This window comes from Acinetobacter sp. XH1741 (assembly GCF_041021895.1).
Taxonomy (GTDB): Bacteria; Pseudomonadota; Gammaproteobacteria; order Pseudomonadales; family Moraxellaceae; genus Acinetobacter.
On sequence record NZ_CP157428.1, the window covers coordinates 3,053,204 to 3,827,219 of the forward strand.

Genomic DNA, 774,016 nt, shown 5'->3' on the forward strand with positions numbered 1-774,016 from the left:
AGGATCCTGAATTGTTGGGTTCACAATCGAAATCGGAACCTCATCAAAATAAGCACCCTTGTCAATTGCATCAAACTTGGCTGGGTTATATTGAAGTGCTGTGACTGAAAATTGATGACTTTCGTCTTGAGTAATAGAGATCACCCGAAACTTCATTGTTGCCAAGTCTTGAGCATCCATTACCCACACGTTTTGTGTAGCAATAGCATCAAACTCATGAGTAACAGTAACAACACGACCTGTGATTGATTGAACAATTCGTGTTTGAGCTTTGCCATCCTCGCCATTAATAATAAGTCGGTCACCAGCAACTGCCACAACATCATCACGATCTAGCGTTATACTTTTACGATCAGCTGAGATTTTAGAAACACGACCACCATTAGCTCGTCCTGCAAATAGAGGGTCCGCAATATCAATAACTCTTCCCGGCTGCGGAATATGACCATCCAGACCAACTTTGAAACTGACGGTTCGAGTTTCTAACTGCTCAGACTTTAAAGCCCACCAGCCAGCTCGCTGCGATTGTCCACGCGAAGTGCATCCCCAAGCATCAATTTCTAAAATTCGAACTTGGCCTGCTTCAGCAATCGCCTTTTCATCACGAACAAACTCATATTCAGTTTTATAGTGATTAGCCGGGTTATCCCACGCAACTTTTACAACATTGTGCCGATCACGTGCACGAGTACCTGCATACTCAAAATTGCCACCAATGACATTGGCACGTGTATAAGTGAAATATGTATCTTGGGGAATATCCGCATCACAAATAATGCTATTACCATCCCAAAATGTGATGGCACGGAATACACCAGCTAACTTAGTTAAAATCTCAAAGGCACCTTCTGCGCCCTGAAGATAAACATTACATGTAAAACGTGGTTCTAGACCGCCCAACCCATCCGGTACCATCTGATCACAGTATTGGGCTAAACGATATAAGGACCACTTATCAACCATTAGCGGGGTTAATCGGTCGCCCAAAGCATAACGGTCTACGGTGCATATATCGTAATAGATCCATGCCGGGTTATTAGAATATGCCTCTTTGAAAGTACCGTCCCACATCCCAACATATTGTCGTGTTGCTGGATTGTAGTTAGTAGGAACCTTTAGAATTCTTCCCTTTGTATCTGCAGCAACTTTAGCAACGTTTCCGAAAGTCTCAGCATCGTATTGAAGGCCCAATAATGCTGTATTTGGGTAACGTAATTTTGCATCAATGACTTCAGTCACTGCTTCAATATACATCTTGTCACTAATATACTCAGATGAAGAATTCGGAGAAAGACGACGTATGCGAATAAGCCAACCTGAGTCAGCTCGAGGTAAATCAATACGATGAGCACGCTCATAATTAGCAGAAGTTTTATCTGAAATCTTTGTTTTTAGTACTTCAGTCCAGATACCCCCATCTGTTTGAACATCTATGGCGTATTCGATTGTTATACCGGACACATCACCATTTGTGGCGTTTTGACTTCGTAATGGCCCCCATTTTAAGCGTAAACGTACAGCATCAAGGTCTAGATTACTAAATGCACGAACCCATGGTGTTTCCGACTTTAATTCAACATTGATGGCAGTTTCACTTTCGACTGCCGGAAAGCCCTCAATGTATTCCTGATCATTGGTGCCTTTCCTAAAATCAACTTTTACATTTTCAAAATTAAAACCTCCATCTGCGTTTTGCAGTGGGGTTTCTTCTAAAAACACTGATTGAAACCCATTTGCCAACCCTTCAATTTCACCTTCAGCTAATCCATAAAGAACTTTAATAAATGTCTTAGATTGAGCTGAATCTTGTGAAATAACTGGCTGTCTTGGTTGGTTGTTTCCTTTTTTTGCGCCCACTACTGCATTCATTAGAAATCTCACGCAATAAAAAAGGCGCCAAAAAGCGCCTGTTCAATAATTAAAATTTACATCTGATCTTCAGGATATTGACCTGCGCTGACAATGAAACCACCGATTTCACGTTGTCCATATAAAATGGGTACTGGGTTGCCCTGAGCAACTGTGGTAACCGCTCCGCCAAAGCCTTTATTGGCACGGTTACCGTCTTGGTTTTGGTCTTGAGTATTATCAATTTTTGGCATTAGCATTTGGGCAATACCCCCGACCATCATCCCAACACCTGCTCCAATCAAGCCTTGTGCAGCGACAGCGCCTGCTCCCGTCCAGCCTGCTACGACCCCCACAATTACCCCGACTACAACCATGACCGCACCGAGAATAGTCTGTAGACCTCCATTACCACCAGCCCCCACAACTCGTGGAACAATGTGTATAGTGTCAGCTTCAGTAGACATATCAAGCTGTTCTTCACCAATGTTATCGCCGGTAATGAGCCGCTTAGTTTCATGGTCATAAATTGCAGGCCGTTTCTTTCCTCGCTTTTTACTCAAATTCTTACCCTTTAAAAACACAGCAAAACGTAGGCCTTGCTCATGAGCATGCAACATAAATTGTTCAAAGCCAGCGATCTGGACGGATAATGCGCGCATAGCTTCGCGGGTATTTGCGACATCGAGCTTAAATTCACGACCAAATTTTTGCCCCAAGATGCCGTACAACTTAATTGTTTTTAACATCTCTATGCCTCAAGATTTTTACCGTTCTTGTTGACCATTGCTGTCCGAAGATTTCACGAATAGATTTACGGTCGTGAAGTTGATGCAAAATTAAGGTATTGCCAATACAAGGTTCAGTTTCTTCTGACTTTAAATTTGCATTATCTCCCAGCCAAATGATGCAATGATTTGGGTGTTCTGTTCGTGGTACTCGACAAATCAACATATCTCCATATTGCGGAGTGTCCACTTCATAGAAACCGGCTTTCGGATAGTTATCAATCAATATTGACGGATGATCTTTGTCCTCCCACCAAACATCTTTTCGTTCAAAGTCTGGCAATTTAATACCAAGTTCGCGGTCATAAAAATCACGAACCAATGCATAACAATCCTGAAAATGATGAATATAGTTTCTTCCGACCAAAGGGGCGCGATAACCACAAGGTTCATAAACTTGAAAATCCAGATCGGGATATGAACAAATTACCCATGGCTTTTTATGGAGTTCAATTTGGATACGATCTAAATCAGTAGCTCGGGTCGTGCCATCTGGATGCGAATGAACATAAGCTTGAATTTCACCCTGATTTTCTGCAGACACGAGATCTTCAGGGTCGATTTCAAAATTAGTTGTTTTATCCTGTTTAATGATGCCATTTTGATCATAAATTGTTGGGGCAATATTAGTGCATGGTAAATATTTACCACCGACAATTAACCCACAACATTCTTCCGGATAACATTTTTCAGCATGGGCCATGATCGCTTTTTTAATTTTTGCTGTCAGTTTCATAAGACCTCACAATAAGCTTGAAGCAGGGAACCCGCCGAAAGGCAATGGTTTATTTTCACCAAATCGCAAGCGGCAAGAACGCAAACGTCCACCACAACGATCAAGTGCCGGATTATCTGTTGGCTCATCTTTATCGGTGAACATTGCAATACCTGTGTAACCACATTCCTCACCGCGATACTTGCCAACCATGCACCAATGACAAAGTGAAGTAATTTGTCGAACTGGGATTTTCAAACCTTCAAAATCGATTGGATTAGAGAGCTCAAAAGTTACCTGTTGGGCGTTTTCAGATGTCTTTTGCTCGATGTACCAAATTTGCTCTTTTGATTCATTCGATGCCGTTGGGTTACCTGAAGTGAAGTTTTCAGCATCAATGTATTTAGCAAGTGTGGTAATGACTTTAAGTTTTGCGCCAGCAAAGTCTTTAAACTGCAAACAGTAAGCAGATACTGCATTCTGGATGCCGTTAATATTGTTCGCCATGTTCAAAGTTGGTGCTGAGGCTTTACCATCTGATCGCATTTCAAGCCCCGAAACCTCCAAAGCCATTGGCTCAAAAACTTGACCCTGCCAGACAATATTTCGGTTCCATACTTTTTGATCACCAGTATCGAATATCTTTCCAATGCTGCCTGTGTCGGCACCAATCAAGCCATCAGATCCTATTGAAGAGTAGATCTTCTCCCAGTCTTGAAAAGCTATATGCCCGTGGAAACGTAAAATGCCAGCTCCAAGTGAGCTGGCATCTAGTTCATACAAATGGATTAATCCATCAACATATAGCTTCTGAAAATCACTATTCAGACTCATGTGTTACCTCGTCATAAATCTGATTTCCGTCTTTATCAAGAACCAGCACATCGTCAAATACGGGTTTGCCTTCACCGTCAACAGCTTGAACCCACTCAAAAACTGGTTCACCATTTTCATTAATGATCGGTTGCTTTGTTAGTGTTGCCATTCCAGCAGAATCAGTAACAAGATAAGTTTCTTTTTTCTGGAATGGTTTTCCGTCCACCATTACAACTCTACCTTCATCATCAATGAGTTCAGTTAAACGGGTCATGAAAGTTGGTTGCATTGAATACTTGATTTGCTGGACCATACGTGGTTGTTTTTCTGTTCTCGGAACTTTTCTTACAATTGTCTTCTTAATGCTGTTTAAACGAATATCGATCCAACGCGGCTCGCCATTCGCATTTTTTGGTATCTCAATTTGTGCATCAAGATTTGCAACAATATCGCCTTCATCATTCATTTTTTTCTTGAATGTTTTAATTTCAAGATCACCGTTTTCTAAGGTTTTATATTCAACCGCACAAATCTTATTACCATGGGTGTCAGTTGGAATTTCAATCCACCATCCATCTTTAGCAAAACCGGATGATCCTTTAACAAGGTAATGACCAATGCCTAATTTCTCAAAAGAGAGGGGTTGTTCAGCAGCTTCATCGTTAGGTTCAATTTTATCTGCAAAAAGCTTAATTACTGGAGACGCTGCTTTAATAAATCCATTGCCATCGATCGTTGCATTTTTATTTAAAACGACAAAGGCCCCATGGGTAGACCATGGATCGCCATTGATAGATGAAGAGATATGAGGGACCGCATTCCCAAGCGCTGGAAAGAAAAGTCTGTGAACCCACCCGGTTTGATTTAAGACAAGCATTTCACCGTAACCATACGGAAAACCTTCTAAAGCATTTGCACCATAAAATCCATTATTTAATGTCTTCTGGCTCTCAATGGCGGGTGTACCAGCTTGATTTACACCCAGCCCACAGAACCCTACCTCCATTAAATTACCAGCATTACCACCAACGTAACGACTCGCTGCATGGGACGGGTTGGTAAAGTTTTCATTCATTTTTGCGCCAGTAGAGCGGAATGTATCACCGCCTGCGCCTGTTGGTGCTGTGCCAAGATTTACAGTTTGATATGTCATTTTCTTACTCGCATAAAAAAAGCCCCAGCGAGTGGGGCATAAAAATTAGGTGACGGGCACAACTCCGTCTTATGTGCATGTCGCAGTTTCTTGCATGAGGTCACGACATTAGGAGAAAATTGTATACCAATAGGCTTTTGTTTTTGATCGGGTCAGGAAGTAGTAGAGCCCCCACTTTTTAGCAAGATCTTGCTTGCTTTTACCAGTATATTTTACACATAGCTTAATGAATAAATCGTTTGAAAAATTCTTCATTTTGATTTCCTTTGGATGATAAAAAAGGACGCAAATGCGTCCTTCTGTTGAGAATGGATAATTTAAGCTAATTGATCACCAATAAATTTAGCTTTTACTTGAATAATTACACCTGGTATTGATTCAGTATTACCAACTAAATCATAGCCAGTATCAGTAGGTTTAACCTCTAAAATTAATTCGTAATCACTGATATCACCAAATACAGATACGACATTCCGATCATGTTGTTTTGCATTTAATTTGAGAAGATTGTTTTCAACCCTGCCACGGTATGTAAATCCATAATCTCCGCCATTGACCACTCCATCTTTTACCACCACCGTACCCTCGCCAAAATCTTTGATATTGCTTTTGAATTTCACAAAGTAAATTCCGTCTTTCATTTTAACCTCATGCATTAATCGCTGAAAATTCAGCCATTTGATAGTAGGGCATTGATGGTCAAAAGTTAAGAGTCCTCAGGGTAAAAGACTTGGGTGAAAGTCGTTGAGATTTGCCAAATATCACCACCAACTTGGCGCGGTTGGTATTCAGGACTAGTTTTTACACAGACTTCACCATCTAACGGAGAATCCCAAAGAAATGAATCCGCGCCTTTGTGTTGATCAAAGAAAGCTTTAATCTGCATAATTTCAGCTTTATAGGCCGTTCTTTGATATGTCCATTCACCAGATCGGTTATTAATACCTACCGCGATATTTTGTTCGTAGCCGTCACCAAATTTGCTGGATAACGTATTAAAGCGTTGAGTATTACTATTGCCATCTAAGTCACATTCGAAGGTGAATTTAAGATCACTCATTTAGAAAGTAAGCCTCCTTGTCGTTTATCTTTTAGAATTATTTTCTTTACGGCTTCACCAATTTGCATACCTAAAGTCATTTCTGATTTTTGGTGCTCTTTCAAAGTAAATCGACGTTTTTGCTTTCTAAGAGATTTCATTTCTAGACTCCAAATAAAAACCCACTCATTGAGTGGGTTACTTTGATAACAAACCGCCTTGTCTTTGCTCTTGCCTGATAATCGTTCTAACTGCATTACCGATCATTTGACCAAGCTGCTTCTGATCCTGAGTATTGGCACCATTAGTATTTACACCTGAATCAGTTACATACACTTGAATAGTGACAGGCTGTTCAGAAGATGAAACTGTTCTCTCCAAACTACCGCCTGAGTTAATCGCGTTCAATGTACCAACACCAACACGCTTAGTAGCAGCGGCATTCAATACATATTCTTGACCATGTACTACACCAGCAACATCACCTCGCCCCATATCACCTGTGTAGCCGCCTGATGAGAAGCCAGCAATAGTTTGAGCTGCAATTAAACCTACATTGGCATAACCCAAACCAGTAATCATTGCCGCATAACTTGTCTTTTGTGCCAAAGTCAAAGCCGATGGGTCAGCCATAACTTGCGCAGCAGCTAAATGTGTAGAAACAAGTGCAGAAGCAATTGACATTGCCTGCTGCATCAAAAACATTGTTTTGTAAGCAGCAGACTGTTCACCAGCACTATCTTTAATTAGCTGTGTAAACCCGCCCCAAACATTAGATGCTTGAGAAAGAAGATTGTTGTACATACCCAATTCAGCTTGGTATTGAGTATTTTGCAAGTCCCGATACTTTTCAGCATATTCCTCTCGAATCTTGTGCTTAGTCTCCTCATGAAGCCTAACAGCATCTTCAATCCGCATGTTGTATTGAAGCTCATCGATTTCCTTCTGCTTGAGCTTCATTTGAGCTTCTCTACCCTTATTAATAAGAGTAGTGTCATTCTCAGACAATGCGTTTCTTTCATCAAATTGCAATGATAGGCCTGCTCTTTGACCAAGAGGAGCTGCTAAAAGGTCTCTTTGCTGTTTAAGCTCTTGCAGGGCTTTTAAGTTTGACTGATCATAAGCCGCCTGTTGAGCCTGCTTGGTAAGCTTAATAAGCTCCAGTTCATGCTGATATTGCTCATCAAGACCTTGTTTTGCAATCTTTATTTGCTCATCAGATAGTTTGCCTTCTGCAATTAATCTTAAAGAATTAGTTTCTTTAGTGTACTCAAGCTTTTTTTCTTCAGTCCACTTAAAACCGTTTGTTTCAAAATCAAATTGCTTTTTAGCCAGTTCATCCTCAGCATCAAAACGCTGCTTAATTTTAGGAATTAGATCAGTCTGCCCCAAAATTGTAGCTTTGCTGATTTCCTCTTCCCTTTTTTTACCTCTTTCGATTGCTTCTGTGTCGTAGGTTGCTTGAAGTTGTTTAATTTCCTCTAGAGTTTTAGCCCGTGCCTTATAAGCTTCATCTTCGAATCTAGAAAGATCTCCGATTGCTTTAGAGGCTGCATCAGGACTAGAACCTAGAATTTTATTAAGTTGATTAAAGTAAGAGTCTTGTTTGGCTAAATGCTTTGAGGCCTTGTCTTTGCCAAGCTTTTTACCCTCATAATCCCAACCAATGAAGTTTTTCCCAATAATTTTCTCTAAACTGCGATAGTCTAAATCATCATTAAGAAGAGCACTTTTAGATTTACTATAGTTTTTATTGGTCATAACCTCTTGCAATAAAAACTTTGCTTGTGCATCTAGGGCATCTTGAGTTTGTTGAATCTGCCCTTTTTTATCTAAAACACCCTGCCCCTGTAAGGCCTGCATTAATTTGGTTGAGCGACCCTTTTGCCAAGAAATAAACCCAGTATTCGTATAGCCGTTATTTGCATCTTTATGGCTACCAAACATCGATTCACTTCTAAAATCATTCTCCCGTCCAACTTGCGCTGTTAATACACGTGCCTGCTTGTCTCCTACTCCAGCGTTCCGGAAAGCCTGATATACGCGAAGCATATTGCGAGTTTGCTCACTATTACCTGCCAATAATACTGCTTGTTTTGCTAACTCCTTAGTTTGCTTGCGTTCGGCATCATTTAAAGCATCTTTTTTGTCCTTAAGTAAGTCTAAAGTTTTTACAGCTTGAGCGACTACATCCATCTCCTCTTTAGTGACAATTGCAGTAGTACCAGGAGGAGCAACTGCTTGTTTTGCCTTTTGCAACTCATTAATCTTTTTAATAGTTTCTTCACTATATCCAAGATTCAACAAAGCAAGATCTTCATTGGACTTAAGAACTTCAGTACGAAGGCTATCAAAGTACCCTTTCTGTGCTTTGGTGGCCTTTTGTGCTGCACTCTCGTTACCAATTAAGGCTTTTGAGTTGTCATCAATACCCGCAACTGCTGTCTGAGCTTTTCGACCAGATAATTCAACTTCAATACCAAAAAGCTTCAAGGAATCTCGTGTCGTTTTTGCTTCCTTAGCATTCTTTTCAAACTCAGCAGTGTTTTCTTTGATTGCGTTATAAATATCCTTACTTATACGCAACTCATTAAAGCGCTTAACAGCATCATTCATGCTAATAGTGCCATCTCTAGCATCATTGACCACCTGAACAATATCTTTGTTGCCTTTGTATAGTTGAGCTATCGCATTTAATTGGATATTAATTTTCGTACTAGAATCAGAGAGCGCTTGATTCTGGCGCTCAAATGATGATGTCATATCATTAATAGCTGAATCTTTTTCTATACCTTTAAGTGCAAGCAACTCTTCCTTAGCTTTTTTCGCTACAGCTGCCTGTTCTTCTAGTCTTTTATTTGCCTTAGCTGCCCTCTCCTGAAAATACATATAGCCAGCAGCTAAAGCAGTAATTCCAAGTGTAATAGCGCCAATTGGCCCTCCAACTAAATCTAGAGCCCTACTGCCAATTGTTGTTGCTTTATTTAAACTATCTTGGGCCGCTTTATACGCTAGTGTAGCTGCAGTTGCCTCTTTGATTGCAACACTATGAGCAATCTCAGCAGAAGTCTTCCGTTGTATTGCTGATGCTCTTTGTTTAGAGGTAGTAGCAGCGTTATACTCAGCTCTAGCCAAACCTATTTCTGTTAAAGCTAATGCAGCTGCTTGCCTTGTTCTAGCTGCTTCAACGCCAAGTAACTGTGCTTGAGCTTGAGCCTCTGCAATGCTTGCAGCTCTTTGCTGTGCCGAGGCAATAATACTTGCTTGAACAGCAATAGTTTTCGTTACTATTGCTTTAGTTAATAATCCAATTCCCGCTACAATTGCTCCATCGATAATTAGATCTAAATTGTTGCCTAAAGTTCGAATAGACTCTGCCAATACCTGAGCTGCACCAGTACCTTTTCCTGCTTCACCTACAAACTTCGTAATTTCATTATTTAGAAGTGTTAGTGATTGGCCGATTGTAATATCGGTTTTCGCAAATAATTCATCAACATTAGATTGAACGTTTTTAAGAGCGCGAACCAACTCTTGTGAGGTGATTTTTCCTTCTGCTGCAACTGATCTTAGTTCACCTACAGTAATTCCCATACCTTGTGCAATGGCTTTAGCTAAAGCAGGGGTTTGCTCCATTACAGAATTTAGCTCTTCCCCGCGCAATGTTCCACTTGCTAGAGCCTGTCCGAACTGAACCAATGCGGCATCAGCTGCTGACGCACTTGCTCCACTAATTGCTACAGCTTTTGACACTGTTTCTGTTAATCGTGCAGTATCATCCATTGTTAGATTTAAAGTTTTAGCATTGTCACTAAAACGTTGGTAAACCTGTAATACAGAATCCCAAGCAGAATAGGTTTTTTGAGCAATTCGAAAGGTATCTTCAGTTGCCTTGTTAAGTTCTATTTGGTTATTGGTAACTAACTTGAGGCGGTTTTGAAGTCCTGTGTATGTATCCATTTTAGAAATGGCAGCACTTACAGTAACTAAACCAGCCATGTATCCTGCAAGTTGGCGCGTAGCGACAGACAAACTATCCATAGACTTAGTTGCAAAGTCACCTTTACGCTCAATGCTATCTAATTCATTGCCTAGATTACGCGCATTACGCTCTGCATTTTTAGCATCAATTACAATGACGAGACGTGATTCTTGTGCCATCTTACTTTCCTCTAGGCAATAAAAAACCCGACACTTGGTCGGGCTGTTGGTTTGGTTGAATCTATATTTCTTTAGCGCATTTAAGTGATGCTGCTTTTAGGTCACTATCTTTTTTGTAAACCATATCAATATTAAATGCAGATAATGTTGTTTTTGCTTCTAAAACTTCTTGGTTAAGGGCAATAACTTTTAAGACCATTCCATTTTGAGAATAAAGTTGACCATTTGAATACTTGATCTTATTCGAAGTTATGTTGCCACTTGTGTCTTCACAAAGAATCCCATTGCCATCTTCATTCAACTTAATCGTAGAAAGTCCCGGGCCAACAGAAGTTGTCCAAATGCCCGTAGCCTGCGGCTTTGTTGGTACAATATCACTAAATTTATTATTTATCATTTGAGTTACTGGAGTAACACAGCCACTTAATGAAATCGCAAGACCAATTAAAATTATCTTTTTCATAATAATGCCTTATTTAGAAATCATACCGAATACAACTAACAACAACCATCCAAAAGCTAATACCCGCTCTATGTTTGTATATTTTTTTTGTAGAGTGAACCAAGCGAAAAGAAATGGAAAAGCAAGGATTCCAATCCATAAAAGAATAGACCTTAATATGCTTCTTTGTCCTTTAGAAGCCTGTTCCTGACTTAATAGGTAGTTTGGCTCTTGATCAAACTTTTTCGATTTTTTGTAGGGACTGTGCGCTGTGTAGGAAAGACCTGTACCAGGTAGTCCTGCTGTAGTTCGCACACCTTTTTTTCCTACGCTGACTCTAGCACCATTTTTTCCAACAGAAACACTAGATACTCCTTTTTTACTTATATTTACACGAACTCCCGGAGCAATTTTTATACTTTTTCTAAAATTCAATCCCATCACATCACCTATCTAGAGCAGATCTTTTTAGAAGCACTGATGGAACCATCATTACAAACAAACTTACTACCATCGCAATGACTTACCCCACCTTTCTTACCAGAGCACGGTTGTCTGCCTCTACCTGCTTCCGCAACACTTAATGAGCTTAAAACTAATAAAAGACTCAAAATGACTTGTTTCATGATTTTCACCGTTTGTTATAAAGTTTACCTAATTTAACAATTGGCTATTTAGGAAGCAATAATAAACCGCTATCTCTAGCGGTTTTGTATCTGTTTTGCTGGAAAATATTTCAAGACCTCTAAGCAGCCTCCTCATCTTCCAATTCTTCATTATTTTCTTTTTTCTGGTTGGGTATTTTTTGAAGAAAAAGCACACTGGCCATTGCTACCATAATAGCTACACATGCACCAGCTCATAGCAAGTGACCAAGTAAGGCAAATAGGACAACTGCTGAAAGAATTAATATGGATATGATGAACGCAAAAATTTGCCCTCTAGACTTAATATCTATTTCTCGATTACGGGCAGCTCTTGTCGCCTCTTGTTCTCTAATATTTGCTTCATTAACCTTGACTGATTCATCGAAGCTCCTTTCATTAAGAGCCATCTCTGTCCGCTTAACTTCCATTTGGAACTTTTGATGCTCAATGATTACCCCAATTAACTCTTTACCAAGCCCAGGTTGTATTCTTTCATAACTTTCAAGATATTCAGGTGGTAAAAAAGATGTCTCAACTCTACTTTGAGACACCTTTAAAGAGTAATGTTCAGACTTTCCCATCTTCTCTGCTTTTGGATGTATTACATCCGCAATTTCTCCCGGTTCGTATTCAGCTTCTGGAACGACGGTGGAATTGTAATGGGGATCTACTGTCTCATCTTCATTAACATGTTGGTTCATATTTTATTTTAACTTGGTGCTGGTCAGCTTTATTAATTAGTTTTTTAAAAGTACTTTCTTGAACAGACGCAATCACCTCCCAACTTTTACTTAGATCTTTTTCAGCACTAAAGTTAAATATCTTAACTTCCTTGCGATCAATAAAATTTGGGTTGTGCTTTGTTTGTTCAGGCAACAAATCAAATGCTGAACGCATACCAATCAAGAACTTGGTTAATTCTGCATTCTTCATAAGTTTCTCCCTAGACGCGAAAACCCTCTTATCATTTGATAACAGGGTCTCTATACCGCCAAGCGTACTCACTAATGACAAAAGTGTCAATACAGAATCGTCTAGTCAATGTCAACCACTTGACCGTATTATGTAACATCAAGTGCGCTATATCACGTCGTGCGTTCGCATTTAAAGTCTGTTTATCGCACCTAAGTCTTCGTCGCTCGTTGCGTCGTCTTCTTATGCGCCTCATCCAAGAACAAGTTATCCAGCGTAAAGATGCAGTCGTTAAAGATGAATCGTTCAACTGGCAAGTCGTACTGCTCCACATAAGAATTGATCGCAGCTATATCGATTGCTAAAGGAACACCCTGCTCGTATCGTCTAGAACGAGCAATGGTATTATAGGCTGAGAGAATGGCGTTTGCAGTGTAAGAATATTCAGGAGCCTCAGGCAGTTTTACACCGAGCGCTTCTCTTTGCTTTTTTTCGTGGTCCGTGAGCCCCGCGAACTTGTTGGCGTAGTTGTAGAGGGTTGAGACTTTCCCACAACTTCATCCTTATATGCGTCAGCTTCTTTCTGCATCTTCTCAGATTCTTTGCGTATGAAGGACCAGATAGAAATACCTAAATCACCCATGTTAAGTAGCTTTGTCGCATTTTCAGCATTGTAAGGCGGTTCGGTTTTTACTTGCTCTTCATCAGCATTCATTTCAACGAATACCACGCCTTTCCAGTCTTCAATGAGATGGCATGCAGCGGCTTCCAGTAAAAGCTCATGGTAAAGTTTATCTTCTTTAGAAGCTAAGGCCACATCAAAACCTTTAGAAGTGATTTGATTATTTACCCGCTCTAATGCGACTTGGTAAGGCTTATAGCTAATTCCACGAATTTTGAACTCAGCTAATACATTTCCTTCTGCATCTTTATATTCACGCCACAAACTGACGTCTTTATTTCTTTGAATATTGACTTCAAGAGCCATTTTATTTCTCCAAAAATAAGGCAGCAATTAAGCTGCCAAATCAGAATTAAGGCGTTACAGGGGCAATCACACGGGTAATGATTGGTGAAACACGGATATGGTTGTAATTGATGTCGATTGTGATGGTATCTTCCCCACCACCATCTGGATGATTGGCTTCGGCCACTTCTAACTGAGGAAACTCAAACGCATAGCCATTGCCGTCTTTATCTTCGATCGAGAAGTTAATTGGCATTGTGTCACGGGTCTTAATGAAGTCGATATAGGCTGCTGATTGCCCTGAGAACATGTACTGAGTGTTGACGGTGATATCAACAATCTTTTCAAGATATAACGTTGCAGTGAGCTTTTTAGAGCCAATACAGCGAATTGCTTCCATGTTGTTGTTAATTGTCAGTTCAAGAGACTGCATACAAGCAGTGCCCACCACTGTTTCACCATTAACTTTAAGATCACCAACGTTAAGAGCTGAAACAAGGACTAATTCAGGGACTGGTAAAGGCGAAATAACAGGGTTTGTAGTAGTGCGCTCAAACAGAGTGCCCATCAAGCCAAATGTAGCTGTGATTTTGCCAGTAGTAGCAATAGACATCGTAGCTTCATTTATACGTACACCGCGGTAAATAAATACCTGGTTAATATCTTCAAACACTTTGACGAAGGTAAATGTCTTTCGCACATTACCGCCAAAGTTAAGAACATCACTGGCCCAGTTATTCATTGCAACTGCTGACCAGAAGTCATCAAACAAGCCAATAGATAATTCAACTTCTAAAGAACCTGTGATTTCTGCTTCGGTAGCCATGCCACCTTGACGGAATCGCGAATCGACCACACTGTTTGATGATTCAGTGGTGACGCTTTCAGTTAAGCCATCAGTAACTCGGCGTACGGTTTTCCAAACTGGTGTGGTAGGTAATACTTCGGGGGTTTGCTCTTCAGCATAGTAAAGTCGGATCTTTGCACCACTCGACATGGCTTTTACTCCTTATAGGCATAAAAAAACCACCTCGAAAGGTGGTAGATAAATTATTTAGGCATAAAAAACCTGCCGCTATGGACAGGTTCGTTTAAAACTTAATTAGGTCTGTTGTGCGATTACGGCTTGTAATCGAGGTCCACAGATGCGCCAGTGACAATGTTTTGCTTTGGCCCACCTAAAGAGTGAATGCTCGCAAGGCGAATATTCACATCAGAGATGCAAACTTTATTTTCTCTTTGCCATTTTTGAAGCTCACTACCCATCATGTCATGTAGATGGCGTTCAAGTTCTTGACGTTTAATTTCAATTTCTTCTAGTGTAAGCATGCAAGACATTCAATTCACTCCTTGTGCTTAAACATGGATTTAATAAACTTTGGAATAATCGCATTTGCAAATTCAATTAAGATTAATTTTACTTTTAATTTGGCTTCTTCTTGATTACATAGTTGGTGATAGCGAAGGGCCTTCCAATCATCCTCATCCATAAAGCCTTTAGCTTTGATTTGTTTTTTAATTAGTTTGATTTGTTGTTCATGATTCATATCAGTTCACCAAATATCCGACCCTTACATTGTACTGTACAAAGTTGCCATCATCACCTAAGTTCTGAACATCACCTTGTTTAATCTCCAACTGACCGGTTGTGAAGTATTCAAAATGAGCTAACCAAGCATCTGCAAGCTTTGTTATTGATACTTCATGGGTATTTAAACGAGCCATACAGTTGATTGAGATAATTCCCGTTCGTCTTGTGCAAGGCTTATCACCAATTGCGGCAATGATCGAACCACCCCATAACACGTTAATGTCACACCAAAGGCCATCAACGGGGACAGTAAAGTCTTTATTGGGATATTTAATTCGGCTCTGCTCAATACCAGTAAATGCCATTGCTCTGGTAATAATGGCTTGTCTTGCTTGATCTAAAGTCATTGCCATTCTAACCACCGTATTTCTGAGCAATATAGTTGAAGGTTGTGGAATAAACGCCTTGGGGTGCCTGTTGCGAAAAACCTCCCACGCTTTTAATCACGTATTTTTTGGCCTTTTTGTCGTATGAGCCTTTTTTGACTGGATTTGGATATTGTCCAAACTCAATAGCAGTGGCGTATGGAGCATTCGTTTGGATATAGACAATACTGAAAGGAACTAGACGGGATAAAGCGCTTGTACCTTTGCTAATGGTTGAGCCACCACCTTTGTCTTTCTCAGCTTCATTAAAAGATTGGTCAGTCTGGTTTATGCTGACTCTATGTGATGCTCTAAAAGCCCCTGTATCAACTGGGCTTTGAAGGACAACCCCTTGCAATGCATCAATGACAATATCTTTCTGTTTTTTGGTAAGGTCGGCTTCAATTGTTTTAGTGAAGGCACTCGGTTTGCTTGTCCAGCCCATGATGTTATACCTTTCTTAACTGACAGGTCCACACACTTGATGAGGGGTCCTGACCATAGCTAACAACCCGATAATTACCACCTTCAATCAACCAAATGTCATTAACATCTGGCTCAACTAAAGTGCCTGCCGCATCCTTCACTTCATTTTGCAGTAGCACGGCTTTAGAGTCTGTGACGCGGTAATCTATAGGCTTAATCAAATCTTTTAAATAAGAGCCAAATAGAACGCCTCTACCGCTATATACATATTCGGTGTAAGTATCTTCACCTGTAGCGGGATTAGATCCAGTTAGCTTCTTTCGAGTACAAGTGAAAGTGTCTACAGCGTCTGCAAGCTCATCCTCAGCATCAAAAGCACCACCAAGTTCTTGCTGAATCTCATCACGCATTCCCATGGCTTACTCCGTAATGACATAAGTGTTGATGTGATACTTCTCGCTAAAGAACGGTTCTAGAAGGTCAAGGATAAATTGCATATCACCACTGACTGACTCTTCTTTTCCAGCAACGTATGTCTTGCTTACCGATGTTCCAGATTGTGCAGAAACGGTCTTAGATGCAACCACACCTTCTTTAGTTGTATATAGTTGCCCAGCTGCTGCAAGTTTTGCGAGATACGCTCCAGCTGTAAGAATTGCATCTGGCACTTCACCCTCTGGATAATCTGGTAAATTCTTAGCATTAAGCCACGCGTTTGCCTGCATTACTGCAATGACAGGGTCACCATTACCCCACCAGTTAGGCCCTAGCTTTTGAGTCACACTTTCGACTGTCACATAGTTCATAGCTTAATCCTAAAAATCTAAGTAAGAAGGACGGCTCTTGGGCCGTCCTGCTTTAATTAACCGCCATTTGCTGGCGCTTCTGGCACAGGAACTGCTACTTCAGGATCCTTAATGCCATAGTCACCCGCTGTTTTGGCAGGGTCAAACATCGTACCCGCTGCTAATGTGTCTGCTGCATCATCAGCATATCGGCGGTCTGTTGGGTATTGGTATTTGTAGTCTGGTTGCTTCTCAGCCATGACTGCTCTCCTTAAAGATTGGTAATTAAGAAACGAATTGAAGTGTCTTCAACAGACGAAACAAGATTCCAGTTTTCAGCTTTCTGTAAATCTGCCCAAGAAGCACTTAAAGCCTCACGCTCAGTACCGCCAGTTAAACTGTCTTTAGGAGCAATGAAACTAAATCCTTGTGGATGTATCAGCATGTTGCGACGAGTCCATAAGCAACGATGACCAGCACCGTTACCAGTTGCAGCAGTACGTTCAATTTCTAAATCTTCTGGACCCGGCACAGAGTCGTATGCAAATGCTCGTGGACCTGCAAGAATAGAAATAAACTTCGCATTTGCACCCGTACCAATTTGCGTGTTTCGGTCTGTTTCAATGACCGCTCGGCCGTTGTAAACCTTAATAGGAGGCAAATTATCACTTGTGGTTACTTCTTCAAGTAATTGTTGTTTACGCATCTTCGCTGCAATACGTGAATGCACAAACATCACACCACGTCCACGCAAACTTGCATTCATTGTGCTTTCCGCATCAATGTACGCATCTACGGACCAACGCGATGCCTCTGTTGCTGTTGAAGCAGAGATATCAGTAGTGAATCGCTTGCCGTTTGCTTGGTCGTAGTTTCGTAAACCGATAACAGTAGCTAAAGCCCGATTTTCCGCGGCTTGTTGCCAATATTTATTTAGCATTCCGCCAATAAGCTCAAGTGAATTGACCTTAGATAAATACTGCCCAAGAACTGATTCAAGAAAGCCTTCATTCAAGAATGCAACACGACCCTGCATCTCACCTGCATCGATTTGTCGAGGCATTGCAATGTCAGTCAGAATGGTGTTGCCATAGTTCTGCTCAACATTACCATCCACACCATTAATGTATGGAACAACAAATGTTGAAGAACCACTTGTTAGTAATGGACGTAATGATTCATCAGAAACAAATGCACCAGATTGTACAAGTGGCGAAACTGCCACAGGGTTGGGACGCAGATACGATAAAACAACGTCACGGTTAAATACTTCTACTAAAGAAGGCATGGAGTTACTCCCAATAATTAATTATTAAATTCGCCATTCGCCATTGCTGTTTGGAATCCTTGAGGATCATTCTTTTGGAAATCCAAACGCTCTTGCGTGGTCATTTCACTTGGTTTCTTGGCAGCTCCACCACCTGAACCACCGCCAGAAGCCCCACTTCCTGACGCATTTGAAGCAACAATTAATGGCTTAAATGCCACATTGCTGCGGAACTCTTTTTTAAGATCATCAATGTTCATTGCACTAGGTTTGCCCTGCGAATCTAGTACCCGAACTTTGACCTCACCGTTTTCATCCGTTTCAACTTGAAGACGGTTAGTAATGTGTGGAAGCAATACTGCCTCCGAGCCTTTGATAGAAAGCTCACTTGCTAATGATTGTGCTGTTTGCCCGACAGTTAATTTGTAGACTTGGTCTTGCAATGCTTTGTTTGCTTCAGCATGTTTAGCTTCTGCTTGATCAAGCTTGGCTTTCCAAGATGCTTCGATTGCAGCAACGTCACCTTTTTTACGGGCCGCTTCTTCAGCTTCTTTTTGTGCCTTTTCTTCAGCTTCACGTTGTTTTTGTTGAGCTGTTTTCTTTTCACCAAGAAGCTCATCGACTTTCTTTTTAAGTCCATCAAGCTCTGAATTATCTTGCTGCGGCAGACCTTCAACTTTTAAATAAAATGCACCGTCTTTTTCTTCATAAAGTGCCTTCATTTCATCAGATAAGCCCTCTAGGCTATCGAGTTTGTATTTCATGTTTTGCTCCCTGAGCGGTTTTGCAGTCACAAACTGCGGGCAATAAAAAGCACCCGAAGGTGCTAAGGTTTGAATTTGATTTAAGTTTGAATATGTGCTTTTGGCTGTTTAAAGCCATAACCAAAAATTGCTATGTATCTTGGAATTATCTTTCGTACGAATGGCAATAGAATAAGGTTGGTGCTGAGGATGTATTGAGCCTCACTCATGGTTATTTGCTTCATAATCCCAACCTCTTAAACATTTCTTCATCAAGCTTTTTGAGCTCAGCAAGTGTGAATGGCTGACCTGTTAAAGGGTCAACAAACTTATCAAGAGAATATTTACCCTCTTTAAATAACTTGTATCGAGATGGACCAAGCCAAGACTTTTGGAAAGCTGCATCCTGTTTATCAAACCAACCTTTGAAGGTTGTGTTCGAATCAACTACGCCGATTTCACCTTCACCATTTAACTTGTTATTGAATGGTCGCTTGCCAATGGTTTTACCCTGTTCATCTGTGACAGGAATAAGAATAGATCGGCAGTTTGGGTGAAGTGGTGGTACTGGATGAGGTTCATCTTTTTTATAGACCTTATCTGAAAAGCCCATACAGATTTTAGAAGTACGACTATCTAGTGTCGCAATGAACTTCACATACTCAACACCAATAGCAGTGTATGTTTCATTCAAAGCCACATTAGATACATGGCTTCGCGCAGTACGGACCATGGTAGATATCTGTGATCGACTTTGATCTAGCAAACCATCCTGATAATTGAGGACCTTCTTACCCTTAATTCGCTGAATGATCTGTTGGTTAGTCTGATCTTTTGATAAGCCATCCCGAATGACTTGCTCAACTCTAAGGCGGGTGTCATCGGCAATTCGAGCAAAGATAGAATCAAGCAGCACACCACCACTTAACGGGGCTTTCTTTGCTTTATTAAGCAATGTATTGCCATTTGGCTCTATTCGCTTCTCAGCAAGAGTTTTAGCTTGATATGAAGCTTCATATACCGCCAATGCCGTTGCGCTTACAGAGAAGCTCTCAATAAGCGTTGACGCTACCGTACTTTGCCATGATTGGATAACTGTCCGAATCTCTTTTAAAGCAGGTGTTGTGTATTGTCCTGCCATCAAAGCCGATCTTTCAGCATCGCTTAACTCATCTAGCAAATCTCTAAGCTGTGACAGCATATCGCCCGATATTGAATCAAACTGAGAAACAAGCTTTGTGATTTCACTAGATGACAAGCGATAAAGATAAGCTTGATGAGAGACTAAAGCATCAAGTAGTGCTTGTTGTGACAACTGGCTGTTCATTTGTCACTCCTGCGATTTAAACCACCATAGGTCTATTGACTGACTCGCTTTCTATGCGTGTTTGCTCATCTTCATAGCTAATTTCTGGAACTTTCCCAGTAGTAAGCAATTCATGGAATGTTTCCATACTCATGCGACTAGCAAGAACCATTTCCCAATAGAACTTAAGCGTATCAAGGTCAATCTTGCCTTTAGCGAAATCTTGTTTAATTGTGAGTTTCGCTTTAGATCCACTTCCGTAGTATGCAGCACACCATTTAAGTGCATATTCCATCGCCTCATTGGTATTCGCCACACACAAAGAAAGGACACTATACTGAGCCAGCTTTTCATTATTTGATTGGGTAGCAGTCTTATTGACTTGTTCAGTCTCAAGAATCTTTGCTCCCATCGCCTGCATGTACTTTTCTTTAGCATCCATAGCCTGTTTTGCTAAGGTGCTTTCAGTGACTTGCTTGTAGTCAAATGATGAGCCTTTCGGAAGCATTAAAGGATTCTTAGAACCTAAGCGAACACCATTTTTCTGCAACCAGTCGCGCCAACCTTCATCAAGTTCATTAATAACTGGTTGGGCTTGACCACAAATGAAAACCATCTCTTCATAGCTTGCGCTGTTCTGATAGTGGGCCAAGTTCATAGTGACAATTGGTTCTAATGGGATCGGGTCAATATTCCAATCATTAGCCAAAGACCCCAAAGGAATAAAAGGAATTTCATTCCATCTTTGGCCTAATGAATTCGTTGGATAGAAGGCATCCCCGCCCTGTAGTTCTCCTGACTTATCTGTATAAACTTGAACGTTATATTCATTCTTTTCATCAAGGCGAAGTACGCGGTAGATATTGATTTCTTTCTTAGAGAATTCGTCTTCTGGATCTTTTTCTGTGGACTTCTCATGCAAGACAATGAGTTCAGGCTTATAGACCGAACCAACTCGCTTTAGACTCCAATTGATAATACTCAACGATTCATAAAAAACGATCGTTGGCCGAATCCCTAAGCTCTCTGCCTGCTGCACAGACACATTGCCGTCAGTAGTTGGATAATCAACAAATAAACCACCACGTGCATGTTTAAGCTGACCTTGCAAGGCAGATTGTGCAACTTGGTAAATTGACTTACCTGTACCATCTGCATCGTATTTAAGAAAATCCATTCCATCTGGTTCGAATGTTGGATCCTCTGCAAATACCACGCCCACCATCTTGTTTAATGTGTCTTTAGAAATCTCATAGAACACAGCACGGGTTAAATAAGCCAAATAATATTGATCATTCTGCGTTAAATCAGACGATACATTGGGTTTTGGTAAATAAAGTTCGCCACGCTTCTTAACCGTGGCAGAACCATCACAGACATCGTCGATAGTTTCCCAACGCTTTTTCATGTCTGCATAAGCTTGATGTTCAGTATTAACTGGCATTAGTAAACCATTCCTATATCTAGTGTTTTTGCAACTACCTTTTTACCCATAGCGACAGCAAACATACGGAACCCATCTGCACCATGAGAGTGAATGTCATGAAGTGGGTTGTCCTTCCAACATCCAAGTTTGTCATTCCACTCTTTTCGATAGTTCTCAAGATGAGTAATGCCCTCAGCACATTTGTATTCATCAAATTCGCATAAAGGCAGAATCTCACGGACCTGCTCGATACCATCCATTACGGTGATACTTGGCACCACTTCGAAATTGACTGAGTACTTCTCCCCGTCATCGAGCACATAGCCCTCTTTGGCAATGTCAAGACGAGACTTACCATCATTCATAAGAGAACGGTTTTTGATGTCGTGTGGAGCGTAATGCTTGCTGTACTTGTAGCCTTTGTCTTTAAGCACTTTGAAATAGTGCCGCATACCTTCGCCTGAGTTTTCGTAGTAATCAATTACCTGATAGCAAGTATCTGATAGCTTTCGAATAAACCAGATCACCATAGAATCTGAGACACCCAAGTCCCAGAACGTCATCACAGGCAAGTGATCATTAGCTGGCAATGCACCAATACGTTTATTGGCATACAAGAACTTAAATTGATTCTTGTAGTAAGCGCCTTCAACAGACTGAGCAAAAGCTTCACTAGGAATACTTGGATATTCCCGCTTCATATCCTCGCCAAGAGTTTTCTCTTTTGAGTGATACCAAGCCCTTTGCTTTGGCGTTGTTTTAATCTTGTGCTTAACTTCCAGTTCTTCAAAGTATTGAACTAGGCGCTGTGGGAGTTCTTCAGTTGGTTCAATTTCATAATCAGCATTCTTCCACCAAGAAAAGAAAAAGAACTTCCAATCAAGTGGGCTTAGTTTTTTGCTGAGTAGTAATAACTTTTCTGCCAATTGGCAGAATTCGTAGAAGTAACCGCTTTTACCCTCTGCTGTACTTTCGAGTGTGATACGACCTTTAAGGCTTACTGCTTCAAATGCACCAGTAACAATCTCACGTGCTTTATCTGGGAACTTCGCACAAATCTTACCGAACTCAGACACATGTAATCGGTCTAAAGTTCCACCACGAAATGAAGTTGAAACGGTAATTGAGCCACCTTTGCTAAAAACAAGCTCATCTTTAGTTTGAATCTCTAAAGGATTGGCTGCTTTGATAAGGTGTGGCAAGCGATCGTAAGCGTACTTAACCTTTTCACGGAACAGACGCTTAGCATCATGTAATGTATGGGCAATCAAAGCACACTTATCAGACATGAACAATGCAGCATCTAACTGAATCATGCACATCTCAGTGGTAAAACCTAACTGACGTGCCTTTAAGATGATGTTACGTGTCCATTCGTTTTCGAAGTATTCAAGCTGTTCAAGTGTCATCTTGAACTTAACTTGTTTGCCTTCCTTATTCGTAATGTAGTAAAGATTATTTAAGCGCCAGTGCTGATCAATAAGTTTTGCTCTATGCTCAGGTTTAAGCATACGCCCTCCTCATTAATCCTCTTTGCTTAATTCATCCATCAAGCTTGAAAGTGACTCAATTTCCAATTTGCCCGAATGCTCCACCTTGTCTTTAAATGCACCTACAGAGATGTGCTTACCCAATAACTCAAGATTCTTAACCTTATCAGGCCACTTGATCTTTTTAAGCCAACCTTCGCCATCATCCATACTGATTGTTTCGATGTTTGATATGTATTGACGCCAAATCTTAGGCCAATCGCGCAACGGCTTAACATTGCTATCATCGTCCATGATGTCTAATACATCCATCTGGTCAATTTCGACTAGGCGCTTTAAGACATAATCAGCATCAATCTGGACGCGCTCAGAACGCTCTTTTAGTGCGTCTTGGATAGCTTTTGCGATACTAGGTTTTGCTAGGTTTTCAGCACCAATCTCATTAGCAGTCTTTTCGCTATAACCTGCTCGAATTGCTGCTTGGGTTGCATTCAGGTCTATCAGATATTCTTCGACAAACCTTTGCTGTTTAGGCGTTAGGTTCGCCATGAATTATTCCTCAATCTCAATATATTTATAGAAAGGTTTTTTTAGTTCACCGGTAGCAATGTGCCTATATGCTGGAGTGTAATTTCTATTGAAAATACCAATAGTATTTATGAATATAATGTAAATACGTTCAAGCAAAATAAACAACCAGTTAAACCCATATCTGCCCACCCGATACGGACAACCAAACTCATCACGGCCATAAATCATGGGGCAAACAAAAAACCAACCGTAGTGCTTAAACTCTACTTTTATTTTGTTTTTCATACGCACCCCTTACTGTTCTCTCAAATACTTCAAATCATCTGGACAAGTCAGCTTCACACCGTCTTTCAAGCACCACACCTCAATATCAGTTAAGAATTCAGCCATCTGCTTTGTTGTGGCTTCTGTGATGCTCATTCGATTTGATACAAACTGTCTTAATGGTTCGTAGCCTGTGCTACCCGATTCTTTAAGCTCTCGCATTACTTTGAATGTTTCTGGATACTCACCAACATTGTCACGGTTATAAATAATCGAAAGGTATTTATATTTAAAGAATGCAGACGCTTCCTCTTTATCTAGTCCGCGCTGTTTGCCGTACTCAGTCATCCAAAGCCAATATAATCTTCGTTGTGCTGCTGAAAGGCTTTCTTGCTTACATGTGATAGTAACAACTAAAGGCTTCCCTTCGTTCGCAGCCTTTGCATGATTATTATTCAGATAGCCAATTACATAGTTGATGTCAGAATGGTTTTTGATGACGAATCGTGGTTCCATTTAAAACACCTCATCATCTTTAAGATTAAGCATCCGCTCTGTTTTTTCTAACCACTGATCGAATAGAGCTTCAGATTCTTGTCTCGTGCCTAATTGGTAGGTATCGAATAGGAAATGGCATTTGTAGCAGAGAGGCACTGTAAACTCATCTGAGGCTTTTATTCCTTTTCCCTTCCCATGCTTACCAGAATTAGAATGTGCGGCTTGGCTTGGTGCTGGTGCACCACATCTCATGCATGGCAGCTTGCGTACTTCGGCTAATCGTTTGGAGTCACGCACTCAACATAGACCGTAAATTATTAATCTTGTTTTTCAATCGCATTATGATGCGGTCTATAACAAGCATTTCTTCGCGGCTTAACCCAGTGCGAGACAAGTTCTGGTAGCGGCTTAATTCATCCGAATATTTGTTAAGATTTCTCTTAGCTTCGCTTGTATCCATGTTCACCCCAAAAAAGAAAGCCCCTCAACATCCAGAATGCGAGGGGCTTTGTTTGCCGTAATACGTTCGGCTAATTCGCGTAATTGTCTCGACGCTTTCCACACTTACGACACTCAACCTGAACGAAAATATCAGACTCATAATCGTAGTGATGAAAGCAGAATAGGCGCTTTAGGAACTGGAGCATGCGGATCTCCTGAATTTTGGTGGGCCCGATCAGATTCGAACTGATTATCTCCCCGTTATGAGCGGGACGCTTATACCACTTAAGCTTAAGACCCATTGGCACGCCATGTAGGACTCGAACCCACACCACCGATTTTGGAGACCGATGCTCTACCAGTTGAGCTAATGACGCATTAAAAAAGGGCATGGCGAATTGCCACACCCTTGCCTTAGATTACGATATTGACCAGCTCGGCAACTGATCTACCGCTACTCACAATCACACACACCTAACATGCACGGTCTGCTTTACTTGCTTTCAATCCTCTTTAGGTCGGGGCGCTACTCCCTAGTCTGAATTCCCGAAGGAGGTTTACTCGAAGGCATGTTCCACTGGTCAGCACTCCAGCAGGGTAATTGTCTTTTTATAGACAACAAAAAAGCCCACCGTTTGGCGAGCTTCTTTAAGATCAGTGACACTTACTTACACTTCGCACCACTCTAACATAAATATGCCATATAACTTGCGCAAGGTCAACCTGATTACTTGTCTCTATTCTTTAAGTCAAAACGAATGAATGGGTATCTACAATGCATAGCTGCTAAACCACAGCGAACATCTTCACGAGCATCGTGTTGGGTACGGAGAATGGTTGGGTTATCTACACGCCCTACTTTAATCACCATGTCTGACCATGAGTTACCATAAAGATAGCGATCAATCACAGCATCAAGCCACTCATCAAGGATTTCTGACTGTCCTTGCATATCCAGGATAAGACGCTGAACTGCACGCGCTTCATTGTCCGTAATTTCACATGTAATCCCCTTGCCTCGCACTTTGGGCATAGGCGTATCATCATCAGAACACAACCAATCTGCTATGATCTGCTCTTTGCCTTTCACTTCTTGCTTACGCTTCTTAGCAGCCTGATCCATAGCGACAGCAATCGGATTTATGCTCTTACCACAAGTTCCAGAGTTTGAGTACATCCAAGCCCCAAACTGATAAAGCCATTCTTCTAGACTGTATTTAGTCCAGTCTGTTGTTTGCATAATGTGATTCACTGTCGCATTCATACCCTTACCCCTACTTAAATACCGAACAACTGAATTGAGTGCCTCTTACCCAAAATACTTCTTGGTTCTTGCATACCGACTTAGCATTTAAGACAGTCCCACCTATCCCAATCACCAACAAAAGCACGCAAAATACAACCCAAAGTAGTTCATAGTTAATATTCTTTTTCATCACGCCACCTTCGCCCTTTCCATTGCTAGTTCAATCCACTTGAGCACTAGACCTTCTTTCACTTGATTTGTAGTGCCACGAATTACAGTCCAACCCATTGCAGCTGCTGTAGAGTATTTCTCGCAGTCATCTGTGTAGCCTTGACCACGCGTATGACGACCATTGCAAAATGCTCCACCCTCTACTTCGACTAGGATTTGATAACCCTCAATTCGAAAATCTGCCTTCCAACGTCTATCTGGGTTAAAACGAAACTCTTGCTCGTAACCAATCTTCATGATGTCTAGTTGGCTGCAAAGCATTTGCTCGCCTTTACTGACAGGTTTCTTAAACTTAGGTGGCACGCGAGAACGCGCCACCGGTTGTGAATTTCTTCTTTGATCCTCTTTGAATGTGGTCATTGGTCACCCCCAGACAAACCAACCAACAAGCAGACCTAGTGAAAACACTAGGCTTACTATGATGAAAAGCCATAAGTAAACTGCACCCATAATGTCAGGCATTTTCTTCCCCTTTGAGCGCTTGCTCTAACTCATCCCGTGCTTCTTTAGCTTTTCCTACCCACAACATTGACTCCAAGCCTGTTTCACCCATGTACTTCTGATCAAACCAGGCTAGAGCTTTTAATGATGCTGCTTCTAAAGAATCCACCCGCTTTTGCAGCTCGTCACGTTCAAGTCTCAAATCCGAAATCTTTGTGTATCCTTTGATTGTTTCTTCTCTTTGAGCTTCTAGATCTTGTTGCAGCTCCTCCACTTTCGCTTGCTGTGACTGTCTGCCTGCTTCAAAATAATATTCATAATCTGCTTGGTTCTGCTCTATATCCCATTCAGCTAAATCTACTTGTCTATTTTTACCAAGCTTGATTAATTCTTTAGCTAAGCTATCTTTATGGTGTTGTAGCGCTTCTTCAAACTTATCCATCTCAAACATCCCTCGATTGGCAGTTAGGCGAAATGTGGTTTTCTATGGGGAAGTCGTCGCCGAGGTCGTTTCGCTCAACTCGATCGCCATTGCATTCTGGACATACGAATGACTCAAGCATGTTTCCAACTTCGCCATGTCCATTACAGCATTTGCATGGGTTATCAATACGGTAACCAACTTTGCTTTCAGCCAAGGTTGCAGGCCGGATTGACCTGTAACTTACTCGTCTAGTCTTGCCCTTATCATTGAGCACATATTCATCATTAAAAATTCCAGCAATCGTTTGCCCTATAACTTCGTACACTCCACCAAAGAACTCTGGCAGTGAATGCCCACCTAAAAAGCAAACCTTATCCCCGACTTTAAACTCACTCATGGCTGGCTCCTTCTGGTCTCATTTCTAATGACTGCTCAAATGGACCCGCATCAATTGATTCGTTCCAAAAGGCATCACATGGAGATGATTTGCCGCTTACTGAATACCACTCACCACAGACATCGTTCTCATGTTCTTTGTACAGTTCAGCCTTATTCTCAAACCAATGAGCAAAGCCATTAAAGTCACGTGCAGCACATGTCGCCCAAGAAGGTGCATTATTCCAATCGTACTTATGCATTTTCACCGCCTCCGTATATTGATTCGTGGTCAGCAATTGCTTGAAGCAACTTGTATCCAGCCGATTCAGGCCTGTTTTTGCAATGAGACAAGTCATATAGCTTTACATCATCAATGCCGCCCCATGATTCGACCAAATCAACCGACTCCGCTAGACGTTTTAGTTCTGAAATGTCGACAATCTCCCCAGCATCATTAATCTTGTTGTAAGTAGATTGACATGCTTCTCTAAACCCACTTCTCCATGAGTAACGCCAATAATTTCCATCAGCCACTTTTAAGTAAGTTGGAATCTCTTCAATCCCACCCACTCTAAATAGTGCTGCGCCATTGGGGGCATCAGAGACCACTTCTCTCGCCTTCTCTACCCCGTACTCACGAATAAACTGTTCTGGTTTCATTGTTGTTCTCCGTCATGTTTAGTAATGGCTTCCTGCTTAAGCTGGTCTAGCATTTTCAGCTTTCTTAATTTCTCGTAGAGGTTCGCTGCTGCTCTTGTTTCTTCATTACGAGTACCGAGGTTGTATGCTCTACGCAGCTTCATCATTGAGTTGTAATCTGCAAATTCGATCATGCTTTCAGCTCCCCTTTAACATTCAGGATGTCTTTTGCGTATTGAGTTGCCTTGTAAGTTGCGTATGAGTCCTTTTCCAAATAGCCGCTTTTAATTAATTCCTGCACATAGCACTGAATCGTATTGTTGGGCGCATCTAGCACATAGTCATGCAAATCCTTCATCGTGAAAGGTTGTGTTGCATGTGTAGCGAATAACAAAATGTCAAAAATGTTTTGGAATGCTTTAACTCGTTTTATTGCTTTCACGCTGCTTCTCCAAAAACTTGTAGCAAACGTTCTCCAATCCACCGCATTACTGGAACTGCCATAGAGTTACCTAGCGCTGCGTAACGCGGGCTATCTTTAGCATTTGGAATGTTTGTATATTGGTCAGGAAATCCTTGTAGGCGCTCACACTCTACTGGTGTAAGTCTTCTCACCCCTTTAAATTGAATAGCGCAATTACCATTAGTGATTTGATCAGCATCAATTCCTCGATCACCAAATCCTCGAGTAAGCGTCGCAGCGGTTTTATTCACAGTGAAAACTGCATTCTCTTGACCTCTGTTTCTACCTAAACAATGAGCTGTTTCTTCATTCACTAGCGGGTCTTGAGTACCATGTATTACAAAGGTTGCTGTTTCTGCATCTAGGTTTTGTCCACCTGCGCCACGTCTTGTAAGGCACTTTGCAACAGCTTCGGTATTATTTTTTTTCGCTTCTCTGATCTCAGTAGTATTCCCAGACATGCCTGTTTGCTCAAAAAGTACTTTGGCAACACTTCCTTCTCTAGCACTTGCGACAACAAAGACTCTTTTGCGTCGTTGGGCAACTCCGAAATATTGAGCATCAAGGACTCTCCAAGCGACTTGTCGAGATGGTCCAAACACACAACCAGCGTTTGTCCACTTTTTCCCTGCCGGTTGTAATTCACACCCCGAACCTGACAATGCTCCCAAAAAGCAACCGAATGCATTGTCTTTTGTGTTGAGCACTCCTGGAACGTTTTCCCAAACAATGATGGCTGGCTTAAGTCCGCAAATAGTTCTTGCTGAATCAATTTCATCTGCTAGTCTCACAAACTCAAGTGTCAACTGACCTCGATCATCATTAAGTGAATTTTTCAAACCTGCTATTGAAAACGCCTGACATGGTGTACCACCAACCAAAACATCTGGTGCTTCAACTTCACCTGATTTCACTTTGTCGCGAATAAGCGTCATATCACCCAAATTTAGAATTTCTGGATAATGGTGCTGTAATACTTGGCTTGGAAATTTCTCAATCTCAGAAAACCATGAAGCACTTAACCCAAGGTCATGCCAAGCAACAGTTGCAGCTTCAATTCCTGAACAAACTGATCCGTATTTCACGCTGCACCTCTCTCTTCTTCCCAGACAAGAGAATTAAGCTTCTGAGATATCAACTCGTACAAAGCTTTGTCATATGCAAAAATATTGTTTCTATCCTGATGCTCTTTGACTTCTGCTCTAGTAATCGAGAAGAATTGTTCTTTAGCGATTCCTGCTGCACTTGCAGAATATGCATGCACTCCATCTGTGCTGTTTAAGTAATCTTGGGCATAACTAACCATTCGTTTTACTTTGGAACTAATTGCTTTTGGTGCTGTCCAGATGCCTTGCTGTTCTCCTTTTGCGACTAGTTCTTTAACCACTTCCACATAATTTTCTTTAAATGCGTCATATGCTAAAAATGCGGCTTTATCAGAGTTGTAAGCCCACTCAATTGCATTGAACATCTCATAACAACGGTCATATGCTTCTTTTTCAGCGTTTGTGATTGGTGCTGATTGATCTGCACGCCATCTAAGAATGTTTGCTAGTGCTGCGTTCTTACCCTTGTATGAGTCAATCGCTCTTTGTTGCTCAGATCCAAAGCCCTCAATCCCTAAGCACCATTTGCGAAACATTGCAGGATCTGGACAGTAGCCGTTATCACGGACCATTGATAAGCCTTTGTTCACTTGCTCATGAGTAAGGCCATCAAGACAGATTTTCATTGCATGATTGATTTGTTCTGTTTTAATTCCTTCAAACGTTTTCTCAAATGAACGTGGGGCAATTGCTTTGAAGATACCGACAACTTTTGCAGAGTTGATATGTTCTACAGCGTTTTGATTGCTAGAAACCATACTGTTCATAGCCAGCCTCCTCTTTTGCGATTAACTCTTGAATTTCATCCCAGCGAGATGGTTTGTTTTGTTGTCCATGGACTGTGCTCTGATTCTTGATCCACTCCGCCTTAAATCCTTTCCAAGAGTTCACAACACAGTGTTCAAGGACCTGATTTAAAGTGAGACCAGATTTTTGTTGTTCAGAGATAAGTGACTTGAATGCTGTTTCTGAATTAACGGCTTTCTTTGCTTTACGAACTTCCATGTATTCAGAGATAAGTTTTTGATCTGCCCCTTGAGAAACTAGAGCGTTTGCAAAGTTGAATTTCCCTTTATATATATTGGTAGATTCATTGGTAGATTCTATTGATAGATTCTGTGTACCGTTTTTGGTACTGGTCGCAGTACCAATTTTGGTACTGGTTGAAGTACCGTTTTTGGTACTAGTACCAATTTTGGTACTGGTTCCTTTTTTGGTACTGGTTAAGTCATCTTCGCGGCCACGTACACCAACCAATTGATAAACTTTCACCCCATTGCCACGCGTTTCTTCAGTAAAGCGAATAAGGTTTATCTCTTGCAGACGCTCCAAAACTTTCATAATGGTTTTGCGGTCGCATTTGGTATCAACCTCAAGGCGTTTGATGCTTGGCCATGCCTTATGATCCTCTCCTGCGCGGTCAGCCAGCGAAAGTAAGATGGTGCGCTGAGGGCAGCTTTCTACAGGTGCAGTCCACGCCCAGCGAGTTGCATCTAAGCTCATTGCACCACCCCTTCACTCACAAGCTGCTCAATTACCCACTGTTCGCCTTTATTGGTGAATTTGGATTGCGGGTAGCCTTGCTCTGTCTGTTTGACTTCGCCATAACCTTTGTCAATAAACCATTGGGCAAAGGTGCGTCCGGCAATACGACGGTCATATACGCCCATATCAGCAAGGTATTGATTGAGTTTTACCGCTGACATGCCGACCTTTTTACCTACCTGGGAGGCGTTTAAAAGGTTTTTGGTGTCGGCAACACGGTCGAAGTACTGGACTTTGGGTGCTGCGAGTTCTAATTGACGCGCCTGATCTGCTGCCAGCTGGAGGGCTTCAGCAAATGTTTGAGGGAGTTGTACAGCGTTTTGGTTTTCTAGTTCATACCAGCGTTTTACTAATGCTGCGGTGAATTCCGGGCAAAGTTGGGCGACTACAGTGATTGAGTTTAATTTGCCTTGTTCGCCAGTAAAGACATACACCTCAACATTGTAGGCGCGACTATTGGCTTCTTTTTGCACAACCTCAATTTGAGGACATGCTATTACCTGTTGATTAATGAGGTTTTCGATAAGGCGCTTAACATTATCGTGGCGTTTTTGACAAAGCTCTGAAATATCAAGGCTTGTCATGCTCTGTTGATTATGATTAAATTGTGTCATCATATTCATGTTTACTTTCCTGTCAGTTAGTGAACAACCGGAAAAGCCTGAGGTCGTAACTCAGGCTTTTTCTGTTTCTGGGTTATCAATACAAGCTTGGATTTGTTTATCCAGCTCAGCCAAAGCAACATGCATCTGGTGAATCACCTTTGACATGTCTTGCACTTCACCTTTCGTGATACGGCCATCCGCCATGATCTCGCGGAACAGGCTCATCACATCACCGCCATTCATACCAATGCACAGCACTTTGTCAGTCAGTGACATGTCTCGGCATTCAGGAATTTCAGGTAGATCAATTGCAACTTTTTCATGTTCAGCAGATAGAGCATGCAAAATGCGGAAATCACCAGTTAAAGCCATAAGCTTTGAGGCCTCGACCAGTGTTAAGTGGTGAGTTTCAGTATTTGGATTTACTTTGCTGTTAAGCACAGCCGGGCTTTTGATTCCCATACGTGCGGCTAGAGCTGAAGCGCCACCCGGGTAATCATGAACTGTGTTGTACGCTGCATCCGTTATGTTCATTTAAGGTTCCTTTGAACGTGGTTGTTTAAATTCAAATGCTTAATAATTGGTTTAAGCAATTAAGGCTTCTAGATTTGCCTTTAACTTGCCTTTACTTTGAATCTGAAGAATTGCTTGGGTTGAAGCTGGAATTCCATATGAGCGCCATTTACTAATAGCTCCGCGTGTCTTTTTTAAGATTCGCGCTAGGTCAGCATCAGTTTCAGCTCTGTAATGCTCCTTTACGTCATCGACAGTCATAATGTTTACCTTGATAAACTTTTAGTTTCCCTAAGTAAACCATAAGTTTCTCTTTATATCAATACATTTGTTTACTATTGGAAACATCTGAATAGGATTTTTTATATGAGCGAGATCAACGACCGCATAATTGAAAGAATGCGAGAGCTCAAATTGAGACAGGTAGACTTGATTGATGCTACAGGCGCTAAGAAAGGTACTGTTTCTAAGTGGATATCTGGTATTAACACGCCTAGTGTTGAATACATGCCAGCTCTCGCTCAGGTGCTTAAGACAACTGAAAGCTGGTTGTTAACAGGTAAAGAACCAAGCAGATTTAGTAATTTAAATGTTCAAGAGTTCATGGATAAGCATGGGCTTAATAAAAAAGAAGATGCATCATTTGATACCGACGACATCATGGAGGCCGATGTTGTTGAGTATGAAGTGGCTAACGGTTATGTATGGATTGATGTCGTGGAAGCTAGTTTTTCATGTGGTACCGGGGAATCTATTGAGTTCCATTTTGATGTAATTAATGGGAAATACCCTTTCCCGCCTTCATTCTTTCAACGCAAGATGATTGATCCTAAATGCCTAAAACTTATAAAAGCTAAAGGCGATAGCATGGAGGAGTATATTTATCATGATGATTTGGTAGGGATTGATATTTCCCAAACTGAAATCATTGATGGTGAAATCTATGCCGTTTACTTTGAGGGCGAAGGCATGATCAAGAAGATCTTCAAAGAAGAAGGAGGTACTTTAATTCTCCATAGCCTTAATGAAAAATACAGAGACCGTAAGGTGACTGAGCAAAACGGAATTAACTTTAAGGTAATTGGGCGCCAGGTATGGCGAGCTGGATAATAAATCAAATATTTCAATACCCGCTTAGGCGGGTTTTTTATTGCCTTTAAGAAACATTAGTTTCCAAAGAATAAAAATAAGTTTCCTAAAATAAACTTTTCTGTTGACAAAAAAGTTTCCTTAAGTAAACTATGAATCATACACAAACAAAAACCGCCATAGGGTTCGAAGACTAGGCGGTTTGCATCTAATGCGGAGATAAGTATGAATCAAAGAATTGAAAAGTACAAGTTTAGCCAAGCCTTTAGGGATGGCTCGAAAGCATTCATAGCTTTCTGGATTATCACCTTCATTGTATTTGCATTCCTAAAAGGCTGTGCCGACGAGCAATACGCCAACGAACTCAAAGCAAAACAGAACATGTATGTCCGCGTTCAGGTTGAGGGGGTGGAGTGATGAATAATTTCAGAGAAGTTATTGATAAAGCTGTAGAAGAAAGCCGTTTGCAAATTGCGCATTCTGCTGGTCACCTTGCGGTTGCTCATGAGTCTTTCGCAAATGACTACCTACTTAATGTAGCAAACCATGCACTTTATATGCTTGGAACAACCATTAGTGCAGAAGATTTTGAAAAGGAAATTGAGGGCTTAAAAGCACATTTAACTGAATCGTTGAAGAGCTTCAAGGGTGGCAATGACAAGGAGCCCTCTCATGGATAACTACAAAATCAAAGTTAAAGATGAAGCTGAGAGCAAAGAGGCTCAGGAGTTGTTTTTTGAGTTGGGTTATAGCTGGCAAGGTTGCGGAAAATACTATAACCGCATTGGAAACTATGCATTTATTACAGCCTACCCAGATGAAATGTTATTAAGAATGGGCTGGGGTGGAGATACTGATAAAGAACTCACCCTCCCTCAACTACGCGACCTTGTTGTTTTGAAGCGTAATGATGTGAAGGATGCGACTCATCGCGACAAGCAGCAAAATTCTATTTATTTAACTAGCGACAAGGTTATTTATTACTGGCAGGGTGAATGGTGTAAATCAGCTATTAATAAATCAAATGACTATGAAAACTATATTGCGAATAGCCTGACGCCAATTGCAAAACCCCAAGCCCCAGCCTTGATTAGCGGTGCGGATGCGTTGCGAGCATTAATTGATGGACATGAAGTTCAAGGGCGTTTAGAAAATCAAGTCCAATGGACTGATATTAATCCAAAAAGTGATGACACTCTTGTTAAGTCATTTTTAACTGAGAAAAACCGAATTGGAATTAGATGTTATTTCAGATTCAAACCCCAAACCATCAAGGTTGAACTTGAGCTGCCGAAGCCTTTTGAGCCGAAGGTGGGTGATATTTACTGGTTCCTCTCACCCTTCTATAGCACTGGATATGACCACTGCACTTTTGCAAATGATTCATCAGATAAACTGCATGTCCAATATGGCGCATATCGCTCAGAAGACGACGTTAAAAAGGCAGTTGAGCAACTCAGAAAGATGCGAGGTACTAACTCATGAATATGTTAGTTAACAAGCCTGAGTTGCTATGCCCTTCTTTCCCTTACTTAGATATGTCTACAGACATTCAAGTTGAAGGTGAAACGGTTTATTTCGACTTAACTTACGGCTGCAATGTTCTTAACTGCCAGATCAAAGCTGAAACGACTTATGACACTCGTGAAGTAACTGATCAGTCCAGTGGCTGTGCCCGTGACCAAGAATATGAAGTGCTTGTGGTAGACACAAAAACTCATGCTGTAGTGACTGATAAAGACGGCATTGAGTCACCAATTGGCTTACGTTTCAAGCTAACAGACGCACAAGTGAACAGCTTAAACGAGCAGCTTAAATACTACGCCGAAGAATTGGCAGATGAAGAAGCGGGAGTGGTGTGATGGAAGTTAAAAGCGTACATGCACACCACATTCCAGCAAACAACGGTGTAGATCCAATTGATGTATTTGTTGTGTGGTATGGCGAACAAGCATTTCAAGTAACTATCCGCTGTTGGGATTGTGCTTGGACTGCTTATCGCGGCAGTTGCGGGTTCAAGACAATTGAAGAGTACTTTTTGGAGCAATGGTACAACCAAGAATGTCATGAACATGTGGTTCAACTCTTCACTACCACATCAAGACATACAACCCAAAGAGAAGAAAAGTGGTTGTTTAAAATTGTCAGAAATATGTGCCAACACTTCAAAAAGATAGCAGAAAAGAATTAGGAGAAGATTATGAATGCGCCAGTACAACACTCAGGACAGAACCCTTTTGCAGTAGCTGCTCCTACTACTCAAGCAATGTCTACAGTTCAATCTGATAGTCAACGTGCAATTGCAGAGGTTCAAGCTGCTTTAGTTATTGCTAAGCAGTTCCCACGTAACCCAATTGAAGCTTATGACCGGATTATGAACGCTTGCCAGCGTCCCGGTTTAGCTCAATCGGCTGTTTATTCTTATGCTCGTGGTGGTACTTCAGTTACTGGTCCATCAATTCGACTTGCGGAAATGCTTGCTCAGAATTGGGGAAATATTCAGTACGGTATCCGCGAATTATCTTCTGAAAATGGCGAATCAACGGTTGAAGCATTTGCTTGGGATGTGGAGACAAACACCCGTCAAACAAAGGTTTTTCAGGTTCCACATATTCGTTATACACGCAATGGATCTAAAAAATTAACAGATCCACGCGATATTTATGAATTGGTTGCAAATAATGGCGCTCGTCGTCTACGTGCATGCATCTTAGGTGTAATACCGGGTGATGTGATTGATGATGCTGTTAATCAGTGCGAAAAGACAATCCATGCAAGTGCTGATACTTCACCAGAAGCTGTGCAAAAACTTGTTGTAGCCTTTGAGCAATTCAATGTCACGAAGAAAGACATTGAAGACTACATTCAGCGTCGTCTTGATGCTATCACGGCAGCCAATATCGTTGCGCTTCGCAAGATTTTCACTAGCTTACGTGATGGAATGAGCTCACCTAAAGACTGGTTTAAAAATGTCACCGTGAAGGAAGTTGGAGAAGTTCAGGAAGTTAAACCAACTGTACCAGACAACGAGTTCCCGGTTCTCTTAGAGCAGATCAAAGCTGATGCAGTTACTAAAGAGTATGTATTAGAAGGCTATGCACTTACTAATGCACAAATAGCTGAGGTAAATGCACTATGAAGCTATTCCGATGCTCAAGCCTACATAAGCTTGTAGGCGACTCTAAAACTAAAGGCTCAGTTCTTAGCGATACAGCTAAGACTGAGATCAGAACAATCGTTAAGGAGGACTTGACCACGTTCAAGTCTTTCAAAGGCAACCAGTACACGGCTAAAGGTAATGCGCTTGAAGAAATTGCAATTAGCCTGTCTGGCAAGGTTCGTTTTCGTCAGTATTTGAAACATGAAGGACGTTTGGAAAATGAGTTCATCACTGGTGAATGCGACATTCTTGATCTGAATAACAAGTTGATCATCGACACTAAATGCACTTGGGATATTGGCACTCACCCTTTCTTTAAAGATGAGGCAGAAGAAAAGGCAAAGAAGGCTGGTTACGACTGGCAGATGCAAGGCTACATGTGGCTTTACGACTGTGAGCAAGCAATGGTCGATTTCTGGCTACTACCTTGCCCTATCGAGCTTACAAATGATTGGGATGATAGAGAACAGCTTATTGATTTAGTTGAGCGTATCGACCTTAGAGAACGCTTAACAACTGTCACCTACAAACGTGACGAAGCAATGATCCAAAAGATCAAAGACAAAATTCCACATGCTCAAGAGTACTACGCAAAGTTATATCAAGAGCGCATTAAAGCGAAGGTGGCAGCATGAAACAAATCGAATTAAACACAATTAGCGGTACTTCTGACCAGATCGCAGAAGAGATTTTTAAGAAAATTATTGGGCCTATGGTTGATGAAATGAATAGCCAAGATAAAGACTCAGCAAAGGTTTTCACATTCTCAGTAATGTGGCTTGGTATGGCTTTATATGCTGCTCAATTTGAACCGCACAATGCCAAGAAAACAATTCAATTCAGTGTTGATCAGTTCATGGCAACGTTTGACAAATTCAGCAAAAGACCGAGCTAAGGAGCAGCAGCATGACAGATTTGAATAAAGAAGGCAAAGTCAATCTAAGCTTTGAGCAAGACAATGGTGCTGTTTGGGTATTTGCAGGTGATAGTCAATTTGGCACCGAAATCAGCCATTTAATGATGATGCATGCAGATGAATATAGCGAAGATGAATTACGTGTTATTTGTCACCATGCAGCATGTGAAATTGACAGACTTAGAGCAGAGCTAGAAAAAGCCAAAGCTCAGGCGGTGCCAGAATGGATCTCAGTTGAAGTTCAAATGCCTGAATCATTACGAAATGTGCTTGTTTTGTTAGATGCAAACCCAGCTAAAAACCAAAACCAAATGGTTGCTCATTTTATTCCTAAGTTCACTGAAGAGTATCACGGTGATAATGATTGGTATGACTATGACGAAGATCGCGGCTGCGGTTATGTCAAAGAAGGATGGTATGCAAATACAGCTTACATTGGTGATGAGTATTCTAGTTATTTTATTGAGGAAAAAGTAACTCATTGGAAGCCACTAAAAGAAGCAAGTGAATCTGGAGCTGAGGGATGAAATATCAAATACAACCAATCGAAGTGCCAGATGATTTAAATAGCTATTGGTTCCATCCAGATATAGAAATACACGACACTATTGGTGAAAACGCTGAATTTTATACTACGGAACAATGGGCACAGCTTCAACTTAATCTTGGTGTAGAAATTCTTGTTGAGCGTTTGGAATATTTGGATATTCCAGAAATTCCTGAAGACGACTGTGCAGATTGGTCAAACTGGAAACCACAACCACCTATAAAAGATGCCTTTCTTATTGCAGGTTTTGATACAGAAGATGGGCCTTGTTTGTGGTGGGCAAAGCCTAAAGCGGAAAGTAAGGAGGGGTGAAATGACAGCAATTGCGAATATAGGTAGTAACTTTGTTGTAGCGTTACCACCTTCGGACATCTGGCTTAATGACTCCCAAGCTGCTGAGTTCTTGGGATATCGAGATGTACATTTTAAGGCAGCAGTTTGCTGCCTGCCAACCTTCCCTAAACCGCGCTATGTTATTAAGTGCGGTCAAGGAAGACGCTGGAACTTGGCAGAGCTATCAAACTGGTTGAATGAACAATCGGATGATGAGCCAAAGAAAGGAAGACCACGTAAACGGGGCTAATCAAGCCTCGTTGCAATTTCGCTTGCAGTAGCATTGTAATAGACCATCAAGCTTCTTAAGTCTTTATGCCCAATCATACGGGCCAAGTCTAAAACTTCTAATTTTCTTGCAAGACGTGTACAAGCTTCATGGCGTGTGTCATGAAAGTGCAAGTCAGTGATTTGACATCTATCTCTCAATTTACGCCAAAGCGTATCAAAGCTTTGGGAATTACAAGTAAAGACCTGCTTTTTATCAAGACCTTTTAATAAAGTAAGCAACTCAACTGCACGCTTAGATAAAGGCACATTTCGCTTTGTGCCATTCTTTGTTTCGTTCAAAACAAGATATCGATCTTTTAAGTAAACTCGATCCCAAGTTAAGCCGACAATCTCTCCAGCACGCATTGCAGTCTCAATTGCAAAAAGGAAAGCAATAATAATTTGCTGAGTAGAATTTACCGGGACATTGTTATCCCAATTTGCTGCAAGACATAATCTATCAATTTCATCTTGGGTAATTCGTCTATCACGGTGCTTTGATGGTGGGGGTAAAGTCAAGTCGGCCATTGGGGACTCTTTAATCCACTTCCATTCTTTTCGGGCAACAGTAAATAAAGAAGCTAAAATATTTGCTTCACGTCTGACAGTAGCGCCCTGCACTTCTTTTAAACGAGAATCACGCCATTGCACTAAATCGTCAGTTGTGACTTTGGCTAATTGTTTTTGACATAGCTTTTTATACTCACGCTTAAAGAAAGCCATTCGCTTGACTTCATTCTCATGAGTTTTCTTTTTAATACTCACTTCACTTAAGTAGCGTTCAATAGCTTCTAGAAAAGAGTGATCTGGTAATTTGCCATGCGATTGTTCGCGTAACTGAGTCTCGCGTTTAGATGCCCAAGCCCTAGCTTGAGCTTTTGTATCAAAGGTTGAACTTTCGCGAATTCCGTTTACACTTATCTCGGCTCGCCATGTATTGTTGCGTTGTCTAAATGAAGCCATAATTTTGTGGCGTAATCTTGGCGTAATTGTGATAACCGAAATAATAGGAAAAAATAAGAAATAATAGAAGTACAGATTATTGGCTAGTTTGGCATTTGTTTGTTTTGTATGAAATAATAAGAAAAGATAGAAAAACCTAAGAAGTTGTTGTTTTTAAACAAGTGCCCGCCGAGCGCACCAAATTTTCGTTTCATATGGTTTCAATTCTTCCCAAAACCATTGATATAACTACTATAACAAACTCTAACTAGTTTCATAAAGTTTCAATTCGTTCCACCTGTTACCGCAATCTTTACGGTATTTTTTACAGTACCGTTTAATACCGCAATAATTCCTACCGTAAAAAACCATCCCTTTTGTTACTCAATAAGCTTTGTTTAATAAGTATTTAACTAAAATTATTGAACATTTTTAGTACAAACTTTTGTTCTAGAAGGATTTATGTTGATTAAAATATGTCCTGTTGGTTAAGAATATGTGTGCTAATTACGAACCAATATCAAAAGACCGCGTACACCTTTTAGATTTATTCGAACCTACTTTCGACTATAAAGCCGATATTTATCCGGGTTATGACTGCCCTCTTATTTTTTCTAAAGATGGCCATATAGAATGGCGAGAAGTTAAGTTCGGCATGATTCCACCTTGGAACCATGATTTAAAGTTTTCAAAGTACACATACAATGCCCGAACTGAAACTGTAGATAAAAAGCCGAGCTTTCGACATGCATGGGCTAAAAGCCAATTTGCTTTAATACCTGTAGAAAAGATTTATGAACCACGTTATGTGAATGGCAAAGCAGAACGCTGGGGAATTTATAGAGAAGATGGCCTACCTTTTACGGTAGCTGCTATTTATGATTCAACTGTTATTGATGGGGAGCAAATTAGATCCATGTCTATGCTGACTATCAATGCAGATAATCACCCTTTCATGAGTCAGTTCCATAAACCTGAAGATGAAAAAAGATCGATTATTGTTATCCCTGAAGAGTATCGAGAAGATTGGCTGAACTGCAAAAAAGAAGATGCAGATCAATTTTTCTTTGAAATGCCCTTAGGTGAATTTACTGCTAACTATTTCCCTAAACCTAAGAAAACTGCAAATTAGCGCCGTTGATTTTCCGACCAAATGCACCAATGTCGGCGACAAGTTACGACTAGTCATTATTTATCCACAACTTTTTAAATTTGAAAATTAACTAAGCTCTAGCATATCATCTTGAATATGTTACAAATTCAAGTTAGGGGATATTATATGAGCGAAATTGCACCATCCATCATCCAGATAAAACCATATCTACAAAGTAATATTGTTTTATCTGAGGCTTTAACATTTAAGCAAGTTGTACCGTCAACTCACATGCTTATCCCCTACGCACTCGAAAAGATTTCCGCTGGTTTCCCCAGCCCCGCACAAGATTACATAGATAAAGTGCTCGATATGAATGAGCATTTAATTAAGAATGAAACTTCAACGTTTATTGTAAAAGTTGCTTCGCTTTCGATGCTTAACGCTGGCATTGATATTGATGACGAATTGATTGTGGATCGTAGTCTTGATGCAAAGCACGGCGATATTGTTGTTGCGCTAATCGATAATGAATTTACCGTAAAGCGATTAATGATCGATGAAACAGGCCAATGGCTGAAAGCTGAAAATCCAGATTATAAAGATATTCACCTTCTTGATGGCCAAGAGTTACTTATCTGGGGTGTTGTCACTTGCATTATTAAAATGACAAGAAGAACTTCATGAAGCATGAGAACAAGGTCTTTTTTCTTATAGACGTTAATAATATGTACGTCTCATGTGAAAGAGTCTTTGATCCAAGTTTGAATGATAGACCCGTTATTGTACTCAGCAATAATGACGGATGCGCCGTTGCTCGCAGCAATGAATCAAAAGCTTTAGGCATTAAAATGGGCGTTCCATTATTTCAAATTAAAGATATAGTTCAAAAACATAATGTCCTCGTCCTTTCAAGCAACTATGCTCTATACGCCGAAATGTCGAGACGTTTTCATAAGATCCTTGCTTCGTATGTTACAGATGAAGAAGTTGAACCGTACTCGATTGATGAGTGCTTTGTTGATTTCTCAGCTTATGAGAAGAACTTTGATTTAGAAAAAGTCGGGCAACAAATGCGCCAGCAAATATGGAAGTGGCTAGGTTTGCCTGTCTGTGTGGGTATTGGTAGAAGCAAAACAGAAGCAAAGATTGCGAATCATATTGCAAAGAAAAACCCCGGCTTTAACAGCGTTTGTGATTTAGTGAATATGGATCCGTGCAATAAAGAATACTACTTTGCTCAAATAGATGTGAGTGAAGTCTGGGGTGTTGGACGTAAGCACTCAAAAAAGTTGCAAAGCATGGGTGTCAACACTGTTTTAGATCTCGCATGTGCTGAACCACGCGAGATGCAAAAACGCTTTTCAATCGTTATGGCACGCACGATCTACGAATTACAAGGCATATCATGCATAGAGATCGAGCATACTCCCCCATCCAAAAAGCAAATAGTTGCAAGCCGGTCTTTTGGTGGTCGCGTAACTGAATTAACGGATCTAAAAGAAGCTATCTCAATGTATGCTCAAGATGCTTGTAAAAGATTACGTGATGAAGAGCTTTTATGCGGCTGTATGATTGCTTTCGTACAGTCAAATCCTTTTGATCCAAATGTTCCTTTTTACAATAAATCAATTACTGGTTCATTTTCAGAGCCTACTGATTGTGCAATTGATTTTGTTAAAGCAGCAACTCGTATGGTCAGCGATATATATAAAGAAGGAATTAAATATAAGAAGTGCGGTGTTGTGCTGACAGCCTTAGAGCCGAAGTCTGGCCATACTTATGACTTATTAACTGACTTTGAACATATAGAGAAAAAGGAATGTTTGATGCAAGCAATGGATGGTATTCACAGCAAGTTTGGAAAGAAAAAATTAGGTGTCGGACCATGTTTTGTTCCTGGTCGAAACTGGTCAATGTCGCGAGATAGATTAAGTAGAAATCCATTTCGGTGGGAAGAGTTATTAACTATTAATAATTAATTAACTTTATTGAAAGCTATTTAGAATCTGCTAAACATTTATAATGTACTAAAGTTATATCACAAAGCTAAACCAAAAAAATACTTAGACATTTGTTTTTATTTAATAAATTCCTTAAAGGTGCATCAAAATATGTTTCCAATTCTTAATGCTATTCCTGGTATACATGCAACGATTGTAGGTGTTTTAGCGGCCTTTTTTTCTGCATTTTTAATTTTTGCATATCAAAAAGTTACTGAAGCTCAAAAGAAACTAGAAAAAGTCTTAAAAGTAGCTGATGCCGTTTCCACTCCATCCTCATTTGTTATTAATATATCTCAAACCTTGATCAAAGAGGATGGGGATTTAGATTGGGATGCAAAATGCCAGCCATTAATTCAAAAAGCTGCTTCAGTCTTTTATTATTTAAATGCAGTTAAACATGGAATCGATTTAAAACCCTTTGATGATGATATTAATCCTAAGGAAATAGTGAATATTGTAGATGAACTAATGTCCTTTTTTACTTTATTTTTTACATCTTATCCTATGAATGGGAAATCAATAGTTACGACTGATCAAACAAAATCTAGAGATTCAGATAACCAATTATTTGACTATAACCGTTATTTGGAAATTCAGGGAAGGATTAATTATTTAATATGGGTTTGGAGTTCAAGCCAAGAATCTTTGATTCATTTATTTAATGTTTATGACCAAATTAAAGAAAAAAAAATTAAAGAAGAAAAAAATGCTGAAATTTTGAGAGTTATTGGTGAAGCAGAAAAAAGATTTGAGGTTGATCAAGAAGTACGTCAAAGACTAACTTCAGATGTCGAACGGCATTTTCAGTCGAGATTAAGACAAAAGCACCTCCCCTTATTAATAGAATTTTTTCAAAAGATCCAAACTTATCAAACTCAAGTTATGCCATTTTTAGATGAATCAATCCTTGAATTTGAATCATATAACAATGAATTTAAATTAAAAAAATTAACGAAAATTGGCTTAGGATCAACTATATATATCATGGTTTCCGGAATTGTATTGCCATTATTAATTTTAGAAATAATGAAGTGTTCTGATGATTCTTATAAAAATTTAATTTCATTTTTGGAATACTCTCTTCTCATTGCAAGCTTTTCCCCATATTTTTATATTTGTTATTATTTTTGGAAAAAAATAGAAAATACTATATTTAAATAGGTCTAAGTTATTCTAACCATAAATCCTTTCTTAAACAGATATATAACACACATAAAAGGCCCTCATTTGAGGGCTTTTACAATTCCCAAATGACGGGCTTTACAATCATTATATTTAGCAACTGTATCCACAGACCAAAGCATCAATTCTTTGCCTGTTGTACCAGTTAGCTCATTTAAATTAGGACAAGACTGGATCAGGTTAGCTGGTATTACCGGCCTTGATAAGATCGTTGATTTGGTACACCCCAGCATCGTCAACACAGCTATACTTATAAATAGGACGCTCAATGATCTTTTGCACTTCACGTGTAACTGTTTCGACTTTTGTATTTTGCTCTGACCTGAGTTTTTCATAATCGGCACTCACCTGGTTAAACTGATTCTGCTTTTCAGTAAGCACCTTCAAGTTCTTTTTCTCAATTTCTTGGATTTGAGATAAGCACTTCTGATCTGCTTTTTTAAGCTCACCAATTTTGTAATTAAGAACAGCCATTGTTATGGCCAATAAAAAATCGAGAATCAGAATAGTTATGATCGCCAGTATTTAGCAGCAAATACAATCCACATCATTGAGCCCCTATACATTTTGTGTGTCGTTCAACCTGGCGCAACCACACGCCATAACAGCCATTAGAGCGTATGGAGCAATCACGCTTTGCAACAAATTTCCATTTAAGTAGTGCATCGCATGCTTGCCGTGGCTTGTTTTGGAGTAAGAGACGGCGCATTGAAGAGCCACCCCATGCGGATTGACCGAACTGATACATGAAATCCAGATAAACGTCATATTCAGTTTGCGTTAATTTCACATCTGGTAAAGACTTACGAAATGCAACTTCGTCTTTAGAAATATGGGCTTTAGAGATCTGAATCGCTCGTTCTTTTGTAATAGGTTTATCAGTCATTTTGACTGAAGTACCATTTTCATATTTAGTCGAGCCAATCCCAATGGTAGGCTCATTGCCACTATCTAAATAAGGCTTTGAGCTATACCCCTCATGCCCAATTAAAGACGTAAAAAAAGCAGCCGAAGCTGCTAAAATAGTTACCGCAAATTTAGTCTTGTTTGACATTACAGTTACCTTTGTTGTTTAGGCTTTCTAAGTAAGCCTTATGTGCGATTTCATCACGTTTATTTTTTTGTCTAGCGTAGTACCAGTTCATAACAAAACCACCAATAGCAATTATGATACTGACCCAAAATGCTAGATCGATTGAACCCACCCATGCTGAAACAGCACTCACTGCACTACCCCCGTATGTTGCAGCTTTACTTGTCGCCAAAGCTGTTGACGTATCTATAATTTGCTGATTATCTGACATACAGCGCCCCTTAATCGGACATAAAAAAGCACCCGATTAGGGTGCCATAGTGGATTTAATTAAAAGTTAACTGACAAATTGTATTGCTCAACTTGTAGTAACAGGCTTTAGAACTACTTGTAATCGCAAATCAATCCAGCGACCACTAGGGATATCAACTGGATTATCCAAATCGGCAACAATAGAAGCACTCTCGAAATCAAACTTTTTCTTAAAAGTTTTAATTTCAATATCATTATTTTCTAATTGCTGATATTGAACAGCAAAAAGAATATTGCCGTTTGCATCTTTAGGAGTTTCGATATACCAACCCTCTTTTGCAAACCCTGAGGATCCTTTCACCAAATAGCTTCCCAAGGAAACTTTCTCAAAAGTAATATTCTGTTCTGCAGCTTCATCATTTAGTGAAACATGATCTGCAAAAAGCTTTACAATCGGAGATGCAGCTTTAATAAAACCGTTGCCGTCAACTGTTGAATTTCCAGAATGCCAAAAAGCAAACCATGGATTAAACCCCTCTCCCCATCCAGCACGTCTCCAATAAATGTCATTACTATTAATCGAAGCGGCAATCTGATTACTATGATTGCTAGATAAATCTGTATTACCGAAGCTCATATTTATAACGTGACCAACAAAGTTTGGTTTTGGTGCATTAGAAAATGAGTCTGAAGCTGCAAAGCAGAATTTAATATCTTTATTGCGTAAGGTATTTAAGTCAGTATTAGCAACATCTGAGTATTTAAAAGCAAACTGTTTATTGGTTTTACTGGCGCTTCTTGAATCTGATTGCGGGAATCTATTATCAAGTACGATTTCTTGGCCTTTAGCCTTGAAACTAGTAACGTGAGCTCCTCTAAGATTAAAGCCCCAGTTAATGTCCTCAATTGATGAAATGTCCTTATAAAAAACCACATTATCAAAATCGGAAATAGAACCATCCGTTGAATACGGCCTAACACCTTTAATAGTGGTTTCATCGTTGTAATTCAGTACAATTTCACCGCCAGATATCTTAAAAACCGTATCTGGATTGGTTGCACATAAAACACCTTGCCGAGCTAGATCCTGATGAAAGTACTTATTATGCACATCAAACATATGGGGATTAATAATTGATAACCAGGAGTAATCAGCATGGATCAAATTATACGCATGGGTCTGTTCACAACCACAACTTACTAAGCTCAAATGAGAGTTCGATATTTTAAAAACCGCATCTGCAGGAGTTCCATCAGCACCAGTATAATCTGCACCGGAATTCAACATTGTGGAATAAGTTAGATTATGAATTTTCCAGGCATATGTTTTACCAATACGTGCCCAGCAATCAACAAAAGTATTGGATGTGCCTGTATCAAAATCGAATGGAATATCAGCCATTGATTCAACGCGAGTCCAATTAACCATCCAACCGTCAACTACTTTTACGCCAGTTTCACCACCGTAAAAATAAATACTACTAAAGCTTGATCTCATTAAAAATTTAAATAAAGCACAAGATCCCGACTCGACACCTAGAACTTTATCTTTCTTAAATGATATTGAATCAATATTTAGATTACCGATATAACCATCTCTATCACCTTCAACTAAAACACAGCAATCATATGTGCCTGTATTGGTTGTAATAGGTGTACCTGTTGTTTTTCTAACAGTGGTTTTATTAACCCCGGCACCGATCAACTTAATATTTGCAGGAATTACTAGAGGTTTACTTGTTAAATATTCCTTAGCAAGCATGCTAACAGGAAGATTACTATTCAACGTTTTCTGTATGCTTATAGCACCATCGGTATTGTCATATCCGAACATTTCTGGAGTAACTCTATCGTAGTTAATACGTACCCAGAAGATGTCCTGAACAGGACTTGCAATAATTGTCCCTCCATCATCAACTAAACCATTCTTTTTAGTAGCTACAAACTCACCTCCACCTTCCTGCTGCCCTTCATTTGCAGAAATCAAAGTAACTTTGTGACCTTTATAAAAAGGGGTGGTTAACCGTAGGGCATCGATTGAAGCAACACCGAGCAAACTAAGATTATTAATTAATTGTTGATTCTGTCCACTAGCATCAGCAACTAGAGTTGCCGTCCAACCATTAGCCCCAGCGCCAGCCGCCGCCGCTGCTTCAATAGCATCATTAAAAGCATTAGTTTTTTCATCAATCTTTTGTTCAAGAAAGTTAATGGTTTCTAATGCTTCATCAATAGTAATTTGGCCATCTTCAGCAATTTTATTCAGTTGAGCAATAACTTCATCAATAGTTGTTGAGTCAACCTTACCATCTAGCAATGGAAGGATTTTTTTCAAGATGGCTAAAATATCATTTGAGTTATTGATATTTGCTAAAACCGCATTCCAGTTTGTTGCCATATCACTTTCTCCACGCAACAAAAAACCGCTTTTAGACGGTTTGAGTTTCAATATCTTTATTTGGCTTTTATTGCAAAAATTACGGATGTATTTTTCATGCGGGTTTCGTCAGAACCAGTACTACCAGTCTTGCTATACTGTGTCATACGTACAGCAGAACCCTGAATATCACCTGCATTCGTTCCGCCATTTGAAAGCACAGCTGACTCACCTTTACCATCAGGATTTCGATCATGATTATGGCTTTTAAGGGTATCTACTTGATAAGACCCTAATGTTCGTCCAACATCTAATCCACGCCCTGAGTCAAGACCACGTAATACAACACCACGATAATCGGGAACTGCGAAAGTGGTAGTGCCATTGCCGCCATAAAAAGATCCAATCTTTGCAAATAGTTTTGGATAGTCGGCAATATTGTAAAGCGTCCCATCACACACAAGCCGATTTGCCGGAATGGCGCTAAAAGGATAAATTGCAACATTTCCGATTTCAGAATCTGACTTATCATTAATTGCATTGACTGCATCGATTAGTTCATTGATCTTTAAAGTGAACCAGTTAAATAACCAGTTCATCCATTGGCGGGCAGGCTTATCCTTTTTTATAAAACCTATAACAATATTTAGCCCTTCAGTATTTTTGACATCTTCATTACCATCTCTACAAAATACTTCTAACTTATCCATTAATTATCATCCGCAAAAATTAGCTCTACACCGCTAGGCAATGGAAATAGCAAGCGAACCAGCTCTTTATCAAAGGTTTGGAAATCTGCTAGAAACTCGAAAGTAACCGTCATATTTCGGTTGTCCTTTAATTTAAAAGGTACATCAGTTAGTAACTTGCAAATTTCAAATGCGTCATCAAGTGTGCAATCACAATTGTTAAGTAGAATTTTGGCTTTAATGACACTGGGTAGTTTTTGAGGTGAAATTGTTTCCCCCCTAAAGCTATTCATACCCGTTTCTCGAAAATAACCACCTACTTCAGGATCGTCAGTTTCACCAAAAGTTAAGGATTCTGGTTGATCTCTAAAGCCAAAAAAAGGAAGAGCAACAGAATCAGGTACCACAGTTGGAGCACCTACCCATTCAGCTATAATTCGAAGCTGGTCACCTGATGCTGTATCTAAATCAAATTTTTCATGAAGGGTCTTAAGTACTTCAATGCAATCAAGAATGGGTTCAATTGAGACTTGCACTGTATTTTTGAATTTTGGCTTAGTTCTATGCTGATTGATGATCAAATTTAGGTAATCTTCAGTCTGCATTAAGTACCTCCAACTACGCTAATATCAATATCATCAGAGTCACAATAGGCCACTTCATTAAAGGCTAATGTGTAATTACCATTTTTGGATGATCCATTAATAATTAATTGGATGCTTTCAATCTCGTAAGTACGCCCCTCTAAAGCACCATAAAGTCCACCTGGTACAAACAATTTATTAATACTAATTCGATCACCGATATCGAGCTGATTAATATAGTCAGCAATTGCACTTTTAACCTGTTCACCAATCTCAACTGTGTAATCTGTGGTTGTCTGTAGTTCAATTTTCAAACCTACCACTACCTGATTTGGACGCCAGTATTGAATCTCTACAGGATCACCATAAACAGTAGGACGGATAATTGTGGTATTTCCATAAAGGTCACAACCAGGGGCTTTTTTTACTCGAATCGTTTCGGCAACTTGTTGATCATCCCCACCTGCAACAACCACAGCTAAAGAATTAGGTGGCAAGCCATTAGTATCCTCGGTTGCTTTTTTATTTTCATAAACTTTACAGCGACTAACTCCATCTAAACTAAACAGAGCTCCTAAAATACCCTCTGTATAAGATCTGGATGGAATAGCAGTAGATAGAGCTTGTCGTTGGCGTAATTTAGTGTCGCTTTCAACTGGTGCCCCCAAGGTAGAGGCTTGAAGATTATTTACAGATTGCCAGCCACGTGTAGGCGTTGAGATAGTGATTACTGAATTTGGCAAAGCTAGAATTGCACCAGCCTTTTCCGCAGTAGCAGTTACAATTATTTCTCCTTCAGGGGGGATAACTATCTGAGCAGGTAAAAGCCAACGATTGCTATTCTTGTCACTGACAATTCCATTATTGATGATGGTTCCAGCAACACCAACTAATACAACCGAGACACTGGACTTGGTAGCAACTGCTCGGCGAATACCGTTTATTTTTACATTTCGTGATAGAGCATCTTTTTCAGAAGTACTTGGCGACATGGAGTTATAAGCATTAATAACTTCAGTATTACAGTCCGCGATTACACGGGCAATAACTCCTATCCACTGACCGTCTTGACTATCATTTTCTAAGTAAACATCTTGCCCATAAATACCTCGATACTTATCCTTGAGATACTCAACCACTTCGCTATAAGTTGCTGCTGTAGCACCATACTGATTAATTACTGGGGCTATGCTTGTTATTGCCATATTTAAATATCCCCTTGTAAATTGGCAGATCCGTAAATGGTGTTAATAGTCGATTGAATAGATAACTTCCGTGTATCTCCATCAAATTGGCTATCAAACGAATCAACACTAAGAACGCCTTGAGTACCAAGAATCCGCCGGCGAATCATGAGCTCAAATAAGTGGTCTGTGTACTTTCCTAATACATCAGTAGTCCACCCCGTACCGTCTGAAGTATCAGCAAACCATTCAGCTACCCAAAACTTAAGACGGGTCATAACTGCTTGCGCTACACCCTCAGGTGTATCTACATGGAAATTGTTTTGACCTTGGCCAAAGCTATAATCTCCATCCTCATCTAGTTTTCTATAGCGCATAAAAAAAGCCGCCTTTCAGCGACCCCTCATATATTTATGGTTTTGGTGGACCAGATTCACCACTACCAGGTTGTACTTTCGTATGTCCATGTCCAGAACCAACATCAACATCGTTATTTTTTAATGATCCCAATACACCTAAACCATCTTTCATTTGTACTGGACAATTAAAAGTTGCCTTGGTACCAAAAAACTCTAACTCACCCGCCGAATTAATTCGAAATTTAGCAGTTCCAGCATCATTTCTAAGCTCTACCGCATCAGTGGCAACATTCTTCAAACGTTTAGGCTGAGATTGAGGGGCAAAGCTTGCAAAGCCATCAGATAAGTCATGCTTTCGATTTTCAAATGGCGGCTGAATTCCACCGTTTTGCCACCATAAATCAATACAGCGTGATGAAAAATGTACTAGGCACTCATCACCCTTATTAATTGGAAAGGTTAAGGCAAATCCCCCAGCTTTGGGCCAACATACTGGCACATCCGGTATTAATGGTAAGTTAACTAAATCAATCGAGCCATCTTCACGCATTACAGGAACTTGAATAGCAGGATTAACTGAAACTGTTTGAGCATCATCATCGTAAGATTCAACGATACAAGGTAGATTGGTCCACAGTACTGCTAGTGCAGATTTAATCGCATCATTCATAGTATTCAATAAATGAGGTGATCTTTCATTGTTAGTTAATGCCATATCAATCTACCGCCATAATTGTGATACCTGATTTAGGTACTACCGCACCTTGACCCACTGAAACAGTACTTGTATACCAATCATCACCTCGTGTATCACCGTAATGCTCGACCGCTTTAATGATGTAAATACCATTAATGCCACCCGCTTTTTTAAGATCTTTCTGCGGCTGGTCAACTCCTTGGCTCTGATAATCAATATCAAAGGCCTGAGTTTGAATGCTTGTAGTATCAACATGGATGCGTCCACCACGGCGTAGTTGAGGATTAAGCAAACAATTAACCATAAGCCCCTCAGTAGTGAGCTGAGGCATTCCAATCATCCCCGAATTAGCATCCATTTCATAAACAGAATCTAATAAGTAGCTACTGATACCAACCATGTATAAATACTCATCGTCAATGAAGTATTCTGTGTTTGTATCTTTGCAAAACTGGCGGATCTGATCGTCTAATGACCCAAACATCACTTTGCCACGAACATATTTTTGGTCGCTAAGTTCAGGCAGTTCGCCAGTTTCCACGCCATTGGCTTGAAACTCTTTTGCAAGTTCATTTTTGACCTGGTCAACTGTAGTGCCAGCTGCAATAGTTTTATTGACCAACGCATAATTTTTAGCTTTATCACCCGACTGAGCCAAAATACATAAAAAAGTATCTGTTGGACTTTCACGGCCACGGCGATATTGAAAAGTTGAACCTTTAAAAATTGTGGCCAACTCTTCACCGTAACCAGCCTCGAAAGTGACTATTGCACCGACGTTGGAATTATCCTCGCCGGCAAGTCGATTCATTGTATCGACTGATAAGTTATAGATATAAAACTCTGCTGCTTTTGGCGTTTCAGCTGTAGGTTGACTGATACGAAATACAATCCGCATTTCTGATAAATCTAATGCCTCGGGCTCACCATATTTAAGCTGAACGGTTAGCCGGCAATTACGCTTCCATTGCTCACTCATTTAAGGATCCTGCCAATAAAGTTTTATGTTGGTACCTAAGTCATTAAATGATTGGCTCTCATCTTCATTAAGATTTTGAACATACATAGAACCGTTAATCACATGATTAAATGGGCTTAAAATATCGATTCCAGATACGAGAGGAATACCAAGTGCTATTGGCTCAGAATTTGTCTGATATATATCTAAGAACCATCGTTTGCGAAAAACCAATTTGAGCTGATAGTTCACTTTATTTAATTTGATAAAAAACTTTTGGTTCCGATTTAAAACAGGGATTTCAAATAAAGCCATTTTAGAGACCTACTGTATAAGCGCCACCAACCTGCCCCAAACCAGTAATTTGCGACAACATGGACTGTTCAACTTGTTTGGGTTGTTTGGTCCCTGAATCAATTACATCAGAAGTAATTTCAGGATTATTTTGATCGGCTATTGAAACAAGTGTTTCCTTTGTAGAGGTAATAACAACCTTCTTAAAGACAACATCGACCATTAAAGAGTTCTCAGAAGTTAAATCCGTCACCACTTTAAGGGACTTTATTAACATATCTGTATACAGCCGCTTGCCAGTTGAGATGATCAGTCTTTGTCCCTGCATTGCCTGTAAACCTTGATAAATCCCTAATAAGGATAAATCCGCGCCAATGAAGGAATTACCTATCAAGCTATTTAATTTTCCAGCACTTTCAGACCATCCTATTTTCATAGTGACTTCGGGAGGTACTTTGTAATAGTGATCTGAGATTGGAGAGCCCTTTTCTACTGGATGCTCAGTAATGACAAGCTCATCTGTATGGTTTTCTTCAATTACTACATCTGCAAATAAACCCATAATTGAACGATGGCCACCAAACAATAGTGAACCAACAGTTTCGGTGATAGCCATGCTTTTCTCCGGGAATTAAAAAACCCACTAAAAAGTGAGTTTGCACTATTGAAGGTAAGCTACTTCGCAAAACTTTAATTAAACCTATATAATTTTGATTAAACATAAATCACTTTAAAATAAAGGCTTAAAATTGTGAGTCAAACAACACGACCTAATTGCCCATACTGCAATAGTAAACAGACTCGATACAAATCAACTGAATCCGGTTTACTGACATCTACTTACACGTGTAAAAATTGCGGACAGAGTTTTTCAGTAAATAATCCTGTCTTTGAACAATCATCTAATAAGCCTAAAGGCGGTTGTCTCAAATGGATGTTTAAATTTATTCTATATTTAATCATTGGATTAATCATTTTTGCAGCTTACGTAGCTATAACTGATGACCATCCGAAAAAAGATAAAGCGAAAACCACTTTACAAGAAAATTCAAAGCCAAACTCACCTAAAGAGGAATTTAGTGAAGAAGCAGAAAAAGCTGCTCATGAATATATTCCTACTGAAGAAGACTATAAAAAACATGAAAGTATTGCTGATAGCAAAAATCAAAGCGATACTTTACATATCTCGACTACTATTCGGAATAAAGATTAATGAAGAAAATCATATTGTTTATTACTACATCTTTATTAAGTTTGGGCGCATTAGCAAACTGTGAAGTTTACTTTAATGATCCGGCAGATATTGCCAAATGTTATGAAGATGAATCATTTGCTAAAGTAACTGCCAATTTTAAAAAGTTAACCGAGCTTTCAAAAGGACAAATAAGTTACAACCCTAATGTTATAAAAGAACTTAGCAAGTCTCAAAAAGATTGGTTAACTTACCGAAATAGTTACTGTGATACATACAGTAACTATCATGGGGAAAAGAACAACCATTCAAATTGCATAGTTAAGTTAAACCAAGACCGAGCTCAACAATTGCAGACTGATATAAACGCTAATTAACCAATTAAACTTTTAGTGTTGTGGGCCATAAGAATCATTGTATTTTCATGTTGTTTTTTTACAGCATTAGCAGATTCAATTGGCTCTCTAACACCATTAAGAACCATATCGGTTTTATATGATTGATGTATAACTACTGATCTAGCAGACATATTGGATGAGTTGTTGATTTGTGCTTTATCTGGATTTCCACTTGGTGGGCCATAATTATTAATCTTTGTATTACCACTATTAATAATATTTTCACCAGCATTGGCTACATTATATTGTTTGCTAAACCTTCCCTTTTGAAACTTCACAAACTGACTTGGGGACATACCTTTTTTCATACCATTTTGACGCATAGCTTCAAGTGTCTTTGCTGATACTTTATTAGAACCTTTTAGAGCTGGTATAACACCAGGCCCTATATTATGGAGCATGTAAAGATTCTCCCCAGTTATAGGCAACCCATTTTTAGTGAGAATATCTGCATTTTGTTTAGCAAGAAGACCAGTGGCTAAAGTATTGATGTACTTATCAAATCTTGGATCATTTTTTGTACGAAACCTTTTACCAATTTTTGTCATTCCAATTTCCTTGCCTTCGGCGGTTTTTGCTAAACCATCCCAAGTAGATTGAATAAACTGACCTGTACCAATTGCACCAGTAGGTGACATTTTTCCAGTCCAACCATCCTCCATTTTGACGAATCCACGTAATACCTTCTCATCAAGACCATACTTTGTAGCAGCCTCATGGATATAGCGATCAACATCTTTACCAAAGCTAAAACCATAACTCTGGGTAACAGTTTTTTTAATGGTACTTACGGTTGATTTAGCCACACTCGCTACAACTGCTGCACCAGTTTTAGCAGCTTGTGTAGCTGCCTCTGCTGTTTGTTTTGCGGTGCCTGCTGGATCATCGATTGCCTTAGTCACAAACTCTACAGTTTTATCTTTTAGACTTTTGATTAAATCAGCTAATTGCTTGATACGTTTAATTGCCGTCTCTATTCCACTTTCCCACTTGGACCAATCAATAAGGCTCTCGCCACCATTTTTCCAAGTTTGGTAGTCACCCCACAAGGCAGCGATTGCAGCAGCCAACGCCAAAACAATACCAATTGGTGAAGCCAAGAATGCTAATCGCAAGGACTTAATTAAAAATAGTAGACCTTTGAGCATTGGCAGTACTGAGGCCAATTTAGCAATTGAACCTATAAAACCGCCGAAAATAACTGTGAGTAAAGCAAACTTTAGACCTGTGGCAAGAAGTGTTTTAAATCTTGGATCTAATTCAGAGAACCAAGCTATAGCACTTTGCAAAGTCTTATTGATCAACTTAAGCACTGGAATAAGAGCTTGACCTGCTGTCATTACTACTACTTCCGTAAAAGCTTTGGTCGTCATGGTGATGTCACGGAACTGGACCATGAATTCGGTACCAGATTTAGTGAGATCATCTGTTAAGCCAACATTCTTGCGTAGCTTCTGATACTTCTCCATGTTGCCAATGAACTTATCATCACGCATGGCCATAAGAGTATTTTCATCAATACCCAATGAGCTGGCATAAGCATTTGCTTGGTAGTAATCCATTCCTTTCATTGTTTTAGAAAGGTCTTTCATCACTTCCACACGGTCACGCAATTGGCCGTTTCCATCACGGGTAGCAACTCCCATGCCAGTAAGCATGCCTTCATAACCTGGTGAGTTACGCATCTTTTGCGCTACATTTTCAAGCGATTGTAATGCGTTTTGAGCATTACCCCCCATCTGTGAGATTGCATCACCATACGCACGAATATTTGAAGCTGATGCGCCAATACGTTGAGAAGAGTAATACAACTTATCTAATTCACTAGCTGTCTTAGCCACAGCAACAACGGCGCCAGTTGCAAGAAGCAATAATGTTTTATGCAATAGTGCTGCTTTTAGTTCGACCCCTTTAAGGGCATCGCCCATTTTTCTAGCGCCTTCGTTATCTGTAGAAAAACCAAGGGACACTAAGAAATCACGAATAACTGTATCACTCATGTTTATCTCAACTTTTTTTCTGTTCGCTATATTGTTCGAGTAAAAGCTGGTTATCTGCCTGCACATCCAATGCATCATTCATTAATGCAATATCTGCTAGATCTACTGTTCCATCTTTTAATGACTCATAACGACAAAGACCACGAATCACCGGCCGTAACAGCCAATCCTCGTGGTCTGGTAAATGCTTGAATTTTAAATGGGCTGTTTCTTGCTCAATGCCTTCGTAAGCAGCCCTTGAATAAAATTTCCCAAGTTAATGCGAATCACTGCAATTGTTAAAGGAAGAATATGTTCAACACCCAAGTTATCGAACATTAAAGTATCTTTAACTACTAATTTGGCACCATCACGAGTAACGACTGAAAGGCATTTTTTCATGATGTAGTTAGCATCTTCCTCCGACATCTCTGCAAATGCATCGATAAAAGGCTGAATCGCTTCACCAAAACTATTTAAGTCAAAATCTTCTAAAGCACTTAAATCTGGGTTATCTGGATCATCCCCAAACTTATCTAAGAGATCCATTACATTGCTTTTTAGAATCTCGGTCATGAAGGGAACAATTGTAGGAACAATAGGTGCAATTTTTCGTGATACGTGAAATTGATCAAAAGCATCTAAGCGACCAATTTCGTAATTATGATTACCAATTTGCATTAGTCATAAGCTCCTAACTTCTGGTCGATCTTGATTGCATCAAATGTCCAATCATTAAAGTTACCGACTTTTGCATAAACCATATCAGGATGCTTTTTGAATGCACACTTAGTTGCTGAGACGTTATCACCAGAACCTGTATGATTTAGGGTAATAGTATTTTTACCCCATTTTTTCGAACTTTTGGCCTGAAGTTGATACAAGTTAGAAAGCTTGGCATTTACTGGTGAAGTTTTTAAAACGCGGATTGTCACTGTACCCGACTTGTCTGCATGCAATGAATGCATCCCCTCACCATCTGCACCAATGGTCATGGTGTTCTTATCACCTCCCATTGAGAAGGTAATTCCTTCTTCTGCAATAGCAGCCCCATAACCAAGATCAAATACACCATCATCACTGGCAAGGGAGCACTGAGTATCCATAAAAGAATATGTAGACATATTTCTTATCCTTATTAACGGTTAACAGAAACAAGCACGTCAGAGAAATGAGTTGCACCTGTTAATTTGATGGCGATCTGGAAGACAGGAGATTTACGGTTTTCACGTTCAGATTGAGATTGATCATCCAAACTATTTGCATAAACGTAATAACCTTTTGAAAGGTAATCACCTGTATTTAATGCGCCGAAAGAATCACCATTCCATTGTCCAGGACCAATAAGACCATTTGAAACAGCTTGCTCTAATGCGCGCTCTAATACTGTAGATTGGCGATTTACACCGCCTTCAGTTTGCGGGACTTTAGTCGTTGTAGTGTAAAAAAGATTCCACAAAGCAGTTTCTAAATGGTTTTGTAACCAATCTAAACCATGGCACTCATCAATAAATGAGCCATCACACATAACACCTTCTTGCAGAATTGCGGTGTCATTGTTGTAACCTGCATATACATTACAGTTTTTACTCTTGAGTGCTTTAGCTTGAGAAACTTGTAAGTCTTCAGCTTGAATACCCGGAAGCTGCTTAAACTTCAAAGTAATGGTTGTATTGGTACCATTAAAATTGACACTAAAAGCACGACCAAATACAGAAGCAGCCGCATGTGGTGTATCACCTGAAAAGATAGCAAATACACGACCATTATTCATTTTACTTAGCTTATAAGCTAAATCAGTTGTACTGGTGCCATCTAAAGCAAGCGCATTAGTAATAGTTTGTCCATAAATACGAGATGGCGATGTGGCATTAATAAATGCAGCAACATCGAGTACTTCTTTATCAGAAATTGGCTCAGCAATATCTAATCCATACCATTTGAGAGACTTATCTGCTAAATGAGTAATCGCATCCATTAAAGTTTCTGCTGCATAACCATTGACTGGTACCGAAGCATGACCAACTGTTAAACCCATTAAAGAAGAAACATCTGTGCCGGTTGCATTAGCTATTGCGTATGAAATGGTTGAAGAGATACCAGTTGTTAATGATGTGATTTCAAAGCGGTTATATACATCATTCCACGTTACTGAGGCGGTACCAAGCTTGGTAGTCAATGCAGATGCAACGCCATTTAAGTTAGTTGCAGCTGATAAATCCAAAGCGGTAACAACCTTTTCAACATCATCAATCATAATCTTCATTGAGCCATCTGAAATAGATGTGAAGTTCGTAATATCCCGCTGAACCGAAGATAGAACCGCACCCTTTAAAACGGCTGAACTTGCAGATTTTACCCAACGTCCAATAAAACCGGTACGGGGCTTTGGTTTTTGACCAAAGTACTTCTCAGCAGCTTTGTATTCTGGAGAATCAAAACCAAAATCTAATGCTACTGCTGTTGGTTCTGAATATTCACGCAATCGTTCTTGAGGGTCAATTACTCCATCAGTAGCGCCGACAATCAGTAAATTGCCAAAACTACGAGGCCCTGCGGCTAATGCCGCCAAACTAATGGAGACATTAACAACATCTGAAGCAGGCAATGTCATGGATTACTCCTGATTAAATTTTATTGTTCCAGCATCTACAAACGACTTAACAGCAAACGTGCGTGATGTTTTACGCTTAAATACAGCGGTTAAGTCATATCGATGTACATACTGATTATTGAGAAAATCAGGCGCAGTGATGATCTCACCGGTACTGATAAATTTGATTTTCTGCGCGTTGAGTTGCGCGATATTTTGCGGAATGCCTAGACCATCTTTTAGGACGTTTGCGAGCGATTGGCCGTGGTCGCCATAAAACGATAAGAATAGCGTCAATTCTTCATGTCGAATTGAATCCATTGTTTCGTCTTTCTGGTCGAAGTAAGGCCCATCATCTGGCTTTATATTCTTTATAGCGAAGGCGCACCAATCCTCACCAATGGCGGGGAATGGCGGTGGATCTCGTTGAAAACGAGGCCGAACCATATCACCGGGTAAAGAAGTAATCCCGACAATGAAAGCTTGGAAAATGTCTTCAAGATCTTGGTCATAAGCAGATCCGCTGCTAGGGGTGATATATCCCCCTGAAGCAGAATCACCCATGATTTACCCCAGTGGCTTGAGCTCGCAAATTGCTTTTATGAAACCTTGGCCATAATGCAAGTTGTCCAAAACCTGAGAAACGATGTAGGTTTTACCTTTCCATGTAATCTCATCGGCTTTGTTTTTTGCATCGCCTGAAGTTAAAGCAAACTGTGTATGAATATTGATAGCACCTTTGATTAAGGTGCCATCTGGTCGGCGGTCCATGTTGAGGCCGTTATTTGTAGTAACGACACCATTAAAAGGTGTTGAAGTGGTCGTCTCTTGCGATCGGCCATTATTCCCCACGATGATTACTGTACGCTTGCAAATAATGCCGATCGACATAAAGTCGGGGTCTAAAAGAACGTCTGAGACATCAAGTTGAGGCACGTTTAACCTCCTGATCCTTTTTCATGATGATGTAAGTAACCGACTTTCTAAGCTCACCTGTATCAATCAACGGTCTAACTAGTCCAGACTCAGCGGGACCAGTTTCAAGCTGTTTAAGATACTTTTTAGCACCCTTACGTCCACGCCGTGCTCGAGCACGGATAGTGTCCAAAGATAAGGGAGCAAACTCACCATTTACGAAATAAGCACGAACCGAGTTCATAGCAATCATTCCAGCAGATTCCAGTAACTTCATCATTTTTTGACGGTTACCATCCATTGCGGCATCGACCGCTTGAATAAGTTTATCGCCGACCGGTTCTTGAACTTCTTCAACACCCGGTACAAGAAAAGGTCGCTCAGGAATGTTTTGAGAAGGTGAACCAGTTTCCTGAAGGTAACCAATTTGCGCATTAGTGAGACCATCACCATCGGTTCGAGCCTCACCATGAGGAATGCCAACCAACACATTCATTTGCGACAATTCAGTGAAAGCTTGAAAGATATCGGCTAGACCATTGCCACTCGCCTTAACACCGCTGCTCATAGCTGGATGCCTCCTGCGCCTGCCATCATCATTAACTGATAAAACTGAACGCCGAAGGTAGTTTGATTCCAGTGCCCAGCCTCAGCAATAAGGACACCTGAAACATCCATGGATTTAGAAACGCTATCCACTGCTTTAGAAGTCTCATTACCTACGATCTTCCCAGCATCGCCACCAATGCTTGCGGCATTCATGGTGCGTCTGTAAAGCGTAAGATAATGAGCAATGAATAAGGTCAATCCATAATCCAGCATATCCCCCCAACGTTCCTCACGAAGCAACTTCTTCCCAAGGTTTAAATAGAAATTAAACTGAAATGTCGGATATTGCGTTGTATCAGCAAAAGCCGGCATTTCTTCACGAAAAGAGGATTCGCTAATCATGTGTTAGGTTTCCTTTGGTGCGTCTTTAGCCTTAGCTGGTTCTTTTGCCTTTACTTCAGCAGCTTGCGTTTGAAGGGCCTTATCCAACTGGATTTTTAAGTTTGCGATTTCTGTGTCTCGCTCTTTTAAATCACCTTCAAGTTGCCCGATTTTCTTAGTAGCTTCATCTGATTGCGTTTGAAGGGCCTTTAAAGCTTCATTAGCTTCATCTAGTTGCTTCTGAAGCTCACCTGTCTGGATGTCATTAGATGAAATCTCTTGACAGTGAGCCTTTACGAACCAGTTATCTGCAATTTCAGGCTCAACATACTGCAAACCAGGTGATAACTTTACCGATATAGGTTGTCCATGTTCATCGGTACCAAGGTTCACTGTTAATGGCCGAGAGAGAAGAATTTGTACTTGTTTACTCATGTTTTAATTCCCCCTTATAGACCATCGGCATAAAACGCAGTTTCTGGGTAAACCCATTCAACCGCACCCAAGCGACCGTAATAGGTAGTCAATTGACGTAAATCACGGTATTCAACTGGTGTGCGTTGTAACGGCACCATTGGGAAGCGAACACGGTTTTCACTTTGTGTGTAGCACATCATGCGGTCAGTACCAGCGGTACCACGGCCAACGCACCACTTAGAAGGTTGAATATCTAAAGGCTTGCCGTTTTTAGCATAGGAAATACAGTTGATCTTGACGTATTCAAGAATAGAGATATTCCCTGCATCAGATACTTTACGGGTAACCATAGAGCCAAATTGCTCAGGAGGTAGTAGAAGCTTTGTTGGGCATACAGCGAAACCTGAAGCCACCCATGCGTTGTACAAGATCATGTTTACATCTGCCAAAATTTCATCAGCAGTTGCAAGCTTCCAGCTCTTATTAACGTTGGTAGCACCGACTTTGTCAGAGTTCAAAAGACCTTGAACCCCAATTACATCATCGCCGATATAGACTTGCTCATCGGTATCCATGTTGTGCTTAAGGATTAAGCCACTGTGTTTAAGAGCATCTACAGGACGACCTGCTTGACGTGCCGATTCTAGCTCAGGAATGGTCCAGCCAATCTGGTTAGCCCATAGTGTTAATGGCTGTGCTGTTTTACCAATATCTAACGCGATACCTTGGATTGCATCAGCGTTTTTACCTACCCAAGATTTACCTTGAGGGGATGCACCACCAGCCGCAGCAAATGAAGCGTTAGAAAAACTCGAAACTTCATCAGCAATAGATACGTCTGACCGTAGATCGATATCACGAGACCAAGTTACATCGACCAATGGCTCATGCATTGTTTGATCTAAACGTTCCAATTCACCAACTAGGAAAATACCTGTGCTATCTACAGTCTGGGCGTCAAACGTCATCATGTGGTCACGTGTACGCGCTCGTACAGGCGTTGCTGTCCCCATGGCCACAGCTTGTGCAATAGTGTTTGCAACTAATAGCTTGCTCATAATGTCTTTTCTCCAAGCACAAAAAAACCACCTAATCGGTGGCTGTGCTATTCAATAATTATTTAAATGTTGAAAGAAATTTCTACGTTGCCCTGAGCATCAGCATCATGCATAAAAAATGCATTTGGTAAGATAATGCTATTAGCTCCATCTGCTGCGGCTTCAATTCCACCCACAGGTTTTGCTTCAGTAGGAGCAGCAATACGCACATAAACGGCACCCGTTTTTTTAGCTGTACCCGCATTACATTTAACTGTCATATAGCCACGGCGTAAAACATCTTGTATGCCAGTTGATTGCGGTGTGGCTTTGCCAAGCTCGTTTTGAGCTGTTTGTGTTGGATAGGCACGAACAAATAAGCCGTAAATATCGGCTACAGTGTCAGCGGCTTCTAAAGGAACAAACTTTCCATTTACTTTGCTGATCTTGCCAAAAAGACCAAAAGTAGAGAATTGGCCACCGATTGGATGCGATTCAATAGTAGATTGACTTTTACGAGAGACATCACCAGGGATACCACTCGGCATGCGATATAAAAATGCATTAGACATAATTCTTATCCTTGCTTGTTCCAAAATTCACGGTTGCGTTGGTTGATTTCAGCAGGGGTTGGAGCAGCTCGACCGAAATCACGTGTAGTAATGCCAGAACGAACACCTTTAGCATTGTTCTGTTGTTTGATTAGCTCAGATGCTCCAGCGAATGCAGCATCGATCGTGTACGTTGGCAACTTGTCAAAATCAGGATTTGGACCAACGAAAGGAGCAATAGCCTTTTGACCGTCTTGTGTAGAGTATGCAGTTTTAAGAACAGCACGCTTTGTGTTTAAAACTGCTTTGCCGTTATTCGCACTATCAAATGTCGGCATGCGATAACCTGGTGAAAGAATTTCAGCACGTGAAAGGACTTCTTTTAAAGAGTCGCCTGTATATGTCTGAACACCAGCATCAGAAAGTTTTTCAGCACCGTCAGGCTCTGTCAGATCGCCATCATCCTTTGTTTTATCTTTCGGATCTTCTTCACCGTCATCATCTTCAGTTTTCTTTTCAGGCTCGTCTGAATCTTTGGTTTTTTTCTTTTCCAAACGAGACAATCGCGAATCCATGGTTTTGAGCATTTTAAGAATTTGACGATTTACAACGGCATCTTTAGTTTTGCTGTCGTCATCTTCATCATTATCTTGTGTTTTTTCACCGTCATCATCCGAATCCGCAGTTTTGTCTGCTTCTTCGAGAGCTTGGTCGACTGTGCGTTTTAATCCAAGTAAATTTTGATACCAAGGTTCTTTCTTTTGTGTCTTTTTGGCAGACATAAAACTATCTCCTATTGAGCAGCGGGAACCGCAACGCCCTTTTTCAACCAATGCAATATGGTTTACCCGAATATTGCTCTGTAACCCTTTGCCCTTGCTGGTCTCTGTATAGTCAGCATCGTAACCAAGAGAAATTTCTACTTTTCCATCCAAAACAGCTTGAATGGTTTTTTTATCCATAATTAATAAGTCAGCAATTAAATAATCTGACTCACTACCCACACCACGGCGAATATCCTTTGCTATACCCTTCGCTAAGATCGACCAGTTATCAGGTGTCACCCAATCTTCAGGATGATTATCTGTAATTGGCTTTCCTTCTGTACTAGCAATAGTTATAGGATCAAATAAAACATCCTCTCCACGATAAATAAGGATTAAACCTGTGTTATCTGGAGTAACTGGAATTCCTTCACCATCCGCATACATCAATGTCCCAATACGTGCGATTGGGACGTCTCGACAAAGTAAGTAACCTTCAGGAGTTGTTTCGCGCGTACGACCTAGCTGACCAGTGGTGTAGATCTCCGATCGATCAACTGTTTTATGATCTTTGGTCTTTTTGCTTTTAAACATGGTTCACCTTTTTTCAGGCATTAAAAAACCACCCGAAGGTGGTCTTGTTTTTTATAAACTGGATTGAAGTATTGCCGGAAAGCTCTTAGTGCTTCTTTGAAATCATACTCATCAAAAGCATACACATCTTTAAAAAAGACTCTTCCATATTTTTGAACAAACATTCTTCGTTTTTCATACTGAACGGTTTTTATCCGCTCTGGATAAAGTGGCTTTTCTGGGCGCCATTTAGCAGCTATTGGTGAATCTTCAATTAAATGAATGCAATCCATTGGTATACCAAGTGAAAACTTATACCCATCATGTGGACCACCAAAAATGGTAAAGAAAATTTGCATTTAAATATCCTCTGGAATTACTGGTTCGGCATAACAGCGACAGTTAGGCAAACACCCAGCATGACCTTTTAAATTATCCAAAGTTGGTGGATTATCCCAAGCAACGAATTTGCCATTCATAGCCTTATGGCTAGGCCGTACGTCACCATCTTCACTAGTGCGCCAGATATAACCCTCTGAACCAAGATTTTCGGCTCTTGCTTGAGTAAATACACATGAAGCACGGCTTACTTCCGTACGTGCAATTGTGTTTGCTCTTGACCTAGTCACATGGCCAGTAGCCATGATTAAGCCAGCAATTTCGCTAGACCGGTTTCCTTCAATTAGCGATCGTGTAGAAAGATCATGAATCCGCTGGGCGGCATCTAGCGGTAATGACTTAATTAGCCTTACTTGATTATTTAAAAGTTGCTGGTATACAGCACCTGTATCAGTATTACGGATTTGTTCACGTACACCGCGCGAAAGGTCCTTAGCGTAAATAAGCCAAGTTTTCTCATCACGCAATGCCACATCTGTAATGATTCGACCTGCTGCATTTTGTGCCCAATGCTGAAGTGTATTTGCATACTCATTGAGTGATGCCACCATGAGTGGGTAGGTCGCTGGATCGTTTACATCAAAGCCCTTAACGATAGTATCGACATAACCAGCAATCTTTCTAAGCTGCTGGCTGTAACGTATCTCGGTCTTTCTCGCTAGGTTCGGAGTTATCCGACTTATTTGGCTCTTCATCGTCTACCTTCTCACCTGGTGGTGGCGGATCTTCATCATCAGCTTCATTAATTTCTTCATCAGTGATGTGAGAGAAAACTCCCGTAACTTCGCTTGATTGACGCAATTCTTTTAACGCCGTTGAGCGCTTAATAAGTCCACCCTCTTCGGCAGAGATAACAGCTTCTGTTACGCCTTTGGCTACGTTAGCTTTCTTCTCATCATCTAATTGCCACAATGATGCGAATTTAAAGCTAAAAGAATCAGGTAAAGGTTTACCAAGTACTGACATGTGCAATACAGCATAGAGAATCTGCAAAGGAGTTCTTAGTCGACCTTCTTGCTGTTGGTTGATATTGTCGTAATAGTTAGATAGATCGGAATCACCCGTCGAATTTAAACCCGCAGGAGACTGACCAAATAAACGTACCAGTGGGATACCTGTTGCACCTGAAATCTGTTGCCCAAATTGCAGTAGGATATTATCTAAACCAGAAAAGTTATATTGATGAGCTTCATAAGTATCATCGGCATCCATCAAGGTTAAACCTTCGTTAGACTGCCACTGACGGATCATATTGATCTGCTTAACTAGTGCCTCATATATCTGACCACCAGCCGCAATAAGACTTCGCAACCCCTTGACCTTGTAGGTCCGTAGATGTGCCTTATAGACCAATTGACCAGCGCCTAGTGTTGCACTATCAAAAATAGTTAATCGGTCCTCCAAGCGCTCTATAACTGATTGCCCCCATAGGTTTTCAGCTATTGATTGGTTGTATGGAAGCTCTACACCATCCATACGGATGACGCGCGAATAGTGGACTTTTTGGTTACACAAGCCAACTGAATCGGTAATCACGTCGTAATAGCGTGGAGTACCATAATCTGGCCCTAACTCTGTGACCAGATCTTGCAAAGTGGGTTGAATCATCCATCGATCAAGAACAAGTAATCCCTTAAATTGATCTTTGGCGATAGTATTTGGATTTAACGGCGTGGATACGTTTTGACCATCGATCATCATGACCGCAATAGCGCCACCATATAGACGTGACCATTTGATTGTTTTATTAAGCCGCCCCCATACCTGAAGGCGATCCATCTCCTGATCTATTTTTTCCGATTCTTTTGGATCTGCAAGGCCACTTAATTTGACACCTTTACGTGTCATATCATCAGCCACAACATCAATCACTTGACCGACGACCCAAGAGGATCGATACATGGCTTCAAGTTTTAAGCGATTACGGCTTAAAAAGTTAAAACCATATTCAGATTGATCATGCTGATTTCCAGTACCTAAGCCAACACGAGCCGCAAAGTTCTGGAATGAATCTTTCGTAAATTTAATTAAGCCCATAACCTTCTCTTTTACAGCTTGCCCCAGACATTGAGTTCAGCAATTTGCGGGTTAAAACAGATCATGACGCTGTCCGCGCGGTTAGGCGAAGCAGTACCATCAGGCTGTTTATTGACTAGGATTTTCCCAACACCATTTTTTGTATATGTTGGTTGTGATAGTTCAGTAGTGAGCAATGCCAATTCTTTGGCATCGATGTCTTCAGTAGAGAGTGAAATGATCATGTCTGGATCATAATCACGCCCCTCAATGGCTCTAAAAGTTTCCTGAAAGCGCAAACGTAATGACCACCAAGACTGAGCTTTAAGATTTGCGAAAAAGTCTTTATTAAGACGCTTTTCAACCATTTCACCCTCAGGATCATGAACTGAACCAGAACCGCGGAATGATTCGACATTAACCTCAGACAAGCCCAACTCACGGCGCTTTTCATTAATCACTCTAGCATCACCACGACACCCAGCCCCAAGGCCATCGGCATCGTAGAACAAGGTGCCGATGTTCTTCTCTATGCAAATATCCATAGCTTTTTGAGTGGTTCCGAAAATGTCATCACCTTTACCAGACCACGTGGACAAGTAATTCATGACAACGCCGTGGCGTCCCGTAAATGAGTTTTTATCCTTACCTTCATCAGCAACGTCTAGGCCACCGATACGATCACCTGTTGGCTGGATGTTTAGCTTGATGTGAGCATCTAACGAAGCTTGAACCCAAGCTGAAGGAATCAAGACACCCTCAACTGAAGCGGCGTAGTTAATATCGACCTCTTGGGCTAAAACGACATCGTCCAATGTTGCAAGCTGCTTTTCATACCAAGGATGAATAACTTTGCCGTTATAAGTAACGGTCCAGTTCTTATCTGGATTAGCTCGCCAAGGCATAGTAAAGACAGAGTAACGTCCGCTAAATCGATCTTGGTGGAATCTGTCACCGATACCGTTCGGTGTGGATCCTTTAATATGAACGTTAGTGTTTTGCGAGATAGCAGCATCTACAGCTTCTTGCCGTTCTACGAATGCCCATTCATCAAGAAAGTACATTGTCGTACGTCCACCACGGCCAATATTGTCACCGGCTTCACCGGTAATAGTTGCGCCGTTATCCGGGTTAATGATGCGCATGTAGTTATCGTGGACTTTCTCAACAAAGCCTTTAGGTTTTAACCAGTCAGGCATTTTGCTGAACATGTCGCGGAATTTGTGAAATAGGGTTTTAGGATCGCCTTTCTTATCTACAAGTTCCTCTTTACGACTTCCGACACCACCCGCAAAACCTTCAACAAATAACCACCGATGCAAGAAAAATCCCAGCACAACGTAGCTCATACCCTCATCACGGGACTTTTCAATTAGCCCGTGTGTTTGAGTGTTTTCACGTTCCTCTAGCCACTCCACAAGCTCAACCTGCTTCGGGCGCAACACAAAAGGAATGTTTGCAGGCAATCCAAATGCCATACCACGTGGATCATATGTCCAGATCCAATTGTTAAACCAATGGACTGGATCTTTACGGCATTTGTATAACTCTGCCTGAATACTAAGTTCATTTTGCTCTATGGCTGCCTTGTAGTAATAACGCCGTGTCATCACAGCCATTATTTCAGGCAAACGTATCTTAATAGTCCACTCTTTAATTAAAGGGGCTATTTCTTCTAATGCGTAAGTCATAGCTTTCCATTAATCACTAAACGGGATAGCTCTTGAGGTGTGAGTTTTGAAAGTTCTTCAGGTGTTAATGGCGGTGGAGGTGGGGTGTGAGTATTTTCTGTTTTAACTGGTCCACCGCCTGCCCCTGTAATTTCCTTACGATTGGTATATAAGCCACCAACCTCTTTTGCTGCCTGCTCTAATAAGCTTGGCACAATGACAGGGTTTTCTTTGAATTGTTCGTGATCGATGAAACGTTGTAGACGCTTAAGGCGGTAAGCAATGTTTGCAATTGGAATTGAACTAAGGTTGTCGTTCATTTCCTTACGCACTCTATAGAACTCAGTTTTAAATTCTTCGCTTAAGTCCTGCCCTGTTTTTTTTGTTGGGTCGTATGCTTCACACTGCTGTTTAGTAACGTCAATTCCAAATACTTCTTGGACGCCCCTCATTGTTTCTGTGGGTGTCTCATACATGGCAAGCGACCGTACAATATAGAGTTTTACCCGTTTATTAAGCCTTGCCATTTTTCTCTATCGTCCAAGTACGTCCAAGTAGAGTGGCAAAAAAATTTAAACCACCTTTAAGTTACAAGTGCCACATGCGTAATGAACATCTGCACGTGTGAGCTGAGGTCTCTTATTAGCTGCTTCAACCATTCGTTTAACATCCTCAGTTGCTCCATATCGGCGAACTACACCCACAAACTCTTCAACATCGTGCCCTTGTATAGCTAACTTAGGCGCGCCAGTTTCTCTGTTAAATGCAGGAGTACCGTATTTATCTTTCTGCTGAGCGATGTGATAAAGCTCATGTTCTACCAATGCGCAAAAGTCCACGTCATTTGCTATCCGTGAATATGAAGCGTCAAAAGTTATGAGATATTCAGGAAGATATTCAAACCATTGAATGTACTGTTCTTCTTGTCGTTCCTTCTTCCAGCCACCAGCATTGATCATGACTTTTTCGGTCGTACCAATAACCTGACGACCTTGCTTTTTAAAGCCAGATCTAGCCCACATCACTGCAATGTCTGGATAACGAAAAGAGCGCAAATGAATATGATCAGGGTTATAAAGTTTTGATTTTGGATTTAGAAAAACTTCTTTTATCCAGTCCCACATTTCTGGTGCCGGCACAAAGTTAGGTGTACCCATTTCAAAAATATATTCGGGTGGAATTGGACGAACAGGAATGTGAAAGCCGATTTCATTTTTCATAAATTCAATCCAATAAAAAACCACCCGCAGGTGGCTTAATTTAAATTCTTACTTAGAAGAAGTACTTTTCAATCTTGATGATTACTTTATCTCTTGGCAATTCAGGATCGACTAAGAACAATCTTTTAGTTCCTGCAGATTGATGGACTTCTGCTTTGTAGTTAATAAACTCTTCTTTAACTGTATCTAATAGGCTGAAATTATTAATTGTCCAATCATCAATTGGTCGCCACTTAATTCGAGGCACTATTTCACCCACATGGACAGGGTGATCCCATGATTTGCCATCATATTCTCCACCAATGAAATAGACTTTGCCTTTCATAACTTCACCATTCATATAATGATTAAATTGTATCAAAAATATTCTGCTCTTAAAGGAACGTAATCTATCCATCCTTTAGAAATATAAAGCCCCGCTAAATATCGATTATTGGCGGGGCTCTTTTCGCCGTAATACGTCCGGCAAACGATAAAACTAGTTTTTAGGTGCTCTTAAGATATCTAATACTAATTTAGACATTTCATGTAGATCAGATCCTACGGGCAACCAGAATTGGTAAACGATATTGTCGCGGTTATAGATCTGTTTGTAGTACTCAGTCTCAAATGATGAGTCGAAGTCAGAAGCTTTTAACAACTTCCCTTCTTTTTCTATCACTTGCCCATCCAGCTCACCACCGACACAGATATTCATTTTACTAACCAGATTTTAATTAGACTGGACTATAGCACAAAAGAAAACCGCCATAAGAAAGGACCAAATCATTATTAATCAAAATGCTGATAAGTTTTAACCTCATGCTTTGATTGTCGATCAAACCAATCATTTAAATATGTTGTTAAATCTACTTTATTAGTTGATAAGCCAGTAATTTTATCTAAGAATTTTTCATGTACTACATCTTGCAAGGCGATGTTTTGCACAAAATCTTTTTGCTCAAGATCTCTCTTTAAAAATTTAGTATCGTTGCAGTCTAAACAGAAGATTTCGAATTGATCGTCATTAATAAAATGCATCTGGTAACCTGATTCGAGTTTGAACACCATGTTTCTACCATTTGTTTAATTTATCAATTATTGACTTTACCAATTGCAGGAAATTTTTTCAATATTTAAATAAATTTCAATAACTTATGTTTGCTATAGCGAATTTCAACTATCAGAAAAAACAAGAAAGCCCATCGTTAGATGAGCTTTAATACTAGTGAAATACTTACACTTCGAACACTATAACACGAATATGCCATACCCTGTATTTACAGTCAAGAAGATTGATTTTCCATTACTACTGTTTTAATAAACTTATCAAATTGAAAATGAGGATAACGAGATTTGATAAAAGCTAAACCGCATTTAATGTCCTGTTGGATTTGCGATCCATAAGTATCATTACTCTTTGCAATATCACGAATAGACTCACCCATTACATAGTGCCACCAGATTGCCCCAATCCATTCATGAACAATCTCATCCTCGATAGCTTTAAGATCAAGTAAAATTTTATGTATTGCTCGTGCTTCATTATCATTCAACTGACAGCATGTACCCTTACGGCGAGTGCATAAGCGATCTTTTAAATTTTCATCGCTCATATACATAGCTATTAATTTTTCACGTTGTTTTTGCGTGATGCGTTTTGTTGGCATCGTCTTAACAATTTTGACCATTGTTTCAGTATCGCCGTTAAGCCAAGCACCTAGCTGGCGGCACCATTCTTCAAAACTATATTTAGACCAATCGACTGCTTGTAAAATGTGTTGTACTGGCATATTCATATTCATCCCACCAATTGCTCAATTTGTTTAATCGCCACGCCTGACTTAACTTGTTCTGTGCTGAACCGTAAAACTGTAAAACCCATCATTGCTGCGGAGTTGTATTTCTCCATATCTCCTAAGTAACCTTTGCCTCTTGTGTGACGACCTCCACTCCAGATCCCGCCTTCTACCTCAATCAAAATCTTTGTACCCGTTATTAAAAAATCTGCTCTCCATTTACGTTCAGGATGGAACTTGTATTCCTGCTCAAAACTGATTTTGCATGCTCTTAAATGTGTTGCCAGTACCATTTCTCCCACACTTGGTTGTCTGGCAACATGCTTTGCTGAACGCCGCTTTTTATTTTTCTTCATAGGAAATAACTTACGGTATTCAGCAATGCTGACTGATGACATCAAGCACCGCCCTTTAGTAAATGATCCAATTGATTAGCAATGCCGTTATAAACACGTGATTTATCCATATCACCTAATCGTGATAATGCATGGGCATCGTTTTTGAATTTATCTCTTAACTTGGTTATGCCTTCTTTTAATTGGATAAGGGGGTCTCTTTCATCACCATAAATTGCTTCGTAATCCGCTATAGCTTCTTCAACTCTTTTCACATAAATTTCAAAAGGTTTATTTTCTATTTGAAATGAAATCATTAAGAACCCATTAAAATCAGCCATAAATACTTTACTTTTAGCTATCTCAATACCGCCTATTTGATCTATCAACTCCAAAGAAATAACTAATTTTTTAAGGTCTAAGATGTTTGGAGTCACAACACCACCAACTTCAGCAGATCCAATAACGAATCTAGCTTTTTCGATTCCATGTTCCTTCATAAACTCAACTGCATTCATTCCGTCACCCCTAAACCTTACTAATTACTTCTAATGCTTGATCTGTGCTCTCAATAACATAGATCTTGCCGCGCCATGATTCATGCCATTCGATTTGATCAGGAGTTAGCTTTCTTGCTGACTTAACTTTCTGACCATCTTTGATTTCCATTAAGTAATTTGTACCTCTGAACCCTACAAGCAGATCTGGGCAACCCTTACCTGTTGAAGCAAGCGACTGAACACTTGCCCCAACTTGACGTAGAGCCTTAACGATCTCTGTTTGATTCGCATCGACCTTTGCTGCTCTACGCATAATTGATTTGAGCCTCTTTGAATGTGGTCATTGGTCACCCCCAGACAAACCAACCAACAAGCAGACCTAGTGAAAACACTAGGCTTACTATGATGAAAAGCCATAAGTAAACTGCACCCATAATGTCAGGCATTTTCTTCCCCTTTGAGCGCTTGCTCTAACTCATCCCGTGCTTCTTTAGCTTTTCCTACCCACAACATTGACTCCAAGCCTGTTTCACCCATGTACTTCTGATCAAACCAGGCTAGAGCTTTTAATGATGCTGCTTCTAAAGAATCCACCCGCTTTTGCAGCTCGTCACGTTCAAGTCTCAAATCCGAAATCTTTGTGTATCCTTTGATTGTTTCTTCTCTTTGAGCTTCTAGATCTTGTTGCAGCTCCTCCACTTTCGCTTGCTGTGACTGTCTGCCTGCTTCAAAATAATATTCATAATCTGCTTGGTTCTGCTCTATATCCCATTCAGCTAAATCTACTTGTCTATTTTTACCAAGCTTGATTAATTCTTTAGCTAAGCTATCTTTATGGTGTTGTAGCGCTTCTTCAAACTTATCCATCTCAAACATCCTTAGCTTTGCAGTTATTAATGCGGTGGCCTGCTGCTATTTCTTCAGTCTCAGCACATCTGAATCTATTTTTCTCTACCCAGTGCTCACCGTCGTTTAAAACCAAGCCCCAATCATCAATAAATCCTGTAATCTTTTTAACGGCTAAGTATTTAGCTTCTAACCCTTCATCAGTACAAACCACTAAATCATTTACTTGAAATTCATTAAGCTCACTCATGGCTCCACCTCATCATGTTCTTCACGCACCAACCACCACAAAACAACCACACCGCTAATAGCAGCTGTAAGAAATGAAATGAGTATGGCCCAACCTAAAATTTCGAATTTGTTCATACTGCTGCTCCCTTGCCCTGTTGAAAACCAACTTGAATGAGGTAAGGCATCCATTTTTGCTGTTGCTCAGGATCTGCGAGTTTCACTGCGATACGTGCTGCAAGTTGTTCATAGCTTTCGTTACCTTCGGCATACTTACTTGCAAATTCAGGATGTACAGAAAGCTTTTGTGCAAAAGAGTAAATCTGCTTCGAACTTAGAGCGTTTGACTCCCCCTGCGGGACTCGAACTTGAGAACCTATTTTTTTTGATTGTTCACGAGATTGATATTTTGCACATGCGTTAATTAACCAATCTGCAAAGTGGTAATGCATGAGTTCATCACAAAGATTCTTAGCAGCGTTGTAAAGTTCAAAAGCCCGCAATTCACGATCAAACCAATTTGCATTTTTGATAAGCTCATAAGTTTCCTGATCAGATGCCAAAAGAATTTCTTGACCAAGTTTTTTCAAACTCAACCAAGTTTTATTATTTATAGATTCTTCTGATAGATTCTTTGATAGGTTCCGTGTCCCAACGTTGGGACTGTTTAACGGAATTGTTGGGACTCTTTCATGGAATTGTTGGAACTGTTCCGTTGTTGGAACTGTTCCACTGTTGGGACTGTTTAAATCATCATTACCCGCTTTAAAGTGTACCGTTGTTGGTGCTGTTTCTCTGCCCTTAACTCCGATCAAAAGATATACTTTTACCTGCTTAGTTCGTCCTTCTCTCTTACCTGTATCGATAATGAACCCATCCTCAATTAACTCATCAATAATTTTTAAAACCGTCTTGCGATCCATTTCTGTGTCCTCAACAAGACGCGCAATACTTGGATAACATTCATGTGTTTCACCAGCTCTATCAGCCAGTGAAAGTAGAACTAATTTTTTAAGTGGTTTTAGTGCTCCACCCTGCTTTTGTTTTTGACGGGTTTTCCAAGCCCAAATAGATGCATCTAAGCTCATGCGGCCCCCTTCATTTGTTTCGTAATAAATGGATTATTTGCTCTGGCAATTGCTGCCATTGGAAAAGGAGAAACAGAGTTCCCAACCATAAAAACCTGATCTTTTTTGGATAAAGGTTTCCCATCACTTCCATATTCAATAATGTAAGAATCAGGGAAGCCTTGCGCTCTATAAAGTTCACGTGGCTTTAACATGCGAATGCAGATATCAACAATTGCCCAAGGTTCCCCCTTGATCCAGACAGTAACGAGGGCTAAACGATCTTTGGTGGTGATTGTATCCATTGGCTCAGTGATACTTCTTGCATCGCCATTGCCGTAGTAATTAATTAAAAATGCAGCTACACGAAGGGCGCCCTTATAGTTATCTTTACTCAACTTGGCTGTAACTAATCCATGATGCCCACCTTTCACTTGTGCACATATGGTTGAAAGAGGCTCATCAATTGACCAGTTCCGCTGTTGAGATGCGTTAGCAAACTCTGTAATAAACGGAACAAGGATTGGACTTATTAAAGAACTATGTCCGCCATAACCTGCTGTAGTTGTTGCTAATGGTTCACGTATGTCATGACCAAAACTTGTGCGGAAATCACGGCCAATAAAAGGTGTGGCAGAATTAACAAAAAATGGCTCTTTAGTTTCAATAACATATTTTTGAATACCCTTAGCTATGCGTTTTAGAGTTGCATCAGCTAGAGGACCTTGCGGCCTATCAAAAATTGAATTTCCTAAATCTGAAAAATCAACACATTCAACTGTTGAGCGCCATTTTTTTAAATTGCCCTTAGGTTTCTTTGAGAAGTATTTTTCTGGCCATACTATTGGTTGCCCATCACAGCGAGCAACGAGAAATAATCGCTCACGTTTTGTTGGCGCTCCGAAGTCAGCAGCAATAATATTTTTTTGCCACTCAACTTCATAACCAAGTTGTTCAAGACTACGGACAAAGTGTTTCCAAGTTTTACCTTTCTTCTTGGGGTTTGGTACTAAGAATTGATTGTGGCGAGGAACTCGCTCACCAGGCTCTGCAATTCGATTTACCTTTTTGCCATTAATATTAATTTTATCGAGAGTAATGACTCTGCCTGTTGCTTTGTCTCGTTTTGCAATTAAAGGTCCCCATCCTAAGATCTGCTTAACATTTTCTAAGCTGATCACATCAGGTTTAACTTTGCCTGCAAACTTAAGAACTACCCAAGAAAGGTCACGTATTTCTTTTTTACGTGGTTGTCCGCCAGCAGCTTGCGAATGATGTGTACAGTCTGGGCTTGCATGAAACCAACCGACCTGAAAACCATCACAAATTTCAATTGGATCTATTGCGAATACATCTTGAACATAATGCTTTGCATGAGGATGATTAGCCTCATGCATAGAAATTGCTTTAGGGTTATGATTTACAGCAACATACACAGGTCTGTTTAAACCCATTTCTAAACCGGTGCTTGCACCACCACCGCCAGCGAAGAAATCAACAATGATTTTTTCAGAGAAATTTAAATCAAACTGTGTTTTGAAAGAACGTGTAGCATCAACAAATGTATTCATGCTTCACCACCTTCATTTAATTGAATAAAAGTGCTACCTAAATAACGGATCTTTTTAGCTCGATATAAACTTGATATGATTTGTCCAGCATGAAAAAGAGGCATTCTGTGTTGTTCAGAAAGAGCTTTCATGAACTCATCTCGAGTTACCGCTGCATTATTCTCATCACGCTTTTGACGTTTCAAATTTTGTTTACGAACATCAAGTAATACATTTAAAGTTTTTAGAGCCGGCTCAAACCAACTCTGGATTATTTGCTGTTGATTTGATAAATTAGTTTGCATATTCAGTTCCTCTAGCCAGTAATTGAATTAACTAAGCCTGATCCACGAAATCAGGCTTTTTTAATATCCAAGCTTTTCCTTTTGACCACTGATTTCGTCATGAAATAAGTCGTCAACTGTTTCAATACGGTTCATCCAGCTTTTAGACATGACTAAAAGTGCAGCAACCCGTTCTTTATCAATGCTTTGATAATCTTTAGGTACAACTTTCAAACCTAAGCAACTCAAGAGTTCGCAAAAGCTCTCAATTTCAGTCAAGCCATTATTTTTCTTGTCGTTTTTCATTCGCGACAATGTGCTTGCGTCTACATTTAAATGATCTGCAATTTCTACATTTTTATTTGTTGCAAGTGCCTGCAAAATTCGAGATACGTCATTTCTGGCACTTGCAGATAGATCGACTAATAATTTGCTCATGATGTTTCCTAAGCTGTTTTTGATGTACCTAAAAAGAAATCAAATAGGCTTTCGTGAGTTAATTTTTGATTGCTTGCGTCAACCATTTTTTGAATGGTTTCCATTCTTGGTTTTTTGCGAGCATGGATTAAATGAGTTTCCATGTATCCATATGAAACTTCTGCTTCTTTGCAGAACTTGAGACGGTCACTCTCACTTAATCCTCGCCAATAGCTATGAAGAGTAAGCATAAATACACCTCACTGGTAATTTTATTTAATAAATATACCCACAAGGTAAATAAAATACAACCTGTAAGGGTATTTATTTTTTCTACCCATTAGGTATTTTTGAGTTCAGCGCTAGAGGTGAATTGAAAAATGAGTGAATTAAAGACTATTCATGAAATTAGACTTGGTAATACAAGGAAATTAATGAAGGAATCAGGACTAACTCGTTCTGAATTCGCCGAAAAAATCGAAATGGCTTATGGGTTGTTGAGTCAATACATTGGTAAGAACCCAACTAAGAATATTGGTGATGAAACTGCTTTAAAAATTGAAGACGCTTTTAATAAGCCTCGTGGTTATTTAGACCAGTCTGATAATCAAAGTGAACTTTCAGAGCAATCAGGTTCTATTTCTGGTTTTAAGCAAATTGATATAGAAGCTTTTAAGAAAAAATATAATATTCCAGATAGTGAAGATGCAGTTCTTTTCTCTAGAACTGTAGAGAAACCATTTGTAATTTCAAAAAGATGGGTACCAGTAAAGGCTTACAGCAAAATGGGGATGGACGGTTATTTTACAGATATGGGATATGACGGTAATGCAGGAGATGGATATGTTCCAACTCATACTGCGGGAGATCGCTCATACGCAATTAAAGGAACTGGTGATTCTATGTACCCTGCTATTCGTAATGGCTGGTATGTTGTTTGTGATCCAGATGCGGAACTAACACCTACAGAATTTGTTCAAGTTTGTTTAAAAGATGGCAGATGTACTATTAAAGAGTTTATTGGAATACACAATAATGTTTTAAATTTACTGGCAGTTAATGGTGGTGAAAGACTTACTTTTGACATGGAGGAAGTAGAAAGCATAACTGCAATTACTGATATCGTTCCTCCAAGCCAGCATAGACAACATCATCCACAAGCCAATTAATGAATTAATTAACTAAGTTATAAGCCCACATTTTTGTGGGCTTTTTATTAACTTATATAAATTCCACCCCTGAAGTGAAAAATTATTAATTAAATTTCACCTCTCAGGTATTTACTTTATTTTACCTTGCAGGTATATTTTTCTCACAGACATCAAAAAAGCACATCGACTCTCTTACCTTCCGATGTGCTTTTCCAAACTGCGAGATAAGTATGAACGTAAAAGCAAACCCTTTCAACTCCTTTGCATTTGTCAGCATGGCTGCTCTTGCAATATCAGGTGGTTCTTTAGTCGCTTGCCAGCTTCAACCGGCTATGCAAGAACAAGAGCACGTTTCTTTCTTCACACCTAAAACACAGCCAAGCACTTACGGTGTTTTGACTGCAAAAATCACGGGTGATCATTCTGGTATTGCTGTAGTCAAAATTGATAGCTTCCGAGTAAACGTTAGCTTTGATTTTGAAGCACATGCTGATAGCTACGGCGTACCTGGTTCCGAATTTACCGCTGTTGATATTACTCAACTAACAGTAAATGAAATCACTGACATTAACGGTAAGTCATATAACGATTTCACCGAACATGAAGACATTCGCAATATCAATGCAATTCTAAAAGGCTTCATCGAACGTAATAAGTTGGTGGAGGCATAAAGATGTCTAATTTCAAAAAACATCCTGACGGCTACAAGTCATATTTAGGTCTTGATCGTACAACTAGCCTCTACTCTGTTCGAATTGGCTGGCAAGTATATGCATCCAATGCTAATGGCTCAGTTCTTTACAAAATCAAGGACTCAGTTAAGACACCTTTGGATGTCGGCAAGTTCAAATCTAACTATCCGAAAGTTTGGAATGAAATTTCTCAAGAAATTGATTTTCAACGCAGAAAGCAACTCGCAATAAAACTGCGTGAAACCAACATCCCTAGCCGTGACCGCAATAACTATAAGCGTTCACGCGGCTTCACTGGCTCAAGATAAGGATAAGAAAAATGGCTCTACCAATAATTACTGCTGACCAAACTTTATTGGTTCAAGCAATCATTGTGTACTTATATGCGGATCCGGGTTTAGGTAAATCATCAATGGGCTTTACCGCAGAAAAGGCAATTTCATTCGACTTTGACCGTGGTGCTCACCGTACGGGTGAATTACGGCGCGGTGCTGTCGTACAGGTTCAACAATGGAGTGACGTTGCAAACCTTACTCCTCAAGACTTAGCACCTTATAAAACCGTAATCATTGATACCGTGGGCGCAATGCTTGAATGTATTAAAACTCACTTATTGCTTACCGCTAATAATCGCCAAAAAGATGGTTCATTAAAGTTAAAGGCACAAGGTTTAGCGAATCAAACATTTAAGCAATACATCAATACTTTGATCAGTCTTGGCAAGGATGTTGTTTTTATTGCTCACGCTTCAGAAGATCAAAACGGAGATCAAATTATTTACCGACCAGATCTAGGCGGTAAAAACCGTAATGAGCTTTACCGTATTGCAGACATCATGGGTTATCTGACAACTGTTACTACAGGTGAAGGTAAAAATGCTCGAGTAATCAGTTTTAAGCCTTCTCCTACCCACCATGCCAAAAACTCAGGTGCTTTAGGTGGTGAAACTGGTGAAGTATGGGTACCAGATTTAAAAGCTAATCCAACTTTCTTAGCTGACCTTATCACCCAAGCTAAAAACCATATCAACACATTAACACCAGCACAACTTGCGGCAGCTAAAGCACAAGAAGAGTTGGAAAACTGGAAGCAAAGCTGTGAAGAAGCTGAGCATGCAGGTGATTTAAATCAATTAACTGAATCGCTTGATAAAGAGCACATGTATTACCAGAACATGCGCCAAGCGATGTTGATGCAGGCTAAAGCATTGAACTGCACATTCGATAAAGAGCGTAATTCTTGGATTAGTCCATCTGAATTTAATGGCATTACAGACGAACAAAGAGACGAACTTCAGAACTTCATTGCTGAACGCGGCCTTGATGTGAAAACAGTTTGTGAGCATTTCGGTATTGATGCCCTCATCCAAATTGAAGCGGCGAAACTACCAGCAGTTAAACAAGAAATCGAAACTTTGGCCAAGAACGAGATAACAACTGAAATTGATTGTTTTGAAAGCGAATCAGCAAAAGAAACTGTTAATCAAGCTGAAATCTTAGATGAAGGTTATCAAAAAACTCTTAACACCCTTCTTCAGCGCGTCAATGAATCAAAAACTACAGTCGAAGTTAATGCCGTATATCGCTATACACGTGGATGGTCTGCTGAGCAAATGGCTCCACTTCTAAATGCGATTACCACACGTTTAGCAATTTTGGAAAATGCAAACTCTGAAAATTTATTGGAGGGACAATCTTAATGACAAAACAGACTACTCCAGATTTTCTATTCGAACCTAAGCTGCTACCTCCGCAGCTTTTCGAAAAGTTCATAGTGTTCAACGTAAATGCCGGGTATCGCGGTAAAGGAACACCACACGGCGTAAACCTTATAAAAGGCAATAAAGCCACTCTCTCTTTAAACAATGAGGGTGTGATGAACAAAGCAGCTCAAGAGCGCTACAAGTTAATGCTTTTGAAGTATTTCAAAGAAGGTCGCTCAGCAATGGATGAGCTAGATCATGAAGTTAAACGTATTTATAGAATGGTGGCGTGAATGATTGAAGCTAAAAGTGGTGTGGAATTTGATGGGAATGACATCTGGTTAAATGGCGATCTAATTTCAAAATGTGATGTAGAAGATAAGTGGTTAGTTTTTGGAGATATTGATACCAAAAGTGGATTTGAATCACTTGAAGAAGCTATTAAATTCTGTTTGGAGCAAAAACAATGAGCAAGGTTATCGGTGAAGTAAATTTGAACCCTAGCCGTATTGAAGGCACACCGGATCAAGTAGCTGTACATATATTTCAAGAAATCATTTGCCCTAGTACGGAAGAACTTCTCAAGACTAATCCAGAGGCTGCAAAAGTATTTACATACCACATTTTTGGCTTAGCTCTGTCACAGCTTGCAGAGTTTCACTCAACTAAAAGCCTAGATAAAGCAGTAACCGTTACTCTTCACAACCTTTTACGTCAATTGAAGAAAGAACGAAATGAATTGAGGAACTGAGGGATGAGTGATAATTTTCAAGAACTAATAGATAAATCAGTTGAAGAAAGCCGTTTGCAAATTGCACATACAGCAGACCGTTTGGCAGCTGCCCACCAAACATTTGCTAATGACTATCTTCTTAATGTTGCAAACCAAACTTTATATATGCTTGGTAATTCACTCTCAATTGAAAATTTCGAAGTTGATTTTGAAGGACTTAGAGTTCACTTGATGGATGCTCTTAAAAAGGCTAAAGCTGAAAGTAAGGAGGGGGAATAAATGTTATTAACAGTTAATCAGACTATTCAAGTTACCAATTTATCAAAGACAACTATATATAGAATGTTTGATTCAGGTGAACTTAAAAAAGTTAAATTGGGCGGCTCAACTAGAGTTGAATTTTCCAAAGAACTTTATGAAAAGTACAAAGAAAAAATTCAGGCCTTATTTTAAGGCCTTTTTTTATATTACTTAATTCTTCTTTCCCTAGCTTCTTCACGTAACCTATCTAAATAGTCTGCCCATGCCTGCATCATCTCAGTACGTTCACTTAAATATTTTGTTCGGTTATATGCCCGACCATGCATATCTTTAACTTGGTGCGCGAGCTGCTGCTCAATTCGTTCAATTGGATAATGGAGCACTTCATCTAACAGTGTTCGCGCTGTTGCTCTCATTCCGTGGCCAGTAGTTTCACCATTAGCAAAACCAAATGTTTTTAGTCTTTTATTAATAGTTGATTCACTAATAACAGCATTGCCCTTTTTCATTGAAGCAAAGACATATTTTTGACTACCAGTTAATTTATATAGATTTCTTAAGTGCTCAACTACTTGTTTAGCTAAGGGAACAATATGTTCCAATTGAGTCTTGTTTTCTGTTTTTGGTGGCGTGTAAGCCCAAAGGCCTTTATCTAAATCAATATTATCCCACTCGGCCCAACGCAGCTCCCCAGGTCTAATAAATACATAAGGTAAAATTAAAGTTGCATAGTAAACAATAATTGATCCACTTACAGAGGGCTCGGATAAATCTAATAGTAGTTGCCCTAGTCTCTCCTCGTCTGTAATTGCTGCATAGTGCTTAACTTTGCCAGACTTTAAAATTCCAGAAATTTGATCTGCAACATTGAACTGACAAAGGCCGAGTACAATTGCGTATTTAAAAACTTGACTAGCTTTAGAACGCATCCTTTTTGCAGAATCATATTTACCTTGATTCTCATATAAACGACATGCATCTAGAATTTGAAGAGCCGTGATTTCTGAAATTGGAATTGAGCCAACACTTAAATAAAGCTTATCCCAAATCGACTCATTGCGTTGTTTAGTACTATCTGTAATTTCTTCAGTTAATCTAAACTCGTCTGCTACTGCTGCAAATGTAGAAACAAGATTTCTTTTTTTAATCTGTAAATCGCGTTTACGCTGTTCAACTGGATCAATATTCTGTGCTATTTGGCTTCTGAACTCTACACGTTTTTGTCTGGCTACAGCTAGTGAAATCTCAGGGTAAGAGCCTATAGTAATTGTGTTGCGCTTCTTAATAATTGGACGGGTATAATCGAATCTCCATGTGGTTGCCCCATTTTTATCAATTAATAGGTATAATCCACCACCGTCAGAAAGTTTTTGAGTTTTTTTCTCAATTTCTTTCTTATTTTTAGCGATTTCAGACTTTATTTTAGAGTCGGTTAAAGCAGGTACTATTTTAGGCATTTTTGAGTTTTACGGTAAGTTATACGGTATGATCGCACATAGTGAACGTTTTAATATATTAAAATCATTAACTTATGTTTCGTTTCGTGAGCGCGCCGAGCGCACCAATTTATTTTATATATAATAACTTCATAAATTTATCTCAATTTCATAAAATTCCGACTATTTTACTTGGTTTATTAATCATTATCGCTCAAAATATACCCCTCTTTCATAATGTGAGAATTTCATGACTGATGCTTTGGTATTAAAAGATTTGTCCAAAACATATCGTAATGGTTTTCAGGCGTTAAAAGGTATTAACCTCACTGTGCCTGAAGGTGAATTTTATGCGTTGTTAGGCCCAAATGGTGCTGGCAAATCAACAACTATCAGTATTATCAGCTCCCTCACAAAAAAAACCTCAGGAACAGTTGAGATTTTTGGACATAATCTAGATACCCATCCATCTTTGGCAAAACAGCAGCTTGGTGTCGTTCCTCAGGAATTTAACTTTGGGCAGTTTGAAAAAGCATTCGATATTTTAGTTACCCAAGCTGGCTATTACGGTATCCATAAAAAAGTTGCAGAAAAGCGCGCCGAACACTATTTAGAAAAACTGGGCCTGTGGGAAAAACGCAATATACAAGCACGCATGCTATCTGGTGGTATGAAGCGCCGCCTAATGATTGCTCGAGCCATGATGCATGAACCGAAATTGCTTATTTTAGATGAGCCTACAGCAGGTGTAGATATTGAATTACGCCGTTCCATGTGGGATTTCTTAACCGAAATGAATGGTCAAGGCACTTCTATTATTTTGACAACGCACTATTTAGAAGAAGCAGAAATGCTGTGTCGTCAAATTGCTATTATTGACCGTGGTGTTATCAAAGAAGATACCACCATGAAAAGTTTCTTAAACCAGTTGAGTGAAGAGTCTTTTATTTTTGATTTGGCAGAACCTATTGCACCACTCCAGTTAAACATTATTGGTGTGAAGTTCAACTTAATTGATAGCAGCACTTTAGAAGTGACAATGGATAAGGCACATACATTAAATGACTTATTCCAACTTTTAGAATCACAAGGTATTCGTGTTCGTAGTATGCGAAATAAGTCGAATCGTCTTGAAGAGCTATTTGTCAAAATGGTTGAGAAAAATCTTGAAGGAGAGGCAAAATGAACTTTAACCAACTGCAAATTGCCCTCTGGACCATAGTTCGTAAAGAAGTACGCCGATTCCTGCGTATTTGGCCACAAACCTTATTACCACCTGCGATTACCATGAGTTTGTACTTTGTCATTTTTGGTAATTTGGTGGGATCACGTATTGGCCAAATGGGTGGCGTGAGCTACATGCAGTTTATTGTACCGGGTCTGATCATGATGGCTGTTATTACAAACAGTTATGCGAACGTATCTTCCAGTTTTTTCAGTGTAAAATTCCAAAAAAGTATTGAAGAACTCATTATGAGTCCTGTGCCACTGCATATTATTTTGTGGGGCTATGTGATTGGTGGTATTTGTCGTGGCGTTCTAGTCGGCGCAATCGTAACGGCTATGAGTATGTTCTTTACTGACCTTTTTATACATAACTGGTTCGTAACTATATATACAGTCTTAATTACTTCGGTTCTTTTCTCTCTAGGCGGCTTTATTAATGCAGTCTATGCGAAATCGTTTGATGATATTTCAATTATTCCAACATTTGTACTTACTCCACTCACCTACTTAGGTGGTGTGTTTTATGCCATTAGTGCACTTGGTCCTTTTTGGCAAAAACTTTCTTTAATTAATCCTATTGTATATATGGTAAATGCTTTCCGTTTCGGCATTTTAGGTCACAGTGATGTGAACGTTACGTTCTCTTTAATCATTGTGACACTATGTTGTGTTGTACTTTACGGAATTGCTTACTATTTACTTGCTCGTGGTTCAGGAATGCGTGAATGAGTGTCGAACAGTCTTTATTGGGTAAAGAAACCCAATATCCAACTAGCTATCAACCCGATGTGTTATTTCCAATTGCACGTGCTCAATCTCGTGAAAACTATTCACATATTGAAGGCATTACTCAAGGTAAAGATTGGTGGCATGTTTTTGAAATATCTTGGTTAAACTCGCACGGTATTCCGCAGGTTGCTATTGGCAGAATTACATTGCCTGCTTCTTCACCAAATTTGATTGAATCAAAGTCATTAAAACTTTATTTCAATAGCCTTAACTTCACTCAGTTTGACTCTAAAGAGTTATTTATTGAAACGGTTGAAAAAGATCTATCGTCTGCAGCGGGTGCAAAAGTTGAGCTAACACTATTTCAAGTAGATGATTTAGAGATTTCTAAGCCTCAGGGTATTTGTATTGATGACCTTACACCTGAACGTTTAGAACAACATCCCGATGCGTCGCTTTTAAAACTGGATGAGTCTGGCGAAGAAGTCGAAATTGAGCTGTATTCTCATCTTTTGAGAAGTAACTGCCCAGTCACAGGACAGCCAGATTGGGGTACAGTTTTTATCCGTTTTAAGGGCAAAAAACCTTGTTATCGTAGTGTTTTAGCTTATATTATCTCGTACCGTCAGCATAACGGTTTCCACGAACAGTGTGTTGAGCAAATCTTTGCAGATGTTTGGCAAAATTTGCAGCCTGAAAAGCTGATGGTTTATGCAGCTTATACTCGCCGCGGTGGACTTGATATCAATCCTTGCCGAGTATCGGATCTATCATGGATGCCAAAACCGATTCGATTGGCACGACAATAAAACGAATAATTTGAGGATACACCATGCCGTTTTTTGGTTTTACCCCTTCTGAAGGCTTATTGAACGATATGCAGACTGGAATTGCGAATAAAAATTCTAGTGAACCGCTATATCCACTTCGAGACAAAATTGCTTTACAACTCAATGAAGAAATTATTGAAAATGTACTTACTCAGTTAGTACAACATTTCCCAGCGAGTGAAAAAAGAGATACTGCCGAAAAACTAGCTGGTTACGTCAAATCAACAGTTGCCGTACTTTTAAAGCAATTACTTAGCAAAGCGCCAAACGATGTTGTTAAACAGTCAGTTGAGTTTTCTGAGAAAAGCTTATTTAAAGATCCACAAGGTCAATATAGAGTAGGTGTTGCTTTAGATGCAGGCCTAGTAACCAACCTGAAGCACAATTTTACCGAGCTTCAAGCAGGCAATGACATTAATAAAGCAGCTTTAGCTGAACTATATAAACAGTTCGGAGATGCCATGATCAGACACTTTATGTCTGATTTTAATAAAACATTAGATTTAGGCATGATTAAACGTAAAGCTGCTGATATTGGAGCTGCTGCTGTTACTAAAGCAGTTCATATCGCGATTGATAAACTGATTCCAAGTCTAAATCGTATCGAACTAAAAGCGATGGCTGAATACCATGATGGCCTATTCTTTAATTAATAAAAAATAGTCTATCGGAAACCTGGCGAGAGCCAGGTTTTTTTATTGCAAAATATTGATATACATTGCCATTAATCAGGTTTATGTTAGCATGCGCCAAGCACTGATTGACCTAGTTAAAGCCGCATGTCTCCTAGTCCACAATATAAATTTTTACGCCAAGCTCCTCGAGATGGTCTTAGCACTGCCATGCAACCATCGCGTTGGCAGCAACTCCATATTGACCCGTGGTTATGCCTATTTTTATTTCTAAATGCCCTGTTAGGTTTAACGGTACTTTATAGTGCATCTGCGCAAGATGTAGGCCTTGTCAGCAAACAAGCTATGAGCTTTGGTATCGGCTTTCTGGTCATGATTAGTCTGGCTCAAATTCCTCCTAAGGTTTATCAAGCTTTTTCACCCTACTTTTATTTATTTGCACTATTTTCCTTAATTGGAGTTATGGTCTTTGGTGAAGTTCGTATGGGGGCTAAACGCTGGATCGATATTCCGGGTTTCGGAAGTGTTCAACCCAGTGAGTTTATGAAAATTGGCATGCCAATGATGATCTCATGGTTTTTAGCACGAAAACCACTTCCTCCTAGTTTTTCCCAAGTTGTTTTATCTTTAATGTTAATTGGCGTCCCATTTTTACTGATTGCAGAACAACCTGACTTAGGAACATCCTTATTAGTATTAGCGAGCGGTATTTTTGTACTATTTTTAAGTGGGTTATCTTGGCGTATGATCGGTGCAGCAGCAGCTTGTGCCGCTATTGTTATTCCTATTGCGTGGGAATTTCTTTTACATGATTATCAGCGTCAACGTGTTTTAACCCTCCTCGACCCCGAGGCAGATGCTTTAGGAACAGGCTGGAACATCATTCAGTCCAAAACGGCTATTGGATCTGGTGGTTTTTCAGGTAAAGGTTTCCTTGAGGGTACACAGTCGCATTTACACTTTTTACCTGAAGGTCATACTGACTTTATTATTGCCGCATACTCTGAAGAATTTGGCTTAATTGGCGTACTTATATTAGTTATTCTATATTCAGCAATTATTTTTAGAACATTTCAGATTGGTTTACAGAGCTTCCATAACTATGGACGTTTAGTTGCTGGCGCATTTGGTTTGTCTTTTTTTGTTTATGTATTTGTAAATGCAGGAATGGTCAGTGGTATTTTACCTGTAGTGGGTGTTCCTTTACCTTTTATGAGTTATGGCGGTACCGCTATTATTACTTTAATGGCCACTTTTGGCTTAGTTATGTCTATTCATACACATCGATAATTTGGAATTTAAAAAAGATATGTTGTCTCAATTTGTTAATAAAACTTTAAAAGTACTCGCCTTGTGTACTGGCCTCATCAGCACAAGTCATTTTGCTCAGGCCAACGATTTTGTAACGAATCCTAATTATTTAAATTTTAAACAAAAAGCAATGACTACTTATGGTTTAAGTAGTGAACAAGTTGATGCTGCTATGAGCGGTGCAAAAAATTTACCAAACATTATAAATATTATGACTCGCCCAGGGGAAAGTAAGCCTTGGTATGATTATCGCTCTATGTTTTTAGTCGAAGGTACTATTCAACGTGGTGTTCGCTTTAAAAACCAATATGCTGATGCTTTAAATCGTGCTGAACAGCAATATGGCGTCTCTCAAGCTGTCATTTTGGGTATTTTAGGGGTTGAAACTGGTTATGGGGCCAACAAGGGTTCTTTTGTTACTCGTGATGCACTTGCAACATTAGCTTTTGGTTATCCTCGCCGTGCTGATTATTTCAGTGATGAATTAGCCGCTTTGATCGCATGGACTTATAAAGAAGGCTATCCTACAAATAGCATTCTAGGTTCTTATGCTGGTGCAATTGGTTATCCACAATTTATGCCAAGTAATATTAGCAAGTATGGAGTCGACTTTGATGGTAACGGCCACATTGATTTACGAAACTCTGCAGAAGATGCAATTGGTTCAATTGCACATTACTTAGCAAAAGAAGGGTGGCAACGCGATCAACCTATCGGGTTTATGGCACGTTATACAGGCTCAAATCCAGAAAATATTATTGCTAAAGATCTTACTCAGCCCACTCCTTATGGCGTAATCAAAAACCAAGGGATTTCCCCATTAAATCCACTAGTGAAAATTGATGACTTAGATATGGTAAATGTTATTCAATTACAGGACTATAATGGTCCAATTTACTACTTAACCTATCCGAATTTTCAAGTGATTACGACTTATAATAAAAGCCGAATGTATGCGACTGCCGTATGGTTATTAGGTACAGAAGTAGCTAGCCGATAGGCTAGCTTTTTGATGAGTTTATGTAAAAGTCAATAAATATTTTTGTTAAATCGATCACAATTCAAACATTTTAAATAGCTTGTTACATTTTTGGTTATTTTTTAATCCAAAACTGTAAGTTTTTGCCCTTTTTGTAACTATTTCTCGTTAAAGACTAGACACTCTCCGTAAGCGATGAATATTATCCACCCCAATCAAGCAATTGCAAAAGTGAATAATTAGGCATGTTCACTTCAATTTTTAGCCTTAGGGTTAAAAGAAAAAGAGCATGTTCTCAGGAGTTTATATAAATGCAGTTATCGCTGAAATACATTCTTGCACTGACGGCTAGTTTAAGCATGGCCCCACTGCACGCTGAAATGATGCAATCATCATCATTAAACAGTGATGTAGATGGTAATGGTAATTTAGCAGCACGTGTGTTGAGTAAAGATACTCAAAACTTTAATTCTCGTTTTTCTAACATTAACAGTCTTTCAATCACTGAACGTTCTGGCGATCAAATTCGTCGTCAAGCTATCGCAGCAAAAATTGAAATCCCTGAAGATGAGCCTTCAGTGATTGAAAAACTTAACACAGTAGCTTCAAATACTGTTCGTAAGTTTAGCCAAACTGGTATGGCATCTTGGTATGGTCGTCAATTTCATGGCCGTAAAACTGCAAGTGGTGAAACATTCGATATGAATGCACTTACTGCTGCTCACCGTAGTCTGCCATTAAACTGTTATATCCGTGTCACAAACAAAGACAATGGTAAAAGCGTGGTAGTAAAAGTAAATGATCGTGGTCCATTCCATGCAAATCGTGTACTTGACTTATCATACGGTGCTGCAAAACGCCTCGGTATTACCAATGCAGGCACTGCTAAAGTAAGTATTGAGCGTGTAGACGGTCCTACTTCATAAGCGATTACTCCTAGAGTTCATGAAAAAGCCACAATCTAATTTGTGGCTTTTTAATTTTTAAGCAATCAGTACACAGAAAATCGCTGTTAAAAGTTAGTATCTTTACTGATCTTTTAATTACAAAATCGATTAATTTTTAACCCAAAAATACAGAGTATTTCTCCCCTTCTTTGTTTACGTATATTTTTCGATTACAGCCATTTTAAAAAAATTACGCTACCCTAGTACCACTTTAGTCTATAAAGAGCCGTTTATAGCGTTTTAAGACAAGTTGAGTTGAGCTTTTTTCTATTATTTTCCGACTTCTCATAAAAAAGTGGTTTTTTTGGAGTTTTTTTCACTTCAAAATCTAAAATAGATAGCCTGTGTTTTTTACCCTCATCTCACTCTTTTTTAGTTAGGTTTTTTTAATTTTTCTGGTTTGCTTATTCGGATGATCAGATCTTAAGTTTTAGAGCCATATAACCAAACCAACAGAAAGATATATGACTTTTCTTGTCTACCCACATCACGACAGGATAAAATATAGACAAAATAAAAATGACTCAAAATTAGACAAGGAGTGTAAGGTCCATGAAATCCATTAGTGAATGGTTTGATGAATATAGTGAGAGTCATCAAAACCCCACAAATAAAAAAATCCACTGGGTATGTGTTCCAGCTATTTTATTTTCTATTATCGGAATTATCGCCCACTTTAGTGCTCTTCTCACTGCTTTATTAGTTGTACTGACTCTAATTTTTTATGCTCGGCTTGATCTTGTACTTGCAGTAGCCATGTCTGCGCTTCTTGTTGTGATGGCATGGCTTATTTATGTTCTACCTGTAGGCGTTGGTTTTTATATTGCCTTCTTTGTGGTTGCTTGGATTGGTCAATTTTATGGTCATAAAGTGGAAGGAAAAAAACCATCGTTCTTTAAAGATTTGCAATTTTTACTCATTGGCCCAGTTTGGTGTATGGATGCCTATCTTGCAAAAATATTACCTAAATGGAAAAGTCGTCAGAACAAGTTGATTACTCAATAATTTTTAAGAAGCTGGATCTCTAAAGATTCAGCTTAAATTTACTGATTTATTAGAAAATTTATAAAATAGAAAAATGCTAGACTGAGTAGAACACTGGGCAAAACTTTTTTTAAATAGAAAGCAACCGTAATACAAAATACTGTTGCATATAAATATGGATTATCTAAAGCCCCTTTTAACTCATCACCTTCAAAAAATATGATAGGTATACAAATAGCACTCAATAAACAAGGTGCTGAATAATTCAACATTTTATTCATGAGTATAGGTAACTTTACTTTTACACTTGGTTCCAAAAAATAATAACGATTAAAAAATACAATAGCAGCCAAACCTAAAATCATAAGCCATGACATTTTATTTTCCTCTTATTCTATTTTCCACAAGCACCGCGATCAGCATCCCCAATAACCCGGAAACCAGAATGGTACCCTCCATGTGAAAAAATTTAAGTACAAAGCCACTGACACAAGTTGTTAAAACTCCTGCAATGACAGGCTTCCCGTTACACATAGGCACAATCATGGCCACAAAAATAGCAATAATCGAAAAATCTAAGTGATAAGACAATAAATTAGGAACCGCCGTAGCCAATAGAATCCCAGCCAGACTAAAAACCACCCAGAATAAATAAAAACATATCCCTGCCCCCAATAAATAATGAGGATGTCTTTTTTCACTCGGAGCACTTAAGGCAAATAATTCATCTGTTAATAAAAAACCTAAACTTAATCGTTTTGGTAAAGACAAAATAGAAATATCATTTCTTAAAGTTAATGCATAAATAAAATGTTGAGCCGTAAGAAAAAAAATCGTGATATAGATCGTTAATAATGACGCACCTTCCATCACCATACTCAAACTGACCAATTGTGCAGCACCAGCAAACACAATACCTGACATCGCAAGTGCTTTATAAAATGATAATCCAGCATGAATTGCCATTGAACCAGCCAGAATAGCCCACGGAATAACCGAAATAGACAATGGCAATATATCCACTGCCCCTCGTAAGAAAAGATAAGATGGCTGACTTTTAGAAAATCTAATAGATTGATTTAAACGAGTATTCATCCTTAGACATCTATAACTGTAACTATTTATAGATTTTCTTATATTTAGCTCAGCTTCTCTTGAACAAAATTGCTTCTAAAAATGAAAATAAAATTTAAAGATTCAGACTCGACACATACTGGGTTGGCGTAACACCCATCGCTTTTTTAAAGTGACGATTAAAGTGACTTTGATCGGAAAATCCGCATTGCTGTGCGACTATCACAATTTGAACGCCTTGTTTTAATAACTGTCGTGCTTTATGCAAACGTGCTTGCACTAACCACGCATGAGGTGGTAAACCCACGTGCTTTTTAAATTGTCTTAAGAAATGCCAAGCACTAAGCCCGACCATATCAGCGAGTTCCTGTAAAGAAAAATTCTTCTCAGGCATATCTGCCAACAAATCTTTAACTTTTAATACTTTCGAATAAGCTTCTGGTAACTCACAAAAAGTATGTCTCGATTTTCCATGCCGCACCATCAAACAAGCTATAGTAGATAAATACATGGTTTCTTTAAGCAGGAAATTATCTTTTTGTTCTAATAAATCAAATAATAAGCAGAGCTGCTGAGATAACCCTAGGTCTTGAATAACAGCTTGAGGAAACCAAGGTGCACCATGAAAATTTTCAAAGAAATCTTGGCTTACTTCAGCAAGCATTTCAGGGGTAGGATAAATTGCACGATAACGCCAGCCTGATTCTACGGCAGATGAACCAGTATGAATTTCATCTGCATTCACCAAAATAATGTCGCCTTTAGGAGCAACATGTAGCTGACCCGTCCTAAAAAAAGACTGGGCACCTTCTTCAATAACACCAATACAATATCCTTCATGTGTATGCTTTGAAAATTGTGTCTGGTGATAATGTGCTTTTAGTAATTCTAGACCGCCCAACTCTCGCAAATGCAAGTAGTCGGCCTGTTCCCGCTGCATACAAACAACTCATCTATTTATCTAGAAAAAACCATAACATGTTTTAAAAAGATGCATAGAACAAAATTGCTGTTAAGGAGCATTCATACAATTCTATTTTATTGATAAATACGGCCATCATGTTTAAGCCAACCATTTTCATGACGGTTTTGTGGATCATGATGCGTCCAATGCAATACGCCACCTTTTTCGTTATATTCATATTCACCATTAAATTCGACAATATCGCCTTTATGTAAATTGTCAATTTTTGGTGCTAAATCAATATTGTGGGCAACTAAAATTGAAAGGCCATTTTTTAATACCAGAATAAACTTCTGATGTCGTGTGCCATCATTATCTTCTCGTAAAATTGCTTTTACTCGACCACTTCCCTGCACTTGAACTTTACTTTGTCTATGTTCATAAGCGGCTTCTACGGTGTCTACCCCATCGTTTGAAAGTGTAGACTCAGTATTCTGAGTTACGGAGTTTGATGATGGCGATTGATTTTTCTTATGCCCAGATAAATCCAGACCAAAATATGCAGCAATCAATAAGACAATAATGCCGCCAATACTCAGATTTTTTTTATTTGTCATTCTATAACCTTAATTTAACTGAGATAAAAAAAGCCCCATTGGGGCTTTTTTTATTGTGATACGAATTACTTCGCAGCAGCTTGAGCAGCAGCAACTTCTTCAGCGAAGCTCATTTCTGCTTTTTTCTCGATACCTTCACCAACTTCGAAACGTACGAAGTTAGCAACAGTTGTACCAGTCGCTTTTAATACGTCAGCAACTTTTTTGTCGTTGTCGATAACGTACATTTGACGGTCAAGAGCAACTTCGTTTAAGTATTTCTCAACAGAACCAGTTACCATTTTCTCAACGATGTTCGCTGGCTTACCAGATTCTAACGCTTTCGCTTCAGCAATTTCTTTTTCTTTAGCGATAAGGTCAGCTGGAACAGCTTCAGCGCTTACTGCTACTGGGTTGAATGCAGCAACGTGCATTGCAATACCTTTACCAGTGTCAGCATCACCTGTGTAAGAAACTACAACACCGATTTTTAAACCGTGTTTGTAGATTGCCAAGTTTTCGCCTTCAACGATTTTCGCGCGACGAACTTGGATGTTTTCACCGATTTTTTGAACAAGCGCAATACGAGCTTCTTCAATTGATTGGCCATCAGCCAATTTTAATTCAGCGATTTTAGCAGCATCAGTTTCGCTAGCAGCTAAAGCAGCAGCAGCAACTGCGTGTGCAAAGTTAGAGAAGTTTTCGTCTTTAGCAACGAAGTCAGTTTGACAGTTTACTTCAACTAAGATCGCTTTTTTACCGTCTTGAACGATAGTGATTGCACCGTCAGCAGCAATGTTGCCAGCTTTTTTAGCAGCTTTAGCTTGACCAGATTTACGAAGGTTATCAATAGCAAGTTCGATGTCACCGTTCGCTTCTGTTAATGCTTTTTTGCATTCCATCATTGCAAGACCAGTACGGTCACGTAATTCTTTTACCATGCTTGCAGTAATTGCAGTCATGTTGATCTCCTAAAATCGGTAGAAAATAAATCTTTTCAACAAAAACGGCCCAAAGAAACTCTGGGCCGTTTGCACTCTCGACGCTTAATTTGCCACCATTACATGTCGCAAAAATGACAAGCCTGCGTCAAAACGCATTAAGCCTCAGAAGCGTCTTTCGCAGCGTCGTCGCCTTTTGCTTGAGCGTTCGCTTGAGATTGAGCGTATTCTTTACCAGCAAGAATTGCGTCAGCCATAGCTGAAGCATATAAAGTTACTGCACGGATCGCATCGTCGTTACCAGGAATAACGTAATCAACGTTGTCTGGGTTAGAGTTTGTATCAACGATACCGATAACAGGAATACCTAAGTTCTTAGCTTCTTTAATTGCAATCGCTTCGTGATCAACGTCGATTACAAATAATGCGTCAGGTAAACCACCCATGTTTTTAACGCCGCCTAAAGAACGCTCAAGTTTTTCCATCTCACGAGTACGTTCTAAAGCTTCACGTTTAGTAAGCTTAGCAAAAGTACCATCTTGAGATTGAGTTTGAAGATCTTTTAAACGGTTGATAGATTGGCGAAGTGTTTTCCAGTTCGTCAACATACCACCTAACCAACGGTGGTCTACATATGGTTGACCAGCGCGTTGAGCTTGTTCACGGATGATGTTAGAAGCAGCACGTTTTGTACCAACGAACAAAACTTTGTTCTTTTTGCTTGCTAATTGGTTAGCGAAGTTCAAAGCATCATTTAACGCAGGAACAGTGTGCTCAAGGTTGATGATGTGAATTTTGTTGCGCGCGCCAAAAATGTATTGACGCATTTTTGGGTTCCAGAAACGAGTTTGGTGACCAAAGTGCGCACCTGCTTGAAGAAGGTCGCGCATGCTTACGTTGTAATCTGCCATTTTCTTTACCTTAAAAGTTGGGTTAGGCCTCCATATATCCGCATTCTCCACCTTTTTACAGGCACCCAGAGTAATGTGACGATATATGTGCGGATTTTTTACTCCATCTATCAAAATTCTTCGTAAAAGATATTCACGAAAAGCATTTGATAAAATGGGCGGCTATTTATACCATAGACGCTTGTAAATTACCAAAAGTTTTTAGAGATCATGAACAGTACTTATACAGCTCCACGTCGATTAATTAAAACTCCAGATGAAATTGAAAAAATGCGCATTGCAGGACGACTGGCGGCTGAAGTTCTAGAGATGATCAAGCCGCATATTAAGGCTGGTGTAAGCACACTCGAGCTTGATACCATTTGCCGTAATCATATTGAAAATGTACAACATGCTATTCCAGCCTGTGTAGGGTACGGCGGTGCACCGGGACGCCCTGCATTTCAACACTCTATCTGCACTTCGGTTAACCATGTTGTATGTCATGGTATTCCGTCTGAAAATAAAATCTTAAAAAACGGCGATATCCTTAATATTGATGTAACTGTAATTAAAGACGGTTACCACGGCGATACCAACATGATGTATGTCGTGGGCGGTGAAACTTCTATTTTGGCAAACCGTTTATGTAAAGTTGCTCAAGAAGCAATGTACCGTGGAATGGCTACAGTTAAGGATGGTTCATATTTAGGTGATATTGGCCACGCAATCCAAAAATATGTCGAGTCAGAACGTTTTAGCGTAGTACGTGAATATTGTGGTCACGGTATTGGTACCGTTTTCCATGATGAACCTCAAGTGTTGCATTATGGTCAAGCTGGCACTGGCATGCGTTTAGAAGCAGGTATGACTTTTACGATTGAACCAATGGTAAATGCGGGTGTTTGGCAGACTAAATTGCTTGGTGATAAATGGACTGTTGTAACTAAAGACCATAAACTTTCTGCTCAATATGAACATACTATTTTAGTCACTCAAACAGGTATCGAAGTATTAACTGCTCGTCCTGAAGAAGACCTGTCTCGCTTCAATTAATAGTTTAATCAAATTTAATAAAAGGCTACTTTATGTAGCCTTTTATTTTTTATTTTGTACTTTTTATTAATAAATCTTTCCAAATATAAACAAATATTTCAAAAACATTACAATTATTAATTTTTATTACACAATCATTTTAATAAAACGCGCTATGGTGGGCTCAATAAAAATCAGTAAACAAATGTCCGGACATGGAGTCCTTTTATGATGAAAAAGTCATTATTTTGTATGACAGCTGCCCTTTTTGCTCTGCCAACAGTCACCTTCGCTGCTTCACCTTATTTTAGTTTAAAAGATGGTGATGGTTTCAAACGTTTTTCAGTCTCTGCTGGCTGGTTACATGCGATGCCACAAGGAAGCGCAAATCCAGTTAACATTAATACCAGTGTCGCAGAAGGAACTACCTCTAAAGTAGGATCTGTATCAAAACAATCCGTCTTAAATGCAGCTGATCGAAGTTCTAATCCCCTGCTGTATGATGCGATCAAGCTTTTACCTACAGATACATTACCCTCAATACTTACCGGAACAGCCACAGTAAATGGATTATCAAATTGGCAAAGTCAAGGTACGGGCTTAGAAGCTCAGAGTGTTGATACTGTTGGTATCATGGCAAATTATAATTTTACAGATAATTTATCTCTGGAAATTAAAGCCGGTGTTCCTCCAAAGGTAGATATAAAAGGTAAAGGAAATATTTATGCACCATTATCTGGCTCAGCCAATACCGCTCTGGGTCCAATAGGTCTAAAAGAAGATATTCATATCACTGACCTGACTCAAGGAGGTAAAGCAGCCACCGCACGTGCTTGGTTACCTGCCGTAGAATTGCACTATCAGTTTGGTAAGTCTGGAGTAAATAAATTCCGTCCATATGTAGGTGCAGGTGTTATGTATGCCTATTTCAATGACTTAAAAATGAATTCAGGGATTGAGTCAGATTTAATTAAAGCTGGGCATATGATTCAAAATATTCATGATGGCCAAGCTGGAGCAGCCCTTGATGGCAAGACATCATCAGCCAATCCTAAAGTAAAACTAGAAGCGACCGATACTTTTGCACCTATCGTAACTGTCGGTGCAACTTATGACTTCAACCCGAATTGGTTTGCGGTTGGTTCCGTTTCTTACTCAAAAATGAATAATGAAGCAAAAATTTATGTCACTGACCAAAACACGGGTAAAGAGCTTATTAAAGCGAATACCAAAATTGATATTGACCCTCTCATTACCTATGTAGGTGTGGGTTACCGCTTCTAATTTAAAAACATTAAAGCTATAAAGACTCCTTTAAGTTTTTATAGCTTTTTTATGGGTTAAATTAAATCTTGCTTCTTTTTAACTCAAAATGCTAAAAAAATGAGCATTTCTTATTAAATTATTAAGGAAATCTATTTCCATACTTCTATTACTTCCTTTTTTCTTCATTTTGTTTTCCTAATTCATTTTCCTTAAGATCAAACTAACTTAATAAAATTAAAAACTAAGATTTTCCTTTTAGTAAAAATCATTTTTTGGCATGGCCTTTGCTTTATCTAACCATGATGAATCAATGGCGATTCAATGGATAAACCAAGACGGCCAAAGATGTCCGCTCTGATCGGTATGCAAATAGACATTTCATTTTGTCATGCGCATTAAAATTTCGTTCAGTTCAGGGGGACGGCTTATGTCTTCAAATATCAATCTAGATGCAAAAAAAGCAACTGAGATTAAATTATTCAGTTTCTCAACTCCAGCCATGCGTGCTTTCCACCTGACTTGGCTGGCATTCTTCGTCTGCTTCTTCGCATGGTTTGCTTGTGCCCCTTTAATGCCCGTAATTAAAGGAGAGTTCGGCTTAACAAAAGATCAAATTGCCAATATTAATATCGCTGCTGTTGCAATTACCATTTTAGTACGACTTGCCGTTGGGCCTCTTTGTGATAAATATGGACCACGGATTACCTATACCACCCTTCTCTTGCTTGGCAGTATTCCTGTATTTGGTGTAGCTGCTGCCAACAGTTATGAATCCTTTTTATTCTTCCGTTTGCTGATTGGTGCAATTGGCGCAAGTTTTGTCATTACACAATATCATACAAGTGTTATGTTTGCCCCTAACGTCGTAGGTACAGCCAATGCAGCTGCGGCTGGTTGGGGCAATGCCGGTGGCGGTGCAACTCAAGCTTTAATGCCTTTGTTACTGGGCGCAATTGTCATGTTTGGTGTTGAACAAACTATGGGCTGGCGCATTGCGTTAATTGTACCGGGTGTAATGATGGTGATTGTTGGCATTCTTTACTGGAAATTAACCCAAGATTGTCCTCAAGGAAACTTTAAAGAAGTTCGTGCACAAGGCATTGAAGTTGGCAGTGGTAAAAAAGGCGGTATGGCAATTTTAATGCAGGCTGCCCGTAACTACCGTGTCTGGATTTTATTTATCGCTTATGGCGCATGCTTCGGTATCGAAATTTTTATCCATAACGTTGCTGCAATGTACTACGTTGATCAGTTCAAAATGGATTTAAAAACAGCAGGATTAACAGCCGGAATTTTTGGTTTACTTGCCTTATTTGCACGTGCACTAGGCGGCATTATTTCAGATAAAGTTGCACTCAAAAAAGGTTTGGATGGCCGTACAAAAGTACTGGTATTTATGATTTTAGGTGCAGGTTTATTCTTAATACTTTTCTCTCAAATGAATGCTGTTGCTTTCGCCATTATTTCGATGACTATTTTTGCACTATTTACGCATATGGCGTGCGGGGCGACATATGCATTGGTACCCTTTATTGACCGCAATGCATTAGGCGGTGTTGCCGGTATTATTGGTGCTGGTGGTAATGCCGGTGCAGTTGCAGCTGGTTTCTTACTCAAAGGTGTACTTGATGTGCAAACTTGCCTATTTATTTTAGGTGGTCTAGTTATAGTCGCAGGCTGTAGCGTAATTTTGATCCGCTTCACCACTGAACATAAAGAAAAAGAACAAGTTCTTTTTGAACAAGCTTTACTTGAACGTAATTCCGCAGCTTAATTTTTATAATGAGCAGAAATCAAAATGATTTCTGCTTATTTACTTTTATAGCGTCACATAGCTCTTTCGAACTTTTTAATTCTTCTTAAATATTTTTATAGATATATCGATATTATTCGATATATCTTCTACAATCATTTATCACACTCTTATAACTTTACACTCACAATGACTAAAACAAGCAATCAATTTTCTCAGTCACTCATTTATATGTTGATCGGTAGCGCCCTTATCTTGGCTCTTTCATTAGGCGTACGTCATGGTTTTGGACTTTATTTGGTTCCGATGAGTCATGAGTTCGGTTGGGGGCAGCACGTTTTTAGTCTCGCGATTGCTATGCAAAATCTAATTTGGGGAGCCGTACAACCTTTTACTGGTGCAATTGCAGACAAATATGGCAGCAAAATTGTGGTAGCTGTTGGCGGGCTTCTTTATACCCTCGGCTTATTATTAATGGCTTTTAGTTCAAATATCTTAATTTTAAATTTAAGCTTAGGTCTTATTATTGGTTTAGCTTTATCAGCAACTTCTTTTACTGTTTTACTCAGTGCAGTAGGTCGGGCAGCTCCTCCTGAAAAAAGAAGTATGGCAATGGGGATTGCCAGTGCAGCAGGTTCTTTTGGTCAATTTATTATGTTGCCCTCGACCCTTCTCTTGCTTAAAAGCGTGGGCTGGTCAGCAGCTTTAATGGTGAATGCGCTTTTAATCGCTCTTATTATCCCTCTAGCATGGATGTTAAAAGCCCCTATACATCAAACGCCAAAAGCAATTGCACAACCCCATCTTTCATTTAAACAAGTACTGAATATTGCCAGAAAACATAAACCCTTTTGGTGGTTAGCTTTAGGATTTTTAGTATGTGGGTTCCAAGTTGTTTTCTTAGGTGTACATTTGCCTGGCTATTTGATTGACCATGGCTTTGATGCAGCTACAGGTACTGTATTTCTCGCTTTAGTTGGCTTATTTAATATTGTGGGGACGTATGGTGCAGGCTGGTTAGGTGATCGTTTCTCAAAACCTAAGTTATTAATGGCACTTTATGGCAGCAGAGGGATCGCAATCATTGCCTTTCTACTATTACCGTTAAGCACTTATACAGTATATGCTTTTGGGGTAGTCATGGGACTTCTATGGCTCTCTACCGTTCCGCTTACGAATGGCATCGTGGCAAATATGTTTGGCGTTAAATATCTTTCAATGCTAAGCGGCATTGTCTTTTTCACCCATCAGGTTGGTTCTTTTTTTGGCGGCTGGCTTGGCGGTGTTAACCATGACTTAACAGGTAATTACAATGCAATTTGGCTATGTTCTATTGCATTGAGTATAGTAGGCGTAATCGTACATTTCTTTGTAAATGAGGAGGCCGTTATTCATGATGCATAATGCCTTACTTTTGAAAACAATTATGACATTCCTCATCGGAGTTCTTCTGGTTTTGTCCATCGTTTTATGGAAACAGACACCTGATTTATTTGAATATTTTAATCAAGCATTTTGTGCGCACTAAAGAGATAAGATGCTAAACCCATACAGAATATTGTCATAAAAATATAAAAATCGTATGGTCTAATGAAAATAAAAAAGCCCGCAAGTTTGCGGGCTTTTTTATGAAAAACTTATTTAAAATCAAAACAAGCGATTCATACCGTTAAGTGCAGCTACACGATATGCTTCAGCCATGGTTGGATAGTTAAACGTTGTTTCAACGAAATATTTCAAAGTATTATTTGGGCTGTGCATAACTGCTTGCCCAATGTGGATAATTTCAGCAGCGTTATTACCAAAACAGTGAATACCTAAAATTTCCATAGTGTCGCGGTGGAAAAGAATTTTTAACTCCCCCACTGTATCACCGGTAATTTGTGCACGAGCTAAATGACGGAAAGATGCCTGACCCACTTCATACGGAATTTTTTCTTCCGTTAATTCCTGTTCATTTTTACCAATAGATGAGATTTCCGGAATGGTATAGATACCTGTAGGAATATCTCGTACTGGTTTAGCATCTTCACCACTCATGTTTGCGCCAGCACAGCGCCCTTGGTCATAAGCAGCTGAAGCAAGTGATGGCCAGCCAATCACATCACCAGCAGCATAAATATTTTCAACTTCAGTTTGGTACTGATCATTTACTGAAAGTTGGCCGCGGTTGTTTGGAACCAATCCAACATTTTCAAGACCTAAACCTTCTGTATTTCCTGAACGACCGTTACACCAAAGAATCGCATCGGCTTTAATCTTTTTACCACTTTGTAAGTGTAAAACAACATGGTCATCAAACGTTTCAAGATGATCCATTTGTTCGTTGTGGCGAATCAATACACCTTGTTCACGTAAGTGATAAGACAAAGCATCTGCAATTTCATCATCTAAATAACTTAATAGTTTTTGCTGAGTATTGATCAAGTCAACTTTATGGTCTAAACCAATAAAGATTGAGGCATATTCACAGCCAATAACACCTGCGCCGTAAATAATGATTTTTTGAATTGAGTAATCAAGATCAAGAATCTTATCCGAATCGAATACACGAGGGTGATCAAAGTCAAGACCTTGTGGATGATAAGGACGACTACCTGTGGCAATCACGATTTGCTTACAGATAATGGTTTCTTTAATGCCTTCGTGGCTAAAAACTAAAACTGTATTTTTATCTTGGATGTATGCACGACCGTGAAATACACCAATTTTGTTGCGGTCATAAAAGCGTGTATGCGTATCAACCTGTTGTTGAATTACTTTATGTGCATTACGCAAAACCTGTTTCATGGTGAACTGTTTCCATTCACCTACTTTTTGAAACATTGGATCACGCTGGTAGCGGATAATACTAGAAACTGTTTGACGCAATGCTTTACTTGGAATGGTACCCACATGTGCACAGTTACCACCGAGCTGATCACGCACATCTACAATTGCAACACGCTTACCCGCTTTTGCAAGCTTCATTGCCGCGCCTTCACCTGCAGGTCCAGAACCGAGAACTACCGCATCGTATTTAACGAAATTCCCACTAACGACCTCTTTTTTACGTGGCATTGAAAGCTCCTTCCTCACTTGAATGACCATATTTTATAATAAATTATGGCTAATATGCGGTGATTTTATGTATTTCTCAACCCTATATTTCTGAATAGCCACATTTATTATATGAATAGTTATTTTCCGCTATTAACTGCAGAAGTTCGCTATAATACAATGTCAATGTCTCTATAAACGAGTGGAAAAGTTAAATATGTCAGAACACCGTAAACCTGAACAGGGTGTAAAACTTCGTGGCGCAGAAAAAGTCGCAAGAATTCCTGTAAAAGTTGTACCTACGGTTGAAGTGCCGCGTAAACCTGACTGGATTCGTGTCAAGATGACGGCACCAGAAGAAGTTCAGCGTATTAAAACGACTTTACGTGCTCAAAAACTCCATACCGTTTGTGAAGAAGCAGCTTGTCCTAACCTACCAGAATGTTTTGGTGGCGGTACAGCAACATTCATGATTATGGGCGATATTTGTACACGTCGTTGTCCTTTCTGTGATGTAGCACATGGTCGTCCAAATGCACTAGATGCTGATGAACCTCGTCACATGGCAGAGACAATTGCTAATCTTAAGCTCAAGTATGCAGTTATTACGTCGGTTGACCGCGATGACTTACTTGACGGCGGTGCACAACACTTTGTGGACTGTATTAAAGAAGCACGTGCACTTAGTCCAACTACATTGCTTGAGATTTTGGTTCCAGACTTCCGTGGACGCATGGATATTGCTTTACGCATTATGACCGAATGTCCACCAGACGTATTTAACCACAATATTGAGACTGTGCCTCGCCTATATAAAGCAATGCGTCCAGGTTCAGACTATCAACACTCTTTAAACTTATTGAAAATGTTTAAAGAATATTGCCCTGACATTCCAACAAAATGTGGTTTGATGGTGGGTATTGGTGAAACAGAAGAAGAAGTTATTGCTTTGCTTGATGACTTACGTGCGCACGATGTTGACTATGTCACTATCGGTCAATATTTACAGCCTTCTAAACAACACGCGCCAATTGACCGCTTTGTAACACCAGAAGAGTTTGAACGTTATGCTGAGCATGGACGTAAACTTGGCTTTAGAAATATCTGGTCTGCACCAATGGTTCGTTCAAGTTACTTTGCTGACCGCCAATATCACGGTGAGCCTGTACCAGAAGTACGCCGTAAGGTAGATCCTGCTAAAAAAATTACAGTGCAAACCATCGAAGCTTAAAGCTTAATCGATATTTAAAAGCCCTCAGCTCGTGAGGGCTTTTTTATTTATACAAGAAAATCAATAACATTTCTTGACAAATCGATAAAACAAGCCATTACACTTTCATTCAAAAATATTTTATACCTAAAAGTACGATATATCCCTGCTCTAGCACATACATCAATTGCGACATAAAAAATTAAATTTAAACAGCATTAAAAATTAGCTAGTTAAGCCTTAAATCTCTCCTCGCATTTTGTAACTTCTTTAACTTGAGGGCTTATCTAGCAAGGAGCAAGTATGATTTTCCTACTCTTTGTTTTAAGTATTGTCATTCAGCTTGTTGCAATATGGGCAATTTTCTTTTTTAACCTCAACAGAATCATTGGCAGTGTTATCACGATTGCTGTAGCTGTAGTGACTGCAATTTTTCTCACGCCATGGTCATTGCTGTTAGGAATTCCCCTTATCGCGCTTAGCATCATTATTTTGTTCAAACCTTTGCGGTTTAACTTAATAACCAAACCTGCATATAAAACTTTGGCAAACTCAATGCCAAGTATCAGTACGACTGAACAAGAAGCCTTAGAAGCAGGAACAAGCTGGTGGGAAAAAGAATTATTCATGGGTGCACCAGATTGGTCTCAATTTGAAAAATATCCCTATCCCACACTTTCACAAGAAGAACAAAGTTTTATTGATAATGAAGTCGAAGTGCTATGTAGCATGCTCAACGAATGGGAAATTCATCATCAATTAAAAGATCTTCCTCCTGAAGTTTGGCAATTTATTAAAGATAAAGGTTTTTTAGGACTCATTATTCCAAAATCATTTGGTGGTAAAGAGTTTAGTTCATTTGCCCAAAGTCGCATTATGAGCAAGATTGCTTCGCGTTCACTCACTACTGCGGTGAGTTGTATGGTTCCTAACTCATTAGGACCGGGTGAACTACTCATGCACTACGGTACCGATGCTCAAAAGCAGCAATATCTACCTGGCCTTGCCAAAGGTGAAGAGATTCCATGTTTTGGTCTCACTAGCCCAGAAGCAGGTTCAGATGCTGGTGCAATTCCAGATTCAGGCGTGGTTTGTTACGGTGAATATGAGGGTGCTCAAGTCCTTGGCTTACGCATGAATTTCTCTAAACGCTGGATTACGCTTGCGCCAATTGCCACCGTTGTCGGTCTAGCATTTAAACTTTATGACCCAGATGGTCTACTCGGAGATAAAAGTAAAACTGAGTACGGTATTACCTGCGCCTTAATTCCTGCAAGTCATGCAGGAGTAAAAATAGGAGCACGTCATTATCCCGGTTCTCCTTTCATGAACGGAACAGTAGAAGGCGAAGATGTTTTCATTCCAATTGACTGGATTATTGGTGGACAAAAAAATGCTGGTAAAGGCTGGCGCATGCTCATGGAATGTTTAGGTGTTGGTCGTGGTATTTCACTTCCAGCATTAGCTACAGCAGCAGGTGAAATGAGCTATTTAACCGTAGGTGCTTTTGCAAAAATTCGTCAACAGTTCAATATTTCTGTCGGTAAATTTGAAGGCGTACAAGAAGCAAGTAGTGAAATTGCAAGTGATGCCTATATGCTCGAAGCCTTTCGTTATTTAGTCACGTGCGGATTAAATCAAGGTGGGACCCCTGCCGTAATGACTGCAATGGCAAAATATTATGCTACGGAAACGATGCGTAAAGTCGTCAATCACGGAATGGATATTGCTGGTGGACGTGGTATTCAACTTGGGCCACGCAACTTTCTTGCACTCACCTATCAAGCGATTCCTATTGCAATTACAGTTGAAGGTGCAAATATTTTAACTCGCTCACTCATGATTTTTGGTCAAGGTTCGATGCGCTGTCACCCTTATCTTTTTGAAGAGCTGCAATTACTTCAATCAGACGACAAAGCCAATGCCGTTCAACAATTCGATGATTTGTTATTTAAACATTTAGCGTATACCTTTAACCGCGGAGCAAAAGCATTTGCTTATGGTTGGACAGGTGGTTCAGGCGATGCGCCTCAGTCAGCAGATCAATTTACGAGTCGTTACTATAAAACTATTAACCGTTTTAGTGCTAACTTCGCGCTTGTTTCGGATATGTCACTAGGTTTACTCGCCGGAGATCTAAAGCGCAAAGAAATGCTGTCAGGGCGTTTAGCTGATATACATGCAAACTTATTTATTTCTACTGCGATTTTAAAGTTTTATGAAGCTGGCCAAAAAACCGAAGCAGAACAACTACATGCAAAATTAGCAATACAAAAAGCTTTCTTGAATATTCAGGAAGCTTTTTGGGGATTATTTGAAAACTTCCCGGCCAAATTCCCAGCAGCATTTGTAAAATGGATATGTTTCCCGCTAGGTCGTGTAATTGCAAAACCCGACGATGAGTTAAAACAACAAGTGGCTGAACTTATGATGGAAGAGCATCCATTTAGAGAACAACTTAAACATCACGTGTACTATTCAACCGCACCTCATGATGTCACTGGTCGTCTAGAACATGCATTCCAAGTGTTAAGAACAATTGAGCCACTTTGGGATAAGTTTAAGAAAGCTGAATCCAAAGGAAAATTCACGGGACTTACTTTTGAAGAGAATATTGCACAAGCGATAAAAGAAGGGTTCATTTCTGAAAGTGAAGCTCAACAATTATTGCAATATAACGCAATCCGATTCGATAGCATGCTTACCGATGTCTTTGATGAAAAGTTAAATAAGGACCTACCTTTGTCAAATCCTCATCAACTTTAGTGACTGATGCCTCCACCAATTCACTATTGCAATCATTTTTGATTCGCATTAATTAATAAACAGCCATAAAAGCGTCACTCGACGCTTTTATTTTTAGGAGAAATTAATGTCTAAGCAAGATTACGAAAATGGATTAAAAGTACGCACAGAAGTGATGGGAGAAGCTTTTGTAAAACGTGCCCAAGAAAATACCGTCCCTTTTACCCAGCCCTTACAAGACTGGATTAATGAACATGCATGGGGATCGACTTGGCAACGTGAAGATGTGTTACCACGTAAATATCGTTCATTAATTACTTTGGCAATGTTAACCGCGCTCAAATCACCAACAGAACTTAAAGGCCATGTTCGCGGTGCGTTAAACAATGGCTGCACAGTTGAAGAAATCCAAGAAACACTATTGCACAGCCTACCCTATTGTGGCGCACCTGCTACACAAGAAGCTTTTCGTGCCGCTTTAGAAGTGATTCAAGAATACCAACAAAAATAATATTAATGTGAGCCAGAACTTTACTGGCTCAACTTAAGCTTAATTGAATTTAGTAGATTGAATATTTAAATTACGGTCACCAATCAAAATAGCCTGACGACAAACTCCATCTGCTTTACGCTGGTTTTCAAATACTGCTTTGGACATCGGGTCAAAACTATCAAAAAAACAAATTTCATTTGAGTCTATAGAATAAACAAGCGACTGATTGCCAACCCCATCTAAAGTGTCGTAGTACACGATTACCATTTTTTCATTTTGAATATTGGCTTGAATATCCTGATAACTCAGCGCTGGTCCAGTTGGTATTTTTACAACTTTTGCTTCTTTATAGCTCATTCGTTCACTTGCGCTAATATTAGGGTCTTCATCTGAATGAAATGACACCTCAAAACCAAACTTTTTTAAAGCAACCGCTAAAGCAATGGTATAGGTTCCACCTTCTTCATATCGGCAAACTTTAATCAACTCAGCAATATCAATTTGCAGCCCATAATGCTTTAGCACCATCCAAACCGCAAAAATACCACTATTTGCTTCGAGATTTGCCAATGATTCGGGAATATTTAAGCCCATAATTTAAATCTAAAGACGTAATTACGCAGATAATAAACAAAACTGGATTGGCACTAAAAGCTTTTCCAAGTACAATGTTTCCCTAGTCGAGGGATGCTGCGACAAATGATCGGCACTAAAGATCAATTTGCCAGGCTCGACGATCGGTTAAACGCTCGTTTTAACCAACAACGGCATCCGCGAACAGAATGATCAATACTATTTTTTCCTAGGAGATCCTGATGAACGCGGTTAATGCTTCATTTACAGATTACAAAGTTGCTGACATCTCTCTTGCTGACTACGGTCGTAAAGAAATCAAACTTGCTGAAGCAGAAATGCCAGCTTTGATTGGCTTACGTAAGCGCTATGCAGCATCTAAACCACTTGCTGGTGCAAAAATTCTTGGTTGTATTCACATGACCATTCAAACAGCGGTTCTTATTGAAACGCTTGTTGAATTAGGTGCTGAAGTACGCTGGACATCATGTAACATTTTCTCAACTCAAGACCATGCTGCTGCTGCAATTGCTGCTCGCGGTATTCCTGTTTTTGCTTGGAAAGGCGAAACCGAAGAAGAATATGTATGGTGCCTTGAACAACAGATCAATGTAAATGGCCAACCTTGGGATGCCAACATGATCTTGGACGATGGCGGTGACTTAACTGCTCTTGTTCATGACAAATACCCTGCTCTTTTAGAACGCATTCACGGTATTACAGAAGAAACAACAACAGGTGTTCAACGTCTTATCGAAATGTGGAAAGACGGTTCTTTGAAAGTTCCTGCAATTAACGTAAACGACTCTGTTACTAAGTCTAAAAACGACAACAAATATGGTTGCCGTCACTCATTAAATGATGCAATCAAACGTGCAACTGATATGCTTTTGTCTGGCCGCCGTGCACTTGTAGTGGGTTATGGTGACGTGGGTAAAGGTTCTGCTCAATCTTTACGTCAAGAAGGCATGATCGTTCGTGTAACAGAAGTTGACCCAATTTGTGCAATGCAAGCATGTATGGACGGCTATGAAGTTGTATCTCCATACAAAAACGGCGTACAAACAGGTAAAAAAGAAGATATTAACCAAGACTTACTAGGCAATACTGACCTTGTGGTAACTACAACTGGTAACTACCACGTATGTGATGCAGCAATGTTAGATAGCTTAAAAGCTGGTGCAGTTGTATGTAACATCGGTCACTTCGACACAGAAATCGACACTGCTTACTTACGCGGTTACAAGTGGGTTGAAGTTAAACCACAAGTTCACCAAGTTTATCGTTCTGAAGACGAAAACAACTACCTTATCCTTCTTTCTGAAGGTCGCCTTGTAAACTTAGGCAATGCAACTGGTCACCCATCACGCGTAATGGATGGTTCTTTTGCTAACCAAGTTTTAGGTCAAATTCACTTATTCCAAGAGAAATTTGCTGACCTTCCTGCAAATGAAAAAGCTGCAAAAATTCGTGTAGAAGTTCTTCCTAAGAAACTTGACGAAGAAGTTGCTGCCGCAATGGTTGCAGGTTTCGGTGGTGTACTTACTCAGTTAACTCAAGAGCAAGCCGACTATTTAGGCGTTGCTGTTGAGGGACCATTCAAGTCTGACGCTTACAAGTACTAAGGATTTAAGGGCAGACGATGAACGGACTGCCCTTTTTTCTAAAAATTGTTTCGCTGTTTACAAGGATTTGACATGACTAAACGTACACCTATTTCTTTTGAGTTTTTCCCACCAAAAACTGATGCCGGTGCTGAAAAACTCCGTATTGTTCACCAAGAATTACAACTGCTAAACCCTGAGTTTTTCTCGATTACTTATGGGGCTGGTGGTTCTACTCGCGAACGTACTCTTGCTGCTATTGAAGATTTCAATGGTAAAGGTACGCCAGTTGCACCTCACCTTTCTTGTATTGGTGATGATAAAGCGCGTATTGCTGAGTTATTGGACTTATACAAAGCTCAAGGGATTAACCGTATTGTTGCTTTACGCGGTGATTTGCCTTCTGGTCAAGTTGGACTTGGGGAGCTTCCTTACGCACAAGATCTAGTACGTTTTATTCGTGAGCACTCAGGTAATCATTTTCATATTGAAGTTGCAGCTTATCCAGAAATGCACCCTCAAGCTGAAAATCTTGATTCAGATATCCAACGTTTTATTGAAAAAGTACAAGCTGGTGCCAATGCAGGAATTACTCAATTCTTCTTCAATCCGGACTCATACTTTTATTTTATAGAGCGTTTAGAAAAAGCTGGAATTAACATTCCGGTGGCTCCTGGCATTATGCCAATTACCAATGCAAGCAACTTGATTCGCTTTGCAGACGGTACGGGTGCCGAAATTCCTCGCTGGATTCGTAAGCAATTACAAGCCTATGGCGATGACAGTGAAAGTATTAAAGCTTTTGGTCATGAAGTTGTGGTTAAGCTATGTGAGCGCCTGATTGCAGGTGGTGCACCAAGCTTACACTTCTACTCGATGAATCAAATCGAACCAACTCGTCAACTTGTTGTTGACCTTGGTTTAAATTAATTTTTGTAAGGCGTACCCAATGAATCGTTTTTTTATCGAAACTGAACTTACAGTTGGCTCAACAATTCAACTGACTGAATCAGTATTTCATCATTGGGTACGTGTTTTACGCGCACAGTTACAAGAGCAAGCGACCTTATTTAATGGTCAAGGTGGTGAATATGTCGCTACGCTCACAGAAATTAATAAAAAAAATGCATTTGTCACTATTGAGAATTTTAATTCTAATAACCGTAATGCCCCATTTAAAGCTGTACTTGGTCAGGTTATGAGTAAAGGCGACCGTATGGACTATGCCATTCAAAAAGCCACCGAACTTGGAGTAAGTAAGATTCAGCTTTTAACAAGTGAACGCTGTGAAATGCGTTTAAAATATGATCGAGATCAAAAAAAATTAGAGCATTGGCAAGCTGTTGCAATTGCAGCCTGTGAACAATGTGGACTGAACTTAGTCCCAGAAGTATTAGCACCTATTTCTCTGGGTGAATGGCTAAGCTCTTCTGAACTGCCAGCATCTAAATTTGTTTTAGCGCCTGAAAAAGAACAAACAGATGTGTTAGCAGGTATACAACCTGAACTTGCACTGTTAATTGGCCCAGAAGGTGGTTTAAGTGAAAATGAAATTACTCAAGCCAATCAAGCTGGATTTATCAATTGGTGTATTGGAGACCGTGTATTACGCACCGAAACCGCTCCTGTTGTGGCATTATCTATTTTAAATTATCGGTTTTTATCTGCATAAACTAATTGAACATTGATTAAATCAACAATTAAAGTTAACTTACTTTTAGTGTATGAGTATTAATTTAAATTTTTTTCCACTGATAAATCAGATTCTTTCTGTATAAATGTAAAAAAATAGGATAGAAAAATCTTATGTCTGGCCTTCAGGAAGAATATTTACAGCATCAAACAAAAATTGAACAGCTCCGGCTTTCAATTCAATATATACGCTGGTATTTACTTAGCCTAATATTACTTTGTCTGATTTCAGCCATTATTTTCTCTTGTTACTTTACTTCTTACATTACAAATTTTATTTGGTCAATTGGCTTTACTGTTTTAATTTTTACCTGCCTATTATTTGTTCCAAAACTTTTAACACAGTACCGTGATATTAATTTCATAAAAAAAACAGATTTAACACTGCAAGGGATTTGTTTGCTATCTGGAATTTTAATGGGAATCAATATAACTGTTCTTCATTTCTCGCTTCCAGCTACATTAATATCTGTCTCTGATGTTCATATCCTCATTGCATTATTTATTACTTCAGCACACATTATTGGCCTTACCTTTTTAACTCAACAACCCCGATATTTTTATTTGTTGTTTATTCCAAGTACCCTTCCACTCATTATTAGTCAATTTACCCATTCTCAAATCACGCAACTTCCTTTTTACTTTGCCTATAACTTAGCCTTTGTAGCCACTTTATTTTGTGCTTATGCAACCCAACGCAACTATCAAAAAATTTCTCAATTATTATTTAAAAATAAACAACTTGTACAAGTCGCAGAACAACATACGCAATGGGCTGAAGAGCTATGCGTACAACTTCAACAAGAAGTAAATAAATCTAAAGATATTGAAGCGCAGCTTCAGTTTAATAACCACTTGCTCGAGCAGAAAGTACGAGAAAGAACCTATGATCTAACGAAAATGAATGAGCGGCTAGAAAGTCATCATCATAATTTAGCATTTGCTCATGAAACCGCTGGTATTCGTCCGTGGGATTGGGATATTGAAAAACAAAAATTAGAAATTACGTTTTTTGACCAACAAAAACAGACTCAAAATACTTCTTTGCACCTCAACACAATTTTAGAGCGCATTCATCCGAATGACCGTAAATTATTTGATGAGCGCCTAACAGAACATATTGAAGGGAAATCTGATCATTTCAATGTCACCTTCCGTATTTTACGGCGTAACGGTTCTTGGCGTTGGATTCATGATGTAGGGCGTGTTATTAGCCGTGATCCTAAAACCAATAAAGCTTTACGCATGGTCGGGATGACCAGAGATATTCATCAAGAAAAAAAAGATCAAGAACATTTGAGACTGTGCGCTATTGTACTTGAGCAGGCAGCAGAAGGAATTTTCATTCTAAATGATAAATTTAATTATATTGATGTTAATCCCTATTATGAAAAGTTAACTGGCTTTTCCAAGTCTGAACTATTAGATCAACAGCTATTCGACATCACGATCAATCAAAAACTACAACAACAGCAATTTCATGACTCGATTACACAGCAACTGCTTAAAACTGGCGAATACATGGGCCAATTTGATGAAAAGTTTGTATCGGGTAAAAGTGTCTATTTATGGTTGCATATTAATGCTGTTAAAGATGAACACAATCAAGTCATTAATTATATTGGATTTGCACGCGATTTAACCGAACAAAAGCGACAAGAACAACATTTATCATATTTAAAAAATTATGATAGTCTGACACATCTTCCTAACCGTTTTTACTATTACAATCAACTACATCAGTATTTAGTTAATCCCTCATATAGTTTTAAAAATCTTGCCTTAATACGTATTAATATTGATCGCTTTAGAGCATTTAATGAATTTCTAAATAACGATAGTGGCGATGAACTGCTAAAACAATTTGCGCAGCGTCTGCGACTCACCAATATTAATGCCATTTTAGTGGCTTACTTAAATAGTGATGATTTTGCAATTATTTATGAAATCTCTCCTATTCATCCTAATATTGAGCAATATTGCCAAAACATATTACAAGCATTAAATGCACCGTTTTATATCGATGAACAGGAATATTTCATTACTGCCTCTATTGGGGTTGCTTGTTTCCCTGAGCATGGTCGACAAATTGACCATCTCAATAACCATGCAGAACAAGCTTTATCGGAAGCTAAACGTTTAGGCGGTAATACTATTTGCTACTATCGTAATAAAATAACCCATCCTTATAAAACCGCAGATTTAGAACAAGAGTTACGTAAGGCGATTCAAAATGATGAGTTTGTAGTGTATTACCAACCAAAAATTAATTTAAATGATCAATTGGTTCAAGGCTTTGAGGCATTAATTCGGTGGCAACATCCTGAAAAAGGTTTGGTTATGCCCAATATGTTTATTCCTTTTGCTGAACGTAGTAGCCTTATTTCCGATATTGGCAAGGTGGTTTTAGATAAGGTTGGAAAACAATTACAAGAATGGAAAAATGCAGGTTATTCAGATATCCAAGTTTCTGTAAATATTGTTGCCCAGCAAATTCATCGGGGGCTTTTACTCAGTGATTTAGTTGAAGTTTTAGAGAAATATCAACTTGATGGCTCAAATTTAGAACTAGAAATCACTGAATCCGCTTTATTAGACAATACTGATAACGTCAAAAAATTATTACATTCAATTAAAGAGCGGAATATTTCCATTGCTCTTGATGACTTTGGTACAGGCTATTCATCTTTAGCTTACCTAACAGAATATCCAATCGATGTCTTGAAAATTGATCGGGCCTTTATTTCAAAAATTGGCGATCAAAAACAAGAGGCCATTGTGAACGCTATGATTGCGATGGGTAAAAGTATGGGGCTAAAACTCGTTGCTGAAGGTGTGGAAACTGAGGAACAGGTTATTTATCTTCAAAAGCAGCAATGTGATTTTTTACAAGGCTATTTCTTTAGCCGTCCACTTCATCCAAACCAGATTATTCAATATCTACAATCAAATACGTATATTTCATAATTGTTTTAACTGTTTATTTTACATGTACTGGTTTTTCCAAAAATGAGCGTTTTTGACTGTGAGAAATAAAGAAGTAGTGTTATATTCTTTAGCATTTAGCTCACTACGGGGCTATTGGCAATTCGTCTACTATTCTCTTAATTGGTAAAAATTAAAGCGTAGTAAAAGAGCTGAGTTGCCACCCCCTAAATGAGTGATTTGACTAGTTTGCTTTTTTGTATCAAATAGAGACTCAGATGGACGATCAATCTTTAAAACAGGCCGCTTTAAATTACCACGAATATCCAAATCCAGGGAAAATCAGCGTCACGCCTAGTAAGCAACTCGTCAACCAACGAGATTTAGCTCTAGCTTATTCACCAGGGGTTGCTGCTCCATGTTTAGAGATTGAACGTGATCCTTCAGCTGCTGCAAAATATACTGCACGTGGTAACTTAGTTGCTGTTGTAAGTAACGGTACTGCTGTTCTTGGTTTAGGTAATATCGGTCCATTAGCTTCTAAACCAGTAATGGAAGGTAAAGGCGTTCTGTTCAAAAAGTTCGCTGGTGTTGATGTATTTGATATTGAAATTGCTGAAAACGATCCAGATAAAATCGTTGATATTGTTGCTTCATTAGAGCCAACTTTTGGCGGTATTAACCTTGAAGATATCAAAGCGCCAGAATGTTTCTATATCGAGAAAAAACTTCGTGAACGCATGAAAATTCCTGTGTTCCATGATGACCAACACGGTACAAGTATTATTGTAGGTTCAGCATTATTAAATGCTCTACAACTTGTGAACAAGAAAATTGACGAAATCAAAATCGTTGCTTCTGGTGCAGGTGCTGCTGCCCTTTCTTGTTTAGATTTACTTTGCGCTCTAGGCGTAAATAAACAAAATATTGTTGTTGCCGACTCTCGCGGTCTACTCACGACTTCACGTGAAGGCTTAGATGAATCTAAAAAACGTTATGTACAAGACATTAAAGCGACTCAGTTACATGAAGTAATGGCTGGTGCTGATATGTTCTTGGGTCTTTCAGCTGCTGGTATTCTCACCAAAGATATGGTGAAACAAATGGCTGAAAATCCAATTATCTTTGCATTAGCAAACCCAGACCCAGAAATCCTGCCTGAACACGCACATGAAGTACGCCCTGATGTCATCATGGCAACTGGTCGTTCAGACTATCCAAACCAAGTAAACAATGCTTTATGTTTCCCTTATATCTTCCGTGGTGCACTTGATGTAGGTGCAACTACAATTAACGAAGATATGAAAATTGCATGTGTACACGCAATTGCACGTATGGCTCATGTAGAAGCTGATGCCGCTACTTATGGCGAAAAATCTGCTTCATTTGGTCGTGATTACTTAATTCCACGCCCACTTGATCAACGTTTGATTTTAGAAATCGCGCCTGCTGTTGCTAAAGCTGCAATGGACTCAGGTGTTGCAACTCGTCCTATCGAAGATTTCTCTGCATACCGTCAAAAACTTTCTGAGTTTGTCTATAACTCAGCATTCTTGATGAAACCAATCTTTGCTCAAGCAAAAACAGATCCTAAACGTATTGCTTACGCTGAAGGTGAAGATGAACGCGTATTACGTGCTGTACAAATTGCAGTTGATGAAGATTTAGCAAAACCAATCTTAGTTGGTCGTACAGCAGTCATTGAAGCAAACATCAAAAAATTAGGTTTACGTTTACAACATGGCGTAAATATCGAGATCGTAGATCAAGAACAAAACCCGATGTATGAAGAGTTTTGGAAAGACTACTATCAAACAATGCAACGCAAAGGCATTACTGTTGAATATGCTCAACGTGAAGCTCGCCGTCGTTCAACGCTTATTGCTGCGCTTCTTGTTAAGTTTGGCAAAGCAGATGGTATGTTATGTGGTACTTATAGTAGCTATAACATTCACCTTGACTTTGTACGCAACGTGATTGGTCTTAAAGAAGGTATGAACAACTTCTTCACATTAAATGCATTAATGCTTGAAGATCGTAACTTGTTTATTGCCGATACCTATGTAAACACCAACCCTACTGCTGAACAACTTGCTGAAATGACAATTTTAGCAGCCGAAGAAGTACGTCGTTTTGGTATTACACCACGTGTTGCATTACTATCTCACTCAAGCTTCGGTAGCGACCAGACTGATTCAAGCGCTCAAAAAATGCGTGAAGTTTATCGTATTTTATCTGAACAAGCGCCAGAGCTTGAAGTTGAAGGTGAAATGCATGGTGATGCAGCATTAGACGAAAGCATTCGTCAATTTGCCTTCCCAGGTTCACGTTTCAAAGGTTCTGCAAACTTGCTTATTATGCCGAACCTCGATTCAGCAAATATCTCATTTAACCTGTTAAAAGCAACCTCTGGTAACAACGTTACTATTGGTCCAATTTTGCTAGGTGCTGCTAAACCAGTTCATATTTTGACACCTACAGCGACGACTCGCCGTCTGATCAATATGACTGCTTTAACTGTTGCTGAAATTCAACAACAAGAAAATTAATTTAGAAACTGCTTTTTACGAAAAGCGTTTCTAATGACTTGAGAAAACCTCTATTCTGTAGCATGATTGCTTGAAGAATAGAGGTTTTTTCATGCAAGTGTATTTAGTAGGCGGTGCCGTTCGAGATTATTTACTTGGGCATCCCTATCAAGAAAAAGACTATGTTGTGGTTGGCGCAACGCCAGAACACATGCTCGCCCAAGGTTTCCAACCTGTAGGCAAAGATTTTCCTGTGTTTCTTCATCCTAAAACCAAAGAAGAATATGCACTTGCACGTACCGAACGAAAGTCTGGTCAGGGATATCACGGTTTTCAATTCTTTACTGATACAACTGTAAGTTTAGAAGACGATTTAATTCGTCGTGACTTAACCATTAATGCAATCGCAATGGATCAAGACGGCAAAATATATGATCCATATGGCGGGCAAACTGACTTAGAAAATAAAGTTCTACGCCATGTTTCAGAAGCTTTTGCTGAAGACCCTTTACGGGTGTTACGCGTTGCTCGTTTTGCAGCTCGATATTTTCCTTACGGTTTTCATATCGCCCCTGAAACTTTGCAACTTATGCAAACCATGGCGGAGTCAGGTGAGCTAGATGCCCTTACCCCAGAACGCGTCTGGAAAGAAACCTCTCGCGCTTTAATGGAACATCATGCCGATATTTATTTCCAAACTCTACGTGATTGTGGTGCTTTAAAACATCTGTTCCCTGAGATTGATGCTTTGTTTGGCGTACCTCAACGTCCCGAATATCATCCGGAGGTGGATTGTGGCGTCCATACCCTTATGTCATTACAACAAGCATGTAAATCGAACTATTCACTTGATGTCCGTTTTGCAGTTTTAGTTCATGATCTGGGTAAAGCACTTACACCAGCCGATGAACTTCCTCGTCATATCATGCATGAAGAGCGCGGGATTAAACCCGTTACCCAACTATGTGAGCGTTTAAAAGTTCCAACTCAGACAAAACAATTGGCATTATCGGTGTGTAAAGAACATTTAAAATGTCACCAAATTATGTCATTGAAACCGGGCACTTTATGGCGTCTATTACAACGTTTAGACGTTTTACGCCGCCCCGAACGAGTGGAAGCATTTGTACAAGCATGCGAGTGTGATGCAAGAGGAAGATTAGGGTTAGAAGATCGCCCATATCCTCAAGCTCAATTTATGCGTGAAGCAATGCAAATTGTTCGCTCAATTAAAGTTCAAGATCTACCTGAAAATATTAAAGGCGCTGAAATTGGTGAAATGCTCATTCAATATCGAATCGAAGCTTTAGCCGAGTTTAAAAATCAACATCAAGATTTTAGTCACTCTTAATCAGTAGCCATAAAAAAAAGCCTCATCACGAGGCTTTTTTCATAAAGTTTTTTTAACGTTTAGGAAGCGGGATATACTGGGATTGGGTATTTTGTGCTTTTCGCTCCCCAACAGTCACAACGAAGTTTTGTTGTTTACCATCTCGTTCAACCAATACATTAATTTCGCTATTCGGCGCTTGCAAAGCAACATAATTAATCAAATGAGATGCCGAAGTAATCGGTTCATTATTCACCTGAACAATTTTATCGCCCACTTTAATGCCTGCTGAAGCTGCTGGGCCACTTTTTAGAACATCAGCAACCACAACACCCACTGGTGGTTTTGGTGCCAATACATCGTCTTGTGTAGGTGGAAGTAAACTAATACCTAACCAACCACGAACAACACGGCCATCTTTTAAAATTGAGTTTAATACTTGCTGACAAACCTTAGCAGGAATTGCAAAGCCAATACCTAATGAACCGCCAGATTGCGAGAAAATAGCCGTATTCACACCAATCAAGTTACCAGCGACATCAATTAATGCACCACCTGAGTTTCCAGGATTAATGGCAGCATCAGTTTGAATAAAGTCTTCATAGGTATTAATACCCAAATCTGAACGGCCTGTTGCAGAAACAATCCCCTGAGTAACCGTTTGGCCCACTCCAAATGGGTTACCAATTGCTAAAACAACATCACCCACTTCATTACCACTGAGTTTAAATGGCAATACTGGCAATTTATCTAAATCAATTTTAATAACTGCCAAATCTGTATCTGGGTCTGTACCGACAATTGTTGCTACGGCTCGGCGTCCATCATGCAATGCAACTACGATCTGGTCAGCTTGAGCAATCACATGGTTGTTGGTCAGGATATAACCATCAGCACGTACAATAACCCCAGAACCTAAACTATTTTCATTTTGTTGCTGTTGCTCTGGAACCTGATTTCCAAAAAATTCACGGAATACTGGATCACTTAATAAAGGATGATTTTGTTTAACTTTCTGGGTCGTAAAAATATTCACAACTGCTGGCGCTGCAACTTTTACCGCAGCACTATAAGAGACTACCCCGCCCGTTCGTGACGTATCAACTAGCGGTTCAACTTTCTCAGCAGGCATTGGCACCCCATCAACTGCAACAGTTGGTTTCGGCTGATGGTATTTTTGCCATGCAATAAAACTGGCAATTACAATAATAAGTAACACCCAAGGTAACCATGTAAAGGTGCGGCGCACGTTCATATCCTCTACGCAAAGAAGTTTTTAATTAAATTAATATATTGAACAAAAAGAGTTTTCAGTTAAGCATTTTAAATTAAATATGTCGATATACATAAAAAAGTCAAAAAAGATTTGTCTAGCTTTAGTTACACAACAAAATATGTTTCTATAGCTTTAGCAATTATTTACTACTCAATTCAGGAAATATCATGGCGAATTTGCATGAAATTATTCAGTGGTGCGACCAAACCTTAAAAGCAGCAGAATTTAAAGATTACGCACCAAATGGCCTGCAAATTGAAGGTTCAACTGAAGTAAAACGTATTCTCTGCGCTGTTACGGCCTCTGAAGATGCAATTGATGCAGCTATTGCTCACAATGCCGATCTATTACTCGTACATCATGGTTATTTTTGGAAAGGCGAACCTTATCCAATTACGGGAATGCGAGGTAACCGGATTAAAAAACTTATTCAAAATAATATTTCATTAGTCGCTTATCATCTACCTTTAGATGCACATCCAAGTTTGGGTAACAATGTAGCCATTGCAGAAAAACTTAACTTACAAAATTTAGAACCACTCGATTTAACTGAAAAACATCCTATTGGTAATATTGGCTATTTAGAGCAAGCAATTTCTGTAGATGAATTTAAAGCAAAATTACAAGATAGCTTTGATTTTAACGTGATTCACTTACCAGCTGAAAAACAAAGCATTCAAAAAGTAGGCTTCTGTACTGGTGGCGCTCAAGACTATATAGCTAAAGCTGCTTTGCAAAATTGCGATGCTTATATTTCAGGCGAAGTCAGTGAGCGAAATTTTTATGAAGCAAAAGAATTAGGTGTTCATTATTTTGCCTGTGGCCATCATGCAACCGAACGTTATGGCGTTCAACGTTTGGCACAAGCAATTTCAAAACAGTTCTCTGTTGAAAGTGAATATTTTGAATTGAATAATCCGATTTAATTAAGTCTTTTTTTCAATCTGTGTTATGCGTATTAATTAGATCTTTATTGTGTATAGTTCTTTAAAACGATGCCCTATTGTTAACAGAATCATTTACAATAGAGCCACTTAATTGTATAACCCAGCAAATGCAAGGAATAGGAACATGACAACCATTACTTTACCTGCACTTCCATATGGCTATGATGATTTAGCGCCACATATTAGTAAAGAAACTTTAGAATACCATCACGACAAACACCACAATACCTATGTTGTTAACTTAAACAACTTAATTAAAGGTACTGACCTTGAAGGTAAAACTTTAGAAGAAATCATTAAAGCAACTGCTGGTGATGCGTCTAAAGCTGGTATTTTCAATAACGCTGCTCAAGTTTGGAACCATACTTTCTACTGGAACAGCATGAAGCCAAACGGTGGTGGTAAACCTACTGGCGCAATCGCTGCTAAAATTGACGAAGCTTTTGGTAGCTACGAGAAATTTGCAGAAGAATTTGCTGCTGCTGCAACAACTCAATTCGGTTCAGGTTGGGCTTGGTTAGTTGCTGATGAAGTAAACGGTAAACTTTCTATTACTAAAACTTCAAATGCAGACACCCCACTTGCACACGGTCAAATTGCAGTATTAACAATTGACGTATGGGAACATGCTTACTACATCGATTTCCGTAACTTACGTCCTAAATACATCTCAACTTTCTTAGAAAGCCTTGTGAACTGGGACTACGCAAATGCAAAACTTGCAGGCCAACCTGCTGGTGTAGAGAAATAATTTTATTTCTTTATGAAAAACCACCCTTTTTAGGGTGGTTTTTTTATTTTTAGTACAACAAAAGCATATTAATCAAGCAAACGATTCATTTTCTTTAATATTCTTATTGACGCTTTTAGATTTCATCCATAAAATGCGCATCAGATTCTCCAATAGCTCAGTCGGTAGAGCGACGGACTGTTAATCCGCAGGTCCCTGGTTCGAGCCCAGGTTGGAGAGCCATCTACTAATCTCCCATAGCTCAGTCGGTAGAGCGACGGACTGTTAATCCGCAGGTCCCTGGTTCGAGCCCAGGTGGGAGAGCCAAGATTCTAAAAGCCCACTTCTTATAAGTGGGTTTTTTCTTTTCTGGTTATTCCATATTTTTCTATTATTTTGAATAAAATCAAGGTTTCGAGTATTTTTAAGCCAAACAGTTAGATATTCTCTTTAATTCTTTTATAAATGCTTGACCTATCCCCCTTTCCTGCCTAAAATCCTTTTCCAGATTCTCCCATAGCTCAGTCGGTAGAGCGACGGACTGTTAATCCGCAGGTCCCTGGTTCGAGCCCAGGTGGGAGAGCCAAGATTCTTAAAAACCCACTCATTACGAGTGGGTTTTTATTTGTATGATGTTGTCACATGTTCGAATCGAGTCACTTGTTTTTTATTATTTTAGGTTGCTTAAGCACCTGCATTTTTCTTGTTGTTTGTTTACGCCCCTATTTATTTCCAAAACAAAAATTCTTTGCTCGCCCTGTTATTACTAACTTTGAAACTCAAATGTTTATACGTTTAAAGCAGAGTTTCCCAAGTTACCATGTTTTGGCTCAAGTGGCTTTTAGCGCATTAATTACCAGCAATGATTATAAAATCCGTAGCCAATTCAACCGTAAAGTCACCGATTTTGTGTTACTCGATGACAAAATGGAAGTGATTGCAATTATTGAACTTGATGACCCTTCGCATCTTGAGAAAGCAGAAGAAGACCGTATTCGTGATCAAATGCTTACAGAAGCAGGTTATATCGTAAGACGTTATACAAACATCCCAAGTGTACGTCAGCTACAAAGAGATATTCACTAAAGGCGTTATTTATTGAACTTCACGCTTTGCAGCTTCTTTTTCCGCTATTCTTTTTTCCATTTCTAAACGTTGCTGCTCATATAGCTTTTTATTCTTAGCATCACTCTTTGCAGCAAAGAACACTATTCCAATAATCAAAAAGGGAATCAGTAAACCTAATCCCATTAATAACCAAGGAACAGATTTTTTTTCAACAGGTTGCTGACTCATAAGTGTTTTAAACTCAAACATTATTAATTTTAAGATATGTAACACTATAACAAAAAAGAGCCACTATAAAGAGGCTCTTTTCTTAAGATAACTTCTAGTTAGGTAAATAAAGCCTAGAATTTACCTGTACAGTGAGGACTTTGGCTAGCATCTTTCTGTGCATCAGTTAGTACAATACCTGTCCCTGCTGACATATTCGTTTGAATAAAATCTACAGCATTTGCATTTTGACATACGATTGCTTGCGTGTGAGTCGCATTCGGTACAATTGTTAGGTTATAACCCTTATCGTAGGCTGCTTGAGGGAAAAACTTCAAAGCATTCGCTTTCATATTTGCGAATAAGGCTTGCGTTACTACAGGCAATACTGCCTGATCTTTTTCACCTTGAATAATAAATACAGGGGCTTTAATAACTTTCTCAGCTGTAGCATTCGTTGCAGGCTGAGTCGCTGTTAAGAAGCTTTGAACGACTTGATCTGTCTTGAATTTATTAAGATCAATACCGTATTGTGCAATTTGATGTGTAGGATCTGCCAAAAACGCTAAAATTCCCGCTTTAAATTTCTCTTGTAAGCCATTTGCAGTATCAGGTGCTGGATAACTTAAGCATGCTCCATCATCTCCGGTACGGCCATAAGCCAATTCTGCAATGTCAGCCGCTCCTGCTGTAAAGATTGACTTCATATCATAGTTTGGTTGCTGTGCTTTGATCCCTGCACTTGCAAAGGCAGCGTATGCTAGCAATTCGGCATAACCATCCGCGATTTGATCAATCATTGCTTGCCCTTGAGCTGCCGTTATCAAATTATTGGCCACTGCATAACGTACTTGCAATAAGTTCTCATCGAGTTTATTGACTTGTTTAGGTTTTCCATTTGCATCAAGATTTAATTGTGGATCAATATAAATTTGAATGATTGTACCTAAGCTAGATGCCGGTGCCCCTGCTACAGCACCTTTATAACTTACATCCGAATTGGCAAATTCAGCAGTGCCCAATGATGCATGGCCACCTTGTGACTGGCCAATTGACATCCAATCACCTTTTAATTGGTTACCATAATGGTCCTTTGCTGCTTTGACTGCCGCTAGTGCAGATTTTGCTTCACTTGATAAGTTTAAGTACGGATGCACTCCTGGTGTACCTAAACCCTCATAATCTGGTGCCACAATCACATAACCTGCAGCTAACAAACTTTCAGCTAAAATTTTAAATCGTGGATTAATTGTATTTTTACTTGGTGCACAACCGTCACCCACGCCAACAGTTCCATGTTCCCACACAACCACCCGATAACCATCTTTAGGTTGTGTTGCTTTTGGAAACAATACCATAGCGGTAGCAGTGGCTGTTTTTCCTTGAACATTTGTCATATTATAAGTCATTACTTTAATCGATGAAGCATTATCAACTTGATCAATAGCGTAATTACTTTCAGACAAAAAGGTTTTATTTGAATCTATGCCAGTGTAATCGTCATTGTTATCATTACATGCTGTAAGAAATAATGCTGAAACTGATAATGTTATAGCTAAAGCAATTTTTGACCGTTTCATAAAATATCCTTTTTATGTGTTATTTATTCCGCATATTTTTTATGCACAAATATTAAGACATAAAAAAAGTGCTCTGCATAGAACACTTTTCAACCTCATGGTCATTTTTACTATATGAAATTTAAAAATATTCCTAGAAAAATGATTAATCCAACCCAACGATTGTGACGGAATGCCCAGAAACAAACCTGAGGGTTGCGGTCTTTGGTTTTAATTGTTTGATATATAAAATCGAATCCAACTACCACTAAAGCAATAATTGCCCATGGGAATAGAATATTTTCTAAATACAGTGCCGTTCCTATCAAAACAAGGCTGGTTGCCTGTAAAAGCGCAATAATTTGGATGTCATATCGACCAAAAAGAATAGCTGTAGATTTCACACCAATTTTTAAATCGAATTCGCGGTCTGTAATTGCATATTGGGTATCGTAAGCCACTGTCCAAGCCAAATTACCAAAATAGAGCAGCCAGCAAGTCATATCTAAGGGCTTACCCATTGCAGTAAATGACATGGGAATACCCCAAGAAAATGCCATACCTAAAACGACTTGCGGTAAATGCGTATATCTTTTCATGAAAGGATATACAAATGCTAAAACCAAACCACCTAGTGCACAGTAGAAAGTTGCAATAGGCAAAAAGAATAGCGTGCAGGCACTTGCAAACACTAAAGCTAAAAATACATACACCGCTTCTCTTGGGCGAATCACCCCAGTTGCTAAAGGCCGTGTTTTTGTCCGCTCTACATGACCATCAACTTTTCGATCCGCAAAGTCATTAATGGCGCAGCCAGCGGCACGCATAAAAATTGTACCTAGCACCATTGCCAAAAGGATATGTAAAGGTGGTATGCCCTCTGCTGCAACCCAAAGTGCCCACATGGTTGGCCAAAAGACTAATTCGGTTCCAACTGGCTTATCAAATCGGCATAAATAATAATAAGCCTCTAAACGCTGACGCCATGTTGTACCTGTTGCAGTCGTCATAGTAATTCCTTGTCGTGCTGCTGATTTAAAAAAGCTTCAAAAGCCGGTAAGAAGGTTTCTTGGACAATAAATTTACATCCATGCCAAGTATAGCAACTTTGTCGTGTCCAGCCTTCTGGCAAACGAATGACACGGCGGTCACAAAGCGGAGTAGTTCTTTGAAATAAAAAACGGCCTATGGGTTTAGAACCAATATGCTGAAATATACGGGCTTTTTTTTGTAAACTTTGAATTGGGAAAATACTTTTTGCTTTCACCCATGGCTCTGCTTCACAGCCATATAAATAGGTTTCCCTTACCCATGAGGTGTGAGTATGAGACATCTTCATCCACTGGCTATCTGCAAAAGTTAAACGCTGAAAGTGTTCTTTAAAGGGTTTGACACTAAACTGGCCACCGCCAAGTTCAGTCAATTGTTGGGTCAGAGAACCGGACGCATACAACCATGTTTTCAATGCAGGATTTAACACTTGTTCCTGTTTAAGTAATGGTTGCCGTTTACGCATAATCTGCTCACATGAAAACTCGCACCTAGTTTACCCCAATTTTTTGATAAAAAACGTAGAGAATTCAATCAAGATTTTGAACAATAAAAAAGCCTGCATAAGCAGGCTTTTTTACAAAATACGTATTACAAGCTGTAGTACATATCAAACTCAACTGGGTGAGTAGTCGTATTAAGACGACGTACATCTTCAGTTTTAAGTTCGATGTATGCATCAAGCATTTCTTTAGTGAACACGCCGCCTTTTAACAAGAATTCGTGATCTGCTTGAAGTGCTTCAAGAGCCATATCTAAGCTATGAGCAACTGTTGGGATTTTTGCTTCTTCTTCTGGAGGAAGATCATACAAGTTCTTGTCAGCAGCTTCGCCCGGATGGATCTTGTTTTGGATACCGTCGATACCAGCCATTAACAATGCAGCGAAACCTAAGTACGGGTTCATCATTGGGTCTGGGAAACGAGCTTCAATACGCTTACCTTTAGGGCTAGAAACGTATGGAATACGGATAGACGCAGAACGGTTACGTGCTGAGTAAGCAAGCATAATTGGTGCTTCGAAGTGAGGAACCAAACGCTTGTATGAGTTTGTAGATGGGTTTGTGATTGCATTCAATGCACGAGCGTGCTTGATGATACCACCGATGAAGTACAACGCCATTTCTGAAAGGCCTGCATATTCATCACCAGCAAACAAGTTCTTGCCATCTTTAGAGATAGACATGTGAACGTGCATACCAGAACCGTTATCACCTACCATTGGTTTAGGCATAAACGTAGCTGTTTTTGCATATTGATGCGCAACGTTCCAAACAGCATATTTGAACTGTTGAACTTCGTCAGCTTTACGTACAAGTGTATTGAAGCTCACACCAATTTCTAACTGGCAAGATGCAACTTCGTGGTGATGTACTTCTACACGACCTGGGCCCATGATGTCTTCGATTTTTGCACACATTTCTGCACGCATATCTTGTGAAGAATCAACCGGAGGAACTGGGAAGTAACCGCCTTTAACACGTGGACGGTGGCCTGAGTTACCAGACTCGTAACTGTTGCCAGTAGACCAAGCAGCTTCTTCAGCGATCAATGTATGACGAGCGCCAGACATGTCGATGTCCCATTTCACTTCGTCAAATACAAAGAATTCTGGTTCTGGACCAAAGAATGCAGTATCACCAATACCTGTAGATTTTAAGTATTCTTCTGCACGGCGAGCAATCGAACGTGGGTCACGCTCATAACCTTGACCAGTTGAAGGTTCAATAACGTCACAAGTCACAACTACAGTTGGTTCAGCAAAGAACGGGTCGAGGAAACCAGTTTCTGCATCTGGACGTAAAATCATGTCAGATGCTTCAATGCCTTTCCAACCAGCGATTGAAGAACCATCAAACATTTTACCGTCTTCAAAAGTATCTTCATCAATAGAATCAGCTGGGTAAGTTACGTGCTGTTCTTTACCCTTAGTATCAGTAAAGCGAAAATCGACCCATTTTGCGCCACTTTCTTGTATGAGTTGAAGGACCTTGTTCGCCATGCTCATTTTGCTCCAATGAAATTTTGTTGCACTTGTTGAGTGCGTGTTAGTTGCTGGTATTTATAAAGCAATTCTCATACCAACTTTATAAGACTTACCCAAAACATTGAATTACTTATAAGTATTCATGATTTAGGCCCCTTGTCTTGAACCCATTATACTGTTTGCATGTGCAAATGCACCATATTCACACATTTTCAAATTATGGCACATTTAAACCGCTCATTATCGCCCTAATTTGGTGCAAAAATGTTGCACTGATATAACTCGCTGCATCAATTTCTAACAGTCATTCATGATCATAATGCTTTCTTATATATAATGGTGAGATTCTTATCAGATTGCATGAAAATAATTATTATGCTTAAAAGCAGGAGTTCCACTCGCTTTCTTTGGATCACTTCAGCTATTTAAGCTAACTCTTAATACATGACATTATTGCTTTGTTTACAATCTACTAAATAGTTTTCATTTTTATGAATTCTTATAACTCATTCTGTTACGCCGTAATTCTTTAATCCCTAATGAAAGTCTCCTCCCAGTTACCCGTCTAACAATAAATTTCACTATTCATGTTCTTTTTCATTCACTTTTTTTATACAGGACAAACTTGCTTTTATTATTAAAAATAACTAATAAATGTATATATAAATTTTTGTTATAAATAAACAAACCAAAAGTTATGTTTATAAAAAGCATAAGATCATTCAAGGATTTGAATAATGAAACATGAACTTGAGCAGTCCGATAAAGCATTTTTCGGCCATCCAAAACCACTGAAAACTCTATTTTTTACAGAACTTTGGGAAAGATTTTCTTATTATGGAATTCGGCCCTTACTCGTTCTTTATATGGTTGCAATGGTCAATGACGGTGGTCTAGGTCTTGACCGCCCAACAGCAGCGGCAATTGTTGGATTATTTTCGGGCTCAATGTATTTAATGACTGTTTTAGGGGGATGGATTGCTGATAACTGGTTAGGTCAAGTACGTTCTGTCTGGTACGGTTCTATTATTATTGCACTAGGTCATTTATCTATTGCCCTCACTACCGTTTTTGATCAATTCTTTTTTTACTTCGGTCTAGTTCTTATTGTTCTTGGATCAGGTTTATTTAAAACTTGTATTTCAGTCATTGTAGGAACTTTATACAAAGCACAAGACAGCAGACGAGATGCCGGCTTCTCCATTTTTTATATGGGAATTAATATGGGCTCGTTTATTGCTCCGCTCATTACAGGTCTATTAGCTCGCGATTATGGCTGGCACTTAGGCTTTGGGATTGGTGGCATTGGGATGCTAATTGCTTTATTAATTTTCCGCTTTTTAGCTGTCCCACAGCTCCAAACTTTTAATGAATTGCGACAAGAAGCTAACAGTTGTAGCCAACCTGTCGTAGAAAATAAAAATGCGCCTAAAATTGTATTTAGCTTTTTATTCGCTGTTGCAGCGGTTATTGCATTAACTTTCTTTGGCGTAATCCATATTAATCCGGTCGAGGTAGCCACTTATCTAACAGTCGTAATTTGCATTGGGATTATTGCTTATTTTGCATATTTATTGCTTTTCCTGAATTTAGAGCAACATGAAAAATTTAAAATAATTATTTGCTTCGTTTTATTAGCTGCATCTGCCCTATTCTGGTCGGCTTTTGAACAAAAGCCCACAACCTTTACTTTATTTGCCCAAGATTATACGGACCGTATTGTTTTCGGATTTGAGATCCCAACAGTATGGTTTGAATCAATCAATGCTCTTTTTATTATTCTCTTTGCTCCGGTTGCAGCTTGGCTATGGGCGAAACTTGGTAAAGTAAATAAAGACCCAAGCTATATCAGCAAATTTATTATTGCGTTGTTATTCGCTGCAGGTGGCTTTTTGCTTATGTCTCTTGCCAGTCATTTTGCGATTAATGGCGGAGCAGTTTCACCATTTTGGTTAGTCGGTACTTTATTTCTTCTTACTGTAGGTGAGCTGTGTTTAAGCCCGATTGGCTTATCAACTATGACTAAACTTGCACCGGATATCATACGCAGTCAAATTATGGGTTTATGGTTTACAGGTACCGCTTTAGGCAACCTCATAGCAGGTTTAATTGGCGGACATGTATCGGCAGATGGTATTAATCATTTACCAAGCCTATTTATGCGCTGTGTATTGGCCTTGGTTATCGGCGCAATCGTGTTATTTTTATTAAAGAAACCTATCAATACATTAATGAACAAAAGTACCAGCAAAGTTCAACCTGACTTGGAAACGATATGAACGACTTAACTGTTCCAGAAAAACTTGAAAAACTGCGCGAACTTATGACCACTCAACACGTTGATGCTTTGGTTGTTATGAGTGCAGATCCACATATGTCAGAATATTTGCCAGACTATTGGAAAGCAAGGCAGTGGTTAAGTGGTTTTAGTGGCTCTGTTGGCACATTAGTAGTAACTCAAAACTTTGCAGGACTTTGGGCGGATGGCCGCTATTGGGTACAAGCCGAGCAACAGCTTGTTGGAACTGGCTTTCAATTACAAAAACTGACCAGCGATGAGTCTTCTACACATCTTGCGTGGATTGAGAAAAATTTATCAACTGGTTCAGTCATTTCAGTAAATGGGCAAACGCTTTCAATCCAGCAATTTAAAGCTTTGGAAAATACAGCAAAACAACGCGGCTTTAAACTTGAAACACAGCAAGATTTAATTGGCTCAATTTGGTCAAACCGCCCTGAACTTCCTTTAGAACAGATTCATTTAATGCCTGAAGGATTAAATGCCCTATCTCGTAAAGAGAAAATTCAAGCGATTCGTGAAACCTTAAAAAATAAGTCAATTGAAGGACATTTCGTTTCATCTTTAGATGATATCGCATGGGTCCTCAATGCACGCGGGGAAGATGTAGAATACAACCCTGTATTCCTGTCGCATTTGTATATCAGTCCTCAACAGGCTGTTTTATTTGTTGATAGCAACAAGGTTGATCTAACCATTCAAGAGGCGTTCAAAGCTGATGGTATTGAGATACATGACTATCAAGATACAGCTCTGTTTTTAGCGAAGATTTCTGATGCGTCTGTACTTTTAGATCCAGCCAAAGTATCGATTTATCACGAACAAGCCATCGCAAAAGATATTCAGGTTGTATACGACATCAACCCGAGTACGCTTTTTAAATCACGCAAGCATGAAAGTGAAATTGCTCATATCCGTCATGCCATGCTTAAAGATGGGATTGCTCTTTGTCATTTCTTTCATTGGCTAGACAAAGCGCTTCATCATGGTGAAAGCATTTCAGAACTGACCATTGATGAGAAAATTACAGCTTTCCGCGCTCAGCAAGATGGGTTCATAGGACCAAGTTTTTCAACGATTGCAGGCTTTAATGCCAATGGTGCACTACCCCACTACCGTGCAACGGAAGAACACTACTCATTTATTGAAGGTGATGGTTTATTGCTCATTGACTCTGGCGGCCAGTATGTAGATGGAACCACCGATATTACTCGTGTTGTTCCTGTCGGGACTCCAACAGAGCAACAAAAACGTGACTATACTCTGGTTTTAAAATGTCATATTGCTTTAGCAAAAACCATTTATCCCGAAGGTTTAGCTGCACCGCTACTCGATTCAATTTGTCGCCATACTTTATGGCAATATGGTTTAGATTATCGTCACGGAACAGGACACGGCGTAGGCTTTGCACTTAACGTTCATGAAGGTCCCCAGGTTCTTTCTTATTACGCACCGATACATGCCTATAGCAAATTGCGTGAAGGCATGATTCTTTCTAATGAACCGGGCTTATACCATGAGGGACAATACGGTATTCGTATTGAAAATCTGGTTGCAAACAAACTCCGCTCGGGTTTTGAAAAAACTTACGGTGAATTTTTAGAGTTTGAAACGCTGACCCTTTGCCCAATTCATTTAGATTGTATTGTGGTCGATCTGCTAACGAATGAAGAGAAAGACTGGTTAAATGGTTACCATCAAACTGTTCAAGAAAGACTGGCTGAACACTTGTCTGGCGATGTTTTAGATTGGCTGATTTATAACACACGTAAGATTTAATCTTCTTTTGGGACCAAGGCAGAATAATTTTCATTTTACATAGAAGCTTATTCTGCCTTATTTGTACTTATCTAGAATTTGAAAAGCCCCACTACTCATCTCTTTTTCTGCAAGTTTCTAACGAATGAAATAGTTAAACTGGTCACTGCATTTTTTGTTATATTAGCCGCTTAGAAAATGGCTTTTTATTTCAATTCTAAAAGCCTTTTCTGGAAACGGGTATCAATATGGGTAACTATTTTAGTCACTTATTAAATATATATTAACTATCATGAGGTTAAGTTCATCATGCTTCTAATGATCGACAATTACGACTCTTTTACCTACAACATCGTCCAGTATTTTGGCGAGTTGAATCAGGAAGTAAAAGTAGTTCGCAATGATCAAGTCACATTAGAGGATATTGAACGATGGCAACCAAAATATCTTGTGATTGGTCCTGGCCCTTGCTCTCCAAGTGAAGCAGGTATTTCAATTCCTGCAATTAATCATTTTGCCGGAAAAATTCCTTTGCTTGGCGTGTGTTTAGGGCATCAAAGTATTGGGCAAGCTTTTGGCGGAAATATTGTAAGAGCCAAAACAGTGATGCACGGACGTTTATCTGATATGTACCACAGCAATAAAGGTATTTTCAGTAATCTGCCTAGCCCATTTTCGGCAACTCGCTATCATTCATTAGTGATTGATCAAGAAACACTACCTGAATGCCTTGAAGTAACGTGCTGGACCAATGAAGCAGATGGCTCCATGGAAGAAATTATGGGTGTTAAGCATAAGACACTTCCTGTTGAAGGCGTGCAATTCCATCCTGAATCAATCTTGAGTCAACATGGCCATCAAATCTTTAAAAACTTTTTAGACATCTACGCATAAGGTAGCCGAATAAGTTGTTTTAAAATGATTTTATAAGTAACCCTAAATAAAAAAGCCAACTACGATCAGTTGGCTTTTTTCATGGCTGAATCAATTACAACTTTAACTGTTGCACAATTGCACCATCTTGTTTTGCTACCAAAGATTCGCAAAGTTGAATACGCTCTTTGGTCTGATTCAGTCCTCTTTCTACACCGACCAATTCTTTAGTTCGTGGTGCAAAAAAGTCATTTAACTGTACTGCCTGCTGCTGTGTACATGCTGCCCCACTAAACATTGCAGGAAAACGTCCAGCCGAAGATTTACCTAAACGATCAAACACGGCATCATGATTTACTTTAAACCAAGACCACAAGCCACCTTGCTCATCTCCGTATTTATTAATTGAGTTAACCACGGTACGAACTTCACCAACTTTAACACGTGGGTTCAAAATCAACTGACGTGCTTGTTGGCGTGTTGCTTCTTGATTTGCTGAACCTAGTGCTGTAAGAATCGCAAGACGCTGTGTCGGTTGAGTCACGCGTTGGAGCTCCCCAGATAAACGGTCAAAAGCAGGTTGGCCTTTTTCTTGTACACGTACAGCTAAAATGGTGGGTAATAATTCAGATGTTACTTGCGCAAAGTTAAGCTGCTTTTGAGCAAAAAGCGTATCTGACTGTTTTAACAGTTGTGCACGGACTTCTGGAACTTGAATATCTAAAGCAAGAAACTTAACCAACTCACTACGCCATAAACTATCTTCGGCTGATTCCCCTGTTTTGCTGACATAACCCAACTGGTTTAATTTTGGTAAATATAAATTGGCCAACACTTTTCTGAAATGTTCACGTTCAGGTTCTGTTTTCAATACATAACGATGAATGGCACTTAACTGAAAAAACAGCGCCGTACTAATTTGTCGGCTATTCGAATTGGCAAATTTCTTCGCAGCATCTACGACAGCCAATAAATTAATATCCCCATGATTAAATGCAGCTGAAATCGCATAGGCATAGGCCAACTGTTCACTGTTAGAAAGCTTTTCTGTAGCAGCAGTCAGACGAGCAAACTCTTTTTGAGGCAAACTAAATTGGTAATACCCTGCCGCATCTGCATTTGGAATATACCAACTGCTAAGGCTAGCACCTTTGAGTTCAATGTTGGCTTCTGCTTGGTCTACCAATTCACACTGAACTTTACTGCCTGCATTTGGAACTTCATAACGTACACATAACGGCACTCCCCACAAGCTTCTTGTATTTCCTTTTGAACCTACAGGTAAATAACGGCTTTGCTTCACATTTAAAAAGACTTTATTGCCTTCTTGCTGTAATGAGGTATTGAGTAAAGGTACACCCGGTTGGTCAAGGAAACTTTTCATCGCTTTAGTAAAGCGTTCACCTTGTTCAGACTGCTCTGCTAAAGCGCTAATTAAATCATTGGCTGTTGCATTACCATATTGGTGCTTATTAATATAATTGCGTACTCCTTGTTTGAATTTTTCTTCACCTAAATAGCTTTCAAACATATTTAAAACAGCTGCACCTTTTTGATAAGTGATGCCATCAAAAGCTGTTTGAATATCGGCATTGCTTAAAATAGGTTGACGAATACGACGCACACTTACCAAGCTATCACTTTTCATCGCATCGGCAGTATCCGCAATACGTTCTAGGTCAGCATTAAATTCGGGATGTAATTTTTGAGTAATTTTACTTTGCATCCATGTGGCAAAAGATTCATTGAGCCATAAATCATCCCACCACGGCATAGTGACGACATCACCGAACCATTGATGCGCCAGCTCATGTGCATTGACATTAAATGAATTCTGTACAAAAGAAACTGGCGAGTCCTTATCTAACAACATTAGATAGTCTCTAAAAGTAATTAGCCCCGGGTTTTCCATAGCTCCAGCGGCAAAGTCTGGTGCTGCAAGTAAATCTAGCTTGTCAAATGGATAACCGAAGGCAAAATAATCTTCTAAAGTTTTTAAAATGGCTGGCGTTTCAGATAAGGCTTGCTGCATTTTTTCAGCTTTAGCATCAGGCGCAATGCCACGTAACTGGATCGGCTGCTTACGCCATGAAGTTGCCCCAATATCAGGCCCTTTTTGTAATTGCCATGGACCGACAGCCAATGCAAGTAAATAAGTTGGCAGTGGTTTGGTTTGTGCAAAGCTTAGCGTTTTCCAACCCGATTTGTCTGTTTGCTCAGATGTTTGCTGGGTATTGGCGAAGCCTGAATATTTGCTTGGAATCGTCAAACGAATATTAAACGGCGTTTTAAAACGTGGCTCATCAAATGACGGAAATGACTGTCGTGCACTAATTGCTTCCATTTGAGTCATCACATAAGGTTTACCCTCAAACTCGATTTTATAAATACCGTCGAGCTGCTGGTCATACGCTGCATTAAAATCTAAAACGAGTTGATACTGGCCTGCTGGCAAGGTCTTGGCAAATTTAATTTTACTCACCCCATCAACCTCGGAGGCTTGCTCATATTTTGCCGTGGTTTTGACGCCCTCTGCCGATATGATATTCGCATCTTTCACCGTCAAAGATTTACCATGAATCCAGATGTAATCTGTGGCTTGAGCCAGCTTTAAATGAATAGTAGTTTTACCGGTATAGCCTTTTTGTGCGGGATCAATCTTAAAATCTAAATCATAAGATTCGGGTACGACCCACTCGGGTAATTTACCAATCGGGACTTGTTCACTATTATTAGATGCAAAAATCTGTGTTGCCGATAAAGATAATAATGTTGAAAGTAGTAATCTTTTTTTAAATGAAGGCTTGACCAACATAAGGGGTTTTATCCTCTGTAGTTTTAAATAAAAAGATGCAGCAAATGCTGTACCACTTCACTGCATCCACACATCATTCTTAGAATTTATAGTTAAACTCCAACCAACCTTGACGGCCGAATGGTGAATATGATCCTATCGGATAATACGGCCATCCGCCTGTGTCATCTCGTTTCACTTTGTCAAATAAGTTATTAATAATGATTGAAGCAGAAGCTTTTGGAGAAATTTGATAAGTACCACTCCAGTTCACTAAATACGTTGGACTTAAGTAAGCAGTCTGGTCGCCGTTTGGAATTTTGCCATAACGATTAACTAACACTGTTGATGCCCAATCTCCAAAGTTCCAGCTGAGACTGGTATTAAAACGGTCACGCCAATCCGGAATAGTTAAATCTTTTAAATAGTCATCTTTCTCACCATCCTTTGATTGTTGATATTCATGTTCTAGTACACGGCTATAATTTACCGTCCAGAGAAAGTTACCAAAGCTGTCTGTTTTCCAGCGCCATCTCGTAGTGAAATCAATCCCACGAGTATGGTCTGATGCAGCATTAATTGGCACAATATTAATATTATTAATGACATTTGGGTCGACAACTGCATTTGCAGGGTTACGTTCTACACGTGCCAAAGCATCAATACAGGCCGCAGAGTTAATATCTTGGTTGCCTAAACGACAATCTGCTTCTAAGCGTAGAATTTTGTCCGCACTTAAGTTGGTCACAAGATTATCAATTTTGATATCCCAGTAATCGACGCTAATATCAAATTTATTGGTTGGTGACCAAACAAAACCTGCACCATAAGATTTACCCTCTTCAGGTTTCAGCTCTTTGTTTCCAGTTAAAGTGTAGTTCGCCCCAGGTGAGTAATCTTTAAAGGTACATTTATCTAAAGGTTGTCCCGTTTGGCTACAACGTAAATAATCTGTTGTACTTGGGAAATAACCTTTTTGCTTATTTAAAAACAGATAGTTCATATCTGGTGCACGAAAGCTGGTCGCGTAGTTACCACGCACCAATAAAGTCGGATGTGGTCTAAACTCAAGGCCTGAACCGAAAGTTAGCTTATCAATACTGTTATCTGACAAAGCATAACGATCATAACGTCCAGACAACGTTAAATTTAACGGTTTTGCTAAAGGTAAGAATAATTCGGCACCGAGTGCTTGGCGTGTACGTGTACCCCCATATTCGCCACTAGAACTTGCATTATAATACTCACCATTTTCAAGTGCCTGATCTGGCTTAATCGAGAAGCCTTGACGTCCGATTTCAGCCACAGCCGCAAGTTTGGCCGTTCCTGCAGGTAACTTAAATACGTCACCATTCGCGCTTAAAGTTAAACTTTGCGCCCACGACTTATCTTTTTCTTTTGTTGCGCCCGAAATACTTTCAAATTCACTTGCTGTGAGTGGTCGACTTAAACGATCTAATCGAGGGGAATAAATAGGAATACCATCTGCATCTGTACCAAGTTGCTGACCTAAGAAATATTCATCGACATTAGAACGTAATAAACCTTGGCGCTTTAGCTGACTGGTATAAATGGAACCATTATAGGCTGCTTCATAACGCCAACTCGTCTCTCCAATATCGCCTCGAATTCCAAAATTTAAGTTCGAAGAAAGTTCTTTCCACTTTTTATTTACGCGCTCTACCCCTCCTAATTCTTCAGGTGCAAAACGGCGATTCCAAATTTCATAATTTCCCGAATCTTGATTTAGGAAATAACCGCTCGATGCACCTAAAGAAGTCCATGTCGGACCACGGGTATTATTTTCAATTTGGTTGGCGCCAATTAAAAAGTCGCCAAATAATTGGGTCTTATCATTCAATTCATAATCTAAACCGAGGTAACCATTTTGACTGCGGTTTTGAGTTTGAACCGTCCAATAAGTAGGTCGTGCTAAACCACTGGCACAATTGTCAGCACCTGCTTGTCCAATATTATTGACTGATCCTTTAAATAAACCGTTAAATTCCTGACACCCACCAATTGAAAGATATTTACCAGTATTGGCATTTTTACGGCCGACGACAGTATCGGGTTTCTCCCCCAAACGAGTTCGGCTCGACATAAAATCGCGATCGGCTGCCCATATTGGCTCACGGCCACTGAGTTCAACCCCATAAACGAGGCTAAGCTTGTCTAAAGTTTTACTGCCACTCAGTTGTAAACGTAAATTTTCACCGCCTTCTTTGGTTCCGCCAGCCTTAATATTAAATTGTGTGCCGTCTGTTTTCTTTTTTAGAATAATATTCACCACACCCGCAATTGCATCTGAACCATAAATTGCAGAAGCGCCACCGTTTAATATTTCAATACGATCAATAATGGCAGTTGGAATATTGGCTAAATTTACGAAGTTGACAGAGCCATCATAAGGTACAGGATAGTCTGCAACCCGATGTCCATTAATCAAAGTTAAAGTATGATTGGGTCCCAAACCTCGTAAGCTAATGGCATTCGCAGCAGGAGTAAAAGTATTTCCATAATCGGCACCTTGCACAAAACCCGTGTTCTGCGTCAGGTTATTGAGGGCATCAAATGCATTACTAAAACCTTGTTTTTCAATATCGGCTGCGTTAATGACGGTCACACTGGTCGGGCCATCTTTTTGTGCTTTTGAAATCCGAGATCCTGTTACGGCAACGCGTACCACTTTATCTGGTTTGGCTTGGTTTTGCGGTTGCTCTACAGCTTCCTCTGCATAACTTTCTAACGGATGAAACAGGGCAACAAATACAAAAATAAATGAGCGCTTATTTTTTAAAGCCCCTATATATTTCAAGTTATTTAAATACATATTTATTAGTAGACAAAATAAAGATCGCCCTACTATATCCACTTTTATTTGGTTGATTTATACACATTTTTTCTAGATATATGTATGTTTAAGATATACCAAATGGTTAATTATTTATCATAAAAACTCACAACAAACTAAAACCTTTTTCAATAAATAAATTTTGTTTATGAATAGATTCAAAATCTTCACTAAGCAAAATTTTTAAATCTCTTATCGAACAACAAAAATCTTTGGTTATTTTCTGCTAACATAGCTCCCCGTAGCTAGTGAAACATGGAACGCAATAGGCCGAACCTCCCACTCTTGATCAACTTCACCTAAAAATTTTAATCATTAATGCTGTAAATCATGACTATGAATATCCAACAGGCGCTCAACCACATTACCAAGAACATTCATTTGACTCAGCCTCAAATGGAAGAAATTATGCGCAGCATCATGCAAGGTGAGGCAACCGAAGCACAAATTGGTGCTTTAATGATGGGCCTACGCATGAAAGGTGAAAGTATTGACGAAATGACGGCGGCTGCACGAGTCATGCGTGAATTTGCGATTAAGATCGATGTGAGTGATATCAAGCATTTAGTTGATATTGTGGGTACTGGCGGCGATGGGCAAAATTTATTTAATGTGTCTACAGCGTCTAGCTTTGTAATTGCAGCAGCAGGCGCAACCATTGCAAAACATGGTAACCGCGGCGTTTCAAGTAAATCAGGTTCATCTGACCTACTTGAGCAAGCAGGTATTCACCTTGATTTAGATATGCAACAAACCGAACGCTGTATCCGTGAAATGGGTGTGGGTTTCTTGTTTGCACCAAACCATCATAAAGCGATGAAATACGCTGCTGGCCCACGTCGTGAGCTTGGTATTCGTAGTATTTTTAATTTACTCGGCCCACTGACCAATCCAGCTGGCGTAAAACGTTTCGTAATAGGCGTATTTTCAGATGAATTATGTCGTCCAATTGCTGAAGTGATGAAACAACTTGGTGCTGAACACGTGATGGTTGTTCACTCAAGAGATGGTCTTGATGAAATTAGCCTCGCTGCTCCTACTGCTGTGGCAGAATTGAAAGATGGGGAAGTTACTGAATGGACACTTAATCCTGAAGATGTCGGAATTGAGTCACAAACATTAAATGGTTTGGTAGTTGCCGATGCATCAGCAAGTTTAAAGCTCATTAAAGATGCTTTAAGCAAAAATAAAACTGATATTGGTGAAAAAGCTGCAAATATGATTGCGCTTAATGCTGGCGCAGGTATTTATGTAGCTGGTATTACCAAAACTTATGCTCAAGCTGTTTCATTCGCGCAAGATATTATTTATGGTGGGCAAGCACTTGAGAAAATGAGTGTTTTGGCTGAATTTACTAAAACATTAAAACAATGTCAGGCAGATTAAGGATTTCTCATGATTAATATTCAAAATACCATTTTAGGTAAAATTGTTGACCGTAAACATGAGGAACTTGCTGCGCGTTTAAAACAACGTAATTTGCAAGACGTTGAACAACTCGCAAAAGCTGCAACTCCAGTTCGAGGCTTTGCCAATGCTTTAAAACATAAGCGTCCGGGTGTGATTGCTGAAATTAAAAAAGCGTCTCCATCTAAAGGCATTATTCGCGCAGACTTTAATCCTGCCGAAATTGCCGAGCAATATGAACAAGCTGGCGCTGCATGTTTATCTGTTTTAACTGATGTTGATTTTTTTCAGGGTGCAGACGAAAATATTGCGATTGCTCGTAATCATTGTACCCTGCCTGCTTTACGTAAAGACTTTCTTGTCGATCCATACAATGTAGTCGAAGCTCGTGCTTTACATGCTGACTGTATTTTATTGATTGTTGCTTGTTTGTCTGACCAGCAACTCGAAGAAATGTCTAAAACTGCGTTTGAACATCAACTTGATGTATTAGTTGAAGTTCATGACGAAGAAGAACTGGAACGTGCTTTAAAACTATCTGAGCAATGTTTATTAGGTGTGAATAACCGTAATTTAAAAACGTTTGATGTGGATTTAAATACATCAATCCGTTTGAAAAAGTTACTTCCATCCTCACGTTTATTAATCACTGAAAGCGGTATTGCAACACCAACTGATGTACATATGATGCAAGAGCATGATATTCACAGCTTCTTGGTTGGCGAGAGTTTTATGAAACAACCACGCCCAGACCAAGCTTTTACCGCCCTTTTTGGACAACCTCAAACGGTTTAATGAAGATATATGAGTAATAAAGATTCATCGCTTTCTAAAGAGCAACAAAAGTTATTGAAGCAATTTAAAAAGCAAATCTCCAATCCTCATTCAAGCAAAATCGCAAATCAGCCTGAGACTAAAAAATCTCAGGCTGAGTCTGAAGAATTGGAAGATACACACCTGTTTCAACAGGCGGTTGCAGGTGTTAAACGCATCAACAATAGTAATGTTGCGGATGTAAAAACACCTCGTGCTAGAAAAGTCGATGCACAAACACTAGCAAAACGTGCAGCAGCCGAAGGTGGACGAGATACCGAACATGCCGAGTTGTCCGATACCCAAGCTGCATTAAATCCGGTCGCAAGCCAAGCAGCTTTAAGCTATCGCATAGCGACCCTTCAACATAAAGTTTTTGAAGACTTAAAAGCTGGTAAAATGCGCTGGTTTGAAGCAGTGGATTTACATGGCTGTACGATTGAACAAGCGCGTGAAGCTGTTTTACAAATTATTCAGATGGCAAAAGATGAAAATCAAAATGTCATCAAAATTGTTCATGGTAAAGGCCCTGAAGCTGTTTTAAAAACCTATGTAAACGGATGGCTACGTCAACATCGTGATGTTTTGGCATTTGTGAGTGCACCTGAAAATCAGGGTGGCACCGGCGCCGTTCTCGTTCTGCTTAAACGAGCAGAAAAAAATCCCAAGTTCAAACAATAATCGGCTTTTTCTACAGAATTCAGACTTTTTATAGTTTTCTGATAGAATGCCGTTTTGTTCAACCAGTGTAAGTGAACATTCTTATGTCTATGCAGCAATCGTACGCAAATATTCTGACTGCCGTCGGGGAAGATCTTGATCGTCCCGGCCTTAAAGATACGCCTATGCGTGCGGCTAAAGCTTTTTCATATTTAACTTCTGGCTATAGTAAAACTTTAGAAGAAGTCACCAATAAAGCTGTTTTCCCATCAGATAACCATGAAATGGTATTGGTGAAGAATATTGAATTTTATTCGCTCTGCGAACACCATCTTCTCCCGTTCTATGGCCGTGTTCATGTTGCCTATTTACCAGAAGGCAAAGTTCTTGGCTTATCTAAATTTGCACGTATTACCGAGATGTTTGCTCGCCGTTTGCAAATTCAAGAAAACCTAACCCAGCAAATCGCTGAAGCTGTCGCTGAAGTGACAGGTGCTCGCGGTGTTGCTGTAGTCATCGATTCAGCACATATGTGTATGATGATGCGTGGTGTAGGTAAACAGGAATCGACCACTCGTACAGTGTCATTTGTCGGAGATTTTAAAACCGATAAAGAAGCACGCCGTGAATTTTTAAGTGCTGTACCAGAAAGCTACTAATCTGGTTATGAATGTAAAAAAGCCCGACAATGTTGGGCTTTTTTTATAGGTTAATTTTATTAAGCTCAAATCCAACTCTATAAAAGATAACAATTAAATTAGATGATTTTTGTTATAAAAGTACACATCTTTCTTTTTAAATAATTTATGAGTTAGCTATGCGACTTAAAAAAATTTCTTGCTTACTTTTACCTTCTCTTTTTATTTTTAATACCTCAATTTATGCAGGCAATATTTCTAAAGACCAAGAAATTAAACAACTGGTAGATCAAAACTTTAAACCATTATTAGAAAAATATAATGTGCCCGGTATGGCGGTTGGTGTTATTCAAAATAATAAAAAATATGAAACGTATTATGGCTTGCAATCTATTCAAGATAAAAAAGCTGTAAATAGTAATACCATTTTTGAGCTAGGTTCCGTCAGTAAATTATTTACTGCAACCGCAGGTGCTTATGCCAAAAATAAAGGCAAAATCTCTTTTGAAGATACCCCAAGTAAATACTGGAAAGAGCTAAAAAATACACCGATTGATCAAGTCAACTTACTTCAACTTGCCACCTATACCAGTGGTAACCTTGCCTTGCAATTTCCAGATGAAGTACAAACAGACCAACAAGTTTTAACTTTTTTTAAAGATTGGAAGCCTAAAAATCCAGTTGGTGAATATAGACAATATTCAAACCCAAGTATTGGTTTATTTGGAAAAATTGTAGGCTTATCGATGAATCAGCCTTTTAGTCAGGTTTTAGAAAAAACAATTTTTCCAGTTCTTAGCTTAAAACATAGCTATGTCAACGTTCCTAAAACTCAAATGCAAAACTATGCATTTGGCTATAACCAACAAAATCAGCCGATTCGAGTTACCCCTGGCCCACTAGATGCTCCAGCATATGGCGTTAAATCAACACTACCAGATATGCTTAATTTTATTCATGCCAACCTCAACCCACAGAAATATCCAACTGATATTCAAAGTGCCATTAATGAAACTCATAAAGGTTTCTATCAAGTAGGCACGATGTATCAGGCACTTGGTTGGGAAGAGTTTGCATATCCAGCAACATTACAAGTTTTATTAGATAGTAATTCTGACCAAATTGTGATGAAACCGAATAAAGTGACTGCCATTTCAAAAGAACCTTCCATTAAGATGTACCATAAGACAGGTTCAACCAACGGTTTTGGCACTTATGTGGTCTTTATTCCTAAAGAAAATATTGGCTTAGTCATGTTAACCAATAAACGCATTCCAAACGAAGAACGCATTAAAGCTGCTTATGCTGTGTTGAATGCAATAAAAAAATAATTTTTTCTTAAAACAAAAGAGAGAAATAGACCTGATCTATTTCTCTCTTTTTTATAAATATACTATTTAAAAGAACCAGACATATCCCAAGCTTGATTTCATCCAGTCCAGATGATTTTGTTTTTCATAATCCCAATTTAGACGAATGGCATTATTGCTATTAATGACATACTGCCACTGTGTATTTAACCTTAAGTTCCATTGGTTTTGATCTTCCCAATACGGCAGCTCAACTTGTATCAATGAATTAAATTTTTCAAACCACTGGTTCATACAACCTACCGTTGGTCCCATGCCAATACGCCAGCCTTTATCTAAATTTGAACCCGCTTGAACATAAGCCTGAACTTGTCCATAGCACACATGTTTGCGGTCATAGTCAGCAACACTATATCCGACTTGGGTATTAAAACTTGCAACACCATGCTGTTTTTCATCACTATAAACGCCGTCATGAACTGCTTCTTGACGCCAACCCAAGTTAAATCCCCAAGTCAGAGGGGCCTTAAATGGTTGGATCGGGTTATAAGAATTCACTTCTAGAACATCAAGGTGCTCAAGTTTTAAATGGTCATTACGCCACTGCGCACTACCATTTAAGAAAAGCAATTGCGTACCAGCACGATAACCACCTTGAGGATCAATCAAGTCGTGATAAGCCTGTCTATGCCCAATCTCGACAAACTGATCACCTTGCACTTCACCCAGTTTTAGCAAAAGATTACGTGCATTATGACCTTGTGTTGGCTCGGTCAATGGGCGTTTCGGTTCTTGACGCTGTTTGTCTAAATCAATTTGGCTTCGTAAAGCCAAAAGCTGACGTAACTGTGGTTGAGCAACGCTTTCTTCAACTTTACGACTAATAAATTGCAGATATAAATCATCATAAGCCATCTCAAGAATTTTGGCCTGATCTGCCTGACTATATGACTTAAGTATTTCGGCAGACTGCTTAGTTGGCATCATTGCTACTTTATGAGCAACTTTTGCCAAAGACGCGCCATGCTGATGAGCTTGGGCCAATAGTTGAGTTTCTAAAGCAGGTCGATACACAGGCGCTTTGGTTAGCCCTTGTTGATGCATCGCTTTAATGGTTTCCATTGGAATAGAAGCGTAATTAAACTTTTCCTGCAAATGGGACTCAGGTTTAACTAAATCAACTAATCCCAATAACCGGTATGCACAGTTATCACTCACAAAGTAATAAGGAAAGCTCACATGCTGCATTTCCCAAATATGAGACACTAAAAACCGCGTTTCTTCTGGGTTTAGATTTAACTCATACTCCCATAAATCACGGCTTTCAAAATCACCATATTCTTTTACCTTACGGTAGTAAGGCATGAGTGAGTATTCACCCGGATACTGCCCTGTTAAACCTTTCCACGCATACGACCAATTGTCGTTACCTGCTACAGTAGCCGCATAGTTTACGGCGTAAGAAACCAGATTTAACTGTTTTTGGTCTTTAGGGTCTAGGCGCAATAAGGTATGCCCAAACATCGAACTTGGATTGCCCATAAAATCTGTCGCGTAAATTAAGGTCGCTTTGTAAGGCTTAATTTGGCCAATCCACTTTTCAAATTCTGAACAACTTACGGTGGGTAATTCATTTGGCTGAATACCTAACTGTTGTATTAGCCACTGGCTACGTGCCGGAAATTTACAACGAAAGGACTGATTATCTGGAGCAGATGTAAATAACTCAGCAATGTCAGCTTTTAATTCTTCTTTTAAATTATTTTTTCCGTTTGCTGCCACAAAATAACCGGAATAACTCACTTCACTGTTATGGTTTTTATTGGCATACATGAGCCGTTGCCATGTAATGTCTTGGTCTAATTTCTTTTGTTCTGCAACTGACCAATAGTTTTGAATAGATGGATTTATTTCTGCTGAATACGCAATATTAACTGCCAAAGAGGCAAAAACTAAAACAACTGACTTCATTAAGCTCATCAATTTTAATCATTAGATATAAGAAAAACCCTGCCAGATGACAGGGTTTTCAAGTTCAAACTTATACGTAAGCTTTTAAAACTTCATCTTTAGCCATTACATTTTGTAATGATGCTAATACTTGAAGTGTGTTTTGGTTGTTTGCTGAATAGATTTCACCAAAGTTTGCTTTTGAAATTTTGAAGAAACGATCTTTGTCTTGTGGTTTAATTTGCATTAACTCAGCAAGAACGTTCAGGCTTTCACCTTGGCCTACAGCCATATCACGCGCTAAAGATTCTGCATTTTCATTTGTGAATGTAACAACTTGAGCTGTTACTGTTCCACCTTGACGGCAACCTAAAGTACCAAAAGTAATACCTAATAATTGGTTAGTAAAAATACCATTTGTTGTTGCAGCAAGAATTTTAGGCACCACTCCTTTTTGGCCAGCCCATACTTGCGTACCCACACCACAACCTACATCACTATCAGCCATAGCAACACTTGAACCAGCTGCTAATAAAGCAGCTAAAGCTAATTTTTTTAACATAGATGTATATCTCCAAAAATCATTATTGAGCGTTTCTTATGTATTGTTATGTGTAATTCTTATTACACCCATTAAAGATAACGAGAAGAAGGTCAATTAGCAATTAAAAAATAAATAATATGATAAAAAGTGAAAAAAGAAATTTTACCTTAAATTCCAATTACCTTGATTATCTCGATGACCTAATATTTTAAGAACTAATACTAAACTTAGTAGTAATAATAAATACCACGAACCAAGTTTACCCCACCCCACCATGTGCCAAGCATTAATCTGACTTGGATAAACCCAGATTTTATAAAATGTACTAATATTTTCAGCAACCCAAATCACAAAAGCGAGTGTCAACAACACTGGTAGCATCGGGGTTTTAAATTTACGTTCGTTTATTTGAAAATAAAGTGTAGTTTTCCAGAAAATATAAGCACTAAAAGCAAATAAAACATAGCGAATATCAGGAATAAAAAATTTACTCATAAAATTAATATATGAGAAAAATGCGAGAAAAAGCATGCTTCCAAAACTTGGTAGTTTTTCAAAAGAAACCTGAAATAAACGGATTGAACGGGCAAAAAAACTACCGACAGCCGAGTACATAAAACCTGCAAATAAAGGCACAGTAATGATTTTAAAAACAGCAGGTTGTGGATATTGCCATGAAGCAATGCCGGGATGTGTTAAAAAGATTTCCATGACCATTGCCATGATATGAAATAAAGCAATGACCTTGGCTTCTTGCCATGACTCAAGCTTTAAATACAACAAGCAAATCTGAATAATTAGCGCATAGACGAGTAAATAATCATAACGATAAAAACCCATATATTCATGGCTTCCCATCGGCGCTGTTAGAGCAAAAGCAATTAAAAGCAAAATACCAAACAAGGCTGCCGAAACAGCCTTGCCAATAAATTGAAGAGCTAAAACTAGATGTTGCACAAAAAATTATCCTAAATACTTTGCACTATACTCATGTACTGTATCTACAAAGATTTTTGGCTGTGCGGGATCTACCCATTGGGTAATGCCATGACCCAAGTTTGCAACATAGCCAGTCTTTTCAGCATTTGCGTAAGCATCATCCAGCATTGCTTTGACTGCTTTTTCAATCGTAGCCGCTGAACCATATAAAACTGCTGGATCAAGGTTCCCTTGTAGGGCAACACGGCCTGCTACAGTAGTACGAGCTGTATTTAATGGTGTGGTCCAGTCTAGGCCTAATGCATCAGCACCGGTTGTAATCATTGGTTCTAACCACTGACCACCACCTTTAGTGAATACAATGATTGGGATACGGCGACCGTCTTTTTCACGTTGAAGACCCGCAATAATCTTCTTCATATAGTTAAGTGAAAAGTCTATATATTCACGGTGTGCTAAAGCCCCGCCCCAACTATCAAAAATTTGAATGGCTTGAGCGCCTGCATCAATTTGTGCATTTAGATAGTCAATGACTGAATCTGCTAAATGGTCAAGCAACGCATGCAATACTTCTGGCTGCGCATACATCATTTGTTTAGTAAAACGAAACTCTTTACTTGAACCACCTTCGATCATATAAGTCGCCAGTGTCCAAGGACTCCCCGAAAAACCAATCAGTGGAACTTGACCACCTAAAGCAGAGCGAATTGTGCTTACTGCATTCATGACATAATCAAGATCAGCTTTAGCATTTAACTTTGGTAAATTCGCTACATCTTGTTCGGTACGGATCGTTTTATGAAACTTAGGGCCTTCGCCTGTTTCAAAATAAAGGCCTAAACCTAATGCATCCGGAATTGTTAGAATATCTGAAAATAAAATTGCTGCGTCTAAATCGTAGCGACGCAAAGGCTGTAAAGTGACTTCACAAGCAAACTCTGTATTTTTGCATAAAGATAGAAAGTCGCCTGCTTTTGAGCGTGTTTCCCGATATTCAGGCAAATAACGTCCTGCTTGGCGCATCATCCATATTGGGGTGGTGTCTACAGGCTCACGTAATAAAGCACGTAAGAAACGATCATTTTTAAGTGTCGTCATTGCCGATCTCTATCTTTTTCATGTGGCAGCATCATATCAAAACGTGAATGTTTTTATCATTTCAATTTCATACAAAAAACTTGTCAATCTACTAAAAAATGCATATTTACACAAAAGTCTACTGCAAGAAGCTCGGTTTTCTGCAATACTTGCAACATGTTACATTGGGTTTGATGATCTTCCTTTAATTATTAAATTAGCCAATATTAAATGCGTTTATTGGTGATTTTATAAACTTGAGGATGAGTGTTATTACCCTATTGCTTATATGAAAATTCTTAAGGTTGAATTACATGTTTGTTCGCTCATTACTCGCTATGAGTTTAAGTTGTATTATTGCTAATGTTGCTTTGGCTGCGTCAACAACTGAGCAACCAATTACTCCTAAAAAAGTATCTGCTCCTGTAGAAGATCCGATTGATCCACTAGCTGTAGATGCTGCTTCAACTGCAAAAGCCCAAGCTCAGACACAGATTACTGCTCAAGAACAAAATGATTTAAATCGAGCATCTAGTACATTACAAAATTTACAAAAAGCTGAAGACCCAAATGCCAACTCAGGCATTGCTGCTTCAGAACCATCAGCGCCAGCTAAAACAACAACAGCATCGAAGACTTCTACTAATGCTCCAGCTGTTTCATGGACATTAGATGGCTTAAACAATGCTGAGTGGTATGAAAATATCGGTAAAGGTCAGCTTCCTGTTTACGCACGTGCTCACGTTATGTTGAACAATGCACATGCTTCACCGGGTGCGATCGATGGTATGAGTGGTAAAAACACGCTTAAAGCAATTGCATCATTCCAGCAAATGAATGGTTTATCACCTACAGGTGATTTAACGAAAGAAACATGGGATGCGCTTGTTGCAAAACAAACAAAACCTGCATTTATTGAATACACCATTACTGATGCAGACCTAAAAGGTCCTTATGCTGAGTCTATCCCTTCTGACTATGCATTACAGGCCAAAATGAAAGGTTTGTACTACACGCGTGTAACTGAAATGTTGGGTGAAAAGTTCCATATTGATGAAGGTTTCTTAAAGAAATTAAACCCGAAAGCAACCTTCAAAAAAGTTGGTGAGAAAGTTATTGTGCCAAACGTGCGCAATGACTTACCAGAAGACATTCATTTAATTATTGCGCATAAAGGTGCTAAGCAGTTGTATCTGTTTAACAGCCGTAATCAAATGGTGGGCTCCTTTCCTGCAACAATTGGCAGTACTGATACGCCATCTCCGACCGGTACTTATAAGGTAGTTGGTGTTGCGCGTAACCCTTGGTACAGCTACTCACCTTCGAACTTCGTACAAGGTAAAAACTTAAAACCACTTTCTTTACCACCGGGTCCTAATGCTCCTGTAGGTAATATCTGGATTGGTTTAAGTAAAAAATCATTCGGTATTCACGGTACACCAAACCCGTCTTTAATTTCTAAAACTGCATCACACGGTTGTATCCGTTTAACCAACTGGGATGCGAACGATTTAGGTAATAAAGTACGTGCAGGCGTGACTGTAAAATTCTTAGAATAATCCTTTAAAAAAGAAAGCCTGCTTTATGCGGGCTTTTTTTATATCCAAAATTTAAAACGAATATTTCTAGATCTCCCGATCATATTAAAAACGCAACAATATGTTGCATCTACTCTATTTTTAGCGCTTCCCTACGGGTTTAACATAGTCTTCAAGAGATAAATAATAATTTGAGGAGATTGAGTCATGAACGCTTTTTTACATCGTAGTGAAGATCGTGGTCATGTTAAAGCAGGTTGGTTAGAGTCTTATCATAGCTTTTCATTTGGTAACTGGTATAACCCTAAATATATGGGCGTTAGTGCATTACGTGTGATTAATGACGACAGAATTGATGCCCATAACGGTTTCGGCACTCACTCGCATGACAATATGGAAATTTTGACCTGTGTGCTTGATGGTGCAATTTCACACCGTGACACAATGGGAAATGAAGGCCAGATTAAAGCCGGTGAATGGCAACTCATGAGTGCTGGTACAGGCGTTGCTCATAGTGAAATTAACAACACTGATACGCCCGTTCATCTATTACAAATCTGGATTATTCCGGACGAAAAAGAAGCCGAGCCAAATTATCAGCAAATTAATTTAGATCCACGCAAACAACCAAACGAATGGCATTTGATTGCAGGTCCTGATGCGAATGCACCTATGAATATTCGTCAAAATGCAGAAGTAAAATCAGCTGTACTAGAAAAAGGTCTTGAACTGCCTGTAGATACATCAAAACGTGTAAATTACGTTCATGTAATTTCAGGTGTAATCACTATTGGTGATCAAGAAGTTAAAGCTGGTGATGCTTTGGTCTTTGAAGATAAAGCCGTAATTCATGCAGTTGAAGATAGTCAATTCATATGGTTTGATTTACCTTAAACTACTAAAAAGCCCTTTTAAATGAAAGGGCTTTTTAGTCACTGCCACCGCCGCTATCGCAGCTGCCCGAGTCCGAAGATGATGAACAATCATTTGAATAACTAGAGCTATGGTGATGGCTACTGTCATTAAGGTGATGGTTTGATGAAGATGAATAATCATGCTCACCAGATGATGAATAATTCTTTCGATAGTGAAGAGCTGCAATCAACAGAAATAATCCAACACTGGAAAAAATGGTAATAAATACAATAATAAATACCTTCAAATAATGACCTCCTAAATTAAGCTATATAGATGATTGCTGTATCACCTACTTCTTTATTTAAATGAGCCACATCTAATAAACAAGTTATTTTTTATAAAGAAGATAAAACTTTTAAAACAAAAAACTGGATGAGTAACCTTTCCAAATAACTCGAAGGTTACACACTACCACTCTCAACATAGCTAAATAAAACCACTCTCATTTTATAAATTATTAAAAATCGTTTTAAGTTTCCTTTACATATAAATAGGCACTTGCTCTTGATATACCCAAATGTTGGGCCACGATCTCGACAGCCTTTTTAATGTCTAATAACCCGTTATTTTTCAATTCGTGTATTAGCTCTTTTCTCTCATTGAGTTTTAACATACGCGGTGTGGTGGCATGTTTTGAGGCAAATTGATCAATATATTTACGAATTGCCTCTGCCCCATTGGGTTCTAAGTTTTCAATAATGTTATCAGTTTCAATTTTAGTAAAATGCTCTAAAGCGCTTTGCATGCCTCTAAAGAGTGTTAAATCAATATTCATACATAATGCGGCTACATATTGCCCTTCTTCATCTTTAATACCTATAGAAGTGCTTTTTGCGGGGCGGCCATCAGCAAACTGGTTTGCATAATTTGAAATGAGGTTTGGAAATTCTGGAGACATGATTCTGGCCAGTCCTAACTCGGTTGCTGGATCTCCTACTTTTCGACCAGATAAGTTATTGTGTATTGAAAGTATGGCATGCTCAGGATTTGTTAAGTCATGGACTACAACTTCACAAAATGGAGATAGCGTTTCACTCAACCCTTTTGCGATTGTATCGAGCTGGGTGAGTAAGTGTTTATCACGATTTCCCAATGTATTTCCTCCAAATGACTTACCGACTATTTCAAACCCTAGCGTAAAGTATGTAAACAGCAATTTAGACTTTTTATCTAATTTTAAACTTAATGTAAATCAAAATCTTATATCTCATTGTTATTAAATTAGAAAATAAAATTAGACATTTTATCTAAATATATATATTTTATCTAAACAAGGTCAATATATTGTGCATTACTTGAACAATACGAAATCTTGCATCCAAAACATTGAATAGAATTAGGTTTAATTATGAAAAATTTAACCCTTCCCACTTATGAAGATGTTGCAGCCGCTGCTGAACGTATAAAAGGTTTTGCAAATAAAACCCCTGTTTTAACTTCACGTACTGTGAATCATGAATTTGGAGCAGAAGTATTCTTTAAATGTGAGAATTTTCAGCGTGTTGGTGCTTTCAAGTTTCGTGGTGCAATGAATGCACTTTTGCAATTCAGTGAGGCTCAAAAAAAAGCGGGTGTGGTCGCTTTCTCTTCGGGAAATCATGCACAAGCAATTGCACTGTCATCAAAAATTCTTGGTATTCCTGCAACCATCATCATGCCTAAAGATGCACCTGCTGCAAAAATGGCAGCGACACGAGAATACGGCGGCAATATTGTTGAATTTGATCGTTATACAGAAAGTCGGGAACAAATCGGAAAAGAAATTGCCGAAAAAAATGGTCTGACACTCATTCCATCTTATGACCATCCGCATGTAATTGCAGGTCAAGGAACGGCTGCAAAAGAGTTATTTGAAGAAGTTGGTGAATTAGATTACCTATTTATAGGTTTAGGTGGTGGTGGTTTATTGGCAGGTTCTTCATTGTCTGCTCGCAAGCTTTCTCCGAACTGTAAAATATATGGTGTTGAACCAGCTTTAGGAAATGATGGACAAATGTCTTTTAGAAAAGGAGAAATTATTCATATTGATACGCCCCAAACCATTGCAGATGGTGCTCAAACTCAATATTTAGGCAATTTAACATTCCCTATTATTCAAAAGAATGTAGATGACATTTTGACAGTAGAAGATGAAGAACTCATTAGCTGTATGAAGTTTTTTGCTGAAAGAATGAAAATGGTGGTTGAGCCAACAGGATGTCTCGGGCTTGCTGCTGCCCGCAATTTAAAACATGAGTTAAAAGGCAAACGTATAGGCATCATTATTAGTGGTGGCAACGTCGATATTTCTAAATATGTTGAATTTTTATCTGCTTAATAAAAGTTAGTGTCTATCTATGAGTTCAGTTAATACGTCATAGATAGGCATTACATGCTACTCGTCTCTCGACTTGTTCACGTCATAATTTAAATAAACTTTTGGAGATGGTGATGAGATTTATTTCTGAGTCTGAATCTTCTGCTCTCATCAATCATGAACTGGCTTATGATGCCATTTACCAAGCTTTAATTGCTGCAACTCAACCAGACACGAAAAGTTTTCCTGTGGTTCATGGTCAAGGATCCAATAGTAAAAATACCTTTAGTGTTAAGTCATCGGCGACCGAGGACTTAGCTGGTCTTAAAATCGGTTCTTTTTGGGAAGATAACCCTAAAAATGGTTTGCCTCGCCATAACGCGCTCATTTTCTTATTTAATCAAACCAACGGAAAAATGGCAGCAGCCATCGAAGCAGGCAAAGTCAACGCATTCCGTACAGCGGCTTCTAATGCTGTTGCGACCAATGTACTAGCCAGAAAGGATTCAAAAGTTTTAGCGATATTTGGTACAGGAAATCAAGCCAAATATGAATGTGAGGCTTTAGCAAGAATTAGAAATTTCGATCAGATTTTGATAGTCGGACGCGACCAAAGTAAAGCTGAACAAATGGCAGAAGACCTCAAACCCTTAGGTATTCAGCTTAATATGACGAGTGCAAAAGAAGCTTGTGAGCTGGCTGATGTTATTGTGACTGCGACCTCATCACATACTCCTCTTTTTCAAGCAGAATGGGTCAAAGCTGGCACTCATATTTCATCTATGGGTTCAGATAAACAAGGCAAACAAGAGCTTCCGCCAGAGCTATTTTCACATAGTGGTTTATTTTGCGACCTTAATGTCCAGTCTAAACTCATTGGTGAATTTCAACATGCGCCTGAGACTGCAACCTTAATCAATATAGGTGATGTGCTTTTAGCAAATGCTCAAGGTAGGCAGTCACCAGAACAAATCACAATTTATGATAGTTCAGGTTTATCTATACAAGATTTATATATCGCTCAAAAAATTTTAGAAATTTCTTAATCTTTACATTTAACTGCATCGTTCAGGTTGATGCAGTTAAATTTAAAAGAGATATTTTCCATTTGCGTTAAACCAACCTTCGCAAAAAATACTTAAGCACCGTCTCACTTTCATCTGCCGCATCCGAACCTAAAAGCTGAATAATGGCGCTCTCAATCATATTTAAAAAGAGTCTGGCATCGGTAAAGGAAACATCGTTTTTGAGTAGTCGAATCTGGCTATAAATTTCATTGGTGAGCCATGTTCTGTACCTCACTGCAGTTTTATAAGCCTTTGAATAGGTATTTTTAGTCTCAAAAATAGCCCTAAATAATAAGTAATATGGCCCTTCTAAATCGGTATGTAAAAAATAAAGCTTTTTGAGTTTATCGATTGTGCTTGTGTCATGGTCGTATTCGACCATAGCAACCACTTGGTCTTGGAGGCGCTCTTTTTGCACTATTAGACAAATTTCAATAAAGCGTTCTTTAGAATGAAAATAGTTATAAAAGGTCATTTTTGTGACTTCGGTTTCTTTCACAATTTTGTCGACACCAACCATGTGAAATCCACCGTGGTGAAACAGATGAATCCCTCTTTTTACAACTTCAAAAGCACGTGTTGGGAGAGTTAAATTTGGCATAGTTTTACCGTTATAAAATAAATTTTTGTTGTATATAAATGAGATAAAAAAAGCCTGTGCCCTTTCTGGAAGAAAAAAAGGCACAGCAAAGCCCATAAAGACTGTGCTTGGCACATCTCAAGTTTTATTGTTGATGCAAGTTTTTTGAGCCGTAATGACTTAAAGCCTGAAAACCCTAGGGCGTTCAAGCTGTTTTAAATTTTTAAGTTGTGTCGTTATAGCTTTTGGCAAGGACTGCCAAGAAATAATGGATGTGCAAAGCCAACTCCTTTTTATTGGGAGTTCTGCCAGAGCATTAATTAAGAATTATGGTGGCAGAACGGAAGAAGGTTGACAGACTAGTAATAACTCAAACTAGCACACCCGAGGGTGTCCCTCTCCCGTCCTACCGCTACGGGAAAGAGACGAGTGGCACACCACACAAAACTAATCCTCAGAAGGAAAGGCTCTGATGCGGGAGTTATTATTCAGCCTGTCAAAGCCGGCTGGCAATGTGGCCAGCACGCAAAGAATAGTGCCCAACCCTGTTGCAGTCAAGCACACAAAATGACATTTGTTTTAAATTAGATCATTAAAAAGAAAGAATAAATAATGACTAAGTGATTGTTTAAGTGGGGTTTATAAAGGTGGGGCTATTTTAGAGATCACAGACTTTTTTCTAGAAAATAGACAGATCTGTATATTTTTCTTTGTTATTATTTGCCCAATTCATGAGAATAACAAGGAATAATAATTTGGCTACACCCTATATAACCATAGGTTGCCCTACCACGGGTGGCGGCAAAGTCATTTCAGGGAACAGCTTATTTCTAATTGATGGAAAAGCCGTAGCTTGCACAGGTGACACAGCTACATGCCCTACTCATAAAGTTGTAGCCACCATTGTATCGGGCGATCCGTGCATGAATATTTTTGGCAAAATGGCGGCGCGTGTGGGTGACTCTTTGTCCTGTGGCTGTAAGCTACTTCCGCAACAAAGTTTAGTTGTTCAGGATAATGGTGGTGGTTCTGCCCAAAGTTCCCGTACAAATCAAGCACAAGATAGCTTTGCACCTCAAACTGATGAACACGGACTTAAGTTCCAACTTAAAGATCAAGAGACAGGCAAACCACTTGCACAACAATACTTTAAATTAAAGAGTCCTGACGGAACTGAAATTGAAGGATTTACTGACAAAAGTGGTTATACAAAATTAATTAAAACAGGTACTGAGGCTAAACAAATTGATTTAACAACTTTTGATTTATCCAAACCTATGGCTGAGTGGAATTAATAATGTCAGATAAAAATTTAAGAAACCCTTATAGTCGTAATATACCTGATACCTCGCCCGCTTGGGATGCTTACCCAACCGAGCAAAAAGTTTGTGAAATTACTGAACCACTTTGCAACGATCATATTAAAGTTCGCAATTACACAATGGTTCGACCTTATAATTTTATGATGAACATTCAGCATTGGGCGGAAGTTGAAAACACCATTGAATTATTAATGGCAGTTCGGTTTGGTATGGAATGGGATGTCAATAAACTTCCTGAAAGCAATATGGCTGACCCTGCATTTCATACAAGAATGTATATAACGTTTCATAATTATGTACTCAAACATGCGATGAAAGAAGGTGCGCGAATTGTTGGAGAATTTCAACAAACAGCCTTTAAAGTACGCTTTTTGAGTACGTTTGCTGTTGATGAATTGCTTGAACTAAGAAATCTTAGTAAGTTTGATCAAGGCAAAGAAATTTATTCAAAAATTGAAGACTTGAAAGATACTTTTGCAAAGTTAAATGCTGCCAAGGCTAGTACAGATTTGGCACAGTTAAGAATGAATGATGGACCACTATTTATTAATCGTGAAATGTTTAAAAAGGTCTTTAATCAAGACTTTAACCCTAAAATGATTCAAATTATGAAACAAAATAGAGAGTATCTAGGAGACCCTGTTAATGTTCGTGAAAAAGGGCTCTACTAGCCCCTTAAAACTAATCTTAATTTCTATGTTTGCTCTAACTAGTTGTGGATGTACCAATACACAAGTTAAAAATTATAGAGAAGATGTTATTAATTCAACCCGTGGCGCAGTAAATATGCTGATTATGGATCAACCAGTCTATAAAAATGCTATAGCATCCGAAAAGAATAAAGTTACAAATGCTTTGCTGTATACCACTTTAAAGAAAGCAGGTGTTTTAAGCGAGCTTGAAAAAGAAATTGGAAATAACTTTGTAATTGAAGAAAGCCTTTCCTTGGCTCAACTAAATAAACTTTGTTGGACAACTAAGTTTCTTCAGCATTACAAAAAAGACTTATCCCCTCAGTCTCAAGTTGATTATCAGAAAGTTTATGCTTGGGTGGATGCCAAGCAATCAACATGGTTAAAAAAACTAAATGAGGGATATACTAAAGATGAACTCGGTGAAGATGATTGTCGAAAGTGAGTAATAAAAAAGCCCTAATAATTTAGGGCTTTTTTCTATTTCCGTTCCATCTATCTATGAAAATGTTTATTTGGCTGCTAAACATATGCGTTATATGTACTGAAAATTGATTGCTCATAAAAAATCAAATCTTTCAAATTAAGCCCCAAATAATATATGTATAAATAAAGCTTGAATGCTATATTCAGCTCATGAGTTAGCTCTATTTGCTTAAATGCTTAGGTGGGCTAACCTACCAAAGCCATTTTATAAATAGCTTAATGACCTGCTTCTTGTCGTGATCATTTTTACAACTTAATCTCAATGGGGGCAGGTCGCCATCTCACCCACTACCCCGCTTCAATCTTCGCTTTTAATTTTAATCGGTTTAATACAAAAACAGGCATAAAAAAAGGGCTTACATGTTATTAAAACAATGTAAACCCTTTATAAATCTTGGTAGGTATATCCAGACTCGAACTGGAGACCTCTACGATGTCAACGTAGCGCTCTAACCAACTGAGCTATACACCTAGAATGGAAAGCATCATATTCATTTTTCAAAAGCAAAACAAGTGATTTGCCATTGAAAAAAATACAAATGCGCAGACTTTGAGCAAACTATTTTTCATTTCCCAAAAAATAAAACGGTACATGGTTCAACCACATACCGTTTTATTTTAGCCAAATATCAAGCTCAACTTAACAAGGGCATTTCTTCAAAGTACCACCTGCCGATGGATAGCGCACATCAACACAATGTCGATAGAACGTCTTCGCATCCATAGGGGTTAAATCTGGATGATGAGCTTTCATATGCTCCAAATACGTTTGATAGTCTGGCACGCCGACCATGAGTCGAAAGCTCTGCTGTAAACGTTGCCATAAGGTTGCTATACGCGACCAGTTTTTTGGAGAAAGTAATAGCTCTTTTTGTGAGAGCACTGTCATTTTGATGATTTTCGCAATAATGACAGTTCCATTTTTTGCAAATTTAAAATTCATCTTTACTCTCCTCGAGTGGTAACCACTTCAGGATCGGCATATACCGCAGGTGCTTCATTTACAGTCGGTGTGCGACTCGCTAAAGCACGGCGAACAATACCAATTGAGGCAATAATCATGACAATCGATACAATCATAAAGAAGCCACAAAGTGCAGCATTAATCTGATTCGACATCACGATGGTTTGCATTTCGGCAATACTTTTAGCAGGTTTTAGCACTTCACCACGAGCAATTGCATCAGAGAACTTATGCGCTTGCGCCAAGAAACCAATTTTTGGATTTTCGTGGAAAATCTTTTGCCACCCTGCTGTCATACATGTAATGAACAAGAAAATTGTTGGGAAAATGGTCACCCAAACATACTTTTCTTTTTTCATTTTAAACAAAATGACAGTACCTAAAATCAATGCCATTGAAGCCAGCATTTGGTTACCTACACCAAACAGAGGCCATAATGAGTTAACACCGCCTAATGGGTCAATCACACCTTGATAGACGAAGAAGCCCCACCCACCTACGGCAACGGCTGTACCGACCAAATTACCAATAAATGAACTAGAAGTTTTAACCGCTGGAATAACAATACCGACTGTGTCTTGCACCATAAAGCGACAAGCACGAGTACCAGCATCAACAGCAGTTAAAATGAATAATGCTTCAAATAAAATGGCAAAGTGATACCAGAACGCCATCATTGCGCGGCTGTTAAAAATTTCAGAAATGATATGAGCCATACCAATAGCGAAGGTAGGTGCACCACCTGTACGCGAAAGAATCGAGCTTTCACCAACCTCTTGAGCCAACACGGTCAACATTTCTGGGGTAACGACAAAGCCTAAATTGCGTACAGCTTCTGCCGCAGTTTCTACGGTTGTTCCAAGCACTGCTGCTGGGGCATTAATTGCAAAATACACACCCGGGTCTAAGACAGTTGCACAGATCATCGCCATAATACCGACGAAAGACTCCATGAGCATACCGCCGTAGCCAATCATGCGCATGTCAGCTTCGTTATCGATAAGTTTTGGTGTCGTACCACTCGATACAAGCGCATGGAAACCAGAAATGGCACCACAGGCAATGGTAATAAACAGGAATGGGAATAAGCTACCTGAGAAAACCGGACCTGTACCATCAATGAAATGGGTTACAGCAGGCATTTTCAATTCAGGTAATGCAATGATAATACCCACTGCTAAACCAAGAATAACCCCGATTTTTAAGAAAGTAGATAAATAATCACGCGGTGCTAATAGCAGCCACACTGGCAATACCGATGCGATAAAACCATAAACGATGAGGCACCAAGTAAGTTGTGTACCAGTTAAAGTGAAGAACTCACCCCAGTAAGGGTCTGCTGCAACATGTCCACCATAGACAATAGCCAGCATCATTAAAACAAAGCCAATAATTGAAACTTCTGCAATACGTCCCGGACGAATAAAGCGCATGTACACGCCCATGAACAATGCAATTGGAATGGTTGCTGCAATACTAAAAACACCCCATGGACTATGTGCAAGTGCTTTAACAACCACTAACGCCAGTACCGCAAGGATAATAATCATTACCCCAAGTGCGCCTAGCATAACGACAACACCAGCAAAAGAACCAAGTTCTTGCTTTGCCATCTCACCCAGTGAGCGACCGTCACGGCGTGTTGAGATAAATAAAACTAAAAAATCTTGTACCGCACCCGCGAGTACTACACCGACCAATAACCAGATCGTGCCCGGTAAAAAGCCCATTTGTGCAGCCAAAATTGGCCCGACTAACGGCCCTGCTCCTGCAATTGCAGCAAAGTGGTGACCGAAAAGTACGTATTTATTGGTGGGTACGTAATCCAGACCATCGGCTAAACGATGTGCTGGGGTTAAACGTCTTGGGTTTAATTCAAATACTTTAGTTGCAATAAATAGACTATAAAATCGATATGCGATGCTATATACACATGCTGCAGCAAGTACAAGCCAAACCGCGTTAACATGTTCACCACGACTGAGTGCCAGCATCCCAAAAGAAATTGCACCTATAATTGCAACTAGGCTCCAGACCAGCTTGGAGGGAAGCGTAGATTTCGCTTGCATTGTGTCCATTCTTAACCTCTCAATAAATAACTACAGCATTTTTATATTGTTATGTACTGTTTCTCTTAATCCCTGTGACTCTACTCCTCCTTTTTCTTTTTTCCTCTTATACTTTCGCATAAAAAAAGGGATGATTTACATCATCCCTTCGATAATAGTGTATTTTTTAACTATTATGCACGCTCTAAATAATCGCCAGTACGAGTATCTACACGAACGCTTTCTTCTTGCTGAACAAATAACGGAACACGAACAACCGCACCTGTTTCAAGCTTAGCTGGTTTACCGCCACCGCCAGATGTATCACCACGTACGCCCGGATCAGTTTCAACGATTTTCAATACAACGAAGTTCGGTGGGCTTACTGTTAAAGGTACGCCGTTGAACAACATAATTGTACATTTTTCATTTGAATCGTCTTTTAACCATTTAGCAGCATCGCCCATTGCAATTTTGTCTGCAGCGATTTGCTCAAAAGATACAGGATCCATGAAATTCCACATTTCACCATCGTTGTATAGGTATTCCATTTCAACTTCAACGATGTCAGCTGCTTCTAAAGAGTCACCTGATTTGAAAGTTTTTTCTAATACTTTACCGGTTTTAAGGTTACGTAATTTTACACGGTTGAACGCTTGACCTTTACCTGGTTTTACATATTCGTTTTCCATGATAGAACATGGGTTACCATCAAGCATAACCTTAAGGCCAGCTTTGAAATCATTTGTAGAATAATAGGCCATGAAAGGCACACTCCAAACTTAACAAGTCAACTATGCGATATAATGCGTTGTTGCATTATCTTAATCGTGTCAAATGATAAACTATTTATACCAAGAGCAAAACTGGCAATCACAACTCAGTGACCTTATTACTGATCCTTCTGAACTGCTCAGCCTACTCGAGTTATCCTCAGATCAACTATTATCGGGTGCGATTCTAGCTTCTGAAAAGTTTAAATTACGTGTGCCTCGTGCGTTCGTCGGAAAAATGAACGCTAAAAACCCACTTGACCCGCTTTTGCTACAAGTATTGCCTCATCATTTAGAGCTTGAGGAACATCCCGAGTTTGTCACAGACCCTTTGGGTGAAGAAGCAGCGAACCAATTACCGGGTGTTTTACATAAATATAAATCACGTTTTTTACTGACTTTGACAGGTGCTTGCGCCGTACACTGCCGTTACTGTTTCCGCCGTCACTTTCCCTATCAGGAAAATTTGCCTAAAAATGACGATTGGATAAATATTAAAAACTATATTGAAGCCAATCCTGACATTAATGAAGTCATTTTAAGTGGTGGTGATCCGCTAACACTTTCTAACCGAAAATTGGCACTTTGGTTAGAACGTTTATCATCTCTCAAACAAGTAAAGATTTTGAGAATTCATTCACGAGTTCCAATTGTCATTCCAAACCGAATCGACGAAGAGCTGATTTCTTTATTAAAAAACAGTAGGCTGCGTATTATTCTGGTGGTACACTCAAACCATGCTTCTGAACTCGATGACTTTACTTGTTCAAAGTTAATGGAGTTATCTTCACACCACATTACTGTACTGAATCAGGCTGTATTGTTAAAAGGTGTCAATGATTCTGCTCAAACTTTAACTGACTTAAGTTATCGTCTATTTGAAGCTCGCGTTATGCCTTATTACTTACACGTATTAGATAAAGTAAAAGGCGCACAGCATTTTGATTTAATACCATCTGAAATAGATGCGATATATCAAGACGTGTTAGCGAGCCTACCTGGATATCTGGTTCCTAAACTCGTCAGGGAAATTGCGGGCGAAAAGAATAAAACACCGCTTTTTGGGGCTACAACTTTTTGAGTTATATAATAAGTGATGATGAATAATGCGCTTTCGGACATTTTTCACAATCAAACCGCACTTTCTCGTGAACGGTTAAGCTTTTGTGAAGCCAACATTAAAGATCTTAATGAATGGGTCACTACCCTTTCTATTATGCAATTGGGTGATACCTCAAAAGCGCTATTTACCGCAATTTTGGAGTTAAACGAATTAAATTGCAGCGAAACCTTACGCTTCGACTTAATTCAGACACTTCACCCAACTATTAATAATGTTTTGGCAAGTTTAGAAAAAAACTTTTTTAACCAAGGCGTGATTAGTACAGATCGTAATGAGCACATCATTGAGCTGGCAATGCTTTTGCGCTGTTATTTTGCCAGCATTTATTTAAATATCGCAAAGACAAGCCACGAGCAGCTACAAAAGCAAAAGTTTTCTTTGTTTTCTTTTAAGCAAAAGAAAAACTTACAAACTGCCCGTATTTTGGCGACATTCCATGCATTGCAGCAACTGACCAACCTTTTATACCAGCAACACATGCTTTACAGCGAACCTGTAAAAGGCCAATGGTTAATTGCGCACCAACTCTATGAAACAGCGGTTCAGCACAAATATCATTTAACCAATATTAATCATATTCAAGGTGTACAGCACCCATTAGCGAATATTACACAAGCTTATGCCCAGCTTATTTTATTAGATATTTTTAACACCAATCAGATTCGTCAATCAGAAATTCAAGCCTTGTTTCAATGTAGTTTTGACTGGGCACGTATGATTCAGATCTTGCCTAAAGACTCGGCCTTAACCAAGTATGTGGTCGATCCAACTAAAGATCACCCACCCGTCTATAACAAAAAACAAAGTTCGAATTTCAATCCAAGCATATTTATTAGCACCCAAGCTTTGCTTGAACATGTTACTGCCACCATGCACAAAAATGCTCAGTACATGTCTAAAAATGAAAAGATTTATCTAAGCCCAGCATTAAAATTTCACGTTCAAACCATTTTAGGAACGACAGCACAGCGCCGTCATGAACGTTATGAATATAATGCTGCACTGCAAATCTGTTTCGGGTTAAGTACCGCTCATTTTTATTTATCTAAAGCAAAAAACTTTGAAGAAACACTACAACTCAACAATAACTATAATCTACAAAGTGAATCAAAAGTTTTATCAAACTTAGAGAAAAAAGAGCAACAAACCTCCTCATACCAACGCCTAAGCCGCGAAACCAAAACCATTTATCAAACCACTGTGCTTGATATCAGTGTAAATGGCTACCGTATAAAATGGTCTGGTGAGGCACCCAAAAACTTAAGAACTGGCGAATATATTTTAGTGAAGGAAACACTCCATGGTCAGTGGCGTGGTGGTGTTATTCGCTGGATTAAGCAATCGACAGAAAAATCTCTGGAACTCGGTTTAGAAATTCTTTCACAAGCGATGTTCCCTTGCGCTGTACATATTCAGGCAGAGCGCCATACTCGCAATTACCACCCTGCACTATTACTACAAACTCAAAACTTAGAAGAAATACAAAACACGCTTATTTTACCGGGATCTCAAATTTTTAGAGAGCAACAAACAATTCATTTACGATTGGGGACAGAAGAAATCAAAGTGTATCTACTCAAAGCACAACTCATTACTCAGAGTTTTATTCAATTTCAGTTTGAGCTTTTGAATGAGCAGCAGCAACATCTGCTCGATCAGTTCATGTTGAAAAAGAATAATAACGTGAATAGCCAAGATTTATGGGAAGCATTAAAGTGAGAAACTCTTTACTATCTAAAAAGTTAAAACGTACTGAAATACGTTTACTCATTATTGATGATAACCAGTTACGTTATAACCAAATTTTAAATTTATTATCGGGGAATGAATATCAAGTTAATGCCTTATTACTTGATGATTTAAAAAGTTTTGAAAAGCAGCTCAATACATCTTGGGATGTGATTGTTTTTGGTCGCGCATATGATTTGAAAATTGAACAAACTCTCTCCCTTGTTCAAGCATCAGAACAGCCACAGCTTCCGATTTTACTTTTACAACCAGATGATTACCAACCGCAGCAATACCAAAGTTATATCCAAAAAGGTATTTATGATGTAGTTCGGTTAGAGCCACTAGATCATTTCTATATCACGCTTATTCGAACCTTGTCGTATAGCCGTCTTTTACAAACGGAACAACGTTTGTTAGCAGAGCTTGATACCATTCATACTCATACGCAGACTCTAGTCGACAACAGCCATAAAGCAGTCGCTATTTTCCAAGAAGGCATTCACATTAAGGCAAATACAGAATATTTAAATCTTTTTGGCTTTCAGCAAGAAGAAGATATTATTGGTTTACCGATCTTGGATGTCTTACAACCTAATGATTTAAATATTTTTAAACAGCGTTTTAAAAAAATTTCGTTAGGTCAATTTGATCAAGCACGCTTCGAAATTCAAAGTCAGCATCAGGCCATTTCTGGTAATAATGCTTTAAAACTAGAATTTATTCCAAGTCAGGAAGAAGACGCTGTCCAACTGACCATTGATTATCATGTTGATTTAAACACTCCGGCAAACACGTCTCCGTCCGAGAAAAATGTGGGGTTAAGCTCAGCTTGGCAACAGATTAATCGACACTTAAGCACTCACCCTGCCCAAACAAATGCAGTAGTTTTATTTAAACTCGCACAGTGCCCAGAGCGACTGTTTCAACAGAGTTGGCAGACGTTGGGGCAATATTTCAATCAGCTCCATGGTTTTTTAAAAGACCATGCTCAAATGCCGATTTTTCAAGTTGATTTGGGGACTTATGTCGGTCTATTACAGGCAGAAAATAGTTCAGTTTTAAACTCACAGTTAACGAGTTTACAAACTTTGCAAAAGGAACACCTGTTAGAAATTCATGAGCAAAATTTTTCGGTACAGCTAAAGCTCGGTTATGCTTTTCTGAACGATTCATTCAATGATGACTCTTTTACATCATTGCTAAATCAGGCTGAAAAGCAGAATTTACCTCAAGCTACACCTCAACTTGAAGTAATCCCAATTGTAGAAACAACAGTTACACCGAGCATTGAAAAGATTGCGCTTGATTTAACAATTGAACATTTTGAACCTAGTTCGAAGTCTTCTCTGCTACAGCAGTTAAGACAAAAATTAGCTCAAGGTGAGATCCATCTGAAATATCAGCAAATTTATGACAAGCAAGACCAAGAAACTCATAACTATGAGGTGACAAGTGGTTTTATTGCAGATGAGCGTTGGTATGAATTAAGTGATTTAGTTGACTTAAAAGAAGATGCTGAACTTTCTATTCAATTAGACCGCTGGATATTGGTAGAAGCATGTAAGCAACTACATAACTTTATTGCTCAATATCCTAAAGCGAAACTCATTATTAACCTCAATATTGATATTTTGCTCAAAGATAAGTCATTCCCTGAACTGATTTCAAAACTGCTTACTATCATTGGTAGCAAAATTGAAAGCCCGCTGATTTTACAGTTTTCGGAACAAGCCATTCAGTATCACCTTCCAACTGCTCAACAGATGATTGGTCGGTTACGTCAACATGGCGCAGAAGTTTCCATTAGAGACTTCGCTTCGTCTATTTATAGTGATTCGATATTGCAGCAACTTGATATTCAACTTGTAAAATTACAACCCAATAAAACTGAGCTATTAAGTTCAGATCAGGGATTGAATAACTTACAAGAGAAAGTATTGAACTATTTGACTGTAAAACCGATTGGAATTTTATTGGCTCACTTAAATGATATGAACCTATTTGCAAATGCATGGAATGTGGAAGCACGTTTCTTGCAAGGGGATTATTTTCAGAAAAAACTTGATCGTTTAACCGATGTACAAGACCAGTAATGGTCTTGTTCTTTAAAAATAAAAAACGGGCATAAGCCCGTTTTTTATTTCGTTCTGAAGTATTAACGCTTGATAGAGCGAGACATACCAGAGAAACGTTGTTTGAATTTGTCGATACGACCACCAGTATCTACATTCTTTTGTTTACCAGTGTAGAATGGGTGGCAAGCTGAACATACGTCAAGGTAAATAGTTTCTTTACCTAAAGCAGAACGAGTTTCGATTACGTTACCGCATGAGCAAGTTGCAACTAATTTTTCATATTTTGGGTGAATATCGGCGCGCATCGTCGATTACTCCTAATTGAAGAAAGGCTTAAGCTGTCATCGCAATTGATCACTCTCAATTAAATTGAGGCAGGCTTTTACAAGCAGATCAACACCACAACAGACCATTCTTTTGGCCCACCGAAACCTCTAGGGTTAGAGCTAAGCACAACAAGTGGACAGTATTATACGCCATATAAATCTTTTTTGCGAATTAATCTTGGGATTTGGCCCAGTAATTTGCGATTACTCCACACACCATTAACTGGATTTGGTGAAAGATCATAATTGGCAAAACAATCATGCCTAGAGGCTGGCCAATAAATAAAATTTGTGCCATTGGTACACCACTTGCCAAGGTCTTTTTTGAACCACAGAAGAAAACTGTAATCTGATCAGCTCGGCTAAAACCAAAAGCACGCGGTAAATACAGCGCAAGTAACATAATAATGGTGAGTAATACAGAGCAAGCAAGTGCCAAAAGAAGTAAGGTTTTCCAGTTCACTTGGTGCCAAAGTCCGGCAACCACTGCCCCACTAAATGCACCATAGACCACCATCAAAATTGAGCCTTGATCGAATGCTTTTACAATACTTGGGACTTTTGCCATATATGGAAAAATATAGGGACGAAGTAATTGTCCTAAAACAAACGGTACTAACAGCAACAACGTAATTTCTATAATAGACGATGTAGGATCAAACCCATGCTGACTTTGCCCTAAAATAAAGAAACTCACTAAAACCGGCGTAATGAACATTCCCACCAAGTTTGAGAAAGATGCACTACATACTGCCCCTGCCACATTCCCTTTTGCAACTGAAGTAAATGCAATAGAAGACTGAACAGTCGATGGCAAGAAGCACATAAACAAAAAGCCCCAATAGAGCTGCTGCCCTAATAAGGGTAAAAGAATAGGTTTAGCCAATAAACCAAGGGCAGGAAAAATAAAGAACGTAATTGCAAATACCAGTAAATGCATTTTCCAATGCAAGATACCTTCAATCACTGCCTCACGAGACAGTTTGGCACCATGCAAGAAGAATAAAATTGCAATTGCGACTGTAGTTAATGTATTGAAATACTGCGCAGCTTGACCACTGACTGGAAAAAAAGTTGCTAGTAGTACCATGCCAACCAACAAAATTGTAAATCGATCAAGTGCCAAGAACTTCAGCATGTTCACATCCTATGATTATTTTAGATAAAGAAAAGCCCAGTTGATAAATTGACCATTTGGTCAGCTCTTCATCATACTGGGCTATAAAAATAAAGCTAGACTTTTAAGACCTAAATCTTAAAGCACTTAAGTCATTTACTTAATTATTTCTAGCATTTGCATCTTGCTGAATGAGTTCGATTTTATAGCCATCTGGGTCTTCAACAAAGGCAATAACCGTAACGCCACCCTTCATTGGGCCAGCTTCACGCACAACTTTACCGCCACGCGCTTTAATGTCTTCACATGCTTTATAAGCATCATCAACACCAATTGCAATGTGACCATAGGCATTACCTAAGTCATAACTTGATGTATCCCAGTTATGCGTGAGTTCAAGCACGGTATTATTTTCTTCATCGCCATAACCAACAAATGCCAATGTAAAGCGACCTTCTTCATAATCACGCTTACGAAGTAACTTCATTCCTAATACTTCGGTATAGAACTTTAAAGATTGTTCTAAATTGCCTACTCGCAACATTGTATGAAGCATTCGCATGTTTATTCACCTGCCTTTTCTGTTTCATGTTTCTGATGATCTTTAAGTAGTTTTCCAACCCAAACCACTAAAATTAAGATTGGAATCCCGATCAATGTGGTCATCAAAAAGAAGTTTGGATACCCAATATTACTCACTATGGTACCTGAATATCCACCTAAAAGTTTTGGGGTAAGCGTCATAAGTGAGCTAAAGATCGCATATTGAACAGCAGTAAATGACACACTCGTTAAACTTGAAAGAAATGCAATGAATGCCGCGCCAGCTAAACCTGAAGCCAAATTATCAAGAACAATTGCGAAATAAAGCCATAATGAACTATAAGGTTTGATGACTTTACCACTCACTTCAACTTGTTGACCTGACTGAGTATCAATATACGGTAAAGGTTCAATATTCACATCTAGTTCAGATTTTTCTGGAGAATTTGAAGCAACTTCGTAGTGATGAGAAGCTGATGAAAGTTTTTTATTTCCTTCAACAATCGAAGCGGTAAGTTCTTTAGTTGGTGATGACAATAATTTTTTCATATCAATTGTGGTGCTAAATACACCCTTTTGATCTGTCATTTTTGCATCAAACTTTTGACCATCAAGACTCACTACAACCTTTTGAGTTGGTGTTAAAACTTCCCCAAAATATTGACCACGGACCACAACACTACCTTCAGACGATTTAGCAGGAATTTGATCACTTCCCATTAAAGGTAAAATTTGTAAAGGCCCATGCTCAGCATGAGTTGTTACCAATGGTTGAACGCGGACGATTGTATCGGCCTGTTGATTTGGTAAAGCATAACTCGCTTTAACATCAATTTGTTGTGTACCCGTAAAACTAGAACTAGGAACTTTCAGTTTCCAATAACCAACTTCATCTGGTTTAACTTTATAATGATTGTTGCCAACTTGGACTTCAACCATATCAAGTGGTTTACCTGATTTTACTAGACCAATAAAAATGAGGTTAGTAGAGCTCGCGAGCACTGCTCCAACAAACATGAGTTTCATAATATTCATGCGTTGGGCTAGCAAACCACCTAAGAAACCACCGACTAAGCTAAAAATAACACCATAAACTTTTACAGCTTCAGCAATTTGCTGTTTGCTAAAGTTTAAGTCTTGATAAAAGACATTTGAAATGACACCAGCAATAATGTCAGAAATACGGAAGAAACCAATCAAAAGTAGAAGTACTAATGCAAGTTTGACCCCATAACGTTTAAAGAAATCAAGAATTGGAGCAATCCAAGTTTCTTTTGCCATTTGCTGGTTAACTACGCCCATTTTAACCAGTATATAACCGACTAAAATAGCGGCCCCTGTGGCCGTTAAAAATCTTAAAGCTTCTAAGCCAAACAGACTTGCACTATCTTCAATATTGCCAGCTTTTGAAATTGCTTCGGTAATTTGTCCTGAATAAATATAAGTTAAGACAAATGAAATAACGGCAATAAAAAACACGAACACTAAGCGGTAATAATCGCTCGTTTTATAGTTTTTATATACGCGGTTAACTTTAGGCTCGCGAACAAGCAAGGTTGTAATAATACCTACCGACATGACTGCTGCCATAGTTAAGTAGGTCGTTTTCCAAGCCTCGTAAATATAGTTACCTTTTGCTGTTCCTAAATATGCAGCTAAGAATAAAGCGCCTGCCCCAGCGACAATCATACCAATACGATAACCAGCATTATATGTCGATGCTAATACCGTCTGCATTTCAGTTTCAGCCAACTCAATACGATAGGCATCAATTACAATATCTTGTGTTGCTGCTGAAAAGCCAAGTAGCACAGCACCTGCCGCCATTTGAACGAGATAGGCATGCCCTAAAGCCGGGTCTGAAAAAGCCATAGTACAAATTGCAAGGACAATTAAACACTGCGCGATCAGCAACCAAGCGCGTCTTCGACCTAAGGCCTTGGTCAAAAATGGGACTGGCAATTCATCAATTAAAGGTGCCCAAACAAACTTAAAGGAATATCCCAAAGCTGCCCAGCTAAAAAAAGTGACTGCACTTTTATCGATGCCCGCCTCACCTAGCCATAAAGAGAGGCTAGAGAAAATCAATAAAATGGGTATTCCGGCAGAAAAACCCAGAAATAGCATAATTAATGCACGGCGGTCTAAAAATGCTTTAAACGCCGAGACCCAACCAGAGGTTTGTGTGGTCATTCGTTTTTTATTTTCCATAAATTATAAATGCGCCTATTCAATCGCTTCTTACAATTGCTTGCAAGATTCTTTATGCAATCAAGTTTTGTTTTGGTGATAAAAACGGCAAGTTTGCTTGATATTTTATGCTAAACCTGTATACCTTTAACTCTCAACCTTCGTTTTCTTTTGCTGGATATCAACAGTGACACAAAAACTTGATCAAGTGACAACTTCATCTTTATCACTCGCTAAAACAAACACCACAAACGTCACAATAAATGCATTTCCTTCAGCTTTTGAGCAACCTGATATTAAAATGACTTTAGATAAAACAGCTTTAAAACCCGAACAACTTACACATATTCCAGATTTTGAAAAAATTCCAGCTTCAACAAAACGTATTAAACCGCTCAATAATTTTTTAGGTCAAGATCGAGCCAAAGCTTCGGTAGAAGCTGGCATTTCTTTACCTTACTCTGGTTATAACATTTTTGCAGTAGGAACGGCAGGGTTAGGTAAACGCACCATGATTAAGCGTTTACTACAACAACATGCGAAAACAATGCCTACCCCTGATGATTGGGTATATGTCTACAATTTTAAACAGGCTCGTCAACCTATTGCATTACGTTTCCCTGCTGGGCAAGGAACAAAGTTCCAACAATCCCTTCATCAAGCTTGGCAAATTATTTTAAAGCAGCTTGAACGCCGCTTTAGTGCTGAAACTTATCATAACCGTATCGAACGAATCCGTGAGGAAACCGGAGATGAACAGCAACAAGCACTTGTTGAGCTCACAAAAGAAGGCGAAGGGCTTGATCTAAAATTGATTTCTCGAAATGAGAAACATGGTTTTGTACCCGTCCAATTAAAAGATGATCAGGTACAAGAACTTACCCAAACAGAAATTGATGCGTTAAATACCAAGCAACGTGCTGAAATTGCAGCCAATGTCCGTTACATGGATAAAAAGCTTGAGCGCCTTGGTTTGCATTTAGGCGATTTAGAAGATGATGCACGTGACAAAGTGTCTGTGTTAAACCGAGATATCGCCACCCAAGTGGTTATGCCACGAATCGATTTGATTTTAAATAAATATGGCCAAGTAAAAGGTCTTGAAGATTATTTAAAACAGTATGCTCAAGATGTAATTGACAATGTCGAATTAATTTTAGAGCAAGAAGAAGATGACTTTGCTCCGGCTATGTTTAACCGTGTGCCAGCGCGTTATCAGGCAAATGTGATTGTCTCGAATAAACCAAATAGTGGTGCACCAGTTATTTTTGAAGATTTCCCAACGCACTACAACCTGCTTGGTCATGTTGAACAGCTTACTCATAACGGCACAATTACCACAGATTTCACGCTCATTCGTCCAGGTGCTCTTCACCAAGCGAATGGTGGTTTTTTAATGCTTGAAGCTGAGCAGTTACTTGAACAACCTTATGCATGGCAGGGTTTAAAGCGTGCTTTAAAGTCAGGTCAACTCAAGCTATCTTCTCTTGAACATATGTTGACTTTAACGGGAAGTATTTCGATAGAACCTGCTGCTATTCCACTTGATATTAAAGTGGTTCTTATGGCAGAACCTGAAATTTATTATGAAATTTTAGAAGTAGAACCAGAGCTTGGTAGCGTATTTAAAATTCGTGCGGATTTTACCGATACATTACAACGTAATGACGAAAATGAACAAGCCTACATGCAGTTGATTGCAGACTACGTACAAGCAGATAAATTACTTCCATTTGATCGAAGTGCTTTGGCAGCTTTATTGACTGATTCAAGCCGTCAGGCAGAAGATCAAAGTTCCTTGTCTTTACATGCTTCGACTTTAGGTGATTTGATTCGTGAAGCGCATCATCATGCGTTTAAAGGCAATGATAAGCTCGTAACTGACCAGCACATTAATCTTGCGCTACAACATAGACAATATCGCTTAGGCTATTTAAGAGAGCTTTACTGGCAAGATTTATCTCGTGGAACCCAGTTAATTGAAACTTCTGGACATCGTTTAGGTCAGATCAATGCCCTCTCCGTCATCCACTATGCAGATGTAGAGTTTGGTTTACCTTCACGTTTAACTGCCTCGGTCTATCAAGGCGGTGGTGATATTCTTGATATTGAGCGTAGCGTCGAGCTTGGCGGTTCATTACATGCTAAAGGCGTGTTACTCATGTCTAGCTTCTTAAAAGCTCATTTTGGTCGTGAACAGATTTTACATTTCTCTGCTGCTCTCGCATTTGAACAAAGCTACGGACAAGTAGACGGCGATAGCGCAACAGTTGCCGAACTTTCTGCATTAATTTCTGCAATTAGCCAAATACCAATTGATCAGTCATGGGCCATTACAGGCTCTATGAACCAGTTAGGTCAAGTTCAACCGATTGGTGGTGTAAATGCAAAAATTGAAGGCTTCTATGACGCATGTAAACTGCAAGGTTTGACAGGTAAACAAGGTGTTATTATTCCTCGTCAAAACATGCAGCATTTGATGTTACGCCAAGATGTGATTGATGCTGTACAAAGTGGCCAATTCCATATTCACGCGATTGATACGATTGATCAAGCGCTTGAGATCTTAATGGCTCGTCCTGTTGGTACACTCGACAAAAAAGGTAAATACAGCAAACATTCTATTTATGCTGCTGTAATGGAACAGCTTGAATATTGGCAAGCAATTGAAGATGGTGCAGAAATTGAAGAGGAGCCAAAGAAGAAAAAGAAAAATAAGAAAAAAATCAAAAAGCATGAAGAGCTCACAGCAGATGACCTTCCTCAAGAGACTCAGGAAGAAGCTGTAACACTAAAGCAAAAATAAACTGACATAAAAAAGGGCTTGTATTTACAAGCCCTTTTTTATTAATTCAATAAAATTAGCGAACAATCTGCATCGCTCTTCCGCCAGCCAACTGGCTAAAATACTGTTTAAGCGCTTCAACGCAACGTTGAATCTTCATTGGTTGTTGATCGTTTTTTGCAGTCTCTGCATATAAAGTGAAAGCCGGGAGTTTCCAATCAGGGAGGATTTCAATTAAAGAACCAGCCTTAAGTTCTTTTTGAGCATCTAAATATAAAATTCTGGCAATACCGTGTCCTTGTTGGCATAGTGCTTTAGCAACTTGCAAATTATTACTTTCCAAACGGCTTATCATTTCAATATTTAATTTTTCACCTGTTTTGGCATGCTGAAAATTAAAACTACGTGATTCGCTCATTGCATTAATAGAAAGCAACTCATGATTGTTTAAATCGTTTGGATGCAAAATCGGGCTTGATTGATTGAGATAGCTGGGAGAAGCTACCAAAATCTGATCGACAAAAGCCATTGGAACAACTGAGCTATCCTCTTCTACTGGTGTAGAACTCATACGTACAGCAATATCAATTCGTTCTTCGATTAAGTCAATATAACGATGACCTACTTCAAAATGAACAGATAAACCACGATGAGCAGACATCCAATGAGATAAAGCTGGGATAATGTGCTGAACCGCTAAATCCGGTGTAGTTGCAATGCGTAAATCCCCAATCAAATCGTCTCTTAATTCATTGATTCGGATCTTGCCTCGTTCTGCTGCTGCCAACATTTCTTGGCAACTTGAGAAAAAAGCCTGTCCAGCCTCTGTTAAACTAAGTTTTCGAGTAGAACGGTGTAATAAAATTACATCCATTTCATGCTCAAAAGAACGGATTTGCTGACTTACAGCACTTGTTGTAATACCTAATTCACGTGCCGCGCCACTAAATGAACTTTTTTCAACCACACAAGCAAAAACACCCATCGCACGAAGCTGATCTAACATAGGTTTCCTCAAATCTAATTCTAAATTTATAAAAAATGCTTATTGTTGTAATGAAAGCAACCAATTACATTATACGAGGAAACCTATATTTATTGCATTAGCTAATTTGGTAAAAGATTTGCCGGATTGATTGGTTTACCATCAAGGCGAATTTGGAATTCAAGCATCACTCGAGAAGCGCCTGAAGAACCCATTTCAGCAATCTTTTGCCCTGCTGTTACATTGTCTCCACTCTTCACTATCATCTTGCTATTGTGGGCATACGCACTGATATAACCATCAATATGCTTAATTAAGACTAAATTACCATATTCTTTTAGACCATCAGCCGCGTATACAACTTGACCATCAGCCGCTGCATAAATCGGGTCACCTTGGTTACCACCATAACGAATTCCTTTGACATTATTCGCCAAATTAAATCCTTGGATCACTGGACCATTATTCGGTTTCACCCAACGCAAGCTTGAGCTTGGAATAGAAGCGCCTACTGTTGTATTGGTTGATGATGCAACAGGTGGTGGTGGAGTCGTTGTTGGCGGTGCCGTTCTTGTTGGTGTTGTGGTTGGTAAAGCTATTGTTTGACGCTTAATTGGTTCTGGTTGTGCCATGACTTGTGTCGACACTGTTCTTGGTGAAGAAGACGAACTCTTTAAACGTAGCGATTGGTTTACATAAATACGATACGGCGGAGCAATACCATTCATCTCTGCAATACTGACATAATCCAGACCATAACGCATTGCAATACCACTTAAAGTATCACCTGAACGGACTGTGTAATAGTTAGGAGCCATTGCAAAGCGAGAACTATTATTAATTTGTGGTTTAGAAGCACATCCTGCCATTGCAACAGTAAAACCTACAGCTACAGACAACATCATAATTTTCATTATTTTGTCTCTTTGAATATGCAATCTGCTTTGTTGCCCAGTTAAATGCATCGAACTCCCTCACTAAATGCTACAAATCATTTCGGCTAAGAGTACCAAAAAAGTAAGAGGAAACATGTTCCTCTTTTTCTTTATTCACAAAGTTATAACATTTGATAGAGATTATTGACCCAAACTGGACTGCAAATCTTCTAAAACTGCATAGTTTGTTGCGTCCATCTGGATTGGAGTAACACTTACAAAACCATTTGCAACCGCAAAAAAATCAGATTGAATTTGACTCGCTATACGCTGCGGGTCAGTAACTGCTTCGCCAGCAAGACCAATCCAGTAAACTTGACGGCCTCGTGGGTCAACATGACTCGTGATTGGTTTAGACTGGGCACGGCGGCCTTGGTAAGTAATTTGGGTACCCTTCAGCTGTGGTACATCCGGAATATTAATATTAAAAATATGTCGCGGTGGCAACGCAGGTAATCCCTTGGCAATAAAGTCATGTACCCACTTCGCTGCTTGCGCATAATCATCTTTATGATTGTATGAACGCACATCAGACCCAGCCAAAGAAACTGCAATGGCTGGCTGCTTCATTAAACGCCCTTCAAATGCAGCACCCACTGTTCCCGAGTACAGCACATCGTCACCTAAGTTTGCGCCACTATTGATTCCACTAACGACTAAGTCAAATTCGAAATCAAATAATCCATTCATGGACAAATACACACAATCGGCTGGTGTTCCATTGACTGCCCATACATCTTCAGCAATTTGAATAGGACGTAAAGGACGATCTAGAGTTAACGCACTCGAAAAACCGCTTCTTTCACTTTCTGGAGCAACCACAACAACACGGCCTAGTGGTTTTAATGCTTCAGCTAAGGCTTGTATACCGGGTGCGAACACACCGTCATCATTGGCAATTAGAATATTCACAAAAAATCTATCTCGACAAATAAACCCGAAGGTTTTCTCAATTGAATTATTTGTTGAATTATATATATTTATGCCTCCATAGCATTATAAAATTGTGAAAAAATGAAAACTTTCGCTCCTTTTTTTCAGGTATTGGGGATCAGTATCACATTGTGTAGTCAAACGGTTTTTGCTGATGAGGGGATCTCAACACAAGAAGCTGATAGCTTAATTAAAGATGACATTGCATCTACTCAAGTTTTACAAGAAATTTGCCCTACTTTTGTAGGTGCAAATAAAAATCTTGAAACCAATACTAAAAAGATTATTGCGATGTACCTAGGTGGTTATTCCAATAAATCGATCACTTTCTCTGCGCTGCAAAATGACCCAGAATATAAAACATTGTTAAATGACGCTCGTCAGGCTGCCAAAGAAATGGATCATCATGAACAGCATGAACTCTGCGAAGAAGTGGTAAATTATAAAGATTAAGGTCTTTGCTTATTCAGCATAGTTTCCTTGGGGTTTTCTGTTTATATAAAGCAGAAAACCTACATAACAATACATTTTTTCCATTTTTTTAGCGTTTAAATTGTTTAAGCTATCGGCATATTTCAATTTTTTGTTTCAGGTTATCCATGTTTATGAAAAAAAGTTTAGTTCAATCACTTTCTGTTGTTTTACTCATGACAATGGCAACAGTAGGTTATGCTGCTGACAAGAAAAAAACAGCTGACAAGAAAACTGAAAATGAAAATGTTGTTGAAGTTACACCTACCAAAGGTACTACACCAGAAGAGTTAGCAGCAATTCAGGTACTTTCTGAAATTTGTCCAAGTTTAATTGGTAAAAAAGATGCAGAATTTGCTCAAGGTTATGAGCGTCTTGTAAAAGACTATTTACCAAATGAAGCAGATCCAGTCGCTGCTTTAGAAAAACGCACGAAAGATAAGAGTTTCAAAAAAGTATTAAAAGAAGCGCGTAATGATGCAAAAGCTGCAGGAAACGAGCAAAACAAGTTAGTTTGTCAAGACGTAAAAGCTTATCAATCGCAAAACTAAATTAGTTAAAAACTCTCTAGTTACAATACTGTTTGAAAAAGCCGACTTCCCCCATAGAAGTCGGCTTTGCTTTATCCTAAAATGCTAGGCTCTTCTGCTTCATACAAGATATTGGAATTACCTAGAATGACTCGAAAAAGCGCTATTGCTGCACTCCTCCTCTTACCAAGTTTTTCTTATGCAGCAACTGTCTTATCAGCTCCGCCAGAATTAAATAATAAGTCTTATGTATTAATGGATTATGAGACAGGACAAATTCTTGCTTCTAAAAATGAAAATGAAAAGCTTGCTCCAGCATCTATGACAAAAATGATGACGAGCTATATCATTGAACAAAAACTATTAAAAGGTCAGCTGACTGAAAATGAAAAGGTTCGTATGAACGAATCTGCATGGTGTAAAGGAAGCAGCGCTGAATCATGTATGTATGTTCCATTAAATGGTACAGCAACTGTTTTAGAAATGCTTCGAGGTATTATCATTCAGTCAGGTAACGATGCATCAAAAGCAATGGCTGAGCACATTGCTGGAAATGAAGGTACTTTTGCTCACCTCATGAATCAGGAAGCAAAACGTATTGGTATGACAAATACCCAGTTTATGAACTCAACAGGTTTACCTGCTGAAGGTCATTATTCAACTGCAAAAGATATGGCAGTTTTAGCTCAACATATTATTAAAGATAGCTCAAGATACTATCCGATTTACTCTGAGAAAGAGTTTACATTTAACGGTATCAAACAAGGTAACCGTAATGCTTTACTTTACACTGACCCAAGTGTGGATGGTTTAAAAACAGGCCATACAGACGAAGCAGGTTACTGCTTAACGACTTCAAGTAAACGTGGTCCAATGCGTTTAATCTCAGTTATTTTTGGTACCGACAGTGTTAATGAACGTGCTAATCAAACTCGCTCTTTGTTGTCTTGGGGCTTTGCGAACTTTGAAACTGCAAATGTTCAACCTGCTAACCAAGTTCTTGCAAAAGCGAAAGTATGGTTCGGTAAAGAAAATGAAGTTCAAATTGGTTTAGCAGAGAACTTCAGTGTCACCATGCCTAAAGGTAAAGCAGGCGGCATTAAGACTCAATTGGTGGTACAGCCAAACCTTAAAGCTCCTCTACAAAAAGGCCAAGTAGTTGGTAAACTTGTTGCGAGTTTAGATGGCAAAGTAATTGCCGAAAAACCTCTTGTTGCTTTAAAACCAGTTGAAGAAGCAAGTTTCTTCGCACGTATGATTGACCATATCAAACTATTTTTTAGCGGCTTATTCTAATTTTTAGAATAGTCAAATTAAGCACTCATGCTATTTAGTCTGAGTGCTTTTTTATTTTATAATTTTACTAAATTTTATTTTGATGCCTCTCATGACAAAAAATATTCGTCCTTATTTAGATCATCATCCACAAATTGACTCGAGTTGTTACATTGATGAAATGTCAGTGGTTGTAGGTGATGTTAAATTGGCCGAAAATGTTTCGGTATGGCCTTTTGCAGTTATACGGGGTGATGTAAATAGCATTCAAATTGGTAAAAACAGTAATGTACAAGACCATTGTATGTTGCATGTTAGCCATAAAAATGATGCCAAACCGAATGGTTCACCTCTTATTATTGGTGAAGACGTGACTGTGGGTCATCATGTGACTTTACATGGCTGTACCATTGGCAATCGTGTTTTAGTCGGTATCAATACTGTTATTTTAGATGATGTCGTTATTGAAGATGACGTAATGATTGGTGCGGGAAGTTTAGTTCCACCTCGTAAAGTCTTAAAAAGTGGTTATCTTTATGTGGGAAGTCCTGTACAACAAGTCCGTCCTCTAACTGAAAAAGAACTGGCATTTTTACCTTATTCAGCAAGACATTACGTAAAAGTGCAAAACAATCATAAAGAGACTCAAACAAATTAATTGAACTCTACATTTTTCAAATGATAAAGTTTTTATCATGCTTTATCGTTTGAAAGATCACCGTAGCCAAAAACCCCTAAATTTCGTATCATACGACTTTTAAATTCATGGTGCTTTTTTATGGCCGCATGGACTCCTCATGTTACTGTCGCTACAGTCGTAGAAAAAGATGGACGCTATCTTTTTGTCGAAGAACATAGCGAAGGTTTTGTACACACAGTGTTTAATCAACCTGCTGGTCATGTGGAATGTGGTGAAACGCTAATTGAAGCTGCTATTCGTGAAACACTTGAAGAAACGGGTCATCATATAGAAATAGATGCCTTACTCGGTATTTATACATATACCCCACCCATGTTTCCCGACCGTACCTATTATCGCTTCTGCTTTTTAGCGCACGTCACTCACGTCGAAAGCGACCCTAAACTTGATACAGGTATTGTTTCTGCTGTCTGGATGACCCTAGATGAGCTTCAAGAATCTGCCCGTGCTCGTAGTCCACTGGTAATTAAAGCCATTGAAGACGCCATGAAAGGTAAACATTATCCTTTGGCTCTTATTTATGAGCACCCTTTCTCTCCCTCATTAACTTCACATTTGGATGCCTAGTCCTATGCAACAACGTGTCATCGTCGGTATGTCTGGTGGCGTAGATTCATCTGTTTCTGCGGCACTTTTACTTCAACAGGGTTATCAAGTTGAAGGTCTTTTCATGAAAAACTGGGAGGAAGATGACGGCACGGAATACTGCACGGCAATGGAAGATTTAGCCGACGCCCAAGCAGTAGCAGATAAAATTGGTATTAAACTTCATACTGCAAACTTTGCCATGGAATATTGGGATCGTGTATTTGAGCACTTCTTAGCTGAATATGCGGCTGGTCGCACCCCAAATCCGGATATCTTATGTAATAAAGAAATTAAGTTTCGTGCATTTTTAGACCACGCTATGACTTTAGGTGCGGATTTTATTGCAACAGGTCACTATGCACGCCGTGCTGAAACAGCTTACAACTCTAAAGGTGAAGCGTATGCGCCTTTATTACGTGGTTTAGATAACAACAAAGACCAAACTTATTTCTTGCATGCAGTGCATGGTCGTGAAATTAATAAAACGCTCTTCCCTGTAGGCGAAATTGAAAAACCCGAAGTTCGTAGAATTGCTGAAGAATTAGATTTAGCAACGGCGAAGAAAAAAGATTCAACTGGTATCTGTTTTATTGGTGAACGTCGTTTTAATGACTTCCTTAAACAATATTTACCCGCTCAACCAGGTAAAATTGTACTAGATAACGGCAAAGAAGTTGGTGAACACCACGGTCTGATGTACTATACGCTCGGTCAGCGTGGCGGTATTGGTCTAGGTGGTCTGAAGGGTGAATCAGAAGGTGCGTGGTTTGTACTTCATAAAGACATTGCCAATAATCGTTTAGTCGTAGGCCAAGGACATGAACACCCACTCATGCAAAGCACACAGCTTTGGAGTGAGTCGATTGACTGGGTAGCGGGTGAACAAAATATTCCAGCCGAAGGATTACGTTGTACAGCTAAAACACGTTATCGCCAGCCTGATCAGGCTTGCACAGTGTTTATAGATGAAAATAGTGAGCACGGTATTCGTGTTGAGTTTGATGAACCTCAACGCGCAGTTACACCGGGCCAAAGCGTTGTATTTTATTCAGATGAAGTTTGTCTAGGCGGGGGTGTGATTCACCATACAAATGCCCCTACACCAAATTTTATTTAAGGGAATGAATGGCATGGTGGAGTTACCCTTTCAACAATCACAAGCTTTGAATGTTCGCCAAAACCGTGCCCTTGCTTTAGCTGGGGTGTTTCAAGCAACCCAGCTTACGCATATGACTGCTATGACAGGTCAGCAAAGTATTGGTGAAAGTGGTAACTTTTATTTTGAGTTATTAATAAAGGCGAGTTTAAATATTCGCCCTACAACAAATAATAATACTGTTCAAACTTTAGATTTTTTTAATCAACTGGCTGATATTTCGTTAGGTCTTAAGACACTCGAAAACTGTATTACCCAGCCTTTTACCAATGCGCCTAAATCTCGTTTGCCTAAAATGCGTAGTGCAAAGCTCCCTATGTCTTACGCAATGTCACTTTTGCAATTAGAAAAAAAGGTCTATAGCAATCCTGAATATGTCGCCATTATTGAAAAAGCGCAGCAGAAAATTTTAAAACAACTTTCTTTTTTTGATAATAATTATTTACATCCAAGTATTTTAGCCAATTTGGCTCAAACCTATGTTGATACTGCCGGGCAAATCAATCCACGCATTCTTGTTCGTGGTAATGCTGAGGCATTTAAAGATACCAACCATACCAACCGCATCCGTGCTTGTCTTTTTACAGGGCTACAAATGGCTCATTTATGGCGACAACTCGGCGGTAGTTCATGGAACATGATTTTTAGCAAACGTAAATTGCTACAGGATATTCAAGCACTTGCTCGTTTACAGTACCAAGTTGTCTAAGACTGTACCGAGATTATTTTTGTTTTATGTTTATTCCAACATTAAGGAATCGTTATGAACGCTTTAACCGCACTGTCACCATTAGATGGACGTTATGCCAGCAAATGTGATGCGCTACGCCCTTTTCTTTCTGAGTTTGGTTTAATTCATGCTCGTGTCACTGTAGAGGTGCGTTGGTTACAAGCGCTTTCTAACCATCCGGAAATTGTTGAAGTTGCTCCTTTCTCAAATGAAACAAATGCAGCTTTAGATGCGATCGTAAGCAACTTCTCAGAAGAAGATGCGAATCGCATTAAAGAAATTGAACGTACAACTAACCATGACGTAAAAGCAGTTGAATATTTCTTGAAAGAGAAAATTGCTGGTATTGCTGAATTACAAAATGCGGGTGAGTTCATCCACTTTGCGTGTACATCAGAAGACATCAACAACTTGTCTCATGCACTTATGCTTAAAAACGGCCGTGAAGTTTTAGTATCAAGCATGAAGCAAATTTTAAATGCGATCTCTGCTCTAGCAACAACGCATGCTGAACAACCGATGTTGTCTCGTACACATGGTCAAACTGCTAGCCCAACAACTTTGGGTAAAGAAATGGCAAACGTTGCATATCGTTTAGCTCGTCAAATCAAACAGTTTGAAAATGTTGAATTACTAGGCAAAATCAACGGTGCTGTAGGTAACTACAATGCTCACCTTTCTGCTTATCCAGATGTTGACTGGGCTGCACACGCACAAGCTTTTGTTGAATCTTTAGGTTTAGCTTTCAACCCGTATACAACACAAATCGAACCACATGACTATATGGCTGAGTTGTTTGATGCGTTACGTCGTTTCAATACCATTTTGATCGACTTTAACCGTGACGTATGGGGTTATATCTCTTTAGGTTACTTCAAACAAAAACTTAAAGAAGGTGAAGTTGGTTCATCAACTATGCCACACAAAGTAAACCCAATTGACTTTGAAAACTCTGAAGGTAACTTAGGTATTGCAAATGCGGTATTGGCTCACTTAGGTGAAAAATTACCAATTTCTCGCTGGCAACGTGACTTAACTGACTCAACTGTACTTCGTAACATGGGTGTTGGTTTTGCACAAAGCTTAATTGCTTTTGATGCTTGCTTAAAAGGTGTTGGTAAACTTGAGCTTAATGCTAACCGCTTAAATGAAGATCTTGACCAAGCTCAAGAAGTTCTTGCTGAACCAATTCAAACAGTTATGCGTCGTTATAACATTGAAAAACCATATGAGAAGTTAAAAGCATTAACTCGTGGTCAAGCAATGACTCGTGACATGATGGTTAATTTCGTAAATGGTGACGAACTTGCTCAAGTACCAAGCGAAGAGCGCGCTCGTTTAGCAGAGCTTACACCTGCGACTTACACAGGTAATGCAGCTGAACAAGCAAAACAAATTAATGACTTAATTAGCAAAATCTAATTTAAAAAGTTGATAAAAAGCGAGGCCTAGGCTTCGCTTTTTTATTACACTTATATTTATCAAAATAAAGTCTTTCAAAAAATGATCGAAAAAAAATTTAAACTTAAACATTATATTGCGCTTAGTCTGCTTTTCATTGCCATTCTCATTTCTGGTATTCGGCCTCTTGAGTTTGAAGCTTATTTATTGCATCAAGCTGGCACTGTTTTAATGCTGATTCTGCTTTTTATTATTTTTAAAAAAATTGGACTCGATTTTTTAAGCTTTTGCTTTTATTTACTGTTTTTACTCATACATGTTATTGGTGCTCATTATCTCTATTCCTACGTTCCATATAATGAATGGATTCAACACATATTCCATTTTAATTTAGATGAGTACATGGGTTGGTCTCGTAATATGTATGATCGACTTGTGCACTTTTCATATGGTGCGTTGCTCTACCCACTTATTTATCGCGTTTTTCAGGTTTGGTTGCCGACCGCACGCCCTTTTTCTCTATTTTTGCTTGTAGTCCAATTCGTTATGGCATCGAGTGTCTTTTATGAACTGATTGAATGGGTAATCGCAATTGGGTTATCGCCTGAACAAGCTGAAAACTATAATGGGCAACAAGGCGACATGTGGGATGCTCATAAAGACATGTTGCTCGCCACAATTGGATCGATTGTTTATGGAGTTATTACTCTTATAACAACACCGAAAATCAAAAATTAGACATAAATAAAAAGCGCTCATTGAGCGCTTTTTATGTTACATAGAGTCTTTTTAAACAACTGGATAGGTCTGTTCTAAAATATTTTGCAAAGGTGAAGAAGTCGTATTTGGTAAAAGATGATCAAGATTTGTTGTCTGGTCAACTGAAGTATTTATATCGGTTTGTTCAGGTGTCTGTGTAGGCTTTAATGCTGTCGATACTAAAAGCTTTGCCACTGGATCTGAGTCACTCGCAGAAGAACTTTTCAACAAATCATCTATAGGAACAGTTTTCTGCTGGGTATTGGTCTCGGGTGTTGTATTTTGTGCAACTTTTAAAGTACTCAGTCCAACACTATCTGCTAAAGCTGGTTCATGTGTACCCAACGTATCTACTGAGGCATCGGCCAGGCTTGCAGTTTTCGGTGCGACCACATAAAAGGTAAATGGAGAGCTTGCCTCGCTGGTCAACCCTGCTGCATCCGTTTGAGTTAAAGTAATTACATGCTTACCAAGTGTCAGATCTTTATCAAATGTAAATGTCCAAGATCTACCAGTTGTGACAGTTACCATACCAATAGCAATGCCATTATCATAAATAGTGAGGGTTGCATTTGCTTCGCCAGAACCTGTGAGTTTTGGTCTAGCATCATCCGTTTCTGAACCTGCTGCAATAGCACCCTTTACGTCACCAACATTATCCTCCACAGTGTTTAATATCGGCTTTATCGGAGGGATAGTGTCTTTTGTACCAATAATATCCAGACTATCAGATCTATTTCCTGCAGCATCAATAGCCGAAACAGCTGCATGGTTGTTATCAGTTAAAGCTGGAGAAATAGCAATCGTAAATTTACCGTCAGCATCGGCTGTTCCTGTACCAATGACTTTACCGGTTACATCTTTAATTTCAATTTTAGCGTTGGCTTCGGCCGTACCCGTTACAGAAGTTCCATCTGCATTAATTTGAGCCGTAGGTTTATCTGGTGCAATCGAGTCAAAGCCTGGCTTAATTTCTACAGGTTTAGATATATTACCAGCAGCATCTTCGGCAACTACCGTTCCTTTTTGTGAATCTTTTAAAGCGGGTGAAAGTGTAATCTGAAAGTCACCTTGAGCATCTGCTGTGCCACTTCCAATGACTTTACCATCTGCATCTTTAATTTGAACTTTGGCATTGGCTTCTGTTTTACCATGTATCACGGAGCCGTCTTTGCTTACTTCAACAAAAGGAGGAGCTGGTGGTATGGTATCTTTACCCGCAATAATTTTAACTTCCTCAGATTTATTACCAGCAGCATCTTCGGCAATCACTTTACCGCCCGCTTCACTGGTTAAAGGTGGGGTAAGTTTTAAAGCATAAATACCATCTTTATTTGCAAAAACTGTTCCCAATACTTTGCCAGTGGCATCATAAACGGTAATTTTTGCATTGGCTTCCGCCTTACCTGTAACCAATGTACCATCATCACTTAATTGAGCTTGTGGGACATCAGGGGGAATTGTATCTTTTGTTCCTGTTAAGACAGTAGCTTTAGAATTATTTCCAGCTGCATCTTGGGCAATAACATTCAATTTATCGCCATTTACGAGTGGCTTGTCTAATTTAATCGTGTAATTTCCGTTTGCATCTGTAACGCCTGAAGCAACTGTATTGCCTGCGGCATCCTTAATGTAGATTTTCGCATTTGCCTCAGTTTTACCTGTCACCGTCACGGTATCATCAGCAAGAGTTGCTGTTGGAGCAACGGGTGCAATTAAATCAGGAACAGTTGGTGAATCATTTTTATCATCTTTATTAAAAGCCCAAAGGTACAAACCCTCGGCAGCTAAAACTGCTAAACCAGCTTTAAGTATGTTACCCATCGAAAAACTTGGATCACTATCAACAGCCATTGTTGCAGCTGACGAACTAGTAGTGGCATAGCCTAAATCTGTGACATGATTTAAGCCTCTATAATCGATGAGCTTACCTTGAGTATCAAACCGTGCTTCGACAAACTTTCCACTTTCTGTTGGCAAAACAAGTGAATTCTCTGTTGTATTCGTTGCTTCACTAAAGAAATTTTCTAGAACAATGGTCTCTCCATTTTTTAAATGGACGATAAGACTCCCACCCTGCTTTTCCATTGATGCAATATCTTTTTGACTGACACCAATTTGAATAATAGTAGGTTGGTTTAAAACCACTTTATTGAGTTGACCATCTTGCAGAACGTCCAAACCCTCTTTGGATGCTACAATTATTCTTGTCATTATTTCCTATCCTGAATTTCAGTTATATTTTTAAATGTGTAACTTTTTAAATGAGGCATCTAAAAGCTATTTTATTGTTGCTTAAAATATCAAACTCACTTATTTATCACAATTCAATTAGTATATTTATCAATAATTTTTTTTGACTTTCTATTAAAAATACAATTTACAGCAGGATCACATAAAACTTATATATTACATATTTTTAGCATCTATTCATTTTTAAATGAATCACAGCTGTAATTTACATGGCTAAATAATAAAAGCTAAAAGCTCCAATGAGGCCTAAAACAAATAAGGCCATATATTGAGTTATTTTGCTATCTTCTAATGATATTTTAAGCATGCTCCACCCCTGAAAACGTTTTGCCAAAATACTATTTAAAATAAGCGTTGAAAGGTGAAGTAAAACTAAGGCTAAAAATAAATTTGCAAATAATGAATGTAAATTTCTTAAGGAATGTGAATAAAAATGCTCAGTCCCATACCCAAGGACGACCACGATAGGAATCACCAGAAAAATGCATAATATTGAAGTTTGAAAAAGTGTAATACTGATGAGCTGAATTGAATTTTTAGAAAAAATGCTTATTGAGTTGGTATGACTCAGTGCCTTTTTTATTGTAGTAAGCGCTATAGTCCCTCGTTTTTTAATCCCAAACGGTGTTGTATTTGAAACCCGTGGACTTAAAAAGTGCCAGATAACCCGTATGGTAATAGTTATTAGGAGGATATAACCAAACATCATATGAACTTGGTGTAAGTCCTCTTTATCCCCTGTAAAATAAGCACCAACAAACGCGAGCATGATAATGATGTGCAAGATTCTTATCAGAATATCAATATGCGGCCATACCTTTGACATCATAAAACTCAAAATTAAAATTAACGACCACTTTGACAATTGAAACTTAAACAAATATTAATCAGTTTTCTTTTTTAGTTATAAAAAAAGAGTACCGATAACGGTACTCTCACGTTCAAATATAAAATCTGAATTAAAACTTCGTATCGCGCATTTGAACTAAGGTTGAGTTCGCTTTTGCCAAACTATCTGCCACTTTATTCATTACAGCCGGAATCAAGCTATCAGCCATTTGAGCTGCTTGCAGACCCAATTTTTCACCTAAGGTTGCTTTCTTGCGTGTATTAATCACATACACATCATGTTGTGGTAACAAAGCTAACAGGTACTCATCAGAAGTTTCTAGCTTATCAACAAGATTTAAATCAAGCGCATCTCGTCCATACCAGTGTTCACCTGTAGCGACTTTATCTACATTAAGCTGTGGACGATATTTCTCTACAAAGTGTTTAAATAACTGATGCGTTTGCTGTAGCTCTTCTTCAAACTTTGCCTTACCTTCAGGCGTATTTTCACCAAACATGGTCACAGTACGCTTATATTGACCTGCTGTGTAAAGTTCAAAATCAACATTATGTTCTTTTAAAAGACGATTGAAATTTGGAACCTGAGCAACTACACCAATTGAACCTACTACAGCAAATGGTGCAGAAATAATTTCATTTGCAATACATGCCATCATATAACCACCACTTGCAGCGACTTTGTCGACACAAATCGTTAAATGAAAACCTGCATCACGCAAACGAACCAATTGAGCCGCTGCTAGTCCATAACCATGAACCATACCACCTGGGCTTTCAAGGCGTACCACTACACGATCACGGCCAGCTTTAGCCGTTGCTAAAATGAGTGTGATTTCTTCACGTAAGTTTTCAACCGCAGATGCCTGAATATCACCCTTAAAATCTAAAACAAAAATTTTCTGGTTGTTTTTACGGCGGATCTTCGCTTCTTTCGCAAGTTGTTGTGCTAATTGTAAAAGCTCTAAACGGCTTGATGTCGTTTGTGCAATTTTTTTTCGCTGTTCATTTACACGTGCATTCAAATGACTGACACGTATCTCTGCAGGGAGTTTAGGCAAATGGAATAACATAAAATTCTATGCTCATAAGTTTCTCTTTATAGCCTTAAGATGTGGTTCTTTTGATTAAAATTCAATAGTGTTTTTGCAAAATAGATTCATTTTCATTTATTAAATAAAAAAAAGAGCACTTGGCTCTTTTTTTAAATCGCTGGTAATTAACCAAAACGACCCGTGATATAGGCTTCAGTCAACTGATGATCAGGTTGAGTAAACACTTTTTCTGTCGAGTTTACTTCAATCAAATCACCTAAATGGAAGTATGCTGTACGGTCTGAAACACGTGCTGCCTGTTGCATCGAGTGCGTTACGATGACAATGGTATATTGATCAGAAAGTTCAGAAATCAACTCTTCCACTTTTGCTGTAGCAATTGGGTCAAGCGCAGAACAAGGTTCGTCCATCAAAATTACTTCAGGACTTACTGCAATAGTACGTGCAATACATAAACGTTGTTGCTGACCACCAGATAAACCTGTGCCCGGCTGATTCAAACGGTCTTTAACTTCTTCCCATAGACCTGCTTTACGCAAGCTATTTTCAACAATTTCTTCTAGGTCATATTTATCACGTGCTAAACCATGTAGTTTCGGTCCATACGCAACATTATCAAAAATAGACTTAGGGAATGGATTTGGCTTTTGAAACACCATACCCACCTGAGCACGCAGTAATACAACATCTAGATTTGGATCATAGATATTTTTATCATCTAATGTGATCTTACCTGTTACACGGCAACCATCAATCGTGTCATTCATACGGTTTAAAGTACGAAGGAAAGTCGATTTACCACAACCCGATGGTCCAATAAATGCGATAACTTCATTTTGATAGATATCTAAATCGATGCCTTTAATCGCTTCAAAGTCACCATAATAAACATGGGCGTCTTGAGCACTGATTTTGATTTCGGTTGAATTCGGCTTTTTTGAAGTATGAGGTTCAAAATGCGAAACATACGAAGTGCTATGATGCGATTGTGTATCTGTAAGTTTAGATTGTTCAGTATTCACTAACTTATCCTTTTCTAAGGAATTCGTAATATCAATAGTATTCATGATTTATCCTCTATTACCAACGCACTTCGAACTTTTTACGTAACCAAATTGCAAGGCTGTTTAAGCCAATCATTAATGCAAGAAGTACGATAATCGCAGCAGCAGTACGGCCTTCGAAGAAGTTACGCAACTCATTACCCTGCCATAAGTAAACTTGAACAGGTAAAGCAGTTGCTTGATCAAATGGAGTTGTTGGAATACTTGCAACGAATGCACTCATCCCGATTAAAAGTAACGGCGCAGTTTCACCTAAAGCATGTGCAACACCAATAATCGCACCCGTCATGATCCCCGGCATCGCCAACGGTAAAACATGATGAAAAACGGTTTGTACTTTAGATGCACCTAAACCAAGTGCAGCTTGACGAATTGATGGTGGCACAGCTTTTAAAGAAGCACGTGTGGTAATAATGACGGTTGGTAATGTCATTAAACTTAATACCAAACCACCGACCAACGGCGCTGACAATGGTAAGCGCATCCAGCCAATAAAAATCGCAGCACCGAGTAAACCAAACACGATTGAAGGAACAGCCGCAAGGTTATTAATGTTGACTTCAATAATGTCGGTAATGAAATTCTTTGGAGCAAATTCTTCTAAATAGATAGCACTTGCTACACCAATTGGAATCGAAATCAGGATGACGATCAGCATCATGAATAACGAGCCCATAAATGCACCAGCAAGACCACTAATAGCTGGTGAACTACGAGAGTCCGGATTTGTAAATAAATTGGTATTAAATGTATTTTCAAGAATACCTTTTGCTTTTAGATCATCAGCGAGCTTACGTATTTCCGGATCTAGCTGTTGCTGATCATCTGGTAATGAACGGTCAATATTACCTTTTAACCATACATCGACATTGGCATCCCCTAAGAAAGTAAGATTTTCTTTTTTACCAATAAGTGACGGGTTTGCAAATACCATATCACGTAAACGATATGCTTCTGAGCTTGCATAAAGACTACGTAACGAATCACGCTGTGACTCAAGTGAAGGATCCTTTGCAACCATTCCATTTACGATGAGGCTATCCCAATCCACCATACCCATTTTTGTTTGCCAATCGACATAACGTTCTTGGTAATGCGCTGGTGTTTCACCCTGTGTACGTACAGGTACAGGACCTGCATCAATCACTTTAGGGTCAAAGTAAACCGGTACATTCATACTGGTTTGCCAAAATGCCGGTAAACCTTTTGCCAAAATACTGCCAAACAGTAGTGCAACAAATGCAAGACCAATCACAACTGCCGAAAAACCAGCAAAACGAAAAGCTTTTTCTTTACGGTGACGTTTAGCCAATGATTTTTCAATCACTTTTTTACGGCGATCACGTGCCTGAGCAGCAGCTTGTGGATCAAATACGTTCTGATCCGTAGGAGACGATGTATTTGATGTACTCATTCGTATTGCTCACGGTATTTACGCACAATGTACAGTGCAACAATGTTTAATCCCAAAGTAATCACAAAGAGTGTTAAACCCAGTGCAAATGCTACCAAGGCCTGTGGACTTGCAAAATCGGTATCACCCGTTAACTGTTTTACAATGGTCACAGTGACTGTCGAAACAGCTTCAAATGGATTTGCATGTAGAAGTGGACTGTTCCCCGCTGCCAAAACCACAATCATGGTTTCCCCCACGGCACGGGATACAGCCAATAAGAATGCACCTGTAATACCCGGCAAAGCTGCTGGTAAAACCACTTGGCGAATTGTTTCTGACTTGGTTGCTCCAAGTCCTAGTGAACCATCACGTAGTGCACGAGGAACTTGAGTAATAATGTCATCAGACAAAGATGACACAAACGGAATAATCATAATTCCCATAACGAAACCGGCAGTTAAAGCACTGGTTGCGTTAATTTCGATACCGACATATGCACCGGCAGCTTTAAAAAATGGCCCAATAACCATCATGGCAAAAACACCATAAACGATTGTTGGAATACCCGCCAAAACTTCAATCGTTGGTTTTGCCCAAGAACGTAACCATGGAGAAGCATACTCAGCCAGATAAATGGCAATCATCAAGCCAACTGGCACAGCAACGAGTAGAGCAATACCACTGACCATGAGTGTTCCCCATAGCAATGGTAATAAACCATAACTTCCTTCAGCATTACCTGAAGTACTAAAGCCCGGGTTCCATTCTGTACCAAAGAAAAAGTCAATTGGACTCACAAAATGGAAGAAGTGCATCGCTTCACCAAACATCGACATCACAATGCCAATGGTGGTTAAAATTGCAACACCAGAACACAAGATTAAAGCAACGTTAATAGCACGTTCAACTTGGTTACGTGCACGATATTCTTGGTTGATTTTTTTCTTTGCCCAAGCTAAACCCAACAAGGCTGCACATACAACAACAGCAAATTTGGCAAAAGAGCCAATAGTTTGAAATTTTGCATATTGCTGAGCAGCAGCTAGCTCATAAGCAGCTGGATGATCACTTACCCCAAAACCTGAAGCAATCGCTTGAACTCGATCTACAAGAACACTTCTAGCAGCTTCATCGAGAGAAGCACTCACAGCAGCAGGAACATTATTAAAGATAATATGATTTAAAATACTTGGCTCAACCAAGTTCCAAATGATCAAAATTAAAAAAGCAGGGATACCGCACCAAAGCCCAACCAGTGCGCCATAATAACCAGGACGAGAATGTAGTGTCGCCGAGTTGCTTCCCTTACCTGCTAGGTTACGGCTCTTTCTCAGCCCAAGTTGATATGCGATTGCCACAAGGGCTAACAACACACCGATAAGTAGCAGATTCATGTATTCTCCACTGTTTTCTCAATTGTCATAATTTGGGAAAAACGTGTTAGACAAAAAGGCTGATGACCGCTTGGGATCACCAGCCCCTATTCAAAACAATTTATTTAACAGTTTTACCTGCTTTAAAGTCAGCTAAAACTTTAGCGCGTTCTGCATCAGACATTGCGATTAAACCATCACGCTCAGCTTTAGAACCTTTACCAGTCGCTTTTTTGCTTAGGAAATATTCTACGTACTGTGGTAAACCTTTAACTGATTTTAAGTGTTCGCCTTTCACGTAGAAGAATAATGGGCGAGATACAGGGTATGTACCATTCAACACAGTTTTTTCAGAAGGAAGGATGTTGTTTACTGATGCTACACGTAACTTGTCACGGTTCATGTCATAGAAGCTTAAACCAAATACACCAACTGCACTTGGAGAAGTTTTTAAGCGAGCTAATGTTTCTGTATAGTCGCCAGCAATTTCAATTACACGGCCATCTTTACGGAAAGTAGAACATGCTTTCTTCTGAGCTTCTTTCTCTAAGCTTTTGAAGTATTCGTATGATTCACAACCAGCATCAACCATTTTCTCTTGGAAAACTTCACGTGTACCGTGGTTAGATGCAGGAATAACAAGCGTAATCGGCTCATTAGGAAGTGACTTGTCAATTTGGTTCCAGTTTGTATAAGGGTTTGGAACCAATTTACCTTTAGAAGGTAACTGTGCAGCTAAAGCAGCAAACACGTGATAAGGTTTTAATTTATAAGCTGCTTTGTGTGAGCTAGACGCAAATACAATACCGTCATAACCAATTTTAATTTCTTGAATTTGTTTTACACCAGCTTTGTTACAAGCTTCAATTTCAGTGCTTTTAATTTTACGAGAAGCATTTGCTACGTCGATCGTGTTGTCGCCCACGCCTTGACAGAACTGTTTTAAACCAGCAGAAGAACCACCAGAACCCACAACAGGAGTTTTAAATTGAGGGAATGTATTACCGAATTCTTCAGCTACAACGCTGGCAAACGGTAATACAGTTGAAGAACCAGCAATTTGAATCGTATCACGAGCTGCATTTGCAGTCGTTGTTACAGCGGCCCCAGTTACTGCTAACGCAATTGCGATTTGACGTGAATTTAAGCGCATTCTGTTCTCTCTCATTAATGCAATAGGTTGTACGTCACTTTTTGTTGAGTGCTTGTACGCTCTTCGATAGCTGCATTGTGAATAGAAAATATGACAAATAAGTTACAGTATGATGACGCTTTCATGATTTTTATAATGTTCACTGTCATATTTCTAATTTTATTTGATATCAAACATTTACTTATAATTTATAAGGGTCTTAGCCCTTAAAAGCTTCAATAAATATGACAACGTAATAAACGCTACTACCATAATTTTTTAAAAATCGAAAAATTAAAGAATTTAATTTATTGATATTACAAGTTTATTTCATAAATGCTTTTTTAAATGTTTATACAGATTATTTATTTTTAAAAATTATTTCAATGTTACATGAAAATATTATGACAAAAGATAAACGGCTATCTGCTTTATGTCAGATAACCGCAATATCGTTGTAAATTTAGTTCATTAGTTCGATTGTACTTCTGGCATTGCGACCATTTTTTTACGGTATTTAAAGAAATACATAATAGCTAAAGCAGCTAACCAAATAGGACCTAAAATCACAGCCAGTCTCATGTCTGGTGTCATTGCCATAATAATAAGAATAAAGCATACAAAGCTAATGGTTAAATAATTACTCCACGGACTCAGAATACTTTGGAACTTAGTTTGGCGACGCTGTAGTTTCATTGCTTTGGTAAATTTCAAATGTGTGACTGAAATCATAAGCCAGTTAATAACAAGTGCTGCTACAACCAACATCATAAAGATCTGAAATGCTTGTCCCGGAATTAAATAGTTCACCACCACACATACTGCCGTGATTGATGCAGAAACAATGGCTGCCGGAACCGGAATACCACGGCTGTTTACTTTTTTCAAAATTGCCGGAGCATTACCTTGCTCTGCTAAACCATGCAGCATACGACTATTACAATAAATACAGCTGTTATAAACCGAAATGGCAGCAATCAAGACCACAAAATTCAGTACATTTGCCACGCCATTACTATTGAGCGACTGGAAAATCAAAACAAATGGGCTACCGCCTTCTGCCACCATATTCCATGGATACAGACATAAAAGAATACCAATTGCACCGATATAAAAAATCAGGATGCGATAAACAATCTGGTTCACTGCTTTTGGAATGGTTGTTTCAGGTTTCTTTGTTTCAGCTGCTGCAATACCAATAAGCTCTAAACCACCAAATGCGAACATAATGACAGCCAAAGCCATGATAAAGCCATGCAGACCATGCGGGAAGAAACCACCGTGTTGCCATAAATTCGCAACACCTGCTTGCGGACCTGCCGAACCTGAAAATAAGAGATAAGCCCCAAAACCAATCATGCTTAAAATAGCAACAATTTTAATGCAAGAAAATAAGAATTCGGATTCCCCAAAAAAGCGGACATTAACCAAGTTAATGCCGTTAATCAAAATAAAGAAAAATAAAGCAGTTAGCCATGTCGGAATTTCAGGCCACCAAAACTGTATAAAAGTACCAATTGCACTCAGTTCGGCCATACTTACCAGTACATACAACACCCAGTAGTTCCAGCCAGACATGAAACCAGCCATTTTGCCCCAGTACTTGTTTGCAAAATAACTAAAAGAACCACTCACCGGTTCTTCAACAACCATTTCGCCTAAATGACGCATAATTAAAAAGGCAATCACCCCTGCAATTGCATATCCTAATAAAATTGAAGGACCAGCCAATTTAATTGTTTGAGAAAGACCTAAGAATAACCCTGTTCCGATCGCCCCTCCGAGTGCGATGAGTTGAATATGTCGATTGGATAAGCCTTGTTTTAACTCGTGCTTATTGTTTGCATCCATAACATTATCTCCAATGTTGGTGTCACTTCCTGTACACCTTTATTCAGCACCATATCCGAAGATCAGAAACCGACCTTCGGATATAAGTTGCTTTAATATGAGTCCATTTAATTTTTGAGAAGACGTGTCCTATCTTCTATTTAAAACGAGCTTGCATCCTTACATTTAATCGGTTGGGAACGCTCCTTTAAAATTTCGTAGCCACGATCACCATAGTCAAAACGTGCAATCACGGAAGCAAATTTCTTCAAACTTACTGGCGCATCCATTGCAGGTAGTTTTAATTCAATAAAAGTTAACTGATCATTTTGCTGAACGTTATCTAAAACGCTCTTGAGCTGTCCAGCAGTTTCAACAACATACGTTGTATGGCCTTTTTTACCGTTAAATACCGCTGGGATTTCAGTGTATTTCCAGTTCTGTACATCGTTATAAGCAGCATTTTCGCCCATAATGAGTCGCTCAATGGTGTAACCGCCATTGTTCAACAAGAAAATGATTGGCTTTAAACCATGACGAATAATTGTAGAAAGCTCTTGTACCGTAAGCTGGAATGAACCATCGCCAATAAACAAAATTTGACGGCGTTCAGGGGCAGCCAACAAACTACCAAGCAAAGCCGGCAAGGTATAACCAATAGAACCCCAAAGCGGCTGAGCAATATATTTAGCAGTAGCCGGAAGCTTTATACCTGACAAAGCAGAGTTTGATGTCCCGACTTCACCAATAATCACATCATCTTCTTTTAAGAAACCTGAAATGTAGTTCCAAAGCACGTCTTGGCTTAGCTTTTGTTGAGCTGGAGCTTCAACTACTTTTTGAGTTTGTTTTTCAAGAAGAGGTGTTGTCGATTTACGTGGTGCAACTTTTTTATTTAGCTCAACAAGTAACTGTCCGATCTCGATACCCGGAAAATCCTGACCAAAAATACTCAAACCATAAGATTTAATTTCGATGTAATTCTTAGTCTCAATTTGATGAGTAAATACAGCTGAACCCACATCGGTAAAACGTGCACCAATACCAATCAAACAGTCAGATTGCTCAATGATATTTTTCACATGCGGTTGGCTTGCCCCACCCACATAAGTCCCGATATAACGAGGTGAGCCTTCATCCATAATATTTTTTGCAGTATTCATACCTGCAAATGGAATTGAGCATTTTTGAGATAAATCATTTAAAAGTGAAGTTACACCAAAAACCGAAGCTTCATTATCAATAAGAAGTGCTGGACTTTGAGCATTGGCAATAATGTCACAAAGTTTGCTTACCACACTTTGCAATAATTCTGGTTCAACAGCTGGATAGCTTAGGTCGAGCGGACGCTCAGACACTTCAATTTTAACGTGAGTAATATCGCCTGGTAATTGAATATGTACAGGACGACGCTCAAGGAAACACTGACGTAATACGCGATCAATTTCAAATGCTGCATTTGCTGGCGTTAAACGTGTTTGAGCAACTGTGAACTCTTTCATACAGTTCATAATGTTGTCGTAGTTACCATCGACCAGCGTATGGTGTATTAAAGTGCCCTTTTGAACTGCATGTAAAGGTGGAATACCTGAGATATGAATAAGCGGGACATTTTCTGCGTAAGCACCTGCAATACCATTAATTGCACTTAAGTCACCTACACCATAAGTAGTGGCCAAGGCAGAAAAACCGTTAATTCGTGCATAACCGTCTGCTGCATAGGCAGCATTTAATTCATTACAATTTCCAATAAATTCGAGCTGTGGGTCTGCTTCAACTTGTTCTAGATATGAGAGGTTAAAATCACCAGGTACACCGAAGAGATGTTGGATACCCATTTGTTTTAGACGAAGATTTAAAAATTCACCGATTTCTATGAACATTGCTCTATATCCTTTGAGACCAATTTTTATTCCATAGAAAAATAATATTTCATCTACCTTTTAGATTTCGTGCATAATAAAAACGCATTTTAATAAAAATACATGATTTGTGTATCATAAAAGGATTTTATGCAATGGATAAGTTCGACTGGCAAATCATTCAGGCACTACAAAAGAATGGACGGCTCACCAATCAGGAAATTGGAGATTTAATCGGTTTATCTGCTTCGCAATGTTCTAGACGACGTCAACTGCTTGAGCAAAAAGGCGTGATTCTAGGTTACACGGCGCGTATCCAGCAACAGGCACTAGGGCTGGAAGTTACCGCCATGATTCATATTAATTTAAGGACACACGAGGCAAAAGCACAGCAAGCTTTTCAAGAACTGATTGAAGCTGAAGATAACATTCAAGATGCATTTTCGATTAGTGGCGATGCTGATTTTATTTTAAAAGTCGTTGCTGAAAACTTGGAGCAGCTTTCTCAATTTGTAACGGAGAAATTACTTTCTTATAATTTTATTGGTCACATAAAGTCTTACATTGTTTTGAAAAAAATTAAAGAACAGAATCATTTCTTAATTAAACCTAAAAGCATGAGCTATCACCACTCCCAGTAAGCAAGCCAAACTTTTTCCTATATACATGAAAATAAAAAGGCGGATACTAGATCCGCCTTAAAATGAATATTTAGACTTTACTGATATGGACTGTTTGCCCAATCGTATTTTCAAGTAAACCTTCTAAACCAAATTCAGCACCTATACCTGACATTTTCCAGCCACCAAAAGGCGCATGAGGAAGAACTTCCGCATGGGTATTGATCCAAACAGTACCGCATTGAAGCTGAGTCGCATAAGTTTGAGCAGCTTTAATATCAGAAGACCAGATTGATCCACCTAAACCAAATTCACTGTCGTTTGCACGAGCAATTGCATCGTTAATATCGGTATATTTTAAGACAGGTAATACCGGGCCAAACTGTTCTTCTTGTACCACACGGCACGTATCAGAAACTTCAGTCAAAATGGTTGGTGCAATAAAATAACCTTGCTCTGGTAGCTGTTGTTGTCCAGAAAGTGCTTTCGCACCTTGTTGAATAGCTTCAGCAATAAGAGCTTTCACTTTGTTATATTGCATTTGGTTTTGTACTGGACCAAACGTTGTAGAAGATGCCATACCATCACCAACAACTTGAGCATTGGCAACGTCCGCTAACTTTTGAGATAACGCCTCATATTGGCTTTCATGCACATATAAACGTTTTAACGCCGCGCATGTTTGGCCAGCGTTTAAGAATGCCATATTAAAAATCTTAGCTGCAATTTCATCGATATTTGCATCTGGTAATACAATACCAGCGTCATTACCGCCAAGCTCTAAAGTTAAGTGTTTTAGCTGCTGAGCAGCACCAGCCATAATGTGCTGGCCTGTTCGAGTTGAACCCGTAAACACGACTTTTTGCACATCTGCATGAGAAGATAATGCTTCACCAATCTCGCCAGCACCAACCACAATCGAGATCACACCTGCTGGAACTTCTTGCTGAATGATTTCACATAAACGTAAAGTCGAGAGCGGTGTGTATTCAGAAGGTTTGCTAATGACAACGTTACCTGCACGTAATGCCGGCATGATATGCCAAACCGCAATCATAAGTGGCCAGTTCCAAGGTGTAATTGAAGCCACTACACCTAATGGTTGACGATGGCGCTCAATACGTTTGGTTTCACTGTCTTCAATAACTTCTACAGGTAAATCCATAGCAGCAGCGTAACGTGTCCAACCAATTGCGCCCTGCACTTCCATTTGTGCCAGTGCTAATGGCTTACCTTGCTCAAGTACAACCAGCTCTGCGAGCATTTCAGCATGCTTTTCAATGCCATCTGCAATCTTATTTAAGATTGATTTACGCTCTTCATGTGAAACCTGTTGCCAAGCTTTAGAGGCTTGTTTAGCTGCGCTCACTGCCTGATTTACCTGCGCAACCGATGCTTTTGCACAACGTGCAGCAGTTAACCCTGTAGCAGGATTAATAATTTCTAGTTCACCTTGTTCACCTGAACAAAGTTGACCGCCAATAATGAGTTTAAATTCATTGAGCATATTCGCTTGTTGCATTTCTTCTTCCTTGTCTTAATTGTAATTACAGCCACTTACCTATTTAGTTAAAGCGGGATTATTTAAAGTAAGTACGATATTGATATATCAATGCGACCCAAAAATATCGGGAACATACCAATACAATAAGAAATTTGCTCCCCATAAATCATGCATAATTATTTTTGTTTTTTGAAAATATGCATGTTTTGTGCATATATACCTATTTTCATACACATTTTAAATAAAAGTAATATGTAATAAAAAAGCCCGGCAATAAACCGAGCTTTTTTTGTTATCAATTCAATTAGTCGATTGGTGGTACATAATTACCAGAAGCAATCGCATCTTTAATGCGGTCAGCTTCAGCCAATACTTGACCTAAAAGATTTTTAACATTTTCGAAGGTCACAACTGGACTTAATGTAGTCATTTTCAAAGACTGTACATTACCCACTTTTGTTACACCGATATTTGCTTCACCACGTGCAAACAATTCGTCCGCTACGTTTTGGTTCAAGCTATCGATAAACTCGACTGGGTAGCCTTGTGGCACAACGCGGAACAATACCGAAGCAAATTGTGGTTCAACTAAAAGCTCTAAGCCTTCAGTTGCCTTGATGTAATCTGCAACTTCACGAGTAAGTTTTACACCATGGTCAATCATTGAACCATATAGGTCTTCACCAAGTGATTCAATTGTCATCCACAATTTTAATGCATCAAAACGACGAGTCGTTTGTAATGACTTAGATACAAGGTTAGGTACACCGTGTTCTTCGTCATAAGCAGAGTTCAAGTACTCAGCTTCATAATGCATAAAGCGATAGTTTGCTTCGTCTTTTAACAAGAACGCGCCACAGCTAATGCTTTGGAAATAATGCTTATGGAAGTCGAGGGTAATCGAGTCAGATAACTCAATACCATCAAGCATTGCACGATAGTCATTTGACAAGATCAGTGCACCGCCCCAAGCCGCATCAATGTGCATCCATGAACCATACTTCGTCGTAATTTCACGGATTTTCTTCAATGGGTCAATTGCCCCAGCATCAGTTGTACCTGCTGTTGCAACAACACAAGCAACAACTTTACCTTCAGCTTGAAGATGCGCCATTGTTTTTTCGAGAGCATCGACATCCATCTGTGCATTTTCATTCACAGGAACAGTCACAACTGACTGGAAGCCCATACCCATCATTGCCATGTTCTTTTGCACAGAGAAGTGTGCATTTTCAGAACAAATGATTTTGACGTTTTTCATTGCTTCGGCTGGAATACCATCACGCTGTACAGACCATGGATTACCATTTTCGTCTTTCCAGTTTTTCGAGATGCACCAGTCGCGCGCAAGCAATACACCCATCAAGTTAGATTGAGTACCGCCAGAGGTGAAAACACCCGCCTGACCAGAACCATAACCTACTTTTTGACGCAACCAATCAATAAGCTGAACTTCCATTAATGAACCTGCAGGGCTTTGATCCCATGAGTCCATAGATTGGTTAGTTGCATTGATTAACACTTCCGCAATCTGGCTCATCACCATAGTTGGGCAGTGTAAATGTGCTAATGAATGTGGATGATGTACTTTTAAGCTTTTATTTAAGAAAAGCTCAATCATACGTTGAAGTGAATGTTGTACACCCATACCCTCTTTTGAAGGTTGGAAAGAGATTGCTGAACGCAATTCTTTAATGCTACCGCCTGTGTACATTTTTTCATTTTGCAACCATGCTGAAACGGCTTTTACCGCTTCGCCCATTGCTGACTCATAGTCAGCAATGGATTGTGCATCATTGCAGAGTAACGCTTTACGATGTTCTGCAAAATCCACCATTCTTACGCGCCTCGTACTGCAACCAATGCTTCTGCAACTGCTTTCTTAAAGCGAGCAATAACTTCCACACACTCTTCTTGAGTAATGATAAGTGGGCAAAGTAAACGAATTACTGTACCGTTACGACCACCTTTTTCAAGCAATAACTTGTTGTTAAAGCAAGCAGTCTGGATCGCAGCCGCTAACTGAGAGTCAGCAGGATGAGAACCGATACGGTCAGCAGGTTTACGCTCGTCAACGATTTCAACACCAATCATTAAACCGCGGCCGCGTACGTTACCGATACATGGGAATTCACTCGCTAATTTTTTCAATTCAGCTTGTAAGAAGTCACCACGCTCTTGCGCATTTTGAGCAAGATTTTGTTCGCTAATCGTTTTTAATACAACAAGGCCTGTACCCATAGCAAGTTGGTTACCACGGAAAGTACCCGTGTGACCAGCAGGCTGCCAAGCATCAAATTTACGTTTAATACCTAATACTGCAAGTGGTAAACCACCACCTACTGCTTTAGACATTACAACAACATCAGGTTCAATACCCGCATGTTCGAATGCAAACATTTTGCCTGAACGTGCAAAGCCAGCTTGAACTTCATCTAAAATTAAAACGATGTTGTGCTTTTCAGTCACTTCACGGATTTTTTGCAACCATTTTACTGGAGCTGTAACCACACCGCCTTCACCTTGAATTGCTTCAAGAATAACAGCAGCAGGCTTAGTTACACCGCTTTCAACATCTTCGATAAAGTTTTCGAAATAATAAGTTAAAGCGTCAACACCAGCTTCACCACCTAAACCAAGTGGGCAGCGATATTCATGCGGATATGGCATGAATTGTACGCCTGGCATTAAACCGTTAACTGCATTTTTCGCACTTAGGTTACCAGTCATTGCAAGTGAGCCATGGGTCATACCATGATAGCCACCAGAAAAACTGATAACTGAACTACGACCAGTATAAGTCTTAGCAAGTTTAACCGCTGCTTCAGTCGCGTCTGCACCAGCAGGACCACAGAACTGTAAACAGTATTCTTCTTTACCGCCTGGTAAATATGCTAACAACGCTTCAGTAAACGCATCTTTTAAAGGTGTGGTTAAGTCTAAAGTATGCAATGGCAAACCACTTGCCAATGTATCTTGAATACTTTGAATCACCGCAGGATGATTATGACCTAAAGCCAATGTACCTGCCCCAGCTAAACAATCAAGGTACTGTGTACCTTCAACATCAGTAACCCAGCAGCCTTGTGCTTTCGCTATCGCTAACGGTAATTTACGTGGATAGCTACGAACATTCGATTCCATCTGACTTTGGCGAGTCAAATAATATTCGTTGGTAGCATTATTGGCAGGGTTGACAGAAGTAACGCTCATATCGGATTACCATCTCTGATAAGGGTAGAAAGAAATAAGTCTGGTGACTTTTGGTCCTTTGACTCGGTGCTTTATAGAACTAGCGAAGACACATATTTTATATCTTGTAACTAGGAGCGCGATGATACCTAATTTTGCAAGAAAAAAAACGTCTTTTGTGTACTTTACTCATCTAATCTTATTGAAAATATGTATTATCCCAATAGTTATGATGAATTATCATCATACTATGTGACAACCTAAAGAAAATATTCTTTTTTTATATTAGTTTGATTCTTTAAGTTACAGTGAAATACATTTTCATCAAGTTATTATTTTTATAAAGATTTATTTTTACCGCTCATTTAAAAAACTCTATTAAGATATTACAAATACCCCACAAAACATGCAAAAGTTATGCATAACTTATGATTAAGATTTCTAAATGAAAAAAATTAAATTTATATGAGTTTAAAGGATAAATTTATGCGTACTTTAGCAATCTCTACTCTTCTCCTTAGTACGGTACTTAGCCCTATGGTTTTTGCCCAAGATGACAAGGCGCTTAACTACAATATTGTCAATGTACAAGCTGAAGCTTCTCGTCAAGTTTCTAACGATGAAATGCATGCAACGTTATACATTGAGAAAAGTAACAAGCAGCCTGCTGAACTTTCAAATCAAATTAACCAATTAATGAATCAAGCACTTTCGACTTCACGCAAATACCCGCAAGTGAAAGTGGAAACAGGTGCTCAAAGCACATATCCAATTTATGACAATGACAGTAATAAATTAAAAGAATGGCGTGGCCGCGCAGAAATCCGTCTTGAAAGTAAAGATTTTAAAGCAGCAAGCCAATTAATTAATGAGCTTCAACAAAACTTCCAAACCCAGTCAATTAATTTTAGCGTTTCAGATGAACAACGTAAGAAAGTTGAAAATGAGTTGATGGTAGAAGCATCTAAAAACTTCCAGCAACGTGCGCAAATTTTGACCCAAGCTTGGAATAAGGGCCAATATACATTGGTTAATTTAAACTTAAATACCAATAACTATTTCCCACAACCACTGATGCGTGCAAGCATGGCTAAATTTGCTGCCGCAGAAGCTGCTCCAGCTCAAGATATGGCTGCTGGTGAGTCTAAAATTACCGTAAATGCTAATGGCTCAATTCAGTTTAAATAATTTATTTTTAAACTAAAAAACCGCATGAATAATGCGGTTTTTTTATAGTTAAATTTAAGACTCTGACATCAAGTTTTGCAAAGAATGCCACGCAGCTTTGGCTAAAATATCTTTATAAACTTTTGGATCTGAGCTTACTCGTTGTGATAACCATGCACGGCAGTAGCTCTCTGTAGAACCGATCACCAATGAAAGCAAAAGTTCATTTGGAATTAAACTTAAAGCTTTAAATTCCTCAAAGTTTGAAATCAGGTTAAATATTTTTTGATTTCTTAACTTATTTTTCTGAACAAGAGATTCTTGGTCTTCACCCTGCATTACACTAAAGCGTGCAGAAATTAAGAATTTTGCAAATTCAGGTTGTTCACTCACCCAGTCGACATAACTGTGAATTAAAGCATATACAACTTCTTGTAATGACTTGGCCTGACTTAAGTATTCATCTCTTAAAGCGGCTTGGTCATCTAAAGCTGAAAAGAATAGAGCTGCCACAACTCCTTCTTTATTTTTAAAATGATGATAAATCGCCCCTACGCTGCTTTGTGACTTAGCTCGAATCAGCTCAATACTGGTTGTTTCAATACCATGCTCTAAAAAACAAGCTAAAGCATCTAACAATATTTGACGTTTTAAAGCTGCTCTTCTTTCCGGATATAAGCGTTCTAATAAGTTTTGAGCAGATATCATTTTGTATTCTCTGACCAGTCATCGGAGATATTTTGAATGACTTGACGCCTATTTGTAAACAGAACTATATTCTTTAACAGAATAATATTCTGTATTTAAAATTATAGGAAGTTAAATCATGCCAACCACCTTAGAACTTTGGAAAAAAGTGTCTGCTTTTCCTAGAGGAAAATGGACTTTCTCTCGTATGCTGTGCTTAAAAGCCCCTTATTTCGGCAGTATCTCTCCTCTATTCATTGAGTTAAAGCCGAATCATTGCGAAATTTCTATCAAGAAGAAGCGCTCAGTGCTTAATCACATTGGAACAGTCCATGCGATTGCTATGTGTAACATGGCAGAACTTGCGGGTGGAACCATGACAGAAGTGACTGTCCCTTCTACCCATCGCTGGATTCCTAAAGGCATGACCGTTGAATATTTAAAAAAGGCAGAAACAGACCTCATCGCTATTGCAACGCCTGTAGAAGCTGATTATGACTGGGAAAAAGCAGGAGAATATTTAGTAAGTGTAGATGTTTATGACACTCATAAAGATAAAGTATTTCACGCCACAATTACGATGTGGATTTCTAAAAAGAAATAAAAAAAGCCCTGAAATTATCAGGGCTTTTCAATCTTATTTTTTAAATGGGAAAGCATATTTGGCAATACGCCCTACCACTTGGCCGAACTGTTTAACAAAGCTGGCATTGTTATAGTTCAAACCATATTTTTTACAAACTGCTTCAACTTTTGGAGCCATTTGGCGATAACGACGAGCAGGAATATCTGGGAATAAGTGATGTTCAATTTGATGACTTAAGTGACCAGATAAAATATGGAATGCTTCTGAACCTTTTAAGTTAGAAGAACCACGAATTTGGCGCATATACCAGTGTCCCCGGCTTTCGTCTTGTAAAACTGTTTTTGGAAATACTTCAGCATCTTTTGTGAAGTGACCACAGAAAATAATACTGAATGTCCAAATATTACGAAGACCATTTGCAACCAAGTTTCCTGTAAATACAGGTAATGCTGCAGGACCTGCAATTAATGGGAAGAACACATAGTCTTTAAAAAGTTGTTTACCAATCTTTTTATTAACTGGTTTTAACTCTTCTAAAAACTTAGCCTTGGTCTTACGCTTGTAAAGAACACGCCCGATTTCAAGATTCTGAATTGCTACGCCCCACTGGAACAATAAGCAAAACGGAATACTATAAACCGGTTGAAGTAAGAAACCTGGTTTCCAGCGTTGCTCTGGGAATAAACGAAGCAAGCCATAACCGATGTCATCATCAATACCTTTAATATTGGTATAAGTATGATGCTTATAGTTATGCGTTTGACGCCAGTTATCAGATGTACCTACAGTGTCCCATTCATAAGTTTGACCATTAAACTTCGGATCATTCATCCAGTCATATTGACCGTGCATCACATTATGACCGAGTTCCATGTTTTCCATAATTTTAGAGAAGCCTAATAGACCTGTACCTAAAACCCATGCTGGTGGAAACCATCCGGCAAATAGACATGCACGTCCTAAAAGGCCACTGTAACGAACTGCGGCATAGACACGGCGGATATATTTAGCGTCTTTTTCACCCAAATCATCCAATACTTCTTGTTTGATCTGATCAAGCTCTTTTGCAAATGCTTCAAGTTCCGCTGGAGTCAAATCGCGATTTTTAGGATTTTTAAAATATTCGACTTTCACTGGCATATTCATAAGAGGTCTCTCTTAAAGATCAATAACTAGATCGGATTGTGCAGAGTTCACACAAATCTTAAGCAACTGGCTTGGTTCTGTATTTTGACTACCGTTCAGTAAGTTACGTGTAGAACCTTGCGCTTTACTACAAACACATTTATTACAAATTCCCATACGGCAACCATGTGTCGGCTTTACGCCTTCATGTTCAAGACTCACCAAAATGGATTGGCCTTTAGGAATTGCAATCACTTTATTAGACTGGGTTAATGTGACATTTACATAACCGACGTCATCTGCCGAGCTTTCATTCGTTAAACTAAATGCTTCCGTAAGTACGGCTGGCGCTTTTTCAAAAAGCTCTTCGACAGTTGTAACAAAGCCAGATGGACCACATGCGTAGACTGTGCTGTTTTCAATATCATCAACTAATACAAGATGTTCGGCATTTAAACGCTCATCATTTGGCGTTTCTTGCGTGTAGAACACTTGATAGCTGAAGTTTGGATTTTGCTCTGCCACTTGCTCGAAAAATTCTGTAAAAGCAGCATCAGAACGCTGTTTTACCCAATATAAAAGCTGAACCTGTACTTTTTCCAACTGCTGGCTTTGCTTAATGGCAGTAATTAAGCTCAACATTGGTGTAATACCACTACCCGCAGCTAGCATAATTAATTTTGGCGTCTGGATATTTTGTTGCATGTCGCCATAAGGCTGACCTAATTCAAAAATATCGCCGATTTTACTTTCAGCAATAAACCAGTTACTTACCACACCATCGGCAACTTTTTTAACAGTTAAACGTAAGTGCTGCGCATCGATTTGCGTCAAGCTATATGTACGTTCATAACGGCGACCTGCGATTTCTACAATAACCGGATGGTGCTGACCTGCAGCTCCCATTTTGACCAAACGGTTGCATTTTAAAGTCAGGCTCACGGTGTCATGAGCTACGAATTCTTTTTTTACAATTTGAACAAGTCCGTGCTGCACAGACCATAAAGGATTTATTTTTTGTAGCCAGAAGTTCGCCATATCCTTATCAAATACGGCTTGTGTTAATGAATTGAATAGAGAATTTCTCTTTTCGATTACTTGCATAACTGAGGGCTCTTTCGCTCTTTTTTAATTATTATACACATGTATATATATTTGTATATACAGTCGTACTTTTAATTACAATTTCACAAGTTCCCTGTCTAACGCTATAATCCACACAGTTTAAGAATATATTGAAAAACATGACCCAAACTTCACTTTCTCAGAGCCAAAATGACACGACCTCCTCACAAGATGTCATTGAAATAAAAACAGCAACGCGTTCTGTTGGAAGAAAAGCGACCATTACTAAAGAAGAACTTTTCCAAGCTGCACTTAACTTGATTGGCCCACAAAAAAGTATTGCCTCATTAAGCCTACGTGAAGTTGCAAGAGAAGCTGGCATTGCACCAAATAGCTTCTATCGTCATTTTAAAGATATTGATGAGTTAGCGATTTCACTCATTGACCGTGCTGGTATCGTTTTACGTAAAATTATTCGTCAAGCTCGTTTACGTGCATCTTTTCAAGACAGTATTATTCGCACTTCTGTCGAAATTTTTCTTCAACAGCTCGATGCTGATGAAGGTAATTTAAGTTTGCTATTGCGCGAAGGCTTTACAGGCTCTGCATCTTATAAAGCTGCTGTAGATCGTCAGCTCAACTTTTTTCAGCAAGAACTACAAGAAGATTTAATCCGTCTGGAGCGCTTAAATAACAATCACCTATATCACCCTGAACTCGTTGCAAAAGCAATTACACAACTTGTATTTCACATGGGTGCCAAGGTGATTGATCTTCCAGTGCATCAGCGTGCGGAAGTCGCCGAACAAACAATGATCATGATAAGAATGATTTTAGAAGGTGCCCGTCATCTAGACGAAGCAAAAATACGATAAATTCCACATAAAATGGTTTGCATTTTGGCAAGCCATTTTTATACAAATATACCTATTTCTTGATAAAAAGATACTTCATAGATTGAAGCAACCAACATGCAAGAGTATAAGTAATTATTATTCTAGCAATACATACCATATTTCCCCACGATATTTAGGGATTCACATGCAAAGTTTGAGTAATCGTCAAAGCCTGATTGCAAGCTATATTCTGATGGGCATTTTTTTGCTTTCGGTTATCCCCTTGCATTTATTAGCAAGTTTTTTTGCAGGCTTTCTCATTTATGAAATTATTATTAGTTTAAGCTCTGTTGTTGAACGTTATATTGATGGTCAAAGAGCTCGTGTTTTTATTAGTATTTTACTAAGCATTATTACGGTTTCACTTATTGCCTTTTTCTTTACAAGTTTAATTAGCTTTGTAGTTTATGACTTAAAAGGTGTAGGTATCCATAATATCAACAATAAAGTCGACCAAACGCTATTACACTTGCAAACCGAAATTGGTAAATATCTTCCGGGCTATATTCCTGATAGCGTTACAGAACTAAAAGATGAAATTTTCGCGTTTATGAAAGATAACGTGACTACATTAAAAAATGCCAGTTCCGATGTCTTACATAACTTTGTAACCATGATTATGGGCCTTATTATTGGTATTTTGGTGGCAATCCATGGCTTTCATCGTCGTGCACCACAGCCTGTATTTAAGTCTTTACTCATTCAACGTATTCAAAAACTATCAATTTCTTTTAGAAATGTAGTATTTGCCCAAATTAAAATTTCAGCAATTAATACGCTGCTCTTTATATTATTTGCATTCGTACTCTTGCCAATTTGGGGCGTGCACCTGCCTTTCGCCAAAACCTTAACTATTCTTACTTTCTTGTTTGGTTTAATTCCAATTTTAGGAAATTTAATTTCAAATACGCTTACCTTTATTGCTGCACTTACGGTGTCGCTTGGTCTAGCAGGTGTCGCTCTGCTCTACCTCGTATTGGTACATAAGTTAGAATATTTTATTAATGCCAAAATTATTGGACATAAAATTAATGCCAATGCATGGGAAATTTTATTAGCCATGTTAATTTTTGAGTCAATTTTCGGTTTAGGCGGGCTTATTGCAGCGCCAATCTTTTATGCCTATTTAAAACTAGAATTAAAAGATGCCAGAATGATTTAATTAAAATTTACTCAATAAAAAAGCGCCTTAAGGCGCTTTTTTATGATTCAACGCTTATGGTTTGACTACCACAAGTACTTGAATTGCTTCTGGTGTTACAGTTAAGCCATCAAGCAAGCTCAAGCCTTCTTTTTGCAACTTCTGTAAGCGCTCGATTTCGTCTTGACGAATACTTGGGTTGAACTGTTTTAAATAAGTTAAACGATCAATCTCGTATTGCCATTTATTGCCATAATGCTCTTTTGCCTGCTGTTGAAGCTGAGGCAAGCCGACTTTAGCAATATCAAGCGCTTGTCTATAACGCTCTTCGATCACTTCACGGCGAGCTTTAACCACTTGGCGACAGCTATTACCATCTAAATGGTGCAAATATGGTTTTAAAATCGTTGGATCAATCTTTTCAGATAAGTCCTGACCATTTTCACTTAACAATACGCGAATAAGCTGTTTCGGTAAGCTTGATGGCAAGTTCAAAGATTTTGGTGCAACCACATCAACTTTAAACCAAACTTCAAGTAAAACTGAACCTTGCTTTAATGCATTAGACTTAAGAACAGCAACATTGGTACTACCGAACGCTTGTGTACGGATCATTTCCATGACACTTTCAATGAACGGATGTTCTAAAGTCAAATATTGAGCATCTTCACGTAATTGTGCTTGATCGCGATAGAACGTCGCAGTCATGCCTTCTTCGTCTAAAGACAAACCCTGTACTTGCATTTGATCTGTTGGGCGAATAATAACAGTACCGTTACTTTGCTCATCAAAATCAATATTGGTTGAAGACATAAAACGCTTCACAAACATCGGTAATGTTGTGTTGTCATCGTAGTCTTCTAACGCTTGTACAATTTCTTGTGCAACGATAGGACGACATGAGTTGTATTCAAGCAAACGGTCGCGACCAGCTTGTAACTCAGTTTCCAAAGCTTGACGTTGAACATTGACTTCTTCGAGTAAATCTTCAAATGTTTGACCTTGGTCTGCAAGTAAGCAGTCTTTTAACTCAACAATAAAGTTTTCTTGCAGCGTTTGAGCTGTTGGAGAAATATTACTGAAAATATTGAGTGCTTCATTGTACCAACGGAACATGCGCTCTTGAGCGGTGCCCATTAAGTAAGGTACATGAATCTGGATACGGTTTTCTTGACCAATACGGTCTAAACGACCGATACGTTGCTCTAAAACGTCTGGGTTTGCTGGCAAATCAAATAAAATTAAGTCACTGGCAAACTGGAAGTTACGACCTTCTGAACCAATTTCAGAACATAGTAAAATTTGAGCACCATAGCTTTCTTCTGCAAAGTAAGCAGCCGCTTGGTCACGCTCAAGTAAACTCATACCTTCATGGAACATTGCGGTACGAATACCAGCATGTAAACGAAGTACACTTTCTAAAGATTCAACAACAGGACCACTACGTGCAATTAAAAGAACTTTTTTATGCTTAAGTTCTTTACGCAAAACTTCCATTAACCATGGCACACGTGGGTCATTTTGCATCCATGAACCATCAATTTGTGCTTCTTCTGGCCACATTTGCTCACGCAATTTACCATCTTTTGACCAATCTTCTGGCGCTGGTAAAGGTGCAGGCTGGCAATCACGACCCGGGAAACCTTGAATCGCTTCACGTGTATTACGGAATAAAATACGACCTGTACCATGACGGTCTAACAACTCATGAATCGCTCTGAAACGTTGTTCAGGCTGATCTTCAATTGAATGGCCCAATAAACCTTCTAAAGCTGTTAAATGCTCTTGAGTTAAAGGTTCATCTGACATCAATACTTCTGCAACTTGAGCAGTTTGCTGATATTGAGCTTCTTCATCTAAGAAACGCTCTAAGCTGCTAAAACGCTGAGGGTCTAACAAACGTAAGCGTGCAAAGTGACTTTCTACACCAAGCTGTTCAGGTGTTGCTGTAAGCAACAATACACCAGCTGTGCTTTCAGCAAGCTCTTCAACCAAGTCGTAACGATCGTTGCCGCCTTCTTCTTCGCTCCACATCAAGTGATGCGCTTCATCGACTACAAGCAAATCGAAACCAGCTTCTAACGCTTGCTCACGCAAGTCGTCATGGTCAACCATCAAGTCTACGCTGGCAATAATGCATTGCTCAGTTAAGAACGGGTTGAGTTCTGGATCATGTTCTTTAATAGACGCAGTACGGGTTAAATCGAACAGAGAAAATTGCAAGTTGAAACGGCGACGCATTTCAATCATCCACTGATATTGCAGTGAATCAGGAACTAAAATGAGAATACGTTCAGAGCGGCCAGTTTTAAGCTGTTGGTGGATAATTAAACCAGCTTCAATTGTTTTACCTAAACCAACTTCATCGGCTAGTAAAACACGCGGTGCGAAACGCTTACCAACCTCATGTGCGATATAAAGCTGGTGTGGAATTAAACCTACACGTGCACCAACCATACCGCGTAACGGGCTAGTTTGCATTTGCGACTGCATGAGCATGGCTTCAATGCGTAGGTCATACCACTCTTTATAATCAATTTGACTCGCGAGCAAACGATCTAAAGGTTTTGATAACTGAATTTGGGCGCCAATACGTGTTTCATTGAGCGCTTTACGTTCTTGTTCGCCATTTTCTAAGGTACGAACCACGTTATAACGTAAAACACCATGACGGTCTTCAACCGACTCAACAATCCATTTCTGGCCTTCTTGGTCTTGAACTTCATCATTCGTATTGAAGATGATGCGAGATAGCGGTGCGTTATTACGTGCATACACACGCGTTTCATCGCTTTTGGGGAATAAAATGCTGACAGATCTTTCGTCTACATCAATAAGAACGCCTAAACCGAGCTCAGTCTCTGTATCTGATAGCCAACGTTGACCAATAGCATACTGCTGCAATTTTTCCACCTTTTTCTCAAGTTCGCACTACATATTGTACGATGCAAATTAGCTTATTTTTGCATCTTTTTATGTAGTCTTTAAAGCAAAATTTTGCAGCAAAAGCATTTAAATTGTTTTGCCACAAAAATTACTCATTGAAAGTTTTTACATTAAAACGGTACGGGACAGTTAAAAGTTAATGATTCCCCTGTCACAGGGTGATTAAAGCTTAACTGTTTAGCATGCAAGCACAGACGAGGAACAAGTAATTGTTCCGGTGTTGCATACAATGTATCACCTACAATTGGATGTCCCAGATATTGCATGTGTACACGGAGTTGATGAGAACGTCCGGTAATCGGTGTTAATTTGACACGTGTAACCGGTTGTCCCTGAATCTGGAAATGTTCTACCGCCTGCCAATGTGTTAAAGCAGGCTTGTTATGAGAAGCATCGACAACATGCAAAGGCGGTCGACTTGGGTCATAGACTACAGGGATATCAACTGTGCCCTCACCCTCTAGATGACCTGCGACTAACGCTTCATATATTTTCGAAGTTTGACGGTCTTGAAATTGGCGCGCAATCGCACTTTGTCCACGCTTGGATAACCCAAAAACCAAAATACCTGAGGTATCACGGTCAAGGCGGTGAATGAGCAAAGTTCGTGGTTCAATTGCCACCAGTCTTGTCAAAACGCTGTCATGTAAATCACCTTTCCCTGGCACACTCAAAATGTCCGAAGGTTTATGAATCACCATAAAATCATCATCACGATAGATCAGATGTTCACTTAGAAAATCACTCAAAGTTGTATTCCCAAGGCAAGATGAAAAACAAGCGGGCAATAATAAAAAGCTTACGTCCGAATTACAATGCCGTTCGGGTAAATTAACGACAGAATTTGCAAATAATATGAATCACTTTATGACTAAAGCCACTCAGCGCTTCAATAACTGCATAATATGTTGCATTGTAGGTGTTTGCATGAGCTCTTCAACGCTCAAGCTCGCACCATTCGCACGCCACAATTCCACCAGATAATTGACACCCGAAGCATCTAAACCATAGTTTCTTAAATCTATTTCGGGATGAAGTTCCATTGGATGCCGTCCAACTTGTTCAGCAACTGCCAATAAAATTCCTTTATCTGACAAGATTTGAGATGAAGGTGCACTTAAAGACCATAACCGCATTAAAGTCAGTGTGTTTATATGTTGAATGGAGTCAAAACTGATTTTTTCAATCCACTGTATATGCTGCTCTAAACTACCTGCCAAGATCGCATCATTGACTACAGCGACCTGATCTGTAATTGATAAGACAAGCTGCATAACTTGCTTAAATAGCGGTGATAAATTCCCCGCCATAAATACCTGTGCTTTCGTATTTGATGATAGCTGCTGCCCAAGCTGTAACATAGTTTGCTGAAGCTGAGATGAATGAATCATCATGACTGGAATTTCGAGCGCCTGTGCTCTTTTGCTTAGCATTTCTAAATGATCAGCCAACGGTTGATGCGCCCAGTCAGGTGCATTTTCAAGCTCATTTAGCCCAACAATAAGCAAAATACTGTGCGTAGATTCAATAGGCCAATTTGAAGTACTTGCCGCTAATTGGATTTTTCGAGGTAAGGGATAAAACATTGTTCTCTACATATATAAATAGCTCAAATTAAAAAGCCCGTTTTAAACGGGCTTTTTTGTGCTTACTTCATTTCGGCAAATGTTTCTTTAGCAGCTTGAATCGTATATTCAATATCTTCATCAGAATGTGCAGATGAAATAAAGCCAGCTTCAAATGCTGACGGTGCCAAGTTTACACCACGCTTTAACATGCCATGGAAGAACTTTTTGAAAGCTTCAATATCACACGCTAGCATAGAGTCAAAGCTTGTAATGTCTTCTTGGTCAGTAAAATACAAACCGAACATTGCACCGGCTTGCTGAGTTTTAAATGGAATACCCACTTCATCTGCTGCTGCTTGTAAACCTGCAAGTAACTTTTCAAGTTGCGCAGATAACTTGCTATAAAAGTCGGGTTGACGTAAATGTTTAAACATTTCGATACCCGCACGCATCGCAAGTGGATTACCAGATAAAGTACCTGCTTGATATACACCACCTAAAGGTGCGATGCATTCCATGATTTCACGCTTACCGCCAAATGCACCTACAGGTAAGCCTGCACCAATAATTTTACCTAAAGTTGTTAAATCAGGTTTAACGTTATAAACCGATTGCGCACCGCCTAAAGCAACACGGAAACCTGTCATTACTTCATCAATAATAAATACAGATTTGTATTCATCACAAATATCGCGAATCGCTTGTAAGAAACCATCAATTGGTTTCACCATATTCATGTTACCCGCGACCGGTTCAATAATGACGCCCGCAATTTCATGGCCAAATTTAGCAAAACATTCTTTTAATGCAGCAATATCGTTATACGGCAGCGTTAAAGTATGTTTAGCAAAATCGACTGGAACACCTTTTGAAGTTGGCTCACCTTCACCTAAAGTCAGCAAACCCGAACCCGCTTTTACTAAAAGTGAGTCAGAGTGGCCGTGGTAACAACCTTCAAACTTTACGATTTTGTCACGGCCAGTATAACCACGCGCTAAACGAATAGCCGTCATGGTCGCTTCTGTACCAGAGTTTGTCATGCGCACCAATTCAATTGATGGCATGATTTCACAGATAATATCTGCCAATGTTGTTTCATGAACAGTCGGCGCACCAAAGCTTAAACCATCTTCTGCTGCTGTTTGCACAGCCTTAATAATTTCAGGATGAGCATGACCTAAAATCATTGGTCCCCATGAACCAACATAGTCAACATAGCGCTTACCGTCTACATCCCACAAATAAGCACCTTTGGCTTTCTCGATGAAAACAGGTGTTCCTCCAACGCCATTAAAGGCACGTACCGGAGAGTTCACACCACCTGGAATGTGTTTGCTGGCTTGTTTAAATAACTGTTCTTGCTTTGGAGATAAACTCATGGAAATGCTCGTCTTAAATATCTAAAAAATAATTTTGAAAGCTTAAGAAAATAATTGTGCCCACGCCTGTACACGGGCAGGAATTTCAGCAGTTGATCGACCTAATATATCACTAATGACTGCACAGAGGTCAGCTCCGGCGTCAATCACGGGTTTTGAATTTTCAACAGTTAAACCACCAATTGCACAAATAGGTAAATCATATTGAGCGGCGGCTTGCTTAATCACTTCAATGCCGACATTGCCTGCTTCTGGTTTTGTGGCAGTCGCATAAACGGCACCAAATGCAATATAAGTCGCACCATCTGCAATTGCTTTTTGTGCAAGTTCTAATGAGTTTAGGCAAGTCCGACCAATAATGACACCTTCAGGAAGTTTCGATTTTGCATCTGTGATTTCACCGTCACTTTGTCCTAAATGCACACCTAAACCAAACTGTGCAGCCAGTTGTAAGTCATCATTAATGACAAAAGGAACCTGATATTTTTCACACAAGTGCTTGATCTGTTCAACTTCGGCGGGTTGGTCTGTTTTGTCTACTTTTTTACGGCGGTACTGTAAAATTGCGATTTGACGGGTTGCGAGTGCTGCGTCTAGTTTTTCTAATAATAATTGGATTGGGTCATCATTGGTAATGAGGTATAAACCGCGCATACTCTACTCTCGCTTTAAAAAACTTCGCTAGTATAACGGATTTATAGATCATCATAAGTACCGATTGATCTGGCTCGCCTAGTACCAATCGGTATATTCAAAAGAAATGAAAAATTAGCTCGGAATTTTATCGCGCTTACGATCAATCAAACTTAATCGACCAGTCGCCACATCTGAAAGCATTCGCCAGTCAGAAACAAAGCTATAAAGTGGCTGTTTAAAGCTCGCAGGCTTATTTTTTTCAAACATAAAATGCCCAACCCATGCACATGCATAGCCTGAAACTAAACCATAAAGTGCATATTTCGCCTGTTTTTTACGAATGGCTTTTGAAAAAAAGTATATGCCAATGCTACTGCCCACCACATGTAAGCGTCTGCTCATGATGTTACGGTGTTCGGTTAAATAAAAACGATAAAATTCCTGATAGTTTTTAATCGGTAATTCAAACTCTGGCTGAGCTTCATGATTGAAGTTTACTGGTGCATTCACGATCATCTTCCTGATTTTTATTTGATCAAAACATCACCTGATTGTACACCCAAAAGAAAGACGAGCGTGATATGTAGCTTTGTAACTTTCTCTATCAAAACCATGCTTTTTCGTACTAAGCTATTATACTTATTCAAGATAGTTTAAATACCTGATTCAGGGAGATCCATTATGGTTGAAGTTGAGCTTAAGTTTCAGTTACCTGAATCGAAGAAAAAAACTGTCCAGCAATACTTAAAAAAGCATAAAGCACAGCAAATTCACCTACAGGCAAAATACTACGACACGCTAGACCGCTTACTTGCAAAAAATGGTATGGCGCTGCGTTTACGTAAAGAAAATGATTTATGGGTGCAAACCTTTAAAGCTGCGGGTCAAAGCCATTTACACCGCGTTGAAGAAGAAGTCTTTTTAGGTCAATGCGACCAAGCACCTGATTTAAACCTTGAGCTCTATAAAGACAATAAAACAGTCACCGATTTACTGACTCAGGTGCTAGGCACAGAAGTTGAAAAGCTAAGCTTGCAGTTCGAGACTGATGTACACCGTACCTATCATGTATTTGAAGCAGATGACACCGCTATTGAAGTTTGTCTGGATGACGGCGTAGTAAAAACGCCAACCACACAAAGTAAAATTTGCGAAGTCGAATTTGAACTGAAACAAGGTGCTGTTAAAACCCTGATTCAGTTTGCGCATCAATGGATTGATCGTTACGAGCTATGGCTCGATGTAAGAAGTAAAGCCGAACGCGGCAACTTACTGGCATTAGGAAAAGCTGTTTCCCCTGCTGTACATGCAAAAAGCTTGAATTTAGACAAAGACATTTCAGCCGAACAGGCGCTTAAAAAGATTGTTGAAAACTGTTTAGGGCAGTTCCTACCCAATATGGCTGCTATTGCAGATGAAGTGGCCGAAGCTGAACATATTCATCAGGCACGTGTGAGTTTACGTCGATTACGTAGCGCACTTAAACATTTTTCTACATGGTCAAACGAGTTAAACCCAGCTTGGGAAGAGCAAATTGCCGAACTGTTCCGCCAGCTTGGCGACACGCGTGATGAAGATGCCGTTCGTACAGAAATTTTACCTATGATTGTGCAGCATGGCTCACCTGAGCTTTTGCTTCCTGTTTCTTCTGAGCAGTCTTTAAAAAACCTTGCCACTCGCTTTAAGTCAGCAGACACCATTAAACTTGTGCTCGCATTATTGGCATTTGCTTATTCAGATGAAAACAGCCAAAGCACGCATAGAAAATTGAAAAAACATATAGAAAAAAGCTTAGATAAATTACATCACCAAGTGGTAAGTCAGGCTAAGCATTTTACGGAGCTTGAAGTCACTGATCAGCACAAAATACGCAAAAAAGCCAAACAGCTACGTTACTGCATCGAATTTATATCGAGCTTATACCCGCGTAAAAATGTTCAACAGTTTTTAAAGCACTTACAACCCCTACAAAATACTTTAGGGTTTTATAACGACCTGTTTATTGCCGAAGATATATTTAACAAGGCAATTGAACATGACCCACATTTTTGGTTTGCGCTTGGGTGGATTAAAGCCAAACAGCCTTATTTACAAAATCAGTCTTCCGAAGCACTGCTTAGCTTTAAACAAGCCAAAACGTTTTGGTAAGGTTCTTAAAGTCGCGGCATATATGTCGCGACTTTTTATCGGTATTTACCAAATACTTTCCATACGCCATTATCTGCTAATGGGTCATTATAACTATCGCTACGCTGCTTTCTTGGCTTATCGCGGGCATCGACAAGTTTAAAATGTGGTTCAACCCCGAGCACAATACCATTGGTATAAAACCGTGAACGGGTATATTCACTTTGACCATGCTGGAACACATAAGTCCTTAAATCGATAAATTCACGGTGGGCAACCAGTGCGGCGGTATCGTCACTCTGCAACCATTCTTGCATGGTAAAAATCTGGTCTGTCTCAAACTGCCCGCATTTTTCTATGAGACTTGCCACACCACGGAAAGTTTTCGATTCTTTTGCACGTGTTTTATTAATACGAATTCGGTCTACATGAAAAAAGAATAAAGGTAGGTTTAAGTGGCTCGGCAAATGAATGGCATCAGGTAATTCATCTTCCATAAAAGGCTGAAAAAGCTCTTGTGCCCTTTCGATTAAATCTTTCCACTGCTGGTAATAGGCCAAAACTTCGTCTTGTAAACCATAATAAATTGGCAGCCCTTCTACATGTTCCAAATATTGGGGCGGAAAAATATGCTGGCGTAATAAAGCAATGTCTGTTTTTAGACTTTGAATAGCAATTGCATCTTGCATACTAACCCCCCATACTTAGGCTATTTACAGACTAAGGCAAAGGTTTTGTTTCCGCAAGGCTTTGCCTATAATAAGCAGCTCTATTTTTGCGGGAATAAGTCATGTCTCATAAGATTAATGCAACAGATATTACTGAAGAAGAAGCGTTAAATGCTGTTTTCTTTGAGCGTGCGGATGAATTCATTAAACAAGCGAATGATTTTTGTCGCCCGCCTAAAGGCCAAAAGCCTGACCCTGCCGAGCTTCGCGGCCAAGTGAGTGCAGCCATGTTATTTGCCACTGCCCGTTTTAATACATGGGTTGCTGCAAACAACTTTAAAGATGGCAATGAAATGCGCGATGCAAAAGAGCAAGTCATGTCTTATCTGCTTCAGCAATTTCAAATGATGCTTGAAGATAACTTTGATGAATATTGCGAGCAGTTCGAAAACTACTTACGTTTCCGTAAGAATGAAGATTTCCATGCTCACAAACATGATCATGATCATTAATCAGTTTTAAATACCCAAATAAAAAGCCACTTTACGTGGCTTTTTATTTATAAGGCTATTTTACTGCTTTTGAGGTTGACCATATTGGTCAGCCATCACTTCCACAAGATTTGAAAGTTTAATATATTTTTTAATGACAGCATTTACATCAGCCACAGTCAGCTTTGTTAAATCTTGATCATGCTTAACACGGTCAAGTAATGTTTTACCTGACTCAAGCTCAAGATTCAGCATACCGTGAATATTGCGCTCGTCTTCTAATGCAGTAACACGTTTTTTCATGAGATCTGCTTTCGCTGCTGCAAGCTCTTGCTCGGTAATTCCCTTGGTGATCAAGTCATTAAGTACCTTATGAACAGAGGCAGTAACTTGCGCTGAACGCCCAGCCGTATAGTTTGCACTAATACTTAATGCACCCACATTGGTATCTTGATCGAGTTGCAGACCTGTGCCAAAACCATATACCAATGCATTTTTCTCACGAAGCTCTTGAGCCAAACGTGATGAAATTTGAGAATCACCCAAAATGTAATTCATTAAAATTAAGGCAGATGCATCTGGATGGTTTTTACCAACTGGCAACGTGAGTACGCTTTGGTAACTACCAAATTCACGCTGTTCAGATAAAGCATGGACTTGCTGAGCAGGATAATCTACATGCTTAATCAAGATTTTTTCATACGGCTGTTTACTGTTCCAGCTTCCGAACTCTTGATTCAATAGCTTTTTCATTTTCTTGGCATCGAATGAACCTGTAATCGCAATTTGCGCATGGTTCATTGCAAAGAAATGCTCATACAGCTCTTTAACCTGTTCTTGAGTCACATTCTTTAATTGTTTTTTAGCCAGCTCAGGTTCAAAGTGATAACGCAAATCACCCGGTTGGTATTCTTCAAGTAAACGTGACAAGGTTAAACCAGCCACCACATCCGGTTCTGTATAAGGACGATCAAGGCTCGATAAGCTTTGAGACTTAATTAAATCGAATTGAGATTGTTCAAATTTAGGGTTTTTCATGACCTCTAAAACAAACTTGAAGAACTCATCAAATTTTTCAGTTTTAGATTGAATGTTAATGGTCATGCCATTGCCGTCAGCACTTGCATAAGCTGCACCGCCTGCATCAATCGACTTATCAGCAATATCTTGCAAGCTATATTTGTCAGAACCACGCAGTAACAAATACGACGTTAAATCAACAACCGTGCCTTTATCAAATAAAGATTTTTCCGTACCAAAATCCATCGTAATAGTGGCATAAGTACGATCATCACGGGTTTCTACAGGGAACAAAGCATACTTCATTCCATTTTTAAGTTTGCCGCGGCTAATCTTTTTCTCATTACTTTCAGCATATTGCTTAGAAGTTTTTAAGAACTCGGCAACTTCTTGTTGATAAACTTTCGGGTCTTTTAAAGGCTCTGGTTTAACATCGGTTTGATCTAAAGTTTTAGGCTTATCTTTTGGATCAAGTTGCAAAGCTTTCTTTTGATCTTCTGGTGTCGGCAAAATATCGCCATCAATACGATGCCCAGCAACAAGGAACTGTTTTAAGGTTTGATTGACTTCGTTGAGCTTCACTTTCTCAACTGCATCTAAATCTTTAAAATATTGATCCCATTTGCCGCCTGCGACGCTGTAATCACTTAAACGAGAACCCAAAGCAACGGCGTCTTTATTAATTAACTCGCCTTGTGTTTTCATTAAACTTTTTACACGATTTAGCTCGGTTTCCGTAAAAGGTTTACCCTTTTCGATTCCGCTGAGCAACGCACTTTCAACCTTGTTAGGGTCATTTTTTGGTGAATAGACAGCACCTAAAAACACCACATTAAAATCTTGATCTAACCAAGTTGACGCCTGAACATCTGTGCTAATACCTGTTTCAACCATGTTCTGGTACAAATGACCACTTGGCTGCATGGTATATAACATGGGTGCTAAAGCCAGTGTCGGCTGAATTTTGACGTTTTTTCCATTCATATAAATATGGAATTTGGCTAAATCACTGCCCTTTTTCACCACAAATTCGCGATCTTTCATTTTTGTGGAATCTAATACCGGCACTTGAACTGGCTTAGGCACAGCCCGTGCAGGAATCGGGCTAAAATATTGGTCAATTGTTTTTAAAATATCAGTTTTATCAAACTTACCAGAAACGACCATCACCGCATTATTCGGCGCATACCAACTGCGGTAAAACTGATTCAATTCCGGCATTTTAATAGATTTAAGTTCAGGTAAATCACCAATTGGTAATCGTCCTAAATACTTGTTCCCATAAGCCGATTTCCACATTTGATCCATCAGAACAGCAAATGGCTGATCCATACGGACTTCACGTTCGCGCTTAACAATTTCAATTTCAGAAGGAACGAATTTTTCTTGTAAAACCAATTTGTCCATACGCTCAGATTCGAGATACAACACTTCATCAAGTGCAGTTTTTTCTGGACGAACAATATTGGTATATTTGGTCGAATAATAATCCGTGCTTGCGTTAGTCATTAAGGTATATTGATCTAAACGGCGCTGGAATTCTTCACCCTTCACATTTTGCGTACCTTTAAATGCCAAATGTTCGAGTAAATGAGCTAAGCCACTTTTACCTTGTGGATCGTTTAAAGAACCCGTCAAATAAATAGTATTAATAAAGATTTTATTTTCTTTGTCATTCGGTGCAAGAACTACCCGAAAACCATTATCTAATTTATATTCCTCAATATTTTGCTTACTTTTTACTAATGTCGTTTGTGCCAAAGACGCAGCACTTATACCAAGAATACATAGGGAGAGTGTCAGTTGTTTAAACTGCATAAACATAGAAATACCAATTAATTTGAATAATTAAAAATCAATAGTCGTGGCCCTATAGTAGGAAATTTAAGCTGAGATTAATAGTAAAGATTTGAAAAAAAAGCCGTTTATTTAAACGGCTTTATATTTTAAGGAAAAATTTCTGCCTGCATGAACAACTTGCCATATCCTGAAATTTCAATACGTTCCGAGTTGAGAATGTTGCAATACAAAACCCCGCCTCGGCCAGAAGCTTGATAAGCCACAATATTATTTTTAGCGAGTTTTTCTGCCCAGAGCGGTGCTATTGCAGTATGGATTGAACCCGTAACAGGGTCTTCCTCAATTCCGGCAACAGGTGCAAAGTAACGAGATACACAGTCATAATGCTCGTCTGCTTTTGTCGTGATTGCGACATCCATATCTTGGGTGGTAATTGCCGTTCGCTTACCTAAAGTTTTGAGCAAATTCATATCGGGTTTTTCATCTAACACATCTTGAACAGACTCATATTCAACAATATAACCTTGCTCATTTTGATAAACCGCTTTAAACGGCTTGGTTAGTGCTTGACGTAACAAAGGCGTATAATCTTCGATTTGATGCGCTTTTCGAATTGGAAAATTCATTCTAATTTTGCCATCTTCATCTTGCTGAACGATAAAAACACCTAAGTTTCGAACATGAAAATTAATGGTCTTTTTCTCGGTAAAATCTTTAAATAATACAAAAGCACTAGCAAGGGTCGCATGCCCACAAAAAGCGACTTCAACAGTTGGCGTAAACCAACGGATTTCATAGTTTTCTGAGTCTATAATTTTTACAAAGGCAGTTTCTGACAAGTTATTTTCAAGGGCAATGTTCTGCATTAAATCCTCATTAAGCCATTCTTTTTCAACAATGACAGCAGCCGGATTTCCACGAAATAATTCTTTTGTAAAAGCATCAACCTGATACATTTTCATAATAAAGCACTCTTTTGTAATAGACTCATTTTTGAAAAATTTTAAACAGAAAAACAGATACAGTTTTTTTTAAATTAACAGCACAGCGTCAATTTTTACCTATAAAAAAAACGGCTCATCCAAAGTGGCGAGCCGTTTAATATTCATTCTTAATGATGTTGGGTTAACTCAATTTCATCTTCACTGTTAAGTAAAGCTTTATCAGTCTGTCCCATAAACTGACTGGTAACCACACCCGCAGTCATTGAACCATTAACATTTAATGCAGTACGACCCATATCAATTAAAGGTTCAATTGAAATAAGCAGCGCAACCAAAGTTACAGGTAACCCCATAGCAGGCAGAACAATCAGTGCAGCGAAAGTCGCACCACCGCCTACTCCAGCCACACCAATCGAGCTTAAAGTCACAATACCCACTAAAGAAGCAATCCACATTGGGTCGAGTGTATTAATGCCCATGGTTGGAGCAACCATCACAGCCAACATGGCAGGATATAAACCCGCACAACCATTTTGACCAATGGTCGCACCAAACGACGCAGAGAAACTTGCAATAGACTCAGGCACACCCAAACGACGAGTTTGCGCCTCAATGCTTAGTGGAATACTTGCTGCACTTGAACGGCTTGTAAATGCGAAGGTTAAAACTGGCGCAACTTTCTTAAAGAATTTAAGCGGAGACACACCAGTCAGGGTCAAAATAATGGCATGCACGCCAAACATAATCGCCAAACCTAAATACGACGCAACCAAGAAACCGCCTAGGTTTAAAATGTCGGCCACATTTGAACTTGCCACAACCTTAGTCATAAGCGCAAAAACGCCATACGGTGTAAGGGTCATGACTAAACGCACAAGCTTCATTACCCAAGACTGTAAGGTCTGAATAGCAGTCAAAATACGCTGACCTTTCTCGGCGTCATCTTTCATCAAGTTGAGCGCCGCAATTCCTAAGAAGACAGCAAAAATAACCACACTAATAATTGAAGTCGGATTTGCGCCCGTTAACTCAGCAAAAGGGTTACTTGGAATAAAGGAAAGAATAAATTGCGGTACGCTTAAGTCCGTTACCTTGCCGACATAATCGGTATTAATCGCAGTCAGACGTGCTGTTTCAGCAGCCCCTTGCACCAAACCTTTGGCAGTTAAACCAAATAGGTTTGTCACAAATACACCAACCAGTGCAGCAATTAACGTTGTGAATAATAAAGTTCCGATGGTATAGACGCTGATTTTTCCTAAAGAGGAAGCTTGGTGCAACTTGGCGACCGCGCCTAAAATCGATACAAATACCAAAGGCATCACGACCATTTGTAAAAGTTTTACATAGCCGTTACCAACAATATTAAACCAGCTAATAGATTCAGCAAGAATCGGATGGCCACCGCCATAAATCAAATGTAGTCCTAAACCAAACACTACACCTAGAACTAAGCCGGCAAGAACTTTTTTAGATAAGCTCCAGTCCGTTTTACGTGTTTGGGCGAGTAAAAATATTAACCCGACAAAAACCACAATATTGATGATTAAGGGTATATTCATTCCCAAACTCCAAATTATTGCTTGTGTCATCTTTTAAGGGGGCATATTTGACCATAGCCGGCCTATATAAACTACCCTTTTCCACAATTTTCTAGCATGCAGATCATTACCGATCTGGATGAGAATATAAAATGACTTTTAAATACATATATATCACTTTTAAAACATAAGTTAAGTAGGATATTTATGTATAAAAATTAAGCACATTTCTGTATAAACTGTTGCTCAATAAAACAAATAAATTGCTTTAAATTACTGCCCCATGTCTCAGGAGGCTGAGCAACGACATAAGTGGTAAAGTGCGCAGATTCAGTATTAATTTCAAAACAGCTTAATGACACTTTATCGGCCACTTTGGTTAAGTATGATTTTGGCAATAGCGCAAAACCGACACCCAACTCTACACAACTAACAATGCCGTCCAGACTGCCCATTTCCATGATTTGCGAAGGCGGCACACTATGATCATTTAAAAACAGCTCAATCGCATGGCGATAGGAACACCCTTGTCGAAATGCAATAAATCTGGTCTTTGCAAGCGTGGCAATGTCAGGAAACTCGGTTTGCTGTTTCGGACAAACCAAAACCAATTGTTCTTGCCACACTGGAAAACTATATAACTCGGGAATCACATATTTCGAGGCAACAAAAGCACAATCAAGCTCGCCTTGCTGCACCGCGTTAATCAAATATCCCGTTGGATGAGTTTGAAGCTCAATCGGCAAATTGGGATATTGCTGCATACATTGATTAAGCAATTGAGGCAGTCGTATGGCGGCTGTGGTTTCCATACTGCCTAAACGAATGGTTTCATTTGGGTCAATATCACTGTCTTGAAAGATTTTTTTGGCTTTATTGTGCAGTGCAATCATTTGAACAGCATAGCTATGCAACTGCTGCCCTGCATTGGTTAATGTCACGGGATTATGGCGATTTAACAAAACCACCCCTAACTCTTCTTCAAGCTTTTTCACATGACTCGTGATATTCGATTGAACCGTATACATTTTTTGTGCAGCCAGTGAAAAACTTCCACTTTCTGCCACTGCTAAAAAAAACTCTAGAGACTTAAGCAACATACCACTATCTCAAAACAAGATAATTACTATCATATTAAATCATTTTTAAAGATTAGCAAACTCGCTTTTAATAATAAAAAAATTGAGTGATTTCTCATGACTACGCTTTATCGAATGAGTCTGCTTGTATTTTTAGCAACTTGCTTGGGTATTGGTGTTTTTAGATTTTCCTACACTGCCCTCATGCCGATCATGATTGTGCAGTACGGATGGACACACGACTTTGCAAGCTTCTTAGGCAGTGCAAATTTGCTGGGTTATTTGCTAGGTGCGTTGTTGGCATTGTTTAGTATTAAAGAAAAATCTATTCCCACACTCATTGTAAGTTCGGCAGTTGCAGGCAGTTTAAGCCTACTCTGCTGTGCCTTTATACACATGCCATTAGCTTGGTTCGTGTTCTGGCGCACCATTTCAGGAATTGCAGGTGGCCTACTCATGATTTTGGCACCGAGCTTTGCCATGAAAAATATTGCAATGAGTCAAAGGCTCAAAGTCAATTTCTTAGGGTTTAGCGGCATTGGTGTAGGCGTGTTATCTGCCACCATTATTATTCCCCTACTTAAAAATATGCCTGTTCAATATGTCTGGGGCATTTTTGCGGCGCTCTCTATTTTTGGCAGTTTGGTACTTTTCCAACTACTCAAACATCAACCGCAGCAGTCTGTTCAAACAGTCAGCCAAGCTCCACAAAACATCAAACATTCACGCTTAGGGTTGGTCATTATTATTGCCTATATGTGCAGTGCTTTTGCCTACATTCCACACTCTTTATTTTGGATGGATTACCTATCGGGAACCTTGCATTTTCCACTACAACAGCGAAATTTATTTTGGGTGCTGTATGGAGTCGGAAGCTGTATAGGCGCTTTTGTGGCCTACTGTTTAAGCCGCCTCACCGGATATTTACAAGCAATTAAATGGCTTTATGGCGTTTACTGCATAGCCGTTGCATTGCCGTTCTTTTCGCATGCTCTTTCTTTACTTGCCTTGTCTTCATTTCTTACAGGTTTGCTCACGCCTGCCACCGTGTTTATTAGCTCTTATAGCCTTTTGCAAATTTATGAGCAGCGTTACCAAAAACTCTGGAGCCTTGCCACGATTGGCTTTGCCAGTACCCAGCTTTTAGGTGGCGTGGTGATAAGCACCTTACATCACTTGCACTGGTCGTATGCCCACCTCTTTTTAATGGGCGGCATTGTATTGCTGTTCGCCGCCAGTCTGTTAATTCGCACCCGTCCTTCTATGCCTCATCATCTTGGAGAAACCGAAACATGAAAAATTTATTGTTCCCTTTATTTTTAATTGCATTTGTACTGGTGATACAGGCCTTAGACCAAAGCTACCAAAAGAAAATTGGCACGACCAAAACGGCAAAACACCCTGAGTTTATGCAATAAAAAAAGCCCCGTTTATTGAGGGGCTTTTTCATTTATTCAATATTTAATCATTATTATAAAGCGCAAAAACAGACAACAGATAATAATCAAACAAGCTTTCTCTATCATCCACATGATTTGGGCTTAATAACTGTGTCATGGCACCATCTATAATAAATAAAAACATATGCGCATCTTGATAAGTTACTGATTTTTTATGTTCAGATAAAGTTTGATATATCGTGTTGATAAGCCATGTTCTATATTTTTTCACAACATCATAAGCAACAGGATAAGTCGACTTAATCTCTACAATTGCCTTAAAAATCAAATGATATGAACTTTGCATATCTACATGTAAATAGAAAATTTTCTTAAGTTTATCAACCAAACTTAAACTTTCTATTTTCTCTAAAATATACTCAATTTTATCAATTAACTGGTTTTTATGTACCACCAAACATATTTCAACCAATTTTTCTTTAGATTCAAAATATTGATACAACGTCATTTTAGATACTTTTGATTCTTTAACAATAGTATCGACACCAATATTATTAAAACCATACTGACTAAACAGCAAGCTAGAAGTTTCGAGCACTTGCTTTGCTTTACCACCCATTTTCAAATTAAGCATAAATTATTATTCCAATCTTCTTATTTTAAATAATCGAGATAATTTTCTACACAGCATAGCGAGAGAATAAAAAATAAAGGCGTAAGAAACTACCCTCAAGATTATATTACCAAATATATCTCGAATATAAATACTCAATATAATTTTTAAACGTAATAATCTAAAAAATTAAAACCTATAAAAGATTAAAACTTTAAAGAAAATAATAATTTCTAATGAAATATAGGGATTTTGGTCAAGGCAACCAATAAACGAATTTTTAAGAACATGACAACCTCCAATACTCACAATTGGATTCTGCCAAAATAATAGATTATGGTGGCAGAACGAAAGAGGGTTGACGGACCAGTAACACTAAACTAGCACACCCGAGGGTGTCCCTCTCCCGTCCTACCTCTACGGGAGGGAACGAGTGGCACATCCGAGACAGATCCTCAGAAAGGATTACCTCTGATGTTAGTGTTAAACAGTCCGTCAAGACTGCCTGGCAATGTGGCCAGCATGTGAAGAATAATGATTGGTTAAACCACTGTCAATAAACTACATTTATTAATTGTAAAAAAAATTAGACCGTAAATAAATACTTAACAATCTATATGTTGGGTATTTGATCACAAATAAAGCCATCTTTACTTTGAAAAAATATATCAAAGCTTTGACTCATTAACCAATCTTGCTGACTTTGCTTTTTAAAAATTGGGGCAATTCTTTCTATATAGTAACTCATCCATTCTGTATTATTTTTAAAATATGATCTGTCCTTTAAATCGTCATATAAATCTTTTAAATTAACAGCGATAGTTTCAACAGTTGGATTAAATAACCAAATGGTTATATCCATAGGTTCAGCTTTACTTACCTGATAGTTATAATTAGCCTCAAAATTTTCAACTCGATAAAGCTGTGCCCCATTTTCGGTATAAGTCGAATACATCAGTTTAGTATGAGTCACTTGAAAATAATCTTTCCCTATTTCATATTCTCTAAAGCGTCTTGAAATTTCTAAACAGTCGGACAAATACTCAGGTGCTAGCCCTTCAATATTATTAAAAATAGAAACAGCACGACTAATCACAAAATATTCACCCACTCCTGTAATCATTCCATTTTTCCATGGAAAGATCTTAGAAATACTTTCATTAGAAAAATTTAACTCACCCTTTAGATTAATAGTGACTTTCTTATTATCAGAAGCAACGATAATGCTATCGTTCAGTTGTATTGCCAAAATAAAAGACATAATTCACTAGAACAAAATATAATTAAATAATATAATATTTCCAATTATAAATTAATTTTAAATCTTTTTAATAAAATATTAGGTAAATCATGGCTGGTGGTTCCCAAATTATTATCAATCAAAGCGGTATTACCGTTATTACCCCTTCAAAGTTTGAAGCCAAAGCTGGGCAACACCTTTTTAAGTCTGGCGCACAAGTAAAAATGCTTAACCACGCACTCCCCCAACCCATTTGTGTTGAATGCCTTATGAAAGCCGCAAAAGAAGGTGCAGGGATTGTAAGAAGATGAGTTTTAAGCAACCCAATTTAGAAGACTTAATCGCAAATCATCATGCAAATGGGCCACTGTTTTTATTGGTTGACGGCGCACAACTCGACCACGAGCAGTTATCAAGCATTGAACAGCGCTATGGCGATTGCATCTATTTATTTAAAGGCACTTATGAAGAAGAAGCCTACACCCACGGCCCGATTTTGTTTGAGCTAAATCTGCTCACCCCAGAACACATTGAAAACCACATTCAGCTCATGAAATCGAAAGATTCTATGATCTTGATTAAAAGTCAGCTTGATACCCAAAGACTGAAAAACAAATTGCTTGAAAAACTCTATATAGAGCTTGAGGACGGCGGCATCGGCATACTTCGATACTACGACTCGCGTGTATTAAACCGCCTGAACCTTATTTTTACCCCAAAGCAAAAACAACAACTGTTAGAGGGTTTTGAGTCTATTTATTTTGCGCTTAACCAAAAAAGCTATGAGCTAAAACCATGATTAAGTTAGACCCAAAGCAAATAGAAAGCTTAGAAAAAGTCCAAGACAGACAAGACCTGTGCGAAAAAATTTATAGCTATTTGGTGGAACATAAAACGTCTTTTAGCGCCTATCAGGTGAATTATGAGCAGCTAAAAACAGACATTTATACAAGCTTTGATTTGTTGGTATCGCTACTTTTGACAGACAACGAAGTCATTTGTCAGCTCATCGTATGGAATACGATTATGAGAAAAGACGTGCTGAAAGACCCCAAAATCCAAGATTTTATCTATGGCTCAAATATTCGTGGCAAAGACCTGTTATCGACATTGGAATATTACGAATTGAAAAAGGACAACTAACATGTTGGGAATCGTGTTACGCGGGCTTGCCACCGCTGGCGCAAGAGTTGCCGCCCCGACTGCGGGTGAAGTGATTGGCGTGCAAGGTGGCAGAGTCATTGCGACCGAAGCTGCAAAAGGTATGGCGACCATTATTTTAGCCAAAGAAGTCGCCAAAGACATAACCCAACAACAGCGTTGTAATAAATGCGAGCCTTATCAAAGAGGCAATAAACATCAATTAGAACGCTCGATGGGCAATGAAGTTAATACCCAATATCAGCTCAAAATCGCCAATTTATCGAGCTTCCCATTGACCTTTAAAGCTTCCCCACCCTTTATTAAACCGGGCAATAAAAAGGCGACTACCGTAATACAAGAGTGGAATGTTGCGGGTGTTTCGTTTGATGGTTTATGGCCTATGGAATGTATTTTGGTTGAAGCTAAAGGAAGGTATGCGCAGTTTTTAACAGGAAAACCTAAATTCATGAAAGATAACATCTTTAAAAAGATGATTGCAGAAGCAACTTCACAAAAAACTGTAAAAGATAGTTTAAAAACAGCTAAGTTGTCATGGTATTTCTACGAACAAGAAACCAAAAGACACTTTGACCGTATTACTTTTAATATGATCCATACAATTTATATGCCTTTATAAGAATCGGACTTCAGCATGACAGAGTTTTTTTTAAGTACCCGCCTTCCAAAAATTCTAGGCTCAACAGATAGTGAAATTACTGCACAAATTGAAAATACAGCGCAGTTTATAAACCGAATCTCAGAAATAGACCCTATTTTTAAGACTTGGTATGTCAATAATGCAACCAGTTCAAAACCACCATTAGACTATCCATTTCCTGCCGATAAAGCGAAAAACTATCTTTTTAAAAATCGAAAACTAGACATTAACGAAAGCATCCTGTTATGGAATGCTCAACTAGACAATAGTCAATATGCAAGTTTTCGGTTCGATAGAGTAGGCTTGCTAATGACATTTGAAAAAGTCCTAGAAACAGAACAAGTAATTAAGCTATTTAATGCTCTTCTTGAATGTTTTAAGTTTGAATATATCTATCTCAATACTGATTTCTTTGCAGATATAAACGTATTCCCTCATCGACGTGAAATAACTTCTATTTGTTATGTACCTGTAAAAATTGAAGATAACTATTTACCTCATCTTTATCAAAAAGTTGAAGTTGAGAATAATTTGAATCAAGGCACTATATTGGTATTTGATGAAAATTGGGCAGATGAAACAGACGAATTAAAGAAAATAGTTCAGGAAAATTCGATAGCACTCGTTGAATTAGGTGTTATTCCAGAAGCAGGATTGCCAGACGGTTTCTTTAATGAGTAATTCAAAATAGATTGTTAGCCCTCTTTGAGAGGGCTTTTTTTATCAGTATTAACATCTTCTCAAAGTGAAAATTGATTGATAGACATGTGCCACAAAATGCATAATGATCATTCTTTTGAAGGCTTAGCAGAGTACCCTACTGACAATAAATGTCACATTATGTCAATGTAGAGTGTTATTTTCTGATCTATATTCATTCAAAATTTATAATTTTAAATACTTAAAATTGAGTAAGACATGAGCAATAACAATTATATTGATGAGCTTTTAACGCTCTTGGCGATGTTCGCTTTTATCTGCGTTTCATTATTGGCATTTAAATGTCGAACCATCTTCGCACTAGATCTAGAAACATCGTATGAGGTCTCTTTAAAGATTATTATCTATGTTGCTACGGCAGCCGTACTTGGCTTTCTAACACGCGATCATATTGAGTTTACAACACAATTTTTAATTGCTGTCCCCTTCGCGTACTTTTGGTTAGAGCCAGTTCTTGACTATAAAGCCATTCAAACCATCCCAGATGTTCCGTTTTATTTGTCAGGTCATGGCCAAAGTTTGGGGCTGCTCATAGTCACTATATTCTGTTTCGCCCTGTGGGTATTTAAAGAAACAAGCTCAAATTCGCCTGAGTCTCAAAATGTCTAAATCAGGTTTTTTGGGTAATTTTATAAAGTTAAAAATGGTCAATGTACTCTATATTTTTATAATATATATTTTAAACAAATTACTTTATACCAATTAAAAACTTTAAAAATGTTTAATGTATCAAACCCAGCAAATGCCGTTGTAGTGAGCATTATTACTATTATTTCTACAGTTAGCCTTCTTATATGGAAGTTTAATTTTTATCTTGGCATAGATATTTATACCAGTGGAGAGGTGCTTTTCAAAACGTTGCTATATGCGGCCACAATAGGGCTTTTTAGCTACTATTTCCGCTATACCATTAAAATTAGTAATACAGTGATTTTATCATTACCACTTTTTTTCTTTTGTATTCGCCCTATTCTGAACTACAAAATGACGCATACGCTTGGTAGCATTCCACTGTATGCGACTTATCATGGTCAGGGCAGCATATTGCTAAGTTTAACGGTGCTGGCCTGTACGCTATGGGCTTATACTGCTCACTCTTAGCTTAAATTTTTTATATTTAATCATGTTAATTTTTATTCATTTCAACATGATAAAAATCTGTAAATAGCGCCTAAAAAGAATTAAAAAAAGCCCTCAGTTGAGGGCTTTTTTTATGAAAGATTAATCTTCCATATGTTGAATAATGGCATCACCAAATTCCGAACAGCGCAACAAGGTTGCACCCGGCATTAAACGCTCAAAATCGTAAGTCACCGTTTTAGCTGAAATCGCTCCTGAAATACCTTTAATAATCAGGTCAGCTGCTTCCGTCCATCCCATATCGCGAAGCATCATTTCAGCAGATAGAATGATTGAACCCGGGTTTACTTTATCTTGTCCGGCATATTTAGGTGCTGTGCCATGCGTTGCTTCATAAACAGCAATTGCTCCACCAATATTTGCACCCGGTGCAATACCAATTCCGCCGACTTCTGCTGCCAATGCATCAGAAATATAATCACCGTTTAAATTAAGCGTTGCAATCACTGAATAATCAGCAGGACGCATCAAAATTTGCTGTAAGAAGGCATCTGCAATTACATCTTTAATAACGATGTCTTTACCAGTTCTAGGATTTTTAATTTTGACCCACGGCCCACCATCAATTAGTTCTCCACCGAAACGATCTAGAGCCAATTCATACCCCCACTCTTTAAAGGCGCCTTCGGTATATTTCATAATATTTCCCTTATGAACAAGGGTTACCGATGGTTTGTCATTATCTATTGCAAACTGAATAGCCTTACGTACTAAACGCTGCGAGCCTTCTTTAGAAACAGGCTTAATCCCAATACCGCATCCTTCTGGAAAACGAATTTTGGTGACGCCCATTTCTTCTTGAAGGAACCTAATCACTTTTTTGGCTTCTTCAGAATCGGCTTTCCACTCAATACCAGCATAAATGTCTTCTGAGTTTTCACGGAAAATAACCATGTCGGTTAATTCAGGGTGCTGAACTGGTGAAGGAACACCTTTAAACCAACGCACAGGGCGTACACACACGTACAAGTCTAATTCTTGGCGCAAAGCCACATTCAATGAACGAATGCCACCGCCGACTGGAGTCGTTAATGGGCCTTTAATTGAAACCACAAACTCGCGAAGCGCTTCAAAGGTTTCTTCGGGCATGTAAGTGCCATAAATTTTATTGGCTTTTTCACCGCAGTACACTTCCATCCATTCGATAGAACGTTTGCCGCCATAAGCTTTTAAAATAGCCGCATCGACAACTGTTTTCATGGTGGGCGTAATATCTACACCAATACCATCGCCTTCAATGAACGGAATAATTGGATGATTTGGTACGTTTAGTGACAGGTCTGCTTTTACTTTAATTTTATCGCCATCGGCAGGCACCACAATCTTCTGATAACCCATTGTGTCGATTCTCCCTTTTATAATATTTAACTAACCAAACAAAAATAATTATCGATAAACAATACTTTCAACTTTTATTAACGCATAATAGCTTAATCGAATTTAATCCTTTTTGAGATTTATGTGGGAAATAAGCAAATTTCACACTTAAATATAGCTCAATGTTTTACTGCTTATTTGAAAGAAGAAGTCATTTTTTATGAAAATCGTCATTCTCAACAAACCATATGACGTTCTCTCCCAGTTTCGTAAAGACGAAGCGCACATGACGGTCTCTGACTTTATAGATGACCCGACTTTGCGTATAGCAGGTCGTCTTGATATGGACTCTGAGGGTTTAGTTTTCTTAACTGATCATGGTGGTTTGAATCAGTACATTACCAATCCAGCGAATAAAAAATACAAAACGTATTTAGTTCAAGTTGATGGTGATGTTACTGAAGAAGCTTTAGAAAAATTACGTAAAGGCATCGAACTGAACGATGGTATGACTTTACCAGCTAAAGCGATTAAGGTAAGTGAACCTGAATGGGTATGGGACCGTGATCCTCCTGTACGTTACCGTGCCAACATTCCAACGTCTTGGATTGAGATCTCTATTTGTGAAGGTCGTAACCGCCAAGTTCGCCGCATGACCTCTGCGGTAGGTTTCCCGACTTTACGTCTCATTCGTACTAAAATCGGCTCAATTGATTTAGTTCAATTAGGGTTACAGCCGGGTGAAACTAAAGAAATCGAACCTCTACTCTACCCTGACTTTAAAGATGTTCCGGCTGAAGAACCTTATCGTTCACGTTCTTATGTGAAAAAGCCAGGTGGTACAGGCGGTAAACCAATGGTTCGTAAAAATAAAGATGGTTCTGCGAAAAAGTCGGGTACAAAGCGTATCTGGCAAATGGATGAAAGTGAAAAGCCACGTCGTAAGACTAACGGTACAACTCGTCCAAATACCAAAGCTCCACGTGGTCGTGGCCGCAATAGTCGATAAGATTTAAACTTTAAAAAAGCTCACATCAGTGGGCTTTTTTATTGGACTTTATAAAATAAAAAAGCCGGTGCATAGGCACCGGCTTTAAGCTATTTACTGACGAATCAGTAATTAAGCTTGAACAGTTGAAAGCGCTGCATTAAATGTCGCACTTGGGCGCATTACTGCATTTACTTTCACTGGATCAATTGCGTAGTAACCACCGATGTCGGCTGCTTTGCCTTGTACTTGAGCAAGCTCAGCAACGATCTTTTGTTCGTTTTCAGCTAATGCTTTTGCAAGTGGAGCAAATTTAGCTTTCAACTCAGCATCTTCGTTTTGAGCAGCAAGTGCTTCAGCCCAGTAAAGAGATAAGTAGAAATGGCTACCACGGTTGTCAATCTCACCTGTACGGCGTGATGGTGACTTGCCATTATCAAGTAACTTATCTGTTGCTTCATCAAGCGTCTTCGCAAGCAACTTAGCACGAGCATTATTTTCTTTAATGCCCATTTCTTCTAAAGAAGCTGCAAGTGCAAGGAACTCACCGAGCGAATCCCAACGTAAGTGGTTTTCTTCAACAAGTTGTTGTACGTGTTTAGGTGCTGAACCGCCCGCACCAGTTTCGTACATACCACCACCCGCCATAAGCGGAACGATAGACAACATTTTCGCAGAAGTACCAAGTTCCATAATTGGGAACAAGTCAGTTAAGTAGTCGCGTAAGATGTTACCAGTTACAGAAATTGTATCTAGGCCACGAACTACACGCTCAAGTGTGTAACGCATTGCACGTACTTGAGACATGATTTGGATATCAAGACCAGTCGTGTCATGATCTTTTAAGTACTTCTGTACTTTCTTGATCAATTCATTTTCGTGTGGACGGTATGGGTCAAGCCAGAAGATCGCAGGCATGCCTGAGTTACGTGCACGAGTTACTGCAAGTTTTACCCAGTCACGAATCGGAGCGTCTTTCACCTGACACATACGCCAGATATCGCCTTCTTCAACATTTTGAGTCAATAACACTTCGCCAGTGTCAAGGTCAGTAATGTTTGCAATACCAGCTTCTGGAATCTCAAAAGTTTTGTCGTGAGAACCGTATTCTTCAGCTTTTTGAGCCATCAAACCAACGTTTGGTACTGTACCCATAGTCTTCGGATCGAAGTTACCATGCCATTTACAGAAATTGATCATTTCTTGGTAAATACGGGCAAATGTTGATTCAGGCATTACTGCTTTAGCATCGTATTGCTTACCATCAGCACCCCACATTTTACCACCAGCACGGATCATTGCAGGCATAGAAGCATCTACGATGATGTCGTTAGGTGAATGGAAGTTAGTGATGCCTTTTGCAGAGTCAACCATTGCAAGTGCAGGACGGTGTTCTTGGCAAGCGTGTAAGTCTTCGATGATTTCTTCACGTAATGAAGTAGGAAGAGTTTCGATTTTCTCGTATAACCCAGCCATACCGTTGTTTACGTTAATACCAAGTTCGTCGAATAACTTACCGTGTTTTTCAAAAGCGTCTTTGTAGTAGATTTTCACACAGTGACCGAAAACGATCGGGTGTGAAACTTTCATCATTGTCGCTTTTACGTGTAAAGAGAACAAAATTCCTGCTTCTTTACAATCATCAAGTTCTTTTTCATAGAAATCACAAAGTGCTTTCTTGCTCATGAACATTGAGTCAATGATTTCGCCTTCTTGAAGCGCAACTTTTGGCTTAAGAACAATGCTCTTGCCACTGTTCGTGATAAGTTCCATTTTTACATTGCGTGCGCGGTCAAGCGTCATTGACTTTTCACCGTGGTAGAAGTCGCCTTCTTCCATGTGTGAAACGTGAGTTTGTGACCACTGTTTCCACTCGCTCATTGAGTGAGGGTGTTTTTTAGCGTAATTTTTAACGGCAGCAGGAGCACGGCGGTCAGAGTTACCCTCACGAAGAACTGGGTTTACTGCTGAACCTAGGCATTTGCCATAACGAGCTTTAATTGCTTTTTCTTCTTCATTCGCCGGGTTTTCCGGATAATCAGGAACTGCAAAACCTTTAGATTGAAGTTCTTTAATACATGCTGTCAATTGCGCAACAGAGGCACTAATATTCGGGAGTTTGATAATGTTAGTATCTGGATCTTGTGTAAGACGACCTAGCTCAGCAAGGTTGTCGGATACCTTTTGCTCTTCACTTAGGTAGTCAGCGAATTCTGCGAGCACACGTGCAGCTACAGAGATGTCACTTTTAACAATCTCGATACCTGCTGGCTTAGTAAAGGTCTCAATGATCGGCAGTAGCGAATAAGTCGCCAATAATGGCGCCTCGTCAGTCAGTGTGTAAATGATAGTTGACTTTTCACCAGCCATATATAGCCCCTTCCGTTGAATTGAGTTTTGAGGACCGAGCTTTTGGCCCAGTGCCTACGAACCGATATGCTTAAATAAAACCCTGAGAGTATCGGCTCTCATTGGCTTTCAGTCAACGAAATATCCAGTGATAACGACATTTCGCAGCGAAATAATACATAATTTAAATCTATTGATAATAATCTTATACCCAACTTATGGTAATACATGTACGTTTACCAACTTTTTAGGTATAGGACATTGTTAAATTACATGAGATATCTTTCAGAGTTCTGACAAATATTATACTTTTCATTCAAAATAAACTCAAAGATAAAGCCCATCTCAATTTTTAAAATTCACTAAAAAGTAAAAAACCGATGTACGAAACATCGGTTTTTTATGAATTAATTAACGGTTATTCAGGCTTTTAACCATTTGTCGGCTTTATTTTGATCTTCAATCACAAGCTCAACTTCAGTTAAGTTGATGCTGTCACTTGTAACCTCAAACGACAACAACTCATCACGGCGGAACGCCAAGACTGAGTAAGTGCCCTTTTGTTTGGCATATTTTTCAATCAATTTAGTGGATGCTTTTAATCCATCAATTGCAATAATGACATCATTGGCAGAAATACCAGCTTTTGCCCCCGCTCCTTCACGGTGAGCATGTTGTACCAACACACCTTCAGGTTTATCAGTTAGTTTTAAGCCATAAGCCAAAGTCTTGTCATTTTTGAACGTATAACTTAAACCAAACTCAGGAAGTAACTGGTCAAGTGGTAGCTCTTCAGTGGTATTAATCAAATGATTGATTTGCTCAACCCAGCTATCGCCAGTTAACTCTTCACACAAATCAAAAACGGTACGCTCATTAACCTGAATACCGTTTTGCGTGTTTTCATATAATCTACGCATTAAGGCATCAAGACTCGAACCACGTAAACGTAAGCCTAAATCTAAACATAAGGCAACCAGTGCACCTTTGTTGTAATAGCTTGTACCGGCATTATTGGTGTTTTCATCTGGACGATAAAACTTAATCCATGCATCAAAACTTGACTCTGCGACTGTCTGAACAAAACGGCCCGGATTTTGTAAATAACGATCAATCTGTGATTTCAATAAATCTAAATAAGACTTTTGAGAGATCACACCGCTACGTAATAAAATCAAGTCATCATAATATGAAGTAAAACCTTCAAAAATCCAAAGTAGCGAGGTGTAACCCTCTGTATGCAAATTATAATTTGCAAAATTTTCCGGACGGATAAACTTCACCAACCACGAATGAAAATATTCATGGCTACATAATCCTAAGAAACGTTGATAGTCTTTCGAAGGTTCAGTAGGTTCATTCGATTTCGGTAAATCATCACGTGGTGTAATCAGACTCGTGCTGTTGCAATGCTCTAGCCCACCATAACTACTTCCTGTTGCCATCGTCATAAAGGTATAGTTTTTAAATGGCGCTGAACCAAACATCTCAATTTCGGCTGCACAAATTTTTTCAATGTCTGCTTTTAAACGATCAATGTTGGTCGAGTGCGTACCCGAAATTGCAAATTCATGGGCAATTCCATGCGCTTCAAAGCTAAAACGTGTTTGATCAGCCAGTTCAAATGGACTATCAATGAGTTGATCATAATGATCGGCTTTTAACGTAAAACGTCCTTTGACTAAGCTTTTTGAAGCTAAACCAGTTGCTAATTGGAAGTGTTTTAATTCATCAGGCAAAAAGATTTCTAATTCACAAGCTGACTGTTCTTGGCCTTCTAAACCTAAACATACACAAGCAGGGTTAATATAGAGACGTGTTTGGTCTACATAAGCACCGCGTACCGACAAGTCATATGCATAAACATCGTATTCGACAGTAATTAACTCATGATCCGTGTTAAATAAACGCCAGCGATTTTTTTCAGTCTTTTTAATATTGAGCATACGTCCAGCTTCATCATAGGCTTTTACTGCCTCGATGTGCTTGGCAAACTCACGAATTAAATAGCTGCCAGGAATCCACGTTGGTAACCATAGTTCCTGATTTGGATTCGCTAAAAAGCGAACTGTGACGTGAACAAGGTGCTGTTTGTAATCATCGAACTCAATTTGATAATGCAACATAAATTCTTCAATTTAAAAATAAGAACGGTTTCACATTAGATTATCACTTTTTTGTATCCGCTTGCGTAGATGTATTTTTTGGCAACAATTCACACTAGCCTTCTACAAAAAAAAGGCATAGCATGCTGGGCATCTGTGTTCCGTATTTGCCAGTAAACGTCAAGGTCACCTAGTGAAATTCTTCCTATCTCTTTTTACGCTGTTTAGTATTTTCTGTACTACTGTTACCAATGCTGCTCTTCTTAATATTGCACCTGAAAGTGTTGAAGCCGCCGCATGGACTATTGTAGATACTCAATCTGGTCAAATCATTGCTGAGCATAATAGTCATGCACAACGTGCGCCGGCATCTTTAACCAAAATGATGGTGGCCTATATTGCATTAAAAGAGATTAAGGCTGGAAAATTAAAGCTAGATCAAGTGATTACTGCGACCCCTGTTGTAAGCGTAGTGCAGTGGGATGAATCACAAATGTACCTTAAAGCTGGTGAACAAATTTCAGTTGATCAGTTACTGGCAGGTTTAATTGTAATGTCTGCAAATGATGCAGCAGTCACTTTAGCCGAAAAAATTTCTGGTGATGTGCCTCATTTCGTACAACGTATGAACCAAGAAGCACAAGCTTTAGGCATGAAGGAAACACATTTTAGTAATCCTGCCGGAATTACAATGCCGGATCACTACACAACAGCTCATGATTTAAGCTTATTAAGTGAAGCTGTCATTCAGCAAACTCCAGAATATTTACATTATTCGAAAATGCCAAGCTTTAGCTACAACCAACGTTTTCACCATGCAACCAACTTTGCTTTGAAATACGATCCTTCTGTAGATGGCTTAAAAACTGGTTACACTAAAGCTGCGGGTTATAACTTGGCTTTAACTGCTTCGCGCCCTTCATTTTCTCCAAACTTACCGCAAAGACGTTTGCTAGTGATCGTTTTAGGTACAACAAGTGCTGTAAAACGTGCCGAAATTGCAGATAAGTTAATGAATCTTGCGTATGCATATACACGTGATGAAGTGGTGATTCCTGAGCAAAAACTTATTGCTGAATTACCTGTTATTAAATCAACTTTAAAAATGTTTAAGGTCGAGACCAAACAACCGACAATCGTCACAACGTCTTTATATGCTGAGCCAACACCTATCGATTTAAATACATTTGATTATGCTACACAGCGTATTCAAGTTCTTGATAGTAATAAACAACCTAAAGTTATTGTGCCGCTTGAATCAACTCAAACACGTGTAAATATCGCGTTAAATGAGCAAAAGTTAACAGCGCCTTTAATGAAAGCGATGAACTTGGCCACTGTTTCGATTTATCAAAACAACCAGCTCATTCGCAGCCTTCAAATTGAAAATGATGTGCATATTGAAGAAGCTAATTTTTTCCAAAAAATGATGATGTGGTTCTCTAATCTTTTCTCTATTTTTTCATCAAATAATCATAGTACTGCGAAACTCTACCCGCTAGATTCGCACTAAAAACATCAAATTGTGCACAGACGCACAATAAATTTTATAAATAAAAGATGGCATAATTTAGCCATCTTTTTTTATAGAAAAATAATTAGGTGATAAAAATGGCCCAAAATTTACATCATATTGTAATTGTTGGTGGTGGCGCTGGTGGTTTAGAACTAGCCACACAACTCGGTGAAACTTTTGGGAAAAGTGGTAAAGCAAAAATTACATTAGTCGACCAAAATTTGACTCATATTTGGAAACCCCTCCTCCACGAAATTGCCGCAGGTTCTTTAAACCCTCACGAAGAACAAACCAATTATTTTGCTCATGCAGAAAAACATCATTACGAGTTTGTACTAGGGACACTCGTTGCAGTAAATAAAGATCAAAAAATAATTGATTTAATTCCCCCTCAAGTGTCTAAAGAACAAAATAATCATGTTCAACAACTCAGTTATGACACACTTATTTTAGCGCTTGGTTCTGTGTCAAATGACTTTAATACACAAGGGGTTCGTGAAAACTGTCATTTCCTCGATAGCCGAAAACAAGCTGACGTATTTCAGCAAGATCTTTTGCATTTATACATTGAGGCGCAGAATCAACCAAATCAACGTACTTTAAATATCGGAATTGTTGGTGCAGGTGCAACTGGAGTCGAACTTGCTGCCGAACTCATTGAAACCACTAAAAACTTCTATCGCTATGGTTTAAAAAAGATCCATCCGGATCAAGTCAAAATCACACTCATTGAAGCATCTGAGCGTATTTTGCCAGCACTTAGCGAAAAAACTGCTGAACACAGTGCTGGGCAACTCAAAAAAATGGGCGTTGAAATTTTAACTAAACACCGTGTTGAAAAAATTGATCAGCACTGTATCTATTTCAGTAACGGCAATCAGCTCAAAAGTGATATTACGGTATGGGCAGCTGGGGTAAAAGCGCCAAAAGTTCTTGAAAGTTTCACCGATTTTAAACGTGACAGTATTAATCGTTTAATGGTTTATGCCACTTTACAGACCTATTCTGATCCTAATGTATTTGCATTTGGTGATTGTGCGCATTGCCAACTAGATGCAAGAAACCCTCCACTTGGGCCACGTGCTCAGGTTGCCAGTCAGCAAGCAAGCTTTTTAGTTGAGGCTATGGCTGCTCGTTTAAATGATAGACCACAGCCGATGTTTACTTTTAACGACAAAGGCTCACTCGTGTCTTTAAGTCGTAATAAAGCCGTTGGAGAATTGCTGGGTGATGTAAGCGTACAAGGATATATTGCTAAAACCATGTATGTATCTTTATACCGTTTACATCAAGCAACAATTCACGGATACACTCAAGCTGGACTACTCACAGTGAAAGATTTACTTACAAGACGTGTACGTCCAAAAATTAAGCTGTATTGAGTTGAATTTTTTAAGTTCATCCCTATTTACATAAAAACGCATTAGAAAAAGTGTTAAAGATTGAGATTTTGTAGTCTACAAAATTTATTTTTCACTTTATGATGTACGCTTTAATTGATTGAATGGATCAAAAACATGACTGCAATTGCAAATAACCACGTGGTTTCATTCCACTATAAATTAACAAACGCTGAGGGTGAAACACTTGATCAATCTCAAGGTGAACCACTTGCCTATTTGCACGGTGCAGGCAATATCATTCCTGGTTTAGAAAATGCATTAACTGGTAAAACTGTTGGTGATAAATTCACTGTTAACGTACCAGCGGCTGAAGGTTATGGCGAATACAACCCAGACCTAGTACAAGAAGTTCCAGCTCAAATGTTCCAAGGTGTTGATAACATTCAACCTGGTATGCAATTCCAAGCTCAAACTGATGACGGCGTTCAAATCGTTACAGTTAAAGCGGTTGAAGGCGACAACGTTGTTGTTGATGCTAACTTCCCACTTGCTGGTCAAGATTTAACTTTTGAAGTTGAAATCGTAGAAATCCGTGAAGCATCTGCTGAAGAGCTTGATCACGGTCACGTACACGGCGCTGGTGGTCACCACCACTAATTCATCTTTAACAAGATGATAAAGAGCAAAGCTTCGGCTTTGCTTTTTTTATGCCTTTATTTTAGATAATATTCAGTGGGTTAATTTACTTTAGGACAGTGCATGTCAAATGCTTATCAGCTCATCTGGTTTCGCCAAGATTTGAGAGTACGTGATCATGCAGCTTTATGGCATGCCTGCCAGCAAGGTCCTTCTATTGGATTAGTGGTTTTATCGCCAGAACAATGGAAAAAGCACGATGATGCTCCAATAAAAATTAATTTTTATTTACGCCAACTCAAAAAACTTCAAGAGGAATTAGCAGCACTCCATATCCCGCTTGTTGTTCAAGTGATTCCCTATTGGAAAGATATTGCCAAAGCTATTTCTGATTTCAGCAGAAAATATAATATTGAAAATGTTTATACCAATATTGAAATGGGAGTAAATGAATTAAAAAGAGATAAAGCTGTACAAGACTATTTAAACAAAAACAGTAAAGAACTCTTTTTATTTCATGACCGCACCATTTTTCCTTTACGCTCGATCCGCAATCAGTCAGAGCAACCCTATCAAGTTTTTAGTGCATTCAAAAAAGTCTGTTATTCAAAACTAGATACCAGTGGTTTACCGCAATGCTATCCTCTGCCGCACAAGCAAAATGAAATCTCATCTGATTTTTTAGACGCAAAAAATGCAGACTTAGCAGAAATTGAAAAGCTATTTTGCTCATCTGTTACAACAGAGCAGCAAGATTTATGGCCGGTTGGCGAGCAATATGCTTTAGAACAACTAGACCAATTTATTGAAGATGCAGTATCGAACTACAATGTCGAACGCGATTTTCCACATGTATCTGGCACAAGTAAGCTTTCGCCTTATTTAAACATTGGTGTTTTATCTATTCGACAGTGCTTACAAGCCCTCTTTCGTGAACAACATGGCGCCTTTCATTTGGTTAATGAAGGTCAACAAGTCTGGTTAGATGAACTTCTTTGGCGAGAGTTCTATCAGCATATTTTATTTGATTTTCCTCATGTGTCTAAACACCTTCCCTTTAAAAAAGATACTCAAAAAATTAAATGGAATCATCACCCAGAGCACTTAGCTGCATGGCAAACTGGCCAAACGGGTATTCCTATTATTGATGCCGGAATGCGTCAACTTTTACAAACAGGTTGGATGCATAACCGTGTAAGAATGATTACAGCAATGTTCTTATGTAAAAACTTACTGATTGATTGGCGTATTGGTGAACAATGGTTTATGCAACATTTAATCGATGGAGACTTGGCTGCGAATAATGGCGGTTGGCAATGGTGTGCATCAACTGGCACAGACTCCGTTCCTTATTTCCGAATTTTTAATCCGATTGCCCAATCAAAAAAATTTGACCCGAATGGTGACTACATTCGCACTTGGGTTAAAGAATTAGCTCATCTAAATAATAAAGATATTCATGAACCCTACTCAAAAACGGCCAATACTCAGTTAAATTATCCGGAACCTATTGTAGATCTTAAAGAAACTCGACTAAAAGCCATTGAAACATTCAAGCGTATTTAGATAAGAGTTGCGTCTTATCTGTTTATTTTTGATTAAAAAGTAATAACAATGTTTGACTATAAAGCCGCTTTAATCTAAAAATAAATATAATAGATACCTAAAAAGGACAGAAACAACAACAACTTCGCAAAGCATCACCGTTCTTTATAAAAGTATAAAAAAATTAACATTACAAAAAGGCAGCATAGCGCGCATGCAACAAAAAAATCCCGGTAGAACACTCGTCTTATGGATTATCGCAGCTCATCTATTTATCGGGATGATTGCATACGAGTGGTTACCTGTGAGTTTTAGAGGAAGCTGGATTTTTATTCTTCTTCTTTTAATTTCTGGTGCTTTTTTGGAAGTTGGTGTGTCTTTAATTGTAGGGTTGCTTGCTTTTATTGGAGTAGCCGTATACTTTTTACTCGACTTGGCCGCACAAACCCATGTTGAACGTCAGCTACTTTTACTTTTCATCATTCCTCTTATTCCGCTCTTTTTAAGCGCTGTACGGCACAATATTGAAATTAATGTCCAAAAATACCGTGATATTCAAAGCTACGACCGAAATTATCGCCGTGATATTTTCCCCATTAGTGCTTTAAATTACTTTCAACATAGCTTTTTCAAATTACTTGATCATCACAATGTACAAGATTACGAAGTGTTCGAAATTCGGATACTGAATCGTAGTCTCATTAAAGAAATGCTCGGCGATGATGTATGGAAAACAACTCAAAATGAAATGATTAAAATTTTGAGCCAACATCAGCCCAACGAAATTGTTTTCCAGTTCGCAGACGATGATCTCGAAAATATATACAGTATTATGATTCGTCAGGAAAAAAGCGAAGAAGAACCTGATTTTATTAAAAAATTAAAAGAAATTACGACATTGCGTCTTGAGGTGGACTATAAAATTATTCCTATTCCACCTGAGGAGATCGGCTAATGTCTAATCTTCTTAATATTTGTGGAATTGTTATTGCGTCTAGCCAATATCCAGACGCTACTTTGCAGCAATTTTATCGGCAATATTATCATTGCGAAATTAAAGCGGAACAAACAAAAAAAGAAGTACAAAGTTCTAATGATCTTTCCATGTTTTTTCCTTACCAAGACACATGGTGGCCTGTTTTTACTATTGATCAGCTTAACTCCGAAAGTTTCCAGAAATTTGTTCATCAAGGAGTTAAACCGGGCATTATATTGCCCGACGAAATATTTGGTTTCCCTCATTACTTCTTATTAAAAGAAGCGGTAAGTCAGGGGGCTATTCCCATAGTCCAGTTCAAATCTGAACAACCTCAATATCTCGCGGCAAAGGCTACGTTTTCAACCGCTCTTGGTTTACGTCCAATGGCTGCTTTTGTAAGTACAGGTTGGGATGAAAATTTAATTTCCCAACCAGCGGGCACTTATATTGTTCAGTTAGACCCCTCAACACTTCCCTTACCTTCTAGAGAAATCAAACACGGCCAACATTTATTTTATTCTGCTAAGGATTTTAACGGTCATGTTTCAGGTTATGAAATTATCATTAATCCACCTGCCGACTTACCTGTGTCCAATATTCGCTATCCGCAACTCGGTATTTCCTGGAAATTTAATAAAATTAATTATGTAAGTACACCTGAACATGTGAATACGAGTTTTATAGGCTATATTTTTATTGCCTTAAGCACAGTTGTTGTCCCACTTGATCTTATTTTAAGAAGTACCTATCCGGATCTTCTCGGTACATTTGGTAGCTATATTTCGTGGATCTCCTTGGTGGTTGGAGCGATTTTATTGTTACTGCTCATCTCCTCTATTATTCGGAGGGTTCGTAAAAATGGCTCCAATTGATATTCTATTTTTATTTGGTTTTTTAGGAATCTGGATTCCACAGGCATTTTGGGCATGGCTAAGCTATCAGGCATGGAAATATTCAAAAACAGCGGAAAAAGAACTACAAAACCTACCCATTCCAGAGAAATGGCCGATCTTAAGCGTTTTAATACCTGCCTATAACGAAGGTGTGGTGATTGAGGATACTTTGCATGCCATTGCTCAGCAGGACTATCCAGCTGAGTCTTATGAAGTGTTGCTCATAAATGATGGTTCAAAAGATAACACTCTTGAAATTGCTGAAAGTCTCGCAAAAATTTATCCATGCATAAAAATTGTCAACGTACCCAAAGGCATGGGAGGCAAAGGAAAATCGAGAACACTCAATAATGGCCTTCCCCATGCCAAAGGTGAGCTCATTGTTGTTTATGATGCCGATAGTACGCCTGAACCTGATTGTGTTCGATTACTCGCGCAAACCTTACTGGCAGATAAAAAGTTAGTCGCTGTAAATGGTAAGGTCAGAACCCGTAACTGGCGAGACAGTATTTTGACCCGCTTCATTGCTATTGAGTTCATCTTTTTCCAATGGATTTTCCAAGGTGGACGCTGGCAACGTTTTGAACTATCAACCTTAATGGGTACTAACTATGTCATTTGGCGAGATGCTTTAGAGACATTGGGCGGTTTTGATGAAAAATCGTTGGTTGATGATACAGAAATGAGTTTCCGAATTTTCATCGGTCAAAAAAGAATTAAATGGGTTCCTTATGCTATTGGCTGGCAGCAAGATCCGCCTTCATTAAGTGTATTTATTAAACAGCGCTCACGTTGGACACAAGGTAATTTTTACGTAACCCGTAAATATTTACCAGTCGCACTTAGAACCCCATTCCCGATCGGAATTGAAATTCTAAATAACATTATGTGCTATATCCTTTTCGTACCAGCTTTGCTGTGGAGTCATATTACCTTAACACTGGGCTTACTTGGCATTGCAGGTATTTCAGTTCCCGGTCCTTTTACACTTCTATGGGGCCTCTCATTTTGCCTGTATGTAGCACAAATGTGGTTTACGCTTTCTTTAGAAAAAGTTAAACCAGAACTGTATTTTTATTCTGTCTTATCTTACGTAAGTTATTCACAAATTTTCTTATTTATTGTTTTTAAAGCCGCATTTGACATGCTTAAAAATAAAATACAGGGCAACTCCCTTCAATGGTACAAAACGGAACGTAGCAAGGAGAAAAAATAAATGAAAAAGACTTTTGATCTTTACCAAACCGCTCAAGTGCTCCTTGCCAGCACAGGTCTTTTATTTGCCATGTCTACTCATGCATATACGTGGGAACTTGACGATATTAGTACCTCAACGAAATATACGGTCGAGCCTCATTTTTTCTATGTTGGAAAAGGTGCGGAATGGCAAAATATTCAGTTTTCGAGTCACTATTCAACTGAAAATGACACAACGCTCCTTGTAAAATATGATGATAAGCTCATTTATAACACCACCCTTAATGGTGATGGCCAATTTAAATTTAATATTCCTGCCAGCCCAAGTGGGTTTCATCGTTTAGATTTTATTATTCAACAATATGCAAAACCGACCACTCTAAACCAGACAAAAGAAACATTCTGTACCGAAGACATTGATCATTTAACTTATTTGAGTAATTCTCAAATCGACTTTACGCCTGTTCGAAATATATACCGTTTAAAAGATCTACCCGATGCTTTGTTTAATCCACAGGCGAGACGACCTACGCCTTTTGTTGGAATTTTAAAATATGACCGTAAAGAAATTGCTGAAGCATCCATGCTTGCGCGTCTGGCAAGCTCTTGGCGTTCAGTCACACCAATTGAATGGGTCGACTCAGGCCAAACAAACCTAAACCCTGAAACAAACTTTATTATTGAAGTGATCCATTCTGCGACTCCTCTTAAAGGTGGTGCATTAGTTCAAATTGCAAAACCAGCAGATGGCGTACCGACCTTATCGATTACCTACCATACGCCGCAAGAGCTTACTGCCGCTATCAATGGATTGATTAACCCAGCTTATGTTCAACAGCTTGATACAGGAAGTGCCTCTTTCCCAACCACAATTTCAGCACCAGCATGGGCTCAATTTAAAAAGATTAATACACTTGCAGATTTAGGTATTGATGACTTTAGGCTTAATCATGCTGAAAAGAACTTATTTCTTGATTTTCCCTCAGTATGGCAGCCTACCGATATTCTACAAGGGCAAATCGCACTTCGTATTCAAAGTGGTTTATTACAAGGTTCTAGCATTACCGCATGGATCGATGGTGGTCTTGCAGGCAGTATGAAAACGGCGGATCTTGCTTCTGACCCCGTCAATCGCCAATTCAATATTTTTGCAAAAGCAATTTCAAATACAACCAACTTTAGCTTAAAGCTTGAAAACTCAGTTATTGCAAACTCTCAATGTTTGCCAAATGCTCATGGATCACTTTGGGTTGATACCGCGAAGTCAACCGTAAACCTTCCCCATAAACTCAAAAATGGCGTTGCGGCCCTTTCAATGACTTTAGCAACGAAACCAACCATTGCAATTGATGATCAATCAGGAGCATTAAATATTGCAATTATTCTAGGGCAAGTCGCTAAAAATATGTTGCTTACAGATGCCCCAATGCCACTTAATCTGGTACGTTTTTCTCCAAGCTCGCCAGAAGCGATTAATGTGAGAATAAACAAGGAAATTTACCAGCAACAAGTTTTAATGCATCAAAACATGATTTATGCCCCTGCCGCAGCAGATGGTTTTATTGTGAGTTATAACAATAACAGTTTTGATGTAATTACAGACTCAGAGAATGGCGCTCTAACCTTCATGCATTTATGGGGGAAAATACAACATAAAATTCCAAATAACGTAACCAAAATGTTAGTTTCAAAAAATGGAAATATTTATGTTCTTCAAAAACTCATTGTCGGAAATCAAAAAGCACCACTAGTTCAGCAATCATCGTTCTTTATATTGGTTGTGATTATCTCTGCAATTATGATAATAGTGATATTCTTGTGGTATTGGTTACGACGAAATAATGAAAAAACAAATAACAATTAAAATAACTGCTTTTAGTATTTTAATCATATGCAGTGTAGTGGCATATGCGGGGTTGTTCAAAGATCACGGACAGCCCCCAATTATTGAAGGCATTTTTTGGCAGCCAGATAATGCAACTACGCCACCTAAAGGAAACTGGCATTATTTAGGGGTAAATACTTTTGTGCCCCAATGGTCAGTTGTTGAATCTAAATCTTGGTGGAAAAACTCTGATCTTCCCCAGTGGGAAAAAGCCATTGATATCCAGAAAATTAAACAACAACCATGGGCTAAAAATCTCATATTGGGTTTAGCGGGTGAATATAATGAACATGAAGCACGTGCAAACGTTGTTGCTTTAGGAGAAAAATCTGCTCAAATTATTAAAGAACAAAAAGATGCCCCATTAAAAGGATATTATTTTCCAGTAGAAGCAGACCCGACTTGGTTAAGAGTAAGTACATTAGGACAAGTTTTAGAAAAACTACCCTCACCTGTTTGGGTGAGTGTTTATAGTGGCGAACGTGAACCTGAAAATTACGATTTATGGGTGAAAAGCTGGTTACCAGAACAAGCTGGCGTCTTTTTCCAAGATGGTGTAGGTGTTGGAGTCAGAACCCCTCAACAAGCCAGACATATTTTAGATCAACTCGAGCATACCATTGGAAAAGATAAAACCGTCATTGTTTTAGAAGCATTTCGTACCAAAAAAAATGGCCAATTCCGGTCAGCATACCCTTGGGAGATTATTTCTCAAATTAAAGCTTATGAAGGAAAAACAATTTATATTTTTGATGGTCCCCACTATATGGGCCGCTGGTCAGTTTACGTAGTCGGCTTATGGTACCGTTTAACTTATGGCGGCATTCCTACCACCATAAGCGAACCACAAGCTTTAAAATAAGTTATTCTTATTCATAGGTTTTAGCAATTTCATCCAATATACGCTGAGCAGCATGCCCATCACCAAACGGATTTTCAACATGTGCCATTTTTTGATAATGCTGTGAATCCGTTAAAAGTTTTTCAGCTTCTTCAATAATTCTTTGTTGATTTGTTCCCACCAGTACTCCCGCTCCAACCTCTACCACTTCTGGTCGTTCAGTGGTATCTCGTAAAATTAATACTGGCTTATTGAACGACGGGCTCTCTTCTTGTAGACCACCTGAGTCCGTTAAAATAAATGTAGAGCGATCGATCACGGCCAATAAACTTGGATAATCGAGTGGTTTCACTAAATGAATTTGAGCATGATTTTTAAACTTGTCATGTACTACATCATGAACCGCGGGGTTTAAGTGAACAGGCCAGATAAAATGTAAGTCAGGATGCTGATTAGCTAGATGCTCAACCGCATTACATATATTTTGAATACCACTACCAAAGTTTTCACGGCGATGAGCTGTAATGAGCACAACTTTATCGTTTTGTTTTAATTGAATACCATAAGGCTCAAGCTGGTTTTTCAAACCAGAATTTTCAGCAATCAATTTTCGTCCTAAATACACCGCATCTACAACAGTATTACCTGTCACAGTAATCAATGACGGCTGGATTTGCTCATTTAACAAGTTACGCTTTGACTGTTCTGTAGGGGCAAAATGCCATTTCGTAATACGTGAAACTAACTGGCGGTTGCCTTCTTCAGGAAATGGATGATCCAAATCGTAAGAACGTAAACCAGCTTCGACATGCGCAACAGGAATTCTCATTGAAAATGCGACTAAACCCGCAGCCAAGACAGTTGTAGTATCGCCTTGGATGACTACAGCATCTCTTTTTTGACCATCTGTATAGACTTTTTCAAGTTGTGTTAAGCCATGGATTAATAATTGATTGAGGCTTTGTCCAGCATTCATAATTTTAAGGCGATGATCAATTTCAACTCCAAAGAAATCAATAGCATCTCTTACTAACTCATCATGTTGACCCGTAAAAATAACTTCAACCTGAAATCGTGAATCTTGTTTTGCTAATAAAATTACCGGAGCCAATTTTATGAGCTCTGGACGAGTACCAAATACTATCGAAATAAAAATTTTTTTCATTATTAGAAATCCTTATAAAAAACAAGTTCTACACGGGTATTGTTGTAATGATCTTTTGTATTAACAGGCACATCTTTAAAATAATCACCATATAAACGTTCAACACGTAGTTTTATAGGTTGGTAATTAAAAGGTTGCCATGAAATGCCCGGGCCATATTCAAATAAATTATTGTAATATTCATTTTTACTATCTGCTAAGCCATGTAATTTTACATAAGCTTGCACAATTCCACTTTCACCTTTATATAGGTTTAAACCTGTACGTAAGCGTAAATCCCCAATAACGTTATAGTCTTCTCTCGAATACGTCGCGACATTACCATATAAATCAGTAAAGTAATTATCTAAACAAAATGTATTACAACTTGATTGCGAATACCATTCTTGATACCCCGCTACACCGCCCACAACACTTTCACGAAATTTCTTTCTATTTCTATCAATCAAGTCATAACTTCCACCTACCTCGACATAAGCACGAACAGGAATTGAAGTCCACGGTTGATAGTTTGCACCCACCCCTAAAGTCACTGCATTTTCATCAATAATTTCAGGTCGTACACCACCTTGAGATTTGGTGTCACGGTTTAAATTAAGAAAGCCATAGACTTGAGCACGTCCATTGTCGATGTTTTTACCGTACCGAACTTTTAAAGGAAAAATAACGTCGTCATAACGCGATTCATAAGACGGTGCAAAATAAATATCACCAAAATAGGGTTTAATCTCGCCACCACTTAAATTTTTGACTGCTTGAGTTGCTTTACCAGCAATTTCAGGGTCTGAAGATGACGTTAATTCTTTAAATAAAACCAATGCTTCTGGATTTCTTTTTTGTTGATTCAGCAAATAAGCTTCTTGTAATTTTAAAGTGTCATCTTGAGGAGCCAAATTTCTTGCTTGTCTTAAGCTTTGTAAAGCTTCATCTCTTTTTTCAAGCCGAATCTGTAAATAGGTAAGACTTTTCCAGACTTTAATATCTGTAGGTGTCAATTTACTTAGCTCAACCAATATCTTTTCCGCTTCTTGTGGCTGAGACTGTTCGATTTTATAAAATCTGTCCCACTTATCATAAATGAGATTGCCCGGTTTATACTCAGAATTTACTTGGTCTTGTGCATAAACCGAACTCATACTTACTACTGCTAAAGAAGAGATCACTGCTCCCATAAGTAATATTGAATGTGTTATAGAGTTTATTGTTTTGCTATTTTTCATTTTCACCTCTACAGTAAATTAGACTTATTAAGGAGGAGTAAGCCGTTGAAATGATCAATCAATATCATAATTAAAAATAATAAGTTACATCGTTAAGTTAGGTTAAGGATGTTTTAAAATGAATAATTTAATCTCCGTTTTTATTATTGATCTATTCTGTCTTATCCTTAAATTCCCTATAATAATGACATATTTTTTGATCAATAAATTGTAAAATTTCATAGCATTTATAAAACATTTATAAGGAAAAACACATGGCTTTTCCACATCATACAGAGCATCATGCGATTCACCGTTCAGGTTGGCTCAGAGCTTCAGTATTAGGGGCGAATGATGGAATTATTTCGGTCACGAGCTTAATTATGGGCATGGCAGCAAGTGGTGCGAGTTCTCATACTCTATTAATTACATGTATTGCCGGACTTATTTCAGGTGCAACTTCAATGGCTGCCGGAGAATATATTTCGGTTAAATCTCAAGAAGACATTGAGAAATCGGACCTAGCCATTGAAGCAAAAGAGCTAAAAAAATACCCTCAAAAAGAATTAGATGAATTAACTCATATTTATATTTCTAGAGGTCTATCAAAAGAACTGGCAAAGGAAGTGGCTATTCAACTTACTACTCATGATGCTTTGGGTGCCCATGCTAGAGACGAAATCGGTATTCATGAAAATACGGCGGCAAATCCAATTCAAGCGGCGCTTTCTTCGGCAGCTTCATTTTCTTTCGGGGCATTCTTCCCCATGCTTGCAATCTTATTAAGCCCCGAACACCTCATTATGCCAAGTGTACTTATTACTGGTATTGCAGCATTGGCAATTTTAGGTGCTCTTGCGAGTTACTTTGCAGGTACCTCTAAAATTAAAGGTAGTTTACGTATTACGCTATGGGGAATTTTAGCAATGGCTTTTTCAAGCTGGATTGGTTCCTTGTTTAATGTGACCCCATTATAAAAATAGGGTTCTGGCAAACTGAAGTACTTGAATATTTAAAAATTAAATAGCCAATATTATTTGCTCTTGGTTCTATTTTCACGTTATGGTGAGAAGAAAGAAATGAGGTGAGAAAAATGAGCCTATTACAACAGCTTGCAATTAAGCATCCAATTTTTCTGGCTCCAATGGCAGGTGTATCTACTCCTGAACTGGCTGCCGAGGTTTCAAATCAAGGGGCTCTAGGGTCATTGGGTTTAGGAGCAAATACTGCACAAAGTGCACGTGAACAAATTTTAAAAACCCAAGCACTCACAGAAAACTCATTTCAGGTTAATTTTTTCTGTCATCAATCTTCAAAACTTGATATAGAAAAAGCAAAACAATGGATTGATTATTTACGACCTTATTTCGCAAAATTCGGTGCTCAACCACCCCAAGAATTACACTGTATCTATCCAAGCTTTCTAGATAATGATGACTTTCTAAATGTTGTTTTAGAAACCAAGCCTCAGGCGGTGAGTTTCCATTTTGGCATTCCCCATCCGCATCAAATTCAGGCCTTAAAAGAAGCTGGTATTTTGACCATGGTTTCAGCCACAAACCTTATTGAAGCTCAAGCTATTGAAGCCGCAGGTATTGATATTATTATTGCTCAAGGTATTGAAGCAGGTGGGCATCGAGGTATTTTCAACCAAACTTTTGATGGTGCCATTAAAACTACCGATTTGGTTCAACTTATTGTGAAGCATTGTACCCTTCCGGTTGTGGCTGCGGGTGGCATCATGACTGGCTTACAAGCCAAACATATGTTGAGTTTAGGGGCAACCGCAGTACAGCTAGGAACAGCATTTGTTCAATGCCAAACGTCTAATGCTTCTGCTGAATATCGCAAAGCACTTTTTAGTGAACCTGTAACACAAATCAGTGCGAGCCTTTCTGGTCGCCCTGCTCGCGGTTTACTCAACCATTGGCATACGCAAATCGACTCCCCTAATCGTCCGGTACAACCAGAATATCCTTATACTTACGATTTAGCGAAACAGTTAAATGCGCTTGCAAGTAAATATCATGATTATGGTTTTGGCGCTTTTTGGGCAGGAAGTAATGTTGCTCAAATACGCGAATTAGGCGCATCTGATCTTGTCAATCAACTGGTTGTTGAAATGCTAGATAATGAATAGATAAAAGTTCTGAGCAACCAGTTAAAGTACTGGTTGCCTTCTTTTAATGGGTATCTAATAAATTAACTTGTTCAACCTGAACATCACTCATCAAATTACCTTCAGCAAGCAACTGATTAAAGTAAGCTTCAACCACCAATGCTTGTTCAGCAGTCGTTTCCACTTTATACATATTTTGGCGGAACTCGTTACTTGAACGCAGCCCTTTGGTGTACCAAGCAATATGCTTACGGGCAATACGACAACCAGAGTATTCTCCATAAAACTGGTACAACTCAGACAAATGCCCTAAAAGTACCTCTTTGACTTCTTCAATATTTGGAGCAGCCAAATGCTCACCTGTTTTTAAATAATGAGCAATCTCACGAAAAATCCATGGTCTGCCTTGTGCAGCTCGACCAATCATAATTGCATCGGCGCCTGTATAGTCGAGCACATATTTTGCTTTTTCAGGGCTATCGATGTCCCCATTGGCAATCACGGGAATATTAATTAGTTCTTTAACATTCTTAATCAATTCATAACGCGCTGTATTTAAATACATATCTTCACGTGTACGGCCATGCAAAGCTAACGCAGCGATCCCCGCTTCCTCAGCACGTTTAGCCACACGTAAAATATTTTCTTGACCGTTTAAAAAACCTAAACGGGTTTTTAAAGTTACCGGCACATCAACTGCTGCCACAACTGCATCTAATATTCGGGCAACCAAGTCTTCATCTTGTAATAACGCTGAACCTGCTAATTTATTACATACTTTTTTTGCAGGACATCCCATATTGATATCAACAATTTGTGCCCCATTTGCGACTTGATAACGGGCAGCTTCAGCTAATTGCTCCGGATCAGAACCAGCAATTTGTGCAGAAATTGGAGCTAGTTCCCCATCAAAATTCGCACGATAAAGACTTTTTTTAGTCATCCGTAAGGTCTTGTCAGCAGTCATCATTTCACTGACCGCATGACCCGCACCAAAATACTTGCATAGTGTTCTAAACGGACGGTCGGTTACACCCGCCATTGGAGCAACGATTAAATTATTTGACAGTTGATAGGGACCAATATACATATATATTCATACAATTCATGATCAACATAGTATACTTCATCCGCTTCATCAGCTCATCTTTTTATGCAGGTGCTCTCCTCGCTATGAACAAACCGTTGTCTTCCCGTTTTTTATTAAAATCATTCGGTATGGTTGCCGTATGCATGAGTTTAGCCGCTTGTGGAGATAAAGCTTGGTGGTCAAAAAATGATGAGCCTGATTTAGACAGCCAACACATTAAAAAGTTAATTCCATCACGTGTGCATGATCGTGAGTCATGGGCAAAAGATATTAACGATATTATGCAGGACTTAAAAATTCCTAAAACGAAGCAGAATGTCTGTAGTGTTGTCGCTATTGTTGACCAGGAGTCCAACTTTGTTGCTAATCCTGTAGTCCCTGGTCTCGGTAAAAAAGCAGTTGAAGAAGTCAGTACCCGTTTAAATGAAAAGTTTGAAGATAAACTTGGCCAGAAAATTGGTGGAACTGTTGCGGGTTATTTCGAAGAAGTATTAAGAACACAGCCTTCTCCTGACAACAACTATATGACTCAGATGGGTAAAGTCAAAACCGAGAAAGATCTCGATTTACTTTATCGTCAGATTTTTGATTTTATGACTCAACATTATCATGTCAGTGCTTTAACTGGTGCAGCTAAACTCGTTGGACAAGATATTGGCGAAAAAATGAACCCCATTACGACCTTGGGTTCAATGCAAGTTCATATTAATTACGCCAAAGCACATAAGCGTACTAGTATGAATATTGCCGACCTCAGAAATGATCTTTATACCCAATATGGTGGTCTATATTATGGTATTCATCGCTTGATGGTCTATCCAGCAAATTACGATAAAGCCATTTATCGTTTTGCCGATTATAACTCTGGCATGTATTCTAGCCGTAATGCTGCTTTTCAAAGTATGTTGGATGATCTTACTGAAGCTAAACTTACTTTAGATGGTGATTTATTACTTTACGATAAATCCGGTGATCCACGTGCAGTTCAAAGTCAGTCAGAAAAAGAATTAATGAATGTATTTACTGCAAATAATGTTTTAATTACGCCAAGACAACTGCGTGATGATCTGAAATTAGAAAAAGAGAAAAAGTTTGAGAGTACACAAACCTATATTGCCCTGACTAAACTCTATAAAGCAAAAACTGGCAAAGAACCAATCTATGCAATGATGCCTCAAGTGGTGATTTCTGGGCCAAAATTAAGTCGTGACTATAATACTAACTGGTATGCAACCCGCGTAAACGGACGATATGAATCATGTATGCAACGAGCGAAACGAATAAGACTATAAGAAATCTCGCCCTGTTCGATTTTGACGGGACCTTGTGCAGTAAAGATAGCTTTACAGGGTTCATCTTTTATGCGTTATCTAAACGCCACATTGTTAAGCAAGGCTTGAAAATTTTACCATGGATACAAGCCTATTATCTTAACTTTTATCCAGCCCATGCTATGCGTGCCAAGCTTTTTCGCAGTATGTTCAGTCATACGCCTGCAATTGAATTGCAAAGATTAGGTGAAGAATACGCACAAGAGTTGGTTTCGACCCTTTCGCCTGAAATGTTCGCGCAGTTACAGCAACATCAGTTACGTGGAGATCACGTAGTATTAGTGTCTGCTTCAATCGATATCTATCTTGCTCCGCTTTGCAAGTTACTCGGGATCGACTTAATTTGTACTGAAACTCAAATTAAAAATGGCATCATGACGGGTTACTATTCCACACCTGATTGTAGTAGTGAACAAAAGAAGTTAAGAATACATCAGCAATATTCTCTACAGCACTATCACCAGATTTATGCTTATGGGAATAGTTCAGAAGACCTAGATATGCTTAGTCTTGCTACACACCCCTATATGGTGGGCGAAGACCGTGTTCTCCCTCGTTTAACGCCAGAAAAAAAGCTCGCATAAAGCGAGCTTTTTTATTTGGATACAACTTAATAAATTGCCATATGATCGCGATGAATCATTTCAAGCGAACGAGCTTCACCAAGCACTTGGTAAACTTTATCTGAGGCTAAGCCTTTAATAATTTCAGCAGAACGAGAGCTAAAGTTTACTCGTCCAACTGCAATACGTTTGCCCTGCTTATCAACACATTCAACCACATCACCACGATCAAAATGCCCTTCAACAGTTTTTACACCAACAGGCAATAAACTGCGATGTTTCAATTTAATCGCTTCAACTGCACCATCATCAATCACCAAACGACCTGCTGTTTGTAAATGTGCAGCAAGCCACTGCTGATGCGCTGTCATACGGTCTTTATCAGTCGTAAATAATGTACCCAGCATTTCACCAGCCATTACTCGTGACAATACATTGTCACTTTCACCACTAGCAATCAGTGTTGGACAACCTGACTTGGCAGCTAAACGTGCAGCACGAACTTTAGTAACCATGCCACCGCGACCAAGTACACCACCACCGCCAGCCATTTCAAATAAAACATCATCCATGGCACGCACAGTTGATAACAGCTTTGCGTCTGGGTTATGGCGTGGGTCTGAGTCAAACATGCCTTGCTGATCTGTTAAAATGATCAGTAAATCCGCATGTACTTGACCCGCAACCATAGCCGCTAAAGTGTCGTTATCACCAAAACGAATTTCATCAGTAGAGACTGTATCGTTTTCATTGATCACCGGAATAACACGCCAGTCAATCAAGTTCTGCAATGCATCACATGAATTCAAATAACGACGGCGATCTGCCAAATCATCATGTGTTAATAGCACTTGAGCTGTTCGGATACTATGATTTTCAAGTACGCTAGACCAAGTATGAATTAAACCCATCTGCCCAATCGCAGCACAGGCTTGTAGACTGGGTAGATCGGTGGGTCGACTCGCAAGCTTCATACGAACCATACCTTCTGCTACAGCTCCTGAAGACACTAAAATAATTTCATGTCCGGCATTGTGTAAATCTGCAATCTGTTTCGCCCAATGCGAAATAGCGTCCAGATCTAGACCTTGCCCATTTGCTGTGAGTAAAGATGATCCGATTTTAACAACGATTCGTTTACACTCACTGAGCTTACGTTGCCCATCGACCACTTCTATCATGTTTTCCTCGGTTTTTTAGTCACGAACGTAGATGCTTTCTACATCATTGTCGTCTTCATCATCGTCAAAATCATCATCATCGTCCATCATGCTTTCGAGACGTTGTGCTCGACGCATAGCACGGTATGCTTCTTTTGCCGCAATGGTTTGTTCACGTGTTTCAATTTCTAATTGTTCACGGAAAGCTCTTACTTCTGCTGCGTACTCTGGATCTTCAACTTCGCGTTCACGTTGTTGTTCAATCTGATCCATCAAGTAATACACAACTTCTTTTGTACCTTCGCTTAATAAGCCAGAGGTCTTAAATACAGGTCCAGTCCACTCTAATTCATCTAGAATGTGCTGACACCACTCTTCACGGCTTTCTTCAGCGATCTGATCCAGTTTATTTAGCACTAAAACGACTGGTAGTTTCGCCAAAGTAGGTGAGAACTTAGCCAACTCGTTCATAATTGCTTTTGCATTATGCGCAGGATCTGAACCATCAATTGGTTGTACATCAATGATGTGTAAAAGAATACGAGTACGTGCCAAATGTTTAAGGAAACGAATTCCTAAACCAGCACCTTCTGCCGCACCTTCAATAAGTCCTGGAATATCGGCCATTACAAATGAACGATGACGGTCAGCATCTACTACGCCTAAGTTTGGAACCATGGTCGTAAATGGATAATCTGCCACTTTTGGTTTTGCAGCACTTACAGCACGAATGAAAGTAGATTTACCCGCATTTGGCATACCTAATAAGCCAACATCTGCCAATACTTTCAATTCAAGACGAATTTCACGAAACTCACCTTTTATACCAGTCGTGCATTTACGTGGAGCACGGTTGGTTGATGATTTAAAGTGGGTATTCCCCAAACCACCTTCACCACCACCTGCAACCAGAATTCTTTGGCCATCTTCAACCAAGTCGCCAATAATATCGCCTGAATCTGTATCAACAATTGTTGTACCCACAGGTACTTTTAAAACCACATCTTCACCACCACGTCCGGTACAGTTAGCACCTGCACCGTTTTTACCACGCTCAGCGCGGAATTTACGGGTGTAACGGTAATCGACTAGCGTACTTGTATCATCATCTGCTTGAATATAGATACTTCCACCACGTCCGCCATCACCACCATCTGGGCCACCAAATGGTACAAATTTTTCACGGCGAAAACTGGCTACGCCATTGCCACCGTCGCCAGCCTCTACGGTAATGACTGCTTCATCAACAAAGCGCATTTGCCAATCCTCTAAAAACTCTAAAACCGCCTATTCTGCCATATTTTCATAAAATTCTCGAATAGAAAATCGTGAGAATTCTACTTTCGTGCCTGTTATTTTATTTCTTTTTATTTTAATAAAAATTTATGGCAAATCATGAGCAATCTTTATCTGTTTATAGCCTTAAGGATGAACATTGCGCAGAGGTAAGTCCATTTTCATATCTAGATTAGCTTTAGTGTGCTGTACAGAGTTATACATAATGGCATTAAAGCTTGAAATATTGCCCATTTCCATAGCATCGTTAATTTTTAAAGTTGGATTAAACTGATGTTTAATTGGTAAATTTACAGATTCATCAAACTCAAAATAAACCGGACCATTAAAAGCAATTTTAACGGGAATGGTATAACTACGTTTTAACTGAAATGGAATATCTAAATTGATAGGAATATTTAATTTTAATGGAAATCTAGGAAGTAATTTATTTTGGTAAATTAAATCGGTGGTTGTTTCTAAAGGCATGACCTGATCAACTTTTAGTGTTGTCGTATAATCGACACTTACTGTAATTGGAGTCTCAACTTCAAATTCTAAATCGGCCAAATACCGGCCCTTTAATGGCACCGAGATCTGACGATCAATATCAATTGATGTATCTAGCTTACCTATAGACTGTACCTGTAAGTTATTCCCTACATGAATTTTAGTTTCTAATGATTCTGGTAAACGAATATCTGACTCATGTGCAGACACAACAACTGAAGCTTGTATATTTAAATAGAGCCAAAATAAAATTGCAGTGAGTACCATAATCAGAAAGAAACTGATCAGCATACTTTTTATTGAACCCAACATAAGCCGTGTCCCTACTTGTTCTGGTTCTGAGCAGGTAAAGATGCATTGTTATCATCTTTAACACGATTGAGGCTCATGCTCGACAGTGGTATTTTTAACTCGCCATGCTCAATTTTAACTGGCAAGGTATTTTTCACATCTACCGAAGCATTTAAAGCAGTTTTTACAGGTACATTTAAACTACCTTGAATTGGAATATTGGTTTTTAATTGAGCATTTAATGGAATATGAAGATTTTCTTTTAAAACAGTCCGTACCGGTGCATCAAACTTCAAATGAACTTTTTGATCGAGTGGGACTTGAATATCAATAGGCACATCAAGTTTTAAAGGAATATTGCCCTTTAATGGCAAAGTAATATCTTTACCTAATACTCTGACTTGAACTTTAGTGTCTATGGGTAAGCTTTGATCAACTTTTAAAGTTTCTTTAACAGGAATAACCGTACTAATCGGCACCATATTATCGAAATAGACACGAGGTGTTAACGTCTGTGTAAGAGGAATCGTTAACTTTTCATTAATAGGAATATTCGCATTTACTCGGCCTTTTACATCGACATTTAAAGCATCTTTTACTTTAACTTGTACCTGTAATGGTTCTTGTAAATCAATCGCTACAGCTTGGTTTTTCAGCGGAATATAAATATTAAAATGCTTGAAAACCCAAATAGCGATAAGAACACCACATATATTGGCGATGATGATAAAAAAGAAGACGATTAATAGTCTTTTAAACTGCTGCAATTCCAATCCCTTTACTATTTCTTTTTGTTCCTTAATTCCTATTCTCATTGATTTCTAAAAAATAATCAGCATATATTTTGTACGGTTGTAAAAAAACCCAGTCTAAACTGGGTCTTTTTGTCACATACTTTTATCTAACGTTAAATTGAATTAAGCGTTAGTTTCTGCAGGAATTTTTGTATAGCTTACGCCACACATTTGTTCAGCAATACGTAATACTTGGCAGCTATAACCTACTTCGTTATCGTACCAAACATATGCAGTTAAGCGGTTACCAGAAGTAATCGTTGCTTGAGCATCATATACACCAGCAGTACGAGAACCGATAAAGTCGCTTGATACCACTTCTGTAGAGTTGGTATAACCGATTTGACCTTGAAGGCTAGAGTTAATCGAGATTTGACGAATGTATTCGTTCACTTCTTCACGATCAACTTCTTTATCAAGCGTTAAGTTTAAAATCGCAAGAGATACGTTTGGTGTAGGAACACGTACAGAGTTACCAGTTAATTTACCTTTTAATGCAGGTAATGCTTTAGCAACAGCTTTAGCAGCACCAGTTTCAGTAATAACCATGTTCAAAGTAGCTGCACGACCACGACGATCTGCTTTGTGGTAGTTATCAATTAAGTTCTGGTCATTTGTAAATGAGTGAACTGTCTCAACGTGACCATTAAGAACTTTATATTTGTCATCCAATACTTTAAGAATTGGAGTGATTGCATTTGTTGTACAACTTGCAGCAGAGATGATTTTGTCTTCATCTAAGATATCAGTGTTGTTTACACCAAATACAACGTTTTTCATCTCGCCTTTACTTGGCGCAGTTAATACAACACGTGCAACACCTGGGCATTTCAAGTGTTGGCTTAAGCCTTCAGCATCACGCCATTTACCAGTGTTGTCGATTAAAAGCGCGTTGTCGATACCGTAAGCAGTATAGTCTACTTCGCTTGGGCTAGATGCATAGATGACTTTGATGAAGTTACCGTTAGCGATGATTGCTTCGTTTTCTTCATCAACAGAGATTGTACCTGCGAAAGTACCGTGAATAGAGTCACGACGAAGTAAAGAAGCACGTTTTGCCAAGTCACCGTCAGAAGACTTACGAACAACAATTGCCTTAAGGCTTAAACCACGACCTAAACCTGATTGGCTAATGATTAAGCGAGCTAAGATACGGCCAATACGACCAAAACCATAAAGAACTACGTCTTTAGGTTGTTCAGTAGTTGCGCTACCTTTAATTGACTCAACTGCTTGAGCAACAAAAGCGTCAACATCACCACCTTTTTCTTTATATTCAACTGCAAGTTTACCGATATCAACTTCTGCAGAACCAATGTTTTCAACTTTTGCTAAAGCTTCTAAAATTGGGAATGTATTTACAACTGAAAGCTCAACATCTACAACGCGTGTACGACGGTGAGTTTTTAAAATTTGAATTACAGAACGGTTAATTAAAGAGCGACCGTAAACAGATACGACAATATTTTTTTCACGGTATAATTGACCGATTAATGCAATCATACGTTCCGCGATTTCTTCACGGTTTTTCCAACGGCCTTGGTGTTCAGCGTGCAGGGCGATGATAGTGTCTTTGCTCACAGATACGTCCTCTAATTAATTATATCTAGGCGTGATTTTTAAAACCCCGTAATTGTAATGGAATTATTAGCAAGAATGAATCAAAAGCTGACGTTAGTGGCTAGTTTTTCCCAAAATTCATCATAAATTCATAAAATACCTATAATTATTTTTTATTATTTTATTGTTTAAAGCAGCTAAATTTTTGCTTTTTCTTAGTTTTTATATTTTAAGGCCTTAATCGAACTCATCAGTTTTTAACCTTTTTTGATATTTTTCGACATTAAGTTGCAAATTTTTGGCTTTTTGATGCTGTTGATAAAGATGTACAGCCCCCTCTAAAACAAGTACAAACACAGCACACCAAATTGGAATATAAGTAAACCATTCTTCTTGACCAATGCTCTCCCCCAAAACTAATGATGCTAAAGCAAGCAATACTGGTTCAAGATACCCAAGCAAACCAAATACAACCAATGGTAAAAAGCGGCTTGCTAATATATAGCTTCCTAAACCAATCGCACTGAGTACACCTAGCCCCATAATAACTAAAGCGAGGGTTGGCTGATCGATAAACTTACTATATGGCAATAAACCTGTATGCGTCAGATAAATGGCAACAGGCATAATAATCACAAGATCCCACCAAAAACCGCCTAAATTATCTGTTTTAATTTTCTTACGTAATAAAAAATAAGCTGAATAACCAATGGCAACTAAAGCAGTTTCCCAAGCAATACTTCCAAGTCGAAAAATCTCATGTCCTACGCCAACTATTGCCAGAACAATAGCGACCCACTGAAATTTTGATATTTTTTCACCATATAGCATACTGCCAGCCAGCACGAGTACTAAAGGCAAAAGGAAATACCCTAAAGAAACTTGAAGGCCGCGGCCATGCATGGGTCCCCATAAAAACAGCCATAGCTGTACAGAGGTCAAAACAGAAGTTGTAATGAGTAGAAGAAGTAAAGAAGGTTTTGCCAAAATGCGCTGATAGATATTTTTGATGTGGCTTAAGTCACCACTCCACCACATAAATAAAGTTAAAAATGGCAAAGTGGCAATAATGCGCCATCCAAAAGTCTGTTCACTATCGAGTTGACCAAGCAATTGGGTATAGAAATAAAGAACACCAAAAGTTAATGATGCCATGACCGAGAAAATCACGCCTTTGAACATCACCAACCTCATTGCACTTTAATCTAAATGAAGCGATACAATACTTGATTTATCTACTATAAAAAAGAAAAAACCATGCGAAAACATGGTTTTTTATTAAGCATATTTTTTTATTCTTTATGTTCGGTATGAATAATATCTCGAATATCAAAACCTAAGGTTTTTGCATAACTTAGATATTCATCAATCACTTCTTTTTTTGGATGCGGTGTTCGAGATAAAACCCAAAGATATTTACGTGAAGGTTCACCCACTAAAACGGTTTGGTAGTCTTCATCAAGCTTTAAGATCCAATAATCTCCACGAACTACAGGTATCCATCTTACTGCTTCGGGTAAAAAACTTACCTTTAATTTAGTGTTATAGGGCGGATTTACAACGAATGCTTCACCAATAGATTGCTGCAATTGCTTTTGATTATCATAACAGCGGTTATCTACGACCACATTTCCATTTTCATTTAAGGTATAGGTGGCAGACACATTGTAGGCGCATTTTTTTTGGAAGAAAGCAGGTTTACGCGCGACCTCATACCACACACCTAAATAACGGTCTAATTCAACTTTATCGACAGTCGGTAAAGGCTTTTCTTGAGCATAGGCATATGTTCCGACAGCCAAGCCAGTCAGAACAATACCGCCCAATGCAATTTTTGCCAAGCGCCAACTGGCTTGCGGAACATTATTACGAAATGCCATTGTTGCCCTCAACTTTTAGTTGTGAATACAAATAACTTAAATATCTACACTAGCTTGTTTTTTAAACAAATCATGTAGTGTTATGTATCCTTTTATTGCAACATTTGCGCTTTTAAACGAACAATTTGATCCCGAATTTGAGCCGCTTGTTCAAATTGTAAGTCTTTCGATGCCTTCAACATTTCTTTTTCGAGCTTAGTAATATGCTTACTAAACAGTTTAGGGTCAGACAAAATATGGCGCTCATCAGCACTTAACGCTTGCGCCTGCTCCAATACTTTTTCATCAATCTGATCATCTGAAAGTACTTCACCCGTATCAATTTCTTTGATGGCCTGACGAACAGCACTACGTGGTGTAATACCATGCTCCTCATTGAACTCGATTTGTTTCGCTCTACGGCGCTCAGTCTCATCAATTGCTTTTTGCATAGAATCGGTAATTCTATCTGCATATAAAATTGCTTTACCTTTCACATTTCGCGCAGCGCGACCAATGGTCTGGATAAGTGAGCGCTCAGAACGTAAAAAGCCCTCTTTATCTGCATCTAAAATAGCAACCAAAGAAACCTCTGGCATATCAAGCCCCTCACGGAGCAAGTTAATACCAACTAAAACGTCGAATACACCTGTACGTAACTCATGAATAATTTTGACACGTTCAACCGTATCAATATCTGAGTGGAGATAAGCAACTTTAACGCCATATTCTTTTAAGTAAGACGTTAAATCTTCCGCCATACGCTTTGTTAAAGTCGTCACCAACACACGCTCGTTTAAGTTCTTACGAATATTAATTTCAGAAAGAACATCATCGACTTGCGTAAGCACTGGACGAACTTCAATTTCAGGATCGATCAAGCCAGTTGGTCGAACAACTTGCTCAACCACTTGTTCTGACTTTTCTAATTCATATTTCGCCGGCGTTGCGCTCACAAAAATAGTCGTCGGAACAATACGCTCCCACTCTTCAAATTTCATTGGGCGGTTATCAAGTGCACTAGGTAAACGGAAACCGTAATTCACCAAATTCTCTTTACGCGAACGGTCGCCTTTATACATTGCGCCAATTTGAGGAACCGTTACATGCGATTCATCAATAATAAGTAAGGCATCGTCTGGCACATAATCAAACAACGTCGGTGGTGCTTCGCCTGCTGGACGGCCCGATAAATGACGAGAGTAGTTTTCAATACCATTGGTATAGCCTAACTGCTGCATCATTTCCAAATCATAACGAGTACGCTGCTCTATACGTTGGGCTTCGAGCAATTTGTCATGTTCACGGAAAAACTTAAGCTGGTCTTGAAGTTCATCCTTAATAGTATCAATAGCACGCGTTAAGTTGTCTTTTGGCGTTACATAATGGCTTTTTGGATAAATCGTAACACGTGGTACTTTTCGTACCATTTTACCGGTAAGCGGATCGAACCAACGAATTGAATCTACTTCATCATCAAAAAGCTCAATACGAATCGCATGTTGATCCGATTCCGCTGGGAAGATGTCAATAATTTCACCACGAATTCGATAAGTACCGCGTAAAAACTCAAGCTCATTACGCGTATATTGCATTTCAACCAAACGACGAATAATTTCGTCTCGACTTACTCGGTCACCCTGAACCACATGCAATAACATTTGCATATAAGCATTTGGGTCACCCAAACCATAAATGGCAGATACCGAAGCAACAATAATTGCATCACGGCGCTCTAACAAAGCGCGTGTTGCAGATAAACGCATCTGGTCAATATGGTCATTAATTGCTGCGTCTTTCTCAATAAAAGTATCTGAAGACGGAACATAAGCCTCGGGTTGATAATAGTCGTAATAACTTACAAAGTATTCAACTGCATTATTTGGGAAGAAGGCTTTAAATTCACCATAAAGCTGAGCGGCCAAGGTCTTATTATGCGCCATCACAATCGTTGGTCGCTGTGTTTGGGCAATAACATTTGCCATGGTGTAGGTCTTACCAGAACCGGTCACGCCTAGCAGTAACTGATTACGAAAACCTTTTTCGACACCATTGACCAGCTTTTCAATTGCCTGTGGCTGATCACCCGCTGGCTGGTAGTGAGTGACCAAATCGAAAGGTTGATTTTCGTTCACAGTTCTCTCTCTTTTATAAAAAATTTAAATTTATCGTCTAGCACATTAATGGGGATTTTTTCTCTAATTTAAAGTGTATAGTCAGATTAATCTATATCGAAAATATTAAGCATCTTGATACTTGACCAATGCCTTAATCGGTTGCAACATGGGCTTATCCATTAGATAAAAAGCATAACCATGACTTACCAATACCATGATGAAAGTATAGTAACTGAACTTCCTGAAGATACAGTGTTTGTCTTCGGTAGTAATATGGCTGGACAACATGGTAGTGGAGCTGCACGAGTTGCCAGTCAGCACTTCGGAGCAGTTGAAGGTGTAGGTCGTGGCTGGGCTGGTCAAAGCTTTGCAATTCCAACTTTAAATGAACATATTCAACAAATGCCGCTTTCGCAAATCGAACATTATGTTGAAGATTTTAAAGTTTATGCAAAAAATCATCCGAAAATGAAGTACTTCGTCACTGCTTTAGGATGTGGTATCGCTGGTTATAAAGTTTCAGAGATTGCCCCACTTTTTAAAGGCATTCATCACAACGTGATTTTTCCTGAATCGTTTAAACCCTACGTTGAAGAAAATGCTGTTTCACAGTTTCCAACACTTACTCAAAAAATGGTTCAAAGTTTCATTAATGATGAAGTCATTTTTTACTTTAATCATGGCAGTGAATCATTTGAAGATGCCTTAGATAAAACAGATTTATCAGAGGCTGAAAAAGCAATAGCCCTGATTGTACTTAATGAAGAATTATATCCTCGTGATCGTTATGGCAGAGGCCGAGATCACGAACTAAGTGATATTTTAGGTAAACTCAATGGCAAGATTTTTAATATTCATGGTAACTCAGAAGGCGCTATGATTTTCGTAAGTGTAATTGTTGCACTTATGGAACTTTATGACTTTGATGAGCAAGACTTTATTAAACTATGGCGCGGCGAAAAAAATATTGACCATCCCATTAATCGCTAATTCATTTGTTATTTTATGAGTAAAGCAGATGAGCTCTGCTTTACTCATTATTAATTATTCTAATAGATTTAAACTATTTATCTTTCCCAATCTTCATTTTTCTCATTATACTTTAAGACAAACTGAATACTTAAAGAAACAAATGGAAACTTTAGATTCTTCAATTTTTGAACTTAGCCCAATTCCAATGTGGATTGAGGATTTCAGTGAAGTTAAACAATTATTCAATTTATGGAGAAATCAAGGGGTTGAAAATCTCTACGAATTTCTAAGTCAAAATGAAAATTTGATTGTCGAATGTGCCCATAAAATTAAAATTATTAAGGTTAATCCAAAAGTATTAGAGCTTTTCGAAGCTAAAAGCCAAGAAGAGTTATGCGAAAATTTAAATCTTATTTTTAAAAAAGAAATGTTTGAAGCCCATATTCATGAACTTGCAGAATTATGGAATGGCAAAACTCATTTCTCAAGCACAACGATAAATTACACTCTTTCTGGTAAACGTATTGATGTACAACTCCGAGGAGCAATTTTACCGGGATCAGAATCTACATTTGATCGCGTTTTAATTACCACCGAAGATATTACCCCCTACCAAAATGCACTTCGTCAGGAAGAGAAAAACCGTCGCTTAGCAGAATCAATGTTTATCTATTCTCCGACTTCCTTGTGGGCCGAAGATTTTAGTCGTATTAAAAATAGAATTGATCAACTTAGGCTATTAGGTATTGAAGACTTTACAACCTTTTTAGATGTACATCCTGAATTTGTTCGTCAATGTATAGAAGACATACTAGTTTTAGATGTTAATCAGTCAACGCTAGATTTATTTAAAGCCCCTGACAAAACGACTTTATTAAAAAATACCCATAAAATTTTTGCCGAAGAGATGGTGGAAACTTTTCGAGAACAACTCATCGAACTATGGCAAGGAAATATTCATCACAAACGTGAAGCCATCAATTATGCATTAGATGGACAAATTAGAAATGTTTTACTGCAATTTACTGTATTCCCCGGCTATGAAGAGACTTGGGGATTGGTACAAGTTGCTCTTACCGATATTACTGCACGAAAAAAAGCTGAAAATTATCTCGAATATTTAGGGCAGCATGATGTACTGACCAAGCTCTATAATCGTGCTTTTTTTACAGAAGAAATGAATCGTTTAAATCGCAGTATCATTCGTCCTGTTTCTTCAATTTTTTTAGACATGAATGGTCTAAAAGCAACCAATGATCAACTTGGTCACGACATCGGAGACGGTTTGTTACGTCGTGTTGGTAATGTTTTAAATCAGGTCGTTACAAATACTACTTATACCGCATCTAGAATTGGTGGGGACGAGTTCGTCATTTTAATGCCAGGAGCAGATGAAACGAATGTTTTGATCGTACTTCAAACCATTCAGGAACTTTTTAATATAGATAACCAATATTACTCAAGTCATCCTATTAGTATTGCAATTGGACATGCAACAACCAAAGAAAATGAAAAAGTGGAAGACATGCTAAAACGCGCAGATCATCACATGTATCAAAAGAAAAAAATTTATTATCAAGATGTGTCTTTACGATAAAAAAACAGGCAATGTGCCTGTTTTTTCTTTAGCTTAGCGTTTGCCCATAGAGCGACGAGTACCACGTGGAGGCATCCAGGTTCGATCTGCATATTGCTCTGGTTTCGGACGTACTTGATTATGTACAGCATCGTCTGCTTGATTGCTTTCATTCGGCATTGGAAATGGCAATTTCACCAAAGCCTTTTTCTGTTTTGGCTGTTGCTCAGTCATGATTCAGTCTCGATATTTCGATTGCGAGTTATTATAAAGGATTTTTTGCTTTCTTTCGAAAAAAGCTTCAATTGAATAAAACAGCAACAAGATCTTTCCTAAATTAAACTTTTTTACATCTAAAAATACCCACATCCGCAAATTGCTTAATTTTTGCGATAAGATAGTGTGCTTTTTATTTTTAATCCCATAAGAGGAATATTGCCGTGGACGTACGTCTTTCTGATCGTGTCAATGCTATCAAACCGTCCCCTACACTAGCTGTAACTAACAAAGCTGCTGAGCTTAAAGCTGCTGGTAAGAACGTGATTGGTTTAGGTGCTGGCGAGCCAGATTTTGATACCCCTCAACACATCAAAGATGCTGCAATTGAAGCAATTAATAATGGTTTCACCAAATATACGGCTGTAGATGGTACTCCTGGGTTAAAAAAAGCAATTATTGCTAAATTAAAGCGTGATAATAATCTTGATTATCAAGCGAACCAGATTTTGGTTTCATGTGGTGGTAAGCAAAGCTTCTTTAACTTGGCACTTGCATTATTAAACAAAGGTGATGAGGTGATCATCCCTGCACCATTCTGGGTAAGCTATCCAGATATGGTCATCATTGCCGAAGGTACGCCTGTTATTGTGAAATGTGGTGAAGACCAACGTTTCAAAATCACTCCTGAACAATTAGAAGCAGCGATTACACCTAACACTCGTTTAGTAGTATTAAACAGCCCATCTAACCCAACGGGTATGATTTATAGCAAAGCAGAATTAGAAGCTTTAGCTGAAGTATTACGTCGTCATCCACAAGTATTTGTTGCATCTGACGATATGTATGAACCAATCCGTTGGGAAGATGAGTTCTACAACATTGCAACTGTTGCCCCAGATTTATATGACCGTACGATTGTTTTAAATGGTGTATCTAAAGCGTATGCAATGACAGGTTGGCGTATTGGCTATGCAGCCGGCCCCGCAAAAATCATTGGTGCAATGAAGAAAATCCAGTCTCAGTCAACGTCTAACCCAACTTCAATTTCACAAGTTGCTGCTGAAGCTGCATTGAACGGTCCACAAGATGTATTAAAGCCAATGATCGAAGCATTCAAGCGTCGTCATGATTTAGTAGTGAACGGTTTAAACGACATCAAAGGTATCTCTTGTTTACCTGCTGATGGTGCATTTTATGCTTACGCAAACATTCGCCCTCTTATTCGTGCAAAAGGCTTAAAGTCTTGCACAGAATTCTCTGAATGGTTACTTGAAGAAACTGGTGTAGCAGTTGTTCCTGGTGATGCATTTGGTTTAGGTGGTTTTATGCGTATTTCATATGCAACTGCTGACGAAGTACTTGTTGATGCGTTAGCACGTATCAAAAAAGCTGCTGACTCAATCGAAGGTGTAGATGCTGCTATCGCTTCAATTGAAGCTGAAAAAGCTGCGAAATAATCTACATATTGCAAGAAAAAGGGTTCTCTTAAGAGGACCCTTTTTTATTCATTTATGTTTTAGCTTTTTTAGGTATTTTATAAATAACCAGTAAAATACCAAACAAAACCATCAAACTAGACAAGATCACTCGTCCAGTCACAGTCTCATTTACAAACAGGCTTCCACCTATAATTGCCAAACATGGTACGCTCAACTGTACCGTGCTAGCAGTTACCCGATCAATATGCTTCAAAATCGCGTACCAGAGTACATAAGCACCACTTGAGGTGGCACCACCCGACAAAACTGCTAAAGTCCATCCTTGCCAGTCAATGTAACGTTCTTGATCAAGTAATATATTTGCCAGCAAAACGATTGGCACAGCCAATGTAAAATTTGCCAATGTACTACCAATAGGCTGTGTCATGTTGCGACCAGCAATACTATATGCTGCCCATGCCAAACCAGATACCATCATAAGTAATGCATATTTCCAATCAGGTGCGTGAGCACCAGGTAATAACAAAACAATGATTCCAGCTAAAGCAATACATAAACCGATAGCACGGTACATGCCAATCTGTTCACCATGCCAATAACCGTAAAGCACCATAGTAAGCTGTACAACACCAAATAATAATAAAGCCCCGATTCCGGCATCAATTTGAAGATAAGCACACGAAAATGCCAAAATATAAATTGCTAGAAAAAAAGCGTTTTTTATATTCCATTGAAGGTGAGTTTGCGGCGATCTCGAATAAAAAAGTAAACCCAATAGAACAACAGCACCACTCCCCACTCGTATTAAACTAAAACTCATTGGGTCAATATGGTGGCCAATAAGGGCTAAACGGCACAATACAGAATTTGCAGCGAAAGCCACCATTACCAGTACAATTTTAAAAAGCATGATCCCTATGCCCCTATTATTTTTTTATAGTGTATAAGAAGACTCTTTTATCTATCTAATTCATTATGCAACTAATTTAATTCTATTTTTATAATAAAGAAATTTTATGCCAAATAGCCAAGTTTTTATTATTTAACTCATCAGTTCAATCTTTAGCTATAGAATTGACATATCGATAGCTTAATAATAGGCTCTTAACAAGTTCCATTTTAGAACTAATAACCTTAAAGGACTTAAAAATGAAAAATCCTATGGAAATGACTGGTCTTGAGTTTTTACAAGCAATGGTAGAAGGCCATATTCCAGCAGCAAGTATTAGTAAAACTATACCAATGCAACCGACTGAAATTTCAGAAGGATCTGTAACATTCACGGCACAAGCAGATCATAATCATTTAAACCCTTTAGGTGGCGTACATGGTGGTTTTGCAGCAACTGTTTTAGACTCAGTGACTGGCTGTGCTGTTCACACAATGTTACCCGCAGGTGTGGGTTATGGGACCATCGATCTTAATGTAAAAATGTGTCGCCCCATTCCAAAGAACCATCCTTTAATTGCTATGGGTAAGGTCATTAATTTAAGTAAAAACTTGGGTATTTCCGAAGGAAAAATTATTGATGAAGACGGTAAACTCTATGCCTATGCAACGGCAACCTGCATGATTATTCGTCCATAATGATGAAAGGCAGCTTTAAACGGCTGCCTTTTTTATGGAGTGATCTAACTTATTTGAACATTCACAAGTTTGTGCAACCAAATACGGCGCCCAAATATTTTTAAGTTGAATTTCGATAATTTCTTGATGCTGAACAGACCAAGCTAATACTTTATTTTTACCCAATATTAGTTCACCTTCTAACTGAAAAATATATAAAGGCTGAGAAGAGGTTAATAATTTTGAGCTTTTTAAAATTTTAAATGAAGTATGCACATCCCACTTTGAACTAAACCAGAGCTGTAACAAGTCACCCAAGTACAAAGACTGCTTTTTAAAAGGATAGGCATTTATCCATGCATTTTCGACGACTGTAAAATAAGAATCTGTTTGACTTAAAATATTGAGATAATTACGTTGATAAAAATCAAAATTAGAAAAAATAGAGGCAATTGTAAGTGTTTTCATACTTATCTCCGATTTAGCCATTTTAGTGCTGGCAAGTTGGTTTAAATCCACACTGTTTGGATTTCTCCAAACACATATTCTGTTTTTGAATCTACCAATTGAGTTTTTATAGTGCAAGCAATTTATGATCTTGTTGCACAACTTGATCAAATAAAAAGCATACAACACAAAAATGAAGGAAACATGACGATTTTCACTTGACCCTTATCAAAATCTCCTTATAATCGCATGCAGATTCTCCCATAGCTCAGTCGGTAGAGCGACGGACTGTTAATCCGCAGGTCCCTGGTTCGAGCCCAGGTGGGAGAGCCAAATACTAAAAAGCCCGCAGCATTAAAGCGGGCTTTTTTTTGCCAAGAATTTATTAAGAGCTATAAAAAAATCCCCTACCTGCCTGTAGAGGATTTCCTTTGCGAAATAAGTCTCTTATTTCAGTTTAATAATCCAAACTAAGTTAAAAATATATTCCTTCTTAAATCATTATTCTACTTCTACCACTTTCAAAGGATTGAAAGACTGAGTAGTTGGCATCATTTCTATACGATTAATATTAATATGAGGTGGTTGTGATGCAATCCACGCTACAGTATTTGCAATATCTTCGGGCAAGATTGGATTTTTCTTATCATATAAACTACTGACTTTCTCTTGATCGCCTTTAAAACGTACTAAAGAGAATTCCGTACCGCCGCAGAGTCCAGGTTCAATATTTGTTACTCGCACCCCAGTACCAGCTAAATCAGCACGAAGATTTAAACTAAACTGCTCCACAAATGCTTTTGTTGCACCATACACATTACCGCCTGGATATGGATATGTGCCCGCAATTGAACCCATATTGATAATTAAACCCGATTTTTTCTTGACCATACTTGGTAAAATTAATCGAGTAACGGTAACAAGCCCCTTAACATTAGTATCAATCATCGTGTACCAATCATCTAATTCTGCTTTGTCTGCCGACTCTAGGCCTAATGCCAACCCTGCATTATTCACCAACAAATCAATTTGGTCGATCTGGAACTCGTTTGGTAATTCTTTAAATACTTTATTTATATGGTCTAATGTATCTGTCATATCAAAAACTAGCGGATAGAAATGATCTCCAAGCTCTTGTTGTAATTCTTTTAGCTTTTCTGCCCGTCTTCCGCAACCAATAACTTTATAACCCAACTCAATCAGTTTTTTTGAAATACTATAACCAAAACCTGCCGATGCACCTGTAACTAATGCTAACATTCTTATATCCTTAGAAATAATCAACTGTTTCAGTTGAACTCATGGTGAACATATCAACCTTTATATTTACACAATATTTTTGATTAGGCTAAAAAAATAAGCGTTTTTTAAAAAATTTTAAGAAAAATTCAAATCTATAAAAAATATATTTATTCAATAATTATATGCATTAAAAACTAAAAGCAGCGTATCCCCTTACCTCATAGATAAAGCTTATTCATAAAAAAAGTTTACCTTTTACAGTAAACTTTTTTAACTTGCAGCATCCAAGACTATGCAGGCACGCCACTATGAAAACGGAAAGTATTATCTGGCGTTAAAATCAGGTTCTTTTCAACCTCACGGATATGCTCAATGCGCTGCTGGATATCTTCTTCAGGGTCTTTCATTTTGGCAGTTTTAGCAACATCAAGTGCAAGAGCTAAATAGTCTTCGAAATGACGAGATTCTGACTTAAGCAGATAACGGTAATAACGCCCTAGCTCTTCATCTACACGCGGCGCAAGTGCATAAAAACGTTCGCATGAGCGTGCTTCCACAAAAGCGCCAATAACCAGCACATCAATTAAAGCCTCTGGCTCATAAGTACGAATTTCTTTACGTAAACCACCTGCATAGCGTCCCGCACTTAAACCCTTCCACTCTTGCCCACGCTTGGTCATAAACTCAAGAACCTGTTCATAGTGAAGCATCTCTTCACGTACAAGCTGAGCAAGTTTGACTTGTAGATCTGTAAAAAAACTATAGCGGAACATTAAGTTCATCGCTGTGCCCGCTGCTTTTTTCTCACAGTTGGCATGATCTTGCATCAAGATATCTAAATTATTAACCGCCTCATCTAACCATTCATTTGGAGTTTGGCACCCCAAAAAGGTCAATACAGGCTGCATTAATTCGTCGTAATTGATACTCGACATTCCTAATTATCCTGCTGCCTGAATTGCTGTTTTCATATCTTTAACAGCCTGTACCAGACCCACAAAAACACTTTCCGCAATAATTGAGTGACCAATGTTTAATTCATGAATCTGTGGAATAGCTGCAATTAGTGCAATATTTTTTAGGTTAAGTCCATGACCTGCATTTACAACTAACCCTTTTGCTGCTGCATACTCAACACCTTTTACAATGCGAGCAAGTTCTTCTTGTTGTTCTTGTTCTGTTGTCGCATCTGCATATGCACCTGTATGCAGCTCAATAGTAGGTGCTCCACATGCAATCGCCGCATCAATTTGAGCAAAATCAGCATCAATAAATAGAGAAACGTCACAACCCAAAGCAGCCAATGCCTGAGTTGCAGCTTTCACTTTTTCAAAGTTAGCGACTACATCCAAACCACCTTCCGTTGTTACTTCTTGGCGTTTTTCAGGAACGAAGCACACATGCTGTGGTTGAATTTCTTTGGCAAACTCGACCATTTCATCAGTTACAGCCAATTCAAGGTTCATACGCGTTTTTAACAATGGACGCATACGGCGCACATCATCATCTTGAATATGGCGACGGTCTTCACGCAAATGCAAAGTAATCCCCTCTGCACCTGCTTGTTCACAAATAAGAGCAGCTTCTACAGGGTCTGGGTAAGTAGTACCGCGCGCCTGTCTTAAAGTAGCAACATGGTCTATGTTTACACCAAGCAATGCAGCCATAAAAAAATCCTAATTACGATTGAGTTTGAGTATTTTGAATCCACAATTGTCGACTTTTTAGGGGACGATCTCCCAAAAGCGATGTAATCATTTGACGGTATAGTTTACCTAATAATTGCAATTGTTCGTGAGAAAAATCCTGCCCTTGCTCATAGTCCAGCATCGATAAAATTGCTTTTCCCGACAAAGATGAGCGACTTGCCTGAACAACTGGAGCAAAACCTTCAGTCACTTGAAACTGATAAAACTGATGAGGCAAAATTTCTTTTTGAGAACTATAAATTGAAAAATCAATAGCATAGCCCAGCTCAGGAAGTAAGATATGCTCAAACTGCCTTAATATCTGTCTAAGAAAGAGATCTGGATTTTCGTGAGAGGATAACTGCTGTAATTGAAGCAGTGTTAACTGATATTGCTCAAAGGTTTGTGGCATTGCCTCTTCTAGGGGACAAAGCCTGAGAACAACTTCGTTTAAATAGAATCCAGCAAAAAAAGCATCACCAAAAAAGAAAACCGGCTGATTTAATATTTCAAGCTTAGTAAAGTTCTTGAGTTCACTTTTTCCCGTCGCTTGCAACCGAATTGGTTGATATTGAGGAGGCGGAGTCTGTCTTAAAATACCATCCACTCGCCCATATTCTTGAGTAAAGAGATGCACAATATGGCTTTTTTCACGATATTTACGGTGATGAATCATATATCCGTGTAAGACTTCATTGCGCATCATAAAAAGAAACTATTCCTTAGATTCTTTTTCTTTCTTGTCATCATCACCATCAGGAATTACAGCTCCTACAACCGCAGCTGTACCTTTGACTACACCTTTAGTCGTTTTATAAGCGATGCCTACTGGTACGGTTACAAGTTTATATACACAACCTTGTAACATCAATGTACACCCAACTATAGCTATGATTGATGCAATTGCTTTCATACCAGTATTCCCTATGTTTTAGATATCGCTATATCCCAAGCTTTTCAGAGCACGTTCATCATCAGACCAACCGCCTTTAACTTTAACCCATAAGGTAAGCATGATCTTTTGTTCGAACATTTTTTCCATGTCTTTTCGAGCATCCATACCAATCGTTTTAAGCTTGGCACCTTTTTCACCAATCACAATGGCTTTTTGACCTGCGCGATCTACAAAAATAGTTGCATCGATATAGGTACAAGCTGGCTTTAATCGACCAGTTTTTTCATTAACAGTTTCCTCTTCCGTTTTGAAAGATTCAATTTGTACTGTTAAATCATATGGTAGCTCTTCACCCAACTGACGCATGATTTTTTCACGAATGATTTCACTTGCCAAAAAGCGTTCCGAGCGGTCAGTAATTTGATCGAATGAATATAATGGCGGCTGGTACGGAAGATATTTTTCAATTGTTTCACTTAAATGGTCCAAGTTTGCACCACGAAGTGCAGAAACAGGGACAATCTCAGCAAAATTCATAAGCTTGGTACGCTCTTGAATTAAAGGGAGAATCTCTCTTTTATCTTCGAAAGTATCAGCCTTATTAATAACCAAAATAACTGGCATTTCAGCATTCTTGAGTTTCTCAAGAACTAAATCGTCATTTTGGGTCCACTTATAAGCATCAATAACAAATAAGACCAAGTTGACGTCACGTAATGCAGAATGAGCAGCACGGTTCATCATTTTATTGATTGCACGTACTTCTTTCTTATGCATCCCTGGGGTATCTACATAAACAGCCTGCATTTTTTCACGCGAATCGATACCGATAATTTTATGGCGTGTTGTCTGAGGCTTACGCGACGTAATCGAGAGTTTTTGACCCAACAAATGGTTCATGAGGGTAGATTTACCCACATTTGGACGTCCCACAATCGCCACAAATCCGCTCTTAAAATCCGAAGGAATTGTAACGCCTTTGGAACTAAAAAATTGATCAATCAGATTGTTTGGATCTTGGTTTTCATTTGAATCTGGATTGATTTGATCAGAATGCATCGACATGCAGGTTATTGCTCCAATAACTTTAAAATTTCCGCCGCTGCTGCCTGCTCGGCAAAACGACGACTTGACCCCTCACCATAAATGTTTGGTAAACCATCTACCAAACATTCGACTTTAAAGTGTTGATGAGGTGCATCACCCTGAATATCTACAACCTCGTAAACAGGGAGAGGTTTTTTACGTGCTTGTAGATACTCTTGTAAACGTGATTTTGGATCTTTGAGTTGATCTGTTGGCTCAATATGATCTAAATAAGGTACATACCATTTTAACACAATATCTTTAAGTAGGTTCAGATCACTACTATCAAGATAAATTGCACCAATAATAGCTTCTACTGTATCTGCTAATATTGACTCACGATGATGACCACCAGATTTCAACTCGCCCGTGCTTAATATTAAACACCGACTAAGTTGCAAATCGGTTGCAATTTTACCTAATGCTTCTTGGCGAACTAAAGTCGCACGCATACGCGTTAAACGACCTTCGTTTTCATTTGGATAAGCATGGTATAAATAATTGGCGATAATCATCCCCAACAGTGAATCACCTAAAAATTCCAGACGTTCATAGTTATATTTATGACTCACCGAACGATGAGTCAAAGCCAACTGTAGCAATTCAGGCTGCTTAAATTGATAACCGATTCGACTGAGTAAGCGAGGATCACTTAGTTTGAACTGATGTTTTATCAAAACTCTTCTCAAATGTTAAAACTAAATCAATATTCAGCAAGAATGGTTTTCTCACTTCATATTTCTTTTTGACTGTTAAACCCGACTGATTAAATACCTCAGCAATCTCTTTAAAATGAAGATCACGGATATTGTTCATTTCCAGTCGCTGGTCCATCTGTGTCGTAAACTTTTGGGGTGTGATATCAGAAGAGCTTTGTTGCATAAGCTCTGCAATCTGATTATTAATCACACGATCATCCCAATATGCTGGCCAAACTGCAAGTACGGCTTTCACCGCAATTGCAAATATGACCACCCCAAATAAAATTGCTAAATACGAAGTACCCTGTTGTGCCTTACGCATTTTTATTTTCCTAATGGTTGTTTTTAATCTATTTTTCCATTTCGGTTAAAGCTTGGCAGGTGGAAACCAGGTTCTTTATGCATCCAGACATAGAAAGCTCGGCCTGTTAAATTTTCTTCAGGAACGAAGCCCCAGAAACGACTGTCAGCACTTTGATCACGGTTGTCCCCCATTGCAAAGTAATGTCCTTTCGGAACTGTCACTTCCCAATATAAACCGTCTTGGTTTGAATATTTTCCATTATCAACATAGTTGATAAATGGTGCCTGACGCGCAACATTTACGCCTTCAAGCTCACGCATTGTAAAGGTATGATCACCAATGGTTTCTTTATGATAAATAGACGTTGGTGTATCTAAAGCATCTTTTTCACGGCTAAACTGTGTTGGCACTTTAGGAATTTTTTGACCATTAATAATCAATTGGCCATGATCATAAACGATATGGTCACCTGGTAAGCCAATTACACGTTTAATATAGCTAATGGTAGGTTGAGGTGGATAACGGAATACAATGACATCACCACGTTTCGGTTCACCGACATCAATTACTTTTTTATTGACGATAGGTAAACGCACACCATAGTCAAATTTATTAACCAAAATAAAATCACCAGTCTCTAAAGTCGGGACCATAGAGTCAGATGGAATATTGAATGGTTCATACAGAAATGAGCGAAGTATAAGTACAACAGCTAAAACCGGCCAAAAGTCATAGGCCCATGTAATAACAAAATTTTCGTTCTCTCGCCCTTTATTTGCACGTTGTTTAAAAACAAGTTTATCTAGCAACCACACTGCAAATAAAATCAGCGTAACCGGAACAAGAATTAAATTAAAATCAAAATCCACATGACCTCACTCGCAGCCTAGCTGCTTGCTTTATGGCTGGGAGAAGATAAGTTCATCCCAGCCTTTTCTTTTATCTTTCTACTTTCAAAACAGCTAAGAACGCTTCTTGTGGGATTTCTACACTACCCACTTGTTTCATACGTTTCTTACCTTCTTTTTGTTTAGAAAGTAATTTTTTCTTACGTGACACATCACCGCCATAACATTTTGCTAAAACGTTTTTACGCATCGCCTTAACAGTCGAACGAGCAATAATTTGAGCACCAATGGCAGCTTGAATGGCAACATCAAACATTTGACGTGGGATCAAGTCTTTCATTTTTTCAACTAAAGCAATACCACGATGGCGAGCATCATTACGGTGACAAATCATAGCTAAGGCATCGACCTTCTCGCTATTAATTAACACGTCAACCTTAACTAAAGATGAACTCTCAAAACGGACGAAGTTATAGTCAAGTGAAGCAAAACCACGTGAACATGATTTAAGCTTATCGAAGAAGTCCATGACCACTTCAGCCATTGGTATTTCAAAAGTAATCGACACTTGATTACCTAAAAACTTCATGTCTTTTTGTACACCACGACGCTCAATACATAAGGTCATGACATTACCTAAGTATTCTTGTGGCACAAGAATATGACACTCAGCGATTGGCTCACGTAAATCTTCAACAACTGAACCATCTGGCATTTTAGATGGACTGTCGATATAGATCGTCTCACCTTTTTTAGTAACAGCCTCATAAACTACTGTTGGTGCCGAGCTAATTAAATCGAGATCGTACTCACGCTCTAAACGCTCCTGTACGATTTCCATATGCAACATGCCCAAGAAGCCACAGCGGAAACCGAAACCAAGTGCATCTGAACTTTCAGGTTCAAAGAACAAAGCAGAATCGTTAATTTGTAATTTCTGCAATGCTTCACGGAATGGTTCAAAATCGCTTGAATCGATTGGGAAAAGACCTGCATAAACCTGTGGTTTAACCTTTTTAAAACCAGGTAAAGTTGCAACATCAGGTGTTGTGGCAAGTGTAATGGTATCACCTACTGGCGCACCAAAAATGTCTTTAATACCCGCAATAACAAAGCCTACTTCACCAGCTTCAAGAATATCGGTTTCAGTATGTTTAGGGTTAAATACACCTACAGAAGTTACCGGATGAGTCTGTCCTGTCGATTTAACCAACATTTTGTCGCCCTTACGGATACGACCTTGTTTAATACGAACAAGAGAAACTACACCTAAGTAGTTATCAAACCATGAATCGATAATTAACGCTTGAAGTGGCGCTTCACGATCACCTTCCGGTGCCGGAATAACGTCAACTAAACGCTCTAATACACCTTCAACACCTAAACCTGTTTTTGCTGAACAAGTTGGTGCATCTGTCGCTTCAATCCCGATAATTTCTTCAATTTCATGAATTACACGTTCAGGTTCAGCCTGCGGTAAATCAATTTTATTTAAAATAGGAAGAACTTCGAGACCTTGCTCAATTGCGGTATAACAGTTTGCAACTGATTGAGCTTCTACACCTTGCGCAGCATCAACAACCAATAATGCGCCTTCACAAGCTGCCAGTGAACGAGATACTTCATACGAGAAGTCAACGTGCCCAGGAGTATCAATAAAGTTAAGCTGATATTCCTGCCCATTTGGGTGGGTATAATACAATGTTACAGACGCTGCTTTAATGGTAATCCCACGCTCGCGCTCAAGTTCCATTGAGTCCAAGACCTGAGCTTGCATCTCACGATCTTGTAGGCCACCACACATCTGAATAAAACGGTCAGCTAAAGTAGACTTACCATGATCAATATGAGCGATAATCGAGAAGTTTCGGATATTTTTGATATCAACGGATTTTTTAGCTTGCGCCATGGGCTACCTTGAGAAAATATAAAGTGCTATGTAGCTTGTTTTAATACATAGCCAAAGCGGTTTAACAAATTGCGTGAGATTATAGCAGATGGATATTTTAAAGTATCCAAAATAATCATGAGCTTTGTACTTATGTTTAAAAAAGGACAACCCCAAACATACAGACTGGCTCAAACTATCTAGTATATGAAACCGTAAAATCTAAAGGATTTATACTTGCATCAAGGGGCTTATACGCTTGCGTAAAAGTTGGTGACATGCGCTTTGGTCGACTAGACTCGATTTCAATACATGCCCATTTGGTATTTCCAACAAATAAGACTGCCTGATCAGAGGGTCTAAAAAAAACATACTGGCGAAATGAATAAAGCGCATTGATATCATCTAACCATGTGCGCAGTACAATTTCTTCGCCTTCAAATGCAGCTTTACGGTATTGAACATGATGCTCAACAGCCACCATGGCATGTTTTAGCTCAAGATATTTGGTTACGCCTACCCCTAATGTTTCAACATGAGCAGCTGCGACATCTTGCATCCACTGTACATACATTACATTGTTAACATGGCCCAACGCATCAATATGCTGTGGCTGAACCTGAATATGTAAATCAAAAATACTGCTCACGAAACACTCACTTCAATTATTGCTAAAAATACAATCAGTGCAGCTAGGCCAGAGATTATGCTGAACACCAATAATAAAAAACCACCCATTTTCAGGGTGGCTTATTTTTATATCATTTTACTGAATACGTAAACCAAGCATAGCGCGTTGCCCTTGGCGTATGATGCCAACACGTGCAACGGTATTTTTTTGTAAGTTCGAAACAACTTTCGCAAAATCTTGGCTATTCGAAATTTGCGTATTGTTGACCTGAATAATCACATCACCCGGAATGATATTTGACAATGACGCCAGCCCACCACGGCGGACATCCTGAACATAAATACCGCCTTTTACGCCTAAAGTATTTTTCTCTGGTTCAGCTAAATCACGAATGCTCATACCTAAAACCGGACCTTTAGATGCAGAAGCCTGATTACCTGTAGCTGGTGTTTCATCTGGAGCAGTTGTAAGGGTTGCCGAAATATTACGAGTTTTATCGTCACGTAGCACTTCAAACTGAACGGTTTGATTTGGCTGTACTTTATTTAATGCGTAGAGTAAATCACTTGTACGAGGTACAGATGTGCCATTGAGTTTTAAAATCACATCACCAGCTCTAAGCCCTGCTTTTTGAGCAGGTGAATTTGGTGTCACCTGTGTGATGAGAGCACCTTCTGGTTTAGGCAGTTTGTAAGCATCGGCAAGGTTACGGTCAATATCTTGCATCATAACGCCCAAGTATGAACGAGTAACTTTCCCTTTAGTTTTAAGCTGTTCCGCTACATCCATCGCTACATCGATTGGAATAGAGAAAGACAAGCCCATATAACCACCAGTACCACTAAAGATACGTGAGTTTACTCCGACAACTTCACCATTTTGGTTAAACAATGGACCACCTGAATTACCAGGGTTTAATGCCACATCAGTTTGAATAAACGGTACCGAGGTTTCACCGCTCATGTTACGTGATTTTGCACTGACAATACCTGCTGAAGCTGAATAGTCAAAACCAAATGGCGAACCAATTGCTAGTACAGGCTCTCCCACGCGTAGGCGGTCAACATTACCGACTTTTAAAGCTGGATAATTACTTCCATTCACTTTTAATAAGGCAACATCAGTACGTTCATCACTACCAACAACAGTTGCATCAATCTCACGACGGTCATTTAAAGTGATACTAATGCGGGAAGCATTTTCAATCACATGATGGTTTGTGAGTAAGTAACCATCTTTACTAATAAAAAATGCACTACCGTATGCAGTTTTTTCTTGAGGACCTTGTTGCTGTGGAATGATGACCTGATTACCAAAGAAACGTTTTAAAATTTCAGGAACTTGCTGTTGTAACAGTTCATCCTGAGTCATTTTTTTTACGACGTTTACACTCACCACAGCCGGACTAACTTGTTCAACGAGATTTGAAAAATCAACAGCAGCATTTGCTTGAACAGCGGCAACTGTAAATACCGCTGCATACATCCCTTGTTGTAAATAGCGAGATTTCATTCGGTGCTCACCCACAATTGGTCTACAAAAATAAGAATAAAACTTTTGTATCACAATGCTTTGGAATTGTGCGTAACAATATGTTTATTTGTAAGACACCATCAGCACGTTTATTTTACGCATTGCAATTTTTTAAGCTAATTGCAATTTTTCTGTGACTTAGAGCGCTTAAGCTCTTGCCTTTTTAGGTAAAAAGGGGTGTCATTAGCGGACGTTTTAAATTGATGCGAATGGACATGCCTAATCAACAGACAATTCACCACTTTGACGTGATTATTGTGGGCAGTGGCGGTGCTGGTTTAAGTCTGGCTTTATCGTTACCAAGTCATTTTAATATTGCAGTTTTAGCCAAAGCTGCTTTAACCGAAGCGAGTACCTTCTATGCACAAGGTGGTGTTGCGGCGGTTCTAGATGAAACTGACTCTATTCAACAACACATTAATGACACGATGATTGCAGGCGCTCATTTATGTGAAATAGATGCAGTACAGCATACTGTAGAGGGTGGTCGACCTTCTGTTGATTTTCTTTTAAAGCAAGGCGTTCAATTTACCTTAGATGAAGATGAGCAGCTTCACTTAACTCGTGAAGGTGGTCACTCACAGCGCCGTATTATCCATTCTGCCGATGCTACGGGCAAAGCCATTTCCACCACTTTGGTTGAACGAGCAAAAGAACGTAAAAATATTACAATTTTTGAAAATTATATTGCGATTGATTTAATCACTTCGCATAAATTGGGTCATACAGATCAAGCAAATCGTGCTATTGGTTTATATGCCTTGGATGAAAATACTGAAAAAGTTCATACTTTCCTTGCTCCATTTACCGCACTTGCCTGCGGCGGTGCAATGAAAGCGTACCTTTATACATCTAATCCAGATATTGCTACAGGGGATGGTATTGCCATGGCTTACCGAGCAGGTTGCCGTGTAGCCAATATGGAATTTAACCAGTTCCACCCAACTTGCCTATACCATCCACAAGCACGTTCTTTTTTAATTACTGAAGCGATGCGTGGTGAAGGTGCTTACTTACGTTTGCCAGATGGCGAACGTTTTATGCTGCGTTTTGACGACCGTGCCGAATTGGCTCCTCGTGATATTGTGGCGCGTACCATTGACCATGAAATTAAACGTCTTGGTATTCGACATGTATGGTTAGACATTACACACAAATCACCTGAGTTTATTAAAGAGCACTTCCCTACACTTTATGCACGTTTGCTTGAGTTAGGTATCGACATTACTAAAGACATGATTCCAGTAGTGCCAGCAGCACACTATACATGTGGGGGTGTGGTGGTTGACTCAAATAGCCAGACCGATATTGAAGGTCTCTATGCAATTGGGGAAACCTCTTATACAGGTTTACATGGCGCAAACCGTATGGCGAGTAACTCATTACTTGAGTGCTTCGTTTATGGCATGAGTGCAGCAAAAGACATCGAAAATAAGTTTGATGAGAACTTTAAACTACCGAATGTACCCACTTGGGATGACTCTCAAGTAACCAACCCAGATGAAGATGTTGTGATTTTACAAAACTGGGATGAGTTACGTTCAACCATGTGGAACTATGTCGGTATTGTCAGAACCACGAAACGTTTAGAACGTGCTTTACACCGTATAGAAATGTTAAAGCGTGAAATCACTGAATATTATCAAGACTACCGTGTCAGTAAGAACTTGATTGAGCTACGTAATCTTGTGCTCGTTTCTGAAATGATTGTGCGCTGTGCCATGCAACGTAAAGAATCACGTGGTCTACATTACACGCTTGATTATCCGGAAACTTCAAGCGAGATTCGTAAAACTGTTTTAACGCCTCCAAACTTTGCGGTAGAGCAACCTTTGGTAAATACCAGCGTTTAAATCATCTCATTATAAAAAAGCACGGTTCATTCCGTGCTTTTTTATAACTTTAATATTTATGATCGAGGTGGAATTGAATACGTCGCAGTCACATGTGCCACGGGTTCATCTAGCCCAACCGAATAAATCCAAACCTCACCAACGACTAGGCTCTTTCCTACTTTCATGAGTTTACATTCACTACGTAGGTCTTTATCACCTGCGGGTTTTCTTAAAAAATTAATATTAAAGTTAGTGGTTACGGCTAAACCAATAATTCCGATTTCACCGAGTATTGCAATATACAAAGCAAAGTCTGCCAAAGTCATCATGGTTGGGCCAGATATGGTACCACCCGGACGTTGATGTCTTTGATCGACATGATAGTAAACGACAGCAGCCTTAGGCGTGACTGATTCAATCGTACAATGTTCAAGACTTGGCGGAAATTCCTTTTTAAGAAACTCTACGATTTCTTCTTTTGAACTTTTCATCCTTGTTTTTCTTCGATTTCAAAACAGTATTCAAAATAGCATAAAATACTGACTAATATTTTCTATGACGTTTTAAATCAGTTTTGTCATCATTTTTAACCGCTCCCACAAAATATGAGAGTGGCTTTACGACTACTTATCTTAAATATTGCAATGCTTGCTCAAACACCTGATCTGGGCTTTGCGTAGCATCTAAACGTTTAATACGTTCAGGTTCAGCTTTCCATAAGGTTTCATAACCTTCGCGAACTTTAGCGAAAAAGCTTAACTTTTCTTGTTCAAAACGGTCTAAAGCGCCACGTTCACGTGCACGGTTCATACCAAGTTCAATCGGTGCATCCAACCAGAAAGTCACCTCTGGCATACGTGAAACAAAGTTTTGATTTAAAAGCTGTAACTTATCTTGGCTTAAACCACGACCAGAACATTGGTAAGCAAAGCTTGCATCGGTAAAGCGATCACTTAAAACAATTTTATTAGACTCTAAAGCCGGTAAGATGACTTGTTGTAAATGTTGAGCTCGTGCCGCATAAATTAAAAGTAGTTCAGTATCATGACTCATATTTTCATCATGATTTACTGCCAAAAGCATCGAACGTATTTGTTCTGCTAATGGTGTACCACCCGGTTCACGGGTTAAAACAACTTGTTTACCTTGCTCTTCAAAATGCTGATGAATTTTTCGAATGAGTGTAGTTTTACCTACCCCTTCCGTGCCTTCAAAGCTAATAAACATCTCTTTTCCTTATTTCTTCGATCTCAACACGGATAAATACTCTTGTACCGCTTGGTTATGAGCCTGCAAATCTGCTGTAAATTTATGACCACCATTACCAGTTGCCACAAAATAAACATTATTTGAGTCATCTGGATGTAATGCTGCTTCAATTGCTTTTTGACTTGGTAAAGCAATTGGAGTTGGCGGTAACCCATTAATCGTATAGGTATTATAGGGAGTTGGTGTACGTAAGTCTTCCCGAGTAATCTTACCATTATAGTTATCACCCATCCCATAAATCACGGTTGGGTCAGTTTGTAGACGCATACCAATTTTCAAACGTCGTACAAATACACCAGATACTTGCTCAAGCTCACTATCTAAACTCGTTTCTTTTTCAACAATTGAAGCCATGATTAACGCTTCATACTTATCTTTATAAGGTAAGTTTGGTGCACGATTTGCCCAAGCTGCATCTAAGGCTTTCATTTGATGATGATATAAGTCTGTCAGGATTTTTTTATCAGTCTCACCCTTTGCAAAGAAATAAGTGTTCGGTGCAAACAAACCTTCAGGATGATGATAAGGAATTCCTAGAGCCTTCATGAGCTGATCATCAGGTAAATCTAGTATTGTATTTTTTACATTTTTATCATTTTTGAGTGCAGTAAGAAGCTGTTTAAAAGTTGTACCTTCAATCACTAAAATACGGTTCATTTGAGCATTATCAGCATTAGACAACATTTCTAATACTTGTCTTACACTCATTCCCTGTTCGACTTCATATACACCAGCTTTCATGCTGTCATGAATCATAAACTTTTGATAAAGCTTAAGTACAATGGGGAAATGAATTTTGTTTTCTTTGCCTAAACGATCAATAAAACCAGAATAGGTCTCACCTGATGTGATCGATAACATCTGCTTTTTCCCTTCAATGGGATAAGCTTTAAATAAACTTGACCATAAAATAGCAAAAATAGAAATTAAAACGATAAAACAGCCAAACAGCACCAACTTTTTAGGAAAATGAGATGCTGTTTTCTTGCCCTTTTTTTTAGCATTTTTTGCTTTCGCGTTCACAGGTGGCTTCGGCATATTAATGAATCTGATTCAAGTTAAGAGTATGAAATAAATTTAGGCACGCCTGTGAATCTAGAGTTTGTTCACCGATTTGAGTAACTACTCGCATTGGATGTAAAGCATTACAAAAGAATAGACTTTGTATTTGTGACACTTCATCTAATTCAATTATTCCGACTTCGCAGGCAATTCCATAGTGTTGCATACGCGCTAAAATTTCTGCACGCATCACACCGTGGACGCCATTATAGCGAAGTTCCGGTGTAATCCATCTATCATTTAAACGAATAAAACAATTACTACTTACCCCTTCAACAATATAACCTTGTACATCAGATACTAATGCTTCTGCCCAACCTTGTTGATCTGCTTCTTTTTTTAGCAGTACCTGCTCAAGACGATTTAAAGATTTAAGTCCAACCAAACTTGGCATGGTTAAACCCAAGGCCTGATTTAAGACACCACACTTGATCGTATCTGGTTGGAACTGCTCTAATGCTTTTGGATAGAACCAGATATAAATATCCGCTTCATGTTTTGGCAAACTATAACCGCGGTCGCCTTCACCTCGGCTAATCACGATTTTTAAAGTACCGTTAAGCACAAGGTTCTGCTTTTGTAACTGCTGTAGGCTCTGTTCTATTAATTCAAAGTTCGCAGTCAAAGAGAGTTTTTGACAGGCAAGTTTTAAACGGTCCCAGTGTCTTTCTTTAAGCTCAATCTTATTTTGAAAAACACGAATTGTGGTAAAGCATCCATCGCCATAATGAAATGCTCGGTCTAGTAAAGGTATGGTCTCAACAGGTTGCCCATTTTTAAAACACCACATGCTTAATCCGTCCCTTATTTAAAACCACCAAACAATACAACACCTTTCATTTAATAAATAAATGACTGATTTTAAAAAATTATACCGATTTAATCATTACTTTTGAAACTTGTTATATATCAAGATTTAAGAATAACTTATCCATTTTTATTATTTCTATATTTTTCATATTAAATTCGTTTTTTATTATTTTTTTAGAATAAAGACTAACGCTATTCTGCGTTTATGTTTTGAACATTTCATATTTTTGAGGGGTTATCTCATGCGTTTTTCTCAATTAAAAGTTGGGGTTATTGCTGCGCTTCTTTCTGTTTCATCATTTGCAGCTCAAGAGTTCTTAAACGTTTCTTACGATCCAACTCGTGAGTTATATACAGATTTCAATAAACAGTTCGGTACTTACTGGAAACAACGTACTGGACAAGATATTCAGTTTAAACAATCACACGGCGGTTCTGGTAAACAGGCTCGTGCTGTTATCGATGGTTTAAATGCTGACGTTGTGACATTAGCGCTTGCTGCTGATATTGATGAAATTGCTGAAAAAGCAAAATTGCTTCCAACTGACTGGCAAAAAAAGTTACCGCAGAACTCTACTCCGTACACTTCAACAATCGTGTTTTTGGTACGTAAAGGTAACCCTAAACAAATTAAAGACTGGGGAGATTTAATCAAACCAGGTGTAGAAATTATTACGCCAAACCCGAAAACTTCTGGTGGTGCTCGCTGGAACTACCTTGCTGCTTGGGCTTGGGCAAAACATCAACCAGGTGGTAACGATGCAAAAGCACAAGAATACGTCCGCCAAATTTATAAGCATACTAAAGTTCTAGATTCGGGTGCACGCGGCGCAACCACGACTTTTGCTGAACGTGGCATTGGTGATGTGTTACTCGCTTGGGAAAATGAAGCTCACTTAGCGGTTCGCGAACAACCGGGCAAATTTGAAATTATTACCCCGTCTCTTTCGATTTTAGCTGAACCACCAGTTGCTGTTGTTGAGAAAAATGCTGCCAAAAAAGGCAACCTCACAATCGCTAAAGGTTATCTCAACTACTTGTATTCACCTGCTGGCCAAGAAATTGCAGCACGTAACTTCTACCGCCCTCGTAATGCGGCTGTACTCAAGAAATACAGCAATGTATTTAAGCCATTGAAGCTTGTAACCATTGATAAAGAATTTGGTGGTTGGACAAAAGTGCAAAAACAACACTTTGATAATGGTGGTGTTTTCGATCAAATCGTGAAAATCAACAGTGCAGAGAAGTAATTCTTTGTACTAACGATAAGGAGAACAGACATGACTCACTCTGTAATTGTTCCAGGTGTAGGTGGAAGTGAACATCAACATTGGCAATCTTGGTTGCAGCGTCAACTCGTGTCTAGTTCTCGTGTTGAGCAAAAAAACTGGGATAGACCCGTATTAAGTGAATGGATTGAGCAATTCGTAAAAACAGTTCAAGCAGTACAAGCACCCGTACAAATTGTTGCGCATAGTTTCGGTTGCTTAACAAGTGTTGCTGCTTTGACTGAACATCCTGAGTTACAAGTTCAAGTTAAAAAGTTAATTTTGGTTGCTCCTGCAAATCCGGCACGTTTTGGTGAAGCAGGTTTTGCCCGCCATAGCTTGACTGACTACAAAGATTATTTTCATCAGTTAAAAATTAATGTGCCGACAACACTACTCATTAGTGAAAATGATCCATGGCTCGATTTTTTCGATGCATTACAACTTGCGAAAGCTTGGCAACTAAACCCAATTAATCTTGGACAAGTCGGTCATATTAATGTTGCTTCGGGTTTTGGCCCATTCCCTGACTTACTGAACTATCTACTTCCTGAAGACTCGATGTGTAGCCACTCATCTATTGATCCGGTAAAGACACATTTCTCTTTGAAATTTGCTTAATACCCAGCTTTATACCGCGCCGTTTATCTTTATTTATTCGCTTACTGGTTTCAGCAGGCTTTTCTCTTTGAGGAAATATCATGTCGCAGCGATCCCGAGTGCTGCCTGGGTTTGGTCTATCTTTGGGCTTCACCCTCGCCTATGTATCTTTTATTGTGCTTATTCCATTAGCCGCAGTCTTTATCAAATCATTTGGAATCGGATGGGACGGATTATGGGAAATCTTAACGTCTGAGCGTATTTTAAAATCGCTTCAGCTTAGTTTTAGCTCAGCTTTAATTGCAGCATTTATTAATGTAGTTTTCGGGCTACTTTTAGCTTGGTGCCTAGTTCGTTATAACTTTCCCGGCAAGCGTCTAGTTGATGCTTTAGTAGACTTACCTTTTGCTCTACCCACCGCAGTTGCAGGTATTGCGCTGACTTCGCTCTATGCACCTACTGGCTGGATTGGTCAATATTTAGAACCACTTGGTATTCATGTTGCTTATACGCCAATCGGGATTACGCTAGCCCTAGTGTTTATTGGTATTCCCTTTATTGTTCGAACTGTTCAACCCGTACTCAGCGATATCGAAACCGAGCTGGAAGAAGCAGCTTCCGCACTTGGGGCAAATCGCTGGCAAACCATTACTAAAATTATTTTACCGATATTGTTACCAGCACTTTTCACTGGCTTCGCTTTAGCATTTGCGCGTGGTGTAGGTGAATATGGTTCAGTTATTTTCATTGCAGGTAATCAACCGTTTAAAACTGAAATTGCTCCGCTCATGATCATTTCTCGTCTTGAAGAATATGACTACGCAGGTGCAACAACGATTGCCGCAGTAATGTTGGTTCTCTCTTTCATTATTTTATTTGCCATTAATTTACTGCAAGCCTGGGCAAACCGTCGTACAGGGAGAAATATCACATGAACCTACATACCGACAGCAATGCACTTGCCTTGAAGTTGCAATCTCGTGACGCAACACGTGAACCAACTTGGGTACGCTATATCCTAATTACCATTGCGCTGATTTTCTTTCTTAGTTGCCTAATGCTGCCTCTTATTCTGGTTTTTGTAGAAGCATTTAAACAAGGTCTTGAAGTCTATGTGCAGGCATTAATTGACCCAGATACATTGTCAGCAGTGAAGTTAACATTATTAACCGCAGCTATTGCTGTTCCGATTAACGTGATATTTGGTGTAGCCGCTGCATGGGCTGTTTCTAAGTTTCAGTTTAAAGGCAAAGCTATTTTAACCACCATTATTGATATGCCTTTTTCAGTTTCACCTGTTATTGCAGGTTTAATGATTGTACTGATTTTTGGTGCTCAAGGCTGGTTAGGCGGCTGGTTAATGGACCATGACATTAAGATTTTATATGCCGTGCCCGGAATTGTTTTAGCGACCATCTTTATTACCGTTCCTTTTGTTGCACGTGAGTTAATTCCCCTTATGGAGGCTCAAGGAACAGAGGAAGAGGAAGCCGCGATTGTACTGGGTGCATCGGGTTGGCAAACCTTCTGGAAAGTCACTTTGCCTAACATTAAATGGGGTTTGATTTACGGCGTGATTCTATGTAATGCCCGTGCAATGGGTGAGTTTGGTGCAGTCTCTGTAGTTTCCGGTCATATCCGTGGTGAAACTAATACGCTGCCACTTCATGTCGAGATTTTATATAACGAGTACACCTTTAGTGCAGCCTTTGCCGTGTCCTCATTACTTGCTTTTTTAGCGCTATTAACACTGGTATTGAAAACTTGGTTAGAGATACATCAAGACAAGCCACAATCGCATTCAACTGATTCGTAAGGAATGAAATCATGAGTATTCAAGTTAAGAATATTGAAAAACACTTTGGTGCATTCCATGCGCTTAAAAATATTTCTCTAGATTTTCCAGAAGGTGAACTAGTTGCCCTTCTTGGCCCATCTGGATGCGGTAAAACAACCCTACTTCGTATTATTGCTGGCCTAGAGTCAGCCGATGGCGGTCAAGTATTACTTGAAGGTGAAGATGCAACGAACGTACATGTGCGTGAACGTCAGGTTGGTTTTGTATTTCAACACTATGCTTTATTTCGTCACATGACTGTATTTGACAATATTGCTTTTGGTTTACGTGTTCGCCCTCGTGCCACACGCCCATCTGAAGCTGAAATTAAAAAGCGTGTTACTCGTTTACTTGATCTTGTTCAACTGGGATTTTTAGCAGATCGCTACCCTGCTCAGCTTTCTGGTGGTCAACGCCAACGTATTGCTTTAGCTCGGGCACTCGCGGTAGAGCCTCGCGTATTATTACTCGATGAACCCTTTGGTGCGCTTGATGCCAAAGTTCGTAAAGAATTACGCCGCTGGTTACGCAACTTACATGATGAGTTGCATATCACTTCAATTTTCGTAACCCATGACCAAGAAGAAGCGCTTGAAGTCGCAGATCAAATCATTGTGATGAATAAAGGTAATGTTGAACAAATTGGTTCGCCACGTGAAGTCTACGAAAAACCAGCAACACCATTTGTATTTGATTTCTTGGGTCAAGCAAACCGTTTTGAAGGTGAACATACAGGCGGTATTATCCGTATCGGCAATGATCGTATCGAATTACCAACCACAGTTCAGGCACCACAAGGAAAAGTGATTGCTTTTGCCCGTCCAGATGAGTTACATATTCATTCGCAACCACAGGCAAATACAATTGAAGCGACTTTTGTACGTGAAGTCTGGATTGCTGGAAAAGTAGTGGCGGAATTACAAGATCGTAATGGACGATTAATTGAGATTGCTCTGAGCAGTGAGACTGCAAAACAACATGCATTTCAACCAAATCAAACGGTTTGGGTGAGTGCTTCTCAACTTCATCTATTTGCAGATCAAGTTGCTTAAGGAATTATTTGGTGAGGATCATCTCGTGGAATTTAAAGCCATTCCTCACCTCTTTCGAGGAAAAGTGTAAATGAACTTTCAACAATTAAGAATTATCCGAGAAACAGTACGCCAAAACTTTAACTTAACGGAAGCATCTGCCGCGTTATACACATCTCAATCAGGTGTAAGTAAACATATTAAAGATTTAGAAGATGAGTTAGGTGTACAACTTTTTGTTCGTAAAGGTAAACGCCTTCTTGGTTTAACTGAGCCAGGTCAATCGCTATTAAGTATTGTTGAACGCATGCTTGTGGATGCGGAAAATATTAAGCGCCTTGCCGATGACTTTAATAAAGTCGATGAAGGTACACTTACGATTGCAACAACGCATACTCAAGCACGTTATGTACTACCTCCAATTGTTAATCAATTTAAGAAGTTATTCCCTAAAGTACATTTGATTTTGCAACAAGCAAGCCCGGTCGAAATCTCAGAGATGCTCTTACAAGGTGAAGCGGATATCGGTATTGCGACAGAGTCTTTAACGACTGAGGAAAACTTAGCAAGCATTCCATACTATCAATGGCAGCACAGTATTATTACACCGCAAAATCATCCTTTAGTGCAGGCGGACAAGATTACTCTAGATCTTTTAGCTGAATATCCACTCATTACGTATCATGGTGGTTTTACAGGCCGTTCTAAAATTGATAAAGCCTTTGAAGAAGCTCATCTCGATGCAGATATCGTTATGTCTGCTCTTGATGCTGATGTCATTAAAACCTATGTTGAACTTGGCATGGGCGTCGGAATTGTCAATGACGTGGCTTACGATGCAGAACGTGATTATCGCTTAAAGCAAATTAAAACTGATATTTTTGGCGTTAACACCACATGGATTGCTGTGCGTAAAGGTCATCTATTACGTGGTTACGGATATGAGTTTGTTTCTTTATGCTCACCTGATGCAGACATTAAAGCACTGAAAAAAATTGCTTACCCAGATGAATAAAAAATAAGAACAAAATAAAAGAGCTATTTAGCTCTTTTATTTTTAGAGATAAAAAAAACGAGCCGAAGCTCGTTTTTTTTAGTATTAATTACCAGTAGAAGTTCACACCAACTTTACCAACCGGTAACCATTTGTATTTATCATCGTTACGGATTTTGTTTGCTTCTTTATCAACAGCATCTTGTGGAAGCGTAGTATTACCATTTACAGGAGCAAGATTATATTGCGTTAACTGAACTGTTGGATTACCAGTATAGTAAGCACCTACTTCACCAAATACGCCCCAGTTTTTATTGATTTTAGGTGCAAAACCTAAACCTACATAAGGAGCGATATCATTATCATACTTCATTTTACCGCGTACACCGCCTTCTTGACCGGCAACTGCTTGCTGATAATTATTACCATCGATTGTTAATGTTCCACCATTACCAATACGTTTGGCTAAATCATAATCATTGTCTAAGTAAGCAGCACCAGCGGCGATATATAAACCTTGTGCCCAACGGTTAGTGCTTGCACCCCATGGACGAATCTCAGCATTTAAATAAACGTTGTTATTATCCATATCTAAGTCGTACTTAGTGCCATTCACTGACACATCATCACGCCAAGAAATGTCACCACCGTTGTAACCCAATGCCAAACCAACATATGGGTTTGCTTGCCATAATAAAGCACCACCGTAACCTGTAGTACCTACTTCAGCACGAACACCTACTGGAATTAATTGGTTTTTATCGAATGCATAACTGTCATGAACAACAGCTTCATCTGCCATTGCAGCACCAGCAGCAAGTAAAGCTGTAGTTGTCACTAAAACACGTAATACTTTCATCGTTTTCTCCTCAAGAAAAGGCTCTGTTTTTAATTTTTCAGCTTGTGACAAAAATTATATTCAAGAGCATAGAGTCTTTTTTATACAAAAACTGCTAGCTTTCTGTTATTTTTTGATACAAATTGAGTTAAATTTTTATTTTCAAATCATTTTTGTGTAAAAAACACTTGATTATCCAATAAGCTTTTCCACTTTAACTCTCGCTTTAAACGTAACACGTTTTTTCAAAGATTCTTGTCACAAATTAGTGTAAAATCTTTAAAATTTTTTATGGAAGGAAGATCATGTCTCAGCTTTCTACGATCATTGAGCAAGCATTCGAAAACCGCGCAAACTTTACTGCGGCAGATTGCTCAAGCGAAATTCGCCAAGCTGTTGAAGAAGCAATTGCTGGATTAGATAACGGTACACTTCGTGTTGCAGAAAAAATCAATGGTGAATGGGTTGTTCATCAATGGTTAAAAAAAGCTGTTTTATTATCATTTAAACTAAATGACAATAAACCAATCGAGTCATGTGATCTTCGTTTCTACGACAAAGTTGAAACTAAATTTTCTGGCTGGACTGAAGAGCAATTTAAAGCAGCAGGTGTTCGTGTTGTTCCTCCTGCTGTTGCTCGTCGTGGTAGTTTCCAAGCTAAAAATGTGGTGTTAATGCCATCTTATGTCAACATTGGTGCTTATGTAGATGAAGGCACAATGGTTGATACATGGGCAACTGTAGGTTCATGCGCTCAAATCGGTAAAAACGTTCATTTGTCTGGCGGTGTAGGTATCGGTGGTGTTTTAGAGCCATTACAAGCAAACCCAACTATTATTGAAGACAACTGTTTTATCGGTGCGCGTTCTGAAATCGTTGAAGGCGTTATTGTTGAAGAAGGTTCAGTCATTTCAATGGGCGTTTTCATTGGTCAATCAACTAAGATTTATGACCGTGAGACTGGCGAAATCCATTATGGCCGTGTACCAGCAGGTTCAGTAGTAGTTTCAGGCAGCTTGCCATCTAAATGTGGTACTTACAGCTTATACGCTGCAATTATTGTGAAAAAAGTTGATGCGCAAACACGTTCAAAAACAAGTTTGAACGATTTGTTACGCGCTGACTAATTTGTTATAACTCTTTTGCGGAGTTTTAATCGCTCCTCATCTCTACGATCAAACCGATTGTAGAGATTTTATTTTTTATATAGTGTGGTATTTCTAGAATGGTTTCCTTACGTTCCTCTGCAATTCCTGTCTCTGACCCTGCGTCCGGTTTACGCATTACCGAGATTTTTTACTCGTTGCAGGGTGAAGCAAATGCCTCTGGTCTGCCGACTGTATTTATTCGTCTAACAGGCTGTCCTTTACGTTGTAGTTATTGCGATACCACTTATTCTTTTGAAGGTGGTGAACGTTTATCACTTGAGCACATTATTGAAACGGCTGAAAAATATCAAACGCCTTATATTTGTGTGACGGGTGGCGAACCTCTTGCACAACCAAACTGCTTGATTTTATTACAACGTCTATGTGAAGCAGGTTTTGATGTCTCTTTAGAAACCAGTGGTGCTCTAGATGTATCAAAAGTAGACCCACGTGTTTCTAAAGTCCTCGATTTAAAAACTCCAACTTCTGGTGAAGAACATCGTAATCTCATCAGCAATCTTGACTACCTAACTCCACATGATCAAATCAAATTTGTGATTTGTAACCGTGAAGACTATGAATGGTCAAAGCAACAAGTTGAACAATATCAACTGCAAACCAAAGTTAGTACTGTTTGGTTCTCCCCTGCTTTTGCAGTTGAAAAAGGTGCTGTTGGCCTACCACGTCTAGCACGTGATCTGGCACAGTGGATACTGGATGATAAAATGCCTGTTCGTTTCCAATTACAGTTACATAAACTGCTCTGGAACGATGAATCAGGCCGTTAATCATTCAATAAAATAAATCATTCCGAATATGGAGAAAAATATGCGCCCTCGTGCCATTGTTTTACTTTCAGGCGGCTTAGACTCAACCACTTGCCTAGCTTGGGCACAAGCGCGCTATGAATGTATCGCTATTAGTTTTATGTACGGCCAACGCTCTACAACTGAACTTGATGCTGCAAAAGCATTAGCTCAGCGTGCAGGGGTTGAACACCGTGTAATTAATATCGATCTAGCTAATTTAGGTGGATCTGCACTTACAGACCATAACATTGCTGTACCAGAACAATTACAAGAAGGAATTCCTGTAACTTATGTACCAGCACGTAACACAATTTTCCTCTCTTATGCTTTAGCTGCGGCTGAAGTATTCAATGCTGAGGCGATTGTTATTGGCATCAATGCTGTTGATTATTCAGGATATCCTGATTGTCGTCCTGAATTTATTGATGCTTTTGCCAATATGGCACGTTTAGCAACTAAAGCTGGCGTTGAAGGAAAACCACTTAAATTTGAAACACCCCTGTTACATTTATCCAAAGCGAATATTATACGTTTAGGGATTGAACATGGCGTAGACTATAGTCAAACGGTATCTTGCTATCAAGCAGATGCTCAAGGACGTGCGTGTGGCAAGTGTGACAGTTGCCGTTTGCGTAAAGAAGGCTTTATCGATGCTGGTGTTACCGATCCAACACGCTATATACCGCAATAAGTAGGTAAAATTTATGAACTTGTTAAAATCAAAACTTATTCTTTCATCTTTATTCTCAGCAGCTGCCCTTATGGCTGGTTCAGTTCATGCAGCTGAGAACCCAGTTCAAGCAGCATATAAAAGCACTAACGTTAAAGGTGCATTAATCAATGTTTGTAAAGACCAAACTGCTAAAGGCGGTAAATTAAGCTCAGCTGAAGTTAGCAAATTCTGTAGCTGTCAAGTTGATGCTCAAGGTAAAGTAACTGAAGCACAAAAATGGGAAATCCAAAGCGCAATCAATGCGAAGAAAAGCCCAAGCTCTTTAGCTTTTGTACAGCAACAAAACCGTGATCTTAAAGCGTGTTTTGGTCCTCAGTTAACAACTAAGCTTGAAAAATTAACTGAAGAAGCGATGAAAGCAGCTCAACAACAAGCTCCTAAAAAATAAGCTTTTGTTGACCTAAATTAAGCCTGCATTTATGCAGGCTTTTTTGTAGCTCTGATAAAATAGTACTGACCTAAAACCCCTCTATTTGAAATAAACCATGCAAGAACAGTAGCATTGATCCATGTGGAGAAGGCGGTGAATTTCACACTACCGTGATTGATGGGCCAATTTTTAACAAAGCAATTCCTGTAAGAAAACTCAATATTGTTTATCATGAAGAATATGCTTTTCTACCACTTGAATTAGATCAAATTTAACTTTTAAAGGATAAGAAATGTCTGAAAATATACAACTCCCAAATCAAACTTTTCCAACTACTCACGGCGAAGTTAATTTGGCTGAAATCGATAATGAATGGTTGATTATTTACTTCTACCCGAAAGATTCAACTCCAGGCTGTACAACACAAGCAGTTGGTTTTTCTTGTTTAAAAGATCAATTTGATGCTTTAGGTGCGCGCATTTTGGGTATATCACGTGACTCAGTAAAAGCTCATCAGAACTTTACTGAAAAACAAGCACTAACGATCGATTTAATTAGTGATAAAGAAGAAGTACTTTGTAAACACTTTGATGTGATTAGAGAAAAAAATATGTATGGTAAAAAAGTAATGGGCATTGAACGCTCTACTTTTATTTTCCATAACAAAACTTTAGTTAAAAGCTACCGTAAAGTAAAAGCTGCGGGTCATGCAGAACAAGTTTTAGAAGACCTAAAAGCATTACAAACAGCTTAATAAGCGTAAGTAATGAAAAGCGAGTTTAATACTCGCTTTTTTAGGTATACAAAAATTGCTCAGTTATTTTAATTTGACGTATGATAAAAAATATTAGAATAATTCGAATGAAGACAGGCTATGAATCTACTCAAAGTTTCTATTTTATTGCCTTTCAGCTTTATTTTAGCTGCATATTCTATGAACGCGTCGAGTATGCCTCCCGCCCTTAACGCCTCTACCTTACAAGTGCAGAAATCATCTATTGAAATAAATTGCCAAGATTTACAAAACCCTGCCTACCAACAAGCTATTCTTAATACCATTAATCAAATTCGACAGCAATCACACCAGTGTGGTCAGCAGTATTTCTCTGCGACTAAACCGCTAAGTTGGAGTAATAACTTATATAAAGGTGCGCTTTCTCACAGTGAAGACATGGCTAAGAACAATTTTCTTGGACATGTTGGCTCTACTGGCCTAGATTTAAAATCACGTTTGAAGCTTTACAATACTTTAGGTAAAGCGAATGGTGAAAATGTCGCCAGTGGACAGAAAACTTTAGGTGAAGTTATGTCTAAATGGCTGTCGAGCCCTCTACATTGTAGTAACCTAATGAACCCTAAGTTTACAACTTATGCAATTGCTTGTGCTTCTGATCAATCTGTAAAACAAAAGAGCTACTGGACTCAACAGTTTGGTACATATGAAAAGGAAAAATAATGCAATCAGGTTCCATCACCCCTATTTTAAGAATTTTTGATGTTGATTTAGCTCAATCATTTTATCTTGATTTCTTGGGATTTCAGCTTGATTGGCAACACCAGTTTGAAGATAACTTCCCGCTATATTTACAAATTTCCAAAGATGATTGCATCATTCATTTATCTGAACATTTTGGAGATGCAAGCCCTCATAGTGCCATCCGTATTTATTGGGAGCATATTTATGAGCTACATAGTCAACTCAGTCAAAAGGATTATAAATTTTCAAAACCTCAAATTGAAAAAACAGATTGGGAGACCCTTGAGCTCAGTATTACCGATCCCTTTTCCAACCGAATTATCTTTTGGGCAGATGCTTAAGCTGTATAAATTTATTGAAATTCATCTAGGTTAGAGCGATCATCTTCTTCAAATCTTTGTTGTAATTGCTGATAAATCGCTGTTTTCTTGAATTCATCTAAAAATTGAATAGTTCCTACAGGAAAAAATTCCGTTTGGATTTCACCACGATAATAAGCCTCACGCATTGGTGTCGCTGAAATCGAGTCTTTTAGGCTATCGAGTTCAACCATCGTCCATTCTGGAAATAATCTTAAATAATAAGATGACTCATCCTTAAAATGACCAATTAAACCAACTTTTGAGTTTGGCTCAATCACGCCATTCACTAAAGATTTGACCTGTTTCACCCACTTCTTATCATTATAAACATCGACCACATGCACAAATCGAATACGCTTTTGTTCATCTGGTGAAAAATTAGATAAAATCATTTGTTCTCGTTCAACCGCAAGAAACGGATTCTTAATATTACGTTCCATTTGAGCAGAACCTAATGCCAAAATCACGTAACGACTTTGTTGTAGCGCGATTTCAATCGTTTGCATATGTGCCAAATGAAATGGTTGAAAACGACCTATAAAAACGAGATAGTCAAATGTATGCATAATTAAATTTTCACTTTTTATGAACTCATCAGTTATCCGCATTACAAAAAATATGCGTCATAATGAGAACCTAAAAATCAACAACGTGGTTTAAAGCAAGGATAGTACGATGACACTTAGCTGTATTCAACAACCTCAGCAACATTTAAACGCAAATTTAGAAGGTGGCGTACTCACCTTAGCCATAAATCGCCCAGAAGCAAAAAATGCACTATATGGCGAACTTTACTTATGGATTGCCAAAGCACTTGATGAAGCTGACCAACATAAAGATGTACGAGTAGTCGTTTTACGCGGTGTAGAGCAAGATTTTACTGCGGGCAATGACATGAAAGACTTTATGGGTTTTGTACAAAATCCTAATGCAGGCCCAGCAGGTCAAGTTCCTCCATTTGTACTTCTAAAATCGGCTGCAAGATTATCAAAGCCGCTTATTGTTGCCGTAAAAGGGGTAGCTATTGGTATTGGCGTTACGATTTTATTACAAGCAGATCTGGTCTTTGCAGATAATACAGCCCTATTCCAAATCCCATTTGTAAGTCTTGGCCTTTCACCAGAAGGCGGTGCAAGTCAATTATTGGTTAAGCAAGCAGGTTATCACAAAGCAGCTGAACTACTGTTTACTGCGAAAAAGTTCAATGCAGAAACTGCTCTACAAGCTGGTTTAGTGAATGAAGTGGTTGAAGATTCTTATGCATCCGCTCAGGCAACCGCTCAACACTTAACAGCATTACCGCTTGCCTCACTAAAACAAACAAAAGCATTGATGAAGCATGATCTAGATCAAATTATTGAATGTATTGACCATGAAGCTGAAATCTTTATGCAACGCGTTCAATCACCTGAAATGCTAGAAGCCGTACAAGCATTTATGCAAAAGCGTAAACCTGATTTCTCACAATTTAACTAATATCCAAAATTTGGATAAACTCAAAGGCAGGCTCTTCGTAAGGATGGCTTGCCTTTAATGCTTTCGCAACCGCACTCGCCTTTTCTTCAATCACAATGGTTTCAACTCGCCACTCTTCAACTTTTTCAAGTTCACCCAGCTCTCCAATATAAGGATCAGCCCCTTTAACTGGCTTAAACTGTCCTATTCCTTTGACTTGCCATGCGCAGTGTTCATAGTTACCGATACCACCTGCCCCAGCAGCAAATATAGACTGTTTAGTCGATTCAAGATGTGACTCGGGTACGTAATAAATCAGCTTTAACATGAGTTGAATGACTCAAAACTATTGAACTTGCCTTAAATCATACTCTTTAAGAAGTCTCCGAATCAAAGTCAGCTCATCATTGCTAAATAATTTGCTCCAATAAAAAGTATTTGAATAGCAAGCGCCAAGCCAAATAAGCGCCAGCCCTTATCTTTTGTATACATCGTTCTTATGTCATTTTTGTTTTTCATCATTTTGATCTCCGATTTTTATCGTTGTTACAGAGAAAGCAAAAATTGAACCAACTTCCTTAAAGTATAATTTAATACAAATTTACCTTACCCATCGAAATATTTTTCTTATTAAATTGTTTTTTATGTAACTTATCAAATAACATGTTAATAAATATTTAGGCTAAAAAGAAAATGACTAATTCATTCATAAATCAATGGAAGTTTTTTTATCCTAATAAACTTCCAATTTCACATTATTTTCGACAATATTTTTCACAATTTTGGTTCCGAATTCATAGCCTTCCAGAATCAAAAAGATATGCAGATACACCTCCAGAATATGAATTATTATTAAATCGTCATAATCAAATTATTGATGACTGTTTCGATTCTAATGCTTCTATTTTTATTGTGACCGGTCATTATTTCAGCCAAAGCGATAATAATAAAATATATGATCCAACTTTAAGGCTCAAATACGAATTTCATCCAGAAAAAGAAATAAATCTAACACAAGCTAATCCCGAAGATTATGATGATGACGAAGAAGATGTTTTGTATAGACCATACTCCATCAATGAAATTTGGAAAAAAAATGAACACAATGATTTATTAAAAAAGATCGCCGACGATGAGATTCGAGCCTTTATGATTTCTTTTGAACAAAATATAATTATTGCTCCATATGATGGTGGCATTGATCTTATTATCTTTAATGACGCCAAAAGGAATGAGTTAATAAATAAGTATAAAGATTGGCTTTCACCACGAGCTGATGGATTATAGAACTTTAGGAATATTAAATAACACATCTGTAATCTCTAAAGATTTTGGAGATAGATTTAATGAGAAATTATAATTCCCTATTAGTGGACGATCTTCTATTGGTAATGAATCTATATAATTTCTTTGCTTTATCCAATGAGTATGAGCCACACAATATCCATCATTGTATCTAGAAAAAGTTCTTGTATATGAATCAACAAGAATTACTCTAACCTGGAAGTAATCACCATATAGAGTATCTGCTGATATTTTATGATCTTTATCAAATGCAATTTTTATGACAGCCTCAATCAAATCCTCTCTTTTTTTCTTATGAATTGCTAAATAATCATCTAGATAGCTCGAAAATTTATTATTTACGTTCTTTAAAAATTCATCATTTATGAAAGAGTTACGATTTAATAGATCAAATGTTAAGGAAAACTCACCTAGTGACAAACAATGTGTATACAAAACACCGATTGCCCAGAATCCCTCACAATCATGATAACGATTAACAAATTTATCTAGTAATACAGTTGCGGTATCTAATAATCTTTTCTTCATTTATTTAAAGACAATTATATAAATAAAACTTTTATCATATTTAATCAAAGATTTGGATTATCTACAATCTTTAACTGCCTCTTCTCATATACTGTCATCATAAATGCTAAACCACATAAAATGACAAAACCGCAAGTCATTGGAATTAGTGTGCCGTCATATAATTGCCCAATAATAGAGGCTAAAATAAGAGACAATACAGAAGAAGCTGCACCAATAATAGCCGATGCCATTCCAGCAACATGCCCCATCGGTTCCATTGCAATCGCGTTTAAGTTACCAAATAAAGTTCCAAATAATAAAAACAGAATGCAGGCATAAAGCATGAACATCCAGAATGATATCGCTACACCTAAAAGTTGAATTCCTAAGAAAACCAAAGAAATTAGGCATAAACCGAGAAAACCATAAATACAAATTGGACGCATACCAAACTTCATCACAATTTTAGAGTTGGTAAATGAAGCTATTCCCATTACACCAGCAAGTACAGCAAAGTAAGCACTAAACTCTTGCCCAGTTTTACCAAACTGCTGCATAAAAATTTGTTGAGAAGTTCCCAAATAACCAATAAATCCACCAAAACAAAAACCAGCACATAGCAAATAGCTCATGGTGGTTTTATTACTTACAACTTCCTTAAAACCCTCTTGAAATGCTTGTAAACGCATAGGCAAACGGTTTTCAGGAAGCAGCGTCTCTTCTAGTCGTAATGCCACCCACGCTCCAACGACTGTGGCATAAACCATGTATAAAACAAAAATTTCACGCCAGCCAAAGAAATGAATAATAAGTTGACCTAAACTTGGTGCAATTGCTGGAGCAACCATGAACACCATCATAATTAAGGACATAATGCGGGCCATTTGGGCACCGCTGTATTTATCTCGCACAATCGAGATAGAAGCAACGTAAGGCCCTGAAACCCCAATGCCTTGAATAAAGCGGCCTACTAAAAACCATTCAAAACTTTGTGTAGTAAAGCATAATAAACTTCCCAAAAAGTAAATGATGATCCCAGCAAATAAAATGCGCTTACGCCCGATTGCATCGGATAGCGGTCCAGCAATGAGTTGCCCTATCGTCATACCGGAAAAAATACCAATAATGACCCATTGGGTCTGATTATTATTCTTTAAGTCAAAAATGCGTCCAATCTCACCTAAAGCAGGTAAAACTGCATCTATTGAAAAAGAAACAATAGACATGAGTAGTGCCATCAGAAGTGCAAACTCTCGGAAATGGATTTTTGATTTCATTTTTCTTCTCTACTATTTATTCTATTCACATTGTACTACATACAAATAAGCCACCTTACGGTGGCTTATTTCAATTTTTATATTAACCAATAAACTTACGTGCATTACGGAACATACGTAACCATGCACCATCTTCAGTCCACTCTTCTGGACTCCAAGAGTGCTGAATTGCACGGAAAGTACGCTCTGGGTGTGGCATCATAATCGTTGCACGACCATCTTTAGACGTTACACCAGTAATCGCTTCCGGCGAACCGTTCGGGTTCAATGGATAATGTTGAGTCGGGTTACCGTGGCTATCAACATAACGCAATGCAACTTGGTTAGCTGCATTCAAGCTTGCAATATTAGCTTCGCTTGCAACCACACGGCCTTCACCATGTGCTACAGCAATCGGTAAAATCGAACCTTCCATACCATCAAGTAATACAGAAACAGATTTTTCAACACGAACGTTTACGCTACGTGCTTCAAAAACTTCTGACATATTACGGTGGAAACGTGGCCAGTGTTCAGCACCCGGAATCAGCGGCGCTAATTGTGACAACATTTGGCAACCATTACAGATACCTAAACTAAATGTACCTTCACGCTGGAAGAATTGCTCAAACTGATCACGTAGTTTTGTATTGAACAGAACTGATTTTGCCCAGCCACCGCCCGCACCCATTACGTCACCGTAAGAGAAACCGCCACAAGTCACTAAGCCTTCAAAATCACTTAAGCTTACACGACCAGCAAGTAAATCGCTCATGTGTACGTCAATCGTATTGAAGCCAACTTTGTCAAAAGCTGCTGCCATTTCAATATGACCATTTACACCTTGCTCACGCAAGATTGCCATATTAGGACGACGACTATTGATAAACGGCGCTTCAATAGGTTCATTTAAATCAAATGTAGGTTTTGCAATTAAACCTTGATGTGATTTATCTATAATTAAAGCGAATTCTTGGTCAGCAGTTTCAACGTTATCGCGTAAACGTTGGATCTGATGAGATACTTCCGACCAAGCTTGTTGTAATTCAGCACGATCTAAAGTTAAGCCGTTTACAGATAATTGATCTGTATTGTTTACACGGCCAACTACAGCAATTGCATCTTTTAAGCTAGAAGCTGTAACTTCTGCTTGTAAAGCTTCCCAATCAGCTGATTTGATTTGAACAACCGCACCAATTTCTTCTGCAAATAAGCCAGCAGTAGTTTGGTTTTCTAATGCCACACCTAAACGTGAAGCAAACATCATTTCAGCTACAGTAGCGAGTAAACCGCCATCACCGATGTCATGGTAAGCTTGGATTAAGCCACGGTTATTCCAGTCTTGAATTAAAGCAAAGAACGCTTTGAAATCATCAAAACTATCAACATCTGGAGTGATTGAACCAATTGCTTTATATACTTGAGCAAGAATCGAACCACCTAAACGGAACTGGCCTTTAGATAAATCAATACGTACAAGTACTGAATCTTCTAAATTCTTAAGTTCAGGTGTTAAAGTCTTACGAACATCAGTAACTGGAGCAAATGCAGTAATTACACCAGTCATTGGAGATGTTACAGCTTTATCTTCGCCATTATCGTTCCAAGTGGTACGCATTGAAAGTGAGTCTTTACCTACAGGAATCGCAATTCCTAAAGCAGGACACATTTCCATACCAATCGCTTTCACACCTTCAAACAACGCTTGATCTTCACCTTTTTGACCAGCAGCAGCCATCCAGTTTGCAGAAAGTTTGATATCGCTAATTTGTTCAATGTTTGCACATGCAATGTTGGTAATTGCTTCAGCAACTGCCAAACGAGCAGACGCTGCCGGATTTAACAATGCAACTGGTGGACGTTCACCCATTGCCATTGCTTCACCAGTGAAACCTTGTAAGCTTGTAGTCGTTACTGCTGCATCTGCAACAGGGATCTGCCAACGACCAACCATTTGATCACGCGCAACCATACCTGTAATAGAACGGTCACCAATAGTGATTAAGAATGATTTAGACGCAACTGTAGGATTTTTCAATACGCGGAAAATCGCATCTTTCAAATCAACTTTTGAAGCATCAAAGTCGTTACCTTTACGCTCAATTGTTTCGTAAGAACGTTGCATACGCGGTGTACCACCAAGCATCACTTGCATTGGGATATCAACTGCATTGTTTTCGAACAATGGATCTTCAACAGTTAAATGACGAGCTTCAGTAGCTTCACCCAACACAGCAAACGGACAACGTTCACGCGCACAGATTGCTTCGAACTGCTCTAAAGACTCTGGGCGAATTGCAAGAACATAACGCTCTTGTGCTTCATTTGACCAGATTTCCATTGGGCTCATGCCCGGCTCTAATGAAGGAATCTTACGAAGATTAAGAACTGCACCTAATTCGTGGTCATTTACAAGTTCAGGCATCGCATTTGATAAACCACCCGCACCCACATCATGTACAGAAACGATTGGGTTGAAGTCTTCTAAGCGCCAGCATGTATCGATCACTTCTTGACAACGGCGCTCCATTTCTGGGTTTTCGCGTTGTACAGAAGCAAAGTCAAGGCTTTCACCCATTGTACCGCTGTCTACTGAAGACGCCGCACCACCACCAAGACCAATTAACATTGCAGGACCACCCAATACAATGAGTAAGTCACCTGGTTGAATCGCATCTTTTTCTACATGGTCAGGACGAATGTTGCCGTAACCACCAGCGATCATGATTGGCTTATGGAAGCCCTTCACTTCACCATTTACATTCTGTTCAAAAGTACGGAAATAACCATTTAACGCAGGACGGCCAAATTCATTGTTAAATGCCGCGCCACCTAATGGGCCTTCAATCATAATTTGTAATGGCGATGCCATACGTGAAGGTTTACCGTAGTTTTCTTCCCAAGGTTGTTCAAAACCAGGAATATTTAAGTTAGAAACTGTAAAGCCTGTTAAACCAGCTTTTGGTTTACCACCACGACCTGTAGCACCTTCATCACGGATTTCACCGCCTGAACCAGTAGCAGCACCAGCAAATGGAGAAATTGCTGTTGGGTGGTTGTGAGTTTCAACCTTCATTAAAATATGAGCAGCTTGGCTCTTATATTTATAAACAAAGTGACCGTTTTCATCTGCTTTTGGATAAAAACGCATCGTGTCATAACCAACGATTACAGAGGCATTATCTTTATATGCTGATAACACATCAGTTGGTGATTCTTTATAAGTATTTTTAATCATTTGGAACAATGATAATGGTTGTTTTTCACCATCAATTGTCCATTCAGAACCAAAGATTTTATGACGACAGTGTTCAGAGTTTGCTTGTGCAAACATCATTAACTCGATGTCATTTGGATTACGGCCAAGTCGAGTGAACGCTTCTGTTAAATAATCAATTTCTTGTTCAGATAAAGCGAAACCAAATTCATTGTTGGCTTTTACTAAAGCTTCTTTACCTTGGCCTAAAATATCAATTGAATTTAATGGCTTTGGAGCTGTTTCTGAAAATAGTGCTTTTGCATCATCAATTTGTGCAAAAACATTTTCAGTCATACGGTCATGCAATACTTGTTTTACTTCATTAGATAGTTCAGAAACACCTTTTAACGTAAATAAAAGACCGCGTTCTAAACGGTGAACTGGCGTATTACAGTTCTTGAAGATATCAGTTGCTTTAGAAGACCAAGGTGAAATAGTACCCACACGTGGCGTTACTAAAATCTGAATCTCATCACTTGCAGGTTGACGAAGTTCAAAAGACTCACCGTCATTTAATAATTGCAAAGCAGATTGATGTTGCTGCTCGTTGAGCGCTTGATCAAACAAATAGACCCATTGGCTGTCAAAAGATTGAACAGAACTAATTGACGATAAACGTGTTAATAGTTGAGCTTTCTTAAAAGAAGAATGTGCTGCTGCACCGGCCACGATAAACATGTTGATTTTGGCTCCACGGGCAGGTCTTGTGAACCTTACCGCAATGTGACTTTAGAGAGAGCGCATATTCTACTGTGTCTTGCTAAAATCAGCTAGATGTAGAATCAGTATTCTGTAACCTAATTCTGCAAGAACTGACTAGTTTTTTGTTCAAAATCATTTTTTTAACTAATATAGGTAAAAATAAATTGTTTCATGTTTATTCAATAACATAATAAAACCTGAACCAAGACAAACTATGTCGCACCACGCTAGTGCTTTTAAGTTTTTTTTGGCATGATCAGGCTTTATAGTTTTGAATAATGATAAATGGAACAAATGCGTTGGTTAGAACTGCTTTCTGCAGTTCGTTTAGGTAGCAAAAAAAGTAGTACAGAGTTGGCTCGTAGCCCATTTCATAAAGATTATGATCGCATTATATTTTCGCAAAGTTTTCGTCAGTTAAACCGTAAAACACAAGTGCACCCTTTAGCACAGCATGACGGCATCCATACCCGCTTAACACACTCGCTTGAAGTTTCCTGTATTGGTCGTTCAATGGGTATGCTTGCAGCCGAAAAAATTAAAGATGAATTGCCCGTCTGGATTTCTCCTGCCGATGTTGGCGCAATTATTCAAGCGGCCTGTCTTGCACATGACATTGGTAACCCACCTTTTGGGCATGCAGGTGAATATGCGATTCGTGAATGGTTTGACGATGCCTCACATAATGATTTTCTAAAAAAATTAACTCCCGAAGAAGAAGCCGATGTCCGCCAGTTTGAAGGTAATGCTCAAGGATTACGCCTTTTAACACGTATTGACTATCACCCAGACGATGGTGGTATGCGCTTAACTTACGCGACCCTAGGCGCATATTTAAAATATCCTTGGCTCTCAAAAACAATAGCTTCTCAAGGTGATCGCCCATCCCATGAACGGGCTAAATTTGGTTGTTATCAGTCTGAAAAAGAAATTTTAAAGCAAATAGCAGAACAGCTTGGACTCATTCAATTAGGTGAATATCACTATTGTCGCCACCCACTCACCTATCTTTTAGAAGCCGCAGACGATATTTGCTACGCCTTAATTGATTTAGAAGACGGCATTATTCTAAATATGCTGAACTACCAAGAAGTTGAACCAATTTTTCTCAATTTAATTGCAGATTATGGTCAGCCAGAAGAGTTGTCACAGCCCAGCAGTACATGGCAACAAAAAATTTCTGCATTACGTGGCCGTGTCATGAAACGCCTAGTCGATGAAGTCACTACCGCTTTCGCCAAGCATCAGTATGAAATTATTACAGGTCAGCTCCAAGGTAGCCTTTTACAATACTGCTCACCTGATATTGCTAAAGGTATTGAAACAGCAAAAAACCTAGCGCGTGAAAAAATCTTTGAACACCCGCAAAAGTCTGGTTTAGAAATTATTGCTCACCAAAGTTTGCAAACAATACTAGATGCATTTGTACCCTTAACAATGCCACATAAATCTTTGAGCTTTAAAGAACAACGTTTAATGTCGATCCTTCATTTGTACGGTGCCCGCTTTAGTAATAATCACTACAGCAATATCATGCAGGTACTCGATATTATTAGTAAGTTTTCAGATCATCAGGCTTATAGCTTGGCGCAAGAGCTACAAGGTAATAAAATAGGTCTGTTTTAATGATAAGTCGACATGTTGATAGAGGGCTTTATCCATCATCTTTTATGTATTCAGATCAGTGGGTAAAATGCCCTAAATGTTCTCATCTGAGTATCTTAAAATATGACAGTCCTTTGTCACCAGTAAATGCGCCTTATCAAGGAACTTTTTCTTTTAGTTGTCTAGATTGTTGTTATCAGATTAAAGCTGAAGATAGTTCAATATCGAGTCGTCACAATGGTCGTTTTTATGCCACAGCTTACCAGCGTTGCCAAAGTTGTGGTGGGTCATGGGTCAAAGCAAATCAAAAGCTGAATAATTCAGGAACATATCCTCCATATATTCAAGCTAAATGTCATCTATGCCAAAATTTTTCAAAATTTGAAAAATATAATATAGCTTTTGTTTTAGACCAGAAATATGGTTATACAAACTATGGTCTTGAACTTTATTTGAAAACTTCAATTAGGCATGGAGACATATACGTTTATAACCCTACACATTTAAAAGAACTAAAAATATTCGTTGAGGCTAATTTAAGAGAAAGGACTAAACAGACTGGTAATAGCAGTTATTTTTCACGTCTACCTGCATGGATAAAATCCACACGAAATCGAAAAGAAATTTTAAAAGCCATTTTGCGTTTAGAACAAATGGCATCTACTATTCAACCATTAACAAATAAGTGAAAGATTCAATGATCGGATGTTTAATTGGCGAAGTGTTTGCCCTAGAAGCCCCTACTGTCTTACTGAATGTAAATGGTGTGGGCTATGAAATTGATACACCACTTTCAACATTTTGCCAATTACAAAAAGGCCAGAAAGTCACGCTATGGACGCATTTAGTTGTTCGTGAAGACGCTCAGCAGCTTTACGGTTTTAGCGATGCTCAAGAGAAAACTATTTTCCGTACTTTATTAAAAGTAAATGGTGTAGGCCCTAAAATGGCACTGGGTATCTTGTCTACATTAAGTGTCGAATTATTGGTACATACAATTGAACACGACGATGTAAACACTTTGGTCAAAGTTCCGGGCGTTGGTAAAAAAACAGCTGAACGTTTAATGATTGAACTTCGTGATCGTTTTAAAACCTTGGCTCAAGGCACTTCTACTGCGGCGACCATGCCTCAAATTCAATTTGCTGCAAACTCCCCTGTTGCAGAAGCAGAAGCAGCATTACAGTCTTTAGGTTATAAGCCACTTGAAGCACAAAAAGCTGTTGCTGCGGTTAAAGCCGATTACACTGAATCAGCCGATATTATTCGTGCTGCTCTTAAATCAATGATGAAGTAAACACACCTATGCAAGACCGTCTAATCAGTGGAACAGAAAAACCTGAAGATCATTTTGATCGGGCTATCCGACCAACTTCGCTTGCCGATTATATTGGGCAGCCAGTGGTACGCGAGCAAATGGAAATCTTCATTGGCGCTGCTCGCGGTCGTGGTGAAGCACTCGATCACACACTGATTTTTGGTCCACCAGGTTTAGGTAAAACCACACTTGCTAATATCATTGCACGTGAAATGGGTGGTAACCTCAAATCAACTTCAGGGCCTGTTTTGGAGCGCGCGGGTGATTTGGCGGCAATGCTGACTAACCTTGAAGAAGGTGATGTTTTATTTATTGATGAAATTCATCGCCTTTCCCCCGTGATTGAAGAAATTCTGTATCCCGCAATGGAAGATTACCAGTTAGATATCATGATTGGTGAAGGACCTGCTGCCCGTTCAATTAAATTAGATTTACCCCCTTTTACATTAGTCGCTGCGACCACACGTGCAGGCTTACTCACCTCACCTCTACGCGACCGTTTTGGTATTGTGCAACGTCTTGAGTTTTACTCTGTAGAAGATTTAACACATATCGTGTCGCGCTCTGCAAACCTTATGGATGTGCCAATTACAGTTGAGGGTGCCGAGGAAGTTGCACGCCGTGCACGTGGCACACCACGTATTGCCAATCGTTTATTACGCCGTGTTCGTGACTATGCACAAGTAAAAGGTACAGGTGAAGTTAACCATGACATGGCACAACGTGCTCTTGATATGCTCAATGTTGATAAAGCAGGCCTAGACACTTTAGACCGCCGTTATTTGAGTATGTTACTCGAGCGTTTTGATGGCGGGCCTGCTGGAGTTGAAGCGCTTGCTGCAGCTATGGCTGAAGATAGTGGCACACTTGAAGACGTGATTGAACCTTATTTAATTCAACAAGGTTATGTCATGCGTACTGCACGAGGACGTATAGCAACCAATCAATCTTATTTACAGTTTGGAATGACACCACCTGAGCCTAAAAACTAGCCAAAGGAAGAGAATTTTCTCTTCCTTTTTTAATTTATCTGTTCTTTTTAATTTAAATAATAACTGTCTTATCAATAAATTAACCACTCCATACCTTTTAAGTCTTTCTTTATACCTTATTGATTTTTTAATATTTTTAAAAACTGAATTATAAGAAATCTAGATATTAAATCTTATAAACAATAATATTTTTTAGGATAAGGACATGTATAAGAAAGCCGCTTTATTATTCCCACTTGCTCTAGTGAGTCAATTGACTCTAGCAGATTGGGTAAACGATGCTGCACAACAAAATGAAAATCAGATCATTCAACTAAGACAACACATTCATGAGAACCCAGAACTTGGCAATATGGAATTTAAAACCTCTGCACTGGTTCAAAAAGAATTAAAGTCTTATGGCATTCAAGTCAAAACAGGTTATGCAAAAACAGGAGTTATTGGCATCTTAAAAGGTAATAAACCCCGCCCTATTATTGCACTTAGAGCCGATATGGATGCGCTACCTATGGAAGAAAAAAGTGGTGTTTCGTTTGCGAGTAAACAAAAAGCAATTTATCAAGGTAAAGAAACTTATGTCATGCATGCTTGTGGGCATGATGCACATACTGCAATGCTATTAGGTGCAGCAAAAATTCTAGCTGCCAATAAAGATAAAATAGCAGGTACAGTTGTTTTTGTTTTCCAACCTGCAGAAGAAGGCGGAGCTGATGTAGACAATTTCACACAAGGTGATCAAATCGGTTCACGCAAAATGATCGCAGATGGAGCCTTTAAAGACTATAAACCTGAAGCCATTTTTGGAATACATGTTATAGCTGGTATGCAAAGTGGTCATCTTTATTATAAAGATGGTGCCATTTTAAATAGTGCAGACCATTTACGTATTCAGGTCAACGGCAAACAAGTTCATGGCTCTACCCCTTGGTTAGGCAGAGATCCAATTTATGCTTCTGCACAAATGATTAATAATCTACAAAGCCTGATTAGCCGAAGAACTGACCTCACGCAAGGTATGGGCGTAGTCAGTATTGGCAATATTCAAGGTGGTGCAGCAGGCAATGTGATTCCTGAACAGGTTAACCTGGTCGGGACTATCCGCTCTAATAACGAACAGATAAGAGCGAATATCTTAAAAAGTTTACCAATCATGATAGAACATAACGCTCAAGCCAATGATGTGACTGCTAAAGTTGAAATTGCGCCTTATGCGCCAGTCACTATGAATGATAAGGCATTGACTCAGCTTATTCAGCCAACATTAGCCAAGGCTGTGGGAGACTCAAAACTTCATGTTTTAGATCATAATGCAAGCGCAAGTGAAGATTTTGCCTACTATGGCAAATTAATGCCCTCATTCTTTGTTTTCTTAGGTGCAACACCAGAAAATCAGGACTTAAGTCTGGCCGCACCAAATCATAGTCCTTATTTTATTGTAGATGACAAGGCCTTAAAAACAGGAACCGAACTGCATGTAAGATTCGTATTAGATTATCCGAATATATCAAAACAAGTGCAGGCTTCATGGAAGCCCTCTTAAGTTAAAAGCATGCTAGCCATAAGATGTACCGTTTTTAGATTATAAATACAGCAATCGCAATTGAAAGGTTGTGCCATAGGACTTAGTATGCAATCTGCTAAACTGCCCCGTATTTAAAAGCAGATGTATGACCTTGATTAGAACTGATGTTTTTTTCAGCAGTCATATTTTGAATACAAAGCTCTATAGTGAACTAAACGGAATACTCTCATGGCGAATCATTTTGAATTCAATATTCGTGTTTATATCGAAGATACGGACGCAGGTGGTATTGTTTACCATGCCAACCACATTCGCTACATGGAACGTACCCGTACAGAATGGCTCCGTGCTTCTGGCGTTGATCATTACTGGCATCAAAAAGACTACAACTTTGTTGTTCACAAAATTGACGTAAAATACATGCGTCCTATCTTAATGGATGACTTAATTACTGTTACAGCACGTGTAGTTTCATGTAAAGCTGCGTCATTTGTGTTGCAACAAAATATTTATCGTGGTGAAATCTTGCTTGCTTCTGGCGAGGTTGAATTGGCATGTTTAAGTAAAGAACTTGTAGCTCGTCGTCTTCCAGAAGAAATACGTGATCTTATTCGTAAAGAATTGGAACAAGACTAAAAAAGCAACCGGCATATGTAACTATGGCAACAAACATTGAATCAACCCTGCATATTTCTGACCTTATCTTACAAGCAAGTCCAGTCGTCCAATTGGTCATGCTAATTTTATTGTTAGCATCAATTTTTAGTTGGTATTTGATTGCCAAGTTACATATGGGTTATAAAAAAGCACGTCAAGGTGATGAACATTTCCAAAAAATGTTCTGGTCTGGTGCTGAACTCAATACGCTCTATAACAACGCACAACTCAACTCAAAACGATCAGGCCTTGAAGATATTTTTTATCAAGGACTGAGTGAGTTTTTTAAACTTAAAAAGCGTAACGCATCTACCTCTCAAACCATTGAAGGCACTGAGCGTATTTTACGCGTAGGTTTAAGTCGTGATCAGAGTACTCTTGAATACGGCTTAGGTACTCTAGCAAGTATCGGTTCTGTTGCTCCATACATCGGTTTATTCGGTACAGTTTGGGGAATCATGAATGCCTTTATCGGTTTGGCTGCCGTTGACCAAGTGACTTTAGCTACAGTTGCACCGGGTATTGCCGAAGCACTTATTGCGACCGCAATTGGTTTATTTGCTGCCATTCCCGCTGTATTAGCTTTTAACCACTTTACGGCTAAAGGTGAAAGCGTCTACTCTGATCGTGCATTATTTGCCGAAGAGATGATTGCTTTATTGCAACGTCAATCTGTGGGTTCATCACAGGAAGATGTATAATGGCCATTCAACGTTCAGGGCGCTTTGAGCGCATAAAAAAACCATTAAAAAGTGACATGAACGTCGTGCCTTATATCGATGTAATGCTGGTACTTTTGGTTATTTTCATGGTGACTGCTCCCATGATTACCAGCGGTATTAAAGTCGATTTACCTCAGGCAAATAATCGTCCAATTGAATCTAAAGATATGCCAGCCATGGTAACGATTGGTAAAGATGGCAATATTTATCTTCAATATCAAGACTACAAAGACAACGAGCCACTTTCTCGTGAAAAACTTGAATCAGTTTTGAGTGAAGCTCAAAAACAAGCTGAGCAGGAAAAGAAACAACTTACAGTTTTAGTGAACGGTGATAAGTCTCGTCCTTACGGTGAAGTCGTGTCATTGATGGCAAGTTTACAAGAAGCAGGTTTAACTCAAGTTGGCCTTCTGACAGAGCCTTTAAAATAAGCTATGAACAAAAATCAAAAGCCTCCCTTTAAACAAAATGCAATTGCATTGGGCTTCACACTTGGAGTTCATGCAATTGCCATTGTTGGCTTGCTTTTTTTAGGCTTGAGTAAACCACCTGAACAGCCAAAAAAGCTGACTACTATTTTAGTTAAGCCAGAAGATTTGCCACCACCTTTAGCCAAAGAAGTTGAGCAACAAACTACAGCAGAAAATCAGGCTGAAGAAGTTTTAAGTCCAATTGTAGATAAAACTCTTCCGCAAAATCTTCCTGCAATACCTCCTTCTCTTCCAACAGCGCAACAGCTTGTTGCTCCAAAGCAAAAAACTGAGCAGGCGCAGCAAGCAAAATTAGCTGAGGAAAAACGCAAAGCTGAAGAAGCCGCTAAAGCGAAGCAAGCTGCAGAGCAGCAACGTTTAGAGGAAGTTCAAAAACAGCAAGCTGAAGCTAAGCGTCAAGCTGAAGCAAAAGCTGCAAAAGTCGAAGCTGAACAAAAGCGTAAAGCTGAAGCTGAGGCAAAAACTAAACATGAACAAAATGAAGCTCGTAAAGCTGAAGAAGCTGCTAAACGTAAAGCTGAGACTGATGCAAAACTGAAACGTGAAGCTGAAAATGCTAAACTTCAAGCACAGCAAGAAGCTAAACGTAAAGCTGAAGCTGATGCGAAAGCTAAACATGAAAAAAATGAAGCCCGTAAAGCTGCTGAGGATGCTAAACGCAAAGCAGAAGCTGATGCAAAGGCTAAACACGAAAAAAATGAAGCCCGTAAAGCTGCTGAGGATGCTAAACGTAAAGCTGAGGCTGATGCGAAGGTTAAACAGGAAAAAAGTGAAGCTCGTAAAGCTGCTGAAGATGCTAAACGTAAAGCTGAAGCTGATGCGAAAGCCAAGCAGCAAAAAGCTGCTGAAGATGCCAAGCATAAAGCTGAAGCTGATGCGAAAGCCAAACATCAAAAAGCAGCTGAGGATGCTAAGCGTAAAGCTGAGGCTGATGCAAAAGCTAAAAAGCAGAAAGCTGCTGAAGATGCTAAACACAAGGCTGATGCTGACGCAAAAGCTAAACAGCAAAAAGCAGCTGAGGATGCTAGACGTAAAGCTGAAGCTGAGGCAGAACAAAAAGCTGCATCTGCTAAAAAAGCTCAGGAAGAAGCTGCTCAGAAAAAAGGAGAAGCCAAAAAAATTGCATCTTCAGCAAAACGTGATTTCGAGCAGAAAATTAGAAATGCTTGGGATATTCCAGCTGGAACATCGGGTCAAAAAGCAACTGCCCGTGTGACACTCAGTGATAGTGGAGCTGTATTATCTGTTATTGTTAGCTCTAGCAACCCAGATGTCAAAGCTAGTGTTGAGGCAGCTATTCGTTCTGCTGCACCTTACCCAATGCCATCTGATCCAGATGCGCGTCGTGAGGCTAGATCTTTCAGCTCAACATTTACTGCTAAATAATTATATTGTTACATGCTTTAAATAGTTTAAGGCATGTAACTATGTTACAAAATCCACAGTCACAAAATGCCTTCAATGACTTTAAATCTATGAAAACGAGCCGCAAACACCTTCTATCCTTAGCGCTACTTACAGCATTAAGTCCCCTTGTGCCTACAACTGCCTTTGCTCAATTACACTTAGAAATTGCAAAAGCACCTGATCAAGCGCCTAAAATCGCTATTGTTCCTTTTAATAACGACAATGGACTTTATCCTATTGTTGAAAATGACTTAAATCGTTCAGGTCGTTTCACAAGTTCATCTAAAAACCTACCTGCCAATGCTGCGATTAACCAAATTCAAGCATCCGATTGGCAAGCTGCTGGTATTCCTTATGTAGTGACTGGACAAATCAAGCAAACAGCTGATGGTTTTGAAATTCATTACCAGCTTTATGATGTACAAAAACAACAATATCTTCTTAATGAGTTATTAAATGTTCCTGCGTCACGCATACGTCAAGCAGGTCATATAATAAGTGATGCTATTTATCAGGCACTCACAGGGATTCCGGGCGACTTTAGCGGTCGTATTGCTTATGTATTACGTAACGCGGCAACCCCAGCAGAACGTTACACATTACAAATTGCCGATACCGACGGTGAACAGCCAAAAACTGTTCTCGCTTCACGCGACCCGATTCTTTCTCCGGCATGGACTCCTGATGCTAAAAAAATTGCTTATGTTTCTTTTGAAACCAAGCGACCAGCAATTTATTTACAAGATCTTTCTACCGGAACACGCGAAGTACTCACCAGCTTTAAAGGCTTAAATGGTGCACCAAGCTTTTCACCAGATGGCAAATCAATGCTGTTTACAGCATCGATGAATGGTAACCCTGAAATTTATCAAATGGATTTATCAACTCGCCAAGTCAAACGTATGACAAATGACTCGGGAATTGATACCGAAGCACGTTACACGCCAGATGGAAAAGCTTTTATTTTCACCTCTGATCGTGGCGGTTCCCCTCAAATTTATCGCTATGATTTTGGGGATGGTTCTGTAAAACGCTTAACATTTAAAGGGTCATTTAATGCTCGTGGTACTTTAAGTGCCGACGGTAAAAAAATCGCACTTGTGCATCGACCAAGTGGTAGTGATTATAAAGTTGCTATTCAAGATTTCAGTACAGGCATTATCAATATTCTTACTCCAACCAGTTTAGATGAATCACCAAGCTTCTCCCCGAATGGACAAATGGTGGTCTATGCAACTCGTGAAGGGAACCGTGGTTTACTGTCTATCATGTCCACTGATGGTCGTTTCCGTATGAATTTACCAAGTGAACAAGGTGAAGTACGTGAACCAGCCTGGGCGCCTAAATAACTTTTTATTCCATTGATGGAGATGATGATGAAATCAATCAAATATTTGGCTTTTCCTCTACTGAGTGTAGCGCTTGTTATGACAGGCTGTGCCAGCCGTAAGCCAGCAACAACAGCAACTGCTGGTACTACAACAAATCCGAGCACAGTAAATACAACAGGCTTAAGTGAAGATGCTGCATTAAATGCCCAAAATTTGGCAGGTGCTTCATCAAAAGGTGTAACGGAAGCAAATAAAGCAGCTTTAGCTAAACGTGTTGTTCATTTTAACTATGACAGCAGTGATTTATCTAATGAAGACTATCAAACTCTTCAGGCACATGCTCAGTTCCTTATGGCAAATGCAAATTCAAAAGTTGCATTAACTGGCCACACAGATGAACGTGGTACACGTGAGTACAACATGGCTTTAGGTGAACGTCGTGCGAAAGCAGTTCAAAGTTATCTCATTACAAGTGGTGTAAACCCACAGCAACTTGAAGCTGTAAGCTATGGTAAAGAATCTCCAGTTAACCCGGGTCATGACGAATCAGCTTGGAAAGAAAACCGCCGCGTTGAAATTAACTATGAGGCAGTTCCCCCTCTATTAAAATAAAACAGGCTTAAAAAAATAAACGCCCATACAGTTGGGCGTTTATTTTAACTACTTTTTATTTAAGAAGATTTGTTTTCATCTTCTTCTGAATGCTGCATTGACTCAATCAAATCATGCTTATTAAAAGCTTTATATTCAGGCTTTGCCTCATAATCTTTCCAAGCTTCCTGAATATTCTCTTTCGAAATTTTTTCTAAATTGATTGGTTCGCCTGCCGTGGGGGTCGCATCAAACTTCTTAGTTGTCATTTCGATTCTCCTAAATATACATTCCTTTGCTATGCAAACAACATACCATGTAAAGTGGGGCTTGTAAGCAGAAATGCAACACAAATAAAGTAAGATAATTTTTATTTTCCGGCATTCTCATCTAGAATATGCCACGTATTTATTTGACTCATTTTGATGCTTGCGCACAGGAGCTTTGTTTTATGTCCAACCTCACATTGTCCCAGTTTTTACAACAAGAAAAAGGGAACCTTACACCTGAGTTGGCTCAAGTCATCGACACAATTGCCACGACTTGTAAAACCATTGATCAAGCCCTGCAAAAAGGTGCATTGGCTGGAATTTTGGGTAGCGCAGGCAACGAAAATGTTCAAGGTGAAACACAGAAAAAACTTGATGTGATTTCTAATGATTATTTAATCGATGCACTAAAAGTTCACCCTCATGTAGGTGGCCTTGCATCTGAAGAACTTGATGATTTCACACCAGCGCAAGAAAACGGCGAATATTTGGTTCTATTCGACCCATTAGATGGTTCAAGTAACATTGATATCAACATGTGCGTAGGAACAATCTTCTCTATTCTTCCTGCAAAAAATGCAGTCACACAAGCAGAAGATTTCATGCAAGCAGGCACTCAACAAGTTGCTGCGGGTTATGTTCTATATGGCCCTTCAACAATGATGGCTTTAACTGTTGGAAATGGTGTGGCATTCTTCACTTTAGATCCAGTAACTCAAACCTTCTTACTAACTGCCAATAACATTCAAGTTTCAGCAGATACTCAAGAATTTGCGATTAATGCATCTAATCAGCGCCATTGGGAACAACCAGTAAAGCAATATATTGAAGAGTTGCTTGCAGGTAAAACCTCTGTACGTGAAAAAGATTTCAATATGCGTTGGGTTGCATGTATGGTGGGTGATATTCACCGTATTTTATGCCGTGGTGGTATTTTCCTTTACCCTTATGACTTAAAAGACCCGAAAAAAGCTGGTCGTTTACGTTTAATGTATGAAGCTAACCCAATGAGTATGCTCATTGAACAAGCTGGCGGTGCATCAACTACTGGCCGTGTACGCATTCTAGAGATTGAACCTACAGAACTTCACCAACGTGTTCCTGTAATTATCGGTTCTAAGAATGAAGTTGAACGCGTAACGAACTATCATTAATAATTTAAATTACAGAGGGCATCATAGATAGTATGATGGTGCCCTTTTGGACATTATCCTTATGGCGGTTATTTTTTTAGAATCAAAAGACAATGCAAAAATTAAACATTTGCGTGGTTTAATTGAACTCAATAGCGCCCGAAAAAAGCATCAACAAACAGTTCTTGAAGGCACCCACCTTTGTTTAGCATGGTTACAACAGCAGAAAAAACTCTTTTCTTTGTTTACAACCGAACAAGCATTAGAACATGACGATTTAAAAAAAATAATCGAACTCCATCAGGGTCATGTTTTTATTATTAGTGAAGTTCTATACAAAGACTTAAGTACCTTAGGTAATACCCTACCTTGCTTGGCAATTATTGATTTGCCTAAGACCGCTGCCACAATTGATTATAGCTTAGATACTTTAATCTTAGAAAATGTACAAGATCCGGGTAACGTAGGAACCCTATTACGTTCAGCAGCAGCAGCAAATATTAAGCAAATTATTTGTACACAAGGTTCTGCCTCACTCTGGTCTCCACGAGTTTTAAGAGCTGGTATGGGCGCTCATTTTAGCCTATCTTGTTTTGAAAACTTCCAACTGACCGACATCCTCCCTAAATTTGATATTCCTGTTTTTGTAACCAGCTCTCATCGCTCAACTAGTCTTTATTCAAAAGATCTTTCAAAGCCATGTGTCTGGATTTTAGGTAACGAAGGACAAGGTGCAAGTGACTATGCTTTAGCGCATGCACAGTCAGTGACAATTCCTCAACCAGGTGGTCAAGAGTCATTAAATGTAGCAATTGCCGGATCTGTTTGCTTTTTTGAAATGGTTCGCCAACGCCAATAAAACGTTAATTTATTTTACATCGCTCATATTTGTGAAAAAAATCATTTACACTACTAAAAAATAGCCGATTGTTGTCAACCTCCCACCTCTTTTCAACGTTATATAAGAGATATATTGAAGATAAGGTGGGTACGTCCAATGACAGGATTTTCCATCTCCATGGATTTAGCACCGAAAAAGTCTCGATCGGAAGCATCTAGTGCTCATGCCAGCACGGCTGAACAACGCCTAAAGGTTTTCATGCAAGATGTTACTGGTCGTGCTTTAGTGATGATGGAAAGTGCTACCCAAGGTCAACAAGGCATTGCCATGGACTTGGTTCAAGAAGCATTTATTGCTTTACACAAGTCTTACGCCGATCGAAGTACTGAAGAATGGTATCCGTTGTTTTATACGATTCTCAATAACAAACTTCAGGACTGGCGACGCAAAGAAGCCCGTCGTGCAAATCCATTTTCATTCTTCAAAAAAGTTAGTCTAGACAATGATGATGAAGAAATCATTGATATTGTCGATGAAAAAGCAATCAATCCAGCAGATTTTCTAGATCAAGCAGTAACGATAGAAGAGATTCAGGAAGCGATTGCAAAACTACCTGTTCGTCAACAACAAGCTTTCATGTTACGTGCTTGGGAGGGGTTTGATACCCATACTACGGCACAAATTATGAACTGCACTGAAGGTAGTGTGAAAACCCATTATCATCGAGCAATTCAGGGACTTAGAGAGTACTTAGCACATTTAAATCCCATGGGAGGTTCTAATGAATCATGATGATTTCACTAAAAAGGTGACGTCTAAACTCGATAGTTTGGCTCATCACCATAAAAATAAAACAGTGGTAATGAATCATGTGCTTGACCGTATCCAGCAAAAACCAGCCTCTTATTATAGTGTCTGGAAAATGACTGGTTTTGCACTTGCTGCAGCGATTACCGGCTTTGTCATTTTACCCAACTCGGCAGAGATGATTGAGAAGCCACAAAATCAAGTAATTGTTAATCCTAAATTATCACCACAAATGGTTGAAGATTTAGAAATGCTGATGGTGTTGGGTGAGGATAAAGTTCAACATGGTAGCTAAAAAGTTAGCACTTATCCTTTGTTCATTAAGTTTCTTGCAAACAAGTTTTGCAGGTTTTGAACGTTTCTGGATTTTTTCTAAAGATGCCAATACGCAAGTAGACGATACTTGGAATGCTATGTCTGAAGAAGAGCAACGCGCTGTAATTAAACGCTATCAAAGCTTAAAAGAGCTACCCGCAAACCAAAGTGCTAACTTGCAGCAACGCATGGATTGGTTCAACCAACTTCCAGATGCAGAAAAGCAAAAAATGCGTGAAGCTTGGCAAAAAATGAGTACACAAGAACGTAATGACTTACGTCAACGCATGCTAAAAGCCAGTGCAGATGAAAAAACGGCTATACGTGAAGAATATATCAATAAATATCTAGAGCACTAATTCATTTTTTAATGAAAAATATGTGTATTTAAAAAAACTTATAATGAATAAAAAAGCCTCCGATAGGAGGCTTTTTTATGTCTGCTTATTTACGATAACGTCTATAAGCAATTAAACCAAGCAGTGAAGCAATAGAAAATAACCCAATACTTCCCCCACCACTTCGTGAATCATCCGTTGTGGTTGCGGTACTGGCTAAATTAATCGTTCCAGCCTTAGATGAAATTGTTCCATCAGCATCATAAACGTAATAAGTCAAAGTATCATTGAATGTATTGAATACATTACTTGCTTGAATATAGATGTTGCCACCATAGCAGATATTACCACTATCATCTTTAGGACATGGACCTTCGCGATCTGCTTTAACTACTTTGAAAATACCATCCTTAGAAGTTTTACTTGGTATATAAATCGGTAACTCCACACCCTGATCATTTACCCAAAATTTAGGTTTATTAGGTTTTGTCTTAAGTGTACTTGTCGGACCATCGCCATCATCATTCGCATACTGTAATACATTTAAAGGAATGACTTCATTTGCTAGATATTTAAACGTTACCGTTGCATCACCAGCTACTGGTGGAATGTTATCAAATCGAGCTTCTAACAACCCAGATGATTGCGTAGAGCCATCTTTACTACTAATAGTATATTTACAGTAGTTGTAATCACCCGCTTGGGTAATGATGTCATCTGAACGATAGAATACAATTTGCTGTAAAGCATCATTCCATTCACAGAAAAGTCCATCATCTTTTTTGATATTCGTAACTTTATCGTCGATTAACCCTGTCCCGACAGTTTCAAGATTAATATTATAGTCAGTTGTATTAAAGAACTTTAAAGAGTGATTACTATCTTCATTTGGTAAAGGTAAACCGCTTGCTTTTAAATCAATATAGATCGCTCGATATTTTGCATTTGCTTTGGTTTGATCAAGAAGATTTTTATAATTCGCAGAATCAATTTTTAGCACATTTAATAAATATGCATAATCTGGATTCAACATATTCTTCTGAACAGTATCATATTGAGACTGATATTTCGCAAGCAGATCTGTAAGAGACGTATTACCTAAGCCTTTTAGATCACCAGCGGTAAGTTTCATTAATTCAATTGAACCAATATCACAACTATTGCGGCTATTTGGCTGATAATAGAGTTTGCTATCAGCAAGTCGCGATAGACCTCTTTGGTCAATAGAAGTACATGAATCTTTAGCTTCTGGATCTACGTCTACTAAGCTCTTACCACTTACATTATTTTTAGGATAGTAAATTGGTAAAAATCCAGTTTCAGGTCCAGCTGCATGTAAAGGTTCGAGTAATGAGTCAAGAGATTGACCTGCTATATCAACAGTTCGATGTGTAGATGTAAGTGCTTCTGTTGGTAGGTCACATTTTTCAGTATCATTCGTCAAATTTAATGCGTTGAAAGAGAGAATGAAACCAGCATTTTTTAAATCAGTCGCAGGCCCTATAAAATAATGACACGCATAAGTTCCTAAATTAAAACCAATTAAATTAAATCTTAACTCTTTACTGCCTAACGTATCATATAAAAAGGTGCTATAGGCATTGTTTTCAACAATCGTATTATTTTTTAAAGATAAACTACTATTAGCGCTAAGTATCGTTGAAGGATTAGGAGTACCGTTAGGGGTAGCATCACCAGTAAATTTCAAAATACTGCCATTTACAGTGTTCGCAATATTTTGGGCAATGGTATTAATTGTAAATGTTGCTTTCGGCTCCCCGCAGAACTCAAAAGTATTATTAGAACTATTTGAGCCATTATTCATAATACTAGAAGAGGTAAATGTTACTTCCCGTTTTGCATAAGCTGTACCATTCCAACAGCTCATTGAAAGCACACTTCCGGCAGTTGCAGTATTACCTTGAATCAAAGAGTGAGTTGCTGACAAATTGACATTATCACCACCCAGAAAAATAGCACCTCCTTTCTGAGCTTGTGAGTTCAATATTTGAGTATTAAGTAATGTAACATTGCCTCCAGCATAAATAGCACCTCCGAAATCTGGTGCTACCCCATTTTCCAAAATAACGTTTTGAATAAATAAGGGTTGTTTATTTATTGCTGTATTGAATATACGTGATTTACCACCAGCATTAATTCTAGTCTGTAAAGGCTGCAGTGCTGGATAATCATTGGTTAAAACACTTTTCTCTGACCAGTTTTTATCTTGATCCTTTTCACCAGCTCCATAAATTGCGATATCCGCATTTGGAACCAACTCTTTATTTAATGTATAAGTTCCTGCTTTGAGTTGAATGACCTGACTTTTAGACGTGTTATAAACTGTACATCCATAATCAGATCTTCGTGTCTCAGCAACTTTTATCGCTTCTCTTAACGAGCAAGCATTTGGATTTTCGCCATCTTCATCCGCAAAAGTTGTAACTTCAATTCTTTGATTAGCTGTATCGGCAAAAAGAGGCATAGCCGCGAGTACAGTGAGTGCTAATACTGCTTTTTTATAGTTTTTCATCGTCCTCATCCCTGATTATGACTTGAAACGGCGTAAGGCAATTAATCCAAATAGCCCTAAAATTAAACCGCCACCTACACTTCCCCCACCACCTGTACTCACAGACTTATCTTCGATACCAGATAAAGGCTCTTGGACTACAGTTGCCGGAATCGATACATATTGGAAATCGGTACCATCATTGAATCTAGATACACTCGTAACAACTTGAATACTAAATATATCTGCGCCATGCCAGTTTCCATTTGGTGTGTAAACAACATTTCCGTTTTGATCTATGGTTACACTACCTTTAGAAATTGGCGTATCTGTACTTTGCTTAATTTTCAAACAGCCAGGTTGCCAATCTTTGCCATCTGGACGGTCACCAAATAAACGCTTACATGTGGCTGGGGTAACCAAGTCTGCTTCACTTAAGGAGTTCAAAATATTAAATTTTGCTACCTGTCCATATTTAATATCCTGTCCAACAGTCGCAATTTCATTATTTAAAATATATTCAATTGCGCCCAAGTCGCACAGCTCATCATAACCACTACGGTTTTTTCCACGCTGGTCAAGTCTTTCACAACTTGCCAAACCAATTGAAGAACCATCACTATATAGACGGCCTTTATTAATAATTAAAGAATCCGCTAAAGTGTTGTAGCTCTCAAGTAACCGAGGCTTAAAGAAACCTAAGAAGCTATCTTTTGGCGTATTAAATGGACATAACAAGCCATCTTTTGCGGTTACATCACATACGCCTTCATCGCTATCACCAGCAATTAACTTTTCATTAGCAGGAAGGAGGATATTAGGAAGTTTTACAGAAGCATTTCGATTACAGTCAGCGGTCACCAAATTACTTTGTACAATGGTTTGATCATTTGTATTGGCAGTACAGTTAACAGTATTACCAACTAAAATACTGTTAGAAATAGAAGCATTTCCTTGAGGAGCATCAAGGAATAATCCGGCTGCATTTTTAACCATTGTAATATTATTAACAAACATCCCATCTTTAATGTTTGCAATAAAGCCTATCTTGTTATGGAAGAATGTACTGTTACTAAAACCTATGGCACGTATACTTAAGTAGCCACCAGTACTTTCATCATCAAATTTTGTTGCACCATAAAATAGCGCACCATCTGCCGAGGAAACTTCATTATCGCGTACTACAGATTGCGTCACGAGATATAAAGGCTGCTCACTATAAATCACACCGCCTTGGGTAGCTTTATTATTTTGAATCAAGCTATTTATAATATTTACAAAACCAGCAGTTTGCCCCGTTTTAGATAAAAGTCCCTGATTGTAAATTGCCCCACCCTGATTTGCATAACCGCCGATCAATCGCGAGTTCTGAATCGTGAGTTTTTCATGGTTTAAAATTAAGCCACCTGTTAACACATTAGAGTTTGAACCTGCACCTTGTAGATTAAGGTCACTCAAGGTCACAGCAAAGGATGGTTTTTCAACACTCCCATCATCAATTTTAAAGAGCTGATCTGTACCCACCATTTTGATTGTCGCGTTATGAGAACCAGGCTGATCAGTATCAACTATAGTAGAATCATTTTTTGCGGTACTAATAGTAAGAGGAGCAGTAATCGTTATTTTGCTATTTAATGTATATTCTTGATCACGCTGCAAAATAATATTTGATGAAGCATCTTTATTTCCACAGCCATGATAACCATTTGCATATTTTTCTACATCAGCAGCATTTGATGAACCACGATAATTCAGAAACTGTACTGCTTCCCTGAGCGTACATACCGTATCATCTTTATCTTCATCAGCTAAGCTCGTGACCTGAATATCAGCAGAATAAGCGTGCCCAGCAGCAGCCAATAATGCAAAAGCAATGCTCCGTTTGAGCATACCCTTCTCCTTACCTATTTTTTTCATTTTTCTTTGTCAATATTGCAAATTTTTTACTTTTGCAAACGCATCCTTTGTGCGTACTTTGTCACAGGAAACAGAATTTCTCAAGATGTTTTGATCGGTCTATAGCGTCATTTTGAGTGGGTGAGTTTGTAAACATTTGAACAATTAAATATCTATAGATATATAGAAAATTTAATGATGAGAAAATGAGAGATAAGCCTTTTAAGATTAAAAGTATAAATATTTAATTTTCAATATTTTTTATAATAAAGTGTCTAACTTAGACCAATAAATTAAAACTAAAAGTTTAAGAAATTTTAATGTTGATATTCATCAATTAAGGCATAGATTTGTCTTAAAGTTGCGTTTGAAAGTTTAGTCTTCTCACCTTTAAGAAGTTTCTCTAATTGAGCCACAGTCTGCAATAAGACAGAAGCTTGATGAGGCCCATGTAAAAGTAAATAATCTACAATCTGCTGATCAAAATGAATACCACGTCTACTCATTACAGAAGTCACCAAAGCATATCGATCAGCATATAAACTTCCACTTGGCACTTTTACACTCACCGCTTGTGTGAGACGGGATTGTAAATCTGGCAATTCCAGTTTTAATTCAATCGGTGCAACGCGTGAAGAAAACACGAGTTGCCCTTCATGGTTATTCATTAAATGAAAAACGGCTTTTTGCCAGTGAGGCACACCACTAATTGATTCAATATCATCTAAAGCAACAAGATCATAATGTTCTAGGCAAGTAATTGCCTCAATGGGTGCATCAAGAAGCTCAAGTAGTGAAACTTTAATTGCAGACTTACCAACTTCCAAATAAGAGTCACAAATTGCCGAAAGCAAATGACTCTTCCCTGTTCCAGCTCCACCATAGATATAAAACCTATTTACCAGACCCGCATGTAGTTGACGCACTGCATCGACTACATGCCCCCAACCTGGTCCCGAAAAATCACTGATTCGGGCATCAAGTTGAGGTTCTATATCCAGTTGGAGTTGACGCATATAATGAATTGGCCTTGAAATTATTTCTGATCTGAACGATTCGGGATACCTGTATCTTGCTGTTTTTTAACTTCAAGATCAAGTTTAGTATCTTCAGTTTCTACATGAAGTTGCTCAATATTGCCGTCTTGGATCACTAATGTAGAAGATGGAGCATATAATGAGCTCCTTTCATAGTTTTCTCTTAAATGTTTTAAGAGCACTACAATCACAGCTGCTACAGGTAATGCAATGAGCATTCCTAAAAAACCAGCAAGTTGTGCACCTGCCAACACCGCAAATACTACTGCAACTGGTGAAAGACCAATTTTATCGCCGAGTAGAAATGGCTGTAGAATATAACCCTCTACCGCTTGGCCAATCATAAATACTACACCGACCAGTAATAAATGCATCCAGTCCATTCCGAACTGAAATAAGCTTGCAATAATCGCTGCAATAATCCCTACCGCAAATCCTAGATAAGGGATGATACTGGCAAGACCAGCTACCATACCAATAATCAGTCCAACCTCTAGTCCAATTAATTGTAGTCCTACGGCATAAACCACACCGAGTAAAAGCATAACAAGGAATTGACCTTTGACGAATGCACCTAAAACACTATGGCATTCACGAACGATTTGTAATGTATTTGCTTCATATGGTCTTGGAATGAGACGACGTAAGTTTTCTAACATACGCTCCCAATCTAATAAGAAATAAAAAGCAATAATTGGAATTAAAACAATTGTCCCACCGATCTGAATAAAGTTCAGACCTGATTGCGCAAGCTTTAATAAGACAGCTTGAATACTATCGGCACTATAATTTGTCTGAACATAATCCATAACCGCTTTGGACATTTGATCAGTATCAATTTCCATCTGCTGGACATGAAATGTCGAAGAAACCCATGGTAATAATTCGCCATTAATCCAATGAATTCCAGCCGGAATACTATCTCGAGCGTAAACGAGTTGTTTCCAGATAAGCGGCACCAAATACCATAATGCAACGGTTAAAGTCACACCGATCCCGATAAAAACAATGCCAATTGCTAACCAACGCGGCAGTCTCATTTTTACCAGAACTTCAACGAGTGGACTAAATAAATAAGCCAGGAAAAAAGCACCAAGGAATGGAATGACCACAGGCTTGAGCAAGTATAATACCCATACCAGCAATACAATACCTGCGAGTAAGAAAATACGGCGCAGTATACGATCTTGCATAAAATCTAGCCTTTTTTGATTTAATCGTTATAAATAGAAAAATATTTTTATTAAAGATAGCATTTTCGAGCATAAATACCATAAGAGTTTCGTATATTCAGGTTATAATCTGCCGCCAATGCGGAGACTTCATTTATGAGCAACTCAACTTCTACCCCAAATACCGGTTTAAGCTACAAAGATGCGGGTGTTGACATTGAAGCGGGCGACGCACTGGTCGATCGTATCAAGTCAGTCGCTAAACGTACAACTCGTCCAGAAGTCATGGGCGGACTTGGTGGCTTTGGTGCACTATGCAAAATTCCTAAAGGTTACGAAGAACCTGTTTTGGTTTCTGGTACTGACGGCGTAGGCACTAAATTACGTTTAGCACTTAACCTTAATCGTCATGACACAATCGGCCAAGATCTTGTCGCTATGTGTGTAAACGATCTTTTAGTTTGTGGTGCAGAACCATTATTCTTCCTCGATTATTATGCTACTGGCCACTTAAATGTAGAAGTAGCTGCCAATGTAGTTAGCGGTATCGGTAAAGGTTGTGAACTTGCAGGTTGTGCACTTGTAGGTGGTGAAACAGCTGAAATGCCAGGCATGTATGAAGGCGAAGATTACGATCTTGCTGGTTTTGCCGTAGGTGTGGTTGAGCAAAGCAAAATTATTGATGGCTCTAAAGTAAAATCTGGTGACGTACTTATTGGTGTTGCATCAAGCGGTGCTCACTCAAATGGCTATTCATTATTACGTAAAATCTTAGACGTTAAGAATGTAGACTTAACTCAAGTGATTGACGGCCGCCCTCTTGCAGATGTTGCAATGGAACCAACACGTATTTATGTAAAACCAGTTCTTGAACTTTGCAAACAAGTTGATGTACATGCTATGGCACACATCACTGGTGGCGGTTTACCGGGTAACTTACCACGCGTATTACCAAATGGCGCTCAAGGTGTAATTAATGAAGCTTCTTGGGAATGGCCAGAATTGTTCAAACTTCTACAACGTGAAGGCAATGTAGAACGTTTTGAAATGTACCGTACCTTTAACTGTGGTGTAGGTATGGTTATTGCGGTTGATGCAAATGATGCAGAAAAAGCAATTGAAGTGCTTAATGCTCAAGGTGAAAAAGCTTGGAAAATCGGACATATCCAAGAAAATGCTGAATCAGTGGAAGGTGCAGACGAAAAAATTCGTGTGATCTTTGAATGATGAAAATTGCTGTTCTAGTCTCTGGGAACGGCAGTAACTTACAAGCCTTGATAGATGCACGTCTATCAGGGCAAATTGTAGGTGTATTGTCCAATAAAGCTGATGCTTATGCTTTAGAGCGCGCTCAAAATGCCAATATTGCTACAGCAGTAATCTCTCATAAAGACTTTCCTAGTCGCGAAGATTTTGATGAAGCAATGCATCAACAACTTATCGCATGGCAAGCTGATATTGTTATTTTAGCCGGCTTTATGCGTATTTTAACTGCAAACTTTGTCGATAAATGGCAAGGTAAAATGCTTAATATCCATCCATCGTTATTACCTGCTTATAAAGGTGTTAATACACATCAACGTGTATTAAATACAGGTGATCGACTACATGGTTGTACAGTTCACTTTGTGACTTCTGAACTTGATGCAGGACAAGCAATTGCCCAATCAGCAATTCAAGTTAAAGAACATGATAATGTTGCTTCTTTGGCTGAACGTGTACATAAACTTGAGCATTTTATTTACCCACAAGTTGCAGAATGGTTATGCAATGGTCAGCTCACATGGAAAAATGGACAAGCCTATTTCCGCAATCAAATTCTTGAACACCCTATTCGTTTTGCTGCTTGGTAAGAGTTTGCTCAACGTAAATTAAAAAAGGACATGCATGCATGTCCTTTTTTATTAAAAAATTATTAGTGTGAATTGCTATGAATAAGCTTCTTAATATAATTCACTGTTTCAATTGGATGCTCTAGAGGGAACATATGCCCTCCTTCAACCACGCTAAATGGAATTCCCATTTTACGCTTGGCCATTTGAGGAAAACCTCTTTTTAAAAAAGCACTCTCTTTCCCCACAACGAGATGTACGGGCATTTTGGGTTTTGGCATGGGTAGCCACCACCAAGAAGGATTTTTACGGAAAATCGCAACTTCGTCTTCACGAGAAATAGTTAAAGTCACGCCACCACGAACTGAGTCTTCTTTCAAAGCATAATCAATATAGGCTTGAAAACAGTCCTCATCAAAGTCTTTATAAAAACCTTTTGGACGTAATAAAGAAGCTGCTTGCTCACGTGACTCCCAATGCTCACGACGACGTGCAGATAAACCTGCTGGGGTCATGTCATCAACTATTTTGGGTTTAAACACTTTTGCCATATGAAAAGCAAATGAATATCTACCCAAAATAAGGGGCGGATCTAACATAATCACTTGTGAGAAAAGCTCGGGACGTTTAAAGGATGCCATTAAGGTTAAAACTGAACCCAATGAATGGCCAAGCCCAATCACCTTACGACCTTTCGCTTTTTGTACAATGCTATCAATTACCTGATCAACCAAAAAAGGCCAATGATTGGTAATCGGATAACGTTTGTCAGGTCCAATGAGTGGAACATAAATTACTTCATACTCATCTTTTAATTGATCAAACAACTTTTGATACACCATAGAAGGCACGCCATTGGCATGCGCAAAGTGTATAAGCGGTTTTACTGACATACCGTTATCCTAATTTAAATTATTGTAGCTTGGCGTCCTGACTCGTCTCTAAACGTTGAGCAACTGACTCACTTAAACCTTTACCCATTTCTGCTCCCATTCGACCTAGAATGGACTGTAATGGATTACGGCCAATTGTGTAGTCAACTTTATTATCAAGCTTCAGTTCACGCATCAAGCTCGTAATGTTACCTGAACGGTCAGCAACACCTAACTGGATTGCTTGTTCGCCTGTCCAGAACAGACCAGAGAAAATAGCAGGATCATTAGATTTCAAGCGTTTACCACGTCCTTCTTTCACGGCATTGATAAAGTGAGTATGGACATTATCGAGTACAGATTGAACATGCTCTCTTTGTGCAGGATTAACTGGTTTTGTCATACTTAAAATGTCTTTATTGGTTCCCGCTGTTAAAGTACGGTCTTCAATTCCAAGTTTCTGAGCTAAACCAGTGATGCCATAATTCGGCATAATGACACCAATTGAACCGACCAAACTTGAAGGATTCACAATAATTTCATCGGCAGCAGAAGCAATATAATAAGCACCTGAAGCACCCATATCGCCAATTACTGCATAGACTTTCTTATCAGGATGTTCTTTTTTCAGATAGCGAATTTCTTGCCAAATTTCATCAGATTGAACAGGAGAACCACCTGGCGAGTTAATATTAAGTGCAATTGCTTTACTATTTGATGCTTCAAAAGCACGTTTAAGCGCTTTATTGGTATCTTCACTATTTACAGCCTGATTACTTGAAGCATCAATAGTTCCAACAATATCAACCACTGCGAGATGAGCACTGCTGCTACTCGCTTTAGAGTCATCTTTACTGGTCGAACAACCTTTACCCATTAATACAAGAATGAATAATAGATAAATAAAAGTAAGTGTTTTAAAGAATATACCCCAGCGACGGCTACGGCGTTGTTCTTCTACAGAAGCAAGTACAGCCTTCTCAAGGATCTGCCATTCTGGTCCGTTCTGTTTTGAGGTTATAGGTTCATTTTGTGGTTTTGGTGGCCAATCGGACATAAAATTCCAATCCAAATCAATCGAAATGATGTCATTATATACGTTGATTTGATAAAAACTGTCTAAATAATATGATTTCATTTATAATATTTTTGTCTTTTTTTACTTGTTGTTTCCTCCTTACTGCTATAGATGCCTAGACCAGATTCAAAAAGCATGAACTATCAATTACTCAAAACATTTAGCCGTTTACCTATTCAATTTGGGCGTTCCATTGCTCGTCTATTGGCAGGAATCGTCAATACTTTAAAAATTACCAGAACATCAAAAAGTATAGAACTTAACTTAAGGATTGCGCTGCCGCATTTAACACCGCAACAACGTATAGCAATTACAGAAAAGGCGATACGAAATGAATTAACCTCATATTTTGAGTTTTTAAGTATTTGGGGTTCATCGAATCAAGAAAACATCGCTCGTATTCATCGTATAGAAGGTGAGCAATATTTTCATGATGCATTAGCTGAAAAAAAAGGCGTTGTGCTTGTTGTTCCGCATTTTGGGACATGGGAAGTCATGAACGCATGGTGTGCCCAGTTCACCGCAATGACAATTTTATATAAACCAGTGAAAAATGCTGATGCCGACCGTTTTGTGCGTGAAGCCCGCAGCCGTGAACAAGCGAATCTAGTTCCAACCGATGAAAGTGGCGTAAGACAGATTTTTAAAGCCTTAAAACAAGGCCAAACTACAGTTATTTTACCGGATCACACCCCTACTGTTGGCGGGGATATGGTGAACTATTTTGGTGTTCCGCTTGCTTCAAGTAATTTAAGTGCAAAACTCATCCAAAAAACTAAAGCTAAAGCCTTATTTCTATATGCAATTCGTAATGAAAATGAAGGCTTTACCATGCATATTGAGCCTATGGATGAGAAAATCTATGAAGGCACAGCTGATGATGGTACCTATGTCATTCATCAAGCAATCGAGCAGCTCATTCATAAATATCCAGAGCACTATCACTGGAGCTATAAACGCTTTAAAGCAAACCCTGCTTTAGATAATGTTTATAACATTGATCCTACGGAAGCGATTAAAACTGTCAAAAGACTCAAAGCAGAAGCTTTAGAGAACTCTACTCAACCAGAGTCGCTCAAAACGTCGCTCATATAAAACCATTTTGTGATTTTCCAAAGTGAAGCTTAAAGTACCTTGTTCTACGGTACTTTTAAGCGGGATGTGAAGTGCTTTTAAACGATTGATAACCTCTTGGCTAGGATGACCATAACGGTTGTCAAACCCAGCAGATGCAATTGCAAGTTTAGGTTTTAAAGTTGCCAAGAAGTCATAGGCCGAACTATGTTTACTTCCATGATGACCTAGCACTAAAACATCTACCTTTAAGTTAGGGTAGTCTTTTAATAACTGGTATTCGGCTTCCCAGCCTGCGTCTCCCATAATCAGAAAATTTTGGTAACTACTGACTCCTTTGAAGTGAAGATATATAACGCAGGAATATTGATTTTGCTGAGAAGAAACAAAAGCTAAGTCTTTTTCTTTAGGCCATAAAATTTGAACATCTAACTCAGGATATTGCCATTGTTGTCCTTGATGACAATATTGAAATGACTGCTTTAAAATATTTGTAGATTGCTCATTTGAAATAACTTGCTTGACTGGAATAGCCTGCTGAATGGCAGGAAAAGCACCACTATGATCTTGGTCCAGATGAGATAAAACAACACGATCTAATTGTTTTACACCTTGTTGACGCAAGAAAGGCACTACGACATTTTGACCAATACTGAATTTCTTTTCATCGTAAGAGCCACCTGTATCAATCAACCAATTTTGCGTCGGATGTTGTAAAAAAATAGCCTGCCCCTGCCCAACGTCTAAAATATGAAGCTGAATTTGCTGACTTGTTTTATTCACAATGATTAAAGGTAAACAACAGAGTATCCCCCACGTTTTTGGCAAAATACCTTTAGGCAAAAATAAAATAATAATGCCTAAACTAACCGCTAATAAAGCCAGTGGCGTCAAACTTACGCCTTGCAAAGGTAAAGAAAGCTTTTCTAATAAACTCAAACAACTCAGCAATATGCTGAGCAAGATATCATTGAACTGAAAAAGCATATTTCCAAATGGTTTAAATAGAAACCATGCACAAGCGGCCATAATGTTTAAGGGGACGATAACTCCACCGACAATAGGCACAGCAATAATATTGGTTAATGGAGCAATCCAAGAGATTTGTTGAAAGAAAAGTAAGGTTAAAGGACTCAGCGCGATAAATATTTTGCCTTGTGATTCAATTAATACCTTACTCATAAAAATCATTTTTGAACCCAAGCTTAAAAAATGTTGCTTAGGTAACTGCGCTATTGTTTGATAAATTCTTAATAAAATAAAACAGGCTCCGTAAGATAACCAGAAACCTGCTGATAAAACACTAAAGGGATCAAAGAGCAATAGCAGACTTGCGCTATATACGAGTAAGGCAAATGGTTTAAGCGGTTGTTTAAATAATAGAAAAGAAATAATGATGAAGGCAGATAAGATTGTACGTAGAGCAGGAATTTCAAACCCAACAAAAGCCGTATAAATTAAAATCCCGAAACTGAATGGTATAGCCAATAAAATCTGTTTAGGTTTCCATAAATATATTTGGGGATAATAACGGCAGATGAGTTGATGACAAACCCAAGACAACATGATGGCAAAAATGAGTACATGTGGGCCCGAGATCGCCAATAAGTGGGCTATTCCTAATGCTTTAAATTGTACTTGAGTCTCTTCTGATAAAAGACTTTCATCACCCGTTAGTAAAGCTAGAATTAAGCCTTTTTGTTGTAACGAGGAGATCTTTAGCATTTGCCTAAAAGTTTGACGAAGTTTTTCTATTTTTAGATGAAATCTATTAAAAAAGGACTGCTGTTCTCTTAAATGCTGTTGATATCCCAATTGATATATTTCATTAGTGCTTAATGGTTCAATATGCTGAACAATAAAGCCAGACATGATATTTCGTTGAATAAACCATTTTTCTTGATCAAAAGCTCCGGTGGTCGCATAACTATGGGCGGGTTTTGTTTTTCCCCATACTCGATAGTAATGACCTAATTCAATGTCTTGATTACTCATCAATCCTTTTTGATTATTATTCAAATACAAAAGCCAATTTACTGGAGCTTTAAATACGCTTAATACCTGAGCTGTTTGTTGTACCTTGTTTTCTTTTTCTTCACTGAGTTGGTTTATATAAATAATAATATTGAGACTTCTTGAATCTGTTTCTCTTTGTTCTAATCGTTCAACTAGTGCTTTCTCGGCATATTGATAACCAACAACAAAAAGACTTGCTGTACACAATAAACAATACATTGCCTTTAAGACTGGCCGACCAACTAATATTTGTCGTTTAAAAAGATAGAATATAAAAGCAATTAAAAGCAGCACTTTGCCTATCTTTCCATATTGCATAAGCAAAGGGATATTTACCCCCATTAATGCAATGCCACTCACCCACCCCAATAGAATAATTTTAAACATTTAAAATCTTGTCATTATCATTTTAGGGGCAAAATTAAAGCCCAACTGAGTGGGCTTTAACAATGTGATTTAATGACAATTTTTTAAGAACCGCTTACCCACAGTCCATCTTCCATATGCAAGATTGAATCTGCTGCCTGCGCCAACTGTTCGTCATGGGTCACAATGAGCATAGCCATATTCAGCTCTTTCTTAAGATCAGTGAGTAACTCAAAAATACCAACAGCCGTTTTACGGTCTAAATTACCCGTTGGCTCATCTGCTAGAACCACAGCAGGCTTGGTCACTAAAGCACGAGCCAAAGCAACACGTTGGCGTTCACCACCTGAAAGCTCACCTGGTTTATGGTCCATACGATGAGATAGCCCAACTCGATCTAACAAATATTCAGCTTGTGCTTTCACAGACTTAAATTGGCTGTCTGGTCGAAGCATAAGAGGCATTGCTACATTTTCAAGTGCAGAAAACTCAGGTAATAAATGGTGAAATTGGTAAACGAAACCAAGGTATTTATTTCGTTGAAAACCACGTTCGGCTTCGCCCAAGTTATCAAAACGCTGACCATTTAAAAATACTTGCCCTTGCGTTGGCTGCTCTAGACCGCCTAAAGCATGAAGCAAAGTACTTTTACCTGAACCACTCGCACCGACAATAGACACAAACTGCCCTGCTTCAACTTGTAAAGAAAGACCTTTGATGACTTCAACTTTAGATTTACCATCATCAAAATGCTTGTAAATTTCTTTTGCTTCTAAAACGACTTTACTCATAACGCAATGCCTCGGCAGGTTGAACTTTGGCTGCACGAAGCGCCGGATAAATAGTTGCCAAGAAACTTAAGAGTAAAGAAACAATTACAATGATTGTCACGTCTTGCCATCTTAAGTACGAAGGTAAGTAATGGACAAAATAAGCATCGAACAGATTGAGTCCGAGAACATTATTAAACCACGAAATAATATCGCTAATTGTAAGCGCTAAAATTACACCTAAAACCGTACCCGCAACTGTACCAATTACGCCAATAACTGTACCTTGCACCATAAAGATTTTAGTAATCATTGATGGTGATGCACCTAAAGTACGTAAAATTGCAATATCCGATTTTTTGTCAGTCACGACCATCACTAAAGATGAGACAATGTTAAATGCAGCAACCACAATAATCAGTACAAGTAATAAACCAACTAATGTTTTTTCCATTTGAATGGCATTAAACAAATTACCGTGTGTATAGGTCCAATTGGTTGCGTAGAAATTACTTGGCAAGTTTTTCACAATATCATCAGCAACTTGAGGTGCAGCAAAGATGTCGTCCATTTTTAAACGAACGCCTTGGGCACCATCAGGTAAACGCAATAAAGTCGATGCATCATATAAAGCAATGTAGCCGACCATTGAGTCAACCTCAGCACCTACACTGAAAATACCCACGACTTTAAAACGTTTAAAACGCGGTACAACACCCGCTGGAGATGGAGTTGCTTCAGGTAAAACCAATGTCACGCTGTCATTTAGACGTAAGCCCAGTGAATCGGCCATATCTTTACCAAGGACAATACCGAATTCACCCTTTTTAAGTGAATCAAGGCTACCGGCAACAATATGGTTTTGAATGATAGACACATTCTTTTCATATTTAGGGTCAATACCCGTCACCATAATGCCAGCCACTTGCCCTTGAGCAGTTAACATACCTTGCAATTGGGTAAAAGGTGCAACTCCAGTCACATGGGGATGATTTTCAACTCGTTTAACCAGTTCAGGCCAATCCGTAAGGATTTGCGTAGATGAAACTGTCGCTTGCGGCACCATTCCCAAAACACGATTTTTTAACTCGCGGTCGAAACCATTCATTACAGACAGTACCGTAATCAGTACAGCGACACCCAGTGTCAAACCGATCATGGAAACCAATGCAATAAAAGAAATAAAATGATTACTGCGTCGTGCGCGAGTATATCTCAACCCTATATACAGTGAGATTGGTTTAAACATACCTTCTAAATCCAAGGTCATTGATGGAAAAATAGAGAAGTGAATGCCACAACTCTTATTAACCATACCGTTAGATGCTGTATTAAGGTTTAAAAATCAGTAAGTTCTGACCTATCCTTAACAATCCTAATATTATATTGCTGCGCTATTTTCTACTACTTAAGATATGAGATCAATTTGATCATGCATTTAGCTACGAATTAGAACAATTTAATGAATAAGCTCAACAAATTACCCTCATCTTCTCCTACTTAGATTTAATATGCTGAGCAAAATTACGGTTTGCCTGAATGTCTTTATAGAAATAGAGAAATAGACCAAACAAAATAATAAATGCTCCAACAAAAACCATCACCGAAAGATGTTCGTGGTTCAGGACCGCACCATTTACCATGGCTAGCATAGGCGTAATTACAGTTGTAAGCGATAAAGTAGTCGCTTTGATATTTTGTACAAGCTTAAAATAACAGAACATGGCGACAAGCGAAGCCATAAGCACGGTATAAATTAAGGCAAATAGAGATTTAGCTTGAGGTATATGGGTCGGGGCATATTGCCAGATAAATGGAATAAGACAGCTTGCCAAAATTGAAGAAACCAAAATTGAACCCGTTGCCTGAGCCATAGGCTGAATTTGGGCATTTACTTTTTTTACCCAGAAAATGGAAAATGAATAAACAAAAACACTAATCAACATGAGCACAATACCCACTGGGTGTACGTGTTGACCTGATCCATTTAAACAAATAATAGCTAGGCCACAAACAGCAATCGCCATACCGAGCCATTGCAATTTATAAAGATGCTGACCAAATCCAAAGCGACCAATTAAACCAGCCATAATAGGCGCCAGACCAAACATCAATGCAATCATGCCTGAACTTAAATATTGAGTCGCAGCATAGGTAAAAATTTGAGAGCCAATTAAGCTAAAAGACCCGGCGAAATAACTATGTAGTGCTTGTTTATGAATCGGAAAAGCTGTTTTTAAAACCAGTAAAACAATAACCGAAAGAGGTAATGCAATATAAAAACGTAAAAGCAAAGCCCACATGACATGTAAGTCAGACACGCTCCATACAATGGCTAAAGGCGTCGTTGCCCAAATAAATACAAGCAAGACATAAGTTGAAGCCAAGTTGGTTTGGGATGGCATAAGAGGCTCACTAAGCTGTTTTACGTTTTTGCTTTAAAATCGTTTGATCGAGTGAACTCGAAAATTCACGTTTATCACGTTCAGAAATTGGAGGTGGGCCACCCGTCTGTACTCCGGCGCCGCGAAGCGTGTCCATAAAATCACGTAAGTGCAAACGTGCTTTTACGTTCGCAGTCGTGTAAATCTCACCACGTGGATGAATCGCAATACCACCCTTTTCAATAACTTGAGCAGCGAGTGGAATATCTTGTGTAATGACAATGTCATTTTCAGACATACGATCTACAATTTCCTGATCAGCCTGATCGGCTCCACTTAAAACCTGTATTGATTTAATCCGTACCGAAGGGGTAATTCCGACATTTTGATTCGCTACAAAAATCACTTCTAATTGATAACGATCCGATGCTCGTAAAATGACTTCACGCAAAATTTTAGGTAAAGCATCTGCGTCTACCCACAGCTTAAATGGCAGCACGTTATTCTCTATTTCCACTAAAAATCTAAGTCTAACAGATGCCTTTCATTAGAGAGTAGCGATAAATATAAAACTTGTTTTCTCAATTTAATTTTAAAAATACCTTAACAACTCGCCAGACTCCCTCTCAAAACTAAGTTTTTTACCCCCTAAAAGGCCTTTTAATAACTAAATATGTGCTTTTACAAGAGAATTTACATATGTTGACTTGAAATATAGCGAATACCCTCGATTTAATATAACAAGTGATATAAACCCAACATCAATCGTACTTATGAAAAATCAAAACAGTCCAGAAGTTATTACGGTAAACGACCAAAATTTTGGTAGTCATGGAGAACATTGGAATCTACTGACCTCCCATCCAGAGACAGATGTACCAAAATGGCTTGGACTGGCGCTTGATGCTCCTGTAATGCCAATGGGTTTATGCCAAAATGAAGATGAAATGGATCAATCTTTTTGGCTGATACAAGGTCCCCAAGGGCAGAATGTCACCATCAACCAAATTATTGCGGTTGAAAATCAAAAACCTCGCGCTCTAAAAACAGCGTTTCCTAGTTTTGAAAGCCCGTATCAATATAATGCGCAAATTGAGCGAATCATTACTTGTGACTCGGCAACTCAAGCGGTATTAAGTTTAAAACTAAATAAAAATACAACTGTTTATGCATTTGATAATTTATTTAGTGTTAATCGCTGCCAATATGACAAAACCCAAACTTACCAAGTTCAATTTAATGCATGGGCTTATGAATTAGAACCAGTACCTGCTGGTGAAACAATTGTTGTAGATGATCCGGCTTCAATTAAACATCACCGTGCGCTAAATGCAATTTTAACTGAACATAATGGTATTGCACCTGAAAACCTACAAGAGCTCATTAATGAATGGCAGCCAAAAACTGAGGAAGATCAAGAGCCTGTAACGGTTGATTTTTCTAAAATGGTTGCATATTTATATGGAGAAAATCTTGGTCAGGAAGATGAAGCATGGTTCCAAGGAAATATTGTCGGTAAAACTTCTATGTCATTTATGGGTGCAGAATATACCCTTTATGACGTCACTTTAGTTTTAGAAGATGATCTTCCTGCCATATTAGTGCGCATTGCAACCCAAAATGATTTGTACAAAAACTTTAATATTGGTGAATATATTCGCGGTAATATCTGGATTCAGGCGAATATTTATGCTAAAAATAGTGAAACTAATTGAATTTCACTAATATTTTAAAAATTAGGCTATTGAATGAAGATTATACCTGAACAAACGACCAGCCTCATTCAAACTAGTAACCCACGTATAAGGGTCGATACTGGTGCGTTTTGCTTTTTTGTTTTAGGTATGTTCTTGGCCGCAATGATGCTCCATCAATTTGGTTTTGTGCCTTTTAATTAATAGATTACATAAAAATAAAGCCCTCATTTGAGGGCTTTATTTATTTGATTTAATTAACCATTACGCTTTGCAAAATCATCCATAAAACGAATAAGCGCTTGTACACCTTCTAATGGTACAGCGTTATAAATACTTGCACGCATACCACCTACTGAACGGTGACCTGCCAAGTTTAATAAATGATTCGCTTCTGCTTCTTTTAGGAATTGCTTTTCTAAAGCTTCATCCGCCAAAGTAAACGGTACATTCATAATTGAACGGTTTGGAATGGCAATCGGGTTATTATAAAAATCGCTAGCGTCGATATAACCATAGAGTAACTGAGCTTTTTCAAGGTTAACTTTATGGATAGCCTCTACCCCACCCTGCTCAAGTAACCACTCAAATACTAAACCAGACAAGTACCAAGCATAAGTCGATGGTGTATTTACCATAGAACCATTTTTCGCTTGATCACCATATTTCAAGATGCTTGGAATTTCTGGTTTAGCTTGGTCAAGTAAGTCATCACGAACAATAACGATTGTTAAACCAGCAGGACCAATATTTTTTTGCGCACCCGCATAGATCAAACCGAACTTTGTCACATCTAATGGCGCAGATAAAATACTTGATGAATAGTCACAAACAAGTGGAGCTTTTACATCTGGAATTCCTGCGAACTGTAAACCGCCGATTGTTTCATTATCTGCGTAATGTACATATGCAGCATCATCAGATAAGTTCCATTCGCTTTGTTCAGAAATTGCAAATTTACCATCTACTTTAATGCCTGCTTCTACAGTATTAATGTCGCCATAACGTTTTGCTTCTTTTAACGCTTTTTCAGACCAGATGCCAGTATGAATATAATCAGCTTTACTGTTCTTACCTAAAAGGTTTAAAGGAATTGCTGAAAATTGTAATGACGCGCCACCTTGTAAAAATAGCACTTTATAATTTTCAGGAATATTCATGAGTTTACGCAAGTCTGCTTCAGCTTTTTCAGCAACAGCAACATAGTCAGCACTACGGTGACTCATTTCCATGATGGATAGACCTTTACCTTGCCAATCCAACAATTCTTGTTGAGCTTTTTCTAAAACGGCAGTAGGTAATGCAGCAGGACCAGCACAGAAATTGTACGCGCGCATGATTTTTCCCTTGTAAAAGTGAAACACAATAAAAAAAGGCATTTAACCACAGATTGCTTAAGCTTGCAGCAGCTTCTCTAGTAAATATTTCAATGCAAGGCCGTATTTAAGTTTATTTTTTCAATAACTATTTTATTTATTTCTTTGCTTTCACTTATTTTTTTATTAGTTTTACTAAATAAAGTTCAACTTGACTTGTGAATATAGTTTCCCATACTGTGATGATCATATAAAAATTTATTGTATGATTTTCCATCAAGTAAAAGAAACTCAAAATCATTTTGTACTTTTATACAATTGTATAATAAACAATATGATAATTGAATTTAATAACAAGAAATTTAAACTATAAGGGATGACCAAAAATTGTTATATAAAATGCCAACACATCAGTATCGACAGTCTAAACGCCCTTTTTTATTCAAACCCAATTATCTCGCGTTGGTATTGGGATTATTTATTACAACGCCGATTTATGCACAAAGTTTAAGTTATGCTGAAGCAGAACAACAAGCTTTAAAAAGTTCATATAGTACCCAAGCCAATCAAGCATTACAGCAAGCTTCTCAATTAGAAGCCGAAGCAGTGAAAGGTTTAGGGCTACCTAGAGTTGATCTAAATGTTAGAGCTTACGCTTTTCACAGCGAAACAGATGTACCTCTTGGCGGTTTTAAACAAAAGCTTGAAAATGATTTAAGCCAAGGACTCAATGATAAATTGTCACAGTGGAACAATGTCATTCCATCTGATGTTTTAGGACAAGTTCAAGAAGGTTCTAACCAAATCATACATGACGGTATTAATCGCTTTCCCAATTACGCGAATTTAACTGTAGAAGATCAGGTAGTGCGCCCTTCTATTTCAGTGGTTATGCCACTCTATACTGGCGGCCTAACCACTAGTGCAAAAAAAATCGCAAATATTCAGGCTCAACGTGCAGAGCTTTCAAGCCAACAACAACAAGATATACAGCGCTTTGAATTGGTACAAAACTATTTTAATGTGCAATTACAACAACAATTGGTCGCCAGCAGCTTATTTAACTTTAATGCAATGCAAAAACATTACAGCAATGCACTAAAGTTAGAACAGCAAGGTTTTATTAGTAAAGGGCAACGTATGCAATTTGAAGTTGCTCGTAACAATGCCGAAAGAACTTTGCAAAATGCACAAGCAAACCTAAATGCGAGTCAATTTAGTTTAAACAATCTTCTACATCAGCAAAATTATAGTGATTTAAGTACCCCTCTTTTTGTAAATACAGTTCGAAGTCAATCTTTAGAATCACTCCTAACGAGCTATTCTCAAAAATCGAACCTAGTACAAAAGATGCGCTTAGATACTCAACTGGCAAATGCAAATATTCAAGCTCAACAAGCCGCAAAAAAACCAAGTCTCTTTGCGTTTGGTGAATATTCACTAGATGAGAAGGAAAACTGGATTGTAGGTGTAATGGCAAAGTACAACCTGTTTTCGGGTGTAGATAAAAATAAGAATATTCATGCTGCCGAGTTAAAACGTTATGCCTCTGAGCTCATGACTGAACGCACAAAACAAGAAATTGAAGCTCTATTGAATAAATCATATAACGAGCTTAATTCAGCACAGCAAAGCCATAGCTTATTGCAAAGAAATATCAATGCAGCACAAGAAAACTTACGTATACAGGAGCTTTCTTTCCGAGAAGGTATGGGAACAGCGACACAAGTGATCGATGCGCAAAATGCATTAAGTGCTCTAAAAACTGAAATGGCTTTAAATGCATATAAATATGTCATGTCACTCGCAACATTATTGCAAAGCCATGGTTCTATGGACCAGTTTAAAGCTTATGTGACTCAACCACACACTGACTATATCCGCTAATAGGGGCATAAAATGAATCAAGAATCATCTTCTTCTCAGCAAGATTCACCTGTTACGGATACAGAGCAAATGAGTCAGGATCAACACGCTACTCAAACTGAAAATACTCAAGAAGTAAAATCGAGTAAAAAAGATGCTCAACCACCTAAAAATTCGAAAATTAAACTAATTATTGGTGTGGTTATTATTGCTCTATTAGGAGTAATTATTTTTGGTTTATGGAAAAGCTATCAACCTAAACCTATTGAATTACAAGGTCGAGTTGAAGCTGAAACGCTGCATGTCAGTACTAAAGTTCCGAGTCGTATTGAAGAAATTTATGTGCAAGAAGGTCAGAAAGTTTCCAAAGGACAACCTCTGGTTCGTTTAGTCAGCCCTGAGATAGAAGCCAAAAAGCAGCAAGCTCTAGCAACATTACAATCAGCTTTAGCATTTCAATCGACTGTAGACCGTGGTTCTCAACAGGAAAATATCGATACTCTTTATGCCAATTGGCAAAGTACCAAAGCTCAAGCAAACCTAGCAAAAACCACTTATCAACGTGGAGAAAATTTATATAGACAAGGTGTTATTTCGCGTCAAAGACGAGATGAGATGTTAGCAGCACAAACCTCTGCCCAAGAATTAAGTGAAGCCTCTTATCAACAATATGCACGAGCAAAACGAGGAAGTACCAGCCAACAGAAATCTACGGCAGATGCACAAGTTGATATTGCCAAAGCAGCGGTCAGCGAAGCTCAAGCACTTGAAGCAGAAACCCGTTTACTTGCTCCTATTTCAGGTACAGTTTCAAAAACTTATGGCAAGCCTTCTGAACTGGTTGCGATGGGTGTACCCGTTGTTAGCATTTTAGAAGATGATGATTTGTGGGTAAGTTTAAACGTGGGTGAAAATCAATATGCCTCTGTTTATAAAAATAAAACCCTTGAAGGATTCATTCCAGCACTTAATCAGAATGTGAATTTTAAAATTAAGAATATAGATGCAGAAGGTGAATTTGCCACCATAAAAACGACTCGCCAAACTGGTGGGTACGATATTCGCAGCTTTAAATTGCATCTTGTGCCTGAGCGTCCAGTACAAGATTTAAAAGTTGGGATGAGTGTTCTATTTAAAATTAAAGAAGAAAAATAAAGCATGTTTGCCAGTATATTACGTGAACTAAACTATCTAAAAAGCAACAAATGGGATTTGTGTATGGTGACACTCATCCCCGCTTTTATCATTTTTATGTTTAGCAGCATGTTTTACGCAGGTAAAGCTGAACACTTACCGATTGCGATTATTGATCAGGACCAAAGTGAACTTAGCCGTAATATTGAAAAGTATCTTTCTTTAAATCATACGGTAGATATTAAAACAGTTACGGCAAGCTCCACAGAAGCTGAGAAACTACTGAATGAGACCAAAATTTGGGGCTATGTTTTTATTCCAGACGGCGCTGAAAAACGTTTTGTAAAAGCACAAGATGCCCAAATTAGCATCGCTTTTAACCAATCTTTTTTTAGCGTAGGAAATACAATTTCCTCGGCCATGTTAGTCAGTACACTCAATGCTTTAGCAGACTATGCAGGTCAGAGTTATCTTGCAAATAATATTCCCTATCTAGATATTCCTACAGCTCACGTCAAAATTTCAACGCTCTACAACCCTAGTATGAGCTATGAGTTTTATTTAGAACCTTTCATGGTTCCAGCCGTTTTGCATTTGTTACTGTGCTGTTGTGTCGCTTTTGCAATTGGGCAAGAACTTAAACGCGGTACATTAATGCAGTGGGTCAACCGTGAAAGTTTTATTCAAGGCTTATTGGCTAAAAATTTACTTTATAGCCTTATATTTTGTGCATGGACATGGGTATGGATGTTCTGGCTCGTTGAGATCCGAGGTTGGTTTGTCGCAGGTTCTCTCAGTTTATTATTAGTTGCCCAATTCTTGCTTTACTTTGCTTACGCTTTGATTAGTAGCACAGTCATTCTTGCAACTAAAAATTTAAGTAAAACTTTCGGTTTTATTGCAGTCTATGGTGGATCTTCTTTAAGCTTTGCAGGTGTTACTCTGCCTTTAAATAATGCACCGATTTTCACTAAATTTTGGTCATTGATTATTCCATATACTCCTTATGCAAAGCTCCAAACCGAACAATGGGTCATTGGAAGTCCGCTTTTCATTTCAATGACTCCCTTTTTAATTCTGATTGGCTACTGCCTTATTTATTTCTTTTTAAGTTGTGTGTTGCTTAAAAAATTAGTTCAGGGGGCAACACAATGAAAGAGTTTTTTAAGGCTTATGCACAAACATTTAAAGATATTGTCCGTAATAGCTCAGTTTTTACGACACTGATTTTATCGGTCATTCTTTATAGTTTCTTTTATCCAACTGCTTATAAAGCAGAACGGGCTGAATCTATTCCGATTGCGATCGTCGATGAAGAACAAAGTCTGTTAACTTCACAATTAATTGGTCAAACTACCAATAGTCCAAATGTGAAAATTGTTGATGTCACTGCTAATTTTCTCGAAGCTGAACAAATGGTACGCGAGCAAAAAGCCGATGGTATTTTGCTTTTACCGCACAACCTAACACAAAGCCTACGCCGCGGAGAAACTGGTGGTATTGGCTTATATTTAAGTACAACCAACTTTTTAAAAACCAAAGAAATTGGGTTGGGCCTAGCCACTTCTATAGAGGCAACATTAAAAGAATATATTGAAAAATTTGGAGAGCGTACACATTTCCAGCCTGCGCTTTCTATTCATCAGGTTCCTTTATTTAATCCACTTTCAGGCTATGGTAGTTATATTTTTCCAGCGGTTGCTTCACTTATTATTCACCAAACAATTGTGCTCGGTTTAGCCATGCTTATTGCAAGCTACCGCGAACAATACGAAAAGATTACTCCTATTCGTTTTGCAGGAATTTTTGCGAGCCTCTTTACCATTGGTTGTTTTGGAAGTTTTTATCTTTATGGTTTTACCTTGTGGTTTAACGACTATCCACACGGTGGAAACTTTATTGGTTTACTCGTCGCGGTTCCAATTTTTATTAGTTGTGTGATTGGATTAGGTATGTTGATTGGTTCGCTTTTAGATATGCCAGAACGTGCCGGACATATTATTGTATTTAGTTCAGTTCCCCTTTTCTTATTAACCGGTACCGCATGGCCCCATCACGCCATGCCTGAATGGTTACAGTGGTTTGCCTGGTGCTTACCTTCTACACATGGCGTACAAATGTTTGTACAACTTAATCAAATGGGTGTTCCTTTAAATGTTGTGGTTCCGAAATTAATTTTTCTTGCAACAATTGGAATTATTTTTTTAATTACGGCGTATTCACGCTTAACAGAAAATAAGTGAAGATATAAATAGAGATTGAATACAAATTATATTTTTATTTACTATAAAATCTTATAGTTAAAAACATTTTTTAAGAAATTGACCAAAAATTTCAAAAAAAATAAATAAATTCAAAGCATTAATTTGTATTAATTGTCATGAAACCTTAAGAAAACTTTAAGTTGAAATTAAGAAAATTTCTCCATAGTAATTAGTATAGTTTTTCAGCAGCTACGCAGAGTATTCTGTAATCCTGCCCTATGACGGAATCTGGATATGGCAAAAGTGTGTTATTGCGCAGATGACTTTGCAATGAATGCAGAAATATCTGATGCAATTATTCATTTAATTGAACAAGGTGCACTTCAAGCAACTTCATGTATGACCCAATCTGAGTTATGGGAAACTGCTGCTGCCAAATTAAAACCTTTTAGCGATCAAGTTGATATCGGTTTACATTTAAATCTTACCCATGCTTTCGCTTCAGGTAACACTGTTTTTTCCTTACCTATGCTTATTTTACGTGCATGGTCCTCCAGCCTTAATCGTGAATCAATCACTCAATGTATTGAAGAGCAATGGGACTTATTTGTTTCAGTCATGGGAAAACAACCTGACTTTATTGATGGACATCAACATATTCATCAATTTCCATTTATACGTGATATTTTGCTGCAATTGTTAAAAGAGAAAAATTTCACGGGTTGGATTCGAAATTTACAACACCCAATAGATCTACCCCATTATCGTTTTAAGACCCGTGTACTCTCTGCACTGGGCTCTAACTCTTTGGCAAAAGCATGCCAAACCTATCAATTTAATCAAAATGACCAATTTGCTGGTATTTATGATTTTAAGCAAACTGATTATGGCGAACTCAATCAATATTGGCTTGCAAATGCAAAAGACCATTTACTGATTATGTGCCATCCAGCACTTGCAGAATCGAATGATCAAGATCCGATTCAACATGCCCGAATACAAGAATATGAATATTTCAGTTCGGATCAGTTTCAACTTGATTGTCAGCAATATGGTATCCAACTCTCTAGACTAGGGGCAATGCAATGAACACAAAACCCTTTTTATCCTGCGTTGTTCCAGCCTATAACGAAGCAGAAAATTTAAAAACCTTTATTCCTGCTTTGGCAAATAGTCTAAAACAACAAAATCTTAGCTATGAAATTATTGTGGTAGATGACGGTAGTAAAGACGATACCATTCCTATTTTACAAACAATGATTGATGACTATCCATTAGTTGTACTTGAACTTTCACGCAACTTTGGTAAAGAAGCAGCACTAAGCGCTGGTTTAGATCATGTGACAGGTGAAGTTACGTTACTAATTGATGCTGACTTTCAACATCCGTTTGAAGCAATTCCAACCATGATTAACCTTTGGAAAAATGGTTATGACATGGTATACGGCATTCGTAATCGTACGACGGAATCTTGGCTCAAACGTGTTCTCACCCAAGGTTATTATCGTGTATTAAACTTAAGCTCTCCAATTGATATTCCTGAAAGTGCCGGAGACTTCCGTTTATTAGATGCAAAAGTTGTTGAAGCAATTAAACAATTGCCAGAAAAAAACCGCTATATGAAAGGCCTATATGCTTGGGTTGGCTTTAAAAGTATAGGGGTTAATTTTTCTGAACAAGAACGCCAACATGGTCGCTCTAGCTTCAACGTAAAATCTCTCTTTAACTTGGCTATGTCAGGTTTAACAGGTTTTTCAGACTTACCTTTACGCTTATGTATTTATTTGGGTGCCATCTTAGCTTTAGGTGCTATGGGCTATGGTATATGGATTATCTTAAATACATTGATTGAGGGAGTTTCTGTTCCAGGTTGGGCAACACTTGCAGCGGGTATGACATTACTGGGTGGTATACAGTTGTTATTCCTAGGTATTGTGGGTGAATATGTAGGCCGAATTTATGCGGAAGTAAAAAACAGACCAAAATATATTGTTTCAACCGAACATTCTCGTATTAAACAAGAAAAATCTATCACAAAGCCGGAAAATACATTCTCTAATTTCTAACATGTTTGCTCATATTCTTCAGCTCATGCGGTTTACCACTACTGGGGCCGCAGCCGCACTTACTCACTATAGTGTCGTCATGCTTCTTTTTCAGAAGCATGTTGCACTGCAATATGCCAATTTACTCGCATTTTTAGTCGCCTATTGGGTGAGCTATTTCGGGCATCGTATTTTTACTTTTAAAGCACAACATCTCGACCATCGTCAGACTCTACCAAAATTCACTTTGGTTGCAGGCTTAGGTTTTTTATTTAATGAAAGTTTTCTTTTACTTTCAAACCTTTATTTTAATGTACCTGTTTCAACCTTAGTATGTATTGCAATTGTTCTGACCTCTGTCCTGACTTTTTTGCTTAACCGTTTTTTTGCATTTCAACATTAAGGACTGTGTATGCAGCAATGGCTTCGTAATTCCAAATTTTTATTATTTTTTTTACCGTGTTGGTTACTTCTTCTTTCTTGGATAAGACCTCTATCTGTACCTGATGAAGGTCGTTATGGGGACATTAGCCGAGCGATGGTCGAATCTGGAGATTGGTTAACTCCGAGAATCGATGGTTTGCCATTTATGCATAAGCCCCCTTTACTCCATTGGTTAAGTTCTATTTTTATGGAGCTTTTCGGTGTGCATGTGTGGGTGTTACGTTTAGTACCTGTTCTGGCGGGTACTATGATGTTAGTCGGCCTATTCTTGTTTGTAAAAAAGCATATTTCAGAAGGTGTAGCACAGCTTACGGTTATTATTTTAGCCACCAATCTGCTTTTCTTTGGTAGTAGCCAGTATATTAACCATGATTTACTCGTAGCATCTTGGATTACGATTAGTGTTTTATGCTTTGCTGATTTCACTATTTCTGCACGTAAACCTATTCTATTTTTAGGTTATGTCGCTGGTGCAGCCGCGTTTTTAAGTAAAGGCCTCATCGGCGTTCTCATTCCAGGTATGATCTTATTACCTTGGCTACTCTACACAAAACAATGGAAGAAAATTCCCTCTCTTTTAAATCCATTAGGGATTCTGTTATTTTTACTTCTTATTAGTCCGTGGCTTTACGCAGTACAAAGTAAATATCCTCAATTTTTACATTACTTCTTCATCGACCAACAATTTAGTCGATTTAGTTCAAAGGAATTCAACAATAAGCAGCCGTGGTCCTTCTATCTACTTATTTTAGTTGTAGGTGCTTTACCATGGTTTTTTGCAAGTAGATTTGAGTCTATTAAGGCCGTATTTAAAGATTATAAGCAATCGGGTGTATTTGTCCTGCTTGTATGGTGGTTTATTTCTGTCACAGTTTTCTTCTCTATTCCACCTTCTAAACTAGCTGGCTATATTTTACCAGCTGTGCCGCCCCTTACTATTTTCTTGGCACTTGTGATTAACAAAGCTCTTGAAAGTAGCTATAAAACCAAATTACAGGTATGGGGTACTCCTGTATTTATTATGATTCTTGGAATTGCTATTGCTGCAACGCCACATTTTATTCGTACAAATCAGCCCTTTTTCCAACACGAAGCCATATTCATTTATACAATTGGAACCTTGTTAGTTGTGGTCCCACTGGTTTTATTATGGCTATATAAAAACCAGAAAATGAGCTATTTAAACTATATTTTTATAAGTTTAATTGTTCTATGTAGCGCTGTTCCTTTCGCCGTTCGTATTTTAGATACCAAAAATAATGTAGGCCAAACGGATTTTGCTCAGTATGTCACCCCATCTACAAAAATAGTTTTCTACAATTACTATTTCTATGATGTTCCTTTCCTTTTACAGCTTAAACAGCCTGTCTATATTGTGAATGAATGGGATGGTGTTCATTCTGATAGTGCTTCTTTAGAAATCAAAGATGGTTTGTTATTTGAACCTGAGCTTAAAAAGTATTTGTGGAGCGAACAACAGCTTCAAGACGCGTTATCTCAAAAGCAAGATTTGATTGTGGTCAGTCAACCTAATAATTTCGCGACCAAAGATCCATCTGTGAAAACTTTGCATTATCGCAATTATGATGTGTTTATTTTCCATTCAGCAAAATAAATGACTCAATAAAAAAGGAAGCCTAGGCTTCCTTTTTTTATTTTAAAACGATTTACTCTTCAGAAGTATCTTCATTATTAGATACAGCTTCTTCGCCATCTGTTTCAATCGTATCTAATTCGCCTTCAAGAAGCTCTTCGTCATCTTCTACAGCTTCAATTGAAACTACACCAACTAGCGTTTCTTCTTCGCTTAAACGAATCAGACGAACACCTTGAGCATTACGACCTGTCATTGCAACTTCTGCTGCACGCGTACGAACAAGCGTACCGCCATCAGAAATCAACAATAACTCTTTAGTTTCATCAATAGAAACTGCACCGACTAGCTCACCGTTACGTTCACTTGTCTTGATCGCAATAACACCCTTACCACCACGTTTCTTGGTCGGGAAGTCATTTACTGGAGTACGTTTACCATAACCATTGGCACTCGCACACAATACTTCACCTGTTTCAGGTACAACAACAAGCGATACGATACGACTAACTAGATTTGAATCTGCTGAATCGTCATTATCGTCTGATTCATCATTTTCTACATCTGCATCTTCTTCGCTTAAAGTACTGCTTGCAAAGCTCACGCGCATACCACGTACACCTTTTGCTGTACGGCCCATTGCACGTACGTCAGTTTCAGCAAAACGAATTGCTTTACCTTCGTTTGAGAACAGCATGATTTGCTGATTACCATCGGTAATCGCAACACCAATTAAGGTATCTTCTTCATTAAGTTCAATTGCACGTAGGCCATTTGAACGAATGTTAGCGAATTGCTCTAAATCAACACGTTTAACCGTACCTGAAGCTGTCGCCATAAATACATAATGGTTTTCAGGGAACTCTGTTAACGGCAAGATAGCAGTTACTGTTTCATTCGCATCTAAAGGCAACAAGTTCACAATCGGACGGCCTTTTGCACCACGTGATGCTTGAGGCACTTCAAACACGCGAAGACGATATACTTTACCTACGTTAGTAAAGCACAGCACAGTCGCATGGTTTGAAGCTACAATGAGATGTTGAATAAAGTCATCATCTTTCATTGAAGTTGCAGACTTACCACGTCCACCACGGCGCTGAGCTTGGTAGTCTGACAGTGGTTGAGTTTTTGCATAACCTGTTTGTGAAACCGTTAATACAACTTGCTCTTCTGGGATTAAATCTTCACGGCTAAAATCGATACGTGATTCGATAATTTCCGTACGACGTGCATCACCATACTGTTGCAGTACTTGCGCTAACTCTTCACGAATTACAGCCATCAATAAATTGAAATCATTTAAAATCGCTGTAAGTTCAGCAATTTGACCTAAGATTTCAGTATATTCTGCATGTAACTTGTCTTGTTCAAGACCTGTTAAACGGTGTAAACGTAATTCTAAAATTGCGCCAACTTGTGTTGGTGATAAACGATAAATTGAATCGCTTAGACCAAATGGACGATTTGGATCTTCACCTTCAATTTCATCTGGACGAACAGAAATTGCGCCAGCTTTTTCAAGCAATGAAACAACACCACCACCTGCCCACTCACCTGCTAGTAAACGCTCACGCGCTTCAGCTGGGTTAGCAGAAGTTTTAATCGTTTCAATAATTTCATCAATATTGGCTAATGCAACTGTCAAACCTTCCAAGATATGACCACGTTCACGTGCTTTACGCAATTCGAACATGGTACGGCGTGTTACAACTTCTTGGCGGTGACGAATAAATGCCGCAATAATATCTTTCAGATTCATCAATTTTGGTTGTCCATTGTCTAGACAAACCATGTTGATGCTGAATGAGTTTTCAAGCTGAGTATTTAAGAATAGGTTGTTTACAACGACTTCTGCGTTTTCACCGCGTTTCAAGTCAATTGCAATACGCATACCTTCTTTGTCAGACTCATCACGAAGCTCTGAAATACCTTCAAGTTTTTTCTCTTTAACTAACTCGGCAATACGTTCAATAACTCGTGCCTTGTTCACTTGATAAGGAATTTCGGTAAAGACGATGGTTGTACGACCTGTTTTTTCGTCTTCTTCGAAATGGTATTTACCACGAATGTGTAAACGACCTTTACCTGTACGGTAGGCATCAACAATACCTGATTTACCGTAAATAATACCGCCTGTAGGGAAGTCAGGACCGGTAATATATTCCATCAATCCTTCAATCGAGATATTCGGATTATCGGCATATGCCAAACATGCATTCACAACTTCTGTCATGTTGTGCGGCGCCATGTTGGTTGCCATACCTACAGCAATACCGGCAGCACCATTAATTAACAAGTTTGGAACACGTGTCGGAAGCACTTCAGGAATGCGTTCAGAACCGTCGTAGTTATCTTCCCAGTCAACTGTGTCTTTTTCTAAATCTGCAAGAAGCTCATGTGCCAGCTTAGTCATACGGACTTCGGTATAACGCATTGCCGCGGCGCTATCACCATCGATCGAACCGAAGTTACCCTGACCATCAACCAATAAATAACGTAAGCTAAAGTCTTGTGCCATACGAACAATAGTTTCGTAAACAGCTGAGTCACCATGCGGGTGATATTTACCGATTACGTCCCCAACGACACGAGCAGATTTCTTGTAGGCTTTGTTATAGTCATTGCCCAATTCGTGCATGGCAAAAAGCACGCGACGGTGAACAGGTTTAAGACCGTCTCTCACATCCGGCAATGCACGAGATACGATTACACTCATCGCGTAATCTAAATATGAATGCTTGAGTTCGTCCTCAATGGCAATCGGTCGGATTTCCGATACGCTCATGCATACTCCTTCTTACAGATAGATATTTCTATCCGTTTATATGTCTTGATCTTGCAAAAAATTTAGTTCCGGAAAGTGAACTAAAATCGAAAAAAATATAGCTGTATACTATAGCATAAACTGCTTGTTAACTGGGAGTTTAGCGATCTTAAAATAGCATTTTTTTACAATAAAAATTCTATTAGAATTAATAAGTTAAAATTATAGATTTCTGCTTTTAAATGTATTTCTTAAAACTCAATTATTCGAGCAAAATATAAACAACATGAAAGTGCCCTTTTTAGGACACATTTCATCTATTTAAATCATAGAACTTTTCGTTTTAGCTTTAACCAACAGTATTTAAGTTCAAAATTGCAAGTTCACTTCAAATTTCCGATTCTTTTCATTTCTTTCAAGCATTAGTTTACAGCACGATATTGAGCTGGTATCCATTGATAGCCTTTAGGACCTTTGCCAATGTGTCCAATGCCAGGGAAAGCCACATGTGCAGCACCTATCCACCATTGGTTTTTATAGGCTTGTTCAAAAATATTTTTACGAACAGCTATTGCACTTTTCGAGTCAGTATCGGGCTTATAGCTTGCATCCGGATAAGGAAACTGTACTGCACCATAGTGCACAACATCCCCTAAGCCTAAGAACTTTTGACCATTTTTGCCATCTACTAAATATGAAGAATGGCCTTCCGTATGACCATGAGTCACGATGAGTTGAACATTTGGTACGTTAAAAGAAGATTTGGTAAAAGCAACTAGCTGTCCTGCTTTTTGGTATGGCTGTAATGCATCTCGTGTCATTTTAAAAATTGGCTTAAAAAAGTCAGTGGCTTTTGCTTCATTTGCAGAAGAGGTCCAAAAGTCGATATCTTCTTTAGCTAGATAAACTTTCGCATTTGGATAAACCATTTTGCCATTAAGGGTAATACCGCATAAATGATCTGGATGGGCATGTGTAATTAAGATCGTATCTATTTGTTCAGGCTGTATGCCTGCTTTCTTTAAATTTTCAGGTACATGGCCCAAGGTAGGCCCAAAACATTTTGCGGTCCCTGCATCAATTAAAATATTTTGTGTTGGTGTTTGCACAAGATAAGCAGAGAAATCTGTGACAATATGATTATGCTCGTCTACAGGGACAAAATTTTCTGCAAACAGTTGATTGGCTTTTTCAGCTGAAATACCCAGTAAATCACTCCGAGGCAGTCCCAGTTCGCCATCAAACAATGCCGTTACTTTAAGGTTTCCTATTGGCTGCAAAAAGTAACCATCAACCTGATGTACGGTTGGCGTTTGTTCAGCATGGATAACTGTACTCGCGCCCAAGAGCAATAATATGGCAAGTGATGTTAATGATTTCATCATAGAGTCCTTCGTATTTTAATACTTAAACTCTACTAGCCTTTATCTATTTAAATCGCTCAATAAGCGATAAGAAACGCTCAAATTAGCTTAGTCAGCAGCTAAAACAGCAGGATCTACCCCATAACGCTGCATAAAGCGTTCACGAAAAATAGCAACCGATTGATATCCTGATTTGGCTGCAATGGTCTTCATAGGAAGTTTCTTCGAATATAACAACTCAAGTGCATAAGCAAGGCGTGCCTGAGTAATCGTTTCTCTTAAAGATGTTTCTTCATGGCTCAGCTTACGGCGCAGTGTTGCACTGCTTAAGCCTAAACGCATTTCAATCTCGCTAGATTGCCAAGCGTGCTGTGGATCTTCTACGACCCAATCATGAATGATTTTTGTCAATTTAGGGGGTGGTACAATTAGCACATCTGAATAACGCTGCTGGCATAACTGTACCAGTATGGAAGTAATACATAAGCGGGCTTTCACCACATCCTGATTAAACAGAGCCATTTGCCATTCAGCTAAAGATGTTGCGAAATCATCAATGGTAAACTTTAAGATTGCTTCAGTTTTGTCAACTACGGGCTTCGCCCAAATCATCTGTGCAGCTTGTATTACCTCTTCACACATAGGTACAAGAATAGTGAGATATTCACCCGTTATAGGGTCAGGTAAGTTCACTGCATCGATAATCGTATCGGGTTTTATAATATAGAGGTCGCCCGAATTAAGACTGATTTGCTTTGTTTGAATATTTAATTGTTGTTGGCCATACAAAATAAAAACCATGTGTAACTGGTTTACTTTAATATTTGAAAGTCCATGCTGGTTTGTCGATCGAATACATAAATAATCTCGTGCCATATCCGCTCTTGCCAATCTTACAAGCGATTGATGCAGTTGATGAGCTTCTATGGAAGAAGAATAGTTAATATTCATAGTAATGATCTAAATAAAAAACGCCCTTGGCTAGTTATAGCACAAGGGCATTTTTCGAATAAGTGACAAGCTGTAAATTACAACTTGCTTACTAACTCAGGTACCACAGTGTTCAAATCACCAACTAACCAGTAGTCAGCAACACTGTTGATTGGCGCTTCTTCGTCTTTGTTGATTGCAACAATAACTTTAGAATCTTTCATACCAGCCAAATGCTGGATCGCACCAGAAATACCTACAGCAACATAAAGCTCAGGTGCAACGATTTTACCAGTTTGACCAACTTGGAAATCGTTAGGTACGAAACCTGCATCAACTGCTGCACGTGAAGCACCTTGTGCTGCACCAAGCTTGTCAGCTAATGGATCAAGTACTTTGTGGTAGTTCTCACCAGAACCTACACCACGACCACCAGATACAACAATACGAGCAGCTGTTAATTCTGGACGATCAAGTTTAACGATTTCTTCAGATACAAACTTAGAAATGCCTGCATCTTTTACTTCGCCAACTGTTTCAACAGCAGCAGAACCACCTTCTGCAGCAACTGGATCAAATGCTGTACCACGAACAGTACCAACAATAATTGCTTCGTCAGACTGAACAGTTGCAATCGCGTTACCAGCATAGATTGGACGCTTGAATGTGTTAGCAGATTCAACAGAAATAATGTCTGTGATCATGCTTACATCAAGAAGCGCAGCAACACGTGGAAGAATGTTCTTACCAGTTGTTGTAGAAGCAGCTAAAACGTATTTGTAACCTTTAGCCAAGTCAGCAACTAAGCCAGCTACGTTTTCAGCTAATTGGTTTGCATAAGCCGCGTTGTCAGCAAGCAATACTTTGCTCACGCCAGCAACTTTAGCAGCAGCGTCCGCAACTGCCTGAGCGCCTGAACCAGCAACTAATACAGTAATATCACCACCGATTTTTTGAGCTGCAGCAACAACGTTTAAAGTAGCACCATTAAGTGTCTGGTTGTTGTGATCAGCGATAACTAAAATACTCATGATTTTATCCTTCCGTATTAGATCACTTTCGCTTCATTTTTCAATTTTTCAACAAGCTCATCTACAGATTTCACTTGTACACCAGCTTTACGTTCTGCTGGAGCTTCAACTTTAACAGTTTTAAGCTTAGTACCAGCTGTAACGCCATAATCAGCAGGAGATTTTGTATCAAGCGGTTTTTTACGAGCTTTCATAATGTTAGGCAATGCAGCATAACGTGGCTCGTTTAAACGCAAGTCAGTTGTAATGATTGCAGGAAGTGCAAGCTCAACAGTTTGTAAACCACCGTCGATTTCACGAGTTACTTGTACTTTACCGCCATCCACTTTCACTTCAGAAGCAAACGTACCTTGACCAGCACCTAATAATGCACCAAGCATTTGGCCTACTTGGTTAGAGTCATCATCAATTGCTTGTTTACCAAGAAGGATAAGTTCTGGTTTTTCAGCGTCAACAACACCTTTTAAGATTTTAGCAACTTCTAGAGCGCCAATTTCGTCAGTGGTTTCAACTAAAATACCGCGGTCTGCACCCAAAGCCATTGCAGAACGGATTTGTTCTTGAGCTTCTTTAGGGCCAACAGAAACAACAACGATTTCTGATACTGTTCCTTTTTCTTTTAAGCGAACCGCTTCTTCCACTGCGATTTCACAAAATGGGTTAATTGACATTTTAACGTTGGTAAGGTCAACCCCACTATTGTCCGGCTTAACACGAACTTTAACGTTGGCATCAACCACACGTTTTACAGCAACAAGAGCCTTCATGTAATCCTCGGCTGTTCTAGCAAAAGTAAATGTTGAGAAAAGTATATTAACTCTTCGATTAAAATTTTTTAGGTACCCTATCTTGCAATGTGTTTGGCATTTCGGTCAAGTCACAATTTCCGCTACCGCTATAAAAAAGATGAAATGCCCAGTTCATAAAAAAATTTTTACCTATTAATGCCCGCTATTTTATTCTTTTTATAGTCTATTTTATACTTTGATTTTTATTATCTTTTTATCTTATTTACCTTATGAGTAAGAAGTATAAGTCTTTTGAAAATGAGTCAAAATTTGTAGTTTTGAAACCATATATGTCGACAAAATGTACAAAGATCAAAATGGTCAATTGGGTAATTTCACTGATTTTGTTTAAACAAATATGTAAAAAAATACAAATGATCTCTACATTCATCTATCTTCATTCAATAAAAGTAACTTTTTCATAAAACATTTGCCTGAAATGACTTAATGCTTAGTCGCTCGCGGATGAGCCTGATCGTAAACTTGTGCCAAATGATCGAAATCAATATGGGTATAAATTTGAGTAGTCGACAAATTGCTATGACCCAACATTTCTTGTACCGATCTTAAATCACCACTACTTGATAACATATGGCTGGCAAAACAATGCCTTAATAAATGCGGATGTAAGTCGACATTTACACCTGCTCTTTGTGCCTGAAGTTTTACACGCTTCTCGATTTGCCTAGGAGTGAGTACACCACCACGCTGCGAAATAAAAACAAAAGCATTTTGATCAAAATGACCTTTCCAGATTTTGTAAATTTTGAGCCAATTCAATAAGCTTTCTTTCGCCTTTTTCCCAAAAGGTACAATACGGGTTTTATTTCCTTTACCCGTAATACGAACAAGATGGCGATTAAAATCGATATCTTTAATCGTTAAGCCTTGTAGTTCTGCGAGTCGTAAACCGCTTGAATACAGTAGTTCCAACATGGCTTTATCTCGTAGCCAAAGCTGCTGATCAATTGGTTTTTCCGGCATCGGTTGATCTAAAATTTGATTAACTGTTTCTATATCGATCATGCCCGGCAAAGGTCTAGGCTGACGTTTTAACTTAAAGTCATCAGTGGGATTAATTTCTAGATATTTGCCTTGTTCTGCCCACTTCATAAATTGACGAATAGAAGTGAGATGACGTTGCATACTACTTGAGCTTAACTGGTCTTGTTCAACACGCTGGGCTAAATATTCGCGTAAATCGGAAGCTTCAACATTTCTTAACTCAACTTTTTTATGCTCGCAGAACTCAAGAAAGCTTTTAACATCTCGCTCATAAGCCGTGATTGTATGCTCAGACTGGTTTTGAATTTTTCTTTCTTTTAACCACATCGAGAGCAGTTGTAATGCAAAATCCAAATTGCTCTCCATTTATTTGCCCATTTTTTTGAGTGTACCAAAAACTGTTAGATCAGGAAAATTTCATCTCGCATACTATAACGACTAACTGACTTATCTATTACAATTCATCTCAAGTATTTATCGGAAATCTGAGCCATGACCACCATACTCATTCCTTACTTCATTGCCATAATTTTACTGACGCTTACACCTGGTTTAGATACAACTTTAATTATTCGCACCGCTACACTTGAAGGTAAAACTAAAGCGTTTCAAGCCGCGCTTGGAATTAGTCTCGGCTGTATCGCATGGGGAGTTGTGGTTGCTTGTGGTCTGGGCGCCCTACTTATGGCATCTGATTTAGCTTTCAATATATTGAAATGGATGGGAGCAGCTTATCTCGCATGGCTGGGTTTAAATATGATTTTAAAACCGCGTAGTCAGCTCGCAGGTATACAGGAAAATCATTCAAATCGCCCTACTTCAGAGAATTGGTTCATTAAAGGTTTCTTTGGCAATTTACTCAATCCCAAAGTTGGGATTTTTTATATTTCATTTCTTCCGCAGTTTATTCCAGCGCAAGCCTCAGCTGTGACTTGGGTAATGGGGCTTGTAATGATTCATGTAGTGATTGGAATAGTGTGGTCAAGTCTATTAATTTTAGCTATGCAACAGCTGTCACGTTATCTAAAACAACCTAAGTTTGTGAAATATATGGACCGAATTACAGGCAGTATTTTTGTATTGTTTGCTTTGAAATTGGCGTTAAGTAAAAGATAAATTTTAAAGAGCGTGCTGATATATAGCACGCTTTACAACTTAACGGTCTACATTGAGTTTTCTTAAATAACTTTCTATTTGTTCTGCAACTTCATCGGCATGTTTTTCTGCTAATTGATGGTCCCCACCTTTCACAATATATAAAGTCGACTTTTCAAACTTTTTATTTAAATATTCGCCCACCTGAACTGGACTCACAGGATCGCTATCACCCCAGATTAATAAAGTTTCAATGCTTATATCTGACAAAAACTTTTCGTAGTTAGCATTAGTGGTAACAAACCAATTTGGATATTTTAAAAATGTTTGGCGGTATGCTTCACGCCAGTCTTGTACATTAAATGGTTCAAGGTTGATTCCACCCGAAGTTGCAATCAAGACCAAACCTTTTACCAATTGAGGTTTTTGTAGCGCTGCGGCAACGGCAAAAATCCCACCCATAGATTGCGCAACAATGACAGATTCTTCATTAATTTGGTCGACCACATAATTTGTTAGGTCTTCAAAACTCTTCACTTCAAGAGATTCGGGTGTATCTCCAAAACCGGGATAACCAATAATTTTTGTACGGTACTGCTGAGGTAGTTTTTCAATTAAGGGATGCCAAAAACGAATACTTCCAGAGGCGCCGGGTAAGAAAATTAAATTATTCATATTTTTATAAAGTCATGAAATTAAAAATTATTGTACATATAAAAGAAAGCCTCTTTTATCACTTTAACTGATGAAAGAGGCTTCTAGTTAGGTCATGCGATTAACCTTGGAAATAACGTAAATCCAAACGTCCATCATATACATGGGTTGTTGGACCAGTCATCCAGACCACATCACCTTCTTGCCATTCAATTTGTAGCTTACCGCCGGCAAGTTCAACTTCAACTGAGTTAGCAAGCAAACCACGGCGCATACCACTTACCGCAGCAGCACATGCCCCTGTACCACAAGCTAGTGTTTCACCCACGCCGCGTTCAAATACACGTAAGCGAACATGTTTTTCATCAATCACTTGCATAAAACCAGCATTCACACGTTCTGGGAAACGTTTATGTGATTCGACTTGTGGACCAATACCAGCAACATCAGCAGTTAACACATCTGGAACAATAGTGACTGCATGAGGATTACCCATGTTGACTACATCAATACTAATGTTTTGGTCATTTGCCAACTCAAGGGTATATAAAGCTTCTGGCTCTTCGGCAACAAATGGAATTTCATTTGGTAGAAACTTTGGGTAGCCCATATTTACGCGTACCCAACCATTTTGCCCAAGCTCTGGCTTTACAATACCTGCTTTGGTTTGTACGGTAATGTTGGTTTTATTGGTTAAATGACGTTCATGTACAAAACGCGCGAAACAACGAACGCCATTACCGCATTGTTCAACCTCAGAACCATCTGCATTGAAAATACGGTATTTAAAGTCAGCTTCTGGTAAATCTGGTGGTTCAACTATTAAAAGCTGGTCAAACCCCACACCGAAGTGTCGATCTGCCAAACGTTGAATGGTTGCTGTATCTAAATAAGCTCTTTGGCTAATTAGATCAACCACCATGAAATCATTGCCCAAACCATGCATTTTGGTAAATTCTAATAGCATCTTATTTACTCCTCAGGCAATAAACGTTCTTTTTCCCAAAGCGACTCAACCGTTTCACGTTCACGAATTAAATAGCTCTTTTCACCTGATACCATGACTTCTGCGGCACGGCCACGCGTGTTGTAATTTGAACTCATCACAAAGCCATAAGCCCCTGCGCCGAGCACAGCCAACAAATCATGTTCTTGTAATGCGAGTGAACGGTCTTTACCAATAAAGTCACCTGTCTCACAAATCGCACCCACCAAATCCCATACTTTTTCTTCGGTATCGGTACGTGGCACAACAGGCTGAATATCCATCCAAGCTTCATATAAAGCAGGGCGAATCAAATCATTCATTGCTGCATCAATAATGGCAAAGTTACGATGTGTCGTTGGTTTAAGCAAATCAACTTTAGTTAAAAGTACACCTGCATTTGCACTGATGCTACGTCCCGGCTCCATATAAACTTTCAAGCCTAATTTTTCTAAAGCAGGTTTCATCGAGTTTGCATATTCTTCAACACTTGGCGGTGTTTCATCTTTATAACAAACCCCTAAACCACCACCAATATCGATATGCTTAAGATTGATGCCAAGTTTTTTCAGCTCATAAATCATCACAATAACGCGGTCTAAAGCATCGACAAATGGTTTAGTTTCAGTAAGCTGCGAACCAATGTGGCAGTCAATACCTACAATTTCAAGGTTAGGTAAAGAAGCTGCATATTGATAGGTTTCATAAACCGCATCACTTGGAATACCAAACTTGTTTTCTTTTAAGCCTGTAGAAATATAAGGATGAGTTTTTGCATCGACATCCGGATTTACACGTAAAGAAATCGGCGCTTTTTTACCTAAGCGAGCAGCTACTTTTTGAATGCGATCTAACTCTGCATAAGATTCAACATTAAAACAGGCAATTCCTACATTTAATGATGTTTCGATATCAACTTCAGTTTTGCCTAAACCTGAAAATACAATTTTAGAAGCATCCCCACCCGCTTTTAAAACACGTGCCAGCTCACCACCAGACACAATGTCAAAACCCGCACCAAGTTTTGCCAAGACACTAAGAACAGCCAAATTTGAGTTAGACTTCACCGCAAAACAGATTTGATGATCAATAAAGTCAAAGGCACGGTCCATATCTAAATAATGTTTTTCAAAAGCTGTTTTTGAATAAACATATAACGGTGTGCCAAATTGCTGCGCAAGCTGCTCTAGAGAACATTGCTCTGCATGCAATACTCCATTAATGCGGGTGAAACTCATGAATGTGTCCTTATTTCAAAGCTTAAGGTGAAGTTGTTTGGGTTGGAGCTGATGATGACTCGACTGGCTGTTCAGCCTGTTCATCCTTTTGCACAACTTGTTTTGATTCTTTATTACGATAGAGCAAGTATTTTGCACGGTGGTCATAATTTGGATCAGAAGGTAGCTGTAATGCTCCTGACTGACCGCAAGCTGTAAGCAAAATACCGCTGCTCAATAAACTGATGAGGCAAATGACACGACGCATCTGAGCACCTGATTTAAACAATTCGATGCAGTATACCGTGATCATGCAGGCGGCTAAAGAGTAAACTTAAAGAGAAAAACAATATGCATAAAAAACGCCAGCTTTTCAGCCAGCGTTTCGTCATAAGCACATCAATTTAATTACTTTTTATGACGTGGTTTATAGAAGAAGAAATAACCAATGATCAAGATAACAAACCAGATTGGACTGACTTTAAGTGCTTTAAACGTGTCTGGCTCTAAAGACAACACGTAAATCATACCCACAAAGAAAATAATCGTGATCCAACAGGTAAATAAACCACCCGGCAATTTAAATGTTGATTTTGCATGGAGTTCAGGACGTGTTGTGTAATAACGGATGTAACTCCAGATAATCAGTAACCACACGCAAATGAACAGAATGGTTGAAAGCGTTGTTGCAAGTGTGAAGGCTTCAACTGTGTTTGGTACAAAATACTGTAATGCTGCACCTAACAACAAACACGCAGCAGAGAAATATAATGCATTTGCTGGTACTGCACGTCTATTTAGTTTACCAAAAGCTTTTGGCCCTTGATCTTCACGAGATAAACCAAACAACATACGACTTGTTGAAAATACACCACTGTTCATTGATGACATTACCGATGACAACACCACTAAGTTCATCAAGATGGCTGCTGCGGCAATACCCGCTTGGCTAAACAAGTTCACAAACGGACTGATGGCCGGATCAATTCTGTTCCACGGTGTTACCGACATAACAATAAGCAATGCCAACACATAGAAAATAATGATACGAATTGGAATTGAGTTAATCGCCTTAGGCAAATTACGTTGAGGGTCTTTTGTTTCAGCAGCCGTGGTTCCTACCAGCTCTACCCCTACAAAAGCAAAGATTGCGATCTGGAAGCCTGCCAAGAAACCATGCACCCCAGTTGGGAAGAAACCTCCATTTGCCCAAAGATGAGTAAATGAAGCAACTTCACCCGTACTAGAAGTAAAACCAGTAAAGATCATCCACAGACCGACAGCAATTAAAATGATAATTGCAAGAATCTTAATAAGTGCAAACCAGAACTCTAACTCACCAAACAGACGTACAGTTAACAAGTTCAAGCCCATAATAAATACAATAGCGGAAACACTAATCATGGCTCCTTCAACAGGAGAGAAAGGCTGTCCGTTATTGAAAAATTGCAGGTAATAGATAATTGCAGAAAGGTCGGCAATACCAATCGTGATCCAGCACAACCAATAGGTCCATCCAACAAAATAACCCGCCCATGGGCCGATGAGATCTGTGGTGAAGTCGATAAATGATTTATAGGCCAAATTTGAAAGCAGTAATTCGCCAAGCGCACGCATGACGAAGAACACCATTACACCAATAATCAGATAAATAAATAAGATAGATGGGCCGGCAAGACTAATTGTTTTACCTGATCCCATAAATAATCCGGTACCAATGGCACCACCAATCGCAATCAGCTGTAAATGCCGATTAGAAAGACTACGATGGAGCTCACCTTGTTCATGAGGGTCGCTCAGATTTTGATTCGACATTTTATGAATACACTCCAGTAATTTTTTTAGTCCGTTAGCTAAATTCAAATCAAAAAGACGATATCGCACCATTTGCAGGTATCTTTTAAATGTATATTTTTTGACAACTTTTCAGCTAACCAATTTTTGTCTGTATTGCTGATAATTTCAAGCCACATACAATTAAATCCGATAATACGCACAAGAACATAGCAATACAACGCACCTTCCAGTCTACAAATAAGACTTGAACCACTTTGATTTTTCAATTAAAAAAAGGCAATCTGATTGATTGCCTTGTTATATTTCACTTTTAAGTTTTTTATTCTTCGATAAAATTACGTTTTATTTTTGACTTATAAAAACCAAAGTAACCAATTGCAAGAACAAGGAACCAGATTGGGCTGACCATAAGCGACTTCGCCGTGTCTGCTTCAAGGCTTAAAATCGCAATGGTAAATAAGAAGAAAGCAATAACCACATAACTCATCGCTACCCCACCCGGCATTTTAAAGTTCGATTTTTCATGCAGTTCAGGAGATAACTTACGGTAGCGGATATAGCACACCAAAATCAAAATCCATACCGTCAGGAATAAAATGGTGCATAACGTGGTTGCCAAGGTAAATGCTTCAATCGTATTTGGCACAAAATATTGTAATAAAGCGCCGCCCATAATACAGGCACAGGAAAAAATTAAACCATTTGCCGGAACTGCGCTTTTAGTCAACTGTCCCAAAGTTTCAGGTGCCTGACCATCACGCGATAAGCCATACATCATTCGACTAGTTGAAAAAATACCGCTGTTCATCGAAGACATCACCGATGACAACACCACAAGGTTCATAATAATTGCAGCAGTTGGAATACCTGCCATTAAGAATAATTCAACAAATGGACTACGATCTGCTTTCACCTGATCCCAAGGGGTTACAGACATCACTACCATTAGTGCCAATACATAGAACAAAATGACACGAATCGGAATCGCGTTAATTGCTTTAGGTAAATGTTTGTGTGGGTCTTTAGTTTCTGCGGCTGTTGTTCCAACTAATTCCACGCCAATAAAAGCAAAGATAGCAATCTGGAAGCCCGCAAGGAAACCATTAACCCCATGAGGGAACATACCGCCATGATTCCAAATGTTAGATAGAGCTGCCACAGAACCAGAGGGTGATTGGAACTTGGTCACGACCATGTAGATACCGGCAAGAACTAAAGCAACAATGGCAACAATTTTGATAATCGCAAACCAGAACTCAACTTCACCAAATAGACGAACCGTTAATAAGTTTAAAACTAATAAAAAGAGAACACAGCCCGCACTAATCATCGCTTGTTCTATTGGACTAAAACTGACTCCATTGGGTAACCAAAAACTCAAATAGCTCGTCACCGCGGTTAAATCTGCCATACCTACGAGCACCCAGCTTACCCAGTAGGTCCACCCGACATAAAAGCCAGCCCAAGGACCAATCAGATCATAAGCCATATCAACAAATGACTTATAATTTAGGTTGGACAGTAAAACTTCTCCCAAAGCACGCATAAGAAAAAAAATCATGGTGCCAATAATTAAATAGATAAATAAAATTGATGGCCCTGCCAATGAAATAGTTTTGCCCGACCCCATAAACAGGCCTGTTCCAATGGCCCCTCCAATAGCGATCAATTGTAAATGACGATTGGTCAGCTTACGCTGTAAGTCGCCCGCATGATCATGATGCTGAAGATTAGACATAGGTAAATATCCTAAAAATTTCCCAACCTAGCTAAAGCAAAATGCATTCCAATATTTTTTAACACTGCTTGAAAAGTAGGCCTTTAAAAATGATCGGGTTCTGCCTACGTTCAGGGTGTCGTTTTGCTATACTCTGTTTTTTACTGATTATGAAGTTATCTAACTGAAGTCGAATATGAGCAAAGTCAAAACTGTTTACCGTTGCGAACAATGTGGTGCCGATCATCTTAAATGGGCTGGTCAATGTTCAGAGTGTGGTGAATGGAATTCTCTGACTGAAGTCAAACTCGAACCCACTACTGCCCATCGCGCTCGTCCAAAAATTGGCGGTTATGCTGGTCAAGTTGCCAATATTACAACGCTAAATAAAGTCTCAGTTTCTCATGAAACCCGCTTACCAACAGGTATTAGCGAATTTGACCGCGTGCTTGGTGGTGGCTTGGTGACAGGCTCTGTTGTTCTAATTGGTGGTGACCCGGGTATTGGTAAATCAACAATTCTTTTGCAAACCGCAACCCATATGGCGAGCGCAAAAAGCTCTGCACTTTATATTACAGGTGAAGAGTCACTGTCTCAGGTTGCCTTACGTGCACAGCGTCTTGACCTACCGACAGACCAGTTAAAAGTCATGGCTGAAACCTGTGTTGAGCGGATTTGTGAAGTTTTAGAGCAAGAAAAACCTGTTGTCGCCATTTTGGACTCGATTCAAACGCTTTATACAGAAACGCTCCAATCTGCACCGGGTGGTGTTTCACAAATCCGTGAATCTGCTGCTTTATTAACCCGCTATGCAAAAAATAGTGGCACGGCGCTATTTATTGTTGGTCACGTGACCAAAGAAGGTGCACTTGCAGGTCCACGTGTTTTAGAGCACATGGTGGACTGCGTACTGTATTTTGAAGGCCAATCCGACTCACGTTATCGTATGATTCGTGCTGTTAAAAACCGTTTTGGTGCAGTCAATGAACTTGGCGTATTTGGCATGACCGATAAAGGGTTACGTGAAGTTGCCAACCCGTCTGCTATTTTCTTAAGTCGCTACGATGAAGCTATTCCCGGTTCAATTGTTATGATTAGCCGTGAAGGTACTCGCCCGCTTTTAGTCGAAGTTCAGGCTTTAGTAGATGATGCCCAAGGACAACCACGTCGTGTCGCACTTGGCCTTGAACAAAACCGTTTAAACATGCTACTTGCTGTTATGCACCGTCACGGTGGTGTGCAAACCACAGGACAAGATGTATACGTCAATATTGTAGGTGGTTTAAAAATTACTGAAACAGGTTCTGACTTGGCTGTTTTACTGGCTTGTGCTTCGAGTTTAAGAACTAAAGCATTGCCTCAGCAACTTGCAGTTTTTGGAGAGGTTGGTCTTTCAGGTGAAATTCGTCCTGTACCGAATGGACAAGAGCGTTTAAAAGAAGCGGCAAAACATGGCTTTAAATATGTCATTTTACCAAGAGGAAACGCCCCACAAAAAGCGATTCCCGGTGTACAAGTGATTGCCGTTGCGCGCCTACATGAAGCGTTGACTGAAGCTATGCAGCTCAGTGATGAATTAACATAAAAAAATATATTTTTATAGTTGAAATTTAGTGTAAATGACTGCATAAATACTATTACAAATTAATTTTAAACAGGAATTTCCTATGGAAGTACACCAGCGCGGCTTGATAACCGGTATTTTAATGGCTGCTTTGGCAATTTCTCCGCTTGCTGAAGCAAAACGTGCTGGTGGTGGTAAAAGCCACGGTATGGCACGCTCGACTACTTCAAGCCAGTCATATTCAAGCCCGTCATATCAACAACCTCGTCAAGTGGCTCCGGTACAACAACCTGCAACAGCACCTCAGAGATCTGGTCCGGGTGTTGGTTCAATGGTTGCGGCTGGTGTAGCTGGTGCTGCCGTAGGTGCTGTTGCAGCACATGCTTTAGCTGATGATAAACCAACATCAACTGAACAACGTGCAACTCAGGCAGGTGTAAACCAGTCAGATGACCAGCAACAAGCTGTTCAAGCTCAACATCAAGAGAAAAAAGGTGGTATCCCTGGTTGGTTATGGATATTACTTGCTGCTGCTGTTGCCTTTTTTGTATTCCGCAAATTTGGTGCAAAAAAAAAATTAGCAGCTAATAATCCTTATGCTCCAAACAATAACGGACAAAACATGACGAGTCGTACAGCTGCTCCAACAAATACAAGTGGCGATACCAATATCTTTGGTCAATCTGTAGGTGGTGGTACAGCAACTCAAGCTCCGTTTGGCGGCGCAACAACGAGTAACGGTAACCAATTACCAGATGGTAGCGAACCTGCTTCTTTCTTACGTGTTGCTCGTCAGCGTTTTAACCACATTCAGTCAATCAACAGTGCAAGTAACGTTGAAGAAATTCGCCGCTACTTAACCCCTGAACTTTATAACTCTATGTATAACGACATCATGGAGAACCAAGATCAGGACGTTGCTGAGTTTAGTAACTTAAATGCAATGGTTGTAGACAGTGCGACTGAAAATGGTCAATACATTGTGAGCGTACGCTTTACAGGTACAGTGAGTGAAGATTTAAATAGCTTGCCACAGCCATTTACTGAAATCTGGCACTTTGTAAAACCTGTTGGTTCACAACAAGACTGGGTTGTTGCAGGTATTCAACAAGCCTAAACTGAATAAGCTCTAAATAAAAAAGCCACAATATTGTGGCTTTTTTATTATTTGTTTTTAGGCAATTTCGGCTGGAAATGCGATGACTTTTTCAATTTTGACTTGGTCCGTTGCCACCATAAGTAATCGGTCTACACCTAAAGCAATACCTGAACATTCTGGCATACGAGGTAAAGCTGCCAACAAGTATTCATCTAATGGCATAACATGAAGCCCTTGCTTGGCGCGCTCTGCATTATCTGCTTCAAAGCGTGAACGTAACACCTCTGCGTCGAGCAATTCATCGTAAGCATTGGCAAGCTCTAAACCTTCAATATAAACTTCAAACCGCGCAGCGACTTCTTCGCCGTCTTCATCTACTTTTACTTTTGCCAAAGACGCCATTTCTGGTGGAAAGTCTGTTAAAAAGACAGGTGCATCAAAACCTAAACTTGGCTCAACAAAGTGCGAAAACAACAAATCCATATAGGCTAAACGGTCATTCCCCAAATCGAGGTTTAACCCTACCCGATTTGCAGTATCTTTAAGTTGTTTCAACGTTGCTTGCAAAGGATTTATGTCTAAACGATCTTGAAAGGCATGTTTATAACTTAAAATAAACGGACGAACTTCGCCAAAACGATGCTGCAAACAGGTTTGTAATAAATCGGCTGTTTCATGCATTAAGGCTTTTAAGTCTAAACCCGGACGATACCATTCGAGCATGGTAAATTCACTATTGTGTTTGCGCCCGTGTTCATCGTCTCGAAAAACCTTACAGATTTGATAAATCGGCCCACTGCCACTTGCCAATAAACGCTTCATGGCAAACTCTGGTGAGGTCTGTAAATACTGTGTCTGCAACTTACCATTGATATGACGCAAAGTCTGAACCGATGCTAAATGTACATCGGTTACACCTGCTTGTGACACAATCGGTGTTTCGACTTCCATAACATCACGTTCAGCAAAAAACTGACGTATTTGGGTATAAAGCTTAGCGCGAGCTTTTAAAGCATCAATTGAACAAGTAGGTTGATAACTTAAGCTCATGCCGCTGGCCCCCCATATGCTGCCCATTCACGGCGCAGCGGATAATCTTTACGTAATAAATCAAATGCCTTTTGCTCTACTTTGCCATCTTTAACACAAGCACGTATATTGGCATCATCTTGAGCAATATCATAAATTTGAGATAGTTTTTGCTTTAATACCGCTTTCAAATCATGACCTGAAAAATAATCTTCACATGCAGGCAGCTGGGTTTCAAAACGCTTATTTATATCGAACCCAAACTGTTGGCAAAATGCTTCATAAATCATTTGAGTTCCGCGCGCCTTACCTTCTAGGCTATAGCCTGCAATATGTGGCGTTGCCAAAGCCAACATATTGAGAAGTTCTTCTGATATAACTGGTTCATGTTCAAATACATCGAGCACAACTTTACGCTGGGTACGTTGAATGTCTTCGATTAAAGCAGCTTCTTTCACGACTGGGCCACGTGCGCTATTAATTAAAATTGTGTCAGATGGAAGTGCTGCAAAAACATTTTCATCGAAAAGATGATAAGTAGCATGCTCGGCATTTTTGGTTAATGGCACATGTATTGAAATAGCATTAGCTTGTTGCAATAGAGTTTGAAAGCTCACATTTTCAATTGAATCTAGCTGCACATATGGGTCAAAGCCAATGACGTTCCAACCAAGTAACCCCGCCATATAGGCCAAACGTTTACCTACATTTCCAAGGCCAACGATGCCTAAAGTAAATTTTTCTTGTTGTTCTAAAAGTTTTGCATCTAAATGAAGTAGCGCTGTAATAACATATTCAGCAACCGCCTGTGCATTACAACCTGCGGCATTTGCCCAAGTAATGCCATGTTTTTCTAGGGCTTGAATATCTAAATGATCGGTACCGATTGTGGCACTACCCACATATTTTAATGCAGTATTTTCAATTAACTTTTCGTTTACTGCCGTGACTGAACGAACCAATAAAGCTTCAGCATCTTTTACATCTGCATGAGTTAAGGTACGCCCCGCATGGTGTTGAATATCGCCAAATTCTGAAAAAAAGTAATCGGTAAATGCCAAATTTTCATCTGCGACGATTTTCATTGTCTGCAACCCATAGCTTATAAAAACGTTATTATCCTTTGAGTTGTAGCAAAGTACAATGTTCAGGGTATTAAATTAGTACAGGGCTTTACGTTCCAATTTCATTACAAGCCACCACCAAAATAAAAATACGCCGTTACCGCAAGTATGAACCAAATTAAAATAATAAGCGCAGCAACCAAATAGTTTCGTGGCCTTTTTTCCTGTGCATCGAGCCACTCTTTTGCTTGTTGTTCTGCATCGAAAATGACTTGTTGAGGCGTAAACTGAACGGCTAACCAAATTAGGATTGGTAAAATAATGGCATCATCTATAAAACCTAAAATGGGAATAAAGTCCGGAATTAAATCGATTGGACTAAAAGCATAAGCCACCGCAATCACTGCAATAATTTTGGGCAATACTGGCATTTGAGGATGTCTTGACGCAAACCAAAGCATAATAATTTGTTTTTTTAGACGCTTTGCCCACTCTTTTATTGATTGTAACCAAGACATTTAGACAGACTCTGAACCTTTAGAGCTTTATCATAATGTATAAAATTTATCCCTAGCTTAAAAGTGAAAATGAGTAAAAGAGATTTCACATAGATAATACGGCGTGATCTATTTTAAATTCTATAACTCTGTATATAAAACAAATCCATCTCCTCTACAAAAGCTTGCCAACGTTAGCCCAGATATTTTTGCTAAATGAATCGCCATACTGGTGGGTGCTGAAATTGAAGCCAGCAAAGCAATGTTGAGCTGGGCACATTTACGAATCAGTTCATAGCTTGCTCGACTGGTCATCACAACAAAACCTAAACTGGTGTCATGGTTTTCTTGCGCCAAATATCCGAGTAATTTGTCTAAGGCGTTATGGCGACCTACATCTTCAAACACTGCTACAATTTGGCCGTCCACGACCCACGCTGCTGCATGCGCCCCACCCGTTAAAGCAGTAATTTCTTGTTGGGCTTTCAAATGAGAAATGGCAGCCGGAATTTGCTCAAGCCATGTTTTTGATGCCTGTGTGGTAATTTTAGGAACATCTAACTGAAACTGCTCTAAGCTTTCAATTCCACATAAACCACAGCCAGTACGCCCGACCATCATGCGGCGATGCTGTTTTAAAGCGGCAAATGCTCTCGATGAAATAGTCATTTCAACCGTAATACCCAATTCATTTTGATGCACATCAAGCGTATATAGCTCTTTTAAACTGGTCAAAATGCCTTCTGAAAGACTAAAACCTTTGGCAAATAATTCAACATCGGTTGGTGTTGCCATCATCACGGCATGAGAAATACCGTTATAGACCAACGCAATTGGATATTCTTGAACAATATGATCTAAAACATTTTCAGATTCGTTTTTGTTAAACCGCTGTACTTGTAAGGTTTCAACGCCATAAGAATGTGGTGTCAAAATGAATTCCTTTATTTGGAAATGGCGCTTGTTAAGAGCGCCATTTGTTTAAATGATAAGTTTTAAGGTCACATTTGGCTTAAAGGCTACTGACTTTCTTGTCGGCTTCTTCAGGGTCAACGGCTGTTGCCAAGTTAAAATGTTCTGGTGCATTTCCGGCATGCAAGATGACAGGAACGCTTTTTGAAGCCGGAATCTTGGCAAATTTATCGTGACTGCTTAAGGCCACCAATGGATTGGTTTCCGGATAGTAAGCGGCCAAGCTGCCCCGCGGAATGTTGTAAGGCACAATACGGAAACTATGCACAATACGCTTCACGCCATCTGAGAACACACTTTCAATATCGACCCACTGATTTGCTTCGAAGCCCGCTTCATCAATATCGGCTTGATTCATAAACAACACACGGCGCTGACCAAACACACCACGGTAACGGTCATCGAGGCCATATAAAGTTGTATTGTACTGATCGTGAGAGCGAGTGGTCATTAAGGTATAAACCTTACTTTGGGTATATGCCGCAGCGTACTGATTTTCTTTGTCAGCATAAACTTCTTCAAGTGGCATAATAATAAACTGCGCTTTACCACTTTTTGTATTCCAGATGTGCTGATTGGCTGGATGTTCTAAATGGAAACCACCCGGGTTATAAACACGTAAATTAAAGTCATGGAACTCATCAAATACATCGGCAATTGAGTCACGGATGCGGTCATAACTTTCGATGTACCATTTCCATTTAATCTGACTGTCTGGAAGTACCGCTTCTGCCATTCTTGCCACAATATCCGGCTCAGACAAAATATTTTTAGAAATTGGGGTATTGCGCCCTGCCGACAAGTGAACATTACTCATAGAGTCTTCAACCGAAATTGCTTGCGGGCCATGAAGCTGCTCATCAATTTCAGTACGGCCTAAACATGGCAAAATAAGCGCATCTTTACCACATACCAAATGGCTACGATTTAACTTTGTTGCGACATGAACAGTTAAAGCACATTTTCTAAGTGCTTCTTGGGTATATGGTGTATCGGGGGTTGCAACTGCAAAGTTTCCGCCTAAACCAATAAAGACTTTAACCTCGCCTTCAGCCATGGCTTTAATGGTTTCGACCACACCATGCCCATTTTTTCTTGGCGATTTAATTCCAAACACGCGGTCAATGTTGTCGAGTAATTTAGGGCTAGGTAACTCATTAATGCCCATCGTGCGGTCGCCTTGCACGTTACTGTGCCCACGAACAGGACAAAGACCTGCACCCGGTCTACCAATTTGACCACGCGCCAACAATAAATTTGCCAACATATGTACGTTAGCAGTTCCGTGACGGTGCTGGGTAATGCCCATACCCCAACAGAAAATTGAACGCTCAGAGTCTAAAAACAGTTTGGCGAGTTTTTCTAAATGTTCAGGCGATAAACCTGAATGCTTATAAATATCTGCCCACTCGGTTCTTTCTACCTCAGCAATCATTTCATCGAAACCAACCGTATTGACCGCAATAAAGTTTCGATCAAAAACACTCGGTTTACCGGAGGCAATTGCTTTTTTATCCCATTCATTTAAGTGCTTTAACATCCCCAACATGAGTGCATAGTCACCCCCAATTTTAGGCTGGAAATAATAACGACTAATTGGCGTACTGCCGTTGGTCATCATTTCAAGTGGGGCCTGCGGGTCTTGGAAACGCTCTAAACCTCGTTCTTTAATTGGGTTAATCGCAATAATGTTGCCGCCGCGTTTAGACACCTCACGCAAAGTACCTAACATACGTGGATGGTTGGTTCCCGGGTTATGCCCAAAACTAAAAATAGCATCGGCTATATCGAAGTCATCTAGAGTGACAGTGCCCTTTCCTAAACCAATCGAGTCAAGTAAACCGACACTTGTGGTTTCATGGCACATGTTCGAACAGTCTGGAAAGTTATTTGTTCCAAAGCTTCGCACAAACAATTGATATAAAAATGCGGCTTCGTTACTAGCACGGCCCGATGTATAAAACGCCGCTTGGTCTGGGTTGTCTAGCGCATGTAAATGTTGAGCAATGAGCTTAAATGCATCATCCCATGAAATAGGGACATATTTATCGGTTGCAGCGTCATAACGAACTGGGTCTGTTAAACGGCCTAAGTCTTCTAGGAAAAAGTCACTTTGTTCTGACAGCCAACTGACGGTATGACCTGCGAAATATTCAGGAGTCACTGTTTTACTGGTTGCTTCAAAGGCAACCGCTTTTGCGCCATTTTCACAAAAGTTAAAAGCATGGGCATCTTTCTTTTCTGGCCATGCACAGCCGGGACAGTCAAAACCTGTTGGCTGGTTAATGTTAAGTAAGGTAATTGAGCCTTTGCCTAAAATATCTTGTCGCTTTAAGTTTCGGGCAACGCTAAGCAGTGCGCCCCACCCGCCAGCAGGATGAGTATATGGCTCAATTCGCGCAAAACTATTATTTTCCTGTATATGCTTTTGTTCTTCTGAATTATCCACTTCTTCATCCTCATATTTTTTGCACAACAGGCTCAGTGAAATCACAATTTAATTATGGTTTGATCAAAGCTGCCCGCTGCTTAACTGATTCGTAGAGTCGGCTTTTTATGTTATTGCTCATTTTTAAAAGCTGGCTCAACCATGCTTATAATATGTGCCATATTCTTTCCAATTACAATCATTCAGGCTCACCGCAGTATTTATATAAAAACATATAAAACAATAGGTTAAAAATTTATTAGTTCTCTTTTTTACAGATAAAAACATTATGGGCTTTCATTTTTAACAGAGTGAAAGTGTTTTAAATTTGACACTTACATGAGTTTATCTATGTTTTTTTCGTATTAAGCAGTATAAAACAATGAGAAATCTATTCGTATTAGAGCATTTATGAAGATTGTAATTGCCCCCGATTCTTTTAAAGACAGCTTATCTGCTTTGAAGGTAGCTCAAGCGATTGCCAAAGGATGGCAAGCGGTTTTCCCGCATGTAGAAACTGTTTTATGCCCTATGGCAGACGGTGGTGAAGGAACCATTGAAGCTGTTTTAGAAGTCTGCAATGGTCAATGGCGTGAAAAAACTGTAGTCGGGCCACTAGGAAAACCTGTCCAAGCCAAATGGGGATGGTTAGAACAACAGAAAATCGCCATTATTGAAATGGCGCAAGCCAGTGGCATACAGCTCGTCCCGCCGTCTGAGCGAGACGCTTGCCACAGCACAACCTTTGGCACAGGTGAGCTTATACTGGATGCTTTAGATGCAGGTGCAAAAGATATTATTTTAACCGTGGGTGGTAGTGCTACTAATGATGGCGGTACAGGATTACTCAGTGCTTTGGGTGCGGTTTTACTCGATGCTAATAAAAATGTTTTACCCACAGGCGGGCTTGCTCTAAGCAACTTATCAAAAATTGATTTAACACACTTTGACCCACGTATTCAGCAAACCCAATTTTTACTGGCTGCCGATGTTCGCAATCCACTTTGCGGCCCAAACGGTGCATCCCATATTTTTGGCCCACAAAAAGGCGCTTCCCCAGCCCAAGTAAAGTTACTTGACCAAGCCCTTGCCCATTTTGCCGATGTCTCTGCTGAGCTTTTGGGTTTCGACAAACGAGATGAAGTAGGTTCTGGCGCTGCCGGAGGTTTAGGCTTTGCTGCCAAAAGTTATTTAAATGCGGCGTTTAAAGCTGGTGTTAAAGTGGTAGCCGAACTGAATCAACTTGAGCAGAAAATTGCTCATGCCGATTGGGTGATTACAGGCGAAGGTAAATTTGACCAACAGACTTTAAGCGGCAAAACAGTGTTTGGGGTGAGTCAAATTGCTAAAGCGCACAATGTTCCTGTGGTTGTGATTGCAGGGACTTTAGGCGAAGGCTACCAAGCGCTTTATGAGCATGGAGTTACTGCGGCTTTTTCACTCGCCAATGGCCCTATGCCTTTAGAACAAGCCTGCAAGCATGCAGCCGAACTGATTTACGAGCGAACTATCGATATTGCGAGATTAATTCAGTTTAATATGAACTCACTTTAAACATTACTTTGTTATTTTTAAAACGGTTAAACCAAGAAATAGGAAAATCTTATGAATGTTATTGATGCTCTCCGTAACCGCCGTGCAATTAAGCGCTTCGACCCTGCTTTCCAGTTATCTGAAGAAAACAAAAAGCAATTATTACAAGAAGTTTTAGCAAATGCACCAAGTGCTTTTAACTTACAACACTGGCGTCCAGTGATTGTTGAAGATGCTGAGTTAAGACAAAAGATTCGCGCTATTGCTTGGGATCAGCCACAAGTTACAGAAGCATCTTTACTGATTGTGTTATGTGCCAAAGTCAATACATGGGAAGTTGATGCTAAGCGTGTATGGGATGGCGCGACTCCTGAAGTTCAAAATATTATGGTTGGCGCAATTGACCAATATTACCGTGACCGTCCACAAACCCAACGTGACGAAGTGATGCGTAGTGCTGGTATTTTTGCGCAAACATTGATGTTACTTGCGCAAGAGCATGGCTTAGATAGCTGCCCTATGGATGGTTTTGACTTTGACGCTATGGCAAAGCTTATTAACTTACCTGAAGATCATGTGGTGTGTTTAATGATTGCTGTGGGTAAATCAGCATCTCAGCCTTACCCTCGCGTGGGCAAACTTCCTTATGATGATGTAATTATTAAAAATACATTCTAAGTTGTTATTTAAATTTTAGGCTTCCCATTAGTTTTAATATCACTATTTGGAAGCCTTTAATTTGGAATTTATTATAAAGTGGTCTTTAGTTTCTATTTAAACTGTCTTAAAAAGCGCATTAATAATCTCTCATTTTCATCGGCCTGTTCTGACATTAAAAGCTGGAGAATTGCGCCATCAATCATATATAAAAACAGTCTGGCATCAGTAAAAGCAACATCAGCTTTGAGTAATCTAAGCTGGCTATAAATTTCATTGGTCAGCCATGTTCTATACCTTACTGCGGTCTGAAAAGCGTTTGGATAGCTGTTTTTAGTTTCAAAAATGGCCTTAAATAATAAGTAATACTGCCCCTCTAAGTCGGTATGTAATTCATAAAGATTTTTGAGTTTATCGATTGTGCTTGTGTCATGGTCGTACTCCACCATTGCAACCACTTGGTCTTGCAGCCGTTCTTTTTGCACAATTAGGCAGATATCAATGAAGCGTTCTTTAGAGTGAAAATAATTATAAAACGTCATTTTATTCACTTCAGTTTCTCTCACAATTTTGTCGACACCGACCATGTGAAAGCCACCGTAGTGGAATAAATCGATCCCTTTTTTAACAACTTCAAAAGCACGTGTTGGGAGAGTTAAATTTGGCATAGTTTTACCGTTATAAAATAATTTTTTGTTGTATGTAAAAGAGATATAAAAAGCCTGTGCCTTTTTTGGGAGAAAAAAAGGCACAGCAAAGCCGTAAGACAGTGCTTGGCACATCTCAAGTTTTATTGTTGCTAAGTTTTTAGTCGTGAAGATTTAAAGTCTAATCCGCCTAATATTGATCAAACTTGTTAAAAAAATATGTGGTGTCGTTATAGCTTTTGGCAAAGGCTGCCAAGAAATAATGGATGTACAAAGCCAACTCCTTTTTATTGGGAGTTCTGCCAGACATTTATAGAATTATGGTGGCAGAACGAGAAAGGGTTCGCAGACTAGTAATAACTCAAACTAGCACACCCGAGGGTGTCCCTCTCCCGTCCTACCGCTACGGGAAAGGAACGAGTGGCTACCACACAAGAGTAGTCCTCAGAAGGAATGGCTCTGATGCGGGAGTTATTATTCAGTCTGCGACGACTGACTGGCAATGTGGCCAGCAGGCAAAGAATAGTGCCCAACCCTTTTGCAGTCAAGCATAGAAAATGACATTTGTTTTAAATTAGATCATTAAAAAGTAAGGATAAATAATCAGTGAGTTATTGTTAAATGGGGGTTTATAAAGGGGGTAAAGTAATGTAGTCTTGGGAGTTCGCATAGAATAAGAATAGTATTGAGCTAAATATAAAATAAATGGAACAACTACTAAGGAAATTTATAGCCAATTTTCTACTTACTTTTAAATTATTTTGAATGGAATGCTATTACAGAACTGCAGAAAACACAGCTAGTTGGAGATGCCAAGTATAAATAAAATAATAAATTTATTATTTTATAAAAATATTTTAATATCAGATCATGACTTACTAACATTGATAACTAGATGCAAAATTTAAACCACTTATTAAAAACTGATTACTCAAATAGTTATGCACTAATTATTGGAATAAATAATTATCAAAAGGTATCTCCACTTGGTTATGCAGTAAATGATGCTCAAGAAGTTTCAGATGTTTTAATTAATAAACTAAATTTTCCAAAAGAAAATGTAAAAATACTTATAGATGAAGAAGCAACCAAATCTAATATTTTGAAGGCTTATCATTCCTATACATCTGACTCGATCAATATTGATGATAGATTAATTATATTCTTCGCAGGTCATGGTCACACCTTAAAAGGTTATCGAGGGGATGTAGGCTACTTAGTTCCTTTTGATGCAGATACTAATGATACTTCAACATTTATTCGCTGGGATGAGCTTACTCGAAATGCTGAATTAATTCGTGCTAAACACATTCTCTTTATTATGGATGCTTGCTTTAGTGGATTAGCCATATATAGAGATGCAAAGGTTGGTGCAAATAGGTTTCTCCATGACATGTATAAAAGATTTTCAAGACAAGTTATTACTGCTGGTAAAGCTGATGAACCTGTAGCTGATTCTGGTGGTCCTTTACCTAACCATTCCATTTTCACTGGACACCTGATTGAAGGCATGCTGGGTAAAGCTGCTAATGATTTAGGAATTATTACTGCTAACAGTCTAATGTCTTATGTTTACACTAAGGTATCACAAGCACCTAATTCTGAACAAACTCCACATTATGGACAATTTGATGGTGATGGAGATTTTATTTTCTTTTGTCCTGATGAGTTTAAGCAACCATCCGATACACAAATCGGGACAGACCATTTAATCTCAATTCCCTATGTTAATGAGGCCAGAACATTACAAAGTTTAGATGATAAAGTTAAGAAATTAAAAGAGCTACTATCTTCTCCTAATTCAAAAATTACCATTGAAGACTTTTTTAATGATGAAATTAGAACATTCTTATCCAAAACAAATGAAGAACAATTTAATTTAAATGAAAGGAATCTAGACTACCCTCAACTTATTGAAAAAATTAATAAATATGAAGAAATAAGTAGAGATCTTTGTATATTAACAGCTTTAATCGCTTATTGGGGGGAAGTTCCACATTTATCTTTAATAGAAAAAATAATTAAGCTGTCTTCAGATCCATTGTTAGATAACCAGAGTGGATTAGTCATTTTAATAGAATTACGTTGGTATCCTTTAATCTTACTTCAATACTTTGCAGGTATTTCTGCTATAGCAAATAAAAATTATTTAACACTCGCCAAAATTTTAAATACGACTTTGAATGAATCAAATAGAAATGATGAGAATGAAACACTGAGTTTAAGATTATCGAACTCCACATCAGAAATTACAAATATTTTCAAGCAAATGCCGGGACATGAACGACAATACATACCAATGAGTGAATATTTATTCACTCATCTCCAACCCTATTTAGATAATCTTTTTTTCTTAGGAAAAAGTTATGAATACTCCTTTGATTATTTCGAAATTTTGAGATCACTGGTTATTTTAGACAGCCAACTAGTAAAAAATCCTGATCGAGCTTGGTCCCCTATTGGAAGATTTGGTTGGAAATTTAAGTCTTTTATTTTTTCAGATAATTCAATCTTATCAAAAGTTAAAAATGAAATATTAACTGAAAAAAGTAATTGGCCGCCACTTCAAGTAGGATTATTTGGTGGTGAATATGGCCGTGCGGAGAATGCTATAAATTACCTAGAAAATCGATTAAACAATATTAATTTGTAAAATTATTTTTGCATCAGCTTTACTAATTGATACGGCTATTTTTATTATACTTACTAGTCAGATTACGTTACATGAATCTTAAAAATGATTCAATTCTGACATTAAAGAAAAGCCCCTGTTCTACAGAGGCTTTTTTCAATTCAACAACTCATTATTTATAAAACCAAGGTTTCTTTGGCGCAGTCCCAGTATATGCAGGACTAACTTTAATTGGTCCCTGACCTTTTTCGCATTCGTGAACACCCCACTCACTAGGGCGAAAACGCGCATTAGCTCCATCAGGCTCAGGTTTACCAAATTCTTTTTGAATATCATAATGAATGAGTGGAATTTCAAGTAGCACGATGTCTCCACCAGAACACGCAATGGTAGGATGCTTTGTGTCGTACACCCATTTACCATAACCATTTTCTTCCTTAGGATCAAAGCGCATGACTGGACCTATATGCTGATCCCAAGCCAATTCCACTCGAGGAGGCTCCATCGCGGTTACCCACATTCCTGCAACCTGTACAGGATGAGGAAAACGTACCGCCTGTAATCCACGTAAGCTAAAGGGTACTTGTGGCTCGCCATTGTCAAAAGCATCGTAACGACTAATTAAACTCCCTTTAGGAATCAACAGTTCGCCATATTGTGCATCTTGAGATAAAACGAAATGGCTGCGACGTTCCTTGTAATGCTGCTTAAGAGCAATCTCATACTTTACCGATTCAGTCATATAAAATAAATAACCTGCCCACAGGTCACATATCAATGCTACTAGCATAAGGAATAATGTCTTTTTAGAAAAAAATCTCACCGGCCTTTGTGACTTCTTTCGCAAAAAGAATAGTGCTTTCACCAATAAACCTAGTGTTAGTACAACACCAATCAATGGAGCAATAAACAACAGAAAAATTGCAAAAACCGAGAATGTTTGTACGGGTATCATATTTATTAAATCTTTAACTTCATTTTTTCAAAGGTGGGGCGCCAAAAAAATTGTATATACGTATATTAAAAACTAGCCTTATGATTCACAGACACTATTTTATAGCCTTAGCATTTTCACACACTAAATTAAGCATAGCTAAATCATTATCACCCGTGGCTTTCATTACTTCACTCTTTTTATCGCTCTTGTACTTAAGTTCACCATTATTTTTATCACCAATCATAAAGTCTAAAATCTGCATCGTCTTATGTGAACAGTCAAAAGCCATATGAAATTGTGTGATATTATCTTTATCAAAATCACCTGTATAAAACTTTGTTTCAGGTACGCCAACTAGTTTTCTGGTAGCAGTAATTTTAAATTTACTTTTACTTGGTAAATAAAATTCGATTGAATCTAGTTCAAAAGCATAAGCGATATCTTCTTGCTGATAATAAACTTCTTCTGCTTGAATACTATTTGAAAAAGCTGCACAAGTAGCGAAAATTAAGCTAAAAATTGTTTTTTTCATTTACTAAAACTCATACATAATTTTTTGTTGCCTGATTTTATATAAATGAATGTTCTATGAATATAAAAAACATTTGTTATTAAGTGATATATACAGTTAATATATTCTTTAAATAAAAGTATCCCCCTTCTTAAAGAGGTTTATATGTTGGAGATAGTAATCATCTGATAATCACTCTCAATTTTTACTATTGAGTTGATTATCAATGTCGCAATTTTTCTGTGGTCATGTTTCTGATCACCTCTATTTGCACGTTTGATTATTATCAAGGCTCCAACATGAATCTTTCAAAGTTCGAACAACGAACTCTCCATGTCCTTGCCAAAGGCGGACATATTAAATACCAACGTAATGCATCAGGCACAGTCTATTTCGTTGAATGCTATACACGAGAAGGTTTCGTGCTATCTGATTGTTCCTTAGATGTATTTAAAAAGCTAAAAGCAAAACGTTTAATCAAGTCTAAAAATAGCCAACCTTATCAAATTACATTGTTAGGACTCCAGACTGTCCGCCCTCAACTAGACAACCGTTGATATAAGTTGCTATTTATTAAGAGAAAGAAAAATATGAACATTAAAATTCGAGATGAACAACCCGTAGATATTAAAAATATCGAAGAGTTAACCAAAGCAGCGTTTCTGAATGCAGAACATTCTAGCCACACCGAACAATTTATTGTGAATAGCCTTCGCAAACATAAGCAACTCACGATTTCTTTGGTCGCCACAGAAAACGACTTAATTATAGGTCATGTGGCTATTTCACCAGTTACAATCACGTCAGGTGAATCTGGCTGGTATGGCCTAGGCCCTATTTCTGTATGCCCAAATAAACAAGGAATTGGCATTGGTTCTCTTTTAATGAATGCAGCACTTCAAAAGTTGAAAGAATTAGGTGGAAAAGGTTGCGTTCTATTAGGTGATCCAAATTATTACAGTCGATTTGGTTTTAAATCTTACCCAGATTTAAATTTACCTGATGTCCCAAATGAATACTTTCAAGCTATAAGTTTCAGCAAACATATTCCCTCAGGAGAAGTTACTTATCATGAAGCATTTATGGCAACTGAATAAATAAGTTCACTTCCAACACATAATAAAAAGCCTCTATTTATAGAGGCTTTGTATTAATTTAAAACTTTGAAAATTATACAATTATTAATTCCATTAAATTCTACAAATAAAATTGAGAGTAGTGCCATTTTCAGTCAAGCAACTACATACAAAATGGGCTAAAAAGAACGCCCATTTTATGGGAAATAATAAATTAATTTTTCAGCTTACCAAATAAGTCTAATAAGTCGGAAGCATGTAAATCATTATCAGCACATGGTGAAATATCTTTTTGTACTGACTTACCAAATTCTAATGCTCTTTCAATATAAGCCGTCATTAATCCACAAGAACGTGCACCAGCCAAATCATCATGATGAGCAGCAACCATTAAAACTTGATTAGGAGATACATTCAATAATTCGGCAACACCAAGATATGTTTTTGGCGAAGGTTTATAGGCATGGAAATTTTCAGCAGAAAAAATATAATCCCACGGTAGATTAGAGAACTTAGCCATATCAACTAATAATCTAATATTGCCATTCGATAGTGCACAAATAATAAATTTATCTTTTAGCTTATTTAAACCCTGAATAGTATCACTCCAAGGGTCTAATCGATGCCAAACTAAATTCAAATGAACTTTTTGCTCTTCAGATAAATCTAGAATGTTATATTTTATTAACAAATCATCTAAAATCGAACGATGAATGTCATCAATAGAACTCCAAGGTCTTTCACCAGCAAGAACTTTATCCATAGCAGGTCGGTAACCAGCTCTCCAATCTAGAGCAAATTGATTACTATCAACTGGCAATCCCATACTGTCCAACTCTTTAACAATAGATGAATGCCAATCCACGACAGTTCCAAAAACATCAAAAGCTAAAACTTTAATGTCATTAAAATTTTTCATATAAATTCCTTTTAATTGTTACCCATCATCACACAAATTTTTCGTTTACCAACAAAAGTATTTCGTGCATGTAATACCTGTTTATTATCTAAAATGAGTAAATCTTGATTTTTCCATTTAAAAGATCTTTCTGCATTGTTGTATGCTGCGTATAAACTATATAAGTCCTTTCTTTCAATTTCTTGGCCATCAACAACAGTATTTCTTGGGGCATTATCAGAATTAATACCTAGTACTTTATAGGTATAATAAACTAACGAACCCAGACTATATCTGTTATGGTTTTGTGTAAAAATTTGATTGAAAAACACTTTTTTATTCAATATTTCATGATTAACAAATATTGGAAACTCTGAACGAACTTCTAAAGTATCAGCAGTATCAATCCAACTAAACTTCAAATTCAGCTCTTTACATTTTAACTCAGCAAGATCCTTTTTTTCACATGAAAAAGCATCTTGCCATGTCAGGAAAAAAGGTGAAAATAACCGCTGAACAGAATTGAGTTTTTCTTTTGAAAAATATCTTCGAATATAAACAATTTTCTTTTCTTCAAGAAAATTTTTCAATGAATTAGAAAAATGACCTGTAATATCTTTCTCATGAGCAATAGGAGTTTCCCCTCCTATTAATGGCTGTTGCTCACAGAAAAAAGCAATTCTATCTGGCGCATTTTCTTGATAAGCAAGCTCATTATGTAATTTTATTTTAAATAATCCGTTCAACTCAGTGGAGTTAAAAACATATTTTGAATAGTTCTTTCGCGGAACTACCCCACCAACATACGCTAAATAAGGTTTTTTTATAAAAATTTTTCCGTAGTTTTCTAAATCCTCATAGTTATTAATAGGAGTATTTCTAATTAAAACAGCCCCAAATTTTTCTAAATCTGAGTCAATTTCATTATTTAAATAAGAATTTAACTTACTGTCCGAAGAATTAACATCAATCAACTTAAATCTTTCTAAAAATTTTTTCATTTCATCAGCCTTCTTGATTTAAGTATTTTGTAATAAAGTGATAATCAAACTCAGAAAACTTTAAAGTCTCTTTCTTGAAAAAATCACATAATAATTTCCCTGCTAGTGGGAAGTTAGAATTTACATCGTAAACCAATGTATAAGAACAAATATTTTCTTCTAAAGTTGTGATTTTCCCTTTCGCATTACAGGTGATTGGCTTACCTTTAATAATAATTTCAACATCGACTTCAATTTCATCAGGACTTATTCTAGTCCAAGTAGAATTCTGAATAATTTCTTGTTGTGCACCTAATACTTTCTTCAAAACATTTGGAACAATATTATCAAGCGAATTTGTCTTACGTACCAAGTTAATAAAACTAATATCATATTTAATATCAAATTTAGTTAAATCAACACTTAAAGCACCATAAGATTTATATTTTTCAATAGTTAAATTCGGATTAGAAATAACAGCCCAAACAGAATCTATAGAACTATTAAATTTTTTTGACATATTAAAAATCATGATACACCCATTTATATTGAGAATTTATATTTTTCATCTAAAAAATGAAGTGATATTATTTGACATAAGAGTGCTTGAATATAAAAAACTCCAGCAAACATCTTAAGTGTGTTAAAAAGATAGTTATTTTCAAAAAATAAAGATAAAAATTTTGTTTTATAAATCTTACTTAAAATACCATCATTATCTACAGAATCTTTTATAACTGATAATGCTGTACTTCTTAGAAGATTAATTTGATAATCAGAATTTGAATATGGAAAAACGCTCTTTTTTCTATAAAGTACATCATTATTAAACTCTTCTTTGAAAGAATCTCTCAGAAGTTTTTTCTCAACTTTCTTGAACTTTAACTTATTAGATACATTAAATACGTATTCTAATAATCTGTGGTCACAATATGGAACACGCAGTTCTAATGAAAAATTAGAACTAATTCTATCAGCACGATCTAGTAAATAAGGTAAAGTAAATTTCAACTGAAGATAGTGCATAAGCTTCTGTTTAGATTTTTTAATTTGCTCATCAATATCACTTAGACGACTTTCAAAATTTGACCAAGCTATTGATTCAGCCTGTTTTGATGATAAGAAATCTTTATTAAACATACCGAATAAATATTTACTGCTTTCAGAAGAATAAAAAGGCGTAATTTTCTTATTGATCATCATAAAATATCCTAAGAATGCTTCATCAGCACCATCTCCAGACAAAATAACGGTATCATTGCCTTTAATTTCTTTAAAAACTTTTAACATAGCCATTTCATTAGCCAAAGTGACGACATGATCTTTTGCAAGACTAATTTCTCTTAAATCATTTATTAAATTATTTTCAATATCTTCACATATGAATAGTTCATGCCCTGCCTCATTTGCGACAATATTTGCAAACTCAATATCTGAGCCACTCACAAAACTCTTCTTAATATTTTGCTCACTTCGATTTCCAATCGTATAAGCCTTACAGTTATTATTTTGTTTACCTAAAATATATCCAATGAGTGAAGAATCTAATCCCCCGCTTAACATCAAGCCATGACCAACATCAGATTTGCAACGTAATCGTATTGAATCCTCTAAAATTCTTGCAATATTTTCTTGGCATAGATTTTGGTCCGTATATTCATTATCTACTTCTAAATCCCAGTATTTAGTTTTTTCTATTTTAGAGTTCTTCAGATCTAGAGTTATATAGCTTCCTGCTTCAAGAGAACTAATATCAGCAAACATAGTGAAAGGTGCTAATGCATGTCCATATAACATGTTATCAATTAGAGCTTCTTTACAGATTTTAGGCCTATAAGATGCATTTTGATTCTTTAATGCACTAATAATTGCTTTGCATTCTGAAGAGGCAATTATGCCATTTTTAGAATAGCTGTAATACAATGGCTTTACGCCCACTCGGTCACGGAAAAATGTTACTTCAGAATTTTTCTTTGAATATAATATTCCTGAGAAATCTCCATTGAATTTATTTAAAGCATTCATCCCCCAACAAGAAAATGCAGCAGCCATAACTTCTGTATCACTATTCTCATTAAATTTATAATTTTGTGATATCAGCTCTTCTTTCAACTCCTCATAGTTATAAACTTCACCATTAAAAACCAAAACTAAATCTTGGTAGAAAAATGGTTGTTTACCTCCATTTAAATCAATAATTTTAAGACGAGTATGCCCTAAATTTATTTTATCATCTCTAAAAACTCCATTATCATCTGGACCACGATGATTTAATTCATGATTCATTAATTTAATAATTTCTCCCCCATTAATATTCAAATTATCATTAAATGGGATAAAAGCATTAATTCCACACATCGTTTTAATTTCCTAATTTATTACTGCATCATGTTTAATTGTTAAGTACCCAATTAGAGGGAGTTTGTATTGCAACTTTTCTAATCTAGTTAACTTACGATTTAACTCCCCCTCAACAAAATATTGAAAAAGATTATTGAATGTCACTTTCTTACTTGAACCAAAACTAAAAATATTACTCACAATTAAAGATTCTGTTATTTTTTCTTTATTTTCAGATAAATAATCATTTATTTTTTTACGAATAATTTCAGCATCCAGCTTATTGCTTTCATAATTATCCTGACTGAGTTCTTTTGAATCAATATAGGGCATTAAGTTATATTTTAGCCTCACAGGCATTGAAACTATAAAATACTTTGGAAACAAAATTAATGGAAGCAATGGACTAATAGTGATAAATGGTAGTCCAGTAAACTTATTTGTGAGCTTATTTAAAATTTCTATAGAATAGTTATATGGCAATATATATTCACTATTAACCACACAATTTGGAACTATAAGGCCATCAAATTTTTTTGCTATATGTATAAATGAAGAGCTAAAATTTACTAACTTTCCTCTATTGTGATAACCCTTTTTAAGACCCTCTACGCCTTCTGGAGAAATATAAATTATTTCATTTTCTTCGCATAGCTTGTACATGTTTTCAATATTACACTCATAGCATTCCATTTTTTTCCACCAATTATTTAATAGATAGGGTCTTACACTATCGTTATAAAGTGTTGGATGAATAAGTCTTTTTATTTTTATGTTTTTACCAAGTAATTCTTGAGTCTTTCGATAAAATAAAGCATCAAAAATTATATTATCCCAAGACAATCCACCTCCAGCATGGTTACCAACAATAATAATTGGCCTTTTTTTATAAAATTTTAAGAAGTCAAAATCACCTTTTAATTCAGCTTCAAAATAATTATCTGCAATATTTTCCAGCATATTCTGGGTATTATCTATACTTTTATTCACAATATCCTCTTAGATTAATAAATAGCTTTATATTATTTTTTAAAATTTAATACATTTTTAAAGAATGCTATTACGTAATGTTCTTTTAACTTCTGCTTTTCATCCAATTCTAAATAAACCAATTTATCAATTTCTGGGGCATGTATTGGATGCAAAAATGGAAATAATGAATGAACAATATGTAAACCATCATTATCACCAAATTTATTAAAGAAATTATCATAAGAATTAACTGAATGATGTATCTTTGCCTTTTGATAATCGATATTATGCATCATATAAAGTACAATCCCAGAACCTAGCCAAGAAACTAGAATTGATGGAACAAAAACATATATAAAGAAAATTTTGTTTATATTAAATATTGCAATATCTATGCAAATTATTACTATAATTTGCAAAACTAGTTTAATAAAATCTTTCTTTTTCCCATCAGTTATTACATATTTTATCTGATGAAAAAATTGATAAATAAACAAATAATGCAACATCCATAAAACTGGATTTATTGGTTTCCCACTATTTTCATAAAGATATGTTGATTGTTTATCAGAAGATAACTGATCACCTTCAGGACAATCATTATCATATCTATGATGTGCTCTATGGCCAAATACGTATGCTGTAAATGGTACCTGATATAATCCAAATACTATCCATCTTAAATAAAATTTAACTAATTTATTTTCACTTAATCCCCAATGCATTTCTGAATGCATAAAAACACGGAGATAAGCAATACTAAAAAAACCATTTACAATTATAAATAAAGGAATCAAATATATTGGATTATTAAGAACACTGAAAATTATCAAAGTTAAAATCAAAATCGCATGTAATAAAAATACCTTTATTCTCGATTTTGAATCAAATATTTCTATTTCTTTATCATATTTTCTCTCGGTATGTAAATTCAATGCTACTTTTTTTAATTCAACTATATTACTCATTAAGCCACCTTATTTTTATTTCACGGCGGTATTCTATGTACAAACCGTTCTGTATGAATGTATCCCAATAATATTAATATCTTACCTTCCTGCCATTGTTATTATTAAGAATACATGTTAAATAGAAACTTGAATTTTCATCTAATTTTTTAATTTTAATTTTCAAAAATAAATTAACAATATAAATAAAATGTCATTTACCCCTTGTAATTTAAATTAATTATTAATTTCCATTAAGCTATACAATTAACATTTTTATCAACTTCAATGAATGAACTAAATTTATTAATTAAATTTAATAAAAAAAATGACTGTGTAGTTTCTTTAAAAATTCATTAAGAATCAGCCTTATGAATATTAGAAATTAAAAACTGGTTTACGTAGTCAAAATACTGATTTTTCTATTTTAAAAGACCTTTTCATTACTTCTTTTGTTGGTTCTAGTGCAAGTCAGTTTAGTCTTATTCTTGGCTTTCTACATCCCTTTTAAAATCATTAAAAATGGTTTTAAAATAAATAAAAAGCCCCTGTTCTACAGAGGCTTTTTTTCAATTCATCACTGAATTATTTATGAACCCAAGGCACAGCCGGTGAACCAATCCAAGCAGATTTAGCAGGAATATTTTCACCTTTCATAACCAGTGTTAATGGACCTAACACTGCATGATTGCTCACGTTGGCGTTATACAAAATAATACTGCGTGTATTTACAACTACATCGTTACCGATATTCACTTGTCCGATTTTCATAATACGGTCTTCAAACAAGTGAGTTTGTGGGCCCGAGAAGCTATTAAACTCAGCGCGGTCACCAATGCTTACACAGTCAAACTCTGTAATATCAGCAGTGTCCATATAGACATCTTTACCAATACGAACACCTAAAATACGCAAGAAGAATGGCAACATTGGCGTTCCTCTTAAGTAGTTTAAGAAGTTAGGAATCGCAACTGACTCATATAAGCTTGTGATCCCTTCGCTCAACCATACAAACATAGTCCACATTGGCGCTGAACGTGGTTTATAGCGACCAATCAAAATCCACTTTAACAATGCAACAATAACGAAGCAGCCTACGCCATAGAGCAAACCAGCAAGCGTTAAAGCCAACAAACCAGTTGGAATGTTGTATTTGTTAATAACATCAATAATCTCAAGCACGATCATATAACCTACACCAATCGCAAGAGCGGCAGGTAATACAACACGAAGGCCTTCGATAAAACCACGCATTAAACGGCGTTTGATACTTGGCAAGAATGTTAAATGATCTGGATATTTCTCAGCAGCTTCACGTGCAGGTAATAACAATGGCGGTGAACCGAACCAAGTTTGACCATCGTACATTTCAACGTTATCAGGTGTTTTAGATTGCACACCAATCAAAACGTTGTCTGGTAACACAGTACCATCCGCAATATAAGCACTGTTTCCGACAAAGCTACGGTTACCGATAGTCGTCGATTTCAAAGTCATCCAGCCGCCTCTGATTTCTTCATCACCCAACATTACAGCATCGGCAATAAAGCTTTCTTCACCCAAAGTCAGCATTTCTGGAATAACACCGTTTGCAGTAGAAATTTCGGTATTTTTACCTACTTTCGCACCGAGCATACGGAACCATGTTGGCGCATAAATCGTAGCGAACAAGCCGTGTAAGGTTTGTAAGCTTGTTTCTAAAATTTGAGATGCAAACCATTTACGATAATAGGTGCTGCCATGTACCGAATAAGTTCCGGTTTCAAGGCGAGGCAACGCGATTTTACGTATTGCTGAAGAAATCACAGCAGTAATCATCATCATCATTGCACTAGCTGGAATAGCTAAAATGAAATAATAAATAGCGATTTGCAAATGGTCATTGGTACTAATATTAAATACGTTCGCATCTAACCAGTCGACCAACAGGAAGCTTGGGAAAATTGGAATAAAGAACAGACATGCAATAATTAACGCACTAATTCCATAATATGCATATTCTGCAATTTTACGAATAAACGATAATTTTGGACGCGCTGGCATTTTTTCTTGGTCGTCCACATGCCCGATTTTCTTGGCAGGTGTACCATCCCAAATTTCACCGGCTGGAATGACAGTGTCATATTCAATTGAAGTTAAAGCATTTACGTGAGCTTGTTTTTCTAACACTGTATTTTCTTCTAATACAGCATAAGAACCCACATAACTATCTTCTTTTAAGTGAATTGAACCTAATACCAAGTGACCATGTTCGACTTTAGCATTCTCTAAGTTTACTTGAGAACCAATGCTCACCCCATCTTCAACAGTAAGTAAAGATGGCATACGAATATGTACTGAACTAATCGTCACGTCATGGCCGATTTTCGCACCAAGCGCTTTCAAATATAAGTTAAGTAAAGTCGAACCTGATAAAAGATAGACTGGTGAAATGTTGCTAATGCGGTCTGCTAACCACCAACGGAAATAGGTTAATCCCCATAATGGATATTGCCCTGCACCGATGCCCATCATTAATAAGCGTTTTACAGAAATTGAAACGACAAAACTGGTAATAATAACGCTGATATAAACCAATAGAGACAACGCGATTGCATACGGAATACTATCTCGTGTTCCACCTGTAAAATAATGATAAGTAAAGAATGGTGCTAACCACTGTAAAATGTTAATCGAGATTAAAACCGGAATAGTCGCAAGCTGTGCAATACCACATAACCACTTATACGTTTGATTACGAGGGTTATCTTGTCCAATTTGGCTATCAAATACAGTCGGTGTTGGTTGCTCTAACATGAGTGCAGCAATCGCACCAACTCGTCTTGCTTGATATAAGTTTTGAATCGTAAGATGGCTATATTCTGGGTGTTCACGCAGATTTGAAATTAAAACTGCTGCTAAAAGTGAATGGCCGCCTAAGTCATCAAAGAAATCTGAATCGAGTTTAATCGGCATGTTTGGGAACAAGCGATTTAAAATACCAAATAAGATCTCTTCCGCTGGGTTTTGTGGTTGGTCAGATTCACTGCGGTCAATCACACTGGTAAGCGGTCGTGCTTTTAAAGCCTTACGGTCAATTTTGCCTGACAATAAACGCGGAACTTCTTCAATAATCTCAAAACGGTTTGGCACCATATAAGGTGGTAAACGTTGGCTTAAATTATGACGGAGTTCTTTAATTTCGATTGCTTGTTTTGCATCAATTTCTGGTGCAATAAACGCAATGAGCTGGTCAATGCCGTCTTCAGGACGAAGAATAACTGCCGCAGTACCAATACCTTCAATATCGCAAAGCGCAGCTTCAATTTCGCCAAGTTCTACACGGAAACCACGAATTTTAACCTGATCGTCCGCACGTCCCAAGCAGTGTACTTGTCCAAATTCATCAATTTTAGCCAAGTCGCCAGTACGATAGAGCGATTGTTCATCTGGACCTTCTGCCCAAGGGTTTTGAATAAACTTATCGGCAGTTAAATCAGGGCGACCTAAGTATCCTTCTGCCACACTTGGGCCAAAAATACAGAGCTCACCTGTTTCACCTTGAGGGAGTAATTCTCTTTCAGCGTTAATGACCAACATGCCATAGTTTGGTAAAGGCTTACCAATCGTAACGAGTTTGCCACGTTCTAATGACTCAAGGCTTGCAGTAACCGTGGTCTCAGTTGGACCATAAGTGTTAAACATTTGGTGGTGAGGTAATGCCCAGCGGTCAACCAGTGAATCCGGACACATTTCCCCACCTAAGTTAATAATTCTTAAGTTAGGTACATCTTCTGGGAATAAAGCAAGTAATGTTGGTACAGCATGCAATACTGTAATCTGTTCTTGCTTTAATGTTTGGCATAAACGTTCAGGGTCACTGACCAGCGACTTAGGTGCAATCCATAATGTTGCACCAACCAAGTAAGAAAGCCAGATCTCTTCAAACGACATGTCAAAAGCAACTGAAAAGCCTTGATAGACTTTGTCTTGCTCTTGAATACCCAAAACATTATTTTCACTACGTAAAAAGTGACAAATATTTCTTTGAGTAATGACAATCCCTTTCGGCTTACCTGTTGAGCCTGATGTATAAATAATATACGCAGGTTGTTCTGGGGTCGTTTTAGCTAAAGGAATATTTTCACTGAGTGGCTTTTGCAGTTCAGTGTTGGTCCATTTTGTTTGCTGTACTTCAGCTAAATGTGCATACCATTCATCGGTAGTAATCATTCCTACCGCGTCGGCATCTTCAAGACACACTGCAATACGGTCAGCCGGCGTATCCATATCAAAAGGAAGCCATGCTGCGCCACTTAAACAAATCGCCAATTGAGCTTTTAAAAGCTCAATACCGCGAGGCAGCCATAAGCCAACAATATGACCTGGTTTTACCCCTCTTATCGTCAAATGTTGAGCCATGACTAAGGCTTGCTGATATAACTCACCATAACTCAACGTTTTATCTGCTTCAATTAAAGCCGTTTTATCAGGAAGAGTTTGTGCAGTATGGACAAAAATATCGGCCAAGACTTCATACTGCAAAAATTCCGGATGATACTTTCCACGAATAATATTATTCGTGTTTGTTACAAACTGGTTCATTTTTATACTCTCTTTAATTTTCTGATTTGGCTCAAATGAAGTCATGATTTTTTTTCTGACTCATTAAAGAAATCGAGATGCATCATAAATTAAATAATTGAACTTAAATCAAGATTAAAGTTTTAGTTTTGAAGTCTGTTAAATAATATATAAATACTGATTCTTTACTATCTTTTTTTCTAAAATAAATTAAGGTATTAGCCGTAATATTTTAATTTTATCACCACATTCAGGATGAAAAACGTACAAATCAAGCCAAGTAAGAAACTAGAATTCACAAGATTTATATGACTTTAAGTTTAATTAAACTAATAAATACTATCCTATATACAAGTTCTTCATATTTTAAACTTAATTGTTTTGCTCTGACCAATTAAAAGTTTAAAAAAATGGTGATGTTTATTTAATTTTTTTGAAGATGCTGAATTAATAACATCATATTAAAGTCGTGATGAGTCAACGCTATTTATCTCATATTTTTATTCTATATTTTTCTAACAACAGAGCTACTTTTATAGCCTCATCGCTGCCTAGACCTCCGAAGAGATCTAAGCTTAAGCATCTACCTTTATAAATTTAACTTATTAAAAGCTTCCACCCATTGAACTAATCAAACTCACGGTAGTTTGATATTGCTTACTCATCAGCGACCACACACTATTTTGTGCTGACAAACGGGTATTTTGGGCAGTCAAAACGTTTAAGTACCCAACCATTCCTGCTTTGTATTGATTCATTGTCGTATTTTCAGCACGCGTGGCTGCCTGTAGCCCCTGCTTTTGCTCATTCACTTCTTTTGAAAGTAAAGCTTGAGAAGCAATGTTGTCTTCTACTTCTTGAATGGCTGAAAGTACCGTTTGTTTATAAGAAGCCGCGCTTGCATCATAAGCTGCAATGGCTTGTTTAGTTTGAGCATGTCGAAGTCCACCATCAAACAGTGTCGCTGCGAGCGTAGGACCAACCGACCAAATAAAATTAGGCGCATTAAACAAATCACTTAATTTACTGCTTTTATAACCTAAACTTCCTCCCAAGCTAAAATCTGGGAAAATAGCGAGTTTAGCCACCCCTACTTGAGCATTTGCTGCTGCCATGTTTCTTTCTGCCACAGCCACATCTGGACGGCGCTCTAAAATACTTGATGGAAGTTCAACTGGGATTTGTGGCAACGAAGGCAAGGTTTTCGGCATGGTTAACTGAAATTGGTCTTGAGGCTGACCAATTAAGGTGGCAATGGCGTGCTGTAATTTTACTTGCGACAATTGCATGTCAGTATAATTGGCTTGCGCACTTTGATATTGGCTTTGTGCCTGATCGACCGTAGTCGATGCCACAATGCCTGCTTTATATTGATTTTGGGTGAGCTGTAAGGACTTCTTAAGATTATTCAGACTTTCTTGCTGTGACTGAAGCTGGAAACCTTGTACCACCCACTGTAAGTAAGTGGTGGCAAGTTGAGCCTGCATACTTAAACGAATGGAGTTAAGTTCTGCTTCGCTCGCTTGGGCTTTATTCTGGTTCACTAAAATATTCTGGTGAACTTTACCCCAAAAGTCTGGTTCCCAGCTCGCATTTACACCCAAACCATAACTTGTGGTCGCTGATGCTTCGCCAGATTTTGAGCGAGTGGCTGACGTATTTCCAGTGACTGTGGGTCTAGTCCCAGCTTTAGCCTCACTTAGCAGTGCTGTAGCTTGACGGTACTGAGCCTCGTATTGTGCAATCGAGGCATTCTCTCGATTCAACTGATCAACGAGTTTATTTAATTGCCCATCCTGAAAAATTTGCCACCACTCGCCCTTTGGCAAATGGTCACTTGGCAGCGCAATTTTCCAGCCATCGGTTTGCCACTTTTTAATATCTAAACCATATTGTACAGGCTGAGAAAAATTGGCACCAATATTCACATGAGGTGCAGGTTCCGGTTTGACCAACTGACAACCTGACAATGTACCAGACAGTATAACTATCAAGCTTCCCAAGGCATTAAACGAGAGATGTTTAAACCGTACATGATTTTTTTGATGCATTAACATACCCTCTTATTTCTTTAAGCCCATTTGTTTAATAGACATGAGGCTTCGGAACTTACGTTTTCCCCAACCGCTTAATTGATCAATATATAAGTACATTACAGGTGTACTATATAAAGTTAATATCTGGCTAATGATCAAACCACCCACAATCGATACACCCAAAGGCACATGTAACTCTGCACCATCCCCTCGGCCCAAAGCCAAAGGTAGAGCACCAAACAAAGCTGCAAATGTTGTCATCATGATGGGGCGAAAACGTAGCACCGACGCGTCTAAAATCGCTGTTTCAGGTTTTAAGTTTTGCTTTCGCTGCAAAGTTAAAGCGACGTCAATCATCATGATGGCATTCTTTTTCACAATACCAATCAGCAATAAAATTCCAATGAGAGCAATCACCGTAAATTCCATTTTAAAAAGTATAAGTGCAATGAGTGCCCCTAATCCCGCAGATGGCAATGTTGAGAGAATCGTTAAAGGATGGGCAAAACTTTCATATAAAATTCCGAGCACAATATAAATCACCACAATTGCGGCCAAAATAAGTAATGGTTCCGAACTTAATGAAGATTGAAAAGCTTTTGCTGAACCTTGGAATGACCCTCGTATAGAAGTTGGGACTTTTAATTCATTCATTGCATTATTAATTTGAAGGGTGGCATCTGAAAGTGAATAACCATCATTTAAATTGAATGTAATGGTACTGGCAGCAAATAACCCTTGATGATTGACCGACAAAGAAGTGTTCGCAGCTTTCCATGAACTAAATGTAGATAAAGGGATGGACTGCCCTTGAGCATCTTGTATATAAATACTGTTGAGCGCTTCCACACTTTTTGCATACTCAGGTGCAACTTCCATAACCACATGATATTGATTCATCGGGTTATAAATAGTTGACACCTGCCGCTGACCAAAGGCGTCGTTTAACGCGCTATCTGCTTGAGCTTGTGTTATGCCCATCATTTTCATTTTGTCATGGTCAAAAGTGAGCTTGGTTTCTAACCCTTTCACATCCTGATCACTAGATACATCGGTTAAAGCTGGCAGTTTAGATAAAGCAGCTTGAATCTGTGGTGTCCAGCTTCTTAGTGCGGTTAAGTCATCACCTTGTAAGGTATATTGATAACTGGCATCGCTTGAGCGGCCTCCCACATTAATATCCTGCACAGGTCTGAGACTAAAACGTATTCCTGCTTCATGCCCAAGTACTTTGCGTAAACGAGCCATAATCTGGTCTGGTGTATCTGTTCTTTCACCCAAAGGTTTTAAAGCTAAAAATAGATTGGCCCGATTAAGTTGGGAACCTCCAAGTGTACCCATCACATGGTCTACGGCTGGGTCTTTTCCAATCACGGCAATGTATTTTTTAAGCTTGGTATTCATTGCATCAAAAGAAATATTTTGGTCTGCAACCAAAGATCCCATCATGACCCCTGTATCTTGTTGGGGGAAGAAACCTTTAGGCACAGCAATATATAAATAAACATTCAGTCCAATCGTAAAAATGAAAATAATCATCGTCATGGCTTTATGCTGCAATGCGACAGCCAGACTACGTTTATATAGCAGGGTAATTCGGCCAAATAAGCCCTGTTTTTTCAAATATTCATCGTCAGATGCAACCAAAAGAGCTTTACTATAATCATCATTTTCCGACGTCTGTTCAGCTATTAGGTTTTCAGTGCTTGGCTGATTTTTCTTATTCTTTTTCAACCACCATGCGCACAGCATAGGTGTGGTGGTGAGTGAAACCATCATTGAAATTAAGATGGCATAGCTTAAGGTCATGGCAAACTCATGGAACAAACGTCCCACAATGCCCCCCATAAGTAAAATAGGTACAAATACCGCAATCAATGAAATACTCATTGAGATCACCGTAAAACTGACCTCTCTTGCCCCCGTAATTGCCGCCTGCATGGGAGCAAGGCCCTCTTCCATTCGCCTTGAAATGGTTTCAAGCACCACAATGGTATCGTCTACCACAAACCCTGTCGCAATCGTCAAAGCCATTAAACTAATGTTGTTTAATGAAAAGCCTGAGGCATACATCAAAGCAAAAGTACCAACAAGAGAAATCGGTACAGTAATCGCAGGAATTAAAGTAGCTCGGCCATTTTTCAAAAATACGAAAACAACAATAATGACCAATATGATCGCAATAATTAAAGTCCGTTCAATTTCTCTTAAAGAAGCTTGAATGGTCTTACTACGATCAACCGCTGTATGAATTTCAATTTGTGATGGAAGTGCCTGTTGTAAGGTCGGCAACATTTGATTAATGCGTTGAATAGTCTCAATTACATTGGCATTAGGCTGTTTAAATACCATAATCAAAACAGAAGGTTGGTCTGCGTAGTAACCCGCATTACGAATATCCAATACAGAGTCTTTTACTTCTCCAACATCAGAAATTCTAACCGCTCCCCCATTTTTATAGCTCACAATTAAAGGAATATAGTCAGCAGCTTGTTTGGCTTGGTCATTTGCTTTGACTTCCCACAGCTCTTGTTTCTTTTCTATAAAGCCTTTAGGTCGGTTTGCATTTGTTGAGGTAATGGCAGAGCGTACAGTATCTAGCCCAATACCATAATGCGCCAACTGGCTAGGGTTAAGTTCAACCCGTACCGCGGGCTGTGCTGCTCCCCCAATACTGACATCACCAACTCCCTCAATCTGGAGGAGTTTTTGCCCCAAAATCGTGTCGGCTGCATCATACATCTGGCCTCTAGATAAAGTTTTAGAGGTCAGCGCCAAAATCATGACTGGCGCATCAGCAGGATTGGCTTTTCGATAAGTTGGATTATTTTGAAGCCCCGATGGTAACGCAGAAAGCGATGCATTAATTGCACCCTGCACGTCACGAGCGGCACCATTAATATCACGATTTAAATCAAACTGAAGCGTAATACGAGTAGAGCCTAATGTACTTGAAGAGGTAATTTCATTTACCCCAGCAATACGTCCCAAATTTCGCTCTAACGGCGTAGCGACTGTAGCTGCCATCACCTCTGGACTTGCCCCTGCCTGCTTTGCCGTTACAGAAATAGTAGGGAAATCAACTCGTGGCAATGAAGCAACGGGTAAAATATTAAAAGCTAAGAAACCCAGCAACACCAAACCAATACTCAGTAAAGTCGTTGCTACAGGACGTCGTATAAAAGGCGTTGAAATACTCATACTTCATCCACCCCTGACTTAAAATGTTCATAAGGTGGTAACTCGCTGGCATCTTTATCTGGACGGCGATTTCCTTTTATGCGCTGCGCCAAATGATCAAAAGCGAGATAAACAACTGGTGTGGTAAATAAAGTAAGAAGCTGACTCAGAATTAAACCACCAATCATGGTAATACCAAGTGGATGGCGTAATTCCGATCCCATTCCACTACCAATAACCAAAGGCACGGCACCTAATAATGCCGCCATAGTGGTCATTAAAATTGGTCTAAATCTTAATAAACAAGCTTGATAAATTGATTCCATTGGAGTCAGACCCTGATGCCGTTCTGCATCTAGGGCGAAATCAATCATCATGATTGCATTTTTCTTAACAATACCAATCAGCAGCACAATGCCAATAATCGCAATAATATTTAAATCATTATGAGTTAAGGACAATGCTAAAAGTGCGCCAATCCCTGCCGATGGTAATGTCGATAAAATGGTGAGTGGATGTATGAAGCTTTCATAAAGCACGCCCAAAATAATATACATCACCACAATTGCAGCAATAATGAGCCATACCGTATTACTTAAAGAAGCTTGAAACGCAAGAGCAGCACCCTGAAATTGAGTCATCAAACTATTTGGTAGCTTTAACTGTTGCTCGGTTTCTTTGACCGCTTGAACTGCTTGCTCTAATGACACACCTTGAGCAGTATCAAATGAAATTGTTGCCGTTGGGAATTGACCTAAATGGTTAATCTCAAGCAAAGTATTTCTAGGTTGAATCGTGGCGATTGAACTTAAACGAACAGGCTTTCCACTGCTTGAAGGAATATATAGATCCTGTAAGGCTTGTAGACCATTTTGATCTTGTTCTGATAACCCAAGCACTACATGGTATTGATTGGTTTGAGTGAAAATAGTACTGATGAGTCTTTGCCCAAATGCGTTGTAAAGAATGTTATCAATACTCGCTGTCGTCACCCCATATTGAGCGGCGGCATCGCGGTTAATATCAACATAGACCTGTAAGCCTTTATCTTGCCAGTCACTTGCTAAATTTGTAATTTCAGGACGCGAAGACAAAGCTTGAACGAGTTTTGGAATCCATGTCGCCAAGTCCTCAGAACGCGTAGATTGCACGGTAAACTGATATTGAGTTCTACTTTGTCTTGCATCGATTGTTAAATCTTGAGCAGGCTGCAAATATGTAGTCACACCCTGAGCTTTACTCAGGCGTTGTTGCAAATCACTAATAACCGTCTGCACATCGGGACGAGCCGATTTATCCTTTAAATTAATTAAAATACGGCCAGTATTTAGTGAACTGTTTGTTCCATCAACACCAATAAACGATGAAATACTTTGTACAGCAGGATCTTGCAAAATAATTTTTGCAGTTTCTTGCTGCTTAACGCTCATTGCCTGAAATGAAATCGTCTGATCAGCTTCAGTTGTAGCAATAATTTGTCCTGTATCCTGAACAGGGAAAAAACCTTTCGGGATAAAAACATACAACATGACCGTAAAGACAAACGTCGCAACCGTAACGACTAAAAATAGCCCTTGTCGCGCTAGTACCCAGCGTAGTGCTTTGGAATAGATACCAATCGTTTTATCAAAAAAGCTCCCCATGGCATGATAAAAACGTCCCTGCTCTGCCTCAGGAATATGCTTAAGCAACCTCGAAGACAGCATCGGGGTCAGGGTCAAAGAAATAAAAGCTGAAATTAAAATAGAAACAGCGAGTGTTACCGCAAACTCACGAAATAATCGCCCAACTACATCTCCCATAAATAGCAGAGGAATGAGTACGGCAATCAGCGAAATGGTCAGGGAAATAATGGTAAAACCGATTTGCTCTGAGCCTTTTAAGGCAGCCTGCATCGGCGACTCGCCTTGCTCAATATAACGGGAAATGTTTTCGATCATGACAATGGCATCGTCAATGACAAAACCCGTGGCAATGGTAAGCGCCATCAAACTTAAATTATCGACCGAAAAACCGATCAGATACATCACAGCAAAAGTACCGACCAAAGAAAGTGGTAATGCCACTGCCGGAATAAAAGTTGCCCGTACACTACGTAAAAATAGAAATACAACAATGATGACCAGCACCATTGCCAAAACCAGCTCAAACTCTACATCTGTTAGTGAGGCCTGAATGGTCGCAGTACTATCATTTAAAATTTCCACATTCACAGACTGTGGAAAACTACTTTGTAATTTTGGCAGGATTTGCTTAATTTGATCCGCAACCTGAATCACATTTGCATTGGGTTGACGTTGTACATTAATAATAATGGCTGGCGTTTGGGTTGCGGCATTATTACTAGTATGTCCAACCCATGCCGCTAAACGCACGTTTTCTGCCGAATCAATGGTCGCAGCAATATCGGACATTCGAATTGGTGCGCCATTTTTATAGGCAACAATTAGATTTTTATAATCATCAGCCGTATGCAACTGATCATTACCATCAATTGTAGAGGACTGTACGCTACCACTAATCGTACCTTTTGCTTGATTAACGTTAGCCGCCGTGACCGCTGTACGCACATCTTCTAAAGTCAGCCCCATATTGGCCAAAGCTGCCGAGTTTACTTGCAAACGTACTGCGGGGCGCTGTCCACCACTTACACTAATTAAACCAACGCCGCTCACTTGAGAAAGTTGCTGTGCTAAACGGGTATCGACCAGATCTTCCAGTTTAGTAATGGGCATCTCTTTAGAGCTGATTGCAATGGTCATAATTGGCTTATCAGCCGGATTTACTTTGCTATAAGTCGGTGGCGTCAGCAAATCATTAGGTAACAAATTATTGGATGCATTAATTGCAGCCTGTACCTCTTGTTCAGCAACGTCCAATCCCAAATTTAAATTAAATTGCAAAGTAATGACTGATGCTCCATTGGAGCTAGTCGATGACATTTGGCTTAGACCCGGCATCTGCCCAAACTGACGTTCAAGCGGAGCGGTAATCGTTGAGGCAATAACCTCAGGACTAGCACCCGGATATAAGGTCGTGACCTGCATAGTTGGATAATCGACCTCTGGCAATGAAGCCACAGGTAAAAATTTCCACGACACCAACCCACATAAAAAAATGGCGATCATGACCAGTGTAGTCGCCACTGGACGCTGGATAAATAAACGGGAAGGATTCATCAGCACTCCTTACTGCGCGTTTTGAGCAGAAGGTTGACTGGCTACAACGCCTGATGCATTAGTCTGCTCACGACGATGTTGCCATTGATGCTGTCCGGTATCTGAATTACTCGTTGTTTCTGGTGTACCACCTTGAGCATTTTGATGCTGCCAGTGTCCACCTCCCCCATGTGTACCTGTAGCTTGTCCGGCACCTTGGTGGTGCCCTGTGCCAGCTACACTAATTTTCGCGCCATCTTTAAGTTTATCGACACCATCTGTGACGACGGCCTCATTAACTGTCAATGCGCCACTGGTAATTACAGTATTGTCACCTACAACAGCCCCTGTTTGAACATTCACAGCACTCACGGTCTGATCAGGATTCACTTTATAAACAAACGAACCATTGGCACCGAGTTGCAACGCAACAGTTGGAACAATCATCGCATTGGCAATATTGCCTAAACTCATCCGAACATTAACAAACTGATTTGGAAATAAATGCTGGTTTTGATTATCAAAACTGGCTTTGATGTTAATAGTTCCAGTATTGATATTGACCTGATTATCTAAAGCGACCAATTTACCATCGGCCAGTTTTTGAGTGTTTTGACGATCCCAAGCTTCAACCTTAACGTTTTGGTTAGGGTTATCCATAATTTGCATCAATTGCGTTAAATATTGCTCAGGTACCGCAAATACCACTGAAATATTTTTAAACTGAGTAATATTAGCAATGCCGTTTGCATCAGATGTCGTCACCATATTGCCAACATCTACCTGACGTAAACCGATACGCCCATCGACAGGAGATACAACACGGGTATAACTTAACTGTAATTTTGCATTTTCTACAGCAGCCTGATCCGTCTTTAAAACACCTTCATACTGTTTGACTAACGATGCTTGAGTGTCATACTGCTGCTTAGCAATTGAATCTTGTTTCCAGAGCTGAGCATAACGCTGTAGATCAAGTTTAGCATTCGTTAATAACGCTTGATCTTTAAGTAACTGACCTTGAGCTTGTAATAAGGTTGCTTTAGGAGCACGGTCATCAATAAGCGCTAAAAGCTGCCCCTTGTGAACATAACTCCCTTCTTTAAAATTAATTTGCATTAAAGTGCCGTTAATTAACGGATGCACAATAATTGTATTGGTTGAAGTGACTGTCCCTAAGGCTTGAATGGTTTGCTGTACATCTTGTTGCACGACCTTGCTTGTGCCTACCACAGTAGCAGAGTTGCCTCCCCCAAAATGTCCACCTTTTCCTCGTTTACCTGCTGATGCACTTTGTGAAGACTTTAGCGGTTGATGGGTTAAATGCCAAATTCCAAACCCCACAAGGAATAGTATTAAAAACAATACTATATAGCTTAAAAATGACTTGGTTTTTGAAGGTTTTTTTATAACCTTGTTTGGTTCAGATGTGTCATTCATAGAATCATCATAGGCTTATTTTTTCATACAATATAAATATGCTTTTAAGTTTAATTTAGACTTAAGTGTTAACAAATCACTACACAATTGTTTGATTAAAGTAAATTATTCAGCTTTGTTTAATTAACAATTTAAATAGTTTAATTAAACTTATTTTAAAATTTTTCCTATATAAACTATTTATAAGCCATCCATATAAATAAGCTGATATAGCAGTCTCAGCACATTGATTATGAAAAATTTGCTTTATAATTTTTCTAGAATAAATTTAAAGAAATAGATTCAAATGATAGGAATGATATGAGTCAAAAAATAATAACCCCAACAGACATTCCGTTAGCATTTCAAATTGCTTGGAATAATCATGATATGAAAGCCTTTGCCTCTCTCTTTCATAAAGATGCAACTTTCGTTAATCGTTTTGGTCATTACGTTAAAGGTGTTGATGAAATTATTGCACTTCACCGGCCCATTCATGAAACCATCTATAGTGATTCAAAATTAGAGAATGAACTTATAGACATTACACATTTAAATGCAGATATATGTATTTCACATTTTTGGAGTCGCCTAAGCGCAGGCGCAGCTCATCCTCAAGGCCCTCATCAAATTGATACCCTTATTCTTACGGTACTCATAAAGAATGATCATTCTTGGTCCATTCAGGCATTAGAGAACGTCACCTTAACTAACCCACGAACCGGAGAGAACATACTTAGAAATATATAAAAGAGAGTAAGACAATTTTTAAGTAATTTATATGTATAAAAAAAAGCCCTTGTCATTAACAAGGGCTTTTTAAGAATTTTGGCGGAAGCGGTGTTAGTCAAATTAAACAACCAAACCACTGATAAACATACAAAAAATAATTTAATTTTAGTTTTTTACTGTTATTTTTACTACAATAAAATTTCAACCAATCATTTGTTTATATTTCATTCACCTGACACTATTCTTGCTTAGTAAGCTAATGATTGTAAATTACAAATCATCTTAAACTACCCATTCTAAGACAGTTCATGTAATTTTACCTCAATTAAGAGTTCATTCGAGAATATATTCAATTAGAAGATTTTATATTCCCCGCCCCACGTAGTGGTGAAATGCTTTCCGACATGCCATTGACTACACTAATCAAGCGTATGCATGAACAAGAACTAAAAAATGGCTTAGGCTATATTGATCCAAAACAGAATCGTATAATTACCACACATGGCTTTCGGTCTACTTTTCGTGACTGGTCTGCGGAAAAAACTAATTATGCGCGTGAAGTCTGTGAACATGTATTAGCGCACAAACTACCAGATAAAGTTGAAGCTTCTTACTTGCGTGGAGATTATCTAGATAAACGTAAAGAATTAATGGCAGATTGGGCAGAGCACTGCTCTACGCTTACAGAGTGATGTAACACATAAACCTTGTATTTCGCCTAACCAAATAATAATCTTACCCTTTATATTTATCATAGAGCCAACATGTCAATACAAACTATAAGCAGTACCATAACAAGGTTAAATAAGGAGTTAGCAGATATTACTCATCGAATGAGCTTAGAGCAGAAAAAGGGAGCTGATATAATTTCTAAAATTTTACAAATTCAAAATTCTATCGGGAAGACAACTAGCCCCTCTACATTAAAAACAAAGTTATCAGAAATTAGTAGGAAAGAACAAGAAAACGCTCGTATACAATCAAAACTTTCAGACTTACAAAAGAAAAAGATTGATATTGATAATAAGCTGCTGAAAGAAAAGCAGAACCTTATAAAAGAAGAAATACTGGAAAGAAAAAAATTAGAGGTCCTGACTAAAAAACAGCAGAAAGACGAAATTGAACATCAAAAGAAGCTGAAACGTGAAATTGATGCTATTAAAGCTTCTACCCAATATATTACTGATGTTTCAATATCATCTTACAACAATACAATACCTGAGACGGAACCAGAATATGATTTGTTTATTTCACACGCTTCAGAAGATAAAGAAGATTTTGTCAGACCGCTTGCAGAGACATTACAGCAACTTGGAGTAAACGTTTGGTACGATGAATTCACGTTAAAAGTTGGGGACAGTTTACGTCAAAAAATTGATAGTGGTCTCCGAAACTCTAAATACGGTACCGTTGTTCTTTCAACTGACTTTATTAAGAAAGACTGGACCAACTATGAACTTGATGGCTTAGTAGCTCGAGAAATGAATGGCCATAAAATGATTTTACCGATTTGGCACAAAATTACTAAAAATGACGTTTTAGATTATAGTCCGAATTTAGCCGATAAAGTCGCCTTAAATACTTCTGTAAATAGTATTGAGGAAATTGCCCATCAATTAGCTGATGTTATCTTAAATCGATAAGCGCCTTCTAAAAATTAAAATTTTGACTGAGATTTACAAATAACCTAATTCTCAGTCAACTTTTGAACACCCTACAATTTAGACACTTTACAATCAATAATTTAATTATAACTAAAACAATTTTTTTTGTGATGAGTAATACTGAATTCACAAATATTGATGTATATTGAAACAATAAAACCAAATAATTTATATAAAATCAAAAACTTAAAAAATTCTTCTTTAGCCATTTCCGCCCTTTAATATTTCTTTTGATATAAGAAATCGATTCTTCATATTTGTATCCAAGCCAAATTAATGTTATATATTTAACAAATAAGTTGAGTATACAACATGAAAATATCTTTACTCATATCCTCTTTGCCTACACAGAACACATCTACACGTATGAGAGTATGGCGTTCTCTTAAAGCAAGTGGAGCCGCAATCCTTAGAGATGGTGTGTATTTACTTCCCATTTCTCATAGCGAGAAATTTGATCCTATTGCAAGTGACGTTATTTCAGAGCAAGGCTCTGCGTATGTATTCCATGCGGAGCAGCCTTTAAACCTTGAATTAGCTCCTTTCTTCAGTCGAAAAGAAGAATACGATGTCCTCTATAAACAACTCTCTGAGTTAAGAGATCGTCAATCTAAAGATGAAAAGAAAGAGCTGCTCAAGCAAATCCGTAAATTAAGAAAAAGTATCGATGCACTCGTAGAAATTGACTATTACCCCGATGAGACTCAAGCACAGGTACTAAATGAACTTTCTGCTTTAGAGCTTTCAATAGCTCGACTTGGTGAAGTGAATGAGCCTCAAGCAATACAAGCACATATTCAACTTCTAGATAAAAATAGTTATCAAAACAAAATATGGGCAACTCGTAAGAGACCTTGGATTGATCGTCTAGCCTCTGCATGGCTAATCAAGACTTTTATTGATTCAACTCCTACATTTATTTGGTTAGAAACACCAAGTGAATGTCCAGAAGAAGCTTTAGGATTCGATTTTGATGGTGCAGCTTTCAGTCATATCAATCACTGGGTTACCTTCGAAGTTCTTTTACATAGTTTTAATTTAGAAACACCTGCTTTGAAAAAAATTGCAGAGATTGTCCACTATCTTGATATTGGCGGGATTGAGCCACCCGAAGCTTCAGGCATAGAAACCGTCTTTGCAGGAATACATGAAAACATTACAGATGATGACCAATTATTAGTCGCATCAAATGCAATCTTTAATGGCCTATTGTCTAGCTTTAATAAAAATAGCTCTGTACTGAATGATTAAACGCATCAAATACTTTTTAAATTTCAAAAATTTAGGTGAAATAGCAATGAATACAAATGAAGATTCCACTGCTTTAGCTGAAAGCATTCCCCCACATGAACTTCATGGTGTTTCATTTCGTGAAGCTTTTTGGGTATGGCTTAAAGTAGCTGCGCTTAGCTTTGGTGGACCTGCGGGGCAAATCGCAGTAATGCATAAAATTTTAGTTGAAGAGAAACAATGGATTAGTGAAACGCGTTTTTTACATGCCTTAAATTACTGTACACTTGTTCCTGGTCCTGAAGCACATAAGTTGGCTGTATACATAGGTTGGTTATTACACCGAACACGTGGCGGACTCGTTGCGGGTACTCTCTTTATTTTACCGGGTCTACTTGCATTAGGAATACTAAGCTGGATTTATGCAAGTTATGGTCAGATTAGTATTGTTCAAGCATTATTCTTTGGATTAAAAGCAGCCGTACTTGCAGTAGTTCTTGAAGCTGTCATGCGTGTAGGTCGTCGAGCCTTAAAAAACAAGGTGATGGTCATTGTCGCTATCTTGTCATTTATCGGCATCTTTATCTTTGCTTTGCCTTTTCCATTTATTATTTTAGTTGCTGCGCTTATCGGTTACATCGGAAATAAAAGTGGAAGTAAAGCATTTAACGCCTCCTCATCTCATTCTGACGCTAATAGCTCTAATGCTTCATTAGCAGCTATTGATGCTGCTTTTGCTAAGCAGATCCCAGAGCATGTACAACCTTCCCATACAAGAGCTCTAAAAATTACTCTCATTGGTTTGGTCTTATGGCTCGGCCCACTTATAGCTTTTATTACTTTAATGGGCAAAGATAATGTTTATACGCATATCGCTCTATTCTTCAGCAAAATGTCCGTACTTACGTTTGGTGGTGCTTATGCAATTTTATCTTATGTTGCACAGCAAGCCGTCGAAAACTTCCATTGGCTTAAACCTAGTGAAATGCTGATCGGACTTGGTATGGCTGAAACCACCCCTGGCCCCCTGATTAGTGTAGTTCAGTTTGTAGGCTTTATGGCAGCGTATCGAGACCCAGGATCATTGAATCCTGCCTTGGCTGGTACTCTTGGAGGTATATTAGCGAAATGGGTAACATTTGTACCCTCTTTTCTATTCATTTTTATTGGTGCTCCATATATTGAAGCATTAAGAAATAATAAGGCTTTAAATGCCATACTTTCGACAATTACAGCAGCTGTTGTTGGAGTGATCCTTAATCTATCAGTGTGGTTTGCATTACATACATTATTTGCTGAAGTTAATGTAATTCATAAATATGGAATGGTTTTACAAGTTCCAGTTTTATCCAGCATTAACCCATGGTCACTAATGTTATCAATCATAGCTATGCTTGCTTTATTCCGTTTCAAACTTGGAATGATGACTACTTTAGCTGGTTGCTGCGCTATAGGAATTATTCTTCACTTTTTCGGGATAAGCGGCTAATCACTTATAACTATATAAAAATGTTTTAGTTGGACTTATTTGTCCAACTAAAACAGAGGTGGTCCCACATGTTTGAACAACTAAAAGCTTATTTATAAGTGATACTCTGCTCTAGTTAAGCTACCTTATTTTGTTGTGGTAGCTGGTCATAGTAAAACTCATCTGGAGTCATTTTGTCCAGACTCGAATGAGGTCGTTTCAAATTATAAAATTCAAAATATGCGTTTAATTGCTTCTTCGCATCCAAAACATTGCTGTAGGCTTTGAGATACACCTCTTCATATTTAACGCTCCGCCATAATCGTTCAACCATCACATTATCAACCCATCGACCTTTACCATCCATACTGATTTGAATGCCATTTGATTTCAATACATCAATAAATGCATCACTGGTAAACTGACTGCCTTGGTCTGTATTAAATATTTCAGGTCGACCATATTTTTCAATAGCTTCATTTAATGTTTCTATGCAAAATGTAACCTCCATACTAATCGATACTCTATGCGCAAGTACCTTGCGGCTATGCCAATCAATCACAGCACATAAATAAACAAAGCCTTTTGCCATAGGGATATACGTTATATCCGTAGACCACACTTGATTACTGCGCTGAATAGCCAATCCTTTGAGCAGATATGGATATTTGCGGTGAGCTTGATTAGCCTGGCTTAAATTTGGTTTGCAATATAACGCATTAATGCCCATTTTCTTCATTAAAGTACGTGTATGACGTCGTCCTATATGATGTCCTTGACGATTCAACAAATCACGCATCATACGGCTACCTGCAAAAGGGTATTGCATATGTAACTCATCCATACACCGCATCAGCTTCAGATCTGATGCACTCACAGGTTTTGGGCGATAGTAATAACAACCACGGGAGACTTTCAGCAGCTGAGCTTGCTTAGATACTGAAATCTGAAGTGAGTCATCGATTAACTTTTGTGGTTGAAGCGGCCCAGTTTCTTCAACACACCTTCTAAAAAATCAATTTCTAATGCCTGCTCACCGATTTTTGCATGTAGTTTTTTTAGATCGATGGGTGGTTCTGTTGGAGCTTTTGATTGATCGAAAGCTTGCGAGGAAGCTGAAATCAGTTGATTTTTCCAGTCGATAATTTGGTTTTGATGAACATCAAATTCAGCACTCAATTCAGCAAGTGTTTTTTCTGCTTTAATCGCAGCAAGTGCTACCTTAGCTTTAAAATCATTTGAATGATTTCTTCTTGGTCTACGTGCCATAAAATACTCCATATATTGATGTTTATAACATCATTTGGGGAGCAAAATATCACTTATAAGTGTTGTTCAAATTTCCTGATCCACCTCTAAAATATAAGCTTGGCAAAACAAATATTGAGCTCTTAAACTATCGGATATTGATATGATCATCATGACCTATATATTTACTCAATATAATCATCAAATAGTGCAATCAAGTTAACCTAATATAAAAGCTTATTTTCAATAAAAAACACATCATAATACCCCCTTGCCTTTTAACCACAAAAATATTGAAGTTATTATTTAGAAGCAATTAATAGAAAAATAAACAAATCTTTTTTAAACAAGCTACTAATAAAAATATCTCCATCGAAAATAAAGTATAAAAATTCAAAAACCATTTAATAAAGTATCAATAGAGTTAAAATACATATAGCTTACTTTTAATTTTAAAGAGGAATACAAGAAATAATTTCTTGTATTCCTGTTATAAGATTGGGAGAACCAAGTTGATAATTTCACCCATTTCTTTGGATCTATTAATTTAAGTTTCGACTTTACTTATTTGAGCTTAGCCATTTGGTCGAGTCACAATCGGGAAAATTGAATCTGGACGTTTAAACATTGCAAAGAATTTTCCAATTTTCAGTGGATTACCTTTGACTTTACTGTCTTTAGAAAGCAGGACTTTTACCCCTTCTATTTGACCTGTAATCATTTTTAGATATAAGGGCTTGGTTAAGGTTAATGTAGGGCAATCCAATGCCAAATCTTTACTTTCATCATAACGCTTAAACTGCATGACTGAGTTTTCAACCCATAATGAAAAATGCTCTTTGGTATCCGACAAAACCAGATTGATACACTGGTTTTCATTTTTTAAATTTTCCACATCTAAATTTGTCGCCATAGCTTCAAGAAATCTTTCAGTTGGTGTATGAATCAATAAATCACTCGGATCAGAAGTATTTTGTAGGGGTACATTATTTTGTAGCTCTTGAGCGCCCACCAAAAAGAAATTACGCCAAGTTGAAGCCTCAGCAGCATAGCCCAATTGACGATAAGTATTCGCCAATAAGTCTTTTGCTTGTTGGTTTTGAGGGTTATTCAACACAATATGTTTTAAAATCTCGGCAGCCCATCTATAGTCAGCTTGAGCGTAGGCATCCCGCGCATTTTTCAATGCATTGTTCTCCCCACCTGCTAACTCAATATATTTTTTTGCAACAGCTTTAGGGGGTAATGGATCTAAATTGGAAGGATGGGCATCGAACCATCCCATATAATATTGGTATACTGCTTTTACATTATGTTTTAGGGTTCCATAATAGCCATGAGCATATAGTTTTTGATCAAGTGCCGCTGGAAGCTTAATTTTTTCGGCAATTTCAGCGCCATTAAAACCAGAGTTCATATATCTCACCGTCTGATCATGCGTGAACTTATAAACATCTCGCTGGGTTTTAATAAAATCTTGAATATTGTCATTGCCCCAGACAGGCCAATGATGCTGTGCAATCAATACATCGGATGCTTTGGCATGCTGCATTGCTTGGTCTAGATAGCCCACCCATTTTAAGGCATCACGGACTTTAGCACCCCGAAGGGTATAAAGATTATGCATGGTATGAGATAGAATTTCTGCGCCGTTATAAAGTTTCAATGATGGGATAGAGAACGTTAATTCTGCTGGTGCTTCTGAACCCGGCACGTTATAAAACACAAAATCCAAGCCATCAACCGTCATTTTCTGTTCTGGTTGAGTGATCAGTTGTGTAGGCTCAAGGATGCCCATTTTTCCCACAGCAACAGCCTTACCTAAACCTGTATCCACCAATCCTTCCGCATTTTTAGGTAGAAAAGTTCCATACATATAAGTCGCACGACGTATCATGGCTGAACCTGCCATCACATTTTCACTGGTCGCTTCTTCCATAAAGCCTTTTGGCGCAATAATTGGAGTTTTTCTAGCGTTAATTTCTTCGCTAGAAAGAACGCCTAATGCACCACCAAAATGATCGATATGGCTATGGGTAAAGATAATGGCTGAAATTTTTTGCTCACCTAAATGCTGTCTAGCAAATTTAAGTGCTGCTTCAGCCGTTTCTTTAGAGGTTAATGTATCCACAATAATCCAGCCAGTATCACCCTGAATGATGGTCATATTTGCCAAATCAAAACCACGAATTTGCCAAACTCGATCTGTTACTTTAAATAGCCCAACATTGTTGTTTAATTTTGCTTGTCGCCATAGAGTGGGATTAACGGTATTTGGTGCTTGATCTTGTAAAAAACTAAATGCATCAAAATCCCAGATAACATTGCCTTTCTCACTTTTAATTTGACCTGTTGGCTTGGCAATAAAGCCCTTTTGAGCCTGATTAAACTCAGTCATATCCTCTAAGTTATACTTCGCCTTATATGTATTATTTGATTCAATGACCGCTTTTTCTACTACAGTATTTGCTGCAAAAACAGAAAATGGCAGAATAAGCATCAATGAAACTGTTAAAAACTTAATTTTCATCTTCTTTCCTTTTTTTAAATAAGAGGTGGTCCCACATGTTTGAACAACTAAAAGCTTATTTATAAGTGATACTCTGCTCTAGTTAAGCTACCTTATTTTGTTGTGGTAGCTGGTCATAGTAAAACTCATCTGGAGTCATTTTGTCCAGACTCGAATGAGGTCGTTTCAAATTATAAAATTCAAAATATGCGTTTAATTGCTTCTTCGCATCCAAAACATTGCTGTAGGCTTTGAGATACACCTCTTCATATTTAACGCTCCGCCATAATCGTTCAACCATCACATTATCAACCCATCGACCTTTACCATCCATGCTGATTTGGATGTCATTTGATTTCAATACATCAATAAATGCATCACTGGTAAACTGACTGCCTTGGTCTGTATTAAATATTTCAGGTCGACCATATTTTTCAATAGCTTCATTTAATGTTTCTATGCAAAATGTAACCTCCATACTAATCGATACTCTATGCGCAAGTACCTTGCGGCTATGCCAATCAATCACAGCACATAAATAAACAAAGCCTTTTGCCATAGGGATATACGTTATATCCGTAGACCACACTTGATTACTGCGCTGAATAGCCAATCCTTTGAGCAGATATGGATATTTGCGGTGAGCTTGATTAGCCTGGCTTAAATTTGGTTTGCAATATAACGCATTAATGCCCATTTTCTTCATTAAAGTACGTGTATGACGTCGTCCTATATGATGTCCTTGACGATTCAACAAATCACGCATCATACGGCTACCTGCAAAAGGGTATTGCATATGTAACTCATCCATACACCGCATCAGCTTCAGATCTGATGCACTCACAGGTTTTGGGCGATAGTAATAACAACCACGGGAGACTTTCAGCAGCTGAGCTTGCTTAGATACTGAAATCTGAAGTGAGTCATCGATTAACTTTTGTGGTTGAAGCGGCCCAGTTTCTTCAACACACCTTCTAAAAAATCAATTTCTAATGCCTGCTCACCGATTTTTGCATGTAGTTTTTTTAGATCGATGGGTGGTTCTGTTGGAGCTTTTGATTGATCGAAAGCTTGCGAGGAAGCTGAAATCAGTTGATTTTTCCAGTCGATAATTTGGTTTTGATGAACATCAAATTCAGCACTCAATTCAGCAAGTGTTTTTTCTGCTTTAATCGCAGCAAGTGCTACCTTAGCTTTAAAATCATTTGAATGATTTCTTCTTGGTCTACGTGCCATAAAATACTCCATATATTGATGTTTATAACATCATTTGGGGAGCAAAATATCACTTATAAGTGTTGTTCAAATTTCCTGATCCACCTCTAACCATTCAATAATTCAAATAAAATGTATTTCAACACTTGCATGCACAATTTCTTCATGGATAGAGAGTGCCTGTTTCACTACATCTGGTGTTAAATCTACACCTGTACTCTCTAAAGCCAAGATGCAAGAAAACTTGCCTCTACCAACTTTCCAAACATGTAAATCAGTAATATTAACTTGAGGAAATTCCTCTATAACCTCTTTGATTTCATCAACCACAGGGTGAGACATTTCTGCATCGAGTAGTGTCTTTCCTGTCTCATTTAATAATCCCCATGACCATTTAGCGACAAGAATAGCTCCAACTACACCTAATAGTGCATCTAAGAAACTCCAACCAAAATATTTCCCCGCAAACAATGCAACAATTGCCAATACAGAAGTAACCGCATCAGCTACTACATGCAGAAACGCCGCCTTTTGATTTAAGTCATGATGATCGTGGTGGTGGTCGTGTTCATGGTGATGATCATGCTCGTGGTGATGGTGGTGGCCTCCGTCATGTAATAACCATGCACAAACCAAGTTTACCAATAAACCAACAATTGCAATTGGTATTGCCTCATTGTAATGAATATTCACGGGATTCATTAATCGATCGATAGATTGAATACCCATTAAAAGTGCTACAACCATAAGTAAAATAGCACTACTGTACCCTGCTAGAATCTCAATTTTCCAAGTACCAAAACTAAATCGCTGATCATGAGCATAATGTCGGGCCATTCGATATGCGAAATAAGCTAAGCCGAGAGCAACCATATGTGAACTCATATGCCAGCCATCTGCGAGTAAGGCCATCGAATTAAAAATCCATCCCCCCAATATCTCTAGTACCATCATGATTGCTGTAAGAATTGTCGCAATCAGTATTTTCTTTTGTGCTAAAGGATTTCCTTCATCGAATTGATGAGAATGACGACGATCTAAGTTACTATGAAGTTGCATAAATTTTATCTTTCCAAGATACTCCCCCCAGTATATATTTTTTTTAGGAAAAATCATGTCTCATTTGCATCAAGATAAAAAAATACTTAATCGCATCAAGCGGATTCAAGGACAGGTTACTTCTGTTGAAAAGTCATTATTAACACCTGAAAGCTCTTGTCTTGAAGTATTACAACAAGTTGCAGCAATTAAAGGTGCTGTTAATGGGTTAATGCAGCAACTTCTTGAACAACATTTAAGAGAACATGTATTGAAAGGGGATCAAAATTTTGATGAAGAAGAAATGAAACAGTACTTATTATTATTAGATCGTTATTCAAAATGAGTAGAACAAAATGTTCTACTCATTTTTATTATTAATGGCAGTGACGATCCCCTGTCTTGCTATTCGTGTGGCAGCCTGAAGAATCAGTACCACCTGAATGAGCAAAAGCATTTGTTACCGCAAGCCCCATTAAACATACCAAGATTAGTTTTTTCATGTTGTTCCCCTTTTTTTATTGAACAATAAAATAAGCTTATAATTGTACAACAAACAAACGGAATCTTTCTAAGTCATTAGTCGAAAAAGAGTTATTTAGGCCACTTTTCATGATAGTCATCAATAATATATTCATGGACGTGTACTCCATTGATTCGATGCTGCTGCAAATGCTCATGATCTGGAGGTAAATCATCATGACTGTGGGGTAAAAGAGCCTCATCCTGTGATGGCCACAAACGCATTGCAAGTAATAAAGAAATCGTTGCAATCACTGCCATCGGTATAAAAGTTTGTAATGTTCCTATGTTAGTAGTGAGCCATCCAACCAAGGGATAAGTCACTAACCAGCAAGCATGTGAAAACGCAAATTGCGCTGCGAATAGAGAGGTCCTACTCTCACTCGATGCAGATTTTCGAATCAAACGGCCTGTAGGTGTTTGTGAAACAGAATATCCAATACCAAGCACAAACCAAAGTACAAGCAAACCATTATAAGATGTAATGAAATAACCACTTAACAGCCCAATTACAAGAATTGTTGTTCCCGTCAACATCACTGATCGATCTGGGAACTTATCCAATATCTTAGGCAAAATGAAAGCCGAAAGCATTGAACCAAATCCAAATAAACCAAAAGCCCAAGTAGTCGCATTTTCAGTTAGCTTAAATGTCGATTGAACCAATACCACGGTATTTACAATCACTACAGCGCTTGCTGACGCAATTGCTAAATTGAGAGCAAGCAATGCTTTAAGTCTAGGCGTATTAAAATAAATTTTAGCTCCCTGCTTAATACGGCTATAAACACCTCTAAACGCAGGTACTTTGGCAACTGGTAATTTCGCACTTACCACAAACAAAGCAGAACCGATAAAACCTAATACCGTTCCCAAAAATAAGTTGTGATAACTCATCAAAGTTAATAAAAATGCCGCGAGCATCGGACTAATAATATTTTCTAAATCATAGGCCAATCGTGATAATGATAGCGCATTGGTATAGTCTTTTTCTTCAGGTAAAACATCTGGAATCATTGCCTGAAATGTTGGTGTAAATGCAGCAGAAGCAGATTGCAAAATAAAAATGAGAATATAAATTTGCCAAATTTGTGTCACAAACGGTAGACACAATGCTGTTAATGCTCGAATAACATCTAGCCCAACCAATACTTTTTTTCTTGGTAATCGCTCAGCAAATGCAGATGCTATAGGCGCTACACCGATATAAGCAATCATCTTAATTGCCAATGCAATACCAAGAACTTGGGCTGCTTCCCCCTTTGCAATATCGTACGCCTGTAAAGCTAGGGCGATTGTGATTAACCCCGTTCCGATTAGCGCTATTACTTGGGCCAAAAACAAATGCCGATATGTTGTGTTTTTTAGTACTTCTAGCATCTTATGGATTCCTTTTAGAACCTGACTTCTTTAGCAATTGAATCTCCTTGGAATATTATTCCAAGGAGATTGATCAAAACTTAAAAGACTTTCTTCATTTCACTAAACTGCCCTTCTACAAGTAGAGTTACAGTCACTGGATTTTCCGTACGGTTACGCCAGAACCAACCATGCTTGCCATCAAAAGCTGCCTTTAAGACACCCTGCTGAGTTGTTTCATTCTTTCCTTTTCCATAGCCATGATAGAACCCTTTAGGAGCGTTCACTGGATCACCATGGGTATCATAATTAAGACCACCTCCAACAGCTTTCCAGTCAAAGTTGACACTTGCACTTTGTGGCATCGTCAGTTTCACTTCGGTTGCTTGGCCCGGTTTAAGCTCAATACTAATGCTCTCTTTATTAATAGCAGGCATAATCATTTGAGCATTATCAGTTGCCGTTTGAGTCGAAGTTTCTACTGATATTTGTTCAACACTATTCACTGCCTGTGCAGCATTGATACCATTTTCTGACTCTTCAGTTAGTGATTGTTTGATTTCTCCCATTTTCGTTAAACCAAGCACTTTACCCATACCTGTCGGATCAATTGCATACTCCGCAGGCATGACACAGGTAACTAGCACAATAACGGCACTTACGGCAGCAATTGCTGTTGATTTAATTAACTTTTTTGATGAAGGTAATTCGATATCTTTTGGAATTTCAGCGTTATACATAATTTAGATCCTTATTGAGTAATGAAGCCAGTAAGTTGATAGCCAACAAGTAAAAAACCGAGGAACATGAGGAAGACATTGCTTTGATAAGCTGTTTTAAAGAAATAAGGTGTCTTTCTCCAAAACGTCATTAATAACAAGATGATGCACAGAGCCATAAACTGGCCTAATTCAACCCCAATATTGAATGAGATTAAATTTGCCAACAGTCCATCACTCGGAACTTCATATTCCTGAATTTTTACTGCGAGTCCAAAACCATGAATCAGACCAAAAATTAAAGTCGCGATTTTCGTGTTTGGTTGAAAACCAAACCAACGCTGATAAGCCCCCAAGTTATCTAGAGCCTTATAAACAATCGAAAAACCAATGATTGCATCAATGATGTAGGCGTTTATCGAGATATTGTAATAAACACCCACCAGCATCGTAATCGAATGCCCAAGTGCAAATAGGCTGACGTACAAGCCGATATCTTTCATTCGGTATAAGAAGAAGATAATGCCAACAAGAAATAGTAAATGGTCATATCCAGTGACCATATGCTTCGCACCCAAATAGATGAATGGAATCACATGAATGCCATAAATTTCTTGAATATAGCCCTTATCACCTTCCGCTACTCCATGAGCAAAAAGTGTAGGGCTTACCAATGTAATGAATAAAGCAAGTAATAGCTTTATGTAAGCACTTAATTTCACAATGTGTGAAGCAATAATTTGCATGTATATCAAACTCCAAAATTTAAAATGAATTGAAAATCCATTAACTTTTTGGGCGGTTTAAAAATACGACTCACCATCAGATAAACATATTCTTTTGACCAATCTAAAATCGAAATCCCTTTTAAGAGATGAGCTAAAGCGGCCGATTTAAGTACGTCATAGCCAACAAAATGTTCATAGTAATTATCTTGGTGACTATGTGAATGTTGTTGGCTTATCTCATGATGGTGAGAGTTAATTGCATCAATTGAAACGTGTCTCTGAAATTCATTTTCAGTTACATGCTCTTTAAAGTGCAAACATAAAGCGAGACTGATCATGCAGACTAGCAACATCATCACAAATTTGTTTTGTTTATCTCGCAATATATTTGTCATTAAAGATGCCCCTAAACAACCTGTTTAGCAGCTTCGTTTGATTTTCTTGACCTACCTTGGTTAAACCACACATATAAGGTTGGCAAAATAATCAAAGTCAGTAAGGTTGATGAAATAATCCCACCAATAACAACAGTTGCAATTGGGCGCTGAACTTCAGAGCCAATGCCTACGTTTAAGGCCATCGGAATAAAACCTAATGAAGCGACTAAAGCTGTAATCAACACGGGACGGAGTCTTTCCATTGCACCATGTTTCACTGCATCAATGACACTTTCACCTTGAACTCTAAGTCGCTGAATGGCTGAAACAAGAACCAAACCATTCAGCACAGCAACACCCGATAAGGCAATGAAACCCACAGCCGCAGAAATTGAGAATGGAATATCACGTAGTGCTAAAGCAATCACACCACCTGTTAGTGCAAATGGCACACCTGTGAATACCAAGATACTGTTTCTAACATTACCTAAAGCCATATAGATCATGGCAAAGATCAGAATTAAAGCAATCGGTACTACAACCATAAGACGATTTGAAGCAGATTCCATTTGCTCAAACGTACCGCCCCAAGTCAGCCAATAACCATCTGGTAATTTAAAATCAGCATTCAGCTTAGATTGTGCTTCTGAAATGTAACTACCAATATCAGTTCCACGAACATTTGCTGTAATGACGATACGCCGTTTACCATTTTCGCGAGAAATCTGGTTTGGTCCTTGAACGTTTTTTAACTCGATCAATTCTGATAAAAGAACACTCGAACCATCAGCTAAGCTCACAGGAATCTGATACAGCTTTTCTAGATCTGTTACCGAGTTTTGATCCATACGTACCACAATGTCGAACTTTCGATCTCCTTCAAACACCTTACCTACTGTCTCACCTGTGATTAGGCTAGAAACCTGTTTTTGTACATCCTCTGCATCAAGCCCATAGTTGGCAATCATGTCTTTTTTCAGCTCAACAGAAACCATGGGTAAACCAGACATCTGTTCGACTTTAAGATCAGCAGTACCTTTGACTCCCTCTAAAATCTTAGCGGCAGCGTTTGCTGATTCAAGCAACTGCTCTAAATCATCACCATAAATTTTTACGGCAACATCTGTTCGGACACCTGAAATAAGTTCGTTAAAACGCATTTGAATCGGCTGTGTAAACTCATAATTGTTTCCATATACGCCTTTAGATACGCGTTCAATTTCAGCAACAACCGCAGACTTTTCCTTATCAGGATTAGGCCACTGACTACGAGGTTTCAGCATGACAAAGTTATCTGCTACGTTAGGTGGAACAGGATCAGTCGCAATTTCAGCAGTCCCCACTTTGGCAAAAATAGTCTGAACTTCTGGAATTTTCTTAATCTCTTTTTCTAACGTGTATTGCATTTCAATTGCTTGAGTCAACGACGTACCAGGGATACGCAAGGCATGTAGTGCTACATCTCCCTCATCCAAGGAAGGTATAAACTCTGAGCCTAAACGAGTCGAAAGACTTGCACTAAAAACAAAGAAAATAGAGACAAAAGCGATTAGCAAATATCTGTGATTTAAAGACCAATCTAGAATTGGGTTATAAAATCTTTTGATGCCATGGACGATTTTTGACTCTTCTTCTTTAATTTCACCAGTAGTGACCAATGCCACCATTGCAGGGACAAACGTAATTGAAAGAATCATTGCTGCCACTAAAGCCATAACCACTGTTGCAGCCATTGGTGTAAACATCTTTCCTTCAACACCAGTCAGAGTCATTACAGGTAGATACACCAAGATAATGATCAATTGACCATAGAGAATCGCTTTGCGGGATTCTTTAGTCGCCTCAAACACAGTCGTAAAGCGTTCTTGCCTTGTTAAAACTCGCCCAAGCTCTTTTTGTTTAATTGCCAACTTTGCTAAGGAGGCCTCAACAATTACAACAGCACCATCTACAATAATCCCGAAATCTAGTGCCCCAAGACTCATAAGGTTTGCACTAATTTTCTGGTTCACCATACCTGTGATTGTCATCAGCATGGATAAAGGAATGACCAAAGCGGTAATCAGCGCAGCACGGAAGTGACCAAGAAATACAAACAGAACAACGATTACCAGAATCGCACCTTCTAAAAGATTCTTTTTCACCGTCTGTATCGTTGCATCAACCAAAGTTGTACGGTTATAGACAGCTTTTGCTTCCACACCTTCTGGTAATGATTTTTGAACCTGTTGTAGCTTTTGATCAACAGCGTGAGCAACATTTCGTGAGTTCTCACCAATAAGCATGAATGCTGTACCCAGTACAATTTCTTGCCCATCTTTAGTTGCAGCACCTGTACGTAATTCGTGACCAATAGATATTTTGGCAACATCTTTCAATCTGAGGATATAACCATTGCTCGTCGTAATCGGGATATTCTGGACTTGCTCAATCGAGTTAATTTGAGAATCAGAACGAATTAAATACTGTTCACCATTTTTCTCAATATACCCCGAGCCTTTATTCATGCTGTTCTTAGAGATAGCCTCTAAAATTGTCTTCTGATCCAGCCCTATGCTACGTAAATAAGCATAATCAGGTTGAACTACAAATTGTTTGAGATAACCACCAATGGTATTGATTTCATTAACACCCTCTACATTTCGAAGCTGAGGTTTAATCACCCAGTCTTGTAAGGTGCGTAATTCCGTTGGTGAAAGTGGATTAGGATTGTTCTTGGCATTTTCAACGGTATACATGAAGATTTCGCCAAGTCCTGTAGAAACAGGCCCCATAGAAGTTGCAATTCCAACGGGAAGATTTGGTGTCACTCCTTGTAGCTTCTCATTGACTAATTGTCGGGCAAAATAAATATCCGTCCCTTCTTTGAAAATTGCCGTTACTTGAGATAGACCATATCGAGATACGGAGCGTGTATAGTCTAAATTTGGAATACCTGCCAAAGCAGTTTCAATGGGATAGGTCACTTGAGACTCCATCTCCATTGGAGAGAGTCCTTGAGCTTCACTATTAATCTGGACTTGTACATTCGTAATATCAGGGACTGCATCAATCGGTAACTTGAAATAGTTATAAACCCCTAATGCACCAACAAATAAAAATACGATAAGTACAAGCCAACGATTCTTAATCGAGAGCTTAACAATCTGGTCAAACATAGTCGCTACTCCCCTTAGTGGTCATGAGTAGCGCCAGATTTCCCTAGCTCTGCTTTTAAAAGATATGAATTTCCAGCGGCATAAACCTGTCCTACGCGTAATCCAGATTTAACTTCCACATACCCATTGTACTTTTCACCAAGCTCCAGAGGCCTAGCTTCAAAATCATTGCCAACACGAATGAATACAACATCCCAATCACGGAAGCTCTGTAGAGCATCTTCACGCACAACCATCGGCTTCAAACTTTGATTTTCAAAAATTTGGGCCGTGATTAACTGTCCTGAGCGCCACTTAAACTGGTTTGGTACTTCAATAAAGACCTGTGCTGTACGTGTCTTTGGATCAATGACATCACTGATATATTTAATTCGTCCTAAAGCTTCTTCTGTATCCACAGGGCTTTGAGGTTTAACTTTAACCTTATTGTTAGGATTTATAGCATTTAGCCTGTCAGCGGGAACATTAACAACTGCTAAAAGTTGAGAAGTATTTGCGATTTTAAAAATAGGTGTTGAAGAACTTACATTTGATCCAACAGCACCAAGGACTTCTAATATTGTTCCAGACATTGCAGCACGAACTTCAACAGTACCATTACTAGAACCACCATAAGAGTTGATTAAGTTATTCAACTCATTTGCACGAGTTTGTGCTGCGTCAAAGTCTCGTTTTGCTGAAATATAATCAATTTCAGGTGATACACGCTTTTGCCATAGCGCTCGTTCCTGTTCCATTTTTTGACGAGCAAACTGTAGGCTGTCCAAAGCAACTTTACGATCGGCATTCAAACGAATTACATCTTGGCTTTGAACTACAGCAAGTAAGTCTCCCTGACTCACCTTATCACCTAGATTACGGTAAGTTTTGATCAATGTCCCACTGGCTTTAGGCGTAATAAAGCTTTCAAAATTATCAGGAAACTTCAGTTCGCCTTTTAACTCCAAAGCATTTTCAAACATCTTTGATTCAACTTTTAAAAGCTCTAATCCACTGCTCTTAATACTACTGTCCAACATGGTGACACGGCCTTCCTTCGTATCCCATTTCCAAGTATGCTTTTTCCCTTGATAATCAACGTTTATCATCATTAAAAAGGAATGTGGCTCGTAAACAATTTCATTCCCAATTAAGTAATCACTCTCAGGTTGAAATTGAATATTTTGCTCGGCATCCAAACGTTTGATGTAGATATTTGCTGTTAAGTCTTCAGGTTTAAGTAGTTTATCTTTCAAATACCCATAAACACGGAGGTGTGGTTCCACTCCTTCCTCAAATATCTTGACCTCAGCAGAGAAATCTCCATCTCGATATAAACGACCACCGTGAGGCCCTTTCTCATCTCCAGCCACAGCTACTTTTTCTTCGGCGACCTCACCATGTGCGCTCGCTTGTGTTTTATTGCCCGATTTATACCAAGCAATTGCACATAAGACGATAAGTAAGGCAACGACACCAGTTGCAATCAATGTATTGGTTTGTTTATTCATATTCTTGCCCTTATTCTTGATCTAAATGAGTAATGTAGTTACGTTCGACATCTGCAATTTCAGTTTGCAAAGCCAACCACATATCGAATCGAGCAAGATGTTTGTCTAACCAAATTTGCTTAATATTATTGAATTCAAGTAAAGAGTTTTTCCCTGCTTGGTATCCCATTTCAGCAATTCGGAGACTCTCATTTGTTGCGGGCAAAACCGTTTGATCATATTGCTTAATCGCATCAATCAAGTTGGAAACCTCAATAGCCTTGTTTTCCAATTCAATTTTAGAATTACGATTCACAAGCACCGACTGTGTTTCTGCTTTCGTATGCTCTGCTTGAGCGATCGCAATATTGCCTTTATTTCGACTAAAAATATTGAGGGGTATTGATGTCGAAACCTGAAAGACTTTGTCATTGGTTTCTTGGTAGTTTCTAACCCCTACTCCCAAAGTAATATCTGGTATTGCTTCTTTACGAGCCAACTCAAACTGAGCTTTTTTCAGCTTTGAACTTAAAGTTGCTTCTTGCTCAGACAAACTTATTTTGTCTGTGAAATTAAAGCTTAGCGGAACCTCCAATGCACTACTGGGCAGGTTGGAAGTGAACTTAGAACATAGATTTTTCTGGAACTGAATCTTCTTCACTTCATTTTGATGGCGCAATTTCGACTCAGATGAAAGTGCTATGCTTAGTTGAGCATCGGAAGGAATTACTCGCCCGTACTTAAGACGTTCGGAAAGAACGTTAGCTTGTCTGGCATTCAATTTACTCTCAGAAGAATAAATTTCAGCACGCTGAGTAGCTACATACCAGTTCGCCATACAGATTCTTAAATCTGCTTTGAGTTCAGCCTGACGCTTTGCTATTTCGAACTGATTACGATCACCTTGAAAACTCGCAATCTGTTTTCTCAAGGAAAGTTTATTACTGAGGGGGATCTCTTGTGATAGCCCCAGCAAGGTTGTTGGGCCATCCAAATCTTTCAATTTTGAATTACCGAGATTATCCAACTCCATATTGAAAGTCGGATTAATTAATCTGCCAGCAAACTTTTGATTGATTTCATAAGCTTGCTCGGACTGCTGTAAGCTATTGAGTACAGCATCATTTGCGATTACCTGCTTTTGTAGTTCTGCATAATTCGTTTCTGCGAATACATTTGCTGCTGTTGCTACAAATCCACAGGTAAGAAATATCTGATATTTTTTAGACATGACTTTACCTATACAAAAAAATTAAAAACTATTTTTTGTATAGAAAGATCAATTACGTAGGACGATTAAATCTTTAGAGAAAGTATAAGAATTACTAAATACTAGAGGGGATCGCCGCTTTAAAAAGACTCGATAAACGGGCTTTTCAAAAAGCTGGAAAAAGAATAAAACTAGTGGAAGTGCGAAACTAAGAATAAAGATTGGATCTATGCTGAAATCACTATCAGAAGAAATTGGCTTTACTGAATGATGATAGATCGGCTCATCAAAATTCTTCCACGTATGTGCTTCTGCATCATGATCAGCAGAACTTTTTAGAGAATCATCTGAGTGCTGTAAAGACCAATGACTAGAAGCATCATCCTCTACAATGATACTCAACTCATGCTGATGTTCAATATTTTCAAGTAGAACAGGCGCCCACGCATAAACTCCCGTAATTGTTATGGTAAACAAAAACAGGACAAATGCGAGTATAAGCTTAGAAAACCTACTTGAACGCATAGTCATGAACATACTTCTGATTTGCTACCAAAATACTAAAAAGCGTTATTAAAGTAAATCCATCTCTCAAAAATTCTAGGAGTGAGTATTTTCTTATCTACAGTCCAAAATCTGCAAAAAAAAGAGTACAAGTACTCTTTTCTAACTAGGTCCATTTCAATTGAGAGCCTGCACAGAATGCTGCAACCCTTTCTGAATGTCTTGAACATGAGTTAAATCACTAAGCTGCTGACCCTGCTCTGGTTTTGGTTCATTGATATAAAACTCCTCAACAATATCCAGTCCCTCCTCACCTCCTACCTCAAATCTGGCATTACCATAACCTAGCCTTGCCACATGATCTAAAGCCTCCTGATAAAACCCTGCTGTCTTGCTTTGTCCATCGATCTGTTTGGCTGAAGTAATGGCTTCTTGTAGATTGATTCCATCACGTAAGGTTAAGTCCACGTAATAAATTGGGGTACGGTAACTTTGCGTTGTGCTTTTTCCTCGTAAGGTCAGTTGCAATGGCAAACATGAAAGTAAATCACCTGAAGCCGCATGGTAATAACGAAGCCGTGGGGACTGTTCTAAATTTTGTGTAAGTACTTAATTTTCATTTATCCTTCAGAGGATAATTACAAAAGGTACTTCACATGGATGAAGCAACAATCAAAAGTATGGCTGCCGAATTGGCTAAAGGTCTAAAAACACCAGAAGACTTAAACCAAATGACAGCAGTCTTTAAAAAATTCATGATTGAAACTGCACTCAATACTGAACTTTCAGACCATCTCGGTTATGAAAAGCATCAGCCCAAGAAAGGCTCAAATAGCCGTAATGGGTTTAGTTCTAAAACCATTACAACTCAAGATGGACAACTGGCTTTAGATATTCCCCGTGATCGAGAAGGTTCATTTGAGCCACAAATTATAAAAAAGCACCAAACACGCATCACCAGTATGGATGACCAAATCCTCTCACTGTATGCAAAAGGAATGACTAATAGGGAAATTGTAGCCTTCTTCAAAGAAATGTACGATGCCGATGTGTCAGCATCTCTCATCAGCAAAGTTACCGATGCTGTGATTGAGCAAGTGACTGAGTGGCAAAATAGAGCCTTAGATAGCCTTTATCCTGTTGTCTATCTTGACTGTATTGTTGTCAAAGTCCGTCAGCACTCCAATGTGATTAACAAGTCCGTATACCTTGCTTTAGGCATCAATATGGATGGGCAAAAAGAATTACTGGGTATGTGGATTGCTCAGACAGAAGGTGCCAAATTCTGGCTGTCAGTCATGACAGAGCTAAAAAATCGAGGAGTACAGGACATTCTTGTTGCCTGTGTAGATGGATTAAAAGGCTTCCCTGACGCGATAGCCTCTGTTTACCCTCATACTGATATTCAACTGTGTATCGTGCATGTTGTACGCAATAGCCTGAGATTTGTAAGCTGGAAAGACTACAAAGCTGTTACGTCGGGTCTGAAAGCGATTTATCAGGCAAGTACAGAGGAAAATGCTTTAAAATCCCTAGACATCTTCTGTGATCAATGGAATCACCAGTATCCCAAAATTGGAGAATCCTGGCGGGCCAATTGGGAAAATATCCGAACGATCTTTAGCTATCCAGCCGAAATACGTCATGCAATTTATACAACAAATGCGATTGAGTCGTTGAATAGCGTAATACGCCATTCAACGAAGAAAAGGAAAATCTTTTCATCTGATGACTCAGTAAAGAAGGTCATTTACTTAGCAACATCAAATGCTGCGAAGAAATGGACGATGCCAATTCAAAATTGGCGTTTAGCAATGAATTGGTTTACGATTCAGTTCGATGATCGATTAAAAGATCATTTATAAAAAATGGAACTTACACAAAATAATTTACAGGCTCAAGCCGTGCAGCTAAGGTACGAATGCTATTGAAACCTGTAGTCCTAAAAATGAATGTACCCAACTCATCCGACTCATCTAGATTGACGTAAAGCCGCCCATAAGGCTTGCAGTGTCCACCTTGGGCCAAGGGGCATAAATCAGGTGATGGACATGGATGCTGTTCAACCCCGTTTTGTCCAAGTCGCTGACAGGTTTCACCATTACCAGTACAGATGGGCCGACCAGTTTGTCGGTCGAATAGAGTGTACTCAGCTCGCAAGTTGAGTTCAGGATCATTAAAAATCATCCGGACAGGAATGGTTCTGAGTTTCTGGTTTTGTGCCTTGGCTCTTAGCTGCTCATCCAGTGGGTGTTTCACCCAGCCATCCTTATTCTGAATTTGGCTAGTAATCGTAAATTGATCATCTTTTTCAGGCAGACGTTTACCATTCTTTTCGACCACTTTACCGATACTAATTCTGCCGAGTATTGGCGGTGTAATCGCTAAACCTTTGATCATGTTGTTTGTCCTATAAGTAAAATTTTACTGATTACCCCTTGCTATGTAAGTAAACAGAAATATGAAAAGCTACGACTTCGCAAAAACCGCCATTGTTGGTCTACCGCTCCTTCGGGAGTCGGTAGATCGGGGGTGGTTTTTTTGCGCTTTTGGGAAGAATGGATATTTCATGCATATATAGTTAGCGATATAGATGCATGGTTTTGATCGGGTCAGTCATCATTGCTATAGATTTGAAAACGTCGTGTCCCCACCTTGTTTTGTGGAAACTCATTGATTAGTTCAGGATGCATTTTCAATACAGCCTTATTATCTAAAGCAATGGAGTCTTTAGATCGTTTCCACGTCACTGAACCATTGGCAAAAGTTGCTCGTTCAGCATCTTTCATTAACATCTGAATTTGATGCTTAGTTTCATCAAAGCTGTTTTGGTGTTTTTCAATATGATGCTTTTCTTGAATCAGTTGAGCAAACAACTGATTGGCTTGTTCATTTTGACTGAGATCTTCGACACTGAGTGGAATATGTTGAGGATAGAGTTGCTGAATGGCTTTAGCTGCCGATTCACTGGCATCGACTGAAGGTGGCGTGTCATTTTCCACACACTCCCAAAAGTATCGCTCTGCATTCACAATATGTTGAATGACTGATTCACTGCGTGCCACTTTATAGATACGAGTTTCATGACCACAGATCAGCACACAAATATGCGCTGCCTTTTTGCCTGTTACAGCGAGTTGATGTTGCACCTGACACAATACGTATAAAGGCACACCATCTCGCCATAACTTTGCTCCATATTCCCCTGCGGTTTTGCATTCTAAAATCTGTACTTCCTCACTACCTACCACCGAGTAATCTAAGTTAGCCAGCATAAAATGCTTATCCTCATCAGGATGTTGTAGTACGGCATTGATACGACGAACTTTGTTGTTGGTATGCATGCTGTAGTATTCAGCGACCAAAGGTTCAAGTTGTTTACCCCAATATAAAGGGGCATGACCTGTGCTTTCATCTTCAATGGATTGTTTAACTCGACCTGTCTTGATCATCCACAGTTCTAGCATCGACATATAGGGATTAAGTCCACAGGCTGCGGCACAGTCACTACTGCCAATACCTTGGCGTCTGACTTCAAGCCATTCTGCTTGAGTCATATTCTTTGTATTGACCAAGCGTTTGGCTGTGAATAATTTTGGGGCAATAAATGGGGTACTTGCCTGTTGCATAGATGGATTTAAAATTGCGGTATTCATATTGAAGTCCTGATTATTTTGCTATGTAAAATGATGGGGATCACAAAAAATGGGCATAAAAAAACCACAGCCGAAGCTATGGTTTTAATAATTTTTAAAATTCGAAATTCCATTTAAAAATGCTTAGTTAGGTCTAACTTTCCATGATTGAAAAATGTATATTCCGCACTATGCAAGCATGTTAAGTGCCTGTTCCAATCCTCGTTGTTTGATCGATGCGCCAGCACCAAACCAAGCTGAATCAAGCCGGTGATCGGTACTCATGGCACGACGTTCGTGGTCTATAAATTCTGTGATTGAACACAGTAATCCATAGGCTGTTCCTTTGGCTGAACTTAGCTCCGCACCTCGTCCTTGACCATTAAACATTTCCATAGCTCGACTCATCGATTTGGCATTTGGTTCAGCTTTGTCCTTGCCATTGGCTTGGGCTTGTAAGGCTACATCACGGTAGAACTGGATGATGTTGTCCTCCTGATCCACCACGTTGTTCATTGTGCTGTTATTGAACACGGCATCAAAGTAAGCGGATGCTTCCATCTGACTCACTTTACGTTGTGTCAGTTGCTTCATTTCATACATGTGTTCATCCCATGCACGTACTGAAATACCGAGTTGCTGTTTGACCTTATCAGCATCAAATTTAGTACTGTGTGGAACTTTGACCACACCTGCACTGCTGTTCTGTCCTTTTAAGGCAATCGCTAAAGTATTGTTGCACACTACTCGGATCGAGGTAAATTGTGCGGTGGTGGCAAGGGTTCCGTCACATGCTGTTGCCAAGAGCATATAGCCATTACTGACATCTTTGCCCTTCAACATGGATGTTTGCCCTGTACGTGCTAGTGCCCAGAATTTCTTGCCACCTTTGAGTACACCTGCGGTTTCAAGTTCAAAACCTGATTGCTCGGTGAGGTCACGATAGAATTCTAAAATCTCTCTCGGTTGCACTTCCTGAAAGCGTTGACTGACGACTGACAGTGGAGCATGGGTATCAGAGCGATATAAAACTCGTTGTTCTTCATAAGGCATGATGATGCTTTGCCCACGGTCATTCTGCGCCATATAACTGACATTAGAAGATTCAATCCGCCAATCCATACCTGCCTGCTGTGCCCAGACTTCAATCGGTTGGTTTTGTGTCAGTTGATTCCCTAGTCCGTGCCAAGGGGTTTCTCCGACATACGCCATTTGTTCAAGTTGATGTGCCATAGTTTTATTCCTTTTAATTTGAAAATGAAATTTGAATTTGTGTGGTTACTAACGATCTTTAATGCAAAAGGTGCGCTGGAAACTTTTGGTAGCAGTTGTGGCAGAAGCATAAATTCTGCTGTGGTGGTGTGCTTTGTTCGGTAAATGAATTCAACACACTGCCGAGTACCGTTCCTGCTATTCCACCGACAATCGGTGGCAGATTGAAAGACTTTGCGACCGTGGTTCCCAATGCACCCAATGTGGTCGGTGTGACCAAATTGGTTAAGGTCGTATTTGATTGTTGTGTACTTGCTTCAACCAATATCACATTCGTTGAATGGCAAAAGGGACAGCTCAAGCTCATAGCTCGACTCCTTAAATTTTGTGCATAAAAAAAGCCTGCTCGATGGCAGACTTTGTTTTCATATTTTCATGAAGAACTCAAAAGAGTTTCATGATTCTCATTAGGATATTATGTGTCTGAAATTATTTGGAATAACTTTTAATTTACTAATTCAATTAGTAAATAATCTCTCCAATTTTTTATTTCAAATACAACTATCAATATTATTCCAACACTCAAGCAGGTTTAAGCTGATGAGTACGATTAGGCTGTGCTGAATCAGGTTTGGCAAGTTCCCTATAAATCTCTAATTGACGATTAATTTCATTAATTTTTGGCTGTAGATCAACTGATATAAAATTACTTGACTCATCAATAGCCACCCAACCAGCTTGAACCTTTTCCATTTCATTACCTTTTTGCAACTTATGTAATATCCATTGGTTCAGATGATAGGCACGCATATAAGCTTCATGTTGATAGATCAATAAAGTACTAAAAGTAATAATACGATCAGCATTATTCAACATATGAGTTTCAAAACTTTGTAGCTGTTTGAATAGCACATTTGTTCGATGAACCAATAAATTTTCATTGAACCACGCTGCGAATTCAATGAGTAATTTCACTACGATATCTCTCTGATTACACAAGGCTTCTCGATTCATACTATTTGCACCTGTAGAACCAGCAACCCCTCCCATATATGCACCAATACCACTCGCAACAATGACTCCAACACCACCTGTAGCAAGACCTGCTAATGCGCCGAGTAGCATTGACCCTGTCATTGCACCTCCAGCAATTGCAGCAGTTTCTTTGCCAACATTTTTTAAGTATTGCTCGCCATCCACTTTACCTGAATTAAAATCACCATAATTACGATATGCCGCTAAACCAATCGTTAATAGTGGGATTGGTAGCATATCTCCTACATCCGCAAAATCTGAAACTTGCTCTAGTCCTACACCAGTAGTTTCCTGAACAGCTTCATAGCTTAAAGTGGTATCCACTAACACCATCGGATGATTACCTAGCTGCTCTGCAAGTTCACTGTTCACAATCACTGGAATATCTGGATACTTATCAAAATGACTTAATACATAATCAGCATCCATTGAGCACTTAACTTGCATCGGTGTGCCATCAACAATCAAATCATAACCAGCTTGGTTTGCGCTATCGGGAAATTCAACTGTATGTCCTTGTTGTTGTAAATTCAGTGCAACCTGTTGTTCAGCAACATAACCAGTTAAACGAGTCACTGCTCCTGCACTATCTAGTGTATTCGCTGAAATGTCTTGTAAAGTATTTAAGTTTTCAGGATTTCCTTTTGATGCAAAGCTCAATGCATCTAATACAGATGGATCAATATGTGCATAATCCCAAATTAATCCTAAAGAATATGCGGATGCCGTTAAGCCCACACCCACCTTTAGCCCTTGATCAGATAATATTTTTTCTAGCTCTTTTTGTGCTTTTTGATTTTGGTTAAGACACTCAACAATTTTTTTATTTTTCAAAAGTTTTGGTGCACTCGCAATAATTCCTTCACTATATGGAATCTGCGAATCACGCCCTCCAAAAAATGTACCAACTCCCTTACTAAAACTATTTAGCCCACGTCCCATGTCAGCTAAGAAATTCGTATCTTCAGGACGAGTTGCAATAACGTCTTCTGGTAAAAGGGCTGTTATAGCACGATTGAGTAGATTCCCTTGTAATGCTCTATCTTTCGCATCGTCTATAGAGCAAAGTAAATATACAGCATATTGCAAATCACCAAACTCTCCTTTTTCCTGATTATAGATAACATTCTTCCGCATTATTAAACATTCAAGATAATCAAAATATAATGTTTCTTGATAAGAACAATGCTCAAAATAGTACTCAAACTTTTCTATAGCGCTAGTATAGATTTGACTACGTTTGTACACTATCGCCTGTGCTTTAATGACAGCATTGCTAGGCTCACGCTCAAATAAAATTTTTAAGATCTCTCGACTAATCTGTAAATGTTCACTTTTTTCAATCTTCGATAAATACCGACTGACTAATTCAGAAATATTCATCGACGCTTGATGCTTGAGTTTGAATAAAATACATTGCTCTAACCAAGCATAATTTTTTGCATGCCCCTGATAGTGAGGGATAAATACTATTTCAATCAATTCAACCAATTCTAAAGCAACGCCAATTTCCTCAGATGAATTGATAGAAAATTCCCATTTTTGTGGAATAGTCACACTAAATAAGCGAGAGAAAAACCCCGAATTAAGATCAGCTTTTTCTTGAGTAACTAACATCAACATATCTTCTGGAGTAAGTGTATGTTTTTGAGTTTTAATTCTATCTAGTCGTACTTTAAGTAATTTAAAATTCATATATCCCCCTAATTTTTTGAATTTTCAGATAATTTACTATTTTAGACACCAGAATTATATTACTTAAAATTGAAAAAGTACTAGTGTATTAAAAATAATAAAATTATTGATTTATTTATATATTTTCATAACCTCGATTGACTAAACTCACCCTTAATTTTATCATTCGACTGCTGACCTACATCGTCAGTCGGTTTTGACAGACCGTTTACAAAAGGCGCACAACAACGCTGTGATGGTTTTGTGCGTTCTCTTAAGTCACGCCTTTACGGTGAGACTGGGAGGGGCACGCTTGCGTGCGCTGATTTCCTTTTGTATCAGTCTGTCAACCCGCCCAGTCTTGCCACCATTATTTGACAGTAATTTGGTAAGACTCTCTTTCATACAAAAGGAGTAGTCACCATGACTCAGCACTTTCTATCTATATTATTTTCCCTAAAACGATTTTCTATTCCTCTGTTGCAATAGCAACTTTCAAAATTTTTTGCTTATTTGACTGATCTAAACGCTATCTAGCCTTGGAAAGCTTTTTCAGATCTACACTTTAGTCAATTCAGCAAAATATATTACACATCAAATAACACAATAAAAATTAGGGGAAATGATGAAAATTCAAACTTCACTCATTGTTGTCTCAGTTGCACTTCTAGCATCAGGCTGTGCCAGCAAAACCGAACGCCAGTTTATCAGTGGTTGTAAAACAGGCGGCATTAATGACAGCACTTGTTCATGCATCTACGACAAACTTGAAAAGAAATATGGTGAGGGTGGACTGAAAGAAAATATCTACACCTTACAACAAACTGAATCCTTCCAGATGGATATGGTCAATGTGTCCTATCAGTGTATGAAGGAGTAGCCATGAGAACACTTGCAGGCATTATCTGCGTCATCGCTGTGATTTGTGTACTGGGTCTACCCTTCATTAGCTTCATGATCGTGATGGGAATTTTTATTGCATTGGCAAAATTTGCAACTGGGGGGGAAGTAAATGAATTCTAATCTTAAAGCTGGACTGATCAGCACTTATCTGGTCATTGGATTCTTTTTTGCCATCTATCAACATTTCTGGGGGCAGTATAACTATAAGCCATTTACCTACAATTTAGGGCAAGGCTTAGTGTGGCCTGCGGTGATGTTTCCTGTAATCGGTAAAATTGTTGGTGGAATTTTGATTCTACTATTCGTCTGGTTTGTTGTTATTCGTCCTAAATTATAAGGGAGTGCAATCATGAAATCATTATTTTCCACCATTGCCTTGTGTTCCCTGTTAATGGCATGTAGCCAGAACAATCAACCACCAAAAACTGATACTTCAGGTGAGCCTACCAATAATGCTGCTCAGCATACTCAATCAATCTATGCTCCTTATACCGAGGAAGCAGTTAAAGCTAAACTCAATGAAATGCAGATGATTATTGACAATGGTCATGTCTATTTACCTGCTGAGGTCAAGGAAGCGGAGTCTTATATCAGTGGATGGAATAAGTATCCTGATGTGCTGAAAGCCATGATGGAAACTGACCTTAATCCAAACAACACTCAGGAAGCTGCTGACATTCCGCTTGAGAATGAATCTGCACAAGTTAGCGATCTAAATGTTAAGGCTCGCATTAGTGCTAGAGAATCTCAATCTGCTTTTAATGTACAAGGGGCAATTGAATATATTCTTGAAATTCAATCGACCAGCAATCAGCCTTTTGTTCTACAAGGCATGAAAATTAATCGTGGTCGTTGTGGTTATTACACCGCTGACTTTCATAGCAAGATGCCTGTGCAAATGAGCTATAGCTCTACAGTATCGTACTTATTGAAATGCCGTGGTGATCAGGTGCTTGAAGCTGAATTAATCACCGATCAAGGAAATGTAAGTTTGTCTTTTTGATGTCAAACTGTACAAGATAGAGAATACATCTGATAGTCGTGTTCTCTATTTTTAATATCATAATGACTCATTTTGTTCAATATCTCTGCGCCATTTTACTTCAAACTGACCTGTACCAAAAGTCCGCATCTGTGGAGAGGTTTTAGCCCGTAAGCGCTGATCTTCTTTTTCAGGATTGACCAAGTACATCGCTGCACGAATCGCATTTGTAACTTGTATTGGTTGATAGAGGTGGATCAGGAAATTTGAACAACACTTATAAGTGATATTTTGCTCCCCAAATGATGTTATAAACATCAATATATGGAGTATTTTATGGCACGTAGACCAAGAAGAAATCATTCAAATGATTTTAAAGCTAAGGTAGCACTTGCTGCGATTAAAGCAGAAAAAACACTTGCTGAATTGAGTGCTGAATTTGATGTTCATCAAAACCAAATTATCGACTGGAAAAATCAACTGATTTCAGCTTCCTCGCAAGCTTTCGATCAATCAAAAGCTCCAACAGAACCACCCATCGATCTAAAAAAACTACATGCAAAAATCGGTGAGCAGGCATTAGAAATTGATTTTTTAGAAGGTGTGTTGAAGAAACTGGGCCGCTTCAACCACAAAAGTTAATCGATGACTCACTTCAGATTTCAGTATCTAAGCAAGCTCAGCTGCTGAAAGTCTCCCGTGGTTGTTATTACTATCGCCCAAAACCTGTGAGTGCATCAGATCTGAAGCTGATGCGGTGTATGGATGAGTTACATATGCAATACCCTTTTGCAGGTAGCCGTATGATGCGTGATTTGTTGAATCGTCAAGGACATCATATAGGACGACGTCATACACGTACTTTAATGAAGAAAATGGGCATTAATGCGTTATATTGCAAACCAAATTTAAGCCAGGCTAATCAAGCTCACCGCAAATATCCATATCTGCTCAAAGGATTGGCTATTCAGCGCAGTAATCAAGTGTGGTCTACGGATATAACGTATATCCCTATGGCAAAAGGCTTTGTTTATTTATGTGCTGTGATTGATTGGCATAGCCGCAAGGTACTTGCGCATAGAGTATCGATTAGTATGGAGGTTACATTTTGCATAGAAACATTAAATGAAGCTATTGAAAAATATGGTCGACCTGAAATATTTAATACAGACCAAGGCAGTCAGTTTACCAGTGATGCATTTATTGATGTATTGAAATCAAATGACATCCAAATCAGCATGGATGGTAAAGGTCGATGGGTTGATAATGTGATGGTTGAACGATTATGGCGGAGCGTTAAATATGAAGAGGTGTATCTCAAAGCCTACAGCAATGTTTTGGATGCGAAGAAGCAATTAAACGCATATTTTGAATTTTATAATTTGAAACGACCTCATTCGAGTCTGGACAAAATGACTCCAGATGAGTTTTACTATGACCAGCTACCACAACAAAATAAGGTAGCTTAACTAGAGCAGAGTATCACTTATAAATAAGCTTTTAGTTGTTCAAACATGTGGGACCACCTCTGATCACGATGAATCATTCCAACCCCAAGCAATCCATTTTTATCAAATTTTTCCTTGTTGTCTTTGGTATTACAGTTGTAGTGAGTACCCTGTTGATTGGTGATGTGCTTCCAATACTCAGCCACCAGTTTTGCTAAACCTGAATCCTCTATACGACTATTCCCATCATAGATGAGTAATAAATGGCAGTGATAGCCTTTTTCTACACCCTGCTCTAATGCCCATACATAACCTTGTAAGTGCTTAAAACAGGTATCTTTATTTGACATACGATTACATAGAATATCCAATGCATACTTAAAGTCTTGAATACCCCAATGGATTTGATATTCTTTAAGAATAGAGATATCTACTCGAACAAACTGTAATCTAGCATAGTGTGTAAGCAGTTTATTTAGGTAGCATTCCAGTTTAAAGCGATTACGTTGTTCTTGACGCTGAAAATCGAATTGTTCTCGTATTGTATTTTTCATCTCATGTTGAATTATGCCTTGAATATGGAAGATGTGGTTTAGTTCAAATCGTAAAATATCTTCATAAAGATGGGAGTCCAATTTATCCATAATGTAATCTACGAGATTAATCACTCTTTTGAAAACATTAATGATTCTGGAATAAGTAAAATCTTCTCTGTAAATCACCTTAAAAGCACACACAGCATCCAACAGCTCTCGCTTGAATTCTTCATGATCATCAACAAATTGCTCATGGCATGTACTAACCATAAAATCTTCGATTGAGATAAGAATGGATGATTCACTTTCTAATGGATTATTCTGGTACATTTAGGTTCTCACTGAAACATAAGGTTCATATCTAAGTGAGAGATGTAAAATTTTACTGATCATGATTCTAAAGCAGGATGTTGTGGTCATCCTGCTTAGCTGAACATGCTTAGAGACTTTGGAACATACTATAGGGTTAATTTAGAATGCTTTTAGTGATTTGATATTGATACATTGTCTATAACCCATTTGAGTATGGGCTATACTTAACTAAATAACTCACTGTATTTAATCAACGATATAAGTTATTGTTTATATTATTAATAGATAATAATATATATTACCTGTTAAGCAAACCTGTCTAGACTGACCATTACACCACTGCGCCATACAGCGAGAATAACCAAATTATGGGAATATTACAGAAGCTAAACTTACGCTACTTTTTTATTCAGCAATTCAGTTCCTCCTGTATAAAACTGATCCAGCAATCCATATTTTTTCATGTCATCAACACTAGGTTCAATGAATTTCAGCAAATAGTCTTCGTTCGAATATTCCTCCTCTTTCCCACGAATTGGATGAGGGATATCGATCAGAAAAAACTCATCTTTAGTGAGTGTTGAATCGGGCACATAGATACAACTATACATTTTCTGCGACTCGACTTTTGGTATAATTTGAAAAAACTTGCCTGCTACATGACTGAGTCTTCGCGTACTTTTTAAAAATGGTAAAATCTGATTTTTGGCAATCAAATTCAAACAAAATAATAAGAATTCTAGGATGAACCGTTGCTCCTGTTTCTCTAGCTTCTGAATCTGTATTTGGATGTCCGCATCTGGATCGCTGTTTCTGATTAAGTCAGGATTTGTAATCAATTCCAAACGGTATTTTTCTTGAAAGACAAAAGGATAAATATCTTTTTCAATTGTAGTCCGATTTAAAATATCTACACCATATAACAGTGAACCTTGTAAGATATGCTGACGTAAACCCCGCTGATCAAGCAGTCTGCAACACCATGATTCAAAATAGCATTGCATCATTGTCAAATTTGAATCCAAATCATTCAACTTGATATGTTGCTTCTTTTTATTGATTAATGCTTGTTTGAACACTTTTGCAAATACTGTCAAATCTCCTTGTTCCTGATGGCATTGTTGTAATTGCAAATAATGAATTAGACATTCTTTAATGAAACTAGAAATCGTCTCCTGAACTTGTGATGAAGACTGGATACGCTCAATCATTGTTCCAGAAATAATGTTGATTTTATCTGAATCAAGCCCCTTAAGAACCAATGTCGTAAGGTGATTGAGATCGCGTGAGTTGTCAGAATCCAACGGCTGCACCTGCTCAGAAATTACCGTAAAAATATCAGCAATCATTTTTATTTCAAAATGATGTCTTTCACTCGCTTCCAATATATAAAACCGACCATACCGAGCATGATTACCCCAAAAGGTATGAGATAAATTCAACACGTAGGTTGGCGTTATATTTTTTATAAATTTGTTATTGATCGTCCCATGCACATGTACCCGAAGCAGACCTATCTTTTTCAAAAAGTAGATCGAATCAAATATTGCTTGCTTATTTAACCCTGTTTTAGCAACCAGTTGTGTTGTACCTATATTACGTATCACCCCATAAGCATCACATGAGCGAGTCAAGTTTGATAATGTCAACAATACCCTAAAATCCAGTTTTTGTTCGGGTAGTAAATCAAACTTTTTAGTGGTCACTCTGACTTGAGATAATTTGATTAAAATAAGCATTAAAAGGTCAAACTGCTTAATCGCTCTCTTAAGGCGGACATACCTATGATGGGATGTTTCATGTTGATTAACTTTACTCAATAGCAGATTTAAATAATCTAAATTCAGCTGTATTGTTCTAACTCTTGCCCGCCGACCTGTTTCTGGATATGAAAACTCCAATATCTCAAAGCCTGATAACTCCTCCAATACCAGTTTTAATTTTTTATGTTGCACACCTATCTTTTCAGACAATTCCAACAATGAATCGTTGGTTTTTTGTGTACCAAAGAGACTAATAAATTTAATCAGCACCAGTCTAGCGTAGGAACTTAATCTATGTGGTGATAACTCATTAAAATTAAAAATGAGCTGCTTATGCTCTTCTGTCATTTCATCCATACATTTTTATTCATTCAACATTGCTATTAGTAAATTTTAGAATTATTTTTAGATAGGCAAAAATATTTACTATAAAATAAATTTAAAACAAATAAACATTTACTAAACGTATTTAGAAATGTTTATTCCACCTTAATTAAAATCTTTAATCATATTAGAATTTCAAACATCATAGAACATCAAAATGGCAAGAAAACAACTGACATTGCAACAATGGCTTGATAAAGATCAGACATTAAAATCCTTGTTTTTAGAGCACGAATGTAACAAAGAGCAGGCACTACTGCAGATAGTTCAGCTTCCTGATGGACGATTGCAAATTCAGCCCATCGAAACCATGATCCACCCATTACTCGTAGCAGAAATAACGAATCAATGGGTACTTTTACTCAATGAAAAATATTTTTCCGATCTAAAAAATAGATTCAGAAATTTCAAATATTCCAAGAAAAATCATGCGAATGTGAGAAAGCAATTTTATCTAACCTCACATACAGCCAAAAAAATGGAGGCATTGACTGAAAAGCTCAAACTTAAAACTGAGGCAGAGTGTCTAGAATTCCTGATGAATACGTATGAGGCAAAGCAAACGCTCCCTCCACCCTATAAGCAAAAATTAAATGAAAAAGACATGATTATTGAGGAATTGAACCAACGCATCAAAGCCCTTGATAAAATGCTTTATATTAAACAGCTTCAGGTACGCAAACAGGATGAAGTCATCCAGAAGTATCTCATTAATGAATTAATCAACAGTAAAATTACCATTAATGAATTAACCAATAGCCCCCTTCAGGACGCCAGTGAAATTCAGAAATTAAAACTCCAGTTTTTAAAGGAAATACAGAAAAATATTCAGCTAGAGCAAATCAGGCACCTATCCGTTGATCAAATTGCTTCTGATACTTTTGGTAATGAATAAGCTGATGATTGTTTTTTATGAGTACTTCTTATCACTTTTGAATAAGAATATCCTGTAACAGTTCAGTACAATCCCTTAAGTGGTGAAGAATACTTTCATCATTATAAATGGTGTTATAGGGTATTTTTTTCCCCAGCAGCAAAGCAGGGTCAGTTGACTTCTGAGCAATGATTAATTCGTTTATTTCTAACTGAAGTTTGTCGATCCTGTTCTGATATTTACGATTCTGATAAACCTTTCCATGATAATTTTCATTCTGTTTATTATGGGAATTAATGAGTCGTCCCTTTTCCAATTCTTCAATCAATGCCAGCTTAGAATCTATTTCATTCTGAATCCAGACCAGATTATTTTTTTGATATTCAAGTCTAAGTATTGGCAAAATTGATTTTACCGCCTGTGATAAATTCTCCCACCGACCATTTTTATGAGCTTCATCCCTTAAAACCCGATACAGAATTTGATGCCGTGGGTATACATTCTTATCATTACGAACTTTGACTGCCCGAATACCTCTCATTCGTTTCAAAATCTTTAAATTGCGTTGGGTGCAAATATTTTCATCCAGAGCCTGATAAGCCTGTAAAATGACACTATAACGTTTTTTTTGAATTGTATTTGAAAGCGTATCAAACTCGTCTTTTAATGCATTTAGCTGTTCCAATAGTACTACTATCTGCATAGGTGAAATGACAGTATTCTCACCTAAAATCAGTTGATGAAATTCATTTATTTCTTTCAGAATTAAATCATTGAGGTGTAGTCGCTCGTTCAGCACCTTTCGCTGTATATCGCTTAACTCAGCAACGATGATTCTTTTTTCTGGCTCATCAGCTGTTTTTATATTTCCACATGCCTCATTTTGTAAAAAACTGGATTCATAATAAGTAAACAGACAATCAATGAACTCCTGTTCCAATTCATTTAAGTCTTCAAATTTTATAATAGACATATTTTTATATTCCAATATGTTAACAATGTATAATAGTAATGTTTTTTTATAATTATGCACTGTTCTTTTATCACTGTATACCACTGTCTATCATGAGCCATATGAAAGTATGCAATGTTCAATATCAATACTTTCATACTGTTAATATTTATGTGTATAAAATCCTAGAGGTGGAAAATGATAGAACAGCATTATCGTGTCAAAGACTTAGTCAACTACCCTGAACGCCCTGCCAAGGACTATGTAGATCGTGGTGGTCGCAGACGAAAGCTATCTTATAAGCCTGCAACCAAAGGGATATTGAATATTGCAGAATCCACCTTCTGGAAAATGATTCGTCGGGGTGATTTTCCTGAACCTACCTATTTAACAGCAAGTATGCCCACATGGGCTGAAAGCCAGATTATTGAATGGCTTGAACTCAAAGAGCTTAAAGCAGCATAAATTAAATAGCCTGTCGTTTGACAGGCTATTTTTTTATCATTGGATTTTCATCTTTTTACTGTTGCTGATCCAGCAATGATTCTAGGTAATTCGCCCACTCCTGCATCATCTCCCGACGATTGTTTAAAAATTTGGTTCGATTGTAGGCTGTACCATTATTATCTTTTACTTTATGTGCCAATTGATGCTCAATAAAGTCTACACGTTGTTCTAATATTTCATCCAACATGGTTCGTGCGGTTGCACGTAATCCATGTGCCGTTTGCTTCCCAGCATAGCCCAAGCGTTTTAACGCTGAGTTAATCGTATTATCAGAAATAAAAGTTTTACCATCCCGACCCACGAAAATGTATTCACTGTATGGGTGCAGATCAATAATTGAATCAATTAAGTCAAAGGCCTGATCTGACAATGGTACAATATGAAGCTGCTTGGTTTTACTAGCTGTAAATTTAAAGCATCTTTCTTCACAATAGAATGTTAACAATGTATAATAGTAATGTTTTTTTATAATTATGCACTGTTCTTTTATCACTGTATACCACTGTCTATCATGAGCCATATGAAAGTATGCAATGTTCAATATCAATACTTTCATACTGTTAATATTTATGTGTATAAAATCCTAGAGGTGGAAAATGATAGAACAGCATTATCGTGTCAAAGACTTAGTCAACTACCCTGAACGCCCTGCCAAGGACTATGTAGATCGTGGTGGTCGCAGACGAAAGCTATCTTATAAGCCTGCAACCAAAGGGATATTGAATATTGCAGAATCCACCTTCTGGAAAATGATTCGTCGGGGTGATTTTCCTGAACCTACCTATTTAACAGCAAGTATGCCCACATGGGCTGAAAGCCAGATTATTGAATGGCTTGAACTCAAAGAGCTTAAAGCAGCATAAATTAAATAGCCTGTCGTTTGACAGGCTATTTTTTTATCATTGGATTTTCATCTTTTTACTGTTGCTGATCCAGCAATGATTCTAGGTAATTCGCCCACTCCTGCATCATCTCCCGACGATTGTTTAAAAATTTGGTTCGATTGTAGGCTGTACCATTATTATCTTTTACTTTATGTGCCAATTGATGCTCAATAAAGTCTACACGTTGTTCTAATATTTCATCCAACATGGTTCGTGCGGTTGCACGTAATCCATGTGCCGTTTGCTTCCCAGCATAGCCCAAGCGTTTTAACGCTGAGTTAATCGTATTATCAGAAATAAAAGTTTTACCATCCCGACCCACGAAAATGTATTCACTGTATGGGTGCAGATCAATAATTGAATCAATTAAGTCAAAGGCCTGATCTGACAATGGTACAATATGAAGCTGCTTGGTTTTACTAGCTGTAAATTTAAAGCATCTTTCTTCACAATAGAAATACTCCTTTTTCAGCTTGCGTATCTCCCCAGGTCGCTGAAAGGTCAACACGGAGATTTTTAACGCCACTTGTGTGATATGTGAACAACGTGGATAAAGTTTGGAGTAGTTCCAAATTTTATTGAGCATTGGAGCTAGTTCCTGCTCCTCTGTCACGGCTGCAAAGTTCCCACCCTGTGGTTTGGGCAGTTCAATATCCTCAATAGGATTGTATTGAATCAGCTTCTTTTTACGTGCTGACTTAAATATCTGGTTCAAGTCCGATTTTAGGCGTTTGGCAACTGACAATGCACCACGTTCAATAATGCGCTTAAAGACCTTAATCTCAAGAATTTCCAAGGTAAGCTGTGGAAAGGTTAAATCACCAATATAGGGATAGACATCGTGCTTTAAACGACGGATCGTCTCTTCATCCTGTTTTTGCTCTAGCTCACGTTTATATAGCCATGCTTCAGCAACAATACGAAAGGTATTTTCTGCTTCTTTCTGTTTCTGGGACTTGGTTTCAATCCGCTCCATTGCTGGATCGATGCCCTGCTTAATGAGCTTCTTATATTCATCACGAATAGTGCGAGCATCATCCAGTGAAACTTCAGGATAAGTACCTAAAGATAAATCATTACGTTTGGCTAAAAATGGACGTGTGTAATTGAATATCCAGTACTTGCTACCACTCTGATCAATACGCAGGTACAGGTTTCCCCCATCAGACAGCTTATACATCTTGTCAGGATCAGGTTTAGCTTTTTTAACTTGTAAAGCACTAAGCTTATTGATTCCACGAGTCGCCATAATTCAGACATAAAAAAATGCAGTAAGAAATAATCTTACTGCATTTTTTACTACTTTATAACTACCGATTGGCGTAGTGCGTCACGGCTTGTCATATCGTATATTTCCAACTTTAACCTTATAAATCATAAACTTATATAGTGTTAAACAGTGTCAGAAACTTGAATTTGGCGGAAGCGGTGAGATTCGAACTCACGGAGGACTCACACCCTCGTCGGTTTTCAAGACCGGTGCATTAAACCGCTCTGCCACGCTTCCAACGAGCGCTATAATATAAACAAAAATGCAAGTTGGCAAATCTTTTATTTAATTTTTAATTCAAACGCTCAAAATAGAAACAAATCTATTTAAATTTCATCATTTTTAGGCTTTTCATAACGAATTGCATTGATATACCAGAGCTTTTTACCTAAAGGGGTGTGTACTTCAACCTCGTCATCGACTTCTTTACTCAAAAGTGCACGTGCCATTGGCGACTCAATCGAGACATGTTGAGGATGATGATCATAAATTTCATCAATCCCGACAATTCGTAATGTTTTTTGCTCCCCTTCTTCATTTTCAATTTCGACCCAAGCTCCAAAATAAACTTTACCTTCTTGCTCTGGAGCATAATCGACAATTTTTAACTCTTCTAAACGTTTTCCTAAATAACGAACTCTGCGATCAATTTTTCTCAGTAGCTGTTTATTGTACTGATAATCGGCATTTTCACTACGGTCGCCGAGGCTTGCAGCCCAATTCACTTTCTTAGTGATTTCTGGTCGTTCTTCATGCCAAAGTTGTTTTAATTCAGCAACTAATTTGTCATGCCCTGACCGAGTGATTAAGTTAGATTTCATGATGAATAACCACTGATGAACAACATACTGCTTACAAGATGTAGCATTTTATACCCTATTTCCTCATATCAGAAGTGTATAAATTTTCTTCCTTAATAAATTCATTTGGTTATGTTGATATATCGAATATTTAATTGTTCAAAATTTGACAATCTTTTTTTTGAATATTATGATGCGCGCATCTTAAATGTTGAGTATTTTTTAACCCAACCTGAAACTATGTAGATTTTCTACACAGTTTATTTTTTTCATTTCATGTCATTTTGAATGACGTCATGACTGCCCACCCCTTATTGAATTTATCAACTTTTAGAAGTTATGGCAGCCTATTGCCTGGCTTTTAGGGCATAAATTATCTGTAGCGGAGACAACATGCACAGTAATTCAAGTTCTGGGTCGAGGCTTGGCCTTAGCTCTTTATTTTCTTCTCTCCCGTTGAAAGTTCTTGCACTTGGCACTATGTTTTTACCCTTCCATAGTATCAATGCTGGAAAAACCCTACAGTACAATACTGTAGTAAACACAAACACATTAACAGTCGTTGCTGTAGAAAGCCCAACCACTGTTTTTAAAGAAGACCAATTTTTACATGGCTTCGGTTATGACTTGGCTCGTAACTATGCGCAAAGCTTAAATGTAAAGTTGGACTTCAAAATCGTGGCTGATAACGCCACGGCACTCAAATGGGTCCAGCAAGGTAAAGCAAACCTTGCCATGACGACCGCGAGCTTGAGCTCAATCGAGAACAAAGGTTTAATGTCTTTTTCTGCAAGTTGTGGTGACATCGTAAATTTGCAAAAAAATGGATTAAATCCTGATTTAAGCTGGGTGTTTAAACAAGCAGATGATCCCCTTACACAAACAGCTAGTGGTTTTGTTTGTCAAAGCAAGCAAAATGGTCTGACTCAACAACTGGCTTCATTTTATAACCGTAACGTTGTAAAACCCGAGTCTTGGTCTACGATTCAACGTGATTTAAGTACACGTCTACCTATTTACAAAGCCAGCTTCAAACAAAGCGCGGCAAAGTACGATTTAGATTGGCATTTGCTTGCAGCAATGAGCTACCAAGAATCGTATCTTAAGCCAGAGTCTGTTTCACCAACAGGCGTACGCGGGTTAATGATGTTAACCAACAGTACAGCTCGGGCAATGGGTGTAAGTAACCGTAGTGATCCAGCACAAAGTATTCAAGGTGGTGCGAAATATTATGATCTCATGTTAAGTGAGTATGATGATATTCCTTTCCCCGATCGTAACTGGTATGCCCTTGTGGCTTACAATATGGGTCCGGGTGCAGTCAACCAGATCCAGAAACGTTTGCAGGCTCAAGGTAAAGATCCAAACCAGTGGGTAAACCTCTACGATTATTTGCAAAGTAATAAAATGCGAAATGGTCGATACAAACAAGCGGTTCAGTATGTGACTCGTATCCGTGCTTATCTTGAGCATATTAAAACGGCGCAAACGCGAATCAATATCTAATTTTGTTATTTAAAAGTTGATAAATTCATTGTTTGTATGAATAAAAAGCTTACCTCTTGGGGTAAGCTTTTTATATAAATTCTTTTTAATTTAAGCTGTTGTTTGTTCTAAAACTTTTTTGAACAAATCTTTTTGTTCTTGGCTTGGCTTAGCTGTTTGTAAAGCCATTAACTGAGACATGTCGCCTTGAACTTTAATTTTACCAGTCATGAATGCCTGCATAGCAGCAGCCATATCAAACTCTAAGAATACTTTACGTAAAGTTTCTGCATCCATGTTTAAAGTCGTTTTGGCATTTGAAGACAAACCTTTTTGGATTTTACCCCCATCTAACGCTAATTCGGTATTTCCAGAAGCATCTGTAACTACTAAATTAATTGCCAAATTCGCAAGAGCTGGTGGCAAATTAAGATCACCTGCTTCAGCAGTTAATTTTTCGACAGTCGCAAACCAATCATCAGTTAAAAATGCAGGCATGATTCTTCCTCAAATTTATTTGTTCAATTTCTCTAGTTAGTTGTCTATCCAGACAACATCATGTGAAGCACTTCTGCTTGTGCGTTGTTATAGCATGTAATTTTAATGTTGGGCTATGACTTTTTGTACGGAACATTCATTTTTTAGTATTTTGATACATTAAAGGCACTTGTTTATAAAGTGCCTTTAATTGACTTTTTAAATCGTTTAAACGTTTTATTCAGCAGCAAAGCTTAAGTTGACTACATCTAAACGGTTTTTCAGCTCTTCTGGGTCTTTAAAGTCTAGCTCACGCTGTGAATCTAAAGCTTCAAAATCAAACAACTCACGGTCCGCTAACTGAGACGGAGACACGTTTTGTAATGCACCGAAAATACTGTGTAAGCGTTTCGGATATTGTTTATCCCACTCACGTAGCATTTCATTGAGCATGGCACGTTGTAAGTTCTCTTGTGAACCACAAAGGTTACACGGAATAATTGGGAACTGGCGCAGCTCTGCATATTTGATAATGTCTTTTTCTTCGACATAGGCCAAAGGACGAATCAAAATATTTTTCTTATCTGACGATAAAAGTTTAGGTGGCATTGCTTTTAAGCTACCGCCATGGAATAGGTTCAAGAAAAAGGTTGCAAGAATATCGTCACGGTGATGACCCAAAGCAACTTTAGTTGCGCCAATTTCTTGAGCGAAGCCATAAAGCGAACCACGGCGCAAGCGTGAACATACTGCACAGTATGTTTTACCTTCTGGTGTTAAACGCTTGGTAATGGTGTAAGTGTCTTTTTCCAAAATGTAATATGGAATGTTATTTTCTTCCATATAACGTGGTAAGACATCTTCTGGAAAACCTGGCTGCTTTTGGTCAAGGTTAACCGCAACAATATCAAAGTTGATCGGTGCGATACGTTTGAACTGCAACAAAATGTCGAGCAAGGTATAACTGTCTTTACCACCAGACACACACACCATGACCTTATCGCCATCTTCAATCATCTTGAAGTCACGAATAGCATGTCCAACTTGACGGCGAAGCTTCTTAAGCAAACGATAATAGACCGAGCTTGTTGGAAGTTCAGGCTTAAAATTAAATCCTTCGTTGGACTCAACTGGCGCGTACATAGACGAGATATACCCATAAATAAAAATACCGCGCAATTTTATATGATTCGGACGGGAATCGCATCAAAAGAATAGTTTCAATTCTTGAAGTCGTCATAATGCTCATGCATGATGCAAAAGCCGTGTTCAATTTTGACCGATGAGTTCATTTTTTGTGCAAAACGCTTACTTTTTGGACTTTTCCACAGTTTTCCACAAAACCTGTGGATAAAATTGTGGATTTCTTCATACTTGACAAACTGTTTTCACCTTCTGTTAAGGGTTTTATTTAAATTGATCATTTTTTAACCAATGATTTTTACCTTTAATTTTCAAATAGTTATTCAAGTCAATAGAATCATTTTAAAATTTTTTTTTAATTTTTTTTGATGATGATTCGAACAAAACAGCTTGATTTTTTAAAACAGCCAAAATAAAAAAAATTACACAAAACTTCTTTCTTTAATATTTTTTGATAAACTCTTTGACAAGTTTCGAATACCTTAAAACTGTGAATAATATAAAATGAAAAATTCGGTTCAATATCTTTTTTCTTGTTTACTGGGGATGACCACTTTTTCGGTAGGTATAACGCCGACTTTTGCGGGTCAGATGTACGTTTATCAAGACAAAAATGGCAGTACATTACTAACCAACCGTAAAAGTTATGATCATTCATTAAAGAAAGTAAAAGTGACTTACTATCCCGATAGTAATATTCACAGCTATACAAACTGGGGAGCTTCTGAAGCTTCAGTTCTGCCTAGCTATAATAAAAATAAAAATGCGTTTGACCATATTATTAGACAAGCAGCACAACAGCATGGGGTATCCGAAGGTTTAATTAAGGCGGTCATGCATACTGAATCTGGGTTTAATGTGAATGCTCACTCTCCAGTCGGTGCTCAAGGTCTAATGCAGCTGATGCCAGCAACTGCCCGTCGCTTTAACGTATCTAACGCTTATGATCCTCAGCAAAATATCTTTGCTGGTGCGAAATATCTAGGTTGGTTGCTCAAGCGTTTTAATGGCAATACGCAAATGGCGCTTGCAGCTTATAATGCTGGTGAAGGTAACGTGGATAAATATGGCGGCATTCCCCCATTCCGTGAAACCCAAGATTATGTTCGCCGCGTAACCAGTCGATATCAAAATTTATATTCTTCTGGGGTAAGCCTTTCATCGTTTAGTAACTCAAATATTTCTACTCAAGCTTTAAATCCCCCTGAGTTGCCACAAGCCACCACACCTCAACAAGTATCGGCTAAACCTGTTAAATACTCTTCTGCACGTCAAATCGTGACATTGTCAGATGGTACCTATACAGATGCACCTACAGGAACTTATGTCACCAATAACGCAACCGCTATTGCGCATATTCGGATTGAGTAAAGCTAAAAATGTCATGCATTCGGATTACTTTTTTAGCCCCCCCTTTGTCTAAAATTGTAATGATCTATTACCCCACCGTAGGGTTTAGACGAGTAGCGTAAATAACTTGTTTAATTTAAATACGTTCTGATACTCGCAAGAATGTATCGATTCCTTATTTTTTTCTTGAATTTTTCCCCTAAGCGCCGCATATTAGCTGAATGATTTATAATTTATAAATCAGATAATATTTTAGTTATAAGAGGATTTTCTCAATGATGCGGATTGGTTTGTTTTTGCTTACCAACCTCGCGGTACTGGTTGTAGCTGGCATTATTTTGTCACTCTTCGGTGTCGGTAGTTACCATGGCGCGGGTGGCTTAAAACTAGGCAACCTTTTAGTGATCTGTTTTGTGTTTGGTATGGTGGGCTCTTTAGTCTCGCTATTCATGTCAAAATGGATGGCTAAGAAAACTACCGGTACAGAACTGATTGACCCAAATGCTCCTCGTAACCAAGCTGAAAGCTGGTTATTGCAAACAGTCGCTGAACTTTCTCAACGTGCTGGTATTAACATGCCAGAAGTTGGTATCTTCCCATCATATCAGTCTAATGCGTTTGCAACAGGCTGGAATAAAAATGATGCCTTAGTTTCCGTTTCATCCGGTCTACTTGAGCGTATGAACAAAGATGAGCTACGTGCAGTGCTTGCGCACGAGATTGGTCACGTTGCAAATGGTGACATGGTCACATTGGCACTCATCCAAGGTGTAGTGAACGCCTTTGTTATGTTCTTCGCTCGTGTTGTGGGTGACTTTATTGACCGTAATGTTTTTGGTCGTCAAGATGATCAAGCACCTGGTATGGGTTACTTCCTCATTACCATGGTTTTAGATATCGTATTCGGTATTCTTGCTTCTGCTATTGTCATGTGGTTCTCTCGTTACCGTGAATACCGTGCTGATGAAGCCGGTGCACGTTTAGCTGGTAAACAAGCAATGATTTCTGCTCTATTACGTTTACAAGCTGAATCAGAGTTACCAGACCAAATGCCAAAAGAAATGAAAGCATTCGCAATTGCGGAAGGTAAAGAACAAGGCTTTAGTTTAGCTGCTTTGTTCCAAACTCACCCTACAATTGAACAGCGTGTTGCGGCTCTACATCAGTTAGATTGCCCATAAGACGCTTAAAAAAGCCTCCACTTGGAGGCTTTTTTATTAGGTTGAGTGGAACAGTCCCCACAGAAAACTGATCCCCCACCACATCGCAAAACCAATAAGAATAAGCACAAATAATCCGAGTAAATCGGGTATATGTAACCATAACCAACTCACAACAGGGTTACGCCAAAATGCGGACTGTTGTTGCTTCTTTTCCAGTTTCTCGTGTAAATAAGGATGAATGACATGAATATCACTCTGGATCGCATATTCTTCACGTATATGGGCATGAACCACCTCTAACGCTTTTCTGCTCGGGCGTATAAAAATATCGAAAATAGTTCCTGCTACTGGAACACATCCAACGACAGCATCGACTATAGCCAATTTGATTACTGGGGTTAATTTATGCTGGGGCACGCCAATTTGCTTGGCTTTATATATGGCGTAGCACGTTAGAACAAAACCTGCTACATCACCTGCAATTGGAATAGTACTTAAGGCAGCATCAGCGCCAATACCCTGCTTTGTAAAAGGAATACGGACGGCACTATCCATCATGGTGGCGAACTTGGCAAGGTCTCGTTCTAGTGCGATGACCTGCTGCTGTGTTAATTTTTTTTCTTGAGGCATCTCAATCAAATATATTAAGAGAAGTTAATCTTAATATACGTGATTTAATGCCTGTTTTTAAATTGTTTGCTTTTAACTTGAAACTTTCGATTTAAACAGTGAGCGTAATAACACATACATGACTGGAATAAAGAATAAAACTAGCACTGTACCAAACATTACACCCCCTAAAATACTAATACCAATTTCTTGACGGCTAACCGCACCAGCGCCTTGTGCAAACACAAGTGGAATGACACCAGCACCAAATGCTAAAGAAGTCATTAGAATCGGTCTTAATCGCAAGCTCGCACCTTCTAAAGCGGCCTGAATAGCATTCTTTCCTTTCTCTTGAGCCAATGCAGCGAACTCAACAATTAAAATTGCGTTTTTACATGACAACCCAATCGTGGTTAGAAGCGCAATTTGGAAATAGACATCATTAGGCAAACCAAAAATATAAGAGAAAATGACACTTCCCCCTACCCCTAACGGGATAGAAGTCATTACAGCAGCCGGAATACTTAAGCTCTCATATAAAGCTGCTAAACATAAGAAAATGAAACCTGCTGAAATGAGATATAACCATACAGCCTGATTCGTCGACTTTTGTTCCTCAAAAGACAAACCAGTCCATGCTAAGCCAATATCTTTTTGTTGGTTCACAAGTTGCTCAACATCTTTCATCGCCTGACCTGAACTACTGCTACTCGCTACATCTGCTTGTAGCTGTAAAGCACTATAGCCCATATAGCGTTTGACAATTTCAGGAGCTCCGCCCCAACTGAGGTTAGCAAATGAGCTAAAAGGAACCATTTCATTTTGGCTATTGCGCACAGACCAGTTATATAAATCTTCAGGTTTAGATCTGAACTCGGCATCACCTTGAATCATGACGCGTTTAATACGCCCGCGATCAATAAAGTCATTTACATAAGTTCCGCCCCAAGCACTCGACAAAGTATTATTAATAGCTGATAACTCTAGTCCATTTGCCAAAGCCTGTTTCTGGTCAATCTTGATATTTAGATTTGCCTTGCTGTTGGTAGACTGTTTATCAAAGTTTTCAAAAGTGGAATAGTTTTTACTTTGTGTTTGTAACTGACGGAACATGCCATCAAGGAAATTTTGTCCTTGCCCATTTAAGTCTTGAATCCAGAAGTCCAATCCATCAGTCTGCCCCAAACCATTGACCGATGGTGGTAAAGTCACATTAATCTGGGCGTTATTAAACTGACTGAAATATTTCATTGCCCGCTTTTGTATAGCGTCTGCCGAATTCTCTTTTCCTGTACGTACATCCCACGGTTTTAAAGCAATAAAACCTTGTGCTAAGTTTTGCCCTGTACCCGCATTATTTCGGCCATAACGGATTAAAACTAAATTCACGTTTTTATCTTCTTGAGTCAGAAAATATTGGCGGACTTGCTCACCAATTTTTTTACTCTGAGACATTGGTGCACTGTCTACAAGCTTAATTTGAACACTTAAAATGCCCTGATCTTCTTTAGGAATAAATCCACTTTTTAAACCGCTATAGAACAGCGCAAAAACTGCAATCAGCGCCACAAAAATCACAATAACTGATTTGCTGTAGTGAATACTCGTCTGCACAATCTTGATATATTGATTTTTAAGTTGATCAATTTTTTGATTAAACCAAATAGCCCAGCGCATAGGTTCAGGGTTAGGTTTTAAGATTAATGCGCATAAAGCAGGTGTTAAGACCAATGCAACAATGAGCGATAGCGACATAGCTGCAACTAAGGTAATGGAAAACTGGCGGTAAATAACGCCAATTGATCCACCTAAAAAGGACATTGGAATAAAAACAGCAGTTAAAACCAAGGTAATCCCGATCAAAGCACCACTAATTTCACTCATCGATTCAATAGCGGCTTCTTTCGGAGTTAAATGCTGTTCATGCATAAGCCGTTCAACGTTTTCCACGACCACAATGGCATCATCAACTAGCAAGCCAATAGCAAGTACCAGTGCAAATAACGTTAATGTATTAATACTAAAGCCGAGCACATATAAAACGCCAAAAGTTCCCAAAATCACCACTGGAACGGTAATACTCGGAATGAGTGTCGCGCGCCAGCTTTGTAAAAACAGGAACATCACCAAAATAACCAAAATAATGGCTTCAATGAGGGTCTTTACAACTTCTTTAATTGACTCTTGAACAAACGGCGTATTATCTCGTGGATAAACGATTTTATAGCCGGCTGGTAGTTTAGTTGAAAGCTGATCTAGGGTTTGATGGATGAGTTTAGAGGTTTGAATCGCATTGGCGCCTGAAGATAACGAAATACTCACACCTGCAGCAGGATAACCATTAATCGTATTTAAAAATTGATAGTTTTCAGCCCCTAGCTCAACTCTAGCAATATCTTTTAAATAAACATAACCTGCCGTTTTATTTGACTTTACAACTATATTTTGGAAGTCCTCGACTGTTTTGAGTCGAGAACCCGCGGTCACTTTTGTATTTAAATATTGCCCATCAATAACGGGTAAATCACCAATTGCACCTGCGGCAACTTGGGTATTTTGAGCTGTGATTGCATTCGCAACATCACTTGGCATTAAATTATATTGCTTTAACTTCTCTGGATTTAGCCAAATACGCATCGCATATTGCGAACCGAATATATCAGTTTCACCCACCCCATCAATACGATTCAGGTTATCTACCACATGTGTAGTTAAATAGTCTGACAGCTCAATGTTTCCTGTTTTACCAGTCGAGTCATATAAGCCGATTACCATAAAAGTATCGCCTAAAGACTTGGTAACGGTGACACCCTGACGCTGAACTTCATCCGGTAAACGGCGTATGACACCACTAATGCTATTTTGTACTTGTACCTGAGCGGTATCTGGGTTTGTTCCGTTATCAAAGCTAATGGTAATTCGGCTACGCCCAGATGAATCACTTGATGAACTAAAATAAAGTAAGTGATCAATCCCTTGGATTTGCTGCTCTAAAATTTGAGTAACACTTTGCTCAACAGTTTGTGCATCTGCACCACTATAGTTGGCAGACACTGTAATTTTCGGAGGTGCAATATCGGGATACCGCTCTACGGGCAAATGCATCACCGAAAATATACCGAAAGCCATAACAATGATTGCCAAAACATTGGCAAAAATGGGACGCTGAATAAAAAATTTAGATAGCATGGCTGCTCGGTATGATGTCGTTAACTAACAGGAATAAATGCCGCGTTGAGGCCTAGTGATCATCAACGAGCAGTCTAAAAAAGACAAGTAGAATTAGAACAATAAATGTAATTAAGACAAAAACAAAGGGTGATATACCATTTCCAACAAACCAATAAAAAACCAGTTAAATAGTGTCACTGAAAATTCATGAATTCTTCATGATCATGTCAAACTAAAACACCAGACTTGAGGTGTATTAACTAAAACAATATGGGTAGAATTATGTTTAAAAAAGCACTTTTATGCTTAAGTTTAATAAGTCTAGTTGGTTGTAATGATGATAAAACTGAAACCACACCAACTACACCAGAATATCAATATCCTAAAATTTTAGTAATAGGACACCGCGGTGCTAGCGCTTTACGTCCTGAACATACCTTAGCTTCATATCAAAAAGCCATTGATGATGGTGCTGACTTTATTGAACCTGATCTAGTTTCAACAAAAGATGGCGTATTGGTTACGCGTCATGAAAATGAAATTGGTGGTACAACCAATATAAGTACCCTCACCCAATTTGCTGATCGTAAAACCACAAAAAATATTGATGGCTTAAACTTAACAGGTTGGTTCACAGAAGACTTCACTTTAAATGAATTACAACAAGTTAAAGCACGTGAGCGCATTCCTGAGTTCCGACCAGCAAACACCGCTTATAATGATCTCTATTCAATTCCAACACTCGAACAAGTCATTGAACTCGCCGAAGCAAATTATAAAAAAACCGGAAAAATTATTGGTTTATATATTGAAACCAAACATCCGACTTATTTTAAAAATAAAAATTTGGCTATGGAAGACACACTTCTTAAAACTCTTGCCAAGTATCAATACACTCGCGATATCGCACCTATCTATTTGCAGTCATTTGAAGTCAGCAATTTAAAATATTTAAAAGATCAACTTGATCTACATAAGACACTTAAACATGCGCAAATCATTCAGTTATATGATGCAAAAACATCTCGACCAGCCGACTTTGTTGAATCTGGTGTGTCTAAAACATATGGTGATTTAGCTACAGCACAAAGCTTAAAAGATGTTGCCAAATATGCAAATGGCGTAGGCCCAAGCAAAAACTACATTCTTAATTTCAATAATGATGGTTCAGTACAAACCACTTCATTTATTACCGATGCACATGCCGCTGGCTTAAAAGTACATCCTTATACTTTCCGCCCAGAAAACAACTTTTTACCACAACCTTTAAAATGTAGCGATAAACCTGCCGAGCGTTGCCCAACAGGTGCTCTAAAAGAGTTTGAAGCATATTTTAAAGCAGGTGTAGATGGTGTCTTTACCGATGACCCAGCACTTGGCCGTCAAGCTGTGACTAATTTTGAGAAAGTAGCAAAATAATTAAATACTTAATAAAAAAATGGGGCATTGAATGCCCCATTTTTTTACTTCTCAAGACTGTTATTAAAATATAAAGGAATCCACTGATATTGCTCGGTATTCACTTTATACACATGACCAATGCCTGGAAATGGTAAGTGTGGAGCAGCTACCCATTGCTGCTTATTTGAAATTTCAGCAAACATTTTCAAACGGGTATTAATTGCCTGCTCAGAATTTACGTCAAAGTCAACTCCGGTTTTTGGAGCATCAAACTGTAAAGAATGTGAGTGAACAATATCTCCAACAAAGACAATCTGTTGACCCTTGCTCTTTAAACGGAAGCTATGGTGACCCGGTGTATGCCCTTGTGTGTTGATCACTTCAAAGCCTTGAATAACATCACCGTCTTTAAATGTTTTAAATGCTTTTTTCGCTTCATATGGTGCAAGTGCAGCTTTTATATTTTTAACAGTACCTAAATAATTTTCTTTTTGATTTGCTGGTACTGTTTTTTCAGATGCCGGATTCAACCAATAATCTGCTTCACGTTCATGTGCATAAATAGTTGCATTTGGAAATACAGCTTTTCCATCTTTAGCAATTCCACAAACATGGTCTGGGTGCAAATGTGTCAATAAAACCGTTTTCACCTTCGCAAGTTGGTAGCCTGCCAGTTCAAGATTTTTAGCGATTGAGCCAAGTTGTGGACCAAAACAGCTTGAAGCACCACTATCAACAAGCGTCAAACTTTTGCCGTCATCTACTAAAAATGCATTTACAGAAGTCTGAATGCCCTTCTCATTAACAGCAGCATATTTCGTTAAAATTTTAGTCTTCTCAGCCTGACTTAAATTTTTAAATAATTTAGGGTCTAAATAAATGGTGCCATCAAGTAAAGAGGTGATGCGATAATTACCAAATTGATGCTTATAATATCCGGGTACTTGCTGAGCTGAAGCTGGCTCTGCATAGCTTACATGCAAACCACCCATGACAAGTCCTAAGGCTACAAATAGTTTTTTCATCTCTTGTTCTCTATCAAGTTATAAAGTCAAAATCTTTTAAGAAAGATTTAATATTTTTTTTAAAGGCCGCGTTATATAATGCATGAAAAGTGTTAAAAATATAAGTGAATGGACAGTTATTCTCCCTACAAAGGCAAAAGCGGACTAAAGCGCATCTTGAATGCGACAGGTTATTCAATTTCAGGATTTAAGGCAGCTTATAAAAATGAAGCCGCTTTCCGGCAAATTGTTTTAATTAATGTTGTGCTTATCCCGACTAGCTTTTTCCTAGATGTGACTCGTGGTGAACATGCACTTATGATCGTTGTATGTTTATTTGCAATTATTGTAGAGCTATTCAACTCTGCGATTGAGGCAGTAGTTGACCGCGTATCACTTGAAAAACATCAACTCTCTAAAAATGCAAAAGATATGGGAAGTGCTGCTCAATTTGTTGCACTTTCTATTATTGCAGTTACGTGGCTTATTATTTTATTAGGCTAAAAAAAACCATGCTTATAAAAGGATAAGCATGGTGTAACAAAAAAGAGGAACTACAGCTACTGTTCCTGACTATAAGTTTAAGAATATCAACTTAACTTTTTCTTAATTTATATAAGAAATAAAAAAATCCCTGCAAATGCAGGGATTTTTTTATTTAGACGTTGATGTTGAATTACATCATGCCGCCCATTCCACCCATACCGCCCATGTCTGGAGCAGCTGGTTTGTCTTCTGGAATGTCAGTAATCATACATTCTGTAGTTAACATCAAGCCCGCAACAGAAGCAGCGTGCTCAAGTGCAGAACGAGTTACTTTAGCAGGGTCAAGAATACCCATTTCTAACATATCGCCATATTCGCCAGTCGCAGCGTTATAACCGAAGTTACCTTCACCAGCTTTAACTGCATTGATCACTACAGATGGCTCATCACCAGCATTTGAAACGATTTGACGAAGTGGAGCTTCGATCGCACGGCGTAAAATATTGATACCCGCTGTTTGATCTTCGTTAGCACCTTTCAAGCCGTCAAGAACGTTTACAGCACGTACAAGCGCAACACCACCACCAGCAACAACACCTTCTTCAACTGCTGCACGAGTTGCGTGAAGAGCGTCATCTACGCGGTCTTTCTTCTCTTTCATTTCAACTTCAGTCGCTGCACCGATTTTAATTACAGCAACACCGCCTGCCAATTTAGCAACGCGTTCTTGTAATTTTTCACGGTCATATTCTGAAGTAGATTCTTCAATTTGAGCACGGATTTGCTGAACACGCTCAGCGATAGCAGCAGCATCACCAGCACCGTCAACAATAACTGTGTTTTCTTTAGAAACAGTGATTTTGTGCGCTGTACCTAAATCTTGAAGAGTTGCTTGTTCTAAAGACATACCAACTTCTTCAGAAATAACAGTTGCACCAGTTAAGATCGCGATGTCTTGAAGCATAGCTTTACGACGGTCACCGAAACCAGGAGCTTTAACAGCACATACTTTGATAATACCGCGCATGTTGTTTACAACAAGTGTAGCAAGCGCTTCACCTTCAACATCTTCAGCGATAATAAGAAGTGGTTTACCAGTTTTAGCAACAGCTTCTAAAACAGAAATCAATTCACGAATGTTGCCAATTTTTTTGTCAACAAGAAGAATGAATGGGTTTTCAAGTTCAGCAGTCAAAGTATCTTGCTTGTTTGCAAAGTACGGAGAGATATAACCACGGTCAAACTGCATACCTTCTACAACGTCTAATGCGTCTTCGAAGCCAGAACCTTCTTCTACAGTGATTACGCCTTCTTTACCTACTTTTTCCATTGCTTGAGCAATAAGTTTACCAACAGTAGTGTCAGAGTTAGCAGAAATTGAACCTACTTGTTCAATTGCTTTGAAATCATCAGCTGGCTTAGCAATAGAACGGATATTTTCAACTACAGTTTTTACTGCAATGTCGATACCGCGTTTCAAGTCCATTGGGTTCATACCAGCAGTTACTGATTTGATCCCTTCGTTTAAAATTGCTTGAGCAAGTACAGTTGCAGTTGTTGTACCGTCACCTGCGATGTCGTTAGTTTTGCTTGAAACTTCACGAACAAGTTGAGCACCCATGTTTTCAAACTTGTCTTTTAATGCAATTTCTTTTGCAACAGTTACACCGTCTTTAGTGATGTGCGGCGCACCAAAAGAACGGTCGATTACAACGTTACGGCCTTTAGGACCTAAAGTTACTTTAACCGCATCTGCAAGTACGTTTACGCCTGCAATCATTTTTGAGCGAGCTGAATCACCAAATTTTACGTCTTTAGCTGACATATTAAACTCCGAATCTTTTTAAATACTGAATCTGATAATGAATTGAGTTATGGATCGATTAGCCTTCTAATACAGCTAAGATGTCTGACTCTTTCATGATTAAGAGTTCTTCACCATTTACTTTAACTGTTGTACCTGCATAAGTACCGAATAACACCTTGTCACCAACTTTAACATCCAAAGCACGTACACCGTTATCAGTGATTTGACCATTACCTACTGCAATTACTTCACCTTGAGATGGTTTTTCAGCAGCAGAACCTGGCAATAAAATACCACCAGCAGTTTTGGTTTCTTCTTCTACACGACGAATCACAACGCGATCATGTAATGGACGAATGTTGCTCATAGTTAACTCCATCAGACTTAGTCTTTTTGATTAATTGTTATTGCTTTAATCCAGAGCAATAACAAAATATTTAGATGACACTTTTGTGGGGATGAAAAAAATGCCTTCAAGGGGAAATAAGAAAAATTTTCTTCTTTTTTGAATATTTTTTAAACAATCAAATATTTAATCTCATCTAAACCAAATCAATATAAGGTGAATTCAGCCAACTGTTCATTGAACCTATAATGCTGAATCTTTCCTGTATTGGAAACCGTGTTAAAGCTATTTGGATTATGGTGATATAAACGAGTAGAAGTCGCTGTACCGGCATGAATATCATAAATAGGATGATCTATGTTCAAATGATAGATCTGGGTTAAATCATATATAGCCGTTTTGTGGAGATGCCCATGCAGCATTCCAAATAGTCCCGTTGTACTCCACTTTTCTAAAGCGATTTTTCCTAAAATCGGACAATCCCTTGTTCCATGTTTATTATCTGGAGATGTATAAAAAGGTTGATGGAAAACCACCAATTTTATTTTGTCTTTCGGTCCCTTCTGTAAACGTTCATACGTATCTTGAATTTGTTCAATCGAGATATGCCCACGTGTGTGATAGCGGCGGCGTATACTGTTCACCCCAACAATATAAAAATGTTCAGTTTCTAAAGTCGGCTCTAGTTCACCAAAAAAATATCGATATCGGTTAAATGGAGAAAAAAAACGATTCCAGACATGATACAAAGGAATGTCATGATTTCCTGGTACAACAAGATAAGGAATATTAAGGCTATCTAAAAACTGTCGACATTTAAAAAATTGTTGATATCTGGCACGTTGGGTAATATCTCCACTCACAACAATCACTTCAGGCTGTTGCTGGGTACAAAAATGTCTAATTGCCTCTAAACACTCTTGTTTTTCTGTCCCAAAGTGTAAATCAGACAGCTGTAATAACATTCGGCACCATAATATTTAAAGCATTTTTCTCTACAGTGAAATTTAAAGGTGTTTTCATCTCTATTATTTCACCATCTAAGGCAACAGTAAGTTTCGATTTTTTTGAACACTCAACAATGACATGATCTGCACAAAAGCTATAGACATCTTTTGCATCTTCAACGTTGCCCTGAACCCATTGCCAAAGCATATTTAACAAACTCAGCTTATCACTTTTTGTAATGACTACTCCCGCTACTCTTCCCTGTGCTGCACATTCTGCAATTCTTAACTTCATATCACATAGTTGCAATTGGTTATTACCGAAAAAAATTAAAGGCGCTTTAACCGGATATTTTTTCCCATCTACCGTAATCGACAGTTTCATTGCTTTATTGTCTCTTAATAAAACATCCAAAGCCGAGGTATAGGCATGTAAAGGTAATCTTCCTAAATATTTATTGTAGAGTTCGCGCTTTTTAATAAAAAGTGGATATAGCCCTAGGCTCGCATTATTTAGATAAATATGATCATTGATTGCTGCCACATGCACTGACCGAGGTGTACCTGTAGCAATAATTTCTGCGGCTTCTAAAAGATCTAGCGGAATATCTAAAACTTTAGCGACATAATTAAAAGTCCCTAAAGGCAAAATTCCCATTGGAATAGAAGTATTTTTAAGCTTAGATGCAACAGCATTTAAGGTGCCATCTCCACCTGCTGCAACAATAACCCCTATATTTTCATTTTTTGAATGTCGATGAATCACGTTATTCATCAAGTCATCAAACAATGTATTTTCATTTAATTCAAATACTTGTATTTCAAAACCATGTTCTGTGAATACAGTCATCAGTTGCTCGTAAACATCTTCATGTTTTGAAGCATGAAATCCTGATTTTTCGTTATAGATGATCGAAAGAGGTTTCAAAGGCCGCATTTTATTATCGTAAAGTGGGATATTTATTCTATTTTGTACATAAAACCACCTATTAAAAGTCTCTTTATGTAAATTTTGAATGAACTTGATTTGTTTAATCAATAATAATTCTCAAGAAAAATTTAAGAACTAATTTATTGATTTTTAATAAAATAATTTAAATAAATAACACACATACAACATAAAAATATAAAAGTAAAAAGCTTATATAAAACTCTAACCAAATGATTTTAATTAAAAAATGATCGGAATTCCAAATATCTAATAGTTAGTCTTTAGTCTTATTTTTTTTATGATTTTATGCTTTAATACAGCCACTTTTTTATTTGATCTTTCATTGTACCCCAATGAATGACTTGTACGTTGTACATATTTTGAATAGGCCTCACCATGACCACAGTGAACGCACCAGAATTCGTTCGTCATCCTAAGCTTATAGCATGGGTTGAAGAAATTGCAAACTTAACCAAACCAGCAAAAATCGAATGGTGTGACGGAAGCGAAGAAGAATCTCAACGTCTAATCGACTTGATGATCGCTAACGGCACCATGCAGAAATTAAACCAAGAAAAACATCCTGGTTCTTATCTTGCAAATTCTGACCCATCTGACGTTGCGCGTGTTGAAGATCGTACTTACATCTGCTCTCAAAATAAAGAAGATGCTGGTGCGACAAACAACTGGGAAGCTCCAGCTGTTATGCGTGAAAAGTTAAATGGTTTATTTGAAGGTTCAATGAAAGGCCGTACTATGTACGTTGTTCCTTTCTCTATGGGTCCTTTAGGTAGCCACATTGCTCATATCGGTATCGAGTTAACTGACTCTCCTTACGTTGCTGTTAGCATGCGCAAAATGGCACGTATGGGTAAAGCAGTTTATGACGTATTAGGTACAGACGGCGAATTCGTTCCTTGCGTACATACAGTAGGTGCACCACTTGCTGAAGGTCAAAAAGATGTTGCTTGGCCTTGTAATCCTGAGAAATATATCGTTCATTACCCAGAGACTCGTGAAATCTGGTCTTTCGGTTCTGGTTACGGCGGTAACGCATTACTTGGTAAAAAATGTTTAGCTCTTCGTATCGCTTCTGTCATGGGACGCGAACAAGGTTGGTTAGCTGAACACATGCTTATTCTTGGTGTAACTAACCCACAAGGTGAAAAACACTACATCGCTGCTGCATTCCCATCTGCATGCGGTAAAACAAACTTTGCAATGTTAATTCCACCAGCAGGTTATGAAGGTTGGAAAATCGAAACTGTAGGTGACGATATTGCTTGGATCAAACCAGGTGAAGACGGCCGCTTATACGCGATTAACCCTGAAGCTGGTTTCTTCGGTGTAGCTCCTGGTACAAATACCAAAACTAACCCGAACTGTATGGCAACTCTTCATAAAGACGTTATCTATACAAACGTAGCGGTAACTGAAGATGGTCAAGTATGGTGGGAAGGTCTTTCTAAAGAAGTTCCAACAAACTTAACGAACTGGAAAGGTCAACCTCACGTAAACGGCGAAAAAGCAGCACATCCAAATGCTCGTTTCACTGTTGCAGCAGGTCAATGTCCATCTATCGATGCTGATTGGGAAAACCCAGCGGGTGTTCCAATTTCTGCATTCATCTTTGGTGGTCGTCGTGCAGATACAGTTCCTTTAGTTTCTGAAGCTTTTGACTGGGTTGACGGTGTATATAAAGCTGCAACTATGGGTTCTGAAACTACTGCTGCTGCTGTTGGTCAACAAGGTATCGTTCGTCGTGACCCATTTGCGATGCTTCCATTTGCTGGCTACAACATGGCTGACTACTTCGACCACTGGTTAAGTCTTGGTGCAAAAGTAAGTACAAAAGCTGAAGCTTCTGGTAATAAATTACCAAAAATCTTTAATGTAAACTGGTTCCGTCGTGATGCTGAAGGCAACTTCGTATGGCCTGGTTTCGGTCAAAACATGCGTGTTCTTGAGTGGATCATTGACCGTTGTGAAGGTCGTGCGAACGCTGTTGAAACACCAATCGGTCTTGTTCCAACATATGACGACTTGAACTGGGAAGGTACTGAATTCTCTAAAGAAGAATTTGACCTAATCACAGCTCAAGACAAAGATCAGTGGATTACTGAGATTGAAAGCCACACTGATTTATTTAATAAACTCGGTGATCGCTTACCGAAAGCATTAAAAGAACGTCAAGCAGCTTTACTTGAAGCTGTAAAAACTGGCTTCTAATTGCTAAATATAAAAAAGGTCGCCATGTGCGACCTTTTTTATTATGCTGCATCGTCTTTTAGTCGACGTTCAGATAAATAAGCTTCCAATATTTTGACCTGCTTTTCATCAAATGCCAGACCTAACTTAGATCTGCGCCACAGTATATCTTCCGCGGTATTGGCCCACTCATACTCACATAAATATTTGACTTCACATTCAAATAAACCATGACCAAAATTTTTCCCTAATTGCTCTAGCGTGTTTCGGTCTTGCAGCATATTCCAAACTCTAGTGCCATAAGCATGTGCCCAGCGATTAGCAAGTGAGTCAGATATACCATTTATACGCGACTGAATTTTAGAAATTAAATCATCTAATGTTGTCCAGTTTTCAGCACCGGGTAATGGCTCATTGGCGGTCCACTCCTCTGCCATATCACTAAAAAATGGAGATAAATGCTCTAAAGCCGCTTCGGCTAGTTTCCGATAAGTTGTAATCTTGCCACCAAATACAGATAACAATGGTGCTTTTTTATCTTCTACCTGTAACGCCAAAGTATAATCACGTGTAATTGCTGAAGGATTATCAGACTCATCGTCACATAAAGCACGTACACCTGAGTACTGACTTACAATATCAGCTCGAGTTAATTGCTTTTTAAAATGTGAATTAGTCACTGTCAAAAGGTAATCAATTTCTACATCGGTAATTTCTACCTTTTGTGGATTACCGTTATATTCCTGATCCGTTGTTCCAATTAAGGTATATTTTTCTAAATATGGAATTGCAAAAACAATCCGTCGATCTTCATTTTGCATAATAAAAGCTTTATGGCAGTCATATAGTTTCGGCACCACAATATGACTTCCTTGAACCAATCGAATTTGATAAGGCGATGTTAGATTTAGATTTTCACTAATTATTTTTTCAACCCAAGCTCCTGTTGCATTTACGATGGCTTTAGCACGTATTTGATAAAACTCAGCTCCGCTCTGCAATTCCAAATGCCATAGTTCTTGTTGTTTATAAGCCTTAATACAACGTGTGCGGGTTACAACTTTAGCACCCTTCTCTTTCGCTTGTAATGCATTCAATGCAACAAGACGAGCATCATCAACAGTACAGTCAGAATATTCAAAGCCACGCGTTATAGCTGGTTTTAAAGGACTATCTTCTTTGAAATAAATCAGATTTGATCCCAATAATTTTTCTCGTTTTCCTAAATGATCATAGAAAAACAATCCTGCCCGAATTAACCATGCAGGGCGTAGATGCGGTCGATGAGGCATAATAAAGCGCATTGGTTTAATAATATGCGGAGCTTTAGCTAACAGCACTTCACGCTCTGCTAGAGCTTCTCTAACCAATCTAAACTCTTTATATTCTAAATAGCGCAGGCCACCATGAATTAATTTACTGCTAGCAGATGAGGTGTGACTGGCTAAATCATCTTTCTCACACAAAAATACGGATAAACCACGTCCTGCTGCATCATTGGCAATACCGACACCATTAATACCACCGCCAATTACGGCAATATCATATATTTTTGAATAATCATTAAGTTGTGCTGTCATTTCTCATATTCTTTTTATTGTTGATCTTATAAAAATTAAAACATCAAATTGATGAAACAACAATCAAAAAAGTAGAATAATCAATTTTAAATTACCACGCATTGAATGGTTAATTGATTACCCTACTTTTAATTAGTTAAAAGAATAAATCAATCCTCAGCCCATCTTTGACTGCGTTTCACTGCTTTTAACCAGCCTTTATAAATAAGCTCAGATTGTTCACAAGACATTTTAGGTTCAAACACTTTTTCTATGGCCGATTTATTTCTTAACTCATGAAGATCTTGCCAGAAACCCGTTGCCAATCCTGCAAGAAAAGCAGCACCCAGAGCAGTAGTTTCTTTCATTATTGGACGTTCTACAGGAGTCGCTAAAATATCAGCTTGAAATTGCATCAAGAAATTGTTTTCCGTCACACCGCCATCTACCCGTAGAGTCCGCAGTTCTTCTTCTGCATCTTGCTGCATAGCATCTAAAACATCTCGAGTTTGAAAAGCAATGGACTCTAAAGTTGCACGAATAATATGTTCAATACTTGCCCCTCGAGTAAGTCCAAAAATCGCCCCTCGAGCTGTTGGGTCCCAATACGGTGCACCTAATCCAGTAAAAGCTGGAACGACATAAACACCATTACTGTCTTTTACACGTGTTGCATAAAGCTCAGAGTCTTTAGCATTCTTAATAACCTTTAATTCATCACGTAGCCACTGTACGCAAGAGCCACCATTAAACACAGCGCCTTCCAAAGCATAGTTCACTTCACCAGCCGCCCCACAGGCAATAGTAGTCAGTAATCCATGTTCTGAACGGACAATCTTTTTACCCGTGTTCATGAGTAGAAAACAACCCGTGCCGTAGGTATTTTTTGCCTGACCAGACTCAACACACATTTGACCAAACAGTGCGGCTTGTTGGTCGCCTGCGATTCCCGCAATTGGAATTCCAACTTCTTGTCCACTAATGGTATGTGTATACCCATAAACCTCAGATGAACTACGCACCTCTGGCAACATTGCTTTAGGGATATCTAAAGCTTGTAAAAGTTTTTCATCCCACTCAAGTTTTTCAATATCAAACAGCATGGTTCGTGAAGCATTGGTAAAATCTGTGACATGGACTGCACCATTGGTGAGTTTCCAAATTAACCAAGTGTCTACTGTACCGAACAGCAACTCTCCTCTCTCAGCACGTTCACGACTTCCTTCTACATGGTCCAAAATCCATTTAATTTTTGTCGCTGAAAAATATGGATCAATCACTAACCCAGTTGTTTTACGTATATATTCTTGCCAACCAGCTTTATGTAATTGATTACATATTTCGGTCGTCTGTCGGCTTTGCCAGACAATAGCATTGTAAATAGGCTTGCCTGTTTTTTTATCCCAAACAATTGTGGTTTCTCGCTGGTTTGTAATCCCAATTGCCGCAACTTGTTCGCTCTTAATACCCGCTTGAGCCAAAGCCTCAACCCATACAGCGCTTTGAGTTGCCCAAATTTCCATGGGGTCATGCTCAACCCAACCTGGTTGTGGGTAAATCTGGGTGAACTCTTTTTGAGCAATACTTACAACGTTAGCATCATGATCTAAAACAATTGCTCTTGAGCTTGTTGTGCCCTGATCAAAAGCAACAATATATTTTTTCGGGCAATTTGACATCTGAATGTCCCTTTCATTATCCACACACATCTAGTCCATGACGCCGCTGCATCATGTCTAACTGTATTTATTTAAAATTTTCTTTGGAATATATCATTGTTTTTAACAGAGATAGGACTTGTTCAGCCAAACCTTGCACATTCTTTAGCAATTTTTTCTACTTTGAAAAAATAGTATGCGAAATACTAGACTGAAACTATAAAAACGACCTGACTGACTAATTTAAAATCACATAAATATTCAGCTTATTCCTTTGCTTAAATAATAAACATTGTTTTACAGACATAAAAAAAATAAAGTGAAATACTCCTCTAGATAATATGTAAAAACGGAATAAAACCTCTCTTTTTTAGCATTCAACCCAAGCGAAACATGGAGCGACTCATGGTTGATCAACCTTCTACCGCAACAACTCCACATTCTAATTTAGATACAAAAACTCGTCTAAAATCAATTTTGGGCGGTTCTGCCGGTAATCTTGTCGAATGGTACGACTGGTATGTATATGCCGCATTTACGCTCTATTTTGCTCATGCATTTTTCCCCAAAGGCAGTCAAACTGCTCAACTTCTCCAAGCTGCCGCAATTTTTGCAGTAGGTTTCCTTATGCGTCCCATTGGCGCATGGATTATGGGTATCTATTCAGACCGAAAAGGACGTAAAGCAGGCCTAACACTTTCCGTCACGTTAATGTGTGTCGGCTCTCTAATGATTGCAGTCACTCCGTCCTATGAAAGTATAGGTGTATTCGCCCCAATACTTTTAGTCGTTGCACGGTTAATTCAAGGTTTAAGTGTGGGTGGCGAGTATGGGGCAAGTGCTACTTATTTAAGTGAAATGGCAGAAAAAAATCGACGTGGTTTCTTCTCAAGCTTTCAATACGTTACCTTAATTGCAGGACAACTCACAGCCTTATGTGTCTTACTCATCTTACAGATGGTATTGAGCGAACAACAACTACACGATTGGGGATGGCGAATTCCATTCTTTATTGGAGCGCTTTTAGCCATTGTCGTATTCCGCATTCGTCGTGGTTTGTTAGAAACCCAATCATTTAAAAATGCTCAAACAGATGCAGATCAGCCAAAATCAGGAATGTTTGCTTTATTTAAACATTATCCTAAAGAAGCGTTTACCGTATTATTTTTAACAGCGGGCGGTACATTAGCTTTTTATACTTACACGACTTATTTACAAAAATATTTAGTGAATACTTCTGGTTTTACCAAACCCGAAGCGACTCAAATCACGACTCTCGCCCTATTTATTTTTATGTGTTTACAACCGTTGGCTGGTGGTTTATCAGATCGAATTGGTCGTAAACCGCTTATGATTGCCTTTGGGGTGACGGGCGTCTTATTTACTTATGTTTTGTTTAATGTACTTGCAAATACTCATGACTATTGGACGGCGTTCTGGTTATGTTTAGGTGGACTAGTAATGGTAACGGGTTACACATCGATTAATGCGGTAGTGAAAGCTGAACTCTTCCCTGCACATATCCGAGCTTTAGGTGTAGCTCTACCTTATGCAATTGCCAATACACTATTTGGTGGTACAGCCGAATTTTTTGCACTAAGTTTCAAAGAGGCTGGGCATGAGTCATGGTATTTTATTTATGTCAGTATCATGATTTTCATTTCATTATTGATTTATATCTTTATGAAAGACACCAAGCATCACTCAAAAATTACAGAACATTAAATTTTTTCAATTAGAGCTCATATCGTATGTCGATGTTAGCTCTAACCCAGTGAATAAGCACAAACAACACTTCTATTTTATGAGATACTTCATATAAGAAAATAAGGACGATACTGATGAATAAAAGTATTTTATGTTTGGCATTAAGTAGTATATTTATTTTAACTGCTTGTCAGACTACACCTCGACAATATAATGGTTCAACTGGCTACCAGATTGAAAACCAAACAAAAACCTCAGCGACTTTAGCTTATACTTTAGCTGGCCGCGGCAACCAGCAACTTGATGAACGCAAACTACAACGTGCTTGTCAAAATGTGCTAGGTGCGCAGAAGGTATATAAATTATCAGTTTTAAGTATCAATGAAATTCCAAACCCATCTAAAGATGAGCAATATGGAATTAAACTCGGTGAAACTCGCGCTTCTTTTGGTTTATCAAATACGCCTAGCCTAAATAATGGTGAAGACTATGCGACACGCCAAGCACTTGAAGCACGTCCAAGTACTTTAAAAGTAGTTCGTTATACCTGTTCATAAAATAAAAAAAGACGCTGTTTTTTTACAGCGTCTTATAAAAACTTACATTTCGAAATTCTTTTGCTTCATCTAAATCTGGCCAAGTTGTTGCACTTCTTTCTTCAATTTTTTCGTACTTTGAATGGCTAAAGTTTCTAACTCGGCTATCTGCAACCCAAACTTCTGGAGCAAACTTTAAAAACTCATCTAAAAAGAAACGATTGCACTGGTCATATAGCACATCAGCGGCAAGTAAAATATCGACCTGCTCAGCTTTATATAAATCATCCAGATATTCAAGCTCTACATCATTAAGTAAAGCATTTTCCCGACAAGCATTTAAACTGACCTGATCAATATCACAACAGATTACGCGTTTTGCACCAGCCATTTTTGCTGCAATTGCAACCACACCAGAACCCGCGCCAAAATCTAATACCACTTTATCTTTAACATGATGTGGCTCGGCAAGTAACCATTGCGCCATCGCCAAACCTGATGCCCAACAGAAAATCCAGTACGGCGTGTCATTCCAGATACGGCGAATAACTTCATCATCTAAACGATCAGTTGGAAAAACTGGTGGAATTAACCATAAAGAAATTGGAGTTTCAGGTAGCTGTTGAGCCATTAACTCACAATCAGGAATAACTTCATGTAAGGCTTGAAGTAAATGTTCAGGGGCTTTGGTCAATTGGAAGGTGCAGCTCATCAGATTTCTTTTAATTCATTTTTATAACAAGCATAACAGAGTCATTCCATTATGATTTGAATTTTTAGTATAACCTTCGGTTAGACCTGAGAAGCCCTGCTTCGCAAGGTTTTCGTAAAAATTAGGTCTAACCATTGTCATCCGCAAAACTCGGCAGATACTATCTAGAATTTAAGCATCGTAGAAACATTAAATTTTTAATGTATTTCTGCCTCAAACAATTGCGGATGACGGTTACGCGTATCAAATAACAGCCTAGCGTTAATTAAATTAACCTAAAGCTTTTTCAGCAGCTTCTACAGTTTGACGAATCAAAGTTGTGATTGTCATTGGACCAACACCACCCGGTACTGGTGTATAAGCAGAAGCAATTTCTTCAATACCTTGTAATTGAATATCGCCAACACCGCCGCCATCACGTGGATGGAAACCAGCGTCTACAACAACTGCACCTTGTTTAATCCAGTCTTTTTGGATAAGTTCAGCCTTACCTACAGCACCAACAATAATGTCAGCTTGTTTCACAAGCTCAGGTAAATTTTGTGTACGTGAATGACAAATAGTGACGGTTGCATTTGCTTGTAACAACATCATTGCCATTGGTTTACCTAAAATTGCAGAACGGCCAACCACAACCGCATGTTTTCCAGCAATTTCGATATTATTTTCTTTTAAAATGGTCATGATGCCAGCAGGAGTTGCTGAACCATATGCAGCTTCACCCATTGCCATGCGACCAAAACCAAGACAAGTTACGCCATCTACATCTTTAGCCAATGAAATAGCATCGAAACATGCGCGCTCATCAATTTGTGCAGGAACTGGATGTTGTAAAAGAATACCGTGAACATCCGGATTGGCATTTAGCTTTTCAATTTCAGCTAATAATTGTTCTGTTGTGGTTTCTTGTGATAATTCAATTTTTAACGAATCCATACCTACTCGGCGGCAGGCATTTCCTTTCATGCGTACATAAGTTGCAGATGCACCATCATCCCCAACTAAAATAGTCGCTAAAATCGGGGTACGACCTGTTTTAGCTTTTAAAGCTTCAACACGTACCAACAAATTTTCTTCAATTTGCTTTGCTAACGCACGACCGTCTAAAACCAATGCCACAGCACATCTCCAAGGTAGACATGAATTTAATGTGCCAATAATACATGATAATTTGGACAATTTTATTCTAGATGTTGCTTTTATGTGCATCTTCGCGCAAAACAGTATTGTTTTTTTTGTAAAGGTTGCTAATATGTGCATCACCAAATGTAGGCGGGGTGGCAGAGTGGTCATGCAGCGGACTGCAACTCCGTGGACGCCGGTTCGATTCCGACCTCCGCCTCCAAATTTGGTAAAGCCCGGGTGGTGAAATAGGTAGACACAGGGGATTTAAAATCCCCCGCCCACAAAGCGTGCCGGTTCGAGTCCGGCCCCGGGCACCATCTTCAAGTATTGAATATGGTGCCATAAAGAATCCAGCGTAAGCTGGTTTTTTTATGCCTAAAAAAAGGGCCACCGATGTAACCCTCTATTTTTTAAAAGTTTAAGCAGTTTTTTGGTCTTGTTTTAACGGTATTAAATTTAAATCCAACACAATATCGTTTTGTCTGCTTGAATCTATTTGATATTCTGGATTTTTAATAGAATCTAAAAATATCCACTGTGAATGAACTTGCGCCTGATCCAGAGTAACTCGCAAATATCCACGTTGATTTAAATTACAATAAGCTAATTCATCAATTAAGGTAGTAAAGGCAAATTCAAACTGCTGTAACTGTGCCAATGGAATACTTAAATATTTTTCTAGTCCAGGTGATGATACAGAGCCGGTTGCCAACTCAACACCTATATATTTTCCCTTTTGGCTATACAAATAAGATGCCCATGCATTATGCGTATCACCTGCTAACACAACGATCTTTTTATTAAACTCAGCCAATTTGTCATAAACAAACTCTCGCTCAGCATAATAACCATCCCAAGCATCTAAATTATAAGGTGCAACCGTCATAATTCTTGCTTTTTCTTGGGCTGTTAATGTCGGATCACCTTGTTTCAATCGAAGTTTTAAAGTGACCAACTCGGTAATTTGTGTATTCATTTTAGCCAGAGCTTCAGGTGACGTCCCCCCAGAAGTAATTTGGCCCAAAGAAGCCAATAACTCAGCAGGAATCCACATTTTACTCATCAAGACTTGCTGCCCTATCACATTCCATGTTGCTGTAGATTGCTTCAATTTATCGACCAGCCAATCTCTTTGCGTATACCCCATCAACGTACGCGCTGGATTTGTTAGATCTGCTTGAAATTTTGCAATATCCAAACCAGAAGCTGTCATATAGTCTTTATATTCAAGTTGCTTGTCACGCGCAAGAATACGTGTATCTAGCATGGTTAATTGAACAAGTGAGCCAAAGTTGAATTGACGATAAATATTTAAATGGTCCGTACTAGAAACTGGACGAATCGGCATCCATTCAAAATAAGCTTGTAAAGCAGCTAATTTACGATCAGAAAAAGGCCCTTCATCGCTTTGATGATTTTCTGCCCCATCACGCCAAGCATCATTTGCTAACTCATGATCATCCCAAATTACAATAAAAGGATGACGTTGATGAGCCGCCTGTAAGTCTTTATCTTGACGATAAAGTGCATAACGTTTGCGATAATCATCTAATTTAATAATTTCTTTATTATTGTCAGCAGGTAAAGTACGACCTAGCTTTGCAGCATCTTCTGTCGCATAACCATCTGCTCCATACTCATAAATATAGTCACCTAAATGAATAATGACATCGACGTTCTGCTTTGCCATTTCACGGTAAACATAAAAATAACCCGCAGGATAATTAGAACAAGAACATACTGCAAAACTTACTTTATTGGTGAATGCAGGTAATGTTTTTGTTTGCCCTACTGGAGAGACTTTGCTACCAAATCGAAAGCGATAATAATAAACTGTATCTGCCTGCAAACCAGTTGCATCAACTTTCACAGTAAAATCATCAGTTTTGGTGGTTTCAACCATTCCAGTCTTTAAATTCTGAGTAAACTGATTATCGGTAGCAATTTCCCAAGTTACTTTCAGACGCACCCCAAAATCTGTTGGTGTCACACGTGTCCACAAGATGACTCTGTCTTGTAAAGGATCTCCACTCGCTATCCCATGGAGGAAATCTGCCTGTATTTGCGGACTTTCTTCGTCAGAACTGTCGTTACATCCAGTAAAAGCCACAGGCATAGATAAGGCCCCAAAACCGAATAGACTTTTTTGAATTAATTCTCGGCGTGAAATTTTTTCTGTCATAAAATTACCAAAGTTATAAGCAATGAGTGCTTTAAACTTAAGTACATAAGATGAACAGCTGATCTCAGTTTGATGAACAAATCATGACAGAAATTGATTAATTTATATAAATACAAACAAGAACTGATTGAAAATAAAGCAAACTCTCTGATTTTCTCTTGCCAATCGCGCACTTGTCCTCTATTATTGCGCTCATGCCCGGGTGGTGAAATAGGTAGACACAGGGGATTTAAAATCCCCCGCCCACAAAGCGTGCCGGTTCGAGTCCGGCCCCGGGCACCATTTTCAACTATTGAATTTGGTGCTACAAAGAATCCAGCGTAAGCTGGTTTTTTTTATGTCTAATAAAAATGATACTTTTAAAAAAATATTATTGTTTATATTCGCTCTGCTTTTGATATCCACCATAAATGCTAAAGAGATTTTCAACGGCACCCTATTATTCAAAAATAATCATTAACACCTTATATGTCGCTCTATTACTCAAGATGACTATCTCATCGAAGCAACTCAAGGGCTAACGCATAAATTTAAAAAATTACAGCAATTAAAAAAAGAATATTGGGTTAGTGTATTGGCAGATGTTAATGATCAGCAGAATGGAAATTTAGTTTTAAAAATTGAGAAAGTAGATGAAGTTCATGCAGGAACCTCATGTCATTTATTAGATGCAATCAAAAATATTGAGAATCGAGAGTAATCACCACTCTCGATTCATAACCAGCTCTTCCATTTCAAGATCTAAATATCCCGCATCTTGTGCCACCATCATCATTGCTTCAGCAATATAGTCAGCAGCACTATCATCAAGTGAGGAATCAAGATCTTCAAACTGTGGCTTCATTTCATTAATTTCATTCACAATCTGATGAGCATAACGATAAACATCCTGATCAACCGAAGCAGACTTTTGAACTTTTTTCGCAAATTGTTCAATTAACTGCTTGAGTTCAGCGACCAAAATATCTGGATAATATTCATCATCAAACATTGGGAGAAGTAAGTCATCAAACATACAAAAGATTACACAACAGCAAAAACTTGCCGCTTATAACATATTTTCGCAAAAATCACGAGAATTTTACCCGACTCATGCATCCAGTTTTTATATGAAGAATCGATTTACCTCACATTATTTCAAGCGTGTTGCATAGCTTTCCACACCAAAATAGCGTCATGCATCGCCTTTACATCATGTGCTCTCACAATAGACGCACCTTGCTGAATACTCAGCAAATGCCCAGTAACACTTCCTACAGCACGCTGATCTGCGGCAGCCCCGTGTAAAGCTTCACCAATGAAACGTTTACGGGAAAGGCCAGATAAAATTGGATACCCCATTTCATTAAGCTTCCAAAACTCTTTTAAAAGTTTTAAATTTTGATGAGCATTTTTTGCAAAACCAAAACCAGGATCAATAATAATATTTTGTTTTTTTACACCTGCATTTAAAGCCTCATTCACGCGCTGCTGAAGCTCCGCTATAACATCTAGCGTTACATCAGTATATTGGTCCAACTGATTCATTGTCGTTGGCTCACCACGCATATGCATAATCACTACAGGTATATCTAATTCAACAGCTGTTTGTAGGGCATTAGGACGCGTTAACGCACGCACATCATTCCAAATATGTGCTCCAACTGCTTTTGCTGAGCGCATCACCTCTGGCTGGCTTGTATCAATCGATAGAATAATATTGTATTTAGCTAAAGCATCAACTACAGGTACAACTCTTCGAATTTCTTCTTCTACAGCTACCTGTGAGGCGCCTGGTCGGGTTGATTCACCACCAATATCAATAATAGTCGCACCTTGTTCAACCATAGTGAGTGCATGAGCAATAGCTTGATCTAATTGATCATGTTTACCACCATCACTAAAAGAGTCAGGGGTAACATTTAAAATGCCCATGATATGTGGTCGTGATAAATCTAATTGAAGCTCTCCACACTGTAAAATCTGCTCTGGTAAAGATATTAACTGCATCAAAAGCTCCTATTCGAAATCAGCCATTAGTTTAGCAAGTCTCTGCCTTATATGCTGTTGATTTCTCTTTGGCTTTACCTAAAATGAAGACAAATAAAAAAGCCACATGACTGTGGCTTTTTTATTTTTTAATTTAATTCATTGCGGGTAATGGTGGCGGAGTAGATGGACCATCTTTTGGTGGTTCAAATGCAGCCACTGGGTTTTCAGCAATATATACTTTAGGTGGTTGAGGTTCGCGGCCTTCCATGATGTCACGGATTTGCTCACGATCAATAGTTTCCCATTCCATCAACGCTTTAACCATAGCGTGGGCGATATCTTTATTATTTTCCAAGATATCACGAGCTACTCGATATTGCTCATCTAAAATACGGCGTACTTCCTGATCAACTTGTTGTTGAGTTGCTTCAGAAATTGTACGACTACCTACATTACCGAAGAATCCATTTTGATTTTCATCTTCGTAAACCATAACACCCATTTTGTCAGACATACCGTACTTTGTTACCATCGCACGAGCCATTTTTGTAGCACGTTCGAAGTCATTTGAAGCACCAGTTGATTGCTGCTGAATGAAGACTTCTTCAGCAATACGTCCACCAAACAAAATTGCAATTTCATTTAACATTTTGTCTTTATAGTGGCTAATCTGATCTTGTTCAGGTAACTGCCAAGTTACACCTAGAGCCCAACCACGCGGCATAATTGTTACCTTATGCACAGGGTCAGTACCCGGTAAAATCTCGGCTACAATTGCATGCCCTGCTTCATGATATGCAGTTGCACGGCGCTCTTCTTCACGTAAAACCATTGATTTACGTTCAGGACCCATATAGATCTTATCTTTTGCATCTTCAAAATCATGCATATCGACAGTGTTCTTATTACGACGAGCAGCAAATAAAGCAGCTTCATTTACAAGGTTTGCCAACTGCGCACCAGAGAAACCAGGCGTACCACGAGATAAAACTTTAACATCCACGCCAGTCACTGAAGGCAATTTTTTCAAATGTACATTCAGGATTTGTTCACGACCACGAATATCAGGTAAACCAACCATAACTTGACGGTCAAAACGGCCTGGACGTAATAATGCTTTATCTAATACGTCAACACGGTTAGTCGCAGCAATAACAATTACGCCTTCATTACCTTCAAAACCATCCATCTCTACGAGCATTTGGTTTAGGGTTTGCTCACGTTCATCGTGACCACCACCTGTACCCGAACCACGGTGACGACCCACTGCATCAATCTCATCGATAAAGATGATACATGGTGCATGACGTTTTGCTTGTTCAAACATGTCACGGACACGGGACGCACCCACACCCACAAACATCTCGACAAAGTCAGAACCAGAAATGCTGAAGAATGGAACCTTTGCTTCACCAGCAATTGCTTTGGCTAATAACGTTTTACCAGTACCTGGAGGACCAACCATAAGTACGCCACGTGGAATAGTAGCGCCCAAGCGTTTGAATTTTGCAGGATCTTTTAAGAAATCTACAATTTCAACAACTTCTTGTTTCGCTTCATCACAACCCGCAACGTCGGCAAAAGTCACTTTAATCTGGTCTTCCGAAAGCATTTTTGCCTTCGATTTACCAAAACTCATCGGACCATTTTTACCGCCTGCACCACCACCCATGTTACGCATAAAGAACATGAATAACAAAATGATTAACAGTACAGGGAAACTAGCAATGAGAAGTTGCATCAAAATGCCTTGACGCTGTGGAGCTGTGCCCTCTACAACAACATTTTGCTTATTTAAGCTTGGCATAAGTTCAGTGTCTTCAACTTGCGGACGAACAGTTTCAAACTGAGATCCGTTAGTTTTTTCACCACTAATGTTTAAACCGTCAATTGTGACTTGCTTAATCTGGCCAGCATTCACCGCTGCAACAAAATCTGAATATTTCATTGCAGTAGGCTTATTGCGGTCACTGATATTACTGAAAATTAAAATCAGAACACCCAGTATTATTAGCCACAATACGGCATTCTTGAAGTAATCGCTCAAAGCTTTATTCCCATATCGATCTAATTTGATCATGCCCAATCTTGGCCGATCGTCTTAAAAACAGCAATTGTCTTGCTTGCGGATAACCTAAAAGATACAAAATGCACAATTTTTAGGAGCTTGGCAAGTAAACTTTATTGCAATGCTTTCTTACGCCCTTGTCCAACCAAAAAAACTTCTTTAGATCGCGCCCGAGAAGCTGCTGGTTTTGCTGTTTTTAACACATCAAAACTATCAACTACCTGTTTACGAAACTCATCAAAGCCTGCGCCTTGGAACACTTTAACAACAAACTGTCCATTTGGACCCAAAACTTTTTGAGCAAAGTCTAAAGCAAGCTCACACAAGTAAATCTGTCTAGGTTGATCAACAGCCCTATTACCTGATGTATTGGGGGCCATATCAGAAATTACAATGTCTACTTGTCTTCCATTTAAAATATTTAACAATTTTTCAAATACAGCTTCTTCTCTGAAGTCGCCTTGTAAGAACGTGACATCCGGCAAAGCATCCATAGGCAAAATATCGGAAGCAATAACTAAGCCCTTGCTACCAACAAGTTTCCCAGCAATTTGTGACCAACTCCCAGGAGCTGCTCCCAAATCAACCACTGTCATGCCTGGCTTGATCAACTTATATTTTTCTTGAATTTCAAGAAGTTTATAGGCTGCTCGTGCACGATATCCTTCCTTTTGTGCTTTTTTTACAAAAGGATCGTCTAGATGTTCCCTCATCCACGCACGACTACTTTTAGACAATTTTTGGTTTGTGATGCGTGTTGCCATAACTCACTAAATATCAAAAAAACTTCTGATTGTTCATTGTACGTGAAAATTACTCTCATTACAGTACGGATGTAACCTAATCTCAATAACTTTTACAGTTTTTTTCCAATAATGCTGATCGATTATTTATACAGTTTTTCGTACATTTGATTTTAAGTTTTTTGCTATACTAAGTCGTTTTTAAAATCAGGTATTTTTAATGGCCGCTTTATCTATTCATGAACGTAAACGTTTACGTCAAATTGGTCATGTGCTTAATCCGGTTGTCATGATTGGTGGACAAGGCTTAACAGAAGCTGTAATTGAAGAAACTCTTCGTGCTTTAAATGATCACGAACTCATCAAAGTAAAAATTGCTGGTGAAGACCGTGAAGCTCGTGCAGCAGTAATCGACTCGATTGTAGAAGCAACTGGCGCTGAAGCTGTGCAAAAAATTGGTAAAATTGTTTTACTTTATAAAAAAGCAGCTAAACAAAACCAACACTTGTCTAACCTCGTTCGTCACGCTCATTTAGCAAACTAACTTATTGACTACTTATGGCAAGTTACGAACTTTCAGCTTTTGATCGTTTTCAGGCTGTTTCTGTTGTTGGCGCAATTGAACAGCAAGCCCCATATACCTTAAATGTGGGTTTTTGGATTCGTGATCCAAATCAACTTATTATCTGGCCTCAAGAAGTCGCGGCTCATCCTCGTCAAGATTTTTTGTGGGAAGAAACTTGTTTTGAAATTTTTATTGGCGTGCATGATGAAGATTTCTATCGGGAAATTAATCTTTCCCCTTCTCAAGCATGGCAGACTTATCAGTTTGAAGAATATCGCTACCCAGAAAGCATGCCTCCCCTCGTTGCTTACGATATTGAATTGAATCATCTCAAGCGTACTCATTATGGTTTAAATGTAAGTCTTGATTTAGGCCAATTTATGCAGCAGCACCGTTTAAAATGGGCAAATCTTTATTTAGGTTTAACTGCTGTTTTAAAAACTAAAGATGGTATGCAGTACTATGCAATGCAGCATAGTGGAAAAAATGCTGATTTTCACAATAAACGTGATTGGCTGCATCAGTTTTAAAAATAAAAAAGCGAGAACTTAATTCTCGCTTTTTTATTCGTCTTATACAGCTAGAGTTTTAGTGATCTCTTGCTTTGTTCCAAGCTTCAACCGCATTATTTTTGGTACGCTTTAAACTCTCACTTAAAGAATCTTTATGTTTTAAAGAAATTTGGCTGATATCACCTTTAAGTTCTTTGGTAACTTTAGTTAAATCTTCAATTAATGCATTAATTTCAGCTTTTAGTGTATTTTTCAGTTCATTTAAACCTTCTTGTGAAGTATTGAACTGAGCTTTAATCACATCAAGACGCTGTAAAATGTCTAGTTTAATCTGAGCAAACTGATTTTGAATGTTTTGATTCAACTCTTGAGTTTCAGCTTCAATCTTTTCTTCAGTCTCGGTAATTACAGCTTTTACTTGCTCTTGGGTTTCAGTAAAAGCTTCTTTTACCTGTGAAGTTGCTTCATGAGCGACTTCTTTTACCTGTTCTTTTTTCTCAGCCACAGCATCTTTAACTTGAGTCGCTTTGGTAGAGACTGCTTTTTTAGCTCGAGTTGTTGTTTTGGCTACAGCTTCTTTAACTTCGGCTACTTCTGCCTTAACAGATTCCGCTACTGTTGAAGCACTCTCAGCTACATCTATATCTTTTGAAACTTGATTATCGCTCATGCTATTTCCTCATATTGTTTATTTTTTAGCTAGCATTACAATAATTGTAGTCAACTTATTTCCACAGCAAGATTGTTAGACAATTTGCTAAAAGTATCATTTTCAGACAAGCGGATGAATTTTTTTGCAAAAAGCAAGCAAGGAATTATATTTTTTAATAGAAAACAAATAGACTTTTTAGGGTTCCATGCGTATAATGCGCTGTTAAGTTACAAGCGGGCAGACCGATAAGGAGGGGCATGTTTTTTTAGAACATCGCCTATCTTTTTTAGGTCTACTCGCTTTTTTACAGCCGAAATTCAGGAGCTTTGGTTTGAGCATCCCCGCCATTTTAGCCCTCGCAGATGGAACGATCTTTAAAGGAACGTCAATCGGCGCAACGGGAAGTACGACTGGTGAAGTCGTTTTTAACACAGCCATGACAGGCTATCAAGAAATTTTGACTGACCCAAGTTATGCACAACAAATTGTGACATTAACTTACCCTCACATTGGTAACACTGGTTGCAACGAAGAAGACGTTGAATCTGGTCGTATCCATAAAGTATGGGCGAATGGTTTAATTATTCGTGACCTTCCACTATTACACAGCAACTTCCGCTCTGAGCAGTCATTAAGTGAATATTTGCAAGCACACAATGTTGTTGCGATTGCCGATATTGATACACGTAAACTGACTCGTATTTTACGTGACAAAGGTGCACAAAATGGTTGCATCCTTGCTGGCGAAAATATTACTGAAGAAGAAGCTATTGCTAAAGCTCGCGCTTTTGGCGGTTTAAATGGTTTAGACCTTGCTAAAGAGTGCTGTGATCCGACAGGTTTTGAATGGTCTGAAGGTTCATGGGTATTAGGTAAGGGTTTTACTCAACCTGAGTTAAAATATCACGTGGTTGCATACGATTATGGTGTCAAAACCAACATCTTGCGTATGCTTGCAGACCGCGGTTGCAAACTCACTGTTGTTCCTGCTGAAACTCCGGCTGAAAAAGTATTAGCACTTAATCCAGATGGCGTATTCCTTTCAAACGGCCCAGGCGACCCAGCTGCTTGTGACTACGCAATCGAAGCTGTAAAAACTATTGTTGAAACCACAACATTACCTGTATTTGGTATCTGCTTAGGTCACCAAATCTTGGCACTCGCTTCTGGTGCAAAAACTGTAAAAATGAATCATGGCCACCACGGTGCTAACCATCCTGTACAAAATCTTGAAGATGGTACAGTAATGATTACATCTCAAAACCATGGTTTTGCTGTAGATGCAGAAACATTACCGGCTAACTTAAAAGCAACGCATAAATCATTGTTCGATGGCACCCTACAAGGTATCCACCGTACCGACAAACCAGCTTTCAGCTTCCAAGGTCACCCTGAAGCAAGCCCTGGTCCACATGATTGTGCGCCATTGTTCGATCATTTCATCGAACTTATCGAAGCATCTAAACAGTAATTAAGGAGCGTATAATGCCTAAACGTACGGATATTAAAAGCATCTTAATTATTGGTGCTGGTCCAATTGTAATTGGTCAAGCTTGTGAGTTTGACTACTCTGGTGCTCAAGCATGTAAAGCGCTTCGTGAAGAAGGTTACCGTGTTATTTTGGTTAACTCTAACCCAGCGACCATTATGACTGACCCTTCAATGGCTGATGCAACTTACATTGAGCCAATTACTTGGCAAACTGTTGCTCAGATTATTGAAAAAGAGCGTCCAGATGCAGTCCTTCCTACTATGGGTGGACAAACTGCACTGAACTGTGCGCTTGCACTTGATGAAAATGGCGTATTAGCAAAATACGGCGTAGAACTTATTGGTGCGTCTAAAGAAGCGATTGAAAAAGCCGAAGATCGTAAACTCTTCGATATCGCTATGCGTAAAATCGGTTTAGAGTGTCCAAAAGCTGCCATTGCTGAAACCATGGAAGAAGCATTGGAAATCCAATCTCGTTTTGGTTTCCCAGTAATTATCCGTCCATCATTTACAATGGGTGGTTCAGGCGGTGGTATTGCATATAACCGTGAAGAATTCCTTGAAATTTGTGAACGTGGTTTCGACCTCTCTCCTACTCACCAATTATTGATTGATGAATCTTTAATTGGCTGGAAAGAGTACGAAATGGAAGTTGTTCGTGACAAAAACGACAACTGTATTATCGTATGTGCGATCGAAAACTTTGACCCAATGGGCGTTCACACTGGTGACTCAATCACTGTAGCGCCAGCTCAGACATTAACTGACAAAGAATATCAATTGATGCGTAATGCTTCAGTTGCGGTTCTTCGTGAAATTGGTGTTGAGACAGGTGGTTCTAACGTTCAGTTCGGTATTAACCCGAAAGACGGCCGTATGGTTGTAATCGAGATGAACCCTCGTGTTTCTCGTTCATCTGCACTTGCTTCTAAAGCAACAGGTTTCCCAATTGCTAAAATCGCAGCGAAACTTGCTGTTGGCTATACCCTTGATGAATTGAAAAATGACATCACTGGCGGTGTAACTCCTGCAAGCTTTGAGCCATCGATTGACTATGTGGTAACGAAGATTCCTCGTTTTAACTTCGAGAAATTCCCACAAGCAGAACCGGTTCTTACCACTCAGATGAAATCTGTTGGTGAAGTCATGGCTATTGGCCGTAACTTCCAAGAATCTGTACAAAAAGCATTACGTGGTCTTGAAGTTGGCGTAAGCGGTTTTGATGAAAAAATCGAAGCTGGTGCAACAAATGTAAAAGAAACCATCTTAAAAGAGCTTAAAGTTCCAGGCCCTGAGCGTATCTGGTATGTAGCAGATGCATTCCGTCATGGCTTCTCTTTAGATGACGTATTTGAAGCGACTAAGATTGACCGTTGGTTCTTGATCCAAATTCAAGATATCGTTAAGACTGAAGCTCAAGTTAAAGCTTTAGGTTTTGGTGACTTAACTGCTGAAAATATCCGTTCGTTCAAACGTAAAGGTTTATCTGATCTACGTATTGCGAACCTTATGGGTATTTCACAAAAGCAATTCCGTAAGCAACGTTGGAACTTAGGTGTTTACCCAGTTTACAAACGTGTTGATACATGTGCTGCCGAGTTTGAATCTGGCACAGCATATATGTATTCAACTTACGATGAAGAGTGTGAAGCAAATCCATCAAATCGTGACAAGATCATGGTGATTGGTGGTGGTCCAAACCGTATTGGTCAAGGTATCGAATTTGACTACTGCTGTGTACACGCTGCTTTAGCAATGCGTGAAGACGGTTATGAAACAATCATGGTGAACTGTAACCCTGAAACTGTTTCTACCGACTACGACACATCTGACCGTTTATACTTCGAACCTGTAACACTTGAAGATGTTCTTGAGATCGTACGTACAGAGAAGCCAAAAGGCGTGATCGTACAATACGGTGGTCAAACTCCACTTAAGTTAGCACGTGCTCTAGAAGAAGCTGGTACTCCTATTATCGGTACTTCGCCAGATGCAATTGACCGTGCAGAAGACCGTGAACGTTTCCAACAAATGATTCAACGTTTACAGCTTCGTCAACCAAACAACAGCATCGTAAAATCTGCTGAAGAAGGTATCTCAGAAGCTGCGAAAGTTGGTTATCCATTGGTTGTTCGCCCATCTTATGTATTAGGTGGTCGTGCAATGGAAATCGTTTATAACGAAGAAGAACTTAAGCGTTATCTTCGCGAAGCAGTACAGGCTTCTAATGAAGCACCTGTTCTTCTTGACCGTTTCTTAGATGATGCAACTGAAGTTGACGTTGACTGTGTATCTGACGGTAAAGATGTCGTAATCGGCGGTATTATGCAGCACATCGAACAAGCAGGTATTCACTCAGGTGACTCTGCATGTTCTATTCCTCCTTATTCTCTTTCTAAAGAGATTCAGGATGAAATGCGTCGCCAAACGATTGCTATGGCAAAAGAACTTGGTGTAGTTGGTTTAATGAACGTACAGTTCGCAGTTAAAGGCGACGATGTTTATGTTCTTGAAGTTAACCCACGTGCATCACGTACTGTTCCATTCGTATCGAAATGTATTGGTGAATCTTTAGCTAAAGTAGCTGCTCGTTGTATGGCGGGTCAATCTCTTGAATCTCAAGGCTTTACTAAAGAAATCATTCCAACACACTTTGCTGTGAAAGAAGCGGTTTTCCCATTTGCGAAATTCCAAGGCGTAGACCCAATGCTTGGACCTGAGATGAAATCTACAGGTGAAGTAATGGGTGTTGGTAAAACCTTTGGTGAAGCATTCTATAAAGCTGTTTTAGGCTCAAATGATCGCTTACCAGGCTTGCCAACTGAAGGCGAAGAAAAGATTGCTTTCTTATCTGTTCGTGAATCTGATAAGAAATATATTGCTGATATCGCTAAAAAATTCGTAGCGTATGGCTTCAAACTGGTAGCAACTGGTGGAACGTACAAGGTACTTAAAGAAGCAGGTTTGGAATGTGAACCTGTAAATAAAGTAACTGAAGGTCGTCCACATATTGTTGACCGCTTGAAAAATGGTGAAATACACCTTATTGTCAACACTACTGAAGGCAAACAAGCTCAATATGATTCTGCAATGATTCGTCGTGCTGCCCTACAAGGCAAAGTGTATTACACAACGACTATCAATGGCGCAGAAGCAGTTTGCCAAGCCTTTGCTGTGAAATTGCCAATGGATGTATACCGCTTGCAAGATTTAACTGTAGGTTAATTTTTTTACCGATAAGTCCCGTCACCTTATCGGTGGCGGGATTTTTTCATTTTTTTAACTGTGTTTTCTCAACTTAAGAGGGACCGAAATGCAACGTTATCCAATGACCCCTGAAGGTAAAAGCGCCTTAGAGAAAGAATTACAACATCTGAAATCTGTTGAACGTCCACGTATTACTCAAGCGATTGCTGAAGCACGTGAACATGGGGACTTAAAAGAAAACGCAGAATACCATGCTGCTCGTGAACAGCAAGGTTTCTGTGAAGGCCGTATCCAAGATATCGAAGGAAAATTGGGTGCTGCACAAGTCATCGATGTTAAAGACTTAGAACAAAACGGTCGTGTTGTATTCGGTGTTACGGTAACGATTGAAAACCTTGATACTGAAGAACGTAAGACCTATAAAATTGTTGGTGATGATGAAGCTGATTTTAAAATCAATAAAATCTCAGTGAATTCACCAATTGCTCGCGGCCTTTTAGGTAAAAATGAAGGTGATGAAGCAAAAATCACTACTCCTCAAGGCGAAGTTGAATATGAAGTTGTAAGTGTTGAATATCTCTAAGATAAAGCACTTTAGCCCCTCTTCATGAGGGGTTTTTTATTTACTATGATTTAGCTTACTTTTTTGGATAATCAATATGGATACATCTCTGATTAATAGCCCGGTTCGTCATTGGTGCGAATTTGAGTTTATTTCCAAAACTGTGAAAAATCCAAATATCCATATTAAGGGCAATTATTCTTACTACTCAGCTTATTGGGATCAAGGTTTTGAACGTTGTGTCGTACGCTATTTACATGACAAAGCATCTACCCCAGACAAGCCAATTGATCAGCTTTATATTGGTAATTTTGTATGTTTTGGCGCTGAGTGTGTGATTATGATGGGTGGTAATCAGCTTCATAGACCGGACTGGATTTCAACTTTTCCCTTTGATACTCGCAGTTTTTTAGCTGCTGGAGACACCATAATTGCAGATGGCTCTTGGATTGGAAGTCGCGCAATGATTATGCAAGGTGTAAAAATCGGTGAAGGTGCTGTAATTGCAACTGGTGCAGTCGTCACTAAAGACGTCCCACCCTATGCGATTGTAGGTGGAGTTCCGGCAAAAGTTATTAAATACCGTTTTTCTCAAGAGCAAATAGAAAAACTACTCGCTTTAAAACTTTATGATCTAGATGAAAAACAAGTTTTAAAAATGCGTGAATATTTGCAAACCGATGATATCAATGTCTTAACGGCATATCTCGAAAATTTAAAAGATAAATAAAAAAATATTGCCAAGATTTTCTTGTTTAAAAATCACAAATGATTACGAGCTCGAATTTAAATCGTCAAGAAAGAAGTATAAAGTATTGAATAAATAAGCATCATTACAATAAGGAACAATCTCATGTCATACCAACATATTCTTGTGCCAACTGACGGTTCTGAAACTTCTATGGTTGCTATAAATGAAGCCATCAAACTTGGCAAAGCACTAAACAGTAAAATTACTGTGGTTCAAGTGATGGCACTTGATCCAATTATTGCTGACCTTTATGTGAAAACAGGCCAAACGAATGAATTGATTGAGCGAACTAAAACATATTTGTTGGATATGTTAGAACAGGTAAAACAGAAATTTGCAGCAGAAGGCCTTACTGTAGAAACCAAATTGCTTGAAGGTTTTGTGGTTCATGACGAAATTATTCAGGCTGCCCAAGAACTCAATGCAGATCTGATTGTGATGGGTTCACACGGCCGTACAGGTGTACGAAAACTTGTATTAGGAAGTGTTGCGCAAAAAGTTTTAGGCGAAAGCCATATTCCTGTATTAATTGTTCGCTAAAAGAAATTGCCTGTCTGACTCAATTCAGCCAGATAGGCATCTATTTTTTAAAAGGCATAACATCTTCACTTGATTGCTCAATCGTTATTGTTTTTTTACTTTTAAAAGCATCCCACGAGTAATTTTTATAATTTAATTGCCATAAATAGTATGGTTGACCAGTATCTTTAAACCTTATATTTAAAGTCATCCATGTTTCATCATGACAATGTGGCGACTTCTTATACTCTTGTTCTGAAAAACATGCTCGAATCATTCCATTCGAAGAAAAAGCAATATCTTTTAATGCAACCTGATACTGCCCTTTAGGCTTAAGCTCAACAAAATCAGCGTTTTCCTCAAAACGCCCTCCTCCAGAGTAACCAGTAAACCATGTGTTTAGTACTGCTATCGCATACTCATTTTTATTAAGGGGATAGAGTGCGGGAAAGATTTTGAGTCCATTAGGGCCCAAATCATCAGAATGTGGCTCTTTATTACTATGTTGGTAATTTTTAAAATTCCACTGATTTATTACCGTGTATTGATTGTTTTGCTTTTTAACCTGAACAATTTGCGGATTCTCATCTATTAAATAATAAGCTTGATCTTGCGTATTTTTAGCTTTCCAAAGGATCGCTTCACCGCTACATTTATGGCTCAGTTGCTGACAAATAGAATTGATATCTGGCAATGAAGCTTTCATATTTATAAAAGGTTGAGCTGAAATAGCCTGTTCTGCAAAACTTGATTGCACTGCTAAACCTAGTAGTAATATGGCTATACTCCGCCATTTATAATTCTGCATTTGTATTTGTTCTCTTTAATAATTTTAAGGTGCCCAAGCGAATTGCTTTAAATTCACCTTACCATTTAGCAAATAGACTCCTTCAGCTTCAAGCTTTAACTGCTGAACATTTTCGCCCTTTTCATTAAATTTACTTAGGCTAATTTTACCTTGTGAATTAATAACCCGATACCAAGGGACTTGATGGTTTGAGTCTAAATGCTTAAGCACATATCCAACTAATCTGGCATGCTTAGGCAAGCCCGCCATACGTGCTATTTGTCCGTAAGTTGCTACTTTTCCATATGGAATTAAAGCGATGACTTCTAAAATTTGTCGATGTAGTTCATACTGAGTTGTCAAAATGGAATCCATAAAAATTGACATCGTTCATATCATATAAAAATTTACTTTAAATCTCTTTAAAATAATATGCAGAGACAATGCGATGAATATGAAAAAAACTTTATTGATGATTACAGGGACAATGATCTGTGTTTCTTGTACGACCCGTCCCCCTCTCCAAAAGCCAGAGTTATCAGAGGAGCCAGCCAATAACAGGCCTGTAGTTCCAGTAACTTTCGTTTTTACAACCAACAATCCTTCCGCTACGAGTTTTGATAACCTTAACCAAATGCGAAAAGAAGTCGGCATCTTAAATAAATATTATTTAGATGACCGCGGAAATAAAATATTTAATTTCAAACTTAACCATTATATTTCTTATCAAGATTTTTCGAAAATGCATTGCGAACTCGGCAATGAAATAAATCAACCCCGTCCTATTTCTATAGGCGCTATTCCGGCAAGTGTTAATGCTTGCTTCCCTAAACGCACAACAAGTAAAGAAGTCATTATCTTTATATATGAGGCGTACTCAAAAAACTTAGAGTTTGACGACGTTACAAGCCGAACCTTCCGTAATAATGGAAAACCTTTTATTTTACTCGATTGGAAGAGATTAAATTATAATATTCAAGCAGGTAGTATTCATGAAATGGGCCACGCTTTTGGCTTAAAACATGTCTGTGCACCGAATGCCACTAAAACTACCCCAACCAATATTATGGCCAGTGCTGAATGTAAATTAGGCAGTGGCGGTTTAAGAAATTTAGGTTTTAACTCTTCACAGCTACAAACAATTTTATCAAGTTATAAACAATATCCTTAAAATTTAATTTCAACATACCTTCCTAAGTTATCTTGGGTAGCAATGTAGTTCTCAGGGGTCAGTAAAGATGTCATGTAAGTACTGGCCTTTGAGAAGTCCTTAATATCTACTGGATAAGGCTGCCAAAAAGTTTTCAGATTATTGGTATAAATTGGATATAGGCGGAGCAAGTCCTTTGCTAAATCTAATCGAGCAATACAGCCAAATGGCAACGCCTGTTGTTGTTCGTATTCCCCATCACTATTAAATACAGCATTACCAATACCAAACACTACCGGTTTTTGATTGATGAACTGGACAGGCTGTATGGTATGGGCGCCATGACCAAGAATAAGGTCAGCGCCTCCTTGAGTGAGAATAGAAGCGAGCTTCATTTGCTCTTTGGTAGGAGGTTTAAAATCGACTCCCCAATGGCAAATCACAATAATTTTATGCTTAGGATGAGTCTGTTTATAACGCACAATCTGCTCAAGTAAAACGCCATTTAAACAAGCGACTCCACCTCTTAGCCCCAATGCATAGAAATCATAATCTAAATAAGCTGTGTCTCTATGCCAATACCCATTAAAAACCGCATAGTGCTTATTTTCAAAAGATATTTCAAAATACTTGTGGGCATCTTTTTGGTTCAATCCAGCGCCCATGTAAGATATGTTGGCCTGATCAAACTGTCGCAATGTATAAGCCAATCCTTCATCACCATAATCTTTCAGATGGTTATTAGCCAACACAAAATGATTGAGATAAATGCTCTTAAATTCCTCTAATGTTTTTTTTGCATCAGCTTTTAGAATAAATGACTTTTTATCTTTTAAAGGTGATTCATTTTCTAAAGAAAAAACCGCTTCAAAGTTCGCTATATTTATGTCGTCTTTACCTAAAAAGTGTTTTATTTTTTCAAATGAATGGTGGTAGCCATATTGTTGTAAAGCATCTTTTTTTCCTTTTAATTTACGTTTTTCAGTATAGGTCTCACCGAAATAAGTATCTCCAAGAATATTGATAATTCCTGTTTTTGAAGAACATTTTTGAGCATCTACCTGCTCTTCTTGAAAACTATGATAATAAGGGACTAAATGTTCTAGACGGTGAATATCATCTAAAAAAGAGAAAAAGCCAATGCTCTGGTTATGTTCAAGATAAGTGATATAAATTTTTCTAAATTGATGGGAAAGATATAAAACTGAGGTTAGCACTGAATGAGCAATCAAAGGTGTAATCGGTTGATATCGTTTATTTTTAAAGTGAAGTGTCTTAATAAAAAAAAGTTTTTTTATCTCGGCTGGATAGCTATAGATATGGTTTACCAATCCAAATAAATCTTTCAACTGATTAGATGAATTTAAAGCTAAGTGATAGTTATCGGCTCTTTGGGACAAAATCAATTGGGCTTGTTCAGTTGAGTCAAAAAGCATATTGCTTAAGGCATTTTTGACATCATTTGCCTGAGTAAAAACCAAAAACTGTAACAGCTCAACAAATGTATAAGATTCATTTTTTTCTAAACCCAAATTTGAACCACTAACTTGTTGAGGTAAATGCTCAGATACAACATAGACTTGATTCGCTTGGATCTTTTTTTGTTGAAATTGTTCTAATGCATAATCAATGAGCAATAAAGTTGAAATGTCCCCATCAATTTCAAATTCCCAAATGGCGTCTTGAAACTGGTCGTTATCAAGCGCTGCCAATAACTTAATTTCGAAAGGATGATCGATCATATATCCTCTCCTTCGAAATCTTTTACATAAGCAATATAACCCGACAAATTATGTTCTTGATCATCTATCCGTACTCTAAAGCGATCATGCCGTACATAAAAAGCATGCAATATTTTATCTGGACGGGCCATGTACATGGCCATTTCTGGATAGAAAAAACCTGTGGTTTGAAACTCAGCTCGAAATGTAATGAGTTTTTTTAACTCGTGCATATAAGCCTGTTCAAAAAGTGCATGATGACCTTGCTCTTTTAAACGATTCACCATTTTATAAGCAGCCATGAGCATTTCTAACAAAGTGGCATAAGTCGTTTTTCTATTTCTAATAAAAATAAAATGTTTTAAATAATTATTTAAACCAAAAATAAAATATTTTTCTTCAGGACATATTTTTGTAAGCTCATTGGTGCAGTAACTTAGCCAGTGATCATGATATTTTTCGTATCGTTTATTAATAAAATTATTAAACATTAATTTAACTGTTTCTAATAATTTTTTATCCCGGTTAATCTGATATAACCTGAGTAAAGCTAATGCCGCTTCTCCATCATAATAAATAATTCTAAATTTTTCTTTTAAACTAAAGGTTGGATAATTTAATACATGAGTGGTTAATCCCTTTGAATCAACTAATTCTAAAATACCATTTGCCAGTTTCTCTGCATAATCTAGGTAATCATCTTTTTGAGTAATTTCTTGATATTTAGTTAACATTAAAATAGCTGCTGCATTTGCGCCTAATTTAATTTCAAACTCCCCTTCTTTACCATCAATCATAAAAGCAGTTGTAGCGTCTTTTTCTTTATAAAAACTAGTTAGCGCATATTGAATAGCTTTTTCAATTTGAGGCCAATATTCAGGTTTATTGTGTATTTCGAAAGTTTCTAATAGGGCATAAAGTGAGGTGCAATGACGTACCGTATTATAGTTACGAATATCTCGATCAAAAGCAGGAAAATGACCATAAATAAATTTGCCATTTTCTTGAATCTGGCTATGCAAGAATGCTGCATTTTTTTCAATAAGATCTCTAAAATGCTGCTTTTTATTGTGTGCAATGCCTCTAATACCATTGGCATCAAAGCAGCTTGCTAAATTGATAAATTTTTCATTTTCATAAAAAGTTGCATAGGTGTCGAAAGTCCAAATGTCCTGCAATGTCTGAAATTTAACTTGTGGTTTTGTACCGTTATATTTTTGCTTAATTGCATAGTTCAGATTTGTTTCATCAAAAAAATTGGGCTTGTCATAACTCAAGCCACGAATAATTGCTTTTCCATACATCTCTTGTTCAAGAAAAACTAGCGAACATGGTTCGTCAAATCCAATCCCTCTGCGGTAGTGATTATTGTGAAACTGATGTTGGACGAGCTGATTTACTTCCCTCCAACTTTGCTTGGTTAAGTTGTATGCAACATCAATTTTTATATAGTCTGGAAGTTGATCTGAACAAAACTGATCATCAATAAAATTAAATAATTGTAGGGTTGCTTGTGAAAATACTGTTTTTTCGGTATGCCAGACATGACATCTCTGATCTTTAGGTCCACATGAGATAAATAAAATGGTTTCTTCTTGATTGCCTATAACCTGCTGAACGAGATGCTCTAACCAATGTTTAAGCTGTCTTTTAAAGTTTAAAAATACCGACACTCGAATTAAGTCCCTATTCGTTATTTGTTGTTCTATAAAATTTTCACTACATCATAGCATGGACTCTCTAAAAACTAAGTTAACATATTGTTTAAACATAAAAAAAGAGAACCCTAGGGTTCTCTTTTTTTATGAGGCTAATTATCTATTAATAGATAATTTGACCATTGTTAAGAAGATCATTGAGCGTCAATGATGTTCTAGGTTCATCTATATGAATCGTCAACAATTGTGTGCTTGTGTAAGTCGTACCTAAGCCATCACGGTCTACACTAATTGTGGCATTTTGTGTCGCAGCGTTATAGCTTACCGATACATACTGACCAATAGTTAAGCTGTTTGGATGACTAAGTAGTAAGTTACTAATATCAATCTTGTCAGCTTGATTATCAGTTGCCGTATTACCTACATGGAAGTCAGTCCATGTATCTACCCCACCAGTTGTTGTGTTACCACCTGTTGGACTGTTCACACCAGCAGCCGTCAATGTGTTGTAAATCAAGGTATCCGCGCCATTTCCAAGCGTAAATGTATCATTTGCTCCTGTACTTACAGCTAGGCTATTCAACTCTTGACTTAAGTTGATGGTTAATGTGCTAGTTGACTCTGCGCCAGTCACTGATACGAGTTTATAGTTAATCGTATCAATCGTAGCATTTGCAGCGCTATCCAGAGCTTTGTAATAGTACGAACCATCATGGTAGAGATACAGCGTACCTTCGCCAGTATTGATCGCCTGACCAGCAGCAATTTGGTAATTTCCTGGTGTAACTTCAACATATAGTTGAGAAGCAGCTGAAGTGTCAGCAACTCCACCAGTTGTATCGCCTAACAAGATATTGCCATGAATCCAATCTGTTAAACCATCAGGTGTGTATTGATCTAGATGCGTAGCTTTTGTAGAGACTACAGAATCTAAAGTCACAGTTCCTAGTGAAAGCAGACTAGATAAACTAAATACCACTCGATAAGTACCAGCAGATAAGTGAGATACATCAGCTGAGTATGCTGGTGCACCTAAAACTCCTGCCAAGGCTGTCGCAGAACCTGAGTAAACAGTATCTACCCATGTTGTACCGACCAATTGCTGGATTTTATAACCAGTTGTTGGAAGAGCCGACAAGCTCAATGATGCCGTATAGTCTAACTCTACATGGACATCACTTACCGTATTAGCAGCGATAACGAATTGATTCGAAGTCACTGTACTGCTTAATACAGGTAATGGTGGGAAGCCTGCAAGATTACCAATAGTTACTGTGCCACTTGGTACATCCACGACAGCATCTGTCACTTGTTTCATACTAACAGTTGCATGATTAGTATCAGCATTTGCTACAGGTAACGGAATTACCGCATCTGCACCAGGGTTAGCATTGTTCCAAGTCACATTCACATCTGGAGAACCAATTTGGATATGCAATGTTGCTGTGTCTGTTCTACCAGTTACAGGGTCTGTCACGGTATAGGTAAAGCTATCAACTTTTCCTATATTTTGTGTGTTCGCTGTAGCTTGATAGCTATAAGTACCATCAGCATTAATCGTTAAGCTACCATACGCACCCACAATAACTGTCGACGTACCTACATTTACAGCAGATGTATTACCAAGTTCAGAAGTTACCGAAGTCACAACTGTCGTAGTCGTAATATAGTCTGGCGTATAGTTTGGTCCATATACAGCCGAGTTGTCGTCTGAAAGAACGTTGCCTGTAACCGGAGTTACAACCAAGTTAGGTACTTGTGTAATATCACCATTATTCAAAGTAATATTTGCTGTGACACTGCCAAGAGCTGTAAGAAGCGTATTGCTTTCCATAAACAACTCATAATTACCAGAGCCTAAGTTATCAACTTTGAATTTCACTTCAGAGCCAAAGATACCTAATAGGTCAAGCACCCCAGAATTTGCACTATCCGCAATGACTGTACGAGTACCGTCTGGATTTACTCGTGTTAATACCACATGTAAACCGTCAACCACTGTAGCGACTGAACCAAAATTAACCGAGATGATAGCCTCAGATACATGTCCTTCAGCGATATTAAAGTTTGCTGTACCTTGTTTAGAACCAACAACAACTCCACCAACACCTAACAACCAGCTATAGCTAATCGCGTTATTAAGAACTTGTTGAGTGGTTGGGTAAACCATATCAATTGCTGCTGAAGCAACGTTATCCATTGCATCAACTGGAACATGACCTGTAATAACCGCTGGCTGTGATGGATCGTTCGCATTCCAAGTCATAGCAACCTTGTTGCTATCCAAGTGAACATACAATACAGCTTGAGACGTATTACCTGTCGCAGGGTCTAACAATGTATATGAGAACTGATCAACTTTACCAAGGTTGAGACCATTTGCATTTGGTGTATAGGTATAATTACCATGCTGATCAATGACTAACGTACCGTATGTACCAACAATTGTAGTTGTACCCGATGCATTAACAGCATTTCCATTCACCGCTGAGATCACTGCATTATTACTTGCAGCATCTACCGCACCATTAATACCTGCATCTTTAATGACGTTACCGGAGATTGGATCAACTGTATATCCTGATACAACATATGGGTTATAAACATCCATTGTACCTGTCAATGTTCCACCAATACCCACACCTACTAGACCACTATAGCCCACGAATGCACGATATTGTCCTGGATCTAAACCATCAATGACTGCTGTTGGAGTACCTCCGACTAGAGATAGGCTAACTAAAGTCGCTTGTGGATTATTTCCGCCAATTGATACCCATTTTCCTGTTGCAGCATCATATTTTTGAACAACAATTGAATAATCATTCAATACACCCGCGTTGAGTAAACCACTGAATGTAAATGTCGCAGTACCTTGACGGTCAGCATCCACATTGAATGCAACTGTTGAGTTACCAAGGAGCTGTAAATCTAGACCTGCTAACGATATTGCAGCCACATAACTTGCACTACCAAGTGCTACGTCATTTGCAACAAGTAAAGATTGTGGATTAATGTCAGCAACCGCAAGGTTATCTGCGGCTTTAACAGAACTTAACTGAATGTTAAGAGCTGCTTGAGCTGTATCACCTGTAACAGAATCTTTTAAGGTATATACAAAGTGATCTACTTGCCCAACTCCAGAAGCATTTTGATTTGGAGTGTAGGTATATGAACCATCAAGGTTAATCACCAACGTACCATATGTACCATTAATGACTGTGCCATTAGCAAGAACAGGTTGATTATTAACTTCATTTATAACCGTATTAGGGGTTACGACATCAGCTTGTCCACTTGAGTTAAGATCTACAATCACGTTTCCGTGAGCATTTTCTGTATAGAAACTACCGATTTGAGTTGTATCAAAAACATCCATCGTAGCGTTTAAAGTACCGAGTAAACCAATACCTGCCAGACCGTTATAAGTCATGAATGCACGGTATTGTCCTTGCTCAAGTCCATCAATGACTACACCTGGTGTAGAACCTAACAAAGTGAGGTGAAGAATATCTGCTTGACCACCACCATATATAGACGTCCATTGCCCAGTCGCTGTATCAAATTTTTGTACAACTAATGAGTAATCAGATAGAGCATTAACACCAATTAAAGCACTATAGGTGAATTTTGCATTACCTTCTTGGTTTGCAGCGACATTAAAAGTAATCGCTTCAGAACCAAGCTGTAAATTAAGGCCAGCCAATGACACAAGCGCCAAGTAGGTTTTGCTACCAAGAGCAGCATCATGCGCAATTTGTAATGGTTGTGGAGCAAGAACAGCTGTATCAAAGTTGTCATATGCAATGATAGAAGAACTTGCAATCGTATAACTTTGAGTAGCTTGTAAGTTACTGCTATTCCCAGCCGCATCCGTAAAGGTTGCTTTTGCCTCAACTGTCAAATCAGCATCTGCTACAAGTTGGCTACCCGGTACACCTATTGTCCAAGTTCCAGTTGCTGGATCTACTACAGCTGTATAATTGACACCATTCACATTAACAACAACTGTAGTAACAGTGGCATCAGTAGGACTCGTTACTGTTCCAGTGATATTCACTGTTCCAGTAGCCTCAGCTGGATTAATAATGTTATCACCTGTAATTGCATTAATTGCAATCGCAGCATTATTAATATTTGGTGGTGTAGTATCTACCGTAACTGTCACATCAGTAGGGCTACTGATATTGCCTTGTGCATCCACTGCTTGTGCATGGATGGTGATTGGACCATCAGCAATCACTGGAATTGCTGCTGTGATATAGCCATTCGTTAAGTCAGTGGCATTCACTGTGTAGTTGGTGCCATTAACTGTAACTACAGTTCCCACCGCTGCATCTGGACCCAGCGCCACACGTGCATTGAAGCTACCGTCTGTGCCAAGCTCTGCTGCATTGATAATACCGTCAGTATTTAAGTCATCCGGTACTGTAATCGCACCAAGTAAGTTCGCTGGTGTAGTGTCTACAGTTACTGTCACATCTGCAGGGCTACTGATGTTGCCTTGTGCATCCACTGCTTGTGCATGAATGGTGATTGGACCATCAGCAACCACAGGAATTGCTGCTGTGATATAGCCATTCGTTAAGTCAGTGGCATTCACTGTGTAGTTGGTGCCATTAACGGTGACAACTGTACCTACCGCTGCATCTGGACCCAGCGCCACACGTGCATTGAAGCTACCGTCTGTACCAAGTTCTGTTGCATTGATAATTCCATCAGCATTTAAGTCATCTGGTACTGTAATCGGTCCAAGTAAGTTCGCCGGTGTAGTGTCTACAGTTACTATGACATCTGCTGGGCTACTGATATGGCCTTGCGCATCCACTGCTTGTGCATGGATGGTGATTGGACCATCGGCTGTCACTGGAATTGCTGCGGTGATATAGCCATTCGTTAAGTCAGTGGCATTCACTGTATAGTTGGTGCCATTAACTGTAACTACAGTTCCCACCGCTGCATCAGGACCCAACGCCACACGCGCATTGAAGCTACCGTCTGTACCAAGTTCTGCTGCATTGATGATGCCATCAGCATTTAAGTCATCCGGTACTGTAATCGGACCAAGTAGGTTCGCTGCTGTAGTATCTACCGTCAACACCGCACTACCTGTACCCACATTACCTGCTGGATCGGTTGCAGTCACAGTCACGTTATGTGGACCATTCGCCAACACTGGAAGTGTATTGTCTGCAAGTGTCCAGGTACCGTTGCCATTGTTTACTGCATTATAGTTCACACCATTTACAGTCACGACTACTGTCGCAGTCGGATCATTCACCGTACCTGTCAATTCAGGTGTACTGTCGTTGGTTAATACATCGCTCAAAGCAACAGTTGGTGCTGTGGTATCCACATTTACTGTAACATCTGTAGGGCTACTGATGTTGCCTTGTGCATCCACAGATTGTGCATGGACAACGATTGGGCCATCTGCTGTTACAGGAATTGCTGCTGTGATATAGCCATTCGTTAAATCAGTGGCATTTACTGTGTAGTTGATGCCATTAACTGTGACGACTGTGCCTACCGCTGCATCTGGACCCAGCGCCACACGTGCATTGAAGCTACCGTCTGTACCAAGTTCTGCTGCATTGATAATACCGTCAGCATTTAAGTCATCCGGTACTGTAATCGCACCAAGTAAGTTCGCTGGTGTAGTGTCTACAGTCACTGTGACATCTGCAGGGCTACTGATGTTGCCTTGCGCATCCACTGCTTGTGCATGAATGGTGATTGGACCATCAGCTGTCACTGGAATTGCTGCTGTGATATAGCCATTCGTTAAGTCAGTGGCATTCACTGTATAGTTGGTGCCATTAACAGTTACAACGGTACCTACCGCTGCATCTGGACCTAGCGCCACACGTGCATTAAAGCTACCGTCTGTACCAAGTTCTGTTGCATTGATGATGCCATCAGCATTTAAGTCATCCGGTACTGTAATCGGTCCAAGCAAGTTCGCTGGTGTAGTGTCTACAGTTACTGTCACATCTGCAGGGCTGCTGATGTTACCTTGTGCATCCACTGCTTGTGCATGGATGGTGATTGGACCATCAGCAACCACTGGGATCACTGCTGTGATATAGCCATTCGTTAAGTCAGTGGCATTCACTGTGTAGTTGGTGCCATTAACTGTAACTACAGTTCCCACCGCTGCATCTGGACCCAGCGCCACACGTGCATTGAAGCTATTGTCTGTACCAAGTTCTGTTGCATTGATGATGCCATCAGCATTTAAGTCATCTGGTACTGTAATCGCACCAAGTAAGTTCACTGGTGTAGTGTCTACAGTTACTGTCACATCTGCAGGGCTACTGATGTTGCCTTGTGCATCCACTGCTTGTGCATGGATGGTGATTGGACCATCAGCAACCACTGGGATCACTGCTGTGATATAGCCATTCGTTAAGTCAGTGGCATTCACTGTGTAGTTGGTGCCATTAACTGTAACTACAGTTCCCACCGCTGCATCTGGACCCAGCGCCACACGTGCATTGAAGCTATTGTCTGTACCAAGTTCTGTTGCATTGATGATGCCATCAGCATTTAAGTCATCCGGTACTGTAATCGCACCAAGTAAGTTCGCTGGTGTAGTGTCTACAGTTACTGTCACATCTGCAGGGCTACTGATGTTGCCTTGTGCATCCACTGCTTGTGCATGGATGGTGATTGGACCATCAGCTGTCACAGGAATTGCTGCAGTGATATAGCCATTGTTTAGGTCAGTGGCATTTACTGTGTAGTTGGTGCCATTAACTGTAACTACAGTTCCCACCGCTGCATCTGGACCCAGCGCCACACGTGCATTGAAGCTACCGTCTGTACCAAGTTCTGTTGCATTGATGATGCCATCAGCATTTAAGTCATCCGGTACTGTAATCGCACCAAGTAAGTTCGCTGGCGTAGTGTCTACAGTTACTATGACATCTGCTGGGCTACTGATATGACCTTGCGCATCCACTGCTTGTGCATGAATGGTGATTGGACCATCGGCTGTCACTGGAATTGCTGATGTGATATAGCCATTCGTTAAGTCAGTGGCATTCACTGTGTAGTTCGTGCCATTAACTGTAACTACAGTTCCTACCGCTGCATCCGGACCCAACGCCACACGCGCATTGAAGCTACCGTCTGTACCAAGTTCTGCTGCATTGATGATGCCATCAGCATTTAAGTCATCCGGTACTGTAATCGGACCAAGTAGGTTCGCTGCTGTAGTATCTACCGTCAACACCGCACTACCTGTACCCACATTACCTGCTGGATCGGTTGCAGTCACAGTCACGTTATGTGGACCATTCGCCAACACTGGAAGTGTATTGTCTGCAAGTGTCCAGGTACCGTTGCCATTGTTTACTGCATTATAGTTCACACCATTTACAGTCACGACTACTGTCGCAGTCGGATCATTCACCGTACCTGTCAATTCAGGTGTACTGTCGTTGGTTAATACATCGCTCAAAGCAACAGTTGGTGCTGTGGTATCCACATTTACTGTAACATCTGTAGGGCTACTGATGTTGCCTTGTGCATCCACAGATTGTGCATGGACAACGATTGGGCCATCTGCTGTTACAGGAATTGCTGCTGTGATATAGCCATTCGTTAAATCAGTGGCATTTACTGTGTAGTTGATGCCATTAACTGTGACGACTGTGCCTACCGCTGCATCTGGACCCAGCGCCACACGTGCATTGAAGCTACCGTCTGTACCAAGTTCTGCTGCATTGATAATACCGTCAGCATTTAAGTCATCCGGTACTGTAATCGCACCAAGTAAGTTCGCTGGTGTAGTGTCTACAGTCACTGTGACATCTGCCGGACTACTGATATGGCCTTGCGCATCCACTGCTTGTGCATGAATGGTGATTGGACCATCAGCTGTCACTGGAATTGCTGCTGTGATATAGCCATTCGTTAAGTCAGTGGCATTCACTGTATAGTTGGTGCCATTAACAGTTACAACGGTACCTACCGCTGCATCTGGACCTAGCGCCACACGTGCATTGAAGCTACCGTCTGTACCAAGTTCTGTTGCATTGATGATGCCATCAGCATTTAAGTCATCCGGTACTGTAATCGGACCAAGTAGGTTCGCTGCAGTAGTATCTACCGTCAACACCCCAGTTGTTGTTCCCACATTACCCGCAGGATCTGTCGCAGTCACCGTCACGTTATGTGGACCATTCGCCAACACTGGTAATGTATTGTCTGCAAGGGTCCAGGTACCATTACCATTATTTACTGCCTGATAGTTCACACCATCTACAGTCACCACTACTTTCGCAGTCGGATCGTTTACTGTACCGGTTAATGGCGGTGTGCTGTCATTCGTTAATACATCACTTAAAGTAACCGTTGGCGCTACGGTATCAACGTTTAACACCCCAGTTGTTGTTCCAACATTACCCGCTGGGTCTGTCGCTGTCACCGTCACGTTATGTGGACCGTCTGTCAATGCTGGCAGTGTATTGTCTGCAAGCGTCCAGGTGCCGTCACCATTGTTGGTTGCCGGATAGTTCACACCATCCACCGTCACCACTACTTTCGCAGCCGGATCGTTTACTGTACCTGTTAATGGCGGTGTGCTGTCATTGGTTAATGCAGCAGTCACTGTCACTGTTGGGGCAACTGTATCTACAAGCGCTGTACCAGGTAATGAGATGTTGCCTGCAGGGTCAGTCGCTGTTGCTGTTACTGTTTGACCATCAGTTAAGTCGCCTGGGTTTGGCACGGTCCATTTACCATCAGGACCTGCAACTACGGTTGCTGTGCTGCCATCAGGGAACGTCACCTTAACAGTTGAACCTGCTTCTGCTGTACCTGCAATCGGGTTAGTCGCATTGATCGGGTCAATCACCGGTGCAGTTGGTGCTGTGGTATCAACGTTTAACACCCCAGTTGTTGTTCCAACATTACCTGCTGGATCTGTCGCAGTCACAGTCACGTTATGTGGACCGTCTGTCAACGCTGGCAGTGTATTGTCTGCAAGGGTCCAGGTGCCGTCACCATTGTTGGTTGCCGGATAGTTCACACCATCTACAGTCACCACTACTTTCGCAGTCGGATCGTTCACGGTACCTGTTAATGGCGGTGTGCTGTCATTGGTTAATGCAGTAGTCACTGTCACTGTTGGGGCAACTGTATCTACAAGCGCTGTACCAGGTAATGAGATATTGCCTGCAGGGTCAGTCGCTGTTGCTGTTACTGTTTGACCATCAGTTAAGTCGCCTGGGTTTGGCACAGTCCATTTACCATCAGGACCTGCAACTACAGTTGCTGTGCTGCCATCAGGGAACGTCACCTTAACAGTTGAACCTGCTTCTGCTGTACCTGCAATCGGGTTAGTCGCATTGATCGGGTCAATCACCGGTGCAGTTGGTGCTGTGGTATCAACGTTTAACACCCCTGTTGTTGTTCCAACATTACCTGCTGGATCTGTCGCAGTCACGGTCACGTTATGTGGACCATCTGTCAACGCTGGCAGTGTATTGTCTGCAAGGGTCCAGGTGCCATCACCATTGTTGGTTGCCGGATAGTTCACACCATCTACAGTCACCACTACTTTCGCAGCCGGATCGTTCACTGTACCTGTTAATGGCGGTGTGCTGTCATTGGTTAATGCAGTAGTCACTGTCACTGTCGGTGCAACTGTATCCACCAGACCTGTACCAGGTAATGAGATATTGCCTGCAGGGTCAGTCGCTGTTGCTGTTACTGTTTGACCATCAGTCAAGTCGCCTGGGTTTGGCACGGTCCATTTACCATCAGGACCTGCAACTACGGTTGCTGTGCTGCCATCAGGGAACGTCACCTTAACAGTTGAACCTGCTTCTGCTGTACCTGCAATCGGGTTAGTCGCATTGATCGGGTCAATCACCGGTGCAGTTGGTGCTGTGGTATCAACGTTTAACACCCCAGTTGTTGTTCCAACATTACCTGCTGGATCTGTCGCAGTCACAGTCACGTTATGTGGACCGTCTGTCAACGCTGGCAGTGTATTGTCTGCAAGGGTCCAGGTGCCGTCACCATTGTTGGTTGCCGGATAGTTCACACCATCTACAGTCACCACTACTTTCGCAGTCGGATCGTTCACGGTACCTGTTAATGGCGGTGTACTGTCATTGGTTAATGCAGTGGTTACAGTCACTGTTGGTGCAACTGCATCGACTGTACCTGTTGATGGAGCTGATGGGTTACCCGCAGGATCTGTTGCGATCGCTGTAACTTTGTCACCATCTTTAAGATCGCCTGGGTTTGGCACGGTCCATTTACCATCAGGACCTGCAACTACGGTTGCTGTGCTGCCATCAGGGAACGTCACCTTAACAGTTGAACCTGCTTCTGCTGTACCTGCAATCGGGTTAGTCGCATTGATCGGGTCAATCACTGGTGCAATTGGTGCAGTAGTATCGACAGTCACTATGACATTTGCCGGGCTGCTGATATGACCTTGCGCATCCACTGCTTGTGCATGAATGGTGATTGGACCATCAGCTGTCACTGGAATTGTTGCTGTGATATAGCCATTCGTTAAGTCAGTGGCATTCACTGTATAGTTGGTGCCATTAACAGTGACAACGGTACCTACCGCTGCATCTGGACCTAGCGCCACACGTGCATTAAAGCTACCGTCTGTACCAAGTTCTGTTGCATTGATGATGCCATCAGCATTTAAGTCATCCGGTACTGTAATCGGACCAAGCAGGTTCGCTGCAGTAGTATCTACCGTCAACACCCCAGTTGTTGTTCCAACATTACCCGCAGGATCTGTCGCAGTCACAGTCACGTTATGTGGACCATTCGCCAACACTGGTAATGTATTGTCTGCAAGGGTCCAGGTACCATTACCATTATTTACTGCCTGATAGTTCACACCATCTACAGTCACCACCACTTTCGCAGTCGGATCGTTTACTGTACCGGTTAATGGCGGTGTGCTGTCATTCGTTAATACATCACTTAAAGTAACCGTTGGCGCTACAGTATCAACGTTTAACACCCCAGTTGTTGTTCCAACATTACCTGCAGGGTCAGTCGCAGTCACGGTCACGTTATGTGGACCGTCTGTCAACGCCGGCAGTGTATTGTCTGCAAGGGTCCAGGTGCCGTCACCATTGTTGGTTGCCGGATAGTTCACACCATCTACAGTCACCACTACTTTCGCAGTCGGATCGTTCACTGTACCTGTTAATGGCGGTGTGCTGTCATTGGTTAATGCAGTAGTCACTGTCACTGTCGGTGCAACTGTATCCACCAGACCTGTACCAGGTAATGAGATATTGCCTGCAGGGTCAGTTGCTGTTGCTGTTACTGTTTGACCATCAGTTAAGTCGCCTGGGTTTGGCACAGTCCATTTACCATCAGGACCTGCAACTACAGTTGCTGTGCTGCCATCAGGGAACGTCACCTTAACAGTTGAACCTGCTTCTGCAGTACCTGCAATCGGGTTAGTCGCATTGATCGGGTCAATCACCGGTGCAGTTGGTGCTGTGGTATCAACGTTTAACACCCCTGTTGTTGTTCCAACATTACCTGCTGGATCTATCGCAGTCACGGTCACGTTATGTGGACCATCTGTCAACGCTGGCAGTGTATTGTCTGCAAGGGTCCAGGTGCCATCACCATTGTTGGTTGCCGGATAGTTCACACCATCTACAGTCACCACTACTTTCGCAGCCGGATCGTTCACTGTACCTGTTAATGGCGGTGTGCTGTCATTGGTTAATGCAGTAGTCACTGTCACTGTCGGTGCAACTGTATCCACCAGACCTGTACCAGGTAATGAGATATTGCCTGCAGGGTCAGTCGCTGTTGCTGTTACTGTTTGACCATCAGTCAAGTCGCCTGGGTTTGGCACGGTCCATTTACCATCAGGACCTGCAACTACGGTTGCTGTGCTGCCATCAGGGAACGTCACCTTAACGGTTGAACCTGCTTCTGCAGTACCTGCAATCGGATTAGTTGCATTGATCGGATCAATCACCGGTGCAGTTGGTGCTGTGGTATCAACGGTTACTACCGCATTTACTGTGCCTACATTACCTGCAGGATCTGTCGCTGTCACTGTCACGTTATGTGGACCGTCTGTCAACGCCGGCAGTGTATTGTCTGCAAGGGTCCAGGTGCCGTCACCATTGTTGGTTGCCGGATAGTTCACACCATCTACAGTCACCACTACTTTCGCAGTCGGATCGTTCACGGTACCTGTTAATGGCGGTGTACTGTCATTGGTTAATGCAGTGGTTACAGTCACTGTTGGTGCAACTGCATCGACTGTACCTGTTGATGGAGCTGATGGGTTACCCGCAGGATCTGTTGCGATCGCTGTAACTTTGTCACCATCTTTAAGATCGCCTGGGTTTGGCACGGTCCATTTACCATCAGGACCTGCAACTACGGTTGCTGTGCTGCCATCAGGGAACGTCACCTTAACAGTTGAACCTGCTTCTGCTGTACCTGCAATCGGGTTAGTCGCATTGATCGGGTCAATCACTGGTGCAATTGGTGCAGTAGTATCGACAGTCACTATGACATTTGCCGGGCTGCTGATATGACCTTGCGCATCCACTGCTTGTGCATGGATGGTGATTGGACCATCAGCTGTCACTGGAATTGCTGCTGTGATATAGCCATTCGTTACGTCAGTGGCATTCACTGTATAGTTGGTGCCGTTAACAGTTACAACGGTACCCACTGCTGCATCTGGACCTAGCGCCACACGTGCATTGAAGCTACCGTCTGTGCCAAGTTCCGTTGCATTGATGATGCCATCAGCATTTAAGTCATCCGGTACTGTAATCGGACCAAGTAGGTTCGCTGCAGTAGTATCTACCGTCAACACCCCAGTTGTTGTTCCCACATTACCCGCAGGATCTGTCGCAGTCACCGTCACGTTATGTGGACCATTCGCCAACACTGGTAATGTATTGTCTGCAAGGGTCCAGGTACCATTACCATTATTTACTGCCTGATAGTTCACACCATCTACAGTCACCACTACTTTCGCAGTCGGATCGTTTACTGTACCTGTTAATGGCGGTGTACTGTCATTCGTTAATACATCACTTAAAGTAACCGTCGGCGCTACAGTATCAACGTTTAACACCCCAGTTGTTGTTCCAACATTACCTGCAGGGTCAGTCGCAGTCACGGTCACGTTATGTGGACCGTCTGTCAACGCTGGCAGTGTATTGTCTGCAAGGGTCCAGGTGCCGTCACCATTGTTGGTTGCCGGATAGTTCACACCATCTACAGTCACCACCACTTTCGCAGCCGGATCATTCACTGTACCTGTTAATGGCGGTGTGCTGTCATTGGTTAATACAGTAGTCACTGTCACTGTTGGGGCAACTGTATCCACCAGACCTGTACCAGGTAATGAGATATTGCCTGCAGGGTCAGTCGCTGTTGCTGTTACTGTTTGACCATCAGTCAGGTCGCCCGGGTTTGGCACGGTCCACTTACCATCAGGACCTGCAACCACTGTTGCTGTGCTGCCATCAGGGAACGTCACCTTAACGGTTGAACCTGCTTCTGCTGTACCTGCAATCGGGTTAGTCGCATTGATCGGGTCAATCACCGGTGCAGTTGGTGCTGTGGTATCAACGTTTAACACCCCAGTTGTTGTTCCAACATTACCTGCTGGATCTGTCGCAGTCACAGTCACGTTATGTGGACCGTCTGTCAACGCTGGCAGTGTATTGTCTGCAAGGGTCCAGGTGCCGTCACCATTGTTGGTTGCCGGATAGTTCACACCATCTACAGTCACCACTACTTTCGCAGTCGGATCGTTCACGGTACCTGTTAATGGCGGTGTGCTGTCATTGGTTAATGCAGTAGTCACTGTCACTGTTGGGGCAACTGTATCCACCAGACCTGTACCAGGTAATGAGATATTGCCTGCAGGGTCAGTCGCTGTTGCTGTTACTGTTTGACCATCAGTTAAGTCGCCTGGGTTTGGCACGGTCCATTTACCATCAGGACCTGCAACTACGGTTGCTGTGCTACCATCAGGGAACGTCACCTTAACGGTTGAACCTGCTTCTGCAGTACCTGCAATCGGATTAGTCGCATTGATCGGGTCAATCACCGGTGCAGTTGGTGCTGTGGTATCAACGGTTACTACCGCATTTACTGTGCCTACATTACCTGCAGGGTCAGTTGCTGTCACCGTCACGGTATGCGGACCGTCTGTCAACGCTGGCAGTGTATTGTCTGCAAGGGTCCAGGTGCCGTCACCATTATTGGTTGCCGGATAGTTCACACCATCTACAGTCACCACTACTTTCGCAGCAGGATCATTCACTGTACCAGTTAGGGCTGGTGTGCTGTCATTGGTTAATTCAGTAGTTACAGTCACTGTTGGTGCAACTGCATCGACCGTACCTGTTGATGGAGCTGATGGGTTACCCGCAGGATCTGTTGCCACTGCTGTAACTTTGTCACCATCTTTAAGATCGCCTGGGTTTGGCACAGTCCATTTACCATCAGGACCTGCAACTACAGTTGCTGTGCTGCCATCAGGGAACGTCACCTTAACGGTTGAACCTGCTTCTGCTGTACCTGCAATCGGGTTGGTTGCATTGATCGGGTCAATCACTGGTGCAGTTGGTGCTGTGGTATCAACGTTTAACACCCCAGTTGTTGTTCCAACATTACCTGCAGGGTCAGTTGCTGTCACGGTCACGTTATGTGGACCGTCTGTCAATGCTGGCAGTGTATTGTCTGCAAGGGTCCAGGTGCCGTCACCATTGTTGGTTGCCGGATAGTTCACACCATCTACAGTCACCACCACTTTCGCAGCAGGATCATTCACGGTACCTGTTAATGCAGGTGTGTTGTCATTGGTTAATGCAGTGGTTACAGTCACTGTTGGTGCAACTGCATCGACTGTACCTGTTGATGGAGCTGATGGGTTACCCGCAGGATCTGTTGCGATCGCTGTAACTTTGTCACCATCTTTAAGATCGCCTGGGTTTGGCACGGTCCATTTACCATCAGGACCTGCAACCACAGTTGCTGTGCTGCCATCAGGGAACGTCACCTTAACAGTTGAACCTGCTTCTGCAGTACCTGCAATCGGGTTAGTTGCATTGATCGGGTCAATCACCGGTGCAGTTGGTGCTGTGGTATCAACGGTTACTACCGCATTTACTGTGCCTACATTACCTGCAGGGTCTGTCGCTGTCACAGTCACGGTATGTGGACCGTCTGTCAATGCTGGAAGTGTATTGTCTGCAAGGGTCCAGGTGCCATTGCCATTGTTGGTTGCCGGATAGTTCACACCATCTACTGTCACCACCACTTTCGCAGTCGGATCGTTCACGGTACCAGTTAATGCAGGTGTGCTGTCATTGGTTAATTCAGTAGTTACAGTCACTGTTGGTGCAACTGCATCGACTATGCCGGTTGACGGAGCTGATGGGTTACCCGCAGGGTCTGTTGCAACTACTGTAACTTTGTCACCATCTTTAAGATCGCCTGGATTTGGCACTGTCCATTTACCATCAGGACCTGCAACTACGGTTGCTGTGCTGCCATCAGGGAAAGTCACTTTAACAGTTGAACCAGATTCTGCTGTACCTGTTACAGGATCTTTTGCATTAATTGGATCAATTGCTGGTGCATTTGGCGCAGTAGTATCTACTGTATAAGATTTTGATTCATTAATATTGCTACTATTTCCTGCCGCATCAGTAAATGTAACCTTTGCATCAATTGTCTTATCGCTGTCTGCAACTAATCCACTGCCTGGTACAACTACACTCCATGTACCAGCTACTTTATCTACAGTTGCGTTATAAGTTACGCCATTAACAACTACAGTAACGACTGTATTAGCGGCGTCAGTAGGAATATTTTTTAAACTACCAGTAATCGTCACATTACCTGCAGCTTCTGTTGCATTAATTACATTATCTGAAGTTATAGGGTCAACAGAGAAAGTAACACCATTGGTATTTGGTGGAGTGGTATCTGCAGGAGATGAAGAATCATTACTGCTACTATGATTTGATGCAGCTGCAATAATACCGCCAGCAACTAAAGGCACTGCTGCCCATAACCACGGGTTCACACCAGCATCGTGATAAAGTAAAGGTTGAATTGAAGAAATAGGCTGATAAATAACATCAGACACTAATGCTTGCGGAGCTTCTGCTGGTAGAGCTGCTGGTAGATCTTCACCTAAAAGTGCCTGTGGTTCGACATCACTGTCAGCGTCTGCATCCGCATCGCTATCAGCATCTGCATCATTTTCAGCATCTTTAAATTTTGCCCAAATCAGTTGTCCATTCTGGTCTTGGAAAACAAGACTATTATCTGCTGGCTCGGCTGTACCACTAAAGAAGCCTTCAATAACAATAGTTTCACCATTTTTTAGGCGAATTACTGCATTGGTACCCTCCCTATTTACTACCAGCACATCACTAGCTGCCACTTTTACTAATACTACTGAGGCTTCTGAAAGTTTTGCAGTAGTTCCTTCTGTTGTTACTAAGGTTTTGTGATTGTCCTTAGCAATAATCTGTATTTCAGGCATATCTATATTCCTTTTATATTATTGATTTAAATGATTTTATGTATAATTCTTTTTACTTAATGTTTTCGTGTTTTTGACCTACAACTTAAAAACATTAAGTAATGTGATCATTTTTACATTAAACACTTTAAAATAAAAAAAACAAATACTAAAGTCCTCAAAGGAAAAAAATTAATTAATACAAATTTTATATAAATAGAATTCTGGATTTTTTATGTCTAAATTAAGAAGAAAGCCGATTAACTGTTTTATATATAAAACAAATTTAATTTTTAATAATTAAATATTCATTGAAAAGTATTTTAATTAAAATCTTTATATAACAACTTTTAATATCTCAATAAAATAAAATATATTATTAATGATATAGATAAAAAAGAAATGGCTCTAGATAATATTTTACTATTACACTAAAGCCATAATTTTTAATTTTAAATAATAATATTTTTAAGTTTTTCTAAAAATTATCTGGACTCTCAAAACGTTTTACTTCTTGTAACTTATTTGGGTCATGCATAGTTGCAATCCCATCTTCTGTTTTTTGATCAACAATTACATCAGGATTAAATACAGTAATTGTTTCGCGTCCTAATGCATCTTCTCCAACAATATATTGAAAGCCACGGCGATTCATTTTGTGGCATAACCTTTGATAAAAACCTTTAAGGCCCTCTGTTTCTTCATTAGGGTTGTAATAAAATGCATTCATGACCGCAGGCAAACCAAGACCACACACCACACCAGATAGTAATACGCTAATAAAGGTATATCCAATTAGAATACTACTATAAGGGCTAAGGGCTGGAATATTCGCAACTGCCAAGATCAAAGCAAGCGAAATCCCTCCTCGTACGCCACCCCAAGATAAAATAGTTAAGCTACCATTATAGCTTTTGGTTTTACGCATCGTTGGGAAGAAGGCAAAAGACATAAAATTTGCCGCAAAACGTGAGATATGCAGAATAAAGAAAGCAACTATTCCGCCTAAAATCAGGCTAAAGTTTAAATCTAGAATAAATAATTCAAGTCCAATTAAAGTAAATAAGAATGAATTGATAATTCCTTCTACAGTATGCCAAAAATGGTTAACTTCTCTAATCTCGCGCTCTTCACGGATTTCCTTCCATTTGTTACCAACGATTAACCCCCCAATAACACAAGCAATCGGAGCTGATGCATGTGCAAATAAAGCTACTAAATATGCCCCACTTGCCAGTAATGCCGTTGTTAAAATCAGGGATTCCATTTCGTGCTTACCACGCAATAGACGCAACGTTCCTACCCCGAATGCCCAACCAATACCAACAGCAACTACAATTTCATAAAGTAAGGCTTCTAGTGTCGCAACTAATGAAAAATGTTCGCCTTGTAAAACATTCAGCAAAGTCATAAATAATGCAATACACATGGCATCATTAAATAAAGACTCTCCTTCTAATTTCACAATAAGATGATGAGGTGCTCGGATAGAGCTTAATACACCTTTAATACCAATCGGGTCTGTTGCACCCAATGCTGCACCTAATAACAGAAGAACCAAAATTGGCACATGATGACCAACCAACAGTTGGAAACCATAAAGTAAACCACCGAACAATACTGCGCAGATTACTAACGCAATAGTGGCCAGAATACTAATTTGTCGCCAATAGCTTCTTAGATCTGAAATCTTAAATTTAAGTGCGGAAGAGGTCAGGATAAAACAGATTACACCATTAATTAAAAAGTCATAAAAATCAATATGACGAACTGCATCTTCAATATTATGAATGTTAATGGTAATAAATTGATTACCATTTAGGAGGCTGGCTCCCCATTGCAAAATGAAGACAAAAATTGCAGAAACAAGAGGTACGCCAATAGCTTGGGGGAAGCCTAAAATACGCTTATTGAATATAGTGGTTGCAATTGATAAGGCAAATACAACCGTAAATGCTTGTAATAAGAAAAAATTACCCATGAACACCCTTCTTCTGGGTCAATGACCAAATAAAAAACCTAGACAGTTAAACTGAACAGAATGAAAAAATAGGCACATCACGTGTGCCAAACAATTAGAAGTTGAAATATAAGTTTAACGAATTACTTTAATTATTCTATCAATCAGTTAAATTTCTTAACATTAATTATGAATCAGAGAGATTATAAAAAATGAGTTCACCTGAACCTATGGCAAACTCATCTTTTTCATATTAGATAGAATTATTGAAAGTATCACATTGATTAATATCACCAGACTTTAAGCCCACCTGAAACCAATGCATCCGTTGTTCACTCGTACCATGGGTAAAGCTATCAGGAACAACTTGGCCGGTTGCACGCTTTTGCAAATAGTCGTCACCAATTTTTTGAGCTGCATCCATTGCTTCTTCAACATCTCCCGATTCAAGAAACTGAGTACGCTGTTGATTATGATTTGCCCATATACCGGCTAAGCAGTCAGCTTGTAGTTCTTGACGTACAGATAGCTGATTACCCTCTCTTTGACCTACTTGTGCGCGGGCTTGCTGTACTTGAGAAGAAATACCAAGCAAAGTTTGAACATGATGGCCTACTTCATGAGCAACAACATAAGCTTGGGCAAAATCCCCTGCTTGATCTTGGCGGGAAAGCTCCGATTTATTTTGCTCACCCGATATTCCCATTTGCTCACGCATATCTTTAAAAAATTCGGTATCAATATAAACCTTCTGATCTGCTGGGCAATAAAAGGGTCCCATTGCAGATTGAGCTGTACCACAACCAGACCTAGTCATTCCACTAAATAGGACCAACTTTGGCGGTGTATAAGTTTTACCTAACTGTTTAAATATAGGCGTCCACGTATCTTCTGTATCTGCCAATACTGTTCCAACAAAATCCGAAGCTTCTTTTTGCTCAGGCGTTAAACTTTGTGGTGCAGTTTCATTTGACTGTTGTGAGGCAGTAACCTGCTGTGTTGCTTGGTAAGCCATTTGTGGATCAACACCAAAAAATTTCCATGCAACAAATGCCACCACCAAACCAATAATACTAATACCACCTGCTTTAACACCACCTCCACCACGGCGGTCTTCGACATTGGTACTGACTCGACGATCTCTCCAACGCATGTCTTCCCTCTTCTTTTAAATGGTCTGATTAGTTAGAAGTTTTTGGCCACATTTTCTGTATTAAGCTCACGATAAGCAACACAACTGCACCAGCAACCATTCCAATGACAAAGTTAATTAATGTCGGTGTTAAAGCACCAATAATATTTCCTACAGCAGGTATATGTTCTGCATGATCAACGGTATTTTCAGTAATATGGTGAAGTAACGGAATCGTATGGTTAATGATCCCACCTCCCACTAAAAACATTGCAATAGTGCCAACAATAGAAAGCAATTTCATTAAAATTGGCGCAAAAGCAAGCAAACCACGTCCTAAAGATTGCTTAAAAGAAGCAGCTTGTTTTGTTAAATATAATCCTAAATCATCAATTTTAACAATCACGCCCACTAAGCCATAAACGCCGAGTGTCATCACCACTGCAATAATACTAAGTACACTTACTTTAGTTACTAAAGCCGCTGTAGCCACAGTACCCAAGGAAATCACAACAATTTCAGCTGATAAAATAAAGTCAGTTCGAATAGCCCCTTTTACTTTTTCTTTTTCAAAAGTCGCTAAGTCCAATTCTTCATTATTAAATTCTGTTGTTGCCTGTTCTGATGTAGATGGCTTTTTATGCATAATCGTATGAAGAACTTTTTCGACGCCTTCATAACATAAAAACAAACCGCCTAACATTAATAATGGATTAATCAACCAAGGAGCTATAACACTAATTAATAATGCTAAAGGTACTAAAATAAGCTTATTAACTAAGGAACCTTTAGCGACTTTCCATACAATAGGAAGTTCACGATCTGCACGTACACCTGTAACCTGTTGTGCATTTAAAGCCAAATCATCACCCAACACACCAGCAGTTTTCTTTGCTGCCATTTTGCTCATTAAAGCAACATCATCTAAAATTGATGCAATATCATCTAGTAATAAAAGTAAGCCACTTGCCATTTCTTATCCAAGTTTGTATTTATTTGGCTATTGTAAGGTGAAATATTCTAATTTCTGTAATTTTACTGAAGAAATTCACAATATTATTTTAAGAAAGTTTAACCAATCGCTGACGAAAAAATTTTATTTCCCGTACAATAATGCCAATCTTTTATATTACAGGGCTTACTATCCCTGATTAAGCCAATACGATAGTGGAATAAATAATGAGTAATGTTGATCAGCGTCCAATTATTTTGACAGGCGACCGCCCAACCGGACAACTACACCTTGGGCATTTTGTCGGTTCTTTGCGTTCTCGTGTAGGTCTACAGGACAGCCATCATCAACATCTCTTATTGGCAGATGCTCAAGCATTAACAGATAATGCAGATAATCCTGATAAAGTACGCCGTAATATTTTAGAAGTTGCTTTAGACTATTTAGCGGTCGGCATTGATCCAACTAAAACAACTATTTGCGTACAATCATGCTTGCCAGCGCTTAATGAGCTCACAATGTTATATCTTAACTTTGTGACAGTTGCTCGTTTGGAACGTAACCCAACCATTAAATCTGAAATTCAAATGCGCGGTTTTGAACGCGACATCCCAGCTGGTTTCCTTTGCTATCCTGTCGCACAGGCTGCCGATATTACTGCGTTTAAAGCGACTGTAGTACCAGTAGGTGAAGATCAGATTCCAATGATTGAACAAACTAACGAAGTTGTACGCCGTGTAAACCGTCAGATTGGCCAAGATCTTTTACCTGAATGTAAAGCATTACTTTCAAATATGGCTCGTTTACCTGGTTTTGATGGTAAAGCCAAAATGTCTAAATCTTTAGGTAATACGATTGTTTTAAATGCTTCTGATAAAGACATTAAAAAAGCTGTAAATGCGATGTATACCGACCCTAATCACCTTCGTATTGAAGATCCAGGTCAGGTTGAAGGAAATATCGTATTTACTTATTTAGATGCATTTGATCCGAATAAAGAAGAAGTCGAAGAGTTAAAAGCTCACTACCGCCGTGGTGGTCTTGGTGATGGTACAGTTAAGAAACGTCTTGAAGGTGTATTAAAAGAATTAATTACTCCTATTCGTGAACGCCGTGAAGAACTTGCAAAAGATCCTGATTATATTATGGATGTTTTACGTCAAGGCACCGATAAATGTCGTTTGATTACTCAACAAACTTTAGATGAAGTTAAAGATGGCTTAGGCTTATTTAAGTTCTAATTTTTATATTAAACATATAAATCAAAAAGCCCTACGGGGCTTTTTTTATAATCACTTTCAGACAAAATAATTTAATATTTTAGAATTTCTATATAGTTATTATGATTCACACGCTCTTACCCTTTTAACGTGAAGTAACACTAATTAACGTGAACCTTAATGAACAAATATTATGAGCCCACTAATATAGCTTCAGTAGGTTGATATGAACCTCACGACATTTCTCCTTAAGCCGAAACTGTTTTTAACAGATTCGTTGTTCTACGCAATGATCACCCCAATCATTGCGTATTTTTTTGTCTTTAATTTTTTATATTCATTCTATTTAATTTATTCAACTTTTTAGTTATGCAAAAAAAATACCGCATCATTTTTCAGATGCGGTATTTTTTAAAGATCTAAGGAAGTTATTAAACTAAACCTTTCTCTTTTAATACTTGCAACATAGTTGAACCAAGCTCAGCTGGGCTACGAGTGTAAGCCATACCTGCTTTTTCAAATGCAGCAAATTTCTCTTCAGCAGTACCTTGACCACCAGAAATGATCGCACCAGCGTGACCCATACGTTTACCTTTAGGAGCAGTTACACCAGCGATGTAACCTACTACAGGCTTAGTCACGTTAGATTTGATGAATTCAGCAGCTTCTTCTTCCGCTGTACCACCGATCTCACCGATCATGATGATTGCATCAGTATCTGGATCGTCTTGGAACAATTGAAGAGCTTCGATTTGGTTCATACCTGGGATTGGGTCACCACCAATACCGATACAAGTAGACTGACCTAAACCAAGCTTAGTTGTTTGAGCAACTGCTTCATAAGTCAATGTACCTGAACGTGAGATGATACCAATACGACCTGGTTGGTGGATGTGACCAGGCATAATACCGATCTTACATTCACCCGGAGTGATCACGCCTGGGCAGTTAGGACCAACTAAACGAGTACCGTTACCGTTAGTTTCTAAATAACGTTTTGCTTTAAGCATGTCGATTGTTGGAACACCTTCAGTGATCACAACGATTAGGCCAACACCTGAATCAACCGCTTCAACGATTGAGTCTAAAACGAATGGAGCTGGCACATAGATTACAGATGCATCTGCATTTGTTTCACGTACAGCTTCTTTCATTGTGTTGAATACAGGTAAGTCAAGGTGAGTTGTACCACCTTTACCTGGAGTAACACCACCAACAACTTTTGTACCGTAGTCTAAAGCTTGTGCAGAGTGGAAAGTACCGTTTTTACCAGTAAAACCTTGTACCAATACTTTAGTGTCTTTATTAATTAATACGCTCATGATTGATACTCCCCTTACGCTTTAACTGCAGCTACAACTTTTTCTGCGGCATCAGATAAACCGTTCGCAGAAATTAATTTCAAACCAGATTCATCAAGTAATTTAGCACCTAACTCAGCGTTGTTACCTTCTAAACGAACAACAACTGGAACAGTTACGTTTACTTCTTGAACCGCTGCAATAATTGCTTCAGCAATCATGTCACAACGTACGATACCACCGAAGATGTTGATTAAAACACCTTGTACAGATGTATCAGCAAGGATGATTTTGAACGCTTCGATAACGCGCTCTTTAGTTGCACCGCCACCAACGTCAAGGAAGTTTGCAGGCTGACCACCATAAAGTTTAATGATGTCCATAGTTGCCATTGCAAGACCAGCACCGTTAACCATACAACCGATGTTACCTTCTAAAGCAACATAGTTAAGATCAAATTCAGATGCTTTTAATTCACGCTCATTCTCTTGAGATTTATCACGTAAAGCAGCAACTTTAGGTAAACGGTAAAGCGCGTTAGAGTCGATACCTACTTTCGCGTCTACACATAAAATTTCGCCATTTTCACGAACTGAAAGTGGGTTAATTTCAAATAAAGCAAAATCATTTTCAACAAACGCTTGGTAAGCAGCTGTCATGATTTTTACGAATTGACCAATTTGTTTGTCTTTCAAACCTAAAGCGAACGCAACTTCACGTGCTTGGAATGGTTGTAAACCAACTAATGGATCAACTTCAACTTTGATAATTTTTTCTGGAGTTTCTTCTGCAACTTTCTCGATTTCTACACCACCTTCTGTAGAAGCCATGAAAGTAATACGACGGCTAGAACGGTCTACAACCGCGCCCAAGTAAAGCTCACGCTCAACTGGATATACGTCTTCAGCAACGATAATGCTGTTTACTGGTTGACCATTTGCATCTGTTTGATACGTAACAAGACGAGTACCAATGATATTGTTTGCAAATTCGATAACGTCTTCTTTAGATTTTGCAACTTTAACGCCACCAGCCTTACCACGGCCACCAGCATGAACTTGCGCTTTCATTACAGCGAATTTACCACCAAGCTGTTCAAATGCAGCAACTGCTTCGTCTGCATTGGTTGCCAAGATACCTTCTTGTACCGGCATACCATATTCTTTCAATAACGCTTTAGCTTGATACTCATGTAAGTTCATTTAGTTACCTACTTAACTTTGTTTGTTGTCTTCAATTTGCGCAACATTCTCATGTTGTATATGCAAATTGCTGTCTACGTCTATCAACTTGATGATTTTTTAATCACACCATCGAATGTGAAAAAGAGCGGAGAACCGCTCTTTATTTTATTTACGCTTACGTTGAATCGCGTGAATTGCACGACCATCTACAGCAAGTGCAGCTTCATGAACAACTTCAGAGAATGTTGGGTGACCAAAAGTCATCAACTGAAGGTCTTCAACAGAAGATACGAACTCAAGTGCAATCATACCTTGGTGAACGATATCAGATGCTGCAGGTCCAATCACATGCATACCTAATAAACGGTCAGTTTTTGCATCAGCAACGAACTTAACAAAACCTGCAGCTTCACCAGCAGCTAAAGCACGACCATTTACAGCAAAACCGAATTGACCAGTTTTTACTTCATGACCTTTTTCTTTAGCTTGCTCTTCAGTTAAACCTACCCACGCCGCTTCAGGGTGTGTATAGATAACAGAAATGATTGTGTCATAGTTCACTTGAGCTGCGTGACCGTGAATACGCTCAACCGCCATTACACCTTCTTCCATTGCTTTATGAGCAAGCATTGGACCGCGAACCAAGTCACCAATCGCGTATACACCTTCTACAGAAGTTGCACAGTGATCATTTACTTCAACTAAACCACGTTCAGTTAATTTAATGCCTGAATCTTCAGCCAATAAACCTTCTGCATATGCTTTACGGCCAACACAAACGATTAATTTGTCAAAAGTTTGAGTTTTTTCTTCGCCACCTTGAGTGTATTTAACAGTCACTTCACGACCATTAACTTCAGTGCCAGAAACTTTAGCAGCAACGCGAATATCAAGACCTTGCTTAGTTAAAAGTTTTTGGTAGTCTTTTGCCAAAGCTTTATCAGCCATTGGTAAGAATGCATCCATTGCTTCAAATACAACAACTTCAGCACCAAGACGACGCCATACTGAACCAAGTTCTAAACCGATTACACCTGCACCAATTACACCTAAACGTTTAGGTACTTCTGGGAAGTTTAATGCGCCAGTTGAGTCAACAATAATATCTTGATCTACAGGAGCTACAGGAATATTTACAGGTACAGAACCAGACGCAAGAATCACGTATTTAGGTTCTAAAATTTGAGTTTCACCTTCGTGAGAAACAAACTCAACTTTTTTACCAGCAAGTAATTTACCTGTACCTTTTAACCACTCAATACCGTTGCCTTTAAGCAATTGATCGATACCGCCAGTTAATTGGTCAACAATTTTGTCTTTACGAGCAAGAAGTTTTGCAAGATCGAAATTCACTTCACCAGTTGTAATACCGTGATCAGCTAAGTGATGCACTGTATCTTCATAACGATGAGAAGAATCAAGCAAAGCTTTAGAAGGGATACAACCTACGTTTAAGCAAGTACCACCTAAAGAAGGCTTACCGTTGTGAATACGTTTTTCAATACAAGCGACTTTGAAACCTAGTTGAGCGGCACGAATCGCAGCTTCATAACCACCAGGACCACCGCCAATGACAACAAGATCAAATTGTTGAGACATTTTTATCTCCATAAACCAGGATAGAGGATCACTCTACCCTGGTAGGTATTTATTCGAAGAAATTAAAGATCAAGGATGAGTTTAGCTGGTTCTTCTAACAATTCTTTGATTGCTACTAAGAAACCTACAGCTTCTTTACCATCGATCATACGGTGGTCATAAGAAAGCGCTAAGTACATCATTGGCAAGATTTCAACTTGACCATTTACCGCCATAGGACGTTCTTGGATTTTGTGCATACCCAAGATACCAGTTTGCGGTTGGTTCAAAATAGGAGTTGAAAGCAATGAACCGAAAGTACCACCATTAGTGATTGTGAAAGTACCACCAGTCATTTCTTCGATAGATAATTTACCATCACGTGCTTTAGCAGCATAAGCACCAATACCTGCTTCAACTTCTGCATAGCTCATACGGTCAGTATCACGTAATACTGGCACAACAAGACCACGATCAGAAGATACTGCAACACCGATGTCGTAGTAACCGTGATAAACGATATCGTCGCCATCAATTGAAGCGTTTACAGCTGGGTAGCGTTTAAGTGCTTCAGTTGCAGCTTTAACGAAGAATGACATGAAGCCTAAACGAGCGCCATGACGTTTTTCGAAAGCATCTTTATATTGCTTACGCAATTCCATAATTGGCTTCATGTTAACTTCGTTGAATGTAGTTAACATTGCAGTTTCTTGAGTTGCAGCAAGAAGACGCTCAGCTACACGCTTACGTAAACGAGTCATTGGAACACGTTTTTCGATACGCTCACCAACAGCAACACTTAACGGAGTAACGTTAGCAGCTGGTTTAGCTTGATGATTTGCAACATCTTCTTTAGTGATACGACCACCACGGCCAGTACCTTGTACGTCAGCAGCAGCAATACCAGATTCAGTTAAAGCTTTACGAACCGCAGGAGCTTGATCAGATACAGTTTCTGCACGTTCAACAACAGGAGCTGCACCAGCTTGAGTTTGAGCAACTGCTTGTTCTACTGCTGCAGGAGCAGCCGCTGCGCCAGCACCAGCTTCAAATTGAGCAATAACTTCGTCAGAAAGAACTGTATCGCCTTCATCTTTAATGATTGCAACCAAGCTACCATCTGCAGGAGCAACAACTTCTAAAACAACTTTGTCGGTTTCAATATCACAGATTACTTCATCACGTGATACAGGTTCACCCACCTTTTTATGCCAAGTTGCGATGGTGCCATCTGCAACAGACTCTGGGAATACCGGTGCTTTAATTTCGGTTGCCATTATTGAGAATCTCCTGATTGTTCAGCTTCGATTGCCAATGCATCATTAATTAGCTGAGCTTGTTGTTTTGCATGCAAGTACGGTGAGCCACAAGCTGGTGCAGCAGAAGCTTCACGACCTGCAAAACTGATACGGATTTGTTTGCCAGATTTTAAGATATCGTCATATAAACGAGGTGCAATAAATAACCATGCGCCTTGGTTCTTCGGCTCTTCTTGTGCCCAAACGAGTTCTTTCACGTTTGGATATGCAGCCAAGATTTCCGCAAGACGTTGTTCTGGATATGGATACAACTGTTCGATACGTACGATTGCAACATTAGTTAAGTTTTGTTCACGACGTTTTTCGAGTAAGTCGTAATAAACTTTACCGCCACAAAGTACAAGACGAGTTACATCTGACTTGTTAATTTGATCGATTTCGTCAATTACTGTTTGGAATGAACCATTTGCAAGCTCTTCTAAAGTAGAAGTCGCAAGCTTATGACGAAGTAAAGATTTCGGTGACATTACAATCAATGGCTTACGAATTGGGCGTACAGCTTGACGACGTAATGCGTGGAAAATCTGTGCAGGTGTCGTTGGAGTGATCACTTGCATGTTATCTTCAGCACATAACTGTAAGAAACGTTCTAAACGAGCTGAAGAATGCTCTGGGCCTTGACCTTCGAAACCGTGTGGTAACAACATTGTTAAACCACAAACACGCTCCCATTTGGTCTCACCAGAAGCAATAAACTGGTCAATCACAACTTGCGCACAGTTTACGAAGTCACCAAATTGTGCTTCCCAAATAATCAAGCTCTTAGGAATTGTAGTTGCGTAACCATATTCAAACGCAAGAACCGCTTCTTCAGATAAAAGAGAGTCGTAAATCGCGAAACGTGGTTGGTTCTCTTTAACATGACAAAGAGGAATGTAAGTTGAACCATCAACTTGATTATGCAATTTCGCATGACGGTGTGAGAAGGTACCGCGACCTACGTCTTCACCAGTAATACGAACTAGATAGTCTTCATCTAATAAAGTTGCATAAGCTAAAGTTTCTGCTGCACCCCAGTTCAACGGAGTTTCACCAGTTTGCATTTTCACGCGATCTTCAATGACTTTTTGAACCTGACGCTGCATTACAAACCCTTCAGGAAGTTTGCTCATGCCCTCGCCTAATTCTTTTAAGCGATTTAAGTCAAATGAAGTATCCCAATCGTCTGTGTAGTCATGACCCAAATACGGAGTCCAGTCAACAAACATTTTTGTATTTGGTTCAAGCACTAAAGCATTTGCCACGTGATTTCCGGCTTCTAAATCAGCACGGTAATCTTCAACCATTTGGTCAGCTTCAGCACGATCAATTACTTTTTGTTGAACAAGTTGATCTGCATAAAGAGTACGTGTAGTTGCTTTTTTAGCAATCACTTGATACATCAATGGTTGTGTACCAGATGGCTCATCTGCTTCGTTATGACCACGACGACGGTAACAGAACAAGTCAATTACAACATCTTTACGGAATTCGTGACGGAAATCATGTGCTAATTGAGTAGCAAAGATAACTGCTTCAGGATCATCACCATTTACATGGAAAATTGGTGTCTGAATCATCTTAGCAACGTCTGTACAGTATTCTGTAGAACGTGCATCACGTGGATCAGAAGTCGTGAAACCTACTTGGTTGTTTACGATAATATGTACAGTACCACCAACCGTATAGCCACGAGTTTGTGACATTTGGAAGGTTTCCATGTTCACACCTTGACCTGCAAATGCAGCATCACCATGAACAATTACTGGTAATACATCATCACCACCAATGTCTCTACGACGCACTTGACGTGCACGTACAGAACCTTCAACTACAGGGCCAACGATTTCCAAGTGAGATGGGTTAAATGCTAATGCCAAGTGAACTTCGCCACCTGGGGTCATTACATTACTTGAGAAACCTTGGTGATATTTAACGTCACCAGAACCTTTTTTATGAATTGATTTCCCTTCAAACTCGCCAAACAAGTCTGCAGGATTTTTACCCATAATGTTAACAAGAAGGTTCAAACGGCCACGGTGTGGCATACCAATAACAACTTCTTTACAACCAACAGCACCAGCACGTTGAATGATTTCATTCACCATAGGAATAAAAGATTCGCCACCTTCTACACCAAAGCGTTTCGCACCAACGTATTTATTGCCTAGGTATTTTTCAAGGCCTTCTGCAGCAGTTAAACGCTCTAAGAAGCCTTTCTTTTGATCATTTGTGAAATTAAGCTGACCACGAACACTTTCAAGACGTTGTTGAATCCAACGCTTTTCTTTTGTGTCCACGATATGCATATATTCAACGCCGATTGAACCACAATAGATTGCTTCCATTGCTTCAATCATTTCGGCAAGCGTTGCTTCGCTTTTGCCAATCTCAAGATTGCCTGTGTTGAATACTGTGTCTAAATCTGATTTGGTTAAACCATGTGCTGAAAGATCTAAATCTGGAATCTCTTCACGCTTAGCAAGACCTAATGGATCTAATTTAGCTTTTTGATGTCCGCGATTACGATAAGCAGCAATAAGTTGTAAAACGCCAATTTGACGACGCTCATGCTCAGTACTTACAGTACTTTGTACAACAGGTTGAACACGATTAGCATTACGTCCTAGTAATAGGAATTGCTCACGCACAGCGCTGTGTGGTTGGTCACCCTTTGGATATTTATCGAAATATTGGCGCCAGTCCTCAGCTACAGAGGTTGGGGAAGTCAGGTACTGCTCGTAAAGTTCTTCAATATACGCTGCACTATCAGCGGAAAGTTCAGTGTCAAGACGCAATGCGTCAGCAACTTCTTGCATTTGTGGACCCATTTCCTATTGCAAAAAATATTACAGGCTGCCTTTTAAGCACACCCATGATGCATAATGTCAAATCGGTAAAAATGACACTACTTACCCAACAGGCCTTTAAGACCAGGGGGCGTCATACTACCTAGAGAGAAAACTCCATAGGTAATTAATGAATCACAACGCCCTCAATGGCATCATCACTCACCTTATACTCGATTAAAACCGAGCAATTTTTTGCAAATCTTTTTAGAGAAATTAACTATACAATTAACTTTTCTAAAATGACTTTGACCATAAAAATTAAGCACTGATCTAAGATCGTGCCACTTAATTTAATTTCACTAGTATACGCTTTTTTCGCCTATAACTTTGTGGCAAATCGTATCATGTTCTTAACGAACGATTGATTTTTTTGACACATACCATCCATAAACTGGCGAAATACATATCCAATTTTATCTATTAATATATGGCGCTTGATATAAAAACCTCTCTTTTACAGACTAAAGTATAAGAAGCGTATTATAAAGTTAAAAAAAAACGCACATCAAGGATGTGCGTTTCCTATTTGCGCAGAATTAACCCGCTTGATCTAACAACATGTTACGGATGTGACCGATAGCTTTTGTTGGATTCAAACCTTTAGGACATACTGACACACAGTTCATAATACCTTTACAACGGAACAAACTGAATGGATCGTCAAGACGAGCCAAACGGTCTGCAGTTGCAGTATCACGAGAATCGATAATAAAACGGTATGCATTCAACAATGCTGAAGGACCCAAGAATTTATCAGGGTTCCACCAGAATGATGGACATGAAGTTGAACAACATGCACAAAGAATACATTCATACAAACCGTTCAAGTGTTCACGCTCTTCAGGAGACTGTAAACGCTCTTTCGGTGGAGCTGGCTGGTTATTGATCAAGAATGGCTGAATTTTGTCATATTGATCATAGAATTGGTTCATATCAACAACCAAATCTTTAATAACCGGCAAACCTGGTAATGGACGAATTACAATTTTTTCAGGCAGGTCGTTTAAATTCCATAAACAAGCCAAACCATTTTTACCATTGATATTCACACCATCCGAACCACAAATACCTTCACGGCAAGAACGACGGAATGTCAATGTTTCGTCTTGAACTTTCAATGCAAGTAATGCATCAAGCAACATACGGTGCTTATCAGTCAATTCAAGCTTGAAAGTTTGCATGTACGGCGCTTTATCCTTATCAGGATCATAGCGGTAGATTTCGAATGTACGAGTACCTCTACTCATCTTTATACTCCCGATTAGAATGTACGTGGTGCTGGCGGAATTGCATCAACAGTCAACGGTTTGAAGCGCACTGGCTTATATTCCAAACGGTTGTCTGATGAATACCATAAAGTATGCTTCATCCACTCATCATCACGGCGACCGTATGAATAAGTTGGGTGATCAGCTGGTAATTCATAATCAACTACCGTATGCGCACCACGACACTCTTTACGCGCAGCAGCTGAAATTAATGTAGCTTTTGCAACTTCATATAAGTTTTCAACTTCAAGCGCTTCAACACGTGCAGTGTTAAATACTTTAGATTTATCTTTCAAGTGAATGTTACGTACACGTGGCTCAAGAGCAAGAATCTCTTTTACACCTTTATCAAGCAAAGCTTGAGTACGGAATACACCCGCGTGATCTTGAACGATATCACGAATTGCATCAGCAACTTCTTGTGCATTTTCACCAGAAGTTGATTCATCCAACTTACGTACGCGATCTAATGTTTGCTCTAATACGTTTGTTGGAAGCGGTGCATATTCATCACCATGGTGCTTAGTTACGTAATCGATAATGTGCTCACCAGCAGCCTTACCAAATACAACCAAGTCAAGAAGTGAGTTAGTACCTAAACGGTTTGCACCATGTACTGATACACAAGAACATTCGCCAATTGCATAGAAACCTTTTACAGGTTTAGTGTAGTTGTCTGTACCAACTTCTGGTAAACACACTTGACCATGCATATTCGTAGGAATACCACCCATTTGGTAATGGATTGTTGGTACTACTGGAATTGGTTCTTTAGTAATGTCAACGTTCGCGAATTTTTTACCAATCTCAAATACAGATGGTAAACGCTTCATGATTGTGTCAGCACCTAAGTGAGTCATATCAAGCAAGATATAATCACCTTTTGGACCACAACCACGACCTTCTTTAATTTCTTGGTCCATAGAGCGTGATACGAAGTCACGTGGAGCCAAGTCTTTTAAAGTCGGTGCATAACGCTCCATGAACGGTTCGCCGTCTTTGTTACGAAGGATCGCACCTTCACCACGACAACCTTCAGTTAACAATACGCCTGCGCCCGCAACACCTGTAGGGTGGAACTGCCAGAATTCCATATCTTGTAATGGAATACCAGCACGAGCAGCCATACCAAGACCGTCACCAGTATTGATATACGCGTTTGTTGATGCACGGTAAACACGACCAGCACCACCAGTTGCAAACAATGTTGCCTTGGCTTGGAATACTGCAATGTTGCCAGTTTCTTGGTCAATTGCAGTTACACCTAACACATCACCTGCTTCATTACGGATCAAGTCAAGCGCGATCCATTCAACGAAGAATTGAGTACCCATTTTCACGTTGCTTTGATAAAGCGTGTGTAATAATGCGTGACCAGTACGGTCAGCAGCAGCACAAGCACGTGGAACTGGTTTATCACCATAGTTCGCAGAGTGACCACCAAACGGACGTTGGTAAATTGTACCATCGGCGTTACGGTCAAATGGCATACCCATGTGTTCTAGTTCATATACAACTTTTGGTGCTTCACGACACATAAACTCAATTGCGTCTTGGTCACCTAACCAGTCAGAACCTTTTACTGTGTCGTAAAAATGGAAATGCCAGTTATCTTCTTGCATATTACCTAACGACGCACCGATACCACCTTGAGCAGCTACAGTGTGCGAACGTGTCGGGAAAACTTTAGTAAGTACCGCAACTTTCAAACCCGCTTGAGCGAGTTGGTAAGATGCACGCATACCAGAACCACCACCACCAACGATAACAGCATCGAAAGTGAGGTTTTGAATATTTGAATAATCTTCTTTAGGGGTTATCGCGCCCATGATATCTTCCTATCAATTCGCCCAGAAAATCTGGATACCCCAGATTGCGTACACAAACACTGCAATAATGACAGCCGTCGTCAGTACAAGGCGTAAACCTTTCGCTGAAGGACCCATTTGACGAGTAGTGACATAGTCAGTGAAAACCTGCCACATACCAATCCATGCGTGTGCGATAAGCGACAAAATTGCCAATAAAGAAAAAATCTTCATTGGTAATGTCATCATGAAGCCAGCCCATTGTTGATAGTCAAATCCGCCTTTGCAGAGAATCCAACCAAAAAGAACAACAGTATAAGCTGCCAAGACTACAGCACTTACACGCTGGATAAACCAATCACGAGAACCTGAACCTGTTAAACCTGTAGCACTTTTCATTAGAACATAATCCATACAAAGGCTGCGATAATGGCTACCACAGATAAGATCAATGAAATTGTCGCTGCAATACGACCACTTTGCAGTTCTTCAGCAAAACCTAAATCTGCAAGTAAGTGCTTTACTCCAGCAATAAAGTGGAATAATAAGCCGGCTACAAATACCCAAACGATAAAACGTACAAGGATATTTCCAAACACGACATTTTTAACGTAGTCAAATCCTTCTGGTGAAGATAATGATTTATCTAAAATCCATAATAGAACTGGTACTAATAAGAAAACGATGACACCTGATAAACGGTGTAAAATTGATGCAATAGCCACGGGTGAGCGTAAATTTACCGCTAACACCTGACCCATGGACAAATTGACAGGTCTGTTGCTTTTCACAGCGGGCATCCTGTAGGTAGAAACTCCGACCGGAGTTTGTTGAATTAATTCCAAGGAAAGCTGGCATTGTTAGGCAAGCACAGCTCATGCCTAACCTATAAACGACACTGAATTATAAAACGCGAAATATCAAAATACAAACAATCCACTTTGCCTTTTCTGCAAAAACTCATCAAATAAGAATCATTCACATAGCCAAACAGTAGTCTTCCCTATCCAAAAGTTAAGATCAAACACAACATGTATTTGTTTAACATCATCTTTTATAAAAAATATCTTTTCTACTGTTTTATTTAAAATAAGTGAACTTTAGACTAAAGATAAAGTTAATAAATCATCACTCTATGGCTAAAATATAGATAAAATCCACCCTTAGCCCCTAATTTGATTCACATTTATGAATATAACAGAGACTATCCTCATTTACTTTAAAATTAATAAAGCACTACTTGACTGTTAACAATGAGCAGTATTTTTACAAAAAATGAGTTTTAGTTTTTCAAACATGATCAACAAGCTATTTTTTATACAATCGAACTTAAAAAAAGCACAATTTTTAGAATTATCAAATAGCGATAATCAAGCATTTTTTTAATCACAATTTTAAATTAGAGACTGAGTTTTATAATTTTTTTAAGTGGATTGGCATTTTATAACTACTTTTGATTCTTAATTTTTATTTAAAAATTTGCTTACAATTGTACTGACCCTTCATTTTTTTTCTGCACGTTCTTATTGAATTGACTTATGATACCATCCCGATGCAGTGATTTTACTGACTTTTTTGCTCGGGTCTTGATGACTAACTCTCTGTGGGATCGTCATTTTTTATCCATAAGTATAATTGACAAAATTTCAGTACTCACTAATCTTATAGCAAATTTTGACACCGTCTGATTCGCACATGAGAAAATTAGGATTTCGAGTCAGATAATCATTCACCAGGACAGGAGATCTATTGAATGTCTGAAGCAAATGGCAAAAAAGCCGTATTACATCTTGATGGCAAAGAAATTGGATTACCAATCTACAGTGGCACTTTAGGTCCAGATGTAATTGATGTGAGCAGCATACTGAAAGAAGGTCATTTTACTTTCGATCCTGGTTTTATGGCGACAGCCGCATGCGAATCTAAAATTACTTTCATTGATGGTGACAAAGGTATTTTATTACACCGCGGTTACCCAATTGACCAGTTAGCAACTCAAGCAGACTATCTTGAAACTTGTTATTTATTATTAAATGGCGAGCTCCCAACTGCTGAACAAAAAGTTGAGTTTGATACGAAAGTTCGTGCTCACACTATGGTTCACGATCAAGTTAGCCGTTTCTTCAATGGTTTCCGTCGTGATGCTCACCCTATGGCAATCATGGTTGGTGTTGTTGGTGCATTATCTGCGTTCTATCACAACAATCTCGATATTGAAGATATTAACCACCGTGAAATTACTGCAATTCGCTTAATTGCAAAAATTCCAACACTTGCTGCTTGGAGTTACAAATACACAGTAGGTCAGCCATTCATCTATCCACGTAACGATTTAAGCTACGCGGAAAACTTCTTGCACATGATGTTTGCAACTCCTGCTGACCGCGACTACAAAGTAAACCCAGTTCTTGCTCGCGCAATGGATCGTATTTTCACGCTTCATGCTGACCACGAACAAAATGCGTCTACTTCTACAGTTCGTCTTGCTGGTTCTACTGGTGCGAACCCATATGCATGTATCTCTGCTGGTATCTCTGCTCTTTGGGGACCTGCACACGGTGGCGCGAACGAAGCAGTTCTTAAAATGCTTGATGAAATTGGTAGCGTTGAAAACGTTGCTGAGTTCATGGAAAAAGTTAAACGCAAAGAAGTTAAACTTATGGGCTTCGGTCACCGCGTTTACAAAAACTTTGACCCACGTGCTAAAGTCATGAAACAAACTTGTGACGAAGTTCTTGAAGCTTTAGGTATCAACGATCCTCAATTAGCACTTGCTATGGAACTTGAGCGCATCGCATTGAACGACCCGTACTTTGTTGAGCGTAAACTTTACCCTAACGTAGACTTCTACTCTGGTATCATCCTTAAAGCGATTGGTATCCCAACAGAAATGTTTACTGTAATCTTCGCTCTTGCACGTACAGTTGGCTGGATCAGCCATTGGTTAGAAATGCACAGCGGTCCTTACAAAATTGGTCGTCCACGTCAACTTTACACTGGTGAAGTTCAACGTGACATCAAGCGTTAATATTCGAAAGAAAATTAATGTAAAAAAGCTGCCTCATGGCAGCTTTTTTTATAAAGAAGTTCTATAAAAACTATTCTTCTTCAAATATCTTTAAAAGATGATGGCTGATTCCATCAGCTCGGAGCCACGCCAATTCATAGCTCGCTTTAGCCAAAGCTAAAACACGTCTTTCAAATTCAGTCCATATTTCTTTAACTTGCGCTTCTGAAATTCCCAAACCACTTTCAGATGCGAGATGTTTATTTTTTTCACATATTTTTAAGGCATGATAAAGCCTACGACCTTTACTCGCCCCTTCCATTAACCGAACACGCTTACTTAATATAAAACCTTCTACATGCTGTAAATTTGCTTGAGGTAACATAGGTACCAAAATTTGGTCTAATTGATCATCTAAGCGCTTCCAGACAGCCAAACGCTGCTCTGCCGTATAGGTATTCCACTGAATCACCTCGTGGTTAAAACGACGACAACCACGACAAACCTGATCACCAAAAACTGTTGAACAACGCCCTGCACATGGGGTGAGAGAGAGCGTTCGATGATCATTACTCAAAACAGACTCCTTAAATAAACCATATACTTTTTATGGTTTTCTCGCTTATTACAAATTTTCGCGCTAAAATATGCGCCTTATATTTCTATACTAATACATTTGGAGTTTTCCATGAACGCTACTGTAGAACAGCTTGCACCTGTAGAACAGCAAGCGACCGCAGGTTGGGTTGTTGCAGCACTATATCAATTTAAAGAAGTTCAAGATCCTGCCGATCTTCAACAACGTCTTTTAGACTTAGTGAAAACAATTAACCTGTGTGGAACTCTGATTGTAGCAGGTGAAGGAATTAATGGTACCGTTGCTGGGGACCGTGAAGGAATTGATGCACTTCATCAATTTTTGCTAAACGAAGGTTTTAACGCTATGGAATATAAAGAATCTCATAGCTCTGATAAACCTTTCCGTAAAATGAAAATTAAACTTAAAAAAGAAATCGTTACTTTAGGGGTAGAAGTAAAACCTCGTGATTTAGTAGGTCACTACCTTGACCCTAAAGAGTGGAATGATTTAATTGCACGTGATGATGTTATCCTGATCGACACACGCAATGACTATGAATATAAAGCGGGTACATTCAAAGGCGCAATTGATCCTAAAACGGAAACATTCCGCGAGTTTCCTGAATACGTTAAGAAAGAGCTAGAACAGCATAAAGATAAAAAAATTGCGATGTTCTGTACAGGCGGTATTCGCTGTGAAAAATCAACATCCCTCCTTCTTCAAGAAGGCTTTCAAGAAGTTTATCACCTCAAAGGCGGTATTCTTAAATATCTAGAAGAAACCCCAGCTGATGAAAGTCTATGGGAAGGTGAATGTTTCGTATTTGATGGACGTACCGCGGTAACACATGGTGTTGAAGAAGGCGCAAACATTAAATGTCATGCTTGTGGCTGGCCTTTAACTCCTGAAGAGTCTGCACTTCCAAGCTATGAACATGGTGTTTCTTGCGTGTACTGTATCGACAAAACAACTGAGAAACAAAAAGCTGGTTTCCGTATGCGTCAGTCACAAATTGCTGCTGCAAAACGCAAACGTTTATAATTTTTAATATAAAGGCATTTAGTTTTCTAAATGCCTTTATATATTTATACTAAACAATAAAAATAGCTTTGACTTCCCCACCTTTTACACAATGCATTCCTTTCAAAATTCGTTTTGATAAATTCAACTAAACAATTTTTATAATGCCGAAATATGTTGCATCCACCACCTCTAATTAAGGTTATAGACTCGCAATATGAATATAGAAAATGTCTTAAATGATAATTTCAATTATTTAATTCAATTAAAAAATACAGGTCATAAAAAACGCCCTAGAAAGGACGTTATTTATTATTTCTTCTAATAAATTAATTTGGAGTATGGTACATCAAATATAATTCATTCAAATTATCTGGAATTTCTTCTGCCAGTTCATCCATTAACTGTCCATTGCGACGGAAAGATTCCATCTGTGGATCTTCTTCATCAATTCCACTAAAAACCATGATCGGTAAAGTTAAATCAACCAATTGTTCTTCATACTCAGGGGTAAACCACGCCTCTTCGTTTAAGAACACTGCATCAACGAACCCTACGCTCCAATCACCTAGGCTTGATTCAACGTCTGCTTCTTCAACCTCAAATGGGAATTCAATTCCATTTTCATTTGCTAAATCTTGACGAATCGACTCTAACCAAACCTTGATTTGCTGAATGATCGCTGCTGGAACCTTTTTCTGGTTGCCATCAAATAATTCATCTAACCAACGGTCAAATTGAGGACCTACTGCAATTGCACACAAAAATCCATGAGTTGCAGCAAAGTCTAGACCATACTCATTGTGGTCTCCATCTAGATATTCACTTAACTGGTCTAAATCCAATGCACTCATTGTGTTACCTGACTTTAAAAAGAAATTGACGATAGCATAGCACTTAAGCTGATGATGCCCTATTTAGTTTTGATTAGTCTTCATCATCAAGATCATCATCATCCAAATCGTAATCGAAATCTTTCAACTCACGCTCTAAACGGCGCTGTGCCAATAGATCATCAATTAATCTACGTTTTTCCAACGATTCTTTTGCACTGATTTTGCCTGATGACTCATCAAAACCGACATCATCATCATCGCCGTAGTTATCATCTAGTTCAAAATCTGTAGAAGACACTAAAACTACCTCATAATGAAAAAATGTGAATGGGTCTAGCCGCTATTTATCTTTCTTACTTTTCCTTGTCAAGTTTTATTTATATTTTTTTCATTTAATTGCTCATTTGTACTTTTTTTCGCCCAAAAAATTGTGTATTTATAAAACACCACCGTCTTTTGATAATCGAAGATTTCTACAAATTTTTCTATGAAATAAACTTGAAAAAAATGATTTTAGCCCAATATTCAAAAAATAGTCGTGAATTCAAAGATATTTTTTATTTAACAGTCACCGATCAAAGCCCAAACATTTCAAGCAAATTGTGCTATCATGCACGGTTTTTCACTGCCACAGATTCAACAAAGAGTAAGCAAAGATGAGCGATATGCATTCCCCTACTTCTCAAGTAGCGGCTCTGATTAGCCGAGGCAAAGAACAAGGTTACTTAACTTACGCTGAGGTTAACGATCATCTGCCGGACTCGATTACTGAAAGCGAACAGATTGAAGACATTATTCAAATGCTTCAAGACGTTGGTATTCCTGTACACGAGCGTGCACCTGAATCTGACGATACTATGTTCGGCGAATCAGCGGATGCAACTGACGAAGTTGCGGAAGAAGAAGCTGCTGCCGTACTTGCATCTGTTGAAAATGAGCCTGGACGTACGACAGACCCTGTACGTATGTACATGCGTGAAATGGGTACAGTAGAACTATTAACCCGTGAAGGTGAAATCAGCATTGCCAAACGTATTGAAGAAGGCATTCGTGATGTCCTTAATTCAATCGCTTACTGGCCAAATGCCGTTGAAGTTGTATTAAAAGAATATAATGATTTTTTAACTGGCGAACGTCGTCTTGCCGATATTTTATCTGGTTATCTCGATCCGGAAACAGATGAAGAGATTCCTGAGGTTTTAGAAGACGTTGCAGAGCTTGAAGAAGAGGAAGCATCATCTTCAACATCAACTAAAGAAGTTAAGCTTGATGATGACGATGAAGAAGAAGAATCTGAAGGCGATGACGATTCTGAAGGCGATTCAGGTCCAGACCCAGAAGTTGCAAAAGTTCGTTTTACCGAATTAGAAGCAGCATGGGCACAAACAAAAACTGTGATCGAAAAGCATGGTCGTAATAGCCCTGAAGCAAATGAAGCGCTTGAGTCTTTAGCAACCGTATTTATGATGTTTAAATTTACTCCTCGTTTATTTGACATCATTTCAGAAATGATTCGCGGAACGCATGAACAGATTCGTGCCAATGAACGTGAAATTATGCGTTATGCAGTACGTCGTGGCCGTATGGATCGTACTCAATTCCGTACATCTTTCCCGAAACAAGAATCTAATCCAGCTTGGTTAGATGAACAAATTGCTAAAGCGCCTGCAGAAATTAAGGCTCATTTAGAAAAAGTTCGCCCAGATGTTCTAGCATTCCAGCAAAAGATTGCAGATATTGAGAAAGAACTTAATTTAAGTGTTGCTGAAATTAAAGATATTTCTAAACGTATGGCAATTGGTGAAGCCAAAGCTCGTCGTGCGAAAAAAGAAATGGTAGAAGCCAACCTTCGTTTGGTAATTTCGATTGCGAAAAAATATACCAACCGTGGTTTACAGTTCCTTGACTTGATTCAAGAAGGGAACATTGGTTTGATGAAAGCTGTAGACAAGTTTGAATATCGTCGTGGTTATAAATTCTCGACTTACGCGACTTGGTGGATTCGTCAGGCGATTACCCGTTCTATTGCCGATCAGGCACGTACAATTCGTATTCCTGTACACATGATTGAAACGATTAACAAGATTAACCGTGTATCGCGTCAATTATTACAGGAAATGGGCCGTGAACCTACACCAGAAGAGTTAGGCGAACGTTTAGAAATGGACGAGGTTAAAGTTCGTAAGGTTCTTAAAATTGCTAAAGAACCAATCTCAATGGAAACTCCAATTGGTGATGATGAAGATTCACATCTTGGGGACTTCATTGAAGACCAGAACATCACTTCTCCAATTGATGCTGCGACTTCAGAAGGCTTAAAAGAAGCGACTCGTGAAGTTTTAGAAAACTTAACTGAACGTGAAGCTAAAGTATTAAAAATGCGTTTTGGTATTGATATGCCAACCGATCATACTTTAGAAGAAGTGGGTAAACAGTTTGATGTAACACGTGAACGTATTCGTCAAATCGAGGCGAAAGCATTGCGTAAATTACGCCACCCTTCTCGTTCTGAACACTTACGTTCTTTCTTAGAAAATGACTAAGTTTTGAAAACTTGAAATTTCAAAACCAAGCCCCATTTAATAGATAGAGCTATAAACGCCTGCGATAATGCAGGCGTTTCAAATCATGAGGTAACTTATGTTAGACCGCACTCCATCTCGCGAACTACAAGAACATCTTTGGGTATTTCCGATGGATTATCCAATTAAACTTATTGGCGATGCGGGTGAAGAATTACGTGTTGCTGTAGTCGATATTTTGGTGAAACATTTCCCGGACTTCGACGACTCAACATTAAAAGTTCAAGAATCTCGCACCGGCAAGTATCATTCTTTAACAGCACAATTGCGCTTTGAAGAATTAGAGCAAGTTCATGCACTTTATGCTGACTTGGCTGCTTGTCCGCAGATTAGAACTGCGCTTTAATTTTAAGTTCTTCAATCAATACCACAGTTAGGTACACTCACTGTGGTATTTTTTTGAAATCTAAAGTTAAACTCTCATGAAAAACAATACAAATATTTAGAATTACCTTTATAAAATCCTTTAAAATTACAACGTTTTCGGCTTTTATCTTGTAGATACTAACTGGGCACAGCTTAAACCAACATATAGGAATATATTCTAATGAGCCTTGATAAACCCAACTTGATCATTCGACAATGGAACGAGTTACAAGATTATCAAAGCAAGTTTGAATTGATGAAAAGCTTAACCAATCAACGTGATGAAACTACGCCTGATGAACTCTGGTTACTCCAACATCATGATGTATTAACTCAAGGTCAGGCAGGAAAGCCCGAACATATTCTAATTCCATCAAATATTCCTGTTGTACAAACCGATCGCGGTGGGCAAGTAACATGGCACGGACCAGGCCAACTGGTTGCTTACTTTATGTTTGACCTTAATCGCCTGAAATGGAATGTACGTACGTTGGTCAGTTTTGCTGAACAATTTATGATAGATGTATTAAAGAAATACAATATAGAAGCATATGCAAAACCTGATGCGCCAGGAGTATATGTAAATGACAGAAAAATTGGTTCCTTAGGTTTTAAAATTCGTCGTGGACGCAGTTACCATGGTCTGGCTTTAAACCTAGACTGTGCATTAACAGGTTTTCAAACCATTAACCCCTGTGGTTATGCAGGTTTGGAAATGGTTCGAATACAAGATTTAGTGACTCCATGTCCATCATTTGATCAACTTTGTCAGGACTTTATTGAGTATATTAAGACCTCTGGTCACTTTAATGACCCTAAAGTCAAGTTTGAATAAATGACTTTAAGATGGAATAAAAATAGATTAGAGTAAATACTCTAAAATTGCTTTTGCATAATTTTAAGAAGGGATAGCAAGTGATTTCGACAAAAGCTGTAAAGCCCACTCTGCAACTTGCCTACGTTAAGCTTATGATGGATGTCATCGGACGTGGCTTAGTCATGGCAAGTCAAGTAGACAGTGAAATACAAGAGGAAATCTCCAAATTTCCAGTTCACTTTGTAATTTCAATGAATGTTTTCCCAAATGGACCAGCATTTTTTGCACGAGTGACAGAAGATAAACAATTAGAGTTGCTTAAAAGACCTGAAAGAAAGCCTGACTTAACCATTACTTTCAAGCATGTCACCCATGCTTTTTTGGTTTTCTCTTTTCAGGAAAGTACAGCTCAAGCATATGCGCATGATCGTATGATTGCAGATGGAGATGTGTCAGCAGGGATTCGCTTTGTTCGTTGCTTGAATAGAATGGAATCTCTTATTTTACCCAAATTGGTGGCATCACTCGCAGTTAAAGAATACCCAACCGAACTCACCCTAAAAGAAAAATTTAACGAAGCTGCCAATATTTATTTAAAAGTAGCTAAGTCTTACTTCAAGCGGAGCGCATAACATGGCCAAACCATATTACGAATTTTTTTGTCCTGTAAAAGTCATTGCTGGTAATACTGCGTTAGAACATATTCCGTTTGAACTTGCGACTTTAGGTGCAAAGCGCCCTCTTATCATTACCGATAAAGGTGTCCGTGCAAATGGCCTGCTCAACCCGATTGAAGCTGCATTTAGTACAACTGATGCCGTCATTGGTCATATTTTTGATGATGTTCCACCAGACTCAAGCCTTGAAGTAGTCCGACTTGCAGCAGAAGCTTATCGCATTAACAAATGTGATGCGATTATTGCTGTAGGCGGTGGCTCTGTTATTGATACCTCTAAAGCAACCAATATTTTAGTCTCAGAAGGTGGAGATGACCTTCTTCAATATTCTGGTGCACATAACTTACCTAAACCATTGAAACCATTTTTCGTAATTCCAACAACTTCTGGTACTGGTTCAGAAGTGACGATGGTTGCAGTTGTTTCTGATACTCAACGAAACGTGAAATTAGCTTTCACTTCTGCTTATCTAATGCCGCATGCTGCAATTTTAGATCCACGCATGACGCTTACTCTACCTGCCCATTTGACTGCAATGACAGGTATGGATGCTTTAACGCATTGTGTAGAGGCTTATACATGCTTAGGTGCAAATCCAATAAGTGACGCATATGCAAGTGCCGGAATTAAAAAGATCAGTGAAAATCTATTCCATGTCTTGGATAATCCAAGTGACTCACAAGGTCGCTTGGAATTAGCACAAGCCTCGACTATGGCGGGTATTGCATTTTCTAATTCAATGGTAGGGCTTGTACACTCTTTAGGACATGCTTTAGGTGCAGTTGCTCACCTACCCCACGGTTTATGCATGAACTTATTCTTACCTTATGTACTTGAATATAATAAGCAAGTGAATGGTCAGAAAATTGGTGAATTACTATTGCCACTTGCAGGTGCAGATATTTATGCACAAACACCTGCTCCTCAACGTGCAGATAGAGCCATCGCAACTATTTTAGCAATGCGTGACCGATTATTTAGCTTAACTAAGTTACCACGCACATTACGTGAAACGGGTAAAGTCACAGAAGCACAGCTCGATGAAATTGCAGAAAAAGCACTCAATGATGGCTCAATTATTTACAATCCTAAAGAAGCGAATTTAAAAGATCTACGCGAGATCTTACAAAAAGCATGGTAATCTAAGTTTTAGATTTCCAAAGTAAAACTTAAGGGTCTGATTTTTATAACAAATCAGACCTTTTTTATATCTATGAACTTTAATTCATCATTTTCTTTGGAAATATGGCAAAAAATTTGCTAAAAAAACCACGAAAGTACTGACAATTTGCATCAATTTAGGATAGATTGGCGCACTTTATCTTTTAGTAGGGGGGATCGTTCGTCTCAAACGATCCTTAACACCAAGCTGATCCTTGATCAACGATTATGAGGATAACGCCGTTGACAAACTTATCTGGGACTAAACCAACAGCTAAACTTCAAAAGAATCTTGTGCTTTGGCACATCATTATTATTGGTTTAGCTTATATTCAGCCATTAACTTTATTTGATACTTTTGGTTTAGTATCAGAACGAAGTGGTGGTCATGTACCTACTTCTTATATTTTTGCGTTAGTTGCAATTTTATTGACGTCGATCAGTTACGGACACATGATCAAACGCTATCCTTCTTCAGGGTCAGCATATACCTATGCCCAAAAATCGATTCACCCTAATGTTGGTTTTATGGTGGGTTGGTCATCTTGGCTAGATTATCTACTTTCACCACTCGTCAATATTATTTTGGCCGATATTTATTTAAGAGCTTTGTTTCCGGAAGTAAATAACTGGCTATGGGTAATTGGCTTAACTGCATTAATGACTGTTATTAACTTATTCGGTGCACGTTTTGTTGCCCGCTTTAACAGTACAATTGTAGTGATCCAGCTTGGCGTTATTTTTTACTTTGTTTATCAAGTGTATACCCTGCTTACTCAAGGCGTATATGCTGATGGTACGCTTAACCCGGATAAAGCCGAATTATGGTCTCTCACTCCTTTTTGGAATGACATGACTTCTATTAGTGCTTTGATTGGTGGTGCAACGGTACTCTGCTTTTCTTTTACAGGTTTTGATGCTTTATCTTCACTTGCCGAAGAAACAAAAGATGCAGAAAGAACGCTTCCAAAAGCGATTTTTTCAACTGCATTACTTGCCGGTGTAATTTTTATTATAAGTACTTACTTTATCCAGTTGTATTTCCCAAGTAACCCAACAACTTACTTTAAGCCATTAGATGAATCACAACCTGTCATGGTTGCAGCAATTGGTAGTATCGCATTTAAAACATTAGTTTTATATTTTGCTGTGGTTGCGGTAATGGCATCAGGTATTTCAGCACATGCTGGCGTATCTCGTTTAATGTATGTAATGGGACGTGATGGTGTTATCAACAAAAAGTTGTTTGGTCATATCAGTCCAAGACTACACACCCCAACCTATAATATTCTTATTGTTGGTGTAGTTGCGTTATCTGCTGGCTTTTTAGACCTTGAACATATCGTCAACTTGATTAGTTTCGGGGCTTTAACTGCTTTTAGTTTTGTAAACTTCTCTGTAATTTCGCGCTATGCGCTTAGAGATGGTAAAAACAAATCTATTAAAGATATTATTAATTACATTATTGTACCAACGCTTGGCTTTGCCAGTGTGTTCTTAATGTGGTTAGAAATTGACAAGCTTGCTTTACAAATTGGCTTAGCTTGGGCAGTGGTGGGTGTAGGTTATCTTGCTTACAAAACCAAAGGCTTTAAATACAATGCTCCTCAACATAACGAGCATGAATAATAAAAAAGGCGCTTAAAGCGCCTTTTTTATGGACTTATTATCCAAATATTTTATTTACAATACCTTGTACGCGTTTTGCATAAAGTTTTGCTGTTTCCAAATCCCCTGTTGGAATCTCATCTACACTTGCATCAGATGGTGACTGAACAAGTAAGCCTACTGAACCACCTAAGTTATTTATATCTTCACGTGTTGCACTTTTTGTATTTGATGGTGGCAATCCAAGACTCACCCAAATACCACCGTGCTGTGATGCTAAAGTTTGTAATTGAATCAGAGTAACTTGTTTATCACCATTTAGACTTGCACTGTTGGTAAAGCCTGCAAATACTTTATCTTCCCAACCACGTGTGAACCAAACTTTTGAAGTTGCATCAGCAAATTTTTTAAATTGCCATGGTGCTGTACCCATATAAGTCGGCGCACCAAAAACAATACCTTTAGCATTGTTTAATGTTGCCCAATCTTGTTCAGTGATATTACCTTCCTGATCAATCTGGATGAGTTGAGCATTAATTTCATTAGCAAAAGTTTCAGCAACTACTTTTGTGTGGCCGTAACCAGAGAAATATACAACCGCAATATTAGAATTAGACATGGGAGAAACCTGTGTTTTATTAAATTCCATTTTATGATATATTTTAGAAACTAGGTGTCAATTAGTTACCATCTGGTAACTAGTATATTTTTTTAAAAATAAGTAGGTAGATGCTATGAATGAATGTCTAAAATACAATGTTTTTCAACAACATTGCCCTGCTCGCTTATTTTTTGAAAAAATTGCAGATAAGTGGATTTTGCTCATATTAAATATTCTTGAGGAAGAAACTCAGCACTTCAATTTGCTCAAAAAGAATATTCAAGGTATTTCCCCTAAAGTGTTGTCACAAAAGTTAAAAATGTTAGAAAGAGACGGTTTTATCGAACGTAAAATCCAAGACACTTCACCCATTCGCGTTGACTACTCACTTACACCATTAGGCCAAAATGTCGCTGCTATGGCTTATCAATTAAAAGAATGGGCTGAAACTAATATTGAACAAGTTTTAGCAGCACAGATTATCTATGACGAAAAAACACTAGAACATGCTTAAATAAACTTAGACAAAAAAATAAGGCCATTACTGGCCCTATTTTTTATTTAAAGAGTTAACAAATTAACCTAAATTTTTAAAGCCTTGCTGACGCCATGCTTCATACACAATGACTGCAGTTGCATTAGACAAGTTTAAACTTCTAGAGTTTTCAGCCATTGGTAAACGAATCCACTGCTCTTGAGGGAACATGAGACGGACATGCTCAGGCAAACCACGCGTTTCAGGTCCCATTAACAATGCAACAGGTCTGTTTAAATCAACTGTATGAGGCGTAGCTGAACCTTTAGTCGTCAGTGGAAAAACATGCTCAACACCTTTTGCTTTTAAATCTGCAAGGCATGCTTCAATGTTGTCCCAAATCTGCATTCTTGCCCATTCATGATAATCAAGCCCTGCACGTTTAAGCTTTTTATCATCTAGCTCAAAACCTAAAGGCTTAACTAAATGCAATTGAGCGCCTGTATTCGCACATAAACGAATAATATTACCCGTGTTAGCAGGAATCTCCGGCTCGTATAGAACAACATGAATCACTTAATTACTCACTTAAATTACTTGTTGGTTAGCTCAGGCAATCATTAACTTAATCGAAGATAATTACTAACCGACTAATTCCACTGTAACTGTTCACGCAAACGTACAACCTCACCAATAATCGTGAGAGTCGGTGCATGAATTTGATGTTCTGTCACTTTAGATGCAATATCAGCAAGTGACCCCACCACAACTTTTTGCTCAGGTGTTGTACCTTTTGAAATCAATGCAACTGGCATATCTGGGCGCTGACCATGTGCGATCAATTGCTCACAAAGACGTTCTAAGCCTACTAAGCCCATATAAAGAACTAAAGTCTGGTTCTCATATATCAGCTCATTCCAAGGTAGCTCTGGAGAACCTTCTTTTAAATGGCCAGTTAAAAAGCGTACGCTCTGGGCATAATCACGATGAGTAAGCGGAATACCAGCGTAAGCTGAACAGCCTGAAGCTGCGGTAATACCTGGAACCACTTGAAATGGCACCCCAGCTTGAAATAATTCTTGAATCTCTTCGCCACCACGCCCAAAAATAAACGGATCACCACCCTTTAAACGACAAACACGCTTTCCTTGTTGAGCATATTCAACGAGTAAAGCATTAATGCCATCTTGAGGAACAGAGTGATTTGAGCGAGCTTTACCGACATATATTTTTGTCGCATCTCGGCGGCATAACTCTAAAATCGGTTGAGATACTAAACGATCATAAATAACTACATCTGCTTGCTGCATTAAACGTAAAGCTTTCAAGGTAAGTAGTTCAGGGTCTCCAGGACCAGCTCCCACTAAATAAACTTCACCTTTAGGTGCTTTCCATGCCTCTAATGCTTGTGCAAGCATACTGTTGGCAACATCGAGATTGTCATTAAAAACTTGCTCTTTTAAGGGGCTTGCATACAAGTTTTCCCAAAAAATACGACGCTCATCTGGATTAGGAATTTTTGCTTTAACCTGATTTCGCCATTTCCCTGAAAAATCGGCAAGCCGTCCCATTCCATGTGGAATAGATGTCTCTAACTGTGTACGGATTTGACGAGATAAGACAGGAGATGTCCCATTTGAAGCAACAGAAATAACTAATGGAGAACGGTCTATAATTGCAGGGACCATAAAGCGGCAATGTGGAATATCATCAACGCTATTTACAAGTAAATTACGTGCTTCACAGTGTTCAAAAACTGATTTGTTCACCCCTGCATCATTGGTTGCAGCAATGACGAGTCGATAAGCTGTATTTAAACATTTCTCAGAGAAAGCATCTGCAAAATACTGGCCGTTTGTTGTGGTAACTAATTGCAGAAGTTGGTCTTCAATTGCGGGGGCAACAATATCAATTATTGCCCCTGCTTTAGCTAATAAAGTTGCCTTGCGTAAAGCAATATGCCCTCCGCCCACAATCAGACAACGTTGCTGTTGCAACTTTAAAGAGATTGGAAAAATATCCACCTTAAACCTCTACATCAATCATCTGATTATGTTTAAGCAAAAAACGTGCACAATTTAGATGCAAAGTTTAGTCAATAAACGTTGCACCGCCCATGTACGGGCGTAACACTTCTGGAATCTCGATTGAACCATCTTCGCGCTGGTAATTTTCCATAACTGCAAGCAAAGTACGACCTACTGCAAGACCTGAACCGTTTAGTGTATGCACCAATTCGGTCTTCTTCTGATCCACACGGAAGCGTGCTTTCATACGACGTGCTTGGAAATCACCCATATTAGAGCAGCTTGAAATCTCACGATATGTATTTTGGCTTGGAACCCAAACTTCTAAATCATAAGTTTTCGTTGCACCGAAGCCCATATCACCACCACAGAGCAAAATTTTGCGGTATGGCAAACCAAGTGCTTGCAAAATACCTTCTGCATGGGCAGTGAGTTCTTCAAGTGCTTGCATAGAAGTTTCAGGTTTAACAATCTGCACCATTTCAACTTTATCAAACTGGTGCTGACGAATTAAACCGCGCGTATCACGACCATAAGAACCTGCTTCACTACGGAAACATGGTGTATGAGCCGAATATTTTAGTGGCAAACGATCTGCGTCAATGATTTCATCACGAACAAAGTTGGTTACAGGAACTTCTGCTGTAGGGATGAGGTAGTACTCTTTTTCGCCTTGAAGTTTAAATAAGTCTTCTTCAAATTTTGGTAATTGTCCTGTCCCACGAAGTGAGTCAGCATTAACCAAATACGGCACATAAGCTTCTGTATAGCCATTCTTTAATGTATGGGTATCAAGCATGAACTGAGTTAAAGCACGTTGTAGACGAGCTAAAGGCCCCTTTAACACGCTAAAACGTGAACCGGTTAGTTTAGTCGCAGTTTCGAACTCTAGTCCGCCCATCCACTCGCCTAAATCAGTATGATCTTTGATTTCAAAATCAAACTGACGAGGTGTACCCCATTTTGAGATTTCAACATTATCATTCTCATCCTTACCAGCTGGAACAGATTCGTCTGGTAAGTTAGGAATGCTAAGCGCTTTTTGCTCAATCTCATTTTGTAGTTCTGATAAAGCAACTTCAGCTGCTTTAATTTCATCACCAATGGCTTGCATACGAGCCATGATTTCGGAAGCATCACCACCGGATTTTTTAATCTGACCCACTTGTTTAGCACCGGCATTTCGCTCTGCCTGTAACTTTTCAGTTTTTGATTGCAAGTCTTTACGGCGGGTTTCTAAAGACGCCCATTCTTGAACATCTAGCTGAACACCACGTTTTGCCAAAGCTGCATTAACGACTTCAATATTATTTCTGAGTAACTTAGGGTCGATCATAATTAATCATAATATGGGTAAAAAACTGGCTATAGTGTAAGCCCTTAACACTAAAAAATATAGTGATCATCTTCATATCGAATAGCTTTCACACAATTCTGAGAAGAGACCACATATTTTACATGTTGTAGCTTGGCACACTTGGTAAATACTCAGGTTTAATGAACTTAGCCGCCTCAGAATATGGCAATGTTAATTCAGTCATCCCTTCGGCATAAGACGCGAGTTCATAAACCGGATATACAAAAACGATCCCATTTGCACCATAGTAGAAATTATCACTTAATTGTAATTTTTCTCGGCTGATATTGTGCTCTTGAAGCCAATTCGTATTTGCCTCAAAAAGTGCATCAACAAGTTGTTTTTCAACATCTGGCTGAATAAGTTCAGCAACAGTAATATGTTTTTTCTCTGTACACGACAAATTTCACAGAACCCTTATCCTATCAGGATTCTGCCTTCTTAAAATTGCCAAAATTTCCTTAAACTCTTCTTTTTTCCCAAAACCAATTAAACGCTGAATCGCCATTTGAACATAGTCTAAACCATAGCGAAATAAACTCATTGAGAGTCGTCCATGCTTCTTTATTTTTATCGCTTTTTTTTGATCATGTTGCCATTCACCCGTTAAGTAACACCAACAGAAGCTTATAGCTAACACCGCAATCAATTTTTTCACTCGTCTAGGGTCTGTCAAGCGCGTATTTTCAAGATTAAACCCGCGTCCTTTGAGACAACTGAATAAGGTTTCAATTTCCCAGCGTAATGCATAATCCTGAATAGCATTGGCATTAAACTGAGGAGAAACGACGAGTAAAAGCTCTCCATTTTCTAACTGTAGTGCACTTATATATAGTTTCACCCGACCAACCAAAATCCGTCGTTTACGACATTCAATTTGACCAACTTTAAGATGGCGAAATAAATCACTAATTTTATGATTCTTTCCTAAATGATTGGTGACAATGAAGTTTTTTTAACACGAATGCAGAAGTTGATGTCTTGTTCAATTAACCATGTAAACCACTGCTCACCGATAAACTCTCTGTCTGCGAACACATTCACAATACGGTCTTTACCAAAAATGGCTATAAAGCGTTGAATCAAAGCAATGCGCTCTTTCGTATCTGAATTTCCACGTTTATTAAGCAATGTCCAAAGGATAGGTATCGCTATTCCACGATAAACGATTGCGAGCATCAGGATATTAATATTTCGTTTTCCCCATTTCCAATTGGTTCTATCTAAAGTCAGTTGCACTTGGTCGAATGAAAACATATTGAAAATCAACTGAGAAATTTGACGATAATCAAAATACTGACCTGCAAAGAAGCGCTGCATACGTCGATAAAATGATTGTGGTAAGCACTTGATGGGCAAGGCTTTAGATGCAGAAGAAAGATTACATGTTTGCTTTAAAATAATCACAAGCATGATGAGCGCAAAGCACTTTAAATGTGACTTGTTCCATTTTAGAGATTTGTTTAAGATAAGATATAACTCATTGAGATGTGTCATAGTATTCGTCGTTAGAAAACAATTATTATGACATTATTTCAATGAGTTATCTATTTTTGTCGTGTACAGAGATGTTTTTTATTTAATAAATCGAAATTTACAAATTCTTGATGAGACATACCATGCGCTGCACCAGCGGAATATGAATATGTCTGTAATGCAAAAGTTGCAAGATTATAATTTTGTCCTAAGTATCGAACATAAATCGCACTCTGACTTGAGCGTGGCTCTCCTTCAGGCACCTCTACAGGTTTGTCAGCCAAGTTTGCAAAAGCATTCGGGTCTGCTTTCTTTATACGATTGGTAAAATAATCATTAATCCATTTTTGATTGGTCTGTACCGTTTGAAAATCATATTCAGTACAGCCATCTTCAAGACAGACTTTAGACTTCGGTAGTTTTACTGGAATTACTTTCGCTTGAATCACAGGAACTTCAGCTTGTTTTTGCTCTTTAACAGAAGCGCTAGATGCGGGCTGCTCATCTTTAGCCGCAGATTTTGGCTGACACCCACTCACCACTACCATGGCAGCTAACATAGGAACAATGAAAATAGTTTTTTTATCGTAAAGTTGCATAGTAATCCCCGTAAATTCGCTGCTACCACTATACAAAGCGTAAGGTTAAGTCGGGGTTAAAAAATGTATCTAGGCTTGATATATAAAAAGAAAGCCATCTTTAAAGATGGCTTTCTAGAGAGCAACAACAATTATTGGTCAATAATATCTGTGCCTTTTGGCGGTGTAAAATTGAAAGTCGAAGCTGGAATTGAAGCATTCACTTTTACGTTATTAAATTTCACATAAGTGGTTTGACCCAAAGAATCTTGCAACACCATCAGTGTCGGCGCTTTGTTTGCACCAAAGCTGATCGTTAAGCTTTGGAAAGCCCCATCTTCTTTTTTCGGGAATAAAGTGAAATATAACTTAGATTTATCAGGCTGAGTTACTCGGTAAGACTTCATGATTTGACTAGTATTACCAGAGAGTAATAAAGCTGGGGTGTCGGCTACTTGCGAATCTAAGCTTTGACGTACAGCTTGTTGTAAATCTGGGTCATAAATCCAGACCGTTTTACCGCTGGTCACAATAGTTTGTTTCGAAGGACTTACAGTTTCCCAATAAAATTTCCCCGGACGTTCAACTTTCATTGAACCCTTAAATGTCTGGTTCATATGCTGGGCGCTTAAGCCTTTTTTCTGTGCTACAGTTTTTGTATTTGCTTTCGTGGTTTGTTCAAAATCGGCGGTCAAACGCTGTAATCCTGATAACTGATTTACCAGGTTCCCAATTGCCTGTTGCTCCGGTGCTGCTACTGGTGCAGCAAACGCTGTAGTACTCATTACAGGAGCAAGCACTGACGCGCTGAGTGTAATAGCACACATAGTTTTACGAAGCATATTCATGTCATCACCTTTTTAGTTGCTGTAAGATAACTTGTTGAACTTTAATTTAAGCAAGTTGAACAAGCTCTTCATTCAAGACTCATATTAACCGACAAACTCAGTGCTAATCATTGAGAAAATAAGATATTTTGTTATGTTATTCATATTGTTTGTAGAATTTCATTCATCATGATGAAGACCATGTGGATAAAATTCCATAAAAAAAGCCCACAAATGTGGGCTTTTTCTTAAGCTAAAACTTAAACAGCTTCAACTTTTACGTAGCGACGGCCAAATTGACCTTTCACTTCGAATTTTACTACGCCGTCAGCAGTAGCAAATAAAGTATGGTCACGGCCCATACCAACATTTGCACCAGCGTGGAATTCAGTACCACGTTGACGAACGATGATGTTACCAGCAGTTACAGTTTGACCACCGTAAACTTTAACACCTAACATTTTTGGGTTTGAATCACGACCGTTCTTCGTCGATCCACCGGCTTTTTTAGTTGCCATGTCTCTTACTCCTCGTGATTAGCCTGAAATACCAGTAATTTTCAACTCAGTGAACCATTGACGGTGACCTTGTTGCTTACGGTAGTGTTTACGACGACGCATTTTGATAATGCGAATTTTGTCGTGACGACCATGACCAATCACTTCTGCAGTTACTTTAGCGCCAGCTACAACTGGAGCACCGATTTGAATGTTGTCACCGTTTACAACCATTAATACATCATCAAATGTAATAGTTGCGCCAGATTCAGCCTTCAATAATTCAACTTTAAGGGTTTCACCCTCAACTACACGGTGCTGTTTACCACCGCTTTGGATTACTGCGTACATAATGTACTCCAATCAGCCCGTGTCGTCGTGTCGATAAAGGGATATATCGATCTTAAAACGAACGCCACTGGGGTTATACAAGGCGACAGATTTTAAGTGAAATTTGATCAAACGACAAGTGCTTTATCTTTATCTACACAACTTGAGGTCATTATTCTTACACAATAAAAAGCAGCTTCAATTCGAATTTAGTACTTTTCATTGATTCTGAATGGAATTTAAAATACAGTTCCTAACACAACTTGCAACAAGAACAAGCTGTATTCATGTTGACGTTATTCAAATTTATTGTTTTGTCGGAAACTTCTAGTTTTGCCGAAATAAAGAACAAAGAACTCTTCATGACCATACAAATGATTTAGATCAGCTGCTTGTTTCCCTGTTTAATGCACTTTTAATTGATACACTAACGCCACTTATCACCAATACGGGGTTTTTCTTCATATGGTCATCGATTTTAAGCAAGACATTCTCGCTCCTGTTGCTACAGACTTTGCTGCGATGGATCACTTGATTAATGAAGGAATTAGCTCAAAAGTCGGCTTGGTCATGTCGGTTAGTAAACATGTTGTTGAAGCTGGCGGCAAACGTATGCGCCCAATCATGTGTTTACTGGCAGCACGTGCTTGCGGTCTCGACAATATGCAAAATGCACAGCGTCTGGCTGCCATCATTGAAATGCTTCATACAGCAACTTTAGTACATGACGATGTTGTGGATGAATCTGGACTTCGCCGTGGACGCCCTACAGCAAATGCAACTTGGAACAATCAAACTGCCGTACTCGTAGGCGACTTCCTTATTGCTCGTGCTTTTGACCTATTGGTCGACTTAAACAACATGACCTTATTAAAAGACTTCTCAACAGGCACATGTGAAATTGCAGAAGGCGAAGTGTTACAGCTTCAATCTCAGCATCAACCAGATACAACCGAAGAAACATATTTAAAAATTATTCATGGTAAAACTTCTCGCCTATTTGAACTCGCAACTGAAGGTGCTGCCATATTGGCTGGACAAGAAGCTTACCGTGAACCTTTGAGATTATTTGCAGGTCATTTCGGAAATGCATTCCAAATTATTGACGATATTTTAGACTACACTTCAGATGCTGAAACATTAGGTAAAAATATTGGTGATGATTTAATGGAAGGTAAACCGACTTTACCGTTAATTTCAGCATTAGCACATTCAACTGGTGAAGAGCACGCCATTATTCGTCGTAGTATTGCGACTGGTGGTGTTGATCAATTATCCGAAGTCATTGAAATTGTACAAAAGTCTGGTGCTTTAGATTATTGCCAGCGCCGTGCCCAAGAAGAAACAGAAGCAGCACTGCAAGCCTTGTCAATTTTGCCTGATACACCGTATCGTCAGGCATTGATTAATTTAACTCGACTTGCATTACATCGAATACAGTAGATATTATTTTGCCTATGCATATAAATTTTTCAGATCATTTTTTAAAAATAGAGAAACAGCTTGAAAACCCTCAAGCTGTTATCGATGAAAATATCCTCATTGACTTAGTCAATGCTTTACGTCCATCTGATCCACACGATACTGATGAGATAGCACAAAAAATACAAGCGTTTATCGACAGCTTATTACTTACCCCTACAGCTCCTGCATTATTACAAACCTTTTTATTACGTTTAATTAATCAATATAAACAAGTGAGTTTATATGCAGATAGCGGCATTTTGTCTTTAGATGGTTTCTGGAATCAGCTTGGACAAAGGCTCGGTGGCCATTTTTTGCCACTCATTGAGGATGTAAGCCAACTCAAAATCTTGATTGGAAAAATTTTCTATTTGGAAAGTGATTCAGTCTGGTTAAATAATATTGATGATAAAGATTGGGCAACCCTCTTTGGACTGATTGGGCAAAGCAACAGTAATGTCGATGAAAAGCATGCAATTCAAGGAGAAATGATTAAGGCGATTACAGTCTTATCTTATCGTATTAGTGGTATTGGTCTTTATCCCGAATTTATTAATGCTCAACCTGAGTTAACTGAATATGAATCACCGTTTTTAGTACAAAACCGTGAAATTATTGAGTTTATAGAAAAATATAAAAAACAAGATATTTCTAGCCAAGACATTGCTGTTGTTCCACCTCCCGACGCATCTCAAGCATTTGTAATGTTAGAACAATGTCGAGATGTCGTTTTAAAAATACGGCGGGCAACAAAAAGAATCGGTGTTAGTTTAAGTTTGACCTATCTGTTGTCTTTACTTGAACAATGCTTAGATCGTATTGAGTTATTGCTTTATCTCGTCGTAGATGACAGCGAAGGACGCTACATTTCTTTAGGTAATTTAATTTCAGATTTAACTAAAGCACATTATAGTGAAAAGAGCGTTCGTTCGTTGCTCAGCACGACCAGTGAACTGATTGCCTTTCAAGTGACAGAAAATGCAAGCCGTACTGGTGAGCATTATGTAAGTACTGATACCAAAGGCTTTTGGGGCATGTATAAAGCCGCTGCTGGTGCAGGTGTGATTATTGCCTGTATGGCTTCTTTGAAAATACTTGCTGCGCGAATGACTATGGCTCCGCTGATGCAAGCCTTTACATTCAGTATGAACTATTCTCTCGGTTTTATTCTGATTCATGTATTGCACTTTACCGTTGCGACAAAACAGCCAGCAATGACAGCCGCTGCTCTTGCAGCCACTGTTCAGCAACGTAAAGGCTCTAAAACTGCACAAATTGCAGAGTTGGCAGCACTCATTATCAATATTATCCGAACGCAGTTTATTGCTATTTTAGGTAATATCTCAATTGCAATTCCTACTGCTGCGCTCATTACCTTTGCTTGGCAGTTTTATCTGGGTGAACCTTTACTCACCCATACCAAAGCAACATCCCTCTTACATAGCTTAAACCCATTCACATCGTTAGCAGTTCCTCATGCAGCAATTGCTGGGGTGTGTTTGTTCTTGTCGGGCCTTATTGCAGGCTACTTCGACAACATGGCTGTTTATAGAAAAGTAGGACCACGTTTAAAAGCACATCGACGTCTACGCAATTTATTCGGTCAAGAACGCCTAAATCGTTTTGCAGAATATATTGAACGTAATTTAGGTGCTCTCGCAGGTAACTTCCTATTTGGTGTAATGTTAGGAAGTATGGGAACCATTGGCTTTATTTTAGGTCTACCTTTAGATATCCGTCACATTGCCTTTGCATCAGCAAACTTTATCCAAGGTTTAATGACAATTAACGGCAGTCCAGATATCGGCTTGATTATAGTTTCTTTTTTAGGTGTGCTCTGTATTGGCCTCACCAACTTGTTCGTAAGTTTTACCTTAACCATTATTGTAGCGCTACGAGCACGTCGAGTTCGCTTTGAACAATGGAAACCTCTAGCAAAACTGGTCATGACCCATTTTCTTACACGACCAAGTGACTTCTTCTGGCCACCAAAGCAGCCTTTAGAATTAGAAGAAAATACATCAACAAGTGGCGGAAAAAAAACAGAGCACTAAATGTTCTGTTTTGTACACAAAACGTGAATTCCGTCAATTTTGTTGTGATTGTTTTTCCAAATGTTAAAAAAATTTCAAAATGAATTTACGATGATCTATCAGGCTTGAAAAAAAGTGTACTGGCAAGTACACTTTCAACGGCATTCAGTAGTGAAAAACTATATGAATAAGCAAAGGTGTGTAATATGCCCTATCTACTGCTTTGTATTGGTTGCGTTTTTTTAGGATTAGGTGTGCTTGGTCTTTTTGTACCAAGTCTTCAATCTTTGGACTTGCTCACCGTTCAAACATTGAGTCATCATCGTTTAAATTATCTTAATGCTATAACCACCTTTCTTGCACGCGTAGGCGGCATGCCATTTGTATGTTTTTTATCCTTTCTAGTATGTGTATATTTAGCATGGTATAAAAAATATATTACTGTTATTTTCATTAGCTTGGGAGTTATTGGCAGTATCACCATTGGTTGGCTGCTCAAATGGTGTGTTAACCGGCCTAGACCTCCTGAGGCATATCATATTGTTGAAAGTTATGGTGCATCGTTCCCAAGTGCACATAGTGTTTATGCATCAACACTGGCTTGTCTGGCAATGATTATGTTATGCCGTAAACACAACACTAACTCTCCTTATATTGTTTTGATCTCCTGTCTTTGGTTTGTGTGTATGGGGCTTTCAAGAATATATGCAGGAGTTCATTTCCCAACAGACGTACTCGCTGGTTGGGGCATTGGTTTTATTTGGATTGCACTGCTTTGGCTCTTGTTAAGACAAACACAAAGTAGGTTAAGTAGAAAACAAATATATTTTTAGATTTTATCTAAACGAGGTGGAACAATGATGTCGGCTAAGCTTTGGGCTCCTGCCCTTACTGCTTGCGCATTAGCAACAAGTATCGCACTTGTTGGTTGTAGCAAAGGCTCCAATGAGAAACAGCAAGCTGCTGCTGCTCAGAAAATGCCGCCTGCAGAAGTAGGTGTTATTGTTGCTCAACCACAAAGTGTTGAACAAAGCGTTGAGCTTTCAGGCCGCACTTCAGCATATCAAATTTCTGAAGTTCGTCCTCAAACAAGTGGCGTGATTTTAAAGCGCTTATTTGCTGAAGGAAGCTATGTTCGTGAAGGCCAAGCGCTATATGAGCTTGATTCTAGAACGAACCGTGCAACGTTAGAAAATGCAAAAGCATCTCTCCTACAACAACAGGCAAATCTGGCTTCACTACGTACCAAGTTAAACCGTTATAAACAACTTGTTTCTAGTAATGCTGTGTCTAAACAGGAATATGATGACTTACTTGGTCAAGTCAATGTTGCAGAAGCGCAAGTTGCTGCAGCGAAGGCTCAAGTAACAAATGCAAATGTAGATCTTGGTTATTCTACTATTCGCTCTCCAATTTCTGGACAATCTGGACGCTCTTCAGTGACGGCTGGTGCTTTGGTTACTGCTAACCAGGCTGACCCGTTGGTAACTATTCAGCAGCTAGATCCGATTTATGTTGATATTAACCAGTCAAGCACTGAGTTATTGCGTTTACGTCAGCAACTAAGTAAAGGCAGTTTAAACAACAGCAACAACACGAAAGTAAAATTAAAGCTTGAAGATGGGTCTACCTACCCGATCGAAGGCCAACTTGCTTTCTCTGATGCTTCTGTAAACCAAGATACAGGAACAGTGACATTACGTGCTGTATTCTCTAACCCGAATCATTTATTGCTTCCGGGTATGTATACAACTGCACAAATTGTTCAAGGTGTTGTTCCAAATGCTTATCTGATTCCACAAGCTGCCATTACACGTTTACCTACAGGTCAAGCTGTAGCTATGCTTGTTAATGCCAAAGGGGCTGTTGAGAGTCGTCCTATTGAAACCGCTGGTGTTCAAGGACAAAACTGGATTGTGACTAACGGTTTAAAAACCGGAGATAAAGTTATTGTTGATGGCGTTGCCAAAGTGAAAGAAGGCCAACAAGTATCAGCGAAACCTTATCAAGCTCAACCAGCAAACCCTCAAGGTGCAGCGCCAAATGCTGCAAAACCGGCTCAATCAGGTAAACCTCAAGCAGAACAGAAAGCAGCTTCAAATGCATAAGGGGTAGATTGAATGGCACAGTTTTTTATTCATCGCCCCATTTTTGCGTGGGTGATTGCATTAGTCATTATGTTGGCGGGTATTCTTACGCTAACAAAAATGCCTATTGCACAATATCCGACGATTGCACCACCGACAGTAACTATTTCTGCGACTTATCCTGGTGCATCGGCTGAAACAGTTGAAAACACCGTAACCCAGATCATTGAACAACAAATGAATGGTCTTGATGGCTTACGTTATATTTCATCTAACAGTGCTGGTAATGGTCAAGCATCTATTCAATTAAACTTTGAACAAGGTATTGACCCTGATATTGCACAGGTTCAAGTTCAAAACAAATTGCAATCTGCAACTGCACTTTTACCTGAAGATGTACAGCGTCAAGGTATAACAGTAACTAAATCTGGTGCGAGCTTCTTGCAAGTTATTGCATTTTATTCACCAGATAACAACCTGTCAGACTCAGACATTAAAGACTATGTAAACTCATCAATTAAAGAACCACTTAGCCGTGTTGCTGGTGTGGGTGAGGTAACGGTCTTTGGTGGTTCATACGCAATGCGTATCTGGCTTGATCCGGCTAAATTAACAAGTTATCAACTTACTCCTACTGATATTGCAACTGCTTTACAAGCACAAAACTCTCAAGTTGCAGTAGGTCAGTTAGGTGGTGCGCCAGCTGTAGAAGGCCAAGTTCTTAATGCGACAGTAAATGCGCAAAGCTTGTTACAAACACCGGAACAGTTTAAAAACATCTTCTTAAAGAACACTGCATCAGGTGCTGAGGTTCGATTAAAAGATGTTGCTCGCGTAGAACTTGGTTCTGATAACTATCAATTCGATTCGAAATTTAATGGTAAACCAGCAGCAGGTCTTGCAATTAAGATTGCAACAGGTGCCAACGCACTTGATACAGCAGCAGCCGTTGAACAACGTCTATCTGAATTACGTAAGAACTACCCTACGGGTCTTGCAGATAAACTGGCTTATGACACGACTCCATTTATCCGTCTTTCAATTGAGAGTGTTGTACACACATTAATTGAAGCCGTGATTTTGGTATTCATTGTTATGTTCCTATTCTTACAGAACTGGCGTGCAACGATTATTCCAACGCTTGCAGTTCCAGTTGTTGTATTAGGTACATTTGCGGTTATTAATATTTTTGGCTTCTCAATTAACACCTTAACCATGTTCGCTATGGTATTGGCAATCGGTCTTCTGGTCGATGACGCCATTGTTGTAGTCGAAAACGTTGAACGTGTGATGAGTGAAGACCATACCGATCCGGTAACGGCAACCTCTCGCTCAATGCAGCAGATTTCTGGTGCGTTAGTCGGTATTACCAGTGTATTGACAGCGGTATTCGTACCAATGGCTTTCTTTGGTGGTACAACAGGTGTAATTTACCGTCAATTCTCGATTACCCTTGTTACTGCAATGGTTCTATCGTTAATTGTGGCATTAACATTTACACCAGCACTTTGTGCAACCATTTTAAAACAGCATGATCCAAATAAAGAACCAAGCAATAATATCTTTGCACGTTTCTTTAGAAGCTTTAACAATGGTTTTGACCGCATGTCGCATAGCTACCAAAATGGTGTTAGTCGCATGCTTAAAGGCAAAATCTTCTCTGGCGTGCTTTATGCTGTAGTAGTTGCCCTTTTAGTATTCTTGTTCCAAAAGCTTCCGACTTCATTCTTACCAGAAGAAGATCAGGGCGTGGTAATGACGCTTGTACAATTACCGCCAAATGCAACGCTTGACCGTACAGGTAAAGTAGTTGATACCATGACACACTTCTTCTTGAATGAAAAAGATACAGTGGAATCGATTTTCACCGTTTCTGGCTTCTCATTCACAGGTGTGGGTCAAAATGCGGGTATTGGCTTCGTTAAGTTGAAAGACTGGAGCAAACGTACATCACCTGAAACTCAAATTGGTGCATTAATCAAGCGCGGTATGGCATTAAATATGATCATTAAAGATGCATCATATGTTATGCCTTTACAGCTTCCTGCAATGCCTGAATTAGGTGTAACTGCCGGTTTTAACTTGCAGCTTAAAGATTCAAGTGGTCAAGGCCATGCGAAACTGATTGCAGCTCGTAACACGATTTTAGGCTTGGCATCACAAGATAAACGTCTTGTTGGTGTACGTCCAAATGGTCAAGAAGATACACCTCAGTATCAAATTAATGTAGATCAGGCACAAGCTGGTGCTATGGGTGTAAGTATTGCCGACATCAACAATACAATGCGTATTGCTTGGGGTGGTTCATACATCAATGATTTCGTTGACCGTGGTCGTGTGAAAAAAGTTTATGTTCAAGGTGATGCGAATACCCGTATGATGCCTGAAGACTTAAACAAGTGGTATGTACGTAATAACAAAGGCGCAATGGTACCATTCTCGGCATTTGCTACAGGCGAATGGACTTATGGTTCACCACGTCTTGAACGTTATAACGGCGTATCATCGGTTAACATTCAAGGTACACCTGCACCTGGCGTGAGCTCTGGTGATGCCATGAAAGCCATGGAAGAAATTATTGGTAAGTTACCATCTATGGGCTTACAAGGTTTCGACTATGAATGGACAGGATTATCTCTTGAAGAACGCGAGTCTGGTGCTCAAGCTCCATTCTTATATGCGCTTTCATTGTTAATCGTATTCCTTTGCTTGGCTGCATTATATGAAAGCTGGTCTATCCCGTTCTCGGTTTTACTTGTGGTACCACTTGGTGTCATTGGTGCAATCGTATTGACTTACTTGGGTATGATTATTAAAGGAGACCCAAATCTCTCAAATAACATTTACTTCCAGGTAGCCATGATTGCGGTCATCGGTCTTTCTGCAAAAAATGCGATCTTAATTGTTGAGTTTGCAAAAGAATTGCAGGAAAAAGGTGAAGACCTCCTTGATGCAACCTTACATGCAGCAAAAATGCGTTTACGTCCAATTATCATGACGACCCTTGCCTTCGGTTTTGGTGTACTTCCACTTGCCCTTTCAACAGGTGCCGGTGCAGGAAGTCAGCACTCAGTCGGCTTTGGTGTACTTGGTGGCGTACTCAGCGCGACATTCTTAGGTATCTTCTTTATCCCTGTATTCTATGTGTGGATTCGTAGTATCTTTAAGTACAAACCAAAAACCATAAACACTCAGGAGCATAAATCGTGATGCAAAAAGTATGGTCTATTTCAGGTCGTAGCATTGCGGTATCTGCACTTGCGCTTGCTTTGTCAGCTTGTCAAAGCATGCGCGGCCCAGAACCAGTCGTGAAAACCGATATTCCACAGAGCTATGCATATAACAGCGCTTCTGGTACATCTATTGCTGAACAGGGCTATAAACAGTTCTTTGCTGACCCACGTTTGCTTGAAGTGATCGACTTGGCTCTTGCGAATAACCGTGATTTACGTAAAGCAACGCTCAATATTGAACGTGCTCAAGAGCAATATCAGATTACAAAGAACAACCAGCTTCCAACAATCGGAGCAAGTGGTAGCGCAGTTCGTCAGGTTACGCCAAGTCGTGATCCAAATAACCCCTACTCTACTTACCAAGTAGGTTTGGGTGTAACTGCTTATGAGCTTGATTTCTGGGGCCGTGTTCGTAGTCTAAAAGACGCTGCTTTAGATAGTTATCTGTCAACACAAAGTGCGCGTGATTCGACTCAAATCAGTCTAATTAGCCAAGTTGCTCAAGCATGGTTAAATTACTCGTTTGCAACAGCGAATTTAAGACTTGCAGAGCAAACACTTAAAGCACAACAAGACTCTTACAATCTCAACAAAAAACGTTTTGATGTAGGTATCGACAGCGAAGTTCCGTTACGTCAGGCACAGATTTCTGTAGAAACTGCGCGTAATGATGTAGCGAACTACAAAACTCAAATTGCTCAAGCACAAAACTTGTTGAACTTGCTTGTAGGTCAGCCTGTTGCACAAAACTTGTTGCCAACACAACCTGTAAAACGCGTTGCTCAACAAAATGTGTTTACTGCTGGTTTGCCTAGTGACTTGCTAAACAACCGTCCAGATGTAAAAGCAGCTGAATATAACTTAAGCGCTGCGGGTGCGAATATTGGTGCTGCAAAAGCACGTTTATTCCCAACCATTAGCTTAACGGGTTCAGCAGGTTATGCATCAACTGACTTAAGTGATCTATTTAAGTCTGGTGGTTTTGCATGGTCAATTGGCCCAAGTTTAGACTTACCAATCTTTGACTGGGGCACACGTCGTTCGAATGTAAAAATTTCTGAAACTGATCAGAAAATTGCATTGTCTGATTATGAAAAATCAGTTCAGTCTGCGTTCCGTGAAGTCAATGATGCGCTTGCAACTCGTGCCAATATTGGTGATCGTCTAACAGCGCAGCAACGTCTGGTAGAAGCAACAAACCGCAACTATACACTTTCAAATGCCCGCTTCCGTGCTGGTATTGATAGTTACTTGACTGTTCTAGATGCACAGCGTTCATCTTATACAGCTGAACAAGGTTTACTATTGCTTCAACAAGCAAACTTAAACAACCAAATCGAGTTGTACAAAACTCTAGGTGGTGGTTTAAAAGCTAATACTTCAGATACAGTGGTTCATCAACCATCAAGTGCTGAACTTAAAAAGCAATAAGTTTTAGTTAACTTGTTTATAAAAGCTCACTTCGGTGGGCTTTTTTATTGCAACTCAAGTAGATATTTTTTATCTTGAAACCTTAAGAAATTTAGATTGAGAAAAAACAATGTTATTGAGTAATTTAGAAAGCGTTCCAGGCCATCAAATTTTAAAGCAACTTGATGTTGTTTATGGAAGCACTGTTCGTAGCAAACACGTAGGCCGTGACCTCATGGCGAGTTTAAAAAATATTGTGGGTGGCGAGCTCACTGGCTATACCGAACTTTTAGAAGAATCCCGCCAAGAAGCCATGGATCGCATGATTGCTAAAGCCCAACAGCTTGGTGCAAATGCAATTGTGGGTATTTGTTTTTCAACTTCTAATATTGCCCAAGGCGCTTCCGAGTTATTTGTATATGGCACAGCAGTCATTGTGCAACCTCAAGCTCCACATCTACCAGACCCATTTAATGCATAGGTAGAAAATGGACAATCTTATTTTTCAGTTTGTTATTTTTCTCATTCTTTTTAGTATTGGTTGGGCTTTTGGCCGCCATATTGAACAAAAACATTTGAATGAACTTCTAGAAAAAGAACAACAGTTGGCACATATCAGAATTGATACCAATCGTTTTGCCACAAGTGATCAACTGGGCCAGTTTATTAGCAGTAATGTTGTGATTTCTCATGATTACTTTAAATATGTATTGGCATCTATTAAAAATATTTTAGGTGGAAGGCTGACCAGTTATGAAAGTATTGTTGAACGTGCTCGCCGTGAAGCGATTATTCGTTTAAAGCAGCAAGCACACAGTGTAGGTGCTAACCATATTATGGGAGTTCGGCTGAGTACAACCGAACTCGGTATGCAAGGCGGAATGGTCGAAGTTTTTGCTTATGGTACAGCAGTCAAAGACTAGCCCTGCCCCATAGCAGAAAAATGTATACGCGGGTTGCCAATATTTTTAGTCAAATGTTGGCAAATTCTGGTAATTTTCCATTTATCCTGTTGTTTTGCCAAAGTAAAATAATAACGACCAAACGAATGAAAATAATCATTTTCTGAAAAACGATAAATTTGATAATTACACTCTAGCCATGCTTGATCTTGTTCAATCCGAATAAGTGGATTGCTCAAATTGTGCTGTAGCCGTAAGTGTGACAGAGCTTGCTGCCGCGAACCTTTATATTCATGACAAGACACTACACATAAGGGTTCCCCTCTAAATTGGAAATAGTCTACCTCAAGTTGATCAGCCAACAACTCATCGAAAGCGTCCCAATTTTTTTGGTCAAAGACCAATTGAAAACGCGTTACGACGTCTAAGATACGATGGTAGTCTTGATCCATGGTGAACCTTCTATGTGGGTTTTTCCATCAATTTAGCACGGCGAAATCTCTTTTTTATTTCACTTTTGTTTTTCGTATCATTTTATAGAGTAGTTTCGGGGACATACGGGAAACCATAACGCCTAATTTCTCTTTCGTTCCGCCGACTACTATATATTCTTGCCCTTGCATTAATGCCTTAACTGACTGCTCTGCAAATACATCCGCTTCTAGTCCATTTTCAATTGCTTCGTCTTGATGCCCTTGAGGCTGCCCTGCACCATTTAACGCATTGAATGAAACATTAGTTTTTACAAAGCCTGGGAAAATAACAGAAACTTCAACACCCTGATCCGAAACTTCCGCACGTAAACTATTGGCCCACATATGAATAGCAGCTTTAGCAGCCGAATAACTTGCACGGTACTGTGTACCTAATAGCCCAGCTACACTCGAGACAAATACCACTCGACCAGACTTTTGTTTAAGCATGGTCGGTAGCACAGTTTTGGTTAATACCACTTGTGAGAAATAATCGACTTCCATAATGGCTCTTTCAGTTTCCATTGTGGTGTCTTCAATAAGCGCACGCTGACTTAAACCAGCGTTATTGATAAGCCAGTCAATTCGGCCTTTAGCTTTTAAAATTTGTTCATACGCTTCTTGAACTTGTTTTTGGTTAGTAATGTCTGCAACTACCGACAAATGCTGGTCTGGATGGAGTAAACCAACACGAACTTCTTCTAACTCTTCAAAGCGACGTGAAGTTAAAATGACTTGAGCACCTTGCAGAGCAAACTCACCAGCTAAAGCTTTCCCTAAACCGGAAGATGCTCCCGTAATCCATACCACTTTATTTTGCAAAGTATCAAGTTTGGCCATTTTGACTTCCTATTATCTTTTTAAATTATGCTGCTTGATGCATGAAGGCCAAAAAGTGGTTGATATAGTGAGTTGCGGTGGTTTGATCAACCTGCGTCCCCAATTTTTCCAAACGTTTATAGCCCAAATGCGTTGTCATATTAATCACCCCGTTTAGGGTTTTATCGACAACCAAATTAAATTTTAAACGTTTTTTAGGTTCACGTACTAGGCTTGTTACGCCTAAATCCACAATTTGAATTAAGGTTTGAAAAGCTTCTTCTACACTTTGCATGTTGCCCGCACGTATTTGCTCAGTCAATGTTTGGGCCTGTTGTACAAGTTGAGGTGTGATCGGGTAAGTAATATAAATGTCCTGCTCACGTTTTTTCATGAGTGATGTCAAATAATCAACTAAAGGCAAAAGACGTTCATTACCAAAAAAAGAGACCGACCAAGGCATATACTTTCGGAAAGTATCTAAAATTTGTTGAAGCACTTTCTCAGACTCGTGACGCTGTTTCTCGGTCATAGCCGAGTTGTCTTGTTCTGCCTGTAACAATACAGAGAACACTTGCTCAATAATTTCACAAGATAAATCAGAAAGAACCTCTCCAAGTACTTTAGCCTGACTTTCTCTTACCCCTGTATGTAATTTGTCTCGAATTGAAGCAAATTGCGTATAGGTCGAATCGGAAATTTTTAAAAAAACTTGATAACTCATGTGTCGCATTCCTTTTCAATTCTTTTGTAGTTTTTGTGGCGTGTCTCTACACGATTAAATTGTGATCTATGCTTCATAAATCTACCGTTTTTTGAAAAAAATACAAAACCGTTTATCTGTTTTCAGCACATTAATTTCGAGGCATTTTTTTGCTACAATAGATGCAATTTTTTATGCATATTCGATCTAAGCTACTATGACTGACGCTCAAACCGCTCAAAATATTGCCACCACGTACGATCCAACCGAGATCGAAAAGAAGTGGTACAAAACGTGGGAAGAACAAGGTTACTTCAAACCTTCTGGTCACGGTGAATCATTCTGTATCATGATTCCACCACCAAACGTCACTGGTAGTTTGCACATGGGCCATGGCTTTAACAATGCCATTATGGATGCCCTCACCCGTTATAACCGTATGATGGGTAAAAACACTTTGTGGCAACCGGGTACTGACCATGCTGGTATTGCAACTCAAATGGTTGTTGAGCGTCAACTTGGCTTACAAGGTGTAACTCGTCACGACTTAGGCCGTGAAAAGTTCATTGAAAAAGTTTGGGAATGGAAAGAACAATCAGGTGGCACGATTACTAAGCAAATTCGTCGCTTAGGTTCATCTGTAGACTGGTCACGTGAACGCTTCACAATGGATGAAGGTTTATCAAACGCCGTTAAAGAAGTATTCGTTCGTTTACACGAAGACGGTTTAATTTACCGTGGTAAGCGCCTTGTAAACTGGGACCCTAAACTTCAAACTGCTCTTTCTGACCTTGAAGTTGAAAGCAAAGAGGAAAAAGGCTCACTTTGGCACTTTAAATATTTCTTTGAAGATAAATCAGTTAAAACTCAAGATGGCAAAGACTATCTTGTAGTTGCAACGACTCGTCCTGAAACATTACTTGGTGATACTGCCGTTGCTGTTCACCCTGAAGATGAGCGTTATGCACACCTTGTTGGTAAAAATATTGTATTGCCAATTACTGGTCGTTTAGTTCCGATCGTTGCAGACGACTACGTTGAAAAAGACTTCGGTACTGGCTGTGTAAAAATCACACCTGCTCACGATTTCAATGACTATGATCTAGGCAAACGCAATAGCTTGCCAATCATTAATATCTTCAACAAAAATGCCGAAGTTTTAGGTGAGTTTGAATATATTGCAAAAGCTGGCGAACAGATTTCTAAAACCATTACAGCACCTGCGGACTATGCTGGTTTAGAGCGTTTTGAAGCACGTAAAAAATTAGTTGCTCAAGCTGAAGCTGAAGGCTGGTTGGATCAAATCCAACCGTATGACTTAAAAGCGCCACGTGGCGACCGTTCAGGCGTGATTATTGAGCCATTACTGACTGACCAATGGTATGTAAAAATTGCGCCGCTTGCTGAGCCTGCAATTGAAGCAGTTCAAGATGGCCGTATCAAGTTTGTTCCAGAGCAGTACAGCAACATGTACATGGCGTGGATGCGTGACATTCAAGACTGGTGTATTTCACGTCAGCTTTGGTGGGGTCACCGTATTCCAGCTTGGTACGATGCAAATGGCAACATCTATGTTGGCCGTAACGAAGAAGAAGTACGTGCGAAAAATAACATCGCTGCTGACGTTGAACTTAAACAAGATGAAGACGTTCTTGATACATGGTTCTCATCTGCACTTTGGACATTCTCAACCTTAGGTTGGACTGGCGACGCACAAAAAGATGCAGCAAATGATTTCTTAAAAACTTTCCACCCAACAGATGTGTTGGTGACTGGTTTTGACATCATTTTCTTCTGGGTTGCCCGCATGATCATGATGACCCTACACTTCATGAAAAATGAAGATGGTTCATCGCAAGTTCCATTTAAGACTGTTTACGTTCACGGCTTGGTACGTGATGGTGAAGGTCAAAAAATGTCGAAGTCTAAAGGTAACGTACTTGACCCATTAGACTTGATTGATGGTATTGATTTAGAAAGCTTAGTTGCAAAACGTACAACTGGCTTAATGAATCCGAAAGATGCTGCCAAGATTGAAAAATCAACGCGTAAAGAGTTCCCAGAAGGCATTAATGCTTATGGTACTGATGCAGTTCGTTTCACGTTCTGTGCGCTTGCAAACACTGGTCGTGACATCAAGTTCGACTTAAAACGTGTGGAAGGCTACCGTAACTTCTGTAACAAAATCTGGAACGCAACTCGCTTCGTTCTAATGAATGTTGAAGGTCAAACTGTTGGTCAACAAGCACGCCCAGACCTTTGGGAACTTCCAGAACAATGGATTATGAGCCGTCTGCAAAAAGCTGAAGCTGCTGTACATCAAGCATTTGCAACGTATCGTTTAGACCTTGCTGCTCAAGCGATTTACGACTTTATCTGGAATGAATACTGTGACTGGTACGTTGAGTTAACTAAACCAGTTTTAAACGATGCAGAAGTGTCTGAAGAGCGTAAAGCTGAAGTACGCCGTGTATTACTTGCAGTGATGGAAGCTTCTTTACGTTTGGCTCATCCACTTATGCCGTATTTGACAGAAGAAATCTGGCAGACTCTTGCACCAATGCTTGGTCAAGGTGGCCCAACGATTATGACTGCTCAATACCCTATTCCTGAGCAAGCAAAAATCAACGAACAAGCTGAAGCAGACATGCAATGGCTTCAAGGTTTGATTGGTGCGGTACGTAACATTCGCGGTGAGTTAGGCTTAGGTAATGCGCGCTTGTTGCCAGTATTACTTCAAAATACATCTGACGCTGAACGTGAACAGATCATTCGTATTGAAGCATTGTTCAAAGCATTGGCTAAAGTTGAAAGCATTGAGTTCTTAAATAAAGATCAAGAGCCACCTTTGTCTTGCTCTAGCGTTGTAAGCCATGCATCAGTATTTGTACCAATGAAAGGCTTAATTGACCCTAAAGCTGAGCTTGCTCGTTTGCAAAAAGACTTGGATAAAATCCAAAAGCAACACGACCAAATTGCGGGCAAACTTGCAAACGAAGGCTTTGTATCTAAAGCACCAGCAGCAGTTGTTGAAGGTGAAAAAGCGAAGCTTGCTGAGTTTGCTGCTCAGTTAGAGAAAGTTAACGCGAATATGGAACAAATTGCTGCGCTTTAAGCTTTTTTAGTTAAACGAACCTAGAATCTGTGCAAGCAGGTTCTGGGTTTTTCTATATTTAAAAATTACTTTTTTTGTAGAATCAGCATATGAAAATGCCATGCTTTTATACCACCACTCAACAAAGGCAAGTTTTCATCAATTTCTTTATGAAACAATAAATTAAACTCGAATAAAAACAAATCGGCTATATCTTGGTACGTAAATCCTATAAATTTTGCAGGTTCTCTAGCAACCCATTCATCTTGAGTCCCCAATAAATCAACTATAAGGATTCCGCCTTTAGGAAGTGCATTTATCATTCGTTTAATTACACTATAGAAATAGCTGGGTTCACAAAAGAACAGACTTAATGATGCAATTATTAAGCTTGCAGACGGAAAATTAAAGTTTTCAAAAGATTCATGATAGAAAATAAATTTAGAGTCATCTTTGAATCGCTCAGCACAGAACTTTTGTGCATCAATTGAAATATCAAAAGCATGAACATTAAATCCCTTTGAGAGTAGATAAGCAGATTCATTGCCAGCACCACAACCACAATCGATAGCAACTAAAGGTAAGTTAGGAAAATGACCTAAAGCCTTCTCTAAAATAGGTCTATGTTTAAGTTCTCTTGATAATTGAATAAATTTTTCATTCATGAATCCGATCTTTTAATTTTTATAATTTTCACACTATATTTTATAAAGAATATAACCACAACGATTTCTTATTCCAGAAGCTACCAACCAAATCATCAGTAACTTCACAGCTGCACATAAAATCTCACAGCTAAATGCCTGTTCGACAGATTTATCCAAGATAATTAAAGCACCCCGTGCCCCAATAACATCTCTACACCACTCACTTTTTTCATATGTTTTAAGCGTTCCTTTTCCCACTTTATCTGCTGCTTTAGCTCCGCACAGTCAACATCTATAGCTTTATACACATCACTAATATGCACATGCTCCGCTTTCACATTCTTGGCTAACTGAAAAGAATCCAAAATCTCATTAATTTGGCTTTCAAGCTGATGACTTTGTGTATCTAAAGCCATTTTATAAAACCTTAATTGCTCGGCAGATAGTTCTTTAGCGCCTAGCTCTTTATTCTGCTCAAGCTGTAACTGGAGTTTGAGTAAATAAAACAAATCCTGCTTTTCGTAGGCCTGACTTGCTTGTTGAAACAACTCAGTTTTTTCTTCTTTTTTAGTTTCATCTTGCTCACGGTCTGGGTGAATCATCGCGGCAATTTTTAAATAAACTGTTTTGAGTGACTGCTCTGCCATTTGCTCAGCTTGTTCACGTTTTTGTTGCTGTCTTTGCTGTTTGGCTTGTTCTCGCGCTTGTTGTTGCTCGGCAGCATATTGTTCAAAGTCTTCTTCTAACTCTGCACTTTGCTCAGCACTTTCATCATATTCAGGTTTGATTGGCTGAGCTTTTTTATTCTTTTTTACCGACTCCCCCGCATGTTGCTGATAAAAGGTATCGATCTGATTCACTAACCCCAACTGCGCAGCAGATAACATTTTTGAGCGCTTCAACATTTGTGCAAGCTGGGCAATTTTTTCATCGAGTTGTTGCATGTCTGCTTTGGAAAACTCATGGCTATGCAACATATTCCAGAGTTGATCCAACTGTTGAAATAGCACTTCATGCAAATCGCTATACACAGGCATCAGTTTTTGCCGTATGTGCTGTTGAATCTCAGCTTGTACATTTTGCCATGTGCTCAGGCTAGCTTTTTGCTGTTCTATTTTATCAATCAGGCGATTCAGTTTTTTCTGCTGTGCAGATGGTTCAGACCTTTGCTGCAAGCTCACTTTGAGATCAAAGGACATACTCATCCATTTGAAAAAGAAAAAAGTGTAGCAATAATCAGACGAGGAAGGTAGCAAAGCATTTATTAAGTCAGAATCAGCCTATTCATTTTTAGAAAATAGAATGCGACTTAACTAAAGTTTATACCTTAAGAAATCCACCAAATCACCATTGGCAAGGTCACGGCGGCACATAAAGTTTGAAAGCTAATTACGGCTGCCATGAGCTGACTATCGCCACCCAAAACTTTAGTTAAAATGTATGAAGCGGAAGCCGTCGGCAACGCAAAGAAAATGACTAAAATTTGTGTTTGCAAACTTGGTAAACCAAACCACATGCAGACCATATAAGCCAAAGCAGGCACTGCTAAAAGTCGAGCAAATGTGTCTGCTGCCAATACCACAATGTCTTTTTTAATTTGCAAAAACTGTAAAGCTGCGCCAACACATAACAAACCTAGTGGCAAACTCGACACCGAAAAAAGCTTAATAAACTGAGTAAAGCCTTCCCAAATCGGGATATGAAGTGCATTGACTGCGGCCCCGACTACACAAGATGCAATTAAAGGGTTTTTAAGAAGTGCAATCAAAACAGGTTTAATTGCCATGTGTTCTTTAGAGGTTAAAGCAAGCACCGAAATAACGTTTACCAGTGGAATGCAAAGCGCCAATAAAATTGCCAGAATTGCCATCCCTTCACTTTTAAAAAGCGAAGTCACTAAAGCCAAACCAATATAGGTATTAAAGCGAACCATACTTTGTACGTGCACACCAAAACGTGCAGGTGGTATGTGCCAAAACATTCGGAGTATGTATAAAAAGGCGGTTACTGCAAAGACCACAATCAACATTGCAATGATGGCTGTACTCAAACTTTGTAAGTCAATTTTTGCGGTCGAGAGCGTACTAAAAAGCAAAGCGGGAAACAAAATATAGTAATTGAGCTTCTCTGCCCCAGCCCAAAACTCATCGCTAAAAAAACGATATTTTTTAAATAAGTATCCCGATGCAATTAATGCAACTAAAGGAAAAAGAGATAAAACAATGCTATTCATTTCTTTACTCGAGTTTTGTTGTGGCTTACTGCTTTTGGCAATAACCTTGGCTTACTCATATATTAAAGATAATGAAAACTCATGATAAAATGAGTTTTTACTCATAATAAGTACAACATGACATTTACCCAGCTTGAAATTTTCGCACTCATTGCTGAACTAAAAAGCTTTACTGCTACAGCAGAAAAGCTGGGAATTTCACAGTCGGCAGTTTCTCATGCGCTTAAATCATTAGAACAACAATGGGGCATTAACCTAATTTCAAGAACTCAAAGTGATATTGAACTCACCACAACAGGTCAGCAGTTATTGACCCATGTAAAAGAACTATTGAGTATTTCCGATACCTTAGAAAAAGAAGTGGCTGCCATCCACGGTTTAAATGAAGGAACATTACGTATTGGTTCTTTTGGGGCATCATCATCTATTTATCTATTGCCTGAAATTTTAGAAAGTTTTCGGCAGCGCTACCCTAAAATCGAAATTTATATTGATGAAGGTGAAGATAAAGAAGTTGCTCAATGGTTATTGGAACGGCGCATTGAAGTTGGTTTTTTGATTATGCCCGATGAGCGATTCGATACGTTTCCTTTAATTGAAGACCGTTTTGTTGCCCTAATTCCGAGTGGTTACCCACTCGCAGAGCAGCTCTATATTGATCCAGCACAGCTAGAAAACTGCCCTTTTATTATGACAATGGCTGGCAGTCGACATCAGGTCGAATTAATTTTAAAAAACTTTAATGTGAAACCAGACATCAAATTTTATGTTTCACAAATTTTGAGTATTGTGAGTATGGTTCACAACCAGTTAGGAGTTTCGATTGTATCCGATATGGTGATTACCAAAGAATTACTCTCATTATATCCAAACGTGATGAAACGCCCTTTTAAACCGAACCTTAAACGCTCAATCGGTCTTGCAGTAAAAAACAAGAAACACATCAGTCCAGCCGTAAAAGCATTTATAGATGTTGCCCAAGAGGTTTGGTCTAATCAATAATCTAGTCAGAATTTAATTCTTTTTAATTTTAATAACGAACCCTTTTAGGTCACTTTATGAACAAATTGAATGACTTTTATCATAAAAAAGTGCCATAACAGCCTATTTAAAGTAAATAAACGCACCATTTATCGCCAAAAACTACTTTTATAATCCAAATTGGTGCGCTTATTGCATATTCATTTTTATGCAATTGAGTTTGTTTCGACAAACTTAAGTTTTTAGATTCCTTAAATCTATTTTGGTGCAATTTACAGACCCAGATTTGTTCCAAAATGGAATTTAGCACTTTTTTCGAGCATGCTATGCAAAATGTAGATCTATTTTTCTTATTACTTGGTGCAGTTTTGGTTCTTGCCATGCACGCAGGTTTTGCATTCTTGGAACTTGGTACAGTTCGCCATAAAAATCAGGTGAACGCGCTTAGTAAAATTCTGACTGACTTCGCCCTCTCTGCTATCGCCTATTTCTTTGTTGGCTACTACATCTCTTATGGCCAACATTTCTTCCATGATGGTACAGCTCTAGCAAATGATCATGGCTACAACCTCATGCGTTGTTTCTTTTTATTGACTTTTGCTGCAGCAATTCCTGCGATTATTTCAGGAGGTATTGCTGAACGCGCCAAAATGCGTTCACAAGCGATTGCAACACTTGCTTTAGTTGGTCTGGTTTATCCATTTTTCGAAGGCATGGTCTGGAATGGAAACTACGGTCTACAAAAGTGGTTAGAAACGACCTTTGGCGCAGCCTTTCATGACTTTGCGGGTTCAGTAGTCGTCCACGCTATGGGCGGTTGGATCGCATTGGCGGCGGTTATTTTATTGGGTGCTCGCTCTGGTCGTTATAAAAAAGATGGACGTGTAAGTGCTCACCCTCCTTCTTCTATTCCATTTTTGGCGCTCGGTTCATGGATTTTAATCGTGGGCTGGTTTGGCTTTAATGTGATGAGTGCTCAACGCCTTGATGCTATTTCTGGTCTGGTTGCGATTAACTCTCTTATGGCAATGGTAGGTGGAACCATTACGGCAAATGCAATTGGAAAAAATGACCCTGGTTTCTTACACAACGGTCCACTTGCTGGCTTGGTCGCAATCTGTGCGGGGTCTGACATTGTTCACCCTGTTAGTGCACTTATTATTGGTGGTGCAGCCGGTGCAATGTTTGTGTACTTATTTACCTACACTCAGAACAAACTCAAAGTAGATGATGTACTTGGTGTGTGGCCTTTACATGGTGTATGCGGTGCATTCGGTGGTATTGCCGTAGGTCTGTTTGGTCAAAAGTGGCTTGGTGGGTTAGGAGGTGTTTCATTCATCTCTCAACTCATTGGTACAGCACTCGCCATTACTATTGCGCTTGCAGGTGGGTTTATTGTTTATGGCATCCTTAAAGCAACCATTGGTATCCGCTTATCTCAAGAAGATGAGTTTAGAGGTGCAGATTTATCCATTCATAAAATCTCTGCCAACTCTGAAGAAGGGATGTTTTAATTTAAAGATTATGAAGCAGGATTTAAATATCCTGCTTCATATTGCCATCTATAAATAATTTTTTTAAATAAAAACATTTATCATTGATTAAAAAGCATGCTTTTAAGCCAACATTTAATTGATTTAGGATATTGAAAAATATATTAATTTTAATATTACTTTAAGATTTATAAGTGAAATCCTGTTTAGTTTAAGAACAATTTAAGTTTTATTTTATGTAATGCCCTCAATTCACGCTTAAATTGATGTTACAACACAATGAATCAACAAAAACATTTCTTTCAGCTTCAACTTATTTTTCTTGCTGTTAGTTTTTTTATACTTTTATTTGTATTTCCAGTTGGTGGAAAAATTGATATGTATCTCATCCAGCCTTGGATTGATTCAACAGGTCAATTTTTTAATCGAGAAGATTGGTATCTTGAAAAGCTCAACCATCAAATCGTAAAACATATTATTACCGCTGTTTATGTGATGTTTTTGGTTCTCTGGCTTGCATCATTTAAAGTAGAAAAGTTAAAAATCTATCGCTGGCAATACGGTTACATGTTTTTTGTCAGTATGATTGGTAGCGGTATAGTCGGTTTATTAAAATCACAATCTGCTCATGCCTGCCCTTGGAATATGGTTCATCCTAATAGTTTAGGTGGTTATATTTGGGACTTTACAGCTAAACATGGTCATTGTTTTCCAGGCGGTCATGCTAGCGCTGGTTTTATCTTAATGACAGGTTATTTCGTTTATCGTCTTGAACAACCTAAGCGTGCTTACTTTTATTTATTTTCCGGCATTTTATTAGGATTTATGATGGGTTGGGCACAAATGATGCGAGGAGCGCATTTCCTAAGTCATAACTTATGGACGGGTTGGGTCGTTTGGGCAGTCAATATTGTATTTTATGCAATTTGCATTCATCGTTTTGAATTTGAAAAGCAATTAAAACAAGAGCTTAATTAATCAAGCTCTTGTTTCATGTAAATGCAAAACTTTAGGTAACTTCACTAAAACTGATAAACCACCAAGTTCTAAACTCTTATCTAGAGTTAAAGTTCCACCCAATCTTTGAGTTGCACGATCAACAATTGATAAACCTAGACCACTTCCCACTTCAAGATGATGGTGCACTCGATAAAAGCGTTTAAGCACCTTATCGTAATTTTCAGGGTCGATGCCTGCACCACTATCTTCAATTTGAATACAGGCAAAGTTATCTGCATCGGTAGAAACCGAGATATTAATAACACCCTGATGTGGTGTGTATTTAATTGCATTATCAATTAAATTAAAAATGATCGAATGTACTGTAGGCTCAATACTATGCATTTCGACTGGATCATTTTTAACGAAGCCCAAATCAATTTCTTTTTGCATCGCTAAATTGACCAATTGCTCTACACAATTTAAAGCCACATCATTAAGCTTAAAATATCCTGTAGGTTCAACCATACTTAAAGTCACATCTTGCTTCGCTAAAGCTAAAAGCTGCGTAACTAAATGCTGAATACGTGCTAAACCTTTACTTAAGTTTTGCAATGACTCATGTCCCGGAAATTGGCTGAGCAAAATCTTCGTTTGTAGATTCAAGGCAGTAACAGGTGTCCGCAGCTCATGAGCAGCATCCGCAATAAATTGCTTCTGCTCATTTTGTGCTTTAGAAATACGGTCAAACAGACGATTCATTTCATCAATGGTCGGCAAAAGCTCCTGAGGATAGTCATGCACCTCAATTGGGGTTAACTCCTCAGAATCTCGTTCCATTAACTCATTTTTAAAATCATCTATTGGTTTTAAACCACGACTAATAATGGCGGCCAAAGCAAATATCGCAAAAGGTAAAATGATTAAATAAGGAATGAACATACTGCCCGCAAGCTCCCATGCGAAAGCTTCACGAACCCGTTCTTGTTGACTCACCTGAATTTGGTAGTCTTTCAACGGCAAAACATAGGTACGGACTACACCTTCGGCAGTTTTATGTGAATAAAAACCTGCTTGTTCGACCGGAGGAACCAATAAGTGAAGATGATGGGATAAATTAGCTTGGTCTTTATAAGCCCAGATATCTAAAAATAAATCTTCTTCATGATAAGTTCGATGTAGATCAAACTTACTACTTACTGTTTTTAAAGGATACTCAGCTGTTCTTTCTGCTAAATACTGCATTTGAGTATCTAAAATTTCATCGACTTCTTGAAGTGCAACCTTATAGGCACTAAAAATTAAAATACAACCTAAGATGACACTGAAAATTGAGGTGCCCCAAATCAGTCGTTTTTTTAATGAATAATGCACGTTCATGAAGTCCCGAAATCTTAAATTATGATTGCCCTAAACGGTAACCCAGCCCTCGGATGGTTCGAATAAAGTCTTTACCCAACTTAGCTCTTAAATGATGGACATATACTTCAATCGTGTTGCTGGTTACATCACTATCAAAATCATATAACTTATCTTCCAAATTAGCCTTTGAGAAAATTTTATTTGGGTGACTCATCAGCGGAATCAAGATTGCCCACTCACGATTTGATAAATCAATACGTTGTCCTTTGAATGTTGCAATATGCTGTTCAACATTTAAAACTAGATCACCACTTTCTAAGAGTTGATCTTGGCTAGCAAGCTGAGCTTCTACTCCACTACGGCGCAATAACGCGTGAATGCGAGCAAGTAACTCATCGAACTCATAAGGTTTAATTAAGTAGTCATCTGCACCCAAGTTCAAACCATCGACACGGTTTTGTAACTGGTCACGTGCAGAGATAATTAAAACTGGCGTTGCTGCTCGTTGACGGATCTGCTTTAAAACTTGCATACCGTCCATCATTGGCAATCCCAAATCTAAAAGAATGAGATCGAACTTATTCTTAGCCAATTGAGCCAAACCATCTAAACCGTTATTGACCCATTCCACCTCAAATTGATGATATTGCAGCAACGTAGTCGTTGACTCTGCAATCATAAAATCATCTTCAATCATCAAGATTTTTGTCATGTTCTAGGCTCGCTTTAGTTTACATGGGCACAAGAGTGCAACATGTCCAGTTGAGGATTAATGACCTGAGTTTTTACATCCAGCAAACTTAACAAACTTGGGAATAAATTATCCTGACTTAACTTTTGTTTGGTTTGTTGGTTTAAACAATTTACTTGAGCAAGATTTTGTTGTTTCCAGCTTTCAGAGAACCACATAATCATTGGAATATGTGTTTGTTGGCTCGGTGCGATTGAGTAAGGAGAACCATGCAAATACATGCCATGCTCACCTGTCGACTCACCATGATCAGATAAATACCAGAAACCAGTTTGATAATTCGATACTTCTTTTAAAGTATTAATCATCTGGCTTAATACATGGTCTGTATAGACGATTGTATTATCATAACTATTTACTAATTCGGCTGGTGAACAACCCTGTATCGCATTAGTATCACAAGTTGGTTTAAATGGTTGATATCCTTCAGGTGCGCGTTTGTAATATGCTGGTCCATGGCTACCCATCTGATGCAATACTACTAAACGTGGACGTTTATCATCTTTCGGAATAGAAGCCAAATATTGCTTTAAGCTATCAATAAGAATGTCATCAAGACATTCGCCATCTTTACACCACTTTTGCTTTAGGTTTTCTGGAATTTGATATTGTTCAACGCGATCACACGCACCTTTACAACCTGAGTTATTATCAATCCAAGTCACCTGATAGCCTGCGCGTTTTGCAATATCCAATAATCCTTCACGATGACTTGCTAATTGCTCATCATAGTCAGAACGTGGCATACCCGAGAACATACACGGCACAGAAACTGCTGTTGCAGTACCACATGAACTCACTTGCGAGAAGTTTAAAATATCTTGTTTAGAAAGCTCTGGATTAGTATTTTTTGCATAACCATTAAGTGAGAAGCTTTCAGCACGTGCAGTTTCACCCACTACAAGCACCATCAGTTTAGGTAAACTGTTTTGATTTTGTTGAACTTGTTGAGCATCTTCACCATATTTCACAAGTGGAAGATTTTTCTTAGGCGCTTTTTTACGATAATAAGACATAACCGAAGAAATAGTATTCTGCGGAGAGATCATCCCTTTCAAATCACGATGTTCTCTAAATATTGCTGCAAAATCAACATAATAAGTAAACAGCAAACCGCCTACAACTGCAAACGCAAGGGCGATTGAAAGTACCTTTTTAAGTAAAAGCGGAAGTATTTTTTCTTGTTTGAATTTTACCTGAGTAATTAAAAAAATAGGTAAAACGACAAAGAAAATAGTCCAGAATAAAAACCGCAAAGAGAGTAAATCTGTAGCTTCCGAGACATCAGTTTGTACGATATTTTGAATTTGGTCAGGTGAAACAATGACACCTAGAGTATTTACAAAGTACGAGCTAAAACCGCCAATAAATACCAACACAATGGCAAAAATTTTGGCTGTCCACTTCCAGTTTAAAATTTGTAAAGCTGCATAATAGGTAGCAACAACAATCACTACAGTGGCAGCTAAGAATAGGCTTGCTTTAATACCTAAATATGGTGTCAACAGGTGAACTTTCTTATAAAAACCAATATTTAGAATTGCGCCTAACCAAACGGCTATAATGAAGTTGAACATAAACAGGGAAATCTGCTTATTTCTTAATTTAGAAAAAAAACTCAGCATCTCTGGTTACTACGACCTTTTTTTATGATGCTCTAATGTAAAAATTGAAACTTAAAAATGACTTAAATAATAGAATGATCAGTACAAACCATTTCGAAAAGCCTTACATTATGTAATTAAATTAAAAAATAAAAGCCGAGGTCAACTTGAACCTCGACTTCATTCGGACCTAAATCTTTAAGAAATTAGAAACTGTATTTAGCCATTAAACCAATACGGTTATCTTTGTAAGAGTCACCAGCAAACGTTTCACGCTTACCATTGATATATTCAAGACCTAAATCAATTGGTTTAACAGGCGTATAGATAAAGTTGATCCATGCTTGTTGAACTTTCTCGTTACCAGCTGTATATGCTTTTGCATAATCAGTGCCATCATCAGCAAACTGTGCGCCGTACGCTAAAGTTGAACGTAAGTTAGGTAAAATTTTATAAGTACCACCTACTTGTACAGCAACAAATTTATTTTGCTCAATATCTTTATTAGCATCTAAAGTATAAGCAGCGTTACTACCATACAAATAGCTACTATCACCTACTACATATGAAACATCAGCAAAAAGTTTTAAAGGATCAGACACTTTAAAGTCTGTACCTGCTGCAATACCCCAACCCGTTTTATTATCATCAGCAATTGATGATTTATAATTTTCTACTAAAGCACGAGCTGATGCAGAACCTCTACCGTCTGCATAACCTTGGGTAATTTTAGCAGTTAATGCAGGTAAGCTATACTTAATACTATCGCCTGTTGCTGCAGTAGTGCTATCACCTTTTTCAGCAGAAACAAACAATTGTGTCGTTGGTCCTAACTTGTAGCCATAACGTACTTGAGGTACACGTTTAGTACCACCACCAATGTTTGTCGAGAAGTCGATCATTTCTGGCGCATGGTTTGACAAGAAGTTAGATGTTGTTTGACCAAATAACCAATTGTTATACGTTACATAAGCATGACGGATACGTAATGAGCCATTTGAATCTGATGTTGAACCAGCAAAATCGACTTCGAGTTTACCACCCACTTTAGCATCGCCAACAGGCGCATTAAAATCTAAACCAAGGCGTGTAGTTTTCGCTGTAGCACGTAATTTATCTTTTGTAGTAGGTGTACTGCCACCGACTTTATTTACAACGTTAAAGTCGTCATCAGCACCTTCGATAATGTAGTTAGCATCACCACGAACAAAACCATAAAGGTTCACATCAGCGCCAGCTTTAGATTTAAATCCTGCTAAAGGAGAAGCTGGAGCTGCAACAGGTTGAGGCTGTGCTTTAACTTCAGCTAATTGTACTTGCTGTTGTTGCTGTACTTGTTGCTGTTGCTGTTGTACTTGGCGTTGTTCTTTAACCAATGCTTTTAATGCTTCAACTTCTTGGCGAAGTTTTTGAATTTCCTCTTTTTCAGAAGATGCTGCATTTGCCCCACTCATCATTAAAGCTGTTACTGTAATAGCTAAACTTTTAACAACAAACGATTTACGATTAAGGAATAGATCCATCAAAAACTCCTAAAAATATATTTTATGTTGCTTATCCGTGCCAAGTTGATTCGTGTGACCATTAAGCACTAAAGAATCAACCATCCTCCAAATTTGATTGCATTAATTTTATTACCGCAATCAAGACCAATTGTAACGCTGGGTAAGATTAAAAAATTCCAGACCAGAAGAATAAAAACATACTTTTGGTTACAGAACCTTTACCTTAACTTCATGTTGTAACGAATCCTACACAACTCTCTTATCTTATAGAATGATTAAATCATTATTTCATTATTCTTTTTTAGACTTTAGGCTAATATCTCATCTGATTGAACATTTTTTTGCCGGTCTTAGTTGATTCACATGATTTTTCTTGTTAACCCAGTCCATTTTCTCCTTTGAGCTCGCATTCGCACCCCCAACAAGATGGCATAATTAATATGCCATTTAAATAGCTAAAAATATACATTTTCAAAATAATCTCTAAAACTGATAAAGCAATATTTCAATACGGCTTAACTATATTTAAGTCTCTTTATTTCATCTACTTAATGTCATTTTTTATACAGTTCTATTTGCCTTCCAGATGTACATCGGAATTAAAAATAGTATTCCAATAATGACAATAGCTATCAAATAATGGAAATAACCCAGTAAATCTCCAATGACGCCACTAAAGCTATAGAGACCACCGCTGACTGTCGCCATGATTGAGACCTGAAAAGTAAAATCCGTGCCTGCGTATTTTTTTCGGCTGTAATGCATGACCAAGGTCAACATCACAACCAAGAGCATGGCTACAAAAGCATCTTCCAAAGCATTTACAGCATAGATAAGCCACACATTTATATTTAGCTTTTGTTCATAGGCATAAGCCAAATAGATATAGGCACCTAAACTCATAATTTTTAATATTGAAAAACTAATGAGTGAGATAGCTCTATCAACATGTTTCAGCATCCAACCCGCAATTAAAGCTCCTAATAAAGCAGCCAAAGCTCCCAGCATCGTAATATAAACACCAATTTGGGTAAAACTTAGTCCCATATCAACCATTAAAGGTTTAAGTAAGGGCCCAGCTAGGCCATCTGCCACTTTAAAAGTGATAAGCACAATTAGCCAAGAGCGAAGTTCTTTATTTTGGGAAAAGTAATTCAAATATGCCTTAATTTTTGTGACTAAGTTTGATTGATTACCTTGATGAGTTACATGAGAAGTATGGGCAGGTTCCTTAAATAGTAAAATTGGTAGCGTATTGATAAAGACTAAAGCCGCTAATAATAAGAAGGTAGGTTGCCATGATAGCCAATCTAAACACCACAATACCGCTCCCCCACCCACAATAAATCCAAGACGAGAACCTACGACTTGAAATGTATTTCCCCAATGCTGTTGGTCATGTTGCAGTAGATTGACAGCTAAAGCGTCGGTAGCAATATCTTGCGTTGCACCTGTTAAGTTCATAAACAGCAGTACTATAAAAAAAATGAATAGATAAACAGGCTGATCTAAACTATGAATAGGAAAAAATGATAAGGCACAAAGTACAAAGACAGTTAAAAGTTGAGTGGGAATAATCCAACTTCGATAATGACCTAAATGTGATATTGCATGTCGGTCTACCCACGGCGCCCAAAATATTTTAACTGACCACGGCAACATTAATAACCCAAAACCACCGATATGAGCCAAGGATACACCTTGAGCTCTCAATATTACGGGTAAAGCATGAGTCATAAATCCAACGGGCAAGCCTTGCGCCCAATATAAGGAAAATAGCAGAACATAGAGATTTTGCTGCCGAAACATATATACCTACTTTTTATTTGTTTAATGAGGAATAACATCAAATGTCAGGTTGTTCTTACATTTTGCCAATGAACCATATATTTCAAAAGTTTAAGATAAACTAAAGGATCATCTAAAACTTAAAAATATGGAACAACATTTCCCTAATCTGCCCCCAAAGGTTCCTCAACGTGGGAATGCTTTAAGCCGGGTATTATTTAAGAAACTTTTTTTGGCACAAGGCTGGACAATAGAAGGCGAAGTTCCTAATTTTCCAAAAGCAGTGGCCATTATTTCCCCTCATACCTCTAATATTGATGGCTGGTATGGCTTTCTCGCAATTTTTGGACTGGGTATTCAGATTACGGTACTAGGTAAAGATAGCCTTTTTAAACCACCTTTTAAACGATTTCTAGATTGGGCAGGTGTTATTCCCGTAAAACGTGACTCTGCCAATGGCCTGACTGAACAAGTGGTTGCCACTATTCGGCACTATGACAAAATCTGGATTGGCATGGCACCAGAAGGTACACGAAAAAAAGCCAAAAAAATGAAAAGTGGTTTTTACCATATTGCTGCAAAAGCCGATATTCCGATTGTGATGTTCTCTTTTGATTATGACCGCAAAACCATTCATTGCTTAGGCCATTTAATTCCTAGCGGAAATTATGATGAAGATCTCGCCAAGATTTTTAAGCGTTATGAAGGAAAAATTTCACCGAAAAACCCGAATTGGCTGGCAGAGCCTTTACAAAATCTTGTAAAAAAACCTAGCAAAAATTGAGCGAATCTGGTCTCATGAGCCATCTTAATTTATCTTGCCATAGATTGTTTTTTAAAGATGAAGATTGCTCAATTTGCCACTATCGGATTTATCTCTCTAGCCCTATTTGGCTGTGATAAATTCAGCAAAACACCAACACCGACTACCTCAATTAAACCACGCGAACCAGTTATCGCACTTGCTCTAGGAGGCGGTGGAGCAAAAGGATTTTCACATATTGGTGTAATTAAAGTCTTAGAGTCGCATGGTATTAAACCTAAAATTGTAACGGGTACAAGCGCCGGCAGTTTTGTAGGAAGTATCTATGCGAGTGGACAAACACCTTATCAACTCCAAAGTCTAGCGCTGAAGTTACAAGAATCGGATATTCGTGATTTAACACTTAACCGTCAAGGCATTATTCTTGGACAAAAGCTTCAGGACTACGTGAATCGCAACGTGGGCAACAAGCCAATTGAGAAGTTCCCAATTCGTTTTGCAGCGGTAGCAACACGTCTTGATAATGGCCAAAAAGCAGACTTTATTAAAGGTAATGCAGGTCAAGCGGTGCGTGCTTCTTGTAGTATTCCAAACGTATTTGTACCAGCCACTATTGGCAATCAAAAATATGTGGATGGTGGCTTGGTAAGTCCAATTCCAGTAAAAACAGCCCGTGATATGGGTGCCGATATTGTCATTGCTGTTGATATTTCAGCACGCCCGGCAGGAAATCGCCCAGCGAATATGTGGGGTTTACTTGACCAGACCATTAATATTATGGGCCAACAAACTATTAATGAAGAACTAAAGCAAGCTAATGTGGTGATTCAACCTAAAGTTGGGCACTTAGGTACGCTCGATTTAAAATCAAGCAATGAAGCTATTTTAGAAGGTGAAAAAGCTGCTCAGGCACAAATACGCCAAGTTGAAACTGCAATTGCAAACTTTAAAAAATCTCCAGCAGCATTTAAGCCAGCACCACGCCCTAAATTTTAATTGAATTGGTTTTTTTCTATCCACACTTCCCATCATCTGCTACAGTGGTAAAAGTGATATGAGATCACTTTTACCCTTCATAAAGATATATAAAAGAGCAGATCTATGGAGTTTGTTGTAGAACCTTGGCACTGGTTTGTATTGGGTATCTTACTTATTCTTTCTGAGCTGATTCTCCCAGCCTTTGCCGCTCTCTGGTTTGGTATTGCAGCCATTATGGTCTGTTTTCTCTATTGGCTATTTCCAGATATTAGTCTTACAACTCAAATTGTGTTGTGGATTGTTTTATCGGTGCTATGCACCATTCTTTGGTTTAAATTTATTAAACCTTTATCAATTGATAGAACTAAAGCAGGTTTACCGCGAGAAGCCACCATTGGACAAATTGGTATGGTGATTCAAACGGGACTTGACCATGAACAAATTATTGTTCGTTTCCCTATGCCTATTTTAGGCGCCGATGAATGGAACTGTCGAAGCATTACCCCTGTTAAAGTTGGTGATCGAGTTCGAGTTATTGATATTTCAGGTAATGACTTAATTGTTCAGTCTCACGGTACTTCATAAACATTAAAGATAAAGAGAGGGTCTTTTCATGCCAGTTGGTACAATTATTGTTTTAGCCTTTTTGGCTTTTGTTGCTGTTACCATTTTTAAAGGGGTACGTATTGTTCCTCAGGGTTATAAATGGATTGTTCAGCGTTTAGGTAAATACCATACGACTCTTAACCCAGGCCTTAATTTTGTTATTCCTTATATTGATGATGTGGCCTATAAAATTACCACTAAAGACATTGTGCTAGATATTCCTTCGCAAGAAGTGATTACACGTGATAACGCTGTATTGCTCATGAATGCTGTGGCATATATTAATTTAACCACACCAGAAAAAGCAGTGTACGGTATTGAAAACTATACATGGGCCATCCAAAACCTTGTACAAACTTCATTACGTTCGATTGTTGGTGAGATGGATCTAGATGATGCCTTGTCTTCACGAGATCATATCAAAGCGAAGTTAAAAGCTGCGATTTCTGATGATATTTCCGATTGGGGTATCACGTTAAAAACTGTAGAAATTCAAGATATTCAGCCATCTTCAACCATGCAAGCTGCCATGGAAGCTCAAGCCGCTGCTGAACGTCAACGTCGTGCCACAGTAACCAGAGCTGACGGTGAAAAACAAGCTGCAATTTTAGAAGCAGATGGTCGTTTAGAAGCATCTCGCCGTGATGCAGAAGCACAAGTTGTCTTAGCAGAAGCATCTCAAAAAGCGATTGAAATGGTGACAAGTGCAGTGGGCGATAAAGAAACTCCGGTAGCTTACCTGCTAGGTGAACAGTACGTTAAAGCAATGCAAGACATGGCGAAATCGAGTAATGCCAAGACTGTTGTGTTACCTGCCGATGTTTTAAATACAATTCGTGGCATTATGGGAAAACATAATTAATTTAATTGCTTTAAATAAGTCATTGAAATAAAAACGGCGACAGTAAGTCGCCGTTTTTTCTTATAGACTATTGGTTGTTTAATCTTTTCTGATCTTTTAAAGGTAGTTTTTTCACGACTAAATCATAAGAGTCATGAATCAAATCTTGAAGTAAATCACGGGTTAAATCTTTATGTGGTTTAATTGAGATCCAGTGTTTTTTATTCATGTGATAACCGGGAATAATAAATGGATAAAGCTCCTGATATTCCTGACTTTTATACGGATCACATTTGACATTAATCATTTTGATGCCTGCTACTTCTGCTGCCAGCATAAAAATTTTTTCTAAAATTTTAAAAACTTCATACTCCGGACCAAATGGATAAGTCTGCTCACTAAAAGGAATACTACGCGCAATCTCTATTGCAACTTGATGGAGTTGTTCGCCATTCATTCTTTTCTCCTTTATTCAATGAACATGAATACAGCAGGATGATTAATTTAATATTTTTATTAATTGGTACGCGCTAAAAGAAACTGTGAAATTTCGATTAATTCTTTTGCGTTTTCACCAAAATGCGCTAAAGCTTCAAAAGCTTGGTCATGCAATTCTTTTGCATAAACCTGTGCTTGTTCTAGTCCCATTAAAGCAGGATAAGTCGACTTTTGTACTTGTTCATCCTTACCAGCTGTTTTACCTAAAGTTTCAGTACTTGAAGTAATATCCAAAATATCATCTTGTACCTGAAAAGCGAGTCCAATCGCCTGTCCGTATTGGCGCAACTTTGGAATCGCCTGATCTGATCCTGAGAAAATTGTTACCGCACCCATCATGATAGCTGCCTGAATCAGTGCACCTGTTTTATTACGATGGATATTTTCAAGCTCATCTTGTGAAATTTGCTTAGCTTCTGCTTGTAAGTCTAAAACTTGTCCACAAACCATTTTAGAGCTGGCTGTTGCTAAAATCTGCATTTGTTTTAAAACAATCGTAGCATCGGTACCCTGCCCTTGTTCATCAAACAAACGGCTACCTAAAACTTCAAAAGCCATTGATTGTAAAATATCACCGGCAAGCAACGCAGTATCTTCACCAAACGCCACGTGGCAAGTTGGCTGACCACGGCGAAGCAAGTCATTGTCCATACAAGGCAAATCATCATGAGCCAATGAATAACAATGAATTAACTCTACTGCAACCGCAGCACGGCGAGCTGCGGCAAAATTGGGATTTGTCTGTAAAGAAGCTGTGGCATAACACAAAGCTGGGCGCACACGTTTTCCACCAAGCATAACCGCATGGTGTACTGCGCTTTTTAAAGGTTCAGGAATTGAAAATGCAGCGAGTGTCGTCAATAAATCTTGTTGAATACGTTGTTGAGCTTGTTTTAAAACATCCGCATTAACTTGAGAGAGTGATGACACAGTCGCCTCGTAAAATCAGTAGAGAAATTTTATTGAATGTAATGAAACATTCGTGTGTTACATCATACACGATTCGCTGTGAAAAGTGCGTGATGAGTTATTGATGTCACAAGTAAAAAAGCCTCTACATGATAGAGAGGCTTCTTCATACAGATGGCTTTTAGAAACTGTCGCCCGGAACGCGTACCCAGCCTTCCATTAAGACACGTGCACTACGGCTCATAATGGCTTTTTTCACGACCCATTGACCATTTGTAAGTTCAGCTTGAGCACCAACACGTAATGTCCCAGATGGATGACCAAAACGTACCGCTTCACGCTCACCACCACCAGCCGCTAAATTAACTAGTGTACCCGGGATTGCTGCTGCTGTACCAATTGCAACTGCTGCTGTTCCCATCATGGCATGATGCAATTTACTCATCGACAATGCTCGAACCAGTAAATCGACATCGTTTTCTGAAACTGCCTTACCGCTTGAGGCTGTATAGTTTTTTGGTTTAGAAACAAAAGCAATTTTTGGTGTGTGTTGACGTGCCACTGCTTCTGAAATGTCTTTAATTAAGCCCATCTGTACAGCACCATAAGCACGGATTTTTTCAAAACGTGCCAGTGCTGCCACATCACCATTAATATGATCTTGCAGCTCTGTACCTTGGTAGCCTAAATCTTCTGCATTTAAGAAAATGGTTGGAATACCGGCATTAATAAATGTTGCTTGAAAACTGCCAATCTCAGGAACGTTTAACTCATCAACCACGTTTCCTGTTGGGAACATGTCGCCGCCTTCTTCACCATCATCAGCTGGGTCTAAAAACTCAATTTGAACTTCAGCAGCAGGAAACGTCACCCCATCCAGCTCAAAATCGCCAGTTTCTTGAACTTGACCATTGGTGATAGGTACATGTGCAATAATGGTTTTTTGAATATTTTTTTGCCAGATTCGAACGGTGCAAAGGCCATTTTCTGGAATACGTTCGGCATTAACCAAGCCATTTGAAATCGCAAAAGAGCCAACAGCAGCCGTTAAATTACCGCAGTTACCACTCCAGTCTACAAATGCCTGATCTATTGAAACCTGCCCAAACAGATAGTCTACGTCATGATCTGGCTGGGTGCTTTTAGCCAAAATAACAGTTTTACTGGTACTTGAAGTAGCCCCGCCCATCCCATCAATTTGCTTTCCATACGGGTCTGGACTACCAATAACTCGTAGTAAAAGTTGATCTCTTGCTTGACCTGCAACCTGAGCTCTTTCCGGCAAATCATCAAGTTTAAAAAATACACCTTTACTGGTTCCACCACGCATATAAGTTGCTGGAATTTTAATTTGTGGTACTGAGCTCATATCAACTGTTATCCTTACTATTGTGTTTTTATATCTCGAAACAAACAGACTTATTTAGTCATCCGCCTCATCTTAAATCGTTTTATGATCAAGAGATAGCATAATGGTTTTATACATCAATCGTATTGACGCAAACTTATTTTGAGAATTTCAACTCATGCTCGCAATGACCGAATTAAGCAAAATTATGCGAAAAAGAGTCTATCAAAAAATATATTTTTAGAATAATTTTCACCCATTCTTTAATTATTAAAAGCAAGTTAATGATTTTAAATATTTTTTAGCGTTACTTTTCAGTCACCCCTAGTTAATTTGTAGTCTAGGCTAAAATAAATCCATCTATTAGAATAATTTACTTATTCATAGTGAGTGAAGACCTTTGACCAACGAATCTTCTACACTGCAACGAGGACTAAAAAATCGACATATCCAATTAATTGCTATGGGTGGAGCAATTGGTACCGGATTATTTTTAGGCTCGGCGCAAGTGATTCAATCTGCGGGACCATCCATTATTTTAGGATATGCCATTGGTGGCTTAATTGCTTTTCTAATTATGCGCCACTTGGGAGAAATGATTGTTGAAGAACCTGTTGCAGGATCGTTCAGCCATTTTGCTTATAAATATTGGGGGAAATTTCCCGGATTTTTAGCTGGATGGAATTATTGGATACTCTACGTACTGGTCGCGATGAGCGAACTCACCGCGGTAGCCAAATATATTAACTATTGGTGGCCTCATATTCCAGCGTGGACGTCTGTCTTATTTTTCTTTGTCGTGATTACGGCAATTAACTTAACTAACGTCAAATTTTATGGTGAGTCCGAATTCTGGCTTGCTATTATTAAAGTTGTTGCGGTTATCTCAATGATTATTTTTGGACTTTATTTGCTATTTACAGCAGATGTGGGTTCAAGCATTTCATTTAGTAACCTTTGGTCTCACGGCGGATTTTTTCCAAATGGCTTTAGTGGCCTGTTCTATATGTTGGCTTTCTTGATGTTCGCCTTTGGTGGTATTGAACTGATTGGTATGGCTGCGGCAGAAGCAAAAGATCCAAAAAAAACCATTCCAAAAGCAATTAACCAAGTCGTTTTCCGTATCTTGATTTTCTATATCGGTTCATTGGCAATTTTACTTTCATTAGTGCCATGGAACCAATTAGATCTTGGCGGTCTCGACAAAAGTCCATTTGTTATGATCTTTAGCCAAATGGGTATTGGTTGGGCTGCACACTTACTTAACTTTATTATTTTAACCGCTGCCCTCTCTGTTTATAACAGTGGGATGTTTGCCAATAGCCGTATGCTTTATGGCTTAGCTCAACAAGGCAATGCGCCAAAAATTTTCAAAAAAGTAAATAAACAAGGTGTACCTGTACCAGCAGTTTTGTTATCTGCATTACTGATTTTTGGCTGTGTTCTTTTAAATTACTTCGTACCTGAAGATGCTTTAAGCCACTTAATGTACATTGTAGTTGGGGCATTGGTATTAAACTGGGCAATGATCAGTATGACTCACCTCAAGTTTAAATCAGCAATGAAAAAACTCGGTCAAAAAACTCACTTCCCTGCACTTTGGGCACCATTTAGTAACTATTTGGTTTTAGGTTTCATTGCTGTTGTCCTCTACATTATGTGGAGCCAAGGCTTTAAAGAATCTGTGATGATGATTCCGATCTGGATCGTTCTCATGTTTATTTTATTTAAAGTCCTTAATTCTAAAGAGCAGTAATCTAATTTTTTGTACTTAAAACTATAAAAAGTCATTGCTTAGGCAATGGCTTTTTTGTTTATAATCATAAAATTATGCGCCCTTAGCTTAACTGGATAGAGCAGTTGCCTCCTAAGCGACCGACGTGGGTTCGAGTCCCGCAGGGCGCACGCATTTAATTAATCCTTCACTTCAGCCAGCAATGTTTCAGCTGCAAGCTTGCCCAAATTATTAGAAGCAAGCGGACTATCGCCCGTTAATAATTTACGGTCTCTATAGCATTGCCCTGTAATACCAGTGTTCAAAATCTTCACACCAAGTTTTTCAAGGTTCTCACCGACTAACCATGGTAAAGCGCCTGGCATATAACCAATATCGATATTTGCTCCCTTGTCTAACGAATCAGGGAATACACAAATTTGATAATCTTTAAAAATATAATTTTCAGGCTGTTCGTCTAGTGCTGCAGCAAGTAATGAAGCTGGACCATGACATAATGTAATAATAAATTTGTCTTGTTCAACTGCCCACGTAAGAACTTTTTTGACATCGAGACTATGTGGAATCTTAGCTAAAACACCATGCCCACCCGGAATAAATACAGCCACGTATGGAGAGTTTTCACTAACTACTTTTTCTAAAATATCGGCAAGTTTTAGCGGATTTTTTAATTTATCGGCATATTTATGGAAAGTATCTAATACCACTTGTTCTTGCTTTGGCATGGCCCACATTTCAAGTTTAGCAGGATTACCTGAAAGGGTCGCAACATCAATTTCAAAGCCAGCATTATCTAAATGAAACATCGGTAAAAGCATTTCTACTGGGTGGTTTCCTGTAGAAAAGAACTTACCATTTTGCATCTGGATATAGCGCTCATCAGTCGCAATCATTAAGACCTTTTTTGTACCTGTATATGGCGCTGAATAAGTCGTACCATCGTAATCTGTTTTAGGAGCAGTATATTGGCTCAGTGAATATGGTGATGGGAAGAATGCATTATCTTCTGCCAAATCTGGAGTCGGATTTTTATCATTTGATGCTGGGGTATTCATTGTTATCATCCTTTAGAGTTGAAGAACGAAATAACAGCTTTAAGCCAGTTATTATTTCTTAGTAAATTTATATTGAGATCAAGAAACGGGTGCAACAAGCCAGTAGAATTTGGCAATTTTTATATAGAAATAGGCACAATAAAGAATTATAAAGTTCAGTTTAGGCAAACATACCGTTCACCTAAACTATCTCAAATTTAATTAAGCACTTATCTCTAAAACGATCTTTCCAATATGATCGCCTTGCTCCATACATGCATGGGCACTTTGTACATCTGAAAAATCATAGGTTTTATAGATTTGAGGTAAACACTTACCTTGAGCTAAAAGCGGCCACACATGTTCATGTAAGGACTGAGCAATCTGGGCTTTTTCCTGACTATTACGAGCACGCATCGTTGAGCCAGTAATAGTTGCACGTTTTAAAATCAGTTTCTGCAAATCAAATTCTTTTGCAATTCGACCGCCCATAAAACCAATAATGACCAGTCGACCATCGCGTTTTAAAAGATTCAAGTTTTTCGAGAAATACGAACCACCCACAATATCCAAAATCACATCAACACCTTGATCTTGGGTGTGTTTTAAAATTTCTTGCTCAAAATCTTGGGTTTTATAGTTAATTGCTGTCGTTAAGTTAGCAAGTGCTTCAACTTTATCTTCACTTCCAACTGTAGCAAAAGTTTTAATCCCTAAAGCATGGCAAATCGTTAAAGCTGTAGTCCCAATACCGCTTGCACCACCATGAATGAGTGCTGTTTCATTTTCTTTTAAACGTCCTATATCAAACAGGTTTGCCCAAACTGTAAAAAATGTTTCCGGAATCGCAGCGGCTTGAGTAAATGATAAATTTTCAGGGATTGGTAATACTTGTGTTGCAGTGACAGCACAGTACTCTGCATAACCACCACCGTTGGTTAAAGCACAGACCTTATCTCCAACTTTGAACTGTTGCACTTGGTCACCTACAGCAACCACTACCCCAGCGACTTCTAGTCCCGGAATTTGCGTTACACCTTTTGGCATTGGGTATAAACCCATACGCTGCAAAACATCCGGACGGTTAATTCCAGCAGCTTTTACCTCAATTAATACTTCATCTGCTTGAGGAACTGGAACATCTGAATCTTGAAGTTTTAAGACCTCAGGTCCGCCGGGAACCGTAATTTCAACAATTTTCATGGTTGTTGGAAGACTCATTAATATGCTCCATGTTTGGTTTATTTTAAAAAGTATAGATTTACTTTAATTCATTGAAGATTTAGGTGAAACTCCAAACAGCCGTTTGAACTCTCGACTAAACTGTGAAGCACTTACATACCCTACCTGATAGGCAGCTTCCGCAACACCCATTTGATTCTTCATGATTAAATCACGTGCCTTATGTAATCGAGTAATCTTAATGTACTGTAATGGAGAATAGTTGGTGACTTTCTTAAACGCTTGATGAAAAAGTGAGACACTCATTCCTGCTTGTTTAGCAAGTTCCTTAACCGTTAAATTGTGATAATAATCTCTTTGAATAATTTCACAAATTTTATAAATCACACTATTTCGACTCATCATGACCGAAAGATTTTCAATTAAATCACGACTACCCGCCTGCAAAACCCGATAAATAAGTTCTCGTTTTATCTGCTCTCCTAATATCGCAGTATCTTGTTTAGAACGAAATAAATTCAACAAGCGTAAAGCAACATCAGATATTGCAGAGTTCATCTCAATAATATTTAAGCCACAACTGAGTTTTATATCTCTTTTTTCAAACCCAACTATGGATGACTGCTGCTCTTTATCCATTTTAGTGGCTAAATCAGCCATCATTTGTGTTTCAAACTTAATCGCAATTGCCAGCATTGGTTCATTTTCAACTAACGTATCGCAATCAAAAGGAATAGCGATCGAGAGCAGCAAACACTGGCCTTGTTGAAACTGAAAAGTATCTTTTCCGATATAACCCCGTTTAACACCTTGAATAACTAAAACAACCGAAGGCTCTTGCAGCACTGCGACAGGTTGTGTGGAATGATCAACTCTCATGAGGGTAATATTTGAAATATAAGTAGGATATACCCCTTCTTGAGGAGCCAAATATAAAAAAGCCTCTACCAAACTTTTCATCAAGTCATTCTGTTGCATTACTTTATTTTTTACGGCTATTCAAGATTTACTATACCAATCACACTAAAAGGAAAAAGTATTTCTTAGTAGCACTTTGTATAAATAAGCAAGTTAAAGCTATTTTTAGGCATAAAAAAACCTAGAAGAATCTAGGTTTTTCACACTTAATCGACTATTAAGCAGATAAATTAAAGAACATTGATGCAATCAGAATAATCACACCGAGCACAATACGGTACCAAGCAAATACACGTAAAGTATGACGTTCTACAAAGAGTACAAGCGCTTTTACTACAAATAATGCTGCAATAAATGCTGCAACGAAACCCACACCAATATTAATCATATTGTCTGCGGTTAACACATCAGCATTTTTAATTAAGTCAAATGTCGCTGCACCTAACATAGTTGGCATCGCAAGGAAGAAAGAAAACTCCGTCGCAGCTTTACGAGACAAACCTGCAAACATACCGCCTACAATTGTTGCGCCTGAACGCGAAGTTCCCGGAATCATCGCAACACACTGAGCAAGACCGACTAGAAGCGCCTGCTTAAACGTGATTTTTGTTGCATCTAGCGTCTTATGCTCAAACTGTTTAGATTCAACCCAGAAAATAATCAGAGCCCCAACAATTAAGGCAATTGCAACTACAATTGGGCTAAACAAGACACTTTTAATAAAATCGACAGCTAAAACACCAATAATAACAGCTGGGAAAAAAGCAATTAATACACTAAAAGCGAAATGACGTGACTCCACATCACCACTAAAGAAGCCTTTAATCAAGTTAATAATTTTTTGTCGATATAACCAGCACACTGCCAAAATAGCACCTAACTGGATCACCACTTCGAATACACGACCACCATCTGAGTGGAAATCGATAATATGGCCAAATAAAATCAAATGGCCAGTACTAGAAATAGGTAAAAATTCAGTTAAACCTTCAACAAACCCTAGAAATAGTGCCTTTATAACTTCAAAATTTTCCATCACTTGCTCAAAAAGTTAATCACTAGAAAGGTCTAAAAATTTGTTTTATATCATGTATAAACCAACATTTTGGCCTAGTTCATGTTCAATATTAGATCTTTTCTAGCATTTGTGGTTATTGCCTTTGAATGAAAGGCCGATTATTTAAAGTGCAATAATGTATCACATCATTATGACAAACTTAGGTTAACTATCGTAAAAAGATAAAATCTAAACAAAAATGAATAATTTTTTAGTTATAAATAAAACGTCAGCCGTTAAAACACGTCGAGAAACAAACCACCATAAAAGATCAAATAAACATGATATTATTTCAAGCATATGTCATTTATATTTAAAATTTACACAGAATGAAAAATACTAAAATCAACGCACGTCATCTTATTATCGATCTCTTTCTTTCCTCAGCTTATCCTCAGCTGAGTATTAAACAAATTCTAGTGGCAGCTAAACTGTTTAACTTAAGTGAAAACGGTATTCGAGTTGCAACAACACGTTTATTAAATGAAGGCATGATCGAAAGCGTAGAACGTGGAATCTACCAACTTTCGCCTTCTACGAAAGATTGGGCAAAAATTATTCTCAATCGTAAAAACGGTATTAAACAAACCAAAGAATGGCAGCAACACTATCTCGCTGTGTTTACAGGTACACTTGGGCGTATAGACCGAACTGCTCTTAAAAAGCGTGAACGTGTGCTGCGTCAATTTGGTTTTAAAGAACTGGAAACTGGTATTTATATTCGCCCAGACAATTTAGCATATAGCTTTGAAAAAACATGTGAAGAGCTTGTTTTAGCCGGGCTAGAGAAAGAAGCAAAAGTTTGTATTATTCAGCATTTCGATCCGAAAACTCTAAAGAAAATACCTTCTTTATGGGATACCAAACAACTTGAAAAAAATTATGAAATGTATAGTCAAGACATCCAGTATTGGCTTGAAAATCACACTCATTCGCCCTTAAACGATGCAGCAGTTAAAGCCCTTCTTTTAGGTAGAGAAACAATTGCTTTGCTGATGAATGATCCCCTATTACCAACGCCATTTGTGAATGAATCTGCTCGTAATCAATTTGCCCAAGATGTACAACAGCTAGATGCGATCGGCCAAAAACTTTGGAAAAAAGTATATAAGCAAGAATTAAATTTATAACAACCTGATTTATTTTTTTACAAACAAATATTTCACTTTATAAATTTTTATGATTATAGTTGTAATATAAAATATAGAGACCAAACTCTAATTTGGGAGAATAAAAAATGAATATGCAGGTGAGTGTTACCGATCTATTTAGCAGAGAAGAAATACAAGAGCTTACAGAGCCTTCAGATGCGTATGGTGCTTGGGCTGTTGCCAGTACGTGGGCTGTTATTGGTGGAACATTTGCCAGCTTAATTATGATGTGGGACTACCTACCAAATTGGGGCAAATTATTAGTATGTATGCTTGCATTAGCCATATTGGCTGGGCGTCAGTTATGTCTCGCAATTTTAATGCACGACGCATCTCATAAAAGCCTATTCAAAAATAAAAAAATAAATGATTTCGTAGGTGAATGGCTATGCGCCCGCCCAATCTGGAATGATCTAAAAAAATATCGTATACATCACGTTCGCCATCATGCAAAAACGTCTACTCCAGATGACCCAGATCTTTCATTAGTTGCAGGCTTTCCTGTCAGTAAAAAATCAGTTACTCGTAAATTCTTGCGCGATTTAAGTGGTATGACAGGTTTAAAATTTAGCTTAGGTCGAGTTTTGATGGACCTCGATGTTATGAAATGGACCGTTGCCAATGACCAAATTTGGTTAGACCGAAGCCATAAAAATTTAGCAGACTATGCAAAGAGTATTGCAAAAAATAGTACCGGTGCTATTGCAACCAATTTAGCGCTTTATGGCGTTTTAAAAGCATTTGGTCAACAACGTTTTTATTGGCTGTGGCCTTTAGCTTATTTAACCCCCTTTCCACTATTTTTAAGAATTCGCTCTATGGCAGAACATGCAGGTATGCAAACCAGCAATACGGCTTTAACCAATACTCGTACAACACGAGCTGGATGGATTGCGAGAAGTTTTGTTGCACCTATCCACGTTAACTACCATATGGAACATCATTTAATGGCCTCTGTGCCATATTTTAAATTACCGCGTATGCATAAAATATTAAGAGAACGAGGCCATGTTCCTGTTCCACCTAGCTATTTTGAAGTGATTCACTCACTTTCATCAAAACAAGAATCATCAACTTAATGCATATTTAGAAGACCGCTTTCAAATGTGTGGTCTTCTTTATTTTTCGTTTAACTCTAAATTTTTTATTTTTAATTGAGTTTGATAATACTTCGGTGTCACTCCCATCCAGCGTTTAAAAGCACGAGTGAAATGGGATGTATCGGCATATCCTAAACTTAAAGCCACAGCTTCAATCGATAATGATTTATTTTCTAAAAGCGCATGTGCGTGTTGCTTTCGAGTTAAATCAACTAAAGCTGAAAAGCTGGTATTTTCGGTTGCCAAATATCTTTGTAAGCTACGCTCTGACATATTCATCATTTGGGCAATTTGCTTAACTTTTAACAATTCGCCATGACTATCCATCAATAATTTTTGAATTATTTGACTAATTTCTACTTTCCATCCACTGCGTAATCTCAATTTATCTATATCTTTTTTACACTGTGCCCTTAGTAAAGGTGCAAGCATAGGATCAGCCGTTAATATAGGTTGCGATAAATATTCTTTTGGAAAAATCCAGACGTTATCTTTTTGATTAAATAGACAATCTGCACCCAATTCATCTTTAAGTTTTGAAAAACCTATTGGTTCTGGCGTGCTTAGTTTAACTATACCTAAGGAAGATAATCCTGTTAGATGTTTTATGATCTGAACAAAACCTAATAATAAAAAAATAATCGCATCTGGACTCAATTGAAATGCTTTCAAAGGCTGATGTATAGACCAGTAAATATAATCCTGTACTTGTTTTAACTCTGGTTTAAACGCATCACAACGTGATCCAATAAATTGTTCAAGTATTTTTAGGGCTTCTTCTAAATTTGCACAGACCATGGCCGCCATACCCACCGAACCATAACAAGATGCTTTCATTTCGAGAGACAAATAACCTGCCAATGCTGGCTCATGAGTGAGCTTAATTGCACGTTCAAGTAACTTATTTAAAGTATGAAACTCAACATACCAATAGGGTTTTTCTAATTGTTCTAAGGCGATACCACTTCCATCTAAAAGCTCTTCACAAGAGATTCCCCAACACTTAACCATCTCGACTAATAAATTTATATAAGTTCCGGGTAATTCTGGATTCATGAGTATCCTACCAGACATCGTAATTGTGGCGTTAAATGGTAAAAACTGTCAGTTCATGAACTATGCCATGCTTTTAAAGTCAGGCATAGTCATTCAGAACAAACTCGCTTGATTGCATAAAAACATATTGCTCCCAATTTTATTTTAATGAGTACCCATGCCTATGAATATCTTGATTGTTCATGCTCATCCAGAACCACTGTCTTTTACCACTGCGCTAAAAAATACAGCGGAGCAAACCTTAAAAAAATTAGGTCATCAAGTACAAGTTTCTGATTTATACGCAATGCAATTTAATCCTGTAGCCTCCAAAGATGACTTTTTAGAACTCAATCAACCCGACTATTTTAACTATGCCTTAGAACAGCGAAATGCGGCTAAGCAACAGCTTTTAGCACCAGATATTCAAGTAGAAATTGAAAAAGTAAAACAAGCCGATCTGGTTATTTTGAACTTCCCCCTTTATTGGACTTCAGTACCTGCAATTTTAAAAGGATGGATTGATCGAGTATTTGTTTCAGGACTCTTTTATGGCGGCAAACGTTTCTATAACCACGGTGGAATGATTGGTAAAAAAGCTATGCTGTGTTTAACCCTTGGTGGTAGAACACAGATGTTTGGAGAAAATTCTATTCATGGCCCAATTGAACATTATCTCTCCCCTATTCAGCGTGGTACTTTAGCTTATACTGGCTTTGAAGTTTTACCGCCATTTATTGCCTACCACGTACCCTATGTTAGCCAAGAAGCACGAGCAACTATGCTCGAGGACTATGTAACATACCTTACTCACCTCGACCAGCTTGAACCTTTAAAGTTTCCAAAACTTGAAGAATTTGATGAAAGACTATATCCAATTTAATGCTCTGTTTTAGCTATAAAAGTAGAATAACCGCACTTAACTTTTTATTTTCGGTTATTCTTTTATTTAACGTATCTCAAATCTAGCAATTAAACCCCTTAAAAATTGATCAAATGGTAAAAAAAATAAACCCATTTTTTATCTTAGAATTAAGAATATAAAAATGAATCAATAATATACACATGTAGAGAAACTGGATTTTTCAAGTAAAATGATAACCAATACTCAATTGATGACCAATCAATTCATATTTTTACAAAAAAATCTTTGACCATTTTTCTTGGATTTATGACAAAAATGTCAGTAGTATAAACTTATCTATTAATATATAAAAAATATAAATATCAAATAATTAAAAGATTTCAATAATAAAATTATTCTTCTATATTTCTTGTATTATTGACATTATTTGTATAAAAAATGAGTACTCTTCAGTTCATATAACAGATTTACTCTTAGTATAATTATGCTATTTTTGTTACATGGAGTTATCAAAGCTTTGAAACTTGTAATTAAAAGCTTTGAAAGCAACACAGTTTAAACGGTTTAACTCTGTTACTTTTAAAAAAATGTCTTGAAGTTCAAGGAAAGATTAAAAATGAAATTAAAACATCTGAGCACTGCAATGATTTTAGCAACGCTGCCTGCAACTGGGGTTTTCGCAGCAGCTTTAGATCGCTCTGGGCAGTCAATGTCTGCTTTCTTACAACCGGGTAATTATTTTGAAGCAGGTATCTCTGTTTTAGATCCAACTGTAGAGGGTAAAGAAGCAGGTACAAGCGAAACACGTCGTCATATTGATGACATGGGTAATGACTATTATTTCCCAAGTGCAGCATTAAAATTACAACTTAACGATAAATTTTCGTTTGGTCTACTTTATGACCAACCATTTGGAGCAGATGCAGAATATTCAGGTAACAATGTATTCGTATCTCATCCAGGTACTGATTCTGTTCTATCACCTACTGCTATTGATGGTATCGTTACTAAAAAAGCAACAGCCGCTTTAGAAGCCCAAGGCTTACCTGTTAATGACCAAACTTTAGCTTTAGCAAAAGGACAAGTTCTAGCAAGTAAACAATTTCAAACTTTAGCTGGTGCTCTTGCTGCAGCAAATAATTATTTAGGTAATGGTGGAACTAAAGTTAAAGTTGATACTCAAAACTTATCTTTTGTATTTGGTTACCAGCCAACTCAAAATTTCAATTTCTACGCAGGTCCTGTATTACAAACAGTTAAAGGTAATGTAAGCTTACGCGGACAAGCTTATAGCCTTTATAACGGTTATGATGCAAATATTAAAGAAACTACAGGTGCTGGTTGGTTAGTAGGTGCTGCTTATCAAATTCCTGAAATTGCGCTTAAAGCCTCTGTAACTTATCGTTCTGAAATTGACCATAAAGTAGATATTAATGAAAACCTATCTTTATTAGGCTTCCCTGGTCTTACTTCAGTACTTGGTGGTTTAGAGGTTCCAGCTTCTAAACTTCAAGCGATTAACTCATCTGGTAAAACTACAATTACGACACCGCAGTCTGTTAACCTTGATTTCCAAACAGGAATCATGGCCAATACTGTCGCTTTTGCTAACGTACGTTGGGTAAACTGGAAAGACTTCTCAATTCAACCATATAAATTTGGTAAAGTTTCAGAAGCTGTAGGGCCTCTTGTTGGTCGTCCAAATGGTTTTAACTTGGTTGAATATGCTGACGATCAATGGTCAGTGAATGCTGGTGTTGGTCGTAAGCTCAATGACAAATGGGCTGGTAATGTCTCTGTAGGTTGGGACTCTGGCGCTGGTAACCCTATAACGACATTAGGTCCAACAGAGGGTTACTGGAACGTAGGTGTAGGTGTTCAATATAGCCCGACTCCACAAACTTTCATTGCTGGTGGTGTAAAATACTTCTGGTTGGGTGATGCTAAAGCACAAACTGGTGCACAAGCAGGTAGCGATCAATATGTTGCAGAATTCTCTGACAACAACGCGATCGCTTACGGTTTAAAACTTGGTTATAAATTCTAAGTTTAAAATCACCTCATATAAAAAAGGCGCTTTAAGCGCCTTTTTTATTGTCCATTTTTAAGCGGGAATATTGCGCTGTGAAACTGAACGGATTGCTTCTTTTAGTGCATCATAACCATTGATTGCTGGGAACTGTGGGAACTCGGCAATCACGTTTGCAGGGGCATCAAATAAGAAACCATGGTCAGCTTCACCAAGCATCGTAGTATCGTTATACGAGTCACCAGCAGCGATTACACGGAAATTTAAACCGTGAAGTGCTTTAACTGACTCACGCTTTTGGTCCGGTTGGCGTAGTTTATAAGCGGTAATCATGCCGTCTTCATCTGTTTCTAATTTATGGCAGAAAATTGTTGGCCAGCCTAATTGTTTCATTAAAGGATGAGCAAACTCATAGAAAGTATCAGACAAAATCACCAGTTGGAAATGATTGCTCACCCACTCAACAAACTCTTTAGCACCAGGTAGCGGTCCCATCTCGGCAATAACTTCTTGAATGTCATTTAAGCCTAAACCGTGTTGTTTTAAAATATTCAGACGCTGAGTCATTAAGACATCATAATCTGGAATATCACGAGTTGTTGCTTCTAGTTCTTTAATCCCTGTTTTTTTTGCGAAATTGATCCAGATTTCAGGAACTAAAACCCCTTCAAGATCTAGGCATACGATTTCCATGAATGCTTCCAACGTTGGTTAAAAATTGCTGTATCATACCATTAAGATTTTCAGATTTGCGTTGTTATTGATCAAATCAATTTTATTCATAAGGATCGAAATTAAAGTGCTAAGCAATTTATTCACTATCCTTTAGAATATTTTTCATAACTCAATGCGCCCAAGCCTTTTGCCAGGAACACACATGACCGTTATTCCGACTATTGATATCGTTGATGCTCTCGCGGCTGAATATGCAGCTAAAAGCCCACGTGAGATTTTAGAACTTGCATTAAGCCAACAAGGTGAAATCGCAATTTCGTTCTCTGGAGCAGAAGATGTAGTCTTAATTGATATGGCTTCACGTTTAGGTAAACCCTTCCGTGTTTTTAGTCTTGATACTGGGCGCCTGCACCCTGAGACTTATCAATTTATTGAAACTGTCCGCAAACACTACAATATCAATATCGAAATTTGCTTTCCTGAATCTGATGCTGTGCAAAGCATGGTCAATGAAAAAGGCTTATTTAGCTTTTTTAAAGATGGACACCAAGAATGCTGTAGTATTCGAAAAGTTCAGCCTTTACGTAAAAAGCTTGCAACTTTAGATGGCTGGATTACAGGCCAACGTAAAGATCAAAGTCCTGGTACGCGTACTGAAATTCCTGTAGTACAAGCGGATACAGGCTTCTCTGGCCCAGATAAGCAACTTATTAAATATAATCCGCTCGCAAATTGGACAAGTGCTGAAGTGTGGAGTTATATCCGCATGATGGAAATTCCATATAACCCTCTACACGAGCGTGGTTTTGTTTCTATTGGCTGTGAGCCATGTACACGACCTATCCTCCCAAACCAACATGAACGCGAAGGCCGTTGGTGGTGGGAAGAAGCGACTCAAAAAGAATGCGGCTTACATGCAGGCAACCTAAAAAAATAGTCTGGTATAAAAAAACCACTGATGAATCAGTGGTTTTTTTACAGTTATGTCCCGTACACAAAGTCATATTTAATCTGTAACAAACCCTATATACTAAATTTTACGGTTCTATAATTCTAATAAGAGCTCAGTTAAGGGCTTCTTAGAAAAAAGCATGAGGCACAACGAGTTATGCGTCCATTACACCCCATTGATTTTATTTTTCTATCATTAGAAAAAAGACAACAACCGATGCATGTTGGCGGATTGTTTTTATTTGAAATTCCTGAAAATGCCCCTGAAACTTTTGTTCGTGATTTAGTAGAAGAAATTCGCCAATCAAAAAGTATTCCTGTCCCTCCCTTCAATAACCGTTTAAATGGTTTATTTTGGGATGAAGATGAAGAATTCGATATTGATCACCATTTCCGTCATATTGCTTTACCTCATCCGGGCCGGATTCGTGAATTACTGGTGTATATTTCCCAGCAACATAGCTCCTTAATTGATCGAGCAAAACCGCTTTGGACTTGCGATATTATTGAAGGGATCGAAGGTAATCGTTTCGCGATGTACTTTAAGATTCACCACGCGATGGTCGATGGCGTTGCGGGTATGCGTTTAATAGAAAAGTCTCTTTCAAAAACACCCGAAGAAAAACATGTTGTGCCACTTTGGTGTGTAGAAAGTAAAAGAACAAAACGTTTAAAAGTACCAAAGCCAAGCACCAGTAAAATTAAAAGTATTTTAGGAGGCATTAAGGCTCAACTTGAAGTCACTCCTAAAGTCATGCATGAGTTATCGCAAACCATTTTTAAAGAAATGGGCAAAAATCCTGACTATGTATCGACCTTTCAGGCTCCTGTTTCAATTTTAAATCAGCGTGTAAGTGCTTCACGTCGCTTTGCAGCGCAATCTTTTGAATTAAGCCGTCTTAGAAAGATTTCCAAAGCACTCAGCGTGACCATCAATGACGTGGTGCTTGCTGTTTGTTCGGGTGCACTGCGGGAATATCTCATTAGTCATAATAGCCTGCCTAAAAAGCCGCTTATTGCGATGGTTCCCGCTTCGCTACGCACAGATGACTCTGATGTAAGTAATCGCATTACGATGATTCTGGCGAATTTAGGGACCCATAAAGACCAGCCTCTGGAACGACTCGAAATTATTCGCCGCAGTATGCAAAACTCAAAGCAACGCTTTAGCCGTATGACTGCGAATGAGATTCTAAACTATAGTGCTGTCGTTTATGGACCAGCAGGACTCAACATTATGTCTGGTGTGCTTCCTAAACGTCAGGCGTTTAATCTGGTCATTTCCAATGTTCCTGGCCCACGTGAACCACTTTATTGGAATGGTGCAAAATTAGATGCGCTTTATCCGGCTTCTATTGTTATGGATGGGCAGGCTCTTAATATCACGATGACGAGTTATCTAGATAAGCTTGAAGTAGGTTTAACAGCATGTCGAAATGCTTTACCTAAAATGCAAAACCTTTTGACTCATCTTGAAGATGAAATTCAACGTTTTGAAGAGATTATTGAAGAGAAACAACTAAAGCGGCATTCAATTGGATAGGAAAAACTAAGGGGCTTTGAATTGGCCCCTTATTTTTTAATTGCGCGGCACTGTCTTAGTAACTGATGACACACTGAACGAATCATCGCAGTTGTTACTGGTACTTCTTTACCTTGATCATTCAACATATAGCAGCTATTTACAGGCGTGCTATCTAAAACATGTTTAAGACCGTTGCTGATTAGGTTTTCACTTACATTCATGGGTTATACCTCTTATTGTTTGCTAAGACGTTTAATTGGGGAGAACGTCTATGGCTACTGTATGCAAGTAGTATTTAAAATTCATGAATGAAAGTAAAATTTCAGTTGTAACAAGGATTAAGCGATATCTTGTTACAACTTTAACTTAAAATGATATCGTATTGCTCTTGCGTGTATAAATTTTCGACCTGAAATTTAATAACTCTGTTAATAAAATGCTCTAAATCAGCCACTGCTGGGGCTTCTGCTGTTAATAATCGGTCAATCACAGATGGATGCGCAACAACAGTAAAGCCACTCGTAGATTCAAATGCACGGGTATATCGCAATATTTCACGAAATATTTCGTAACACACTGTCTCTGCTGTTTTGACAAAACCACGCCCCTGACACGTTGGACATGATTCACATAACAAGTGTTCTAACGATTCACGTGTACGTTTACGTGTCATTTCGACCAAGCCAAGTTCAGACACCTGTGTAATTTTGGTTTTGGCATGATCACGTTCAAGCATTTTTTCGAATTGACGCATTACCTCTTCGCGATGAATGGCTTCTTGCATGTCAATAAAATCGATAATGATAATACCGCCTAAGTTACGTAACCTAAGCTGACGAGCAATGACTTGAGTGGCTTCCATATTGGTTTTAAAGACAGTGTCTTCAAGACTACGGCCACCGACATAAGAGCCTGTATTGACATCAATCGTGGTCATTGCCTCAGTCTGGTCAATCATTAGATAACCACCAGACTTTAAAGCAACACGTGTTTGTAACGCTTTTTGAATATCTTCTTCGACATTATAAAGATCAAATAACGGACGCTCACCTGGATAATGAATCAGGCGGCTTTGCATATTTGGAACAAATTCCTCTACAAACTCGCGCAGCTTGCCATGAATTTCTCTCGAATCGACATAAATCTTGGCCGTTTCTTCACTCGCCAAGTCACGAATAATTCGTTGTGGCAATGGTAGCTCTTCAAAAATTAAAGAAGGAACAGCAACATCAACTTGCTTACGCTGAATATATTCCCATAACTTACTGAGATAACACATATCTTGTGCAATCTCGGCGTCATCCACCCCTTCGGCAGCTGTACGAACGATCACACTACCAGGTAAATTATGTTCTGCTTGAATACCTTCAATAATGTTACGTAACCGCTCACGTTCTTCTTCAGACTCAATACGCTGTGAAACACCAATATGATTACCATATGGCATAAGTACTAAATAGCGCGAAGGAATTGAAAGGTCAGTGCTCAGACGAGCACCTTTAGTACCAAGCATATCTTTCATGACCTGAACAGTCAGGATTTGCCCAGGATGAAGTAACTCAAAGACATTAGGTGTCGGTTGTGAACGAGGCCAGACCATATCGTTGATATGCAAAAATGCTGTTCTGGATAAGCCGATATCAACAAAGGCCGCTTGCATACCCGGAAGCACACGCACAACTTTACCTTTGTAAATATTGCCGACAAGGCCACGTTTGACTGTACGCTCGACATACAGCTCATTAACAGTTCCATTTTCGATTAATGCCACCCGACACTCCATAGGTGTGACATTAATAAGTAGTTCTTCTGACATACATAAACTCAAAACATTATAAAATTTTTATTAAAGAGTCAGAGAGACTGTTAATGTAGCTTTGCCCACTATTTATTCATCGACAATGCAATTCACTCAAGAATTATCAACAACCCCTTATATCTTCACTCTTTTGAATAACTGTGAAAATTCGTACAAAGGAAGCCCTACCACATTACTATAACTTCCTTGAATTTTGGGAATATATTGCGAAGCAATTCCTTGAATTGCATATGCACCGGCCTTCCCTACAGGTTCTCCTGTAGCCCAGTAATCTTCCATATCTTGTGTAGTCAATGATGCAAACTCAACTTGTGTCTGCACCACCTGACTCAAGATTTGCCGCTCAGTTGCAATACATATTCCGGAAAATACGTCATGCCAACGGCCGGATAATTGTTTCCAGATTTCAAATGCATGCTGCTTTGAGTCAGGTTTACCAATAATTTGACCATCAAGTCCAAGACTTGTATCAGCAGCAATAACAATTGAATCTGGAAAGATATTTAATACGGCTTGTGCTTTTTCTCTAGCTAAACGCTCAACATATTGATGAACCAATTCACCTTCATGAACAGATTCATCAATATCGGGGCTATAGATTTCAAAATTTAAGCCTAATTGTTGTAACAACTCTCTCCGACGAGGAGAACTTGAAGCTAAAACTAAATGCGCCATTTTGCTAAACAATAATAAACTACAGGCCAAGTGAGAATGCTGGTCATCAATGGTTGCCAATGGCGCGCAATCGAGAAGTGAGTACCTCCCATTGTTTGGGTTACCCACATAAAGGACAAATGAGCAATAATCACCAAAGTGGCGATTGTCCATAAATTACCAAACGTCAAAATACGGCGCTCGCGTATTAAAAACCGGGTAACAAAAGTAACAATCACAAAGCTCAACGCATTTAGGCCTAACGGAGCATCAAGCAATAGGTCTGTAAAAAGCCCCATACCAAATGCAAACCACACCCCACACCATGTGGGTTGGCAAACCACCCAAAATAACATGACCATGAGCATGAACAATGGTCGCCAGCCAGAAATATCGTAGGACAACGGGTAAACCATGAGCACAGAGGCCACGATCACAGAGAGGATAATTCCCCATAATGGATCGTTACGTTTCTCACGTTTCAATTTAGCGATCGGCATACGGCTGCTCCTTCGCTAATGAGTCAGAGAAAAGTACAATCACATGATGTCCCGTTGCGAGTTGAGCAGCTGGCGTGATATCAATTTCAGCAAACTCACCCGAATTATGACGACGGATTTTAGCCACCGTACCCACTGCGTAACCTGCCGGAAAATGCTCACCCAAGCCTGAACTCAAGACTTTATCGCCTACCTGAATATTTGCACTGGTTGGAACATATTCCATTTTCAAACGCCCTAAATCACCAGTACCCGAAACAATCGCACGCATACCTGTACGCTCTAAACGAACAGAAAGTGAATGCTCTTTATCAGAAAGTAACATCACACGTGAACTATGAGGATATACATTGATGATTTGTCCCATAATCCCTTTATCATCTAGAACCGTCTGACCGACCTTAAGGTGATCCATTGAACCGCGGTTAATAATGATAATGTGACGCAACGGGTCAGCATCTGTTCCAATCACTTCGGCAATTTCCATACGGCCATCAATAATTAATGGTGTATCAAGTAAACCGCGTAATCGGGTATTTTCAGCAGAAAGTTCAGATAGCTTTTGCAAGCGAACCTGAGCCTGTAATAGCTCAGCCTGCATTGCAGTGTTTTCACGGCGCAGTTGTGCTTCAGATTTAGTTTGTTGATTCAGCCATTCTCTCGACAGTACCGGATAACTTGCAAGCGCATAAATTGGATTATACGCGGCGTACAAGACATCCCTTGCTGGCTGAATTACATAAGGCATGCGCCAATCAAAGAACAGCACAACCAAGCATGTAATGACCGCAATAATGAACGAGCGGAAAGATGGCGGCTGTCTTGAAAAAATATTCGGTTGCACCGCCTAATCCTTAAACTTAACCGACGAAAAGCATGTCGTGGTTCGGGTTGTCAAAGAACTCTAGTACTTTACCGCCACCACGTGTAACGCAAGTAAGAGGATCTTCAGCAACAACAACTGGTAAGCCAGTTTCTTGAGCTAATAATTTGTCAAGGTTACGAAGTAACGCACCGCCACCTGTCAACACAATACCACGCTCGGCAATATCAGAAGAAAGCTCAGGAGGAGTTTGTTCAAGAGCAGATTTCACCGCGCTTACAATGCTTTGTAGCGGGTCAGAGATCGCTTGAGTAATTTCGTCAGAAGTCACGGTAATTGCACGAGGTACACCTTCTGCAAGGTTACGTCCACGTACTTCAATTTCTAATGTTGTCCCATCAGAAACAGCCATACCAACTTCTTTTTTGATAATTTCAGCGGTAGTTTCACCAATTACGCAACCGTGAGCTTTACGAACATAATTGATAATTTGCTCATCAAATACATCGCCACCAATGCGTAAAGAATCAGCATAGACACAACCTTGCAATGAAATAATCGCAATTTCTGTTGTACCACCACCAACATCCACAACCATAGAACCACATGCTTGTTCAACTGGCATGCCTGCACCAATTGCAGCAGCCATCGGCTCCTCAATTAAGCGCACATCACGAGCACCAGCATTAAATACTGCTTCGCGAATTGCACGACGCTCGACCAAAGTTGATTTACATGGTACACATACAACTACACGAGGTGCAGGTGGGAACAAACGTTTTTCGTGAACTTTACCAATAAACTGATTTAACATGGTTTCAGTCACTTCAAAATCCGCAATTACACCGTCTTTCATTGGACGAATTGCAGAAATATTCGCAGGTGTACGGCCCAGCATTTGCTTAGCATCTAGTCCTACAGCAGCAACAATTTTTTGTGAACCGCTGTGACGAATTGCCACAACTGTTGGTTCATTTAATATAATGCCGCGGCCTGGTGCATAAATAAGTGTATTTGCTGTACCTAAATCAATGGCTAGATCCGGCGAAAACAAGCCAATTAGTCGTTTTAGAATCACGGTTCGTTCTCAGTTAAACTTTCATGTGGATGCAAGGTGGCAACTTTAAACTAAATGTGATGATTTGAACAAGTCAATCGCTTATTATAACGCACGATATTTTGAAAATTTTTAATACTGATTAGGTGATGTTATGTCTACATCGGATGCACAGCATTCAGCAGATTTAAATGCACAAACAGTTTCAGCAATCGCCAACCTTGCTCGATTGTCGCTCAATGATACGCAATCTGCTGAATATGCTCAAAGTCTAAATAAAATTTTAGGCATGATGGAAACCTTAAAAGGCATTGATACGGAAGGCGTAGAACCTTTGAAAAGTCCTTTTGACAATCCTCAACCTTTACGTGCTGATGTGGTAACTGAAAGCAATCATCGAGATGAATACCAAGCTGTTGCACCTGCAACTCAAGATGGCTTGTATCTTGTTCCTCGTGTAATTGAATAACTTTTAGTCAATTAATCCATCTTCCCTATTTTGAATGTAAAGAAATTTTACTCATGACTGATTTACATCGCTTATCAATTCGCGAACTTGCTGAGGGCTTAAGCCAAGCGAAGTTTTCATCTCGCGAATTGACTGAACACTATTTAAAACGTATTGCTAAAATTGACCCACTGGTAAAAAGCTACGTGACGGTTACTCCTGAACAGGCACTTACTGAAGCTGATGCAGCTGATGCAGCTTTAAAAGCGGGTAATGCAACTGCTTTAACGGGTATTCCCCTTGCTCATAAAGATATTTTTTGTACCAAAGGTATTAAAACCACTGCTGGTTCAAAAATATTAGACAACTTCATCTCTCCTTACGATGCAACTGTTGTTGAAAAAACTAAAGCAGCTGGCCTTGTCACTTTAGGTAAAGTGAACATGGATGAGTTTGCGATGGGTTCAACTTCTGAAAGCTCATATGTTGGCGCAACAAATAACCCATGGGCACTTGATCATGTTCCTGGTGGCTCATCAGGTGGTTCTGCTGCGGCTGTAGCGGCTGATTTAGCGCCATTTGCTACAGGTACTGATACAGGTGGTTCAATTCGCCAACCGGCTTCTTTCTGTGGTTTAACAGGCTTAAAACCAACCTATGGTCGTGTATCTCGTTTCGGGATCATTGCCTATGCATCATCACTTGACCAAGCAGGTCCAATGGCGCGTTCTGCTGAAGACTGTGCTTACCTGATGAATGTAATGGCAGGTCACGATGCAAAAGACTCAACATCTGTTAAAAAAGAAGTTGATGACTACGTTGCAAACTTAAATGGCACATCTGTAAAAGGTTTACGCATTGGTATTCCTACACAGTACTTTAACGTTGCAGGCTTAGATGCTGACGTAAAAGCACGTGTTGAAGAGTCTTTGAAAAAGCTTGAAGAGATGGGTGCAACGCTTGTTGAGATTGACCTCAACATGACTGAAGCCTATGTACCAACGTATTACCTCATTGCACCAGCAGAAGCATCTTCTAACTTGTCTCGTTATGACGGTGTTCGCTACGGCTACCGCTGCGAAAACCCAGCAGACTTGATGGATCTTTATAAGCGTTCACGTTCAGAAGGTTTCGGTCCAGAAGTTCAACGTCGTATTTTGATTGGTACATACGCGCTTTCTGCGGGTTATTACGATGCTTACTATGTGAAAGCACAAAAAGTACGTCGTTTAATTCAACAAGATTTCTTAAAAGCATTTGAAAATGTAGATGTGATTGCAGCGCCTTCTGCACCAACAACTGCATATAAAATTGGTGCGAACTTAAGCCCAACTGAAATGTATTTAGGTGATATCTATACACTTGCAGTGAACTTAGCAGGCTTACCAGCTATTAATGCTCCTGTTGGTTTTGATAAAGACAGCTTGCCAGTAGGTTTACAGTTAATTGGTAACTATTGGTCAGAATCACAATTGTTGTCGATTGTTCATCAATACCAACAAAACACAGACTGGCACACTAAGCGTGCGGCAATTGCTGAGGAGAATGCATAATGGCTGAAGCTCAAAAGTTGAAATTGATTGACGGTTGGGAAGTCGTTATTGGTATCGAGATTCACACTCAGCTTGCGACCAATTCTAAAATTTTCTCTGGTTCATCGACTGAGTTTGGTCAAGACCCAAATACTCAAGCGAGCCTCGTCGACTTGGCTATGCCGGGTGTATTGCCTGTTTTAAATGAAAAAGTAGTTGATCTTGCAATTCGCTTTGGTTTGGGTATCGATGCTTACATCGACCAAGCATCTGTGTTTGCACGTAAAAACTACTTCTATCCTGACTCACCAAAAGGCTATCAAATTAGCCAAATGGACAATCCGATTGTGGGCTTGGGTCACATCGACATTCAACTTGAAGATGGTACGACTAAACGTATTGGCGTAACTCGTGCTCACCTTGAAGAAGATGCGGGTAAATCTGTACACGACCAATTTGAAGGCATGTCTGGCATTGACTTAAACCGTGCCGGTACTCCTTTGCTTGAAATTGTTTCTGAACCTGACATGCGCTCGGTTGAAGAAGCGGTTGCTTATATCAAAGCAATTCACACGTTGGTACGTTGGTTAGGTATTTCTGACGGTAACATGGCAGAAGGTTCATTCCGTGCCGACTGTAACGTGTCTTTACGTCGCCCTGGTCAACCGTTTGGTACACGCTGTGAGCTTAAAAACCTCAACTCATTCCGTTTCATTGAGCAAGCGATCAACGTTGAAATTGAACGCCAAATGGAAATTTTGGAATACGGCGGAAGTATCGACCAAGAAACTCGTTTGTTCGATCCAAACAAAATGGAAACGCGTTCAATGCGTTCGAAAGAAGAAGCGAATGACTATCGCTACTTCCCAGATCCAGACTTGTTGCCAGTAATTATTGCAGATGAGCAAATCGAAGCTGCTCGCGCTGCACTTCCAGAGCTTCCTGCTGCACGCCGTGCACGCTTTATCGCAGACTTTGGTGTAACTGAGTACGATGCACACGTACTTACGCTCTCACGCGAAATGGCGGACTTCTATGAGGCTGTTGTGGCTGCTGCTGGCGGTGCGAAGCAAGGTAAAGTATCTGCAAACTGGGTAATGGGCGAATTCTCAGGTGCTTTAAACAAAGCAGGCCTAGACTTAGCAGACTCTCCTGTTTCTGCTGAACAGCTTGGCGGCATGATTGCTCGTATTATTGACAACACTATTAGTGGCAAGATTGCTAAACAAGTCTTTGGCTTTATGTGGGAGTCGGAAGGTAAATCTGCCGATGACATGATTGCGGAAAAAGGCTTAAAGCAAGAGACTGACACAGGTGCAATTGAAGCGATCATTAAAGAAGTGCTTGCAGCCAATGAAAAAATGGTTGAAGAGTACAAGTCAGGTAAAGAAAAAGCCTTTAATGGTCTTGTAGGTCAAGTCATGAAAGCTTCTAAAGGGAAAGCTAACCCTGCTCAAGTAAATGAATTAATGAAAAAATTGATTGGTTAAATTAATCCAATTTTTAGAAAAACCCGCTTTAGAGCGGGTTTTTTATCTATTTTTTAAATGCAATAAATCCACAATAATTTTTAAGCTAAAACTATGCTGAACAGGTTACTCATGATAAATAAATTACTGATTACGATTTCGTTATTGTTAATAAACTCAACAATTTTTGCTCAAACGGTTCAAGTCCCAAAGAGTGAAGTAGCATCTATTTTTAAAGCTGCAAATTTCAAAAAAACAAAAAATGGCTGGGCAGGAAATTGCAATCGGGGTGAAATTATCATTTATAAAGATTTAAATGGTGATGGTCATAAAGATGCCGTTATTCAAGATAGTAGCACTATGTGTTATGGCAATACGGGTGTTGGCTATTATATTGTTTCACAACAAAAAGATGGTCAATGGAAAAAACTATTTAGCGACTCTGGCATCCCCACCTTTTTGAAAACTAAAGGCAAAGATGGCTGGCCTGATATTGAAAATGGGGGGCCAGGCTTCTGTTTTCCTATTTACCGATGGAATGGTCAAGAATACGTTGTAAACCGTCGTGAATATGAAGGTAAAGCTTGTGAGTTATAAAAAGCAGACCCCATAAATTTAAAAGCCTCGATTTATCGAGGCTTTTTTATATCACTTACGAAACATTCTTCAACTAAAGAATGAGCTTTTTCCTAAAAATCACACTGTCGTTATGCTAATTTAAATTAAAAATAGAAATCACTTATATTTTAAAAAGAGGAATAAAACATGTCTAAAAAGATTTTAATGCTAGTCGGTGACTATGCCGAAGATTATGAAACTATGGTTCCTTTTCAGTTCTTAACTGGTTTAGGTTATACCGTGCATGCAGTTTGTCCAAATAAAAAGAACGGTGAATATATTGCAACCGCTATTCATGATTTTGAAGGTGAACAAACTTATAGCGAAAAACGTGGTCACAACTTTGCTATTAACTATGATTTTAAAGCCGTTAATACCGAAGACTATGTAGGTCTAGTTATTCCAGGTGGTCGAGCGCCCGAGTATTTACGTATGAATGAGCATGTTGTCGAAATTGTACGTGAATTCGATAGAGTGAAAAAACCTATTGCAGCCGTATGTCACGGTGCTCAGTTACTCGCTGCGGCAAACGTATTGAAAGGCCGCCTCTGCTCGGCTTATCCAGCATGTGCCGCCGAAGTAAAACTTGCGGGCGGGCAATACGTAGACCTTGCTGTAACTGATGCTATTACAGATGGGCATTTAGTAACTGCACCTGCTTGGCCTGCACATCCTGCTTGGTTAGCTCAGTTTGTGAAAGTCTTAGGCGCTAAGATTACTATCTAAATAGATCTAGTTAGCTAGTTAAAATAAAACCTGCTCTTAGATAGCAGGTTTTCTTATTGAAGTAGAAAGCTAGATTTTTATCTTGTAATTCCCAACTTATTCCAAAGTTCTGGGGTTAAAAACGTCGTTACCAATTTATTTAAATCGATATAGCGCAATGTACCTTGCAACTGCTGTTTAACTGAGGGGTCTTTAATAATATCTTCACCAGCACTTTGGCCTAACTGCTGAAAGCTTTCCCCTACAGCTTTTATTCCCTCTGCCTGAATCACAGCTTTGGTCTGAGCAGAACATTGCTCCACAATTACACGCTGTAAAACCTGAGCCAGTTTTTGGTCTAACTGGTCTTTTTGCTCAGGAGTTACATTACTAAATGCTTTTAAATCTGGATGAGCCGCTAAAGCTGTAAATGTCCATTGAAGCACCGTGGTTTTATCCGAGGCTGTAGTTGCTTTAACTAAACAATCACTAAGCTGATTGACCGTTGGACCAGCCATCGCAATTTGAGTAGTCCCCAACACAGCAGCCGCCACACATATTGAACGGCTCAGATACGAAAACTTACGGCGAGCAATAGCATAAAGATGACGTGACATAGGTCTAGCTCCAATAAACAATCTGTACTTTTTATCACAGAGTCATCAAAGTTACCTATTATGACTCTGTAACTGCAAAATGCTTACTTTACGACTGATTCAATTCGATCGAGTTCCCACACTCCACCAGCTGCTAATCCTTTGCACATGCCTGTCCACATATCTTTCGTGTATACAAAGTTCTGACCGTCCCATACCCATTCTTCACTTGCCCAGCAGTCTCCAATGCCTCTTCCCTTTTGAGCACTACTAATGAGGCCGCTATCGAAATCTGAAGCGGACTCAGTTACTAGCGCTGCCTTACCATTTAAAGACTCATCTAACACCCAAGCTCCATACCCTTCGTTGTAAGCGCCTCGCCAGCACAGCGTAGTCGCTAAAACCTTCTTATTGGTTAGTTTATATAGTGCGATTTCTTGTGGTTCAGTTCCATCACTATTCCCACCATAAACTCCTTCACAAAAACCATCTTCTTTAGGGCTCGATTGAGCAGCCATTAAAGTACGGTATATTGTTTGATACTGTTTACTTTTAGGTTGTAAGGTTAAATAAGGTTTGGTTGAAGTTTTAATACGTTTTACAACTAGTTTTGGTTCAGGCATAAGCACTTGAGTTTCACTGGCATTGCCCTTTTTAACTAAAGCACCAACAGTTCCAATGCGCTTTTGAAAATCATCCATTTTTAATAAAACAGCAGTCATTCCTGCATCGGAAATTTTCCATGCATGCTGTGCGTTTTTAAATAAAATTTCGGTTTTTTGTTTGGACTGCTGCAACAGAGCATTCACTTGTGAACTATTCAACTTGCCCATAAGTGGCAGCTCAGTACCATCGACACTTACAGCACCTACATCTCTGCCATTTATATAAAAATGGATATTCTTAAGTTGGTTTGCTGGTATGCTTTGTTCATAGTCGGACAAAGCAAATTCACCCTGTACAGGTTGTTTTGGCCCTGCTTTACGTGTGAATAAAATTGAAGCGGGATCATCGCCATTTTCTTCATTTTGATAACCCGCAGCCTTACAGGTACCCGTATTGCTACAATAGATTTCCCACTCTTGGTGAGAAAATGAAATGCCTTTTATATCTTGAGCAAAACTATAAGAACTTATTACTGCCAAACAGCAAATTGAAAGTATATTTTTCATTTTTTCATGTCTCTATTCGTCTGTTTTTATTATGAAATAAAAAACAGTTTAAAATTTTGAGTTACCGTCTAGTTTAAAAGAATATGCTAGATTTATATAAGATTTAAATTGATTGCTTTCTAAAAATGAAAAAACTAAATTTTTTAATATACGCAGCAGTGGTCAGCCTAAATTCAGCTGCTCATGCAGAAGTAAAAAGCTTTACTCCTCATTTCCCAAAATTTTATAGCTCTGCTACAACACGTAAAGCAGATAATCAGTTTTACGCTCTTGGAGAGGCAAAATTTTTAAACGGCGTTACAGTTCCGTTTTATGGTGTGACGGCACAAAACCCAATAGAAGATGGTTTACTTAAAGATTTTGAAAAATGCACGCCTAAAAGCTGCAGTTTTAATTTTAAACTCGATGCTCAACCTGCTAAACAATTAAAACTTCTTGCATTACCTGAAACAGGTTTAGTACTTGTTCCAAGAAATTGGCAAGATGTACAAGCAAATGCAGGTGCAAATGGAACTGGTTTTGCTTTAGCTACGAGTCCAAATCAAAAACAAGCGATAGAGCTTTATGATTCTTCCTTTTGTGTGGGGTGCGGGTTACCCAATGCAACGCTTTATTTTCCCGAACTGTTAAAAGAAAGTCTTGAAAATGAGTTTGGTGGATTTAAAGATCCTAAAAAACTCATCAATATTGTTCATCCCTCTAAAAAAGTCGCTTTTTTTAGTTATCAAATTCCACAAGTGAACAATAAAACACATGGTATTGCCAAATATGATGATGAAGACACTTTCAACTATAAGGAGATTCAAGTCACCTTAGATAAATCTCAGCAGTCATTGGTTGGTCCTATCCTTAATTTTTATAATGCAACGCACTAGTCCAACATCTATAAAAAAACCCGCTTTCGCGGGCTTTCTTTTATTTATGTAATATCGATTCAAAAGCTTTTAAACGCTTATAAATCGAAAGTAGTTCAATAATTGTTTTCCATGAAGTAATTAAGTACTGAAATGATTCACGGACCTTATCAAACACATTACTTATTTGCGTAATTAGGCCTAATGTCATTTTACCTGCAGCTATGGAAGGGAATAAAACAACTAAGCTATATAAAATATCTAATTGTAGATACCAGATACTGACCAGATTAAAATAAGAATAATGCAAATATAATCTAAAATAATTCAGCTTAACATTCGAGAAAAGTTCTTTTAATGTTTTTGGTTGTGCTCTTTCCTCATGATCTTCACCATAAACCAGTTCTTTACGGTAAGCAGCTTCCACTTTTTGATTATTAAATTGTAGGCCAGGTAATTTAATACCAACTACCATTAATAGAACGGTACCAAAAACAGCCCATACAATTGCTGCCCATACTAATGAATGATCAATTGCTCCTACAATAGGTAATACTTTAACTTGCTTAGAAAGCTCAAACAGAATAGGTAAAAATGCAATTAATACCATAATTGCTTTTATGAAATTTACCCCTAAATCCTCTAAAACAGATGCGAAACGCATTGTGTCTTCTTGAACACGCTGTGAAGCACCCTCTACATGACGCAGGTTACTCCAATGCTCAGTATAGTACTCGTTCATTGCCGTACGCCAACGAAATACATAATGGCTAGCGAAAAATGAATTAATAACGGCTAAAGTCACACCAACCATGGCAATTAAAAGAAATGTAATTGTTCCCGTATAAAGTTTATTAATATCACCGCCACCATGATCTAACATTGTTTGGATAAGATTATAAAAAGGTGCATACCATGCATTAATCGCAACACTGACCTGAACACCAAACCAGATGTTAAATAAAATAAAAGCAGAACCCCAGACAGACCATCGTTGCCATGGATTATTGGAAAAAATTTTCCAAAATCCAGCAAACAGTGCTGTAGAGACTAAAAACCAAACATAAAACCATATAAAGGTTGGAGACCAAAAACGGCTAACTCCAACAGGTAATTGAGCCTGATGGTAGCCCTTAGCAAATCCAATAAAAGTTCCCCATGTGTTTCCACCTGTATACCAGAGCACCATATTTAGCACGATCCAAACAACCGCCGATATAAAAAAATATCGTGGTGATGGAAAAAATGATTTGAACATTGAGTATTGTTATCCCTATATTTCTTCAAATTCACAATGAAGAGAATACTAAAACCTAAACCTTAAAATTGTGAAGGGCAAATTTTAGAGAATTGTCAGTTTTTCCCATTTCATTGAAGGATTTGATCGTTTTTTTGTAAATTCATCCTTTTTGCAATTTAATCCATTTAAATTGCTTCGTATATGACTCCCTTAAGAGCCATATACGGTTTTTATATCATAGCGATATCTATGTTTAAATCTCTTCTTTACGAACGATATAACCTTCAAGCTGCATCGCCTGAATTAATGGTTCCAGATCTGGTGCACTTTTAAGTTCAACATCTACACTGACCGCACTTTCTTTCGCACGGCTTGTTGCTGCAAATCGTTCGTGTCTAAGTTCGTAAATGTTACCGCCTTGCTCAGCAATAATCGCAGTTAAACGCGCTAAGGCACCTGGATTATCAGGTAATTCAACACGAATACGAACCATACGGCCTGTGCGCGTTAAGTGACGTTGCAATACAGACACCATTACGCGTGTATCAATATTTCCACCAGATAAAACAACCCCGACTTTATGACCTAAAAATAAATCTGGACGAGACATAATTGCTGCAATACCAGTCGCACCTGCCCCTTCACAGACTGTTTTTTCAATATTGAGTAATAGGGCGATCGCTTCTTCAATCATATCTTCCGTGACAACCACAATGTCATCAACATATTCTTTAGCAACCTGAGTAGTCAGCTCACCCGGAGTTTTAACCGCAATACCTTCAGCTACTGTTGAACCCAATGAAACGGCAATTTGATAATTACAGAGCAACTTCGCCATGCTTGGGTAAACAACCGATTGAACCCCAATCACCTTAATTTTAGGATTTATTGATTTTGCAGCAATAGCAATACCAGAAATTAAACCGCCACCACCAATAGGCACTACTAATATGTCCAATTCAGGTACAGCAGCCAACATTTCAAGCGCGATAGTGCCTTGACCTGCAATAATTTCAGCATCATCAAAAGGATGAATAATCGTTAATGACTCTTCTTGTGCTACACGATGCATTTCAGCAGCAGCCTCTGAGAAGTCTTGTCCGTGCAAAATCACACGTGCGCCATATTCACGTACTCGCTGAACCTTTACATTGGGTGTCGACTTCGGCATTACAATCGTCGCAGTCACCCCTGTACGCTGAGCATGGTAAGCAACTCCCTGTGCATGATTACCAGCCGAGGCTGCAATCACACCATGTTGCTTTTCTTGTTCGGACAAACTCAAAAGTTTATTCAGTGCACCCCTTTCTTTAAAAGAAGCCGTAAATTGTAGATTTTCAAATTTCAGCCACATTTCTGCCCCTAAGGTTTTAGAAATAGTTTCTGAAAAAACAAAAGGTGTCTTAACTACTAAACCATTTAAACGCTCTGCGGCGGCATGTATATCTTCTAATGTTGGAAACTTATGTTTTAGCTGTTGCTGAATCATCTAATTTGCTGGCCTCAATACGTTACAAATCAATCATTTTTTTGAAAATAGCATGAATTTCTCATATCTATCATGAGTAGTTTTCAGCATAGCTCCACTATACAAAAAAAATTATCAGCACATACAAATCTTTTATTTTTCAACAAAAAAGCCCTTCTCAGGCTTTTATTTAATTTTCATAGACTTGCTTTTCAATCTATTGATTATGTGCACTTAAACCTTCACTAAATAAATTCTGTTCAGCTATTTTTTCATCAATTACAAACTGAATATCTGACAATTTTGCATTTGCCGCATCTATACCTGCTTTCATTGTCGCTTCACGACCTTTTACATCAAAGATATGCGCTTTTTCTCTTAAATCTGGTTGAATGACTACGTCTGCATATTGAAGTTCTTCGGCAGCTAAACGGCCTTGCATAATATTAATATTCTGATTAAAAAGCCCCCACACATTTGAGGTTTCGGTATAAGCAGGTTGAGCCAGAATATCTACCGCAATAATGACATCAGCACCTAAATCACGTGCAACCTCAACAGGTACCGGACTCACTAAACCGCCATCTACATATTCAGATTTACCAATTTTAGTCGGTACAAACATACTTGGAATAGAAGCAGATGCTCTAACAGCTTGCCCTGTATTTCCATAATTAAATACTGTTTTGGTGCCATGTTTGAGCTCTGTTGCCACCACATACATTGGAATTTTCATTTTCTCGAGTGGCATATTATTTACTTGTTGATTTACATAGTCCTCAACTTTTTTGCCATCAAAAAAACCTTTTAAGCCAATACTAATGTCACGTACATCACCAGCTTTCATTTTTAAAGCAGTATCACGCAGTTCATCCGGTGTTTTTCCACTGGCATAAATTGCCCCCACAATACTTCCTGCACTGGTCCCGACAATAAAATCAGGACGAATACCGTGCTGCTCTAAAACTTCAATAACACCAATATGTGCATAGCCTCGTGCACCACCACTACCTAATACCAATGCAACAACCGGTTTTTTCTGTTGCTTCTTAATTTTTGCAAAGGGCTGATCGACAAAACGTGAATATGCCTCTGCCGTTTGCGGTTTTACGGCAGATAAGTGTGAAGTGGTTTGGCATCCAGCCAATACCATAGAAAGTCCGAGAACCCACAATTTAAGCTGTTTCATGGCTCATCTTTGCACTTTGAGGTTAATTTTCGAATTGCAATTTTAGTTGCTCATTCTGTGAAAAGCTGTAGTGAATTTATTTAATTTGTCATGTTTAAATTTTATACTCAAGCATTTTTATTATGCTAAAAAAAAGCCCCTTATTTCTAAGAGGCTTTTTGAAAATTACCAGATATCTGAATCAACCTTTTTCTTCAACTCTGGATATTTATTAATTTTGAACTCTGGTTCTTTAATACCTTGTTTTAATTGCTCACGGTAATCTTTCAACAAAGTACGTGCCATCGGTGTTAAAAGTAAAATCGCAATCAAGTTAATAGTTGCCATGATACCCATAAACAAGTCAGCCAATGACCAAACAAGTGGAACGCTACCAATTGCACCGAAGTACACCATCACCAATACAAAAATACGGAAGATGAACATAACTTTCGGGTTGTTATTAATAAACTGTACGTTACTTTCTGCATAAGCATAGTTGCCTAATACAGCTGAATAACAGAATAAGAATAATAAGACTGCAAGGAAGTCAGATCCCCAGTGTCCAACTTGAGTTTCTAATGCACGTTGAGTTAATTCAACACCAACAAAGCCTGCATCTTGGTAAACACCAGAAACTAAAATGATGATTGCAGTACTTGTACATACAATGAAGGTATCTACGAATACACCAAGCATTTGTACCAAACCTTGGTTTACAGGATGTTTTACATCAGACGCAGCAGCAGCGTTAGGCGCAGAACCCATACCCGCTTCGTTTGAGAACAAACCACGCTTAATACCTTGCATCATTGCCATTGATACGGCAGCACCAAAGAAACCACCTGCCGCAGCATTGAAGTGGAAAGCTTCAGTTACAATCAGTTTTAAGACGTCAGGCAAAATCGCATAGTTGCTTAATGCAATATATAACGCAACAGATAAGTAAAGACCTGCTTTTAAAGGTACGAACATTTCTGCAAATTTAGCGATACGTTTAATACCACCAAAAATTGCCAATGCAACCAGAACTACAAGCGCAAGACCAACCCATGAGATTTCTAAATCAACGCCACCTAAATGAGCCATAAGATTGGCTTTATCCCAACCCCATGCATGTGAAGATGCATTAGCAATTGCATTGATTTGAACTGAGTTAAATACAAAACCATAGGTAAAGATTAATGCTAGTGCGAAAACTACACCAAAGGTTTTACTACGTAGACCTTGAGTAATATAGTAAGCTGGTCCACCACGGAACTGTTTGCTCTTGCTATCTCGAACTTTAAATAGCTGAGCGAGTGTAGACTCAATAAATGCTGAGCTCATACCAAGAACAGCTGTTACCCACATCCAGAACACTGCACCAGGACCACCAATTGCGATCGCGATTGCTACGCCAGCAATATTACCTACACCAACACGGCTCGCAAGACCTGTTACAAACGCCTGAAAAGGTGTAAGACCATGGTCATCATCACCTTCTGTACGACTGCTTTTCATGACACGAATACTTTGCAAGAACATGCGAATTTGCACTGCTCCTGTTAAGACCGTATAAAAAATACCGACAGCCAGCAAGAAAATAACTAGGAAATCCCATAAAGGGTCATTAAAAAATTTTACCCACGACATCAATGTCGCATTGAGTTGTTCATTCATACTCGGTCCGCTTACGTTCTTGCTAATGCGCTATTAGCACAAGCCAAAATACTGCAATAAACAAAAAAGCCCCTCAAAATTGGGACTTTTTCAGTACATTTAAGAAAAAACTTTTAATGTCAATTGAATAGCAATTATCGTCACAAGTTTAAGCAACATGATGCCCAGCACTAAGCCTTTGAAGGTCGCATGAGAGAAAGCACCCTTCAAATAAAATGAATTCATCGCATTGCCGAACATAATCCCATTGGGATGAACAGCATGCATTGACTCGGCTACAAACTTGGAAACTAACAAATGACCACCGCTAAATCAGCTCGCTTAATGATTCACATCAATTAATCGAGTTATAAAAAATCTGGATTTAAGCCATAAGCATATTTACATATACTTTTGAGCGAATGTCTAAACTGCATATAAATTTCAAAGACTGTAACAAGCCAGCGCTATAACGCGACTATCTGCACTCCGATCCTTGTCACTCAAGAAGCGTGCGTTGAGATGTGTACCAAGCTGTTGTATTTTTTTTAGCCTAGTCGTTGCGTGAGTTAAGTTCATTTTCATGGTCGCAATGGTAATCGCCAATCCTTGTTTCATGAACTGCTTGTTGATGAGCGGTAAACTCATGTAAAGCTCCTTATACCTCGTGTATTTCTCCACTTCTGCATAAAAATCTTTTTGTAAAAGTATTTATTATACAGCTACTGCTTTTCCTAACATGAGTATGGAGAAATCATACCTGCGTAAAAAAGTCGGTATTATGCAGAAATTTAAACTTTTGTGTATGTTTTTCATTAAAACTTTATATGAAAATTGGTTATTTTTTATATAAAGTCATCCGCTTTGTACTGTTTTTAAACATATTATACCTTTTTTCTAATTGAGTATTTTTCACTCACCCAGTGTTATGCTTTTTATTTTTTTAACTGACAAGTTCAATCTTTTAAATCTAAAGTGGCATACTCGAACTATAATTAATCAGACATTATGTCTAAATGAATCGCATCATCATACATGTACGAATATCTCTTTTCTAATATTTTTTGCTTATAAATGCAGCAGTTTCAAAACATGAAATAAAGCATAAAAACGTATTAGATTTTAAAGAAAAATCAGGAGTCATCATGAATTTGGAACAAGTCCATCTTGTTGACGAGGCTATTACCTCTCGACATTCTGTGCGTGCCTTTTTAGACACTCCAGTGCCACAAGAAGTTATTAAGGATATTTTACAAGTCGCAAGTCGTGCTCCTTCCGGAACCAACACTCAACCGTGGAAAGTCTATGTTGTGACAGGGCAAAAACGTGATGAAGTAGTAGAGCGCGTTTGTGCTGCACAGATTGAAGTTTCCAAAAATCCTGAATTTGCAGAACAATATAAAGAAACTTTTGCATATTACCCTGAAAAGTGGGTTTCCCCTTTTATTGACCGTCGCCGTGAAAATGGTTGGGGCCTCTACGGTTTATTGGACATTAAAAAGGGTGAAAGAGAAAAAATGGCTGCGCAACAGTTACGTAATTTCAAACTATTTGATGCGCCAGTCGGCCTTTTCTTTACAGTCAATAAAGCAATGGGAATTGGTTCTAAAATGGACATCGCGATGATGATCCAAAATGTAATGGTCGCAGCCAAAGCTCGTGGTTTAGATACCTGCCCACAAGCGGCTTGGAACCATTTTCACCCGATTGTTTTAGATATTTTAGGTGCAGCAGATGATGAAGAGTTGGTGTGTGCAATTGCTTTGGGCCATGCTGACCCTGAGCACATTGTAAATACCTTTATTACACCTAGAGAGCCTGTTGAAAATTTCACAGTTTTTCTAGACTAAATACTTAAGCTAATCACTCTCTTTTAAATCATGACGGTGGTTAGCTGTTTACCTGTTTTGCCTGTTGTGTCGCTTTTAAAACAACAATGAACCCACTTAAGGTAAATAACACCATCATTACACCCATATTGAGTGATGCAGACCAAACAAGGAAGTTAAGTAAAACGCCCCCGAGTAAACCGCAGGCAAATTGCATACTACCCATAATTGCACTTGCTGTTCCTGCTCGAGCACCCTGCTTAGACATTGCAAGTGCCATGGCATTTGGCCCTGTTAAACCAATTCCTGAAATGGCTAAAAACAGCCCTAACATGACAAGCCATAAAGGTGCCATAGGAATTAAACCAGCAATTAATACAATGCTTGCACCTGTCACTTGTACCATTGAACCAGCTTTTAAACGCTTAGTAATTTCAACACGTGTTGTTAAGTGCTTGTTTAAAGATGACATCAGCATAATGCCAAAAGCATTGAGTCCAAATACATAAGCAAATTCTTGCTGATTTAGGCCGTATTGATCCATGAAAACGGCTGGAGCTGAGCTGATATAACAAAATAATGCTGCACCAGTTAAGCATCCTGCAAGCATAGGCAAGCGGAAACTCGCATCTTTAAAAATCGCACCATATAAAGTAGCCACCTGATATAAGGAAAGCTTGAGCCTTTTATCAGTTGCCAGGGTTTCTTTAAAAAAGAAGTGTACGCACAACCAACATATTGCGCCCACAATTGAAAGTGCAATAAAAATTGCTTGCCATGGAAACCAGATTAAAATCCAAGCCCCAATCATTGGTGCCAAAATTGGTGCTAGCCCCATTACAATCATCATGCTAGAAAAAGCTTGTGCCGAACCCTGAACATCCAATCTATCTCGAATAGCAGCTCGAGCCATCACTACTCCAACACAACCACCTAAAGCCTGTAAAATACGGGCTGCAATAAGGCTCCATTCGTTTGTAGCGAGCACACAAAACAAGCTTGCAACTGCATAAAGTGCAAGTCCGAAATAAAGCGGTTTCTTTCTACCGATCCGATCACTTAAAGGCCCATACACCAGTTGTCCAATGGCTAAGCCAAAAAAATAGGCTGGAAGTGTATTTGCGACCATTTGCGTACTTACCCCAAAATCGTGAGCCATTTGAGGCAACGCAGGTAAGTACATGTCAATGGATAATGGCCCTAAAGCCGTGAGTAAAGCGAGCAGCATAATCCAGCCAATAGAATATTGACGCTGGGCTGTTTGTTCAGACATAACGATATTTCATTTTTCAATCATTTGCATACAGACAAGCTTACACTGTCTATCGTATGATTTGTGCAACATTGGTGTAGAAATACGCAAATCCTTTATCACTCAGGTTGATCAGCAAGGACTTCATTTGAAATCTTGGTTTAAACGCCTAAAAAGAGCGACTTATAACACATCATTTATGTATAACGTACGGATGCTGATAGCCTTTTCAGGGACTGCTTTCGTGCCTTATTTTTTAGGCCATCAATTGGCAACTATACCTCTAACTTTAGGCGTGGTGGCAGCAGGTTTAAGTGATATTGATGACCGCTTTTCAGTGCGAATCATGAATTTAATTTACACCTACATCGGATTCTTTGTGACCGCAGCTTCCGTACAATTACTTTTCCCTTATCCAATGCTTTTTGCATTGGGGCTCATTGCTTCTTGTATTGGCTGGATTTTATTAGGATCATTAGGTCGCCGTTACGCAACAATCTCTTATGGATGTCTGGTTGTTTCCGTTTATACCATGCTTGGTGTTCATTTATTTGAACAGTGGTATATCCAACCGGCTCTTTTAGTTGTAGGTGCAGCATGGTACGGGCTTATTGCCACCATTAGCTTTTTATTATTTCCCATTCGCCAGCTTCAAGACAAACTGGCAGCCTCTTATGGTTCATTAGGCGACTTTCTATTTGCCAAGTCCAATTTATTTGATGTTGATATGACGCCTGCGAGTTATCAGCAGAGCATGATTGATCTTTCATTAGAAAATGGCAAATTAATTACAATTTTTAATGATCTCAAAACTGCCCTTTTAACCCGTTTAAAAGGTGACCGTGGACAAAAAGGCACTCGTCGCAGCCTCCATTATTACTTTGTCGCCCAAGATATTCACGAGCGCGCAGACTCTGCTCATATTGACTATCAAAAGTTAGCAAAGATTTTTGAACACAGTGATATTTTATTTAGATTTCAGCGCATTTTGGCGATTCAAGGCAAAGCTTGCCAAGAATTAAATGAATGTATTTTACAACGCAAACCATATATCCATAACAAACGTTTTAAGCAGAGTTTTGAGAACTTACGCTTATCGTTAGAAAAGTTAAGAAATGATCAGCAATATGATTTATTGTGGGTCAATGCTCTTTTTGCCTTGTATCGAAATTTAAAGTCTATCGATTCGCAATTACTCAACTTAGAAACTGAACAACAGATACAGTCAGATAAAGTAAAGCAAGCTGAAAACCAACTCAAAGATGATGATCTAAAAGGTTGGAATGATATTGTTATTCGAATAAAACAAAATCTAACTCCTGAATCAGTGCTGTTCCGTCATGCCATTCGCGTCTCGATTGTTCTTTTTATTGGATATGTCTTTATTCAAACAACTCATATCGAATATGGTTACTGGATTATGTTGACTGCTTTATTTGTTAGTCAACCTAACTTTAACGCCACTAAGCGTCGCTTACGCTTACGAATTGTCGGAACATTAGTCGGGATTATTGTTGGGCTTAGCGTAGTATTTCTCGTTCCTTCTGTAGAAGGACAATTAGTCATGCTGATCTTAAGCGGAGTACTATTTTTCGAGTTACGTAGTAAGCAATATGCTCAAGCAACTGCTTTCATCACAATTTTGGCATTAATTAACTTTAACCTCGATGGTTCTGCAGTCGCTGCAGCTATTCCTAGGTTCGTTGATACCTTAATTGGATGTGCTTTAGCATGGTTTGGTGTCACTTTTATCTGGCCTGACTGGAAATTCCGCCGCCTTCCCCGCAGCATTCGACGCTCGTTACAAGCTCAATGTAATTATTTAGCAGAAGTGGTAAAGCAATATCATGAAGGACATAATCATGCACTGAATTATCGTATTGTTCGTAGAGCAGCACATAATACAGATGCCGAAGTTGCCTCACTTATTTCGACTTTAGCCACTGAGCCAGATTTTGACCCTACGCGTAAGTCCGATATTTTTGAATTTTTATGCCTCAACCATACATTTTTGAGTTATATCGCAGCGCTTGGAGCACATCGGGAAAAAATTCAGGATCAAGCCGTTCTTAACGTGCTAGATCAAGCATTAGATGACATACAAGGTGCTTTGTTAAGAGATGAAATGCCCGATTTAACAGCACAAAATATGCTTAAAACGATACGTCAGCGTTTAAGCCAAAATGATGAAGATGACCAGAAATCACTCATTATTTTACAGCAGTTATCACTGATGCTAAGTGTATTGAATCGATTTAGTATGTTGAAACAACGCTTAAGTCATGATCTTGATAATGATGCCAGCGAACTTGCATCATTATAAATTTGAGTCGGAATTTAGTATGAAATTGGCATAATATCCTTTCCTGACTTATGCCAATTAATGCTAAACTTAAAACAGTTTACAATTTGTTATTTGCACTATGACCGCGAAAACTTTATATGCTTATACGCTTCAGCCTGTTCCTTACGAGGTAACAGAAGCTGAACAACGTAATGCACAGCTTCTTATCTGGCGCAGCACCAATAAAATCAGCACAAAAATCTGGGCAATTATGGGCGTTATTTTAGCCCTTGCAATTTTAGGTCTTATTTTTATTAAGAACTACTCTACTGTGATTTGCTGGGTTGCTATTGTTGGTGTAGTACTTTATTACCTGGGCCGTACATATGGTTTGGAATGGTACGTTAAACGTAAGATGAATGAGTTTCCTGTACAGGAAATTAAAGGTATTCGCTTAGGTGTACAACCTCACGGTATCGTAATGCGCCAGCAAATGGGCTTACAGGAAGGGGTTGGAACTATTGGATGGAAAAACATCTACGAATGGTACAACACCCCTGACTTTATTTTAGTTAACTTTAAAGTCAAAGATCCTAAGGGCCAAGAACAGCAAGGTGCATATATCTTACCTAAGCGTATGGACTCTAAAAACTTTTCTTTCAATACAATTCGTCAGCACTTGAAAGAAACTGTGGGTGAACCGAAAACCTTATAAGTTCACCATACTCAAAAGCCTCCTTTACAGGAGGTTTTTTATTATTCTAAAAATAAATGATAATGAAAATTAATATTATCTCCAAAATCCATATTATCTGCGTAATCTTCGGCTATACTTAGTTACAAGATCTCCATCATATTCACATTTTTCGACCATGTTTAAAAAGTTTTTATTTCAAATTCATTGGTTTCTGGGTATTAGTGCTGGCCTCATCTTATCAATTATGGGTGTTACAGGTGCAATTTTTTCCTACGATCAACAAATTTTAAAATGGGCAAATACCGATAGTTATGTTGTTCAAGCAGAAAGTTCACCTAAGCTTACCCCTGCTCAGCTTTACCAGCATTTCACAACAACCCAGCCTGAAATTAAAATTAATAGCATTACCATAGCCAAAGATCCTACTGCCTCATCTGTTGTAAACATTGAAAAAGAAGGCGAACGACGTGGCTACAATATGATGGTCAACCCTTATACAGCACAGGTATTACCTGACGTTAAAGGTCGCGAGTTACTTTTATTAATACAACAAATTCATCGTAACTTAACTGCTGGCGAATTCGGTAAACAAATTACTGGTGCTTGTGCCTTAATGCTCATTTATTTTGTCTTGAGCGGATTATATTTACGTTGGCCAAAGAAACACTCTGCACGCCAATGGCTTGCTGTTAAACCGAAATTAAAAGGTCGAAATTTTATTTGGGATTTACATGCTGTTGTAGGCACATGGGTTATTGTTTTTTATCTTCTTTTTGCTTGTACAGGTCTCTATTGGTCATATGACTGGTGGCGTAGCGGTATGTTCAAAGTATTAGGCGTAGAACAACCTAAAATGCAAGGACATGGCGGAGCTGGACGCAATAAAGACAAATCATCTTCTGAATCTCAATTAGATAGCACTCAACTGATTACTGCTCTGAATCGAACATGGAGCGGTTTTAATAATAAAATCGGACGTGACTATTCAACTTTAACAGTGAATTTACCAAAAAAAGATGATGGAAAAGTTGAATTAAGCTTTGTTGATGCAACACCACAACATGAACGTGCACGAAACCAAGCTGTCTATAACTATAAAACTGCCAATATTGAAAAGATGGAGCTTTATGAAGATAAAAAGCTTAATCAAAAAATCATGAGCAGTATGTTACCCGTACACCGGGGTAGCTTCTTTGGTCCGGTTTATCAATTTGTGGCAATGCTCGCATCTTTAGCGATGCCATTATTCTTTGTGACTGGATGGATGCTTTATCTAAAACGTCGCAAACAAAAAAAACTAACTCAAGCAGCTCGTCAGTCTTTAGCTGGTCACTATATTGATCCAAATGCTAAACCTTGGCTAATTACCTACGCCACTCAAACGGGTGTTGCTGAACAACTAGCTTGGAGTACTGCAACGAGTTTACAAGAAGCTCATCAACCCGTTCAGGTTAAATCTATACAACATTTAACTGAAGCTGATTTAGAGCAACATGACCAAATTCTTTTTGTGATCAGTACTTATGGTACTGGAGAGGCTCCTGACTTAGCTTCTGGTTTTGTTAAAAAGTTATTAAAAGCTAAGTTACAGCTTCAACATATCAAATATGCAGTTTTAGCTTTAGGTTCCAAAGAATACCCAGATACTTATTGTAGTTTTGGCCACACTGTAGATGCATGGCTTAAAAACAATGGAGCAAAAGCCTACTTTGATACTATTGAAGTAGATAATGCAAACCCAGTCCATCTGCAAAACTGGAATGAAGCGCTCGTAAAAGCGACTAAGTTAGATTTGCATGCCGTTAATATCGAAAAAGTATTTGATAGTTGGACATTACAACAACGTGACTTGCTTAACTCAAATAGTGTGGGACAGCCTGCTTATAACATTGAACTTACAGCACCTCATGAAGCTGTATGGCAAGCAGGAGATATTGCCGAAATACAGCCGGGAAATAGTCCAGAACGTATTAATGCGTTCTTACAAGAGCATCATATACTTAAAAATGCACTTGTAGACTCACTACAGATCTCTATTGAAAAAGCACTTTGGAACAAAGACCTAACAGGAGAGATTGAACCATTTGCCAATCTTGACCATTTGTTAGAGCAGCTCCCTACTCTACCAACACGTGAGTATTCAATTGCTAGCATTCCCTCCCAACAAGTGCTTCGCTTGGTTGTTCGCCAGCAATCCGATGCATCTGGTCATTTAGGTTTAGGGTCTGGCTGGTTAACTCAGCATACCGAAATAAGTCAAAACATTGCACTGCGTATCCGAACTAATGAGTCTTTTCATTTGATTGATGACAACCGTCCAATTATCTGTATTGGTAATGGAACGGGAATCGCTGGCTTAATGAGTTTGCTTCATACAAGAACTCGTCATAACTATACTGAAAACTGGCTTATTTTTGGTGAACGCCAACGTGCGCATGATTTTTTCTATGCATCAACTATTGAAGCATGGCAAACCATGGGTATGTTAAAACGTCTTGATCTTGCATTTTCACGAGATCAAGAACAGCGTGTATATGTTCAGGATCTTATAAGACAAAATTCAGCAGAATTAGTTAACTGGGTTGAGCGTGGTGCTGTTCTTTATGTCTGCGGTAGCATTGAAGGAATGGCGAGCGGAGTCGATCAAGCACTTATTGATATTCTAGGTGAAGAACAAGTCGATGAGCTAAGACAACAAGGTCGTTATCGCCGTGATGTTTATTAAACCTCAATAAATGATAAAGCCGAGTAATTGCTAACATACTTTACTCGGCTTTTTATTACCATCGGCATTGAATTTGGAACGATTTTGCATACACTGTCTGCAATTTAAATTGCAACTGTAAACTCAATGCAAGTCAGTAAGTGGATTCGGATTTCTTTAGCCATCATCGGTTCAATTTTATTTTTGGACGGCCTATTTCTAGCTTTTCTAAATAAAATTCATGTAGGTACAATTGTTCCTTTAGTCTTAGGGGCATTTTTCTGTCTCTATGCATTATTTTATTATCATTTGGAACGATTTTTCTTTTATCACTACCGTTTACATTCAATTTGGCGTTTTGGATGGTTGTGTTTCTGGATCTGGTTAATTGGCTTAGGCTATTTCTTTAATTTTATTAAAGAGAATAAAGATAAAGGCCACAATATTCCTAGAGTGGAAGCAATTATTGTTTTAGGTAGCGGTGTCGAAAATGGACAGCCTTCTGCCATTCTTGCAAAACGCCTTGATACAGCAGCCCCAGTTGCCCTTTCCCAACCTCAAGCAAAAGTTGTTTTAACAGGTGGCTTAGATTTTTCAGAGAAAGAGCCTGAAGCATTAGTCATGTCCCGTTACTTGGAACAACGTTTTCATATAGCAAAAGACCGAATGATTCTGGAAGACAAAAGCACAAGTACTGAACTTAATCTTAAAAATAGCAAACCATTACTTGAACAAAGTCATATTAGTATTGATCAACCTATTGCGATTGTTACAAGTGACTTCCATACCCCACGAGCAGCAGCTATTGCAAAGAAACAAGGCTATACCCATGTTTATATGGTTTCTGCCGAAACCCCTTTAGTCACCCGCTATAACGCTTGGCTACGTGAATATTTTGCGTATGCCAGTGGTTGGATACTAAACGAATATTAATTTTGATTAAGAACGCTGCTATTACTTTAGGGTATGGCAGCTTTCGCTCAACTAGATAGCACCAATAATTTAAAGCAATAAAAACTGAACTTAAAAATTAAGTATAGAAAAGAGAGATTTGGCTGAGAACAGAAAAGATGAAAGAGAGATTAGAAATAAAAATAGCAGAAACGCAAAAAACACTAAATAAATTAGTGTAGATAATTTTTAATTTAAAAATTATGGTGGGCGCTGACGGGATCGAACCGCCGACATTCTGCTTGTAAGGCAGACGCTCTACCAACTGAGCTAAGCGCCCTGATTGAAAAAGACAACTAACGAAGCCTTTATACATTACATCCTCTAGATCAGGGAATCAAGAGAATGGCGCAGCGGACGGGGCTCGAACCCGCGACCCCCGGCGTGACAGGCCGGTATTCTAACCAACTGAACTACCGCTGCACTTGCAATACTTTAAAAAAAATAAAGCATGGTCACAAATTATGGTGGGCGCTGACGGGATCGAACCGCCGACATTCTGCTTGTAAGGCAGACGCTCTACCAACTGAGCTAAGCGCCCTGCAAAAGCGTTTTATAAAAGTGGCGCAGCGGACGGGGCTCGAACCCGCGACCCCCGGCGTGACAGGCCGGTATTCTAACCAACTGAACTACCGCTGCACTTTCACAATATCGCAATTGTGGGGTAAACGATGTTAAGTCTTAAGTGGCGCAGCGGACGGGGCTCGAACCCGCGACCCCCGGCGTGACAGGCCGGTATTCTAACCAACTGAACTACCGCTGCACTTGAGAGCTTAACGTAAAGGCTTGGTGGGCGCTGACGGGATCGAACCGCCGACATTCTGCTTGTAAGGCAGACGCTCTACCAACTGAGCTAAGCGCCCTTAACGTCTTCATCGTTTGTGAGGTGCATTATAGAGAATCTTTAACAGGTGTCAAACGCTTTTCGACAACTTTTCAAAAAAATGCGAATGAATGATTAAAAATAAGTCATTATTAAGTAAAAAACAATTTTTTGTATTTTATTTAAGCACTTATTTTAATATTTCAGTCACTCCGCTCATTAAATAAGATTATCTAACACCACCAATTAGGTTAAAGATTGTTCAGATAAATAAACAAGAGCATCTTCTGGGACTAAATCAAACAATTCAATGATTTCTTCATTACGCATTCGAATACAGCCATGCGACATTGGGACCCCCATAGGCTCTTTATCTGGCGTGCCATGAATATAGATATAACGTTGCATGGTGTCATGGCCTTCCCCTTTGTTAAAACCTTCTTCTAAGCCATCCAACCAAAGAATGCGTGACAATATCCAATCTCGTTCCGGGAATTGTGCTGCCAATTCACTGCCGTAAACTTCACCTGTAGGCTTACGTGCAATAAAAACTGCATTTATAGGAGATTGCATACCAAACTTTTTGGCAACGCGATGCCAACCACGTGGAGTTTTACCCGTATTTTCTTGTTCACCAATCCCGTTCTTACCTGTAGAGATCACATAAAATTTATTATGTTTAGGGAGGCTTAAAGTTTGGTTTGCCAAATCAATAAGAACATCTGCATCTTCAAGTTTAAATTGGGACATGGAATTTATTCTCTTATAGCAACTCTATTTTGAGTTTTAACAAAAATTAATCGGGAGGTTGTCTTGAGCCAAAATTAAAAGATTATCAATCCTCTTTTAGCTACGCGCGGTTTCACCGCTTGTCTTGCGCCAAAATTAAAAGATTATCAATCTTTTAATTTTGGCTCAGGGCGTAGCCATAACCAAATTGCAACAACGAGCATGGTAGTATCAGTAAAAACTTTTACCCAAAATGGCGCAGAGGTAAACAGCATTAAAATACCACTTGCGGTCATCATAATGCTTGCAATCCATTTCGCCTTACGTGGTACCGTGCCATTTGCACGCCAGTCACGTAGGGTTGGACCATATTTTGGATGATTTAATAACCATGCATCCATTTGAGGCCATCCCTTTGAAGCGGCCCAAGCAGCCAGAATAAGAAACACTGTTGTCGGCATGCCTGGTAAAATTGCTCCAATAATACCAAGCGTGATAAAAATCACGACCAGAGTTCGCCAAAACAATGTTCGCATATATAAACCTTAAGCTATTGTTGGTCTTAGTATAAAGTGTTTTTCTAGTATTGTTTTGTTGATCAACCATGAAATTAGGATGAATTATTTCGAGTATTAAACCTATGAATATCGCCTCTGTTAAAACATCCTATTTTGAGCCATGGTTACAGTTTAATCATCCAATGGTAAGACAATTGGCTTTTACAATTGCTAGCCCAAATTTACTTCGTTATCTTCCTCAAAGCCTCGCTATTCAACATGGCTTTCAATTTCATCCAGATCAAACTTGGGAACAGCATTTTCAAAATTATCTACCACGCTTAAAGCAACTTGATGAATCACCTGAACCTTTACTTCAATTTATGTCACGGCTTAAGAGCACACGTTTAGGTTTACGCTTTGAAAATTTGCTCTGGTTCTGGCTACAAGAAGATCAATATCATTGTTATCAGTTATTAGGTCATAGCATTCAAAAAATTGACGGTGCAAGAACTTTAGGCGAGCTCGACTTTTTAGTTTTTAATAAAAAAACACAACAAGTTGAACATTGGGAAGTTGCTCTAAAATATTATTTAGGTGAAGGTGAATTAAACTTAGAACAATGGATTGGTCTAAATAGAGAAGATACTTTAAGTAAGAAACTGTATCACTTCACCGATAAGCAATTTCAATTTTCAGATGCTTTGGACTTTGAAATTCAACAGCGTTTTGCTGTTTTGAAAGGCCAGCTTTACCTACCTTTGAATTTGCCACAACAGCAATCTGTTCCAGATTGGGTAAACTTAACTCGTCGTCATGGAATGTGGGGAACAGTAATCCCCAATTCTAAATTTTATCGTTTACAAAGACACGAATGGCTTTGTCCTAACAAGGAAGCAAGCTCCTACCCTGCCGATTGGTGGACTGATGGTTTATATTGTAGAAATATTGAGGAAACTCAGTTTTATATGTTTAGACATCCATCCTTATTAGGTCTCAAGCTTGGTATCACCAAAAATTAGAGTGCTTTGCAAGCAAATATTGGTTTATAGAAACAATTTATAACGTTTTTACTATTAAACAGTCATGTTTCTTTTTACGTTTGTTTTTTAATCTAAATTTACTTCATTATTAAATTTATACGGAGAAAATGATGAAAAAAGTTTTAGTCGCGTCTGTAATGATTGCATTTGTATTAACTGGCTGTAATACGTTTAAGGGTTTTGGTAAAGATGTCTCTAAAGCTGGTGATGCTGTAAGTAATACCGCACAAAAAACTGAGAATAAAATGTAAGTTATGCACAGCTTCGAAAAACCTTATCACTTCGATAAGGTTTTTTTATTTTTAAATACCCAACCTTCAGAGATTCGCCTATTATATCGGACTATATTTCACCTACTCATCATGTAGTTTCCGGTATGAACCACTCAGACACTCTCTCGCTTAGCTTAGAACTTTTACAACAGCCTTCTGTTACTCCTATTGACCATACTTGCCAAACCATTATGGCTGACCGCTTAGCCAAAGCAGGTTTTCATATTGAACCTATGCGTTTTGAAGATGTAGATAATTTATGGGCTCGACGTGGAACTGAAGGACCTGTGTTTTGTTTTGCAGGTCATACTGATGTTGTGCCAACAGGCCGTTTAGAAGCGTGGAATTCAGATCCGTTTGCACCAGAAATTCGTGATGGTAAGCTCTACGGTCGTGGTTCGGCTGATATGAAAACTGCTTTGGCTGCAATGGTTATTGCATCTGAGCGTTTTGTTGCAAAGCACCCAAACCATAAAGGTTCAATTGCTTTTTTAATTACTTCGGATGAAGAAGGTCCTGCTGTTAACGGTACAGTTAAAGTTATTGAGACTCTTGAACAACGTAATGAAAAAATTACATGGTGTTTGGTAGGTGAACCATCGAGTACCAATAAATTAGGTGATATTGTCAAAAATGGCCGTCGTGGCTCTTTAAACGGCGTGTTAAATGTTCATGGTAAACAAGGTCATGTGGCTTACCCTCACCTAGCTCGCAATCCAATTCATGAAGCGTCAACAGCTCTAGCAGAGTTATGCCAAACTGTTTGGGACAATGGCAACGAATACTTCCCAGCAACTTCATTTCAAATTTCAAACATTCATTCAGGCACTGGTGCAACCAATGTTATTCCAGGTACTTTAGAAGTTACCTTTAACTTCCGTTACTCAACAGAAGTGACAGCAGAACAGCTTCAACAACGTGTTCATGACATTTTAGATAAACATGGTTTACAGTACGATATTGATTGGAACTTGTCTGGCTTGCCTTTTCTGACCCCAGTTGGTGAATTGGTGAATGCTGCTCAAACTGCAATTTTAAATGTAACTGGCACTGAAACACAGTTATCTACTAGCGGCGGTACGTCTGACGGGCGTTTCATTGCTCCAACAGGCGCACAAGTTTTGGAACTTGGTGTTCTAAACGCAACTATCCATCAAATTAATGAACATGTTGATGTACATGATCTTGATCCCCTCACTGATATTTATGAGCAAATTTTAGAAAACTTACTTGCTTAAGATATTAAAGAATAGTGACTAGATAAAAAGCATCCTCTTTTGGGTGCTTTTTATTGTCTTTCTTAACCAGTATGTTATTTAAAAACTTCTTTTGAGTGCTTATCTATCCATTGCAATATAGTTGGCCAGATTTCCTTAGCAGCATTTTGGCTCAAAATAATTCGACTATGGGAGTAATTTTCCAAGTTATTATGAGAACAACCAAATTCACGAAATACGTTATTTTGATTTTCAAAAGCTTCTAAATATTTATAGCACCCTTTAACTGGTGCAATAATTTATCACCACTTCCGCTAATCGAATATATTGGGACTCTAATAGAGTTCATATGTTTTTTATAATCAATATTTTTAAATTCACTAATGAAATTTTGTTTTAAATTCCAGTTAAACCATGGTCGCATGGTGTAGTAGCTTTCATTTACTCGCCCTAACTTAAATCTATTAGCTGGTATCTGCCCCAAAGCTTTAACACCAATTTTTGCAGAAAAGAGTTTAATAAAATCAAAAGACTTATTTACCGCGCCAAATGCTTGGCAAGCTATAAAAGTAATACTTTGGATATTCTTTAAATATTCTGGATAATTAATTAAGAACATGGTTAAACATAAACCTCCGCCACTATGGGTAACACAGTGTAGAAAAGTTATATTAAGGCAATGATAAACATAGTGAAATGCAGTTTTATACTCATAGAGAGCAACGGTCTCAAAATTAAATGGTATATCTGTTTTTGGGCTTGTACCGTGCCCTCGCCGTTCTAAAATAAAACAGATATAGCCTTGTCTTGCCAAATAATCTGCAATACCCATACAAACTGTTTTATCTGAAAATGCACCATGAGATAAGAAAATTGCTTCTTTTTTTATTATAGTGTCCTTTCTTTTAGAAATTTCCCATAAGGCAAATTCACCATGATCATCTGTTTTTAAAATATGCAGCTCTTTATGAATTAACATTTATTTTTCTACTCTTACTCAATATTAAGCCAACTATAAATATGTTATTAAAATAATTCTTTGATCTTTGCATTTATAAATAATATTATTTATATCAGTTTTCTAAAAAAATTTCTCTAACTGTAATATAAAATTTTATATTTTAAAATTTATTTATTTTTCATAAAAAAGGAACTCATTTGAGTTCCTTTTTTCTTTATAAGCCAAGTGTTTTTTCAATATATTCTAGGTTAGGTATGTGGTAGCGTTGATCTTGCATTCGCACATATTTAAATACTGTTGGGTACTGTTCAAGTTCTTGATGTTCATCTACTTCATCGACAATTTCAGAAATACGTAAACGAATAGAAACAGGCATGTTTTTGCACATTAAAGCAAAACGCTGACTAATATCTTCACCTTCAATTACTAGTGCTACCGCATGTTGGTCAGTTTGGTTATGCACTGAATAGATAGGCAGTTTCACATCATGCCACTCAATATGTTTTACGCCATTTTTTACGTCCATGGCAGACAACACAATGTTTTGCGGTAATAACATGGGTACCTGATCATTACATTCAATGATATAGGCATCAATAAAACCAGTAGAAACCGTAATAAGGTGCTGTAGCTCTTGCTGATCCATATTAGCGATTAAAGAAGTATTTACACTATCTTTCATGATTTCACCCCACTTTCAGATACTACAAGTAAAGCATCGATATTTTCTAGTAACTCTTCCTCTTGGAAAGGTTTACCCATATATTGACTCACGCCTAATGAGAAAGCTCGTTCACGGTGTTTTTCACCAGTTCTCGATGTAATCATGATAATTGGCATGTATTGATGTATATCATGATGTCTAACTAGGTTGAGCACTTCGAAGCCATCCATCCGTGGCATTTCAATATCAAGCAGCATTAGATCTGGCTTAATATTTTCTAACTGTTCTATCGCATCAACACCATCTTTTGCAGTAACAACGTCATAACCTTGGCGCTCAAGTAATCGGGACGTTACCTTACGTACGGTTACTGAGTCATCCACAATCATGATAAGTCGGCGTTCGTCAGATTCACGTTGTCTATATCCTGCTTCACTGAACTCTTTATGTCGTTGGGTAGACTGAATTTGTCGAGCAATATTCTGTCCATCCAAAATCAGACATACTTGGCCATCACCTAAAATTGTGGCGCCTGCAATCGCTCCAATACTAGAGAACTGTTGTCCAATTGGTTTCACCACAATCTGTGCTCGAGAACCAATTAACTGATCAACGAGTAATGCCACAGTTTGTCCGTTATTCGCCTTAATCATTAAAACGGGTAATGAATACATCACATCACTTAGTCGTGGTATTGGTTGGTTACCAACAAATTCTGAAAGATAACGTAATGGATAACGTTTGTTTTCATACTCAAATGATTCTTGAGGACACTCAAAATACTGTTCTAAAGATGCTGGCGAAACTCGAATAATTCGCTCAATTTGAGCAAGTGGAATCGCAAATTGCTGATCTGCAACTTTCACCATTAAGGCATCACTTACAGCTACCGTAGTTGGTACACGGATAGTAAATGTTGTTCCCTGCCCATAGACAGAGTCTACGCTAACATGCCCACCTAAAGCCTTAATATCACTTTGTACAACATCAAGCCCAACGCCACGCCCAGAAATCTGGGTAACCTGTTCTGCTGTACTTAAACCAGGATGGAAAATGAATTGCAAGATATCTTGCTGTTCTAAGTGTTGTTCCGGTTTGATGAGACCAGCAAGCAGCGCTTTTTGTCGAACTTTTTCAACATCAATACCTTGTCCATCATCGCTAAACACAACAACAACATCGGTACCTTGACGCTGAATATTAAGTTCAATACGTCCTGCTTCCGGTTTATGCGCTTGTTGACGTTGTATACGGTCTTCTAAACCATGGTCAATTGCGTTTCTAAGCATATGCTCAAGCGGAGTCACTAAACGCTCTAAAATGTTTCTGTCTAACTCGCCTTCCGTATTATTTACAAAAAGCTCAGCAGGTCTATTCAATGCTGAAGATGTTTGACGGACAATTCGTTGTAAACGCGGTAGCAAACGGGAAAATGGAACCAATCGTGTTCGCATCAAGCCTTCTTGAATTTCAGCTTGAATCCGTGACTGCTGTAAAAGCAGACTTTCAGTATCCCTGATCTTGTCAGATAACGTATTTTTAAAGTCGACCAAGTCCGATGCGGATTCAGCAAGAGATTTTGATAATTGGTTTAAAGATGAATATTGGTCCATCTCTAAAGGGTCAAAATCAGTATAACGAGAATGCTCAATACCATGTTTAGCAATAATTTGTGATTCTAGCTCACCTTCCATTCGACGCAACTGATCGGCAAGTCGTTGAATTGCCAGTTCCATCTCAACCAGTGTATGGCCAAACTGACTTAAATCCATTTCAATTCGTGAACGGTTAATCGAGTTTTCACCAGACAAATCAATCATCTTCTCAATTAAGTCCGCTGAAACACGAATCATTTCATTATTCTGATCCAGACGTTCTGTTTGCTCCCATGCCCCCATCATTGGTGGTGGTTCTGTACCATCACCTTGTATAAAGGTCATCACTGGTTCTGAGCTAAACAAGTCGGCTTTCGTCAACTTAGTCGGAATTTGAATTGTGGTTTCAAAGAATTGAATATTTTCTAAGCTTTGTTGCAATCCATCGAAATGTTGGTAGTTGTGCTTAAAGATTGCATCTTTTAACCATACAAACGCACTTTCTAATAAATGATCATAAATATTAGAATTGAAGTGATGAAGTGCAAATTGTTCAAAAGCATTCTCTAGTTGGTAAGCGATGGCTTGTACGGCTTCTAAGCCAACCATTCGTGCACCACCCTTCAAACTGTGCACGGCTCTTTGTAGTTGAAGCAAAATACTACGGTTTGTCCGTTTTTCAAACCACTGTTTCAATAGCACATCAGCCATCTCTAACAATTCAGTAGCTTCTTCTAAGAATGTCTGCTCAACAACAGCCGCAATATCTTGCTCATCAATTACTGCATCATTGTCTTGCTGTGCAACCAATGTATTAATTTCCGTCGGCATAGCCAACTCAATAACGGTTGTATCAGTCGACTGATCTTGTACGCTTTCTAATTTTGCAAAAACTGGTTCAACGTATACCGGTCTTTCATCTATTAATACATCAGATATTAATTCCTGCTCAGGAAGTAGCTCATCTTCAGTATCATAAGTTTCAATTGCAAATACAGTTTGGAAATCAAAGCTTTGGCCAGCTCGCTTCAACGCTTGAATTGTATAAGGTGCGGCATAATCTAACTGTTGTTCGCGCATAAGTTGCAAACGGTCAGCCAAGTCATCTTGCACCAAACGGATAAAATCAATTAAAGGTGAAGATGCAACCAATTGCTTTTGAATTAGACGTTCATAAATACTTTCTAACTCATGCGCAATTGAACCAAGATAAGTGGCCTGAACCATATTTGCGCCACCTTTTAAGGTATGCAAATAGCGCATCAGGTTGTTCAGAGCAGCAAAGTTTTCTTGTTCGCCGACCCAAATATTGAGATCAGTATCAATTCCTTCAAGTAATTCTTCTGCTTCTTCAAGAAAGATATCTAGAAGATCAGCATCAAAGTTTCGGTTCACCTCTGGAGATGAAATATATTGGCGATCTTGCTGTACACTTTGACTTAATGCTGTCCAATCAACAGAGTTTGATGAATTCTCTGTAGTAACACTTACCTCTGGCTCTGGTTCAACAGAGAATGAAGCATCCTGTGAGGCCAGATTATTTTGTAGGTCTGGGCTATATAAAGTATAAAGTTTTAATTCTTCTAAAATACTTTGATTTTGCTTAACAATACCTACGCGCTGACCAGCAGCTAATGCATCAAATAATTGAATGAGCTGCTGATGTGCTTTTTGATAAATTTCAAAAACATAATCCGATTGCAATAGCGCTGGTTTATCAAGCAATACATCATAGCTTTCTTTCAACTGACTTGTATATTCATGCAAACCAAGCATAGCTTGAGATTGTGTATGTTGAAGTAACAGATCTGCCTGTTCGCTTAAACGCTCAAGATAATGAGGAAACTCGGTACGAATCCCCTTCTCAAAATCTAATTCTGCATCAAGTAATTCAGAAACATCTAATTGTAATAATTGAGATACTAAACCATGAGAAGGCATTAATGGGTCTGTTTGATCACCATATTGCTCAGCGTATGCATCCCATGACTGATTAAACTGTTGCAATCTCGCTTCAAGTTGCTCATTAGAACTATGATGGGATAATAGTTCTAAACTATCTCTAATAAACTCACGATATTCTTGTAATAGTAGAATTTCTTCAGAATGGGAAGAAAGCTCTTCTTGCAATAGTATTTTAAATAAATGCTCAACTTTGGTACTGGCTTCAAAAATGGTTTCAACCTGCGCCATTGCAGAGCTACCACGCAAAGTATGTAGGGCACGAATCAAAGCATTATAGCTATCATACTGATGTAGCTCTTGTTCCAAGAACTGATTAATTGTAGCTAAATGCTCTTCAGCCTCTTCCATAAACAAAGCTAAGGTTTCATTTAGATTTATTTCAATTTCGGTATGTGCATCTTGAATAGACGGTTCAGCTAATTCATTTTGCAAGGTGCCATCTAGCTCAAGTCCAGTTACTGTTTCAGCAGTAAGCGTATTTGAAAGTTGTAAAAGCTCTTCTAAAGCAGGTTCTAGACTTTGCTGCTGTTGTAATTGTTGGCCTAATAAAATAAGAGGTCTAAAATCTACAGCATGTGCTTTTTTTTGCTTAAAATTATCTACTAATTTAAAAAAATAGAACTTAAATACTAACTGAACATAGCCCTGAATAGCTGGAGTCAACTTAAGGCTTTGATTGATCACCCGATTGAGCGTATATTCAACAACCCAAGCAAGCTCTGCTGAAGATTTAGCACCAATCATTCTTCCAGAACCTTTTAAGGTGTGAAAATGGCGGCGAATTTCAGCGAGCGTAGTAACATTCTCAGATTGCACCCATTCATGAATTAAAGGTTGCAAATCAACAAAAATCTCTTCAATTTCTTCTACGAAGATCTCAAGAAACTCGGCATCTTGTTCAGAATAGCTATCTTCAGGTAGCGTCATTGCTTCAGTTAAAGTTTTTAATATTTCTTTCATAGCAAAGGCTTCTTTTGCTTGCCCCCTGAGTGGGGAAAACTACAGAGTCAACACCAGAAAAATAACTATTTCCCCAATATTTGTCAGGTGCTGCTCATACTTTTTAAAAGAATAGCTATGATGAGAATAGCTATTCTTATCCCCCAATTTAGTCAGGTAATTTAAAGTCCGTTACTGACTCACGTAATGACTCTGCCATATTCGCCAATTCCGATACGGAGCGAGCAGTATCAAAGGTTGCTGTTGTTGTTTGTGAGGTAATTTCTTGTACAACAGTCATGGTGGTTGCGATATGACTCGCAGACGCAGACTGAAGTTTAGCTGCATCAGAAATGCTAGCAATCAAGTTTGCCAAGTCACCCGATACTTTTTGAATTTCATCAAGAGCAATACCCGCATCTTTTGCCAAGTTCGCACCACGTACAACTTCAGTAGTAGTTTGCTCCATTGAAATAACAGCTTCGTTGGTATCGGTCTGAATTGTTTTAACTAGTGTTTCGATCTGCTTTGTTGCGGATGCTGAACGTTCAGCAAGACGTTGTACTTCATCGGCAACCACGGCGAAACCACGGCCAGCTTCACCCGCCATAGATGCTTGAATTGCTGCATTTAAAGCAAGAATGTTCGTTTGGTCCGCAATGTCGTTAATCAGCGATACGATGTTACCAATTTCTTGTGAAGACTCACCCAGACGTTTAATACGTTTTGAGGTTTCCTGAATCTGTTCACGAATGGTATCCATACCTTCAATTGAGCGGTTTACTACTTGTGCACCATTTGATGCAATTTGTACTGAGCGCTCAGCTACTTCGGCAGATTCAGATGCATTGGCAGATACTTGGTCAATTGACTGTGCCATTTCATTCATTGCAGTTGATGCACCTGCAATTTCTTGTGCCTGATGCTCTGATGCCTCTGCTAATTGGTTAGTAATACTTTGGGTATCTTGCGTATAGCGTGCAACTTCCTGAGAAGTTTCATGAATTCGGGATACCAAGTCTCGTAATTGGTCAATTGCGAAGTTAATCGAGTCGGCAATCGCACCGGTAAAGTCTTCAGATACCGTTGCATATGAACGTAAGTCACCATCTGCAAGATCGGCAATTTCATCGAGTAAACGTAAAATCGCGTTCTGGTTACGGTCATATTCTTCTTGTAATCGAGCAACACGTTGCTTATCCATTACACTACGTAATGTAATTAACTTAAATACAGAGAAGATTAATCCGCCTAAAGAAAGAATAAGAACAGCACCTAAAAATAAAGTGAGCCAGTTCTTTCTTGCAGTATCAGATAAGTGCCCCAGATTTTGTAACATGAGATCTGATTTAGAGAAAATCTGAGAAGATGCCTGACGGACATTGACAATCTGGCTACCATTTTTTAATACCGTAGCTGCAGCAGATTTTAAAACTTTCTCATATTCAGATTTAATACTTTCTAAAGACTCACGCAAAGCTGGATCAGCAATACGGTCAACCCCTAATTCGGCATTTCCATTAAGCTCAGCATTTAAATAAGTACCAAAGGTATCAATATCTACACCAAAGTCACTCGTTGATACATTTCCATCCGTACCACTTAATACAGAGTTAATCGAACGTAAAATACGTTCTGCAATGAATACTTGGTTTTTAGCAATAATTACCTGACTACTTGGCAAACCTTGACGTGCCATTTGGTCAACCATCAAGTTATATTCTGCCTGAATCTCTGGAACCGTTTCACTAATCGAAATGTTAGTGTCATATAACTGGTTAAGAACTTTTTGCTGTGATGAAATCAAATCAATATTTTTCGAAACTTCGCCCCACATTGTTTCAACTTTTTGATATTCATCTGTCGACCTACCATTAATGTTTTGAATTTCTAGTAAGTTGTCATTAAAGTCTTTTTTAGATTGCAGTAGCTTTGTAATTGCTTCTTGAGAACCTGACTCTGTTGCCTCAGTTGCTTGTTTGGAAATCGTTTGAGATAACAGACGCAATTCACCAAAACTTCGAATTAACTGGTTATGACGAGGTACATTATAAAATAGATACGCCAGTGAGATTAAAGCAAGTAATAAACTTAACAGCGCTGCATAAAGGATAGGCTTGGACTTTTCACTTTCCCCAAACAAACTGGCAAATTGCTCAATTTTTGACTGGATTTTTGCAATAAAATTGACACTCGATTTTTCGGTAGCACCGCGATTGCCACTTTTCTTTTTAAGTTTAAAGCCCATACAGCTTCTCCCCAGAAAAATACACTGTTTGTTTACAGCATAAAAATTAGTTTATAAATTTTGTCGATGCATTCATGTATTGTGGATTTTGCAATAACCGACTAAATAAAAAGACATGCCAATGCTGATTGTGTTGGTGAAAATACCCTTGGCAATATTCTTTTAGATTTTCCTCTAAGTCTAAACTCTGAGAAAAAAAGCTTTTTTTATTAAAGTGCTGAATCCCCAAAACCTGATCCACAACCAACCCCACATACTGGTCGTGATGGCTAATACACAACACTTTTTGGGTAGACGAAAATGAACTTCGTTGCCCTGAAATAAAATGAGCCAAATCAGACACCGAAAGTAACCGTCCCCGAATGTTTGCCAAGCCTTTTACCCAACTTTGGGTATTTGGAACTGGCGTATATTTTGGTGGATAGATAACTTCTGACACTTCCCCAAGTGGTGCGACGAAGTATTGCCCTCTCATTTCAAAAGCAATCCCTGACCATCGCTGTGCTTCATTTTGAACTGAAGCGTAGTTCTTATTACCCCGTTTAGACAAACGAAGTAACTCGATAAATCCATTCGCTGCCATACTCGATCCTATAAAACGGGCGTATTCGTCCCGTTATTTATGCTTTTATGGATGGATGAGTTAATTTAGAAATTGTTTAATTACATCAATCAATTGCTTTTCTTCGATCGGCTTGATTAAGTAATCGATTGCACCTTGACGCTTACCCCATACTCGGTCAGTTGCCTGATCCTTCGTACTCACAATAACCACCGGAATATGCTTAGTGTCTTCCCCACGGCTAATCTGACGAGTTGCCTGAAAACCGTTTACACCTGGCATTACAACGTCCATTAAGACTAAATCAGGCTGCTCAGCTTTTGCTAAAGTGACCCCATCTGCACCATTAGATGCTTCAAGTACATCATAGCCATGCTTAGTGAGTATTTCTTTAAAACGAAAAGTTTCTGTTGGTGAGTCATCAACGATAAGGATACGTGCCATTTCTTTTGCCCTCAAATTACTTATTATGAACTTACATGATTACGAATCGCATTTAGCAATTCATCTTTGCTAAATGGTTTCGTCAAGTATTCATCTGAACCTACCACACGCCCTTTTGCCTGATCAAATAAACCATCTTTACTAGAGAGCATGATAACGGGAATGTTTTGATAATTTTGAGAGTTTTTAATCAAAGCACAAGTTTGATAACCGTCTAAACGAGGCATCATGATATCTACAAAAACAATATCCGGATTCGCTTCAGCTATTTTAGATAAAGCTTCAAATCCATCGACAGCAGTAATCACCTCACAACCTTCACGTTGCAATAATGTTTCTGCTGTACGGCGAATAGTTTTTGAGTCATCAATAACCATTACTTTCAGATTTTGGAATGCATCTTCCATTTAATCTTCCATCCCCATAACATAAAATATAAATGTAATTTAACTTAAATTTGTTTTTACAGATTTATACGCATTTTTAACATATCTACACTTCTATTTTCAATGAAAGCTTTTTGTCTACTTTCTCATTTATAAACAATAACTTTTAACCTCATCACACTTTCAAAAAAATTATCATTTTTTTTATAAACATTATATTTTTATTTAACTAAATAATAACTAATATATTTAAGATTAATTATTTAAAAATAAGAGACTTACCTTTCTTTTTTGGGGAATTTTATGAATAAGCGGATGAAATATGCCTTTTATAGGAACTGCTTGTCTGTATCTTTAGGCATTGTTTCTTGCGGATCATTGTTTTTCTCATCTCCTACTTTGGCTGTAACTGATACGCCAAAAGCAGTTTGGTATCGCTATTATGATCAACATGGTATTGCAAATATTAGTACCTCTGTAACGCCAGCTCATATTCGCTATGGATATGAAGCACTCGACCAAAATATGCAGGTGATTAAAAGAAATCACCCCTATAATTCCGAGAAGGATTTAAATCAATCCTCACAGCGTGCTTTATCAGCACAATATAGAGAACAAGACAATAAGTTAAAAAAAGCATATAGCAATAGTAAAACTGCGATTATGAAAAGGGACCAAGCATTATTGGCTATAAAAAAACAAATAAATTATCAGCAAGAACAACTTACTCAGTTACAACAAGACAAAATTTTATTTAAACGCCAAGAAATGGAATATTTTCGCAAAGGTGAAAAAGTTCCAGAAAGACATAAAACCTTGATTGAAAACAATCTAAATAATATTAATAAAGTAAAACAAACGCTTGAAATACTGTCAAAAGCTTATAATCGGACCAATAATGATTATGAAAATATTATCGATCGTTTAAAAAAGCTTGAATAAGCGCACAGCTTTATCAAGAATAGGGGCAAAATAAAATTTGAATTACAGGATGATGCTGTATGCGCACAACGCATCTTAGCCCTTTTACTTTTTTTAAATTAAGCGTGATTAGCCTTAGTTTGATTTTATCTGCATGTAGTCATCAAGAAGCACCAAAAACAACAGCATCCGAACCTAAAAAAATTGAACTGATTCCTCAAGATTTAATTTCTGTAAAAGAAGGCTCTGTTGCTGCCCAGACTGTATTTACAGGAACGATTCGAGCTGTACAACAAAGCTCAATTCAAGCTCAAGTGAGTGCAACAGCATCTGCCGTTACTGCCAATGTGGGTCAAAAGGTACAAAAGGGCCAAGTATTAGTCAGATTAAATAATCAGGATAATGCTGCGCGTTTAGCACAAGCACAAGCCAATCTGGCTTCTGCCCAGTCACAAGCAGAGCTTTCACGTAATTTAATGAACCGTAAACAACGACTGCTCGATCAAGGCTTTATTGCCCGTGTAGAGTTTGAGCAGAGCCAAGTAGATTATAAAGGCCAACTTGAAAGTGTTAGAGCTCAACAAGCAAATGTTGATATTGCTAAAAAAGCGGATCGGGATGGAGTTATTACCAGCCCTATTTCAGGGATTATTACTAAACGACAAGTTGAACCAGGGCAAACTGTATCGGTTGGGCAAACTTTATTTGAAATCGTTAATCCTGACCAATTAGAAATTCAGGCGAAACTACCTATTGAACAACAATCAGCGCTAAAAGTCGGTAGCTCTATTCAATATCAGATTCAAGGTAATTCGAAGCAATTACATGCCGTACTGACACGGATCTCCCCTGTTGCAGACCAAGACAGTCGACAAATTGAATTCTTTGCGAGTCCAAAAGAAACGATTGATTCATTAAGTATTGGTGCATTCATTAACGGCATAATTTTGCATAGCGATAGCAATCAGGGACAAACCATTCCTTTAGATAGCATTCAAAACTTGCAACAAGATCCTTTTGTATGGGTTATACGTAATCAAACCATTCAGAAAGTAAAAATTCGGGTAGTTGAGCAGCGTTACAACGAAAATATTGCTTTAGTTCAGGGCTTACAAAGCACAGATCAGATCAGCCGTATCCAGTTTGACGACTCAGACATTAATAAAAAAGTGACGCTTACAGCCGAAAAAAATAAATAAGGTAGCAATAGCTTATGTGGTTTACCCGAATCAGTGTGAAGTACCCAGTTTTTACCATTATGATGATGCTGTGCTTAATGGTGCTGGGGCTGGCCTCTTGGAAACGCATGACGGTTGAAGAGTTTCCAAATGTAGATTTCCCATTCGTCGTGGTCTCTACACAATATGCCGGTGCTTCACCTGAGGCTGTTGAGTCGGACATTACAAAAAAACTCGAAGACCAAATCAATACAATTTCAGGTATTAAACAAATCACTTCACGCTCAAGTGAAGGGTTTTCCATGATTGTGGCCGAGTTTAATCTAGATACCTCTTCAGCCATTGCAGCACAAGATGTCCGCGACAAAATTGCTCCAATTACGGCTCAATTTCGTGATGAAATTGATACCCCCATTGTACAACGCTACGATCCTTCATCTAGCCCGATTATGTCGGTAGTATTTGAGTCTAGTAGCATGAATTTGGCTCAATTAAGTTCCTATATAGATAAACGGGTTGTACCTCAGCTTAAAACTGTTTCTGGTGTGGGTAATGTCAATTTATTAGGTGATGCTAAACGCCAGATTCGCATCAAGATTCATCCTGAGCAATTACAAAGCTACGGTATAGGCATTGATCAGGTCATTAACACTCTAAAAAATGAAAATATTGAAGTCCCTGCCGGAACCTTACAGCAAAAAAACTCCGAACTGGTGGTACAAATTCAATCTAAGGTGATTCATCCTTTTGGTTTTGGAGATCTGGTTATTGCTAATAAAAATGGCTCCCCCATTTTTCTAAAACAAGTTGCAACTGTTGAAGATACTCAAGCCGAACTTCAATCGAGTGCATTTTATAATGGAAGAACAGCAGTCTCTGTCGATATTTTAAAAAGTTCCGATGCCAATGTAATTCAAGTTGTCGATAAAACTTACCAAACGCTAGAGAAACTAAAAGCTCAAATGCCTGCGGGTCTAAACTATAAAATTGTTGCAGACAGCTCCAAAGGTATACGTGCATCAATTAAAGATGTAGTTCGTACCATTATTGAAGGCGCCGGCTTAGCCGTTTTAATTGTTTTACTCTTTTTAGGTTCTTTCCGTTCTACCGTCATTACAGGTTTAACGTTACCCATTACCCTGCTTGGAACATTAACATTCATCTGGGCTTTTGGCTTTAGTATTAACATGATGACGCTATTAGCCTTGTCACTCAGTATTGGTCTGTTAATTGATGATGCAATTGTCGTTCGAGAAAACATTGTTAGACATACCGAGCTTGGCAAAGACCATGTCACCGCAGCTTTAGATGGCACCAAAGAAATTGGATTAGCAGTACTTGCAACCACGCTTACGATTGTTGCCGTGTTTTTACCCGTAGCGTTTATGGGGGGATTGATTGGACGTTTCTTTTATCAATTTGGGGTAACCGTTAGTACCGCTGTTCTCATTTCTATGTTTATCAGTTTTACACTCGACCCCATGCTTTCAGCTCATTGGAAAGATTCTGTAAAGAAAAAAGAGAGCCGACTTCAACGTTTCTTTAATCGTATTTCTAGTTTACTAGATGGCCTGACCCATATTTATGAAAAACTATTAAAACTCGCGCTACGCTTTCGTTTCATTACCGTTATTATTGCAATTGCTTCATTGGTCGCGGCCTTAGGCTTATCTAAATTGATCGGAACCGAATTTGTACCAGTCCCAGATAAAGGCGAAATTCGTATTCAATTCGAAACTCCAGTCGATGCATCTTTAGAATATACCCAAGCAAAGTTACATCAGGTCGATCAAATTATTAGACAATTTCCTGATGTTGTTTCTACCTATGGTGTAGTAAACAGCGCAATAGACTCTGGTAAAAACCATGCGGGTCTTGGTGTGACCTTAAAACCAAAACAACAACGCAGTTCAGATCTGACGACACTTAATAATGAGTTCCGTGACCGTTTGCAAACCGTAGCAGGTATTCATGTGACCTCTGTCGCTGCTGCTCAAGATTCCGTTTCTGGTGGCCAAAAGCCAATCATGATTTCTATTAAAGGAACTGACCTAAATGAGCTGCAAAAAATTTCAAATCGATTTATAGCTGAAATGGGTAAAATTAACGGCGTGGTCGATTTAGAAAGCTCGTTAAAAGAGCCAAAGCCAACTTTAGGTGTGAATATTAATCGTGTACTGGCAAGTGACTTAGGTTTATCTGTTTCTCAAGTTGCCAATGCGATTCGTCCATTAATTGCTGGTGACAATGTCACAACTTGGGAAGATCGTGACGGCGAAACTTATGACGTTAATATTCGATTAAATGAAAACAAGCGCATGCTTCCTCAAGATGTGCAAAACCTTTATCTCAACTCAAATAAAACCAGTGCAAATGGACAACCAATCTTAGTTCCATTGAGTGCAGTCGCAACGACTGAAGAAAAATTAGGTGCTTCACAAATTAACCGTCGTGATCTTGAGCGCGAAGTATTGATTAAAGCAAATACGTCGGGACGCCCAAGTGGTGATATCGGAAAAGATATTGATAAAATGCAAAAAGCATTTAAGTTGCCTGCTGGCTATACTTTCAATACTCAAGGTGCCAATGCAGATATGGCCGAATCTGCTGGCTATGCTTTAACTGCGATTACTCTTTCCATTGTATTTATTTATATTGTTTTGGGTTCTCAGTTTAATAGTTTTATTCATCCCGCTGCGATTATGGCATCTTTACCATTATCTTTAATTGGTGTCTTCCTCGCCCTATTCTTGTTTAAAAGTACCCTTAATCTATTTTCGATTATCGGCATTATTATGCTTATGGGGCTAGTGACCAAAAATGCGATTTTACTGATCGACTTTATTAAAAAGTCCATGGAACATGGGGAAAGTCGTTATGATGCTATTTTACAAGCAGGTAAAACCCGTTTACGCCCCATCTTAATGACTACCAGCGCTATGGTCATGGGTATGGTTCCCTTAGCTCTAGGCTTGGGTGAAGGCGGAGAACAAAGTGCACCGATGGCTCATGCAGTTATTGGTGGGGTAATTACCTCAACTTTATTGACGCTTGTGGTTGTACCTGTCATTTTCACTTATCTGGATGACTTGAAAAACTTTATGCTGCGTCAAACCAGACGATTCATGTCATAATGCAGCAACTATCGTATAATCTGCGTTTTTACAACGCTTAACTTTTAGGACTTTTTCCATGCGCGCAAGCCGCTTTTTATTTGCAACGTTGAGAGAAACCCCAAACGATGCTGAAGTGATTTCACATCAGCTTATGTTACGTGCGGGGATGATTCGTAAATTGGCATCTGGTTTATATACATGGCTGCCGATGGGAACACGTGTGCTTAAAAAAGTAGATGCGATTGTTCGTGAGGAAATGAATCGTTCAGGTGCTATGGAAGTGTTCATGCCCGTGACTCAACCCGCTAGTCTGTGGGAAGAATCAGGTCGTTATGAACTATACGGCCCTGAACTATTACGTTTTAAAGATCGTCACGACAACCCGTTTGTGCTGGGTCCTACACATGAAGAAGTGATTACCGATTTAGCGCGTAACGAGCTAAAAAGTTATAAACAACTTCCTGTAAATTTCTATCAAATTCAAACTAAATTCCGTGATGAAATTCGTCCACGTTTTGGCGTAATGCGTTCACGCGAGTTCATCATGAAAGATGCTTATTCTTTCCATGCAACTCAAGCATCATTACAAGAAACTTATGATGTAATGTACGACACCTATAGCCGTATTTTCACTCGCTTAGGCTTGGACTTCCGTCCAGTACAAGCAGATACAGGTTCGATTGGTGGTTCAGCTTCACATGAGTTCCATGTATTGGCTTCAAGTGGTGAAGATGACATCGCATTTTCAACTGAATCTGATTATGCAGCAAACGTTGAAATGGCTGAGGCAGTTTTAGTGGGTGAACGTGCTGCACCTGCACAAGAATTTAAATTAGTTGAGACTCCAAACCAAAAAACAATTGATGATGTTTGCCAATTCTTAAAGGCAGATGCAAAACAGTCTGTAAAAGCATTATTGGTGCAAGGCATTGCTGACGAAAAAGGCAATGTTCCTGTGGTTGCGCTATTCTTACGTGGCGATCATGAACTGAATGAAATTAAAGCCGAGAAACATCCTTTAGTCGCGGCCCCTCTTACTTTTGCAACTGAAGAACAACTTCAAGCATTTGGTTTAACTGCTGGCTTTACAGGTCCACAAGGTTTAGTCGAAAAAGGCTTAACTGTAATTGTTGACCGTGCTGCATCTGTTCTTTCTGACTTCGTTGCTGGTGCAAATGAAGTAGATAAACATGCGGTAGGCGTAAACTGGGAACGCGATGCCCAAATCACTGAAGTCTTTGATTTACGTAACGTAGTTGAAGGTGATCCATCTCCAGATGGTAAAGGTATGCTACAAATTAAACGCGGTATTGAAGTCGGTCATATTTTCCAACTTGGTACCAAGTACTCTGAAGCTTTAGGCTGTAAAGTTCTAGGTGAAGATGGCAAACCATTTACAGTAACTATGGGTTGTTACGGTATTGGTGTAACACGTGTGGTTGCAGCAGCAATTGAACAAAATTACGATGATAAAGGTATTATCTGGCCACAAGCCATTGCACCTTTTGAAATCGCAATTGTTCCAATGAATGCACACAAATCACCACGTACGTTTGAAGCAGCAGAAGCACTTTATGCAGAACTTCAAGCTCAAGGTTTTGACGTATTACTTGATGATCGTAACGAACGTCCAGGCGTTAAATTCTCTGATCTTGAGTTGATGGGTATCCCTCATCGTATTGTGATTGGTGAAAAAGGCCTTGATGCTGGTACTTTCGAATACAAAGGCCGTCGCGATGCTGAAGCGAGCAATTTAACTAAAGAAGAACTTTTAGCTAAGTTAGCGCGTTAATAAATATATAAATAAAAAAGCAGCTTTTAGAAGCTGCTTTTTTTACATTTAATTTTATGCCTGAACCGTTAAATCTTTAATGGTTGCCGAAGATCCATTGGTTTTAACCGATTCAATCCCCTTATCACGAGATGCTTCACTGGCATACAACTGGCTCGTACCAATAATTTGATGATTTGCAGCTTTTAAGTTGAAATAAGGTTTCCCATTCTTTGCAGTTAAACGATCATATCGCCCTTCGTCACCACTATTTTTTTGAACGGACTCGATACCATTCACAGCTGATGCTTTCGCTTTATATAGCTCACTATTTAAAATAATTTCGCCATTACCAGCCTTTAATACAAAGCGATATTGTCCATCATTCGCTTGAGAAATTTCGTACCATCCTGCCATATGAACCTCGTTTTTTTGTTGGTGTGAGTATGACTTTCGTTATTATTCTGGACGAAAGTTATTCATTATTAATGACAATATAAATGAGGTATGCAACTTTGGATAGACTACTTTTTATACATTATCGTAATAAAATTATAAGGATGTTGAATGATTAAAAAGATAGAGGCAACATGTGTGCCTCTACCAAAATGTAATTAAAATTAACAAATTAAGCTTTTTTTACAAATTCTGATTTTAATTTCATTTGACCAATACCATCAATTTTACAGTCAATGTTATGGCCATCACTTGCATCTGGAACTAAACGAATTGTTTTTACTTTTGTTCCCACTTTTACAACTGAAGATGAACCTTTAATTTTTAAATCTTTAATTACAGTAACGCTATCGCCATCTGCCAAGACATTACCATTTGCATCTTTAATGATTTCTTGCTCTTCAGCAATTGAAGCTTCCCCTTCCTTCCATTCATGTGAGCATTCAGGACAAATTAATAAATCGCCGTCTTGGTAGGTATATTCTGATTGGCATTTTGGGCAATTTGGCAAAGACATAAAAAAATCTCAAAAATTATATTATGCGAGATATGACTCATTTTTTAAAGTTTTAAATAAAAGACTTTTACCAAAAAAAAATTTATACATCTATCCTTTACTCTTCTCCAGCAAATATTCTTTTAAAATCATCGCATGGTTATGTTCTATATTTTTTGTTGAATACAAAAGAGTAACTTTATGCTGTGACACGATGTCTTGTAACTCTTTAACAGCCGGATTCGTTGCTAACTCTGCCAAATAACGCTGTTTAAACTCGTTCCAATGTTCTGCGGATTCTGCATGAAACCATTTACGAAGTTCGGTTGAAGGCGCTATTTCTTTTAGCCACAAATCTAAATGAGCATTTTCTTTACTCATTCCTCGACTCCATAGACGATCTACTAAAATTCGCTTTCCATCATCAGCACTTACATGTTCATAAATTCTTTTAATCTGTATTTCCATCACTTTTTCTCACTAAAGCACCTAATAATTTAAGCTTTATAAGGCCATTCAATATTTTGTTCTTTTTCATTCATTATAAAAAAGAAAGTGAGTAGTTTTTTCTCTACTCACTTTCAATGAAGTTAATCAAATTTAACAAGCTCATTACTGATCTGGAATCGCAGCTTCTACCAATAAAGTTAATAAAGACAAAGACTCTTGCCATCCTAAATAACATGCTTCTACGGGTATAGCTTCAGGTATTCCTTCTTGAGTGATATGTACTTCTGTACCGACCAATACGGTTTTTAATGTAATAGTCACCTGCATGGTGCCCGGTAAATTTGAATCATCAAATTGATCGTTATAACGAATTAACTCATTTGGAATAAGTTCAACATATGTTCCTCCGAAAGAATGCGTTGATCCCGTCGAAAAATTGGTGAAACTCATTTTATATGAGCCGCCCACTTTGGCATCAAAACTATGCATCTTCGCAGTAAAACCGTGAGGAGCTAACCATTTAACTAAAGCATCTGGGTCGAGAAAAGCACGATAAACTCGCTCAACGGGAGCCTTAAATACTCGATGTAATTTTACTGTACCTGTTGCCATTATATTCTCCTTGTTTTAAGTCCATCTAAGTTATAAAAATTATGGTTAATAGCTTAAACCTTCCGCTTTATTCAAACGTATATTTTTGGTGTTTTTTAAAACAAAAAAGCCAACTTCAGGACAAACTCAAATTACGAAAACTATGGCTGATTTTTTAGTAAAAATGGCGCAAAATAGTCAGCAATCATAAAGAAACCTATTGAATTTGAGATTAATTATGAGTCTGCTCGCTTTCTCTTCATATGCATTAAACGGTGTAGATGCACAGAAGTTCTTACAAGGTCAGGTTACTGTAGATACTGAGCGTTTAGCCGAAAATGAAACACGCTATACAGCTATTTGTGATCTTAAAGGTCGTATTCACTTCGGTCTGTGGCTAAAAAAGATTAGTGCTGAAAGTTTTGAAATTGTTGTTACTCAAGATCAAGCTGAAGAGTTTGCCAAACATATTAAAAAATATGGTGCATTTTCAAAAATGGTCTTAAGTGAACAAGGTGTTGTATTTCCAAAAGTTGTAAATGGTCATACTGAGTTCAGCTCGACAGAAACTGATGTATCCGAATGGCAAAAGCAAGCTATCATGACGGGCCAAGCTTGGATTACTCAAGCAACCGAACATGAGTTTCAACCCCAAGAATTACGTCTACATCAACGTGAAGGTGTCAATTACGATAAAGGCTGTTACCTAGGTCAAGAAATTGTGGCACGCCTTTGGTTTAAAGCAAAACCGAAACACTGGTTACACCTAATTCAAGGCACAGGCGAAGCCCCTGCTACAGCAACTCAACTACACAATGATGTAGAAGTTGTGAATAGCGCACAAACAAATGATGGATACATCGCATTAGTAGTTGCAAAGCCTGCCGCTTTAACAGAACTCGGACTACAAGTTTTAGAGTTACCTGCAGCTTTAAGTGGTGATGTAGCTCGACCACAATAATTATTCTATTTAACACATAAAAAGCCCGTAAAATAATTGACGGGCTTTTTTACAGATACAAAATTCTAATGAATTCATTAAATTAGGGCATAAAACTTTTGTGTTTTCTATGCCATTATAATCCAGGTTGAAATCTAAGAGAAAAAATATGAAAACTAAACTTGCTACACTCATGTTGAGTTTGGCTTTTTTCGGTTCTGCTCATGCTGATGTTAAAACACTTGAACAAAATCTGAAGACAAATTACCCAGACTTACCTGTAAAAGGTGTTTATCAGTCACCTGTGCAAGGTATTTATGAAGTGTATACAAGCGGTCGTATTGTTTATACCAATCAGGATGCTAAATACTTTTTTGTAGGCAATTTAGTTGATATCAAACAACAAAAAAATATGACAGAAGAACGAATTGCCGAATTGGGTAAAATTGATGTTAAAAGCCTGCCATTAAATCAGGCCGTAAAATATGTCAAAGGTAAAGGTGAACGTACCCTTTATATTTTCAGTGATCCTGACTGTCCCTACTGCCAGCGCTTAGAACAAAATATGGTTGGGGTAGACAACGTAACGGTATATGTTTTCCTTTATCCTCTCACTAGCTTGCATCCAAATGCTGAAAAAGTTTCAAATCAAATTTGGTGCTCAAAGAACCCAGCAGAAGCTTGGACAAATTACATGCTTAACCGCAAATTACCAACAAATAGCAAAAGCTGCACAAGCCCAATTCAGAAAAATATCGCTTTAGGTCAAAAACTAAATATAGATGGAACACCAACTTTGTTCTTACAAGATGGCCAAAGAATTTCTGGTGTGCCAAGTGATGCAAAACAGATTGAAGCCTTACTACAGTCTGTAAAATAAACATATCCACCACTCTACCTATAGAGTGGTGGACTATTTTTCTACACAATTTGCTCTATAGACATCGTTTTATATACAAATCGGCTGTTTACTTTCATTCATCAATATTTATGATGAGAAGTTGAATGAGTTCAATACATCGATGGAATGATGTAGCTAGAAAGTAAAAGGTTAAAAAGAAATGAAAAAGTTACTCATCGTAAGTCTAATCGCCATTTCAAGTTCATCAATCTTTGCGGCAGATAGCACTGCATCTGTAGCTAAAAACGATGTATTTAAACAGGCAGAACAGTTCTACGCAGCAAAAAACTACCCAGCAGCTTTTCAGGAAATGCAACGTCTTGCACAAACAGGAAATGCGCAAGCAATCTATAACTTAGGCTATATGACTCAGATAGGCCAAGGCACCGCTAAAGATACTGCCAAAGCTCTGAAATATTATGAAGATGCCTCAAACAAAGGTTATGCTCAAGCCAGTTATAGACTTTCACAGATCTATGAAAATGGTGAATTAGGCGTTGCAAAAGATAGTAATAAATTTAGTCAATATGTACAGAAAGCGTCTAACCAAGGTTCTGACGATGCAACTGTGAAAATTGCGACTATTTTGTTTGCTCAGAAAAAGCCTCAGTCCCATCAAATTGCTTTGCAAAAACTAGCACCTTTAATTCGAAAAGGTAACTACCCTGCTATTCAGGTCAAGGCACTTTATGATATTAGCCAAGGGGTTGAAAATAAAAATCCTCTAATGAAGCGTCAGGGTATTGAGGCTTTACAAGCAATTGCCCAAAAAGGTTATGCACCGGCATCTATGGCTTTAGCAACCATGATGGCAAATGGCAATATCATTCCTCAAAACTTGCCTCAAGCAAAACAGATTTTTACTGAACTTGCCAATCAGAATGTACCTAACGCTAAAGAGTCTTTAGCTTCGGTTGATAAGATTATTGCAGAAAAAAGTAAACAGGCTGCAAATACTCCCGCACAACCTGCACCTAAAAAATAGTAAAGAAACAATAGCCCCGTATGGGGCTTTTCTTTTACCACCACAGTGCAATAAGCCCGCTAACCCCAATAAAACCAATAATAGTACTCATCATTAAAGGCGTTAATGCTCTTTCATTTAGACCATATGCTTGCCCAAAAATTCCAAATGCAATCGGCATCGGCAGTGCTGCAATTAATGTTCCTGCATAGAGCATTTCCCGGCTTACATTTGGAGTTACTAAAAAAAGCGCAAAAATCACAGATGGCATAAGAATGACCTTCAACATTGCCAACAATATACTTTGTAAATTTACTGCGGTAAGACCAATCCCAACTAAACTACCGCCAATCGCAAATAATGCTAAAGGCGATGCTGTCTTCCCTAACAATTCCAAAGCTTGGCCCAAAGTTGAAGGTAAATGAAGACCTAACAAAATACAGCTCATTCCAACCAAAATTGCAATAATGACTGGATTTTTCAGCAAGTTGAAAAAGGTTTTTTTAAGAAGCGGTAAAAGTTGCTGCTGCTCATGCATACCAGCTTCAGCCAAAATCAGCATTAAGGCGACAATTAATAAGTTCTCAATAATTAAAGTTAAAGATATATAAATAGCAGCATGGCTACCAATAAGCATGGTCAAAATAGCTGTGCCCATAAAGCCAGTATTAGACATAGAAGCACCCATAGAGATGACGGCGCTATGGGTTAGGCTATTTTTAAAAAACTTTCGATAAATGATAAAAGCGAAGATAAATAAGATTAAAGAGCCACCACCATAAGCAATAAAATAAGCAGGGTGCCAAATATCTTGTAAATTTTTATGGGCTAAAGACTGAATTAAAAATGCAGGTAATGCAACTTTAATAACGAATGCGCTTAGGGCTTTAATCTGTTCAGGTGTTACCATTTTAATGAGGACACTACAGTACCCCATCAATAATAAAATCAAGATTGGTAAAATTACCTGAAAAACCACAGAATGTTCCCTCACTCATTTCAAAACAAAAACGGGCAAATCTTAATTTGCCCGCAGATTTAAACTAAAACGCATCGAAAAGCTGTTTTAATCCATGTGGCTGACAACGCAAATATTGAGGCGCAATTTTAACTTTTGCTCCCAGTGTAGCTGCTGCATGCCATGGCCAACGTGGGTCATATAACATAGCACGAGCAAGCCCAATGGCATCAGCTTGCTGGTTTTCTAAAATTTGTTCAGCATGTTCTGGTTCGGTAATTAACCCCACGGCTATTACAGGAATAGACACATGTTTCTTAATCTGTTCGGCAAACGGAACTTGGTAGCCCGCCCCGATGGTAATATTTTGATGTTCATGTAAGCCACCGCTAGACACATGCACATAGGCTGCTCCTAGCTGCTCTAAAGCTTTTGATAAACCAACCGTAGATTCAATATCCCACTGCTCGTTACCATCCATCCAGTCTGTTGCAGATAAACGTACACCGACAGGGTAACCGTTGGGAACGGCTAATTTAATTACCTGAAGAACCTCAAGCGTCATACGCATACGGTTTTCTAAAGAACCTCCATACTCGTCTGTTCTTTGGTTGGCAATTGGCGATAAAAATTGATGCAGCAAGTAACCATGCGCTGCATGTACTTCAATTAGTTCAAAGCCAGCTTCTACTGCACGTTTTGCAGCAGCGGCAAAGTCTTGTTGAACTTGCTTTATCTCATCAATGCTTAAGGCATGTGGTGCTGTATCATGAACAGAAAAAGTACTCGTACTTGGCGCGACAGTTTGCCACCCATGTGGCTGATCTTTTGCAATTTGGCCTTTACCCAACCAAGGCTTTTCAGTAGAGGCTTTGCGGCCAGCATGCGCTAACTGAATTCCAAATGGCATAGGAGAAAGTGTTTTGACTTTCTCCAATAAAGTTTTGATTTGGTCACGTTGCTGATCATTCCAAAGTCCAAGGTCTGCATAACTAATGCGACCTTCCGCTTGTACAGCAGTCGCTTCTACAATGCATAACCCAGCTCCAGACAACGCATAATTTGCCCATTGCTGTTCGTGCCAATAAGTAATTTCGCCTTCGTCTGTTGCCGAATATTGACACATTGGGGCAATTACAATTCTATTGACCAGTTGTAGCGAATCAAAATTAACCGTTTCAAATAATTTTGCCATTTTAAATTCCTAGAATTGTTTAATTACACGTAAACCTGCACTCCAGTTACGCCCATCCGCAGGCTCGAAATAACGGTCATTACCATCATTTACAATCACTGAACCTGCATAGTTTTTATCAAACAAGTTGTCTACACGGGCAAAGCTTTTGACTTTCCAATCACCTAGATCCCATGCATAACCAATGTTTGCTGAGGTTACACTGTAGCTTGGTGCTGCGTCACTGTTGGTATCATTCACGTATACTTTACCCATATACTGTACATCGACACCACCATATAAGCCGTGGCTAGGTTGCCAAGCTAAAGATACAAAGGCCTGATTTTTAGCAATACCAGGAATTTTATTTCCTGATGGGATCTGGGCAATATTTCCTAAAGCTGGAATATCAGCATCAAATGTCGCATCTAAATAGGCATAGCTTGCAGTCGCGCTTAAGTCTCGCCATAACTTTTTATTCCATGCAAACTCTACCCCTTCACGTAAAGTTTTATCTGCATTACGGAAGGTTGCACGTCCGTTTGAGCTTCCCGCTGCAACAATGTCATTCTTCGTTTTGGTTTGAAAAACCGCCAACGTAAAATTACCTAATTGGTTTTGTGACTTTAGGCCAGCCTCATAGGTATCACTAGTTGAGGGTTTTAAATCAAAATTAAAACCTGACTTTGATGTATCAGTTTGATAAGCCATTTCAGTAAAAGTTGGTGTTTCAAAACCTTTGGCATAACTCACATAAGCCATGAGTTCAGGTAAAACTTGCCAGCTTAAAGCAGCAGAAGGTAGAACCTTACTGTAATCAGTCTTGCCGCTATCGTCACCATTACTTAAATAATTATCTTTAGATTTGTAATGAACATTGCTATAGCGTACGCCCGTGTCTAAACGCCATGTAGGTAAGAACTGCCATGAAGCTTGTAAATATGGATCGATATTCCACAAAGTATTGTCTTCATCACGACGTAATTTACCTTTAACACCATAAGAAGGCTGACCATTTACTAAGTTAAAATTTTCATAACCTTTACGGTCTTCATCCATTGCATCAAGTGCAACACCTAAACTCACCGTTGTATTGGGCAATAGTTCTTTACCTGTCCAACGGAAATCAGCACCATAATAATTACGTTCAAAATCAATCACGCCACCAGCATGATTAATGCTGGCATCTTGTGCTGACTTAGGAATAGATTGATATTGAGTAACTTGACGATTGCCTAAATATGCCATGGCATAGAGTTCATTTTTATCATTAATAGGCTTGGACCATGTCAACCCTGTCTGGGTTTGCTCAATGTCTTTTCGAACCTTATAAATATTTTTTGAATCATTAACCTGTTTGGGATTCGCATTCCACTGAGCATGAGTTAAGCCTTGCGGATCATCAGCATTCATTTTGACATAGTTAGTCACCCAGTTGATTTTGCTTCCATCGTCAAGGTTCCAACTGAGCTTGGCGTTATTTAAGATTTTATCTGCACCGCTATGATCTCGGTAACCGTCGGTATCGAAGTACGATGAACTAATAATATAACTTGGTTCATTCGCACCCTTTGCTCCACCTTGTAGCACAATTCCTGCTCGGCTTTTATCGTGACTACCACCAGAATAGCTCAGCTCAATTGAATCTTTCCCTTGCCCTTCTTTAGTAGAAGTTAAAATTGTCCCACCCGATGAGTTTCCATAAAGTGAAGAAAAAGGTCCCGTTAGGACTTCTACATGATCGAGACTACTTAAATCAATATTAGATGTTTGGCCTTGCCCATCTGGCATAGTGGCCGGAATACCATCCACATAAAGACGAATTCCTCGAACACCAAAAGTCGAACGTGCGCCAAAACCACGCATAGATAGCTGTAAATCTTGCGCATAATTTTCACGATTACGGATCTGTAAACTTGGTATCCCTTTCACAACTTCAGTCAAATTCACTTGTGAAGACGTATCTGCTTGAGGTGCATCTATTCGAAAAACCGAAGCGGGTGTTTCTAAGTAAGTCGTATCAGTACGCGTTGCTTCCACATGTAAAGTAGGCAATTTGGCAACGTCTGAATTTGAGTCTTCAGCCCAAACGAGTGGACTCGAAATACAGCCCATACTCATCAAAATACAGTAATGAAGTCGGTCTAAGCGTAATAAGGACATGCTTATTTCCTTTATTTATATTGTAGTTATCATAACAAAAAGCGGTGTCTTGTCTGGAGATTGAATTCGATTTGCATTGTTGTAAATCTGGAACACTATCTCGTTATCTAAAAATTAATTTCCAGACTTAAATTATCGGCTTAACGATGGATGATCTTTCCAGCAATATCGTTCAGGCCAGTCTTTTGCTTCTTCAGCATAATCAATTCCAATACGTGGAGTCATGACTACTTCAGGCTGCGTTGATGCTGCTTCAATCCATAACCCAGATTGTTCACCCAAAGTCTGACCTTTTAAACTACGGTTAATGCCTAAATAACGTGTTAATTTGCCCGGTCCAGCTAAAAGCTTATATTCTTTTTTAGTTGAAGCATCTTTTAAAAACGCAGATCGAATCATCACTCCTTCAGGTACGCCTTCTGTTTGAGTAATAATATTCAACATTTCATACATGCCATAAATTAAATAAACGTAAATCGTACCACCATGGCTATACATTACTTCGGTTCGAGCTGTACGTTTATCACTGTAACTATGGCAAGCTTTATCCCGAACACCCAAATAAGCTTCTGTTTCGCTAATCGTACAGCGGATAACTTGACCATCAGACTGTCGCTTACACAATACACAGCCGATCAAATCATAGGCTACTTCTGAAGTTTCTCGTTGGAACCAGCTTAGTGGTAAAATATCTGACATAGTATTCTCTGAAATATTACATACCACACGTTATACTTGATTAGTCCAGTATATCTGTTAATTCTGCGAGTTGGTGATGCCTGAGTTACCCGAAGTCGAAACAACCAAAACGAGTTTATTCCCTCTATTGAATCAAAAAGTTCAAAGTGTAGAAGTCCGTAACCCTAGCTTACGCTGGCCGATTCCGGATGATGTTCATAAACTTATTGGGCAACGTCTTATTGGCTTAAATCGACGTTCAAAATATATCTTGGCAGAGTTTGAACAAGACCAAATGCTCTGGCATTTAGGAATGTCTGGAAGCTTTCGTTTATGCCAGCCCAACGATGAACTGAGAAAGCATGATCATTTGATTATTCAATTTGAAGATCAGCAATTACGTTACCATGATCCACGTCGTTTTGGCTGCATTCTTTGGCTTAATCCAGAATCTCAAGGCAAACTCATAGATACTTTAGGCCCAGAGCCTTTAAGTACTGACTTTAATGCAGAATATTTAGCTTCTAAACTTAAGAATAAATCTGTCGGCATAAAAATTGCACTCATGGATAATCATGTAGTCGTTGGTGTGGGCAATATTTACGCAACTGAAAGTCTGTTTAATGTTGGCATTCACCCAGCACAACCTGCTGGCGATTTGAGCATGCAACAGATTGAGAAACTCGTTGTCGAGATTAAACGTATTTTAAAGTCGGCAATTGATTTGGGTGGCTCAACTTTGCGTGATTACAGCAATGCCAACGGAGAAAATGGTTATTTTCAGCAAACCCTACTTGCTTATGGTCGTGCTGGAGAAATGTGCGTTAACTGTGAAACCACATTAGAAAATTTAAAACTTGGTCAACGTGCCAGTGTGTTTTGTCCACAGTGTCAGCCACTTAACAAGCTGAAAAAGCCTTAATTTTTTGGAGGAAGACAACATGCAAACAGCAATTGTCCGACATATTTTAGTCAAAGATAAAGACTTAGCTGAACAGCTAAAAAAGAAGCTACAAAGTGGTGCAGACTTTGCCAAACTGGCCAAGCAATATTCCACCTGTAATTCTGCAAAACGTGGTGGTGAACTGGGTGAAGTCAAAAAAGGTCAACTGGTGCCTGTCATCGACAAAGTTGTTTTTACAGCTGCTGAACGCGTGTTACAAGGCCCAATCAAAAGCCAGTTTGGCTATCATCTTTTAGAAGTAAAATTCAGAATGGGCAACCTACGTTGATTCTATTCATTTAATTATGGTTTTTTAGAAGCTTGAGCCTGTGCATTCATTTGGTATGTCCAGGCTTTAATATATTCACCCGACTCTAGTTTTACATCGGCGATTACACGCTCATATTGAAAACCTTCAAAGTCATCTAACATTTGCCAGTTTTCAGCAAGTTTTTCTGTGCTAAATAAATAGCCATCTACCCAATCTGCTTTTGAATCTAATTCAAGTGCTTTCAAGCCTTTATCTGGCCCCCAATCCAAAATATGAATCACGCCTTGCACACTGGCTTTTGTCCAGCGGCCACCAATTTTCTCTAAAATATGAGCATTGGCTTTATTTGGACATAAAGTGCCATATACAAATAACTGATTCATTAATTTTTTACTCCTTTAACAAGACGTCCAGTTAAAACGAATTGTAAGTTTATCAATATATAGAGCCACTCTTAAACTCAAAAATAATTGAGTAATAAAAAACGGTACTCTAGGTACCGTTTTTTATAATTCAAATCTTATTAAGCTTTCTTTTTCAGCTCGTCACGAATTTCACGCAATAATTGCACGTCTTCAGGAGTTGCAGCCGGAGCTTCTGGCTCATTCTTATCACGGCGAAGTTTATTTAATAATTTCACCATTAGAAATACAACCCAAGCCAAAATAATGAAGTTAATTAAAATGGTGAGGAAGTTACCGTAGGTCAATACGTTGATACCTGCTTTTTGCAGGGCATCTAAAGATTGCAAGTTATTAGGGTTTGCACCTAACACAATAAACTTTTGAGAGAAATCAACACCACCACCAGTAATTACAGTGATAAGCGGCATGATGATATCTTTAACTAAAGAGTCTACGATTTTACCAAAAGCACCACCAATAATTACACCAATGGCTAAATCCATCATATTGCCTTTAATGGCAAATTCTTTAAATTCTTTAATAATACTCATCTAAATATCTCCAGATGTCGGGGGGAGGAAAACATCATATTTTTCTTTTTCACTGGCATCTTATCCATTTAGATAGTACTCGCCATGATATTGATAATTTAATATTTTTCTCAAAAAAAGAAAGCTATTTCACACTTTAACAACATATTTTATTACAAGAAAAATATGAATTTAAGCTTACTTTCAGCTTCATTAGTATTCAATAAAAAACCGCTAAATGAATTTAGCGGTTTTTCTTTTTCACTTAAGAAAAATTATTTATCACGGTTACGTTTACGTTCGTTTTCAGTCAAATAACGCTTACGGATACGGATTGATTTTGGAGTAACTTCTACTAACTCGTCATCTTCAATGAATTCAAGCGCTTGTTCAAGCGTATATTCAATTGCAGGTACTAAAGTTAAAGCATCGTCTGTACCAGATGCACGAACGTTAGTTAATTGTTTCGCTTTAGTTGGGTTTACAACCATATCGTCTGAACGAGAGTTAATACCCACGATCATACCTTCGTAAACTTCTAACTGTGGCTTAGCAAATAAACGACCACGGTCTTGTAAGCTGAACAATGCATAGCCCAAGCAAGTACCTTGAACCATAGAAATCAATACACCGTTTTGACGTTTCGCAACAGTACCTTGTTTAACAGGACCATAATGCGAGAAGCTTGAAGTCATGATCCCTGTACCAGAAGTCATGGTCAAGAATTCAGAACGGAAACCGATAAGACCACGTGAAGGAACAGTCGCTTCAATACGGATACGGCCTTTACCGTCAACTTCCATATTAGTCATTTCGCCTTTACGGTGACCCATTTGTTCCATTACAGCACCTTGATGCTGTTCTTCAACGTCAAACGTTACGTTTTCGTAAGGTTCTTGTCTTTCACCATCAATTTCTTTGATGATTACTTGTGGACGTGATACGCCCATTTCAAAACCTTCACGACGCATGTTTTCAATTAAAACTGAAAGGTGAAGTTCACCACGGCCAGATACTTTGAAACGGTCTGGACTGTCAGTGTCTTCAACACGTAAAGCTACGTTATGAATTAATTCGCGATCAAGACGTTCACGAATATTACGTGAAGTTACGAATTTACCTTCTTTACCAGCAAACGGAGAGTTGTTTACTTGGAAAGTCATAGATACTGTAGGTTCATCTACAGATAAAGCTGGTAATGCTTCAACATTTTTCGGATCACAAATCGTGTCAGAAATGTTAAGTGCATCAATACCAGTAATACATACGATGTCACCTGCCGATGCTGATTCAACATCAATACGCTCTAAACCATGGTAACCCATGATTTTTAAAATACGACCGTTACGTGTATTGCCATCTTTGTCAATTACAGTAACAGGAGTATTCAATTTTACAGAACCACGTTGAATACGACCAACACCGATAACACCTACGAAGCTGTTATAGTCAAGTGATGAAATCTGCATTTGGAATGGACCATCAACGTCAACTGCTGGTGGTTCAACGATATCAACAATCGTTTCGAACAACGGAGTCATATCTTCTGCAAGTTCTTCAGGAGCAGGACCCGCTACACCACGTAAACCTGATGCATAAACGATTGGGAAATCAAGTTGCTCATCAGTTGCACCAAGGTTATCAAATAGATCAAATACTTGATCAATAACCCAATCTGGACGCGCACTTGGTTTGTCAACTTTGTTAATAATAACGATTGGTTTTAAACCACGAGCAAAGGCCTTTTGTGTCACAAAACGAGTTTGTGGCATTGGACCTTCTTGAGAGTCAACAAGAAGTAATACGCAGTCAACCATCGACATAACACGTTCTACTTCACCACCGAAGTCGGCGTGTCCCGGGGTGTCCACGATGTTGATACGGTAAGTTGTATCTGTACGTTTATCTAACCAGGTAATAGAAGTGTTTTTCGCTAAGATGGTAATACCACGTTCACTTTCAAGCGCATTCGAGTCCATGACACGCTCAATCTCGCCTGCTCGGTCACCGAGAGCACCTGATTGCTGAAGTAGTTTATCGACAAGTGTGGTTTTCCCGTGGTCGACGTGCGCAATAATTGCGATATTACGGAGATTTTTGATATCTGACATGAAAATTAGAAACGCCTGAAATTTGAGGGCAAATTATACAGAAAAACACTACTCTTGAGTAGTGACAGTTTATTGACATTGACAAAAAAATTTCCCAATAGACTGTATTTCGTTTTGTAAAGATAGGTATCTCGATTAGAATAGCGCCAATTTGCGAAATTGCGGCGTATTCACTCCCATGTCGAATCAACCACCACAAGAGCATCTTGACCTCGTTTATGGACTAGATGACCGACCAAAACCCTTCGTGGCTTTTCTAGCAGCTTTTCAACATTTGCTTGCAATTATTGTCCCAATTGTTACGCCAGGGCTGCTCATTTGCTTAGCTTTAGGCGTTTCTCGTACCGAAACCAACATGATTTTATCCATGTCTTTGGTCATTTCAGGAATTGCAACTTTTCTACAATGTAAAAAAGTTGGTCCTTTTGGTGCAGGTTTACTCATTGTCCAAGGAACAAGCTTTAACTTTATTGGCCCAATTATTGGTATTGGCAGTGCAATGGTTGCTGCAGGTACTCCAGTCAATCAGGTTATGGCGGCTATTTTCGGTGTGGTGATTGCCGGTTCATTTATTGAAATGGGCGTTTCACAAATCCTTCCATGGGTAAAAAGACTAATCACTCCCCTAGTGACTGGTATTGTTGTACTGCTTATTGGCTTAACGCTTATTAAAGAAGGCCTCATTAGCATGGGTGGTGGCTATCAAGCCATACAAAACCATACTTTTGCAAGTTCTGATAACCTTATAATGTCTTGTACAGTTCTTGCCATTATTATTATTTTAAACCGTATCCGAGTGGTATGGATTAAAAGCTCAGCTATCTTAATTGCGTTGGTTATTGGCTACATTCTTGCTGGGTTTATGGGTTACCTAGATTTCTCTGGTCTAAAAGACGCACCAGTCGTTCAAATTCCGACCCCAATGCATTTTGGTTTAAGCTTCTCATGGGGTTTATTTATTCCAATGGCATTTATTTATCTGGTGACTTCATTAGAAGCAATTGGTGATGTCACAGCAACAAGTAAACTTTCGAACCAACCTGTTGATGGTCCTAAATGGATGCAACGTATTAAAGGTGGCGTGTTAGTAAATGGTGCAAACTCTTTACTGGCTGGATTATTCAACACTTTCCCTAGTTCTGTATTCGCTCAAAATAATGGCGTTATTCAACTCACTGGTGTGGCGAGTCGTTACGTAGGGATCTGGATTGCTGCTTTACTCATTTTATTAGGGCTATTCCCTGCTGTAGCTGGTGTAATACAAGCCGTTCCACAGGCAGTATTAGGTGGAGCAGTTATGGTGATGTTCGGTGCAGTGGCTGCCTCAGGCATTAATATCCTTTCATCCATTCACTTAGATCGCCGCGCCCTTTTAATTATCGCAATTTCACTTGCATTAGGTTTAGGCGTTGCTCAGGTTCCACAAATTTTGGAACATCTTCCAGAATTATTTAAAAATATTTTTAGTTCTGGTGTAGCAACAGGCGGTATTACAGCATTAATTTTGAATGTTGTACTTCCTGAAACACACAGATAATCAGTTTTTAATTTCGATTACTGCCCAGTTTTCACTGGGCATTCTTCTTCATGAGAGATGCACATGGATCCTAGAAGTGAAGTAGTATTAAGACAACAAGACTACTTAAAAGGTAGACTCTTGTTAATTAATGCACCGAATGATGCCTTAGTCAGTCAATTACCTACGAATATTGATGCATCAGTCTGGACATGGAATTATTCAGACTATCAAGGCTTTATTAATACAGGCACAACAGCACATTTCTCAGTTGAGTTTCCATCACAAGAATTTGATCAAGCCGTCATTTTCGTCCCAAAATCCAAAGAACTCTTAAACTATATCTTGCATGTAGTCATGAGCCATCTCAAAGCTGACCAATCAGTTTTTTTAGTAGGTGAAAAAAAAGGTGGGGTTGAAAGAGCGGCTAAACAATTACAAAGCTTTGGCAAAATACTTAAACTCGATAGCGCCCGACATTGTCAGCTATGGCATTTAAAAATCGAGAAAACTGAAAAGATTAAACCCCTTGAGAGTTGGTTAAAAACTTATACTGTTCAAGCAAATGAGCAAGAACTAACAATTTGCGCATTACCTGGCGTTTTTAGTCAAAATCATCTAGATGTCGGAACTGCTGTTTTACTCCCTTATCTTAATCAAGTGAAATCAGGTAGAATTGCCGACTTCGGGTGTGGTGCTGGAATTATCAGTTGCTATTTGGCAAAAATAGATTCAAGTAATATTATTCATGCCCTAGATATTGATGCTTTCGCTTTACGGTCAACGGAAATGACTTTTAGTCGAAATGGAATAGGTTCAGAACAGTTGAGATTGCAACCTGTTACAGGAATTGCAGACGCTCCAACAGAACTTGATGCCATTGTCAGTAACCCTCCCTTTCATCAAGGTATTCATACCAACTACGATGCAAGCGAAGGACTCTGCCAGAACGCTAAAAAACATTTAAAGGCATCAGGTGAGCTATGGATTGTAGCAAACCGCTTTTTAAACTATCCGATCTTAATTGAGAAGCACTTTGGTCAGTGTGAGATTAAAACTGATCTTCAAGGCTTTAAGGTGTTATATGCCTGTGCATAACAAACTATGTAAGGAATCTCCATGAGCGAAACACATGCTCCTGAAAAACTCCAGCGAAAGCTTGGGGCTCGTCATCTGAATATGATCGCCATTGGTGGTTCCATTGGTACAGGTCTCTTCCTTGCTTCTGGATCAACCATTGCAAATGCAGGTCCCGGTGGGGCTCTACTCGCCTATTCTCTCATTGGTATTATGATTTACTTCTTAATGACCAGTTTAGGTGAGCTTGCGACTCATACACCAACATCTGGTGCATTTTTCACCTATGGCAGTCGCTATGTTGAAGATGGCTTTGGTTTCGCTCTAGGCTGGAACTATTGGTACAACTGGGCAATTACGGTTGCATTTGAACTTGTTGCTGTACAGTTTATTATGAAGTTCTGGTTTCCAGATATTCCCGGATTTTACTGGAGTGCGCTTTTCCTCGTCATTATTTTCATGATTAATGCGATGAGTGTAAAAGGTTTCGGTGAAAGTGAATTCTGGTTCTCGATGGTTAAGGTTATTGCTATTATTGCCTTCATTATCATTGGTATTGCCATGATTATTAAGGTGATGTTGACACCAGGAGTAGCCACTTTCGGTAACTGGACCTATAAAGATGCACCTTTTGTAGGCGGTTTGCAGGCTATGATTGGGGTTGCCATGATTGCTGGGTTCTCATTTCAGGGAACCGAGATGGTTGGTGTTGCCGCAGGTGAATCAAAAGATCCGAAAAAAACCATTCCACTGGCAATTAAACAGATTTTCTGGCGAATTTTATTATTCTATATCTTGTGTATTTTCATTATCGGTACACTCATTGCCTATGATGATCCAAACTTATTACAAGCTGCTACCACAGAGAATGTTGCGCTTTCCCCTTTTACATTACTGTATGAAAAAGTAGGTTTTGCTTTTGCTGCAAGCTTAATGAATGCGGTTATTTTGACAGCTATTTTGTCGGCAGGTAACTCGGGCATGTATTCGTCTACCCGTATGTTATTTGATATGGCCCAGCAAGGCCGAGCACCAAAATGGTTTGCAAAACTCGATAATCGTGGTGTTCCAATGAATGCGCTATATGCAACTACATTCATTGCTGCATTCTGCTTTTTAACGACTTTTATTGGTGAAAAACAAGTTTTTAACTGGCTACTCAATATGTCAGGCATGTGTGGATTTATTGTCTGGCTAGGTATTGCGATTTCTCATTATCGTTTCCGTAAAGGTTATATTGCTCAAGGTTATAAACTTGAAGATCTTGCATATCGCGCTAAGTTTTTCCCATTTGCACCTTGGTTTGCCTTTATCCTTTGTTCAATCATTATCTTAGGACAAAACTATCAAGCTGTTTTGGGCGGAAAAATTGACTGGATGGGCTTACTTTCTACTTATATTAGCTTGCCTTTATTCTTAGTCATCTGGCTTGGATATAAATGGAAATATAAAACTAAATTAATTGCTTACGACAAAATGGATGTAAAACCAGAGCAAGATTAATAATAGTTTTAAGTAATCAATTAAAACCAACTAAAGGTCAAGAACTTGATCTTTAGTTAAAAACAGGTAAAATGCCGTTCAGATTTTCAACGGCACTTTTTAAAAAGGAGGACATCATGCCAACACTACAAGGTAAAACACAGTAACGATTTGGCACGATGTCAGCTCACGGGCAAGTGTACAAATTTAATTCACTTGTCCGAATGCTCGAATTTAAGACCTAGCATTCGCTAGGTTTTTTTATGCCTATTCGGACAGAAAAATAAGAGAAAAATTATGGGCATACAAAAAATATTAAACGAAGAGGCACACTATGGTGTCCCCGTTAAAATTTTCACTCAAGATATAGATAGTGAAAGTATTGAACAACTCAAGAAAATGGCTCAACTGCAATTTATCTATTCACATATTGCTGTTATGCCAGATGTTCACGTAGGAAAAGGCGCAACTGTAGGAAGTGTTATCCCAACTAAACATGCCATTATTCCTGCTGCAGTCGGTGTAGATATTGGCTGTGGAATGAATGCAATTCGTTTGAGTCTAAAGGCTTCGCAATTACCTGATAACTTAAGTCGTTTGCGAGATGCCATTGAACGTAAAGTACCTGTTGGCTTTGATTTACATAAACAGATTAAAGCTAAAGCGTCGACTATTATTCCCCTCGAAAAGCGTTTGCAACCGATCATCAAGAAGCATCCTGGCCTAGTTCGCATGCTTCGCCAATTTGATGCGACTTGGCAGAAACAGTTAGGCACATTAGGAGGTGGTAATCATTTTATAGAGTTATGCATTGATGAAAATCAAGATATATGGATTATGCTCCATTCTGGTAGCCGAGGTCTTGGTAATGTCATTGGTACTTATTTTATAGAGCTCGCCAAGAAAGAAGCACAGCATCGCTTTGGACATGTACCAGATAAAGACTTAAGTTATTTTGCTGAAGGCTCAAATAGTTTTAATGATTATGTCGAAGCGGTGGAATGGGCACAAGAATATGCTTTTGAAAATCGCAAGGAAATGATGCGATTAATCTTAGAAGCAATTCGTCCTCTTCTCCCCTCGTTTCAAATGACAAAAGAAGCGATCAATTGCCATCATAACTATGTGAGTCGAGAAACGCATTTTGGTGAAAACCTTTTCGTTACCCGAAAAGGAGCAATTAGAGCAGGTTTAGATGAGTTAGGAATTATTCCTGGCTCTATGGGAGCACGCTCTTATATTGTAAAAGGCAAAGCAAATCCTGAGTCTTTCTGTTCTTGTTCTCATGGCGCTGGACGAAAAATGAGTCGCAGCAAAGCAAAGGTTCTTTTTAATCAACAAGATTTAATTGAGCAAACTCAAGGTATTGAATGTCGTAAAGACATCGGTGTGGTCGATGAAATCCCAAGTGCTTATAAAGATATTGATGAGGTGATGGCGAATCAATCTGATCTCATTGAAGTTATTCATACACTTAAACAAGTTTTATGTATTAAAGGTTAAAACATGAAAATTAAAGAAATGCCAAAGATTAAGGTCCGCAATCACGTAGCCCTGTCACCTTTACTTCAAAAAGGTGGTATGCATGAGACAGAAAAACCTCGTGCCCAGCATCGCCGAGATAGGCAAGATACTAAACAGCAATTAAAAAAAGGTGTTTGGTAAAATTATCGATCAACAATTAACTGAATAAATACCATCATGGAGATATAGAAATGAAAAACACTTTAAAAATTGTAATAAAAAAAGCGACTCTAACGAGTCGCTTTTTTACTGTTCAGAAACTCAAATTATTGAGCTTGTTGACCAGGTTGAACTACTACAGTACGGCTACCAGTGATTGTCGCGAATACACGACGGTTCATAGCACGACCTTCTTTAGTTTTGTTGTCAGCAATCGGTTGATCCCAAGCGAAACCTTGAGTAGACAAACGAGAAGCGTCAACATTGTATTCGTTTACAAGAGCTGATTTAACAGAGTTAGCACGAGCTAAAGATAAACGTTCGTTCAACTTACGTGGACCAGTGTTATCTGTGTGACCTTCGATACGTGCAGTAGCGTTAGGGTATTCAGATAATTTTTCAGCAACTTTAGCGATTTCTGGCTTGTATTGGTCTTTGATGTTTGACTTGTTAGTATCAAAGAACACACGAAGTTCCATGTTAAGGTCTTCAGTTAACTCTTGTGGTTGTGGAGCAACTGGAGTTGGTTCAACTGGAGCAACTTCTACTACAGGAGCAGCAGGCTTCAAGTGACCACCAAGAACTACGTTTAAACCAGCAAGAGCTGTATAACGCCAGTATTTTTCGTCAAAGTCATAAGTACCACGAGCTTCTGTACGAAGAGACAAAGCATCGTTTAAGCGATAGAATGCACCGATACCTGCGTTACCGATAGTATCTTTTTTGTCTGCATAAATGCCATCAAATTCAGTTTTAGTTTGACCAGCACCTAATAATACGTACGGCTTAAATTTGCTGTCGTAGTTCTTAGTGATCAAATCTGAAGTTGCGTAGAAGTTACCAGCAATAGTTTTTTGCTTATATTCAGCACCAGCTACGCCAGTACCATCAAGATCACCTTTAACTTGGTTATATTCAGCTTCAAAACCTAACCAAGGAGTTAACTCAACACCTAGTGCAGCACCAACGAATAAATCATCTTTTAATTCAGCATGACTTGTTAATTTATCGTTGTTATGATCGGTGTCTTGCCAAGTATAACCAACCAATAGTGGAGTAACAGTTACGCCAGCATTAGCAGCAGCTAATGGAGCAGCAACCAGCATAGTAGCAAGTGCAATACGACTCAATTTCATGGATATCCTCCAGAGATAACAATTGTTGTTCAAGCTCAGCCTAAATTTATTGGCCCCTGAGATATTTTTACCCCAGTATTATTTTTAAGCTATTCACATTTGAATCATACAAACACTTGATAAACTTTCCAAGTGCTTGATAATTTTAATCAAGTAAATTATTGACAAAATTACTTACAATTTCCGTTGTAATTCGGTAATTTTTTACTCAACTAGCAAATATGAACAACTTCGTTGTTTCGCTTCCGGTGATTTTACCAGTATTATTGCCAACTGATAACCCTTATTTAATTTTGTGTTTCCTTATTATAAAAAATAATATAAATCATTGTCAGAAAACATAAAATTGCTCTATTTATACATATATTAAGGTTTCTTAATGTTTAAATCTCCTGGTTTTACTATGGTTGAGCTTTCTATAACCCTCGTAATTCTTATGATTATGTCAGTTATAGCCATTCCTTTATACCATCAAATTATGGCATCTGTAGAGTCAAAAAACACTCCGCGCATACTCACAATTCATATACAAAAAGCCAAATATGACGCAATTATCAGACATAAGAACATCGTTATATGTCCAAGTTCTGATCAATTGGCCTGTAATACCAACTGGAATAACAATTTAATTAGCTTTGTTGATAACAATCGTAATCTCCAACATGATGTAAATGAAGAATTATTATCCTCTATAGATCTTAACCATCATTATGGTTCTATGAAGTTACAACGTTTTGGAAAAAAACAAAATAGTATTGTTTTTCAAGGAAGCTCAGGTCTTCCAATCGAGTCTAATGGTAGTTTTATATACTGTTCTTATGATCAATTTAAAAATTTTAAATTAATCCTTAGCAAAATGGGACATATACGCTTAGAAGGACTAAAAAATTGTTAGAACTCTGCAGTCTAAATGCAGAACCTAATCCTGTCCCTATTTTGCAATATACTGCTTAAGTTTTAAAATTTTCTTAATTTGAGATAAAGAACAATCGGAGATTACAACAATGACTGACATCGTAATTGTTAATGGTGCTCGTACGGCTATGGGTGGTTTTCAAGGATCATTATCTGGTCTAACTGCTCCCGAATTAGGTGCGGCAACAATTAAAGAAGCAATCGTACGAGCAGGTTTGCAGCCTACTGATGTCGAAGAAGTCATTATGGGTTGTGTTCTTCCTGCTGGCTTAAAACAAGGCCCTGCTCGCCAAGCAATGCGCAAAGCTGGTTTACCTGATTCAACAGGCGCTGTGACAATTAATAAGCTATGTGGTTCGGGCATGAAAGCCGTGATGCAAGCAGCTGATATGATTAAAGCAGGCAGCGCCGAAATTGTAGTGGCTGGCGGTATGGAGTCTATGACAAATGCTCCGTATGTTTTACCAAAAGCACGTGCAGGTTATCGTATGGGTCATGGTGAAATTAAAGACCATATGTTCTTTGATGGTTTAGAAGATGCTGAAACAGGTCGTTTAATGGGTTCATTTGCCCAAGATATGGCAAATACACGCGGTTATACACGTGAGCAAATGGATGACTTTGCAATTCGTTCTTTGAAACGCGCTCAAACTGCGATTACTGAAGGCTATTTTAAAGACGAAATTGTTCCCGTTACTGTGTCTACCCGTAAAGGTGATGTCGTTGTTGACCAAGATGAACAGCCTTTAAATGCAAAAATTGACAAGATTCCTTCACTCAAACCAGCTTTTGCAAAAGACGGTACCATTACCGCAGCTAATGCAAGTTCTATCTCGGATGGTGCATCTGCACTGGTGTTAACTTCGAGTGAAGTGGCTACCCAACGTGGCTTACAACCGCTTGCTAAAATTATTGCAACAGCTTCAAACTCTCAGCATCCCTCAGAATTTACAATTGCTCCAGTAGGTGCTATCGAAAAAGTTCTTAAAAAAGCGGGATGGAATGCTCAGGACGTAGACCTTTGGGAAATTAATGAAGCATTTGCGATGGTTACTATGTGTCCAATTGATGACTTCAAACTTGATGCCGAAAAAGTCAACATCAATGGCGGTGCTTGTGCGCTAGGCCATCCTGTAGGTTCTACGGGCTCTCGTATTATTCTTACGCTGATTCATGCACTAAAACGTACGGGTGGTAAAAAAGGTATTGCTGCTCTTTGTATTGGTGGTGGTGAGGCAACAGCTGTTGCAGTTGAACTTATTTAATTAAAAATAAATATTAAGAATCCCACTTCGGTGGGATTTTTTAATGGAAAATTTACAAAAAAAGACCCACAAAATCACTTTTAAGTTTTAACTTATTCCTTTAAACGAAAACAACAATGGACAATAACAATGCAACTCAATCACTATCTGAATTTCCAAGGTCAAGCAGAGCAAGCCTTTAACTTTTATAAATCGGTCTTTGGCGGAGAGTTCGCCATGCTGAGCCGCTATGGTGATATGCCATCGCAAGAAGGAGTGACGTTATCGGAAGCCAATAAAAATTTGGTCCTGCATGTTTCTCTACCTATTAACGAATACACTGTGCTGATGGCATCTGATACCAATGATCAGTTCTGTGCTCCCAATAGTGTATTTACTCAAGGCAATAATCACTATATCGCGATTAACCTTGAAAAGGATGAACAAGAAAAGGCTAAACAGCTTTTTGATGCTTTATCTGTAAATGGCCAAATTGAAATGCCTCTAGAAAAGACTTTCTGGGGGGCATTGTATGGCGCTTTTACTGACCAGTTCGGCATAAAGTGGATGGTTAATTGCCAATTAGACACTTAATCTCCACCATAAAAAATCCCGCAATGTGCGGGATTTTTTATGTCAGCATATATTAAGCGCCAGTTTGATAGCATGCTTGTGGTACAGCTGTTGAAGCTTGATATGGATGAGTAAAGTCTTGCAAACCAGCTGCCGCTTCTTGTACATCTTTACCTTCTTTCACGACAAAGCTGTCAAAACCAGAACGTTTTAGGTAGTTTAAAACATCCTTAAACACATCACCTGTTGCACGAAGTTCACCTTTGAAACCTTGGCGACGCAATAATGCAGCGAATGAATAACCACGCCCATCACCAAAACCTGCAAACTCAATGAAAATTGCATCAAGTTCATTTAATGGAAATGTATGATCTTCAGGTGAATCATTCACAGTCACATACAAAGCTTTTTTGCCTTGAATGCTAGTTAATTGATCTAGTTGAGCTGTTGTTACAACTACATCACCTTGAGGAATAGCACCATCTTCCGCAATGATTTGATACGTATTGTCTGTAATCGTGCCATCTTTATAAAGCACTGGTAGAGCTGTATTAAGCATATGCACGCTCCTTAAATGGTTGAATTCCTACACGACGATATGTGTCAACAAAACGCTCACCTTCCATACGTAAATCAAGATAAGTATTTAACACTTCTTCAATAACGTCTGGAACAGCATCCGCTGCAAATGATGGGCCTAAGATGTCACCGATTGATGCATCATGATCTGAATTACCACCTAATGTAATTTGGTAGAATTCAGCACCTTTTTTGTCTACACCTAAAATACCAATGTTACCTACATGGTGGTGACCACAGGCATTCATACAACCAGAAATATTTAGATCTAAATGTCCAAGATCATAAACTTTATCTAAGTCATCGAAACGGCGAGTAATTGCTTCGGCAATCGGAATTGATTTTGCATTTGCAAGTGAACAGAAATCACCACCTGGGCAACTAATAATATCGGTAATAAAACCAATATGAGCACGTGCCATATTTTGTTGTTCAAGCGCTTGCCAGACATCAAACAAATCTTTTTGAGGTACATCTGCTAAAGCAATGTTTTGTTCGTGAGTCGTGCGAAGTTCACCGAACGTATATTTATCAGCAAGATCTGCAATGAAGTTCATTTCTTCAGTGGTCATATCACCCGGTGCAATACCTGCACGTTTTAGAGAAATCGTAACAATACGATAGCCCTTTACTTTATGCGCATGCGTGTTGATATTGAACCATTGCTTGAATTTTGGATGCTCAGCAAATAAAGCCGTAAAGTCTTCATCAGCTAAATCTTGATATTCAAACGGTGTGAACTCTTCATCCAGTTTTTTCAAGATTTCTGGCTGAATTTTCAATGCTTCACGTGTATGTTCAAACTCAGCTTCAACTTTCTGTGCAAATACTTCAGGCGTTAATGCTTTAACCAAGATTTTGATACGTGCTTTGTATTTGTTATCACGACGGCCATGTAAGTTATAAACACGTAGAACCGCTTCTAAATAAGCAATTAAATCTTCACGTGGTAAAAACTCACGAATAACGCTACCAATGATTGGGGTACGGCCTAAACCACCACCCGCCATAATTTTATAGCCGATCTCGCCCGCATCATTACGTACGATATAAACACCAATATCATGGAATGCAGTTGCTGCGCGGTCTTTTTCTTCAAGTGCAGAAACAGCAATTTTGAACTTACGTGGCAAGAATGCAAATTCAGGGTGGAAGGTACTCCACTGACGAATCAACTCACATGTTGGACGTGGGTCTGCAATTTCACCAGCGACTACACCTGCATATTGGTCAGTTGTTGTGTTACGAATACAGTTACCACTGGTTTGAATGGCATGCATTTGTACAGTTGCAAGTTCTGCCAAAATGTCTGGCACATCTTCAAGTGCTGGCCAGTTTAACTGGATGTTTTGACGTGTAGATACGTGCGCATAACCACGGTCATACTGTGTTGAAACTTCAGCAACTTTACGTAATTGTTTAGAATTCATTAAACCATACGGCACAGCAATACGCAGCATAGGCGCATAACGTTGCACATATAAACCATTTTGCAAACGTAATGGACGATATTCATCTTCAGAAAGTTTGCCAGCTAAATAGCGTTCAGTCTGATCACGGAACTGAGCAACTCGTTCATTAACCAGCTGCTGGTCGAAATCGGTATATAAATACATGGCGTATGGCTAGTAGATTCATTATTAAGGCGGATAGCATAGCGAGCTTTTATTCATCAATAAAATGCTTTTTTTGCATATTTAATAACGGTTTTATTGATAAGCTCATATAGATCGACATAAAAAAGCCCAGATAAATCTGGGCTTTCTTTATAGCAAACGTTTATTTGTTATCTGGTAATGCGTAAGCCACTAAATAGTCGCCCATTTTTGTACCAAATGAACCATGACCACCAGCCATGATTACAACATATTGCTTACCGTTGATTTCATAAGTCATTGGTGTTGCTTGTCCACCTGCTGGTAAACGCGCTTCCCAAAGTTTTTTACCATTTGTGACGTTAAACGCACGGATGTAATTATCTTGAGTTGCACCAACAAACATAACATTACCTGCAGTAGAGATTGAACCACCTAAACCAGGTACACCAATTTTCACAGCTGGTAATTGGAACAGTTTTGGTAAACTATCACGGATAGTACCAATACGTTTTTTCCATACTACTTCATGTGTTTTCAAATCTACGCCAGCAACATAACCCCAAGCTGGTTGTTTACAAGGTAAACCAAGTGGAGATAAGAATGCGCTGATTTCCACACCATAAGGTACGCCATACATTGGCTGAATACCTTGCTCAGTTCCTGCACCTTTTGCAGTTTCTGCGCGGTTCGGATCTTCAGGAATTAGACGGCTTACAAATGGCAGACCAATCGGGTTCATCACAGCAACCTGACGGTCAGGGTTAACCGACATACCGCCCCATTCAAACACACCTAAGTTACCAGGGAAAACTAGAGTACCGTTTTCTGATGGTGGTGTATAAATACCATCGTAATTTAGACGTTTGAAAGATACACGACACATGAGCTGATCAAGCATTGTGGCACCCCACATATCTTTATCAGTCAATTTATCTTGTGGCGCCAAGTTCAAATCAGAGAATGGCTGAGTTTTTGAATAATGCTCGCCTTTGGTTTGTGGTCCGCGCTTAACTGTTTGTGGAACTGGTTTTTCAGTTACAGGAACAATTGGCTGGCCATTACGACGATCAAGAACAAAGGCATTACCTGTTTTAGTCAATACATAGATTGCGGGAACAGTTTTACCTGCTTTGTCTTTAATATCGGCCAAAGATGGTTGAGACGGTACGTCCATATCCCACAAATCGTGATGAGTGGTCTGGAAGTTCCATATCAATTTACCAGTTGAAGCATTAATCGCTAACATTGAGTTCGCATAACGTTCTTTCAACTCAGTACGGTCACCACCCCAGATATCCGGAGTACCTACACCTGTTGGAACATAAACAATATCAAGTTTGGCATCGTATGCTAAAGGTGCCCAAGCATTTGGCGAGTTATGAACAAATGTCGTACCTTCGCCTGGCATTGCATTTGGATCTGCTGCACCCGTATCGAATGCCCAAAGAAGCTTACCAGTGTTAACATCGTATCCACGAATTACACCAGATGGCTCTTTACTTGAATAGTTGTCTGTTACAGAACCGGCAATTACGACAGTTGAACCTGTCACAACACCAGGAGATGTTGGGTTATAACCACCTGGGTAAGCATATGGCATGAATTTTTGTAAATTCACTTCACCATTTTCACCAAAGTCAGTACATGCTTTACCAGTGTCAGCATTCACAGCAACTAAACGTCCGTCATTAACTGGTACAAATACCTTACGTGGACATTGAGTTGAAGTTGATTTTTTAGTTTGTAAACTTGTCGCAAATTCAGTTGTGTTATTTGCGTCGTAGTACATTACACCACGGCAAGTTAAATGCTGGAACGTTTTATCCGTTTTTAACTTCGGATCAAAACGCCATTTTTCTTTACCTGTTGCTGGATCAATCGCAATTAACTGTTGGTGAGCCGTACAGATAAACATGTTATTACCAATTTTAATTGGCGTAACCTGATTGGTTGTTTCACCCGAATCATTATCTGTTTTGAAATCACCAGTACGAAGTGTCCAAGCCACTTTTAGGTCTTTTACGTTCTGGTCATTAATCTGTTTCAATGGAGAATAACGCTCACCCGCTTGAGTACGACCATAAGCTGGCCAGTCACTCTCTGCTACACCTGGAACAGCTTGAGCAGTTTCAGGTTGAGGCGTTTTAATTTCACCATTGATTTCTTGCGGATCGTTGAAAATAGAATAAACCATCAACACGATTGCAATAGCTAAAGTTGAAGATAAGGCAACTTTACTTGATCCAAGGTTGTTGATTCCACGAGTTACAGCCGGAACCAATAACCATAAACCAAGAATACCTAAAATATCTAAACGTGGTGCAAGCGCCCAAAAGTCTGTTCCAACTTCCCAGACACTCCAGATAATGGTACCTAGCATTAATGCAGCATAAATCCACAAAGCTGTAGAAGCACGCTTGTAGAGTTGCCATGTAACAATAAGGAGTAAGACTCCAGCTACAATGTAGTAAATTGAACCGCCTAATGTAGCGAGCCAAATACCTCCAATTAACAGGAATAACGCCAATAACCCAATAATGATTACGGTAAAAGTCGTTAAACCTGATCTTGAAGAAGGTTGATTCATAAACCACCTCTTATCAATCATCGTTTTTATCGGAAAGATGTGCCAAAAATCTTATAGAAAAATGGCATCACCAATACATCTAAAACAAAATTCAGGCATAAAGAAAAAAACGGAAGGTCGGATACTTCAATCAATGATTTAGCCTTCGACAATCCGTTTTCGGAATAATTACTTAGAATACGGTTGAGAACTTAATACCGCCTACCCAAGTGTTATCACCATTTTTTAATGCACCAACATGACGAACATATTGCACATTTGGACGAATAGTTAGCCAGTTAGTGGCATGAATACCGTAGTAAAGCTCGGTATTGTATTCTGTATCGTATTCTTTAGCTTGGATGTCGCTCCAATCATCATTGATATGGATACGAGCCACACCGAGTGCTAACTCATCTTGAGGACGTTGATTGAGCAAACCTTTATAGACTAAGCCTACATTTTGCATGTTATCAACTTTGTTGGTATCTGAGTCGTGGAAAGTCAGGTTAACAAAACCTGTTAAACCACGATCAGTTTGATCTGCTGGCTGGAATAATTTTTGTTTTGCAGTTACCCAAACACCTTGCTTGTGAGATGTTTTGGTTGGATTGGTAATTTCCTGTGCATCAGCAGTGCTGTAGTAATACCCTAAACGGTATTCACCCGTCATACTTTGTGCACCTAACTTAGGAGACCAAACCACTTCAGCCGGAATAATGGCACCATGAGAACCGTCTGTACTTAAGTTGAAGCCTTTGCCTCGGTCTAAGTTTTCAGGGTTATATTCATATACACCCACTTGCGTATACAAGTCAGGTTGCACATTATATTTAACACGCATCGCCCATTGGCTAACTGGCCAGTTATACCATTGGTCACCAACCCAGTTACCCACTTGTGAGCCACAAAGCGCCAAGTTCTGGAAGTCACAGTCAAAACTGTTAAAGTCTTCACCTTCACCAAAACGCCCCACTTTCACGTCTAACTTCTGATCAAGAAATTTTTTCTTAATCCACAAGTCTGTTAAACGCCAAGTTTGCTCACGTCCCCACACTTCCTGTGCAGAACTGATGTGTCCAGCTAAAGCTGGAGAATGTTCAGAAAGCGATTGCCCATCACGATAAGTCAACGTGATTTGAGCTTCTGTATCTTGCCACCCTAAAATTTTACCTAGGTCCAAATGCGAACCTAAAGCGAGTTGCCCTGTATAAGCACTACCATGAGAAGATGTATTCTTTGAATCTAAAATACCGGCATATTCACCAGTATATCCAAAAGAAAAATCATAACCTTGTGCTTGTAACGCTTTGCGTTGCCCGTTCCAATCACCCAACATCCAAGAACCATTTGGGTCAAATGCAGCAGCAGCTTGTGCATGCTGAACAAAAAGAGTAATTGATAAAACGGATAAACAGGAAACCATCAAAGATTTATGCGTTTTCATGTTTACGTACCTTTTATGTCTTTGTTTATAAAGGTTACGCTATTTTTATGTAAAGAAATTATTCAAAATGTTAATCAATTGATTAATCAGATAATAATCTTAATACATACTGTATAAGAAATAGCCCCAACTTATTACCACTCCCCTTCGCCAAGCTTTTGACCTACAAAGGAATATCGCATTTGTGAGCGTGAGAACTTAATTGGACATGCAATCTGTGGTTCTGTATCTGCCGTATTATTCTGCAAAGGAACGTTCACAATCCATCCACGTTGTTGTGCTAACGGCGAGTTCAAAGCTTCACTCAAGCTCAATACGGGTTCTACACAAACATCGAGATTTGCAAAAATTTCATGCCATTCTTTAAAGGTTTTGGTTTTAATTTTCTCTTGAATAGCTTGCTTAACTTCTTGCCGATCTTGAATATCTAATGACGCACCTTTTTGTAACAACACAGGCAAATCTAATGCAGCAGACAACCCAGCCATAAATTGAGGTTCAAGACTGCCAATTGAGACATAACGCCCATCTTGAGTCATATAATAGTCATAGAAAATGCCACCGTTGAGCATACCTTGCTCTGGTGCCTGCTCAACTTGTCCTGCAAGTGTGGCTGACGCTGCCATACTATTTAAACTTGCAACGCAGTCGGTCATGGAAATATCAATGTACTGCCCCATTCCGCTACGCCCGCGTTCGACCACCGCAGCTAAAATCGAAATGACAGCATGAAGTGAACCACCTGCGATATCGGCAACTTGAATACCGAGTGGTGGTGGACCACTGTCTTGTCGACCGCTATAACCGGCAATACCAGCTAAAGCTAAATAGTTAATATCATGCCCAGCTCTATCTTTATAGCTTCCCGTTTGTCCATATCCTGTAATTGAACAATAAATTAAACGTGGGTTAATTTCGGCAAGTGTCGCGTAGTCTAGACCCAAGCGACGCATGACATCTGGTCGAAACTGCTCAACTACAATATCAAACTCGGAAATTTTGGCTTTAATCAGGTCAATACTCGCCGCATCTTTTAAGTCGAGAACGATCGACTGCTTATTTCGATTTAGATAACTATGTGCTGTCGCTTGTCCATTTGCATATGGCGGCATAATCCGAATGAGATCTGGACGTGACGGAGATTCGATATGGATGACTTCTGCGCCCATATCGGCTAGATACATTGTGGCAAAAGGTCCTGGTAAAAGCGTCGAGAAATCGAGAACTTTAAGTCCGTTTAATGCTGTCGTCATCGTATTTTTAACCACTATTATTCGAATTTTCTTTTATATTAGTTAAGCAAATATTCTAAAACAATGTCATGTTCAGCCATTTACCTTGATCATTTCGGCAATTTAACATGTAAAAAGTGCTTTTACACTGTTGTAAATCGCCAATTTATTTTTTTAAACGGTCATTTAGGTCAATTTAAAGTGAACATCAAAGAGACTGAAGGATTCAATATGAGTCGCGATACGATTAGCATCCACTTCGTGAATGCGGCTTTGACAGGCGTAAAACGCCTTGGCATGGATGTCGAGACGTTACTTTCACATGTGGGTATCGAAGCGGAACTATTACGTCAACCTAAAGCTCGAATCTCACCAGAACAATATACCCGTTTTATAAAAATGCTATGGATGGTCACCCAAGACGAACACGTTGGTTTTGATGTACAACCGCGTCGCTTGGGCACTTTTGCCATTATGTGTCAGCTGATTATTCATGCAAAAACCTTGGGTCAAGCCCTCGAACTCTCATCTCAATTTTACAAGTTATTTGGTGATGAATGGTCTGTTAGCCTAGAGCGTGACAAACACGAAGCGCGGTTAGTTCCTCTCATTCCAAAAACATTAGATCCGGATCATTTCATTACCGAAAGTATGCTCATGATTTGGCATGGCTTGGCATCATGGCTGATTGAACGTCGTTTACCTTTAGAGCGTGTTCATTTTAGCTACCCGCGTCCTGCTCATGCAGATGAGTATGATGCGTTATTCTTTGCGCCAGTCATGCAGTTTGATGCACCGCGTACGGAAATTACCTTTGCAGCTGATTATCTTGATTTACCAATCCGCCAAGATGAAAAAACGCTAGAAGAATTCTTAAAAGCAGCACCGGCTCAGCTTTTAGTTAAATTTAAAAACACCAACTCGCTGACTTCTCGTATTCGTGAAGTACTCAAAAGCCAAATTGGTGAAGAAATGCCAACGCTTAATGACGTTGCTTCAATGCTGTATTTATCTCCACAAACCCTACGCCGCCGCTTGGCTGCTGAAGGTAAAAGCTACCAAGGCGTGAAAGATGCTTTACGTCGAGATGCTGCAATTCACTTATTACTCAACCCAGAATTAACACTTGAAGATGTTGCTCAACAGGTTGGCTTTAGTGAAACCAGTACGTTCCACCGTGCATTTAAAAAGTGGACGGGTGTAACTCCTGGTTTGTATCGCCAGCTACATGGTTATCACTAATTCTTAAATCTCTTTAGTTTCACATTTAGCCCAAGTTCAACTTGGGCTTTTTTGTATCGCTATTGGCAAAAATCATCACCTGACTGGTGCGCTTATCGTCATTGCACTCGCTATTAAAACCAGTACACTCAAAACACAAATAAATTTTAAGCAATAAAAAAGGAACTGTTATGAGCGAGGCTTATATTATTGATGCCATTCGCACCCCACGCGGAAAAGGAAAAAAAGACGGCTCTCTTTACGAAGTAAAACCAATCACATTACTCACTAGCCTTTTAAACGAATTAGAACAGCGCCATCAACTCGATACGTCTAAAGTAGACGACATTGTTTTGGGATGCGTAACACCAATTGGCGACCAAGGTGGTGACATTGCTAAAACTGCTGCGATTGCAGCGGGTTGGAATGATGATGTTGCTGGTGTGCAAATTAACCGTTTTTGCGCTTCAGGTTTAGAAGCCGTCAATATGGCAGCAATGAAAGTTCGTTCTGGTTGGGAAGATTTAGTGGTTGCTGGTGGTGTTGAATCAATGTCACGTATTCCAATGGGTTCTGACGGCGGGCCGTGGGCGTTAGACCCTGAGACAAACCTTAAGTCATCATTTGTTCCACAAGGTATTGGCGCTGACCTCATTGCAACCTTAGATGGCTATAGTCGTGCCGATGTCGATAATTTTGCGGTGAAGTCCCAACAAAAAGCCGCGGCAGCTCAAGCAAATGGTTATTTTGATCAATCAGTTGTGCCAGTCAAAGATCATTCAGGTGTCGTGATTTTAGAAAAAGATGAATTTATTAAAGGCCATACCACACTCGAAGGTCTAGCAAAGCTCAATCCAAGTTTTGAAATGATGGGACAAATGGGTTTTGATGCAGTCGCTTTGCAAAAATATCCGGAAGCACAAAAAGTAAATCATGTTCATCACGCAGGTAACTCATCAGGTATTGTCGATGGAGCAGCGGTAGTTTTATTGGCTTCTGAAAAAGCAGTGAAAGAACAAAATTTAAAACCACGCGCTAAAGTTTTAGCAACTGCACTAGTCGGTACTGACCCAACCATTATGCTGACAGGCCCTGCTCCTGCTGCACGCAAAGCTTTAGAAAAAGCGGGTCTAACGATTGATGATATTGACCTATTTGAAGTCAACGAAGCTTTCGCGGCAGTTGTTATGCGTTTTATTAATGAGCTCAATGTCCCTGCTGAAAAAGTCAACGTAAATGGTGGTGCGATTGCTTTAGGCCACCCATTGGGCGCAACGGGTGCCATGATTTTAGGTACGTTACTCGATGAACTTGAACGACAAAATAAAAAGCGTGGTTTAGCGACACTCTGTGTTGGCGGTGGAATGGGTATTGCCACCATTATTGAACGCGTATAAAAATTTAGGGATATAAAAAATGAGTGCAATTCAATACGAAAAAAATGCCGACAATATTGTCATTTTAACACTTGATTCAACTGGTCAATCTGCAAACACAATGAATGCAGAGTTTCGTGACTCGCTCGATGAAGCAACTCAGAAACTTAAAGCAGAAACAGAACTTTCAGGCGTTATTTTCCGCTCAGCTAAAAAAACGTTCTTTGCAGGCGGTGATTTAGATGAGCTAATTCAAGTTCAGCCTGAACATGCAACTGAGTTTTTCAATATGGTTGAAAAACTAAAAGGTCATTTACGTACAATTGAAACACTAGGGATTCCAGTTGTTGCAGCATTAAATGGCACAGCACTGGGCGGCGGTTGGGAAATCGCATTAAGTTGCCATCACCGTATTGCCATCAATGACCCAAAAAGCAAATTTGGCCTACCAGAAGTTACCTTAGGTTTGTTACCGGGCGGCGGTGGTATTGTACGTATGGTACGCTTATTAGGACTTCAAAATGCATTTCCATTTTTAATGGAAGGCAAACAGTTCGGTGTTGATAAAGCAAAATCTTTAGGCTTAATCCATGATACTGCCGAAAATGAACAAGAGCTTTTAGATAAAGCAATTGCTTGGATAAAGGCCAATCCAAAATCTCAACAGCCTTTTGATGTGAAGGGTTATAAAATTCCGGGTGGTGATCCAAAAACGCCAGCAGTTGCACAAGTTCTTGCCATTGCACCAGCCAAGTTAAAAGACAAAACCAAAGGCTGTTATCCTGCTCCTGAAGCGATTATGGCAGCCGCAGTTGAAGGCGCTCAAGTTGATGTAGATACTGCACTGCGTATTGAGTCCCGTTACTTTACTCAGCTTACAACAGGCCAAATCTCTAAAAACATGATCGGTACTTTCTGGCATGGTTTAAATGCAATTAAGTCTGGTGCAAGCCGCCCTGCCGACGTTGCAAAATGGCAAGCCACTAAAGTGGGTGTATTGGGTGCAGGCATGATGGGTGCGGGCATTGCCTATTCAACAGCCATTAAAGGCATTCCAGTTGTACTTAAAGATGTATCTGTTGAAAATGCCGAGAAAGGCAAAACCTATTCACAAAAGCTCCTAGACAAGCGTGTTTCACAAGGTCGGATGACCGCAGAAAAACGTGATCAGGTTTTATCATTGATTACGGCTACAGCTTCAGCTCAAGACTTACAAGGCTGTGATTTAATTATTGAAGCTGTATTTGAAAACCAAGAGCTTAAAGCGAAAGTTACTCAAGAAGCTGAACAATATTTAGCACCTAATGGTGTAATGGCATCAAATACATCGACCCTACCCATTACAGGTTTAGCTCAAGCAAGTAAGGATGATAAAGCATTTATCGGCCTACACTTCTTTAGCCCTGTCGACAAAATGCAGTTGGTTGAGATTATTAAAGGTAAAAACACCTCAAGTGAAACACTTGCCAAAGCGTATGACTTTGTACAACAAATTGGAAAAACACCAATTGTTGTCAATGATAGCCGCGGTTTCTTCACGAGTCGTGTGTTTGGGACTTTCATTCAAGAAGGTATGCGCTTGCTTGCCGAAGGCGTCCATCCAGCGCGTATTGAAATGGCAGCATTGAAAGCAGGCATGCCTGTAGGACCACTTGCGATTCAAGATGAAGTGTCTTTAACCTTGACTGAACATGTTGCCAGTGAAGCACGTAAAGCCCTACAAGCCGAAGGCAAAGAGTTACCGAAAACACCAGTAGATGAAGTCGTTCATACCATGATTCATGACTTAAACCGTAGAGGTAAAGCTGCGGGTGCAGGTTTCTATGACTATCCTGAAAATGGTAAAAAGCACCTTTGGGAAGGCTTAAACCGCTGGCAGAAAGATCATGATATTTCTGAGCAAGATATGATTGATCGCATTTTGTTTGTACAGGCTTTAGATACCTTACGCTGTTATGAAGAAGGTGTGTTGGAATCAGTGATAGATGCCAATGTCGGTTCTATTTTTGGAATTGGTTATGCGCCTTGGACTGGGGGTGCGATTCAATTCTTAAATCAATATGGTATTGATAAAGCGCAAAAACGTGCTGAAGAATTAGCTGCCAAATATGGTGAGCGATTCACACCACCAGCATTACTCAAAACCAAAGCTGAGCAGAAACAAAATATTCAATAATTTGAATTTATTAAATATTCAAAAACTGCATAAACCTTACCCATATAAATATATTTTATTTATATGGGTTTTTCTTTATGACCTTTAAGATTTCAGCCTATTGTCTAAATATGCTATAAATAGACTTCATTTTTGTGCTTCCATAGCACATTCGAGAAATTCTTATGTCCGATAAAAATTCTTCCGAGTCAGCAAGTCTAGGCTGGAAATTTGTTCTGATCGTTGGTGTTTTGAGTGCGATTTTCCTTGGCTTTTTCTATTTAGCAATGAGTAATGAACCTGACTATATGCCAGGCGCACAGCGTAAAGCTCAACAGCACGAAATGCAGCAAAAAGCTGAAAAAACGACAGATCAGCAAACTCAGCATAGTGACAACATGCCTGAAATGGACATGCAAGAACATCAGCATTCACATCAGTAATCAGATATTTTTCAAATGACAGATTTTTCCCGTAACGCACTGGTTGTAGAAGGTGGAGGTATGCGTGGTGCCTTTACCAGTGGTGTACTTGATGCTTTTCTACAACAGCAGTTCAATCCTTTTGACTTATACGTTGGTGTATCTTCTGGCTCTACCAACGTGGCTAACTACTTAGCAGGTCAGCAAGGCCGAACGTTAACATTCTATGTTGACCATTCACTCCGTCCTGAATTTATCGATTACAAGCGCTTCTTTAAAGGCGGTGATTTACTCGATTTAAAATGGATGTGGGAAATTGGTGAACAAGAACATCCACTTGACCAGCAGCGTCTTTTTGCGAATAACCCTGATTTTTATATGGTGTTGACGCATGCCAAAACTGGTCATGCCGAATATCTTCGTGCTGGTAAAGATAATTTGCTAAATGCGCTTCGTGCTTCTAGCTCAATTCCAGTTTTAACGCGTCATCCCGTCGATATTATGGGTGAACCATATTTTGATGGTGGTGTTGCAGATGCACTCCCCATTCGCTGGACGGCTCAGCAAAGTGGTGTCAAAAAACTGTTAGTTTTGCGTACTCGTCCGAAAAACTACTTTAAAGCCAGCAGCCGAGGCGACCAATTCCTCGCAAAATATGCGTTTAAACACCATTATGGTTTTGCAAATAGTTTGCGTAACCGCTGTGCCCGTTATAATGCTTCGGTTGATTTTGTTCGTAGTGAAAATCCAGACCAGCAAATTTTAGAAGTGTGCCCACCACCACTTAAAAATATGGCTGGCCGTTTAAGTACCAATCCGAAAAAGCTTCGTTATAGTTATGAAGTTGGTATAGAGACAGGCTTACAAGCTATCGAAAACTGGAATGCAATGAAGTAATTCAAAGTTGAGATTTCTAAAAAGAAGTCTCAACTTAAGGCTAAAACCATATCTATATGAGGGATACCGCAGTCTTGGTAAACCTCGCCCTGCACTTTAAAGCCTAAAGCTTCGTAAAAAGCCTTCACATACGTTTGTGCTGAAAGCTTTAAGTAAGGTAATTTTTGATTGCACGCATAGTCAATAATATACTGCATTAAAATTTTACCTATACCCTGCTTGCGATAAGGCATTAAAACAGCAACACGCCCTACACTATGTTGTGGCAACAGACGTGCTGTAGCGATAGGTTGCTCTTGGTCATAAACAATAAAATGTAAAACCATAGCATCCAAGTCATCCCATTCATCTTCAGGTGCAATTCCTTGTTCCTGAATAAAGACTTGCTCACGGATGTATTTTGCATCTTTCTCAAGCTGCTCCCAACCGCCTGCTATAATTTTATACATTCACTCTCCGCCCTAGCACTTGCAGCCAACATTCTCGATCGGTAACTGATCTTGTAATAACAATTCTAAGGTCTGTTTTTTAATACCGTACATTTCTTTCAATGCTTGGATTTGAGCCATAATCTTGGCATCAGGTTGAGAAACATTTTTGCGTTTTGTTGCCAAAATCATTTTATTTTTACTGGTATGTTCAAGCGATACAAACTCAAAAACTTTGGTTTCATAACCGTATGCTTTTAAAAGCAACGCACGTAAAGTGTCAGTCAGCATTTCAGCTTGTTGCCCAGCATGAATACCAAACTGTAGCATGGGTTGTAAAACTTCAGGACTATGCAACTGTGGACGTAATTCTTTATGACAACACGGCGCGCACATAATCATTGAAGCGTTTAAACGAATTCCAGTATGAATAGCAAAGTCAGTCGCAATATCACACGCATGCAAAGCAATCATGACGTCTAGTTTTTCCGGCTGATAACTACGAACATCGCCTTCAAAAAAGTCTAAATGATTAAAATGCACTTTGTCTGCAACGTTCTGGCAAAACTCCACCAAATTGCTGCGAAGCTCTACACCCGTAATTAAGGGAACTTTTTGCTGTTCTTGTAAATAATCATAAAGAGCAAAAGTCAAATAACCTTTCCCTGAACCAAAATCGACAATGCGTAACTCTTTTTGCTCTGCATCAATCTGCTCATATGCGCTCGCAAAAATTTCGATAAATTTATTAATCTGTTTCCATTTACGGGCCATACTTGGAATGATTTGAGCTTTCTCATCGGTAATGCCAAGCTCTCTTAAAAATGCACTACTCTGCTGCACATAACGCTGTTTCTCACGGTCATGTGCTTGTATAGTTTGAGCCGAATTCACGCTTTGTTTTTTGCCAATGTTAAGCATGGCTTTCTTCTTATTTTTTTTAAGCTGAATTTCTTGATGAACTGAAAATAAATTCGCTTGCTTACACTGTACAAGTAAATCTGCGATCTGCTCTAAGCCCTCCTCAAAGTTATAATTTTTGGTCATATCTTGAGTAGTATGATGGTATAAAGCTGAAAGCTGTTTTTTTCCATTTAACTCTACAACACGGAAAGTAATTTTTTCCAGCTGTGCCAACTCTCCTTTATATTGACTCAAAATCAAACGCTCAAAAGTCTGCTGATCAAGCATTTGTTTGATTTCATGAAAGAATTGCTGTTCTTGCTCAAAGGAGAAAACCGACACGGATATACCTAAAAAATGGTGACTCATATAAACTGAAAGTTTAAAGGGTATAGGATTAAAAATAAAATAACTTTACGACTGTTTTGTATTTCTATACATTTGTATTTTTAATCAAAAAAATAAACTTATGAGCAAATCGGTGTTAGAAACTTACGATCCCAAAGAAGAACTTTTTAATGCCTACAGCCATGGAGCTGGAGTCATTATGGCCATACTGGCCTCTATCTTTTTAATTATAAAAGGATCTTATCTTTCAACTGCTCAGTGGGTCGGTTTATGGGTATATTCATTTAGCTTGATTCTTGTTTTTACCAGCTCGACCCTCTATCACTTTGCTCAAACCCAAAACCTACGTTACTGGTATAAAAAACTCGACCACACTGCTATTTATTATTTAATTGCTGGAACATATACCCCATTCTTAAGCGTCGCTATACCTACGCAAAAAGCTTATATTTTACTTGTCGCACTTTGGAGCATTGCTGCAATTGGTACACTTTTCAAGTTAATTTTTATTCATCGTTTCCAGAAAATTTCATTACTTGCTTATATCGTGATGGGATGGCTTGCGATTTTTGTAATGGATGATATGCGTACCTATTTAAGCAAAGATGCTTTGATGTATTTGATTATTGGTGGTTTAGCTTACACTGTTGGAGCATTGTTTTACGCGTTAAAAAAGGTAAGATATACCCATGCAATCTGGCATATTTTTGTACTTCTAGGTGCAGGAGCACACTTCCTTGCAATCTATTGGTACGTTGTTTAATCCATTTTTCACTCATATTCAGTGATCCTGAAAGAGTCATGGATGATGTTCTTTCACACTATTCTTTTAAGAAAAATATGCCTTTAAAGAGAATAGTAAACTAAAAATAAATTTTAACTTATATAAGGACTTATATGGAGTCAACCTCTGCGACTGCTGCTCCTGTAGTAGCGACCAATTCGAAAACACGGGTTTTGTTTGCAAGCTTAGTCGGTACAACCATTGAGTTCTTCGACTTTTATATCTATGCAACTGCTGCTGTTATCATTTTTCCCCATCTATTTTTCCCTGCCAGTAGTGGCAGTGCTGCCGTTTTACAATCACTAGCAACTTTCGCGATCGCTTTTATTGCTCGTCCAATCGGTGCGGCTTTATTTGGCCATTTAGGAGACCGTATTGGCCGTAAAGCAACCTTAGTGGCAGCTTTGCTGACTATGGGTATATCCACCGTGTGCATTGGCTTACTTCCAACTTATGCTCAAATCGGGATTGTCGCACCATTACTGTTGGCTGCTTGCCGTCTAGGACAAGGCTTAGGTTTGGGGGGTGAATGGAGTGGCGCAGTACTATTAGCGACTGAAAATGCCCCAGAAGGTAAACGTGCATGGTATGGCATGTTTCCACAGCTTGGTGCCCCTATTGGTTTTATTTTAGCAACGGGTTCATTCTTATTTTTAAGTGCGGCTATTCCTGAACAAGCATTCATGCAATGGGGCTGGCGCATTCCTTTTATCGCAAGTGCGATTTTAGTTATTGTGGGTCTATATATCCGGTTAAAGCTTCACGAGACCCCTGCTTTCCAAAAGGTTTTAGATAAGCAAAAAGAAGTTAATATTCCATTTAAAGAAGTTATAACGAAACATCCAGGTAAACTTGTACTTGGTACAATTGCCGCAATCTGTACCTTCGTTGTGTTCTATCTTACTACCGTATTTGCATTAAACTGGGGAACTACGAAGCTTGGCTATGCACGTGGTGAGTTCTTAGAACTTCAACTGTTTGCGACCCTTTGTTTTGCAGCTTTCATTCCTTTATCCGCTATTTTTGCAGAAAAATTTGGTCGTAAAACAACATCTATTGGTGTATGTATTGCTGCTGCAATCTTCGGATTATTTTTCTCTAGCATGCTAGAGTCTGGAAATACTTTCATCGTATTTCTTTTCTTATGTACAGGCTTAGCGATTATGGGATTGACCTACGGTCCGATTGGTACTGTTCTTTCTGAACTTTTCCCAACCTCAGTTCGTTACACAGGTTCAGCATTAACCTTTAATTTGGCTGGTATTTTTGGCGCATCTTTTGCCCCACTTATTGCGACTAAACTTGCTGAAACTTATGGTTTATATGCAGTAGGTTATTATCTTACAGCAGCCTCACTTTTATCATTAGTTGCGTTTTTATTGATACGTGAAACTAAGAATGAAGATGTAAATAATCAAATTTAATTATTTTCAAACACTCTAATATAAAAAAGCCGGTTCAAAATTGACCGGCTTTTTTATATATGAAAATTAATTCATTGATGCAGGGTTTGCTGGCGCAACACCATTTGCTGCTGCTGGAGCAGTAACATTACTTGCTGCAACTGCTGCTGCACCCGCAACTGCTGCTTCACCAATTAAAGCAATTTTTGCTTTTTCTTGGCTTTTTGCAGATAAAGCAGGGTTAGTTGCCACAATACGATTAATGTTTGCAGAGTTTGCTGGAGCAATCGCAGTAGTTTGTAAAATGATTGGGCGATTACCTGTATTACCCAATGTGTAACGAATGCCCGTACGAGGGCTAATCACCGTTGTATTTTCTTGCTTCACTACAGCCTGCGCTGAAGTTGGGCCTTTTGCCGCAAGTACCTTATCAACCGTTGTAGTTTGAGGGGCGGTAGCTGTTTCTGCTGCGAAAACAAAACTTGGCACAGCAAGAACAGTTAAAAATAAAGGTTGTAATACTTTTTTCATTGTCTTTCCAACATACACTCTGGATGAGAAGTAAATAGCATTTAATGCTTAAAACTGCAAACATTATTCACACGCTTACTACAATCATAAAAAAAGCAGAACGAATGTTCTGCTTTTTTTTAACGGCAAATTAAATTTTACCGTGACACTGCTTATATTTTAGACCAGAACCACATGGACATGGTGCATTGCGACTTTCAGGTACAGGGAACATTTGTTGATCAGCACTTGCCTCATTAAGAGTTTCTTGAGAAGCGGTTACTTCCCCTGTTAAGCCATCAACATCATCATGTTCAAAAGAAAGCTTCATTGATTCTGCTTGCTGCTGCTGTTGAGCTTCCATTTCTGCAAGCTCTTCTGCTGTTGGGATATGTACACGAGACAAATCAGTTACAACATCAGTTTTAATTACACCCAACATATTCACAAACAAGTTAAATGCTTCTTTCTTATATTCCTGCTCAGGGTTCTTTTGAGCATAGCCACGTAAATGGATCCCTTGGCGTAAATAGTCCATTGCAGCCAAATGGTCTTTCCAGTGGCGATCAAGCGAATTTAAAACGAAATGACGCTCAAGCATTGCTGCCGATTCATCACCCATTTGTGCACGACGTTGACGATAACGTGTAAGCACTTCATCGCTAATACGCTCAACCAAACCTTCTTCATCAAGACGGCGGTCTTGCTCTAACCATTCTTGAACTGGTAACTCAATACCTAAATCAACACGTAAAGCATTTTCCAAGCCTTCTACATCCCATTGGTCATGGATCGACTCAGGTGGAATGAAGTTAGCAATCATAGCTTGCATCACTTCATGATGCATTTCTTCAACATAGTCTTGTAGCGTATTTTCAGCTAACACTTCATCACGTTGTGAATAAATGATTTTACGTTGCTCATTATTCACATCGTCATATTTAAGTAAGTTTTTACGAATATCGAAGTTACGCGCCTCAACTTTACGTTGTGCATTTTCGATAGAACGACTTACCATTTTATGTTCAATCGCTTCGTTTTCTTGTAGACCCATTGCACGCATCATAGCGACAACACGGTCACCTGCGAAAATACGCATCAAGTCATCTTCAAGAGATAAATAGAAGCGAGAAACACCAGGGTCACCCTGACGGCCCGCACGACCACGTAACTGGTTGTCAATACGACGTGATTCATGGCGTTCAGAACCAATAATATGCAAACCACCAGCTTGCAATACATCTTCGTGGTCCTGTTCCCACTGTGCTTTCAGAAGAGCTTCATCTTCTGCTGTTGGGTTCTCAATTTTGGCAAGTTTCGCTTTCCAGTTACCACCCAAGATAATATCTGTACCACGACCAGCCATGTTTGTTGCAATTGTTACTGCATTTGGGCTACCCGCTTGAGCAATAATATCGGCTTCACGCTCATGCTGTTTTGCGTTCAAAACTTCATGATGGATACCAGCTTGCATCAATTTAGAAGATAGAATTTCACTGGCTTCAATGGTTGCTGTACCAATTAGAATTGGCGCGACACCCTGCTCACGAATATTCATAATCTCTTGAATAATGGCATTATATTTACCATTACGATTTAAATAGATTAAATCGTTTTGGTCATTACGAACCATTGGGCGATGTGTTGGAATAATCACAACATCAAGACCATAAATTTCTTTCATTTCCGCAGCTTCAGTATCAGCAGTACCTGTCATACCTGAAAGCTTTTTATAAAGACGGAAATAGTTCTGGAATGTAGTGGTTGCTAAAGTCTGGTTTTCAGGTTGAATTTCTAAACCTTCTTTTGCTTCAACAGCTTGATGCAGACCTTCTGACCAACGACGACCCGGCATTGTACGACCCGTATGTTCATCGACAATAACCACTTCACCTTCGTGAATAATATAGTGAACGTCACGTTGGAATAAGAAGTGCGCACGAATCGCCGCAGACACATGGTGAACAAGATTTAGGTTAGTTGCTGAATATAAGCTTTCGCCTTCTGCCAACAAGCCCATTTGAATCAGTTCTTGTTCTACAGTTTCATAACCGATTTCGGTCATTTCAACTGAACGCTGCTTTTCATCAATCCAGAAATGTCCACCATCAGCAACTTTTTCTTCTTTTTGCGGATGTAATTTTGGTGGAATCGTATTGATTGCAGTATAGAGGTGTGAAGAGTCTTCACTTTGACCAGAAATAATTAAAGGCGTACGTGCCTCATCAATCAAGATTGAGTCAACTTCATCGATAATTGCATAGTGCAAACCACGTTGTTTCTTTTCTGCTAACGAAAACACCATGTTGTCACGCAAGTAATCAAAACCAAATTCGTTGTTGGTACCATAGGTAATATCAGCAAGATAAGCTGCTGCTTTTTCTGCTGGTTCTTGCATTGAATAAATCGTACCAATGCTTAAACCTAAAAACTCAAATAACGGACGGTTTAACTCAGCATCACGCTGTGCCAAGTAATCGTTTACAGTAATAACATGAACGCCTTCGCCACTTAATGCGTTTAAGTAACACGCCAAAGTACCCATCAGGGTTTTACCTTCACCGGTACGCATTTCGGCAATTTTGCCTTCGTGTAGAGTAATACCACCAATCAATTGAACATCATAATGGCGCATACCCATTACACGTTTCGCCGCCTCACGACAAACTGCAAACGCTTCAGGGAGTAACTTATCTAAACTTTCGCCATTGCTATAACGTTGTTTGAATTCTGGAGTTTTTGCAGATAAGTCTGCATCGCTTAAGGCTGATATCGTCGGCTCGAGCGCATTGATTTGCTCAACAATTTTGCGCATGCGTTTGAGTTCACGCTCATTTTTTGTACCGAAGATACCTCCGATCAGACTTGCCAACATGGATAAACTCTCTAAATCTTGCTTGGTCAAATGAATAAATTTTTTCTCAGTTGTTTATTATGGTGTCAGAAATTTGAAGTACAAGGGGTTTGCACAAAACCCATAAAAAAAATCTGATAGTTAGATAAACGGTTTTACCCTTTCTCTAAGCCCCTTTCATATGACCGGCACCTAAAAAGTCAACATTAACGCTCATCTATTGAACACAACTTCCGAGAAAGCTAATTTAGCAAATTTATCTTAAAGTTACATTGATTGAGTGCTTAAATTCACGAGTTTTAGTCATATATATTTACACTTATATAAAAATTTCATAATAAAATACAAAAACAATAATTTTAATAATAAATAAATTGCGGCATAGTCGTTTAAACATATAACAAATTTTAAGCAATTGAGGAACGATCATGACACTACGATTAGGAGATACTGCCCCTGATTTTCAACAGGAATCAAGCGAAGGCACAATCAATTTTTATGATTTTTTAGGTGATAGTTGGGGTATTTTATTTTCTCATCCCGCTGACTATACCCCTGTATGTACAACTGAATTAGGTTTTACAGCAAAATTAAAAGATGAATTTGAAAAACGTAATGTTAAAGCAATTGCCTTATCTGTAGATGATGTTGAGTCACATAAAGGTTGGATTAATGACATTAATGAAACTCAAAATACCACGGTTAACTTTCCAATCATTGCGGATAAAGACCGTAAAGTATCTGAGTTATATGGTTTCATTCATCCAAATGCCAGTGAGACACTTACGGTTCGTTCTTTAGTCATTATTGATCCGAACAAAAAAGTTCGTTTAATCATTACCTACCCGGCATCGACTGGTCGTAACTTTAACGAAGTCTTACGTGTGGTTGACTCTCTCCAATTAACCGATAAGCATAAAGTGGCTACTCCAGCAAACTGGAAACAAGGTGAAGATGTTGTAATTGTACCGTCACTGAAAGATGAAGAAGAAATTAAGCAACGCTTCCCGAAAGGCTACACTGCGGTGAAACCATATTTACGCCTCACGCCACAGCCTGAGCAAGATTAAAGCCTTTAAACAGGCTTTAATCGAAGCGCAAGACAAACGCAGTGCGTAGGCAAACATTTGAAAAATTGACTACAAGACAAGCAAAGCGCGTAGGCAGGCTTGTGAAAAGTTCCCTGAAAGACAAACGCAGTGCGTAGGCAAACATCTTAAAGTCATCCTATAAGATGACCAAACCGCTTAGGTGACTATTTTAAAATTTAATAACAAAAGAACCATCGCTTCCAGGCGATTATTTTTCCTCTCCGAAGCCATCTCCATAGATGGCTTTTTTTTCATTATTGAATACACATGGTTTTTACTGCCGAGATCAGTTATAACTCCTAAGGAGTTTGTACAAAAAACAAAAAATATGATCCATAAAATTCATCATTTAAAATGCGGCAGTATGTGTCCTGTCTGCGCACCTTTATTTGGACAAAAGGGCTGGAAGGCGGAGATAGTGTGTCATTGTCTTTTAGTAGAAACCGATCGAGGCCTTGTGCTTATTGATACAGGCTTTGGTTTACAAGACTATTTACATATGCAGCAGCGCCTTGGCTCTTTAGTTAAACGTTTGGGGAAAATTGAATCGAATCTTGAATTCAGTGCTATTCAGCAAATTCAAAAACTTGGATTTCATCCTAAAGACGTACAACATATCTTCATTACCCACCTCGATTTTGATCATGCAGGCGGCATTTCGGACTTCCCCCACGCCACAGTACACGTACTAGCTGCTGAATATAACGCTGCTCAACTACCCAACTTTAAAGGTAAGCTTCGTTATAGAACCAATCAATATAACCATCACCGCTATTGGAATTTTGTTGAAGATCAGCAAGGTGAAAAATGGTTCAACCTTGAAAAAGTAAAAGGTTTCCCGCTGTTCCAAGATGAAATATTAATGATTCCACTCTTAGGCCATTCAGCAGGCCATTGTGGTATTGCCATTAAACAACAAGATCAGTGGTTGTTGTTTTGCGGAGATGCTTATTATTCACATCTAGAATTAAACCCTACAAATAAATTAAGGCCTCTTAGGCTTATAGAAAAAACATTTGCAGAGGATAACGACAAACGTGTTATTAACCTTAAAAAGCTACAATATTTGGCTCAACATGAACCAAATATTGAAATCATTTGCGCCCATGATCCTCATGATCTTCGACGGTACCAAACATGAAAAAAATTTTACTCATTGCGCTTGCTCTATGTTTAAGCCTACAAGGTTGTATGCAACATGAAAGTATTGTACAGGCGCAGAGACCTAAAGATTGGGCAAGCTTAGTTTCTCAAAACCATAATTTTTATCAGGTGAGCAACGACATTTTTCGTAGTGAACAACCGAATACTATGATGATTCCTGAGTTAAAAAACCATCAAATTGGGACGATTATTAATTTAAGAGCCAAGGATTCAGATAGTGTGGTTTTTAAAAATGAAAATTTCAATCTTGTTCATATACCGATTAATACATGGGCGATTAACCGACAAGACCTGTTAAAAGTCATGCAACAAATTAAAATTGCCAAGCAAAATAATCAACGTGTTTTATTACATTGCTATCATGGTTCAGACCGTACTGGCGCTAGTATTGCTATGTATCGAATTATTTTTGAGCATTGGGCAATCGATGATGCTGTTAAAGAAATGCAGCAAGGTGGATATGGCTATCATATTATTTGGAAAAATATTGACCATTTATTTACCCCTGAAAATGTAAAATGGATTCAACAGCAACTGTCAAATCCATCTTAACTTTTTGAGTAAAAACTTAAATCAGGTTATCGCTGATCTAGCGGTACCCAATCGATTACCCATGCTGACTTCATATTTAAGCTGGAGTCAGAGGTAATTTTCTTACGAGCTGCATCTGCGGTATCACGGTCTTTCGATGGTCCAACCATAATACGAATACCTTTACTGGTTGGGCTTGTCGTAACCTTATAGCCTTTAGCACGTAGTTTAGACACAACAGAGTCAGCATTTGCCTGATTGGCAGCCAATGCAACTTGTACCATCCATTTTTTATCGCCATTTTCAAGCAAATCACGCGCTTTCTCAGCTTCGGCTTTTTTCTCAGCCTCAGCTTTATGCTTAGTTTCTGCTTTCTTTTCTGCTTCTGCATGTTTCTTAGCTTCAGCTTTCTTTTCTGCCTCAGCTTGATGTTTTGCTTCTGCTTTTTTATCTGCTTCAGCCTGACGTTTAGCTTCTGCTTTTTTATCTGCTTCGGCCTGACGTTTAGCTTCTGCTGCTTTCTTTTCAGCTTCAGCTTGACGTTTTGCCTCAGCTGCCTTTTTATCAGCTTCAGCTTGACGCTTTGCTTCAGCCGCTTTTTTGTCAGCTTCAGCTTGCTTCTTTACTTCTGCCACTTTTTTATCGGCATCTGCTTTAGCTGTATCTACTGTCTTTTTTGTATCATTTTGCTGAGCTTTTGCCTTACCCTCCCCAGCAACTTCGGGAGGAATATTATCTGAGCTTTCTTGTGCAGCAGCTCGACGAGCATTAATCGCTGCATATTCAGCAGCAGCTTTACGCGCAGCATCAGCTTCGGCCTGTTGTTGCATTGCCAAGAACTGGGCAGCACGAGCTTCTTGTTCTGCTACAGCTTTTTCACGAGAGCGACGTTGTTCTTCAAGAAGACGTTTTTCTGTTTCAACATCCACTGCAAGTGGCTGAAGCTGTACCATCTGCCCTTCTTGAGCTGATTGCTTTGGTTTGGCGTGTAGTTTCGGTGATGTTGATGTTTGGGGCTGAGCACCCACATGTTTTATTTCTTCATTTCCTTTTAGAAGTAATGCTGCCAATAAAACACCACCACCTAATAAAACAACGCCACCCATCCAGCGTTGTTTGTTATTCATTGACATTCTTCCAAATACTCCCAAATCGCTTCTAAAGTATGAAACGAACCACAGGCCAAAATCAGCTGATTGTTATTTGTTTGCTCAAGCGCTGATTTAAAAGCCTCTTTGATATTGCCAAATTGTTGTACTGTCTGGCCTTGCAGGGCATCATTCAATTGCTGAATCGGTGCAGCACGCGGCACATTCAACTCAGCAATTTTCCAATGTAAAACAGTAGTTTTCAATAAATCCACTACTGATTTTATATCTTTATCTGCCAGCATTGAAAATACTGCGACAACTTCTGTGTACTGTTTATTGTATTCTAAGAAATTTCGCAATTGCTTTAACAAAAATTCAACACCATGAGGATTGTGTCCGGCATCAAAAATTATGGTTTTTCCATTGACTTGACGTACTTCAAAGCGTCCTGCCAAGCGTGCATTTTCAATCCCTTGCTCTAGCGCTAATTGAGAGATTTCAAGTCCGCTATTTAATACAGCGGCAACCGCACCTGCAATATTTTCAATCGCAAGCGTCCCTAACGGTAACTTTAAAGTAGTGCCTTCACTTGCAAAATACCAATGCTTTCCATCATCGGCAATTTTATAAAAATAGTCTTTATGAATAGTATATAGCGTTGCTTCCGAGATATTTGCTTTATCTTGAATAGCTTGGGGTAAAGGTTGCTCACCTGCAAAAATTACAGGAATATGAGGACGAATAATACCTGCTTTTTCAAAAGCAATTTTCTCAATGGTATCACCTAACCAGTCTATATGATCTAGACCAATATTTGTGATTACGGCGATATCAGGGTCAATGACATTGACGACATCTAGACGTCCACCCAACCCCACTTCAAGTACCCACACATCGCATTGTTGCTGCTTAAAAATGACAAAAGCAGCCAAAGTGGTTGCTTCAAAAAACGATAAGCTTAGATCGCAATCACGACGAGCCTGATCAACTTGTACAAAAGCATCAATCAGGCTTTGATCATCAACTTCAACTCCACCCAACTTGACTCGCTCGTTAAAACGATAGATATGCGGTGATTGGTACAACCCAACTTTATACCCTTGTGCATTTAATATAGACGCAAGTGTTGTTGTCGTTGAACCTTTCCCGTTTGTTCCAGCAACAGTAAAAACTTTAGCAGCGGGTTTCGTCACGCCTAATTTTTCTGCTACGGGAATAACACGTTCCAGACCAAGATCGATCCCTGTAACGTGAACATGGCTCCAATAATTGAGCCATGTATCTAAAGAGTCTATTGAAAGTGGAGCTTGTTGTTTCAAGGTAAGTTCATCAATTTCGATACAAGTCGAGATACAGTATCACGTAAAGCATGGCGATGAACAATCTGATCGATTACACCATGATCAAGCAAATATTCAGCACGTTGGAATGGTTCTTCCAATGTTTCACGTACAGTTTGTTCAATTACACGTTTACCTGCAAAACCAATCATCGCTTTAGGTTCAGCAATATGAATATCACCCAACATTGCTAAAGAAGCTGTTACACCGCCATATACTGGATGTGTTAACACTACGATGTAAGGTAAACCTGCATCTTTTAATTTTTGAATTGCAGCAGAAGTACGCGCCATTTGCATAAGTGACAACATACCTTCTTGCATACGCGCACCACCAGAAGCTGCAAAGCAGATTAATGGTTGGCGTTTTTCAATTGCAAGCTCGGCAGCCTGAACGAAACGGTCACCAACTACAGTACCCATTGAGCCACCCATAAAGTCGAACTCAAAAGCACATGCAATCATGTCTACGCCATTTAAGTTACCTTGCATGGCAATTAACGCTTCCGTTTCACCAGTTTTGGTTTGCGCTTCACGCATACGTTCTGGATATGGTTTGCTATCAACAAACTTCAATGGATCTTTCGCGCTAAACTCTTGACCTAATTCAGTCACAACATTGTCGAAGAACCAGTTTAAGCGGTCACGAGCTTTCATTTTTAAGTGTTCGTCACACTGCGGACATACGTACGCGTTGAAAGATATTGCAGTACGCGTCACTAAAGCATGACATTCAGGGCACTCAATAGTCGGCTCGGTAAATGTTGCTTTGAGAGTTTGTTGCTCATCTGCAACTTCAATACCTGGTACTGGACGCTGTGTCCATGGTGTCGAAGGGCTAAGAACTTTCCCTGATTTCACTTCTTGATTCATACTAACTCATCGAGCGCTGCTCGAAGCTCCTTGACTTTATTCACCGTCTGTTCAACAGCTTCATCAGCTGCCAACGTTGCAAAAGATTTAACGAAAGCACTACCTACAATCACAGCATCGGCAACACTACCCATCGCTTTCGCAGAAGCAGCATCACTAATACCAAAACCAACGCCAACAGGAACGTTAGTTACACTCTTGATTTTCTCAATACGTGCCGCAGCTTCAGAAGTATCTAAAGTCGCTGCACCAGTCACACCTTTAAGTGAAACATAGTAGATAAATCCACTCGCCTGATTCGCTACATGTTGAATACGTTGGTCAGTTGAGGTCGGTGCAAGTAAGAAAATTTGGTCCATATCATGCTGTTTTAAGATCGCACCAAATTCTTTTGACTCTTCTGGTGGTAAATCCACAAGTAATAAGCCATCTACACCACATTGTTTCGCATAAGAAACAAACTTCTCGTAACCAATCACTTCAACCGGATTGAGATATCCCATCAAAACAACAGGTGTATCCTGATCCTGTTCACGAAATTTTTTTACCATGTTAAGTGCATCGAGGGTGTTAGTCCCTGCTGCAAGTGCGCGTTCAGCAGCAAGTGCAATTACCGGACCATCAGCCATCGGATCTGAAAATGGTAAACCAAGCTCAATGACGTCTACTCCTGCCGCAACCATTTTATGAAGTAACGGAACTGTTACTTGTGGCTGTGGATCACCCGCCATGACGTAAGATACAAGCGCTTTACGTTGTTGGGACTGCAACTTTTCAAAACGGGTGGCAAGACGTGACATAGGGTTGTGCTTTCCTTGAATTATTTAAAATTGAGGAGTTGTTTGTAGAAATACAAGAACATCGCATTTTAACGCTATTTTTTGTTCATTGAACAGCTCTAACGTTATGGCGATATTCGATTGTATGATTCATACAACCCATGGCGTACATTTATCAATATTTTGAAACTTTTCTCAATGATCAAAGCTTCCTATTTTTGAGCCATTATTGGGTTGTGTTTCGAATAAAAAAACATCAAAAAATCTATTTCGCTATAGTTTTATGGGTGAGCTGTAATTGTTTTTTACGAGCTAATAAAGTTTGGCCTGTTAAATTTTTATGTGCTCTGGCAAGTGCAGACTGATCTGAATAACCCAACTGCTCGGCAATTGCAGTAAGGCTTTCATTTTGACTCAACAATATTTCGCAGCGTTTCATACGCTCGGCATCTAAAATTAATTTAAATGAAGTGTTTAACGACTGTAGTTGGCGTTGCAAACTCCGTACCGAAATATTCAATTCGATGGCAATATCTTCTATTTTAGGAGCCTGTTGCTTTTGCTTAAAATATTCCTGAACGATCCAATGTATTTGTTGAGCGAGGTCTGTGTAATTTTTCCGTTGAGCCAAAGCATCTTCAGCTTGTTTTACTAAAAGTTGTACTAAAGTTGGGTCAGCATGCTGAGGCCGAGCATTTAACCCTTCACTTGCAAAAGTTAATGCATAGTACGGTTGTTCAAATGAAATTTTACACTGAAAGAAACGCTGATAATGAACGAATGGACTTCGAGCTCGGTGTACGAACTCCACATGCTGCAACAGAAAATCATGTAATGGGACGATCTCTTTAGCAAGTTGTACCATTGCGGCTAAGGTTAACTCACTAAGTACAATATTACTCGAATCTACCAAAGGCCAATATAAGCGAATTTTGGAAGCATCCTGTTCGATTTGCATAGGTACAACTTGTTCACCATCAATCACCAACCGATGAAATCTAGCAATATACTCAACCACTTGACCTAAATTATCACTTCGGGATGCCATATAACCGAGCACCCCAAAGTTGGCAGGTGTAATACAGGTTGCCATTTCTAAAGCCAAATTAGTGACCTGTAACCGAGATTCAGTCAGCTCTAAAAGCTCAATAAAAAGATGCAAAGAAGACTGAGCATCAATAGAAGTCGATAAAATATTTTGAACTTGGCGAGCTTGAAATTGGGTTAAATCAAGTTCCTGCCAATCTATTTCCCTTTCTTTTAAATACGTATTCCAAAGGTAAAAGTATCCATTTGAGATCGTAAAGTCTCTCATGGCGTTTCCTTTTTTACTGCCATTTGTCGCAAACTGTATAAAAATTGGCAATAACTGTCAAAACAAAGCCGACCAATCACGACATACTAATGAAAAGCTTAGTTGCGAGAAATAAAAAATGAACGCACATGTTTCTTATCAGGTCGAGCCAGTAGTTCGTAAAGATCTAGATTTTCACTTAAACGAAGCACCACGCTTTTGGTTTAATAATGATCCTTTTTTAACTCGTATGTTTGATGCACTCAGCTTAACTTTTCCAGATGGAGAACGTTATTTTATTGAGTGTGTGCGTATGTTTCGCGACAAAATTGATGATCCGGAACTTCAAAGACGAGTTGCTGACTTTATTAAACAAGAAGCTCAACACGGTATTGCTCATGACAAAATGAATCAGCTCATGAAAGAACAAGGCATGCCTGTTGAACAGTTCACAACCACCCTTAAAAGAATTTTCCGTTTTGAGTTAACTAACCGCTCACCGCAATATAACATTGCAATGACAGCGGCGGCTGAACATTTAACAGCGTTAATGGCAGAAACCTTCTATAGCAATAAAAAAACCTTGGAAAATGCTCACCCATATGTGCGCGCTCTGTTTGCTTGGCATGCTATTGAAGAAATGGAACATCGTGATGTGGCATTTGATGTCATGAAGCAAGTGGGGGAAGTACCAGAGTCAACACGTCGTTTTGTACTCGTTTTTACCACTGTCCTTATGTTAGGTTTTACGCTTTATAGAACCAATATCATGCTGAAATGTGATGGCTTTAGCTCTAGACAAAGACTATTAATGACTCTTAAAGGTTTACCTTGGTTTTTTGGTAAAAATGGCACATTAACCGCCATGAAAAACCAATATCTGGACTGGTTTAAAAAAGATTTTCACCCAAGCCAACACCCAGTTATTCGTCAGTACCCTGTTTGGATTGAAACTCTAGAAAAAACCAATGATCCGATTGCAGCTGGTGAAGCATTTTGGCAAGCAGGTCTATGACCTGCTTGTTACCATTTTGCATAATGTTGTTCTAATAGACCGTATTGCGCATTACAAGTAATGATATTAGCTGTCTCATGCTCAATCGTACCGCTAATTTTAGCCTGCCACTGGTTAAACTGACTGCCTATCATTCTTAGATTAATGTTTTCGTATCGGCACCAGCCAATCTGCACTTGTAGATTAAGTTTTTGATCTAAAGAGCTAATTTTCCATAACTCATCATTTACTTTTTCAAATAAGACATCTGTAAGTGGAAATAAAACACCATTCACCCATAAACAGTTTTCATTCCCAAAACTTTCATTCACACCCGAAGCTAAATTTAAACCAATACGTCTTCCCTGCTCATCCCAAAAATTACATGAGAGCCAAAACCAAGCTGTCTCAGGTCGCAAAAACCCACAGGTATCATCTAAGGATGCAAATGTTTGTTCATCAAATTGCACAACTTGATTGTGCTTATTAATAAACATTCCTTCTACAGCCAAAGTGGTCTGCTTTTGGGTATAAGTCCAACCATTAATACCTGTAGGAGAACACAAACTTAATATATCTGTTCCTGCGCAAAAAATTCGAGCGCTGAGTTGAATCTCCCCATATTTAGTCACTCGTATGTATCGCACGCCATTGGCATGTTGAATATCAATTTGATAAGGCGATTTAGAAAAATAGCTTTGATTAAACAGCGGCTGTTCATCAAGATAGGTTTTATGACCTAATGGTTGAATCGCGTTCCATTCAATCACTTGCTCTGTTTTATGGTCATAAATATAGAAAAAACCGTGCCCGACCCAGCCAATATCTGCAATAGCTAGACCAATACTATAGTGTTCATGCTGAATACCGCAGAATTTAAATTTTTTATATTTTAATTGCTTACGCCAGCCTGTTAAAACTTTGCCATAAGGTGTTTTATAAATATAACGTTGTATATGAATAGTGGATGGTACAGATTCAAAACGCCCGTAACGAGGCTGTCCATTTTCTTGAATTAAATCCATTCTTTATTATCCGTTTATTTCTTGCTCACCACCTAGTCATAATAGACTGTTCACTGAGCAATTGGCTACACATCTGGCTGATCTTCAAATGACTTTTCGATGAACAATAAAAAAAGAGCATATAAATATGCTCTTTTTCTGATATTCACTTAAATCTAAATTCAATAACTTAAACTCTTTGAGGGTCTGTCTAAGTGGTTGTGATCCGATTTATCAACAAAATCAAATTCAACTCGAGATTTAAGTGTACTTCAATTTCTAAAAATTAAGCGTCATCATCACTCTGTTGTTGTTCTGGCTCTGATTCCTGCTCGCTATCTTTATTTTCCAATTTATTTTCAGCGATTTTCGCTGCTTCATAACCTGCAAAAGCACTCGCTGCTTTTTCAAGAATACCTGCATCTGGATCTAATTTATCGACACCTTGTTCCGCGATAATAGCACCAGCAATTTTACCTACTTCATCTAAAAGACCCATTTTGTTTACTCCAAAGAGCTTATGTTGAGCTTCTAGTCTAAGCACATTAATTGTAAATAGTGCTACAAAAAAGTTGCGATTTGAGAGAGCTATACATGAGATCGGCAACTTTTTATATTTTATTTTTAACTTTAAGCTTTTTTTAAGAACAATTAGAGATGTATATAAGTATTTTCCCAAAGTGTTGGCTGAAACTCACCTTTCACTAACTGGATATAACGACCTGCAATATGGTCAATCGGAATACAGTCATCGATATCCACTACACGGTCGGTATGGGGTTTATGCCAGTCTTGTTCAATAAACTGTTTACCCAATTGTTTTGCAGTCGCAGCATCTGTTGCCACAACCAAATGGTAGCTATGCAACTCGCCAAAAGCCTTGGGTGTATAACCACCTAGATTAATCAAATACAGCTTTTTATCCGAAGCTGATGGAGCTGCATCGGAAAACTGAATTTGATAGTTTTGTCCTTGAGAGCTAACACCTGAAAGCTTGGCCCAAGCATCGATATGCAATCCTTGAGCATCACCAAACCAAGCCTGTTTAAGCTGAGGGTAAACTTCTTCCAAAGTATCCCCTACTGCCATAACCACATCATGGACTTCAGTATTGGCACGTGCATGACGCCCACCCAACATCACCATAAACAAACTTGGCATTTTTTTCTCTTACATCTCAACCATTTCTACGCCATCAATGCGTGCAACTGTCATTAAATCTTTATCACCACGACCTGAAACAGTCGCAATAATAATCTGATCTTTAGACATCGTTGGTGCAAGCTTAGACACATAGGCCATCGCGTGCGAGCTTTCAAGCGCAGGAATAATCCCTTCGATTTTGGTTAAATCACGGAAACCTTGCAAAGCTTCTGTATCGTTAATTGGTACATATTCCACACGCTTCATATCTTTCAAGAAGCTATGTTCAGGACCAACGCCCGGATAATCAAGGCCCGCTGAGATACTATGTGTCTCAATGATCTGACCTTGTTCGTCACTCATGAGGTAAGTACGGTTACCATGCAATACACCTACATGACCTGCATTTAACGGCGCAGAGTGTTTCCCCGTTTCAATACCGAAACCAGCTGCTTCAACACCATACATTTTCACATTGGCATCATTTAAGAATGGATAGAATAAGCCCATCGCATTTGAACCGCCACCCACACATGCAACTAATGCATCTGGTAAGCGACCTGCTTGCTCCAAAATTTGCTTGCGTGCTTCACGACCAATAATCGACTGGAAGTCACGAACGAGTTGAGGATATGGGTGTGGACCTGCAACTGTACCAATCACATAGTATGTAGTATCAACATTGGTTACCCAGTCACGCATTGCCTCGTTCATGGCATCTTTAAGCGTTTTTGAACCGCTTTGCACAGGAACAACGGTAGCACCCAATAAACGCATACGATAAACGTTCATGGCTTGACGCTTAACGTCTTCGGCGCCCATATAAACGACACATTCAAGGCCTAAACGTGCTGCAATTGTTGCCGTTGCCACACCATGTTGCCCAGCTCCAGTTTCAGCAATAATACGTTTCTTGCCAGAAAGCTTTGCAAGTAATGCCTGACCAATCGTATTGTTTACCTTATGTGAGCCTGTATGGTTCAAGTCTTCACGTTTAAGATAAACTTGCGCACCACCTAACTCTTTTGACCATCGCTCAGCATAATAAAGTGGACTAGGACGACCTACATAGTAGGCGAGATCGCGGTCGAATTCTGCCAGAAACTGTTCATCATTTTTCATGCGGGAATAGAGATTTTCTAAATCTTCTAATGCCGCCATTAGAGTTTCTGACACAAAACGTCCGCCATGGATACCGAAATGCCCATTTGCATCTGGGAATTGGGTATAGTCAATCACATTATTTTGCTGATCCACGTTGGACTCCTTGCATAAATCTTTCAATGAGTTGTTGGTCTTTTATACCTTTTGCGGACTCTACGCCTCCGCTCACATCTACTGCAAAAGCACCGGTAGTATGAATAGCGTCAATGACATTGTCAGGGGTTAAACCACCTGCCAAAATTAATGGAATATCAAGTTTTGGGAATTTTGACCAGTCAAACTGATGTCCTGTGCCCCCTTTGAGCTCAGGATGCCACGCATCGAGCAATACAGCACTGGCACCAACTGCCTGATATTTTTGAATTTCAGCAACAACATCCAGATCAGGTTTGACCTGAATTGCTTTATACCAACGACGTTTACAATGGCGAGCTATTTCCTGACATTGTTCAGGAGACTCATCGCCATGTAGTTGTAATACATCTAGGGGAACACAATCAAGTACTGACTGAATTTCAGTAGCAGTCGCATTTACAAACAAACCAACCATTTGTACATAAGGCGGAATTATTTTTGCTAATTGTTGTGCATGTTCAACTGTTACATGTCTTGGACTTGGCGGAAAAAAAACAAAGCCTATCGCATCCGCTCCAGCAGTCACCACCGCTTGAACATCTTGCTCGCGAGTAATTCCACAGATTTTTGCTCGTGTACGTTTTTGGTTTGATGGGCTCATAATCTGCCTAAACTACAACCATTTTTTAAAATAAGCGTCATTGTAATGCAATTTTTGTCCCTTGCGTAAAAGTTCTCTGGGAATTGCTCGAAATGACATTGTAGGAAGCAATTCGGCACTTTATACTGCGTAAAATTGGAAGCAAGTGTAAGCAATTAATGCTTTAGGGAAGCTGGTGAAAGTCCGGCACTGCCCCCGCAACGGTAACAATGTAAAGCATATTTTTTAAGTCAGTTTTGACTTACACCACTGCAGTGATGTGGGAAGGTGAATATGTCCATAACTTAAATATGGCGCTGAAGTCCGGAGACCTACTTGTTTCATCTATCTACCCGATCATTCACGTGGGGTGAATGTATGGAGCATGTTATGTCTAAGTCTTTTCAACCTACCCGTCTGGTAGGGGCTATCGCTATTGCGATGGGGTTTTCACCTGTTATTTTTGCTGATGATACAACAAAAGCAACTCAGCTTGATCCAATTGTAGTGACCGCTTCAAAAAGCGCTGAAAAAGCGAGTGAAGTTCCGGCACGTATTTCAGTGATTGATGAAAAAACCATTGAACAGAATCCTCTGTTAAATGTTTCGGATATAATTCAACGTGATCCTTCTATTTATGTAAAACAAAGCGGCGGTCTTGGTCAGATTTCTGAAATTTCAATTCGTGGCACGAAACCAGTTCATACATTAGTACTTAAAGATGGTGCTCGTTTAAATAGTCAAAATGAACTTGGTCCTTTATATCCTGCATTTTTAGATACAACAGATGTTCAACAAATTGAAATATTAAAAGGTCCAGCATCAGTTCAATATGGAAGTGATGCTATTGGTGGTGTCGTCCAGTTAATTTCTAAAAAACCCGAGAAAACAGGTGCTGAGTTAACTGGTATTTATGGTGAAAATAACACTTATAAGGCTATTGTTAATGCCAATCTTGTGAGTGATCAAGGCTTCTACGCACAATTAGGTGGACAACGCTTAGAAAGTGATGGAACACGTATTTTTGAAAGCCAATCAGAAAATGAAAAGGCTGGATATGATCAAAAAGGTTATCACGCTAAAGTAGGCTTCTTCCAAGAAAACTTAATAGATGCTTCTGCTTCAATTAGTGAAAATAAAGGTACTAACGTTTTTAGTAATGACTACATCACCAATACAGCACAACGTCAATTTGAAAATAGAGTTATCAACACAAAAGTTGCTTATAATATCTTGCCTGATCTCATCATTAATGCACACTATACAAATGTTCAGGATAAACAAAATGTTCCTGCTTACGACTCATATTACAATACTGAGAATAATGAAAGTGATCTAAACCTTAAATGGAAATTTACTCCACACCAGAATATTTTAGTTGGTGCAACATATAACGATGCAAATTATAAAACTAATACTATTCTGAACTCGGATAAAAGTGTAAATAGCACAGGGTATTATTTACAGCATCAACTCAAAAATGATCTTTTTGATACCCAAGTCGGTGTTCGTTTAGAAGACAACCAACGTTTTGGTACTCATACTGTTGGACAAGGTGCTATTCGCTACCATTTCTTACCTAATGCGAGTGTATATGCAAATATCGGCAGTGCTTTCAGAGCCCCAACCTTAAATGAACTATATTCGCAATGGGGTGGAAATGAAAACTTAGCACCAGAGAAAAGTACTTCTTATGAAATGGGTATGAACTATGATCTTACATCCAATGTGAGTACCAATTTTTCTGTTTATCATACAAAAATTAAAGATCTCATTGCCTACAATGCAGGTACCAATACAAATATAGCTAAAGCGAACTTTACTGGTGGAGAAGCTGGAGTAAAGTGGCATCAAGATGATCTATTTTTATCTACTGAATATGCTTACGTAAAAACAGAAAATGAAAAAGATAATACAGAAATTGCTTATCGTCCTCGCCAGACTCTCACTGTAAGTACAGGTTTAGAAAATGCAGTGTATGGCATTAGTGCTTCTATCATTGCTAGAGCTAAATCTTATGCAGATTCTGCAAACTCTATGCGAGTACCTGGTTATGCAACGGTAGACTTAAATGCTTATTGGAACGTTATTCCTAACGTAAAATTATTTACCAATATCCAAAACGTAGGTGATGTTCAATATCGTGAAGTATTAAATACCTATCCTTCAAATGACTGGTATGTTAATACAGGCCGCCAAGCTTCTGTAGGTGTAACTTTCCGTTATTAATTTTTCACTCTGATTATAAAAATATTTTATTAACTCCAGTTTCGGGGTAATGTTCTGACCGACATTATCCCTTTTTTATGTTCAGGATATCCATCATGGGACACCGTTTAAGCAAAATCTATACACGTACAGGCGACTCAGGCACAACAGGTCTAGGTGATGGCTCTCGTGTTGTTAAAGATGATTTACGAGTTGCTGCACTTGGTGATGTTGATGAGCTTAATGCCGTTATTGGCGTACTGCGTGCACAAATCACAGCCAGTCAAGTGACCCATAAAGCTGAGTGGGACAAGAGTCTAAGCCTGATTCAACATTGGCTTTTTGACTTAGGCGGAGAGGTTTGTATTCCGAACTACAATTTACTTCAGCCCATTTGTATCGAGTTTCTTGAAAAAGAAATCGACCGTATGAATGAAGACTTACCTATGCTTAAAGAGTTTATTCTGCCATCTGGCTCTTTATCTTGTAGTTATGCCCACCAAGCCCGTGCTGTTTGCCGCCGCGCAGAGCGATCACTCATGTCAGTACAAACGCGTGATCAAAATATTCAAGCTACAGCGCTTCAACTTTTAAACCGTTTATCTGACTGGTTATTTGTCGCATCTCGTGCTTTACAACGTGCAGAAGGTGGACAAGAAGTACTTTGGCAAAAAAATATTAATGAGATTATTTAAAAATAGATTAGATTAAAAATGGTCTCTGATTTTGAAGAGACCATAATCAACAAAACTGAATAGAAGAAAATTATGCGCATTATTGGTCATCGTGGTGCACGCCGAGAAGCTCCTGAAAATACATTAGGTGGTTTTCAGCACATAAAAGACTTAGGAATTCGTGGTGTCGAATTTGACATTCGTCAGGTTCAAGACCAAGAACTGGTCGTTATTCATGACGATAATTTTTTACGTACAGCTGGAATCGACCAAATTGTTGAGCAATCTACGTTGGCTCAAGCTCTATCATTTGATCATCGGCAAAATTGGCCCAACTGGCCAAATCCAGAGCCAACGCCAACACTTAAAAGTGTTTTAAATCTGCTTAATAACTTTGATCATATTGAAGTTGAAGTTAAAGCTGTAAGAGATATGGTATTTGCACAAAAGTTAGTTGAAAAGCTTGAGTCTGAATTACAGGGTTATGAAAAAGTCGTAACTATCACAAGTTTTGATCTTCAAATTCTAACTGCCCTACGTGACATTAACTCTCAATTTAAACGTGGTTTGTTAGTTGAGATTCCTGTTGGGGCAACGGCGATTGAACTCGCTCATCAATATGGTTGTGGTCATATTGGTTGGTACGACCAGCTCGCAACGGAAGAAATGATTCAACTGTCCCATCAAGCTGGTTTAAATATCAGTGTCTGGACAGTAAATGATGTAGAAAGAGCAAAAGAGTTACGAGATCTGAATGTTCAGGGCTTAATTACAGATATTCCAACTACCATGCTGAAAGAACTTTAAAATATAAAAAGGTGGTATTAACCACCTTTTATTTTTTCTCAGCTTGAATTAAGCGTTGGCCATTTTGGTCAAGCAAGTAAAGTGTATTCCCAATAATTTGGAACTTTTGAACACGTTGTAAAGAGTCAACCAACTCTGCTTCTTGTGCTAAAGCGCCATTACAACTTGAATGACCCGCATTAACTTGCAGATCAAGTTTCTTTTGGTTGAAATCGAAAGTATATCGTCCAAAAATACGGTTACATCCGGTATGACCAGTGACAGTTTTGACTGCTGAGTTCAGTGAAAGAGTGGGCCATTGGTTAAAGAACTTTGCCTTATGATTGTTTATCTGAGTAATTTGCCAGTCGATATCTTGAACACCGTCTGGACTCACTTTCTTTTTGACAACGGGCGTTTGCACACGATGCGTTGGCTTTGTCGGGCCTTTTGAAATATTTTGTTGCGGCGCGCTTTGACATGCTGCCAATACAAGGCTGATTGCGATGAAAAAACATTTCGACGGCAATTTCCTTGCAATATCAATGCTGTTCTTTTTTCTCAATCGCTGTATTTTCATTACACAACTTCTCCTATCTGAAATGTTGCCAAGCTTGGTTTAATTCTGTTACGGTTCTTTCAATACATCTGTACAATAATGTTAGTGATTCTCACTATGCACGTGCTAATATGATGTACAAAATAGCAATAAATCTTGATGATTGGTTTTGCTATGTCGTTTTGTCTTTTTACCTTGTATGACAAGGTTTCTAGGAGCGCTGCCGGATATGACTTCCGCCCCACTCAAGGCCCCAATTAACTGGACCGCTAGCATTACCTTAATTGGTTTACCAATTCTTGCTGCAATCATAATCCCGATTTATGCGTATTATTATGATTTTAGTGTAAGCGCATGGGTAAGCTTATTTTTTCTTTTAGCTTTAAGTAGCATGGGGATTACTGCTGGTTACCACCGTCTTTGGGCACACCGTGCTTATGAAGCGTCATTACCCCTTAAAATTCTTTTAATGATTGCCGGCACATTTGCTGTACAAAACAGTATTCTGTTTTGGGCATCTGGTCACCGTACTCACCACCGCCATGTTGATCATGTGGATGAAGATCCATACTCAATTGAACGTGGCTTTTGGTATGCCCATATGGGTTGGATGATCCGTGATCATTCTCCATCTAAGCCTGATTTTAAAAATGCACCTGATTTGCTCAATGACAAACTAGTCATGTTCCAACATAAATACTACGGTCTAATGGTTGTAGCAGTTCATGTGGGTATTTTAGGTTTAGTTGGCTGGGCTACTGGCGATTTATGGGGAGTTGTACTTCTCGGTGGTTTATTACGTTTAATCATTAGCCATCAGGTTACATTCTTCATTAACTCACTTTGCCATATGTTTGGTAAACGTCCATATACTGATGAAAACTCAGCACGCGATAACTTCTGGTTAGCGATCGCAACATGGGGCGAGGGTTATCATAACTATCACCATATTTTCCAATACGATTATCGTAATGGTGTGAAATGGTGGCAATATGATCCAACTAAATGGTTAATCTGGACATGCTCTAAACTAGGTTTAGCAAAGAACTTACGTCGTATTCCAAGCTTTAATATTAAAAAAGCAGAATTGGCAATGAAGTTTAAATATGCTGAACAAGACTTAGCTATTTATGGCCATGATGTAAATGCTGACATGAGTCAAATGAAGCAGCGTATTGCTCAAGAATATGAAGCATTTACACATACTTTAAATGATTGGGCGAAACTCAAAGAACAAGAGTTACAAGCAAAGAAAGCAGCTATGGCTGAAAAAATCCACAAAATGGATCATAAGTTAAAAGTTGATTTCCAATTGCTTGAACATCGTTTAAGTCACCATCGTGAGTGTTTAGAAACATTAATGCGTAACATTAAAAAGAACACTAACGTCGTACCAGACTAATACGACTTTAAGTCGAAATAGCGCCTGTGAAGCCATGCTTTGCAAGCGCTATTTTTTTGGCTGGTTTTTAACTATGGTATAGTGAAGTTCGCCTCAAATATTCAGCCTAGTCTATGCAATTCAATCCACTTTATTCATCACTTAATCCTAAGCTTTTTCATATACAAAAGCCCTCTCCTCTGCGTGGTGCGAAAGCTGGTCACTTCAATTTAGCTTTAGCCGAAGAACTACAATGGACAGATGAAGAAAAACAAGCGTGGGTAGAAATTTGCAGTGGTCAGCGGACTTTCTCTGAGTTTCCGCCTTTGGCAATGGTTTATGCAGGCCACCAGTTTGGGCAATGGGCAGGTCAACTAGGCGACGGACGTGGTTTACTCATTGCACAAATTCTTAATAAGCAAGGTCAAACCATAGATTTACATTTGAAAGGTGCAGGCCCTACCCCTTATTCGCGTATGGGAGATGGACGAGCAGTTTTACGTTCAGTTGTTAGAGAGTATTTAGCAGGACATGCATTAAATGCTTTAGGAGTTGCTTCTAGTCATGCGGTAGGTTTTACAAGTTCCGCTCAAGGCGTGCAACGCGAGACATTAGAGCCTGGTGCAATGCTGCTTAGAACCTCTGAATGTCATATTCGTCTAGGGCATTTTGAATGGATCAATCAATATGCGCCTGACTTACTCCCAGAGTTCACTCAAAAATGTATCGAATGGCACTATCCAGAATGCCAAAAAGAAGAACAGCCTATTTTAGCTTTTGCTAAAGCTGTGATTAGAAATACAGCCATCATGATTGCCAAATGGCAGCTGGTCGGTTTTGCTCACGGCGTAATGAATACAGATAACTTAAATATTACCGGTTCTACACTCGATTTTGGTCCATATGGGTTTATGGAACGTTTTCGCCCCAACTGGATTAACAACCATTCCGACTACCAAGGACGGTACACCTACCAAAACCAACCGAGTATTGCGCATTGGAACTTATGGACTTGGTTAAATAATTTAATTCCACTTGCCAAACCTGAACAGAAAGAGCAATTCAAAGAAGAGTTGGCGGCTTGTTTAGAAGAGTTTGAACCTACCTTTATTGAGCATTACACCACGGGCTTATGTCAAAAAATGGGTCTTCCCCATTTCCATAAAGACAGTACTGAATGTGGCTTAAGCTTTTTGCGTATTTTGCAAACCGAACAGCTTGATTACACCCAAAGCTTTATTCGACTTCAGAATAAAGAGTACAAAGTACTACGCGATGATTGTCTCGATATTCGACAATTTGATGCTTTCCTTACCCAATATCAAAGCATTCGCGAACATCAAGATACAGATGAACTTGATGCAAACATGCAACAAGCAAATCCGATTTATATTTTACGTAATCACATGGCACAGCGAGCGATTGAAGCAGCGGAGCGAGATGATTTTAGTGAGGTAGACCGTTTGTTTAAGCTACTCAATCATCCTTATACAAGACAGCCAGATTTGGAAAAACCAGAAGATTTAGGCCCTTTACCAAGCGATGTACCTGATGTAGCGGTGAGCTGTTCATCTTAATATAAAAAACTAAAACTCTCTTAAGTCGCTTAAGAGAGTTTCTTAAACATCAAAGAATAATATATGAAAATCAAACCTATCATTATTTGTACACTCCTATTGGTTCCATTCGGAATTGCTGTTTATAAGTATGAAAAATATTTACCCACTCTTGTACCTTCTCATGAAGCGCTAACAAGTAATGAGATATCCCAACTTATAAAGACAAAACCGATAACCTCAATTGAAGTGTTTAAAAATCAGCGCATACTTCTACTCAAAAGTAATCAAGAAGTAATTCGTCGTTATCCTATTCGTTTAGGCTTTAACCCTGAAGGACACAAAAACTTTGAAAATGATGGTAAAACCCCTGAGGGAGTCTATTTTATAGATTGGCGCAATCCACAAAGTGCTTTCTATAAATCATTGCATATTTCCTATCCCAATACACAAGATGTTGCTTATGCCAAACAGCATAACCAGCCAACAGGTGGGAATATCATGATCCACGGATCAGTTCCAAAGTCCTTACTCTCCATCCCTTCTAGTTCAACTTATATGCCACACAAAGATTGGACTTTAGGTTGTATCGCAGTTAGAAATGTAGATATAGATGAAATTTGGCAATTAGTCCCTAATCACACTAAGATTATAATTTATCCATAACTCTTTAAAACTATCCACATTTTCTGTGGATAACATTGTGGTTATCCACAGAATAACTTTTATGAACAGTTTATTCTTCTGGATATTCGAAGCGATAACCAACACCATAAACAGCTTGAATCCATTCATGACGGTTACCAGTTTCAGCCGCTTCACTAATTTTTCGGCGCAAGTTTTTGATATGACTATCAATAACACGGTCGGCAACATCAAAACTGTCTGGATTGATATGGTCTAATAATTGCGCACGCGAATAGACTTGTCCCACATGTTCTAAAAATAACTCAAGTAGGCGAAATTCTGTCGGCGTTAAACTCAAAGATTTTTGTTGGTACCAAATCCTTTGTTGTGCTTTATCAATTCGGAAAGAATCATTTTGCTCAGGTTCAGCCTTACGTTCTAGACGACGTAAAACTGCCTGCACGCGTGCAACCAGCTCTTTAGGACTAAATGGCTTACATACATAATCGTCTGCGCCCATATTTAGTCCTAAAACACGGTCAATTTCCTCAGTACGTGCAGTGACCATAATAATCGGTAGATCTGACTGTTCACGGACCTTACGACAAATTGTTAAACCATCCATTCTTGGAACCATTAAGTCCAGAATCATTAAATTGGGTTTACGTTGTTGAAAGCTTGTATAAGCATCTTGACCATCATGAAACATGCTTACTTCGAAACCAGCAGCCTCAAGATAATCACGCACCAGAAGCGCTAACTCAACTTCATCCTCAACCAACATTACATGTTTCATGGGCCATTTTTCCTTTTATTTAACTCTGCTTTTTAAAGGTAAGTACACAACGTAAACCACCCAATGGCGAGTGTTCAAAACTGAGTGTACCACCAAGCGCTTGCGCAATTTTACAAGATAAAGCTAAGCCTAGTCCTGTTCCACCTGTACTACGCGTACGCGAATCATCTACACGATAAAAACGTTCACCTAAACGTGATAACTGTTCATCGTTTAAACCAAATGGGCTGTCATCGACATATAAAGTCCAGTCTTGAAGTGTTTGACTGGTATGAATATGAATTTTTCCACCTGTTTCGGTATAACGAATGCTATTACCAATCAAATTAACAATAATTTGTTTAAATCTATCACGGTCTAACAATAATGGAACACCTTCCCCTTCGACCTCAATTTCTAAGCCGGCTTGTTCTAGTTTAGGCCTGAAGTTTTCTACCTCTTGTAATACAACGTCCCATGGATTGACCGAACTTAAATAGCATTTAAGCTGCTGAGCATCGGCTTGTGCCAAGTCGGCAAGATCTTGTGTGAGTTTCTTTAAACTCGAAACTTGTCGCATCATGGCATCAAGGTGTTCAGGTGTTGCTTTTCGAATACCATCTTGCATCGCTTCAATTTGCGCCTGCAATACAGCCAATGGTGTTTTTAACTCATGAGAAGTATCGGCCACCCATTGACGTCGTGATTCTTCATGTTGGTGTAAAATTTCAGCTAAATGGTTCAATTGAGTTGATAAATCGCCTAGTTCATCATTTCGTTTAATGACCATTTGGTGTTGGTAATTACCTTTAGTTAATTCATTTGTTGCATTTAATAGACGCTGAATTGGCTTTTTAAAATAAGTTGCCATTAAAAGTGCTGCAACTAAACTTGAGAGTAATGTTAAAGCGTAAATTAAGAGCAAATAACGCTTTTGATTACTGAAGAAATTGATACTTAAGGCATCTTCTTTATCTAAAACGGGTTTTAGTCCCAGGTATCCAACGACCTGATCATTGACCATAATCGGACGATAAGACATCTGATCTGATGAAGGGGGTTCACCGACTACAAATTGATGTTTGGCATCATATAAAGATAAACGTGAACTTAAGCCCAAACGGTCTGGCAAAGCAATAAACCGCTTTTTACCATTTTGTGTCTCAATATCTTTGAGACTCCCTCTTTTTGACTTATTTTTTTTGTCATCACGCTGACGAAACTGGTTTGCGCTTAACGGGAATTTTAAGCCTTCAAACGGTTGATATTCAGAAGGTAAATTCTTTTCAAGTGTACGAAGCTCTTCATCACTAAAAATAGAATTTTTATTTGCAGTCGCTCCATCTGGAGAAACATTAATGAGCGTATGTTCATCGAATGAATGCTGCTGAATGGCAATATCATATTGGCGTCTTAACCACCACTGTGAAAGACGGTCATAATCATCCGGTGCTGCGGTTCCTTCAATTTGTAAGATTTGTGCCTGAATCGCATTACCCCAATCATGGTAAACGGTATATACATTTCCAAGATTGGTCATGAGCCGGTCTAGCTTTTGCATTTCAACATCGGCCACATATTTGGCAAAGTTCTTTTGCATCGTCCAGTGCAATACACTCAAACTTGCAGTTGCAATTAATAACGTAGTCAGTAAGACCGTTAAAAATAGCCGCAATGCAATGGGAACACGTAGTACGTTCAAAAGCACTCTCTCATTTTTACGCTAAAGGGGTCTGCTAGTACTTCATTTTATAATTGTGACGAAGGTTATTTTCTTGTATTTCTAGACAAGAGATACAAAGCTTAGTGATCTAAGCAAGTAACTCTTAACGACGAAATACTGAAAAATAGTCCCGTCCTGAAAGGTTATGGCTAAAACTGCCATAATCTTTGTTATGAAGCTTGCCAAGGATATAATCATTGCCTGTGCTTCATGCCTCGTTTATGTGGTTTTAGCCTATAATACAATTTATAAAATGAATTACTAACAGATCCGAACATTGTAACTAACAACGAAAAGAAAAACTCTCCATTGTTTCTTCATCTTTATTATCTAATCTTTAAGTCATCTTAAAACAAACATTAAAGGGCTTTAAATATGAAAATGACGGCTAAAATCGCATTGTTCAGTGCAGCAATTGTAACTATGGGTAGTTTGGCTGCTTGTCAATCAACACCACAAACGTCTAATTCAGACCATCACATGATGCAAGATGGTCCGCGTGATGGCCATCACCGTATGAAACACCGTGAATTTACACCTGAACAAAAAGCAGCGTGGGAGCAGCACCGCGCAGAACGTAAAGCTCGTTTTGAACAGATTCAAAAAGCATGTGAAGGCAAGGCAAATGGTCAGGCTGTAAATGTTCAAATTGGAGACAAAACGCTTGAAGGTACCTGTAACCTTCGTTTCGAACCAAAACGTCCTCAACAACCAATGACTGCCCCTGCTCCAGTAGCATCTCAAGCAAAATAATTCTAAAAACACTGAAATAAAAGGCGCCTATAGGCGCCTTTTTTGTGTACATAACTCCTTACGATTTTGACTATTTGTCTCATCTAAACTTCACCAAAAGTGTTTACACTCAAAGCACTTACATAGTTCAAGTATTTTTTTCTTGACTTTGCAGTCACAAAGTAAAGGCCCTGAGGTGCTTGTACAGTTATGCAAGTTGTTGCACGATGTAATAGTTCAAGGTGCCTCTTATGGCACATTATCGTAGATTAGGATTATAACTCTGGTTTCACCAGTATTGAGGAACCCGATATGCCACAATACAAAGCGCCCTTACGTGATATGCAATTCGTTTTGCATGAATTATTAAATGCAGAAGAGCACTATGCAAAATTACCTGATTTCCAAGGTAACGTAAGCCGTGAATTGGTTGATCAATATTTAGAAGCTGCGGCAGACTTCTGTGAAAATGAACTTTCTCCTTTAAACCAAGTTGGCGACCGCGAAGGTTGTACTTGGAATGATGGTGTAGTCACTACTCCAACAGGATTTAAAGAAGCTTATCAAAAATATATTGAACTTGGCTTCCCGTCTTTATCAGCAGAAGAACAATACGGCGGTCAAGGCCTACCTAACTCTTTAGGTATCGCAATTTCAGAAATGGTCGGTAGCTCAAACTGGGCATGGGGTATGTACCCTGGCTTGTCTCACGGAGCTGTACGTACTTTAGAACATCACGGTTCTGATGAGCAAAAAAACACTTACTTACCAAACCTTGTTTCAGGTGTTTGGACAGGGACTATGTGTTTAACTGAATCTCATGCAGGTTCAGACTTAGGTATCATCCGCTCTAAAGCAGAACCAAATGCAGATGGTAGCTATGCAATCTCTGGCGAGAAAATCTTTATCTCTGCTGGTGAACACGACATGGCTGAAAACATCATCCATATCGTTCTTGCTCGCTTACCAGGTGCGCCGAAAGGTACTAAAGGTATTTCGTTATTTATCGTTCCTAAATTCAACGTTAATGCAGACGGAACACTAGGTGAACGTAACGCAGTACGTTGTGGTTCGATCGAACACAAAATGGGTATTCACGGTAACGCAACTTGTGTCATTAACTTTGACCAAGCAAAAGGTTACTTGATTGGACCTGAAAACCGCGGTCTGAACTGTATGTTTACCTTCATGAACACAGCGCGTATTGGTACTGCTGTTCAAGGTTTATCTGCATCTGAATCATCTTTCCAAGGTGCATTAACTTACGCAAAAGATCGTTTGGCAATGCGTTCACTTTCTGGTCCTAAAGCTCCAGAAAAAGAAGCAGACCCAATCATTGTTCACCCAGCCGTTCGTAACATGCTTTTAACTCAAAAAGCATTTGCTGAAGGTGGTCGTGCACTTGTTTATTTACTTGCTCAATATGCAGATATCGTTGAAAAAGGCGAAACTGAAGAAGAGCGTAAATTTGCTGACAATATCTTGTCGTTATTGACTCCGATTGCAAAAGCATTTTTAACTGAAACAGGTTCTGAGTCTGCTAAGCACGGTGTTCAAGTCTTCGGTGGTCATGGCTTTATTTCTGAGCATGGCATGGAACAAATCGTACGTGATACACGTATTGCCTGCTTGTACGAAGGTACAACTGAAATTCAAGCATTAGACTTGTTAGGCCGTAAGGTTTTGCAAACTCAAGGTGCAATGCTTCGTGATTTCACTAAGATTGTTCACAAGTTTGTTGAAGCAAACAAAGACAATGCTGCCATGAAAGAATTTGTTGAGCCACTTGCTGCGCTTAATAAAGAATGGGGCGACCTCACTATGCAAATCGGTATGCGTGCAATGCAAAATCCGGATGAAGTGGGTGCTGCTGCTGTAGATTACCTCTACTTCGCAGGTTACGTGACTTTAGCTTATCTATGGGCTCGTATGGCGCTTGTAGCACAAGAGAAATTGGCAGAAGGTACAACTGACGTTGATTTCTATAATGCGAAAGTTACCACTGCTCGCTTCTACTTCAAGAAAATCTTGCCACGCGTACGTTCACATGTAGACGTGATTGCAGGCGGTTTAGACCCTTTGATGTCATTAGACGCTGAACATTTCGCTTTCTAATCATAGTTAGTTGCGATATGCAATGTTAAAAACCAAAAAAGGACTGCTCAGTTTTGACGGTCCTTTTTTTATAAAATCGATGATAAATTTAGACTTTAAATTCAATATCCATTTCGTTTTACAGGATATCTAGCACAGGCCGATGTGCACAAAAAAGGTGAACGATTATGCCAATTTACAATGCTCCTTTAGCTGATATGAAATTCATCTTAAATGATGTATTTAAAGCAGAACAATTTTGGCAGTCTAATGAGAAACTCGCTCATGTAGATGCTGCAACTGCTGAAGCAATTTTAGAAGAAATGGCTAAATTTGCTCAGAATGTGACTCATCCATTAAACCGTACTGGTGATGAAGAAGGTGCTCGCTATGAAAATGGCGAAGTCTTTACCCCTGCTGGCTTTAAAGATGCATTTCGTCAATATGCAGAAGGTGGTTGGATTGGCTTAGGCGCAGATGAAGAATGGGGCGGTCAAGGCATGCCAAAAATGCTCACCGTTCTTGCTGATGAAATGTTGTTTGCAACTAACCCATCTTTCATGCTCTACCCGCTTCTTTCAGTGGGTGCAGGTATGGCTTTAAGTAGCTATGCATCTCAAGAGCAAAAAGAAACGTATTTACCTAAAATTTATTCAGGTGAATGGTCAGGTACCATGTGCTTGACTGAACCACATGCAGGTACTGATTTAGGTATTATTAAAACTAAAGCAGAACGTAATGATGACGGTACTTATAACATCACAGGTACTAAAATCTTCATTACAGGCGGCGACAACGATTTAGCAGAAAACATTATTCACTTAGTACTTGCTAAAACTCCTGATGCTCCTGCGGGTTCACGTGGTATTTCGCTATTTATTGTTCCGAAATATCTTGTAAATGAAGATGGTTCTTTAGGTGACCGCAACCATGTAGGCCCAGGTTCTATTGAACATAAGATGGGGATCAAAGCATCTGCAACTTGTGTGATGAACTTTGACGGTGCAAAAGGCTACCTCGTTGGTAAAGAAAATGAAGGTCTTGCTGCCATGTTCGTTATGATGAACTACGAACGTTTATCAATGGGTATTCAAGGTCTAGGTGCTTCTGAGTTTGCGTATCAAAATGCAGCTCAATACGCGACAGACCGTTTACAAGGTCGTAGTGCCGTTGGTGTTCAATCACCAAATAAACCTGCTGACAGCATTTTAGTACACGGTGATGTACGTCGTATGTTGTTAAACGTACGTGCAAACAATGAAGCATCACGTGCATTTGCAGTTTATGTAGGTCAGCAGCTCGATATCACTAAGTTCTCAACTGATGCAGAAGCTGTAAAAAAAGCTAATAATCGCGTTGCGCTTTTAACACCGATTGCAAAAGCATACCTTACAGATACAGCATTCCAAGCAACTTTAGATGCTCAAATGGTATTTGGTGGTCACGGATATATTCGTGAATGGGGTATGGAACAATGTATTCGTGATCTTCGTATTGCGCAAATCTACGAAGGTACCAACGGCGTTCAATCTCAAGATTTAATTGGTCGTAAAACTATTAAATGTGGCGGTGCATTCATTGCTGAATACATTACAGAAATCCGTGACTTTGCAAATGATTTAGACACCGATTTGAACTTCATTAAAGATGCAACTTTAGATGCTGCAACTGAAATTGAAGCAATCACTCAGTTTATTATTGAACAAGCTGCTGAAAATGTAGATTTCCCAAATGCTGCTGCTGTTGATTACTTACATGCAGTTGGCTTACTCAGCTTCTCTTATATGTTTGCAAAAATTGCAGCTGCTGCTAAAGATAAATCTGGTGATTTCTACCAAAACAAACTTGCTTTAGCGCAATACTTTGTTGAGCGTATCTTGCCAGATATTGATGCACGTATTGCTAAAATTAAAGCGGGTGCTGACTTAATCATGGGCTTTAGTGAAGACTACTTTACTAACCAAGCATAATTAAGATTTTTCATAAAAAACGCCTGATTGATCAGGCGTTTTTATTTTGTATCTACTATTTCTATTGGCATAAAACTTGTTTAATTTCTAAGCATATTCATATCAAAAAAAGATCTTACTATGCCTGATCCTAAAAAGTTTGAAAGAACGCTCGACCGATTTGGACACTATGCTGTTGAGGCTTTTCATTATTTGGCTTTATTCATTATCGGCTGTATGGTTGCATGGTCTGCTGCACATACGGTTTTTGAAATTTTAACTGTCAAAAAATATGCATCAATTGATGACATTTTATTGCTATTTATTTATCTCGAACTCGGCGCAATGGTGGGAATTTATTTTAAAACCAATCATATGCCTGTTCGGTTTCTTATTTATGTGGCAATTACTGCCTTAACACGTTTACTTATCTCGGATATCCAACATAACCATAAAGCAGATATCGATCAGGTGATTATTACAGGTTCAATTCTAATTTTAGCGATTTCCATTTTAGTGGTTCGTTTTGCTTCATGGCATTATCCATCGGTAATGAAAGAAAAACACTCAAAAACAACTACATCGTTAAAAAAACCTCAACCTCAAGATGATGAATTAGCATAAAAAAGGCCTCAAATTGAGACCTTTTTTCTAATCTATATTCTATATTTAAGACTTAACGAACACGGTACACTTGGTGGTGTGAATCTACTAATAAATATTGATTCGGCGTTTTCACCCAGTGATATCCACGTGGTGGCTCATATAAACGGTGTGCACGCCAGTCTGAAACAAAGTAACGGTTATCACGGTATTCTACAGGAATACGCTCCCCTCGCTTGATTACGACATATTCATGTCCACGGTTCGCATTAGCCCAACCTGGCGCTCTGTGTTCATCGCGGTGGTCATAACGGTGATCGTAGCGCTGTTCATAGTGTCGATTATCTCTACCGTGATAATCATCCCAGCGATTATTTGAATCCGCCATCGCAGTAGCAGATATACCCAACATTAAAGTTGAAAGTACAAGAACGATTGGCTTTTTCATGGTGCATCCCTTTTGTCTTGATATAGAGCTAGATTAAAAGAGAGTCAAGGAGAAACCATGAATAAAAAGGGCTTGATTGATATTGTTTGTAATGACTATAAAGAAAATATGAAGAATCTGTATCTGTGCTACCATTAGCATTTTCTAAGCTAGGTCAATTGCTGTGTCTGAAATCAGTTTTGAACGTCTTCATCAATTTTTCTGCAAAGTTCCAAGTGTACAAGAAGCCCGTATCATGGCACATGGAGCAGATGGCGAACACGCTTGGTGGTTTAAGTTCAGTATTGATGTAGAACACCCACTTGCATGGCAAACCGTACAAGAACTCGGCCATGTTTTAAATTACCTATCGACGAATGAACGTCTACCAACTCTATTTTTTCCTGTGTCTCCTCCTCCATATATGAATGGTGAGGCAAAAGATTTTTTATCGTGGATTATTCAGTGTAATCATCCTGAGTTTAACCCAGATGTGGTTTGTGATTGGCTTGAAGCACGTTTACCAAATCCAGTCGATGATGAGTCGCAGTGGAAAATTAAGACTGATTTGAGTGAAATAGAAAAGTTAGATGATAAAGCTTTGGATCAATTGATTCCGCCTGCGCCTTAAATCGGACTTATGGCACAGCCTATACTTACAGTAATGTTCTAATGTCTTTTGTATAGGCGTATGCCTCACTTTTGAAAGGTCAAAAGTGACAAAAACCTTTGTTTCACTGATGTTGCTTCCCTGCAACACAGTGAAACGGCAACATCCATGTCGCCAATCACCTTGCTAATTTTGTACAAAATCACGGCAATGAATAAGTTCCAAATTTAGAACCAAACTAAGCAAGACTCTGTCGTGAAGATATAACCTCAAGCTTTATATAAAGCTAAGGTTAGAAAGTCGACAAACCTGACCATTCCATAAAACGATAAATCCAATACTTCACTTTAGACTCGTCTGCATATTTTGAATAATCCACCGTCATTTGACGTGCATTACGATTATCCCAAGAAGAATCGAAATACTGAGCTGCATCTTTAAATACTGGCGCCTGAACTGAGCCGATCACGCGCATATCCGTTTCAAGATTATAGTTTTTTAAGTTACGTGCAGTTAAATTAGCTGAACCTAAAATTAATTCTGCTTGTTGATTATTGTATTTTAATAACATTTTACTATGGCACTGTTCACCATGCGTATCGCACCAACGAATTGGAATACCTACTGCATGAAGCTCGGAAGCGACCTGTCGATTAGGAATTCCGTTTTTCTCCAAGCCAAAAGCGTCCTTATTCGGATCTAGAATCATACGGATTTTGACTCCGCGCTGTTGTGCCTGTTTTAAAGCCTCAATAATTTTGCGCTCAGAGAGATAAAACATTGCAATATCTAGATGTTCTTGTGGCCCAGCCGTCTCCACCAAATTTAATACAGACTCATAAATTGCTTTTTCAGTTAGTACCTGAACCTGTGGCAAGCTTTTATCTTCATTAAGACCACCCATAATCACAACTGGACTCGCCCCTTGTGACATTTGTGCAACGGTTTGCTCTGTTTTTAATAGATCAATTGCAGTAGGTCCATCTACCACCAAAGCTACGTTGCTATGGTGAGAACTACCATCATGTGGATTGGCAGAAGTGACTAAGCTTTTCCAACCTGCATCGGTATCGACTACTAATGTCTTGCGGTGATTAGCTTTGAAGTTGAGTAATGACAGATAACTCCGTAAAGTCACTTTTCCTTGACCAAACGGGTTATTCAACCAACCCTTTTCAGGATTATTTCCAATATTTTGACAACAAATATACCAAAAGCCTGACCAAAGTGGATTAGATGCACGCAAGGGTTTTAAATCTGTTTCAATCACATCCACCCCAGCCTGACGCAATTGGCGGTAATGTTCTGGAGCCAAACCACCATAAACCGAATTAATTGGATCTGTAATTAATACAATTTGCATCTGAGGATTTTGACGATGCTTTGCGATCAAGGCATCTGTCAATTGTTGCATTAAAGGCAATTGCTTAACTTTAGACTCGCCCACGTCCTGATTAAATAGGAACATATCCATAACAATGGTGGTTTGGGCTTCATCAATCAGTTCAAACACTTCTTTAAAGATATGTTGATCGAGCTGCTGTTTTCCTTGCGCATCCAGATAGGTTTGATCTGCCAAAAATTTCACATTGGCATGGCGAAGCTGTCCCGTAAAATTCAGTCCTTTCGGAAGCGGTTTTACAGTATGGTAAATTGCCGAAGCAATATACCCGATCACCAAAATACTCAATATGACTGCCATGTAACGTCGACCTGACCAGTTTAATTTTTGATGGATTCGTTGGAAGATACGCATATAAACAGAAAAAGCTCTAGCCTAATGAATTAAGGCTAGAGCTTATGTTTTGATTTTTCAATAAGTTTTACGTGAAAAAATTAAAAGCTAAAATTTACACCAACAGTAAAATTACGGCCGACTTGGGGAACATTTGCAAGGAAAGACTCATGTTGATAAATCTTGCTATCTAACAAGTTATTGGCATTTAAGAACACACGATAATCGCCAACATTGCCATATTTTCCGTTATAACCAACACCTAAGTTCACCATGTTATAACTTTGTCCTTTGGTTTCATAATTAGCAATATCATCTTGTTTAAACACATGATAATACTCAGCAGAACCATCCCAGCCATCGCCAAAATTTGCTTTAACTTTAGTTCCTAAACGACCACCTGGTATACGTGGTGCATTTTCGTTATCGATTTTACCGCGCACATAGTCACCAAATAACCCTAAATTATATACAGGTGAAATTTGATAGCTTAAGTCAGCATCAACACCATAAAATTTCGCTGCATCTTGACTATATTCAATGAGGCGGAAACCTTTGTAATCATCCAAGGTATTGGCATAAATGAAATTATCAAAACGGTTATGGAACACACTTACGTTGTATTTCAAGAGGTCATTATCAAAGTGTAAACCCAACTCAACGTTATTTGAGCGTTCTTTTTTCAGGTTATCATTACCCAGTTCATAGGTATTGGTCGCCATATGAACACCGTCTGAATATAACTCTTGAGCAAATGGCAGACGTTCTTGGTGTGACGTTGTGAGGGACAATTTGTACTGCGGAATAAATTCCCAGCTTGCTGTACCAGCAACCGAATATCCGGTACCTGTATAATTCTTTTGATCTGACTCAATGTCGATGGTTTGATGATCAATACGTGAAGAAACAGCAAGATTGACGTTATTGATTTGTTTTTGTTGCAAACCAAATACACTATAACGCTGGGTTTTGCTTGGGTCCATAATGGACTCATCACCAACAATATTTAGTTTCTGTTGGGTATATTGCGCCCCAATTTGTCCTGTCCAACCTGCCCAAGCATTATTTTCTAACGTGACTCGGCTATCTATACCTTTGCTTTTAAAGGTTGTGCCGACATCAGTCTTATGCATTTCTTCATGCTGATAATCGGTATAGCTCGCTTGCGCTGCAACTTTGGAAAAACCTGCAAACGGGTCTTTTAATTCCCCTTTTAAGTCATAACGCTTTTCTTTGAGATTAATCCATGAAGCATCGTGTTCATGATCGGTTGATGGGTCACCAGTTCCACACACAAGATGCAATCCCTCACGCCCACAAGAACTAAAAAGCTCATTATCAGCAGGAATACCATATTGATCATGTCGCTGACTAAATGATGCACCGATAAATCCACGGTCCCCAATCCAAGACAATCCAGCGTTGTAATTTTTAGAATCGGCAAAAGTGCTGTCCTGACGACGCTCATCTGTTTGTAAATCTTTAGGCAAGATATAGTCATTGGCATCGCGCTTTAAACCACCAACACGTAGCGCAACATGATCACCTAAACCGACTGTCGCTTGCCCTGAATAAAGTAACTCATCGCTACCTGAGTTGTAGCGAACACCAGCTTTTCCTTGATAGCCTTTTTCTGGCATGGCGGTTGGGATTTTTTCATCAACAACATTCACCAGCCCCCCGACTGAGCCTGCACCATATAGTAATGCTTCAGCGCCATTTAATATCTGAATATCTTGAGCAGAGTTTGGATCAACCGTAACAGCATGGTCTGGCGATACAGATGAAACATCCATTACATCGCCACCATTTTGCACAATCTTGACACGTGTACCATCTTGACCACGAATAACAGGACGACTCGCCCCTCCCGTATATTGAGCAGAATAAATCCCTGCCTGACCATTTAAGGCATTACCAATACTCGTTGCCCCTTCAGTCAAAGACGTGTTGTTAGCTGGTGCTGTAGGTTCTGCTTTAACCTTAATTGTCGCCAATTCGGCAGGTTGCTCTTCCTTGGTATTTATCTCATCCGCTGCCATCACTTGCTGAATAGAAAATGATAATAATGAGAGAACAAAAAGCTGTGTTTTGAGCTGCATAGTTAATGACCCATATTTTTTTGTTATATTATAACATTCCAAACGTTTTGCAATAAAAAACATTAGTCAAAAGCATGTTTCGTTAGACTCATTGTTTTTGATGATGTGAGAAGCTTCTTTTTCCAATGCCTTTTACAATCTCTCATGCTGTTATCGCACCACCTATTTCTAAATTAAGCCGAAACAAACTGCCTATTGCTGCGCTTGCAATTGGTAGCATGACACCTGACCTTTACCGCTTATTTACAGTCCAGTCAGGTATGTTGACTCATCAATGGAAAGGCTTACTCTACCCAAACCTTGCATTAGGCTTATTATTTTGTGTTATTTGGTATTTACTTTATCGGCCTGTTGTTTACCGTTTTTTTGGTATTCAGCATGATTTGAAATTAGACTCTTTTAAACGTTTTATCTACTTTTTTATTGGAATTATATTCGCACTTATTATCGGTATTGCCACTCATCTTATTTGGGATGGTCTGACCCACTCTGACTTTAGAACTTTTATATTCCAAGACGTTTTATCAAAAACGGTTCATTTATTTGGCCGACCTTATCCATTGCACCGCCTTCTTCAACTTGGTTCCTCGGCTCTTGCATTACCGTTTTTAGGCTGGATGTGTATTCACTATTATCGAATTCATAAACAGCACTGGAAAGTGAGTAAAAAAATTAAAAAATTTGCATGGTGTCTGTTTATCCTATCTACACTTCTAGGCTTATTTTCACTTTGGGATTATGCCCGTTACATTCCTCATGAAGTTTGGCACACAGATACCTATTATTTTACTGGCCGATCTATTAATGAGTTCATGCAAGGCTGGTTAAGTACTTTTAGTTTAGGATGCTTATTATTCTTGTTTTTAGATAGACAACAAAGAATGGGCTAATAGGTAAACTTGCTGCCAAATTGCTCATTTTTAGCTAAATTATAGCTGTTTTTTGATCTAGTTCTTGTCGCATGCCATTCAACAGGGCATAATCGAAAACTTACTTTTTTGACGGTGCGCGGTTTACGCATCCGTCTTTTCAGCCAATATAGTTTGGATAATCTTCATCATGATGCGAACTCATTACTGCGGCTCTTTAACTGAAGCCCAAATCGACCAAACCGTTACATTATGCGGTTGGGTACATCGTCGCCGTGACCATGGCGGTGTTATTTTCCTTGATATGCGTGACCGTGATGGTCTCGTTCAAGTGGTTATTGACCCAGATACTCCAGAAGCATTTGCAACTGCAGATAAAGCACGCTCTGAATATGTATTAAAAATTACAGGTCGTGTTCGTCGCCGTTATGAAGGTACTGAAAACTCAAATATGGTGAGTGGTCAAATCGAAGTTTTAGGCAAAGAAATCGAAGTTCTTGCTGCTTCTGAAACTCCGCCATTCCCATTAAATGATGACACCATCAACGTGTCAGAAGAACACCGTTTAAAATACCGTTTCTTGGACATCCGTCGTCCAGAAATGTTAGATCGTTTACGTTTCCGTTCTAAAGTAACGAACCTGATCCGTAACTATTTAGATGATCACGGTTTCTTAGATGTTGAAACTCCAATTTTAACTCGTGCAACTCCTGAAGGTGCACGTGACTATTTAGTACCAAGTCGTGTACAAAATGGTAGCTTCTACGCACTTCCACAATCACCTCAATTGTTTAAACAATTATTGATGGTGGGTGGTATCGATCGTTACTACCAAATCGCGAAATGTTTCCGTGATGAAGACTTACGTGCTGACCGTCAGCCAGAATTCACTCAAATCGACATTGAAACATCGTTCTTAAATGACGATGAAATCATGGATTTGATGGAAGGCATGACTGTTAAACTGTTTAACGAATTGCTTGGCGTAAAATTTGAAAAATTCCGCCGTATGCCATATAGCGAAGCTATGCGTGACTATGCATCTGACAAACCAGATTTGCGTATTCCGTTGAAACTCGTTGACGTTGCAGACTTAATGCAAGAAGTAGAGTTCAAAGTATTTGCTGGTCCTGCAAAAGATCCTAAAGGTCGTATCGTTGCCTTACGTGTTCCAGGTGCAGCATCATTGCCACGTAGTGCAATCGATGAATACACCAAATTCGTTGGCATCTATGGTGCAAAAGGTTTGGCTTACATCAAAGTTAATGAACTCGCTAAAGGAATTGAAGGTCTTCAATCTCCAATCGTGAAATTCATTGAACCGATCGTACTTGAATTGTTGGACCGTGTCGGTGCACAAGATGGCGATATCGTATTCTTCGGTGCAGATAAAGCTAAAGTTGTAAACGATGCAATGGGCGCACTACGCGTCAAAATTGGTCATGACTTGAACCTTTCAACTTGTGAGTGGGCTCCACTTTGGGTTGTTGACTTCCCAATGTTCGAAGAAACTGACGATGGCAAATGGACTTCAGTTCACCACCCATTCACGCTACCTAAATCTAGCGTAGAAGACGTGAAGAGCAATCCAGGTGAAGCACTTTCTGTTGCTTACGACATGGTATTGAACGGTACTGAAGTTGGTGGTGGTTCACTTCGTATTTACACATTAGAAATGCAAAAAGCGATTTTTGAAGCGCTTGGTATCTCTGATGAAGAAGCAGAAGAGAAATTTAGCTTCTTGCTTAACGCACTTCGTTACGGTGCTCCTCCTCACGGTGGTTTGGCATTTGGTCTTGACCGTTTAGTGATGCTTATGACTGGCGCGACTTCAATTCGTGACGTGATTGCATTCCCTAAAACGAAAACTGCTGAATGTCCACTTACTCAAGCACCTGCTCCTGTTGAAGCAAATCAACTTCGTGACTTGGGCATCCGCTTACGTGAAAAGCCAAAAGCTGAAGAATCTAAATAATTTTTAGATTTTCAAATTAAAAAACCCTGCATAAGCAGGGTTTTTTATTGAATTATTTTAATGAGATACTTCTTTTTCAAAACTTGAGACCGTATTAAATTTTTGTTCAAAAATCTGAATAATTTCTTTTTTTAGTTTTTCAAAATCGACCACGTGCTCATCATCATTTAAACAAATCTGCGGAAGTTGTTCATTCTTAATCACATGATTAATTTCAGGAAGATTTTGCATTCTTAAATTAAAATTTTGGCCACGCTCAAATATATTTACTGGGTAAAAACGCGCAGAACATAATTGCCAAAGCCTAAACAAATATTGGTTAACATCTAAAGGTTGTCTAAAACGATGACTTGATACCTCTTTCAAGTAGCTTTCTTCTTTTACCCAAACCTCTTCAAACACTGACTTCAAAAATGGTTGAGGTAAATGCATACTATAAAAACTTGAAAATTTTCGATTATATAAGCTTAAAAAATTATCCCAGTTATTACTCATCGGATATCGATGATTAAAAAGAGCATAAGGATGATTTCTAAATAGTTTTCTCTTATCAAAATATTTATTGATAATGGCGACATCAGTTAAGGCAACTGCACCTAAAAAGTTCTCCCCTCCGACCACCATCAAGGGCTGTAATCGAATACCATCACAAGGCAAACCATTTTGAAAGAAAAATTCAGGCTCTAATGGTCGATTAATAAAAGTATCATCATTAAAATAGACAAAATGTTCTGCAAGGCCTTCTATTTTATGGATATTAATTTCAATAGCATGAGAATTAAATGTTGGTAAACAATCTGAATCTATAATTTGATCGTGTGTTACCAAATTCAATTTAGGATGATTTTCTACTAAAAATTCAGGGAAATGACCACAAGTTACCAGGTGAATTTTTCGTACCCAAGGACAGAATTTTTCAACAGATCTAAACCAGTACTGAAGATTATCCCAATCCCGATAACGGCACTCATCACTAAGCTCGGATACCTGTATATTTGTTTCTTTAGATTTATAAAATATATAATCTTGCTGCCATCTAGTATCAGTTGAGTCTACCCAAATCAGTACAAAATCTATAGGCTGCATTACTCTCCCCAAGCTAAAATTAACAAGGTAATCAAAGTATTGGTAAACAAAAGGGATTTTACTATTTATTAATGTTAATAAAAGTTCACAATTCCTTCATATTTTTATTTTTTCTAAACAATTTCGTTAATTCTGACTCTATTGAGATGGCGGGAGGCAAATGGCATAATAACTGCTCTTTTCTCCCATGGTAATTGATTATGGCAATGCGTCCTGACGTCCGTCGACATGCTTTAGTCGTGATTGTGTTCTCTCTCGCGCAATGGTTCTTCATGCGCTATATCCTTTCTCATGAATTATTTAATTTAAACACTAATCAACGTATTCTTTATTTCTGTATCAGTAGCTTAGCAGGTGCATTACTTATTTTTGTTGCCCTAATTTATATGGTGCTTAAAGGAAATGCGGATAAAAATTAATATCCGCTTCCCTTTGTAAGATTTATATAGCTCTAAATCTACTTTCCAATATAGCCTTCACATAACTTAAGTAGATCCGGATGTCTATCATGCTGATGGACAATCGGAATAATTTCTTGATTATGATTAATAATAAATCCTTGATCATTAACTGCAATTTGGTCTATAGGGTATAACCCAAGAGTTACGATAATAGATTCAAATGGCTGACAGCGAGTTACACCAGCTAATTCTTTATTAATTAATAATTTATTATGCATGGCTTGATCATAAATTCTTTCAGACATTTTTTGATATGGCTGTTTGCAGAACTCTTCAATCATCTTCCCGATATAGACTCTGATTGATTCATGATCACCAATAGTGACACCTGAACAAGAGACTTGCTCATCTTTTGCAATATTATAAAAACTCTCTCCATATGCATCCAAGATCCATTTTCGATTGTATTGCTCTGTACCTATGGTGAAATCCGGATTTTCCATGCCTACAAAGAGACCCTTGCCGAGATTTTTGAAAGGATTACTTTGAAAGAAAACATCTCGAACATCGCTAAGCAATACATGTGAAGCATCAGAATGGCTTTCTATAATTTCTTTATATTCAAAAAAACGGCTTACATGCGGATAACCTGTAATTTTAAGAGCTCGAATCTTTGAATCGGGAATTGCTTCATTTACACTTAAGCTAATAATTTTTTTAAAAAGATTTTTTACCAACTTGAATTTATAAAGACCAGAATATTTTGACTTTGATTTAAACTTCCCAATAGTTGAAATTTTAAACTCAATTTTAAAACCTTTGATATCTGAGAATGCATTCACAAACTCTGTCAGTTGCTCTTTATAGATAATTAAAGCCAATATGCCATCAAAGTCTGTCTTTTCTAAAGAATACACAAAAGAGGAGATGAGGTCAGTACTGTAACCAGTTGCTGACCCGATAATAATATTTTTTTGCTTAATCATAAAATTAATAATAAAACTAAAAAAAAACGGCTAAATTATATATTTATTAAGTATATATTTCTTTAATTTAACTCTTAAGTAACGCAATAAATCACTGTCATCTTGTGAAGGTGGCGTGATTAAGCTTCTTTCCTTTTCTAGATAACTTAACGCATCATTATTTTCAATGATTGGATGATCGAATAAAAAGCTGACATAAAAACTAAAATCCCCTCTTCCCACAAGATCTTGCCAATGGTCATAAATTTTTATCGGTTGATGATAATCAACCAACATTTGAGCCATTTTACGATCTACAACATAGGCATAAGCATAGGCAAGCTTTTCAAGATAGTCGTAATCAACTTTTAAAACTTTTTGGTTAAATAATTCTTCAGACAAAAAATTTCCACGAACACGATTGCATATTTTCATTTGAATACCGCCCAAGCTTAGGAAAAAGCAAGGGCCCAAGTTCAAAGAGCGAATGCTTTTTTCTAAATCTTGGAAATCAATTTCAAAACGTTCAATCACATCATCTTCAAAAATAATGGCATATTCTTCATCAGAATTTAAAAAATCTTTTAATGCAGCAATATGTGACATTGCACAACCAAGTTCACCAGGCGTCATTGGTTTTTTCTTGCCTGCTACGCCCTGTTGAAAATACTCACTAACACTTAAATTTTTACCTATAACCCCAAATTGCTTAAATTCATCACGATATTTGTAAAATGTTGCTTGAGAGTACAACTTTTTTAAACGTTCACTATTCGTAGATTCAATACTGATTAAATATTTTTTCATTTCATTCAAATGTTAAAATGAGTCAGGGATAGTCTATCTAATTATAGTTATATCGAGTGTAAAATTTAATGCTAAATCGCCTAATCCAAAAAAAATGGTACAAGTACCAGCAAACAAAGAAAGCGAAAACTTTTGACTCTCATTGGTATATGCGTTTTGGCTGGTTAGAACAACCTTTTACAACACTTGAGCAATTAGATTCTCTCTTTGAGATCCACTCCCCTAAAAAATTTACATTTGCAGATAGTTTTTATGCTTATGAAAATGGTCGGCATTTTATTTTTTTTGAAGAAGTGGATGACGAACATCCTGTCGGTTTTCTCTCTGTTTTAGAAGTCTTTAAAGATGGAACCTACACACCACCTGAAACTATTTTAAAGCTCGACTACCATCTATCTTATCCTTGCGTATTTAAAATAGATAATACGTGGTACATGGTGCCAGAGACTTTTAGCAACAAAACAATCGAACTGTGGAAATGTACTGATTTTCCGCTGAAATGGGAAAAGCATTCGAATCTTATTGAAAATATTGAAGCAGTCGATAGCACACCTTTTTATCATGAAGGCTTATGGTATCTTTTTACTTCAACGCGTCGTGATTGTAAGAAATTTGGTGATCGCTTAGATATTTTCTTTACCGAAGATATTTTAAAACCAAACTGGCAAGAACATCCTATGAACCCAGTATGTAAAGGAAAAATTCAATATAGGATGGCTGGAAAACCTTTTTTCTATCAGAATAAACTTGTCCGTCCTAGTCAAGACTCTCTAAAGCGATATGGTGGACATATTGAGCTTAAGGAAATTATAAAACTAAATCCAAAGGAATATGAGGAAAGACTGTACGAGACAGTATACCCTGAATGGAACAAAGATGATGATGGATGTCACACTATTGATGTACATTCAAACTTCGTTGTTGTGGATGCGATCCGTTTGACAAAAAAAGATAATTAGCGTTGTTATCTCAACGCTAATTTATAAATATCTAGTGTTTTATTAACCATTGCTTTTAAAGATAATTCATCCTTAGCTTTATTAAAAGCAGGCTCAAAGTCACGCTGGACATGCTCAAAGTTTTCAATAGCAACTCCAATTAATTTTTTAATCTCTAATACGGTATTATCTTTTGCAATATATTTCTCTGGAATAAACTCTCTTACCATACCAACATCGGTGGCAATTACAGGTTTATTTACCAATAAAGCTTCCGCAACAATTAAAGGGCCTCCTTCTTTTAAGGAAGATACCACTACTAAATCACTTGCGGCCAGGTATGGATAAATATCTGGCTGATAACCCACTAATTTAATTTTATCTTGTAAATGAAGATCTTTAATTAACTGACTTAAACGTTCATGCTCTGGCCCTTCACCCAATATTTCTAGCTGAACTTCAAACCCTTGCCATGCTTCTATAAGTTGATCAAAACCTTTTACTGGATCTAATCGACCGATGGCGAGGGCTTTTTTTAGAGTTGTTCTGGATATATCACCAGTCAATCTTTTTTCCTGAGCAACACCATTATAAACAACATGAACTGGTCGATATTCACTAACTTTATCTGCTACCGCCTGACTTACAGTAATTACCTCATTAAAATGACGATAACTACGCATGTTATTTTTCATACCATGAATGGTTGCCACACTTGGAACTCTTAAAAAAGGCAGAAGAAAACTCAACATTTTTGATGCTTTTCCGCCTTGCGCATGGACAATATCTGGAGTAATTTTTTTAATTTCTTTAAAAAGTGAATAAAGAAGACTGATATTCATTCTTCCTTTAGAAAAATCAAAATAATGACAATGAAGATGTTCTAATTGAGGTATTGCATTTCGATAGTTTAAGTCTAAAAACAAATGAACTTCTTGCTTGGCTGATAATTCTGCACAAAGTTGAAAAGTATGCTTTTCTAGACCACCAATCTTTCCACCATCTGTTGCCATAATCTGAACAATTTTCATAGCTTGCCTACTTATTTTTATCTTTATTCATAGTCTGTTCAAACAACTTGGCTTCTTTTAGAAAAGCATAAAACGCGTTAATCATACTGTTTACAAAACCACGCCAACCATTTAAGAAACTACGGCGAATAAAGTAAGACTTTAGAAAAGTCACTGGCATGACCAAAACTAATTTTGCAATGCTTGGCGACTTTCCTTTTTGATATTTCTCTAATGCTTTGAGATTTGAATATTGGTTGTTTTTTTCGACTTTTACGAAAATGCTCGACTCGCCATAATGATAAATATCATGTTGAGCACGCTGAGATTCACCATCCACAATCACATTTTCATGGACTTTATTGGCAAGATCATAATGGCCTTTGGATTTTCGGAAAAAACGTACTTTTGCATGTTTTTTAGTGTGTTTACTGTTAGGAACACCTAAAAAAACATCATTAATCGGTGTGATGAGTGCATCAAGTTTATTCTGTTGAATAGTCTCAACAATTTCTTGTTTTAACTCTTCCGACAAAACTTCATCACCATCTAAGTTAAGCACCCAATCATTATGGCACTTTGCCAAAGCCAAGCTTTTTTGCCCAGCATAGCCTTGCCAGTCTTGATGAGAAATTTGGGTATTTTCAAACTGCTCTGCAATTTCATAAGTATTATCAGTACTGCCAGAGTCTAAAATAATAACTTCATCAAACTCACAAACACTTTGCAAAGTTCGCTCTAACCAAGCACTACAATTTAAAGTGACAATATAGACACTACATGGAATTTTATTCATAACTTATAACGTCCTTTAGCAAGGGCGATACGCATCTGTAAAGCATTCATGGCACCATGCGTGCTGACACGTGGAATATTAAATTGATTAACAGGTTCATACGCTTCGATTTTTTTACGTGTCGATACAGCGTTTTTAAAGCCAATCTCTTGCGCCATTTTTTGGTGCTTTTCGTTAAAACGACCAAATGGATAAGCAAAGCTCGGGCATTTCCCAACTAATGCTTCAACGTCACGTTTAGATTGAAGCATCTCATCATAAGCAGTTTGATCATCAAGTTTAAGTAGGTTCACATGATGTTGTGTATGTGCACCAAACTCAATCAAACCAGAATTCGCCATTTCATGGATTTGTTCATGAGTTAGCTTTTCGATTCCTTCAATTTGCGTCGCCAAATAAATAGTTGCCTTTGCATTATATTTTTTAAGTAAGGGATAGGCATAAAGATAATTATCCATAAAGCCATCGTCAAAACTTAAAGCAACGACATTTTTTTGATTGCGGTATTGTTCAAGCTCAGAGACATAACAAAAAGTAGCACCTTTACGCGTCAACAACTTTAAGAGTTGTTCAAACTTATCAGGCGGCATGTTCATGCCAGAGGCCGCATCTTTAGGGGTAACCTGATGCAACATCACAATGCGTGGTAGTTTATTCGAACGAAAAGGAAGCCAAAAAGTATAATTACCTAGCACATATAACAATGCAGCAAGTGCTATGAGGCCTACCGCAACGTACAAAAACCACATCATGCATAAACCTCATGTGACCATTCATAATTTTCTGAAAGGGGCTGCTTAAATGTCACTTCAACCATGAACTGGGTGATGCGCTTAGCATTGAAAGATTTACGTGTTTTCTCCCAACCCTCTTTCGCTATTTTTTCAGCCTGATCTGGGTTTTGATCAAAGAATTGGATCTTCTTGGCCAAGTCGAACTGATCATCAAAGTAAACCACTTCCTGCTCAGTATAGAGCTTCTCAAAGCCCGGAATTCTTGGGCTAAAGGTGAGTAAACCATTACCAGTTAGTTGTACAATACGGTCAGAACTATACAAGGTTACATCATTACGGCGTGAATAATTGAGTCCCATTTTTGTTTCAGACAGAACTTTATAATACGCTTTACCATAAACACCTATTTGCTCAAAACAACCATAATATTGGTAGTTCACATGACCTTTTTGCAGAGCATCTGCCAAGTCCTTTAAGAATTTTTCACGCTCAGGTTCTTTGTAGACTACACCACAGAAAATAAAAGTTTTGTCAGTTTTAGAGTTTGAGAACTGCTGTAATGTTTCTACATTGCGATGACCCACATTAGGTAAATAGGCTACGCTTAAATGAGGTTGCTTTAACTTCTGTAGATACTCACCGCCTGTTGTACAGAAAATAGCATCTAAATACGGCGAGAATGCTTTTACAAAGCCAAGTTTGTTTTCTAGATAAAGTGGGTCAACATACCAAAATGCAATTTTAGTATGGGGATAAGATTCTTTAATTTGTCTTAGAACATCCGGACTCATCAAGTCACTATGACCAATAAGGACTAAGTCAGGTTCAATGTTATTAACGACTTTTAAGACTTCTTTATTGGCCCAATTGGCACCCAGTTTTTTTGTTTTAAAAATGGTACCCATTCGAGCCATATCACGAAAACTAAAATCATAAACGAAATGGCCATTTTCAATTAATCCGGCAGAAATTTTACGGTCTGTGCAGTAAAAATGCGCGCCTTGTTTATTAAAGCCAAAATTTGCGATATGCAATATTTTCATTCTAAACTCTATAATTCCATCAATTCTGGAGATGAACTAAAATATTATATCATGCCTGATTTTATGTAGACCCTGTTATCAAAATATAGGATGATATCGCGCTTTTACACTTGGAACAGCTTAGCGTGATTTTTCAATTCAAGACAGGAAAGTTATGGTTCTTTCTTTATTGCTTTATGCTCCTTGTTCCATCGTGCATTATTTCGGGTGATGGCTTTCTCAAGGCTTTGTATCCGCTTATTTTTTTCGTTTTTTTAATTTATCATTATCGCCGTTTTTTCTGGCTTAGCTTACCTATTTATCTCTTAAGCCCTTTTGCGCTCTATTACGAAATTACCTATAACGCTCCAACTGAAATATCAGTATGGCTTACCATTTTAGGAAGCTCGACAACTGAAGGTAAAGTTTATTTATCCACATTAGATTTTCCTTTAGCAATTAGTTTAATTATTGCGTATATCGTCCCTCTGGTTTTCTTTTATTATTTTATTCCAAATCAAAGACTAAAAACCCCAATATGGCTACGTATTTTAGCCTTATGTCTCATCTTTTCACCTATTCAACGCTACTTTAAAGCACCTGACCATGAGCAAGGTTTTTTAAATATCTATCGTCATTTTAAACAATCTTATCCTTTAAATTTACTTCTTGGCTTACCTGCAGCGAGCCTTGAGGTAGACCGTGTAAAAGACTTTATAGCAACACAAAATAAGATTGAATGTACACAAGTCAAGGAAACTCGCCCTACCACTACGGTACTGGTTATTGGTGAAAGTGCTCGACGTGATCGTTTAAGTTTATTTGGCTATGCAAAAAACAATACGACGCCTTATCTAGCAAAATATAAACAAGATTTATGGTTATTTAATAATACGATTTCAGGCTCTTATATGACCAGTAAGTCTGTACCTACCTTATTAACAGGTAAGCTAAACGGTACTGATAATTTAAGCCCATCTATTGTGAATGCCTTCAATGCAGCAGGTTATAAAACTTATTGGTTTAGCGCACAATCTCAATATGGTGAATATGATTCTCTAGTTTCAGCCTACGCATCTTCTGCTCAAGAAACGCATTTTTTGACACAACATTCATATTCAGCATCACTCGAAACGCATTATGATGCAGAGCTACTCAAATCATTTGATCGAGCATTGGCAGAAAAAACACCACATAAATTCATTGTTTTGCATCTTTATGGTTCACATGCAGATTTTGCAAAACGCTATCCACAGCAATTTAATAAATTCCAAGATACCTATGACAATACGGTACTTTATACAGACTATCTGCTCAACGAAGTCATCCAAAAATTAAAAGCAACCAACGTGGACGCCAATTTAATTTACACCTCTGACCATGGCTTGAATCTTGGAGAATGTAGAGAAAATAGCTCATTACATTTAGATATGAAAAATAATTTCGATGTTCCTTTAATTATGTGGAGTTCAAGCTCTTGGAAACAGCACAATCCACAAATGGCGAATATTCTTTCGCAAGAACAAAGCAGTGCAATTAGCTCAATTAATATATTGCCCACCCTCTTAGATATGAGAGGTATTCACTGTAAAACTATTTCTCAAGATAAATCTTTATTTAATTCAAAATATAAAACCTATCCAAGAGAGGTTTTAGCTACATCAGAAACGGTTAACTATGATACAGGTTATGATGATGACCAATGTCATTTAGTGAATTGATGCACGACCCGATCTGCTTCCTGAAAGACCTGTGCTTCAGGAAGCAAATTGATAACAAATGCATTTGTTATGAGCTTGTTCTGTAGCAACATATCAACTGCATTGGTAATACGATCTTGTTTGATGCGATCCATTGCAATCACACCGACTCGGCAACCAGCAGTAAGCGCCTCAAAAATCATAGACACACTATCTTCTGTTACCCACACTGCTTCTGCTTTTTGCATTTCTTCAAAAATCCAGCCTTGAGGTGTTTGCTCAACTGGATATATCTGTAATTTTCTGGCAAAGCTTTGTTGCTTTAAAATATCAATAAAACCGTCTGGGGTTCGTCGTGAAGTTGTCAGAACAATTTCGGAGTCTGGATTATTCTCAACAATTTGTTGAACACTCAATAATACTTTCTCTTGGTTCCATTGATGACGTTTAGATGAGCCACCCAATGCGATTAAAATTCTTGAAGCTTGATGGCGGTTTTCATTACAGATTGGATTGAGGGCGCCACGTGTAACAATGACGCGACCATTTGCAGGAATACCATCATGCTCTGGAATCACAGCACAGTCGAACCAAGCAATAGGTAAATTTGGCTTCATTAAAATAATAGTCTTAGCCTTTTTAAAAATTTTACCGAGTAACCAGACACGAAAGTGCGTATGACTTCCCACCCCAAATATAAAATCGGGCGCTTGTTTAAATAAGAAATTTGCTGAAGAGAAAAGTGCTTTGATTAAAGAGCCTATAGGCAAGTCATGAATAGAAACTTCTTCAAAAGTTGCATTTGTCTGCTGTCTTTGCATCGCCTGAAACAAACCTAAAGCTTGTGAACGATGCCCTGCTTTACCATCAGAGACATAGACAATATGCATAAAAACTCCCTAACCAAAAAATAAAAAGGCGAAACCAATGTTCGCCTTTTCATGTTAACGGATTAACTTATTTTACGTAAGTTAACCAGTGTTCATATTTTGGATTTTTACCTTGAACTGCATCAAAGAAAGTCTTTTGGATTTCAGTGGTAATTGGACCACGGCAGCCTGCACCGATTTGACGGTCATCGTATTCACGAATTGGTGTTACTTCAGCAGCAGTACCAGTGAAGAATGCTTCATCTGCAATATAGAATTCGTCACGTGTAATACGGCGCTCAACAACTTGATACCCAAGATCTCTAGCAATCGTCATCACAGTTTGACGTGTAATACCGTCAAGTGCACCACCAGCGATATCTGGAGTATGTAAAACGCCATCTTTAATTAAGAATACGTTTTCACCAGAACCTTGGCATACATAACCTTGTGGATCCATGAGCATTGCTTCATCGTAACCAGAGTGTGCAACTTCTTGGTGAGCAAGAATTGACAAGGTGTAGTTACCAGATGCTTTTGCTTTACACATAGTCACGTTTGGATGATGGTGAGTAAATGATGAAGTTTTAACGCGAATACCTTTCGCCATTGCTTCATCACCAAGGTATGCACCCCACGCCCATGCTGCTACTGCTGCATGAATTGTGTTATTCGTTGCTGCAATGCCAAGTTTTTCTGAACCGATCCAAATAAGCGGACGTAAATAGCAAGAAGCTAATTTATTTTCACGTACAACATCGATTTGTGCTTGTTCAAGCGCTGCTTGGTCATACGGTACTTTCATTTGATAAATTTTTGCTGAATTTAACAAACGTTTTGTGTGGTCTTGAAGACGGAAAATCGCAGTACCTTTAGGTGTTTCATAAGCACGAACACCCTCAAATACGCCCATACTGTAGTGTAAAGTATGGGTTAAAACGTGAATTTTTGCATCACGCCAATCTATTAATTTTCCATCTTGCCAAATAAAACCATCACGATCAGCCAAATTCATGGAACACTCCAAATTGTTATAAAATCATTCACTATCCAACTCAACCGAGGCGGTTGGGTCTATTAATCTTTGCCATAAATTGCAAACGACCGCACGGGTACTACGCCAGTCCGCTGCGCTTACTTGCATGGATTGATTTGCAAGGGCTAAGCGGTGGCTTTCGGCACGTTCACTAAGATAGGCTCGAATTAATGCTGTGGCATCTTCACTGGATAAGCAGTCTGCTTTAGCAGCATCTTCTAATATTCTTACATTATCAGAATAATGGGCGAGATCGGGTTTCGTCCCGCTCCATGCAAGTACAGCATACTGTGCCATAAATTCGATATCTACGATACCACCTGCGTCCTGTTTTAAATGAAAAATACCATGTTTTTTTTGTTCAGAAGATGAACCTAAGTGGTCTTTCATTTTCTGACGCATTTTCAACACTTCCTCACGAACATAAGCCTCATCTCTAGATTGAGTCAATATCTCGCGGCGAAATATTTCAAATTTTTGGCAGAGGGTTTCATCACCAGCAATAGAACGCGCACGAACTAATGCTTGATGCTCCCAAAGCCATGCACTTTTCAACTGATAATGTTCATAGGCTTTCAGACTGGTCACCAATAAACCAGCTTCCCCTGAAGGTCTTAAGCGCGTATCAATTTCATAGACACGGCCATCGAGTGTTTGCGTGGTCATGAGAGACATGAACTTTTGCGCAACACGCATGGCAAACTCAAAGCCACTAATTGACTTGGTTCCATCCGTATCGGCTTGTTCATCTAAATAGTGAATAAAGACAAGATCCAAGTCAGAACCATAGCCCAGCTCAATACCCCCCACTTTGCCATAACCAATAACAGCAAAGGCTTTGTAGTCGAGCGAGCAGCGTTTTCCCTCAATATCCTTTGGGTAACCATGACGTTTTGCTACGGTCTGGTAAGCTAAATGCAAGGTTGCGTTAACACTCACTTCAGCAATATCTGTTAATGCATCGGAGACTTTCATGAGTGGGCTTTCAGCCAATACATCACTTGCAGCAACCGTGAGTACATTGCTCTTTTTAAAGAGGCGGAGTGCTCGCATTTGGTCTTCGACTTGATCTATCTCAATACGAAGTAACTGCTGACGCAATGAATCTTCTAAGTCCTTACGTTTTGGCAACTCAAAGTCCATTGATAAAAACTCATCCAGCAGTACTGGATATTGCGTTAACTCCTCACAAATCCATGGGCTCACAGTCGCCATTTTCACTAAGCGTTGCAATGCACCTTTACTTTCAATCAGCATGACTAAATACACAGTTCGACGCATGACTGATTCAATCAGCGGCATTAAACGTAATAGTGCTGTTTGAGGTTGTTCGGACTGCAAAATCGCTTCAATCAAATGAGGCCAAAACGTTTTTAAACGCTGCACAGCATTTGAAGGAAGTTTTTTAAGTGCATGTCCATACCAAAACTCATGAATCAAATTTTTTGCATTGTCATCTAACACTTCATCTAACTGCTGCTCCAACTGTCCAAAATTTTCAGTTGCAGCATTAGAGCTAGTATCTTCAATCAGTTGCTTAAACTGAACTTTTACTTTTTGACGTTTCTCGTTAAGCACATCAATAAATTCATTCCAGCTTGCGAAACCCAAGGTATCTATAATGCGTTGTCTTTGTTCCACTTCTTCTGGCAGCAACTGAGTTTGCTGATCATTGAGTGCTTGAATCGCATGTTCAACACGGCGTAAAAATAGGTAAGCATCTTCGAGCTCTAACACGGCCTGTTTTTCTAATAAACCTGCATCACCTATGTGCTCTAGACTGACCAAGCACTGACGGTCTTGTAGCTCACGCTTTGACCCGCCATAAATAAGCTGGAATACCTGAACAATAAACTCAATTTCGCGAATACCGCCTGCTCCGAGTTTAATATCATCCTCAATATGACGACGTAAAACTTCACGCTCAATCATGGCCTTCATGTCACGCATAGCAGCAAAAGCGGTGTAATCGACATAACGACGGAATACAAAAGGACGTGTCATCTCTAACAAGTCCTGCCCTTCTTTACCACCAGTTATAATGCGAGCTTTAATCCATGCATAACGTTCCCATTCACGTCCATGCTGACTTAAATATTTTTCTAAAGCGGCATAACTAATCGCTAATGCAGAACCATCACCCCAAGGGCGTAGACGCATGTCTACCCGAAACACAAAACCATCTGCGGTAATGTGCTCAAGTAAATAAATCAGTTTTTGTCCCCACAAAATACAGAACTGCTGTACATCAATGCATTTACGGCCATTAGTTTCGCCCTGTTCATCAAAAGCAAAAATCAGGTCGATATCACTCGACAAATTAAGCTCTTGTGCCCCAAGCTTGCCCATGGCAACTACAATCAAATCTTGAACTTTGCCAGAGTAACTCATCGGTTCACCGTGTTTCGCCACAAGTGCTACACGTGCAAAATCCTTTGCTGCACAAATACTGGCATCAGCAAAATCAGAAAGTTCGCGAGTGAGTGTGACAACATCGGTAAGTTGATTGGCATCTTGCCAAATCCAGCGGAACATTAAACGACTGCGTAAAATGCGAAGTGCTCGCATCCAGGTTGTTTCATCGCCAATGCCATCAAGGGTTGTTTCTACAAATTGGTAAATTTGTTCAGTTGAGAGCGGTGCAGTAAATTGATCTATTTGATAATCTTGTTCTAAAACAGTTTGATGCAAGCCTAAAACTTGTTCTGCGTACTGACTCGCACGCAATGTTTTTTGTAACTGCTCCGCATTCATATAAAAAGCTCTTTTCCTCAGACTCTCTTTTTAGTTATAGCAGTTAGAGTAGTAGTAGGAAAAGGGATTAGACTAATTTTGCTTCCGATGAAGAATGATGTTCGCTAAGTGTCTCATGACTGTCTTGAGCTGTAGGTAATAAAACTTTAAATGTCGTTCCAATACCCTTTTGGGAATTCACACTAATTTCCCCTTGGTTAATTTCGACAAAACGCTTACAAAGACTTAAACCTAAACCAGCACCTTTTTCACCAGCGGTGCCTTTGAAACTTGCTGTAATACGAGGATGAAACAAATTTGCCATTTGCTGCTCGGTCATGCCTAAACCCGTATCTCGAACAGTAATTTCTACATTTGCGTCGACCTGTCTAGCCTCAATAAAGACTTTACCCGACCCATCAATGTCAGTAAATTTCAGCGCATTTGACACTAAGTTTTGAATCACAGAAGTCATCATGTTGATATCGGCATAGATTTTTAAATCTTCCGGCACATCATTAACCAGTTCAATATTTTTCTTTAAAGCTAAAGTACGCAGTACATCACAAACGATATTGCTCACTTGTCTAAGCTTGAAATTAATGGGGTGATAAACAAAACGTCCACCCTCTGCCATTGCCCATGTCAGCAAACTTTCCAATAAGTTATAGGTCGATTGTGAGGTGTCGTATAAATAATCTGCAATATTTTGAATACTAGACTCATCTAAAGTTTCACGCTCTTTGGCAAGTACCTCAGAAAACCCCAGCAGTCCATGAAACGGCGCACGTAGATCATGTGAAATAATCGAGAAAAATTTTGTTTTACTTGAATTAATAGCAACCTGTTGTTCATAAAGTTCGTTTAACTCTTCGTAGTTAAACTTTAACTCGACTTGCTGCATAAACGTAGAACAATAATCGAGTAATAATTGAATATTATCATCTTCAAAAGTTGCTTCATCGTCATCAAAAAAGACAGCAAAACCCATAGAAGTTTTATCAGGGTGGAGAAGATGTACGGCTAAGGCTCGGCTGCATTCAATATTTAATTCTTTCAAATAATTGGTTAAATTTTGATAGGAAGGATGTGAGTGATTAATCACTTGTTGTTTAGCAAAGCACTGTTTTATATGTTTCGATGGTTTAAAAGAAATTGCAGTTATGCCTTCAGGACAACGGTGCCAAAAGTAAGGTTCTTGATTAAAAGTTAATAAGGCTTTTTGACATTTCAACAGGCGAAGACTAAATCGGAAAAATTGCTCGATATAGTTCTGCTCGGCATTTAATCCAAGTAATAGTGATATTCTGCAAGCACTTAATTGCTCAACCTGATGTAGTTCTAAACGCTGGAATGTCATTTGCCCGCCTCACAGATTTTGTCGTTGTTGGTCGGAACCGCTCTTTGAGAAATGTACTTATAATCATTATGATCTACTACAAACTTTAACACAGTACATAAAAAGAGCAACGTTCTTTTCGAAATAGAAATGTGAAGTTTCAATTAAAGGTTTTCAGATACATAAAGTGGGTATGATTGAGAAAAATACAACAAATGTTTGAAGGTGAAGAGTTGAAAGACGTTAGAAATGCGAGTTTATAAATAGTATTCTTTCAAAAAAGGCCAATAACTTGGCCTTTTTCAGATTATTATTTTTAATGATTTAACTATCTTGCTTGGACATTATAACCATACAGTTGAATACCAGCGTCCATATCCACAGTATAATTACGACTCTAATTTTTGTTTAGCCTTTATCTCATCCATTGGTAGAACAATCTTTTTTATTTTCCAGCTCAAACCATCACGCTCCATAATGATTTTCATATCCTTACCATTTTCTTTATTTTTCAAAGTTACTTCAAACATATTCATTGATAAATACCGAGTTTTGTATTCTATCTTTGGGGTATCTGTGCTTTCTTTAGGTGTATCTTCTATATTCCCAGCTAAACTTTTTCTAAGATCCTTCCCTTGTAGCATTAAGGTCATACCTTCAGGTGTTACTACCGCATCAACCATCTTTTCGGCCAAAGTTGAAGCCATCATTGCACCTAAAGCTTCCCAACCATTTGCTTCTTTAGTCGTGATTCCTTTTAACATATAAGTATTCATCTGATCTTTGAGACTTTGGCGTACGCTTGTATAGTCAATATAAGCAGAAACCTTTTCACTATCATTTTCTTTCAATGCATTCTTAATACTATTTAAGATGATATAAGGCGAAGCATATAAATATCCAAAAATCAAAATGATTAACCCGAAGATAATCCCTATAATTTTTTTATTCATCATTTACTCTCTAATTGTAAAATAGTGGGTAGAAAAATAATCCTACCTAAATGGTATGTCACATCTTCTCTTTTATATTCTACTGAAAAATCACAGCTCAAGACTTTGAATAAAGAATAAATCTGTCAATTTCACTAAAATTATAGATCATCACTTATTTTCACAAATCATCTCCCAAATGAAATTTCATAAGAGATCTAAACTTTGCTATAAATTAAGCATTAACAATAAAAAAGCTAAATTATAATTAATAGGCAATCATTTTAAACCCAACAAAAAACCCCTAAGCCGTTAGCTTAGGGGTTTTCGTAGAATCATAAGATTCTGAATCTTGGTCCGAGGGTCGGACTCAAATAAAAACATAAATAACTGATAAATATCAAATAATATAATAACATAACAAACAGGGATCCATCAAGGGGACCAAAAAAGTTATCTAATCCAAAGATGAATTCTTAAGTTAGAGTACCTAAGTGATATAAAAATTGGACTAATTTGTTTAAAAGTAAAGTAATACTTATGATACCTAACACCTTTAATAAGTCTGATCAAACCACCCTTATTTACCCACTATCTCTACTCCTCGGAATGAACTAGATTCAATCAGTATATAGTAGTAAAAACTCTTCACTTGAGGAAAATGAAGAGCTATAAATGAATACATGTATAGTATATAAAGCAATCAATGATCTTTTTAAAAGTATTTTAATTTAAGAGATTCATTAACCAATAATAGAGATTTTTTAATTTAGTCCAAAGGCTATTGCTAGAGTAATCATATTGGTTAGTGCCACAATATGTACCTTTTTCTAGATCTGCTTTAGCTTCTAATAATACAGTTTTTCCTTCGGAATTTTGATTTACACATATTCGTTGATTATACTCTTGATCAGTTTCAAGCCAAATGGAATAGGGCAAATTCTCTTTAAACTCTGATTTATTAATTTTAATACAGTTCTCTTCAATAATAGGCATTTTAAGATTCAAATAAGTTTTTGAATAAGAATCATGAAAGGCATTAATTCCATCTACTTTCCCCATGTAAATCAACGTTTTGTCATCGGGTGTTTTATCATAACCTCCTTTTGTAAATACACAGACATCATTGTCTTTAATTTTTGCATATAGGGTGGCATATGGAGAGGCGCTAACAGCACTACTAATAAAAATTAGTAAATATAATAATTTCATAGAAATTTAACTCGATGGCAATAGAGATTTATCATTAGGATTTTCTAAAAATTCTTTTAAAGTATATAAAACATAAGGTTCTAATTTAAGACTAAGTTGATGATGTCTTCTAGTAGGCTTTGCATATCTTAGAAACTTAGCATCAAAATAATGTTCTATAATACGCCCCTGTTGTTCGTAGTTAAATTCATTAAATTTTTTATATAAGTCTCTACCTCTTAAATCTGTTGCATATGGTGATATATCTTCACCTCTACTTGCATCAGGGGAGCCAACTGTTTTGAAATATTCACCACGGCAGACACGTTTTACTTTATTCATACCTTGAAAGCCTAATGCATTCTGCCAGACATGTGTTACCTCATGCATAAACCAATGTCTCAATGATGGATCTGCTGTTGTAAAATCAGGATTGTCTATATAATCTTTTCGTGGAAGAGTAATAATATGACCAAAGGGAGTAATAGCATTACCAGATAAACTCTGTACAAAACCTCCCATAACGATCCAAATTTTTTTATAGTCAATCGAATCTTTAAAGACTGATTTACACATTATAATTTCTCTATCAGTTAGCCTTCTTCGTGTCACAATATTTATTGTTTTTGTTGGTGCTGGTCCTTTCTTTTTCAATTCTTCTAGTGTTTCACTCATTGAAAATATTTTTTCACGAGTATCAATTTCATTCTTATTTGTAAAAATATCAGCCATGGTCATGTTCCTCATATATGATATGAATTTGGATTTCTTCTTTATTTTCGCTAGTAATTAAATCTGTAAAGCCTTTTGCATCCGTTTTCCCATGAATAATATTTCCACCTTTTTCTACTTCATAACATACATTGCTTAAAGGCTCTCCTGTTAGCTCATCTTGCAATAAGAATCTCTGACCATATTGAAGGGTAGGAACAAAACTAGAATTATTTGTATTATCTGATGATCGGCTATAAGGACTACCACTATCCCCTACAACATGAGACTGTTGTGGTTGAATAGTTGCTCCACATGATAGCTTATCACCTGCATATGCCACTGGCTTACCATCCATAATTATATGGTCATGGCTTTTAATAACTACAGACCAACACCTGCATTTAGGACACATATGACCATCACCAGCTCTAACAAATAAGTTTCCCATTTGAGAAGTTCTCATTTGAGTAGATGGAATAATTCCACCATGATCTGTAATAGCATTATGGATTGCAAAACCTTTAGCCATGATTTACTCCTTAAAATTAGTCATGACTTAAAAAGTTTTTAGGCTTTGGTTGATCTTTATAAATTCTGATAGCGACAGAAGTATTAGGACTATCAATAATTTCATCACCATTTTCTAAGCGACTACCTACTAATGCTACTGGTAAGCCTTCAACAACGCATGCTGTACCAGCACCAGAGATAATCTTAGAGGTTGTACCATCTGCATAAATAACTTCATCACCTACACGAGCAATAGATAATCCTTTAATTTTTGAACTGTTAGATGATGCATTAACTAACCCCCCATTCATGGATTTAGCACCATGTACAGCAACATGGTAAATAGTATGAGGTTTATTATTCCAATAGAGTTGTTCAGCATTAGAAATTTGTTGAATATCATTTTCTGAAAGCTTTTCTAATTGTTCAATAGGAAGGTCTTTTAAAAAAATAGGATTTGTCATTATGTTTCCTGATCTAATTTTCAATACAATAATATCAAAACTCACTTAAATTAAAAAATAAATAATATGTAAATAATGAAATTGACATTTGGAAATATTATTTGATTATCCTCTATAAGAAGAAATATTATCGATTATCTTTTCAAGATTATATACAGAATTATGAGTTTAGCGACGATAGCTGACGCTATATTTCAATTAAAAGCAAAAGTAATTTATAGCAATAAAAAACGGCGTATATGATTACGCCGTAATATGGTTCTCGAATAGGAAATTATGATTATTCATTTTTATATAGCTTATCTATTGTACTGTCACAACAATATTTCCTCCCTTATCTTCTATCTCATATTTATGTTGATAGTTATTACACTGCATTGTATAGCCTCCCCCACGAATATATGGAATTGCAGAAGATACAGTGTCACACTTATAACCATTAACAAGTACAGCAAGAATAAGCTGTGAAAGAATATCTTCATCAATTTTTGAGTTAATTATTGCTTCTGGTTCTACCTTATATTGCAAGTTACCGAATGACTGTTTAACGGAACTTTCTCTTACTTCATTAGTTTTTTTATTCTTACCACAGATAAAATTAAAGGTATCACCTGTGCTTGCTTCGGACACAGGAGTAAACCACGAACCTTTTTCAGAATAATTCTTTATATTATCAATACTATCTCCTTCTCCTAGAACCCGCATCTTCCCAGTCTTACATTTGATTTCATACTTATTAAACAGGGTCTGCTCTACACCAATTCTTTTATAAATAACAATGAATCCATCATTATTACTTTCTTTGCTTACTAAAAAATATTTGCCTCTATCTGATGAATCACTAATAGGGATAGGTACTTCCACTTCCTTGCTCTCTGTACCTTTAATCTCACTTTCTGTTTGTGTAACTATTGGAGAATACTCATCCGTATTCCATGATGAACTAATCGCTAAAGAAGCTAAAAAAACAATTAGAACTACTATTATCAATAGGACTACTCCAGCTTTACCTTGCTGTTTCGATGACATAAACAAGCTCTTTTTTCTGTTATAGAAATTATTTTCCATATTTCCCCCAAAATAATATTTGTATCAGCAATCATACATAGAGCATCAAAAAATGTCACTTATAGAGTGTGCTCTTATATAGCGGGTTATTATAGGGAGTGGTCTTATAAGAGGTGAAATTCTAAGATCCTTTCTATTTGTGTATGTAGCTAAGCAATGGAAGAAAACCCTTTAATCTTATTTGGATTGCGGTTAAGAGAACTTAGAAAAATTAAGGGAATTTCTCAGGAGCGTTTAGCTTTAGAAAGTGGTATTGGTAGAAGTTATCTTGGTGAAGTAGAAAGAGGGAAACGAAATATTGCTCTACTTAATATTCATAAACTGGCTAAAGCTTTAAAAATTGAACCTAGTCTATTATTAGAAAGACCAGAGTTAGACCAAAATTAATATATTTAATCTTTAACGGATGGTTGTAGTTTCTCATCTTGTAATGTGTCAAACGAGCCTGTAAATTATTTTGTGTAAGTTCCATTTTTTATAAATGATCTTTTAATCGATCATCGAACTGAATCGTAAACCAATTCATTGCTAAACGCCAATTTTGAATTGGCATCGTCCATTTCTTCGCAGCATTTGATGTTGCTAAGTAAATGACCTTCTTTACTGAGTCATCAGATGAAAAGATTTTCCTTTTCTTCGTTGAATGGCGTATTACGCTATTCAACGACTCAATCGCATTTGTTGTATAAATTGCATGACGTATTTCGGCTGGATAGCTAAAGATCGTTCGGATATTTTCCCAATTGGCCCGCCAGGATTCTCCAATTTTGGGATACTGGTGATTCCATTGATCACAGAAGATGTCTAGGGATTTTAAAGCATTTTCCTCTGTACTTGCCTGATAAATCGCTTTCAGACCCGACGTAACAGCTTTGTAGTCTTTCCAGCTTACAAATCTCAGGCTATTGCGTACAACATGCACGATACACAGTTGAATATCAGTATGAGGGTAAACAGAGGCTATCGCGTCAGGGAAGCCTTTTAATCCATCTACACAGGCAACAAGAATGTCCTGTACTCCTCGATTTTTTAGCTCTGTCATGACTGACAGCCAGAATTTGGCACCTTCTGTCTGAGCAATCCACATACCCAGTAATTCTTTTTGCCCATCCATATTGATGCCTAAAGCAAGGTATACGGACTTGTTAATCACATTGGAGTGCTGACGGACTTTGACAACAATACAGTCAAGATAGACAACAGGATAAAGGCTATCTAAGGCTCTATTTTGCCACTCAGTCACTTGCTCAATCACAGCATCGGTAACTTTGCTGATGAGAGATGCTGACACATCGGCATCGTACATTTCTTTGAAGAAGGCTACAATTTCCCTATTAGTCATTCCTTTTGCATACAGTGAGAGGATTTGGTCATCCATACTGGTGATGCGTGTTTGGTGCTTTTTTATAATTTGTGGCTCAAATGAACCTTCTCGATCACGGGGAATATCTAAAGCCAGTTGTCCATCTTGAGTTGTAATGGTTTTAGAACTAAACCCATTACGGCTATTTGAGCCTTTCTTGGGCTGATGCTTTTCATAACCGAGATGGTCTGAAAGTTCAGTATTGAGTGCAGTTTCAATCATGAATTTTTTAAAGACTGCTGTCATTTGGTTTAAGTCTTCTGGTGTTTTTAGACCTTTAGCCAATTCGGCAGCCATACTTTTGATTGTTGCTTCATCCATGTGAAGTACCTTTTGTAATTATCCTCTGAAGGATAAATGAAAATTAAGTACTTACACAAAATTTAGAACAGTCCCTGTCAAACATTTTTAGTTGTTATAACTCAATGACACATCTTCATACTCTTTACAGACTATGAACCTTCGCTTAACTGTATGTAGCTGTACGCATCATACTTTTCCAATTTTCATACCATTCTACTATCTCTTGGTAATCATAATAGACAGCAGCTTGTCTTGTGACTCCCTCCTTCATGCCCTTCGGAAAATTTTCATCTTCTCTTTCCATTCTACTTAACTTATCTCTACTCACTCCCAATAAGGTGCATACTTCATTTTTTGTTAAACGAAGTGGCACTCTTAACACATTTTGAGTCACTCTCAGACTTTGATTTAAAGAACCCATCTTTAACACACCTCTCACTCTCATATAGATCAATTTAAACAGCCGTTATAAGAGATTACAGCCACTTAACACTAACAATATAGGGTTGTAGCCACCATGCTATCAAACGCGCTCTATGGCAACTACAAGAGCCTTTAAAAGCACATAAAACAATGATTCTCTCATTAATAAACTATTTTAATGCTAAGAGGTCATAATGTATAACTAAAGGTATTCATTAATAATTTTATTAATTTTTTTATAAAAATTAACATCACTTGTTCAGCTTAACCCTGAATCCTCCACCCTCTAAATTAATCACCTTAAGGTTAGAAATATCTAGACAATAATTTTTATAGAGCATGAGTGGGAAACAACACTCTGTTTACTTAATAATTTATACTTAGAGACAAATTCCTCCCTTTAAATGATAAGAAAGAATACCTTTTAGATTACTCCCCCCCTTCAAACCCCTTATTTTCTTTTTTACCTTTTAACTCCTTTTCAAGTATCTTTTTTCTTAGGCTAAATACTTAACATACTTAGTTAAAACTTAAGTTAAGCATTTTTTACTTTAAGAATTGAAAATTAAAATTGTAATTACATTTATTAACATTACAGAATTTATTATCTTCTTATAAAACTCGATCGATTTATACCTGAGTAACGATTAAATTTTCTTCCCTTGATTTCGTAATATGAAGAAAAATCATGTAATGCTTGTATTCGGATTTTTTCGATTGCTCTCAGTACATCTTGTTCACCCAATAATCTGGCTTTAATATTTACTTCATCTCCATATATGGCTTCTACAATTCCATGTAACAACTCTTCTTCAATTTTTGCTGATGCATGAAAGGTAATATAAATTTGTACGAAATTTTTTCTTCTATATTGTGTTTGAAACCCTCTTATTAGAGTGACATTCATTTTCCTAAGCTCAAAAAGAATGCCTATATTAGAAACTTTTCTTCTTAATTTATCTCTAAACTTATCCAATCCTGATAAGATAATTTCCTCGGCTCTAGTTTTATCCTCTTCTCTATCCGCTCCTTCTAATCGAGGAAATACACTATATTGATAGAGCCACTGGTGATCTCTCAACTCAGTAATTAATTTTCTCTTTCTTTTTTCTGCTGATGTTTCACTCATAATTTCTTCTCCCCAATAATTACTAATTAATAACTTTAAATACTAATTAAGTTATATCTAACTAGTATATCTATCTAATACCTATAACTAGTGATAGTTTTTTAAGAAAAAACCAACATAAAATTAACAAGATTTCTTTTAATGAAACCCTTATGGTGCAACTGTTTGACAGGCTTTCATACCATTAAAATAAATAGCATCAAAAGAAGCACCAGAATGGCGGATTAGTGCGGTAAAATCCCTATTTTTTAAACTATTTGTGCAATCACCTGCATTCCGATAATTACCCCTCTATAGCCCCAAGTCTTAGACGTCTCCCATACTCATGCGGACTTATATAATCTCCATTCTCTAATAGCACTCAACCAATCACTCCATACTTGCATAATTTTTTCTCTTTCTTCTAGATACTCAGCAATATGTGTATAAGCTCCGACTGTCTCATTTCTCTCTTGATGACTCATCTGCTTTTCCAAAGCATCTCTCGAAAACATTGACATCTCACCTAGTGCAGATCGAGCTAATGCCCTAAAACCATGAAAACTAATTTCATCTTTTGAATATCCCATACGGCGTAGAGCATCATTAGGTGTATTTTCACTAATAAAATTACGCTTATTATTTGGACTTGGAAAAACAAAATCATAGCTACCACTGTACTGATATATTTGTTTTAATATTTCTATAGATTGTTCAGATAGTGGAACAAGATGCTCTACCTTCATCTTCGCACCTCTATCAGAATGTTTCACTCCCTCAATCAATGTACGACTAGATGGTATTCTCCATACTTTCATTTCTAAATCGATTTCATTCCACCTAGCAAAACGTATTTCTGATGATCTAAGAAAAGTATGTAATCCCAATAATAGACATAATTTAGTTAAGGGATTACCACTATCTGCTTTAATACGCCGTATCAGTTGAGGAATTAGGTCTAATGATCTAAAAGTCGCTCTATGGCTCTTTCTAGCAGACAAATCCATATCTTCTAAATCACGAGCTATATTTGTTTGTATATAGCTGTGTTGAACAGCGTAACTATAAACTTGAATCAATGAGGCTCTAATCCTTTGAGCATTATCAGGAGAATGGTCATAAATTACATTTAAAGCATCTTTTAAATCCCTAAGTGTAATTTGTTCAATTGTTTTATCTTTGAACTTAGGAAATAAGTGATTTTCAAATTTTCTTAATTGCTTGCTTTTAGTATCTTCACTTAGAGGCTTTCTAACTGCATAAGCATCAAGCCAAACTCTAACTACATTTTCTAAAGTATTTACATTATTTTTCTTTGCTAAAAGAATAGAAAGTTGCTCTTTAGGATCCGATCCCTCTGCAAGCATTGTTAAAAATTCATGTCTTTTTTCTCTAGCTTTAGCCAAAGATAATGCAGGATAAGCACCTAACGTAATCTTTTCTCTTTTACCATTTACCCTACTTGTATATCTAAAAATCCAAGTTTTCGCTCCTGTTGAACGTACTCTAAGACACAATCCACTTCCATCAGATTCTAGATATTCTTGATCTTTAGGTCTTAGAGAGGCACATCTAGTATCTGTTAAAGGACGAACTTGCTTAGCCATAAAAAATAGACATAAACTTACTGGGGACCAATAAGGGTACCCATTTCTAGATGGTATAGCAATGTATAAAAAGCGATATAAACTTAAGAATGGAGGCTAATCAACAGATTTTTAACGATTAATTACTTTATAATTTTATATATCGTTAAATATATGGTCCCGAGGGTCGGACTCGAACCGACACGTCATCTCTGACAGCGGATTTTGAGTCCGCCGCGTCTACCAATTTCACCACCTCGGGAGAGGAAGTATGTTTGTGTTGCGTATATTAGCGCGTTTGTAAAACTTGTCAAACCTTAAGTGAATATTATCGTTCACTTTTAGATCATTTAAACATTTTTCATGATTTACGCCAGAAGCACAGCCATAAAAAAGTGAAAAAGTTTATACTAGGCGCAATTTTTGCGGTGTTTTTTTCTAAATATGCAACTGTCTGACTTTTCCTTTGAATTACCTGATGAACTTATTGCCCGTTACCCTCTTGAATCACGTAGTGCTTCACGATTGCTGCACCTAGACTCAAAGGGCCAATATCACGATCACATGTTCACAGACATTATTGATCTGTTCGAAGAAGGTGATCTATTAGTGCTGAATGACACCAAAGTCATGAAAGCACGACTTAAAGGAAAACGTGCTACAGGCGGTGCTATTGAGATTTTGGTCGAGCGTATGCTCAACCACACCACTGCGTATTGTCATATTAAAGCAAGTAACTCACCGAAAGCGGGTGCCGAGCTTTTTGTAGGTGCAGACAATATTCCTGTGATTGTACGTGGCCGTCACGAAAACTTATTTGTAGTTGAGTTTTCACAGCCGATCTTGCCTGTACTTGAGCAATATGGTCAGTTACCTATTCCGCCTTACTTTAACCGTGAAGCAGAAGAAATCGACACTGAACGTTATCAAACGGTTTTCCATAACCCAGAAAAAATTGCCAGTGTGGCTGCACCAACTGCAAGCTTGCACTTTGACGAAGCGTTATTAGCAAAGTTAGATCAAAAAGGCGTTAACAAAACGTTTGTGACTTTGCATGTTGGTGCAGGTACTTTTATGCCTGTACGTACTGATAACATTACCAATCATGTTATGCACAGTGAATGGTGTGATGTTCCTCAAGAAACGATTGATTTAATTTTGGCGACTAAAGCACGCGGTAATAAAGTAATTGCTGTTGGTACAACCGCAACACGTGCTTTAGAAAGTGCAGCTCAAGCACACGGCGGAAAAATCGCAGCGTGGAATGGTGATACGCAAATCTTTATTTATCCAGGTTATGAATTCTGTATCGTAGACCGTTTAATTACCAACTTCCATTTACCTGAATCTACCCTGCTCATGCTAGTTTCAGCATTGTCGAATCGAGACAATATTTTGGCTGCTTATGAACATGCAGTTAAAAGCCGCTATCGCTTCTTTAGTTATGGCGATGCAATGCTGATTGATAAATTAGAAGTTTAAAAATTAAAGCTGGGTTAAACCTTATTAGTTAATATGAGGTTTAGCCCGATATCTATAATTAAAATAGTCTTGCTATTTCTATTTATCTCTTTAAATTTAAAAGATAATCTAGGCTTAGCACTTTATGATAATCAACTCTATATCTTCATGCCAATTGATACCGTACAACAAGCACTTCATATAAGACGTAAAAAAAATAAACAGGTCTTTCGTAATATTGCTCGGCTTTGGGACGCAGGACACAAGTCACAAACAGATCAAGAGCTATTAAATGCCTTACATCCATGGCGTGAAGATCATAACCTTTGTTTTGCTAATGTACTGCCACATTTATTAGGTGTTTGCAGTATTACGACTTTATTGTTCGGATACTTTTTTCATCCTCATATTCAATATATTTGGAGTCTGTTATGGGCATTTTTAACAGGTTTTCTAGCATATTTGCTCTATGAACCTCAGAAGCCATTAACCGAAGTCATTCATTATTTAGAACGGCGTATGACTGCTTTACGTTATGGCATACAGTTTCAGCAGTTACCAGCTTATCTTCCAATTCAAGCACAACCCATTTTAGTCTTAAGCAAACTAAAACAACACTTTTCCCTATTTAACCGAGGCAATGAAGCTAATGAAATTACTCAGTTTGCTTCAACGACATGGCATGATGGCATTACAAATCATCAAGTCCTGCTAGTTAAATATCACTATGTAAATAATTTACCTATCCTTCAAGATCAGAACAGTGATAAAAAAATAGTAAAAGAGATTCACAAAGACTTATGGGGCGCTTTTATATTTCAAATGCCGGCCTTAGGTATTGCTGTAAGTAATCAACGCCCTCGCTTTTTTGCACCATACTTAAGTGAATGGCAAAGTACCGACATTCTCATTAACCAGGAGCTCAATATTTTTGGAATTGACCAACACCAGTTAGCTAAAGAAATTAGTCCAAGCCTAACTTTAAAACTTCATGATTTTTTTGAACATTTTTCCGGTGATTTAATTTATCATCATGAAGAGCAAATATTATGTTATCTCGGTGAGCAAGATCTTTTTCAAACCACCAGCAAACGTAGTGAAATTCATGATATTCCGGCATTACGTGGACATTTACGTACCATGACCATGCCGCAATATGAAAAATTTCAGCAATTCATGCTTAATTTAATTAAATAAATCTCTCGTAGTGCCGAACTGGCAACTTATTAAAAAAATAAGAAGTTAAAAGGCTCAATGAGGGAATAAAAATAAGAGGAGTGAAAATGAAAGGCTTATTCATTTTCTTGGGGATTTTCGTCGTAATGATTGCGTGGGGCATCCACATTCGTAACAACATTGTGCGTTATTTTAACGCGACCAAACGTGCTTGGGCAGAGGTTGCCAATTTCGAACGTCAGAAAGTAAAAACACTTGAAGCATTAGAAACTACACTTAACCAATATACTCAGTTCGAAAAATCGACTTTGGAAAAAGTGACGGCTTTACGTCAACAAATTCTCAGTTTAAATGTCGAGCATACCGATATTGCTCAGATACAACAGATTGAAAAAATGAGTAAAGAGCTGATCCGTAGTCTAAATGTAGTGGTTGAAAATTATCCTGAACTTAAGGCAGATACGCTCTATAGCAAAATGATGGATGATATTCAGGAACAAAACGAAAATGTAGGTGCTGCGATCAGCATTTTTAACCGCAATGTCGAAGTATTTAACAACCAAATTGAAGTGTTCCCAAACAATATTATTAATACGATGACTTTATCTAAAAAAGCAATTCGTCCTTTTCGAGATAATTTGGCTACAGAAAATTTTGACTACAAACCTAATTTTTAGTCTCAATAAAAAAGTGGTCATTCAATCGGAAATTTGACCTATTTTATAGTCAGCTACATTTAGTAGTAGAACTACTTGGCAGAATCAAGGAAAATAGCCCTCTTATTTTTAGGGCTATTTGTATTTTTAAATTGGTCTTCCCGTTTAAAAACTCATAATTTGACAGCCTCTATTTAGCAGCGAACTGTTTTTTCGCCCTTGCACTGCCCTACGGTATTGCTTGCTATTGCTCAGGATTTTTAGATGAAGTTTGAAAAATTAGGTCAGTCGGGTCGTGCCCGTCGTGGTCGTTTAACTTTAGAACATGGTGTCGTTGAAACACCTGTTTTTATGCCAGTGGGGACTTACGGTACAGTCAAAGGCATGCTGCCACGTGATATCGAAGATATTCAGGCACAAATTATTTTAGGTAATACCTTCCATTTATATTTGCGTCCAGGCCTTGAAGTGATCAAGCAACACGGCGGATTGCACGACTTTATTAAATGGAATAAGCCAATTTTGACTGACTCTGGCGGCTTCCAAGTATTTAGTCTTGGCGCTATGCGTAAAATTAAGGAAGAAGGTGTTACTTTCCGCTCTCCGATTGATGGTTCAAAAGTATTTTTATCGCCTGAAATTTCAATGGAAATTCAGCATGTATTGAACTCTGACATCGTTATGATTTTTGATGAATGTACGCCGTATCCTGCGACACATGAAGAAGCACAAAAATCATTACAGCTTTCTTTGCGCTGGGCAAAGCGTTGTAAAACTCATCATCATAATGAACTTAAAAATAAGAATGCTTTATTCGGCATTATTCAAGGCGGTATGTATGAAGACTTACGTGATGAGTCTTTAAATGGCTTACTTGAAGTCGGCTTCGATGGCTATGCAATTGGTGGTTTATCTGTCGGTGAACCAAAAGAAGAGATGATCAAAGTTTTAGATTATCTTCCAAACAAAATGCCACAGGACAAACCACGTTACTTGATGGGCGTAGGTAAACCGGAAGATATCGTTGAAGCAGTGCGCCGCGGTGTAGATATGTTTGACTGCGTAATGCCAACACGTAATGCACGTAATGGTCATTATTTTGTCACTGATGGTCTGGTACGTATTCGTAATAGTAAATATCGTCATGATCAAGGTCCGCTTGACCCACACTGCGATTGCTATACATGTAAGAACTTTACCCGCGCTTATTTGTTCCACCTTGAAAAGTGTGGAGAGATGTTAGCGTCTATGCTTGGTACCATTCATAACTTGCGTTATTACCAACGTTTAACTGAAGGTATGCGTGATGCATTAGACAATGGCACTTTTGATGAATTTGTTCAGGACTTTTATGCCCGTCGCGGATTAGAAGTTCCACCTTGCCCTGTCGACGAATAAGCGAGATTTGCGCTCAACCTCAAGACAAGGTAAATTGCAAAACGAATTAGGATTATGTCAGGTATCTGACTCATATTTTTTAACTTTAGGAAATTAAAATGAGCTTGTTCATTTCTACTGCACATGCAGCTCCAGCGGCAGCCCAAAGCCCAGGTCTTTTACCAAACATTTTGATGATTGTTGTATTCGTTGCAATCTTCTATTTCTTAATCTGGCGTCCTCAAGCAAAGCGTGCAAAAGAACACCGTTCTTTAATCGAAAGCTTAGGTGTAGGTAGCGAAGTTGTTTTTGCTGGTGGTTTAATGGGCAAAGTAACCAAACTTGAAGGTGACTATGCGGTTGTTGAACTTAACCGTGGTGTAGAAGTAAAAATTCAGCGTGCCAGCGTAATTTCTGTATTACCTGAAGGCACTCTAAATAACCTTTAATCATAAAACAGTCGTGCTCTAGCACGGCTTTTTCATTTAAGAAGAAAGCGAATGCGTTACCCTGCATGGAAATATTTACTGATTCTGGTTGTTCTGGTAATCAGTACATTATACGCACTGCCTAGTCTATATCCGGATGAGCCCGCCGTTCAAATTTCCGGTGCCAAAGCTGGTACCCAAATTGATCAAAGTGTGGTGCAAAAAGCAGAGCAAATTTTAAAAACAGCAAATATTGCAAGCCACGATGATACTTTTACTAATAATGCTGCCCTCTTGCGTGTCAGTTCTTCTGAAGCGCAGTTAAAAGCAAAAGAAGTATTACGTCGTGACTTAGGTGATCAATATGTTGTTGCCCTAAACCTTGCACCAACAACACCAGAATGGTTGCAAAAAATTGGGGCAAAACCAATGAAACTTGGTTTGGACTTACGTGGTGGTGTCCACTTCTTGCTTGAAGTAGATATGGACAAAGCCATTTCCCAACGTATGGAAACCTCTGCCACTGATTTGCGTCGTCAGTTCCGTGAAAACAAGATTAATTTTAACAACCTTGCGTTAAATAATAATGTAATCACTGTTCAATTTGCTGACAATGCTGATCGTGATGCAGCAATGAATTTTTTACGTCGTAATGGTAATGAATATACCCAACAGGCGTTAGCGAGTACGACAGGTTCTACCCTAAAACTCACTTATACCGATGTACGTCGTCAAGAAATTCAGGCATATGCAGTCAATCAGAACTTAACAACACTACGTAACCGTATTAATGAACTTGGTGTTGCAGAAGCATTAGTACAAAGTCAGGGTAGCAACCGTATTGTCGTTGAATTACCGGGTGTTCAAGATACAGCAGAAGCTAAACGTGTTTTAGGTCGTACTGCTAACCTCGAATTCCGCTTGGTATCTGACTTAAATGATCAATATATTGACCCATATACTGGTAAATATAATGGTCAACCATTACCTCCGGGTACAGAAGTTTTTGCTTATCAATCTTTAGATAGCGGTCGTCAACTTTTGTTGCAACGTAACCGTATCTTGACTGGTGAACGTGTTCAAAATGCAAGTTCTGGCTTTAGCCAAGACTCTGGTGGTGCCGAAGTAAATATTACGCTCGACAGCGCTGGTGGTAAGCTCATGTCAGATGCAACCCGTAATGCTGTTGGTAAACGCATGGCGGTATTGTTCATCGAAAACAAGCAAAAGATTAGCTACGTTACAGATCCAACAACTGGTGCTCAAACAGAAGTTCGCACACCGTATACTGAATCTGTCGTAATTAATGCTGCAACTGTTCAAGCCGTTTTAGGTTCAACTTTCCGTATTACGGGTTTAAGTTCTCCTCAAGAAGCATCTGAACTTGCATTAATGCTTCGTGCGGGTGCTTTGGCTGCGCCAATGTACTTTGTAGAAGAGCGTGTGGTTGGTCCAAGTCTTGGTCAAGAAAACATTGATAAAGGTGTACTTTCTACTCAAATCGGTTTCTTGCTTGTTGCAATCTGGATGGTGGTGTTCTTCCGTCTATTCGGTTTAATCGCAAACTTTGCGCTTGTATTTAACTTGGCAATGATTTTAACCGTGATGTCATGGATAGGCGCTTCCCTCACTTTACCGGGTATTGCGGGTATCGTTATCACCATTGGTATGGCGGTCGATGCTAACGTTCTGATATGTGAGCGTATTCGAGAAGAAATGCTTTGGGGAGCCTCACCCAAACAGGCCATTGTGGCGGGTTATGATCGAGCCTATAACACGATCTTTGACTCGAACTTAACCACATTCCTTGTTGCTTTCATTCTGTTTGCAATTGGTACAGGCCCAATCAAAGGTTTCGCCGTGACATTAATGATCGGTATTATTTGTTCGATGTTTACTGCAATTACAGTAACACGTGCAATCGTACAGCTCATTTATGGTAAACGCCGTAATTTGAAAAAGTTGAGCATTTAAGGAGATCTATGATGACTAAAGTGACTCAACAAGATTCAAAACAATATGGTCGTCCGGATGATGCAAAAATCATCCCGTTCATGAAGATTGCTAAACCTGCAGCAATCTTCTCGATCCTTATTACTTTAGCGAGTATTTTCTTTATTGCGACTAAAGGTCTTAACTTAGGTTTGGACTTTACTGGTGGTGTTTCAGCTGAGCTGAACTATGCTCAACCGGCAAATCAGTCTGAAGTCATTCAGACACTCGATAAAGCTGGTTTTAAAGATGCTGTCGTACAAACCTTAGGTAGTAATAAAGACTTACTTGTGCGTATGCCAGTACAAGAAGTGAAGGTTGAAGACCTAAATAACGCAATTACTAAGGCTGTACAACTACCAAACAATGCTGCAGAAGTTCATAAAGTGGACTCTGTAGGTGGCCAAGTAGGTAATGAGCTTTATGTTCGTTCGGCTGGAGCAGTTGCACTTGCACTTATCTTAATGCTGATCTATGTCACCATTCGCTTTGAGTTTAAACTCGCGATGGGTGCCGTGATGTCTTTATTCCACGACATCATCATCATTATTGGTGCATTTGCATTATTCCAGTGGCCATTTGACCTTACTGTATTAGCTGCAGTACTGGCGGTTATTGGCTTCTCGCTTAACGATAACATCGTTGTTTCAGACCGTATCCGTGAAAACTTCCGTAAAATTCGCGGTGCGACTCCACGTGAAATCGTTGATATTGCTTTAACTGAAACCTTACGCCGTACCATTCATACCTCAATGACGTTATTGCTTGTTGTACTTGCAATGATGTTCTTAGGGGGTGATGGCTTACATTGGTTCTCTGTAGCCATGTTTGTCGGTGTATTTGTTGGTACCTATTCTTCGATTTATATCGGTACAGCATTTGCATTATGGCGTGGTCTTAACCGTCAAGACTTCATTGTTCAGGTTAAACCTGAATTTGAAGATGAAATCCCTTGATTGGCTAAATCAGACTATAAAAAAACCGCGATTTATTCGCGGTTTTTTATTAAGCTCAAAAATTATTTACGGCGTAAAGCATCTGAAATGGCTTCAACTAACTGTTGAGAAATCTCTTGTTTAGATGCTTTCTCTAACTCACGTTTTTTCATGTGGTAACTTTCAGCAAAGAAAACAGTCATCGCATTCTCATCAGAAGCAAAACCGATATCAGCACGTGAAACATCGTTACATGCAATCATGTCTAGTTTTTTAGCAACCAGTTTTCCTGCTGCATATTCTTCAACATTTTGCGTTTCGGCAGCAAAGCCCACCATAAATGGACGTTTTTCCTGACCTGCGATGGTTGCCACAATATCTGGGTTTTTAACAAGGGAAACATTCAGCTCATCCCCTGCTTTTTTAATCTTATGCTCAGCCACTTCAGCAACGCGATAATCAGCTACTGCCGCTGTTGCAATGAAAATATCACAGCCAGTCTCAAGTGAATTCATACTGACATCTAACATTTGTCGTGCAGAAGCAACATTTACACGTTGAACACCATTTGGTGTATCTAAACTTACAGGACCAGCAATTAAAGTGACTTTTGCACCTGCCGCATAACATGCAGCCGCTAAAGCAAAGCCCATTTTTCCAGTACTATGGTTTGAAATATATCGAACTGGATCAATCGCTTCACGTGTTGGCCCAGCAGTAATCACAACTTGTTTACCTGCCAATAAGCCAAATTTTTCAGCAATTGCACGTTGTGCTTGATGAAAGTAACCAGCGACTTGTCGAGCAATTTCTTCAGGTTCTGGCATACGGCCTAAACCGACATCACCACAAGCCTGTTCACCTGAATCTGGCATAATCACATGCACGCCATCTTCAACTAGCGTTTGCAAATTACGCTGAGTCGCTTTGGCCGCCCACATTTGTTGATTCATGGCTGGAGCAACCCATACAGGTGCTTTCGTTGCTAAAAATAGAGTACTGAGTAAGTCATCTGCTAAACCATTAGCAAACTTAGCGAGCGTGTCACAGCTTGCAGGCGCAACCAGTAATAAATCAGCCCAACGAGCCAACTCAATGTGGCCCATTCCAGCTTCAGCTTCAGGGTCTAAAAGTTCGGTATGTACAGGATTTCCCGAAAGAGCCTGAAACGTTAGAGGTGTAATAAATGCTTGAGCCCCGTGTGTCATCACAACCCGAACGTCGAAACCATAATCTTTAAGACGACGGACCAAAATGGCACTCTTATAGGCAGCAATTCCACCTGTAACGGCTAAAACAATGTTTTTATGAGGAATAACACTTAAATCAAAGCTCACGAACAGGATACCTTACTGTTGCAGTGGCGCTCACAATAGCATTAAATACGCGCAGACCCAAGATTGATTGGGCAAACAAAATAAATTTTTAAGCAGAATAATGCTGGGGAATATGAATACTTCTATTAAAAATTGGCCAGAACAAGAACGGCCAAGGGAACGGTTATTACAACAAGGTCCACAAAGCTTATCTGACTCGGAGCTACTTGCTATCTTCCTTCGTTCAGGCTCAAGACAACATTCAGCAGTCGAACTAGCACGTTTACTGATTCAACATTTTGGTGGCCTCAATGCTGTTTTCGATGCCACTTTCAATGAATTAGCTCAATTTAACGGTATCGGAGCAACCAAGTATTCTCAATTACTTGCGGTAAAAGAGCTGGGAAGACGTTACCTCGATCATCATTTCAGTCAAGCTGATCTGAGTCTCAATTCGTCTCACTTAGTTTTAGATTATCTACGTTATGAATTAAAAGGTGAAAAACAAGAAGTCTTTGCGGTACTGTGTTTAGATGCTGAACTACGAAAACTCCATTTTAAAAAGTTATTTTTTGGATCAGTTCAACACTGCGCTGTTTCAGTCAATCAAACCTTACGCTATGCCTTACAACAACATGCCTGCCAATTAGTAATTGCACACAACCACCCATTTGGCTCAGCACAACCCTCTGCCGAAGATGTGAAGTTAACCCAACAGCTTGAACAAGCTTGTCAGCTAGTTGAAATTCGCTTACTGGACCATTTTATTATCTCGCCAGAAGGTAGTTTTTCATTTGCTGAGCAACAACTGCTCAACCCTACCACAATACCCGTTCAATGATATTGACAAAGTTTCACTAAGCTTAGAATATCAAAACAAAAATAGTGATGTTTAAAATAAAATGATTGTTCGTGATCAGCCTAGTATTTTTAAAGTTTTATTCTCTTGGCGAGGGACGATATTACCTAAAATTTTGCCCTCTTTAGGGGTAGTAATGCTGATTTCGGCAATTGTTGGTGGGGTTGAATATATTAATCTCTACCGTTTTCCAGAAATTCCCTTAGTTGGCTTCACCCTAATTGGTGTCGTACTTTCTATTTTTTTAGGTTTTAAAAATACTGCTTGTTATGACCGTTGGTGGGAAGCCCGAAAACTATGGGGAGTGCTGATTGCAACTTCACGTCATTTTGACCGCGACTGTCGTATTTTAACTCAAGCTCGCCGTGAGCGTGTCATCCAGCATGTTATTGTTTTCGCAAATGTATTACGTGACCGTTTGCGTCGCCAAACAGCTAACCCAACCGAGTTAATACAAACCAGCGGTATGAGTCAGCAAGCACTGACTCAGCTATATCAACAAAATAATGCACCTCAATACACGCTGAGTCTTATTCAATGGGAATTGCTACAAGCGCTTAAAGAAGGAGAAATCTCAGACATTATTTATGCTCAAATGAATAAAAATGTTGCAGATTTAAGCGTCGTACAAACTGGTTGTGACCGTATTGCAAATACCCCTATTCCTTTTGCCTATTCCGTTTTACTCAACCGCACTGTTTACTTTTTTTGTTTCATGCTGCCGTTTAGTTTAGGTTCTTTGCTTGGATTAGCCACACCTTTACTGGTTGGAATTTTAGCTTATACATTTTTAGGTCTTGATGCTCTAAGCTCTGAAATTGAAGAACCTTTCGGTACTCAAAGTAATGATTTACCTTTAGATGCAATGGTACGTAGTATTGAAATTGAACTTTTAGGAACGCTTGGTAAACCAACGCCCTCTCCTATCCAAGCTCAAGATAACAACCTCTTATAAAGAGATTAGAGAAAACGCTCCCAAATACCTTGCTGCTTAGTCGTAGGTTTAGGTGTATTACCTAATTTAATCCAAGGCATATTTTCACCATGGAAATCACTGCCAATTGAAACAGCCAAATGGTATTGCTCAATCATACGATCAATCATTTGGCGAGTGGATAGAGGGTCTACAGGAGGCGGCAACTCCACAGCATCACCACCACAACTCGCAAATAATTCTATTAAATATCGCGTATTAGTCGCCGATAAATCATATCGCGTTGGATGGGCTAAGACTGCAAAACCTTTACTATTATGAATAACCTCTATTGTTTCTTTTAAGCCTAGGCCTTCAAATTTTACAAAGGCGCGTTTTCCTTCTTTTAAGAAACGATCAAAAGCTTGTTGAGGACGACTCACCACATTTTTTTCGACTAAGGTTTTAGCAATATGGGTTCTGGTAATACGGTCAGGCTGATTTTCAACTTTATCGAGTACATCTTGATAAATATCAAAGCCAATACACTTTTTTAACAGTTCACAAATGACTTCTGCTCTTTGTGCTCTAATTCTTTTTTGTTGTTCTAATGCTTCTAAAATTGGCGCTTCATTTTGCATATTTAAAGCCACGATATGCACACCATAGCTTTTTTTCGTGCTAGGCCGAGACCATTGGCTTGAGATCTCTACACCAGAAATAATTTGTAAATCATGAGGTTGTGCAGCAGCTTTTGCACGCAGCAATCCATCCATCGTATCGTGATCGGTGAGCGCCAAAGTATGCAACTTCACATCGACAGCAGCTTGCACCAGCAATTCCGGAGACAAAGTTCCATCAGAAATATTGCTATGTGTATGTAAATCTATGCCTTGCATCTTTTATACTATGCCATTCACCAAACCGGATCAGATACTCTAACATGAAAGCACTTCTGGACTTTGTTCCATTAATTATTTTCTTCTATTTATATAAAACTGTTGATCCTGCAAATGCTCATCACCCTTTGCTTAAACTGATCGGTTCCGCTGGCGGTGTAAATAATAATAATATTCTTGTCGCAACTACAGGCTTAATTATTTCAATGCTTGTGGTATATGGCGCCCTATTTATTTTCCAAAAATTCCGTCTAGACAAACAACAATGGTTTGTATTGTTTATGACAGTCATTTTTGGTGGCATTACGCTTATGTTAAGCGATGATTTTTATATTCGTTTAAAAGCTGCGATTCTAAACTTGGTGTTTGCTGGCGCTTTCTTAGTTTCACCTTGGTTTGGTAAAGAACGTAAGCCTCTTATTAAACGTTTATTCGATCCGATTTTAGACTTAAGCGAAAAAGGTTGGAAAAACTTAAACTTTGCTTGGGCAGCGATGTTTGTCGTCATGTCTGGTTTACATGTTTTCTTCGCATTTTTATTTCACGGCGGAAAATATTGGGGCGAATTTACTGCATTTGGTGACATGATTGTCATGTTTTCATTTATCATTATTCAGTTCATTATTTTACGTAAACATTTTAAGTCACCAGAGGCTTAAGGTGATTTCGGTTTGATTATAGAGATACGATTACATGCCTTTTTTTGTTCTAAGCTGTACCGATAACGAAGGAACTCTAGAGAAACGTTTAGCGGTCCGCCCTCAGCATATCGAACGTTTGCAAAAACTTGATGATGAAGGTCGTCTTGTTGTCGCTGGAGCTATGCCTAAAGACCCTAATGATCCCAAAGCTGGTTTTTATGGCAGCACCATGATTGTGGAGTTTGATAGTCGTGAAGCCTTAGACGAATGGTTAAAAGAAGAACCATTTCTTAAAGAAGGCATTTATGGCCATATCGATGTTAAACCATTTAATAAAGCATTTCCAAAAGGGTAAACGCATGCAGCTTGCAACCAAAAGCTTTCTTGGCTTGTGTTTGATATGTTCAACTGCCGGCGCCGTTGAACCTGCTGCAACACCAGCAACTACACCTTCAACTCAGGCTGCTAAACCAGCGCCTACTGCTGCAACTGTGGCTAAACCAACGGCTTCAGCACCTACTACCAATCAGCCGCTTACAGCAGAGCAAATTGCAAAGAATAAACAGCAGCAAGATGCAAAAATCAAAGCGTTAGTCCAAGATCAAGCTTCTCGTCTTAAACAGCTAGAACATGCAAATCTTGAAGCACTTGCCCAAAACCAAGAGTTACAGTTAAAAAACGATAACTTGTCGGTTCAGGTGCAAGTATTGCAAAGTGAGCGTAGTGCCCAAATGTTCTTATATGGCGCAGTAACGCTTGCAGGTGGCGTACTACTTGGTTTCTTTATCGCTAGTTATGTTTACACCAAACGTCGTCGTCAGTGGTAATTCTGGGCGACTTATTAAACCGAATGAACAAATCAAACTGTATACAAACTGCTGAGCTGGATTGGGAATCTATTGATGGTATTGAGGTTCCCATTTCCAAACAATTTGGTGATGTCTATTTTTCTAAAGATAATGGTCTGCTTGAAACACGTCATGTATTTCTAAATGGTAATGACTTATCAGAACGATTAGCCAATTTACAAGACTTTGAATATTTTAGTGTAGGAGAAACCGGTTTTGGTACGGGTTTAAATATTCTTGCACTCTGGCAACTTTGGCAGCAGGTTCGTCCAAATAATCACAGTCATTTACATGCGATTAGCGTTGAAAAATTCCCATTAAATAAAGCAGACCTTATTCGTGCACTGAATGTATGGGATGAGCTTAAACCACTTGCCAAGCAACTGATTGAGCAATATCCCTTACCCCTAGCAGGTTGTCATCGCTTAAGCTTTCCAGAAGAACGCTTCAGTATTGATCTATGGCTAGGAGATGCACAGGATATTTTCCCAAGTATGGTAAAAACCAAAGCAGTAAATGCATGGTTTTTAGATGGGTTTGCACCTTCTTGTAATCCCGATATGTGGGAACAGAACGTTTTAAACAATATTGTACGACTCTCTGACTATGGCACTACATTTGCCTCATTTAGTGTAGCGGGTGTTTTAAAACGTGGATTAAAGTCGCACGGTATTGATATTTCACGTCCTCGCGGTTTTGGCCATAAACGAGAAATGCTTAAAGCAATTTGGAAACCTTCATTAAATGAAGAAATTCCTTCAGAAATAAATAAAAACCATTCTTTAAGTTTTACACAGCAGAAGATTGCTGTTATTGGCGCAGGAATTGCCGGTTTAAGCACAGCGTGGGCATTTGCAGAGCGTGGTCATCAAGTTACGCTGTTCGAGCGCACAGCAGCCCTCTCAGGCGCTTCTGGTAACCCTTTGGCACTGCTTAATCCTAAACTATGCCCGATTGAACAAAGTCATGAGCATCTTATGACTTTAAGCTGGCAACATGCGCTGAATTTCTATAAAAACTTCCAAGCATTTCGCCCGATTCAAATACAACAAATGGCATTAAAGAATGCAGAAGACCTTCTCGATCTTGCTCACCAATATCCTGCTGATATTGTCAGTTGCCAAAGAAGTTCACTTGAATCGGATTATCCACACATTCTATTGAGTGAGGCTGGAGCAGTTTCTCCGCACCAGTTACGTGATGAAATTTTGCAGCATCCATGCATTGAACTAAAAATTGCTCATATCACAGCACTTGTTTCTTTTGAAAATAAAGTTCAATTAAAGAGTGATCATGAAATCATTGCTGAAGCAGATCATGTTGTAGTGTGCTGTGCACGAGAAAGTACTGCTTTATTTGAAAGCTATCCACATTTAAAGCCAATACGTGGACAAGTGAGCTGGGTTAATAATTCTCTTGCCGCTCTTCCTTTAAACGAAGCGTATAGCTATGGTGGTTATTGCATGCAGCTCGACGCTTCACACCTTATTTTAGGGGCTTCTTTCTATCCAAACCGAGAAGACCAAGAAGTACTTAACGATGACCATGTGCATAACTTTGATTTAATCCACAGCGTCTTCCCGAGTTATACAAAACAATTACCACCCGTAGAACAATGGCAAGGTCGAGCAGCTGTTCGCGCTCAAAGTCCAGATTATTTCCCAGTCGTTGGAAAAATGCAGAACGACAACCGTATTTCTACCTTTGCAGGTTTAGGCTCAAAAGGTTTTTTATTTGCGCCACTTTGCAGCGAAGTACTTGTCGCCCAAGTTTTAGGTGAAGGTTGTCCAGTACCGGACAATCTATTACAGAAATTAAATGCCAAGCGCTTTGAAAAGAAAGTTAAACCGAAGAAACCTTATTTTAAATCTCAATAGTGCACTTGAGAAAATTTGGTTCCAATAAAAAAGCACCCGAAGGTGCTTTTTTTATGCGCCCTGCTCTAGAGGTAAACCTGCATCACGAGCTGCACGCGTCCCCCCCATCAGCACGACATATTCACGCGAGGCATCTAAGTCTTCTAGTTTCTCAGCTGCACGAGGAGCTTTGCTACCACCACCACATAAAATATAAATCGGCTGATCCGCAGCGACCTGGTTCAAAATATCAGCATTTAAATCATTAATCGGGCGACTTACCGCACCTTTAACATGCCCTTCTGCATAAGCACTTGAATCACGGACATCCCAGATAACAGCATTTTCTGGGAACTCAAATGTTGTAATTTCTTGTTTACGGATCATTGTGCACTCCTTTGATGTAAACAACACTTGGCAAATGAAGAAAACCCTCTTAGCATCTCAAATATTCTTTCACTTTGTAAAGGTCTAAACTATGCCTTCTTTCGATATTGTCTCTGAATTAGAGTTATTTGAAGTTAATCATGCTGTACAAAACACACAAAAAGAGATTGCAACACGCTTTGACTTCCGTGGTCACGATGTTTCAATCGAATTAAACGAAAAAAATAAAGAGATTAAAATCAGCACAGAAAGTGATTTCCAGTGTGAACAAGTTTACAACATGTTAGAAAATCACTTTTATAAACGTAAAATTGATGTTCAAGCACTTGATCCACAAAAAGCTGCTGCTTCAGGCAAAAATTTTGTACAAGTCATTAAACTTAAAGACGGTCTTGACTCAGATACTGCAAAAAAAATTAATAAAGCCATTAAAGAAAGTGGCGTTAAAGTGCAATCTTCTATCCAAGGCGACAAAATCCGTGTGACCGATAAAAAACGTGACACTTTGCAACAAGTCATGAATTTTTTACGTGAACAACAATTCGGTGTGCCATTACAGTTTAATAACTTTAAAGATTAATATCTTTTAGTGACATTCAAAGTTAAGGTAATCCCATGTCTCAATCCAATCGACTATTAAAACTGGTAAAAGCCACTTCAAAGTTTCCTAAAGGTATTCGAAGTACGCTTTGGAGCAAGGCATTTGGCCGTATTGTGCCAATGGTGGGTACAGCCAATATTCGCTATCTAGAAGTCGATATAAACCATGTTACTGTTCGTTTAGAGAACCAGAAAAACATGCAGAACCATATTAAAGGTGTCCATGCTGCTGCTATGGCACTTTTAGCAGAGACTGCGACAGGTTTTCTAACTGGGTTACATATTCCTGATAACCGCATTTTATTGATCAAATCATTGCATGTTGATTATTTAAAGGTGGTTGAAGGTGGCTTGACAGCAACCGCGACTCTCTCTACTGAACAGCAAAAATATATTGCTGAGCATGAGAAAGGCGAACTTATTATTCCAGTTACTGTCATTGATGATGCAGGCAATGAACCCATCCAATGTCAAATGCTTTGGGCATGGTTACCTAAACGTAAGAAATAATAACTAATCTAAAATATTTTTAGATTTTTATTTACCTCAGGATATAAAAATTAATTTTTTTGTATCTTGAGGTCAAAAATGAAAAAAATACTGATTCTATCCTCGTTATTTACCAGTTTTATATTTACAGCAGTGGCTACTCACGCTACCGCACCCACAAGTAAAACCAGTAAAATTGTTCAAGCCAAAACTGAGACAGTCGATAAACTAAGTGCACAAAATAAAAAAATTGTCACCGATTTTTATGAAGGTGTCTTTTTAAAACATAAGGTTAAAGAATATGCCGACCGCTATATTGGTCAACAATATATTCAGCACAATCCTAACGTTCCAGATGGAAAAGCACCTTTTGTTAACTTCTTCACTGAGAAATTCCAAAAAAATCCACAAGCTAAAAATGAAATTAAACAGGTAATTGCCGAAGGTAATCTCGTTGTTTTACACATTCACTCTACTGAAAATGAAAAAGATAGAGGCAGAGCAATTGTTGATATTTTTCGTGTAGAAAATGGAAAAATCGTAGAACATTGGGACGTTATACAAAACATTCCTGAGCAAAGTAAAAATTCTAATACAATGTTTTAGTTATAAAAATTAAAGCCTGAATACTCATATTCAGGCTTTATAGGCTTTATTGAGTTTCTAAGAATTTCTGTTTCGCTTCTTCAGGAATCTGGCGCTTGTTACCTTTTACATCAACAGCAACAAAGGTAAAGACCCCTTCAGTAATACGAATTGGTGCACGTGAGTCATCATGACTATCCCATACTTCAATTTGCATTTGAATAGACGTATTACCCACTTTTAAGATTTTGGTATAGCAGCTAATGACGAAGCCTACTTTTACCGGAACCAAAAAGGTCATCTGATTAATGGAAATCGTAGCACAGCGTCCGCGGCTAAAACGCTCCGCGTGAATTGCTCCAGCCAAGTCCATTTGTGACACGATCCACCCACCAAACACATCACCACTCCAGTTTGTATCTGCTGGCATAGCAATGGTTTGTAAGGATAAAATTCCTTCTGGTTTGGTATAAGCTTCTGACACCTTAGCTCCCGAAATTCGTTTGAAGTTGTTGATCTAGCCACTGCTGCAACTCAGGAGCGCGTAATGCACCGCTCATTCGAGCAACTTCTGTCGTTTTATTCATTAATACAACCGTAGGAATACTTCTCACATTAAACGCTTGGCTTAAGCGAGGAGACTCTTCAGTATTAATCTTGGCAAAAATAACACGTGGATTCTGTTTTGCAACTTGTGCAAAATGTGGTGCCATCATTTTACAAGGTCCGCACCATTCTGCCCATAAATCTATCAAAATAGGGAGATCACTATTCGTGATGTAGTTACTAAAATTCTGTTCATTTAACTCAATCGGCGCAAGTGGCAATAATGGTTGATGACATTGCCCACAACTCGGCTGCGCGCTAAGTTTTTCCTCTGGAACTCTATTCTTTGCACCACAAGATGCACATACAATAATCATTTACATCACTCCTATATGCTGATGTAAAAATTCTAATTGGGTCGTCACTGCTTTTTCAAACCATGAACCGTGATAGATATCAAAATGTTTCATATCCCACTCATGATAACTCACAAAAGGTGCAATATTAGTCGCAGCTTCACGGCTAGACTCAATCGGGATCAAAGAATCATTTTGAGCAGCAATAAATAAAACGGGAATATTAATCTGACGTACGAGTTGAATTGGTCGATAACGCATCAAATTAAAGAAGACTCGTGCTGGGACTTCCCCGCTCCAGTAATAATCAGGATTTACAATCGATAAATACCCATAATAGCTATCTGCTGTTGGCATAAAACATAATTTATGCTGATCAACAACAGGCAATCTCTTTGGATTAAGGCCCATTTTTGAACCCATATAATCTTGGCTCGACAACTTCAAAGCTTGGGGATAGCGCTGTAAGGGATATAGTTTTGCTGTTTCTGCACCGTCTACATATGGAATTTGTACCATAATGGCCTGAATATTTTTTAATTCAGAGGCTAGACTTAAAGCATAACCTCCACTTAAAGAAGTTCCCCACAATACAATTCTTCGATTATCTATGAGTTTACAAGTAGAAGCATATTGAATGACCGTCTTCCAGTCTTCTAGCTGAGAATTGATTGAAATCATCTCTCGAGGCTTACCTGTACTGCCTCCCCAATATCGATAATCAAACAAAATGACAGCATAACCTGCTTGAGCAAAACGCTGAGCATACTGAACAAGTTTGAATTGACGTAATCCAGCAAAACCATGTGCCATAATAATCACTGCAGATTTATTATTTGTTTTTGGAATATAAAAGTCAGCTGCGATCATTTCCTGATCACATGGAACATATAAAGGCTCAACCGTATAAGCGTGCATATGTACTCCGTGGCATTATGGTCGAAGTATTGAATTTACAAAAAACATCCTGATCGCCTTTTTAAAATCTAGAGCTGTTCTATGACATAAGTTTTATCTATGTAGGAACAACGTTTTAGTGTCTTGTATCTCAGGTTAAGCTTAATGCTATGATACAGCATAAGATGTTTTATTAAATTTTGGAGTGACGAAATGTCAGATAATGTTGGTTTCGCAGGTCAAATTGGTCCAGAACATGTTGGTCAAGTTGTAGAAAAAGGATTTAAATCTATTATTAATAACCGCCCTGACATGGAAGGCGGTCCAGAACAACCAACAAGCTCTCAAATTGAAGAAGCAGCACGTCAAGCAGGGCTTGATTATGTTTACCAACCTGTAGTTGCAGGTCAAATTACCGAGCTTGATGTACGTACTTTTGCAAATCATTATAATGAACTTCCAAAACCGGTACTTATGTTCTGCCGTACAGGGAACCGTTCAAACAATCTTTATCAATTAGCAAAACAAATGGATTTATTAGACGATTAATTCTTTGAATACAATTACTAAAAGCTCTATTTTTATTTAAAGATAGAGCTTTTTTAATAAAAAAATATATACAACTGCATCAATTCAACAGATATAAAACTGGTCTTCAGCTAAAGTATTTAAATCATTTTAAATTTTTCAGTTCTCTCATGAATAAACTTATCTTCTTACTAATCGGTTGTCTTATTCTTAGCGCATGTTCATCAATGCAGGTACGCCCTACAGTAGGTGTAAGCATGGGAACACAACTCTAAAAAAAGAAGCAGCATTTAAGCTGCTTCTTTTATATTAATTACCATTTGAACAGTTTGGATCGATTCCATATGGGCTTAATATATTCGGAGCATTAAGTTCACTCACGGTAACATCTTTAGTTAAATAACCTAAAGTTAAAGATGTAGATCCTTTAATCAAACTTCCCGAAACTGTAGATTTAGCCGTTAACTGAACCGTTAACCAAGATGCATAAATTTTAGGGTATTGAATCTTAAGATCAAAACGACCATTTCCATCTGTTGTATATTTATTATTGGTTGCAGCAGTACCTGCACTATTAATATACGATACAACTTGGACTGTAGAATTTTCTTTAAGCGGCTTTAATTGATTAACAACCTCACCGTTAACATTTACGGCTTGAACTGGTGAAGTACATGCAGCTCTAGTAACAGGTAAATATTCATCTGGCTTACCATCTGCAGGAGTAGACGTGTCAACAAAAGCAAATTGCCCCTTATAATAAGCAAGCGCATTGACCCCCATTGTTACGTCTTGATTTGGTATAGGTTTACCATCAACATCAGTCACTTGTACTGAAATATTTTTATAGTAGTAAACACCATCACTGGAGTCTTCCATTGTTGTCGGATTATATGCTACAGCAATAGCACCAACCGCTACCGGCACATCAGAATTAACAACATCGAGTTTATACGTATAAACTTTTGTTGATTGACCAAAGTTAGCTTCTAAAACAAGATCATCTGTTACAAACTGTGCTGCACTATATGATGACGCTCTTTGATTTTCACTAAAGGATAAAGTGTAGGTGATCTGACCATTGGCATCAGTTTGCGTCGCATTTGGTGTAAATCTAACGCCATTTGACGCTGAGTTTCTAACTTTAAGCGTGATCGCTTGATTTGCTAAAGTTGAACCATTTGCATCTACAGCTGTTAATGTAACAGTTGTTTGATCGCCCCTAACATTTAAAGAAGTTTTTGTAGCATCAAACAAAACAATACTGGTGGTATCAGCTTCAACAGTACTATCACTACCTGTGACTGTTACAGTTTGTTCTTGAGTCAGCGTATCATTATTTGTAGATGCAATTAATTTAAAACCATTTTTCACCAGCTCATTTATTGAACTTGATGTTTTTGGAGTTTTTATAATGTATACGGCATTACCTGCTGCATCTGTAGTTTGAGTAGACACTCCTTCTATAGAAGCATTATTGGTTGGATCAACTAATGCCAAAGTAACATTAGCACCAGCAACGCCACCTTTATTTTTATCTAAAGCTCTAACTGTAACTGTTAAAGTATCATTCGTCGCCGCAACTGATAATTTATCTAGCTCTATCTTTAATGCTGTAGCAGTCGTTTGTTGAGATCCAGAATTATTACTTCCAGATGAGGAATTACTACTATTTGATGAACCACTCTGGTAATAACCATCGCCGCCTCCCCCACCACAACTCGCTAACATAATTGATACAGCAATAGCCGACAACTTCAAGGTAAGTTGTTTTTTATACATACTTTTCATTTCCCCAATCTTTCCTAAAGGTATAAGATTTTTTAATTATTTATATTATTAGTGTAATCATATTCGCCACACTCTGTAAACATAAATTACATTGTGTTTTATTATGTAACTTATTAAATGCAAAATTCTTAAATATTGGGATTTATAATGTTCGATATTATTATCATTGGCGCAGGTACGGCTGGTATTAGCGCCTATAAAGAAGCAGTAAAATTTACCAATAATATTTTAATTATAAATGATGGACCATGGGATACCAGTTGCGCACGTGTAGGGTGTATGCCAAGTAAAGTTTTAATCTCTACAGCAAATCGTATGTATGACATACAAAATGCTCAAGAAGTTGGACTGAATGCTTCAGTAGATATTAACACTGATCAAGTTATGCAACATGTACAAACTTTACGTGACCGTTTTACAAAAGCTACCCTAAAAGATGTAGAACAGTGGCCAACTGAACATAAAATTTCAGGTAAAGCATATTTTATTGATCCACAAACTATAGAAGTTAATGGTAAACAGTACCAATCAAAAAGCTTTATTCTAGCAGTAGGCTCTACACCTAATTATGACCAAGCTTGGAAAAAAGAATTAGGTGAGCGTTTTATCACTACAGATCAAATATTTGAATTAGAAAAACTACCTAAATCTATTGCTATTATTGGAAGTGGTGTAATTGCCCTCGAGATTGCACAAGCATTACATCGTTTAGATGTAGAAACAACTATATTTGCACGAAGTAAAAGAATTGGAATATTTACTAGCTCTAAATTACAGCAACTTGCTCAAGAAGAGTTAAGTAAAGATTTAAACCTTTTATTTGAGACATTACCGACCGAAGTAAAGTCTACTTCTGATGGTGTTATATTAAATTATAAAGTTGACGAAAAAGAATATTCTATTAAAACCGACTATGTTTTATCTGCAACAGGTCGTTCAAGCCTACTTGATACTCTAAAGCTAGATAATATTGATAAATCTTTTATTGATATTAAGTTGTTACCCATAGATGCAAAGACAAAACAGTTAGATAAGCATCCAATTTTTATTGTAGGAGATGCTTATACTTCAACCCCCTTACAACATGAAGCAGCGCATGAAGGGAAAAAAGTTGTTTATAACTGTCTGAATTATCCACAGGTTAATACGGTTAAAACACTCACTCCCTTAGGAATTGTATTTAGCCACCCAGAAATGGCAATTGTGGGACAAAGTTATAAACAGCTAAAAGATAATGGCATAGACTTTGTCACGGGTGAAGTCTCTTATGAAAGACAAGGAAGAGCTATTGTACTTGGGAAAAATAAGGGCGCTATTGAAGTTTATATAGAACGAGAAACGCAAAAGCTACTTGGTGCAGAGCTGTTTACCGAAGCAACAGAACATATGGCTCACCTATTAAGCTGGATCATTAGTGAAGAATTATCATTAAATGACATTTTAGAAAAGCCTTTTTATCATCCCACTCTTGAAGAAGGACTACGCACAGCTCTAAAACATGCACGTAGACAGTTAAAATAATACCTTTAGAAGGATTTTCTTAATTTTAAAGTGGGCTCTTATTTATTTCGCGCACATAAAAAAACACCCCAAGCTCTTTTGAGATTGGGGTGTTTGAATAATGAGCTGGCGATGACTTACTCTCACATGGGTAACCCCACACTACCATCAGCGCTAAGAGGTTTCACTTCTGAGTTCGGGAAGGGATCAGGTGGTTCACTCTTGCTATGGTCGCCAGCACAACTGTTATGGATACTTGCCTTGGTCTTATTGTCTGCCAATGCGTTTTCCAAATCTTTACAGATGGGCTGATTGAATCTGAACTTGTTCATTTTAACTAGTGGAATAACTAAATCAAGTTACTTAGTATGATAATGAATCGATTGATGCTTTATATACAACTGCTTGGGTGTTGTATAGTCAAGCCTCACGAGCAATTAGTATTGGTCAGCTTCACATATCGCTATGCTTCCACATCCAACCTATCAACGTCCTAGTCTCGAACGGCTCTTTAGAGGACATAAAGTCCTAGGGAAATCTTATCTTGAGGTAGGCTTCCCGCTTAGATGCTTTCAGCGGTTATCCCTTCCGAACATAGCTACCCGGCGATGCGACTGGCGTCACAACCGGTACACCAGAGGTTCGTCCACTCTGGTCCTCTCGTACTAGGAGCAGATCCTCTCAAATTTCCAGCGCCCACGGTAGATAGGGACCGAACTGTCTCACGACGTTCTAAACCCAGCTCGCGTACCTCTTTAAATGGCGAACAGCCATACCCTTGGGACCTGCTTCAGCCCCAGGATGAGATGAGCCGACATCGAGGTGCCAAACACCGCCGTCGATATGAACTCTTGGGCGGTATCAGCCTGTTATCCCCAGAGTACCTTTTATCCGTTGAGCGATGGCCCTTCCATACAGAACCACCGGATCACTAAGACCTACTTTCGTACCTGCTCGACTTGTGGGTCTCGCAGTTAAGCGCGCTTTTGCCTTTATACTCTACGCGTGATTTCCGACCACGCTGAGCGCACCTTCGTACTCCTCCGTTACTCTTTAGGAGGAGACCGCCCCAGTCAAACTACCCACCAGACACGGTCCTCGTCCCGGATAACGGGACAGAGTTAGAACCTCAACATTACCAGGGTGGTATTTCAAGGACGGCTCCATTGGAACTAGCGTTCCAACTTCAAAGCCTCCCACCTATCCTACACAAGTAAGGTCAAAGTTCAGTGTCAAGCTGCAGTAAAGGTTCACGGGGTCTTTCCGTCTAGCCGCGGGTACACTGCATCTTCACAGCGATTTCGATTTCACTGAGCCTCTGCTGGAGACAGCGCCGCCATCATTATGCCATTCGTGCAGGTCGGAACTTACCCGACAAGGAATTTCGCTACCTTAGGACCGTTATAGTTACGGCCGCCGTTTACTGGGGCTTCGATCAAGAGCTTCGCTTACGCTAACCCCATCAATTAACCTTCCAGCACCGGGCAGGCATCACACCCTATACGTCCACTTTCGTGTTTGCAGAGTGCTATGTTTTTAATAAACAGTTGCAGCGGCCTGGTTTCTGCGGCTGTCATCAGCTCAGGAAGCAAGTTCCATCACCAACAACAGCGTACCTTCTCCCGAAGTTACGGTACCATTTTGCCTAGTTCCTTCAGCAGAGTTCTCTCAAGCGCCTTGGTCTACTCGACCTGACCACCTGTGTCGGTTTCGGGTACGATTCCTGTGTAACTGAAGCTTAGAGACTTTTCCTGGAAGCATGGTATCAGCCACTTCACTGTACAAGTACAGCTTGCTATCGGATCTCAGTATAGAGTACCCCGGATTTGCCTAAGATACATACCTACATCCTTCCACCTGGACAACCAACGCCAGGCTGACTTAACCTTCTCCGTCCTCTCATCGCATTACACAGAAGTATTGGAATATTAACCAATTTCCCATCGACTACGCCTTTCGGCCTCGCCTTAGGGGTCGACTCACCCAGCCCCGATTAACGTTGGACTGGAACCCTTGGTCTTTCGGCGAACGGGTTTTTCACCCGTTTTGTCGTTACTCACGTCAGCATTCGCACTTCTGATACCTCCAGCATACTTCTCAATACACCTTCATCGGCTTACAGAACGCTCCCCTACCACTTGACTAATGTCAAATCCGCAGCTTCGGCACATAGTTTTAGCCCCGTTACATCTTCCGCGCAGGCCGACTCGACTAGTGAGCTATTACGCTTTCTTTAAAGGGTGGCTGCTTCTAAGCCAACCTCCTAGCTGTCTATGCCTTCCCACATCGTTTCCCACTTAACTATGATTTTGGGGCCTTAGCTGGCGGTCTGGATTGTTTTCCTCTTGACTACGGACGTTAGCACCCGCAGTCTGTCTCCCGGATAGTACTCATAGGTATTCGGAGTTTGCATCGGTTTGGTAAGTCGGGATGACCCCCTAGCCGAAACAGTGCTCTACCCCCTATGGTATTCGTCCGAGGCGCTACCTAAATAGCTTTCGGGGAGAACCAGCTATCACCAGGCTTGATTAGCCTTTCACCCCTATCCACAAGTCATCCCCTGGCTTTTCAACGACAGTGGGTTCGGTCCTCCAGTTAGTGTTACCCAACCTTCAACCTGCTCATGGATAGATCGCCTGGTTTCGGGTCTATACCCAGCAACTAAACGCCCTATTAAGACTCGATTTCTCTACGGCTCCCCTATACGGTTAACCTCGCTACTGAATATAAGTCGCTGACCCATTATACAAAAGGTACGCAGTCACCGAACAAGTCGGCTCCCACTGCTTGTATGCATGCGGTTTCAGGATCTATTTCACTCCCCTCACAGGGGTTCTTTTCGCCTTTCCCTCACGGTACTGGTTCACTATCGGTCAGTCAGGAGTATTTAGCCTTGGAGGATGGTCCCCCCATATTCAGACAAGGTTTCACGTGCCTCGCCCTACTCGTCATCATTATGTGTGCCCTTTCGTGTACGGGAATATCACCCTCTACGTTCGCACTTCCCAGAGCGTTCCACTAAAACACACATAACTTAATGGGCTGATCCCCGTTCGCTCGCCGCTACTGAGGGAATCTCAATTGATTTCTTTTCCTAAGGGTACTGAGATGTTTCACTTCCCCTCGTTCGCTTTGCAACACTATGTATTCATGTTGCAATACCTACCTTAAAGTAGGTGGGTTCCCCCATTCAGAAATCTCCGGATCAAAGGATATTTGCCGCCTCCCCGGAGCTTTTCGCAGGCTATCACGTCTTTCATCGCCTCTGACTGCCAAGGCATCCACCACATGCACTTAATTACTTGACTATACAACCCCAAACAGTCGTCAACACCTACAAGTGAGTGTTGTCCGTGCGATTCTTCATCGCTACTATCTGTTGTCTGTGTACTTAAACACTGTACAGCTTCAATCTAAATTCATATACCAAAACGCTTGATTCAGTTAATTTGCTAGTTCTCAATTAACTCCAAGATCAGAATTACTTCATCTCTCTTTGTTATTGAGTGAACAATTTATTTCAGACTCAATTTTGCCAATCTGTTAATGAATAAACATGCCTTCGTCAGGTCATGCTTAATACCGTGATACTTAAATCACAGAAGTTAATAAACCAAGATCTCAATCTCTATTTACTAATTTCTGTAATCCGAACTTCTCTTAAGTTCTGGTGGAGACTAGGAGAGTCGAACTCCTGACCTCCTGCGTGCAAAGCAGGCGCTCTACCAACTAAGCTAAGTCCCCAGCTTACATCATCAGTCATGTATCTTTTTATCTATAACTTCAACCAGTCAAAGTCATGGTGGGTCTGACAAGACTTGAACTTGTGACCCCACGCTTATCAAGCGTGTGCTCTAACCAACTGAGCTACAGACCCTCAGATACATCTATGAAGAACAACTTGTTGTGGATTCTTACCAATCGTCAATCTTTCGTTAAGGAGGTGATCCAGCCGCAGGTTCCCCTACGGCTACCTTGTTACGACTTCACCCCAGTCATCGGCCACACCGTGGTAACCGCCCTCTTTGCAGTTAGGCTAGCTACTTCTGGTGCAACAAACTCCCATGGTGTGACGGGCGGTGTGTACAAGGCCCGGGAACGTATTCACCGCGGCATTCTGATCCGCGATTACTAGCGATTCCGACTTCATGGAGTCGAGTTGCAGACTCCAATCCGGACTACGATCGGCTTTTTGAGATTAGCATCACATCGCTGTGTAGCAACCCTTTGTACCGACCATTGTAGCACGTGTGTAGCCCTGGCCGTAAGGGCCATGATGACTTGACGTCGTCCCCGCCTTCCTCCAGTTTGTCACTGGCAGTATCCTTAAAGTTCCCGACATTACTCGCTGGCAAATA

The 774,016-nt window shown here is 38.8% G+C and carries 719 protein-coding genes, 21 tRNA genes, 2 rRNA genes, 17 pseudogenes, 1 riboswitch and 1 other annotated feature (1 of these 761 only partly in view); of the genes and pseudogenes, 320 read left to right on the forward strand and 439 right to left on the reverse strand.

The window, feature by feature from the left end; translation table 11 throughout:
- From ABLB96_RS14575 to ABLB96_RS14810, 48 genes and pseudogenes are all read right to left on the reverse strand, one after another.
- Nucleotides 1-1,869, reverse strand: the beginning of a protein-coding gene (locus ABLB96_RS14575; protein ID WP_348896336.1) for a phage tail protein. Its footprint begins 3,942 nt before the window's first position; 1,869 of the gene's 5,811 nt are visible here — the first part of the coding sequence; the start codon lies at nucleotides 1,867-1,869; its stop codon lies off the left edge, out of view.
- A gap of 56 nt (nucleotides 1,870-1,925) precedes the next feature.
- Nucleotides 1,926-2,597: a tail assembly protein gene (locus tag ABLB96_RS14580; protein ID WP_348896335.1), complete on the reverse strand. Its 672-nt coding sequence runs from the start codon at nucleotides 2,595-2,597 to the stop codon at nucleotides 1,926-1,928.
- Nucleotides 2,581-3,372 (reverse strand): Mov34/MPN/PAD-1 family protein, encoded by a 792-nt coding sequence (locus ABLB96_RS14585; RefSeq protein ID WP_348896334.1) that lies wholly within the window; start codon nucleotides 3,370-3,372, stop codon nucleotides 2,581-2,583. The genes ABLB96_RS14580 and ABLB96_RS14585 overlap by 17 nt, the downstream gene beginning before the upstream one ends.
- Nucleotides 3,373-3,378: 6 nt before the next feature.
- On the reverse strand, nucleotides 3,379-4,185 hold the full coding sequence (locus ABLB96_RS14590; RefSeq protein ID WP_151302398.1) for a phage minor tail protein L: 807 nt from the start codon (nucleotides 4,183-4,185) through the stop codon (nucleotides 3,379-3,381).
- On the reverse strand, nucleotides 4,172-5,320 hold the full coding sequence (locus ABLB96_RS14595; RefSeq protein ID WP_348896332.1) for a hypothetical protein: 1,149 nt from the start codon (nucleotides 5,318-5,320) through the stop codon (nucleotides 4,172-4,174). Before ABLB96_RS14595 ends, ABLB96_RS14590 begins: the two co-directional genes overlap by 14 nt.
- Nucleotides 5,321-5,637: 317 nt before the next feature.
- Nucleotides 5,638-5,961, reverse strand: a complete 324-nt coding sequence (locus tag ABLB96_RS14600) for a GrlR family regulatory protein (RefSeq protein WP_348896331.1) — start codon at nucleotides 5,959-5,961, stop codon at nucleotides 5,638-5,640.
- 65 nt (nucleotides 5,962-6,026) lie between these two features.
- Nucleotides 6,027-6,380 (reverse strand): phage tail protein, encoded by a 354-nt coding sequence (locus ABLB96_RS14605; protein WP_348896330.1) that lies wholly within the window; start codon nucleotides 6,378-6,380, stop codon nucleotides 6,027-6,029.
- Nucleotides 6,377-6,520 carry a hypothetical protein gene (locus ABLB96_RS14610; protein ID WP_004736733.1) on the reverse strand — a complete coding sequence of 48 codons (144 nt, stop codon included), beginning with the start codon at nucleotides 6,518-6,520 and terminating at the stop codon, nucleotides 6,377-6,379. Before ABLB96_RS14610 ends, ABLB96_RS14605 begins: the two co-directional genes overlap by 4 nt.
- Nucleotides 6,521-6,557: 37 nt before the next feature.
- Entirely contained in the window at nucleotides 6,558-10,520 is a 3,963-nt protein-coding gene (locus ABLB96_RS14615) for a tape measure protein (RefSeq protein ID WP_348896329.1), read from the reverse strand.
- Between the two features lie 61 nt (nucleotides 10,521-10,581).
- On the reverse strand, nucleotides 10,582-10,983 hold the full coding sequence (locus ABLB96_RS14620) for a J517_1871 family lipoprotein (RefSeq protein WP_119684612.1): 402 nt from the start codon (nucleotides 10,981-10,983) through the stop codon (nucleotides 10,582-10,584).
- Between the two features lie 249 nt (nucleotides 10,984-11,232).
- Nucleotides 11,233-11,403: pseudogene (locus ABLB96_RS14625) on the reverse strand (DUF4236 domain-containing protein); the annotation flags it as partial.
- An 8-nt stretch (nucleotides 11,404-11,411) separates the two neighbouring features.
- A complete protein-coding gene (locus tag ABLB96_RS14630; RefSeq protein WP_001983384.1) occupies nucleotides 11,412-11,588 on the reverse strand; it encodes a hypothetical protein in 177 nt (58 codons plus the stop codon).
- Between the two features lie 233 nt (nucleotides 11,589-11,821).
- Nucleotides 11,822-12,310: a hypothetical protein gene (locus ABLB96_RS14635; RefSeq protein WP_348896328.1), complete on the reverse strand. Its 489-nt coding sequence runs from the start codon at nucleotides 12,308-12,310 to the stop codon at nucleotides 11,822-11,824.
- Entirely contained in the window at nucleotides 12,294-12,542 is a 249-nt protein-coding gene (locus ABLB96_RS14640; protein WP_106479560.1) for a hypothetical protein, read from the reverse strand. Before ABLB96_RS14640 ends, ABLB96_RS14635 begins: the two co-directional genes overlap by 17 nt.
- A gap of 442 nt (nucleotides 12,543-12,984) precedes the next feature.
- Nucleotides 12,985-13,509, reverse strand: a complete 525-nt coding sequence (locus ABLB96_RS14645; RefSeq protein ID WP_119684616.1) for a hypothetical protein — start codon at nucleotides 13,507-13,509, stop codon at nucleotides 12,985-12,987.
- Nucleotides 13,510-13,555: 46 nt separating this feature from the next.
- The gene (locus ABLB96_RS14650; protein WP_348896327.1) at nucleotides 13,556-14,485 is read right to left on the reverse strand and encodes a phage tail tube protein; all 930 of its coding nucleotides are present in this window, start codon (nucleotides 14,483-14,485) and stop codon (nucleotides 13,556-13,558) included.
- A 122-nt stretch (nucleotides 14,486-14,607) separates the two neighbouring features.
- Nucleotides 14,608-14,826 carry a hypothetical protein gene (locus ABLB96_RS14655; protein WP_348896326.1) on the reverse strand — a complete coding sequence of 73 codons (219 nt, stop codon included), beginning with the start codon at nucleotides 14,824-14,826 and terminating at the stop codon, nucleotides 14,608-14,610.
- 5 nt (nucleotides 14,827-14,831) lie between these two features.
- Entirely contained in the window at nucleotides 14,832-15,035 is a 204-nt protein-coding gene (locus tag ABLB96_RS14660) for a hypothetical protein (protein WP_348896324.1), read from the reverse strand.
- 1 nt (nucleotide 15,036) lies between these two features.
- Nucleotides 15,037-15,432 (reverse strand): phage tail terminator-like protein, encoded by a 396-nt coding sequence (locus ABLB96_RS14665; RefSeq protein WP_348896323.1) that lies wholly within the window; start codon nucleotides 15,430-15,432, stop codon nucleotides 15,037-15,039.
- A gap of 1 nt (nucleotide 15,433) precedes the next feature.
- On the reverse strand, nucleotides 15,434-15,889 hold the full coding sequence (locus ABLB96_RS14670; protein WP_246891272.1) for a hypothetical protein: 456 nt from the start codon (nucleotides 15,887-15,889) through the stop codon (nucleotides 15,434-15,436).
- A gap of 4 nt (nucleotides 15,890-15,893) precedes the next feature.
- A complete protein-coding gene (locus ABLB96_RS14675; protein ID WP_348896322.1) occupies nucleotides 15,894-16,286 on the reverse strand; it encodes a glutamate 5-kinase in 393 nt (130 codons plus the stop codon).
- Between the two features lie 3 nt (nucleotides 16,287-16,289).
- Nucleotides 16,290-16,676: a hypothetical protein gene (locus ABLB96_RS14680; protein ID WP_348896321.1), complete on the reverse strand. Its 387-nt coding sequence runs from the start codon at nucleotides 16,674-16,676 to the stop codon at nucleotides 16,290-16,292.
- 56 nt (nucleotides 16,677-16,732) lie between these two features.
- Entirely contained in the window at nucleotides 16,733-16,915 is a 183-nt protein-coding gene (locus ABLB96_RS14685; protein WP_348896320.1) for a hypothetical protein, read from the reverse strand.
- 11 nt (nucleotides 16,916-16,926) lie between these two features.
- Complete coding sequence (locus ABLB96_RS14690; protein WP_348896319.1) at nucleotides 16,927-17,943, reverse strand: hypothetical protein; 1,017 nt, start codon at nucleotides 17,941-17,943, stop codon at nucleotides 16,927-16,929.
- A 17-nt stretch (nucleotides 17,944-17,960) separates the two neighbouring features.
- Complete coding sequence (locus ABLB96_RS14695) at nucleotides 17,961-18,686, reverse strand: hypothetical protein (RefSeq protein ID WP_348896318.1); 726 nt, start codon at nucleotides 18,684-18,686, stop codon at nucleotides 17,961-17,963.
- 220 nt (nucleotides 18,687-18,906) lie between these two features.
- Nucleotides 18,907-19,992, reverse strand: coding sequence for a minor capsid protein (locus ABLB96_RS14700; RefSeq protein ID WP_348896317.1), 1,086 nt, complete (start codon nucleotides 19,990-19,992; stop codon nucleotides 18,907-18,909).
- Nucleotides 19,993-20,008: 16 nt separating this feature from the next.
- Nucleotides 20,009-21,415 (reverse strand): DUF4055 domain-containing protein, encoded by a 1,407-nt coding sequence (locus tag ABLB96_RS14705; protein ID WP_348896315.1) that lies wholly within the window; start codon nucleotides 21,413-21,415, stop codon nucleotides 20,009-20,011.
- Nucleotides 21,415-22,908, reverse strand: a complete 1,494-nt coding sequence (locus ABLB96_RS14710; protein WP_348896314.1) for a terminase — start codon at nucleotides 22,906-22,908, stop codon at nucleotides 21,415-21,417. The genes ABLB96_RS14705 and ABLB96_RS14710 overlap by 1 nt, the downstream gene beginning before the upstream one ends.
- Nucleotides 22,909-22,920: 12 nt before the next feature.
- Entirely contained in the window at nucleotides 22,921-23,436 is a 516-nt protein-coding gene (locus tag ABLB96_RS14715; protein WP_045124479.1) for a terminase small subunit, read from the reverse strand.
- 3 nt (nucleotides 23,437-23,439) lie between these two features.
- The gene (locus ABLB96_RS14720) at nucleotides 23,440-23,703 is read right to left on the reverse strand and encodes a hypothetical protein (RefSeq protein ID WP_057082074.1); all 264 of its coding nucleotides are present in this window, start codon (nucleotides 23,701-23,703) and stop codon (nucleotides 23,440-23,442) included.
- A 9-nt stretch (nucleotides 23,704-23,712) separates the two neighbouring features.
- A complete protein-coding gene (locus tag ABLB96_RS14725) occupies nucleotides 23,713-24,198 on the reverse strand; it encodes a hypothetical protein (protein WP_348896313.1) in 486 nt (161 codons plus the stop codon).
- A complete protein-coding gene (locus ABLB96_RS14730) occupies nucleotides 24,199-24,477 on the reverse strand; it encodes a hypothetical protein (protein ID WP_348896312.1) in 279 nt (92 codons plus the stop codon). It abuts the gene before it with no gap.
- 367 nt (nucleotides 24,478-24,844) lie between these two features.
- Nucleotides 24,845-24,921, reverse strand: a tRNA-Met gene (locus ABLB96_RS14735).
- 2 nt (nucleotides 24,922-24,923) lie between these two features.
- A tRNA-Trp gene (locus tag ABLB96_RS14740) sits at nucleotides 24,924-24,998 on the reverse strand.
- Between the two features lie 350 nt (nucleotides 24,999-25,348).
- Nucleotides 25,349-25,885, reverse strand: coding sequence for a hypothetical protein (locus ABLB96_RS14745; RefSeq protein WP_348896311.1), 537 nt, complete (start codon nucleotides 25,883-25,885; stop codon nucleotides 25,349-25,351).
- A gap of 171 nt (nucleotides 25,886-26,056) precedes the next feature.
- On the reverse strand, nucleotides 26,057-26,458 hold the full coding sequence (locus ABLB96_RS14750; protein ID WP_348896310.1) for a hypothetical protein: 402 nt from the start codon (nucleotides 26,456-26,458) through the stop codon (nucleotides 26,057-26,059).
- Nucleotides 26,459-26,552: 94 nt separating this feature from the next.
- Nucleotides 26,553-26,981, reverse strand: a complete 429-nt coding sequence (locus ABLB96_RS14755; protein ID WP_369029543.1) for a hypothetical protein — start codon at nucleotides 26,979-26,981, stop codon at nucleotides 26,553-26,555.
- A gap of 1 nt (nucleotide 26,982) precedes the next feature.
- On the reverse strand, nucleotides 26,983-27,360 hold the full coding sequence (locus tag ABLB96_RS14760) for a hypothetical protein (RefSeq protein WP_348897963.1): 378 nt from the start codon (nucleotides 27,358-27,360) through the stop codon (nucleotides 26,983-26,985).
- The gene (locus ABLB96_RS14765) at nucleotides 27,353-27,601 is read right to left on the reverse strand and encodes a hypothetical protein (protein ID WP_348897964.1); all 249 of its coding nucleotides are present in this window, start codon (nucleotides 27,599-27,601) and stop codon (nucleotides 27,353-27,355) included. The genes ABLB96_RS14760 and ABLB96_RS14765 overlap by 8 nt, the downstream gene beginning before the upstream one ends.
- Nucleotides 27,594-28,001, reverse strand: coding sequence for a hypothetical protein (locus tag ABLB96_RS14770; protein ID WP_348897965.1), 408 nt, complete (start codon nucleotides 27,999-28,001; stop codon nucleotides 27,594-27,596). The genes ABLB96_RS14765 and ABLB96_RS14770 overlap by 8 nt, the downstream gene beginning before the upstream one ends.
- Complete coding sequence (locus ABLB96_RS14775; protein WP_171291206.1) at nucleotides 27,998-28,174, reverse strand: hypothetical protein; 177 nt, start codon at nucleotides 28,172-28,174, stop codon at nucleotides 27,998-28,000. The genes ABLB96_RS14770 and ABLB96_RS14775 overlap by 4 nt, the downstream gene beginning before the upstream one ends.
- Nucleotides 28,171-28,422 carry a hypothetical protein gene (locus ABLB96_RS14780; RefSeq protein WP_006581917.1) on the reverse strand — a complete coding sequence of 84 codons (252 nt, stop codon included), beginning with the start codon at nucleotides 28,420-28,422 and terminating at the stop codon, nucleotides 28,171-28,173. The genes ABLB96_RS14775 and ABLB96_RS14780 overlap by 4 nt, the downstream gene beginning before the upstream one ends.
- A complete protein-coding gene (locus ABLB96_RS14785; protein WP_160945239.1) occupies nucleotides 28,419-29,528 on the reverse strand; it encodes a DNA cytosine methyltransferase in 1,110 nt (369 codons plus the stop codon). The genes ABLB96_RS14780 and ABLB96_RS14785 overlap by 4 nt, the downstream gene beginning before the upstream one ends.
- Nucleotides 29,525-30,316: a hypothetical protein gene (locus ABLB96_RS14790; protein WP_348897966.1), complete on the reverse strand. Its 792-nt coding sequence runs from the start codon at nucleotides 30,314-30,316 to the stop codon at nucleotides 29,525-29,527. Before ABLB96_RS14790 ends, ABLB96_RS14785 begins: the two co-directional genes overlap by 4 nt.
- The gene (locus ABLB96_RS14795; RefSeq protein WP_139844104.1) at nucleotides 30,297-31,052 is read right to left on the reverse strand and encodes a helix-turn-helix domain-containing protein; all 756 of its coding nucleotides are present in this window, start codon (nucleotides 31,050-31,052) and stop codon (nucleotides 30,297-30,299) included. Before ABLB96_RS14795 ends, ABLB96_RS14790 begins: the two co-directional genes overlap by 20 nt.
- On the reverse strand, nucleotides 31,049-31,717 hold the full coding sequence (locus tag ABLB96_RS14800) for a phage antirepressor KilAC domain-containing protein (RefSeq protein ID WP_348897967.1): 669 nt from the start codon (nucleotides 31,715-31,717) through the stop codon (nucleotides 31,049-31,051). The genes ABLB96_RS14795 and ABLB96_RS14800 overlap by 4 nt, the downstream gene beginning before the upstream one ends.
- 51 nt (nucleotides 31,718-31,768) lie before the next feature.
- Entirely contained in the window at nucleotides 31,769-32,233 is a 465-nt protein-coding gene (locus tag ABLB96_RS14805; protein ID WP_348897968.1) for a phage regulatory CII family protein, read from the reverse strand.
- Between the two features lie 51 nt (nucleotides 32,234-32,284).
- The gene (locus ABLB96_RS14810) at nucleotides 32,285-32,473 is read right to left on the reverse strand and encodes a hypothetical protein (RefSeq protein ID WP_075175461.1); all 189 of its coding nucleotides are present in this window, start codon (nucleotides 32,471-32,473) and stop codon (nucleotides 32,285-32,287) included.
- Nucleotides 32,474-32,578: 105 nt separating this feature from the next.
- Here ABLB96_RS14810 and ABLB96_RS14815 point away from each other — a divergent pair, with 105 nt between their 5' ends.
- The 12 genes from ABLB96_RS14815 (at nucleotide 32,579) to ABLB96_RS14870 (ending at nucleotide 38,507) form a co-directional block, all read left to right on the forward strand.
- Nucleotides 32,579-33,322, forward strand: a complete 744-nt coding sequence (locus ABLB96_RS14815) for a S24 family peptidase (RefSeq protein WP_348897969.1) — start codon at nucleotides 32,579-32,581, stop codon at nucleotides 33,320-33,322.
- Between the two features lie 204 nt (nucleotides 33,323-33,526).
- Nucleotides 33,527-33,718 (forward strand): hypothetical protein, encoded by a 192-nt coding sequence (locus tag ABLB96_RS14820; protein ID WP_001076119.1) that lies wholly within the window; start codon nucleotides 33,527-33,529, stop codon nucleotides 33,716-33,718.
- Nucleotides 33,718-33,981, forward strand: a complete 264-nt coding sequence (locus tag ABLB96_RS14825; protein ID WP_348897970.1) for a hypothetical protein — start codon at nucleotides 33,718-33,720, stop codon at nucleotides 33,979-33,981. Before ABLB96_RS14820 ends, ABLB96_RS14825 begins: the two co-directional genes overlap by 1 nt.
- Nucleotides 33,974-34,786, forward strand: coding sequence for a hypothetical protein (locus tag ABLB96_RS14830; protein ID WP_348897971.1), 813 nt, complete (start codon nucleotides 33,974-33,976; stop codon nucleotides 34,784-34,786). Before ABLB96_RS14825 ends, ABLB96_RS14830 begins: the two co-directional genes overlap by 8 nt.
- Entirely contained in the window at nucleotides 34,783-35,163 is a 381-nt protein-coding gene (locus tag ABLB96_RS14835) for a hypothetical protein (RefSeq protein WP_223673360.1), read from the forward strand. The genes ABLB96_RS14830 and ABLB96_RS14835 overlap by 4 nt, the downstream gene beginning before the upstream one ends.
- Nucleotides 35,163-35,492, forward strand: coding sequence for a hypothetical protein (locus ABLB96_RS14840; RefSeq protein WP_000453278.1), 330 nt, complete (start codon nucleotides 35,163-35,165; stop codon nucleotides 35,490-35,492). The genes ABLB96_RS14835 and ABLB96_RS14840 overlap by 1 nt, the downstream gene beginning before the upstream one ends.
- A 9-nt stretch (nucleotides 35,493-35,501) precedes the next feature.
- Entirely contained in the window at nucleotides 35,502-36,440 is a 939-nt protein-coding gene (locus ABLB96_RS14845; RefSeq protein WP_038347502.1) for a hypothetical protein, read from the forward strand.
- The gene (locus ABLB96_RS14850) at nucleotides 36,437-37,096 is read left to right on the forward strand and encodes a hypothetical protein (protein ID WP_057691453.1); all 660 of its coding nucleotides are present in this window, start codon (nucleotides 36,437-36,439) and stop codon (nucleotides 37,094-37,096) included. The genes ABLB96_RS14845 and ABLB96_RS14850 overlap by 4 nt, the downstream gene beginning before the upstream one ends.
- The gene (locus tag ABLB96_RS14855; RefSeq protein WP_000809320.1) at nucleotides 37,093-37,356 is read left to right on the forward strand and encodes a hypothetical protein; all 264 of its coding nucleotides are present in this window, start codon (nucleotides 37,093-37,095) and stop codon (nucleotides 37,354-37,356) included. The genes ABLB96_RS14850 and ABLB96_RS14855 overlap by 4 nt, the downstream gene beginning before the upstream one ends.
- 11 nt (nucleotides 37,357-37,367) lie before the next feature.
- Nucleotides 37,368-37,904 (forward strand): DUF551 domain-containing protein, encoded by a 537-nt coding sequence (locus tag ABLB96_RS14860; RefSeq protein WP_348897972.1) that lies wholly within the window; start codon nucleotides 37,368-37,370, stop codon nucleotides 37,902-37,904.
- Nucleotides 37,901-38,236: a hypothetical protein gene (locus tag ABLB96_RS14865; protein ID WP_348897973.1), complete on the forward strand. Its 336-nt coding sequence runs from the start codon at nucleotides 37,901-37,903 to the stop codon at nucleotides 38,234-38,236. The genes ABLB96_RS14860 and ABLB96_RS14865 overlap by 4 nt, the downstream gene beginning before the upstream one ends.
- A 1-nt stretch (nucleotide 38,237) precedes the next feature.
- Nucleotides 38,238-38,507 carry an AlpA family transcriptional regulator gene (locus tag ABLB96_RS14870; protein WP_000123991.1) on the forward strand — a complete coding sequence of 90 codons (270 nt, stop codon included), beginning with the start codon at nucleotides 38,238-38,240 and terminating at the stop codon, nucleotides 38,505-38,507.
- On the opposite strand, the gene ABLB96_RS14875 is transcribed toward ABLB96_RS14870, so the two are convergent.
- Nucleotides 38,504-39,490 carry a tyrosine-type recombinase/integrase gene (locus tag ABLB96_RS14875; RefSeq protein ID WP_348897974.1) on the reverse strand — a complete coding sequence of 329 codons (987 nt, stop codon included), beginning with the start codon at nucleotides 39,488-39,490 and terminating at the stop codon, nucleotides 38,504-38,506. The two genes, ABLB96_RS14870 and ABLB96_RS14875, sit on opposite strands and share 4 nt — an antisense overlap.
- 475 nt (nucleotides 39,491-39,965) lie before the next feature.
- Here ABLB96_RS14875 and ABLB96_RS14880 point away from each other — a divergent pair, with 475 nt between their 5' ends.
- From ABLB96_RS14880 to ABLB96_RS14895, 4 genes are all read left to right on the forward strand, one after another.
- Nucleotides 39,966-40,601, forward strand: a complete 636-nt coding sequence (locus tag ABLB96_RS14880; RefSeq protein WP_348897975.1) for an SOS response-associated peptidase family protein — start codon at nucleotides 39,966-39,968, stop codon at nucleotides 40,599-40,601.
- Between the two features lie 147 nt (nucleotides 40,602-40,748).
- On the forward strand, nucleotides 40,749-41,249 hold the full coding sequence (locus ABLB96_RS14885) for a translesion error-prone DNA polymerase V autoproteolytic subunit (RefSeq protein ID WP_348897976.1): 501 nt from the start codon (nucleotides 40,749-40,751) through the stop codon (nucleotides 41,247-41,249).
- A complete protein-coding gene (locus ABLB96_RS14890) occupies nucleotides 41,246-42,544 on the forward strand; it encodes a DUF4113 domain-containing protein (protein ID WP_348897977.1) in 1,299 nt (432 codons plus the stop codon). The genes ABLB96_RS14885 and ABLB96_RS14890 overlap by 4 nt, the downstream gene beginning before the upstream one ends.
- A 132-nt stretch (nucleotides 42,545-42,676) precedes the next feature.
- Nucleotides 42,677-43,729: a hypothetical protein gene (locus ABLB96_RS14895; protein WP_348897978.1), complete on the forward strand. Its 1,053-nt coding sequence runs from the start codon at nucleotides 42,677-42,679 to the stop codon at nucleotides 43,727-43,729.
- Between the two features lie 201 nt (nucleotides 43,730-43,930).
- On the opposite strand, the pseudogene ABLB96_RS14900 reads toward ABLB96_RS14895, so the two are convergent.
- The 12 genes and pseudogenes from ABLB96_RS14900 to ABLB96_RS14955 form a co-directional block, all read right to left on the reverse strand.
- Nucleotides 43,931-44,298: pseudogene (locus tag ABLB96_RS14900) on the reverse strand (hypothetical protein).
- A complete protein-coding gene (locus ABLB96_RS14905; protein ID WP_348897979.1) occupies nucleotides 44,298-44,804 on the reverse strand; it encodes a lysozyme in 507 nt (168 codons plus the stop codon). Before ABLB96_RS14905 ends, ABLB96_RS14900 begins: the two are co-directional and overlap by 1 nt.
- Complete coding sequence (locus tag ABLB96_RS14910) at nucleotides 44,788-45,054, reverse strand: holin (protein ID WP_348897980.1); 267 nt, start codon at nucleotides 45,052-45,054, stop codon at nucleotides 44,788-44,790. Before ABLB96_RS14910 ends, ABLB96_RS14905 begins: the two co-directional genes overlap by 17 nt.
- An 87-nt stretch (nucleotides 45,055-45,141) precedes the next feature.
- A pseudogene (locus ABLB96_RS14915) lies at nucleotides 45,142-45,540 on the reverse strand (hypothetical protein); the annotation flags it as partial.
- Nucleotides 45,541-47,489: 1,949 nt separating this feature from the next.
- Entirely contained in the window at nucleotides 47,490-48,122 is a 633-nt protein-coding gene (locus ABLB96_RS14920) for a phage tail protein (protein WP_348897981.1), read from the reverse strand.
- Nucleotides 48,122-48,706 carry a DUF2612 domain-containing protein gene (locus ABLB96_RS14925; RefSeq protein WP_083008357.1) on the reverse strand — a complete coding sequence of 195 codons (585 nt, stop codon included), beginning with the start codon at nucleotides 48,704-48,706 and terminating at the stop codon, nucleotides 48,122-48,124. Before ABLB96_RS14925 ends, ABLB96_RS14920 begins: the two co-directional genes overlap by 1 nt.
- On the reverse strand, nucleotides 48,706-49,890 hold the full coding sequence (locus ABLB96_RS14930; protein ID WP_348897982.1) for a baseplate J/gp47 family protein: 1,185 nt from the start codon (nucleotides 49,888-49,890) through the stop codon (nucleotides 48,706-48,708). Before ABLB96_RS14930 ends, ABLB96_RS14925 begins: the two co-directional genes overlap by 1 nt.
- 2 nt (nucleotides 49,891-49,892) lie before the next feature.
- Nucleotides 49,893-50,246 carry a hypothetical protein gene (locus ABLB96_RS14935; RefSeq protein WP_348897983.1) on the reverse strand — a complete coding sequence of 118 codons (354 nt, stop codon included), beginning with the start codon at nucleotides 50,244-50,246 and terminating at the stop codon, nucleotides 49,893-49,895.
- Between the two features lie 34 nt (nucleotides 50,247-50,280).
- The gene (locus ABLB96_RS14940) at nucleotides 50,281-50,943 is read right to left on the reverse strand and encodes a Gp138 family membrane-puncturing spike protein (RefSeq protein ID WP_083008354.1); all 663 of its coding nucleotides are present in this window, start codon (nucleotides 50,941-50,943) and stop codon (nucleotides 50,281-50,283) included.
- Nucleotide 50,944: 1 nt separating this feature from the next.
- Nucleotides 50,945-51,904 (reverse strand): hypothetical protein, encoded by a 960-nt coding sequence (locus tag ABLB96_RS14945; RefSeq protein WP_348897984.1) that lies wholly within the window; start codon nucleotides 51,902-51,904, stop codon nucleotides 50,945-50,947.
- On the reverse strand, nucleotides 51,905-52,198 hold the full coding sequence (locus ABLB96_RS14950; RefSeq protein WP_348897985.1) for a hypothetical protein: 294 nt from the start codon (nucleotides 52,196-52,198) through the stop codon (nucleotides 51,905-51,907). It abuts the gene before it with no gap.
- Between the two features lies 1 nt (nucleotide 52,199).
- Nucleotides 52,200-52,793 carry a phage baseplate protein gene (locus ABLB96_RS14955; protein WP_348897986.1) on the reverse strand — a complete coding sequence of 198 codons (594 nt, stop codon included), beginning with the start codon at nucleotides 52,791-52,793 and terminating at the stop codon, nucleotides 52,200-52,202.
- A 135-nt stretch (nucleotides 52,794-52,928) separates the two neighbouring features.
- On the opposite strand from ABLB96_RS14955, the gene ABLB96_RS14960 reads away from it, so the two are divergent.
- Both ABLB96_RS14960 and ABLB96_RS14965 read left to right on the forward strand, forming a co-directional pair.
- Nucleotides 52,929-53,390 (forward strand): hypothetical protein, encoded by a 462-nt coding sequence (locus ABLB96_RS14960; RefSeq protein WP_348897987.1) that lies wholly within the window; start codon nucleotides 52,929-52,931, stop codon nucleotides 53,388-53,390.
- Nucleotides 53,390-53,746, forward strand: coding sequence for a lysozyme inhibitor LprI family protein (locus ABLB96_RS14965; protein ID WP_348897988.1), 357 nt, complete (start codon nucleotides 53,390-53,392; stop codon nucleotides 53,744-53,746). The genes ABLB96_RS14960 and ABLB96_RS14965 overlap by 1 nt, the downstream gene beginning before the upstream one ends.
- On the opposite strand, the gene ABLB96_RS14970 is transcribed toward ABLB96_RS14965, so the two are convergent.
- From ABLB96_RS14970 to ABLB96_RS15135, 34 genes are all read right to left on the reverse strand, one after another.
- A complete protein-coding gene (locus tag ABLB96_RS14970; RefSeq protein ID WP_348897989.1) occupies nucleotides 53,743-55,767 on the reverse strand; it encodes a hypothetical protein in 2,025 nt (674 codons plus the stop codon). The two genes, ABLB96_RS14965 and ABLB96_RS14970, sit on opposite strands and share 4 nt — an antisense overlap.
- A 7-nt stretch (nucleotides 55,768-55,774) precedes the next feature.
- Nucleotides 55,775-55,918 carry a hypothetical protein gene (locus tag ABLB96_RS14975; RefSeq protein WP_348897990.1) on the reverse strand — a complete coding sequence of 48 codons (144 nt, stop codon included), beginning with the start codon at nucleotides 55,916-55,918 and terminating at the stop codon, nucleotides 55,775-55,777.
- A 44-nt stretch (nucleotides 55,919-55,962) separates the two neighbouring features.
- Nucleotides 55,963-56,427, reverse strand: a complete 465-nt coding sequence (locus tag ABLB96_RS14980) for a phage tail assembly chaperone (RefSeq protein ID WP_348897991.1) — start codon at nucleotides 56,425-56,427, stop codon at nucleotides 55,963-55,965.
- Nucleotides 56,427-56,870, reverse strand: a complete 444-nt coding sequence (locus ABLB96_RS14985; protein ID WP_083008344.1) for a phage protein — start codon at nucleotides 56,868-56,870, stop codon at nucleotides 56,427-56,429. Before ABLB96_RS14985 ends, ABLB96_RS14980 begins: the two co-directional genes overlap by 1 nt.
- A gap of 14 nt (nucleotides 56,871-56,884) precedes the next feature.
- The gene (locus tag ABLB96_RS14990; RefSeq protein WP_348897992.1) at nucleotides 56,885-58,360 is read right to left on the reverse strand and encodes a DUF3383 domain-containing protein; all 1,476 of its coding nucleotides are present in this window, start codon (nucleotides 58,358-58,360) and stop codon (nucleotides 56,885-56,887) included.
- Between the two features lie 3 nt (nucleotides 58,361-58,363).
- The gene (locus tag ABLB96_RS14995) at nucleotides 58,364-58,903 is read right to left on the reverse strand and encodes a hypothetical protein (protein ID WP_348897993.1); all 540 of its coding nucleotides are present in this window, start codon (nucleotides 58,901-58,903) and stop codon (nucleotides 58,364-58,366) included.
- 3 nt (nucleotides 58,904-58,906) lie between these two features.
- Nucleotides 58,907-59,275 (reverse strand): hypothetical protein, encoded by a 369-nt coding sequence (locus ABLB96_RS15000; RefSeq protein ID WP_348897994.1) that lies wholly within the window; start codon nucleotides 59,273-59,275, stop codon nucleotides 58,907-58,909.
- Nucleotides 59,262-59,822 carry a hypothetical protein gene (locus ABLB96_RS15005; protein WP_348897995.1) on the reverse strand — a complete coding sequence of 187 codons (561 nt, stop codon included), beginning with the start codon at nucleotides 59,820-59,822 and terminating at the stop codon, nucleotides 59,262-59,264. The genes ABLB96_RS15000 and ABLB96_RS15005 overlap by 14 nt, the downstream gene beginning before the upstream one ends.
- The gene (locus tag ABLB96_RS15010; RefSeq protein ID WP_253860827.1) at nucleotides 59,819-60,205 is read right to left on the reverse strand and encodes a DUF4054 domain-containing protein; all 387 of its coding nucleotides are present in this window, start codon (nucleotides 60,203-60,205) and stop codon (nucleotides 59,819-59,821) included. The genes ABLB96_RS15005 and ABLB96_RS15010 overlap by 4 nt, the downstream gene beginning before the upstream one ends.
- Before the next feature lie 3 nt (nucleotides 60,206-60,208).
- Nucleotides 60,209-60,619 carry a hypothetical protein gene (locus tag ABLB96_RS15015; protein ID WP_348897996.1) on the reverse strand — a complete coding sequence of 137 codons (411 nt, stop codon included), beginning with the start codon at nucleotides 60,617-60,619 and terminating at the stop codon, nucleotides 60,209-60,211.
- A 14-nt stretch (nucleotides 60,620-60,633) separates the two neighbouring features.
- A complete protein-coding gene (locus ABLB96_RS15020; protein ID WP_253860825.1) occupies nucleotides 60,634-61,659 on the reverse strand; it encodes a DUF2184 domain-containing protein in 1,026 nt (341 codons plus the stop codon).
- 62 nt (nucleotides 61,660-61,721) lie between these two features.
- On the reverse strand, nucleotides 61,722-62,210 hold the full coding sequence (locus tag ABLB96_RS15025) for a hypothetical protein (RefSeq protein ID WP_348897997.1): 489 nt from the start codon (nucleotides 62,208-62,210) through the stop codon (nucleotides 61,722-61,724).
- A 5-nt stretch (nucleotides 62,211-62,215) separates the two neighbouring features.
- Nucleotides 62,216-63,547, reverse strand: coding sequence for a DUF2213 domain-containing protein (locus ABLB96_RS15030; RefSeq protein WP_348897998.1), 1,332 nt, complete (start codon nucleotides 63,545-63,547; stop codon nucleotides 62,216-62,218).
- Between the two features lie 20 nt (nucleotides 63,548-63,567).
- The gene (locus tag ABLB96_RS15035) at nucleotides 63,568-63,885 is read right to left on the reverse strand and encodes a hypothetical protein (protein WP_348897999.1); all 318 of its coding nucleotides are present in this window, start codon (nucleotides 63,883-63,885) and stop codon (nucleotides 63,568-63,570) included.
- A complete protein-coding gene (locus ABLB96_RS15040; protein WP_348898011.1) occupies nucleotides 63,886-64,476 on the reverse strand; it encodes a phage minor head protein in 591 nt (196 codons plus the stop codon).
- 70 nt (nucleotides 64,477-64,546) lie between these two features.
- Nucleotides 64,547-65,962 (reverse strand): DUF1073 domain-containing protein, encoded by a 1,416-nt coding sequence (locus ABLB96_RS15045; protein WP_348898000.1) that lies wholly within the window; start codon nucleotides 65,960-65,962, stop codon nucleotides 64,547-64,549.
- Between the two features lie 11 nt (nucleotides 65,963-65,973).
- Complete coding sequence (locus ABLB96_RS15050; protein ID WP_348898001.1) at nucleotides 65,974-67,632, reverse strand: terminase; 1,659 nt, start codon at nucleotides 67,630-67,632, stop codon at nucleotides 65,974-65,976.
- A complete protein-coding gene (locus tag ABLB96_RS15055) occupies nucleotides 67,629-68,138 on the reverse strand; it encodes a DUF2280 domain-containing protein (protein ID WP_348898002.1) in 510 nt (169 codons plus the stop codon). The genes ABLB96_RS15050 and ABLB96_RS15055 overlap by 4 nt, the downstream gene beginning before the upstream one ends.
- Before the next feature lie 45 nt (nucleotides 68,139-68,183).
- The gene (locus tag ABLB96_RS15060) at nucleotides 68,184-68,831 is read right to left on the reverse strand and encodes a putative metallopeptidase (RefSeq protein WP_348898003.1); all 648 of its coding nucleotides are present in this window, start codon (nucleotides 68,829-68,831) and stop codon (nucleotides 68,184-68,186) included.
- Nucleotides 68,832-68,883: 52 nt separating this feature from the next.
- Complete coding sequence (locus ABLB96_RS15065) at nucleotides 68,884-69,156, reverse strand: hypothetical protein (RefSeq protein WP_348898004.1); 273 nt, start codon at nucleotides 69,154-69,156, stop codon at nucleotides 68,884-68,886.
- A 153-nt stretch (nucleotides 69,157-69,309) separates the two neighbouring features.
- On the reverse strand, nucleotides 69,310-69,528 hold the full coding sequence (locus ABLB96_RS15070; RefSeq protein WP_348898005.1) for a hypothetical protein: 219 nt from the start codon (nucleotides 69,526-69,528) through the stop codon (nucleotides 69,310-69,312).
- 74 nt (nucleotides 69,529-69,602) lie between these two features.
- Nucleotides 69,603-69,881, reverse strand: a complete 279-nt coding sequence (locus ABLB96_RS15075; protein ID WP_348898006.1) for a hypothetical protein — start codon at nucleotides 69,879-69,881, stop codon at nucleotides 69,603-69,605.
- Between the two features lie 215 nt (nucleotides 69,882-70,096).
- A complete protein-coding gene (locus ABLB96_RS15080) occupies nucleotides 70,097-70,615 on the reverse strand; it encodes a hypothetical protein (RefSeq protein ID WP_348898007.1) in 519 nt (172 codons plus the stop codon).
- A complete protein-coding gene (locus tag ABLB96_RS15085; protein ID WP_348898008.1) occupies nucleotides 70,612-71,007 on the reverse strand; it encodes a DUF559 domain-containing protein in 396 nt (131 codons plus the stop codon). Before ABLB96_RS15085 ends, ABLB96_RS15080 begins: the two co-directional genes overlap by 4 nt.
- The gene (locus ABLB96_RS15090; RefSeq protein ID WP_348898009.1) at nucleotides 71,007-71,462 is read right to left on the reverse strand and encodes a hypothetical protein; all 456 of its coding nucleotides are present in this window, start codon (nucleotides 71,460-71,462) and stop codon (nucleotides 71,007-71,009) included. Before ABLB96_RS15090 ends, ABLB96_RS15085 begins: the two co-directional genes overlap by 1 nt.
- Nucleotides 71,463-71,472: 10 nt before the next feature.
- On the reverse strand, nucleotides 71,473-71,757 hold the full coding sequence (locus tag ABLB96_RS15095; RefSeq protein ID WP_348898010.1) for a hypothetical protein: 285 nt from the start codon (nucleotides 71,755-71,757) through the stop codon (nucleotides 71,473-71,475).
- A 125-nt stretch (nucleotides 71,758-71,882) separates the two neighbouring features.
- On the reverse strand, nucleotides 71,883-72,311 hold the full coding sequence (locus ABLB96_RS15100) for a hypothetical protein (RefSeq protein ID WP_369029543.1): 429 nt from the start codon (nucleotides 72,309-72,311) through the stop codon (nucleotides 71,883-71,885).
- Nucleotide 72,312: 1 nt separating this feature from the next.
- Nucleotides 72,313-72,540 (reverse strand): hypothetical protein, encoded by a 228-nt coding sequence (locus ABLB96_RS15105; protein WP_348895282.1) that lies wholly within the window; start codon nucleotides 72,538-72,540, stop codon nucleotides 72,313-72,315.
- Nucleotides 72,537-72,656, reverse strand: a complete 120-nt coding sequence (locus ABLB96_RS15110; protein ID WP_348895283.1) for a putative phage replication protein — start codon at nucleotides 72,654-72,656, stop codon at nucleotides 72,537-72,539. Before ABLB96_RS15110 ends, ABLB96_RS15105 begins: the two co-directional genes overlap by 4 nt.
- A complete protein-coding gene (locus tag ABLB96_RS15115; RefSeq protein ID WP_348895284.1) occupies nucleotides 72,653-73,606 on the reverse strand; it encodes a helix-turn-helix domain-containing protein in 954 nt (317 codons plus the stop codon). Before ABLB96_RS15115 ends, ABLB96_RS15110 begins: the two co-directional genes overlap by 4 nt.
- Nucleotides 73,603-75,156, reverse strand: coding sequence for a DNA cytosine methyltransferase (locus tag ABLB96_RS15120; RefSeq protein WP_348895285.1), 1,554 nt, complete (start codon nucleotides 75,154-75,156; stop codon nucleotides 73,603-73,605). The genes ABLB96_RS15115 and ABLB96_RS15120 overlap by 4 nt, the downstream gene beginning before the upstream one ends.
- A complete protein-coding gene (locus tag ABLB96_RS15125; RefSeq protein WP_348895286.1) occupies nucleotides 75,153-75,440 on the reverse strand; it encodes a hypothetical protein in 288 nt (95 codons plus the stop codon). The genes ABLB96_RS15120 and ABLB96_RS15125 overlap by 4 nt, the downstream gene beginning before the upstream one ends.
- Nucleotides 75,441-75,500: 60 nt before the next feature.
- Nucleotides 75,501-75,857 carry a transcriptional regulator gene (locus ABLB96_RS15130; protein ID WP_348895287.1) on the reverse strand — a complete coding sequence of 119 codons (357 nt, stop codon included), beginning with the start codon at nucleotides 75,855-75,857 and terminating at the stop codon, nucleotides 75,501-75,503.
- 8 nt (nucleotides 75,858-75,865) lie between these two features.
- The gene (locus ABLB96_RS15135) at nucleotides 75,866-76,087 is read right to left on the reverse strand and encodes a hypothetical protein (RefSeq protein ID WP_017897202.1); all 222 of its coding nucleotides are present in this window, start codon (nucleotides 76,085-76,087) and stop codon (nucleotides 75,866-75,868) included.
- A gap of 129 nt (nucleotides 76,088-76,216) precedes the next feature.
- Here ABLB96_RS15135 and ABLB96_RS15140 point away from each other — a divergent pair, with 129 nt between their 5' ends.
- From ABLB96_RS15140 to ABLB96_RS15180, 9 genes and pseudogenes are all read left to right on the forward strand, one after another.
- A complete protein-coding gene (locus ABLB96_RS15140) occupies nucleotides 76,217-77,005 on the forward strand; it encodes a LexA family transcriptional regulator (protein ID WP_348895288.1) in 789 nt (262 codons plus the stop codon).
- Nucleotides 77,006-77,217: 212 nt separating this feature from the next.
- A complete protein-coding gene (locus ABLB96_RS15145; RefSeq protein WP_348895289.1) occupies nucleotides 77,218-77,658 on the forward strand; it encodes a hypothetical protein in 441 nt (146 codons plus the stop codon).
- A gap of 2 nt (nucleotides 77,659-77,660) precedes the next feature.
- A complete protein-coding gene (locus tag ABLB96_RS15150; RefSeq protein ID WP_348895291.1) occupies nucleotides 77,661-77,987 on the forward strand; it encodes a hypothetical protein in 327 nt (108 codons plus the stop codon).
- Between the two features lie 11 nt (nucleotides 77,988-77,998).
- Nucleotides 77,999-79,102, forward strand: a pseudogene (locus tag ABLB96_RS15155) (ATP-binding protein); the annotation flags it as partial.
- A gap of 275 nt (nucleotides 79,103-79,377) precedes the next feature.
- Nucleotides 79,378-79,674, forward strand: coding sequence for a hypothetical protein (locus ABLB96_RS15160; RefSeq protein ID WP_348895292.1), 297 nt, complete (start codon nucleotides 79,378-79,380; stop codon nucleotides 79,672-79,674).
- Nucleotides 79,675-79,851 carry a hypothetical protein gene (locus ABLB96_RS15165; protein ID WP_348895293.1) on the forward strand — a complete coding sequence of 59 codons (177 nt, stop codon included), beginning with the start codon at nucleotides 79,675-79,677 and terminating at the stop codon, nucleotides 79,849-79,851. It abuts the gene before it with no gap.
- The gene (locus ABLB96_RS15170; protein ID WP_348895294.1) at nucleotides 79,848-80,132 is read left to right on the forward strand and encodes a hypothetical protein; all 285 of its coding nucleotides are present in this window, start codon (nucleotides 79,848-79,850) and stop codon (nucleotides 80,130-80,132) included. Before ABLB96_RS15165 ends, ABLB96_RS15170 begins: the two co-directional genes overlap by 4 nt.
- 3 nt (nucleotides 80,133-80,135) lie before the next feature.
- The gene (locus tag ABLB96_RS15175; RefSeq protein WP_348895295.1) at nucleotides 80,136-80,393 is read left to right on the forward strand and encodes a hypothetical protein; all 258 of its coding nucleotides are present in this window, start codon (nucleotides 80,136-80,138) and stop codon (nucleotides 80,391-80,393) included.
- Nucleotides 80,394-80,567 carry a helix-turn-helix domain-containing protein gene (locus ABLB96_RS15180; RefSeq protein WP_348895296.1) on the forward strand — a complete coding sequence of 58 codons (174 nt, stop codon included), beginning with the start codon at nucleotides 80,394-80,396 and terminating at the stop codon, nucleotides 80,565-80,567. It abuts the gene before it with no gap.
- Nucleotides 80,568-80,581: 14 nt separating this feature from the next.
- Here ABLB96_RS15180 and ABLB96_RS15185 read toward each other — a convergent pair whose 3' ends face one another.
- A complete protein-coding gene (locus tag ABLB96_RS15185) occupies nucleotides 80,582-81,832 on the reverse strand; it encodes an integrase arm-type DNA-binding domain-containing protein (protein ID WP_348895297.1) in 1,251 nt (416 codons plus the stop codon).
- A gap of 229 nt (nucleotides 81,833-82,061) precedes the next feature.
- Here ABLB96_RS15185 and ABLB96_RS15190 point away from each other — a divergent pair, with 229 nt between their 5' ends.
- From ABLB96_RS15190 to ABLB96_RS15225, 8 genes are all read left to right on the forward strand, one after another.
- Entirely contained in the window at nucleotides 82,062-82,997 is a 936-nt protein-coding gene (locus ABLB96_RS15190) for an ABC transporter ATP-binding protein (protein WP_348895298.1), read from the forward strand.
- Nucleotides 82,994-83,767: an ABC transporter permease gene (locus tag ABLB96_RS15195; protein WP_348895299.1), complete on the forward strand. Its 774-nt coding sequence runs from the start codon at nucleotides 82,994-82,996 to the stop codon at nucleotides 83,765-83,767. The genes ABLB96_RS15190 and ABLB96_RS15195 overlap by 4 nt, the downstream gene beginning before the upstream one ends.
- Nucleotides 83,764-84,576, forward strand: a complete 813-nt coding sequence (gene queF, locus ABLB96_RS15200; RefSeq protein ID WP_348895300.1) for an NADPH-dependent 7-cyano-7-deazaguanine reductase QueF — start codon at nucleotides 83,764-83,766, stop codon at nucleotides 84,574-84,576. The genes ABLB96_RS15195 and queF overlap by 4 nt, the downstream gene beginning before the upstream one ends.
- Before the next feature lie 23 nt (nucleotides 84,577-84,599).
- Nucleotides 84,600-85,250 carry a hypothetical protein gene (locus ABLB96_RS15205; RefSeq protein ID WP_348895301.1) on the forward strand — a complete coding sequence of 217 codons (651 nt, stop codon included), beginning with the start codon at nucleotides 84,600-84,602 and terminating at the stop codon, nucleotides 85,248-85,250.
- Nucleotides 85,251-85,376: 126 nt separating this feature from the next.
- Nucleotides 85,377-86,519: a rod shape-determining protein RodA gene (gene rodA / locus ABLB96_RS15210; protein ID WP_004707770.1), complete on the forward strand. Its 1,143-nt coding sequence runs from the start codon at nucleotides 85,377-85,379 to the stop codon at nucleotides 86,517-86,519.
- A 19-nt stretch (nucleotides 86,520-86,538) separates the two neighbouring features.
- Nucleotides 86,539-87,540: a lytic murein transglycosylase B gene (mltB, locus tag ABLB96_RS15215; protein WP_348895302.1), complete on the forward strand. Its 1,002-nt coding sequence runs from the start codon at nucleotides 86,539-86,541 to the stop codon at nucleotides 87,538-87,540.
- Between the two features lie 290 nt (nucleotides 87,541-87,830).
- Complete coding sequence (locus ABLB96_RS15220) at nucleotides 87,831-88,445, forward strand: septal ring lytic transglycosylase RlpA family protein (RefSeq protein WP_348895303.1); 615 nt, start codon at nucleotides 87,831-87,833, stop codon at nucleotides 88,443-88,445.
- A 573-nt stretch (nucleotides 88,446-89,018) separates the two neighbouring features.
- Nucleotides 89,019-89,471, forward strand: coding sequence for an Mpo1-like protein (locus ABLB96_RS15225; RefSeq protein WP_348895304.1), 453 nt, complete (start codon nucleotides 89,019-89,021; stop codon nucleotides 89,469-89,471).
- A 38-nt stretch (nucleotides 89,472-89,509) separates the two neighbouring features.
- Here ABLB96_RS15225 and ABLB96_RS15230 read toward each other — a convergent pair whose 3' ends face one another.
- The 6 genes from ABLB96_RS15230 to rpsB all read right to left on the reverse strand — a co-directional run bounded on the left by ABLB96_RS15230 (nucleotide 89,510) and on the right by rpsB (nucleotide 93,876).
- Entirely contained in the window at nucleotides 89,510-89,827 is a 318-nt protein-coding gene (locus ABLB96_RS15230) for an AzlD domain-containing protein (protein WP_348895305.1), read from the reverse strand.
- A gap of 1 nt (nucleotide 89,828) precedes the next feature.
- Entirely contained in the window at nucleotides 89,829-90,545 is a 717-nt protein-coding gene (locus ABLB96_RS15235; protein WP_348895306.1) for an AzlC family ABC transporter permease, read from the reverse strand.
- A 94-nt stretch (nucleotides 90,546-90,639) separates the two neighbouring features.
- Entirely contained in the window at nucleotides 90,640-91,464 is an 825-nt protein-coding gene (locus ABLB96_RS15240; protein WP_348895307.1) for an AraC family transcriptional regulator, read from the reverse strand.
- Between the two features lie 98 nt (nucleotides 91,465-91,562).
- The gene (locus ABLB96_RS15245) at nucleotides 91,563-92,045 is read right to left on the reverse strand and encodes a DUF3465 domain-containing protein (RefSeq protein WP_348895308.1); all 483 of its coding nucleotides are present in this window, start codon (nucleotides 92,043-92,045) and stop codon (nucleotides 91,563-91,565) included.
- A gap of 65 nt (nucleotides 92,046-92,110) precedes the next feature.
- Nucleotides 92,111-92,986: a translation elongation factor Ts gene (gene tsf / locus ABLB96_RS15250; RefSeq protein ID WP_348895309.1), complete on the reverse strand. Its 876-nt coding sequence runs from the start codon at nucleotides 92,984-92,986 to the stop codon at nucleotides 92,111-92,113.
- A gap of 137 nt (nucleotides 92,987-93,123) precedes the next feature.
- Nucleotides 93,124-93,876, reverse strand: a complete 753-nt coding sequence (gene rpsB / locus ABLB96_RS15255) for a 30S ribosomal protein S2 (protein WP_001982118.1) — start codon at nucleotides 93,874-93,876, stop codon at nucleotides 93,124-93,126.
- 210 nt (nucleotides 93,877-94,086) lie between these two features.
- On the opposite strand from rpsB, the gene map reads away from it, so the two are divergent.
- The 4 genes from map (at nucleotide 94,087) to ABLB96_RS15275 (ending at nucleotide 99,313) form a co-directional block, all read left to right on the forward strand.
- Nucleotides 94,087-94,911 carry a type I methionyl aminopeptidase gene (gene map, locus ABLB96_RS15260; protein ID WP_348895310.1) on the forward strand — a complete coding sequence of 275 codons (825 nt, stop codon included), beginning with the start codon at nucleotides 94,087-94,089 and terminating at the stop codon, nucleotides 94,909-94,911.
- A gap of 207 nt (nucleotides 94,912-95,118) precedes the next feature.
- Nucleotides 95,119-96,174, forward strand: coding sequence for an OmpW family outer membrane protein (locus ABLB96_RS15265; RefSeq protein ID WP_348895311.1), 1,056 nt, complete (start codon nucleotides 95,119-95,121; stop codon nucleotides 96,172-96,174).
- 409 nt (nucleotides 96,175-96,583) lie between these two features.
- On the forward strand, nucleotides 96,584-97,930 hold the full coding sequence (locus ABLB96_RS15270) for an MFS transporter (RefSeq protein WP_348895313.1): 1,347 nt from the start codon (nucleotides 96,584-96,586) through the stop codon (nucleotides 97,928-97,930).
- 168 nt (nucleotides 97,931-98,098) lie between these two features.
- Complete coding sequence (locus ABLB96_RS15275) at nucleotides 98,099-99,313, forward strand: MFS transporter (RefSeq protein WP_348895314.1); 1,215 nt, start codon at nucleotides 98,099-98,101, stop codon at nucleotides 99,311-99,313.
- Between the two features lie 243 nt (nucleotides 99,314-99,556).
- Here ABLB96_RS15275 and sthA read toward each other — a convergent pair whose 3' ends face one another.
- Nucleotides 99,557-100,969 (reverse strand): Si-specific NAD(P)(+) transhydrogenase, encoded by a 1,413-nt coding sequence (sthA, locus tag ABLB96_RS15280; RefSeq protein ID WP_002118117.1) that lies wholly within the window; start codon nucleotides 100,967-100,969, stop codon nucleotides 99,557-99,559.
- Between the two features lie 196 nt (nucleotides 100,970-101,165).
- On the opposite strand from sthA, the gene lipA reads away from it, so the two are divergent.
- The 3 genes from lipA to ABLB96_RS15295 all read left to right on the forward strand — a co-directional run bounded on the left by lipA (nucleotide 101,166) and on the right by ABLB96_RS15295 (nucleotide 105,414).
- Nucleotides 101,166-102,179: a lipoyl synthase gene (gene lipA, locus ABLB96_RS15285; RefSeq protein ID WP_309454090.1), complete on the forward strand. Its 1,014-nt coding sequence runs from the start codon at nucleotides 101,166-101,168 to the stop codon at nucleotides 102,177-102,179.
- 282 nt (nucleotides 102,180-102,461) lie between these two features.
- Nucleotides 102,462-104,924: an acyl-CoA dehydrogenase gene (locus ABLB96_RS15290; RefSeq protein ID WP_348895315.1), complete on the forward strand. Its 2,463-nt coding sequence runs from the start codon at nucleotides 102,462-102,464 to the stop codon at nucleotides 104,922-104,924.
- Between the two features lie 106 nt (nucleotides 104,925-105,030).
- Complete coding sequence (locus ABLB96_RS15295) at nucleotides 105,031-105,414, forward strand: carboxymuconolactone decarboxylase family protein (protein WP_348895316.1); 384 nt, start codon at nucleotides 105,031-105,033, stop codon at nucleotides 105,412-105,414.
- Between the two features lie 39 nt (nucleotides 105,415-105,453).
- Here the strand turns inward: ABLB96_RS15295 and ABLB96_RS15300 are convergent, their stop codons facing one another.
- The gene (locus ABLB96_RS15300; protein ID WP_348895317.1) at nucleotides 105,454-105,990 is read right to left on the reverse strand and encodes a cysteine peptidase family C39 domain-containing protein; all 537 of its coding nucleotides are present in this window, start codon (nucleotides 105,988-105,990) and stop codon (nucleotides 105,454-105,456) included.
- 221 nt (nucleotides 105,991-106,211) lie between these two features.
- On the opposite strand from ABLB96_RS15300, the gene ahcY reads away from it, so the two are divergent.
- The 6 genes from ahcY to ABLB96_RS15330 all read left to right on the forward strand — a co-directional run bounded on the left by ahcY (nucleotide 106,212) and on the right by ABLB96_RS15330 (nucleotide 116,069).
- Nucleotides 106,212-107,594 carry an adenosylhomocysteinase gene (ahcY, locus tag ABLB96_RS15305; RefSeq protein ID WP_348895318.1) on the forward strand — a complete coding sequence of 461 codons (1,383 nt, stop codon included), beginning with the start codon at nucleotides 106,212-106,214 and terminating at the stop codon, nucleotides 107,592-107,594.
- Between the two features lie 72 nt (nucleotides 107,595-107,666).
- Nucleotides 107,667-108,503, forward strand: coding sequence for a methylenetetrahydrofolate reductase [NAD(P)H] (gene metF, locus ABLB96_RS15310; protein WP_348895319.1), 837 nt, complete (start codon nucleotides 107,667-107,669; stop codon nucleotides 108,501-108,503).
- 19 nt (nucleotides 108,504-108,522) lie between these two features.
- Nucleotides 108,523-109,245 carry a 16S rRNA (uracil(1498)-N(3))-methyltransferase gene (locus ABLB96_RS15315; protein ID WP_348895320.1) on the forward strand — a complete coding sequence of 241 codons (723 nt, stop codon included), beginning with the start codon at nucleotides 108,523-108,525 and terminating at the stop codon, nucleotides 109,243-109,245.
- Nucleotides 109,246-109,379: 134 nt separating this feature from the next.
- Nucleotides 109,380-112,232 (forward strand): EAL domain-containing protein, encoded by a 2,853-nt coding sequence (locus tag ABLB96_RS15320; protein ID WP_348895321.1) that lies wholly within the window; start codon nucleotides 109,380-109,382, stop codon nucleotides 112,230-112,232.
- Between the two features lie 236 nt (nucleotides 112,233-112,468).
- Complete coding sequence (locus ABLB96_RS15325) at nucleotides 112,469-114,739, forward strand: NADP-dependent malic enzyme (protein ID WP_348895322.1); 2,271 nt, start codon at nucleotides 112,469-112,471, stop codon at nucleotides 114,737-114,739.
- Nucleotides 114,740-114,830: 91 nt separating this feature from the next.
- Entirely contained in the window at nucleotides 114,831-116,069 is a 1,239-nt protein-coding gene (locus ABLB96_RS15330; protein WP_348895323.1) for a multifunctional CCA addition/repair protein, read from the forward strand.
- Nucleotides 116,070-116,121: 52 nt separating this feature from the next.
- Here ABLB96_RS15330 and ABLB96_RS15335 read toward each other — a convergent pair whose 3' ends face one another.
- Nucleotides 116,122-117,297 carry a trypsin-like peptidase domain-containing protein gene (locus ABLB96_RS15335; RefSeq protein ID WP_348895324.1) on the reverse strand — a complete coding sequence of 392 codons (1,176 nt, stop codon included), beginning with the start codon at nucleotides 117,295-117,297 and terminating at the stop codon, nucleotides 116,122-116,124.
- Nucleotides 117,298-117,491: 194 nt separating this feature from the next.
- Here ABLB96_RS15335 and ABLB96_RS15340 point away from each other — a divergent pair, with 194 nt between their 5' ends.
- From ABLB96_RS15340 to ABLB96_RS15365, 6 genes are all read left to right on the forward strand, one after another.
- Nucleotides 117,492-118,250, forward strand: a complete 759-nt coding sequence (locus ABLB96_RS15340) for a Nif3-like dinuclear metal center hexameric protein (protein WP_348895325.1) — start codon at nucleotides 117,492-117,494, stop codon at nucleotides 118,248-118,250.
- Nucleotides 118,251-118,395: 145 nt separating this feature from the next.
- Nucleotides 118,396-119,022: a superoxide dismutase gene (locus tag ABLB96_RS15345; protein WP_004700390.1), complete on the forward strand. Its 627-nt coding sequence runs from the start codon at nucleotides 118,396-118,398 to the stop codon at nucleotides 119,020-119,022.
- Nucleotides 119,023-119,168: 146 nt separating this feature from the next.
- Nucleotides 119,169-119,244 (forward strand) — tRNA-Asn (locus ABLB96_RS15350).
- Nucleotides 119,245-119,252: 8 nt separating this feature from the next.
- Nucleotides 119,253-119,328: transfer RNA gene (locus ABLB96_RS15355), tRNA-Asn, on the forward strand.
- A 183-nt stretch (nucleotides 119,329-119,511) separates the two neighbouring features.
- Nucleotides 119,512-119,587: transfer RNA gene (locus tag ABLB96_RS15360), tRNA-Asn, on the forward strand.
- 56 nt (nucleotides 119,588-119,643) lie between these two features.
- Nucleotides 119,644-120,087 (forward strand): DUF2726 domain-containing protein, encoded by a 444-nt coding sequence (locus ABLB96_RS15365; RefSeq protein WP_348895326.1) that lies wholly within the window; start codon nucleotides 119,644-119,646, stop codon nucleotides 120,085-120,087.
- A gap of 9 nt (nucleotides 120,088-120,096) precedes the next feature.
- On the opposite strand, the gene ABLB96_RS15370 is transcribed toward ABLB96_RS15365, so the two are convergent.
- The 5 genes from ABLB96_RS15370 to glnA form a co-directional block, all read right to left on the reverse strand.
- Nucleotides 120,097-120,297, reverse strand: coding sequence for a hypothetical protein (locus ABLB96_RS15370; RefSeq protein WP_348895327.1), 201 nt, complete (start codon nucleotides 120,295-120,297; stop codon nucleotides 120,097-120,099).
- 113 nt (nucleotides 120,298-120,410) lie between these two features.
- Nucleotides 120,411-121,856 carry a lipase family protein gene (locus tag ABLB96_RS15375; protein ID WP_348895328.1) on the reverse strand — a complete coding sequence of 482 codons (1,446 nt, stop codon included), beginning with the start codon at nucleotides 121,854-121,856 and terminating at the stop codon, nucleotides 120,411-120,413.
- 110 nt (nucleotides 121,857-121,966) lie between these two features.
- Nucleotides 121,967-122,845 (reverse strand): 4-hydroxybenzoate octaprenyltransferase, encoded by an 879-nt coding sequence (gene ubiA, locus ABLB96_RS15380; RefSeq protein WP_348895329.1) that lies wholly within the window; start codon nucleotides 122,843-122,845, stop codon nucleotides 121,967-121,969.
- Nucleotides 122,842-123,351: a chorismate lyase gene (locus ABLB96_RS15385; protein ID WP_348895330.1), complete on the reverse strand. Its 510-nt coding sequence runs from the start codon at nucleotides 123,349-123,351 to the stop codon at nucleotides 122,842-122,844. Before ABLB96_RS15385 ends, ubiA begins: the two co-directional genes overlap by 4 nt.
- A 125-nt stretch (nucleotides 123,352-123,476) precedes the next feature.
- On the reverse strand, nucleotides 123,477-124,892 hold the full coding sequence (gene glnA / locus ABLB96_RS15390; RefSeq protein ID WP_348895331.1) for a type I glutamate--ammonia ligase: 1,416 nt from the start codon (nucleotides 124,890-124,892) through the stop codon (nucleotides 123,477-123,479).
- A gap of 696 nt (nucleotides 124,893-125,588) precedes the next feature.
- Between glnA and ABLB96_RS15395 the strand changes: the two are divergent.
- The 3 genes and pseudogenes from ABLB96_RS15395 to ABLB96_RS15405 all read left to right on the forward strand — a co-directional run bounded on the left by ABLB96_RS15395 (nucleotide 125,589) and on the right by ABLB96_RS15405 (nucleotide 129,822).
- Nucleotides 125,589-127,150 (forward strand): annotated as a pseudogene (locus ABLB96_RS15395) (peptide MFS transporter).
- On the forward strand, nucleotides 127,147-128,949 hold the full coding sequence (locus tag ABLB96_RS15400; RefSeq protein ID WP_348895332.1) for an aminopeptidase P family protein: 1,803 nt from the start codon (nucleotides 127,147-127,149) through the stop codon (nucleotides 128,947-128,949). Before ABLB96_RS15395 ends, ABLB96_RS15400 begins: the two are co-directional and overlap by 4 nt.
- Before the next feature lie 288 nt (nucleotides 128,950-129,237).
- Nucleotides 129,238-129,822 (forward strand): aminodeoxychorismate/anthranilate synthase component II, encoded by a 585-nt coding sequence (locus ABLB96_RS15405; RefSeq protein ID WP_348895333.1) that lies wholly within the window; start codon nucleotides 129,238-129,240, stop codon nucleotides 129,820-129,822.
- Nucleotides 129,823-129,916: 94 nt separating this feature from the next.
- Here ABLB96_RS15405 and ABLB96_RS15410 read toward each other — a convergent pair whose 3' ends face one another.
- Together ABLB96_RS15410 and ABLB96_RS15415 are read right to left on the reverse strand one after the other, a co-directional pair.
- Nucleotides 129,917-132,628 (reverse strand): M1 family metallopeptidase, encoded by a 2,712-nt coding sequence (locus ABLB96_RS15410; RefSeq protein WP_348895497.1) that lies wholly within the window; start codon nucleotides 132,626-132,628, stop codon nucleotides 129,917-129,919.
- A 67-nt stretch (nucleotides 132,629-132,695) separates the two neighbouring features.
- Nucleotides 132,696-135,428, reverse strand: a complete 2,733-nt coding sequence (locus ABLB96_RS15415) for a TonB-dependent receptor (RefSeq protein WP_348895334.1) — start codon at nucleotides 135,426-135,428, stop codon at nucleotides 132,696-132,698.
- Nucleotides 135,429-135,785: 357 nt separating this feature from the next.
- Between ABLB96_RS15415 and trpD the strand changes: the two genes are divergently transcribed.
- From trpD to blaADC, 5 genes are all read left to right on the forward strand, one after another.
- Complete coding sequence (gene trpD / locus ABLB96_RS15420; protein ID WP_348895498.1) at nucleotides 135,786-136,835, forward strand: anthranilate phosphoribosyltransferase; 1,050 nt, start codon at nucleotides 135,786-135,788, stop codon at nucleotides 136,833-136,835.
- Nucleotides 136,836-136,844: 9 nt separating this feature from the next.
- Nucleotides 136,845-137,651, forward strand: coding sequence for an indole-3-glycerol phosphate synthase TrpC (gene trpC / locus ABLB96_RS15425; RefSeq protein WP_348895335.1), 807 nt, complete (start codon nucleotides 136,845-136,847; stop codon nucleotides 137,649-137,651).
- A 9-nt stretch (nucleotides 137,652-137,660) separates the two neighbouring features.
- Entirely contained in the window at nucleotides 137,661-138,350 is a 690-nt protein-coding gene (locus ABLB96_RS15430; protein WP_348895336.1) for a Smr/MutS family protein, read from the forward strand.
- 89 nt (nucleotides 138,351-138,439) lie between these two features.
- Nucleotides 138,440-138,988: a GTP cyclohydrolase I FolE gene (folE, locus tag ABLB96_RS15435; RefSeq protein ID WP_348895499.1), complete on the forward strand. Its 549-nt coding sequence runs from the start codon at nucleotides 138,440-138,442 to the stop codon at nucleotides 138,986-138,988.
- Nucleotides 138,989-139,146: 158 nt separating this feature from the next.
- Nucleotides 139,147-140,298, forward strand: a complete 1,152-nt coding sequence (blaADC, locus tag ABLB96_RS15440) for an ADC family extended-spectrum class C beta-lactamase (RefSeq protein ID WP_348895338.1) — start codon at nucleotides 139,147-139,149, stop codon at nucleotides 140,296-140,298.
- A gap of 66 nt (nucleotides 140,299-140,364) precedes the next feature.
- On the opposite strand, the gene ABLB96_RS15445 is transcribed toward blaADC, so the two are convergent.
- The 4 genes from ABLB96_RS15445 to hemE all read right to left on the reverse strand — a co-directional run bounded on the left by ABLB96_RS15445 (nucleotide 140,365) and on the right by hemE (nucleotide 144,808).
- On the reverse strand, nucleotides 140,365-142,257 hold the full coding sequence (locus tag ABLB96_RS15445; protein ID WP_348895339.1) for a DUF4105 domain-containing protein: 1,893 nt from the start codon (nucleotides 142,255-142,257) through the stop codon (nucleotides 140,365-140,367).
- Nucleotides 142,258-142,318: 61 nt separating this feature from the next.
- On the reverse strand, nucleotides 142,319-142,789 hold the full coding sequence (locus tag ABLB96_RS15450; protein ID WP_309454314.1) for a DUF3015 family protein: 471 nt from the start codon (nucleotides 142,787-142,789) through the stop codon (nucleotides 142,319-142,321).
- Between the two features lie 144 nt (nucleotides 142,790-142,933).
- Nucleotides 142,934-143,728 carry a DUF817 family protein gene (locus ABLB96_RS15455; RefSeq protein WP_348895340.1) on the reverse strand — a complete coding sequence of 265 codons (795 nt, stop codon included), beginning with the start codon at nucleotides 143,726-143,728 and terminating at the stop codon, nucleotides 142,934-142,936.
- Nucleotides 143,729-143,734: 6 nt separating this feature from the next.
- A complete protein-coding gene (hemE, locus tag ABLB96_RS15460; RefSeq protein WP_348895341.1) occupies nucleotides 143,735-144,808 on the reverse strand; it encodes a uroporphyrinogen decarboxylase in 1,074 nt (357 codons plus the stop codon).
- Nucleotides 144,809-145,101: 293 nt separating this feature from the next.
- On the opposite strand from hemE, the gene ABLB96_RS15465 reads away from it, so the two are divergent.
- Nucleotides 145,102-146,346: a L,D-transpeptidase gene (locus tag ABLB96_RS15465; RefSeq protein WP_348895342.1), complete on the forward strand. Its 1,245-nt coding sequence runs from the start codon at nucleotides 145,102-145,104 to the stop codon at nucleotides 146,344-146,346.
- A gap of 186 nt (nucleotides 146,347-146,532) precedes the next feature.
- A complete protein-coding gene (locus ABLB96_RS15470) occupies nucleotides 146,533-147,219 on the forward strand; it encodes a pirin family protein (RefSeq protein WP_348895343.1) in 687 nt (228 codons plus the stop codon).
- Nucleotides 147,220-147,712: 493 nt separating this feature from the next.
- On the opposite strand, the gene ABLB96_RS15475 is transcribed toward ABLB96_RS15470, so the two are convergent.
- On the reverse strand, nucleotides 147,713-148,336 hold the full coding sequence (locus ABLB96_RS15475) for a PAS domain-containing protein (RefSeq protein ID WP_348895344.1): 624 nt from the start codon (nucleotides 148,334-148,336) through the stop codon (nucleotides 147,713-147,715).
- A gap of 255 nt (nucleotides 148,337-148,591) precedes the next feature.
- Between ABLB96_RS15475 and ABLB96_RS15480 the strand changes: the two genes are divergently transcribed.
- Nucleotides 148,592-149,560 carry a threo-3-hydroxy-L-aspartate ammonia-lyase gene (locus tag ABLB96_RS15480; protein ID WP_348895345.1) on the forward strand — a complete coding sequence of 323 codons (969 nt, stop codon included), beginning with the start codon at nucleotides 148,592-148,594 and terminating at the stop codon, nucleotides 149,558-149,560.
- 113 nt (nucleotides 149,561-149,673) lie between these two features.
- The gene (locus tag ABLB96_RS15485; protein WP_348895346.1) at nucleotides 149,674-150,585 is read left to right on the forward strand and encodes an ornithine cyclodeaminase family protein; all 912 of its coding nucleotides are present in this window, start codon (nucleotides 149,674-149,676) and stop codon (nucleotides 150,583-150,585) included.
- A gap of 67 nt (nucleotides 150,586-150,652) precedes the next feature.
- Here ABLB96_RS15485 and ABLB96_RS15490 read toward each other — a convergent pair whose 3' ends face one another.
- Nucleotides 150,653-151,207: a TetR/AcrR family transcriptional regulator gene (locus tag ABLB96_RS15490; protein WP_348895500.1), complete on the reverse strand. Its 555-nt coding sequence runs from the start codon at nucleotides 151,205-151,207 to the stop codon at nucleotides 150,653-150,655.
- A 734-nt stretch (nucleotides 151,208-151,941) separates the two neighbouring features.
- Between ABLB96_RS15490 and ABLB96_RS15495 the strand changes: the two genes are divergently transcribed.
- From ABLB96_RS15495 to ABLB96_RS15505, 3 genes are read left to right on the forward strand one after another with little or no spacing between them, the layout of a single operon-like run.
- Nucleotides 151,942-152,481: a PAAR domain-containing protein gene (locus ABLB96_RS15495; RefSeq protein ID WP_348895347.1), complete on the forward strand. Its 540-nt coding sequence runs from the start codon at nucleotides 151,942-151,944 to the stop codon at nucleotides 152,479-152,481.
- A 2-nt stretch (nucleotides 152,482-152,483) separates the two neighbouring features.
- Nucleotides 152,484-153,179: a hypothetical protein gene (locus ABLB96_RS15500; protein ID WP_348895348.1), complete on the forward strand. Its 696-nt coding sequence runs from the start codon at nucleotides 152,484-152,486 to the stop codon at nucleotides 153,177-153,179.
- Nucleotides 153,154-153,645, forward strand: coding sequence for a hypothetical protein (locus tag ABLB96_RS15505; RefSeq protein ID WP_348895349.1), 492 nt, complete (start codon nucleotides 153,154-153,156; stop codon nucleotides 153,643-153,645). The genes ABLB96_RS15500 and ABLB96_RS15505 overlap by 26 nt, the downstream gene beginning before the upstream one ends.
- A 436-nt stretch (nucleotides 153,646-154,081) precedes the next feature.
- Here the strand turns inward: ABLB96_RS15505 and ABLB96_RS15510 are convergent.
- The 4 genes from ABLB96_RS15510 to efp all read right to left on the reverse strand — a co-directional run bounded on the left by ABLB96_RS15510 (nucleotide 154,082) and on the right by efp (nucleotide 157,462).
- Nucleotides 154,082-154,158 (reverse strand) — tRNA-Val (locus tag ABLB96_RS15510).
- Between the two features lie 168 nt (nucleotides 154,159-154,326).
- Complete coding sequence (locus tag ABLB96_RS15515) at nucleotides 154,327-154,629, reverse strand: YbdD/YjiX family protein (protein WP_002052430.1); 303 nt, start codon at nucleotides 154,627-154,629, stop codon at nucleotides 154,327-154,329.
- Between the two features lie 2 nt (nucleotides 154,630-154,631).
- Entirely contained in the window at nucleotides 154,632-156,728 is a 2,097-nt protein-coding gene (locus tag ABLB96_RS15520; protein WP_348895350.1) for a carbon starvation CstA family protein, read from the reverse strand.
- A gap of 164 nt (nucleotides 156,729-156,892) precedes the next feature.
- Complete coding sequence (gene efp / locus ABLB96_RS15525) at nucleotides 156,893-157,462, reverse strand: elongation factor P (RefSeq protein WP_002118666.1); 570 nt, start codon at nucleotides 157,460-157,462, stop codon at nucleotides 156,893-156,895.
- A gap of 73 nt (nucleotides 157,463-157,535) precedes the next feature.
- Here efp and epmB point away from each other — a divergent pair, with 73 nt between their 5' ends.
- The 3 genes from epmB to ABLB96_RS15540 are packed head-to-tail and all read left to right on the forward strand — an operon-like array spanning nucleotide 157,536 to nucleotide 162,418.
- A complete protein-coding gene (gene epmB / locus ABLB96_RS15530) occupies nucleotides 157,536-158,552 on the forward strand; it encodes an EF-P beta-lysylation protein EpmB (protein WP_348895351.1) in 1,017 nt (338 codons plus the stop codon).
- Between the two features lie 15 nt (nucleotides 158,553-158,567).
- Complete coding sequence (locus ABLB96_RS15535; protein ID WP_348895501.1) at nucleotides 158,568-160,313, forward strand: GTPase; 1,746 nt, start codon at nucleotides 158,568-158,570, stop codon at nucleotides 160,311-160,313.
- Nucleotides 160,310-162,418, forward strand: a complete 2,109-nt coding sequence (locus ABLB96_RS15540; protein ID WP_348895352.1) for an EAL domain-containing protein — start codon at nucleotides 160,310-160,312, stop codon at nucleotides 162,416-162,418. Before ABLB96_RS15535 ends, ABLB96_RS15540 begins: the two co-directional genes overlap by 4 nt.
- A gap of 62 nt (nucleotides 162,419-162,480) precedes the next feature.
- Here ABLB96_RS15540 and rpmE read toward each other — a convergent pair whose 3' ends face one another.
- From rpmE to ABLB96_RS15560, 4 genes are all read right to left on the reverse strand, one after another.
- A complete protein-coding gene (rpmE, locus tag ABLB96_RS15545; protein ID WP_004652835.1) occupies nucleotides 162,481-162,705 on the reverse strand; it encodes a 50S ribosomal protein L31 in 225 nt (74 codons plus the stop codon).
- Nucleotides 162,706-162,898: 193 nt separating this feature from the next.
- Nucleotides 162,899-163,870 (reverse strand): bile acid:sodium symporter family protein, encoded by a 972-nt coding sequence (locus ABLB96_RS15550; protein ID WP_151799449.1) that lies wholly within the window; start codon nucleotides 163,868-163,870, stop codon nucleotides 162,899-162,901.
- 133 nt (nucleotides 163,871-164,003) lie between these two features.
- On the reverse strand, nucleotides 164,004-164,405 hold the full coding sequence (gene gloA / locus ABLB96_RS15555; RefSeq protein WP_348895353.1) for a lactoylglutathione lyase: 402 nt from the start codon (nucleotides 164,403-164,405) through the stop codon (nucleotides 164,004-164,006).
- Between the two features lie 2 nt (nucleotides 164,406-164,407).
- Nucleotides 164,408-166,597, reverse strand: a complete 2,190-nt coding sequence (locus tag ABLB96_RS15560; protein WP_348895354.1) for an MFS transporter — start codon at nucleotides 166,595-166,597, stop codon at nucleotides 164,408-164,410.
- A 166-nt stretch (nucleotides 166,598-166,763) separates the two neighbouring features.
- Between ABLB96_RS15560 and ABLB96_RS15565 the strand changes: the two genes are divergently transcribed.
- Nucleotides 166,764-169,382 carry an ATP-binding protein gene (locus ABLB96_RS15565; protein WP_348895355.1) on the forward strand — a complete coding sequence of 873 codons (2,619 nt, stop codon included), beginning with the start codon at nucleotides 166,764-166,766 and terminating at the stop codon, nucleotides 169,380-169,382.
- A 55-nt stretch (nucleotides 169,383-169,437) separates the two neighbouring features.
- Here the strand turns inward: ABLB96_RS15565 and ABLB96_RS15570 are convergent, their stop codons facing one another.
- From ABLB96_RS15570 to surE, 3 genes are all read right to left on the reverse strand, one after another.
- Nucleotides 169,438-170,367: a LysR family transcriptional regulator gene (locus ABLB96_RS15570; RefSeq protein ID WP_348895356.1), complete on the reverse strand. Its 930-nt coding sequence runs from the start codon at nucleotides 170,365-170,367 to the stop codon at nucleotides 169,438-169,440.
- 101 nt (nucleotides 170,368-170,468) lie between these two features.
- Nucleotides 170,469-171,311, reverse strand: a complete 843-nt coding sequence (locus ABLB96_RS15575; protein ID WP_348895357.1) for a peptidoglycan DD-metalloendopeptidase family protein — start codon at nucleotides 171,309-171,311, stop codon at nucleotides 170,469-170,471.
- A 111-nt stretch (nucleotides 171,312-171,422) separates the two neighbouring features.
- Complete coding sequence (surE, locus tag ABLB96_RS15580) at nucleotides 171,423-172,193, reverse strand: 5'/3'-nucleotidase SurE (RefSeq protein WP_309456165.1); 771 nt, start codon at nucleotides 172,191-172,193, stop codon at nucleotides 171,423-171,425.
- Nucleotides 172,194-172,295: 102 nt separating this feature from the next.
- Between surE and ABLB96_RS15585 the strand changes: the two genes are divergently transcribed.
- From ABLB96_RS15585 to ABLB96_RS15625, 9 genes are all read left to right on the forward strand, one after another.
- Nucleotides 172,296-172,667 carry an MCR_0457 family protein gene (locus ABLB96_RS15585; protein ID WP_348895358.1) on the forward strand — a complete coding sequence of 124 codons (372 nt, stop codon included), beginning with the start codon at nucleotides 172,296-172,298 and terminating at the stop codon, nucleotides 172,665-172,667.
- A 146-nt stretch (nucleotides 172,668-172,813) separates the two neighbouring features.
- On the forward strand, nucleotides 172,814-173,236 hold the full coding sequence (locus ABLB96_RS15590; protein WP_348895359.1) for an MCR_0457 family protein: 423 nt from the start codon (nucleotides 172,814-172,816) through the stop codon (nucleotides 173,234-173,236).
- A 126-nt stretch (nucleotides 173,237-173,362) separates the two neighbouring features.
- A complete protein-coding gene (gene dacC / locus ABLB96_RS15595) occupies nucleotides 173,363-174,511 on the forward strand; it encodes a D-alanyl-D-alanine carboxypeptidase PBP5/6 (protein ID WP_348895360.1) in 1,149 nt (382 codons plus the stop codon).
- Nucleotides 174,512-174,602: 91 nt separating this feature from the next.
- Nucleotides 174,603-175,148 (forward strand): gamma carbonic anhydrase family protein, encoded by a 546-nt coding sequence (locus ABLB96_RS15600; RefSeq protein WP_348895361.1) that lies wholly within the window; start codon nucleotides 174,603-174,605, stop codon nucleotides 175,146-175,148.
- Between the two features lie 120 nt (nucleotides 175,149-175,268).
- Nucleotides 175,269-175,757, forward strand: a complete 489-nt coding sequence (locus tag ABLB96_RS15605) for an NUDIX hydrolase (RefSeq protein ID WP_348895362.1) — start codon at nucleotides 175,269-175,271, stop codon at nucleotides 175,755-175,757.
- A 4-nt stretch (nucleotides 175,758-175,761) separates the two neighbouring features.
- The gene (mnmA, locus tag ABLB96_RS15610; RefSeq protein WP_348895364.1) at nucleotides 175,762-176,895 is read left to right on the forward strand and encodes a tRNA 2-thiouridine(34) synthase MnmA; all 1,134 of its coding nucleotides are present in this window, start codon (nucleotides 175,762-175,764) and stop codon (nucleotides 176,893-176,895) included.
- A gap of 13 nt (nucleotides 176,896-176,908) precedes the next feature.
- Nucleotides 176,909-177,643 carry a high frequency lysogenization protein HflD gene (hflD, locus tag ABLB96_RS15615; RefSeq protein WP_348895365.1) on the forward strand — a complete coding sequence of 245 codons (735 nt, stop codon included), beginning with the start codon at nucleotides 176,909-176,911 and terminating at the stop codon, nucleotides 177,641-177,643.
- Between the two features lie 54 nt (nucleotides 177,644-177,697).
- Nucleotides 177,698-179,086, forward strand: coding sequence for an adenylosuccinate lyase (gene purB / locus ABLB96_RS15620; RefSeq protein ID WP_348895366.1), 1,389 nt, complete (start codon nucleotides 177,698-177,700; stop codon nucleotides 179,084-179,086).
- A gap of 81 nt (nucleotides 179,087-179,167) precedes the next feature.
- The gene (locus ABLB96_RS15625) at nucleotides 179,168-179,803 is read left to right on the forward strand and encodes a DUF2238 domain-containing protein (RefSeq protein ID WP_348895367.1); all 636 of its coding nucleotides are present in this window, start codon (nucleotides 179,168-179,170) and stop codon (nucleotides 179,801-179,803) included.
- Between the two features lie 51 nt (nucleotides 179,804-179,854).
- On the opposite strand, the gene blp2 is transcribed toward ABLB96_RS15625, so the two are convergent.
- From blp2 to ABLB96_RS15670, 9 genes are all read right to left on the reverse strand, one after another.
- A complete protein-coding gene (gene blp2 / locus ABLB96_RS15630; RefSeq protein ID WP_348895368.1) occupies nucleotides 179,855-182,038 on the reverse strand; it encodes an Ig-like repeat protein Blp2 in 2,184 nt (727 codons plus the stop codon).
- A 244-nt stretch (nucleotides 182,039-182,282) separates the two neighbouring features.
- Nucleotides 182,283-182,903: a cytochrome b/b6 domain-containing protein gene (locus ABLB96_RS15635; protein WP_348895369.1), complete on the reverse strand. Its 621-nt coding sequence runs from the start codon at nucleotides 182,901-182,903 to the stop codon at nucleotides 182,283-182,285.
- A 133-nt stretch (nucleotides 182,904-183,036) separates the two neighbouring features.
- Nucleotides 183,037-183,999 (reverse strand): protease SohB, encoded by a 963-nt coding sequence (sohB, locus tag ABLB96_RS15640; protein ID WP_348895370.1) that lies wholly within the window; start codon nucleotides 183,997-183,999, stop codon nucleotides 183,037-183,039.
- Between the two features lie 146 nt (nucleotides 184,000-184,145).
- Nucleotides 184,146-185,048, reverse strand: a complete 903-nt coding sequence (gene pstB, locus ABLB96_RS15645; RefSeq protein WP_348895371.1) for a phosphate ABC transporter ATP-binding protein PstB — start codon at nucleotides 185,046-185,048, stop codon at nucleotides 184,146-184,148.
- Between the two features lie 13 nt (nucleotides 185,049-185,061).
- Nucleotides 185,062-186,459, reverse strand: a complete 1,398-nt coding sequence (gene pstA / locus ABLB96_RS15650) for a phosphate ABC transporter permease PstA (protein ID WP_348895372.1) — start codon at nucleotides 186,457-186,459, stop codon at nucleotides 185,062-185,064.
- The gene (gene pstC / locus ABLB96_RS15655; RefSeq protein ID WP_348895373.1) at nucleotides 186,456-187,835 is read right to left on the reverse strand and encodes a phosphate ABC transporter permease subunit PstC; all 1,380 of its coding nucleotides are present in this window, start codon (nucleotides 187,833-187,835) and stop codon (nucleotides 186,456-186,458) included. Before pstC ends, pstA begins: the two co-directional genes overlap by 4 nt.
- 100 nt (nucleotides 187,836-187,935) lie before the next feature.
- The gene (locus tag ABLB96_RS15660) at nucleotides 187,936-188,967 is read right to left on the reverse strand and encodes a substrate-binding domain-containing protein (protein WP_348895374.1); all 1,032 of its coding nucleotides are present in this window, start codon (nucleotides 188,965-188,967) and stop codon (nucleotides 187,936-187,938) included.
- A 450-nt stretch (nucleotides 188,968-189,417) separates the two neighbouring features.
- The gene (locus ABLB96_RS15665) at nucleotides 189,418-190,797 is read right to left on the reverse strand and encodes an amino acid permease (RefSeq protein ID WP_348895375.1); all 1,380 of its coding nucleotides are present in this window, start codon (nucleotides 190,795-190,797) and stop codon (nucleotides 189,418-189,420) included.
- 140 nt (nucleotides 190,798-190,937) lie between these two features.
- On the reverse strand, nucleotides 190,938-192,659 hold the full coding sequence (locus ABLB96_RS15670) for a thiamine pyrophosphate-binding protein (RefSeq protein ID WP_348895376.1): 1,722 nt from the start codon (nucleotides 192,657-192,659) through the stop codon (nucleotides 190,938-190,940).
- A 134-nt stretch (nucleotides 192,660-192,793) separates the two neighbouring features.
- Between ABLB96_RS15670 and ABLB96_RS15675 the strand changes: the two genes are divergently transcribed.
- Nucleotides 192,794-193,279 carry an Lrp/AsnC family transcriptional regulator gene (locus tag ABLB96_RS15675; RefSeq protein WP_348895377.1) on the forward strand — a complete coding sequence of 162 codons (486 nt, stop codon included), beginning with the start codon at nucleotides 192,794-192,796 and terminating at the stop codon, nucleotides 193,277-193,279.
- Nucleotides 193,280-193,349: 70 nt separating this feature from the next.
- On the opposite strand, the gene ABLB96_RS15680 is transcribed toward ABLB96_RS15675, so the two are convergent.
- The 3 genes from ABLB96_RS15680 to ABLB96_RS15690 form a co-directional block, all read right to left on the reverse strand.
- Nucleotides 193,350-194,780, reverse strand: a complete 1,431-nt coding sequence (locus tag ABLB96_RS15680) for an aldehyde dehydrogenase family protein (RefSeq protein WP_348895378.1) — start codon at nucleotides 194,778-194,780, stop codon at nucleotides 193,350-193,352.
- Between the two features lie 286 nt (nucleotides 194,781-195,066).
- Entirely contained in the window at nucleotides 195,067-196,599 is a 1,533-nt protein-coding gene (locus ABLB96_RS15685) for an aspartate aminotransferase family protein (RefSeq protein WP_348895379.1), read from the reverse strand.
- Between the two features lie 2 nt (nucleotides 196,600-196,601).
- Nucleotides 196,602-197,975 carry a diaminobutyrate--2-oxoglutarate transaminase gene (locus ABLB96_RS15690; RefSeq protein WP_348895380.1) on the reverse strand — a complete coding sequence of 458 codons (1,374 nt, stop codon included), beginning with the start codon at nucleotides 197,973-197,975 and terminating at the stop codon, nucleotides 196,602-196,604.
- Nucleotides 197,976-198,440: 465 nt separating this feature from the next.
- On the opposite strand from ABLB96_RS15690, the gene ABLB96_RS15695 reads away from it, so the two are divergent.
- The gene (locus tag ABLB96_RS15695; protein WP_348895381.1) at nucleotides 198,441-199,142 is read left to right on the forward strand and encodes an SIMPL domain-containing protein; all 702 of its coding nucleotides are present in this window, start codon (nucleotides 198,441-198,443) and stop codon (nucleotides 199,140-199,142) included.
- Between the two features lie 54 nt (nucleotides 199,143-199,196).
- Here ABLB96_RS15695 and ABLB96_RS15700 read toward each other — a convergent pair whose 3' ends face one another.
- A complete protein-coding gene (locus ABLB96_RS15700) occupies nucleotides 199,197-199,829 on the reverse strand; it encodes a TetR/AcrR family transcriptional regulator (protein WP_348895382.1) in 633 nt (210 codons plus the stop codon).
- 118 nt (nucleotides 199,830-199,947) lie between these two features.
- On the opposite strand from ABLB96_RS15700, the gene ABLB96_RS15705 reads away from it, so the two are divergent.
- Entirely contained in the window at nucleotides 199,948-200,412 is a 465-nt protein-coding gene (locus ABLB96_RS15705; protein WP_348895383.1) for a hotdog fold domain-containing protein, read from the forward strand.
- A gap of 33 nt (nucleotides 200,413-200,445) precedes the next feature.
- Here ABLB96_RS15705 and ABLB96_RS15710 read toward each other — a convergent pair whose 3' ends face one another.
- Complete coding sequence (locus ABLB96_RS15710; RefSeq protein ID WP_348895385.1) at nucleotides 200,446-201,540, reverse strand: acyl-CoA desaturase; 1,095 nt, start codon at nucleotides 201,538-201,540, stop codon at nucleotides 200,446-200,448.
- 12 nt (nucleotides 201,541-201,552) lie between these two features.
- Nucleotides 201,553-202,623 carry a ferredoxin reductase gene (locus ABLB96_RS15715; protein ID WP_348895386.1) on the reverse strand — a complete coding sequence of 357 codons (1,071 nt, stop codon included), beginning with the start codon at nucleotides 202,621-202,623 and terminating at the stop codon, nucleotides 201,553-201,555.
- Between the two features lie 140 nt (nucleotides 202,624-202,763).
- Here ABLB96_RS15715 and fabR point away from each other — a divergent pair, with 140 nt between their 5' ends.
- A complete protein-coding gene (gene fabR / locus ABLB96_RS15720) occupies nucleotides 202,764-203,459 on the forward strand; it encodes an HTH-type transcriptional repressor FabR (RefSeq protein ID WP_348895387.1) in 696 nt (231 codons plus the stop codon).
- Between the two features lie 166 nt (nucleotides 203,460-203,625).
- Nucleotides 203,626-204,642, forward strand: a complete 1,017-nt coding sequence (locus ABLB96_RS15725) for an AI-2E family transporter (RefSeq protein ID WP_348895388.1) — start codon at nucleotides 203,626-203,628, stop codon at nucleotides 204,640-204,642.
- A gap of 54 nt (nucleotides 204,643-204,696) precedes the next feature.
- Here ABLB96_RS15725 and rapA read toward each other — a convergent pair whose 3' ends face one another.
- The 6 genes from rapA to ABLB96_RS15755 all read right to left on the reverse strand — a co-directional run bounded on the left by rapA (nucleotide 204,697) and on the right by ABLB96_RS15755 (nucleotide 211,666).
- Nucleotides 204,697-207,534, reverse strand: a complete 2,838-nt coding sequence (rapA, locus tag ABLB96_RS15730) for an RNA polymerase-associated protein RapA (protein WP_348895389.1) — start codon at nucleotides 207,532-207,534, stop codon at nucleotides 204,697-204,699.
- A gap of 143 nt (nucleotides 207,535-207,677) precedes the next feature.
- Entirely contained in the window at nucleotides 207,678-208,316 is a 639-nt protein-coding gene (locus ABLB96_RS15735) for an RluA family pseudouridine synthase (RefSeq protein ID WP_348895390.1), read from the reverse strand.
- A gap of 132 nt (nucleotides 208,317-208,448) precedes the next feature.
- Nucleotides 208,449-209,153 (reverse strand): acyl carrier protein, encoded by a 705-nt coding sequence (locus ABLB96_RS15740; protein WP_348895391.1) that lies wholly within the window; start codon nucleotides 209,151-209,153, stop codon nucleotides 208,449-208,451.
- Between the two features lie 62 nt (nucleotides 209,154-209,215).
- On the reverse strand, nucleotides 209,216-210,514 hold the full coding sequence (gene hemL, locus ABLB96_RS15745) for a glutamate-1-semialdehyde 2,1-aminomutase (RefSeq protein ID WP_348895392.1): 1,299 nt from the start codon (nucleotides 210,512-210,514) through the stop codon (nucleotides 209,216-209,218).
- A 42-nt stretch (nucleotides 210,515-210,556) separates the two neighbouring features.
- Nucleotides 210,557-211,168, reverse strand: coding sequence for a thiamine phosphate synthase (gene thiE, locus ABLB96_RS15750; protein ID WP_348895393.1), 612 nt, complete (start codon nucleotides 211,166-211,168; stop codon nucleotides 210,557-210,559).
- Between the two features lie 114 nt (nucleotides 211,169-211,282).
- Nucleotides 211,283-211,666, reverse strand: coding sequence for a DUF962 domain-containing protein (locus tag ABLB96_RS15755; RefSeq protein WP_348895394.1), 384 nt, complete (start codon nucleotides 211,664-211,666; stop codon nucleotides 211,283-211,285).
- A gap of 165 nt (nucleotides 211,667-211,831) precedes the next feature.
- Here ABLB96_RS15755 and ABLB96_RS15760 point away from each other — a divergent pair, with 165 nt between their 5' ends.
- A complete protein-coding gene (locus tag ABLB96_RS15760; protein ID WP_348895395.1) occupies nucleotides 211,832-213,298 on the forward strand; it encodes a CHAD domain-containing protein in 1,467 nt (488 codons plus the stop codon).
- Between the two features lie 35 nt (nucleotides 213,299-213,333).
- Here ABLB96_RS15760 and ABLB96_RS15765 read toward each other — a convergent pair whose 3' ends face one another.
- Nucleotides 213,334-213,966: a hypothetical protein gene (locus ABLB96_RS15765; RefSeq protein ID WP_348895396.1), complete on the reverse strand. Its 633-nt coding sequence runs from the start codon at nucleotides 213,964-213,966 to the stop codon at nucleotides 213,334-213,336.
- A gap of 101 nt (nucleotides 213,967-214,067) precedes the next feature.
- Here ABLB96_RS15765 and ABLB96_RS15770 point away from each other — a divergent pair, with 101 nt between their 5' ends.
- On the forward strand, nucleotides 214,068-214,457 hold the full coding sequence (locus ABLB96_RS15770; RefSeq protein WP_348895397.1) for a DUF3144 domain-containing protein: 390 nt from the start codon (nucleotides 214,068-214,070) through the stop codon (nucleotides 214,455-214,457).
- Nucleotides 214,458-214,517: 60 nt separating this feature from the next.
- Here the strand turns inward: ABLB96_RS15770 and ABLB96_RS15775 are convergent, their stop codons facing one another.
- The 4 genes from ABLB96_RS15775 to ABLB96_RS15790 form a co-directional block, all read right to left on the reverse strand.
- Nucleotides 214,518-217,280 (reverse strand): pitrilysin family protein, encoded by a 2,763-nt coding sequence (locus tag ABLB96_RS15775; protein WP_348895398.1) that lies wholly within the window; start codon nucleotides 217,278-217,280, stop codon nucleotides 214,518-214,520.
- Nucleotides 217,281-217,402: 122 nt separating this feature from the next.
- Nucleotides 217,403-218,218, reverse strand: coding sequence for a PhzF family phenazine biosynthesis protein (locus tag ABLB96_RS15780; RefSeq protein WP_348895399.1), 816 nt, complete (start codon nucleotides 218,216-218,218; stop codon nucleotides 217,403-217,405).
- Between the two features lie 149 nt (nucleotides 218,219-218,367).
- Nucleotides 218,368-219,762 carry an L-cystine transporter gene (locus tag ABLB96_RS15785; RefSeq protein ID WP_348895400.1) on the reverse strand — a complete coding sequence of 465 codons (1,395 nt, stop codon included), beginning with the start codon at nucleotides 219,760-219,762 and terminating at the stop codon, nucleotides 218,368-218,370.
- A gap of 197 nt (nucleotides 219,763-219,959) precedes the next feature.
- Nucleotides 219,960-220,841: a LysR family transcriptional regulator gene (locus tag ABLB96_RS15790; RefSeq protein WP_348895401.1), complete on the reverse strand. Its 882-nt coding sequence runs from the start codon at nucleotides 220,839-220,841 to the stop codon at nucleotides 219,960-219,962.
- Between the two features lie 96 nt (nucleotides 220,842-220,937).
- On the opposite strand from ABLB96_RS15790, the gene ABLB96_RS15795 reads away from it, so the two are divergent.
- Together ABLB96_RS15795 and ABLB96_RS15800 are read left to right on the forward strand one after the other, a co-directional pair.
- Nucleotides 220,938-222,116 carry a YbfB/YjiJ family MFS transporter gene (locus ABLB96_RS15795; RefSeq protein WP_348895402.1) on the forward strand — a complete coding sequence of 393 codons (1,179 nt, stop codon included), beginning with the start codon at nucleotides 220,938-220,940 and terminating at the stop codon, nucleotides 222,114-222,116.
- Nucleotides 222,113-222,238 carry a hypothetical protein gene (locus tag ABLB96_RS15800; RefSeq protein WP_348895403.1) on the forward strand — a complete coding sequence of 42 codons (126 nt, stop codon included), beginning with the start codon at nucleotides 222,113-222,115 and terminating at the stop codon, nucleotides 222,236-222,238. Before ABLB96_RS15795 ends, ABLB96_RS15800 begins: the two co-directional genes overlap by 4 nt.
- A 43-nt stretch (nucleotides 222,239-222,281) precedes the next feature.
- Here the strand turns inward: ABLB96_RS15800 and ABLB96_RS15805 are convergent, their stop codons facing one another.
- Both ABLB96_RS15805 and ABLB96_RS15810 read right to left on the reverse strand, forming a co-directional pair.
- Entirely contained in the window at nucleotides 222,282-222,854 is a 573-nt protein-coding gene (locus ABLB96_RS15805; protein WP_348895404.1) for a TetR/AcrR family transcriptional regulator, read from the reverse strand.
- Nucleotides 222,855-223,446: 592 nt separating this feature from the next.
- Entirely contained in the window at nucleotides 223,447-224,094 is a 648-nt protein-coding gene (locus ABLB96_RS15810; protein ID WP_348895405.1) for a hypothetical protein, read from the reverse strand.
- Between the two features lie 89 nt (nucleotides 224,095-224,183).
- Here ABLB96_RS15810 and ABLB96_RS15815 point away from each other — a divergent pair, with 89 nt between their 5' ends.
- From ABLB96_RS15815 to ABLB96_RS15845, 7 genes are all read left to right on the forward strand, one after another.
- Nucleotides 224,184-224,384: a hypothetical protein gene (locus ABLB96_RS15815; protein ID WP_348895504.1), complete on the forward strand. Its 201-nt coding sequence runs from the start codon at nucleotides 224,184-224,186 to the stop codon at nucleotides 224,382-224,384.
- Nucleotides 224,381-224,872: a DUF4123 domain-containing protein gene (locus tag ABLB96_RS15820; RefSeq protein ID WP_348895406.1), complete on the forward strand. Its 492-nt coding sequence runs from the start codon at nucleotides 224,381-224,383 to the stop codon at nucleotides 224,870-224,872. Before ABLB96_RS15815 ends, ABLB96_RS15820 begins: the two co-directional genes overlap by 4 nt.
- Nucleotides 224,869-225,216, forward strand: a complete 348-nt coding sequence (locus ABLB96_RS15825; protein WP_348895407.1) for a hypothetical protein — start codon at nucleotides 224,869-224,871, stop codon at nucleotides 225,214-225,216. Before ABLB96_RS15820 ends, ABLB96_RS15825 begins: the two co-directional genes overlap by 4 nt.
- A 1-nt stretch (nucleotide 225,217) precedes the next feature.
- The gene (locus tag ABLB96_RS15830; RefSeq protein WP_348895408.1) at nucleotides 225,218-225,853 is read left to right on the forward strand and encodes a Tox-REase-5 domain-containing protein; all 636 of its coding nucleotides are present in this window, start codon (nucleotides 225,218-225,220) and stop codon (nucleotides 225,851-225,853) included.
- Between the two features lie 15 nt (nucleotides 225,854-225,868).
- Nucleotides 225,869-226,555: a hypothetical protein gene (locus ABLB96_RS15835; protein ID WP_348895409.1), complete on the forward strand. Its 687-nt coding sequence runs from the start codon at nucleotides 225,869-225,871 to the stop codon at nucleotides 226,553-226,555.
- 237 nt (nucleotides 226,556-226,792) lie between these two features.
- Nucleotides 226,793-227,203, forward strand: a complete 411-nt coding sequence (locus ABLB96_RS15840; RefSeq protein WP_348895410.1) for a hypothetical protein — start codon at nucleotides 226,793-226,795, stop codon at nucleotides 227,201-227,203.
- Between the two features lie 108 nt (nucleotides 227,204-227,311).
- A complete protein-coding gene (locus tag ABLB96_RS15845) occupies nucleotides 227,312-227,695 on the forward strand; it encodes a hypothetical protein (protein ID WP_348895411.1) in 384 nt (127 codons plus the stop codon).
- Nucleotides 227,696-227,815: 120 nt separating this feature from the next.
- Here the strand turns inward: ABLB96_RS15845 and icd are convergent, their stop codons facing one another.
- Nucleotides 227,816-229,072 (reverse strand): NADP-dependent isocitrate dehydrogenase, encoded by a 1,257-nt coding sequence (gene icd / locus ABLB96_RS15850; protein ID WP_348895412.1) that lies wholly within the window; start codon nucleotides 229,070-229,072, stop codon nucleotides 227,816-227,818.
- A gap of 199 nt (nucleotides 229,073-229,271) precedes the next feature.
- On the opposite strand from icd, the gene ABLB96_RS15855 reads away from it, so the two are divergent.
- Entirely contained in the window at nucleotides 229,272-230,060 is a 789-nt protein-coding gene (locus tag ABLB96_RS15855) for an rRNA large subunit pseudouridine synthase E (protein WP_348895413.1), read from the forward strand.
- A 111-nt stretch (nucleotides 230,061-230,171) separates the two neighbouring features.
- On the opposite strand, the gene ABLB96_RS15860 is transcribed toward ABLB96_RS15855, so the two are convergent.
- Together ABLB96_RS15860 and ABLB96_RS15865 are read right to left on the reverse strand one after the other, a co-directional pair.
- On the reverse strand, nucleotides 230,172-232,409 hold the full coding sequence (locus tag ABLB96_RS15860) for an NADP-dependent isocitrate dehydrogenase (protein WP_348895414.1): 2,238 nt from the start codon (nucleotides 232,407-232,409) through the stop codon (nucleotides 230,172-230,174).
- Nucleotides 232,410-232,810: 401 nt separating this feature from the next.
- Nucleotides 232,811-234,514, reverse strand: coding sequence for a M61 family peptidase (locus ABLB96_RS15865; protein ID WP_348895415.1), 1,704 nt, complete (start codon nucleotides 234,512-234,514; stop codon nucleotides 232,811-232,813).
- Nucleotides 234,515-234,686: 172 nt separating this feature from the next.
- Here ABLB96_RS15865 and ABLB96_RS15870 point away from each other — a divergent pair, with 172 nt between their 5' ends.
- From ABLB96_RS15870 to ABLB96_RS15910, 9 genes are all read left to right on the forward strand, one after another.
- Nucleotides 234,687-236,006, forward strand: coding sequence for a D-alanyl-D-alanine carboxypeptidase PBP6B (locus ABLB96_RS15870; RefSeq protein WP_348895416.1), 1,320 nt, complete (start codon nucleotides 234,687-234,689; stop codon nucleotides 236,004-236,006).
- A gap of 98 nt (nucleotides 236,007-236,104) precedes the next feature.
- Nucleotides 236,105-237,391 (forward strand): NAD(P)/FAD-dependent oxidoreductase, encoded by a 1,287-nt coding sequence (locus ABLB96_RS15875; protein ID WP_348895417.1) that lies wholly within the window; start codon nucleotides 236,105-236,107, stop codon nucleotides 237,389-237,391.
- A gap of 135 nt (nucleotides 237,392-237,526) precedes the next feature.
- A complete protein-coding gene (locus tag ABLB96_RS15880; RefSeq protein WP_004700040.1) occupies nucleotides 237,527-238,009 on the forward strand; it encodes a peptidylprolyl isomerase in 483 nt (160 codons plus the stop codon).
- Between the two features lie 102 nt (nucleotides 238,010-238,111).
- The gene (locus tag ABLB96_RS15885; RefSeq protein WP_348895418.1) at nucleotides 238,112-239,554 is read left to right on the forward strand and encodes a deoxyribodipyrimidine photo-lyase; all 1,443 of its coding nucleotides are present in this window, start codon (nucleotides 238,112-238,114) and stop codon (nucleotides 239,552-239,554) included.
- 193 nt (nucleotides 239,555-239,747) lie between these two features.
- Nucleotides 239,748-240,488: a hypothetical protein gene (locus ABLB96_RS15890; protein WP_348895419.1), complete on the forward strand. Its 741-nt coding sequence runs from the start codon at nucleotides 239,748-239,750 to the stop codon at nucleotides 240,486-240,488.
- Complete coding sequence (locus ABLB96_RS15895; protein WP_348895420.1) at nucleotides 240,488-241,384, forward strand: hypothetical protein; 897 nt, start codon at nucleotides 240,488-240,490, stop codon at nucleotides 241,382-241,384. The genes ABLB96_RS15890 and ABLB96_RS15895 overlap by 1 nt, the downstream gene beginning before the upstream one ends.
- Nucleotides 241,371-242,621, forward strand: a complete 1,251-nt coding sequence (locus ABLB96_RS15900) for a glycosyltransferase (protein WP_348895421.1) — start codon at nucleotides 241,371-241,373, stop codon at nucleotides 242,619-242,621. The genes ABLB96_RS15895 and ABLB96_RS15900 overlap by 14 nt, the downstream gene beginning before the upstream one ends.
- On the forward strand, nucleotides 242,622-244,466 hold the full coding sequence (locus ABLB96_RS15905) for a hypothetical protein (protein ID WP_348895422.1): 1,845 nt from the start codon (nucleotides 242,622-242,624) through the stop codon (nucleotides 244,464-244,466). It begins immediately after the preceding gene.
- Nucleotides 244,444-245,349, forward strand: a complete 906-nt coding sequence (locus ABLB96_RS15910; protein WP_348895423.1) for a hypothetical protein — start codon at nucleotides 244,444-244,446, stop codon at nucleotides 245,347-245,349. Before ABLB96_RS15905 ends, ABLB96_RS15910 begins: the two co-directional genes overlap by 23 nt.
- Nucleotides 245,350-245,356: 7 nt before the next feature.
- Here ABLB96_RS15910 and wecB read toward each other — a convergent pair whose 3' ends face one another.
- Nucleotides 245,357-246,493, reverse strand: coding sequence for a non-hydrolyzing UDP-N-acetylglucosamine 2-epimerase (gene wecB / locus ABLB96_RS15915; RefSeq protein ID WP_348895424.1), 1,137 nt, complete (start codon nucleotides 246,491-246,493; stop codon nucleotides 245,357-245,359).
- Between the two features lie 2 nt (nucleotides 246,494-246,495).
- Entirely contained in the window at nucleotides 246,496-247,713 is a 1,218-nt protein-coding gene (locus ABLB96_RS15920; RefSeq protein ID WP_348895425.1) for a hypothetical protein, read from the reverse strand.
- Between the two features lie 254 nt (nucleotides 247,714-247,967).
- Between ABLB96_RS15920 and ABLB96_RS15925 the strand changes: the two genes are divergently transcribed.
- Both ABLB96_RS15925 and ABLB96_RS15930 read left to right on the forward strand, forming a co-directional pair.
- Nucleotides 247,968-248,669, forward strand: a complete 702-nt coding sequence (locus tag ABLB96_RS15925) for a VIT family protein (protein ID WP_348895427.1) — start codon at nucleotides 247,968-247,970, stop codon at nucleotides 248,667-248,669.
- 116 nt (nucleotides 248,670-248,785) lie between these two features.
- Nucleotides 248,786-249,832 carry a nitronate monooxygenase gene (locus tag ABLB96_RS15930; protein ID WP_348895428.1) on the forward strand — a complete coding sequence of 349 codons (1,047 nt, stop codon included), beginning with the start codon at nucleotides 248,786-248,788 and terminating at the stop codon, nucleotides 249,830-249,832.
- Nucleotides 249,833-249,875: 43 nt separating this feature from the next.
- On the opposite strand, the gene dusB is transcribed toward ABLB96_RS15930, so the two are convergent.
- Entirely contained in the window at nucleotides 249,876-250,901 is a 1,026-nt protein-coding gene (gene dusB, locus ABLB96_RS15935) for a tRNA dihydrouridine synthase DusB (RefSeq protein WP_348895429.1), read from the reverse strand.
- Nucleotides 250,902-250,984: 83 nt separating this feature from the next.
- Here dusB and ABLB96_RS15940 point away from each other — a divergent pair, with 83 nt between their 5' ends.
- Both ABLB96_RS15940 and ABLB96_RS15945 read left to right on the forward strand, forming a co-directional pair.
- The gene (locus ABLB96_RS15940) at nucleotides 250,985-252,193 is read left to right on the forward strand and encodes a DUF1615 domain-containing protein (protein ID WP_348895430.1); all 1,209 of its coding nucleotides are present in this window, start codon (nucleotides 250,985-250,987) and stop codon (nucleotides 252,191-252,193) included.
- Nucleotides 252,160-252,816, forward strand: a complete 657-nt coding sequence (locus ABLB96_RS15945) for an HAD family hydrolase (RefSeq protein WP_348895431.1) — start codon at nucleotides 252,160-252,162, stop codon at nucleotides 252,814-252,816. Before ABLB96_RS15940 ends, ABLB96_RS15945 begins: the two co-directional genes overlap by 34 nt.
- A 26-nt stretch (nucleotides 252,817-252,842) precedes the next feature.
- Here ABLB96_RS15945 and proB read toward each other — a convergent pair whose 3' ends face one another.
- The 8 genes from proB to uvrB form a co-directional block, all read right to left on the reverse strand.
- Entirely contained in the window at nucleotides 252,843-253,976 is a 1,134-nt protein-coding gene (gene proB, locus ABLB96_RS15950; RefSeq protein ID WP_348895432.1) for a glutamate 5-kinase, read from the reverse strand.
- Between the two features lie 15 nt (nucleotides 253,977-253,991).
- Nucleotides 253,992-255,212 (reverse strand): Obg family GTPase CgtA, encoded by a 1,221-nt coding sequence (cgtA, locus tag ABLB96_RS15955; RefSeq protein ID WP_348895433.1) that lies wholly within the window; start codon nucleotides 255,210-255,212, stop codon nucleotides 253,992-253,994.
- 165 nt (nucleotides 255,213-255,377) lie between these two features.
- Entirely contained in the window at nucleotides 255,378-256,052 is a 675-nt protein-coding gene (locus tag ABLB96_RS15960) for a hypothetical protein (protein WP_213064726.1), read from the reverse strand.
- Nucleotides 256,053-256,063: 11 nt separating this feature from the next.
- Complete coding sequence (locus ABLB96_RS15965) at nucleotides 256,064-256,798, reverse strand: MFS transporter (protein WP_348895434.1); 735 nt, start codon at nucleotides 256,796-256,798, stop codon at nucleotides 256,064-256,066.
- 150 nt (nucleotides 256,799-256,948) lie between these two features.
- Nucleotides 256,949-258,406, reverse strand: coding sequence for a glyceraldehyde-3-phosphate dehydrogenase (locus tag ABLB96_RS15970; RefSeq protein WP_100192426.1), 1,458 nt, complete (start codon nucleotides 258,404-258,406; stop codon nucleotides 256,949-256,951).
- Nucleotides 258,407-258,622: 216 nt separating this feature from the next.
- On the reverse strand, nucleotides 258,623-259,570 hold the full coding sequence (rarD, locus tag ABLB96_RS15975; RefSeq protein ID WP_348895435.1) for an EamA family transporter RarD: 948 nt from the start codon (nucleotides 259,568-259,570) through the stop codon (nucleotides 258,623-258,625).
- Between the two features lie 107 nt (nucleotides 259,571-259,677).
- Nucleotides 259,678-260,265 (reverse strand): lipocalin family protein, encoded by a 588-nt coding sequence (locus ABLB96_RS15980; RefSeq protein ID WP_348895436.1) that lies wholly within the window; start codon nucleotides 260,263-260,265, stop codon nucleotides 259,678-259,680.
- Between the two features lie 92 nt (nucleotides 260,266-260,357).
- Complete coding sequence (gene uvrB, locus ABLB96_RS15985; protein ID WP_348895437.1) at nucleotides 260,358-262,379, reverse strand: excinuclease ABC subunit UvrB; 2,022 nt, start codon at nucleotides 262,377-262,379, stop codon at nucleotides 260,358-260,360.
- A 180-nt stretch (nucleotides 262,380-262,559) separates the two neighbouring features.
- On the opposite strand from uvrB, the gene ABLB96_RS15990 reads away from it, so the two are divergent.
- Both ABLB96_RS15990 and ABLB96_RS15995 read left to right on the forward strand, forming a co-directional pair.
- The gene (locus ABLB96_RS15990; protein WP_348895438.1) at nucleotides 262,560-263,351 is read left to right on the forward strand and encodes a hypothetical protein; all 792 of its coding nucleotides are present in this window, start codon (nucleotides 262,560-262,562) and stop codon (nucleotides 263,349-263,351) included.
- A gap of 142 nt (nucleotides 263,352-263,493) precedes the next feature.
- Entirely contained in the window at nucleotides 263,494-264,930 is a 1,437-nt protein-coding gene (locus ABLB96_RS15995) for a sensor domain-containing diguanylate cyclase (protein ID WP_348895439.1), read from the forward strand.
- A gap of 33 nt (nucleotides 264,931-264,963) precedes the next feature.
- On the opposite strand, the gene ABLB96_RS16000 is transcribed toward ABLB96_RS15995, so the two are convergent.
- Nucleotides 264,964-265,143, reverse strand: a complete 180-nt coding sequence (locus tag ABLB96_RS16000) for a hypothetical protein (protein ID WP_002118942.1) — start codon at nucleotides 265,141-265,143, stop codon at nucleotides 264,964-264,966.
- 206 nt (nucleotides 265,144-265,349) lie between these two features.
- On the opposite strand from ABLB96_RS16000, the gene ABLB96_RS16005 reads away from it, so the two are divergent.
- Nucleotides 265,350-266,585 (forward strand): pyridoxal phosphate-dependent aminotransferase, encoded by a 1,236-nt coding sequence (locus tag ABLB96_RS16005; protein ID WP_348895440.1) that lies wholly within the window; start codon nucleotides 265,350-265,352, stop codon nucleotides 266,583-266,585.
- 52 nt (nucleotides 266,586-266,637) lie between these two features.
- On the opposite strand, the gene ABLB96_RS16010 is transcribed toward ABLB96_RS16005, so the two are convergent.
- A complete protein-coding gene (locus ABLB96_RS16010; protein WP_348895441.1) occupies nucleotides 266,638-267,477 on the reverse strand; it encodes a DMT family transporter in 840 nt (279 codons plus the stop codon).
- 239 nt (nucleotides 267,478-267,716) lie between these two features.
- Between ABLB96_RS16010 and ABLB96_RS16015 the strand changes: the two genes are divergently transcribed.
- Nucleotides 267,717-268,154, forward strand: coding sequence for a PaaI family thioesterase (locus ABLB96_RS16015; RefSeq protein ID WP_348895442.1), 438 nt, complete (start codon nucleotides 267,717-267,719; stop codon nucleotides 268,152-268,154).
- 15 nt (nucleotides 268,155-268,169) lie between these two features.
- Here the strand turns inward: ABLB96_RS16015 and ABLB96_RS16020 are convergent, their stop codons facing one another.
- Nucleotides 268,170-268,601 carry a hypothetical protein gene (locus ABLB96_RS16020; RefSeq protein ID WP_348895443.1) on the reverse strand — a complete coding sequence of 144 codons (432 nt, stop codon included), beginning with the start codon at nucleotides 268,599-268,601 and terminating at the stop codon, nucleotides 268,170-268,172.
- Nucleotides 268,602-268,837: 236 nt separating this feature from the next.
- On the opposite strand from ABLB96_RS16020, the gene ABLB96_RS16025 reads away from it, so the two are divergent.
- A tRNA-Asn gene (locus tag ABLB96_RS16025) sits at nucleotides 268,838-268,913 on the forward strand.
- 168 nt (nucleotides 268,914-269,081) lie between these two features.
- Here ABLB96_RS16025 and ABLB96_RS16030 read toward each other — a convergent pair.
- From ABLB96_RS16030 to ABLB96_RS16085, 12 genes are all read right to left on the reverse strand, one after another.
- Entirely contained in the window at nucleotides 269,082-269,840 is a 759-nt protein-coding gene (locus ABLB96_RS16030) for an SDR family oxidoreductase (protein ID WP_348895445.1), read from the reverse strand.
- A gap of 272 nt (nucleotides 269,841-270,112) precedes the next feature.
- Nucleotides 270,113-270,757, reverse strand: a complete 645-nt coding sequence (locus ABLB96_RS16035; protein ID WP_348895446.1) for a tRNA-(ms[2]io[6]A)-hydroxylase — start codon at nucleotides 270,755-270,757, stop codon at nucleotides 270,113-270,115.
- Nucleotides 270,758-270,763: 6 nt separating this feature from the next.
- Entirely contained in the window at nucleotides 270,764-271,489 is a 726-nt protein-coding gene (gene pdxJ / locus ABLB96_RS16040; protein WP_348895447.1) for a pyridoxine 5'-phosphate synthase, read from the reverse strand.
- Nucleotides 271,490-271,502: 13 nt separating this feature from the next.
- Nucleotides 271,503-272,216 (reverse strand): DNA repair protein RecO C-terminal domain-containing protein, encoded by a 714-nt coding sequence (locus ABLB96_RS16045; protein ID WP_348895449.1) that lies wholly within the window; start codon nucleotides 272,214-272,216, stop codon nucleotides 271,503-271,505.
- Between the two features lie 9 nt (nucleotides 272,217-272,225).
- Nucleotides 272,226-272,423: an NF038104 family lipoprotein gene (locus ABLB96_RS16050; RefSeq protein WP_348895450.1), complete on the reverse strand. Its 198-nt coding sequence runs from the start codon at nucleotides 272,421-272,423 to the stop codon at nucleotides 272,226-272,228.
- A gap of 18 nt (nucleotides 272,424-272,441) precedes the next feature.
- Nucleotides 272,442-273,464, reverse strand: coding sequence for a GTPase Era (gene era / locus ABLB96_RS16055; RefSeq protein ID WP_348895502.1), 1,023 nt, complete (start codon nucleotides 273,462-273,464; stop codon nucleotides 272,442-272,444).
- Nucleotides 273,465-273,475: 11 nt separating this feature from the next.
- Entirely contained in the window at nucleotides 273,476-274,168 is a 693-nt protein-coding gene (gene rnc / locus ABLB96_RS16060; protein ID WP_348895451.1) for a ribonuclease III, read from the reverse strand.
- Entirely contained in the window at nucleotides 274,140-274,514 is a 375-nt protein-coding gene (locus ABLB96_RS16065; protein ID WP_348895452.1) for a DUF4845 domain-containing protein, read from the reverse strand. Before ABLB96_RS16065 ends, rnc begins: the two co-directional genes overlap by 29 nt.
- Before the next feature lie 23 nt (nucleotides 274,515-274,537).
- Nucleotides 274,538-275,365 (reverse strand): signal peptidase I, encoded by an 828-nt coding sequence (gene lepB, locus ABLB96_RS16070; RefSeq protein WP_348895453.1) that lies wholly within the window; start codon nucleotides 275,363-275,365, stop codon nucleotides 274,538-274,540.
- Between the two features lie 70 nt (nucleotides 275,366-275,435).
- Nucleotides 275,436-277,253: a translation elongation factor 4 gene (lepA, locus tag ABLB96_RS16075; RefSeq protein ID WP_004699962.1), complete on the reverse strand. Its 1,818-nt coding sequence runs from the start codon at nucleotides 277,251-277,253 to the stop codon at nucleotides 275,436-275,438.
- A gap of 175 nt (nucleotides 277,254-277,428) precedes the next feature.
- Nucleotides 277,429-277,881: an acyl-CoA thioesterase gene (locus ABLB96_RS16080; RefSeq protein WP_348895454.1), complete on the reverse strand. Its 453-nt coding sequence runs from the start codon at nucleotides 277,879-277,881 to the stop codon at nucleotides 277,429-277,431.
- 117 nt (nucleotides 277,882-277,998) lie between these two features.
- A complete protein-coding gene (locus ABLB96_RS16085) occupies nucleotides 277,999-279,375 on the reverse strand; it encodes a Do family serine endopeptidase (protein WP_348895455.1) in 1,377 nt (458 codons plus the stop codon).
- 230 nt (nucleotides 279,376-279,605) lie between these two features.
- Here ABLB96_RS16085 and nadB point away from each other — a divergent pair, with 230 nt between their 5' ends.
- Nucleotides 279,606-281,249, forward strand: coding sequence for an L-aspartate oxidase (gene nadB / locus ABLB96_RS16090; protein WP_348895457.1), 1,644 nt, complete (start codon nucleotides 279,606-279,608; stop codon nucleotides 281,247-281,249).
- Nucleotides 281,250-281,305: 56 nt separating this feature from the next.
- On the opposite strand, the gene ABLB96_RS16095 is transcribed toward nadB, so the two are convergent.
- The 4 genes from ABLB96_RS16095 to pabC all read right to left on the reverse strand — a co-directional run bounded on the left by ABLB96_RS16095 (nucleotide 281,306) and on the right by pabC (nucleotide 284,352).
- Nucleotides 281,306-281,722: a PaaI family thioesterase gene (locus ABLB96_RS16095; RefSeq protein ID WP_348895458.1), complete on the reverse strand. Its 417-nt coding sequence runs from the start codon at nucleotides 281,720-281,722 to the stop codon at nucleotides 281,306-281,308.
- A 136-nt stretch (nucleotides 281,723-281,858) separates the two neighbouring features.
- Complete coding sequence (gene tmk, locus ABLB96_RS16100; protein WP_348895459.1) at nucleotides 281,859-282,458, reverse strand: dTMP kinase; 600 nt, start codon at nucleotides 282,456-282,458, stop codon at nucleotides 281,859-281,861.
- Between the two features lie 9 nt (nucleotides 282,459-282,467).
- Nucleotides 282,468-283,538, reverse strand: coding sequence for an endolytic transglycosylase MltG (gene mltG / locus ABLB96_RS16105; RefSeq protein WP_348895460.1), 1,071 nt, complete (start codon nucleotides 283,536-283,538; stop codon nucleotides 282,468-282,470).
- Between the two features lies 1 nt (nucleotide 283,539).
- A complete protein-coding gene (gene pabC, locus ABLB96_RS16110; protein WP_348895461.1) occupies nucleotides 283,540-284,352 on the reverse strand; it encodes an aminodeoxychorismate lyase in 813 nt (270 codons plus the stop codon).
- Nucleotides 284,353-284,614: 262 nt separating this feature from the next.
- On the opposite strand from pabC, the gene ABLB96_RS16115 reads away from it, so the two are divergent.
- From ABLB96_RS16115 to ABLB96_RS16140, 6 genes are all read left to right on the forward strand, one after another.
- Complete coding sequence (locus ABLB96_RS16115) at nucleotides 284,615-285,622, forward strand: sulfate ABC transporter substrate-binding protein (RefSeq protein WP_002052521.1); 1,008 nt, start codon at nucleotides 284,615-284,617, stop codon at nucleotides 285,620-285,622.
- Nucleotides 285,623-285,652: 30 nt separating this feature from the next.
- A complete protein-coding gene (locus ABLB96_RS16120) occupies nucleotides 285,653-286,261 on the forward strand; it encodes an alpha/beta hydrolase (RefSeq protein ID WP_348895462.1) in 609 nt (202 codons plus the stop codon).
- A gap of 80 nt (nucleotides 286,262-286,341) precedes the next feature.
- The gene (cysT, locus tag ABLB96_RS16125; protein ID WP_191011998.1) at nucleotides 286,342-287,175 is read left to right on the forward strand and encodes a sulfate ABC transporter permease subunit CysT; all 834 of its coding nucleotides are present in this window, start codon (nucleotides 286,342-286,344) and stop codon (nucleotides 287,173-287,175) included.
- The gene (gene cysW, locus ABLB96_RS16130; RefSeq protein WP_348895463.1) at nucleotides 287,172-288,056 is read left to right on the forward strand and encodes a sulfate ABC transporter permease subunit CysW; all 885 of its coding nucleotides are present in this window, start codon (nucleotides 287,172-287,174) and stop codon (nucleotides 288,054-288,056) included. The genes cysT and cysW overlap by 4 nt, the downstream gene beginning before the upstream one ends.
- An 11-nt stretch (nucleotides 288,057-288,067) precedes the next feature.
- A complete protein-coding gene (locus tag ABLB96_RS16135) occupies nucleotides 288,068-289,129 on the forward strand; it encodes a sulfate ABC transporter ATP-binding protein (protein WP_348895464.1) in 1,062 nt (353 codons plus the stop codon).
- A 70-nt stretch (nucleotides 289,130-289,199) separates the two neighbouring features.
- Entirely contained in the window at nucleotides 289,200-290,123 is a 924-nt protein-coding gene (locus ABLB96_RS16140) for a CysB family HTH-type transcriptional regulator (protein ID WP_309454622.1), read from the forward strand.
- Between the two features lie 88 nt (nucleotides 290,124-290,211).
- Here ABLB96_RS16140 and carO read toward each other — a convergent pair whose 3' ends face one another.
- Nucleotides 290,212-290,961 carry an ornithine uptake porin CarO type 1 gene (gene carO, locus ABLB96_RS16145; RefSeq protein ID WP_348895465.1) on the reverse strand — a complete coding sequence of 250 codons (750 nt, stop codon included), beginning with the start codon at nucleotides 290,959-290,961 and terminating at the stop codon, nucleotides 290,212-290,214.
- 284 nt (nucleotides 290,962-291,245) lie between these two features.
- Between carO and dapD the strand changes: the two genes are divergently transcribed.
- The 8 genes and pseudogenes from dapD (at nucleotide 291,246) to ABLB96_RS16185 (ending at nucleotide 295,818) form a co-directional block, all read left to right on the forward strand.
- Nucleotides 291,246-292,067 (forward strand): 2,3,4,5-tetrahydropyridine-2,6-dicarboxylate N-succinyltransferase, encoded by an 822-nt coding sequence (gene dapD, locus ABLB96_RS16150; RefSeq protein ID WP_348895466.1) that lies wholly within the window; start codon nucleotides 291,246-291,248, stop codon nucleotides 292,065-292,067.
- 98 nt (nucleotides 292,068-292,165) lie between these two features.
- Nucleotides 292,166-292,876, forward strand: coding sequence for a 7-carboxy-7-deazaguanine synthase QueE (gene queE, locus ABLB96_RS16155; protein WP_348895468.1), 711 nt, complete (start codon nucleotides 292,166-292,168; stop codon nucleotides 292,874-292,876).
- A gap of 40 nt (nucleotides 292,877-292,916) precedes the next feature.
- A complete protein-coding gene (gene queC, locus ABLB96_RS16160; protein ID WP_001247780.1) occupies nucleotides 292,917-293,588 on the forward strand; it encodes a 7-cyano-7-deazaguanine synthase QueC in 672 nt (223 codons plus the stop codon).
- Between the two features lie 13 nt (nucleotides 293,589-293,601).
- Nucleotides 293,602-294,018, forward strand: a complete 417-nt coding sequence (locus ABLB96_RS16165) for a hypothetical protein (protein ID WP_348895469.1) — start codon at nucleotides 293,602-293,604, stop codon at nucleotides 294,016-294,018.
- 101 nt (nucleotides 294,019-294,119) lie between these two features.
- Nucleotides 294,120-294,275, forward strand: a pseudogene (locus tag ABLB96_RS16170) (ATPase); the annotation flags it as partial.
- Nucleotides 294,276-294,292: 17 nt separating this feature from the next.
- On the forward strand, nucleotides 294,293-294,754 hold the full coding sequence (locus ABLB96_RS16175; RefSeq protein WP_348895470.1) for a peroxiredoxin: 462 nt from the start codon (nucleotides 294,293-294,295) through the stop codon (nucleotides 294,752-294,754).
- 120 nt (nucleotides 294,755-294,874) lie between these two features.
- On the forward strand, nucleotides 294,875-295,456 hold the full coding sequence (locus ABLB96_RS16180) for a CAP domain-containing protein (RefSeq protein WP_348895471.1): 582 nt from the start codon (nucleotides 294,875-294,877) through the stop codon (nucleotides 295,454-295,456).
- The gene (locus tag ABLB96_RS16185) at nucleotides 295,456-295,818 is read left to right on the forward strand and encodes a glyoxalase superfamily protein (RefSeq protein WP_348895472.1); all 363 of its coding nucleotides are present in this window, start codon (nucleotides 295,456-295,458) and stop codon (nucleotides 295,816-295,818) included. The genes ABLB96_RS16180 and ABLB96_RS16185 overlap by 1 nt, the downstream gene beginning before the upstream one ends.
- Nucleotides 295,819-295,829: 11 nt before the next feature.
- On the opposite strand, the gene ABLB96_RS16190 is transcribed toward ABLB96_RS16185, so the two are convergent.
- Complete coding sequence (locus ABLB96_RS16190) at nucleotides 295,830-296,405, reverse strand: nicotinate-nicotinamide nucleotide adenylyltransferase (RefSeq protein ID WP_348895473.1); 576 nt, start codon at nucleotides 296,403-296,405, stop codon at nucleotides 295,830-295,832.
- A 109-nt stretch (nucleotides 296,406-296,514) separates the two neighbouring features.
- On the opposite strand from ABLB96_RS16190, the gene ABLB96_RS16195 reads away from it, so the two are divergent.
- Nucleotides 296,515-297,315 (forward strand): enoyl-CoA hydratase-related protein, encoded by an 801-nt coding sequence (locus tag ABLB96_RS16195; RefSeq protein ID WP_348895474.1) that lies wholly within the window; start codon nucleotides 296,515-296,517, stop codon nucleotides 297,313-297,315.
- Here the strand turns inward: ABLB96_RS16195 and ABLB96_RS16200 are convergent.
- Both ABLB96_RS16200 and ABLB96_RS16205 read right to left on the reverse strand, forming a co-directional pair.
- Nucleotides 297,308-297,622: an NGG1p interacting factor NIF3 gene (locus ABLB96_RS16200; protein WP_348895475.1), complete on the reverse strand. Its 315-nt coding sequence runs from the start codon at nucleotides 297,620-297,622 to the stop codon at nucleotides 297,308-297,310. The genes ABLB96_RS16195 and ABLB96_RS16200 overlap by 8 nt on opposite strands.
- Nucleotides 297,623-297,690: 68 nt before the next feature.
- Nucleotides 297,691-297,816 (reverse strand): KGW motif small protein, encoded by a 126-nt coding sequence (locus ABLB96_RS16205; protein WP_348895476.1) that lies wholly within the window; start codon nucleotides 297,814-297,816, stop codon nucleotides 297,691-297,693.
- Nucleotides 297,817-297,987: 171 nt separating this feature from the next.
- Here ABLB96_RS16205 and ABLB96_RS16210 point away from each other — a divergent pair, with 171 nt between their 5' ends.
- Nucleotides 297,988-298,581: a hypothetical protein gene (locus ABLB96_RS16210; protein ID WP_348895477.1), complete on the forward strand. Its 594-nt coding sequence runs from the start codon at nucleotides 297,988-297,990 to the stop codon at nucleotides 298,579-298,581.
- Here ABLB96_RS16210 and ABLB96_RS16215 read toward each other — a convergent pair.
- The 3 genes from ABLB96_RS16215 to purL form a co-directional block, all read right to left on the reverse strand.
- Nucleotides 298,576-299,127: a hypothetical protein gene (locus tag ABLB96_RS16215; protein WP_348895478.1), complete on the reverse strand. Its 552-nt coding sequence runs from the start codon at nucleotides 299,125-299,127 to the stop codon at nucleotides 298,576-298,578. The genes ABLB96_RS16210 and ABLB96_RS16215 overlap by 6 nt on opposite strands.
- A 44-nt stretch (nucleotides 299,128-299,171) precedes the next feature.
- Nucleotides 299,172-300,386 (reverse strand): multidrug effflux MFS transporter, encoded by a 1,215-nt coding sequence (locus ABLB96_RS16220; RefSeq protein WP_348895479.1) that lies wholly within the window; start codon nucleotides 300,384-300,386, stop codon nucleotides 299,172-299,174.
- 82 nt (nucleotides 300,387-300,468) lie between these two features.
- Nucleotides 300,469-304,302, reverse strand: a complete 3,834-nt coding sequence (gene purL, locus ABLB96_RS16225) for a phosphoribosylformylglycinamidine synthase (RefSeq protein WP_348895480.1) — start codon at nucleotides 304,300-304,302, stop codon at nucleotides 300,469-300,471.
- A 309-nt stretch (nucleotides 304,303-304,611) separates the two neighbouring features.
- Here purL and ABLB96_RS16230 point away from each other — a divergent pair, with 309 nt between their 5' ends.
- From ABLB96_RS16230 to pal, 11 genes are all read left to right on the forward strand, one after another.
- The gene (locus ABLB96_RS16230) at nucleotides 304,612-305,952 is read left to right on the forward strand and encodes a deoxyguanosinetriphosphate triphosphohydrolase (protein ID WP_348895482.1); all 1,341 of its coding nucleotides are present in this window, start codon (nucleotides 304,612-304,614) and stop codon (nucleotides 305,950-305,952) included.
- The gene (locus ABLB96_RS16235) at nucleotides 305,952-306,620 is read left to right on the forward strand and encodes a hypothetical protein (protein ID WP_348895484.1); all 669 of its coding nucleotides are present in this window, start codon (nucleotides 305,952-305,954) and stop codon (nucleotides 306,618-306,620) included. The genes ABLB96_RS16230 and ABLB96_RS16235 overlap by 1 nt, the downstream gene beginning before the upstream one ends.
- Before the next feature lie 8 nt (nucleotides 306,621-306,628).
- Nucleotides 306,629-307,228: a Holliday junction branch migration protein RuvA gene (ruvA, locus tag ABLB96_RS16240; RefSeq protein WP_032053016.1), complete on the forward strand. Its 600-nt coding sequence runs from the start codon at nucleotides 306,629-306,631 to the stop codon at nucleotides 307,226-307,228.
- An 8-nt stretch (nucleotides 307,229-307,236) separates the two neighbouring features.
- Complete coding sequence (ruvB, locus tag ABLB96_RS16245; protein ID WP_348895485.1) at nucleotides 307,237-308,241, forward strand: Holliday junction branch migration DNA helicase RuvB; 1,005 nt, start codon at nucleotides 307,237-307,239, stop codon at nucleotides 308,239-308,241.
- 205 nt (nucleotides 308,242-308,446) lie between these two features.
- Nucleotides 308,447-309,781: a M20 family metallopeptidase gene (locus ABLB96_RS16250; RefSeq protein ID WP_348895486.1), complete on the forward strand. Its 1,335-nt coding sequence runs from the start codon at nucleotides 308,447-308,449 to the stop codon at nucleotides 309,779-309,781.
- 210 nt (nucleotides 309,782-309,991) lie between these two features.
- Nucleotides 309,992-310,399 (forward strand): tol-pal system-associated acyl-CoA thioesterase, encoded by a 408-nt coding sequence (gene ybgC, locus ABLB96_RS16255; protein ID WP_004699892.1) that lies wholly within the window; start codon nucleotides 309,992-309,994, stop codon nucleotides 310,397-310,399.
- A 23-nt stretch (nucleotides 310,400-310,422) separates the two neighbouring features.
- On the forward strand, nucleotides 310,423-311,121 hold the full coding sequence (gene tolQ, locus ABLB96_RS16260) for a protein TolQ (RefSeq protein WP_348895487.1): 699 nt from the start codon (nucleotides 310,423-310,425) through the stop codon (nucleotides 311,119-311,121).
- A complete protein-coding gene (gene tolR, locus ABLB96_RS16265; RefSeq protein WP_309455971.1) occupies nucleotides 311,121-311,573 on the forward strand; it encodes a protein TolR in 453 nt (150 codons plus the stop codon). Before tolQ ends, tolR begins: the two co-directional genes overlap by 1 nt.
- Nucleotides 311,574-311,576: 3 nt before the next feature.
- On the forward strand, nucleotides 311,577-313,019 hold the full coding sequence (tolA, locus tag ABLB96_RS16270) for a cell envelope integrity protein TolA (protein WP_348895488.1): 1,443 nt from the start codon (nucleotides 311,577-311,579) through the stop codon (nucleotides 313,017-313,019).
- Between the two features lie 89 nt (nucleotides 313,020-313,108).
- Nucleotides 313,109-314,389 carry a Tol-Pal system beta propeller repeat protein TolB gene (tolB, locus tag ABLB96_RS16275; protein WP_348895503.1) on the forward strand — a complete coding sequence of 427 codons (1,281 nt, stop codon included), beginning with the start codon at nucleotides 313,109-313,111 and terminating at the stop codon, nucleotides 314,387-314,389.
- Between the two features lie 27 nt (nucleotides 314,390-314,416).
- Nucleotides 314,417-314,983: a peptidoglycan-associated lipoprotein Pal gene (gene pal, locus ABLB96_RS16280; protein ID WP_348895489.1), complete on the forward strand. Its 567-nt coding sequence runs from the start codon at nucleotides 314,417-314,419 to the stop codon at nucleotides 314,981-314,983.
- A gap of 59 nt (nucleotides 314,984-315,042) precedes the next feature.
- On the opposite strand, the gene ABLB96_RS16285 is transcribed toward pal, so the two are convergent.
- The gene (locus ABLB96_RS16285; protein ID WP_348895490.1) at nucleotides 315,043-315,231 is read right to left on the reverse strand and encodes an NF038105 family protein; all 189 of its coding nucleotides are present in this window, start codon (nucleotides 315,229-315,231) and stop codon (nucleotides 315,043-315,045) included.
- A gap of 182 nt (nucleotides 315,232-315,413) precedes the next feature.
- Here ABLB96_RS16285 and ABLB96_RS16290 point away from each other — a divergent pair, with 182 nt between their 5' ends.
- The 5 genes from ABLB96_RS16290 (at nucleotide 315,414) to ABLB96_RS16310 (ending at nucleotide 318,686) form a co-directional block, all read left to right on the forward strand.
- Nucleotides 315,414-316,385 carry a class 1 fructose-bisphosphatase gene (locus tag ABLB96_RS16290; RefSeq protein ID WP_348895491.1) on the forward strand — a complete coding sequence of 324 codons (972 nt, stop codon included), beginning with the start codon at nucleotides 315,414-315,416 and terminating at the stop codon, nucleotides 316,383-316,385.
- Between the two features lie 61 nt (nucleotides 316,386-316,446).
- Nucleotides 316,447-317,223, forward strand: coding sequence for an RNA methyltransferase (locus tag ABLB96_RS16295; RefSeq protein ID WP_348895492.1), 777 nt, complete (start codon nucleotides 316,447-316,449; stop codon nucleotides 317,221-317,223).
- A gap of 159 nt (nucleotides 317,224-317,382) precedes the next feature.
- The gene (locus ABLB96_RS16300; protein ID WP_000362312.1) at nucleotides 317,383-317,997 is read left to right on the forward strand and encodes an RNA polymerase sigma factor; all 615 of its coding nucleotides are present in this window, start codon (nucleotides 317,383-317,385) and stop codon (nucleotides 317,995-317,997) included.
- Nucleotides 317,987-318,307, forward strand: a complete 321-nt coding sequence (locus ABLB96_RS16305) for a hypothetical protein (RefSeq protein WP_348895493.1) — start codon at nucleotides 317,987-317,989, stop codon at nucleotides 318,305-318,307. The genes ABLB96_RS16300 and ABLB96_RS16305 overlap by 11 nt, the downstream gene beginning before the upstream one ends.
- On the forward strand, nucleotides 318,297-318,686 hold the full coding sequence (locus ABLB96_RS16310) for a DUF3106 domain-containing protein (protein WP_348895494.1): 390 nt from the start codon (nucleotides 318,297-318,299) through the stop codon (nucleotides 318,684-318,686). The genes ABLB96_RS16305 and ABLB96_RS16310 overlap by 11 nt, the downstream gene beginning before the upstream one ends.
- An 85-nt stretch (nucleotides 318,687-318,771) precedes the next feature.
- Here ABLB96_RS16310 and ABLB96_RS16315 read toward each other — a convergent pair whose 3' ends face one another.
- From ABLB96_RS16315 to cxpE, 4 genes are all read right to left on the reverse strand, one after another.
- Nucleotides 318,772-321,198, reverse strand: a complete 2,427-nt coding sequence (locus tag ABLB96_RS16315) for a CSLREA domain-containing protein (RefSeq protein ID WP_348895495.1) — start codon at nucleotides 321,196-321,198, stop codon at nucleotides 318,772-318,774.
- Between the two features lie 15 nt (nucleotides 321,199-321,213).
- Nucleotides 321,214-323,067, reverse strand: a complete 1,854-nt coding sequence (gene rbtA / locus ABLB96_RS16320) for a rhombotarget A (RefSeq protein ID WP_348895496.1) — start codon at nucleotides 323,065-323,067, stop codon at nucleotides 321,214-321,216.
- Between the two features lie 323 nt (nucleotides 323,068-323,390).
- Entirely contained in the window at nucleotides 323,391-324,089 is a 699-nt protein-coding gene (gene hda / locus ABLB96_RS16325; protein WP_348897735.1) for a DnaA regulatory inactivator Hda, read from the reverse strand.
- A 20-nt stretch (nucleotides 324,090-324,109) separates the two neighbouring features.
- A complete protein-coding gene (gene cxpE, locus ABLB96_RS16330; protein WP_348897734.1) occupies nucleotides 324,110-325,303 on the reverse strand; it encodes a chloramphenicol efflux transporter CxpE in 1,194 nt (397 codons plus the stop codon).
- Nucleotides 325,304-325,438: 135 nt separating this feature from the next.
- Here cxpE and purM point away from each other — a divergent pair, with 135 nt between their 5' ends.
- Nucleotides 325,439-326,509: a phosphoribosylformylglycinamidine cyclo-ligase gene (gene purM, locus ABLB96_RS16335; protein WP_309455961.1), complete on the forward strand. Its 1,071-nt coding sequence runs from the start codon at nucleotides 325,439-325,441 to the stop codon at nucleotides 326,507-326,509.
- Nucleotides 326,506-327,135: a phosphoribosylglycinamide formyltransferase gene (gene purN / locus ABLB96_RS16340; RefSeq protein ID WP_348897733.1), complete on the forward strand. Its 630-nt coding sequence runs from the start codon at nucleotides 326,506-326,508 to the stop codon at nucleotides 327,133-327,135. Before purM ends, purN begins: the two co-directional genes overlap by 4 nt.
- 62 nt (nucleotides 327,136-327,197) lie before the next feature.
- On the opposite strand, the gene ABLB96_RS16345 is transcribed toward purN, so the two are convergent.
- Both ABLB96_RS16345 and sppA read right to left on the reverse strand, forming a co-directional pair.
- A complete protein-coding gene (locus ABLB96_RS16345; protein WP_348897732.1) occupies nucleotides 327,198-328,007 on the reverse strand; it encodes an alpha/beta hydrolase in 810 nt (269 codons plus the stop codon).
- A gap of 19 nt (nucleotides 328,008-328,026) precedes the next feature.
- A complete protein-coding gene (gene sppA / locus ABLB96_RS16350) occupies nucleotides 328,027-329,043 on the reverse strand; it encodes a signal peptide peptidase SppA (protein WP_348897731.1) in 1,017 nt (338 codons plus the stop codon).
- 132 nt (nucleotides 329,044-329,175) lie between these two features.
- Between sppA and ABLB96_RS16355 the strand changes: the two genes are divergently transcribed.
- The gene (locus tag ABLB96_RS16355; RefSeq protein WP_348897730.1) at nucleotides 329,176-330,159 is read left to right on the forward strand and encodes a lysophospholipid acyltransferase family protein; all 984 of its coding nucleotides are present in this window, start codon (nucleotides 329,176-329,178) and stop codon (nucleotides 330,157-330,159) included.
- Here ABLB96_RS16355 and ABLB96_RS16360 read toward each other — a convergent pair.
- From ABLB96_RS16360 to ABLB96_RS16370, 3 genes are all read right to left on the reverse strand, one after another.
- Nucleotides 330,112-332,541, reverse strand: coding sequence for a DNA internalization-related competence protein ComEC/Rec2 (locus tag ABLB96_RS16360; protein ID WP_348897729.1), 2,430 nt, complete (start codon nucleotides 332,539-332,541; stop codon nucleotides 330,112-330,114). The two genes, ABLB96_RS16355 and ABLB96_RS16360, sit on opposite strands and share 48 nt — an antisense overlap.
- Before the next feature lie 83 nt (nucleotides 332,542-332,624).
- Nucleotides 332,625-333,311: an ABC transporter ATP-binding protein gene (locus tag ABLB96_RS16365; RefSeq protein WP_348897728.1), complete on the reverse strand. Its 687-nt coding sequence runs from the start codon at nucleotides 333,309-333,311 to the stop codon at nucleotides 332,625-332,627.
- A complete protein-coding gene (locus ABLB96_RS16370) occupies nucleotides 333,304-334,539 on the reverse strand; it encodes a lipoprotein-releasing ABC transporter permease subunit (RefSeq protein ID WP_348897727.1) in 1,236 nt (411 codons plus the stop codon). The genes ABLB96_RS16365 and ABLB96_RS16370 overlap by 8 nt, the downstream gene beginning before the upstream one ends.
- Before the next feature lie 116 nt (nucleotides 334,540-334,655).
- Here ABLB96_RS16370 and ABLB96_RS16375 point away from each other — a divergent pair.
- Nucleotides 334,656-334,757: pseudogene (locus ABLB96_RS16375) on the forward strand (PilZ domain-containing protein); the annotation flags it as partial.
- 29 nt (nucleotides 334,758-334,786) lie between these two features.
- Here ABLB96_RS16375 and ABLB96_RS16380 read toward each other — a convergent pair.
- Both ABLB96_RS16380 and ABLB96_RS16385 read right to left on the reverse strand, forming a co-directional pair.
- A complete protein-coding gene (locus tag ABLB96_RS16380) occupies nucleotides 334,787-335,695 on the reverse strand; it encodes an EamA family transporter (protein ID WP_348897726.1) in 909 nt (302 codons plus the stop codon).
- A gap of 10 nt (nucleotides 335,696-335,705) precedes the next feature.
- Entirely contained in the window at nucleotides 335,706-336,191 is a 486-nt protein-coding gene (locus ABLB96_RS16385) for a YaiI/YqxD family protein (RefSeq protein ID WP_077163168.1), read from the reverse strand.
- Nucleotides 336,192-336,447: 256 nt separating this feature from the next.
- Between ABLB96_RS16385 and ABLB96_RS16390 the strand changes: the two genes are divergently transcribed.
- The gene (locus ABLB96_RS16390; protein ID WP_348897725.1) at nucleotides 336,448-337,389 is read left to right on the forward strand and encodes a hypothetical protein; all 942 of its coding nucleotides are present in this window, start codon (nucleotides 336,448-336,450) and stop codon (nucleotides 337,387-337,389) included.
- Between the two features lie 33 nt (nucleotides 337,390-337,422).
- On the forward strand, nucleotides 337,423-337,572 hold the full coding sequence (locus ABLB96_RS16395) for a hypothetical protein (RefSeq protein WP_309455950.1): 150 nt from the start codon (nucleotides 337,423-337,425) through the stop codon (nucleotides 337,570-337,572).
- 53 nt (nucleotides 337,573-337,625) lie between these two features.
- Here the strand turns inward: ABLB96_RS16395 and serC are convergent, their stop codons facing one another.
- On the reverse strand, nucleotides 337,626-338,705 hold the full coding sequence (gene serC, locus ABLB96_RS16400; protein ID WP_348897724.1) for a 3-phosphoserine/phosphohydroxythreonine transaminase: 1,080 nt from the start codon (nucleotides 338,703-338,705) through the stop codon (nucleotides 337,626-337,628).
- 378 nt (nucleotides 338,706-339,083) lie between these two features.
- Here serC and ABLB96_RS16405 point away from each other — a divergent pair, with 378 nt between their 5' ends.
- From ABLB96_RS16405 to ABLB96_RS16440, 8 genes are all read left to right on the forward strand, one after another.
- Nucleotides 339,084-340,571 (forward strand): TolC family protein, encoded by a 1,488-nt coding sequence (locus ABLB96_RS16405; protein ID WP_348897723.1) that lies wholly within the window; start codon nucleotides 339,084-339,086, stop codon nucleotides 340,569-340,571.
- A 12-nt stretch (nucleotides 340,572-340,583) separates the two neighbouring features.
- Nucleotides 340,584-341,705, forward strand: a complete 1,122-nt coding sequence (locus ABLB96_RS16410) for an efflux RND transporter periplasmic adaptor subunit (protein ID WP_348897722.1) — start codon at nucleotides 340,584-340,586, stop codon at nucleotides 341,703-341,705.
- A 3-nt stretch (nucleotides 341,706-341,708) separates the two neighbouring features.
- Nucleotides 341,709-342,839 carry an ABC transporter permease gene (locus ABLB96_RS16415; RefSeq protein ID WP_348897721.1) on the forward strand — a complete coding sequence of 377 codons (1,131 nt, stop codon included), beginning with the start codon at nucleotides 341,709-341,711 and terminating at the stop codon, nucleotides 342,837-342,839.
- Nucleotides 342,836-343,927, forward strand: coding sequence for an ABC transporter permease (locus ABLB96_RS16420; protein WP_348897720.1), 1,092 nt, complete (start codon nucleotides 342,836-342,838; stop codon nucleotides 343,925-343,927). The genes ABLB96_RS16415 and ABLB96_RS16420 overlap by 4 nt, the downstream gene beginning before the upstream one ends.
- A 255-nt stretch (nucleotides 343,928-344,182) precedes the next feature.
- The gene (locus tag ABLB96_RS16425) at nucleotides 344,183-344,977 is read left to right on the forward strand and encodes a ChbG/HpnK family deacetylase (protein WP_348897719.1); all 795 of its coding nucleotides are present in this window, start codon (nucleotides 344,183-344,185) and stop codon (nucleotides 344,975-344,977) included.
- Nucleotides 344,974-345,954, forward strand: coding sequence for a glycosyltransferase family 2 protein (locus tag ABLB96_RS16430; protein ID WP_348897718.1), 981 nt, complete (start codon nucleotides 344,974-344,976; stop codon nucleotides 345,952-345,954). The genes ABLB96_RS16425 and ABLB96_RS16430 overlap by 4 nt, the downstream gene beginning before the upstream one ends.
- A gap of 1 nt (nucleotide 345,955) precedes the next feature.
- A complete protein-coding gene (locus ABLB96_RS16435) occupies nucleotides 345,956-346,336 on the forward strand; it encodes a GtrA family protein (RefSeq protein WP_348897717.1) in 381 nt (126 codons plus the stop codon).
- Nucleotides 346,337-346,345: 9 nt separating this feature from the next.
- Nucleotides 346,346-347,992 carry a glycosyltransferase family 39 protein gene (locus tag ABLB96_RS16440; protein WP_348897716.1) on the forward strand — a complete coding sequence of 549 codons (1,647 nt, stop codon included), beginning with the start codon at nucleotides 346,346-346,348 and terminating at the stop codon, nucleotides 347,990-347,992.
- Between the two features lie 52 nt (nucleotides 347,993-348,044).
- Here ABLB96_RS16440 and gyrA read toward each other — a convergent pair whose 3' ends face one another.
- From gyrA to xerA, 6 genes are all read right to left on the reverse strand, one after another.
- Nucleotides 348,045-350,759 carry a DNA gyrase subunit A gene (gene gyrA, locus ABLB96_RS16445; RefSeq protein WP_348897715.1) on the reverse strand — a complete coding sequence of 905 codons (2,715 nt, stop codon included), beginning with the start codon at nucleotides 350,757-350,759 and terminating at the stop codon, nucleotides 348,045-348,047.
- 401 nt (nucleotides 350,760-351,160) lie between these two features.
- Nucleotides 351,161-352,120 (reverse strand): MBL fold metallo-hydrolase, encoded by a 960-nt coding sequence (locus tag ABLB96_RS16450; protein WP_348897714.1) that lies wholly within the window; start codon nucleotides 352,118-352,120, stop codon nucleotides 351,161-351,163.
- A 90-nt stretch (nucleotides 352,121-352,210) separates the two neighbouring features.
- Nucleotides 352,211-353,053, reverse strand: coding sequence for an AraC family transcriptional regulator (locus ABLB96_RS16455; protein WP_348897713.1), 843 nt, complete (start codon nucleotides 353,051-353,053; stop codon nucleotides 352,211-352,213).
- 77 nt (nucleotides 353,054-353,130) lie between these two features.
- Entirely contained in the window at nucleotides 353,131-354,063 is a 933-nt protein-coding gene (locus tag ABLB96_RS16460) for an FAD-binding protein (RefSeq protein WP_348897712.1), read from the reverse strand.
- A gap of 17 nt (nucleotides 354,064-354,080) precedes the next feature.
- Complete coding sequence (locus ABLB96_RS16465; RefSeq protein WP_004699812.1) at nucleotides 354,081-354,830, reverse strand: electron transfer flavoprotein subunit beta/FixA family protein; 750 nt, start codon at nucleotides 354,828-354,830, stop codon at nucleotides 354,081-354,083.
- Between the two features lie 465 nt (nucleotides 354,831-355,295).
- A complete protein-coding gene (gene xerA, locus ABLB96_RS16470) occupies nucleotides 355,296-356,183 on the reverse strand; it encodes a site-specific tyrosine recombinase/integron integrase (protein ID WP_348897737.1) in 888 nt (295 codons plus the stop codon).
- 165 nt (nucleotides 356,184-356,348) lie between these two features.
- Between xerA and ABLB96_RS16475 the strand changes: the two genes are divergently transcribed.
- Entirely contained in the window at nucleotides 356,349-356,972 is a 624-nt protein-coding gene (locus ABLB96_RS16475) for a LysE family translocator (RefSeq protein ID WP_348897710.1), read from the forward strand.
- Nucleotides 356,973-357,011: 39 nt separating this feature from the next.
- Here the strand turns inward: ABLB96_RS16475 and ABLB96_RS16480 are convergent, their stop codons facing one another.
- From ABLB96_RS16480 to ABLB96_RS16505, 6 genes are all read right to left on the reverse strand, one after another.
- Nucleotides 357,012-357,626 carry an alpha/beta fold hydrolase gene (locus ABLB96_RS16480; protein WP_348897709.1) on the reverse strand — a complete coding sequence of 205 codons (615 nt, stop codon included), beginning with the start codon at nucleotides 357,624-357,626 and terminating at the stop codon, nucleotides 357,012-357,014.
- Between the two features lie 100 nt (nucleotides 357,627-357,726).
- Entirely contained in the window at nucleotides 357,727-358,572 is an 846-nt protein-coding gene (gene dapF, locus ABLB96_RS16485) for a diaminopimelate epimerase (RefSeq protein ID WP_348897708.1), read from the reverse strand.
- 5 nt (nucleotides 358,573-358,577) lie between these two features.
- Nucleotides 358,578-359,828 carry a diaminopimelate decarboxylase gene (gene lysA / locus ABLB96_RS16490; protein WP_348897707.1) on the reverse strand — a complete coding sequence of 417 codons (1,251 nt, stop codon included), beginning with the start codon at nucleotides 359,826-359,828 and terminating at the stop codon, nucleotides 358,578-358,580.
- 22 nt (nucleotides 359,829-359,850) lie between these two features.
- Nucleotides 359,851-360,075 carry a lipoprotein gene (locus ABLB96_RS16495; protein WP_348897706.1) on the reverse strand — a complete coding sequence of 75 codons (225 nt, stop codon included), beginning with the start codon at nucleotides 360,073-360,075 and terminating at the stop codon, nucleotides 359,851-359,853.
- A 140-nt stretch (nucleotides 360,076-360,215) separates the two neighbouring features.
- Nucleotides 360,216-361,622 (reverse strand): amino acid permease, encoded by a 1,407-nt coding sequence (locus tag ABLB96_RS16500; RefSeq protein WP_348897704.1) that lies wholly within the window; start codon nucleotides 361,620-361,622, stop codon nucleotides 360,216-360,218.
- Between the two features lie 301 nt (nucleotides 361,623-361,923).
- Nucleotides 361,924-363,342, reverse strand: coding sequence for an amino acid permease (locus ABLB96_RS16505; protein WP_348897703.1), 1,419 nt, complete (start codon nucleotides 363,340-363,342; stop codon nucleotides 361,924-361,926).
- A gap of 175 nt (nucleotides 363,343-363,517) precedes the next feature.
- Here ABLB96_RS16505 and radA point away from each other — a divergent pair, with 175 nt between their 5' ends.
- Together radA and ABLB96_RS16515 are read left to right on the forward strand one after the other, a co-directional pair.
- Nucleotides 363,518-364,906, forward strand: a complete 1,389-nt coding sequence (gene radA / locus ABLB96_RS16510) for a DNA repair protein RadA (RefSeq protein WP_005073053.1) — start codon at nucleotides 363,518-363,520, stop codon at nucleotides 364,904-364,906.
- A gap of 82 nt (nucleotides 364,907-364,988) precedes the next feature.
- A complete protein-coding gene (locus ABLB96_RS16515) occupies nucleotides 364,989-366,002 on the forward strand; it encodes a Tim44-like domain-containing protein (RefSeq protein ID WP_348897702.1) in 1,014 nt (337 codons plus the stop codon).
- A 57-nt stretch (nucleotides 366,003-366,059) separates the two neighbouring features.
- On the opposite strand, the gene epmA is transcribed toward ABLB96_RS16515, so the two are convergent.
- The 5 genes from epmA to ABLB96_RS16540 all read right to left on the reverse strand — a co-directional run bounded on the left by epmA (nucleotide 366,060) and on the right by ABLB96_RS16540 (nucleotide 371,995).
- Nucleotides 366,060-367,034: an EF-P lysine aminoacylase EpmA gene (gene epmA / locus ABLB96_RS16520; protein ID WP_348897701.1), complete on the reverse strand. Its 975-nt coding sequence runs from the start codon at nucleotides 367,032-367,034 to the stop codon at nucleotides 366,060-366,062.
- Nucleotides 367,031-368,098 (reverse strand): 4-phosphoerythronate dehydrogenase, encoded by a 1,068-nt coding sequence (locus ABLB96_RS16525; RefSeq protein ID WP_348897700.1) that lies wholly within the window; start codon nucleotides 368,096-368,098, stop codon nucleotides 367,031-367,033. Before ABLB96_RS16525 ends, epmA begins: the two co-directional genes overlap by 4 nt.
- A 104-nt stretch (nucleotides 368,099-368,202) precedes the next feature.
- Nucleotides 368,203-368,595: a YkvA family protein gene (locus ABLB96_RS16530; protein ID WP_348897699.1), complete on the reverse strand. Its 393-nt coding sequence runs from the start codon at nucleotides 368,593-368,595 to the stop codon at nucleotides 368,203-368,205.
- A 120-nt stretch (nucleotides 368,596-368,715) separates the two neighbouring features.
- Complete coding sequence (gene fdhD, locus ABLB96_RS16535) at nucleotides 368,716-369,507, reverse strand: formate dehydrogenase accessory sulfurtransferase FdhD (protein WP_348897698.1); 792 nt, start codon at nucleotides 369,505-369,507, stop codon at nucleotides 368,716-368,718.
- A gap of 79 nt (nucleotides 369,508-369,586) precedes the next feature.
- Nucleotides 369,587-371,995 (reverse strand): FdhF/YdeP family oxidoreductase, encoded by a 2,409-nt coding sequence (locus ABLB96_RS16540; protein ID WP_348897697.1) that lies wholly within the window; start codon nucleotides 371,993-371,995, stop codon nucleotides 369,587-369,589.
- Nucleotides 371,996-372,385: 390 nt separating this feature from the next.
- Between ABLB96_RS16540 and ABLB96_RS16545 the strand changes: the two genes are divergently transcribed.
- Both ABLB96_RS16545 and ABLB96_RS16550 read left to right on the forward strand, forming a co-directional pair.
- Nucleotides 372,386-373,528, forward strand: coding sequence for a glycerate kinase (locus tag ABLB96_RS16545; protein WP_348897696.1), 1,143 nt, complete (start codon nucleotides 372,386-372,388; stop codon nucleotides 373,526-373,528).
- 51 nt (nucleotides 373,529-373,579) lie between these two features.
- The gene (locus tag ABLB96_RS16550; protein ID WP_348897695.1) at nucleotides 373,580-374,185 is read left to right on the forward strand and encodes a nitroreductase family protein; all 606 of its coding nucleotides are present in this window, start codon (nucleotides 373,580-373,582) and stop codon (nucleotides 374,183-374,185) included.
- A 92-nt stretch (nucleotides 374,186-374,277) separates the two neighbouring features.
- Here the strand turns inward: ABLB96_RS16550 and ABLB96_RS16555 are convergent, their stop codons facing one another.
- Nucleotides 374,278-374,832, reverse strand: coding sequence for a TetR/AcrR family transcriptional regulator (locus ABLB96_RS16555; RefSeq protein ID WP_348897694.1), 555 nt, complete (start codon nucleotides 374,830-374,832; stop codon nucleotides 374,278-374,280).
- An 874-nt stretch (nucleotides 374,833-375,706) separates the two neighbouring features.
- Between ABLB96_RS16555 and ABLB96_RS16560 the strand changes: the two genes are divergently transcribed.
- Complete coding sequence (locus ABLB96_RS16560) at nucleotides 375,707-377,464, forward strand: caspase family protein (protein ID WP_348897693.1); 1,758 nt, start codon at nucleotides 375,707-375,709, stop codon at nucleotides 377,462-377,464.
- A gap of 151 nt (nucleotides 377,465-377,615) precedes the next feature.
- Here the strand turns inward: ABLB96_RS16560 and ABLB96_RS16565 are convergent, their stop codons facing one another.
- Together ABLB96_RS16565 and ABLB96_RS16570 are read right to left on the reverse strand one after the other, a co-directional pair.
- Nucleotides 377,616-378,356 carry a hypothetical protein gene (locus ABLB96_RS16565; protein ID WP_348897736.1) on the reverse strand — a complete coding sequence of 247 codons (741 nt, stop codon included), beginning with the start codon at nucleotides 378,354-378,356 and terminating at the stop codon, nucleotides 377,616-377,618.
- 136 nt (nucleotides 378,357-378,492) lie between these two features.
- On the reverse strand, nucleotides 378,493-378,912 hold the full coding sequence (locus ABLB96_RS16570) for a hypothetical protein (RefSeq protein WP_348897692.1): 420 nt from the start codon (nucleotides 378,910-378,912) through the stop codon (nucleotides 378,493-378,495).
- A 278-nt stretch (nucleotides 378,913-379,190) separates the two neighbouring features.
- Here ABLB96_RS16570 and ABLB96_RS16575 point away from each other — a divergent pair, with 278 nt between their 5' ends.
- Together ABLB96_RS16575 and ABLB96_RS16580 are read left to right on the forward strand one after the other, a co-directional pair.
- Nucleotides 379,191-379,448 (forward strand): YjhX family toxin, encoded by a 258-nt coding sequence (locus ABLB96_RS16575; protein WP_002048597.1) that lies wholly within the window; start codon nucleotides 379,191-379,193, stop codon nucleotides 379,446-379,448.
- Nucleotides 379,449-379,481: 33 nt separating this feature from the next.
- Nucleotides 379,482-379,988, forward strand: a complete 507-nt coding sequence (locus ABLB96_RS16580) for an N-acetyltransferase (RefSeq protein WP_348897691.1) — start codon at nucleotides 379,482-379,484, stop codon at nucleotides 379,986-379,988.
- Between the two features lie 193 nt (nucleotides 379,989-380,181).
- Here ABLB96_RS16580 and ABLB96_RS16585 read toward each other — a convergent pair whose 3' ends face one another.
- The 11 genes from ABLB96_RS16585 to ABLB96_RS16635 form a co-directional block, all read right to left on the reverse strand.
- A complete protein-coding gene (locus tag ABLB96_RS16585) occupies nucleotides 380,182-380,886 on the reverse strand; it encodes a haloacid dehalogenase type II (protein WP_279984838.1) in 705 nt (234 codons plus the stop codon).
- Between the two features lie 11 nt (nucleotides 380,887-380,897).
- Nucleotides 380,898-381,866, reverse strand: coding sequence for a TauD/TfdA family dioxygenase (locus ABLB96_RS16590; RefSeq protein WP_348897690.1), 969 nt, complete (start codon nucleotides 381,864-381,866; stop codon nucleotides 380,898-380,900).
- 4 nt (nucleotides 381,867-381,870) lie between these two features.
- Nucleotides 381,871-382,365: a DUF2505 family protein gene (locus ABLB96_RS16595; protein ID WP_348897689.1), complete on the reverse strand. Its 495-nt coding sequence runs from the start codon at nucleotides 382,363-382,365 to the stop codon at nucleotides 381,871-381,873.
- Between the two features lie 23 nt (nucleotides 382,366-382,388).
- Nucleotides 382,389-384,203 (reverse strand): asparagine synthase (glutamine-hydrolyzing), encoded by a 1,815-nt coding sequence (asnB, locus tag ABLB96_RS16600; RefSeq protein ID WP_348897688.1) that lies wholly within the window; start codon nucleotides 384,201-384,203, stop codon nucleotides 382,389-382,391.
- Between the two features lie 12 nt (nucleotides 384,204-384,215).
- Nucleotides 384,216-385,175 (reverse strand): 1-acyl-sn-glycerol-3-phosphate acyltransferase, encoded by a 960-nt coding sequence (locus ABLB96_RS16605; RefSeq protein ID WP_279984833.1) that lies wholly within the window; start codon nucleotides 385,173-385,175, stop codon nucleotides 384,216-384,218.
- Between the two features lie 32 nt (nucleotides 385,176-385,207).
- A complete protein-coding gene (locus tag ABLB96_RS16610; protein WP_348897687.1) occupies nucleotides 385,208-386,125 on the reverse strand; it encodes a fatty acid desaturase in 918 nt (305 codons plus the stop codon).
- 564 nt (nucleotides 386,126-386,689) lie between these two features.
- Nucleotides 386,690-390,688: a delta-poly-L-ornithine synthetase PosA gene (gene posA, locus ABLB96_RS16615; protein ID WP_348898409.1), complete on the reverse strand. Its 3,999-nt coding sequence runs from the start codon at nucleotides 390,686-390,688 to the stop codon at nucleotides 386,690-386,692.
- Between the two features lie 584 nt (nucleotides 390,689-391,272).
- Nucleotides 391,273-392,718, reverse strand: coding sequence for an efflux transporter outer membrane subunit (locus ABLB96_RS16620; protein ID WP_348898408.1), 1,446 nt, complete (start codon nucleotides 392,716-392,718; stop codon nucleotides 391,273-391,275).
- A 12-nt stretch (nucleotides 392,719-392,730) separates the two neighbouring features.
- Complete coding sequence (locus tag ABLB96_RS16625) at nucleotides 392,731-395,904, reverse strand: efflux RND transporter permease subunit (protein ID WP_348898407.1); 3,174 nt, start codon at nucleotides 395,902-395,904, stop codon at nucleotides 392,731-392,733.
- Nucleotides 395,901-399,062, reverse strand: a complete 3,162-nt coding sequence (locus ABLB96_RS16630; protein WP_348898406.1) for an MdtB/MuxB family multidrug efflux RND transporter permease subunit — start codon at nucleotides 399,060-399,062, stop codon at nucleotides 395,901-395,903. The genes ABLB96_RS16625 and ABLB96_RS16630 overlap by 4 nt, the downstream gene beginning before the upstream one ends.
- A 9-nt stretch (nucleotides 399,063-399,071) precedes the next feature.
- Nucleotides 399,072-400,481 (reverse strand): MdtA/MuxA family multidrug efflux RND transporter periplasmic adaptor subunit, encoded by a 1,410-nt coding sequence (locus ABLB96_RS16635; RefSeq protein ID WP_348898405.1) that lies wholly within the window; start codon nucleotides 400,479-400,481, stop codon nucleotides 399,072-399,074.
- Nucleotides 400,482-400,781: 300 nt separating this feature from the next.
- Between ABLB96_RS16635 and ABLB96_RS16640 the strand changes: the two genes are divergently transcribed.
- From ABLB96_RS16640 to chrA, 5 genes are all read left to right on the forward strand, one after another.
- A complete protein-coding gene (locus ABLB96_RS16640) occupies nucleotides 400,782-401,210 on the forward strand; it encodes an SgcJ/EcaC family oxidoreductase (protein ID WP_348898404.1) in 429 nt (142 codons plus the stop codon).
- A gap of 386 nt (nucleotides 401,211-401,596) precedes the next feature.
- On the forward strand, nucleotides 401,597-401,884 hold the full coding sequence (locus tag ABLB96_RS16645; RefSeq protein WP_001131666.1) for a hypothetical protein: 288 nt from the start codon (nucleotides 401,597-401,599) through the stop codon (nucleotides 401,882-401,884).
- Between the two features lie 72 nt (nucleotides 401,885-401,956).
- Nucleotides 401,957-402,835 carry a TIR domain-containing protein gene (locus ABLB96_RS16650; protein WP_000027438.1) on the forward strand — a complete coding sequence of 293 codons (879 nt, stop codon included), beginning with the start codon at nucleotides 401,957-401,959 and terminating at the stop codon, nucleotides 402,833-402,835.
- A 333-nt stretch (nucleotides 402,836-403,168) separates the two neighbouring features.
- The gene (locus ABLB96_RS16655; RefSeq protein WP_002065076.1) at nucleotides 403,169-404,107 is read left to right on the forward strand and encodes a chromate resistance protein ChrB domain-containing protein; all 939 of its coding nucleotides are present in this window, start codon (nucleotides 403,169-403,171) and stop codon (nucleotides 404,105-404,107) included.
- A gap of 46 nt (nucleotides 404,108-404,153) precedes the next feature.
- Nucleotides 404,154-405,575: a chromate efflux transporter gene (chrA, locus tag ABLB96_RS16660; protein ID WP_002040866.1), complete on the forward strand. Its 1,422-nt coding sequence runs from the start codon at nucleotides 404,154-404,156 to the stop codon at nucleotides 405,573-405,575.
- A 115-nt stretch (nucleotides 405,576-405,690) separates the two neighbouring features.
- On the opposite strand, the gene ABLB96_RS16665 is transcribed toward chrA, so the two are convergent.
- The 4 genes from ABLB96_RS16665 to dmeF all read right to left on the reverse strand — a co-directional run bounded on the left by ABLB96_RS16665 (nucleotide 405,691) and on the right by dmeF (nucleotide 411,585).
- Nucleotides 405,691-406,823 (reverse strand): IS3 family transposase gene (locus ABLB96_RS16665; RefSeq protein ID WP_223235881.1). Its coding sequence is split into 2 segments (ribosomal slippage): nucleotides 405,691-406,571 and nucleotides 406,571-406,823, totalling 1,134 coding nucleotides; the frame shifts between segments, so codons are not numbered across the junction.
- Nucleotides 406,824-407,376: 553 nt separating this feature from the next.
- Entirely contained in the window at nucleotides 407,377-409,332 is a 1,956-nt protein-coding gene (locus tag ABLB96_RS16670) for an alkyl/aryl-sulfatase (protein ID WP_000693745.1), read from the reverse strand.
- 82 nt (nucleotides 409,333-409,414) lie between these two features.
- Nucleotides 409,415-410,547 (reverse strand): IS3 family transposase gene (locus ABLB96_RS16675; protein WP_225367773.1). Its coding sequence is split into 2 segments (ribosomal slippage): nucleotides 409,415-410,295 and nucleotides 410,295-410,547, totalling 1,134 coding nucleotides; the frame shifts between segments, so codons are not numbered across the junction.
- A gap of 102 nt (nucleotides 410,548-410,649) precedes the next feature.
- Nucleotides 410,650-411,585 carry a CDF family Co(II)/Ni(II) efflux transporter DmeF gene (gene dmeF / locus ABLB96_RS16680; protein ID WP_001175951.1) on the reverse strand — a complete coding sequence of 312 codons (936 nt, stop codon included), beginning with the start codon at nucleotides 411,583-411,585 and terminating at the stop codon, nucleotides 410,650-410,652.
- 55 nt (nucleotides 411,586-411,640) lie between these two features.
- Here dmeF and ABLB96_RS16685 point away from each other — a divergent pair, with 55 nt between their 5' ends.
- Nucleotides 411,641-411,910: a metal/formaldehyde-sensitive transcriptional repressor gene (locus ABLB96_RS16685; protein ID WP_000018740.1), complete on the forward strand. Its 270-nt coding sequence runs from the start codon at nucleotides 411,641-411,643 to the stop codon at nucleotides 411,908-411,910.
- 31 nt (nucleotides 411,911-411,941) lie between these two features.
- Here the strand turns inward: ABLB96_RS16685 and ABLB96_RS16690 are convergent, their stop codons facing one another.
- From ABLB96_RS16690 to ABLB96_RS16735, 10 genes and pseudogenes are all read right to left on the reverse strand, one after another.
- On the reverse strand, nucleotides 411,942-412,067 hold the full coding sequence (locus tag ABLB96_RS16690) for a YHYH domain-containing protein (protein ID WP_000733641.1): 126 nt from the start codon (nucleotides 412,065-412,067) through the stop codon (nucleotides 411,942-411,944).
- A 91-nt stretch (nucleotides 412,068-412,158) separates the two neighbouring features.
- Nucleotides 412,159-413,466 carry an MFS transporter gene (locus tag ABLB96_RS16695; protein WP_000895211.1) on the reverse strand — a complete coding sequence of 436 codons (1,308 nt, stop codon included), beginning with the start codon at nucleotides 413,464-413,466 and terminating at the stop codon, nucleotides 412,159-412,161.
- Between the two features lie 80 nt (nucleotides 413,467-413,546).
- Nucleotides 413,547-414,185 (reverse strand): hypothetical protein, encoded by a 639-nt coding sequence (locus ABLB96_RS16700; RefSeq protein WP_000282061.1) that lies wholly within the window; start codon nucleotides 414,183-414,185, stop codon nucleotides 413,547-413,549.
- Between the two features lie 11 nt (nucleotides 414,186-414,196).
- Nucleotides 414,197-414,910, reverse strand: coding sequence for a HupE/UreJ family protein (locus ABLB96_RS16705; protein ID WP_001165581.1), 714 nt, complete (start codon nucleotides 414,908-414,910; stop codon nucleotides 414,197-414,199).
- A 5-nt stretch (nucleotides 414,911-414,915) separates the two neighbouring features.
- Nucleotides 414,916-415,287 (reverse strand): hypothetical protein, encoded by a 372-nt coding sequence (locus tag ABLB96_RS16710; RefSeq protein WP_000181823.1) that lies wholly within the window; start codon nucleotides 415,285-415,287, stop codon nucleotides 414,916-414,918.
- Nucleotides 415,288-415,298: 11 nt separating this feature from the next.
- Nucleotides 415,299-418,427, reverse strand: a complete 3,129-nt coding sequence (locus tag ABLB96_RS16715) for an efflux RND transporter permease subunit (RefSeq protein ID WP_000460236.1) — start codon at nucleotides 418,425-418,427, stop codon at nucleotides 415,299-415,301.
- Between the two features lie 14 nt (nucleotides 418,428-418,441).
- On the reverse strand, nucleotides 418,442-419,917 hold the full coding sequence (locus ABLB96_RS16720; protein WP_001041870.1) for an efflux RND transporter periplasmic adaptor subunit: 1,476 nt from the start codon (nucleotides 419,915-419,917) through the stop codon (nucleotides 418,442-418,444).
- A gap of 10 nt (nucleotides 419,918-419,927) precedes the next feature.
- Nucleotides 419,928-421,127, reverse strand: a complete 1,200-nt coding sequence (locus ABLB96_RS16725; protein WP_000039774.1) for a TolC family protein — start codon at nucleotides 421,125-421,127, stop codon at nucleotides 419,928-419,930.
- 48 nt (nucleotides 421,128-421,175) lie between these two features.
- The gene (locus tag ABLB96_RS16730; RefSeq protein ID WP_348898515.1) at nucleotides 421,176-421,631 is read right to left on the reverse strand and encodes a hypothetical protein; all 456 of its coding nucleotides are present in this window, start codon (nucleotides 421,629-421,631) and stop codon (nucleotides 421,176-421,178) included.
- Nucleotides 421,632-421,787: 156 nt separating this feature from the next.
- Nucleotides 421,788-422,189, reverse strand: a pseudogene (locus ABLB96_RS16735) (hydrolase or metal-binding protein); the annotation flags it as partial.
- Nucleotides 422,190-422,266: 77 nt separating this feature from the next.
- Between ABLB96_RS16735 and ABLB96_RS16740 the strand changes: the two are divergent.
- Nucleotides 422,267-423,475, forward strand: coding sequence for an IS256-like element ISAba26 family transposase (locus ABLB96_RS16740; RefSeq protein ID WP_000343018.1), 1,209 nt, complete (start codon nucleotides 422,267-422,269; stop codon nucleotides 423,473-423,475).
- 34 nt (nucleotides 423,476-423,509) lie between these two features.
- On the opposite strand, the pseudogene ABLB96_RS16745 reads toward ABLB96_RS16740, so the two are convergent.
- The 5 genes and pseudogenes from ABLB96_RS16745 to ABLB96_RS16765 form a co-directional block, all read right to left on the reverse strand.
- Nucleotides 423,510-424,010 (reverse strand): annotated as a pseudogene (locus ABLB96_RS16745) (hydrolase or metal-binding protein); the annotation flags it as partial.
- Nucleotides 424,011-424,222: 212 nt separating this feature from the next.
- Nucleotides 424,223-425,266, reverse strand: a complete 1,044-nt coding sequence (locus tag ABLB96_RS16750; RefSeq protein ID WP_001090272.1) for a YqaJ viral recombinase family protein — start codon at nucleotides 425,264-425,266, stop codon at nucleotides 424,223-424,225.
- 168 nt (nucleotides 425,267-425,434) lie between these two features.
- Nucleotides 425,435-426,478: a DUF932 domain-containing protein gene (locus tag ABLB96_RS16755; RefSeq protein WP_000951122.1), complete on the reverse strand. Its 1,044-nt coding sequence runs from the start codon at nucleotides 426,476-426,478 to the stop codon at nucleotides 425,435-425,437.
- Between the two features lie 58 nt (nucleotides 426,479-426,536).
- Nucleotides 426,537-426,824: a hypothetical protein gene (locus ABLB96_RS16760; RefSeq protein WP_000058781.1), complete on the reverse strand. Its 288-nt coding sequence runs from the start codon at nucleotides 426,822-426,824 to the stop codon at nucleotides 426,537-426,539.
- Nucleotides 426,825-427,039: 215 nt separating this feature from the next.
- Entirely contained in the window at nucleotides 427,040-429,187 is a 2,148-nt protein-coding gene (locus tag ABLB96_RS16765; RefSeq protein WP_348898523.1) for a glycine zipper family protein, read from the reverse strand.
- 604 nt (nucleotides 429,188-429,791) lie between these two features.
- Between ABLB96_RS16765 and ABLB96_RS16770 the strand changes: the two genes are divergently transcribed.
- Genes ABLB96_RS16770 through ABLB96_RS16785 form a run of 4 tightly spaced genes read left to right on the forward strand, consistent with a single transcriptional unit; the run spans nucleotide 429,792 to nucleotide 431,072 of the window.
- Nucleotides 429,792-430,046, forward strand: a complete 255-nt coding sequence (locus ABLB96_RS16770; RefSeq protein ID WP_000701730.1) for a hypothetical protein — start codon at nucleotides 429,792-429,794, stop codon at nucleotides 430,044-430,046.
- A 2-nt stretch (nucleotides 430,047-430,048) separates the two neighbouring features.
- A complete protein-coding gene (locus tag ABLB96_RS16775) occupies nucleotides 430,049-430,189 on the forward strand; it encodes a hypothetical protein (protein ID WP_001259410.1) in 141 nt (46 codons plus the stop codon).
- Nucleotides 430,179-430,406 carry a hypothetical protein gene (locus ABLB96_RS16780; protein ID WP_001087629.1) on the forward strand — a complete coding sequence of 76 codons (228 nt, stop codon included), beginning with the start codon at nucleotides 430,179-430,181 and terminating at the stop codon, nucleotides 430,404-430,406. The genes ABLB96_RS16775 and ABLB96_RS16780 overlap by 11 nt, the downstream gene beginning before the upstream one ends.
- Nucleotides 430,407-430,418: 12 nt before the next feature.
- Nucleotides 430,419-431,072, forward strand: coding sequence for a hypothetical protein (locus tag ABLB96_RS16785; protein ID WP_000838342.1), 654 nt, complete (start codon nucleotides 430,419-430,421; stop codon nucleotides 431,070-431,072).
- A gap of 57 nt (nucleotides 431,073-431,129) precedes the next feature.
- Here ABLB96_RS16785 and ABLB96_RS16790 read toward each other — a convergent pair whose 3' ends face one another.
- Nucleotides 431,130-431,369 (reverse strand): hypothetical protein, encoded by a 240-nt coding sequence (locus tag ABLB96_RS16790; protein WP_369030217.1) that lies wholly within the window; start codon nucleotides 431,367-431,369, stop codon nucleotides 431,130-431,132.
- An 18-nt stretch (nucleotides 431,370-431,387) separates the two neighbouring features.
- Here ABLB96_RS16790 and ABLB96_RS16795 point away from each other — a divergent pair.
- A protein-coding gene (locus ABLB96_RS16795) for an IS3 family transposase (protein ID WP_225367773.1) occupies nucleotides 431,388-432,520 on the forward strand; the annotation gives its coding sequence in 2 pieces (ribosomal slippage) (nucleotides 431,388-431,640 and nucleotides 431,640-432,520; 1,134 coding nt in all).
- Nucleotides 432,521-432,579: 59 nt separating this feature from the next.
- Here ABLB96_RS16795 and ABLB96_RS16800 read toward each other — a convergent pair.
- Both ABLB96_RS16800 and ABLB96_RS16805 read right to left on the reverse strand, forming a co-directional pair.
- Nucleotides 432,580-433,365, reverse strand: a pseudogene (locus tag ABLB96_RS16800) (inovirus-type Gp2 protein); the annotation flags it as partial.
- A gap of 374 nt (nucleotides 433,366-433,739) precedes the next feature.
- Complete coding sequence (locus ABLB96_RS16805; protein ID WP_000344079.1) at nucleotides 433,740-435,467, reverse strand: hypothetical protein; 1,728 nt, start codon at nucleotides 435,465-435,467, stop codon at nucleotides 433,740-433,742.
- Nucleotides 435,468-435,651: 184 nt separating this feature from the next.
- On the opposite strand from ABLB96_RS16805, the gene ABLB96_RS16810 reads away from it, so the two are divergent.
- The gene (locus ABLB96_RS16810; protein WP_000101621.1) at nucleotides 435,652-436,389 is read left to right on the forward strand and encodes a hypothetical protein; all 738 of its coding nucleotides are present in this window, start codon (nucleotides 435,652-435,654) and stop codon (nucleotides 436,387-436,389) included.
- Nucleotides 436,390-436,420: 31 nt separating this feature from the next.
- Here the strand turns inward: ABLB96_RS16810 and ABLB96_RS16815 are convergent, their stop codons facing one another.
- The gene (locus ABLB96_RS16815; RefSeq protein WP_000022452.1) at nucleotides 436,421-437,341 is read right to left on the reverse strand and encodes a hypothetical protein; all 921 of its coding nucleotides are present in this window, start codon (nucleotides 437,339-437,341) and stop codon (nucleotides 436,421-436,423) included.
- Nucleotides 437,342-437,518: 177 nt separating this feature from the next.
- Here ABLB96_RS16815 and ABLB96_RS16820 point away from each other — a divergent pair, with 177 nt between their 5' ends.
- Nucleotides 437,519-437,785: an AlpA family transcriptional regulator gene (locus ABLB96_RS16820; protein WP_000572501.1), complete on the forward strand. Its 267-nt coding sequence runs from the start codon at nucleotides 437,519-437,521 to the stop codon at nucleotides 437,783-437,785.
- Between the two features lie 55 nt (nucleotides 437,786-437,840).
- Here the strand turns inward: ABLB96_RS16820 and ABLB96_RS16825 are convergent.
- Nucleotides 437,841-438,263, reverse strand: a pseudogene (locus ABLB96_RS16825) (tyrosine-type recombinase/integrase); the annotation flags it as partial.
- 160 nt (nucleotides 438,264-438,423) lie between these two features.
- On the opposite strand from ABLB96_RS16825, the gene ABLB96_RS16830 reads away from it, so the two are divergent.
- Entirely contained in the window at nucleotides 438,424-438,690 is a 267-nt protein-coding gene (locus tag ABLB96_RS16830) for an AlpA family transcriptional regulator (protein ID WP_000572501.1), read from the forward strand.
- A 55-nt stretch (nucleotides 438,691-438,745) separates the two neighbouring features.
- Here the strand turns inward: ABLB96_RS16830 and ABLB96_RS16835 are convergent, their stop codons facing one another.
- From ABLB96_RS16835 to greB, 3 genes are all read right to left on the reverse strand, one after another.
- Nucleotides 438,746-439,960, reverse strand: coding sequence for an integrase arm-type DNA-binding domain-containing protein (locus ABLB96_RS16835; protein WP_000235462.1), 1,215 nt, complete (start codon nucleotides 439,958-439,960; stop codon nucleotides 438,746-438,748).
- A 168-nt stretch (nucleotides 439,961-440,128) separates the two neighbouring features.
- Nucleotides 440,129-440,218 (reverse strand) — tRNA-Ser (locus tag ABLB96_RS16840).
- Nucleotides 440,219-440,307: 89 nt separating this feature from the next.
- Nucleotides 440,308-440,802 (reverse strand): transcription elongation factor GreB, encoded by a 495-nt coding sequence (greB, locus tag ABLB96_RS16845; RefSeq protein WP_107972575.1) that lies wholly within the window; start codon nucleotides 440,800-440,802, stop codon nucleotides 440,308-440,310.
- A gap of 372 nt (nucleotides 440,803-441,174) precedes the next feature.
- Here greB and ABLB96_RS16850 point away from each other — a divergent pair, with 372 nt between their 5' ends.
- Complete coding sequence (locus tag ABLB96_RS16850) at nucleotides 441,175-442,287, forward strand: transglycosylase SLT domain-containing protein (protein WP_348897738.1); 1,113 nt, start codon at nucleotides 441,175-441,177, stop codon at nucleotides 442,285-442,287.
- A gap of 90 nt (nucleotides 442,288-442,377) precedes the next feature.
- On the opposite strand, the gene ABLB96_RS16855 is transcribed toward ABLB96_RS16850, so the two are convergent.
- Both ABLB96_RS16855 and ttcA read right to left on the reverse strand, forming a co-directional pair.
- Nucleotides 442,378-442,764, reverse strand: a complete 387-nt coding sequence (locus ABLB96_RS16855; RefSeq protein WP_004699680.1) for an SCP2 sterol-binding domain-containing protein — start codon at nucleotides 442,762-442,764, stop codon at nucleotides 442,378-442,380.
- 216 nt (nucleotides 442,765-442,980) lie between these two features.
- On the reverse strand, nucleotides 442,981-443,886 hold the full coding sequence (gene ttcA / locus ABLB96_RS16860) for a tRNA 2-thiocytidine(32) synthetase TtcA (protein WP_348897739.1): 906 nt from the start codon (nucleotides 443,884-443,886) through the stop codon (nucleotides 442,981-442,983).
- Nucleotides 443,887-444,390: 504 nt separating this feature from the next.
- On the opposite strand from ttcA, the gene ABLB96_RS16865 reads away from it, so the two are divergent.
- Together ABLB96_RS16865 and htpX are read left to right on the forward strand one after the other, a co-directional pair.
- The gene (locus ABLB96_RS16865; protein ID WP_348897740.1) at nucleotides 444,391-445,257 is read left to right on the forward strand and encodes a lytic transglycosylase domain-containing protein; all 867 of its coding nucleotides are present in this window, start codon (nucleotides 444,391-444,393) and stop codon (nucleotides 445,255-445,257) included.
- 254 nt (nucleotides 445,258-445,511) lie between these two features.
- Nucleotides 445,512-446,417 (forward strand): protease HtpX, encoded by a 906-nt coding sequence (htpX, locus tag ABLB96_RS16870; protein WP_348897741.1) that lies wholly within the window; start codon nucleotides 445,512-445,514, stop codon nucleotides 446,415-446,417.
- A gap of 36 nt (nucleotides 446,418-446,453) precedes the next feature.
- On the opposite strand, the gene ABLB96_RS16875 is transcribed toward htpX, so the two are convergent.
- Nucleotides 446,454-447,029, reverse strand: a complete 576-nt coding sequence (locus ABLB96_RS16875) for a DUF4112 domain-containing protein (RefSeq protein ID WP_348897772.1) — start codon at nucleotides 447,027-447,029, stop codon at nucleotides 446,454-446,456.
- A 72-nt stretch (nucleotides 447,030-447,101) separates the two neighbouring features.
- A complete protein-coding gene (locus ABLB96_RS16880) occupies nucleotides 447,102-450,197 on the reverse strand; it encodes a multidrug efflux RND transporter permease subunit (RefSeq protein WP_348897742.1) in 3,096 nt (1,031 codons plus the stop codon).
- A 264-nt stretch (nucleotides 450,198-450,461) separates the two neighbouring features.
- On the opposite strand from ABLB96_RS16880, the gene ABLB96_RS16885 reads away from it, so the two are divergent.
- A complete protein-coding gene (locus tag ABLB96_RS16885) occupies nucleotides 450,462-451,598 on the forward strand; it encodes a glycerophosphodiester phosphodiesterase (protein WP_348897743.1) in 1,137 nt (378 codons plus the stop codon).
- A gap of 44 nt (nucleotides 451,599-451,642) precedes the next feature.
- On the opposite strand, the gene ABLB96_RS16890 is transcribed toward ABLB96_RS16885, so the two are convergent.
- Nucleotides 451,643-452,605, reverse strand: coding sequence for an MBL fold metallo-hydrolase (locus tag ABLB96_RS16890; RefSeq protein WP_348897744.1), 963 nt, complete (start codon nucleotides 452,603-452,605; stop codon nucleotides 451,643-451,645).
- A 108-nt stretch (nucleotides 452,606-452,713) separates the two neighbouring features.
- Between ABLB96_RS16890 and ABLB96_RS16895 the strand changes: the two genes are divergently transcribed.
- The gene (locus tag ABLB96_RS16895) at nucleotides 452,714-453,088 is read left to right on the forward strand and encodes a diacylglycerol kinase (RefSeq protein ID WP_309454854.1); all 375 of its coding nucleotides are present in this window, start codon (nucleotides 452,714-452,716) and stop codon (nucleotides 453,086-453,088) included.
- 172 nt (nucleotides 453,089-453,260) lie between these two features.
- Here the strand turns inward: ABLB96_RS16895 and groL are convergent, their stop codons facing one another.
- From groL to ABLB96_RS16915, 4 genes are all read right to left on the reverse strand, one after another.
- On the reverse strand, nucleotides 453,261-454,895 hold the full coding sequence (gene groL, locus ABLB96_RS16900) for a chaperonin GroEL (RefSeq protein WP_348897745.1): 1,635 nt from the start codon (nucleotides 454,893-454,895) through the stop codon (nucleotides 453,261-453,263).
- Nucleotides 454,896-454,953: 58 nt separating this feature from the next.
- Complete coding sequence (gene groES, locus ABLB96_RS16905) at nucleotides 454,954-455,244, reverse strand: co-chaperone GroES (protein WP_000065579.1); 291 nt, start codon at nucleotides 455,242-455,244, stop codon at nucleotides 454,954-454,956.
- Nucleotides 455,245-455,429: 185 nt separating this feature from the next.
- A complete protein-coding gene (locus tag ABLB96_RS16910; protein WP_348897746.1) occupies nucleotides 455,430-456,188 on the reverse strand; it encodes a metallophosphoesterase family protein in 759 nt (252 codons plus the stop codon).
- A complete protein-coding gene (locus tag ABLB96_RS16915; RefSeq protein WP_348897747.1) occupies nucleotides 456,169-457,107 on the reverse strand; it encodes a diacylglycerol kinase family protein in 939 nt (312 codons plus the stop codon). The genes ABLB96_RS16910 and ABLB96_RS16915 overlap by 20 nt, the downstream gene beginning before the upstream one ends.
- Before the next feature lie 390 nt (nucleotides 457,108-457,497).
- Between ABLB96_RS16915 and ABLB96_RS16920 the strand changes: the two genes are divergently transcribed.
- Nucleotides 457,498-459,330, forward strand: coding sequence for a phosphoenolpyruvate carboxykinase (GTP) (locus tag ABLB96_RS16920; RefSeq protein ID WP_348897748.1), 1,833 nt, complete (start codon nucleotides 457,498-457,500; stop codon nucleotides 459,328-459,330).
- A gap of 41 nt (nucleotides 459,331-459,371) precedes the next feature.
- Here ABLB96_RS16920 and glpD read toward each other — a convergent pair whose 3' ends face one another.
- Together glpD and glpK are read right to left on the reverse strand one after the other, a co-directional pair.
- Nucleotides 459,372-460,889, reverse strand: coding sequence for a glycerol-3-phosphate dehydrogenase (gene glpD, locus ABLB96_RS16925; protein WP_348897749.1), 1,518 nt, complete (start codon nucleotides 460,887-460,889; stop codon nucleotides 459,372-459,374).
- A gap of 149 nt (nucleotides 460,890-461,038) precedes the next feature.
- Nucleotides 461,039-462,547, reverse strand: a complete 1,509-nt coding sequence (gene glpK / locus ABLB96_RS16930; RefSeq protein WP_348897750.1) for a glycerol kinase GlpK — start codon at nucleotides 462,545-462,547, stop codon at nucleotides 461,039-461,041.
- Nucleotides 462,548-462,919: 372 nt separating this feature from the next.
- Between glpK and ABLB96_RS16935 the strand changes: the two genes are divergently transcribed.
- On the forward strand, nucleotides 462,920-464,251 hold the full coding sequence (locus ABLB96_RS16935; protein ID WP_348897751.1) for an MFS transporter: 1,332 nt from the start codon (nucleotides 462,920-462,922) through the stop codon (nucleotides 464,249-464,251).
- A 116-nt stretch (nucleotides 464,252-464,367) separates the two neighbouring features.
- The gene (locus ABLB96_RS16940; protein WP_348897752.1) at nucleotides 464,368-464,790 is read left to right on the forward strand and encodes a hypothetical protein; all 423 of its coding nucleotides are present in this window, start codon (nucleotides 464,368-464,370) and stop codon (nucleotides 464,788-464,790) included.
- Between the two features lie 22 nt (nucleotides 464,791-464,812).
- Here the strand turns inward: ABLB96_RS16940 and ABLB96_RS16945 are convergent, their stop codons facing one another.
- Nucleotides 464,813-465,481: a 50S ribosomal protein L11 methyltransferase gene (locus ABLB96_RS16945; RefSeq protein WP_348897754.1), complete on the reverse strand. Its 669-nt coding sequence runs from the start codon at nucleotides 465,479-465,481 to the stop codon at nucleotides 464,813-464,815.
- Between the two features lie 270 nt (nucleotides 465,482-465,751).
- Nucleotides 465,752-466,600, reverse strand: a complete 849-nt coding sequence (gene folD / locus ABLB96_RS16950) for a bifunctional methylenetetrahydrofolate dehydrogenase/methenyltetrahydrofolate cyclohydrolase FolD (protein ID WP_031964130.1) — start codon at nucleotides 466,598-466,600, stop codon at nucleotides 465,752-465,754.
- Between the two features lie 152 nt (nucleotides 466,601-466,752).
- Between folD and ABLB96_RS16955 the strand changes: the two genes are divergently transcribed.
- Both ABLB96_RS16955 and ABLB96_RS16960 read left to right on the forward strand, forming a co-directional pair.
- Nucleotides 466,753-466,826 (forward strand) — tRNA-Cys (locus tag ABLB96_RS16955).
- Between the two features lie 11 nt (nucleotides 466,827-466,837).
- A tRNA-Leu gene (locus ABLB96_RS16960) sits at nucleotides 466,838-466,923 on the forward strand.
- A 101-nt stretch (nucleotides 466,924-467,024) separates the two neighbouring features.
- On the opposite strand, the gene ABLB96_RS16965 is transcribed toward ABLB96_RS16960, so the two are convergent.
- A complete protein-coding gene (locus tag ABLB96_RS16965; protein ID WP_348897755.1) occupies nucleotides 467,025-468,788 on the reverse strand; it encodes an alkaline phosphatase D family protein in 1,764 nt (587 codons plus the stop codon).
- Nucleotides 468,789-468,984: 196 nt separating this feature from the next.
- On the opposite strand from ABLB96_RS16965, the gene ABLB96_RS16970 reads away from it, so the two are divergent.
- Nucleotides 468,985-469,070 (forward strand) — tRNA-Leu (locus tag ABLB96_RS16970).
- Nucleotides 469,071-469,362: 292 nt separating this feature from the next.
- Entirely contained in the window at nucleotides 469,363-469,488 is a 126-nt protein-coding gene (locus tag ABLB96_RS16975; RefSeq protein WP_348897756.1) for a hypothetical protein, read from the forward strand.
- Here the strand turns inward: ABLB96_RS16975 and ABLB96_RS16980 are convergent, their stop codons facing one another.
- The 4 genes from ABLB96_RS16980 to rlmE form a co-directional block, all read right to left on the reverse strand.
- Nucleotides 469,489-469,803 carry a DUF5713 family protein gene (locus tag ABLB96_RS16980; RefSeq protein WP_348897757.1) on the reverse strand — a complete coding sequence of 105 codons (315 nt, stop codon included), beginning with the start codon at nucleotides 469,801-469,803 and terminating at the stop codon, nucleotides 469,489-469,491.
- A 122-nt stretch (nucleotides 469,804-469,925) separates the two neighbouring features.
- Entirely contained in the window at nucleotides 469,926-470,777 is an 852-nt protein-coding gene (folP, locus tag ABLB96_RS16985; protein WP_348897758.1) for a dihydropteroate synthase, read from the reverse strand.
- 133 nt (nucleotides 470,778-470,910) lie between these two features.
- The gene (gene ftsH / locus ABLB96_RS16990; protein ID WP_348897773.1) at nucleotides 470,911-472,806 is read right to left on the reverse strand and encodes an ATP-dependent zinc metalloprotease FtsH; all 1,896 of its coding nucleotides are present in this window, start codon (nucleotides 472,804-472,806) and stop codon (nucleotides 470,911-470,913) included.
- A gap of 134 nt (nucleotides 472,807-472,940) precedes the next feature.
- Complete coding sequence (rlmE, locus tag ABLB96_RS16995) at nucleotides 472,941-473,591, reverse strand: 23S rRNA (uridine(2552)-2'-O)-methyltransferase RlmE (protein WP_000235573.1); 651 nt, start codon at nucleotides 473,589-473,591, stop codon at nucleotides 472,941-472,943.
- Between the two features lie 199 nt (nucleotides 473,592-473,790).
- Between rlmE and yhbY the strand changes: the two genes are divergently transcribed.
- Nucleotides 473,791-474,114, forward strand: coding sequence for a ribosome assembly RNA-binding protein YhbY (yhbY, locus tag ABLB96_RS17000; protein WP_348897759.1), 324 nt, complete (start codon nucleotides 473,791-473,793; stop codon nucleotides 474,112-474,114).
- 14 nt (nucleotides 474,115-474,128) lie between these two features.
- Nucleotides 474,129-474,665: a DOMON-like domain-containing protein gene (locus ABLB96_RS17005; protein ID WP_348897760.1), complete on the forward strand. Its 537-nt coding sequence runs from the start codon at nucleotides 474,129-474,131 to the stop codon at nucleotides 474,663-474,665.
- Nucleotides 474,666-474,723: 58 nt separating this feature from the next.
- On the opposite strand, the gene ABLB96_RS17010 is transcribed toward ABLB96_RS17005, so the two are convergent.
- Complete coding sequence (locus ABLB96_RS17010; RefSeq protein ID WP_348897761.1) at nucleotides 474,724-475,317, reverse strand: hypothetical protein; 594 nt, start codon at nucleotides 475,315-475,317, stop codon at nucleotides 474,724-474,726.
- Between the two features lie 50 nt (nucleotides 475,318-475,367).
- Nucleotides 475,368-475,485, reverse strand: a pseudogene (locus tag ABLB96_RS17015) (hypothetical protein).
- 145 nt (nucleotides 475,486-475,630) lie between these two features.
- Between ABLB96_RS17015 and carA the strand changes: the two are divergent.
- From carA to ABLB96_RS17040, 5 genes are all read left to right on the forward strand, one after another.
- Nucleotides 475,631-476,770, forward strand: a complete 1,140-nt coding sequence (gene carA, locus ABLB96_RS17020) for a glutamine-hydrolyzing carbamoyl-phosphate synthase small subunit (protein WP_348897762.1) — start codon at nucleotides 475,631-475,633, stop codon at nucleotides 476,768-476,770.
- Nucleotides 476,771-476,784: 14 nt separating this feature from the next.
- Nucleotides 476,785-480,015 (forward strand): carbamoyl-phosphate synthase large subunit, encoded by a 3,231-nt coding sequence (gene carB, locus ABLB96_RS17025; protein ID WP_348897763.1) that lies wholly within the window; start codon nucleotides 476,785-476,787, stop codon nucleotides 480,013-480,015.
- A gap of 88 nt (nucleotides 480,016-480,103) precedes the next feature.
- Nucleotides 480,104-480,580: a transcription elongation factor GreA gene (greA, locus tag ABLB96_RS17030; RefSeq protein WP_348897764.1), complete on the forward strand. Its 477-nt coding sequence runs from the start codon at nucleotides 480,104-480,106 to the stop codon at nucleotides 480,578-480,580.
- A gap of 76 nt (nucleotides 480,581-480,656) precedes the next feature.
- Nucleotides 480,657-481,289: a CatB-related O-acetyltransferase gene (locus ABLB96_RS17035; protein WP_348897765.1), complete on the forward strand. Its 633-nt coding sequence runs from the start codon at nucleotides 480,657-480,659 to the stop codon at nucleotides 481,287-481,289.
- Between the two features lie 123 nt (nucleotides 481,290-481,412).
- The gene (locus tag ABLB96_RS17040; RefSeq protein ID WP_348897766.1) at nucleotides 481,413-481,850 is read left to right on the forward strand and encodes a universal stress protein; all 438 of its coding nucleotides are present in this window, start codon (nucleotides 481,413-481,415) and stop codon (nucleotides 481,848-481,850) included.
- Nucleotides 481,851-481,890: 40 nt separating this feature from the next.
- On the opposite strand, the gene ABLB96_RS17045 is transcribed toward ABLB96_RS17040, so the two are convergent.
- Nucleotides 481,891-482,637 (reverse strand): hypothetical protein, encoded by a 747-nt coding sequence (locus ABLB96_RS17045; RefSeq protein WP_348897767.1) that lies wholly within the window; start codon nucleotides 482,635-482,637, stop codon nucleotides 481,891-481,893.
- A gap of 24 nt (nucleotides 482,638-482,661) precedes the next feature.
- The gene (locus tag ABLB96_RS17050) at nucleotides 482,662-482,991 is read right to left on the reverse strand and encodes an MGMT family protein (protein ID WP_348897774.1); all 330 of its coding nucleotides are present in this window, start codon (nucleotides 482,989-482,991) and stop codon (nucleotides 482,662-482,664) included.
- A gap of 79 nt (nucleotides 482,992-483,070) precedes the next feature.
- On the opposite strand from ABLB96_RS17050, the gene ABLB96_RS17055 reads away from it, so the two are divergent.
- A complete protein-coding gene (locus tag ABLB96_RS17055; RefSeq protein WP_348897768.1) occupies nucleotides 483,071-483,787 on the forward strand; it encodes a metalloprotease in 717 nt (238 codons plus the stop codon).
- Here ABLB96_RS17055 and ABLB96_RS17060 read toward each other — a convergent pair.
- The 6 genes from ABLB96_RS17060 to ABLB96_RS17085 form a co-directional block, all read right to left on the reverse strand.
- The gene (locus ABLB96_RS17060) at nucleotides 483,784-485,508 is read right to left on the reverse strand and encodes a CapA family protein (protein WP_348897769.1); all 1,725 of its coding nucleotides are present in this window, start codon (nucleotides 485,506-485,508) and stop codon (nucleotides 483,784-483,786) included. The two genes, ABLB96_RS17055 and ABLB96_RS17060, sit on opposite strands and share 4 nt — an antisense overlap.
- Entirely contained in the window at nucleotides 485,505-487,160 is a 1,656-nt protein-coding gene (locus ABLB96_RS17065; protein WP_348897770.1) for a poly alpha-glucosyltransferase, read from the reverse strand. The genes ABLB96_RS17060 and ABLB96_RS17065 overlap by 4 nt, the downstream gene beginning before the upstream one ends.
- Before the next feature lie 148 nt (nucleotides 487,161-487,308).
- A complete protein-coding gene (locus tag ABLB96_RS17070; protein ID WP_369029641.1) occupies nucleotides 487,309-503,691 on the reverse strand; it encodes a BapA/Bap/LapF family large adhesin in 16,383 nt (5,460 codons plus the stop codon).
- A 457-nt stretch (nucleotides 503,692-504,148) separates the two neighbouring features.
- Complete coding sequence (locus ABLB96_RS17075; protein ID WP_348898218.1) at nucleotides 504,149-505,651, reverse strand: cation:proton antiporter; 1,503 nt, start codon at nucleotides 505,649-505,651, stop codon at nucleotides 504,149-504,151.
- A 232-nt stretch (nucleotides 505,652-505,883) separates the two neighbouring features.
- Nucleotides 505,884-506,783, reverse strand: a complete 900-nt coding sequence (locus ABLB96_RS17080; protein WP_348898219.1) for a neutral zinc metallopeptidase — start codon at nucleotides 506,781-506,783, stop codon at nucleotides 505,884-505,886.
- Between the two features lie 28 nt (nucleotides 506,784-506,811).
- Nucleotides 506,812-507,735, reverse strand: a complete 924-nt coding sequence (locus ABLB96_RS17085; RefSeq protein WP_348898220.1) for a DUF808 domain-containing protein — start codon at nucleotides 507,733-507,735, stop codon at nucleotides 506,812-506,814.
- A 206-nt stretch (nucleotides 507,736-507,941) separates the two neighbouring features.
- Here ABLB96_RS17085 and trpS point away from each other — a divergent pair, with 206 nt between their 5' ends.
- Nucleotides 507,942-508,955 (forward strand): tryptophan--tRNA ligase, encoded by a 1,014-nt coding sequence (gene trpS / locus ABLB96_RS17090; RefSeq protein ID WP_032056127.1) that lies wholly within the window; start codon nucleotides 507,942-507,944, stop codon nucleotides 508,953-508,955.
- A gap of 410 nt (nucleotides 508,956-509,365) precedes the next feature.
- Here trpS and sucD read toward each other — a convergent pair whose 3' ends face one another.
- The 10 genes and pseudogenes from sucD to sdhC all read right to left on the reverse strand — a co-directional run bounded on the left by sucD (nucleotide 509,366) and on the right by sdhC (nucleotide 521,023).
- Nucleotides 509,366-510,256 carry a succinate--CoA ligase subunit alpha gene (sucD, locus tag ABLB96_RS17095; protein WP_002051332.1) on the reverse strand — a complete coding sequence of 297 codons (891 nt, stop codon included), beginning with the start codon at nucleotides 510,254-510,256 and terminating at the stop codon, nucleotides 509,366-509,368.
- A gap of 14 nt (nucleotides 510,257-510,270) precedes the next feature.
- Nucleotides 510,271-511,437 carry an ADP-forming succinate--CoA ligase subunit beta gene (gene sucC / locus ABLB96_RS17100; RefSeq protein WP_001048573.1) on the reverse strand — a complete coding sequence of 389 codons (1,167 nt, stop codon included), beginning with the start codon at nucleotides 511,435-511,437 and terminating at the stop codon, nucleotides 510,271-510,273.
- A gap of 147 nt (nucleotides 511,438-511,584) precedes the next feature.
- Nucleotides 511,585-513,018 carry a dihydrolipoyl dehydrogenase gene (gene lpdA / locus ABLB96_RS17105; RefSeq protein ID WP_348898221.1) on the reverse strand — a complete coding sequence of 478 codons (1,434 nt, stop codon included), beginning with the start codon at nucleotides 513,016-513,018 and terminating at the stop codon, nucleotides 511,585-511,587.
- Between the two features lie 62 nt (nucleotides 513,019-513,080).
- Nucleotides 513,081-514,274 (reverse strand): 2-oxoglutarate dehydrogenase complex dihydrolipoyllysine-residue succinyltransferase, encoded by a 1,194-nt coding sequence (gene odhB, locus ABLB96_RS17110; RefSeq protein ID WP_348898222.1) that lies wholly within the window; start codon nucleotides 514,272-514,274, stop codon nucleotides 513,081-513,083.
- A complete protein-coding gene (locus ABLB96_RS17115) occupies nucleotides 514,274-517,114 on the reverse strand; it encodes a 2-oxoglutarate dehydrogenase E1 component (protein ID WP_348898223.1) in 2,841 nt (946 codons plus the stop codon). Before ABLB96_RS17115 ends, odhB begins: the two co-directional genes overlap by 1 nt.
- Nucleotides 517,115-517,271: 157 nt before the next feature.
- Nucleotides 517,272-517,400, reverse strand: a pseudogene (locus ABLB96_RS17120) (hypothetical protein).
- A gap of 283 nt (nucleotides 517,401-517,683) precedes the next feature.
- Entirely contained in the window at nucleotides 517,684-518,394 is a 711-nt protein-coding gene (locus ABLB96_RS17125) for a succinate dehydrogenase iron-sulfur subunit (RefSeq protein WP_004705893.1), read from the reverse strand.
- Between the two features lie 14 nt (nucleotides 518,395-518,408).
- Nucleotides 518,409-520,244 carry a succinate dehydrogenase flavoprotein subunit gene (sdhA, locus tag ABLB96_RS17130; RefSeq protein ID WP_204085423.1) on the reverse strand — a complete coding sequence of 612 codons (1,836 nt, stop codon included), beginning with the start codon at nucleotides 520,242-520,244 and terminating at the stop codon, nucleotides 518,409-518,411.
- 12 nt (nucleotides 520,245-520,256) lie between these two features.
- Nucleotides 520,257-520,622 (reverse strand): succinate dehydrogenase, hydrophobic membrane anchor protein, encoded by a 366-nt coding sequence (gene sdhD, locus ABLB96_RS17135; RefSeq protein ID WP_000833672.1) that lies wholly within the window; start codon nucleotides 520,620-520,622, stop codon nucleotides 520,257-520,259.
- Nucleotides 520,622-521,023 (reverse strand): succinate dehydrogenase, cytochrome b556 subunit, encoded by a 402-nt coding sequence (gene sdhC / locus ABLB96_RS17140; protein WP_003655453.1) that lies wholly within the window; start codon nucleotides 521,021-521,023, stop codon nucleotides 520,622-520,624. The genes sdhD and sdhC overlap by 1 nt, the downstream gene beginning before the upstream one ends.
- Nucleotides 521,024-521,976: 953 nt before the next feature.
- Between sdhC and gltA the strand changes: the two genes are divergently transcribed.
- Nucleotides 521,977-523,251 carry a citrate synthase gene (gltA, locus tag ABLB96_RS17145; protein WP_004705890.1) on the forward strand — a complete coding sequence of 425 codons (1,275 nt, stop codon included), beginning with the start codon at nucleotides 521,977-521,979 and terminating at the stop codon, nucleotides 523,249-523,251.
- A gap of 70 nt (nucleotides 523,252-523,321) precedes the next feature.
- Here the strand turns inward: gltA and ABLB96_RS17150 are convergent, their stop codons facing one another.
- Nucleotides 523,322-523,807, reverse strand: a complete 486-nt coding sequence (locus ABLB96_RS17150) for a DUF1289 domain-containing protein (protein ID WP_348898224.1) — start codon at nucleotides 523,805-523,807, stop codon at nucleotides 523,322-523,324.
- Between the two features lie 111 nt (nucleotides 523,808-523,918).
- Between ABLB96_RS17150 and ABLB96_RS17155 the strand changes: the two genes are divergently transcribed.
- Nucleotides 523,919-524,851, forward strand: coding sequence for a rhodanese-related sulfurtransferase (locus tag ABLB96_RS17155; protein ID WP_348898226.1), 933 nt, complete (start codon nucleotides 523,919-523,921; stop codon nucleotides 524,849-524,851).
- A 308-nt stretch (nucleotides 524,852-525,159) separates the two neighbouring features.
- Here the strand turns inward: ABLB96_RS17155 and ABLB96_RS17160 are convergent, their stop codons facing one another.
- On the reverse strand, nucleotides 525,160-525,684 hold the full coding sequence (locus ABLB96_RS17160; RefSeq protein WP_348898227.1) for a YecA family protein: 525 nt from the start codon (nucleotides 525,682-525,684) through the stop codon (nucleotides 525,160-525,162).
- Between the two features lie 73 nt (nucleotides 525,685-525,757).
- Nucleotides 525,758-525,964, reverse strand: coding sequence for a PA3496 family putative envelope integrity protein (locus tag ABLB96_RS17165; protein WP_000099358.1), 207 nt, complete (start codon nucleotides 525,962-525,964; stop codon nucleotides 525,758-525,760).
- A gap of 358 nt (nucleotides 525,965-526,322) precedes the next feature.
- On the opposite strand from ABLB96_RS17165, the gene rpoD reads away from it, so the two are divergent.
- The 6 genes from rpoD (at nucleotide 526,323) to ABLB96_RS17195 (ending at nucleotide 532,898) form a co-directional block, all read left to right on the forward strand.
- The gene (gene rpoD, locus ABLB96_RS17170; RefSeq protein WP_348898228.1) at nucleotides 526,323-528,209 is read left to right on the forward strand and encodes an RNA polymerase sigma factor RpoD; all 1,887 of its coding nucleotides are present in this window, start codon (nucleotides 526,323-526,325) and stop codon (nucleotides 528,207-528,209) included.
- Between the two features lie 97 nt (nucleotides 528,210-528,306).
- Nucleotides 528,307-528,594 carry a YbeD family protein gene (locus ABLB96_RS17175; RefSeq protein ID WP_016143210.1) on the forward strand — a complete coding sequence of 96 codons (288 nt, stop codon included), beginning with the start codon at nucleotides 528,307-528,309 and terminating at the stop codon, nucleotides 528,592-528,594.
- A 201-nt stretch (nucleotides 528,595-528,795) separates the two neighbouring features.
- Nucleotides 528,796-529,449 carry a lipoyl(octanoyl) transferase LipB gene (lipB, locus tag ABLB96_RS17180; RefSeq protein ID WP_348898229.1) on the forward strand — a complete coding sequence of 218 codons (654 nt, stop codon included), beginning with the start codon at nucleotides 528,796-528,798 and terminating at the stop codon, nucleotides 529,447-529,449.
- Nucleotides 529,450-529,529: 80 nt separating this feature from the next.
- Entirely contained in the window at nucleotides 529,530-530,063 is a 534-nt protein-coding gene (locus ABLB96_RS17185; protein ID WP_263032308.1) for a hypothetical protein, read from the forward strand.
- Between the two features lies 1 nt (nucleotide 530,064).
- Nucleotides 530,065-531,249 carry an iron-containing alcohol dehydrogenase gene (locus ABLB96_RS17190; protein ID WP_348898230.1) on the forward strand — a complete coding sequence of 395 codons (1,185 nt, stop codon included), beginning with the start codon at nucleotides 530,065-530,067 and terminating at the stop codon, nucleotides 531,247-531,249.
- A gap of 263 nt (nucleotides 531,250-531,512) precedes the next feature.
- Complete coding sequence (locus tag ABLB96_RS17195; protein ID WP_080961315.1) at nucleotides 531,513-532,898, forward strand: APC family permease; 1,386 nt, start codon at nucleotides 531,513-531,515, stop codon at nucleotides 532,896-532,898.
- 37 nt (nucleotides 532,899-532,935) lie between these two features.
- On the opposite strand, the gene ABLB96_RS17200 is transcribed toward ABLB96_RS17195, so the two are convergent.
- Nucleotides 532,936-533,496: a flavodoxin family protein gene (locus ABLB96_RS17200; RefSeq protein ID WP_348898231.1), complete on the reverse strand. Its 561-nt coding sequence runs from the start codon at nucleotides 533,494-533,496 to the stop codon at nucleotides 532,936-532,938.
- 115 nt (nucleotides 533,497-533,611) lie between these two features.
- Between ABLB96_RS17200 and ABLB96_RS17205 the strand changes: the two genes are divergently transcribed.
- Nucleotides 533,612-533,992, forward strand: a complete 381-nt coding sequence (locus ABLB96_RS17205; protein WP_348898232.1) for a helix-turn-helix domain-containing protein — start codon at nucleotides 533,612-533,614, stop codon at nucleotides 533,990-533,992.
- 63 nt (nucleotides 533,993-534,055) lie between these two features.
- Here the strand turns inward: ABLB96_RS17205 and ABLB96_RS17210 are convergent, their stop codons facing one another.
- From ABLB96_RS17210 to rplU, 9 genes and pseudogenes are all read right to left on the reverse strand, one after another.
- Complete coding sequence (locus tag ABLB96_RS17210; protein ID WP_087606826.1) at nucleotides 534,056-534,529, reverse strand: tRNA (cytidine(34)-2'-O)-methyltransferase; 474 nt, start codon at nucleotides 534,527-534,529, stop codon at nucleotides 534,056-534,058.
- A gap of 74 nt (nucleotides 534,530-534,603) precedes the next feature.
- Nucleotides 534,604-535,977 (reverse strand): siroheme synthase CysG, encoded by a 1,374-nt coding sequence (cysG, locus tag ABLB96_RS17215; RefSeq protein WP_348898233.1) that lies wholly within the window; start codon nucleotides 535,975-535,977, stop codon nucleotides 534,604-534,606.
- A 67-nt stretch (nucleotides 535,978-536,044) separates the two neighbouring features.
- The gene (serS, locus tag ABLB96_RS17220) at nucleotides 536,045-537,316 is read right to left on the reverse strand and encodes a serine--tRNA ligase (protein WP_348898234.1); all 1,272 of its coding nucleotides are present in this window, start codon (nucleotides 537,314-537,316) and stop codon (nucleotides 536,045-536,047) included.
- Between the two features lie 118 nt (nucleotides 537,317-537,434).
- A pseudogene (locus ABLB96_RS17225) lies at nucleotides 537,435-537,725 on the reverse strand (RsiV family protein); the annotation flags it as partial.
- 18 nt (nucleotides 537,726-537,743) lie between these two features.
- Nucleotides 537,744-538,834 (reverse strand): IS4-like element ISAba1 family transposase gene (locus tag ABLB96_RS17230; RefSeq protein ID WP_085947913.1). Its coding sequence is split into 2 segments (ribosomal slippage): nucleotides 537,744-538,294 and nucleotides 538,294-538,834, totalling 1,092 coding nucleotides; the frame shifts between segments, so codons are not numbered across the junction.
- Between the two features lie 68 nt (nucleotides 538,835-538,902).
- Nucleotides 538,903-539,412 (reverse strand): annotated as a pseudogene (locus tag ABLB96_RS17235) (DUF3298 domain-containing protein); the annotation flags it as partial.
- 131 nt (nucleotides 539,413-539,543) lie between these two features.
- On the reverse strand, nucleotides 539,544-540,239 hold the full coding sequence (gene lolA / locus ABLB96_RS17240; RefSeq protein WP_348897875.1) for an outer membrane lipoprotein chaperone LolA: 696 nt from the start codon (nucleotides 540,237-540,239) through the stop codon (nucleotides 539,544-539,546).
- A gap of 239 nt (nucleotides 540,240-540,478) precedes the next feature.
- Nucleotides 540,479-540,736, reverse strand: coding sequence for a 50S ribosomal protein L27 (rpmA, locus tag ABLB96_RS17245; protein WP_004705871.1), 258 nt, complete (start codon nucleotides 540,734-540,736; stop codon nucleotides 540,479-540,481).
- Between the two features lie 18 nt (nucleotides 540,737-540,754).
- Nucleotides 540,755-541,066 (reverse strand): 50S ribosomal protein L21, encoded by a 312-nt coding sequence (gene rplU / locus ABLB96_RS17250; RefSeq protein WP_000271409.1) that lies wholly within the window; start codon nucleotides 541,064-541,066, stop codon nucleotides 540,755-540,757.
- A 96-nt stretch (nucleotides 541,067-541,162) separates the two neighbouring features.
- Here rplU and ABLB96_RS17255 point away from each other — a divergent pair.
- The 9 genes and pseudogenes from ABLB96_RS17255 (at nucleotide 541,163) to ABLB96_RS17295 (ending at nucleotide 552,195) form a co-directional block, all read left to right on the forward strand.
- Nucleotides 541,163-541,428: pseudogene (locus tag ABLB96_RS17255) on the forward strand (hypothetical protein).
- Nucleotides 541,429-541,510: 82 nt separating this feature from the next.
- A complete protein-coding gene (gene sdsA / locus ABLB96_RS17260) occupies nucleotides 541,511-542,488 on the forward strand; it encodes an All-trans-nonaprenyl-diphosphate synthase (RefSeq protein WP_348897876.1) in 978 nt (325 codons plus the stop codon).
- A 14-nt stretch (nucleotides 542,489-542,502) separates the two neighbouring features.
- The gene (locus ABLB96_RS17265; protein ID WP_348897909.1) at nucleotides 542,503-544,563 is read left to right on the forward strand and encodes a site-specific recombinase; all 2,061 of its coding nucleotides are present in this window, start codon (nucleotides 542,503-542,505) and stop codon (nucleotides 544,561-544,563) included.
- Nucleotides 544,564-544,748: 185 nt separating this feature from the next.
- Complete coding sequence (locus ABLB96_RS17270; RefSeq protein WP_348897877.1) at nucleotides 544,749-545,375, forward strand: phosphatase PAP2 family protein; 627 nt, start codon at nucleotides 544,749-544,751, stop codon at nucleotides 545,373-545,375.
- Between the two features lie 24 nt (nucleotides 545,376-545,399).
- Nucleotides 545,400-546,650: a multidrug efflux RND transporter periplasmic adaptor subunit AdeI gene (adeI, locus tag ABLB96_RS17275; RefSeq protein WP_348897878.1), complete on the forward strand. Its 1,251-nt coding sequence runs from the start codon at nucleotides 545,400-545,402 to the stop codon at nucleotides 546,648-546,650.
- Between the two features lie 12 nt (nucleotides 546,651-546,662).
- Nucleotides 546,663-549,839 carry a multidrug efflux RND transporter permease subunit AdeJ gene (gene adeJ / locus ABLB96_RS17280; RefSeq protein ID WP_348897879.1) on the forward strand — a complete coding sequence of 1,059 codons (3,177 nt, stop codon included), beginning with the start codon at nucleotides 546,663-546,665 and terminating at the stop codon, nucleotides 549,837-549,839.
- Nucleotides 549,839-551,293 (forward strand): multidrug efflux RND transporter outer membrane channel subunit AdeK, encoded by a 1,455-nt coding sequence (gene adeK, locus ABLB96_RS17285; protein ID WP_348897910.1) that lies wholly within the window; start codon nucleotides 549,839-549,841, stop codon nucleotides 551,291-551,293. Before adeJ ends, adeK begins: the two co-directional genes overlap by 1 nt.
- Nucleotides 551,294-551,402: 109 nt before the next feature.
- A complete protein-coding gene (locus ABLB96_RS17290; protein WP_348897880.1) occupies nucleotides 551,403-551,753 on the forward strand; it encodes a YbjQ family protein in 351 nt (116 codons plus the stop codon).
- A 7-nt stretch (nucleotides 551,754-551,760) separates the two neighbouring features.
- Nucleotides 551,761-552,195 carry a YbjQ family protein gene (locus tag ABLB96_RS17295; protein WP_348897881.1) on the forward strand — a complete coding sequence of 145 codons (435 nt, stop codon included), beginning with the start codon at nucleotides 551,761-551,763 and terminating at the stop codon, nucleotides 552,193-552,195.
- Here the strand turns inward: ABLB96_RS17295 and ABLB96_RS17300 are convergent.
- From ABLB96_RS17300 to ABLB96_RS17310, 3 genes are read right to left on the reverse strand one after another with little or no spacing between them, the layout of a single operon-like run.
- Entirely contained in the window at nucleotides 552,192-552,626 is a 435-nt protein-coding gene (locus ABLB96_RS17300) for a nuclear transport factor 2 family protein (RefSeq protein WP_348897882.1), read from the reverse strand. The genes ABLB96_RS17295 and ABLB96_RS17300 overlap by 4 nt on opposite strands.
- 54 nt (nucleotides 552,627-552,680) lie before the next feature.
- Nucleotides 552,681-553,487: an SDR family NAD(P)-dependent oxidoreductase gene (locus ABLB96_RS17305; RefSeq protein ID WP_348897883.1), complete on the reverse strand. Its 807-nt coding sequence runs from the start codon at nucleotides 553,485-553,487 to the stop codon at nucleotides 552,681-552,683.
- 25 nt (nucleotides 553,488-553,512) lie between these two features.
- On the reverse strand, nucleotides 553,513-554,190 hold the full coding sequence (locus ABLB96_RS17310) for a hypothetical protein (protein WP_348897884.1): 678 nt from the start codon (nucleotides 554,188-554,190) through the stop codon (nucleotides 553,513-553,515).
- Between the two features lie 196 nt (nucleotides 554,191-554,386).
- On the opposite strand from ABLB96_RS17310, the gene ABLB96_RS17315 reads away from it, so the two are divergent.
- Nucleotides 554,387-557,284: a valine--tRNA ligase gene (locus tag ABLB96_RS17315; protein ID WP_348897885.1), complete on the forward strand. Its 2,898-nt coding sequence runs from the start codon at nucleotides 554,387-554,389 to the stop codon at nucleotides 557,282-557,284.
- 65 nt (nucleotides 557,285-557,349) lie between these two features.
- Here ABLB96_RS17315 and ABLB96_RS17320 read toward each other — a convergent pair whose 3' ends face one another.
- The 3 genes from ABLB96_RS17320 to ABLB96_RS17330 all read right to left on the reverse strand — a co-directional run bounded on the left by ABLB96_RS17320 (nucleotide 557,350) and on the right by ABLB96_RS17330 (nucleotide 560,143).
- A complete protein-coding gene (locus ABLB96_RS17320) occupies nucleotides 557,350-557,928 on the reverse strand; it encodes a class I SAM-dependent methyltransferase (protein WP_348897886.1) in 579 nt (192 codons plus the stop codon).
- Between the two features lie 164 nt (nucleotides 557,929-558,092).
- Nucleotides 558,093-559,109, reverse strand: coding sequence for a molecular chaperone DnaJ (locus ABLB96_RS17325; protein ID WP_348897887.1), 1,017 nt, complete (start codon nucleotides 559,107-559,109; stop codon nucleotides 558,093-558,095).
- A gap of 128 nt (nucleotides 559,110-559,237) precedes the next feature.
- Nucleotides 559,238-560,143, reverse strand: coding sequence for an AEC family transporter (locus ABLB96_RS17330; protein ID WP_348897888.1), 906 nt, complete (start codon nucleotides 560,141-560,143; stop codon nucleotides 559,238-559,240).
- 117 nt (nucleotides 560,144-560,260) lie between these two features.
- Here ABLB96_RS17330 and ABLB96_RS17335 point away from each other — a divergent pair, with 117 nt between their 5' ends.
- The 3 genes from ABLB96_RS17335 (at nucleotide 560,261) to ABLB96_RS17345 (ending at nucleotide 563,595) form a co-directional block, all read left to right on the forward strand.
- Nucleotides 560,261-561,145, forward strand: a complete 885-nt coding sequence (locus ABLB96_RS17335; RefSeq protein ID WP_348897889.1) for a LysR family transcriptional regulator — start codon at nucleotides 560,261-560,263, stop codon at nucleotides 561,143-561,145.
- A gap of 305 nt (nucleotides 561,146-561,450) precedes the next feature.
- Nucleotides 561,451-562,638 (forward strand): ammonium transporter, encoded by a 1,188-nt coding sequence (locus tag ABLB96_RS17340; protein ID WP_348897890.1) that lies wholly within the window; start codon nucleotides 561,451-561,453, stop codon nucleotides 562,636-562,638.
- A 258-nt stretch (nucleotides 562,639-562,896) separates the two neighbouring features.
- Nucleotides 562,897-563,595, forward strand: coding sequence for a phosphatase PAP2 family protein (locus ABLB96_RS17345; RefSeq protein ID WP_348897891.1), 699 nt, complete (start codon nucleotides 562,897-562,899; stop codon nucleotides 563,593-563,595).
- Here ABLB96_RS17345 and ABLB96_RS17350 read toward each other — a convergent pair whose 3' ends face one another.
- The 5 genes from ABLB96_RS17350 to ABLB96_RS17370 all read right to left on the reverse strand — a co-directional run bounded on the left by ABLB96_RS17350 (nucleotide 563,596) and on the right by ABLB96_RS17370 (nucleotide 570,587).
- Nucleotides 563,596-564,930, reverse strand: a complete 1,335-nt coding sequence (locus tag ABLB96_RS17350; protein WP_348897911.1) for an ATP-binding protein — start codon at nucleotides 564,928-564,930, stop codon at nucleotides 563,596-563,598.
- 25 nt (nucleotides 564,931-564,955) lie between these two features.
- Nucleotides 564,956-565,630, reverse strand: coding sequence for a DNA-binding response regulator PmrA (locus ABLB96_RS17355; protein ID WP_002051287.1), 675 nt, complete (start codon nucleotides 565,628-565,630; stop codon nucleotides 564,956-564,958).
- Between the two features lie 14 nt (nucleotides 565,631-565,644).
- A complete protein-coding gene (locus ABLB96_RS17360; RefSeq protein WP_348897892.1) occupies nucleotides 565,645-567,294 on the reverse strand; it encodes a phosphoethanolamine--lipid A transferase in 1,650 nt (549 codons plus the stop codon).
- 185 nt (nucleotides 567,295-567,479) lie between these two features.
- A complete protein-coding gene (locus ABLB96_RS17365) occupies nucleotides 567,480-568,796 on the reverse strand; it encodes a DcaP family trimeric outer membrane transporter (RefSeq protein WP_348897893.1) in 1,317 nt (438 codons plus the stop codon).
- Nucleotides 568,797-569,339: 543 nt separating this feature from the next.
- Nucleotides 569,340-570,587 (reverse strand): MFS transporter, encoded by a 1,248-nt coding sequence (locus ABLB96_RS17370; RefSeq protein ID WP_348897894.1) that lies wholly within the window; start codon nucleotides 570,585-570,587, stop codon nucleotides 569,340-569,342.
- A 127-nt stretch (nucleotides 570,588-570,714) separates the two neighbouring features.
- Here ABLB96_RS17370 and ABLB96_RS17375 point away from each other — a divergent pair, with 127 nt between their 5' ends.
- The 4 genes from ABLB96_RS17375 (at nucleotide 570,715) to ABLB96_RS17390 (ending at nucleotide 573,775) form a co-directional block, all read left to right on the forward strand.
- On the forward strand, nucleotides 570,715-571,350 hold the full coding sequence (locus tag ABLB96_RS17375; RefSeq protein ID WP_348897895.1) for a lysophospholipid acyltransferase family protein: 636 nt from the start codon (nucleotides 570,715-570,717) through the stop codon (nucleotides 571,348-571,350).
- Between the two features lie 57 nt (nucleotides 571,351-571,407).
- Complete coding sequence (locus ABLB96_RS17380) at nucleotides 571,408-572,325, forward strand: patatin-like phospholipase family protein (protein ID WP_348897896.1); 918 nt, start codon at nucleotides 571,408-571,410, stop codon at nucleotides 572,323-572,325.
- A gap of 105 nt (nucleotides 572,326-572,430) precedes the next feature.
- Complete coding sequence (locus ABLB96_RS17385) at nucleotides 572,431-572,892, forward strand: NfeD family protein (RefSeq protein ID WP_348897897.1); 462 nt, start codon at nucleotides 572,431-572,433, stop codon at nucleotides 572,890-572,892.
- Nucleotides 572,893-572,920: 28 nt separating this feature from the next.
- The gene (locus ABLB96_RS17390) at nucleotides 572,921-573,775 is read left to right on the forward strand and encodes an SPFH domain-containing protein (RefSeq protein WP_348897898.1); all 855 of its coding nucleotides are present in this window, start codon (nucleotides 572,921-572,923) and stop codon (nucleotides 573,773-573,775) included.
- A gap of 67 nt (nucleotides 573,776-573,842) precedes the next feature.
- Here the strand turns inward: ABLB96_RS17390 and ABLB96_RS17395 are convergent, their stop codons facing one another.
- The 3 genes from ABLB96_RS17395 to prpF form a co-directional block, all read right to left on the reverse strand.
- Nucleotides 573,843-574,211 carry an MmcQ/YjbR family DNA-binding protein gene (locus ABLB96_RS17395; RefSeq protein ID WP_348897899.1) on the reverse strand — a complete coding sequence of 123 codons (369 nt, stop codon included), beginning with the start codon at nucleotides 574,209-574,211 and terminating at the stop codon, nucleotides 573,843-573,845.
- Nucleotides 574,212-574,270: 59 nt separating this feature from the next.
- Nucleotides 574,271-575,182, reverse strand: coding sequence for a polyprenyl synthetase family protein (locus ABLB96_RS17400; RefSeq protein ID WP_348897900.1), 912 nt, complete (start codon nucleotides 575,180-575,182; stop codon nucleotides 574,271-574,273).
- A 160-nt stretch (nucleotides 575,183-575,342) separates the two neighbouring features.
- The gene (prpF, locus tag ABLB96_RS17405) at nucleotides 575,343-576,530 is read right to left on the reverse strand and encodes a 2-methylaconitate cis-trans isomerase PrpF (RefSeq protein ID WP_348897901.1); all 1,188 of its coding nucleotides are present in this window, start codon (nucleotides 576,528-576,530) and stop codon (nucleotides 575,343-575,345) included.
- 379 nt (nucleotides 576,531-576,909) lie between these two features.
- Between prpF and ABLB96_RS17410 the strand changes: the two genes are divergently transcribed.
- Nucleotides 576,910-578,265: an amino acid permease gene (locus ABLB96_RS17410; RefSeq protein ID WP_348897902.1), complete on the forward strand. Its 1,356-nt coding sequence runs from the start codon at nucleotides 576,910-576,912 to the stop codon at nucleotides 578,263-578,265.
- Between the two features lie 76 nt (nucleotides 578,266-578,341).
- A tRNA-Arg gene (locus tag ABLB96_RS17415) sits at nucleotides 578,342-578,414 on the forward strand.
- A gap of 9 nt (nucleotides 578,415-578,423) precedes the next feature.
- Here ABLB96_RS17415 and hchA read toward each other — a convergent pair.
- The 4 genes from hchA to ABLB96_RS17435 form a co-directional block, all read right to left on the reverse strand.
- Complete coding sequence (hchA, locus tag ABLB96_RS17420) at nucleotides 578,424-579,299, reverse strand: glyoxalase III HchA (protein WP_348897903.1); 876 nt, start codon at nucleotides 579,297-579,299, stop codon at nucleotides 578,424-578,426.
- 201 nt (nucleotides 579,300-579,500) lie between these two features.
- Entirely contained in the window at nucleotides 579,501-580,499 is a 999-nt protein-coding gene (locus tag ABLB96_RS17425; protein WP_348897904.1) for an NAD(P)H-quinone oxidoreductase, read from the reverse strand.
- 45 nt (nucleotides 580,500-580,544) lie between these two features.
- Complete coding sequence (locus tag ABLB96_RS17430; RefSeq protein ID WP_348897905.1) at nucleotides 580,545-581,438, reverse strand: AraC family transcriptional regulator; 894 nt, start codon at nucleotides 581,436-581,438, stop codon at nucleotides 580,545-580,547.
- A 157-nt stretch (nucleotides 581,439-581,595) separates the two neighbouring features.
- A complete protein-coding gene (locus tag ABLB96_RS17435) occupies nucleotides 581,596-582,414 on the reverse strand; it encodes an undecaprenyl-diphosphate phosphatase (protein ID WP_174736341.1) in 819 nt (272 codons plus the stop codon).
- Between the two features lie 350 nt (nucleotides 582,415-582,764).
- On the opposite strand from ABLB96_RS17435, the gene ABLB96_RS17440 reads away from it, so the two are divergent.
- On the forward strand, nucleotides 582,765-583,565 hold the full coding sequence (locus ABLB96_RS17440; protein ID WP_348897906.1) for a PaaX family transcriptional regulator C-terminal domain-containing protein: 801 nt from the start codon (nucleotides 582,765-582,767) through the stop codon (nucleotides 583,563-583,565).
- Nucleotides 583,566-583,672: 107 nt separating this feature from the next.
- On the forward strand, nucleotides 583,673-584,665 hold the full coding sequence (locus ABLB96_RS17445) for a fatty acid desaturase family protein (protein WP_348897907.1): 993 nt from the start codon (nucleotides 583,673-583,675) through the stop codon (nucleotides 584,663-584,665).
- A gap of 39 nt (nucleotides 584,666-584,704) precedes the next feature.
- Here the strand turns inward: ABLB96_RS17445 and ABLB96_RS17450 are convergent, their stop codons facing one another.
- Nucleotides 584,705-585,742, reverse strand: coding sequence for a helix-turn-helix domain-containing protein (locus tag ABLB96_RS17450; RefSeq protein ID WP_348897908.1), 1,038 nt, complete (start codon nucleotides 585,740-585,742; stop codon nucleotides 584,705-584,707).
- Between the two features lie 163 nt (nucleotides 585,743-585,905).
- On the opposite strand from ABLB96_RS17450, the gene ABLB96_RS17455 reads away from it, so the two are divergent.
- Nucleotides 585,906-586,604, forward strand: coding sequence for an NAD(P)H-dependent oxidoreductase (locus ABLB96_RS17455; protein ID WP_348897912.1), 699 nt, complete (start codon nucleotides 585,906-585,908; stop codon nucleotides 586,602-586,604).
- 598 nt (nucleotides 586,605-587,202) lie between these two features.
- Nucleotides 587,203-588,633 carry an outer membrane protein transport protein gene (locus ABLB96_RS17460; protein WP_348898185.1) on the forward strand — a complete coding sequence of 477 codons (1,431 nt, stop codon included), beginning with the start codon at nucleotides 587,203-587,205 and terminating at the stop codon, nucleotides 588,631-588,633.
- A gap of 57 nt (nucleotides 588,634-588,690) precedes the next feature.
- On the opposite strand, the gene thrH is transcribed toward ABLB96_RS17460, so the two are convergent.
- The gene (thrH, locus tag ABLB96_RS17465) at nucleotides 588,691-589,308 is read right to left on the reverse strand and encodes a bifunctional phosphoserine phosphatase/homoserine phosphotransferase ThrH (RefSeq protein WP_348898186.1); all 618 of its coding nucleotides are present in this window, start codon (nucleotides 589,306-589,308) and stop codon (nucleotides 588,691-588,693) included.
- Nucleotides 589,309-589,492: 184 nt separating this feature from the next.
- Between thrH and ABLB96_RS17470 the strand changes: the two genes are divergently transcribed.
- Together ABLB96_RS17470 and ABLB96_RS17475 are read left to right on the forward strand one after the other, a co-directional pair.
- Nucleotides 589,493-590,227 (forward strand): phosphoadenylyl-sulfate reductase, encoded by a 735-nt coding sequence (locus ABLB96_RS17470; RefSeq protein ID WP_348898187.1) that lies wholly within the window; start codon nucleotides 589,493-589,495, stop codon nucleotides 590,225-590,227.
- A gap of 171 nt (nucleotides 590,228-590,398) precedes the next feature.
- The gene (locus ABLB96_RS17475; RefSeq protein WP_348898188.1) at nucleotides 590,399-591,784 is read left to right on the forward strand and encodes a wax ester/triacylglycerol synthase family O-acyltransferase; all 1,386 of its coding nucleotides are present in this window, start codon (nucleotides 590,399-590,401) and stop codon (nucleotides 591,782-591,784) included.
- A gap of 29 nt (nucleotides 591,785-591,813) precedes the next feature.
- Here ABLB96_RS17475 and ABLB96_RS17480 read toward each other — a convergent pair whose 3' ends face one another.
- The 6 genes from ABLB96_RS17480 to ABLB96_RS17505 all read right to left on the reverse strand — a co-directional run bounded on the left by ABLB96_RS17480 (nucleotide 591,814) and on the right by ABLB96_RS17505 (nucleotide 596,640).
- The gene (locus tag ABLB96_RS17480) at nucleotides 591,814-591,987 is read right to left on the reverse strand and encodes a PA1571 family protein (protein WP_309454122.1); all 174 of its coding nucleotides are present in this window, start codon (nucleotides 591,985-591,987) and stop codon (nucleotides 591,814-591,816) included.
- Between the two features lie 140 nt (nucleotides 591,988-592,127).
- Nucleotides 592,128-593,582, reverse strand: a complete 1,455-nt coding sequence (gene rng, locus ABLB96_RS17485; RefSeq protein WP_348898189.1) for a ribonuclease G — start codon at nucleotides 593,580-593,582, stop codon at nucleotides 592,128-592,130.
- A 117-nt stretch (nucleotides 593,583-593,699) separates the two neighbouring features.
- Complete coding sequence (locus ABLB96_RS17490) at nucleotides 593,700-594,260, reverse strand: Maf-like protein (RefSeq protein ID WP_348898190.1); 561 nt, start codon at nucleotides 594,258-594,260, stop codon at nucleotides 593,700-593,702.
- Nucleotides 594,248-594,739 carry a rod shape-determining protein MreD gene (gene mreD / locus ABLB96_RS17495; protein WP_348898191.1) on the reverse strand — a complete coding sequence of 164 codons (492 nt, stop codon included), beginning with the start codon at nucleotides 594,737-594,739 and terminating at the stop codon, nucleotides 594,248-594,250. The genes ABLB96_RS17490 and mreD overlap by 13 nt, the downstream gene beginning before the upstream one ends.
- Nucleotides 594,726-595,583 carry a rod shape-determining protein MreC gene (mreC, locus tag ABLB96_RS17500; protein ID WP_309454126.1) on the reverse strand — a complete coding sequence of 286 codons (858 nt, stop codon included), beginning with the start codon at nucleotides 595,581-595,583 and terminating at the stop codon, nucleotides 594,726-594,728. The genes mreD and mreC overlap by 14 nt, the downstream gene beginning before the upstream one ends.
- Before the next feature lie 16 nt (nucleotides 595,584-595,599).
- The gene (locus ABLB96_RS17505) at nucleotides 595,600-596,640 is read right to left on the reverse strand and encodes a rod shape-determining protein (RefSeq protein ID WP_000601379.1); all 1,041 of its coding nucleotides are present in this window, start codon (nucleotides 596,638-596,640) and stop codon (nucleotides 595,600-595,602) included.
- Nucleotides 596,641-596,773: 133 nt separating this feature from the next.
- Between ABLB96_RS17505 and gatC the strand changes: the two genes are divergently transcribed.
- From gatC to ABLB96_RS17530, 5 genes are all read left to right on the forward strand, one after another.
- Complete coding sequence (gatC, locus tag ABLB96_RS17510) at nucleotides 596,774-597,088, forward strand: Asp-tRNA(Asn)/Glu-tRNA(Gln) amidotransferase subunit GatC (RefSeq protein ID WP_000107699.1); 315 nt, start codon at nucleotides 596,774-596,776, stop codon at nucleotides 597,086-597,088.
- 53 nt (nucleotides 597,089-597,141) lie between these two features.
- Nucleotides 597,142-598,620, forward strand: a complete 1,479-nt coding sequence (gatA, locus tag ABLB96_RS17515; RefSeq protein ID WP_348898192.1) for an Asp-tRNA(Asn)/Glu-tRNA(Gln) amidotransferase subunit GatA — start codon at nucleotides 597,142-597,144, stop codon at nucleotides 598,618-598,620.
- A complete protein-coding gene (gatB, locus tag ABLB96_RS17520) occupies nucleotides 598,620-600,089 on the forward strand; it encodes an Asp-tRNA(Asn)/Glu-tRNA(Gln) amidotransferase subunit GatB (RefSeq protein ID WP_348898193.1) in 1,470 nt (489 codons plus the stop codon). Before gatA ends, gatB begins: the two co-directional genes overlap by 1 nt.
- Before the next feature lie 111 nt (nucleotides 600,090-600,200).
- Nucleotides 600,201-600,665: a hypothetical protein gene (locus tag ABLB96_RS17525; protein ID WP_348898194.1), complete on the forward strand. Its 465-nt coding sequence runs from the start codon at nucleotides 600,201-600,203 to the stop codon at nucleotides 600,663-600,665.
- 168 nt (nucleotides 600,666-600,833) lie between these two features.
- Nucleotides 600,834-601,412 carry a DJ-1/PfpI family protein gene (locus ABLB96_RS17530; protein ID WP_348898195.1) on the forward strand — a complete coding sequence of 193 codons (579 nt, stop codon included), beginning with the start codon at nucleotides 600,834-600,836 and terminating at the stop codon, nucleotides 601,410-601,412.
- A 77-nt stretch (nucleotides 601,413-601,489) separates the two neighbouring features.
- Here ABLB96_RS17530 and ABLB96_RS17535 read toward each other — a convergent pair whose 3' ends face one another.
- Both ABLB96_RS17535 and ABLB96_RS17540 read right to left on the reverse strand, forming a co-directional pair.
- Nucleotides 601,490-602,008 (reverse strand): hypothetical protein, encoded by a 519-nt coding sequence (locus tag ABLB96_RS17535; protein WP_348898196.1) that lies wholly within the window; start codon nucleotides 602,006-602,008, stop codon nucleotides 601,490-601,492.
- Between the two features lie 83 nt (nucleotides 602,009-602,091).
- Nucleotides 602,092-603,159, reverse strand: a complete 1,068-nt coding sequence (locus tag ABLB96_RS17540) for a DUF1176 domain-containing protein (protein WP_348898197.1) — start codon at nucleotides 603,157-603,159, stop codon at nucleotides 602,092-602,094.
- Nucleotides 603,160-603,284: 125 nt separating this feature from the next.
- On the opposite strand from ABLB96_RS17540, the gene ABLB96_RS17545 reads away from it, so the two are divergent.
- A complete protein-coding gene (locus ABLB96_RS17545) occupies nucleotides 603,285-604,034 on the forward strand; it encodes a DUF4850 domain-containing protein (RefSeq protein WP_348898198.1) in 750 nt (249 codons plus the stop codon).
- A gap of 40 nt (nucleotides 604,035-604,074) precedes the next feature.
- Here ABLB96_RS17545 and sbmA read toward each other — a convergent pair whose 3' ends face one another.
- The 6 genes from sbmA to ABLB96_RS17575 form a co-directional block, all read right to left on the reverse strand.
- Nucleotides 604,075-605,271 carry a peptide antibiotic transporter SbmA gene (gene sbmA, locus ABLB96_RS17550; RefSeq protein WP_348898199.1) on the reverse strand — a complete coding sequence of 399 codons (1,197 nt, stop codon included), beginning with the start codon at nucleotides 605,269-605,271 and terminating at the stop codon, nucleotides 604,075-604,077.
- A 235-nt stretch (nucleotides 605,272-605,506) separates the two neighbouring features.
- Nucleotides 605,507-606,742: a threonine ammonia-lyase gene (locus ABLB96_RS17555; RefSeq protein WP_348898200.1), complete on the reverse strand. Its 1,236-nt coding sequence runs from the start codon at nucleotides 606,740-606,742 to the stop codon at nucleotides 605,507-605,509.
- A gap of 196 nt (nucleotides 606,743-606,938) precedes the next feature.
- Nucleotides 606,939-607,910 (reverse strand): patatin-like phospholipase family protein, encoded by a 972-nt coding sequence (locus tag ABLB96_RS17560; RefSeq protein WP_348898201.1) that lies wholly within the window; start codon nucleotides 607,908-607,910, stop codon nucleotides 606,939-606,941.
- A 165-nt stretch (nucleotides 607,911-608,075) separates the two neighbouring features.
- The gene (locus ABLB96_RS17565; RefSeq protein ID WP_348898202.1) at nucleotides 608,076-609,551 is read right to left on the reverse strand and encodes an alanine/glycine:cation symporter family protein; all 1,476 of its coding nucleotides are present in this window, start codon (nucleotides 609,549-609,551) and stop codon (nucleotides 608,076-608,078) included.
- A gap of 99 nt (nucleotides 609,552-609,650) precedes the next feature.
- Nucleotides 609,651-609,791 carry a hypothetical protein gene (locus ABLB96_RS17570; RefSeq protein ID WP_348898214.1) on the reverse strand — a complete coding sequence of 47 codons (141 nt, stop codon included), beginning with the start codon at nucleotides 609,789-609,791 and terminating at the stop codon, nucleotides 609,651-609,653.
- Nucleotides 609,792-609,974: 183 nt separating this feature from the next.
- On the reverse strand, nucleotides 609,975-610,178 hold the full coding sequence (locus ABLB96_RS17575; RefSeq protein WP_348898203.1) for a hypothetical protein: 204 nt from the start codon (nucleotides 610,176-610,178) through the stop codon (nucleotides 609,975-609,977).
- Nucleotides 610,179-610,675: 497 nt separating this feature from the next.
- Here ABLB96_RS17575 and ABLB96_RS17580 point away from each other — a divergent pair, with 497 nt between their 5' ends.
- Nucleotides 610,676-611,380, forward strand: a complete 705-nt coding sequence (locus ABLB96_RS17580; RefSeq protein WP_348898205.1) for a nitroreductase — start codon at nucleotides 610,676-610,678, stop codon at nucleotides 611,378-611,380.
- A gap of 40 nt (nucleotides 611,381-611,420) precedes the next feature.
- Here ABLB96_RS17580 and ABLB96_RS17585 read toward each other — a convergent pair whose 3' ends face one another.
- Nucleotides 611,421-612,632 carry a multidrug effflux MFS transporter gene (locus ABLB96_RS17585; protein ID WP_348898206.1) on the reverse strand — a complete coding sequence of 404 codons (1,212 nt, stop codon included), beginning with the start codon at nucleotides 612,630-612,632 and terminating at the stop codon, nucleotides 611,421-611,423.
- 127 nt (nucleotides 612,633-612,759) lie between these two features.
- Between ABLB96_RS17585 and yccS the strand changes: the two genes are divergently transcribed.
- The 4 genes from yccS (at nucleotide 612,760) to ABLB96_RS17605 (ending at nucleotide 619,229) form a co-directional block, all read left to right on the forward strand.
- Nucleotides 612,760-614,934, forward strand: a complete 2,175-nt coding sequence (yccS, locus tag ABLB96_RS17590) for a YccS family putative transporter (RefSeq protein ID WP_348898207.1) — start codon at nucleotides 612,760-612,762, stop codon at nucleotides 614,932-614,934.
- Between the two features lie 100 nt (nucleotides 614,935-615,034).
- Nucleotides 615,035-615,610 (forward strand): hypothetical protein, encoded by a 576-nt coding sequence (locus tag ABLB96_RS17595; protein ID WP_348898208.1) that lies wholly within the window; start codon nucleotides 615,035-615,037, stop codon nucleotides 615,608-615,610.
- Between the two features lie 157 nt (nucleotides 615,611-615,767).
- Nucleotides 615,768-618,317 (forward strand): PepSY domain-containing protein, encoded by a 2,550-nt coding sequence (locus ABLB96_RS17600; protein ID WP_348898209.1) that lies wholly within the window; start codon nucleotides 615,768-615,770, stop codon nucleotides 618,315-618,317.
- A gap of 126 nt (nucleotides 618,318-618,443) precedes the next feature.
- Entirely contained in the window at nucleotides 618,444-619,229 is a 786-nt protein-coding gene (locus ABLB96_RS17605) for a YdcF family protein (protein ID WP_348898210.1), read from the forward strand.
- Nucleotides 619,230-619,451: 222 nt separating this feature from the next.
- Here ABLB96_RS17605 and ABLB96_RS17610 read toward each other — a convergent pair.
- From ABLB96_RS17610 to ABLB96_RS17645, 8 genes are all read right to left on the reverse strand, one after another.
- Nucleotides 619,452-619,527 (reverse strand) — tRNA-Val (locus ABLB96_RS17610).
- A gap of 66 nt (nucleotides 619,528-619,593) precedes the next feature.
- Nucleotides 619,594-619,670, reverse strand: a tRNA-Asp gene (locus ABLB96_RS17615).
- A gap of 42 nt (nucleotides 619,671-619,712) precedes the next feature.
- Nucleotides 619,713-619,788, reverse strand: a tRNA-Val gene (locus ABLB96_RS17620).
- A 21-nt stretch (nucleotides 619,789-619,809) separates the two neighbouring features.
- Nucleotides 619,810-619,886 (reverse strand) — tRNA-Asp (locus ABLB96_RS17625).
- A gap of 47 nt (nucleotides 619,887-619,933) precedes the next feature.
- Nucleotides 619,934-620,010 (reverse strand) — tRNA-Asp (locus tag ABLB96_RS17630).
- A gap of 24 nt (nucleotides 620,011-620,034) precedes the next feature.
- Nucleotides 620,035-620,110, reverse strand: a tRNA-Val gene (locus ABLB96_RS17635).
- Nucleotides 620,111-620,316: 206 nt separating this feature from the next.
- Nucleotides 620,317-620,820, reverse strand: coding sequence for a cell wall-recycling L,D-carboxypeptidase ElsL (elsL, locus tag ABLB96_RS17640; protein ID WP_348898211.1), 504 nt, complete (start codon nucleotides 620,818-620,820; stop codon nucleotides 620,317-620,319).
- A gap of 146 nt (nucleotides 620,821-620,966) precedes the next feature.
- On the reverse strand, nucleotides 620,967-621,335 hold the full coding sequence (locus tag ABLB96_RS17645) for a YbaN family protein (RefSeq protein WP_002051275.1): 369 nt from the start codon (nucleotides 621,333-621,335) through the stop codon (nucleotides 620,967-620,969).
- 104 nt (nucleotides 621,336-621,439) lie between these two features.
- Between ABLB96_RS17645 and ABLB96_RS17650 the strand changes: the two genes are divergently transcribed.
- From ABLB96_RS17650 to dapE, 3 genes are all read left to right on the forward strand, one after another.
- Entirely contained in the window at nucleotides 621,440-622,318 is an 879-nt protein-coding gene (locus ABLB96_RS17650; protein ID WP_348898212.1) for a DUF1853 family protein, read from the forward strand.
- Nucleotides 622,319-622,446: 128 nt separating this feature from the next.
- Nucleotides 622,447-622,590, forward strand: a complete 144-nt coding sequence (locus ABLB96_RS17655) for an entericidin A/B family lipoprotein (protein WP_002051109.1) — start codon at nucleotides 622,447-622,449, stop codon at nucleotides 622,588-622,590.
- 125 nt (nucleotides 622,591-622,715) lie between these two features.
- Nucleotides 622,716-623,849, forward strand: coding sequence for a succinyl-diaminopimelate desuccinylase (gene dapE, locus ABLB96_RS17660; protein WP_348898213.1), 1,134 nt, complete (start codon nucleotides 622,716-622,718; stop codon nucleotides 623,847-623,849).
- A gap of 74 nt (nucleotides 623,850-623,923) precedes the next feature.
- Here dapE and ABLB96_RS17665 read toward each other — a convergent pair.
- The 7 genes and pseudogenes from ABLB96_RS17665 to pilG all read right to left on the reverse strand — a co-directional run bounded on the left by ABLB96_RS17665 (nucleotide 623,924) and on the right by pilG (nucleotide 633,613).
- Nucleotides 623,924-624,807: pseudogene (locus ABLB96_RS17665) on the reverse strand (alpha/beta fold hydrolase).
- Between the two features lie 196 nt (nucleotides 624,808-625,003).
- On the reverse strand, nucleotides 625,004-625,471 hold the full coding sequence (locus ABLB96_RS17670) for a hypothetical protein (RefSeq protein ID WP_348896114.1): 468 nt from the start codon (nucleotides 625,469-625,471) through the stop codon (nucleotides 625,004-625,006).
- Nucleotides 625,468-629,973 (reverse strand): Hpt domain-containing protein, encoded by a 4,506-nt coding sequence (locus ABLB96_RS17675; protein WP_348896115.1) that lies wholly within the window; start codon nucleotides 629,971-629,973, stop codon nucleotides 625,468-625,470. Before ABLB96_RS17675 ends, ABLB96_RS17670 begins: the two co-directional genes overlap by 4 nt.
- Before the next feature lie 148 nt (nucleotides 629,974-630,121).
- On the reverse strand, nucleotides 630,122-632,200 hold the full coding sequence (locus tag ABLB96_RS17680; RefSeq protein ID WP_348896116.1) for a methyl-accepting chemotaxis protein: 2,079 nt from the start codon (nucleotides 632,198-632,200) through the stop codon (nucleotides 630,122-630,124).
- Between the two features lie 46 nt (nucleotides 632,201-632,246).
- Entirely contained in the window at nucleotides 632,247-632,783 is a 537-nt protein-coding gene (locus tag ABLB96_RS17685; protein WP_348896117.1) for a chemotaxis protein CheW, read from the reverse strand.
- A gap of 60 nt (nucleotides 632,784-632,843) precedes the next feature.
- A complete protein-coding gene (locus ABLB96_RS17690) occupies nucleotides 632,844-633,206 on the reverse strand; it encodes a PleD family two-component system response regulator (RefSeq protein WP_009389403.1) in 363 nt (120 codons plus the stop codon).
- A 23-nt stretch (nucleotides 633,207-633,229) separates the two neighbouring features.
- Nucleotides 633,230-633,613, reverse strand: a complete 384-nt coding sequence (gene pilG, locus ABLB96_RS17695) for a twitching motility response regulator PilG (protein WP_000389061.1) — start codon at nucleotides 633,611-633,613, stop codon at nucleotides 633,230-633,232.
- 282 nt (nucleotides 633,614-633,895) lie between these two features.
- On the opposite strand from pilG, the gene ABLB96_RS17700 reads away from it, so the two are divergent.
- From ABLB96_RS17700 to ABLB96_RS17715, 4 genes are read left to right on the forward strand one after another with little or no spacing between them, the layout of a single operon-like run.
- Nucleotides 633,896-634,534, forward strand: coding sequence for a hypothetical protein (locus ABLB96_RS17700; RefSeq protein WP_348896118.1), 639 nt, complete (start codon nucleotides 633,896-633,898; stop codon nucleotides 634,532-634,534).
- A gap of 59 nt (nucleotides 634,535-634,593) precedes the next feature.
- A complete protein-coding gene (locus ABLB96_RS17705; RefSeq protein WP_348896119.1) occupies nucleotides 634,594-635,712 on the forward strand; it encodes an efflux RND transporter periplasmic adaptor subunit in 1,119 nt (372 codons plus the stop codon).
- A gap of 14 nt (nucleotides 635,713-635,726) precedes the next feature.
- Nucleotides 635,727-638,825 carry an efflux RND transporter permease subunit gene (locus tag ABLB96_RS17710; protein ID WP_348896120.1) on the forward strand — a complete coding sequence of 1,033 codons (3,099 nt, stop codon included), beginning with the start codon at nucleotides 635,727-635,729 and terminating at the stop codon, nucleotides 638,823-638,825.
- 58 nt (nucleotides 638,826-638,883) lie between these two features.
- Nucleotides 638,884-640,599 carry a proline--tRNA ligase gene (locus tag ABLB96_RS17715; RefSeq protein ID WP_348896121.1) on the forward strand — a complete coding sequence of 572 codons (1,716 nt, stop codon included), beginning with the start codon at nucleotides 638,884-638,886 and terminating at the stop codon, nucleotides 640,597-640,599.
- Between the two features lie 54 nt (nucleotides 640,600-640,653).
- Here the strand turns inward: ABLB96_RS17715 and ABLB96_RS17720 are convergent, their stop codons facing one another.
- The 4 genes from ABLB96_RS17720 to ABLB96_RS17735 all read right to left on the reverse strand — a co-directional run bounded on the left by ABLB96_RS17720 (nucleotide 640,654) and on the right by ABLB96_RS17735 (nucleotide 642,595).
- Nucleotides 640,654-640,995, reverse strand: coding sequence for a YegP family protein (locus ABLB96_RS17720; RefSeq protein ID WP_348896122.1), 342 nt, complete (start codon nucleotides 640,993-640,995; stop codon nucleotides 640,654-640,656).
- Nucleotides 640,996-641,206: 211 nt separating this feature from the next.
- Nucleotides 641,207-641,551 carry a zinc ribbon domain-containing protein YjdM gene (locus ABLB96_RS17725; protein ID WP_348896123.1) on the reverse strand — a complete coding sequence of 115 codons (345 nt, stop codon included), beginning with the start codon at nucleotides 641,549-641,551 and terminating at the stop codon, nucleotides 641,207-641,209.
- Between the two features lie 90 nt (nucleotides 641,552-641,641).
- A complete protein-coding gene (locus tag ABLB96_RS17730; protein WP_348896124.1) occupies nucleotides 641,642-641,998 on the reverse strand; it encodes a DUF488 domain-containing protein in 357 nt (118 codons plus the stop codon).
- Nucleotides 641,999-642,142: 144 nt separating this feature from the next.
- Nucleotides 642,143-642,595, reverse strand: coding sequence for an SRPBCC family protein (locus ABLB96_RS17735; protein WP_348896214.1), 453 nt, complete (start codon nucleotides 642,593-642,595; stop codon nucleotides 642,143-642,145).
- Nucleotides 642,596-642,633: 38 nt separating this feature from the next.
- Between ABLB96_RS17735 and ABLB96_RS17740 the strand changes: the two genes are divergently transcribed.
- From ABLB96_RS17740 to ABLB96_RS17755, 4 genes are all read left to right on the forward strand, one after another.
- Nucleotides 642,634-642,750: a hypothetical protein gene (locus ABLB96_RS17740; protein ID WP_348896125.1), complete on the forward strand. Its 117-nt coding sequence runs from the start codon at nucleotides 642,634-642,636 to the stop codon at nucleotides 642,748-642,750.
- 59 nt (nucleotides 642,751-642,809) lie between these two features.
- Nucleotides 642,810-643,532, forward strand: a complete 723-nt coding sequence (locus ABLB96_RS17745; protein ID WP_348896126.1) for a folate-binding Fe/S cluster repair protein — start codon at nucleotides 642,810-642,812, stop codon at nucleotides 643,530-643,532.
- A 148-nt stretch (nucleotides 643,533-643,680) separates the two neighbouring features.
- Nucleotides 643,681-644,391, forward strand: a complete 711-nt coding sequence (locus tag ABLB96_RS17750; RefSeq protein WP_348896127.1) for a DsbC family protein — start codon at nucleotides 643,681-643,683, stop codon at nucleotides 644,389-644,391.
- A 181-nt stretch (nucleotides 644,392-644,572) separates the two neighbouring features.
- Nucleotides 644,573-645,397, forward strand: coding sequence for a tetratricopeptide repeat protein (locus tag ABLB96_RS17755; RefSeq protein WP_348896128.1), 825 nt, complete (start codon nucleotides 644,573-644,575; stop codon nucleotides 645,395-645,397).
- 34 nt (nucleotides 645,398-645,431) lie between these two features.
- Here the strand turns inward: ABLB96_RS17755 and ABLB96_RS17760 are convergent, their stop codons facing one another.
- The 4 genes from ABLB96_RS17760 to ABLB96_RS17775 form a co-directional block, all read right to left on the reverse strand.
- The gene (locus tag ABLB96_RS17760) at nucleotides 645,432-646,355 is read right to left on the reverse strand and encodes an AEC family transporter (protein ID WP_348896129.1); all 924 of its coding nucleotides are present in this window, start codon (nucleotides 646,353-646,355) and stop codon (nucleotides 645,432-645,434) included.
- A gap of 64 nt (nucleotides 646,356-646,419) precedes the next feature.
- Nucleotides 646,420-647,529, reverse strand: a complete 1,110-nt coding sequence (locus ABLB96_RS17765; RefSeq protein WP_348896130.1) for an NADH:flavin oxidoreductase/NADH oxidase — start codon at nucleotides 647,527-647,529, stop codon at nucleotides 646,420-646,422.
- A 9-nt stretch (nucleotides 647,530-647,538) separates the two neighbouring features.
- A complete protein-coding gene (locus ABLB96_RS17770) occupies nucleotides 647,539-649,671 on the reverse strand; it encodes a TonB-dependent receptor (RefSeq protein WP_348896131.1) in 2,133 nt (710 codons plus the stop codon).
- A 132-nt stretch (nucleotides 649,672-649,803) separates the two neighbouring features.
- Nucleotides 649,804-650,370: a DNA-3-methyladenine glycosylase gene (locus ABLB96_RS17775; protein ID WP_348896132.1), complete on the reverse strand. Its 567-nt coding sequence runs from the start codon at nucleotides 650,368-650,370 to the stop codon at nucleotides 649,804-649,806.
- A gap of 76 nt (nucleotides 650,371-650,446) precedes the next feature.
- Here ABLB96_RS17775 and mutM point away from each other — a divergent pair, with 76 nt between their 5' ends.
- Entirely contained in the window at nucleotides 650,447-651,271 is an 825-nt protein-coding gene (mutM, locus tag ABLB96_RS17780; RefSeq protein WP_348896134.1) for a bifunctional DNA-formamidopyrimidine glycosylase/DNA-(apurinic or apyrimidinic site) lyase, read from the forward strand.
- A 19-nt stretch (nucleotides 651,272-651,290) separates the two neighbouring features.
- Nucleotides 651,291-651,581 carry a peptidylprolyl isomerase gene (locus ABLB96_RS17785; protein WP_077165601.1) on the forward strand — a complete coding sequence of 97 codons (291 nt, stop codon included), beginning with the start codon at nucleotides 651,291-651,293 and terminating at the stop codon, nucleotides 651,579-651,581.
- 14 nt (nucleotides 651,582-651,595) lie between these two features.
- Here ABLB96_RS17785 and ABLB96_RS17790 read toward each other — a convergent pair whose 3' ends face one another.
- The 3 genes from ABLB96_RS17790 to typA all read right to left on the reverse strand — a co-directional run bounded on the left by ABLB96_RS17790 (nucleotide 651,596) and on the right by typA (nucleotide 654,608).
- Nucleotides 651,596-651,946, reverse strand: coding sequence for a gamma-glutamylcyclotransferase family protein (locus ABLB96_RS17790; protein ID WP_348896135.1), 351 nt, complete (start codon nucleotides 651,944-651,946; stop codon nucleotides 651,596-651,598).
- 140 nt (nucleotides 651,947-652,086) lie between these two features.
- A complete protein-coding gene (gene mscL, locus ABLB96_RS17795) occupies nucleotides 652,087-652,518 on the reverse strand; it encodes a large conductance mechanosensitive channel protein MscL (RefSeq protein ID WP_348896136.1) in 432 nt (143 codons plus the stop codon).
- A 254-nt stretch (nucleotides 652,519-652,772) separates the two neighbouring features.
- On the reverse strand, nucleotides 652,773-654,608 hold the full coding sequence (gene typA / locus ABLB96_RS17800; protein ID WP_348896137.1) for a translational GTPase TypA: 1,836 nt from the start codon (nucleotides 654,606-654,608) through the stop codon (nucleotides 652,773-652,775).
- Between the two features lie 178 nt (nucleotides 654,609-654,786).
- Here typA and ABLB96_RS17805 point away from each other — a divergent pair, with 178 nt between their 5' ends.
- The 5 genes from ABLB96_RS17805 to ABLB96_RS17825 all read left to right on the forward strand — a co-directional run bounded on the left by ABLB96_RS17805 (nucleotide 654,787) and on the right by ABLB96_RS17825 (nucleotide 660,348).
- Entirely contained in the window at nucleotides 654,787-656,145 is a 1,359-nt protein-coding gene (locus tag ABLB96_RS17805) for a uracil-xanthine permease family protein (protein WP_348896138.1), read from the forward strand.
- 63 nt (nucleotides 656,146-656,208) lie between these two features.
- Nucleotides 656,209-657,222, forward strand: a complete 1,014-nt coding sequence (locus ABLB96_RS17810) for a methyltransferase (RefSeq protein WP_348896139.1) — start codon at nucleotides 656,209-656,211, stop codon at nucleotides 657,220-657,222.
- A gap of 21 nt (nucleotides 657,223-657,243) precedes the next feature.
- Nucleotides 657,244-658,704 (forward strand): amino acid permease, encoded by a 1,461-nt coding sequence (locus ABLB96_RS17815; RefSeq protein ID WP_348896140.1) that lies wholly within the window; start codon nucleotides 657,244-657,246, stop codon nucleotides 658,702-658,704.
- A gap of 276 nt (nucleotides 658,705-658,980) precedes the next feature.
- Nucleotides 658,981-660,186 (forward strand): RtcB family protein, encoded by a 1,206-nt coding sequence (locus ABLB96_RS17820; protein ID WP_348896141.1) that lies wholly within the window; start codon nucleotides 658,981-658,983, stop codon nucleotides 660,184-660,186.
- Nucleotides 660,187-660,189: 3 nt separating this feature from the next.
- The gene (locus tag ABLB96_RS17825; protein ID WP_004705737.1) at nucleotides 660,190-660,348 is read left to right on the forward strand and encodes a hypothetical protein; all 159 of its coding nucleotides are present in this window, start codon (nucleotides 660,190-660,192) and stop codon (nucleotides 660,346-660,348) included.
- Nucleotides 660,349-660,473: 125 nt separating this feature from the next.
- Here the strand turns inward: ABLB96_RS17825 and omp38 are convergent, their stop codons facing one another.
- A complete protein-coding gene (omp38, locus tag ABLB96_RS17830; RefSeq protein ID WP_348896142.1) occupies nucleotides 660,474-661,502 on the reverse strand; it encodes an outer membrane protein Omp38 in 1,029 nt (342 codons plus the stop codon).
- Between the two features lie 379 nt (nucleotides 661,503-661,881).
- Between omp38 and ABLB96_RS17835 the strand changes: the two genes are divergently transcribed.
- From ABLB96_RS17835 to ABLB96_RS17845, 3 genes are all read left to right on the forward strand, one after another.
- Nucleotides 661,882-662,397 carry a GspH/FimT family pseudopilin gene (locus ABLB96_RS17835; RefSeq protein ID WP_348896143.1) on the forward strand — a complete coding sequence of 172 codons (516 nt, stop codon included), beginning with the start codon at nucleotides 661,882-661,884 and terminating at the stop codon, nucleotides 662,395-662,397.
- Nucleotides 662,398-662,506: 109 nt separating this feature from the next.
- The gene (locus ABLB96_RS17840) at nucleotides 662,507-663,682 is read left to right on the forward strand and encodes an acetyl-CoA C-acyltransferase (RefSeq protein ID WP_348896144.1); all 1,176 of its coding nucleotides are present in this window, start codon (nucleotides 662,507-662,509) and stop codon (nucleotides 663,680-663,682) included.
- A 129-nt stretch (nucleotides 663,683-663,811) separates the two neighbouring features.
- A complete protein-coding gene (locus tag ABLB96_RS17845) occupies nucleotides 663,812-664,255 on the forward strand; it encodes a VOC family protein (RefSeq protein ID WP_199967502.1) in 444 nt (147 codons plus the stop codon).
- A 52-nt stretch (nucleotides 664,256-664,307) separates the two neighbouring features.
- Here the strand turns inward: ABLB96_RS17845 and ABLB96_RS17850 are convergent, their stop codons facing one another.
- The 5 genes from ABLB96_RS17850 to ABLB96_RS17870 form a co-directional block, all read right to left on the reverse strand.
- Nucleotides 664,308-664,793 (reverse strand): DUF934 domain-containing protein, encoded by a 486-nt coding sequence (locus ABLB96_RS17850; RefSeq protein ID WP_348896145.1) that lies wholly within the window; start codon nucleotides 664,791-664,793, stop codon nucleotides 664,308-664,310.
- Entirely contained in the window at nucleotides 664,786-666,429 is a 1,644-nt protein-coding gene (locus tag ABLB96_RS17855) for a nitrite/sulfite reductase (protein ID WP_348896146.1), read from the reverse strand. The genes ABLB96_RS17850 and ABLB96_RS17855 overlap by 8 nt, the downstream gene beginning before the upstream one ends.
- Before the next feature lie 163 nt (nucleotides 666,430-666,592).
- Entirely contained in the window at nucleotides 666,593-668,998 is a 2,406-nt protein-coding gene (locus ABLB96_RS17860; protein WP_348896147.1) for a glucose/quinate/shikimate family membrane-bound PQQ-dependent dehydrogenase, read from the reverse strand.
- Nucleotides 668,999-669,170: 172 nt separating this feature from the next.
- Complete coding sequence (locus ABLB96_RS17865; protein WP_348896215.1) at nucleotides 669,171-670,403, reverse strand: carbohydrate porin; 1,233 nt, start codon at nucleotides 670,401-670,403, stop codon at nucleotides 669,171-669,173.
- A 155-nt stretch (nucleotides 670,404-670,558) separates the two neighbouring features.
- On the reverse strand, nucleotides 670,559-671,677 hold the full coding sequence (locus tag ABLB96_RS17870) for a CaiB/BaiF CoA-transferase family protein (RefSeq protein WP_348896148.1): 1,119 nt from the start codon (nucleotides 671,675-671,677) through the stop codon (nucleotides 670,559-670,561).
- A gap of 210 nt (nucleotides 671,678-671,887) precedes the next feature.
- Here ABLB96_RS17870 and ABLB96_RS17875 point away from each other — a divergent pair, with 210 nt between their 5' ends.
- From ABLB96_RS17875 to ABLB96_RS17895, 5 genes are all read left to right on the forward strand, one after another.
- A complete protein-coding gene (locus ABLB96_RS17875) occupies nucleotides 671,888-672,898 on the forward strand; it encodes an AraC family transcriptional regulator (protein WP_348896149.1) in 1,011 nt (336 codons plus the stop codon).
- Nucleotides 672,899-673,068: 170 nt separating this feature from the next.
- Nucleotides 673,069-674,274 (forward strand): acetyl-CoA C-acetyltransferase, encoded by a 1,206-nt coding sequence (locus tag ABLB96_RS17880; protein ID WP_348896150.1) that lies wholly within the window; start codon nucleotides 673,069-673,071, stop codon nucleotides 674,272-674,274.
- Nucleotides 674,275-674,293: 19 nt separating this feature from the next.
- Nucleotides 674,294-676,429, forward strand: coding sequence for a 3-hydroxyacyl-CoA dehydrogenase NAD-binding domain-containing protein (locus ABLB96_RS17885; protein ID WP_348896151.1), 2,136 nt, complete (start codon nucleotides 674,294-674,296; stop codon nucleotides 676,427-676,429).
- 164 nt (nucleotides 676,430-676,593) lie between these two features.
- Nucleotides 676,594-676,851 carry a hypothetical protein gene (locus tag ABLB96_RS17890; RefSeq protein ID WP_348896153.1) on the forward strand — a complete coding sequence of 86 codons (258 nt, stop codon included), beginning with the start codon at nucleotides 676,594-676,596 and terminating at the stop codon, nucleotides 676,849-676,851.
- Between the two features lie 15 nt (nucleotides 676,852-676,866).
- Complete coding sequence (locus tag ABLB96_RS17895) at nucleotides 676,867-677,727, forward strand: patatin family protein (RefSeq protein ID WP_348896154.1); 861 nt, start codon at nucleotides 676,867-676,869, stop codon at nucleotides 677,725-677,727.
- Between the two features lie 29 nt (nucleotides 677,728-677,756).
- On the opposite strand, the gene ABLB96_RS17900 is transcribed toward ABLB96_RS17895, so the two are convergent.
- Together ABLB96_RS17900 and ABLB96_RS17905 are read right to left on the reverse strand one after the other, a co-directional pair.
- Nucleotides 677,757-678,176, reverse strand: coding sequence for a GNAT family N-acetyltransferase (locus ABLB96_RS17900; protein WP_348896155.1), 420 nt, complete (start codon nucleotides 678,174-678,176; stop codon nucleotides 677,757-677,759).
- A gap of 12 nt (nucleotides 678,177-678,188) precedes the next feature.
- Nucleotides 678,189-679,400, reverse strand: a complete 1,212-nt coding sequence (locus tag ABLB96_RS17905) for an SAM-dependent methyltransferase (RefSeq protein WP_348896156.1) — start codon at nucleotides 679,398-679,400, stop codon at nucleotides 678,189-678,191.
- Between the two features lie 127 nt (nucleotides 679,401-679,527).
- On the opposite strand from ABLB96_RS17905, the gene ABLB96_RS17910 reads away from it, so the two are divergent.
- Together ABLB96_RS17910 and ABLB96_RS17915 are read left to right on the forward strand one after the other, a co-directional pair.
- Nucleotides 679,528-680,169, forward strand: a complete 642-nt coding sequence (locus ABLB96_RS17910) for a hemolysin III family protein (RefSeq protein WP_348896158.1) — start codon at nucleotides 679,528-679,530, stop codon at nucleotides 680,167-680,169.
- A 134-nt stretch (nucleotides 680,170-680,303) separates the two neighbouring features.
- A complete protein-coding gene (locus tag ABLB96_RS17915; RefSeq protein ID WP_348896159.1) occupies nucleotides 680,304-681,614 on the forward strand; it encodes an MFS transporter in 1,311 nt (436 codons plus the stop codon).
- A 66-nt stretch (nucleotides 681,615-681,680) separates the two neighbouring features.
- Here ABLB96_RS17915 and ABLB96_RS17920 read toward each other — a convergent pair whose 3' ends face one another.
- Nucleotides 681,681-682,124, reverse strand: a complete 444-nt coding sequence (locus tag ABLB96_RS17920) for a hypothetical protein (protein WP_348896160.1) — start codon at nucleotides 682,122-682,124, stop codon at nucleotides 681,681-681,683.
- Nucleotides 682,125-682,254: 130 nt separating this feature from the next.
- Nucleotides 682,255-684,978, reverse strand: coding sequence for a preprotein translocase subunit SecA (gene secA, locus ABLB96_RS17925; RefSeq protein ID WP_348896161.1), 2,724 nt, complete (start codon nucleotides 684,976-684,978; stop codon nucleotides 682,255-682,257).
- Nucleotides 684,979-685,385: 407 nt separating this feature from the next.
- On the opposite strand from secA, the gene ABLB96_RS17930 reads away from it, so the two are divergent.
- From ABLB96_RS17930 to ABLB96_RS17940, 3 genes are all read left to right on the forward strand, one after another.
- Complete coding sequence (locus tag ABLB96_RS17930; RefSeq protein ID WP_348896162.1) at nucleotides 685,386-686,027, forward strand: peroxiredoxin; 642 nt, start codon at nucleotides 685,386-685,388, stop codon at nucleotides 686,025-686,027.
- Nucleotides 686,028-686,376: 349 nt separating this feature from the next.
- Nucleotides 686,377-687,189: an MBL fold metallo-hydrolase gene (locus ABLB96_RS17935; RefSeq protein ID WP_348896163.1), complete on the forward strand. Its 813-nt coding sequence runs from the start codon at nucleotides 686,377-686,379 to the stop codon at nucleotides 687,187-687,189.
- On the forward strand, nucleotides 687,186-687,764 hold the full coding sequence (locus ABLB96_RS17940; RefSeq protein WP_348896164.1) for a dual specificity protein phosphatase family protein: 579 nt from the start codon (nucleotides 687,186-687,188) through the stop codon (nucleotides 687,762-687,764). The genes ABLB96_RS17935 and ABLB96_RS17940 overlap by 4 nt, the downstream gene beginning before the upstream one ends.
- Nucleotides 687,765-687,790: 26 nt before the next feature.
- Here ABLB96_RS17940 and ABLB96_RS17945 read toward each other — a convergent pair whose 3' ends face one another.
- From ABLB96_RS17945 to ABLB96_RS17965, 5 genes are all read right to left on the reverse strand, one after another.
- Nucleotides 687,791-688,876, reverse strand: a complete 1,086-nt coding sequence (locus ABLB96_RS17945; RefSeq protein WP_348896165.1) for an SPOR domain-containing protein — start codon at nucleotides 688,874-688,876, stop codon at nucleotides 687,791-687,793.
- On the reverse strand, nucleotides 688,867-690,153 hold the full coding sequence (gene folC, locus ABLB96_RS17950; RefSeq protein ID WP_348896166.1) for a bifunctional tetrahydrofolate synthase/dihydrofolate synthase: 1,287 nt from the start codon (nucleotides 690,151-690,153) through the stop codon (nucleotides 688,867-688,869). Before folC ends, ABLB96_RS17945 begins: the two co-directional genes overlap by 10 nt.
- Complete coding sequence (accD, locus tag ABLB96_RS17955; protein WP_004705709.1) at nucleotides 690,150-691,046, reverse strand: acetyl-CoA carboxylase, carboxyltransferase subunit beta; 897 nt, start codon at nucleotides 691,044-691,046, stop codon at nucleotides 690,150-690,152. The genes folC and accD overlap by 4 nt, the downstream gene beginning before the upstream one ends.
- Nucleotides 691,043-691,846 carry a tryptophan synthase subunit alpha gene (gene trpA, locus ABLB96_RS17960; RefSeq protein WP_348896167.1) on the reverse strand — a complete coding sequence of 268 codons (804 nt, stop codon included), beginning with the start codon at nucleotides 691,844-691,846 and terminating at the stop codon, nucleotides 691,043-691,045. The genes accD and trpA overlap by 4 nt, the downstream gene beginning before the upstream one ends.
- Before the next feature lie 244 nt (nucleotides 691,847-692,090).
- Nucleotides 692,091-693,140, reverse strand: coding sequence for an AraC family transcriptional regulator ligand-binding domain-containing protein (locus ABLB96_RS17965; protein ID WP_348896168.1), 1,050 nt, complete (start codon nucleotides 693,138-693,140; stop codon nucleotides 692,091-692,093).
- Between the two features lie 118 nt (nucleotides 693,141-693,258).
- Here ABLB96_RS17965 and ABLB96_RS17970 point away from each other — a divergent pair, with 118 nt between their 5' ends.
- On the forward strand, nucleotides 693,259-694,134 hold the full coding sequence (locus ABLB96_RS17970; RefSeq protein ID WP_348896169.1) for a metal-dependent hydrolase: 876 nt from the start codon (nucleotides 693,259-693,261) through the stop codon (nucleotides 694,132-694,134).
- A gap of 8 nt (nucleotides 694,135-694,142) precedes the next feature.
- Here the strand turns inward: ABLB96_RS17970 and ABLB96_RS17975 are convergent, their stop codons facing one another.
- The 5 genes from ABLB96_RS17975 to ABLB96_RS17995 form a co-directional block, all read right to left on the reverse strand.
- Nucleotides 694,143-695,138 carry a DUF2804 domain-containing protein gene (locus ABLB96_RS17975; RefSeq protein WP_348896170.1) on the reverse strand — a complete coding sequence of 332 codons (996 nt, stop codon included), beginning with the start codon at nucleotides 695,136-695,138 and terminating at the stop codon, nucleotides 694,143-694,145.
- Nucleotides 695,139-695,403: 265 nt separating this feature from the next.
- The gene (locus tag ABLB96_RS17980) at nucleotides 695,404-695,616 is read right to left on the reverse strand and encodes a hypothetical protein (RefSeq protein ID WP_348896171.1); all 213 of its coding nucleotides are present in this window, start codon (nucleotides 695,614-695,616) and stop codon (nucleotides 695,404-695,406) included.
- Nucleotides 695,617-695,768: 152 nt separating this feature from the next.
- On the reverse strand, nucleotides 695,769-696,278 hold the full coding sequence (locus ABLB96_RS17985; protein WP_348896172.1) for a DUF1543 domain-containing protein: 510 nt from the start codon (nucleotides 696,276-696,278) through the stop codon (nucleotides 695,769-695,771).
- A gap of 9 nt (nucleotides 696,279-696,287) precedes the next feature.
- The gene (trpB, locus tag ABLB96_RS17990) at nucleotides 696,288-697,517 is read right to left on the reverse strand and encodes a tryptophan synthase subunit beta (RefSeq protein WP_348896173.1); all 1,230 of its coding nucleotides are present in this window, start codon (nucleotides 697,515-697,517) and stop codon (nucleotides 696,288-696,290) included.
- Nucleotides 697,501-698,160, reverse strand: a complete 660-nt coding sequence (locus ABLB96_RS17995) for a phosphoribosylanthranilate isomerase (RefSeq protein ID WP_348896174.1) — start codon at nucleotides 698,158-698,160, stop codon at nucleotides 697,501-697,503. The genes trpB and ABLB96_RS17995 overlap by 17 nt, the downstream gene beginning before the upstream one ends.
- 126 nt (nucleotides 698,161-698,286) lie before the next feature.
- A riboswitch (cobalamin riboswitch) is annotated at nucleotides 698,287-698,494 on the forward strand.
- Nucleotides 698,495-698,517: 23 nt separating this feature from the next.
- Between ABLB96_RS17995 and ABLB96_RS18000 the strand changes: the two genes are divergently transcribed.
- From ABLB96_RS18000 to ABLB96_RS18010, 3 genes are all read left to right on the forward strand, one after another.
- The gene (locus ABLB96_RS18000) at nucleotides 698,518-700,368 is read left to right on the forward strand and encodes a TonB-dependent receptor (protein ID WP_348896175.1); all 1,851 of its coding nucleotides are present in this window, start codon (nucleotides 698,518-698,520) and stop codon (nucleotides 700,366-700,368) included.
- Between the two features lie 95 nt (nucleotides 700,369-700,463).
- A complete protein-coding gene (locus ABLB96_RS18005) occupies nucleotides 700,464-701,042 on the forward strand; it encodes a cob(I)yrinic acid a,c-diamide adenosyltransferase (protein WP_348896176.1) in 579 nt (192 codons plus the stop codon).
- A gap of 72 nt (nucleotides 701,043-701,114) precedes the next feature.
- Nucleotides 701,115-701,828 (forward strand): glycerophosphodiester phosphodiesterase, encoded by a 714-nt coding sequence (locus tag ABLB96_RS18010; protein ID WP_348896177.1) that lies wholly within the window; start codon nucleotides 701,115-701,117, stop codon nucleotides 701,826-701,828.
- 28 nt (nucleotides 701,829-701,856) lie between these two features.
- Here ABLB96_RS18010 and ABLB96_RS18015 read toward each other — a convergent pair whose 3' ends face one another.
- Nucleotides 701,857-702,387: an META domain-containing protein gene (locus tag ABLB96_RS18015; RefSeq protein ID WP_348896178.1), complete on the reverse strand. Its 531-nt coding sequence runs from the start codon at nucleotides 702,385-702,387 to the stop codon at nucleotides 701,857-701,859.
- Nucleotides 702,388-702,595: 208 nt separating this feature from the next.
- Here ABLB96_RS18015 and ABLB96_RS18020 point away from each other — a divergent pair, with 208 nt between their 5' ends.
- From ABLB96_RS18020 to ABLB96_RS18030, 3 genes are all read left to right on the forward strand, one after another.
- Nucleotides 702,596-703,768 (forward strand): acyl-CoA desaturase, encoded by a 1,173-nt coding sequence (locus ABLB96_RS18020; protein ID WP_049065713.1) that lies wholly within the window; start codon nucleotides 702,596-702,598, stop codon nucleotides 703,766-703,768.
- A 113-nt stretch (nucleotides 703,769-703,881) separates the two neighbouring features.
- Nucleotides 703,882-705,324 carry a protein adenylyltransferase SelO family protein gene (locus tag ABLB96_RS18025; RefSeq protein ID WP_348896179.1) on the forward strand — a complete coding sequence of 481 codons (1,443 nt, stop codon included), beginning with the start codon at nucleotides 703,882-703,884 and terminating at the stop codon, nucleotides 705,322-705,324.
- Between the two features lie 63 nt (nucleotides 705,325-705,387).
- Nucleotides 705,388-705,969 carry a L,D-transpeptidase family protein gene (locus tag ABLB96_RS18030; protein WP_348896180.1) on the forward strand — a complete coding sequence of 194 codons (582 nt, stop codon included), beginning with the start codon at nucleotides 705,388-705,390 and terminating at the stop codon, nucleotides 705,967-705,969.
- Nucleotides 705,970-706,039: 70 nt separating this feature from the next.
- Here ABLB96_RS18030 and ABLB96_RS18035 read toward each other — a convergent pair whose 3' ends face one another.
- Nucleotides 706,040-706,726 carry a response regulator gene (locus tag ABLB96_RS18035; RefSeq protein ID WP_348896181.1) on the reverse strand — a complete coding sequence of 229 codons (687 nt, stop codon included), beginning with the start codon at nucleotides 706,724-706,726 and terminating at the stop codon, nucleotides 706,040-706,042.
- A gap of 19 nt (nucleotides 706,727-706,745) precedes the next feature.
- Nucleotides 706,746-708,407, reverse strand: coding sequence for a sensor histidine kinase efflux regulator BaeS (gene baeS / locus ABLB96_RS18040; protein ID WP_348896182.1), 1,662 nt, complete (start codon nucleotides 708,405-708,407; stop codon nucleotides 706,746-706,748).
- Nucleotides 708,408-708,803: 396 nt separating this feature from the next.
- Between baeS and ABLB96_RS18045 the strand changes: the two genes are divergently transcribed.
- The 4 genes from ABLB96_RS18045 (at nucleotide 708,804) to ABLB96_RS18060 (ending at nucleotide 713,827) form a co-directional block, all read left to right on the forward strand.
- Complete coding sequence (locus ABLB96_RS18045; RefSeq protein WP_348896184.1) at nucleotides 708,804-709,181, forward strand: hypothetical protein; 378 nt, start codon at nucleotides 708,804-708,806, stop codon at nucleotides 709,179-709,181.
- Between the two features lie 291 nt (nucleotides 709,182-709,472).
- A complete protein-coding gene (locus tag ABLB96_RS18050) occupies nucleotides 709,473-711,275 on the forward strand; it encodes an acyl-CoA dehydrogenase C-terminal domain-containing protein (protein WP_348896185.1) in 1,803 nt (600 codons plus the stop codon).
- A gap of 167 nt (nucleotides 711,276-711,442) precedes the next feature.
- Nucleotides 711,443-713,224, forward strand: a complete 1,782-nt coding sequence (locus tag ABLB96_RS18055) for an acyl-CoA dehydrogenase C-terminal domain-containing protein (protein WP_348896186.1) — start codon at nucleotides 711,443-711,445, stop codon at nucleotides 713,222-713,224.
- A gap of 120 nt (nucleotides 713,225-713,344) precedes the next feature.
- Nucleotides 713,345-713,827, forward strand: coding sequence for a phosphate-starvation-inducible PsiE family protein (locus tag ABLB96_RS18060; protein ID WP_348896187.1), 483 nt, complete (start codon nucleotides 713,345-713,347; stop codon nucleotides 713,825-713,827).
- Nucleotides 713,828-713,879: 52 nt separating this feature from the next.
- Here the strand turns inward: ABLB96_RS18060 and ABLB96_RS18065 are convergent, their stop codons facing one another.
- A complete protein-coding gene (locus ABLB96_RS18065; protein ID WP_348896188.1) occupies nucleotides 713,880-714,254 on the reverse strand; it encodes an RcnB family protein in 375 nt (124 codons plus the stop codon).
- 163 nt (nucleotides 714,255-714,417) lie between these two features.
- On the opposite strand from ABLB96_RS18065, the gene ABLB96_RS18070 reads away from it, so the two are divergent.
- Nucleotides 714,418-714,864 (forward strand): hypothetical protein, encoded by a 447-nt coding sequence (locus ABLB96_RS18070; RefSeq protein ID WP_004705683.1) that lies wholly within the window; start codon nucleotides 714,418-714,420, stop codon nucleotides 714,862-714,864.
- A gap of 271 nt (nucleotides 714,865-715,135) precedes the next feature.
- Here ABLB96_RS18070 and ABLB96_RS18075 read toward each other — a convergent pair whose 3' ends face one another.
- Both ABLB96_RS18075 and znuD read right to left on the reverse strand, forming a co-directional pair.
- A complete protein-coding gene (locus tag ABLB96_RS18075) occupies nucleotides 715,136-716,599 on the reverse strand; it encodes a phospholipase D family protein (RefSeq protein ID WP_348896189.1) in 1,464 nt (487 codons plus the stop codon).
- 80 nt (nucleotides 716,600-716,679) lie between these two features.
- Nucleotides 716,680-718,680: a zinc piracy TonB-dependent receptor ZnuD gene (znuD, locus tag ABLB96_RS18080; RefSeq protein ID WP_348896190.1), complete on the reverse strand. Its 2,001-nt coding sequence runs from the start codon at nucleotides 718,678-718,680 to the stop codon at nucleotides 716,680-716,682.
- 125 nt (nucleotides 718,681-718,805) lie between these two features.
- Between znuD and ABLB96_RS18085 the strand changes: the two genes are divergently transcribed.
- Both ABLB96_RS18085 and aspS read left to right on the forward strand, forming a co-directional pair.
- Nucleotides 718,806-719,570 carry a DUF4184 family protein gene (locus tag ABLB96_RS18085; protein WP_348896191.1) on the forward strand — a complete coding sequence of 255 codons (765 nt, stop codon included), beginning with the start codon at nucleotides 718,806-718,808 and terminating at the stop codon, nucleotides 719,568-719,570.
- 169 nt (nucleotides 719,571-719,739) lie between these two features.
- Nucleotides 719,740-721,524, forward strand: coding sequence for an aspartate--tRNA ligase (gene aspS / locus ABLB96_RS18090; protein WP_348896192.1), 1,785 nt, complete (start codon nucleotides 719,740-719,742; stop codon nucleotides 721,522-721,524).
- Between the two features lie 57 nt (nucleotides 721,525-721,581).
- Here the strand turns inward: aspS and ABLB96_RS18095 are convergent, their stop codons facing one another.
- The gene (locus ABLB96_RS18095; protein WP_348896193.1) at nucleotides 721,582-722,610 is read right to left on the reverse strand and encodes a stealth conserved region 3 domain-containing protein; all 1,029 of its coding nucleotides are present in this window, start codon (nucleotides 722,608-722,610) and stop codon (nucleotides 721,582-721,584) included.
- A 200-nt stretch (nucleotides 722,611-722,810) separates the two neighbouring features.
- Between ABLB96_RS18095 and ABLB96_RS18100 the strand changes: the two genes are divergently transcribed.
- Nucleotides 722,811-723,029 carry a hypothetical protein gene (locus ABLB96_RS18100; protein WP_348896194.1) on the forward strand — a complete coding sequence of 73 codons (219 nt, stop codon included), beginning with the start codon at nucleotides 722,811-722,813 and terminating at the stop codon, nucleotides 723,027-723,029.
- 38 nt (nucleotides 723,030-723,067) lie between these two features.
- On the opposite strand, the gene ABLB96_RS18105 is transcribed toward ABLB96_RS18100, so the two are convergent.
- Nucleotides 723,068-723,997, reverse strand: coding sequence for a lipooligosaccharide outer core biosynthesis glycosyltransferase GtrOC6 (locus ABLB96_RS18105; RefSeq protein WP_348896195.1), 930 nt, complete (start codon nucleotides 723,995-723,997; stop codon nucleotides 723,068-723,070).
- Between the two features lie 30 nt (nucleotides 723,998-724,027).
- Nucleotides 724,028-724,783 (reverse strand): glycosyltransferase family 25 protein, encoded by a 756-nt coding sequence (locus tag ABLB96_RS18110; protein WP_348896196.1) that lies wholly within the window; start codon nucleotides 724,781-724,783, stop codon nucleotides 724,028-724,030.
- Between the two features lie 68 nt (nucleotides 724,784-724,851).
- On the opposite strand from ABLB96_RS18110, the gene ABLB96_RS18115 reads away from it, so the two are divergent.
- Nucleotides 724,852-725,742: a hypothetical protein gene (locus ABLB96_RS18115; protein WP_348896197.1), complete on the forward strand. Its 891-nt coding sequence runs from the start codon at nucleotides 724,852-724,854 to the stop codon at nucleotides 725,740-725,742.
- Between the two features lie 5 nt (nucleotides 725,743-725,747).
- Here ABLB96_RS18115 and ABLB96_RS18120 read toward each other — a convergent pair whose 3' ends face one another.
- Genes ABLB96_RS18120 through ABLB96_RS18135 form a run of 4 tightly spaced genes read right to left on the reverse strand, consistent with a single transcriptional unit; the run spans nucleotide 725,748 to nucleotide 729,304 of the window.
- Nucleotides 725,748-726,752 (reverse strand): glycosyltransferase, encoded by a 1,005-nt coding sequence (locus ABLB96_RS18120; protein ID WP_348896198.1) that lies wholly within the window; start codon nucleotides 726,750-726,752, stop codon nucleotides 725,748-725,750.
- Between the two features lie 7 nt (nucleotides 726,753-726,759).
- Complete coding sequence (locus ABLB96_RS18125; RefSeq protein WP_348896199.1) at nucleotides 726,760-727,527, reverse strand: glycosyltransferase family 2 protein; 768 nt, start codon at nucleotides 727,525-727,527, stop codon at nucleotides 726,760-726,762.
- On the reverse strand, nucleotides 727,524-728,279 hold the full coding sequence (locus tag ABLB96_RS18130; RefSeq protein WP_348896200.1) for a polysaccharide deacetylase family protein: 756 nt from the start codon (nucleotides 728,277-728,279) through the stop codon (nucleotides 727,524-727,526). Before ABLB96_RS18130 ends, ABLB96_RS18125 begins: the two co-directional genes overlap by 4 nt.
- The gene (locus ABLB96_RS18135; RefSeq protein WP_348896201.1) at nucleotides 728,276-729,304 is read right to left on the reverse strand and encodes a glycosyltransferase; all 1,029 of its coding nucleotides are present in this window, start codon (nucleotides 729,302-729,304) and stop codon (nucleotides 728,276-728,278) included. The genes ABLB96_RS18130 and ABLB96_RS18135 overlap by 4 nt, the downstream gene beginning before the upstream one ends.
- 125 nt (nucleotides 729,305-729,429) lie before the next feature.
- Between ABLB96_RS18135 and ABLB96_RS18140 the strand changes: the two genes are divergently transcribed.
- On the forward strand, nucleotides 729,430-731,004 hold the full coding sequence (locus ABLB96_RS18140) for a phosphoethanolamine transferase (protein ID WP_348896202.1): 1,575 nt from the start codon (nucleotides 729,430-729,432) through the stop codon (nucleotides 731,002-731,004).
- On the opposite strand, the gene ABLB96_RS18145 is transcribed toward ABLB96_RS18140, so the two are convergent.
- The 10 genes from ABLB96_RS18145 to ABLB96_RS18190 all read right to left on the reverse strand — a co-directional run bounded on the left by ABLB96_RS18145 (nucleotide 730,989) and on the right by ABLB96_RS18190 (nucleotide 741,800).
- Complete coding sequence (locus ABLB96_RS18145) at nucleotides 730,989-731,873, reverse strand: ELM1/GtrOC1 family putative glycosyltransferase (protein ID WP_348896203.1); 885 nt, start codon at nucleotides 731,871-731,873, stop codon at nucleotides 730,989-730,991. The two genes, ABLB96_RS18140 and ABLB96_RS18145, sit on opposite strands and share 16 nt — an antisense overlap.
- A gap of 67 nt (nucleotides 731,874-731,940) precedes the next feature.
- Nucleotides 731,941-732,867 carry a branched-chain amino acid transaminase gene (locus ABLB96_RS18150; RefSeq protein ID WP_348896204.1) on the reverse strand — a complete coding sequence of 309 codons (927 nt, stop codon included), beginning with the start codon at nucleotides 732,865-732,867 and terminating at the stop codon, nucleotides 731,941-731,943.
- 24 nt (nucleotides 732,868-732,891) lie between these two features.
- Entirely contained in the window at nucleotides 732,892-735,642 is a 2,751-nt protein-coding gene (gene glnE, locus ABLB96_RS18155) for a bifunctional [glutamate--ammonia ligase]-adenylyl-L-tyrosine phosphorylase/[glutamate--ammonia-ligase] adenylyltransferase (protein ID WP_348896205.1), read from the reverse strand.
- 67 nt (nucleotides 735,643-735,709) lie between these two features.
- On the reverse strand, nucleotides 735,710-736,981 hold the full coding sequence (locus tag ABLB96_RS18160; RefSeq protein WP_348896206.1) for a HAMP domain-containing sensor histidine kinase: 1,272 nt from the start codon (nucleotides 736,979-736,981) through the stop codon (nucleotides 735,710-735,712).
- 368 nt (nucleotides 736,982-737,349) lie between these two features.
- Nucleotides 737,350-737,916 carry a DUF2939 domain-containing protein gene (locus tag ABLB96_RS18165; RefSeq protein WP_348896207.1) on the reverse strand — a complete coding sequence of 189 codons (567 nt, stop codon included), beginning with the start codon at nucleotides 737,914-737,916 and terminating at the stop codon, nucleotides 737,350-737,352.
- A 702-nt stretch (nucleotides 737,917-738,618) separates the two neighbouring features.
- Nucleotides 738,619-739,104 carry an NF045616 family extracytoplasmic (lipo)protein gene (locus ABLB96_RS18170; RefSeq protein ID WP_348896208.1) on the reverse strand — a complete coding sequence of 162 codons (486 nt, stop codon included), beginning with the start codon at nucleotides 739,102-739,104 and terminating at the stop codon, nucleotides 738,619-738,621.
- 6 nt (nucleotides 739,105-739,110) lie between these two features.
- Entirely contained in the window at nucleotides 739,111-739,815 is a 705-nt protein-coding gene (locus ABLB96_RS18175; RefSeq protein ID WP_348896209.1) for a hypothetical protein, read from the reverse strand.
- A complete protein-coding gene (locus tag ABLB96_RS18180; protein ID WP_348896210.1) occupies nucleotides 739,808-740,326 on the reverse strand; it encodes a PAAR domain-containing protein in 519 nt (172 codons plus the stop codon). The genes ABLB96_RS18175 and ABLB96_RS18180 overlap by 8 nt, the downstream gene beginning before the upstream one ends.
- A 16-nt stretch (nucleotides 740,327-740,342) precedes the next feature.
- A complete protein-coding gene (locus ABLB96_RS18185; RefSeq protein ID WP_348896211.1) occupies nucleotides 740,343-740,771 on the reverse strand; it encodes a PAAR domain-containing protein in 429 nt (142 codons plus the stop codon).
- A 303-nt stretch (nucleotides 740,772-741,074) separates the two neighbouring features.
- Nucleotides 741,075-741,800 carry a hypothetical protein gene (locus ABLB96_RS18190; protein ID WP_348896212.1) on the reverse strand — a complete coding sequence of 242 codons (726 nt, stop codon included), beginning with the start codon at nucleotides 741,798-741,800 and terminating at the stop codon, nucleotides 741,075-741,077.
- A gap of 195 nt (nucleotides 741,801-741,995) precedes the next feature.
- On the opposite strand from ABLB96_RS18190, the gene ABLB96_RS18195 reads away from it, so the two are divergent.
- Nucleotides 741,996-742,226, forward strand: a complete 231-nt coding sequence (locus ABLB96_RS18195) for a helix-turn-helix transcriptional regulator (protein ID WP_348896213.1) — start codon at nucleotides 741,996-741,998, stop codon at nucleotides 742,224-742,226.
- A gap of 88 nt (nucleotides 742,227-742,314) precedes the next feature.
- Here the strand turns inward: ABLB96_RS18195 and ABLB96_RS18200 are convergent, their stop codons facing one another.
- The 5 genes from ABLB96_RS18200 to ABLB96_RS18220 all read right to left on the reverse strand — a co-directional run bounded on the left by ABLB96_RS18200 (nucleotide 742,315) and on the right by ABLB96_RS18220 (nucleotide 746,884).
- On the reverse strand, nucleotides 742,315-743,523 hold the full coding sequence (locus ABLB96_RS18200; RefSeq protein WP_000343018.1) for an IS256-like element ISAba26 family transposase: 1,209 nt from the start codon (nucleotides 743,521-743,523) through the stop codon (nucleotides 742,315-742,317).
- A gap of 145 nt (nucleotides 743,524-743,668) precedes the next feature.
- Nucleotides 743,669-743,926, reverse strand: coding sequence for a helix-turn-helix transcriptional regulator (locus tag ABLB96_RS18205; RefSeq protein ID WP_348898340.1), 258 nt, complete (start codon nucleotides 743,924-743,926; stop codon nucleotides 743,669-743,671).
- A 606-nt stretch (nucleotides 743,927-744,532) separates the two neighbouring features.
- On the reverse strand, nucleotides 744,533-745,057 hold the full coding sequence (locus ABLB96_RS18210) for a hypothetical protein (protein WP_348898341.1): 525 nt from the start codon (nucleotides 745,055-745,057) through the stop codon (nucleotides 744,533-744,535).
- A 323-nt stretch (nucleotides 745,058-745,380) separates the two neighbouring features.
- A complete protein-coding gene (locus ABLB96_RS18215; protein WP_348898342.1) occupies nucleotides 745,381-746,643 on the reverse strand; it encodes an integrase arm-type DNA-binding domain-containing protein in 1,263 nt (420 codons plus the stop codon).
- Between the two features lie 154 nt (nucleotides 746,644-746,797).
- Nucleotides 746,798-746,884, reverse strand: a tRNA-Leu gene (locus tag ABLB96_RS18220).
- Between the two features lie 182 nt (nucleotides 746,885-747,066).
- Here ABLB96_RS18220 and queA point away from each other — a divergent pair.
- The 7 genes from queA (at nucleotide 747,067) to secF (ending at nucleotide 754,668) form a co-directional block, all read left to right on the forward strand.
- The gene (gene queA, locus ABLB96_RS18225; RefSeq protein ID WP_348898343.1) at nucleotides 747,067-748,104 is read left to right on the forward strand and encodes a tRNA preQ1(34) S-adenosylmethionine ribosyltransferase-isomerase QueA; all 1,038 of its coding nucleotides are present in this window, start codon (nucleotides 747,067-747,069) and stop codon (nucleotides 748,102-748,104) included.
- A gap of 147 nt (nucleotides 748,105-748,251) precedes the next feature.
- Nucleotides 748,252-749,280, forward strand: coding sequence for a hypothetical protein (locus ABLB96_RS18230; RefSeq protein WP_348898344.1), 1,029 nt, complete (start codon nucleotides 748,252-748,254; stop codon nucleotides 749,278-749,280).
- 86 nt (nucleotides 749,281-749,366) lie between these two features.
- The gene (locus tag ABLB96_RS18235) at nucleotides 749,367-749,936 is read left to right on the forward strand and encodes a LemA family protein (protein WP_348898345.1); all 570 of its coding nucleotides are present in this window, start codon (nucleotides 749,367-749,369) and stop codon (nucleotides 749,934-749,936) included.
- A 243-nt stretch (nucleotides 749,937-750,179) separates the two neighbouring features.
- Complete coding sequence (gene tgt / locus ABLB96_RS18240) at nucleotides 750,180-751,313, forward strand: tRNA guanosine(34) transglycosylase Tgt (RefSeq protein WP_348898346.1); 1,134 nt, start codon at nucleotides 750,180-750,182, stop codon at nucleotides 751,311-751,313.
- A gap of 98 nt (nucleotides 751,314-751,411) precedes the next feature.
- The gene (gene yajC / locus ABLB96_RS18245) at nucleotides 751,412-751,741 is read left to right on the forward strand and encodes a preprotein translocase subunit YajC (RefSeq protein ID WP_000051669.1); all 330 of its coding nucleotides are present in this window, start codon (nucleotides 751,412-751,414) and stop codon (nucleotides 751,739-751,741) included.
- Nucleotides 751,742-751,792: 51 nt separating this feature from the next.
- Nucleotides 751,793-753,694 (forward strand): protein translocase subunit SecD, encoded by a 1,902-nt coding sequence (gene secD / locus ABLB96_RS18250; protein ID WP_348898347.1) that lies wholly within the window; start codon nucleotides 751,793-751,795, stop codon nucleotides 753,692-753,694.
- Between the two features lie 8 nt (nucleotides 753,695-753,702).
- On the forward strand, nucleotides 753,703-754,668 hold the full coding sequence (secF, locus tag ABLB96_RS18255; protein ID WP_348898348.1) for a protein translocase subunit SecF: 966 nt from the start codon (nucleotides 753,703-753,705) through the stop codon (nucleotides 754,666-754,668).
- A gap of 62 nt (nucleotides 754,669-754,730) precedes the next feature.
- On the opposite strand, the gene coaBC is transcribed toward secF, so the two are convergent.
- Entirely contained in the window at nucleotides 754,731-755,984 is a 1,254-nt protein-coding gene (coaBC, locus tag ABLB96_RS18260) for a bifunctional phosphopantothenoylcysteine decarboxylase/phosphopantothenate--cysteine ligase CoaBC (protein ID WP_348898349.1), read from the reverse strand.
- Nucleotides 755,985-756,084: 100 nt separating this feature from the next.
- Here coaBC and radC point away from each other — a divergent pair, with 100 nt between their 5' ends.
- Both radC and ABLB96_RS18270 read left to right on the forward strand, forming a co-directional pair.
- Nucleotides 756,085-756,804 carry a DNA repair protein RadC gene (radC, locus tag ABLB96_RS18265; protein WP_348898350.1) on the forward strand — a complete coding sequence of 240 codons (720 nt, stop codon included), beginning with the start codon at nucleotides 756,085-756,087 and terminating at the stop codon, nucleotides 756,802-756,804.
- Between the two features lie 61 nt (nucleotides 756,805-756,865).
- A complete protein-coding gene (locus ABLB96_RS18270; RefSeq protein WP_309456748.1) occupies nucleotides 756,866-757,777 on the forward strand; it encodes a bestrophin family protein in 912 nt (303 codons plus the stop codon).
- A 5-nt stretch (nucleotides 757,778-757,782) separates the two neighbouring features.
- On the opposite strand, the gene ABLB96_RS18275 is transcribed toward ABLB96_RS18270, so the two are convergent.
- Nucleotides 757,783-758,634, reverse strand: coding sequence for a PHP domain-containing protein (locus tag ABLB96_RS18275; protein ID WP_348898351.1), 852 nt, complete (start codon nucleotides 758,632-758,634; stop codon nucleotides 757,783-757,785).
- Nucleotides 758,635-758,678: 44 nt separating this feature from the next.
- Between ABLB96_RS18275 and ABLB96_RS18280 the strand changes: the two genes are divergently transcribed.
- From ABLB96_RS18280 to mnmC, 4 genes are read left to right on the forward strand one after another with little or no spacing between them, the layout of a single operon-like run.
- Nucleotides 758,679-759,293, forward strand: a complete 615-nt coding sequence (locus tag ABLB96_RS18280) for a septation protein IspZ (protein ID WP_348898352.1) — start codon at nucleotides 758,679-758,681, stop codon at nucleotides 759,291-759,293.
- A gap of 34 nt (nucleotides 759,294-759,327) precedes the next feature.
- The gene (locus ABLB96_RS18285; protein WP_348898353.1) at nucleotides 759,328-759,630 is read left to right on the forward strand and encodes a YciI family protein; all 303 of its coding nucleotides are present in this window, start codon (nucleotides 759,328-759,330) and stop codon (nucleotides 759,628-759,630) included.
- Nucleotides 759,631-759,634: 4 nt separating this feature from the next.
- Entirely contained in the window at nucleotides 759,635-760,102 is a 468-nt protein-coding gene (locus ABLB96_RS18290) for a hypothetical protein (RefSeq protein WP_348898354.1), read from the forward strand.
- 23 nt (nucleotides 760,103-760,125) lie between these two features.
- Entirely contained in the window at nucleotides 760,126-762,000 is a 1,875-nt protein-coding gene (gene mnmC, locus ABLB96_RS18295) for an FAD-dependent 5-carboxymethylaminomethyl-2-thiouridine(34) oxidoreductase MnmC (protein ID WP_348898355.1), read from the forward strand.
- 51 nt (nucleotides 762,001-762,051) lie between these two features.
- Here mnmC and ABLB96_RS18300 read toward each other — a convergent pair whose 3' ends face one another.
- Nucleotides 762,052-762,366: a rhodanese-like domain-containing protein gene (locus ABLB96_RS18300; RefSeq protein ID WP_002051246.1), complete on the reverse strand. Its 315-nt coding sequence runs from the start codon at nucleotides 762,364-762,366 to the stop codon at nucleotides 762,052-762,054.
- 91 nt (nucleotides 762,367-762,457) lie between these two features.
- On the opposite strand from ABLB96_RS18300, the gene ABLB96_RS18305 reads away from it, so the two are divergent.
- From ABLB96_RS18305 to ABLB96_RS18315, 3 genes are all read left to right on the forward strand, one after another.
- Nucleotides 762,458-762,946 carry a YajQ family cyclic di-GMP-binding protein gene (locus tag ABLB96_RS18305; protein WP_309456753.1) on the forward strand — a complete coding sequence of 163 codons (489 nt, stop codon included), beginning with the start codon at nucleotides 762,458-762,460 and terminating at the stop codon, nucleotides 762,944-762,946.
- A gap of 35 nt (nucleotides 762,947-762,981) precedes the next feature.
- On the forward strand, nucleotides 762,982-763,476 hold the full coding sequence (locus tag ABLB96_RS18310; protein WP_348898356.1) for a DUF4442 domain-containing protein: 495 nt from the start codon (nucleotides 762,982-762,984) through the stop codon (nucleotides 763,474-763,476).
- Nucleotides 763,477-763,554: 78 nt separating this feature from the next.
- Nucleotides 763,555-764,061, forward strand: coding sequence for an ester cyclase (locus ABLB96_RS18315; RefSeq protein ID WP_348898357.1), 507 nt, complete (start codon nucleotides 763,555-763,557; stop codon nucleotides 764,059-764,061).
- Nucleotides 764,062-764,107: 46 nt separating this feature from the next.
- Here the strand turns inward: ABLB96_RS18315 and ABLB96_RS18320 are convergent, their stop codons facing one another.
- The 3 genes from ABLB96_RS18320 to ABLB96_RS18330 are packed head-to-tail and all read right to left on the reverse strand — an operon-like array spanning nucleotide 764,108 to nucleotide 765,860.
- Nucleotides 764,108-764,524: an acyl-CoA thioesterase gene (locus ABLB96_RS18320; protein ID WP_002051216.1), complete on the reverse strand. Its 417-nt coding sequence runs from the start codon at nucleotides 764,522-764,524 to the stop codon at nucleotides 764,108-764,110.
- Nucleotide 764,525: 1 nt separating this feature from the next.
- Entirely contained in the window at nucleotides 764,526-764,963 is a 438-nt protein-coding gene (trxC, locus tag ABLB96_RS18325; protein ID WP_348898358.1) for a thioredoxin TrxC, read from the reverse strand.
- Entirely contained in the window at nucleotides 764,964-765,860 is an 897-nt protein-coding gene (locus tag ABLB96_RS18330; protein WP_348898359.1) for an alpha/beta hydrolase, read from the reverse strand.
- A 192-nt stretch (nucleotides 765,861-766,052) separates the two neighbouring features.
- On the opposite strand from ABLB96_RS18330, the gene ABLB96_RS18335 reads away from it, so the two are divergent.
- Nucleotides 766,053-766,388, forward strand: a complete 336-nt coding sequence (locus ABLB96_RS18335) for a TIGR01244 family sulfur transferase (protein WP_348898360.1) — start codon at nucleotides 766,053-766,055, stop codon at nucleotides 766,386-766,388.
- 288 nt (nucleotides 766,389-766,676) lie between these two features.
- Here the strand turns inward: ABLB96_RS18335 and ABLB96_RS18340 are convergent, their stop codons facing one another.
- Nucleotides 766,677-768,158, reverse strand: coding sequence for an Ig-like domain-containing protein (locus ABLB96_RS18340; protein ID WP_348898361.1), 1,482 nt, complete (start codon nucleotides 768,156-768,158; stop codon nucleotides 766,677-766,679).
- Between the two features lie 147 nt (nucleotides 768,159-768,305).
- Here ABLB96_RS18340 and ABLB96_RS18345 point away from each other — a divergent pair, with 147 nt between their 5' ends.
- On the forward strand, nucleotides 768,306-769,679 hold the full coding sequence (locus ABLB96_RS18345) for a dihydrolipoyl dehydrogenase (protein WP_348898362.1): 1,374 nt from the start codon (nucleotides 768,306-768,308) through the stop codon (nucleotides 769,677-769,679).
- Between the two features lie 103 nt (nucleotides 769,680-769,782).
- Here ABLB96_RS18345 and rrf read toward each other — a convergent pair.
- From rrf to ABLB96_RS18365, 4 genes are all read right to left on the reverse strand, one after another.
- Nucleotides 769,783-769,897: ribosomal RNA gene (gene rrf, locus ABLB96_RS18350) — 5S ribosomal RNA — on the reverse strand.
- Nucleotides 769,898-770,074: 177 nt separating this feature from the next.
- A 23S ribosomal RNA gene (locus ABLB96_RS18355) occupies nucleotides 770,075-772,966 on the reverse strand.
- Between the two features lie 360 nt (nucleotides 772,967-773,326).
- Nucleotides 773,327-773,402: transfer RNA gene (locus ABLB96_RS18360), tRNA-Ala, on the reverse strand.
- Nucleotides 773,403-773,458: 56 nt separating this feature from the next.
- Nucleotides 773,459-773,535, reverse strand: a tRNA-Ile gene (locus ABLB96_RS18365).
- A 59-nt stretch (nucleotides 773,536-773,594) separates the two neighbouring features.
- Nucleotides 773,595-774,016: a sequence feature (16S ribosomal RNA rRNA prediction is too short), on the reverse strand.

Excerpts from the sequence above, each read along its gene's own strand:
- ABLB96_RS14580 (WP_348896335.1), bottom strand. The coding sequence starts at position 2,597 with ATGTTAAAAACAATTAAGTTGTACGGCATCTTGGGGCAAAAATTTGGT.
- ABLB96_RS14585 (WP_348896334.1), bottom strand. The coding sequence starts at position 3,372 with ATGAAACTGACAGCAAAAATTAAAAAAGCGATCATGGCCCATGCTGAA.
- ABLB96_RS14590 (WP_151302398.1), bottom strand. The coding sequence starts at position 4,185 with ATGAGTCTGAATAGTGATTTTCAGAAGCTATATGTTGATGGATTAATC.
- ABLB96_RS14595 (WP_348896332.1), bottom strand. The coding sequence starts at position 5,320 with ATGACATATCAAACTGTAAATCTTGGCACAGCACCAACAGGCGCAGGC.
- ABLB96_RS14600 (WP_348896331.1), bottom strand. The coding sequence starts at position 5,961 with ATGAAAGACGGAATTTACTTTGTGAAATTCAAAAGCAATATCAAAGAT.
- ABLB96_RS14605 (WP_348896330.1), bottom strand. The coding sequence starts at position 6,380 with ATGAGTGATCTTAAATTCACCTTCGAATGTGACTTAGATGGCAATAGT.
- ABLB96_RS14610 (WP_004736733.1), bottom strand. The coding sequence starts at position 6,520 with ATGAAATCTCTTAGAAAGCAAAAACGTCGATTTACTTTGAAAGAGCAC.
- ABLB96_RS14615 (WP_348896329.1), bottom strand. The coding sequence starts at position 10,520 with ATGGCACAAGAATCACGTCTCGTCATTGTAATTGATGCTAAAAATGCA.
- ABLB96_RS14620 (WP_119684612.1), bottom strand. The coding sequence starts at position 10,983 with ATGAAAAAGATAATTTTAATTGGTCTTGCGATTTCATTAAGTGGCTGT.
- ABLB96_RS14630 (WP_001983384.1), bottom strand. The coding sequence starts at position 11,588 with ATGAAACAAGTCATTTTGAGTCTTTTATTAGTTTTAAGCTCATTAAGT.
- ABLB96_RS14635 (WP_348896328.1), bottom strand. The coding sequence starts at position 12,310 with ATGAACCAACATGTTAATGAAGATGAGACAGTAGATCCCCATTACAAT.
- ABLB96_RS14640 (WP_106479560.1), bottom strand. The coding sequence starts at position 12,542 with ATGAAGAATGCAGAATTAACCAAGTTCTTGATTGGTATGCGTTCAGCA.
- ABLB96_RS14645 (WP_119684616.1), bottom strand. The coding sequence starts at position 13,509 with ATGGCTCTTGAAGTCAATATTCAAAGAAATAAAGACGTCAGTTTGTGG.
- ABLB96_RS14650 (WP_348896327.1), bottom strand. The coding sequence starts at position 14,485 with ATGTCGAGTGGTGCAAAGATCCGACTTTACTATGCTGAAGAGCAAACC.
- ABLB96_RS14655 (WP_348896326.1), bottom strand. The coding sequence starts at position 14,826 with ATGTCTTGCATGCTTACACTAGAAGAAATTGAAATTAAACGTCAAGAA.
- ABLB96_RS14660 (WP_348896324.1), bottom strand. The coding sequence starts at position 15,035 with ATGAATCATGAACAACAAATCAAACTAATTAAAAAACAAATCAAAGCT.
- ABLB96_RS14665 (WP_348896323.1), bottom strand. The coding sequence starts at position 15,432 with ATGGCAATGACTTTAGATCAAGCAAGACAAGCCATTATTACCAGAGCA.
- ABLB96_RS14670 (WP_246891272.1), bottom strand. The coding sequence starts at position 15,889 with ATGGGCTGGACAAGCAAACCGAGTGCCTTCACTAAAACAATTGAAGCC.
- ABLB96_RS14675 (WP_348896322.1), bottom strand. The coding sequence starts at position 16,286 with ATGGGAATGCGTGATGAGATTCAGCAAGAACTTGGTGGTGCTTTTGAT.
- ABLB96_RS14680 (WP_348896321.1), bottom strand. The coding sequence starts at position 16,676 with ATGAACTATGTGACAGTCGAAAGTGTGACTCAAAAGCTAGGGCCTAAC.
- ABLB96_RS14685 (WP_348896320.1), bottom strand. The coding sequence starts at position 16,915 with ATGGCTGAGAAGCAACCAGACTACAAATACCAATACCCAACAGACCGC.
- ABLB96_RS14690 (WP_348896319.1), bottom strand. The coding sequence starts at position 17,943 with ATGCCTTCTTTAGTAGAAGTATTTAACCGTGACGTTGTTTTATCGTAT.
- ABLB96_RS14695 (WP_348896318.1), bottom strand. The coding sequence starts at position 18,686 with ATGAAATACAAACTCGATAGCCTAGAGGGCTTATCTGATGAAATGAAG.
- ABLB96_RS14700 (WP_348896317.1), bottom strand. The coding sequence starts at position 19,992 with ATGAACAGCCAGTTGTCACAACAAGCACTACTTGATGCTTTAGTCTCT.
- ABLB96_RS14705 (WP_348896315.1), bottom strand. The coding sequence starts at position 21,415 with ATGCCAGTTAATACTGAACATCAAGCTTATGCAGACATGAAAAAGCGT.
- ABLB96_RS14710 (WP_348896314.1), bottom strand. The coding sequence starts at position 22,908 with ATGCTTAAACCTGAGCATAGAGCAAAACTTATTGATCAGCACTGGCGC.
- ABLB96_RS14715 (WP_045124479.1), bottom strand. The coding sequence starts at position 23,436 with ATGGCGAACCTAACGCCTAAACAGCAAAGGTTTGTCGAAGAATATCTG.
- ABLB96_RS14720 (WP_057082074.1), bottom strand. The coding sequence starts at position 23,703 with ATGAAAAACAAAATAAAAGTAGAGTTTAAGCACTACGGTTGGTTTTTT.
- ABLB96_RS14725 (WP_348896313.1), bottom strand. The coding sequence starts at position 24,198 with ATGGAACCACGATTCGTCATCAAAAACCATTCTGACATCAACTATGTA.
- ABLB96_RS14745 (WP_348896311.1), bottom strand. The coding sequence starts at position 25,885 with ATGAATGCGACAGTGAATCACATTATGCAAACAACAGACTGGACTAAA.
- ABLB96_RS14750 (WP_348896310.1), bottom strand. The coding sequence starts at position 26,458 with ATGACCACATTCAAAGAGGATCAAAGAAGAAATTCACAACCGGTGGCG.
- ABLB96_RS14755 (WP_369029543.1), bottom strand. The coding sequence starts at position 26,981 with ATGGATAAGTTTGAAGAAGCGCTACAACACCATAAAGATAGCTTAGCT.
- ABLB96_RS14760 (WP_348897963.1), bottom strand. The coding sequence starts at position 27,360 with ATGAGTGAGTTTAAAGTCGGGGATAAGGTTTGCTTTTTAGGTGGGCAT.
- ABLB96_RS14765 (WP_348897964.1), bottom strand. The coding sequence starts at position 27,601 with ATGCATAAGTACGATTGGAATAATGCACCTTCTTGGGCGACATGTGCT.
- ABLB96_RS14770 (WP_348897965.1), bottom strand. The coding sequence starts at position 28,001 with ATGAAACCAGAACAGTTTATTCGTGAGTACGGGGTAGAGAAGGCGAGA.
- ABLB96_RS14775 (WP_171291206.1), bottom strand. The coding sequence starts at position 28,174 with ATGATCGAATTTGCAGATTACAACTCAATGATGAAGCTGCGTAGAGCA.
- ABLB96_RS14790 (WP_348897966.1), bottom strand. The coding sequence starts at position 30,316 with ATGAACAGTATGGTTTCTAGCAATCAAAACGCTGTAGAACATATCAAC.
- ABLB96_RS14795 (WP_139844104.1), bottom strand. The coding sequence starts at position 31,052 with ATGAGCTTAGATGCAACTCGCTGGGCGTGGACTGCACCTGTAGAAAGC.
- ABLB96_RS14800 (WP_348897967.1), bottom strand. The coding sequence starts at position 31,717 with ATGAATATGATGACACAATTTAATCATAATCAACAGAGCATGACAAGC.
- ABLB96_RS14805 (WP_348897968.1), bottom strand. The coding sequence starts at position 32,233 with ATGAACATAACGGATGCAGCGTACAACACAGTTCATGATTACCCGGGT.
- ABLB96_RS14810 (WP_075175461.1), bottom strand. The coding sequence starts at position 32,473 with ATGACTGTCGATGACGTAAAGGAGCATTACAGAGCTGAAACTGATGCT.
- ABLB96_RS14815 (WP_348897969.1), top strand. The coding sequence starts at position 32,579 with ATGAGCGAGATCAACGACCGCATAATTGAAAGAATGCGAGAGCTCAAA.
- ABLB96_RS14820 (WP_001076119.1), top strand. The coding sequence starts at position 33,527 with ATGAATCAAAGAATTGAAAAGTACAAGTTTAGCCAAGCCTTTAGGGAT.
- ABLB96_RS14825 (WP_348897970.1), top strand. The coding sequence starts at position 33,718 with ATGAATAATTTCAGAGAAGTTATTGATAAAGCTGTAGAAGAAAGCCGT.
- ABLB96_RS14830 (WP_348897971.1), top strand. The coding sequence starts at position 33,974 with ATGGATAACTACAAAATCAAAGTTAAAGATGAAGCTGAGAGCAAAGAG.
- ABLB96_RS14835 (WP_223673360.1), top strand. The coding sequence starts at position 34,783 with ATGAATATGTTAGTTAACAAGCCTGAGTTGCTATGCCCTTCTTTCCCT.
- ABLB96_RS14840 (WP_000453278.1), top strand. The coding sequence starts at position 35,163 with ATGGAAGTTAAAAGCGTACATGCACACCACATTCCAGCAAACAACGGT.
- ABLB96_RS14845 (WP_038347502.1), top strand. The coding sequence starts at position 35,502 with ATGAATGCGCCAGTACAACACTCAGGACAGAACCCTTTTGCAGTAGCT.
- ABLB96_RS14850 (WP_057691453.1), top strand. The coding sequence starts at position 36,437 with ATGAAGCTATTCCGATGCTCAAGCCTACATAAGCTTGTAGGCGACTCT.
- ABLB96_RS14855 (WP_000809320.1), top strand. The coding sequence starts at position 37,093 with ATGAAACAAATCGAATTAAACACAATTAGCGGTACTTCTGACCAGATC.
- ABLB96_RS14860 (WP_348897972.1), top strand. The coding sequence starts at position 37,368 with ATGACAGATTTGAATAAAGAAGGCAAAGTCAATCTAAGCTTTGAGCAA.
- ABLB96_RS14865 (WP_348897973.1), top strand. The coding sequence starts at position 37,901 with ATGAAATATCAAATACAACCAATCGAAGTGCCAGATGATTTAAATAGC.
- ABLB96_RS14870 (WP_000123991.1), top strand. The coding sequence starts at position 38,238 with ATGACAGCAATTGCGAATATAGGTAGTAACTTTGTTGTAGCGTTACCA.
- ABLB96_RS14875 (WP_348897974.1), bottom strand. The coding sequence starts at position 39,490 with ATGGCTTCATTTAGACAACGCAACAATACATGGCGAGCCGAGATAAGT.
- ABLB96_RS14880 (WP_348897975.1), top strand. The coding sequence starts at position 39,966 with ATGTGTGCTAATTACGAACCAATATCAAAAGACCGCGTACACCTTTTA.
- ABLB96_RS14885 (WP_348897976.1), top strand. The coding sequence starts at position 40,749 with ATGAGCGAAATTGCACCATCCATCATCCAGATAAAACCATATCTACAA.
- ABLB96_RS14890 (WP_348897977.1), top strand. The coding sequence starts at position 41,246 with ATGAAGCATGAGAACAAGGTCTTTTTTCTTATAGACGTTAATAATATG.
- ABLB96_RS14895 (WP_348897978.1), top strand. The coding sequence starts at position 42,677 with ATGTTTCCAATTCTTAATGCTATTCCTGGTATACATGCAACGATTGTA.
- ABLB96_RS14905 (WP_348897979.1), bottom strand. The coding sequence starts at position 44,804 with ATGTCAAACAAGACTAAATTTGCGGTAACTATTTTAGCAGCTTCGGCT.
- ABLB96_RS14910 (WP_348897980.1), bottom strand. The coding sequence starts at position 45,054 with ATGTCAGATAATCAGCAAATTATAGATACGTCAACAGCTTTGGCGACA.
- ABLB96_RS14920 (WP_348897981.1), bottom strand. The coding sequence starts at position 48,122 with ATGGATAAGTTAGAAGTATTTTGTAGAGATGGTAATGAAGATGTCAAA.
- ABLB96_RS14925 (WP_083008357.1), bottom strand. The coding sequence starts at position 48,706 with ATGCAGACTGAAGATTACCTAAATTTGATCATCAATCAGCATAGAACT.
- ABLB96_RS14930 (WP_348897982.1), bottom strand. The coding sequence starts at position 49,890 with ATGGCAATAACAAGCATAGCCCCAGTAATTAATCAGTATGGTGCTACA.
- ABLB96_RS14935 (WP_348897983.1), bottom strand. The coding sequence starts at position 50,246 with ATGCGCTATAGAAAACTAGATGAGGATGGAGATTATAGCTTTGGCCAA.
- ABLB96_RS14940 (WP_083008354.1), bottom strand. The coding sequence starts at position 50,943 with ATGGCATTAACTAACAATGAAAGATCACCTCATTTATTGAATACTATG.
- ABLB96_RS14945 (WP_348897984.1), bottom strand. The coding sequence starts at position 51,904 with ATGAGTGAGCAATGGAAGCGTAATTGCCGGCTAACCGTTCAGCTTAAA.
- ABLB96_RS14950 (WP_348897985.1), bottom strand. The coding sequence starts at position 52,198 with ATGGCTTTATTTGAAATCCCTGTTTTAAATCGGAACCAAAAGTTTTTT.
- ABLB96_RS14955 (WP_348897986.1), bottom strand. The coding sequence starts at position 52,793 with ATGGCTATCACCGAAACTGTTGGTTCACTATTGTTTGGTGGCCATCGT.
- ABLB96_RS14965 (WP_348897988.1), top strand. The coding sequence starts at position 53,390 with ATGAAGAAAATCATATTGTTTATTACTACATCTTTATTAAGTTTGGGC.
- ABLB96_RS14970 (WP_348897989.1), bottom strand. The coding sequence starts at position 55,767 with ATGAGTGATACAGTTATTCGTGATTTCTTAGTGTCCCTTGGTTTTTCT.
- ABLB96_RS14980 (WP_348897991.1), bottom strand. The coding sequence starts at position 56,427 with ATGCAAATTGGTAATCATAATTACGAAATTGGTCGCTTAGATGCTTTT.
- ABLB96_RS14985 (WP_083008344.1), bottom strand. The coding sequence starts at position 56,870 with ATGTCTACATATTCTTTTATGGATACTCAGTGCTCCCTTGCCAGTGAT.
- ABLB96_RS14990 (WP_348897992.1), bottom strand. The coding sequence starts at position 58,360 with ATGACATTGCCTGCTTCAGATGTTGTTAATGTCTCCATTAGTTTGGCG.
- ABLB96_RS14995 (WP_348897993.1), bottom strand. The coding sequence starts at position 58,903 with ATGGGTGATTCTGCTTCAGGGGGATATATCACCCCTAGCAGCGGATCT.
- ABLB96_RS15005 (WP_348897995.1), bottom strand. The coding sequence starts at position 59,822 with ATGAGCAGCGGTGTTAAGGCGAGTGGCAATGGTCTAGCCGATATCTTT.
- ABLB96_RS15010 (WP_253860827.1), bottom strand. The coding sequence starts at position 60,205 with ATGATTAGCGAATCCTCTTTTCGTGAAGAAATGCCGGCTTTTGCTGAT.
- ABLB96_RS15015 (WP_348897996.1), bottom strand. The coding sequence starts at position 60,619 with ATGAGTAAACAAGTACAAATTCTTCTCTCTCGGCCATTAACAGTGAAC.
- ABLB96_RS15020 (WP_253860825.1), bottom strand. The coding sequence starts at position 61,659 with ATGAGCAAGCTATTAGTTGCAAACACTATTGCACAAGCTGTGGCCATG.
- ABLB96_RS15025 (WP_348897997.1), bottom strand. The coding sequence starts at position 62,210 with ATGTCTAATGCATTTTTATATCGCATGCCGAGTGGTATCCCTGGTGAT.
- ABLB96_RS15030 (WP_348897998.1), bottom strand. The coding sequence starts at position 63,547 with ATGTTTAAAAGCAAAAAGACCAAAGATCATAAAACAGTTGATCGATCG.
- ABLB96_RS15035 (WP_348897999.1), bottom strand. The coding sequence starts at position 63,885 with ATGCAAATTTTCTTTACCATTTTTGGTGGTCCACATGATGGGTATAAG.
- ABLB96_RS15040 (WP_348898011.1), bottom strand. The coding sequence starts at position 64,476 with ATGGTGGCATCACTCAATGAGTATGCAAATACACTTCAGCATTGGGCA.
- ABLB96_RS15045 (WP_348898000.1), bottom strand. The coding sequence starts at position 65,962 with ATGGGCTTAATTAAATTTACGAAAGATTCATTCCAGAACTTTGCGGCT.
- ABLB96_RS15050 (WP_348898001.1), bottom strand. The coding sequence starts at position 67,632 with ATGACTTACGCATTAGAAGAAATAGCCCCTTTAATTAAAGAGTGGACT.
- ABLB96_RS15055 (WP_348898002.1), bottom strand. The coding sequence starts at position 68,138 with ATGGCAAGGCTTAATAAACGGGTAAAACTCTATATTGTACGGTCGCTT.
- ABLB96_RS15060 (WP_348898003.1), bottom strand. The coding sequence starts at position 68,831 with ATGAAAAATGAAATCGGCTTTCACATTCCTGTTCGTCCAATTCCACCC.
- ABLB96_RS15065 (WP_348898004.1), bottom strand. The coding sequence starts at position 69,156 with ATGAAAGGCAAAGTCTATTTCATTGGTGGAGAATATGATGGCAAATCA.
- ABLB96_RS15070 (WP_348898005.1), bottom strand. The coding sequence starts at position 69,528 with ATGAATATCTGTGTCGGTGGTGAGCTGGATGGGCAAGTGATAGAAAAA.
- ABLB96_RS15075 (WP_348898006.1), bottom strand. The coding sequence starts at position 69,881 with ATGGTGTTCAAACTCGAATCAGGTTACCAGATGCATTTTATTAATGAC.
- ABLB96_RS15080 (WP_348898007.1), bottom strand. The coding sequence starts at position 70,615 with ATGAATATGAATATGCCAGTACAACACATTTTACAAGCAGTCGATTGG.
- ABLB96_RS15085 (WP_348898008.1), bottom strand. The coding sequence starts at position 71,007 with ATGTCATCAGTCAGCATTGCTGAATACCGTAAGTTATTTCCTATGAAG.
- ABLB96_RS15090 (WP_348898009.1), bottom strand. The coding sequence starts at position 71,462 with ATGAATGCAGTTGAGTTTATGAAGGAACATGGAATCGAAAAAGCTAGA.
- ABLB96_RS15095 (WP_348898010.1), bottom strand. The coding sequence starts at position 71,757 with ATGCGTAGAGCAGCAAAGGTCGATGCGAATCAAACAGAGATCGTTAAG.
- ABLB96_RS15100 (WP_369029543.1), bottom strand. The coding sequence starts at position 72,311 with ATGGATAAGTTTGAAGAAGCGCTACAACACCATAAAGATAGCTTAGCT.
- ABLB96_RS15105 (WP_348895282.1), bottom strand. The coding sequence starts at position 72,540 with ATGAGTGAGCTTAATGAATTTCAAGTAAATGATTTAGTGGTTTGTACT.
- ABLB96_RS15110 (WP_348895283.1), bottom strand. The coding sequence starts at position 72,656 with ATGAACAAATTCGAAATTTTAGGTTGGGCCATACTCATTTCATTTCTT.
- ABLB96_RS15115 (WP_348895284.1), bottom strand. The coding sequence starts at position 73,606 with ATGAGCTTAGATGCATCTATTTGGGCTTGGAAAACCCGTCAAAAACAA.
- ABLB96_RS15120 (WP_348895285.1), bottom strand. The coding sequence starts at position 75,156 with ATGAATACATTTGTTGATGCTACACGTTCTTTCAAAACACAGTTTGAT.
- ABLB96_RS15125 (WP_348895286.1), bottom strand. The coding sequence starts at position 75,440 with ATGCAAACTAATTTATCAAATCAACAGCAAATAATCCAGAGTTGGTTT.
- ABLB96_RS15130 (WP_348895287.1), bottom strand. The coding sequence starts at position 75,857 with ATGAGCAAATTATTAGTCGATCTATCTGCAAGTGCCAGAAATGACGTA.
- ABLB96_RS15135 (WP_017897202.1), bottom strand. The coding sequence starts at position 76,087 with ATGCTTACTCTTCATAGCTATTGGCGAGGATTAAGTGAGAGTGACCGT.
- ABLB96_RS15140 (WP_348895288.1), top strand. The coding sequence starts at position 76,217 with ATGAGTGAATTAAAGACTATTCATGAAATTAGACTTGGTAATACAAGG.
- ABLB96_RS15145 (WP_348895289.1), top strand. The coding sequence starts at position 77,218 with ATGAACGTAAAAGCAAACCCTTTCAACTCCTTTGCATTTGTCAGCATG.
- ABLB96_RS15150 (WP_348895291.1), top strand. The coding sequence starts at position 77,661 with ATGTCTAATTTCAAAAAACATCCTGACGGCTACAAGTCATATTTAGGT.
- ABLB96_RS15160 (WP_348895292.1), top strand. The coding sequence starts at position 79,378 with ATGACAAAACAGACTACTCCAGATTTTCTATTCGAACCTAAGCTGCTA.
- ABLB96_RS15165 (WP_348895293.1), top strand. The coding sequence starts at position 79,675 with ATGATTGAAGCTAAAAGTGGTGTGGAATTTGATGGGAATGACATCTGG.
- ABLB96_RS15170 (WP_348895294.1), top strand. The coding sequence starts at position 79,848 with ATGAGCAAGGTTATCGGTGAAGTAAATTTGAACCCTAGCCGTATTGAA.
- ABLB96_RS15175 (WP_348895295.1), top strand. The coding sequence starts at position 80,136 with ATGAGTGATAATTTTCAAGAACTAATAGATAAATCAGTTGAAGAAAGC.
- ABLB96_RS15180 (WP_348895296.1), top strand. The coding sequence starts at position 80,394 with ATGTTATTAACAGTTAATCAGACTATTCAAGTTACCAATTTATCAAAG.
- ABLB96_RS15185 (WP_348895297.1), bottom strand. The coding sequence starts at position 81,832 with ATGCCTAAAATAGTACCTGCTTTAACCGACTCTAAAATAAAGTCTGAA.
- ABLB96_RS15190 (WP_348895298.1), top strand. The coding sequence starts at position 82,062 with ATGACTGATGCTTTGGTATTAAAAGATTTGTCCAAAACATATCGTAAT.
- ABLB96_RS15195 (WP_348895299.1), top strand. The coding sequence starts at position 82,994 with ATGAACTTTAACCAACTGCAAATTGCCCTCTGGACCATAGTTCGTAAA.
- queF (WP_348895300.1), top strand. The coding sequence starts at position 83,764 with ATGAGTGTCGAACAGTCTTTATTGGGTAAAGAAACCCAATATCCAACT.
- ABLB96_RS15205 (WP_348895301.1), top strand. The coding sequence starts at position 84,600 with ATGCCGTTTTTTGGTTTTACCCCTTCTGAAGGCTTATTGAACGATATG.
- rodA (WP_004707770.1), top strand. The coding sequence starts at position 85,377 with ATGTCTCCTAGTCCACAATATAAATTTTTACGCCAAGCTCCTCGAGAT.
- mltB (WP_348895302.1), top strand. The coding sequence starts at position 86,539 with ATGTTGTCTCAATTTGTTAATAAAACTTTAAAAGTACTCGCCTTGTGT.
- ABLB96_RS15220 (WP_348895303.1), top strand. The coding sequence starts at position 87,831 with ATGCAGTTATCGCTGAAATACATTCTTGCACTGACGGCTAGTTTAAGC.
- ABLB96_RS15225 (WP_348895304.1), top strand. The coding sequence starts at position 89,019 with ATGAAATCCATTAGTGAATGGTTTGATGAATATAGTGAGAGTCATCAA.
- ABLB96_RS15230 (WP_348895305.1), bottom strand. The coding sequence starts at position 89,827 with ATGTCATGGCTTATGATTTTAGGTTTGGCTGCTATTGTATTTTTTAAT.
- ABLB96_RS15235 (WP_348895306.1), bottom strand. The coding sequence starts at position 90,545 with ATGAATACTCGTTTAAATCAATCTATTAGATTTTCTAAAAGTCAGCCA.
- ABLB96_RS15240 (WP_348895307.1), bottom strand. The coding sequence starts at position 91,464 with ATGCAGCGGGAACAGGCCGACTACTTGCATTTGCGAGAGTTGGGCGGT.
- ABLB96_RS15245 (WP_348895308.1), bottom strand. The coding sequence starts at position 92,045 with ATGACAAATAAAAAAAATCTGAGTATTGGCGGCATTATTGTCTTATTG.
- tsf (WP_348895309.1), bottom strand. The coding sequence starts at position 92,986 with ATGACTGCAATTACTGCAAGCATGGTAAAAGAATTACGTGACCGTACT.
- rpsB (WP_001982118.1), bottom strand. The coding sequence starts at position 93,876 with ATGGCAGATTACAACGTAAGCATGCGCGACCTTCTTCAAGCAGGTGCG.
- map (WP_348895310.1), top strand. The coding sequence starts at position 94,087 with ATGAACAGTACTTATACAGCTCCACGTCGATTAATTAAAACTCCAGAT.
- ABLB96_RS15265 (WP_348895311.1), top strand. The coding sequence starts at position 95,119 with ATGATGAAAAAGTCATTATTTTGTATGACAGCTGCCCTTTTTGCTCTG.
- ABLB96_RS15270 (WP_348895313.1), top strand. The coding sequence starts at position 96,584 with ATGTCTTCAAATATCAATCTAGATGCAAAAAAAGCAACTGAGATTAAA.
- ABLB96_RS15275 (WP_348895314.1), top strand. The coding sequence starts at position 98,099 with ATGACTAAAACAAGCAATCAATTTTCTCAGTCACTCATTTATATGTTG.
- sthA (WP_002118117.1), bottom strand. The coding sequence starts at position 100,969 with ATGCCACGTAAAAAAGAGGTCGTTAGTGGGAATTTCGTTAAATACGAT.
- lipA (WP_309454090.1), top strand. The coding sequence starts at position 101,166 with ATGTCAGAACACCGTAAACCTGAACAGGGTGTAAAACTTCGTGGCGCA.
- ABLB96_RS15290 (WP_348895315.1), top strand. The coding sequence starts at position 102,462 with ATGATTTTCCTACTCTTTGTTTTAAGTATTGTCATTCAGCTTGTTGCA.
- ABLB96_RS15295 (WP_348895316.1), top strand. The coding sequence starts at position 105,031 with ATGTCTAAGCAAGATTACGAAAATGGATTAAAAGTACGCACAGAAGTG.
- ABLB96_RS15300 (WP_348895317.1), bottom strand. The coding sequence starts at position 105,990 with ATGGGCTTAAATATTCCCGAATCATTGGCAAATCTCGAAGCAAATAGT.
- ahcY (WP_348895318.1), top strand. The coding sequence starts at position 106,212 with ATGAACGCGGTTAATGCTTCATTTACAGATTACAAAGTTGCTGACATC.
- metF (WP_348895319.1), top strand. The coding sequence starts at position 107,667 with ATGACTAAACGTACACCTATTTCTTTTGAGTTTTTCCCACCAAAAACT.
- ABLB96_RS15315 (WP_348895320.1), top strand. The coding sequence starts at position 108,523 with ATGAATCGTTTTTTTATCGAAACTGAACTTACAGTTGGCTCAACAATT.
- ABLB96_RS15320 (WP_348895321.1), top strand. The coding sequence starts at position 109,380 with ATGTCTGGCCTTCAGGAAGAATATTTACAGCATCAAACAAAAATTGAA.
- ABLB96_RS15325 (WP_348895322.1), top strand. The coding sequence starts at position 112,469 with ATGGACGATCAATCTTTAAAACAGGCCGCTTTAAATTACCACGAATAT.
- ABLB96_RS15330 (WP_348895323.1), top strand. The coding sequence starts at position 114,831 with ATGCAAGTGTATTTAGTAGGCGGTGCCGTTCGAGATTATTTACTTGGG.
- ABLB96_RS15340 (WP_348895325.1), top strand. The coding sequence starts at position 117,492 with ATGGCGAATTTGCATGAAATTATTCAGTGGTGCGACCAAACCTTAAAA.
- ABLB96_RS15345 (WP_004700390.1), top strand. The coding sequence starts at position 118,396 with ATGACAACCATTACTTTACCTGCACTTCCATATGGCTATGATGATTTA.
- ABLB96_RS15365 (WP_348895326.1), top strand. The coding sequence starts at position 119,644 with ATGTTCGAATCGAGTCACTTGTTTTTTATTATTTTAGGTTGCTTAAGC.
- ABLB96_RS15370 (WP_348895327.1), bottom strand. The coding sequence starts at position 120,297 with ATGAGTCAGCAACCTGTTGAAAAAAAATCTGTTCCTTGGTTATTAATG.
- ABLB96_RS15375 (WP_348895328.1), bottom strand. The coding sequence starts at position 121,856 with ATGAAACGGTCAAAAATTGCTTTAGCTATAACATTATCAGTTTCAGCA.
- ubiA (WP_348895329.1), bottom strand. The coding sequence starts at position 122,845 with ATGACGACTGCAACAGGTACAACATGGCGTCAGCGTTTAGAGGCTTAT.
- ABLB96_RS15385 (WP_348895330.1), bottom strand. The coding sequence starts at position 123,351 with ATGCGTAAACGGCAACCATTACTTAAACAGGAACAAGTGTTAAATCCT.
- glnA (WP_348895331.1), bottom strand. The coding sequence starts at position 124,892 with ATGAGCATGGCGAACAAGGTCCTTCAACTCATACAAGAAAGTGGCGCA.
- ABLB96_RS15400 (WP_348895332.1), top strand. The coding sequence starts at position 127,147 with ATGAACGACTTAACTGTTCCAGAAAAACTTGAAAAACTGCGCGAACTT.
- ABLB96_RS15405 (WP_348895333.1), top strand. The coding sequence starts at position 129,238 with ATGCTTCTAATGATCGACAATTACGACTCTTTTACCTACAACATCGTC.
- ABLB96_RS15415 (WP_348895334.1), bottom strand. The coding sequence starts at position 135,428 with ATGTATTTAAATAACTTGAAATATATAGGGGCTTTAAAAAATAAGCGC.
- trpD (WP_348895498.1), top strand. The coding sequence starts at position 135,786 with ATGAATATCCAACAGGCGCTCAACCACATTACCAAGAACATTCATTTG.
- trpC (WP_348895335.1), top strand. The coding sequence starts at position 136,845 with ATGATTAATATTCAAAATACCATTTTAGGTAAAATTGTTGACCGTAAA.
- ABLB96_RS15430 (WP_348895336.1), top strand. The coding sequence starts at position 137,661 with ATGAGTAATAAAGATTCATCGCTTTCTAAAGAGCAACAAAAGTTATTG.
- folE (WP_348895499.1), top strand. The coding sequence starts at position 138,440 with ATGCAGCAATCGTACGCAAATATTCTGACTGCCGTCGGGGAAGATCTT.
- blaADC (WP_348895338.1), top strand. The coding sequence starts at position 139,147 with ATGCGACTTAAAAAAATTTCTTGCTTACTTTTACCTTCTCTTTTTATT.
- ABLB96_RS15445 (WP_348895339.1), bottom strand. The coding sequence starts at position 142,257 with ATGAGCTTAATGAAGTCAGTTGTTTTAGTTTTTGCCTCTTTGGCAGTT.
- ABLB96_RS15450 (WP_309454314.1), bottom strand. The coding sequence starts at position 142,789 with ATGTTAAAAAAATTAGCTTTAGCTGCTTTATTAGCAGCTGGTTCAAGT.
- hemE (WP_348895341.1), bottom strand. The coding sequence starts at position 144,808 with ATGACGACACTTAAAAATGATCGTTTCTTACGTGCTTTATTACGTGAG.
- ABLB96_RS15465 (WP_348895342.1), top strand. The coding sequence starts at position 145,102 with ATGTTTGTTCGCTCATTACTCGCTATGAGTTTAAGTTGTATTATTGCT.
- ABLB96_RS15470 (WP_348895343.1), top strand. The coding sequence starts at position 146,533 with ATGAACGCTTTTTTACATCGTAGTGAAGATCGTGGTCATGTTAAAGCA.
- ABLB96_RS15480 (WP_348895345.1), top strand. The coding sequence starts at position 148,592 with ATGAAAAATTTAACCCTTCCCACTTATGAAGATGTTGCAGCCGCTGCT.
- ABLB96_RS15485 (WP_348895346.1), top strand. The coding sequence starts at position 149,674 with ATGAGATTTATTTCTGAGTCTGAATCTTCTGCTCTCATCAATCATGAA.
- ABLB96_RS15490 (WP_348895500.1), bottom strand. The coding sequence starts at position 151,207 with ATGCCAAATTTAACTCTCCCAACACGTGCTTTTGAAGTTGTAAAAAGA.
- ABLB96_RS15500 (WP_348895348.1), top strand. The coding sequence starts at position 152,484 with ATGTCAGATAAAAATTTAAGAAACCCTTATAGTCGTAATATACCTGAT.
- ABLB96_RS15505 (WP_348895349.1), top strand. The coding sequence starts at position 153,154 with ATGTTCGTGAAAAAGGGCTCTACTAGCCCCTTAAAACTAATCTTAATT.
- ABLB96_RS15515 (WP_002052430.1), bottom strand. The coding sequence starts at position 154,629 with ATGAATTTTAAATTTGCAAAAAATGGAACTGTCATTATTGCGAAAATC.
- ABLB96_RS15520 (WP_348895350.1), bottom strand. The coding sequence starts at position 156,728 with ATGGACACAATGCAAGCGAAATCTACGCTTCCCTCCAAGCTGGTCTGG.
- efp (WP_002118666.1), bottom strand. The coding sequence starts at position 157,462 with ATGGCCTATTATTCTACAAATGATTTCAAAGCTGGCCTTAAGGTTATG.
- epmB (WP_348895351.1), top strand. The coding sequence starts at position 157,536 with ATGATAAACTATTTATACCAAGAGCAAAACTGGCAATCACAACTCAGT.
- ABLB96_RS15535 (WP_348895501.1), top strand. The coding sequence starts at position 158,568 with ATGATGAATAATGCGCTTTCGGACATTTTTCACAATCAAACCGCACTT.
- rpmE (WP_004652835.1), bottom strand. The coding sequence starts at position 162,705 with ATGCGCGCCGATATTCACCCAAAATATGAAAAATTAGTTGCAACTTGC.
- gloA (WP_348895353.1), bottom strand. The coding sequence starts at position 164,405 with ATGCGAATGCTTCATACAATGTTGCGAGTAGGCAATTTAGAACAATCT.
- ABLB96_RS15560 (WP_348895354.1), bottom strand. The coding sequence starts at position 166,597 with ATGGAAAATAAAAAACGAATGACCACACAAACCTCTGGTTGGGTCTCG.
- ABLB96_RS15570 (WP_348895356.1), bottom strand. The coding sequence starts at position 170,367 with ATGTTAGATCAGCTTCGTGCGATGGGTGTTTTTGCTTGTGTGGTTGAA.
- ABLB96_RS15575 (WP_348895357.1), bottom strand. The coding sequence starts at position 171,311 with ATGCATTTAACTGGGCAACAAAGCAGATTGCATATTCAAAGAGACAAA.
- ABLB96_RS15585 (WP_348895358.1), top strand. The coding sequence starts at position 172,296 with ATGAAAACTTTCGCTCCTTTTTTTCAGGTATTGGGGATCAGTATCACA.
- ABLB96_RS15590 (WP_348895359.1), top strand. The coding sequence starts at position 172,814 with ATGTTTATGAAAAAAAGTTTAGTTCAATCACTTTCTGTTGTTTTACTC.
- dacC (WP_348895360.1), top strand. The coding sequence starts at position 173,363 with ATGACTCGAAAAAGCGCTATTGCTGCACTCCTCCTCTTACCAAGTTTT.
- ABLB96_RS15600 (WP_348895361.1), top strand. The coding sequence starts at position 174,603 with ATGACAAAAAATATTCGTCCTTATTTAGATCATCATCCACAAATTGAC.
- ABLB96_RS15605 (WP_348895362.1), top strand. The coding sequence starts at position 175,269 with ATGGCCGCATGGACTCCTCATGTTACTGTCGCTACAGTCGTAGAAAAA.
- mnmA (WP_348895364.1), top strand. The coding sequence starts at position 175,762 with ATGCAACAACGTGTCATCGTCGGTATGTCTGGTGGCGTAGATTCATCT.
- hflD (WP_348895365.1), top strand. The coding sequence starts at position 176,909 with ATGGTGGAGTTACCCTTTCAACAATCACAAGCTTTGAATGTTCGCCAA.
- purB (WP_348895366.1), top strand. The coding sequence starts at position 177,698 with ATGAACGCTTTAACCGCACTGTCACCATTAGATGGACGTTATGCCAGC.
- ABLB96_RS15625 (WP_348895367.1), top strand. The coding sequence starts at position 179,168 with ATGATCGAAAAAAAATTTAAACTTAAACATTATATTGCGCTTAGTCTG.
- blp2 (WP_348895368.1), bottom strand. The coding sequence starts at position 182,038 with ATGACAAGAATAATTGTAGCATCCAAAGAGGGTTTGGACGTTCTGCAA.
- ABLB96_RS15635 (WP_348895369.1), bottom strand. The coding sequence starts at position 182,903 with ATGTCAAAGGTATGGCCGCATATTGATATTCTGATAAGAATCTTGCAC.
- sohB (WP_348895370.1), bottom strand. The coding sequence starts at position 183,999 with ATGTTATTCCATTTGCCTAAACTCCCTGCAGAGATACGTGTCAGTCAT.
- pstB (WP_348895371.1), bottom strand. The coding sequence starts at position 185,048 with ATGAATACTATTGATATTACGAATTCCTTAGAAAAGGATAAGTTAGTG.
- pstA (WP_348895372.1), bottom strand. The coding sequence starts at position 186,459 with ATGAGTACATCAAATACATCGTCTCCTACGGATCAGAACGTATTTGAT.
- pstC (WP_348895373.1), bottom strand. The coding sequence starts at position 187,835 with ATGAATCTGCTACTTATCGGTGTGTTGTTAGCCCTTGTGGCAATCGCA.
- ABLB96_RS15660 (WP_348895374.1), bottom strand. The coding sequence starts at position 188,967 with ATGCGCTTAAATTCACGTCAAATCGCAATTGCGTTAGCAGTAACTGGG.
- ABLB96_RS15665 (WP_348895375.1), bottom strand. The coding sequence starts at position 190,797 with ATGGATGCAAACAATAAGCACGAGTTAAAACAAGGCTTATCCAATCGA.
- ABLB96_RS15670 (WP_348895376.1), bottom strand. The coding sequence starts at position 192,659 with ATGTTCATAGAAATCGGTGAATTTTTAAATCTTCGTCTAAAACAAATG.
- ABLB96_RS15675 (WP_348895377.1), top strand. The coding sequence starts at position 192,794 with ATGGATAAGTTCGACTGGCAAATCATTCAGGCACTACAAAAGAATGGA.
- ABLB96_RS15680 (WP_348895378.1), bottom strand. The coding sequence starts at position 194,780 with ATGCAACAAGCGAATATGCTCAATGAATTTAAACTCATTATTGGCGGT.
- ABLB96_RS15685 (WP_348895379.1), bottom strand. The coding sequence starts at position 196,599 with ATGGTGGATTTTGCAGAACATCGTAAAGCGTTACTCTGCAATGATGCA.
- ABLB96_RS15690 (WP_348895380.1), bottom strand. The coding sequence starts at position 197,975 with ATGAGCGTTACTTCTGTCAACCCTGCCAATAATGCTACCAACGAATAT.
- ABLB96_RS15695 (WP_348895381.1), top strand. The coding sequence starts at position 198,441 with ATGCGTACTTTAGCAATCTCTACTCTTCTCCTTAGTACGGTACTTAGC.
- ABLB96_RS15700 (WP_348895382.1), bottom strand. The coding sequence starts at position 199,829 with ATGATATCTGCTCAAAACTTATTAGAACGCTTATATCCGGAAAGAAGA.
- ABLB96_RS15705 (WP_348895383.1), top strand. The coding sequence starts at position 199,948 with ATGCCAACCACCTTAGAACTTTGGAAAAAAGTGTCTGCTTTTCCTAGA.
- ABLB96_RS15710 (WP_348895385.1), bottom strand. The coding sequence starts at position 201,540 with ATGAATATGCCAGTGAAAGTCGAATATTTTAAAAATCCTAAAAATCGC.
- ABLB96_RS15715 (WP_348895386.1), bottom strand. The coding sequence starts at position 202,623 with ATGCAAGTAATCGAAAAGAGAAATTCTCTATTCAATTCATTAACACAA.
- fabR (WP_348895387.1), top strand. The coding sequence starts at position 202,764 with ATGACCCAAACTTCACTTTCTCAGAGCCAAAATGACACGACCTCCTCA.
- ABLB96_RS15725 (WP_348895388.1), top strand. The coding sequence starts at position 203,626 with ATGCAAAGTTTGAGTAATCGTCAAAGCCTGATTGCAAGCTATATTCTG.
- ABLB96_RS15740 (WP_348895391.1), bottom strand. The coding sequence starts at position 209,153 with ATGTTTTATCCCTTACCTCGAAAAATCCAATTAGCGGCAAGTACTTCA.
- hemL (WP_348895392.1), bottom strand. The coding sequence starts at position 210,514 with ATGAGTTTATCTCCAAAGCAAGAACAGTTATTTAAACAAGCCAGCAAA.
- thiE (WP_348895393.1), bottom strand. The coding sequence starts at position 211,168 with ATGCGCGGTTTATACCTCATTACCAATGATGACCCAATCCAATTATTA.
- ABLB96_RS15755 (WP_348895394.1), bottom strand. The coding sequence starts at position 211,666 with ATGATCGTGAATGCACCAGTAAACTTCAATCATGAAGCTCAGCCAGAG.
- ABLB96_RS15760 (WP_348895395.1), top strand. The coding sequence starts at position 211,832 with ATGGTTGAAGTTGAGCTTAAGTTTCAGTTACCTGAATCGAAGAAAAAA.
- ABLB96_RS15765 (WP_348895396.1), bottom strand. The coding sequence starts at position 213,966 with ATGCAAGATGCAATTGCTATTCAAAGTCTAAAAACAGACATTGCTTTA.
- ABLB96_RS15770 (WP_348895397.1), top strand. The coding sequence starts at position 214,068 with ATGTCTCATAAGATTAATGCAACAGATATTACTGAAGAAGAAGCGTTA.
- ABLB96_RS15775 (WP_348895398.1), bottom strand. The coding sequence starts at position 217,280 with ATGTTTATGCAGTTTAAACAACTGACACTCTCCCTATGTATTCTTGGT.
- ABLB96_RS15780 (WP_348895399.1), bottom strand. The coding sequence starts at position 218,218 with ATGAAAATGTATCAGGTTGATGCTTTTACAAAAGAATTATTTCGTGGA.
- ABLB96_RS15785 (WP_348895400.1), bottom strand. The coding sequence starts at position 219,762 with ATGAATATACCCTTAATCATCAATATTGTGGTTTTTGTCGGGTTAATA.
- ABLB96_RS15790 (WP_348895401.1), bottom strand. The coding sequence starts at position 220,841 with ATGTTGCTTAAGTCTCTAGAGTTTTTTTTAGCAGTGGCAGAAAGTGGA.
- ABLB96_RS15795 (WP_348895402.1), top strand. The coding sequence starts at position 220,938 with ATGACTACGCTTTATCGAATGAGTCTGCTTGTATTTTTAGCAACTTGC.
- ABLB96_RS15800 (WP_348895403.1), top strand. The coding sequence starts at position 222,113 with ATGAAAAATTTATTGTTCCCTTTATTTTTAATTGCATTTGTACTGGTG.
- ABLB96_RS15805 (WP_348895404.1), bottom strand. The coding sequence starts at position 222,854 with ATGCTTAATTTGAAAATGGGTGGTAAAGCAAAGCAAGTGCTCGAAACT.
- ABLB96_RS15810 (WP_348895405.1), bottom strand. The coding sequence starts at position 224,094 with ATGTCTTTTATTTTGGCAATACAACTGAACGATAGCATTATCGTTGCT.
- ABLB96_RS15815 (WP_348895504.1), top strand. The coding sequence starts at position 224,184 with ATGGCTGGTGGTTCCCAAATTATTATCAATCAAAGCGGTATTACCGTT.
- ABLB96_RS15820 (WP_348895406.1), top strand. The coding sequence starts at position 224,381 with ATGAGTTTTAAGCAACCCAATTTAGAAGACTTAATCGCAAATCATCAT.
- ABLB96_RS15825 (WP_348895407.1), top strand. The coding sequence starts at position 224,869 with ATGATTAAGTTAGACCCAAAGCAAATAGAAAGCTTAGAAAAAGTCCAA.
- ABLB96_RS15830 (WP_348895408.1), top strand. The coding sequence starts at position 225,218 with ATGTTGGGAATCGTGTTACGCGGGCTTGCCACCGCTGGCGCAAGAGTT.
- ABLB96_RS15835 (WP_348895409.1), top strand. The coding sequence starts at position 225,869 with ATGACAGAGTTTTTTTTAAGTACCCGCCTTCCAAAAATTCTAGGCTCA.
- ABLB96_RS15840 (WP_348895410.1), top strand. The coding sequence starts at position 226,793 with ATGAGCAATAACAATTATATTGATGAGCTTTTAACGCTCTTGGCGATG.
- ABLB96_RS15845 (WP_348895411.1), top strand. The coding sequence starts at position 227,312 with ATGTTTAATGTATCAAACCCAGCAAATGCCGTTGTAGTGAGCATTATT.
- icd (WP_348895412.1), bottom strand. The coding sequence starts at position 229,072 with ATGGGTTATCAGAAGATTGTGGTGCCTGCCGATGGCGATAAAATTAAA.
- ABLB96_RS15855 (WP_348895413.1), top strand. The coding sequence starts at position 229,272 with ATGAAAATCGTCATTCTCAACAAACCATATGACGTTCTCTCCCAGTTT.
- ABLB96_RS15860 (WP_348895414.1), bottom strand. The coding sequence starts at position 232,409 with ATGGCTGGTGAAAAGTCAACTATCATTTACACACTGACTGACGAGGCG.
- ABLB96_RS15865 (WP_348895415.1), bottom strand. The coding sequence starts at position 234,514 with ATGTTGCATTATCAAATTGAGTTCGATGATTACAAACAGCACCTTGTT.
- ABLB96_RS15875 (WP_348895417.1), top strand. The coding sequence starts at position 236,105 with ATGGCCCAAAATTTACATCATATTGTAATTGTTGGTGGTGGCGCTGGT.
- ABLB96_RS15880 (WP_004700040.1), top strand. The coding sequence starts at position 237,527 with ATGACTGCAATTGCAAATAACCACGTGGTTTCATTCCACTATAAATTA.
- ABLB96_RS15885 (WP_348895418.1), top strand. The coding sequence starts at position 238,112 with ATGTCAAATGCTTATCAGCTCATCTGGTTTCGCCAAGATTTGAGAGTA.
- ABLB96_RS15890 (WP_348895419.1), top strand. The coding sequence starts at position 239,748 with ATGCAACAAAAAAATCCCGGTAGAACACTCGTCTTATGGATTATCGCA.
- ABLB96_RS15895 (WP_348895420.1), top strand. The coding sequence starts at position 240,488 with ATGTCTAATCTTCTTAATATTTGTGGAATTGTTATTGCGTCTAGCCAA.
- ABLB96_RS15900 (WP_348895421.1), top strand. The coding sequence starts at position 241,371 with ATGGCTCCAATTGATATTCTATTTTTATTTGGTTTTTTAGGAATCTGG.
- ABLB96_RS15905 (WP_348895422.1), top strand. The coding sequence starts at position 242,622 with ATGAAAAAGACTTTTGATCTTTACCAAACCGCTCAAGTGCTCCTTGCC.
- ABLB96_RS15910 (WP_348895423.1), top strand. The coding sequence starts at position 244,444 with ATGAAAAAACAAATAACAATTAAAATAACTGCTTTTAGTATTTTAATC.
- wecB (WP_348895424.1), bottom strand. The coding sequence starts at position 246,493 with ATGAAAAAAATTTTTATTTCGATAGTATTTGGTACTCGTCCAGAGCTC.
- ABLB96_RS15920 (WP_348895425.1), bottom strand. The coding sequence starts at position 247,713 with ATGAAAAATAGCAAAACAATAAACTCTATAACACATTCAATATTACTT.
- ABLB96_RS15925 (WP_348895427.1), top strand. The coding sequence starts at position 247,968 with ATGGCTTTTCCACATCATACAGAGCATCATGCGATTCACCGTTCAGGT.
- ABLB96_RS15930 (WP_348895428.1), top strand. The coding sequence starts at position 248,786 with ATGAGCCTATTACAACAGCTTGCAATTAAGCATCCAATTTTTCTGGCT.
- dusB (WP_348895429.1), bottom strand. The coding sequence starts at position 250,901 with ATGTATATTGGTCCCTATCAACTGTCAAATAATTTAATCGTTGCTCCA.
- ABLB96_RS15940 (WP_348895430.1), top strand. The coding sequence starts at position 250,985 with ATGAACAAACCGTTGTCTTCCCGTTTTTTATTAAAATCATTCGGTATG.
- ABLB96_RS15945 (WP_348895431.1), top strand. The coding sequence starts at position 252,160 with ATGTATGCAACGAGCGAAACGAATAAGACTATAAGAAATCTCGCCCTG.
- proB (WP_348895432.1), bottom strand. The coding sequence starts at position 253,976 with ATGATAGAAGTGGTCGATGGGCAACGTAAGCTCAGTGAGTGTAAACGA.
- cgtA (WP_348895433.1), bottom strand. The coding sequence starts at position 255,212 with ATGCGCTTTGTTGATGAAGCAGTCATTACCGTAGAGGCTGGCGACGGT.
- ABLB96_RS15960 (WP_213064726.1), bottom strand. The coding sequence starts at position 256,052 with ATGTTGGGTTCAATAAAAAGTATGCTGATCAGTTTCTTTCTGATTATG.
- ABLB96_RS15980 (WP_348895436.1), bottom strand. The coding sequence starts at position 260,265 with ATGGCATTTCGTAATAATGTTCCGCAAGCCAGTTGGCGCTTGGCAAAA.
- ABLB96_RS15990 (WP_348895438.1), top strand. The coding sequence starts at position 262,560 with ATGACTTACCAATACCATGATGAAAGTATAGTAACTGAACTTCCTGAA.
- ABLB96_RS15995 (WP_348895439.1), top strand. The coding sequence starts at position 263,494 with ATGGAAACTTTAGATTCTTCAATTTTTGAACTTAGCCCAATTCCAATG.
- ABLB96_RS16000 (WP_002118942.1), bottom strand. The coding sequence starts at position 265,143 with ATGACTGAGCAACAGCCAAAACAGAAAAAGGCTTTGGTGAAATTGCCA.
- ABLB96_RS16010 (WP_348895441.1), bottom strand. The coding sequence starts at position 267,477 with ATGCTTTTTAAAATTGTACTGGTAATGGTGGCTTTCGCTGCAAATTCT.
- ABLB96_RS16015 (WP_348895442.1), top strand. The coding sequence starts at position 267,717 with ATGAAAAATCCTATGGAAATGACTGGTCTTGAGTTTTTACAAGCAATG.
- ABLB96_RS16020 (WP_348895443.1), bottom strand. The coding sequence starts at position 268,601 with ATGAAAACACTTACAATTGCCTCTATTTTTTCTAATTTTGATTTTTAT.
- ABLB96_RS16030 (WP_348895445.1), bottom strand. The coding sequence starts at position 269,840 with ATGTTAGCATTAGTTACAGGTGCATCGGCAGGTTTTGGTTATAGTATT.
- ABLB96_RS16035 (WP_348895446.1), bottom strand. The coding sequence starts at position 270,757 with ATGTCGAGTATCAATTACGACGAATTAATGCAGCCTGTATTGACCTTT.
- pdxJ (WP_348895447.1), bottom strand. The coding sequence starts at position 271,489 with ATGGCTGCATTGCTTGGTGTAAACATAGACCATGTTGCTACTTTAAGA.
- ABLB96_RS16045 (WP_348895449.1), bottom strand. The coding sequence starts at position 272,216 with ATGATGCGCAATGAAGTCTTACACGGATATATGATTCATCACCGTAAA.
- ABLB96_RS16050 (WP_348895450.1), bottom strand. The coding sequence starts at position 272,423 with ATGAAAGCAATTGCATCAATCATAGCTATAGTTGGGTGTACATTGATG.
- era (WP_348895502.1), bottom strand. The coding sequence starts at position 273,464 with ATGCATTCTGATCAAATCAATCCAGATTCAAATGAAAACCAAGATCCA.
- ABLB96_RS16065 (WP_348895452.1), bottom strand. The coding sequence starts at position 274,514 with ATGCGTAAGGCACAACAGGGTACTTCGTATTTAGCAATTTTATTTGGG.
- lepA (WP_004699962.1), bottom strand. The coding sequence starts at position 277,253 with ATGGCGCAAGCTAAAAAATCCGTTGATATCAAAAATATCCGAAACTTC.
- ABLB96_RS16085 (WP_348895455.1), bottom strand. The coding sequence starts at position 279,375 with ATGAAATCTCGCTATTTACAACAAGGGATGTATGCAGCGGTATTTACA.
- nadB (WP_348895457.1), top strand. The coding sequence starts at position 279,606 with ATGGACATGCCTAATCAACAGACAATTCACCACTTTGACGTGATTATT.
- ABLB96_RS16095 (WP_348895458.1), bottom strand. The coding sequence starts at position 281,722 with ATGAAAAGTTCAAAAGAAGAAATCGTAGAGTTTCTTAAAAAGGAATTT.
- tmk (WP_348895459.1), bottom strand. The coding sequence starts at position 282,458 with ATGTTTATTAGCTTTGAAGGCACGGAAGGGGTAGGTAAAACTACACTC.
- mltG (WP_348895460.1), bottom strand. The coding sequence starts at position 283,538 with ATGCCGAAGCCACCTGTGAACGCGAAAGCAAAAAATGCTAAAAAAAAG.
- pabC (WP_348895461.1), bottom strand. The coding sequence starts at position 284,352 with ATGTGGTGTTTTAAAAATGGGCAACCTGTTGAGACCATACCTTTACTA.
- ABLB96_RS16115 (WP_002052521.1), top strand. The coding sequence starts at position 284,615 with ATGCGTTTTTCTCAATTAAAAGTTGGGGTTATTGCTGCGCTTCTTTCT.
- ABLB96_RS16120 (WP_348895462.1), top strand. The coding sequence starts at position 285,653 with ATGACTCACTCTGTAATTGTTCCAGGTGTAGGTGGAAGTGAACATCAA.
- cysT (WP_191011998.1), top strand. The coding sequence starts at position 286,342 with ATGTCGCAGCGATCCCGAGTGCTGCCTGGGTTTGGTCTATCTTTGGGC.
- cysW (WP_348895463.1), top strand. The coding sequence starts at position 287,172 with ATGAACCTACATACCGACAGCAATGCACTTGCCTTGAAGTTGCAATCT.
- ABLB96_RS16135 (WP_348895464.1), top strand. The coding sequence starts at position 288,068 with ATGAGTATTCAAGTTAAGAATATTGAAAAACACTTTGGTGCATTCCAT.
- ABLB96_RS16140 (WP_309454622.1), top strand. The coding sequence starts at position 289,200 with ATGAACTTTCAACAATTAAGAATTATCCGAGAAACAGTACGCCAAAAC.
- carO (WP_348895465.1), bottom strand. The coding sequence starts at position 290,961 with ATGAAAGTATTACGTGTTTTAGTGACAACTACAGCTTTACTTGCTGCT.
- dapD (WP_348895466.1), top strand. The coding sequence starts at position 291,246 with ATGTCTCAGCTTTCTACGATCATTGAGCAAGCATTCGAAAACCGCGCA.
- queE (WP_348895468.1), top strand. The coding sequence starts at position 292,166 with ATGGTTTCCTTACGTTCCTCTGCAATTCCTGTCTCTGACCCTGCGTCC.
- queC (WP_001247780.1), top strand. The coding sequence starts at position 292,917 with ATGCGCCCTCGTGCCATTGTTTTACTTTCAGGCGGCTTAGACTCAACC.
- ABLB96_RS16165 (WP_348895469.1), top strand. The coding sequence starts at position 293,602 with ATGAACTTGTTAAAATCAAAACTTATTCTTTCATCTTTATTCTCAGCA.
- ABLB96_RS16175 (WP_348895470.1), top strand. The coding sequence starts at position 294,293 with ATGTCTGAAAATATACAACTCCCAAATCAAACTTTTCCAACTACTCAC.
- ABLB96_RS16180 (WP_348895471.1), top strand. The coding sequence starts at position 294,875 with ATGAATCTACTCAAAGTTTCTATTTTATTGCCTTTCAGCTTTATTTTA.
- ABLB96_RS16185 (WP_348895472.1), top strand. The coding sequence starts at position 295,456 with ATGCAATCAGGTTCCATCACCCCTATTTTAAGAATTTTTGATGTTGAT.
- ABLB96_RS16190 (WP_348895473.1), bottom strand. The coding sequence starts at position 296,405 with ATGCATACATTTGACTATCTCGTTTTTATAGGTCGTTTTCAACCATTT.
- ABLB96_RS16195 (WP_348895474.1), top strand. The coding sequence starts at position 296,515 with ATGACACTTAGCTGTATTCAACAACCTCAGCAACATTTAAACGCAAAT.
- ABLB96_RS16200 (WP_348895475.1), bottom strand. The coding sequence starts at position 297,622 with ATGTTAAAGCTGATTTATTACGTACCCGAGTCACATCTTGAATCGACT.
- ABLB96_RS16205 (WP_348895476.1), bottom strand. The coding sequence starts at position 297,816 with ATGATGAAAAACAAAAATGACATAAGAACGATGTATACAAAAGATAAG.
- ABLB96_RS16210 (WP_348895477.1), top strand. The coding sequence starts at position 297,988 with ATGACTAATTCATTCATAAATCAATGGAAGTTTTTTTATCCTAATAAA.
- ABLB96_RS16215 (WP_348895478.1), bottom strand. The coding sequence starts at position 299,127 with ATGAAGAAAAGATTATTAGATACCGCAACTGTATTACTAGATAAATTT.
- ABLB96_RS16220 (WP_348895479.1), bottom strand. The coding sequence starts at position 300,386 with ATGAAATCAAAAATCCATTTCCGAGAGTTTGCACTTCTGATGGCACTA.
- purL (WP_348895480.1), bottom strand. The coding sequence starts at position 304,302 with ATGTTTATCGTGGCCGGTGCAGCAGCACATTCTTCTTTTAAGAAAGCT.
- ABLB96_RS16230 (WP_348895482.1), top strand. The coding sequence starts at position 304,612 with ATGGAACAAATGCGTTGGTTAGAACTGCTTTCTGCAGTTCGTTTAGGT.
- ABLB96_RS16235 (WP_348895484.1), top strand. The coding sequence starts at position 305,952 with ATGATAAGTCGACATGTTGATAGAGGGCTTTATCCATCATCTTTTATG.
- ruvA (WP_032053016.1), top strand. The coding sequence starts at position 306,629 with ATGATCGGATGTTTAATTGGCGAAGTGTTTGCCCTAGAAGCCCCTACT.
- ruvB (WP_348895485.1), top strand. The coding sequence starts at position 307,237 with ATGCAAGACCGTCTAATCAGTGGAACAGAAAAACCTGAAGATCATTTT.
- ABLB96_RS16250 (WP_348895486.1), top strand. The coding sequence starts at position 308,447 with ATGTATAAGAAAGCCGCTTTATTATTCCCACTTGCTCTAGTGAGTCAA.
- ybgC (WP_004699892.1), top strand. The coding sequence starts at position 309,992 with ATGGCGAATCATTTTGAATTCAATATTCGTGTTTATATCGAAGATACG.
- tolQ (WP_348895487.1), top strand. The coding sequence starts at position 310,423 with ATGGCAACAAACATTGAATCAACCCTGCATATTTCTGACCTTATCTTA.
- tolR (WP_309455971.1), top strand. The coding sequence starts at position 311,121 with ATGGCCATTCAACGTTCAGGGCGCTTTGAGCGCATAAAAAAACCATTA.
- tolA (WP_348895488.1), top strand. The coding sequence starts at position 311,577 with ATGAACAAAAATCAAAAGCCTCCCTTTAAACAAAATGCAATTGCATTG.
- tolB (WP_348895503.1), top strand. The coding sequence starts at position 313,109 with ATGAAAACGAGCCGCAAACACCTTCTATCCTTAGCGCTACTTACAGCA.
- pal (WP_348895489.1), top strand. The coding sequence starts at position 314,417 with ATGAAATCAATCAAATATTTGGCTTTTCCTCTACTGAGTGTAGCGCTT.
- ABLB96_RS16285 (WP_348895490.1), bottom strand. The coding sequence starts at position 315,231 with ATGACAACTAAGAAGTTTGATGCGACCCCCACGGCAGGCGAACCAATC.
- ABLB96_RS16290 (WP_348895491.1), top strand. The coding sequence starts at position 315,414 with ATGTCCAACCTCACATTGTCCCAGTTTTTACAACAAGAAAAAGGGAAC.
- ABLB96_RS16295 (WP_348895492.1), top strand. The coding sequence starts at position 316,447 with ATGGCGGTTATTTTTTTAGAATCAAAAGACAATGCAAAAATTAAACAT.
- ABLB96_RS16300 (WP_000362312.1), top strand. The coding sequence starts at position 317,383 with ATGGATTTAGCACCGAAAAAGTCTCGATCGGAAGCATCTAGTGCTCAT.
- ABLB96_RS16305 (WP_348895493.1), top strand. The coding sequence starts at position 317,987 with ATGAATCATGATGATTTCACTAAAAAGGTGACGTCTAAACTCGATAGT.
- ABLB96_RS16310 (WP_348895494.1), top strand. The coding sequence starts at position 318,297 with ATGGTAGCTAAAAAGTTAGCACTTATCCTTTGTTCATTAAGTTTCTTG.
- ABLB96_RS16315 (WP_348895495.1), bottom strand. The coding sequence starts at position 321,198 with ATGAAAAACTATAAAAAAGCAGTATTAGCACTCACTGTACTCGCGGCT.
- rbtA (WP_348895496.1), bottom strand. The coding sequence starts at position 323,067 with ATGCTCAAACGGAGCATTGCTTTTGCATTATTGGCTGCTGCTGGGCAC.
- hda (WP_348897735.1), bottom strand. The coding sequence starts at position 324,089 with ATGCGTCAACTCCAACTGGATATAGAACCTCAACTTGATGCCCGAATC.
- cxpE (WP_348897734.1), bottom strand. The coding sequence starts at position 325,303 with ATGCAAGATCGTATACTGCGCCGTATTTTCTTACTCGCAGGTATTGTA.
- purM (WP_309455961.1), top strand. The coding sequence starts at position 325,439 with ATGAGCAACTCAACTTCTACCCCAAATACCGGTTTAAGCTACAAAGAT.
- purN (WP_348897733.1), top strand. The coding sequence starts at position 326,506 with ATGATGAAAATTGCTGTTCTAGTCTCTGGGAACGGCAGTAACTTACAA.
- ABLB96_RS16345 (WP_348897732.1), bottom strand. The coding sequence starts at position 328,007 with ATGTCAGTAAAACCGCTTATACACTTTGCGCATGCCAATGGCGTGCCT.
- sppA (WP_348897731.1), bottom strand. The coding sequence starts at position 329,043 with ATGTCCGATTGGCCACCAAAACCACAAAATGAACCTATAACCTCAAAA.
- ABLB96_RS16355 (WP_348897730.1), top strand. The coding sequence starts at position 329,176 with ATGCCTAGACCAGATTCAAAAAGCATGAACTATCAATTACTCAAAACA.
- ABLB96_RS16360 (WP_348897729.1), bottom strand. The coding sequence starts at position 332,541 with ATGTTTAAAATTATTCTATTGGGGTGGGTGAGTGGCATTGCATTAATG.
- ABLB96_RS16365 (WP_348897728.1), bottom strand. The coding sequence starts at position 333,311 with ATGAGTAAAGTCGTTTTAGAAGCAAAAGAAATTTACAAGCATTTTGAT.
- ABLB96_RS16370 (WP_348897727.1), bottom strand. The coding sequence starts at position 334,539 with ATGTTTAAACCAATCTCACTGTATATAGGGTTGAGATATACTCGCGCA.
- ABLB96_RS16380 (WP_348897726.1), bottom strand. The coding sequence starts at position 335,695 with ATGCCATCCCAAACCAACTTGGCTTCAACTTATGTCTTGCTTGTATTT.
- ABLB96_RS16390 (WP_348897725.1), top strand. The coding sequence starts at position 336,448 with ATGAAAAATCAAAACAGTCCAGAAGTTATTACGGTAAACGACCAAAAT.
- ABLB96_RS16395 (WP_309455950.1), top strand. The coding sequence starts at position 337,423 with ATGAAGATTATACCTGAACAAACGACCAGCCTCATTCAAACTAGTAAC.
- serC (WP_348897724.1), bottom strand. The coding sequence starts at position 338,705 with ATGCGCGCGTACAATTTCTGTGCTGGTCCTGCTGCATTACCTACTGCC.
- ABLB96_RS16405 (WP_348897723.1), top strand. The coding sequence starts at position 339,084 with ATGCCAACACATCAGTATCGACAGTCTAAACGCCCTTTTTTATTCAAA.
- ABLB96_RS16410 (WP_348897722.1), top strand. The coding sequence starts at position 340,584 with ATGAATCAAGAATCATCTTCTTCTCAGCAAGATTCACCTGTTACGGAT.
- ABLB96_RS16415 (WP_348897721.1), top strand. The coding sequence starts at position 341,709 with ATGTTTGCCAGTATATTACGTGAACTAAACTATCTAAAAAGCAACAAA.
- ABLB96_RS16420 (WP_348897720.1), top strand. The coding sequence starts at position 342,836 with ATGAAAGAGTTTTTTAAGGCTTATGCACAAACATTTAAAGATATTGTC.
- ABLB96_RS16425 (WP_348897719.1), top strand. The coding sequence starts at position 344,183 with ATGGCAAAAGTGTGTTATTGCGCAGATGACTTTGCAATGAATGCAGAA.
- ABLB96_RS16430 (WP_348897718.1), top strand. The coding sequence starts at position 344,974 with ATGAACACAAAACCCTTTTTATCCTGCGTTGTTCCAGCCTATAACGAA.
- ABLB96_RS16435 (WP_348897717.1), top strand. The coding sequence starts at position 345,956 with ATGTTTGCTCATATTCTTCAGCTCATGCGGTTTACCACTACTGGGGCC.
- ABLB96_RS16440 (WP_348897716.1), top strand. The coding sequence starts at position 346,346 with ATGCAGCAATGGCTTCGTAATTCCAAATTTTTATTATTTTTTTTACCG.
- gyrA (WP_348897715.1), bottom strand. The coding sequence starts at position 350,759 with ATGAGCGTATCGGAAATCCGACCGATTGCCATTGAGGACGAACTCAAG.
- ABLB96_RS16450 (WP_348897714.1), bottom strand. The coding sequence starts at position 352,120 with ATGAAATCATTAACATCACTTGCCATATTATTGCTCTTGGGCGCGAGT.
- ABLB96_RS16455 (WP_348897713.1), bottom strand. The coding sequence starts at position 353,053 with ATGAATATTAACTATTCTTCTTCCATAGAAGCTCATCAACTGCATCAA.
- ABLB96_RS16460 (WP_348897712.1), bottom strand. The coding sequence starts at position 354,063 with ATGAGTATTTTAGTTATCGCTGATCACAACAACCAGACACTTAATGGT.
- ABLB96_RS16465 (WP_004699812.1), bottom strand. The coding sequence starts at position 354,830 with ATGAAGGCTCTTGTTGCTGTAAAACGTGTGGTTGATGCCAACGTTAAA.
- xerA (WP_348897737.1), bottom strand. The coding sequence starts at position 356,183 with ATGTGGTTAAAAGAAAGAAAAATTCAAAACCAGTCTGAGCATACAATC.
- ABLB96_RS16475 (WP_348897710.1), top strand. The coding sequence starts at position 356,349 with ATGACCACCATACTCATTCCTTACTTCATTGCCATAATTTTACTGACG.
- ABLB96_RS16480 (WP_348897709.1), bottom strand. The coding sequence starts at position 357,626 with ATGAATAATTTAATTTTCTTACCCGGCGCCTCTGGAAGTATTCGTTTT.
- dapF (WP_348897708.1), bottom strand. The coding sequence starts at position 358,572 with ATGCTATTAGAATTTACCAAAATGCATGGTTTGGGCAATGATTTCATG.
- lysA (WP_348897707.1), bottom strand. The coding sequence starts at position 359,828 with ATGAGTTTCACCCGCATTAATGGAGTATTGCATGCAGAGCAATGTTCT.
- ABLB96_RS16495 (WP_348897706.1), bottom strand. The coding sequence starts at position 360,075 with ATGCGTCGTGTCATTTGCCTCATCAGTTTATTGAGCAGCGGTATTTTG.
- ABLB96_RS16500 (WP_348897704.1), bottom strand. The coding sequence starts at position 361,622 with ATGTCGAATCAAAATCTGAGCGACCCTCATGAACAAGGTGAGCTCCAT.
- ABLB96_RS16505 (WP_348897703.1), bottom strand. The coding sequence starts at position 363,342 with ATGTCTAATCTTCAGCATCATGATCATGCGGGCGACTTACAGCGTAAG.
- radA (WP_005073053.1), top strand. The coding sequence starts at position 363,518 with ATGAGCAAAGTCAAAACTGTTTACCGTTGCGAACAATGTGGTGCCGAT.
- ABLB96_RS16515 (WP_348897702.1), top strand. The coding sequence starts at position 364,989 with ATGGAAGTACACCAGCGCGGCTTGATAACCGGTATTTTAATGGCTGCT.
- epmA (WP_348897701.1), bottom strand. The coding sequence starts at position 367,034 with ATGAGCTTAAGTTATCAACCTACTTGTTCAATTGATGCTTTAAAAGCT.
- ABLB96_RS16525 (WP_348897700.1), bottom strand. The coding sequence starts at position 368,098 with ATGAAAATCGTCGCAGATGAAAATTTGGCATTTACCGATTACTTTTTT.
- ABLB96_RS16530 (WP_348897699.1), bottom strand. The coding sequence starts at position 368,595 with ATGTCTTGGTTACAATCAATAAAAGAGTGGGCAAAGCGTCTAAAAAAA.
- ABLB96_RS16545 (WP_348897696.1), top strand. The coding sequence starts at position 372,386 with ATGAAGATTGTAATTGCCCCCGATTCTTTTAAAGACAGCTTATCTGCT.
- ABLB96_RS16550 (WP_348897695.1), top strand. The coding sequence starts at position 373,580 with ATGAATGTTATTGATGCTCTCCGTAACCGCCGTGCAATTAAGCGCTTC.
- ABLB96_RS16555 (WP_348897694.1), bottom strand. The coding sequence starts at position 374,832 with ATGCCAAATTTAACTCTCCCAACACGTGCTTTTGAAGTTGTTAAAAAA.
- ABLB96_RS16560 (WP_348897693.1), top strand. The coding sequence starts at position 375,707 with ATGCAAAATTTAAACCACTTATTAAAAACTGATTACTCAAATAGTTAT.
- ABLB96_RS16570 (WP_348897692.1), bottom strand. The coding sequence starts at position 378,912 with ATGAAAAAAACAATTTTTAGCTTAATTTTCGCTACTTGTGCAGCTTTT.
- ABLB96_RS16575 (WP_002048597.1), top strand. The coding sequence starts at position 379,191 with ATGAATCTTTCAAAGTTCGAACAACGAACTCTCCATGTCCTTGCCAAA.
- ABLB96_RS16580 (WP_348897691.1), top strand. The coding sequence starts at position 379,482 with ATGAACATTAAAATTCGAGATGAACAACCCGTAGATATTAAAAATATC.
- ABLB96_RS16585 (WP_279984838.1), bottom strand. The coding sequence starts at position 380,886 with ATGAAAAATTTTAATGACATTAAAGTTTTAGCTTTTGATGTTTTTGGA.
- ABLB96_RS16590 (WP_348897690.1), bottom strand. The coding sequence starts at position 381,866 with ATGAAAAAATTTTTAGAAAGATTTAAGTTGATTGATGTTAATTCTTCG.
- ABLB96_RS16595 (WP_348897689.1), bottom strand. The coding sequence starts at position 382,365 with ATGTCAAAAAAATTTAATAGTTCTATAGATTCTGTTTGGGCTGTTATT.
- asnB (WP_348897688.1), bottom strand. The coding sequence starts at position 384,203 with ATGTGTGGAATTAATGCTTTTATCCCATTTAATGATAATTTGAATATT.
- ABLB96_RS16610 (WP_348897687.1), bottom strand. The coding sequence starts at position 386,125 with ATGAGTAATATAGTTGAATTAAAAAAAGTAGCATTGAATTTACATACC.
- posA (WP_348898409.1), bottom strand. The coding sequence starts at position 390,688 with ATGAACCAGTTTGTAACAAACACGAATAATATTATTCGTGGAAAGTAT.
- ABLB96_RS16620 (WP_348898408.1), bottom strand. The coding sequence starts at position 392,718 with ATGCATCAAAAAAATCATGTACGGTTTAAACATCTCTCGTTTAATGCC.
- ABLB96_RS16625 (WP_348898407.1), bottom strand. The coding sequence starts at position 395,904 with ATGAGTATTTCAACGCCTTTTATACGACGTCCTGTAGCAACGACTTTA.
- ABLB96_RS16630 (WP_348898406.1), bottom strand. The coding sequence starts at position 399,062 with ATGAATCCTTCCCGTTTATTTATCCAGCGTCCAGTGGCGACTACACTG.
- ABLB96_RS16635 (WP_348898405.1), bottom strand. The coding sequence starts at position 400,481 with ATGAATGACACATCTGAACCAAACAAGGTTATAAAAAAACCTTCAAAA.
- ABLB96_RS16640 (WP_348898404.1), top strand. The coding sequence starts at position 400,782 with ATGAGTCAAAAAATAATAACCCCAACAGACATTCCGTTAGCATTTCAA.
- ABLB96_RS16645 (WP_001131666.1), top strand. The coding sequence starts at position 401,597 with ATGCCATTGACTACACTAATCAAGCGTATGCATGAACAAGAACTAAAA.
- ABLB96_RS16650 (WP_000027438.1), top strand. The coding sequence starts at position 401,957 with ATGTCAATACAAACTATAAGCAGTACCATAACAAGGTTAAATAAGGAG.
- ABLB96_RS16655 (WP_002065076.1), top strand. The coding sequence starts at position 403,169 with ATGAAAATATCTTTACTCATATCCTCTTTGCCTACACAGAACACATCT.
- chrA (WP_002040866.1), top strand. The coding sequence starts at position 404,154 with ATGAATACAAATGAAGATTCCACTGCTTTAGCTGAAAGCATTCCCCCA.
- ABLB96_RS16670 (WP_000693745.1), bottom strand. The coding sequence starts at position 409,332 with ATGAAAATTAAGTTTTTAACAGTTTCATTGATGCTTATTCTGCCATTT.
- dmeF (WP_001175951.1), bottom strand. The coding sequence starts at position 411,585 with ATGCAACTTCATAGTAACTTAGATCGTCGTCATTCTCATCAATTCGAT.
- ABLB96_RS16685 (WP_000018740.1), top strand. The coding sequence starts at position 411,641 with ATGTCTCATTTGCATCAAGATAAAAAAATACTTAATCGCATCAAGCGG.
- ABLB96_RS16690 (WP_000733641.1), bottom strand. The coding sequence starts at position 412,067 with ATGAAAAAACTAATCTTGGTATGTTTAATGGGGCTTGCGGTAACAAAT.
- ABLB96_RS16695 (WP_000895211.1), bottom strand. The coding sequence starts at position 413,466 with ATGCTAGAAGTACTAAAAAACACAACATATCGGCATTTGTTTTTGGCC.
- ABLB96_RS16700 (WP_000282061.1), bottom strand. The coding sequence starts at position 414,185 with ATGTATAACGCTGAAATTCCAAAAGATATCGAATTACCTTCATCAAAA.
- ABLB96_RS16705 (WP_001165581.1), bottom strand. The coding sequence starts at position 414,910 with ATGCAAATTATTGCTTCACACATTGTGAAATTAAGTGCTTACATAAAG.
- ABLB96_RS16710 (WP_000181823.1), bottom strand. The coding sequence starts at position 415,287 with ATGACAAATATATTGCGAGATAAACAAAACAAATTTGTGATGATGTTG.
- ABLB96_RS16715 (WP_000460236.1), bottom strand. The coding sequence starts at position 418,427 with ATGTTTGACCAGATTGTTAAGCTCTCGATTAAGAATCGTTGGCTTGTA.
- ABLB96_RS16720 (WP_001041870.1), bottom strand. The coding sequence starts at position 419,917 with ATGAATAAACAAACCAATACATTGATTGCAACTGGTGTCGTTGCCTTA.
- ABLB96_RS16725 (WP_000039774.1), bottom strand. The coding sequence starts at position 421,127 with ATGTCTAAAAAATATCAGATATTTCTTACCTGTGGATTTGTAGCAACA.
- ABLB96_RS16730 (WP_348898515.1), bottom strand. The coding sequence starts at position 421,631 with ATGCGTTCAAGTAGGTTTTCTAAGCTTATACTCGCATTTGTCCTGTTT.
- ABLB96_RS16740 (WP_000343018.1), top strand. The coding sequence starts at position 422,267 with ATGGATGAAGCAACAATCAAAAGTATGGCTGCCGAATTGGCTAAAGGT.
- ABLB96_RS16750 (WP_001090272.1), bottom strand. The coding sequence starts at position 425,266 with ATGAATACCGCAATTTTAAATCCATCTATGCAACAGGCAAGTACCCCA.
- ABLB96_RS16755 (WP_000951122.1), bottom strand. The coding sequence starts at position 426,478 with ATGGCACATCAACTTGAACAAATGGCGTATGTCGGAGAAACCCCTTGG.
- ABLB96_RS16760 (WP_000058781.1), bottom strand. The coding sequence starts at position 426,824 with ATGAGCTTGAGCTGTCCCTTTTGCCATTCAACGAATGTGATATTGGTT.
- ABLB96_RS16765 (WP_348898523.1), bottom strand. The coding sequence starts at position 429,187 with ATGAATTTTAAATTACTTAAAGTACGACTAGATAGAATTAAAACTCAA.
- ABLB96_RS16770 (WP_000701730.1), top strand. The coding sequence starts at position 429,792 with ATGAAAATTCAAACTTCACTCATTGTTGTCTCAGTTGCACTTCTAGCA.
- ABLB96_RS16775 (WP_001259410.1), top strand. The coding sequence starts at position 430,049 with ATGAGAACACTTGCAGGCATTATCTGCGTCATCGCTGTGATTTGTGTA.
- ABLB96_RS16780 (WP_001087629.1), top strand. The coding sequence starts at position 430,179 with ATGAATTCTAATCTTAAAGCTGGACTGATCAGCACTTATCTGGTCATT.
- ABLB96_RS16785 (WP_000838342.1), top strand. The coding sequence starts at position 430,419 with ATGAAATCATTATTTTCCACCATTGCCTTGTGTTCCCTGTTAATGGCA.
- ABLB96_RS16790 (WP_369030217.1), bottom strand. The coding sequence starts at position 431,369 with ATGTTTATAACATCATTTGGGGAGCAAAATATCACTTATAAGTGTTGT.
- ABLB96_RS16805 (WP_000344079.1), bottom strand. The coding sequence starts at position 435,467 with ATGGATGAAATGACAGAAGAGCATAAGCAGCTCATTTTTAATTTTAAT.
- ABLB96_RS16810 (WP_000101621.1), top strand. The coding sequence starts at position 435,652 with ATGGCAAGAAAACAACTGACATTGCAACAATGGCTTGATAAAGATCAG.
- ABLB96_RS16815 (WP_000022452.1), bottom strand. The coding sequence starts at position 437,341 with ATGTCTATTATAAAATTTGAAGACTTAAATGAATTGGAACAGGAGTTC.
- ABLB96_RS16820 (WP_000572501.1), top strand. The coding sequence starts at position 437,519 with ATGATAGAACAGCATTATCGTGTCAAAGACTTAGTCAACTACCCTGAA.
- ABLB96_RS16830 (WP_000572501.1), top strand. The coding sequence starts at position 438,424 with ATGATAGAACAGCATTATCGTGTCAAAGACTTAGTCAACTACCCTGAA.
- ABLB96_RS16835 (WP_000235462.1), bottom strand. The coding sequence starts at position 439,960 with ATGGCGACTCGTGGAATCAATAAGCTTAGTGCTTTACAAGTTAAAAAA.
- greB (WP_107972575.1), bottom strand. The coding sequence starts at position 440,802 with ATGAAATCTAACTTAATCACTCGGTCAGGGCATGACAAATTAGTTGCT.
- ABLB96_RS16850 (WP_348897738.1), top strand. The coding sequence starts at position 441,175 with ATGCACAGTAATTCAAGTTCTGGGTCGAGGCTTGGCCTTAGCTCTTTA.
- ABLB96_RS16855 (WP_004699680.1), bottom strand. The coding sequence starts at position 442,764 with ATGCCTGCATTTTTAACTGATGATTGGTTTGCGACTGTCGAAAAATTA.
- ttcA (WP_348897739.1), bottom strand. The coding sequence starts at position 443,886 with ATGTACGCGCCAGTTGAGTCCAACGAAGGATTTAATTTTAAGCCTGAA.
- ABLB96_RS16865 (WP_348897740.1), top strand. The coding sequence starts at position 444,391 with ATGAAAAATTCGGTTCAATATCTTTTTTCTTGTTTACTGGGGATGACC.
- htpX (WP_348897741.1), top strand. The coding sequence starts at position 445,512 with ATGATGCGGATTGGTTTGTTTTTGCTTACCAACCTCGCGGTACTGGTT.
- ABLB96_RS16875 (WP_348897772.1), bottom strand. The coding sequence starts at position 447,029 with ATGCCTCAAGAAAAAAAATTAACACAGCAGCAGGTCATCGCACTAGAA.
- ABLB96_RS16880 (WP_348897742.1), bottom strand. The coding sequence starts at position 450,197 with ATGCTATCTAAATTTTTTATTCAGCGTCCCATTTTTGCCAATGTTTTG.
- ABLB96_RS16885 (WP_348897743.1), top strand. The coding sequence starts at position 450,462 with ATGTTTAAAAAAGCACTTTTATGCTTAAGTTTAATAAGTCTAGTTGGT.
- ABLB96_RS16890 (WP_348897744.1), bottom strand. The coding sequence starts at position 452,605 with ATGAAAAAACTATTTGTAGCCTTAGGACTTGTCATGGGTGGTTTGCAT.
- ABLB96_RS16895 (WP_309454854.1), top strand. The coding sequence starts at position 452,714 with ATGGACAGTTATTCTCCCTACAAAGGCAAAAGCGGACTAAAGCGCATC.
- groL (WP_348897745.1), bottom strand. The coding sequence starts at position 454,895 with ATGTCAGCTAAAGACGTAAAATTTGGTGATTCAGCTCGCTCAAAAATG.
- groES (WP_000065579.1), bottom strand. The coding sequence starts at position 455,244 with ATGAGCAACATTCGTCCATTACATGATCGCGTTGTGATTCGTCGTGTA.
- ABLB96_RS16910 (WP_348897746.1), bottom strand. The coding sequence starts at position 456,188 with ATGTTATTACAGCTGTCTGATTTACACTTTGGGACAGAAAAACAAGAG.
- ABLB96_RS16915 (WP_348897747.1), bottom strand. The coding sequence starts at position 457,107 with ATGCGGCCTTTGAAACCTCTTTCGATCATCTATAACGAAAAATCAGGA.
- ABLB96_RS16920 (WP_348897748.1), top strand. The coding sequence starts at position 457,498 with ATGACCACAGTGAACGCACCAGAATTCGTTCGTCATCCTAAGCTTATA.
- glpD (WP_348897749.1), bottom strand. The coding sequence starts at position 460,889 with ATGACAGCACAACTTAATGATTATTCAAAAATATATGATATTGCCGTA.
- glpK (WP_348897750.1), bottom strand. The coding sequence starts at position 462,547 with ATGTCAAATTGCCCGAAAAAATATATTGTTGCTTTTGATCAGGGCACA.
- ABLB96_RS16935 (WP_348897751.1), top strand. The coding sequence starts at position 462,920 with ATGGAGCGACTCATGGTTGATCAACCTTCTACCGCAACAACTCCACAT.
- ABLB96_RS16940 (WP_348897752.1), top strand. The coding sequence starts at position 464,368 with ATGAATAAAAGTATTTTATGTTTGGCATTAAGTAGTATATTTATTTTA.
- ABLB96_RS16945 (WP_348897754.1), bottom strand. The coding sequence starts at position 465,481 with ATGAGCTGCACCTTCCAATTGACCAAAGCCCCTGAACATTTACTTCAA.
- ABLB96_RS16965 (WP_348897755.1), bottom strand. The coding sequence starts at position 468,788 with ATGACAGAAAAAATTTCACGCCGAGAATTAATTCAAAAAAGTCTATTC.
- ABLB96_RS16980 (WP_348897757.1), bottom strand. The coding sequence starts at position 469,803 with ATGTTTGATGACTTACTTCTCCCAATGTTTGATGATGAATATTATCCA.
- folP (WP_348897758.1), bottom strand. The coding sequence starts at position 470,777 with ATGCAGTTAATATCTTTACCAGAGCAGATTTTACAGTGTGGAGAGCTT.
- rlmE (WP_000235573.1), bottom strand. The coding sequence starts at position 473,591 with ATGGCAACACGCATCACAAACCAAAAATTGTCTAAAAGTAGTCGTGCG.
- yhbY (WP_348897759.1), top strand. The coding sequence starts at position 473,791 with ATGGCCGCTTTATCTATTCATGAACGTAAACGTTTACGTCAAATTGGT.
- ABLB96_RS17005 (WP_348897760.1), top strand. The coding sequence starts at position 474,129 with ATGGCAAGTTACGAACTTTCAGCTTTTGATCGTTTTCAGGCTGTTTCT.
- ABLB96_RS17010 (WP_348897761.1), bottom strand. The coding sequence starts at position 475,317 with ATGAGCGATAATCAAGTTTCAAAAGATATAGATGTAGCTGAGAGTGCT.
- carB (WP_348897763.1), top strand. The coding sequence starts at position 476,785 with ATGCCTAAACGTACGGATATTAAAAGCATCTTAATTATTGGTGCTGGT.
- greA (WP_348897764.1), top strand. The coding sequence starts at position 480,104 with ATGCAACGTTATCCAATGACCCCTGAAGGTAAAAGCGCCTTAGAGAAA.
- ABLB96_RS17035 (WP_348897765.1), top strand. The coding sequence starts at position 480,657 with ATGGATACATCTCTGATTAATAGCCCGGTTCGTCATTGGTGCGAATTT.
- ABLB96_RS17040 (WP_348897766.1), top strand. The coding sequence starts at position 481,413 with ATGTCATACCAACATATTCTTGTGCCAACTGACGGTTCTGAAACTTCT.
- ABLB96_RS17045 (WP_348897767.1), bottom strand. The coding sequence starts at position 482,637 with ATGCAGAATTATAAATGGCGGAGTATAGCCATATTACTACTAGGTTTA.
- ABLB96_RS17050 (WP_348897774.1), bottom strand. The coding sequence starts at position 482,991 with ATGGATTCCATTTTGACAACTCAGTATGAACTACATCGACAAATTTTA.
- ABLB96_RS17055 (WP_348897768.1), top strand. The coding sequence starts at position 483,071 with ATGAAAAAAACTTTATTGATGATTACAGGGACAATGATCTGTGTTTCT.
- ABLB96_RS17060 (WP_348897769.1), bottom strand. The coding sequence starts at position 485,508 with ATGATCGATCATCCTTTCGAAATTAAGTTATTGGCAGCGCTTGATAAC.
- ABLB96_RS17070 (WP_369029641.1), bottom strand. The coding sequence starts at position 503,691 with ATGCCTGAAATACAGATTATTGCTAAGGACAATCACAAAACCTTAGTA.
- ABLB96_RS17075 (WP_348898218.1), bottom strand. The coding sequence starts at position 505,651 with ATGGGTAATTTTTTCTTATTACAAGCATTTACGGTTGTATTTGCCTTA.
- ABLB96_RS17080 (WP_348898219.1), bottom strand. The coding sequence starts at position 506,783 with ATGCGTTGGAGAGATCGTCGAGTCAGTACCAATGTCGAAGACCGCCGT.
- ABLB96_RS17085 (WP_348898220.1), bottom strand. The coding sequence starts at position 507,735 with ATGGCAAGTGGCTTACTTTTATTACTAGATGATATTGCATCAATTTTA.
- trpS (WP_032056127.1), top strand. The coding sequence starts at position 507,942 with ATGAGTAATGTTGATCAGCGTCCAATTATTTTGACAGGCGACCGCCCA.
- sucD (WP_002051332.1), bottom strand. The coding sequence starts at position 510,256 with ATGAGCGTATTAATTAATAAAGACACTAAAGTATTGGTACAAGGTTTT.
- sucC (WP_001048573.1), bottom strand. The coding sequence starts at position 511,437 with ATGAACTTACATGAGTATCAAGCTAAAGCGTTATTGAAAGAATATGGT.
- lpdA (WP_348898221.1), bottom strand. The coding sequence starts at position 513,018 with ATGTCTCAACAATTTGATCTTGTTGTCATTGGCGGTGGTCCTGGTGGT.
- odhB (WP_348898222.1), bottom strand. The coding sequence starts at position 514,274 with ATGGCAACCGAAATTAAAGCACCGGTATTCCCAGAGTCTGTTGCAGAT.
- ABLB96_RS17115 (WP_348898223.1), bottom strand. The coding sequence starts at position 517,114 with ATGCAAGAAGTTGCTGACGCATTGCGTCTTGACACTGAACTTTCCGCT.
- ABLB96_RS17125 (WP_004705893.1), bottom strand. The coding sequence starts at position 518,394 with ATGAGTAGAGGTACTCGTACATTCGAAATCTACCGCTATGATCCTGAT.
- sdhA (WP_204085423.1), bottom strand. The coding sequence starts at position 520,244 with ATGGGCGCGATAACCCCTAAAGAAGATTATTCAAATATTCAAAACCTC.
- sdhD (WP_000833672.1), bottom strand. The coding sequence starts at position 520,622 with ATGAAAAGTGCTACAGGTTTAACAGGTTCAGGTTCTCGTGATTGGTTT.
- sdhC (WP_003655453.1), bottom strand. The coding sequence starts at position 521,023 with ATGCCCGCTGTGAAAAGCAACAGACCTGTCAATTTGTCCATGGGTCAG.
- gltA (WP_004705890.1), top strand. The coding sequence starts at position 521,977 with ATGTCTGAAGCAAATGGCAAAAAAGCCGTATTACATCTTGATGGCAAA.
- ABLB96_RS17155 (WP_348898226.1), top strand. The coding sequence starts at position 523,919 with ATGAACGCTACTGTAGAACAGCTTGCACCTGTAGAACAGCAAGCGACC.
- ABLB96_RS17160 (WP_348898227.1), bottom strand. The coding sequence starts at position 525,684 with ATGAGTGCATTGGATTTAGACCAGTTAAGTGAATATCTAGATGGAGAC.
- rpoD (WP_348898228.1), top strand. The coding sequence starts at position 526,323 with ATGAGCGATATGCATTCCCCTACTTCTCAAGTAGCGGCTCTGATTAGC.
- ABLB96_RS17175 (WP_016143210.1), top strand. The coding sequence starts at position 528,307 with ATGTTAGACCGCACTCCATCTCGCGAACTACAAGAACATCTTTGGGTA.
- lipB (WP_348898229.1), top strand. The coding sequence starts at position 528,796 with ATGAGCCTTGATAAACCCAACTTGATCATTCGACAATGGAACGAGTTA.
- ABLB96_RS17190 (WP_348898230.1), top strand. The coding sequence starts at position 530,065 with ATGGCCAAACCATATTACGAATTTTTTTGTCCTGTAAAAGTCATTGCT.
- ABLB96_RS17200 (WP_348898231.1), bottom strand. The coding sequence starts at position 533,496 with ATGTCTAATTCTAATATTGCGGTTGTATATTTCTCTGGTTACGGCCAC.
- ABLB96_RS17205 (WP_348898232.1), top strand. The coding sequence starts at position 533,612 with ATGAATGAATGTCTAAAATACAATGTTTTTCAACAACATTGCCCTGCT.
- serS (WP_348898234.1), bottom strand. The coding sequence starts at position 537,316 with ATGATCGACCCTAAGTTACTCAGAAATAATATTGAAGTCGTTAATGCA.
- lolA (WP_348897875.1), bottom strand. The coding sequence starts at position 540,239 with ATGAATATGCTTCGTAAAACTATGTGTGCTATTACACTCAGCGCGTCA.
- rpmA (WP_004705871.1), bottom strand. The coding sequence starts at position 540,736 with ATGGCAACTAAAAAAGCCGGTGGATCGACGAAGAACGGTCGTGATTCA.
- rplU (WP_000271409.1), bottom strand. The coding sequence starts at position 541,066 with ATGTACGCAGTAATCCAAAGCGGTGGTAAACAGCACCGTGTAGTTGAG.
- sdsA (WP_348897876.1), top strand. The coding sequence starts at position 541,511 with ATGGTCATCGATTTTAAGCAAGACATTCTCGCTCCTGTTGCTACAGAC.
- ABLB96_RS17265 (WP_348897909.1), top strand. The coding sequence starts at position 542,503 with ATGCATATAAATTTTTCAGATCATTTTTTAAAAATAGAGAAACAGCTT.
- ABLB96_RS17270 (WP_348897877.1), top strand. The coding sequence starts at position 544,749 with ATGCCCTATCTACTGCTTTGTATTGGTTGCGTTTTTTTAGGATTAGGT.
- adeI (WP_348897878.1), top strand. The coding sequence starts at position 545,400 with ATGATGTCGGCTAAGCTTTGGGCTCCTGCCCTTACTGCTTGCGCATTA.
- adeJ (WP_348897879.1), top strand. The coding sequence starts at position 546,663 with ATGGCACAGTTTTTTATTCATCGCCCCATTTTTGCGTGGGTGATTGCA.
- adeK (WP_348897910.1), top strand. The coding sequence starts at position 549,839 with ATGCAAAAAGTATGGTCTATTTCAGGTCGTAGCATTGCGGTATCTGCA.
- ABLB96_RS17290 (WP_348897880.1), top strand. The coding sequence starts at position 551,403 with ATGTTATTGAGTAATTTAGAAAGCGTTCCAGGCCATCAAATTTTAAAG.
- ABLB96_RS17295 (WP_348897881.1), top strand. The coding sequence starts at position 551,761 with ATGGACAATCTTATTTTTCAGTTTGTTATTTTTCTCATTCTTTTTAGT.
- ABLB96_RS17300 (WP_348897882.1), bottom strand. The coding sequence starts at position 552,626 with ATGGATCAAGACTACCATCGTATCTTAGACGTCGTAACGCGTTTTCAA.
- ABLB96_RS17305 (WP_348897883.1), bottom strand. The coding sequence starts at position 553,487 with ATGGCCAAACTTGATACTTTGCAAAATAAAGTGGTATGGATTACGGGA.
- ABLB96_RS17310 (WP_348897884.1), bottom strand. The coding sequence starts at position 554,190 with ATGAGTTATCAAGTTTTTTTAAAAATTTCCGATTCGACCTATACGCAA.
- ABLB96_RS17315 (WP_348897885.1), top strand. The coding sequence starts at position 554,387 with ATGACTGACGCTCAAACCGCTCAAAATATTGCCACCACGTACGATCCA.
- ABLB96_RS17320 (WP_348897886.1), bottom strand. The coding sequence starts at position 557,928 with ATGAATGAAAAATTTATTCAATTATCAAGAGAACTTAAACATAGACCT.
- ABLB96_RS17325 (WP_348897887.1), bottom strand. The coding sequence starts at position 559,109 with ATGTCCTTTGATCTCAAAGTGAGCTTGCAGCAAAGGTCTGAACCATCT.
- ABLB96_RS17330 (WP_348897888.1), bottom strand. The coding sequence starts at position 560,143 with ATGAATAGCATTGTTTTATCTCTTTTTCCTTTAGTTGCATTAATTGCA.
- ABLB96_RS17335 (WP_348897889.1), top strand. The coding sequence starts at position 560,261 with ATGACATTTACCCAGCTTGAAATTTTCGCACTCATTGCTGAACTAAAA.
- ABLB96_RS17340 (WP_348897890.1), top strand. The coding sequence starts at position 561,451 with ATGCAAAATGTAGATCTATTTTTCTTATTACTTGGTGCAGTTTTGGTT.
- ABLB96_RS17345 (WP_348897891.1), top strand. The coding sequence starts at position 562,897 with ATGAATCAACAAAAACATTTCTTTCAGCTTCAACTTATTTTTCTTGCT.
- ABLB96_RS17355 (WP_002051287.1), bottom strand. The coding sequence starts at position 565,630 with ATGACAAAAATCTTGATGATTGAAGATGATTTTATGATTGCAGAGTCA.
- ABLB96_RS17360 (WP_348897892.1), bottom strand. The coding sequence starts at position 567,294 with ATGCTGAGTTTTTTTTCTAAATTAAGAAATAAGCAGATTTCCCTGTTT.
- ABLB96_RS17365 (WP_348897893.1), bottom strand. The coding sequence starts at position 568,796 with ATGGATCTATTCCTTAATCGTAAATCGTTTGTTGTTAAAAGTTTAGCT.
- ABLB96_RS17370 (WP_348897894.1), bottom strand. The coding sequence starts at position 570,587 with ATGTTTCGGCAGCAAAATCTCTATGTTCTGCTATTTTCCTTATATTGG.
- ABLB96_RS17375 (WP_348897895.1), top strand. The coding sequence starts at position 570,715 with ATGGAACAACATTTCCCTAATCTGCCCCCAAAGGTTCCTCAACGTGGG.
- ABLB96_RS17380 (WP_348897896.1), top strand. The coding sequence starts at position 571,408 with ATGAAGATTGCTCAATTTGCCACTATCGGATTTATCTCTCTAGCCCTA.
- ABLB96_RS17385 (WP_348897897.1), top strand. The coding sequence starts at position 572,431 with ATGGAGTTTGTTGTAGAACCTTGGCACTGGTTTGTATTGGGTATCTTA.
- ABLB96_RS17390 (WP_348897898.1), top strand. The coding sequence starts at position 572,921 with ATGCCAGTTGGTACAATTATTGTTTTAGCCTTTTTGGCTTTTGTTGCT.
- ABLB96_RS17395 (WP_348897899.1), bottom strand. The coding sequence starts at position 574,211 with ATGAATGGCGAACAACTCCATCAAGTTGCAATAGAGATTGCGCGTAGT.
- prpF (WP_348897901.1), bottom strand. The coding sequence starts at position 576,530 with ATGAGCTCAGTACCACAAATTAAAATTCCAGCAACTTATATGCGTGGT.
- hchA (WP_348897903.1), bottom strand. The coding sequence starts at position 579,299 with ATGAATACCCCAGCATCAAATGATAAAAATCCGACTCCAGATTTGGCA.
- ABLB96_RS17425 (WP_348897904.1), bottom strand. The coding sequence starts at position 580,499 with ATGAGTCTTCCAACAACCATGAAAATTGTTGAAATTACGGTTCCCGGC.
- ABLB96_RS17430 (WP_348897905.1), bottom strand. The coding sequence starts at position 581,438 with ATGCAACAGAATGACTTGATGAAAAGTTTGGTAGAGGCTTTTTTATAT.
- ABLB96_RS17435 (WP_174736341.1), bottom strand. The coding sequence starts at position 582,414 with ATGGAAAATTTTGAAGTTATAAAGGCACTATTTCTAGGGTTTGTTGAA.
- ABLB96_RS17440 (WP_348897906.1), top strand. The coding sequence starts at position 582,765 with ATGAAAAATACTAAAATCAACGCACGTCATCTTATTATCGATCTCTTT.
- ABLB96_RS17445 (WP_348897907.1), top strand. The coding sequence starts at position 583,673 with ATGAATATGCAGGTGAGTGTTACCGATCTATTTAGCAGAGAAGAAATA.
- ABLB96_RS17450 (WP_348897908.1), bottom strand. The coding sequence starts at position 585,742 with ATGAATCCAGAATTACCCGGAACTTATATAAATTTATTAGTCGAGATG.
- ABLB96_RS17455 (WP_348897912.1), top strand. The coding sequence starts at position 585,906 with ATGAATATCTTGATTGTTCATGCTCATCCAGAACCACTGTCTTTTACC.
- ABLB96_RS17460 (WP_348898185.1), top strand. The coding sequence starts at position 587,203 with ATGAAATTAAAACATCTGAGCACTGCAATGATTTTAGCAACGCTGCCT.
- thrH (WP_348898186.1), bottom strand. The coding sequence starts at position 589,308 with ATGGAAATCGTATGCCTAGATCTTGAAGGGGTTTTAGTTCCTGAAATC.
- ABLB96_RS17470 (WP_348898187.1), top strand. The coding sequence starts at position 589,493 with ATGACCGTTATTCCGACTATTGATATCGTTGATGCTCTCGCGGCTGAA.
- ABLB96_RS17475 (WP_348898188.1), top strand. The coding sequence starts at position 590,399 with ATGCGTCCATTACACCCCATTGATTTTATTTTTCTATCATTAGAAAAA.
- ABLB96_RS17480 (WP_309454122.1), bottom strand. The coding sequence starts at position 591,987 with ATGAATGTAAGTGAAAACCTAATCAGCAACGGTCTTAAACATGTTTTA.
- rng (WP_348898189.1), bottom strand. The coding sequence starts at position 593,582 with ATGTCAGAAGAACTACTTATTAATGTCACACCTATGGAGTGTCGGGTG.
- ABLB96_RS17490 (WP_348898190.1), bottom strand. The coding sequence starts at position 594,260 with ATGGCGCATTTAGTTTTAGCTTCAAGTTCTCCTCGTCGGAGAGAGTTG.
- mreD (WP_348898191.1), bottom strand. The coding sequence starts at position 594,739 with ATGCCGATCGCTAAATTGAAACGTGAGAAACGTAACGATCCATTATGG.
- gatC (WP_000107699.1), top strand. The coding sequence starts at position 596,774 with ATGTCTACATCGGATGCACAGCATTCAGCAGATTTAAATGCACAAACA.
- gatA (WP_348898192.1), top strand. The coding sequence starts at position 597,142 with ATGACTGATTTACATCGCTTATCAATTCGCGAACTTGCTGAGGGCTTA.
- gatB (WP_348898193.1), top strand. The coding sequence starts at position 598,620 with ATGGCTGAAGCTCAAAAGTTGAAATTGATTGACGGTTGGGAAGTCGTT.
- ABLB96_RS17525 (WP_348898194.1), top strand. The coding sequence starts at position 600,201 with ATGATAAATAAATTACTGATTACGATTTCGTTATTGTTAATAAACTCA.
- ABLB96_RS17530 (WP_348898195.1), top strand. The coding sequence starts at position 600,834 with ATGTCTAAAAAGATTTTAATGCTAGTCGGTGACTATGCCGAAGATTAT.
- ABLB96_RS17535 (WP_348898196.1), bottom strand. The coding sequence starts at position 602,008 with ATGTCACGTCATCTTTATGCTATTGCTCGCCGTAAGTTTTCGTATCTG.
- ABLB96_RS17540 (WP_348898197.1), bottom strand. The coding sequence starts at position 603,159 with ATGAAAAATATACTTTCAATTTGCTGTTTGGCAGTAATAAGTTCTTAT.
- ABLB96_RS17545 (WP_348898198.1), top strand. The coding sequence starts at position 603,285 with ATGAAAAAACTAAATTTTTTAATATACGCAGCAGTGGTCAGCCTAAAT.
- sbmA (WP_348898199.1), bottom strand. The coding sequence starts at position 605,271 with ATGTTCAAATCATTTTTTCCATCACCACGATATTTTTTTATATCGGCG.
- ABLB96_RS17555 (WP_348898200.1), bottom strand. The coding sequence starts at position 606,742 with ATGATTCAGCAACAGCTAAAACATAAGTTTCCAACATTAGAAGATATA.
- ABLB96_RS17560 (WP_348898201.1), bottom strand. The coding sequence starts at position 607,910 with ATGAAACAGCTTAAATTGTGGGTTCTCGGACTTTCTATGGTATTGGCT.
- ABLB96_RS17565 (WP_348898202.1), bottom strand. The coding sequence starts at position 609,551 with ATGAATGAACAACTCAATGCGACATTGATGTCGTGGGTAAAATTTTTT.
- ABLB96_RS17570 (WP_348898214.1), bottom strand. The coding sequence starts at position 609,791 with ATGTTCGGCAATGCGATGAATTCATTTTATTTGAAGGGTGCTTTCTCT.
- ABLB96_RS17575 (WP_348898203.1), bottom strand. The coding sequence starts at position 610,178 with ATGAGTTTACCGCTCATCAACAAGCAGTTCATGAAACAAGGATTGGCG.
- ABLB96_RS17580 (WP_348898205.1), top strand. The coding sequence starts at position 610,676 with ATGAATTTGGAACAAGTCCATCTTGTTGACGAGGCTATTACCTCTCGA.
- ABLB96_RS17585 (WP_348898206.1), bottom strand. The coding sequence starts at position 612,632 with ATGTCTGAACAAACAGCCCAGCGTCAATATTCTATTGGCTGGATTATG.
- ABLB96_RS17595 (WP_348898208.1), top strand. The coding sequence starts at position 615,035 with ATGACCGCGAAAACTTTATATGCTTATACGCTTCAGCCTGTTCCTTAC.
- ABLB96_RS17600 (WP_348898209.1), top strand. The coding sequence starts at position 615,768 with ATGTTTAAAAAGTTTTTATTTCAAATTCATTGGTTTCTGGGTATTAGT.
- ABLB96_RS17605 (WP_348898210.1), top strand. The coding sequence starts at position 618,444 with ATGCAAGTCAGTAAGTGGATTCGGATTTCTTTAGCCATCATCGGTTCA.
- elsL (WP_348898211.1), bottom strand. The coding sequence starts at position 620,820 with ATGTCCCAATTTAAACTTGAAGATGCAGATGTTCTTATTGATTTGGCA.
- ABLB96_RS17645 (WP_002051275.1), bottom strand. The coding sequence starts at position 621,335 with ATGCGAACATTGTTTTGGCGAACTCTGGTCGTGATTTTTATCACGCTT.
- ABLB96_RS17650 (WP_348898212.1), top strand. The coding sequence starts at position 621,440 with ATGAATATCGCCTCTGTTAAAACATCCTATTTTGAGCCATGGTTACAG.
- ABLB96_RS17655 (WP_002051109.1), top strand. The coding sequence starts at position 622,447 with ATGATGAAAAAAGTTTTAGTCGCGTCTGTAATGATTGCATTTGTATTA.
- dapE (WP_348898213.1), top strand. The coding sequence starts at position 622,716 with ATGAACCACTCAGACACTCTCTCGCTTAGCTTAGAACTTTTACAACAG.
- ABLB96_RS17670 (WP_348896114.1), bottom strand. The coding sequence starts at position 625,471 with ATGAAAGATAGTGTAAATACTTCTTTAATCGCTAATATGGATCAGCAA.
- ABLB96_RS17675 (WP_348896115.1), bottom strand. The coding sequence starts at position 629,973 with ATGAAAGAAATATTAAAAACTTTAACTGAAGCAATGACGCTACCTGAA.
- ABLB96_RS17680 (WP_348896116.1), bottom strand. The coding sequence starts at position 632,200 with ATGGGCTTTAAACTTAAAAAGAAAAGTGGCAATCGCGGTGCTACCGAA.
- ABLB96_RS17685 (WP_348896117.1), bottom strand. The coding sequence starts at position 632,783 with ATGGCAGCGAATGGATTTATCGAGTTACTTCGTTTGTCTAAACGGGGT.
- ABLB96_RS17690 (WP_009389403.1), bottom strand. The coding sequence starts at position 633,206 with ATGGCACGTATCCTTATCGTTGATGACTCACCAACAGAAACTTTTCGT.
- pilG (WP_000389061.1), bottom strand. The coding sequence starts at position 633,613 with ATGGAAGATGCATTCCAAAATCTGAAAGTAATGGTTATTGATGACTCA.
- ABLB96_RS17700 (WP_348896118.1), top strand. The coding sequence starts at position 633,896 with ATGAATAAGCGGATGAAATATGCCTTTTATAGGAACTGCTTGTCTGTA.
- ABLB96_RS17705 (WP_348896119.1), top strand. The coding sequence starts at position 634,594 with ATGCGCACAACGCATCTTAGCCCTTTTACTTTTTTTAAATTAAGCGTG.
- ABLB96_RS17710 (WP_348896120.1), top strand. The coding sequence starts at position 635,727 with ATGTGGTTTACCCGAATCAGTGTGAAGTACCCAGTTTTTACCATTATG.
- ABLB96_RS17715 (WP_348896121.1), top strand. The coding sequence starts at position 638,884 with ATGCGCGCAAGCCGCTTTTTATTTGCAACGTTGAGAGAAACCCCAAAC.
- ABLB96_RS17720 (WP_348896122.1), bottom strand. The coding sequence starts at position 640,995 with ATGGCAGGATGGTACGAAATTTCTCAAGCGAATGATGGACAATATCGC.
- ABLB96_RS17725 (WP_348896123.1), bottom strand. The coding sequence starts at position 641,551 with ATGTCTTTGCCAAATTGCCCAAAATGCCAATCAGAATATACCTACCAA.
- ABLB96_RS17730 (WP_348896124.1), bottom strand. The coding sequence starts at position 641,998 with ATGGAAATACAGATTAAAAGAATTTATGAACATGTAAGTGCTGATGAT.
- ABLB96_RS17740 (WP_348896125.1), top strand. The coding sequence starts at position 642,634 with ATGGTTAATAGCTTAAACCTTCCGCTTTATTCAAACGTATATTTTTGG.
- ABLB96_RS17745 (WP_348896126.1), top strand. The coding sequence starts at position 642,810 with ATGAGTCTGCTCGCTTTCTCTTCATATGCATTAAACGGTGTAGATGCA.
- ABLB96_RS17750 (WP_348896127.1), top strand. The coding sequence starts at position 643,681 with ATGAAAACTAAACTTGCTACACTCATGTTGAGTTTGGCTTTTTTCGGT.
- ABLB96_RS17755 (WP_348896128.1), top strand. The coding sequence starts at position 644,573 with ATGAAAAAGTTACTCATCGTAAGTCTAATCGCCATTTCAAGTTCATCA.
- ABLB96_RS17765 (WP_348896130.1), bottom strand. The coding sequence starts at position 647,529 with ATGGCAAAATTATTTGAAACGGTTAATTTTGATTCGCTACAACTGGTC.
- ABLB96_RS17770 (WP_348896131.1), bottom strand. The coding sequence starts at position 649,671 with ATGTCCTTATTACGCTTAGACCGACTTCATTACTGTATTTTGATGAGT.
- ABLB96_RS17775 (WP_348896132.1), bottom strand. The coding sequence starts at position 650,370 with ATGTCAGATATTTTACCACTAAGCTGGTTCCAACGAGAAACTTCAGAA.
- mutM (WP_348896134.1), top strand. The coding sequence starts at position 650,447 with ATGCCTGAGTTACCCGAAGTCGAAACAACCAAAACGAGTTTATTCCCT.
- ABLB96_RS17785 (WP_077165601.1), top strand. The coding sequence starts at position 651,291 with ATGCAAACAGCAATTGTCCGACATATTTTAGTCAAAGATAAAGACTTA.
- ABLB96_RS17790 (WP_348896135.1), bottom strand. The coding sequence starts at position 651,946 with ATGAATCAGTTATTTGTATATGGCACTTTATGTCCAAATAAAGCCAAT.
- mscL (WP_348896136.1), bottom strand. The coding sequence starts at position 652,518 with ATGAGTATTATTAAAGAATTTAAAGAATTTGCCATTAAAGGCAATATG.
- typA (WP_348896137.1), bottom strand. The coding sequence starts at position 654,608 with ATGTCAGATATCAAAAATCTCCGTAATATCGCAATTATTGCGCACGTC.
- ABLB96_RS17805 (WP_348896138.1), top strand. The coding sequence starts at position 654,787 with ATGTCGAATCAACCACCACAAGAGCATCTTGACCTCGTTTATGGACTA.
- ABLB96_RS17810 (WP_348896139.1), top strand. The coding sequence starts at position 656,209 with ATGGATCCTAGAAGTGAAGTAGTATTAAGACAACAAGACTACTTAAAA.
- ABLB96_RS17815 (WP_348896140.1), top strand. The coding sequence starts at position 657,244 with ATGAGCGAAACACATGCTCCTGAAAAACTCCAGCGAAAGCTTGGGGCT.
- ABLB96_RS17820 (WP_348896141.1), top strand. The coding sequence starts at position 658,981 with ATGGGCATACAAAAAATATTAAACGAAGAGGCACACTATGGTGTCCCC.
- ABLB96_RS17825 (WP_004705737.1), top strand. The coding sequence starts at position 660,190 with ATGAAAATTAAAGAAATGCCAAAGATTAAGGTCCGCAATCACGTAGCC.
- omp38 (WP_348896142.1), bottom strand. The coding sequence starts at position 661,502 with ATGAAATTGAGTCGTATTGCACTTGCTACTATGCTGGTTGCTGCTCCA.
- ABLB96_RS17835 (WP_348896143.1), top strand. The coding sequence starts at position 661,882 with ATGTTTAAATCTCCTGGTTTTACTATGGTTGAGCTTTCTATAACCCTC.
- ABLB96_RS17840 (WP_348896144.1), top strand. The coding sequence starts at position 662,507 with ATGACTGACATCGTAATTGTTAATGGTGCTCGTACGGCTATGGGTGGT.
- ABLB96_RS17845 (WP_199967502.1), top strand. The coding sequence starts at position 663,812 with ATGCAACTCAATCACTATCTGAATTTCCAAGGTCAAGCAGAGCAAGCC.
- ABLB96_RS17850 (WP_348896145.1), bottom strand. The coding sequence starts at position 664,793 with ATGCTTAATACAGCTCTACCAGTGCTTTATAAAGATGGCACGATTACA.
- ABLB96_RS17855 (WP_348896146.1), bottom strand. The coding sequence starts at position 666,429 with ATGTATTTATATACCGATTTCGACCAGCAGCTGGTTAATGAACGAGTT.
- ABLB96_RS17860 (WP_348896147.1), bottom strand. The coding sequence starts at position 668,998 with ATGAATCAACCTTCTTCAAGATCAGGTTTAACGACTTTTACCGTAATC.
- ABLB96_RS17865 (WP_348896215.1), bottom strand. The coding sequence starts at position 670,403 with ATGGTTTCCTGTTTATCCGTTTTATCAATTACTCTTTTTGTTCAGCAT.
- ABLB96_RS17870 (WP_348896148.1), bottom strand. The coding sequence starts at position 671,677 with ATGACGACAGCATTAAACGGACTTAAAGTTCTCGATTTCTCGACGCTT.
- ABLB96_RS17875 (WP_348896149.1), top strand. The coding sequence starts at position 671,888 with ATGAGTCGCGATACGATTAGCATCCACTTCGTGAATGCGGCTTTGACA.
- ABLB96_RS17880 (WP_348896150.1), top strand. The coding sequence starts at position 673,069 with ATGAGCGAGGCTTATATTATTGATGCCATTCGCACCCCACGCGGAAAA.
- ABLB96_RS17885 (WP_348896151.1), top strand. The coding sequence starts at position 674,294 with ATGAGTGCAATTCAATACGAAAAAAATGCCGACAATATTGTCATTTTA.
- ABLB96_RS17890 (WP_348896153.1), top strand. The coding sequence starts at position 676,594 with ATGTCCGATAAAAATTCTTCCGAGTCAGCAAGTCTAGGCTGGAAATTT.
- ABLB96_RS17895 (WP_348896154.1), top strand. The coding sequence starts at position 676,867 with ATGACAGATTTTTCCCGTAACGCACTGGTTGTAGAAGGTGGAGGTATG.
- ABLB96_RS17900 (WP_348896155.1), bottom strand. The coding sequence starts at position 678,176 with ATGTATAAAATTATAGCAGGCGGTTGGGAGCAGCTTGAGAAAGATGCA.
- ABLB96_RS17910 (WP_348896158.1), top strand. The coding sequence starts at position 679,528 with ATGAGCAAATCGGTGTTAGAAACTTACGATCCCAAAGAAGAACTTTTT.
- ABLB96_RS17915 (WP_348896159.1), top strand. The coding sequence starts at position 680,304 with ATGGAGTCAACCTCTGCGACTGCTGCTCCTGTAGTAGCGACCAATTCG.
- ABLB96_RS17920 (WP_348896160.1), bottom strand. The coding sequence starts at position 682,124 with ATGAAAAAAGTATTACAACCTTTATTTTTAACTGTTCTTGCTGTGCCA.
- secA (WP_348896161.1), bottom strand. The coding sequence starts at position 684,978 with ATGTTGGCAAGTCTGATCGGAGGTATCTTCGGTACAAAAAATGAGCGT.
- ABLB96_RS17930 (WP_348896162.1), top strand. The coding sequence starts at position 685,386 with ATGACACTACGATTAGGAGATACTGCCCCTGATTTTCAACAGGAATCA.
- ABLB96_RS17935 (WP_348896163.1), top strand. The coding sequence starts at position 686,377 with ATGATCCATAAAATTCATCATTTAAAATGCGGCAGTATGTGTCCTGTC.
- ABLB96_RS17940 (WP_348896164.1), top strand. The coding sequence starts at position 687,186 with ATGAAAAAAATTTTACTCATTGCGCTTGCTCTATGTTTAAGCCTACAA.
- ABLB96_RS17945 (WP_348896165.1), bottom strand. The coding sequence starts at position 688,876 with ATGTCAATGAATAACAAACAACGCTGGATGGGTGGCGTTGTTTTATTA.
- accD (WP_004705709.1), bottom strand. The coding sequence starts at position 691,046 with ATGAATCAAGAAGTGAAATCAGGGAAAGTTCTTAGCCCTTCGACACCA.
- trpA (WP_348896167.1), bottom strand. The coding sequence starts at position 691,846 with ATGTCACGTCTTGCCACCCGTTTTGAAAAGTTGCAGTCCCAACAACGT.
- ABLB96_RS17965 (WP_348896168.1), bottom strand. The coding sequence starts at position 693,140 with ATGAGAGACTTTACGATCTCAAATGGATACTTTTACCTTTGGAATACG.
- ABLB96_RS17970 (WP_348896169.1), top strand. The coding sequence starts at position 693,259 with ATGAACGCACATGTTTCTTATCAGGTCGAGCCAGTAGTTCGTAAAGAT.
- ABLB96_RS17975 (WP_348896170.1), bottom strand. The coding sequence starts at position 695,138 with ATGGATTTAATTCAAGAAAATGGACAGCCTCGTTACGGGCGTTTTGAA.
- ABLB96_RS17980 (WP_348896171.1), bottom strand. The coding sequence starts at position 695,616 with ATGGGTCTTTTAGATGAAGTAGGTAAAATTGCTGGTGCTATTATCGCG.
- ABLB96_RS17985 (WP_348896172.1), bottom strand. The coding sequence starts at position 696,278 with ATGCCAAGTTTGTTTATGGTGATGTTGGGTGGGCGTCATGCACGTGCC.
- ABLB96_RS17995 (WP_348896174.1), bottom strand. The coding sequence starts at position 698,160 with ATGAGCCCATCAAACCAAAAACGTACACGAGCAAAAATCTGTGGAATT.
- ABLB96_RS18000 (WP_348896175.1), top strand. The coding sequence starts at position 698,518 with ATGGAGCATGTTATGTCTAAGTCTTTTCAACCTACCCGTCTGGTAGGG.
- ABLB96_RS18005 (WP_348896176.1), top strand. The coding sequence starts at position 700,464 with ATGGGACACCGTTTAAGCAAAATCTATACACGTACAGGCGACTCAGGC.
- ABLB96_RS18010 (WP_348896177.1), top strand. The coding sequence starts at position 701,115 with ATGCGCATTATTGGTCATCGTGGTGCACGCCGAGAAGCTCCTGAAAAT.
- ABLB96_RS18015 (WP_348896178.1), bottom strand. The coding sequence starts at position 702,387 with ATGAAAATACAGCGATTGAGAAAAAAGAACAGCATTGATATTGCAAGG.
- ABLB96_RS18020 (WP_049065713.1), top strand. The coding sequence starts at position 702,596 with ATGACTTCCGCCCCACTCAAGGCCCCAATTAACTGGACCGCTAGCATT.
- ABLB96_RS18025 (WP_348896179.1), top strand. The coding sequence starts at position 703,882 with ATGCAATTCAATCCACTTTATTCATCACTTAATCCTAAGCTTTTTCAT.
- ABLB96_RS18030 (WP_348896180.1), top strand. The coding sequence starts at position 705,388 with ATGAAAATCAAACCTATCATTATTTGTACACTCCTATTGGTTCCATTC.
- ABLB96_RS18035 (WP_348896181.1), bottom strand. The coding sequence starts at position 706,726 with ATGAAACATGTAATGTTGGTTGAGGATGAAGTTGAGTTAGCGCTTCTG.
- ABLB96_RS18045 (WP_348896184.1), top strand. The coding sequence starts at position 708,804 with ATGAAAATGACGGCTAAAATCGCATTGTTCAGTGCAGCAATTGTAACT.
- ABLB96_RS18050 (WP_348896185.1), top strand. The coding sequence starts at position 709,473 with ATGCCACAATACAAAGCGCCCTTACGTGATATGCAATTCGTTTTGCAT.
- ABLB96_RS18055 (WP_348896186.1), top strand. The coding sequence starts at position 711,443 with ATGCCAATTTACAATGCTCCTTTAGCTGATATGAAATTCATCTTAAAT.
- ABLB96_RS18060 (WP_348896187.1), top strand. The coding sequence starts at position 713,345 with ATGCCTGATCCTAAAAAGTTTGAAAGAACGCTCGACCGATTTGGACAC.
- ABLB96_RS18065 (WP_348896188.1), bottom strand. The coding sequence starts at position 714,254 with ATGAAAAAGCCAATCGTTCTTGTACTTTCAACTTTAATGTTGGGTATA.
- ABLB96_RS18075 (WP_348896189.1), bottom strand. The coding sequence starts at position 716,599 with ATGCGTATCTTCCAACGAATCCATCAAAAATTAAACTGGTCAGGTCGA.
- znuD (WP_348896190.1), bottom strand. The coding sequence starts at position 718,680 with ATGCAGCTCAAAACACAGCTTTTTGTTCTCTCATTATTATCATTTTCT.
- ABLB96_RS18085 (WP_348896191.1), top strand. The coding sequence starts at position 718,806 with ATGCCTTTTACAATCTCTCATGCTGTTATCGCACCACCTATTTCTAAA.
- aspS (WP_348896192.1), top strand. The coding sequence starts at position 719,740 with ATGATGCGAACTCATTACTGCGGCTCTTTAACTGAAGCCCAAATCGAC.
- ABLB96_RS18095 (WP_348896193.1), bottom strand. The coding sequence starts at position 722,610 with ATGCAGCCTATAGATTTTGTACTGATTTGGGTAGACTCAACTGATACT.
- ABLB96_RS18100 (WP_348896194.1), top strand. The coding sequence starts at position 722,811 with ATGGCAATGCGTCCTGACGTCCGTCGACATGCTTTAGTCGTGATTGTG.
- ABLB96_RS18105 (WP_348896195.1), bottom strand. The coding sequence starts at position 723,997 with ATGATTAAGCAAAAAAATATTATTATCGGGTCAGCAACTGGTTACAGT.
- ABLB96_RS18110 (WP_348896196.1), bottom strand. The coding sequence starts at position 724,783 with ATGAAAAAATATTTAATCAGTATTGAATCTACGAATAGTGAACGTTTA.
- ABLB96_RS18115 (WP_348896197.1), top strand. The coding sequence starts at position 724,852 with ATGCTAAATCGCCTAATCCAAAAAAAATGGTACAAGTACCAGCAAACA.
- ABLB96_RS18120 (WP_348896198.1), bottom strand. The coding sequence starts at position 726,752 with ATGAAAATTGTTCAGATTATGGCAACAGATGGTGGAAAGATTGGTGGT.
- ABLB96_RS18125 (WP_348896199.1), bottom strand. The coding sequence starts at position 727,527 with ATGAATAAAATTCCATGTAGTGTCTATATTGTCACTTTAAATTGTAGT.
- ABLB96_RS18130 (WP_348896200.1), bottom strand. The coding sequence starts at position 728,279 with ATGATGTGGTTTTTGTACGTTGCGGTAGGCCTCATAGCACTTGCTGCA.
- ABLB96_RS18135 (WP_348896201.1), bottom strand. The coding sequence starts at position 729,304 with ATGAAAATATTGCATATCGCAAATTTTGGCTTTAATAAACAAGGCGCG.
- ABLB96_RS18145 (WP_348896203.1), bottom strand. The coding sequence starts at position 731,873 with ATGCATATTGTCTATGTCTCTGATGGTAAAGCAGGGCATCGTTCACAA.
- ABLB96_RS18150 (WP_348896204.1), bottom strand. The coding sequence starts at position 732,867 with ATGAATTTGGCTGATCGTGATGGTTTTATTTGGCAAGATGGAAAATTA.
- glnE (WP_348896205.1), bottom strand. The coding sequence starts at position 735,642 with ATGAATGCGGAGCAGTTACAAAAAACATTGCGTGCGAGTCAGTACGCA.
- ABLB96_RS18160 (WP_348896206.1), bottom strand. The coding sequence starts at position 736,981 with ATGACATTCCAGCGTTTAGAACTACATCAGGTTGAGCAATTAAGTGCT.
- ABLB96_RS18165 (WP_348896207.1), bottom strand. The coding sequence starts at position 737,916 with ATGATGAATAAAAAAATTATAGGGATTATCTTCGGGTTAATCATTTTG.
- ABLB96_RS18170 (WP_348896208.1), bottom strand. The coding sequence starts at position 739,104 with ATGAAATTATTATATTTACTAATTTTTATTAGTAGTGCTGTTAGCGCC.
- ABLB96_RS18175 (WP_348896209.1), bottom strand. The coding sequence starts at position 739,815 with ATGGCTGATATTTTTACAAATAAGAATGAAATTGATACTCGTGAAAAA.
- ABLB96_RS18180 (WP_348896210.1), bottom strand. The coding sequence starts at position 740,326 with ATGGCTAAAGGTTTTGCAATCCATAATGCTATTACAGATCATGGTGGA.
- ABLB96_RS18185 (WP_348896211.1), bottom strand. The coding sequence starts at position 740,771 with ATGACAAATCCTATTTTTTTAAAAGACCTTCCTATTGAACAATTAGAA.
- ABLB96_RS18190 (WP_348896212.1), bottom strand. The coding sequence starts at position 741,800 with ATGTCATCGAAACAGCAAGGTAAAGCTGGAGTAGTCCTATTGATAATA.
- ABLB96_RS18195 (WP_348896213.1), top strand. The coding sequence starts at position 741,996 with ATGGAAGAAAACCCTTTAATCTTATTTGGATTGCGGTTAAGAGAACTT.
- ABLB96_RS18200 (WP_000343018.1), bottom strand. The coding sequence starts at position 743,523 with ATGGATGAAGCAACAATCAAAAGTATGGCTGCCGAATTGGCTAAAGGT.
- ABLB96_RS18205 (WP_348898340.1), bottom strand. The coding sequence starts at position 743,926 with ATGGGTTCTTTAAATCAAAGTCTGAGAGTGACTCAAAATGTGTTAAGA.
- ABLB96_RS18210 (WP_348898341.1), bottom strand. The coding sequence starts at position 745,057 with ATGAGTGAAACATCAGCAGAAAAAAGAAAGAGAAAATTAATTACTGAG.
- ABLB96_RS18215 (WP_348898342.1), bottom strand. The coding sequence starts at position 746,643 with ATGGCTAAGCAAGTTCGTCCTTTAACAGATACTAGATGTGCCTCTCTA.
- queA (WP_348898343.1), top strand. The coding sequence starts at position 747,067 with ATGCAACTGTCTGACTTTTCCTTTGAATTACCTGATGAACTTATTGCC.
- ABLB96_RS18230 (WP_348898344.1), top strand. The coding sequence starts at position 748,252 with ATGCCAATTGATACCGTACAACAAGCACTTCATATAAGACGTAAAAAA.
- ABLB96_RS18235 (WP_348898345.1), top strand. The coding sequence starts at position 749,367 with ATGAAAGGCTTATTCATTTTCTTGGGGATTTTCGTCGTAATGATTGCG.
- tgt (WP_348898346.1), top strand. The coding sequence starts at position 750,180 with ATGAAGTTTGAAAAATTAGGTCAGTCGGGTCGTGCCCGTCGTGGTCGT.
- yajC (WP_000051669.1), top strand. The coding sequence starts at position 751,412 with ATGAGCTTGTTCATTTCTACTGCACATGCAGCTCCAGCGGCAGCCCAA.
- secD (WP_348898347.1), top strand. The coding sequence starts at position 751,793 with ATGCGTTACCCTGCATGGAAATATTTACTGATTCTGGTTGTTCTGGTA.
- secF (WP_348898348.1), top strand. The coding sequence starts at position 753,703 with ATGATGACTAAAGTGACTCAACAAGATTCAAAACAATATGGTCGTCCG.
- radC (WP_348898350.1), top strand. The coding sequence starts at position 756,085 with ATGCTGGGGAATATGAATACTTCTATTAAAAATTGGCCAGAACAAGAA.
- ABLB96_RS18270 (WP_309456748.1), top strand. The coding sequence starts at position 756,866 with ATGATTGTTCGTGATCAGCCTAGTATTTTTAAAGTTTTATTCTCTTGG.
- ABLB96_RS18275 (WP_348898351.1), bottom strand. The coding sequence starts at position 758,634 with ATGCAAGGCATAGATTTACATACACATAGCAATATTTCTGATGGAACT.
- ABLB96_RS18280 (WP_348898352.1), top strand. The coding sequence starts at position 758,679 with ATGAAAGCACTTCTGGACTTTGTTCCATTAATTATTTTCTTCTATTTA.
- ABLB96_RS18285 (WP_348898353.1), top strand. The coding sequence starts at position 759,328 with ATGCCTTTTTTTGTTCTAAGCTGTACCGATAACGAAGGAACTCTAGAG.
- ABLB96_RS18290 (WP_348898354.1), top strand. The coding sequence starts at position 759,635 with ATGCAGCTTGCAACCAAAAGCTTTCTTGGCTTGTGTTTGATATGTTCA.
- mnmC (WP_348898355.1), top strand. The coding sequence starts at position 760,126 with ATGAACAAATCAAACTGTATACAAACTGCTGAGCTGGATTGGGAATCT.
- ABLB96_RS18300 (WP_002051246.1), bottom strand. The coding sequence starts at position 762,366 with ATGATCCGTAAACAAGAAATTACAACATTTGAGTTCCCAGAAAATGCT.
- ABLB96_RS18305 (WP_309456753.1), top strand. The coding sequence starts at position 762,458 with ATGCCTTCTTTCGATATTGTCTCTGAATTAGAGTTATTTGAAGTTAAT.
- ABLB96_RS18310 (WP_348898356.1), top strand. The coding sequence starts at position 762,982 with ATGTCTCAATCCAATCGACTATTAAAACTGGTAAAAGCCACTTCAAAG.
- ABLB96_RS18315 (WP_348898357.1), top strand. The coding sequence starts at position 763,555 with ATGAAAAAAATACTGATTCTATCCTCGTTATTTACCAGTTTTATATTT.
- trxC (WP_348898358.1), bottom strand. The coding sequence starts at position 764,963 with ATGATTATTGTATGTGCATCTTGTGGTGCAAAGAATAGAGTTCCAGAG.
- ABLB96_RS18330 (WP_348898359.1), bottom strand. The coding sequence starts at position 765,860 with ATGCACGCTTATACGGTTGAGCCTTTATATGTTCCATGTGATCAGGAA.
- ABLB96_RS18335 (WP_348898360.1), top strand. The coding sequence starts at position 766,053 with ATGTCAGATAATGTTGGTTTCGCAGGTCAAATTGGTCCAGAACATGTT.
- ABLB96_RS18340 (WP_348898361.1), bottom strand. The coding sequence starts at position 768,158 with ATGAAAAGTATGTATAAAAAACAACTTACCTTGAAGTTGTCGGCTATT.
- ABLB96_RS18345 (WP_348898362.1), top strand. The coding sequence starts at position 768,306 with ATGTTCGATATTATTATCATTGGCGCAGGTACGGCTGGTATTAGCGCC.